General features: G+C 66.2%; 833 protein-coding genes, 9 tRNA genes, 7 pseudogenes and 3 riboswitches. Of the genes and pseudogenes, 413 read left to right on the forward strand and 436 right to left on the reverse strand.

The annotated features are described in order from the left end of the window. A pseudogene (locus ACSFBL_RS04305) lies at positions 1-202 on the forward strand (hypothetical protein); the annotation flags it as partial. Here the strand turns inward: ACSFBL_RS04305 and ACSFBL_RS04310 are convergent. The 5 genes from ACSFBL_RS04310 to metE form a co-directional block, all read right to left on the reverse strand. After that, the gene (locus ACSFBL_RS04310; RefSeq protein ID WP_435514533.1) at positions 194-757 is read right to left on the reverse strand and encodes a pseudouridine synthase; all 564 of its coding nucleotides are present in this window, start codon (positions 755-757) and stop codon (positions 194-196) included. The pseudogene ACSFBL_RS04305 and the gene ACSFBL_RS04310 overlap by 9 nt on opposite strands. 8 nt (positions 758-765) lie before the next feature. After that, the gene (locus tag ACSFBL_RS04315; RefSeq protein ID WP_435514534.1) at positions 766-1,626 is read right to left on the reverse strand and encodes an isocitrate lyase/PEP mutase family protein; all 861 of its coding nucleotides are present in this window, start codon (positions 1,624-1,626) and stop codon (positions 766-768) included. 121 nt (positions 1,627-1,747) lie between these two features. Next, positions 1,748-1,954 (reverse strand): hypothetical protein, encoded by a 207-nt coding sequence (locus ACSFBL_RS04320; protein ID WP_435515343.1) that lies wholly within the window; start codon positions 1,952-1,954, stop codon positions 1,748-1,750. Next, positions 1,857-2,084, reverse strand: coding sequence for a hypothetical protein (locus ACSFBL_RS04325; RefSeq protein ID WP_435514535.1), 228 nt, complete (start codon positions 2,082-2,084; stop codon positions 1,857-1,859). Before ACSFBL_RS04325 ends, ACSFBL_RS04320 begins: the two co-directional genes overlap by 98 nt. Then, positions 2,084-4,375 (reverse strand): 5-methyltetrahydropteroyltriglutamate--homocysteine S-methyltransferase, encoded by a 2,292-nt coding sequence (gene metE, locus ACSFBL_RS04330; protein ID WP_435515309.1) that lies wholly within the window; start codon positions 4,373-4,375, stop codon positions 2,084-2,086. Before metE ends, ACSFBL_RS04325 begins: the two co-directional genes overlap by 1 nt. Positions 4,376-4,476: 101 nt before the next feature. Between metE and ACSFBL_RS04335 the strand changes: the two genes are divergently transcribed. Beyond that, positions 4,477-5,379 (forward strand): LysR family transcriptional regulator, encoded by a 903-nt coding sequence (locus ACSFBL_RS04335; RefSeq protein ID WP_435514536.1) that lies wholly within the window; start codon positions 4,477-4,479, stop codon positions 5,377-5,379. Beyond that, positions 5,376-7,349 (forward strand): S9 family peptidase, encoded by a 1,974-nt coding sequence (locus tag ACSFBL_RS04340; RefSeq protein ID WP_435514537.1) that lies wholly within the window; start codon positions 5,376-5,378, stop codon positions 7,347-7,349. The genes ACSFBL_RS04335 and ACSFBL_RS04340 overlap by 4 nt, the downstream gene beginning before the upstream one ends. Here the strand turns inward: ACSFBL_RS04340 and ACSFBL_RS04345 are convergent. The 11 genes from ACSFBL_RS04345 to ACSFBL_RS04395 form a co-directional block, all read right to left on the reverse strand. Continuing rightward, on the reverse strand, positions 7,304-8,299 hold the full coding sequence (locus ACSFBL_RS04345; protein ID WP_435514538.1) for a vWA domain-containing protein: 996 nt from the start codon (positions 8,297-8,299) through the stop codon (positions 7,304-7,306). The two genes, ACSFBL_RS04340 and ACSFBL_RS04345, sit on opposite strands and share 46 nt — an antisense overlap. After that, positions 8,296-8,835: a tetratricopeptide repeat protein gene (locus tag ACSFBL_RS04350; protein WP_435514539.1), complete on the reverse strand. Its 540-nt coding sequence runs from the start codon at positions 8,833-8,835 to the stop codon at positions 8,296-8,298. Before ACSFBL_RS04350 ends, ACSFBL_RS04345 begins: the two co-directional genes overlap by 4 nt. Continuing rightward, positions 8,832-9,863, reverse strand: coding sequence for a vWA domain-containing protein (locus tag ACSFBL_RS04355; protein WP_435514540.1), 1,032 nt, complete (start codon positions 9,861-9,863; stop codon positions 8,832-8,834). The genes ACSFBL_RS04350 and ACSFBL_RS04355 overlap by 4 nt, the downstream gene beginning before the upstream one ends. Further along, entirely contained in the window at positions 9,860-10,795 is a 936-nt protein-coding gene (locus ACSFBL_RS04360) for a hypothetical protein (RefSeq protein WP_435514541.1), read from the reverse strand. Before ACSFBL_RS04360 ends, ACSFBL_RS04355 begins: the two co-directional genes overlap by 4 nt. 35 nt (positions 10,796-10,830) lie before the next feature. Beyond that, positions 10,831-11,685, reverse strand: a complete 855-nt coding sequence (locus ACSFBL_RS04365; protein ID WP_435514542.1) for a DUF58 domain-containing protein — start codon at positions 11,683-11,685, stop codon at positions 10,831-10,833. Beyond that, positions 11,682-12,704 (reverse strand): AAA family ATPase, encoded by a 1,023-nt coding sequence (locus ACSFBL_RS04370; RefSeq protein WP_435514543.1) that lies wholly within the window; start codon positions 12,702-12,704, stop codon positions 11,682-11,684. Before ACSFBL_RS04370 ends, ACSFBL_RS04365 begins: the two co-directional genes overlap by 4 nt. A 16-nt stretch (positions 12,705-12,720) precedes the next feature. Then, a complete protein-coding gene (locus ACSFBL_RS04375) occupies positions 12,721-13,695 on the reverse strand; it encodes a tripartite tricarboxylate transporter substrate binding protein (RefSeq protein WP_435514544.1) in 975 nt (324 codons plus the stop codon). Next, a complete protein-coding gene (locus ACSFBL_RS04380; RefSeq protein WP_435515310.1) occupies positions 13,692-14,492 on the reverse strand; it encodes an ABC transporter permease in 801 nt (266 codons plus the stop codon). Before ACSFBL_RS04380 ends, ACSFBL_RS04375 begins: the two co-directional genes overlap by 4 nt. A 65-nt stretch (positions 14,493-14,557) precedes the next feature. Continuing rightward, positions 14,558-15,736, reverse strand: coding sequence for a type 1 periplasmic-binding domain-containing protein (locus tag ACSFBL_RS04385; protein WP_435514545.1), 1,179 nt, complete (start codon positions 15,734-15,736; stop codon positions 14,558-14,560). Then, the gene (locus tag ACSFBL_RS04390; RefSeq protein WP_435514546.1) at positions 15,733-16,722 is read right to left on the reverse strand and encodes a PQQ-dependent catabolism-associated beta-propeller protein; all 990 of its coding nucleotides are present in this window, start codon (positions 16,720-16,722) and stop codon (positions 15,733-15,735) included. The genes ACSFBL_RS04385 and ACSFBL_RS04390 overlap by 4 nt, the downstream gene beginning before the upstream one ends. A gap of 29 nt (positions 16,723-16,751) precedes the next feature. After that, a complete protein-coding gene (locus tag ACSFBL_RS04395) occupies positions 16,752-17,465 on the reverse strand; it encodes an ABC transporter ATP-binding protein (protein WP_435515311.1) in 714 nt (237 codons plus the stop codon). Positions 17,466-17,916: 451 nt separating this feature from the next. Here ACSFBL_RS04395 and ACSFBL_RS04400 point away from each other — a divergent pair, with 451 nt between their 5' ends. The 8 genes from ACSFBL_RS04400 (at position 17,917) to ACSFBL_RS04435 (ending at position 24,986) form a co-directional block, all read left to right on the forward strand. After that, on the forward strand, positions 17,917-19,740 hold the full coding sequence (locus ACSFBL_RS04400) for a methanol/ethanol family PQQ-dependent dehydrogenase (RefSeq protein ID WP_435514547.1): 1,824 nt from the start codon (positions 17,917-17,919) through the stop codon (positions 19,738-19,740). Between the two features lie 91 nt (positions 19,741-19,831). After that, positions 19,832-20,227, forward strand: coding sequence for a c-type cytochrome (locus ACSFBL_RS04405; protein WP_435514548.1), 396 nt, complete (start codon positions 19,832-19,834; stop codon positions 20,225-20,227). Beyond that, positions 20,224-21,093 (forward strand): substrate-binding domain-containing protein, encoded by an 870-nt coding sequence (locus ACSFBL_RS04410; protein ID WP_435514549.1) that lies wholly within the window; start codon positions 20,224-20,226, stop codon positions 21,091-21,093. Before ACSFBL_RS04405 ends, ACSFBL_RS04410 begins: the two co-directional genes overlap by 4 nt. A 16-nt stretch (positions 21,094-21,109) precedes the next feature. After that, a complete protein-coding gene (locus ACSFBL_RS04415) occupies positions 21,110-21,787 on the forward strand; it encodes a hypothetical protein (protein ID WP_435514550.1) in 678 nt (225 codons plus the stop codon). A gap of 10 nt (positions 21,788-21,797) precedes the next feature. Beyond that, complete coding sequence (locus ACSFBL_RS04420) at positions 21,798-22,166, forward strand: hypothetical protein (RefSeq protein WP_435514551.1); 369 nt, start codon at positions 21,798-21,800, stop codon at positions 22,164-22,166. A 4-nt stretch (positions 22,167-22,170) separates the two neighbouring features. Beyond that, positions 22,171-23,160 carry a quinoprotein relay system zinc metallohydrolase 2 gene (locus ACSFBL_RS04425; protein WP_435514552.1) on the forward strand — a complete coding sequence of 330 codons (990 nt, stop codon included), beginning with the start codon at positions 22,171-22,173 and terminating at the stop codon, positions 23,158-23,160. Positions 23,161-23,169: 9 nt separating this feature from the next. After that, a complete protein-coding gene (locus ACSFBL_RS04430) occupies positions 23,170-24,018 on the forward strand; it encodes a quinoprotein dehydrogenase-associated SoxYZ-like carrier (protein WP_435514553.1) in 849 nt (282 codons plus the stop codon). Further along, on the forward strand, positions 24,015-24,986 hold the full coding sequence (locus ACSFBL_RS04435; protein WP_435514554.1) for an MBL fold metallo-hydrolase: 972 nt from the start codon (positions 24,015-24,017) through the stop codon (positions 24,984-24,986). The genes ACSFBL_RS04430 and ACSFBL_RS04435 overlap by 4 nt, the downstream gene beginning before the upstream one ends. A 15-nt stretch (positions 24,987-25,001) precedes the next feature. Here the strand turns inward: ACSFBL_RS04435 and ACSFBL_RS04440 are convergent, their stop codons facing one another. Continuing rightward, entirely contained in the window at positions 25,002-26,096 is a 1,095-nt protein-coding gene (locus tag ACSFBL_RS04440) for a GlxA family transcriptional regulator (protein ID WP_435514555.1), read from the reverse strand. A 171-nt stretch (positions 26,097-26,267) separates the two neighbouring features. Here ACSFBL_RS04440 and ACSFBL_RS04445 point away from each other — a divergent pair, with 171 nt between their 5' ends. After that, entirely contained in the window at positions 26,268-27,107 is an 840-nt protein-coding gene (locus ACSFBL_RS04445; RefSeq protein WP_435514556.1) for an alpha/beta fold hydrolase, read from the forward strand. Here ACSFBL_RS04445 and pqqE read toward each other — a convergent pair whose 3' ends face one another. From pqqE to ACSFBL_RS04475, 6 genes are all read right to left on the reverse strand, one after another. After that, positions 27,108-28,259, reverse strand: a complete 1,152-nt coding sequence (gene pqqE / locus ACSFBL_RS04450) for a pyrroloquinoline quinone biosynthesis protein PqqE (RefSeq protein ID WP_435515312.1) — start codon at positions 28,257-28,259, stop codon at positions 27,108-27,110. Further along, positions 28,259-28,534, reverse strand: coding sequence for a pyrroloquinoline quinone biosynthesis peptide chaperone PqqD (gene pqqD / locus ACSFBL_RS04455; protein ID WP_435514557.1), 276 nt, complete (start codon positions 28,532-28,534; stop codon positions 28,259-28,261). The genes pqqE and pqqD overlap by 1 nt, the downstream gene beginning before the upstream one ends. Beyond that, positions 28,531-29,247: a pyrroloquinoline-quinone synthase PqqC gene (gene pqqC / locus ACSFBL_RS04460; RefSeq protein ID WP_435514558.1), complete on the reverse strand. Its 717-nt coding sequence runs from the start codon at positions 29,245-29,247 to the stop codon at positions 28,531-28,533. The genes pqqD and pqqC overlap by 4 nt, the downstream gene beginning before the upstream one ends. Continuing rightward, positions 29,244-30,164 carry a pyrroloquinoline quinone biosynthesis protein PqqB gene (gene pqqB, locus ACSFBL_RS04465; RefSeq protein ID WP_435514559.1) on the reverse strand — a complete coding sequence of 307 codons (921 nt, stop codon included), beginning with the start codon at positions 30,162-30,164 and terminating at the stop codon, positions 29,244-29,246. Before pqqB ends, pqqC begins: the two co-directional genes overlap by 4 nt. A gap of 88 nt (positions 30,165-30,252) precedes the next feature. Beyond that, positions 30,253-30,327, reverse strand: coding sequence for a pyrroloquinoline quinone precursor peptide PqqA (gene pqqA / locus ACSFBL_RS04470; RefSeq protein WP_286567061.1), 75 nt, complete (start codon positions 30,325-30,327; stop codon positions 30,253-30,255). Positions 30,328-30,485: 158 nt separating this feature from the next. After that, positions 30,486-31,625: a PAS domain-containing sensor histidine kinase gene (locus ACSFBL_RS04475; protein WP_435514560.1), complete on the reverse strand. Its 1,140-nt coding sequence runs from the start codon at positions 31,623-31,625 to the stop codon at positions 30,486-30,488. Between the two features lie 180 nt (positions 31,626-31,805). Here ACSFBL_RS04475 and ACSFBL_RS04480 point away from each other — a divergent pair, with 180 nt between their 5' ends. The 3 genes from ACSFBL_RS04480 to ACSFBL_RS04490 are packed head-to-tail and all read left to right on the forward strand — an operon-like array spanning position 31,806 to position 34,954. Beyond that, on the forward strand, positions 31,806-32,918 hold the full coding sequence (locus tag ACSFBL_RS04480; protein ID WP_435514561.1) for a potassium channel family protein: 1,113 nt from the start codon (positions 31,806-31,808) through the stop codon (positions 32,916-32,918). 48 nt (positions 32,919-32,966) lie between these two features. Then, complete coding sequence (locus ACSFBL_RS04485; RefSeq protein WP_435514562.1) at positions 32,967-34,328, forward strand: ATP-binding protein; 1,362 nt, start codon at positions 32,967-32,969, stop codon at positions 34,326-34,328. Next, positions 34,325-34,954, forward strand: coding sequence for a response regulator (locus ACSFBL_RS04490; protein WP_435514563.1), 630 nt, complete (start codon positions 34,325-34,327; stop codon positions 34,952-34,954). Before ACSFBL_RS04485 ends, ACSFBL_RS04490 begins: the two co-directional genes overlap by 4 nt. A 9-nt stretch (positions 34,955-34,963) precedes the next feature. Here ACSFBL_RS04490 and ACSFBL_RS04495 read toward each other — a convergent pair whose 3' ends face one another. The 7 genes from ACSFBL_RS04495 to ACSFBL_RS04525 all read right to left on the reverse strand — a co-directional run bounded on the left by ACSFBL_RS04495 (position 34,964) and on the right by ACSFBL_RS04525 (position 43,205). Next, the gene (locus ACSFBL_RS04495) at positions 34,964-35,650 is read right to left on the reverse strand and encodes an HAD family hydrolase (RefSeq protein ID WP_435514564.1); all 687 of its coding nucleotides are present in this window, start codon (positions 35,648-35,650) and stop codon (positions 34,964-34,966) included. Position 35,651: 1 nt separating this feature from the next. Next, on the reverse strand, positions 35,652-37,550 hold the full coding sequence (locus tag ACSFBL_RS04500) for a chorismate-binding protein (protein WP_435514565.1): 1,899 nt from the start codon (positions 37,548-37,550) through the stop codon (positions 35,652-35,654). 16 nt (positions 37,551-37,566) lie between these two features. Beyond that, the gene (locus tag ACSFBL_RS04505) at positions 37,567-38,385 is read right to left on the reverse strand and encodes a formylmethanofuran dehydrogenase subunit C (RefSeq protein WP_435514566.1); all 819 of its coding nucleotides are present in this window, start codon (positions 38,383-38,385) and stop codon (positions 37,567-37,569) included. After that, the gene (fhcD, locus tag ACSFBL_RS04510; RefSeq protein ID WP_435514567.1) at positions 38,382-39,305 is read right to left on the reverse strand and encodes a formylmethanofuran--tetrahydromethanopterin N-formyltransferase; all 924 of its coding nucleotides are present in this window, start codon (positions 39,303-39,305) and stop codon (positions 38,382-38,384) included. The genes ACSFBL_RS04505 and fhcD overlap by 4 nt, the downstream gene beginning before the upstream one ends. Beyond that, positions 39,302-40,993, reverse strand: a complete 1,692-nt coding sequence (locus ACSFBL_RS04515) for a formylmethanofuran dehydrogenase subunit A (RefSeq protein WP_435514568.1) — start codon at positions 40,991-40,993, stop codon at positions 39,302-39,304. Before ACSFBL_RS04515 ends, fhcD begins: the two co-directional genes overlap by 4 nt. Then, a complete protein-coding gene (locus ACSFBL_RS04520) occupies positions 40,990-42,291 on the reverse strand; it encodes a molybdopterin-binding domain-containing protein (RefSeq protein WP_435514569.1) in 1,302 nt (433 codons plus the stop codon). The genes ACSFBL_RS04515 and ACSFBL_RS04520 overlap by 4 nt, the downstream gene beginning before the upstream one ends. Before the next feature lie 212 nt (positions 42,292-42,503). After that, positions 42,504-43,205 (reverse strand): HisA/HisF-related TIM barrel protein, encoded by a 702-nt coding sequence (locus ACSFBL_RS04525; protein ID WP_435514570.1) that lies wholly within the window; start codon positions 43,203-43,205, stop codon positions 42,504-42,506. 3 nt (positions 43,206-43,208) lie between these two features. Between ACSFBL_RS04525 and ACSFBL_RS04530 the strand changes: the two genes are divergently transcribed. Genes ACSFBL_RS04530 through ACSFBL_RS04540 form a run of 3 tightly spaced genes read left to right on the forward strand, consistent with a single transcriptional unit; the run spans position 43,209 to position 45,881 of the window. Next, positions 43,209-44,168 (forward strand): ATP-grasp domain-containing protein, encoded by a 960-nt coding sequence (locus ACSFBL_RS04530; RefSeq protein WP_435514571.1) that lies wholly within the window; start codon positions 43,209-43,211, stop codon positions 44,166-44,168. Further along, positions 44,161-45,294, forward strand: coding sequence for a hydantoinase/oxoprolinase family protein (locus ACSFBL_RS04535; RefSeq protein ID WP_435514572.1), 1,134 nt, complete (start codon positions 44,161-44,163; stop codon positions 45,292-45,294). Before ACSFBL_RS04530 ends, ACSFBL_RS04535 begins: the two co-directional genes overlap by 8 nt. Then, the gene (locus tag ACSFBL_RS04540) at positions 45,282-45,881 is read left to right on the forward strand and encodes an amino acid kinase family protein (protein WP_435514573.1); all 600 of its coding nucleotides are present in this window, start codon (positions 45,282-45,284) and stop codon (positions 45,879-45,881) included. Before ACSFBL_RS04535 ends, ACSFBL_RS04540 begins: the two co-directional genes overlap by 13 nt. Here ACSFBL_RS04540 and ACSFBL_RS04545 read toward each other — a convergent pair. Genes ACSFBL_RS04545 through ACSFBL_RS04565 form a run of 5 tightly spaced genes read right to left on the reverse strand, consistent with a single transcriptional unit; the run spans position 45,875 to position 51,290 of the window. Then, the gene (locus ACSFBL_RS04545; RefSeq protein ID WP_435514574.1) at positions 45,875-46,582 is read right to left on the reverse strand and encodes a (5-formylfuran-3-yl)methyl phosphate synthase; all 708 of its coding nucleotides are present in this window, start codon (positions 46,580-46,582) and stop codon (positions 45,875-45,877) included. The two genes, ACSFBL_RS04540 and ACSFBL_RS04545, sit on opposite strands and share 7 nt — an antisense overlap. Beyond that, a complete protein-coding gene (locus tag ACSFBL_RS04550) occupies positions 46,579-47,172 on the reverse strand; it encodes a DUF447 domain-containing protein (protein WP_435514575.1) in 594 nt (197 codons plus the stop codon). Before ACSFBL_RS04550 ends, ACSFBL_RS04545 begins: the two co-directional genes overlap by 4 nt. Next, positions 47,169-48,575 (reverse strand): DUF6513 domain-containing protein, encoded by a 1,407-nt coding sequence (locus ACSFBL_RS04555; protein ID WP_435514576.1) that lies wholly within the window; start codon positions 48,573-48,575, stop codon positions 47,169-47,171. The genes ACSFBL_RS04550 and ACSFBL_RS04555 overlap by 4 nt, the downstream gene beginning before the upstream one ends. Continuing rightward, positions 48,554-49,159, reverse strand: a complete 606-nt coding sequence (locus tag ACSFBL_RS04560) for a flavoprotein (protein ID WP_435515313.1) — start codon at positions 49,157-49,159, stop codon at positions 48,554-48,556. Before ACSFBL_RS04560 ends, ACSFBL_RS04555 begins: the two co-directional genes overlap by 22 nt. Before the next feature lie 16 nt (positions 49,160-49,175). Further along, positions 49,176-51,290, reverse strand: a complete 2,115-nt coding sequence (locus ACSFBL_RS04565) for a sigma-54-dependent Fis family transcriptional regulator (protein ID WP_435514577.1) — start codon at positions 51,288-51,290, stop codon at positions 49,176-49,178. Between the two features lie 212 nt (positions 51,291-51,502). On the opposite strand from ACSFBL_RS04565, the gene ACSFBL_RS04570 reads away from it, so the two are divergent. Next, a complete protein-coding gene (locus tag ACSFBL_RS04570; RefSeq protein WP_435514578.1) occupies positions 51,503-51,925 on the forward strand; it encodes a dihydroneopterin aldolase in 423 nt (140 codons plus the stop codon). 124 nt (positions 51,926-52,049) lie between these two features. Here ACSFBL_RS04570 and fae read toward each other — a convergent pair whose 3' ends face one another. From fae to ACSFBL_RS04610, 8 genes are all read right to left on the reverse strand, one after another. Next, the gene (gene fae / locus ACSFBL_RS04575) at positions 52,050-52,562 is read right to left on the reverse strand and encodes a formaldehyde-activating enzyme (RefSeq protein ID WP_435514579.1); all 513 of its coding nucleotides are present in this window, start codon (positions 52,560-52,562) and stop codon (positions 52,050-52,052) included. Between the two features lie 114 nt (positions 52,563-52,676). Continuing rightward, positions 52,677-53,567, reverse strand: coding sequence for a triphosphoribosyl-dephospho-CoA synthase (locus ACSFBL_RS04580; protein ID WP_435514580.1), 891 nt, complete (start codon positions 53,565-53,567; stop codon positions 52,677-52,679). A gap of 12 nt (positions 53,568-53,579) precedes the next feature. Further along, a complete protein-coding gene (locus tag ACSFBL_RS04585; RefSeq protein WP_435514581.1) occupies positions 53,580-54,518 on the reverse strand; it encodes an ATP-grasp domain-containing protein in 939 nt (312 codons plus the stop codon). Further along, complete coding sequence (gene mch / locus ACSFBL_RS04590; RefSeq protein ID WP_435514582.1) at positions 54,518-55,525, reverse strand: methenyltetrahydromethanopterin cyclohydrolase; 1,008 nt, start codon at positions 55,523-55,525, stop codon at positions 54,518-54,520. Before mch ends, ACSFBL_RS04585 begins: the two co-directional genes overlap by 1 nt. Further along, positions 55,522-56,643, reverse strand: a complete 1,122-nt coding sequence (locus ACSFBL_RS04595; protein ID WP_435514583.1) for an ATP-grasp domain-containing protein — start codon at positions 56,641-56,643, stop codon at positions 55,522-55,524. The genes mch and ACSFBL_RS04595 overlap by 4 nt, the downstream gene beginning before the upstream one ends. A gap of 18 nt (positions 56,644-56,661) precedes the next feature. After that, positions 56,662-57,570, reverse strand: coding sequence for an NAD(P)-dependent methylenetetrahydromethanopterin dehydrogenase (locus ACSFBL_RS04600; protein ID WP_435514584.1), 909 nt, complete (start codon positions 57,568-57,570; stop codon positions 56,662-56,664). Between the two features lie 21 nt (positions 57,571-57,591). Beyond that, positions 57,592-58,638, reverse strand: a complete 1,047-nt coding sequence (locus ACSFBL_RS04605) for a beta-ribofuranosylaminobenzene 5'-phosphate synthase family protein (RefSeq protein ID WP_435514585.1) — start codon at positions 58,636-58,638, stop codon at positions 57,592-57,594. A 164-nt stretch (positions 58,639-58,802) separates the two neighbouring features. After that, on the reverse strand, positions 58,803-59,192 hold the full coding sequence (locus ACSFBL_RS04610; protein ID WP_435514586.1) for a 4a-hydroxytetrahydrobiopterin dehydratase: 390 nt from the start codon (positions 59,190-59,192) through the stop codon (positions 58,803-58,805). A gap of 99 nt (positions 59,193-59,291) precedes the next feature. Here ACSFBL_RS04610 and ACSFBL_RS04615 point away from each other — a divergent pair, with 99 nt between their 5' ends. The 7 genes from ACSFBL_RS04615 (at position 59,292) to ACSFBL_RS04645 (ending at position 65,159) form a co-directional block, all read left to right on the forward strand. Beyond that, entirely contained in the window at positions 59,292-60,092 is an 801-nt protein-coding gene (locus tag ACSFBL_RS04615) for a pentapeptide repeat-containing protein (protein ID WP_435514587.1), read from the forward strand. 10 nt (positions 60,093-60,102) lie between these two features. Next, positions 60,103-60,495: a YkvA family protein gene (locus ACSFBL_RS04620; protein ID WP_435514588.1), complete on the forward strand. Its 393-nt coding sequence runs from the start codon at positions 60,103-60,105 to the stop codon at positions 60,493-60,495. A gap of 119 nt (positions 60,496-60,614) precedes the next feature. Continuing rightward, complete coding sequence (locus ACSFBL_RS04625; RefSeq protein ID WP_435514589.1) at positions 60,615-62,420, forward strand: outer membrane protein assembly factor BamB family protein; 1,806 nt, start codon at positions 60,615-60,617, stop codon at positions 62,418-62,420. Between the two features lie 12 nt (positions 62,421-62,432). Further along, a complete protein-coding gene (locus ACSFBL_RS04630; RefSeq protein ID WP_435515314.1) occupies positions 62,433-63,761 on the forward strand; it encodes a lytic murein transglycosylase in 1,329 nt (442 codons plus the stop codon). 124 nt (positions 63,762-63,885) lie between these two features. After that, positions 63,886-64,287 carry a COG4315 family predicted lipoprotein gene (locus tag ACSFBL_RS04635; RefSeq protein ID WP_435514590.1) on the forward strand — a complete coding sequence of 134 codons (402 nt, stop codon included), beginning with the start codon at positions 63,886-63,888 and terminating at the stop codon, positions 64,285-64,287. Positions 64,288-64,291: 4 nt separating this feature from the next. Beyond that, positions 64,292-64,939: a cupredoxin domain-containing protein gene (locus tag ACSFBL_RS04640; protein ID WP_435514591.1), complete on the forward strand. Its 648-nt coding sequence runs from the start codon at positions 64,292-64,294 to the stop codon at positions 64,937-64,939. Between the two features lie 10 nt (positions 64,940-64,949). Next, positions 64,950-65,159 (forward strand): hypothetical protein, encoded by a 210-nt coding sequence (locus tag ACSFBL_RS04645; protein WP_435514592.1) that lies wholly within the window; start codon positions 64,950-64,952, stop codon positions 65,157-65,159. Between the two features lie 18 nt (positions 65,160-65,177). On the opposite strand, the gene ACSFBL_RS04650 is transcribed toward ACSFBL_RS04645, so the two are convergent. Both ACSFBL_RS04650 and ACSFBL_RS04655 read right to left on the reverse strand, forming a co-directional pair. Next, positions 65,178-65,411: a DUF2789 domain-containing protein gene (locus tag ACSFBL_RS04650; protein ID WP_435514593.1), complete on the reverse strand. Its 234-nt coding sequence runs from the start codon at positions 65,409-65,411 to the stop codon at positions 65,178-65,180. 205 nt (positions 65,412-65,616) lie between these two features. Then, positions 65,617-66,114 carry an arsenate reductase/protein-tyrosine-phosphatase family protein gene (locus ACSFBL_RS04655; protein ID WP_435514594.1) on the reverse strand — a complete coding sequence of 166 codons (498 nt, stop codon included), beginning with the start codon at positions 66,112-66,114 and terminating at the stop codon, positions 65,617-65,619. Between the two features lie 158 nt (positions 66,115-66,272). Here ACSFBL_RS04655 and ACSFBL_RS04660 point away from each other — a divergent pair, with 158 nt between their 5' ends. The 17 genes and pseudogenes from ACSFBL_RS04660 (at position 66,273) to ACSFBL_RS04740 (ending at position 88,694) form a co-directional block, all read left to right on the forward strand. Next, positions 66,273-66,488, forward strand: a complete 216-nt coding sequence (locus tag ACSFBL_RS04660; protein WP_435514595.1) for a hypothetical protein — start codon at positions 66,273-66,275, stop codon at positions 66,486-66,488. A 76-nt stretch (positions 66,489-66,564) separates the two neighbouring features. Further along, positions 66,565-66,798 carry a hypothetical protein gene (locus ACSFBL_RS04665; protein WP_435514596.1) on the forward strand — a complete coding sequence of 78 codons (234 nt, stop codon included), beginning with the start codon at positions 66,565-66,567 and terminating at the stop codon, positions 66,796-66,798. Positions 66,799-66,829: 31 nt separating this feature from the next. Then, on the forward strand, positions 66,830-68,014 hold the full coding sequence (locus tag ACSFBL_RS04670) for an amylo-alpha-1,6-glucosidase (protein ID WP_435514597.1): 1,185 nt from the start codon (positions 66,830-66,832) through the stop codon (positions 68,012-68,014). Positions 68,015-68,136: 122 nt separating this feature from the next. Continuing rightward, positions 68,137-70,017, forward strand: a complete 1,881-nt coding sequence (gene glgB / locus ACSFBL_RS04675; RefSeq protein ID WP_435514598.1) for a 1,4-alpha-glucan branching protein GlgB — start codon at positions 68,137-68,139, stop codon at positions 70,015-70,017. Next, the gene (locus ACSFBL_RS04680; RefSeq protein ID WP_435514599.1) at positions 70,010-72,061 is read left to right on the forward strand and encodes an alpha-1,4-glucan--maltose-1-phosphate maltosyltransferase; all 2,052 of its coding nucleotides are present in this window, start codon (positions 70,010-70,012) and stop codon (positions 72,059-72,061) included. The genes glgB and ACSFBL_RS04680 overlap by 8 nt, the downstream gene beginning before the upstream one ends. A 12-nt stretch (positions 72,062-72,073) precedes the next feature. Then, positions 72,074-73,687, forward strand: a pseudogene (gene treS, locus ACSFBL_RS04685) (maltose alpha-D-glucosyltransferase); the annotation flags it as partial. 180 nt (positions 73,688-73,867) lie between these two features. Continuing rightward, complete coding sequence (locus ACSFBL_RS04690; protein WP_435515315.1) at positions 73,868-75,400, forward strand: putative maltokinase; 1,533 nt, start codon at positions 73,868-73,870, stop codon at positions 75,398-75,400. A gap of 35 nt (positions 75,401-75,435) precedes the next feature. Further along, positions 75,436-76,233: a mechanosensitive ion channel family protein gene (locus tag ACSFBL_RS04695; RefSeq protein ID WP_435514600.1), complete on the forward strand. Its 798-nt coding sequence runs from the start codon at positions 75,436-75,438 to the stop codon at positions 76,231-76,233. Then, complete coding sequence (glgX, locus tag ACSFBL_RS04700) at positions 76,230-78,362, forward strand: glycogen debranching protein GlgX (RefSeq protein WP_435514601.1); 2,133 nt, start codon at positions 76,230-76,232, stop codon at positions 78,360-78,362. Before ACSFBL_RS04695 ends, glgX begins: the two co-directional genes overlap by 4 nt. Further along, complete coding sequence (treZ, locus tag ACSFBL_RS04705) at positions 78,359-80,218, forward strand: malto-oligosyltrehalose trehalohydrolase (RefSeq protein ID WP_435514602.1); 1,860 nt, start codon at positions 78,359-78,361, stop codon at positions 80,216-80,218. Before glgX ends, treZ begins: the two co-directional genes overlap by 4 nt. Beyond that, a complete protein-coding gene (treY, locus tag ACSFBL_RS04710) occupies positions 80,211-85,139 on the forward strand; it encodes a malto-oligosyltrehalose synthase (RefSeq protein ID WP_435514603.1) in 4,929 nt (1,642 codons plus the stop codon). Before treZ ends, treY begins: the two co-directional genes overlap by 8 nt. Before the next feature lie 287 nt (positions 85,140-85,426). Beyond that, positions 85,427-85,573, forward strand: coding sequence for a hypothetical protein (locus ACSFBL_RS04715; protein WP_435514604.1), 147 nt, complete (start codon positions 85,427-85,429; stop codon positions 85,571-85,573). Continuing rightward, positions 85,566-85,847 (forward strand): BrnA antitoxin family protein, encoded by a 282-nt coding sequence (locus ACSFBL_RS04720; RefSeq protein WP_435514605.1) that lies wholly within the window; start codon positions 85,566-85,568, stop codon positions 85,845-85,847. The genes ACSFBL_RS04715 and ACSFBL_RS04720 overlap by 8 nt, the downstream gene beginning before the upstream one ends. Before the next feature lie 109 nt (positions 85,848-85,956). Continuing rightward, the gene (locus tag ACSFBL_RS04725; RefSeq protein ID WP_435514606.1) at positions 85,957-86,226 is read left to right on the forward strand and encodes a hypothetical protein; all 270 of its coding nucleotides are present in this window, start codon (positions 85,957-85,959) and stop codon (positions 86,224-86,226) included. Positions 86,227-86,306: 80 nt separating this feature from the next. Then, positions 86,307-86,756 carry a hypothetical protein gene (locus ACSFBL_RS04730; protein WP_435514607.1) on the forward strand — a complete coding sequence of 150 codons (450 nt, stop codon included), beginning with the start codon at positions 86,307-86,309 and terminating at the stop codon, positions 86,754-86,756. A 17-nt stretch (positions 86,757-86,773) separates the two neighbouring features. Continuing rightward, complete coding sequence (locus ACSFBL_RS04735) at positions 86,774-87,934, forward strand: DUF3182 family protein (protein WP_435514608.1); 1,161 nt, start codon at positions 86,774-86,776, stop codon at positions 87,932-87,934. After that, complete coding sequence (locus ACSFBL_RS04740; RefSeq protein WP_435514609.1) at positions 87,918-88,694, forward strand: alpha/beta hydrolase family protein; 777 nt, start codon at positions 87,918-87,920, stop codon at positions 88,692-88,694. The genes ACSFBL_RS04735 and ACSFBL_RS04740 overlap by 17 nt, the downstream gene beginning before the upstream one ends. A gap of 192 nt (positions 88,695-88,886) precedes the next feature. Here the strand turns inward: ACSFBL_RS04740 and ACSFBL_RS04745 are convergent, their stop codons facing one another. Together ACSFBL_RS04745 and ACSFBL_RS04750 are read right to left on the reverse strand one after the other, a co-directional pair. Next, positions 88,887-89,453, reverse strand: a complete 567-nt coding sequence (locus tag ACSFBL_RS04745; protein WP_435514610.1) for a nucleoside 2-deoxyribosyltransferase — start codon at positions 89,451-89,453, stop codon at positions 88,887-88,889. Between the two features lie 60 nt (positions 89,454-89,513). After that, a complete protein-coding gene (locus tag ACSFBL_RS04750; RefSeq protein ID WP_435514611.1) occupies positions 89,514-89,753 on the reverse strand; it encodes a hypothetical protein in 240 nt (79 codons plus the stop codon). Positions 89,754-90,002: 249 nt separating this feature from the next. Between ACSFBL_RS04750 and ACSFBL_RS04755 the strand changes: the two genes are divergently transcribed. The 3 genes from ACSFBL_RS04755 (at position 90,003) to ACSFBL_RS04765 (ending at position 92,211) form a co-directional block, all read left to right on the forward strand. Continuing rightward, positions 90,003-90,260 (forward strand): hypothetical protein, encoded by a 258-nt coding sequence (locus ACSFBL_RS04755; RefSeq protein ID WP_435514612.1) that lies wholly within the window; start codon positions 90,003-90,005, stop codon positions 90,258-90,260. A 90-nt stretch (positions 90,261-90,350) separates the two neighbouring features. Continuing rightward, on the forward strand, positions 90,351-91,433 hold the full coding sequence (locus ACSFBL_RS04760) for an HAD family hydrolase (protein WP_435514613.1): 1,083 nt from the start codon (positions 90,351-90,353) through the stop codon (positions 91,431-91,433). 109 nt (positions 91,434-91,542) lie between these two features. Next, positions 91,543-92,211, forward strand: coding sequence for an FHA domain-containing protein (locus ACSFBL_RS04765; RefSeq protein ID WP_435514614.1), 669 nt, complete (start codon positions 91,543-91,545; stop codon positions 92,209-92,211). 26 nt (positions 92,212-92,237) lie between these two features. On the opposite strand, the gene ACSFBL_RS04770 is transcribed toward ACSFBL_RS04765, so the two are convergent. Then, positions 92,238-93,071, reverse strand: coding sequence for an isocitrate lyase/PEP mutase family protein (locus ACSFBL_RS04770; RefSeq protein WP_435514615.1), 834 nt, complete (start codon positions 93,069-93,071; stop codon positions 92,238-92,240). A gap of 138 nt (positions 93,072-93,209) precedes the next feature. On the opposite strand from ACSFBL_RS04770, the gene ACSFBL_RS04775 reads away from it, so the two are divergent. Next, positions 93,210-93,749, forward strand: coding sequence for a hypothetical protein (locus ACSFBL_RS04775; RefSeq protein WP_435514616.1), 540 nt, complete (start codon positions 93,210-93,212; stop codon positions 93,747-93,749). Between the two features lie 146 nt (positions 93,750-93,895). Next, entirely contained in the window at positions 93,896-94,456 is a 561-nt protein-coding gene (locus tag ACSFBL_RS04780) for a thioredoxin family protein (RefSeq protein ID WP_435514617.1), read from the forward strand. 110 nt (positions 94,457-94,566) lie between these two features. Here the strand turns inward: ACSFBL_RS04780 and ACSFBL_RS04785 are convergent, their stop codons facing one another. Then, complete coding sequence (locus tag ACSFBL_RS04785; protein WP_435514618.1) at positions 94,567-95,307, reverse strand: response regulator; 741 nt, start codon at positions 95,305-95,307, stop codon at positions 94,567-94,569. 156 nt (positions 95,308-95,463) lie between these two features. Here ACSFBL_RS04785 and ACSFBL_RS04790 point away from each other — a divergent pair, with 156 nt between their 5' ends. From ACSFBL_RS04790 to ACSFBL_RS04825, 8 genes are all read left to right on the forward strand, one after another. Continuing rightward, positions 95,464-96,264, forward strand: a complete 801-nt coding sequence (locus ACSFBL_RS04790; protein WP_435514619.1) for a bestrophin-like domain — start codon at positions 95,464-95,466, stop codon at positions 96,262-96,264. A gap of 126 nt (positions 96,265-96,390) precedes the next feature. Continuing rightward, positions 96,391-97,752: a sensor histidine kinase gene (locus ACSFBL_RS04795; protein ID WP_435514620.1), complete on the forward strand. Its 1,362-nt coding sequence runs from the start codon at positions 96,391-96,393 to the stop codon at positions 97,750-97,752. Between the two features lie 28 nt (positions 97,753-97,780). Next, a complete protein-coding gene (locus ACSFBL_RS04800; RefSeq protein ID WP_435514621.1) occupies positions 97,781-99,532 on the forward strand; it encodes a cytochrome c biogenesis protein DipZ in 1,752 nt (583 codons plus the stop codon). A 46-nt stretch (positions 99,533-99,578) separates the two neighbouring features. Continuing rightward, complete coding sequence (locus tag ACSFBL_RS04805) at positions 99,579-100,535, forward strand: LysR family transcriptional regulator (RefSeq protein ID WP_435514622.1); 957 nt, start codon at positions 99,579-99,581, stop codon at positions 100,533-100,535. A 309-nt stretch (positions 100,536-100,844) separates the two neighbouring features. Further along, positions 100,845-101,309, forward strand: coding sequence for a helix-hairpin-helix domain-containing protein (locus ACSFBL_RS04810; protein ID WP_435514623.1), 465 nt, complete (start codon positions 100,845-100,847; stop codon positions 101,307-101,309). Continuing rightward, a complete protein-coding gene (locus tag ACSFBL_RS04815; protein WP_435514624.1) occupies positions 101,310-101,687 on the forward strand; it encodes a hypothetical protein in 378 nt (125 codons plus the stop codon). It abuts the gene before it with no gap. Between the two features lie 103 nt (positions 101,688-101,790). Then, positions 101,791-102,720, forward strand: coding sequence for a non-homologous end joining protein Ku (gene ku, locus ACSFBL_RS04820; protein WP_435514625.1), 930 nt, complete (start codon positions 101,791-101,793; stop codon positions 102,718-102,720). Continuing rightward, on the forward strand, positions 102,717-103,556 hold the full coding sequence (locus ACSFBL_RS04825; RefSeq protein WP_435514626.1) for a tetratricopeptide repeat protein: 840 nt from the start codon (positions 102,717-102,719) through the stop codon (positions 103,554-103,556). The genes ku and ACSFBL_RS04825 overlap by 4 nt, the downstream gene beginning before the upstream one ends. Before the next feature lies 1 nt (position 103,557). Here ACSFBL_RS04825 and ACSFBL_RS04830 read toward each other — a convergent pair whose 3' ends face one another. Further along, complete coding sequence (locus tag ACSFBL_RS04830) at positions 103,558-104,157, reverse strand: isochorismatase family protein (protein WP_435514627.1); 600 nt, start codon at positions 104,155-104,157, stop codon at positions 103,558-103,560. Between the two features lie 128 nt (positions 104,158-104,285). Here ACSFBL_RS04830 and ACSFBL_RS04835 point away from each other — a divergent pair, with 128 nt between their 5' ends. Both ACSFBL_RS04835 and ACSFBL_RS04840 read left to right on the forward strand, forming a co-directional pair. Next, entirely contained in the window at positions 104,286-105,962 is a 1,677-nt protein-coding gene (locus ACSFBL_RS04835; protein WP_435514628.1) for a 4-hydroxyphenylacetate 3-hydroxylase family protein, read from the forward strand. 415 nt (positions 105,963-106,377) lie between these two features. After that, positions 106,378-106,929 carry a C40 family peptidase gene (locus ACSFBL_RS04840; RefSeq protein ID WP_435515316.1) on the forward strand — a complete coding sequence of 184 codons (552 nt, stop codon included), beginning with the start codon at positions 106,378-106,380 and terminating at the stop codon, positions 106,927-106,929. A 173-nt stretch (positions 106,930-107,102) separates the two neighbouring features. Here ACSFBL_RS04840 and lpdA read toward each other — a convergent pair whose 3' ends face one another. The 4 genes from lpdA to aceE form a co-directional block, all read right to left on the reverse strand. Next, positions 107,103-108,926, reverse strand: a complete 1,824-nt coding sequence (lpdA, locus tag ACSFBL_RS04845; RefSeq protein WP_435514629.1) for a dihydrolipoyl dehydrogenase — start codon at positions 108,924-108,926, stop codon at positions 107,103-107,105. Beyond that, complete coding sequence (locus tag ACSFBL_RS04850; RefSeq protein ID WP_435514630.1) at positions 108,923-109,513, reverse strand: Ntn hydrolase family protein; 591 nt, start codon at positions 109,511-109,513, stop codon at positions 108,923-108,925. The genes lpdA and ACSFBL_RS04850 overlap by 4 nt, the downstream gene beginning before the upstream one ends. A 70-nt stretch (positions 109,514-109,583) precedes the next feature. Continuing rightward, positions 109,584-111,245 (reverse strand): dihydrolipoyllysine-residue acetyltransferase, encoded by a 1,662-nt coding sequence (gene aceF / locus ACSFBL_RS04855; RefSeq protein ID WP_435514631.1) that lies wholly within the window; start codon positions 111,243-111,245, stop codon positions 109,584-109,586. 38 nt (positions 111,246-111,283) lie between these two features. Then, the gene (gene aceE / locus ACSFBL_RS04860; RefSeq protein ID WP_435514632.1) at positions 111,284-113,998 is read right to left on the reverse strand and encodes a pyruvate dehydrogenase (acetyl-transferring), homodimeric type; all 2,715 of its coding nucleotides are present in this window, start codon (positions 113,996-113,998) and stop codon (positions 111,284-111,286) included. A 204-nt stretch (positions 113,999-114,202) separates the two neighbouring features. Between aceE and ACSFBL_RS04865 the strand changes: the two genes are divergently transcribed. The 5 genes from ACSFBL_RS04865 (at position 114,203) to ACSFBL_RS04885 (ending at position 121,165) form a co-directional block, all read left to right on the forward strand. Further along, a complete protein-coding gene (locus ACSFBL_RS04865) occupies positions 114,203-116,740 on the forward strand; it encodes a PAS domain-containing sensor histidine kinase (RefSeq protein WP_435514633.1) in 2,538 nt (845 codons plus the stop codon). After that, positions 116,737-117,366 carry a response regulator transcription factor gene (locus tag ACSFBL_RS04870; protein WP_028253580.1) on the forward strand — a complete coding sequence of 210 codons (630 nt, stop codon included), beginning with the start codon at positions 116,737-116,739 and terminating at the stop codon, positions 117,364-117,366. The genes ACSFBL_RS04865 and ACSFBL_RS04870 overlap by 4 nt, the downstream gene beginning before the upstream one ends. Positions 117,367-117,444: 78 nt before the next feature. Next, complete coding sequence (gene folD, locus ACSFBL_RS04875) at positions 117,445-118,299, forward strand: bifunctional methylenetetrahydrofolate dehydrogenase/methenyltetrahydrofolate cyclohydrolase FolD (RefSeq protein WP_435514634.1); 855 nt, start codon at positions 117,445-117,447, stop codon at positions 118,297-118,299. Between the two features lie 120 nt (positions 118,300-118,419). Further along, positions 118,420-120,474 carry a M3 family metallopeptidase gene (locus tag ACSFBL_RS04880; RefSeq protein WP_435514635.1) on the forward strand — a complete coding sequence of 685 codons (2,055 nt, stop codon included), beginning with the start codon at positions 118,420-118,422 and terminating at the stop codon, positions 120,472-120,474. 64 nt (positions 120,475-120,538) lie between these two features. Further along, a complete protein-coding gene (locus ACSFBL_RS04885; protein ID WP_435514636.1) occupies positions 120,539-121,165 on the forward strand; it encodes a glutaredoxin family protein in 627 nt (208 codons plus the stop codon). Between the two features lie 18 nt (positions 121,166-121,183). Here ACSFBL_RS04885 and rpiA read toward each other — a convergent pair whose 3' ends face one another. Further along, positions 121,184-121,885 carry a ribose-5-phosphate isomerase RpiA gene (gene rpiA, locus ACSFBL_RS04890; RefSeq protein WP_435514637.1) on the reverse strand — a complete coding sequence of 234 codons (702 nt, stop codon included), beginning with the start codon at positions 121,883-121,885 and terminating at the stop codon, positions 121,184-121,186. A 40-nt stretch (positions 121,886-121,925) separates the two neighbouring features. Here rpiA and ACSFBL_RS04895 point away from each other — a divergent pair, with 40 nt between their 5' ends. Beyond that, a complete protein-coding gene (locus tag ACSFBL_RS04895) occupies positions 121,926-122,993 on the forward strand; it encodes a quinone-dependent dihydroorotate dehydrogenase (protein WP_435514638.1) in 1,068 nt (355 codons plus the stop codon). Between the two features lie 14 nt (positions 122,994-123,007). Here ACSFBL_RS04895 and ACSFBL_RS04900 read toward each other — a convergent pair whose 3' ends face one another. From ACSFBL_RS04900 to ACSFBL_RS04915, 4 genes are all read right to left on the reverse strand, one after another. Further along, the gene (locus ACSFBL_RS04900) at positions 123,008-123,652 is read right to left on the reverse strand and encodes a phage holin family protein (RefSeq protein WP_435514639.1); all 645 of its coding nucleotides are present in this window, start codon (positions 123,650-123,652) and stop codon (positions 123,008-123,010) included. 78 nt (positions 123,653-123,730) lie between these two features. Then, positions 123,731-124,039, reverse strand: a complete 309-nt coding sequence (locus tag ACSFBL_RS04905) for a glycine zipper domain-containing protein (protein ID WP_435514640.1) — start codon at positions 124,037-124,039, stop codon at positions 123,731-123,733. A gap of 95 nt (positions 124,040-124,134) precedes the next feature. Continuing rightward, positions 124,135-125,232, reverse strand: a complete 1,098-nt coding sequence (locus tag ACSFBL_RS04910; protein ID WP_435514641.1) for an NAD(P)/FAD-dependent oxidoreductase — start codon at positions 125,230-125,232, stop codon at positions 124,135-124,137. Positions 125,233-125,265: 33 nt separating this feature from the next. Continuing rightward, a complete protein-coding gene (locus ACSFBL_RS04915) occupies positions 125,266-125,412 on the reverse strand; it encodes a stereocilin (RefSeq protein ID WP_435514642.1) in 147 nt (48 codons plus the stop codon). Positions 125,413-125,821: 409 nt separating this feature from the next. Here ACSFBL_RS04915 and ACSFBL_RS04920 point away from each other — a divergent pair, with 409 nt between their 5' ends. Beyond that, positions 125,822-126,853, forward strand: a complete 1,032-nt coding sequence (locus ACSFBL_RS04920; protein WP_435514643.1) for an AraC family transcriptional regulator — start codon at positions 125,822-125,824, stop codon at positions 126,851-126,853. A gap of 79 nt (positions 126,854-126,932) precedes the next feature. On the opposite strand, the gene ACSFBL_RS04925 is transcribed toward ACSFBL_RS04920, so the two are convergent. After that, complete coding sequence (locus ACSFBL_RS04925; protein WP_435515317.1) at positions 126,933-127,298, reverse strand: LysR family transcriptional regulator; 366 nt, start codon at positions 127,296-127,298, stop codon at positions 126,933-126,935. Positions 127,299-127,377: 79 nt separating this feature from the next. Continuing rightward, complete coding sequence (locus ACSFBL_RS04930) at positions 127,378-128,460, reverse strand: porin (protein ID WP_475539791.1); 1,083 nt, start codon at positions 128,458-128,460, stop codon at positions 127,378-127,380. On the opposite strand from ACSFBL_RS04930, the gene terL reads away from it, so the two are divergent. Genes terL through ACSFBL_RS04965 form a run of 7 tightly spaced genes read left to right on the forward strand, consistent with a single transcriptional unit; the run spans position 128,432 to position 132,652 of the window. Next, on the forward strand, positions 128,432-129,757 hold the full coding sequence (gene terL, locus ACSFBL_RS04935) for a phage terminase large subunit (RefSeq protein ID WP_435514645.1): 1,326 nt from the start codon (positions 128,432-128,434) through the stop codon (positions 129,755-129,757). The two genes, ACSFBL_RS04930 and terL, sit on opposite strands and share 29 nt — an antisense overlap. A 15-nt stretch (positions 129,758-129,772) precedes the next feature. Further along, positions 129,773-130,996, forward strand: a complete 1,224-nt coding sequence (locus tag ACSFBL_RS04940) for an SGNH/GDSL hydrolase family protein (RefSeq protein WP_435514646.1) — start codon at positions 129,773-129,775, stop codon at positions 130,994-130,996. Between the two features lie 16 nt (positions 130,997-131,012). After that, positions 131,013-131,225, forward strand: a complete 213-nt coding sequence (locus ACSFBL_RS04945) for a hypothetical protein (RefSeq protein ID WP_435514647.1) — start codon at positions 131,013-131,015, stop codon at positions 131,223-131,225. 9 nt (positions 131,226-131,234) lie between these two features. Beyond that, entirely contained in the window at positions 131,235-131,702 is a 468-nt protein-coding gene (locus ACSFBL_RS04950; RefSeq protein ID WP_435514648.1) for a lysozyme, read from the forward strand. After that, positions 131,699-132,025 carry a hypothetical protein gene (locus tag ACSFBL_RS04955; RefSeq protein WP_435515344.1) on the forward strand — a complete coding sequence of 109 codons (327 nt, stop codon included), beginning with the start codon at positions 131,699-131,701 and terminating at the stop codon, positions 132,023-132,025. The genes ACSFBL_RS04950 and ACSFBL_RS04955 overlap by 4 nt, the downstream gene beginning before the upstream one ends. Continuing rightward, entirely contained in the window at positions 131,973-132,164 is a 192-nt protein-coding gene (lysC, locus tag ACSFBL_RS04960; RefSeq protein ID WP_435515318.1) for an Rz1-like lysis system protein LysC, read from the forward strand. The genes ACSFBL_RS04955 and lysC overlap by 53 nt, the downstream gene beginning before the upstream one ends. Then, complete coding sequence (locus ACSFBL_RS04965) at positions 132,161-132,652, forward strand: GNAT family N-acetyltransferase (RefSeq protein ID WP_435514649.1); 492 nt, start codon at positions 132,161-132,163, stop codon at positions 132,650-132,652. Before lysC ends, ACSFBL_RS04965 begins: the two co-directional genes overlap by 4 nt. On the opposite strand, the gene ACSFBL_RS04970 is transcribed toward ACSFBL_RS04965, so the two are convergent. From ACSFBL_RS04970 to uvrB, 11 genes are all read right to left on the reverse strand, one after another. Continuing rightward, complete coding sequence (locus ACSFBL_RS04970) at positions 132,573-133,577, reverse strand: site-specific integrase (protein WP_435514650.1); 1,005 nt, start codon at positions 133,575-133,577, stop codon at positions 132,573-132,575. The genes ACSFBL_RS04965 and ACSFBL_RS04970 overlap by 80 nt on opposite strands. A gap of 116 nt (positions 133,578-133,693) precedes the next feature. Next, positions 133,694-133,768, reverse strand: a tRNA-Val gene (locus tag ACSFBL_RS04975). Between the two features lie 65 nt (positions 133,769-133,833). Next, positions 133,834-134,553, reverse strand: a complete 720-nt coding sequence (gene dnaQ, locus ACSFBL_RS04980; protein WP_435514651.1) for a DNA polymerase III subunit epsilon — start codon at positions 134,551-134,553, stop codon at positions 133,834-133,836. Beyond that, positions 134,553-134,891: an ISC system 2Fe-2S type ferredoxin gene (gene fdx / locus ACSFBL_RS04985; protein ID WP_286568456.1), complete on the reverse strand. Its 339-nt coding sequence runs from the start codon at positions 134,889-134,891 to the stop codon at positions 134,553-134,555. Before fdx ends, dnaQ begins: the two co-directional genes overlap by 1 nt. A 7-nt stretch (positions 134,892-134,898) precedes the next feature. Continuing rightward, positions 134,899-136,755, reverse strand: a complete 1,857-nt coding sequence (hscA, locus tag ACSFBL_RS04990) for a Fe-S protein assembly chaperone HscA (RefSeq protein WP_435514652.1) — start codon at positions 136,753-136,755, stop codon at positions 134,899-134,901. A gap of 4 nt (positions 136,756-136,759) precedes the next feature. Continuing rightward, positions 136,760-137,278, reverse strand: coding sequence for a Fe-S protein assembly co-chaperone HscB (gene hscB / locus ACSFBL_RS04995; RefSeq protein WP_435514653.1), 519 nt, complete (start codon positions 137,276-137,278; stop codon positions 136,760-136,762). Positions 137,279-137,338: 60 nt separating this feature from the next. Continuing rightward, the gene (gene iscA / locus ACSFBL_RS05000; protein ID WP_286663651.1) at positions 137,339-137,662 is read right to left on the reverse strand and encodes an iron-sulfur cluster assembly protein IscA; all 324 of its coding nucleotides are present in this window, start codon (positions 137,660-137,662) and stop codon (positions 137,339-137,341) included. A 1-nt stretch (position 137,663) separates the two neighbouring features. Next, a complete protein-coding gene (gene iscU, locus ACSFBL_RS05005; RefSeq protein WP_286597875.1) occupies positions 137,664-138,077 on the reverse strand; it encodes a Fe-S cluster assembly scaffold IscU in 414 nt (137 codons plus the stop codon). 18 nt (positions 138,078-138,095) lie between these two features. Then, entirely contained in the window at positions 138,096-139,316 is a 1,221-nt protein-coding gene (locus tag ACSFBL_RS05010; protein WP_435514654.1) for an IscS subfamily cysteine desulfurase, read from the reverse strand. A gap of 72 nt (positions 139,317-139,388) precedes the next feature. Then, entirely contained in the window at positions 139,389-139,925 is a 537-nt protein-coding gene (iscR, locus tag ACSFBL_RS05015) for a Fe-S cluster assembly transcriptional regulator IscR (protein ID WP_028253560.1), read from the reverse strand. Positions 139,926-140,141: 216 nt separating this feature from the next. Continuing rightward, positions 140,142-142,274, reverse strand: a complete 2,133-nt coding sequence (uvrB, locus tag ACSFBL_RS05020) for an excinuclease ABC subunit UvrB (RefSeq protein ID WP_435514655.1) — start codon at positions 142,272-142,274, stop codon at positions 140,142-140,144. A 106-nt stretch (positions 142,275-142,380) separates the two neighbouring features. Between uvrB and ACSFBL_RS05025 the strand changes: the two genes are divergently transcribed. The 3 genes from ACSFBL_RS05025 to ACSFBL_RS05035 all read left to right on the forward strand — a co-directional run bounded on the left by ACSFBL_RS05025 (position 142,381) and on the right by ACSFBL_RS05035 (position 145,777). Beyond that, complete coding sequence (locus tag ACSFBL_RS05025; RefSeq protein WP_435514656.1) at positions 142,381-143,577, forward strand: amino acid aminotransferase; 1,197 nt, start codon at positions 142,381-142,383, stop codon at positions 143,575-143,577. Between the two features lie 162 nt (positions 143,578-143,739). Continuing rightward, entirely contained in the window at positions 143,740-145,137 is a 1,398-nt protein-coding gene (locus tag ACSFBL_RS05030) for a polyhydroxyalkanoate depolymerase (protein WP_435514657.1), read from the forward strand. 4 nt (positions 145,138-145,141) lie between these two features. Beyond that, positions 145,142-145,777 carry an RnfABCDGE type electron transport complex subunit B gene (locus ACSFBL_RS05035; protein WP_435514658.1) on the forward strand — a complete coding sequence of 212 codons (636 nt, stop codon included), beginning with the start codon at positions 145,142-145,144 and terminating at the stop codon, positions 145,775-145,777. A gap of 9 nt (positions 145,778-145,786) precedes the next feature. On the opposite strand, the gene ACSFBL_RS05040 is transcribed toward ACSFBL_RS05035, so the two are convergent. From ACSFBL_RS05040 to scpA, 5 genes are read right to left on the reverse strand one after another with little or no spacing between them, the layout of a single operon-like run. Continuing rightward, complete coding sequence (locus ACSFBL_RS05040; protein ID WP_435514659.1) at positions 145,787-146,263, reverse strand: VOC family protein; 477 nt, start codon at positions 146,261-146,263, stop codon at positions 145,787-145,789. A gap of 14 nt (positions 146,264-146,277) precedes the next feature. Next, positions 146,278-148,326, reverse strand: a complete 2,049-nt coding sequence (locus ACSFBL_RS05045; protein WP_435514660.1) for an acetyl-CoA carboxylase biotin carboxylase subunit — start codon at positions 148,324-148,326, stop codon at positions 146,278-146,280. A gap of 17 nt (positions 148,327-148,343) precedes the next feature. Further along, positions 148,344-149,876 carry an acyl-CoA carboxylase subunit beta gene (locus ACSFBL_RS05050; RefSeq protein ID WP_435514661.1) on the reverse strand — a complete coding sequence of 511 codons (1,533 nt, stop codon included), beginning with the start codon at positions 149,874-149,876 and terminating at the stop codon, positions 148,344-148,346. A 49-nt stretch (positions 149,877-149,925) separates the two neighbouring features. After that, positions 149,926-150,984 (reverse strand): methylmalonyl Co-A mutase-associated GTPase MeaB, encoded by a 1,059-nt coding sequence (gene meaB / locus ACSFBL_RS05055; protein WP_435514662.1) that lies wholly within the window; start codon positions 150,982-150,984, stop codon positions 149,926-149,928. A gap of 2 nt (positions 150,985-150,986) precedes the next feature. Next, positions 150,987-153,146: a methylmalonyl-CoA mutase gene (gene scpA / locus ACSFBL_RS05060; RefSeq protein ID WP_435514663.1), complete on the reverse strand. Its 2,160-nt coding sequence runs from the start codon at positions 153,144-153,146 to the stop codon at positions 150,987-150,989. 132 nt (positions 153,147-153,278) lie between these two features. On the opposite strand from scpA, the gene ACSFBL_RS05065 reads away from it, so the two are divergent. Further along, entirely contained in the window at positions 153,279-153,926 is a 648-nt protein-coding gene (locus ACSFBL_RS05065) for a GntR family transcriptional regulator (RefSeq protein WP_435514664.1), read from the forward strand. Between the two features lie 122 nt (positions 153,927-154,048). Here the strand turns inward: ACSFBL_RS05065 and dusA are convergent, their stop codons facing one another. Beyond that, complete coding sequence (gene dusA, locus ACSFBL_RS05070; protein ID WP_435514665.1) at positions 154,049-155,035, reverse strand: tRNA dihydrouridine(20/20a) synthase DusA; 987 nt, start codon at positions 155,033-155,035, stop codon at positions 154,049-154,051. A gap of 73 nt (positions 155,036-155,108) precedes the next feature. Beyond that, positions 155,109-156,254 carry a DUF2235 domain-containing protein gene (locus ACSFBL_RS05075; RefSeq protein WP_435514666.1) on the reverse strand — a complete coding sequence of 382 codons (1,146 nt, stop codon included), beginning with the start codon at positions 156,252-156,254 and terminating at the stop codon, positions 155,109-155,111. Positions 156,255-156,438: 184 nt separating this feature from the next. Between ACSFBL_RS05075 and ACSFBL_RS05080 the strand changes: the two genes are divergently transcribed. The 10 genes from ACSFBL_RS05080 (at position 156,439) to xylB (ending at position 168,032) form a co-directional block, all read left to right on the forward strand. Further along, entirely contained in the window at positions 156,439-157,644 is a 1,206-nt protein-coding gene (locus ACSFBL_RS05080; protein WP_435514667.1) for an MFS transporter, read from the forward strand. Positions 157,645-157,730: 86 nt separating this feature from the next. Then, positions 157,731-158,894 carry an MFS transporter gene (locus tag ACSFBL_RS05085; protein WP_435515319.1) on the forward strand — a complete coding sequence of 388 codons (1,164 nt, stop codon included), beginning with the start codon at positions 157,731-157,733 and terminating at the stop codon, positions 158,892-158,894. Positions 158,895-159,078: 184 nt separating this feature from the next. Further along, entirely contained in the window at positions 159,079-160,386 is a 1,308-nt protein-coding gene (locus ACSFBL_RS05090) for an ABC transporter substrate-binding protein (protein ID WP_435514668.1), read from the forward strand. Between the two features lie 119 nt (positions 160,387-160,505). Continuing rightward, on the forward strand, positions 160,506-161,363 hold the full coding sequence (locus ACSFBL_RS05095; RefSeq protein WP_435514669.1) for a carbohydrate ABC transporter permease: 858 nt from the start codon (positions 160,506-160,508) through the stop codon (positions 161,361-161,363). 10 nt (positions 161,364-161,373) lie between these two features. Continuing rightward, complete coding sequence (locus ACSFBL_RS05100) at positions 161,374-162,198, forward strand: carbohydrate ABC transporter permease (protein WP_435514670.1); 825 nt, start codon at positions 161,374-161,376, stop codon at positions 162,196-162,198. Positions 162,199-162,343: 145 nt separating this feature from the next. Then, complete coding sequence (locus ACSFBL_RS05105; RefSeq protein ID WP_435514671.1) at positions 162,344-163,375, forward strand: ABC transporter ATP-binding protein; 1,032 nt, start codon at positions 162,344-162,346, stop codon at positions 163,373-163,375. 7 nt (positions 163,376-163,382) lie between these two features. Beyond that, complete coding sequence (gene dalD, locus ACSFBL_RS05110) at positions 163,383-164,801, forward strand: D-arabinitol 4-dehydrogenase (RefSeq protein WP_435514672.1); 1,419 nt, start codon at positions 163,383-163,385, stop codon at positions 164,799-164,801. Continuing rightward, on the forward strand, positions 164,798-165,586 hold the full coding sequence (locus ACSFBL_RS05115; protein WP_435514673.1) for an L-iditol 2-dehydrogenase: 789 nt from the start codon (positions 164,798-164,800) through the stop codon (positions 165,584-165,586). The genes dalD and ACSFBL_RS05115 overlap by 4 nt, the downstream gene beginning before the upstream one ends. A gap of 31 nt (positions 165,587-165,617) precedes the next feature. Continuing rightward, positions 165,618-166,556, forward strand: a complete 939-nt coding sequence (locus ACSFBL_RS05120) for an AraC family transcriptional regulator (protein WP_435514674.1) — start codon at positions 165,618-165,620, stop codon at positions 166,554-166,556. Positions 166,557-166,565: 9 nt separating this feature from the next. After that, entirely contained in the window at positions 166,566-168,032 is a 1,467-nt protein-coding gene (gene xylB, locus ACSFBL_RS05125; protein ID WP_435514675.1) for a xylulokinase, read from the forward strand. Here the strand turns inward: xylB and ACSFBL_RS05130 are convergent. After that, positions 168,029-168,595: a hypothetical protein gene (locus tag ACSFBL_RS05130; RefSeq protein ID WP_435514676.1), complete on the reverse strand. Its 567-nt coding sequence runs from the start codon at positions 168,593-168,595 to the stop codon at positions 168,029-168,031. The two genes, xylB and ACSFBL_RS05130, sit on opposite strands and share 4 nt — an antisense overlap. A 29-nt stretch (positions 168,596-168,624) precedes the next feature. After that, entirely contained in the window at positions 168,625-168,843 is a 219-nt protein-coding gene (locus ACSFBL_RS05135) for a hypothetical protein (protein ID WP_435514677.1), read from the reverse strand. Between the two features lie 247 nt (positions 168,844-169,090). On the opposite strand from ACSFBL_RS05135, the gene ACSFBL_RS05140 reads away from it, so the two are divergent. After that, positions 169,091-169,495 carry a hypothetical protein gene (locus tag ACSFBL_RS05140; RefSeq protein WP_435514678.1) on the forward strand — a complete coding sequence of 135 codons (405 nt, stop codon included), beginning with the start codon at positions 169,091-169,093 and terminating at the stop codon, positions 169,493-169,495. 2 nt (positions 169,496-169,497) lie between these two features. Here the strand turns inward: ACSFBL_RS05140 and ACSFBL_RS05145 are convergent, their stop codons facing one another. The 3 genes from ACSFBL_RS05145 to phbB all read right to left on the reverse strand — a co-directional run bounded on the left by ACSFBL_RS05145 (position 169,498) and on the right by phbB (position 173,402). Then, the gene (locus ACSFBL_RS05145) at positions 169,498-171,189 is read right to left on the reverse strand and encodes a cation:proton antiporter domain-containing protein (protein ID WP_435514679.1); all 1,692 of its coding nucleotides are present in this window, start codon (positions 171,187-171,189) and stop codon (positions 169,498-169,500) included. Between the two features lie 37 nt (positions 171,190-171,226). After that, positions 171,227-172,591: a dicarboxylate/amino acid:cation symporter gene (locus tag ACSFBL_RS05150; RefSeq protein ID WP_435514680.1), complete on the reverse strand. Its 1,365-nt coding sequence runs from the start codon at positions 172,589-172,591 to the stop codon at positions 171,227-171,229. 73 nt (positions 172,592-172,664) lie between these two features. Next, positions 172,665-173,402 carry an acetoacetyl-CoA reductase gene (phbB, locus tag ACSFBL_RS05155; RefSeq protein ID WP_435514681.1) on the reverse strand — a complete coding sequence of 246 codons (738 nt, stop codon included), beginning with the start codon at positions 173,400-173,402 and terminating at the stop codon, positions 172,665-172,667. A 132-nt stretch (positions 173,403-173,534) separates the two neighbouring features. Here phbB and ACSFBL_RS05160 point away from each other — a divergent pair, with 132 nt between their 5' ends. The 5 genes from ACSFBL_RS05160 (at position 173,535) to ACSFBL_RS05180 (ending at position 178,636) form a co-directional block, all read left to right on the forward strand. Beyond that, complete coding sequence (locus ACSFBL_RS05160) at positions 173,535-174,551, forward strand: ABC transporter ATP-binding protein (protein ID WP_435514682.1); 1,017 nt, start codon at positions 173,535-173,537, stop codon at positions 174,549-174,551. A gap of 39 nt (positions 174,552-174,590) precedes the next feature. Further along, complete coding sequence (locus ACSFBL_RS05165; protein ID WP_435514683.1) at positions 174,591-175,895, forward strand: ABC transporter substrate-binding protein; 1,305 nt, start codon at positions 174,591-174,593, stop codon at positions 175,893-175,895. 14 nt (positions 175,896-175,909) lie between these two features. Beyond that, positions 175,910-176,812 carry a carbohydrate ABC transporter permease gene (locus ACSFBL_RS05170; RefSeq protein WP_435514684.1) on the forward strand — a complete coding sequence of 301 codons (903 nt, stop codon included), beginning with the start codon at positions 175,910-175,912 and terminating at the stop codon, positions 176,810-176,812. Between the two features lie 112 nt (positions 176,813-176,924). Beyond that, entirely contained in the window at positions 176,925-177,764 is an 840-nt protein-coding gene (locus ACSFBL_RS05175) for a carbohydrate ABC transporter permease (protein ID WP_435514685.1), read from the forward strand. Continuing rightward, complete coding sequence (locus ACSFBL_RS05180; protein WP_435514686.1) at positions 177,761-178,636, forward strand: endonuclease/exonuclease/phosphatase family protein; 876 nt, start codon at positions 177,761-177,763, stop codon at positions 178,634-178,636. The genes ACSFBL_RS05175 and ACSFBL_RS05180 overlap by 4 nt, the downstream gene beginning before the upstream one ends. A 109-nt stretch (positions 178,637-178,745) precedes the next feature. Here the strand turns inward: ACSFBL_RS05180 and ACSFBL_RS05185 are convergent, their stop codons facing one another. The 3 genes from ACSFBL_RS05185 to phaC (ACSFBL_RS05195) all read right to left on the reverse strand — a co-directional run bounded on the left by ACSFBL_RS05185 (position 178,746) and on the right by phaC (ACSFBL_RS05195) (position 182,473). After that, positions 178,746-179,429 carry an RraA family protein gene (locus tag ACSFBL_RS05185; protein WP_435514687.1) on the reverse strand — a complete coding sequence of 228 codons (684 nt, stop codon included), beginning with the start codon at positions 179,427-179,429 and terminating at the stop codon, positions 178,746-178,748. Positions 179,430-179,519: 90 nt separating this feature from the next. Then, a complete protein-coding gene (locus ACSFBL_RS05190; RefSeq protein WP_435514688.1) occupies positions 179,520-180,698 on the reverse strand; it encodes an acetyl-CoA C-acetyltransferase in 1,179 nt (392 codons plus the stop codon). 44 nt (positions 180,699-180,742) lie between these two features. After that, positions 180,743-182,473, reverse strand: coding sequence for a class I poly(R)-hydroxyalkanoic acid synthase (gene phaC / locus ACSFBL_RS05195; protein ID WP_435514689.1), 1,731 nt, complete (start codon positions 182,471-182,473; stop codon positions 180,743-180,745). A 103-nt stretch (positions 182,474-182,576) separates the two neighbouring features. Here phaC (ACSFBL_RS05195) and ACSFBL_RS05200 point away from each other — a divergent pair, with 103 nt between their 5' ends. Then, on the forward strand, positions 182,577-182,873 hold the full coding sequence (locus ACSFBL_RS05200; RefSeq protein ID WP_435514690.1) for a hypothetical protein: 297 nt from the start codon (positions 182,577-182,579) through the stop codon (positions 182,871-182,873). Here ACSFBL_RS05200 and pgeF read toward each other — a convergent pair. After that, positions 182,805-183,560: a peptidoglycan editing factor PgeF gene (gene pgeF, locus ACSFBL_RS05205; protein ID WP_435514691.1), complete on the reverse strand. Its 756-nt coding sequence runs from the start codon at positions 183,558-183,560 to the stop codon at positions 182,805-182,807. The genes ACSFBL_RS05200 and pgeF overlap by 69 nt on opposite strands. Further along, a complete protein-coding gene (maiA, locus tag ACSFBL_RS05210) occupies positions 183,557-184,195 on the reverse strand; it encodes a maleylacetoacetate isomerase (protein WP_435515320.1) in 639 nt (212 codons plus the stop codon). The genes pgeF and maiA overlap by 4 nt, the downstream gene beginning before the upstream one ends. A gap of 104 nt (positions 184,196-184,299) precedes the next feature. Between maiA and ACSFBL_RS05215 the strand changes: the two genes are divergently transcribed. The 5 genes from ACSFBL_RS05215 (at position 184,300) to ACSFBL_RS05235 (ending at position 188,470) form a co-directional block, all read left to right on the forward strand. Further along, complete coding sequence (locus ACSFBL_RS05215) at positions 184,300-185,001, forward strand: fumarylacetoacetate hydrolase family protein (RefSeq protein WP_435514692.1); 702 nt, start codon at positions 184,300-184,302, stop codon at positions 184,999-185,001. A gap of 35 nt (positions 185,002-185,036) precedes the next feature. After that, positions 185,037-185,588: an NUDIX hydrolase gene (locus ACSFBL_RS05220; protein WP_435514693.1), complete on the forward strand. Its 552-nt coding sequence runs from the start codon at positions 185,037-185,039 to the stop codon at positions 185,586-185,588. Further along, on the forward strand, positions 185,585-186,070 hold the full coding sequence (locus tag ACSFBL_RS05225; RefSeq protein ID WP_435514694.1) for a CreA family protein: 486 nt from the start codon (positions 185,585-185,587) through the stop codon (positions 186,068-186,070). Before ACSFBL_RS05220 ends, ACSFBL_RS05225 begins: the two co-directional genes overlap by 4 nt. Positions 186,071-186,086: 16 nt before the next feature. Then, positions 186,087-187,868, forward strand: coding sequence for an ABC transporter ATP-binding protein (locus ACSFBL_RS05230; protein ID WP_435514695.1), 1,782 nt, complete (start codon positions 186,087-186,089; stop codon positions 187,866-187,868). A 62-nt stretch (positions 187,869-187,930) separates the two neighbouring features. After that, positions 187,931-188,470: a murein hydrolase activator EnvC family protein gene (locus ACSFBL_RS05235; RefSeq protein WP_435514696.1), complete on the forward strand. Its 540-nt coding sequence runs from the start codon at positions 187,931-187,933 to the stop codon at positions 188,468-188,470. Here ACSFBL_RS05235 and ACSFBL_RS05240 read toward each other — a convergent pair. Then, positions 188,467-188,889, reverse strand: a complete 423-nt coding sequence (locus ACSFBL_RS05240; protein WP_435514697.1) for a DUF1810 domain-containing protein — start codon at positions 188,887-188,889, stop codon at positions 188,467-188,469. The two genes, ACSFBL_RS05235 and ACSFBL_RS05240, sit on opposite strands and share 4 nt — an antisense overlap. 73 nt (positions 188,890-188,962) lie before the next feature. Between ACSFBL_RS05240 and ACSFBL_RS05245 the strand changes: the two genes are divergently transcribed. Genes ACSFBL_RS05245 through ACSFBL_RS05260 form a run of 4 tightly spaced genes read left to right on the forward strand, consistent with a single transcriptional unit; the run spans position 188,963 to position 191,212 of the window. Continuing rightward, positions 188,963-189,334, forward strand: a complete 372-nt coding sequence (locus ACSFBL_RS05245; RefSeq protein WP_435514698.1) for a hypothetical protein — start codon at positions 188,963-188,965, stop codon at positions 189,332-189,334. A 17-nt stretch (positions 189,335-189,351) separates the two neighbouring features. Continuing rightward, positions 189,352-189,927: a cytochrome b gene (locus tag ACSFBL_RS05250; RefSeq protein WP_435514699.1), complete on the forward strand. Its 576-nt coding sequence runs from the start codon at positions 189,352-189,354 to the stop codon at positions 189,925-189,927. A 1-nt stretch (position 189,928) separates the two neighbouring features. After that, positions 189,929-190,495: a YceI family protein gene (locus tag ACSFBL_RS05255; RefSeq protein WP_435514700.1), complete on the forward strand. Its 567-nt coding sequence runs from the start codon at positions 189,929-189,931 to the stop codon at positions 190,493-190,495. Further along, a complete protein-coding gene (locus tag ACSFBL_RS05260; protein WP_435514701.1) occupies positions 190,496-191,212 on the forward strand; it encodes a YceI family protein in 717 nt (238 codons plus the stop codon). Here the strand turns inward: ACSFBL_RS05260 and ACSFBL_RS05265 are convergent. Together ACSFBL_RS05265 and ACSFBL_RS05270 are read right to left on the reverse strand one after the other, a co-directional pair. Beyond that, positions 191,175-191,744 (reverse strand): hypothetical protein, encoded by a 570-nt coding sequence (locus ACSFBL_RS05265; protein ID WP_435514702.1) that lies wholly within the window; start codon positions 191,742-191,744, stop codon positions 191,175-191,177. The two genes, ACSFBL_RS05260 and ACSFBL_RS05265, sit on opposite strands and share 38 nt — an antisense overlap. 63 nt (positions 191,745-191,807) lie before the next feature. After that, the gene (locus ACSFBL_RS05270; RefSeq protein WP_435514703.1) at positions 191,808-192,233 is read right to left on the reverse strand and encodes a MarR family winged helix-turn-helix transcriptional regulator; all 426 of its coding nucleotides are present in this window, start codon (positions 192,231-192,233) and stop codon (positions 191,808-191,810) included. 130 nt (positions 192,234-192,363) lie between these two features. Here ACSFBL_RS05270 and ACSFBL_RS05275 point away from each other — a divergent pair, with 130 nt between their 5' ends. After that, the gene (locus ACSFBL_RS05275; protein ID WP_435514704.1) at positions 192,364-193,260 is read left to right on the forward strand and encodes a glycosyltransferase family protein; all 897 of its coding nucleotides are present in this window, start codon (positions 192,364-192,366) and stop codon (positions 193,258-193,260) included. Continuing rightward, positions 193,202-193,696, forward strand: a complete 495-nt coding sequence (locus tag ACSFBL_RS05280; RefSeq protein ID WP_435514705.1) for a glycosyltransferase — start codon at positions 193,202-193,204, stop codon at positions 193,694-193,696. The genes ACSFBL_RS05275 and ACSFBL_RS05280 overlap by 59 nt, the downstream gene beginning before the upstream one ends. Here ACSFBL_RS05280 and ACSFBL_RS05285 read toward each other — a convergent pair. The 3 genes from ACSFBL_RS05285 to ACSFBL_RS05295 form a co-directional block, all read right to left on the reverse strand. Then, positions 193,650-194,252 (reverse strand): hypothetical protein, encoded by a 603-nt coding sequence (locus ACSFBL_RS05285; RefSeq protein WP_435514706.1) that lies wholly within the window; start codon positions 194,250-194,252, stop codon positions 193,650-193,652. The genes ACSFBL_RS05280 and ACSFBL_RS05285 overlap by 47 nt on opposite strands. A 59-nt stretch (positions 194,253-194,311) precedes the next feature. Next, positions 194,312-194,734 carry an FHA domain-containing protein gene (locus ACSFBL_RS05290; RefSeq protein WP_435514707.1) on the reverse strand — a complete coding sequence of 141 codons (423 nt, stop codon included), beginning with the start codon at positions 194,732-194,734 and terminating at the stop codon, positions 194,312-194,314. 238 nt (positions 194,735-194,972) lie between these two features. Then, a complete protein-coding gene (locus ACSFBL_RS05295) occupies positions 194,973-195,740 on the reverse strand; it encodes a transglutaminase-like domain-containing protein (protein WP_435514708.1) in 768 nt (255 codons plus the stop codon). A 500-nt stretch (positions 195,741-196,240) separates the two neighbouring features. Between ACSFBL_RS05295 and ACSFBL_RS05300 the strand changes: the two genes are divergently transcribed. From ACSFBL_RS05300 to ACSFBL_RS05365, 14 genes are all read left to right on the forward strand, one after another. Continuing rightward, positions 196,241-197,650 (forward strand): tyrosine-type recombinase/integrase, encoded by a 1,410-nt coding sequence (locus tag ACSFBL_RS05300; RefSeq protein ID WP_435514709.1) that lies wholly within the window; start codon positions 196,241-196,243, stop codon positions 197,648-197,650. 732 nt (positions 197,651-198,382) lie between these two features. Then, positions 198,383-200,998, forward strand: a complete 2,616-nt coding sequence (locus tag ACSFBL_RS05305) for a phage/plasmid primase, P4 family (protein ID WP_435514710.1) — start codon at positions 198,383-198,385, stop codon at positions 200,996-200,998. An 845-nt stretch (positions 200,999-201,843) separates the two neighbouring features. Further along, positions 201,844-202,107 (forward strand): hypothetical protein, encoded by a 264-nt coding sequence (locus tag ACSFBL_RS05310; protein ID WP_435514711.1) that lies wholly within the window; start codon positions 201,844-201,846, stop codon positions 202,105-202,107. Then, on the forward strand, positions 202,104-202,823 hold the full coding sequence (locus tag ACSFBL_RS05315; protein ID WP_435514712.1) for an ATP-dependent Clp protease proteolytic subunit: 720 nt from the start codon (positions 202,104-202,106) through the stop codon (positions 202,821-202,823). The genes ACSFBL_RS05310 and ACSFBL_RS05315 overlap by 4 nt, the downstream gene beginning before the upstream one ends. 23 nt (positions 202,824-202,846) lie before the next feature. Next, positions 202,847-203,185, forward strand: coding sequence for a hypothetical protein (locus tag ACSFBL_RS05320; RefSeq protein ID WP_435514713.1), 339 nt, complete (start codon positions 202,847-202,849; stop codon positions 203,183-203,185). Further along, positions 203,182-203,706, forward strand: a complete 525-nt coding sequence (locus ACSFBL_RS05325) for a hypothetical protein (protein WP_435514714.1) — start codon at positions 203,182-203,184, stop codon at positions 203,704-203,706. The genes ACSFBL_RS05320 and ACSFBL_RS05325 overlap by 4 nt, the downstream gene beginning before the upstream one ends. Further along, positions 203,703-204,098: a hypothetical protein gene (locus tag ACSFBL_RS05330; RefSeq protein WP_435514715.1), complete on the forward strand. Its 396-nt coding sequence runs from the start codon at positions 203,703-203,705 to the stop codon at positions 204,096-204,098. Before ACSFBL_RS05325 ends, ACSFBL_RS05330 begins: the two co-directional genes overlap by 4 nt. Before the next feature lie 31 nt (positions 204,099-204,129). Further along, the gene (locus ACSFBL_RS05335) at positions 204,130-204,300 is read left to right on the forward strand and encodes a hypothetical protein (protein WP_435514716.1); all 171 of its coding nucleotides are present in this window, start codon (positions 204,130-204,132) and stop codon (positions 204,298-204,300) included. Positions 204,301-204,372: 72 nt separating this feature from the next. After that, on the forward strand, positions 204,373-205,539 hold the full coding sequence (locus tag ACSFBL_RS05340; protein WP_435514717.1) for a hypothetical protein: 1,167 nt from the start codon (positions 204,373-204,375) through the stop codon (positions 205,537-205,539). 1 nt (position 205,540) lies between these two features. Next, positions 205,541-206,992, forward strand: a complete 1,452-nt coding sequence (locus ACSFBL_RS05345; RefSeq protein WP_435514718.1) for a LamG-like jellyroll fold domain-containing protein — start codon at positions 205,541-205,543, stop codon at positions 206,990-206,992. Positions 206,993-207,179: 187 nt separating this feature from the next. After that, the gene (locus tag ACSFBL_RS05350; RefSeq protein ID WP_435514719.1) at positions 207,180-207,560 is read left to right on the forward strand and encodes a helix-turn-helix domain-containing protein; all 381 of its coding nucleotides are present in this window, start codon (positions 207,180-207,182) and stop codon (positions 207,558-207,560) included. A 155-nt stretch (positions 207,561-207,715) separates the two neighbouring features. Further along, a complete protein-coding gene (locus tag ACSFBL_RS05355) occupies positions 207,716-208,009 on the forward strand; it encodes a hypothetical protein (RefSeq protein ID WP_435514720.1) in 294 nt (97 codons plus the stop codon). Further along, positions 207,999-208,241, forward strand: a complete 243-nt coding sequence (locus ACSFBL_RS05360) for an excisionase (protein WP_435514721.1) — start codon at positions 207,999-208,001, stop codon at positions 208,239-208,241. The genes ACSFBL_RS05355 and ACSFBL_RS05360 overlap by 11 nt, the downstream gene beginning before the upstream one ends. Positions 208,242-208,269: 28 nt before the next feature. Continuing rightward, complete coding sequence (locus tag ACSFBL_RS05365) at positions 208,270-208,467, forward strand: excisionase (RefSeq protein WP_435514722.1); 198 nt, start codon at positions 208,270-208,272, stop codon at positions 208,465-208,467. Between the two features lie 121 nt (positions 208,468-208,588). Here ACSFBL_RS05365 and ACSFBL_RS05370 read toward each other — a convergent pair whose 3' ends face one another. Further along, positions 208,589-209,167, reverse strand: a complete 579-nt coding sequence (locus ACSFBL_RS05370; protein WP_435514723.1) for a DUF4124 domain-containing protein — start codon at positions 209,165-209,167, stop codon at positions 208,589-208,591. Between the two features lie 721 nt (positions 209,168-209,888). Here ACSFBL_RS05370 and ACSFBL_RS05375 point away from each other — a divergent pair. Then, a complete protein-coding gene (locus ACSFBL_RS05375; protein ID WP_435514724.1) occupies positions 209,889-210,101 on the forward strand; it encodes a hypothetical protein in 213 nt (70 codons plus the stop codon). Between the two features lie 18 nt (positions 210,102-210,119). Here ACSFBL_RS05375 and ACSFBL_RS05380 read toward each other — a convergent pair whose 3' ends face one another. The 12 genes from ACSFBL_RS05380 to ACSFBL_RS05435 form a co-directional block, all read right to left on the reverse strand. After that, positions 210,120-210,896: a DUF1828 domain-containing protein gene (locus ACSFBL_RS05380; RefSeq protein ID WP_435514725.1), complete on the reverse strand. Its 777-nt coding sequence runs from the start codon at positions 210,894-210,896 to the stop codon at positions 210,120-210,122. 3 nt (positions 210,897-210,899) lie between these two features. After that, on the reverse strand, positions 210,900-211,352 hold the full coding sequence (locus ACSFBL_RS05385; RefSeq protein WP_435514726.1) for a hypothetical protein: 453 nt from the start codon (positions 211,350-211,352) through the stop codon (positions 210,900-210,902). Positions 211,353-211,446: 94 nt separating this feature from the next. After that, a tRNA-Pro gene (locus ACSFBL_RS05390) sits at positions 211,447-211,523 on the reverse strand. Between the two features lie 26 nt (positions 211,524-211,549). Beyond that, positions 211,550-212,014 (reverse strand): MerR family transcriptional regulator, encoded by a 465-nt coding sequence (locus ACSFBL_RS05395; RefSeq protein ID WP_435514727.1) that lies wholly within the window; start codon positions 212,012-212,014, stop codon positions 211,550-211,552. Positions 212,015-212,078: 64 nt separating this feature from the next. Beyond that, the gene (locus ACSFBL_RS05400; RefSeq protein WP_435514728.1) at positions 212,079-212,450 is read right to left on the reverse strand and encodes an integration host factor subunit alpha; all 372 of its coding nucleotides are present in this window, start codon (positions 212,448-212,450) and stop codon (positions 212,079-212,081) included. Continuing rightward, positions 212,447-214,879 (reverse strand): phenylalanine--tRNA ligase subunit beta, encoded by a 2,433-nt coding sequence (gene pheT, locus ACSFBL_RS05405; RefSeq protein WP_435514729.1) that lies wholly within the window; start codon positions 214,877-214,879, stop codon positions 212,447-212,449. Before pheT ends, ACSFBL_RS05400 begins: the two co-directional genes overlap by 4 nt. A gap of 18 nt (positions 214,880-214,897) precedes the next feature. Continuing rightward, positions 214,898-215,974, reverse strand: a complete 1,077-nt coding sequence (pheS, locus tag ACSFBL_RS05410; RefSeq protein WP_435514730.1) for a phenylalanine--tRNA ligase subunit alpha — start codon at positions 215,972-215,974, stop codon at positions 214,898-214,900. 135 nt (positions 215,975-216,109) lie between these two features. Continuing rightward, on the reverse strand, positions 216,110-216,469 hold the full coding sequence (rplT, locus tag ACSFBL_RS05415) for a 50S ribosomal protein L20 (protein ID WP_028253492.1): 360 nt from the start codon (positions 216,467-216,469) through the stop codon (positions 216,110-216,112). Between the two features lie 24 nt (positions 216,470-216,493). Then, complete coding sequence (gene rpmI, locus ACSFBL_RS05420; protein ID WP_028253491.1) at positions 216,494-216,697, reverse strand: 50S ribosomal protein L35; 204 nt, start codon at positions 216,695-216,697, stop codon at positions 216,494-216,496. A gap of 139 nt (positions 216,698-216,836) precedes the next feature. After that, entirely contained in the window at positions 216,837-217,448 is a 612-nt protein-coding gene (gene infC, locus ACSFBL_RS05425; RefSeq protein WP_435515321.1) for a translation initiation factor IF-3, read from the reverse strand. 98 nt (positions 217,449-217,546) lie between these two features. Next, complete coding sequence (gene thrS, locus ACSFBL_RS05430; RefSeq protein WP_435514731.1) at positions 217,547-219,454, reverse strand: threonine--tRNA ligase; 1,908 nt, start codon at positions 219,452-219,454, stop codon at positions 217,547-217,549. A 217-nt stretch (positions 219,455-219,671) separates the two neighbouring features. Further along, on the reverse strand, positions 219,672-219,983 hold the full coding sequence (locus ACSFBL_RS05435) for a putative quinol monooxygenase (RefSeq protein WP_435514732.1): 312 nt from the start codon (positions 219,981-219,983) through the stop codon (positions 219,672-219,674). A 112-nt stretch (positions 219,984-220,095) separates the two neighbouring features. Here ACSFBL_RS05435 and ACSFBL_RS05440 point away from each other — a divergent pair, with 112 nt between their 5' ends. After that, entirely contained in the window at positions 220,096-221,058 is a 963-nt protein-coding gene (locus ACSFBL_RS05440; RefSeq protein WP_435514733.1) for a GlxA family transcriptional regulator, read from the forward strand. 65 nt (positions 221,059-221,123) lie between these two features. Here the strand turns inward: ACSFBL_RS05440 and aceA are convergent, their stop codons facing one another. Together aceA and ACSFBL_RS05450 are read right to left on the reverse strand one after the other, a co-directional pair. After that, entirely contained in the window at positions 221,124-222,443 is a 1,320-nt protein-coding gene (aceA, locus tag ACSFBL_RS05445) for an isocitrate lyase (RefSeq protein ID WP_435514734.1), read from the reverse strand. A gap of 244 nt (positions 222,444-222,687) precedes the next feature. Further along, positions 222,688-223,086: a gamma-glutamylcyclotransferase family protein gene (locus ACSFBL_RS05450; protein ID WP_435515322.1), complete on the reverse strand. Its 399-nt coding sequence runs from the start codon at positions 223,084-223,086 to the stop codon at positions 222,688-222,690. A gap of 33 nt (positions 223,087-223,119) precedes the next feature. On the opposite strand from ACSFBL_RS05450, the gene ACSFBL_RS05455 reads away from it, so the two are divergent. Both ACSFBL_RS05455 and ACSFBL_RS05460 read left to right on the forward strand, forming a co-directional pair. Further along, positions 223,120-224,046 carry a DMT family transporter gene (locus ACSFBL_RS05455; RefSeq protein ID WP_435514735.1) on the forward strand — a complete coding sequence of 309 codons (927 nt, stop codon included), beginning with the start codon at positions 223,120-223,122 and terminating at the stop codon, positions 224,044-224,046. 196 nt (positions 224,047-224,242) lie between these two features. Then, complete coding sequence (locus ACSFBL_RS05460; protein WP_435515323.1) at positions 224,243-224,668, forward strand: SWIB/MDM2 domain-containing protein; 426 nt, start codon at positions 224,243-224,245, stop codon at positions 224,666-224,668. A 77-nt stretch (positions 224,669-224,745) separates the two neighbouring features. Here ACSFBL_RS05460 and ACSFBL_RS05465 read toward each other — a convergent pair whose 3' ends face one another. Continuing rightward, the gene (locus ACSFBL_RS05465) at positions 224,746-226,464 is read right to left on the reverse strand and encodes a thiamine pyrophosphate-binding protein (RefSeq protein ID WP_435514736.1); all 1,719 of its coding nucleotides are present in this window, start codon (positions 226,462-226,464) and stop codon (positions 224,746-224,748) included. A gap of 94 nt (positions 226,465-226,558) precedes the next feature. Between ACSFBL_RS05465 and ACSFBL_RS05470 the strand changes: the two genes are divergently transcribed. The 12 genes and pseudogenes from ACSFBL_RS05470 to arsC all read left to right on the forward strand — a co-directional run. Next, positions 226,559-227,206 (forward strand): TetR/AcrR family transcriptional regulator, encoded by a 648-nt coding sequence (locus ACSFBL_RS05470; RefSeq protein WP_435514737.1) that lies wholly within the window; start codon positions 226,559-226,561, stop codon positions 227,204-227,206. 133 nt (positions 227,207-227,339) lie between these two features. Beyond that, the gene (locus ACSFBL_RS05475; protein WP_435514738.1) at positions 227,340-228,113 is read left to right on the forward strand and encodes an ABC transporter permease; all 774 of its coding nucleotides are present in this window, start codon (positions 227,340-227,342) and stop codon (positions 228,111-228,113) included. 34 nt (positions 228,114-228,147) lie between these two features. After that, a complete protein-coding gene (locus ACSFBL_RS05480; protein WP_435514739.1) occupies positions 228,148-229,155 on the forward strand; it encodes an ABC transporter substrate-binding protein in 1,008 nt (335 codons plus the stop codon). Between the two features lie 35 nt (positions 229,156-229,190). Continuing rightward, complete coding sequence (locus tag ACSFBL_RS05485; protein WP_435514740.1) at positions 229,191-229,973, forward strand: ABC transporter ATP-binding protein; 783 nt, start codon at positions 229,191-229,193, stop codon at positions 229,971-229,973. 18 nt (positions 229,974-229,991) lie between these two features. Beyond that, entirely contained in the window at positions 229,992-231,428 is a 1,437-nt protein-coding gene (locus ACSFBL_RS05490) for an enolase C-terminal domain-like protein (protein WP_435514741.1), read from the forward strand. Positions 231,429-231,476: 48 nt separating this feature from the next. Next, a complete protein-coding gene (locus ACSFBL_RS05495) occupies positions 231,477-232,640 on the forward strand; it encodes a Gfo/Idh/MocA family protein (RefSeq protein ID WP_435514742.1) in 1,164 nt (387 codons plus the stop codon). 8 nt (positions 232,641-232,648) lie between these two features. Next, positions 232,649-233,836 carry a dihydrodipicolinate synthase family protein gene (locus tag ACSFBL_RS05500; protein ID WP_435514743.1) on the forward strand — a complete coding sequence of 396 codons (1,188 nt, stop codon included), beginning with the start codon at positions 232,649-232,651 and terminating at the stop codon, positions 233,834-233,836. Between the two features lie 6 nt (positions 233,837-233,842). Further along, positions 233,843-234,721, forward strand: coding sequence for a sugar phosphate isomerase/epimerase family protein (locus ACSFBL_RS05505; protein ID WP_435514744.1), 879 nt, complete (start codon positions 233,843-233,845; stop codon positions 234,719-234,721). 28 nt (positions 234,722-234,749) lie between these two features. Further along, positions 234,750-235,880 (forward strand): DNA glycosylase AlkZ-like family protein, encoded by a 1,131-nt coding sequence (locus tag ACSFBL_RS05510; protein ID WP_435514745.1) that lies wholly within the window; start codon positions 234,750-234,752, stop codon positions 235,878-235,880. A gap of 55 nt (positions 235,881-235,935) precedes the next feature. Next, positions 235,936-236,093, forward strand: a riboswitch (FMN riboswitch). Positions 236,094-236,179: 86 nt separating this feature from the next. Next, complete coding sequence (locus ACSFBL_RS05515) at positions 236,180-236,692, forward strand: 6,7-dimethyl-8-ribityllumazine synthase (RefSeq protein ID WP_435514746.1); 513 nt, start codon at positions 236,180-236,182, stop codon at positions 236,690-236,692. A gap of 31 nt (positions 236,693-236,723) precedes the next feature. Next, the gene (locus tag ACSFBL_RS05520; RefSeq protein ID WP_435514747.1) at positions 236,724-237,398 is read left to right on the forward strand and encodes a glutathione S-transferase family protein; all 675 of its coding nucleotides are present in this window, start codon (positions 236,724-236,726) and stop codon (positions 237,396-237,398) included. Positions 237,399-237,418: 20 nt separating this feature from the next. Beyond that, positions 237,419-237,781, forward strand: a pseudogene (arsC, locus tag ACSFBL_RS05525) (arsenate reductase (glutaredoxin)); the annotation flags it as partial. Between the two features lie 28 nt (positions 237,782-237,809). On the opposite strand, the gene ACSFBL_RS05530 reads toward arsC, so the two are convergent. Further along, on the reverse strand, positions 237,810-239,051 hold the full coding sequence (locus tag ACSFBL_RS05530) for an MFS transporter (RefSeq protein WP_435514748.1): 1,242 nt from the start codon (positions 239,049-239,051) through the stop codon (positions 237,810-237,812). An 89-nt stretch (positions 239,052-239,140) separates the two neighbouring features. Between ACSFBL_RS05530 and ACSFBL_RS05535 the strand changes: the two genes are divergently transcribed. Together ACSFBL_RS05535 and ACSFBL_RS05540 are read left to right on the forward strand one after the other, a co-directional pair. Beyond that, complete coding sequence (locus ACSFBL_RS05535; protein WP_435514749.1) at positions 239,141-240,019, forward strand: AraC family transcriptional regulator; 879 nt, start codon at positions 239,141-239,143, stop codon at positions 240,017-240,019. A gap of 79 nt (positions 240,020-240,098) precedes the next feature. After that, positions 240,099-241,820 (forward strand): SulP family inorganic anion transporter, encoded by a 1,722-nt coding sequence (locus tag ACSFBL_RS05540; protein ID WP_435514750.1) that lies wholly within the window; start codon positions 240,099-240,101, stop codon positions 241,818-241,820. On the opposite strand, the gene arfB is transcribed toward ACSFBL_RS05540, so the two are convergent. Genes arfB through clpB form a run of 3 tightly spaced genes read right to left on the reverse strand, consistent with a single transcriptional unit; the run spans position 241,789 to position 245,209 of the window. Further along, positions 241,789-242,202, reverse strand: a complete 414-nt coding sequence (gene arfB, locus ACSFBL_RS05545; RefSeq protein ID WP_435514751.1) for an alternative ribosome rescue aminoacyl-tRNA hydrolase ArfB — start codon at positions 242,200-242,202, stop codon at positions 241,789-241,791. The two genes, ACSFBL_RS05540 and arfB, sit on opposite strands and share 32 nt — an antisense overlap. 47 nt (positions 242,203-242,249) lie before the next feature. After that, positions 242,250-242,582: a hypothetical protein gene (locus ACSFBL_RS05550; RefSeq protein ID WP_435514752.1), complete on the reverse strand. Its 333-nt coding sequence runs from the start codon at positions 242,580-242,582 to the stop codon at positions 242,250-242,252. A gap of 5 nt (positions 242,583-242,587) precedes the next feature. Continuing rightward, on the reverse strand, positions 242,588-245,209 hold the full coding sequence (gene clpB / locus ACSFBL_RS05555) for an ATP-dependent chaperone ClpB (RefSeq protein ID WP_435514753.1): 2,622 nt from the start codon (positions 245,207-245,209) through the stop codon (positions 242,588-242,590). Between the two features lie 93 nt (positions 245,210-245,302). On the opposite strand from clpB, the gene ACSFBL_RS05560 reads away from it, so the two are divergent. After that, positions 245,303-246,295, forward strand: a complete 993-nt coding sequence (locus ACSFBL_RS05560) for a Bug family tripartite tricarboxylate transporter substrate binding protein (RefSeq protein WP_435514754.1) — start codon at positions 245,303-245,305, stop codon at positions 246,293-246,295. 111 nt (positions 246,296-246,406) lie between these two features. Here ACSFBL_RS05560 and ACSFBL_RS05565 read toward each other — a convergent pair whose 3' ends face one another. Next, complete coding sequence (locus tag ACSFBL_RS05565) at positions 246,407-246,883, reverse strand: molybdenum cofactor biosynthesis protein MoaE (RefSeq protein WP_435514755.1); 477 nt, start codon at positions 246,881-246,883, stop codon at positions 246,407-246,409. A 242-nt stretch (positions 246,884-247,125) separates the two neighbouring features. Between ACSFBL_RS05565 and ACSFBL_RS05570 the strand changes: the two genes are divergently transcribed. Then, positions 247,126-248,022 (forward strand): 4-hydroxy-tetrahydrodipicolinate synthase family protein, encoded by an 897-nt coding sequence (locus ACSFBL_RS05570; protein ID WP_435515324.1) that lies wholly within the window; start codon positions 247,126-247,128, stop codon positions 248,020-248,022. On the opposite strand, the gene ACSFBL_RS05575 is transcribed toward ACSFBL_RS05570, so the two are convergent. From ACSFBL_RS05575 to ACSFBL_RS05600, 6 genes are read right to left on the reverse strand one after another with little or no spacing between them, the layout of a single operon-like run. After that, positions 248,009-248,260 carry a MoaD/ThiS family protein gene (locus ACSFBL_RS05575; protein WP_435514756.1) on the reverse strand — a complete coding sequence of 84 codons (252 nt, stop codon included), beginning with the start codon at positions 248,258-248,260 and terminating at the stop codon, positions 248,009-248,011. The genes ACSFBL_RS05570 and ACSFBL_RS05575 overlap by 14 nt on opposite strands. Positions 248,261-248,262: 2 nt before the next feature. Continuing rightward, a complete protein-coding gene (locus tag ACSFBL_RS05580; RefSeq protein WP_435514757.1) occupies positions 248,263-249,510 on the reverse strand; it encodes a molybdopterin molybdotransferase MoeA in 1,248 nt (415 codons plus the stop codon). After that, positions 249,503-250,048: a molybdopterin-guanine dinucleotide biosynthesis protein B gene (mobB, locus tag ACSFBL_RS05585; protein WP_435514758.1), complete on the reverse strand. Its 546-nt coding sequence runs from the start codon at positions 250,046-250,048 to the stop codon at positions 249,503-249,505. Before mobB ends, ACSFBL_RS05580 begins: the two co-directional genes overlap by 8 nt. A 15-nt stretch (positions 250,049-250,063) precedes the next feature. Further along, on the reverse strand, positions 250,064-251,479 hold the full coding sequence (thrC, locus tag ACSFBL_RS05590; protein ID WP_435514759.1) for a threonine synthase: 1,416 nt from the start codon (positions 251,477-251,479) through the stop codon (positions 250,064-250,066). After that, positions 251,479-252,801, reverse strand: a complete 1,323-nt coding sequence (locus ACSFBL_RS05595) for a homoserine dehydrogenase (protein ID WP_435514760.1) — start codon at positions 252,799-252,801, stop codon at positions 251,479-251,481. The genes thrC and ACSFBL_RS05595 overlap by 1 nt, the downstream gene beginning before the upstream one ends. Before the next feature lie 51 nt (positions 252,802-252,852). Further along, positions 252,853-254,076 (reverse strand): pyridoxal phosphate-dependent aminotransferase, encoded by a 1,224-nt coding sequence (locus tag ACSFBL_RS05600; protein ID WP_435514761.1) that lies wholly within the window; start codon positions 254,074-254,076, stop codon positions 252,853-252,855. A gap of 66 nt (positions 254,077-254,142) precedes the next feature. Here ACSFBL_RS05600 and ACSFBL_RS05605 point away from each other — a divergent pair, with 66 nt between their 5' ends. From ACSFBL_RS05605 to ACSFBL_RS05635, 7 genes are all read left to right on the forward strand, one after another. Further along, entirely contained in the window at positions 254,143-254,529 is a 387-nt protein-coding gene (locus ACSFBL_RS05605) for an Mth938-like domain-containing protein (RefSeq protein WP_435514762.1), read from the forward strand. Positions 254,530-254,648: 119 nt separating this feature from the next. Further along, complete coding sequence (locus ACSFBL_RS05610) at positions 254,649-255,125, forward strand: peroxiredoxin (protein ID WP_021006537.1); 477 nt, start codon at positions 254,649-254,651, stop codon at positions 255,123-255,125. A gap of 191 nt (positions 255,126-255,316) precedes the next feature. Further along, positions 255,317-257,062, forward strand: coding sequence for a PhoH family protein (locus tag ACSFBL_RS05615; protein WP_435514763.1), 1,746 nt, complete (start codon positions 255,317-255,319; stop codon positions 257,060-257,062). A 189-nt stretch (positions 257,063-257,251) separates the two neighbouring features. Next, positions 257,252-257,701, forward strand: coding sequence for an EVE domain-containing protein (locus ACSFBL_RS05620; protein ID WP_435514764.1), 450 nt, complete (start codon positions 257,252-257,254; stop codon positions 257,699-257,701). An 18-nt stretch (positions 257,702-257,719) separates the two neighbouring features. Then, entirely contained in the window at positions 257,720-258,145 is a 426-nt protein-coding gene (locus ACSFBL_RS05625) for a GyrI-like domain-containing protein (RefSeq protein WP_435514765.1), read from the forward strand. Between the two features lies 1 nt (position 258,146). Next, a complete protein-coding gene (locus ACSFBL_RS05630) occupies positions 258,147-258,632 on the forward strand; it encodes an MGMT family protein (RefSeq protein WP_435514766.1) in 486 nt (161 codons plus the stop codon). Between the two features lie 9 nt (positions 258,633-258,641). Beyond that, positions 258,642-259,349 carry a helix-turn-helix transcriptional regulator gene (locus ACSFBL_RS05635; protein WP_435514767.1) on the forward strand — a complete coding sequence of 236 codons (708 nt, stop codon included), beginning with the start codon at positions 258,642-258,644 and terminating at the stop codon, positions 259,347-259,349. A 39-nt stretch (positions 259,350-259,388) separates the two neighbouring features. Here the strand turns inward: ACSFBL_RS05635 and dnaB are convergent, their stop codons facing one another. From dnaB to ppsA, 7 genes are all read right to left on the reverse strand, one after another. Next, positions 259,389-260,792 carry a replicative DNA helicase gene (dnaB, locus tag ACSFBL_RS05640; protein WP_435514768.1) on the reverse strand — a complete coding sequence of 468 codons (1,404 nt, stop codon included), beginning with the start codon at positions 260,790-260,792 and terminating at the stop codon, positions 259,389-259,391. 172 nt (positions 260,793-260,964) lie between these two features. Next, positions 260,965-261,417 (reverse strand): 50S ribosomal protein L9, encoded by a 453-nt coding sequence (gene rplI / locus ACSFBL_RS05645; RefSeq protein ID WP_435514769.1) that lies wholly within the window; start codon positions 261,415-261,417, stop codon positions 260,965-260,967. Positions 261,418-261,430: 13 nt separating this feature from the next. After that, on the reverse strand, positions 261,431-261,712 hold the full coding sequence (gene rpsR / locus ACSFBL_RS05650; protein ID WP_007830781.1) for a 30S ribosomal protein S18: 282 nt from the start codon (positions 261,710-261,712) through the stop codon (positions 261,431-261,433). A gap of 21 nt (positions 261,713-261,733) precedes the next feature. Beyond that, positions 261,734-262,036 (reverse strand): primosomal replication protein N, encoded by a 303-nt coding sequence (gene priB / locus ACSFBL_RS05655; RefSeq protein ID WP_435514770.1) that lies wholly within the window; start codon positions 262,034-262,036, stop codon positions 261,734-261,736. Between the two features lie 4 nt (positions 262,037-262,040). Further along, positions 262,041-262,415 (reverse strand): 30S ribosomal protein S6, encoded by a 375-nt coding sequence (rpsF, locus tag ACSFBL_RS05660; RefSeq protein WP_028253450.1) that lies wholly within the window; start codon positions 262,413-262,415, stop codon positions 262,041-262,043. Between the two features lie 119 nt (positions 262,416-262,534). After that, a complete protein-coding gene (locus ACSFBL_RS05665; RefSeq protein ID WP_435514771.1) occupies positions 262,535-263,053 on the reverse strand; it encodes a hypothetical protein in 519 nt (172 codons plus the stop codon). Positions 263,054-263,258: 205 nt separating this feature from the next. Beyond that, on the reverse strand, positions 263,259-265,652 hold the full coding sequence (gene ppsA / locus ACSFBL_RS05670) for a phosphoenolpyruvate synthase (protein ID WP_435514772.1): 2,394 nt from the start codon (positions 265,650-265,652) through the stop codon (positions 263,259-263,261). Positions 265,653-265,841: 189 nt separating this feature from the next. On the opposite strand from ppsA, the gene ppsR reads away from it, so the two are divergent. Beyond that, positions 265,842-266,663, forward strand: coding sequence for a posphoenolpyruvate synthetase regulatory kinase/phosphorylase PpsR (gene ppsR / locus ACSFBL_RS05675; RefSeq protein WP_435514773.1), 822 nt, complete (start codon positions 265,842-265,844; stop codon positions 266,661-266,663). Between the two features lie 128 nt (positions 266,664-266,791). Here ppsR and ACSFBL_RS05680 read toward each other — a convergent pair whose 3' ends face one another. The 7 genes from ACSFBL_RS05680 to ahpC all read right to left on the reverse strand — a co-directional run bounded on the left by ACSFBL_RS05680 (position 266,792) and on the right by ahpC (position 275,274). Then, on the reverse strand, positions 266,792-267,568 hold the full coding sequence (locus ACSFBL_RS05680; RefSeq protein ID WP_435514774.1) for a heme ABC transporter ATP-binding protein: 777 nt from the start codon (positions 267,566-267,568) through the stop codon (positions 266,792-266,794). Continuing rightward, positions 267,565-268,584 (reverse strand): FecCD family ABC transporter permease, encoded by a 1,020-nt coding sequence (locus ACSFBL_RS05685; RefSeq protein ID WP_435514775.1) that lies wholly within the window; start codon positions 268,582-268,584, stop codon positions 267,565-267,567. The genes ACSFBL_RS05680 and ACSFBL_RS05685 overlap by 4 nt, the downstream gene beginning before the upstream one ends. Positions 268,585-268,598: 14 nt before the next feature. Continuing rightward, the gene (locus ACSFBL_RS05690; RefSeq protein ID WP_435514776.1) at positions 268,599-269,471 is read right to left on the reverse strand and encodes a heme/hemin ABC transporter substrate-binding protein; all 873 of its coding nucleotides are present in this window, start codon (positions 269,469-269,471) and stop codon (positions 268,599-268,601) included. After that, positions 269,468-270,538 carry a hemin-degrading factor gene (locus tag ACSFBL_RS05695; protein ID WP_435515325.1) on the reverse strand — a complete coding sequence of 357 codons (1,071 nt, stop codon included), beginning with the start codon at positions 270,536-270,538 and terminating at the stop codon, positions 269,468-269,470. Before ACSFBL_RS05695 ends, ACSFBL_RS05690 begins: the two co-directional genes overlap by 4 nt. 27 nt (positions 270,539-270,565) lie before the next feature. Further along, the gene (locus ACSFBL_RS05700) at positions 270,566-272,785 is read right to left on the reverse strand and encodes a TonB-dependent hemoglobin/transferrin/lactoferrin family receptor (RefSeq protein ID WP_435514777.1); all 2,220 of its coding nucleotides are present in this window, start codon (positions 272,783-272,785) and stop codon (positions 270,566-270,568) included. 255 nt (positions 272,786-273,040) lie between these two features. Continuing rightward, positions 273,041-274,618 carry an alkyl hydroperoxide reductase subunit F gene (gene ahpF, locus ACSFBL_RS05705; protein ID WP_435514778.1) on the reverse strand — a complete coding sequence of 526 codons (1,578 nt, stop codon included), beginning with the start codon at positions 274,616-274,618 and terminating at the stop codon, positions 273,041-273,043. Between the two features lie 83 nt (positions 274,619-274,701). Further along, complete coding sequence (ahpC, locus tag ACSFBL_RS05710) at positions 274,702-275,274, reverse strand: alkyl hydroperoxide reductase subunit C (protein WP_435514779.1); 573 nt, start codon at positions 275,272-275,274, stop codon at positions 274,702-274,704. 216 nt (positions 275,275-275,490) lie between these two features. Between ahpC and bfr the strand changes: the two genes are divergently transcribed. The 12 genes from bfr (at position 275,491) to hemP (ending at position 284,025) form a co-directional block, all read left to right on the forward strand. After that, a complete protein-coding gene (gene bfr / locus ACSFBL_RS05715) occupies positions 275,491-275,967 on the forward strand; it encodes a bacterioferritin (RefSeq protein WP_435514780.1) in 477 nt (158 codons plus the stop codon). Between the two features lie 201 nt (positions 275,968-276,168). Then, complete coding sequence (locus ACSFBL_RS05720; protein ID WP_435514781.1) at positions 276,169-276,813, forward strand: PepSY-associated TM helix domain-containing protein; 645 nt, start codon at positions 276,169-276,171, stop codon at positions 276,811-276,813. 18 nt (positions 276,814-276,831) lie between these two features. Beyond that, entirely contained in the window at positions 276,832-277,356 is a 525-nt protein-coding gene (locus ACSFBL_RS05725; protein ID WP_435514782.1) for a DUF2271 domain-containing protein, read from the forward strand. Positions 277,357-277,391: 35 nt separating this feature from the next. Continuing rightward, positions 277,392-278,195 (forward strand): DUF4198 domain-containing protein, encoded by an 804-nt coding sequence (locus ACSFBL_RS05730; RefSeq protein ID WP_435514783.1) that lies wholly within the window; start codon positions 277,392-277,394, stop codon positions 278,193-278,195. 20 nt (positions 278,196-278,215) lie between these two features. Next, positions 278,216-279,229, forward strand: a complete 1,014-nt coding sequence (locus ACSFBL_RS05735) for an FAD:protein FMN transferase (protein ID WP_435514784.1) — start codon at positions 278,216-278,218, stop codon at positions 279,227-279,229. Beyond that, positions 279,226-280,593 carry a sulfite reductase subunit alpha gene (locus ACSFBL_RS05740; protein WP_435514785.1) on the forward strand — a complete coding sequence of 456 codons (1,368 nt, stop codon included), beginning with the start codon at positions 279,226-279,228 and terminating at the stop codon, positions 280,591-280,593. The genes ACSFBL_RS05735 and ACSFBL_RS05740 overlap by 4 nt, the downstream gene beginning before the upstream one ends. A gap of 103 nt (positions 280,594-280,696) precedes the next feature. Beyond that, positions 280,697-281,377, forward strand: coding sequence for a Fe2+-dependent dioxygenase (locus ACSFBL_RS05745; protein ID WP_435515326.1), 681 nt, complete (start codon positions 280,697-280,699; stop codon positions 281,375-281,377). A 117-nt stretch (positions 281,378-281,494) separates the two neighbouring features. Beyond that, entirely contained in the window at positions 281,495-281,767 is a 273-nt protein-coding gene (locus tag ACSFBL_RS05750) for a (2Fe-2S)-binding protein (RefSeq protein WP_435514786.1), read from the forward strand. 78 nt (positions 281,768-281,845) lie between these two features. Further along, on the forward strand, positions 281,846-282,565 hold the full coding sequence (locus tag ACSFBL_RS05755) for an energy transducer TonB (RefSeq protein ID WP_435514787.1): 720 nt from the start codon (positions 281,846-281,848) through the stop codon (positions 282,563-282,565). Positions 282,566-282,585: 20 nt separating this feature from the next. Continuing rightward, positions 282,586-283,302, forward strand: a complete 717-nt coding sequence (locus tag ACSFBL_RS05760; protein ID WP_435514788.1) for a MotA/TolQ/ExbB proton channel family protein — start codon at positions 282,586-282,588, stop codon at positions 283,300-283,302. A 5-nt stretch (positions 283,303-283,307) separates the two neighbouring features. Next, positions 283,308-283,721, forward strand: a complete 414-nt coding sequence (locus tag ACSFBL_RS05765) for an ExbD/TolR family protein (protein WP_435514789.1) — start codon at positions 283,308-283,310, stop codon at positions 283,719-283,721. Positions 283,722-283,815: 94 nt separating this feature from the next. After that, entirely contained in the window at positions 283,816-284,025 is a 210-nt protein-coding gene (hemP, locus tag ACSFBL_RS05770) for a hemin uptake protein HemP (RefSeq protein ID WP_435514790.1), read from the forward strand. 172 nt (positions 284,026-284,197) lie between these two features. Here the strand turns inward: hemP and ACSFBL_RS05775 are convergent, their stop codons facing one another. Next, positions 284,198-284,605, reverse strand: a complete 408-nt coding sequence (locus ACSFBL_RS05775) for a GlcG/HbpS family heme-binding protein (protein ID WP_435514791.1) — start codon at positions 284,603-284,605, stop codon at positions 284,198-284,200. Between the two features lie 169 nt (positions 284,606-284,774). Here ACSFBL_RS05775 and ACSFBL_RS05780 point away from each other — a divergent pair, with 169 nt between their 5' ends. Further along, positions 284,775-285,476 carry a Bax inhibitor-1/YccA family protein gene (locus ACSFBL_RS05780; protein ID WP_435514792.1) on the forward strand — a complete coding sequence of 234 codons (702 nt, stop codon included), beginning with the start codon at positions 284,775-284,777 and terminating at the stop codon, positions 285,474-285,476. 44 nt (positions 285,477-285,520) lie between these two features. On the opposite strand, the gene rlmD is transcribed toward ACSFBL_RS05780, so the two are convergent. The 5 genes from rlmD to surE all read right to left on the reverse strand — a co-directional run bounded on the left by rlmD (position 285,521) and on the right by surE (position 290,567). Next, complete coding sequence (gene rlmD / locus ACSFBL_RS05785; RefSeq protein ID WP_435514793.1) at positions 285,521-286,957, reverse strand: 23S rRNA (uracil(1939)-C(5))-methyltransferase RlmD; 1,437 nt, start codon at positions 286,955-286,957, stop codon at positions 285,521-285,523. Between the two features lie 39 nt (positions 286,958-286,996). Further along, entirely contained in the window at positions 286,997-287,875 is an 879-nt protein-coding gene (locus tag ACSFBL_RS05790) for a sigma-70 family RNA polymerase sigma factor (protein ID WP_435515327.1), read from the reverse strand. Between the two features lie 169 nt (positions 287,876-288,044). Beyond that, on the reverse strand, positions 288,045-289,016 hold the full coding sequence (locus ACSFBL_RS05795) for a peptidoglycan DD-metalloendopeptidase family protein (RefSeq protein WP_435514794.1): 972 nt from the start codon (positions 289,014-289,016) through the stop codon (positions 288,045-288,047). An 11-nt stretch (positions 289,017-289,027) separates the two neighbouring features. After that, positions 289,028-289,801 (reverse strand): protein-L-isoaspartate(D-aspartate) O-methyltransferase, encoded by a 774-nt coding sequence (locus ACSFBL_RS05800; protein ID WP_435515328.1) that lies wholly within the window; start codon positions 289,799-289,801, stop codon positions 289,028-289,030. A gap of 1 nt (position 289,802) precedes the next feature. Then, positions 289,803-290,567 (reverse strand): 5'/3'-nucleotidase SurE, encoded by a 765-nt coding sequence (gene surE, locus ACSFBL_RS05805; protein WP_435514795.1) that lies wholly within the window; start codon positions 290,565-290,567, stop codon positions 289,803-289,805. Between the two features lie 124 nt (positions 290,568-290,691). On the opposite strand from surE, the gene ACSFBL_RS05810 reads away from it, so the two are divergent. After that, a complete protein-coding gene (locus tag ACSFBL_RS05810) occupies positions 290,692-291,678 on the forward strand; it encodes an NADPH:quinone oxidoreductase family protein (protein WP_435514796.1) in 987 nt (328 codons plus the stop codon). Between the two features lie 64 nt (positions 291,679-291,742). On the opposite strand, the gene ACSFBL_RS05815 is transcribed toward ACSFBL_RS05810, so the two are convergent. The 7 genes from ACSFBL_RS05815 to ACSFBL_RS05845 all read right to left on the reverse strand — a co-directional run bounded on the left by ACSFBL_RS05815 (position 291,743) and on the right by ACSFBL_RS05845 (position 296,863). Beyond that, on the reverse strand, positions 291,743-292,078 hold the full coding sequence (locus ACSFBL_RS05815) for an H-NS histone family protein (protein WP_435514797.1): 336 nt from the start codon (positions 292,076-292,078) through the stop codon (positions 291,743-291,745). A gap of 118 nt (positions 292,079-292,196) precedes the next feature. Continuing rightward, positions 292,197-292,272: transfer RNA gene (locus ACSFBL_RS05820), tRNA-His, on the reverse strand. Between the two features lie 28 nt (positions 292,273-292,300). Then, a complete protein-coding gene (locus ACSFBL_RS05825; protein ID WP_435514798.1) occupies positions 292,301-294,214 on the reverse strand; it encodes a SurA N-terminal domain-containing protein in 1,914 nt (637 codons plus the stop codon). 76 nt (positions 294,215-294,290) lie between these two features. Next, positions 294,291-294,366: transfer RNA gene (locus tag ACSFBL_RS05830), tRNA-Val, on the reverse strand. 17 nt (positions 294,367-294,383) lie between these two features. Beyond that, complete coding sequence (locus ACSFBL_RS05835; RefSeq protein ID WP_007830705.1) at positions 294,384-294,656, reverse strand: HU family DNA-binding protein; 273 nt, start codon at positions 294,654-294,656, stop codon at positions 294,384-294,386. Positions 294,657-294,883: 227 nt separating this feature from the next. Further along, a complete protein-coding gene (locus ACSFBL_RS05840) occupies positions 294,884-295,969 on the reverse strand; it encodes a tartrate dehydrogenase (protein WP_435514799.1) in 1,086 nt (361 codons plus the stop codon). A gap of 3 nt (positions 295,970-295,972) precedes the next feature. Next, positions 295,973-296,863: an alpha/beta fold hydrolase gene (locus ACSFBL_RS05845; RefSeq protein WP_435514800.1), complete on the reverse strand. Its 891-nt coding sequence runs from the start codon at positions 296,861-296,863 to the stop codon at positions 295,973-295,975. A gap of 75 nt (positions 296,864-296,938) precedes the next feature. On the opposite strand from ACSFBL_RS05845, the gene ACSFBL_RS05850 reads away from it, so the two are divergent. Then, positions 296,939-297,880 carry a LysR substrate-binding domain-containing protein gene (locus ACSFBL_RS05850; RefSeq protein ID WP_435514801.1) on the forward strand — a complete coding sequence of 314 codons (942 nt, stop codon included), beginning with the start codon at positions 296,939-296,941 and terminating at the stop codon, positions 297,878-297,880. Positions 297,881-297,886: 6 nt separating this feature from the next. Here ACSFBL_RS05850 and ACSFBL_RS05855 read toward each other — a convergent pair whose 3' ends face one another. The 4 genes from ACSFBL_RS05855 to ACSFBL_RS05870 form a co-directional block, all read right to left on the reverse strand. Next, a complete protein-coding gene (locus ACSFBL_RS05855; RefSeq protein WP_435514802.1) occupies positions 297,887-298,768 on the reverse strand; it encodes a DMT family transporter in 882 nt (293 codons plus the stop codon). After that, a complete protein-coding gene (gene pgsA / locus ACSFBL_RS05860; protein ID WP_435514803.1) occupies positions 298,765-299,331 on the reverse strand; it encodes a CDP-diacylglycerol--glycerol-3-phosphate 3-phosphatidyltransferase in 567 nt (188 codons plus the stop codon). Before pgsA ends, ACSFBL_RS05855 begins: the two co-directional genes overlap by 4 nt. Before the next feature lie 271 nt (positions 299,332-299,602). Beyond that, positions 299,603-301,564, reverse strand: a complete 1,962-nt coding sequence (uvrC, locus tag ACSFBL_RS05865; protein ID WP_435514804.1) for an excinuclease ABC subunit UvrC — start codon at positions 301,562-301,564, stop codon at positions 299,603-299,605. 5 nt (positions 301,565-301,569) lie between these two features. Beyond that, positions 301,570-302,058: an OsmC family protein gene (locus ACSFBL_RS05870; RefSeq protein ID WP_435514805.1), complete on the reverse strand. Its 489-nt coding sequence runs from the start codon at positions 302,056-302,058 to the stop codon at positions 301,570-301,572. Between the two features lie 48 nt (positions 302,059-302,106). Here ACSFBL_RS05870 and earP point away from each other — a divergent pair, with 48 nt between their 5' ends. From earP to ACSFBL_RS05885, 3 genes are all read left to right on the forward strand, one after another. Beyond that, positions 302,107-303,177, forward strand: coding sequence for an elongation factor P maturation arginine rhamnosyltransferase EarP (gene earP / locus ACSFBL_RS05875; protein WP_435514806.1), 1,071 nt, complete (start codon positions 302,107-302,109; stop codon positions 303,175-303,177). 137 nt (positions 303,178-303,314) lie between these two features. Further along, a complete protein-coding gene (efp, locus tag ACSFBL_RS05880; protein WP_028253416.1) occupies positions 303,315-303,869 on the forward strand; it encodes an elongation factor P in 555 nt (184 codons plus the stop codon). Positions 303,870-303,983: 114 nt separating this feature from the next. Further along, positions 303,984-304,847: an LOG family protein gene (locus tag ACSFBL_RS05885; RefSeq protein WP_435514807.1), complete on the forward strand. Its 864-nt coding sequence runs from the start codon at positions 303,984-303,986 to the stop codon at positions 304,845-304,847. 218 nt (positions 304,848-305,065) lie between these two features. Here ACSFBL_RS05885 and ACSFBL_RS05890 read toward each other — a convergent pair whose 3' ends face one another. Genes ACSFBL_RS05890 through pncB form a run of 5 tightly spaced genes read right to left on the reverse strand, consistent with a single transcriptional unit; the run spans position 305,066 to position 311,240 of the window. Beyond that, positions 305,066-306,247: an MFS transporter gene (locus ACSFBL_RS05890; protein ID WP_435514808.1), complete on the reverse strand. Its 1,182-nt coding sequence runs from the start codon at positions 306,245-306,247 to the stop codon at positions 305,066-305,068. Then, positions 306,244-307,590: a DNA recombination protein RmuC gene (locus ACSFBL_RS05895; protein WP_435514809.1), complete on the reverse strand. Its 1,347-nt coding sequence runs from the start codon at positions 307,588-307,590 to the stop codon at positions 306,244-306,246. Before ACSFBL_RS05895 ends, ACSFBL_RS05890 begins: the two co-directional genes overlap by 4 nt. Positions 307,591-307,606: 16 nt before the next feature. After that, entirely contained in the window at positions 307,607-308,593 is a 987-nt protein-coding gene (locus tag ACSFBL_RS05900; protein WP_435514810.1) for a 2-hydroxyacid dehydrogenase, read from the reverse strand. Positions 308,594-308,595: 2 nt separating this feature from the next. Then, entirely contained in the window at positions 308,596-310,026 is a 1,431-nt protein-coding gene (locus tag ACSFBL_RS05905) for a sodium:proton antiporter (protein WP_435514811.1), read from the reverse strand. After that, positions 310,023-311,240, reverse strand: a complete 1,218-nt coding sequence (pncB, locus tag ACSFBL_RS05910; RefSeq protein WP_435514812.1) for a nicotinate phosphoribosyltransferase — start codon at positions 311,238-311,240, stop codon at positions 310,023-310,025. Before pncB ends, ACSFBL_RS05905 begins: the two co-directional genes overlap by 4 nt. 184 nt (positions 311,241-311,424) lie before the next feature. Here pncB and ACSFBL_RS05915 point away from each other — a divergent pair, with 184 nt between their 5' ends. Beyond that, a complete protein-coding gene (locus ACSFBL_RS05915; RefSeq protein ID WP_435514813.1) occupies positions 311,425-311,658 on the forward strand; it encodes a CsbD family protein in 234 nt (77 codons plus the stop codon). A 46-nt stretch (positions 311,659-311,704) separates the two neighbouring features. After that, positions 311,705-312,115 (forward strand): hypothetical protein, encoded by a 411-nt coding sequence (locus ACSFBL_RS05920; RefSeq protein ID WP_435514814.1) that lies wholly within the window; start codon positions 311,705-311,707, stop codon positions 312,113-312,115. Between the two features lie 65 nt (positions 312,116-312,180). On the opposite strand, the gene ACSFBL_RS05925 is transcribed toward ACSFBL_RS05920, so the two are convergent. After that, a complete protein-coding gene (locus ACSFBL_RS05925) occupies positions 312,181-312,618 on the reverse strand; it encodes an acyl-CoA thioesterase (RefSeq protein ID WP_435514815.1) in 438 nt (145 codons plus the stop codon). Then, entirely contained in the window at positions 312,615-313,544 is a 930-nt protein-coding gene (locus tag ACSFBL_RS05930) for a histone deacetylase family protein (RefSeq protein ID WP_435514816.1), read from the reverse strand. The genes ACSFBL_RS05925 and ACSFBL_RS05930 overlap by 4 nt, the downstream gene beginning before the upstream one ends. A gap of 180 nt (positions 313,545-313,724) precedes the next feature. Between ACSFBL_RS05930 and ACSFBL_RS05935 the strand changes: the two genes are divergently transcribed. Beyond that, positions 313,725-314,282 (forward strand): phasin family protein, encoded by a 558-nt coding sequence (locus tag ACSFBL_RS05935; RefSeq protein ID WP_435514817.1) that lies wholly within the window; start codon positions 313,725-313,727, stop codon positions 314,280-314,282. Positions 314,283-314,550: 268 nt separating this feature from the next. Further along, positions 314,551-315,309, forward strand: a complete 759-nt coding sequence (locus tag ACSFBL_RS05940) for a 3-hydroxyacyl-CoA dehydrogenase (RefSeq protein ID WP_435514818.1) — start codon at positions 314,551-314,553, stop codon at positions 315,307-315,309. Here the strand turns inward: ACSFBL_RS05940 and ACSFBL_RS05945 are convergent. Continuing rightward, on the reverse strand, positions 315,257-316,219 hold the full coding sequence (locus ACSFBL_RS05945; RefSeq protein ID WP_435514819.1) for a YihY/virulence factor BrkB family protein: 963 nt from the start codon (positions 316,217-316,219) through the stop codon (positions 315,257-315,259). The two genes, ACSFBL_RS05940 and ACSFBL_RS05945, sit on opposite strands and share 53 nt — an antisense overlap. An 81-nt stretch (positions 316,220-316,300) precedes the next feature. Here ACSFBL_RS05945 and dnaG point away from each other — a divergent pair, with 81 nt between their 5' ends. The 4 genes from dnaG to ACSFBL_RS05965 all read left to right on the forward strand — a co-directional run bounded on the left by dnaG (position 316,301) and on the right by ACSFBL_RS05965 (position 323,392). Then, positions 316,301-318,259, forward strand: coding sequence for a DNA primase (gene dnaG, locus ACSFBL_RS05950; protein WP_435514820.1), 1,959 nt, complete (start codon positions 316,301-316,303; stop codon positions 318,257-318,259). A 278-nt stretch (positions 318,260-318,537) separates the two neighbouring features. Further along, positions 318,538-320,853 carry an RNA polymerase sigma factor RpoD gene (gene rpoD / locus ACSFBL_RS05955; RefSeq protein ID WP_435514821.1) on the forward strand — a complete coding sequence of 772 codons (2,316 nt, stop codon included), beginning with the start codon at positions 318,538-318,540 and terminating at the stop codon, positions 320,851-320,853. A 161-nt stretch (positions 320,854-321,014) separates the two neighbouring features. Further along, the gene (locus ACSFBL_RS05960; RefSeq protein WP_435514822.1) at positions 321,015-322,253 is read left to right on the forward strand and encodes a multidrug effflux MFS transporter; all 1,239 of its coding nucleotides are present in this window, start codon (positions 321,015-321,017) and stop codon (positions 322,251-322,253) included. Between the two features lie 5 nt (positions 322,254-322,258). Beyond that, the gene (locus ACSFBL_RS05965; RefSeq protein ID WP_435514823.1) at positions 322,259-323,392 is read left to right on the forward strand and encodes an HPP family protein; all 1,134 of its coding nucleotides are present in this window, start codon (positions 322,259-322,261) and stop codon (positions 323,390-323,392) included. Here ACSFBL_RS05965 and ACSFBL_RS05970 read toward each other — a convergent pair. Further along, positions 323,337-324,311, reverse strand: a complete 975-nt coding sequence (locus tag ACSFBL_RS05970; RefSeq protein ID WP_435514824.1) for a LysR family transcriptional regulator — start codon at positions 324,309-324,311, stop codon at positions 323,337-323,339. The two genes, ACSFBL_RS05965 and ACSFBL_RS05970, sit on opposite strands and share 56 nt — an antisense overlap. Before the next feature lie 102 nt (positions 324,312-324,413). On the opposite strand from ACSFBL_RS05970, the gene ACSFBL_RS05975 reads away from it, so the two are divergent. After that, a complete protein-coding gene (locus ACSFBL_RS05975; protein WP_435514825.1) occupies positions 324,414-325,031 on the forward strand; it encodes an NAD(P)-dependent oxidoreductase in 618 nt (205 codons plus the stop codon). Between the two features lie 123 nt (positions 325,032-325,154). On the opposite strand, the gene ACSFBL_RS05980 is transcribed toward ACSFBL_RS05975, so the two are convergent. From ACSFBL_RS05980 to ACSFBL_RS06020, 9 genes are all read right to left on the reverse strand, one after another. Further along, positions 325,155-325,547 (reverse strand): SRPBCC family protein, encoded by a 393-nt coding sequence (locus ACSFBL_RS05980; RefSeq protein WP_435514826.1) that lies wholly within the window; start codon positions 325,545-325,547, stop codon positions 325,155-325,157. Positions 325,548-325,611: 64 nt separating this feature from the next. Next, entirely contained in the window at positions 325,612-326,316 is a 705-nt protein-coding gene (locus tag ACSFBL_RS05985) for an ABC transporter ATP-binding protein (RefSeq protein ID WP_435514827.1), read from the reverse strand. Then, entirely contained in the window at positions 326,309-327,079 is a 771-nt protein-coding gene (locus ACSFBL_RS05990; RefSeq protein WP_435514828.1) for an ABC transporter ATP-binding protein, read from the reverse strand. The genes ACSFBL_RS05985 and ACSFBL_RS05990 overlap by 8 nt, the downstream gene beginning before the upstream one ends. Further along, complete coding sequence (locus ACSFBL_RS05995) at positions 327,076-328,047, reverse strand: branched-chain amino acid ABC transporter permease (RefSeq protein WP_435514829.1); 972 nt, start codon at positions 328,045-328,047, stop codon at positions 327,076-327,078. Before ACSFBL_RS05995 ends, ACSFBL_RS05990 begins: the two co-directional genes overlap by 4 nt. Next, positions 328,047-328,919 carry a branched-chain amino acid ABC transporter permease gene (locus ACSFBL_RS06000; RefSeq protein WP_435514830.1) on the reverse strand — a complete coding sequence of 291 codons (873 nt, stop codon included), beginning with the start codon at positions 328,917-328,919 and terminating at the stop codon, positions 328,047-328,049. The genes ACSFBL_RS05995 and ACSFBL_RS06000 overlap by 1 nt, the downstream gene beginning before the upstream one ends. 156 nt (positions 328,920-329,075) lie before the next feature. Beyond that, positions 329,076-330,248: an ABC transporter substrate-binding protein gene (locus ACSFBL_RS06005; RefSeq protein WP_435514831.1), complete on the reverse strand. Its 1,173-nt coding sequence runs from the start codon at positions 330,246-330,248 to the stop codon at positions 329,076-329,078. 158 nt (positions 330,249-330,406) lie between these two features. Next, positions 330,407-331,417 (reverse strand): PDR/VanB family oxidoreductase, encoded by a 1,011-nt coding sequence (locus ACSFBL_RS06010; protein ID WP_435514832.1) that lies wholly within the window; start codon positions 331,415-331,417, stop codon positions 330,407-330,409. Positions 331,418-331,429: 12 nt separating this feature from the next. Further along, the gene (locus ACSFBL_RS06015; RefSeq protein ID WP_435514833.1) at positions 331,430-332,197 is read right to left on the reverse strand and encodes a GntR family transcriptional regulator; all 768 of its coding nucleotides are present in this window, start codon (positions 332,195-332,197) and stop codon (positions 331,430-331,432) included. Beyond that, positions 332,194-333,300 carry an aromatic ring-hydroxylating dioxygenase subunit alpha gene (locus ACSFBL_RS06020; protein WP_435514834.1) on the reverse strand — a complete coding sequence of 369 codons (1,107 nt, stop codon included), beginning with the start codon at positions 333,298-333,300 and terminating at the stop codon, positions 332,194-332,196. The genes ACSFBL_RS06015 and ACSFBL_RS06020 overlap by 4 nt, the downstream gene beginning before the upstream one ends. Before the next feature lie 145 nt (positions 333,301-333,445). Here ACSFBL_RS06020 and ACSFBL_RS06025 point away from each other — a divergent pair, with 145 nt between their 5' ends. The 3 genes from ACSFBL_RS06025 to ACSFBL_RS06035 all read left to right on the forward strand — a co-directional run bounded on the left by ACSFBL_RS06025 (position 333,446) and on the right by ACSFBL_RS06035 (position 336,866). Then, on the forward strand, positions 333,446-334,564 hold the full coding sequence (locus tag ACSFBL_RS06025; protein WP_435514835.1) for a 5-methyltetrahydropteroyltriglutamate--homocysteine S-methyltransferase: 1,119 nt from the start codon (positions 333,446-333,448) through the stop codon (positions 334,562-334,564). A 248-nt stretch (positions 334,565-334,812) separates the two neighbouring features. Continuing rightward, on the forward strand, positions 334,813-335,478 hold the full coding sequence (locus ACSFBL_RS06030) for a glutathione S-transferase family protein (RefSeq protein ID WP_435514836.1): 666 nt from the start codon (positions 334,813-334,815) through the stop codon (positions 335,476-335,478). Continuing rightward, on the forward strand, positions 335,475-336,866 hold the full coding sequence (locus ACSFBL_RS06035; RefSeq protein WP_435514837.1) for a phospholipase D-like domain-containing protein: 1,392 nt from the start codon (positions 335,475-335,477) through the stop codon (positions 336,864-336,866). The genes ACSFBL_RS06030 and ACSFBL_RS06035 overlap by 4 nt, the downstream gene beginning before the upstream one ends. On the opposite strand, the gene ACSFBL_RS06040 is transcribed toward ACSFBL_RS06035, so the two are convergent. Next, a complete protein-coding gene (locus ACSFBL_RS06040) occupies positions 336,844-337,920 on the reverse strand; it encodes an ROK family protein (RefSeq protein WP_435514838.1) in 1,077 nt (358 codons plus the stop codon). The two genes, ACSFBL_RS06035 and ACSFBL_RS06040, sit on opposite strands and share 23 nt — an antisense overlap. 22 nt (positions 337,921-337,942) lie before the next feature. After that, the gene (locus ACSFBL_RS06045) at positions 337,943-338,731 is read right to left on the reverse strand and encodes an alpha/beta fold hydrolase (RefSeq protein WP_435514839.1); all 789 of its coding nucleotides are present in this window, start codon (positions 338,729-338,731) and stop codon (positions 337,943-337,945) included. A gap of 102 nt (positions 338,732-338,833) precedes the next feature. On the opposite strand from ACSFBL_RS06045, the gene ACSFBL_RS06050 reads away from it, so the two are divergent. From ACSFBL_RS06050 to ACSFBL_RS06085, 8 genes are all read left to right on the forward strand, one after another. Continuing rightward, positions 338,834-340,375 carry an ABC transporter permease/substrate-binding protein gene (locus tag ACSFBL_RS06050; protein ID WP_435514840.1) on the forward strand — a complete coding sequence of 514 codons (1,542 nt, stop codon included), beginning with the start codon at positions 338,834-338,836 and terminating at the stop codon, positions 340,373-340,375. Between the two features lie 28 nt (positions 340,376-340,403). Further along, positions 340,404-341,432, forward strand: coding sequence for a D-erythronate dehydrogenase (denD, locus tag ACSFBL_RS06055; RefSeq protein ID WP_435514841.1), 1,029 nt, complete (start codon positions 340,404-340,406; stop codon positions 341,430-341,432). A gap of 38 nt (positions 341,433-341,470) precedes the next feature. Next, positions 341,471-341,574: riboswitch (glycine riboswitch) on the forward strand. A 12-nt stretch (positions 341,575-341,586) separates the two neighbouring features. Continuing rightward, positions 341,587-341,699, forward strand: a riboswitch (glycine riboswitch). 45 nt (positions 341,700-341,744) lie between these two features. Then, positions 341,745-342,908: a glycine cleavage system aminomethyltransferase GcvT gene (gcvT, locus tag ACSFBL_RS06060; protein WP_435514842.1), complete on the forward strand. Its 1,164-nt coding sequence runs from the start codon at positions 341,745-341,747 to the stop codon at positions 342,906-342,908. A 36-nt stretch (positions 342,909-342,944) separates the two neighbouring features. Beyond that, positions 342,945-343,319 carry a glycine cleavage system protein GcvH gene (gcvH, locus tag ACSFBL_RS06065; protein ID WP_435514843.1) on the forward strand — a complete coding sequence of 125 codons (375 nt, stop codon included), beginning with the start codon at positions 342,945-342,947 and terminating at the stop codon, positions 343,317-343,319. Between the two features lie 36 nt (positions 343,320-343,355). Further along, on the forward strand, positions 343,356-346,265 hold the full coding sequence (gcvP, locus tag ACSFBL_RS06070) for an aminomethyl-transferring glycine dehydrogenase (RefSeq protein WP_435514844.1): 2,910 nt from the start codon (positions 343,356-343,358) through the stop codon (positions 346,263-346,265). 146 nt (positions 346,266-346,411) lie between these two features. Further along, entirely contained in the window at positions 346,412-346,831 is a 420-nt protein-coding gene (locus ACSFBL_RS06075; protein ID WP_435514845.1) for a YciI family protein, read from the forward strand. A gap of 26 nt (positions 346,832-346,857) precedes the next feature. Further along, entirely contained in the window at positions 346,858-347,307 is a 450-nt protein-coding gene (locus tag ACSFBL_RS06080) for a YciI family protein (RefSeq protein WP_435514846.1), read from the forward strand. Then, on the forward strand, positions 347,304-348,602 hold the full coding sequence (locus ACSFBL_RS06085) for an RNA polymerase sigma factor (RefSeq protein WP_435514847.1): 1,299 nt from the start codon (positions 347,304-347,306) through the stop codon (positions 348,600-348,602). Before ACSFBL_RS06080 ends, ACSFBL_RS06085 begins: the two co-directional genes overlap by 4 nt. Before the next feature lie 12 nt (positions 348,603-348,614). On the opposite strand, the gene ACSFBL_RS06090 is transcribed toward ACSFBL_RS06085, so the two are convergent. Further along, positions 348,615-349,502: a DUF3014 domain-containing protein gene (locus ACSFBL_RS06090; RefSeq protein WP_435514848.1), complete on the reverse strand. Its 888-nt coding sequence runs from the start codon at positions 349,500-349,502 to the stop codon at positions 348,615-348,617. Between the two features lie 98 nt (positions 349,503-349,600). Between ACSFBL_RS06090 and ACSFBL_RS06095 the strand changes: the two genes are divergently transcribed. After that, the gene (locus tag ACSFBL_RS06095; protein WP_435514849.1) at positions 349,601-350,230 is read left to right on the forward strand and encodes a flavin reductase family protein; all 630 of its coding nucleotides are present in this window, start codon (positions 349,601-349,603) and stop codon (positions 350,228-350,230) included. Positions 350,231-350,381: 151 nt separating this feature from the next. After that, positions 350,382-350,669, forward strand: a complete 288-nt coding sequence (locus tag ACSFBL_RS06100; protein WP_435514850.1) for a hypothetical protein — start codon at positions 350,382-350,384, stop codon at positions 350,667-350,669. A 4-nt stretch (positions 350,670-350,673) separates the two neighbouring features. On the opposite strand, the gene ACSFBL_RS06105 is transcribed toward ACSFBL_RS06100, so the two are convergent. After that, positions 350,674-359,589, reverse strand: a complete 8,916-nt coding sequence (locus tag ACSFBL_RS06105) for an autotransporter-associated beta strand repeat-containing protein (protein ID WP_435514851.1) — start codon at positions 359,587-359,589, stop codon at positions 350,674-350,676. Between the two features lie 281 nt (positions 359,590-359,870). Between ACSFBL_RS06105 and ACSFBL_RS06110 the strand changes: the two genes are divergently transcribed. Both ACSFBL_RS06110 and ACSFBL_RS06115 read left to right on the forward strand, forming a co-directional pair. Then, positions 359,871-361,322, forward strand: coding sequence for a flavin-containing monooxygenase (locus ACSFBL_RS06110; protein WP_435514852.1), 1,452 nt, complete (start codon positions 359,871-359,873; stop codon positions 361,320-361,322). A 127-nt stretch (positions 361,323-361,449) separates the two neighbouring features. Then, positions 361,450-361,611, forward strand: a complete 162-nt coding sequence (locus ACSFBL_RS06115; protein ID WP_435514853.1) for a hypothetical protein — start codon at positions 361,450-361,452, stop codon at positions 361,609-361,611. Between the two features lie 24 nt (positions 361,612-361,635). Here the strand turns inward: ACSFBL_RS06115 and ACSFBL_RS06120 are convergent, their stop codons facing one another. The 3 genes from ACSFBL_RS06120 to selD form a co-directional block, all read right to left on the reverse strand. After that, positions 361,636-362,445: a plasmid replication/partition related protein gene (locus ACSFBL_RS06120; protein WP_435514854.1), complete on the reverse strand. Its 810-nt coding sequence runs from the start codon at positions 362,443-362,445 to the stop codon at positions 361,636-361,638. Positions 362,446-362,566: 121 nt separating this feature from the next. Further along, positions 362,567-362,642 (reverse strand) — tRNA-Gly (locus ACSFBL_RS06125). 98 nt (positions 362,643-362,740) lie between these two features. After that, positions 362,741-363,796 carry a selenide, water dikinase SelD gene (gene selD / locus ACSFBL_RS06130; protein ID WP_435514855.1) on the reverse strand — a complete coding sequence of 352 codons (1,056 nt, stop codon included), beginning with the start codon at positions 363,794-363,796 and terminating at the stop codon, positions 362,741-362,743. A 76-nt stretch (positions 363,797-363,872) separates the two neighbouring features. Between selD and mnmH the strand changes: the two genes are divergently transcribed. Next, the gene (gene mnmH, locus ACSFBL_RS06135; protein WP_435514856.1) at positions 363,873-364,988 is read left to right on the forward strand and encodes a tRNA 2-selenouridine(34) synthase MnmH; all 1,116 of its coding nucleotides are present in this window, start codon (positions 363,873-363,875) and stop codon (positions 364,986-364,988) included. Here mnmH and ACSFBL_RS06140 read toward each other — a convergent pair. From ACSFBL_RS06140 to ACSFBL_RS06155, 4 genes are all read right to left on the reverse strand, one after another. Next, the gene (locus tag ACSFBL_RS06140; protein ID WP_435514857.1) at positions 364,933-366,258 is read right to left on the reverse strand and encodes an ABC transporter ATP-binding protein; all 1,326 of its coding nucleotides are present in this window, start codon (positions 366,256-366,258) and stop codon (positions 364,933-364,935) included. The genes mnmH and ACSFBL_RS06140 overlap by 56 nt on opposite strands. A 21-nt stretch (positions 366,259-366,279) precedes the next feature. After that, positions 366,280-367,998 carry an ABC transporter permease gene (locus ACSFBL_RS06145; protein WP_435514858.1) on the reverse strand — a complete coding sequence of 573 codons (1,719 nt, stop codon included), beginning with the start codon at positions 367,996-367,998 and terminating at the stop codon, positions 366,280-366,282. Positions 367,999-368,102: 104 nt separating this feature from the next. Continuing rightward, a complete protein-coding gene (locus tag ACSFBL_RS06150; RefSeq protein ID WP_435514859.1) occupies positions 368,103-368,699 on the reverse strand; it encodes a carboxymuconolactone decarboxylase family protein in 597 nt (198 codons plus the stop codon). A gap of 18 nt (positions 368,700-368,717) precedes the next feature. Continuing rightward, positions 368,718-369,905 (reverse strand): YbfB/YjiJ family MFS transporter, encoded by a 1,188-nt coding sequence (locus ACSFBL_RS06155; protein ID WP_435514860.1) that lies wholly within the window; start codon positions 369,903-369,905, stop codon positions 368,718-368,720. 66 nt (positions 369,906-369,971) lie between these two features. Between ACSFBL_RS06155 and ACSFBL_RS06160 the strand changes: the two genes are divergently transcribed. Next, positions 369,972-370,835 (forward strand): LysR family transcriptional regulator, encoded by an 864-nt coding sequence (locus ACSFBL_RS06160; RefSeq protein ID WP_435514861.1) that lies wholly within the window; start codon positions 369,972-369,974, stop codon positions 370,833-370,835. Positions 370,836-371,330: 495 nt separating this feature from the next. Here ACSFBL_RS06160 and ACSFBL_RS06165 read toward each other — a convergent pair whose 3' ends face one another. The 3 genes from ACSFBL_RS06165 to ACSFBL_RS06175 form a co-directional block, all read right to left on the reverse strand. Next, positions 371,331-372,710 (reverse strand): CoA transferase, encoded by a 1,380-nt coding sequence (locus ACSFBL_RS06165; RefSeq protein ID WP_435514862.1) that lies wholly within the window; start codon positions 372,708-372,710, stop codon positions 371,331-371,333. Between the two features lie 73 nt (positions 372,711-372,783). Further along, the gene (locus tag ACSFBL_RS06170; protein WP_435514863.1) at positions 372,784-373,422 is read right to left on the reverse strand and encodes a CoA transferase subunit B; all 639 of its coding nucleotides are present in this window, start codon (positions 373,420-373,422) and stop codon (positions 372,784-372,786) included. A gap of 1 nt (position 373,423) precedes the next feature. Continuing rightward, positions 373,424-374,230, reverse strand: coding sequence for a CoA transferase subunit A (locus ACSFBL_RS06175; protein ID WP_435514864.1), 807 nt, complete (start codon positions 374,228-374,230; stop codon positions 373,424-373,426). Between the two features lie 115 nt (positions 374,231-374,345). Here ACSFBL_RS06175 and ACSFBL_RS06180 point away from each other — a divergent pair, with 115 nt between their 5' ends. Both ACSFBL_RS06180 and ACSFBL_RS06185 read left to right on the forward strand, forming a co-directional pair. Next, positions 374,346-374,912, forward strand: coding sequence for a LuxR C-terminal-related transcriptional regulator (locus tag ACSFBL_RS06180; RefSeq protein WP_435515329.1), 567 nt, complete (start codon positions 374,346-374,348; stop codon positions 374,910-374,912). Positions 374,913-374,924: 12 nt separating this feature from the next. Beyond that, on the forward strand, positions 374,925-375,977 hold the full coding sequence (locus ACSFBL_RS06185) for an MBL fold metallo-hydrolase (RefSeq protein WP_435514865.1): 1,053 nt from the start codon (positions 374,925-374,927) through the stop codon (positions 375,975-375,977). Positions 375,978-375,989: 12 nt separating this feature from the next. Here the strand turns inward: ACSFBL_RS06185 and ACSFBL_RS06190 are convergent, their stop codons facing one another. The 5 genes from ACSFBL_RS06190 to ada all read right to left on the reverse strand — a co-directional run bounded on the left by ACSFBL_RS06190 (position 375,990) and on the right by ada (position 386,731). After that, the gene (locus ACSFBL_RS06190; protein ID WP_435514866.1) at positions 375,990-378,212 is read right to left on the reverse strand and encodes a response regulator; all 2,223 of its coding nucleotides are present in this window, start codon (positions 378,210-378,212) and stop codon (positions 375,990-375,992) included. Beyond that, a complete protein-coding gene (locus tag ACSFBL_RS06195) occupies positions 378,209-383,995 on the reverse strand; it encodes a hybrid sensor histidine kinase/response regulator (protein WP_435514867.1) in 5,787 nt (1,928 codons plus the stop codon). The genes ACSFBL_RS06190 and ACSFBL_RS06195 overlap by 4 nt, the downstream gene beginning before the upstream one ends. A gap of 175 nt (positions 383,996-384,170) precedes the next feature. Then, entirely contained in the window at positions 384,171-384,827 is a 657-nt protein-coding gene (alkB, locus tag ACSFBL_RS06200; protein ID WP_435514868.1) for a DNA oxidative demethylase AlkB, read from the reverse strand. 105 nt (positions 384,828-384,932) lie between these two features. Continuing rightward, complete coding sequence (locus ACSFBL_RS06205; RefSeq protein WP_435514869.1) at positions 384,933-385,643, reverse strand: 2OG-Fe(II) oxygenase; 711 nt, start codon at positions 385,641-385,643, stop codon at positions 384,933-384,935. A gap of 11 nt (positions 385,644-385,654) precedes the next feature. Further along, complete coding sequence (ada, locus tag ACSFBL_RS06210; protein ID WP_435514870.1) at positions 385,655-386,731, reverse strand: bifunctional DNA-binding transcriptional regulator/O6-methylguanine-DNA methyltransferase Ada; 1,077 nt, start codon at positions 386,729-386,731, stop codon at positions 385,655-385,657. 184 nt (positions 386,732-386,915) lie between these two features. Between ada and ACSFBL_RS06215 the strand changes: the two genes are divergently transcribed. Next, positions 386,916-388,514 carry an OpgD/OpgG family glucan biosynthesis protein gene (locus tag ACSFBL_RS06215; protein ID WP_435514871.1) on the forward strand — a complete coding sequence of 533 codons (1,599 nt, stop codon included), beginning with the start codon at positions 386,916-386,918 and terminating at the stop codon, positions 388,512-388,514. 108 nt (positions 388,515-388,622) lie between these two features. Here ACSFBL_RS06215 and ACSFBL_RS06220 read toward each other — a convergent pair whose 3' ends face one another. Continuing rightward, positions 388,623-388,997, reverse strand: coding sequence for an FKBP-type peptidyl-prolyl cis-trans isomerase (locus ACSFBL_RS06220; RefSeq protein ID WP_435515330.1), 375 nt, complete (start codon positions 388,995-388,997; stop codon positions 388,623-388,625). A 215-nt stretch (positions 388,998-389,212) separates the two neighbouring features. Here ACSFBL_RS06220 and ACSFBL_RS06225 point away from each other — a divergent pair, with 215 nt between their 5' ends. Genes ACSFBL_RS06225 through ACSFBL_RS06235 form a run of 3 tightly spaced genes read left to right on the forward strand, consistent with a single transcriptional unit; the run spans position 389,213 to position 392,043 of the window. Next, complete coding sequence (locus ACSFBL_RS06225; RefSeq protein WP_435514872.1) at positions 389,213-390,607, forward strand: ethanolamine ammonia-lyase subunit EutB; 1,395 nt, start codon at positions 389,213-389,215, stop codon at positions 390,605-390,607. Beyond that, positions 390,604-391,395 carry an ethanolamine ammonia-lyase subunit EutC gene (gene eutC / locus ACSFBL_RS06230; protein ID WP_435514873.1) on the forward strand — a complete coding sequence of 264 codons (792 nt, stop codon included), beginning with the start codon at positions 390,604-390,606 and terminating at the stop codon, positions 391,393-391,395. Before ACSFBL_RS06225 ends, eutC begins: the two co-directional genes overlap by 4 nt. A gap of 60 nt (positions 391,396-391,455) precedes the next feature. Continuing rightward, entirely contained in the window at positions 391,456-392,043 is a 588-nt protein-coding gene (locus ACSFBL_RS06235; RefSeq protein WP_435514874.1) for a peroxidase-related enzyme, read from the forward strand. 19 nt (positions 392,044-392,062) lie between these two features. On the opposite strand, the gene ACSFBL_RS06240 is transcribed toward ACSFBL_RS06235, so the two are convergent. Both ACSFBL_RS06240 and ACSFBL_RS06245 read right to left on the reverse strand, forming a co-directional pair. Continuing rightward, a complete protein-coding gene (locus tag ACSFBL_RS06240) occupies positions 392,063-393,838 on the reverse strand; it encodes a phosphoethanolamine transferase (RefSeq protein ID WP_435514875.1) in 1,776 nt (591 codons plus the stop codon). Between the two features lie 46 nt (positions 393,839-393,884). Then, complete coding sequence (locus ACSFBL_RS06245) at positions 393,885-394,607, reverse strand: phosphatase PAP2 family protein (RefSeq protein WP_435515331.1); 723 nt, start codon at positions 394,605-394,607, stop codon at positions 393,885-393,887. A gap of 80 nt (positions 394,608-394,687) precedes the next feature. Here ACSFBL_RS06245 and ACSFBL_RS06250 point away from each other — a divergent pair, with 80 nt between their 5' ends. Continuing rightward, on the forward strand, positions 394,688-395,365 hold the full coding sequence (locus tag ACSFBL_RS06250) for a response regulator (protein ID WP_435514876.1): 678 nt from the start codon (positions 394,688-394,690) through the stop codon (positions 395,363-395,365). Continuing rightward, entirely contained in the window at positions 395,362-396,732 is a 1,371-nt protein-coding gene (locus tag ACSFBL_RS06255) for a sensor histidine kinase (protein ID WP_435514877.1), read from the forward strand. Before ACSFBL_RS06250 ends, ACSFBL_RS06255 begins: the two co-directional genes overlap by 4 nt. 23 nt (positions 396,733-396,755) lie before the next feature. On the opposite strand, the gene ACSFBL_RS06260 is transcribed toward ACSFBL_RS06255, so the two are convergent. Further along, positions 396,756-398,339, reverse strand: a complete 1,584-nt coding sequence (locus tag ACSFBL_RS06260; RefSeq protein WP_435514878.1) for a methyl-accepting chemotaxis protein — start codon at positions 398,337-398,339, stop codon at positions 396,756-396,758. Between the two features lie 95 nt (positions 398,340-398,434). Further along, positions 398,435-399,217 (reverse strand): SDR family oxidoreductase, encoded by a 783-nt coding sequence (locus ACSFBL_RS06265; protein ID WP_435514879.1) that lies wholly within the window; start codon positions 399,215-399,217, stop codon positions 398,435-398,437. A 118-nt stretch (positions 399,218-399,335) separates the two neighbouring features. On the opposite strand from ACSFBL_RS06265, the gene ACSFBL_RS06270 reads away from it, so the two are divergent. Continuing rightward, positions 399,336-401,033, forward strand: a complete 1,698-nt coding sequence (locus tag ACSFBL_RS06270) for an electron transfer flavoprotein-ubiquinone oxidoreductase (protein ID WP_435514880.1) — start codon at positions 399,336-399,338, stop codon at positions 401,031-401,033. Positions 401,034-401,040: 7 nt separating this feature from the next. On the opposite strand, the gene cysE is transcribed toward ACSFBL_RS06270, so the two are convergent. Both cysE and ACSFBL_RS06280 read right to left on the reverse strand, forming a co-directional pair. After that, positions 401,041-401,814, reverse strand: a complete 774-nt coding sequence (gene cysE / locus ACSFBL_RS06275) for a serine O-acetyltransferase (protein WP_435514881.1) — start codon at positions 401,812-401,814, stop codon at positions 401,041-401,043. A gap of 36 nt (positions 401,815-401,850) precedes the next feature. Then, positions 401,851-402,612 carry an RNA methyltransferase gene (locus ACSFBL_RS06280; protein WP_435514882.1) on the reverse strand — a complete coding sequence of 254 codons (762 nt, stop codon included), beginning with the start codon at positions 402,610-402,612 and terminating at the stop codon, positions 401,851-401,853. Between the two features lie 139 nt (positions 402,613-402,751). Here ACSFBL_RS06280 and ACSFBL_RS06285 point away from each other — a divergent pair, with 139 nt between their 5' ends. The 4 genes and pseudogenes from ACSFBL_RS06285 (at position 402,752) to ACSFBL_RS06300 (ending at position 408,418) form a co-directional block, all read left to right on the forward strand. Then, positions 402,752-403,789 carry an inositol monophosphatase family protein gene (locus ACSFBL_RS06285; protein ID WP_435514883.1) on the forward strand — a complete coding sequence of 346 codons (1,038 nt, stop codon included), beginning with the start codon at positions 402,752-402,754 and terminating at the stop codon, positions 403,787-403,789. Then, complete coding sequence (locus ACSFBL_RS06290; protein ID WP_435514884.1) at positions 403,789-406,023, forward strand: FUSC family protein; 2,235 nt, start codon at positions 403,789-403,791, stop codon at positions 406,021-406,023. The genes ACSFBL_RS06285 and ACSFBL_RS06290 overlap by 1 nt, the downstream gene beginning before the upstream one ends. After that, positions 406,020-407,090, forward strand: coding sequence for a mechanosensitive ion channel family protein (locus ACSFBL_RS06295; RefSeq protein ID WP_435514885.1), 1,071 nt, complete (start codon positions 406,020-406,022; stop codon positions 407,088-407,090). Before ACSFBL_RS06290 ends, ACSFBL_RS06295 begins: the two co-directional genes overlap by 4 nt. A gap of 12 nt (positions 407,091-407,102) precedes the next feature. Further along, positions 407,103-408,418, forward strand: a pseudogene (locus ACSFBL_RS06300) (sulfatase family protein). Positions 408,419-408,480: 62 nt separating this feature from the next. Here the strand turns inward: ACSFBL_RS06300 and ACSFBL_RS06305 are convergent. The 3 genes and pseudogenes from ACSFBL_RS06305 to ACSFBL_RS06315 form a co-directional block, all read right to left on the reverse strand. Beyond that, positions 408,481-408,693, reverse strand: a complete 213-nt coding sequence (locus ACSFBL_RS06305) for a hypothetical protein (RefSeq protein WP_435514886.1) — start codon at positions 408,691-408,693, stop codon at positions 408,481-408,483. 88 nt (positions 408,694-408,781) lie between these two features. Further along, positions 408,782-409,255, reverse strand: coding sequence for an AraC family transcriptional regulator (locus ACSFBL_RS06310; RefSeq protein WP_435515332.1), 474 nt, complete (start codon positions 409,253-409,255; stop codon positions 408,782-408,784). A gap of 222 nt (positions 409,256-409,477) precedes the next feature. Beyond that, a pseudogene (locus ACSFBL_RS06315) lies at positions 409,478-409,603 on the reverse strand (helix-turn-helix transcriptional regulator); the annotation flags it as partial. Positions 409,604-409,849: 246 nt separating this feature from the next. Between ACSFBL_RS06315 and ACSFBL_RS06320 the strand changes: the two are divergent. The 6 genes from ACSFBL_RS06320 (at position 409,850) to ACSFBL_RS06345 (ending at position 416,726) form a co-directional block, all read left to right on the forward strand. Continuing rightward, a complete protein-coding gene (locus tag ACSFBL_RS06320) occupies positions 409,850-410,428 on the forward strand; it encodes a PadR family transcriptional regulator (protein ID WP_435514887.1) in 579 nt (192 codons plus the stop codon). Positions 410,429-410,432: 4 nt separating this feature from the next. Continuing rightward, positions 410,433-411,269, forward strand: a complete 837-nt coding sequence (locus ACSFBL_RS06325) for a siderophore-interacting protein (protein ID WP_435514888.1) — start codon at positions 410,433-410,435, stop codon at positions 411,267-411,269. Positions 411,270-411,386: 117 nt separating this feature from the next. Beyond that, positions 411,387-411,899: a hypothetical protein gene (locus ACSFBL_RS06330; protein WP_435514889.1), complete on the forward strand. Its 513-nt coding sequence runs from the start codon at positions 411,387-411,389 to the stop codon at positions 411,897-411,899. 272 nt (positions 411,900-412,171) lie between these two features. Continuing rightward, positions 412,172-414,835 (forward strand): DNA mismatch repair protein MutS, encoded by a 2,664-nt coding sequence (mutS, locus tag ACSFBL_RS06335; RefSeq protein WP_435515333.1) that lies wholly within the window; start codon positions 412,172-412,174, stop codon positions 414,833-414,835. Positions 414,836-414,861: 26 nt separating this feature from the next. Continuing rightward, entirely contained in the window at positions 414,862-415,701 is an 840-nt protein-coding gene (locus ACSFBL_RS06340; RefSeq protein WP_435514890.1) for a proteasome-type protease, read from the forward strand. Positions 415,702-415,919: 218 nt separating this feature from the next. Then, a complete protein-coding gene (locus ACSFBL_RS06345; protein WP_435514891.1) occupies positions 415,920-416,726 on the forward strand; it encodes an alpha/beta hydrolase in 807 nt (268 codons plus the stop codon). A 129-nt stretch (positions 416,727-416,855) separates the two neighbouring features. Here the strand turns inward: ACSFBL_RS06345 and ACSFBL_RS06350 are convergent, their stop codons facing one another. From ACSFBL_RS06350 to ACSFBL_RS06380, 7 genes are all read right to left on the reverse strand, one after another. Continuing rightward, positions 416,856-417,680 carry an undecaprenyl-diphosphate phosphatase gene (locus ACSFBL_RS06350; RefSeq protein WP_435514892.1) on the reverse strand — a complete coding sequence of 275 codons (825 nt, stop codon included), beginning with the start codon at positions 417,678-417,680 and terminating at the stop codon, positions 416,856-416,858. Between the two features lie 53 nt (positions 417,681-417,733). After that, a complete protein-coding gene (locus ACSFBL_RS06355) occupies positions 417,734-418,414 on the reverse strand; it encodes a GNAT family N-acetyltransferase (RefSeq protein WP_435514893.1) in 681 nt (226 codons plus the stop codon). A 73-nt stretch (positions 418,415-418,487) separates the two neighbouring features. Then, entirely contained in the window at positions 418,488-419,126 is a 639-nt protein-coding gene (locus ACSFBL_RS06360; protein ID WP_435514894.1) for an aspartate/glutamate racemase family protein, read from the reverse strand. An 82-nt stretch (positions 419,127-419,208) separates the two neighbouring features. Beyond that, positions 419,209-420,621, reverse strand: a complete 1,413-nt coding sequence (locus ACSFBL_RS06365; protein WP_435515334.1) for an efflux transporter outer membrane subunit — start codon at positions 420,619-420,621, stop codon at positions 419,209-419,211. 97 nt (positions 420,622-420,718) lie between these two features. Further along, complete coding sequence (locus ACSFBL_RS06370) at positions 420,719-423,976, reverse strand: efflux RND transporter permease subunit (protein ID WP_435514895.1); 3,258 nt, start codon at positions 423,974-423,976, stop codon at positions 420,719-420,721. A 232-nt stretch (positions 423,977-424,208) separates the two neighbouring features. Then, positions 424,209-427,322 carry an efflux RND transporter permease subunit gene (locus tag ACSFBL_RS06375; protein WP_435514896.1) on the reverse strand — a complete coding sequence of 1,038 codons (3,114 nt, stop codon included), beginning with the start codon at positions 427,320-427,322 and terminating at the stop codon, positions 424,209-424,211. A 12-nt stretch (positions 427,323-427,334) separates the two neighbouring features. Then, on the reverse strand, positions 427,335-428,603 hold the full coding sequence (locus ACSFBL_RS06380; RefSeq protein WP_435514897.1) for an efflux RND transporter periplasmic adaptor subunit: 1,269 nt from the start codon (positions 428,601-428,603) through the stop codon (positions 427,335-427,337). Positions 428,604-428,845: 242 nt separating this feature from the next. Here ACSFBL_RS06380 and ACSFBL_RS06385 point away from each other — a divergent pair, with 242 nt between their 5' ends. The 5 genes from ACSFBL_RS06385 to ACSFBL_RS06405 are packed head-to-tail and all read left to right on the forward strand — an operon-like array spanning position 428,846 to position 432,608. Then, a complete protein-coding gene (locus ACSFBL_RS06385) occupies positions 428,846-429,364 on the forward strand; it encodes a DUF6622 family protein (RefSeq protein ID WP_435514898.1) in 519 nt (172 codons plus the stop codon). A gap of 23 nt (positions 429,365-429,387) precedes the next feature. Continuing rightward, on the forward strand, positions 429,388-429,669 hold the full coding sequence (locus ACSFBL_RS06390) for a 2TM domain-containing protein (protein WP_435514899.1): 282 nt from the start codon (positions 429,388-429,390) through the stop codon (positions 429,667-429,669). Next, positions 429,666-430,700, forward strand: coding sequence for an alpha/beta hydrolase family protein (locus tag ACSFBL_RS06395; protein ID WP_435514900.1), 1,035 nt, complete (start codon positions 429,666-429,668; stop codon positions 430,698-430,700). Before ACSFBL_RS06390 ends, ACSFBL_RS06395 begins: the two co-directional genes overlap by 4 nt. Positions 430,701-430,713: 13 nt before the next feature. Continuing rightward, the gene (locus ACSFBL_RS06400; protein ID WP_435514901.1) at positions 430,714-431,778 is read left to right on the forward strand and encodes a sensor histidine kinase; all 1,065 of its coding nucleotides are present in this window, start codon (positions 430,714-430,716) and stop codon (positions 431,776-431,778) included. Continuing rightward, entirely contained in the window at positions 431,775-432,608 is an 834-nt protein-coding gene (locus ACSFBL_RS06405) for a LytR/AlgR family response regulator transcription factor (RefSeq protein ID WP_435514902.1), read from the forward strand. Before ACSFBL_RS06400 ends, ACSFBL_RS06405 begins: the two co-directional genes overlap by 4 nt. Before the next feature lie 79 nt (positions 432,609-432,687). Here ACSFBL_RS06405 and ACSFBL_RS06410 read toward each other — a convergent pair whose 3' ends face one another. Further along, on the reverse strand, positions 432,688-433,026 hold the full coding sequence (locus ACSFBL_RS06410) for a hypothetical protein (RefSeq protein ID WP_435514903.1): 339 nt from the start codon (positions 433,024-433,026) through the stop codon (positions 432,688-432,690). A 134-nt stretch (positions 433,027-433,160) separates the two neighbouring features. Between ACSFBL_RS06410 and ACSFBL_RS06415 the strand changes: the two genes are divergently transcribed. Next, positions 433,161-434,963, forward strand: coding sequence for a glutamine--tRNA ligase/YqeY domain fusion protein (locus tag ACSFBL_RS06415; protein ID WP_435514904.1), 1,803 nt, complete (start codon positions 433,161-433,163; stop codon positions 434,961-434,963). 24 nt (positions 434,964-434,987) lie between these two features. Here ACSFBL_RS06415 and ACSFBL_RS06420 read toward each other — a convergent pair whose 3' ends face one another. Beyond that, positions 434,988-435,923: a M14 family metallopeptidase gene (locus ACSFBL_RS06420; RefSeq protein WP_435514905.1), complete on the reverse strand. Its 936-nt coding sequence runs from the start codon at positions 435,921-435,923 to the stop codon at positions 434,988-434,990. A gap of 134 nt (positions 435,924-436,057) precedes the next feature. Between ACSFBL_RS06420 and ACSFBL_RS06425 the strand changes: the two genes are divergently transcribed. Both ACSFBL_RS06425 and ACSFBL_RS06430 read left to right on the forward strand, forming a co-directional pair. Beyond that, positions 436,058-437,725 carry an HsdM family class I SAM-dependent methyltransferase gene (locus tag ACSFBL_RS06425; protein ID WP_435514906.1) on the forward strand — a complete coding sequence of 556 codons (1,668 nt, stop codon included), beginning with the start codon at positions 436,058-436,060 and terminating at the stop codon, positions 437,723-437,725. Next, positions 437,722-438,900 (forward strand): restriction endonuclease subunit S, encoded by a 1,179-nt coding sequence (locus ACSFBL_RS06430; RefSeq protein ID WP_435514907.1) that lies wholly within the window; start codon positions 437,722-437,724, stop codon positions 438,898-438,900. The genes ACSFBL_RS06425 and ACSFBL_RS06430 overlap by 4 nt, the downstream gene beginning before the upstream one ends. Positions 438,901-438,976: 76 nt before the next feature. Here ACSFBL_RS06430 and ACSFBL_RS06435 read toward each other — a convergent pair whose 3' ends face one another. Both ACSFBL_RS06435 and ACSFBL_RS06440 read right to left on the reverse strand, forming a co-directional pair. Beyond that, complete coding sequence (locus ACSFBL_RS06435; RefSeq protein ID WP_435514908.1) at positions 438,977-439,606, reverse strand: TetR/AcrR family transcriptional regulator; 630 nt, start codon at positions 439,604-439,606, stop codon at positions 438,977-438,979. Between the two features lie 11 nt (positions 439,607-439,617). Beyond that, the gene (locus ACSFBL_RS06440; protein ID WP_435514909.1) at positions 439,618-440,040 is read right to left on the reverse strand and encodes an ester cyclase; all 423 of its coding nucleotides are present in this window, start codon (positions 440,038-440,040) and stop codon (positions 439,618-439,620) included. Between the two features lie 181 nt (positions 440,041-440,221). Here ACSFBL_RS06440 and ACSFBL_RS06445 point away from each other — a divergent pair, with 181 nt between their 5' ends. After that, positions 440,222-440,920 carry an aspartate/glutamate racemase family protein gene (locus ACSFBL_RS06445; protein WP_435514910.1) on the forward strand — a complete coding sequence of 233 codons (699 nt, stop codon included), beginning with the start codon at positions 440,222-440,224 and terminating at the stop codon, positions 440,918-440,920. Here the strand turns inward: ACSFBL_RS06445 and ACSFBL_RS06450 are convergent. The 5 genes from ACSFBL_RS06450 to ACSFBL_RS06470 all read right to left on the reverse strand — a co-directional run bounded on the left by ACSFBL_RS06450 (position 440,917) and on the right by ACSFBL_RS06470 (position 447,257). Continuing rightward, positions 440,917-441,639 carry an ABC transporter ATP-binding protein gene (locus ACSFBL_RS06450; protein WP_435514911.1) on the reverse strand — a complete coding sequence of 241 codons (723 nt, stop codon included), beginning with the start codon at positions 441,637-441,639 and terminating at the stop codon, positions 440,917-440,919. The genes ACSFBL_RS06445 and ACSFBL_RS06450 overlap by 4 nt on opposite strands. Positions 441,640-441,649: 10 nt before the next feature. Further along, a complete protein-coding gene (locus tag ACSFBL_RS06455) occupies positions 441,650-443,602 on the reverse strand; it encodes an ABC transporter permease subunit (RefSeq protein ID WP_435514912.1) in 1,953 nt (650 codons plus the stop codon). Positions 443,603-443,732: 130 nt separating this feature from the next. Continuing rightward, complete coding sequence (locus ACSFBL_RS06460) at positions 443,733-444,608, reverse strand: branched-chain amino acid ABC transporter permease (RefSeq protein WP_435514913.1); 876 nt, start codon at positions 444,606-444,608, stop codon at positions 443,733-443,735. Positions 444,609-444,835: 227 nt separating this feature from the next. Then, positions 444,836-446,062 carry an ABC transporter substrate-binding protein gene (locus ACSFBL_RS06465; RefSeq protein ID WP_435514914.1) on the reverse strand — a complete coding sequence of 409 codons (1,227 nt, stop codon included), beginning with the start codon at positions 446,060-446,062 and terminating at the stop codon, positions 444,836-444,838. 151 nt (positions 446,063-446,213) lie between these two features. Beyond that, positions 446,214-447,257 carry an aldo/keto reductase gene (locus ACSFBL_RS06470; RefSeq protein WP_435514915.1) on the reverse strand — a complete coding sequence of 348 codons (1,044 nt, stop codon included), beginning with the start codon at positions 447,255-447,257 and terminating at the stop codon, positions 446,214-446,216. 184 nt (positions 447,258-447,441) lie between these two features. Between ACSFBL_RS06470 and ACSFBL_RS06475 the strand changes: the two genes are divergently transcribed. Then, complete coding sequence (locus ACSFBL_RS06475; RefSeq protein ID WP_435514916.1) at positions 447,442-447,747, forward strand: hypothetical protein; 306 nt, start codon at positions 447,442-447,444, stop codon at positions 447,745-447,747. Next, entirely contained in the window at positions 447,728-448,651 is a 924-nt protein-coding gene (locus ACSFBL_RS06480; protein WP_435514917.1) for a sigma-70 family RNA polymerase sigma factor, read from the forward strand. Before ACSFBL_RS06475 ends, ACSFBL_RS06480 begins: the two co-directional genes overlap by 20 nt. A gap of 18 nt (positions 448,652-448,669) precedes the next feature. Here the strand turns inward: ACSFBL_RS06480 and ACSFBL_RS06485 are convergent, their stop codons facing one another. Further along, on the reverse strand, positions 448,670-449,359 hold the full coding sequence (locus ACSFBL_RS06485) for a c-type cytochrome (RefSeq protein WP_435514918.1): 690 nt from the start codon (positions 449,357-449,359) through the stop codon (positions 448,670-448,672). A gap of 18 nt (positions 449,360-449,377) precedes the next feature. Further along, complete coding sequence (locus ACSFBL_RS06490; RefSeq protein WP_435514919.1) at positions 449,378-451,114, reverse strand: pyrroloquinoline quinone-dependent dehydrogenase; 1,737 nt, start codon at positions 451,112-451,114, stop codon at positions 449,378-449,380. 230 nt (positions 451,115-451,344) lie between these two features. Here ACSFBL_RS06490 and ACSFBL_RS06495 point away from each other — a divergent pair, with 230 nt between their 5' ends. Continuing rightward, the gene (locus ACSFBL_RS06495) at positions 451,345-452,022 is read left to right on the forward strand and encodes an ankyrin repeat domain-containing protein (RefSeq protein ID WP_435514920.1); all 678 of its coding nucleotides are present in this window, start codon (positions 451,345-451,347) and stop codon (positions 452,020-452,022) included. Between the two features lie 18 nt (positions 452,023-452,040). Here the strand turns inward: ACSFBL_RS06495 and ylqF are convergent, their stop codons facing one another. Together ylqF and ACSFBL_RS06505 are read right to left on the reverse strand one after the other, a co-directional pair. Then, positions 452,041-452,994, reverse strand: a complete 954-nt coding sequence (ylqF, locus tag ACSFBL_RS06500) for a ribosome biogenesis GTPase YlqF (protein WP_435514921.1) — start codon at positions 452,992-452,994, stop codon at positions 452,041-452,043. A 62-nt stretch (positions 452,995-453,056) separates the two neighbouring features. Beyond that, positions 453,057-453,962 (reverse strand): LytTR family DNA-binding domain-containing protein, encoded by a 906-nt coding sequence (locus tag ACSFBL_RS06505; protein WP_435514922.1) that lies wholly within the window; start codon positions 453,960-453,962, stop codon positions 453,057-453,059. 159 nt (positions 453,963-454,121) lie between these two features. On the opposite strand from ACSFBL_RS06505, the gene ACSFBL_RS06510 reads away from it, so the two are divergent. The 3 genes from ACSFBL_RS06510 (at position 454,122) to ACSFBL_RS06520 (ending at position 456,530) form a co-directional block, all read left to right on the forward strand. Next, positions 454,122-455,354, forward strand: coding sequence for an acyltransferase family protein (locus ACSFBL_RS06510; protein WP_435514923.1), 1,233 nt, complete (start codon positions 454,122-454,124; stop codon positions 455,352-455,354). Positions 455,355-455,366: 12 nt separating this feature from the next. Further along, a complete protein-coding gene (locus ACSFBL_RS06515; protein ID WP_435514924.1) occupies positions 455,367-455,729 on the forward strand; it encodes an HPF/RaiA family ribosome-associated protein in 363 nt (120 codons plus the stop codon). 105 nt (positions 455,730-455,834) lie between these two features. Further along, positions 455,835-456,530 (forward strand): carboxypeptidase regulatory-like domain-containing protein, encoded by a 696-nt coding sequence (locus ACSFBL_RS06520; protein ID WP_435514925.1) that lies wholly within the window; start codon positions 455,835-455,837, stop codon positions 456,528-456,530. Positions 456,531-456,537: 7 nt separating this feature from the next. Here the strand turns inward: ACSFBL_RS06520 and ACSFBL_RS06525 are convergent, their stop codons facing one another. The 3 genes from ACSFBL_RS06525 to ACSFBL_RS06535 are packed head-to-tail and all read right to left on the reverse strand — an operon-like array spanning position 456,538 to position 458,907. Further along, positions 456,538-456,984, reverse strand: coding sequence for a desulfoferrodoxin family protein (locus tag ACSFBL_RS06525; RefSeq protein ID WP_435514926.1), 447 nt, complete (start codon positions 456,982-456,984; stop codon positions 456,538-456,540). A gap of 19 nt (positions 456,985-457,003) precedes the next feature. Continuing rightward, positions 457,004-457,378: a response regulator gene (locus ACSFBL_RS06530; RefSeq protein WP_435514927.1), complete on the reverse strand. Its 375-nt coding sequence runs from the start codon at positions 457,376-457,378 to the stop codon at positions 457,004-457,006. Continuing rightward, a complete protein-coding gene (locus tag ACSFBL_RS06535) occupies positions 457,375-458,907 on the reverse strand; it encodes a sensor histidine kinase (protein ID WP_435514928.1) in 1,533 nt (510 codons plus the stop codon). Before ACSFBL_RS06535 ends, ACSFBL_RS06530 begins: the two co-directional genes overlap by 4 nt. A 177-nt stretch (positions 458,908-459,084) precedes the next feature. Between ACSFBL_RS06535 and ACSFBL_RS06540 the strand changes: the two genes are divergently transcribed. Further along, complete coding sequence (locus ACSFBL_RS06540; RefSeq protein WP_435514929.1) at positions 459,085-460,236, forward strand: adenylate/guanylate cyclase domain-containing protein; 1,152 nt, start codon at positions 459,085-459,087, stop codon at positions 460,234-460,236. Between the two features lie 157 nt (positions 460,237-460,393). On the opposite strand, the gene ACSFBL_RS06545 is transcribed toward ACSFBL_RS06540, so the two are convergent. From ACSFBL_RS06545 to ACSFBL_RS06570, 6 genes are all read right to left on the reverse strand, one after another. Then, entirely contained in the window at positions 460,394-460,807 is a 414-nt protein-coding gene (locus tag ACSFBL_RS06545; protein ID WP_435514930.1) for a GNAT family N-acetyltransferase, read from the reverse strand. 180 nt (positions 460,808-460,987) lie between these two features. Beyond that, entirely contained in the window at positions 460,988-462,145 is a 1,158-nt protein-coding gene (locus ACSFBL_RS06550; RefSeq protein ID WP_435514931.1) for an alpha/beta fold hydrolase, read from the reverse strand. Positions 462,146-462,184: 39 nt separating this feature from the next. Next, positions 462,185-463,102 (reverse strand): SDR family oxidoreductase, encoded by a 918-nt coding sequence (locus tag ACSFBL_RS06555; RefSeq protein WP_435514932.1) that lies wholly within the window; start codon positions 463,100-463,102, stop codon positions 462,185-462,187. A gap of 190 nt (positions 463,103-463,292) precedes the next feature. Further along, a complete protein-coding gene (locus tag ACSFBL_RS06560; RefSeq protein ID WP_435514933.1) occupies positions 463,293-463,670 on the reverse strand; it encodes a response regulator in 378 nt (125 codons plus the stop codon). Between the two features lie 133 nt (positions 463,671-463,803). Next, on the reverse strand, positions 463,804-465,381 hold the full coding sequence (gene gshA, locus ACSFBL_RS06565) for a glutamate--cysteine ligase (RefSeq protein WP_435514934.1): 1,578 nt from the start codon (positions 465,379-465,381) through the stop codon (positions 463,804-463,806). Positions 465,382-465,662: 281 nt separating this feature from the next. Continuing rightward, positions 465,663-466,325, reverse strand: a complete 663-nt coding sequence (locus tag ACSFBL_RS06570) for an alpha/beta hydrolase (protein WP_435514935.1) — start codon at positions 466,323-466,325, stop codon at positions 465,663-465,665. A 111-nt stretch (positions 466,326-466,436) separates the two neighbouring features. On the opposite strand from ACSFBL_RS06570, the gene ACSFBL_RS06575 reads away from it, so the two are divergent. Then, positions 466,437-466,769 carry a hypothetical protein gene (locus ACSFBL_RS06575; protein ID WP_435514936.1) on the forward strand — a complete coding sequence of 111 codons (333 nt, stop codon included), beginning with the start codon at positions 466,437-466,439 and terminating at the stop codon, positions 466,767-466,769. Positions 466,770-466,779: 10 nt separating this feature from the next. On the opposite strand, the gene ACSFBL_RS06580 is transcribed toward ACSFBL_RS06575, so the two are convergent. Further along, positions 466,780-467,670 (reverse strand): LysR substrate-binding domain-containing protein, encoded by an 891-nt coding sequence (locus ACSFBL_RS06580; RefSeq protein WP_435514937.1) that lies wholly within the window; start codon positions 467,668-467,670, stop codon positions 466,780-466,782. 106 nt (positions 467,671-467,776) lie between these two features. Here ACSFBL_RS06580 and ACSFBL_RS06585 point away from each other — a divergent pair, with 106 nt between their 5' ends. Together ACSFBL_RS06585 and ACSFBL_RS06590 are read left to right on the forward strand one after the other, a co-directional pair. Continuing rightward, positions 467,777-469,090 (forward strand): MFS transporter, encoded by a 1,314-nt coding sequence (locus tag ACSFBL_RS06585; protein WP_435514938.1) that lies wholly within the window; start codon positions 467,777-467,779, stop codon positions 469,088-469,090. A 27-nt stretch (positions 469,091-469,117) separates the two neighbouring features. Continuing rightward, complete coding sequence (locus tag ACSFBL_RS06590) at positions 469,118-470,215, forward strand: M14 family metallopeptidase (protein WP_435514939.1); 1,098 nt, start codon at positions 469,118-469,120, stop codon at positions 470,213-470,215. Between the two features lie 9 nt (positions 470,216-470,224). On the opposite strand, the gene ACSFBL_RS06595 is transcribed toward ACSFBL_RS06590, so the two are convergent. Both ACSFBL_RS06595 and ACSFBL_RS06600 read right to left on the reverse strand, forming a co-directional pair. Then, a complete protein-coding gene (locus ACSFBL_RS06595) occupies positions 470,225-470,641 on the reverse strand; it encodes a hypothetical protein (RefSeq protein ID WP_435514940.1) in 417 nt (138 codons plus the stop codon). A 94-nt stretch (positions 470,642-470,735) separates the two neighbouring features. Beyond that, on the reverse strand, positions 470,736-473,954 hold the full coding sequence (locus tag ACSFBL_RS06600) for an autotransporter outer membrane beta-barrel domain-containing protein (protein ID WP_435514941.1): 3,219 nt from the start codon (positions 473,952-473,954) through the stop codon (positions 470,736-470,738). 296 nt (positions 473,955-474,250) lie between these two features. Here ACSFBL_RS06600 and ACSFBL_RS06605 point away from each other — a divergent pair, with 296 nt between their 5' ends. Beyond that, on the forward strand, positions 474,251-474,439 hold the full coding sequence (locus tag ACSFBL_RS06605; protein ID WP_435514942.1) for a hypothetical protein: 189 nt from the start codon (positions 474,251-474,253) through the stop codon (positions 474,437-474,439). Between the two features lie 34 nt (positions 474,440-474,473). Here ACSFBL_RS06605 and ACSFBL_RS06610 read toward each other — a convergent pair whose 3' ends face one another. Continuing rightward, on the reverse strand, positions 474,474-475,379 hold the full coding sequence (locus tag ACSFBL_RS06610; protein ID WP_435514943.1) for a DUF808 domain-containing protein: 906 nt from the start codon (positions 475,377-475,379) through the stop codon (positions 474,474-474,476). Positions 475,380-475,506: 127 nt separating this feature from the next. Next, the gene (locus ACSFBL_RS06615; RefSeq protein WP_435514944.1) at positions 475,507-476,022 is read right to left on the reverse strand and encodes a GNAT family N-acetyltransferase; all 516 of its coding nucleotides are present in this window, start codon (positions 476,020-476,022) and stop codon (positions 475,507-475,509) included. Positions 476,023-476,129: 107 nt separating this feature from the next. Here ACSFBL_RS06615 and ACSFBL_RS06620 point away from each other — a divergent pair, with 107 nt between their 5' ends. The 3 genes from ACSFBL_RS06620 to ACSFBL_RS06630 are packed head-to-tail and all read left to right on the forward strand — an operon-like array spanning position 476,130 to position 476,835. Continuing rightward, positions 476,130-476,279, forward strand: a complete 150-nt coding sequence (locus tag ACSFBL_RS06620; protein ID WP_435514945.1) for a hypothetical protein — start codon at positions 476,130-476,132, stop codon at positions 476,277-476,279. Next, on the forward strand, positions 476,276-476,554 hold the full coding sequence (locus ACSFBL_RS06625) for a VF530 family protein (RefSeq protein WP_435514946.1): 279 nt from the start codon (positions 476,276-476,278) through the stop codon (positions 476,552-476,554). The genes ACSFBL_RS06620 and ACSFBL_RS06625 overlap by 4 nt, the downstream gene beginning before the upstream one ends. After that, positions 476,551-476,835 (forward strand): 2Fe-2S iron-sulfur cluster-binding protein, encoded by a 285-nt coding sequence (locus ACSFBL_RS06630; RefSeq protein ID WP_435514947.1) that lies wholly within the window; start codon positions 476,551-476,553, stop codon positions 476,833-476,835. The genes ACSFBL_RS06625 and ACSFBL_RS06630 overlap by 4 nt, the downstream gene beginning before the upstream one ends. Here ACSFBL_RS06630 and ACSFBL_RS06635 read toward each other — a convergent pair. Then, the gene (locus ACSFBL_RS06635) at positions 476,824-478,005 is read right to left on the reverse strand and encodes an MFS transporter (RefSeq protein ID WP_435514948.1); all 1,182 of its coding nucleotides are present in this window, start codon (positions 478,003-478,005) and stop codon (positions 476,824-476,826) included. The genes ACSFBL_RS06630 and ACSFBL_RS06635 overlap by 12 nt on opposite strands. A 202-nt stretch (positions 478,006-478,207) precedes the next feature. Between ACSFBL_RS06635 and ACSFBL_RS06640 the strand changes: the two are divergent. Continuing rightward, positions 478,208-478,853, forward strand: a pseudogene (locus tag ACSFBL_RS06640) (RluA family pseudouridine synthase). A gap of 13 nt (positions 478,854-478,866) precedes the next feature. Here ACSFBL_RS06640 and ACSFBL_RS06645 read toward each other — a convergent pair. The 5 genes from ACSFBL_RS06645 to egtB all read right to left on the reverse strand — a co-directional run bounded on the left by ACSFBL_RS06645 (position 478,867) and on the right by egtB (position 482,808). Then, entirely contained in the window at positions 478,867-479,313 is a 447-nt protein-coding gene (locus ACSFBL_RS06645; protein WP_286566834.1) for a universal stress protein, read from the reverse strand. Between the two features lie 105 nt (positions 479,314-479,418). Then, the gene (locus ACSFBL_RS06650) at positions 479,419-480,159 is read right to left on the reverse strand and encodes a 2OG-Fe dioxygenase family protein (RefSeq protein ID WP_435514949.1); all 741 of its coding nucleotides are present in this window, start codon (positions 480,157-480,159) and stop codon (positions 479,419-479,421) included. Next, entirely contained in the window at positions 480,156-480,437 is a 282-nt protein-coding gene (locus tag ACSFBL_RS06655) for a DUF427 domain-containing protein (protein WP_435514950.1), read from the reverse strand. Before ACSFBL_RS06655 ends, ACSFBL_RS06650 begins: the two co-directional genes overlap by 4 nt. Before the next feature lie 149 nt (positions 480,438-480,586). After that, positions 480,587-481,561, reverse strand: coding sequence for an L-histidine N(alpha)-methyltransferase (egtD, locus tag ACSFBL_RS06660; protein WP_435514951.1), 975 nt, complete (start codon positions 481,559-481,561; stop codon positions 480,587-480,589). After that, complete coding sequence (gene egtB, locus ACSFBL_RS06665; RefSeq protein ID WP_435514952.1) at positions 481,561-482,808, reverse strand: ergothioneine biosynthesis protein EgtB; 1,248 nt, start codon at positions 482,806-482,808, stop codon at positions 481,561-481,563. The genes egtD and egtB overlap by 1 nt, the downstream gene beginning before the upstream one ends. 174 nt (positions 482,809-482,982) lie before the next feature. Here egtB and ACSFBL_RS06670 point away from each other — a divergent pair, with 174 nt between their 5' ends. Continuing rightward, entirely contained in the window at positions 482,983-484,320 is a 1,338-nt protein-coding gene (locus tag ACSFBL_RS06670) for an NAD(P)/FAD-dependent oxidoreductase (protein WP_435514953.1), read from the forward strand. Then, entirely contained in the window at positions 484,317-484,715 is a 399-nt protein-coding gene (locus ACSFBL_RS06675) for a lysozyme inhibitor LprI family protein (RefSeq protein ID WP_435514954.1), read from the forward strand. Before ACSFBL_RS06670 ends, ACSFBL_RS06675 begins: the two co-directional genes overlap by 4 nt. Before the next feature lie 4 nt (positions 484,716-484,719). On the opposite strand, the gene ACSFBL_RS06680 is transcribed toward ACSFBL_RS06675, so the two are convergent. Beyond that, positions 484,720-487,080, reverse strand: coding sequence for a cytochrome P450/oxidoreductase (locus ACSFBL_RS06680; RefSeq protein WP_435514955.1), 2,361 nt, complete (start codon positions 487,078-487,080; stop codon positions 484,720-484,722). A gap of 10 nt (positions 487,081-487,090) precedes the next feature. After that, positions 487,091-488,068: a Bug family tripartite tricarboxylate transporter substrate binding protein gene (locus ACSFBL_RS06685; RefSeq protein WP_435514956.1), complete on the reverse strand. Its 978-nt coding sequence runs from the start codon at positions 488,066-488,068 to the stop codon at positions 487,091-487,093. A gap of 102 nt (positions 488,069-488,170) precedes the next feature. Between ACSFBL_RS06685 and ACSFBL_RS06690 the strand changes: the two genes are divergently transcribed. Then, positions 488,171-489,013, forward strand: a complete 843-nt coding sequence (locus ACSFBL_RS06690) for an IclR family transcriptional regulator (RefSeq protein WP_435514957.1) — start codon at positions 488,171-488,173, stop codon at positions 489,011-489,013. Positions 489,014-489,040: 27 nt separating this feature from the next. Here the strand turns inward: ACSFBL_RS06690 and ACSFBL_RS06695 are convergent, their stop codons facing one another. Beyond that, positions 489,041-490,732 carry a long-chain fatty acid--CoA ligase gene (locus ACSFBL_RS06695; protein WP_435514958.1) on the reverse strand — a complete coding sequence of 564 codons (1,692 nt, stop codon included), beginning with the start codon at positions 490,730-490,732 and terminating at the stop codon, positions 489,041-489,043. Between the two features lie 187 nt (positions 490,733-490,919). On the opposite strand from ACSFBL_RS06695, the gene ACSFBL_RS06700 reads away from it, so the two are divergent. From ACSFBL_RS06700 to ACSFBL_RS06735, 8 genes are all read left to right on the forward strand, one after another. Beyond that, entirely contained in the window at positions 490,920-491,360 is a 441-nt protein-coding gene (locus ACSFBL_RS06700) for an OsmC family protein (protein WP_435514959.1), read from the forward strand. A 55-nt stretch (positions 491,361-491,415) separates the two neighbouring features. Then, positions 491,416-492,381: a Bug family tripartite tricarboxylate transporter substrate binding protein gene (locus ACSFBL_RS06705; protein WP_435514960.1), complete on the forward strand. Its 966-nt coding sequence runs from the start codon at positions 491,416-491,418 to the stop codon at positions 492,379-492,381. 63 nt (positions 492,382-492,444) lie between these two features. Then, positions 492,445-493,236 (forward strand): transporter substrate-binding domain-containing protein, encoded by a 792-nt coding sequence (locus ACSFBL_RS06710; RefSeq protein ID WP_435514961.1) that lies wholly within the window; start codon positions 492,445-492,447, stop codon positions 493,234-493,236. Positions 493,237-493,245: 9 nt separating this feature from the next. Then, on the forward strand, positions 493,246-493,908 hold the full coding sequence (locus tag ACSFBL_RS06715; protein ID WP_435514962.1) for an amino acid ABC transporter permease: 663 nt from the start codon (positions 493,246-493,248) through the stop codon (positions 493,906-493,908). A 7-nt stretch (positions 493,909-493,915) separates the two neighbouring features. Continuing rightward, entirely contained in the window at positions 493,916-494,566 is a 651-nt protein-coding gene (locus ACSFBL_RS06720; protein ID WP_435514963.1) for an amino acid ABC transporter permease, read from the forward strand. Then, complete coding sequence (locus tag ACSFBL_RS06725; RefSeq protein WP_435514964.1) at positions 494,553-495,341, forward strand: amino acid ABC transporter ATP-binding protein; 789 nt, start codon at positions 494,553-494,555, stop codon at positions 495,339-495,341. The genes ACSFBL_RS06720 and ACSFBL_RS06725 overlap by 14 nt, the downstream gene beginning before the upstream one ends. A gap of 49 nt (positions 495,342-495,390) precedes the next feature. Then, on the forward strand, positions 495,391-495,969 hold the full coding sequence (locus tag ACSFBL_RS06730) for a YceB family lipoprotein (RefSeq protein ID WP_435514965.1): 579 nt from the start codon (positions 495,391-495,393) through the stop codon (positions 495,967-495,969). Further along, positions 495,966-496,952, forward strand: a complete 987-nt coding sequence (locus ACSFBL_RS06735; RefSeq protein ID WP_435514966.1) for a glycerophosphodiester phosphodiesterase — start codon at positions 495,966-495,968, stop codon at positions 496,950-496,952. The genes ACSFBL_RS06730 and ACSFBL_RS06735 overlap by 4 nt, the downstream gene beginning before the upstream one ends. 15 nt (positions 496,953-496,967) lie before the next feature. Here ACSFBL_RS06735 and ACSFBL_RS06740 read toward each other — a convergent pair whose 3' ends face one another. Beyond that, positions 496,968-497,426 carry a Cd(II)/Pb(II)-responsive transcriptional regulator gene (locus ACSFBL_RS06740; protein ID WP_435514967.1) on the reverse strand — a complete coding sequence of 153 codons (459 nt, stop codon included), beginning with the start codon at positions 497,424-497,426 and terminating at the stop codon, positions 496,968-496,970. Positions 497,427-497,527: 101 nt separating this feature from the next. On the opposite strand from ACSFBL_RS06740, the gene ACSFBL_RS06745 reads away from it, so the two are divergent. Further along, complete coding sequence (locus tag ACSFBL_RS06745; RefSeq protein WP_435514968.1) at positions 497,528-498,559, forward strand: P1 family peptidase; 1,032 nt, start codon at positions 497,528-497,530, stop codon at positions 498,557-498,559. On the opposite strand, the gene ACSFBL_RS06750 is transcribed toward ACSFBL_RS06745, so the two are convergent. Beyond that, positions 498,537-498,767: a hypothetical protein gene (locus ACSFBL_RS06750; RefSeq protein ID WP_435514969.1), complete on the reverse strand. Its 231-nt coding sequence runs from the start codon at positions 498,765-498,767 to the stop codon at positions 498,537-498,539. The genes ACSFBL_RS06745 and ACSFBL_RS06750 overlap by 23 nt on opposite strands. A gap of 247 nt (positions 498,768-499,014) precedes the next feature. On the opposite strand from ACSFBL_RS06750, the gene ACSFBL_RS06755 reads away from it, so the two are divergent. Beyond that, positions 499,015-500,388, forward strand: a complete 1,374-nt coding sequence (locus tag ACSFBL_RS06755; RefSeq protein WP_435514970.1) for a TAXI family TRAP transporter solute-binding subunit — start codon at positions 499,015-499,017, stop codon at positions 500,386-500,388. Between the two features lie 10 nt (positions 500,389-500,398). Here ACSFBL_RS06755 and ACSFBL_RS06760 read toward each other — a convergent pair whose 3' ends face one another. The 4 genes from ACSFBL_RS06760 to ACSFBL_RS06775 all read right to left on the reverse strand — a co-directional run bounded on the left by ACSFBL_RS06760 (position 500,399) and on the right by ACSFBL_RS06775 (position 504,121). Next, on the reverse strand, positions 500,399-501,712 hold the full coding sequence (locus tag ACSFBL_RS06760; protein ID WP_435514971.1) for a PQQ-dependent sugar dehydrogenase: 1,314 nt from the start codon (positions 501,710-501,712) through the stop codon (positions 500,399-500,401). 90 nt (positions 501,713-501,802) lie between these two features. Then, on the reverse strand, positions 501,803-503,464 hold the full coding sequence (gene ettA / locus ACSFBL_RS06765) for an energy-dependent translational throttle protein EttA (protein ID WP_435514972.1): 1,662 nt from the start codon (positions 503,462-503,464) through the stop codon (positions 501,803-501,805). Between the two features lie 2 nt (positions 503,465-503,466). Then, complete coding sequence (locus ACSFBL_RS06770; protein WP_435514973.1) at positions 503,467-503,898, reverse strand: type II toxin-antitoxin system VapC family toxin; 432 nt, start codon at positions 503,896-503,898, stop codon at positions 503,467-503,469. Beyond that, a complete protein-coding gene (locus ACSFBL_RS06775) occupies positions 503,885-504,121 on the reverse strand; it encodes an AbrB/MazE/SpoVT family DNA-binding domain-containing protein (protein WP_435514974.1) in 237 nt (78 codons plus the stop codon). The genes ACSFBL_RS06770 and ACSFBL_RS06775 overlap by 14 nt, the downstream gene beginning before the upstream one ends. A 317-nt stretch (positions 504,122-504,438) precedes the next feature. Here ACSFBL_RS06775 and ACSFBL_RS06780 point away from each other — a divergent pair, with 317 nt between their 5' ends. Next, positions 504,439-506,262 carry a DEAD/DEAH box helicase gene (locus tag ACSFBL_RS06780; protein WP_435514975.1) on the forward strand — a complete coding sequence of 608 codons (1,824 nt, stop codon included), beginning with the start codon at positions 504,439-504,441 and terminating at the stop codon, positions 506,260-506,262. 76 nt (positions 506,263-506,338) lie between these two features. Here the strand turns inward: ACSFBL_RS06780 and ACSFBL_RS06785 are convergent, their stop codons facing one another. From ACSFBL_RS06785 to ACSFBL_RS06855, 15 genes are all read right to left on the reverse strand, one after another. Continuing rightward, positions 506,339-507,409, reverse strand: a complete 1,071-nt coding sequence (locus tag ACSFBL_RS06785) for an ABC transporter ATP-binding protein (protein ID WP_435514976.1) — start codon at positions 507,407-507,409, stop codon at positions 506,339-506,341. Between the two features lie 15 nt (positions 507,410-507,424). Then, complete coding sequence (locus tag ACSFBL_RS06790) at positions 507,425-508,276, reverse strand: carbohydrate ABC transporter permease (RefSeq protein ID WP_435514977.1); 852 nt, start codon at positions 508,274-508,276, stop codon at positions 507,425-507,427. Positions 508,277-508,358: 82 nt separating this feature from the next. Further along, positions 508,359-509,234, reverse strand: a complete 876-nt coding sequence (locus tag ACSFBL_RS06795) for a carbohydrate ABC transporter permease (protein WP_435514978.1) — start codon at positions 509,232-509,234, stop codon at positions 508,359-508,361. A gap of 163 nt (positions 509,235-509,397) precedes the next feature. Next, positions 509,398-510,774, reverse strand: a complete 1,377-nt coding sequence (locus ACSFBL_RS06800) for an ABC transporter substrate-binding protein (RefSeq protein WP_435514979.1) — start codon at positions 510,772-510,774, stop codon at positions 509,398-509,400. 79 nt (positions 510,775-510,853) lie between these two features. Continuing rightward, positions 510,854-511,600 carry a FadR/GntR family transcriptional regulator gene (locus tag ACSFBL_RS06805; RefSeq protein ID WP_435514980.1) on the reverse strand — a complete coding sequence of 249 codons (747 nt, stop codon included), beginning with the start codon at positions 511,598-511,600 and terminating at the stop codon, positions 510,854-510,856. Positions 511,601-511,615: 15 nt separating this feature from the next. Next, positions 511,616-512,575, reverse strand: coding sequence for a 2-hydroxyacid dehydrogenase (locus tag ACSFBL_RS06810; protein WP_435514981.1), 960 nt, complete (start codon positions 512,573-512,575; stop codon positions 511,616-511,618). Next, positions 512,572-513,549: a Bug family tripartite tricarboxylate transporter substrate binding protein gene (locus ACSFBL_RS06815; protein ID WP_435514982.1), complete on the reverse strand. Its 978-nt coding sequence runs from the start codon at positions 513,547-513,549 to the stop codon at positions 512,572-512,574. Before ACSFBL_RS06815 ends, ACSFBL_RS06810 begins: the two co-directional genes overlap by 4 nt. Positions 513,550-513,713: 164 nt before the next feature. Then, the gene (locus ACSFBL_RS06820) at positions 513,714-515,210 is read right to left on the reverse strand and encodes an N-acyl-D-amino-acid deacylase family protein (protein WP_435514983.1); all 1,497 of its coding nucleotides are present in this window, start codon (positions 515,208-515,210) and stop codon (positions 513,714-513,716) included. Next, positions 515,207-516,112, reverse strand: coding sequence for a MurR/RpiR family transcriptional regulator (locus tag ACSFBL_RS06825; RefSeq protein WP_435514984.1), 906 nt, complete (start codon positions 516,110-516,112; stop codon positions 515,207-515,209). The genes ACSFBL_RS06820 and ACSFBL_RS06825 overlap by 4 nt, the downstream gene beginning before the upstream one ends. 8 nt (positions 516,113-516,120) lie before the next feature. Beyond that, positions 516,121-517,392 carry an amino acid deaminase gene (locus ACSFBL_RS06830; protein WP_435514985.1) on the reverse strand — a complete coding sequence of 424 codons (1,272 nt, stop codon included), beginning with the start codon at positions 517,390-517,392 and terminating at the stop codon, positions 516,121-516,123. A 48-nt stretch (positions 517,393-517,440) separates the two neighbouring features. Further along, complete coding sequence (locus tag ACSFBL_RS06835) at positions 517,441-518,430, reverse strand: ABC transporter ATP-binding protein (RefSeq protein ID WP_435514986.1); 990 nt, start codon at positions 518,428-518,430, stop codon at positions 517,441-517,443. Further along, positions 518,427-519,470, reverse strand: coding sequence for an ABC transporter ATP-binding protein (locus ACSFBL_RS06840; RefSeq protein ID WP_435514987.1), 1,044 nt, complete (start codon positions 519,468-519,470; stop codon positions 518,427-518,429). Before ACSFBL_RS06840 ends, ACSFBL_RS06835 begins: the two co-directional genes overlap by 4 nt. Next, complete coding sequence (locus ACSFBL_RS06845) at positions 519,467-520,333, reverse strand: ABC transporter permease (protein WP_435514988.1); 867 nt, start codon at positions 520,331-520,333, stop codon at positions 519,467-519,469. Before ACSFBL_RS06845 ends, ACSFBL_RS06840 begins: the two co-directional genes overlap by 4 nt. Then, on the reverse strand, positions 520,330-521,280 hold the full coding sequence (locus ACSFBL_RS06850) for an ABC transporter permease (RefSeq protein WP_435514989.1): 951 nt from the start codon (positions 521,278-521,280) through the stop codon (positions 520,330-520,332). Before ACSFBL_RS06850 ends, ACSFBL_RS06845 begins: the two co-directional genes overlap by 4 nt. Positions 521,281-521,303: 23 nt before the next feature. Then, entirely contained in the window at positions 521,304-522,908 is a 1,605-nt protein-coding gene (locus ACSFBL_RS06855) for an ABC transporter substrate-binding protein (RefSeq protein ID WP_435514990.1), read from the reverse strand. A gap of 112 nt (positions 522,909-523,020) precedes the next feature. On the opposite strand from ACSFBL_RS06855, the gene ACSFBL_RS06860 reads away from it, so the two are divergent. The 4 genes from ACSFBL_RS06860 to ACSFBL_RS06875 are packed head-to-tail and all read left to right on the forward strand — an operon-like array spanning position 523,021 to position 525,734. Beyond that, positions 523,021-523,416 (forward strand): RidA family protein, encoded by a 396-nt coding sequence (locus ACSFBL_RS06860; RefSeq protein WP_286566876.1) that lies wholly within the window; start codon positions 523,021-523,023, stop codon positions 523,414-523,416. A 1-nt stretch (position 523,417) separates the two neighbouring features. Then, complete coding sequence (locus ACSFBL_RS06865; RefSeq protein ID WP_435514991.1) at positions 523,418-524,314, forward strand: 2-dehydro-3-deoxygalactonokinase; 897 nt, start codon at positions 523,418-523,420, stop codon at positions 524,312-524,314. Beyond that, positions 524,311-524,952 (forward strand): 2-dehydro-3-deoxy-6-phosphogalactonate aldolase, encoded by a 642-nt coding sequence (locus ACSFBL_RS06870; RefSeq protein WP_435514992.1) that lies wholly within the window; start codon positions 524,311-524,313, stop codon positions 524,950-524,952. The genes ACSFBL_RS06865 and ACSFBL_RS06870 overlap by 4 nt, the downstream gene beginning before the upstream one ends. Positions 524,953-524,984: 32 nt before the next feature. Next, positions 524,985-525,734 (forward strand): aldolase, encoded by a 750-nt coding sequence (locus ACSFBL_RS06875; protein WP_435514993.1) that lies wholly within the window; start codon positions 524,985-524,987, stop codon positions 525,732-525,734. 22 nt (positions 525,735-525,756) lie between these two features. On the opposite strand, the gene ACSFBL_RS06880 is transcribed toward ACSFBL_RS06875, so the two are convergent. The 5 genes from ACSFBL_RS06880 to ACSFBL_RS06900 all read right to left on the reverse strand — a co-directional run bounded on the left by ACSFBL_RS06880 (position 525,757) and on the right by ACSFBL_RS06900 (position 531,421). Beyond that, a complete protein-coding gene (locus ACSFBL_RS06880) occupies positions 525,757-526,746 on the reverse strand; it encodes a Bug family tripartite tricarboxylate transporter substrate binding protein (protein WP_435514994.1) in 990 nt (329 codons plus the stop codon). A 34-nt stretch (positions 526,747-526,780) separates the two neighbouring features. Further along, positions 526,781-527,770 carry a hydroxymethylglutaryl-CoA lyase gene (locus ACSFBL_RS06885; protein ID WP_435514995.1) on the reverse strand — a complete coding sequence of 330 codons (990 nt, stop codon included), beginning with the start codon at positions 527,768-527,770 and terminating at the stop codon, positions 526,781-526,783. Then, the gene (locus ACSFBL_RS06890; RefSeq protein ID WP_435514996.1) at positions 527,767-528,987 is read right to left on the reverse strand and encodes a CaiB/BaiF CoA transferase family protein; all 1,221 of its coding nucleotides are present in this window, start codon (positions 528,985-528,987) and stop codon (positions 527,767-527,769) included. Before ACSFBL_RS06890 ends, ACSFBL_RS06885 begins: the two co-directional genes overlap by 4 nt. A 28-nt stretch (positions 528,988-529,015) precedes the next feature. Beyond that, positions 529,016-530,389: an MFS transporter gene (locus ACSFBL_RS06895; RefSeq protein ID WP_435514997.1), complete on the reverse strand. Its 1,374-nt coding sequence runs from the start codon at positions 530,387-530,389 to the stop codon at positions 529,016-529,018. 129 nt (positions 530,390-530,518) lie between these two features. After that, positions 530,519-531,421, reverse strand: a complete 903-nt coding sequence (locus ACSFBL_RS06900) for a LysR family transcriptional regulator (RefSeq protein ID WP_435514998.1) — start codon at positions 531,419-531,421, stop codon at positions 530,519-530,521. A gap of 83 nt (positions 531,422-531,504) precedes the next feature. Between ACSFBL_RS06900 and ACSFBL_RS06905 the strand changes: the two genes are divergently transcribed. Beyond that, positions 531,505-531,909 carry a DoxX family protein gene (locus ACSFBL_RS06905; protein ID WP_435514999.1) on the forward strand — a complete coding sequence of 135 codons (405 nt, stop codon included), beginning with the start codon at positions 531,505-531,507 and terminating at the stop codon, positions 531,907-531,909. Positions 531,910-531,942: 33 nt separating this feature from the next. On the opposite strand, the gene ACSFBL_RS06910 is transcribed toward ACSFBL_RS06905, so the two are convergent. The 4 genes from ACSFBL_RS06910 to ACSFBL_RS06925 are packed head-to-tail and all read right to left on the reverse strand — an operon-like array spanning position 531,943 to position 535,788. After that, positions 531,943-532,647 (reverse strand): SDR family oxidoreductase, encoded by a 705-nt coding sequence (locus tag ACSFBL_RS06910; protein ID WP_435515000.1) that lies wholly within the window; start codon positions 532,645-532,647, stop codon positions 531,943-531,945. A gap of 30 nt (positions 532,648-532,677) precedes the next feature. Further along, positions 532,678-534,081, reverse strand: coding sequence for an MATE family efflux transporter (locus ACSFBL_RS06915; RefSeq protein ID WP_435515001.1), 1,404 nt, complete (start codon positions 534,079-534,081; stop codon positions 532,678-532,680). Continuing rightward, positions 534,078-535,331, reverse strand: a complete 1,254-nt coding sequence (locus ACSFBL_RS06920; RefSeq protein WP_435515002.1) for an MFS transporter — start codon at positions 535,329-535,331, stop codon at positions 534,078-534,080. The genes ACSFBL_RS06915 and ACSFBL_RS06920 overlap by 4 nt, the downstream gene beginning before the upstream one ends. Continuing rightward, a complete protein-coding gene (locus tag ACSFBL_RS06925; RefSeq protein ID WP_435515003.1) occupies positions 535,324-535,788 on the reverse strand; it encodes a MarR family winged helix-turn-helix transcriptional regulator in 465 nt (154 codons plus the stop codon). Before ACSFBL_RS06925 ends, ACSFBL_RS06920 begins: the two co-directional genes overlap by 8 nt. Before the next feature lie 52 nt (positions 535,789-535,840). Here ACSFBL_RS06925 and ACSFBL_RS06930 point away from each other — a divergent pair, with 52 nt between their 5' ends. From ACSFBL_RS06930 to gloA, 5 genes are all read left to right on the forward strand, one after another. Beyond that, positions 535,841-536,383 (forward strand): PaaI family thioesterase, encoded by a 543-nt coding sequence (locus ACSFBL_RS06930; RefSeq protein ID WP_435515004.1) that lies wholly within the window; start codon positions 535,841-535,843, stop codon positions 536,381-536,383. A gap of 133 nt (positions 536,384-536,516) precedes the next feature. Beyond that, positions 536,517-537,569: a Fe(3+) ABC transporter substrate-binding protein gene (locus ACSFBL_RS06935; protein ID WP_435515005.1), complete on the forward strand. Its 1,053-nt coding sequence runs from the start codon at positions 536,517-536,519 to the stop codon at positions 537,567-537,569. Positions 537,570-537,610: 41 nt separating this feature from the next. Then, positions 537,611-539,212 carry an ABC transporter permease gene (locus ACSFBL_RS06940; protein ID WP_435515006.1) on the forward strand — a complete coding sequence of 534 codons (1,602 nt, stop codon included), beginning with the start codon at positions 537,611-537,613 and terminating at the stop codon, positions 539,210-539,212. Next, positions 539,209-539,910 (forward strand): ABC transporter ATP-binding protein, encoded by a 702-nt coding sequence (locus ACSFBL_RS06945; protein ID WP_435515007.1) that lies wholly within the window; start codon positions 539,209-539,211, stop codon positions 539,908-539,910. Before ACSFBL_RS06940 ends, ACSFBL_RS06945 begins: the two co-directional genes overlap by 4 nt. Before the next feature lie 26 nt (positions 539,911-539,936). Then, complete coding sequence (gene gloA, locus ACSFBL_RS06950) at positions 539,937-540,347, forward strand: lactoylglutathione lyase (RefSeq protein WP_435515008.1); 411 nt, start codon at positions 539,937-539,939, stop codon at positions 540,345-540,347. A gap of 9 nt (positions 540,348-540,356) precedes the next feature. On the opposite strand, the gene ACSFBL_RS06955 is transcribed toward gloA, so the two are convergent. The 4 genes from ACSFBL_RS06955 to ACSFBL_RS06970 form a co-directional block, all read right to left on the reverse strand. Then, on the reverse strand, positions 540,357-541,082 hold the full coding sequence (locus ACSFBL_RS06955; RefSeq protein WP_435515009.1) for a haloacid dehalogenase type II: 726 nt from the start codon (positions 541,080-541,082) through the stop codon (positions 540,357-540,359). 5 nt (positions 541,083-541,087) lie between these two features. After that, on the reverse strand, positions 541,088-541,729 hold the full coding sequence (gene eda / locus ACSFBL_RS06960) for a bifunctional 4-hydroxy-2-oxoglutarate aldolase/2-dehydro-3-deoxy-phosphogluconate aldolase (protein WP_286566891.1): 642 nt from the start codon (positions 541,727-541,729) through the stop codon (positions 541,088-541,090). Continuing rightward, the gene (gene edd, locus ACSFBL_RS06965; RefSeq protein WP_435515010.1) at positions 541,720-543,558 is read right to left on the reverse strand and encodes a phosphogluconate dehydratase; all 1,839 of its coding nucleotides are present in this window, start codon (positions 543,556-543,558) and stop codon (positions 541,720-541,722) included. Before edd ends, eda begins: the two co-directional genes overlap by 10 nt. A gap of 224 nt (positions 543,559-543,782) precedes the next feature. Then, positions 543,783-544,325, reverse strand: a complete 543-nt coding sequence (locus ACSFBL_RS06970) for an OmpA family protein (RefSeq protein WP_435515011.1) — start codon at positions 544,323-544,325, stop codon at positions 543,783-543,785. Positions 544,326-544,442: 117 nt separating this feature from the next. Between ACSFBL_RS06970 and ACSFBL_RS06975 the strand changes: the two genes are divergently transcribed. Together ACSFBL_RS06975 and ACSFBL_RS06980 are read left to right on the forward strand one after the other, a co-directional pair. Then, the gene (locus ACSFBL_RS06975) at positions 544,443-545,105 is read left to right on the forward strand and encodes a gamma-glutamylcyclotransferase (protein WP_435515012.1); all 663 of its coding nucleotides are present in this window, start codon (positions 544,443-544,445) and stop codon (positions 545,103-545,105) included. 2 nt (positions 545,106-545,107) lie between these two features. Continuing rightward, complete coding sequence (locus tag ACSFBL_RS06980; RefSeq protein ID WP_435515013.1) at positions 545,108-545,644, forward strand: superoxide dismutase family protein; 537 nt, start codon at positions 545,108-545,110, stop codon at positions 545,642-545,644. Here ACSFBL_RS06980 and ACSFBL_RS06985 read toward each other — a convergent pair. Further along, positions 545,631-546,206, reverse strand: a complete 576-nt coding sequence (locus tag ACSFBL_RS06985) for a nucleotidyltransferase family protein (RefSeq protein ID WP_435515014.1) — start codon at positions 546,204-546,206, stop codon at positions 545,631-545,633. The genes ACSFBL_RS06980 and ACSFBL_RS06985 overlap by 14 nt on opposite strands. A gap of 23 nt (positions 546,207-546,229) precedes the next feature. Here ACSFBL_RS06985 and pdxH point away from each other — a divergent pair, with 23 nt between their 5' ends. Next, the gene (pdxH, locus tag ACSFBL_RS06990; protein ID WP_435515015.1) at positions 546,230-546,898 is read left to right on the forward strand and encodes a pyridoxamine 5'-phosphate oxidase; all 669 of its coding nucleotides are present in this window, start codon (positions 546,230-546,232) and stop codon (positions 546,896-546,898) included. 10 nt (positions 546,899-546,908) lie between these two features. Here pdxH and ACSFBL_RS06995 read toward each other — a convergent pair whose 3' ends face one another. Both ACSFBL_RS06995 and ACSFBL_RS07000 read right to left on the reverse strand, forming a co-directional pair. After that, a complete protein-coding gene (locus tag ACSFBL_RS06995; protein WP_435515016.1) occupies positions 546,909-547,859 on the reverse strand; it encodes an AEC family transporter in 951 nt (316 codons plus the stop codon). Positions 547,860-547,916: 57 nt separating this feature from the next. Next, complete coding sequence (locus tag ACSFBL_RS07000) at positions 547,917-548,225, reverse strand: acylphosphatase (protein ID WP_435515017.1); 309 nt, start codon at positions 548,223-548,225, stop codon at positions 547,917-547,919. A 284-nt stretch (positions 548,226-548,509) separates the two neighbouring features. Here ACSFBL_RS07000 and ACSFBL_RS07005 point away from each other — a divergent pair, with 284 nt between their 5' ends. The 6 genes from ACSFBL_RS07005 (at position 548,510) to ACSFBL_RS07030 (ending at position 556,458) form a co-directional block, all read left to right on the forward strand. Then, the gene (locus tag ACSFBL_RS07005) at positions 548,510-549,187 is read left to right on the forward strand and encodes a TetR/AcrR family transcriptional regulator (protein ID WP_435515018.1); all 678 of its coding nucleotides are present in this window, start codon (positions 548,510-548,512) and stop codon (positions 549,185-549,187) included. After that, complete coding sequence (locus ACSFBL_RS07010) at positions 549,184-550,356, forward strand: efflux RND transporter periplasmic adaptor subunit (RefSeq protein ID WP_435515019.1); 1,173 nt, start codon at positions 549,184-549,186, stop codon at positions 550,354-550,356. The genes ACSFBL_RS07005 and ACSFBL_RS07010 overlap by 4 nt, the downstream gene beginning before the upstream one ends. A 13-nt stretch (positions 550,357-550,369) precedes the next feature. Next, positions 550,370-553,588, forward strand: a complete 3,219-nt coding sequence (locus ACSFBL_RS07015) for an efflux RND transporter permease subunit (RefSeq protein WP_435515020.1) — start codon at positions 550,370-550,372, stop codon at positions 553,586-553,588. Between the two features lie 24 nt (positions 553,589-553,612). Further along, positions 553,613-554,296, forward strand: a complete 684-nt coding sequence (locus ACSFBL_RS07020; protein WP_435515021.1) for a protein-L-isoaspartate O-methyltransferase family protein — start codon at positions 553,613-553,615, stop codon at positions 554,294-554,296. 13 nt (positions 554,297-554,309) lie between these two features. Then, positions 554,310-554,648 (forward strand): rhodanese-like domain-containing protein, encoded by a 339-nt coding sequence (locus ACSFBL_RS07025; protein WP_435515022.1) that lies wholly within the window; start codon positions 554,310-554,312, stop codon positions 554,646-554,648. Positions 554,649-554,925: 277 nt separating this feature from the next. Further along, positions 554,926-556,458 (forward strand): TolC family outer membrane protein, encoded by a 1,533-nt coding sequence (locus ACSFBL_RS07030; RefSeq protein ID WP_435515023.1) that lies wholly within the window; start codon positions 554,926-554,928, stop codon positions 556,456-556,458. Here the strand turns inward: ACSFBL_RS07030 and ACSFBL_RS07035 are convergent. Further along, entirely contained in the window at positions 556,388-557,362 is a 975-nt protein-coding gene (locus tag ACSFBL_RS07035; protein WP_435515335.1) for a LysR family transcriptional regulator, read from the reverse strand. The genes ACSFBL_RS07030 and ACSFBL_RS07035 overlap by 71 nt on opposite strands. A gap of 84 nt (positions 557,363-557,446) precedes the next feature. Here ACSFBL_RS07035 and ACSFBL_RS07040 point away from each other — a divergent pair, with 84 nt between their 5' ends. Both ACSFBL_RS07040 and ACSFBL_RS07045 read left to right on the forward strand, forming a co-directional pair. Next, positions 557,447-558,430 (forward strand): Bug family tripartite tricarboxylate transporter substrate binding protein, encoded by a 984-nt coding sequence (locus tag ACSFBL_RS07040; protein WP_435515024.1) that lies wholly within the window; start codon positions 557,447-557,449, stop codon positions 558,428-558,430. Positions 558,431-558,720: 290 nt separating this feature from the next. Beyond that, on the forward strand, positions 558,721-559,767 hold the full coding sequence (locus ACSFBL_RS07045; protein ID WP_435515025.1) for an autotransporter family protein: 1,047 nt from the start codon (positions 558,721-558,723) through the stop codon (positions 559,765-559,767). Positions 559,768-559,910: 143 nt separating this feature from the next. Here ACSFBL_RS07045 and ACSFBL_RS07050 read toward each other — a convergent pair whose 3' ends face one another. After that, entirely contained in the window at positions 559,911-561,266 is a 1,356-nt protein-coding gene (locus ACSFBL_RS07050) for a 3-deoxy-D-manno-octulosonic acid transferase (protein WP_435515026.1), read from the reverse strand. A 10-nt stretch (positions 561,267-561,276) separates the two neighbouring features. Further along, a complete protein-coding gene (locus ACSFBL_RS07055) occupies positions 561,277-562,659 on the reverse strand; it encodes a phosphomannomutase/phosphoglucomutase (RefSeq protein WP_435515027.1) in 1,383 nt (460 codons plus the stop codon). 112 nt (positions 562,660-562,771) lie between these two features. On the opposite strand from ACSFBL_RS07055, the gene ACSFBL_RS07060 reads away from it, so the two are divergent. The 3 genes from ACSFBL_RS07060 to ACSFBL_RS07070 are packed head-to-tail and all read left to right on the forward strand — an operon-like array spanning position 562,772 to position 565,793. Then, positions 562,772-564,322 (forward strand): DNA-3-methyladenine glycosylase 2 family protein, encoded by a 1,551-nt coding sequence (locus tag ACSFBL_RS07060; protein ID WP_435515028.1) that lies wholly within the window; start codon positions 562,772-562,774, stop codon positions 564,320-564,322. Positions 564,323-564,327: 5 nt separating this feature from the next. Then, positions 564,328-564,825, forward strand: a complete 498-nt coding sequence (locus tag ACSFBL_RS07065) for a methylated-DNA--[protein]-cysteine S-methyltransferase (protein WP_435515029.1) — start codon at positions 564,328-564,330, stop codon at positions 564,823-564,825. 50 nt (positions 564,826-564,875) lie between these two features. Further along, a complete protein-coding gene (locus tag ACSFBL_RS07070) occupies positions 564,876-565,793 on the forward strand; it encodes a DMT family transporter (protein WP_435515336.1) in 918 nt (305 codons plus the stop codon). Positions 565,794-565,803: 10 nt separating this feature from the next. Here ACSFBL_RS07070 and ACSFBL_RS07075 read toward each other — a convergent pair whose 3' ends face one another. Then, complete coding sequence (locus tag ACSFBL_RS07075; protein ID WP_435515030.1) at positions 565,804-566,475, reverse strand: DUF1345 domain-containing protein; 672 nt, start codon at positions 566,473-566,475, stop codon at positions 565,804-565,806. A gap of 122 nt (positions 566,476-566,597) precedes the next feature. Between ACSFBL_RS07075 and ACSFBL_RS07080 the strand changes: the two genes are divergently transcribed. Further along, a complete protein-coding gene (locus ACSFBL_RS07080; RefSeq protein ID WP_435515031.1) occupies positions 566,598-567,338 on the forward strand; it encodes a c-type cytochrome in 741 nt (246 codons plus the stop codon). Between the two features lie 7 nt (positions 567,339-567,345). Next, complete coding sequence (locus ACSFBL_RS07085) at positions 567,346-568,620, forward strand: c-type cytochrome (protein ID WP_435515032.1); 1,275 nt, start codon at positions 567,346-567,348, stop codon at positions 568,618-568,620. A gap of 9 nt (positions 568,621-568,629) precedes the next feature. Here the strand turns inward: ACSFBL_RS07085 and ACSFBL_RS07090 are convergent, their stop codons facing one another. Then, on the reverse strand, positions 568,630-569,601 hold the full coding sequence (locus ACSFBL_RS07090; RefSeq protein WP_435515033.1) for a JmjC domain-containing protein: 972 nt from the start codon (positions 569,599-569,601) through the stop codon (positions 568,630-568,632). Between the two features lie 173 nt (positions 569,602-569,774). Between ACSFBL_RS07090 and ACSFBL_RS07095 the strand changes: the two genes are divergently transcribed. Together ACSFBL_RS07095 and cueR are read left to right on the forward strand one after the other, a co-directional pair. Beyond that, positions 569,775-572,012, forward strand: a complete 2,238-nt coding sequence (locus tag ACSFBL_RS07095) for a heavy metal translocating P-type ATPase (protein ID WP_435515034.1) — start codon at positions 569,775-569,777, stop codon at positions 572,010-572,012. A 17-nt stretch (positions 572,013-572,029) separates the two neighbouring features. Then, positions 572,030-572,425, forward strand: a complete 396-nt coding sequence (cueR, locus tag ACSFBL_RS07100) for a Cu(I)-responsive transcriptional regulator (protein ID WP_435515035.1) — start codon at positions 572,030-572,032, stop codon at positions 572,423-572,425. An 18-nt stretch (positions 572,426-572,443) separates the two neighbouring features. On the opposite strand, the gene ACSFBL_RS07105 is transcribed toward cueR, so the two are convergent. The 7 genes from ACSFBL_RS07105 to ACSFBL_RS07135 form a co-directional block, all read right to left on the reverse strand. Further along, positions 572,444-573,808: an MFS transporter gene (locus ACSFBL_RS07105; protein WP_435515036.1), complete on the reverse strand. Its 1,365-nt coding sequence runs from the start codon at positions 573,806-573,808 to the stop codon at positions 572,444-572,446. An 88-nt stretch (positions 573,809-573,896) separates the two neighbouring features. Then, positions 573,897-576,248: a fatty acid cis/trans isomerase gene (locus ACSFBL_RS07110; RefSeq protein ID WP_435515037.1), complete on the reverse strand. Its 2,352-nt coding sequence runs from the start codon at positions 576,246-576,248 to the stop codon at positions 573,897-573,899. A 175-nt stretch (positions 576,249-576,423) separates the two neighbouring features. Beyond that, positions 576,424-576,723, reverse strand: a complete 300-nt coding sequence (locus ACSFBL_RS07115) for a copper-binding protein (RefSeq protein WP_435515038.1) — start codon at positions 576,721-576,723, stop codon at positions 576,424-576,426. Between the two features lie 28 nt (positions 576,724-576,751). After that, entirely contained in the window at positions 576,752-578,170 is a 1,419-nt protein-coding gene (locus tag ACSFBL_RS07120; RefSeq protein ID WP_435515039.1) for a multicopper oxidase family protein, read from the reverse strand. Then, positions 578,170-579,543, reverse strand: coding sequence for a TolC family protein (locus ACSFBL_RS07125; RefSeq protein WP_435515040.1), 1,374 nt, complete (start codon positions 579,541-579,543; stop codon positions 578,170-578,172). Before ACSFBL_RS07125 ends, ACSFBL_RS07120 begins: the two co-directional genes overlap by 1 nt. A 205-nt stretch (positions 579,544-579,748) precedes the next feature. Next, a complete protein-coding gene (locus ACSFBL_RS07130; RefSeq protein ID WP_435515041.1) occupies positions 579,749-580,156 on the reverse strand; it encodes a hypothetical protein in 408 nt (135 codons plus the stop codon). 40 nt (positions 580,157-580,196) lie between these two features. Then, positions 580,197-581,180, reverse strand: coding sequence for an ABC transporter substrate-binding protein (locus tag ACSFBL_RS07135; RefSeq protein ID WP_435515042.1), 984 nt, complete (start codon positions 581,178-581,180; stop codon positions 580,197-580,199). A 151-nt stretch (positions 581,181-581,331) separates the two neighbouring features. On the opposite strand from ACSFBL_RS07135, the gene ACSFBL_RS07140 reads away from it, so the two are divergent. Genes ACSFBL_RS07140 through ACSFBL_RS07150 form a run of 3 tightly spaced genes read left to right on the forward strand, consistent with a single transcriptional unit; the run spans position 581,332 to position 585,292 of the window. Then, positions 581,332-583,797, forward strand: a complete 2,466-nt coding sequence (locus ACSFBL_RS07140; protein ID WP_435515043.1) for a sensor histidine kinase — start codon at positions 581,332-581,334, stop codon at positions 583,795-583,797. Further along, complete coding sequence (locus tag ACSFBL_RS07145) at positions 583,794-584,171, forward strand: response regulator (protein ID WP_435515044.1); 378 nt, start codon at positions 583,794-583,796, stop codon at positions 584,169-584,171. Before ACSFBL_RS07140 ends, ACSFBL_RS07145 begins: the two co-directional genes overlap by 4 nt. Continuing rightward, positions 584,168-585,292: an adenylate/guanylate cyclase domain-containing protein gene (locus tag ACSFBL_RS07150; RefSeq protein ID WP_435515045.1), complete on the forward strand. Its 1,125-nt coding sequence runs from the start codon at positions 584,168-584,170 to the stop codon at positions 585,290-585,292. The genes ACSFBL_RS07145 and ACSFBL_RS07150 overlap by 4 nt, the downstream gene beginning before the upstream one ends. A gap of 13 nt (positions 585,293-585,305) precedes the next feature. Here ACSFBL_RS07150 and ACSFBL_RS07155 read toward each other — a convergent pair whose 3' ends face one another. Continuing rightward, positions 585,306-586,457, reverse strand: a complete 1,152-nt coding sequence (locus tag ACSFBL_RS07155; protein ID WP_435515046.1) for a patatin-like phospholipase family protein — start codon at positions 586,455-586,457, stop codon at positions 585,306-585,308. Between the two features lie 152 nt (positions 586,458-586,609). Between ACSFBL_RS07155 and ACSFBL_RS07160 the strand changes: the two genes are divergently transcribed. Next, the gene (locus ACSFBL_RS07160) at positions 586,610-587,032 is read left to right on the forward strand and encodes a DUF1801 domain-containing protein (RefSeq protein WP_435515047.1); all 423 of its coding nucleotides are present in this window, start codon (positions 586,610-586,612) and stop codon (positions 587,030-587,032) included. Beyond that, complete coding sequence (gene trxC / locus ACSFBL_RS07165; protein ID WP_435515048.1) at positions 587,029-587,466, forward strand: thioredoxin TrxC; 438 nt, start codon at positions 587,029-587,031, stop codon at positions 587,464-587,466. The genes ACSFBL_RS07160 and trxC overlap by 4 nt, the downstream gene beginning before the upstream one ends. 21 nt (positions 587,467-587,487) lie before the next feature. Here the strand turns inward: trxC and ACSFBL_RS07170 are convergent, their stop codons facing one another. Next, positions 587,488-588,015, reverse strand: a complete 528-nt coding sequence (locus ACSFBL_RS07170; RefSeq protein WP_435515049.1) for a GNAT family N-acetyltransferase — start codon at positions 588,013-588,015, stop codon at positions 587,488-587,490. 199 nt (positions 588,016-588,214) lie between these two features. Between ACSFBL_RS07170 and ACSFBL_RS07175 the strand changes: the two genes are divergently transcribed. After that, positions 588,215-588,940 carry an META domain-containing protein gene (locus ACSFBL_RS07175; RefSeq protein WP_435515050.1) on the forward strand — a complete coding sequence of 242 codons (726 nt, stop codon included), beginning with the start codon at positions 588,215-588,217 and terminating at the stop codon, positions 588,938-588,940. On the opposite strand, the gene ACSFBL_RS07180 is transcribed toward ACSFBL_RS07175, so the two are convergent. Next, entirely contained in the window at positions 588,941-590,005 is a 1,065-nt protein-coding gene (locus ACSFBL_RS07180) for an AraC family transcriptional regulator (RefSeq protein ID WP_435515051.1), read from the reverse strand. Positions 590,006-590,154: 149 nt separating this feature from the next. On the opposite strand from ACSFBL_RS07180, the gene ACSFBL_RS07185 reads away from it, so the two are divergent. Genes ACSFBL_RS07185 through ACSFBL_RS07195 form a run of 3 tightly spaced genes read left to right on the forward strand, consistent with a single transcriptional unit; the run spans position 590,155 to position 595,297 of the window. After that, complete coding sequence (locus ACSFBL_RS07185; RefSeq protein WP_435515052.1) at positions 590,155-591,657, forward strand: coniferyl aldehyde dehydrogenase; 1,503 nt, start codon at positions 590,155-590,157, stop codon at positions 591,655-591,657. Further along, the gene (locus ACSFBL_RS07190) at positions 591,654-593,267 is read left to right on the forward strand and encodes a GMC family oxidoreductase (RefSeq protein ID WP_435515053.1); all 1,614 of its coding nucleotides are present in this window, start codon (positions 591,654-591,656) and stop codon (positions 593,265-593,267) included. Before ACSFBL_RS07185 ends, ACSFBL_RS07190 begins: the two co-directional genes overlap by 4 nt. 50 nt (positions 593,268-593,317) lie before the next feature. Continuing rightward, positions 593,318-595,297: an alkyl/aryl-sulfatase gene (locus ACSFBL_RS07195; RefSeq protein WP_435515054.1), complete on the forward strand. Its 1,980-nt coding sequence runs from the start codon at positions 593,318-593,320 to the stop codon at positions 595,295-595,297. A 3-nt stretch (positions 595,298-595,300) separates the two neighbouring features. Here ACSFBL_RS07195 and ACSFBL_RS07200 read toward each other — a convergent pair whose 3' ends face one another. From ACSFBL_RS07200 to folC, 12 genes are all read right to left on the reverse strand, one after another. Beyond that, the gene (locus tag ACSFBL_RS07200) at positions 595,301-596,902 is read right to left on the reverse strand and encodes a mechanosensitive ion channel family protein (protein WP_435515055.1); all 1,602 of its coding nucleotides are present in this window, start codon (positions 596,900-596,902) and stop codon (positions 595,301-595,303) included. An 82-nt stretch (positions 596,903-596,984) separates the two neighbouring features. Beyond that, positions 596,985-598,682, reverse strand: a complete 1,698-nt coding sequence (locus ACSFBL_RS07205) for a M30 family zinc metallopeptidase (RefSeq protein WP_435515056.1) — start codon at positions 598,680-598,682, stop codon at positions 596,985-596,987. A gap of 208 nt (positions 598,683-598,890) precedes the next feature. Continuing rightward, the gene (locus tag ACSFBL_RS07210; protein WP_435515057.1) at positions 598,891-599,307 is read right to left on the reverse strand and encodes a nuclear transport factor 2 family protein; all 417 of its coding nucleotides are present in this window, start codon (positions 599,305-599,307) and stop codon (positions 598,891-598,893) included. Between the two features lie 195 nt (positions 599,308-599,502). Beyond that, positions 599,503-599,579: transfer RNA gene (locus ACSFBL_RS07215), tRNA-Asp, on the reverse strand. Positions 599,580-599,650: 71 nt separating this feature from the next. After that, a tRNA-Glu gene (locus tag ACSFBL_RS07220) sits at positions 599,651-599,726 on the reverse strand. Positions 599,727-599,780: 54 nt separating this feature from the next. Beyond that, positions 599,781-599,856 (reverse strand) — tRNA-Ala (locus ACSFBL_RS07225). A 33-nt stretch (positions 599,857-599,889) separates the two neighbouring features. After that, the gene (gltX, locus tag ACSFBL_RS07230; RefSeq protein ID WP_435515058.1) at positions 599,890-601,278 is read right to left on the reverse strand and encodes a glutamate--tRNA ligase; all 1,389 of its coding nucleotides are present in this window, start codon (positions 601,276-601,278) and stop codon (positions 599,890-599,892) included. After that, positions 601,275-602,498, reverse strand: coding sequence for an O-succinylhomoserine sulfhydrylase (locus tag ACSFBL_RS07235; protein WP_435515059.1), 1,224 nt, complete (start codon positions 602,496-602,498; stop codon positions 601,275-601,277). The genes gltX and ACSFBL_RS07235 overlap by 4 nt, the downstream gene beginning before the upstream one ends. Positions 602,499-602,506: 8 nt before the next feature. Continuing rightward, complete coding sequence (purF, locus tag ACSFBL_RS07240; RefSeq protein ID WP_435515060.1) at positions 602,507-604,006, reverse strand: amidophosphoribosyltransferase; 1,500 nt, start codon at positions 604,004-604,006, stop codon at positions 602,507-602,509. A gap of 12 nt (positions 604,007-604,018) precedes the next feature. After that, the gene (locus tag ACSFBL_RS07245; protein ID WP_435515061.1) at positions 604,019-604,504 is read right to left on the reverse strand and encodes a CvpA family protein; all 486 of its coding nucleotides are present in this window, start codon (positions 604,502-604,504) and stop codon (positions 604,019-604,021) included. Positions 604,505-604,519: 15 nt separating this feature from the next. Continuing rightward, on the reverse strand, positions 604,520-605,383 hold the full coding sequence (locus ACSFBL_RS07250; RefSeq protein WP_435515062.1) for an SPOR domain-containing protein: 864 nt from the start codon (positions 605,381-605,383) through the stop codon (positions 604,520-604,522). Between the two features lie 62 nt (positions 605,384-605,445). Beyond that, positions 605,446-606,741 carry a bifunctional tetrahydrofolate synthase/dihydrofolate synthase gene (gene folC, locus ACSFBL_RS07255; protein WP_435515063.1) on the reverse strand — a complete coding sequence of 432 codons (1,296 nt, stop codon included), beginning with the start codon at positions 606,739-606,741 and terminating at the stop codon, positions 605,446-605,448. 46 nt (positions 606,742-606,787) lie between these two features. Here folC and ACSFBL_RS07260 point away from each other — a divergent pair, with 46 nt between their 5' ends. From ACSFBL_RS07260 to argG, 4 genes are all read left to right on the forward strand, one after another. Beyond that, positions 606,788-607,141 carry an ArsC family reductase gene (locus ACSFBL_RS07260; RefSeq protein WP_435515064.1) on the forward strand — a complete coding sequence of 118 codons (354 nt, stop codon included), beginning with the start codon at positions 606,788-606,790 and terminating at the stop codon, positions 607,139-607,141. A 78-nt stretch (positions 607,142-607,219) separates the two neighbouring features. Continuing rightward, positions 607,220-607,771: a hypothetical protein gene (locus tag ACSFBL_RS07265; protein ID WP_435515065.1), complete on the forward strand. Its 552-nt coding sequence runs from the start codon at positions 607,220-607,222 to the stop codon at positions 607,769-607,771. Positions 607,772-607,900: 129 nt separating this feature from the next. After that, positions 607,901-608,224: a pyrimidine/purine nucleoside phosphorylase gene (ppnP, locus tag ACSFBL_RS07270; RefSeq protein ID WP_435515066.1), complete on the forward strand. Its 324-nt coding sequence runs from the start codon at positions 607,901-607,903 to the stop codon at positions 608,222-608,224. A gap of 15 nt (positions 608,225-608,239) precedes the next feature. Beyond that, complete coding sequence (gene argG / locus ACSFBL_RS07275) at positions 608,240-609,583, forward strand: argininosuccinate synthase (RefSeq protein ID WP_435515067.1); 1,344 nt, start codon at positions 608,240-608,242, stop codon at positions 609,581-609,583. 64 nt (positions 609,584-609,647) lie between these two features. Here argG and ACSFBL_RS07280 read toward each other — a convergent pair whose 3' ends face one another. Then, a complete protein-coding gene (locus ACSFBL_RS07280; protein WP_435515068.1) occupies positions 609,648-610,469 on the reverse strand; it encodes a glycine-rich domain-containing protein in 822 nt (273 codons plus the stop codon). 4 nt (positions 610,470-610,473) lie between these two features. After that, the gene (gene murB / locus ACSFBL_RS07285) at positions 610,474-611,526 is read right to left on the reverse strand and encodes a UDP-N-acetylmuramate dehydrogenase (RefSeq protein WP_435515069.1); all 1,053 of its coding nucleotides are present in this window, start codon (positions 611,524-611,526) and stop codon (positions 610,474-610,476) included. Between the two features lie 74 nt (positions 611,527-611,600). On the opposite strand from murB, the gene ACSFBL_RS07290 reads away from it, so the two are divergent. Continuing rightward, positions 611,601-612,086, forward strand: coding sequence for a YajQ family cyclic di-GMP-binding protein (locus ACSFBL_RS07290; RefSeq protein WP_286604439.1), 486 nt, complete (start codon positions 611,601-611,603; stop codon positions 612,084-612,086). Between the two features lie 185 nt (positions 612,087-612,271). Further along, on the forward strand, positions 612,272-612,889 hold the full coding sequence (locus ACSFBL_RS07295) for a retropepsin-like aspartic protease family protein (protein WP_435515070.1): 618 nt from the start codon (positions 612,272-612,274) through the stop codon (positions 612,887-612,889). Positions 612,890-612,893: 4 nt separating this feature from the next. Here ACSFBL_RS07295 and ACSFBL_RS07300 read toward each other — a convergent pair whose 3' ends face one another. The 5 genes from ACSFBL_RS07300 to ACSFBL_RS07320 all read right to left on the reverse strand — a co-directional run bounded on the left by ACSFBL_RS07300 (position 612,894) and on the right by ACSFBL_RS07320 (position 617,548). After that, positions 612,894-613,247, reverse strand: a complete 354-nt coding sequence (locus ACSFBL_RS07300) for a RidA family protein (protein WP_435515071.1) — start codon at positions 613,245-613,247, stop codon at positions 612,894-612,896. A 9-nt stretch (positions 613,248-613,256) separates the two neighbouring features. Beyond that, positions 613,257-613,886, reverse strand: coding sequence for a glycerol-3-phosphate 1-O-acyltransferase PlsY (gene plsY, locus ACSFBL_RS07305; protein WP_435515072.1), 630 nt, complete (start codon positions 613,884-613,886; stop codon positions 613,257-613,259). A 52-nt stretch (positions 613,887-613,938) separates the two neighbouring features. Beyond that, positions 613,939-614,430 carry an aminoacyl-tRNA deacylase gene (locus tag ACSFBL_RS07310; protein ID WP_435515073.1) on the reverse strand — a complete coding sequence of 164 codons (492 nt, stop codon included), beginning with the start codon at positions 614,428-614,430 and terminating at the stop codon, positions 613,939-613,941. Between the two features lie 10 nt (positions 614,431-614,440). Continuing rightward, a complete protein-coding gene (locus ACSFBL_RS07315) occupies positions 614,441-615,502 on the reverse strand; it encodes an aldo/keto reductase (protein WP_435515074.1) in 1,062 nt (353 codons plus the stop codon). 114 nt (positions 615,503-615,616) lie between these two features. Beyond that, entirely contained in the window at positions 615,617-617,548 is a 1,932-nt protein-coding gene (locus tag ACSFBL_RS07320) for a fimbria/pilus outer membrane usher protein (RefSeq protein WP_435515075.1), read from the reverse strand. 324 nt (positions 617,549-617,872) lie between these two features. Here ACSFBL_RS07320 and ACSFBL_RS07325 point away from each other — a divergent pair, with 324 nt between their 5' ends. From ACSFBL_RS07325 to ACSFBL_RS07350, 6 genes are all read left to right on the forward strand, one after another. After that, positions 617,873-618,790 carry an alpha/beta fold hydrolase gene (locus tag ACSFBL_RS07325; protein ID WP_435515076.1) on the forward strand — a complete coding sequence of 306 codons (918 nt, stop codon included), beginning with the start codon at positions 617,873-617,875 and terminating at the stop codon, positions 618,788-618,790. 133 nt (positions 618,791-618,923) lie between these two features. Next, a protein-coding gene (prfB, locus tag ACSFBL_RS07330; RefSeq protein ID WP_435515077.1) for a peptide chain release factor 2 occupies positions 618,924-620,028 on the forward strand; the annotation gives its coding sequence in 2 pieces (ribosomal slippage) (positions 618,924-619,004 and positions 619,006-620,028; 1,104 coding nt in all). After that, the gene (locus tag ACSFBL_RS07335) at positions 620,028-620,714 is read left to right on the forward strand and encodes an HAD family hydrolase (RefSeq protein WP_435515078.1); all 687 of its coding nucleotides are present in this window, start codon (positions 620,028-620,030) and stop codon (positions 620,712-620,714) included. The genes prfB and ACSFBL_RS07335 overlap by 1 nt, the downstream gene beginning before the upstream one ends. Beyond that, entirely contained in the window at positions 620,701-623,391 is a 2,691-nt protein-coding gene (pepN, locus tag ACSFBL_RS07340; RefSeq protein ID WP_435515079.1) for an aminopeptidase N, read from the forward strand. Before ACSFBL_RS07335 ends, pepN begins: the two co-directional genes overlap by 14 nt. A gap of 121 nt (positions 623,392-623,512) precedes the next feature. Continuing rightward, positions 623,513-624,523, forward strand: coding sequence for a class 1 fructose-bisphosphatase (locus tag ACSFBL_RS07345; protein WP_435515080.1), 1,011 nt, complete (start codon positions 623,513-623,515; stop codon positions 624,521-624,523). 11 nt (positions 624,524-624,534) lie between these two features. Then, positions 624,535-624,610, forward strand: a tRNA-Thr gene (locus tag ACSFBL_RS07350). A gap of 57 nt (positions 624,611-624,667) precedes the next feature. On the opposite strand, the gene ACSFBL_RS07355 is transcribed toward ACSFBL_RS07350, so the two are convergent. Next, positions 624,668-625,030: a hypothetical protein gene (locus tag ACSFBL_RS07355; RefSeq protein WP_435515081.1), complete on the reverse strand. Its 363-nt coding sequence runs from the start codon at positions 625,028-625,030 to the stop codon at positions 624,668-624,670. 353 nt (positions 625,031-625,383) lie between these two features. Here ACSFBL_RS07355 and ACSFBL_RS07360 point away from each other — a divergent pair, with 353 nt between their 5' ends. Further along, entirely contained in the window at positions 625,384-626,172 is a 789-nt protein-coding gene (locus ACSFBL_RS07360; RefSeq protein WP_435515082.1) for a hypothetical protein, read from the forward strand. Positions 626,173-626,268: 96 nt separating this feature from the next. On the opposite strand, the gene aspA is transcribed toward ACSFBL_RS07360, so the two are convergent. Then, positions 626,269-627,690, reverse strand: a complete 1,422-nt coding sequence (gene aspA, locus ACSFBL_RS07365; protein ID WP_435515083.1) for an aspartate ammonia-lyase — start codon at positions 627,688-627,690, stop codon at positions 626,269-626,271. Positions 627,691-627,793: 103 nt separating this feature from the next. Further along, entirely contained in the window at positions 627,794-628,678 is an 885-nt protein-coding gene (locus ACSFBL_RS07370; protein WP_435515084.1) for a LysR family transcriptional regulator, read from the reverse strand. A 166-nt stretch (positions 628,679-628,844) separates the two neighbouring features. Between ACSFBL_RS07370 and ACSFBL_RS07375 the strand changes: the two genes are divergently transcribed. The 4 genes from ACSFBL_RS07375 to ACSFBL_RS07390 all read left to right on the forward strand — a co-directional run bounded on the left by ACSFBL_RS07375 (position 628,845) and on the right by ACSFBL_RS07390 (position 632,165). After that, entirely contained in the window at positions 628,845-629,825 is a 981-nt protein-coding gene (locus ACSFBL_RS07375) for a tripartite tricarboxylate transporter substrate binding protein (protein ID WP_435515085.1), read from the forward strand. Positions 629,826-629,833: 8 nt separating this feature from the next. Beyond that, complete coding sequence (locus tag ACSFBL_RS07380) at positions 629,834-631,021, forward strand: M20 aminoacylase family protein (protein WP_435515086.1); 1,188 nt, start codon at positions 629,834-629,836, stop codon at positions 631,019-631,021. Between the two features lie 90 nt (positions 631,022-631,111). Then, positions 631,112-631,690: a DJ-1/PfpI family protein gene (locus tag ACSFBL_RS07385; protein ID WP_435515087.1), complete on the forward strand. Its 579-nt coding sequence runs from the start codon at positions 631,112-631,114 to the stop codon at positions 631,688-631,690. Positions 631,691-631,772: 82 nt separating this feature from the next. Then, positions 631,773-632,165 (forward strand): ribbon-helix-helix domain-containing protein, encoded by a 393-nt coding sequence (locus ACSFBL_RS07390; protein ID WP_435515088.1) that lies wholly within the window; start codon positions 631,773-631,775, stop codon positions 632,163-632,165. Here the strand turns inward: ACSFBL_RS07390 and ACSFBL_RS07395 are convergent. The 25 genes from ACSFBL_RS07395 to fliE form a co-directional block, all read right to left on the reverse strand. Then, positions 632,153-632,884 carry a DnaJ domain-containing protein gene (locus ACSFBL_RS07395; RefSeq protein ID WP_435515089.1) on the reverse strand — a complete coding sequence of 244 codons (732 nt, stop codon included), beginning with the start codon at positions 632,882-632,884 and terminating at the stop codon, positions 632,153-632,155. The genes ACSFBL_RS07390 and ACSFBL_RS07395 overlap by 13 nt on opposite strands. A gap of 129 nt (positions 632,885-633,013) precedes the next feature. Beyond that, entirely contained in the window at positions 633,014-633,784 is a 771-nt protein-coding gene (locus ACSFBL_RS07400; RefSeq protein WP_435515090.1) for an RNA polymerase sigma factor FliA, read from the reverse strand. Next, complete coding sequence (locus ACSFBL_RS07405) at positions 633,781-634,656, reverse strand: MinD/ParA family ATP-binding protein (RefSeq protein ID WP_435515091.1); 876 nt, start codon at positions 634,654-634,656, stop codon at positions 633,781-633,783. The genes ACSFBL_RS07400 and ACSFBL_RS07405 overlap by 4 nt, the downstream gene beginning before the upstream one ends. A gap of 10 nt (positions 634,657-634,666) precedes the next feature. After that, complete coding sequence (gene flhF / locus ACSFBL_RS07410; RefSeq protein ID WP_435515092.1) at positions 634,667-637,219, reverse strand: flagellar biosynthesis GTPase FlhF; 2,553 nt, start codon at positions 637,217-637,219, stop codon at positions 634,667-634,669. Next, the gene (gene flhA, locus ACSFBL_RS07415) at positions 637,216-639,315 is read right to left on the reverse strand and encodes a flagellar biosynthesis protein FlhA (RefSeq protein ID WP_435515093.1); all 2,100 of its coding nucleotides are present in this window, start codon (positions 639,313-639,315) and stop codon (positions 637,216-637,218) included. Before flhA ends, flhF begins: the two co-directional genes overlap by 4 nt. Then, positions 639,312-640,454 carry a flagellar biosynthesis protein FlhB gene (flhB, locus tag ACSFBL_RS07420; protein WP_435515094.1) on the reverse strand — a complete coding sequence of 381 codons (1,143 nt, stop codon included), beginning with the start codon at positions 640,452-640,454 and terminating at the stop codon, positions 639,312-639,314. The genes flhA and flhB overlap by 4 nt, the downstream gene beginning before the upstream one ends. Positions 640,455-640,583: 129 nt before the next feature. Next, positions 640,584-641,225 carry a protein phosphatase CheZ gene (cheZ, locus tag ACSFBL_RS07425; protein ID WP_435515095.1) on the reverse strand — a complete coding sequence of 214 codons (642 nt, stop codon included), beginning with the start codon at positions 641,223-641,225 and terminating at the stop codon, positions 640,584-640,586. Positions 641,226-641,235: 10 nt separating this feature from the next. Beyond that, positions 641,236-641,622, reverse strand: a complete 387-nt coding sequence (gene cheY / locus ACSFBL_RS07430; RefSeq protein WP_286664515.1) for a chemotaxis response regulator CheY — start codon at positions 641,620-641,622, stop codon at positions 641,236-641,238. A 28-nt stretch (positions 641,623-641,650) separates the two neighbouring features. Continuing rightward, positions 641,651-642,736, reverse strand: coding sequence for a protein-glutamate methylesterase/protein-glutamine glutaminase (locus ACSFBL_RS07435; RefSeq protein ID WP_435515096.1), 1,086 nt, complete (start codon positions 642,734-642,736; stop codon positions 641,651-641,653). Beyond that, a complete protein-coding gene (gene cheD / locus ACSFBL_RS07440; protein ID WP_435515097.1) occupies positions 642,733-643,398 on the reverse strand; it encodes a chemoreceptor glutamine deamidase CheD in 666 nt (221 codons plus the stop codon). The genes ACSFBL_RS07435 and cheD overlap by 4 nt, the downstream gene beginning before the upstream one ends. Continuing rightward, positions 643,395-644,264 carry a CheR family methyltransferase gene (locus ACSFBL_RS07445; RefSeq protein ID WP_435515098.1) on the reverse strand — a complete coding sequence of 290 codons (870 nt, stop codon included), beginning with the start codon at positions 644,262-644,264 and terminating at the stop codon, positions 643,395-643,397. Before ACSFBL_RS07445 ends, cheD begins: the two co-directional genes overlap by 4 nt. A gap of 62 nt (positions 644,265-644,326) precedes the next feature. After that, positions 644,327-645,664 (reverse strand): EAL and HDOD domain-containing protein, encoded by a 1,338-nt coding sequence (locus ACSFBL_RS07450; RefSeq protein WP_435515099.1) that lies wholly within the window; start codon positions 645,662-645,664, stop codon positions 644,327-644,329. A 79-nt stretch (positions 645,665-645,743) separates the two neighbouring features. Beyond that, the gene (gene cheA, locus ACSFBL_RS07455) at positions 645,744-647,798 is read right to left on the reverse strand and encodes a chemotaxis protein CheA (RefSeq protein ID WP_435515100.1); all 2,055 of its coding nucleotides are present in this window, start codon (positions 647,796-647,798) and stop codon (positions 645,744-645,746) included. Between the two features lie 50 nt (positions 647,799-647,848). After that, positions 647,849-648,781 (reverse strand): flagellar motor protein MotB, encoded by a 933-nt coding sequence (gene motB, locus ACSFBL_RS07460; protein WP_435515101.1) that lies wholly within the window; start codon positions 648,779-648,781, stop codon positions 647,849-647,851. 17 nt (positions 648,782-648,798) lie between these two features. Then, on the reverse strand, positions 648,799-649,659 hold the full coding sequence (gene motA, locus ACSFBL_RS07465; protein WP_435515102.1) for a flagellar motor stator protein MotA: 861 nt from the start codon (positions 649,657-649,659) through the stop codon (positions 648,799-648,801). 48 nt (positions 649,660-649,707) lie between these two features. Then, a complete protein-coding gene (gene flhC, locus ACSFBL_RS07470) occupies positions 649,708-650,313 on the reverse strand; it encodes a flagellar transcriptional regulator FlhC (RefSeq protein WP_435515103.1) in 606 nt (201 codons plus the stop codon). After that, on the reverse strand, positions 650,310-650,666 hold the full coding sequence (gene flhD, locus ACSFBL_RS07475) for a flagellar transcriptional regulator FlhD (protein ID WP_435515104.1): 357 nt from the start codon (positions 650,664-650,666) through the stop codon (positions 650,310-650,312). Before flhD ends, flhC begins: the two co-directional genes overlap by 4 nt. A gap of 332 nt (positions 650,667-650,998) precedes the next feature. Further along, positions 650,999-651,259, reverse strand: a complete 261-nt coding sequence (locus ACSFBL_RS07480; protein ID WP_435515105.1) for an EscU/YscU/HrcU family type III secretion system export apparatus switch protein — start codon at positions 651,257-651,259, stop codon at positions 650,999-651,001. A gap of 8 nt (positions 651,260-651,267) precedes the next feature. After that, the gene (gene fliK / locus ACSFBL_RS07485) at positions 651,268-652,539 is read right to left on the reverse strand and encodes a flagellar hook-length control protein FliK (protein WP_435515106.1); all 1,272 of its coding nucleotides are present in this window, start codon (positions 652,537-652,539) and stop codon (positions 651,268-651,270) included. A 16-nt stretch (positions 652,540-652,555) separates the two neighbouring features. Further along, entirely contained in the window at positions 652,556-652,915 is a 360-nt protein-coding gene (locus ACSFBL_RS07490; RefSeq protein ID WP_435515107.1) for a flagellar protein FliT, read from the reverse strand. 10 nt (positions 652,916-652,925) lie between these two features. After that, on the reverse strand, positions 652,926-653,348 hold the full coding sequence (fliS, locus tag ACSFBL_RS07495; protein ID WP_435515108.1) for a flagellar export chaperone FliS: 423 nt from the start codon (positions 653,346-653,348) through the stop codon (positions 652,926-652,928). Positions 653,349-653,369: 21 nt separating this feature from the next. Next, positions 653,370-654,815, reverse strand: a complete 1,446-nt coding sequence (fliD, locus tag ACSFBL_RS07500; protein WP_435515109.1) for a flagellar filament capping protein FliD — start codon at positions 654,813-654,815, stop codon at positions 653,370-653,372. Positions 654,816-654,862: 47 nt separating this feature from the next. Continuing rightward, on the reverse strand, positions 654,863-655,219 hold the full coding sequence (locus ACSFBL_RS07505; protein ID WP_435515110.1) for a flagellar protein FlaG: 357 nt from the start codon (positions 655,217-655,219) through the stop codon (positions 654,863-654,865). A gap of 151 nt (positions 655,220-655,370) precedes the next feature. Further along, on the reverse strand, positions 655,371-656,702 hold the full coding sequence (locus ACSFBL_RS07510; protein ID WP_435515111.1) for a FliC/FljB family flagellin: 1,332 nt from the start codon (positions 656,700-656,702) through the stop codon (positions 655,371-655,373). A gap of 252 nt (positions 656,703-656,954) precedes the next feature. Continuing rightward, on the reverse strand, positions 656,955-657,272 hold the full coding sequence (gene fliE / locus ACSFBL_RS07515; RefSeq protein ID WP_435515112.1) for a flagellar hook-basal body complex protein FliE: 318 nt from the start codon (positions 657,270-657,272) through the stop codon (positions 656,955-656,957). Between the two features lie 287 nt (positions 657,273-657,559). Here fliE and fliF point away from each other — a divergent pair, with 287 nt between their 5' ends. From fliF to ACSFBL_RS07585, 14 genes are all read left to right on the forward strand, one after another. Continuing rightward, the gene (gene fliF, locus ACSFBL_RS07520; RefSeq protein WP_435515113.1) at positions 657,560-659,290 is read left to right on the forward strand and encodes a flagellar basal-body MS-ring/collar protein FliF; all 1,731 of its coding nucleotides are present in this window, start codon (positions 657,560-657,562) and stop codon (positions 659,288-659,290) included. Further along, positions 659,280-660,278 carry a flagellar motor switch protein FliG gene (gene fliG / locus ACSFBL_RS07525; protein ID WP_435515114.1) on the forward strand — a complete coding sequence of 333 codons (999 nt, stop codon included), beginning with the start codon at positions 659,280-659,282 and terminating at the stop codon, positions 660,276-660,278. The genes fliF and fliG overlap by 11 nt, the downstream gene beginning before the upstream one ends. Then, a complete protein-coding gene (gene fliH, locus ACSFBL_RS07530; RefSeq protein ID WP_435515115.1) occupies positions 660,265-661,050 on the forward strand; it encodes a flagellar assembly protein FliH in 786 nt (261 codons plus the stop codon). Before fliG ends, fliH begins: the two co-directional genes overlap by 14 nt. A gap of 3 nt (positions 661,051-661,053) precedes the next feature. Continuing rightward, positions 661,054-662,475: a flagellar protein export ATPase FliI gene (gene fliI / locus ACSFBL_RS07535; RefSeq protein ID WP_435515116.1), complete on the forward strand. Its 1,422-nt coding sequence runs from the start codon at positions 661,054-661,056 to the stop codon at positions 662,473-662,475. Between the two features lie 35 nt (positions 662,476-662,510). Further along, positions 662,511-662,966: a flagellar export protein FliJ gene (gene fliJ, locus ACSFBL_RS07540; RefSeq protein WP_435515117.1), complete on the forward strand. Its 456-nt coding sequence runs from the start codon at positions 662,511-662,513 to the stop codon at positions 662,964-662,966. Positions 662,967-662,983: 17 nt separating this feature from the next. Next, positions 662,984-664,324 (forward strand): flagellar hook-length control protein FliK, encoded by a 1,341-nt coding sequence (locus ACSFBL_RS07545; protein WP_435515118.1) that lies wholly within the window; start codon positions 662,984-662,986, stop codon positions 664,322-664,324. A 121-nt stretch (positions 664,325-664,445) separates the two neighbouring features. Next, positions 664,446-664,934: a flagellar basal body-associated FliL family protein gene (locus tag ACSFBL_RS07550; protein ID WP_435515119.1), complete on the forward strand. Its 489-nt coding sequence runs from the start codon at positions 664,446-664,448 to the stop codon at positions 664,932-664,934. Between the two features lie 21 nt (positions 664,935-664,955). Next, positions 664,956-665,957, forward strand: coding sequence for a flagellar motor switch protein FliM (fliM, locus tag ACSFBL_RS07555; RefSeq protein WP_435515120.1), 1,002 nt, complete (start codon positions 664,956-664,958; stop codon positions 665,955-665,957). Then, positions 665,950-666,381, forward strand: a complete 432-nt coding sequence (fliN, locus tag ACSFBL_RS07560; protein ID WP_435515121.1) for a flagellar motor switch protein FliN — start codon at positions 665,950-665,952, stop codon at positions 666,379-666,381. Before fliM ends, fliN begins: the two co-directional genes overlap by 8 nt. A 219-nt stretch (positions 666,382-666,600) precedes the next feature. Then, positions 666,601-667,041, forward strand: coding sequence for a flagellar biosynthetic protein FliO (gene fliO, locus ACSFBL_RS07565; RefSeq protein WP_435515122.1), 441 nt, complete (start codon positions 666,601-666,603; stop codon positions 667,039-667,041). A gap of 62 nt (positions 667,042-667,103) precedes the next feature. After that, positions 667,104-667,796, forward strand: a complete 693-nt coding sequence (gene fliP, locus ACSFBL_RS07570) for a flagellar type III secretion system pore protein FliP (protein ID WP_435515337.1) — start codon at positions 667,104-667,106, stop codon at positions 667,794-667,796. A gap of 118 nt (positions 667,797-667,914) precedes the next feature. After that, positions 667,915-668,184, forward strand: a complete 270-nt coding sequence (gene fliQ, locus ACSFBL_RS07575; protein ID WP_028253142.1) for a flagellar biosynthesis protein FliQ — start codon at positions 667,915-667,917, stop codon at positions 668,182-668,184. Between the two features lie 13 nt (positions 668,185-668,197). Further along, positions 668,198-668,992 (forward strand): flagellar biosynthetic protein FliR, encoded by a 795-nt coding sequence (gene fliR / locus ACSFBL_RS07580; RefSeq protein ID WP_435515123.1) that lies wholly within the window; start codon positions 668,198-668,200, stop codon positions 668,990-668,992. Between the two features lie 61 nt (positions 668,993-669,053). After that, positions 669,054-669,644 (forward strand): NADPH-dependent FMN reductase, encoded by a 591-nt coding sequence (locus ACSFBL_RS07585; protein WP_435515124.1) that lies wholly within the window; start codon positions 669,054-669,056, stop codon positions 669,642-669,644. Between the two features lie 32 nt (positions 669,645-669,676). Here ACSFBL_RS07585 and ACSFBL_RS07590 read toward each other — a convergent pair whose 3' ends face one another. Beyond that, the gene (locus tag ACSFBL_RS07590; RefSeq protein WP_435515125.1) at positions 669,677-670,327 is read right to left on the reverse strand and encodes a hypothetical protein; all 651 of its coding nucleotides are present in this window, start codon (positions 670,325-670,327) and stop codon (positions 669,677-669,679) included. Positions 670,328-670,453: 126 nt separating this feature from the next. Here ACSFBL_RS07590 and ACSFBL_RS07595 point away from each other — a divergent pair, with 126 nt between their 5' ends. Continuing rightward, on the forward strand, positions 670,454-670,885 hold the full coding sequence (locus ACSFBL_RS07595; RefSeq protein ID WP_435515126.1) for a GFA family protein: 432 nt from the start codon (positions 670,454-670,456) through the stop codon (positions 670,883-670,885). A 19-nt stretch (positions 670,886-670,904) separates the two neighbouring features. Here ACSFBL_RS07595 and ACSFBL_RS07600 read toward each other — a convergent pair whose 3' ends face one another. From ACSFBL_RS07600 to flgB, 22 genes are all read right to left on the reverse strand, one after another. Continuing rightward, the gene (locus ACSFBL_RS07600; protein ID WP_435515127.1) at positions 670,905-671,546 is read right to left on the reverse strand and encodes a LysE family translocator; all 642 of its coding nucleotides are present in this window, start codon (positions 671,544-671,546) and stop codon (positions 670,905-670,907) included. Between the two features lie 71 nt (positions 671,547-671,617). Further along, positions 671,618-672,061: a DUF4189 domain-containing protein gene (locus ACSFBL_RS07605; protein ID WP_435515128.1), complete on the reverse strand. Its 444-nt coding sequence runs from the start codon at positions 672,059-672,061 to the stop codon at positions 671,618-671,620. Continuing rightward, on the reverse strand, positions 672,028-672,222 hold the full coding sequence (locus tag ACSFBL_RS07610) for a hypothetical protein (RefSeq protein ID WP_435515129.1): 195 nt from the start codon (positions 672,220-672,222) through the stop codon (positions 672,028-672,030). The genes ACSFBL_RS07605 and ACSFBL_RS07610 overlap by 34 nt, the downstream gene beginning before the upstream one ends. A gap of 14 nt (positions 672,223-672,236) precedes the next feature. After that, positions 672,237-672,452: a hypothetical protein gene (locus ACSFBL_RS07615; RefSeq protein WP_435515130.1), complete on the reverse strand. Its 216-nt coding sequence runs from the start codon at positions 672,450-672,452 to the stop codon at positions 672,237-672,239. 60 nt (positions 672,453-672,512) lie between these two features. Beyond that, the gene (gene flgL / locus ACSFBL_RS07620) at positions 672,513-673,727 is read right to left on the reverse strand and encodes a flagellar hook-associated protein FlgL (RefSeq protein ID WP_435515131.1); all 1,215 of its coding nucleotides are present in this window, start codon (positions 673,725-673,727) and stop codon (positions 672,513-672,515) included. Positions 673,728-673,755: 28 nt separating this feature from the next. After that, a complete protein-coding gene (gene flgK, locus ACSFBL_RS07625) occupies positions 673,756-675,729 on the reverse strand; it encodes a flagellar hook-associated protein FlgK (protein ID WP_435515132.1) in 1,974 nt (657 codons plus the stop codon). Between the two features lie 129 nt (positions 675,730-675,858). Next, positions 675,859-677,583 (reverse strand): methyl-accepting chemotaxis protein, encoded by a 1,725-nt coding sequence (locus ACSFBL_RS07630; protein ID WP_435515133.1) that lies wholly within the window; start codon positions 677,581-677,583, stop codon positions 675,859-675,861. Positions 677,584-677,635: 52 nt separating this feature from the next. Beyond that, on the reverse strand, positions 677,636-679,360 hold the full coding sequence (locus tag ACSFBL_RS07635; RefSeq protein WP_435515134.1) for a methyl-accepting chemotaxis protein: 1,725 nt from the start codon (positions 679,358-679,360) through the stop codon (positions 677,636-677,638). A gap of 56 nt (positions 679,361-679,416) precedes the next feature. Then, positions 679,417-679,932 (reverse strand): chemotaxis protein CheW, encoded by a 516-nt coding sequence (locus ACSFBL_RS07640; protein WP_435515135.1) that lies wholly within the window; start codon positions 679,930-679,932, stop codon positions 679,417-679,419. Positions 679,933-679,949: 17 nt separating this feature from the next. Further along, positions 679,950-681,491 (reverse strand): methyl-accepting chemotaxis protein, encoded by a 1,542-nt coding sequence (locus tag ACSFBL_RS07645; RefSeq protein ID WP_435515136.1) that lies wholly within the window; start codon positions 681,489-681,491, stop codon positions 679,950-679,952. A gap of 109 nt (positions 681,492-681,600) precedes the next feature. Continuing rightward, positions 681,601-683,145, reverse strand: coding sequence for a methyl-accepting chemotaxis protein (locus ACSFBL_RS07650; protein ID WP_435515137.1), 1,545 nt, complete (start codon positions 683,143-683,145; stop codon positions 681,601-681,603). 40 nt (positions 683,146-683,185) lie between these two features. Continuing rightward, positions 683,186-684,895, reverse strand: a complete 1,710-nt coding sequence (locus ACSFBL_RS07655) for a methyl-accepting chemotaxis protein (RefSeq protein WP_435515138.1) — start codon at positions 684,893-684,895, stop codon at positions 683,186-683,188. A gap of 47 nt (positions 684,896-684,942) precedes the next feature. Further along, positions 684,943-685,461: a chemotaxis protein CheW gene (locus ACSFBL_RS07660; RefSeq protein ID WP_435515139.1), complete on the reverse strand. Its 519-nt coding sequence runs from the start codon at positions 685,459-685,461 to the stop codon at positions 684,943-684,945. Positions 685,462-685,523: 62 nt separating this feature from the next. Continuing rightward, positions 685,524-686,540, reverse strand: coding sequence for a flagellar assembly peptidoglycan hydrolase FlgJ (gene flgJ / locus ACSFBL_RS07665; protein ID WP_435515140.1), 1,017 nt, complete (start codon positions 686,538-686,540; stop codon positions 685,524-685,526). A 7-nt stretch (positions 686,541-686,547) separates the two neighbouring features. Next, positions 686,548-687,636 (reverse strand): flagellar basal body P-ring protein FlgI, encoded by a 1,089-nt coding sequence (locus ACSFBL_RS07670; RefSeq protein WP_435515338.1) that lies wholly within the window; start codon positions 687,634-687,636, stop codon positions 686,548-686,550. Between the two features lie 128 nt (positions 687,637-687,764). Further along, the gene (locus ACSFBL_RS07675) at positions 687,765-688,424 is read right to left on the reverse strand and encodes a flagellar basal body L-ring protein FlgH (RefSeq protein WP_435515141.1); all 660 of its coding nucleotides are present in this window, start codon (positions 688,422-688,424) and stop codon (positions 687,765-687,767) included. A gap of 116 nt (positions 688,425-688,540) precedes the next feature. Beyond that, positions 688,541-689,323, reverse strand: coding sequence for a flagellar basal-body rod protein FlgG (gene flgG, locus ACSFBL_RS07680; protein ID WP_435515142.1), 783 nt, complete (start codon positions 689,321-689,323; stop codon positions 688,541-688,543). Between the two features lie 38 nt (positions 689,324-689,361). Beyond that, positions 689,362-690,105, reverse strand: coding sequence for a flagellar basal body rod protein FlgF (locus ACSFBL_RS07685; RefSeq protein ID WP_435515143.1), 744 nt, complete (start codon positions 690,103-690,105; stop codon positions 689,362-689,364). Between the two features lie 46 nt (positions 690,106-690,151). After that, on the reverse strand, positions 690,152-691,369 hold the full coding sequence (gene flgE, locus ACSFBL_RS07690) for a flagellar hook protein FlgE (RefSeq protein WP_435515144.1): 1,218 nt from the start codon (positions 691,367-691,369) through the stop codon (positions 690,152-690,154). Positions 691,370-691,449: 80 nt separating this feature from the next. Next, positions 691,450-692,136: a flagellar hook assembly protein FlgD gene (locus tag ACSFBL_RS07695; RefSeq protein WP_435515145.1), complete on the reverse strand. Its 687-nt coding sequence runs from the start codon at positions 692,134-692,136 to the stop codon at positions 691,450-691,452. A gap of 22 nt (positions 692,137-692,158) precedes the next feature. Beyond that, positions 692,159-692,554, reverse strand: a complete 396-nt coding sequence (gene flgC, locus ACSFBL_RS07700; RefSeq protein WP_435515339.1) for a flagellar basal body rod protein FlgC — start codon at positions 692,552-692,554, stop codon at positions 692,159-692,161. Positions 692,555-692,591: 37 nt separating this feature from the next. Then, positions 692,592-692,999: a flagellar basal body rod protein FlgB gene (gene flgB, locus ACSFBL_RS07705; RefSeq protein WP_435515146.1), complete on the reverse strand. Its 408-nt coding sequence runs from the start codon at positions 692,997-692,999 to the stop codon at positions 692,592-692,594. 159 nt (positions 693,000-693,158) lie between these two features. Here flgB and flgA point away from each other — a divergent pair, with 159 nt between their 5' ends. The 3 genes from flgA (at position 693,159) to ACSFBL_RS07720 (ending at position 694,699) form a co-directional block, all read left to right on the forward strand. Continuing rightward, complete coding sequence (gene flgA / locus ACSFBL_RS07710; protein ID WP_435515147.1) at positions 693,159-693,869, forward strand: flagellar basal body P-ring formation chaperone FlgA; 711 nt, start codon at positions 693,159-693,161, stop codon at positions 693,867-693,869. Between the two features lie 84 nt (positions 693,870-693,953). Continuing rightward, positions 693,954-694,250: a flagellar biosynthesis anti-sigma factor FlgM gene (gene flgM, locus ACSFBL_RS07715; RefSeq protein ID WP_435515148.1), complete on the forward strand. Its 297-nt coding sequence runs from the start codon at positions 693,954-693,956 to the stop codon at positions 694,248-694,250. Next, entirely contained in the window at positions 694,247-694,699 is a 453-nt protein-coding gene (locus ACSFBL_RS07720) for a flagella synthesis protein FlgN (protein WP_435515149.1), read from the forward strand. The genes flgM and ACSFBL_RS07720 overlap by 4 nt, the downstream gene beginning before the upstream one ends. Positions 694,700-694,744: 45 nt before the next feature. Here ACSFBL_RS07720 and ACSFBL_RS07725 read toward each other — a convergent pair whose 3' ends face one another. The 3 genes from ACSFBL_RS07725 to ACSFBL_RS07735 all read right to left on the reverse strand — a co-directional run bounded on the left by ACSFBL_RS07725 (position 694,745) and on the right by ACSFBL_RS07735 (position 698,733). After that, positions 694,745-695,887, reverse strand: coding sequence for a zinc-binding dehydrogenase (locus ACSFBL_RS07725; protein ID WP_435515150.1), 1,143 nt, complete (start codon positions 695,885-695,887; stop codon positions 694,745-694,747). A 43-nt stretch (positions 695,888-695,930) separates the two neighbouring features. Continuing rightward, a complete protein-coding gene (gene yjjJ / locus ACSFBL_RS07730) occupies positions 695,931-697,310 on the reverse strand; it encodes a type II toxin-antitoxin system HipA family toxin YjjJ (RefSeq protein ID WP_435515151.1) in 1,380 nt (459 codons plus the stop codon). A gap of 109 nt (positions 697,311-697,419) precedes the next feature. Further along, the gene (locus ACSFBL_RS07735; protein WP_435515152.1) at positions 697,420-698,733 is read right to left on the reverse strand and encodes a hemolysin family protein; all 1,314 of its coding nucleotides are present in this window, start codon (positions 698,731-698,733) and stop codon (positions 697,420-697,422) included. Between the two features lie 23 nt (positions 698,734-698,756). On the opposite strand from ACSFBL_RS07735, the gene ACSFBL_RS07740 reads away from it, so the two are divergent. Beyond that, on the forward strand, positions 698,757-699,599 hold the full coding sequence (locus ACSFBL_RS07740) for a symmetrical bis(5'-nucleosyl)-tetraphosphatase (protein WP_435515153.1): 843 nt from the start codon (positions 698,757-698,759) through the stop codon (positions 699,597-699,599). A 115-nt stretch (positions 699,600-699,714) separates the two neighbouring features. Here ACSFBL_RS07740 and ACSFBL_RS07745 read toward each other — a convergent pair whose 3' ends face one another. From ACSFBL_RS07745 to guaD, 5 genes are all read right to left on the reverse strand, one after another. After that, positions 699,715-701,175, reverse strand: coding sequence for a DEAD/DEAH box helicase (locus tag ACSFBL_RS07745; protein WP_435515154.1), 1,461 nt, complete (start codon positions 701,173-701,175; stop codon positions 699,715-699,717). Positions 701,176-701,319: 144 nt separating this feature from the next. Further along, on the reverse strand, positions 701,320-702,195 hold the full coding sequence (gene ypfJ, locus ACSFBL_RS07750; RefSeq protein ID WP_435515155.1) for a KPN_02809 family neutral zinc metallopeptidase: 876 nt from the start codon (positions 702,193-702,195) through the stop codon (positions 701,320-701,322). Positions 702,196-702,244: 49 nt separating this feature from the next. Continuing rightward, complete coding sequence (locus ACSFBL_RS07755; protein ID WP_435515156.1) at positions 702,245-702,496, reverse strand: hypothetical protein; 252 nt, start codon at positions 702,494-702,496, stop codon at positions 702,245-702,247. A 138-nt stretch (positions 702,497-702,634) separates the two neighbouring features. Continuing rightward, positions 702,635-703,201: a dCTP deaminase gene (gene dcd / locus ACSFBL_RS07760; protein ID WP_286603707.1), complete on the reverse strand. Its 567-nt coding sequence runs from the start codon at positions 703,199-703,201 to the stop codon at positions 702,635-702,637. A gap of 57 nt (positions 703,202-703,258) precedes the next feature. Beyond that, the gene (gene guaD / locus ACSFBL_RS07765; RefSeq protein ID WP_435515340.1) at positions 703,259-704,548 is read right to left on the reverse strand and encodes a guanine deaminase; all 1,290 of its coding nucleotides are present in this window, start codon (positions 704,546-704,548) and stop codon (positions 703,259-703,261) included. A 187-nt stretch (positions 704,549-704,735) separates the two neighbouring features. Between guaD and ACSFBL_RS07770 the strand changes: the two genes are divergently transcribed. Next, complete coding sequence (locus tag ACSFBL_RS07770; protein ID WP_435515157.1) at positions 704,736-705,884, forward strand: glycosyltransferase family 4 protein; 1,149 nt, start codon at positions 704,736-704,738, stop codon at positions 705,882-705,884. Then, positions 705,881-706,543 (forward strand): acyltransferase, encoded by a 663-nt coding sequence (locus ACSFBL_RS07775; RefSeq protein WP_435515158.1) that lies wholly within the window; start codon positions 705,881-705,883, stop codon positions 706,541-706,543. Before ACSFBL_RS07770 ends, ACSFBL_RS07775 begins: the two co-directional genes overlap by 4 nt. A gap of 103 nt (positions 706,544-706,646) precedes the next feature. Here the strand turns inward: ACSFBL_RS07775 and ACSFBL_RS07780 are convergent, their stop codons facing one another. After that, entirely contained in the window at positions 706,647-707,729 is a 1,083-nt protein-coding gene (locus ACSFBL_RS07780) for a BMP family ABC transporter substrate-binding protein (RefSeq protein ID WP_435515159.1), read from the reverse strand. Between the two features lie 189 nt (positions 707,730-707,918). Between ACSFBL_RS07780 and ACSFBL_RS07785 the strand changes: the two genes are divergently transcribed. Both ACSFBL_RS07785 and ACSFBL_RS07790 read left to right on the forward strand, forming a co-directional pair. After that, positions 707,919-708,134, forward strand: a complete 216-nt coding sequence (locus ACSFBL_RS07785; protein ID WP_435515160.1) for a hypothetical protein — start codon at positions 707,919-707,921, stop codon at positions 708,132-708,134. A 25-nt stretch (positions 708,135-708,159) separates the two neighbouring features. Further along, positions 708,160-710,361, forward strand: a complete 2,202-nt coding sequence (locus ACSFBL_RS07790) for a phosphocholine-specific phospholipase C (protein WP_435515161.1) — start codon at positions 708,160-708,162, stop codon at positions 710,359-710,361. Between the two features lie 19 nt (positions 710,362-710,380). Here ACSFBL_RS07790 and ACSFBL_RS07795 read toward each other — a convergent pair whose 3' ends face one another. Together ACSFBL_RS07795 and ACSFBL_RS07800 are read right to left on the reverse strand one after the other, a co-directional pair. Further along, the gene (locus ACSFBL_RS07795) at positions 710,381-711,433 is read right to left on the reverse strand and encodes an adenosine deaminase (protein WP_435515162.1); all 1,053 of its coding nucleotides are present in this window, start codon (positions 711,431-711,433) and stop codon (positions 710,381-710,383) included. Beyond that, complete coding sequence (locus ACSFBL_RS07800; RefSeq protein ID WP_435515163.1) at positions 711,433-712,431, reverse strand: aromatic ring-hydroxylating dioxygenase subunit alpha; 999 nt, start codon at positions 712,429-712,431, stop codon at positions 711,433-711,435. The genes ACSFBL_RS07795 and ACSFBL_RS07800 overlap by 1 nt, the downstream gene beginning before the upstream one ends. Before the next feature lie 156 nt (positions 712,432-712,587). Here ACSFBL_RS07800 and ACSFBL_RS07805 point away from each other — a divergent pair, with 156 nt between their 5' ends. From ACSFBL_RS07805 to ACSFBL_RS07840, 8 genes are all read left to right on the forward strand, one after another. Then, the gene (locus ACSFBL_RS07805; RefSeq protein ID WP_435515164.1) at positions 712,588-712,860 is read left to right on the forward strand and encodes a hypothetical protein; all 273 of its coding nucleotides are present in this window, start codon (positions 712,588-712,590) and stop codon (positions 712,858-712,860) included. After that, the gene (locus ACSFBL_RS07810) at positions 712,857-715,205 is read left to right on the forward strand and encodes a M23 family metallopeptidase (RefSeq protein ID WP_435515165.1); all 2,349 of its coding nucleotides are present in this window, start codon (positions 712,857-712,859) and stop codon (positions 715,203-715,205) included. Before ACSFBL_RS07805 ends, ACSFBL_RS07810 begins: the two co-directional genes overlap by 4 nt. Next, positions 715,202-715,516, forward strand: coding sequence for a hypothetical protein (locus ACSFBL_RS07815; protein ID WP_435515166.1), 315 nt, complete (start codon positions 715,202-715,204; stop codon positions 715,514-715,516). Before ACSFBL_RS07810 ends, ACSFBL_RS07815 begins: the two co-directional genes overlap by 4 nt. 183 nt (positions 715,517-715,699) lie before the next feature. Further along, a complete protein-coding gene (locus ACSFBL_RS07820; RefSeq protein ID WP_435515167.1) occupies positions 715,700-715,942 on the forward strand; it encodes a hypothetical protein in 243 nt (80 codons plus the stop codon). 345 nt (positions 715,943-716,287) lie between these two features. After that, on the forward strand, positions 716,288-716,575 hold the full coding sequence (locus ACSFBL_RS07825; protein ID WP_435515168.1) for a hypothetical protein: 288 nt from the start codon (positions 716,288-716,290) through the stop codon (positions 716,573-716,575). Between the two features lie 510 nt (positions 716,576-717,085). After that, positions 717,086-717,712 (forward strand): hypothetical protein, encoded by a 627-nt coding sequence (locus ACSFBL_RS07830; protein WP_435515169.1) that lies wholly within the window; start codon positions 717,086-717,088, stop codon positions 717,710-717,712. A 7-nt stretch (positions 717,713-717,719) separates the two neighbouring features. Further along, positions 717,720-718,124, forward strand: coding sequence for a hypothetical protein (locus ACSFBL_RS07835; RefSeq protein ID WP_435515170.1), 405 nt, complete (start codon positions 717,720-717,722; stop codon positions 718,122-718,124). A 547-nt stretch (positions 718,125-718,671) separates the two neighbouring features. Continuing rightward, the gene (locus ACSFBL_RS07840) at positions 718,672-719,457 is read left to right on the forward strand and encodes a hypothetical protein (RefSeq protein WP_435515171.1); all 786 of its coding nucleotides are present in this window, start codon (positions 718,672-718,674) and stop codon (positions 719,455-719,457) included. Between the two features lie 811 nt (positions 719,458-720,268). On the opposite strand, the gene ACSFBL_RS07845 is transcribed toward ACSFBL_RS07840, so the two are convergent. From ACSFBL_RS07845 to ACSFBL_RS07885, 9 genes are all read right to left on the reverse strand, one after another. Then, positions 720,269-721,435: a BMP family ABC transporter substrate-binding protein gene (locus tag ACSFBL_RS07845; RefSeq protein ID WP_435515172.1), complete on the reverse strand. Its 1,167-nt coding sequence runs from the start codon at positions 721,433-721,435 to the stop codon at positions 720,269-720,271. A gap of 56 nt (positions 721,436-721,491) precedes the next feature. Next, positions 721,492-722,412 (reverse strand): ABC transporter permease, encoded by a 921-nt coding sequence (locus ACSFBL_RS07850; RefSeq protein ID WP_435515173.1) that lies wholly within the window; start codon positions 722,410-722,412, stop codon positions 721,492-721,494. After that, a complete protein-coding gene (locus ACSFBL_RS07855) occupies positions 722,412-723,563 on the reverse strand; it encodes an ABC transporter permease (RefSeq protein ID WP_435515174.1) in 1,152 nt (383 codons plus the stop codon). The genes ACSFBL_RS07850 and ACSFBL_RS07855 overlap by 1 nt, the downstream gene beginning before the upstream one ends. After that, entirely contained in the window at positions 723,556-725,097 is a 1,542-nt protein-coding gene (locus ACSFBL_RS07860; RefSeq protein WP_435515175.1) for an ABC transporter ATP-binding protein, read from the reverse strand. Before ACSFBL_RS07860 ends, ACSFBL_RS07855 begins: the two co-directional genes overlap by 8 nt. Positions 725,098-725,252: 155 nt before the next feature. Further along, the gene (locus tag ACSFBL_RS07865; RefSeq protein WP_435515341.1) at positions 725,253-726,539 is read right to left on the reverse strand and encodes an NCS2 family permease; all 1,287 of its coding nucleotides are present in this window, start codon (positions 726,537-726,539) and stop codon (positions 725,253-725,255) included. A 156-nt stretch (positions 726,540-726,695) separates the two neighbouring features. Beyond that, the gene (locus tag ACSFBL_RS07870; protein ID WP_435515176.1) at positions 726,696-727,649 is read right to left on the reverse strand and encodes a LysR family transcriptional regulator; all 954 of its coding nucleotides are present in this window, start codon (positions 727,647-727,649) and stop codon (positions 726,696-726,698) included. A 65-nt stretch (positions 727,650-727,714) separates the two neighbouring features. Next, positions 727,715-730,138 (reverse strand): xanthine dehydrogenase molybdopterin binding subunit, encoded by a 2,424-nt coding sequence (xdhB, locus tag ACSFBL_RS07875; RefSeq protein WP_435515177.1) that lies wholly within the window; start codon positions 730,136-730,138, stop codon positions 727,715-727,717. Positions 730,139-730,283: 145 nt separating this feature from the next. Then, on the reverse strand, positions 730,284-731,867 hold the full coding sequence (gene xdhA / locus ACSFBL_RS07880) for a xanthine dehydrogenase small subunit (protein ID WP_435515178.1): 1,584 nt from the start codon (positions 731,865-731,867) through the stop codon (positions 730,284-730,286). Between the two features lie 228 nt (positions 731,868-732,095). Then, positions 732,096-733,001 carry a LysR family transcriptional regulator gene (locus ACSFBL_RS07885; RefSeq protein WP_435515179.1) on the reverse strand — a complete coding sequence of 302 codons (906 nt, stop codon included), beginning with the start codon at positions 732,999-733,001 and terminating at the stop codon, positions 732,096-732,098. 84 nt (positions 733,002-733,085) lie between these two features. Here ACSFBL_RS07885 and ACSFBL_RS07890 point away from each other — a divergent pair, with 84 nt between their 5' ends. The 10 genes from ACSFBL_RS07890 (at position 733,086) to ACSFBL_RS07935 (ending at position 743,905) form a co-directional block, all read left to right on the forward strand. Beyond that, positions 733,086-734,279: a PQQ-dependent sugar dehydrogenase gene (locus ACSFBL_RS07890; protein ID WP_435515180.1), complete on the forward strand. Its 1,194-nt coding sequence runs from the start codon at positions 733,086-733,088 to the stop codon at positions 734,277-734,279. Beyond that, positions 734,276-734,914: a c-type cytochrome gene (locus ACSFBL_RS07895; protein ID WP_435515181.1), complete on the forward strand. Its 639-nt coding sequence runs from the start codon at positions 734,276-734,278 to the stop codon at positions 734,912-734,914. The genes ACSFBL_RS07890 and ACSFBL_RS07895 overlap by 4 nt, the downstream gene beginning before the upstream one ends. A 93-nt stretch (positions 734,915-735,007) precedes the next feature. Continuing rightward, positions 735,008-737,161 carry a thiamine pyrophosphate-dependent enzyme gene (locus tag ACSFBL_RS07900; protein ID WP_435515182.1) on the forward strand — a complete coding sequence of 718 codons (2,154 nt, stop codon included), beginning with the start codon at positions 735,008-735,010 and terminating at the stop codon, positions 737,159-737,161. 5 nt (positions 737,162-737,166) lie between these two features. Then, a complete protein-coding gene (locus ACSFBL_RS07905) occupies positions 737,167-738,783 on the forward strand; it encodes an indolepyruvate oxidoreductase subunit beta family protein (RefSeq protein ID WP_435515183.1) in 1,617 nt (538 codons plus the stop codon). A 131-nt stretch (positions 738,784-738,914) separates the two neighbouring features. After that, entirely contained in the window at positions 738,915-739,961 is a 1,047-nt protein-coding gene (locus ACSFBL_RS07910) for a TRAP transporter substrate-binding protein (protein WP_435515184.1), read from the forward strand. A 148-nt stretch (positions 739,962-740,109) separates the two neighbouring features. Continuing rightward, positions 740,110-740,610, forward strand: a complete 501-nt coding sequence (locus ACSFBL_RS07915; protein ID WP_435515185.1) for a TRAP transporter small permease — start codon at positions 740,110-740,112, stop codon at positions 740,608-740,610. A 78-nt stretch (positions 740,611-740,688) separates the two neighbouring features. Then, complete coding sequence (locus ACSFBL_RS07920; RefSeq protein ID WP_435515186.1) at positions 740,689-741,987, forward strand: TRAP transporter large permease; 1,299 nt, start codon at positions 740,689-740,691, stop codon at positions 741,985-741,987. A 117-nt stretch (positions 741,988-742,104) separates the two neighbouring features. Then, on the forward strand, positions 742,105-742,533 hold the full coding sequence (locus ACSFBL_RS07925) for an acyl-CoA thioesterase (RefSeq protein WP_435515187.1): 429 nt from the start codon (positions 742,105-742,107) through the stop codon (positions 742,531-742,533). A 137-nt stretch (positions 742,534-742,670) separates the two neighbouring features. Beyond that, positions 742,671-743,396: a cytochrome c oxidase assembly protein gene (locus ACSFBL_RS07930; protein WP_435515188.1), complete on the forward strand. Its 726-nt coding sequence runs from the start codon at positions 742,671-742,673 to the stop codon at positions 743,394-743,396. Then, positions 743,393-743,905 (forward strand): CopD family protein, encoded by a 513-nt coding sequence (locus ACSFBL_RS07935; protein WP_435515189.1) that lies wholly within the window; start codon positions 743,393-743,395, stop codon positions 743,903-743,905. Before ACSFBL_RS07930 ends, ACSFBL_RS07935 begins: the two co-directional genes overlap by 4 nt. On the opposite strand, the gene ACSFBL_RS07940 is transcribed toward ACSFBL_RS07935, so the two are convergent. Then, positions 743,869-744,375, reverse strand: a complete 507-nt coding sequence (locus ACSFBL_RS07940; RefSeq protein WP_435515190.1) for a DUF2231 domain-containing protein — start codon at positions 744,373-744,375, stop codon at positions 743,869-743,871. The two genes, ACSFBL_RS07935 and ACSFBL_RS07940, sit on opposite strands and share 37 nt — an antisense overlap. A gap of 84 nt (positions 744,376-744,459) precedes the next feature. Between ACSFBL_RS07940 and coxB the strand changes: the two genes are divergently transcribed. From coxB to ACSFBL_RS07960, 4 genes are all read left to right on the forward strand, one after another. Continuing rightward, positions 744,460-745,116 carry a cytochrome c oxidase subunit II gene (gene coxB / locus ACSFBL_RS07945; RefSeq protein ID WP_435515191.1) on the forward strand — a complete coding sequence of 219 codons (657 nt, stop codon included), beginning with the start codon at positions 744,460-744,462 and terminating at the stop codon, positions 745,114-745,116. Next, entirely contained in the window at positions 745,113-747,668 is a 2,556-nt protein-coding gene (gene ctaD / locus ACSFBL_RS07950) for a cytochrome c oxidase subunit I (protein ID WP_435515192.1), read from the forward strand. Before coxB ends, ctaD begins: the two co-directional genes overlap by 4 nt. Further along, entirely contained in the window at positions 747,665-748,003 is a 339-nt protein-coding gene (locus tag ACSFBL_RS07955) for a hypothetical protein (protein ID WP_435515193.1), read from the forward strand. The genes ctaD and ACSFBL_RS07955 overlap by 4 nt, the downstream gene beginning before the upstream one ends. A 112-nt stretch (positions 748,004-748,115) precedes the next feature. Beyond that, the gene (locus ACSFBL_RS07960) at positions 748,116-749,426 is read left to right on the forward strand and encodes a ferredoxin reductase family protein (protein ID WP_435515194.1); all 1,311 of its coding nucleotides are present in this window, start codon (positions 748,116-748,118) and stop codon (positions 749,424-749,426) included. A 108-nt stretch (positions 749,427-749,534) separates the two neighbouring features. On the opposite strand, the gene ACSFBL_RS07965 is transcribed toward ACSFBL_RS07960, so the two are convergent. Then, positions 749,535-750,578, reverse strand: coding sequence for a hypothetical protein (locus ACSFBL_RS07965; protein ID WP_435515195.1), 1,044 nt, complete (start codon positions 750,576-750,578; stop codon positions 749,535-749,537). Between the two features lie 211 nt (positions 750,579-750,789). On the opposite strand from ACSFBL_RS07965, the gene ACSFBL_RS07970 reads away from it, so the two are divergent. Then, positions 750,790-751,632 carry a caspase family protein gene (locus ACSFBL_RS07970; protein ID WP_435515196.1) on the forward strand — a complete coding sequence of 281 codons (843 nt, stop codon included), beginning with the start codon at positions 750,790-750,792 and terminating at the stop codon, positions 751,630-751,632. 16 nt (positions 751,633-751,648) lie between these two features. After that, positions 751,649-757,606, forward strand: coding sequence for a DUF7379 domain-containing protein (locus tag ACSFBL_RS07975; protein ID WP_435515197.1), 5,958 nt, complete (start codon positions 751,649-751,651; stop codon positions 757,604-757,606). Between the two features lie 24 nt (positions 757,607-757,630). Here the strand turns inward: ACSFBL_RS07975 and ACSFBL_RS07980 are convergent, their stop codons facing one another. Both ACSFBL_RS07980 and ACSFBL_RS07985 read right to left on the reverse strand, forming a co-directional pair. Then, positions 757,631-757,993: an SPW repeat protein gene (locus tag ACSFBL_RS07980; RefSeq protein WP_435515198.1), complete on the reverse strand. Its 363-nt coding sequence runs from the start codon at positions 757,991-757,993 to the stop codon at positions 757,631-757,633. Positions 757,994-758,059: 66 nt separating this feature from the next. Then, positions 758,060-758,581, reverse strand: coding sequence for a DUF3016 domain-containing protein (locus tag ACSFBL_RS07985; RefSeq protein ID WP_435515199.1), 522 nt, complete (start codon positions 758,579-758,581; stop codon positions 758,060-758,062). A 170-nt stretch (positions 758,582-758,751) separates the two neighbouring features. On the opposite strand from ACSFBL_RS07985, the gene ACSFBL_RS07990 reads away from it, so the two are divergent. Beyond that, entirely contained in the window at positions 758,752-759,588 is an 837-nt protein-coding gene (locus tag ACSFBL_RS07990) for a class I SAM-dependent methyltransferase (protein WP_435515200.1), read from the forward strand. Here ACSFBL_RS07990 and ACSFBL_RS07995 read toward each other — a convergent pair. From ACSFBL_RS07995 to ACSFBL_RS08010, 4 genes are all read right to left on the reverse strand, one after another. Continuing rightward, positions 759,552-760,430, reverse strand: coding sequence for a carbohydrate ABC transporter permease (locus tag ACSFBL_RS07995; RefSeq protein WP_435515201.1), 879 nt, complete (start codon positions 760,428-760,430; stop codon positions 759,552-759,554). The two genes, ACSFBL_RS07990 and ACSFBL_RS07995, sit on opposite strands and share 37 nt — an antisense overlap. Continuing rightward, complete coding sequence (locus tag ACSFBL_RS08000) at positions 760,427-761,335, reverse strand: carbohydrate ABC transporter permease (RefSeq protein WP_435515202.1); 909 nt, start codon at positions 761,333-761,335, stop codon at positions 760,427-760,429. Before ACSFBL_RS08000 ends, ACSFBL_RS07995 begins: the two co-directional genes overlap by 4 nt. Before the next feature lie 209 nt (positions 761,336-761,544). Next, complete coding sequence (locus ACSFBL_RS08005) at positions 761,545-762,873, reverse strand: ABC transporter substrate-binding protein (protein WP_435515203.1); 1,329 nt, start codon at positions 762,871-762,873, stop codon at positions 761,545-761,547. 38 nt (positions 762,874-762,911) lie between these two features. After that, positions 762,912-763,985, reverse strand: coding sequence for an ABC transporter ATP-binding protein (locus ACSFBL_RS08010; RefSeq protein WP_435515204.1), 1,074 nt, complete (start codon positions 763,983-763,985; stop codon positions 762,912-762,914). Between the two features lie 204 nt (positions 763,986-764,189). Between ACSFBL_RS08010 and ACSFBL_RS08015 the strand changes: the two genes are divergently transcribed. The 3 genes from ACSFBL_RS08015 to ACSFBL_RS08025 all read left to right on the forward strand — a co-directional run bounded on the left by ACSFBL_RS08015 (position 764,190) and on the right by ACSFBL_RS08025 (position 767,880). Beyond that, complete coding sequence (locus ACSFBL_RS08015) at positions 764,190-764,957, forward strand: FadR/GntR family transcriptional regulator (protein ID WP_435515205.1); 768 nt, start codon at positions 764,190-764,192, stop codon at positions 764,955-764,957. Between the two features lie 10 nt (positions 764,958-764,967). After that, positions 764,968-765,984, forward strand: coding sequence for a D-erythronate dehydrogenase (gene denD / locus ACSFBL_RS08020; protein WP_435515206.1), 1,017 nt, complete (start codon positions 764,968-764,970; stop codon positions 765,982-765,984). A gap of 84 nt (positions 765,985-766,068) precedes the next feature. Continuing rightward, on the forward strand, positions 766,069-767,880 hold the full coding sequence (locus ACSFBL_RS08025) for an IlvD/Edd family dehydratase (protein ID WP_435515207.1): 1,812 nt from the start codon (positions 766,069-766,071) through the stop codon (positions 767,878-767,880). 16 nt (positions 767,881-767,896) lie between these two features. On the opposite strand, the gene ACSFBL_RS08030 is transcribed toward ACSFBL_RS08025, so the two are convergent. The 10 genes from ACSFBL_RS08030 to xdhC all read right to left on the reverse strand — a co-directional run bounded on the left by ACSFBL_RS08030 (position 767,897) and on the right by xdhC (position 778,244). Then, positions 767,897-768,619, reverse strand: a complete 723-nt coding sequence (locus ACSFBL_RS08030) for a hypothetical protein (protein WP_435515208.1) — start codon at positions 768,617-768,619, stop codon at positions 767,897-767,899. A 22-nt stretch (positions 768,620-768,641) separates the two neighbouring features. Then, positions 768,642-769,658 carry a phospholipase D-like domain-containing protein gene (locus tag ACSFBL_RS08035; protein ID WP_435515209.1) on the reverse strand — a complete coding sequence of 339 codons (1,017 nt, stop codon included), beginning with the start codon at positions 769,656-769,658 and terminating at the stop codon, positions 768,642-768,644. A 7-nt stretch (positions 769,659-769,665) separates the two neighbouring features. Continuing rightward, a complete protein-coding gene (locus ACSFBL_RS08040; RefSeq protein ID WP_435515210.1) occupies positions 769,666-771,579 on the reverse strand; it encodes an ABC transporter ATP-binding protein in 1,914 nt (637 codons plus the stop codon). A gap of 130 nt (positions 771,580-771,709) precedes the next feature. Next, a complete protein-coding gene (locus ACSFBL_RS08045) occupies positions 771,710-772,237 on the reverse strand; it encodes a DUF4136 domain-containing protein (protein ID WP_435515211.1) in 528 nt (175 codons plus the stop codon). Between the two features lie 43 nt (positions 772,238-772,280). Continuing rightward, positions 772,281-773,483, reverse strand: a complete 1,203-nt coding sequence (locus ACSFBL_RS08050) for a beta-ketoacyl-[acyl-carrier-protein] synthase family protein (protein WP_435515212.1) — start codon at positions 773,481-773,483, stop codon at positions 772,281-772,283. Next, on the reverse strand, positions 773,480-773,740 hold the full coding sequence (locus tag ACSFBL_RS08055; protein ID WP_435515213.1) for an acyl carrier protein: 261 nt from the start codon (positions 773,738-773,740) through the stop codon (positions 773,480-773,482). The genes ACSFBL_RS08050 and ACSFBL_RS08055 overlap by 4 nt, the downstream gene beginning before the upstream one ends. Positions 773,741-773,794: 54 nt before the next feature. Further along, a complete protein-coding gene (locus ACSFBL_RS08060) occupies positions 773,795-774,553 on the reverse strand; it encodes a phosphatase PAP2 family protein (RefSeq protein WP_435515214.1) in 759 nt (252 codons plus the stop codon). 77 nt (positions 774,554-774,630) lie between these two features. Then, a complete protein-coding gene (locus tag ACSFBL_RS08065; RefSeq protein ID WP_435515215.1) occupies positions 774,631-775,965 on the reverse strand; it encodes a glycerate kinase type-2 family protein in 1,335 nt (444 codons plus the stop codon). A 53-nt stretch (positions 775,966-776,018) separates the two neighbouring features. Beyond that, positions 776,019-777,224 carry a urate hydroxylase PuuD gene (locus ACSFBL_RS08070; protein WP_435515216.1) on the reverse strand — a complete coding sequence of 402 codons (1,206 nt, stop codon included), beginning with the start codon at positions 777,222-777,224 and terminating at the stop codon, positions 776,019-776,021. 207 nt (positions 777,225-777,431) lie between these two features. Beyond that, positions 777,432-778,244 (reverse strand): xanthine dehydrogenase accessory protein XdhC, encoded by an 813-nt coding sequence (gene xdhC / locus ACSFBL_RS08075; RefSeq protein ID WP_435515217.1) that lies wholly within the window; start codon positions 778,242-778,244, stop codon positions 777,432-777,434. Positions 778,245-778,297: 53 nt separating this feature from the next. On the opposite strand from xdhC, the gene ACSFBL_RS08080 reads away from it, so the two are divergent. Next, positions 778,298-778,807: a hypothetical protein gene (locus ACSFBL_RS08080; protein WP_435515218.1), complete on the forward strand. Its 510-nt coding sequence runs from the start codon at positions 778,298-778,300 to the stop codon at positions 778,805-778,807. A 3-nt stretch (positions 778,808-778,810) separates the two neighbouring features. On the opposite strand, the gene uraH is transcribed toward ACSFBL_RS08080, so the two are convergent. Next, positions 778,811-779,173 carry a hydroxyisourate hydrolase gene (gene uraH, locus ACSFBL_RS08085; protein WP_435515219.1) on the reverse strand — a complete coding sequence of 121 codons (363 nt, stop codon included), beginning with the start codon at positions 779,171-779,173 and terminating at the stop codon, positions 778,811-778,813. Between the two features lie 74 nt (positions 779,174-779,247). On the opposite strand from uraH, the gene ACSFBL_RS08090 reads away from it, so the two are divergent. The 4 genes from ACSFBL_RS08090 to ACSFBL_RS08105 all read left to right on the forward strand — a co-directional run bounded on the left by ACSFBL_RS08090 (position 779,248) and on the right by ACSFBL_RS08105 (position 784,174). Beyond that, on the forward strand, positions 779,248-779,922 hold the full coding sequence (locus ACSFBL_RS08090) for a GntR family transcriptional regulator (protein WP_435515220.1): 675 nt from the start codon (positions 779,248-779,250) through the stop codon (positions 779,920-779,922). A 175-nt stretch (positions 779,923-780,097) separates the two neighbouring features. Next, the gene (gene puuE, locus ACSFBL_RS08095; RefSeq protein ID WP_435515221.1) at positions 780,098-781,027 is read left to right on the forward strand and encodes an allantoinase PuuE; all 930 of its coding nucleotides are present in this window, start codon (positions 780,098-780,100) and stop codon (positions 781,025-781,027) included. Positions 781,028-781,166: 139 nt separating this feature from the next. After that, positions 781,167-782,945 (forward strand): 2-oxo-4-hydroxy-4-carboxy-5-ureidoimidazoline decarboxylase, encoded by a 1,779-nt coding sequence (uraD, locus tag ACSFBL_RS08100; RefSeq protein WP_435515222.1) that lies wholly within the window; start codon positions 781,167-781,169, stop codon positions 782,943-782,945. Positions 782,946-782,947: 2 nt separating this feature from the next. Next, positions 782,948-784,174, forward strand: a complete 1,227-nt coding sequence (locus tag ACSFBL_RS08105) for a M20 family metallopeptidase (protein WP_435515223.1) — start codon at positions 782,948-782,950, stop codon at positions 784,172-784,174. 35 nt (positions 784,175-784,209) lie between these two features. On the opposite strand, the gene ACSFBL_RS08110 is transcribed toward ACSFBL_RS08105, so the two are convergent. The 4 genes from ACSFBL_RS08110 to ACSFBL_RS08125 all read right to left on the reverse strand — a co-directional run bounded on the left by ACSFBL_RS08110 (position 784,210) and on the right by ACSFBL_RS08125 (position 787,243). Continuing rightward, a complete protein-coding gene (locus ACSFBL_RS08110) occupies positions 784,210-784,407 on the reverse strand; it encodes a hypothetical protein (RefSeq protein ID WP_435515224.1) in 198 nt (65 codons plus the stop codon). Positions 784,408-784,464: 57 nt separating this feature from the next. Further along, the gene (locus ACSFBL_RS08115; RefSeq protein ID WP_435515225.1) at positions 784,465-784,713 is read right to left on the reverse strand and encodes a hypothetical protein; all 249 of its coding nucleotides are present in this window, start codon (positions 784,711-784,713) and stop codon (positions 784,465-784,467) included. Between the two features lie 80 nt (positions 784,714-784,793). After that, entirely contained in the window at positions 784,794-785,102 is a 309-nt protein-coding gene (locus ACSFBL_RS08120) for a hypothetical protein (RefSeq protein ID WP_435515226.1), read from the reverse strand. Positions 785,103-785,182: 80 nt separating this feature from the next. Further along, positions 785,183-787,243, reverse strand: a complete 2,061-nt coding sequence (locus ACSFBL_RS08125; RefSeq protein ID WP_435515227.1) for an AsmA family protein — start codon at positions 787,241-787,243, stop codon at positions 785,183-785,185. Between the two features lie 271 nt (positions 787,244-787,514). Here ACSFBL_RS08125 and ACSFBL_RS08130 point away from each other — a divergent pair, with 271 nt between their 5' ends. Next, positions 787,515-788,999, forward strand: coding sequence for a nucleobase:cation symporter-2 family protein (locus tag ACSFBL_RS08130; protein ID WP_435515228.1), 1,485 nt, complete (start codon positions 787,515-787,517; stop codon positions 788,997-788,999). A 141-nt stretch (positions 789,000-789,140) separates the two neighbouring features. On the opposite strand, the gene ACSFBL_RS08135 is transcribed toward ACSFBL_RS08130, so the two are convergent. Next, positions 789,141-790,076, reverse strand: a complete 936-nt coding sequence (locus tag ACSFBL_RS08135) for an aldo/keto reductase (RefSeq protein ID WP_435515229.1) — start codon at positions 790,074-790,076, stop codon at positions 789,141-789,143. Between the two features lie 61 nt (positions 790,077-790,137). After that, the gene (locus ACSFBL_RS08140) at positions 790,138-791,088 is read right to left on the reverse strand and encodes a hypothetical protein (protein ID WP_435515230.1); all 951 of its coding nucleotides are present in this window, start codon (positions 791,086-791,088) and stop codon (positions 790,138-790,140) included. Between the two features lie 72 nt (positions 791,089-791,160). Here ACSFBL_RS08140 and ACSFBL_RS08145 point away from each other — a divergent pair, with 72 nt between their 5' ends. The 13 genes from ACSFBL_RS08145 to ACSFBL_RS08205 all read left to right on the forward strand — a co-directional run bounded on the left by ACSFBL_RS08145 (position 791,161) and on the right by ACSFBL_RS08205 (position 806,026). Beyond that, positions 791,161-791,547 carry a DUF1090 domain-containing protein gene (locus ACSFBL_RS08145; RefSeq protein ID WP_435515231.1) on the forward strand — a complete coding sequence of 129 codons (387 nt, stop codon included), beginning with the start codon at positions 791,161-791,163 and terminating at the stop codon, positions 791,545-791,547. Positions 791,548-791,567: 20 nt separating this feature from the next. After that, positions 791,568-792,230: an alpha/beta hydrolase family protein gene (locus ACSFBL_RS08150; RefSeq protein ID WP_435515232.1), complete on the forward strand. Its 663-nt coding sequence runs from the start codon at positions 791,568-791,570 to the stop codon at positions 792,228-792,230. Positions 792,231-792,344: 114 nt separating this feature from the next. Beyond that, the gene (locus ACSFBL_RS08155; protein ID WP_435515233.1) at positions 792,345-796,643 is read left to right on the forward strand and encodes a GAF domain-containing protein; all 4,299 of its coding nucleotides are present in this window, start codon (positions 792,345-792,347) and stop codon (positions 796,641-796,643) included. A gap of 225 nt (positions 796,644-796,868) precedes the next feature. Continuing rightward, complete coding sequence (locus ACSFBL_RS08160; RefSeq protein ID WP_286569115.1) at positions 796,869-797,225, forward strand: STAS domain-containing protein; 357 nt, start codon at positions 796,869-796,871, stop codon at positions 797,223-797,225. Then, positions 797,225-797,662 carry an ATP-binding protein gene (locus ACSFBL_RS08165; RefSeq protein WP_435515234.1) on the forward strand — a complete coding sequence of 146 codons (438 nt, stop codon included), beginning with the start codon at positions 797,225-797,227 and terminating at the stop codon, positions 797,660-797,662. The genes ACSFBL_RS08160 and ACSFBL_RS08165 overlap by 1 nt, the downstream gene beginning before the upstream one ends. A 43-nt stretch (positions 797,663-797,705) precedes the next feature. After that, positions 797,706-798,332 (forward strand): hypothetical protein, encoded by a 627-nt coding sequence (locus ACSFBL_RS08170; RefSeq protein ID WP_435515235.1) that lies wholly within the window; start codon positions 797,706-797,708, stop codon positions 798,330-798,332. A 58-nt stretch (positions 798,333-798,390) separates the two neighbouring features. Then, positions 798,391-800,259, forward strand: a complete 1,869-nt coding sequence (locus tag ACSFBL_RS08175; RefSeq protein ID WP_435515236.1) for an OmpA family protein — start codon at positions 798,391-798,393, stop codon at positions 800,257-800,259. A gap of 1 nt (position 800,260) precedes the next feature. Continuing rightward, entirely contained in the window at positions 800,261-800,755 is a 495-nt protein-coding gene (locus ACSFBL_RS08180; RefSeq protein WP_435515237.1) for a Rab family GTPase, read from the forward strand. Positions 800,756-800,758: 3 nt separating this feature from the next. Next, positions 800,759-801,973 carry a PP2C family protein-serine/threonine phosphatase gene (locus ACSFBL_RS08185; RefSeq protein ID WP_435515238.1) on the forward strand — a complete coding sequence of 405 codons (1,215 nt, stop codon included), beginning with the start codon at positions 800,759-800,761 and terminating at the stop codon, positions 801,971-801,973. 232 nt (positions 801,974-802,205) lie between these two features. After that, positions 802,206-802,490, forward strand: a complete 285-nt coding sequence (locus tag ACSFBL_RS08190) for a hypothetical protein (RefSeq protein ID WP_435515239.1) — start codon at positions 802,206-802,208, stop codon at positions 802,488-802,490. A gap of 191 nt (positions 802,491-802,681) precedes the next feature. After that, positions 802,682-803,026: a hypothetical protein gene (locus ACSFBL_RS08195; RefSeq protein WP_435515240.1), complete on the forward strand. Its 345-nt coding sequence runs from the start codon at positions 802,682-802,684 to the stop codon at positions 803,024-803,026. Between the two features lie 178 nt (positions 803,027-803,204). Further along, entirely contained in the window at positions 803,205-803,411 is a 207-nt protein-coding gene (locus tag ACSFBL_RS08200) for a hypothetical protein (protein WP_435515241.1), read from the forward strand. Positions 803,412-803,638: 227 nt separating this feature from the next. After that, complete coding sequence (locus ACSFBL_RS08205) at positions 803,639-806,026, forward strand: catecholate siderophore receptor Fiu (RefSeq protein WP_435515242.1); 2,388 nt, start codon at positions 803,639-803,641, stop codon at positions 806,024-806,026. 63 nt (positions 806,027-806,089) lie between these two features. Here ACSFBL_RS08205 and ACSFBL_RS08210 read toward each other — a convergent pair whose 3' ends face one another. Next, the gene (locus tag ACSFBL_RS08210) at positions 806,090-806,428 is read right to left on the reverse strand and encodes a hypothetical protein (RefSeq protein ID WP_435515243.1); all 339 of its coding nucleotides are present in this window, start codon (positions 806,426-806,428) and stop codon (positions 806,090-806,092) included. Positions 806,429-806,578: 150 nt separating this feature from the next. Between ACSFBL_RS08210 and ACSFBL_RS08215 the strand changes: the two genes are divergently transcribed. The 11 genes from ACSFBL_RS08215 (at position 806,579) to ACSFBL_RS08265 (ending at position 818,075) form a co-directional block, all read left to right on the forward strand. Beyond that, positions 806,579-807,403 carry a YihY family inner membrane protein gene (locus ACSFBL_RS08215; protein WP_435515244.1) on the forward strand — a complete coding sequence of 275 codons (825 nt, stop codon included), beginning with the start codon at positions 806,579-806,581 and terminating at the stop codon, positions 807,401-807,403. A 154-nt stretch (positions 807,404-807,557) separates the two neighbouring features. Further along, entirely contained in the window at positions 807,558-808,142 is a 585-nt protein-coding gene (locus ACSFBL_RS08220; RefSeq protein WP_435515245.1) for a hypothetical protein, read from the forward strand. A gap of 58 nt (positions 808,143-808,200) precedes the next feature. Beyond that, positions 808,201-808,908, forward strand: coding sequence for a hypothetical protein (locus tag ACSFBL_RS08225; RefSeq protein WP_435515246.1), 708 nt, complete (start codon positions 808,201-808,203; stop codon positions 808,906-808,908). A 3-nt stretch (positions 808,909-808,911) separates the two neighbouring features. Then, on the forward strand, positions 808,912-810,246 hold the full coding sequence (locus tag ACSFBL_RS08230) for a hypothetical protein (RefSeq protein ID WP_435515247.1): 1,335 nt from the start codon (positions 808,912-808,914) through the stop codon (positions 810,244-810,246). 10 nt (positions 810,247-810,256) lie between these two features. After that, complete coding sequence (locus ACSFBL_RS08235; protein WP_435515248.1) at positions 810,257-812,446, forward strand: hypothetical protein; 2,190 nt, start codon at positions 810,257-810,259, stop codon at positions 812,444-812,446. 61 nt (positions 812,447-812,507) lie between these two features. Continuing rightward, on the forward strand, positions 812,508-813,572 hold the full coding sequence (locus tag ACSFBL_RS08240) for a PLP-dependent aminotransferase family protein (RefSeq protein WP_435515249.1): 1,065 nt from the start codon (positions 812,508-812,510) through the stop codon (positions 813,570-813,572). A gap of 9 nt (positions 813,573-813,581) precedes the next feature. Further along, complete coding sequence (locus tag ACSFBL_RS08245; RefSeq protein ID WP_435515250.1) at positions 813,582-814,466, forward strand: GIY-YIG nuclease family protein; 885 nt, start codon at positions 813,582-813,584, stop codon at positions 814,464-814,466. Positions 814,467-814,501: 35 nt separating this feature from the next. After that, positions 814,502-815,188 carry a hypothetical protein gene (locus tag ACSFBL_RS08250; RefSeq protein WP_435515251.1) on the forward strand — a complete coding sequence of 229 codons (687 nt, stop codon included), beginning with the start codon at positions 814,502-814,504 and terminating at the stop codon, positions 815,186-815,188. A 23-nt stretch (positions 815,189-815,211) separates the two neighbouring features. Beyond that, positions 815,212-815,952 carry a M15 family metallopeptidase gene (locus tag ACSFBL_RS08255; protein ID WP_435515252.1) on the forward strand — a complete coding sequence of 247 codons (741 nt, stop codon included), beginning with the start codon at positions 815,212-815,214 and terminating at the stop codon, positions 815,950-815,952. 33 nt (positions 815,953-815,985) lie between these two features. Then, complete coding sequence (locus ACSFBL_RS08260; protein ID WP_435515253.1) at positions 815,986-817,290, forward strand: OmpA family protein; 1,305 nt, start codon at positions 815,986-815,988, stop codon at positions 817,288-817,290. 8 nt (positions 817,291-817,298) lie between these two features. After that, a complete protein-coding gene (locus ACSFBL_RS08265; RefSeq protein ID WP_435515254.1) occupies positions 817,299-818,075 on the forward strand; it encodes an amidohydrolase family protein in 777 nt (258 codons plus the stop codon). Here the strand turns inward: ACSFBL_RS08265 and ACSFBL_RS08270 are convergent. The 3 genes from ACSFBL_RS08270 to ACSFBL_RS08280 form a co-directional block, all read right to left on the reverse strand. Beyond that, a complete protein-coding gene (locus ACSFBL_RS08270; protein ID WP_435515255.1) occupies positions 818,023-819,399 on the reverse strand; it encodes a sigma-54-dependent transcriptional regulator in 1,377 nt (458 codons plus the stop codon). The genes ACSFBL_RS08265 and ACSFBL_RS08270 overlap by 53 nt on opposite strands. Positions 819,400-819,730: 331 nt before the next feature. Further along, positions 819,731-820,624, reverse strand: a complete 894-nt coding sequence (locus tag ACSFBL_RS08275) for an SDR family NAD(P)-dependent oxidoreductase (protein ID WP_435515256.1) — start codon at positions 820,622-820,624, stop codon at positions 819,731-819,733. 34 nt (positions 820,625-820,658) lie between these two features. Next, positions 820,659-821,399 (reverse strand): SDR family oxidoreductase, encoded by a 741-nt coding sequence (locus ACSFBL_RS08280; protein ID WP_435515257.1) that lies wholly within the window; start codon positions 821,397-821,399, stop codon positions 820,659-820,661. A 123-nt stretch (positions 821,400-821,522) separates the two neighbouring features. On the opposite strand from ACSFBL_RS08280, the gene ACSFBL_RS08285 reads away from it, so the two are divergent. From ACSFBL_RS08285 to ACSFBL_RS08320, 8 genes are all read left to right on the forward strand, one after another. Next, positions 821,523-822,419, forward strand: coding sequence for a LysR family transcriptional regulator (locus ACSFBL_RS08285; protein WP_435515258.1), 897 nt, complete (start codon positions 821,523-821,525; stop codon positions 822,417-822,419). A gap of 73 nt (positions 822,420-822,492) precedes the next feature. Next, entirely contained in the window at positions 822,493-823,302 is an 810-nt protein-coding gene (locus ACSFBL_RS08290; RefSeq protein WP_435515259.1) for an IclR family transcriptional regulator, read from the forward strand. A 37-nt stretch (positions 823,303-823,339) separates the two neighbouring features. After that, positions 823,340-825,415 carry an acetate--CoA ligase family protein gene (locus ACSFBL_RS08295; protein ID WP_435515260.1) on the forward strand — a complete coding sequence of 692 codons (2,076 nt, stop codon included), beginning with the start codon at positions 823,340-823,342 and terminating at the stop codon, positions 825,413-825,415. A gap of 36 nt (positions 825,416-825,451) precedes the next feature. Next, positions 825,452-826,432, forward strand: a complete 981-nt coding sequence (locus ACSFBL_RS08300; RefSeq protein WP_435515261.1) for a tripartite tricarboxylate transporter substrate binding protein — start codon at positions 825,452-825,454, stop codon at positions 826,430-826,432. A gap of 12 nt (positions 826,433-826,444) precedes the next feature. Beyond that, positions 826,445-827,749 (forward strand): DUF1254 domain-containing protein, encoded by a 1,305-nt coding sequence (locus ACSFBL_RS08305; RefSeq protein WP_435515262.1) that lies wholly within the window; start codon positions 826,445-826,447, stop codon positions 827,747-827,749. After that, positions 827,746-829,035 carry a DUF1254 domain-containing protein gene (locus ACSFBL_RS08310; protein WP_435515263.1) on the forward strand — a complete coding sequence of 430 codons (1,290 nt, stop codon included), beginning with the start codon at positions 827,746-827,748 and terminating at the stop codon, positions 829,033-829,035. Before ACSFBL_RS08305 ends, ACSFBL_RS08310 begins: the two co-directional genes overlap by 4 nt. Positions 829,036-829,064: 29 nt before the next feature. Continuing rightward, on the forward strand, positions 829,065-830,063 hold the full coding sequence (locus ACSFBL_RS08315) for a Bug family tripartite tricarboxylate transporter substrate binding protein (protein ID WP_435515264.1): 999 nt from the start codon (positions 829,065-829,067) through the stop codon (positions 830,061-830,063). Positions 830,064-830,221: 158 nt separating this feature from the next. After that, positions 830,222-831,070 (forward strand): shikimate dehydrogenase family protein, encoded by an 849-nt coding sequence (locus ACSFBL_RS08320; RefSeq protein WP_435515265.1) that lies wholly within the window; start codon positions 830,222-830,224, stop codon positions 831,068-831,070. On the opposite strand, the gene ACSFBL_RS08325 is transcribed toward ACSFBL_RS08320, so the two are convergent. Continuing rightward, complete coding sequence (locus ACSFBL_RS08325; protein WP_435515266.1) at positions 831,067-831,864, reverse strand: IclR family transcriptional regulator domain-containing protein; 798 nt, start codon at positions 831,862-831,864, stop codon at positions 831,067-831,069. The genes ACSFBL_RS08320 and ACSFBL_RS08325 overlap by 4 nt on opposite strands. Positions 831,865-832,012: 148 nt before the next feature. On the opposite strand from ACSFBL_RS08325, the gene ACSFBL_RS08330 reads away from it, so the two are divergent. The 13 genes from ACSFBL_RS08330 (at position 832,013) to ACSFBL_RS08390 (ending at position 845,843) form a co-directional block, all read left to right on the forward strand. Continuing rightward, a complete protein-coding gene (locus ACSFBL_RS08330) occupies positions 832,013-833,911 on the forward strand; it encodes a bifunctional sugar phosphate isomerase/epimerase/4-hydroxyphenylpyruvate dioxygenase family protein (protein WP_435515267.1) in 1,899 nt (632 codons plus the stop codon). Between the two features lie 212 nt (positions 833,912-834,123). Continuing rightward, positions 834,124-835,536 carry an MFS transporter gene (locus ACSFBL_RS08335; RefSeq protein WP_435515268.1) on the forward strand — a complete coding sequence of 471 codons (1,413 nt, stop codon included), beginning with the start codon at positions 834,124-834,126 and terminating at the stop codon, positions 835,534-835,536. A gap of 17 nt (positions 835,537-835,553) precedes the next feature. Continuing rightward, complete coding sequence (pcaH, locus tag ACSFBL_RS08340; protein ID WP_435515269.1) at positions 835,554-836,297, forward strand: protocatechuate 3,4-dioxygenase subunit beta; 744 nt, start codon at positions 835,554-835,556, stop codon at positions 836,295-836,297. Then, positions 836,294-836,914, forward strand: coding sequence for a protocatechuate 3,4-dioxygenase subunit alpha (gene pcaG, locus ACSFBL_RS08345; RefSeq protein WP_435515270.1), 621 nt, complete (start codon positions 836,294-836,296; stop codon positions 836,912-836,914). Before pcaH ends, pcaG begins: the two co-directional genes overlap by 4 nt. Positions 836,915-836,937: 23 nt before the next feature. Further along, complete coding sequence (locus ACSFBL_RS08350; RefSeq protein WP_435515271.1) at positions 836,938-837,477, forward strand: carboxymuconolactone decarboxylase family protein; 540 nt, start codon at positions 836,938-836,940, stop codon at positions 837,475-837,477. 5 nt (positions 837,478-837,482) lie between these two features. Then, positions 837,483-839,132 carry an acyl-CoA synthetase gene (locus tag ACSFBL_RS08355; protein ID WP_435515272.1) on the forward strand — a complete coding sequence of 550 codons (1,650 nt, stop codon included), beginning with the start codon at positions 837,483-837,485 and terminating at the stop codon, positions 839,130-839,132. Positions 839,133-839,151: 19 nt separating this feature from the next. Next, positions 839,152-839,934 (forward strand): SDR family NAD(P)-dependent oxidoreductase, encoded by a 783-nt coding sequence (locus tag ACSFBL_RS08360; RefSeq protein ID WP_435515273.1) that lies wholly within the window; start codon positions 839,152-839,154, stop codon positions 839,932-839,934. Between the two features lie 21 nt (positions 839,935-839,955). Next, positions 839,956-840,969 (forward strand): poly(R)-hydroxyalkanoic acid synthase subunit PhaE, encoded by a 1,014-nt coding sequence (locus ACSFBL_RS08365; protein WP_435515274.1) that lies wholly within the window; start codon positions 839,956-839,958, stop codon positions 840,967-840,969. Beyond that, positions 840,966-842,084 (forward strand): class III poly(R)-hydroxyalkanoic acid synthase subunit PhaC, encoded by a 1,119-nt coding sequence (phaC, locus tag ACSFBL_RS08370; RefSeq protein WP_435515275.1) that lies wholly within the window; start codon positions 840,966-840,968, stop codon positions 842,082-842,084. Before ACSFBL_RS08365 ends, phaC (ACSFBL_RS08370) begins: the two co-directional genes overlap by 4 nt. Further along, positions 842,085-843,287 carry an acyl-CoA dehydrogenase family protein gene (locus tag ACSFBL_RS08375; RefSeq protein ID WP_435515276.1) on the forward strand — a complete coding sequence of 401 codons (1,203 nt, stop codon included), beginning with the start codon at positions 842,085-842,087 and terminating at the stop codon, positions 843,285-843,287. 38 nt (positions 843,288-843,325) lie between these two features. After that, positions 843,326-844,315, forward strand: a complete 990-nt coding sequence (locus ACSFBL_RS08380; protein ID WP_435515342.1) for a phosphotransferase family protein — start codon at positions 843,326-843,328, stop codon at positions 844,313-844,315. 117 nt (positions 844,316-844,432) lie between these two features. After that, entirely contained in the window at positions 844,433-845,395 is a 963-nt protein-coding gene (locus ACSFBL_RS08385) for a hypothetical protein (protein ID WP_435515277.1), read from the forward strand. 31 nt (positions 845,396-845,426) lie between these two features. Then, entirely contained in the window at positions 845,427-845,843 is a 417-nt protein-coding gene (locus ACSFBL_RS08390) for an MAPEG family protein (protein ID WP_435515278.1), read from the forward strand. Here the strand turns inward: ACSFBL_RS08390 and ACSFBL_RS08395 are convergent. The 8 genes from ACSFBL_RS08395 to ACSFBL_RS08430 all read right to left on the reverse strand — a co-directional run bounded on the left by ACSFBL_RS08395 (position 845,833) and on the right by ACSFBL_RS08430 (position 853,219). Then, complete coding sequence (locus tag ACSFBL_RS08395; protein ID WP_435515279.1) at positions 845,833-846,813, reverse strand: AraC family transcriptional regulator; 981 nt, start codon at positions 846,811-846,813, stop codon at positions 845,833-845,835. The two genes, ACSFBL_RS08390 and ACSFBL_RS08395, sit on opposite strands and share 11 nt — an antisense overlap. A 67-nt stretch (positions 846,814-846,880) precedes the next feature. Beyond that, a complete protein-coding gene (locus ACSFBL_RS08400; protein WP_435515280.1) occupies positions 846,881-847,573 on the reverse strand; it encodes an HAD-IA family hydrolase in 693 nt (230 codons plus the stop codon). Further along, positions 847,570-848,454 (reverse strand): phosphoribulokinase, encoded by an 885-nt coding sequence (locus tag ACSFBL_RS08405; protein ID WP_435515281.1) that lies wholly within the window; start codon positions 848,452-848,454, stop codon positions 847,570-847,572. Before ACSFBL_RS08405 ends, ACSFBL_RS08400 begins: the two co-directional genes overlap by 4 nt. Positions 848,455-848,477: 23 nt before the next feature. Then, complete coding sequence (locus tag ACSFBL_RS08410; RefSeq protein ID WP_435515282.1) at positions 848,478-849,572, reverse strand: class 1 fructose-bisphosphatase; 1,095 nt, start codon at positions 849,570-849,572, stop codon at positions 848,478-848,480. 29 nt (positions 849,573-849,601) lie between these two features. Beyond that, positions 849,602-850,330: an HAD-IA family hydrolase gene (locus ACSFBL_RS08415; RefSeq protein WP_435515283.1), complete on the reverse strand. Its 729-nt coding sequence runs from the start codon at positions 850,328-850,330 to the stop codon at positions 849,602-849,604. After that, positions 850,327-851,277, reverse strand: a complete 951-nt coding sequence (cbbX, locus tag ACSFBL_RS08420) for a CbbX protein (protein WP_435515284.1) — start codon at positions 851,275-851,277, stop codon at positions 850,327-850,329. Before cbbX ends, ACSFBL_RS08415 begins: the two co-directional genes overlap by 4 nt. Before the next feature lie 21 nt (positions 851,278-851,298). Continuing rightward, positions 851,299-851,739: a ribulose bisphosphate carboxylase small subunit gene (locus ACSFBL_RS08425; RefSeq protein WP_435515285.1), complete on the reverse strand. Its 441-nt coding sequence runs from the start codon at positions 851,737-851,739 to the stop codon at positions 851,299-851,301. 13 nt (positions 851,740-851,752) lie between these two features. Further along, complete coding sequence (locus tag ACSFBL_RS08430; protein ID WP_435515286.1) at positions 851,753-853,219, reverse strand: form I ribulose bisphosphate carboxylase large subunit; 1,467 nt, start codon at positions 853,217-853,219, stop codon at positions 851,753-851,755. Positions 853,220-853,328: 109 nt separating this feature from the next. Between ACSFBL_RS08430 and ACSFBL_RS08435 the strand changes: the two genes are divergently transcribed. From ACSFBL_RS08435 to ACSFBL_RS08445, 3 genes are all read left to right on the forward strand, one after another. Then, positions 853,329-854,255, forward strand: a complete 927-nt coding sequence (locus ACSFBL_RS08435) for a LysR family transcriptional regulator (RefSeq protein ID WP_435515287.1) — start codon at positions 853,329-853,331, stop codon at positions 854,253-854,255. 18 nt (positions 854,256-854,273) lie between these two features. Further along, the gene (locus ACSFBL_RS08440) at positions 854,274-856,004 is read left to right on the forward strand and encodes an OPT/YSL family transporter (RefSeq protein ID WP_435515288.1); all 1,731 of its coding nucleotides are present in this window, start codon (positions 854,274-854,276) and stop codon (positions 856,002-856,004) included. Positions 856,005-856,087: 83 nt separating this feature from the next. Further along, positions 856,088-857,041 (forward strand): hypothetical protein, encoded by a 954-nt coding sequence (locus tag ACSFBL_RS08445; protein WP_435515289.1) that lies wholly within the window; start codon positions 856,088-856,090, stop codon positions 857,039-857,041. A gap of 27 nt (positions 857,042-857,068) precedes the next feature. On the opposite strand, the gene ACSFBL_RS08450 is transcribed toward ACSFBL_RS08445, so the two are convergent. Both ACSFBL_RS08450 and ACSFBL_RS08455 read right to left on the reverse strand, forming a co-directional pair. Then, entirely contained in the window at positions 857,069-857,527 is a 459-nt protein-coding gene (locus ACSFBL_RS08450) for a DUF4262 domain-containing protein (protein WP_435515290.1), read from the reverse strand. A 131-nt stretch (positions 857,528-857,658) separates the two neighbouring features. Continuing rightward, positions 857,659-858,924, reverse strand: coding sequence for an MFS transporter (locus ACSFBL_RS08455; RefSeq protein WP_435515291.1), 1,266 nt, complete (start codon positions 858,922-858,924; stop codon positions 857,659-857,661). Positions 858,925-859,373: 449 nt separating this feature from the next. Between ACSFBL_RS08455 and ACSFBL_RS08460 the strand changes: the two genes are divergently transcribed. Then, on the forward strand, positions 859,374-859,907 hold the full coding sequence (locus ACSFBL_RS08460) for a septal ring lytic transglycosylase RlpA family protein (RefSeq protein WP_435515292.1): 534 nt from the start codon (positions 859,374-859,376) through the stop codon (positions 859,905-859,907). Here ACSFBL_RS08460 and ACSFBL_RS08465 read toward each other — a convergent pair whose 3' ends face one another. The 9 genes from ACSFBL_RS08465 to ACSFBL_RS08505 form a co-directional block, all read right to left on the reverse strand. Continuing rightward, a complete protein-coding gene (locus ACSFBL_RS08465) occupies positions 859,908-861,230 on the reverse strand; it encodes an amidohydrolase (protein ID WP_435515293.1) in 1,323 nt (440 codons plus the stop codon). It abuts the gene before it with no gap. Between the two features lie 91 nt (positions 861,231-861,321). Beyond that, the gene (locus tag ACSFBL_RS08470; protein ID WP_435515294.1) at positions 861,322-862,704 is read right to left on the reverse strand and encodes an MFS transporter; all 1,383 of its coding nucleotides are present in this window, start codon (positions 862,702-862,704) and stop codon (positions 861,322-861,324) included. Between the two features lie 44 nt (positions 862,705-862,748). After that, positions 862,749-863,537 (reverse strand): benzoate diol dehydrogenase BenD, encoded by a 789-nt coding sequence (gene benD / locus ACSFBL_RS08475; RefSeq protein WP_435515295.1) that lies wholly within the window; start codon positions 863,535-863,537, stop codon positions 862,749-862,751. Beyond that, positions 863,534-864,550, reverse strand: coding sequence for a benzoate 1,2-dioxygenase electron transfer component BenC (benC, locus tag ACSFBL_RS08480; RefSeq protein WP_435515296.1), 1,017 nt, complete (start codon positions 864,548-864,550; stop codon positions 863,534-863,536). Before benC ends, benD begins: the two co-directional genes overlap by 4 nt. A 29-nt stretch (positions 864,551-864,579) precedes the next feature. Beyond that, complete coding sequence (gene benB, locus ACSFBL_RS08485) at positions 864,580-865,065, reverse strand: benzoate 1,2-dioxygenase small subunit (RefSeq protein WP_435515297.1); 486 nt, start codon at positions 865,063-865,065, stop codon at positions 864,580-864,582. Further along, positions 865,065-866,468, reverse strand: coding sequence for a benzoate 1,2-dioxygenase large subunit (gene benA / locus ACSFBL_RS08490; protein WP_435515298.1), 1,404 nt, complete (start codon positions 866,466-866,468; stop codon positions 865,065-865,067). The genes benB and benA overlap by 1 nt, the downstream gene beginning before the upstream one ends. A gap of 147 nt (positions 866,469-866,615) precedes the next feature. Then, positions 866,616-867,536, reverse strand: coding sequence for a dioxygenase family protein (locus ACSFBL_RS08495; RefSeq protein WP_435515299.1), 921 nt, complete (start codon positions 867,534-867,536; stop codon positions 866,616-866,618). Between the two features lie 48 nt (positions 867,537-867,584). Continuing rightward, positions 867,585-867,875 (reverse strand): muconolactone Delta-isomerase, encoded by a 291-nt coding sequence (catC, locus tag ACSFBL_RS08500; protein ID WP_435515300.1) that lies wholly within the window; start codon positions 867,873-867,875, stop codon positions 867,585-867,587. A gap of 10 nt (positions 867,876-867,885) precedes the next feature. Beyond that, entirely contained in the window at positions 867,886-869,040 is a 1,155-nt protein-coding gene (locus tag ACSFBL_RS08505) for a muconate/chloromuconate family cycloisomerase (RefSeq protein ID WP_435515301.1), read from the reverse strand. Positions 869,041-869,161: 121 nt separating this feature from the next. Here ACSFBL_RS08505 and ACSFBL_RS08510 point away from each other — a divergent pair, with 121 nt between their 5' ends. The 6 genes from ACSFBL_RS08510 (at position 869,162) to ACSFBL_RS08535 (ending at position 875,291) form a co-directional block, all read left to right on the forward strand. Then, positions 869,162-870,079 carry a LysR family transcriptional regulator gene (locus ACSFBL_RS08510; RefSeq protein ID WP_435515302.1) on the forward strand — a complete coding sequence of 306 codons (918 nt, stop codon included), beginning with the start codon at positions 869,162-869,164 and terminating at the stop codon, positions 870,077-870,079. An 86-nt stretch (positions 870,080-870,165) separates the two neighbouring features. Further along, positions 870,166-870,462: a YtcA family lipoprotein gene (locus ACSFBL_RS08515; RefSeq protein ID WP_435515303.1), complete on the forward strand. Its 297-nt coding sequence runs from the start codon at positions 870,166-870,168 to the stop codon at positions 870,460-870,462. Positions 870,463-870,467: 5 nt separating this feature from the next. After that, on the forward strand, positions 870,468-871,517 hold the full coding sequence (gene mdtN / locus ACSFBL_RS08520) for a multidrug transporter subunit MdtN (RefSeq protein ID WP_435515304.1): 1,050 nt from the start codon (positions 870,468-870,470) through the stop codon (positions 871,515-871,517). Beyond that, a complete protein-coding gene (locus ACSFBL_RS08525) occupies positions 871,498-873,372 on the forward strand; it encodes an FUSC family protein (RefSeq protein ID WP_435515305.1) in 1,875 nt (624 codons plus the stop codon). The genes mdtN and ACSFBL_RS08525 overlap by 20 nt, the downstream gene beginning before the upstream one ends. Continuing rightward, complete coding sequence (locus ACSFBL_RS08530; protein ID WP_435515306.1) at positions 873,359-874,885, forward strand: TolC family protein; 1,527 nt, start codon at positions 873,359-873,361, stop codon at positions 874,883-874,885. Before ACSFBL_RS08525 ends, ACSFBL_RS08530 begins: the two co-directional genes overlap by 14 nt. Positions 874,886-874,901: 16 nt before the next feature. Then, positions 874,902-875,291: a tautomerase family protein gene (locus ACSFBL_RS08535; RefSeq protein ID WP_435515307.1), complete on the forward strand. Its 390-nt coding sequence runs from the start codon at positions 874,902-874,904 to the stop codon at positions 875,289-875,291. A 29-nt stretch (positions 875,292-875,320) separates the two neighbouring features. Here ACSFBL_RS08535 and ACSFBL_RS08540 read toward each other — a convergent pair whose 3' ends face one another. Both ACSFBL_RS08540 and ACSFBL_RS08545 read right to left on the reverse strand, forming a co-directional pair. After that, positions 875,321-875,761 (reverse strand): hypothetical protein, encoded by a 441-nt coding sequence (locus ACSFBL_RS08540; RefSeq protein WP_435515308.1) that lies wholly within the window; start codon positions 875,759-875,761, stop codon positions 875,321-875,323. A gap of 111 nt (positions 875,762-875,872) precedes the next feature. Further along, positions 875,873-876,337: pseudogene (locus ACSFBL_RS08545) on the reverse strand (transposase); the annotation flags it as partial. Between the last annotated feature and the right edge of the window lie 126 nt (positions 876,338-876,463).

Raw genomic sequence — 876,463 nt, forward strand, 5'->3', positions numbered from 1 at the left:
GGCGTCAAAGACCATGCGCACCGCGCGCTCCATGACCTCAGGGGAAAACTTCGGTGACTTTCTCATCTTGGCTCCATTCTCAATCGAAGGAGCCTCCTCAAAATCCGGGGCGGTTCAGTCGACGCGATGGCGGGATGTCAACCAGGCGCTCGAGAACAGTTTCGATGCGCTCTCCGCACCACGCCTGCACCGCTCACCCTGAGGGCGCATCCGCCCAGACGCCCGGCAGCAGTCCGTCCAGGGAGTAAGGCCCGATGGCCGCGCGGATCAATCGCAGCGTCGGGAAGCCCAGCGCCGCGGTCATTCGCCGCACCTGGCGGTTGCGCCCTTCGCGAATCACGAGTTCCAGCCACGCCGTGGGAATGGCCCGCCGCACGCGCACTGGCGGGTCGCGCTCCCACAACGCGGAAGGCGCCGCCATCCTGCGCGCCTGCGCAGGGAGGGTGAGCCCGTCCTTCAGCCGGACACCTTGGCGCCATCCCGCCAGCGCCCCATCGTCCGGCTCGCCTTCGACCTGGACCCAATAGGTCTTGTCCATCTTGAAGCGCGGGTCCGCAATGCGCGCCTGCAACGCGCCATCGTTCGTCAGCAGCAGCAGGCCTTCGCTGTCGGCGTCGAGGCGCCCGGCCGCATAGACGCCGGGCAGATCGATGAAATCCTTCAGGCCCCGCCAGCGGCCCTCGGCGCCGAACTGGCTGAGCACGCCATACGGCTTGTTAAAGCGAATCAGGCGCGTGGGTGAGGAAGCTTCGATCATCGATCTGATCACGTGTAGCGCTTCTCGAGCGCAGCCCACTCGGGCTTGCCGACGAGCCGCTGCCGCTCGGCGAAGGGCATGACCAGCAACGGATCCTCGTCCAGGCGCTTGTCGTCCCGCAGGACGGTCAGTGCTTTCTGCATGCCCGCTAGAGCCCCCTGCAGCGCGGCATTGGCGTATAGCACGATGCCGAATCCCAACTCGCCCAGTTCCTGAGCGCCGAAGATCGGGGTTTTTCCGCCGATCACCATGTTCATCAGTTGCGGCTTGCCCAATCGCCGAGGCAGCGCGCGGATTTCATCGGCCGTCGTGACCGCCTCGACGAACAGGATGTCGGCGCCGGCTTCGGCAAACTTCGCGGCGCGCTCGATGGCGGCCTCGAAGCCGTGCACGGCGCAGGCATCGGTGCGCGCCAGGATGAGGAAATCAGGGTCGTGCCGGGCATCCACCGCCGCCTTGATCTTGCCGACGGCTTCCTCGGTCGGAACGACTTCCTTGCCCGAGAAATGGCCGCAGCGCTTGGGCGCGACCTGGTCTTCGAGCTGGATGCAGTCGGCGCCCGCGCGCTCCAGGACGCGCACCGTGTGACGCACGTTCAGCGCGTTCCCGAAGCCGGTGTCGGCGTCGACGATCAACGGCACGTTCACGGCATCGCGGATGCGCGCCGTGTGGTCGGCAATCTCGTGCAGGCCCATGAAGCCCTGGTCCGGCATGCCGAACCACATGTTGGTGACGCCGGCACCGGTGACATAGACGGCTTCGTAGCCAAGGTCCTCGATGACCTTGGCCGACAACGCGTTGAACGCGCCGGGCACGATCACGCCGCGGCGCGCCTCGGCCAGGGCCTTGAGTTGTTTGCGGGTGGACATTCGGGACTCCTGTGAGATTCAAAAGCGGTCAGCGGGCACGCGAACGCGCAGGCAGATTGTGTGGCGGCGGACAAGTCCTGCGCAAATCCTGGAGCGATGGACGACCCGCGTCGGCTCCCGCTCAAAGCATCGCCGCGACGATCCGAAGCTCGTCGAGCTTCTCGACACTGGCCTGCACTGCTTGACTGGATGGGATGTGCACGAGCGAACACGAAGGCGTGATCCACAGTTCACCCCTGTGCTTGTCGGTGACCGGCTTCAGGCGTGCCAGCGCGGCATGGGGGTCGGCACGTGACGTGCTGCCGTTGCGCCTGCCAATGCCTCGCACGCAACTCGGCGCCCGTTCTTTCGAGCGCCTTGAGGTCGATCTCGTCACGCCGATGACTTTCGAGGGCAGTCCCGAGCTCGCCGTCGGCGCCCATGCTGGGAAAGCCGAGGACATGGGTGCGTGTGCTCATCAGGCCGATGCGCGCAGCGTCCTGGCGGCGGCCACCATGTTGGTCAACGCAGGCAGCACTTCGGCCCACTGGCGCGTCTTCAGCCCGCAGTCCGGGTTGACCCACAGCCGCGCGGCAGGAATGCGCTCGGCGGCCTTCCTCATCAGTTGCACGATGTGCGCCTGCGTCGGGATGTTCGGCGAATGGATGTCGTAGACACCGGGGCCGATCTCGTTCGGGTACTTGAAGTCGTCGAAGGCATCGAGCAGCTCCATGTCCGAGCGCGAGGTCTCGATCGTGATCACGTCGGCATCCATCTCGGCGATCGACGCGATGATGTCGTTGAACTCCGAATAGCACATGTGGGTGTGGATCTGCGTCTCGTCTTCCACGCCGTTGGCGGTGATGCGGAACGATTCGACAGCCCAGTCCAGGTACGCCTTCCACTGCGACTTGCGCAGCGGCAGCCCTTCGCGCAGGGCCGCCTCGTCGATCTGAATGACGCGCACGCCGGCCCTCTCCAGATCGAGCACTTCCTCGCGGATCGCGAGCGCGAACTGGCGGCACGACGCAGAGCGCGGCTGATCGTCACGCACGAAGGACCAGTTGAGGATGGTGACAGGGCCCGTCAGCATGCCCTTCATGGGCTTGCTGGTGAGCGACTGCGCGTACCTGATCCACTCCACGGTCATGGCCTTCGGTCGGCTGATGTCACCGAACAGGATCGGCGGCTTCACGCAACGCGAGCCATAGGACTGCACCCAGCCGAACTGACTGAAGGCGTAGCCGTCGAGCTGTTCGCCGAAGTACTCGACCATGTCGTTGCGTTCGGCTTCGCCGTGTACCAGCACGTCCAGGCCGAGGGCTTCCTGCTCGCGCACGCTGCGGGCGATCTCGCCTTGCATCGCCGCCTTGTAGCCAGCCTCGTCGAGCTGGCCGGCCTTGAACTGGCTGCGCGCGTGACGGATCTCCGCGGTCTGCGGAAAGGATCCAATGGTCGTCGTCGGAAAAGCCGGGAGCCTCAGCCGTGCGGCCTGCTTCGGCGCGCGCTCCGCATAGGGATGCTTGCGCTGGCCCCAAGCCGCATCCAGCCTGGCGATGGCAGCCTTCACGGCGGGGTTGTTCGCGCGCGGCGAATGGCGGCGCGCATCGAAGGCTGCCTTGTTGGCCGCCAGCGCGTCCTTCACGCTGTCGCGACCCTTGTTCAGGGCCGTGGCCAGCAGGTGGAGTTCGTCCAGCTTCTGCAGTGCGTATGCCAGCCACGACTTGACCTCCGCATCGAGCTTCTGTTCGCTGGCCAGGTCCACCGGCACGTGCAGCAGCGAGCATGACGGCGCGATCCACAGGCGGTCGCCCAGCCGCTTTGCCACCGGCTCCAGCCAGTCGAGCGTGGCATTCAGATCGGTCTTCCAGATGTTGCGCCCGTTGATCACGCCCAGCGACAGGACGCGATCCGCCGGCAGCACGGTCAACAGCGCTTCGACCTCGTCGCGGGCGTTGATGGCGTCCAGGTGGATGCCCTGCACCGGCAATTCGGACGCCAGCGCAAGGTTCTCCTGCAACTGGCCGAAGTACGTGGCGAGCAGCAACTTGACCTTGCCCGTATCGAGCGCGGCATAGGCAGTGCGCAGGGCCTGCTGCCATTCGGCGTTGAGTTCGGTGACGAGGATCGGCTCGTCGATCTGCACCCATTGCACGCCTTCCGCGGCCAGGCGGGCCAGCAGTGCGGCATACACGGGCAGCAGGCGCGGCAGCAGCGCGAGCTTGTCGGAATCGTCCTTGGCCTTGCCGATCGACAGATAGGTCACCGGGCCCACGATCACGGGCTTGGCCTTCACGCGCTGCGCCCTGGCTTCGGCCAGTTGCACGAGCAGGCGCGAGGCGTCGAGCTTGAACTCGGTGGTCGCGGTGAATTCCGGGACGATGTAGTGGTAGTTGGTGTCGAACCACTTGGTCATTTCGCCGGCAGCGACGCCGCCGCAGCAGCCTGCGTGTTCTTCCGCGCCATGGGCCGAGCGGCCGCTTGCGACGCGGAAGTAGTTGTACAGCGGATCGCCATGGAAGCCACGGACGCGCTCGGGCAGGTTGCCCAGCGTGAAGCTCATGTCCAGGATCTGGTCGTAGAAGGCGAAGTCGCCGACGGGCGCCAGGTCGAGACCCGCCTGCTGGTCCCAGTGGCGGCGGCGCAGCTGGGCGCCTTGCGCCTGCAAGGCGTCGCGGCTGGACTCGCCCTTCCAGTAGGTCTCCAATGCGAACTTGAGTTCGCGCCTGGCGCCGATGCGCGGGAATCCGAGGTTGTGCGTGAGGGTCATGTCGATGAACTGCTTCCTGTGAATGGCGCGGATCGTAGGCAAGGCCATCCATGAAGTAAAATGGTCTTATTTCAACGATCCATGAGCGGAATTCATTGACCATGTTGGAGCGGTCGCATCTTTCCATCGTCCGGGAAGTCGAGAAGCAGGGTTCGCTCACTGCGGCGGCCGGCGTGCTGTGCCTCACGCAATCGGCCCTGAGCCACGCGATGAAGAAGCTGGAGACGCACCTCGGCACCGACATCTGGCTGCGCGAGGGCCGCAGCCTGCGACTCACCCAGGCGGGCCAATACCTGCTCGCCGTCGCCAACCGCGTGTTGCCGCAACTGGACATGGCCGAGGAGCGCATGCGGCAATTCGCCGAGGGGGAGCGCGGCACGCTGCGCATCGGCATGGAATGCCACCCGTGCTATCAGTGGCTGCTCAAGGTGGTCGCGCCCTATCTGGCCGACTGGCCCGACGTCGATGTCGACGTGAAGCAGAAATTCCAGTTCGGCGGCATCGGTGCGCTGTTCGGCTTCGAGATCGACCTGCTGGTCACACCCGACCCGCTGTTCAAGCCGGGCCTGCGTTTCGAGCCGGTGTTCGACTATGAGCAGGTGCTGGTGGTCGGGGCCGGGCATCCGCTGGCCTCGGCCCCCTATGTCAAGCCGCGGCAGCTGACGTCGGAGGTGCTGATTACCTATCCGGTGACCGCCGAGCGGCTCGACATCTACAACCAGTTCCTGATGCCCGCGGGCGTCACGCCCAAGCGCCACAAGACGATCGAGACGACGGACATCATGCTGCAGATGGTCGCGAGCGGCAGGGGTGTGGCGGCGCTTCCCCGCTGGCTGGTGCAGGAGTATGCGGACAAGCTGGAGATCGTTCCGGTCCGGCTCGGTCGCCATGGGCTTGCGAAGCAGATCTTCCTCGGCGCCCGCGAGAACGACATGGACGTGGACTACCTCCGGTCTTTCATTGAACTTGCACGACAGTCGCCTTCGCAGGCGAAAGCACCATGACCCAGCCCTTCGAGCGAGCCGCCCCCATGTCCGACCCGACCGCCGCGCCCTTCGGCACATGGTCGTCACCCATTACCTCCGAGTTGGTGGCGAGTGCGGCGATCAACCTGGTCGATGTGCTGATGGACGGCAACGACGTGTGCTGGATCGAAGGCAGGCCCCAGGAGGCCGGACGCTACGTGCTGGTTCGTCACCGCGACGACGGGGCCAAGCTCGACGTCACGCCCTCGCCTTTTTCCGCACGCACGCGGGTGCATGAATACGGCGGTGCTGCGGCGCTCGTGGTGGATGGCATTGGCTACTTCAGCGACTTCAAGGACCAGCGGCTCTATCGCGTCGACGGCAGTGGTGGCCCCGCGCCCCTCACGCCGCCTTCCGATGCCGCACTTCGCTACGCCGACGGGCAGATCGACCGCGCCCGCCAACTGTGGATCGGCGTGCGCGAGGACCATCGGTCATCCGGCAAGGAGGCCGTCAATGCCATCGTCGCCCTGGACATCCATTCGGAAGGCGCGGGCGAGGTGCTGGTCCAGGGCAATGACTTCTACGCTTCGCCCCGGCTCAGCCCCGACGGAAGCACCCTCGCCTGGCTCGCGTGGGACCACCCGCAGATGCCGTGGGTGGGCACCGAGTTGTGGGTCGCTGCATTCAACGGCACCGCGGTCGAGAACCCGACCCGCATCGCCGGCAGCCCGGGCGAATCGGTGTTCCAGCCTGAATGGTCACCCGATGGCGTTCTTCATTTCGTCTCGGACCGGTCCGGCTGGTGGAACCTCTATCGCGCTGAAGCGGACGGAAGTGCCGTCAATGTCTGCCCGATGGCCGCGGAGTTTGGACGGCCGCAGTGGAACCTGGGAATGTCGGCCTACGCCTTCCTTGCGGCGAAGGAAGCCGTATGCGCGTACATCGAAGGCGGCCTCGGCAAGCTGGCCCTGCTCGACCTCGACAGCGGCGCGCTGACGCCGTTCGACCTGCCCTTCACGGACTTCGCATCCGTGCGCGCGCACGGCGGCAAGGTGGTCTTCAGGGCCGGCGCGCCGACGCTCGCGAGCGCCATCGTGGTCCTCGATCCACGCAGCGGCCAGGCGACGGTGATCCGAAAATCCAGCGCCCTCCCCGACGACCCCGCGATCCATCGTCACCTGTCGGCGCCGCAGCCCATCGAGTTTCCAACACAGAACGGCCAGACGGCGTTCGCTCATTTCTACCCACCGAAGAACGCCGACCATGTCGCACCGGCCGGCGAACTGCCACCCCTTCTCGTCCGATGCCATGGCGGGCCGACCTCGTCGGCCTCGACCGCGCTGGACCTGCGCACGCAGTTCTGGACGAGCCGCGGCGTCGCGGTGGTCGATGTCGACTACGGCGGAAGCACAGGCTACGGCCGCGCCTACCGCGAGCGGCTGCACCGGACGTGGGGCGTCGTCGACGTCGAGGACTGTGCCGCCGCTGTGCGCTACCTGGTCGAACAGGGATGGGTCGACGCTCGTCGCACGGTCATCACCGGCAGCAGTGCCGGGGGTTACACGGTGCTCAGCGCCCTCACCGCCAGTGATCCGGCCGTTCGCGCCATGTTCCGCGCCGGCGGGAGCCACTACGGCGTCAGCGATCCGGAAGCCCTGGCCCGGGACACGCACAAGTTCGAGTCGCGCTACCTCGACTGGCTGATCGCGCCGTACACGGACGCCGACGGCCATCGCGAGACCTACCGCGAGCGCTCCCCCTTCCGCAATGCCGACAGGCTGTCGGCGCCGGTCGCGTTCTTCCAGGGCGCCGAGGACCGGATCGTCCCGCCCAGCCAGACCGAGTTGATGGTCACGGCGCTGCGCGAGAAAGGGATCACGGCGCAGTACCTGCTCTTCGCCGCCGAGCAGCACGGCTTCCGGCAGTCTTCGAACATCCGGTGGGCACTCGACGCCGAGTTCTATTTCTTCGACACCCTGGTCTTCCGCAGCCAAGGGCCTGCGTAGCGCACCAGCAGCAGGCAGAACGCCAGCCCCGCCAGCAGGATGCGCCCGCCGACGCGGACCGGCGCGGGCCTCGCCAGCGCGGGCGACATCAACGCCTCGGCCAGCGGTTCGCGCGATTGCAGGCGAAGGAACGCCATGCCCTGCTCGCTCGCGAGCAGGCGCAGGTATCCCTCCCGCAATGAAGACAGGTGCTCGAAGCCCGGCGTAGCGCCGAGCATCGGCGCGGCCGGTCCCGCCTGCTCGTCCACCATCACCTCGCCGCGAACGCTGGCGCCGCGTCCCTGGCTGCGCAGATCGGTCTGCGCCACCTCGTCCGCACGCCAGAAGCCGAGGGGCTGGCCGTCCGGATCGGTCTTCGGGATCGGCGACGGGAGCAGGTCGCCGACGCCCACGATCAGCCCCGCGACCTCGCCCGGCTTGTCGTCGAAAGCCGGGCGGTATTGCGGGTTCAGCGGCGGCGCTTCCTGCCCGTCGGTGACGAACACCAGCGACGGCTTGTCCGGCAACTGCTTGGCGATGCCGATCGCGCTGTGCAGTCCCTTGGCGATCTCGCTGTTGCCCGACCAGGCCATGCGCGCATCGATCTGCGCCAAGGTCGAACGCAACTCGCTCAGGTTGGCGCACACCTCGATGGGTGCGATCAGCAGCAGCGCGCGGTACTCCGTGAAGATGCCCCAGCCCACCTTCGATCCGCACGGCAGTTGCAACAGCGACTGACGCAAGGCGTGCTTGGCGAAGGCGAGCCGTGACGCCGGCCGGCCATCGATGTCCGCGTCCGTGACGTTCATGCTCTGCGTCACGTCCAGCACGATCACCTGATCGAACAGCGGCCGCTCCAGCACCACGCCGGGATCAAGCAGGCTCGCAGCCAGCGCGAGGGCCGCCAACGCGAGCAGCCAACCGTCGGTGCCATGCCGCCAGGAGGCGCGCAATCGGTGCCAACGCGTCATGGCAGTCCCGGCGAATGGCCGCGCATCGTGGTGGCCGCGCGTTCGGCGTCGCGCCGGTTTTCCGGCGGCGCGGCTTCCATCTCCTCCGGATCGGGCAGCAGCCGCTGGGCGCGCTCCAGGTTGTAGCGTGCGTCCCAGTGCTGCGGCTCGACGCGCAGCACGTCGCGGTAGATTTCCTTGGCGAGCTCGATCATCGCGATCGCCTTGCCGGGCTCAGGGCCGGCTTGCACGAGCACCGCCTGGCGCATCAGAAGGTTGGCGCTGTTGTAGCGCGCCGCCCGGCCCAGCGGCGAATCGTCTTCGAGGCTGCGGTAGAGATGCAGGGCGGCTTCGTCAGCGCCACTCTCGGCCTGTGCATAGGCCTGCGCGAACTGCACCTGGCGCGGAAGATCCTTGCCCCCTTCCGGCAGCGGGCCCGACACGATCGATTCGTTCCAACGATGCTGCCGCCAGGTGTGCGCACCGTCGACCGCCGCCACGACGGCAATCAGCGCGAGCAGGCCCAGCACCGCGCGCGTGCGTCGCTGCGGGTTCATGCCCATCGCCGGACCTCCGCCAGGTTCGCCGCGAGCAGCAGCAGGATGCAGCCGAACGCGACACCCAGGACCACGCCCGACAGGTCGCGCCGAGGCACGGTGTCGAGGTAGGTGATCGGGAGGTTCTCGAGCAAGTTCACCGCCTCGATCGCCTTCTTCAGCGCCTCCGGATCACCGGCCTCGTAGGCGCGGTACGAGGTCCCGAGGGATTCGAAGAAGCGATGCAGCGCGTACTCCGGCACCGCGTCGACGTTCTCGGCCGCCTCGCCTTTTTCGAGGACGAGCCCCGGGCTGTTGACCGAGCGAAGGTAGATCCAGTAGATCGCGACGCGGTGCTTGCGCGCCAGGTAGGCGATGCGTTCGCGAGCCGCAGGGTCGAGCCGGTCGCCGCCGTCGGACACCAGCATGACGATGCGCGAGCCGGTGTAGGGCCGATCATCGAAGGACGACAGCGCCGCCTGCATCGCGAGCCCGATGTTCGTCTCGGACAGGCCCCGGCCCACGTCGCCGGCCACGATGGCCGCCTGGATCGCTTCGTTCTTCTGCGTGAACTCCAGCACCCGGATCGGCAAGGTGCTGAAGACGATCATGCCGAAACGGTCCTCCTGCCGCTTCGCGATGAAGTCGGACAGCAACTGCCGCGCAACCTTGCCCTTGGACTCGCCGTTCCTCGCGCGAGTCATGTAGTAGTCGATGGCTTCCGGCCCGGTGCCCTTCATGCCGGGCGGCGGTCGCGCCCCGAAGCCCTGGTCCATGCTGCGGCTGCGATCGAGCAACAGCACGATCTCGGCCCCCCTGCCGATGCGCTCGACGTCGTACTCCGGCGTGTAGGGGCCGGCCATGCCGATGGCGAGCGCCGCGAGCGCCAGCGCGCCGACGATGCGCAGCGCCCAGCCCAGCAGTTCGGACGCCCGGTCCCGGGGCATGAAGGTCGCCCACGCGTTGTCGAGGGCGCCGCCCGACCGTGCCACCAGCGGCAGCAAGGACAGCGGCAGAAGCCACAGCAGCCAGGGATGATCGAAGCTCATGGAGAACCCCGTTCGGCATCGCGGCAACGGCGGCAGAAAGCGATCAGCCAGCTTCGATCCGCCTGCGCCGAGGCGTCCGGACCCGTTCGGGCCTCGTTGCCGAAGAATTCGAGCCGCGATTGCCGGAAGAAGCTGGCGAAGTCATCGCGAAGATGCGCGAAGCGCGGATGCGCCCGGATGAAGCGATCGATGCCCTCCTCGAAGACCACCTCCCCCATCGTCCGGTTCAGGGCTTCATGAATCTGCCTGATCGCCTCGCGCCATTGCGGCTCCGGACTGGCCGGCGTCAGGCCGCGCATCGCGCGCCAGGCCAGCGTGAACGGGCGGTGCGCACGCACCCACCACGGCAGGCCGATGTACACATGGGCGAGGTAGGCCAGCAGCAGCAGGGAGACGACGCCGTAGGCGACGAGACGCCATTGCGCGAAGCGGATGTCGATCAGCGGCGGAGTCGCGTCGGGCTGCAGTTCACCGAGGCCGCGCCGGGGCGAGACCTCCACGGGCACCAGCGGCGACACGGTCACCGGCCAGGCGTCGACTCGAACTTCCTGCGCACGCGGCTGGCCCTGGAAGCGCAAGGCGAACGCCGGCATCTCCAGCGTGCGCGTCTGCGGCGGCGAAAGGAACACCTGGTAGACGAGCATCAGCTCGTGACGGCGTCCACCGGGTTCGGGATGGCTGTGCCGCTCGACGCCGCGCAACTCCAGGGCGTTGCCGCGCGCACCCGGTTGCGGCACGCTGGACTCGTCGAGCACCAGCCCGTCCGATGCATCGACCGTGACGGTGCGCGACACCATGTCGCCGATCTGGTAGCCGAAGGCGCGCGGCTCGCTCTGGGTGGCGTTGACCTGCCCCGGAATCACCACCGCGCAAGCCGCCGACGCGACGCAGCCGAACAGCGCGCCGCACACTGCGCGAGAGGCCGGATGCATGCGCCTGATCGTCATCGTGCATGCTCGCGAGGGCTTCACGCGTGGAAGTGCCGCGTGACTGCGTCGGCGTCGAAGCCGCCTTCGATGAACAGGGGCTTGAGCCGGTGCGTCTGAAAGATCTGCAGCAACGCATCACGGCGCTCGCGCCGGGCCACCCGCCATTTTTCGCGCAGGGCCGGCCGCCACCACAGCAGTCGCGTGTCGCCGGATTCCGGATCGGTCACCTGCGCCAGGCCGCGCCTCGCGCTCAAGCCAAACTCCCTCGAATCCCAGAGCACCACCGGCACCAGATCGTGATGCGCCATCGAGGCCATCACGGCATCGACCTCGGGCAGCGGCAGGTGGAAGTCCGAGACGAGAAACACCAGCGAACGCTGCCGGCCCAGGTAGCGATGCGCCATCGACAGTCCCTGTGCCGACCGCCCGGAAAGGCGCAGCGTGCGGAGCGTCGTGGCCAGCTCGCCCCCCATGCCACGCGTGCGCGTCGCAGGCAGCAGCACATCCTCGCGCACCGCGCTGTCGCATCCGACGAAGCCGAAGCTGTCCCCCGTGCGCCAGGCCGACCACGACAGGCTGTCGACGAAGTCCGCCAGCACATCGACCTTCCGGTGCGCGCCGACGAAAGCCATCGACGCCGACAGGTCCGCCACCATCACGACGGGAATCGCCTTGCGCTGGCTGTAGACCCGCACGATCCAGTTGCCGAACGGATCGCGCAGGCTGGCGTGCAGGTCGAGCCGCCGCGGATCGGGCGCGTCGAGCAAGGGCGCATGGCTGCGAAACTCGAAGCCGCTGTCGCCACGCACGCTCCGGTGATGGCCGGGAAAATGCCCCAGCGCCGGCGCACCGATCCGGTAGTGAAGCTCCTGCACGTTCTGCGGCGACGTCATGGCGCAGCGACGCTCGACAGGATGCCGCTCATCAGGCGGCTCGATATCTCCTGGCGGCGCATCTCGTAAACCGGCTGGTAGCACAGCCGGTGCGCGATGGTCTCGACGAACACCGCCTGCACATCCTTCGGCGTGACGTACTCGCGTCCATCGAGCCAGGCCGCGACGCGGGCGGCGCGCATCAGCAGGCTCATGCCGCGCGGGCTGGCGCCGGCGAGCATCAGGTGCGCCGTGTCGAGGTCCGACAGCCGAACGCCGTAGTCCGCGGGCGCCGCCGTCGCGCGCCACAAATCGAGCGCATAGGCCTGCAAGGCATCGGAGGCCTGCACGCGGCGCTGGATCAGTTCCGACACCTGGTTGAGTTCCTGGTAGGCGACGAGCCCGCCAGCCAGGGCGCCGACGAGCCGATCGGTGTCGTGGAACCGCGGATCGCTCATCAACTGGCGCCGCTCGGCGTCGGTCGCGGGCGCGTCGACGGTCACCTCCAGCATGAAGCGGTCGCGCGCTGCGGCGGAGATCTCGAAAGTCTCTTCGCGCTCGACCCGGTTGCGGTCGGCGAACACCAGCAGATGCGGAAAACGGAATTCGCGATTGAAGGCCGACACGCTGCGCTCGGCCATCACGCGCAGCAGCAACGAATGCACCTGGGGGCGCGCCCGGTTAATCTCGTTGAAGAAGAAGATCGCGAGGCTCTCGCCGTGCGTGATCAGCGGGCCATGCTCGACCGCGGGCCGGCCCTCGGCGCTGATGTAGGTGTAGTAGATCAGGTCGTTGGGCATCAGGTCGATGGTCCCCTCGACGCGCGCGAAATCGCCGCCCAGCACCTGCGCGAAGGCGCGCAGCAGCGTGGTCTTGCCCACGCCGACATCGCCCTGCAGCAGGACGTGGCCGCGCGCGAAGACGGCCGTGTTGATGAGGCGGATGGTCCGCGCCTGCCCGATTACCGCCTTCGCGACCTCGGCTTCGAGCGTCAGCGCCCGCTGGCGCCAGTCGCTCATCACCCCATCGTCTCGGTCCATCCGGAACCTCCGTTGTTCAGCCGCGCGGGCTCTTCATCCGCTCGGCGGCGGCACGCTCCTTGGCGTATTCCTCGCGGCAGGCGCGCGCGTAGTCCTCCGGGCCCAGGTAGGCGATCTCCTGGTCGTACCTTGCGAGGTCGTCGCCGAAGCGCGGATCGAACAGCGCCTTCTTGAAGCCGTCGTGCAGCGTGGCCAGAACTTCAGACGGCAGTCCGCGCGGACCGGCCAGGCCGTAGGGCGACATCGCCACGATGTCGAAGCCCAGTTCGCGCAGGGTCGGCACCTTCGGCCAGCGTGGCGAGCGCTGCGCACCGAAGGTCGCGAGCAGCCGCAAGCGGCCCGCATCGACCTCCGGCGCGAAGCCCGAGGAATTGACGCCGGCCATTACCTGACCCGATTCGACGGCCAGGGTCAGCTCGGAGGTGCCCTTGTAGGGCACATGGATGTAGCGCAGCCCGCGCTCGGTGAACAGCGCTTCGAGCACGAGGTGCGGTGTGGTGCCGATGCCGTTGGTGGCGATGCTCAACTCACCCGGCCGGGCGCGGGCGAAGTCGAACAACTGCTCCAGCGAACGCATCGGGCTGGCCGCACGCACCAGCACCCCGAAGGTGACGCCCGAGATCTGGATGATCGGCGTGACGTCGCGCAGGGGGTCCCACAGCACCTTCTGGATGAAGGGCGCGCGGAAGACCGGCTGCGGCATCTGCGCGATGGTGTAGCCGTTGGGTTCGGCCTGCAGCAGGACCGGCATCGCCATCGTCCCGCCGGCGCCGGGGCGGTTCGCGACGACCACGGGCTGCCCGAAGATCGGTGCCGCGAGTTCGGCCAGGAGCCGCAGCGACAGGTCGGTCGCGCCACCGGCGGCCCACGGCACCCACATCGTGATCGGCCGCGCGGGAAAGGCATCGGCTGCCAGCGCGCGCGAAAGCGGCCCCGCGGCCAGCGCGAGCGCGGCCGCGCCGCGCAGGCAGCGGCGGCGACCGGTGTTCATGGCGGTCCTCCGCCGCCCCGCTTCGTCAATCCGCCGAAACCGCGCTGCGGGTCGTAGCCCCAGCAGGCGAGCACGAAGAACACCGCCAGGCAGCCCAGCACGATCCAGGGCGCCTCGCCCGGGTCCTTGCCGTACAGCGCAAAGCGGATCCACTCGACGGCATGGGTGAAGGGATTGAATCGCGCCAGCTGGTAGACCCATTCGGCGCCCGACTCCCTCAGCTTCCACAGCGGGTATAGCGCCGTCGACATGAAGTACATCGGGAAGATGACGAAGTTCATCGTGCCGGCGAAGTTCTCGAGCTGCTTGATGTGCACCGACAGCAGCAGGCCGAGCGCACCGAGCATCAGCGCGCCGCAGACAAGCGCCAGCAAGGCATGCAGCCCGCCCAGCGAAAGAAGCGGCAGGTCGGTGCCGACCAGGATCGCGACGATCACGAAGGCCAGCGCCTGCAGGACCGACAACAGCGCCGTCGCGCAGAGCTTGCAGAACAGCAGCCACGCGCGCGGCAGGGGCGCCGTGAGCAGCAGGCGCATCAGGCCCATTTCGCGGTCGTAGACCATCGCGAGCGACGACTGCATTCCGTTGAACAGCAGCACCATGCCCACCAGGCCCGGCGCGATGTACACGTCATAGGGGATGTAGGTGTCGTAGGGCTCGACGATCGCGACGCCGAACACGTTGCGAAAGCCCGCCGCGAACACCGCGAGCCACAGCAGCGGGCGCACCAGTGCCGACACCAGCCGGCCGGTCTGCTGCGAAAACTTGAGAAGTTCGCGCATCACGATCGCCTGCATGGCCTGCAGCGCGTGCGCAACCCCGCGGCGCGGCGCAAGGTCCGCCTCGACGGTCTCGACGGGAATCAGCGCGTCGTCTTGCATCGCTTCTCCGGGGCGTCCGCGCCCAGTGTGTCCAGCACGTTGGTCGGGTGCAGCAGGCCATCGACCGGCGCCTGCGAGATCACGCCCTGGCCGTCAGTGAGGAGCACGGTCTGGCGCAGTTGCCCATCCCATAGGCGGAAGGTCAGGGTCGTGCCCTTGGAGCCATCGATCGGCGTCTTGGCGAGCGCCTGGGCCCAGGCGGCCGCGGGCCCTTTCGGGGCCGCGATGGCGGCCGCTACCAGTGCCTTGCCCGCCATCCACGCCGACCAGTCGCTGTCGGTCATGGGCCGGCCGACCGCCTTGGCGAACCGGCGCGACACCTGGGGGGCGCCGTAACGCTCGAACTCCGCCTGCCACGCCAGCGCCACCAGCCCCGCATCGCCCACCACCGGGCGGGGCAGCACGATCCGATAGGGCAGCCCGCGCGCGAATTCGCCGTCGCTGTCGACCACCCACACGGCGTCGTACGTGGTGCCGGCCGTCAGCAGCAGCGGATTGGCCAGGTCGCGCTCCCGCGGATCGCCCGAGAGCTTGAAAGGCTTGGTCGCGACTACCTGCAAGCCGTAGCGCTTGATCGAGGCTTGCGCCGTCGCGGCCCGCACCTGGTCCTGTTCGCTCGGGCCGACGAGCAGCAACAACTTGCTCCACTTGCGCGACACGAGCGTCTGCGCCAGCGCGTCGGCGCGCATGCGCTCGCTCGGGATGATGTGGAACAGGCGGGCCCGGCAGTCCTGCTCGCGCAGGCGATCGGCGGGCTCGCCGACGTTGATGACCGGCAGCTTCACCGCATCGGCCACGGCCAGCGTCCAGTCCGCGGGAAGATCCGTCACGAGCACGGCGGCGCCCGCTTTCTCGGCGGCCTGCGCGGCGCTGCGTGCGGCCTCCAGCGAGCCGGCGGTCTGCTTCGACAGCGTGACGGCCGCATCGACGGCCTGGAGCTCGAACTCGGCTTCGTCGAGCGCGACCTGCAGGCCGTCGCTCGCCGGCCCGTCCGGATGGCCCAGGTAGTGGCGCTCGACACGGGACCGATCGAGCCGAGCGTCCGGGTCCGGCGAGATCAGCGTGGCTTTCAACGGCGTGACGGCACACGCCGCCTGTCCCATCGACACCGGCGCCGCCAGCAGCAGCGACACGCCGACGGAGCAGGCAATCCACTTCATTCGACCACCACCAGTCCGTAAGGCACGCGGCCGACCGGGATGCTCTTGATCGGCTTGGCCGCGGCGACGTCGACCACGGTGACGTCATCGCTCAGGCCGTTGACGACATACAAGCGGGCTTCGGCCTTGTCGAGCGTGACGTTCCAGGCGCGTTTGCCGACCAGCACGAGATTCGTGACCTTGCGCTGCGGCACGTCGACGAAAGCGACGTGGTTGGCCCGGCCCAGCGCGACGAAGGCCCGCTTGCCGTCGCGCGATATCTGGATGCCGACCGGCGTGATGTCCTCGCTGCGCGCGCCCTTGACCTCGAACTTCAGGTTGCCGACCACGTTGCGCGTGGCCGTGTCGATGATGCTGACGCTGGCGTCGAGTTCGTTGGTGACCCACAGTTCCTTGCCGTCGGGCGTGAAGGCCATGCGACGTGGCCGCTTGCCGACCTTCACGTTCTTGGCGATGGTGCCGCTGGCGACGTCGATGACATGCACGAGGCTCGCGACTTCGGAGGTGACGTACAGCGTCTTGCCGTCCGCGCTCACCTTCACGCCTTCGGGTTCCTTGCCGACCTTGATCGACTTGAGCACCTTGCCGCTCATCGCATCGACGAAGCTGACCGCGCCCTCGTCCTCGTTGGACACGTAGATGGTCTTGCCGTCCGGCGACAGATCGAAAGCCTCGGGTTCGTCGCCGAGCGGAATGCGGCGCACCGACTTGCCGGTTGCAGGGTCGATCACATCGGCGGCGTTCGACTCGCTGCAGGCCAGCATGATCAGGCGGTCCGCCGTGAGCTGGATGTGCCGCCCCCGGTTGCAGGTCGGGATGGTGCCCTTGACGGTGAGCGTCGCGAGGTCGATCAGGGTGACGACCTTGTCCTTCTCGCTCGTCACGTAGGCAGTGCCTTGCGCCAGCGCGGCGGTGCCGAGGCACAACGCCGACAGGAGCGCAGCGGAACGGGCTGCATGTTTCAGGACCTGGGCAACTTCATTCATCTCGGTATGTCTCCTGCTCTGATCTGACGTCAACTCGTGCGCGCGATGAAACCCGCTTCCAGCGTCGATGCGCCCAGCGCCTGCGTCACCTCGGCCGGCGTGCCGTCGGCCAGGAGTTCGCCCTTGTGCAGCACCAGGACGCGGTCGGCGCCTTCTGCTTCCTCGACCCGATGCGTGGCCCACAGCACGCAGACGCCGCGCTCCTGCACGTTCGCATGGAGCGCGCGCATCAGGTCCTGGCGCGACTTCGGGTCGAGTCCCACCGTGGCTTCATCCATCAGCAGCACGGAGGGTCGATGCAGCAATGCACGCACAAGTTCCACCTTGCGTCGATTGCCGCCGGACAGTTCGCGCACCTTGCGATCGAGGTCCGCGTCGATGCCGAGTTGCGCGCAGCCGGCCTCGATGCGGGACGCCGCGAGCCGCCGCGGCAGGCCGTGCAGGTCGGCCTGGAAGAGCAAGTTCCTGCGAATGCCGAGATCGAGATCGAGGGACATCTGCTGAAACACCACGCCGATATGACGCAGCGCAGCAGTCGCCGAATTGCGCAGCGAGTGACCGGCGACTTCGACCTCGCCTTCGTCGGCCGCGAACAGGCCGGTGAGCACCTGGAACAGCGTCGACTTGCCTGCGCCATTGGGTCCCAGCAGGGCCACGAACTGACCTGACGCCAGGCTGAGTGAAAGGCCATTCAGCGCCGTCCGCGCGCCGTAGCGCTTGGTCAGGCCGGTGGTCCGAAGCATGGTCGTCGATAGAGTCGTCTGTGGCATGAATGCTTCGAGCATGCAATACACGCGCCCACCGGCGCAAGCGGGTTGCGCCCTGCGTCGGTCCATGCTCGGCGCTGCGACGTCTTCCGGTGAAACACTCTGTGTCGAAAGTGGTTGACACAATTTCGACGCAGCCGTGTCCCCTGAATACTTCAGTGCGCCTTGCCGGCCACGCGGAGCGGGACGCCTCTGCCATCGCCCTTCGGCTGCGTCGAAACGCGCGCCCGAATGCATGTCATCGCTAGGGTTTCCCCCTAACGAAAAGGCCACTTCGGACGACTCCAGACACCCGTGAAAGCACCCTCGCCAGCGGGCGCGCATCTTGCATTTAGTGTCGTCGCCGGCTTCATTGCGTCGCACGGCACGCGCCCTGTCGGAGGTTCCGTTCGGGCGGGCTCTGTTGAATCAGAACAAGGAGACTTCGATGCGAATTTCCGGGTATTTCCACGAACGCCTCTGCCGCTGTCTGGCCGTGGCGCTACTTGCGGTGCCAGCACTGGCATTCGCGAATGCCGACGTCGAGAAAAATATCGCCAACTCGAAGAACTGGGCGATGCAGGCTGGGGACATGTACAACCAGCGCTACAGCAAGCTGAAGCAGATCAACACCGGCAATGTCGGCAAGATGCAGGTCGCGTGGACCTTCTCCACCGGCGTGCTGCGCGGACATGAAGGTTCGCCGCTGGTCATCGACAACATGATGTACCTGCACTCGCCCTTCCCCAACAAGGTCTTCGCGATCGATCTCGACACGCAGAAGATCGTGTGGAAGTACGAGCCCAAGCAGGACCCGGCCGTGATCCCGCAGATGTGCTGCGACACGGTGAACCGCGGCGTCGCGTATGCCGAAGGCAAGATCTTCCTGCAGCAGGCCGACAGCAACCTCGTCGCGCTCGATGCCAAGACGGGCAAGGTCGTCTGGACCGTGAAGAACGGGGATCCGAAGCTGGGCGCCGTGAACACCAACGCGCCGCACGTCTTCAAGGACAAGGTCATCACCGGCATCAGCGGCGGCGAATGGGGCGTGCGCGGCTTCCTCGCGGCCTACGACATCAACTCCGGCAAGCAGGTCTGGAAGGCCTACAGCACGGGGCCGGATGCCGAGATGCTGATGGACCCCGACAAGACCATGACCTGGACCGACGGCAAGATGGCGCCGGTCGGCAAGGACTCTTCGCTGAAGACCTGGCAGGGCGACCAGTGGAAGCTCGGCGGCGGCACCACCTGGGGCTGGTACAGCTACGACAAGGCCCTCAACACGGTGTTCTACGGCACCGGCAATCCGTCGACCTGGAACCCCTCGCAACGCCCTGGCGACAACAAGTGGTCCATGACCATCTTCGCGCGTGACGTCGACACCGGCATGGCCAAGTGGGCCTACCAGATGACGCCATTCGACGAGTGGGACTTCGACGGCATCAACGAGATGATCCTGGCCGACATCGACGTGAAGGGCAAGCCCACCAAGGCGCTCGTGCACTTCGACCGCAATGGCTTCGGCTACACGCTGGACCGCACGACCGGCGCGCTGCTCGTGGCAGAAAAGTACGACCCGCAAGTGAACTGGGCCACCAAGGTCGACATGAAGACCGGCCGCCCGCAAGTGGTGTCCAAGTACTCCACCGCGCAGAACGGAGCGGACGTCAACAGCAAGGGCATCTGCCCGGCAGCGCTCGGCTCCAAGGACCAGCAGCCGGCCTCCTTCGATCCGGAAACCAAGCTCTTCTACGTGCCGACGAACCACGTCTGCATGGACTATGAGCCGTTCAAGGTCGAGTACACCGCCGGTCAACCCTACGTCGGCGCCACGCTCTCGATGTTCCCGGCGCCGGGAAGCCACGGCGGCATGGGCAACTACATCACCTGGAACGCAGGCACCGGCAAGATCGTGCAGAGCCATCCCGAGAAGTTCTCGGTCTGGAGCGGCGCGCTCAACACTGCTGGCGGCCTGTCGTGCTACGGCACGCTCGAGGGCTACATGAAGTGCGTGGACAAGAAGAACATCAACAAGGAACTCTTCAAGTTCAAGACGCCCTCCGGCATCATCGGCAACGTGTTCACCTACGAGCACAAGGGCAAGCAGTACATCGGCGTGTTCTCGGGCATCGGTGGCTGGGCCGGCATCGGCATGGCCGCAGGGCTCGAAAAGGACCAGGATGGCCTGGGCGCCGTGGGCGGCTACCGGGAACTGAACCAGTACACGGAACTCGGCGGCTCGCTGACCGTGTTCGCACTGCCCGGAAACTGAGAACGCGGGGCCCTTCGGGGCCCCGTCCGACGATGGCAGGCGAAAAAAGCCGCCATCTGTTCAAGCCGACGACAACAAGGATCCCCCCATCATGAGTTCCAGGAAGGCCTTGCTTATCGCTGGCGCACTGCTGTTGATTGCAGGCGCGGCGCATTCGGATGACCCGCCCCTGTACAAGGTGGTCGATGGCTACAAGGTGGACAGCGAGACGATGAAGGGCTTCCGGGCCTGGCGTGCCGCGGCGTGCGACCGATGCCACGGCGCCAACCAGGAAGGGCTGGTGGGGCCGTCGCTGGTGGTGAGCCTGAAGACGCTGTCTAAGCCGGATTTCATCAAGACGGTGACCAACGGCCGGCTCGACAAGGGCATGCAGAGCTTCGGCAACAGCCCGATCGTGATGGACAACATCAATCAGTTGTACGCGTATCTCAAGGGCCGGTCCGATGGCGCGATCACGCGCGCCAAAGTCGAAGAAATTCCCAAATGACGAATGCTGGCGCTCATCGATGTTTTCTCGCTGCCATCGGCATTGCGCTGGCGGCATTGACGGCCGCATCGGCGGCCCAGGACGCGCCTTCGAAGCGCACCGAGTTGCGCGTCTGCCAGGATCCGAACAACCTGCCCTTCTCGAACGTCAAGGGCGAGGGCATCGAGAACAAGATCGCGGAGACCTTCGGGAAGTCGATGGGCCTGCCGGTGATCTACTACTCCTTTCCGCAGCGCCTGGCCTTCATCCGGAACACCCTGAAGTTCAAGCTGCCGGGCCAGGACTACCCCTGCGACATCGTGATCGGCGTGCCCTCGGGCTATGACCAGGTGTCGGCCACCAAGCCCTACTACCGCTCGACCTACGCGCTGGTCTTCCCCAAGGGCAAGGGCATGGACCAGGTGACATCCGGCGAGGACTTCCTCAAGCTCGATCCGGCGAAGCTGTCGAAGCTGCGCATCGGCATCTACGACCGCTCGCCCGCTTCGGCATGGCTCAACAAGCACCATCTCGTGGACCAGGGCGTGCCCTACCCGGTGATGAACGCCGACCCGGACCAGTATCCCGGCGAGATCATCGAGAAGGACCTCGCGGCCGGCAAGATCGACGTCGCCATCGTCTGGGGCCCGATCGCCGGCTACTACGCCCAGCGCGTCAAGACACCCGCGCTGGCGGTGGTGCCGCTCAAATCCGAGCCGGGCGTGCAGTTCGACTACGAGATCGCCATGGGCGTGCGCTACGGTGAGCGCGAGTGGAAGCAGCAGGTCGAAGGGCTGATCGAATCCAATCGACCGCAGATCCAGGCCATCCTGAAGGAGTACGGCGTACCGATCGTCGACGCGTCGTACGCGGCCCCGAAGCAATAGCGCGCCGCGGCTCCCGATGAACGCAATCCCCGTGCTGAGACTGGCGCTCGCGTTGATCCTGGGCGTGCCGCTGCTGGCCGCCGCGGCTACCGACTTTTCGGTCGCCGAGCAGGCGATCTTCATGGACGACCATCTCGGCAAGCTGAAGCCGCCGCTGACCTTGCACTACGTCTTCCACAAGACCGGGACGCTCGAAGAGGCCTTCGACGACAAGGTCGACCTCGTGCTGACGGCGCAGCCCGACGGCAGCTGCTGCGCCGCCCGCGCGGAATTCTTCAGCGGCGCCCGTGCGGTGCGCCAGCCCGAGATCGAAAGCGCCAAGGGCAACCCGGCCATCCTGTATTTCCTCGAACGCGACATCCGCGAGATGCAGCGCCTGACCAAGGGGCAGCCCAACTACTTTCGCAAGCGCATCCGCATGGCGGTGTACCAGGGGGCCGCGGTGCGAGACGTCACCCTGCCCTACCGCGGTCAGCCGGTGGCGGTGCGCGAGATCACTGTCTCGCCCTACCTCGACGACCCGAACCGTGCGCGCTTCGAGAAACTCGCCAGCAAGAGCTACGTTTTCCTGATGTCGAATGCCGTGCCGGGTGGCCTCTACGGCATCCGCACGCGGGTCGATGGCGAGTCGGCCGGCGCCGCGCCATTGATGGTCGAGGAGATGCTGCTCGAAGGCGCGGGTCGCCAACCCTGACGGAACAGCCATGCAACGATCGATCACGACCCCCGCCCTGCTGGGCTTATGCGCCCTGCTGATGGCCGCCACGCCGGTCCACGTGAACGATTTCCCGACGGTGGACCGCGTGCTCTACGTGCAGGAATGCATGCGCGCGCACCCCGGTCCGTCGTTCGAGATGACCAACAAGTGCTCGTGCGCGCTCGACGCGCTCGCCACCAGCGTGAAGTACAAGGACTACGTGACCATGAGCACGATCACCAAGGCCCTGTCCATCGGCGGCGAACGCGGCGGCGCGATCCGCGACGTGCCGTCGTACGAGCCCGAGATCAAGCGCTTTCGCGAACTCCAGTCCAAGGCCGAGAAAGGATGCTTCATCAGCCCCGGGCCGAAGTAGCCGCATGATGCCGACCCTGCCGCCACGCGGAACGCTCGCGGGACTGCTCGCCGCGGTGGTGCTGGGATCCGCGCCCGCTGCGGCACCGGCACCGGACGCCTTGACAGCGCTCGCGGTTACCGAGGTGAAGCCTGGCGTGTTCGTCCACACCGGCAGGCTCGAGGACTGGGGGCCCGGCAATGGCGGTGATGTGGCCAACCTCGGCTTCATCGTCGGCCGTCGTTGCGTCGCGGTCATCGACACCGGCGGGACGCCCGCGGTCGGCCGGGCGCTGCGCGCCGCCATCGAACGAGCCACGCCGCTGCCGGTGTGCTGGGTCATCAACACGCATGCCCATCCCGACCACGTGCTCGGCAACGCGGCATTCGTCGGCGCCGGCTCGCCCGCACCGGGCTTCGTGGCCCATGCGCGATTCCCACGCGCCCTGACGGCGCGCGAGACCTACTACCTCAACGCGCTGGAACGCGACTTCGGAATCCGGCTGACCCATGCATCGGTCATCTATCCGGACACCGTGGTCGAGACCTCGCTCGACCTGGACCTCGGCGAACGCGTTCTGAGCTTGCGGGCCTGGCCCACCGCGCACACCGACAACGACCTCACGGTCTACGACCAACGCACACGCACCCTGTTCGCTTCCGACCTGCTCTTCGTGCAGCACCTGCCGGTGCTCGACGGCAGCCTGCGTGGCTGGCTGGCGGTCATGCCCGAACTCGGGCGGATTCCGGCCGACACCGTGGTGCCGGGCCACGGCCCCGTCAGCAGCGACGGGCCTGCCGTCATGGGCGCGCAGGCAAGCTACCTGGAGGCCCTGGCGCGCGACGTCCGCTCGGCCCTGCGCGACCATCGGACCATCCAGCAGGCCGTCGACAGCATCAGCGTCCCGGCCGGATCGCACTGGCTGCTGGTCGAACGCTTCCATCGGCGGAACGTCACCGCTGCATACGCCGAGCTGGAGTGGGAAGATGTGGCTCCGCCCAGCCCTCGAAAGTGAGTCGAGGCCATGAAAAAACCTGTCGTCCACAGTCTCCCGGTGCGCATCGCGTCGATCTGCGCGCTGCTCCTTTTCGGCGTGCTCGGCAGCGCCTGGGGCGAGATCAAGACCGCTGACAACCCGGACGCCAGCCCCGTGTGGCAGAAGGTGCGCGCAAGCCTTTTCAAGTCGCGGCCGATCGCCGCCGCCAGCGACGACATGATCTCGCTCGTCGTGCCCGCGCGGGCCGAAGACGCAGCGATCGTGCCGATCGCCATCCACACCCGCATGACGCAGACGCCCACGCGCTACATCGACAAGGTCTACCTGATCATCGACAACAACCCTTCGCCCATCTCGGCGGTCTTCCAGTTCACGCCGCAAAGCGGGCGGGCTGATATCGAGACGCGCGTGCGCATCGACGAATACACCCACGTGCGCGCGATCGCCGAAACCAACGACGGCCGGCTGCACATGGCCACCGGCTTCGTCAAGGCCTCGGGTGGCTGCTCGGCGCCGCCGGGCAAGGATGCGCAGGCGGCGCTCGCGACCCTCGGCCGGATGAAACTGAGCGTCGAAGGCCATGGGGAAGACAACCAGCCGCAGCTCGTGCAGCTCATGATCAGCCACCCCAACAACTCCGGGCTGGCGCTCGACCAGGTCTCCCGGCTGTACACGCCCTCGCACTTCGTGCGTCAGGTGAACATCACCTACGCGGGTGTGCCGGTGATGTCGGCCGAAGTCGATTTCTCGATCAGCGAGAACCCGAATTTCCGCTTCTATTTCCTGCCGCGCGGCGAAGGCGAGCTCAAGGCGGAGGTGGTCGACTCGCACGACCTGCGATTCGAGAGCACGCTGAACTACCGGCGTCCGCAATGACCGTGCGGCGCGGGGGCTTACGGCTGCGCGCATGGTTCGCCGCCGCAGCCGCTGCGATGCTGCTTGCGGCCTGCGCGGCGTCGGGCCCGGCACAGGCGCCAGCCGTCGGAAAGCCGGTCGAGGTCGCTGCCGGCGTCTACATGATCCAGGGCGCGCGCGGCGGCGTCGACAACCACACCCTGGGCCGTGTCGGCAACGCCGGCTTCATCGTCGGCGATGCCGGCGTGCTGGCCATCGACACCGGCACCTCCTACCGCCACGGCGAGCGTCTGCTGGCGACTATCCGCAGCGTGACGGACAAGCCGGTGCGGCTGGTCCTGATCACCCATGCGCAAAAGGATTTCCTCTTCGGCGCCACCGCCTACCGCGACCAGGGCATCCCGATCCTCATGCATCGCCAGGCCGCGGCGCTGATGGCGTCGCGCTGCGAGCGCTGCCTGAAGATGCTGAAGGAAACGCTCGGCGAAGACGAGATGCGCGGCACCGTGATGTTCACGCCGGACCGGCAATTCGACGCGACGCAGACGCTCGACGTGATCGGCCGGCCGCTGCGATTGATCTACTACGGCCGCTCCAGCGGGCCGGGCGACGTCGCGGTGTTCGATGCGGCCTCGGGCGTGCTGTTCGCGGGCGGGCTGCTCGACAACGGGCGCATCCCGGACCTGCAGGACGGCGATCTCGAAGGCTGGCTGCGCGCGCTGGAGGCCCTGCGATTGCTCGCGATCAAGGTGATCGTGCCCGGGCATGGCCCCGCGGCATCACCCGAGGCGATCGACGCGCAGGTCCGCTACCTTGTCCAACTGAAGGCGCGCGTGCAGGAACTGCTGCGCGTCGGCATCGCCCTGAGCGCGGTGCCCGACGCGGCGGCGCTGCCGGAGTTCGCGCAGTGGGACCAGTACGAGACCCTTCACCGGCGCAACGCATCGACCCTGTTCGTTCGCCTGCAGCGCGCGCAACTGGAGGAATGAGGAGCGCGGGAGGCGTCATCCGCCTTCGGCAGCGTGCGACGCAGAAAACGACCTCGCCGGGCTTTGCGGCATGGACGACACCCGCAAATCGTCGGCAGGCGTCTCCCGAGGCACGGCCTGCGTCACTCCGAAGCGTCGACGGTAGTCGGATGGCGTCAGCCCCATGATCTTCTGGAAGACGCGACGAAATCCGCCCACATCTTCATAGCCGACAGCCGAGGCGATCTCGTTGATGCTCCTCCGGGAGAATTCCAGCATCTCCCGCGCCCGGCTGATTCGAAGACTCTGCTGGTACTCGCTGGGCCGCATTCCCGTAGCGTTGAGAAAGCGGCGGAGAAAGGTCCTCGGCTCGAGGCAGGCGCAGTCGGCCAGTTCCGCGACGCTGACGGCACGTTCGCGCTGGGTGGCAAGCAAGAGCTGCGCTTTCAGCACCGCGTCGTCGCCATGCGTGGTTCGAGGTTCGAAATCGCTGTAGAAGCGCTGCTCGCGTCCGGGCGGGTCCACCAGCATGTACCGCGCCGTCGCCATCATCACCGCCGGGCCCAGGAACCGCTCCACGAGCCGCAGGCCGAGGTCGGCCCACGCGAGTACGCCGCCAGCGGTCACCACGTCGCCGTAGTCGATCACCATGCGGTCGCTTTCGATGAACACGTCAGGGAACTGGCGCGCGAACTGATCCGTGAGCGCCCAATGGGTCGTTGCGTGTCGACCCGCGAGAAGACCTGTTCTGGCCAGGACGAAGACACCGCCGCAGACGGCTGCCAGCACGGTGCCCTGGGCGTGCTTCTGCCGGAGCCAGCGCACGAGCGGCGCGTCCGCCTTGGTTTCGAGCGTGGCGCGCTCGTTGCCCGGGATGACCAGCACGGAAGGCGCGTGAGGTGCGCCGGGCGCACTGTCGTAGGTACAGCGGACCTCGTCGCTGGCGTCGTCCGACAGCCAATGCGAGATGCGTACCGGTGGGAGATCACCCTCGGCCCGCCCCTTGGCCGCGACGTCGTTGGCGTACTTGAAAAGATCGCCCAGGCCGTAGATCCCGGCGGACGAACTGCCGGCGTCGCACGCCAGGCCGACCTCCAGCCGCGGGAGGGAAGGAATTGCCGTTTCAGCCATGCTTTTTGTCCGATCCGTCCGTTGCCCGGCCCGCAGAGTGCCCATACGCTTTGAAGGCCTTTTGGATCTTACAGGGGTGCCGGACAGAGCGCCCGGGGGCGGTGCGGTCCATCGGCAATCGCGGGGTGCATACCCCGGCCAGTTCCTTCACACGCTACTGAAAGGTACGACATGAGTCAGCAACCGGGAAGTTCCTACGTCACCACGGCGGACGGCACCGAGATCTTCTACAAGGACTGGGGAACGGGCCAGCCGCTGTTCTTCCATCACGGCTGGCCGTTGAGCGCCGACGACTGGGATGCCCAGATGATGTTCTTCCTGGGCCACGGCTACCGGGTGATCGCCCACGATCGCCGGGGCCACGGCCGCTCCACGCAGACGGCCAACGGGCACGACATGGACACCTATGCCGCCGACGCCGCCGCGGTCGTCCAGGCCCTCGATCTGAAGAATGCGGTGCACATCGGCCATTCCACGGGTGGCGGCGAAGTCACGCGCTATGTCGCGAAGTTCGGCCAGGGACGCGTCGCAAAGGCGGTGCTGATCAGCGCCATCCCGCCGCTCTTCATGAAGACGGAAAAGAACCCCGAGGGCGTTCCGAAGGAAGTCGTCGACGGCATCCGCGACGGCACCGCCAATCACCGCTCGCAGTTCTACAAGGACATCACCATGCCCTTCTACGGCTTCAACCGCCCCGGCGCGGTGGTATCCGAGGGCATTCGAGAGAACTGGTGGCGGCAGGGCATGATGGGCAGCATCAAAGCGCAGTACGAATGCATCCGGGTCCTCTCGGAGACTGAGTTCTACGACGACCTCAAGGCGATCGACGTCCCGGTCCTCGTGATGCACGGAGAGGATGACCAGATCTGCCCCTTTGCGACGACGGGCGCGCAGTCGGTCAAGCTCCTGAAGCACGGAACGCTCAAGTCCTACCCCGGGCTTCCGCACGGCATGCCGACCACGCACGCGGACCTGATCAACGCCGACCTGCTGGCGTTCATCAAGGCCTGATCACTCGACCAGGGTCGACGTCACACGGCCGAGCCGCCGCGAGTTGGCGGGCTCGCGGAACACGAGCGGGTGTTCCACGGCCTGTGCCGCTGTCAAGGCGCCGGCGCGCTCGACGGCTTCCTTCACCAGATGGTGGTGCGGGCTCTTGACGCAGGCCGGGTCGGCGACGGCCGGGTCGTTGGCCAGCATGTAGGCCTGGCAGCGGCACCCGCCCAGGTCCTGCTCGCGGAATTCGCAGCTCGAGCACGGCTCCTTCATCCAGCCGGTGCCGCGGTAGCGGTTGAAGCCTTCCGAGTCGAACCAGATCTCGCGCAGGCTGTGGTCGCGAACGTTCGGGAAGCGCAGGCCCGGCAACATCTTCGCGGTGTGGCAGGGCAATGCCGTGCCGTCGGGCGTGACGTTGAGGAAGGTGCTGCCCCAGCCGTTGACGCATCGCTTCGGCGTGCCTTCGTGATAGTCGGGCGCGACGAAGAAGATGCGCATGCGATCGCCCATCCGCTCCCGCCAGGCGTCCGTCGTGCGCTCGGCCTGCTTCAACTGCTCGTGCGTCGGCAGCAGCTGGTCGCGATTGAGAAAGGCCCACGAGTAGTACTGCGTGTTCGCAAGCTCCAGGTACTCGGCACCTAGCTCGGCCGCCATGCCGATGATGCGGTCGATGTGATCGATGTTCATGCGGTGGATGACCACATTCATCACCATCGGCCAGCCCTGGTCCTTGATGATCTTCGCGACCCGGCTCTTGAGGTCGAAGGTCTTGGTGTGCGACAGGAAGTCGTTCATCTCCTTCGTCGAATCCTGGAAGGAGAGCTGGACATGATCGAGTCCGGCCGCCTTCAATGCCGCGGCGCGCGCCGCCGTCAGGCCGACGCCGGAGGTCAGCAGGTTGGTGTAGTAGCCCAGGCGACGCGCTTCGGCCGTGATGGTTTCGAGATCGTCGCGCACGAGCGGCTCGCCGCCCGACAGGCCGAGCTGCACAGCCCCGAGCTCGCGCCCCTCCCGCAGCACACGCAGCCAGTCGTCGGTCGTGAGTTCCTCTTCCTGCCGCGCGAAGTCGATCGGGTTGTAGCAGAAGACGCAATGCAGCGGGCAGCGGTAGGTGAGCTCCGCCAGCAGCCAGAGCGGGGGCCCGGGGGTCACGGGCGGTGCGTGCATCAGTCCCATGCCAGCCACCGTTGCTTGCCGGCCAGTTCGACGAACGCCAGCACGTCGCCACTCAGCCCCTCGGTCGAGAAGGCCTGCTCCAGTTCGCTGACGATGGCAGCCACGCTGCGCTCGCCGTCGCAGCGCTTCATGATCTCCCCGCCGCTCTGGTTGAGCTTCACCATGCCCTCCGGGTAGAGCAGCACATGGCTGTTCTGCGCCGGCTCCCATTGCAGGCGAAAACCAGTGCCGACGCGGGGCCGGGTGTCGATGCTCGGCGGCGTCACGAGGTCACCCCGTATTTCAGCGCCATCGCATCGTTCATGGCCCACAGGATGTCTAGCTTGAGCTGCAGCACCTCCAGCGCCCGCTCCTGCTGGGGCCGGGTGGTGAAGTACGCCAGCGTGACCGCCAGTCCCTGCTCGACGTCGCGCCGGGCCCGGCTCACGCGCTCGCGGAAGTACGCCATGCCCTCGGGGTCGATCCAGGGATAGTGCTCGGGCCAGTTCGCCAGCCGCTGCTTGTGGATCTCGGGGGCGAAGAGTTCGGTCAACGACGAGCAGACCGCCTCCTGCCACGGCGCGCGCCGCGCGAAGTTCACGTAGGCGTCGACCGCGAAGCGCATCGCCGGCGCCACGTGGCGCAGGTCCAGCACTTCCTCGCGCGTGAGCCCCACCGCCGTGGCGAGTCGCAGCCAGGCCTCGATGCCGCCTTCGTCCTTCACGCCGTTCAGCTCGAACCCGTCGTGATCGAGGATGCGCTGCACCCAACCCTGCCGCACCTCACGGTCGGGGCAGTTCGACAACACCGCCGCGTCCTTGATCGGGATCGCGATCTGGTAGTAGAAGCGGTTGGCCACCCAGCCGCGCACCTGCTCCTGGGTCGCGCGGCCACTGTTGAGCATGAGGTTGAACGGATGGTGGATGTGGTACGCGCGACCGCGCTCCCGCAGCTTCGCCTCGAATTCTTCCCGCGTCCAGGCCTCGGTGGTTGGCGTCATACGTCGATCTGCATGTCGTCCTCGCAGACTTCGATGCCGGCGCGCGTCAGCGTCGCGCGCTCTTCGGAGTCTTCGTCGAGGATCGGGTTGGTGTTGTTGACATGGATGAGCATGCGTCGCGTGGCCGGCGGCAGCCTGGCCATCCATTCCAGCATGCCGCCCGGGCCCGACTGCGGCAGGTGGCCGATGTCGCGGGCCGTCTTGGCGCCCAGGCCGAGGCGGGGCATTTCGTCATCGGTCCAGAAGGTGCCGTCGACCAGCACGCAGTCGGCGCCGGCCATGGCGTCGAACACAGCGGGCGTGATCTGGCCGAGGCCCGGCGCGTAGAACACCTGCTTGCCGCTGCGGGCATCGGAAATCAGCATGCCGATGTTGTCGCCCTCGACCGGACTGTCGCGGTGCGGGGAATAAGGCGCGGCCTTGCTCGACAGCGGCAAGGCGCGAAAGCGCAGGTCCGCAACGCCCGTCACGGCGAAGGAACTGCCGTCCAGCGCGATGCGATGCCGGTCCACGCCGCAGTAGTGGGCCAGGACGCGCAGCACGGGATTACCCTGGCTCAGGTCCTCTTCGACCGGGTCGGTGCACCACAGCGGCAAGGCGCCCTTGCGCTCGCGCAGCATGAAGAGACCGGTCGCATGGTCGATCTGGCCATCCATCAGCACCACGCCGGCGATGGCGGTGTCGCGCAGCGAACGCGCAGGCTGAAGCGCCGGCTTGCTGCGGATCTGTTCGAGGATGTCGGGGGATGCGTTGAACAGCACGCCGTCCACGCGGCCGTCAGGCTGGACGAAGATCGACGACTGCGTGCGCGCCTTTGCCTTCAGCGTGCCCGCGCGAAGGCCGGCACAGTTGCGGCAATTGCAGTTCCACTGCGGAAATCCTCCGCCGGCAGCCGAACCCAGGACGGTGATGCGCATCGGCGGGGATGGACGACGCCCAGCCAGGTGCGGTCAAGCCGACACGCCGAAAGCAGGCCTTCGACGTGTCGGACCGACCTCCACCCGGTCAGCGGGCAGCCACGTACATCGTGATTTCGAAGCCGAGGCGCACGTCAGTCGCGGTCGGGGTTTCCCATTTCATAAAGGTCTCCTTTGAAATGTCACGGACACCATGTGGTGCCGCGGGATCTTTCGATCCAGTGATGCATGGTCACCCCTCTCGCAGTTCCGGCACAGACCACGGATCATGATTCGGGGCTCATGATTTTCATGAATCGACGCGGCGGCAGCCGCAGCGGCTCAGGGCCCCGATGCGCCCACGGCCGTGGGCGCGAGCAGCGGCAGCCGCACGGCGAACTCGCTGCCCAGATCCTTGCCGCCGGAGCGGACTTCCAGGAATCCGTTGTGCGCATCGACGAGGTCCTTGACCAGCGAGAGGCCGACCCCGAACCCGCCTTCGGCCTGGTGCGGGTCTTCCTGGGTGAACAGGTCGAAGATGACCGGGAGAAGCGTCGGTGAAATGCCGGTGCCGTTGTCGCTGACCTTGATCACGGCGTGATCGATCTCGACCGTACAGTGCAACCAGATGCGTCCACCCCGGGGCGTGTACTTGATGGCGTTGTGCAGCAGGTTGAAGACGATCTGGTGCACCCGGGCCTTGTCGGCCTGCAGCACGACGGGCGCCGGCGGTACCAGCACTTCCACCGTCTGCAGCTTCAGCGTCGCCTTCGGAACGACCGTCGCCGCGATCTCCTGCAGGTCGGCACAAAGGTCGAACGAGGTCTTGACGAGCTGCAGCTTGCCCGCGCCGAAGCGCGCGACCTCGGCCAGGTCTTCCATCATCCGTTCCATCTGAATGACCTGTCGCTTCACGACCTTCAAAGGCATGTCCAGTTCGGGCGTCGTCAGCCCCCGCCGCTCCACCAGCTCGGTGACGCTGCGGATGGGCCCGAGCGCATTCCGGATCTCATGCGTGAGGCGCCCGAAAAAGACGTCCCGGCCGCGCAGCGCATCGTGCGCATGGTCGAGCCGGTTCATCGTCGTTTCCATCTGGGCGCGCAGGTTCGTGCGGTCGCACATCATCTTGGCGAAGCCGACGTGCTCGTCCCCCTCGTGAAGGGAGACCAGGCTGCCCGCCACCCAGATGCGCAAGCCGTCCTTGCGCAGATGCCAGCGGTCGTCCTCCGACTGGCCGATCGCGAGCGCCACGGCCCGCTCCATGTCGGCCAGGCCCAGCTTCAGATCCTCCGGCGCGAAGATCAGGTCGAAAGGCTTGCCGATGACCTCCTGCTCGGTGTAGCCGAACATGGCCTCGGACGCGCCACGCCACCCCGTGATGGCGCCATCGACGTCCATCAGCACGAACGCCAGATCGGGCGCCTGCTGCCAGAGCAGCTCGAGCGCCCGCTCGGGCGTGATGCCCGGATGCGAGTTCTTCATGATGGGTCGAACCTGCGCGCTTGAGCGGGCCTGCGTGAAGGACAGATGCCTGCGTCGGCGTCGGCGCGCGGCGCCGCTTGCGGGTCAGTTCGCACCCGGTTCGTACCCGGTCCAGCCGGAAGGCGGGGGGTGACCGGGGTCCGGTCAAGCATGATCGGCTTTTCATTCCCGGACAGCGCGATGCCCTTGATTGCCCTTCTGCTCGGCGCCATCCTGGTTCTGGCGACCTTGATCGACGCCTTCGAAGTCGTGCTGCTGCCGCGCCCGGTGCGCCGCCGGATACGGCTGAACCGCTATTTCTTCAAGTGCACCTGGGACATCTGGGCCTGGGGTGCCAGGCTGTGGCCCGATGGGCGTCGGCGCGAGGACTTCATCGGGGTCTACGGGCCGCTGTCGATGGTCATGCTCTTCGCCCTGTGGGCCGCGAGCCTGATCGTCGGTTTCGGGCTGATGCAGTGGGCGCTGCTGCGGATGGCGTCCGGCGCGGACTCCAGCGCGCTGGTCGACCAGTTCATCATCAGCGGCGACGCCTTCTTCACCCTCGGCTATGGCGACAGCGTGCCGCAACACACGCTGGCGCGGCTGTTGGTGATCCTCGAAGCCGGCACGGGCTTCGGCTTCATCGCGCTGACCATCGGCTACCTGCCGGTGCTCTACCAGCACTTCACGCGCCGCGACCTCCAGCTGATCGAGTTCTCCGCGCGCGCCGGCTCGCCGCCGACGGCCGCCGCCCTGCTCGGCTGGCATGCCCACGACAGCCCGGAGGCGCTCGAACGATGGCTGAGGGACTGGGAGATCTGGGCGAGCGACCTGATCGAGAGCCACGCCGTGTATCCGATGCTGGCCTACTACCGATCCCAGCACGAGGGCCACTCCTGGCTGGGCTCCCTGGCGGTGGTGCTGGATGTGTGCACGCTGCTCGTCGCCGGCGCCGACGACGCGCGGCGGCACCAGGCCACGGCCACGTTCTCGGCGCTGCGGCGCATCCTCGACGAGGCCAGCGAATCGCTCCGCGTGCCGCCGGTGCGCCAGGTGTCGGACCGCCGGATGAACGCCGAGGCGCTGCGGCATCTCACCCCCACGATCCGCCGCATCCTGCCCAACTGGCGCGACGACGAGGCCGCCCTGGGCGCCATCCGGCGGCTGCGTAAGACCTACGAGCCCAGGCTCGAAGGCCTGGCGGCCTACCTGCTGCTGCCCGTGCCGGACTGGATCGAGCCGGCCACGGCGACGGTCGAGCGCTTCGGCTTCGATGCGGTCGTCCGGCAACTCACCGAGGGTCATCCGGACTGAAATCAGCTAGTCTGGCGGCTTGCACCCACGTCGGGCACGACTCCGCTCATGAGCCTTCGGCTGAAGATCAACCTCATCGTCCTTGCGCTGACCTTCCTCTTCGCAGCGACGGTGCTCGCGCTGGAAATGCGCAGCATGCGCGAGTCGGTGCACGAGGAAACCGTGGCGGCCAACCGCGTCGCCGCGTTGCTGCTGCAGGGCACCGCCTTGCGCTACGCCGCGCAGGGGACGCCGGCGATGCTGGCCTTCCTCCAGAGCATCGGACGGATCCGCTCCAACGATCTCACGCTGTTCGATGCACAGGGCAACGAGCTGTACCGTTCGCCGCCGCCCACCTACAAGGCCGGCCGCGACGCGCCCGACTGGTTCGGCAACCTGATCGCGCCGCCGCCTTCCGTGCAGTCCATCGAGTTCCCCGATGGCAAGCTGGTGGTACGTGCGAACGCCACGCGCGCCGAGGTCGATGCGTGGGATTACGTCGTGACGCTCGCCGCGGGCGCGCTCGGATTCCTGGTCGTGGTCAACGGCATGGTGTTCTGGCTGGTCGGGCGGGCGGTGCGGCCCTTCGGCCAGATCGTCCAGGCGCTGAACCAGTTGCAGGCCGGTCGCTTCGACGCCGCGTTGCCGCCGCTGGCCGGCACCGAAGCCGCGGCCATCGGCGCGGCCTTCAACCGGATGGTCCGCGAGCTGCAGGGACACATCGAGACCGAGCGCCGCGCCGTGCGGGCCGAACTGCAGCTCTCCGACAGCCGCGACCTCACGCAGTGGATCGACAAGCACATCGAAGCCGAGCGCCGCATGATCGCGCGCGAGCTGCACGACGAACTCGGCCAGTCGGTGACGGCGATGCGCAGCATGGCGCTGTCGATCGCCACGCGGGTGCATGCGGTCGACCCGCAGGCCGAGCAGGCGGCGCGCCTGATCGCCGAAGAGTCCTCGCGTCTCTACGACGCCATGCACGGCATCATCCCGCGCCTGACGCCGCTGGTGCTGGACAACTTCGGGCTGGCCGAGGCACTGGACGACCTGGTCGAGCGCACGCGGCGCGTTCACGCCGACGTGCAACTGGACCTCCAGGTCGAGCTGGCTGACGCGATGCCCTGCGCCGACGTGTCGCTCGCCCTGTACCGGGCGGCGCAGGAGGGCATCACCAACGCGCTGCGCCACGGCAAGGCCCGCCACCTCCGGCTGACGCTTCAACACCACGACCCCGATGTGACGCTGGAACTCGTCGACGACGGCAGCGGCATGCCGACCGAGGACCTGCAGCGCGGCAGCCACTACGGGCTGCGCTGGCTGGCCGAGCGCGTCGAAGGACTCGGCGGTGCGCTGCAGATCGATAGCGCCGTACCGCATGGCGTTCGACTGCAAGTGCGCCTGCCCCTGTCGACCCACAAGGAGGCCGCATGATTCGCGTGCTCCTGGTCGACGACCATGCGTTGGTGCGCGTCGGCTTCCGCATGCTGCTGGCCGACGCGCAAGTTGAAGTGGTGGCAGAGGCGGAAAGCGGCGAGCAGGCCTGCATCGACTACCCGCGCGTCCATCCGGACGTGGTGGTGATGGACCTCTCGATGCCCGGCATGGGCGGGCTGGAGGCGATCCGGCGCCTGCTGGCGCAAGACCCGAAGGCGCGCATCCTGGCGCTGTCGGCCCATGAGGACACGGCCCATCCACGGCGTGTGCTGCGCGCCGGCGCCCTCGGCTACCTGACCAAGCGCAGCGCGCCCGATGCGCTGATCGCCGCGGTTACCGCCGTCGCCAAAGGCGAGCGCTATGTCGATGCCCGGACGGCGCAAGCCCTTGCACTGACGCAACTCGAAGGCGATACCAGCCCGGCGGATGCGCTGAGCGAGCGGGAGTTCTCGGTTTTCATCCAGTTGGCCCGGGGCCAGAGCGTGGCGCAGATTGCCGAGACGCTCAACCTGTCGCCGAGCACGGTGGGCACGCACCTTTACCACGTCAAGCAGAAGCTGGGGGCTAGCAATCAGTCGGAGCTAACTCTGGTCGCGCTGCGCTGGGGTCTGATTCAGGCTTAGAGGGTCGGGTCACAAGTCCATGACCGGCCAACCGGCATGCATGGCGTGTGCGCGCAATCGTGCATCCGGGCAAACCGCTACCGGGTGCGAAACGGCACTGAGCAATGGCAGGTCGCCGATGGCGTCGGAGTAGAACCACGACTCGCCGAATTCGCCGAGACTGCGCCTCGATCCCTTTGGACGCGCGGCCAACCATTCGTTGACGCGCGTCACCTTGTGATGCCGATAGCAGGGCTCGCCATCGATCTCTCCGGTGAACGGGGCGCCCTCCACGCCGCCTACCGTGGCGGGGCGCGTGGCCACGAGTTGGTCAATGCCGAACAACCGGGCGATCGGGCCCGAGATCAGTTCCGTCGTCGCGGTGACGATGGCGCACAGGTCGCCGTTGTCCCGATGACGCTTCACCAGCGCCAGGGCGGATGCCGGCATGCGCGGTGCCATCTCTGCCTCGAATTCTTGTTGCCATTGCGCCAGGGTCGCGCGCGGAACCTGGAGCAGTGGCTGCATGTTCGCGCGGTGCATCGCATGGATGTCCAGCGTGCCGGCGATGTATTCGTGGCAGTAGGCCAGGTAGCGGACTTCGGCCTCGGCCGGCAGGATGCCCCGGCGGATGAGGAACTGCGTCCACGCCATGCCGCTGTCGAAGGGGATCAGCGTGAGATCCAGATCGAACAGGGCCAGCTTGCCGGAGGCCATGTCACGCGCCGGCTGAAGCGGCCGCGGTCTGCAGCATCCGCGCCGGCAGCGCGCCTCGCAATGCGTTGCAGACGACGATGGCCTCGGCGCGCTGGAGATCGTCCCGCCGCAGGCTGCGCTCGATGGCGCCCCACGCCGGGTCTTCGAGCAGACAGGCGCGCATCACGCCCGGCAATGCGCCATCCGCCAGCGGCGGTGTGGCCCACCGGCCATCGAGCTTCAGGAACACCGACGTGCGGCCACCCTCGACCAGGCGGCCGTCGTTCGTGAAGAACAGGCTGTCGAAGGCACCGGCACGCTCGGCCGCGCGAACGCCTTCGTCGTAGCGCTGCCGCAGCGTGGTCTTGTGCGCGGCCAGCGGGTTGAAGTCGGGAAGGCGCTCGTCGGCCACCACCAGCGTGACCGCCTCGTGATCGAGGGGCGCAAGGGGCGCGTGCTGCAGTTGCAGGCTTCCGTCGTGGGACAGGGCCAGCCGTACGCGCCAGCGTCCCTCGGGTGCCAGGGTGCGGACGAGCTTCGACACGGTGTCCATGGCTTCTACCCGGTCGAACCGGAAACCCAGCGTGCGGGCGCTGTGCGCCATCCGCGCGAGATGACGATCGAGGTGGCGAATCACGGTGCTGCCGCCCTGCTCCGTCGCCGCGAGCATCGTCTCGAACAGCGCGAAGCCCGGGTCCAGGCCGGTCAGGAAACGCGCCTTGAGATGGCTCTCCGCAAACTCGTCGTCCGCCCGGCTGTCGGCCACGATGCCGGCGCCGATGCCGAGTCGGGCGGGCCGCAGGCCGCGCACTTCGTGGCCCAGGGTCAGCGTGCGGATCGCCACCGAGAGACAGAAATCGCCGACGCGCGCATCGCCCTGCGGTGCATCCATCCACCCGATGGCGCCGCAATAGAGGCCACGGGGCGTCGTCTCCAACCCGGCGATCAACTGCATCGTGTGGTGCTTGGGCGCGCCGGTGATCGAGCCGCACGGGAACGCAGCGCGCAGCACGTCCGGGAAGCCGACCTCCGGCTTCAGGCGGGCCTGCACGGTGGAGGTCATCTGGAACAGCGTGTTGTAGGGCTCGATCGAGAACAGCTTCGACACCGCCACGCTGCCGATCTGCGCGAGCCGGCCCAGGTCGTTGCGCAGAAGGTCGACGATCATCACGTTCTCGGCCCGGTTCTTGACGTCGATCGACAGCATGCGCGCGGTCTCGCTGTCGCCTTCCGCGCCCTGCACGCGGCAGGCCGTGCCCTTCATGGGGCGGGCGGTGAGCATCCCGTTGTCATGGCGCAGGAAGAGTTCGGGCGAGCACGACAGCACGTGCGTCACCGCGTCGGCCGATCCGCAGCGCGCGGGCAAGGCGATGAAGGCGCCGTAGGACACGGGCTGGCGGTCCCGCAGCCGCCGGTACAGCGCCGCCGGCGACCCGTAGGCCTGCCCTTGCAGGCGGAAGGTGTAGTTCACCTGGTAGGTCTCGCCCGCCGCGATGGCCTCGTGGATTCGCGCGATCGCTTGCGTGAAGGCCGGCTCGTCCACCGAAGGCGCCAGGTCCATCACGCTGGAGGCGGGCACAGGCCCCGGTGCGAGACCTTCGAGCCAGTCGCCCACCTCGGCGGCCGAGAGTCGCGACAGGTCACGGAACATCAGCACGCGCAGCGCGGACGCGTCGTCCTCGCCGAGTCGCTCGTGACCCGCCTTCAGCAACTTGGCGCCCCATTCGTAGTCGATGAGCAGCACCGCGTGCAGCCCTGCGCGAAGGTCGGCATCCACCGGCGCCCACATGGCCGCGAGTCCGGCAGGATCGGTGCAATGGTGTTCGCGCACGAAGCCGCGATAGAGCCGGCTCGTCGGTTGCGCCGGGCTGGCCTGCCGGTCGTCGAGCAACGCGAAACAGTCTGTGGTCGAGGTTTTCACAGTGCGATTCTGGCCGCTATCGGACAACGATGATCTCGCCCCGGCCATCCACTGCCAAGTCCCCCAGGTGCCGTTCGATGCGCCTTGCGGCCAGCTCCGCGAAGGGGCCGCCGTGGCGTGCGAGATCGCGCGCCAGCAATTGCCAGAAGACGTCCGCCGCAGCGATCGCCGGAACGAAGGTTGCGGGAAAATCCGAGTCCGCCGGCCCGTTGGCAAACACCACGCTGCCCCGCCGCATGCCCCATCCCACATGCGCCCCCGCGCAACCGCCGATGGCAATGGTGCCTGCCACCAGGCGCGACGCCAGGAAGTCGCCGGCGTTGCCATGGACGATTGCGCTGCCACGCCGCATGCGGTCCCCGAAGCGGGCGCCGGCATGGCCCTTGACCACGAAGGTGCCGCCGCGCATGCCGTCCATGCTGCCCGGCAAGGTGCTGGCGGCGAAATCGTCCACATCGCCTTGCACGGTGAAGGTGCCGCCTGCCATTTCGCATGCGGCCAGCAGCCCGGCGCCGCCTTCGACGACAAGATCGCCCGCGCTCATGCAGCCGCCGGCATAGTGGCCTACGTTGCCATCGACGCGGATGCGGCCGCCGGCCAACTGCCAGCCCACGCGATCGAAGCGCGACAGGTCGCCATCAAGCACGAGCGAATCGTCGGTTTCGTGCGGCTCGACCCGGAAGAATTCGGCCAGGGGACGCGTCGTGTTTCCGTAGCCCACCTGCACGCGCTCGACTTCGGCCGCCGACAGGCCAGAGAGCGCCATCGGCGTCACGCCGCGCAGGTCGACCCGAAGCGCGGGCGATACCTTGAGCGTCAATCGCCAGGCGCTCATGGACTTTCCTCCCCCAGCAGCTTGTGCAGGTGGAAATGAAACGGCCCGAGCTTGCCGCCGTAGTTGCCAGCCGAAATCCGCAGCAGCCCCCTTGCCGCACCGAAGGCGATGCCTGCCTGCATGCCCGCGCGCATAGCCGCGCCGACATCGGCTTCGGTCAGGCCGTCGATCACGATCTCCATCACGCAGCGCGTCTGCGGCGTCAGTTCGCTGTGGGCCACCAGGCCAAGAAGGCTCGGGCAGAACGCATCGTTGGTCGACGCGTTCAGCGCCGCGTACTTGCTGCCCACCTTCGAGCCCGAGCGCACCACCCCGCCGGGGAAAGGCATGATCACGTTCGGCAACGCCTTCATGGCAAGCACGGCTGCCTCCGCGACGGCCAGCGCGCTGTCGGTGTCTGTGCACAGGAGCAGCAGGTTGCCGCCGCCCACGCCTTTCACCACCGCCGTGCTTTCCTGCGCAACGAACTCCCCGTCCATCACCGGCACGCGCCAGTAGCGGATGCCGTCGATCACCTTCGAGATCTGCCAGCCATCGCCGAAGAAGCGCAGGTTCTGCCCCAGCGCGATCGCTTCCCCTTCGGCGATGCCGGCATAGACCGCCGTCGTCGGGCAGGTCAGCACGCATTGGCCGACACGCCGCTCGACCTGCTTGGCCAGTTCCTTGCCCGACATGGAGAAGATCAGCACGCTGAGGCCCGGGCGCCCGTCGGGGGTTTCCTCGGGTGCGAGCTCGCGTTCGATTGCGGCTTCGCATCCGCAGGCAATCACCGAGGTCGCCAAGCCGGTCGCCGACACCGCCGCGTGCCGCGCCCAGGCGGCGTTGTGCGCGGTGATGACGATGCGCGTGACCTTCATCGGAAAGGCCTCGGCGAAGGTGTCGTCGATCTGCACGCCGTTGCGGACCAGGGCCTCGCTCATGACGCGCCCTTGAAGCACGCCGCCGGCAGCAGTCGCCCGCCATTGCAGCAACGGCACAGCTCGTCGTGGCCGATCGCGATGTGGTCGAAGTTCACCGAGCCGTGCGACGCGAGATGCCGGCGCAAGGTCTTCTCGATGCCGCCGTCGTAGTCGGGCTCGACGAAGTGCGTGCCGCCGACCGGGACCGCGGTGATGCGCCCTCCCCGCGCCACCAGTTCGCCATCCTTGAAGACGCATTCGGGCGTAGAGAACATGGCTTCGCGGTCGGCCTGCTCGCGGTACACCGCGATGTCCGCCGCCGCACCCACGCCCAGGTGGCCGCGGTCGCGCAGGCCGAGCAGCCGTGCGGGTGCGGCGCGCGTCATGATGGCGATCTCCCGCAGGGTCAACTCGCGCGCGATGGAGCGCAACGCGCAGTTCGCCGCCACGTCCGGGTGCAGCTTCGCGAGTTGTTCCTCGCGGAAGCTGCGATCCATCAACAGGCGGATCAAATGGGGGTAGCTGGTGAACGGACCACCGTTGGGATGGTCGGTGGTCAGCACCACGCGCCACGGGTCGGTGACCAGCAGGAAGATCTCCAGGCCGATGACCCACTGCAGGGCGTTCACGTAGCTCTGCTCGCGATACTTGAAAGGAACGACGCCGCAACCGGCCTCGCATTCGATGTCGCTGCCGACCCACTTGCGCGGGCTTGCGAGCCCGGACTGCGCATGCTGGCGCATCGAGTCGGCCGAGGCCGTGACGGTCTGGCCGAACATGATCTGCCCCACGTCGATGCTGACGTTCGGATGGGCATTGACGGCCTCCGCGAGTTGCAGCGCCGCGGAAGAGAATTTCTTCGGCCCCTCGGTGCCGTAGGCGTGGAACTGCACATGCGTCAGGTGCGCAGGCAATCCCTCCAGCGCCTCGATGGTCTGCAGCGTCGATTCGATGTTGCCGGCCACGCCCAGGTTGCTGCCGTGGATGTGCAGCGGGTGCGGCACGCCGAGTTCGCGCAGGGCCCGCGCCAGCGTGTGCACCACCTGACGCGGCGTGACCTGCCAGTGGACATGGCGCTCGTCGACGTCCAGCTTGCGCTGGTTGAACTTGAATGCCGAGATGCCCGCAGGGTTGACCACCTTGACGCCCATCGCCTTGGTGGCGTGCATCGTCCAGGCCATGTAGTCGCGGATCGTCTCGAAGTTGCTTCCGGCCTCGCCGCCCCTGGCAAGCAGTTCGAGAAACAGCTCGTCGTTGCCGAGCATCACGTAGGCGCCGTGGTCGAGGATCGGCGTGTCGCCCATCTCCATGTGCGCCTGGCGCGCATTGCTCGCAATCATGGCCGGCTCGAAAGCCGCGGTGTAGCCCATCTCCACGTAGCGGTAGCCCGTCGCCAGCGTGCCGGGTGCGCAGCCGCCGCAGGAAGCCAGTTCGAGCGGATTGCCGGGGAGCGCGATCGGGTTGCCGTTGGCGCGATGGTCCTCGGGCATCAGCAGGCGCGCGAGATTGATCTTGCCGCCGCCGATGTGCGTATGCATGTCGATCCCGCCCGCCATGACGACGCAGCCGCTGGCGTCGATCTCGGTATCGACCGGGTCTCGCGCATCGAGCGATACGACGCGGCCGTCCTGCACGAACAGGTCGCGCACCGTGTCGGCAGGCTGGGTTGGATCGACGATGCGACCGCCGCGCAGGCGCAGGGTGCTCATGGGCGTTCCTTCGCACGCGAGTCCGACACGTGCCGCGTGATGATGCCGAGCACATCGGCCAACATTGGCAAGGTGTCGCGGTAGACCGGCACCAGCGGCAGCACCACGCCGCCATCGGCCCGGAACAGATGGCCGGCCGAACCGATGCCCGGCGTCGACACCGGAATGAAGACGCTGCCGGCACGCCCCGCCGAAGAAGCCAGGTCTGGATGCCCCAGCACCACGAGCGGCACTTGCGTCGCGGGCGGCGCGCACGTGGCGTCGAAGGTCGAGATCCACAGCAGGCCATCGACGGCCGCATCGGCCAGCAGCCGGTTGGCATCGAAGCAGAGCGGCTCGTGCTCCAGCCCGCCCGGACCGGCGCGCGAGCGAAGGGGCAGGCCCGAAAGCCAGGTGAACACCTGGTTGGCCGTGCCGGCTCCGTTGCCGCCGCCGAGCCACATCGCGGCCGCGCGCGTGGTGGCGTTCAGCGTCGCGACGATCTGATGGATGCGCTCGATGATCAGCGCGCCCTGCGCGGGCAAACGGCTCGTCTGGCCGACGATCACGGCATAGCGTGCGGCGCGCAAGCGCTCGGCCAGCGCAGCAAGCGCCGGAGGAACGTCGCGCACGGAGCGCCCGGCCGACACCGCCGAGAGCAATGCGAGCGTCGAGAAGAGGTCGCCGTGCAGGGGAACCATTCCGGTCGTGACGCCGCTGTGCTGGCCCAGGGTCGTCAGGTTCGCCGCATCGGCCGCCCCATCCCCCAGCAGCACGACATGCCGTTGCGGCACCAGGTCCACATCCCCCGGTCCGCAGCGCGCAAAGAACTCCGCAGCGTCGCCATCAGGCAGCGCCCCGATGCAGACGATGAGGTCGGCACGGGTGCGCACCTCGGCCAACGTGGTCGTGAAGCCGCCGCGATCCTGCAACGATCGCACGCCCTGCATCAGCACATCCCCACCGGCCGGATCGCAGATCGCACCTGTCTCGCAGGCCAGCCGATAGACGGCCCGGGCGCCCGCGACGTCGGTGCCCAGCCCACCGAACAGCGGCTGCAGGCTTGCGGCCAGGATGCGGGAAGCAGCCGCGACCGCGTCGGCCAGTGCTGCGGGCTGACCGTCCACCAAGGGTGTCGCGGAAGAAGGCGCGCCCGTGAACCTCGCGAGTCCGACGCGCGCGCTGGCGCACTCGCCCCCGGCCAGTTCCAGCGCTCCGGATGCGCCGGCCTGGACACTCAGGTTGTCGCAAAGCAACAGGCAGAAAGGACAGGTCCAGCGCACCGCACCGCTTTCCGTCGCCAGCAGGGATTCGGTCATCGTGCTGCTTCACGCAAGCGATGTGCCACTGCGCGCCACGACCACGCCCTCCGCCGTGCAATCGCGCGGCCATCAGAAGTGCAACACTGTGTGGCGCGCCGTGTTTCAGTTCTGGCCCGGGCGCACGCTTGAAGACGCGCAATGCGAAGCTATCGCGTTGGCACGAAACGTGATGCTGCAACGCCCATGATGCGAACCAACTTCGGCCTGGGTCAGCCGCGCACGCGGGGCAGCCCGCCGTCATGCAGCGCACTGGCCACCAGCCAGGCGCCAGCCCCCGCGTCGCTTGCCGCCTGCAGGTCATCGGGGTTGCGGATGCCGCCAGCACCGACCACGAAAGTCGTGGGCGATTTGCGACGCACGTCGGCCAGCGTCTCCAGGTCAGGGCCCGCGCCGGCGCCGACGCGTTCGAGCGTCATCACGATCACGCGCCGCGGCCACAGTTCAGGTGCGTTCCAGCACCCTGCCACGTCGAGGTGCTTGCCGTCGCGGCGGTCGAGCGACAGCACGCCTTGCACGTCCCCGTCGAAACAGCGCTCCAGCGCTTCGCGCGAGGCGAGCGATTCGCTGCCGAAGACCGGGACGACCTGTCCGCCGGCGTCGCCGAGGTCCCGCCTCAACGATTCCGCCGCGCCGGCATCGGCAAACCCGGCATCGAGCCAAAGTTCGAGCCCCGGCATGGCTTGCAGCAGCGTGCGCAACACCGCGGCCTGGCCCTGGCGCCCCAGCAGGGCATCGAGGTCGGCCACGTACAACTGGCGCGATGCGCAGTGCTCGCACAGGATCTTCGCCACCGTCACCGGATCGCTGCTGTTGCACAGCGGCGATTCGATGGGACGGTAGGACTGGCGGTCGCCGCGCACGGCACGCACCACCTGGCCCTGCATGAGGTCGATGACGGGAATGAGGTTCATGTCGTGAAGCGGATCTTTGTCTACGAGTACCTGAGCGGGGGCGGTGAGTCGGCCCCCGGCGAACTGCTGGTAATGGGCCAGTCGATGCGCAATGCCATCATGGCCGACTTGCTTCGCCTTGGAAACCTCGACGTCTCGGTCGCGACCTGCATCCTGGCCAACCGCGTGCCGGAACCGGCCCGGCCGGTCGCGCCGCGCAACGGCGAGCCGGCATTCGAATTCGTCCGGCGCCAGGCCCACGCGCATGACCTCACGTGGCTCGTCGCGCCGGAGACCGACGGCGTGCTGGCGCAACTGCAGCAATGCGTCGATCCCGAACGCTGGCTGGGCTGCGATGCCCCGGCGATCGAACTCGCGACGCGCAAGCGCTTGACGTTGGCGACCCTGGCCGAAGCCGGCATTGCCACGCCGCTGGCTCTCGCGCACGAGCCCGAGACCCGACGCTGGGTGGTCAAGCCGGACGACGGCGCCGGGGCCATGGATACGCGTCTGCATGGCGATCAGGCATCGGCGCTGCAGGACGGGTCGACGCGCTCGGCCGCCGGCCGCGTGATGACGATCGAGCCGTGGGTCGAAGGCGCGGCGCTCAGCCTGTCGCTGCTGTGCCGCCCGGAGGGATGCGAGCTGCTGAGCATCAACCGCCAGCACCTCGACATCGATGCGCAGGGCCTCCTGTCCTTTCGCGGCGTCGACGTGAACGTGATGCCCCTTGCCGATCCGCGTGCCGAGACGCTGCGCGCCTTCGCCGCGCGCGTTCACCGGGCCGTTCCGGGACTGCGGGGCTTCGTCGGCATCGACTTCGTGTGGCACGAACGGCGCGGCCCCGTGCTGATCGAGATCAACCCGCGGGTGACCTGCGCCTACGTCGGCCTCTCGCGCTCGCTGGGGCGCAACGTGGCAGGCGAAGTGATCGCGGCCTGCGAAAGCGAGCGGGCTTCCACGGGGGTGCATGCGCATGCCTGACCGCACCGTGATCGGCTGGGACATCGGCGGGGCGCACGCCAAGGCCTGCCTCCTTCGAGACGGCGAAGTCCTCGACGTGGCGCAATGGTCCTGCCCGCTGTGGCTGGGCATGGACCGGCTCGATGCCGTGCTGCATGCGGCACGAGAGCGCTGGGATGGGCTGCCGGCCGCGCAGCACGCGGTGACCATGACGGGCGAGATGGTCGACCTCTTTGCGGACCGGGAAGACGGCGTGCGCCGGATTGCAGCGGAGCTGACGCGCTCCCTGCCCGCGCCACACTCGGCACGCCTCGGCGCTGGCCCGGGTTCCGTCCACTTCTTCGCCGGCGACGCCGGCTGGTGCGGCGACGCCGACGTGCCGGACCTGTGGGACGCCATCGCTTCGGCCAACTGGCTCGCCACGGCACGCCACGCCGCGTTGCGCATCGGCACCGGCCTGCTGGTGGACATCGGCAGCACGACGACCGACCTGATCGCTTTCAAGGACGGGCACGTCCTGACCGGCAACCGCACCGACGCGCGACGCCTGGCCAGTGGCGAGCTGGTCTACCACGGCGTGGTGCGCACCCCGCTTTGCGCCGTGGCGCAGCGCATCGACTGGCGTGGAACGCCGCTCAACGTCATGAACGAATTCTTCGCGACCAGCGCCGACGTCTACCGCCTGACCGGCGAGCTGGACCCCGCCCACGATCTGCATGCAAGCGCCGACAACGCGGCCAAGGACCCGGACGCCACCCGGCAACGCCTGGCCCGAATGATCGGGCTCGACCGGCGCGACGGCTCGGCGGACGATTGGCTGGCCTTCGCGCGGGCCTGGCGCGCACGGCAGGTCGGCGTGCTGGGCAGCGAGATGCGCCGCGTGATGGAAGCGCACGACCTTCCGCGTGACACGGTGATCGTCAGTGCCGGCTGCGGCGACTTCCTGGTCCCGGATGTGGTGGCGAGCGCCAATGCGGACGGGCCCGGGCGCAAGCTCCGCCACCTCCGGTACGGCCGCGACGTCGCACGGGTCGCGGAGAACACGGGCGAAGACCGCGCCGCCGTACAGGCGTGGGCCCAGGTGTGCGCCCCCTGCGTCGCCGTCGCCACTCTGTTCGACATGGGCCCGTCCGTATGTGGATCGTGAAGATCGGCGGAAGTCTCAACGCGAGTCCTACGCTGCCGGCGTGGCTCGACCTGCTGGCCGAATGCGGCGGGGGCCGCGTGATCGTCGTCTGCGGTGGCGGCGCATTCGGCGATGAAGTGAGGCGCGCCCAGGCGCAGTGGCGCTTCAACGACCTCAACGCGCACAACATGGCGATCCTCGCGATGGCGCAGACGGCCTACCTGATGCACGGCCTGAACCCGGCCTTGCAGCTCACGCGAACCCGGTCGGACATCCACCGTGTGCTCCACAAGGGACAGACCGCCCTGTGGCTGCCGCTGGAACTGCAACGCAACCGATCGACCTCCCAGACCAACTGGGAGTTCACCTCCGACAGCATCGCACTCGATCTCGCGCATCGCCTGAATGCGGAACGGCTGGTGCTGGTCAAGTCCTGCGAGATCGATCCGAGATTGAGCCTGGCCCAACTGGGGGAGGTCGGTGTGGTCGACCGGGCCTTCGGGGCGCTGTCGGACGGCGCGGCCTTTCCGATCGACATCGTTCATTGCGAGGAAGTGGCGCGTGTTCGCTCGTTGCTCCTGGGTCACCTCCGGTTCGACGATCAATGATCCGGCGCGCCGCCTTCGGCGCCTTCCTGGCCGCGCATCAGCGTGACCAGGGCGCGAAGGCGTTCGGCGTCGAGCGCCGCGCTCCGGTCGCCCGCGCACACCGCCGTCCGGAAGCCGGCGAAGTCGGGCGCGAGGGCGCGCAACCGTTGCGCATGCTCGGCGCGAAGCGCGCCCGCCAGCCCGACCATCGTTCCGGTCGCGCGCACGGTGGCGATGAAGCGCTGCAGATCGTCCATCGGCACCGCATCGAACAGGCTGCCCGCCAGTTTGTCGAAGGTGTCGGCCATCACGCCGGGGAACCCCAGCGCGCACGCATACCTCGCATCGGCCGGTTCCAGGCCCTTGTCCGCGATGAAGACCGGCACGACGGGCCAGCCACTGACGGCCAGCGTGTCGAGCACCTCGCGCGCCTGCGGCGACCGCTCGACGCCGACCTTCACGTAGTCGACCCCGCACGCACCGACCGCATCCACGCGCTCGGCGATGTGGTCCAGGTCGTCCATCGACACGTCGCCAATGGTGGCGCTGATGGGCAAGCGGCTGCCGGCCCAGCGCAGCGCACCCACAATTTCGCGAATGGTGACGACCGGCAGGCCGCCCAATGCACCCAGGCCCGGCTCCTTGAGATCGATGAAGTCGACGCCCGCTTCGGCAGCCAGCAAGGCCTCGTCGACACTTCGAACGCTGACGAGCAGTTTCATGACGGTGCTTCCCGGGTGACATCGAGGGCCTTGGCCCTGTGGCGATTCACTGCGTCGACCAGCCAGCCCCAGGCTTCATGCTCCTCGGCACCGGCCGTCTTGTCGATGGCGATCTGGAGGTAGGCCATCTCGCTGTCCACCTTCTGCGGCGGCAGCATGTGCAGCCGGCTCACCAGCACGGCCCCTTCGATCACGGCCGCCTGCGCGCGGTTGAAGCCGGCGAAATTCGAATGGGCGACCTCGTGGACCCGCATCATGTGCAGCACCGGACGCTGCGCATCGTCGACCTGCTCGGCGAGCCTCAGTTCCACATGGCTCAAGGCGCCGCTCAGGCGCACGCCCGCGATCTTCTCGGCAGGCAGCGTCGGCCAGTCGCGCCGACCCGTCACGCAACCGGCGAAGACGCGGGTGTCGGTCACGATGTTCAGCACGGCGCAACCGGTCGCGCCGATGTTGTCGTAGGTGGTCGAAGGCTTGAACGGCATCAGCACGATCCGGTCGTCGCGGTAGCGCACGCCCATCGGCGCGACATGCGGCTTGCCATCGGCTGAGACCGTTGTCACGACGGTTTCGAAGATCACGTCGTTCATTTGAAGGGCTCGCCGGTTGTCTTTCGCACGGCCTTCGTCGTTCCCGGCGCGCACCATGCATCGGGGTCTTCGTCACGGCGGTCGACCGCGCAACCCCAGTCCAGCGGCTGATCCTGCACATAACGCTTGCCGAGCTTGTGCGCGATCTCGGCATGCGCCAGTTCCACCCCCATGTAGAAGGCATGCGCCGCATCGTCCTCGAGGCCAAGTTGCGGCCACAGCTCGAACGCGCCCAGCCCCTTGCGCAACCCGTCACGGTTGTAGACATGCAGGCCGCTCGTGGACACCTGCACGCGGAAGTTGGGGTCGCGCACCTGCGAGGCGGTGGCCGCGATCTCCTCGGGCGTGTCGAGGAACGGGCGCTTGGCATGCACCGTCATCAATGCATCGCTGAGGCCCTTGGGCAGCGTGCCGTGGTGGCGCGCGGCGTACATGATGCGCCGCGCCCAATCGGCTTCCTTCACCGCGCGGCGGGCGTGGTTGCTGACCTGCGTGGTCAATACTGCGGCCACGTCGAGCTCGGCGCAGATGCCGAACAGCAATGCGTTGATGCCGCTGGTGTCGGCCTCCGTCAGTTCGGTCAGGTTGCCCACGCCCATCATGATCGGCACCTCGGGAAAGCGCTCGCGCAGGCGGTGGTAGCGGACGATCGACCGGGTCATTCCGAACGGGATCGGGTCGAGGATCGAATCGGCGAGGAACGCCCTGCCCCGCCGCTGCATGATCTCGACGGCCTCGTGCAGCGAGGCTTCGTCGCTAGCGACGCGCGGGATCAGGATCGGTGTGGACGCGACTTCGTCGGCCACCCACAAGGTGTCGAGCGTCAGGCTCAGCAGGTAGTCGGCGCCGGCGCGGCCGCCGCGCAGCAGTTCGGCGGTGTCCACGGAATCGACGCTCACCCGGAAGCCTTCGGCCTTCAGGGCCTGGACGGCGTCTTCGAGATGATCGAACGCGGTCTCCGGCAGGCAGCCCAGGTCGATGACGTTGGCGCCGTCGGCACGCAGCTGCCCGGCCCGCGCGATGATGGCGGGCACGCTCAGGCGCGGCGCGTCGACGATCTCCGCGAAGATCGCGACCTCGTATTCGTCCAGGCTGACCGCCTTGGCGGCACGGTCGAAAAAGCGCGGCAGGTCCTTCACCTCCTCGGGTCCGCGCTGCACCGGAATGCCGAAGTGCGCGGACAACGCCTCCATGTCGCCGCGACAGCGCCCCGGCACGACGATGCGGTCGAAGCCAGCCGCCGCGGGGACCCGGCGGCGGATCATGTCGGCCGTCATCAGCCCGGCCACCTGCAAGCCCAGGTCTCGCACTTCCCACGTGAACGGGGCCGCCTCGATGCCGGCCAGCACCCGCTCCAGACTCGGCTGCGCGAGGTGCCCGGTCAGGAAGAGGATGTGTTCCATGCGCGAGAGATTTCCTTCAGTCGGAGGTCCAGTGCCGCTTCGAGCTCCGCCGACGAGGTGACGACCCGGCAGAAATCGATCGCGCGCAGGCGTTCCACGTTGTCGAGCTCGATGCGCCTCGGCCGCAGCGTGACCCAGTCGTGCGGCGATCGGGTCACGACCACCGGCTCGGTATCGCATGCAAACACGATGCCCGGTATGCCCCGCTTGCCGGCCTGCGCGAACATGTTGGTCGGCAGCGAGTCGCTGATGCCGTAAGCGCACTTGGCGACGGTGTTGCTGGTGGCCGGGGCGACGACGACGGTGTGATAGATGTCCTCGTAGAGCATGCCCACCGGCACGCCGCTGGCCGTCTTGTCGCGAAAGATGCGAAAGCGCGCCTTCAGCTCGTCGAGGTGCAGCCGGTAGATCTCCAGCACCTCCTCGCCGGCAGCCGAGAGGAACAGGTCGACATTCGGCAGTCGCGCGGCCAGCGCGAGGGCTTCGTCGAGAAAGTGACCGGACCCGGTCACGCACCAGGCGAAACGCGAACGCGGCTTGTCGCCCTCGGCCCGCGCGTCGTCAGGCGCAGCGTCGGCGGCGATGCTGCGCGATGCAGCTTCAGGATTCGGGCTCTGGATGGGAGACCTCAATCTGGAGCTTGTGGATCTTCCGGTAGAGCGTGTTCCGGCTGACGTCGAGCGCCTTAGCCACGTTGCTCACGTTCCAGCGGTACTGCTCGAGCATCTGCAGGAGCAATTGCCGCTCGTTGGTCTGGATCAGGTTGAGCTTGGTGCTGCCGGGCGCGTTGTCGGCGTGCCCTTCGCGCGCCGAGCCCGGCGCGGCCCCAGATGCCGGGGGATGCACGGGCGTGTCGGTGCGCTCGGCATTCATCCCGAGCATCAGTTCGCCGTCACGCGCCGGTTGGAGGTTGACCGCCATCGCGGGCAGATGGATGCGGGTGATCGGCCTGCCGTCGGCCAGCGCGGCCGCGGTCCGCAGCACGTGCCTCAACTGGCGGATGTTGCCGGGCCAGGCATGCGCCATGAGCAGGCGCTCCGCCTCGGGACTCAGCGATGCGTCCGAACCGCCTTCGGCCGCGAGCAGCGCGTGGATCAGTTCGAGCCTGTCGCTGCGTTCGCGCAACGCCGGCAACTGCACTTCGACGCCTGCGAGCCGGTAGTACAGGTCTTCGCGGAACCGGCCCTCACGCACCATGGCCGGCAGGTAGCGATGGCTGGCGCTGATGAGCTGGAAGTCGACCGCATGGCTTTCCTCGGTGCCCAGCGGCGTGACGCGCCGCTCGTCGAGCACGCGCAGGAGGCGCGACTGAAGCTCCAGCGGCATGTCGGCGATCTCGTCGAGGAACAGCGTGCCGCCGTCCGCCTGCAGCACCTTGCCGCGGCGGCCGGCACGCTGCGCGCCGGTGAATGCGCCGGCGCAATAGCCGAAGAGTTCGGATTCGATCAGGGCCTCGGGCAGGCTCGCGCAGTTGATCGCGACGAAGGGGCCCGACCCGCGCGGGCTGCCATCGTGCAGCGCATGCGCGAAGACTTCCTTGCCCGAGCCGGTTTCGCCGCAGACCAGGATCGGCGTGCCTCGCGCGATCACCCGCCGGCCGATTTCGAGTTGTTCGGCCAGCCGCGGATCCTCGAAGGTGCACGCGGGCGTCGCGCTGCGCAGTGCGGGCGTCGGACGAACCTTTGGACGGCTGATCGTCGCAAGCGACGAATCGCCCGTCGAGGAAGATGACGACGATGTCAACGCGGGGGACGGCGTGATTACCGCATCGGCGACGGAGGCGGGACGCCGCGCCACCGCGAAGAAGCGCAGCGCCGCGTCGGTCCCGTAGGTCACCACCGGGTGGAAGGACGACGAGGCGCTGCGCTGCAGCATGTCGGCGAGCGAAGTCTGGAACAGGTCCTCGATGCGTCGCGAGCGGATCTGGTCCATCGACTGCAGGCCGAGCTGGAACATGGCGCTGCGGTTGGCGGCAAGAATGCGGCCGTCGTCGTCCACCGCGAGCTTGCCTTCATGCAGCGTGTAGACGAACTCCGGCCGGCTGTGGAAATGCAACGGATGCGCATTGCGGAACTCGCGATCGATCAGGCGGTTCTCGATCATCCTTGCCGTCATCGACAACAGCACCAGCAGATGCTGCTGCATCAGGCTGGACCGGCTCGTCACATCGAGCGCGGCGACGATGTTGCCCGTGGGGTCGAACACGGGGACGGCCGAACAGGTGAGTTGCGTGAACTGCGTGAAGAAGTGATCGTCGCGGGACACGGTCACCGGGCCGGCTGCGGCCAGGCAGGTTCCCATTCCGTTGGTGCCTGCCTCTGTCTCGCTCCAGACGCCACCGGCACGCAGGCCCAGCGGCCCGACTTCGGCAGCGAACTCGGGCGACGCCACCATGTGCAGGATCACCCCATCGGTGTCGGTCAACAGCACGGCGATCTCGCTGTCGGCCAATTGCTGAAAGAGCGTGGTCATCTCGTAGCGCGCGCATTCGATCACGGCCGCATGCCTTGCGCGCCGCTCCTCGAGCGGTGTGCGCCCGATCACGTTCGGGTCGCGGGGCTTGTCCGGTCGCAGGTGGTACTGGTCGAGACAGCGGATCCATGAGCGCATCACCACATCGGTGGTCTGGTCCTGGAATCCGCCACGCACGATGTCCAGCACACGGTCCGCATGAGGATCCGCCGGCTTCGCGCCTTTTCGAAGGGTCAACGCCATCGATGTCTCCATGTGCGACTGGCCCGCCGGATGCGCGGTACCTGGAACGCACTGTATGTATGGCCCGCATTTTGCAGCTTGCATCCGCAGCGCGCAAAGATACTTTTTGCGACATCGCAGGCCCACACCAAGGAGCCGACTTGACCCCCGAGCAACACGCCGTGAGTTCCAGGCCCCTTGATTGGCCCCTTCCACAAGCGGATCTGTCCACCATGGACGTGATCTTCATCGAAGGCTTCACGGGCCAGACGGTCATCGGCATCCATGAGACGGAGTTGCATCGACCGCAGCCGCTGGTCATCGACGTGCACGCAGGCCTCGCCCGCTCGCGCGCTTGCGATACCGATCGCATCGTGGACACCATCGACTACGCGGCGGTCTGCGACCGCCTACGCCGCCTGCTGGTCGAGCACAAGCTTCAACTGCTCGAAGCCTTCGCCGAAACCATCGCCGACATCGTGATCGGCGAGTTCGGCGCAACGTGGGTTCGCGTCAAAGTGGTCAAGCCGAAGAAGTTCGTCGACGTCGCAGCGGTCGGCGTGCAGATCGAGCGCAGACGCCCCCCCGCGGAAGAGCACATCTCCCGCGGAGGGGCCGTATTGCGCCTGATCGGCTCAGGCATGGTCCCCGGCTAGAGAAGCAACGCCCGGAACCCCGGCCCCTTCCAGAAACACCGCGGAACCGGCTTCGCCGGGCCGCAGGTGTTGCCCCCTGAAAGGGGGTGGAGAGCGACACGAAGTGCGCGAGCCTGGGGGTGAGTCAGGAATGCGCAGCGAAGGGGTGGGCGGCGCTGCCTTTTTTGGAGACTACTTCGGCAGCGGTTGGCGAACCCGCGACGGCGCGCTGGATCGCTTCCTTGGTGGCCTGGTAGTTGTAGTCCTGGATCTTCGCGTCGTTCTCCGCGAGCCAGTGGATGAAGACGCCGACACACACGAACAGGTTGTCGGCTTCGGCGGCCGGGATCGTGCCGTCTTCGACGCAGTCGGCCACGGCCATGGCCACGGCGCGCTGGGCGGGGCCGAACATCTGCACGGCCTGCTTCGCGCCCTTGATCGTGACCTTGTTAAAGAGCACGGTCGACGGCTTGGTCAGCAGGTTGGGTGCAACGACGGCCAGCAGACAGGTGAAGCCGTCCTTCTGGTTGGTCAGGGCATTCGCGAACGCTGTTTCGGCAGGGCTGCCGCGCGGCCCGATGATCAGGTCGATGTGAGCAACTTCGTTACCCTCACCGACGAGCGACTCGCCGACCATCATGCGATCAATTTTTGCCATGGTTGTTAGTCTCCTGGATTGCGTTCTGGGCCAAAGGGACGCCGGCCTGCCGGCCGGCGCAATCCATCAGATATCACGTTCCGTGCCACCCGTGCCGCGCTAACTCGCGACCGGTCAGGACGGGCTCGTCAGGCCGGCGATCAGCAGGGCGGCCACGGTCAGATCCGCCGTGGTTCCGGGGTTGATCCCGCTGGCCTTGAGCGAGGCGTCCCAGGCTGCGAATTCCGGATCGACATCGAGTGCGCCTTCGCGGCGCGCGCGCACCCGCCATCCTTGCGCCGCAGTCATGACAATGTGTGCCACGGCCTCGCCATGAATCCGAACAATGTGTGAATCTGCAACGCTGCCCAGCAGCGCCAGGTAAAGCCGCTGGACCGCAGCGACGGTGGCGGCATCCGGCGCGGCGTCCGCCGACCTCCCCATCAGCGAAAACCCGATGCCGAGCGTCGGCAGGCCGAGGTCGAACAATGTGCCGTAGCCGTCGCGGTACTGGCGCGCGATGCTGTCGCGGTGTGCCGCGAGTGCCATGGCCTCGCGCAGGTCGACCGTGGGCGCGCGCCTGACGTCCTCGTCAGGTGCCGTTCCCAGGCCGCCCGGACTGGCACGGGCGATGGCCCGGAAGGCCGCCTGTGCATCGCGCAGATCGAGCGCGCCCAGCACGCCTTCGATGGCCTCGCGCAAGGCGGCCGGCGTCGTCGCCTCGGGCTGCAATTCGACGGCCCGCGCGATCGGCGCGCACAGCAGCAGGATGCCCAGGTTGGTGTTGCAACCCGCGGCGGCCCAGGTCGCATCGACCGCCGCCTCGATGCGCTCGCCCACCGATGCGCCGGGCGCGAACAGCGGCCCGGCCGCGGCCTTCGCGCTGGCGATGAAGTTGTCGGCCGTCATGCGATGCCCGGCCGACACCCGGCTGACGTTGCCCGGCTTGCGGACGGCCACGTCGAGCTCGCAGGCGCGCAGGAAGCACGCCTTCGCCCGATCTGTCGCGAGCTGGGGCATTTCCATGACATCCACGGTTCACGCCCTGCGAGAGACTGTCGAGGGCACGCCAGCCCGGGCGCTCGCAAGCTTGCGATCGAGCAGGTCGTCGACGATGCAGCGCGCGATGTCGAAGCCGGTCACGCGCTGGAGGCCCTGCCAGGCGGCTACGCCGTTGACTTCGATGACCTGGATGCCGCGCCGCGAAGGCATCAGGTCCACACCGGCGTAGTCCATGCCCAGCGCGAGCGCCGCGCCTTCGGCCAGTTCGGCCAGTTCGGGCGCCAGCTCCGCGGGTTCGCATCGCGCGCCCTGCGCGACGTTGTGGATCCAGTGACTGCTGACCCGACGCATGGCCGTGACGGCCCTCCCCCCGACCACCAGAACGCGCCAATCGAAGCCGGGCGTCGTCATCGCGGGAATGAAGCGCTGCAGGTACGCGAGCGAGCCGTAGGCAACATCGATGGCGGGCAGCGGGTGATGAACGCCGCCCACCTGCCCCACCAGCTGTAAGCCCTTGCCCTGCGAACCGAACAGCGGCTTCAGCACGAGCGCGTGGCCGGCAGCGCCCTCGCGGATCGCGATACGTTGCGCCTGCGCGAGCGATTCGGTCGCCCAGGTCGGCGGCGAGGCGATGCGCGCCGCATGCAGCAGCAGGCTCGTCATCGACTTGTCGACGCTGCGTTCGATCGCACGGGCATCGTTGTAGACCGGCACGCCGAGTTCGCGAAGCGCATGCAGCACGCCGAGGCGCTTCGTGACCTGTTCAAAGCTTCCGCTCGCGATGCCGCGCACCAGCACCGCGTCGGGCAGGTCGCGGCCGAAGCCGGGGATGACCAGGCCATGCCAGGCGGCCGTGGTGTCGATCCTGCAGTCCGCCAGATCGATGCAGCGGCCGACGCAGCCCCGCGCGCGGAGTGCCGCCTGGAGCCGGCGCGTGTGCCAGCCCGTCTTATCCGTCATGATGGCGACGTGCATCACGCTTCCTTGCGCCACAGGCCGAGCAGCAGCGCCATGTCCAGTCCGCCGGCGTGCCAGGTGTGGCCGCTGTCGACGTTGCTCACCCACACCTCGGCCGGTGCGAACAAGGCGCCGTCGATCTTGTAGAAGTCGTACCCGGCGGCCTTGAAGATGTCGGCGAACGAGCGGCCATGGTCGCTCGAATTGCGCGAGGGCAATTGCTTCGCCAGCGCGCGCGCCGCCGCGTCGTCGCCGCGCACGGTGAGGTGGACGCGGCCTCCGTAGAGGATCGCATCGTTGGTTCGCCCCATCGCTTCCACGCCATCAGGGCTGGGCGCGGGCAACGGCGCCGTGCCCGCGGCGCCCACGATGTTGCCGAGCGCGAAGCCCAGCTGGTGCGCCTTGTGCAGCGCCACCTCCAGCACGCGCGTCACGACCTGGGTGGTGCCGGTGAGGCTGGTCGTCGGCGTGAGGATCAGCGTCAGCCTTTCCGCGCTCAAATGGCAATCGCGCAAGAGCTTGTCGATGATCACCTGGGGCGGCGGCCGATCGACCTCCATGACGAGCACGCCCGCGTCCGCATGGTCGCGGTAGCCGAGTTCATCGAAGAGCGTTTCCTTGCCCGCGAGCGCGCGCGCCGGGCCCGAGCCGAGCGAGAAGAACTTCTTGCCCCCGGTTTCTTCCTTGCTGGCCGCGAGGCTCCAGCCGGCGTACTGGCTTCCCAGCAGGGCCAGCACCGGCTGCGCGCTGTGCACCTCGATCCAGGTGGGCCAGCCCTCCAGTCCGTCGGGGCGCAGGGTGACCTGGCCGAGCCCACCCATGCAGATCTCGCCCACCAGCAGGCCCGCGGCGACGCTGCCGACTGCGGCGATGCCCGCATCGACGATGCAGGGAGCGCCCTCGTCGCGGCGCACTTGCACGCCGAGCGCGTCGGCGTTGGCGAGCAGCCGCTCGACGAGCGGCCTGGCCAGTGCATTCACGCTGAGCGTGCATGCGGCCAGGGGCTTGGCGGCGGCGTCGGTCATGCACTGGCCTCCAGCGAACGATGCACGGCCTCTCGGCCCCGCTGCAGCAAGGCGCGCACGTGCTCGGCATCCGTTCCGCTGGCGCTCACGCTGCACAAGGGATCGCCGGCCTGGAAGGCGGTCGCACCGGCTGGCAAGTCGTGGCAGTCGGCGCGTGAGGCAAGGCGCTGCGTGGCGGGCTCATCCAGCCAGAGCCGACGCGGCGCGAAGACGACCTCGGTGCCTCGAACGATGTCGCTCGCACCCTGCAGGCGCGATGGCGGCAACTCACCCTGCGCACAGGCACGCACATGCGCGGCCACCGTGCCGGGACCGTAGAGCGCCATGGTGGCCGGCGGCCGCGGATTGACTTCGAGAACGTCGACGGCATCGCCATCGCGCATGAAGTCCAGGCTGCCAAGACCGCGCAGGGAAAAGCCAGCCGCCAGTGCGCGCAATGCGCCGGTGACGCGTTCCTCCACGCCGGCGGGCAAGGTCACCGGCCCTACCGAACCGCAGAACACGAAGGGCCGCCCTGCCAGGGGTCGCACGATGAGTTGATTGAAGCCCAGCACCGCGGCATCGCTCCCGTTGGCGATGAATGTCGCCGACATGGGCCTGCCCGGAACCTCGCGCTGGAAGTAGCGATGGGCGCTCGCGGTGTCGGACGCTGCGGCCCGACGGATGTGCCAGCCGCCGCAACCGTGCGCGTCCTTCACCAGCCAGCCGTCCGCATCGTCGGGTGCGGTCATCCGCACGGCCGGATGGGCAATGGATCGCGCGTCGAGGAAGCCGAAGAAGGTTTGCGGATCACGCACGCGCCGCATGGCATCCGCCTGCGTTCCGATCAGCGGCAGCAATGCCGCGCCGCGTTCCAGCAGATCGGGCCGGCCTTCGAAGCCGGCGCCCGCGATCCAGCCGGTCACACGCTGTCGCCGTGCGAGTGCCTCCAGCACGGTGAGCAGCCGGTCGCCATCGATGCTCAAGCTGGCAGGATCACCGATCGAATGCCACTCGACGCAGGCGCGACGTGTGTCTGCGTCGCCGAACAAGTCGAGCGCGGCGACCTCTAAGCCGTCGGCAACGGCGGATTCGGCCAGCATCCGCGCGGAGATCGAAACCACGGCCAGTGCTGTCATGGCGGGTGACCGGTTCAATCAAGTCGCCTTTTCCGCAATGAAGGCGCGCGCGGTGGCAAACGCTTCCTTGAAACTCAGCACCACGGGCGCCTCGGCGTCATGCATCTGCACCAGGAGCCGTTGCTGGGTCTGGTACTTGACGTTGCCGATCGCCAATGCACCGACGCCTACCGCCGCAGTCCCCGGCAAGGGCTTGGCGTTGTCCATCGCGCCGACGCCGGCGATGCCTTCCGGCGGCACCGCGTTCACATCGGCCGCGACCTTGAGCTTCGTGGCGGAGGCCAGCATCTCGGCCGAGACGACCTGGACGCCGGCCGGCGCGCAGGCGAGCAGCACATCGGCGTCGGCGATCGATGCGAGCACCGCAGCCGGGTCACCGCCGCCCACGCCATGCAGTTCGACGCCGAAGCGCTTGCCGGTCTCGCCCGCCGTCGCCTCGGCCGCCGCGGTACCGCCCCGGCTGGAGAGAGACACCTGCGCGCCCGCCTGTGCCGCGATCACGCCCGCGATGCGGCCCACTGGCCCGGTGCCGCCGAGGACGACGACGCGCCGGCCATCCAGGCCCTGTGCATGCTGGCTGGCCAGCGCGGCCTCGACGCAGGCCACCATCGCGGCCGCGGTCGTATAGGCGCCGCTGGGGTCCGCCATCAGCGACACGACGAAGGGCTTGAACATCGACGCCTTCGCGCGATCGAGCATGTCGGCGGCCTGCAGTGCGTCCCGCCCGCCGATGAAGATGCCGGTGCGCAGCAGGCCCTTCGGACTGCGCGAGAAGATGGTGTCCTGCGTGAGCCCGGCGACGCCGTGGGCATCGACCTCGCAATAGGGCACGACGATCTGGTAGCCGGCGTCGGCGGCCATGTTGATGTCGAACGGGCTCATCTGCCGGCCCGGTGTGAACATGTGGAGGATGTAGGGGCGTTCCATGGAGACCACTCTGCGTTGAACTCAGGGCATGGGCACTTCGAGGCGCCGATCCAGCAGCGTGGCCCCGGTGTTCCGGCCGGAGACGATGCGCAGCGTCAGCGACGGCGCGATGAGGTTGGCGGCCAGCATGGCATCGATCGCGGCCTCTGCCCGCGCCTGCGAAGGGAGGACCGCGAATCCGGTCGGTCCCCAGGAGCTCTGGCCGATGGCGGCGATGTGCTCGGCACGGTGCTGCGACAGCCACCCGAGCAGGCGCCCCACCGCTTCACTGGTGAAGGGACGCCCACCCTGCGCAGGCGCGAAGTGCTCGCCGAGCACCTGCTGGATGCGCGTGATGCCGGCCGCGAAGGGCGCGAAATCGCCGGTGGCGGCGCCCGGCAGCACACGCATGAGCACCTGGTGGCAGATGTCGGCTGCGAGCGTACGGGACAAGGGCGGCAAGGCGGCGATGCGCTGCTTTTCCTCATCGCCCGACAAGCCCTTCTGCGCGCTGTCCTGCACGATCAGGACACGCCAGGCCTCTGGCAGCGGGATGCGCGACAACACCGGCGCAGGCGCGCCGTTCGGGCCCGGACCGCCGTCGACGATCAGCCCGCCGTGATCGAACCCTGCCACGCCGATGCCCGACCGCAGCCCGCGGCCCAGCCATTGCGCTAGCGTGACCGTGGGAACGCCGAGCCCATGCCACAAGGCGAACGCCCGGCCGACCGCCAATGCCAGTTGCGTCCCCGAACCGAATCCGGCATGCGCGGGCAGGACCTGCAGGAGCCGCAGATGCAGCGGCTCGGCGTGACCGCTGTGATCCCGCAGCAGCCGCAGGCAGGCGGCCGCTCTCTCGATTTCTGCCTGCTCCGCGGGTCCCCGCGCAGTGATCTGGTCGACGGGCGATGCGGTGATCTCCACCTCCGTCTCGAAGCCGTTGATCATCAGGCCGATGCTGCCGAAGCGGCGGCCCAGCGATGCGGCCGGGTCGAGAAAGCCAAGGTGCAGACGCCCGGGCGCGCACAGCGCGACGGTCGTCGGGCGATCGACGAAGCCGGGTTCGGGAATGTTTCGAGGTCGATCCATCGCGCTGTCGGCGTATTGAAGGTCAGGGGTCGTTCAGGACTTGCAAAGCAAGCTCTGTTCCGCTGCGCTTTCACCCACGGGCTCGTGCCCTGCCTTCGCGATGGGCCCCCGTCCTGTACCGACTTGGGGACACAGTGTCACCACGCGAGCCCTCGCGCGGCGGGTCAGTCGTACTTCAGATACTTGAAGCGCGGATCGTCCGGCGTGCCTTCGAGCGACGAGCCTTCGACGGTGGCGGGCTGCCACATCACGACGTCCTCGATCTTCCTGGCGAGCTCGAAGTCCTTCTCGGTGATGCCCTTGGCCGCGTGGTTCATCAGCTTGACGGTGACGAAGGCGTAGGACACCGTGAGGTCCGGGTGATGCCACGCCGCCTCCGCGAGGTGACCGACGGTGTTGACGACCATCAGCGTGCCTTTCCAGCCGCTGGTCTTGAACTTGCGACGAATCCAGCCGTCCTCGAAGTACCATTTCGGCAGCTCCTCGGCGAGCCGCGCGACGGTCTCTTCGGGCGTGAACACCTCGGAAGCAGACTGTTTGCGCCATTGGGTCATGTCGTCTCTTTCAAAGTGGCGATCATCGAATGCTATGCGCCATGGGCTGCCGCGTACATCGACCCCATGGATAGCCGTGATGGCGAGAGAGGAGTCCCCATGAGCCGCATTCCGAGCTTCGCGTACACCGCCGCGTCCACACTGACCGCGCTGCTGGTTCTGTTCGCCGCCATGCACGCCGCGAGCGCGGAGCTTTCGGTGGATCAGGTCAGGGCGGCGCTGAAGAACGCATCGCCGGCCGCGGTGGCGGACCTCTCGGGCAAGGACCTCTCTGACCTCGACCTGAGCAGGCTCGACTTCCGCAATGCCAACCTCAAGGGCACCAGCTTCTTCGGCAGCAAGCTCGTGCTGGCCGACTTTCGCGGCGCCACGCTGGAAGGCGCAAACCTCAACGGCGCCTGGCTGATGGGCACGGACTTCAGCGGCGCCAACCTGACGCGCGCAAGCCTGCTGTCGGTCGTCATCCTGGGAGGCGAAGTCCGAAAGATGCCCATCTTCAAGGGCGCCAACATGACCGGCGTCAAGATGATCGCGGATCTGCCGGGGGCCGACCTCTCCGGCGCCAACTTCAGCAACGCCGTCGTCGGCGTCAATATCAAGAACCAGGGGATGGGGCAGATGCGGACCGATCTCGCCAGCGCCAACCTCGCGGGCGCGACACTGGCGGGGGCCGACTTCAACCGGTCGTTGATGGCGTTCTGCAATCTCAAGGGCGGCAATCTGCGCGGCGCGAATTTCTTTCGCGTCAAGCTGGGAGGCGCCGATCTCACGGGTGCTGACGTGACCGGCGCCGATTTCACCGAGGCCGACCTCGACGGGACGATCTTCCGCGACGTGAAGGGTTTCGCCGAGGCCAAGGGGCTCGACCGCGCGACGAACTTCGACAAGATCGTTCGGTGACCGCAGGCGCATGCCCATCGGCGACCGCTTGAGAGCATGGGCCAGGCGCATCAAGCGCGATGGCCTGACGCTCTGGTTCGCGGGCCGGCATTCGCGGACGCCGTGGTACGCCAAGGCCCTGGGCCTGTTCGTCGTCGCCTATGCGCTGAGCCCCATCGACCTGATCCCCGACTTCATCCCGGTGCTGGGCTACGTCGATGATGTCCTGCTGCTGCCCGGCCTGATCTGGCTCGCCATCCGGCTCCTGCCCCCGGATGTCTTGGCGGAATGCCGCCTGCAGGCGGACGAGTGGATGCGAACGCAGGGCTCGAAGCCACGCAGCCGGGCCGGCGCAGTGTTCGTCGTGGCGCTGTGGCTGGCGATCGGCGTGGCGGCGTGGTTCTGGCTCGCGCCGCGCTTGTAGGCCGGCCCGTCCACGTACGTGGACTTAGGTGGCCGCCGGGATGGCGGGTCCGGGGCTTTCCTTCAAGAATCGGCGCCACGGGGCCATGGATACCCCGCCTACACGATCGGGCCAGAAGCATGAAAAAGTTCTTCAAGATCATCGGCGTGCTGGTGGTGATAGGCGCGGTCATCGGGGGCGCGCTCTACGTCATGTTCCCGATCCAGATGACCACGTATGGCGGCCTGGGAATCAACGTTCTCAGGTCGATGGGTGCGCCTGCGGGCACGTTGACGCTCGAATCGAACCCCGCGTACAAGGCGCCCGTGGCCGCGGCTCCGCCACCGCCCGCCGACGCGGCATGGCCGAACGCCGCGGCGGGCGACTGGCCAAGCTACAACCGGACGCCGACGTCGCAACGCTACTCGCCCCTCAACGAGATCAATACGAACAACGTCGGGGACCTCAAGGTCCTGTGCACCTACGACCTCGGCATCTACACCGCCTTCGAATCCGGCCTGATCATGGTGAACAACGCCCTGATCGGCACCAGCGAGTTCGACATCTTCTCCATCAATCCGTCCACGTGCGCCGAGAACTGGCGCACGCACCTGGACTACCCCGGCGCGCTGCTGCCAGCCAACCGCGGCGCCGCCTACCTGGACGGCATGTTGTTTCGCGGCACCCAGGACGGCCGGGTGCTGGCCTTCGATTTCAAGACCGGCAAGCAGGTGTGGGAGACATCCATCGCCGACCCGAAACGTGGCGAGTCGGTGCCGTCGGCGCCGATCGCCTTTGACGGCCTCGTCTACGTCGGCAATGCCGGCGGCGACTACAAGGGCGGCAAGGGCAAGGTCTACGCGCTCGACGGAAAGACGGGCAAGGTCGTCTGGCAGTTCTTCCTCGTTCCCAAGAGCCAGGACGACGTCGCCCGAGGCCCCCTGGGCAAGTCGCCGCTCGACAATTCGACCTGGAACAACGCGCCCGGCATACCCATCAGCGGCGGCGGGACCTGGACCTCGTACACGCTGGACATCAAGAACGGCCTGCTGTACGTGCCGGGCGGTAATCCGGCGCCGGACTTCGCATCGGGCGCGCGCGAAGGGTCCAATCTCTATACCGACTCGGTCGTGGTGCTCGACGCGAAGACGGGCGACTACAAGAACAGCTTCAAGGTCGTGAAGAAGGACTGGCATGACTGGGATGTCTCCAGCCCGCCGATCCTGCACCAGACGCTGGGCGGCAAGCAACTCATGACGGTCGCACCGAAGGATGGGCACCTCTATGGCTACGACCTCGCCACGAACAGCCAGCTCTACCGCATGCCGGTCACCACGGTCGAGAACGTGGATGGCGCCTTCGCGACGGGCCAGAACGTTCGCTTCTGTCCCGGTCCGGTCGGCGGCACCGAATGGAACACGCCCGGCTTCGATCCGACCACGAACCTCATCATCACGGGCACGGTCGACTGGTGCGACACCGTGAAGATCAAGACGGACGAGAAGATGCGGGCGGTGGCCATCGGCCAGCCCTGGACTGGGATCGCCTACCTCAACCCGATCAACATGTTCGGCAGGGAGGACCCTACCGACGGTCATTGGGCCGGATGGATCTATGCCAGCGACGCCGACACCGGCGTCTGGAAATGGCGCGTCAAGTCCAACTATCCGGTTGTCGCCGGCATCACGCCGACGGCCGGCGGCCTCGTGTTCTTCGCCGACCTCGGCGGCAATTTCTATGCGCTGGACGCCGCCACCGGCCAGAAGCTCTGGGGCGGTCCGCTCGGGACCGGCGCCGGCATCGCGGGCGGCGTGATCACGTACACCGCGGATGGCGCGCAGAAAGTGGCGGTCGCCGATGGCTTTACCATGGTCGCCTGGCCGACGAAGCCGGCGCGCGCAAGGGTCGTCATTCTGGGCCTCGGCAATGCGGCGGCTAAAAAATGACACGTGATCACCATCTCCTCTTCCTCTAGCGCATCCCGGCCCTTCAGACCCGCATTCGCCGTCGTGGCGCTCTCGCTTGCCTGCCTTTCGGGCTGCGCTTCCCCGCCGCCCGCGACATCGACGCCGCCGCCTGCTCCAGCGGCGGCCACCCGGCCTGCACCGACGCCCCCTCCCCCACCCTCGACGCCGACACCCCAAGGCACGGATCCAGCCCAGTTCCAGGCGCAGTTCGCGCAATGGGTCGCGGCTTTCCGCGCCTCCGCGCGTGCGGAAGGCATCAGCGATGCGACGCTTCACGGGGCGTTCGACAACGTCCAGTACCTGCCACGCGTCATCGAACTGGATCGGGCACAGCCCGAGTTCACGCGCAGCGTCTGGGACTACCTCGACAGCACCGTGTCGCCCCAACGCGTCGCACTCGGCCAGGACAAGCTGCTGCAGGTGCGGGCCGAAGCCGATGCTGCTGCAAGGCGCTACGGCGTTCCGCCGAGCGTCGTGGTCGCGATCTGGGGCATGGAAAGCAACTATGGCGGCAACTACGGCAGCACGCCCACCATCGACGCATTGGCGACGCTCGGCTTCGAAGGGCGGCGGGAAGACTGGGCGCGCCGCGAACTGCTCGCCGCACTGAGGATCATCGACAAGGGCGACATCGACCGCGAGCACATGGTCGGGTCGTGGGCCGGCGCCATGGGCCAGACCCAGTTCCTGCCCTCGAACTTCCTGGCCTACGCCGTGGACGCCGACGGCGACGGACGGCGTGACATCTGGGGCAGCATGGCCGATGTGACGGCGTCGACCGCGAACTTCCTGTCGCGCTCGGGGTGGCAGGCCGACAAGCCCTGGGGCGTCGAGGTCCGCCTGCCGGCCGGCTTCGACTACGGGCGCGCCGATACGTCGGTGCGCCAGCCGTCCGCGCAATGGGCCGCCGACGGCGTGCGCACCATGGACGGCCGACCGCTGCCCGAGTTTGCCGACGGCACGATCCTGCTGCCTGCCGGCTATCGCGGGCCGGCTTTCCTGGTCGGGCCGAACTTCCGGGCCATCCTCCGCTACAACAATTCGACCAGCTACGCGCTCGCGGTCGGCCTCCTCTCGCAGCGCCTGACCGGCGGCCCTGACGTTCAGACGCCCTGGCCGCGCGATCTGGCCGTTCTCTCGCGGAGCCAGCTGCTCGAACTGCAATCGACGCTGAACCAGCGTGGCTTCGCCACCGGCGTGCCCGACGGCGTGATGGGCCCCGCCACCCGCGACGGAATCCGCCGCTACCAGCGCAGCGCCGGCCTGCCCGCGGACGGCTATCCCTCCGCGGAGCTGCTCCAGCGCCTTCAAAAACCCTGAGTCCGGCGATCGCGCGAAAACGAAAGCATTGCGGCCGTGACAAATTGCACTAGGGCGAAACTGTATCGAATTGTGTAATGCGGGTCGCACTGCCCCCTATTTCACGATTCCAAAGGAGCCCTTCGTGCGTATTTCCGCTGCCAGTCTCGCCCTCACCCTGACCCTGCTCGCCGGTTGCGCCACGCAGCCACCGACCGCCGCGAAGGACGTTTCGACCGTGAAGCTCGCGAACGGCATCCTGGTCAACGAAAAGGGGCTCACGCTCTACACCTTCGACAAGGACGCACCGAACAGCGGCCGCTCGGTCTGCAACGGCGACTGCGCCGTCAAGTGGCCGCCGGTCATGGCCGCCGAAGGCGCCAGGCCGGGGGGTGGCCTGTCGGTGATCACCCGCGACGACGGCCGCAAGCAATGGGCCTTCAAGGGCCAGCCGCTCTACACCTGGCCCGAGGACCAGGAGCCCGGCGACGTCTACGGCGACAACTACAACAAGGTCTGGCACGTCATCAAGACGAGCCAGCTCTGAGCGCATGCGCAAATCACTCGTCGCGCTGGCCGGCGCGCTTTTCTGCACGTTCTGTGCGGCCACGCCGCTGCAGGTCAGCGTCCTCGACAAGGACGGACAGCCCGTGGTCGATGCGGTCGTCGTCGTGGCGACCGCTTCGAAGGCCGCGCCGTCCCACCCGCTGCCCAGGGAAGTGACCATCAGCCAGGAAAAGATGCGCTTCGTTCCGGCCGTGACCCTCGTCCCCGTCGGCGCCAAGGCGCGCTTCGTCAACAACGATCCGTGGGAGCACCATGTGCGCGCTTCCGCCGCGGGCGTCGCGCAATTCGACGCCGGCCCGGGGGGCGGCTTCGAGCTGATGATCGCCGGCAAGCCCGAAGGCAAGCCGGGGAAGACCGCCGACGCCGTCTTCGACAAGGCCGGTGCCGTGTTGCTCGGCTGCCACCTGCACAACTCGATGCGCGGGCACGTCTACGTGAGCGATTCGCCCTGGGCGGCGCTGACCGGCACGGACGGCCTCGCCACGCTCGACGTTCCTGACGGCGCCGCATCGATCAAGGTGTGGCATGCCGACCAGCTCATCGACATCGCGCCAGTGCAGGTCATGCTCGGCGACGGCCCCGCCAAGGCCACGCTGCAGCTCAACGTGGTGCCGCGGCGCAAGCGGATCTGAGGCTGAGACGATGACCGAGCCTGGCGCCCTGCCCGACGAGGAACTGCTGGAGCGTGCGCACCAGTTGCGCCTGCTCGCGCTGCGCGGCCACCGGCAGGCGCGCGGGGCGGCCCATCAGCACGAGACCGAGGTGCGGCGCCGGTTCGGCCATCCGACGACGCTGCAAGCCACGCTCGAACCGGAACCCGTTCGTCGCCGGCCGTTCTGGCGCTTCTGGTAGCGCCTGCCGGCGCGTCGATCAGGCGCGCAGCAGCACGTTGAGTTGGTCGACGGTCTCCGCCCATTCGGCGTCCTCGCCGATTTCCTCGCGCAGGAACTGCGCCTGCCCGGGCGTCCAGAACGGCGCTTCGGCCAGGCGGATCTCGCCGGCCAGAGGTCGGTGCTGCGCGACGAAGGCATCGATGTCGGGCTGGGTGCTTGGCAGACCCAGTTGCCGGAACAGGTTGGGAAGGCTGTGTTCGGTGAGGTCCATGGGTCGATTCTCCACCCAAAGAAGCCCCCGGCGTTGTCCCCGCGCCCCGTGGACAGACTTGTGGACAACAGCATGCACAACGCAGGGAATTGGCTCCAGACTTGGCCTGCAACGCGATGCCTCGTAAACAGGCAGTCGGCTGTCCGTCGCGTTTTCGGTCGCAATCCCTACCACAACTCCGGTACGGATCCGGGATCGAAGCCGCCTATTGCATGTGCGCCAGGTCGCGGACATCGGAGCGCACCGCAGCCGGGTCCGCGCCTTGCAGCGGCAGGCTGATCAGCAGTTCCAGCCGCCGGCGCAAGGCGTACAGCATCTGAAGCGCCGCCTGATCGATCTGCCCGGGGCTGTCGAGCGCCGCGACGTCCGGAAAGGCCCAGAGCGCGGAGTCGGGCTGGCCCGGCCAGGAAGGCTGGGCCGGCAAGGTCGACTCGTCGAGCGTGATGATGAAGTTCGCGTGCGGCGAACTGGAGCGCGTCAGATCGTCCCAGCCGCGGGGTTGCAGCGGCGGCACGGGAATGCCCGCGCTGGCGAGGGCGGCGATCGCCGCGGGATGAATCTCCTCGCTGACGTGGGCCGGATGACCGCGGGAATAGGCGATGAAGCGACCCGCGCCGAGGTGCGCAAGGCAGGCCTGGGCAAGAACGCTGCGCAACGAGTTGCGTCGCGATACGAAAATCACCACGATGCGCTTTGCGACCATTGAAAACTGTTTGAAACGAACGACAGGACGTAGCGTAGAGGCGCGGAGGCCATTTCCGCAAGGTGCGCTACCCCCGAAATGACAAGGAGACGCCACGCAAAGACGGCTTTGCCGTCTTCGTCCATGGCTTCGCGGCCATTTCTCAAGGAAGCAATTCGATGAGCAAGGAACTGGACAGGTTGAGGCATCTCGTTGCGAAGATGCAGGTGCGCTATGGCGAATCGGATCCCGACGTGCAGCAATTGGTCGAGGATGTGAACGCGCTCGAGGTGCACGAGGCGAGGGAACGCCGGACATTCCAGGCGCAGGAAGCAACCCGGCGATGGGACCGCGGCGCGAGCCGGGTCCATGGCACGGGCCCCCGGGCGTCCTGAATTCTTCACCCGCACAGCGCCCCGGCTCATGCGCTGCGCGCATGCCGGTGACCGTGCCGTGCCCCAAGGAAACCCCATGCGGCGGAAAAAGACGCCTACCGAACGAATCCAGGTGACGGATCAGGTCGGGAAACTGCACGTCGTCGTGAAGTACTCCGAGTACCTCGAACCGGATCCGGGCGACAGCGCCCCGCCGGCCCCCGGCGAAGTCGCCTCCGAATACCGGCTTGCCACGGGGCGGATCGTCGACAAGACCGGCGACGACACCTTCGAGACCAGCGACGGCACGCTCCGGCTCAAGACCCTGTAGCCGATCTGTCGATCTTGCGACACTTGGCGCCATGACCCACCTCGACGCCAACCAGCTCGCACTCATCGACACCTGCGCCAGGGCCTCGCTCGAACTGCTGGAACGCAACCTCACCCCGCACGGCATCCTGGCGGCGAGCCGGACCGAAGCGGCCGTGGCGCGGCGCTACACGCGGATCTTCGGGCGCGACGCCGCGATCTGCGTGATGGCGATGTGCGGCAGCGGCGTGCCCGCGCTGGAAGAAGGCGCCGTGGCCAGCCTCGAAGCACTTGCCGCGCAACAGGCGGCCAATGGACAGATCCCCAAGTACGTCGACCCGGAAGGCCATGATGCCGACTTCTGGTATCTCGGCTGCATCGACGCCACCCTCTGGTGGCTGATCGCGGTGGACCACGTCCGTCGCCACGGCGGGGTCGGGGCCTCGCGCTGGAGCGATGGCGTCGCCCGTGCGATCCAGTGGCTGCTTGCGCAGGAGCACCAGACCTTCAGGCTGCTGCAGCAGAACGAGGCCAGCGACTGGGCGGACATCATGCCGCGCTCGGGCTATGTGCTCTACACCAATGCGCTGTGGTACGAGGTCAAGCGCCGCTTCGCGCTCGATGAGGCCGAGGCGACGCTGCACCACTTCAACCACCTGTTCAACCCGTTCCAGCGCGACCTGCCCGAATACCACCGGGCCCGCTTGCTGCGGCACTATGCGCGCCGCGGCCGGCGCGACCCCGGGCTGTACCTCAGCTTCGTCAATCTCTCGGTCGTCGGCGACGAGGGCGATGTGTTCGGCAACGTGCTGGCCATACAGAGCGGGCTGGCCGATTCCGCGATGGCGCGCCGCATCGTCAAGACCATCGTCGCGGCGAACGCCTCGGAGCCGTATCCGGTGCGGGTCACCCTGCATCCGCTGACTCGCCAGGACGCACTGTGGCGTCCGTACATGGCGCGCCACCAGCAGAACATCGTCCACCAGTACCACAACGGCGGCATCTGGCCCTTCGTCGGCGGCTTCTGGGTGATGGCGCTCGCCAAACTGGGTTTGCATGCGCGGGCCTGGAATGACCTGGCGCGCCTCGCGCAAGCGAACGAACTGGGCGATTGGCGCTTCACGGAATGGTTTCACGGGCGCACACTCGCGCCCATGGGAATGCCGGGACAGAGCTGGAACGCAGCGACTTTCCTGCTGGCCCGGCGCGCCTTGTCGGGCGAAGGAGCGGCATGGTGATGCAAGCAGCCCGCAAGTCATAGGGCGCGTGAGTTCCTGTCCGACACGGGGTCGCGCGCTTCGCACCTGCGATGGGTGGTATCGCCGGGCTAGAAAGAGGATTCCCTCCAAGGACAGCCGCCGTGAGTTTCTCATTCGACGACACCGATGCCTATCTCTTTCGCGAGGGAACGCATTCACGCCTTTACGACAGTCTCGGTGGCAGGCTAGCGCCTGACAAAGAGGGCGCTTCATTTGCCGTGTGGGCCCCCAACGCACGCTCGGTCTCGGTGATCGGCGAGTGGAACGGATGGGACGGTCACGCCGACCCGCTGACGCCGCGCGCCGATGCCACCGGCGTCTGGGAAGGCCGCAGCCCGCACGCGCGGCACGGCAACGCCTACAAGTTCCGGATCGTCTCGCAGAGCGGGCAGGTGCTCGAAAAGGCCGATCCGCTGGCCTTCTATTGCGAAACCCCGCCGGCCACCGCATCGCGCCTCTGGGCGCTCGACTACACCTGGGGCGACGACGCATGGATGCAGACCCGCGCGTCACGCAACAGCCTCGATGCGCCGGTCTCCGTCTACGAAGTGCATCCGGGCTCATGGCGCCGGGAGAACGGGCAGCCGCTGGACTATCGCGCGCTCGCCCATGCCCTGGCGGACTACGCGGTGTCGGTCGGCTTCACCCATGTCGAACTCATGCCGATCACCGAGCATCCGTTCTACGGCTCGTGGGGCTACCAGACCACGGGCTACTACGCGCCGACCGCGCGCTACGGCACGCCGCAGGATTTCATGTACTTCGTCGATCACCTGCACCAGCGGGGCGTCGGCGTGCTGCTCGACTGGGTGCCCTCGCATTTCCCGAACGACGCCCACGGGCTCGCGTCCTTCGACGGCACGCAGCTCTACGAGCATGCCGATCCGCGCCAGGGCTTTCATCCCGAATGGAACTCGGCGATCTTCAACTACGGCCGCGACGAGGTCCGCAGCTTCCTGATCTCCTCGGGCCTCTTCTGGCTCGACCAGTATCACGTCGACGGCCTGCGCGTGGATGCGGTGGCCTCGATGCTCTATCTCGACTATGCGCGCCGCGGCGGCGAATGGATCCCCAATCGCCATGGCGGCCGCGAAAACCTCGAGGCCGTCGGCTTTCTCCAGGAACTCAACCGGGCGGTCTATCGCGAGCATCCGGACACATTCACGGTGGCCGAGGAATCGACCGCCTGGCCGCAGGTCTCGCGTCCCACGGACATGGGCGGCCTCGGCTTCGGCATGAAATGGAACATGGGCTGGATGCACGACAGCCTGGCCTACATGCACGAGGACCCGGTCAACCGGCGCTACCACCACCACAAGCTGACCTTTTCGCTGGTCTACGCCTTCACCGAGAACTTCCTGCTGCCGCTCTCGCATGACGAGGTGGTCTACGGCAAGGGCTCGCTGATCAACAAGATGCCGGGCGACCCCTGGCAACAGTTCGCCAACCTGCGCTCGCTGCTCACCTACATGTGGGCGCATCCGGGCAAGAAGCTGCTCTTCATGGGTGGCGAGTTCGCGCAGCGCAGCGAATGGACACACGAAGGCCAGCTCGACTGGGCCGCGCTCGAATCGCACGACCACCGGGGCGTGCAACACCTCGTGGGCGAGCTCAATCGCCTCTATCGCGCCGAGCCGGCCCTGCACGAGCTCGACTTCTCCGCCGACGGCTTCCGGTGGCTCGAACCCAACGACCATGAGCAGAGCGTGCTCGCCTTCCTGCGCCGATCGCGCGCCGGCGACACCGTGCTCGTCGTCAGCAACATGACGCCAGTACCTCGCCAGAACTATTGCGTCGGCGTCCCGCACGGCGGAACATGGCACGAATTGCTCAACAGCGATGCCTCCGCATTCGGCGGCTCGGGGTGGGGCAACCTCGGCGCGGTGGAGGCCGCGCCGATGCGGTCGCACGGGCAGGCTCTCTCCGTCTGCCTGACGCTGCCGCCGCTGTCCACACTGTTCCTGAAAGCCGGGGATGCTTAGCCGACTCTTCGCCAGAAACGAAGCCGTCCCGACCGAGGCCACGCCGGCCCCGGACGGCAGGAGCCGCGCCGTCGTGGATGCGGTGCTGCCCGTGGTTGACGGCGGCCGGTTCGCCGTCAAGCGCGTGGCCGGCGAACCGGTGTGCATCACGGCGCATGTCTTCACCGACGGCCACGACGTGCCGCGCGTCATGCTGCACTGGTGGAAGGACGGCAGCGAACGCCGCCACGAGCAGCCGATGAAGCTGCGCTACAACGACGAATGGCTTGCCGAGTTCACGCCGCCCGTGCCGGGACGCTATGTCTACACGGTGTCCGCCTGGGTCGACGGCTTCGAGTCCTGGCGTCATGAGCTGATCCGGCGGGTCGATGCGGACGACATCCGCCTCGCCGCCCGCACCGGGGCACTGGAGATCAAGGCGGCGGCCGAACGGGCCGCCGGCGCGGATCGCGATGCGCTGGTCGAATGGGCGCGCTCCCTCGAGGAAGGCGCGGCCGATACCGCCATGCAGGCGACCGACCTCAAGGCCCTCGCGCTCGACGAAGGTTTCGCCGAGACGGCGGCCCGCTATCCGGACCGGCGACTCGAATCGCGCTTCGCCGCGGAACTTCCCCTCGTGGCGGATCGGGAGCGCGCGCGCTTCAGCACCTGGTACGAACTGTTCCCGCGCTCGGCCTCCGACACGCCCGGCGCGCACGGCACCTTCCGCGATGTCGAGAAGCGCCTGCCGCTGATCGCCGCGATGGGTTTCGACGTGCTGTACTTTCCGCCCATCCACCCGATCGGCCGCCTGCAGCGCAAGGGCCGCAACAACGCGCTCGTCACCGAGCCCGGCGACGTCGGCAGCCCCTGGGCCATCGGCGCGGCCGAGGGCGGACACAAGGACATCCTGCCGGAACTCGGCACGCCCGAGGACTTCCGGCACCTGATCGCCCAGGCCGCGACGCTGGGCATCGACATCGCCATGGACATCGCCTTCCAGTGCGCGCCTGACCACCCCTACGTGAAGGCGCATCCGCAGTGGTTCCGCTGGCGACCCGACAACAGCGTCCAGTACGCGGAGAACCCGCCGAAGAAGTACCAGGACATCTACCCCTTCAATTTCGAAAGCGAGGACTGGCAGGGGCTCTGGGCCGAACTCAAGTCCGTGTTCGACCACTGGATCGGCGAAGGGATCACCGTCTTCCGCGTCGACAACCCGCACACCAAGTCCTTTCCGTTCTGGGAGTGGGTCATCACAGAGATCAAGCGGTCGCATCCGCAGGTCATCTTCCTGGCGGAAGCCTTCACGCGGCCGAAGGTCATGCACCGACTGGCCAAGCTCGGCTACACGCAGTCGTACACCTACTTCACCTGGCGCAACACCAAGGAAGAGCTCACCGCGTACTTCACCGAACTGACGCAAGGCCCGGGCAAGGAGTACTTCCGCCCGAACGTGTGGCCCAACACACCCGACATCCTGCATGGTGCGTTGCAGACGGGCGAAGAGCCCGTGTTCAAGTCGCGCCTGGTCCTCGCCGCCACGCTCGCGGCGAGCTACGGAATGTACGGGCCTGCCTACGATCTCCTCGAATACAAGCCGCGCGGCCCGTCGAGCGAGGAGTACCTCGATTCCGAGAAGTACCAGCTCCGACATTGGGACTGGAGCGCCGAACAGGGCCTGCGCCCCTTCATCGCGCGCATCAATCAGATCCGCCGCGCCAACGAGGCGCTGCAGTCCGACCACACGCTCAAGTTCCTGGACATCGACAACGACCAGCTCATCGCCTACATGAAGACCTCGCCGGACGGCGACCGCGCCGTGGTGACCGTGGTCAATCTCGATCCCCACCACACGCAGATCGGCTGGCTGCATCTCGATCCCTTCGAGATCGGCCTGCCGGCGGATCGTCCCTTCCAGATGCACGACCTGCTGAGTGACCAGCGCTTCATGTGGCGCGGCACCCACCACTACATCGAGCTCGATCCGAACCGCCTGCCCGCCCACGTCATGGCCGTGCGCCGGCGCGTTCGTGACGAGCGTGACTTCGACTACTACGCATAGGGTCCGTGATTCATGAACGCTCCCCTGCCCGCACTCGCCCTCGAAACCACCGAGATCGACACTTCACAGGACCCCACGTGGTACCGCGATGCGGTCATCTACCAGGTCAACGTCAAGGCCTTCCTGGATTCGAACGACGACGGCATGGGGGACTTCAAGGGCCTGGCCAGCAAGCTGGACTACGTGAAGGACCTGGGCGTCAACACCATCTGGCTGATGCCCTTCTATCCGTCGCCATTGCGCGATGACGGCTACGACATCGCCGAGTACGAGGGCGTCCACAAGCAGTACGGCACGCTGGACGACTTCCGCGAGATGCTCAAGGAAGCGCACCGCCGCGAATTGCGCGTGATCACCGAGCTGGTCATCAACCACACCTCGAGCGAACACCCGTGGTTCCAGGCCGCACGCGCGGCGCCACCGGGCTCGCCCGAGCGCAACTTCTACGTGTGGAGCGACACCGACACGCTCTACTCGGGCACGCGCATCATCTTCACGGACACGGAGAAGTCCAACTGGACCTGGGATCCGGTCGCGAAGGCCTACTACTGGCACCGCTTCTTCAGCCACCAGCCCGACCTCAACTTCGACAATCCGGAAGTGCTGGAGGCGGTGTTCCGCACCATGCGCTTCTGGCTCGACATGGGCGTCGACGGCTTCCGGCTCGATGCCATCCCCTACCTGATCGAGCGGGACGGCACCACCAACGAGAACCTGCCCGAGACGCACGACGTCATCAAGAAGCTGCGGGCAGCGATCGACGCGAACTACAAGAACCGCTTCCTGCTCGCGGAAGCGAACATGTGGCCCGAAGACGTGCGCGGCTATTTCGGCGAGGGCGACGAATGCCACATGGCCTACCACTTCCCGCTGATGCCGCGCATGTACATGGCCATCGCGCAGGAAGACCGCGACCCGATCGTCGAGATCATGCAGCAGACGCCCGACATCCCCGACAACTGCCAGTGGGCGATCTTCCTGCGAAACCACGACGAGCTGACGTTGGAGATGGTGACCAACCGCGAGCGCGACTACATGTACACGACCTACGCGGCGGACATGCAGGCGCGCATCAACCTCGGCATCCGCCGCCGCCTCGCGCCGCTGATGGACAACGACAAGGACCGCATCAAGCTGATGAACAGCATGCTGCTGTCGATGCCCGGCTCGCCGATCATCTACTACGGTGACGAGATCGGCATGGGCGACAACGTCTTTGTCGGCGACCGCAACGGCGTGCGCACGCCGATGCAATGGAGCCCCGACCGCAACGCGGGCTTCTCGCGCGCCGATCCGCAGCGCCTGTACCTGCAGCCGATCATGGACGCGATGTACGGCTACGAGGCCGTCAACGTCGAGGCCCAGTTGCGCGACAAGAGTTCGCTGCTGCACTGGACGCGGCGCATGCTCGCCGTGCGCAAGACCAGCCGGGCCTTCGGACGCGGGCGACGCACTTTCCTCAAGCCGGGCAATCGCAAGATCCTCGCCTACCTGAGCGAGCATGACGGCGATGTGATCCTGTCGGTGTTCAACCTCTCGCGCGCGGCGCAGCCGGTCGAACTCGACCTGTCGGCGTTCAAGGGCCGGGTGCCGGTCGAGATGCTGGGGCGGACCTCCTTCCCGCCCATCGGCGAGCTGCCCTACCTGCTCACCCTGCCCTCGCATGGCTTCTATTGGTTCAGGCTCGCCGACGAGGCGCCAATGCCGAGCTGGCACCAGGAAGGCGTCGCCCTGCTGGACCGGCCGGTGCTGGTGCTCTTCGACGGCTGGACCAGCATGTTCAGGGACCGCGTCGTCCCATGGCGCATGGGCTTCGCCGACCGGCTGAGCAAGCAATTCGAGACCGACACCCTCCCGCCGCACATCGAGGCCCAGCGCTGGTACGCGACCAAGGGTTCGCGCATCGACCGCGCGCAACTCGGCGACAACGCGATCTGGCAGATCGACGGCTACAGCTGGATGCTGCCGCTGCTGTCGCTCAAGGGCCCGCCCGAGCCGGCGACCTACTTCATGCCGCTCGCGCTGGCGTGGGAGGACACCGACGAGGACCGCATGAAGGCGCTGCAGCCGGCGGCCATCGCCAAGGTCCGCCAGCAGGCGCACGTGGGCGTGATGGCCGATGCCTTCTTCGACGTGCCCTTCTGCCGCGCCTTCGTGCGCGCGATCGTTCGCGACACGAAACTGCCCACGGCCCGCGGCCAACTCCACTTCCGGCCCACGGCGCTCGGTCGCGAATTCCCGATCGAGGTGATCGACGATCTTCCGGTGGGCGCGCCGAGCCCGGTCAGCAGCAACACGGTCGTCACGCTCGGCGAGACGCTGTTCCTCAAGGGCTACCGGAACGTGCGCCCCGGCGTCAATCCGGAACTCGAGATGGGCCGCTTCCTCACCGAGGATGCCGGCTTCGTCCACGGCGTGCCGATCGCCGGCGCGCTCGAATACACCGGCACCGACGGCACGGTCATGACGCTTGCGCTCCTGCAGGCCTACGTGCCGAACCAGGGCGACGGCTGGGAATACACCCTCGGCTACCTCGAACGCGTGCTTGCCGAGATTCGCGATACCAACGGCCACCTGCCGCCCGACCCGCACGGCGCCTTCCTCGCGCTGATCCGCATCCTCGGCGCGCGCACCGCCGAACTCCACAACGCTCTCGGACTGCGCACGGGCAACGCGGCCTTCGACCCCGAGCCGATGACGGATGCCGACTTGCGCCACGTCCGCGAGACCGTGCGCGCCGAAGCCGTGGCAACCCTGCGGCAACTCGGCGAAGCCGACCTTTCCGCATTGCCCACCAGCGCGCGCGAGGACGCCGTCCGCCTCCACGGCATGGCCGAGGCCATCAACCGCTTCGTGGACAGCATGGCGCTTGAAGCCAAGGCCGCATGGCGCACGCGCTTCCATGGCGACTATCACCTCGGCCAGGTGCTGCTGACCCGCAACGACTTCGTGATCATCGATTTCGAAGGCGAGCCGGCCCGTCCGATCGAGGAGCGCCGCACCAAGCAGTCGCCGTTGCGCGATGTCGCCGGCATGCTGCGCTCGTTCAACTACGCGCGCTGGAGCGCCCTGCGCCGCGCCGCACAGAACGCCGACGAACTGATTCGCCTCGACACCGCCGCGAAGGGGTGGGAGCACGCGACGCGCGAAGCCTTCCTGGCAGGCTACAGCCAGGCGCTGGCGTCGGCGGCAGGCCCCATGGACATGCAATTGCTGGAACTCTTCGAACTGGAGAAGGCGTTCTACGAATTGCGCTACGAATTGAACAACCGCATCGACTGGGCGCCGGTCCCGCTGACCGGGATCCTCGCCCTGCTCGACCGCACCGCGGTTCGATGACGGCAACGCACAAGGCCATCCCGGAGGAATCACCCATGGAAAGCTTCTCTATCCATCTCGAGCCCTTGCGCGCCTTCCTGTTCCAGGTCGGCGCGCTGCTGCCGCGGCTGTTGTTCGCGGCGCTGGTCGTCTTCGCGGGCTGGCTGCTCGCCAAGGCGGTGCGCTTCACGGTGATCCGCGGCCTGCGCGCCATCAACTTCCATGTGCTCACCGAACGCTCCGGCATCGACAACTTCCTGCGGCAAGGCGGCATGGTGTCGGATTCGACGGTCGTCTTCGGCGCGCTGGCCTACTGGCTGGTGATCCTCATCTCGCTCGTCATCGCATTCAACGGCCTCGGCCTGAGCTACGTGACGGACCTGCTCGGGCGGGTGATGTGGTTCGTGCCGAACGTGTTCGTTGCGTTGATGGTGCTGGTCTTCGGCGCCTACTTCGCGAAGTTCGTCGGCGATGCCGTGAGCACCTACGGTCGCAACACCGGCGTGCAGGACTCGATGCTGCTTGGCAAGGTCGCGCAGTACGCCATCCTGCTCTTCGTGGTGCTCATCGCGCTCGACCAGATCAAGGTCGGCGGCGACATCGTGCGGCAGAGCTTCCTGATCATTCTCGCGGGCATCGTCTTCGCGCTGGCGCTGGCCTTCGGGCTCGCGGGCAAGGACTGGGCCGCGCGGCGGATCGAGGAATGGTGGCCGGGCGACCGGACGCCATCGCGCCCGGGGTTGCGCGATACGGCCGCGCCCAGCCCGGGCCTTCGTGACCAGCCACCGCCCGTCACGCGCCCGAACGTGGCCGCATGGCCGCCGCGCACCGACCGAGATCGGCCGCATCCGTGAGCAAACACAGCCCTGTCCGCCTGGACGCCGTATGGCCCGGCAAGCCCTACCCCCTCGGCGCCACCTGGGACGGTCAGGGCGTGAACTTCGCGATCTTCTCCAAGCATGCCGAAAAGGCCGAGCTGTGCCTGTTCGACGACAAGGGCCGGCACGAGCGGCAACGCATCACGCTGCGCGAGCGCACCAATGACGTGTGGCACTGCTACCTGCCCGAGGCACGCCCGGGCATGGCCTACGGCTACCGTGTCCACGGACGCTACAAGCCCGAGGAAGGCCATCGCTTCAATCCGCACAAGCTGCTGCTCGACCCCTACGCCAGGGACCTGATCGGCGAGCTGCGCTGGAGCGATGCGCTCTACGGCTATTCGGTCGGCAGCAAACGGCAGGACCTCTCCTTCGACCGCCGCGACAGCGCGGCCTTCATGCCCAAGGGCCGGGTGCTCGAGACCGCCTTCACCTGGGGCGATGACCGCCGGCCCGAGGTGCCCTGGCAGGACATGGTGATCTACGAGATGCACGTGCGCGGCTTCACGATGCGGCATCCCGGCATCCCGGAGCACCTGCGCGGCACCTACGCCGCGCTCGGCTGCGCGCCGGTCATCGACTACCTGCAGCGCATGGGCGTGACCACGCTCGAACTGCTGCCCGTGCACGCCTTCCTGAACGACCGCCACCTCGCCGACAAGGGCCTGCAGAACTACTGGGGCTACAACACGCTGGGCTACTTCGCGCCCGAGGTGCGCTACAGCGCCTCGGGCAAGGTGAAGGAGTTCAAGACGATGGTCAAGACCCTGCACTCCGCCGGCATCGAGGTGATCCTCGACGTGGTCTACAACCACACCTGCGAAGGCAACCATCTGGGCCCGACGCTCTCCATGCGCGGCGTGGACAACGCCTCCTACTACATCGCGAACGCCGCGCAGCCGCGCTACTACGACGACTTCACCGGCTGCGGCAACACCGTCAACCTCGAGCAGCCGCGCGCACTCCAGCTCGTGATGGACTCGCTGCGCTACTGGGCCGAGGAGATGCACGTCGACGGCTTCCGCTTCGACCTGGCCTCCGCGCTCGCACGCGAAGCGGGCAAGGTCGAGAACCTCGGCGGCTTCTTCGACGCGATCCGCCAGGACCCGACGCTCAACCGCGTCAAGCTGATCGCGGAACCCTGGGACCTCGGCCACGGCGGCTACCAGGTCGGCAACTTCCCGCCCGGCTGGGCGGAGTGGAACGACCGCTACCGCGACGGCATCCGGGGCTGGTGGAAGGGCGACGCGGGCGTGGCGGGCGACGTCGCGCACCGGCTCTCGGGCTCGCAGGATCTCTACGGATGGTCCGGCAAGGGGCCGCACGCCAGCATCAACTTCGTGACCGCGCACGACGGCTTCACGCTGCACGACCTGGTCTCCTACAACGACAAGCACAACGATGCGAACGGCGAAGACAACCGCGACGGCAACGACAACAACCGCTCGTGGAACTGCGGCGTCGAAGGGCCGACGGACGATCCGGAGATCATCACCCTGCGCGAACGCCAGAAGCGCAACTTCCTCGCGACACTGCTGCTGTCGCAGGGCGTGCCGATGCTGCTGGCCGGCGACGAACGCGGCCACACACAGCGCGGCAACAACAACGTCTACTGCCAGGACAACGAGCTGACGTGGCTCGACTGGACCTCGTCGCCCGAAGCCGATTCGCTGCAGGAGTTCGTCGCCCTGCTGATCCGCACGCGCCGACTCCATCCCTCGTTCCGGCGCCGCAGCTTCTTCCGCGGCCAGCCGGCGGGCGAAGGCGAGACCAAGGACGTGCTGTGGCTGCGGCCCGATGGCAACGAGATGACACCCCCCGACTGGGGCGAGCACGTCCGCTGCCTCGGCATGATGTTCTCGGGCACCGGGATCATCGACGTCGGCCCGCAGGGCGAAGCCCAGCAGGACGACGATTTCCTCCTGCTGCTCAACGCCTATCACGAGCCGCTTCCCTTCACCCTGCCGTCGCGCCCCGACGACCGCTGGACCCGACAGATCGACACGGCACGCGAAAGCGCGCCGTCGCTCCCCCTCACAGAGACCACCTATCAGCTGCAGTGCCGCTCGCTGGCGCTGCTGCGACGCAGTCTCGTCAAGCCATGAAACACATCCATTCGATGCCCTTCGGCGCGGAGGCGCTCGAAGGCGGGGGGGTCCGCTTCCGGATCTGGGCGCCTGACATGGCCGAGGTCACCCTCGAATGCCAGCAGGGCGCATCGTGGCAGACGGTCGTCATGCAGCACAGCGACGACGGCTGGCACGAGCAAGTGGTCCGCGAGGCCACCGCCGGGACGCGCTACCGCTTCCTGATGCACGATGGGCTCCGGGTTCCGGACCCGGCATCGCGCTGCAACCCCGACGATGTCCACGGTCCGAGCGAAGTGATCGATCCGCGCGCCTACGAATGGACGGACGACCACTGGAGCGGTCGCCCTTGGAAAGAGGCCGTCATCTACGAAATGCATGTCGGCGCCTTCACACCCGAGGGCACCTTCACCGCGGCGGCGCGCAAGCTCCCCGAACTCGCGGCACTCGGCATCACGGTGATCGAGATGATGCCGCTGGCGGACTTCCCCGGCCGCCGCAACTGGGGGTACGACGGCGTGCTCCCCTATGCGCCGGATGCCAGCTACGGCACGCCGGCGGCGCTCAAGGCCTTCGTCGACGCCGCGCACGGCCTGGGCCTGATGGTGCTGATCGACGTCGTCTACAACCACTTCGGCCCCGAAGGCAACTACCTGCACGCCTACTGCCCGCAGTTCTTCAACCCCGATCACCAGACACCCTGGGGCGCGGCCATCAACTTTGATGGAGCGCATGCGCGCACCGTGCGCGATTTCTTCGTGCACAACGCGCTGTACTGGGTCGAGGAATACCGCTTCGACGGCCTGCGCATGGATGCCATCCACGCTATCCGCGACGCGTCCGTTCCACCGATCGTCGAGGAGGTCTGCGCGGCACTGCGTCACGGACCGGGCCGGCTTCGCGAGGTGCATGTCGTCCTGGAGAACGACCTCAACGAAGCCCGCCGGCTGGAGCGGGACGAGGAAGGCACCGCGCTCGCCGGCACCGCGCAATGGAACGACGACCTGCACCATGCGGCGCACGTGCTGTTGACGGGCGAGTCCGACGGCTACTACGCCGACTACGCGCAACGGCCGCTTGAACAGTTCGGGCTTGCGCTGGCGCAGGGCTTCATCTACACCGGCCAGCCGTCGGCCTTTCGCGGCGGCGAGCCGCGGGGAGAACCTTGCGATCACCTGCCGCTCGCCGCCTTCGTCTCCTTCCTGCAGACCCACGACCAGGTCGGCAATCGCGCGCTCGGCGATCGCATCGATGCGCTGTCGGATGCGTCGCGCCTGATGGCGGCACGCGCCTGCGTACTGCTTTCACCGCACGCGCCGATGCTCTTCATGGGCGAGGAATACGGCGCCACCACGCCCTTCCAGTACTTCTGCGACTTCGGTCCGGAGTTGGCCGCGGCCGTCACTGCGGGACGCCGCGAAGAGTTCGGCGGGTTCGCGGCGTTTGCCGGCGACAAGTCCGCGATCCAGATCCCCGATCCGAACAGCGAAGCGACATTCGCGGCGTCGAAGCTCGATGCCTCCGAACAGGCCCTGCCTGCGCATGCGGAAGTCCTGCGGCAGGTTCGCGCACTGCTCCAGGTCCGGCATGCCGAGCTCGTGCCCCGCTTCGGGAACAACACCCGCATCCACCAATGGTCGTGCGAAGGCGATGCGCTGCGCATGGTCTGGCAATTCGACGAGGCACGCGACGGCGCAGCGCCGGCCTTGCTGCATGTCGTTGCCAACTTCGGCAGTGCCGACGCAGAGGTGGCATGGCCACCGGGTCGGGTGATCCACATGATGAGCGTCCGCCAGGACACTGCCGGCGAGGCCGCGCTCGTGCTGCCACCAGGCGGCGTGTGCGCCGCCATCGAGGAGCCATCGGATGCATGAGATGGGCCACGGCGATGGCGACGCTCTTCGGCAGCTGTGCGCGCGGTACGGCATTGCCACGGAGTTCGTCGACGCATTCGGCGAGCGGCACGTCGTCACGCCCGACGCGCTCGCGGCGCTGCTCCTCGACGCGGGCTTCGTCGCGCAAGGTGCGGATTTCGCAGCGGCCGAAGCGGATGCCGATCGCGAGCCATGGCTGCGCGCACTTCCACCGGTGCACGTGGTCGCTGCGGGTTCCGAGTCGTTCACGATCGACGTGCGCCTGCCGGCACATGTCGCGCATTTCAAGTGGCGCATGGTGGACGAGAGCGGCGCCTTCCACGAGAGCATCGTCGAGACGGCACGACTCCACGTCGCGCAACGCGTGCAGATCGACGGCGAAGACCTCGTGCGGTACAGCCTGCCGATCGCACTGGCGCTGCCCGAGGGCTACCACCGCCTGAGCATCGTCACCTTGCCGGGCGAGACCCTGGTCGTCTGCGCGCCGGACCGATGCCACGCACCGTCCGCCCTGGAAGGCGGTGCGCGCGTCTGGGGATTCACGCTTCAGCTCCACGGCCTTCGCTCGGGCCGCAACTGGGGCATCGGCGATTTCACCGACCTGTCCGAGTTCGTGGCGCGTGCCGCGCGCCAGGGCGCGGATGTCGTCGGACTCAATCCGCTGCACGCGCTCTTTCCGCACAACCCGGCGCATGCGAGTCCGTACAGCCCTTCGTCGCGTGCGCAGCTCAACGTGCTCTACATCGACGTCGAGGCGTTGAAGGACTTTGCGGATTGCGCAGCTGCCCGTGAGCGCGTGCGATCTACGGAGTTCCAGTCGCGACTGGATGCGCTGCGGACCAAGACGCTCGTCGACCACGCCGGCGTGGCAGCCGCCAAGCATGAAGTGCTCGGGCTGATGTATCGCCGGTTCCGCGAGCGAAACGATGCCGACCCCGAGGTTCGCGCCTTCGCACGGTTTCGCGAACGTGGCGGCGACGCGTTGACGCAGCATGCACTCTTCGAAGCGCTGCAGTCGCATTTCCATGCCGCGGATTCCAACGTCTGGGGCTGGCCGGTGTGGCCGGAGGAATACCGCGATCCGGCCTCGCAGGCCACGAAGCAGTTCGCGGTGGCGCACGCCGAGCGCATCGGCTACTTCGAATACCTGCAATGGCAGGCTGCGCGTCAGCTCGAAGCGGCCGGCGCGCGTTGCACCGCGCTCGGCATGGGCCTCGGCCTCTACCTGGACCTGGCCGTGTCGGTCGACCGGGCCGGCTCCGACGCCTGGCGCCATCGCAGCAGCTTCGCGCTCGACGCGCGCGTCGGCGCCCCGCCGGACGCCTTCAACGTCGAGGGCCAGGACTGGGGCCTGCCACCGCTTCGCCCGGACCGGTTGCGCGAATCGCACTACCGCGTCTTCATCGAGTCGCTGCGCGCCAACATGCGCGGCGCGGGCGCGATCCGCATCGACCACGTGATGATGCTGATGCGCCTGTTCTGGATTCCGGCCAAGGGCACGCCGCGCAACGGCGCCTACGTGCACTACCCCGTCGACGAGCTGTTCGCGATCCTCGCGCTCGAAAGCCGGCGCCACCGATGCCTGGTGATCGGAGAGGACCTCGGCACCGTGCCCGACACCATGCGCGAGACGCTGCGCCGCTATGGCGTGCTGTCTTACCGGCTCCTGTACTTCGAGCGGCATCACGATGGAAGCTTTCGTGCGCCGCACGAGTACCCGCGCGATGCCGTGGCGGCGGTCAGCACCCACGACCTGCCGACGCTCGCCGGATGGTGGACCGGCCGCGATCTGCAGGTACGCCATGAACTCGGACTCATCCCGGACGCCGGGAGCTTCGAGCACCAGCGTCGCGATCGCGAGGAAGAACGGCGCCGGCTGGTCGGGGCGATGCAGGGAAGCGACGCCGTGCCGATCGATCCGGCAAAGCCATCGCTCGAAGCATCCGACGTGGCAGCGATTCATGGCTTCCTGGCCGGCGCGCCTTCGAAAGTGATGATGGTGCAGCTGGAGGACGCGCTCGGCGAGATCGAGCAACCCAACCTGCCCGGCACGACCTTTCAGCACCCCAACTGGCGGCGCAAGTACAGGCAGCCGGTCGAGACGCTGTGGAATGACGAGACGGTGCGGGAGGTAGGAGCCGCCCTGGCGCGCGCCCGGCCCCACGAGGGCGAACGCGCGGAAGTGCGCAGGCGCCAGCTGTCGCGCGTGCCTCGGGCCACCTACCGGTTGCAGTTCCACAGGGGATTCGGCTTCGACGATGCCGCGCGCATCGTTCCTTATCTCGCCATGCTGGGCATCAGCCACGTCTATTGCTCGCCGATTCACCGCGCCCGCCCGGGCAGCATGCACGGCTACGACGTCGTGTCGCACGACGAAGTGAATCCGGAGCTGGGCGGAATGCCGGCCTTCGAGCGTTTCACGCTGACGCTGCAGCGCCACGGCATGAGCCAGCTCATCGACCTGGTGCCCAACCACATGGGCGTGCTCGGCACGGACAACCGGTGGTGGATGGACGTCCTGGCGAACGGCATGGCCTCGCGCCACGCCACCTACTTCGACATCCACTGGCAGTCCCCGACGCCGGGCCTGTCCGGCAAGGTGCTGCTCCCGGTGCTCGGCGACCACTACGGCGCCGTGCTCGACCGGGGCGAACTGCAACTGCGCTGGGACGCCGGTGCCGGCGAATTCACCGTCTGCTACTTCGACCATCGCTTTCCGCTGGCGCCCGGGACTTGCGCCGATCTCCTGGGCCGCGCGGCGGGCTCCGGAGACGAAGCCATTGCCCAAGTCGTCGAAGCGCTGAACGCACCTGCTCGCCGATCCGATCTGCACGCGCTGCTGGAGGCACAGTCTTATCGACTCGCCTACTGGCGCGCAGCGGCGGACGAGATCAACTATCGCCGCTTCTTCGACGTCAATGAACTCGCCGCGCTGCGCACCGAACGCCAGGAGGTATTCGAAGCCACGCACGCACTGGCCCTGGACCTGGCCGCGCGCGGATGGGTCGATGGCCTGCGCATCGACCACCCCGACGGCCTGCACGACCCGGCGCAGTACTTCGACCGCCTCCAGGACGGCTTCTGCGCGCGTGTCGGCGCCCACGGGCGTTCGGTCGATGCACAGGGCCGGCCCGAGCGCCCGCTGTATGTGGTCGCGGAAAAGATCGCGGCGCCGCATGAGGACGTGCCGGTTTCATGGGCCGTCCACGGCACCACCGGCTATCGCTTCGCCAATGTGGCCAATGCCGTGCTCGTCGAGAATCGCTCGGCCGATCGTCTCGGCAGGATCTGGCGCAACTTCACCGGCATGGCCGAGAGCTTCGACGAAATCGTCTACCGCGCGAAGCGCGAAGTCGCGCGCGGCACGCTCGCCTCGGACCTCGAAGTGCTCGCTTCCGCCTTGCTCGGCATTGCAAAGAGCCATCGCGCGACGCGCGACCACACGCTCAACACGCTGCGCGAGGTGATCGCGACCGTGGCGGCCTGCTTCACGGTCTATCGAACGTACAACGCCGAGGAAGCGACACCGCAGGATGTTCGCTACATCGACGAGGCCGTCGCTGCGGCGCGCGATCGGCTGAACCTGCCCGACCCCACCATCTTCGAGTTCGTGCGCGAGGCGCTGCTCGGCCTTCCGCCGGACGGCGCGACGCCCGAGACGAAGCGGGATACCGTTGCCTTTGCACGGCGCTTCCAGCAGTTCAGCGCGCCGGTGGCGGCCAAGGGCATGGAGGACACGGCGTTCTACCGCTACTTCCCGTTGAGTTCGCTCAACGAAGTGGGCGGCGAACCCGATCTCATCGGCATGACGCGTGCCGAGTTCCACGAGGCATCGGGCGACCGGCAACGCCGCTGGCCGCACACGATGCTGGCAACCTCCACGCACGACAACAAGCGCTCCGAGGACGTCCGGATGCGCATCGACGTGCTGTCGGAATGTCCTGCGCACTGGCGGCTGGCACTGCGGCGCTGGCGCCAGTTGAACGCGCCGCTGCGAGGCGTGGTCTCGCCGTCGCATGAATACCTGCTCTACCAGACGGTGCTCGGAACGCTGGGCGCCTCGGACGACGGTGCGGAAGCGCACGAGACCTATGTGACGCGCATCGTCAACTACATGCTGAAGGCTGCGCGCGAAGGCAAGGTCGGGACGAGCTGGATCCTTCCGAACCCGTCCTATGAAGAAGCGCTGGAGAACTTCGTGCGCGGCGTTCTTGCATCGTCGTCCGGGAACAGGGCCCTCACGGAATTGCGCCAGGGCGCGGCTTTCCTGGATCACTACGGGGCGCTCAACGGCATCAGCCTGACCTTGCTCAAGTACGGCTCGCCAGGCGTGCCGGACATCTACCAGGGCTGCGAACTCATCGATCGCAGCCTGGTTGACCCCGACAACCGCCGCGCGGTCGACTACGACCTGCGATTGCGGCGACTGCAGGAACTGCAGGCCTTCGCCAACCGGCCGGACCTGGCGACGACCGTGTCGGGACTTGCGGAAAAGGCCGCGGACGGGCGGGCCAAGCTGTGGGTCATCTGCCGGTTGCTGGCGCTGCGGGAGCAGGAGCCCGAACTGTTCCGCGAAGGCAGCTACGAGCCCCTGGAGGTGCGCGGCGCACGCGAACGCCATCTGGTCGCCTTCATGCGGCGCCACCAGGGTCGCGCCATCGTCGTACTCGTGGTGCGCCTGTTCGCCACGCTCGACATGGGAGCCTCGACCAGCTCGCCCTCTGCCGGCAATCAGTCTCCGTCGCCACTTTCGATCCCGTGGGACGACACCGAGGTGCTGCTGCCGCGGGGAGAACGCGAATGGCATTTCGAGGACTGCCTCACCGGGGTTTCATGCAGCGCCGCCGGCGGCCGTCTGGTCGTTGCGCCTCTTCTGCGCGCGTTTCCGGGCGCCGCTCTCGTCGCTCGCGACGTGGAGTAGTTGGCCGCGTCGTCAACCGTTTCGTCTGGCAAGCCGAGGACCGCGGCCGGCCACTCGCGGTGCAGTTTTTTCGTAGTAACAAAAAATTCTCAGGTCTTGATTTATTTGTTACTACAATCAATTGGTTTTCACGGTCATTGGAACCCCGACGTTCCAGCGCCTCGCCGCCGAAATCTGGTCCGAGGAAGAGTGGCTCGATTTCGTGCATGGATTGCTGCGAACGCAGGATCCGGAGACGTCATCAAAGGCACGGGCGGCCTGCGGAGGTCCGTTGGACACGTCCCGGCATGGGCAAGCGCGGCGGTGCGCGCGTGATCTATTTCAGCCGCAATGACCGAGGCGATCTGGTATTGCTGCTGGTGTATACGAAGGCCAAGCTCGACAACATTGCACCGGCCTTCCTGGTGAAGCTGACGGAGGCGATCAATGCGTAAGTCCAAAGACCCTGACGTGTTGCAGTTCGAGAAAGACCTGCTCAAGTCCATCGACGAAATGAAGCGCGGCGAACATGCCGCAGTGCATACGCCAGCACAGATCGCTGCGCGCAAGCGTGGCCGACCCGCCGGCAGCGTGAAGGCGGACGTCAAGGTGTCCACCACCATCCGCTTCGACGCGGACGTGCTGGCGGCGCTCAAGGCCTCCGGCCCGGGCTGGCAGACGCGCGCGAACGACGCCTTGCGAGCGGACATCCAGGCGGGCCGACTGTAACGACCGGCGCTGTAAGACTTTACCTACACGCACTGTCAAATTCCGCTGCCGGAAAAGCGCCGCCGCAAGCGTATCGCCACTGCTGCGACACACGACGGAGACAAGTGAAATGGCAGAGGCGATCTATTGTTTCGACACGGCGACGGTGAGGTTTGCGTTTCAGACGGATGACGGCGCGCGCGTAGTCGCCGCAATTGGCGAAGACCCGTTGCGCGACCTGTTCGGCGCGACCGGCGACGGTGAATCGCTGGTGGAGGCCTATGTCCGGAACGCCGACCTGATCGACGAACGTGCCCGGGAGCGTCACCGCAGCGGAGGCGGGCGGCCGGTGGTGCTCGAAACGCACGACTTCGAGCTGTCGGCGCACGAGTCGGGCTGAATTGCTTGCGGCAGCCGGGAAGGCTTCTCGCCTTCTCGTGATCGATCGTCCTACGCAGGGAGGACGACGGAGGCGTTGTGATGCTTGCCATCATGGGTGCGGCACTGCGACGGGTTCTCGATCTTCTGCAGACTGTGGCGTACGCGCGCGTCCAGTGCGAATGCATGCGACTGTCCGGTTCGCGATTCCCGCAAGCCGGCCCCCGACGATTCGACTACCAGCAGCGCATCGACCGAAGCGTCCGTGAACTGCATGCGCTGCAAGGCGGCATGAGCCCCGAGGAACGGTCGGCCGTTCGCCTGGGTCGCGCCCTCTTCCTCCAACTCCTCCTTGCAAGCGCGCCGCAGCGTCTCGACGCATGGTGCGACTCCGAAACGCTGGACACCATGCCCCCGTCGCATCTTCTCGAATGGGTGGCATACGACGACGAGCGCACGGAACTCGCCGAGGTCGAGAGCACCATGACACCGGAGGAGGCCGTGCTGTATGCCCGCGCGCGCATCCATCTGGCTTCGCAGGAATCCATATGAAAGCCGAGGGTGCCGACATGAAAAGCCTCCTGAGCGAAGTCACTGGATTCATGCCGCCGGAAGCCGCGCCGGCGACCGGAACGGCCGGCCACGTCATGGACTGGGTGATCGATCCGGCCAACTACTGCAGCGAGCACGAACGCATCACGCGGCGCGCGCTGGCCGAGCGCATTGCCGGGCTGAAAGGGCTGCACTATTTCGGCCCGGTGAGCCGTCGTCCGCCTCCCGTAGGCCCGCTGTATTTCGTGCCGAGCGACACGGTCGAATGCCATCGTGCCCATGCGATCGGCATTCGGAGTGACGACGACTTCTTCGGCGGGGCGGTGCCCTTCGGCTACGTGGCGACCAAGGCCATCAGCCATCGCCTGCACGAGGCAGGCGCCGACGGCCCGCGGGATTGGGTGGAGTCCTTTGCCCCGCGGATCGCCCGCTGCGTACTGCCCGGCTTTTCGGCCTTCAGCGAGGAAGACGCGCGTCGCGCGGGCCGATCGCTGCTTCGCGCCGGAGACGTGCGGGTCAAGCCCGTGCGAGCGACCGGCGGCAACGGGCAGACGGTCGTGCAGGATGAAGCCTCACTCGATCGAACGCTCGCCGGCGTGCCCGATGTGGCCACCCACGGCGTGGTCCTCGAGCGGAACCTGCGTTCACCTCGCACGCTCAGCATCGGGCAGGTGAAGGTGGGTGCGCTGACGATGAGCTATTACGGCCTCCAGCGGCTGACCCGCAACCATCACGGGCACTGGGTCTACGGAGGCTCCGACCTGACTGCCGTGCGCGGCGGGTTCGACGCGCTCGACAAGCTGCTGCTGAAGCCGTCGCTGCGTCTGGCCATCGACCAGGCCGCGGTCTATCACGCCGCGGTGGTCGACAGCTTCCCGGGCTTCATGGCTTCGCGCATCAACTACGACGTGGCCCAGGGCCAGGACGATTCGGGGATTTGGCATTCGGGCGTCCTGGAGCAGTCCTGGCGGGTCGGCGGCGCGACAGGGGCGGAAGTCGCCGCGCTCGAAGTCTTTAAGAGCCAGCCGGAACGCGCGCTGGTGCGCGCCTCGTGCTTCGAGGTCTTCGGCGAGACCGAGTTGCCGCCGGGCGCTTGCGTCAACTACAGCGGCCACGACCCCGAAGTGGGTCGGTTGACCAAGTACAGCTTCGTCGAAGCGCATGCCGACGCGGCATAAGCAGGTCGACATCGCCGTCGACGGGCAGCACATCGACGGGACGCTGGTCGCGGCATCGCATGCCGTGCCCGGCGTGTTGCTCGTGCACGGCTGGGACGGTAGCCAGGAGCAGTACAAGGCGCGCGCGCACGAGATCGCCGCCCTGGGTTGTGTCTGCCTCACTTTCGACTTGCGCGGGCATGCCCGCCACGCGGCCCAGAAGCAATCGGTGAGCCGGGAGGAAAACCTGCGCGACGTGCTCGCGGCGTATGACGTGCTGGTGCACCACCCGACGGTGGACCCGGAGTCGATCGCGATCGTCGGCAGCAGCTATGGCGGCTACCTGGCCGCCATTGCCACCACGCTGCGGCCCGTTCGCTGGCTGGCGCTCCGCGTGCCGGCCCTGTATCGCGATACGCAGTGGAATGTGCCCAAGGGCGAACTCAGCCGCAGCGATCTCGCGGAATACCGCCGGTCGATCGTCGCGCCACCTGACAACCGCGCGCTGGCCGCGTGCGCACAGTTTCGCGGCGATGCGCTGATCGTCGAATCGGAGCATGACAAGACGGTGCCGCACCCGGTGATTGAGAGCTACGTCGGCGCGTTCAAGCACGTCAGGTCGGTAACCTACCGCTGCATCGCGGGCGCGGACCATGCCTTGTCGGATGAACGAAGCCGGCAGGCCTACGGCATGCTCCTGGTCTCGTGGATGACGGAGATGACGCTCGGCGCGCGCGCCGCTACCGGACTGCTGCGCCCCGCACCGAACAGCCCGGCCTGATGGCCCGCGTCGGTGAAACCTTTTGTGCCACCTGAAACCTGGGGAACGCAGTCGAACGGGTCGCGGATCGAGACGCGGGCGGCACAAGCCCGTAGAGTGTCCTTGTTGGGTTTCCTGTGCGCCTCTCACGTAGGCAGTCGCAGCCTCTCGCAGGCAAATGCAGCACGATAAGGAAACCCAGGGCCCAGCGACTCAACCCCGCTGGGCCTCTTTGTTCATGTCGGCGGCGAGCCATTCGAGTGCATCGCGCGCCGTCGGTGCAATCCGGATCGAGCGGGCGAGCATGAGATTGAGCGGCTGGCCGAGGCCCTCGACCATCGCACCGGTCTCGACCTCCCTCACCTCGCCCACCGCATCCGCGCTGCAGGCGATCGCAGCGGAGACGCGATCGGCGTAGCTGCCTTCCGGCACGCCATAGCCGACCACCGGCTTTCCGAGCGCGACCGCGAATCCCACCTCGAACACCGTGCCCGAATCAGGCTCCTGCCCGCGAAAGCTCACCAGGTTGGCGATGACGCCATCGGCCTGCCGGATCATCTCGACATTGCCTTCGTAGATGGCTTGCGCCAGGTCGTGGGGGTCGGCGTGTGTCGCGAGGGATAAGTTCGTGTCCGTTGGCGCGAGCCCCTGCATGCCGAGCTGGGCGCAGTGCGCCTTGAGGGTCTGGAAGATTTCCTCCTGACCGCGGAAGAAGACATCGGGGCCTGCCAGATAGACGCGAGGCCGACGGTTGGGGGGTTTGGGGGGCGTCGAACTCATCGCAGGGATCGTACCGCCGCGAGCGACGTGGGCGCGCCCTCGATCGCGCCAAGCCTCAGCTCAGGGCGCCGGGCTCGCGCCATGCCGCGCGATGTGCTTCACGTACTTGTGCCAGGCTTCCTGGGCCGCCCTGGCGCTGGCCTTCGCCGCATCGACGGCCTGGTCGGGTGACGCCGCGCCGTCGTCCCTGAGAAACACCCGGAACGCTTCGTCGGCCGCACGCTGCGCTCGCCTCGCCAGTGCGTCGGCTCTTGTCGCTGCGGCCCGGAGCTGGGCGGCATCCTCGGTGATGGGTTCCATGAGTCCTCCGCGTACTAATAAGGTACTAGTTTTCGAGAGGTCAGTTTAGGGAGTTCAATCCCGTTGCGAAGGTGCCGGAAGCGATATGCGGGAAGCAATACGGCACGCTGACCCTGCGTCGGCGCGGGCCTACAACCTCAGCGCTATTGGCCCGCCGCGCAGCGACTCGACAGAATCCGGCGGATGGAACCGCTCCATTTTTCCGGCCGGCCCGGGCCGGATCCCACCGGGCTATTCGGACGACCACGAATGCGCGTCCCCGCGAATGAAAGGCGAGGTCCGGCACCGCAACCCGGCAAGGCGCCCGATGCGCCACCGCCGCCGTTGAGCCTGGAAGAAATCCGGATGGTGGCCAGCAGATGGCGCCGCGGCTGCGATGCGGACGAGCGCAAGCTCCGGGTCGCAGACGCGCTGGACGCATTGGCGGACCACCGCATGGGCGCGCTCGGCCCCAGACCGCCGAAGAAGACAGTGACCCAACGGATCTCCGAGCTGATGGGGCTCTAGCCTCCGACGCAAGCCCGGTCCCAACGCCACGAAACGCATGGCGGCCGGTCCCCCACAATGCGATGGTCTCCACCGCACAGGGAATCACGCATGACTTCTCCCGAACCAACGCGTCGACGTCAATGGCTCCAGGCGCTCGCGGCTGCGACCGTGCTGCCCGTCCTGCCGGGCATGGCGCTCGCGCAATCCCAGAGCGTGACGGGCAAGTTGCAGCCCGTGCCCGTGCCCGAGACGCCGCCGCTGGCGTCGTGGAACGACGGGCCGGCCAGGCAGGCGATCCTCGACTTCGTGCGCGTCACGACGGACGCCTCGAACGCGAACTTCGTCCCGCCGCCGGCGCGCATCGCGACCTTCGACCAGGACGGCACGCTGTGGGTCGAGCACCCGATGTACAGCCAGGTGATCTACTGCCTGGACCGGGTTCCGGATGTCGTCAGGGCCAAGCCCGCACTGGCCCGTGTCGAGCCTTTCAAGACGGTGCTCACCGGCAACATGGAAGCGATTGCGAAGCTTCCCCTGCCGCAGCTCGAGAAGATCCTGGCCGCGACATTGACGGGGATGAGCGTCGAAGAGTTCAACGCCGAAGCGACGAAGTGGATCGCGAGTGCGAAGGACAAGCGATGGAACCGGCCCTACACCGATCTGACCTACCTCCCGATGAAGGAAGTGATGCAGTACCTCCGCGCCAACGGCTACAAGACCTACATCGTGACCGGCGGCGGGCAGGACTTCGTGCGAACCTATTCAGAGGCCACCTACGGCGTTCCGCCCGAACAGGTCGTCGGCTCGGCCGGCGGCACGAGCTACGGCTACGCCAAGGACGGCAAACCCTTCCTGACCAAGCAACCCAAGCTGCTGCTGAACGATGACAACGCCGGCAAGCCGGAGGGCATCCACCTGATGATCGGCCGCCGGCCCTTCGCGTCCTTCGGCAACTCGACGGGCGACCGGCAGATGCTGGAGTACACCAAAGCGGGTGACGGCGCACGGCTCTCGATGCTGCTCCTGCACGACGATGCCACCCGCGAGTACGCCTACGGCCCGGCCCAGGGCCTGCCCGCCACCAAGGTCGGTGCGTTCCCGCAGGCGCTCTACGACGACGCGAAGAAGAATGGCTGGACCGTCATCAGCATGAAGGACGACTGGAAGCGGATCTTTTCGTTCGACACCTGAAGGGCAGCAGCTCCCTTGTATCAGTCGATTTCATTCCTCTCGTCGCGTGACTTCGGCATGGTTTTTGCAAACAAAGGCACTACCATCGATACGCAAGGGGGAATCGAGCATGCCGACGTTGATCGTGACGAAGAATGCAAGGGTCCGGCGCATGGTGCGACTGCTCGAAGGCGAGTTCAAGATCGGGCGCGGCCCGAGCAACCATCTGGTGCTGCCGGCAGGCACCGTCAGCAAGGCCCATGCGGTCCTCACCGCGCAAGGGCATTTCGTCACCCTTCACGACCTCCACAGCACCAACGGCACGCTCGTCAATGGCGATGACGTGTCGGTGCGTGCGCTGCTCGACAACGACATCATCCAGATCTGCGACTTCGAGATGCTCTTCCTCGACAGGGACCTGCTGTCGGCCGACATCATTCCGGATCCTCCGCCGGAGCCCGTCGTCGAGACCACCGAGACCGTCGAGACCGAGGCCGCGCCACTCGAGCCGCCCGTCGGGTTCGATGCCAGCGGCCACCGGATCGGCGGATCGCGTGGCGCGCGCTGGGTTGGAAATGGCGTGGCCTTCACACTTCCCGCGCAAGGCCGGGAACTCGACGCGCTGATCACCGATGACGCGCTGGCGTCCCATTTCGGTGCCTACGTGCACGCGGCGGATGGTGCAAGCCGTGCGGTCAGTGCGTACGAAGAAAATTACGTGGCGATCAACGTGGCCGCATGGTCACGCTACGACGTCACGCACCGCGAGCCGATCGTCGTCAGGACTTCGGACTTCTGAGTTGCACGACCCGGTGGAGCGGGTGTTCAGCCAGCGCCATCCGCGCGACGAAACAACGCGTTCAACTCGTCGCCCCGCGCCGCTTCGGCAAACGCGAAGCGACCGCTCTCGGCGATCTCGCGCGCGGCCCGCATGAAGCCGCCCCAGGCGGACCGTGCGAGCGCGCCGCCGACGCTGATGCGCCGCACCCCCATCGCCGCCACTTCCTGGAGTGTGAGTTCGCTCGCCGAGCCGATCAGCAGATTGACCGGCTTGGGTGCCACGGCGGCCACCACGGCGGTGATCTGCTCGCGGGTGCGGATGCCCGGCGCATACAGGCAGTCCGCGCCAGCTTCGGCGTAGGCCTGGAGCCTGGCGATGGTGTCCGCAAGGTCGGTGCGTCCGTACAGGAAGTTCTCGGCGCGCCCGACCAGCAGCGTGTCGCCGCCGGCCTCGTCGATGGCCGACCGGGCCGCGCGGAGCCTTTCGACGGCTTCGTCGACGTCGCGCACGGGATCGTCGAGGTTGCCCGTGGCGTCCTCGATCGAGAGCCCCGCGACGCCCGTCTCGATCGCCATCCGGACGCTGGCGGCGACGCCTTCGGGATCTGACGCGTAGCCGCTTTCGAAATCGGCATTGACGGGGAGGTCGGTGGCTTCGACCAGGGTGCGCAGGTGCGCCAGCACGGTGTCACGGGACACGCCGCCGTCGGGGAGCCCCAGCGACCAGGCATAGCCTGAGCTGGTGGATGCGAGCGCCTTGAAGCCCAGGCGCTGCAGCATCAGTGCGCTGCCGACGTCCCACGGATTGGGCAGTACGAAGCAGCCTTGCGTGTGAAGCGCACGGAAGGCCGAGCGCTTCTCTTGAACGGTGAGCGTCATCGAAGTCTCCTGACTGGGGTGGTTTCGCGTAGCACCATGATGTCAGATGCCTGCCGCACCTTTCGACTGACTCAAGTTTTCCGCGCCGGTGCCGATATTCGATCCAAAGCCGGAATCCAGACTGGAGATTGAAGAAACATGGCACTTGACCAAGGCTTGGCCGTTGTCCTGGGCGCAGCCGTGGGCGCCCTCGCCGGCATCATCGGATTCGCGATCGCCGGCTGGCGTCAATCGAAGCTCGCCGCGGAGAAGAGGTCGCGGGCGCGTGAAGACCAGGCGCGTTCGGATACCCGGAATGCGGTGGCGGCGCTCGCGAAGACGCTGGCATCGACGGCGCATTCGATGATGTGGGCTTCGTTCAAGGTGCTCACCGCCGGCAAGGCGAGCCACGAGACGCTCGCGTCGTTCGAGGTCGAGTTCCACGCCGAAGTGGCCGACCTAGTGGGCGCGCAGATGCATCTCGCCGCGCTCGACTTTGCCCTGTACGAGAAGGTCACGCCCTATGTCGGCCAGGCCATTGCCATGGGCGCCAGCACCTACGCCGCATTGAAGGCGGCGATGGAAAAGGCGCTCGATGCGGAGGATCAATTGCGAGCCTGCAACCAGGACGCGCTGAACCTGATCCGGGACGTGCCGAAGAAGGTGGCTGGCCTTCTGGGCGCTCAGGTGGGCGCGTAGGCAGCCCGACCTCCAGGCACGCCCGGCGGGCTGTGCAACGTAGTGTGTCCAGCGCCTTTGCGCGATACACGACCGTACGTCTTGTGCGCCAACGGGGGCCGCAGCGACGGAAGATTCGGGCATCCGACAACCCGAAGGAACTCACCATGACGATCCGATCCAGCGCACTGCTCCTGGGCGTGGGCCTTGCGGCCTCGTTCGCAGCCCTCACCTTCGCCGCGCCGCCGGACGGCGGCAACACGCCCGTGGCCGAGCAGCGCACGGCACCGGAGTTCCAGGGCATCGACACCTGGCTTAATTCCCAGCCGCTCAAGCTGGAGGACCTGCGCGGAAAGGTCGTGCTCGTCGACTTCTGGACCTACACCTGCATCAACTGCCTGAACCATCTTCCGTACGTCAAGGACTGGAATGCGAAGTACAAGGACAAGGGCCTCGTCGTCGTCGGCGTGCACACGCCGGAGTTCGCGTACGAGAAGTCGACGAAGAACGTGCAGGAAGCCATCCAGCGGCTGCAGATCCAGCACGCCGTCGCGCAGGACAACCGATACGCGACCTGGAAGGCGTTCAACAACCAGTACTGGCCCGCGGTGTACCTGATCGACAAGCAAGGGCGCATCGTGTACTCGCACTTCGGCGAAGGCAGCTACGGCGAAACCGAGAAGAAGATCCAGTCACTGCTCGCGCAACCCGCCGCCGCAGGCACCTGAAGCGGCCATGAAGAACCTGTGGTTCGCACTGCTGTTCTTCGCCGGCGGCTTCGCGCACGAGGTTCGCAATCCGGTGAGCTGCCAGTGCATCAGCTCGCGCCGGAACGAATTCAGTCCCGAGTCTCCACGGCCGACGCGAAGACGTAGCCTTCGCTCCGGACGGTCTTGATGTACCGCGGCTCGCGCGCATCGTCGCGCAGCCGCTGGCGCAGCCTGCTCACCAGCAGGTCGATCGAGCGCTCGAAGAGTTCCGCCTCGCGCCCCTGGCTCAGGCTCAGCAGCTGGTCGCGGCTCAGCACCTTCTGCGGATGGTCGAGAAAGATGCGCAGGAGGCGGTACTCCGCGCCGCTCAGCGCGACCATCGTGCCGCTCGCGTCGATCAGGTGCCGCTCGGTCGTGTCGACGCGCCAGTCGCCGAAGGCCAGCATGCGGGTGGTCTCGGTCGAATGCATGTTCGGCGGCAGCATGCGCGTGCGGCGCATCACGGCGCGAATCCGGGCCAGCAGTTCGCGGGCGGAAAAGGGCTTGGCCAGGTAGTCGTCGGCGCCCATCTCCAGGCCGAGGATGCGGTCGGCCTCCTCGCTGCGCGCGGTGAGCATGAGGATGGGGATCGCCTTGTACTTGCTCGTGCGCAGGTCGCGACACAGGGTGAGCCCGTCCTCGCCCGGCAGCATGAGGTCGAGGATGATCAGGTCGAAGGGCCCCGACTCTTCCAACGCCGCCCGCATGTGGCGCCCGGTCGGCACGGCGACGGCGCGCAGGCCGTTCTTCACCAGGTAGGTGGTCAGCAGCTCGCGGATCTCGCGGTCGTCGTCGACGATGAGGATATGGTCCGAGGGTCTTGTCGTCATGGCGGTGAGTCTGGAAGGCACTGCCCCTCAATGTAGTCCGCCTGCCGGGACAGTCTCGCGCTTTTGTATGCCCAGGTATCCGGGCCGGCGCACGCGACACTTTGTTTCGCGGTGGACGATCCGGAAGCAGAATGGCGACTCCTCGAAGGAGACCCCATGCTGGCCGCACCGGACGAAGCCATCCTGTTCATCGTCGTCGTCGTCACCTTCTTCTCGGTGCTCGAGATCGCGTTCCGGCTGGGTCGCCGGCACACCCGTCGCAGCGACGACATGTCCCGATCGCACATCAGCGCGCTTCAGGCGGCCCTGCTGGGGCTTCTGGCGCTGCTGCTCGGTTTCAATTTCGCGATGGCGGCCTCGCGTTTCGACACGCGCAAGACACTCATCCAGGAAGAAGTCAATGCGATCCGCACGAGCTATCTCCGGGCGCAGTTGCTGCCGCAGGCGCAACGGGAACGGGTCTCCGAACTGTTGAAGCACTATGTCGTGGCGCGCATCGACTTCATGCGGGCCGGCGTCGATCCGGCGCAGCTCGAGAAGACCAGCGCCACAACGGCGGAGATCGAGGCGCAACTCTGGGCATTGGCCGGCGCATCGTCGACCGAGGGTCAGGCCTCGCCCGCGAGGGTGCTGGTCATCCAGGCGCTCAACGACATGTTCAACGCGAACGAAAAGCGCCACGCCGCGCTGGACAACCATGTGCCGCAAACCGTGATCAGCCTCCTGGTAGCCGTCGCACTGGGTGCGCTGGGCTTCATCGCCTACGGCTACGGGCTGACGGGCCAGCGACGCCATGTGTCGACCGCCCTCTTCGCACTGCTGATCGCGATGGTGTTCACGATCATCATTGACATGGACCAGCCGCGCAGCGGCCTCATCCGCGTGAGCGAGGAAAGCATGGTCCGGCTCAGCGAAAACCTGGATCGCAAGACCGGGACGGAGAGCATTGAACGCTGAGCGTCGACGCTCCACGGTCCGGCGACCGCTCTTGGCTTGTATTGGTGTGTACGCGAGGGTCCCGCGCGGACACACTGGCATACACGCATTGCGCCGGACGGCGCTTCGGGGCCTATAACCTCGGGCATGCCCAATCCAGCAGACCCCGCAGCGAAGCCCGGCCCGGCCACCGGCTGGCGGCGGCTGGTCCCCCGCAGCCTGTTCTCGCGCGTCACGCTGATCATCGTCGTGGGACTGGTGATCGCGCAGGTGCTCACCTTCGCGTCGATCCGCTACGAGCGTGGCGTCGCGCTTCGGGAACTGATGATGAGCGGCATCGAGCGCGACATCGCGAGCTCGATCGCCATCCTGAACCGCCTGCCGGCCGACGAGCGCCAGAGCTGGCTGGAACGGCTGGAGCGCCGCAACTACCGGTTCATGCTCGGCGGCACCGTGACGGGACCGGCGCCCGACTCACCCGCGACACAGGAGTTCGCGGAAGCCATCGTCAGCGCGCTGAATCCCTTCGAAGTGGTCAAGGTCGCCCAGGTCGCCGAGCCGCAGGGGGCCCTGCAGATCCAGGTGCGGCTGGCGGACGGCACTTCGGTGGTGGTCGATGCGCGACGGCTCGGCATTCCCGTGTCCGACTGGGTCATGTGGGCGCTCGCGGCGCAGCTGGTCGTGCTCGCCGGCTGCGCATGGTTCGCGGTCCGGCTCGTCACGCGGCCCCTGGCCCGGCTCGCGGCGGCAGCGGACGAACTGGGACCCGACCTGAGCATGCAGGCACTCGACGAAGAGGGCCCGACAGAGGTGGCCCACGCAGCGCGCGCGTTCAACGCCATGCAACGACGCATCGCCGGCTACATGGCCGAGCGCGTGGAGATCCTCGCGGCGATATCGCACGACCTCCAGACGCCCATCACCCGGATGCGCCTGCGCACCGACCTGATGGACAACGAGAAGGACCAGGTCAAGTTCCGGCAGGACCTCGACGCGATGAACACGCTGGTCAAAGAGGGGGTCACCTACGCCCGCACGCTCCACGGCGCGACGGAGCCACCCTGCCGCATCGATGCCGACGCGCTGCTCGAAAGCATGGTTGCGGACTACGAGGACGCAGGCCTGCCGGTGGTGCTGGAGGGCCGGATCGAGGCGCCGATCGTGACGCGCCCGAACGCGTTGCGCCGGATCCTCGTGAACCTGATCGACAACGCGCTGAAGTTCGGCAGCGATGTGCGGGTCCGGGTGCGGGTCGATGCGGACCGATGGGTCGTTGCCGTCGTCGACAACGGGCCGGGCATTCCGCCGGATCAACTCGATGCCGTGCTCAAGCCTTTCTATCGCGTGGAAGGCTCTCGCAACCGCAGCACCGGCGGCACCGGACTGGGACTTGCCATCGCCCAACAGCTCGCAGTAGCAATGGGCGCCGAACTGAAGCTGCGCAACCGCGAAGAAGGCGGGCTTGAAGCCCTGCTCACCATGACCACCGCCCAGGCTGCCGGGGCCTGACCGCCTGACACCTCACCCCCTCGACATCATGCTCATCCTGATCATTGCCTACGTGGGCGGCGTGCTCACCATCCTGAGCCCCTGCATCCTTCCGGTGCTGCCTTTCGTGTTCGCACGTGCCGACCGGCCCTTCAGGTCGCACGGACTGCCGATGCTTCTGGGCATGGCGCTGGCCTTCGCGGCGATTGCCAGCCTGGCGGCGGTCGGTGGGGGCTGGGTGGTCGCGCTCAACGAGTACGGGCGCTACGCGGCCATGGCGATGCTGGCGTTGTTTGGCGTCACGCTGCTGTTCCCGGGCATCGCCGACCGCATGACCCGACCGGTCGTCGCGCTCGGCGTCCGGCTGTCCGAGAAGGAATCGGGCGCGGAGGCATCCGCCTCCATCGTGTCGCCGCTGCTGCTGGGCCTGGGCACGGGCCTGCTCTGGGCGCCTTGCGCGGGCCCGATCCTCGGCTTGATCCTGACTGGCGCGGCGCTGAACGGCGCGAGCGTCGGCACGTCGTTGCTGCTGCTTGCCTATGCCGCCGGCGCCTGCACGTCGCTGGCGGCCGCACTGCTGCTGGGCGGACGCGTGTTCGCCGCCATGAAGCGGACGCTCCACACAGGCGAATGGGTCCGACGCGTCGCCGGAGCGGCCGTGCTCGTCGGCGTCGGCGCCATCGCGCTGGGCCTCGACACCGGCCTGCTCAGCCGTCTCTCGATCGGGACCACGTCGACGATCGAGCAGGCGCTGGTGGATCGCCTCGGCCTCCAGAAGCCGCCAACGGCCGGCAACACCGACGCCGCACCCGAAGCCACGGCCCCGATGCCGCCGCAGACGGAAGGCGTTCTTCCCTCCCTGGCGGGCGCGACCGAGTGGATTCAATCCCCACCGCTCACCCCGGAAGGCTTGCACGGCAAGGTGGTGCTCGTCGACTTCTGGACCTACTCGTGCATCAACTGCCTGCGCACCCTGCCCTACGTCCGGGCCTGGGCCGAGAAGTACAAGGATGCAGGGCTGGTCGTCATCGGCGTGCATTCGCCGGAATTCGCGTTCGAGAAGCGCTCGTCCAACGTCCACCAGGCCGTGAAGGATCTCGACATCGCCTATCCCATCGCGGTCGACAGCGACTTCGCGATCTGGCGCGCTTTCGACAACCAGTACTGGCCTGCGATCTACTTCGTCGATGCGCAAGGCCGGGTTCGTCACCACCAGTTCGGCGAGGGCGAGTACGCGCAGTCGGAGCGGGTCATCCAGCAACTGCTGGCGGAGGCGGGGCAGGCGAACATACCGACCACGCTGGTCGACCCCGTGGGCCAAGGCACGCAGGCGGCGCCGGGCGCATCGCCCGCCTTGTCGGAAGAGAGCTACCTCGGCCACGGGCGTGCGCAGAATTTCGCCTCACCCGGAGGCATCGCCAAGGATCGCGCCAAGACGTACGAACGGCCTGGTTCGCTGAAGCTCGACCAATGGGCGCTGGCCGGCGACTGGACCGTGGAACGGGAACGCGCGGTGCTGGATCGAGCCAACGGCCGCATCGTCTATCGCTTCCAGGCACGCGACCTTCACCTGGTCCTCGGTCCGGCAGACGATGGCAAGCCGGTGCGCTTCAGGGTCACCGTGGATGGCAAGCCACCGCTGTCGGACCACGGCGCCGACATCGACGAGCAGGGAAACGGTACCATCGGCGCACAGCGGCTCTACCAGCTGGTCCGCCAGAAAATGAACACAAGAGAACGACTTTTCGAGATCGAATTCCTCGACCCCGGCGCGCAGGCCTACGTTTTCACGTTCGGCTAGGCATGCGCGTCAAGTCTCCGGAATTGGCGTTCGACGCCGCCTGAATATGCAGCAAGAGAGAAACGACAACGGGGAACTGAATTTCTATCTGCTCAAGTGCCTGGTGGCGCTGGTGGATCAATCACATATCTCGCGCGCCGCCGACGCCATCTCGATCAGCCAACCCGCAATGAGCCGCGCGCTCGCCCAGTTGCGCACGGTCACGGGCGATCCGATTCTCGTGAAGGGCGGCGCCGGGCTCATCCCTACCGCCAAGGCGCTCCAGTTGAGCGAGTTCGCCGGGCGCATCCTGGGCGAGATGGACGCGCTGCTGGGCAATGCCGTGGCCTTCGATCCGAACGTCACGAACTACCTCTTCCGGATGGTCGCCACCGACTACCTGGAATGCCTCTTCGTCGATCACCTGCTCCAGCATCTCGGCACCGCATTTCCGGGCATCTCGCTGTCGGTGCGTCACCCGGTCCATCCCTCGCTGTTCAACAAGGTGCTGGAGGCCGGGGATGTCGACTTCTGCGTCGGCATGCTGCCGCCCAGCCTGCGCGAACTCCGGCATCGGCTGCTCTTTCGCGACCGCATAGTCTGCGTGGCGCGCGCCGGCCACTGGGCCGTCGGCAAGAAGCTGACCCCGACGGAATTCGCGGGGCTCGAACATGTGATCGTCATGCCCAACACGGTCAACTGCTTCGGCGAGGCCGTCGACCAGGTGCTGGCTGCGCAAGGCCTGCAGCGCCAGCGCCGGTACGTCACGCCGAACTACCTCACGGCGCCGCACGTGCTGGAAAAATCGGACATGGTCGCCCTGCTGCCGTTGTCGCTGGCATCGCGTTTTCGCGAGCGCTTCGGGCTGGCCGAGGTGTCGCTGCCGGTCGTGGTGCCCGCCTTCGACGTCTACATCTCCTGGCATGACCGCACCCACCGGCATGCCGCGCATGTCTGGTTCCGCGACCAGGTGATGAAGAGCCTCGAGCAAAACGCCTCCAACGGACATTCGTTGCGCGCATAGCCGCCATTCGGGCGCGGCATGGACTTCGCAGGCCGGCCTGCCAATACTTGAAGCGTCGCCGAACACTCGGCATGCAAGAGTAACCAGCCATGCAGATTCTGGAGTTCAAGGTCAAGGTATCGCGGCAATTCGCGCCGCGGTTCCACTGGGACAGCACCTTCCCCATCGGCATCGCCCGGCTGCGATGAGTGTCGCGGAGTCCCGCGCCGCTGCCCCCGGAGGCGCATCGCCTCGTTGCTTTTCCCTTTCTATCCGTCTTGCGGACGTGGCCAGCCACGCCCGATAGCGAACTTTTGGTGGAGACCCTGAATGACTAGCATGATCAATTCCGTCGACGATCTCGCCCAGTTGCCCGACGACGAACTCCTCCCTTGCCTGGGAGCCCTTCGGAGCGCCATTCACGAAGCGAAGCGGCAGTACGCCGCGGCCTTGCGGGAGCGCCAGCTTCCCCAGGATTCGCCCTTCAATTTCCAGTCGTTCACCTGGCGGCCCCGCGGCGCCCACCGCTTCAACCTGCCGATCCACCTGACGCCCGAAACGCCGATCGACGAGATCTCCGTCCGTGCGAGCGCCCGCGAAGCGCTGAAGGAACTCAGCATCTTCTGCATCGAGGATCTTTCCGCCATCAGCGAGCAGGAGCTGCTGAGGGAAGAGGCCATCGGGCCGAAAACACTGGGCCGCCTGCGGGAAGTCCTTACCCGCGTGGGGCTCGACTTCCAGCCCGATCCCGATACGTCGTCGTCGACCGCCCCGAAGGACTCTGAAAGGCACTAAGTGAAGGACGAGAGAATCAGCAAGGACTGGAAAACGTTGTATGCCTACCCGTCCCGGCTCCTGAAGCTGCGACCTGGCGACACCGGCGTCTTCGTGTGTCCACCGGCCTGGAGAGGACGGCTTGCCACCGTCTGCGGGATCTGGGTCAAGGCGAACACCGACTGGGCGTCGGAATTTCCCTTCGGCACACCCTGGAAGAACGTGTTCTGGACGGAGTCGCATGCCGACGGCCTGAAGGTGGTACGGGCGCCCCTGCCCAACCGCCCCCGCGCCCGTAGTGCGCCCACGGAATTCACCTTCAAGCCCCTCGTGCCCTCATCATTGCCCGAGACGGGCGCGCCGAGACTGGACCAGATGGTCTCGCTCTGGCGAGCCTGAGCAAGCGACGCGCGGCCACGGACGGCACTCCGCCCTCTGGTCGGCTGCTCAAGAAAATGGCATCCTAGCGCCGGGAGGTGCCCCATGCCTCCTTGGAGGTTTCATGGCTGCACGTTCGATCGCCTCGTTGTCGCTCAGCTTCGGGCTGGTTTCCATTCCCGTCAAGCTGTACTCCGCGACTGAAAGTTCCGGATCGGTCCGGTTCAATCTGCTCGCCAAGGACGGCTCGCGCGTGAAGCAGCAGTACGTCTCCGAAAGGGATCCGACGGTCGTCGTGCCGCGGTCCGAAATGCTCAAGGGCTATGAATTCGAGAAGGACCGGTACGTCCTCTTCACCCCCGACGAACTGAAGGCGGTCGAGGAGAGTTCGACCCACACGATCGACATCGTCGCCTTCATTCCCGAAAAGGCGGTCGACCCCATCTATTACGACAAGGCCTACTTCATCGCCCCGGACAAGCGCGGCGCCAAGCCCTATACCCTTCTGCGCGAGGCCATGCGCAAGAGCGGCCGGTGCGCCCTCGCGAAGTGGGCCTGGAAGGGCAAGCAGTACGTCGTGCAGGTCCGGGCTGCCGAGGACGGGCTGGTCTTGCAGCAATTGCTCTACGCCGACGAGGTCCGATCGCTCAAGGACCTGGACATCGAGGAGATCACCCCATCGGCTGCGGAAGTGCAACTCGCACTCCAGCTCATCGACCAGATTTCGCAGGACAGCTACGACCCGACCCAGTATGTCGACGAGGAGAAGAAGCGGATTCTTGCGGCCATCGATGCCAAGATCGAAGGCAAGCAGGTCGTTGCCGTGGAAGAGCGCGAAGCGACCGAGAGCAGCGGCCAGATCATCGACCTGACCGAAATGCTGCGCGCCAGCCTGAATCGCGCGGGTACCGGCAACGCGAAGCGCCCGGCGGCGCCGCGTGCACCGGCCACTGAAGTCGTGACGCCGCTTGCCTCGAAGGAGCGCAAGGGCGTCAAGCGCGCGGCCGCGAAGACGACGACCGCCGCCCCGGCGGCCGCGCGATTGAGGAAGTGACCGACGTCCAGGTCGAGGCGCCCCATACCCTGCGCAGCCTCCAGGAGATGCTCGGCCTCTCCCGGAGTGCAATTTCGGGGTTGATCGCGAATGGATTCGTCCATCCGGCGCGCGGGAAGCGCAACGAATACCGGTTTTCGTTTCGCGACGTGGTCCTCCTGCGGACCGCCCACGACCTGCAGGCCGCCGACATCCCGACGCGGAAGATCCTCCGTGCGCTCCAGCGGCTGAAGGCCACATTGCCTTCCGAACTGCCGCTGACCGGCCTGCGGATCACCGCGGTGGGCAGCACGATCGCCGTGCGCGAGCGCAACAGCCAATGGGAGGCCGAGTCCGGCCAGTTGCTCATGGATTTCGAGGTCGCGCCCGCGCGCGGGTCCGTTTCATTCGTGGAACATCTGCCAAGCGACGATGCGACGGCAGCGTCATCGTCGGCCGACGCGTGGTTCGCGCAAGGTGAAGAACTCGAAGCGCGGGACATGCAGGCCGCCGAAGCCGCCTACCGGGAGGCGCTAGCCTTGGCGCCGGACTTTGCCGATGCCTACCTGAACCTCGGGGCGATCCTGTGCGAATCCGGGCGGCATGCGGAGGCCGCAGCGCTGTACGACCTTGCCTTGAAACACGAACCGGACGTCGCGCTGCTGCACTTCAATCGCGCGGTGGCCTTGGAGGATCTGGGACGCCTCCCGGAGGCACTCCAGGGCTACGAAAGATGCCTGCAGCTCGATCCCGCGGTTGCCGACGCGCATTTCAATGCGGCTCGCCTGCACGATCACCTGGGCCACCCGCGAGAGGCGATCCGCCACTACAGCGCCTACCGGCGCCTGCAGAAATAGGCTATCGGATCAGCGCCTGCAGATCCTTGAAGCGCGGATGCTCCGCGGTGCGCAGCCACTCGAAGCCGACCATCTCGGTGGTCACCAGTTCCGCGCCAGCGCCCGCCAGCCGGTCGAAAGCGGCGTCGCGATTGCGCTCGGTGCGCGAACTGCACGCGTCCGTCACCACCCAGACCTCGAATTCATCCTCCAGCAGGTCGAGTGCGGTCTGCATAAGGCACACGTGCGCCTCGCAGCCGGCGATCACGATGGTGTTTCGCTCTTCAGCCGCAGCCGGCTTCTGCAGATGCTTGGGCAGGCTGCGCGCGTTGCCCTGGGGCGCCTTGGCCGGGACACGCAGCCATTCGCCGAGGCCCTCTTCCGCACCGCTGAAATGCATCTTGGCCAGCGTGCGCTGGCACAGGGCACGGATGTCGGGCAGGTTTTCGCCCAGCCTCGACGGGTTCTGCTCGGTGCCCCAGACCGGCACCTCCACCAACTGGGCGAGCTTGCCGAGGCGCACCGCATTCTTCGCCACGGCATCCGCCTCGAAGATGGCCGGCATCAGGCGCGCCTGAAAGTCGACCAGAACCAGTTGGGATTGCGATGCGTCGAGCAGCATGGGAGGAATGTCTTTCGCGAATAACAGGGAGGGGGATAGACCGTACACCAGTCGGCCGGTTGCCGGAACAATAATCGATCGGGCGCTCCAGGGCGGAGCGACGAACAACTCCAACGACGGACGAGACGATGAACGCTTCCCTCCCTCCAGCCACGTTGATGTCCGGTGCCGACTACCGCGAATCACTTCGTCGCTACCGCCCCACGGTCTTCGTCGATGGGCAACGCGTCGACAGCGTCGCCGACGACCGCGCCTTCCAGCCCGGCATCAACGCCATCGCGCTGACCTACGACTACGCGCTGAAGTCGCAGTACGAGCCGCTCATGACGGCGGTGCAGCACACCAGCGGCAAGCGCGTGAACCGGCTGTCGCACATCAACACGAGCTCGGGCGACCTGCTCAACAAGCTGGAGGCGGTCCGGCTGGTCTGCCAGGAAACCGGCTGCGCCCAGCGCTACCTCACGCACGACGCGCTCAATGCCATCGCGCAGGTGTCGGCGCGCATCGACGACGCCCGTGGCACGAAGGAACACACGGCCCGCTTCACCGAATACCTGCACCGCATCCAGGACCAGGACCTGACGCTCGGCGTGGCCATGACCGACGCCAAGGGCGACCGCAGCAAACGTCCGCACGAGCAGGCGAACGTCGACAGCTACCTGCACATCGTCGAGCGCAATGCGATCCGCGATGGCGTGCGCGGCATCGTGATCTCGGGCACCAAGGCCATCGTGACCGGTGCGCCCTATGTGCACGAACTGCTCGTCATGCCATGCCGCAACATGGGCCAGGAGGACGCCGACTTCGCGGTCTGCTGTGCGGTGCCGCTGGATGCCCCCGGGCTCACCATCGTCGCGCGCCCCGCGGGTCGGCCCGGCGAAAAGCTCGAGCACGGCGAGGCGCTCTTCAGCCGCAAGTACGGACAAAGCACCGGCGTCTGCCTGTTCGATCGGGTGTTCGTCCCCTGGGAGAGCGTGTTCTACGCCGGCGAATGGGAACACAGCGGCCATCTCACCTACAGCTACGCAACGCATCACCGCCACAGTTGCATCGGCGCTCGCGCAGGCTTCGGCGACCTGCTGATCGGCGCCGGCGCGCTGATGTGCGAGGCGAACGGCTTCGATCCCGGAAGCGAGACGCACCTGCGTGAACAGATGGTGGAACTCATCACCATCACCGAGGGCTTCTTTGCCTGCGGCGTCGCGGCCAGCGTGTACGGCAAGGCCGATGCGCATTGCGACGTCTTCATGCCTGATCCGGTGTTCAGCAACATCGGGAAGCTGCTGCTGGCCACCAGGATCTACGACATGCACCGCATCGCGCACTACGTGAGCGGCGGCCTGATCGTCACGCTGCCCGGCCCCGACGAAGACCACAACCCGGAGACGGCCGCGCGCCTGTCCGAGGTGCTGCGCGCGAATCCGGACATCCCGTACGCGCAGCGCATCGAGACCGCCCGCTTCATCGAAGACCTGACCGCTGGCTACCAGGGCGGGTGGTACAGCGTGATCAGCCTGCACGGCGGCGGCTCGCCGGCCGCGATGAAGCAGGAGATCTACCGCAACTATCCGGTCGGGTCGAAGGTGGAACTGGTCGAACGCATCCTGGAGCGCGGCGTGGCAAGCGACGGGTCGCCCGCGGCTGCGCCGCATGATCCGAAGCGGGCCATCACCCGGAATCGCCAGCCGGGCAAATGCTGCGACAGCGGTTGCACGGCACCGGGTCAGCCCGTGATGGTGGATCTGCCCTCCTTGCCGTCGGCGGCGGCCGGGCGCAGCGACGTCAGTCCGGCAAGAGACGGATGAGCTTGCCGTTGGATTCGTCCGTCAGCACGTAGAGCAAGCCGTTCGGCCGCTACTTCAGGTCGCGGGTGCGCGCGCGGGCGTCTTCGTGCAGCTTGTGTTTTGCCACGACCTTGCCGTCCCAGCCCGGATCTCCAGCACATCCGTCAGACAGGTGAATACCCTTGGACGCGCAGTTACAAATCGGGCAGGCACAAGGGTCTTTCGACGTCTCGGAATTTGCAATCGTTTGGTCATTCAACCGAAATTCAAAGACTTTTGCATTACACGGGCGAAATAACTTATCGCGAATAACCGAACTCTTTACATTTTCTGATGTGAGAAACTGAAAAAATCGATCCTTGACAAGTAGTTACGTGCAAAATCCAGAACTCACTTCAAATTGACACTCGGCAGTGTCGTCCATATCCTACGCGCCATGCGATTTTTAATGCTCACCGCCGCCCTCCTGCTTGCGTGCGCCGCCCATGCCGCGCCGCAACCCGAACGGGCCGACGACCACGCCGAACTGCTGGCCGTCGACAAGAGCCTGATGGGCCAACTGCACCAAGTCCGGCAGACCATGGTGGACCGCACCTCTGACCTCGTCGTCACGGCGATCGGCTTCCTGGGCGTCCCCTACCGTCGTGGTGGCAACACCGCCGAAACTGGCTTCGACTGCAGCGGCTTCGTCCGTGCCATGTACAACCAGACCGTCGGCCACCTGCTGCCCCGCCGAGCCGAAGAACAAGCCGCCGCTACCCAGAAGATCGACCGCACCGACCTGAAGCCCGGCGACCTCGTGTTCTTCAACACCATGCGCCGCGCGTTCAGCCATGTTGGCATCTATGTCGGCGAAGGTAAATTCATTCATTCTCCCAAGCCCGGCGCCCAGGTCCGCGTGGAAGACATGAGCAACAGCTACTGGCAGCGCCGCTTCACAGGCGCCCGCCGCGTCATCGAAGACGAACTCAAGACCTCCGGCGACTGACCCGCCAGACCCTCAACAGAAAATCCCGCCGCCGGCGGGATTTTTTACGCCCGAGCCCCCCGAGTGACCTCCCCGGGGATACCAGAGATACCGCGGATCCGGCTACGCCGGTCCGCCGGTATCGCCCCCAGCAGGGGGGTAGGCGGCCACACGAAGTGGGTAAGCCTGGGGGGTTACTTCCTCACCGGTGGCAGGTCGGTGCAGCTACCGTGGGCTGCTTCTGCCGCGAGGCCGATGCTTTCGCCCAGCGTCGGGTGCGGGTGGATCGTCTTGCCGATATCGATGGCATCCGCCCCCATCTCGATAGCCAGCGCGATCTCGCCGATCATGTCGCCCGCGTGCGTCCCGACGATGCCGCCGCCAACGATGCGATGCGTTTCCTCGTCGAACAGCAGTTTGGTGAAGCCCTCGTCGCGACCGTTGGCGATGGCGCGACCCGAGGCCGTCCACGGGAACAACCCCTTGTGGATCTTCACGCCCTCCGCCTTGGCCTGGTCTTCGGTGAGGCCGACCCACGCCACTTCGGGATCGGTGTAGGCCACGCTCGGAATCACGCGGGCATTGAAGGCCGCGCTCGCAAGTTCCTTGTCGCCCTTCTGCTCGCCGGCGATCACCTCGGCGGCAACGTGCGCCTCGTGCACCGCCTTGTGCTCCAGCATCGGCTGGCCGACGATGTCGCCGACCGCGAAGATGTGCGGCACGTTGGTGCGCATCTGGATGTCGACCGGGATGAAGCCGCGGTCGCTCACGTTCACACCCGCCTTTTCGGCGCCGATCTTTTTGCCGTTGGGGCTGCGGCCGACGGCCTGGAGCACGAGGTCGTACACCTGCGGCTCCTTCGGCGCCTGCTCGCCTTCGAAGGTGACGCGGATGCCTTCCTTGGTCGCTTCGGCGCCGACGGTCTTCGTCTTCAGCATGATGTTGTCGAAGCGCGGCGCGTTCAGCTTCTGCCAGACCTTGACCAGGTCGCGGTCGGCGCCCTGCATCAGGCCGTCGAGCATCTCGACCACGTCGAGCCGCGCGCCCAGCGTGGAATACACCGAGCCCATTTCGAGCCCGATGATCCCGCCGCCGAGGATCAGCATGCGCTTGGGGTCGACGCCGAGTTCGAGCGCGCCGGTGGAGTCGACCACGCGCGGATCCTTGGGCATGAACGGCAGATGCACCGCCTGCGAGCCGGCCGCGATCACGCAATGGCGGAACTTGACGGTCTGCGCCTTGCCGGTCACGTCTTTGCCGTCGCCGGTGGTTTCCTGCACCTTGACGTGGTACGGATCGACGAATTCGCCGACACCGCGCACCGTCGTGACCTTGCGCATCTTGGCCATGGCGGCCAGGCCGCCGGTCAGCTTGCCGACCACCTTGTTCTTGCGGCCGAGCAGCTTGGCACGATCGACAGTAGGGGCGCCGTAGCTCACGCCGAGATCGGCGAAATGCTTGACCTCGTCGATCACCGCCGCGACGTGCAGCAGCGCCTTCGAGGGGATGCACCCGACATTGAGGCAGACACCGCCCAGCGTGGCATAGCGCTCGACCAGCACGACCTTGAGGCCGAGGTCGGCCGCGCGGAATGCGGCGGAATAGCCGCCTGGGCCGGCGCCGAGCACCAGCAGGTCGCATTCGACGTCGACCGAACCGGTGTAGGTCGAGGCCGGGCCAGCCGCTGGCGCGGGTGCGGCCTGCGCCGAGGCCTGCTTGGGCGCCGGTGCTGCCGATGGCGGTGCCGCTGGCGCCGGTGCGGGCGCAGCGGCGGCACCTTCGGCCGCGTCAAGCGTCAATACCACCGAGCCTTCGCTCACCTTGTCGCCGACCTTCACAGCCACCGCCTTGACCACGCCCGCGTGCGAGGACGGAATCTCCATCGACGCCTTGTCCGATTCGACCGTGATCAGCGACTGCTCCGCCTTCACCGTGTCGCCGGCCTTGACCAGTACCTCGATCACCGCGACTTCGTCGAAATCGCCGATGTCCGGCACCTTGACTTGTACTTCGCTCATTTGGACACCTTCAGTTTGAGTGTGAGAACGTCGACCGGGCCGGCCGAGTTTCGATCGAATTCGCAGGCCGCGGCAACGCCGACTTCGGCCACGTCACGCGCCGATCGCGCCTTGTCGTACACCGCATGCATGGCCCCGAGCGCAAAGCTGCGGCCGGAGCCGATGCTCCAGAACTGCTTGAACTCGAAGACTTCGCGGTAGCTGTAGATGCCATAGATGCCGCTCGCGTTGGCGAGCAGCATCGTGAACTGGCTCGACTCGTAGGGCTCATGCTCGTCCTCCTTGGTCTGGAGGAAGAACGAGTCCTTGAGCACCGGATGCAGCAGCGTGAAGGTGCGGAAGATCTCGTCCTTGCTGCCGAAGCGCAGCGCCTCGGCCGGCTGGGCCGCGAGCGCATGCTGGAGCACCAGGAAGTGCGCCGCCGCACCGGCCATCGCAAAGATGCTCTGGCCGGCCGCGTCGTTGACCATGAATAGCTTCTGGTTCTTCTCGGCCTTGTACGACAGTCGCGTATCGCCGAACGTCACGAGCGCATCGGCCGCCATCACCACCTGGCCGCCTTTGCGGACGGCCACGACCGTGGTCATAGGGGCCCACGCCGGGCCGTCCCAAGGGAAACGCCCCCCACCGGGGGGAGCGCCACGGGCGCTTGGGGGGTCATAGCAGTACCCGGCGGAAGTCGGCGAGGACCTGACCCAGGTAAGCATTGAACCGGGCCGCGGCTGCACCGTCGATCACACGATGGTCGTATGACAGGGACAGCGGCAGCATCAGCCGCGGCTGGAACGCCTTGCCGTCCCACACGGGCTTCATCGCACCCTTGGAGAGACCCAGGATCGCCACCTCGGGCGCGTTGATGATCGGCGTGAAGTGCGTGCCGCCGATGCCGCCGAGCGAGCTGATCGAGATGCAACCGCCCTGCATGTCGGCCGAGCCGAGCTTGCCGTCGCGCGCCTTCTTGGCGAGTTCGCCCATTTCCTGGCTGATCTGCAGCACGCCCTTCTTGTCGGCGTCCTTGAGCACCGGCACCACCAGTCCGTTGGGCGTGTCCGCCGCGAAGCCGATGTTGTAGTACTGCTTGTAGACGAGCTGGTCGCCGTCCATGCTGGTGTTGAAGTCGGGGAACTTCTTCAGCGCCGAGACCATCGCCTTGATCACGAAAGCAAGCATGGTTACTTTCACGCCCGACTTCTCGTTCTCCTTGTTGGTCGACACGCGGAAGGCCTCGAGCTCGGTGATGTCGGCTTCGTCGTTGTTCGTGACGTGCGGGATCATCACCCAGTTGCGGTGCAGGTTCGCGCCGCTGATCTTCTTGATGCGCGACAGGTCCTTGCGCTCGACCGTGCCGAACTTGGTGAAGTCGACCTTGGGCCACGGCAGCAGCCCCAGCGCTTCGCCGCCGCCTCCGCCTGCGGGGGCCTTGGCGCCCGAGGCCTTGGTGCTGGCCGCGCCGCTCATCACGGCCTTGGTGAAGTCCTGGACGTCCTGCTGGGTGATGCGGCCCTTGGGGCCGCTGCCCTTCACTTCTTCGAGCGGCACGCCGAGATCGCGGGCGAACTTGCGCACCGAAGGCGATGCATGCGGCAGCTTGCCGGACGGCGCGACCGTCGGGTCGTGCGCGGGCACGGCGGCGGCCGGTGCGGCCGACGGTGCCGGCGCCGAGGCACTGGCGGTTGCAGGCGCGGCAGCAGCGGCCTGGGCCGGTGCCGGCGCGGCAGCAGGTGCCGCAGCGCCACCACCGGAACCTTCGACGATGGCGATCAGGTCACCGATGTTGACCGTGTCGCCGACCTTGACCTTGAGCTCCTTGAGCACGCCCGCCGCGGACGACGGGATCTCCATCGATGCCTTGTCCGACTCGACCGTGATCAGCGACTGCTCCTGCTTGATGCTGTCGCCGGGCTTCACCAGCACCTCGATCACGGCGACGTCCTTGAAGTCGCCGATGTCGGGCACCTTGACCTCGATCGGACCCGCAGCCGCAGCCGGCGCGGCGGCAGCAGCAGGCGCAGCCGCCGGAGCCGGCGCGGAAGCTGCCGGGGGCGCGGCCGCCGCCGGTGCCGCGGCAGGCGCAGCAGCGCCCTCGCCTTCGAGCACCAGCACGACCGAACCTTCCTTGACCTTGCTGCCCACCTCGACCTTGAGTTCCTTCACGACGCCGGCCTGGCTCGACGGAATCTCCATCGAGGCCTTGTCCGACTCCACCGTGATGAGCGACTGCTCGGCCTTCACCGTGTCGCCCACCTTGACCAGCACTTCGATCACCGCGACTTCGTCGAAGTCGCCGATGTCCGGCACCTTGATTTCCACTGTTGCCATATCGTGTCTCCCGCCCTTGAGGCGCAGTTGATTGTTCTTTATGCGTAGAGCGGGTTGATCTTGTCAGCGTTGATGCCGTACTTCTTGATCGCGTCTGCCACCTTTTGCGCCGGAACAACGCCGTCTTCGGACAGCGCCTTGAGCGCCGCGACGACGATGTAGTGGCGGTTGATCTCGAAATGCTCCCGCAGCTTGCTGCGGAAGTCGCTGCGGCCGAAGCCGTCGGTCCCGAGGACCTTGTAGGTACGGCCCTTCGGGATGTAGGGGCGGATCTGCTCGGCGTACGCCTTCATGTAGTCGGTCGATGCGACAACCGGGCCGGCGGTCGGCGAGAGCTGCTTCGACACGAAGCACTCGCGCGGCGTCTCCGTCGGATGCAGCAGGTTCCAGCGGTCGGCTTCCTGGCCGTCGCGCGTCAGCTCGTTGAAGCTCGGGCAGCTCCAGACGGAGGCACTTACGCCCCAGTCCTTTTCGAGCAGTTCCTGTGCGGCGAAGCTCTCGCGCAGGATCGTCCCGCTGCCCAGCAGCTGCACCGTGGGCGACTTGGCCTTGAGCGCCGGGCCCTGCTTGCACAGGTACATGCCCTTGATGATCTGTTCCTCGGTGCCGGGCTGGAGGCCGGGCATCGGGTAGTTCTCGTTGAGCAGCGTCAGGTAGTAATAGACGTTGTCCTGCTTCTCGACCATGCGCTTCAGGCCGTGGTGCAGGATTACGCCGACCTCGTGCGCGAAGGTCGGGTCGTAGCTCACGCAGTTCGGGATGGTGTTCGCCAGGATGTGGCTGTGGCCGTCCTCGTGCTGCAGGCCTTCGCCGTTCAGCGTGGTGCGACCCGACGTGCCGCCCAGCAGGAAGCCGCGCGCCTGCATGTCGCCCGCAGCCCATGCCAGATCGCCGATGCGCTGGAAGCCAAACATCGAGTAGTACACGTAGAACGGCACCATGATGCGGTTGTTCGTGCTGTACGACGTGGCCGCCGCGATCCAGCTCGACATCCCGCCGGCTTCGTTGATGCCTTCCTGAAGGATCTGGCCGGACTTGTCTTCCTTGTAGTACATGACCTGGTCCTTGTCGACCGGCGTGTACTGCTGCCCCGCAGGGTTGTAGATGCCGACCTGGCGGAACAGGCCTTCCATGCCGAAGGTGCGCGCCTCGTCGACCAGGATGGGCACTACGCGCGGGCCGAGCGCCTGGTCGCGCAGCAATTGCGTCAGGAAACGCACGTAGGCCTGCGTAGTCGAGATCTCGCGACCTTCGGCGGTCGGCTCCAGCACGGCCTTGAAGGTTTCGAGCGAAGGTACCGTAAAGCTCTCGTCCGCCTTCACGCGGCGGTGCGGCAGGTAGCCGCCGAGGGCCTTGCGGCGCTCGTGCAGGTACTTCATCTCGGGCGTGTCGTCGGCCGGCTTGTAGAACGGCAGGTCGGCGAGCTGGCTGTCCGGGATGGGGATGTTGAAGCGGTCGCGGAAGGCCTTGATGTCCTCCTCGCCGAGCTTCTTGGTCTGGTGGACCGTGTTCTTGCCCTCGCCGATCTTGCCCATGCCGAAGCCCTTGACGGTCTTGATCAGCAGCACCGTGGGCTGGCCCTTGTGATTCACGGCCGAATGGAACGCTGCGTAGACCTTCTGCGAATCATGGCCGCCGCGGCGCAGGTTCCAGATCTCGTCGTCGCTCATCTTGGCGACCATCTCCAGCGTGCGCGGATCGCGGCCGAAGAAATGCTTGCGCACATACGCGCCGTCGTTGGCCTTGAACGACTGGTAGTCGCCGTCGTTCGTCTCCATCATGATCTTGCGCAGCGCGCCGTCCTTGTCGCGCGCCAGAAGCGGGTCCCAGCTGCTGCCCCAGATCAGCTTGATGACATTCCAGCCCGAGCCGCGGAACTCGCCCTCGAGCTCCTGGATGATCTTGCCGTTGCCGCGCACCGGGCCGTCCAGGCGCTGCAGATTGCAGTTGATGACGAAGACCAGGTTGTCGAGCTTCTCGCGGGCCGCGAGGCTGATGGCACCCAGCGACTCGACCTCGTCCATCTCGCCGTCGCCGCAGAAGACCCAGACCTTGCGGTTCTCGGTGTTCGCGATGCCGCGCGCATGCAGGTACTTGAGGAAGCGGGCCTGGTAGATCGCCATCAGCGGGCCGAGGCCCATCGAGACGGTCGGGAACTGCCAGAACTCGGGCATCAGCTTTGGATGCGGGTAGCTCGAGAGGCCCTTGCCGTCGACCTCCTGTCGGAAGTTGAGCAGTTGCTCTTCGGTCAGGCGGCCTTCGAGGTAGGCGCGGGCGTAGATACCGGGAGAGACGTGGCCCTGGATATAGAGGCAGTCGCCGCCGTGGTTTTCGCTCTCGGCATGCCAGAAGTGGTTGAAGCCGGCGCCGAACATGCTGGCCAGCGACGCAAAGGAACCGATGTGGCCGCCGAGGTCGCCGCCTTCGGGCGGGTGATGGCGATTGGCCTTCACGACCATCGCCATGGCGTTCCAGCGCATGTAGGAGCGGAGGCGCTCCTCGATCTCGAGATTGCCGGGGGAGCGCTCCTCCTGGTCCGTCTCGATGGTGTTCACGTAGGCCGTGTTGGCCGAGAAGGGTTTGTCGATGCTGCTCTGGCGGGCGTGCTCGAGCAATTGTTCGAGCAGGAAATGCGCTCGCTCCGGCCCCTCGCTTTCAATGACCGCCGACAGGGCGTCCATCCATTCACGCGTCTCCTGCGCGTCCGGGTCATTCGCGGCGGAGCCGAACTGGCTCTCTGGATTTGCCGACATGCTTGTCTCCTTGTGAGGGGTTTGTGGCCGTAATTTAGTGCCGTAACCGGCAGCGCGCGGAGTTTCTCACAGAAATAGTGAGATTTCAAATGGTGCTTGATGTTTTCTTATTATGAAATTCAGGCGAAGAAAGCCGGAAAATTGATCCGTTTCAATGTCTCGCACGTCCAAGCTGACAGGAGAGCGTTCACCTAAACTTGTCCGATGCCCTTTTCCTCACCGATCGCCGTCGCGCGCAGCGCAACGTCGCCGCTTTCCTGGTGGCGACGCTGGTGGCGCCGTCAGACGCCTGTGCTACAGGACGCGGTCGCGATGCTCGCTCCGCTGGCGGCAGTGCTCCTGTTCCTCGCCGCCATCGTGTCGGCCTTCTGGTACCTGCGCGCGGAAGAAATGGAACGCGTCCAGGAATCGGTGAAGCGCGATGTCGAGTACGCCCAGCAGCGCGTGCGCCTTCGGCTCCTGGAGCGACAGGAGCAACTTATGCGCCTCGCGCGCGATGCCTCCAATCGAGAGATCGACGCCACCGAATTCACCAGCCGCGCCGAGTCGCTGGTGAGCCAGTTCCCGGAGTTGCAGGCCATCAGCTGGATCGACGACCGCCGCCGCTTCAAGGCCGGCTATGCGGCACCCAGTGTCCACCCGGCGCAACAACACGAGATCGGCGACGTGCTGCGGCCGGGCGATACCGAAAGCAACTACGCCCTCGCACGCGAACTGCGCCAGCCGGTGTTCTCGCTGCCGCTGGCCGGTGGCGATCCGCCACCGATGCTGCAGCTCCACATCCCTCTCTTCGACCAGGGCCTGTTCGCCGGGATGCTGCTCGGCGAGTTCTCCGTCGACGGTCTGCTGCGCTACGGCATGCCCGCGGAAGTCTCGGCGCGTTACGCCGTCTCGCTGCTGGACGCCAAGGGCGGCCTGATCGCCGGCAACACGGTCGCGAGCCCACGCGGTGCCGGCACGCGGCTCCTGCCGTGGACCGTCAGGACCAACGAATACGAGGTGCCGGTCTCCCCGGTCGGCAATGCGCTGGTCCTGCGGGCGCAGGCCTATCGCACCTCGCAGGGCGTGGTCGGCAACGGCCTGTTCTGGCTGGTCGGCGCGCTGAGCGTGCTGACGAGCTGGATGCTGATCGGCACTTGGCGCCACACACGGCGCCGACTACAGGCCCAGCAGGCGCTGGTGGCCGAAACCAACTTCCGCCGCGCGATGGAAAACTCGATGCTCACCGGCATGCGCGTGCTCGATCTGGAAGGCCGCATCACCTACGTCAACGCCGCCTTCTGCGCGATGACCGGCTGGAGCGAGAACGAACTCGTCGGCCAGACGCCGCCGTTCCCCTACTGGCTCGAGTCCGACCGCGAGGTCATGAACGAGCGGCTCGAGGAAGAGCTTCACGGCCGGGCATTGCCGGGCGGCTTCCAGGTGCGCGTCAAGCGCAAGAACGGCAGCGTGTTCAACGCGCGCCTGTATGTGTCGCCGCTGATCGACGCGCGCGGCCACCAGACCGGCTGGATGACGTCGATGACCGACATCACGGAGCCGACGCGCATCCGCGAACAGCTCTCGGCTTCCTACGAGCGCTTCACCACCGTACTTGAAGCGCTGGATGCCTCGGTCTCGGTCGCGCCGCTGGGCAGCGAGGAGTTGCTGTTCGCCAACAAGCTCTACCGGCTCTGGTTCGGCTCCAATACCGTGGGCCACCTGGGCATGGTCGCGCAGGCAGGCGTGCCGGCCTCGCATGCGCACGATGAAGGCCTCGACGACGTCGACCCCTTTGCCGGGCTGCCGGTCGACCAACTCACCGCCGCGCAGCCGGCCAATAACGAGATCTTCGTCCCCGAACTCGGCAAGTGGCTCGAAGTGCGCTCGCGCTACCTGACCTGGGTCGACGGCCGCCTCGCGCAACTGGTCATCGCGACCGACATCACGCCGCGTCGTGACGCCGAGGACCTGTCGGCCGCGCAGGCCGATCGGGCGCAAGCCGCCAGCCGACTGATCACCATGGGCGAGATGGCCTCCAGCGTCGCGCATGAACTCAACCAGCCGCTGACCGCCATCACCAATTACTGCAACGGCATGATGTCGCGCATCAAGGGCCAGCAGATCGATTCCGAGGCCTTGCTTGCGGCGCTCGACAAGACGTCGAAGCAGGCGCAGCGCGCGGGCCAGATCATTCAGCGCATTCGCTCCTTCGTGAAGCGCAGCGAGCCGAACCGGACGCCGGCCGAAGTCTCGACCATGGTGAGCGAGGCGGTCGAACTGGCCGGCATCGAATTGCGCCGGCGCAACGTGCGGCTCAACCACTACGTCGCGGCGCGCCTGCCGATCCTGCGCGTCGACCCGATCCTGATCGAGCAGGTGATGGTCAATCTGCTGAAGAACGCGGCCGAGTCGATCGATCTGGCAAACCGTCCGCTGGCGCGCCGCAGCGTTGAGCTGCGCGTGCTGCCGAAGATCATCGACGGGCACAACGCGGTCGAGTTCTCGGTGCAGGACACCGGCATGGGCCTCGCACCCGAAGTGATGGACCGCCTGTACGAAGCCTTCTTCTCTACCAAGCCCGAAGGCATGGGCATCGGGCTCAATCTGTGCCGCACGATCGTCGAGTCGCACCGCGGCCGGATGCAGGCGGAGAACATCTACAATGGTCCGGATGTCGTCGGATGCCGTTTTTCCTTCTGGTTACCGGTGTTGGACGCTATCGATTCCGTAGCAAGCAACGAGGCGAAAGTACCTGCATGAGTTTGATTCCGAAGAAGGGCACGGTCTATGTCGTCGATGACGACGAAGCGGTTCGCGATTCGCTCCAATGGCTGCTCGAAGGCAAGGACTATCGGGTCCGCTGCTTCGACTCCGCCGAATCGTTCCTCTCCCGCTATGACCCCCGCGAAGTCGCCTGCCTGATCGTCGACATCCGCATGGGCGGCATGTCGGGCATCGAGTTGCAGGACCGCCTGATCGAGCGCCGATCCCCCCTGCCGATCGTCGTCATCACCGGCCACGGCGACGTGCCGATGGCCGTCGACAGCATGAAGAAGGGTGCGATGGATTTCATCCAGAAGCCCTTCAACGACGAAGCTCTCGTGGCACTGGTCGAGCGCATGCTCGAACACGCGCGCGGCGCCTTCGCGCAGCACCAGCAGTCCGCCAGCCGCGACGCCCTGCTGTCGAAGCTCACGGGTCGCGAGGCACAGGTGCTCGAACGGATCGTCGCCGGCCGACTCAACAAGCAGATTGCCGACGACCTCGGCATCAGCATCAAGACGGTGGAGGCGCACCGCGCCAACATCATGGAAAAGCTCAACGCCAACACCGTGGCCGACCTGCTCAAGATCGCCCTCGGCCAGGCCGCCCCCGCCAAGGCCTAGCGGCCGTCCGAGCGAGAAGCACCCACAGCCTTCCACGCCTGCGCAAGCGGGCGTTTCTACTTGGAAATCCCGAAAACGATGACCGCCCAACTGATCGACGGCAACGCGCTGTCCCGAAAAATCCGCGCCGAAGTGGCGGGCCGCATTGAAGCGCTCAAGGCCCGGGGCATCCAGCCGACGCTCGCGATCGTGCTGGTCGGCGACGATCCGGCGAGCCAGGTCTACGTCAAGCACAAGGTCAACGACAGCAGCGAGACGGGGCTGACCGCGAACCTCGAGCGCTATCCCGCATCCATGACCGAGGCCGACCTGCTCGCGCGCATCCGCGCCCTGAACGAGGACCCCAAGGTGCACGGCATCCTGGTGCAACTGCCCCTGCCGCCGCACATGGACAGCCACCGGGTCATCGAGGCCATCTCGCCCGCCAAGGACGTCGACGGCTTCCACGTCGCCAGCGCCGGCGCGCTGATGGTCGGCCAGCCGGGCTTCTGGCCCTGCACGCCGCACGGCTGCATGAAGATGCTCGAATCGATCGGCTACGACCTCCGCGGCAAGCGTGCGGTGGTCATCGGCCGCAGCAACATCGTCGGCAAGCCCATGGCGATGATGCTGCTGGGCAAGAACGCGACCGTGACCATCTGCCACAGCGCGACGAAGGATCTGGCCGCTCTCACCCGGCAGGCCGACGTGGTTGTCGCGGCCGTCGGCAAGCGCAACATCCTGACGGCCGATATGGTGAAGCCCGGCGCGGTGGTCATCGACGTCGGCATGAACCGCAAGGAAGACGGCAAGCTCGCTGGCGACGTCGATTTCGACGGCGTGAAGGAAGTCGCCAGCTGGATCACCCCCGTGCCGGGCGGCGTCGGCCCGATGACCCGCGCGATGCTGCTCGTCAACACCCTTGAAGCGGCCGAACACGGAACAACATGTTGATCACCCCGTTGCTTGCTCACTTCGTGTAGCCGCCTCCCCCTCAAGGGGCACCACCGGCGGCCCGGCAGAGCCGGTTCCGCGGTGGTCCTCGAAGGGGCCTCGCTTCGCTTGCCTGGAAACATGTATATGACCAATCCGCTTCTCGACTTCACCGATCTCCCGTTGTTCGATCAGATCAAGCCAGAGCATGTAGCGCCTGCGGTGGACACGCTCCTCGCCGATGCCGAGACTGCGCTGCAGACGGTGACGGCGCCGGAGTTCCCGGCGGACTGGATCGCAATCTCCAAGGTGCTCGACGTGGCTTCCGAGCGATTCAGCCGCGCCTGGGGGGCCGTGGGGCACCTCAATGCAGTGGCCGACACGCCCGAGCTGCGGGCGGCCTATAACGAGGCGATGCCACGGGTCACCGCCTTCTGGACAAGGCTCGGCTCCGACGAGCGGCTCTATGAGAAGTACAAGGCGATCAACCCGGCCACGCTCAATGTCGAGCAGCGGCAGGCGCACCGCAATGCGATTCGGAACTTCGTGCTCGGCGGTGCCGAACTGCAGGGCGACGCGAAGGCGCGCTTCGCGGAAATCCAGGAACGGCAGGCCGAGTTGAGCCAGAAGTTCAGCGAGAACGCACTGGACGCGACGGATGCCTTTGCCTGGTACGCGCAGCTCGGGGAACTCGACGGGCTGCCCGAGGACGTCATCAGCGCCGCCCGCGCTGCGGCCGAAGCGGAAGGCAAGGACGGCTACAAGCTCACGCTGAAGATGCCCTCCTACTTGCCGGTCATGCAGTTCGCCAAGAGCAGCGCGCTGCGCGAAAGGCTCTACCGCGCCTATGTCACGCGCGCCAGCGAGTTCGGCGACCCGGCCTTCGACAACACCGACCTGATCCGCGAGATCCTCGCACTGCGTCAGGAAGAGGCGCAGTTGCTCGGCTATCCGAACTTCGGCGAACTCTCGATCGTGCCCAAGATGGCCGAATCGGCTGGGCAAGTCGTGAAGTTCCTTCGCGATCTGGCCACCAAGGCCAAGCCTTTCGGCGAACGCGACCTCGCGGACCTGCGCGCATTTGCGCAAACGCAGCTCGGCCTGCTCGATCCGCAGCCCTGGGACTGGAGCTACATCGGCGAAAAGCTCAAGGAAGCGCGCTACGCGTTCAGCGAGCAGGAAGTCAAGCAGTACTTCACCGCGCCGAAGGTGATGGCGGGCCTGTTCAAGATCGTGGAGACCTTGTTCGAAGTCTCGATCCGGCGCGATAGCGCGCCGGTGTGGCATCCGAGCGTCGAGTTCTATCGCATCGAGCGCGGCGGCCAGAAGGTCGGCCAGTTCTACCTCGACCCGTCGGCCCGCGCCGCCAAGCGCGGAGGCGCGTGGATGGACGACGTGCGCGCCCGCTGGCTGCGCCCCGACAACGGCACCTTGCAGACCCCGGTCGCGCAACTGGTGTGCAACTTCGCCGAGGGCGTCGACGGCAAGCCGCCGCTGCTCACGCACGACGACGTGACCACCCTCTTCCACGAGTTCGGCCACGGCCTGCACCACATGCTCACGCAGATCAACGAACGCGACGTTTCGGGTATCAGCGGCGTCGAATGGGATGCGGTCGAACTGCCGAGCCAGTTCATGGAGAACTTCTGCTGGGAGTGGGACGTCCTCGCCCACATGACTTCGCACGTCGACACGGGCGAGCCTCTGCCGCGCGAACTCTTCGACAAGATGACGGCGGCCAAGAACTTCCAGAGCGGCCTGCAGACGCTCCGCCAGATCGAGTTCTCGCTGTTCGACATGCTGCTGCACACCGAATACGACGCCACCACGGCCAAGCCGGGCGACGTGATGGCGCTGCTCGCCAAGGTGCGCGAAGAGGTCGCGGTGATGCCCTCGCCGGCCTTCAGCCGCACGCCCAACACCTTCAGCCACATCTTCTCCGGCGGCTATGCGGCGGGCTACTACAGCTACAAGTGGGCCGAGGTGCTGAGCGCCGACGCCTACGCGGCCTTCGAGGAAACGGCGGGCGCCAATGGCGAGCCGAGCATCGAGACCGGCCGCAAGTACCGCGAAGCCATCCTCGAGGCCGGCGGCAGCCGCAGCGCAATGGAATCCTTCAAGGCCTTCCGAGGCCGCGAACCGCAACTCGATGCGCTGTTGCGACACCAGGGCATGGCGGAGACCCAGGCAGCCTGAGAATCAGGCGGCGTTGGCCGCGGAGCCTGAGATACTCGGTTACATCCGAAAACGGGAGTCATCGATGAAGCTCAACGCCGCCCTCTCGGGCCTTGCCCTGCTGACGGTCGCCTGCGCCACGCTGGCGCAGCCGGTCTACCGCAATGTCGACAAGAACGGCAAGGTCACCTTTTCCGATCAGGCGCCGGCCGCCAACGCACAGCCGGCCGCGCCGTCCGCCGGCAGTTCCATCGCTGCCAATTCAGGCCTGCCTTATGAGCTGCGGCAAGTGACGCAGCGCTACCCCGTCACCCTCTACACCGGGGACGAATGCGGGCCCTGTGGCGCGGGCCGCTCCCTGCTCATCACGCGGGGCGTGCCGTTCGAGGAGCGCACCGTCAAGACCAACGAGGACATCGGCGCGCTGCAGCGCCTGAGCGGGCAGAACAACCTGCCCCTGCTCGCGATCGGCTCGCAGCAGCTCAAGGGCTTCTCGGACTCAGAATGGTCGCAGTACCTGGATGCGGCGGGCTATCCCAGGAGCGCGCAGCTGCCCAGCGGCTATCGCAATCCGCCGGCACAACCGCTGGTCGCCTTGCAGTCGGCCCCGCAGCAGGCGCCAGCCGCTGCGCCCATACCCGCGCAGGCACCTCCGCCGCCCGCCGCGGCCACCGGACCGACGCCGAGCAACCCTGCCGGCATCAAGTTCTGACGCCGGCCACGCCCGCGCTCAGTTGAAGCGCATGGTCCGCACACCCGTCGATGTGCCCAGGAGGCACACGCCGGCGCGCTGATGGGCAAAGACGCCCACCGTCACGACGCCCGGCCATTGGTTCACCTCGCTCTCGAAGCCGAGCGGATCGGGGATCCGCAGTCCGGTCACGTCGACGATGTGCTGGCCGTTGTCGGTCACGAGCGGCAAGCCGTCCTTCTCCCGCACCTGCGCCACGCCGCCCAGCCGCGTGAACTGCCGGATCACGCGCCGCGCCGCCATCGGGATCACCTCCACGGGCAGCGGGAAGGCGCCGAGCGTGTTCACGAGCTTGGAAGCGTCGGCGATGCAGACGAAGCGCCTGGACTGCGCGGCCACGATCTTCTCGCGCGTGAGCGCCGCCCCACCGCCCTTGATCATGTAGCCGCGGCCGTCGATCTCGTCCGCGCCGTCGATGTAGACCGCCAGTTCCTCGACTTCATTGCTGTCGAATACGGGGATGCCCAATGCGCGAAGGCGCTCGGTCGATGCCACCGAACTGGACACGGCGCCACGAATGTTGTCCTTGATGGTCGCCAGGGCATCGATGAACTTGTTCACCGTCGAGCCGGTGCCGACCCCGACGATCTCGCCCTTCACCACGTAATCCAGTGCGGCACGGCCGACCAGCGCCTTGAGTTCGTCCTGGGTCAGGGCGGGAGCGGGGGCGGGTGATGTCATCGGGGAGAATCCTTGGCTGATTGAAGTCGAGAATTATCCGATGCCCCTGCTGTTGCCCTCTTCGCTGTACGGGCTTGCCCGACCCTTCCTCTTTGGATTCGACCCCGAGCACGCCCACGAACTGACGCTCGATGCCCTCGCGCGCACGCAGAACACGCCGCTGGCCTGCGCCTACGCCGCGCCGCGCGTGGACGACCGGGTGACGATCGCCGGCCTCCAGTTTCCGAACCGCGTGGGACTCGCGGCAGGCTTGGACAAGAATGCCCGCTGCATCGATGCCTTTGCCGCGATGGGCTTCGGCTTCGTGGAGGTAGGGACCGTCACGCCCAAGCCGCAACCAGGCAATCCGAAGCCGCGCATGTTCCGCCTGCCGCAGCGCGACGCCCTGATCAACCGGCTCGGCTTCAACAACGACGGGCTCGAAGCCTTCATCGCCAACGTGCAGCGCGCGCGCTTCCGGCGCAACGGATCCAAGGCGCCGATGCTCCTCGGCCTCAACATCGGCAAGAACGCGGCCACGCCGATCGAACGGGCAGTGGACGACTACCTCATCGCCCTGGATGGCGTGTATCCGCACGCGGATTACGCGACCATCAATATCTCCAGCCCCAACACGGCGAACCTGCGTTCACTCCAGAGCGACGAGGCGCTGGACGCCCTGCTCGGCGCGATCGCGGACAAGCGCGAGGCGCTGGCAGTGAGGCAAGCCAGGCGGGTTCCGCTTTTCGTGAAGATCGCGCCGGACCTCGACGAAGCCCAGGTCAAGGTGATCGCGGCCACCCTTCGGCGGCATGGGATGGATGGCGTCATCGCCACCAACACCACGCTGGCGCGCGACGCGGTCGCGGGGCTGCCGCACGCCGACGAAGCTGGCGGCCTGTCGGGCGCACCTGTCAGGGAGGCGAGCAATCGCGTCATCGGACAGTTGCGCGCCGAGTTAGGGCCACGCTTTCCGATCATCGGGGTCGGCGGCGTCCTGAGCGCGGCTGATGCGCGAGGCAAGATCGAAGCAGGCGCCGACCTCGTGCAGATCTACACCGGCCTGATCTATCGGGGGCCCGCACTGGTGCGGGAAGCGGCCCAGGCGCTGCGCAAGCGCCGCACCTGAGCACGCGGCGGTGATCAGCGCATCCGCCAGATCACCGGAACGATAACGGACGCCCAGCGCACGAGGCGGCGGGGTCCCACCACAGCCACGAGGGCCGCGGCCGCTGCACCGGTCGCGATGGGATGCTCGCGGGCCAGGCGCATCGCCTTGGCGCTCGCGGGTTCGTCCGGCGGAGGAGGTGCATCTCCCACGCCTGCGGCGGCGTCCTGCATCGTCGACACCCGCTGACGCTGCCGCTCGATGCGCGCGAGCAGTTCCTCGCGGGTGACAGGTCGTGCGGGTCGCTCAGTCTCTTCGCGAGGGGTGCGACCCAGGCTCTCCTGGAACCACGCCAGGTCACGCTCGAAAGCCTCGCGCGCCGGATCGAAAGCGTCGGAAGACTTGCGCACCGTGGACAGCAGCGCGACCACCGCCACCAGCCATAAAGCGATCCAGGCCGCGGCCACCAGCCAAGCTGCCGTGATCCGATACGGTGTATCCCAGAAATGAACGACGATCGCCACGGACAACAACGCGATCGCAATCGTCGTGAGTCCGATGACCGCGATCACCAACGCCAGGATCGCCTGCAGGCGCTTCTTTTCGTCCTCCCATGCGAAGCGCAGGAGTTGAACCCGGTCATCGGCTGCCAGGGCAGCCTCACCGGCCAGGATGCGCAATTGGCGCAGAGAGCGCTTGATCCCGAAAAGCTTCGACAGCCTCATCGGCTGCCCCCGCAGGTGCCGCTGGGGCGACGCTCAGCGGCGGCCAAGCAGGAGGCCCACCAACACGCCCACCGCCAGCGCAGCGCCGGCGATCTGCCATGGCTCGTCGTGAGCGTAGGCGTTGGCCGTATTGGCTGCTTCCCGGGCCTTCTTGGCGGCGATCCGGCTTTTTTCGGCGGCGAGTTCGCGAGCGATCGCCAGCTTGCTGTCGATGCGCTGACGCAGCGCCTTGATGTGCGGCACCGAATCGAGATCCTTGCTGGCAAGCACGCCACGGACGTCGCTGGCGATGTCTTCAGCCACGGCGTTGGCCGCAGCTTCGAGATTGGTGGATGCAGTCATTGAATGGGGTCCTCCTCAGAACTCAGACGCGCCGGCACCGCGCCGGCGGTCCACGCCAAACGACGTGTCGGTCGATGGTACATGCCTGCGCGCTTCTACGACAGCAGTTCAGCCACGCGCCGGCCGATCGCCAGGCTGCTGGTGAGCCCAGGTGACTCGATACCGAACAGATTGACCAGCCCCGGCACGTCATGCGTCGCCGGCCCTTCGATCCTGAAATCGGCTGACGGCTCGTCCGGCCCGGAAATCTTGGGACGGATGCCCGCATAGCCTGGAATCAGCGCGCCATCAGGCAAGGCAGGCCAGTACTTGCGCACTTCCGCATAGAAGCCGTCGCCACGCGCCGGATCCACGACCAGATCGTCGGGGGATGCCACCCACTGGACATCCGGGCCGAACTTGGCCTGCCCGCCCAGGTCAAGCGTCAGGTGCACGCCGAGGCCAGCAGCCTCCGGCACCGGGTAGATCAGGCGACTGAACGGCGCGCGGCCAGCCAGGGTGAAGTAGCTTCCCTTGGCGTAGTACGTCGACGGCACTGCCTCAGCGGGCAGTCCCTGGAAGCGACGAGCCAGCGCGGGGGCCGCCAGGCCGGCGGCGTTGACCACGGCGCTGCACCGCAGCGCAGTCCCGTCCTGGGCCCGAAGGACTATCCCGCCATCCATGCACTCGGCGCGTTCAACACCCGACTTGAGTGCCACCATTCCTCCGGCGTTTTCGAGGTCGCCCTGCAGGCTCAGCATCAGCGCATGGCTGTCGACGATGCCGGTGCTCGGCGAATGCAGGGCTGCGTGGCATTCGAGCTGCGGCTCCATCGCGCAGGCCTGTTCCCGCGTGAGCAGCACCAGGTCGTCGACGCCGTTGGCGCGTGCCTTGGCCATGATCGCGTCGAGTTGCGCCACTTGGGCCTCGGACGTCGCCACGATGAGCTTTCCGCAGCGTCGATGGGGAAAGCCTCGTTGTGCGGCGTAGTCGTAGAGCATCTGCTTGCCCTCCACGCACAGCCGGGCCTTCAGCGAACCCTGGGGGTAGTAGATGCCGGCGTGGATCACCTCGCTGTTGCGGGAACTCGTGCCGGTGCCGATGGCGCCTTCGGCTTCCAGCACGATGACCTCACGGCCCTGAAGCGCCAGTGCGCGGGCGACAGCAAGGCCGACAACGCCGGCGCCGATGACGGCGCAATCGAATTCATCCATCCCGTGAGCTTAGCGGGGCGGAGGACGATCCACTCACTCCGGTTGCACCGTGAACGGGCTCTCGGGGTCGGTCGGGTTGCCCGGCGGCGTGGCCGGGCCCTTGTCGGGCTCCACAGGCAGCTCGGGCAGGTCTGGAGGATCTGCTGTGATCGGCGTCGGGCGATCGGGACTGGTGGCCATGGCGTTCTCCTTTCTGCGCCGTTCTACGGTTCCCGCACAAAAGGGAACCACGGCGAATCGAGCCATTTTGCGTCGGCGTGAACCGATGCGAACCTCGGCTCGCTCACAGAAGGGTCTTGCTGCGCAGAAGACATTCCCACCCCATCGAAAGCAGATTCACTTCGCTTTTTGGAAGCCCGTTGTTCTCATGATGAAGGCGTCGAATACAGCCGCTCTCCGCGCCTCACTTTCAGTCGCATTTTCCGAGATTTCACGTCGATTTGAAGACCGCCGTTTCAGGGGGAAACTGTAGAGTCGAACGGTCGAAAAACGACTCGACACAGTCGCCCCATTTCACTCGATCCAGCGACCCGATCGCTGGACGCAAGACAGTCGCCCGAGCCGCCCGGCATCGCGCAATCACTGAGTTATGAACATCAAGGACGAGACCTCCATCCCGTTCGCCCACCCGGTCTACATAAGAAGCATCCTCGACTGCCTCAACGGCCGAGGTGTACGGCCATCGACCGTGCTCGCCAATGCAGGCCTGGCCTGGCAGGATCTCCATGAAGGCCAGCAGATGGTGGACTTCGCCGTCTTCCGTCGATTCGTCGCGCATGCCATCCAGTGCAGCGGCGAGCCCGCGCTCGGCCTGATGGCCGGCTCCATGCTCCAGCCGTACCACAGCCCGGTCGGCATCGCCGCGGTGACCAGCGACAGCCTGGGCCAAGGCCTGCAGGTCATGCGCCGTCACGCGAAGTTGATCTTCGGGAGCGTGGAGTTCCAGGTGGAGAACGGACCCCGGTGGAGCGCACTCAAGGTCAAGCCGCTGCTGCCCCTTGGCGAGACCCATGTCTTCGTGATGCAGTCCATCATTGGCGCGCAGGTGCGCCTGCTGGAGGCCATCCTCGGGCGGCCCGTCGACGAACTGACAGTGGGACTGCCCTACCCTCGGCCATCCAAGAGCGATGTGCCGTGCCTGCGCTACGTCCGGAGCGTGGCCTTCGATCAGGAATGCCTGACCTTCGAATTGCCTGCGGACCTGCTGCATGCACCGTCGGCCTCGGCCGACGCGAAGGCCTTCGCCGATGCCTCCCAGTCCTGTCAGCGCCTGGAGTCGGAGATGGGACGAGGCGCGTTCGTGCAACGCGTTCGGCGTGCGCTCTTTGAGCGCCTGACGAGCAACCCGGACACGCATGACCTCGCATCGGACCTGGGCATTTCCCCGCGGACGCTGGTGCGGAGGCTCGCGGCGGCCGATGTCACCTACTCCGACATCAAGGACGAGTTGCGCAAGACGCACGCCGCCTGGTACCTGCAACACACCGAGCTGTCGATGGAGTCGATTGCATCGCAACTGGGTTACGCCGATCCAACCAGCTTCAGCCGCAAGTTCAAGGGCTGGTATCGCGTCGCGCCGAGCAAGATGCGCCAGGATCTGCGCAGCGGCGACTTTCACTGACCGGCAAGGAGCGATGAGGTGTCGTCGGCAGACCCTCATCGCGTCAAGCGTCCGCGCCGAGGCGGACCGGACTGAGACGCTAGTCGCGGACCGAGGCCTCCTCGGCCACCCCGCCCACGTACCCGATCGTCTCATTGATGTGCAAGAGAATTTCGGAGCAATGCTCTTTCAGTGCGTTCCCGCGCCGCGTGAGCCGAACCTTGCGCGTCGTGCGCTGGAGCAATGGCGCTTCGAGCATCGTCTCGAGCCGCGCGACACTTCGGCTCACGCTCGACTTGTGAATCTTCAATGCATCAGCTGCCTGCGAAAAGCTGGCAAATGAAGCGACGTACGAGAAGACGCGAAGATCATTGAGATCCAGCATCTTCTGTGTGGTGTGTGTTGACAGAACACTGTTCGACATTTTTTCTCTCCCTGTCCAACCTTTGACCCCGCCTGAACGCATCAAAGCGAAAAAGGCCGCCCGACGTTCGCGGGCAGCCTTCAGGACTTGGCTGGTGAAGTTGGACTTACCAGTTGCCCTGTCAAAACGAGTGACGCAGACCGATGTCGTAGCCCGTGGAGGTCTTCGGCGTCATCGCTGCGCCGTCGATCAGGAAGTACTGCGGGCCACCCAGGCTCAGCGCGGCACCGTTCTTGTTGGTCACGCGCGCAATGGTCGTGTACACCGCCGTACGCTTCGACAGGTTGTGAACGTAGCCGATCGCGAACTTGCCGGCCTTCGGCTTGTCGGCACCCGGCGCGACGATATTCTGGTAGTCCACTGCCGAGTAGGCGGCGCGGATCACGCCCGGACCGACCGGCACCGTTGCGCCCAGAAGCCAGCCCCTGAAGCCCGGATCCCGCTGGTTGACAAACACCGGCACGCTCCAGTCGGTCTTCAACTTGTTGTCCGAGTACTCGCCGAACAGCTTCACCGGACCAAAGTCATAGGAAGCGCCGAGATTCACCGTTTCGAGATTGGTGGTCGAGCCAGCGTAGAAGTCACTCGCCACGGTGTCCTGACCGTAGGAAAGCGCAACGTCGAGCGGACCTTTGGCGTAGCCGACGCGACCACCGATGTAGCGGCCGGTACGCGAATTATTGAAAGCATATCCCTCGGGGATGCCCGGCTGAACCAACTCGCCTGGTTCCAGGCTGGCCTTCTCGTTGAAGACGTACATCAGCTGACCGTAGACGCCGCCCAGGTTCGGCGGCAGGAAGTAGCCGATCGAGTTGCTGGCGCGGGTGTAGTTGCGGTCGCCCGTATCCTTGCTGGCCGTATTGATCAGGCTGGCGCCCACGCCGTTGGTGCCGAACGGATCGAAGACCGTGTCGTTCCAGTAGGTCGGCGTGTAGTCGCGTCCGCCACGAAATTCCCCGAACGGGCCGGACAGGCTGATCGTCGAACGACGGTCGAACCTCAAGCCGCCACCGCCAACGCCCGAGCCGTTGTTGCTGTTGATGCCGGCTTCGAGCCAGAAGCTGGCGGCCATGCCGCCGCCCAGGTCTTCGGTGCCACGGAAACCCAGACGGCTGGAGTTGTAGCCAGAGCTGGTCACGGCGGTTTCCGTTGCATGCGTCGGTATCACCGGCAACTTGCAAGGGAAGCGGGCTGACCTGCTGATTGCGGACGACGTTGAGTCGGCGAAGAACTCGCTGACGCAGCACCAGCGCGATGCACTGCTCCAGTTGACCAAGGACTTCGCGTCCATCTGCTCGACCGGCCGCATCATCTACCTCGGCACGCCGCAGTCCATCAACTCGATCTACAACACGCTGCCCGGTCGCGGGTACTGCGTGCGCATCTGGCCGGGACGTTATCCCACCGCTGCGCAGGTCGGCAACTACGGCGGCATGCTGGCACCGCTCATCGCACGCCGCATGGCGAACGACGAGTCGCTGATGCTCGGCGGCGGCGCACTGGGCGACCAAGGCAAGCCGACCGACACGCAACTGCCGGCAGGCACCGACGAGTTCCTGACCAAGAAGGAACGCGACCAAGGCCCCGCCTACTTCCAGCTTCAGCACATGCTGAACACGAAGCTGGCCGACGCCGAACGCTTCCCGCTGCGCTGGGCCAAGGTGCAGGTCATGCGCGTCATCAACGACGCGTACCCGCTCACGTTCACGCCCGGTCTGCTCGATCACGAAGTGGTCAAGTACGAACTGCTCGGCACGACCTACGCGCTCGGCTCACCGTCCGCGATGTCTGCCGACCGCAGCAAGCTGCAAGGCATCGTCATGTACGTTGACCCTGCGGGCGGCGGCAAGAACGGGGACGAGACTGGCTACGCCGTCGTGGGCTTCCTCAACGGGAACCTCTACGTCCTCGACGTGGGCGGCATTCCTGGCGGGTTCGACCATGCGGGCTTCGTGAAGCTCTCGCACATCGCACGCGACTGGAAGGTCAACCGCATCCTCGTCGAGAAGAACTTCGGCAACGGGGCCTACCTGCACACATGGCTACCGACGCTCCGCGCTGAGTACCCGCACGTCGTCGGCGGCGGGTGCGCCATCGAGGAGACGTGGGAGTCCGGGCAGAAGGAGCTTCGCATCATCGACGTGCTGGAGCCGATCATCGCTCGTGGGTCGCTCGTCTTCAACGACGAGATTGCCCGCAACGAGCATGCATCGCTCGCTCGGCACGCCTCCGAGAAGCAGACCACCTACTCGATCTTCCACCAGCTTGCGCACATCACGCGGGACAAGGCATCGCTCGTTCACGACGACCGCCTTGACGCCCTCGCGGGTGCGTGCCGCTACTGGACCCTCCAGCTTGGCATCGAGCAGGAGAAGGCCATTGCGCGTCAGCGCGAGGCCGAGTTCAAGGCTTGGCAGAAGAACCCCCTCGGCATCAACAGATTCTCCAGCACAGCGCCATCGAAGCGCGGCGGGAGCCTATTCAACAAATACCGCCGCTAAGGCAGTGGAGACAACATGAGATTCGAGAGCCTCCCCTCGATACCGCTGGACACGGTGAACCTGTCCCTCCTGCGCGAGACGGTGCTTGCCGCCGTCACGCAGTGCGAACTCTCGGCCCGCAGCCCCAGCGCGGGGCCGCGCACGACCCAACTCGGCGGGTTCTTCCAGAGCATCGCAACCCGGCTCGCCACGCTCGCGTCCGCGCAGGGCAACGGCAGCGTCGGCCCCGGCCGGCCACTGAGCCGCTTCTTGTTTGGTGGCATCTCCGGGAAGAAGGTGGTCTTCTGGGGCGACAGCACGACCGAGATTGCGCTCCTCCTGTGGGAGGGCATCAATCAGGCCGTCCTCCCCGGAGGCGACTGGGCTGGCGTCGTGCCGGTCAACCGTGGCTTCAACGGTCAGACGATGCAGGGCGCACTGAACGGCATCCAGACCATCTACGACGACAACCCGCAACTGGTCGTCCTGTGCTTCGGCATCAACGATGTACGCATCGGCGGCGTGGACGCCATCGAGTTGGCGAGCCGCCTGCGCGAGGCCGTCACGCGCCTCCAAGCCAACCTGCCGAACTGCGACATCGTTCTGTGGACGCCCAACAGCCTGCTGACGACCGACGAGGACGGCTACGGCTGGATGGTGCCGCTGTCGGCCGCGCAGGAATACACGGACGTGATGTGGAACGCGTACGAGTCCCTGAAGGGCGAGTTCAAGAACGTCCTGCACCTCGACAAGCAAGCGATCTTCGGCCGCACCGCGCTGCCGTCGCATCCGCTCATGTACGACACGCTGCATCCGAACAACGACGGCAACGTCGCCTCGTTCTTGCAGTTGGTGCCGTACCTCACGCCTGACCCCATCGGCATCGACCAGACGGCGAGCGCCGCCGCTTGGGCCGCGAACCCGGACAAGCCGTGGACGCTGTACCCGAGGGCGCTGGAGGACACCCGCTACTGCGAGCTTGTCCGCCGCATCACCTTCTCCGTCTACATGGAGTTGGACCCCAACGTGCTCGTCTACTTCGGCCGTCACTTCGGCGACGAGGCCCCACTGCTTCCCAGCGTGGTCCAAGACGGCGACTTCATCTGGACACCCGAGAAGGGCGTCTACACGGTCGATCCCCAGGTCGGCCGAGCCGCAGTGGGCGAGAACGGCGTGCAGATGTACAGCATCCCCAAGGCCGACTTCCCGGTCATCCCAGAACTCGGCCACGGCCGCATCTACCGCCGACTCCCGGCGTAACCAACAAGGAACCCCAATGCGATTCGAAGACCTCCCCAACCTGCCCCTCGACACCGTGGGCATCGAGAAGCTGCGCGAAGCAGTGCGCTCCGTCGTGACCCAGTGCGAACTGGCCCCGCGTGGTGCCGCAGGCGCAGCCTCGGCCAGCCGCACGGCCCAAGTCGGCCTGTTCTTCCAGTCGATGGCGACCAAGCTGTCGCTGCTGGCGACCGCACAGAACGCCGAGTAAGGAACCGCCATGACACCCATCAAGCGATGGGTGGTCGTGACGGCTCTCGCAATCATCCTGCCAGTGACGGCCCGCTTCGAGGGCCTGCGCTTTCACGCCTACGCCGACCCGGCGCACGGCTGGAAGGTGCCCACGATCTGCTACGGCCACACCAAGGGCGTGAAGCGGGGCGACGTTGCCACGCAGGCGCAGTGCGATGCATGGCTGCGCGAGGACATGGAAGCCGCAATGGCTGACGTGGGCCGCGTGGTCGCAGTCGAACTGTCCCCGAACGAGCTTGCCGCCTATGGCGACTTCGTGTTCAACGCGGGCCTGACCAACTTCCGCACCTCCACGATGCTCCGCAAGCTCAACGCTGGCGACCGCCGTGGGGCCTGCGCGGAGCTTTCACGCTGGGTCTACGCCGCTGACATCCGCCTCCCCGGCCTCGTCAATCGGCGCGCTGTCGTCCGTGACATCTGCGAGAGAAACCTATGACCACCCTCAACCGAATCTTCCTCGTCCTCGTCCTGGCGCTCATGGCGCTGGGCGGGGTCCAGTACCACCTCCTCAAGCAGTCCAACGCCGCGCTCGAAGTCGAGCAGGAGACGACCCGCTTGCTGCGCAGGTCTATCGCAGCCAACGAGGCCGGCCAGAAGGCCCGCACGAAGGCCGCTGCTGCCGCCACCAAGGCCGCAGCCAAACGAACCAAGGAACTCAACCATGCTACTGAAGCGAACCGCGCTTGGGCTGATGCTCCTGTGCCTGATGCTGTGTGGGACAGCCTGTACGGCCCCGCAGCGCCTCCTGCCGCCCCTTGAGTGGCTGGAGGACTGTCCCCTACCTGAACGTCCAGCCGAGCGCACCAACGCCGCGCTGGCCGGCGCTGTGGCCGAGCACCGGACGGTGATCGAACTCTGCAACGCCGACAAGGCCGCACTCCGGGAGTGGGCCAAGTGAAGTACACCATCCGCCGCGTGTGCGGGGTCGAGTACACCGACACCCTCCACGCCCTGCACGTCCTGACCTTCCCGGCCGATGCGCATGAGCCCTACGACTGCGGATGGTGGTGGCTGGCCTACGACGAGAACAATGAGCCGGTGGCCTTCGCCGGCATGCGGGCCTCACTCAGCGAGGACGACGGGGCCTACCTGTCGCGCTGCGGCGTCCTGCCCGGACACCGGGGCCGGGGCCTCCAGCGCCGACTGCTGCGCGCCCGCCTGAGCTACGCCCGGAGGTTGGAAGCCAAGGTGGTCATCACGACGACCTACTGCAACCCCCGGAGCGGGAACAACCTTATCAAGGCCGGCTTCTCGCTGTACGACCCCACCGCCCCTTGGGGCAGCGAGGGCACGAACTACTGGCGACTCAGCCTAGTTTCGCCGCGAGCTTCGACGCATCCAGATGGGTGTAGCGCTTCAGCATCCGCAGGTCTTTGTGCCCAGTGACTGCCGCCGCCTCCATGACGTTCAGCCCCTTCTCGAAGAACCGGCTCGCGGCCTCGTGCCGCAGGTCGTGGAACCGGAAGTTCTCCAGCTTGGCCCGATCCGCGGTGCGGATGAAGGCCCGCTTGAGCGCCTCCTGCGTCACGTCCGGGAACACGTAGCCCGACCCATCGGACTCGCGCAGCCGGCGCTCCAGCACCTCCATCGCCTTGGTGCTGAGGGGCACGCCCCGGCCTTCGCCGTTCTTCGTGTCCAGCAGCCGCGCCGTGCGCCGCTTGAGGTCGATGTTCTCCCAGAGCATCCCGACAATCTCGGACTGCCGCATGCCAGTCTCAAGGGCCAGGACGATGGCGTCCGTCAGGTAGCCGCCCCGCGTCTCCTTCGCCGCCTCAAAGAGCGCCGCCTCCTCGTCGTGGGACAGTCGCCTGTCCCTTGAGGGGCCGTTCTTGGGCCGCGACACGTCCGACACCGGGTTCGGCCCGCCCGAGATGCCCCACTCCTTCCGAGCGTGCTCGATGACGTGGTGCAGCATGTTCAGCTTCCGGTTGACCGTTGCCGGGGCCGACCGGGTGAGGCAGTCGTCACGCCACTTGCGCACCGCCTCGGGCGTCAGGGTGGACACCGTGTACTTCATCAGCGGGCTGTTCTGGAGCGTGCGGAAGTGGAACTTCTCCTGCTCCGCGCCCTTCTTGTGGGGCGTCACCTCGCGCAGGTAGCGCTCGACCAGATCGTTGATGGTGGTGGTGTTGCCGGTCAGTGTTGGGGCCGTCTGCCCCTTGTAGATTCCAAGCTCGGTCTGCTGAATCCACGCCCTCGCCATACCCTCATCCGGGAAGGTCTTCGACATGATTGGGTACCCAGCCTTCCGGACCTTCGCTTGGAAGGACTTGGCACCCTTGCTGTCAACTCTTTTGGTGATGGTTCCCATGGTTACTCCTCGTTGTGTTGTGTCCCAAGTGTCCCACAACTGTCCCACGAAGTCAACGCACGAGTTTACCCTTAGAGCCCGTGGCGCTCTAAGTTGTTGATTTTATTGAGTATTTTTGGTGGGCGGTGGAGGTTTCGAACCTCCGACCCCAGCAGTGTGAATGCTGTGCTCTACCCCTGAGCTAACCGCCCGTAGCGCACATGCAGGTGATATGCGCCGTTGGAATTCTTCGCGCCGTGTGGTGCGAAGCCCGCAATTATGCCACAGCTTTTTCGTCGATCTGACGGAAAAGCGTGCGTCCGTTGCTGGACTTGTCGAGTTGCATCAGGACCTCCTCATGGGCGGCAAGCTCGTGCTCGGTCGCGATGAGAATCGGCAGCTCGAAGGTGCTCAGGTCCACCGCGATGACGATGCCCTGCGTCGGCTCGTTCGTGGCGATGTCGATCAGGAGCGCGTCCTGTCCGCGCGTGAGATTGATGTAGACATCGGCCAGCAGCTGCGCGTCGAGCTTCGCGCCGTGAAAGGTGCGGTTCGAACGATCGACGCCGAAGCGGTCGCACAGCGCATCGAGCGAATTCCGCTTGCCGGGGTAGACCATCTTCGCCATGGCGAGGGTGTCGGTCACGTCGCCGACAAAACTGCGCAGTGGCGCCAGGCCGGCAAGCTCCAGTTCCTTGTTGAGGAAGCCGACGTCGAAGGCCGCGTTGTGAATGATCAGCTCGGCGTCACGCAAGTAGTCGACGACGTCATTCGCCAGCACGGAGAACTTCGGCTTGTCGCGCAGGAAGTCGGTCGTGAGGCCGTGCACCTTGAGCGCGTCCTCATGGCTCTCGCGCTCGGGGTTGAAGTAGATGTGCAGGTCGTTGCCGGTGAGCTTGCGATTGAACAGCTCCACGCATCCGAGTTCGATGATGCGGTCGCCGTTCTCGGCCGAGAGGCCTGTGGTTTCGGTGTCGAGAACGATTTGCCGGGTCATCAGTGGTTTTCTTTGGCGTGGTTGATCGAGTACTTCGGGATCTCGACCGTCAGGTCGGTCTGCGCGAGTATCGCCTGACAACTCAGCCTTGATTGCGGTTCGAGGCCCCACGCCCGGTCCAGCAGGTCTTCCTCGCCCTCTTCCGCTTCGTTGAGCGAGCTGAGGCCCTGGCGCACGATGACGTGGCAGGTGGTGCAGGCGCAGCTCATTTCGCAGGCATGCTCGATGTTGATGTGGTTCTCGAGCATGGCCTCGCAGATCGAGGTGCCCGCGGGCGCGCTGATTTCCGCGCCTTGAGGGCAGTACTCGGGATGGGGAAGGATCTTGATCGTGGGCATGGAGGTTCTACAGGGATTCGATCTGGCGGCCGGAGAGCGCGCGTGCAATGCCGGCGTTCATGCGCTGGGCGGCGAAGGCCTCCGTGCCGTCGGCCAGCGCCTTGGTTGCCGCCTCGACCACGGCGGCATCGCTGGCGGACTTCGCGCTGCGCAGCGCATTCATCAATGCCTCGATGGCAGTGCGCTCCTCAGGCGTCAGGAGCGAACCATCCGCGTCAAGCGCACTCTGGGTTGCGAGCAACATTCGATCGGCATCCACTCGCGCCTCGACCAGCGCGCGCGCGTGCATGTCCTGCTGCGCGGTCGAGAAGCTCTCCTGCAGCATGGTAGCGATCTGGTCGTCGGAAAGCCCGTAGGAGGGCTTGACCGTGACGCTGGCCTCCACGCCGCTGCCCTGCTCCTTGGCACTCACGCTGAGCAAGCCGTCGGCGTCGACCGTGAAGGTCACGCGGATGCGGGCGGCCCCCGCGGCCATCGGCGGAATGCCCCGCAGTTCGAAGCGGGCAAGGCTGCGGCAATCGGCGACGAGATCGCGCTCGCCCTGCACCACGTGCAGGGCCAGGGCGGTCTGGCCGTCCTTGTACGTCGTGAAGTCCTGCGCCATCGCCGTGGGGATGGTCTGGTTGCGCGGCACGATGCGCTCGACGAGGCCACCCATGGTCTCGAGGCCGAGCGAGAGCGGAATCACGTCGAGCAGCAGCAGATCATCGGCCCCGCCGTTGCCGGCCAACTGGTTCGCCTGGATCGCGGCGCCGAGCGCGACGACTTCATCGGGGTTGAGATTGACCAGCGGGTCGCGGCCGAAGAAGTCGCCGACCGCACGGCGAATCTGTGGCATCCGGGTGGCACCACCGACCAGCACGATGCCCTGCAGCTCTGCGGACTGCAGGCGGGCATCTCTCAGCGCCTTGCGCACGGCTGCGATCGTTCGCGCTGTCAGGCTGGCGGTGACGGCGTCGAACTGCTCGCGCTGCACGTCGATACGGATGTCCGCCTCGGCCAGTCTTGCAGTGAAGGTGGTTGATTCGGTTGTAGACAGCTCCTCCTTGGCGGCACGTGCCTCCACGAGAAGGGAGGCCCTGTCCGCATCGTCCTGCGCCTTGTGGCCGGTTTGCGACAGCACGAGGTTGGCCAGTGCGTGGTCGTAGTCGTCCCCGCCCAAGGCCGAGTCGCCCCCGGTCGAGATGACCTCGAACACGCCCTGGGTCAGTCGCAGGATCGAAATGTCGAAGGTGCCGCCGCCGAGGTCGTAGACGGCATAGACGCCTTCGCTGCCGTTGTCCAGACCGTAGGCGATGGCAGCGGCCGTGGGCTCGCTGATCAGCCGCAATACATTCAGGCCGGCGAGTTGCGCGGCATCCTTCGTCGCTTGCCGTTGGCCTTCGTCGAAGTAGGCGGGCACCGTGATCACGGCGCCGTAGAGTTCGTCGTCGAAGGTATCTTCGGCGCGGTAGCGCAAGGTGGCGAGGATTTCGGCACTGACTTCGATCGGCGATTTCTCGCCGGCCACGGTCTGCACCTTGACCATGCCGTCATCGCCCGTCAGGTGATAGGCCATGGCGTCGCGGTTGGCGACATCCTGGATGCCGCGACCCATCAGGCGCTTGACCGAGGTGATGACGTTGGCCGGATCGGTGGCGCGGGCTGCCAGCGCTTCGAATCCGATCTGGCGCCGCTCCTTGTCGAGGTAGCGCACCGCCGAGGGCATCACCACGCGCCCTTCTGTATCGGGGAGGCATTCGGCAATGCCGTTGCGCACGGCCGCCACGAGGGAGTGGGTCGTACCGAGGTCAATGCCCACGGCGATTCGTCGCTGGTGCGGGTCTGGCGCCTGGCCGGGTTCTGAAATCTGAAGCAATGCCATGGCGCTATTGTCCCCACTGATCGGACTTGGCTTCGATGTCCTCTGCAAAGCGCTCTATGAACATGAGGGCTCTGACCTGGCGCGCCGCTGCGGGGTAGTCGCCCTTTTCATCGATGAGCCAATCCAGTGACGAAAGCGCACGGGCGCGACCCGCCTCGACTTCGCGCCGCAGCTTGTCGAGCGCAGCGGCGTCCTGGGCTTCATCGAGTTCCTCTCGCCACGCCATCTGTTGCATCAGGAAGTCCGACGGCATGGCCGTGTTGTGCTCGGCGTTGATCGGCGAGCCGTTCAGTTCGCACAGGTAGGTGGCGCGCTTGATCGGGTTCTTGAGTCGCTGATACGCCTCGTTGACCCGCACCGACCATTGCATGGCCACCCGCTGTGCGGCGGCACCTTGAGCGGCGAACCGATCGGGATGGGCTTCGCGTTGCAGTTCCTTCCAGCGCGCATCCAGCCTGGCGCGGTCCTGCGCGAAGGTCGCGGGGACAGCGAATAGCTCGAAATCGGTGTCGTTCAGTTTCATGGCGTTAAAAAGCCGCCAGCACATGACATGTTGGCGGCTCGGGCGCGAGGCCGATCGGGATCAGATGCGAAAGCTTTCGCCGCAGCCGCAACGGTCGCGTTCGTTGGGGTTGTTGAACTTGAAGCCTTCATTGAGGCCTTCGCGAACGAAATCCAACTGCGTGCCATCGATATAGGCCAGGCTCTTTGGATCGACCAGCACCTTGACGCCATGGTCCTCGAAAACCACGTCCTCTGGCGTGAACTCATCCACGTACTCGAGCTTGTAGGCCAGGCCCGAGCAGCCGGTGGTCTTGACGCCCAACCGCACACCCACACCCTTGCCTCGCTTTCCGAGGTAGCGTGTGACGTGGCGCGCGGCCGATTCGGTCAGGGTCACAGCCATGTCAGTGAACGGCTTCCGTCGTCGCGGCAGCGACGCCGTGCTTGGCCTTGTAGTCGCTGACGGCCGCCTTGATCGCGTCTTCCGCGAGGATGGAGCAATGGATCTTCACGGGCGGCAGCGCCAGCTCTTCGGCGATCTGCGCATTCTTCAGTGCAGCCGCCTCGTCGAGCGTCTTGCCCTTGACCCATTCGGTCACGAGGGAGGAAGAGGCGATGGCCGAGCCGCAGCCGTAGGTCTTGAACCGTGCGTCCTCGATCACACCGGTTTCCGGGTTGACCTTGATCTGCAGTTTCATGACGTCGCCGCAGGCCGGAGCACCGACCATGCCGGTGCCCACCGAGTCGTCGCCCTTTTCGAAGGAGCCGACGTTGCGCGGATTTTCGTAGTGGTCAATGACCTTGGATGAGTAAGCCATGGGGTACCTCTTTGAGCTTTAGTGAGCCGACCACTGGATCGTGCTGATATCGATGCCGTCCTTGAACATCTCCCACAGCGGGCTCAGTTCACGGAGCTTGGCGACGTTGTACTTGATGGTGGAAACCGCGTAGTCGATTTCTTCCTCGGTCGTGAAGCGACCGATCGTCATGCGAAGGCTGCTGTGGGCGAGTTCGTCGCTGCGGCCCAGTGCGCGCAACACATAGCTGGGCTCCAGGCTGGCCGAGGTGCAGGCGGAGCCGCTGGAAACAGCCAGGCCCTTGATGCCCATGATCAGCGACTCGCCCTCGACATAGTTGAAGCTCATGTTGAGGTTGTGCGGCACACGATGCTCGAGGTCGCCGTTGATGAAGACCTGCTCCACGTCCTTCAACCCATCGAGAAGGCGCTGCTGCAACGCGCGGGCCTTGGCGATATCTTCCTTCATTTCGAGCTTGGCGAGCCGGAACGCCTCGCCCATGCCCACGATCTGGTGGGTCGGCAAGGTGCCCGAGCGCATGCCGCGTTCGTGACCGCCGCCGTGCATCTGGGCTTCGAGCCGCACGCGCGGCTTGCGGCGCACATACAACGCGCCGATGCCCTTGGGGCCGTAAGTCTTGTGCGAGGCCAGGCTCATCAGGTCGATCGGGAGGGTCTTGACGTCGATCTCGACCTTGCCGGTGGCCTGCGCAGCGTCGACGTGGAATATCACGCCCTTTTCGCGGCAGATATTGCCCAGGGCGACCACGTCCTGGATCACGCCGATCTCGTTGTTCACGAACATGACGCTTGCGAGGATCGTGTCCGGACGAATGGCGGCCTTGAAGGCTTCCAGATCAAGCAGGCCGTTTTCCTGGACGTCCAGGTAGGTGACTTCGAAGCCCTGGCGCTCGAGTTCACGCATGGTGTCGAGCACGGCCTTGTGTTCCGTCTTCACGGTGATGAGGTGCTTGCCCTTGCCTTTGTAGAAATGGGCAGCACCCTTCAGGGCGAGGTTGTTGGACTCGGTGGCACCCGACGTCCAGACGATCTCGCGCGGATCGGCGCCAATCAGGTCGGCCACTTCGGCCCGGGCCTTTTCGACAGCTTCCTCGGCTTCCCATCCCCAGGCATGACTGCGCGACGCCGGATTCCCGAAATGCTCTCGCAGCCAGGGAATCATCGCGTCGACGACGCGCGGATCGACAGGCGTGGTCGCGCCATAGTCGAGATAGATCGGGAAATGAGGAGTGACGTCCATGGCTGGCTCAGGCTGGCGTGGGGTTTATCTTTTTGGGAGGCGGGTCAATGGGCGCCCGAAGGCGCCCCCAGATCACGACTTGGCGAACGCGTTGCCCAGTGCGAACACCGAGTTCGGCGCGTTGACGCGGATCGGCTTGACCACCGGCTGACTCGAGATGGCGCGCTTGACGGCCGGCTTGTTCTCGATCTGCACGCCCTTGGCGATCTGGTCATCGACCAGCTTCTGAAGGGTGACGGAATCGAGGAACTCCACCATGCGCTGGTTCAGCGAAGCCCAGAGCTCATGGGTCATGCAACGACCCGCTTCACCGAGGCAGTTTTCCTTGCCGCCGCACTGCGTGGCGTCGATCGGCTCATCGACGGAAACAATGATGTCCGCGACGGTGATATCCGCAGCCTTGCGGCCGAGCGAATAGCCGCCCCCGGGGCCGCGGGTCGACTCGACCAGTTCGTGGCGACGCAGCTTGCCGAACAATTGCTCGAGGTAAGACAACGAAATCTGCTGCCGCTGGCTGATTGCGGCCAGCGTGACCGGACCGGTGTTCTGGCGCAACGCCAGGTCGATCATGGCTGTAACCGCAAAGCGGCCTTTGGTAGTGAGACGCATCGCAAGCTCCTTGTGTGCTTACCGTTGAAATGACACCGTGGCACGGGGCCCTGGTGACGTCGTCTCCGCCCTGCCCGACCCTGCATTTGCTGGTGAACCAGTCATTGGGAGTCGGCCCTTCATCGCGAAGTTTCTTTGTTGTTGAGTATTTCGCTCAAGTATAGCAGAAGGCCCTTCAGACTGCTCGGGTAAACCCGATTGCGTCCTGAGGGGCGCTCAGGCGGTCCTCTCGCCCGCCGGCGGAAGGATGACGTTGTCATGCCCCGGTCCGCCAAAAGCCTGCTCTCGCAGAACCGCCAGTTGATCCCGCACCCGTGCCGCCTTCTCGAACTCCAGGTTGCGCGCGTGCTCGAGCATTGTTTTCTCGAGACGCTTGATCTCACGGGCGATGTCCTTCTCGGACATGTCCTCCACCTTGGCCCGCTCGAGGTCGCGCTTGGCGGCTTCCTTGCCCGACTTTTCGCTGTACACGCCGTCGATCAGGTCCCGCACCTGCTTCACGATGCTGCGCGGCGTGATGCCGTGCGCCTCGTTGTGGGCGACTTGCCTGGCGCGGCGGCGTTCGGTTTCGTCGATGGCCTTCTTCATCGAGTCGGTCATGCGATCCGCGTAGAGGATCGCCTTGCCGTTGAGATTGCGCGCCGCCCGGCCGATCGTCTGGATCAGCGAGCGTTCGGCGCGCAGGAAGCCTTCCTTGTCGGCATCGAGGATGGCCACCAGAGACACCTCGGGAATGTCGAGCCCCTCCCGCAGCAAGTTGATGCCCACCAGCACGTCGAAGGTGCCAAGCCGCAGATCGCGCAGGATCTCGACGCGTTCGACCGTGTCGACGTCGCTGTGCAGGTATCGGACCCTGACTCCGTTGTCGCCCAGGTAGTCGGTCAGCTGCTCGGCCATACGCTTGGTCAGCGTGGTGATCAGCACGCGCTCGTTCTTCTCCACCCGCAGGCGGATCTCCTGCAACACATCGTCCACCTGGTGCGTGGCGGGGCGAACTTCCACCTCCGGGTCGATCAGCCCCGTGGGCCGGACCAGTTGCTCCACCACGTTTCCGGCGTTGTCCTTCTCGTATTGCGCCGGCGTGGCGGAAACGAAGATGCACTGCCGCATGCGGGTTTCGAATTCCTCGAACTTCAGCGGCCGGTTGTCCAGGGCCGAAGGCAGGCGGAAGCCGTATTCGACCAGCGTGGTCTTCCGCGCCCGGTCGCCGTTGTACATGCCGCCGAGCTGCCCGATCATCTGATGGCTTTCGTCCAGGAACATCAGCGCATCCTTCGGCAGGTAGTCGGTCAGTGTGGCCGGCGGCTCGCCCGGCGCTGCGCCGGACAAGTGCCGGGAGTAGTTCTCGATGCCCTTGCAATGGCCGATTTCGGCCAGCATTTCAAGGTCGAAGCGCGTGCGCTGCTCGATGCGCTGCGCCTCCACCAGCTTCCCTTCGCTGACGAAGAACTTGAGCCGCTCATCCAGTTCGAGCTTGATGGTCTCGACGGCGCTCAACACCTTGTCGCGCGGCGTGACGTAGTGGCTCGACGGATATACCGTGAAGCGCGGGATCTTCTGCCGGATGCGCCCCGTGAGCGGGTCGAACAGCTGCAGCGTCTCGATCTCGTCGTCGAACAGCTCGATGCGAATCGCCAGTTCGCTGTGCTCTGCCGGAAACACGTCGATCGTGTCGCCCCGCACGCGGAAGGTGCCGCGCGCGAAGTCCTGTTCGTTGCGCGTGTACTGCATGCGGATCAGCCGCCCGATCACGTCGCGCTGCCCGATCTTGTCGCCCACCCGCATGATGAAACGCATCTGCGTGTAGTCCTCGGGGGTGCCGATGCCATAAATCGCGCTCACGGTCGCCACGATCACCGTGTCGCGCCGCTCCAGGACGCTCTTGGTGGCCGACAGGCGCATCTGCTCGATGTGCTCGTTGATCGAGCTGTCCTTCTCGATGAACAGGTCGCGCTGCGGGACGTAGGCCTCGGGCTGGTAGTAGTCGTAGTAGCTGACGAAGTACTCGACCGCATTCTTCGGGAAGAACTCGCGGAATTCGCTGTAGAGCTGCGCCGCCAGCGTCTTATTGGGGGCGAACACGATCGCGGGCCGCCCCAGGCGCGCGATCACGTTGGCCATGGTGAAGGTCTTGCCCGAACCGGTCACGCCGAGCAGCGTCTGGAACACCTCGCCGTCCTGCACGCCTTCGACCAGCCCGGCGATCGCGACCGGCTGGTCGCCAGCGGGCGGATACGGCTGGAAGAGCTCGAACGGCGAGCCCGGGAAGGTGATGAATTCGCCCTGCTTGGCGGGGCCCACCGGATCGGCGTGTTGCGGCTCTGGAATGACTTCGGAGGTTTCTGGCATGGCGTGACAGGGAGGTGATGGCGCGGCCGGTAAAATTCAAGCGAACCGGGCAGCGTAACGCAGGTCCGGCGTTCACGCGAACCGATCACCCCCAAAGGACTTTTCCATGTCAATGTTCACCGCCGTCGAGATGGCGCCACGCGACCCGATCCTGGGACTCAACGAGCAATACGCCGCGGACAGCAACCCGAATAAGGTCAACCTCGGCGTGGGCGTGTACTACGACGACAACGGCAAGTTGCCGCTGCTGTCGTGCGTGCAAGCCGCGGAAGAAGACATGATGAAAGCGCCCAGCGCCCGCGGCTACCTGCCCATCGACGGCATTGCCGCCTACGACAACGCTGTCAAGGGCTTGGTCTTCGGCGTGGACAGCGAACCGGTCAACTCCGGTCGCGTCGCCACCATCCAGGCCATCGGCGGCACCGGCGGCCTCAAGGTCGGCGCCGACTTCCTCAAGAAGCTCAACCCGACCGCCAAGGTGCTGATCAGCGATCCGAGCTGGGAAAACCACCGCGCCCTGTTCACCAACGCCGGCTTCCAGGTCGAAAGCTACCCGTACTACGACGCGGCCAAGCGAGGCATCGATTTCGAGGGCATGCTGGGCGCGCTCAAGGCCGCTCCGGCCGGCACCATCGTCGTGCTGCACGCCTGCTGCCACAACCCGACCGGCTACGACATCACTGCCGCCCAGTGGGACCAGGTCATCGCCGCCGTCAAGGCGGGGAACCTGACCCCCTTCCTCGACATGGCCTACCAGGGCTTCGGCCACGGCATCGCCGAGGACGGCGCGGTGATCGGCAAGTTCGTGAAGGCCAGCCTCACCTTCTTCGTGTCGACGTCCTTCTCCAAGAGCTTCAGCCTGTATGGCGAACGGGTGGGCGCCCTGTCCGTACTGTGCGAGAGCAAGGAAGAGGCCGCGCGCGTCCTGTCGCAGCTCAAGATCGCGATCCGCACCAACTACAGCAACCCGCCGATCCACGGCGGCGCGGTGGTCGCGGCCGTGCTGAACGACCCGGCGCGTCGCGCGGTCTGGGAAAAGGAACTCGCCGAAATGCGCGTGCGCATCAAGGCGATGCGCCAGAGGCTGGTGGACGGCCTCAAGGCTGCGGGCGTGAAGCAGGACATGAGCTTCATCACCACGCAGATCGGCATGTTCAGCTATTCGGGTCTGACCAAGGACCAGATGGTGCGCCTGCGGGATGAATTCGGTGTCTACGGCACCGACACGGGGCGCATGTGCGTCGCGGCGCTCAACAGCAAGAACATCGACTACGTCTGCCAGAGCATCGCCAAGGTGCTCTGAACCCGGGCGGCGGCGCGGATGGCCCGCGTCGCTGCCTTTTTTTGTGCCGCTTCGTGGAGAACTCACGGATGTCGCGGCGGTGTCAGGGCAGTGGGGCGCTCCCTCTATTTACTGCGGGAAGCTACTGATATATTGCACTGCAATAACTATCTGGCCCCTCCGATGCTCTACCAACTCTACGAAGCGCAACGTTCCCTGATGGAGCCGTTTGCGGACTTCGCACAGGCCGCCTCCAAACTCTATGGCCAGGGCGCCGTCTTCGGACAGACGCCGATCGCGCAGCGCATGGCCGCCGGCTACGACCTGCTCTACCGACTGGGCAAGGACTACGAAAAGCCTGAATTCGGCATCAAGACGGTCAAGGTCGACGGCCACGACGTCGTCATCCACGAAAGCGTCGAGATCGAGAAGCCCTTCTGCCAGTTGCGCCGCTTCAAGCGCTTCACCGACGAGCCCCACATTCTCCAGACGCTGAAAAGCCAGCCGGTGGTGCTGATCGTCGCGCCGTTGTCCGGCCACTACGCAACGCTGCTGCGCGACACCGTGCGCACCATGCTGCAGGGCCACAAGGTCTACATCACCGACTGGGTCAACGCCCGCCTCGTGCCGCTGTCTGACGGTGAATTCCACCTCGACGACTACGTGAACTACGTCGAGGACTTCATTCGCTACCTGCAGTCCGAATACGGCAACTGCCACGTGATCAGCGTCTGCCAGCCCACCGTGCCGGTGCTGGCGGCGGTTTCGCTCATGGCGAGCCGCGGCGAGAAGACGCCGCTGTCGATGACCATGATGGGCGGCCCCATCGATGCGCGCAGGTCGCCGACCGCCGTCAACAACCTCGCGATGAACAAGAGCTTCGAGTGGTTCGAGAACAACGTGATCTACCGTGTGCCGGACGGTTTCCCCGGTGCCGGTCGCCGTGTCTACCCGGGCTTCCTGCAACACACCGGCTTCGTCGCCATGAACCCGGACCGCCACGCGAGCAGCCACTACGACTACTTCAAGAACCTGATCAAGGGCGACGATGCAAGCGCCGAGGCGCACCGCACCTTCTACGACGAGTACAACGCCGTGCTCGACATGGACGCGGACTACTACCTCGACACGATTCGCACCGTCTTCCAGGACTTCGACCTCGTGAACGGCACCTGGGAGGTCAAGAATCCCGAAGGCGTGCGCGAGCCCGTGCGCCCGCAGGACATTCACACCATCGGGCTGCTGACGGTCGAAGGCGAACTCGACGACATCTCCGGCTCCGGCCAGACCCGCGCGGCACACGAACTCTGCACCGGCGTGTCCCCTGACGAACAGCGGCACTACGAAGTGAAGGGCGCAGGCCACTACGGGATCTTCAGCGGGCGCCGCTGGCGCGAGAGCGTCTATCCCGAGGTCCAGGCGTTCATTGCAGCGCACGACAAGCCCCAGAAGCGCGCCAGCCAGACCGTGCTGGCGTCGGAAGACACGGTGAAGGCCCCGCCGAAGAATCGCCCGGCGACGGCCGCGGCACGCAAGACTGCCCCACGCCAAGCGCGTTCCGCCTCGCGCAAGTCCTCTTGAGATCGTGACCACGCTGGCCGCACGCCTCCTGGAGGCGCTGCCGCAAACGCAGTGCACTCGCTGCGGTTATCCAGACTGCGCGGGCTACGCGCGAGCCATCGCAGCAGGTGAAGCGGGCATCCACCAATGCCCCCCCGGCGGTGCCGAAGGGGTGGCGCGCCTCTCGAACCTCACCGGCATCCCCGTGCAGCCGATCGACCCCCAATACGGCGTCGAAGGCCCACGGGCCATGGCGGTCATCGACGAGTCCTGGTGCATCGGCTGCACGCTGTGCCTCGATGCGTGCCCGACAGATGCGATTCTGGGCATCCACAAGCGCATGCACACCGTGATCGAGCCGCATTGCACCGGTTGCGAGCTTTGCATTCCCGTTTGCCCGGTCGATTGCATCTCGCTCGAAGTCGCCACACCGGGGCGCAGCGGATGGCAGGCCTGGTCACAGGAACAGGCCGACCACGCGAGAAGTCGCTACGAAGCGCGCAACCGTCGGCGCGAAAAGCCGGAGCCCGTTGCCGTCAAGGCATCCGAGAGCTCGCCCGACGCAACGGCACCGGCGGATCGCAAGCGCGCGATCGTCGAGGCGGCCCTGGCGCGCGCTCGTGCTGCGAGCGCATCCAAGGCGGGCGGCAAGACCCCCTGACCCTCGACTTCAGCCCGCGGCCAGGGCCGAGAAGGCCTTGACCACCTCCGGCGGCGCCTGCACCAGCTCGACCAGCACGCCCTCTCCCGCGATCGGAAACTCCTCGTTGGCCTTGGGATGCAGGAAGCAGATGTCGAAGCCGGCGGCGCCCTTGCGGATCCCGCCAGGCGCAAATCGCACACCCTGCCCCGTCAGCCATTCGACCGCTTTGGGCAAGTCATCGATCCAGAGGCCGACATGGTTCAGCGGCGTCGTGTGCACCGCAGGCTTCTTGTCCGGATCCAGCGGCTGCATGAGATCGACCTCGACCTTGAAGGGCCCGCTGCCGATTGCGCAGATGTCCTCGTCGACGTTCTCGCGTTCGCTCTTGAACGTGCCCGTGACTTCGAGTCCCAGCATCTCCACCCACAGCTTCTGCAGCCGGGCCTTGTCGGGACCACCGATCGCGATCTGCTGGATCCCCAGCACTTTGAAGGGACGATTCATGTCGAGCGCTCCCATCATGCGAACTCCATGATCACCTGGTCCACGGAGAGCGATTCGCCCTTCGCGGCGTCGATGCTGGCGACAACCCCGTCCTGTGTCGCGAACAGTACGTTCTCCATCTTCATCGCCTCGATCACCGCGAGCTTTTCGCCGGCCTGGACCTTCTGGCCCGGCTGCACCGCCACCTCGACCAGCAGGCCCGGCATCGGCGACATCAGGAACTTGCTCAGGTCCGGCGGTGCCTTGAACGGCATCAGCTTCAGCAGCCGGGCGCCGAGGGGCGACAGCACCATGGCCTCGATCTGCGTGCCGTTGTGCGACACGCGCAGCGAAAGCGGATTCTTGCCCGCACCGCGTTCGACCTGCGCAACGAACGCGCGGCCGTTGACGTTGCCTTCCACGCGAATGCTTCCGAGCGCCGCCTTGCTGTCGATCTTGTAGCTGCGGTCGCCCACCGCCACGGCGCTGGAGCCCGTCTGCCCATGAAAGTCCGTGACCGAGACGGCCTTGTGCACGTGCTCGCCCTTTTCATCCAGCACGACCACCACGAACTGCTCGCCGACCTTCACGCCGTGGCCTTCGAGCTGCCCGCTGATGCCCGATGCCCGCGCCCGGTACCGGCGATGCATGAAGGCCGCCAGTGCCACGAGGAAATCCGGATCGTCGTGGGGGACGTCCTCCGCATGGAAGCCCTTGCCGTAGTGCTCGGCGATGAACCCCGTGTTGAACTCGCCGCTCACGAATTTCGGATGCGCGAGCAATGCCGCCTGGAACGGAATATTGCTGTTGATGCCGCGAATCACGAATCCGTTAAGCGCCTCGCGCATCAGCGCGATGGCATGCGCACGATCGCGGCCATGGACGATCAGCTTGGCGATCATCGAGTCGTAAAACATAGGGATCTCGCCGCCGTCGTACACGCCGGTGTCCACCCGAACGCCGTACAGATGCTGGGTGTCGGCCGAGAACATACTCTCCTTCGGCGGCTGGAAGCGCACCAGGCGGCCGGTCGATGGCAGGAAATTGCGGAACGGATCCTCGGCGTTGATGCGGCACTCTATGGCCCATCCTTCGCGCTTCACGTCTTCCTGCGCCAGCGGCAACTTCTCGCCCGCGGCAACGCGGATCATCAGTTCGACCAGGTCGAGCCCGGTGATCGCCTCCGTCACCGGATGCTCCACCTGCAGCCGCGTGTTCATCTCGAGGAAGTAGAAGCTCTGGTCCTTGCCGACCACGAACTCCACCGTGCCCGCGCTCTGGTACTTCACGGCCTTGGCCAGCGCCACGGCCTGCTCGCCCATGGCCTTGCGCGTCGCCTCGCTGATGAAGGGCGACGGCGCCTCTTCGATGACCTTCTGGTGCCGGCGCTGGATCGAGCACTCTCGCTCGTTCAGGTAGATCACGTTGCCGTGCGCGTCGCCGAGCACCTGGATCTCGATGTGGCGTGGCTCTTCGACGAACTTCTCGATGAACACCCGGTCGTCGCCGAAGCTGTTGCGCGCCTCGTTGCGGCAGGAGGTGAAGCCTTCAAAGGCGTCCTTGTCGTTGTAGGCCACGCGCAAGCCCTTGCCGCCCCCGCCGGCCGACGCCTTGATCATCACGGGGTAGCCGACGTCCCTGGCGATCTCGACCGCCCGCTCGGCGGTCTCGATGGCGTCGTTCCAGCCGGGAATGGTGTTGACCTTGGCCTCGTTCGCCAGCTTCTTCGAGGCGATCTTGTCGCCCATCGCGGCGATCGAATAGTGCTTGGGGCCGATGAAGACGATGCCCTCTTCCTCGACCTTGCGTGCGAAAGCCTCGTTCTCGGAAAGGAAGCCATAGCCCGGATGCACCGCTTCGGCGCCGGTCTTCTTGCAGGCCGCGATGATGCGGTCCGCCTGCAGGTAGCTTTCGCGGCTGGCCGAAGCGCCGATATGCACGGCCTCGTCGGCGAGTTCGACATGGCGCGCGTCCTTGTCCGCGTCCGAATAGACGGCGACCGTGAGGATGCCCATCTTCTTTGCGGTCTTAATGACGCGGCAGGCGATTTCGCCGCGATTGGCAATGAGGATTTTCTTGAACATGTTCTTCTCTCGCGGGCTCACAGGGGGATGTTGCCGTGCTTGCGCCACGGGTTTTCGAGTTTTTTCTCGCGAAGCATGACGAGCGATCGGCAGATGCGCTTGCGCGTCTCGCTCGGCAGGATCACGTCGTCGATGTAGCCGCGCGTGCTCGCCACATAGGGATTTGCAAAACGCGCCTTGTACTCGGCCTCGCGCGCGGCAAGCTTCTCGGGATCGTTCTTGTCCTCGCGGAAGATGATCTCGACGGCGCCCTTGGCCCCCATCACCGCGATCTCGGCACGGGGCCACGCGAGGTTGACGTCGCCGCGCAGATGCTTCGAGGCCATCACGTCGTACGCACCGCCATAGGCCTTGCGCGTGATGACGGTGATCTTCGGCACCGTGCACTCGGCATAGGCATAGAGCAGCTTGGCGCCGTGCTTGATGATGCCGCCGTACTCCTGGCTCGTGCCGGGCATGAAGCCAGGCACGTCCACGAAAGTCACGACCGGGATGTTGAACGCATCGCAAAAGCGCACGAAGCGCGCCGCCTTGATCGACGACTTGATGTCCAGGCAGCCGGCAAGCACGAGCGGCTGGTTGGCGACGATGCCGACACTCTGCCCTTCCATGCGCGCAAAGCCGATCACGATGTTCTTCGCATAGTCGGGCTGCAGCTCGAAGAAATCGCCGTCGTCGACCACCTTCGTGATCAGCTCCTTCATGTCGTACGGCTTGTTCGGGTTGTCCGGCACCAGCGTGTCGAGCGAGAGGTCGGCACGATCAGCCGGGTCGCCGCTGGGTCGGACGGGAGGCTTCTCCCGGTTGTTCAGCGGCAGGTAGTTGTACAGCCGGCGCAGCATCATCAGCGCCTCGACGTCGTTCTCGAAGGCCATGTCCGCCACGCCGCTCTTGGTGGTGTGCGTCGATGCGCCGCCGAGTTCTTCCGCAGTCACGTCCTCGTGCGTCACCGTCTTCACCACTTCGGGCCCGGTGACGAACATGTACGAGCTGTCGCGCACCATGAAGATGAAGTCGGTCATCGCCGGCGAGTAAACCGCGCCACCGGCGCACGGCCCCATGATCATGCTGATCTGCGGGACGACCCCGGAAGCCATCACGTTGCGCTGGAACACGTCCGCATAGCCGCCCAGTGACGCCACGCCTTCCTGGATGCGCGCGCCGCCCGAATCGTTGAGGCCGATGACCGGTGCGCCGACCTTCATCGCCTGGTCCATCACCTTGCAGATCTTCTCGGCATGCGCTTCGCTGAGCGCGCCGCCGAAGACGGTGAAGTCCTGGCTGAAGATGAAGACCAGGCGGCCGTTGATCATCCCGTAGCCGGTGACGACGCCATCGCCCGGGATCTTGGTGTCGGCCATGCCGAAATCGCTCGAGCGGTGCTCGACGAACATGTCCCACTCTTCAAAGGTGTTGTCGTCGAGCAGCAGCGCGATGCGCTCGCGCGCCGTCAGCTTGCCCTTGGCATGCTGGGCGTCGATGCGCTTCTGGCCACCGCCGAGCCGCGCTTGTTCGCGGCGCTGTTCGAGTTGTTCGAGGATTTCTTTCATGAGGTTCCGTCGGAGAAGTTGATCTTGTTGGGTGGTGGCAGCCGGCAGCCTACGCTCGTCCGGCCTGCGCGGCGAGCAGATTGCGCGCGGCGGTCGATGCGGGCAGCGTGCCGGCCGCGACCTGGGCGATGGCCTGAGGCAGCAGCTCGCGCACCTGCGGGTGATGTCGGAATGCCTGCTTGAGGCCGGCGTCGATGCGCTCCCACATCCAGGCCAGCGCCTGCTTCTCGCGGCGCGTGGCCAGCTTGCCGTTGGCGGTCTGGAGTGCCTTGAACTGCAGCACCGCATCCCAGAACGCGTCGATGCCGGTGCCGGCCAGTGCGCTCAGCTGGATCACCTTCGGCAGCCAGAAGCGCACTTCCGATTCGGGCGAGCCCGGCGGGGCGTGGGCCGCGTGCATCACCTGCGCGTGCGCCGGATTGCCATGGTGGCCGAACAGGCGCAGGGCGGAGGTGATCTGCGCCTGCGCGCGCGTCGCGGCGTCCTTGTCGATGTCGGCCTTGTTGATGACGACGAGATCGGCCAGTTCCATCACGCCCTTTTTTATGGCCTGCAGGTCGTCGCCGGCATTCGGCAATTGCAGCAGGACGAACATGTCGGTCATGCCCGAAACCGCCGTTTCGCTCTGGCCGACGCCGACCGTCTCGACAATGACGATGTCGTAGCCCGCGGCCTCGCACACCAGCATCGCTTCCCGCGTCTTCTCGGCAACGCCGCCGAGGGTGCCCGAGGACGGGCTCGGCCGGATGTACGCACGCTCGTGCACGGAGAGGTGCTCCATGCGGGTCTTGTCGCCGAGGATCGATCCGCCCGAAACCGTGGACGACGGGTCCACGGTCAACACGGCGACCCGGTGGCCGCGCGCGATCAGGAACAGTCCCAACGCCTCGATGAAAGTCGATTTGCCGACGCCCGGCACCCCCGAAATCCCGAGCCGGAAAGAGTTTCCAGTGCGCGGCAGGAGCGCAGTGAGCATTTCGTCGGCCAGCGCGCGGTGGTCGTCGCGGGTCGATTCGAGCAGCGTGATCGCCTTGGCGATCGCGCGGCGCTGTGCAGGCCCCTCCGAGGTCACCAGCGCCTCGGCGGTGACCGGTGTTCGAACCGGCATGTTCACGCCGCAACAGCCGCGCGAATCTGTTCCAGCACGTCCTTGGCGCTGGCCGGGATCGGGGTGCCCGGGCCATAGATGCCCTTGACGCCGGCCTCGTACAGGAAGTCGTAGTCCTGGCGCGGAATCACGCCGCCCACGAACACGATGATGTCGTCGGCGCCCTGCTTCTTCAGCTCTTCGATGATCGCCGGCACCAGCGTCTTGTGGCCCGCGGCCAGCGTGCTGACGCCGACCGCGTGCACGTCGTTCTCGATCGCCTGGCGGGCGCACTCCTCGGGCGTCTGGAACAGCGGGCCCATGTCGACGTCGAAGCCGAGGTCGGCGAATGCCGTGGCGACGACTTTCGCTCCACGGTCATGGCCGTCCTGCCCGAGCTTGGAGATCATCACGCGCGGACGCCGGCCCTGCTCCTCGGCGAAGGCGGCGATCTCGTGCTGGAGCGCTTCCCAGCCTTCGGCCGAGTCGTAGGCGGCGGCATAGACGCCGGTCACCTTCTGCGTATCGGCGCGATGCCGGCCATAGACCTTTTCCAGTGCGTCGCTGATCTCGCCGACCGTCGCGCGCAGGCGCACGGCCTGGATGCTCAGGTCGAGCAGATTGCCCTCGCCGCTTTCCGCAGCCGCGGTGAGCGCATCGAGTGCGGCCTGCACGCCGGCGCTGTCGCGCTTCTCGCGGATGGCCTTGAGCTTGGCGATCTGGCCATCACGCACCTTTACGTTGTCGATCTGCAGGATGTCGTGCGTGTCCTCTTCCTTGAGCTTGTACTTGTTGACGCCCACGATCACGTCCCGGCCGGAGTCGATGCGCGCCTGCTTGTCGGCGGCGGCGGCTTCGATCTTGAGCTTGGCCCAGCCGCTGTCGACCGCCTTGGTCATGCCGCCCATCGCCTCGACTTCCTCGATGATGGTCCAGGCCGCATCGGCCATATCCTGCGTGAGCTTCTCCATCATGTAGCTGCCCGCCCAGGGATCGACGACATTCGTGATGTGCGTCTCTTCCTGGATGATGAGCTGCGTGTTGCGCGCAATGCGGGCGCTGAACTCGGTCGGCAGCGCGATGGCTTCGTCCAGCGCGTTGGTGTGCAGGCTCTGCGTGCCGCCGAACACGGCCGCCATCGCCTCGATGGTGGTGCGAACCACGTTGTTGTAGGGGTCCTGCTCGGTCAGCGACCAGCCGGAGGTCTGGCAGTGCGTGCGCAGCATCAGGCTCTTCGGGTTCTTCGGGTTGAACTCCTTCATGATCCGGCACCACAGCAGGCGCGCGGCACGCATCTTGGCCACTTCGAGGTAGAAGTTCATGCCGATGGCCCAGAAGAAGCTCAGGCGGCCGGCGAAGATGTCCACGTCGAGCCCCTTGGCGAGGGCCGTCTTCACGTACTCCTTGCCGTCGGCCAGCGTGAAGGCGAGTTCGAGCGCCTGGTTGGCCCCGGCCTCCTGCATGTGATAGCCGCTGATCGAGATCGAGTTGAACTTCGGCATCTTCTGTGCCGTGTACTCGATGATGTCGCCGATGATCCGCATGCTCGGCGCGGGCGGAAAGATGTAGGTGTTGCGGACCATGAACTCCTTGAGGATGTCGTTCTGGATCGTTCCGCTCAGCTGGTCCTGCGCGACGCCCTGCTCTTCGGCGGCGACCACGTAGCCTGCAAGCACCGGCAGCACCGCGCCGTTCATCGTCATCGAGACACTCACCTTGTCCAGCGGGATCTGGTCGAACAGGATCTTCATGTCCTCGACCGAATCGATCGCCACGCCGGCCTTGCCGACGTCACCCGTCACGCGCGGATGATCGCTGTCGTAGCCGCGATGCGTGGCGAGGTCGAAGGCCACGCTGACGCCCTGGCCGCCCGCCGCGAGGGCCTTGCGATAGAAGGCATTCGATTCCTCTGCGGTCGAGAAGCCGGCGTATTGGCGGATGGTCCACGGACGCACCGCATACATGGTGGCCTGCGGACCGCGCAGGTAGGGTTCGAAGCCGGGCAGCGTGTCGGTGTACTTCAAGCCCTGGAGATCGGCCGCCGTGTAGAGGGGCTTCACCGTGATGCCGTCCGGCGTGACCCAGTTCAGCGCTTTGAGGTCCCCGCCCGGGGCCGATTTGGCCGCAGCCTTGGTCCAGGCTTCGAGAGTGGCGGTGGAGAAGTTGATGTCGGATTTGCTCATGAGCGCCGCTTTGCAGGTCGTGCGAGAGGTGTGAGTCGGAGTGTCCGCCGGGTTGCGGCACAGTTCAATTTAAAGCGAGTCTAACATCCGTAATTATTAATTCAAACGACGAACTTGCGGTACATTCCAGCCATGTCCGCTGTCACCCTCACCCCCCGCGCCCTCTACGAAGAGGTGGCGGAACTGCTTCGCCAACGCATCTTCAGCCGCGAGCTCGAGGCCGGCAGCTGGATCGACGAGTTGAAGCTGGCCGAGGAATACGGCATCAGTCGCACGCCTTTGCGCGAGGCGCTGAAGGTGCTGGCGGCCGAAGGCCTGGTCACCATGAAGGTTCGGCGCGGCGCCTACGTGACCGAGGTGTCGGAGAAAGACCTGGCCGACGTCTATCACCTGCTGAGCCTGCTGGAGAGCGACGCCGCCGGGGTGGTCGCCGAACATGCGTCCGACGCCGAGTTGGCCGAGCTCGACGCCCTGCATGCGGATCTCGAAGCCGCCGCCACGCCGGGCCACGTCGACCGCGCGTACTTCTTCGCCATCAACGAGCGATTTCACATGCGGCTGCTCGCCATTGCCAACAACCGCTGGCGCGACCAGATGGTGGCCGACCTGCGCAAGGTGATGAAGCTGAACCGCCACAACTCGCTGCTGAAGTCGGGGCGGATCGGGGAATCGCTCAGGGAGCACCGGGCCATCATGGCGGCGATCAAGTCACGCAATCCTGCCGATGCGATGGCGCGCATGCAGCAGCACTTCAGCAACGGGCTCGAGGCAGCGAATTAGGCTCGCCCCCAGGCTCGCGCACTTCGTGTCGCTCTCCACCCCCCGCCGGGGGCGATACCGGCGGACCGGCTGAGCCGGATCCGCGGTATCCCTGGACTGGGACACAGACTTGCGCGGCTGGGTTAAGCCGGCTGTTCTGCCGGCTCGCGGGCTATTGCCATGACTTCGTGCGGGGTGCGGGTCTTGAGCCGGTGGTCGCTCCAGACCTGGCGCCAGCGGCGTGCGCCGGCGAGACCATTGCGCAGGCCGAGCATGTGCCGGGCGATGTTCGACCAGGGCGTGCCGTGGTCTGCGGCCTCGCGTGCCATGTAGTCGCACATCTGCAGCTCGATCTCTTCCCGCGTGAGCGCGGTGGGCGGATCGCCGAAGAAGGTGGCATCCCATTCGGCCAGCCACCAGGGGTTGTGGTAGGCCTCGCGACCGATCATCACGCCGTCGAGCAGGCGCAGGTGCGCGTGCATCTGCGCGTTGTCGTTGAAGCCGCCGTTGATCGAGAAGCGCAGCGTCGGAAAGTCGTGCTTGAGCCGGTGCACGAGCTCGTAGCGCAGCGGCGGCACTTCACGGTTCTGCTTGGGCGACAGGCCCTTGAGCCATGCGTTGCGGGCATGGACGATGAAGGTGTCGCAGCCGGCCTCGCTGACCTTGCCGACGAAATCGCGCACGAACTCGTAGCTCTCGATCTTGTCGATGCCGATGCGATGCTTGACCGTGACCGGCACTTCCACCACGTCGACCATGGCCTTCACGCAATCGGCCACGAGCTGCGGCTCGTTCATGAGACAGGCGCCGAACGCGCCGCGTTGCACGCGCTCGCTGGGGCAGCCGCAATTGATGTTGATCTCGTCGTAGCCCCATGCCTCGCCCAGCTTCGCGCAATGCGCGAGGTCGGCGGGTTCGCTGCCGCCGAGCTGGAGCGCGACGGGATGTTCCTCGCCGTTGAAGCGCAGGTGGCGCGGCACATCGCCATGAATGAGCGCACCGGTCGTCACCATCTCGGTGTAGAGCAGCGCGCGGCGCGTGAGAAGGCGGTGGAAGAAGCGGCAGTGTCGGTCCGTCCAGTCCATCATGGGCGCAATGGACAGCTTGCCGGCGTAGGTGGTTGAGTTCATAGATGCGCCGTGGACGATAGCAAAAACGCTACCGTGCCGTGGATGGACCCGCGAAAGCCCGCGGGCGCCGGCGCTAAGGGCTCATGACCTTGGAGTCGAGTTGTCGCCCGGTCAGGAACGGGCCCAGGTTGGCCGGCTGATAGGCCTCGAAGCTGCTGAGATAGAGCTGGACGCTCGGGTGGAACAGCACGTCCTTGGGGTATTGCCGCGGCGCATGCGGCCGCAAGTCGAAAGGCGGATCCTCGTACGGGGTGTGGATGGGTCCGAAGCTGGACGGCGCCGAGGGTTGGTATTGCGGCGAGATCGCCACCCCGCAGTCGCGCAGGCGCTCGATCATCCAGTCCAGCGAGAAGCTGCAGAGGTCCAGCGTCGGATAGCCGCCGCCGACGTCGGCATGGGCGCCGCAGAACCATCGCTGGCTGACGCCGTCCCTGGCATCCCACAGCGTCGGTTCGAAATCGCTTCGCTGCTCGTCGATCGCGAGCGCGTGGAAGCCCAGGCGGACCTTCGGCGACAGCGCCAAGTCGGCGAACTCGAAGATGTCGACCTTCGATGCGTCGGCCAGGTCGTAGACCGGCACGCCAAGAGCGCCGACGGTGTCCCAGACCCCGATGGCCTCGATACCGACGTCCTTCACCAATTTGTCGAGTGCGATGGACTGCGCTTTGAACTCCTCGAGATAGCCCAGCAAGGTGCTCTGCTTCCCCAACGCCCGGCGGTGCGCCGCCCACACGAAGACGCCGAGCCTGTAGGCCAGGTCGGCATCGTAGCTGCCGTCGCTGCCTCGCATGGCATCCTGCGGCAGGAGGCCCATTCGGGTGACCATGCCGCCGAGCGCCCTCGCGGTGTACGCCCCCCGGCTGAAGCCGGTCAGGTAGATGCGATCACCCGGCTCGTAGTTTCTCGACAGGAAGGTATAGCCCCGGACGATGCGTTCGATGAAGCCTTCCCCGAAGACGCCGCCCAGCAGCTTGCGGATGCCGTTCTGCGAGTCGCCGACGCCGTGCAGGTATTTCGCGATCTGCGTGACCTTGCCGTCCGACCCCGTGTTCACCTTTTCCTGCTCGTCCTGCCTTCGCAGCGAGTCGGCGGTGACCGCGCCCGCCAGGGCGGCAAAGAGCCTCAGCACGTTGGTGGCGTCGGCCTGGAGCTCCTGGGCATCGCCGTGGCCCAGGCCGTTCCATGTGCCGTCGGCACAAAATACGATGTTCTTTGGCATGTCGCATCCCTTCTCCGAAGGCGTCGATGCGGCGCAGTGTGTGCTCTTCGCGGCGGAGAATCCATGCGACTTTCGCTGTATGCCAGAACGTGCATTCCAGGTGCCCGGCAGGTTTGCGAGGGACATGCTAAGGTGCCGCCGCTCCGCCGGGCTTGCGCGCCGGAACCCACTGCGAGACCCTTCCGTGCCCCCCTCCCCACACTCCGAGCCCGCCGGGCTTTCCACCGGTCTGACCATCCTGTTCGCCATCGCGTGCGGGCTCTGCGTGGCCAATATCTATTTCGCGCAGCCGCTGATCGGGCCGATCGCGGTCACGCTGCAACTGCATGCCGGCCTGGCCGGGCTGATCATGACGCTCACCCAGCTCGGCTATGGCGCCGGCCTGCTGATGCTGGTGCCGCTGGCCGATGTGGTGGAAAACCGGCGGCTGATCACCTGCCTGATGGTGGGCGCGGTCGTCGGCCTGGTCGGCATCGCAATCTCGAATTCGGCCGCGACCTTCCTGGCAGCATCGTTTCTCGTCGGGACCTGCGCCGTGGCGGCCCAGGTGCTCGTACCGCTGGCTTCGCACCTCGTTCCCGAAGCAACGCGCGGCAAGGTCGTGGGGAACATCATGGCGGGCTTGCTGGCCGGCATCATGCTGGCGCGGCCCTTCTCGAGCCTGATCGCGGCAGCCTTCGGATGGCGTGCCGTTTTCGCCGTCTCCGCGGTGTTGATGGCGACCCTGGCCATCGTGTTGTGGCGCGCACTGCCGCAGCGCCGGCCACACGCCTCGACCGGCTACGCGCGCACCATGGCTTCGCTGCCCGGCATCGTGTGGCGCACGCCGCTGCTGCGCCGGCGGGCGTTCTACCAGGGGATGATGTTCGCCGGCTTCCAGGCCTTCTGGACCGCCGTTCCCCTCGCACTGGCGCATGAATTCGGCTTGGGACAGGGCGGGATCGCACTGTTCGCCCTGGCCGGTGCCGCTGGCGCGCTGGCAGCACCGTGGGCCGGGCGACTGGCGGATCGCGGGCTCACGCGGCCGGCAACGGGCATGGCGATCGTCGTCGCGCTGCTGTCCTTCGGGCTCGGGGCTGTGGCGGTGCACTTCCGGTCCCTTGCCGGCCTGGTCGTCTCCGGCATCCTGCTCGACGCCGCCGTCCAGCTGTGCAACGTCCTCAGCCTGAGGAGCCTCTACATCCTGGCGCCGGAGCTCCGCGGCCGGCTCAACGGGCTGTTCCTCACCTTCATCTTCATGTGCGCGGCGGTCGCTTCGGGGCTGGCCGCGGCGATCTATGCCTTCCACGGCTGGGGCGGCCTGTGCCTGCTGGGCGGGGCCTTTGCGGTGGTCGCACTGTTGTTTTACGCCACTGAGTTCCGACGGAATGCCCTTCTGGCAACCGGTTGAGAGGGGTCGTCCGGGATAATAGGGGTTAACCCTAATCTCCCGCCATGACCCATCAGACCGACACGCCACCCGCCGCTTCGTCGCGCATGCCCATCGCCCTGTTGGCAATGGCAGCCGCCGCATTCGCGATCGGAACCAGCGAATTCGTCGTGATGGGCCTGCTGCCCGACATGGCGCTCGACCTCGGCGTCACCCTGTCTCAGGCAGGCCTGCTGGTCACCGGGTACGCCATGGGCGTGGTGATCGGCGCGCCGGTGTTCGCGGTCGCGACGGCACGGCTCCCACGCAGGGCGACGCTGATCGCGTTGGCGTCGCTCTTCGTCCTCGGCAATTTGTTGTGCGCACTGGCGCCCAACTACGGATTGCTGATGGCGGCCCGGGTGATCACGGCCCTCGCGCACGGCACCTTCTTCGGCATCGGCTCGGTCGTCGCTGCGGGACTGGTGGCGCCGAACAAGCGCTCGCAGGCGATCGCCCTGATGTTCACCGGCCTCACGCTGGCCAACGTGCTGGGCGTGCCGCTCGGCCGCATCATCGGCGAGCACTTCGGCTGGCGCATGACCTTCGCATCGATCGTGGTGATCGCGCTGGCGGCGGTCGCATCGCTCGTGTTGCTGCTGCCCCGGCACATCGAGATGCAGAAAGGCAACATCCTTCGCGAGTTCACCGTGCTGGCCGATCGCCGCGTGCTGCTCGCACTCGCAACCAGCGCGCTGACGTCGGCGAGCCTGTTCTGCGTCTTCACCTACATCGCACCGCTGCTGACGGAAGTGAGCGGCTTCTCGAACGCGGCCATCGCGCCCATCCTTCTTCTGCTGGGCGTCGGCCTCACCATCGGCAGCACGGTCGGCGGACGGCTCGGGGACCGTCGTCTCGTGCCCTCGATGCTGCTGGTGCTCGGACTCAACGCGCTGGTGCTGGGGCTCATGCATTTCGTCCTGCCGGTCAAGGCCGCGACCGTGGTGTTGATGGCGACGTGGACCACCCTCTCCTTCGCCCTCGTACCGCTCCTGCAGACGCTCATCGTGCAGCATGCGGACGCCGCCCCCAACCTGGCCTCGACGCTGAACCAGGGCGCGTTCAACCTCGGCAACGCCACCGGCGCCTGGATCGGAAGCGGCATGCTCGCCGCGGGCGCGCCGCTGGCGGACCTTCCATGGGCCGGCGCGGGCATCACGCTGGGTGCCCTGGCGCTCGCCGCGTGGAGCAGCCGACTCGGCGAACGCAGGCCTTCGCTTCAGGCGGCCTGACGCGCAAAGCGGCCCCCGAACGGGCCGCCGACTCACATCCCTGCTTTCCGAAACTAGGGAAGTCACCGATCAACTGGTGCAACCAAGTATCGAACGGGTCAATCCCAGTACCAAACCCGCAACGCAGAGTCTCCAGAATCCGGCAACGACGACCGCCTGTCGTCGACCAACAAGGAGACAACTCATGAAGCGCTTTCTGAAGGCAGGCCTGGTGCTCGCCATCGCGGCCACGGGTCTCGCGCATGCCGCGACCGAACTGGTCATCGCCACCGTGAACAACGGCCACATGATCGAGATGGAGAAGCTCACCAAGTTCTTCGAGCAGGCGAATCCGGACATCAAGCTCAAGTGGGTCACGCTGGAGGAAGGCACGCTGCGGCAGCGCGTCACCACGGACATCGCGACCAAGGGCGGCCAGTTCGACGTGATGACGATCGGCATGTACGAGACGCCGATCTGGGCCAAGAAAGGCTGGTTGCTGCCGATCGCGACCGACGCGAACTTCGACGTCGACGACCTTCTGCCCGCGATGCGCAACGGCCTCTCGGCCGACGGCAAGCTCTATGCATCGCCGTTCTATGGCGAGAGCTCGATGCTCATGTACCGCAAGGACCTGGCCGACAAGGTGGGCTTCAAGATGCCCGACCAGCCGACCTGGGCACAGGTGAAGGAACTCGCCGGCAAGGTGCACGACCCGAAGGCGGGCGTCTACGGCATCTGCCTGCGCGGCAAGCCGGGCTGGGGCGACAACATGGCGCTGCTCACCACCATGGTCAACACCAACGGCGGCCAGTGGTTCGACATGAGCTGGAAGCCGCAGATCGACACCAAGCCCTGGCATGACGCGATCAGTTTCTACGTCGACCTCATGAAGGCCTACGGCCCGCCCGGCGCCTCGGCCAACAGCTTCAACGAGAACCTCGCGCTCTTCAACGAAGGCAAGTGCGGGATGTGGGTGGACGCGACCATTGCGGCTTCTTTCGTGAGCGATCCGAAGCAGTCGAAGGTGGCCGACAAGGTGGCCTTCGCACAGGCCCCCGTGGCCGTGACGCCGAAGGGCGCGAACTGGCTGTGGGCCTGGGCACTGGCGATTCCGGCCAGCTCGCAGAAGGTCGATGCGGCGCAGACCTTCGTCAAGTGGGCGACCTCGAAGGACTACGTCAAGCTGGTTGCGAAGGAAGAAGGCTGGGGCTCGGTGCCAACCGGTACGCGCAAGTCCACCTACGCTTCGCCGGAGTTCCTGAAGGCGGCACGCTTCGCCGAATCCGAGAAGAAGGCCATCGACAGCGCGAACGCGAACGACAGCACGCTGCCCAAGTCGCCTTACGTGGGCGTGCAGTACGCGGCCATTCCGGAGTTCCAGGCGATCGGCGTGGCGGTCGGTCAGCAGATGAGTGCGGCGCTCTCGGGCAAGGTCACCGTGGACCAAGCCTTGAAGACCTCACAGACAGCGGCCGAGCGCGAAATGAAGAAGGGCGGGTATTACAAGTAGCCCCCAGGCTGCGCGCACTTCGTGTCGCTTCGCCCGCCCCCCACGGGGGGCGCTGCCAGCGGACCGGCGGAGCCGGTTCCGCGGCAGCTCACGACAACGCATGCATTGGGGATCTCTCTATGAACCGCTTGTTGCCTCGGGCGCTGATGGCCCCGGCCGTGATCACGCTCGTCCTCTGGATGATCGTGCCGCTGGTGATGACGATCTACTTCTCGTTCGTCAACTACAACCTCATGCAGCCCGGCGAACGGACGTTCAACGGTCTGGAGAACTTCCACTACTTCGTCACCGACCCGGACTTCTGGCCCGCGGTGTGGAACACGCTGGTGCTGATCGGCAGCGTGATCATCATCACGGTGGTGCTGGGCGTCCTGCTGGCACTGCTGGTCAACGAGCCCTTCCCCGGCCGCGGCATCGTGCGCGTGCTCCTCATCTCGCCCTTCTTCGTCATGCCGACGGTGAACGCGCTGCTGTGGAAGCACATGATGATGAACCCGATCTACGGGATCCTCGCGGACCTCTGGCGAAGCTTCGGCGCGGAGCCGGTCGACTGGCTGACGGACGTGCCGCTGTTCTCCGTGATCATCATGGTCGCCTGGCAGTGGCTGCCCTTTGCCTGCCTGATCTTCATCACGTCCCTGCAGTCGCTCGACCGCGAGCAGATGGAAGCCGCGCGCATGGACGGTGCCAGCGCCTTCCAGCGCTTCGGCTATCTCACCCTGCCCCACCTCGGCCGGCCGATGGCGGTCGTGATCATGATCGAGATGATCTTCCTGCTCTCGGTGTTCGCGGAGATCGCCGTCACGACCAATGGCGGCCCGGGGAACGAGAGCACCAACCTCACCTACCTGATCTTCAAGCAGTCGCTGATGAACTTCGACGTCGGCGTGGCTTCGGCGGGCGCGCTCTTCGCGGTGGTGCTGGCCAACATCGTGGCGGCCTTCCTGATCCGCATCATCGGCAAGAACCTCGACTGAGGACACCGGCATGCAAACCGAAAACATTCTCGCCCTCGCACTGCGCACCGCCGGTGCGTGGGCCGCGTCGCTGCTGCTCTTCTTCCCGCTGGGCTGGCTGGTGCTGACGTCGTTCAAGACGGAGTTGCAGGCGATCCACGTGCCGCCGCTCTTCATCTTCGAGCCGACGCTGGAAAACTTTACCGAGGTGCAGCGCCGCAGCGACTACCTGCTCTTCGCGAAGAACTCGCTGATCACGAGCGTGGGCTCGACCATCATCGGCCTGCTGATCGCGGCGCCGGCGGCGTATTCGATGGCCTTCTTCCGCACGAAGCGCACGCGCGACATCCTGATGTGGATGCTCTCCACGAAGATGATGCCGGCCGTCGGCGCGCTGGTGCCGATCTACGTGATCGCGCAGACCGCCGGCCTGCTCGACACGCGCACTGCCCTGACCGTGGTCTTCACGCTGTCGAACCTGCCGATCATGGTGTGGATGCTCTACACAAGCTACAAGGACATTCCGCCCGAGATCCTCGAAGCCGCGCGCATGGACGGCGCGAGTCTCTGGACCGAGTTCCGCCACGTGGTGTTGCCGCTGTCCATCGGCGGATTGGCATCCACCGGACTGCTGTGCCTGGTCCTGAGCTGGAACGAAGCCTTCTGGGCCTTGAACCTCAGCTCCGCCAAGGCAGGCACGCTGGCGACGCTGATCGCTTCTTACTCCAGTCCCGAGGGGCTCTTCTGGGCCAAGCTTTCTGCCGCTTCGTTGATGGCCATCGCGCCGATCGTGGTGTTTGGTTGGTTCAGCCAGAAGCAGCTCGTGCAGGGCCTGACTTTTGGCGCCGTGAAATGAGCTCGCCCCCAGGCTCCGCGCACTGCGTGTCGCTTCGCCAACCCCCTGCCGGGGGCACCGCCGGCGGACCGGCGGAGCCGGTTCCGTGGCGGCCGCTGGAATGGATCGCGCCGGCAGCCGAACAAGATTTTCAAGGAGTCATCTGATGGCCTACCTCCAACTCGACAACATCAAGAAGAGCTTCGGCGAAACGCACGTGATCAAGGGCGTGAACCTCGAGATCGACAAGGGCGAATTCATCGTATTCGTCGGCCCGTCGGGCTGCGGCAAGTCGACGCTGCTGCGCCTGATCGCCGGGCTCGAGCCGATCACCAGCGGCAAGCTCTCGCTCGACGGCAAGGACATCACGCACACGCCTTCGGGCAAACGCGACCTCGCGATGGTGTTCCAGAGCTATGCGCTCTACCCGCACATGAGCGTGTACGACAACATGTCCTTCGCGCTCAAGCTGGCGAAGGTCTCGAAGGACGTGATCAAGACCAAGGTCGACCATGCCGCCAAGACGCTCAACCTCACGCAGTACCTGAACCGCACGCCGAAGGAACTGTCCGGCGGACAGCGGCAGCGCGTGGCAATCGGACGGGCGATCGTGCGGGCGCCGAAGGTGTTTCTCTTCGACGAGCCGCTCTCGAACCTCGATGCGGCTCTGCGCGGCAACACGCGCGTGGAGATCCACAAGCTGCATCGCGCGCTCGGCGCGACCAGCATCTACGTGACGCACGACCAGGTGGAGGCCATGACCCTGGCCGACCGCGTCGTCGTGCTGCGCGACGGTCTGATCGAGCAGGTCGGTACACCGATGGACCTGTACGACCGCCCGGCCAACCAGTTCGTTGCGCAGTTCATCGGCATGCCGTCGATGAACATGGTCGAGGCGAAGGCGATACCGAGCTTCTCAGCGCTCACTGGCGGCCGGTTGCCGAGCGATGGATTCCTCGGCGTACGCCCCGAGGGGTTGCGCGTGCACCATGGCCAGGCGCCAGGTGCGCCGGCACGGGTCGAGCTGATCGAGGCCTTGGGCGCCGACACGCTGATCCACGTCGACGTCGGCGGCGTCCCGCTGATCGCGCGCCAGAACGACCGCACCGACCTCCAGGCCGGCGATGCCGTGAGCGTGGAGCTTGATCCGTCCGTTCTCCACTTCTTCAACCGCGAAGGCCGCACCGTCGCGGCCTGACACTGCCATGAACGATGCCACTTCTACCGAATTCGTGGTGCTGCACCTCGGACTCGGCTCCTTCCATCGCGCGCACCAGGCGGTGTACCTGCAAGCGCTGATCGACACCGGCGACACGCACTGGTCGCTCGTCGGCGCGAACCTGCGCCCCGACATGGCCGACGTCGAGAGCGCCTTGCGCGCACAAGGCGGACGCTACACGCTGGAGACGGTATCGCCTGCCGGCGACTATCGCTACCAGCGCATCGAATCGATCCGCGAGGTGCTGGCCTTCGACGCGAACCTGGTCGAGGTCATCGCGCGGGGCTCGGATCCGCGCACGCGGGTCATCTCGTTCACGGTGACCGAGGCCGGCTACTACCTCGATTCGCAGGACCGCCTCGACTTCGTCGTCGCCGATCTCGCGAACGACCTCGACCGGGCCCGCAAGGGTCAGGCCGGCACGACGATCTACGGTGCGATCTGCGCGATCCTGCGCGCCCGCCGCGCTGCCGATGCCGGTCCCGTGACACTGCTGAACTGCGACAACCTGCGCCACAACGGCGAGCGCTTCCGCAAGGGGCTGCTGGAATTCATCGAGCGCACCGGCGACACCGGCCTGCTGGAATGGGTCCGTACGCAGACCCGAAGCCCCAACGCCATGGTCGACCGCATCACGCCACGGCCGCCGCCCGAACTGCGCGAGCGCGTGTTCAAGGCGACAGGCTGGGACGACGCGGCGCCCGTGACGGGCGAGAGCTTCATCCAGTGGGTGATCGAGGATGACTTCGCGAACGGTCGACCCGACTGGGGGCGCGTCGGCGTGCAACTGGTCGATTCGGTGTCGCCCTACGAGGAAGCGAAGATCCGCATCCTCAACGCGAGCCACAGTTGCATCGCCTGGGCCGGAACCCTGCTCGGCCTGCAGTACATCCACGAAGGCACGCACGTACCGTCGATCCGGCGCATGGCTTTCGACTACGTGACGGATGACGTCATTCCGTGCCTGAACTCGCCAGGGCGGCCAAGCCCGGTCGACCTGCCGGCCTATCGCGACGTCGTGCTCGACCGCTTCGGCAATCCCGCGATCCGCGACACCAATCAGCGCGTGGCGATGGACGGGTTCTCGAAGATTCCCGGCTTCATCGCGCCCACCATCCACGAGCGGCTTTCGCGCGGGGAAGGCATCGACAGCGTGGCGATGCTGCCCGCCCTCTTCCTTGCCTTCCTGCAACGCTGGCATGCGAAGTCGCTTCCCTACACCTACCAGGACCAAGGCATGGACGAAAGCGACGCACACGCGATCTGCGAAGCCGCCGACCCCGTCGCCGCGATGTGCGCCGATCGCACGCTGTGGGGCGACGCGGCCGGCGACCCGCGCCTCGTCGAGGCGATGCGCAAGGCGAGCGAGCGGGTCCGGACCTTCGTCGAGCGGGGTGGCCAATGACCGGCCGGCTCGCGGAGCGCCACGTCCTGATCACCGGGGCCGGAGGCGGCATCGGGCTCGCCATCGCCGAAGCCTGCCTCGCCGAAGGCGCCTGCTGCACATTGGCCGACCTGGCGGCCGACCCTTCCGAGGGCGTGCAGGCGCTTCGGCGCAAGCACCCGAACACCCTGGCCTACGTTGCGACGGACGTCACCAGCATGCCGTCCATCGGCGGCATGCTCTTCGCTGCGCAGGCGGCGCACGGGCCGGTCCACACGCTGGTCAACAACGCCGCCCTGTTCGACATGGCGCCCTTGCTGGAAAGCAGCGAGGCCTCGTACGACCGCCTCTTCGCCGTCAACGTGAAGGGCATGTTCTTCGTGATGCAGCGGGTGCTGCAACACATGGTCGATGCCGGCGTGGAAGGCGGCGCCGTCATCAACATGGCATCGCAGGCCGGCCGGCGCGGCGAGGCGCTCGTGTCGCACTACTGCGCGACGAAGGCGGCCGTCATCAGCTACACGCAGAGTGCCGCGCTCGCGATGGCGCCTCACGGCATCCGTGTGAATGCCATTTCGCCCGGTGTGGTCGACACACCGATGTGGGACCAGGTCGATTCGCTTTTCGCCAGGTACGAGCAGCTCGCGCCGGGCGAGAAGAAACGCCGGGTCGGCCTCGAAGTCCCCCTCGGCCGCATGGGCAAGCCGGGCGACATCGCCGGCGCGGTCGTGTTCCTCGCCAGCGACGATGCGCGATACATCACGGCGCAAACGCTCAACGTCGATGGTGGTAACGTCATGAGCTGAAGGTGCATGAGAAGGACGAAGGGACGACTTCATGACATCGGTACGCCAACGGCACCTGCCCCGCCATCGCGAGCCCGAGCTCGAGCGCGACATCACGCGCTCGCCGTCGCTGGGTTACGAAGCGCCCGAGGAAACAGGCCTCGTCCGTTGCCTGGCGCATGGTTTCCCGAGCCCGCTGGTGCGCTGGCACTTCCACGAGGAATACGAGCTCCACCTCATCACCGAGACATCCGGCAAGGCCTTCGTCGGCGACTGGATCGGCCCCTTCCAGCCCGGGCACCTTGTGCTGTGCGGACCACGTCTGCCGCACAACTGGATCTCGCTCGATGCACCCGAAGGCGGCGCGGCCGGCCGCGACCGGGTGATCCAGTTCCGGCACGAACCCATCGAGAGCGCGGCCGCCGGCATTCCCGAACTGCGCGAGGCGCTGCAACTGCTCGAACGCTCGCGCCACGGCATCGAGTTCTTCGGCCTTGCGGAACGCGCGCTGGCGCACTGGGACGCGGTGAAGGCGGCGCACGGCCTTCAGCGCCTCGCCCGCTTCCTCGAATACCTCGCCGACCTCGCCCAGTGCACCGACTATCGCCTGCTCTCCAACGTGCAGATGCAGGGCGTCGAGGGCGACGCCGAGGTCGACCAGATCAACGTCATCGTCAACCGCATCACCGCCAATCTCTCCGAGCCGATCGTGATGGCCGACATCGCCACCGAACTGGGCATGAGCGAAAGTCGCTTCAGCCGCTTCTTCAAGCGCTCGACCGGCAACAGCTTCACTGATTTCGTGAACCGGGTGCGGATCAACAGTGCCTGCCACTTGCTGATGCAGACCGACCATTACGTGACGGACATCTGCTACCAGGTCGGCTTCAACAACGTCGCCAATTTCAACCGGCGCTTTCTCGAGATCAAGGGCATGACGCCGACCGAGTTCCGGCGCCAGAGTGACAGCCGCTTCGGCAGCCTCGTCTGAAGGACAGTCATGTACCTCGGCCTCGATCTGGGCACCTCGGAGCTGAAGGCACTGCTGCTCGACAAGGACCACCGCATCGTCGCACTGGCCCGGGCGGCGTTGAGCGTGAGCCGGCCTGCGCCGCTCTGGTCGGAACAGGCGCCCGCCCAATGGTGGGAGGCGCTCGAATCCGTGATGGCAGCGCTGCACCGGAGCAATGCGCAGGCGATGTCCTCGGTTCGCGCCATCGGGCTGTCGGGCCAGATGCACGGGGCGGTCGCGATCGATGTGGCCGGCGAGGTGGTGCGGCCCGCGATTCTCTGGAACGACGGGCGAAGCGCCGCGGAATGCGCGACGCTCAAGGCGCGCGTGCCTCGCCTGACCGCGATTGCCGGCAACCTCGCGATGCCGGGGTTCACCGCGCCGAAGCTGCTCTGGATGAAGACCCACGAGCCGGAAAACTTCGCACGCACGGCCTGCGTGCTGCTGCCGAAGGACTGGCTGCGCTACAGGATGAGCGGCACGCTGGCGAGCGACATGTCGGACGCATCGGGCACTCTTTGGCTCGACGTCGGCGCCCGGGACTGGTCGGACGAACTGCTCGCCGCCTGCGGCCTCTCCCGCAAGAACATGCCTGACCTGGTCGAAGGCAGCGCCGTCGCCGGGAGGCTCAAGCCCGACCTCGCCGCGCGATGGGGCCTTTCTGCGGACATACCCATCGCAGGCGGTGGCGGCGACAACGCGGCCAGTGCCGTCGGCATGGGGCTGGTGAAGGCGGGTGAAGGCTTCGTCTCGCTGGGCACGTCGGGCGTCATCTTCGTGTGCGGCGATCGCTTCGAGCCGAACCCCGATCGCGCGGTGCACGCCTTCTGCCATGCCTTGCCGGGCCGCTGGCACCAGATGTCGGTCATGCTGTCGGCATCGAGCGCGGTCAGTTGGGCCGCGCGCAGTTTCGGTCTCGGCAACGAGGCGTCACTGCTGGCCGCGGCGGCCACGTTGAATGCCGATGCGCGCAGTCAGGCGCCCTTGTTTCTTCCCTATCTTTCAGGCGAACGCTCGCCGCACAACGACGCGAATGCGCAAGGCGTGCTGTTCGGCCTGACGCATGCGCACGGACCGGCGGAGGTCGCCTACGCCGTGGTGGAAGGTGTGAGCTTCGGCCTCCGTGACGGACTCGATACGCTCGTCAAGCCCAGCGGCGATCTCGTGCTGGTCGGCGGGGGCGCGCGCAGTTCGTGGTGGGCGCACCTGCTGGCGGACATTCTCCAGACGTCGCTCGCCGTGTGCGAAGGCGGCGAGGCAGGCGGCGCCCTCGGCGCGGCGCGGCTGGCCTGGCTGGCGGACGGAGGAACGGAAGCAATGGTTTGTCGTCGCCCGGATGTCCGGCAACGCTTCGAGCCGAACGGGGAACAGTCGGCCACCAACATGGCGCGGCATGCGCGCTTCAGGCAGGTGTATGCAGCGTTACGCCCGACTTTCGCCGAGTTCGGCGCCTAGCTGATCTGCCCGAACGAGGTGCGCAGCCCCGCGTAGTCCGTCGGGCCGCTGCTCTCCGGCGGATTGCCGGTGGCCGAAAGCCAGGCGGAGATGCTGGGCAGCCGGCGATCGAAATAGATGTGCAGGCGCGGCCAGTCGCCGTCTTCTCCGTGCCCCTCGGACATCTCCAGCGCCTCGACGGCGATGGTGCGAAGACTGCTCACCATCGCCAGCGAGCGGCCGTCGAGCAATTGCAGCGTCACCTCGCGGCCCTGCGCCAGCACCTCCTGCAGGATGCGCCTGTGCACGGTGAAGTCGTCCCAGCTGCGCTTGCCGCAGGCGTCGTTCAGCTCGCGGAAGACCCAGTGCATGTTGTTCGCGAACATGGCCGCGACTTGCCCGGCCTGCCGCAGGCTCTGCTTCGACGTGGCGAGCTGCAGCCGGATCGCCCACAGGATGGCCGCCAGCACGCCCAGCGTCTGGACCCATGCGGCCCACTCCGCCGACGTGGCGGGCCGAAAGAACCAGCCTGCGACAACCAACGCAACGGTGCCCGCGGCAGTGGCCGCTCCAAGTTTCCGCATGGTTTCCCCAGAATCGGGGTCCGCGTCATTCACTCGCGCGGACCGTCCTTGCCAAACATTTTCCGGATCGCCGCAATCCCTGCGACCAGGGCATTGGCGTAGGTGCTGTGAGGGTCGCTTGCCGCTTCGATGGGCAAATAGGGGAGCACGTCCTCCAACTCGTAATCGGTGGCCTCCATCAAAACCCAATAGAACTCGCCCTCTTCGAGTTCCTGGACGGTGAGCGCGATATTTCGCAATTGCGACATGAAGTTGCCAGGAAGGCCATGAATAGTGATAGGACAAAACGATCCTATTCACCCCCGTCGATAACGCCTAGCCACAATTTCACGATTCGTCACAAATGTGACCAGTCGTAATTAAATACGCAAGTCGTACAAACACGCAAGCTGCACGTTGGTGCAATTCGGGAACATGTCATCTAGGTTTCCCTACAGCGCCAAGCCCATGCCGGGCCTAAGCTACGGTTTCGTCGACCCACCATCAGGAGGAGACATGAAGCACTTCACCCTGGCCAAGAACATGACCGCCGCCGTCGGCGGCGCGTTCTACCCCACAGGACATTCCGTGGTGATGTTTCCGGACGCGCAGGACGCCAGCCGTATCGGACACCAGCTGATCGACCACGGATTCAGCGGCGACGAGGTCTACCTGATCCCGCCCCACATCGTCCTCGAGCAGATCACGCCCACGATCCACGAATCGGACAGCCCCCTGCCCTCGGCCGGCACGGACGCGGCAACCGTCCGCGCCTACACTCAGCTCGCCCGCGAGGGCCACACGGCCCTGATGGTGCGTACCAAGGACGAGTCCATGGCCGAACGGCTCATGGAGCACGTCCGCAAGGTGCGCTATTCGATCGCGCAGCGGTATCGCACGCTGGTGATCGAAGACCTCTGAGTTCAGGCGCCGGCCGCGCGCAGCAGCACCGCGCGGGCCATGGCCTGGGCCAGCTCGTGTTCGCCGAGGAACACCGTCGCCGCGGCCTCCTGCGTGAGCAGACGGGCCTCGTCCTCGTTGTGGCTGCGGATCACGGTTTCGATGGCCGGGTTGAGCGTTCGTGCCGCCTCGATCATCTGCCGCACATTCATGGCGTCGGGCGTGGCCACCACGAGCACGCGCGCGCGGGCGATGTGAGCCTGGATCAACACGGCCGGATCCGCGGCGTCGCCCCAGACCGCGGCCATGCCTTCGGCACGCAGCTTCTCGACGAGCTCGCGATTCTGGTCCGCCACCACGAAAGGAATGTCATGCGCCGTGAGCGCCGATGCGATGCGCCGCCCGACGCGGCCATAGCCGACCAGCACCACCTGCCTTGAAAGGTATCGGGCCTCCGTGCTCATCGGCAGTTCGGCCAGCGGATCGTCCCGTGCTTCGAGCCCCCGCGCGAACGACGAATGTGCGTGCAGCCATTTCTGCAGCGGCTCGATCAGGCTGAACCACAACGGATTGGTGGCGATGGAGATCAGCGCACCGGCCAGCAACAGGTTCTGGCCTTCGGGTGGCAGCAGACCGAGTCCCGCGCCCAATGCGGCCAGGATGAACGAGAACTCGCCGATCTGCGCCAGGCTCGCGCTCACCGTGAGCGCCGTGCCGAGCGGATAGCGAAACAGCAGCACCAGCGCGCAAGCCGCCACGGACTTGCCGACGACGATCACCAGCACCACGGCCAGCACCTGCAGCGGGCGCTCGATGAGCACCGCCGGATCGAACAGCATGCCGACCGAGACGAAGAACAGCACCGCGAAGGCGTCGCGCAGCGGCAGCGATTCCTGCGCCGCCCGGTGGCTGAACTCCGACTCGCGCATCACCATGCCCGCGAAGAAGGCCCCGAGCGCGAATGACACCCCGAACAACGCCGCGGATGCGAACGCGATGCTCACCGCGGCCGCCACCACGCACAGCGTGAACAGTTCGCGCGAGCCGGTCCGCGTGACCTGCCAGAGGATCCAAGGAAACACCCGCCGTCCCACCACCAGCATCAGCGCGACGAACCCGCCGACCTGCAGCAGCGTGAGCCCCAGGGTCTGCCAGAGGGGAGCGCCATCGACGGCGCTGTCGGTGCCGCCCAGCGCCGCCCCCAATGGCGGCAGCAGCACCAGCACGAGGACCATCGCAAGGTCCTCCACCACCAGCCAGCCAACGGCGATGCGGCCGGTGAACGACTCCAGGATGCCCAGGCTCTCGAGCGCGCGCAGCAGCACCACCGTGCTCGCCACCGACAACGCCAGGCCGAACACCAGGGCGCCACCCGGGCTCCAGCCCCACCAGGTGGCGAGCGCAGCACCGAGGAGCGTCGCCACGACCATCTGCACCAGCGCGCCGGGCAGTGCGATCTTTCGCACCGCGAGGAGGTCGTCGAGCGAGAAGTGCAGCCCGACCCCGAACATCAGCAGCATGACGCCGATCTCGGCGAGCTGTGCCGCGATGCCTGCATCCGCGACGAAACCGGGTGTGAACGGGCCGATGATCACGCCCGCCAGGAGGTAGCCGACGAGCGCCGGCAAGCGCAGGCGCGCCGCCAAAAAGCCGAACACCAGCGCGAGCCCGAGGCCAGCCGCGATGGTGTTGATCAGTGAAACGCTGTGGGGCATCGACTTGCATTCTGCAAGAACGACACCCGGCGACGGGTCAGGAAGCCATTTTTTCCGTACGGGCGTTGATCACTTCCTCGGGCGCCTGCGCCTCGACCCAGGTCTCGTTGTTCAGCCCGGCCTGCAGTCTCTCCATGTCGAGTTCGTCGGTCCACTTGGCAACGACGATGGTCGCGACGCCGTTGCCGATGAGGTTGGTCAGCGCCCTCGCCTCGGACATGAAGCGGTCGATCCCGAGGATCAGCGCCAGCCCCGCCACGGGCACGTGGCCGACCGCAGACAGCGTCGCCGCCAGCACGATGAAGCCGCTGCCGGTGACACCGGCCGCGCCCTTCGACGTCAGCAGCAGCACCGCCAGCAGCGTGATCTCCTGCATGAGCGTCATCGGCGTGTTCGTCGCCTGCGCGATGAAGACCGCCGCCATCGTGAGGTAGATCGAGGTGCCATCGAGGTTGAACGAATAGCCCGTCGGGATCACGAGGCCGACGGTCGTCTTGTTCGCGCCGAGGTTCTCCATCTTCTCCATCATCCGCGGAAGCACCGACTCGGACGAGGACGTGCCCAGCACGATCAGCAGTTCTTCCTTGATGTACTTGATGAACTTCCAGATGCTGAACCCATGAAAGCGCGCAATGCCTCCCAGCACCACGAAGATGAAGATCAGGCAGGTCAGGTAGAAGGTGCCCATCAGCTTGCCGAGCTGGAAGAGCGAACCGATGCCGTACTTCCCGATCGTGAAGGACATCGCGCCGAAGGCACCGATGGGCGCCAGCTTCATGATGTAGCCGATGATCACGAAGAGCACGTGCGAGCCCTTCTCGATCACGTCGAACACCAGCGTGCCGCGGCCGCCGAAGCGGTGCAGCGCGAAGCCGAAGAGCACAGCGATCAGCAGCACCTGGAGAATCTCGCCCTGGGCGAAGGCATCGACCACGGTGTTGGGAATGATGTGCATCAGGAACCCGACCGTGCCTTCCATCTTGCCCGGGCCGGTGTAGGCCGCGAGCGCCCGCGTGTCGAGCGATGCCGGGTCGACATTCATGCCCACGCCGGGCTTGAACACATTGACCAGCACCAGGCCCACCACGAGCGCGACGCTGCTCACGATCTCGAAGTACAGCAGCGCCAGGCCGCCGGTCTTGCCGACCTTCTTCATGTCCTCCATGCCGGCGATGCCGACGACCACCGTGCAGAAGATGATCGGCGCGATCATCATCTTGATCAGCTTGATGAAGGCGTCGCCGAGCGGCTTCATCATCTCGCCGAACGCGGGGAAGAAGTGGCCGAGCAGCACGCCGATGATCACCGCGGTGATCACCTGTGCATAGAGCGATTTGTAGATCGGCGGCTTGCGTGCCGGCACGGCGGGTGCGCCTGCTGTAGCTGTTGCGGCTGGGGTCATCGAATGTCTCCTTGTCAGCAAAAAAAAGACCCGCAGCAGCGGGTCTTTTCGGAAGTGATCGGCTGCGGGTGCCTCAGTGCATGTGCAGCCCGCCGTTGACCGAGAAGTCGGCCCCCGTGGAGTAGCCGCCTTCATCGGTAGCGAGCCACGCGATGATGGACGCGATCTCGCTCGGTTCGCCCAGGCGCTTGACGGGGATCGTGCCGACGATCTTGTCGAGCACCTCCTGCCGGATCGCCTTGACCATGTCGGTGCCGATGTAGCCGGGGCTCACGGTGTTCACAGTCACGCCCTTGGCGGCGAGTTCCTGCGCCAGCGCCATGGTGAAGCCGTGCATGCCGGCCTTCGCCGCGGAGTAGTTGGTCTGCCCTGCCTGCCCCTTCGCGCCGTTGACCGAGCTGATGTTGATGATGCGGCCCCAGCCCTTTTCCACCATGTCGCCCACCACCTGCTTGGTGACGTTGAACATGCTGTTGAGGTTGGTCTCGATCACCGAGCTCCAGTCTTCAGGCGTCATCTTGAGGAACATCCGGTCCCGCGTGATGCCCGCGTTGTTCACGAGAACGTCGATGCTGCCGTGCTCCGCCTTGGCCTTGGTGAAGGCCTCGACGGTGGACTGCCAGTCACCCACGTTGCCGACCGAGGCATGGAAGTCAAAGCCTTCGGCCTTCTGTTCCGCCAGCCATTTGGCGTGATCCCGCGTGGGGCCGCAGCCGGCGATGACGGTGAACCCGTCCCTGTGAAGGCGCTGGCAGATGGCTGTTCCGATGCCCCCCATGCCCCCGGTGACATATGCGACTTTCTTGCTCATGAGTGTTCCTTGGTGTGTGCAAGCCCTGACGGGCGAAGTTCACTGTAGCGAAGTTTCTCACCAACACCCGATCAGGAAAACACTGAGCCTTCTTTGCAACCGGGTGTCACAGACGCTCCATATACTGATTCGATGTCCTCCATCGTGTTGATCGATATCGCCAAATCCTGGGGCGAGAGCACCGCATTGCATGCCGTCAACCTGGAGATCCAGCCGGGCTCATTCTGCGTCCTCCTCGGCCCTTCGGGTTGCGGCAAGTCGACGACGTTGCGGATCGTTGCAGGTCTGGAGAGCGCCACGGGCGGCCAGGTGCTGATCGATGGCCAGGACGTCACCACGTTGCCGCCGGCCCGCCGCGGCATTGCGATGGTGTTCCAGAACTATGCGCTCTTTCCGCACCTGAGCGTGGCCGACAACATCACTTTCGGACTCTCGGTGCGCAAGACGCCCGCCGCGGAGACCGCGCAGCGCCTGCGCGACGCCGCTGCGCTGCTGGGTCTCGGCGCGCTGCTCGACCGCAAGCCCTCGCAACTCTCCGGCGGCCAGCAGCAGCGCGTGGCGCTGGGACGTGCACTGGTCGCCCAGGCCAAGGTCTGTCTCATGGATGAACCGCTGTCCAACCTGGACGCCCAACTCAGGCAGGACATGCGCCGCGAACTGCGCGACCTGCAGCGCCAGCTCGGCCTCACCGTGGTCTACGTCACCCACGACCAGACCGAGGCGATGAGCATGGCCGACCAGGTCGTTTTGCTGAACCAGGGACGGGTCGAGCAGGCGGGGATGCCGCGCGATCTCTATGCCCGGCCCGCCACCACCTTCGCGGGCCGCTTCATCGGGACCCCGCCGATGAACCTCGTGACGCTGGACGACGGCCGCATCGCCGGCAGCGACGTCGCCATCGGCCTGCCCGCCGCCACGCTCGGCGTACGGCCCGAAGCCATCGTGCTCGATCCGCAAGGCATTCCGGCCACGGTGCAGAGCGTGGAATACCTCGGCGCCGACCTCGTGCTGCGCTGCGTCATAGGGACCGAGACGCTGCTCGTGCGCACGGCCGGCCAGCACCACGCCGAACCCGGCGACCGTGTCGGCCTGCGCTGGGCCAGCCAGGATGCGCACGGCTTCGATTCCGGTGGCCGACGCATCGATTGATTCACAACTTTCCAGCCACTCCCAAGGACAAGAACGACCATGCAACGCAAGACTTTCATCCGGACGCTCGCCGTCCAAGTGATGGCCGCCGCCGGCCTCTTTGCCGGCAGCGCGGGCCTGCTGCACGCACAGACGCCGGTGGAACTGCAGTTCTACTACCCGGTGGCCGTCGGCGGCCCGATCGCGAAGACCATCGACGGATTCGCCGCCGGCTTCATGAAAGAGAACCCGGGCGTCAAGGTCACCCCGATCTACGCAGGCACCTACCAGGAAACCATCGTCAAGGCGCTGACCGCGCACAAGTCCGGCACGCCGCCGGTCACGTCGGTGCTGCTCTCGACGGACATGTTCACGCTGATCGACGAAGAAGCCATCGTCCCCTTCGACGACTTCGTCAAGACGGCGGATGACAAGGCCTGGCTCGGCAGCTTCTACAAGGCCTTCATGATGAACAGCCAGACCGGCGGCAAGACCTGGGGCATTCCGTTCCAGCGCTCGACCGTCGTCATGTACTGGAACAAGGAGCTCTTCAAGGAAGCGGGCCTGGACCCGAACAAGCCGCCGACGACCTGGGCCGAGCTCAAGGACACGGCCACCAAGCTCACGAAGAAGGACGCCAGCGGCAAGGTGTCGCAATGGGGCGTGCAGATTCCTTCCAGCGGCTTCCCCTACTGGCTGTTCCAGACGCTGACCACGCCGAATGACGCCATCCTCGCGAACGAAGCCGGCACCGCGGTCAGGTTCGACGATCCGAAGGTGATCGAGGCGCTGCAGTACTGGGTCGACCTCGGCAAGGCCGGCATCCACCCGCCCGGCGTGGTCGAGTGGGGCACCACGCCCAAGGACTTCTTCGAGAAGAAGGCCGCGATCATCTACACCACCACCGGCAACCTGACCAACATCAAGACCAACGCGAAGTTCGATTTCGGTGTCGGCATGATCCCGGGCAACAAGCGCAAGGGCTCGCCGACCGGCGGCGGCAACTTCTACATCTTCAAGAAGTCGACGCCGGCGCAGCAGGAAGCGGCCTTCAAGTTCGTCAAGTGGATCACCCAGCCCGAGCGCGCCGCGCAGTGGAGCATGGACACCGGCTACGTCGCCGTCTCGCCCGCCGCCTACGAGACCGACACGCTGCGCAAGTACGGCCGCGACTTCCCCGCGGCTCTCGTCGCGCGTGACCAGTTGCCCGTGTCGGTGGCCGAGTTCTCGACGCACGACAACCAGCGCGTGACCAAGGCGCTGAACGACGGCCTCCAGGCCGCACTGACCGGCACCAAGACACCGGCGCAAGCCATGCAGGACGCCCAGCGCGAGGCCGACCGCATCCTTCGCGCGGTCAAGTAGGTATCACCGCAAGGATGGCCGGCCCCAGCATCGCCACCGGAAGCACCGCATCGCGCAACGCGCTGCACGCGTGGTTGATGCTGTTGCCGGCGCTGGTGCTGCTGGTCGCGTTCACGCACTGGCCCGTCGTCTCGACGCTGATCGACAGCTTCTTCTCCGCGCCCAAGGGCAGGCGCCCGGGCGTGTGGGTCGGGCTCGAAAACTACGCGGTGATGACCAGCGACCCGGTGTTCTGGAAGGCGGTGCGCAACAACCTGTGGTTCGCGGGTGCGACCATCCCGCTGTCGATCGGGCTGGCGCTCGTGATGGCGCTGTGGGTCAACGAGCGCATCGCCGGCCGCGCCTTTTTGCGCATGGCCTACTTCACGCCGACGGTGCTGCCGATGATCGCGGTGGCCAACATCTGGCTCTTCTTCTACACCCCGCAGTACGGGCTGCTGGAGCAGATCACCGGGGCGCTCGGCCTTCCCTCGCACAACTGGCTGGGCAGCCCTTCCACCGCGCTGGGCGCCGTCACGCTGGTCGCGGTCTGGAAGGAAGCCGGCTTCTTCATGATCTTCTACCTGGCCGCGCTGCAGACGCTCAACCCGAGCCTGCGCGAGGCGGCCGCCATCGAGGGGGCATCGCGCTGGTACTTCTTCCGCCGCGTGCAGTGGCCGCTGCTGATGCCGACCACGCTGTTCGTGCTCGTCAACGCCTTCATCAATGCGTTCCGCATGGTCGACCATCTCTTCGTACTTACCCGCGGCGGACCGGACAACGCGTCGATCCTGCTGCTCTATCACCTGTACGAGGTCGGGTTCAGTTTCTGGGACACGGCCTATGCGTCGGCGATCACGGTGGTGCTGGTGGTGGTGCTTGCCGGCATTGCGCTTTTCCAATTCTTTGTCCTGGACAAGAAGGTGCACTACAGATGAGCTCGCCCCCAGGCTTCCCGCACTTCGTGTCGGTACGCCACCCCCCTACCGGGGGCGGGCCGGCCGCTTCGGGCGGCCGTGCGCGGCGGCCCCCGCGTGAAGGGATGGCGCCATGACTACGGCGGCGCCGGCGCAGCGGCTGGCCTTCAACGAGCCGACCTGGTTGGACACGGTGGCTGCGTGGCTGCTGGCGCTGCTGTGGATCCTGCCGCTGGCCTACGCTGTATGGACGGCGTTTCATCCTGCCGAGTATTCGACGCGCTTCGCGCTCGCAGCGCCGCTCACGCTGGACAACTTCCGCCGCGCCTGGGAGGCCGCGCCCTTCGCGCGCTATTTCCTCAACACCACGCTGCTTGTCGGCATGGTCCTTGTCGTGCAGCTCGTGCTGGGCACCCTGGCGGCCTACGCCTTCGCACGCTACGAATTCAAGGGCCGCGGCATCGCCTTCGCCCTCGTGCTGGTGCAGCTGATGATCATGCCGGACATCCTGCTGGTCGAGAACTACAAGACCATGGCCCGGCTCGGCCTTGTCGACACGCTGGTGGCGATCGGCCTGCCCTACTTCGCCTCCGCCTTCGCGATCTTCCTGCTGCGGCAGACCTTCATGGGTATTCCGAAGGAGCTCGACGAGGCCGCGCGCGTCGAGGGCGCGACCGCCATGCAGACGCTCTGGCGCGTGTACGTGCCGCTGGCGAAGCCTGTCTACACCGCTTTCGCGCTGGTGTCCGTCAGCTTTCACTGGAACAATTTCCTCTGGCCGCTCATCATCACCAACAGCGTCAACGCGCGACCGTTGACGGTGGGGCTGCAGGTCTTCTCGTCGGTCGACCAGGGCGTCGACTGGTCGGTGATCACCGCGGCCACGCTGATGACATCGGCGCCGCTGCTGATCGCGTTCCTGCTTTTTCAGCGTCAGTTCGTGCAGAGCTTCATGAGGGCCGGCATCAAATGAAACTCGTGACCTGGAACACCCAGTGGTGCTGCGGCCTCGACGGGGTCGTGAGCGCCGAACGCATCGTCGACGGCGCCCGCGCCATGGGCGACTTCGACGTCCTGTGCCTGCAGGAAATCGCGTCCGGCTTCGACGCTATGGAGGGCCGCCCCGGCGACCAGCCCGCCGAACTGCAGGCGCTCCTGCCGGGCTTCCAGCTCTTCTTCGGCGCGGCGGTAGACGAATTCGACGCCGAAGGCCGCCGCCAGCGCTTCGGCAACCTGATCGCCACGCGGCTGCCGGTATCCCGCGTCCAGCATCACCTGCTCCCCTGGCCCGCCGACCCGAGCGTGAGCAGCATGCCCCGCATGTGCACCGTCGTCACCCTGACCAGCCCTGAACTCGGCTCGATGCGCGTGATGACCACCCACCTGGAGTACTACTCGTCGACCCAGCGCCTGGCCCAGGCCCGCGCCGTCCGCGCCCTCCACGTCGAAGCCTGCGAGCAGGCCGCCACGCCCCCCGTCGCCGAACTCCGCGGATCGCCCTTCCAGCCCAAGCTCCACACCCCCCAGGCCATCCTCTGCGGCGACTTCAACATGGCAACTTCCGACCCCGCCTACGACGAAATCCAGCAGTCCTTCACCGACCCCGCACTCCCCGTCGGCGGCACCCCCGACAAGCGCCTGCAGGACGCCTGGCCCCTCGCCCACCCCGACCGCCCCCACGACCCCACCTTCCGCCTCTTCGACCGCAGATACGGCCCCGACCCCCTCGCCTGCGATTTCGTCTTCGTCAGCAACGCTCTAGCCCCCCGAGTGCGCCGAGTAGAAGTCGACCTGAACACCCAAGCCTCCGACCACCAGCCAGTACTGGTCGAACTCAGCGACTGATAGCGCACCGAAACGCCAGGAACACCGAGGAACCGGCTCCGCCGGGCCGCAGGTGTTGCCCCCGGTAGGGGGTAGGCGTCTACACGAAGTGAGTAAGCCTGGGGGCGAGCTACATGACCCCGAAGGTAGCCAACGCCTCGCAGGCGCTCATGCCGCTGCGGATCGCATCGGCCACCTTGTTCTCCGTGCGCACCTTGTCGAGCGCCTTCGCCACCGCTTCGGCCTCGACGGCCCGCGGGATGACCAGCACGCCCTCGCGATCCCCGAACAGCAGGTCGCCCGGCGCAATGCGAACCCCATCGATCTCGATGGTGCAGCGGTAGTCGATGACCTGCCCGCGCACACCCTGGTCCTGGGCGTAAGTGCCACGGCAGAAGACGTTGAACTGCAGCCGCTCGATCTCGTCGGCGTCACGCACGTAGCCGTCCAGAATCGCCCCGGCCGCCTTCAGGTGCCGCGCCCGGGTCGACATCAACCCGCCCCAGAGCGCGTAGCGCAGCGACGCACCGGTGGCGATGTAGATCTCGCCCTCCTTCAGGTCGTCCAGCGCCTCCAGCATCAGCCCGAAAGGCTTGCCCGACAGCGGGCCGGCCGATCGGTTGCCATCGTTGATCACGTCGGCTTCGAGCACCGGCATCGCGCGGCCGACGATGCGCATCGTCTTCTCCAGCGGTGCGATGCCCGCGGGGAGGAACTGATGCTGGTAGCCCATCGTGTCGAGCACGTCGCCCACGGCGGCGACGAAGAGTTCGTCGCGGATGACTTGGAATAGCTCAGCGTCGTTATTGTTCAAAGCATCTCCTCCGGATACCGGAAACGCCGCGGACCGGGTTGCCCCCTGGAAGGGGGTGCCCGAGTCACACGAAGTGGGCGAGGCTGGGGGTCAGCGTTCGATGGTCAATGCCACGCCCATGCCGCCGCCGATGCACAGCGAGGCGATGCCCTTCTTGGCATTCTGGCGTTGCATCTCGTGCAGCAGCGTCACCAGGATGCGGCAGCCAGACGCGCCGATCGGATGGCCGATCGCGATCGCGCCGCCATTCACGTTGACCTTGTTCACGTCCCAGCCCATCTCGCGGTTCACAGCACAGGCCTGTGCGGCGAAGGCTTCGTTGATCTCGAGCACGTCCAGATCCTGCGGCTTCCAGCCAGCGCGTTGCAGCGCCTTCTGCGAAGCAGGCACCGGACCCATGCCCATGAACGCCGGATCGAGACCGGTGCTGGCATAGCTCGCAATGCGGCCCAGCGGCTTGAGGCCCAGTGCTGCTGCCTTCTTCGCGGTCATCACCATCACGGCGGCAGCGCCGTCGTTCAGGCCCGATGCGTTGCCGGCCGTCACGCCGCCGGCCTTGTCGAAGGCGGGACGCAGGCCGGCCAGCCCTTCGGCATTCGTCTTCCGGTTGATGAACTCGTCCTTGTCGAAGACGATCGGGTCGCCCTTCTTCTGCGGGATATTGACCGCGACGATCTCGTCCTTGAACTTGCCGGCGTCCTGCGCCGCGGCGGCCTTGGTCTGGCTGCCCAGCGCCAGTTCGTCCTGCGCGGAACGGCTGATGTCGTACTTCTTCGCGACGTTCTCGGCGGTGATGCCCATGTGGTACTGGTTGTAGACGTCCCACAGGCCGTCGACGATCATCGAGTCGACCAGCTTCCAGTCACCCATGCGCTGGCCGTTGCGCGAGTTCGGCAGCACGTGCGGCGCCAGGCTCATGCTTTCCTGGCCACCGGCCACCACGATCTCGCTGTCGCCGGTCGCGACGGCCTGCGCCGCCAGCATCACGGCCTTCAGGCCCGAACCGCAGACCGCGTTGATGGTGAGCGCCGGGGTTGCGTTGATGATGCCGCTCTTCAGCAGCGCCTGACGCGCCGGGTTCTGCCCGCTGCCCGCCGTCAGCACCTGGCCCATGATGACTTCGCCGATCTGGTCGTTGCCGACCTTGGCGCGTTCGAGCACTTCCTTGATCACGATGGCGCCCAACTCGGTGGCCGGGATGCCGGCCAGTGATCCGCCGAACTTGCCCACGGCGGTGCGTGCGGCTGAAACGATGACGATGTCTTCCATGGTGTGCTCTCCGATGCGTGGATTGAATTGACAGGGAAAAGGGCTCAGGCTTTCGCCTTGACGTAGCGTCCCGGCGCGGGCTCGGTCGCCTTGTAGGCGCTGCCTTTGCCGTAGGTCTTGGGTGCAGCGATCTGCTTGCCTGCGTGGGTCTTGAGCCAGTTGGACCAGTCGGTCCACCAGCTGCCGGGGTGCTCGATCGCGCCTTCGAGCCAATCTTCCTGCGTGGCCGGCAGCTTGCCGTCGGCGCGGATCCAGTGGCTGCGCTTCTTCTTGACCGGCGGGTTGATCACGCCGGCGATGTGGCCCGAAGCGCCCATCACGAAACGTTTCTTTCCGCTCAGGACCTGCGTCGATGCGTACGCACCGCCGATCGGCACGATGTGATCCTCGCGCGAGCCGTAGATGTAGACCGGTGCGTCGAAGCTGCCGAGGTCCACCTTTTCGCCGGCGACGGTGAGGGCGCCGGGCTGGGCCAGCTTGTTCTCGTGGTAGGTGTTGCGCAGGTACCAGCAGTACATCGGGCCCGGCAGGTTCGTCGCGTCGCTGTTCCAGTACAGCAGATCGAAGGGTGGCGGTGTCTCGCCCTTGAGGTAGTTGCCGACCACGTAGTTCCACACGAGGTCGTTGGGGCGCAGGAAGCTGAAGGTCGATGCGAGTTCGCCGCCTTTCAGCAGGCCGCCCTTGGCCATCTGCATCTCGCGGAACTGCACGAAGGATTCATCGATGAAGATGTCGAGTACACCGGTGTCGGTGAAATTGAGCAAGGTCGTCAGCAAGGTCACCGAGGAGGCGGGCTGCTCGCCGCGTGCCGCGAGCACGGCCAGCGCGGTACTCAGGATCGTGCCGCCGACGCAGAAGCCGAGCGTGTCGATCTTGCCGCCGTTCTTGTCCTGGCCGGTGATCTCCTGCGTGACGTGGATCGCCTTGATGGCGGCGTCCTCGATGTACTGGTCCCACGTGTAGTGCTCCATCGACGCATCGGGGTTGCGCCAGCTCACCACGAAGACGCGGTGCCCCTGCTCCACCGCGTAGCGGATGAGCGAGTTCTCGGGTTGCAGGTCGAGGATGTAGAACTTGTTGATGCACGGCGGCACGAGCAGCAGCGGCCGCTCGTAGACCTTGGCGGTGAGCGGCTTGTATTCGAGCAGCTGGAAGAGATCGTTCTCGAAGACGACGGCGCCCTCGGTGCTACCGACATTGCGGCCGACCTCGAAAGCGCTCTCGTCCGTCATGCTCAGGTGGCCTTGCTGCACGTCGTGCAGCAGGTTCTGGATGCCCTTGGCGATGCTCTCGCCCTGCGTTTCCAGCGCCTTCTTCTGCGCCTCGGCGTTGAAGGCCAGGTAGTTGCTGGGCGACGAGGCGGCCATCCATTGTTCGACCGCAAAGCGAAGGCGCGAGCGGGTCTTCTCGTCGGCTTCGACGGCCTCCGCCATGCCCAGCAGCGTGCGCGCATTGAGCAGATAGACGGCGGCCGCAAAAGAAGCAACGGGATTGCTGCTCCACGCTTCGGCGGCGAAGCGCTTGTCGCCGATGGACCGGTTGGCCACGTCCTGGCGCCAGAGTTCGGTGGCTTCGCTGACGTACTGCTGCTGCAGTTCCTGCAGCTTCTCGGTGGACAGCGAGAAGCGCGGCATGTCCCATGACGCGGCCTGGCCATTGCCATTGCCGCCCATGCCCAGCGACTGGAATGATTCGAGCGCCTTGCTCCATCCCTGGGTCAGCGCCTGCTGGAAGGGCGCAAAGGTCTCCGCCGCACTGGCGTGTGCTTGTTTCATGATGTCTCCGGCTCCCTCACCTCTTTGAAACGGGTTTTGAGTATGCTGCATTCAGAGGCACCCCACCAGCGCGGTGCCCGATACCTTCCTGAAAACATCGTCTATGCACCTCGTCGTCATTGCCTGGCTCTATGTTGCCCTGATGATGGCGGTCGCAGAGGCCACCAACACCAACGGCACCGTGCTCGGCGCGGTCTTCACCTTTCTACTGTACGGCTTGCTGCCGGTGGCACTGGTGGTTTACCTGATGGCGACGCCGGCCCGGCGCCGCGCCATCAAAGCGCGTGAGGCTGCGGAGCGCGAGGCTGCCATCGAGGCGGCCAGGGCGAAATCAGTCGCGCCAGATGCAGGCGGCGAAGCGCCCGCTGACGCGGTCGCGCCGGTGCGAGAAAAAGCGTAACGGGTTGTGCACGGTGCACCAGGCTTCGCTGCTGTCGTTGCCGTGGAGCTGCGTCACCCCGGCGGCGCGCAGCCGCTGACGGGCGAGGCCCGGCAGATCCGCCAGCCATTTGCCAGGTGAGCCTGCCGGCTTGAAGCATGTGCCCGCCCCTGGCGTGGAGGCTTCGAAGGCCGCCCGGACCTCGTCGCCCACCTCGAACGCATCCGGCCCGATGCAGGGGCCGAGCCAGGCCATGAGTCCTTGCCTGCCGCCCTCGGTCTCGAAGGCATCGAGCGTCCGTTCCAGCACGCCCCCGGCGAGCCCGCGCCAACCTGCATGCGCGGCGGCGATGCGGCGCCCCGTTTCATCGGTGACCAGCACGGGGAGGCAATCGGCCACCATGATCGTGCAGGCGATGCCGCTTTCGACGGTCGTGCAGGCGTCCGCCGTGATGCCATCGGCGCTGGACACGCCCAACGCCGCCAAGTCCGTGCCATGCACCTGCTGCAGGAACACTGGCCTCGCCTTGATCGCATCGCGCAGGATGGCCCGGTTGGCGCGCACGTGCTCGGCTTCGTCACCGACGTGGTCGCCCAGGTTCAGGCCCTGGTAGTTGCCGACCGAGACGCCCCCGGCCCGCGTGGAACACAGGGCATGCACGCCGGGCGGCGCCGGCCAGTCGGGGACGATCCAGTCGGCGGCGTTCACGCTTCGGCGTCAGGGCAACGCGAAGGCTGCGCGCGCTGGAAGGCGTCGAGCTGCATGCACGCCTCGAACGCCGCCATGGTGCGCGGCAAGCCGCTGAAGTCGCAGTCGAAGCGCTGGCCGTTGAAGACCTGCGGCACCAGGCAGCAGTCGGCCATGGTTGGCGTATTGCCGTAGCAATAGGGGCCGGCGGGAAGCAGCGCGAGCTGGCGCTCGAAAGCCTCCATTCCCACGCGCACCCAGTGGCGGTACCACGTGTTCTTGGCCTCGTCGCCGAGCTTAAGGTCGTGGACGAGATACTTGAGAACGCGCAGGTTGTTCAGCGGATGGATCTCGCAAGCGACGGTCTCCGAAAGCGCTCGCACGCGCGCACGGCCGACTGGATCGCGCGGCAGCAGCGCCGGCTCCGGGTTGGTCTCGTCGAGGTATTCGATGATGGCCATCGACTGCGTGAAGCGCTCGCCATCGTCTTCGAGCAGGGGCACCAGCATGTCGGGCGAAATGGCGGCGAAGGGCCCCGTCCGGTGCTCTCCGCGCGCGATGTGCACGGGGATGTACTCGTAGTCGAGCCCCTTGAGATTGAGCGCGATGCGCACGCGGAAGGAGGCCGAGGATCGGAAATAGTTGTGCAGCTTCATCATCCGGCAAGCATAGCCTTGCCACGCCACCGGGGCCATTCCCCCGGGCGGCTGGCCCTGCCCTCTGGCACACTGCCGTTTTCGCAGAAAAGGACGGTTTTCCCATGGCTTCCGAGTACGTTTTCACCCCCCACCCTGTCGTGTCGATTCCCGTGGTCGGCCAGCCCGCGCGCTTTCCGGTGCATCGCATCTACTGCGTGGGCCGGAACTACGAGGAGCATGCCAAGGAAATGGGCTTCACCGGCCGCGAGCCGCCCTTCTTCTTCATGAAGCCGGCCGATGCGGTCGTGGTCGTCGACGCCGGCACGACCGGCACCATGGCCTACCCGACCCTCACCAAGAACCTGCACCACGAGATCGAGCTGGTGGCGGCCATCGGCACGGGCGGCAAGAACATCCAGGCGGCCGATGCGCACAAGCACATCTTCGGCTACGCGGTCGGCCTGGACATGACGCGCCGCGACCTGCAGAACGACATGAAGAAGCAGGGCCGGCCCTGGGACATCGGCAAGAGCTTCGAGCAGAGCGCGCCGATCGGCCCGATCGTCCCGGTGGCGCAGGCCGGCGATGTCGAGAAGGCAGAGATCTCCGTGCAGGTCGGCGGCACCGACCGCCAACGCAGCAACGTGAGCAAGCTGATCTGGAACATCGCCGAGACCATCGAGCACCTGTCGGCCGCGTGGGAGCTGCAACCCGGCGACCTGATCTTCACGGGCACGCCCGAGGGCGTGGCCGCCGTCGTCGCCGGCGACACGCTGGTGGGCGAGGTCACCGGCCTGCCGACGCTGACCGTCAAGGTCGTCTGAACATGGGCCTCGACGCTCGTCGGCGGGCGGACTGAATGTTCCTGCGCGTCCCCATCAAGCACTGCAAGAACTGCGGCACCGCGGTCGTCTATCGCCTTCCGGACGACGGCGACACCAAGGAACGCGCGGTCTGCCCTGCCTGCAACACGATCCACTACGAGAATCCGCTGAACGTGGTCGGCACTGTCCCCGTGCTGGGCGATCGCGTGCTGCTGTGCAAGCGCAACATCGAACCACGCTGGGGGAAGTGGACCTTGCCGGCGGGTTTCATGGAGCTCAACGAGACGACCGAACAAGGCGCGGCGCGCGAGACGACGGAGGAAGCCGGCGCCGAGTTCGAGATGGAAGGCCTGTTCGCGGTCATGAGCGTGGTGCGCGTGGGCCAGGTCCACCTGTTCTACCGCGCCAGGCTGCTGAGCGACAGCTTCGATCCGGGCCACGAGACCATCGAGGCCCGGCTTTTCACGGAGGAAGAGATTCCGTGGGAAGAGATTGCGTTCCGGACGGTCAAGGAAGCGCTCCAGCGCTTTTTCGAAGATCGGCGCCGCGGCAGCTTCGACCACGTCCACACGGTGAACATCGAATGAAGCGAAGCCAGCCGTTCGCGGCCTTTGCGCTGCTCCTTGGCTTCGCGGCGACCGCGGCGCATGCGCGCGCGGAGCCGGTGGGCGAAGTCGATACGGCCTTCAAGCTGATCGGCCCGGACCACAAGATCGTGGTCGAAGCCTATGACGACCCCAAGGTGAATGGCGTGACCTGCTACGTCTCCCGCGCCAAGACAGGCGGCGTCTCCGGCGCGCTCGGCTTGGCCGAGGACAAGTCCGAGGCGTCCATCGCCTGCCGGCAGGTGGGGCCGGTCAGCGTCACGCAACCCCTGCCCAAGCGCGAGGAGGTGTACAGCGAACGCCTGTCCATCCTCTTCAAGCGGCTGCGCGTGGTGCGCATGGTCGACGCGAAGCGCAACACGCTGGTCTACCTGACCTACTCCGACCTCCTCGTCGACGGGTCGCCGAAGAACAGCGTGACCGCGGTTCCGATCGATCGCACCGCGCCGATCCCGCTGAAGTAGCGCAGGAGCCCCCCGCATGAGCAGCAGCGCACCCGGCAATGCTGTCCGCGAGCTCTATGTGGCGCTCTGGCACTTCGCCGAGGGCGCGCGCCCGCAGATGCTCAGCGCGACCGCGTTGCTCACCGGTTCGCAATTGCTCCGGCTCACCATGCCGTGGCTTGCGGCGCAGGCCATCAACGCACTGCAGACCGGGGACATCGAGGCGTCCGGCAAATGGATCGCTGCGCTCGCGGGCATCTATCTGTTCTCGTGGGTGATCCACGGGCCCGGGCGGATCCTCGAGCGCAACGTGGGGCTGCGCGTGCGCGAGAGGCTCGCCGACACGCTCTACGCCCGCATCGCCGCCGCGCCACTGGTCTGGCATGACGGACATCACTCGGGGGAACTGCAGCACCGCGTGCACCAGGCGAGTCGGGCGTTGTCGGACTTCGCGCAGAACCAGTTCATCTACCTGACGAACATCGTGAACTTCATCGGGCCGCTGGTAGCGCTGACGCTGCTGTCGCGCGTCAGCGGTGCGACGGCGATCACCGGCTACGTGGTGATCGCCATCATCATCGTGCGCTTCGACCGCGCACTGATGCGGCTCGCGCGCACCGAGAACGATGCCGACCGGCGCTACGTCGCCGCCCTGCTCGACTTCCTCGGCAATGCATCGACGGTCATCGGCCTGCGCCTGTCGACCGCATCGCGAGGACTGCTGGGGCGGCGCATGGAAGCCATCTCCGCACCGCTGAAGCGCACCGTCGTGCTGAACGAAGGCAAGTGGTTCGCCGTCGACCTGATGGGACTGGCGCTGACCTGGGGTCTGGTGGTGGTGTACGTGTGGCAGTCGCGCACGCCGGGGCAGGCGGTGATGCTGGGCTCGGTCTTCATGATCTACCAGTACGCGCAGCAGGCCGCGAGCGTGGTGTCGTCGATGGCGGCCAACTTTCAGTTCTTCGCGCGGATGCACACCGACTACAGCAGCGCGGCGCCAATCTGGGCTGCGCCAGCGCGTCTGGACGATCTTGCGCAGGAACGCATCGACCCGGACGTGTCCTGGAACACCGCGCAAGTCGATGGACTGGTGTGGAACTACAACCCACGCGGCACGCAGGCACCCGGCGAGACCGCCCGCAGCGGCTTGCACGAGGTGTCGCTCACGCTGCGCCGCGGCGAGCGGATCGCATTGGTCGGCCCGAGCGGCGGAGGCAAGAGCACCCTGCTGCGCGTGCTGGCCGGCCTTTACGCGCCGCACGGCGGCACGCTGGCGATCGATGGCCAGGCGCAGCCGTGGTCGCGTCTGCGCACCATCGCCACCTTGATTCCGCAGGAGACGGAAGTCTTCGAAGCCAGCGTGCGCGAGAACCTGGGATTCGGCCAGCCTTTCGATGACGAGGAACTACTGGCGGCCATGCACGTGAGCACCTTCGACGAAGTGCTGAAGGCCACGCATGGCGAACTTGACACGCCCCTGTCGGAGCGCGGCTTCAACCTGTCGGGCGGCCAGCGGCAGCGCCTGTGCCTGGCGCGCGGGGTGCTGGCCGCGCGGGGCAGTTCGCTGCTGCTGCTCGACGAGCCCACCAGCGCGCTCGATGCGGCCACCGAGGGCCGCGTGCTCGAACGCATCGGTGCCGCGTTTCCCGAGGCCTGCGTGGTCGCGTCGATTCATCGCCTCAGCCTGCTCGATCGCTTCGACACGGTGGTGCTGATGGAAGCCGGCAAGGTGGTGGATGCCGGCCCGCGCGCCGCCGTGCTGGCGCGCCAGCCCATGCTGCGAAAGATGATGACGCCGGTGGCACCCACTCCGTGCTAAAAAAGGGCAACCCGGCCCCGAGACCGGGAACCCTTTTTGTCATATCCGTTTCAAAAAGCGCCATGCAAGACCAGAAACACCTCCTTCGCGCCGGCTTCACCGTGCTGGCCGCGGCCGTCCTGACGGCATGCACCGCGCCTCCGCAACGCACGACGACGCAGCCGTTCTACCCCTTGCCCCCGGTGGCCCAGCCCGCTCCGCCGGCCGTGACGCCGCCTCCGCCGAAACCGCAGGCCACGTTCATTCGTCCGGCGAACGGGCGCACGCTCTCGGGCTTCGACGGCACCCGCAACAAGGGCGTGGACATCGCCGGCAACATGGGCGACCCGATCATCGCGTCGGCCGATGGCCGGGTGGTGTATGTCGGCGGTGAATTGCGCGGCTACGGCAACATGGTCATCGTCAAGCACAACGACACCTACCTGACCGCCTATGCGCACGCACAGACGATTCTGGTGAAAGAAAAGGACGTCGTGCGACAAGGCCAGAAGATCGCGGAAATGGGTAACAGCGATGCCGACCGCGTCAAGCTGCATTTCGAGATCCGCAAGCAGGGCGTGCCGGTCGATCCGGAGCCCTATCTCAGCGGGCAGCTGAACTAGCCGAGCAGCGCCAGGGTCCCCGGGTCGGACCGGCCTGCAAAGTACTTCCGCAGGCACTTCTCGAAGACCTCCACGGAGGGATCGGCCTTGGCGAACAACGTCATGGACGACCAGAACTTCTGGTCGTCCGGCGCGCCGAAGATCTCGCGCACCGAGCGCCCCTCCACCTTCGACACCAGTTCGCTGCACTCGCGCAGCCTCGACCCGAGCAGCGGATGCGCGAGGTAGGCCTGCGCCTCATCGAACGATGCAATGCCATAGCGCCACGCCATCGCGCTCTCGCCGAGGCCACGCATCTGCGGGAAGACGAACCACATCCAATGGGTGCGCTTTCTGCCCGCGCGCAACTCGGCGAGGACGCTGTCGACCACGCCATCCTGGGCGTCCACGAAACGCTGCAGATCGAAGGAATCGCTCATCGGATGAAGTTCCTGTAGGCGGCTTCTGTCCCCGCATTGCGACTATGACGTGCACCTATCGGATCGCGAAAGCGTGAAATCCATGAGCCCAAGAAAAAAGGAGCACACCATGATCTGCGAGGCGATCCATTGTCCCGATACGGCGACGGTCCGGTTCGCGATCTATCCCGACGGTTTCGATGGACCTCGCATCATGGCCCGCATTGCCGACGACGCACTGGACGAGGTCTTCGGAGCGGGCAACGATGAAACGGGGCTGCTCGATGCGTGCGAAGCGAATTTCCAAGCGATCGAATCGAAGGCACTGGAGCGCTACCGGGCTTCGCCTTACCTCCCAGTGACGTTGGCGGCCGCGGATTTCGAGCCGATCATCTACCTGGACGAAATCTCCTGCGGCCCTCAAGGCCGAGCCCCGCAGGAAGGTATTGCCCAGGGCGGCGTCTAGCTGCGACACTGGGCGCGATGCGCTCAGATCCTTCATCCGCTGTTTCTCGGGAAGCAAGGGCCGCGCACTGGAGTGCTTCGATCCGGTTGTTCCACTGGGTCATCGCGGCGCTCATCTTCACGCAGTTCATCCTCGGCTGGCTGGCCGCAAGCTGGCGGCTTTCGCCGACAAAGATCAACCTCTTCGTCTGGCACAAGTCGATCGGCATACTGATCCTGGTGCTGGTCGTCTTGCGGCTGCTGAATCGCCTGACCAAGCCCACGCCGGCGCTTCCTTCTGATATGCCCGCATGGGAACGCACCGCGGCGCGGGCGAGCCACATCCTGCTCTATGTCCTGATGATCGCAATGCCCCTGACTGGCTGGATCATCAACTCCGCGGCAGGCGTACCGTTCCGGGTCTTCTGGCAGGTGCCTCTGCCGGCGTTGCTTGCGCCTGACAAGGAAACTGCGGATCTCGCCGCGCTCGTGCACTTCAGCCTCGGGATCGTTTTCGTCGCGCTGCTCGTCCTGCACATCGGCGCGGCGCTGCGACATCACTTCGTCAAACACAACGATGTGCTGATCCGCATGCTGCATGCGAGGCCTCATTGAAATGAAAAGACTGCTCTGCACTTGCGCCCTGCTCGCGTGCGCCGCGCTGCAATTGGCGCACGCCGCCGACTGGAAGATGGACGCGGCGGCGAGCCGCCTGGAGTTCGTCGCGACTTTCGAGAAAGCGGCGGCGCCGGGCGTGTTCAAGGAGTTCGACACGCGGCTGAGTTTCGACCCCGACAAGCCCACGGGCGGTCGACTCGACGTCACCATCAGCGTCGCGAGCGCGGACATGGCGAGCGCGGACATCAACAAGGCCATCGCCGGCGTCGAGTGGTTCGACTTTGCCCGTCATCAGCAGGCGGAGTTCCATTCGACCGACATCCGCCCGGCCAATGCGCAGAGTGGCAGCTACGTCGCGCGCGGCACGCTCACGCTGAAAGGGGTGCAACAACCGGTGGAAGTCCCGTTCAAGTGGGCCGCCACCGCGGATGGTGCAAACATGCAAGGCGAGTTCGTCGTAAGGCGAACGCCGTTCGGCATCGGCACGGGCGAGTGGACCGCGACGGACGTGATCGGGCCGGAGGTCACGGTGAAGTTTCGCGTGAAGTTGCTCAAGGCCTCGTGAATGCTGCGCCTCGGCTATGTCATTGCATGCGCGACCTTGATCGCGGGATGCGCTTCGCCGATGCGCGCGACGGCGCCCGTCGCACCGTCGACGACGCAAGCCGCGCCGGAAGGCTTCGTTGGCAAGCCCTACGAGCAGGCGGCGGCGCAAGGCCGGCCGGTCTACCGCGTGGCACCCGAGGGGTCGATCGTCGCCATCCTTGTGCGGCGCGGCGGGTCTCTCGCGCATCTGGGCCACGATCATGTCGTCGCGAGCCGCAGCGTGCAGGGCTACATTGCCGCTGACGAAGGCAGTGCCGATCTGTATGTTCCCCTGGTCGACCTGTCGGTCGACGAGCCGGCGCTGCGCACCGAGGCGGGGCTGGACACGCAGCCCAGCGAGTCGGACATCGTCGGTACGCGCTCGAACATGCTCGACAAGGTGCTGGACACACAGCGCTATCCCTACGCGCTCATTCACATCAACGGCCCGGCAGCGCCTCAGGGCGGGATCCGGCTCGATGTCGCACTCACGCTGCACGGCGTCACCCGGTCCTTCGACGTGCCGGCGCAGATGGAGACGAAGCCTGGCGAAATGAAGGTGGCTGGAACGCTGGAGTTCGATCAGTCGGACTTCGGCATGGCGCCCTTCTCGATTCTTGGCGGCGCGATCCAGGTGCAGGATCGGCTGAGCCTGCGTTTCAGGATTCTTGCGCGACCTCTTGACGCCCGATCATGAGCGCCCGGAGGTCGTTGTAGCGCGACACGAAATTGACGAGCACGCTGGCCGTCCAGGCAAAGGTGAAGATGCCCGACATCGCGATGATCGGAGGCACCATGCGCCAGGCGCGAGGCAGTGAAAACGGCTCCCCCAGGGCGGTGTAGCAGTTCGCGGAAAAGTACGCGGCCGTCGACCAGTTGGCGACGATGTCGCCGAAGATCAGGGCGGCCGACCAGACCACCACTTCCGCAAGATGCAGCGCCAGCAGCATCATCACCATCACGGTGAACAGCAGATCTGCCTGCCATATCGAAGCGCGCGACTTCAGCGCGGTGGTGCGCTTGAGATAGGAACTGGTGATGACGCGGATCCAGAAGGCATGGAACATGATCACCGTGACGAGCACCGCACCGCCGAACATGATGTCGGGCAGCGGCAGCGCCTGGGTCAACGCGTTTTCGACCATGCTGGGCCTGAGGCTGGAGAACTCCGAAGCGGCCGTCGAGACGACGGCCGGCAGCGACTCGGAATCAATCTTCTGGTCAGCCATGATGAGCATCCTCGGTTCGGACAGGATCGGAATTGTCCGCGCCATGGTAGCGGTGGATCGAGGCTATGGCTCGCCGCGCGATGCCATCAAGGCCTGATGAAGCTTGTCCAGGCCGCGGACGAGAACACGGACTTCCGCCAGTGACAGGGCGGCGGTCCATTGCGCCACCTCGACGTGATCGTCCTCGTTCCGGTTCTTCCAGAACTGGTGATGCTTCTTCGTGAGGCGCAGGCGACGGACGCGACCGTCCTGCTCGTCGGCAACGATCTCGAGAAAGCCCTTGCGCTCCAGGACACTCGCAATCTGCTTGAGGTTCTGGTGGCTCATGGCCAGCCTCGCGGCCAGTTGCTTCAGCGTCGGCGCCTCGGCCTGGCCTTGCAGGACCTGCAGCAGCATCGCCTGCTGGGTCGTGAGGCCGCTGTCCGAAAGCTGTCGGTCCATGCGCGTGCGCAACTCCATGCCATTGGCAACGAGGAGCCGGAAGAGCATGACGCGCTCGGCCTTTGCAGCACCCCTTTTCGCCTCCAGGCCAAGGCTGAGAATTTGACGTCGCGAATCCATAAGTAATATATTACCTTTATGCGGTCGACCTGGCGATCGCCAACGCCACGGAGGCCCCATGATCGCCCTGTTCCCCAACTGCGGCTTTCTCTCCGAAACCTCGCGAATGCTCGCCATAGCCCGTGCGCTGCAGGCGCGTGGCGAGCCGGTGGTGGTCGCCACGCACGGCGGTCCCTACACGCGCGTCCTCGACGAGGCAGGCATGCCCTACACGCTTCTGTCACCGACCATGGACACGCGGCGCTGCGAGGAGTTTCTGGCCGGCATCATCGCCCTCGGCAGGCCCGGGTCCCGGCTTCAGACGGCGGACGAAGTTCGCGATGGCGTGCGCAGCGAGGTCGAATTCCTGCGTGCGCATTCGGCGGAGATGGTCGTGATCGGATTCACGTTGACCGCCTACCTGTCCTCGCGCATCGTCGGTATTCCCGTGGCCGCATCGCACGGCGGCTCCTACGTTCCGCCGGTGTTCGAACGTGGCCTCGCGCCGGCGCCTTCGCAATCGCCGATCCCGCCGCTCGATTGGCTGCCCGCATCGATGCAGAGGTTCATGGCGAACGCCGGCCCGCCTCGCCTGCGAGCGCCTGTCGCCTTCCTCAACGAGATCGCGACGGAACTCGGCGTCGAGCCGGTCCCCAGCCTGGCCGCACTGATGCTCGGCGACCTGACCTTGGTCACCGACGTGCCCGGGGTGCTGGGCATTCCCGACGCCGACATGACGGCCTGGCGACCGAATGGCAGCGGAGCGTATCGGCCATCGACGCGGTTGCGCTACGTCGGGCCCCATCTACGCCCGGCTCGACATGCCCGTTCCCGATCGCGTGGACGACTTTCTCGATCACGCGCAGCCAGTGGCCTATGTCGCGTTGTCATCGAGCGCGCCGGCGTTCATTCGGCGCGTGGTCGCCGGCGTTCGGGAAGCCGGCCTGCCGGTGCTCGTCGGCGCGACGATCCATGAACTGGGCGATCTGGAGGGTCCGGACGTCTTGGTCGAAGGCATCCTGCCGAGCCACCTCGTCATGCCGCGCGCGACCGTGGCACTGATCATGGGTGGACAGGGCAGCGTGCAGACGGCGATGGTCAGCGGCACGCCCTTCGTTGGATTTCCGCTGCAGCCGGAACAGGAACTCAACGTGGCCCTGGCGATACGTCAAGGCATGGCCATCGCCATCGGCCCACGGCACATGGATGAGGCCAAGGTTGCGCGAGCAGTGCGCGAGATCGTCACGCAACCCGCCTACGCCGCAGGCGCCGTCCGGGCGCGGCAGCATTACGTCGACGTGGATGGCCCCGGCTGCGCGGCGGACGCCCTGATCGAGCACCTGCGCATGCCTGCCGCTGCCGGCGTCACTTCGTGGGTGCAGGCTGAACGCGGAGCGCGACACTTTCAGTGATGTTGGCCACGACCTGGTCGCCGGTCTTGACCTCGTGCAGCACCTTCGGGTCGCGCACCTTCACGTCATAGAGCATGCCGCTGGGGCCCTGGAGCGTGGCAACGCCCCGCTTGGCATCGACGCTTTCGACATTCGCGACGATGGTCGTGCGCTTCGTGACGACCCCGCCCGGCTTCGCGCCGCGTGCCGCGACGGCGGCCGAGTCGGTCTCGACCTTTTCGCGAATGCCGTCGCCGCCCTTCACCAGGGCGAGCGCCACGCCGATTCGGTAGCTGAGGCGAACGCGATCGCCGACCTTCACCTGGTCGAGCTTCTTGACCGCCGGGTCGACCCTCATCTCGCCGATGTTCCCCTTGGGGCCCTTGATCGAGACGATGCGGTGGGTGAGATCGATCGCTGTAACCTCACCGACGACGGATACGACCGTCGAGCCGCCTCTCGCGTCTTCGAGTTCCACCTTCTGCCTGGCGGGCGTCTGGGCGCCGGCCATCCCGCCGGTCGCTCCAAGCAGCAGGGCTGTGCAGGTCGTTGCCAGGAAGTACTTGCCAGTGATCATTGCGGGGCTCCAAAGGTGCGGCCCAGTTTCGCCCGGTGCCCCAGGGCGTGTCAATCGACCTACAGCGGCCCGCGCTGACTCCGTGGCACGCCCGGCGCCGTGGGCGCGTCCGCCTGCACCCTCTCCTGATCGAGATTCACCAGAAGCCCGTGCATGGTCATCATGCGCATCGCTTCGACCTGGGTGAACTCCTGGTCGGTCGCGATGAACCGCATCTCGTAGGTTCCCAGTCGGATGGCGTCTCCGTGCACGAGCACCTGGCTCTCGATGCGCACGTCATTGACGAATGTCCCGTTGCGGCTGCCGAGGTCGGTGATCGTGACGAAGGCCTGCTCGACATCGATCACCGCGTGGTCGCGGCTGGCCTGACCGGAGTCGACGATGACATCGTTGGTCGCGCCGCGTCCGACCTTGTTGTCATGGGGCTGAAGGAGGACCTGTCGCGTCTCGCCGGCGGAGGTCATCATCAGAAGCATCGGCATGGTGACTCCTTATCCGATACGGCTGCGACTGCCGGCGGCGGGTTGAATGGGGTTCTTCATGCCGATGATAGGCATCGCCATGAGCGGGAGTGATCTTGAGGGACTTGGGAATACCTACGCGCGACCCGGCTCGCCGGAGAGCACGCATGCGCTACTGTTATCGGCCGACGATAGCGCAATTGAAGGGGTGACCCGTCAAAAGAGAAACTCCCGAGGAAAGCGATCTCGCTGATGCGGCTCAAGACTCCGCAGTCATGGCGACCTCATCGGTCCAGACCTTGAAGCTTTCGAGGATGTTGGGGCCGAAGGTCGAGGACAGCGCGACATCGCAGGCATCCCGGCCTCGCGCTATCAGTACGCGGCCGACGCGCGGCGTGTTGTTGCGAGCGTCGAAGGTGTACCAGCGGTCCCCGAGATAGGCTTCGAACCAGGCCGCGAAATCCATGGCCCCGTAAGGCGGCGCAGTCCCGATGTCTCCGAGATAGCCAGTGCAATAGCGTGCAGGAATGTTCATGCACCGACACAGCGCTATTGCGAGGTGCGCGTAGTCACGGCAAACACCCTGGCCTTCGTGGTAGGCCTCCAGGGCGGTGCGCGTATTTCGGGCGTACTGGTAGCCGAAATGAATATGGGAATGCACGAAGTCGCAGATCGCCTGCACACGCGCCCAGCCGGTCGGGCCCGGGCTGAAACGTTGCCAAGCAATGTCCGAGAGCCGGTCGGTCTCGCAGTAGCGGCTTCCGAGCAGATAGATCAGCGTCGATTCCGGCAGGCGCTCCACCGGCACTTGCGCCGCATTGAAATCGATGACGTCGACCTCCCCGGTGTCGTTGACGAGCGCCGATGAGGTGACGACGAACTTGCCTCGCGGCGCGACCAGGCGGCTGCACCAGTTGCCGAACATGTCGCGGTAGGCGGTGATCTGGACTGTCGGATGCGTCAACAGGTGGTCGGGCCGGATCAGATCGGACGCGCGCGAATGGTGGATGCTCAACGTCAGGATCATGGGCGTCGGCTGAGGACACTGATACGTCATTTCGAAACCGACCTTGATTTGCATGCCCGTCCTCGCAGTTGATTCGTGGATCGAAGCAGCCTAGGGCAAACCCGAACGCCTGTATGTGCGCCACCGAACATTGCGTTTCGGCAGCCGCATCGCGTATAGCCACGATCCAAGGGGGGTCAGGCGTGCGACGTAGGCGGAGGAATCCCGAACAACGCCCACAAAGAAAAAAGCCCTTGAGCGGTAATTCTCAAGGGCTTCTTGGAGCTTGCCGGACAAGTCCGGACACTGAATTGGTCGGTGTGAAAGGATTCGAACCTTCGACCCCTTGCACCCCATGCACTTAAAACTTGCTTTTCGTTGCCGCGGCCTGCTCCGATGTGACACAAAGAATCGACACTTAACTCGTTGATATACAACGTTTTTCTCGCGTATTCTTCATATCAACTGCCTGAAGGCCATAAAATGCCGACTCACGATATTTAGGGCAAGTTAGGGCACAAATGGCGAAACTGACAGTCAAAGCGATCGAGGCCGCACGGCCCAAAGTTGCACCGTACAAACTCACTGTCGACACCGGCCTGTATATCCGCGTGTCGACTAGCGGCGAGAAGCGGTGGATCGTCAAGTACATGATCGACGGCAAGCAGCGTGAAGCACGGCTGCCGAAGCCATACGGAGCCAACGGCCCCGGCCTCATGTCGCTTGCGGATGCGGTGACCGAGAACCAGCGCATTCAGTCGTTAGCGCGCGCCGGTACCGACTTCCAAGAGCAGGCTGCCGACGATGCCGAGCGCGCACGCGCTGAGGCCGAACAGCGGCGCGTTGCTGCGGAGAAAGAGCGAGCCTCGCTGCTCCCGTTCACCGCCATGTTTGAAGAGTGGTTGCGCGACGGTGTTCGGCGCAAGGACGGCAACGACGAACTGCGGCGCGCCTTCAACAAGGACGTGCACCCCGCGATCGGCAGCAAGCCGGTTAAGCACATCACCGAGCACGACCTGCGCGCCTTGCTGCGCGCTATCGTCGAGCGCAAGCGCAACCGCATGGCCGTGCGTGTGTACCGCGACCTGGTGCAGTTGTTCGGATGGGCCGAGAAACGCCAGCCGTGGCGCGCCCTGCTGATCGAGCAGAACCCCGCGGCCCTTCTCGAAATCGAGAAGATCGTCTCGCCGACTTACAGTTTGGACGACACGCGCAAGCGACGCCTATCGCCGGCCGAACTGCGCGAACTGCGCGACATCCTGGACAGCATGTCGACCGACCGCGCCGCGCGCGAGAACAAGCGCGTGGGCGCGCACGGCCTGACCGCCGCGAGTCGCGCCGCTCTTTGGCTTTGCTTGTCGACCATGTGCCGCATCGGCGAACTGCTGCAAGCCCGATGGGAGCATGTCGATCTGCAGGCCGGTGTGTGGCGCATCCCGGTCGAGAACACGAAGCAGACTAACTCCACGCAAGAGGACCACATCGTCTACCTGAGCCCGTTCGCAATCCGTCAATTCAAATCCTTGCAGGAGATTCGAAATCAGGATTCGAAGTGGTGCTTCCCGGCTCGCAATTCGACCGTAGGCGATCGGCACGTAGACGTGAAGAGCGTCTCGAAACAAGTGGGCGACCGTCAGACCAAATTCAAGGAGCGCACGAAGCCGCTTAAGAACCGAACCAACGACGACTCACTCGTGCTGTCGAAGGGCACCACTGGCGAGTGGACCCCTCACGACTTGCGGCGCACCGGCGCCACCATGATGCAGAAAGCAGGCGTCAACCCCGACGTCGTCGACAGGTGCCTGAACCACGTTCTACCGGGCGGTAGCAAGGCGCGCCCCTCCTATCTGCAGCACGACTATGCGCCGGAGAAGCGCGCCGCGTGGGACGTCCTGGGCCGCGAGATCGAGACGGCCCTAGCGGGCTCCTGATGTGCCCCAAAACTGCGTAGTCGTTGAGCGATGGCGCACACTAAGTTGTTGATTTCATTGACTTTTTTACGATATACTCTGTGTCAACTGATCGCGCGCCCTGCCCCTTTGTGGCGTTCGTGACCCCGCAGTCTCGCGGGCTCCTAACCAGAGATACCGAGGTGCCCGACTGACGGCCCCGGAAGGCGCCAACACGGCGGCGATGCTGAGGTAAGCCTGACACGCAAGCAGGTCGAGATGGAGCGCACCGCAAGGTGCAAATCGGTCGGAGTCGTAAATCCGGCACGGCGATCAATCGGGCAGGTTGGTCGATTGGAAAACCGTGCCTGGAAATTCAACTCATGTCCCGACCTGCAAAAGAAAAGCCGGCAGTCCCCGTCGCGCTTCAGAATTTCGACTCCCTCCCAAACTCCGCTCACGTCCGCGTCGACGTGGTGTCCGGCCTGCTCGCGCAAAGCGTGTGCACCACGTGGCGGCGCGTACGGCTGGACCCCGCGTTCCCGCGGCCGCGCAAGTTGGGGCCGCAGCACACCGCGTGGAACGTCGGGGACGTACGTGCCTACCTGGCCGGGGGCGTACCAGCATGGCGCCACAAATGAAAACGCCGACCCTGGCAGGGGCCGGCGCTCTAGAAAATCAGGCCACCGTCGAAAGTAACCTTGCACGCGATTTTAGCGACTGCTCAAAAAACAGGCAAGTGGAAAATTGCGCATTCGCGCAGAGGGGTGCGGCATGAGTGCGCGCGATCTTCCGCAAGCGTGCGGGCATTTCGCGACGGTGGCGCCCGCCTTGATCAACAATGGATACAGCGTGCTGCCCATCGCTCCGGGGCTCAAATACCCTGGTGACGATGTCAAATGGAAAGACCGCGTTTTCGGCACCACCGCCGACCTTGCACAGTTCATTAACTACGGAGTGGGCGTACTCTGCGGGGTGGGTGACGCGCCGGTCTGCGCAGTCGACATCGACATTACGCACCCGACCATTGGCCCTGCGCTGATCGCCTGGTGTCAGGACAACCTCGGTGCCGCACCCGAGCGCATTGGCGCCGCGCCGCGCAGCCTGCTGGTTTACCGCGCAGCCGAGGCCGGATGGTCGAAGGTCTACAGCGTGGCATTCCGAGACGCCACCAATCCAAAAGACCAAAGGGTCGAAGTGCTCGGTGCAGGCCAACAGTTCGTCGGCTATCACGTGCACCCAGATACGAAGCGTGAATATCGATGGGTCGACATGTTCGGCGGCTTGGAGTGGGCGGCTGCTGCCAGTCTCCCCCTGGTCACCAGTGGACAGATTGCGGCACTATTGGACGAAGCGGCCCGCCTGGTAAACGAGGCGTCGGATGTCCAAATGCGCGCAGCCGGCCACGTCCGCGGACCTAGTGCAGGATCGGTTGACGACCTGCTCGCGCTGGTACCACGGGTGGGTATGCCATTCGACGAATTGGCTAGGGACCACCTGCCGCACTTCGAGAACGACGACATCGACTATGACGGATGGGTCAACTACGGCATGGCCTTGCACCATGAGTATGAAGGCACCGATCGCGAGGCGGACGCGCTGCAGGCGTGGCGCGATATGGGCGCCCAGTCGACAAAGCACGACCCTAGCAAGTATGGCTACAAGTGGCGGTCATTCGGCAAATACCGCGGCCCACCTGTCACGTTGCGATGGCTGCTGGCCAAGTGCCACGAGGCGCAACGAAAGAAAATCGCAGATGAGGCCCGTGCCAATGTCGAGCAGATTCGGACTCTGATCAACGAGGCCGCCGACAGTACGGCGCTCAGTGGCGAAGTGCTCCGCAAGGTCCGGCCATTGATGCCGGACGCCCCGCTGCTCCGCGCAGAGATCATCGGCGTACTCCAACAGCGGCACAAGGCCCTAACCGGCACGCTGCTACCTGTCAGGGCGGCGAACGATCTGCTGCTTCCGCCGCGTGACCCCCGCGCGGTGGGAACGTCGCATCCATACACCGAATTCGGCAACACCGAGCGCATGCTCGATCGCTTCGGTGAACAGCTTATGTACGTGCCCGAGTTGGACGCATGGTACATGTGGACCGGCGTCTACTGGCGCAAGGCTGTGCAGGTGGAGATCGAGCACCTTGCCGCCGAGACGGTGAAGGACATGGGCGGCGAGATCGACCAAGTGCGCAAAGACGACCTGGAATCCTTCTACGCCTGGTGTTCCGTCAGTCAGCAGGCCAAGATGGTGAAGAATATGGTCGCCCTCGCGCGTGCCAACCCGCGCACCTTTGTGCCTGCCGCAGAGCTCGACAAGCACAGCCACCTCCTCGGTGTTCGCAACGGCGCGATTGACCTGCGCACGGGCCTCCTTGTGCAGCCCGACCGCGAGCACCGCATCACGTTGGTGGCCGGCTGTGACGGGGACATGAGCGCGCAGGCACCCCTGTTCGAGCAGACGGTGCTGGACGCGTTCAAGGGCGACGACGAACTCGCGCAGTATCTCTATCGGACGCTCGGCTATGCGCTCATGGGTAAGCCTGACCAGGACAAAATGATCATCCCCTTCGGCAATGGCTCCAACGGCAAGTCCACGGTCTTCGGCGTGGTGCGCCAGGCGTTCGGGGGGTACGCCCGAGTGGCCGACGCCAGCACGTTCATCAGCGACGGGAAGACCGGCAACGCCGGCGGCGCGCGGGAAGACTTGGTCCGGCTGCGCGGCGCGCGCTTCCTGTATGTGAGCGAGCCTGAAGAAAACGGCGAACTGCGCGAAGCCGCAGTAAAGGCAATGACGGGCGGCGATGCGATCACGGCGCGCGGGGTGTACGCGACGACCAGTGTTGAGATCATGCCGACGTGGACGGTGTTCATGCCGACAAACCACAAGCCCATCATCAAAGGCAGCGACAACGGCATTTGGCGCCGGCTGGTGTTGATGCCCTTTGATCGCAACTTCGAAAACGACCCGACGGTGACGAATGACCCACAGCGCGCGGAAAAACTGCTGGCGGAATTGCCCGGCATTCTTGCGCTGTGCGTCCGTGCTGCGTTGGCATACCAAAGGGAGGGTCTGACGCCCCCGAAGGCAGTGCAGGCGGCACGGGAATCGTACCGGTCGCAAATGGACCTCCTGGCCGAGTGGCTTGAGGACTGCTGTGACGTCGCCGAGGGGTATTCGGAAGAGTCGAATCGGCTCTGGTTGTCTTGGGAACAGTTCGCCAAGAGCCGCGGGATTCTTAACTATGTGAAGTCATCTGTCGCACTCGGACGTCGTCTAGAGGGTCGCTTCCCAACGTTTAGGACTCCAACGGGGGCGCGCGGACGCAGGGGAGTACGGCTTAAGTCAGAAATCAGCGGAAAGACTGATGATTCGGCCCCTTTTTTTTGACGGGTTGACGGGTTAAGGGCCTTTTTCATAGACCTCCTTCATACACGTATAGAGGTTTTGTAAAAGAGACCCTAACCCGTCAACCCGTCAAACCGTCAAACCCCCGCTGGCAGCTAAGGCGCACGCGATGTCCGACAGATGCCTCGTCATCGCCCCAACGTCTGGCCACGTTTCTAACTTCAGCACCACAACGCACCTGGCAGCACATGACCTCACCCCGAGCGCCGACACCGCACGAGTTCGCAGTACTTCGTGTGCTCCGCGCAGATGCTGAACGCCTGCCGCACACGGCAGCGAGGATCGCCGCGACGTATCTATCTACGATTCACCTGCCCGACTCCTGGATGCCGGTGTTGGCACGAGCGCTTGATGCGCGAGCGGGTGACGTGACGTGTCCGCCCCTGGACGAGTTGCAAGCCGAGTACGGCAAGCTTGGTGCATGGCTCCCGGCGGCGTATCACGGTGATGCCACGGACGCGCGTTACTGGCTCGTGGGTCTGGATGAGCGTGCAGCCGAGTACCGACCTCAACCATCACCTACATCCTGATCGACGCGCCACGGGGCCGCTAGTGCCCTCGCCGCCTCACCCCGCGCTCCCGCCCAGGTACGGATGCGAAGGGCGAGAGGCTCCTGGAGGGTCGCAAGCTACGTGCGGGGACTGAGAGGCCCGGTGCTCGCGAGATTTCATCCGGGTAAAACTTGATTCATCGCGTTTGCGCAATCCGCTGCAGATTCGCCCGCGGTGAACGCTGCGGAGATCGTGGGAGCGGCGGCGAAATTGTGCCGCAGGCTGTGTCGAGCCTAAACATCGAACATGAGGCCTTGTCATTGATTGAAAGGCTACATGAGCACCCAAAACGCTACACCGCCGAAGCTGATTTACCACCTGATGCCCGTGGCAAAGGCGGCAGAAGAAGCCGGCCTCAGCACCAAGCTCTTTCTCGTCGCAGCCGCGGCCGGCCAGCTTGGCAACGTCGAGATTCTCCAGATCGGCACGTCGCAATACGTGCGCGGCTCCAGCCTGTTCGACTTCCTCGAAGACCGCCGGGCCAAGGGCACAGCGTCCGGCGCCGACGTCGACCTCTTCGCAGCCGAGCCGCGCACGTGAAGAGGCTCTATGCCCTCGCCGGCAACACCCTACAGATTTACGGCGAGATCAACCAATTCCGGGCCGACGCCTTCCGCGCCGACCTGCTCGCGCACGACGGCACGTCGATATGTGTGGAAATCGACTCGCTCGGTGGTTCGGTACTTGCCGGAATCGACATGCATCGCGAACTGACCGCCTCCAGGAAGTCGGTGACAACGAAGGTGGTCGGAGTTGCCTGCGGCGCTGCGGCCGTTGTCGCGATGGCCGGCGCACGCCGCAGCATGCCGAGCAATACGTTTCTTGCGCTTGCCCCGGTGGCTGACGAAGTGCTCGAAGAGGTCGTCTCCGTGTTCAAAGCACGCACCAGCATGGGCGAGGTCGCACTTCGGAAGCTGCTCGCAAAGGAGACCTGGTTGGGCGCTCGCGATGCACTCGCCAATGGTTTCGCCACCGAAGTCGTCGACCACACGAAGCGCCAAGCCGCCTTCGCCGCGCACGCTCGTGTCCCAGCACACGTCCGTGCCGCCCTTTCGGCAGGCCGACCGGCAGCGCGGCCCCTAAACGTTGCGGCCGAGATTCACGCACTGTGCGACCTCGCCAAACGGCCACAGGACGCCGCGGGCTTTATAGGGGCCGGCACCTCACTCGAACAGGTCCGCGCCGCCCTGCTCCCTCGCCTGCCCCAACCCAACACACAAGCGTCAACCGTCGACATCTGGTCGGCGCGCAAGTAACAACCAACCTGGAGAAAAGACAAATGGCAGCAACTATCGACACCGACCGTCTGTTCGTCTTACTCGACCGCGGCGAAGCTGCAGTCGGCGCCGACCATCAAGCTCGGGCCGCCCACACTGACGCACTGCTCGACCTGCGCGATGCGCGCGCCGAACTGCAAGAGGCCGAGATTCTGGCGCGCGCGCGCCGTGCGCTTCACACCCCACTGGAAACCCTGCGCGCAAACGTCAGCGCCCTTGAGCAGCGAGCAGCGCGTCGAGCCGCCGCACTTCCGCCACTCGCCCGACGCGCCAACCTCTGGGTCAACTACACCTCCGACCTCCGTGCCCTAGCGAAAAAACACGGAGTGACTACAGCATGACCAACATCACAAAGAAGATCGAAAGCGTTCGCGCACAGATCGCCGATCTCGGGGAACAACTGATTGACCCTGCGAACTCGTCGCCATCGCGAGAGGAACTGCGCGCGGATTTCTGCGCACGCATCGACCTTTGGCACGACGAAGCGTCAGACCTCATGTTGGATCGCATCAAGCGCCAAGCGGCCGGCGAGGACGTCGATCTGCTCGTCCCCGAGTTCAATCAATACGAAGACCCGCGCGCGGCTGTGGACACGCTTGCGAAGGAAACGCGCGCATGGCTCACCCTTGCCATCGGCAGGGAGGGGTTGTACGCCAGTTTCCTGCCGCTGCTCGACGAGATGCCCGAAGGGCTGGACGCCGAAAAGCGAGCGAAGCGGTTGTCTGATATCCGCGACCAGATCACGGCACTTGAGGTCAAGGAAGAGCAGTACCTGCGCACTGCCGAGCGCGAGGGCATCGAATGGGAACCCCGACCGGGTCAGCGCGCGGCAGCAGCCATCTTGATGGAGGACGGGAAATGAGCAGCTTGGACTTCGAACACGACGAACTCGACGTGTGTGCGTCGACCCTCGCGCCAGCGCCGCGGCCCGTCAGGATCACGACGCCCGAAGATCTCGCGCTCGTCGCAGCGCGCCTACCCGACCTCGGACGCTTCGGGTTCCACCGCGACGCGCCGCTGCCCACTGATCGAGACTTCATCGGGCAAGTCAACTGCGCTCGCGAATTCATCGTGAGCACGCCGAATCCACACGTGACTCTCGCAGGACGTGGTGCGTATTTCCTCAAGCACCGAGCCGAGCGCCGCGGGCGCACCTACGTCAGCGTCGGCGCGCTGATCGCCGCCGCGGTGCTCGAAGGGTTGGAGCCTGTGCGCGGGGCGGTCGGGCCGAACTGCAAGTTCAAAGGGGCTTGACGTGCATACGCAAACAAGAAACGAGCAGCGAGTGCGCGCCGCCATCAAGGCAAGCGGACTACGACTCGAACCTGTCGGCACCGCCGGCGCGGTCCGCGTGGTCGGACCTGGCGTCCACATCGTCGCCGCGTCGCTGCGGCATCTCAACCCGCTGGACCTGACGCCATATCGGCCCATCGAAGACGAACACCCGCCGCACTGAGCGAACCACTCCAGGAAAGAAAGAAACATGACATCTCCCGTAGACACCAGCGTTAAGTATTTCGACAGCACGATGCCCAACGCGCCCGTGCTCAGCGGCACGGCCGGCTCCTTGGTCGCGCTTCTGGACGCCTGCTTGAAGGACGGCTTCAACACCATCACGCCGACTTCCATCGTGGTCGCCGGCGGCATCGCAACGGTCACATGGCCATCGGGCACCTTCGCGGCCTTGAAGGACGCTGTGGTGCTCATCGCAGGCGTCACCGACAAGGTCGCCCTGAATGGCGAACAGAAGGTGCTGACCAAGAACGCGCTGTCGCTCACCTTCGCGACAGCCGAGTCCAACGGCACGGCGACCCTCTCATCGCCAACGATGAAGATGGCGCCGATGGGGTGGCTCAAGCCTTTCACGGGCACCAACCTGGCGGCGTACCTGTCGAATGACCCGGCCTCGACCAAGATGCTGCTTCGCGTCGACGACACCGGCACGACTTCTGCGCGCGTGGTCGGATACGAGTCGATGAGCGACGTCAACACCGGTGTGGGGGCGTTCCCGACTGCCGCACAAACTCCCGGCGGGGGCTACTGGGCCAAGAGCCAAGTTGCCAACAGCACCGCTGTCCAGTGGTCCCTGGTCGGGGACGGCCGCACCTTCTACATCAACATTCAATCCGGCTCGGGAGTGAGCCCGCTCAATCAGATCACCGCCGGCCGCATGTTCGGCGATGTCGCCCCGCTCAAACCGGGGGGCGACGCGTATGCGTGCACGTTGAATTATTCCTCGTCGGCGAGTGTCTCGACGCAGTACGACGGTGCGACAGGGGGCACCGGTGTAGCTCAGTTTGCCCTGCCTAGGGAGTACAGCGGACTGGGCTCTGCGGTGCTCGCATCGGCATATGTCTACGGAAATCTGTCGACGCAGAATTCCGGCATCACCAGCACACTGGGCGTATTTCCTAGCCCGGTGGACGGCTCGTTGCTGCTGGCAACTAAGTATCTGACAGCACCGGCCACCGGAACGACCGTCCCTCGTGCCAACCTGCCCGGCATCTACAGCGGCCTCCAGAGTGGACTGTGGAATAGTTTCAAGCTCGGAGACCGAACCCCCGGAGCGGGCGCCCTCGCTGGTCGCAACCTTGCGGCAGCGACCTCTAATGACGCATCTACGGCGCTCAACAGCGCATCCACATCAAGCAACACCGGTATCGTCTTCTTCGACGTCACGGGACCGTGGCGCTGATATGGCTGCGCATCGCTACTGGCGTGCGGTCGGCCTTGAAGCCTACGGGCTCGCCGGCCTCGACATCACCGAGTTTCAACTGCTCGCGGGGACAACTCGCGTCGACGCATCGGCATCGCTGACATCCAGCGTTGCACCGACTACCGGAGCGCTTGCGAACCTCAAGGACAACGACACGAGCACAGGCGCAGCGTGGAGTGCATCGGCGCTGAAGAGCCTAGTGCTAAATTGGGACTTCGGCGGCTCGCCGCAGGATGTCACCGACATCTGCATCGGCGCGAACGCAGACGCAACGAAGTTCCTGCTGTTGTGCCGGCTGCAGTATTCCGACGACGCGACCACTTGGACGCCGTCGACACCCTTCGTCGGCATCACCTGGCCAGGGTCGAAGACAAGGACCAGTTCGGCCGCGCCGCTGGAGCAGATTGTTCTCCACTTCAACGGCACCAACGGCTCGACGACCTTCACCGAAGTTGGCGGCAAGACGGTTACGCGCGCGGGCAGCACGCTGCCGACAATCAGCACGACGCAGTCCAAGTTCGGCGCGGCCTCAGGTGCATTCGTGGCCGGCAACGTGAGCGTTCCACATGCGGCCATCCCCGGCGACTTCACGGCGCAGATTCAGTTCTATTGGGACGGCACCGCAACGACCACGTCGCGGGCCTTGTTCACCATTGGCGCGAACGGCATCAACCTGGAGTTGTACCTGAAGCCGACGACGCACGCCCTGTCCTTGTTTACGACGCCAAACGGCACCATCACGCTGGCGGGGCCGGCGCAGTCGCCAACCGCGAACTCTTGGAACACGGCAACGCTGGAACGCTCAAACGGCCAGTTGTCGATCTACCTCAACACGGTGTTCGCGGGGGGCATCAGCTACCCGAATCCGCTACCTGCGGGGACGCTCACGATCGGGCAGTTCAACACCGGCAACGATTCATTCACGGGCTACCTCGACGAGTTCTTTTTGTTCAACGGCGAGGCGTTGGGCAACGGCGAAGGCGTTTCGATTCCCGCCACCGAATACGCGATCAGCACGGGCCAGCGCATCGTTCGGAACACTGTTCGTGGCAGGACAGCGCCGGCGTTGTCCATGGCGCTTCCGTCGGCGGCCAGCGTTCCAACAACGTTCGGCGCCGGGGCACCCGTCGTGCGCCCTCTGCGCGGTCGCACCGACTACATCAGCGGCGTACTCGGTCAAGGCGTTGGCCGCATCAGCGGCACGACCCGAAAGGTAGGCATCCCAAACAACGTGCCTGTGCGCGTTCGCGTTCGCCTGGTCCGAGAACGGGACTTCCTTCCCATGCGTGAAACGTGGAGCGATCCCATCACCGGCGCCTATTCGTTCGACTACGTCGACGAACTGCAGACTTACACCGTCGTTGCCTTCGACCACACGCACGACGAACGCGCCGTCGTCGGCGACAACCTCACGCCCACCATCATCAACTAGGAGCACCCAATGGCAGTACTGGACATCGTCTTTGACACCCCCGCGGAACCCGCTGCCGCGAACCCCACCGACCTCGTGCACCGCGAGCCGGCATTGGGGCAAGACTACTCGGAGGCGACCGACGACACGGCGACCGACGCCGCAGCAGGTAGACTGACCTCATCCGGATCGAGAGAGGCGGCTATAGATGGCGTCAGCACCACTTCGCACGGACATCGGACCAACAGTTGATCTGGTGGGCGCGGCGGACTTGATGAAGGTCCACCCTAAGACTGTGCAAGACCTCATCAGCGCCGGCGCGCTACCCGCCGGGCGCATCGGCCGCTCATACGTGTTGCTGACCAAAGACGTGATGGCGCACATCGAGCGCGTCATCATTGAGCAGACCGCCGCACGCATGCGGGTGCCCGGCCTGCGCACCAAACTGCCTAGCGCGCGCGCCGCTCGTTGCGCTGAAGCTCTTGGCTCCGCACAGCAAATGAGGTTTCCTGCGAAACCACCGGAGGTTTCGGCACAAACCCATGCGCCTGCAGACGTTGCGCAAATGCGAAGCGCATTTCGCACATGAGACGGCGGGTTATGCGCGACCACTGACGACATCATTGGCAAACTGCAGCACCCGCCTTGAAGGACACCAATGAACGAAGTCTCTGACCACGCATCTATTCGTGCCGCAGCCCTGGCCGCAGCGCTGTCGTTCGATCCTGAACTCGGGAGCGTGCAATGATCGGCGATCAAACAACCGGCACGCTGGACGGCATCGTGATCAGCGCCGCCTCGCACGAAAACCTGCGGGTCACTGTCAACGGCAAGCCGGCCCGGCTCGCGATCGTTTTGGACGACGGGACGATCGTAGCGGCAGGCACCCCGGTGGCGCGCGAGGTCAAGGCCGTGGTGGTCAACAGTTACCGCAACATGCTTAAGGGCCAGGGGCACCTTCGCCCCCTCGGCAACCCCATCGAGCCGATCTTGATCGACCGCGAAGGGCTCCAGGACTGGATTCTTCGTGGCAACTAGCTTTTTGCAGCGGGAGATAGATGCGGCGGTCGCGCCGCCCGTCTACTTGGCGCCCGACCGTTACGTGATGGTCCGCGTCTACGCCGCCATCACCGGCCGTAGCGAGAACTCCATTCGAATGAAGATCAGGGACGGCAAGTGGTTAAGTGGCAGAGAGTTCATCAAGGACCCCGACGGCACCGTGCTGATCGACCGCGAGGGGGTCCAGAAGTGGATTCTTCGGGGCAACTAGGGGGATGAACGCCGCTTCACCGCCGCCCGTGCCCGTCTACATCGCGCCCGACCGCTTCGTGATGATTCGCGTCTATGCCGCCATCACAGGTCGCACGGAAAAATCCATCCGGCGCAAGATCGAAGAGGGCAAATGGGTTTTGATGCGTGAGTACATCAAGGACCCTGACGGCACGATCTTGATCGATCGCGAAGGGGTCCAGAGGTGGATGCTTCGCAGGAGCTAGCGAGAGGCTGCAGCGCTATCGTTTGCGCGCGCGCGTTCCATCTCAGCGCCTTAGTTTTCCAACCTCTTCCATCTCCGGCCTTACACAGTTCTGATCGAGCAATGCTGTTCGACATTGCGGCTCATCGCACAACCTCGCGCCCACGTTCAGCAGCCACACGCCGCAGGTCGTCCAAGTCGGACTGCAGTATCCGCGACTCGCTCTCGCACTGAGCGGCTAGAGACTGCATCTCTTGCGAGATCGCACCTTCCCACGTCGCGCCGGCCAGATTGTTAGCGGCGCGCGACTTCTGAGCTCGAACGGCGTCGATGCGCGCCGCGCACTGCTGACGCTGAGCCGTTATCTGGTTTCTCTTGTCGTCGACGGCCTGGTCTGCTTCGCGTTTCAAGCGTTCGCTTTCCAACTTGGCAAGGTGCTTCTTCATGTTGCCCGCCATTGCCGAGCCGCCGTCGGTGGCCGGTGCGTCCGGTGTTTGCTTTACCGGAGTGATATCCACAGCGCGCGCTGGTGCGGCGCCTGAAGCCGGCCGCACTTCCACCTGCTCCCCCTTCGCCGCGCCGCCACAGGGGGTGGCCTGGAACTCGGTCCCGCCCGCCGCGTTCTTGCACCGGTAGACCTGTGCTGATGCAGGGAGCGCGGCTGAGACGAGAGCCAATGCGAAACCGATGCCGAGCAGTCGTCGAGCCGTAAAACCGTTCATTGCAGTTGCCGTTGGTGTTGTTTTGACCGTGCGAGCCTAGCCGCAGAGTGTGGCTGCCTCCTGGAACAAATTCACGGTTCTTGGAACCGGGCGCGCGACGTCGAGATCTGGAAGGATTCAACAGTCGGCGGGACGACCGAAGCCACCCGCCTTCCCTTAGGTCAGGCTGTGGCCTGCCTAGCGCCGAGTACGAACGTGCCGTTTTGACAAAGTTTCGCAAACGCTGAGCATCGATTTAGCATTTGCGCAAGCAGAAGAATCGGCATTAAGTCACACATACGGAGGAATTAACCTACGTCCGACCCCTTGCAATGCTCATTCTAGTTACATTGAGTGCTCCAAGACACTCATTTAAACGAATTGACAATGCACTGCCCCGACGAATCCAAGCGCCTTCGCCTCAGTCACAACCTCGGGCAAGGGACCCTCACCAAGCTCGCAGGTCTTGCTGTGTTGATCTCAACGTCTTTCGCGAGCCAGCCGGACGCGTCCGAATGCGACCTGAAGTCTGTCCTCGAACTACAGCGCCAATGCATCGACCGCGAGGCCGCTGCGTACGGCTACACCTCGGGCGATGTGGACAATGCAATTGAGAACCTCCGGCGTGCAACGCTCACAGCATCCGTTCTCAACGCGCTGGACGCGCTGGACTTGTCGGATGAGGCGTCCCGGGCCGAGACGCAGCGTCTCATGTCACACTTTCGCTCTGGAGGTTCACACCATGGCCGATAACGATGCAGCGCGCGCGAAGCTGGTCGCCGAGATCGAAGCCGTTCGCGCGGACGGTGACGTAGAACGGGCGGACCTTATGTCGTCGCTGCTTGAAACTATCGACGGGCTTAATCGAGTCGAGGGGGAGATTGAACAAGGCGTGCGAGAGGGTTGGATTTCTGCCGATTCCGACCTTGCCACCTACGGGCGCTCGCCGATTTGAGCAGGCGACCCCGGCCGCTCAGGTGCGAAACAAAAACTGCGCGCCGGCCGGACCGACTTGCGCCGCCACCTCAAGTCTGCTCATAGGCCAGACCCTACCGACAGCATCGAGGACCCGCCCTTCGCTCTTCGCGCCGTCGGGGTCGACTCTGTCATCCAAAACGATTAGCGGATCGAATCCGATGTTTGACGCCTTGCTCTTGATGTCCAAGAGCTTCCGAATAGCGGCGCTCACTGTCACTTTTTGCGGCGTGATCGCGATGACGGCCTTGCCCTTGAAGTCGAAATCAAGTTGATAGACCTGCCCGGAGACGCCGACGAACTCGGGGTGCACGGAGGGCAGCCAATCAGGCGAAATTGCTCTCAGGCACATTTCGACCTCGTCAATTAGGAGCGTCATATCCGTCGACACACCTTCCTGGTCCCGCTCCCAGGTAGTGAGCGCCACCAGCGTCGATACGTAGTTCGCGAAGGCCGCAGGTGCGCCCCTCTCGTTAGCCCAGACTTCTAGTTCACCCGCTTCGTTCAGCTTGACGCCATTGGGCGCACCGAGGTTCTGAATGAATTTGACGTTCCTGTAGTCATCGATCCGGACGCCCCGGCCGGCAAAGTGGAGCAGCACGCCACCATCATCAAAGAACCGGACCTGCCCCGCCGCCTTTTCCACGTACACGGGAGCGTCGTCCCCGTCGGCAAATTTGAATGATGTATCGAGCATGGCTACGCTGCCGTCGTCCGAAAGGGGATAGCAGGTGACGCCGATGATGGCGGCGAGATCGCTACAAACCGCGTTCATGATTCATTTGAGGATTAGGACTTCCGGATGTTCCGGAGGCGGAGCAAACTCGATTCTCGTCTGCTCAGTGAAATAGGCAAGGAGTTGCTCGAACGTCCAGACTGACCATGACCGGTCGCCCATGATTCGTTTGTCGCCCCAATGCTCGTGCGGCTTCATGTGCTCGGTCTTGACCAACTTGGGCCATTGCTTCGCATCCAATTGATACACCCGCTCAAGGCCGTGCGGCTCTTGCTTGTAGACGCTGAAGAGGTAGTGCGCGATATCTGTCTTGCGACCGCGATGAAAGCGCAACACCACCTGCATCCGCACCCCGACGCCGTCAGCGTCGACCAAGCCGACGCTGACCTCGTGCGTGCCCGGCTGCAATCGCCACACGCTCCAGTCGTCACAATCGTGGGCGTAGAGAGCGTTGGCAAGCAGCGCTCGGGCCTCGGCCTCGGGGACCTTGTTCATTTCCTCGCTCTTTTTCTAGGGCACCGGTAGGGCATCACACATCAGAAATGACGAAGGGGTTAGCAACTACTACGCTGCTAACCCCCGTCAATACTGGTCGGTGTGAAAGGATTCGAACCTTCGACCCCTTGCACCCCATGCAAGTGCGCTACCAGGCTGCGCCACACACCGAAGCTCCCGATTATAGCCGTGCGAAATCAGTGACTCGGGGTGAGCAGCTCACGAATTTCGTTCAGCTCGCGCCGGAGGTGAAGCAGCTGCGATAGATCGACGGTCCGCGCTGCCTGCGGCAGCGGTGGGTCCATCTCGTCCTGCACGGCGGCATCGAACTCTTCCTGGTCGATCTCGATGGCCTCCATGCCTTCGAGGGGCACCTCGCCGGCCTTGCGACGGTCGCGCTCGGACTGCACCAGCTCCTGGAGCTTGTTGCGCGCCCCGCTGATGGTGAAACCCTGGTCGTAGAGCAGGTCGCGGATGCGGCGGATCATGAGCACCTCGTGATGCTGGTAGTAGCGCCGGTTGCCGCGTCGCTTCATGGGTCGCAGCTGCGTGAACTCCTGCTCCCAGTAGCGCAACACGTGCGGCTTGACGCCGCACAACTCCCCCACTTCACCGATCGTGAAGTAGCGTTTGACGGGGATCGGCGGGAGGGTTTTCTCCATTGAAATCAATACAGTGCAAGCGAAACCTCAGAGGTTACTCCACCCTCGCTCGCAGTACCAAGCACTATTCGGAGCCGACGCTCCATTCGACCTCTTGCGGCGTGTCCGAGGTGATGCTTCCGTGGATTTGTTCCTTGAGCTTGGCACTTGCGTGGAAAGTCGCGACACGGCGCTCGCCGATGGGAATGGCCTCGCCGGTCCGTGGATTGCGTCCCGGCCGGGGCGCCTTGACGCGGATCTGGAAGTTGCCGAAGCCGGAGATCTTCACGTCCGCGCCTTCGATCAGGCTGTTCGCGATCAGGTCGAAGAAGGCCTCGACCATGTCCTTGGACTCGCGCTTGTTCAAGCCGATCTGCTCGAACAGCAGGTCGGCCAGGTGCGCCTTGGTCAGCGCCGGCGTTTCGAGTGCTTCGAGCGTGAATTCCATGGCGTTCATACCCTCAGGCGCGCACCGAGCCGCGCACCAAGTTGTTCGACGATGGCACGAACGGCGGCCTCGACCTGTTCGTCGGTCAGCGTCACGGAATCGCTATTGAAGCTGAGCCGCACAGCCATGCTCTTCTCGCCTTGGTCGAGGCCGGTGGCAACCGAGCCATCGCGCGCGACCGTCGGGCGGTAGATGTCGAACAGCGTGACGTCACGCAGCAGCGCCGGATCGGACGCAGCGTCGATCGCCTGCATGAGCGCGTCATGCGTCACTGCTTCGGCGACCACCACCGCAATGTCGCGTTCGACCGCCTGGAGTTTGGGGACGGGCTGGGCCACCGGCACCGGTCGGGCGGTGACGGCGTCGAGGTCGAGTTCGAACAGCACGGGCGCATGGGCGAAGTCCCATTTCTGGCGCCACCGTGGGTGCAGTTCTCCCACGACGCCGATGGGGGTCCCGTCGAGAAGCACGCGCGCCGAGCGCCCGGGATGCAGCGCCGGATGCTCCACAGGCTCGAAAGTCGCAACACGCGGCGCCAGCAGGGCCTCGACGTCACCCTTGATGTCGAAGAAATCGGTGCGCTGCGGCTTGCCGTCCCAGCGAGCGTCGTCCGCGTCGCCCCAGGCCAGCCCGGCGGCGCGCATGGGCTGGCGGATGCCCTTGACCGTGCTGTCAGTCGTGACGACCGTCTCATCACGAACGAAGACGCGGCCCAACTCGAACACGCGGACGCGCGGCGCCTTGCGATCCAGGTTGAACTTGAGCACCTGCAGCAGGGAGCCGATCAGCGACGACCGCATCACGCTCATCTGGCTTGCGATCGGGTTCAACAGCTTGATCGGATGGGCATTGCCGGACAGATCCTCTTCCCAGTGGGCCTCGACGAAGCTGAAATTGATCGTCTCCTGATAGCCCAATGCCGCGAGGCGGCTTCGCACCGCCGAACCGCTGCGTTGGGCCTCGGGCCGCACGCGCGCAGTGATGGGAGCCAGCGGCGGCGTGGTCGGCAGATTGTTGTAGCCGATGAGTCGGGCCACCTCTTCGATCAGGTCTTCCTCGATAAGCAAGTCGAATCGGTGCGGCGGCGGCGTGACGACCAGGGTGCCCTCGCCTTCCGCGACCGGCAGCGCAAGGCGCCGAAGCGCATCGGCGCACTGGGCCTGCGTGAGCGGCATGCCGATCACACGCCCCGCGCGGGCAACCCGCAGCGTGACGGGCTTGGCTTCGGGCAGGCGCAATGTCTCATCGTCGATCGCGCCAGCCTCTCCACCGCAGATGTCCAGGATCAACTGGGTGATCCGCTCGATGATTGCCACGGTCCGGCTGGGGTCTACGCCGCGCTCGAAACGATGCCCGGCGTCGGTCGAGAAGTTGAACCGGCGCGAGCGCCCTTGGATGCTCTCCGGCCACCAGAAGGCGGCTTCGACGTAGATGTTGCGCGTGTCGTCGGAGACCGCTGTGGCGTCGCCGCCCATGATGCCGGCGAGCGACTCGACTTCGCGGTCGTCTGCGATGACGCCGACCTTCTCGTCGACCGTGACGGTATTGCCGTTGAGCAGTTTCAGTTGCTCACCCGGCTTGCCCCAGCGTACGGTCAGGCTGCCATGGATCTTGTCGAGATCGAAAATGTGCGTCGGCTGCCCGTATTCGAACATCACGTAGTTCGAGATGTCGACGAGCGGCGATACGCTGCGCTGGCCGCAACGGGCAAGCCTGTCGACCATCCAGGCGGGTGTCGCGACCTTGGTGTCGACGCCGCGCACGACGCGGCCAGAAAAACGGCCGCACAGTTCGGGCGCCTCGACCTTGACGGGCAACTTGTCCGAGAGCGCTGCCGCCACCGGCTTGATGATGGGCGTCTTCAAAGGAGCGCCGGTCAGTGCGGCCAGTTCGCGCGCGATGCCATAAACGCTCAGTCCATGCGCAAGGTTCGGCGTCAGCTTGAGGGTTAGCAAGGCGTCATCGAGCTTGAGCACCTCGCGCACATCGGCACCGATCGGCAAATCGGCGGCGAGTTCGAGCAGGCCGCCGTGATCCTCGCTGAGCTTGAGTTCGCGCGCGGAGCACAACATGCCCTGGCTTTCGACACCGCGCAGTTTGCCGAGCTTGATGAGGAACGGATTGCCGTCTTCACCTGCCGGCAACTCGGCCCCGACCAGCGCGACCGGAACCTTGATGCCGACACGCGCATTGGGCGCACCGCAAACGATGTTCAGCAAGGCGCCCTGCCCTGCATCGACCTGGCACACGCGGAGCCGATCGGCATTCGGGTGCTGGACGGCTTCCTTGATCTCGCCAACCACGACCTTGGAAAAAGGCGGCGCCGCCGGACGGCGCTCTTCGACTTCGAAGCCGCCCATCGTGAGTGTTTCGGCCAGTTCGGCGCTGCTGATCTGCGGATCGCAGAATTCGCGCAACCAGGACTCGGGAAATTGCATCTCGTCGTTCTCGTTCTATTACTGGAATTGGCTCAGGAAGCGCAGGTCGCCATCGAAGAACAGCCGCAGGTCGTTCACGCCATAGCGCAGCATCGTGAGCCGGTCGGGGCCCATGCCGAATGCAAAGCCGATGTAGCGCTCGGGATCGAGGCCCATATTGCGCACGACGTTCGGGTGCACCTGTCCCGAACCCGCGACTTCGAGCCAGCGGCCGGCCAGAGGGCCACTCTGGAACTGGATGTCGATTTCCGCGCTGGGCTCGGTGAACGGGAAGAAGCTGGGGCGGAAGCGAAGCACCAGGTCATCACTCTCGAAGAAGGTCCGGCAGAAATCGGTGAAGACAACCTTGAGGTCCTTGAAGCTGACGTTCTCGCCGAGCCACAGGCCTTCGCACTGATGGAACATCGGCGAGTGCGTTGCATCGCTGTCGACACGGTAGGTGCGGCCCGGCGCGATCACGCGGATCTCCGGCGCCTTGAGCGTGCCGTTCAGGTCCGCCGCGGCGGCTTCGAATTGCGCGGCGTGCTTCTTGATCTGCTGATGCGCATAGCGCACCTGCATCGGGCTGGTGTGCGGGCGCAGGTTGTACGGAATGCCATCCTCTCCGTCGATGTCGACGTAAAAGGTGTCCTGCATCGAGCGGGCGGGGTGGTTGGGCGGATTGTTGAGCGAAGTGAAGCTGTGCCAATCCGTCTCGATCTCGGGACCGTCGGCCACGTCGAAGCCCATGCTGGAGAAGATTGCCTCGATGCGCTCCATCGTTCGGCTCACCGGGTGCAGGCCTCCTGGTACGCGCCGGCGGCCGGGCAAGGTCACGTCGAGCGCTTCCGCGCGAAGTTGCACTGCAAGTTCTTCGTCGGCCAGTTGCTGTCGGCGTTCGGTAAGAGCCGCTTCGATGGCCTGCTTGGCAACGTTGATGGCCGCGCCACGGGACTTTTTCTCGTCCACGCTCAGGGCCGCCATGCCTTTCATCAGTTCGGTAATGCGGCCAGCCTTGCCGAGAAACTGCGCTTTGGCATTCTCAAGATCGGCCGGCGCCGATGCTGCGGCAAAGGCTGAGCGTGCGGTTTCGACCAGGGAGTCCAACTCGTTCATGGGGAAATCTTCGAAGTGAAAGAGGAATTAGGACTGTCGCAAAGATGAAAAAAGGGCTGGAGCCCTTTCAAGCGCCAGCCCTTGTGCCGTGGGCGCAGGCAGCCATCCTTGGAGACGGCAACCTGCTGTGCAGAATCAAGCAGCCAGCTTGGCCTTGACCTGCTCCACGATGCCGGCAAAAGCGGCCTTGTCGTGCACGGCGATATCGGCGAGAACCTTGCGGTCGATCTCGATACCGGCCTTGCGGATGCCGTTGGCGAACTGGCTGTAGGTCAGGCCCAGTTCACGCGAGGCAGCGTTGATACGTGCAATCCACAGTTGGCGGAACACGCGCTTCTTGGTGCGGCGGTCACGGTAGGCGTATTGGCCTGCCTTCATCACCGCCTGCTTAGCGATGCGGAAGACATTGCCGCGACGACCGCGGAAACCCTTGGCGAGTGCGAGAACCTTCTTGTGGCGGGCGCGAGCCGTTACACCACGTTTGACGCGAGGCATGTGTGTACTCCTTGTTCGTCTGGATTAAATGCCGCTACCGGGCAACATGGCGGCCATCGAAACCATGTTGGTCTCGTGAACTGCCGTTGCACCACGCAGGTGACGCTTGTTCTTAGTGGTCTTCTTGGTCAGGATGTGACGCTTGAAGGCTTGACCGCGCTTGACGGTGCCACCGGGACGAACGCGGAAACGCTTTTTCGCGCTGCTCTTGGTCTTCATTTTGGGCATGTGAATGCTCCTTTAGTTTGTGCTCGTGAGGCGCCGCGGATTCTCCACGGACTTGTTGGCCCCGAGACACTTCTTCATCTCGCCCTAGCCCACACCTTGTAGTGCTGGCAGAGGCGAAATCTCTTCAATCTCTTGCTGCTTAGGCAGCTGCCGGCGCCGGCGCTGCCTCGGCAGGCTGCTTTGGCGCCCCGCCCGCCTTCTTGCGGCCTGGAGCGATCATCATGATCATCTGGCGGCCTTCGAGCTTCGGAAACTGCTCGACAACGATGAGGTCGCCAAGCTCGTCACGAATACGCTGCAGCAATGCGAGACCCAGTTCCTGGTGCGTGATTTCGCGACCGCGAAAGCGGAGCGTGATCTTGCACTTGTCACCCTCATCCAGGAAGCGCCGGATGTTGCGCATCTTGATGTTGTAGTCACCGTCGTCGGTGCCCGGGCGGAACTTGATTTCCTTGACTTCGATGACCTTCTGCTTGGACTTCGCTTCGGCCGCCTTCTTCTGCTCGTGGTACTTGAACTTGCCGTACTCGATCAGTCGGCAGACCGGCGGATTGGCCGCCGCGACAACTTCCACCAGATCCACGTCTTGTTCACCAGCCAGGCGCAATGCCTCGGCAAGACTCACGACACCCAACGGCTCGTTATCGGGCCCGATCAGGCGGACTTCCGGGGCCATGATTTCCCGGTTCAGGCGGTGTTGGCGTTCCTCGCGGTGGCGGCGGTCGCGAAATGCAGTAGCGATGGTCAGAATCCTTCAAACAATTTGCTACACAATGGTAGCTAACACCGTCGAATCCACGCCCACAAGCAGCCTGACCAAAAAAATCAGCCTTTGAACTTGTTCAAAATTCAAAGCTTGTGTTGGATGTCGTGGGCGATCTTTTGGGAGAACGCTTCCACCGACATGGCACCGAGGTCAAGATTGCCTCGGGCGCGCACTGCGACGGCTCCGGCTTCTCTCTCCTTGTCACCTACAACGAGGATGTACGGAAGCTTTTGCAACGAATGCTTCCGTATTTTATACGTAATCTTCTCATTGTGCAGGTCGAGCAAAACTCTAAGCCCTTGATCCATCAGCGTTTTGGCAACATGGGTCGCGTACTCTGCCTGCCCTTCGCTGATGTTGAGCACGGCCACCTGTACTGGTGCAAGCCAAGCCGGCAACGCGCCTGCGTGATGCTCGATCAGCATGCCGATGAAGCGCTCCAGACTGCCAACGATCGCCCGATGGAGCATGACCGGGTAGGCCCGGCCGCTCGTCTCCGTCACGTACTCCCCGCCCAGGCGTTCGGCCGTGTTGAAGTCGACCTGCATCGTCCCGCATTGCCATTGGCGCCCGATGGCGTCCTTCAGCGTGTACTCGATCTTCGGCCCGTAGAACGCACCCTCGCCGGGCGAAATGACGAAGTCCACGCCTGACCGGCGCAGCGCCTCCATCACCGCGAACTCCGCCTTGTCCCAGAGTGCGTCGGAGCCGACCCGGTTGTCAGGGCGCGTCGCCACCTTGTAGAGGATGTCCGTGAAGCCGAAATCCGCGTAGACCTTCTGCAACTGCGCCGTGTAAGCGACACACTCCTCTAGGATCTGGTCCTCGGTGCAGAACACGTGGCCGTCATCCTGCGTGAAACCGCGCACGCGCATGATCCCGTGCAGCGCACCGCTCGGCTCGTTCCGATGGCACTGGCCGAACTCACCGTAGCGCAAGGGCAGGTCGCGGTAGCTTCGCAGGTCCGATTTGAAGATGAGCACGTGGCCAGGGCAGTTCATCGGCTTGAGCGCGTATTCACGCTTCTCCGACTCCGTCGTGAACATGTTTTCGCGGTAGTTCTGCCAGTGCCCCGTCTTCTCCCAGAGGCTCTTGTCAAGAATCTGCGGGCCCTTGACCTCCTGGTAGCCCGTGTCGCGGTAGACGCGGCGCATGTACTGCTCGACCTGCTGCCAGATCGCCCAGCCCTTGGGATGCCAGAAAACGACGCCCGGCGCGGCCTCGTCGATGTGGAACAGGTCGAGTTCCTTGCCTAGCCGCCGGTGATCGCGCTTCTCGGCCTCCTCGATACGACGGATGTAGTCCTCGAGCTGTTTCTTGTCGGCCCATGCCGTGCCGTAGATCCGCTGCAGTTGCTCGTTCTTCGCATCACCGCGCCAGTACGCCCCGGCAAGCTTCGTGAGCTTGAAGACCTTGAGGAAGCGCGTGTTCGGCACGTGCGGGCCGCGGCACATGTCGACGTACTCCTGGTGGTAGTACAGGCCCATCGCCTTCTCGTCGGGCATGTCCTCCACGAGGCGCAGCTTGTAGTCCTCTCCGCGCGACTTGAACACCTCGATGACTTCGTCCCGCGGCGTCATCTTCTTGACCACGTCGTAGTCCTGCGCGATCAGTTCGCGCATGCGTGCCTCGATGGCCTCCATGTCCTCGGGCGTGAAGGGGCGCTCATACGAGATGTCGTAATAGAAACCTTCATCGATCACCGGCCCGATCACCATCTTGGCCGTCGGATAGAGCTGCTTGACGGCATGACCCACCAGGTGAGCCGTGGAGTGCCGGATGATCTCCAGGCCTTCGTCGTCCTTCGGCGTGATGATCTGGAGCTTCGCGTCATGGTCGATGACATCGCTCGCATCGACCAGCCGGCCATCGACCTTGCCGGCGACCGTCATCTTCGCCAGGCCGGGGCCGATGGACTTGGCAACATCGGCCACCGAAACCGGGCCGGGAAACTCGCGACGCGAGTTGTCGGGAAGCGTGATCTGGATCATGAAAAAACCTCGACGAGAAAACAAAAAAGCGCGGTTTGAGACCGCGCTTTGCTTTGGTTCGGGTGCTGGAGATCTCCAGCATGCGCAGCCTACCGGCCTTTTCCTTCACGGAAAAGGCCGCTGAATCCTTGCGGCGTAGTTCGCGGTGTCATAACCAAAGTGCCTTTCTCGCCCTTGTTGCTGCTGAGTCGGAGCTCGCGATTCTATCCGCTACGGCTCAGGATGCAGCGGCCGCGTTCTTGAGCCCGAGCACGTCGATGGACTCGATGGTCGGGGGCTTGGCAAACAGGTCCGGCGCCTTGGCCATGAGAGCCTGCGCGATCGGACCCGTGAGGTGCGCTTGCCGCCCTGCTTCGTCTTCGAATGCGTCGAAGATGCCGAAGGTGCTGGGCGAAAGACGCAAGGCGAACCAGATCGGGGTGGTCTTCTCGTCGCGCGCCATCGCGAGGCCGGCTTCGAGGAAATGCTGGACCTCGGCTTCCTTCCCCGCCTTGGCTTCGAGGCGGGCAAACAGTGCGAACTTGATCATGAAAGTCTCCGGTTGAACACGGTGCGCGGAATTGCGCTGCCGGAGGCGACTCTATGCCCGGCCAGCCGAATGCCCTATTGGCATTTTTGACATCTTTGCTATCGTTATTGCCATGAAGGTCAGCATCCTTGCCCTCGATGGCGCGTTCGACACGGGTCTTGCCACGGTGCAGGACGTGTTCAGCACGGCGAACGAGTTGGCAGGCGCGATCGGCCTCGACGTCGCTCGATTCGATGTCGCCGTGATCGGCATGCGGAGAACGGTGCGTACCGCCCAGGGTCTTCGAATCCCAGTCACCTCGCTGGAAGCCGGGGGCACCCCGGACTGGGTCGTCGTCCCCGCCATCGGCGCCAAGATGCCCGATTCGCTGCAATCCGCTCTTCACAGGAGGGACGTCGCAGATGCAGGCGAGTTCCTGCGAGATCAAGCCGGCCGCGGATGCAGGATCGCTGCCGCTTGCATCGGCACTTTCGTGCTTGCCGAATCCGGCCTGCTGGACGGGCAGAAGGCGACGACGACCTGGTGGCTTGCCTCCCTGTTCAGACAGCGCTATCCGGCCGTGCGCCTGGACGAATCGCGCATGCTGGTGACTTCCGGCCCCTTCGTCACGGCCGGCGCGGCGCTGAGTCACATCGACATGGCGCTCCTCCTCGTGCGTCAGGCAAGCCCGGAACTCGCCGCCCTCGTCGCCAGATACCTGATCGTCGACGCGCGGCCGTCGCAATCGGCGTACGTGATCACGGACCATTTGAGCCACTCGGACCCTACGGTCGAGCGCTTCGAACGCTGGGCGCGCGGCCGTCTTGCCGACGGGTTCTCGCTCGACGATGCTGCCGCCGCAGCGGGAACGAGCAAGCGAACCCTCGCCCGACGCATGCACCAGGTGCTGGGCAAGAGCCCTCTGTCTTACTTCCAGGACCTACGGGTCGAGCGAGCGGTTCACATGCTCAAGACCAGCGACAAGAGCCTCGAGCAGATCGCCGAACTCGTCGGGTACGCCGACGGCGTCACGCTTCGCTCACTGCTGCGCCAGCGCATCGGCCGGAGCGTGCGGGAACTGCGGGCAAGCAGCTAACGAAACAAAAAAGCGCCCTTGCGGGCGCTTTTCGATCCTTCTTGCCGGCGAGCCGGCAGGGGACATCAGTGGAACTGCTCTTCTTCGGTCGATCCGGTGAGCGCGGTCACGCTCGACTTGCCGCCCTGGATCACCGTGGTCACTTCGTCGAAGTAGCCGGTGCCGACTTCCTGCTGGTGCGACACGAAGGTGTAGCCGCGATCGCGCGCTGCGAATTCGGGCTCCTGCACCTTCTCGACATAGGCCGACATACCGCGGGCCACGTAGTCCTGGGCCAGGTCGAACATGTTGAACCACATCGAGTGGATGCCGGCCAGGGTGATGAACTGGTACTTGTAGCCCATCGCGCCCAGTTCGCGCTGGAACTTGGCGATGGTCGCGTCGTCGAGGTTCTTCTTCCAGTTGAACGACGGCGAGCAGTTGTAGGCCAGCATCTTGCCCGGGTGCACCTTGTGCACGGCCTCGGCGAACTTACGGGCGAACTCCAGGTCAGGCGTGCCGGTTTCGCACCACACGAGGTCGGCGTAGTGGGCGTAGGCGATGGCGCGCGAGATGGCTTGGTCGATGCCCTTCTTGGTCTTGTAGAAGCCTTCGGCCGTGCGTTCGCCGGTGAGGAAGGGCTTGTCGTTCTCGTCGTAGTCGCTGGTCAGCAGGTCGGCTGCTTCGGCGTCCGTGCGGGCGATGACGAGCGTCGGCGTGCCGCAGACGTCGGCGGCCATGCGCGCAGCGATCAGCTTCTGCACGGCTTCGGTGGTCGGGACGAGCACCTTGCCGCCCATGTGGCCACACTTCTTGACCGAGGCGAGCTGGTCTTCGAAGTGCACGCCGCCCGCGCCGGCGCGGATCATGGCCTTCATCAGTTCGAAGCCGTTGAGCACGCCGCCGAAGCCGGCTTCAGCGTCCGCCACGATCGGCGCGAAGTAGTCGACGTAGCCCTTGTCGCCCGGGTTCGTGCCCTTGGACCACTGGATCTCGTCCGCACGGCGGAAGGTGTTGTTGATGCGCTCGACGACCGTCGGCACCGAATCCACCGGGTACAGCGATTGATCGGGGTACATCGACGCGTAGCTGTTGTTGTCGGCGGCGACTTGCCAGCCCGACAGGTAGATGGCCTTGACGCCGGCCTTGACCTGCTGCATCGCCTGGCCGCCGGTCAGCGCACCGAGGCAGTTGACGTAGGGCTCGTTGTTCACGAGGTCCCAGAGCTTTTCAGCGCCGCGGCGTGCGAGCGTGTACTCGATCGGGAAGGAACCGCGCAGGCGCACGACGTCGGCAGCGCTGTAGCCGCGCTTGATGCCCTTCCAGCGGGGGTTGGTCGCCCATTCCTTTTCGAGGGCGGCAATCTGCTGTTCGCGGCTCAGTTGTTCTGTGATGGTTTGGGGCATGGTCACTCCAAGGGTTGATTGAGAGGTGGCGCTGTCGCGGCCGTGGGGCCAACTGTACGCCAGTGCGCGACTCTTATGTCTTATAGAAGACATATTTTTGATCGAGCAAAATCAATGACTTACGACTCTTTTTCTCAATGCGGAATAATTTTTCTTGTATTGAGAAAAAATATTGCGGCGCAACACTGCGATATTTCGCGATGCGCAACGACCTTTTCGTGCGTGAAAACCTGCGGCCAAATCGTCAGCGCGGACCGAACCAATCGCCGCTCGAGATCACGGTCCTCCCCCGAATCCGCTCCGGATGAATCTCGTACACCAGGCAGGGCAAGCGTTCGCCACCTGCAACTTCGACGAGCAGTTCGCGCTTGATGTACTCCCCCGAGTCGTCCGGCCTGACCTCTTCCAGCGCATCCAGTTGCACTTCGAGTTCGGGCGCGATGCGGTAGATCTCACCGACCACCTTGCCCGATCCGCCCAGCACCGCGCCGGGGTAGGCACCCAGGTCGTACAAGGTCCCGGCGATGCGAGCATTGGCAACATGCTCCGGCTTCGGATGGAAGCGGGCGATGTCGTTGCGGCCGCCGCAGCGCAGCGTGCCGTAGACGAACACATGGCGAGCCGGGGTGGCGGAATGGGGCATCATCGAATCAGTCCTCTCAACGCTCCCAGTCTATTGAACACCGCACTCCCCGCGCCGGGCCGCCTGGTGGCCTACGGTTGCCTCGCCTTGAGCATGTCGCTGGTCGGCAGCTACGTCGCCCTCTCCAAACCGCTGGTCGCGACCTTTCCCGTGTTGCTGCTCGCATGGCTGCGCTTCGGCATTGCCGCGCTGGCAATGCCCCATTGGCTTCGACGGCCGCCCGGCGAGCCCGTCATGACGGCGCACACGCGAGGGCTGGTTTTCCTCGAGTCCTTCCTCGGCAATTTCATGTTCTCGATCTGCATGCTCTTCGGCGTGAGCCTGACGAGCGCGGTGTCGGCCGGCGTGATCATGGCCTCGATCCCCGCCGTCGTCGCCATTGGCAGCTGGATGTTCCTGCGCGAACGCATCACCGCGCGGGTGGGACTGGCGATCGCCTGCGCGGCACTGGGCATCGGCCTGCTCGCCCTCGCGCCGGGGCAGGCCACCGCGCATTCGAGCAACGCGGCGGCGCCTTCGATGCCGTGGCTTGGCAACCTTCTCGTCTTCTGCGCGGTGGTGTGCGAGGCCTCGTATGCGGTCATCGGCAAGTCGCTCACCGGGCGACTCGGCCCCAAGCGAATCTCCTCGCTCATCAACCTGTGGGGCTTCGTACTGTCCACGCCCTTCGGCATCTGGTTTGCCTTGCGCTTCGATTTCGGTGCCGTGTCCTTCGGCGTCTGGAGCCTGCTGATCGTCTATGCACTCGCAGCGAGCATCTGGACCGTATGGCTCTGGATGACGGGCCTGAAGGGCGTTCCAGCCTCGCAGGCAGGCGTCTTCACCGTGATGCTGCCGGTGAGCGCCGCGGTCGTCGGCGTGCTGGTTCTCGGCGAGAGCTTGTCGATGCCGCAGGTGCTGGCATTCGCGCTCGCGCTGCTCGGCGTGGTGCTCGCGACATGGCCCTCACGCAGAGCCTGACAGCCGACGCTTGTGCTTCGTGCGCACTCCCTAGGGGGAAACACCCCCTCTTTCCCCCTCTGAAAAAACAACAGCCTCCAATGAAAAAACCGCTTTTTCCCTTGGAAACGCTTTTTTTCTCCTTTAGCATCCGCAATGCCGATGGAGACACTGTTTTTCATTGGTGAAAGTGTCCAACCAAAAAAGGAAATCAACCATGGCAACTGCAAAGAAGGCTCCGGCCAAGAAAGCTCCTGCGAAAAAGGCCGCTCCGGCCAAGAAGGCAGCGGCACCGGCAAAGAAGGCTGCTCCTGCAAAGAAGGCGGCACCCGCCAAGAAGGCGGCTCCGGCGAAGAAGGCTGCTCCTGCGAAGAAGGCTGCTCCCGCAAAGAAGCGCACTCCCAACGCTGCGTTCATGAAGGCACTGACCCCCAGCCCGGCACTCGCCGCCGTGGTCGGCTCGACGCCTCTGCCGCGCACCGCTGTCGTGAGCAAGCTGTGGGACTACATCAAGAAGAACAACCTTCAGGACAAGGCCAACAAGCGCAACATCAACGCCGACGCCAAGCTGAAGGAAATCTTCGGCAAGGCGCAAGTGTCGATGTTCGAACTGGCCGCGCTCATCGGCAAGCACGTCAAGTGAGCACGCGGGCGCCTCGCGCGCTCGCATCAAGAAAGCCGGCTTCTGCCGGCTTTTTTTTGGCCCATGGGGGATGACCCCTACCCCCGCGCCTGCGCAGCCTTGGTGATGGCGCTGAGCGTGCCACGCGTGGTGATCACCTCGGGATCCAGCGGAATCTCGATCAGCGTGCCCGTGTCGGCCGCCAGCGCGCGCAGCAGCGCTTCCTCGAACTGCGCAGTCTCGGTCACCTGCTCCGCCGCGTAGCCGTAGGCCCGGGCCAGGGCGCAGAAATCCGGGTTGCGCAACCCGGTGCCGCTGACCTTGTTCGGATACTCCCGCTCCTGATGCATGCGGATGGTGCCGAACATGCCGTTGTTGAGCAGCACGATGATGCTCTTCCCACCGTGCTGCGATGCCGTCGCGAGTTCCTGCCCGTTCATCAGGAAATCGCCATCGCCGGCAATGGTGAAGGCAACGCGTCCCGTCGCGATATTGGCCGCGATCCCCGCCGGCACGCCGTAGCCCATGGCGCCGCTGGTCGGCGCGAGTTGCGTCTTCGATCCCTTCGCGAGCCCGTGATAGCGGAAGTAGCGATGCACCCAGCTCGCGAAGTTGCCCGCGCCGTTGGTGATGGCCGCATCGTGCGGCAGGTGCTTCTGCAGCAGCGCGACCACTTCCACCATGTCGACAGCGCCACGCGGCGTCTCCGCTGGGAGACCGGCCAGCGCCTGGGGTTCCAGGTTCGCGAGGTAGTCCGCATGCGCTGCCGCCGTCCATGCCTCCCACGGCAGTTCCGTCGGCGCGCTCAACACCTCGAGGCTGCGCGCGGCCGAACTCATCCCGGCGTTGATGGCGAGGTCCGCCTGGTAGACCCGGTTGAGCTCTTCCGCGCTCGCGTGGATGTGCACGAGCGTCTGCTTCGACCTCGGCGCTTCGAGCAGCGTGTAGCCGCTGGTGGTCATCTCGCCGAGACGCGGGCCGATCGCGAGGATCAGGTCGCTCTGCTTCACGCGCTCGGCCAGCTTCGGATTGATCGCGATGCCCACGTCGCCCGCATAGAGCGGATGGTGGTTGTCGAAAGTGTCCTGATAGCGGAACGCGTTGGTGACCGGCAGCTTCCAGTTCTCCGCGAAGCGCTGCAACGCCTGCGCGGCCTGCGGCGTCCATCCGCCGCCCCCCGCGATCACCAACGGGCGCTGCGACTTCAGCAACAGCTCCCGCAAGGTGCGCAGCGCGCCGGGATCGCTCCAGGGTTCGACCGCCTCCACGCGGCGCAGTGGACGTGCCGAGGTCGTGGCGCGCAGCATGTCTTCAGGTAACACGACGACCACCGGACCGGGCCGCCCATTCATCGCCGTGGCGAAGGCGCGCGCGATGTACTCTGGAATCCGGTCCGCATCGTCGATGCGCTCCACGCGCTTGGCGAAGCCCTTGGTGCTCGGCCCGAAGAAGCTGCCGTAGTCGACTTCCTGGAAGGCCTCGCGATCACGGAAGTCGCTGCCGACGTCGCCGACGAACAGCACCATCGGCGTCGAATCCTGGAAGGCGTTGTGCACGCCGATCGAAGCGTTCGTGGCGCCCGGCCCGCGCGTCACGAAGCAGATGCCGGGTCGACCCGTGAGCTTGCCGTGCGCTTCCGCCATGAACGCCGCCCCGCCCTCTTGGCGATTGACGACGAAGCGGATGCGCTCGCCATAGGCGTGAAAACCGTCGAGCACCGCCAGGAAGCTTTCTCCCGGGACACCGAAAGCCAGTTCGACACCTTGTTCGACCAGGCACTCGACGATCAGGTGGCCTGCGGGTTGTGATGAGCTCATGTGCGTTGCGCCTCTCTGCTGCAATAGGGTGGGCGAATTATCGGCGTGCCCCGTACCAGCTTGCCTTAATTCCCCAATTGGTTAAATTCGCGCCATGACCGACCAACCCACGTCGCCCGCCGAACCACGTTCGCGCGACGCCGACCGCTCGCAACTCGCGATCCTCGCGTCGGCGCGCGACGAATTCGCGCAGCGCGGCCTCGCAGGCGCGAGGATGGACAGCATCGCCGAGCGCGCAGGGCTCAACAAGCGACTGATCTACTACTACTTCGGCAGCAAGGACGATCTCTTCCTCGCGGTGCTGGAGGGCACCTACGCCGACATCCGCCAAGCCGAGCAACGGCTGCATCTCGATGAAGTCGAGCCGGTCGAAGCCATCCGGCGGCTGATCTCCTTCACCTGGCACTACTACCTCGAGCACCCGGAGTTCATCACCCTGCTCAATAGCGAGAACCTGCATCGCGCCGCGCATCTCAAGCGCTCCGAGCGCATCCAGGAGATGAACTCGCCACTGGTGCAACTTCTCGACGACGTGCTCGAGCGCGGCAAGCGCGACAACCTCTTTCGCGCCGGCGTCGATCCCGTGCAGCTCTACATCTCCATCGCGTCGCTCTGCTACTTCTACCTGTCGAACAACGACACCCTGTCCGCCGTCTTCGGCCGCAACCTGCGCGCGCCCAAAGCCATGGCGCAGCGCCTCTCGCACATGACAGAACTTGTTCTCGGCTACGTGCTGCGCTGATGCGGGTATCTCCTAGGAGCCCGCCCGTTGACGGGCACGAAGGACTTCCTAGAATCGTTAATTCACTTATCGGTGAATTGAAAGCGGCTCGGCCGCCCAGCGACCGATCTCCCGTTTAACCCATCTTCTGCCGATGCTTCGCAACGTCCTGCTTTCGCCTGCACTGCGGCCCTTCCTGCTCATCCTGATGCTGCTGGTGCTGTGGGACATCGCGATCCGGCTCTTCAGGATCCCGGCCTATCTCATTCCCCCGCCGCTTCAGGTGGTGCATCAGCTGATCGCGGAGTGGCCGCGGCTCCTTTCCGAAAGCTGGAAGACCACCCTGGCCACGCTCGGCGGCTTCGGCCTGACGATCGTGATCGGCATCCCGATCGCGATGGTGATCGCCTACTCCCGCGTGGTGGAGTCCTTCGTGTACCCCCTGCTCGTGTTCTCGCAGAGCATTCCGAAAGTCGCGATCGCGCCGCTCTTCGTGGTGTGGTTCGGCTTCGGCATCTTCCCGAAAGTCATCTCGGCTTTCCTCCTCGGCTTCTTCCCCGTGGTGGTCTCCACCGTGATGGGCTTCAAGTCGGTCGAGCCCGACATGCTCGACCTCGCACGCTCGATGGGCGCCAGCCGTCTGCAGACCTTCTTCAAGATCAGCCTGCCGCAGGCCATGCCCGCGATCTTCAGCGGACTCAAGGTGTCGGTCACCCTGGCCGTCGTCGGTGCCGTGGTCGGCGAATTCGTCGGCTCCAACTCGGGCATCGGCTACGTACTGCAGGTGGCCAACGGCAACTTCGACCTGCCTCTGATGTTCGCCGCGCTGGTCGTGCTGTCGAGCATCGGCGTGATCCTCTTCGTGGCTGTCGACCTGGTCGAGCGGCTGATGATTCCGTGGCATGCCTCGCAGCGCCACGCCCAGTGAGTTCCGTGCAACAACATCCAACCAGGAGACAACCATGAAGAAACTGCTTCCTTCGCTGCTGGCAGGCGCCGCCACGGCACTGGCGCTCGCCATGACCCCCGCGCATGCGCAGAACAAGCCGCAGGACAAGGTCACGCTGATGCTCAACTGGTATCTCTACAGCGAGCACGCGCCCTTCTTCCTGGGCAAGGAACGCGGCTTCTACGCCGAGGAAGGCATCGACCTCGACATCCAGGAGGGCCGCGGCTCCGCCGTCACCGCGCAGGCCGTCGCCGCGAAGTCGGCGACCTTCGGCTACATCGACGTCACGACCATGATCAAGGCCGCCGCGAAAGGCGCCCCGCTGAAGTCGACCGGCGTGCTCTTCCAGGTCAGCCCGATGTCCGTGATGGGCTTCTCCGAGAAGAACATCAAGACGCCGAAGGACATCATCGGCAAGACGGTGGCCGTCACGCCGGGCGACTCGATGTCGCAGATGTGGCCGCTGTTCCTGAAGGCCAACAACATCCAGGCCGACCAGGTGAAGATCGTCTCGGGCGATGCCCAGACCAAGCTCAACGCGGTCACCAACGGCCAGGCCGACCTGCTGCTCGGCTACGTGATGGACCAGGCGATCAAGCTGCAGGACGCCACCGGCAAGCCCGTCACGCCGATCCGCTTCGCCGACTCGGGCGTCAACCAGATCAGTTCCGGGATCATCACCAACAAGAACCTGCTCACCGAGAACCCCGACCTCGTGAAGCGCTTCATGCGCGCCTCCACGCGCGCGGCCGAAGCCGCGGAAAAGGACCCGGCAGCGGCGGTCGACGCGATGCTCAAGGCCAACCCGAAGGCCGGCGTGCGCGACACGCTCATCGTCGGCATGAAGCAGAGCGTGGCGCTCTATCACACCAAGGACACCGCGAACCAGCGCCCGTACCGCGTCGCGATGAAGGACGTCAACGACTCGCTCGACCTGCTCGTGCAGTACGGCGGCATGGATGCGTCGACCCGCGGGAAGCCCGAAGACTACGTGACCCTCGACTTCCTCCCCACCAACTGAGACTGCCGCCTCGCGCCCCACTTTCCACGCTCTCCATGGCCCATGACACATTGATCGAAGCGCGCGGCGTCTCGAAGATCTACCAGAGCAAGGATGGCCCGGTCGAATCGCTGAAGCCGCTGGACTTCTCGATTCGCGAAGGCGAGTTCGTCTCCGTGGTCGGACCGTCCGGCTGCGGCAAGAGCACCTTGCTGAAGATGGTGGCGGGGCTGCTGCCCATCAGCGGCGGCACGCTCAGCCTCGCCGGCCAGCCGATCAAGGGTCCGCAGAAGGACGTCGGCATCGTGTTCCAGAGCGCTGTGCTGCTGGCGTGGCGCAGCGTCGAGGACAACATCCTGCTGCAGGCCGAGATCCGTCATCTGCCGAAGGCCGCCGCGCGCGAACGCGCTCGCGAGCTGATGAAGATGGCGGGGCTCGCAGGATTCGAGAACAAGTATCCGTGGCAGCTCTCCGGCGGCATGCAGCAGCGCGCCTCGATCTGCCGTGCTTTGCTGCACGACCCCTCGGTGCTCCTGATGGACGAACCCTTCGGCGCCCTCGATGCGATGACGCGCGAGAAGATGAACCTCGAACTGCAGCGCATCTGGTCCGCCTCGAAGAAGACCGTGCTGCTCATCACGCACAGCATCCCGGAGGCGATCTTCCTCTCCGACCGCGTGATTGTCATGAGCGAACGCCCGGGAACGATTGCCGCCGTCTACGACATCGACCTGCCGCGGCCCCGCCCCCTCGACGTCATGGGCACCGAGCAGTTCGCTTCCTATGCCCGCACCCTGCGCGCGCATTTCTTCGCGCAGGGCCACCTCGACGCGCACTGAGGCCTCCCCGTGTCCGCAGTGCCCACTTCTTCCGCGCCGCCTGTGCGAGTGCTCGCCGTCGAGTTCGGCGTGCGGCCGATGACACTGCGCCTGCCCTTCAAGTTCGGCGCCGTCACGCTCACACGCTGCCCGCAGGTGTTCGTGCGTGCCACGGTGGATTGCGGCACGCACGGCGCCGCCGAGGGCTGGGCGGCCGAACTGATGGTGCCGCGCTGGTTCGACAAGCGCGACGGCCTCAGCCAGGAGGACAACGTGCGCCATCTTCAGCAGGCGCTGGAGACCGCGGCCGAGGCCTACAAGTCCGGCGCACCGCTGCCGCCATTCGGGTTGTTCGAGCGGCACTACGCAGCGTTGATGGCGCATGGCGCATCCCTTGGCATGACGGCACTCTCCACCGCCTTCGGCCAGGCCGTGCTCGACCGCGCGGTCCTGGATGCCCTGTGCCGGGCGCTGCAGATCCCCGTCTACGAGGCGTTCCAGCGCAACCTGGTCGGCATGGCGGACACGTCGCTGGTCGATGACCTGCACGGGTGGGATTGGAGCAACTGGCTCGCCGGGCTTCAACCGGCATCGCACCTGCATGCGCGCCACACGGTCGGGATGCTCGACGCGCTGGAGGGCGACAACGAGGACGCCGCAGGACTACCGACCAGCCTCCCGGCCGTCGTACGCAGCTACGGACACCGCTACTTCAAGATCAAGCTCGGAGGCCAGCCCGAAGCCGATCTTGCGCGGCTCGATGCAGTTCTCGCGACGCTGGACGCCGTGGCGCCGGGCCATCAATTCACCCTCGACGGCAACGAGCAGTACGCAGACATGCGGGCCCTGAAATCCCTGTGCGACGGCTTGCGCGCGCTGCCGAGGCTCGCGGCACGGCCCGAGGCCCTCCTTTACCTGGAGCAACCGCTTCCGCGCGATGCAAGCATGGATATGTCGCTGACCGCACTGGACGCACCGGCACCGCTGCTGCTCGACGAAGCCGACGGAACGCTCGACGCCTTCGCCATCGGGCGCCGGCATGGCTGGCGCGGGGTTTCGAGCAAGGCGTGCAAGGGCCTCTACAAGGCGGTCATCAACCGAGCGCGCTGCGACCAATGGAGTCTCGCCGCCGACGCGGGCAGCAACGGCTTCTTCATGTCCGCCGAAGATCTGACCTGCCAGGCCGGCCTCGCCGTGCAACAGGACCTCGCACTTGCATCGCTGCTGGGGCTGGCCCATTGCGAGCGCAATGGTCATCACTATGTCGACGGCTTCGGCGATGCGCCCGCCGAAGAGCAGTCCGCTTTCGCCGCCGCGCACGGCGACCTGTACGAAACCGGCGCCGGTCGCCCGCGCCTTTCCATTCGCGACGGCCGACTGGCGATCGCTTCGCTCGCCAGCCCCGGGTTCGCCCACCTCGCCGACCCCGATTTCGAAAGCCTGCAACCGCTCTCGCAAGCGCCTGCCCTGGTGTAGACGCCCCTTTCCTCCCAACACCGACACACACACACAGCGGAGAACCCCATGGCACAACAACGACTCGGAATCATCATGCACGGCGTCACCGGACGCATGGGCATGAACCAGCACCTGATCCGCTCCATCGTCGCGATTCGCGCGCAAGGCGGCGTGACGCTCTCCAACGGCGACAAGGTCATGCCCGACCCCATCCTGATCGGCCGCAATGCCGACAAGATCGAGGCGCTCGCAAAGGCCCACGGCATCGCGCGCTGGGGCACCGACCTCGACCGCGCGCTCGAGAACAAGGACGACACGATCTTCTTCGACGCCGGCACCACGCAGATGCGCCCCACCTTGCTGGCCAAGGCCATCCGCGCCGGGAAGCACGTCTATTGCGAGAAGCCGATCGCAACCAACCTCAACGAAGCCGTCGAGATCGCGCGCCTCGCCGATGGTTCGGGCCTCAAGCACGGCGCGGTGCAGGACAAGCTCTTCCTCCCGGGCCTGCGCAAGCTCGACATGCTTCGCCGCGCCGGCTTCTTCGGCCGCATGCTTTCGGTGCGGCTGGAGTTTGGTTATTGGGTGTTCGAAGGCGACCTGCAGCCCATCCAGCGCCCCTCGTGGAACTACCGCAAGGAGGACGGCGGCGGCATGATCCTCGACATGATGTGCCATTGGCGTTATGTGCTGGACAACCTCTTCGGCGAAGTGCAGTCGGTGTCCTGCCTCGGCACCACGCATATTCCCAAGCGCTGGGACGAGGAAGGCAAACCCTACGAAGCCACCGCGGACGACGCGGCCTACGCCACCTGCGAGCTCAAGGGCCACAACGGCGAGCCGGTGATCGCACAGATCAACATGAGCTGGGTCACCCGCGTGCGCCGCGATGACCTGGTGACCTTTCACGTCGACGGTACGGATGGCTCCGCTGTGGCGGGCCTCTCGTCGTGCCGGGCGCAATCGCGAGTCGCCACGCCGCGACCCGTGTGGAACCCGGACGAGAAGCAGACGATGAACTTCTTCGACCAGTGGCAGGAGATTCCGGACTCGCAGGTCTATGACAACGGCTTCAAGATCCAGTGGGAGCACTTCATCCGCCACGTGGCCGAGAACGCGTCATACAAATGGACGCTGCCCGAAGGCGCCAAGGGCGTGCAACTGGTGGAGACCGCCCTCGAAAGCTGGAAGGACCGTCGCTGGGTCGACGTGCCCGAACTGAAGATCTGAGGGTTGCCATGGCCATCGCACTCACCCTTCCCACTGCGAGCGGCGCCCTTGCGCCCTATACGCTGCGCGGCACCTCGCCGGTCAAGCCGCCGGCAGGCGTCCGATTCGATCGCATCGCCTACTCGGCCGCGCACGTCGTCGCCGATCCGCTGGTATCCATCGATCCATGGCTCCAATGTGCGGTCGACTGGGATGCCACCATCGGCTATCGCCGCCACCTCTGGTCGCTCGGCCTCGGCGTTGCCGAAGCCATGGACACCGCCCAGCGCGGCATGGGCCTGGACTGGCCGACCTCGCTCGAACTCATCCGACGCTCGCTCGATGCGGCGAAGGACGTGCCCGGTGCGCTGGTCGCCTCCGGTTGCGGCACCGATCACCTGAACCTCGACGACATCCGAAGTGTGGACGATGTGATCCGCGGCTACGAGGAACAGATGGCCGCGATCGAGGCCCTCGGCGGCAAGCTGATCGTGATGGCCAGCCGCGCGCTCGCCCGCGTCGCCAAGAGCCCCGCCGACTACGAGCGCGTATACGACCGCATCCTGTCGCAGGCGAAACAGCCGGTGGTGCTGCACTGGCTCGGCGACATGTTCGACCCCGCCCTGGCCGGCTACTGGGGCTCGGCCGATGTCGACCGCGCGATGGACACCGCCCTCGGCATCATCGCGGCGCATCCCGACAAGGTCGACGGCATCAAGATCTCCCTGCTCGACAAGGACAAGGAAATCGCGATGCGTCGCCGTCTGCCGCCGGGCGTTCGCATGTACACGGGCGACGACTTCAACTATGCAGAGCTGATCGCCGGTGACGGCCACGGCGCGGAGCCGACGCACGGCAAGAGCGACGCGCTGCTGGGCATCTTCGACGCCATCGCGCCGGCCGCGAGCGCGGCGCTGGGCGAACTCGCGCAGGGCAAGGTCGAGAAGTTCCACGCCATCCTCGGCCCAACCGTGCCGCTGTCGCGCCACATCTTCGCGGCGCCGACGCGCTTCTACAAGACAGGCGTCGTCTTCATGGCCTGGCTCAACGGCCACCAGAGCCACTTCACGATGGTTGGCGGCCAGCAGAGTACGCGTTCGCTGCAGCACCTGGCCGAGCTGTTCCGGCTGGCCGACGCGGCCAACCTGCTGGAGCAGCCCGATCTGGCGGTCAAGCGGATGAAGACGCTGCTGGCGCTCCATGGCGTTGAAAGCTGATCAGTCATGCGTGATTTCTCGCAAAACCACGACTGGCTGTCGATCAACACGGCGACGGTCCGCAAGCAGATCGGAGCCGAAGTGCCGCTCGACCGCATCATCGACCAGTGCGCCGCGCGCGGCATCCGCGCCATCAGCCCCTGGCGCGACCAGGTGGCCGGCGTGGGGCTCGATAGGGTCGCGAAGCAGCTCAAGGCGCACGGCATCGGGTTGTCGGGTTACTGCCGCGGGGGCTTCTTTCCCGCAGCCGACGCGGCCGGGCTGAATGCAGCGCTCGACGACAACCGCCGGGCCATCGACGAAGCGAAGACGCTCGACGCACCCTGCCTCGTTCTGGTCGTCGGCGCCTTGCCGGGTGCGCTGGAAGGCAAGGCGCTCTACAAGGACATCGGACGCGCACGCGGCGAGGTGCGTGATGGCATCGCCGCGTCGCTCGACTACGCGCGCAAGGTCGGGATGCCGCTCGCCATCGAGCCCCTGCACCCGATGCAGGCGGCCGACCGCGCCTGCGTCAACACACTGGAGCAGGCGCTCGACCTCTGCGACGAACTCGATCCGGCGCGCTCCGGCATGCTCGGCGTCGCGGTCGACATCTATCACGTGTGGTGGGACCCGAAGCTGCAGCACCAGATCGCCCGCGCCGGCAAGAAACGCCTGCTCGCCTACCACGTGTGCGACTGGCTCACGCCCACCCGCGACCTGCTCTCCGATCGCGGGATGATGGGCGACGGCGTGGTCGAGTTGAAGAAGATCCGCGGCTGGGTCGAGGCGGCCGGTTTCCAGGGCTTCAGCGAAGTCGAGATCTTCTCGGTGCTCGATTGGTGGAAGCGCACCGGCGAGGAAACGCTGGACACCTGCATCCAGCGCCACAAGGAAGCTGTGTGACGCGCGCGGTTGTGCTGCAATTCGCCGCATGGCCGCACCGACCCTCGATGACCTGCGCCGCTACGCGGTAGCGCGCACGCTCTTCAACGCCACCTCCCTGCCGCAGGCCATCCGGCGGCTCGGCTTCGTGCAGGCCGACCCGATCCGTGCACCCGCGCGCGCGCAGGACCTGACCTTGCGCCACCGCGTCAAGGACTACCACGCCGGCGATCTGGAGCGCCGCTACGCGCGACTTCCGATCGAGGAAGACTGCCTCGTCAACTACGGCTTCCTGCCGCGCGAGCATCTCGCGCTCATGCACCCGCGCGAGGCGGCCCGTGCCTGGGACGCCGAGACGCGCCGCAAGGCCGCGGACGTGCTGGCTTTCGTGCGCGAGCGCGGACCGGTCCATCCGCGGCTGGTGGAACAGCATTTCGCGCACGGCCGGGTGACGAACTACTGGGGCGGCTCGAGCAATGCAACGACGCATCTGCTGGACGGCATGCATTACCGCGGCATGCTGCGAGTGAAGCGGCGCGAAGGGGGCACGCGGATCTACGAGGCGGTGACGCATCCTCCCGCCGACGACAGCCCCGCCGCCCGTGCGCGACGCGCCGCGGCCCTGATCGATCTGGTGCTGCGCAAGTACGCACCTCTGCCGTCCTCCAGCCTGACCTACCTCGTGCGCCTGCTGGGCTACGGCGCGCCGCACCTTTCCGCGCAGACGCAGGCGGCCCTGCGCCTGGCGCGCGACGAATTCGCCAGTTGCCACATCGACGGCACCACCTGGTACTGGCCGGCCGACGAGAACCCGGCTTCGCGCCGCCATGCGCCGGACGAGTCGCTCCGTCTCCTCGCGCCCTTCGACCCCGTCGTGTGGGACCGCCGGCGCTTCGAACTGCTCTGGGGCTGGACGTACAAGTTCGAGGCCTACACACCGGCGCCCCGACGGCAGTTCGGCTACTACGCCTTGCCGGTGCTGCTGCACGATCGTGTGATCGGATGGGCCAACCTATCGTTCCTCCAGGGGCAGCTGCAGCCCACCTTCGGCTATGCCGGCAAGAAGCCGACCGGCCCCGCGTTCCGGGCGGCGGTCGATGACGAGTTGCATCGGATGACGGCGTTTCTCGCCGGGCGCCCCGATCCCCGCCCGCAAGCCGAGGGCTTGCCGCTTTCGTGACAGCGCGTTTTCGCCGTCTTGCCTAGAATCTGCCTCGTTCCGGCTTAGGCCGGAACAGCGTTCTCAGGGCGGGGTGCAATTCCCCACCGGCGGTGATGGCGGCGAAAGCAGCACGAGCCCGCGAGCGCCTGCGGCACGCCATGTGTTGCAGGGTCAGCAGACCTGGTGAGATCCCGGGGCCGACGGTCACAGTCCGGATGAAAGAGAGCGCGATCCCGTTGCCGGGCCCGTGCGTTTGCGCGCGTGCCGGGTTTCGGGTTCGTGCGCCCTGATTCAGGAAAACCTTTAAAAGGCACACCATGAGTCAGATCAACGACCTTCCCCTCTCCGCCATCCCGGCATCGGATGCGCCGCGCGGCCAGCGCATCGCCTTCGTCCAGGCGCAATGGCATTCGGACATCGTCCACCAGGCGCGCGACGCCTTCCTCGCCGAAATGAAGCGCCAGGGCGTGCCGCTCGACACCATCGACGTGTTCGACGTGCCGGGCGCGTTCGAAATCCCGCTGCATGCCAAGCGGCTCGCGACCTCGGGCCGCTACGCCGCCATCGTCGGCTGCGCGCTGGTGGTCGACGGCGGCATCTACCGGCACGAATTCGTCGCGGGCACGGTGGTGAATTCGCTGATGACGGTGCAGTTGGAGACCAACGTGCCGATCCTGTCGGCCGTGCTCACGCCGCATCATTTCCACGAGCACATCGAGCATCGCAAGTACTTCCACGCCCACTTCGCGGTCAAGGGCACCGAAGCGGCCGAAGCCTGCGTCAAGACCCTCGACGGCCTGCGCCGCGTCGATGCGCTGATCGCCGCTTGAGTTCCGCACGAAGCGGTGTAGGCTTTTGGCGATGGATGCCATACCGACGCCCTACACCCTCTACGGTGCGCCCGGTTCAGGCGCCACCCCGGTGCATGCCGCGCTCACCCTGATCGGTGCGCCGGTCGAGGTCGTCGACGTGGCGCCCTGGAAAGGCGAAGCCGAGCGCGAACGGTTGCGCCACGTCAATCCGATGCGCCAGGCGCCGGTACTGGTGCTGCCCTCCGGGGAGGTCATGACGGAGAGCGCGGCGATCCTGATCTGGCTCGGCGACCGGTATCCGGAAGCGGGCCTCGCGCCCCGCGTCGGCGACCCGGTGCGCGCGCAATACCTGCGGTGGATGACCTACATCCCCGCCGCGATCTATTCGATGTTCTGGGTGCGCGACGAGCCTTCCCGGCTTGCCGCCGATGCGAAGGGCGAAGCGATCATCCGTGAACGCACCGCGGACCGCATCGCCGAGTGCTGGCGCCTCATGGACGCCCAGGTGCCGAGCGGCACGCCCTACTTGCTGGGCGATCGCATGAGCATGCTCGACATCTACGTGACGGTGGTGTCACGGTGGACGCCGCGTCGCAGCCGCTTCTATCGCGAAGCGCCGCGCATGGCCGAGGTGGTTCGTCGGGTCGACACGGATCCTCGCCTCGCCGACTTCTGGGCGGCGCGCTTTCCTTTCACGCCGGATTGGGAAGGTCCGGCGGACTGAACAACGCAGAAAATAGCGCGATGCCATCCACGTCTTCCAACATCACCATCTTTCACAACCCCGCGTGCGGCACTTCGCGCAACACGCTGGCGTTGATCCGCGACAACGGCTTCGAGCCCGACATCGTCCAGTACCTCAAGACGCCGCCGACCAAGGCGCGGTTGCGCGAGCTCGTGAAGTCCATGGGCGTCCCGGTGCGAGACATGCTGCGGCAGAAGGGAACGCCCTTCGACGAACTCGGCCTCGGCAACCCGAAGTGGACCGACGACCAGCTCCTGGATTTCATCGTCGAGCATCCGATTCTCCTGAACCGGCCCATCGTCGCCACGCCGATCGGAACCCGCCTGTGCCGGCCTGCCGAGCAGGTGCTCGACATCCTGCCAAACAAGTAGCGCGAGCCGCAGGCGCGCGTCAGGCCGAAGCCGGGACCAGCGCCTCGCGCCGGACGCGCCGCACGTTGAACGCGCTGGCGATCAGCACCCCCTGCACCACCGCCAGCCCGACAATCACGCTCGCGTACTGGCCATGGTCCATCAGCCGGCCGAAGATCAGCGGCGCCACGGCCTGCCCGATATCCAGGCCCGCATAGACCACGCCATAGACACGGCCCGTGGCGTTCGCCGGCGTCGAGCGCTTGACCAGCAGGTCGCGCGAAGGCCCGGCAATGCCGGCCGCGAAACCCATCGCACCGAACATCACCGGCACCAGGAAGGGCGCGAAGTCCGCCAGGGCGAGCACAAGCGCGATGACCGCCGCCACGCCGAAGCCGGCACCGACGATGCGCTCGCAGCGCGAGGGGTCGGACGCCAGGAACCCACCCACCACCATGCCCGCCGCGCTGGCGACCATGTAGATGGTCAGGCAGATGGCGATCAGCGTGAGCGGCACGGCGTGCAGGCGCCCCGCAGCGGCGGGCGCGAAGGTTTGCACCACGCTCAACGCCATCGCGTAGAAGAAGAAGAAACCGAAGCACATCCAGACCGCCGGGATCTTCAGGAAAGCGAACTCGCTGCCTCCGGCGCCATCGGTGCCGGTCGCCTTCTGCACTGCCTTCACGTCCAGCGCGAACACGCTGCGATTGACCCACAGGATGAGAAGCACGACCACCGCCACGGTGCCCGCCGACGCCAGCGCGACGCGCCACGAGAAAGCCATGGCCAGCGGCACTACGAAGGCGGGCGCCAGCGCCCAGCCCAGGCTGCCGGTGATGCCGTGCACGCTGTAGGCATGGCCAAGCCGCGTCGGCGCCACCTTGCGATTGAAGAGCGTGTAGTCGACCGGATGGAAGACCCCGTTGCCCACGCCCGCCACCACGGCGCAGCCGAGCAGCATCCAGTAGCTTTGCGCCATTGCATACCCGAAGGCCGCGAGACCGAGCATGCCGAGGCCCACGAACAGCACCGGCCGCGGGCCGAGCTTGTCGACGATGAAGCCCGAGGCCGCCTGCACCATGCAGGAGACGACGAAGAAGACAGTGAGCACGGCGCCCAGTTCGGTATAGCTCACGTTGAACGCGTCCTTGAGCCAGGGGAACAACGGCGGCAGGACGAGCTGGCTGAAGTGGCTGACGGCGTGGGCCAGGCCGACGAGGCCGATCAGCTTGGCGTCGGAGCCCAGGGTGGTCGTGGCTGCGGGCGCGTGAGTGGAAGACATGGATTGCAACAAGAAACTGGGACGGGCGTCGATCCTAAGGCGGCACGGCGCGGCAGAATGGCGATACAGAGACAACATTTGTCGAAACCATGCCGTCCACAGCCGTCCCGTCCCTGGAACCCGCCGACACGGCCATCAGACGCCCGACTCCGCCCTACCCCGCCCCAACCACCAGCGTCGGGCCGCTGACGCCGCATCTCTACGAGCCGACCGCCCTGCGGCCGCTCCGGGCCAAGGAGCACTTCCTCAAGGCCGACACATTCGTCGAGCTACACCGTCATCCGTGGCCGCAGCTCACCTTCTCGACCCGCGGCGTGATCCGCCTGAGCACCGAGGACGGCAGCTACATCGTGCCGCCGTCCCGCGCCCTGTGGGTGCCGGCGGACATGTCGCACAGCATCACCCTGATCGAGGACGCCGAGCTGCGGACGGTCTATCTGCACAGCTGGCTCGGGCCGACCTGGGAGAAGTGCGAAGTGCTGGAAATCAGCCCGTTGATGCGGGCGCTGATGCTGGCGCTCGACACCACGCCGGACGGCCTGCCGCCGGCCGATCCGCACGCGGCGCAGCGCGAACGCTGGATCGCGCCGCTGCTCGTCGACGAACTCGAGCGCGCGACGCAGATCCGCATCGACGTGCCACTGCCTTCGGACAAGCGGCTGCGCCAGCTGTGCGAGGCACTGCTGCGCAACCCCGCCAACCGTGCCACGCTGGCGGAGCGCGCCGACGCGATCGGCGCCAGCGAGCGCACGGTGGCGCGCCTGTTCCGCGATCAGCTCGGCATGAGCTGGCAGCAGTGGCGACAGCAAGCCGTGCTCGCGCATGCACTGCCCCTGCTCGCGCGTGGGATGGCGGTGAGCCAGGTGGCATCGGCGAGCGGCTATGCGACCGACAGCGCCTTCTGCGCGATGTTCAAGGCGGCGACGGGGCAATCGCCGACGGCGTTCCAGCACAAGCGGAAGCCGTAGCCGACCCAGAGTCGCAACGGCGCGTGCTGCTTTCGTATCATCGCCGGGTGCATCTCCCACCCATTCGCGTGCCGAGGCCATGGCCTTGAACCGTCACCAGCTCGCGCGCTGGTTCCCCTTCCTTTCCTGGCCGCGCCCCGACCGGGCCCTGCTCGTCAATGAAGCGATGGCCGGCGTCACGGTCGCCCTGATGGTCATTCCGCAGGGCGTGGCGTACGCGGCGCTGGCCGGCATGCCGCTGGTGACCGGCGTGTACGCCGCGCTGCTGCCGGCGCTGGTCGCGCTGCTCTTCAGTTCATCGGCCCGGCTGTCGGTGGGGCCCACGGCATTGACGAGCCTGCTCGTCGGCGCCTCCCTCGCGCCGCTCGCCATTCCGGGGAGCACCGAATGGGTCGCCTTCGCCGTCTGGCTCACCCTGCTGTCGGGACTGATGCAGGTAGTGCTCGGCGCGGCGAGATTCGGCTGGCTCTTGCGCATGGTCAATTCGCCGGTGCTAATGGGCTTCACGCAGGGCGCGGCCGTGCTGATCACGCTGTCGCAATTGCCGGCGTTGCTTGGGTTCACCGGGCGTTCGTTCCTGCAGGTGCTCCACGGTCCGCATCCGGACTACGTCGCCATCGCTTTCGGGCTCGGCGGCATGGCGATGCTGTGGCTCGGCAAGCGATGGGTGCCACGCTTCCCGACCACCATGGCGCTGGTCGCCGTCGCAGGCGCGATCAGCGCTGCGACCGGCTACGCGCTGAAGGGTGGCGCCGTGATCGGCACGCTGCCGTCGGGCCTGCCCTCGTTCTACTGGCCAGGCGGGCTGTCGATGAACCAGCTGGGCACGCTGCTGCTGCCCGCCTTCCTGATCACGCTCGTGAGCTTTCTGGAGACGGCATCGAGCGCCAAGGTGGACAACGCGCGCGCCGGCAAGCTGTGGAACGAAAACCAGGACCTGATCGGCCAGGGCCTGGGCAAGATCGCCTCGGGGTTGACGGGTTCGTTCCCGACCAGCTCGTCGTTCTCGCGCTCGGCCATCACGCTGTATGCGGGCGCCAAGACGCAATGGGCCACGCTCTTCAGCGTCGCCGTGGTGGCGGCCGCCTTGCTGTGGGCGATGCCGCTGCTCTATCACGTGCCGCAGGCCGTGCTGGCATCGATCGTGGCGACCGCCACCATCGGCCTGCTGCGGCCGTCGACCTTCGTGGCGCTGTGGCGCATCTCGCGGATCGAGGCGGCCATCGCGATCGGCACCTTCGTGCTGACCATCGCGACGGCGCCGTCGATCTACTGGGGCGTGCTGGGCGGTCTTCTCGCCGCGCTGGCGCACTACATGTATCGCCATCTGCACCCGCGCATCATCGAGGTCGGCCTGCATCCCGACGGAAGCCTGCGCGACCGTCATCTGTGGCATCTGCCGCCGCTCGCGCCGAACCTCTATGCGCTGCGCATGGATGCCGAGCTCGACTTCGCTTCCGCGAGCACGCTGGAGCGTGCCATCACCGTTGCGCTGGCGCAGCAACCGAGCCTGACCGACGTGTGCCTCTTCGCGCAGCCGATCAACCGGGTCGACATCACGGGCGCTGAAGTCTTCGGCAGCATTCGCCGCCTGCTCGAATCGCACGGCGTACGGTTTCACATGTCGGGACTCAAGCTGCCTGCGCAGCAGGTGCTGGAACGCGCCGGGCTGCTGGCGCCGGGGCCGATGCTGTTCAGCTACCGGACCGACGGCGAAGCGCTGGTGGCACTTGCGACTGCCTGCCGGACGCCGCGTGCGGAGGAGGACCTCACTCCTTCACCCGTCCACGCAAGCTCTTGATTTCGGCTCGCTGGCTCTTGCCTTCGAGCCGGCGCTGCCGGGCGCCATAGCTCGGTTTGGTGGCACGACGCGCGCGCGGTGGCGTGGCGATGCTGTCGACCAGTTCCTGCAGGCGCGCCAGCGCGTCGGCGCGATTCATGTCCTGGCTGCGGTGCTTCTGGGCCTTCAATACCAGCACGCCTTCCTGCGTGATGCGGCTGTCGCGCAAGGCGAGCAGCCGCTCCTTGAAGTCATCGGGCAATGAGCTGGCCGGGATGTCGTAGCGCAGGTGCACCGCGCTCGAAACCTTGTTGACGTTCTGTCCGCCCGCGCCTTGCGCGCGGATGGCGCTGAACTCGACCTCCAGCGGATCGATCAGGACGGGTGGGCGCGGAGAAGGCATCCGCTATTCTGGCTTGCGCGGAGGCCCCTCGTCGGGCCGCCCGGCACTCAGTCTTCGCGCGATACCGGCCGCGCCTGCACGTCGGTCACCTGGCCCGGATCGCGAAGACGCACCGGGCTGTCGGCCTCCTGCCCACGCGCCCGCGCAGCGACCACGTCGGCGGCCGTCGGCTCCGCAGGCCGGCCCGCCGCGCGAAAGCGGTCGAAGCCGCCGCGCGGATCGAAGCGCATCACCCACGGCTGGATAGGCTGCCCGGTGAGGCGCGCCCATCCGTAGCGCAATCCCCAGACCATCGCCAGCAGGATCACGGCAACGGCCAGGCTGGCCGCGAAGATCAGGCCGAGAAAGAACAGGACGAGGCGCAGGAAGAAGTTCAGCATCGAACTTAGGCCACGGCCTCGGCGCTTTGTTCCCCGGCCTTGCGGAACGTGAACTGCCCGGGCGTTTGGATCGGGTCGGTGGTCACGACGATCGTGTCCTTCGGCCCGAAGCTTCCGTCCAGCAGCAGCTTCGACAACGGATTCTCGATGCGCTGCTGGATCGCCCGCTTGAGCGGCCTCGCGCCGAACACCGGGTCGAATCCGACCTTGGCGATCTCCGCCAGCGCCCCCGGCGACACGTCGAGGCCCAGGTCCATCTTCGCGAGACGCTCCTGTAGCACCTTGAGCTGGATGGCGGCAATGGCCTCGATGTTCTTCGCGTCGAGCGCGTGGAACACGACGGTCTCGTCGATGCGGTTCAGGAATTCGGGCCTGAAGTAGTTCTTCAACTCGTCCCAGACGGCTTCCTTGATCTCCTCGCTCGGCCGGCCCACCATCGACTGGATGATCGGCGAGCCGATGTTGCTGGTCATCACGATCACCGTGTTCTTGAAGTTCACGGTGCGGCCCTGGCCGTCGGTCAGGCGACCATCGTCGAGCACTTGCAACAACACGTTGAAGACATCGGGGTGCGCCTTCTCGACCTCGTCGAGCAGCAGCACGCTGTAGGGCTTGCGGCGAACGGCCTCGGTCAGGTAGCCGCCTTCCTCATAGCCCACGTAGCCCGGCGGCGCGCCGATCAGGCGCGCGACCGAATGCTTCTCCATGAACTCGCTCATGTCGACGCGGATCAGGTGATCCTCGCTGTCGAACAGGAAGCCCGCGAGCGCCTTGCACAGCTCGGTCTTGCCCACGCCCGTGGGGCCGAGGAACAGGAAGGAACCGGTGGGGCGGTTCGGGTCCGACAGGCCCGAGCGCGAGCGGCGGATCGCATTGGCGACCGCACCGATGGCTTCGTCCTGGCCGACCACGCGCTCGTGCAGCTTCCCCTCCATCATGAGCAGCTTGTCGCGCTCGCCCTGCATCAGCTTCGAGACCGGGATGCCGGTGGCGCGCGCCACGACCTCGGCGATCTCTTCGGCGCCGACCTGCGTGCGCAGCAAGGTGGGCGCGCTGGACTTGCCCTTGTTGGCTTCCGTGTCCTGCGCTTCCTTCAGGCGCTTCTCCAGCCCGGGCAGCTTGCCGTACTGGAGTTCGGCGACCTTGTTGAAGTCACCCTTGCTGGTGAACTCGGCGATCTGGAACTTGATCTTGTCGATCTCCTCTCGGATCTGCGCGCTACCCTGGGCCTGTGCCTTCTCCGCCTGCCAGATTTCGTCGAGGTCGGCGATCTCCTTCTGCAGTCGGGTGATCTCGTCCTCGATCAGGCCGAGGCGCTTCTGCGAAGCCTCGTCCTTTTCGCGGCGCACGGCTTCGCGCTCGATCTGCAATTGGATCAGCCGACGGTCCAGGCGGTCCATGACCTCGGGCTTGGAGTCCATCTCGATCTTGATCTTGGCCGCGGCCTCGTCGATCAGGTCGATGGCCTTGTCGGGCAGGAAGCGATCGGTGATGTAGCGGTCGGACAGCTCGGCCGCGGCGACGATCGCCGGGTCGGTGATGTCGACGCCGTGGTGGACTTCGTACTTCTCCTGCAGGCCGCGCAGGATGGCGATGGTCGCCTCCACGCTCGGTTCGCCCACGAGGATTTTCTGGAAGCGGCGCTCGAGGGCGGCGTCCTTCTCGATGTACTTGCGGTATTCGTCGAGCGTGGTGGCGCCGACGCAGTGCAGCTCGCCGCGCGCGAGCGCCGGCTTGAGCATGTTGCCCGCGTCCATCGCGCCTTCGGCCTTGCCGGCGCCGACCATGGTGTGCAGTTCGTCGATGAAGACGATGGTCTGGCCCTCGTCCTTCGCGAGTTCGCTGAGCACGGTCTTCAGGCGTTCCTCGAACTCGCCGCGGTACTTGGCACCCGCGAGCAGCGCGGCCATGTCGAGCGACAGCACGCGCTTGCCTTTGAGCGACTCGGGCACTTCACCCGCGACGATGCGCTGCGCGAGTCCTTCGACGATGGCCGTCTTGCCCACGCCGGGTTCGCCGATGAGCACGGGGTTGTTCTTGGTGCGGCGTTGCAGCACCTGGATGGCACGGCGGATTTCCTCGTCGCGGCCGATGACCGGGTCGAGCTTGCCCAGGCGCGCACGCTCGGTGAGGTCGAGGCAGTATTTCTTGAGCGCTTCGCGCTGGCCTTCGGCATCGGCGCTGTTCACGCCCTGGCCGCCTCGCACGGCTTCGATCGCGGCTTCGAGCGACTTGCGCGTCACGCCGTTGCTGCGCGCGAGATTGCCAATCTCGGCCTTGCTATCGGCCAGGGCGAGCAGGAAGAGTTCGCTCGCAATGAACTGGTCATTGCGCTTGATCGATTCCTTCTCGGTCGCCTGCAACAGCTTGCCGAGTTCGGGACCGACCTGGACCTGGTCGTGGCCCTGTACCTGCGGCAGCTTCTTCATCGCCGCCTCGGCAGCGGTCAGCAGGCCGGGCACGTTGGCACCGGCACGCTCCAGCAGCGCGCGCGGCCCGTCGTCCTGGCGCAGCATGGCGACCAGAAGATGGGCGGGCTCGATGTACTGGTTGTCGTTGCCCAAGGCGAGCGACTGGGCGTCGGCGAGGGCTTCCTGGAATTTGGTGGTGAGTTTGTCTTGGCGCATGGCTTGATTCCTGCATTCAAAATAGGGCTGTTCCGGAGCGATATCAAGACCGTTCGGACTTTTTTCCATCAAGCAATCATTTGGAGTCGATAGATGCTCAAGTCAACATGGGGTGGCGCCTCGCGCCTGATGCGCGGTGTTTTCGCCGCCGGCCTGCTGGCCGTCGGGGGATTGGCGCTGGCACAGCCCGCCGGTACGCCGATCCGGCTGCTGGTCGGTTTCCCGGCCGGCGGTGGCACCGACGTCATTGCCCGCACGCTGGCCGAGAAGCTCAAGGACCAGCTGGGCACCCCTGTCGTCGTCGAGAACCGTGCGGGCGCGGGCGGCCAGATCGCCGCGCAGGCACTGAAGGCTTCGCCGGCCGACGGCCACACGCTCTTCCTGTCGCATGACCATTCGATCTCGATCCTTCCGCTGGTGGTGAAGAGCCCCGGCTTCGACCCAGCGCGCGATTTCGTGCCAGTTGCGGGCTTCGCGACCTTCGCCAACGCGCTGGCTGTTTCGGGCGGCACGCCGGCCAAGTCGATCAACGAGTACGTGGCGTGGGTCCGGAACCAGCGCGGCGGCAAGGACACCATCGGCGTGCCGGCGCCCGCTTCGATCCCGGAATTCCTGGTCAAGCTGATCGGCACCAAGTACAAGCTCGACCTCCAGGCCGCGCCCTACCGCGGCAGCGCGCCGATGATGGCCGACATGCTGGGCAACCAGATCAGCGCGGGCATCGGTTCCGTTCCCGACTTCATCGAGAACCAGAAGGCGGGCAAGATCCGCGTCGTCGCGGTCATCGGCGGCAAGCGCCAGGCCGTGCTGCCGCAGGTGCCGACCTTCGCCGAACTCGGTCTGTCGGGGTTGGAGGACCTACCCTACTACGGCATCTTCGCGCCCGTGGGCACGCCGCAGCCGGTGATCGATCGCTTCGGGGAAGCACTGTCGAAGGTGCTGGCGATGCCCGATGTGCGCGAGCGCCTGGTCGCCATGGGCCTGACGGTCGACTTCATGCCGCAGGGGCAATTCGCGGGTCGGGTGCGCAGCTACACGCAGACCTGGGAGCAGATCATCAAGGCTAGCGGCTTCACTCCGCAATAGTTGCTCGCCCCCAGCCTCGCTCACTTCGTGTGCTCGGACACCCCCTACCGGGGGCGCTGCGGGTGGACCGGCGGAGCCGGTTCCACCGCAGCTCACGCATCTGGGCGCGCCTCAGGCGTTGGTGGTGGTGATGCCCCAGCGGGCCAAGGCTGCGTCGTCGTCTACGCGGGCGTCGACCCAGCGGGCCCCGTCGGGGGTCTGTTCCTTTTTCCAGAACGGCGCCTGGGTCTTGAGGTAGTCCATCAGGAATTCGCAGGCCTGGAAGCTCTGGCCGCGGTGGGCCGAGATGACGGCGACCATCATGATCTGGTCCAGCGGTTGGAGCAGCCCGACGCGGTGGATCACGCGGGCGCCGAGCATTTCGAAGCGGCGGTGGGCCTCGTCGATCATGGCCTCGATCGCCTGCTCGGTCATGCCGGGGTAGTGCTCCAGTTCCATGGAGGCGACCGTGCTTCCGTCGTTGTGGTCGCGGACGATGCCGATGAAGCTGCAGACCGCACCCACACGCGCGTCGCCGGCACGCAACGCGGCGACCTCCTTCTGCAAGTCGAAATCTTCCGTCTGAATCGAAACGCGTGCACCGGTCATTCGGGGATTGTGGCACTGCGATAGACTGCGGCGATGCCTCCCAGCGTGCTGCACCACCCCGCTTCCTCTCGCGAAGAGCCTGGCTGCGCGCGCCTGCAAGGCAAAGCCAAAAAACCCAAGCTCGTCTGACCGGAGCTTCGGTTCCGTCGTCGGATGAGCGACGGAACTGCAAGGCTCAGGTCGAAGCTGGTTGTGCGCGCGCATCCGACGGTGGTTGTTCCACCGGTCGATTCCTGAAGGAAATTCGCGTGCAAGACTCTCTTTCTCCGTCCCCCGACTTCTCGGGCCTCTGGATTCCGCTCGTCACACCGTTTCGCGATGGCGCGGTAGACCGTTCCGCGCTTGCGGGGCTGGCTGAGCGACTCGCGCCCACCGGCATCGCGGGTTTCGTGGTGTGCGGTTCGACAGGCGAGGCGGCCTCGCTCGACAGCGACGAGCAACTGGCAGCGCTCGACACCGTTGCCTGGGCCGCGCCAGCGATGCCGCGCATCATGGGCATCTCGGGCTATCACCTCGGCAAGACCCTGGCGTGGACGCGGCGGCTGGGCGATCGAAAGCTGGCCGGGCTGCTCGTGCCTGCGCCGCACTACATCCGGCCTTCGCAGGCAGGCCTGACCGATTGGTTCAGTGCCATTGCGGACGTCAGTGCGGTGCCGGTGGTGGTCTACGACATTCCCTATCGCACCGGCAGTTCCATCGCCCGCGAGACGCTCCTCGCACTCGCCGGCCACCCGCGCATTCGCGCCATCAAGGATTGCGGCGGCGACATGGCCAAGACCCGGGCACTGATCGCGGATGGTCGGCTGCAGGTGCTGGCCGGCGAAGACGCCCAAATGTTCGGCACCGTCGCGGAAGGCGGTGCTGGCGCCATCGCTGCCAGCGCGCATCTCCAGACGGAACGCTTCGTCAGCGTCCTGCGGCTCCTCCGCGAGGGAAGGCTGGAAGATGCCCGTGCACAGTGGCGGCCCCTGCTACCGCTGATTGAAACGCTCTTTGGCGACGCCAATCCCGGCCCATTGAAGGCCGTGCTGGCCAACGAGGGCTGGATGCAGGACGAGTTGCGAGCGCCGATGACGCGCGCGCGGGACGCGCTTCGCGAGCGCCTGCTGCGAATCCAGGCCGAGCTCAGCCGCCCGTGACGGGCGGGAAGAAGGCGACCTCGCTGCCCTCTTGTAGCAAGGCGCCCTCGCCGCTCATCACCCTGTCGAGCGCCATGCGCACGGCCCTGCCGCGGGCCAGCGCGCTGGCGTGCGGCTCGCCGCGCGCGATCAGTTCGTCGCGCAACGCACCGAGGTCGGGTGCGGCGGTTTCGACCGCTTCGCTGCCCTTACCGAGCGCCTCGCGCACCGAGGCGAAATAGCGGACGTTTATCTTCATGCTCAGCCCAAAAGCGAGGCCATCGGAATGAACTGGACCGTATCGCCGGCCTTGAACGGCTGCCCAGCGGGGGTGTCGATCACGCCGTCGCCCCAGACCATGGACGTGAGCACGCCAGAACTTTGATTGGGGAACACATCGAGCCCGCCGGCGGCATTGCGCCGCGCGCGCAGGAACTCCCGTCGGCGATCCGGGCGAGGCCAGTCGAAATCGGCGCGCATCGGAATCGCCCGAGGCGCCAGCTGCGTGACCCCCTGCAGCGCGAGCAGGAACGGACGCACGAGCAGCAGGAAGGTCATGAAGCTCGACACCGGATTCCCCGGCAGGCCGGTGAGATGAGCGTCGCCGATGCGGCCGTACGCAAAGGGCTTTCCCGGCTTCATCGACAGCGACCAGAGGTCGAGCTGGCCCAGGTGCTGCACCGCGGCCTTGATGTGGTCTTCCTCGCCGACCGAGACGCCGCCGGTGGTGATGATCAGATCGTTGCTCAGCGAGGCGGCGCGCAGCGCCTCGATCGTCGCGTCGCGCCGGTCCGGCACGATGCCGAGGTCGTTGACCTCGCAGCCGAAGCGATGCAGCAGCGCGCGCATGAAGAAGCGGTTCGAAGCGAAGATGGAGCCCGGCTTCATTTCGCCGGGTGACACTTCACCGGGCATCACGAGTTCGTCGCCGGTCGACAGCAGCGCGACGCGGGGCCGCTTCGAGACTTGCAGCTGGGCCAGGCCGACGCTTGCGGCGAGCCCGAGCCCCGCGGGCGTGAGGCGTTCGCCCTTCGACAGCACGACATCGCCGGTGGCCACGTCTTCGCCGGCGCGGCGGATCCACTGGCCCGCGGTGGGCGGCATCTCGATGCGGACGCTGCCGAGGCCGCCTTCTTCGGGCAGCGCCGCCGCGTCTTCCTGCATCACGACCGCGTCGGCGCCCTCGGGGATCTGCGCGCCCGTGAAGATGCGAGCGGCCGTGCCCGCGACCAGCGGCGTGCCGACGGTCCCCGCCGGAATACGCTGTGCGACCTTCAGCACGGCGCCCGGCGCCGCACAGTCGGCGATCCGCACCGCGTAGCCGTCCATCGAACTGTTGTCGCGCGGCGGCACGGTGAGGCCCGACACCACGTCCTGGGCCAACACGCGCCCGTCCGCTTCGAAAGTCGACACGCTCTCGGCTCCGACGTCTCGCGTGACAAAGGCCAGCAGGCGCGACAGTGCCTCATCGAGGGCCATCAAGGGCGGACGCGGGGAAGTGCTAGCCATGGTGCTTCACCTTGTAGTCGAAACGATCGGCATTCATCAGCAGCCAGTCGACGATGCCATCGACGTCGTCGAGGTCAAAGACGGGCAGGTCGGTGGTCACGGGAAGTTTGCCCGGATCGTCGGTCGCGACGGCGACGATGAATGCATCGTCGGCATAGCGCGCAGGCCGGGGCGATTCGCCTTCGGCGGACGCACGCCAGACCTCGATCTTGCGCATGTCGATGTGCTTGAAGCCTTCGACCAGCACCCAGTCGACACGCGCATCGAGTTCGGCAACGAGCTGGTGCACGTCGAGTTGCGTAGGCTGCTCGAATTCGCGCATCAGCGCGAGTCGCTTGTCCGACGCGGCCACCACCTCGAAAGCGCCCGCCTCGCGGTGCCGGTAGGTGTCCTTGCCGGGGTGGTCGACATCGAACTTGTGGTGCGCATGCTTGACGACCGACACACGCATCCCATGCCGCTTGAGGGCGGGGATCAGACGCTCGACCAGCGTCGTCTTGCCCGCGCCCGAGAAACCGGCCAAGCCGATGACTTTCATGCGTCGCCTGTCGCGTCAGTCGCAGTGCTGTGCGATGTAGGCCTTGACCGCCTCGGCATCGGCCGGCAGCTTGACGACGCGCTTCGGGAGCGCCTCGATGCCCTCGAAGCGTGCCGGACGCTCCGGCTCGTGGCCCAGCGCTTCGACGATCGTCTCGGCGAACTTGATGGGCAGCGCGGTCTCCAGGACGATCATGGGCTCGCCGGCCACCAGGTGCTCGCGCGCGGCCTTGAGCCCGTCGGCCGTGTGCGTGTCGATCAGCGTTGCGAAGCGCTTGTCGGTGTCGCGAATGGTGGCAAGGCGGTCGGCATGCGTGCTGCGGCTGCTCGCGAAACCGAAGCGGCTCGCGGCCTGTGCAAAGACGGGGTCCACACTCAGGTCGAAGCGGCCGGCGCGGCCGAGTTCAGTCTCGAACAGTCCACGCGCCTTGGCGGCATCGCGGCCGACCAGGTCGAACACGAAGCGCTCGAAATTGCTGGCTTTCGAGATGTCCATCGACGGGCTCGATGTCTCGTGCGTGTCGGCGGCGGAACGCACGCGGTATATGCCGGTGCGGAAGAACTCGTCGAGCACGTCGTTCTCGTTGGTCGCGACCACCAGCTTGCGAACCGGCAGGCCCATCATGCGTGCCACGTGTCCAGCGCAGACATTGCCGAAATTGCCGGACGGAACGGTGAAGCTGACTTGCTTGTCGTTGCTGGCCGTCGCCTGGAAGTAGCCCGCGAAGTAATAGACGACCTGTGCGAGAAGGCGCGCCCAGTTGATCGAGTTGACCGTGCCGATCTTGTACTTGCGCTTGAAGCCCAGGTCGTTGGACACGGCCTTGACGATGTCCTGGCAATCGTCGAACACGCCTGTGATGGCGATGTTGTGGATGTTCGCGTCCTGCAGGCTGAACATCTGCGCCTGCTGGAAGGGGCTCATGCGGCCGTCGGGCGAGGTCATGAAGACCCGCACGCCCTTCTTTCCACGCATCGCGTACTCGGCCGCACTGCCGGTGTCGCCGCTGGTCGCGCCGAGGATGTTGAGTTCTTCGCCGCGGCGGGCCAGTTCGTACTCGAACAGGTTGCCGAGCAACTGCATCGCCATGTCCTTGAACGCCAGCGTGGGGCCGTTGGACAGGGCTTCGAGATAGACGCCGTCTTCCAGTTCGCGCAGCGGAACGATCTCCGGCGTGCCGAACACGTCGGCGGTGTAGGTCTTCGCGCAGATGGCCTTCAGGTCGGCCGGCGGAATGTCGTCGATGTAGAGCGACAGGATCTCGAAGGCGAGTTCGGCGTACGGCAGCGCGCGCCATTTCGACAGCGTGACCGCGTCGAACTTCGGATACTGCTCGGGCAGGTAAAGGCCGCCGTCCGGCGCGAGGCCTTCCAGCAGGATCTCGCAAAAGCGTCGGCGGTCCGGATGGCCGCGCGTGGAGAGGTAGCGCATCAGGACAGCTCTTCCTTGCGGATGCGCACGATCGGCGCCAGCACCGTGGGGAGTGCCTGCAGTTGGGCGAGCGCGTCGTCCAGCGTGCCTTCGCGCGTGTCGTGCGTGAGGATGATCAGGTCGGTCTGCGTCGAGCCCTCGCCGCCCACTTCGTCGGCTTCGCGCTGCAGTACCGCATCGATGCTGATGCCGGCGCTCGCGAGCAGGCCCGTCACCTTCGCGAGCACGCCGGCTTCGTCCGCCACGCGCAGGCGCAGGTAGTAGCTGGTCACCACCTCGGCCATCGGCAGGACCTTCAGGTCGCTCATCGCGTCGGGATGGAAGGCCAGGTGCGGAACGCGGTGCGCCGCGTCGGCCGTGTGCAGGCGGGCGATGTCGACCAGGTCGGCGATCACCGCGCTGGCCGTTGGCTCACTGCCGGCGCCCTTGCCGTAGTAGAGCGTGGTGCCGACGGCATCGCCGTTGACCACGACGGCATTCATCGCGCCTTCGACGTTCGCGAGCAGGCGCTTGGAAGGCACCAGCGCGGGATGCACGCGCAGCTCGATGCCTTGGGGCTTGCGCTTGGTCACGCCCAGCAGCTTGATGCGGTAGCCCAGTTGCTCGGCGTACTTGATGTCCTGCGCCGCGAGCTTGGTAATGCCCTCGATGTGCGCCTTGTCGAACTGCACCGGGATGCCGAAGGCGATCGCGCTCATCAGCGTGACCTTGTGCGCGGCGTCGACGCCTTCGATGTCGAAGGTCGGATCGGCCTCGGCGTAGCCCAGGCGCTGCGCTTCCTTCAGCACGGTGCCGAAGTCCAGGCCCTTGTCCCGCATCTCCGACAGGATGAAGTTGGTGGTGCCGTTGATGATGCCGGCGATCCACTGGATGCTGTTGGCCGTGAGTCCTTCCCGCAGCGCCTTGATGATCGGAATGCCGCCCGCGACCGCCGCCTCAAAGGCCACCATCACGCCCTTCGCATGCGCGGCCGCGAAGATCTCCGTGCCATGCACGGCGAGCAGCGCCTTGTTGGCGGTGACGACGTGCTTGCCGGCCGCAATCGCCTCGAGCACCAATTGCTTCGCGATGCTGTAGCCGCCGATGAGCTCGACCACGATGTCGATGTCGGGATTGGCGATCACGGCGCGCGCGTCGTTGACCACCTGTACGCCCTCGCCGACGACTTCCTTCGCGCGCGCCGTGTCGAGGTCGGCGACCATCGTGATTTCGATGCCGCGACCTGCGCGCCGCTTGATTTCTTCCTGGTTGCGCTGCAGCACCTTGAAGGTGCCGCTACCGACCGTGCCGATGCCGAGCAGGCCAACTTGGATGGGTTTCATTCGATTCTCGATTCTTCTCTGGGGCAATGGGAGCGGGATGCCGCGCGGGTCTCAGCCGACACGGTTTCGGTAGCGTTCGAGGAAGCTCGCGATGCGGGCGACGGCCTCGCGCAGGTCTTCCTCGTGGGGAAGGAACACGATGCGGAAGTGGTCCGGCGTCGACCAGTTGAAGCCGGTGCCCTGGACCAGCATCACCTTGGTTTCCTTCAACAATTCAAGGAAGAACTGCCGGTCGTCATCGATCGGATAGACCTTGGGATCGAGCTTCGGAAACATGTACAGCGCCGCACTCGGCTTGACGCAGCTCACGCCAGGGATCGCGGTGATGAGTTCGTACGCCAGGTCGCGCTGCCTGCGCAGACGGCCGCCCGGGCCCACGAGGTCGTTGATGCTCTGGTAGCCGCCCAGCGCCGTCTGGATGGCCCACTGCCCCGGGACATTCGCGCAAAGGCGCATGTTCGAGAGCATGTTCAGGCCCTCGATGTAGTCGCGCGCCATCTTCTTGTCCCCGGAGACCACGAGCCAGCCCGCGCGGTAGCCGCACGAGCGGTAACTCTTCGACAGGGAATTGAAGGTGAGCGTGAGCACGTCCTTCGAAAGGCTGGCGATGGCGGTGTGCTTCACGCCGTCGTACAGAACCTTGTCGTAGACCTCGTCGGCGAAGATCACCAGCCCGTGCTCGCGCGCGATTGCGACGATGCCCTTGAGCAGATCGTCGGAATAAAGCGCACCCGTCGGGTTGTTGGGGTTGATGACGACGATGCCCTTGGTGCGGGGCGTGATCTTGGCGCGGATGTCGTCGAGGTTCGGCATCCAGCCGTTGTCTTCGTCGCAGACGTAGTGCACCGGCTTGCCGCCCGAAAGGCTCGCCACCGCCGTCCAGAGGGGATAGTCGGGTGCCGGCAGCAGCAGTTCGTCGCCGTCGTTGAGCAAGGCGTTGGTCGCCATCGCGATCAGTTCGCTGGCGCCGTTGCCGAGGTAGATGTCGTCGAGCGTGACGCCCGCGATGCCCTGCTTCTGCGTTTCGTGCATCACGGCCTTGCGCGCCGCGAAGATGCCTTTGCTGTCCGAATAGCCCGCCGATGCCGGCAGGTTGCGGATCATGTCCTGCTGGACCTCCTCCGGTGCATCGAAGCCGAACAGCGCGAGGTTGCCGATGTTGAGCTTGATGATCTTCTGGCCCTCTTCCTCCATCTGCTTCGCGGCGTCCATGATCGGGCCGCGGATGTCGTAGAGCACGTTGGCCAGCTTGGCCGATTTCTTGAGCGGTTTCAAAGTCCCTCCAAGGGGGTCTGCGCAGGGGAAAACCTATAATTTGACCACAGTTCCCACCCCCTCCAGATGAAGCTCCAGCCCGACAAATCCGACGTCCAGACACTCACGGCACACGGCCCCGGCTGGGTCGCCATCAACAATGAACGGGTCGAGTCCAGCGTGGTCGTCGGCTCTCGCGGCGAGCGATTCGACTGGAACTGCAGTCGCTTCGACGAGATCGGCGCAGAGCACTTCGCGCAGCTCACGTCCCTGGGCGCCGAATTGATCATCTTCGGCAGCGGGACACGGATTCGCTTTCCTCAAGCCGCCTGGCTGCAGCCTCTCATGGCAAAGCGCACAGGCGTGGAGACCATGGACACGCCCGCGGCCTGCCGCACCTACAACATCCTGGCGAGCGAAGGCCGTCACGTGGTCGCGGCGCTGCTCGTCGAGAGGCAGGACGCTGGGCAGTGAGGGTCATTTCGGGGTAAAATCGCGGGTTGCAAACCGGCGTCCCGCCCTCAGTTAGCAACGACCAATCCTTCATGACCCGATCGGATCGGGCATGGAATCAAACGGAGAAAACAAGTTTCATGGCGATCGTTGTCAACAAACCCATTCCCGAATTCGACGCCAATGCCACCGGCGGCCTGAAGGTCTCGAACACCTCGCATCTCGGCCACGTGCTAGTCATGTACTTCTACCCCAAGGACAACACGCCAGGCTGCACCACCGAAGCGATGCAATTCCGCGATCGCTACAAGGACTTCGAGAAGGCTGGCGCCACCGTTTTCGGCGTGTCCCGCGACAACATGAAGTCGCATGACGAATTCAAGGCGAAGCTCGAGCTTCCCTTCGAATTGATCGCCGACACCGAGGAAAAGATGTGCCACATGTTCGGCGTCGTCAAGAACAAGATCATGTACGGCAAGAAGGTCAAGGGCATCGAGCGCAGCACCTTCCTGATTGGCGCTGACGGCGTACTGAAGGCCGAATGGCGCGGCCTCAAGGTCCCCGGCCATGTCGACGACGTGCTCAAGGCAGTGAAAGCGCTCAAGAAAGCCGCTTGAACTGTGAAGTGTGTGAGGTTTTGCGCAATCGCGTTGGTGCGGCGCAACGAACGCCGGATGCGTCACACACGATGTGCATAATGGCCCAATGCCGTTGAGCTCCACGACCGCATCCACCGAACAAAGCCGCCCTGGTCTTCAGGCGGCTTTTTCGCTTTCTGGCCTCTTCTTTTTTGCGAGCGAACTGCCCCATGCCCTTGCCTCCCGCCCCCACGAAACGCGCCGCATTGCTTTCGCCGGACGCGCACGACGCGCCCGCCCGTTCTTCGCACGGAAGAAACGGCCGACGCTCGTCTGATCGCAGAACCGAAGACGCCGGGTCGAACGGGCCCCGTCCGCTTGAATTGTTCGACCGCCATGCCTCGGAAGCCGGCGGCGCTGTCGAAGCCCCGGCAGTCCCCAGGGCGAAGTCGCCGGCGCCCGCAATGCCGGAAGCACCGCAGCCCAACCATCGCGAGTCGCGGGTGAGCGCGCCGGTCGCAGCACCTCAGAGCCAGCCGCGCACCAAACGCAGCAAATCCAACGGCCCGGCCAAGCTGTTCGTGCTGGACACGAACGTGCTGCTGCACGATCCCATGTGCCTGTTCCGCTTCGAGGAACACGACATCTTCCTGCCGATGATCGTGCTGGAAGAACTCGATGGCCACAAGAAAGGCACGACGGAAGTCGCCCGCAACGGTCGCCAGACCAGCCGCACGCTCGACGCGCTCGCCGCGGCGCAGGGTGCGGACATTGCCAAGGGCCTGAAGCTAGACACCACGGGCCACCGCGAAGCCGGTGGCAAGCTGTTCTTCCAGACCGCGCCACTCGACTACACGCTGCCCACCAGCCTCCCGCAAGGCAAGGCCGACAACCAGATCCTGGGCGTGGTGCAGGCCCTGCGCGACCTGTACGCCACGGATGCGCCAGGGCGCCCGAAGCAGGAGGTGGTGCTGGTGTCGAAAGACATCAACATGCGCGTCAAGGCGCGTGCGCTGGGCCTCGCTGCCGATGACTACCAGAACGACAAGACGCTCGAGGACGGCGACCTCCTCTATTCCGGCTCGCTCGCCCTGCCGGCGGATTTTTGGACGCGCCAGAGCAAGACGGTCGAGAGCTGGCAGAGCGGCAGCAGCACCTTCTACCGGATCAGCGGCCCGATCGTTCCCAACCTGTACATCAACCAGTTCGTCTACTTCGAGGCGCCAGGCGAGCCGAGCATGTACGCGCGTGTGACCGAAATTCGCGACAAGACGGCCGTCCTCAAGACATTGAAGGACTACGGTTCGATCAAGAACGCCGTCTGGGGCGTGAACACGCGCAATCGCGAACAGAACTTCGCGATGAACCTGCTCATGGACCCGGACGTCGACTTCGTCACGCTGACCGGCACGGCAGGCACCGGCAAGACCTTGATGGCGCTGGCGTCCGGCCTGACGCAGGTGCTCGACGACCGCCGCTACACGGAGATCATCATGACGCGTGCCACGGTCAGTGTCGGCGAGGACATCGGTTTCCTGCCCGGCACCGAGGAGGAAAAGATGGGCCCCTGGATGGGCGCGCTCGACGACAACCTCGAATTCCTGGCCAAGGGCGACAGCGGCGGCGCAGGCGAATGGGGGCGTGCGGCAACCAATGAACTGATCCGCAGCAAGATCAAGATCAAGAGCATGAATTTCATGCGCGGACGCACCTTCCTGAACAAGTACGTGATCATCGACGAGGCACAGAACCTGACGCCCAAGCAGATGAAGACGCTGGTCACGCGCGCGGGCCCGGGCACAAAGATCATCTGCATGGGCAACCTGGCGCAGATCGATACGCCCTATCTCACCGAGGGATCGTCCGGCCTGACCTTCGCGGTGGACAAGTTCAAGGGTTGGCCGCACAGCGGTCACATCACACTGGCCCGCGGCGAGCGCTCGCGACTGGCGGACTTCGCCAGCGATGTGTTGTAGCCATGCCCCCAGGCTTGCTCACTTCGTGTAGCCGCCCACCCCCTTGCAGGGGGCGCCGCGAGCGGCCCGGCCTAGCCGGTTCCGCGACAGCTCCCGAAGGGGTGTGAGTGCACGCCAACAATTGATTCCAAGTTGCCGCGCAGGCTGCTGACAGGAGGTTGTCAGTAGCCCTCGCGCAGCATGGCGGGCATGAACCGCAGAAATTGGATCGCCGTCGCCAGCGCCGAACACGCCCGCCGTGGACGTGACAACCCGGAGGGCGGCTTCATGCAGGTCGGCCACGGCAAGCTCGCCCCCCTTAAGCGAATCGCTGCAGGCGACCGCATTGCGTACTACGCACCCGCCGCTACGCTGGGCGGCATCGACAAGCTGCAAAGCTTCGTGTCGATCGGCGTCGTGCACGGTGACGAACCCTATGAGGCGGACATGGGCAACGGCTTCGTCCCGTGGCGGCGCGACGTGCATTACGCGCTCGCGACCGAGACGCCCATCCTTCCCCTGATCGAGCAGTTCGACTTCGTCGAAGACCCGAAGCGCTGGGGCTACAAGTTCCGCTTCGGGTTGTTCGAGGTCAATGAGCATGACATTCGCCTGATCGCCGACGCGATGAAGGCTGCTTCCCGGGCGCTCGCCCTCTGATTTCACATGGAGCGGAACATGGAACCACAACTTCAGCGTCTTGATTCCTTCAACGTGGCGGGGGTCACCGCGCGAACGACCAATCGCGACGAGAGCGATCCACAGGCCGCCCAGATCGGCACTCTGTGGACTCGGTTCTTCGACGAGCGCATCTACGAAAAGACGCCGCATCGCGTCAACGACATGCGGCTCTTCGGCGTCTATTCGGCCTATGAAGCCGACGCGCACGGCGCATTCGACATCACGACCGGCGTTGCGGTTTCGGATGGACCGTCGGCGGTTCGGATCGAAGGCGAAATGCCGCAGATGGTGTTGTCCGTGTGGAACGCGATCTGGCAATATTTCGACGAGCACCCTGAAATCAAGCGCCGCTACCGGAGCGATTTCGAGGCCTACAGCGGCCCGGAACAGGTCGCCATCCACATAGGCGTTGAATTGGACTGACATGCCTCCGCCCACTGCGAGGAACGGCAAGAGCTGGCGGGAAAGGCTCGCCGGCTTTCCGAACCTGCCGCAGGTCAAGCCGATTCCGGAGCGCATGCAACGGCGCCAGGGACCGGGGACGATCGTGACGCCCTCCCCCCGCGAGGTGGACGATGCGATGAAGCGGGTGCCCGAAGGACGTCTTGTCACCGTTTTCGGCATCGGGCAGCAGTTGGCCAGCGAGCACGGAGCCACCATCGGCTGCACGGTGACGACCGCCATCTTCGCGAGCATTGCCGCGCAGGCGGCGGACGAAGAACGTCGGGCCGGGCTTCAGGACATCACGCCTTATTGGCGCACCTTGAAGGCCAACGGCGAACTCAATCTGAAGTACCCGGGCGGGCTCGATGAACTCATGCGGCGTCTTGAATCCGAGGGCCACACGGTGGTACAGCGCGGAAGGCGATTTTTTGTCAAGGATTTCGAGAAAAAGCTCGTTGGGCGCTAATCTCGCGCCATGCGCCGCGCAGATCGCCTGTTCCAGATCGTCCAATTCATTCGGGGAAGGCGGCTCACGACCGCGACCTTTCTGGCCGAGCGTCTGGAGGTGTCGGAGCGAACCGTGTACCGCGACGTGGCGGACCTGCAGCGCCAAGGCGTGCCGATCGAGGGCGAAGCTGGCGTCGGCTACCGCATCGGCGCGGGCTTCGACGTGCCGCCTCTGATGTTCACTCGGGACGAAGCGGCTGCTCTGGTTGCGTCCGCGCGGCTTGCGCAAAGCTGGGTCGACCCAGCGATGGCTCGGGACATCGAATCCGCGCTTTGCAAGATCCTGTCGGTATTGACGCCGGCAGCGCGAATTTCCGCCGAGAGCCTGGCGCTCTACGCGCCGGCCTATGTGCTCGACGAAGGAACGCGCACCCGTCTTCAAATCTTGCGGGAGGCAGTGCAATCGCGCCAGAAATTGCGCATGGACTACCGCGACGTCGTGGGTGCTGCCAGCCAGCGGATCGTGCGGCCGCTTGGCTGCTTCTATTGGGGCAAGGTCTGGACTTTTTCCGCCTGGTGCGAATTGCGCCAGGACTTCCGCGGCTTCAGGATCGACCGCATCGATCAGGTCGAAGTCCTGCCGGATCGCTTTCTCGACGAACCCGGCAAGACGCTGGCGGATCTGCTGCGGCGCCTGCAGGCGGATTCGCGGAGATACGACGCGCAGAAGTCGTAGCGGTCGGCGTACCAGCTACCAGCGATCCGATGACGCGGATCAGAAATCGGCGCCGCCCCCGGCAAGATTCTCGAACTTGGTGAGCGGCTTGAGGAAAGCCAGCTTGACCGTGCCCGTCGGTCCATTGCGATGCTTGCTGATGATCACTTCTGCAACGCCCGGCTCCTTGCTGTTCTTGTCGTAGTAGTCATCGCGATAGATGAACATGATGATGTCGGCATCCTGTTCGATGGCGCCGGATTCGCGCAGGTCGCTCATCATGGGGCGCTTGTCCGTGCGGCTTTCGACGCCACGGCTGAGCTGCGACAGCGCGATCACGGGGCACTTGAGCTCCTTGGCAAGCATTTTCAAACCGCGCGAGATTTCGCCCACCGCCGTGGCGCGGTTCTCGTCGTTCATGCTGCTCGACACGCTCATCAGTTGGAGATAGTCGACGACGATCAGTCCGAGCTTTCCGTACTGGCGCGCCAGGCGACGCGCATTCGCGCGAAGTTCGCTGGTCGTGAGGCCCGGTGTTTCGTCGATGTGCAAGGACACGTTGCGCAGCTTCTCGATGGCTTCGGTGAGACGAGGCCACTCTTCGTCGGTGAGCTTGCCGGTGCGCAAATGCCCCTGGTCGATCCGGCCGATCGAGCCGACGATACGCACCGCAAGCTGCGACGCGCCCATTTCCATCGAGAAGACGGCAACCGGCAAGCCCTCGTTGAGCGCGACGTGCTCGGCAATATTGATCGCCAGGGAAGTCTTTCCCATGGACGGACGCGCGGCCAGCACGATCATGTCGCCCGGTTGCAGGCCCGAAGTCATCTTGTCGAATTCGTAGAACCCGGTGCGCACTCCCGTGATGTCGTTGGGGTTCTCCGCCATCTCGGTCACGCGGTCCAGCAGTTCGACCACCAGGGAGTCCATGCCCTGGAAGCCCTGCTTCATGCGGGTGCCCTCTTCGCCGATGTTGAAGATCTTCTGCTCGGCCTCGTCCAGGATCTTGTCGACCGCCTTGCCCTGCGTATTGAAGGCATTGGTCGCGATCTCGTCGCTTGCGCTGACCAGCTTGCGAAGGATCGAGCGCTCACGAACGATTTCGGCGTAGCGGCGAATGTTGCTGGCGCTCGGCACGTATTGAGCCAGCGAGTTCAGGTACGCGAGCCCCCCGATCTCCTCGGATTTGCCGAGATTCTGAAGCTGCTCGTAGACCGTGATCACGTCGGCGGGTTTGCTGGCATTGATCAGCGTGCCGATGGCTGCGTAGATCAGCTTGTGCTCATGGCGATAGAAGTCGCTATCCACCACGACGTCGCCCATGCGGTCCCAGGCGCCGTTGTCGAGCAGCAGGCCGCCGAGCACGCTCGATTCGGCTTCGATCGAATGCGGTGGGATGCGCAGTTGCGCGATCTGGCGGTCGGCCGACGGGTCGTTATCGGCGTAGGAAAAAACGGCGGACATGAAACTCCTTGCAGCCTTGCATGCTAAGCCGCGCGACGCGACGCGTCACGTGGACAAGGCTGTGAATAATCGGTGATCTTCCGGTGCACCACGCGGGACAACATGGCCGGCCGAAAAAACAAAAGCCGCCCGAAGGCGGCTTTTGGGGACGCGCACGAAGCGCGCTCGACGATCAGGCGCTTTCGCCGTACACCGTCACGGTGATGTCGACCACCACATCGGTGTGCAAGGCAACGCTCACGGTGCTGTCGCCGACGGTCTTGATCGGACCGTTGGGCATGCGCACCTGCGACTTCGCAACCTTGTAGCCTTGCTTGTTTAGTTCCTCGGCGATGTCGTGATTGGTCACCGAGCCGAACAGACGGCCGTCGACGCCAGCCTTTTGCGTCAGTTTGACGGTCGTGCCGCCGAGCTTTTCACCCTGGGCTTGCGATTCAGCCAGCTTGGCGGCCGCAGCCTTTTCGAGTTCGACGCGCTTGGCTTCGAATTCGGCCTTGTTGGCTTCGGTGGCGCGGCGTGCGCGACCCGACGGGATCAGGAAATTGCGTGCGTAGCCGTCTTTGACCTTGACGATCTCGCCGAGCACGCCGAGGTTGACGACCTTGTCCAGAAGAATGACTTGCATGGTGTCTTGCTCCTTAGACGCGGTGTTGGTCGCTGTACGGCACCATCGCGAGGAAGCGTGCACGCTTGATCGCGGTGTTGAGTTGGCGCTGGTAAATCGCGCGCGTGCCGGTCAGGCGTGCAGGGATGATCTTGCCGTTTTCGCTGATGAAATCGCGCAGGGTGTCGATGTCCTTGTAGTCGATTTCCTCGACGCCAGCGACAGTGAAACGGCAGAAGCGCTTGCGCTTGAACAGCAGCGACTGGGTGTTGCGCTTCGGGCGCTTGTCTTTGTTGAATTTCTTGAACGTGGCCATGGTTGGACCTCTTGTCGAAAATTAATCTTGCTGAAAATCCTGGATGTGCAGAACCGGATGCTTTCCGTTGCCCGGTGTGGCCAGGAATCCCTGAAATCGCCAGAGACTTCCCAATGCCTGCCTTGCGAGTCGCTCGGCGACTGCGCCGAACGCGACGGCCTTGAGGGCCGCCTTGATCTGCCTGACCTGCCCTGCATCGGAGACTGTCGACTCGTGTTCAAGTCTCAGGTCGATGGCGGGCAATCCGGCAGGTGTGAAACGCAAGGATCCGAGTTCGGCGACGCAGGCAGTCAGCACGAGCTGATTGACTGCGACAGCACTCACACCATCAGTTGTTGTTGGCAGCGTATTCGGCCTGCTGGGCCTTGCGGGCCTCTTCGCGTTCGACCGTCTTCATCATCGACGAAGGACCGGTGTCGGCCTTCTTCTTGACCACGGTGAGGTGGCGCAGAACGGCGTCATTGAACTTGAACGCATGCTCGAGCTCGGCCATCACAGCTTGTTCAGCTTCGATGTTCACGCACAGGTAATGCGCCTTGTTGAGCTTGTTGATCTGGTAAGCCAGCTGACGGCGGCCCCAGTCTTCAACGCGGTGCACCTTGCCGCCGCCGGCCGTGATGAGGCCTTTGTAACGCTCCAGCATGGCCGGAACTTGCTCGCTCTGATCCGGATGGATCAGCAAAATGATTTCGTAGTGACGCATGGCACTCCTTGTGGATCTTCCGAGGAAGGGATTAAGCCACCCGCAGCGTCGGTCGCGGTGTGGCAAGGCAAAGCCGCAAATTATAGCAGTTGACATGCGCCTGCCGGCGCCTGCACAAGCTATCCGAGCAGCGCGCGCTCCAGTGGGACCACTTTCTCCGGGCCGACCGCGGCCCGAATCTTGGGAAGAAGCTCGAACAACTCCTCGAAATTCGAGGTTCCTTCGACCGACAGGTTGAGCCTGAATCCCCGAAGCCCAAGGCTGCCGGTCAGCTGCGTCGCAATCGGGTATGCATCCTTGTAGCGTTGCTGGCTCGAACGCTCGGACGTGGCCGACTGAGCCACGGGCTGGGCAGAGGCTGGGGCCACCGTCGGGGCGCGCGGCGACGGCTCAAGGACGGCCTGCATCGCCAACGCCGCCCCATTGGCCAAACCTTTCGATTCGCCCGGCTGCCCGAGCAGTCCGAGTTCGACCATCTGATCGATGTCCTCGCGGGCGATGCCCATCCCGGCCTCGAGCACGTCGGTCACCGAACGTTTGCCGTCGAAAAGTATGAACGCGGAGCGTTGGCGCGGCGTCAGCCGAAGAGATCGGTCCTTGAGCACCTGGTGCCCGGCTTCTGTCTTGACAAGAATCATGCGTTCCTCGGCGCGGAAGTCCTGAGGGCCTTGGAGGTCGCCGTGCGACTCAAGTGCGCGCTCTCGGAGGTGCGCCTCCCTGTATCAGCGAGTTTGACACCAAAGATTCATTTGGTTGCAAATACACCAACCTGACATGGGGATTACGGCACACTCCGTGATCAAAGTCGTTGCGCGGCGGTGACACACCCGCCGCGTCATTGCCTCAGCGCTTCGCGAGTTGCTGCCAGGTGTCGATCACGCTGTCCGGATTGAGCGAGATCGACTCGATGCCCTGCTCGGCAAGCCAGAGCGCAAAGTCCGGATGGTCGCTGGGCCCTTGCCCGCAGATCCCGACGTACTTGCCCTGCGTCTTGCACGCCTTGATCACGCGTGCCAGAAGCGCCTTGACGGCCGGATCGCGCTCGTCGAAGTCCGCGGCAAGCAGTTCCAGGCCGGAGTCCCGGTCCAGGCCCAGCGTGAGCTGGGTCAGGTCATTCGACCCGATCGAAAAGCCGTCGAAGTACTGCAGGAACTCCTCCGGAAGGATGGCGTTGCTCGGCACCTCGCACATCATGATGAGCTTCAGTTCGTTCTCGCCGCGCTTCAGGCCATGTTCGCCGAGCAGGGTCGTCACCCGGTGCGCCTGGCCGAGGGTGCGGACAAAGGGAACCATGATCTGCACATTGGTGAGGCCCATTTCGTTGCGCACGCGCTTGAGCGCTTCGCACTCCATGGCGAAGGCCTCGCCGAAATCCTCGCTCAAGTAGCGGGCTGCGCCCCGGAAACCGAGCATCGGGTTTTCTTCCTCGGGCTCGTAGCGGCTGCCGCCGATCAGCTTGCGGTACTCGTTCGACTTGAAGTCGGACAGGCGCACGATCACCGGTTTGGGCCAGAACGCGGCACCGATGGTCGCAATGCCTTCGGCCACCTTGTCGACGTAGAAAGCCCGCGGTGATGCGTGACCGCGGGCAACCGACTCCACCGCCTTCTTGAGATCCGCGTCGACATTGGGATAGTCGAGAATCGCCTTGGGGTGGACGCCGATGTTGTTGTTGATGATGAACTCCAGCCGCGCGAGACCGACACCGTGGTTCGGCAGTTGTGCGAAATCGAATGCAAGTTGCGGATTGCCCACGTTCATCATGATCTTGAGGTCGATCTCCGGCATCTCGCCGCGCTGGACTTCAGTCACTTCGGTCTCGAGCAGGCCGTCGTAGATGAAGCCCGTGTCGCCTTCCGCGCAGCTGACCGTCACCAGGGTGCCGTCCTTCAGCAGGTCCGTGGCATCTCCGCAGCCGACGACGGCCGGAATGCCGAGTTCGCGCGCGATGATCGCGGCGTGGCAGGTGCGTCCGCCGCGATTTGTCACGATGGCAGCCGCGCGCTTCATCACGGGCTCCCAGTTCGGGTCGGTCATGTCCGTAACGAGCACATCGCCGGCCTGCACCTTGTCCATCTCGCTGATGTTGTGCACGAGGCGCACGGGCCCGGTCCCGATCTTCTGCCCGATCGCCCGGCCTTCGGCCAGTACGGCGCCCCTTCCGAGCAGCTTGTAGCGCTGTTCGGCCTTGCCTTGTTGCTGGCTTTTCACCGTTTCAGGCCGCGCCTGCAGGATGTAGAGCTGCCCGTCGGTGCCGTCCTTGCCCCATTCGATGTCCATGGGGCGGCCGTAGTGCTCCTCGATCACGAGCGCGTACCTCGCAAGCTGTTCGACATCGGCGTCACTCAGCGAGTAGCGGTTGCGCTGCTCGGTCGGAACGTCGGTCGTCTTGACGAGCTTGCCCGTGGCGGCCTTCTCCTGGGCCGTTGCAAACTCCATCTGGATCAGCTTGGAACCGAGGTTGCGGCGAATGACCGACCGGTTGCCAGCACGCAGCATGGGCTTGTGCACGTAGAACTCGTCGGGATTCACGGCGCCCTGCACCACCGTTTCGCCCAGGCCGTAGCTCGATGTGATGAAGACGACGTCCTCGAAACCGGACTCGGTGTCGATGGTGAACATGACGCCAGCCGCGCCCAGGTCGCTGCGCACCATGCGCTGGACGCCCGCCGAAAGGGCCACGACATCGTGCGCGAAGCCCTTGTGGACCCGGTAGCTGATGGCGCGATCGTTGTAGAGCGAGGCGAAGACTTCCTTCATCTTGTGCAGCACGTCGTCGATGCCGACCACGTTCAGGAAGGTTTCCTGCTGGCCCGCGAACGACGCATCGGGCAGGTCTTCGGCGGTCGCCGAGGAACGAACCGCGAAGCTCGCCTGCGGGTTCCCGGCGGACAGCGTGGCAAAGGCATCATGGATCGCCTTTTGCAGGTCCTCCGGAAAGGGCTGCGCTTCGACCATCGCGCGGATCTCGGCGCCGGCGGCGGCCAGGGCCCGAACGTCCTCGGTATCGAGCTTGGCCAGCTTGGCGCTGATCTTGTCGGCCAATCCGTCGTGTGCGAGGAACTGCCGGAACGCGTGGGCCGTGGTCGCGAAGCCGGTAGGCACTCGCACGCCCTGGGGGAGTTGGGAAATCATCTCGCCGAGGCTGGCGTTCTTGCCGCCGACCGACTCGACGTCGGTCATCCTCAGGTTTTCAAACGGTACGACCAGGGCGGTCGCTGCGAAGAGTGCAGACATGGGAAAGCTCCAGAAGTTGAAACTGACGCTTCATGCAGGCGACGCAACGCGATCGTTCTTCTTGGTCTGGGCGCTGGCGGGAGATGCATGGAAAAAATTCGGACGGAAATGGCGGGTCGCATTCCCGATAATGGGCCGGATTGTAGGCGCGCCCCGGTTGGACGCGCCGCAGGACAAGGCCGCCAGATCATGCATACGCGCACTGTTTTCTTCGTATCCGACGGAACCGGCATCACCGCCGAAACCTTCGGCAACGCCGTCCTCGCCCAGTTCGAAATGAAGCCGCGCCACGTACGGCTGCCCTTCACCGACACGGTCGACAAGGCCCATCAGGCGGTGCGACGGATCAACCACACGGCGGAAATCGAGGGACTGCGACCCATCGTCTTCACGACCCTGGCCAACATGGAAGTCCTGGAAGTGATCGAGACCGGCTGCAAAGGGATGTTGCTTGACATGTTCGGCACTTTCGTCCGGCCGTTGGAAATCGAACTGGCCATGAAGTCCAACCATCGCATCGGCCGCTTCAGCGACGTGAGCAAGAGCAAGGAGTACAACGCCCGGATCCAGGCCATCGACTTCAGCCTGGCGCACGACGACGGCCAGAGCAACCGCGACCTCGACGGCGCGGACGTGATCCTTATCGGCGTGAGCCGCAGCGGGAAGACGCCGACCTCGCTCTACCTGGCCATGCAACACGGATTGAAGGCAGCGAACTATCCGCTGATTCCCGAGGATTTCGACCGTCGCCAGCTTCCACCGGCGCTGATGCCGCATCGGAAAAAGATCTTCGGCCTGACGATCCAGCCGGAACGCCTGAGCGAAATCCGCAACGAGCGCCGGCCGAATTCGCGCTACGCGAGCATCGAGAATTGCCGGCACGAGGTGAGTGAAGCGGAGGCGATGATGCGCCGAGCCGGCATCCGCTGGCTCTCGACAACGACCAAGTCTATCGAGGAGATCGCGACGACGATCCTGCAGGAGTTGCGTCCCGAACGCCTGACGTATTGAGCTCGCCCCCCGGGCTGCGCGCACTTCGTGTCGCTTCGCCTACCCCCTGCCGGGGGCAACACCGGCGGACCGGCGGAGCCGGATCCGCGGTGTTTCACGAGCAGGCCTGGCTGCGCCGGCCCTTGCTTTTATGCGAAGAGGTACTGGGTTGTGCCGTCGGCTGCTTTGACTTGCTGGCAGGGCATGGACCAGATGTGCTCGATCAGGGGGGGTTGCAGCACTTTCTCCACGGCGCCCTGGTGGAGGGTGCCGGCGCCCAGGACCACCACGTCATCGGCGTATCGACGCGCCAGGTTGAGATCGTGGAGGACCGCGACTACCCCGACGCCCTGCCCGGCCCAGCTGCGCAGCAAGCGCATGGCAGCGTGCTGGTGGGCCAGGTCGAGTGCGGCGGTTGGCTCGTCGAGCAAAAGCCAGCGGGGGCTGCCGTCGGGGCGCGGTTCCCACAATTGGGCCAGCGCGCGCGCCATTTGCACGCGCGACTTTTCGCCACCCGACAGGGTGTTGAGCACGCGCTTCGCGAGCGCCGTCACATCGGTCGACGCCATGGCGGCTTCGATGATTGCGTCTTCGTTGCAGCTTGGCATCCGCCGATGAGGGAACCTGCCGAGCGCGACGATCTCCTCGGCGCTGAAATCGAAGGCGACTGCACTTTCCTGGGGCATCAGGGCGCGGCGCAGGGCCAGCGCCTCGGTGCGGTGCGCTGACAACGGCAGGCCCTCGAGCAGCACACGGCCGCGGTCCGGCCGGCGCTGACCACCCAGCACGGACAACAGCGTGGATTTGCCGGCGCCGTTAGGACCCAGGATGGCGGTCAACCGGCCCGGGTGCAGCGTGATGTGGGCGTCCGAGAACAAGGTCCTGCCGCCGAGACGCACCTCGGCATCGGTGCATACGAGCGTCACAGGCGCCTCCGGAAATGTCGCAGCATCAGGAGGAACATCGGAACGCCGATGAAGGCCGTCAGCACGCCCAACGGCAGTTCCGTCGGCGCCATGACGGTGCGCGCCACCGTGTCTGCGGCCAGCACCAGCACGGCACCGAGCAGCGCGGAGCCCGGCAGAACCACGCGGTGGTCAGGGCCGGCGACCAGTCGCACCCAGTGCGGCGCGATCAGGCCGACGAAGCCGATGATCCCGGTGGTCGCCGTGACGGCGCCCACCGCGCAAGCGGTCACGAGGATGGCGCGCCGCTTGACCCGCTCGACGTCGACTCCCAGGAGCACGGCTTGCGCTTCGCCGAGTGCGATCGCATTCAGCGCCGCGGCCAGGGTCAGCCCCACGCACAGCGCCACGCAGACGACTGCGCCGACCAGCAGCACCGCGCTCCAGCGCGCGCCGCCCAGGCTGCCCAGGAGCCAGAACTGCAGGCTGCGCAACTGCTCGTCGGTGGCCATCACGCTCAGGAAGCCCAGTCCCGCCCCCGCCAGCGCATTGATCGCGATGCCGGCGAGCAACATCAACGCCATGCGCGTGCTGCCTTCGCTGCGAGACAGGCCATAGATCAGCAGCGTCACCAGGAAGCCGCCGCCGAAAGCCATGCTGACCAGCGTCCAACTGCCCAGTGTGCGCGGCAGTGCTGGCATGAGCCAGGCGCCCAGCACGATCGTCACACCCGCTGCCAATGCGGCGCCACTGCTGATGCCGATTAAGCCCGGGTCGGCCAGCGGATTGCGAAACAGCCCCTGCATGAGCGCCCCGGCCATGCCGAGCCCGGCGCCAGCGGCTACGCCAAGCACGAGCCGCGGCAGACGAATGTTGACAAACACCAGGTACTCGGGCGATGGATCCACCCCGCCTTGCCAGATGGCACCGAATACGCCCATCAACTGCGGTGCGCTGATCGCGTACGCGCCGGAGGCCGCGCCGACCACCAGGCTCAATAGCAATAGCGCGAGGCCACCCCCCAGGGTGCTGCGCATCGACAGCCGTCCGGTCATGCGGCGCGCAGACGCTTGTGCAACTCGCCGACGGCGATGGGCAAGCGCGGGCCGAATCCCAGCAACAGCAAGGCATCCTGGGTCACCAATGCCCGTCGCTTGAACGCGGGTGTCAAGGCGAGTTCCTGCCGCTGCCAGAACCTTTCCGCGCCGCCGTGCGCCTCGATGCTCTGGGTCGTCGTCAGAATCACGTCCGGCGCCGCGCTGGCCATGGCCTCGCCGGTCATTGGCCGGTAACCCTGAAAGCCCGACAGGCAATTGACGCCGCCTGCGAAGGCGATCACCGCATTCGCCGCCGTCTTCTCGCCGGACACCTGCGGACTCGCGCTGTGCGACAGCACGAACAGGGCGCGCGGCTTGCGCGCCGTGTCGGTCGCCACCCGCTTCTGCACTTCGGCCCATTCGGCATCCAGCCGCGCCATGAGGTCACGCGCCTGCGACTCGCGGGCCGCGGCACGGCCCACGGCCGCCACCTTGCGCGGTACCTCGCCCCAGGTGTGATCGGCCTCGACCAGTTCCAGCCTGATGCCCGCCGTGCTCAGTTGATCGAGCACGACCGGCGGCCCGGCCTCGGTCGTCGCGATCACTGCATCCGGCTTCAGCGACAGCAGCCCCTCGGCGGAGAGCTGGCGCATGTAGCCGACCTTGGGAGTCTGGCGGGCCGCTTCCGGATAGAGGCTGGTAGTGTCGGTACCGACGAGTTGGGATTCGGCACCGAGCACATAGCAGATCTCGGTGATGGCGCCGCCGATGGTCACCAGGCGCGGCGCGCGCGTGGCCTGTGCCAAGGCGGGCCAGGCGCCGACTGCTGCCGCGGCGCAGCCCAGAAGGCGCATCGCCTCGCGTCGATCTCGCAGCGTGGTCATCATGCTGCCGCCTCGAGGCTCGACAAGGTATCAACCAGGGCGCGCCAATCCTCACGCTCCGGCTGCCCCGGCTTGCGTGCACCGAAGAACATCGCCATCAGTCCGCCTTCGCGGTCGAACGCCTCGACGGAGGTCACGATGCCGTCGCTGGTGGGCTTCTCCACGATCCACACGCTGTCGATCAGGTCTTCGCGCAGATGCAGGTTGAATCCCGGGTCCAGCACGTTGAGCCATTGCATGCCGCGCATCTCCATTGGCTCGATACGCACCACGGGACCCGTGTGGATCTGGATGCAACCCGGGCTTCCGACGAAGACCATGATCGGCGTCCCCGAGAACGATGCTTCGTTGAGAAGCTCGCGCACGGCGAGCCGGCTTGCACGCTTCGTGAAGCCCCCTTCGGCCAGGCGGAAGCTCTGCTGGCGCTCGACCTCGAACTTGTTCAGCAGTCCGAAGAATTGGTGCGTGTCGGTCATGCCGCCCCAGGCTTCCGTCAGGGCGGCGCGGTCGATGTCGCCATCGGGCCGCGGCGCCGCCTTGGGTTCGGCGGGCGCGAAAACCACGCTCAAGTCTGCGTTGGCATGGGCTTGTGCGACCGACTCGAAGGCAGCGCGGTCGGTCGCGTCGCGGGCAAAGATCTTGTGCACCGCCGTGCCACTGGCATCGAAGAACTGGAGGCTCAGCGACGGGGGCTGGCCGCTATTGGCAGCCGCCTCGCTGATGAAGAAGCCGGCATGCCAACGACTGAAGAAGAGTCGCAAGTCGATCTCCTCACCCAAGGCGAGCCCCATCTGTTCGCCGCCGGAGAGATTCCGGTAGACACCGGTCTTCTCGTGCACCGTCGAAGTATTGCGGGTCAGCGCCAGCACGGGTCCGCACAGTTCGAGGGCCTGGAGCAAATCCAGCCACGGGCCTTGCAGCGGCGTCGCGCGCAGCGCGCGTTCATGTGTACCCGAATGGGCCGCGATGGCCTCGCCTTCGCTGATGCCGAGGGCCTCGGCGGCATCCTTGTGGCGCTTGCCTTCGGCACGGAGGGCGGCGAATCGTTCGCGTATCAGGTCATGGGTCATCATGAGTTCAGGCTTTCGTAAGGTGGGTCAGAAATCGACCACGAGCGAAACGTTGAAGTGACGGCCGGGCTGCGTGTAGGCATCGACGATCGGCGAGTTGGCGGCGAGCCCGCGCACGTCGCTCCACATCCAGTACTTCTTGTCGGTCACGTTGATCAACGCAACGTTCAATCGGAGGTCGCGGCGGATGCGCCACTGCGCGTTCAGGTCGATGGTGGTGGCCGACGGCGTGAGGAACTGCACGCCGGTCGCGATCTCGGCCGGATCGACGTCATTGCGCTTCTTGGCTGCATGGTGCACGGCATCGAGACGCACGCTCCATGTCGGCGCCTGGTACTTGAGCGCGACCATGAACTTCTCGGGATCGATGGAGTTCAGCGGACGGTTGGCCGTGCGGTCCTCGCCGTTGGTGCGGCCGTACGCAAAGGGCACCGAGAAGCCTGTGCCTTGCTGGGTCCAGTCGAGTTCGCCCTGGAACTCGAAGCCGTCGATGCGCGCGCGTCCGATGTTGACCGACTGGAATGTCGCAGGATTGGCGCGCGAGCCGAAGACGCCGCTGACTTGGCGATCGTTCTCGATCAGGTCGTCGTAGGTGCCGGTGAACACGGCGGCCTCGAAGTTCAGGATGCCGACTCTGCCGCGTGTGCCGAGCTCGAAGTTCTGGCTTGTCTCCGGCTTGAGGTCCGGGTTCGGGATGGTTCTGTAGCCCGACAACACGTTCTCGAAGAAGTTGTTGACCTGGAACGCGTTCGGCGCCTTGAAGCCGGCGGCGTAGTTGCCGTAGAGGGTCCATTGCGGGGTCGCGCGGAACAACACGCCCAGCTTGGGCGACACCGCCGAATCGGACAGAGACACCACGCGAGGCGTGAAACCCGTCTGATCCGCATCGATGTCGAAGTGGTCGAAGCGCACACCAGGCGTGATGCTCCATCGATCGTGGATGAACTCGTCCTGGACGTAGAAGGCCGCGGTCTTCTCGGTAGTGTCGGGAAATCGCTTGAGAGGATAGACCTCGCCCGCAGGCGGCACCAAGCCGGTCTGGAGGTTCTCGACCCGCGTGTTCGCGTAGTCGATGCCGTAGGTGATGCGCTGCGACCAGTCGCCGGACATGCGCAGCGTCTTGTCGGCCTGCAGACCGGCTTGCCAGGTGTTCTCGCTGTAGGTGACGTCGCGCGTCCGGTCGGCAGCGGTGTAGCGGTTCTCCCATGCCTGCTCGCGCGAATCCGCCCTCTGGTAGCTGACGTAGCCAAGCAGGTTGTCTGCCAGCGCCGAGTTCACGCGCAGACGGCCATCCCAGGTCAGACGGTCGCGCTGTTGATCGGTGAGCGCACCGAGGGCGATCACCGCGGTCGACGTGAAAGGCGGCGGCGAAACACCGGACAGCAGGTCGTAGCCGGCCGACTTCCCGACGTGCTCGAAGGTGAGGTTGTGCACCAATTCGGCATTCGGCTTCACGATCAGCTTGGCGAGCAGCGACTGGGTATTGCCGAGTTCGGGATTGGGCGCCGTGCGATTGGAATTGAGGGCGTAGTTCGTGCCCATGTTCTCCACCTCGTGCGTGCGGCTGCCGTTGGCCGCGATCAGCCAGCTCACCGTGTCGCTGGCCTTGCCCGCGAGCGTCACGCCGCCCTGCCAGCCGTTGTCGTCACCGCTGTAGCCGACGTTCGCACTGCCGCCGAAGGTCTTGCCGTCCGTGAGGAAGGTCTCGGGCTGGCGGGTGATGAAGTTGACAAGGCCGCCCAGTCCGTCAGAACCGTACAGCGCGGACGCCGGCCCCTTGATGATCTCGATGCGCTCGATCAGGCCTAGGTCGAAGTAGTTGCGCCCAAAGGCGTTGGCGCTGAAGACGTAGCTGCGCGGAATGCGGATGCCATCGGTCATCAAAAGCACCCGGTTGCCGTCCAGGCCGCGGATGTCGAAGCCGGCGTCGCCATCCCGCCCCGTGTTGCCCGTCGCGAGACCGAATCTTGCGGGCGCGCGGCGCACGGAGACGTTTGGAATGTCGCGAGCGATGTCGCGGATGTTGTTGATCTGCTCGAACTCGATCTGTTCCCGGTTGATCACCTCGACGGTGGCGGGAATGTCGTCCCTGCTCTGTTCGGAGCGAGTGCCGCTCACCACGATTTCGCCAAGGGATCCGATGCGGACTGGGCCGGCCTCCTGGGCCGACGCAAGGGTGCTGAAGCCGGAGGCGATCAGCCAGGGAAGAAGTCGAAGTCGATGCGAAAAAGCGGTTGAGCGTGACACGTAGAGGTCCAGGAACAGCGATTTGGGAAGCTGCTTGCTGGACCGTGCGCCGCGCTGGCGCACCTCGATCTTGCTGGCGGGTGAAGGGCAAAGTGCCCGGACCGAACTATATGAGAATAGTTCTTATTGGTAACCGAATGTCTTTCTTTTTCCAGGGTCGATACGGATCAATCTGCGCGCGGAATATTCCGCGAGTGATGCCGGAGAAGTGCCCCCGTGCCCGCCGACGAGAGGCGGCCACGACGAGCAAGCTCTTCAGGCCGCGACCGCTTCTTCGGCAGGCGCGGAAGTGCGGATCAGGTGGTCGAAAGCGCTCAGCGCCGCCTTCGCACCATCGCCGGCCGCAATGATGATCTGCTTGAACGGCACGGTCGTCGCATCGCCTGCAGCGAAAACGCCCGGCACCGAGGTCTGGCCCTTGGCATCGACCACGATCTCGCCATGCCTCGACAGTTCGACCGAACCCTTGAGCCAATCGGTATTGGGCACCAGGCCGATCTGGATGAAGACGCCTTCGAGCGGCACCGTGTGGCTCTCGCCGCTCGCGCGGTCCTTGTAGACCAGCCCATTGACCTTCTGGCTGTCGCCCGTGATCTCGGTGGTCTGCGCGTTGGTGATGACCTTGACGTTCGCCAGGCTGTGCAGCTTGCGCTGAAGAACTGCATCGGCACGCAGTTGCATGTCGAATTCGATGAGCGTCACGTGGCCCACGATCCCCGCCAGATCGATGGCCGCTTCCACACCGGAATTGCCGCCGCCGATCACCGCCACGCGCTTGCCCTTGAACAACGGTCCGTCGCAGTGCGGGCAGTAGGCCACGCCCTTGTTCTTGTACTCGTGCTCACCAGGCACGTTGATGTTGCGCCAGCGCGCGCCGGTGGAGATAACGACGGAGCGACTCTTCAACGAGGCACCGCTCTCCAGCTTGATCACGATGTAGTCATCGCCCGGAACCAAGGCCGCAGCGCGCTGCAAGTTCATGATGTCGACGTCGTAGTCGCGCACATGCTCCTCGAGCGCGAGCGCGAACTTGGGGCCTTCGGTTTCACGGATCGAGATGAAGTTCTCGATGCCCATCGTGTCGAGCACCTGCCCGCCGAAGCGCTCCGACGCAACGCCGGTGCGAATGCCCTTGCGCGCCGCATACACGGCAGCTGCGGCACCGGCTGGCCCGCCACCGACGATCAGCACGTCGAACGGATCCTTGGCGGCAATCTTCTTCGCTTCGCGCTCGACGCCGCTGGTGTCGATCTTGGCGAGGATTTCTTCGAGGCTCATGCGCCCCTGGCCGAATTCGGTGCCGTTGAGGAACACGGTCGGCACCGCCATGATCTGGCGCTCCTTGACTTCGTCCTGGAACAAGGAGCCATCGATCATCGTGGTCTTGATGCGCGGGTTCTGGACCGCCATCAGGTTCAGCGCCTGGACCACGTCGGGGCAGTTGTGGCAGGTCAGCGAGATGTAGATCTCGAATTCGAAGTCCCCGTCAAGTGCGCGAATCTGCTGGAGCACGGCATCGTCGACCTTCGGCGGATAGCCACCGACCTGCATTAACGCCAGCACGAGCGAGGTGAATTCATGACCCATCGGCAAGCCCGCGAAGCGCGGACCATGGTTCTCGCTCGGGCGATTGATGGAGAACGAAGGCTTGCGTTGGTTGTCGTCGCGGCTTTCGGTGACCTTCACCAGCAGCGACGAGTCGGCAACGTCCCTGAGCAGCGATTGCAGATCGCTCGACGCCTTGCTGTCGTCGAGCGACGCGACGATCTCGACCGGCTGCGTGATGCGGTCGAGATAGCTTTTCAGTTGCGATTTGGTGCCGGCGTCGAGCATGGTGAAAACTCTTTTCTTCAATGCGATGGGAACAAAAAAGCCCGGGTGCGAAGGCGCCCGGGCCGTGGCGCGAACGAGGCGGCTTAGATCTTGCCGACGAGGTCGAATGAAGGCTTCAGCGTTTCAGCGCCTTCTGTCCACTTGGCGGGGCAGACTTCACCCGGGTGAGCAGCCACGTACTGGGCAGCCTTCACGCGCCGCAGCAGTTCGGCGGCGTCACGCCCAATGCCGTTGTCGTGCACTTCGATGGTCTTGATCTTGCCTTCAGGGTCGATCACGAACGTTCCGCGGTAGGCGAGACCGGCGTCTTCACCTTCTTCGATCAGAACCTGGAAAGCACGGGCCAGTTGCTGGCACGGGTCACCGACCAGCGGGTACTTCACCTTGCCGATGGTGTCGGAGGTGTCGTGCCAGGCCTTGTGGGTGAAGTGGGTGTCGGTCGACACGCCATACACCTCGACGCCCAGCTTCTGGAACTCGGCGTAATGATCCGCCAGATCACCCAGTTCGGTCGGGCACACGAAGGTGAAGTCGGCCGGGTAGAAGACGACAACGGACCACTTGCCCTTGAAGTTCTCATTGCTCACCGGCACAAACTTGCCGTTGTGGTACGCGGTGGCCTTGAACGGGATGATTTCGGTATTGATCAGGGACATTAGGGTTCCTTGGGAGGGCTGATGAAAAAAGCGAGTCATTAGTATAACTACCAATCTGCCATCACCCATAGCCATGCGCTATGAAATGCATTGGACACCCCTATGAATACGAACACCTATCAACCTCACACGCATGCAGAGCGCAGAAGCATGGGTTTACTTGCAAGCTCGCCATCGCGGCTCTCACAATCGACCTTTTAAGAAGAAGGAAAAACCATGAAGGGCGACCCACAAGTCATCGACCACCTGCAGGCGCAGCTCAAGAACGAGCTCACTGCCATCAACCAGTACTTCCTTCACTACAGGATGCTCAAACACTGGGGCTTGGACAAGCTGGCCAAAAAGGAATACAAGGAGTCGATCGGCGAGATGAAGCATGCCGACAAGCTGATGGACCGCATCTTCATGCTCGACGGCCTGCCCAATCTCCAGGATCTCGCCAAGCTCAACGTCGGCGAAGACGTGCCGGAAATCTTGGACTGCGACCTCAAGTCGGAAACCGGCGCCCAGACCACCATCAAGGCCGGCATCGCGCATTGCGAATCGGTGCGCGACTATGTTTCGCGCGACCTGCTCCAGGAGATCCTCGACGACACCGAAGAGCACATCGACTTCCTCGAGACCCAGATCGACCTTGTCGGCAAGGTCGGCTTGCAGAACTACCTGCAGTCGCAGATGGGCGAGATCGAGTAAGCGCCTAAAGCGTTGCAACCGAGCGGGGTTTTGGCCCCGCTTTTTTTTTGCCTTTACGAAACTTCACTGCTATCGATTTTCAGAGCACCAGGTGAAGCTGCGATGGGACGCCGAGCGCTTCGACCACCAACCCGCCCTTCGGGCAGACGGTCTCGCAAATAACATTCATTCTCATTTGTAAGGCTAGAATCGCCGGCTGAAATGAACGCCGCATCTGCCGACAATCGCCGCCGCGCCTACTGGCTCAAGACTCTGCATGAATGGCATTGGGTGAGTTCGGCGCTCTGCCTGATCGGTCTGCTGCTGTTCGGTATCACTGGCTTCACGCTCAACCATGCGGCCAGCATCGAAGCAAAGCCCAAGGTGACGAGCCGGACCGCAACAGTCGATGAGACGCTGCGCGAGGCATTGGTCAAGCAGGTGCCTTCGGCCAAGGCCCGCAAGGGCAAGGCTGAATTGCCAGCCGAACTGCAGAGCTGGGTCGAGCGGCACTGGTCCATCGACACCGCGGGTCGCGAGGCCGAGTGGTCGGACGACGAAATCTACCTGTCCCTCCCCCGCCCCGGCGGCGACGCCTGGCTGCGGCTCAACCTCCTTGACGGCGAGGCCGAATACGAACGCACCGATCGCGGCTGGCTCTCCTACTTCAACGACCTGCACAAGGGCCGCAACAGCGGCACCGCCTGGAGCTGGTTCATCGATATCTTCGCTGCCGCGACGCTGGTGTTCTCCGTCACGGGGCTCTTCATTCTCAAGATGCATGCCGGCAACCGGCCCTTCACGTGGCCGATGGTCGGGATGGGTCTGGTCATTCCGATGCTGCTCGCGCTGCTGTTCATCCACTGATCCAGGAAAGAGGTATTCGTGCAAGTTCGCTACTCCCTCGCGCTCGCCGCGCTGTTCGGCGCACCAGCCTTTGCGGCGGGGCTCACCGTCAACGTCGAAGTGCCGCGGCTCAACGTGGCCGAGTACCACCGTCCGTACGTGGCAGCATGGATCGAGCGGCCCGATCAGTCGGTGGCCGGCACGCTCGCGGTCTGGTACGACGTCAAGAACAAGGGCGGAAATGCCGAGGGCGAAGGCACCAAGTGGCTCAAGGACATTCGGCAGTGGTGGCGACGAACCGGCCGTGAACTCGATATGCCCGTCGACGGCGTGAGCAGCGCCACGCGGCCGGCCGGCAAACACCAAATCGCCCTTTCCGAAGATTCCGTCGCGCTAAGCAAGCTGGCACCGGGCGCCTACAAGCTGTACGTCGAGGCGGCGCGGGAGGTCGGCGGGCGCGAAATCGTGAGCATCCCGTTCCAATGGCCGCCGGCGAAGGCCGAGCAGTCACGTGTCGCCGGCAACAGTGAGCTCGGCGAAATCACGCTTGAACTCAAGCCCTGAGTCCGTCTTTCCTTCTCCTCATCGGACATACCATCATGAAGCTCCCACTTCGCGCCATTGCCCTGGGTCTGGCTCTTGCCGCCGGCGCTGCTACCGTCCAGGCGCACAACGCCTGGCTCATGCCTTCGAGCACCGTGCTGTCGAAGGCCGACTGGGTCACGATCGATGCCGCGGTGTCGAACGACCTGTTTTTCTTCAATCACAACCCGTTGAATCTCGACAGCCTGGCGGTCACCGCACCCGATGGAAGCACGGTCAAGCCCGAGAACATGTTCAAGGGGAAGTTGCGCAGCGGATTCGACCTGAACCTCACGCAGCCCGGCACCTACCGTGTGGCACTCATCAACGATGGCGTCTTCGCTCGCTGGAAGGACAAGGCGACCGGACAGGCCAAGCGCGCACGCGGCACGGCCGAGACCATCGCGGGCCAGATCCCGGCGGATGCGCAGGAGGTCGAGATCACGCAATCCGCGGGCCGCAACGAGACCTTCATCACCGTCGGCAAGCCGAGCGCGCTGCGCCCCATTGGCAAGGGCCTCGAACTGATCTCTGCCAATCCGACCGACCTGGTCAAGGGCGAGAAGTCGAGCTTCACCTTGCATCTCGACGGCCAGCCGGCCAAGGATCTCGAGGTCACGGTCACGCTCGGCAACACGCGCTACCGCGACAAGCTCGACGAAGTCAAGATCAAGACCGACGCCAAGGGCCAGTTCAGCGTGACCTGGCCGGAAGCCGGCATGTACTGGCTGGACGTCAATACGACCGACCAGAAGACGTCGGTACCGAAGGCCAAGGAACGGCGTCTGAGCTACGCCACCACGTTGGAAGTGATGCCCTGAGTCCGGACCACGATCGGACCGTGCAACGGCCATCGTTCGCGACCTGGCGCGCAGGCGGCTACGCCAATACGCCACGGCCGCGCCGCGCCGACCCGCCTGAGCTGCAGTCCCTGGCGGGCCGCAGCATGGGCACGACCTGGTCGCTGCGATTCGTCAACCCGCGCATGGTCGCGCTCGACGCGGTGCGCGCCAGCGTTCAGAACGCGCTCGATCGCGTGTGCGCGCAGATGAGCACTTGGGAGCCCGATTCGGCCATCAGCCGCTTCAACCGCTCGGCCGCAGGCACCCGGCACGTGCTCGAGCCTGAGTTCAACGAAGTGCTTGCTTGCGCCCTCGGATGGGCTGAAGCCAGCGGCGGGGCCATCGACCCGACGATCGGCATGTTGGTCGCGCTCTGGGGTTTCGGCGCCCACGCAGATGCTTCGCAAGGGCCGCCGAGCCCGGGTGCACTGGCTCGAGCCCGCGACTTGGTCGGTTGGCAGCGTTTGGTACTCGACGCAACCACGCGCAGCCTGGTGCAACACGGTGGCGTCTCGCTCGACCTGTCAGGCATCGCCAAGGGATTTGCGGTCGACCACGCGGCGGACGCGTTGCGAAGCCTTGGCCTCTCTGATTTCCTGGTCGAGGTCGGCGGCGAGCTTCTGGCCGTCGGCAAAAGACCGGGGGGCGACCCATGGCAAGTGATCGTCGAAGCGCTTCAAGGGGTCACCCATCCAGTAAAGCTTGTCGATTTGGCCATCGCAACCTCCGGCGATCGCTGGCATGTGCGCGAACATCAGGGCATGCGCTGGTCGCACACGCTGGATCCGCGCACCGGCGCTCCATGCCGTCATGAAGTGGCATCCGTCACGGTCGTGCACCGGTCGTGCATGCAGGCCGACGCGCTCGCCACTGTGCTGACGGTGCTCGGTCCGCAGGACGGCGAGGCGTTTGCCCGGCGTCACGACATCGCCGCCCTTTTCGTCTCTCGCGACCCCGACAGGCCAGCCCTGTTCACCAGCCCTGCCTGGGCCCAGGCGGTCCTCGCCGAATGACTGAGCCTTCCATGCGGGCGCTGGCCGCGAGCCTGACGGTGTTCGCCTACGTCGCGATATGCGCGGCAATTTACTGGCAGCAACGTCGGCTGCGCGAAGCCAACGCTCGCCAGGCTGCGGCCCTGGCTGGCAGCAAGCCCGGTGACGCCACGCTGGTGCTGTTCGCCAGCCAGACTGGACAGGCCGAGGCTCTCGCATGGCAAACCGGTCGCTGGCTGCACGATGGCGGCACGGCCGCCCGTGTGCTGTCGCTCAACGATGTCGACGCGGACCTGCTCCGCAGTGCGCCAAACGCCCTGTTCATCGCCAGCACCTATGGAGAAGGCGACGCGCCCGATGGCGCAAGCGTGTTTGCGGAGCGCGTGATGAGTGCCAGGGCCGAGTTGTCTTCCCTGCGCTACGCAGTGCTTGCGTTGGGCGATCGGCAGTACGCGAATTTCTGCCGTTTCGGGCGCCAGCTCGACGAATGGCTCCATTCGGCCGGTGCGACGCGCGTTTTCGAACGCATCGAGGTCGACAACACGGACCCGTCCCAACTGGCCGCGTGGCAGGCGCAATGTGGCGGCAGCCCGGACGCCACGGAAGCCGAGGCCGGCGGCGCGATCGCCACTCCCTGGCGGCTCGCGTCGCGGCGCCTGCTGAACGACGGCAGCGCGGGTGCGCCCGTCTATCTGCTCGCTTTCTCACCTTCGAGCGGCGGACCGGCGCCAGAGTGGGAGTCCGGCGACATCGCCAGAATGACCCTGGAGAGCGATCCGGGGCGGCCGCGCGACTACTCGATCGCATCCATTCCGGTAGATGGCGAATTGCAACTGCTCGTGCGGCAGGAGCGGCATCCGGACGGCAGCCTCGGTGCAGCATCCGGTCTGCTGACTTCGACGCTGAGCCTGGGCGACACGATTCCGTTGAGCCTCCGACCGCATCGCAATTTCCGACTCGGCGAGAACGCTCGCGGACCCTTGCTCCTCATTGGCAACGGGACCGGCCTCGCTGGCCTCCGCGGGCACCTGCGCGCCCGTGCGGCATTGGGCCGGCACGACAACTGGCTCGTCTTCGGAGAGCGCAATGCCCGCCATGACTTCCTCTGCCGCGACGAAATTGACAATTGGCAGCGGACGGGCGTCCTGCAACGGGTCGACATGGTGTTTTCGCGCGATCAGGCTGAGCGACTGTATGTGCAGCACCGGCTGGTGCAGCTACACGAGGAGGTCCGGAGCTGGGTCACGCGTGGCGCGGCTATCTACGTCTGCGGAAGCCTGCTGGGCATGGCGAGCGGTGTCGACGCCGCGCTACGCCAGATACTGGGCGACAGCTGCATGAGTCACCTCGTGGCCAGCGGAAGGTACCGCCGCGACGTCTACTGAGCAGGCTGTCCAGGCAGCACGACTGCCTGAATTCGTCGCATCCCTGCGGTGCGACACTTGAGCCCCAACCACGCTGGGGCCTTTTCCCTGAGGAAACCGCAAGCTGATGCTTCACGTCCCCGATGTCCTGAACGCAGAACAAGTGCGTGAGATACGCGCCCGTCTGGACGCCGCCGACTGGGTGGACGGCCGCGAGACCGTGGGTGACCAGGGTGCCACGGTGAAGCGAAACCGGCAGTTGCCGGAACACTCCGCGGTCGGCCGTGAACTGGGCGGGGTGATCCTCGGGGCCCTGGCTCGCAATCCACTCTTTTTCTCGGCCGCGCTCCCCTTGCGCTTCGTCCCGCCGCTGTTCAATCGCTACGAAGGCGGGGAGCAGTACGGCCTGCACGTCGACGGCTCCGTGCGCTCGCTGCCGGGTGGCGGCGAGCAGTTGCGCACCGACTTGTCCTGCACGCTCTTCCTTTGCGATCCGGACGATTACGAAGGCGGCGAACTCGAAGTGGTCGACACATACGGCGCGCACGAGGTCAAGTTGCCCGCGGGCGACCTGATCCTCTACCCCTCCAGCAGCTTGCATCGCGTTCATCCGGTGACGGCAGGAGCCCGCGTCTGCTCATTCTTCTGGCTGCAGAGCATGGTGCGAAACGACCAGCAGCGCACCATGCTTTTCGAACTGGATCAGGTGATCCAGAAGCTGCGCGGCCGCCTCGGCGAGTGCGAGGAAACCATCGCACTCACAGGTCAGTACCACAACCTGCTGCGCATGTGGTCCGAGATCTGAGAAGCCGGCCGCGAACCTACCTGATCTGGATGGTCGATAGTTATTGCAAATGCGAAGAATTCGTATTTATAATCGAGTCTTCACAAAATCAGCCAGCCAAGAGCCGCTCTCAACGCCATGATCGTTTGCGTATGTCGCCGAGTCTCTGACCGAGAAATCGCACGCCACGTGCGCGCCGGCATGACGTTCGATGAAGTGCAATTCGAACTCGGCGTGGCCACCCAGTGCGGCCAATGCGAAGGCTGCGCGCGCGATGTTGTCGCGCAGTGCAGCATGTCGCATCCGGTCGCAGCGCTCCATCGCGAAACGGGGGCAGTGGCGATCCAGCTTGCCAATTCCATCAAGGAAAGCAACGCATGGAACTCTTCGCAGCCCTCGGCGGCAGCCTGATATTCGTCGCCAGTTCGGTCTGGTGGATTTTTCGCAAATAGTCGTTGATAGCGGTTTTGCTGCATCCGGGCACCTTCGATGGCGCCCGCACTCGAATGGTTGATCGTGTCTAGCCGCTTTTCCCCGCCCCCTCCGACGGCCCTCGGCCTCTCGCGCAATGCCGTTATCGCCGGTAGCGTAGTGCTCTTCCACGTTGCGGCGCTCTGGGCGCTTCAAAGCGGACTCTTGCGCCGCGCGGCGGAGGTGGTCATCCCGGTCGAGATCCTGAGCGAGTTCATCGAGCCGCCCAAGCCGGTCGAGCCACCCCCTCCGCCCCCGCCTCCGCCTGAACCGAAGCGCCAAATCACCAAGACGCCGCCGCCGCCGCGTCCCCAGGCGATCCGAGAACCCAAGCCGACGCCCGCGCCCAATGCGCCGACGGGAAGCATCGAGCCGCCGGCGCCTCCAGCCCCGATCGCGCCGCCAGCACCTCCAGAGCCGCCAGCGCCACCACCCGCGCCGCCGGCACCACCGTCCATACAACTGCCGTCCAGCAACGCCGACTATCTCCAGAACCCCAAACCGGTCTACCCCGCCATGAGCAAGCGTCTCGGCGAGCAAGGCAAGACGGTCCTGCGTGTCCTGATCGGCGTGGACGGCCTTCCCAAGCGCGCGAACATTCTGACGTCCAGCGGCTATGAAAGACTGGACGAGGCCGCAAAAACAGCCGTCATGAATTGGCGCTTCGTACCTGGAAAGCGCAACGGGGTCGTTGAGCAAATGGAGTTCAACGTACCGATCAACTGGGTTCTCAATTAGTTTTTCTGGAGTAGCTTCGTATGGATTCCCAATTTGGCCTGATGAACGTATGGCATCAGGGCGACTTCGTCACCAAGGCCGTTGCGCTGCTCTTGATCGGCATGTCGCTCGCGTCATGGATCGTGATCCTGATCAAGGCACTCGACGTCATCAAGTACAAGCGCCAGGCGTCGCACTCGCAAGACTTCTGGCACAGCGAGGACTTCGCCACTGCGCTCAACAAGCTCGGCAAGAACGACAGCAACCCGTTCCGCGCACTGGCCCTCGAAGGTCGCGAGGCGGCCGCCCACCATCGCAACACCAAGGCCCATCTGCACGACGCGCTCGATGTGAGCGACTGGATCACGCGCGCCCTGCGCAACGGAATCGACGAGTTCACGGCTCGCCTGCAGACCGGTCTCGCCATCTTGGCATCGGTGGGATCGACCGCCCCGTTCATCGGGCTCTTCGGGACGGTTTGGGGCATCTATCACGCGCTGATGAGCATCGGAACTGCAGGCCAGGCGACGATCGACAAGGTTGCCGGCCCCATTGGCGAAGCGCTGATCATGACGGCCCTGGGCCTCGCGGTCGCCATTCCCGCGGTCCTGGGCTACAACGCGCTCGTGCGTGGCAACAAGTTCGTGCTGACCAAGCTGAACAGCTTTGCGCATGATCTGCACGCCTACTTCGTGACGGGTGCACGTGTTCAAAGCGGCGGCGTCGAAGCCACCGTCGTCCCCCTCAAGAAGGGCTGAGCACCATGGCCTTCGGTACGCAGGACGAACCCGATGAGGTGATGAACGAGATCAATATGACGCCGCTTGTCGACGTCATGCTGGTGCTTCTCATCATCTTCATCATCACGGTGCCCGTGATGAAGCACGCGGTCAACATTGATCTCCCACGCGCCAGCAGCGAGCCGGAACAGACCAAGCCGCAGAACATCCTGTTCACGGTGACGGCCGACGGCAGCTACTACTGGAACGACCAAAAGATCGAAGATGCCGAGCTGAAGTCGAGGCTTGCCGTTGAGGCCGCCAAGGATCCGCAACCCGAACTTCATATTCGCGGCGACAAGGCGGTGCGCTATGAACGCGTGGCGCAGGCCATGTCGGCCGCACGGGAGGCTGGTGTTCGCAAGATTGGCTTTATCACCGAGCCAGACGCCAAGTAAAGCTGGGGCGCAAGTCAAAGATTTCGATCGCGACGATTGACTTTTTATTGAGAATCATTATCATTTGATCATCGCTTCGATAAAGGGATTTCAAATGCAAGCCACCAGCGCCTTCACCGTCTTGAGCCATCCTTCGCTCGACCATTCGGGCGGTGGCCGCGTCTCCAGCGAGGCGGCCCGTCCTGCGCCCTTGCTTGAAAGCGCCGAGCTTCTCAAGGGCAGCAAGACTGTCGGCATCCTGCACAACGGTTCGCTCTATCGACTTCAAGCCACCAAACTCGGCAAGCTGATCCTGACCAAATAGGATCCAGCCCGCCCCTCGCGCAAGTTTCATCGTGGGGCGACTCGAGGAGATCATCTCCGAAGGGTCGTTTTTTGCTAGCCAACGGTTCGCCGACTAGCCAAGCTCTTTTTCCACCTTGACAGCCAAAAAAACGCCGACTCGAAGTCGGCGTCTTGCTTGGTGCGGATCGTATTCAGAGCCCGATCGCTGCGATTCCTGCCTTCGCGATCTGCGCGTCCTCGTTCGACTTGACGCCACTGACACCGACGGCGCCGATGACGTGACCGTCCTTGACGATCGGCACGCCGCCCTCGAGCAACCCCTCCACGCCGGGCGCCGTCAGGAATGAGGTACGACCGCCATTGATCATGTCTTCATAAGTCTTGCTTTCGCGTCGCCCCATCGCGGCCGTATGGGCCTTGGCAGGTGCAATGTGGGACGAAAGTGCCGCCGCGCCATCCAGGCGTTGCAGCCACAGCAGATTGCCCGCGTCGTCGGCAACGGCGATGGTGACCGCCCAGTTGTTCTTGAGGGCCTCGGCTTCGGCCGCGGCAGCAATGGCCTTCACATCGGCGAGTTCGAGGAATGACTTGGTCTTCATGGCTACAGAGGAAAAGTTTCGTTAACCCTCGAGCATAGCGTTTGGTGCCGCCAGAACCCGCATGGCCGGTAGGATTATCGGAACACGGGTCTTTCTGATCGCCACCACTTGCAGCGACCTAGAATGCGCCCCAACTGCAGCGTTGCAGCAAACACCTGGAGCTTCAGCAATGAACGACCGCGTCAATACCCTCGACACATCCGTCGGCTACGGCCAGACGCTACCGCAGGCCGAGCGTCAGCGCGTCCTGCGCAACACCTATTGGCTGCTCGCACTGAGCCTGCTGCCGACGGTCCTGGGAGCCTGGCTGGGCGTCGCGACCGGGATCAACCGCTCCCTCACCGGCGGCCTCGGCCTCATCGTGTTCATGGGCGGTGCATTCGGCTTCATGTTCGCGATCGAGAAGACCAAGAACTCGGCGGCCGGCGTGCCGGTTCTGCTCGGCTTCACCTTCTTCATGGGCCTGATGCTGTCGCGGCTCATCGCGATGGTGCTCGGCTTCAAGAACGGCTCGGAGCTCATCATGACCGCGTTCGGCGGCACCGCCGGCGTGTTTTTCGTGATGGCTTCGCTGGCAACCGTGATCAAGCGCGACCTGTCCGGCATGGGCAAGTGGCTCTTCGTCGGGGCAATGGTCCTGATGATCGGCGCAATCATCAACGTCTTCGTGGGCTCCAGCGCGGGGATGATGGCGATTTCGGTTGCCGCGATCGGCATCTTCTCCGCCTTCATGCTGTACGACCTGAAGCAGATCATGGACGGCGGCGAAACCAACTACATCAGCGCAACCTTGGCGCTTTACCTCGACCTGTTCAACGTCTTCCAGAGCCTCCTGGCCCTGCTCGGCATCTTTGGCGGCGAGCGCGACTGAAGGCATTTCAGTCCCGTTACGAGGGGCCCCACGGGGCCCCTTTTTCATGCCAGGTCGAATACGGCGATCGACTCCACGTGCGCCGTGTGAGGAAACATGTTGACCACGCCCGCAAAGGTGCATCGATACCCGGCCTGATGCACCAGGAGACCCGCATCGCGCGCGAGCGTCGAAGGGTTGCAACTGACATAGACAATGCGCTTCGGCGGCGCCCAGCCACCACGGTGCAGCTCGACCTGCTGGTGCAGGTCCGCGAGTGCCTTGGCCAGCGCAAACGCGCCTTCGCGTGGCGGGTCGACGAGCCACTTTTCGGCGGCGCCGTCGGCCACAAGCATTGCCGGGGTCATTTCAAACAGATTGCGCGCAACGAAACTCGTCGTGGCGAGGGCGCGCCGCCCGGGAACCGCGGGACGATTGCGTTCGAAATTGTCCGTGGCGCGGGCGACCAGGGTGTCACTCCCCTCGATCCCCAGAACTTCGCGGGCCCGACTTGCCAGGGGCAGCGTGAAGTTGCCCAGACCGCAGAACCAGTCGATCACCCGCTCATGCGGTTGCACATCGAGCAGCCGCAAGGCGCGACCGACCAGGACGCGATTGATGTGCGGATTGACCTGCGTGAAATCAGTCGGCTTGAAGGGCATCGTGACGCCGAACTCGGGCAGTGCGTACGCAAGCGCCTCGCCCCCCTCCTCCAGCAACTTGACCGTCTCGGGGCCCTTCGACTGCAACCACCACTGCACGCCCTCGTTTCGTGATGCAAACGCCTTGAGCCGAGTCACGTCGGCATCGGAAAGCGGCTCCAGATGCCGCAAAACCAGCGCAATCACGCCCAGCCGCCCTGTACCGTCCGGCGAGTCGCCGCAAGCCAGTTCGATCTGCGGACAAGTTTCACGAGCATCCATCGAGCCGATCAGCTCGCGCAGGGGCAGCAGCATCTCGCTGACCTGAGCGGGCAACACAGGACAGATCTTCATGTCCGCCAGATAGCGGCTCTTCCGCTCATGGAATCCGATGAGCACCGTCCCCTTCTTCACCACATGGCGCACCGACAGGCGTGCACGATAGCGGTAGTGCCAGGCCGGCCCTTCGAGCGGCCGCAACACGTTCTCGGGTCGCACCTTGCCGAGATGCCACAGGTTGTCCTCGAGCGATCGCTGCTTCACCGCGACCTGCGCAGCCGCATCGAGGTGTTGCATCTTGCAGCCCCCACAGGCGCCAGCATGCAAGCCGAAGTGAGGGCAGCCCGGGCGCACGCGCTGGGAAGACTCGCGCGCGATCGTGGTCACCGTCCCCTGCTCCCAATTGTTCTTCTTGCGGTGCACGTTGAACTGCACCTCCTCAAAGGGCAATGCCCCTTCGATGAACACCACCATGCCGTCGGCCTTGTGTGCGACGCCTTGCGCGTCGAGGTCGAGCGACTCGACATGCAGCCATTCACCGTCGGGACGCTGCGCTTCCTTCTTCTCTGTCGTTTCCGTCATGCCCGGATTGTCTCAGGCCGCAAGCATGCGTCCTTTGAACTAGAGGAGCGCGTCACGCTGCACGCCGGCGCGTGCAAGCTGGCGGCGCATCTTGGCCAGCGCCTCGTTCTGGATCTGCCGCACGCGCTCTCGCGTCAGCCCCAGGCGCACGCTCAACACTTCCAGCGTCTCCGGATCGCGGTCGTGCAAGCCGTAGCGCCCTTCGAGCACTTCGCGCTCTCGCTCCGTCAGCACCAGGATCCATTGGTCGAGCAACTTCTCGACTTCGTGGGTCTGCGTGACGCCGGTAGGGTCGCCGCCTTCGTCGTCCGAAGCCACTGTGTCGGCCAACGTGTGGCTGTCGTCACCACGATCGCCGCTCGCGTCGAGCGAGCGTGGCGCTTCGGCGAGCGCGAGCAGGTCCGCCACTTCCTGCACCTCGCGGCCGAGCATCGCCGCGACGTCCTCGACACGCACGCCGTCGGGCCGCCGGGCAATGAATTCGGGATCGCCCTCCAGCGCCCGACGAGCACGCATGACCTGCTGCAATTCGCGCACGACATGTACGGGCAGGCGAATGGCACGCGCCTGCATCATGGCCGCGCGCTCGATCGATTGCCGGATCCACCAGGTCGCATAGGTCGAAAAACGGAATCCTCGCTCGGGCTCGAACTTGTTGATGGCGTGCATGAGGCCGAGATTGCCCTCCTCGATCAGGTCCGCCATGGGCACGCCGCGCCCGAGGTACGACTTCGCGATGTTCACGACGAGCCGCAGGTTGTGCTCGATCATGGATTGCCTTGCCGCGAAATCGCCATTGCGCGCCGCACAGGCCGTTCGATACTCTTCTTCAGGCGTGAACAGTTGGGTGCGTCGGATCTCGCGCAGGTAGATCGTCAGCGAATCACCGCCGTCGCCACCGCCCAGATCGGCCGGCATCGCCTCACGAAAATTCTCCACGGGCTCTTCGCCGGCCACACGGTCCACCGGAACCCGCACCGGAATCGCGGACGCAGAGGTTCGCGTTGCATCGAAGCCTGACGTGCCACCGTTGCCCGCCACTCGTCGCACGACCGGAGTGCGATGAAGGCGAGAGGTGCTCATGACGCTAGCGCGCTGGAAGGTACCGCGCCGGATCGACGGGCTTGCCCTGGCGGCGAATTTCGAAGTGCAGCTTGACGCGGTCCGCGTCGCTGTTGCCCATCTCGGCAATCTTCTGGCCCTTCTGCACGGACTGGTCCTCCTTGACGAGCAGCGTACGATTGTGCGCGTAGGCCGTCAGGTAGGTGTTGTTGTGCTTCAGGATGATGAGATTGCCATAGCCGCGCAGACCCGCGCCTGCATAGACGACGCGACCATCGGCCGCCGCGAGCACCGAATCGCCCGCCTTGCCGCTGATATCGAGACCCTTGTTCTTCGCTTCGTCGAAGCCCGCGATCAACGACCCCTGCGCAGGCCAGATCCAGCCCACGTCCTCGTCGCCGGAAGCCGTTGCCGCCGGCGGCGTGGGAGATGCGGTGACTGGTGCTGGCGGCTTGGTTGCCGCGCTTGCAGCTGCCGAGGGCGTTGACGCGGAAGCTGCGGCCGCTGCAGCCGCCGCCGAAGCCGCTGTGGCAGGCGCGACGATGGGTTGCGTCACAGGGCGGCTGACGACGCCGGATGATTCCGCGGTCGACGGTGATGTCGAAGCCGAGGCTGAGCCGCCCACGGGAGGGATCACGCGCAGGACCTGCCCCACTTCGATGAGGTCAGGATTGTCGAGATTGTTCCAGCGTGCGATGTTCTGCCAGGTCTGGCCCGTTTCGGTGCCGATGCGACGAATGGTGTCGCCCGGACGCACCGCGTAGTACCCGGGCTTGCCGTAGTTCTCGATGCCCTGCAGCGGCTTGCCATTCGCATCGGTGGTGATCGGCGGAACGCCCGGCACAGCAGCCCCGTTCGCGCTCACAGCCGGCGGACGAGACGTCGCGCCACGATCCTCGACAGGCGCCTGACTGGTTGGTGAACCACAACCCGCAACCACGAGCGAAAGCCCCAGCGTCATGCCGGCAAGCCAGCCCCGATTGCCAATTCCCTGCATGTGTTCTTCCTTCAAGCAATTCCCGATTTTAGGGGGACAAAGTGGACCGCCTCAAGAATGCGACGCTCGATGCCGCGTGCGGTTTTGTCAATGACGACGAGGGCTTGTCCGCCCGTTGCAGATTGCGTTGGCGCGACGATTCGTCCACCCACTGCCAGTTGAGCGATCCACGCCTCGGGCACCGCTTCGCCGCCCGCCGCAGCGATGATGCCGGCATAAGGCGCACCCTTTGCATAGCCGACCATCCCGTCGCCGAGCAACAGGTGAACCGTCGCCAGTCTGAACGGACGAAGGTTCGCGCGCGCGCGTTCATGCAGCCCGCGCAAACGCTCGATGCTGTACACCTCGGCTGCAACATGGCTGAGTACCGCTGCCTGGTAGCCGCAACCGGTACCGATCTCCATCACGCGCCCCAGGCGATCGCTTGGCTTTCCCGTCAGCGCAGGCGCACCGAGCAGCAACTCGATCATGCGAGCCACCACGTTGGGCTTGGAAATGGTCTGCCCCAAGCCGATCGGCAAGCTGGTGTCCTCGTACGCCTGATTGACCAGCGCACTGTCGACGAACAGGTGACGCTCCACGGTACCCATCGCGCGCAGCACGCGCGCATCGGCGATGCCTTGCGCAGCCAATCGCTGGACCATTCGCGCACGCACGGCATCCGAAGCCATAGAAGGTGTGCTGTGCACGGTCGGTTTCGTGGGCACCGCGGGAAGACGTCCGCGGGTCGCCGCGGAAGCCGTGGGCGTCAGCCGAACGGGGAAACCTGGCCGTTGACTTGCCATCTCAGGCGTGCTCACCGAGGCGAGCCACCGTGTCGCGCCACTGACCCAGATTGGCGTGGTCCGTCAGGTCGATCTGCAACGGGGTCAGTGCGATGTGGCCCGCCGCGGTCGCATGGAAGTCGGTCCCTTCGCCACTGTCCTTGGCACTGCCTGCACCGGCGATCCAGTACATGGTCTCGCCGCGCGGGCTGTCTTGCGTGATGACTTTCTCCGCGGCATGGCGGCGGCCAAGCCTGCACACCTGCACCGACTTCAATTCCTCGAAGGGACGATTGGGCACGTTGACGTTGAGGAGGAATGCGTTGCCACCCAGCATCTGCTCGCGCTCGATCTGTTCGACCAGGCGCCGCGCCGCACGGGCCGCCGCATCGACATGGGCCCAGCCCTTCTCGATCTGCGAGAAGGCGATGGCCGGTATGCCGAACAGGTAGGCCTCCATCGCCGCGCCGACGGTGCCTGAATAGATGGTGTCGTCGCCCATGTTGGCGCCGTTGTTGATGCCGGACACGACCAGGTCGGGTCGATAGTCCAGCAAGCCCTTCAACGCGATGTGCACGCAATCGGCCGGCGTGCCGGTGACGTAGCGGAATCCGTTGTGCGCGGTATGCACGTACAGCGGCGCAGCCAGCGTCAGCGCGTTCGACTTGGCACTGTTGTTGTGCTCGGGCGCGACCACCTCGACTTCGGCGATTTCCTTCAGTGCGTCGTGCAATGCGACGATACCCGGAGCCTGGAAACCGTCGTCGTTCGAAATAAGTATTTTCATGGCGTCTGTCAGTGCGCGCGATTGTAGGCGGCGGGTGCGTCACGGCTGGGACAACGAGGCCATCGCACCGCGCCTATCATGACCCGCATTCTTTGCCCCAGACTCATTTATAGGAGACACGAGCATGCACGCATGGCTCTGCGAGAACCCCATCGGCGTCGACGCGCTCACGTGGAAGGAACTGCCAACGCCCGCACCCGGGCCTGGACAGGTGTTGATAGAGATCAAGGCGGCGAGCCTGAACTTCCCCGACCTCCTGATCGTGCAGAACAAATACCAGATGAAGCCGCCGCTGCCTTTCGTTCCGGGTTCGGAATACGCAGGCGTGATCAGCGCCGTCGGTGAAGGCGTCACCCACCTCAAGGTCGGGCAGAACGTCGCTTGCCTGTCGGGAACCGGCGGCTTCGGCACGCACACGTTGGCACCTGCTGCGCTTTGCATGCCATTGCCAGAGGGCTTCGGCTATGTCGATGCGGCCGCCTTCATCATGATTTACGCGACCTCGTGGCACGCGTTGATGGACCGCGCTCAATTGAAAGCCGGCGAAACAGTGCTGGTGCTCGGCGCAGCGGGTGGCGTCGGCACCGCGGCGATCCAGATTGCAAAAGCCGCTGGCGCCAAAGTCATTGCAGCTGCGTCGACCGACGAAAAATGCGAGCTTTGCAAATCGATCGGCGCGGACGTCACGATCAACTACACGACGCACGCCCTCCCCACTGGCTTTCGCGATGCAATCAAAGCGGCAACCAATGGCAAAGGGCCGGACGTCATTTATGACCCGGTGGGCGGTGAATTCGCAGAACCGGCCTTCCGGTCGATCGGCTGGCGAGGCCGGTATCTGGTGGTTGGCTTCGCCGCAGGCCCGATTCCTTCGCTGCCATTGAATTTAATGCTGCTCAAAGGCGCCTCGTTGGTCGGCGTGTTCTGGGGCGATTTCGCGAAGCGTGAACCCAAGGCCAACGCGCAGATGATGGCCGAATTGGCGCAGTGGTATGGACAGGGCAAGATCAAGCCCGTCATCGACCGCACCATGCCGATGGCCGAACTCAAGGCCGCCTACGCCCATATGGGTTCGCGCGGCGTCAAGGGCAAGTTGGTGATGGTCAACTGACACCGCTCCGTGGCCCACAAAAAAGCCCGCATGCGCGGGCTTTTTACGTTCGAGGAGCGGTGACCTACTTGATCTCGAAGTCGGACAGCGATTTGCCCGCAGCGAGCGCCTCGGTGATCCAACGCGGCTTGCGACCGCGGCCGCCCGACCAGGTTTCGCCAGTAGGACTGTGATACTTTGCGGCGCCCTTGACTGCCACGACCCCTGCAACGCGCTTGCTTGCCCGTGCGGTGAGTTTGAGATCAGCGGCCGTCAAGCCATATTCGGCGATCTTCTTGCGCAGTTCTTCGATCACTCCTGCGCGCTCCTGATTTCTCAGCTCCTCGGCTTGCTTGCGCAATTGCGCAATCTGCTCGTCGTGCTTCTTGATCTGGGAATTGATGTCGGCAAGGGAGGCCATTGGTGCTATTCCTCGAATTAGAAAGCGAAAATTCTAATTCAGAACACAATTGTCGCAACGGTCGCAACTCCAAAAAAAAAGCGCCGACCACGGGTCGGCGCTTTTTCTCAAAGAGATCTGGGGTGGCTGATGGGACTCGAACCCACGACGACCAGAATCACAATCTGGGACTCTACCAGCTGAGCTACAGCCACCACAGCCAACAATTGTAGCGCGAAAAAACTAGCGTTCGGCGCCCGGCATCGCATCTGCGGGCCTCGGGACCAAAATTTCAGCCTTGAAGCGATTCTTCAGGAGGTCATAGTACGCAGCGTTCTCGGCGGCGCCCACTGCCTGGGCAAACTGTTCGTTTTCCTGCTTGGCCACCTCAGTCGCGGGCGGCGTGCGGGGTACCGACTTGATGACGCGCACGACGGCAAAACCCTGCGCGCCAAGATCCGACCCGATCAGCACCGGCAGCTTGCTGGTATCGGCACGCAGTGCACCTTCTACAATGGCGGGCGGCTGCGATTGCGTCTCCAGCCGCGACACCGTGACGGGCGCCCCGAAAGCAGCCCCCGCCGGGTTTGCTTGCCAGGCCGCCAGCTTGGCTTCGCCCTCTGCCTTTGCGAGGGCTGCAGCACGTTCGGCGACGAGCAGCGTGCGAACCTTGTCCTTGACCTCTTCGAAGGGCAGCGCACGCGCCGGGTTGTACTGCGTCACCCGTCCCGACGCGAGTTGGTTGGGGCCAATTTCGATCGCCTCGGTGTTGTGCTTGCGCTCGAGCGTGTCGGGAGCGAACAGCGCATTCAGGAAATTGCGGCTTCCCAGGGCCCCGGTAGCACCGGGGGCCGGCGCGCGTCCGACGTTGCTTGCCGTCTGAATCGTGAGCTTGAGCTTCTCTGCTGCCGGCTTCAGGCTGTCGGGCTGCTGGTAGACGATGTCGGTGAAAGTCTCGGCGGCCTTCGCGAACTCCTGGGTGGCCTGCTGGGCGCGCACTTCGTTCTCGATCGTGGCTCGCACCTTGTCGAACGGCGGCACCACGGCCGGCTTCACGTCGGTGAGCTGAATGATGTGGTAGCCGAACTCGGTCTCGACCACGCTGCTGATCTCGCCCTTCTTCAGCGCGAACATGGCATCCTCGAAAGGCTTGACCATCGCGCCGCGCGTCACGAAGTCGAGATCGCCGCCCTTTTCGGCAGAGCCGGGATCCTGCGAGTTCTTGCGCGCCACATCGGCAAAGGTGTTGGGCGCCTTCCGGACTTCGGCCAGCAACTGCTCGGCCTTGGCACGCGCCTTCTCGCGATCGGCGGCGGGTGCGCTCGCCGGTGCGGCAATCAGGATATGGCTCGCGCGTCGCTCTTCCTTGGAGCCGAAACGCGCGCTGTTCTGGTCGTAGTAGCTCCGCAGATCGGCGTCGTTGACCGAAATGTTCTTCTTGGCGGCTTCGAGGTCGAGGACCAGATATTCGACGCTGGCTTGCTCAGCCACCTGAAACTGCGCGGCGTGGTCCTTGTAGAAGGCCTGAAGGTCGGCATCGCTGACGTTGACCTTCGAGGCAAAGTCGGCGGGCTTGAACAACGCGACCTGGATTTCGCGACGATCGTAGAAAGCGTTGAGCGTTGCAGCGGTTTGCGCCGCGGTGGCGAAGGTCGTGGCCGAAACGCCCAGAGACACCTGTTGCGTCGCCAGGTCCGCACGGACGGATGCTTCGTACTGCTCGGGCGTGCGGCCTGTCGCGCGCATGAAGGTCTCCCGATCGAACTTGCCATCCGCGGTGCGGAACGACGCCAGGCCCGGATCCGCGGCAAACAACCGGGCAAGGCGCTCCTCTGACACCGTCATGTTCGATTTCGAAGCCGCGGCTGCGAGCACACGCTCACGCACCATGCGTTCCAGCGTGGCGTAGCGGGCGGCATCGGAGTCGAGCAACGCCGGCTCGATGTTCGGCGCCTGCCGACGGATCCGGTCAACCTCGTTGCGGTGCTGGGCATCCCATTCGGGGCGGGTGATGTCGGTGCCCGCGACGCGCGCGACCTTTTCGCCTTGGCCATTTCCCTGATAGCGATCGACGCCGAAGAGCACGAACGAGGGAATGATCAGCAAGAACAAGAACACCATGATGATCTTGTTGTACTTGCGGAAGGAGTCAAACATGCTTGGGCACTCTCTGTGACGGATGGCGGGACGCAACAAAAAAGGCGAACACTCTGTTCGCCTTTGCTGCTTCGGGTGGTGGGTGCTGAGGGGTTCGAACCCCCGACCTACGCCTTGTAAGGGCGCCGCTCTACCAGCTGAGCTAAGCACCCCACCGGAAAACAGTGTCTCAGTTCAGCGCGTCTTTCAGCGCCTTGCCGGGACGGAACTTCGGGATCTTGGCGGCCTTGATTTTAATCGCGTCGCCGGTACGTGGATTCCGGCCGGTCCTGGCGGCCCGCTTGCCTACTGCAAATGTTCCGAAGCCGACGAGCGAAACGGAGCCGCCTTTCTTGAGCGTTGTACGAATGGCGCCGATGGTGGATTCGAGTGCGCGCGTGGCAGCGGCTTTGGAGATGTCGGCGTTTTTTGCGATGTGCTCAATCAGTTCGGTTTTGTTCACAAGGGCCCCTTGCAGGAAAATTGTTGATCAGGGTCGTCAGAAGCGATGCCAGCCCCGTGACGATGCCACGGGGGCGAAGTTCGGAAAAAATGGGTGGCAGTTCTGACGCGCCGGCAGCGCACTGCCGACAAGGATTACAACCACTGGTCTACGGGGTGTCAATACGACACTCCCCCCTAGAAACCAGGGGAGGAGCGCGATTTTAGTGGCGTTTCGACAAGTCGCTTTCAAAGCGACTCGGCGATGGCCTTGCCCAGGTCGGCCGTGCTTCCGGTTCCACCGATGTCGGGCGTGCGCGGTGCACCGCTACCGGGCGCCAGCACCTTCTCGATCGTCGCCAGGATCGCGTCGTGCGCGGCCTTGTGGCCGAGGAACTCCAGCATCATCGCACCGCACCAGATCTGCCCGATCGGATTGGCGATGCCCTTGCCGGCGATGTCCGGCGCGGATCCGTGCACCGGCTCGAACAGCGATGGCGTGGTCCTCTCCGGGTTGAGGTTGGCGCTGGGTGCGATGCCGATCGTCCCGGTGCACGCGGGTCCGAGGTCCGACAGGATGTCGCCGAACAGGTTGCTCGCCACCACCACATCGAAGAAGTCCGGACGCTGCACGAAGTGCGCGGTCAGGATGTCGATGTGGAACTTGTCGAGCTGAACCCCCGGATAGTCCTTCGCCATCGCGGCCACGCGCTCGTCCCAGTACGGCATGGTGATCGAGATGCCGTTGGACTTCGTCGCGCTCGTGAGATGCTTCTTCGGGCGCGACTTCGCCAACTCGAATGCGAACTTGAGGACCCGGTCCACGCCGATGCGCGACATCACGGTTTCCTGCACCACGATCTCACGCGGCGTGCCTTCGTACATGCGGCCGCCGATGCTCGAGTACTCGCCTTCCGTGTTCTCGCGCACGATGTACATGTCGATCTCGCCCGGTTCTCGCGGCGTGCCGTCGCGACGGACCACCGGGGCCACGATGCCTGGCATCAGGCGCGCCGGCCGCAGGTTGATGTACTGGTCGAACTCGCGCCGAAAGAGCAGCAGCGAGCCCCAGAGCGAGACGTGGTCCGCGATCTTCTCGGGCCAGCCGACCGCGCCGAAGAAGATGGCGTCGTGGCCACCGATCTGGTCCTTCCAGTTGTCGGGCAGCATCTTGCCGTGCTTCTCGTAGTAGTCCCAGCTCGAGAAATCGAAGTGGTCGAACTTCATGTCGATCCCGAACTTGCGCGCCGCGGCATCGAGCACGCGCAGGCCTTCGGGCATGGTTTCCTTGCCGATGCCGTCGCCGGCGATGACTGCGATTCGTTGGGTGCTCATGTCTCAATCCTTGTGGGTCGCGTTGAAAAAGGAAAGCGCCTGCGCCAAGAGTTCGCGCGGGGCTTCTTCGGGAATGTAGTGGCCGCCGTGCAGGGTTCCGCCCGACACATCGTCGGCACGCTGGCGCCAGAGATCCAGCACGTCGAAGCAACGGCCGACCACGCCATGCTCGCCCCACAGCACACGCAGCGGTTGCGTCAGCTTGCGGCCGGCGGCGATGTCGGCGCGATCGTGTTCGAGGTCGACGGTGGCGGAGGCGCGATAGTCCTCGCAGATCGCGTGCGCGGTGCCGTCGATCGATGCGCAGCGTTCGTATTCGGCAAGCGCCTCGGGTGCAAAGGGCACCAGCCCTGCGTGACGCCCTCCCATCACGCTGCGCACGTAGCGCACGGGGTCCGATTCGATCAGCGCCTCCGGCAAGGGCGGCGGCTGGATCAGGAAGAACCAGTGCCAGTAGGCGCGTGCGAAGGCTTCCGTCGTGTTCTCGTACATCGCCAGCGTGGGCGCGACGTCGAGCAGCATCAGGCGCTCCACCGAACCCGGATGATCGGCCGCCAGCCGGTGGGCGACGCGTGCGCCCCTGTCATGCGCCAGGACGCCGAAGCGCTCGAAGCCGTGGTGCGCCATGACGGTAAGCGCGTCAAGCGCCATCTCGCGCTTGCTGTAGCGGGCGTGCTCGAGATCGGCCACCGGCCGCCCGGAATCGCCGTAGCCGCGCAGATCGAGCATGACCACCGAAAAATGCTCCGCGAGCACAGGTGCCACGCGATGCCAGATCACATGCGTCTGAGGATGCCCGTGCAGGAGAAGCAAGGGCGCACCGCTGCCGCCGACGCGCCCGTGCAGGCGGACACCGTCGCGCGACAGATCGAAGGTGGTGAACGAGGTGAACATGCGATGAATTGTGCGTTGCGCGGCGCCAGCCATCAAGCAACAATTAGCCAATTGATACTTTCCGAAATGGCAGGAATGGAGCGGAGCGATCTGGAACTCGTCATGGCCATCCGCGCCCGCGGCAGTCTTGCGGGCGCCGCACTCGCCTTGAACGTGGTGCCCTCGGTGGTGACCAAGCGGCTCGGCGCGCTGGAGGCGCGGCTGGGCCAGCGATTGTTCGACCGCACCACGCGCAGGCTCAGCGCCACGGCTGAAGGCGAAGCTGTCTGTGCGCATGCGAAAGGGCTGCTCGACGGCTTCGCGGCGCTCGAGAACGAACTCGGCGAACGCCAGAGCGAACTGAGCGGCACGATCCGTCTCGTCGCCACCTTCGGTTTCGGTAGGCACTGGCTCGGACCGGCGCTCGCGGTCTTCAACGACCTGCATCCCGCACTGCATATCCAGCTCACGTTGGCTGAAAAACTGCCCGACCTGGGCGCCGAAGGCCACGATGGCGCGGTATGGCTCTGGGCGCCGCAGCATCGGCGCGCGGGCGACTGGGTCGCCCGGCGCATCGCACGCAACCAGCGCGTGCTGGCGGCTGCCCCCGACTACCTCGAGCGCCGTGGCGTCCCCGCCGACGCCGCCGCGCTGGCGTTACACGACTGTCTCGTCGTGCGCGAGAACAGCGAAGGCAGCGAGCGCGAGTTCTCGCTCTGGACCCTGCGCCACGCCAAGGACGGCGCCACAAGCCGAGTGCAGGTGCGCGGACCGCTGTCGAGCAACTCGGGCGAAATGGTGCGCGACTGGTGCCTGGCCGGCCGAGGGATCATGCTGCGAAGCCTCTGGGACATCGCACCGCACTTGGCGTCGGGCGAACTGGTCCGCGTGCTGCCGCATCTCGCGATGCCCGACGCCGACATTCAATGGGTCGCGCCCTGGCGAACCAAGACGCCTCGCCGCGTGCGCATGCTGATCGACTTCCTGGTCGAGCGCTTTCGGGGCGAACCGTGGAAGGTCGACCGCGCGCCGCGCTGACCGCCTTCAGCGCTCGCCGCGAACCACGAGGCTCACACCGATGGCTGTCGTGGCGATGCCCGCCAGTGTCACCAGGGTGATCGGCTCCGCGAACAGCAGCCAGGCCATCACGGCCGTGCAAGGCGGCACCAGATAGAGCAGGCTCGTGACCGCCGTCGCGGTGCCTCTCTGGATGAGGATGTAGAGCAGCGAACTGCCGCCCAGGGACAGCGCCAGGACGGACCACGCCATCGCGCCGCCCGAGGCCAGGTTCCACTGGATGCTGTCGGTCTCCAGCGCGGCGAATGGCAAGGTCACGAGCAATGCTGCGGCCGTCTGGATCGCATTCGCGCTGCGCACATCGCAAGGCGCGAGAAAGCGCTTCTGGTAGAGCGTGCCGGCGGTGATCGATAGAAGTGCCATCAGCGCCAGCCCCATCGTCAGCGCACTGACTTCCCCGCCCTGCCCAAGCTTGCGGGACACCACGAGCACCAGCCCCGCGAACCCGAGGAAAAGGCCGGCCCACTGGCGACGCGTGATGTTGCCGCCGTTCATCGACATCCAGACCGCCGTCAACACCGGCTGGATCCCGACGAGCAGCGCAATGAGCCCCGAGCCCATGCCGGCACGGACCGCCGCCCAGACGCCGCCGAGATAGCCCGCCTGCATCAACACACCGGTCACCGCGAGATGGCCCCACTGCACGCGATCGCGTGGCCACGCGACACGCGCCAGCCGAACCCAGGCGAGGAAGCAGATCACCGAAAGGGCATAGCGCACCGACAGGAACTTGAGCGGCGGCGCATAGGGCATCCCGTACCGCGCGACGATGAAGCCTGTGCTCCAGATCAGCACGAAGACCGCAGGCAACGCGCGCAGCCAGCCCGCGGAACGGGCAGTGCCCGTCATTTCGCCCGGGCCCGGATCTCGGGTATGGCCTTCTGAAGGTAGTAGACCATCGACCAGACGGTGAGCACAGCGGATATCCAGATCAGCCACTGGCCCCAGGCGCCGGTGTCGATCTTGCCGAACAGCATGCCGTTGAAAAGCAGGAACGGTATCGCCACCATCTGCACCACGGTCTTGACCTTGCCGATCATGTGGACCGCGACGCTCTTGCCTGCGCCGATCTGCGCCATCCATTCGCGAAGCGCCGAGATCGCGATCTCGCGGCCGATGATGATGAGCGCCACGAACACGTCGGCGCGGTTCAGGTGGACCAGCACAAGCAGCGAAGCGCACACCAGGAACTTGTCGGCGACGGGATCGAGGAAGGCACCGAAGGCCGAAGTCTGGTTGAGCCGGCGCGCCAGGAACCCGTCGAGCCAGTCGGTCGCCGCGAAGACGATGAACATCACCGTCGCGATGAGATTGCGCGACGGCTCCGACAGCGGCAGGTAGAACACACCCACGATCAGCGGAATCGCGACGATGCGCGCCCAGGTCATGATCGTTGGCAAGGTCCAGAACATTCGAATGAGTATATGGCCCTCCCCCAGGCTTGCTCGCTTCGCGTAGCCGCCTACCCCCTCACGGGGGCGGTGCCTGCGGACCGGCGGAGCCGGATCCGCGGCACCCTGCGAATCGCTTGCGCGTTGCGCTTCGCACTTCTTGCGACGGAGAGCGACCGGCAAAGAACCGGGGAGTGCCAGGAATACCGCGGAACCGGCGTTGCCGGGCCGCCGGTATTGCCCCCTGCAAGGGGGTGGAGAGTGACACAAAGTGCACGAGCCTGGGGGTGTGCTAGTGCAGTGCCCTATATATTTCTTCGGCAAGCTCGAACGCGATGCCGTCGACCGATGCGATGTCTTCGACGCTCGCGGCCGCGACGCCGCGGATTCCGCCGAAGCGTTGGAGCAGGCGGGCGCGACGCTTGGGGCCGATGCCGGGGATGTCTTCGAGTTGGCTGCCGCCCACGCGGATCTTGGCGCGCTTGGCGCGCATGCCGGTGACGGCGAAGCGGTGGGCCTCGTCGCGAATCTGCGCGACGAGCATCAATGCGGCCGAATCGCGGCCCAGATAGACCTTTTCGCGGCCGTCGGCAAAGACGAGTTCCTCCAGGCCGACCTTGCGGCCTTCGCCCTTTTCCACGCCGACTATCAGCGATAGCGGCAAGCCCAGTTCGCTGAACACTTCGCGTGCCATCGACACCTGGCCCTTGCCGCCGTCGACGAGGACCAGGTCCGGCATGCGCGCGGTGCGCTTGCCGGGCGCGGCGTCCGAACCGGCGCCCCCGGCATCGCCGGCCGGCGGCGCCTCGGTTTCGGCGGCCATCGCCTCGGCGAGCTTGCCGTAGCGGCGGTGCAGCACCTGTCGCATCGCGGCGTAGTCGTCGCCCGGCGTGATGCCTTCGATGTTGTAGCGGCGGTATTCGCGGTTCTGCATGGCGTGGTGCTCGAACACGACGCACGACGCCTGGGTCGCTTCGCCGGCCGTGTGGGAGATGTCGAAGCATTCCACGCGGAAGTTGTCGAGGTCGTCCGGCGCCAGTTCGAGCGCATCGACCAGCGCGCGGGTGCGCGCCTGCTGCGAGCCCTCTTCCGCGAGCAGGCGCGCCAGCTGGAGCCCGGCGTTCGTGCAGGCCATCTCCAGCCAGTGCCGGCGTTGCTCGCGCGGCTGGAACACCGCCGTCACGCGCGTGCCCGCCTGCTGGGAGATGGCCTCGATCAGCTCGCGACTCACGAGTTCGCTCAGCACCAGTGTGGCTGGCACCGGCACATCGATGTAGTGCTGCGCGACGAAGGCCTCGAGCACCTGGACTTCGACCGGGTCGGCGAGCGGCGGCGCGTCATCGCCCTCGGCATCGCCTTCGCCATGCAGCATCTGCGTCGCGTCTTCTACGTGCACGGGGAAGTAGGCGCGGTCGCCGAGGTGGCGCCCGCCGCGCACCATGGCCAGGTTCACGCAGGCCTTGCCGCCTTGCACCTTGACGGCGAGGATGTCCACGTCCTTGTCGGATGCAATCTCGACGGACTGCTGGTGCAGCACACGCGACAGGGCCGACATCTGGTTGCGCAGTTCCGCCGCCTGTTCGAACTCCAGCTTCTCGGCGTGGGACATCATCCGCGCCTCGAGCTGGGTGAGCACGGCCTGCGTGTCGCCCATCAGGAACGCCTCCGCATTGGCCACGTCCTGCGCATAGGCCTCCGGCTCGATGTAACCGACGCAAGGGCCGCTGCAGCGCTTGATCTGGTAGAGCAGGCACGGCCGCGTGCGGTTGCTGTAGACCGTGTCTTCGCAGGTGCGCAGCTTGAAGACCTTCTGCAGCAGCTGGATCGACTCCTTCACCGCCCAGGCACTTGGGTACGGACCGAAATAACGGTGCTTGCGGTCCACCGAGCCCCGGTAATACGCCAGCCGCGGGAAGGTGTGCGATGCGATCTTCAGGTACGGGTAGCTCTTGTCGTCGCGAAACAGGATGTTGTAGCGCGGCTTGAGCGTCTTGATCAGGTTGTTCTCGAGCAGCAGCGCCTCGGCTTCGGAGCGCACGACCGTGGTCTCCATCCGCGCGATCTTCGAGATCATGTGGCCGATGCGCGTGCCACCGTGGTTCTTCTGGAAATAGTTCGCCACGCGCCTCTTGAGATTGCGCGCCTTGCCCACGTAAAGCACCGCGCCCGCCGCGTCGAAATAGCGATAGACGCCGGGCAATTGCGGCAGGGCCGCCACTTCGCTGAGCAACTGATCGGAATGCGTTTCTGCCATTGTTCTTACTGTGAGGTCCCCGTCCCGTTCGCCAGCACCGGTTCGCACCGGACCTCCGTGTGGACCGAATTGGCGATGAAGCACTGCTCGTGCGCCGAGTGATGCATGGCCTCGATCTGTTCCTGCGTGGGCAGGCGCTCGCCGGAAAAATGCACCTCCGGCCGCAAGGTGACAACCGTGATCGCAACCTTGCCCGCAGCGTTGCGCGCCATCTGCCCGGCCGCGCTGTCGGCATACCGTTCCACGCAAAAGCCGCGCGAACCGGCGATCGACAGGAACCACAGCATGTGGCAACTGGACAGGGACGCGACGAAGAGCTCTTCCGGATCGACGGCGCTGGCGTCCGACATCGGCAGCGGCACGACGTGCGGCGAGGACGAGCCCGTCCACTCCGCGCCGCCGTCGAAGCGGATCGCATGGCGGCGGCTGTAGCGATTGCCAACGAAGTCCTGACCGTCGCGTTGCCAGAGGATGTCGGCGAAGTGTTGTGACATGGAAGCTGTCTCCGGAGTCTCCGTGAGGGGGCTGTAGAGTATCCCGCGATGCGCTGGGACATTTTCTGCAAGGTGATAGACAACCATGGCGACGCTGGCGTCTGCTGGCGCCTGGCGGCCGCGCTCGCCGGGCAGGGCGAAGCCGTGCGCCTGTGGATCGACGATCCTTCTGCGCTGGCGTGGATGGCGCCCGATGGCTGCGACGGCGTCACCGTCATCCCCTGGACGAAGACGGCAGGCGAAAGCCATGCCGGCAGCGCACCCGCGCCGGACATCCTGATCGAGGCCTTCGGCTGCGATCCGGCGCCCGAGGTCATCGAACGCTTTGCCGAGCAGGCCCCGCGAAGCGGCTCGATCCACCGCTGGATCAATCTCGAATACCTTTCGGCCGAACCCTATGTCGAGCGCCTGCATGGCCTGCCCTCCCCGGTCTTCAGGGCGCCGGGCGCCGGGCTGACCAAGCACTTCTTCTATCCCGGCTTCACGCCTGCGACGGGCGGCCTGCTGCGCGAGCCTGAACTGATGACGCAACGCGAGCGTTTCGACCGGAGCGCCTGGCTGGCACAGAGAGGCATCCCCTGGCAGGGCGAACGCCTCGTTGCCCTGTTCTGCTACGAGCCGCCGGCGCTCGATGCCCTTCTGGGCCAGTTCGAACATGCCGAACATCCCACCCGCCTGCTGGTGACCGCGGGGCGCGCCACCGCAGCCGTGCCCGCCGGGCCGGCACGGCGCGGCGCCCTGTCGATTTCGTGGCTGCCCTACATGTCCCAGCCCGACTTCGATCACCTGCTCTGGGCCTGCGACCTGAACTTCGTACGCGGGGAAGATTCGCTGGTCCGCGCGATCTGGGCGGGCGCACCGTTCGTCTGGCAGATCTACGCTCAGGACGACGACGCCCACCACACCAAGCTCGACGCCTTGATGGACTGGATGGACGCACCGCAGTCACTGCGCAGCTTCCACCACCTCTGGAACGGCGTGGCGAAAGGCTCATTGCCGGACCTGGCCGCGGCGACACTCGAAACCTGGGGTTCGGCCACGGTCGCAGCGCGCGCTCGCCTGCTTGATCAGGACGACCTTTTGACGCGCCTGCGGCGTTTCATCGCCCAAAAAAGCTAAAATTGCGGGCTTTGCGGATTTCCGGCAGAGGGCACGCCCCGACGCCGCACCATCCGCTGAACCCGCCGCGGTGAATGCGCCGGAGGGCCAAAGGGCCCGACGACGCACCGAGCGGCCAACATCCAGAGACCCTGTTTATGAAAATCGCTCAAGAAATCCGCGCTGGCAACGTGATCATGCACGGCAAGGACCCCATGGTCGTCCTCAAGACCGAATACAGCCGCGGCGGCCGCAATTCCGCCACCGTGCGCATGAAGCTCAAGAGCCTGATCGCCAACTTCAACACGGAAGTGGTCTTCAAGGCCGACGACAAGATCGACCAGATCGTGCTCGACAAGAAGGAGTGCACCTACTCCTACTTCGCCGATCCCATGTACGTCTGCATGGACACCGAATACAACCAGTACGAAGTCGAAGCCGAGAACATGGGCGATTCGCTCAACTACCTCGAAGACGGCATGCCGGTCGAAGTGGTGTTCTACGACGGCAAGGCCATCTCGGTCGAACTGCCGACCAGCGTCGAGCGCGAAATCACCTGGACCGAGCCGGCCGTCAAGGGCGACACCTCGGGCAAGGTCATGAAGCCCGCCAAGATCTCTACCGGCTTCGAAATCGGCGTTCCGCTCTTTGTCGCGCAAGGTGACCGCATCGAAATCGACACCCGGACGGGCGAATACCGCAAGCGCGTCTAAGCGACCGCTTCTCCTGAAAAAGGCTCCCTCGGGAGCCTTTTTTGCGTCCGTTCCAAATCACCGGGCCCGAAAACTGCAAAGCGCACAATTCAGCTTCGCTTTTCTCGCAAGACCATGCCCAACACACACGACCTTCACGACAAACGCCTCGCCGACGCCTGGGCCACCCTGCAGGCCCATGCGGACAAGGGTCTCCCTCTGCACAACGACCCCTCGCGACTGGCCTTCGCCGATCCCGAGTTCCTGCTGCGCCGGGAGACCCGCGGACTGCGGATGCAGCTCGAGCTCATGAAACCGGACCTCGAAATGCGCGCCCACGGCATCGAGAACACGGTGGTTGTGTTCGGCAGCGCGCGATTCCGCAGCGAAGAGGAATCGGGCGCCCTGATCGCTCAGGCCGAGGCCTCGGGCGACACGATCGCGGCAGATCGCTGGCGCAAGCTGGCGCGCAGTTCCCATTACTACGAGAAGGCGCGCGCCTTCGGCAAGCTCGTCGCGCAGTACAGCAACGACAAGGAGCCACAGGACAAACTTTTCGTCTGCACGGGCGGCGGCCCCGGCATCATGCAGGCGGCCAATCGCGGTGCGTATGAAGGCGGCGGCCTGTCGGTCGGCCTGGCGATCGCCCTGCCGATGGAAGAGGAAGCCAATCCCTACGTCACGCCGGCGTTGAGCTTCAAGTTCCACTACTTCGCGATCCGCAAGATGCATTTCATGATGCGGGCGAAAGCGCTGGTGGCCTTCCCGGGCGGTTTCGGCACGCTGGATGAGCTGTTCGAGGTCATCACGCTGGTGCAGACCCGCAAGGCCAAGCCGGTGCCGATTGTGCTGTTCGGTTCGGATTACTGGAAGCAGCTCATCAACTTCGAGTTCCTGGCAGAGGAAGGCGTCATTTCCCCGAACGATGTGAAGCTGATCGAGTACGTCGACGCGCCTCAGGACGCGTGGGACTACATCAAGACCTTCTATAAGCTTTAGCTCGCCCCCAGGCCTGCCCACTTCGTGTGGCCGCCTACCCCCTGCCGGGGGCAACACCGGCGGCCCGGCTGAGCCGGTTCCGCGGTGTCACTGAGCTCGCCCCCAGGCTGCGCGCACTTCGTGTCGCTTCGCCGACCCCCTGCCGGGGGCAACACCTGCGGACCAGCGGAGCCGGATCCGCGGTGTTTCATCAACTGGGCTGGTTTTGCGGCTTTGGGTTACTCGTGCGGGTCGGTGCGGGGGGCTTGGAGACCCCAGACGGAGCGTGTGCCTAGCGCCACGACGCCGCCGACGATCCAGAACACGCCGGCCACGCCGATCAGCGCGCCGGCTGCGCCGAAGAGCATGGGCATGGCGACGCTGGAGGCGTTGAGGGTCATGACGCGCAGGCCGAGGGCCTCGCCGTGCCTGGCGTGCGGCGTGATCTGGTGCAGCATGCTCATCACCATGGGCTGCACGGCGCCGAGCGCGACGCCCAGCAAGACCGAGCAGACGCCCATGCCGAGCGCCGAACTCATCAGCGGATAGGCCGCGAACACGAGCGCGGTGATCACGTTCGACGCGGTGATCACGACGCGCTCGCTGAAGCGCGAGGCCACCAGCGGCAGGACGACGCGGATTCCGGCGGCTGCCACCGCGAAGGCGCCCAGGATCGTGCCGATCATCGAGGCGCTCAACCCACGCTCGTGGCCGAGGATCGGCAGGACGAAGGTGTGCACGTCCCAGGACGCGGACTGGAGCCAGTTCACGAACAGCAATCGCCTGAACATCGGCTCGTTGAGCAAGTCCCAGGCGCGTGGCTTGGGTGCGCCGGGGGGCAGGCGTACGGGAGGCAGTTCGGAGGTCCCGCGCGCCAGCGTCCAGCACGCGACCGGAAGCAACGCCAACAGGGCGAAGGCGACGCGATAGCCGAGCAGGTCGCCCGGCGTGGGGCCGGCATGGTCGATCAGCAGGCCGGTGACGAAAGGCCCGACGAAGTTGGCGGCGGCCGGCGCTATCGCCAGCCAGCTGAAAACCTGCTTGAGCTGGGTCGGGTTGCTCGCAGCACGGCCGACGTGGCGTTGCAAGGCAATCACCGCGATGCCGGTAGCACCGCCAGTCAGCAAGGCGGCGATGCAAAGCACCGGAAACACCGGCAGCACGGCAGCCATCGCGGCCCCGGAAGAAGCCGACACCACGGCAATCGTCAATGGCCGCCTCAGGCCGTGCCGGTCCGCGAACCGCCCGGCCGGGAGCGCCAGGAACACCTGCGTCAAGGCGAACAGCGCCAACAGCACGCCGACCGCGGCGGCGCTATAGCCTTCACGGAGGGCCAGCAGCGGCGCCGCGAGCCGGGTGCCTGTCATCGCCGCATGCAGGCAGACCTGCGCGAGGATCAGGCGAAGAAGGCCGGCATTCACGTCGGGCTGTCGTCCTCGCCGTCGGTGGCCGGGAGCAGCGCCTGCGATTGCGCCTCGGGCAGCGCCTCCACCTTGCGCAGCGCGAGCCGCATCTGCTTGGCACGCGTGTCCGCCTTGTCGAGGGTGTCGGAGGCCTTGGCGACCTGCTCCTTGATCCGCGAGACCCATTCGCCGTAACGCTCGAACTCGGTCTTGACCGCACCGAGCACCTTCCACACCTCGGAGGCCTGGTGCTCCAGAGCCAGCGTGCGAAAGCCCATGTGCAGGCTGTTGAGCATCGCCAGCAGGGTGGTCGGCCCGGCGAGCGTCACGCGGTGCTGGCGCTGGATCGCATCCATCAGGCCCGGCCGGCGCAGGACTTCGGCATACAGGCTTTCGACCGGCAGGAAGAGGATCGCGAAGTCCGTGGTGTGCGGCGCGGCAAGGTAGTTCTCGGAAATGGACCGGGCCTCGGTGCGGATGCGGGTTTCCAGCGCCTTGGCTGCGGCCTCGGCAGCCCCGGGGTCGGCCCGTTCATGCGCATCGAGCAGGCGCTCGTAGTCGTCCCGCGGAAACTTCGCGTCGATCGGCAGCCAGACCGGCGCACCGTCCCCGCCGCGCCCCGGGAAGCGGATCGCGAAGTCCACCCGCTGGCCACTGCGGGGCTTGGTCTCGACCTGCTTCGCATACTGGTCGGTCGTCAGCACCTGTTCGAGGAGCGCTTCGAGCTGCACTTCGCCGAACACGCCGCGGGTCTTCACATTGGTCAGAACGCGTTGGAGGCTACCGACCCCGACGGCCAGCGTCTGCATTTCGCCCAGCCCCTTGTGAACCTGTTCGAGCCGGTCCGCCACCTGCTTGAAGCTCTCGCCCAGCCGGGCTTCGAGGGTGCTCTGGAGCTTCTCGTCGACCGTCTGGCGCATCTCGTCGAGCTTGGCGCTGTTGTTCTGCTGGAGTTGCGCAAGCTGCGTTTCCATCGTCGCGCGGACTTCGGCAAGCCGGCGCGCATTGGATTCGCTCAGCCCCTGGAGCTGGGTGTTGAGGGTGTCGGCCAGCGTCTTCTGCAACAGCGTGAGTTGCTGCGCGAAGGCGTCGATCTGCGCGTTCTGGGTACGCGTCGATTCAGCGCCCTGTTGGGTCAACGCCTGCTGGAAGGTGGCAAAGGCCTGCGCGGTTTCCTGCCGCGCGCCGCGCGAGGATTCGCCGATCTCGTGGCGCAGTTCGCGCTCGATGCGCTCGTTGGCCGCGCCCAGCGTCGCGACAAGCATCGAATGGTCGGGCGCAGGCTGCCTGCGAAGCAGCAACCACAGAAGGAGGATGAAATTCAGGGCGGCGAGAGCCAGCAGGATCCAGGTTTCGGTCACGGGGGATGTTGTCTTCCTACTTGGCCGCAAGCACTGCGGTATTGAGCGGCGTGACGGGCTTGCCGTTCACGAGATAGCCGATGAGGTTGTCCACCGCCAGGTCGGCCATGGCGCGCCGCGTCGGGACGGTCGCGCTCGCGATGTGCGGCGTGAGCACGACGTTGGGCACGGTCAGCAGGTCCGGATGCACCTTCGGCTCGCCTTCGAAGACGTCGAGGCCGGCCGCCGCGATGCGCTTGTCGCGCAGCGCCGCTGCCAGCGCCGCATCGTCGACGATGCCGCCGCGCGCGATGTTGACCAGCGTGGCGGTAGGCTTCATGAGCGCCAGTTCGGCCGCGCCGATGGTGTGATGCGAAGCGGCCGTGTAGGGCACTACGAGCACCACGTGATCCGCCGACTTCAGCAGCTCTTCCTTGCTCGCATAGCTGGCCTTGCAATCCGCCTCGAGCGCCGGATCGAGCCGCGAGCGGTTGTGATAGATCACCTTCATGCCGAAGCCGTGCGCGCCGCGCCTGGCGATGCCCTGCCCGATCCGGCCCATGCCGATGATGCCGAGCGTGGCGCCGTGGATGTCGGCGCCGGAGAACATGTCGTAGCTCCATTTCTCCCACTTGCCGGCACGCAGGAAATGTTCGCTTTCGGCAATTCGGCGGGCCGTTGCCATCAGCAGTGCGAAGCCGAAGTCGGCCGTGGTCTCGGTGAGCACATCCGGCGCATTGGTGCCGAGCACGCCGTGCGCCGTCATCGCGTCGATGTCGAAATTGTTGTAGCCGACGGCCATGTTGGCGCAGATCTTCAGGTCGGGGCAGGCAGCGAGCACCTCGGCGTCGATGCGCTCGCTGCCGGTGGTGAAGGCGCCCTGCTTTCCCTGCAGCTTTTCGATCAGCCGGGCCTTGCTCCAGGTCTCGTCGTTCGGGTTGGCCTCGACCTCGAAGTGTTCCTCGAGCCGGGCAATGGTCTCGGGAAAGATCGAACGTGCCACGAGGATTTTCGGTTTGCTCATGATCAGCGGAAGAAGATGAAAGTGGCAATGACGAACAGCGGCACCAGGATGACGCCCGACCACAGCATGAAGCCGAAGAAGCTCGGCATCCGCACGCCGCGGCTTTCAGCGATGGCCTTGACCATCAGGTTGGGCGCGTTGCCGATGTAGGTGTTCGCGCCCATGAACACGGCGCCGGCCGAGATCGCCGCCAGCGTCGTCGCGTAGGTGGTCATCAGCGCCTGCGGATCGCCGCCGGCGGTGTTGAAGAACACCAGGTACGTCGGTGCGTTGTCGAGGAAGGAACTCAGGATCCCGGTGGCCCAGAAATACATCGCGGGATCAGGCTGGCCATCAGGGCGCGTCACCGCCGAGACGATCGCGCCGAAGGGCCCGTTCACGCCCGCCTTGAGCATGGCGATCACCGGGACGATGGTCAGGAAGATGCCGGCGAACAGCTTGGCGACTTCGAGCATCGGCTCCCAGCCGAACTGGTTGGCCGCATGTACCTTGGGCGAGGTGATCCTGAGCGAGATGAGCGTGATCACGATCAACGCCACATCGCGCACGATGCCCGGAAGGCCGACAGGGGTGCCGAAGACGTCGAAGCTGACCGGCGATTTCCAGATGCCGCTCAGCAGCACGAAGAACAGGATGCCGGCCAGCAGCCAGAAATTGACCGCCCCGTCGAAGCCGATCGAGTCCGTGTCGGGCGTCGGATCGAAGCGCTGCACGCCCTCGTTGCGATAGTAGAAGGAATCGAGCGCGTAGAAGATGGCCAACAGCGCGCCGACGAGGAACAGGGTGTCAGGGAAGATGTTCTTCGCGGTCCAGAAGAACTCGACCCCCTTCAGGAAGCCGAGAAAGAGCGGCGGGTCGCCCAGCGGCGTCAGAGACCCGCCGATGTTCGACACGATGAAGATGAAGAACACGACCACATGCACCTTGTGCTTGCGGTTGTCGTTCGCCCGGATCAGCGGACGGATCAGGAGCATCGACGCGCCCGTCGTCCCCATGAGGCTGGCGAGCACCGCACCGATTGCCAGGATCGCCGTGTTGAGCTTGGGCGACCCGCGCAGGTTGCCGCGAATGTGGATGCCGCCCGCGACCGCAAAGAGCGCGCCGAGCAGGACGATGAACGGGATGTACTCGGCCAGCAGCGCATGCACCAGTTGGGCACCTGCCATCGAAGCGCCGTAGACGGCAGCGAACGGCAGGAGAAAGCCCAGCGCCCAGGCCGCAGTCACCTTGCCGTAATGGTGATGCCAGAACGACGGCGCCAGCAGCGGCATCAACGCGATCGACAGCAGCAGCCCCGCAAAAGGCACGCCCCACAGCGGCGACAGGCTGCTCCCGTCGACATCGGCTGCCGAGGCGATGCCTGGCGCCAACAGGGGCAAGGCCACGGCCGCCAGCAAGCGCAAGGCCTTGTTCGTAAGCAGTCGCGCCTTCATGCGGAAGGCTGTGCGATCTCGAAGACCTGCCGCAGGTAGGCCAGGTACCGTTCGTCCTCGCACATGTTCTTCGAGGGCGTGTCTGACAGCTTGGCCACCGGCTGGTCGTTGCAGCGGATCATCTTGATCACGATCTGCAAGGGCTCGTAGCCGAGGTCGTTGGTGAGGTTGGTGCCGATGCCGAAAGCCAGCTGGCAACGGCCGCGGAACTGCTGGTAGAGCTCGATGGTCTTGGGCACCGTCAGTCCGTCGCTGAAGATCAGCGTCTTGGTGCGCGGGTCGACGCGGTTGGCGATGTAGTGCGCCAGCATGCGCTCGCCCCACTGGAAGGGGTCGCCGCTGTCGTGGCGCGCGCCATCGAACAGCTTGCAGAAATACAGGTCGAAGTCCCGCAGGAAGGCCGTCATGCCGTAGACGTCCGACAGCGCAATTCCCAGGTCGCCGCGGTATTCCCGCGCCCACGACTCGAAGCCGAAGATCTGGCTGTCGCGCAGCCTCGGCCCGAGCGCCTGGCAGGCCTGCAGGTACTCGTGCGCCATGGTGCCCAGCGGAATCAGGCCGAGCTTCATGGCGTACAGGACGTTGCTCGTGCCCGCCAGTTGCGGCAGCTTCGCCAGCGCGTTCGGATGATGAGGCGCCGTCACGGCGCCGAGCCGTGATGACAGCGTGCGCAGCACCTCTTCGTGCCAGTCCTTGGAGAAACGCCGGCGAGTGCCGTAGTCGGCGATCTTGAGATCCGCCAGGCCCTCGTCCTGCAGTTGCACGATCTTGGTGTCGAGCCTCTTGCGGCCCTCGGCGAAGTCGGGCCGGGGGTGGGTATTGCGAAAGTACACCTCGTTCACGATCGCCAGCACCGGGATCTCGAACAGGATGGTGTGGAGCCACGGCCCCTCGATGCGGATCTCGAGTTCGCCGGAAGCCTTCGGGATGATGTTGATGTACTTCTCGTTCAGCCGGAACAGGCCGAGGAAGTCGACGAAGTCGCTCTTGATGAAGCGCATCGTCCGCAGGTAGCTCAGTTCGGGATCCTTGAACTGCAGCGAGCAGAGATGGCGCACTTCCTCGCGGATCTGGCCGGCGAACTGCGCCAGGTCGATACCGGGATTGCGGCACTTGAAGCGGTACTCCACGCGCGCGCCCGGGAAGTGATGCAGGACCACCTGCATCATCGTGAACTTGTAGAGGTCGGTATCGAGCAGGCTGTGGATGATCATGGTGCGGAACGCTGTCTCCGGGTTCGATGTGCGGTCGATTATCACGGGCTGCGTCGGCATGTGCCTACGACCCGTTCCCCGAGCGTCCTACCGTTGTATCAATGTCTTGACGCGACAGTGTCTTCACGCCGGCCAGCACTCGTTTCAGGTCGGCGACGAAACCTGATTTTGAAGGAGATACGGCATGAACAAAGACACCCTCGAAGGGAACTGGAAACAGCTCAAGGGCAAGGTCAAGGAGCAATGGGGCAAGCTGACCGACGATGACTTCGACGTCATCGCCGGCAAGCGTGACCAGCTCCTGGGTCGCATCCAGGAACGCCACGGCATCAGCCGCGACGAAGCCGAGAAGCAAGTGACCGACTGGGAAAGCCGCGACGGGCGCACCCCAGCTGCCATCTGGATGGAACGCGTCTGATCCCGGCCGCTCCGCAATCGATTTCACAACTTAAGAGGTAACTGCCATGAAAAAACATCTGCTCATGATCGCCATTGCATCGACCTGTCTCGTGGCCGGTCAGGCCGCCAGCGCGATGACTTCCGACGAATACAAGGTCGCGAAGGAAAAGATCGAAGCCGACTACAAGGTCGACAAGGCGAAGTGCGACACGCTGAAGGACAACGCGAAGGACGTTTGCAACAAGGAAGCTACCGGCAAGGAAAACGTTGCCAAGGCCGAGCTGGAACAGCAATACAAGCCCAGCGAGAGCCACGCTCGCAACGTCAAGGAAGAACAGGTGAAGGCCACCTATTCAGTCGCCAAGGAAAAGTGCGACGACCTGAAGGGCGATGCCAAGAACGCGTGCGAGAAGCAAGCCAAGGCTGACGAGGCCAAGGGGATGGCCGACGTCAAGGCAATGAAGACGAAGATGTAATCGGCTCGCGCTGATTCACCATTGAAAACGGCGTCCCAGGACGCCGTTTTCGCATTTGCGCTTGCTCAGCCCTTGAGTTCTTCCACCACCGCCCGCAACGCCGGCGGGAGCTTGACGGGCCGTTGTGTCGCCCGGTCGACGTACACGTGGACAAAGTGGCCTTGCGCGGCAGCCGTTGCAGCGCCGTGCGCAAACAGGCCGATCTCGTAGCGCACGCTGGAGCTTCCGGCGTGCGCCACCCGTATCCCCGCTTCCACCGTCTCCGGAAAGGCAAGCGGCGCAAAGTAGTTGCATTGCGTCTCCACGACGAAACCGACCGTGGTGCCCTCATGGATGTCCAGCGCTCCGCGCTCGATCAGGAGCGCATTGACGGCGGTGTCGAACCAGCTGTAGTAGACGACGTTGTTGACGTGCCCGTACATGTCGTTGTCCGCCCAGCGCGTCGGGATGCTTCGAAAGACGCGATAGTTGCTGCGGAGTTCAGGGCTGTGTCGGACGCTCATGGCGCGGCATTTTGCCAGCGCCGCCAGTAGTCGTTGGCCACCTTGAAGGTGCCCAGCTGCACCTGCACCGTCTCCGCGATGTCGCTGGCGTAGCCGCCGGCCATCGAAAAGGCCAGCGGGATGCGTCGCTGCCAGGCGAAGTCGAAGACGCGTCGGTCGCGCGCCTCCAGGCCGTCGAAGCTCAACTTGAGTCGCCCCAGGCGATCGTGCTCGAAGGGATCCGCGCCGGCAACGTAGATGATCAGCCCCGGCGTGAAGCGTCGGTCCAGTTCGTCGAGCGCTTGTTCCAGGGCTGCGAGGTACTCGTCGTCGCGGCATCCATCGGGCAACTCGACGTCGAGGTCGCTCGCTTCCTTGCGGAACGGGAAGTTCTTCTGGCCGTGCAGGGACAAGGTGAACACGCTGGGATCGCCACGAAAGATGCTCGCGGTGCCATTGCCCTGGTGCACATCCAGGTCGACCACGGCCACACGGAGGGGGGTTCGCCCTCGCCGGCCGTGCTCGGCCTGCATGAGCCTCGCCGCCACTGCCGAATCGTTGAAGACGCAGAAGCCGCCGCCCTTTGCAGCGCTCGCATGGTGCGTCCCGCCGGCCATGTTGGCCGAGACCCCTTCGGCCAATGCGGTCCGGCAGGCCGCGATGGTCGCCCCGGTGGACCGGCGGGAGCGCTCGACCATGGCTTCGCTCCAAGGGAAGCCGATCTCGCGCATTGCCTCGGCGCTGACGCTCCCGTCGCTAATGGACGCGATCCATTGCGGGGCGTGTGCAAGCGCCAGTTCGCCATCGGTGGCGCGCGGCGCCTCGAACATCTCGACCTGGGGCAAGTGCCGCTCAAGCTGCGCTCGCAACAGTGCATACCGGCTCATCGGAAATCGATGGCCCGGAGGAAGCGGCAGGACGAACTGGCCTGAATAAAACGCACGCATCGGAACCATTGGACCCGATTTAGAAAACGGGTTCTAAATTGCTGCAATGCAACAGAAAAGTCTTGTCCGGAAAGCGAAGCTGCCTATACTCGACACCCATGCTGCACTGCAACAAGAGTTCAGGTCAGCTTACAGAGAATTCGCCTTAATTCCTTATTCACTTGTTAACTGGAGCACTTCATGGCCCTCACCGCTGACCAAATCATCTCCGCTCAAAAAGCCAACCTGGAAACCCTGTTCGGTCTGACCACCAAGGCTTTCGAAGGCGTCGAGAAGATCGTCGAACTCAACGTGACCGCCTCCAAGGCCGCACTGACCGAAGCCGCCGGCACGACGCAAGCCCTGCTGAGCGTCAAGGACGCGCAAGAACTGCTTGCCCTGCAAGCCAGCCTGTACCAGCCCCTGGCTGAAAAGACCGCTGCCTACAGCCGTCACCTGTACGACATCGCCCAAGGCACCGGCGCCGAATTCACCAAGGCTTTCGAAGTCAAGGCCGCTGAAGCCCAGCAAGCCTTCGTCGGTCTGGTCGACAGCGCCGCCAAGAACGCACCCGCCGGTTCCGAAACCGCCGTCGCCGTGATGAAGAGCGCCGTGGCTGCTGCCAACAACGCTTTCGAATCGGTGCAAAAGGCTGTCAAGCAAGCTTCCGACGTCGCCGAAGCCAACTTCCAGGCTGTGCAAACCACGGCTGTGAACGCTGCCAAGAGCACCGCTCAAACCGCTACGCGCAAGCGCTGAATTTCCAAGCCCGCACGACAGCGGGCGTGATTGTCTCCTTGGGTCCTTCGGGATCCAATTCAGGGCCCCCGTCTTCGGACGGGGGCTTTTTTTTGCTCGCCCCCAGGCTGCGCGCACTTCGTGTCGCTTCGCCTACCCCCGGACCGGGGGCAACACCGGTGGACCGGCGGAGCCGGATCCACGGTGTTTCACGAAGGGGCCTGGCTTCGCCGGCCACTGGGTGGAAGGCGGGAATAATCTGGGGTTCTTATCGTTCAGGAGACTTTTCATGCAGATCGACGGCAAGGTTTTCATCGTTACCGGTGGCGCTTCAGGGCTTGGCGAGGGTACGGCGCGGATGCTGGCGGCGAATGGCGGCAAGGTCGTCATCGCGGACATGCAGGCTGACAAGGGCGAGGCGGTTGCCAAGGAGATTGGTGGGGTTTTCGTCAAGTGCGACGTCAGCCAGGAAGCGGACGGGCAGGCTGCCGTGGCTGCTGCTCAAAAATTGGGCAAGCTGATGGGGCTGGTCAACTGCGCGGGCATTGCGCCGGCCGAGAAGACGGTGGGCAAGACGGGTCCGCATGCGCTGGCGGTGTTCAGCAAGACGGTCACGGTCAACCTGATCGGCAGCTTCAACATGATCCGCCTCGCGGCGGACGCGATGAGCAAGAACGAGCCCGAATCGACCGGCGAGCGCGGCGTGCTGATCTCGACCGCCTCGGTGGCGGCGTACGACGGACAGATCGGCCAGGCGGCCTACAGCGCCTCGAAGGGTGGCGTCGTCGGCATGACGCTGCCGATCGCGCGCGACCTGGCACGCAACGGCATCCGCAACATGACGATCGCGCCGGGCATCTTCGGCACGCCGATGCTGTTCGGCATGCCGCAGGAGGTGCAGGACGCGCTGGCCGCCAGCGTGCCCTTCCCTTCCCGCCTCGGCACGCCGGAGGACTACGCCAAGCTCGCCAGGCACATCATCGAGAACGACATGCTCAACGGCGAGGTGATCCGACTCGACGGCGCGATCCGGCTGGCGCCCCGCTGACGCTTCCGAGGGCGCCCTCGGTGTCGTCGAGCGGGGTGACGGTGCCGGTGCGTTCGAGGCGCTCGTACTGGGCAATCACCTGCGCCCCGAAAAGCACCAGCGTGGCCGCGATCTCGAGGCTGAGCAGCACCACGATGGCGGTCGTGAGCGAGCCATAGACCACGTTCACCTGCGACAGCGTCGCAAAGTAGAGCACCAGCACCCGGCGCGTGACTTCCCAGAGCAGCGCCGCGGTCACCCCGCCCAGCAGCGCATGCCGGAGCCGCAGCCGGCCCACCGGCATGACCAGGTAGAGCGAGGTCAGCATGAAGATTTCGCCGGCCAGCCCGAGCAGGTAGAGCAGGACGCCCGAGACGCCTGACAGCGACCAGCTCCGGCCGAGCAGTTCGATGCTCTCTTCGCCAATCACCTGCAGCGCGCCCGAAACCAGGGTGACCAACATCAGCCCGATGCACAGGCACAGGATGTAGATGTAGGGCATCACCACCGAGATGAGGAAATGGCGGGAGTGGTCCGCCTTGCGGTGATGGAAGATCACCGCCATCGCGCTTTCGAGCACGGTGAAGGCAAGCGAACTGAAAAAGATCATCGTGACCAGCAGGACCGGCCCCAGCACGCCGGCATGGGTCAGGAAGTTCGACAGCTCGGCGATGATCGCCCGCGACTGGCCAGGCAGCAGCCACTCCAGATAGCGTCCCACCGCGCTCAGCAGCGCCGCCTGCTCGACGAAATGCGAAAGCCCGATCACGCTCACGATCAGCAGCGGCACGATCGACAGCAGCGCGTAATACGCGACGGCGCCCGCGAGCAGCAGACCCTGGTTGGCCCTGAAGCCCTTCAGCGCCTCCCAGATGAATCGCAACGGATGGCGCAGCAAGGGCGCTGCATGGGTGATGGTTCGGCGGATCATGCGTCGATTTTCGGGAGGCCAGTATGCCGCCGGCCGGCGACGTGTTCGAGGCTTGCGTATCATTTGCCGCTCTCCGCCTACATGACCATCCCCGCTTCATTCATCCAGGAACTGATCGCACGTGCCGACGTGGTGGAAATCGTCGGCCGTTATGTTCAGCTCAAGAAGGCGGGCGCCAACTTCATGGGCCTCTGCCCGTTTCATGGGGAGAAGTCGCCCTCCTTCTCGGTCAGCCCGACCAAGCAGTTCTATCACTGCTTCGGCTGCGGTGTACACGGCAACGCGATCGGTTTCCTGATGGAACATGCCGGGATGGGCTTCGTGGAAGCCGTGCATGACCTGGCCGGCCAGTACGGCATGCAGGTGCCGGAGGACGACGCCTCGCCCGAGGAGCGCGCCCGCGCGGCGGGCCAGCGCCAGAAGCAGGCGACGCTGTCCGAAGTGCTTGAAAAGGCGGGCGAGGCCTACAAGAAGCACTTGCGCCAGTCGCCCGGCGCGATCGGCTACCTGAAGGGACGCGGGGTCTCGGGCGAAATCGCCAGGCAGTTCGGCATCGGGTACGCGCCGGCGGGGTGGCGCACGCTGGCGAGCGTGTTTCCGGACTACGACGATCCCCTGCTGGCGGAAAGCGGCCTGGTCATCGTCGGCGAACCCGACGACAACGGGGACGGCAAGCGCTACGACCGCTTCCGTGACCGCGTGATGTTCCCGATCCGCAACGTCAAGGGCGAGTGCATCGGCTTTGGCGGACGTGTTCTGGGCGACGAAAAGCCCAAATACCTGAATTCGCCCGAGACTCCGGTCTTCAGCAAGGGCCGCGAACTCTACGGGCTCTACGAGGCGCGCGCCGCCTTCCGCGAACACGGCTATGCCCTCGTGACGGAGGGCTATATGGACGTGGTGGCGCTCGCGCAACTGGGTTTTCCGAACGCAGTCGCGACCCTGGGCACGGCGTGCACGCCGGAGCACGTGCAGAAGCTGTTCCGCTTCACCGAATCCGTCGTGTTCAGCTTCGACGGCGATGCGGCCGGCCGGCGGGCCGCGCGCAAGGCGCTCGACGGTGCGCTGTCCTACGCGACCGATGTGCGGAGCATCAAGTTCCTCTTCCTGCCGTCGGAGCACGATCCGGACAGCTTCATCCGCGAATTCGGGTCCGATGCGTTCGCACGCTTCGTGAACGAGGCGACGCCGCTCAGCCGCTTCATGATCGAGGCGGCCCGCGAAGGCTGCGATCTCGGCACGGCGGAAGGCCGCGCCCACATGGCCAGCAATGCCCGGCCGCTTTGGAGCGCCCTTCCCGAAGGCGCGTTGAAGCGCCAATTGCTGGGCGAGATTGCCGCCTTGGTGCAGTTGAGCAGTCAGGAACTGGGTGAACTGTGGGCGCCGGCAGCGCCGCGTGCACCGGCGCCTTCCGCACCGCCGCGGTCCGACGGTGAATGGAGCGACTGGAATGACCGGAGCGAGCGGGTCGAATGGATCGACGAATTCCCCCGCACTTCGCCTTCGCCGAAAAAGTGGCGTTCCAAGTTCTCCCGCACGCCCCCACCTCCCCGCCCGCCGCCCGGTGGCCGGAAGCTGCCGACCAGCCGTCCAGACGTGGCGGCGCGGCTGATCCTGTCGAACATGTCGGAATGGGAAGGCCTCTCGCAGGAGCTGCACGCGCTGCTGTGCGACCTGCCGGGCGAACACGGCCAGCTCTTCGCCTGGCTCGACAGCGAGTCGCATGAGCGTGGGATGCAGCCATGGACGGCACTGCGCGAAGGCCTGCGGGACATGCCCTTCGAGGCGCTCGCCCTGCGCGTCATGACGGGCCCCGACGGTGGCCCCATCGGCGACGCGGAAGGCGAACAGGCGGCCGACTCGGCCCGGGAACTGCGCAGCGTGCTCGACTACATGCTGGACGACCTGCTCAAGACCCAGCAGAGCGAAGCGATCGCCGCCGTCGGCTCCGACCCCCGTGCCCTGGAGCGCTACAAGGCGCTGGAGGCACGTCGGCTGGAGTTGCGAAATCGCCTCAACCCCGGCTCAAACAGTGCTTGAAAAATACGCAGCGCGCTATAATGTAAGGCTTCGCTAGACGCGAAACAGGCAAGAGCGACAGCAGCACCTCCGGGCCGACCCCATGCGCAATGCACTTCCCAACGGGAAACGGGTCAATACACCGCAAGGACTGCACACCAAATGTTCGCCCGACATCTTGCCTTTTGACGGCTCTGCGAGGACCTGTGTCCTCCTGGCCTCATTGTTTGTGCTCCTGCCTGCGCCGGGTTTGTGGCGCGTGTGATTCCGCTTGGTCCATCTTGTTGTATTGAGGTCTTATGCCCAGTTCAAAGAAGCCTGCCGTGTCCGCTGCCAAGAAGCCCGCTGCAGATCAGAAGCCGATCAGGGCCGCCGCCCTGCCGGCAACCAAGACAGGTGCCGCCGCGTCCAAGGCGTCTGCCGCAACGAAAGTGAAAACCGTGCCCACGAAATCGACCATCGCCGAAGAAACCCTGAAACCAGCCGCCAAGAAGGTGGGCCGTCCCCCCAAGGCCGCCGGCGCGCCCGCCGCAGCCGGCGGCGCCAAGCGAGGCCGCAAGCCCAAGGCCGCCAGCGAGGCGCCTTCGAGCGACGTCGACCTGTCCGACATCGAAGACGAGCTGGTCGGCGACGAGCCCTCCGCCTCGACGACCGAGGAAAAGGTCAAGCCGCTGCGCATGAAGATCAGCAAGGCGAAGGAACGCGCCTTGATGAAGGAATTCGGACTGGACGAGACCGTCCTGTCGGAGGAAGACCTGGCCAAGCGCCGCTCGCGCCTCAAGACCCTGATCACGCTGGGCAAGACCCGCGGCTACCTCACGCACGGCGAAATCTCCGACCACCTGCCCGACAAGCTGGTCGACGCCGAGACCATGGAAGTCGTGGTCACCATGCTCAACGACATGGGCGTGGCCGTCTACGAGCAGACGCCCGACGCTGAAACGCTGCTGCTGAACAACACCGCCCCGACCGCCACCACGGTCGAGGAAGCCGAGGAAGAAGCCGAAGCCGCCCTCTCCACGGTCGACAGCGAATTCGGCCGCACCACCGACCCCGTGCGCATGTACATGCGCGAAATGGGCACGGTCGAGCTGCTGACGCGCGAAGGCGAAATCGAGATCGCCAAGCGCATCGAAGGCGGCCTGATGGCCATGATGGAAGCCATCTCGGCTTCGCCCGCGACCATCGCCGAGATCCTGCGCCTCGGCCAGGAAATCCGTGACGGCAAGGTCGTCATCTCCACCATCGTCGACGGCTTCTCGAACCCGAACGAGGCCGACGACTACGTGGCCGAGGAAGACTTCGACGAATTCGACGAGGAAGACGACGACGACGGCAAGGGCGGCTCCAAGGCGCTGACCAAGAAGCTCGAGGAACTCAAGCGCGACGCGCTGGAGCGCTTCGACCGCATCGCCGTGATGTTCGAGAAGGTCCACAAGATCTACGACAAGGAAGGCTACGGCACGCCGGGGTACCAGAAGGCGCAGCACTCGCTCTCCGAGGAGCTGATGACCATCCGCTTCACCGCCCGCACGATCGAGAAGCTGTGCGACCTGGTGCGCACGCAGGTCGACGACGTCCGCAAGAAGGAGCGCGAACTGCGCCGCATCATCGTGGACAAGTGCGGCTTCCCGCAGGAAGAGTTCATCCGCGACTTCAGCGGCTACGACAAGAACGGCAACCGCGTCGCCTCGAACCTGCTCAACCTCAAGTGGGTCGAGAAGCAGGCCGCCGCCGGCAAGCCCTGGAGCGCCGTGCTCGCACGCAACATCCCGCCGGTGCAGGAACTGCAACAGCGCCTCGCCGACATCCAGTCGCGCGTGGTGGTGCCGCTCGCCGAGCTCAAGGACATCAACAAGCGCATGAACGAAGGCGAATCGTCTTCGCGTGACGCCAAGAAGGAAATGATCGAGGCCAACCTGCGCCTCGTGATCTCCATCGCCAAGAAGTACACCAACCGCGGCCTGCAATTCCTCGACCTGATCCAGGAAGGCAACATCGGCCTGATGAAGGCGGTCGACAAGTTCGAATACCGTCGCGGCTACAAATTCTCGACCTATGCGACGTGGTGGATCCGCCAGGCGATCACCCGCTCGATCGCCGACCAGGCGCGGACCATCCGCATCCCGGTGCACATGATCGAGACCATCAACAAGATGAACCGCATCAGCCGCCAGCATCTGCAGGAGTTCGGCTTCGAGCCCGACGCCGGCATCCTGGCCGCGAAGATGGAGATCCCGGAAGACAAGATCCGCAAGATCATGAAGATCGCGAAGGAGCCGATCTCGATGGAAACCCCCATCGGCGACGACGACGATTCGCACCTGGGCGACTTCATCGAGGACAGCAGCAACACGGCCCCGATCGAGGCCGCGATGCAGGCCGGCCTGCGCGACGTGGTCAAGGACATCCTCGACAGCCTCACGCCGCGCGAAGCCAAGGTGCTGCGCATGCGCTTCGGCATCGAGATGTCGACCGACCACACGCTGGAAGAAGTCGGCAAGCAGTTCGACGTGACCCGCGAGCGCATCCGCCAGATCGAGGCGAAGGCGCTGCGCAAGCTGAAGCACCCGAGCCGCAGCGACAAGCTGCGCAGCTTCATCGATACTCTGTAGGGCACACCCCCAGCCTCGCCCACTTCGTGTGGCTCGTGCACCCCCTTGCAGGGGGCAACACCTGCGGACCGGCGGAGCCGGTTCCGTGGTGTTCTCGCAAGGAAGACATGCCAAGAGGGCGCCGCGAGGCGCTCTTTTCATTGGAGACAGGAGACGCTTGCATGAACCCCGACGCCCACAAACTCTGGCTGGCCCCGCGCTGGGCGCTGGCCGTGCTGCTGGCGGTGCTGGGCATGCTCGGGCCGTTCTCGATCGACACCTACATTCCCGCGTTCTCGGGCATTGCACGTTCGATCGGCGCCACGCCGGTCGAGATGCAGCAGACGCTCTCGGCCTACCTGTTCGGCTTTGCGTTCATGAACCTGTTCCACGGCGCGCTGTCGGACAGCTTCGGCCGCAGGCCGGTCGTGCTGTGGGGCCTGGCGGTGTTCACGATCGCCTCGCTGGGCTGTGCGCTTTCCCAGACCATCGGCCAGCTCGTGCTGTTCCGGGCGCTGCAAGGGCTGTCGACCGGTGCCGGCATCGTCGTCTCGCGCGCGGTGATCCGCGACATGTTCCCGCCGGCGGAGGCCCAGAAGGTGATGAGCCAGGTCACGATCTACTTCGGCATCGCACCGGCCATCGCGCCGATCGTGGGCGGCTTCCTTTTCGTGCATCTCGGATGGCACAGCATCTTCTGGTTTCTTGTCGCGGTCGGCGTGGTGCTGTTCGTTGCCAACTACAAGCTGTTGCCCGAGACGCTGCACCTCGAGCACCGCCAGCCCTTCGAGGTGCGGCACCTGATGCGCGGCTATTGGGACCTGTGCTCGGACCCGCGCTTCCTCCTCCTTGCGCTGGCCAGCGGCGTTCCGTTCAACGGCATGTTCCTCTACGTGCTGGCTGCGCCCGCCTTTCTCGGCGAACACCTCGCGCTGGCGCCCACGCAGTTCTTCTGGTTCTTCCTGCTGACCATCGGCGGCATCATGGCCGGCGCATGGGCGAGCGGTCGCATGGCCGGCAAGGTCGCGCCGAAGCGGCAGATCCGCGACGGCTTCGTGATCATGCTGGCGACGTCGCTCGTCAACGTCCTGGCCAACGCCCTCTTCACGCCACACGCGGCATGGGCGCTCTGGCCGCTGGCGGTGTTCGCCTTCGGCTGGGCGTTGATGGTGCCGGTGGTGACCTTGCTCGTGCTCGACCTTCACCCCGATCGTCGCGGCATGGCTTCGTCGCTACAGGCGGTGATCGGTTCCACCGCCAACGGCATCGTCGCGGGCGTGATCGCGCCGCTGGTGATGCATTCGACCTTCGCGTTGGCTGCGACGTCGATCCTCATGCTCGGCATCGGTCTGGTCGCCTGGGTCTGGCTGCACGGGCGCTGGCCCGAGATCGGACGCCTCGTCGCCGGTGAACCGGCCTGACGGCGATGCGACTGGAAACGCTCACGACTTTCGCGCGCGCCTGGATTCCGGGGCCGACGGTCGTCGACGGAAAAGAACGCCTGCGCGCCGTCGGCGGCGCGGCGCTGGGCCTGTTGTTCACGGCCCTGATCTGCCAGGTGGTGGCCGGGCCGTCGGCCAGCGGCAACTGGCTGATCGCCCCATTGGGCGCCAGTGCGGTGCTGGTGTTCGCGCTGCCGGCGAGCCCTCTCGCGCAGCCCTGGCCGGTGATCGGCGGCAATACGCTTGCGGCGCTGGTCGGCGTGGCCTGCGCCCGATGGCTGCCTGATGCGTGGTGGCTCGGGGCGGTCGCGACCGCACTGGCGATCGGGCTCATGTTCAGCTTGCGCTGCCTGCATCCGCCGGGCGGCGCGGTCGCCCTGCTCGCGGTGCTGACGCACACGCCGGACTTCCCCTTTACGATCTCTCCGGTGCTGACCGATTCCCTGCTGCTGGTGCTGGCGGGCGTGCTCTACAACACGCTGACCGGTCGACGCTACCCCCACGTTCAGATCGTCCCGCGACCGCCCGCCGGCGACACGCGCTTCAGCTCGGCCGATATCGATGCGGTGCTCGCCCGCTACAACCAGGTGCTGGACATCAGCCGCGACGACCTGGAGTCCCTGATCCAGCAGACCGAGATGGAATCGTGGCATCGCCGGCTGGGCACGGTGCGCTGCGCCGACATCATGTCTCGCGAGCCGGTGACGGTCGAATTCGGCACACCGCTGCAGGAGGCATGGGCGCTGATGCACGAGCGGCGCATCAAGGCGCTTCCGGTGGTCGACCGCACCCGGCGGGTGGTCGGCATCGTCACGCAAGCCGACTTCTTCCGGCACATCGACCTGCAGCACCACGAAGGCATCGGCGGCCGGCTGCGCGACTTCATCCGGGCGACGCGCACGGTGATGTCGAGCAAGCCCGAGGTGGTCGGGCAGATCATGACGCGGCAGGTGCGGGTGTCGAGCGAGGACCGGCCCATGGTCGAACTGGTGCCTTTGTTCTCCGAAGGCGGCCATCACCACATCCCGATCATCGACGGCGAGCGGCGGCTCACCGGGATGATCACCCAGTCCGATTTCGTGCGGGCGCTGTACCGCGCTGTCGGGCCGCAGGCCTAGACCGCTTTCCTTCGGCGACGCCCGGCGGCCAGTACCGGCCGTCGGCAAAGCGCTCCGCCAGAAAGTCGAGCAGCACACGCAGGGACGCCGGCATCTGACGCCGCGAGCCATACAGCCCGTAGACACCCAGCCCCTGCGCCACGGCGCCCGGCAGCAACGCAACGAGCTTCCCCTGCGCGATCGGCCCGGCCGCCGAATACACCGGCTGCATCGCGATGCCGGCACCTTCGATGGCCGCAGCGAGCAACACCTGCGACTCGTTCGCGCTGAGATTGCCGCTGACCGGCACGGCGATGTTTTCTCCCTGCTGCTCGAACTGCCACAGGCTCTTGCCGAAGTACGAATAGGTCAGGCAGTTGTGCGTGGCCAGGTCGTGGATGCTGCGGGGCGTGCCGTGCGCGGCCAGGTAGGCCGGCGATGCGCAGATGACGGACGCGCAATGGCCCAGCGGGCGCGCGATCAGGTTCGGGTCGAGGTCGTTCGTGATGCGGATCGCCAGGTCGATCCGCGCCTCGACGAGGTTCACCGGCCGCCCGTCGATGTGCAGGTCGATCGAAGCCAGCGGATAACGGCGCAGGTACTCCGCGACCGCCGACGCCAGTACATCCTGCGCGAGCGACTGCGCGCAGGCCACGCGCAGCAGGCCCCTCGGCACGTCGGCTTCGGCAGCGGGCGCTATCGCCATGTCGGCGGCGACTTCGAGCATGCGCCGGCAGCGCGCGAGCGTCTCCTCGCCTGCCTCCGTCAGGCTCAGGCGCCGCGTCGTGCGGTGCAGGAGCCGCGCACCGGCCCATTGCTCCATCTGCGCGAGGTAGCGCGTGACCATGGCGCGCGACATGTCGAGGGCTTCGGCGGCGCTGGTCATGCTCGCGCGCTCGGCGATGCAGACGAACACTTCGGCGGCGATAAGGCGGTCCATATTCGATCGATCCAGGCAACAAACATTTGCATGCTAAGTGCTTTTTCGATCGGATCAAGCAACATAGGATCGTGGCCGAACCAACCAATCCCAGGACGCCACATGAGCAAGATCGCCATCCTCGGTATCACCGGCCGCGCCGGCTCGCGCATCGCGAACGAACTGCTGCAACGGGGCCATGCGGTCACCGGCATCGCACGCAAGGTCGAAGTCGCCGAAGCGCGACCGGGCCTGACGCTGAAGACGGCGGACGCGACCTCCGTCGATGCGCTGGTCCCGCTGCTGCGCGGCCATGACGCGGTGATCAGTGCCACCCATTTCGCGGGCGGTCCCGACGCCGCGACCCTCGCCGCGGCGGCCACGCAGGCTGGCGTGCCTCGCCTGCTGGTCGTCGGCGGTGCCGGAAGCCTCGAAGTCGCGCCCGGCAAAGCGCTGCTCGACACGCCCGGGTTCCCCGACGCCTACAAGGCGGAAGCGCAGGCCGGCGGCGCAATGCTCAAGGCACTGCGCGCCGAAAAGGCGATCGACTGGACCTTTCTCTCGCCCTCCGCGCTGCTCGCACCCGGCGAGCGGACCGGCAAGTTCCGGCTCGGCGGCGACAGCCTGCTGAGCGACGCGAACGGCAAAAGCTGGATTTCGATGGAGGACTACGCGATCGCGATGGCTGACGAAGTCGAGGCACCGCGGCATTCGCGAGAGCGCTTCACCGCAGGGTATTGAAAACACCCCCAGGCTCGCCCGCTTCGTGTGGCCGCCCACCCCATCAAGGGGGCAATGCCGGCGGACCGGTGGAGCCGGTTCCGCGGCATTTCTGGGATGAAAGGCCCTGCTGGCAAGCGGCCGCTATTGCTCCAGGTGTTTTTTCATGGCTTGCATGCCTGCCTGGATCATGGCGCTGATGGGCTGCTCCATGTTGTCAGGCAGCAGGTCGGCGATCCAGACGAGTCGGCTGTGCGTCGCGTCTTCGGCGAACACCTGCAACGACGCGTTGTGATGCGTCAGGCGCTCGCCAGTGGCGGACCAGACCACGCGCCGCGCGGTGTCGTCGAGATCCACGATGACTTCGCGCGCTACCAGGCCATTGGCGAAGGTCACGATTCGGGCGTCGCCATCGAGCTTGCAGTCGGTCATGAAGCCCGGCACGAGCCGATGGTGGATTTCGCCGACATCGCGAACGGCGTCCCAGATCTTCTCGGCGCTCGCCGCCACCTGTATTTCCTGTCGAATGGATGCCATGGCTGTCGCTCCAGCGAGGAAAGAAAGCGGGCAGTTTAAGGCGCGCGCATGCCGCCGCACCGGCCTATCGCTTGACCCCCAGCAGCCGCTCCAGAACTTCGGGCTGTGCGCTCAGGGTCGCGGCATGGTCGGCATGCACCACGGTGCCGTGGTCCAGCACGACGGCCTCGTCAGAGATCGCGAGGATCGCCTGCGGATGCTGCTCGACGACGATGGCGGCCAGGCCCTCGTCGCGGGTGATGCGGCGGATCGCACGCAGGAGTTCTTCCACGATGATCGGCGCAAGGCCTTCGAGCGGCTCGTCGAGCAGCAGCAAGGTGGGATTGACCACCAGCGCGCGCCCGACGGCCAGCATCTGCTGCTCGCCGCCCGACAGCTGCGTGCCCAGGTTGCCCTTGCGCTCTGCGAGGCGCGGGAACATCTCGTAGACGCGCTGCGGATTCCACTTGCCCGGGCGCTCGACCGCCGTCAGGTTCTCGTGCACGGTCAGCGACTTGAAGATGTTCCGCTCCTGCGGTACCCAGCCGATGCCGGCCGACGCGCGCTGGTGCGGCGACAGCTTGTGCAACGCCACGCCACCCAGCGTGATGGTGCCGCCATGCTGGCGCGTCGCGCCGGCCAGCGTGTTGATCAGCGTGGTCTTACCGGTGCCGTTGCGGCCCAGCAGGGCGAGGGTCTGGCCCTGCCCCAGCGAGAGCGCGATGTCGTGCAGCACGACCGCTTCGCCGTAGCCGGCACTCAGGTTCTCGATGCGCAACAGTTCAGACATGCGCGGCTCCATGGCCCAGGTAGACCTCTTTAACCTTCGGGTCGTTGGCGATCGTGTCGGGGTCGCCTTCGGTCAGCAGCGTGCCGTTGACCAGGACGGTCATCCGATCGGCGAAGCTGAACACCAGGTCCATGTCGTGCTCGATCAGCAGCACGGACACATCCGCCGGCAGTGCGGCAACCGTTTCCAGCAGTTCCTCGCGCTCGCCCGCCGGTACACCGGCCACGGGCTCGTCGAGCAGCAGCACGCGCGGCTCGCAGGCCAGCGCGATGGCGATTTCCAGCAGGCGGCGCTTGCCATAGGCAAGGTGTTTCGTCTGCTGCTGCGCGACGTCCGCGAGCCGGAACTGCTCCAGCAGCGTCCCTGCCCGCTCGGCCACCCGCTTCGACGCACCGAGCGGCTTCCACCACTGGCCGCCCAGGCGCGTGTGCTGCGAGACGACCAGCGCCAGCGTCTCCAGCGGCGTCATCGAATCGAAGAGCTGGTTGATCTGGAAGGTGCGAACCATGCCGCGCGACACCCGGCGGTGCGGCGCGAGACGCGTGATGTCCTCGCCTTCGAGCACGATGCGGCCTTCGGTCGGCGTGAGCACGCCCGTCAGCAGGTTGATGAGCGTGGTCTTGCCGGCCCCGTTAGGGCCGATCAGCGCATGGCGCGCGCCGCGCCGGAGGTTCAGGGAGACGTTGTTGGTGGCCGTGATGCCGCCGAAGCGCATCACCAGGCCCGTCGCCGATAGGACGGTGTCGTTCACGGCGGCGCTCATGGCTTGGCACTCCCGCGCGCGCCGAACCAGGTCCAGGGCCTGAGAAGCCGGTCGCGACCGACGAGCACCAGCAGCACCAGGATCAGGCCGATCCAGAACATCCAGTACTGCGGCGTGACGGTGGAGAGCGTGTCCTGCAGCAGCTTGAACACGATCGCGCCCGCGATGCCGCCATAGAGCCAGCCCACGCCGCCGATAACCAGCATCAGCAGCACGTCGGCCGAGCGGTCGAAGGCCAGCACGTCGAGCGAGGCGAAGCCCGTGGTCTGCGCGAGCAAGGCGCCCGCGGCGCCCGCGATCGCGGCGGCGACGGTGTAGATCACGGCCAGCCGCGACACGACCGGAATGCCGATCGCCATCGCGCGCAGGCGGTTGTCGCGGATCGCCTTCAGCGTCGCGCCGAAGGGCGAATGCACCAGCCGCCGCATCAGCAGAAAGAGCAGCAGCATCACCGAGAGCGAATACCAGGCCGCCGTGCGGCCATACAGGTCGAAGTCGAAGAGGCCGAGCACCGGCCCCATCACAACGCCCTGCAGCCCGTCCGCGCCGCCGGTCAGCCAGTCGAGCTTGTTCGCGAGTTCGAGCAGCAGCAGCGCCGTGCCGAGCGTGACCATCAGCCGCGTCAGGTCCGTCCCGCGCAGGATGGTGACGCTCGCAATGGCGCCCAGCGCGGCGCACAGGACGATGGCGACCACGAGCCCCACCGTCGGGTCCGGCATCACGAGCTTCGCGAACAAGGCGGCGGTGTAGGCGCCGAAGCCGAAGAAGGCCGCGTGCCCGAGCGAAACGATGCCCGTGTAGCCGAGGATCAGATCCAGCGACATCGCGAACAACGCGACGATCGCGATCTCGTTGATCATCAGCGCATGCGAGGGCAGGAGCAGAGGCAGCACGAAGGCAATGGCCCAGATCGCGAATTCCCACGGCCGCCAGCGCGCCTTGCGCAGCAATCCAGCTTGGAAGTCCATCAGCGGCCTCCCTTGCGCGTGAACAGGCCCTGCGGCCGCCACATCAGGATCATGATCATCAGCAGGTAGACCGTGAAGGCGCCCATCTTCGGAATGAAGTACTTGCCCGCCACGTCCGCGATGCCCAGCAGCAGCGCGGCCAGCAGCGGCCCGGTGATCGACGAGGTGCCGCCGACGGACACCACGATGAGGAAATAGATCATGTACTTGAGCGGAAAGGTCGGATCGAGTCCCAGGATCTCGGCGCCCAATGCACCCCCGAGGCCGGCGAGCCCCGACCCCACGGCAAAGGTCATCAGGAACACCACGTTCACGTTGATGCCCAGCCCCGCCGCCACGCGCGGATCGTCGACCGCGGCGCGCAGCCGGCTGCCGAAGCGCGTCTTCGAGAGGATCAGTTGCAGCACCACCGTCAACAGCGCGCACAGCACGATGATGAAGATCCGGTAGTGCCCCATGCCCAGCATGAACGCGCCGTCACCGATCTCGGTGCGGCCGCGCAGCCAGTCGGGCAGATGGATGTTCTGCTGCGACGAACCAACGAAGTAGTCGATCCCCGCCACCGCCATGAACGCCAGCCCGATCGAGAACAGCACCTGGTCCAGGTGCGGCTTCCCGTACATCGGCCGATAAAGAGTGCGCTCCAGCAGTGCGCCCACCAGTGCCACCACGATGAAGGCCAGCGGCAGGCAGGCGAGGAACGGCACCCCCAGCTTCTGCATCGCGAACACCGTGAGGTACCCGCCCGCCATCGCAAAGGCGCCGTGCGCGAGGTTGATGAAGTTCATCAACCCCAGCGTCACCGCCAGCCCCACCGCCAGCACAAAAAGCAGCATGCCGTAAGCAATGCCATCAAACAGAATCGTCAACATAAAAAGTTGGGCTCGCCCCCAGGTTGCCCGCACTTCGTGTCGGGCGCCCACCCCCTACCGGGGGCAACACCTGCGGCCCGGCTGAGCCGGTTCCGCGGTGTTCCCCGACGGGCGCCGGGCAGGTTCATGCGTGCAGAGGGATTCGCTTCCTATTTGTCAGGGTTTCGCCTTGCCGGGATCCTTGACGGCCTTGATCACGTCGAACTCGACGTTGTAGAGCTGGCCGTCCTTCTTCTCGACCTTGCGCAGGTACACGTCCTGCGTGATGTCGCGCGTTTGCGCGTCGATCAGCACTTCGCCGCGCGGGCTTTCGAAGACCTGGCCCTTCATGGCCGCGAGCAGTGCATCGCCGCCGCCCTGGCCCTTGGTGGTCTTGAGCGCCTCGTAGATGATGCGCATGCCGTCATAGCCGCCGACGGCCATGAAGTTGGGGCGCATGCCCTTGTTGGCCTTCTGGAAGGCGTCGACGAACTTCTTGTTCATCGCCGACGGGTGCGCCGCCGAGTAGTGGTGCGTCGTGACCACGCCGAGCGCGCCGTCGCCCATGTCGTTGAGCTGATCGTCATCGGTCACGTCGCCGGTGGCGATCATCTTGATGCCGGCCTTGTCCATGCCGCGCTCGAGGAACTGCTTCATCACCGCCGCGCCGGCGCCGGACGGCACGAAGACGAACAGCGCGTCGGGCTTGGCATCACGCACCTTTTGCAGGAAAGGCGCGAAGTCCGGATTGCGCAGGGGCACGCGCAGCGACTCGATCACCTTGCCGCCGTTGAGCTCGAAGCGCTCCTTGAAGTATTTCTCGGCATCGTTGCCGGGGCCGTAGTCGCTGACCAGCGTCACCACCGACTTGATGCCGTTCTTGGGTGCCCAGTCACCCATCGCGACGGAGACCTGCGGCAGCGTGAAGCTGGAGCGGACGACGTACGGCGAGGCTTGCGTGATGCTCGACGTGGCGGCGGCCATCACGACCAGCGGCGTCTTCGACTGGGTCGCGATGGGCGCGGCGGCCAGCGCGGCCGGTGTGACGCCAAAACCGGCGAGCACGTTGACCTTGTCGTTCACCACCAGCTCCTGGGCCAGGCGCTTCGTGACGTCAGGCAGCGCGGTGTCGTCCTTGACGATCAGCTCGATCTTCTTGCCCGCCACGGTGTCGCCGTTCTGTGCCATGTAGAGGCGCGCCGCGGCTTCGATCTGGCGGCCGGTGGACGCCTGCTGTCCGGTCATCGGCAGGATCAGGCCGATCTTGAACGTATCGGCGGCATGGGCCAGGGGAATGGCCAGCGCGATGGCGGTCAAGCTGGCGGCCTGGACGAGGTGGCGACGTAGCATAAAGCTCTCCTTCATGGATGGATGCTGGAACGGGGGATATTGTGACCAGATGCAAACGCACCGGAAGGACGGCAAACACCTAGCTTGCCGACGATGAAGATGTTTTCTGCGCGATCAGCAATTGGGCCGCGCGATCATCGCGCAAACGCTGCGGCGACTCATGGACTTTCGGGTCGCCAGGCGGAATCGAGCGTGATCGTGCCGACCGCGCGCGACACGCAGGCGCAGATGCGCTGGCCCGATTGCTTCTCGTGTTCGCTGAGGAAGACATCGCGATGGTCGATTTCCCCATCGACCGCGAGGACATCCATGGCGCACAGGCCGCACTCGCCGCGACGGCAGTCCCACAGGGTCTGGACGCCCGCGGCTTCGAGCGCTTCGAGCAGCGTGCTGCCGGCCGGGACCGTGATCGCCATGTCGTGGCGCGGGATGCGGACCTCGAAAGCCTGCGCCGCGAGCCGGCCGCTGCTGCCAAAGGTCTCGAAGCGAAGGTCCGCCGGCGCGCGGCCGGCAGCGGCCCAGGCGCGCTTGACCGTTTCGAGCATCGGGACCGGTCCGCAGGTGTAGAGCTGGCCGCCGGGCGGAAGCGCCGCGATCTCGGATGCGAAATCGATCGCCGCGCTGCCGGCATGCGCCTGCACGCTGGTCGTTTCGCAGGCGCCGAATGCCTCTTGCAGTGCCGGCAGATAGGCCAGTTCCTGCTCGCTCCGCGCGCCGTAGAGCATGCGCACTTTCACGCCGCCACGTTGCGCCAGCGTTGCCAGCCGCTGCGCCATGTAGACCAGCGGGGTGATGCCGATGCCGCCCGCCACCAGCAGGTAGCCGGGTGCGGTGAGGTCGAGGCCGAAATGGCTCTGCGGCTCGCTCACCAGCAGGCGATCGCCCGTCGCAAGCCGCCACATCGCGAGCGATCCGCCACGGCCGTCGTCCAGACGCTTCACCGCAATGCGCCACGCCCGACCGTCGGGTGCTCCGACCACCGAATAGGAGCGCGTTTGCATGCGCCCCGAACCCGGTTCGCCGACCAGCACCTGCACCTGCAGATGCGCGCCGGGCTCGTGCCCGGCGACGATGCCGGATTCGGGCGTGATCTCGAACTCGCGCACCGTCGGGGTGAGGTCGCGGCAGGCGGTGATGCGCGCCGGCATCCAGTGGATATCGCTTTTCATCTTGAAGCTTTTTCAGGCCCGGCGGCGGATGAGCTGCACGCCCGGCAAGGGATGGTTCTGCGCGCCATGCAGCGCTTCGCGGAGGTTGCGCTGGGCAATGCGGCTGTGCTCGCGCATCAGCGCCTCGGCGCGCGAGCCTTCGCGGTTCTCGATCGCGTCGAGCACCTGCCCGTGCTGGTCCTGCGCGATCAGCAGCATGTCGCGCGCGGCGGGCGAATTGGCCTGGACGACGACGAAACCCGAGGGCGACGCGAACGGCAGATTGATCACGCGCTCCAGCTGCTGCGCGATCAGCGGGCTGCCCGACATCTCGGTCAACAGCCGATGGAACTCCTCGTTGTAGGCGACGTAGCGCGAGAACGCCGCATCGTCGAGCGCAGCGTCGCGCAGCAGCTCGTCGATGCGTTTCAGGCAGGCGCGCGCCTCGCGCAACACCACAGGCGGCGCGCCCCGCTCGGCCGCCAGGCGGGCGGACAGCCCTTCCAGCGTGCCGCGCAGTTCGATCGCGTCGGCGACATCGCGCTCGGAGAAAGTGCGAACGGCATAGCCGCCGTTCGGCAAGGCCTCCAGCAGGCCTTCCTGTTCGAGTCGCATGAGCGCGCTGCGCACTGGCGTCCGGGAGACACCCAGCAGCTCGGAAATCGCGACCTCAGCAATGCGCGCGCCGCCCGGCAGTTCGCCGGCGAGCACCATCTCGCGCAATCGCAGTTGGGCCTTGACCGCCTGCGACCCACCGGCTTCGGCGGGTTCGCCCACAGCGGACGCCGTGGCTGTGCTCACGCGCGCTCCGCCACGGCGGGCTGGATCGGAATGGTCGTCGCACGCGGCTTCTCGCGCGCGACCATCTGGTCGATGAGCCGCCGCGCCCACATCGCGCCGGCATCGATGTTCAGGTTGTAGAAGCTGTAGTCCGGCCGCTCGTCGATGGCGCGCTGCTGCGCTTCGAGCACCACTTCGTCCTCGCGGAAGATGCCTGCCACGCCCTCGCGCAACTCGTGCGTCAGGCGCTGCTCGCCGATGCAGTAGTTCCGCGCAAAGGCCCAGAAGTAGAGGCAGGTCTTGTCGGTTTCGGGCGTGATGGTGTTGAGCACGTAGCCGTTGACGCCCTTGCTGCGGTCGCCCGGCTGGCCATCGCGCGGCACCGCGCCGGTGCCCGCCTCGGCCACGCCAACATCGATGTTGACCGTGCAGGGCCCTTCGAAGCGAATGATCTGCCAGCGATCGACCTTGCCCCGGTAGCCGTGCGCATGGTGGATCTGCCCAGCCCAGAACGGCGGCGCATCGATGTTTTCCATCCAGCGCGTGACGGTCGCCGACCGATCGCCGTGGGTCGCCACGAAAGGCGCCTCGGCCACTTCGCGGTTGCCGATCGACGAGCCGTGCACGAAGGTCTCGTGCGTCAGGTCCATCAGGTTGTCGACGACCAGCCGGTAGTCGCATGCGACGCGGATCATCTTGCCGTCACCGGCCCATTCGGGGTCGTCGTTCCAGTGCATGTCGGGCACCAGTGACGGATCGGCCTTGGCCGGATCGCCCGGCCACACCCAGACGAGGCGGTGTTTCTCGACCACCGGATAAGCGCGCACGCAGGCCGACGGATTCAAGGTCTCCTGACTGGGCATGAAGGTGCAGCGCCCCTGGCTGTTGTAGACCAGCCCGTGGTAGCCGCAGACGAGCTCGTCGCCTTCGAGCCGACCGAGCGACAAGGGCATCAGCCGGTGCCAGCACGCATCCTCCAGCGCGGCGACCTGCCCATCGGTGCGCCGGTACATCACGAGTTTCTGGTTGCAGATGGTGCGTGCCAGCAGGGCGTGCTTGACTTCGACGTCGTACGCGGCGGCGTACCAGGCGTTCAGCGGAAATGGGCTCGTAGGGGCATTCATGGATACTGACTGTATACATTAGAGGCGTGAAATCCAGTCTTTTGGACCAATTTCAGGGTAAACACCAGTCTTTCTGTATCCACAACAGGGGTGCCCTGAGCGGATACGATCGACCGTTCTATTCCAGATTCGACGGAGCCAACCCATGTCCCAGCACGCCGCCCTGCCTGCCCGCTACGACCACGTCGGCAGCTTCCTGCGCCCCAAATACCTGCTCGAAGCGCGCGAACAGAAAGCCAAGGGCGAGATCACGCCCGAGCAACTTCGCAAGGTCGAAGACAAGGCCATCACCGAGATCGTCAAGTTCCAGGAAGACGTCGGCCTCAAGAGCATCACCGACGGCGAATTCCGCCGCACGTACTTCCACATCGACTTCCTCGAGCAGCTCGGCGGCGTGAAGACCGACATCCCGGTCACCATCCGCAAGCCCGACGGCACCGAGGAACTCGCACCGCCCGTGATGCGCGTCATCGACAAGGTGCGCCATGCCAAGAACATCCAACTCGCCGACTTCCAGTACCTCAAGAGCCAGGTGTCGGCGGGCAACACGCCCAAGGTCACCATCCCCTCGCCCACGATGCTGCACTTCCGCGGTGGCCGCGCCGGCATCAGCAAGGAGGCCTACCCCGAACTCGACCCGACCTTCTACGACGACGTCGCGAAGGCCTACGGCGACGAACTTCGCTCGCTGGCCGAAGCCGGCTGCACCTACGTGCAGATGGACGACACCAACCTCGCCTACCTCTGCGACGAGCGGATGCGCGAAGCCGCCCGCCAGCGCGGCGACGACCCCAACGAGCTGCCGCACCGCTACGCCGCCTTCATCAACAAGGTGGTCGCACAGAAACCGGCCGGCATGACCCTCGCGATGCACCTATGCCGCGGCAACTTCAAGAGCACCCACGCGGCGGCCGGCAACTACGAGCCCGTGGCCGAGGCGCTGCTGAAGGAGATGGACCTCGACGCCTACTTCCTCGAATACGACGACGCCCGCTCCGGCGACTTCCGCCCGCTGCGCTTCCTGCCCAAGGGCAAGACCGTGGTGCTGGGCCTGGTGACCACCAAGTTCGGCGAGATGGAAGACAAGGACGAACTCAAGAGCCGCATCGAGGCCGCCGCCAAGTACGTGTCGCTCGACCAGCTTGCGCTGTCGCCGCAGTGCGGCTTCTCGAGCACGGTGCACGGCAACAACATCGCCGTGGAAGCCCAGCGCGCCAAGCTGCGTTTGGTCATCGAAACCGCGCAGGAGGTCTGGGGGAGCTGAGCTCGCCCCCAGGCTTCGCGCACTTCGTGTCGCTTCGCCTACCCCCTGCCGGGGGCAACACCAGCGGCCCGGCGAAGCCGGTTCCGCGGTGGTTCTGAGCTCGCCCCCAGGCTTGCTCACTTCGTGTAGCCGCCTACCCCCTGCCGGGGGCAACACCAGCGGCCCGGCGAAGCCGGTTCCGCGGTGTTCCGCGACCGGGCTGGATGAGTTGGTTTGATTTGGCGCGCCGGTGAAGTAGGCTTCGGGGCATGAAGCTCTTCACCGGTCCGCTCAGCATGTTCGGCGCCAAAGCGCAGATCGCGTTGCTTGAAAAGGGGCTGGCGTTCGAATGCGTCATGGTGCCCTTCGACCGGGATGACAACTATGAGCCGAAGCACCCAGAGGTGCTGCGGGTCAACCCGAAGCGGCAGGTGCCTGTGCTGATCGACGGCGACGTAGAGCTCTTCGACTCGACGCAGATCTTCGAGTACCTCGAAGACCGTTCTCCCCTCCCCCCGCTCTGGCCTGCCGACGTCGCGGCCCGGGCGCGGGCCCGGCAGCTGGAGCTCAAGTCGGACGAGGTCTATTTCCCTCTTGTGGTGAAGCTCTTCGGGCTTCAGCACGACATGCAAAGCGCCGCGGCCGTGGCGGCCTGCGGTGCCTGCGCCCGCTTCCATGAAGAACTGGATCGGCTGCTGGCCCAGCGCGACTATCTCGCGGGCGACTATTCCTACGCCGACATCGCGTTCTACATGGCGCACGTGTTCGCCGACCGCAAAGGCGCGGGGATGACCGAGGCCACGCCGCGGCTGGTGAAGTGGCGCGATCGCGTAGGCGCACGGGGTGCAGTGCGCCAAGTGGTCGGCGCGATGATGGGCTTCCTTGCCTCGGAGGGCCGCCCCGTACCCGCCTTCCTGCAGCATCTCCGCACGTGAACCGGCTCGACGACCTGCTCGACGAGCTATTGGACTGGCTCCCTTCGCCGTCGCAGCACCTGCTGGTCGTCACCTTCGCGCTGCTGGTGTACGTGCTGACGACGCGCGCACGGCGCGAGCAGCGGGCGCCCACCACGGCGATCGCGTGGGTCATGGGGCTGGTGCTCGTGCCGTACATCATCTTCCCGATGTACCTGATGTTCGGCCAGCGCAAGCTGCGGCCGACCGGCTCGCCTCGGCCGCCGAGGTCCGCACCGGCGGGCCACTGGGCCGCCGACCTGATCGAGAGCTTCGGCCTCGCCGCGCCGGGTCGCTGCACCCCGCGTTTTCACGCCGACGGCGGCGCCGCGCGCGACGCTTTGTTCGAAGTGATCGAGGGCGCAAGCCAGCGCCTCGACGTATGCACCTTCATCATCGGGGACGACGCATTGGGTCACGAGGTGATCAATCGGCTGTCGCGCCGGGCGCGCGAGGGCATCAAGGTGCGCGTGCTGCTCGACGGCTTCGGCGCGCTGTCGCTGCCGCGCTCGCACTTCGACGCACTGCGCGAAGCAGGCGCCGAGGTCGCGGTGTTCCGCCCCATCTTCAGTCTGCGCCGCACCGGACCGCGCAACCTGCGCAACCATCGCAAGCTGACCATCGCGGACGACAGCCGGATGTGGTCGGGCGGTCGCAATCTCGCGGGCGAATATTTCACCGGCAACGACGATCATCCGATCCCTTGGCGCGACCTTTCCTTCGACCTGCAGGGCAGCGTGGCGGCGGCGGCGGCGCGGCAGTTCGACCATGACTGGGCCTCGGTGCGCAAACGCAAGCCGCGCGCGATCTCGGCGGACGACGACCCTTCAGCGGAGGGCTTCGCGCAGTTCCTCCCCAGCGGCCCCGACCAGACCGAAGACACGGCGCATGCGCTGCTGATCGACGCCTGCTTTCGCGCCGAGCATCGGGTGCTGGCGATCACCCCCTACTTCGTGCCCGGCGACGGTTTGCGGGACGCCTTGCGGCTGGCGGCTCGGCGCGGGGTGCAGGTCACCATCGCGATGCCCGCGCAATCGAACCACCGGCTCGCCGACTTCGTGCGCGCCCGCGCGATGCGCGACCTCGCGCGCGCCGGCGTCATCTTCCGCATGCTGCCCTTCATGGCCCATGCGAAGGCGGTCGTGGTCGACGACAACCTGGCGCTTTGCGGCTCGATCAACCTCGACATGCGCAGCCTGTTGCTGAACCACGAGGCAGCGGTGGTGTTCTATGGCAACGACGAGGTCGAATGGCTGGCCCAGTGGATCGAGACCACCTCCTCCGCCGGCGAGTCCTACCGTGCGCGCAGGCCGGGCCTGATGCGCGACGTGGCCGAAGGGCTGCTGCTCACGATCGCTTTCCAGCTCTAGCCTTGTTCGTGTAGCTCGCATTGCCCAGCCCCGTGCCGATGGTCAGCACGGCCCAGCGCTTCACGTCCTGCATGAAGGGCAGCTCGCTCAGGCCCTGGACCACGGCGTCGTTGTGCATCAGCACTTCGGTGGTCTCGCCATGGATGGTCGGGATCCGCTTGCACAGTTCGCTGGGCAGATGGAAGGTGTCGCCTTCCCAATCGCCTGGGAGGTTCTGCGTGCCGCGCGAGATCGAACCGTCCTTGCGGATCAGCCCCGGGCATCCGATGCCGATGAAGGGCGCGAGCCGGATGCCCTTCTTCTTGCAATAGCGCACCTGGGATTCGATCATTTCCGCGAGATGGTCGATCAGTTCCTTTCGGCTGGGCCCGTCATCCTTGTGGCGCCACTTCTCGCGACGCATCACCTTGGCCTTCGACAGGTCCTTTGCACGGTTACGCCGCGTCTTGACGATGCCGCAGCGCACATTCGTGCCGCCGATGTCGAGCGCGAGGATCGCGTCGTACTTCTTCAGCATGGCCCGCGGCGTGAGGTGAACCCAGCCCAGCAGGCCGCCGTCGTCAGTCTCGTGACAGATGCGCGCAAGTTGCACCGAAACTTTCATGTCCTGGAGGATCGCCGCTGCCTGCAGGATCGCGCGCTCGCCGACGTCGCTCTCCGGAAAGCCGCCGCCGATCACGATCCGCTCGACGCCCTTCCACGAAGGCTGGCGCATGAAGCGATCGATCACCCAGGCCAGTTCTCCAGCGAATTCCTCGATCGCGGCGTGCACCACGTCGGCCGCCTCGGAGGCCCTGGCTTCGCCCAGCGCCGCGTCCAGCGCGCGCTTGCTGAGGTCCTTGGAATGACGGCCGCCCAGCGGATCCTTGCCCTTGCGGCGGCGACGCTGGCGCCAGCGTTCGAGCAGTTTCCGGAATGCGGTCTGGCTGGCCTGGTCGCCGATGAAGCCGTCCTTGTCGCGAACCTGAAGGCTGTAGCCCTCGACGACGACGGAGGGCAGTTCGCGTGCGCCATGCACGTCGGGAAGCGGAAGCAGGTCACGTTCGGATGGCATCGAATCTTTCATCGCGGTGGAATCAGTCGGCGGTGGTGTCCAGTATCAGGCGTGCAGTTTCCTCCGGCGCGTCCCAGTGCGGAAAGTGGCCGCAGCGCTCGAACCAGTGCAGGCGCGCATCCGGAAAAAGCTGCTGCGCCCGCGCCGCCTGCCGGGGCAGGCAGATGCGGTCCAGCCGTCCCCAGCCGATCACCATCGGCTTGGCGATGCTGCCGATTGCAAGCCCTTCCAGCGGCGCGGCACGCACCAGGTCGCGAAGTATCACGCTGAAGGATTCCGCCGACGCGTAGCTGCGCATCTCCTCCAGCACGAGCGCCGGCGACAGCCGGGTCGGCTGGGCCGAGAACTGCGCCAGCAGCAGCTTGCGCGACCATTCGTGCTCGGCGATCGCGGGCATGGCGAACCTGAGACCCCGTACCAGTCGCCGCGAGAAGCAGATCGAAGTTTGATAGATGTAGCGCTCCCACCCGGCCCAGAACCCGCCCGGCCCCAGCGAAACGACGGAGCCCAGGACACCACCCCGCTCCGCGAGTTCAAGCACCAGCCGGGCGCCCAGCGAACTGCCGACCGCATCGGTGCCGATCAGGTCATGTTCCTTGAGGAACTGGGCGACCGCGTTGCCGAGCGTGCGCACCGACACCTCCCCCGCGAGCGGAGGGCTCTTGCCGAAGCCCGGCAAGTCGATCGCCACCACGGCGCGTTCGGCAGCCAGCGGATTCAGGACGGTCTGCCACGAGCGCCAGCTGCTGCCCAGTCCATGCACGAGCAACAGGGGCTTCCCTTCACCGCGTCGGACGTAGTTGATGAGCACGCGTTCACTTTGCGTTCATCCATGCCCTCGCAGCGACAGCAGGCCGCACGACCCGGTGTAGGAGAACGAGCCAGCCCCACAGCGCGCCGATACACTGGGCCGATGCTTTCGTCGCGCCGCCCATGGCTCGCCGCCCTGATCTGCCTGGGTCTGCTCTGCGCTGCCACGTTCGCGCGCGCGCAGGCGGAAAGCCTGCGCATCGGTTCCAAGCGCTTCACCGAGTCGTACATCCTGGCCGAGGTGCTCGCGCAGACCGCAGCGCCGCAAACGCCGACACCGCCCATCGTCCGGCAAGGGCTGGGCAACACCGCGATCGTCTATGAAGCCCTGCTCTCGGGTGGCATCGACCTTTACGCCGAATACACCGGCACCATCGCCCTGGAAATTCTCAAGAGCCCCCAGTCGATGACGCGCGAAGCCATGAACGCGGCCCTCTTGCCGCTCGGCCTCGGCGTTGCGATTCCGCTCGGCTTCAACGACGGGTATGCGCTGGCCATGCGGGCCGCCGATGCCGACCGCCTCGGCGTGCGCACGCTGAGCGATCTGGCGAATCACCCCGAGCTGAAGCTCGGCCTGTCCAACGAGTTCATCGGCCGCGCGGACGGCTGGCAGGGCCTGGCCACGCGCTATGGATTCAAGCAGACGCCGACCGGCCTGGACCACGGGCTCGCCTACGACGCGATCGCCGCGAAGCAGATCGACGTGATCGACATCTACACCACCGACGCCAAGATCGACCATCTCGGCCTGCGCGTGCTCCAGGACGACCTCGGCTACTTCCCGCGCTACGACGCTGTCGTGCTCTACCGTCTGGACGTCACGACGCGCGCGCCCAAGGCCTGGGCGGCGCTCCAGAAGCTTGAAGGGCGCATCGACGAGCGCGCGATGATCGCGATGAACGCACGTGCCGAACTGCAGGGCGTGGCCTTCGACGTCATCGCCCGCGACTTCCTGGCGCAACAGGGCCAGGGCGTTGCGAAGGCGGCCCCGGCCGGTGCCCAGGACGCCGGCTCGCGCGGCTTCATGGCCAAGCTGCTCGGCCCCGACCTCGGCCGGCTGACGCGGCAACACCTGATGCTCGTCGCGGTGTCCGTCGGGCTCGCGATCCTCATCGCGGTGCCGCTGGGCGTCCTGGTCTTTCCTCATTTGCGGACGCGCGCGACAGTGCTCGGGCTGACGGGCCTGCTGCAGACGGTTCCTTCGCTCGCGATGCTCGCCGTGCTGATCTCGCTGATGGGCGCGATCGGCACGCTGCCGGCGCTGGTCGCGCTTACGCTCTACGCGCTGCTGCCGATCATGCGCAACACCGTCACCGGGCTGGCCGAGGTTCCCGCCGGATTGCGGCAGGCAGGCACTGCCCTCGGCATGACCGGGGTGCAGAACCTGCAGGTCGTGATGCTGCCGCTGGCGCTCCCCACGCTCCTTGCGGGCGTGCGCACCGCGACGACGATCGCGATCGGCACGGCGACCATCGCGGCCTTCATCGGCGCCGGCGGCTTCGGCGAGCGCATCGTGACCGGGCTTGCGCTCAACGACCGCGAATTGCTGCTCGCAGGCGCCGTACCGGCCGCGGTGCTGGCGCTGCTGAGCGAGGCCTTGTTCGAGACCATCGACTACGTGATGCGCCGGCGCATGCAAGACTGAAACCGCCCACCTGGAGGATCCTTCGTCCATGAACATCGTCATCACCGGCGGTGCCGGCTTCGTCGGCGCACGACTCGCCCGCACCCTGCTCGCTCGCGGGCATCTCACCTTGGCCGGTGCCACGCCTGCGTCGATCGAGGGCATCACGCTCGTCGACCGCGTGGCACCACCTGAAGATCTGGCGCAGGATCCGCGCGTGACCGCGGTCGTCGGCGATCTGAACGAGTTGCTCACCAGCGCGCCCGAACGCGCTGTGCCGCGCGACACCACGCTGCTCTTCCACCTGGCCGCGGCGGTCAGCGGCGAATGCGAGGCCGACTTCGATCTCGGCATGCGCAGCAACTTCGCCGCCACCAATGCACTGCTCGACGCCTGCCGCAAGCTGGGCACCGTGCCGACGCTGGTCTTCTCGAGCTCGCTCGCCGTGTACGGCAATTCGCCCGAGCAGCCCTTGCCCGAGGTCATCACGGACAGCACCCTGCCCACGCCGCAGACCAGCTACGGCATCCAGAAGTTCATCGCCGAACAGCTGGTGGCCGACTACACGCGCAAGGGCTTCATCAACGGCCGGAGCGTGCGGCTGATGACGGTCAGCGTGCGACCGGGCATGCCCAACGGTGCGGCCTCTGGCTTCTTCAGCGGAATGATCCGCGAGCCGCTCGCCGGCGTTCGCGCGGCCTGTCCTGTGGCGGACGAAACGCCGGTGGCGATCGCGTCGCCGACGCGCACCATCGAAGGGCTTGTTCGCGCAGCCGAAGCGAGCGACGCGCAATGGGGACCGCGCACTGCGCTCAATCTCCCATCGCTGTCAACCACCGTCGGCGAGATGGCCGCGGCACTCGGCCGCGTCGCGGGAACCACAGCGACGAACCTGCTCGACCGCACGCCCGACCCTGCGATCCGCCGCATCGTGAAGAGCTGGCCCGGACGCTTCGAGACCGTGCGCGCGCGTGCGCTCGGGCTCGACGCCGACGCGAGCTTCGATGACGTGATCCTCGAATACGTCCGCGAGAATCCGGGCGCGATCAAGGTGTCCGTGCAGGCGCCGTCAGGCTGAACGAATTCGGCGGCCGGCGTGCCGCCAATCCCTTACACTCATTCCCGTCAGGAGAGAGCCCCGCGACAGCGGTGCCGCCGAAGGCGCAGGTCCCCCCATCACAAGGGCCCGAACGCTCAGGCAAAAGGACTGACGAGGCGCCCCTCCACACGGGCGTTTCCTTGCTGGAGAGAGGCGGCCCGTCATCGAGTCGGAGGGCCGTCCACCGAAGGAGCAAACCCCGATCGTGGGGCGAATCTCTCAGGTAAAGCGGACAGCAGGGGTGGCCCATGGCTTCGGTCATGGATCTGGACTGCCCCTTTGGAGAGTGCCTTGGCCTCCGCATCGACCGACGATCTTCTGAAGACACCGCTTCACGCCCTGCACGTGGAACTTGGCGCCCGCATGGTTCCCTTCGCGGGCTATTCGATGCCGGTGCAATACCCCGCAGGCCTGATGGCCGAGCACCGCAACACGCGCGAGGCCGCCGGCCTGTTCGACATTTCGCACATGGGCCAGTTGCGCCTGGTCGGCCCCGATGCGGCGGCAGCCTTCGAGACCCTGATGCCGGTCGACGTGATCGGCCTCGCGCCGGGCAAGCAACGCTACGGCCTGTTGCTCAACGACGAGGGCGGCATCCTCGACGACCTGATGTTCTTCAACGAAGGGCACGATTCGCTGTTCGTGATCGTGAACGGCGCCTGCAAGGTGGCCGACCTCGCGCACATCACGGCGAAGATCGGCCAGCGCTGCCAGGTCCTGCCGATGCCCGACCAAGCGCTGCTGGCGCTCCAGGGGCCGCAGGCCGCGGCGGCGCTCGCCCGGCTGTCGCCCGGCGTCGAGCGCTTCGTCTTCATGACCGGCGGCGCCGTGCAGATCGGCGGCCTTCCGGCCTTCGTCACGCGCAGCGGCTACACGGGCGAGGACGGCTTCGAAATTTCCGTCGCGGCCAAGGATGCGGAAGCCCTGGCCCGCCTGCTGCTCGCCCAGCCGGAGGTCAAGCCCGTCGGGCTGGGCGCGCGCAATTCGCTGCGCCTCGAAGCCGGGCTCTGCCTCTACGGCAACGACATCGACGAAACCACCACGCCGGTCGAGGCATCGCTCGGCTGGGCGATGCAGAAAGTGCGGCGAACGGGCGGCGCACGCGAAGGCGGCTTTCCCGGCGCGGCGCGGATCCTCGCGCAACTCACGGCCGCCAGCGGCACGGCGGGCCACCTCGATCACGAGACGCTGAAGCGCAAACGCGTCGGCCTCGTGGCGCTGGATCGCGTTCCGGTGCGCGATGGCACGCTCCTTGAATCATTCGAAGGCGTCGCCATCGGCCATGTGACCAGCGGTCTGCTCGGACCGACGGTCGACCGGCCAGTCGCCATCGCCTATGTCGCGCTGGCCTATGCGGAGCCGGGCACGCGCATCCAGGCCGTCGTGCGGGGGAAGCCCGTGCTCATGGAAGTAAGCACCATGCCTTTCGTTCCTGCCCGCTACTACCGAGGCTGACCCCACCAATACCCAACTACCCAAGGAGCTTCATTCATGACCATCAAGTACACCAAGGACCACGAGTGGGTCAAACAGGACGATGCAACGCTCGTCACCGTCGGCATCACGGTGCATGCGCAGGACGCGCTGGGCGACGTGGTCTTCGTCGACCTGCCGGAAGTCGGCAAGACCTTCAGCCAGGGCGAGGTCGCGGGCGTGGTCGAGTCGGTGAAAGCTGCGGCCGATGTGTTCATGCCGGTTTCGGGCGAGATCACCGAGGTCAACGAGGCGCTGCGCGCCGACCCGTCGCTCGCCAACAGTGCGCCAATGGATGCCGGCTGGTTCTTCAAGGTCCGCGTCAGCGACGCGACCCAGCTCGAAGCGCTGCTGGACGAAACCGCCTACGCCAAGTTCGCCGAAGACAACTGATCCTCCACTGCCTCTCCTGACCCAACGACCATCTCCATGTCGACGCCCGTCCTGCCCACCCTCCCCTCGCTCGGCGAACTCGAGAACGCCGAGGAATTCATCGCGCGCCACATCGGCATCGAAGCCGCGGACGAGACGCGCATGCTGGCTGCCGTCGGCTCGACGACGCGCGCCGAACTGATCGACGGCATCGTGCCGCCGGCCATTCGCCGCAGCCGGCCGATGCGCCTGCCGGCACCGTTGACGGAGGCCGACGCGCTGGCCGAACTCAAGGCGATAGCGTCGAAGAACAAGGTGGCGCGCAGCTTCATCGGACAGGGCTACTACGGGACGCACACGCCCGGCGTGATCCTGCGCAACGTGCTGGAGAACCCCGCCTGGTACACGGCCTACACGCCCTACCAGGCCGAGATCTCGCAGGGCCGGATGGAGGCGCTGGTCAATTTCCAGACGATGGTCTGCGACCTCACGGGCGTGGCCATTGCCAACGCGTCGATGCTCGACGAGGCGACGGCCGCCGCCGAGGCGATGACGCTGGCCAAGCGCAGCGTGAAGAGCAAGAGCAACGTCTTCCTGGTGTCGGGCGATTGCCATCCGCAGACGATCGAAGTGATCAAGACGCGTGCCGCGCCGCTGGGCATCGAGGTCAAGGTCAGCACCGTGTCCGAGACCCTGCCGCACCTGATGGCGAGCAGTGAATTCTTCGGCGTGCTGGCGCAATACCCCGCCACCACTGGGCACGTGCACGACCTGCGCCCGCTCGCGGGCCACGCGCACCAGTTCGGCGCCGCCTTCTGCGTGGCGGCCGACCTGCTCGCGCTCACGCTGCTGGTGCCGCCCGGCGAATGGGATGCGGACATCGTCTGCGGCACCACACAGCGCTTCGGCATGCCGATGTGCAATGGCGGGCCGCATGCGGCCTACCTCGCGTGCCGCGACGAATACAAGCGTTCGCTGCCCGGCCGCATCGTCGGCGTCAGCGTCGACACGCACGGCGCGCCCGCCTACCGCCTCGCACTGCAGACGCGCGAGCAGCACATCCGCCGCGAGAAGGCCACCTCCAACATCTGCACCGCGCAAGTGCTGCCGGCCGTGGTCGCCAGCATGTACGCGGTCTATCACGGGCCGCAAGGGCTGCGGCGCATTGCGCAGCGCGTCGCCGCGCTCACCGCGGTGCTGGCGCAGGGCCTGGAGCAGATGGGACGGGAGCTCGTCAACGTGACCGCCTTCGACACCGTCACCGTCAAGACCGGCGAGGACACCGCCAAGATCCTCGAACGCGCCGAGGCGGCCAGCTTCAACCTGCGCCACCGCCTGCAGAACCACCTGGGCATCTCGCTCGACGAGACCACGACGCGCGCCGACATCGAGACCCTGTGGGCCCTCTTCGTGCCGACCGGCAAGCCGATGCCGCGCTTCGAGGACCTCAGCGGCCGCATCACGCCGCGCATCCCCGAGGACCTGCGCCGCACCAGCGACTTCCTCGCGCACCCGGTGTTCAACACCCACAAGAGCGAGACGGCGATGCTGCGCTACGTCCGCAGCCTGAGCGACAAGGACCTCGCGCTGGACCGCAGCATGATCCCGCTCGGCAGCTGCACGATGAAGCTCAACGCGACGAGCGAGATGATCCCGATCACCTGGCCCGAATTCGCGAACATCCACCCCTTCGCGCCGGCCGAGCAACTGCAAGGCTACGCGCAGCTCGACAAGCAGTTGCGCGCGTGGCTTTGCGAGGCCACGGGCTATGCCGGCATCAGCCTGCAGCCCAACGCGGGCTCGCAGGGCGAATACGCGGGCCTGCTGGCGATCAAGGCCTTCCACGAAGCGAAGGGCGAAGGCCATCGCAACGTGTGCCTGATCCCCTCTTCGGCGCACGGCACCAACCCTGCCAGCGCCCAGATGGTCGGCATGCAGGTGGTCGTGACCGCCTGCGACGCCGAAGGAAACGTCGACATCGACGACCTCAAGCGCGCCTGCGGCACGCACGGCGACAAGCTCGCGGCGGTGATGATCACCTACCCCAGCACGCACGGCGTGTTCGAGACCCGCGTGAAGGAACTCTGCGAGATCGTGCACGCGCACGGCGGCCGCGTGTACGTGGACGGTGCCAACATGAACGCGCTGGTCGGCGTGGCCGCGCCAGGCGAGTTCGGCGGCGACGTGAGCCACCTCAACCTGCACAAGACCTTCTGCATCCCGCACGGCGGTGGCGGGCCCGGTGTCGGGCCGGTGTGCGTGGTCGAGGACCTCGTGCCCTACCTGCCCGGGCATGCGACCGGCGGCATCGCCTCGCACGGCGTGGGCGCCGTGTCTGCGGCACCGCTGGGCAACGCGGCCGTGCTGCCGATCAGCTGGATGTACTGCCGGATGATGGGCGCCGTCGGCCTCAAGGCCGCGACCGAGATCGCCATCCTCAGCGCCAACTACATCAGCTCGCGCCTGAAGGACCACTACCCCACGCTGTACGCCAGCCCGAACGGCCACGTCGCGCACGAGTGCATCCTGGACCTGCGCCCGCTCAAGGACGCCAGCGGCGTGACCGCCGAGGACGTCGCCAAGCGGCTGATCGACTACGGCTTCCACGCGCCGACCCTGAGCTTCCCGGTGCCCGGCACGCTGATGGTCGAGCCGACCGAGAGCGAGCCGCTGGCCGAGCTCGACCGCTTCATCGACGCGATGATCGCCATCCGCGGCGAGATCCGCCGCGTCGAGGAAGGCGTCTGGCCCAAGGACGACAACCCGTTGAAGAACGCGCCGCACACGGCGGTGAGCCTGCTCGGCACCGAATGGACCCGCCCGTATTCGCGCGAGCTCGGCGGCTTCCCGCTGGCAACGCTCAAGCAGGCCAAGTACTGGCCGCCGATCGGGCGGGTCGACAACGTCTACGGTGACCGCAACCTGTTCTGCAGCTGCGTGCCGGTGGGCGACTACGCCAAGGCCTGAATCGCCGCGTCAACATTTTTTTACAACGACGGTCGAAAAGCTGTCGATCTCGCAGTCGCCGCTTCGACGTTGAAGTAGAGCCCCGGAAAAGCCCCGGTCACACCGACCGGATGCCGGGCTCCCGATTCAAACCAAGGAGCAAGGACATGCGATTCATGGTGATAGTCAAGGCCAGCAAGGACTCCGAAGCCGGCATCCTTCCCACCGAGGCCCAGCTGACCGCGATGGGCAAGTACAACGAAGAGCTGGTCAAGGCCGGCGTCATGCTGGCCGGCGAAGGCCTCCAGGCCAGTGCCAAGGGCGCCAGGGTGCGCTTCTCGGGCAAGCAGCGGACCGTGATCGACGGCCCCTTCAGCGAGACCAAGGAGCTGATCGCCGGCTTCTGGCTCTGGCAGGTCCGCTCGAAGGACGAGGCCATCGAATGGCTCAAGCGCGCCCCCTTCGAGGGCGACGAAGTCGAACTGCGCCAGGTCTTCGAGATGGAAGACTTCGGCACGGAACTCACCCCCGAACTGCGCGAGCAGGAAAAGCGCCTTGCGGCCGAAATGGCCGCCAGGAAGCCCTGACCGCCCGTCCGCAGGGAGATCCGACCATGAAATTCATGATCATCCGCAAGGCCGACAAGGACACCGAGGCCGGCATGATGCCCACCGAGCAGCTCGTGACCGACATGATGAAATACAACGAGGAAATGATCAGGGCGGGCGTGATGTTCGACGGCATGGGCCTGCAGCCGAGCGTGAAGGGTGCGCGCATCAAGTTCAACGGCGGCAAGCCGACGATCACCGACGGGCCTTTCGCGGAGGCGAAGGAGCTGATCGCAGGCTTCACGCTCATCCAGGTGAAGTCGCGGGATGAAGCCCTCGAATGGGCCAAGCGATGGCCGCCCATCGACGGCAATGGCAACGTCGAGCTGGAACTGCGGCAGGTGTACGAGGCCGAGGACTTCGGCGCCGAGTTCACGCCCGAGCTCCGCAAGCAAGAGGAGCTGCTGCGCGAACGCGCCGCCGCGCGCGACGACCCGGGGCGGCCGCACCCGTGACGACGGCCGACGCGCACCGCACAGTCAACGCCGTCTGGCGCATCGAATCCGCCAGGATCATCGGTGCGCTCGCACGGATGGTGCGCGACGTCGGCATCGCCGAGGAACTGGCGCAAGACGCGCTGGTCGCCGCGCTCGAACAGTGGCCGCGCGAAGGCATCCCCGACAACCCCGGCGCCTGGCTCACCGCCACGGCGAAGCGGCGGGCGATCGACCTGCTTCGCAAGCGGACGCTGCACGCCGGCAAGGAAGACGAAATCAGCCGGGAACTGGATGCCCGGCACGCCATGGCCGCAGCCGATTTCGCCGAAGCGGTCGATGCCGCGATCGACGACGACGTGGGCGACGACATCCTGCGCCTGGTGTTCACCGCCTGCCACCCCGTCCTCTCGCCCGAAGCCCGCGTCGCACTGACCTTGCGCCTGCTCGGCGGTCTCACCACCGACGAGATCGCCCGCTCCTTCCTCGTGCCCGAAGCGACCATCGCCCAGCGCATCGTCCGGGCCAAGCGAACGCTGGCCGCCGCGCGCGTCCCCTTCGAGGCGCCACGCGCCAGCGAGTTGGCTGCGCGGCTCGCGTCGGCGCTCGAAGTCATCTACCTGGTCTTCAACGAGGGCTACGCCGCCACCGCCGGCGACGACTGGATGCGTCCAGCGCTGTGCGAGGAAGCGCTGCGGCTCGGCCGCATCCTGGCCGAACGCATGCCCGAAGCGTCGGAGGTCCACGGCCTGGTCGCGCTGATGGAAATCCAGGCATCGCGCTCGGCGGCGCGCGTCGATGCCAATGGCGACCCGATCCTGCTGCTCGACCAGAACCGCGGGCGCTGGAACCAGATCCTGATCCGGCGCGGCCTGGCTGCGCTGGCGCGTGCCGAAAAGCTCGGCGGCGCGCTGGGCCCCTACGCACTGCAGGCCGCGATCGCGGCGTGTCATGCGCGGGCCCGCGTCGCGGCCGAGACCGACTGGACGCGCATCGCCGCCCTCTACGAAGCGCTCGCGCAACTCGCGCCTTCGCCGATCGTGGAACTGAACCGCGCGGTCGCGCTGTCCATGGCCTTCGGGCCCGCCGTGGGCCTGGAACTCGTCGACACGCTGCGTTCAGAGCCGCAACTGCAGGGCTACCACCTCCTGCCCAGCGTGCGCGGCGACCTGCTCGCCAAGCTGGGACGCAGCGGCGAGGCCTACGTCGAATTCAAGCGTGCCGCGGAACTCACGCGCAACGGGCGTGAACGCAAGCTGCTGCTGATGCGCGCGCTCGCCTGCTCGGGCGGCGCGGCCGCGTCGGCGGCCGACTGAGCCGACGCCGAACTATTTCTTCGCGATCGCCCCGGTCGCGATCTGGCGACGGAATTCGGCCAGCTTGGCCTTCATCCGGCGTTCGTTGACCGGACCCATGCGGATCAGGATCTTCTGCCCCGCCGACAGCGATTCGAGCTCCGGATCCACGAACTCGTAACGCACCCACGGGCGCTCGGACTGCATCTCGCCCTTCACTTCCGTCAGCTTCACCTGCACCGGTCCCGTCGGTACCGGCGTCTGCAGCAGGTGGTCGATCACGGCGACGAGACGGTCATTGAAATAGCGCCCCGGATAGCCGAGTTCCTCATAGGCCTGTTGGAACAGCGGATAGAGCTTGGCGTAGAGCGCTGCCGCGCGGCCAGGATCGACCGACTCGGCGAAAAGCACGAAGGGCGTGTACCGGTTGCCATTGTCGGGACTGATCGTCTTCGCCTCGCCATTGCCCTGCACGGTGAAGCGATTCGGCGTCGGATTCGTCGGCCACACGCGCGTAGTCGCCTGTGCGCGCGGCAGGTTGTCGACCGTCGCCACCACGCGCCGCACGAAGCCGTCGGTCTGCAGGAAGGATCCGACCCCCTTCTTGCCCAGCAACTCGTTGAGCGCAGCGTTCACGCGGGCATCGGCGTCGTTGAGCGGAGGCAATGTCGCGTCGGGCTCGGCCAGCGCATCCAGCGGATTCTGCGGACCCGTGACCACGGGCTGCGGCGGCGGCGCGTCGGCCGGCGCGCCTTGAGGCTGCGGCATGGTCGCGACGGGCGGTTCCGACGCCGTTTCCTTCTGCAATGACCAGCGCCACCACGCGAACGCGGCCGCGAGAATCACCACGACGACGATCACCAGCATCCACACCGACGATTCGCGTGCTGGCCTGAATTCTGCTGCGTCCCGTTCGGGCATGGTGGAATCGTCCTTTCATTGGCGGTCGGATGTGCGCGGTCCATTTGAATCCACGACAGCACCCCGACCGTAACGCCCTGTGACCGCTTGGAACCCTTATGAACATCGACTTCGCGACCCTCACCGAGTACCAGCGTTACAAGCTCATGGCAAGCCTGATCGTGCCACGTCCGATCGCGCTCGTCACCACGCTCGGCCCCGACGGCATCGTCAACGCCGCGCCCTTCAGCATGTTCAACATGCTGGGCGAGGAACCGCCGATCGTGATGATCAGCGTCAACCGCCTGCAGGACGGCGTTCTCAAGGACACTGCCGCCAACATCGTGCGCACCCGCGAATTCGTCGTGCACCTCGCCGACGAGGACATCGCCGAACAGATGCACCGCTGCGGCGACCGCCACCCGCCGCATGTGAGCGAACTCGACGTCGTCGGCTTTACCGCCCTGCCCAGCAGCGCCGTGAAGCCGCCCCGCATCGCCGAGGCGCCCGTCGCCTTCGAATGCACGCTGTGGGAAACGCTGGAAACCGAAAGCCGGCAGATCTTCATCGGCCAGGTCCGCTGGATGCATGCACGCGACGAACTGATCGACACCGAAACGTGGCGCGTCCGATTGCAGCACTACTTCCCGGTGGGGCGTTTCGGCGCGAGCTTCTATGTGAAAACGCGCGAACGCTATTCCCTGGCCGCGCAAGGCGAGACCCGCAGCACGTCGATCGACGAGATGTAGTGCAAGAGGACCACCGCGCAATCTACTCCTTTGCCAACAAAGTGGTCATCGGCTGTGCGGTCTACCCCTAAGGTAGGCGCCGCCTTACACGCACGAACTGTCAATTGAAGTTAAAACGACGCTTGTTACGGCTTCAGCGACGGAGGATCTGATGTTCAGTTTTTTCCAACCCAACCGAAACGGCCACTTGCGACGTGTCATGACGCTGCTTGAAGAGGCCCACCTGGCCCGCATCGAGCACCAGGCGGCGGCGGAGCATCACGGCGCCCTGGCCCGCATGTACGCCGAGCGCGCCAAGCGGCTGGAGCGGGAGGTCTATGGATCGACGCACGTTCCGCTGGGAGAAGGAGGGTCGGCACCTCACAAGACTTCCGACGAGAAGCCCGTCGTCTACGCGCTGGACGCAGGCCGCCGTCTTGAAGGACAAGCCAAAGGCTGAACCGTCAGAATTTCCAGTTCAGTGTGGCGCGGACGCCGTTGTCTCGCATGCCGCTGCCGGCCTGTCCCGCATAGGACATGCTGAACACGGCGTTCCTGGCGATCGGCGCCTCCACTCCGAGTTCGAGCACGGCCGTGTTCCGCGCGATGGGTACCCCGGCGACACTGAAGGCGCTGGAGCCGTCGAAGCTGAGCAAACTCGTCGGCACCGTGCCCCCATACGCATGGCGCCAACCCAGCATGCCTCGCGCCGTCCAGTCGGTGCCCCCCACCTCGAAAGTCGATGCGGCGCGCAAACCGAGCGTGGAAAAGGTGGCGCTGGTGGCGTCGCTGCGGCCGTTCACGGCGCCGACGGTTCCCTGCTCCAGAAATCCGTCCGTTGACTGCCTGACGTAGGCCAGATTCGCGAACGGTTCGTACTGGATAGTCCCCGCGTCGATGCGTTGGCCGAGTTCGCCGAAGACCTGGGTGGTTCCCGCGTTGTATTTACCGCCAAGTCGATCGGTATAGCCGGGGAAGGAAACAGCGCGGCTGGTATCGATGGCGTGCCACGTGTAGGCGGCTCCCAGTCGCAGGCCCAGATCGCCCCATTGCGTGCCGCCATAAACGCCGATGTCATAGTCGTCGCTGCTGCCCGACGCGTTGCGATCGTGCGCGTTGAAGCTCGAACGGCTGTACCCGGCCATCATGCCGACGCGCCACGTGTCGGCCACACGCAGATCGGCGCCCCCGAGGAGACCGCCGATCGAGCGATCCAGTTTCGCGGCATTGCCGTCCGCATCGGTGCTGCCCCACGATCCAAAGGACCGCGCCCAGGCCACGGGGCGGTCCGGATTGCATTCCATGGCTGCGAGCGTCGACTCTTTGCCGATGGCCTTTGCACTGATCCGGGGATCGGCGCCGCCGACGGCGCAGAGGGCTTGTCGAACGCGATCGGTCGATGCATCGCGCACGAAATGGCTTGCCTCGATCATCTGCGTCTTGGCGGAGGCGTGGATCTCACCCGACAACTGGTTGAAGGCGTCGCGCGCCTGGACGTCGGTCTCCAACAGGCCGACCGCGTCCTTCAGTCGGTTTCCATCGGGCAAGTCATTCAGGCTCCGGGCAGTCGCGATCTCGTTGTGAGTCTGCGCGGCGCTGACGAAATTCCTGACCTGCTCGGGCATCAGGTAGACGTTGTTGGCATCGTAGGAATCGACGAGTCTGAAGAATGTGCCGGAAGTGTCTCCGCCGAGCGTGTACCTGCCGGTCACGCCGTTCCCGGCGGTCAGCACCGTGTAACGCGAGTTCAGGGAATAGGCGCCTGGCGTGACCTTGGTCACGTTGAGGACGGCGCCGCTCTCCAGCGTCGCCGAGCCGCTGACCTGGATCCGGTCCGACGCGGTGCTGTTCGGGACCACCTGCGCCTGGTAGATGGATCCCGCAGCCTGGGTGTAGTTGCCATTGATGGACAAGGTCCCGACGGAGTTGCCGGGCGCGATCGTGCCGCCTGCACGGATCGCAGTGGCCCCGACCATGCCGTTGCCACCCAGCGTCGCGCCGTCGAGCACCTGGACCGCGGAGTTGGCCAACGAGCCGTTGACGGCCAGCAGCCCCGCCGCCACGGTCGTGGCGCCTGACAGTGCGTTCGTACCCGTGACGTCGAGAGCGCCCGCTCCCGACTTGGTGAAGCTCCCCGTGCCGTTGAGGGCATTGGCGAAACTGGCGTTGCCAGGCTGGTCGATGATCAGCGCTGCGTTGTCGAGGATCGCACCTGTGCCGAAACTGGTCGCCGAACCGGCCAGCGTGCCTGCCGAGATCGTCGTCCCGCCCGCATAGTTGTTCGCGGCGCTCAGCGTGGTCGTGCCGCCACCGGCCTGGATGACTGCACCGGTGCCGCTGATCACCCCGGGGAAGGTGAAGTCATTCGACCGATTGAAGGCCAGAGCGCCGTTGTTCAGCACGTCTCCGACGATCGAACCAGTAGGGCCGCCGTTGCCCAGTTGCAATGTTCCATGGGAGATGGTCGTTCCACCGGTGTAGGTGTTCGTCCCACTCAGCACGGTCGTGCCGGCGCCCACCTGACGGACAGCACCCGTGCCGCTGATTCCGCCATTCAGTTCGAAGCTGTCGGAGCGGTTGAAAGCCAGGGTTCCGTTGTTGGTCACGTCGCCAACGATCGACCCGGAAGTGCCTGCATTGCCCAACTGCAATGTCCCCGCGGAGATCGTCGTGCCGCCGGTATAGCCGTTCGCCCCGGTCAGGACCAGCGTGCCGAGATCGGTCTTGTCCAGGCCGCCGGAGCCGTTCAACGCGGCGCCGATGGTCGCGACATAGCCCGCGCCTGCCTCCGTCCCGTCGCCCACGCGGAAGACGTGGCTGCCGGGAACCAGCGTGACGGGGGCGCCCTCGATCGCATAGCCGTTGGTGGCGAACTGCATGCCCGACGACGTGACGGCGCCAGCACTGTTGTCGACCGTCACCGTGCCTGGCGTGCCGGCAAAGATCGCGAACGACCCATCCGTGTAGGACGAATTGACCGCGCCAGAGATGTCCGCCCAGTTGTCGTTGCCGGCGGAGGCTTGCCAGATGCCTGATCCGCCCTTGACGCCCCCGTCGAACTTCGGGCCAGCGCCGTCCCAGACATTGATCGTCAAGCCGGCCGTATTGACGAGGTTGACCTGTCCGGCAAGGGCCGTCTGCACGTAGAGCGAGGTGCCGCCTGGCACGGCGCCAAGCGCGAGACCGTTGTCGGTCAACGTGCCGCCGTAGCTGATGATCCGATAGAGCCCCGGATCGAAACGAACGCCGGTCGGTGCCGTGACGTTCACCGTGCCGTCGAGCAGCAAGTTTCCGCTGACCACGGTCAGGTCATTGAAGGCGCCGCCGACGACACCCGCCTGCCCGAAATCGTAGTGAAGGATCGAGGGGCTGGCGAGCGACAGGTTGCCGCCGATGGTCAGCGTGCCGATCGACTGGCCCGGCGCCAGGATGCCGTCGGCGATCGACACGCTGCCTCCGAAGGTGCCACGCCCAGCGATCGTGCCGCCGGTGGCGACGGACAGGGTGCTGGCGCTGCTGCCGAGGGTGCCGTCCACTCGCAGCGTGCCGCCGGTGACGCTCGTGGCGCCCGAGAAGGTGCCGCTGTTGCCGGTCAGGAGGCTCGTGCCTGCGCCGATGTGGCGGACGGCTCCCGCGCCGCTGATGTCGCCGGCGAAGGTCACGGCATCCGATCGATTGAAGATCAGCGTTCCGTTGTCCACCACATTGCCGACGATCGAACCGGTGGTGCCGCCGCTGCCCAGTTCCAGCGCGCCCGACCAGATCACCGTGCCTCCCGCATAGGTGTTGTTGGCGGTCAGCGTGGTCGTGCCGCCGCCGACCTGCTGGACAGACCCTGTACCACTGATTACGCCGGCGAAGGTCACGGCGTCCGAGCGGCCGAAGGCCAGCGCGCCGTTGTCGACCACATTTCCAACGATCGAACCCGTGGTTCCCCCAGCGCCCAATTGCAGGACGCCGCTGGAAATCGTCGTGCCGCCCGTGTACGTGTTCGCCGCGGTCAGCGTGGTTGCCCCTCCACCGACCTGGGTGACGGCACCCGCACCGCTGATGGCTCCGGCGAAGGTGACAGCATCCGAGCGGTCGAAGACCAGGGTGCCGTTGTCGAGCACGTTGCCGACGATCGAGCCCGTGGTGCCGCCGCTGCCCAGTTGCAACGTGCCTCCCGAAATCGTCGTGCCGCCGGTGTAGGTGTTGTCCGCAGTCAGGGTGGTGGTTCCCGTGCCGAGTTGCACGACCGCACCGCTGCCGCTGATCACGCCACCGAAGCCCACTGCGTCGGAACGATTGAAGCCCAGTGCGCCGTCGTCGACCACGTTGCCACGAATCGATCCGGCCGTACCGCCATTGCCCAGCAGCAGCGCGCCGGCGGAAATCGTCGTGCCACCCGTGTACGTGTTGTCGGCCGTCAGCGTCGTGGTGCCGGCACCGGCTTGATGGACCGCGCCACTGCCGCTGATCACGCCAGCCAAAGCCACGGAATCCGAGCGGTCGACGACGAGGGTGCCGTTGTCGAGCACGTTGCCGGTGATCGAGCCGGTGGTGCCGCCGCTGCCCAACTGCAACGTGCCCGCGGAGATCGTCGTGCCGCCGCCGTAGGTGCTGTCGGCCGTCAGCACCGTCGTGCCGCCCATCTGATGGACCGCGCCGCTGCCGCTGATCGCTCCCGCGAAGTTGGTGACGCCCGGGTTGTTGAAGGCCAGCGTGCCGTTGTCGACCACATCCCCGACGATCGACCCCGTCGCCACGCCATCGCCGAGTTGCAGCGTGCCGGCGGAAATCGTCGTACCGCCGCTGTAGGTGTTGGCCGCCGTGAGCACCAGCGTGCCCAGGTCCGTCTTGTCGACACCGCCCGTGCCGCCCAGCACGGAGCCGATCGTCGCGACATACCCCGCCCCTGCCCCGGTGCCGTCACCGACGCGCAGGATGTTGCTGCCCGCGGCCAGCGTGATGGGGTCGCCCTGCACCACATAGCCCCCGGTGGCGAACTGCATGCCCGACGCGTGGACCGCGCCGAGGCTGTTGTCCACGGTCACGGTGCCCGGCGTGCCGGCGAATATGGCGAAGGTGCCATCCGCATAGGGCGCGTTGATTGCGCCGGTGGCCTCGGTCCAGTTCAGATTGCCGGCACTGGAAGCCTGCCAGGTACCGCTGCCACCATCGATCCGGCCGTTGAAGCCGCCGCTCGCGCCGTCCCAGTAGTTGAGCGTCAAGCCGGCCGTGTTCACCAGGTTGACCTGTCCGGCGAGGGCGGTGTTGACGAAGGTACTGCTGCCCGGAGGCGTGGTGCCGAGCACGAGGCCGTTGTCGGTGAGCGTGCCGCCGTAGCTGATGACGCGATACAGCCCGGGGCCGAAGGTGCCGCCACTGGAGGTCGTGACGTTGAGCGTGCCGTCCAGGGTGAGGTTGCCGCCGACCACGGTCAGGTCGTTGAGCGCGCCGCCGGGTGCCCCGGCTTGTCCGAATTCGTAGTTCAGGGTCGAGGCGCCGGCAAGCGCCAGGTCCCCGCCGATCGTCAGCGTGCCCGGCGATGAGCCGGGCGCCAGGATGCCGTCGGCGATCGACACGTTGCCGCCGATGGTGCCGTTGCCGCCGAGCCTGCCGCCGGCGGCCACGGACAGTGCGCTGGCCGCGGAGCCCAGGGTTCCGTTCACCTGCAGCGTCCCGTTCGTGACGCTGGTGGTGCCGGTGAAGGTGCTGCTGTTGCCGGTGAAGACCGTGGTGCCGGTGCCAGCCTGGTGGACGGCTCCGCTCCCGCTGATCGCACCGGCGAAGGCGACGGCATCGGAGCGGTTGAAGGTCAGGGTGCCGTTGTCGACCACGTTGCCCGTGATGGCGCCAGTGGTGCCACCGCTGCCCAGTTGCAAGGTGCCGGCGGTGATCGTCGTGCCGCCTGTGTAGGTGTTGTCGGCCATCAGCGTCGTGGTGCCGGCGCCGACCTGGTGAACCGCGCCGCTTCCGCTGATCGCGCCCGCGAAGGCGGTGGCATCGGAGCGGTTGAAGGCCAGGATGCCGTCGTCCGCCACATTCCCGACGATCGAGCCGGTAGTTCCGCCCCCGCCCAGTTGCAGGGTTCCGGCGGTGATGGTCGTGCCACCTGTGTAGATGTTGTCGGCTGTCAGCGTGGTGGTGCCGGCGCCGATCTGATGGACCGCACCGCTGCCGCTGATCGTGCCCGCGAAGGCGACGGCATCCGAGCGGTTGAAGGCCAGTGCGCCGTTGTCGACCACGCTGCCAGTGATCGAGCCACTGGTGCCGCCGCTGCCGAGTTGCAGCGTGCCTGCGGATATCGTCGTGACACCGGTGTAGGTGTTGTCGGCCGTCAGCAACAGCGTGCCGGCGCCGTTCTTTGTCAGCGTCGTACCGTCCCAGCCGGTGCCGGAAGGTGCCTGGTCGACGAGCGCCAAGTCGACGTTGAACGTGTCAACCGGATTCGCCAAGGTAAAGACGCCGTTGCCCAATGTCGTGCCCGCCAGCCAAGTCAGTCCGAAGCCCACGTCGTAGTTGGCGCCGTTCGGCTGCCCCCGGAGGCTCAGGTAGTCAACAGGGTTCGCCACCGGGCTCGACGCGAAGCTGGTGAAATCGCCGGTGATCCCCGAGCCGGTGGTTCGGATCACGGTGTAGAAGGTCGTCGGCAAGGCACTGGCCAAAGCGGGCGCATTGCCGGAAAAGCCGGTCACATTCAACGCGCCGCTCAGCGACGCCGAAGCGGCCGTGATCGACGTTGCCGCGCCGATGTCGACGTTCAACGCAGACCCCGCGGCCTGGGTCAGTGCACCCGTCAAAGTCAGCTGGGAATTGCCGCCCACACTGGTCGTCGCGCCGGCACCCGTCGACAGGCTCGAGGCGGCGAACACGCCGTTCTGTTCGAAGTCAAGTGTGCCGCCAGTCACGCTCACTGCACCCGCGGTCGAATTGGGCGCCGTCAGTGTCGCGACGCCTGCCCCGGCGTTCTGCAGGGCGCCCGCGCCCGTCAACGCGTTCGCGAAAGTGCTGTCGGTCGCGAAATCGAGTTGGAGCGCGCCGTTGTTTGCCACCGCGCCGGATCCCAGCGCGCTGCCGTTGGTCGCGGTCAGCGTACCGCCTCCGGCCAGGATGGCTGTACCTCCCGTGTAGGTATTCGCCGGATTCGAAAGCGTCAGGTTTCCTGTCCCCGACTTGATGACGCTTCCGGACCCGGTGATGGTGCCGGCATAGGTCGAGGCCGCGGTGCTGACATCGGTCAGGACCGCGGAACCCAGGAGAATCGACCCGCTGCCTGAAAGATTCCCGACCGTCTGACCAAGGTTGTTCCGGGCGAGATCGAGTGTGCCGTCCACGGTTACGCTGGTATTCGTGGCATAGGCGTTGGCGACGGTACCGACCAGCGTCGCGCCAGCTGCTACGCTGGTGTTGCCCGTATTCGCATTCGTCGCATTCGAAAGCTCCAGTACCCCTCCACCCTGAACCGTCAATCCGCCCGTGCCCGTGAGGCGCCCCGTCAGGTTCAAGTCGCCCGCGCCGGTGTCCGCGATCACCGACCCGGTCAGATTGATGTTGCCCGATGCAGCCAGGATCCCGTTGCCCGTGAATCGGGCGCCGGACTGGAAATTGATCGTCGGCGCGTCGAGGGTGAAGGTGCCGCCCGTCACATTGACGGTTCCGCCATTTGCCACCGTGAGGGTCAGCGCGCGCAAGCTGGAATTGGCGCCGCCCTGCACCGTTCCTGCCGTGCCGCTCCCCGTGTTCACCAGGAATGCACCTCCAGCGGTGTTTCCGTAGTTCACGCCATCAGCGAGGGTGAACAGCCCCCCCTGCACAGTTGTATTCGCCTGGATGGTCGAATCGAACTGGGTTGTCGCGCCGTTGTCCCCGTGGAAAACAACCTCCCCGTCCCCTGTCTTCGTCACCGTGACGGTAGACCCGGCAATCGAACTGATCGGATCGAAGAAGCGGATCTGCTGCCCGGCATTGGCATTCAGATTGAGATTGCCCGACGATCCGACATAAATGGCATTGGGCGTCCCGGTGCCGGCAACAGGCAGTCCACCGGAAACGGAGACGCCCTGACGGTTACCCTGGAACAGGATATTGTCCGTCGCCGCATCGAGCGATATCGTGCCGGCCTGCAGATAAATGGCACCACCACTGGTTGACGCGGAGTTGTTGAGAAATTGCGAACCAGAAGTCAAACTGACCGAGGCGGCGGATGAGTCATAGAAAATTGCTCCGCCATAGCCGCCTCCGCCCGCCCCGCCTCCCGTCTTGATCGCGTAGTTGTTCGTGAAAATGGCCGGCGCCGTGAAGGTGAACCGATAATCGTATGAGGCACCGCTTCCGAATGCGTTGAGGGCCCCGCCTCGCGCATTACCGTTAAGCGCGGAGGAGGTGACGTAATTCCCATCAAATGTGACGGAGTTGTTGAATTGCACGATAGAGGCGCCCGTTCCCGGGCTCAAGTCGCCGACGTTGATGGCGCCGCCGCGCGTATTGGCCGTGGTGCTATTGACATAATTTCCGGAAAACGTCGTCGGACCATTGAAGGTCAGTGTTGAAGCGCCGCCCCAGAGGTCGATTGCTCCTCCATAATATAGATTGGCATGATTGTTCAAGAAACTCACTGGGCCATTGAAATTCAACACGCCCGCCGCTTGATACATTGAAATGGCGCCGCCGTAATTATCGGTCGCGTTCGAATCGAACGTAACTTTTCCATTGAAATTCAGCGTACCAGCGTACATTCCAATCACACCGCCGGCATCACCCAAGCCAGTATTATTTGAAAACGTAATGCCGTTCGTGCCACCCGCAGTGATATTCACCGTCGGTCCGTTTATCACGCGCATGACACTCCCTTCACCGCCACTGCCACCCGTGAAGCCGGAAAATCTGACATCATTCAGGTTCAAATTGGATGTGACGCCAGCAACGTCGTGATAGAAGACAGGCCATGTGTCGGCGGCTGTCCCAAGAAAGGTCGCGTTCGAAATCGTGGCTGTCGTTGGTGTTACATTCGTGACCGGAGCGAGAATAGGACCGGCAATGGCCCCGATCGTGATCGTATTTCCTGCACCATCGAGCGTCAGTTGTGCATGCGGCGCCGACTGCGAAACAACCGTGTTCCAGGTTGAATTGCCCGCAAGGATGAAATTGTTGTTGGCGGCGCTCAGGTTCGTATTCAAATAAGCGCCGATATTTGTTCCCGCAGGAATGGAAACTTGAGCCGACGCCGACGCGTGGATCGCCAATCCGATGGCCAATGCTCGCAAGGCAAATCGAAACCCCGAGCTCACGCTGCAAATACCGCCAGCCGTTCCTTTACCTGCGGTTTTCGTGCGTTCGGATACGACTACGACCTGTCCAGTGCGCGCGTTCCAGATAGCACGGAATACTCTGTTCATTTAGCGTTCCCATGATGTTTAGCCCCGCCCCTGGGCTCTGCGATCACCGCCGCGCCGTACGACGGAACGTTTTCAATGTGACATTGCCTTATCAGGGTGTCTATTGATCCGAATCTGCACGTATCCCAAGCAATGAACTTGACAAATTGACTGACGCGCCTGGCATGTCTGTTCGCTGCGCATCGCCATTGCAGGGGAGGAACGTCGCATCGAAAACCGGCCAGAATCGGGAATTGCGCCCGGCGCAGCGCTCGATGCGGGCGCAAGGAGATCGTGGACAAATGGCTGATGAATCCGTCGACGTGCTGATCGTGGGAGCCGGTCTTTCCGGCATCGGTGCGGCTTCCCACCTGCGACGCCTGTGCCCCGGCCGCAGCGTCGCGATCCTCGAGGCGCGCCATGCGCTGGGCGGCACCTGGGACCTCTTCCGCTATCCCGGCATCCGCTCCGACTCGGACATGTACACGCTGGGCTACTCGTTCCGGCCCTGGACGGGAACCCAGTCCATTGCCGACGGACCCTCCATCCTCCAGTACCTCCAGGACACCGCACGCGAACAGGGCATCGAAAGACTCATCCGTTTCGGCCACCGGGTGAAACGCGCAAGCTGGTCCTCCGACGAAGCGCAGTGGACCGTCGACGTCGAACGCGACGCCGGCGACATCGCTTCCATCCGTTGCGCCTTCCTGCTGGTGTGCAGCGGCTACTACGACTACGCCGAGGGCTACACGCCGGACTTTCCCGGCCGCGAGCGATTTACGGGGCGCGTCGTCCATCCGCAGCAGTGGACCAGCGACATCGACCACGTGGGCAAGCGCGTTGTCGTGATCGGCAGCGGCGCGACTGCCGTCACGCTGGTGCCCGAACTGGCCAAACAGGCCGATCACGTGACGATGCTGCAGCGCTCGCCCAGCTACGTACTCTCGGTGCCGTCGGTGGATCGCATGGCGGCCTGGCTCCTGCGCCACATGGGGCCCTCCACCGCCCACGGCCTCACACGCTGGCGAAACGTGATGTTGGCGATCGGCCTCTACGCGCTCTGCCGCGGCAAGCCCAGGTTCGCGAGGGACGCCATGCTCAAGCTGGTCCGCCGGCAGGTCGGCCCCGACTTCGACGTCGACACGCATTTCACGCCGACCTACAACCCGTGGGAACAACGCCTGTGCTTCGTGCCCGACGGCGACCTCTTCAAGGCCATTCGCGAAAAGCGCGTCAGCGTAGTGACCGACCGCATCGAATCCTTCACCGAGACGGGCCTGAAGCTCGCCAGCGGCGCAGAACTGGCTGCGGACCTCGTGGTCACGGCCACCGGCCTGAAGTTGAAGCTCATCGGCGGTGTCGAACTCAGCGTGGACGGACGACGTCTCCAGTCCCCCGAACTCGTCAACTACAAAGGCGTCATGTTCAGCGGCGTTCCGAACTTCGCGTCGATCTTCGGCTACACCAATGCGTCATGGACGCTCAAGGCCGACCTCGCGAGCCTCTTCGTGTGCCGCCTCCTCAACCACATGGAACGCACCGGCGTCCGCCAATGCGTGCCGCACGCGGAGGAAGCGTCGATGCCCCTCCAGCCTTGGGTCGATTTCTCATCGGGCTACTTCCAGCGCGCCATGGACCAGTTGCCCAAACAGGGCGTGAAGAAGCCCTGGAAGCTGAACCAGAACTACCTCGCCGACCTGATGACCTTGCGGTACGGCGCGGTGGACGACGGGGTGTTGCGCTTCACGCCATAGACGGCGAACCCGCCGGAAAAAGGAAGAATTTCACAGCTGGCGCAGATAGCAACACAGGCTGTTCGGCAGATTCCAGATCGCGGCCGGACGCGTCAGAGTCGAGCTGTCAAAGGTCCGGGAGATCACCATGGATTCTGAGATTTTCACCATGATCGCGCTGGCGCTGCTGGTGGCAGGCGGCTGGCTGATCGACGTCATCCATCAACGCGGCACATCGCGATTCCAGCGTCACATGACCGACCAGCTCAGGAAGTCGGCCGACACGATCCGCGGCGCACCGCTGCCCTGAGCGGCGGCCTGCCACTCCGCTGCGCTACTGCAATTCGAGTTCGGCCAACTGCCGGCGCAGGGCCTCGTTCTCGGCCGTGAGTTCGGCCACGCGTTGCCGCAGGGCCTGCAATTCATCGTCCCGCCCGAGCTCTTCGGGCGCCGGCGATGAAGCAGTCTCCTCGCGCGGCTTGCGCTTCGATTCGCGCACACGCTTCGCGGCCTGCTTCAGCTCATCCTTGCCCGCGTTGGCGGCAGCGACCTGTTCTTCGGCGGGCAAGGTCGCGACTGCTGCCGCCGCATTGATGGAGATCGTTCCGGACTTCACTGCCGCGACCAGTTCGGGCGCGGCCTGCTTCTGGATCTTCTCGATCATCACCACCTGGCTGCTGCTCAGGCGTGCGGCCTTGGCGATGGCCTCGCGGCTGTTGAGCGGCGCTTCGGCGGGCGCGTCGTCGACGGCGCGTTCCGGCGTCGAATCCGTCGATATCTCGACGCTCGTCGCATCATGCGCGGCGGCGGCACGCGTGCGACGTTCCGCGACGATCTCGCGCTTGCGCAACGCGAGCACGCCGCGCTGGAAATCCGAGATGCTGCGGCGACCCAGGTGCTGGTCGATCATCCAGAGATGCACGTCCTCCATGGAGCGGAAGCGCGGGTTCTGCACCGTCTGGAACGGCAGCCCGTGCTTCTGGCAGATGCGATAGCGGTTGTGTCCGTCGACGAGCACGTCGCCCCACAGCACGAGCGCATCGCGACAACCTTCGGCCAGGATGCTGCGTTCGAGTGCCTCTTCTTCTTCCGCGGTCAGAGGGTCGATGTAGGCTTTGAGTTCTTCGTTGACGACGATGTCCATGGGGCGTGCGATGGGAGGTTTGTCGTCCTGGAGATCTGCGCGAGGAACCCGCGCGACGCACCGGCAAAAGGGCTGCCGGTACGGATGCCCTGTGACGGCGATGGATCCGCAAGGGCGAAACTGGAGCGGGAAAAGAGTCTCGAACTCTCGACCTCAACCTTGGCAAGGTTGCGCTCTACCAACTGAGCTATTCCCGCATTTTTCGAGCTTCGAATTATAGGGGCAGGCAAAGGCCTCTTTGGCCGGGCCCGAAAGTTTTTCGACGTCGCGCACGAAGAGGACTCGGGCCCGACGATCAGACTTCGAATTCAAGCCGCGGCGACGACGCAGCATCGAGCGAACGAAGCGCACCGATGCAAGACGCCTGCGCAAAACCGGCAGCGCTGAAAGCCGACAGCACGGAACCCACCGCATCGGCGCGGCAACTGACGAGCAGTCCGCCGCTGGTCTGCGGATCGGCGACCAGTGCGCGTTGCCATGCCTCGGCTTGCGATGGCCAGTCCACCTGCGATCCGTAGCCGTTCCAGTTGCGCCCGGAGGCACCGGTCACGATGCCCTCCTTCGCGAAGGTGACGGCGACGCCGATGGTCGGCAATGCATCCAGTTGGACGCGCGCATGCAGCCCGGCGCCCCGGCACATTTCGAGCAGATGGCCCGCGAGCCCGAAGCCCGTGACGTCCGTCATCGCATGCACGCCGTCGAGCGCGGCGAGTTCGATGCCCACGCGATTGAGTTGCGTCGTATGGCGCAGCATCTGCGCATACCCCGCATCGTCGAGCAGCCCCTTCTTGAGTGCCGCGGAGAGAATGCCCACGCCGAGCGGCTTGCCGAGCACCAGCGCGTCGCCTGCCTTCGCGTCCGAATTGCGACGTACGCGATCGGGATGGACCAGCCCCAGTCCGACGAGGCCATAAATCGGCTCGAGCACATCGATGCTGTGGCCGCCCGCGATCGGGATGCCGGCTTCGCGGCAGATGCTCGCACCGCCCTCGAGCACGCGGCCGATCACCTCGGGTGGCAGCTTGTCGATCGGCATGCCCACAAGTGCCAGCGCCATGATCGGCGTGCCGCCCATCGCGTAGATGTCCGACAGCGCATTGGTCGCGGCGATGCGGCCGAAGTCATGCGGATCGTCGACGATGGGGGTGAAGAAATCCGTGGTCGCGACCAGGGCCTGCGTCGCGTTGAGGCGATACACCGCCGCGTCATCGCTGGTCTCGATGCCGACCATCAATTCGGGCGGAACGATGCCCTGCGGGGCCCGTGCCAGAATCTCCGACAGAAGGCCCGGGGCGATCTTGCAGCCGCAACCACCGCCGTGTGAAAACCGTGTGAGAGCAATCGGTTCCATGATGAAGAACTCAAAGCAGTCAGAGTGGACCGGCATTGTGCCAGTCGTGCCTGCCTTGGACTGCGGCTGAACGCTCATGCAACGCCCCCCTGTCCGCGCAACCGACCTGCACGCCTTCGACACCCTGATCGACGCGCGCTCGCCCGCTGAGTACGCCCTGGACCACATCCCCGGCGCCATCAACTGCCCCGTGCTCGACGACGAGGAGCGGCGCATCGTCGGCACGCTCTACAAGCAGCAAGGCGCGTTCGAAGCGCGGCGTGTCGGCGGCGCCATGGTGGCGGCCAATCTCGCAAGGCACCTGCGCGAGGTGTTCGCGGACCGGCCATCCCGCTGGAAGCCACTCGTGTATTGCTGGCGCGGCGGCCTGCGAAGCGGATCGATGGTGACCTGGCTGCGGCTGGTCGGTTGGGATGCACAGCAACTCGCCGGCGGCTACAAGAGTTTTCGCCACCACGTGATCGAACAACTGGAGGCGCTCTGCCCCCGCTTGCCGTTGCGCATCCTCTGCGGCGCCACCGGCAGCGCGAAGACGCGCGTGCTGCAAGCACTGGCGCGGCGCGGCGCGCAGGTGATCGACCTCGAGGACTGCGCCAAGCACAAGGGCTCGCTCCTCGGCGCCCTGCCGGGTATCCCGCAGCCTTCGCAGAAGCATTTCGAGACCCGCATTGCGCAGGTGCTCGAAGGCATCGATCTCCAGCGGCCGCTGTACGTGGAAGGCGAAAGCGCCCGCATCGGCCGCATCGCGCTGCCCATGTCGCTGGTGTCGCGCATGCGCGCAAGCCCCTGCATCGAGATCGCGGCAACGCCCGGAGCGCGGCTGGCGTACCTGCTGCGCGACTACGCGTACCTCGGCGACGACGGCGAGGCGCTCGCCACGCAATTGGGCCTGCTCAAGGAACTGCAGGGCAAGGAGACGGTGCAGCGCTGGCAGGCGTGGGCGCGTGCGGGAGAACTGGCGCCGCTGTTCGCGGAACTGATGGCCCAGCACTACGACCCGCACTACGCGCGCTCGCAGGCGCGTCACTTCATGGCGTGGCCCGATCGATCCCGCATCGACACCGGCGACCTGTCCGAACAGGGCATCGAGGCCCTCGCCGACGCCGTGCTGGCGCTGGACGACGGCAGCGGAGTGCTCACTCCCGGCTCCGCGCCTCCTGGCTCTCGTCCTCGCCCGCCGGCAGGTGGATGAGGCCCGTGCGCAGGTCGTACTCGAACACTTCGCCATAGCGGCCCCACTCGATGGCGGTGCGCAACACACGCTCGGCCGTCGGTTCGTCCAGGCTCTCCTTGAGCAGTTCGAGGAAAGGCTCCTGGCGCAGTTCGCCCGCGGGTGCCTGTTCCAGGCTGTGGCGGATGTGCGCGGCGAGCGGCACATGGGCCAGCAACTGCTGTCCGAGCAATTGCTGGCGCAGGGTGTGCACGCCCGCGACATAGCGCCGACCCAGTTCGGTGAGATGCAGGTCGGCGTCCGCGAGCTGGGCAAGGCCCAGCAGCGAGAGCGCCTGCGCCAGCGGCAGCAATTCGTGGTCGGTCAGCTCGGCTTCTTCGGCAAGCTGCGGCAGGTCGGCACGGCCCTGGCGGCCATCCTCGACCAGCATCTCCAGCAGGGCTTCCATGCGGCCGATGTCAGCGTCCGGCAGCCGGTCACCGAGATGCATGCGCACCGGCTCCTCGGGCGCACGGCCCGCCGCGGGGGCTCCGGCGGTCATCAGCGCATAGGCCTCGTCGATCAGCGCCCGCACCTCCAGGCTTTCGGCATCGCGCGGACGCGGCAGGCGGATGGGCAGTTCGGCCCGCACGCGGCCCGGGTCGGCAGCGAAGATCAGCACGCGGTCGGCCATCAGCACCGCTTCCTCGATGTTGTGCGAGACGATGAGCATCGCCTTCGTCGGCATCGCACCGCCGCCCCACAGATGGAGGATGTCGTCGCGCAGCCGCTCGCCGGTGAGCACATCGAGCGCCGAGAAGGCTTCGTCCATCAGCAGCACTTCCGGCTCGACGACCAATGCACGCGCGATGCCCACGCGCTGGCGCATGCCGCCAGACAGCTCGCGCGGCAATGCGCCTTCGAAGCCCGCGAGGCCGATGAGGTCGATGGCATCGCTCGCACGTCGCGCCCGCTCGGCAGGCGCAACGCCGCGCGCTTCCAGGCCCAGCTCGACGTTCTGCTGCACCGTCAGCCAGGGGAAGAGCGCGAAGGACTGGAACACCATCGCGATCCCACGCGCCGGGCCGTACAGCGGCTGGCCGCGGTAACCCACGGTGCCGGCATCGGCGCCGATCAGGCCCGCAAGGATGCGCAGCAGCGTGGACTTGCCCGACCCCGACTGTCCGAGCAACGCCACGATCTCGCCTTCGGCCAGGCGAAAGTCCACGCCTTCGAGCACCGAACGCGCAGTGCCGTCCGCGGAGCGAAAGGACTTGCCCACGCCCTTGAGTTCAACGATGGCCTCGCCCATGGTCACTCCAAGCTGTTTCAGTCATCTGCCTTCGGACAGCGCATAGAGTTTGCGCCAGACGAAGTGGTTCATGCCCATCACGAACACGCACATCACGCCGATGCCCAGCGCGATGCGCGGGAAGTCGCCGATGGCTGTCATGTGGGCGATGTAGCTGCCCAGGCCGGCGGCTTGCAGCGTCGTGTCGCCCCAGGTCACGTATTCGGCCACGATGCTGGCATTCCACGAGCCGCCGCTGGCGGTGATCGCACCGGTCACGAAACTCGGGAACACGGCCGGCAGCAGGTAGCGGCGCCAGCGCAGCCATCCGGTGAGCCCGAGGTTGTCCGCCGCATAGCGCAACTCGGTCGGCACGCCGGACGCGCCCGCAATGATGTTGAAGAGCAGGTACCACTGCGTACCCAGCACCATCAGCGGCGCCAGCCAGATGTTCGGGTTGAGCTGCCAGCGCACGATGAACAGCACCGCAACCGGAAACATCAGGTTCGCCGGGAAGGCGGCCATGAACTGCGCCACGCCCTGCAGCCGCCCCGCCCAGCGTGGATTCATGCCGATCCACACGCCGATCGGCACCCACACGAGCGCGGCGAGCGCGATCAGCACCACCACGCGCAGCATCGTGTAGAAGCCGAGCACGAACACGTGGCCCACCTCCCCCCAGCCCACCTCGGTGTGGATGAAGCGCAGCAGCCAGACCGCGGCCAGCAGCACGACCGCGGCCAAGGTGGCGTCCCAGACGCGCTCCACGGCCGGATTGGGCGGGCGCGGCCGCGCCTTGATGGAGGTGCCGTCGTGATCGCGCCGGAAGAGCACCAGCGAGCGTTCGAGCACCCGCGCCAAGCCTTTCATGAAGCCCTTGAGCCGGTCGGTGCGGCGCAGCCAGGTGAGCAGCCAGGAGCGCGGGGCGTCTTCGCCGCTGCCCTCTTCGAAGCGGAACTTGTCGGCCCAGGCGATCAGCGGCCTGAAGAACAGCTGGTCGTAGAGCGTGATGCCGATCAGCATCCCGCCGATCGCCCATCCGATCGCACCGAGGTCGCGCGCCTCGATCGCAAGCGCGATGTACGAACCGACGCCCGGGAGCTTGATGTTCTGGTTCGACACCGAGATCGCCTCGGAGGCAACCACGAAGAACCAGCCGCCGGACATCGACATCATCATGTTCCACAGCAGCCCGGGCATCGCGAAGGGCAGTTCCAGGCGCCAGAAGCGATGCCAGGGCGAGAGCTGGAACACCGACGACGCTTCGCGCAACTCCGGGGGCACGGTGCGCAGCGACTGGTACAGGCTGAACGCCATGTTCCACGCCTGCGAGGTGAAGATGGCGAAGATCGCCGCGCATTCGACCCCCAGCAGATTGCCCGGGAACAAGGCGATGAACCCGGTCACGGTGATCGACAGGAAGCCCAGGATCGGGATCGACTGCAGGATGTCGAGGGTCGGCAGCAGCACCTTCTCGGCGGCGCGGTAGCGGGTTGCCAGGACCGCGAAGACACAGCTGAAGATCAGCGATGCACCCAGCGCGAGAAACATCCGCAGCGTGGTGCGCAGCAGGTAGTACGGCAGCATCCACGGGTCGAGGCTGATCGGCAGCTGCTCGCCCAGTTCGTAGGGCCGCGCCATCTGCGCGCCGCCGTAGGCCAGCGCGAACAGGGTCGCCAGGACGAGCGGCAGCAGGGCCCAATCCCAGCGGTTGCCGCCGGAAGCGACGGCCAGGCGCGGAAAGAAGGGTTTGTCGAGCATAGGCGGGGGCGATGGGTCGTTTCACGGACCCGGTCCGCGGCGGGCGCCATTGTGCCTCCGCCGGCGGACACGGGCCTGACCCGTTGCGCCGCGCCGTCGGCCCGCTACAACGGAAAGGCTTCGAGCCCGCGCTGCCCCTCGGCGCCCTGCACCGGCGTGTGCGCCACGTTCATGACCCAGCAGACCATGGCGAAGTAGCCCACCAGGGCGCTGAGATCGACCACGGGGCCGGCGCCGAAGCGTTCGACGGCGGCAGCATAGGTCGGCTCGCTCACGCCGTGGTGCAGGAGGAGTTCGGTCGCGAAGTCGAGCGCGAGTTGTTCGTCGTCGGCCAGCGGCGCGGCGCGGCGCCCGAGCCGAAGCGCTTCGATCGCCTCGGCACTGACGCCGGCCTTGACGGCCGCTGCCGCATGCAGCACCCATTCGAACTGGTTGCCGACATGCCGCGCGACGGCACAGGTCACGAGTTCGCGCACGCGCGCGTCGAGCTTGCTGTCGAAGCGCAGGTATTCGCCCAGGACGCCGATGCGTTCCATCAGCACCGGGCTTTGCAGCAACGGGATGAACGGGCCGAACACCGCCTTGCGCGGCCCGTCGATGAGCGCCTGCGCGGCGGCGCGCTGCGCGTCCGACATCGCATCGGCGGCGGGCATCGGCAGCCGTTCGGCCCAGGGGAGCGTGTGGCCTTGCTGGAACATCATGGAACTCCTCGTGGTGAATCAGCTTCGGGACGGCGCACGGACCAGCCACACGGCACTGCCCAGCAGCGCCACGGCACCGACGACCAGCGCGATGAAAAGTCCGCCGAAGCCTTGCGAACTGCCGCTCAATGCCGAAGACAGCACGGGCCCGGCCATCTGCCCGATGGCGAACGCGGCAGTCATGCGACCGAGCGAGCGCGTGGGGTCGCCGACGGCCGTTGTCTTGGCTTCCTGCATGCCGGCCATGGTCGCGACCATGAAGGTCCCGCCCACCAGCAGCGCCGCCGCGAGCACGGTGATGGCCGAAAGGTGCAGCACGGGCAACAGGCAGCCAATGGCCATCAATCCATGGCTTCCTGCCAGCACGTGCCGTCGGGAGATGTGGCCGAGCAATGCACCGGCAACGAGGGTCGACACCGCGGCCGCCGTGCCGAACACGGGCCATGCGGCGCCGAACACGGAAGGGTCGTCGACGACGGCACGGGCCAGCACGGGGAGGAAGGTCGCGGGAAGGATGTAGCCGAAGCCGAGGACGCCGTAGCAGATCACCAAGCTCCATGGCGTACCGGCAGATGAAGCCTGGCGGGTGGTCGGGGCCTTGGCAGGTGCCGCGCCCACGGCAGCCGCCTCGCCCGGCATCAGCACCGCGACGACGATCAGCCCGACGAGGGCGAGCGCGCCGAGTTGAAGCCACAGACTGTCCGGCGCAACGCCGGCTGTGCCCGCGCGCCAGCAGTAGAGCCCTGCGATGGCGATGCCGACGCCGACGCCCGCGTAGAGAATGCCCGCGCCGGCCGGCCGCTCGAAGCGCGCGAGCCAGCCCAGGCACCAGACGCTGGTGCTGACCAGTGCCCATGCGCTCGCCACACCGGCTACGAAGCGAAGGACGCCCCAGATTGCGACGGATCCGGTCCAGCCCATCGCGGCTGTAGACACGACGATCGCGAGGAGCGACACGAGGCCGATGCGTTGTGGCGTGAGCGGAAGGCGAGCGGTCGTGAGCGCGCCGAGCAGGTAGCCCGCATAGTTTGCTGCCGCCAGCCATCCACCCGCAGCCACGTCGGCGCTGCCTGCGCGGATCATCAGCGGCAGCATCGGCGTGAAGGCGAAGCGCCCGATGCCCATTGCGATGGCCAGGGCGACCAGTCCAGCGGCGCAGACGGCGAGGAAGGAGGGTCGTGCCACGGGGATGGAGGGGTTCGACATGGGAGCTTATTAGACGCAAAATGCTGGTGCGCCACAAATGAATTATTCAGAACAATCATTCTCCTTATGAGAACCATCGACCTGGATTCCCTCGAGATTTTTCGCACTGTCGTTTCCGAGGGCGGCGTGATTCGTGCGGCGGACAAGCTGAATCGCGTGCAGTCGAATGTGACGACGCGCATTCAGCAACTGGAGGAGCGGCTGGGGCACAAGCTGTTCCATCGGCAGGGGCGCACGTTGGCGCTGGCGCCGGCGGGGCACAAGCTGCTGCCTTATGCCGATCGGTTGCTGCGGCTGGCCGATGAGGCGGAGAGCGAGTTGCGCAGTGATCTGCCGTTGGGCACGTTCAAGCTCGGGTCGTTGGAGAGCACGGCGGGCAGTCGGCTGGCGCCGATCCTGTCGCGATTTCACAGGCTGTATCCGGGCGTGGTGGTGGAGTTGGTGACGGGCACGACGGGTGCACTGTTGAAGCGGGTGAAGGCGTTCGAGGTGGAGGCTGCGTTCGTGTCGGAGCCGTTCACGCCGTCGGGGCTGGAGACGTTGGCGGTGTTCGAGGAAGAGCTGGTGCTGATCACGGCGCGCAGCGTGGCTTCAATCACCAAGGCTGGCGATCTTGCCAATGCGACGCTCATTGCGTTTGCCCAAGGGTGTTCCTATCGCCGGCTGCTCGAACAGTGGCTTGGCAAGGGTGGGGTTGCGCCTTCGCGGTCGCTGGAGTTTTCTTCTTACCAGGCGATGATTGCCTGCGTGGCCGCGGGAACTGGGTTTGCGATCGTGCCGGTGTCGGTGCTCAAGGCATTGCGGGCTACTGCGGATGTTCGGCAGCATCAGTTGCCGGAGCGCATACGGGCCAATCGTACGCACCTTGTTTGGCAAGGGACTCCTTCTGTGGCGTTGGCTCGGATGATTGAGATGTTGGGGAAGGGATAGTTTTTTTGCTCTCTGCTGAGGGCGCCCGGTAGGCGGTGCGGGCCGGGCGACCCCGCTACGCCGGCCCTTCGGGCTGCCCTGCAGTGCTCGCTTCAGGCGGGGTCCGCGCAAACTCGCTTCGCTCAAACACGCGCGGCCCTTTTTCCGCCTGAAGCTGCGCGCTTCGGCGGCGTAGAGGGGTCGCCCGACCCGCACCACCTACCGGGCTCTGTGAGTGGATAACGGTTGTGGGCGTCTCGAACGTCGCCAGCCTGCGCGCAATCACAACGGTTGCGGCGGACAGTTCAACCGCAACGTCTAGCGTCGTCGGGCGGTGTGCCCTGTGCCGGCCGTTGAGGCACCGCCGAGCAGCGCAGCGGTGCGCGGAAAAAGGGCCGCGCGTGTTTGAGCGAAGCGAGTTTGCGCGGACCCCGCGTACCGCGAGCAGCGCAGGGAAGCCGCGAAGCGGCCGGTGACGTCGGCCGGCACAGGGCACACCGCCGGACGACGCCACCCCTACGGCCAAACCGGCAAATGACTCCCAGGTACCACAGAAGGCCGCCCCCACCCAGCAGGCGTACGAGACAGAAGCGCGCTATGCCGCATCCCACAAAGCACCCCAAACCCCGAGTCAGAAGTCTCCAGATAAGGCGCCCTGTCCGCCCGATCGATCAAAAGCCCATCAGCCACCCGCCCCAGCCCACGAAGCCACCGCCCCGTCTGCGCCAGGGAAACCTGCACATGCCAACTGCCGCCTTCGCGTTGCTGTCGCCACAGCGCGGCCGACGCGCCCATAGCGATGAGGTAGCCCGTGGCTTCGTCGAGGATCTGCATGGGCAGCGGCCTGGGTTTTCCGTCGCCTGCCGCTTCGCCTTCCGCGTGGTTGAAGCCCATCGCCGTCTGCACCAGCGAATCAAAGCCGCGGCGCTGTGCCCAGGGGCCGAGCGTGCCGTAGGCCGTCAGTGAGACGTAGACGATTCCCGGCCGGATCTCTGACGCCCGATTCGCACCGAAGCCCAGTGCCGCGATCCCGCCGGGACGGTAGCCCTGGACGAAGACATGCGCCCCCTGCAACAGCGTCGTCAGCGCGTCGCGACCCGCTTCCGTTTGCAGATCGACATGCGCCGACAGCTTGCCGCGACTGGTGTCCGCGATCGCCTCGATGTTGGGCAGATTCGGCGAATTGATCAGCATCACGTCGGCACCGTAGGCCGCGAGGGCTCGACCGCCCACCGGGCCGGCAAGGATGCGCGTCAGGTCCAGCACGCGCACGCCCGACAGCGGTTTCTCTTCCTCCGACAGCGGAGGCAGGTCGAGCGGCGGCGCATCGCCGATGCGCTCGATGGTGAACAAGGGCTGCTGCACCAACGCCTCGCCCTGCGGCGTGACGTCCCATTCATCGAAGCTCCGCATCGCCGTCGCGACCAGCCCCTTGGCTGCCGCCGCTGATTCGAACTCGATGGCCTTCCACAACTGCATCGCGGCCTCGGCGTCCGTCCGCTGCGCAGTCTGCGGATCCAGGCCAAGCAGACGCAGCGCGCCGTCCCGGTGATGCGCGAAGTTGGCATGAATGCGGACCCAGCCGTCGGCCGCGCGATAGAGCCCGGAGAAAGGGTCCCACAGGTCCGGAACCCTTCCGTCCACGCTGAACCAGCCCGTGCACTCCAGTGCCGCATGCAGCATCTCGACGCCCACCTCCTGGCGCGGCACACCGCGCACATGGCCCAGTTCACAGGCCGCCAGCGCAGCCGCGGCAATGGTGCTCTGCGCCGCGGTCCCCACGGCGAAGGACGACGGCAGCACGGGATCCGTGCCACTCAGGTTCGCGAACGCCAGCGCCTCAGGCGGCAGGCCCGCCAGCCGCCAGATCCGCCCCAGTTCCTCGGTCGCATTCATGGCCTGTTCTCCAAACAAAAAAAGCAGGGCGCGTTCACACGGCCCTGCCCTTTGCGCTATGCGGCGCGATACCTCACCGGATCAGCTTCGCACCGGTCTTGGCCTGCAGCGACTCGAAGCTCACGCCCGGTGCCAGTTCGACGACTTTCAAACCCTGCGGCTCCACGTCCAGCACGGCGAGGTCGGTGATGATGCGGTCGACCACGCCTACGCCTGTCAGCGGCAGCGTGCACTTCTCGAGGATCTTGAGGTCCTCGGTGCCGTCCTTCTTCTTCGCGACGTGCTCCATCAGGATGATCACGCGCTTGACGCCCGCCACCAGGTCCATCGCGCCGCCCATGCCCTTGACCATCTTGCCGGGGATCATCCAGTTGGCGAGGTCGCCCTTCTCGCTCACCTGCATGGCGCCGAGGATCGAGAGATTGATCTTGCCGCCGCGGATCATTGCGAAGCTGTCGTGGCTGCCGAAGATGGCGCTGCCGGGCAAGGTCGTCACGGTCTGCTTGCCGGCATTGATCAGGTCGGCGTCGACCTGGTCCTCGGTCGGGAAGGGGCCGATGCCGAGCATGCCGTTCTCGCTCTGCAGCCAGACTTCCTTGTCGCCGACGAAGTTGGCCACCAGCGTCGGGATGCCGATGCCGAGGTTGACGTAGAAGCCGTCTTCCAGTTCTTGCGCCGCGCGTGCGGCCATCTGGTCTTGGGTCCAGGGCATCTCAGGCTCCTTTGGTGTTCTTGATCGGCGCGGGCACTTCGCTGCCCGCAGCGGCTTGTGCAATGGCAGCCTGCGCCTCGACCTTGGCGGCCACTGCGTCGACCGGCGCCGAGGCGCTGACGGTGCGCTTCTCGATGCGCTTCTCGGGATTGCTGTTGAGCACGATGCGGTGCACGTAGATGCCCGGCAGGTGGATGTCGTCGGGGGCGAGTTCGCCGACCTCGACGATCTTTTCGACCTCGACGATGCAGACCTTGCCGGCCATGGCCGCCGCGGGATTGAAGTTGCGCGCCGTCAGGCGGAAGCGCAGGTTGCCGGACTTGTCGGCCACGTCGGCCTTGACCAGTGCGACGTCGGGCACCAGCGAGCGTTCCATGACGTAGGTTTCACCGTCGAACTCGCGCAGTTCCTTGCCTTCGGCGACCTGCGTGCCGACGCCGGTCTTGGTGAAGAAGGCCGGGATGCCAGCCCCGCCGGCGCGCAGCTTCTCGGCCAGGGTGCCCTGGGGCGTGAATTCCAGTTCCAGTTCGCCCGCGAGGTACTGGCGCTCGAACTCCTTGTTCTCGCCCACGTAGCTTGCGACCATCTTCTTGATCTGGCGCGTCTCGAGCAGCTTGCCGAGCCCGAAGCCGTCGACGCCGGCGTTGTTGGAGATGCAGGTCAGGTTCTTCACGCCCGAATCGTGCAGCGCGTCGATCAGCGCCTCGGGGATGCCGCACAGGCCGAAGCCGCCGACGGCGAGCGTCTGGCCGTCGGCCACGACACCCTTGAGCGCCGCGTCGGCGGAGGGGTAGATCTTGTTCGCCATGATTCCTCGCTGGTGATGGTTGAGGTGGTTGAGATGGTTGAGTCGAATCAGAGCCTGAGACGATACTACGTATGCGCATACGTAGTATTTCGTAATGGAGACACCCGACACCGATCTGAAGGCCATCGACTACCGGCTCGCCTTCGAGCAGTCGCCGGTGGGCATGGTGCTGTCGCGCCATCGCATCATCGTGGATTGCAACGCGCGCCTGTGCGAAATGTTCGGCGCCACGCGCGATTCGCTGGTCGGCCAGTCGTTCCAGGTGCTCTACCCGAGCGTCGCCGAATTCGAGCGCATCGGCAAGCGCATGGAGCCGATCCTGAACGCGAGCGGCCGCTATGCGGACAACCGCATGATGAAACGCCTCGGCGGCCTGCACGGCGCATTCGCGGGCGAGACCTTCTGGTGCCATGTGAGCGGACAGGCGCTCAACCGAGCCGCGCCGCACGAGGCGGGCATCTGGACCTTCGAGGACCTCGGCTCACGCCGCTCCGTCAAGGCCGAGCTCACGCCGCGCGAGCGGGAGGTGGCGGCGCAGGTCATGCAGGGGCGCACGTCCAAGGAGATCGGCAAGGCGCTCGCCATCAGCCATCGCACGGTCGAGATTCACCGTGCGAGGCTGATGCGCAAATATGCGGCGGCCACAACCGCGGAGCTGGTCCAAAAGCTGATCGCCGGATAGATTGCGCGGACGATGAACCCCTACCACGACCCGAAGAAGCCTCACCACCGCGCACGCGGCTTCCAGAACAACTACACCGAGTACGAGCCGAAGAGCCTGTCGGACCTCCTTCACTGGCGCAGGGATGCCATGCGCAACCACCTGCCGCCGCCACCGCTGGGGCCGACGCCGAGGGTGACGCCCGACCTGGCCTGGCTGAACGCCAATGCGCGCGCGGGTGCACGGATGGTGCCGGCCACGACGTACGTCGGGCATGCCACGGTCATGGCCCAGATGGGCGGCATCACCCTGCTGACGGACCCGATGTTCTCGCAGCGGGCCTCGCCCGTTCAGCTGGTGGGGCCCCGGCGCCATTCGCCTCCGGGCATCGCCTTGGCGGATCTGCCGCACGTGGACCTGGTGCTGGTGTCCCACAACCACTACGACCATCTCGACGCGGCCTCAGTGCTGGCGCTCGACCGGCAGGCCGGCGGCCCGCCCCTGTTCGTCGTGCCGCTCGGCCTCAAGCCGTGGCTCGCGGCCAAGGGCATCCGCAACGCGGTGGAACTGGACTGGTGGGAGAGCCACCGCCTGCCGTCGCCGCATGGGGAGATCGAAGTGACCCTGGTGCCGGCGCAGCACTGGTCCTCGCGCGGACCCGGCGACGCGATGGCGACGCTTTGGGGCGGGTTCGCGGTGCTCGCGCCCGATTGCCACCTCCTCTTCACCGGCGACACCGGCTACTCGCGCGACTTCACCGACATTCGCCGGCACTTCGAGGAGCGGCAGGCGCCCGCGAAAGGCGGCGGATTCGACATCGCGCTGATTCCGATTGGCGCCTATGCACCGCGCTGGTTCATGCGCCTTCAGCACGTCGATGTCGAGGAGGCGCTGAAGATCCACCGCGACGTGGGCGCCAAGCGCTCGCTCGGCATCCACTGGGGCGTCTTCACGCTGACCGACGAGGCCCTGGACGAACCGCCGAGAAAGCTCGCCGAACTGCGCGGCGCCCAGGGCATGCCGGAAGACGAGTTCTTCGTGACGGCCATCGGCGAGACGCGGAAGATCGCGCCCCGCAACGGCTGATTCCCCGATCGCCTACTTGGCGGCCGGCACACCGAAGCCGCCGCTCTCCCGGGCCTTGCACCAGGCCCTGATGCAGCTCAACAGCTCGACGGCGTCCGCCGGCTTCACGAAGTGGTGGTTGAACCCGGCGTCGAATGCGGCCTGCCTGTCTTCCTTCTGGCCGTAGCCGGTCAGGGCGATCAGCAGCGAATGCTCGGTCTCCCGCATGGCGCGCAGCCGCCGGGCCACCTGGTAGCCGTCGAGCACCGGCAATCCGATGTCCAGCAGCACGACGGTCGGCGCATGCGCTGCCGCGAGGACCAGTGCCTCCTCGCCGTTCGACGCCGTCACCACGGTGTGTCCGTCGATCTCCAGCATCGCGGCCATCGCGTGCGCGGCGTCGCGGTTGTCGTCCACCACCAGCACGCATTGCGGATGGTCCGCCGCGATGGCGTGCTCCGGCTGCACCGCCTTGTGGTCCTGGCGCACCAGCGTGATGCACGGCAATCGCACCTTGAACTCCGAGCCCTTGTCCCTGCCGAAGCTGATCGCCTCGATGCGACCGCCGTGCATCTCGGTCAGGCGGCGCGCCAGCGTGAGGCCGACGCCCAGGCCACCCTGCGCGCGATCGAGGCCGCGCTTTCCCTGCGCGAACAGGTCGAAGATGCGCGGAAGAAGTTCCTCGTCGATGCCGATGCCCTGGTCGCGCACCGTCACGACGACCTCCAGGTCCTCGATCTCGGCGGCCAGGGAGATGTGCGTGCCTTCGGGGCTGTATTTCGAGGCGTTGTGCAGCAGGTTCGCGACGACCTGGGTGAGCCTCGCCGCGTCGCCATGCAGCCAGGCCGGCCGCTCGGGGATGGACACGCTCAGCACCTGGTGACGGCTCTTGATGGCCGGCTGGATGGTCTCCACGCTCTGCGCGATCACCTTGTTGAGGTCCATGGATTCGCGCTTCAGCGTGATCTTGCCCTGGCTGATGCGGGTGACGTCGAGCAGTTCCTCGATCAGTCGGGTCATCTGCTGCAGTTGGCGGCTGGCAACGTCCAGTGCCCACGACACCTTCGGGCTCGGCGCGGCGACTCGCCGGATCACCTCGACCGCGGTGTGAATGGGCGCCAGCGGATTGCGCAGCTCATGGGACATCATGGCGAGGAACTCGTCCTTGCGCTGGTCGGCCTGCTGCAGCTCCTCCTGCGCGGCCTTGCGCTCGGCGATCTCGCGCTGCAGCACGCGGTAGAGCCGCGCGTTCTCGAATGCCGCGGCCGCACGCACGGCGATTTCCTCCAGCAGGCCCTGGTCGGGTCCGCCCTGCTCCGTCGCGTCGTCGCCGGAAAGCAGCAGCATCGCGCCGAGCACGCGGCCACCGAAGATCAACGGCAGCGCCCCGGCCCATCGCAGCGGCGGCAGCGACACCGCGCTGCCCGCGAGGCCGAGCGAACCGGCATCCAGCGCGTTCAGCGCCGCCGGCGCCACGGCGGTGAAGCAGCGATCCTCGATCGCCCCCGCGAGGGTCGCGGCCAGGCGTTCGTCGAGATTCGTCCCGCTGGTGGAAACGATCGGCCGACCACCGGCGCGGGCCCGGGCGGCAACCACCGTCTTGCATGGCAGGAAGTCCGGGTCCGAGGGCATCACGACGGAGGCCGCGGCAACCGCCGGCACCAGCAGCTCCGCCAGCTCGCACGCGGCCACCTGAACCTCCAGCGACACGCTCAGCGCGCGGCTGGCATGGGCGAGGAAGGCGGAGCGCCTGTCCCGCTGCTCGGCCACCCGGCGCGCGGCCTCGGCCGCCATCATCGCGGCGCGTGCATCCGACTGCTGCTGCACCTCGCGCTGCATCAGGTAGAGCGACACGAAGACGCTGACCTTGCTGCGCAGGACCTCCGGCACCAGCGGCGACAGCATGTAGTCGACGGCGCCGAGCGAATAACCGCGCGCGGTCTGCATCTCGTCGGCGTAGGAGGTGATGAAGATGATCGGCGTGTGGGCGCTGCGGCGGTGCTGGCGGATCAGCGCCGCGGTCTCGAAGCCATCCATGCCGGGCATGTTGACGTCGAGCATGATGACCGCGAACTCCCGCTGGAGCAGCTCCCTCAGCGCCTCGGCGCCCGATCGCACCAGCACGAGGTTCTGGCCGAGGTCCTCGAGCACGGTCTGGAACACGAGCAGCTTCTCGGGCAGGTCATCCACGATCAGGATGTTCGCGCGCTCGGCCGTCCCGGCAGCGGCCGGGTTCGCGGCGCCGGGCAGGTTCACTTGCACAGCCAGCCTCGCAGGACCACGAGCAGGTACGCCGTGTCCACCGGCTTGGACAGGTAGTCCCATGCGCCGGCCTCGATGCACTTTTCGCGATCGCCCTTCATCGCCTTCGCGGTGACCGCCACCAGGGGCAACTGCTTGCCGCGCGGCAGCCGCCGGAGCTCGCGCATGGTTTCCATGCCGTCCATCTCCGGCATCATGATGTCCATGAGCACGATGTCGATCTCGGCATCCTCCTGGACCCGGCGGATCGCGTCGCGGCCGTTCTCGGCCGAGACGATGACCATGCCCTGCTGGTCCAGCACCGTGGCCAGCGCGAAGATGTTCCGGATGTCGTCGTCGACGATCAGCACCTTCTTGCCGGCCAGGCTGCCGGCGACATCGTTGACGGCCTCCACGGCGCGGCGCTCGGCTTCCGACATGCTGGCCGTCGAACGGTGCAGGAAGAAGGTGCCGGCTTCGACGAGTTCGTCGAGCGTGCGCACGTTGCGCCAGGCGCCCTCGCCCTGCCCTTGCCGCCAATCCAGCCCGGCGATCCCGCCCGCGCGCGAGCTCCCCGCATCTTCCGTGTCGTAGACGATCACCGGCAGTTGCTGCACTTCCGAGCGCTGCTCCAGCGGCTCGACCAGGTCGAGCCGGCTGAGCCCCGCCACGCGGCCATCGGTGATCAGGCAGTCGACGTCGCCAGAGGCCAGTTCACGCCGCACATCGTCGGCGTCGTCCGCCCAGACGACATCCACGCCGCCGCCGTCGAAAGCCTCCCTGCAAGCTTCGCGCACCGGCGAATCCCCGGACACGGCGACGAGGAGCCGGCGCACGTCGGCGTGCACGTAGCGGCGCAGGCGCGCCATCGCTGCCTCGACCTCGTCGATCGACTGGAGCGGCTTGGAGAGGAAGCCCAGCGCGCCCGAACTCAGCGCGCGCGCCCGCGAATCGTCCGTGGAGACCACGCAGACCGGGATGTGCCGCGTCGCCAGGTCGGACTTGAGGCGCTCCAGGATGCGCCAGCCGTCCATGTCCGGCAGATGGATGTCGAGCGTGATCAATCGCGGCCGATGGTCGCGCGCCAGCGCCAGCGCGGCCGCACCGCTCGGGCTTACCAGCGCCTTGAAGCCGCTGCCGCGCGCGGCCTGCATGAGGACCTTGGCGAAAGCCAGGTCGTTCTCGACGATCAACGCGACCTGGTCGCCCGGAAGCGTCGTGTCCCTGTCGTCGCCCGCGACGTTCAGCGCCGACAACACCTCGTCGGCGTCGCGCGCATCGGCCGGCGCGTCGGCCCCGCTGTCCGCCGGGCGCGCATCGATGAGCCGGTCGCGCACGGGCCTGCTGGCGGCGTCCGCTTCGATGATGTCCGCGCGAACGGGTCGGGCGTTGCGCGAAGGACTGTAGCTCTGCGGCAGGAAGAGCGTGAATGTGCTGCCCATGGCCGGGGTGCTGCTCAGCCGGATCTCGCCGCCGAGCAGGCGCGCCAGCTCGCGGCTGATCGCCAGGCCGAGCCCGGTGCCACCGTATTTGCGGGAGGTCGAGCCGTCGGCCTGCTGGAAGGCCTCGAACACGATCTGCTGCTTGTCGGCCGAGATGCCGATGCCCGTGTCCGACACCGCGAAGGCCAGCACGTGGCTGGCGCGGCCGAGCTCTTCGGCGTCGTTCGACCAGCCCGATTCGACCCGCGCGATGGACAGCGAGACCGAGCCCCGGTGCGTGAACTTGAAGGCGTTCGACAGCAGGTTCTTGATGATTTGCTGCAGGCGCTTGACGTCGGTCACGATCGTCCCCGACAGCGGCTCGGCCACGTTGATCTCGAAGTCCACGTGCTTGGCTTCCGCGACGTGGCGGAAGCTACGCTCCACCGAGCGCCGCAGTTCTTCGAGGCGCACCTCGCTGACCTCGACCGCGACGGTCCCCGATTCGATCTTGGACAGGTCGAGGATGTCGTTGATCAGCATCAGCAGGTCGTTGCCCGAGAGGTGGATCGTCTTCGCGAACTCGACCTGGCGCGGCGTCAGGTTGCCGTCGCCGTTCTTGCAGAGCTGGTCCGAGAGGATGAGCAGGCTGTTGAGCGGCGTGCGCAGCTCGTGCGACATGTTGGCGAGGAATTCCGACTTGTACTTGGACGTCAGCGCCAGTTGTTCGGCCTTCTCTTCGAGCGCCTGCCGGGCCTGCTCGACCTCCTGGTTCTTGCGCTCGACTTCCTGGTTCTGGTGAACCAGGAGGCGCGCCTTTTCCTGCAATGCCTCGTTGGTCTGCTGCAGCTCCTGCTGCCGGCTCTGGAGTTCTTCCGCCAGGGACTGCGATTGCGTCAGCAGGTCCTCGGTCCGCATGTTGGCGGAGATGGTGTTGATGACAATGCCGATCGACTCGGTGAGCTGGTCGAGGAAGGCCTGGTGCGCCGGATTGAAGCGTTCGAGCGAGGCCAGTTCGAGCACGCCGCGCACTTCGCCTTCAAACACGACCGGCAGCACGATCACGTCCATCGCCGCGCCTTCGCTGAGGCCGGTCGCGACCTTGAAGGCGGTGCTCGGAACGTTGGTGAGGAGGATCTTCGACTTCTCGATCGCGCACTGGCCGACCAGGCCCTGCCCGATGTCGATCTCCTTGCCGTGCGAGCTCTGACCGCCCGATGCGTAGCTGGCGAACAGCTTGAGCTTGGCCGTGCCGCCCGCATTCGTCAGCACGTAGAACTCGGCCTGCTGCGCGCCGACCACCGGCGCGAGTTCCGAAAGGATCAGCTGACCGACGGTCAGCAGGTCCTTCTGGCCCTGGAGCATTCGACTGAACTTGGCCAGGTTGGTCTTCAGCCAGTCCTGCTCGGTGTTCTTCTGGGTCGTGTCCTTCAGGTTGCGGATCATCTCGTTGATGGTGTCCTTCAGGGCCGCGACCTCGCCCTGCGCCTTCACGGTGATCGAACGCGTCAGGTCGCCCTGCGTCACGGCCGTCGCGACCTCGGCGATCGCGCGCACCTGTGTCGTGAGGTTGGCCGCGAGCTGGTTGACGTTCTCGGTCAGTCCCTTCCACGTGCCCGATGCGCCGGGCACCTTCGCCTGGCCGCCGAGCTTGCCCTCGACACCGACCTCGCGCGCCACCGTGGTGACCTGGTCGGCGAAGGTGGCGAGCGTGTCGGTCATGCTGTTGATGGTCTCGGCCAGCGCGGCGATCTCGCCCTTGGCTTCGACGGTCAGCTTCTGCTGAAGGTCGCCGTCGGCCACGGCGGTTACCACCTTGGCGATGCCGCGCACCTGGCCCGTCAGGTTGCCCGCCATGAAATTGACGTTGTCGGTCAAGTCCTTCCAGGTGCCGGACACGTCGCGAACCTGCGCCTGTCCGCCCAGCCGGCCCTCGGTGCCCACCTCGCGCGCCACGCGCGTCACCTCGGCCGCGAAGGACGAGAGCTGGTCCACCATGGTGTTGATGGTGGCCTTGAGCTCCAGGATCTCGCCTTTCACGTCGACCGTGATCTTCTTCGAGAGGTCGCCGGCAGCGACGGCCTTCGTCACGTCGGCGATGTTGCGCACCTGCGAGGTCAGGTTGGAGGCCATCAGGTTGACGGAGTCGGTCAAGTCCTTCCACGTCCCGGCGACGCCCTGCACGTCGGCCTGGCCGCCCAGGATGCCTTCGGTGCCCACCTCCAGCGCCACGCGCGTCACCTCGGCGGCGAAGGAGCGCAACTGGTCCACCATCGTGTTGACCGTGTTCTTGAGTTCGGAGATCTCGCCTTTCACGTCCACCGTGATCTTCTTCGACAGGTCGCCCGCCGCCACCGCGGTGGTCACCTCCGCGATGTTGCGCACCTGGCTCGTGAGATTGCCGGCCATGAAGTTCACCGACTCCGTCAGGTCCTTCCACGTTCCGGCCACGCCCTGCACGTCGGCCTGGCCGCCCAGGATGCCCTCGGTGCCCACCTCGCGTGCGACCCGCGTCACTTCGGCGGCGAACGACCGCAACTGGTCGACCATGGTATTCACGGTGTTCTTCAGTTCGAGGATCTCGCCCTTCACGTCGACCGTGATCTTCTTGGAGAGGTCGCCCGCCGCGACGGCCTTCGTCACGTCCGCGATGTTGCGCACCTGCGACGTGAGGTTGGATGCCATCGAGTTGACCGATTCGGTGAGGTCCTTCCACGTGCCGGCCACGCCCTGCACGTCGGCCTGGCCGCCCAGCTTGCCCTCGGTGCCCACCTCGCGAGCCACGCGCGTCACTTCCGCGGCAAAGGACGAGAGCTGGTCCACCATCGTGTTGATGGTGTTGGTAAGTTCCAGGATCTCGCCCTTGGTGTCGACGGAGATCTTCTTGGACAGGTCGCCCGCAGCCACGGCCTTGGTCACGTCCGCGATGTTGCGCACCTGGCTCGTGAGGTTGCCGGCCATGAAGTTGACCGACTCGGTGAGGTCCTTCCAGGTGCCGGCCACGCCCTGCACGTCGGCCTGGCCGCCCAGCTTGCCTTCGGTGCCCACTTCGCGCGCCACGCGCGTGACTTCGGCGGCGAAGGAGCGAAGCTGGTCCACCATCGTGTTGATGGTGGCCTTGAGCTCCAGGATCTCGCCCTTCACGTCGACGGTGATCTTCTTCGACAGGTCGCCCGCGGCCACGGCCTTGGTCACGTCGGCGATGTTGCGCACCTGGCTGGTGAGGTTGCCGGCCATCGAGTTGACCGAGTCCGTCAGGTCCTTCCAGGTGCCGGCCACGCCCTGCACATCGGCCTGCCCGCCCAGCTTGCCTTCGGTGCCCACCTCGCGGGCCACCCGCGTCACCTCCGCGGCGAAGGAGCGAAGCTGGTCCACGAGCGTGTTCACCGTGTTCTTCAGCTCCAGGATTTCGCCCTTGCCGTCGACCGTGATCTTCTTGGAGAGGTCGCCCGCGGCCACGGCCTTGGTCACGTCCGCGATGTTGCGCACCTGGCTGGTGAGGTTGCCGGCCATGGAGTTGACGGAATCGGTCAAATCCTTCCAGGTGCCGGACACGCCTTCGACCCGCGCCTGCCCGCCTAGCGAGCCTTCCGTGCCCACCTCGCGCGCCACGCGCGTGACCTCCGAGGCGAAGGAGCGAAGCTGGTCCACCATCGTGTTGATGGTGTTCTTCAGCGTGAGGAACTCGCCCTTCACGTCGACGTCGATCTTCTTCGAAAGGTCGCCCTTGGCCACCGCCGTGGTGACGTCGGCGATGTTGCGCACCTGGTCGGTCAGGTTGCCGGCCATCGAGTTCACCGAGTCGGTCAGGTCCTTCCAGGTGCCGGCCACGCCCTTCACCTTGGCCTGGCCGCCCAGCTTGCCTTCGGTGCCCACCTCGCGAGCGACGCGTGTCACCTCGGCGGAAAAGTTGCCGAGCTGCTCGACCATCTTGTTGATGGTCTTCGCCGTGCGCAAGAACTCGCCTTCGAGCTCGCGGCCCTCGACCTCCAGCGCCATGCTCTTCGACAAGTCGCCCTGCGCGACGGCGCCGATGACCCGCGCGACCTCGCTGGTCGGGTGTACGAGGTCGTCGATGAGCGAATTGACGCAGGCGATCGATTCGCCCCAGAAGCCGCGCGCTTCCTGCATGACCGCGCGCTGCTTGAGCTTGCCTTCCTTGCCGACGACTTGCCGGAGGCGCATCAGTTCGGAGGCCAGCATCGCGTTCTGGTCGACAAGGCCGTTGAAGGCATCCGCGACCTTTCCGGAGAGGCCGTCCCAGTACACGGGCAGCCGGGCTTTCGGATCGCCCTTGCGCAGCCGGGTCAGCGCGTCGAGCAGCACCACCATGTGCTGCGTGGAATCGGAAATGGCGACGGGGTCGATTGCATTCATGAAGGCCTCGAGAAAATGTGCGGGGTCGGAGCGCAAGGCTTTTTCGGTTGCGCGCACCCTCAACAGCAGCCCGAGCCCCTGCGGCGAAAGATCGTAGTCCGGCGTAGGAAAAACAACCCGGCAGGAGGTGTCGGCGCCCGACACATTGCAACGTAGGCGCCGGACTACAGGACGGTCAGCCTGCCTTGCGAAAGGTGAGATTGACTCGGCAATCGCCCATGAACGGATGTGTGCCTTCCTTCAACGGGAGCACCCCGTGGTGATGGAGGCGCGCCGGCCCGCCCCAGACCACGACATCCCCATGCCCGAGCGGCACGCGCCGCGCCTTGTCGGTCCGCTTCGACCCGCCGAAGAGAAAGACCGCAGGGATCCCGAGCGAAACGGAAACGATGGGCTGGCCGAAGTCACGCTCGTCGCGATCCTGGTGCAGCGAGAGCCGCGTGCCCGCTTCATAGCGGTTGACGAGGCAGGCGTCCGGTTCGAAACCGCGGAAGCCCGCCTCCGCCGCCGCTTTGGCGGCAAGCCGCGAAAACACGGCCGGCATACGCGGCCACGGTCGCCCCGTTTCCGGGTCGATCGGGTCATAGCGGTAGCCCGAGCGATCAGTGACCCAGCCCATTTCACCGCAATTGGTCATCGCCACCGACATGCGAAAGCCACCCGGCGTGACCATGTGCCGAAGCGGCGAAACGTCGATCAGCTGTCGCACCCCATCCAGTAGCGCACCCTCATACGGCCGAGCAAACTGACGCAGCACCATCGCGCCCGGTTCGAGCGCTTCCACCCAAGCCGCGCCCGGTTCGGAAATCAAGTCGAAAAGATCCAGCGTCATGAAATGTGAGGGAGCCGCCACGGAACCGGCTCCGCCGGGCCGCAGGCGGCGCCCCCTGCAAGGGGGTGGGCGGCCACACGAAGTGGGCAAGCCTGGGGGTTCATCCTATCCAGCGTCGTGAAAAATGATGCCTGCGGTGTGCCGATGCCCCGACAAGACCCGGCTCACACCGTGACGCAGGTTGACCCGGTAGGCACCGCGCGTCCCCTGCACCGGCCGATGGTGCACCGCGATCACCGCCGCATCCCCTTGGCGCAGTGGCAGCACCATCGGCCGCGACTGCATGCGAGGCCGCTGCTCGGTCATCACGAACTCGCCGCCGGTGAAGTCGCGCCCGGGCTCGGACAGCAGGATCACGAGCTGAAGCGGAAAGACATGCTCGCCATACAGATCCTGGTGCAGGCAGTTGTAGTCGTCAGCCTGGTACTGCAACAGCAGGGGCGTCGGCTTCGTCTGCCCGGCCGCATGGCAGCGCGCGATGAAGTCGGCATGCCCTGCCGGATAGCGCACGTCGATGCCCATCACTTCGTTCCAGCGATTCGCGATCGGCGCGAGGTGCGGATAGACCGCTTCGCGCAGGCCAGCGACGAGCGCGGGCAGCGGGTAGGCGAAGTACTTGTACTCGCCACGCCCGAAGCCGTGCCGCTCCATCACCACGCGGCTGCGGAAGGGCTTGTCCGACGCATACAGCGAAGCCAGCGATTCGCACTCGGCCCGCGTGAGCAGGCCGGGGATCACGGCGCCGCCCTGCGCGTCGAGATCGTCGCCCGCCTGCGCCCAGTCGACCCCGCCGACGCGCGCTGCGGGCGCGCTCATGTCCCTTGCGTTCATGCCCGCTTCGCCTCCCGCTGTAGCAGCGCGCTCTTGCGCTCCACGCCCCACCGATAGCCCGACAGGCCGCCGTCGCTGCGCACCACGCGATGGCAGGGAATCGCCACCGCCAGCGTGTTGGCGCCACAGGCCTGTGCGACCGCGCGCACCGACTTCGGCGCGCCGATGCGCTGCGCGATGTCGCTGTAGCTCGCGGTGGTGCCCACCGGGATCTCGCGCAGCGCCTGCCACACGCGTTGCTGGAAGGCGGTGCCGCGCACGTCGAGCGGGAGGTCCAGTCCCAACCCCGGCGCCTCGACGAAGCCCACCACCTTCGCGACCAGTTGCTCGAAGCCGGCATCGCCGCCCACCAGCCGGGCGCGCGGAAACTGGTCCTGCAGGTCACGCACCAGCGCATCCGGATCGTCGCCCAACGCGATTGCGCAAACCCCGCGCCCGCTTTGCGCCACGAGGATCGCGCCCAGCGCGCATTCGCCGATCGCGAAGCGGATCTCGGTGTCGGCGCCGCCGGCGCGCCACGCCGTCGGCGTCATGCCCAGCATCTCGTTCGACTGCGCGTAGAAGCGGCCGTTCGAGTTGTAGCCGGCGTCGTAGATGGCGTCCGTCACCGTGTCGCTGCGGGACAGTTCCTGCCGCACCCGGCTGGCGCGATGCGCCGCTGCGTAAGCCCTCGGGGTGACGCCGGTGATGTCCTTGAAGAGGCGGTGGAGGTGCGAGCTGCTCATCCCCGCGCGTTCGGCGAGTTGGTCCAGCGTCGGCACCTGCTCGGCGCGCTCGATGAAGCGGCAGAGGTCCGCCACCATGGCTGCGTGGTGTTCGGCGCGGGCGGGCTGGTCCGGCTTGCAGCGCATGCAGGGCCGGAAGCCGGCACGCTCGGCCTCTTCTGCCGTCGCGTGGAATTCCACGTTTTCGGGTCGTGCAGCCCGTGCGCCGCAGGACGGACGGCAGTACACGCCCGTGGTCCTGACCGAGTAGAAGAAACGGCCATCCGCCGCCGGATCGCGTGCGGCCACGGCGGCCCAGCGCGGGTCGCTCACGGTGGCCAGGGCGCGCGTTTCTGTGTGAGTGCTCATGTTCATATGCATCCTTCAGTCGGGTGATCGATCGATGCATTCACTTTAGGGATGGGTGGCCCGGGGCGCACTCCGTGTCTTGCTTTCGAATTCGATCGTAGGACAGCGCCGGCAGGCCCGCATCTTTTTATTCCGGCCTTGGCCTACGGGTCCCGGCGGCCGGCTTCGTTAACATTTGCGCCACATGATCGATCGCCGCTCCCTCCTCACCGCCAGCGGCGCCTCATTGGCGCTCGCTGCCCTCGGACTTCCCGCCGACGCTTTCGCAGCCGGTGGACTCACGCTCAGCCAGCCACGGCCTTTCTCCTTCGACCGCCTCGTCGCGGAGGCGAAGTCGCTGGGTGCCAAACCCTACGTCGCCGACACCTCGCTGCCGGCCAGCGTGCTGGAACGCATCGACTACGACGCGCACGGCAAGATCAAGTTCAACACCGACAACGCGCTGTTCAAGGACGGCCCGGGGCAATTTCCGGTGACCTTCTTTCACCTCGGCCGTTATTTCCAGGTGCCGGTGCACATGTTCGTGCTCGAAAGCGCGGGGGACGACGGCTTCGCGCGCGAGATCGTCTACGACGCCTCGTACTTCACGATGCCCGACGACAGCCCCGCGAAGCAACTGAAGGACGGCGCCGGTTTCGCCGGTTTCCGCCTGCAGGAGAGCCGCCTTGGCGACCAGAAGAAGCTCCCCTGGCAGACGAACGACTGGGCCGCCTTTCTCGGCGCTTCGTACTTCCGCGCCATCGGCGAGCTCTTCCAGTACGGCCTGTCCGCGCGCGGCATCGCGCTCGATGCGGCGATGCCCGATCGCGCGGAGGAATTTCCGACCTTCACGCGATTCTTCTTCGAGCCGCCGGCCTCCAACACCGCCAACACGATGACGATCTACGCCCTGCTCGAAGGGCCGAGCATCACCGGCGCCTACAAGTTCGTCCTGCAGCGCGACAAGTCCGTCCTGATGGACATCGACGCGCGCCTCTTTCTTCGCCGCGATGTCGGCCGCTTCGGGCTGACGCCGCTGACCTCGATGTACTGGTACTCCGAATCGGTGAAGCCGACCGGCATCGACTGGCGGCCCGAGGTGCACGACTCCGACGGCCTGGCGATGTGGAACGGCGCCGGCGAGCGCATCTGGCGCCCCTTGAACAATCCCACGCAGACCCGGGCCTCGGCCTTCAACGACACGAACCCGCGCGGCTTCGGTCTGCTTCAGCGCGACCGCGCCTTCGATCACTACCAGGATGGTGTCTACTACGAGAAGCGGCCCAGCCTGTGGGTCGAGCCGCTGGGCAACTGGGGCGAGGGCACGGTGCAACTCATCGAGATCCCGACCGACGACGAGATCCACGACAACATCCTCGCCTGCTGGGTGCCCAAGGCACCGGCCACCGCCGGATCGAGCTACAGCCTGAAGTACAGGCTCCACTGGACCGCCGAGGAGCCCTTTCCGTCGCCGCTGGCGCGCACCATCGCCACGCGCATCGGGCGCGGCGGCCAGCCCGGACAGCCGCGTCCGCAGGGCGTGCGCAAGTTCATGGTCGAGTTCATCGGCAAGCCGCTCGAGTCGCTGCCCTTCGGCGTCAAGCCCGAACTGGTACTGACGGCTTCACGCGGGAAGTTCTCGTACATCTTTGCCGAGGCAGTGCCGAACGGGGTGCCCGGGCATTGGCGTGCGCAGTTCGACTTCACGGCCGAAGGCAATGATCCGGTCGATATGCGGCTCTACTTGAAGAACGGCGACCAGACCCTATCCGAGACTTGGCTCTACCAGTACCAACCGTTCTAGTGTTGCTCGCCCCCAGGCTGCGCGCACTTTGTGTCGCTTCGCCTACCCCCTGCCGGGGGCGGCGCTGGCAGCCCGGCGGAGCCGGTTCTGCGGCGGCCCACGCTTTGGTCAGCGGCCTTTTACAGATATCAATTCGATCTCGAAGTTGAGGGTGGCGTTGGGGGGAATCACGCCGCCGGCGCCGCGCGTGCCATAGGCGATGGCGGGCGGGCAGGTCAGCTTGGCCTTGCCGCCCGGCTTCATCATCTGCACGCCCTCGGTCCAGCATGGAATCACGCCATTGAGCGGGAACTCGGTGGGCTCGCCGCGCTTGTAGGAACTATCGAACTCCTTGCCATCCGGGAAGGTGCCGCGGTAGTGCACCTTGACGACGTCCGTCGCCGCGGGCGATGGGCCCTTGCCCTCCGTGATCGACTGGAAGACCAGGCCGCTGGGCTTGGTGACGGGCGCGGACTGGGCGAAGGCGGTCGGCAGGACAAACATCGAGACGAGGGCGGCGCAAAGAACTGATCGCACGGTGGATACCTTGGTTGAATGGATGAACGGCGCATTATTGCCGGCCGACTGCACGGCTGGCACCGCCCTTGCAAGCCGTTGCGAATTGCCCCCGGCGCCCGTGTTGCACGGGTAAAGTGCTCGCTGGCGCCGCGGCTCGCCGCGAGATGCCTCCCCTCACCGTCTGAAGACTGCTTGCCACGATGCGCTATCGCACCACGATCGAATCGCAGGTCTTTGAGTTCGACGACCTGAAGCAGGTCATGGCCTTCGCGAGCCCGGCGCGTTCGGGCGACTACCTTGCGGGGATCGGTGCGGCCACTGCGCAGCAGCGGCTCGCCGCGCGCCACGTGCTCGCGGAGACGCCGCTGAAGCAGTTCCTCACCGAGGCGCTGATTCCCTACGAGGACGACAACATCACGCGGCTCATCATCGATGACCATGACGCGGAGGCCTTCGCGCCGGTGTCGCACCTGACCGTCGGCGACTTCCGCAACTGGCTGTTGTCCGAAGAGGCGGACACCGCCGTCCTCACCGCACTTGCGTCGGGGCTCACGCCGGAGATGGTCGCGGCGACTTCGAAGCTGATGCGCAACCAGGACCTGATCGCGGTCGCACGCAAATGCAGCGTGGTCACGCGCTTTCGCGACACGATCGGCCTGCCCGGCCACCTGGCAGTGCGGCTGCAGCCCAATCATCCGACCGACGACCTGCGCGGCGTGGCGGCTTCGACGCTCGACGGCCTGCTGATGGGCGCTGGGGATGCGGTGATCGGCATCAACCCGGTCTCCGACAGCCTTTCCGTGCTCGGCGCCCTGCTTCACATGCTCGACGAGGTGATCCAGCGCTTCGAGATTCCGACGCAGAGCTGCCTGCTGACCCACGTCACGAACACCCTGAAGCTGGCCGAATCCGGTGCGCCGATCGACCTCGTGTTCCAGTCGATCGGCGGCACCGAGAAGACCAATCGCTCCTTCGGCGTGACGCCCGAACTGCTCGACGAGGCCTATGCGGCGGTGCTCTCGCTGAAGCGCGGGACGATCGGCGAGAACCTCATGTACTTCGAGACGGGCCAGGGCAGCGCGCTCTCGGCGAACGCGAACTTCGGGGTGGACCAGCAGACCTGCGAGGCACGCGCCTATGCGCTCGCGCGGCGCTACAAGCCCTTGCTCATCAACACGGTGGTCGGCTTCATCGGGCCCGAATACCTCTACGACGGCAAGCAGATCATCCGCGCGGGACTGGAAGACCACTTCTGCGGAAAGCTCCTGGGATTGCCCCTGGGGTGCGACGTTTGCTACACCAACCATGCCGAAGCCGACCAGGACGACATGGACACGCTGCTGGTGCTGCTGGGCACGGCCGGCATCAACTTCATCATGGGCGTGCCGGGTGCGGACGACGTGATGCTCAACTACCAGAGCACATCGTTCCACGATGCGCTCTTCCTGCGCGAGACGATGGGTCTGAAGCGCGCGCCCGAGTTCGAGGCATGGCTTCAGCGCATGCAGATCACCGATGGCGCGGGCCGCCTGCAAGCGCCCTCCTCCAACCGCCTGCTCGCCGGCATGAACGAGTTGAAGGCGCTCACGGCATGAAGAACGACCCCGTCACGCACAGCCCCTGGGCCGAATGGCGCGGCGCGACACCGGCCCGGCTGGCGCTCGGCCGTGCCGGCGCGGGCATGCCGACCGACGAAGTGCTGCGCTTCGGCTGGGCCCATGCGATGGCGCGCGATGCGATCCATGCCGCGCTCGACGTGGCGGCGCTCGAAGCATCGCTGCGTGAGGAACGATGGGAGGTCGCGCAGGTGCGCAGTCGCGCGCCGGACCGCACGGCCTATCTGCGCCGGCCGGACCTGGGAAGGCAGCTCGATGCCGACGATGCGTCGCGGCTGATGACATCGGTGACGCGGCAGCCCCGGGATGTCTGCATCGTGATCGGCGACGGGCTTTCCTCGCTGGCGGTGAGCCGCCATGCCGCCCCCTTGCTCGCGGAATTGCGGCGGCATCTTCCGGCTGAGCTTTCGGTGGCGCCGATCGTGATCGCGTCGCAGGCACGGGTCGCGCTCGCGGACGAGGTCGGGGAGGCACTGGGTGCGCGGCTGTCGATCATGCTGATCGGCGAGAGGCCCGGGCTGAGTTCGCCCGACAGCCTGGGGATCTACGTCACGCACGCGCCGCGGCGGGGCCGGCACGATGCCGAGCGGAACTGCATCTCGAACGTGCGGCCCGAAGGTCTCGACTATCCGACCGCGGCCCTCAAGCTCGCGTGGCTGGTGCGCGAGGCCTTGCGCCGGGGTCTCACCGGCATCGACCTGAAGGACGAAAGCGATCTCGCCGTGCTCTCATCGGACGGCGTCGAGGCGCCCCGGCTGGCCACCTGACCGCCGCGCGCCCGGCGCTTCTATGATGGGCTTTCGTGCCCGTACACGCAGGAGACATCCATGACAGAGCGCTACCCCCTGGCCGAACTCAAAGACCTGCCCGACGACATTCGCGCCGCAGTGCTCGAAGTCCAGGAAAAGGCCGGCTTCGTGCCCAACGTGTTCCTGGCGCTCGCCCGTCGGCCCGCCGAGTGGCGCGCCTTCTTCGCGTACCACGACGCGTTGATGCTGAAGGAAGAAGGTTCGCTCACCAAGGGCGACCGCGAGATGATCGTCACGGCCACCAGCGCGTCCAACCAGTGTCTCTACTGCGTGGTGGCGCATGGCGCCTTGCTGCGCATCTACGAGAAGAAGCCGCTGGTGGCCGACCAGGTGGCCGTCAACTGGCGCAAGGCCGACATCACGCCGCGCCAGCGCGCGATGCTCGAATTCGCGATGAAGGTCTGCGAGCGTTCGCACGAGATCGATGAGAACGATTTCCCCCCGCTGCATGCGCACGGCTTCAGCGACGAGGACATCTGGGACATCGCCGCCATCACCGCGTTCTTCGGGCTCTCGAACCGCATGGCGAGCTTCAGCGGCATGCAGCCGAACACGGAGTTCTATCTGATGGGCCGGCTGCCGCGCGAGAAGAAACCGGCGGCGTAGCCTGCCGCTGCTGCCGGCTTCAGTTGATCGCGACGTTCGCGCCGCGGCACGATGCCAACGCGTCGAGGGAAGCCTTGTAGGTGGGCGTGGTCACGTCCATCACGCCCAGGACGGTGTGATAGAGGTTGTCGTGGCTGAGGGAGGCATCGAGACCCGCCTCCATGCACGCCGTCGACAGTCGGCGACGCGCCTTCATGCCGTCGCTGAACCACGTCACCAGCGGAACGTGCTTCTGCACTTCCGGCGCGAAGCCGTAGGGCACGCCGTGCAGGAACAGGCCGTATTCACCCAGCGACTCGCCATGGTCGCTCAGGTAGAGCAGCGCGGGGTCGAAACGCGCGCTCTGGCTCTTCAGCCAGTCGATCATCTTGCCGAGGAAGCGGTCCGTGTAGGCGATCGAGTTGTCGTAACCATTGACCAGTTCGGCGTGGCTGCACTCGGACAGCGCATTGGTCGTGCACTCGGGGAGGTAGCGCTTCACGTCCGGGGAAGAACGCTTGAAGTACGACGGACCGTGGCTTCCCATCTGGTGCATCACCAGCACCACGCCCTTGTTGCGGCGCTCGGCGGGCAGTGCGGCCAGGCGCTCGTCCAGGCCGCGGAGCATCACGTCGTCGAGGCATTCGTCGCCGTCACAGAGCGCGCTCTGCACGCCCGGATCGAGGTTCTGGAATGCCGATGCATGCGGAATGCGATCGCAGACGCCCTTGCATCCGCCGGCCTGGTTGTCGAGCCAGAACACGGCGAGTCCCGAAGCGCTGAGTACGTCCATGAGGTTCTCATAGTCGTTCTTGCGCGCCTCGAATTCCTGCTTGCCCAGGGGAGAGAACATGCAGGGCACGGAGGCTAGCGTGTTGGTGCCGCACGAGCGAACGTCGCGATAGCTCAGCACCTTGCGTGCGGCGAGTTCGGGCGTGGTGTCGCGTGCGTAGCCGTTGAGTCCGAAGTGATCGGCACGCGCCGTCTCGCCGACGACCAGCACGAACAGCGGCGGCTTCGCCTGGCCTGCGTAGCTGGCGCCCAGTTTGGCGCCACCGGCGACAGGAACGAGCTTGCGGCTGTGCTTGAACATCGGCCTGGCCGCGATCGCCACGGACGAATAGATGGTCGCCATCGGATTCATCATGTAGCGCAGGTGAACGTTGTTGCGCATCAGTGGTGCAAGCTGGCGGTTCATCACGAGCCCGCCGCCCGCCGCCACGGCGGCCGCAGCAAGCAGCAACACGCCATTGCGCCATGCCTGCGCAACCAAGGGCTGCGGCTGGATGCGCACGCGCCACAGCGCCCAAGCCGGCAGGGCGCTGACCAGGAAGACATTGATCGCCATGCGCCAGCTCAGCAGGTCACGCACTTCGTTGGGGTCGGTCTGCACCGCGTTGGCCAGCATGCTGGGGTCCATTACCACGCGATAGCTCAGCATGTAATGCTGCACCACGGCGGCCAGAACGACGACGATGAACCAGAGCGGCTTCATCCAGCGTGTCCAGGCCGTGAACGACAGGATCGCCACCGTGCCGCACATCGTGAGCATGGCCATGAGGGCGATCGTCGGCAGGTACACGCTGGGTGCGCCGCCGATGCGGGCGAGTTCGTTCCACAGCGGCCAGTTGGCGGCTACTGCGAGATAGAGAGTCAGCCAGACGACGATCGTGCGAGGCGAACGCGGGCGGGTAAACCAGCCGTCGATGGACTGCCAGAGCCCGACGACAGGTTCCGTCGCAGGAATGTGGATTGGAGCGCCGGAGGCGGAGGGATCCTGGGGAAGGGGCGTGCCATGCACGCGGGAGCCGGACATGTCGCGAGCCTAGGGCGCAGGACTGAAGAGTCGCTGAATGGATTGGTCAGGTTTCATTCAGCTTGCGGGTGGGCGCCTGCGCCGCCCGCCGTCCGCTGCGAAGCTTCGAAGCCTGCTGCACCAGCGCATCGATGACCAAGGCGGACACCCAGCAGAGCCAGGCTGTCCACAGCGTGTGGCTCATGTAGTGGGCGCCGCGAAGCTGCTGCGCGAGCCCGAGCACGAGTCCTGCGACCAGCGCGCATGCGAGCCAGGCGCGCGCAATGCCGGGCGAGCGCCGACGAAACACGAAGTAGCCGCCGAGGTAGGCGAACGCGGCGGATGCGTGGCCCGCGGGAAAACAGTGCCCGCCGCCCCCGTCGCTCACGCCCCAGGCCCAATGGGAGACATAGGGCGCCACGCCGCCGAAGGCCTGAAGGTCCCACGGGCAGCTGGTCGAGCTCTTGAACTTGATGAGGGAGACGACCAGCACGGAAGCCACCGTCGTCACGGCTAGCTGTGCGCGTTCGACCGCACTCAACCGTCGAAGGATCGAGACCGGCCAGCGAATCGAAATGAAAAGTCCGATGACAAGGACCCAGCTCAAGGATCTCGTGCCTTCGTGCACGACCTTGACCAGGAACCAGTTGTCGCGCCAGGGGAACCCTGTCGGCGTACCCACCCAGGCGGCGAGCGCAAGGTCGAGGCCGGCCGCATCCCAGAGGAGCAGCAAGGCCAGCGAAATCAGGGTGGGAACGAGGAGGTGGGAGCGAGAGACCGCGGAACGCATCATGAGCGACCAGCATAGCGCCAACGGCTGAACCCAGGCTGAAGCGGCACTAGACTCCTGTTTTTCGAAAGGACGGCGCCGTGCGCATATTGCTGGTCGAAGATGACGCCGCGCTGGCGAGCGCCGTGTGCAGCTACCTGGAGGCGAAGGCCTTCGTCGTCGACGTGGCGCCCGGTCTGGCAGAAGCGCGGGCCGCGCTCTCCGCCGTGCAATACGCTGCGGTGCTGCTAGACCTTCACCTCGGCGACGGCGATGGCCTCTCCTTGCTGCCCACTGTTCGCGCGTTGCGCGAGCGACCCATCGTGATCGTATTGACCGCCCGGGACCAGGTGACGGACCGCATCCGGGGGCTCGATGCCGGTGCCGACGACTATCTCATCAAGCCCTACGACCCTGCCGAACTGCTGGCCCGGCTGCGAGCCGTCGAGCGCCGGCGCAGCGCCAGCAGTTCGCCCGTGCTGCAACTCGGCACGCTCGAAATCGACCTCGGGCGCGACATGGTGCGCAAGGACGGAATGCCCGTCACGCTCACGCAGAAGGAATGGGCGCTGCTGCGCGTGATGGCCACGCGGCCGGATCGCATCCACACGCGCGAAAACCTCGCGGACGCGCTCTACGGTTTCGGCGACGAGGCGGACAGCAACACGCTCGAGGTCTTCATCAGCCGCCTGCGACGCAAGCTCGGCCGCAACCATATCCAGACCTTGCGCGGGCTGGGGTATCGACTGTCGTTCGCTGCGGACGACGACGACGAATGAACCTCAAGCTCTTGCGGCAGGCCAGCCTCGAACCGCTGGGGAGACGCGATTCCCTGGCCGGCCAGCTCACGCGGACGCTGATCGTCTGGGTGGGGGGCGTGTGGCTGCTGTGCGTGCTCGGCGTGGTCTGGTATGTGGACCGGGAGATCAACAACAACTTCGACAACGAGTTGGTAGAGGTCTCGCACCGCATGTTCGACATGGCCGTGCAGGAACTCGACAAGCTGCGGCACGAGAACCCCGCTGCGCCCTCTCCGCTGATCGCCCCGCCGCAGCTCTTCTCGACCGATGCGGTGATGTACCAGGTGGTCGACACGCACGAGCGCGTGCTGCTGCGGTCGGCAGAGGCGCCCGTCGACGCCTTCGATGTCCCGCTCGCGCCCGGCTTCGCCAACAGCGAGCGCTGGAGGATCTACACCGTGCGGCATCCCTCGCTCAACCTGTTCTTCCAGGTCGCCGATCCGCTGGACGAGCGCCGCAGCGCGCTCAACCGCACGCTGCTGGGCCTGATCATCCCGCTGGGCGCCGTGCTGCCCTTGCTGGCGCTCGTGCTGCGCAACGTGGCACGCACGGAGCTGCGCGTGCTGCAGCAGCTGGCCGGCGAGATCGAACAGCGCAGCGGGACCGACCTGCGTCCGATCCGGCTCCCAGGCCTGCCCAAGGAACTGCGCTCGGTCGGCGACCACGTCAACCAGTTGCTCGAGAGACTCTCTCAATCGCTCGACGTCGAGCGGGCGCTGGCCGCGAATGCGGCGCACGAACTGCGCACGCCGCTCGCGGCCGCGCGGCTGCGTCTGCAGACGGCGCTGGAACACGATCTCAAGCGCGACGAGGTGCTGGCCGCACTCGAAGCGCTCCAGATGCTCGGGCATCGCACCGAAAAGCTGCTGCAGCTGTCCCGGGCCGAATCGGGCGCCTCCCTGACACGCGCGCGGATCGATCTGGTCCAGCTGGCGGGCACGGTCGCCCAGGAGTTCTGGCAGGACCCGCGCGTGAACGAACGCCTGACGCTGAAGGTGCCGGACCACGAGACGGCGATCGCGCTCGGCGATGTGGACGCCCTCGCGATCGCCTTGCGCAATCTGGTCGAGAACGCGCTGCGCTATGGCCGCGGCCGCGTGGTGATCGAGGTGATGGAACCCTGCACGCTGGCGGTGCGCGACTTCGGCCCCGGCGTCAGCGCGGACGAGTTGCGCACGCTGCAGCAGCGGCATGTGCGGCACGGATCGGATCGAGCCGGCTATGGGCTGGGGCTGTCCATCGTCGGCACGATCGTCGAGAAGCTGGGTGCGCGGCTCGATCTCGCATCGCCTCCCAACGGCGCCGCGAGCGGCTTCGAGGCGCGAATCGTGCTGCGACCGGCGTAGCCACGTAAATCAGCAAGCACCTGCTAGCCGGCGACAACTTCCGCATCCAGCCTGAAGACACTCACCACGCGCGACAGGTCGCCGGCCTCCTCCTGCAGCGACTGCGAAGCGGCAGCGGCCTCCTCCACCAGTGCGGCGTTCTGCTGCGTGACCTGGTCCATCTGCGTGACCGCCTGGTTGATCTGCTCGATGCCGGAGGTCTGCTCGTGGCTTGCCGCGGAGATTTCGCCCATGATGTCCGTCACGCGCCGGACGCTGGCGACGATCTGTTCCATCGTCTTGCCGGCCTCCGCCACCAGCGCGCTGCCCGCGCCGACCTTGCCGACCGAGTTGTCGATCAGGCCCTTGATCTCCTTCGCCGCCGCCGCAGAGCGCTGCGCGAGGTTGCGCACCTCCGCCGCGACCACCGCGAAGCCGCGGCCCTGCTCGCCGGCGCGAGCCGCCTCGACCGCCGCGTTCAGCGCGAGGATGTTGGTCTGGAAGGCGATGCCGTCGATGACGCCGATGATGTCGACGATCTTGCGCGAGGACGCGTTGATGGAATCCATGGTTTCCACGACCCGGCCCACGACCTCGCCGCCCTTGATCGCCACCTCGGACGCCGACACCGCCAGCTGATTGGCCTGCCGCGCGTTCTCTGCGTTCTGCTTCACGGTGCTGGTGAGCTGCTCCATCGACGCGGCCGTCTCCTCCAGCGAGCTTGCCTGCTCCTCGGTGCGCGAGGACAGGTCCTGGTTGCCGGTCGCGATCTCGCTCGACGCGGTGGCGATCCTGTCGGTGCCCGTGCGCACGTCGTCGACCACCTTGGCCAGGCTGCAGCGCATGTGTTCGATGGCATGCATGAGGCTCGATTCGTCGCCGGCCTTCAGCGCGACGCTGGCCGCCAGGTCGCCATTCGCGATGCGGTGCGCCACCTCGGTGGCGGCAGCGGGTTCGCCACCGAGCTGCCTGAGCAGTCCGCGCGAGATGCGCCAGCCGAGCAATGACAACAGGCCCGCCAGCGCCAGCGCCCAGGCCGAGAATTCGGCGAGGCGCTGGAGGATCGCGGTGTTCACGGTGTCGACGTAGACGCCGGAGCCGACGATCCAGCCCCAGGGCATGAAGCCCTTCACGTACGACACCTTGGGGACCGGCTTCTCGCTGCCCGGCTTGGGCCAACCGTAGGCCACGAAGCCCGCTTCGCTGGCCTTCACGGTCTTGACGAACTCGACAAAGAGCGCCTTGCCCGAACTGTCCTTGTTGCCCGACAGGTCCTGGTTGTCGAGCTTGGGGCTGATCGGATGCATCACCATCCGCGGCTCCATGTCGTTGATCCAGAAATACTCGCTGCCGCTGTAGCGCAGGCCGCGCAAGGCCTGCATCGCCTGCGCCTTGGCCTGGTCCTCGGTGAGCGCGCCCGACTGCGCGAGGCCGTGGTAGTAGGTCAAGAGGCCGTGCGCCGTCTCGACCGCCTGCCGCACGCCGGCCTGGCGCTCTTCCATGATGAGCTTCCGCTCGGAATGAAGGAACAGCGCCGTGAGCGCGAGAACGCCGATGATGGCGCCGCCGACGAGGACACCGAGCCGTCTCGCGATGCGCAAGGTGCCGAGATTGAATAGCTGGAACATGCTGATCCGAGTCGTGGAGTGATTCACTCCCCTATCGGCAGCGCGTCGCCGGTCCTGAAGGGCCCGGCGGGCCTTTTACATTTCAGCCCGGTGCTTCAGAGTGCGAAGCCATCGTCCGCCGCGATCACCGCACCGTTGACGAAATGGCTCTGCCCGCTTGCGAGCAGCACGATCAGCCCGTCGAGGTCCTCGGGCTTGCCGACCCGCTTGCGCGGCAGCATGCCCACCAGTTTCTGGCCGCCGGCAGTCACCCAGTGCTCCTCGTTGAGTTCGGTCGCAATGTAGCCCGGGCACAGCGCGTTCACGTTGATGCCGAAGCGCCCCCACTCCAGGGCCATCGCCTTGGTCATCTGCACCACCGCCGCCTTGCTCATGCAATAGACGCCGATCTGCGGCAGCACCTTGAGCGCTGCGATCGAGGCGATATTGATGATGCGCCCGCCGATGTAAGTGCCCGGCGCCGCACCCTTGGCGCGCGCCAGCATGCGCTTGCCGACCGCCTGCGCGACGAAGAAGCTGCCCTTGACGTTGGTGTCGAAGATGAAGTCGTAGTCGTCGCCGGACACTTCCTGCAGGCGCTGCGTGGTGCTCACGCCCGAGTTGTTGACCAGGATGTCAATGGGGCCGACCTCGGTCTCGGCACGCGCGACGGCGGCATTGATGCTGTCGATGTCGGTGACGTCGAGCTCGACGACGTGGGCGTCGCCGCCCTCCCCCTCGATGCGTGCGCGCAGTTCCTTCAGCTTGTCGGTGCTGCGGCTGGCCAGCACCACCGCGGCGCCGGCACGGGCCAGAGTCTTGGCGAACTGGGCGCCGAGACCGCTCGATGCGCCGGTGACGAAAGCCACCCGGCCGGAAAGATCGATGCTGTAAGCCATGGAGAAGGTCCTGTTGGAGTCGCCAAAGCGACGGCCCGGAAGCCATGCAACCGACGCATAAAATGGCCCGGCCCACCGCGGTGCCTCGCACCCTCAAATCATTATCGACGAGACCCACATGACGCACGACGAAATACTCGCCCAGTTCGGACCCCGCGAAGCCATGGAATACGACGTGGTCGTGGTCGGCGCCGGACCGGCCGGCCTCTCGACCGCAATCCGGCTGAAGCAGCTGGCCGCAACGCACGGCAAGGAGATCTCGGTCGTCGTGCTCGAAAAGGGCTCCGAGCCCGGCGCGCACATCCTCTCGGGCGCGATCATGGACCCGCGCGCCCTGTACGAGTTGCTGCCCGACTGGGAAGAGCTGGGCGCACCGCTCAACCAGCCCGTCACGCAGGACACCTTCCTGATGATGACCGAGACGGGCGCCACGCGCGTGCCGAACTTCATGTTGCCGCCCAACTTCCACAACGAAGGCAACTACATCGTGAGCCTGGGCAACGTGGTCCGCTGGCTGGCCACGCAGGCCGAAGGCCTCGGCGTCGAGATCTTCCCCGGGTTCCCGGCGGCCGAAGTGCTCTACACCGAGGACGGCAAGGTGCGCGGCGTCGCCACGGGCAACCTCGGCATCGGCAAGGACGGCGAGCCCACCGAGAACTTCCAGCTCGGCATGGAACTGCACGGCAAGTACACGGTGTTCGCCGAGGGCGCGCGCGGCCACCTCGGCCGCCAACTCATCGCCAAGTACAAGCTCGACGACGGCAAGGACCCGCAAAGCTACGGCATCGGCATCAAGGAACTGTGGGAGATCGACCCCGCTCGCCATGAGCCGGGCCTGGCGGTGCACACCGCGGGCTGGCCGCTGCCGTCGGACACGTACGGCGGCTCGTTCCTGTACCACGCGGAAAACAATCAGGTCATCGTCGGCTACGTGGTCGGCCTCGACTACCAGAACCCCTATCTGAGCCCGTTCGAGGAGTTCCAGCGCTTCAAGACGCACCCCAACATCCGCTGGTATTTCGAAGGCCAGGACAAGGGCCTGAAGGCGCCCAAGCGGCTGAGTTACGGGGCGCGCGCGATCACCGCGGGCGGCCTGCTCTCGCTGCCGAAGACCGTGTTCCCGGGCGGCGTGCTGGTGGGCTGCGAAGCCGGCTACCTCAATGCAAGCCGTATCAAGGGCAGCCATGCCGCCATCAAGACCGGCATGCTCGCCGCCGAGGCCGCCTTCGACGCCGTGACACAGGGTCGCCAGCAGGACGAACTCACCGCCTATCCGGCCGCTTTCGAGCGCAGCTGGCTGCACACCGAGCTCAAGAAGGCGCGCAACTTCAAACAGTGGTTCAAGAAGGGGCTGACGGTCGGCACGGTCATGACCGGGATCGAGCAGTTCGTCCTGCGCGGCCACGTGCCGTGGACGATCCACCGCAACCAGCCCGACAACGAGCGGCTCAAGCGCGCGTCGGCATCGAAGAAGATCGCCTACCCGAAGCCCGATGGCAAGCTGACCTTCGACCGGCTGTCCTCGGTGTTCATCAGCAACACCAACCACGAAGAGAACCAGCCGGCGCACCTGACGCTCAAGAACGCGGCCGTGCCGACGGAGATCAACCTGCCCGAGTACGCCGGCCCCGAGGGTCGCTACTGCCCGGCTGGCGTCTACGAGTTCGTGCCGGACACCACGACGGGCAAGGAGCGCCTGCAGATCAACGCGCAGAACTGCGTGCACTGCAAGACCTGCGACATCAAGGACCCCACGCAGAACATCGTGTGGGTCACGCCCGAAGGCGGCGGCGGACCCAACTACGTGGGGATGTGACCGGGGATCACTTCCCGATCAACTGGGTCAGCCGGTCGGCCTCGAAGGACTCGTCCTTTGCGGCGTCGCACGGCACGCAATCCTTCTTGCCGGGTTGCGTCGACAAGGTCTCGATCGCCTGCCAGAGCAGCGCGATCTGGTGCTCCTGGCCTGCGGCGCTGTCGATCAGGCCTTTCATCGCCTGGCTGAGCGGGTCGTCCTCCAGCGTGACGCCATAGGCCGAGAACTTGGCCGTCGGCTGGGTCACGTCGGCGCTTTCGCCGGCCTTGGAGGGGATGATGCGCGCCGGTATCCCCACGGCCGTCGCCCCGGCAGGAACCGGCTTGATCACCACCGCGTTGCTGCCGATCTTCGCGCCGTCGCCGACCACGAAGCCGCCCAGCACCTTGGCCCCGGCACTGACCACCACGTTGCGACCCAGCGTCGGATGGCGCTTGGCGCCCTTGTAGAGCGACGTGCCGCCCAGCGTCACGCCCTGATAGATCGTGCAGCCGTCGCCGATCTCCGCCGTTTCGCCGACCACGACGCCCATCGCATGGTCGAAGAACACGCGCTCGCCGACCACCGCGCCGGGATGGATCTCGATGCCGGTCAGCCAGCGCGAGCCCTGCGAGATGAAACGGCCGAACCACTTGAGGTCGTGGGTCCAGCACCAGTGCGCCAGACGGTGCAGCACGACGGCATGCAGGCCGGGGTACAGGGTCAACACTTCCCAGCGCGTCCGCGCCGCCGGATCGCGGTCGAGGATGCACTGGATGTCGGAACGCAGCCGCGAAAACATGCTTGCTTGTAGTTATATGGATAGGGGGCGCGCAGTCTATAACCCCGGGTCTTCGCTTACATGGGATGGGGTTTTCGGGCCGCCCCGCGCCGCATCGGTCATGGCCTTGGCAATGCCGCGCAGGATGTGGATCTCCTCCTGCGTCGGCTGGGCCCGATTGAACAACTGCTGCAATCGCGGCATCAGCTTCTTGGGCGCTTCGGGGTCCAGGAAGCCGATGTCCACGAGCGATCGCTCCCAGTGGTCGAGCATGCCGGCCACGGCCTTGGCGTCGGCGGCCCGCACCGGCGCCGTGGCGTCGCGAACCTCGTAGGCGCCGAGCGCCAGCCGCCATTCGTAGGCGATCACCTGGATGGCGGCCCCGAGATTGAGCGACCCGAACTTCGGGTCGGTGGGGATTCTGAGCGCCACGTTGCAGCGGTAGACGTCCTCGTTGCGCATGCCGAAGCGTTCCGATCCGAACAGGAAGGCGACGTGCTGCGCCTCGCCCTGGGCAAGCGGCTCCAGGTGCTCGCGCGGCGTGCGCGTCGGCGGGCCGAAGTCGCGCGGCACCATGGCGGTGGCGCACAGGTGGGTGACGCCGTCCAGCGCCTCGTCCAGGGTCTCGACGATGCGGGCATTCGCCAGCACGTCCAGCGCCCCGCTCGCGCGCTGGATGGTTTCCTCGCGCCGCAGGACGTTGGCCCAGCGTGGCGCGACCAGCACCAGGTCGTCGAAACCCATGGTCTTCATGGCGCGGGCCGCGGCGCCGACATTGCCGGCATGGCTGGTCTGGATCAGGATGAATCGGGTACGCATGGAAGCTCGGAAAATGAAGCCAGGAGAACCGGCGGCGCGGAGCCGGTAAAATCCCCCGATTCTCGCTGCCCGCATCGCCGGGCCGCTTTTCAGGGGGCCGCATTCACACACCGCCCTTCATCGTTCTTCACACAATTCAATGTCGTCCCCCAACCTGCACCCCATGCTCAACGTGGCCGTCAAGGCCGCACGCGCCGCCGGCGCCATCATCAATCGCGCCGCCCTCGACGTCGAGGCCGTGCGCATCTCGCAGAAGCAGGTCAACGACTTCGTGACCGAAGTCGATCACGCGAGCGAGCACGCGATCATCGAGACGCTGCTCACCGCCTACCCGGGGCACGGCATCCTGGCCGAGGAATCCGGCAGCCAGCACGGCGCCAAGGACTCGGACTATGTGTGGATCATCGATCCGCTCGACGGCACCACCAACTTCATCCACGGCTTTCCGGTCTACTGCGTATCGATCGCGCTCTCGGTGCGCGGCAAGATCGAGCAGGCCGTCATCTACGACCCGAGCCGCAACGACCTCTTCACGGCGACCAAGGGCCGCGGCGCCTACATGAACGACCGCCGGCTTCGCGTCAGCAAGCGCACGCGCCTGCACGAATGCCTGATCTCGACGGGCTTCCCCTTCCGCACGGGCGACAACTTCAAGCAGTACCTGGCCATCATGGCCGACCTGATGCCCCGCGCGGCGGGCCTGCGCCGCCCCGGCGCGGCAGCCCTCGACCTCGCTTACGTGGCGGCCGGCTTCACCGACGCCTTCTTCGAAACCGGCCTCAACGTCTGGGACATCGCGGCCGGCTCGCTGATCGTGACCGAGGCGGGCGGGCTGATCGGCAATTTCACCGGCGAACCCGATTTCCTCGAACAGCGCGAGTGCCTCGCCGGCGCCCCCCGCATCTATGGCCAACTGGTGCCGCTGCTGGCCAAGTACTCGAAATTCGCCAGCCTGGACGACAAGCTGCGCGCCAGCGACCGCGTGCGCGCGGTCGATCCCTCGGCCTCGGCGGGCGACACCTACGCGCGCAGCACCGTCGACCTGGCGACCGCATCGCCCGACGCGGACGAAACCGCCGATGCCGCCGCGGAAATGGCGCCCGCACCGCGCAAGCTCACCCGCATCCGCCGCGAGGCACCCGCCGCGCCCGCCGAGGGCGACGCTCCGGCCAAGTGATGCAGGCGCACCGCGCGGCCGCCGAGCGAAGCCGCGCCGCGATGCGCGTGGCGCTGAGCCACTACATCGCGAACGGGGTCTCGGTCGCCTTGGGCCTCTTGCTGATCTCGGGCGGCGTGCACCTGTTGCTGGGCACGCTCGCGGCATCGGCGGCGTCCGTGGGCGTCATCGTGACCGCGCCGCCCGATCTCACCGCCCCGCGCCGCGGCAAGTTCTTCCAGATGCTGCCTGCCCCGCTGATCGGGCTGCCGCTGTTCTTCTGCGTCCAGTTGCTGCATGCCGCGCCCTTGCGGCTCGGCCTGCTGCTGGTGCCCGCGACTTTCTTCGCCTTCCTGGCAATGGCCTGGGGCAAGCGGGGCATCCCGATCGCGATTGCGGTCATGTTCTCGATGATCTTCTCGATGGCGACACCCACGCCGGCCGACATGCACGAGGCCGTGGAGCGGACGCTGTACTTCGGGCTGGGCGCCGGGCTGTACGTGATCTACGCGACGCTCGCGAATCTCCTCCTCAACGCCCGCTACCGCGTGCAGACGATGGCCGACCTGCTGCTGTCGCTGGCCGCGCTCATGCGGACCGAGGCCTGCCAGTTCACGCCGAAGGACGAATCAGACGACGTGCGCGAGGTGCCTGCCTCCATGCTCGGCCGGCTGCTACGCGAACAGGCGGCGCTTGCCGACCAGTTGCAGGCCGCGCGCGACATCGTGCTCGAATCGCCTCGAACGCCGCGTCGCCAGCGGCTCGCCGGGATGCTGGTGACGGTGCTCGAACTCCGCGACCTGCTGCTCGCGAGCGAGCTCGATCTCGACGCGCTCAAGGCGCATCCCGGGCATGCGGCTGCGCTCGTCGAGATGCGGCGCATCCTCGAAGAACTGGCCGATGACACGGCGGCGCTGGCCGACGCGTTGCTGCTTGGCCGCCAGGCGCCGGTCATCGTCGACCGTCGACACGAACTCTCGGCGATCCGTCTCGACGAGGATGCCGCGCCCAAAGGCGGCTATACCGGCCCCACGCCGGCCGTGCTCGCACGCGGGCTGGCGAGCCGCATCGGTCACATCAACGACGAGGTGCTGCGGCTGTCGGGCTTGGCGCGTGGGGACATCGAGCCGGACCTGGCCGTGGTTCGGGCCAGCTGGCAGATGTTCGTCAGCCCCACTGAATGGTCGTGGCGCCCCTTTCTCGCACTCTGGCGCTGGGATGCGCCGCCCCTGCGCCACGCGATCCGCGCCGCGCTCGCCATCGCGGCCGGCTACGGCATTGCGCTGGCGATGCCCTGGGGTTCGCACGACTACTGGATCCTGCTGACCATCGTCGTGGTGCTGCGAGGCAGCCTCTCGCAGACGCTGGAGCGACGCAACAGTCGCGTCGCGGGCACCTTGCTGGGCTGCGTGTTCGCGGTGGGATTGCTTTCCGCGCATCCGACGCCACTGGCCCTGCTGATCGCAATGACACTGGCGCAGGCGATCGCGCATGGCTTCGCCGTCCGGCGATACCTCATCACGTCCGTCGCGGCCACGGTGCTTGGGCTTGTCCAGGCACACATCCTGAACACCGGCATGAGCACCACCTTCGCGCTGTTCGAGCGCGTGGCGGACACGCTCATCGGCGCCGCGGTGGCGTGGGCCTTCTGCTACGTGCTGCCCTCGTGGGAGCGCGGGCAGATCCCCGCGCTGGTCGCACGCGTGCTCACCGCGCAAGCGCGTCACGCCCGCCTGGCACTCGGCCTCGGCCAGTTGCGTTCGGTCGACGCCAGTCCCGAACTCGAATGGCGGCTCGCGCGCCGGGAGGCCTTCGACAGCCTCTCGGCCCTGGTGCAGGCCACGCAGCGCTCGCTGTCGGAGCCGCGCGCCGTGCGCCCGCCGCTCGAACCGCTGGAACACCTGCAGGCGCACAGCTACCAGTTGCTGGCGCAGTTGAGCGCCGTCAAGTCGATGCTGGTGCTGCGCCGCGACCGCCTGACGCCGGGCGAAGTCGAAGGGCCGCTGGCGCGCACCTCGCAGCGAATCGAGGCCATGATCGGCACCGCGCCGAACAGCGGCCCCGCCATGCCCGAAAGCGCACCGGCGACCACCATCGCCGGCCCGATCCCGCTGCCGGACCCCTTCGACAACGACATCACGCCGTGGCTGCTGCGCCGGCTGGACCTTGCAACGGGCATCGCGGCGCAACTGCGCGACGACGCGTCACGCATCCTGCAGTCCCTTGCCGAGGAGTCGCAAGAGGTCGCCGCATGATGACGGAACTCCTCGCCCACCCCTGGTTCGGCCCCCTCGTCGCAGCGCTCATCGCGGTGCCCCTGGCGCTGCTGATCCACCGCGTCGGCGGGATCGTGCTCGAGCGCCTGACGCGCTCCGTGCCGGTGCTGTACACCATGCTGCTCGGCATCAAGCTCGCCGCCCGGATCGTGCTGCCGCTCGTTGCCCTCCAACTCATATGGCAAGCGGCGCCCGACGACCTTCGCTTCATCGGCAACGTCCGGCACCTGAACGGGCTCTTCCTCATCGCGGCCGCCACCTGGCTCGCCATCAGCGCGGTCAGCGGATTCGCCGAGGGCATGGTCAAGCAGCATCCTTCAGACATAAGGGACAACCTGGAGGCCCGCCGCATCCTGACGCAGGCACGCGTGCTCGCCCGCACCGCCAACTCGGTGCTGCTGGTCGCGGGCGGCGCGCTGATGCTCATGACCTTTCCGGGCGCGCGCCAGGTCGGGGCCAGCCTGCTCGCGTCGGCGGGCGTGATCGGTATCGTCGCCGGTCTCGCGGCGAAGCCGGTCTTCAGCAACCTCATTGCGGGGCTTCAGATTGCCCTGGCGCAGCCGATCCGGCTCGACGACGTGCTGGTGGTCGAAGGCGAATGGGGCCGTGTCGAGGAAATCAACGGCACTTTCGTCGTGCTGCGGATCTGGGATGACCGGCGGCTCATCTTGCCGCTGACCTATTTCATCGAACACCCGTTCCAGAACTGGACGCGTCACGACTCACAACTGCTCGGCTCGGTGTTCGTGTATGCCGACTACGGCATGCCGCTGGCGCCGTTGCGGGCGGAGGTGGAGCGCCTCGTCAAGGCGGCGCCCGAATGGGATGGCCGCTTCTTCAACCTGCGCGTGACCGACGCGACCGAGCGGACCATGCAGATCCGGGTGCTCTGCACCGCCGCTTCGTCCGCGCTTGCGTTCGACCTGCGGTGCACGGTGCGCGAAGGGCTGATCGATTTCATGCAGCGTGAGTATCCGCAGTTCCTGCCGAAGGTGCGGATCGAGAGTGAACCGGAGCTGCAGGCCCCCAAAATGCACGCAGACTGAGTCGGATCGTCCATGCAGAAACCCAACATCATCTTCATCGTGGCCGACGACCTCGGCTATGCCGACCTCGGCTGCTACGGCGGCCGGGATGCCGCCTTCGGGCCCGTGTCGCCGGTGCTCGACCGGCTGGCGGCCAGGGGCATCAAGTTCACGCAGGGCTATGCGAACTCGCCGGTGTGCTCGCCCACGCGCTTCGCGATGATCACCGGGCGCTACCAATATCGCCTGCGCGGCGCGGCCGAAGAACCGATCAACAGCAAGAGCCGCGGCAGCGCATCGCTCGGCCTGCCGCCGGAGCATCCCACCCTGCCCTCGCTGCTGCGCGGCGCCGGCTACCGCACGGCACTCGTCGGCAAGTGGCACCTGGGATATCCGCCGGCCTTCGGTCCGCTGCGTTCGGGTACGAGGAATTCTTCGGGCCGATGTCGGGCGGGGTCGACTACTTCACCCACTGCGATTCCACCGGCCGGCATGACCTCTGGTCTGGCGAGGAAGACTGCCAGCAGGAGGGTTACCTGACCGACCTGCTCTCGCGACGCGCGGTGGACTACGTGGAGCGCATGGCGAATCAGGAGGCACCGTTCTTCCTGAGCCTGCACTACACCGCGCCGCACTGGCCGTGGGAAACGCGCGATGACGCGGCCAAGGCGCCGGCCGTGAAGGACAACCTGTTCGACCTCGCAGGCGGGAACATCCACACCTACCGCCGCATGATCCACCACATGGACGAAGGCATCGGCTGGATCATGGCGGCGCTGGAGAAGCACGGCATGGCGGACAACACGCTCGTCGTCTTCACCAGCGACAACGGCGGCGAACGCTTTTCGGACAACTGGCCGCTCGTCGGCGGCAAGATGGACCTGACGGAGGGCGGCATCCGCGTGCCATGGATCGCGCACTGGCCGAAGGTCATCGGCGCGGGCGGCGAAAGCGCGCAGCAGTGCATGACGATGGACTGGTCGGCGACCATGCTTGATGCAGCGGGCGTGGCGGCGGACCCGAACTACCCGATTGACGGTGTTTCGCTCCTGCCGGTACTGCGAGACGCGGCGCATGCATTCCCGCGGCCCCTGCACTGGCGCATGAACCATCGCGGCCAGCGCGCGCTGCGCGACGGCGACTGGAAATACCTGCGGGTCGACGGCAATGAATACCTGTTCAACATCCCGGCCGACGAGCGCGAACGGGCCAACCAGGCGCACAAGGAGCCGGAGCGACTGGCCGCGATGCGCGACGCATGGTTGGCCTGGAACGCCACCATGCCGCCGATCCCCGAAGACGCGACCGTGAGTCTCGGTTATTCCGTCAAGGACATGCCGAGCCGGTAGGGCCGCCCAGTCAGCCAAAAAAAAGCCCCTCGAAGGAGGGGCTTTTCGTTGGCGAGCATGGATCAGCTGGCCTGAATGCCGCCGACCGGCCGCTGAGCCGATGCACGAAGGAATTGAACAGCGCGAGCCAAGGCGCGGAAACCGTTGCCCAACATCGTCAGCAACGAGTCCGAGGGTTCGTCGCGGCCGATGTGGCCGGGGTCGTTGGTGAGTTCACGCTCGAAGGAGTCGGTGAACGCGGGGTTGCGGGCGAAATACCAGTCCGAATAAGTCATAGGGCCTATTTTAAGGGTTAACCCTAGTTTTTCAATGACCCGGGAGCAAAGACCCCGCGAAAGGCAACTCGGTCACAGCCCGCAATGGCTACAACGCCCTCACCGGCATGCACAGTTCGCATGCGAAGGCACCGGTCTTCTCGTCGACGACGAAATCCTTGCCGTAGACCTCGACAGGCGGCGCGTCGTCCGCCTGATAGCCGCTGTCTGGCAGCCAGTCGCACAGCCTGACCCATGCCGCGTGGATGTCTGAGGCGGTGCCCGCGAAGGCGACACAGGCAAAGCGCCCTCCGCGCAGCGTCTGCACGCCGATTTCGCCTTCGGGCCGGAAATCGGCGTCGACTTCGACGCACGCGTCGTAGCGACACTTTTCGGGCGGCGTCACGTCCGCGTTGTCATGGCTGATGCCGTACATCACCCGTCGCGGTTGCATCCAGCCCTTCTCCGCGCACCAGGCTGCAAAGCGCTGCCAGGTGCGCGTGATTTCGGGACTGCCGTACGGCCCCACCTGCCGCATGTAGGCCACGCGGGCGGGAGCGATGGTCTTGAGTTCGACTTTCATTTGTCCGTTGCCTGAATCCAGAGTTTGAGGAACACGGCCCGGGGGCCAGGAATGCTCATCGTGCAGGAAGGCCTCGGCGACCGCTTGATGCCGGTTGCGGTCCGCTTGATGAATCTTGCCGAGTTGCACGCGGCGGGCTTCGGCCCACGTCCGGAACGCGCCGCGACGCCAGGCGGTGGGCGTGACCCCGAAATGCCCGCTGAAGGAGCGCGTGAACACCGCCGCCGAGCCGAAACCGACATCGAGCGCGATGGAGAGCACCGGCTCCGGCGGCACCAGCAGCAAGCGCGCGGCCGCCACCTCCAGCCGACGCCGCCGAACCCGATCGGCCAGCGTTTCGCCCGTCATGGACTGGAAGACACGATGGAAATGCCAGGACGAAAAGTTCGCGACCTCCGCCAGTCGCGCGAGATCCAGCGGCTCGGCAAGGTGACTGTCGATGTGGTCGATCACGCGATTGATGCGCGCGATGTAGGCGTGGCGCGGGCTGTTCACGCACGGCTCCCTGCCCGGCGGCACTTGCCACTTTGCTTGACTTCGACACTATTTAGATATATCTTTATCAAATCAGATAACAACTTCAAAGGACATCTCATGCGGGATTTCAAGCACTTTCTACACGGCAAACTGCATGGTGAACATGGCGACGGGATGAGCGGCGGTGGCGAACACCGCGGCAGGCCGCACGGCGGGCGCGGAGGCGGTGGACGGGTGTTCGGCCATGGCGGCCTGCGGTTCGTGCTGCTGCAACTGATCGCCCAGAAGCCGAGCCACGGCTACGAACTCATCAAGGCCATCGAGGAACGCCTCGGCGGCCGCTACAGCCCCAGCCCGGGGATCGTCTACCCGACTCTCACCCTCCTCGAAGAACTCAACTACGTCAGCGTCGACACCGCCGACGGCGGCGGACGCAAGCGCTACACGGTCACGGACGGCGGAAGGGACTTCCTCGCCGCCAACCGCGAAACCACCGATGAAATGATGGCCCGCATGGACGGCGGCGTCGACGGTGCCGGCCCGCGCGCCGGCCGGCCGCCGCAGGTGATCCGGGCCATCGAAAACCTCAAGCTCGCGATGCGCATGCGCCTTGCGCGCGAACCCCTCACCGAACAACAGGCCCACGATTTCGCCGCGGTGCTCGACAGCGCCGCCCAACAACTGGAACGCATCTAGATCCATGACCGAAACTTCGACCCCTTTCACACCCACCCCTGACCGCCTGCCGCGCCGCGTGCGCCACGAACTACGCTTTCGCAGGCTGCAGGTTCAACAGGTGCGTCGCGTCACGCCCCACCTGATCCGCGTCACGCTTTCCGGTGACGAACTCGCGGGCTTCACGAGCCCGGGCTTCGATGACCACGCCAAGATCTTCTTCCCCGACCCGACGACCGGCGTCCTCATCGTGCCGAGCGTCGGTCCCGACGGCCCCGCCTGGCCCGGCGGCCAGAAGCCGGCCATGCGCGACTACACGCCGCGGCGCTTCGACGCCGAATCCGGCACGCTCGAGATCGACTTCGCGGTGCACGACGCCGGCCCGGCCACCCGATGGGCCGAGGCGGCCAAGCCGGGCGACATGCTCGGCGTCGGCGGACCGCGCGGGTCCTTCATCATCCCCACCGCGTTCGACTGGCACCTGCTGATCGGCGACGACACCGCGCTCCCCGCGATTTCGCGGCGACTGGCCGAGTTGCCGGCTGGCGCGCGCGTCGTCGTGCTTGCCGAGATCGACGACGCGGCCGACCAGATCGCGCTCGAAACAGCCGCCGACCTCGACATGCGTTGGGTGCACCGCGGCGGTGCGGAGCCGGGCGCCGGCACGCCCCTGCTCGACGCCTTGCGCCAGTTGAAATTGCCTGAGGGTGACTTCCACGCCTGGGTGGCCTGCGAATCGACCGCCGCCAAGGCGCTCCGGGCGCACCTCGTCGGGGAGCGCGGCGCCAACCCGAAATGGGTCAAAGCGGCAGGCTACTGGCGCCTCGGCGCGTCCGCCACGCACGATACCCACGACGACTGAGCAATCCTCCCTTTCCCCCAAAGGCGCTATAACGGGCGCCAGTTTGACTATCCGGAAGTGAGAGTCAAAAATGAGCTTTTGAGTACTTAGGCACTAGGCATCCAAGGGGGCCGAGAGATGAGCATCGGGTTGGCACAGTGGCAGTTTGTCGTGGCCTTGTTGACGGGTGTCCTGTTGCTGTTCGCCGTGACCTGGGCGTGGCGCCGGGCGGCGATGCGTCGCGAGGCGGAGCGGCGCATCGAAGCCGCCAGGGTGCGATCGGGCCACGTGCCGCTGGAGATTCCGACGGTCCGCGGCAACCTCACGGCTTCGGGCGACTCTGCACCCGACACACTTCCCGAGTGGTTCATCCAGGGCAAGGGCGAGCATGCGGTGGTCGACGAGACCCCGCGCATCCGGGTGCGCTATGTCGATGCGCACGACAAGAAGATCGAGTGCACGATGCAGGTCGACCACCTCGATCTGCAGAAGAAGATCATCGTCGGACATGGCGAGTTGCCCGGCGACGTGCGGCGTGTGCCGCTGCACCGCATCGCTTCAGCGCGCATCGCGGAATCGGGTCAGCGCTTCAATGTCGATACCTGGGTCGATGCGGTGCGCGTCGCGCGCAGGCGCCGCGGGCAGGTCTGAGCGGCCATTCCAGATTCCATCCCGATCCCTTTCCGCTGTCCGTCCAGGAGCGAGTGCCTCACCCATAATGTGCCGGTTGGGGAGGAAGTGCTTCGCAGCGCGCGTCTGCGTGTGCCGGCATCCAGCGGGCCGGAACGTCCAGAACATCCGCATCTGCGCCCCTTCCAGGATCAAGAGGACCAGGACCCGTGCTTGCTGCGCAAGCGCAGGCAAGTTTTGTAGGTATCGATAAGTTGAACTCTGTTGCCGTCGAGCGAGAAAACCCCAAGGGAATGAACGGGGCTGGCGCGAGAAGCGTCCTGGATCAGGCACCTGCGAAGCCCGATCTTTCCGGGCACACGCCGATGATGGCCCAATATTTAGGCCTCAAGGCCAACCATCCGGACACCCTGCTCTTCTACCGGATGGGCGATTTCTACGAACTCTTCTACGGCGATGCCGAGAAGGCAGCGCGCCTGCTCGACATCACCCTCACCCAGCGCGGCCAGTCGGCCGGCCAGCCGGTCGTGATGTGCGGCGTTCCCTTCCATGCCGTCGACACCTATCTCGCACGCCTGATCAAGCTCGGCGAATCGGTCGCGATCTGCGAGCAGGTCGGCGAAGTCGGCGCGAGCAAGGGGCCGGTGGAGCGCAAGGTGGTGCGCGTGGTCACGCCCGGCACGCTCACCGATGCAGAGTTGCTCAACGACAAGAGCGAATCGCTGCTGCTCGCTGTGCATGCCGGCGGCCGCAATTTCTGCGGACTCGCGTGGCTCAGCGTGACCGGCGCCGAGCTGCGGCTGGCGGAATGCCCTGCCGACGCGCTCGAAGCCTGGATCGCCCGCATTGCGCCGAGCGAAGTACTCTACAGCGCCGAGGTCACGCCCGCCTTCGAGCAGCGCCTGAAAGCCACGCGCAGCGCGACGCCCTTCACACTGTCGTTGCGTCCGGCCTGGCAGTTCGACGGCGGACTCGGCGAGCGCAAGCTCTGCGAACAGATGGGCAGCAACAACCTCGCCGCCTGGAACGCCGAGTCGCTCGGCAACGCGCATGCGGCTGCTGCTGCGCTGCTGGGTTATGCAGAACATACGCAGGGCCGCGCGTTGTCGCACGTGCAGGGGCTGTCCGTCGAACGCGACGGCGATCTGATCGAACTGCCTCCCACCACACGCCGCAACCTCGAACTCGTGCAGACGCTGCGCGGCGAGGAATCGCCCACCCTCTTCTCCCTGCTCGACACCTGCATGACGGGCATGGGCAGCCGGCTGGTCAAGCGCTGGCTGCTGGCGCCGCGGCGCGACCGCGCCGATGCACAAGCGAGGCTCGAAGCCATCAACGCACTGCAGGCCACGGCGCCAGGCGGCACCTCCGCACCCTGGCGCACCTTGCGGGAACAGCTGAAGAACACCAGCGACGTCGAACGCATCGCTGCGCGCATCGCGCTTCGACAAGTGCGCCCGCGCGAACTCGTCGCCCTTCGCATGGCGCTCGCCAAGGCGGAGCAACTGGCACCCGGGCTGCCCGCGTCGGCATCGCTGCTGTCGCAGATCACCGCCCAGCTCGCCCCGCCCGCCGGCTGTGTCGAACTGCTGCTGGCCGCGATCGGCCCAGAACCGGCGGCACTGGTGCGCGATGGCGGCGTGATCGCGACCGGCCACGACGCCGAACTGGACGAGCTGCGCGCCATCAGCGAGAACTGCGACGACTTCCTTCTGAAGCTCGAAGCGAGCGAACGCGAGCGCACCGGCATCACCAACCTGCGCGTGCAATTCAACCGCGTGCATGGCTTCTACATCGAGGTGACGCAAAGCGCGCTCACCAAGGTGCCCGACAACTACCGCCGTCGCCAGACGCTGAAGAATGCCGAGCGCTTCATCACGCCCGAGCTCAAGGCCTTCGAGGACAAGGCGCTGTCGGCGCAGGACCGCGCCCTGGCGCGCGAGAAGTGGCTGTACGAGCAACTGCTCGACAGCCTCCAGCCTTTCGTCGCCTCGCTCACGCGGCTTGCCGGCGCACTGGCGACGCTCGACGCCCTGACCGCACTGGCCGAGCGCTCGCACACCCTGCACTGGCGCGCGCCGAGCTTCGTCGCGCATCCGTGCATCGAGATCGACAAGGGCCGGCATCCGGTGGTCGAGGCGCGGCTCGCCGAAAAGTCATCGGGTGCGTTCATTGCCAACGACACCCGCCTCGGTCCGCAGCAGCGCATGCAGGTGATCACCGGCCCCAACATGGGCGGCAAGTCGACCTACATGCGGCAGGTTGCGATCATCGTGCTGCTGGCCTCGATCGGCTCGCACGTGCCGGCGGATGCCTGCCGGCTCGGACCCATCGACGCCATCCACACGCGCATCGGCGCGGCGGACGACCTGGCCAATGCGCAATCGACCTTCATGCTGGAGATGACCGAGGCCGCGCAGATCCTGCACGGCGCGACCGCCCATTCGCTGGTGCTGATGGACGAGATCGGCCGCGGCACCAGCACCTTCGACGGCCTCGCTCTGGCCGCCGGCATCGCGGCGCAGCTGCACGACCGCACACGTGCCTTCACGCTTTTCGCGACGCACTACTTCGAGCTCACCGAATTCCCGGCCACCCACCACGGCGCGGTCAACATGCACGTGAGCGCGACGGAGGCGGGCCGCGACATCGTGTTCCTGCACGAGATGCAGCCCGGCCCGGCAAGCAAGAGCTACGGCATCCAGGTCGCGCGGCTCGCCGGCATGCCGGCCGCCGTCGTCAACCATGCGCGCCAGGCTTTGGAGGCGCTGGAGGCCCAGCAGACGCAGACACGCGCCCAGGTCGACCTCTTCGCACCGCCGCCCGAGGCCGAGGCGCCGACGGCCAGCGCCGTAGAATCCGCGCTCATCGCGATCGACCCCGACGCGATGAGCCCACGCGAGGCGCTCGAAGCGCTCTACGCATTGAAAAAACTCCAGATGCGCGAACAGGGCTGATGGTCCGATTCGTGCGAGAAGACGTCATGACTTACTGCGTAGGCATCAAACTCAACGCCGGACTGGTGTTTCTCAGCGATTCACGCACCAATGCGGGCGTGGACCACATCAGCACCTTCCGCAAGATGATCGTCTACGAGCAGCCGGGTGACCGCGTCATGGTGCTGCTGTCGGCAGGCAACCTGAGCATTTCGCAGTCGGTGCGCGAAATCCTCCAGATCGAGGAACTGCGCGAAGCGCGGGAAGACGGCGAGGACGGCCCGCCCATCACCATCTGGAACGCGAAAAGCATGTTCGACGCCGCCCGCGTGCTGGGCTCGGCCGTGCGCCACGTGTACGACCGCGACGCCGAGGCGCTCAAGCACGCCGGGCTCGATTTCAACGTCTCCTTCGTCTTCGGCGGACAGGTCAAGGGCGAAGGCATGCGCCTCTTCCTTGTCTACGCCGCCGGCAATTTCATTGAGGCGACCAGCGAGACGCCCTACTTCCAGGTCGGCGAATCCAAGTACGGCAAGCCCGTGCTCGACCGCGTGCTCACGCCCGAAACGCCGCTGGACGAAGCCGCGAAGTGCGCACTGGTTTCGATGGATTCGACGATGAAGTCGAATCTCTCGGTCGGCCTGCCGCTCGACCTGGTGGTCTACGAAGCCAACCGCCTGGAGACCGACAAGGTCGTCTGCATCGACGCCGACAACCCCTACTACCGGATGATGCATAACAGCTGGGGCCAGAAGCTGCGCGAGGTGTTCGACAGCATCGAAGACCCGGTCTGGGACGACGGCTACACCGAGCATCCGCTGAAGATGCCTGCCACGCGGCACAGCGCGCTGCGCAAGATTTCCACGCCAGACGAAAAACTAATCTGACGGCTCGTCCCCAGCCTCGCTCACTTCGTGTGGCTCGGGCACCCCCTACCGGGGATCTTCGCTCACCCCCAGGCTCGCGCACTTCGTGTCGCTCTCCACCCCCTCCGGGGGCAACCGCGGCGGCTCGGCGGAGCCGGTTCCGCAGGGTTTCGCGAACGGGCACCGCTTCGGTGGCTGATTTGTTCTCTGTGTCGGGCGACTGAAAACGCCTCCATCCAATGCTTCCTCCTGTCATCTTCTCCCACGGCAACAGCTTTCCCGCCAGCACCTATCGCGTCATGCTCGACAGCCTGCGCAATCGCGGCTTCGACGTCGATGCCGTCGAGAAATTCGGCCACGATCCGAAGTACCCGGTCACCGACAACTGGCCGCACCTGGTGCAGCAACTTGCGGATTTCGCGAACGATCGCGCCAAGGCGGCAGGCGGGCCGGTGTTCCTCGTCGGCCACTCGCTCGGCGGGTTCCTGAGCCTGATGTGCGCCGCCCGTCACCCGACGCTGGCCAAGGGCGTGGTGCTCATCGACTCACCCCTCATCGGCGGCTGGCGCGCGGGCACCATCAACCTCATGAAGCGCACGCCGCTGATGAAGAACGTCTCGCCCGGCACGATCAGCCGCAAGCGCAAGAACCTATGGGAACACCGCGAAGCCGTCTTCGAGCACTTCCGCAGCAAGAAGGCCTTCGCGAAATGGGACGAGCGCGTGCTGCGCGACTACATCGAGCACGGCACCTTCGACATCGACGACGCCCGCGCCCTGAGCTTCGACCGCGACGTGGAGACGGCCATCTACGACACCCTTCCCCACAACCTGAGCGCCCTGCTGCGCGCCCACCCCCTCAAGTGCCCCGCCGCCTTCATCGGCGGCCGCCAGTCCGTCGAGATGCGCCGCGTCGGCATGACGATGACCCAGCAGGTCACCAAGGGCCGCATCATGATGCTGGACGGCACCCACCTCTTCCCGATGGAAAAACCCATCGCCACAGCCGCCGCCGTAGAGGCGTCGCTACGCAACCTGTTCGCCTGACCCCGACTGGCGGCGAGCCCGAAGCCGAGTTCAGGAATACCGTGGATCCGGCTCCGCCGGTCCACCGGTATTGCCCCCGGCAGGGGGTGGGCGGCCACACGAAGTGGGCAAGCCTGGGGGCGAGCAAAGCTAGTCCGCCCAGACGACAGCGCCGCTCCAAGCCGTTGCGAGCACCACGATGCCGAACGCGATCCGATACCACGCAAACGGCACGAAGTCGTGCGTGCTGATGTAGCGCAGCAGCCAGCGCACGCAGAACCACGCGCTCACGAACGAGAACACCAGTCCGACCACGAAGAGCGGAATGTCCGCCGTCGACAACAGCGCCCGCTCCTTGTAGAGGCTGTAGATTCCCGCCCCGATCAGCGTCGGGATCGCGAGAAAGAACGAAAAGTCGGTTGCCGCCTTGCGCGAAAGTCCCAGCAGCATGCCGCCGATGATGGTCGCGCCGCTGCGGCTGGTGCCCGGGATCATCGCGAGGCACTGCACCAGCCCGACCTTGAGCGCATCCCAGGGCGTCATGTCGTCGACATGCTCGACCCGCACCGAGCCCGGCGGCCGCTTTTCGGCCCAGAGGATGATGAAGCCGCCGATGATGAAGGTGCTCGCCACCACCAGCGGCGTGAACAGGTGCGCCTTGATCATCTTGCCGAACAGCAGTCCCAGCACGACGGCCGGCAGGAAGCCGATCAGCACATTGAGTGCGAAGCGCCGTGCCCTCGGCTGGCGCGGCAGCGCCACGATGGTGGAATGGATCTTCTCCCAGTAGACCAGGATGACCGCGAAGATGGCGCCGGTCTGGATCGCGATGTCGAACACCTTGGCCTTGTCGTCATCGAAGCCGAGCAGCGAGCCTGCGAGGATGAGATGGCCTGTCGACGAGATCGGAAGAAATTCAGTCAGACCCTCGACGATGCCCATGATGGCGGCCTTGACCAGCAAAACGATATCCACGCGCGCTCCTTGAAAGAGCGTCGATTATCGCGATGACGGCAGTCAGGAACCGTTCAGCCAATGGGCGAGATCACGCGCACCACCGTCTCGCAGTGGTCACGGAAGCCCATTCGGACATACAACCGGTGGGCGCTCTCGTTGTCGCGCATGACGTGGAGGAACGGCGTTTCACCGCGCTGCAGTTGCCTGCGGATCAGTTTCTCGACCAGTCGCCGCGCAAGCCCCTTCCCCTGGAAGTCCGGATGCGTGCAGACGCCGCTGATCTCGCGCAGCGTACCGGCGTTCATGCGCTCGCCGGCCATGGCAACGAGGCGGCCCCCCTCGAAGCAGCCGAAGTACTCGCCGAGTTCAGGCGTCCTCGGACCGAACGGGCCGGGCTTGGTCAGCGCCGCCAGTTCGACGGCCTGCGCGGCATGCTCCGGCCGCAGCGGGACGGCATTGAAAGCCTCGTCGGCTTCGGGCGTGGCGCCATCCCACACCATCCTGAACATCGTCGAATCCAGCTCGACCTGCCAGGCTTCGGGCGCGGCGCCCGACCAGTCCATGGCGTAGAAGCGATCGCCGACGTTGCAACAGCGCCCCAGCGCGTCGAAATCCGGATCGCTGACGTCTGCGAATCCGACGATCGGAGAGAAGCCCGGCGCATAGCGGCGCGCGAGGCCATCGCCGATGGCATATTTCGCATGCGGGCCGGCGAGCGTGTGCCAGGCGATGTTGTCGAGGAGATCCTTCATTGGAGCGCGGGTGCCGTGGACGGACGCCGATGCTACTGCCGGCGCGCCGTTTCGCGCCCACTGGTTCGTGAGGTCAGATGCGCTCGCGCAGGGCTCGAACCGCGCTGTCGACCGTCGTCAGCACCGGTAGCCCTGTCGCAGCCTCGCAGGCTTTCCGCGCTCGCGCCATGCTGAACTGCGCCAGCGCGATGCGCGTACAGCCGCGCTCGCGCAACCGCCGAGCCTGCGCGACGATCAGTTCATCGTGCCGCTGCGCGTCGCCGGCGTTCAATGCTTCGAGCGCCCCTTCGGCCAGGGCGAGTTCAAGTTCGACGCCCGCCGGAAACTCCGGCGGCATCGATTCCAGCGTCGGCCCGAAGCTCGCGAGAAGCCCGAGCTTGCCGGTCCCGGCCGCAGCCTCCGCCACCATCGCCTCGTTGGGCTTGAGCACCGGGATGCCCGCATGCCTGCGCGCCACCGCCTCGATGCACGACCCGAAGGCCGAGCAGGTGAAGAGAATGCCCCGCGCGCCCGTGTCCACCGCGTACTGCGCGAGGCGCTGGAAGCGCTCGTGCATCGCCTCGTCGAGCCCGCGTCCGCTGCGTGCGAGGTCGGCACTCAGGCTGTCGTCGATGAGGTTCATGCGCGTCGCTGCGGGCCAGTCGCGTTCGAGCGCCTCGTTGATGGGAGCGACCGAATGGGTCAGGGCGTGGATCAGGGCGATGCGGGTCATGTGGAGGCTCGAAGCGGCAGAACCACCGGTTGTACCGCTTTTCCGTTTCGTCGCCAGCCGCCCCGCCCTCGCGGCGGCTGACTCAGGAGCCGGCGCTTGCCACCGGCCGCTGCGCCGCCGGCGCCATCCATTCGGCCTCCCAGCCGCCGCCGAGTGACTGGATCAGCGCGACCGCCGCGCTCTGGCGGTTGACCTGCAGTTGCAGGAGATTACGCCGCGCATTGAGCGCCGAGACCTGTGCCACCACGACACTGGTGTAGTCGATCGTCCCCGCCCGGTAGCGATTGAGGAACTGCTGCTCCGTGCGGTCCGCGGCGGAAGACGCCTCGCGACGGAGGCCTTCCTGCTGGGCGAGGCTCGCGCCCGCGGTGAGTTGATCCTCGACGCTCTGGAACGCGGTCAGCACGGTCTGGCGGTAGCGCGCCACGGAAGCCTCATGGCCTGCCTTGGCCGCGTCCACGCTGGCGCCGATCGCGCCGGCATCGAACACGACCTGCGCGGCGGACAGCCCCAGCGCCCAGAGCGTGTTCGACGCATTGAGAAGGTCGCTCACGCGACTGGTGGAACTGCTGATGCCGCCGTTGAGCGTGAAGCTGGGGTAGTAGGCCGCGCGTGCAATGCCGATCTGCGCATTGGCCGCAGCCACCTCGCGCTCCGCGGCGGCGATGTCGGGCCGGCGCTGCAGCAAGGTCGTGGGCACGCCGGCCGGGATGCCGGGCACGATCGGATTCCACTCCGCCGCCGCCAGCGTGAAGTCGGCAGGCGCCGCACCGACGAGCACGGCAATCGCATGCTCCAGCGTATCGCGGGTCCGCTGGGTCTCCAGCACATCGGCCTGCGTGTTGACGTACAGGGTCTCCGCTTGCAGCACATCGCTCTGCGCCGCGATGCTCGCGGCGTAGCGGTTGCGGGTGATCTTCAGGCTGCGCTCGTAGCCTTCGAGCGTTTCCTTCAGGATGCGCAACTCCGCATCCGCCTCGCGCAGTGAGAAGTAGCTGGTGGCGAGCGTGCCGACGGTCGACAGCCGCGCCAGCGCGAGATCGGCCTCGCTGGCCTGTGCGCCGGCCTGCGCACTGTCGACGGCCTTGCGCAGCCGGCCCCACACGTCCGGCGTCCAGTCTGCGTTGAGCGAAGCAGCCACGGCGTTGGTGGACGACGTGTCGCTGCCACCTGTCCGGCGCGCGCTCCCGCCGGCCGAGACGGCGGGGAACAGCGCCGCGCGCTGTCCCCGCACGAGCGCCTGCGCCTGTGCGTAGTTGGCGACCGCGGCGGCGATGTTCTGGTTGGACACCTGCACGCGCGCCGCAAGGTCGTCCAGGACCGGATCGCCGAAGAGCTTCCACCAATCGCCGCGCTCCAAGGCGTCGGCAGGCGCCGCGGGGAGCCAGCCTTCGGCGGCCGGCGTGGATTTCCATGCAGGCGGTGGCGCCGTCTCGGGTCGCACGTATTCGGGGCCGATGGCGCAGCCACCCAGCGCCGCCGCCAAGGCGAGCATCAGGGCCGCGCGCTCGAAGGGGCCGGCGCGGCGGGAAGCGCCAAGGGAAAGGGTTCGGGTCGATGCAATCATGTTGTCGGGTGCTCTGTCGCGGCCTTCATGCGGAGGCGTCGGCCGCGCGGCTCAGGAATTTCTCATTGGCGGGGCGCCGGCGCAGCTTGTCGAGCAGCACGTAGACGACCGGCGTGGTCAGCAGCGTCAGCAGCTGGCTCGCGATCAGGCCGCCGATGATCGCGACGCCCAGCGGCTGCCGCAGTTCCGCGCCCAGGCCGAATCCGATCGCGAGCGGCAACGCGCCGAGCGCGGCCGCCAGCGTGGTCATCAGGATCGGCCGGAAGCGCAGCAGGCAGGCCTCGCGCACGGCCTCCACGGCAGTGAGCCCGCGTGCGCGCTCGGCCTCCAGCGCGAAGTCGATGATCAGGATGGCATTCTTCTTCACGATGCCGATCAGCAGGAACACCCCGATCAACGCAATGATGGAGAACTCCATGCGGAACAGCAGCAGCGCCAGCACCGCGCCGACCCCGGCCGAAGGCAGCGTGGTCAGCACCGTGATCGGGTGGATGAGGCTCTCGTACAACACGCCGAGCACGATGTAGATCACCACCAACGCCGCGACGATCAGGAACCACTGCTGCCCCTGCGACTGCTGGGCCGCGAGCGCCGTGCCCTGGAAGCTGCCGCGCACGTTGACCGGCATCGCGATGTCGGCTTCGGCCTGCGCGACGACGCGCTTGGCGTCCGACAGGCTCACGCCATCGGCCAGGCTGAACGAGACCGTGCTGGCAAGCTCGGTGTCCTGGTGGTCGATGGAGGTCGGCACCGCGCGTTCGCTGAACTTCGCGAAGCCTGACAGCGGCACCATCAGCGTGGTGTCCGTCGCGATCTGCTGCCCTGTCGAGGCCGTGCGCAAGGCCGGGTTGGCGGAGATGGTGGTCGACGTGCCCGTCGTGGCGTCCTTGTTGTCTTCGAGCGAGGTCGTGATCGCATCGCCCGTCGCGGTGGTGGCCGTGGTCAGCGTCGAAGGCACGTACAGGTCCCGCAGCGCATTCGGCGAGCGCTGGAAGCGGGGCGACCACTCCATGATCACCGAGTACTGGTTGAGCTCGTCGTAGATGGTCGCCACCGAGCGCTGGCCGTACGCGTTGTAGAGCGCGTTGTCCACCGCGCTCGACGTCACGCCGAGACGCGCCGCGGCATTGCGATCGACATCGACGAAAGTCTCGACACCGTTGTCGGCATCGTCGCTGTCGACGTCGGTCAGCGTGGTCTCCTGGCGCAGGCGATCCGCCAGCTTGGTCGACCAGGCGCGCAGATCGGCGAGGTTGTCGCTCTTGAGCGTGTACTGATAGGTCGAGTTGCTGGAGCGACCGCCCATGCGCAGGTCCTGCACCGGACTGAGGAACACGCGCAGCCCCGTGAGCTGGTTGAGCTGCGGGCGCAGCCGGTCGATGACGGCCTGCGTCTTCACGTCGCGCTCGGACACCGGCTTGAGGTTGACGAACATGAAGCCGCCGCCCGCACGCCCACCGCCGGAGAAGCCCACCACCGTATCGACGGCCGGGTCCTTGCGGATGATGTCCACCGCCTGCCGCAGCTTGTCGGCGACGGCCGCCGACGAGATGCTCTGGTCGGCCCGCAGGCCGGCATTGAGCTGCCCGTTGTCCTGCTGCGGGAAGTAGCCTTTCGGAATGGCGTTGAAGAGATAGACATTGAGCCCGATCACCGCCAGCAGCACGACCACCACCACGCCCTTGCTCGCGAGCGCCCAATCCAGGCTGTGGGCATAGGCGCGCAGCGTGCCGTTCCAGGCCCGCTCCGACTGGCGGATGAACCAGCCGCGCACCCGCCCCGGCTTCTTCCCGCCCTCTTCCGCCTCGCTGCGCAGGAGCATGGCGCACAGCATCGGCGTCGTCGTGAGCGAGATCACCAGCGAAATCAGCACCGACGCCGAGAGCGTCACCGCGAATTCGCGGAACAGCCGCCCCACCTGCCCGCCCATGAACAGCAGCGGAATGAACACCGCCACCAGCGAGAGGCTGATCGACAGCACCGTGAACCCGACCTCGCGCGCGCCGCGCAAGGCGGCCTCGACACGGTTCATGCCCGCCTCGACGTGGCGCGTGGTGTTCTCCAGCACGACGATCGCGTCGTCCACCACGAAGCCCGTGGCAACCGTGAGTGCCATCAGACTCAGGTTGTTGAGGCTGTAGCCCAGCAGGTGCATCACCCCGAAGGTACCGAGCAGCGAGACCACCGTCGCCACCGCCGGCACGATGGTGGCGCGCGCCTTGCGCAGGAACAGGCCCACCACCAGCACGACGAGCGCCACCGAGATCATCAGCGTGACCTCGATCTCATGCAGCGAGGCGCGGATGGAATTGGTCCGGTCGGAAGCCACCTGGATCTCGATGTCCTGCGGCAATTGCTCCCGCAGCTCCGGCAGCAGCTTGCGAACGCCATCGACGGTCTCGATGATGTTGGCGCCCGGCGATTGCGTGACCAGCACGATGACCGAAGGCTCGCCGTTGAACAGCCCCAGCGTGCGCGTGTTCTCGACACCGTCGACCACGCGCGCCACGTCACCCAGGCGCACCGCGGCGTCGTTGCGCCACGCTATCACCAGGTCGCGGTAGTCGGCAGCGCGCCGGCCCGGTGCGGGCGTGTAGATCTGCAGCTTGCGATCCGCGCTTTCGATCGCGCCCTTCGGCCGGTTGGCGTTGTTGGCCTGGATGGCCGCACGCACGTCCTCCGTGCTGATGCCCAGCTTGTTCAGCGCGAAGGGCTCCAGTTCGACCCGCACCGCCGGCAATGAACCGCCACCGATCTCCACTTCGCCCACACCCTCGACCTGCGACAGTCGCTGGCTGACGATGTTCGACACCGCTTCGTAGATCTGACCCGGCGTGCGAGTCTTGGAAGTCAATGCCAGGATGATCACCGGCGCCGCCGTGGGATTGCGTTTCCGGTAGGTCGGATTGCTGCGCAGCGTGGCCGGCAGATCGACGCGCGCGGCATTGATGGCAGCCTGCACTTCGCGCGCGGCGCTGTCGATGTTGCGGCTCAGGTCGAACTGAAGCGTGACACGCGCCGACCCGTTGGAACTCGTCGACGTGAGTTCGTTGACACCGGGAATGATCCCCAGCCGTCGCTCCAGAGGCGTCGCGACGCTCGACGCCATCGTGCTCGGACTCGCGCCCGCCAGACTGGCCTGCACGGAGATGGTCGGGAAGTCGACCTGCGGCAGCGGCGAAACCGGCAGCACGAAGAACGCAACGATCCCCGCAAGCGCAATGCCGATGGTCAACAGCACCGTGGCAATAGGCCTCTCGACAAAGGGCTTGGAGAGATTCACAGCGCCCCCTTCACCCACAGAGCCCGGCAGGCGGTGCGGCCTGGGCGACCCCTCTGCGCCGCCGAAGCGCGCAGCCTCAGGCGGAAAAAGGGTCGCGCGTGTTTGAGCGAAGCGAGTTTGCGCGGCCCCCGCCTGAGGCGAGCACTGCAGGGCAGCCCGAAGGGCCGGCGCAGCGGGGTCGCCCAGGCCGCACCGCCTGCCGGGCGCCCGTCACCAGGGTAAGGAAAGCAAGTCACGCAACCGCCTTCCGCCCAAACCTCTGCCCCATCCGATCAAATGCCAGATAGATCACAGGCGTAGTGAACAGCGTCAACACCTGGCTCACAACAAGCCCACCAAAGATCGCGAGACCCAGCGGACGCCGAAGCTCCGCCCCTTCCCCCCATCCGAACATCAGGGGCAACGCAGCAAACAAGGCCGCCAGCGTCGTCATCAGGATCGGCCGGAACCGCAACAGCGCAGCCTGGTGAATCGCCTCCAGCGGCGCCTTCCCCTGCTGCCGCTCGGCATCGATCGCGAAGTCGATCATCATGATCGCGTTCTTCTTCACGATGCCGATCAGCAGGATGATCCCGATGATGCCGATCACCCCCAGGTCATTGCCCGTCACCATCAGCGCCAGCAACGCGCCGACACCCGCCGAAGGCAGCGTCGACAGAATCGTCAACGGATGGATGTAGCTCTCGTACAGCACCCCGAGCACGATGTACACGCACACCACGGCCGCCAGGATCAGCCAGAGCTGATTCGTCAACGACTTCTCGTAAGCCCCCGCCGCGCCGAGGAAGGTCATGCTCACGCTCGCCGGCATCGCGATGTCCTTCGCCGCCGCCCGGATCGCCGCGACCGACTTGCCCAATGCCACGTCCGGCGCCGTATCGAAGCCCACCGTCGCCGCCGGGTACTGCGCTACGCGCGTGACCTGCAAGGGCGCGTATTGCTCCCGGACCGTGGCCAGCGAAGACAACGGCGTCGCCGTCCCCGCGCCCGTGCGCAACTGGAGATTGCCCAACCCCTCCGGCGACGCCAGCGACTCGCGCTGCGCCTCCAGGATCACCCGGTACTGGTTGGTTTCCGTGAAGATCGTCGAAACGATCCGCTGACCGAACGCGCTGTAGAGCGCATCGTCCACCGAACTCGCCGTCACCGACAGGCGCGACGCCGTGTTGCGGTCGATGTCCACATAAGCCGCCAACCCCTGCGCACCCGCATCCGTCGTCGCATTGCGCACTTGCGGCACGCTGCGCAGGCGCTCCACCAGCTTGCGGGCCCACGTGTTCACCGTGGTCGTGTCGACGCCTTCCAGCGACACACGGAACTCCGTCGGCCCCGTCTCGGCATCGATGGTCAGATCCTGCGTCGGCTGCAGGTACAGCGTCACGCCCGCCACGTCGTTGCGCACCCGATCGCGCAACCGCTGCATCACCACGCTCTGCGCATCGTGACTCTTGCGGAGATTGATGAGCATGCTGCCCGTATTCAACGCCGTGTTGTTGGCCGCATCCACGCCCACCACCGAACTCAGGCTCTGCACGTCCGGATCGGCAAGGATCGCGTTGGCCGCCGACTGCTGCAGTTCGGCCATGCGCACATACGACACCTCCTGCGCCGCCTCGATCCGTGCCTTGAGCTGACCCGTGTCCTGCGTCGGAAACAGGCCCTTGGGAATGAAGACATACATCAGCACCGTCAACACCAGCGTCAGCAGCGCCACGAGCAGCGTCAGCGACTGGTGGCGGAACACCCATTGCAGCCAGATGTCGTAGCGCGCGATCACGCGGTCGAAGAAGCGCTGCACGCTCGCACCGAAGCGCCCGCCCTCCTCGGCCTCCGGCTTGAGCCAGCGCGCCGACATCATCGGCACCAGCGTCAGCGAGACCACCGCGGAGATCAGGATCGTGATCGCCAGCGTCACCGCGAACTCGCGGAACAGCCGCCCCACCACGTCGCCCATGAAGAGCAGCGGAATCAGCACCGCGATCAGCGACACCGTCAGCGAGATGATGGTGAAGCCGATCTGCGTCGCCCCCTTCAGGGCGGCCTGGAACGGCGGCTCGCCCTTCTCCAGGTAGCGGGCGATGTTCTCGATCATCACGATCGCGTCGTCCACCACGAAGCCGGTCGCGATCGTCAGCGCCATCAGGCTCAGGTTGTTGAGGCTGTAGCCCAGCAGGTACATGAGTCCGAAGGTGCCGATCAGCGAGATCGGCACCGCGATGCTGGCGATGATGGTCGCGCGCACGCTGTGCAGGAAGAAGAAGATCACCAGCACCACCAGCACCACCGCCAGCGCCAGTTCGAGCTGCACGTGGCTCACCGATGCGCGGATGCCGGTCGTGCGATCGCTCAGTACCTCGACCTTCAGCGAGCCCGGCAGCGAGGCCTCCAGCTCGGGCAACTGCTTCTTGATGGCATCGACCGTGCCGATCACGTTCGCGCCCGGCTGGCGCTGCACGTTCAGGATGATCGCGGGGTACAGCTTGCCGTCCTGCTCGTCGGCCTTCGCGTTCGAATTCACGGCAGCCCACGCGCCGAGCTGCGTGTTCTCCGCGCCGTCGATGACGCGCGCCACGTCGGTCATGCGCACCGGCGCGCCGTTCTTCCACGCGACGATGAGGTTCTTGTAGTCGGCCGCCGTCACGAGCTGGTCGTTGGCGTTGATGGTGTACGCGCGCTTCGGCCCGTCGAAGCTGCCCTTCGCGCTATTGGCGTTGGCCGCGGCGATCGCAGTGCGCAACGTGTCGAGGCCGATCCCGACCGACGCGAGCGCGTTGGTGTTGGCCTGGATGCGCACCGCCGGCCGCTGGCCGCCCGAAAGCGAGACCAGGCCCACGCCACCGACCTGGCTGATCTTTTGCGCGAGCCGTGTGTTCACGAGGTTCTGCACCTCGGTCAGCGGCATGGTTTCGGAACTGACCGCCAGCGTGAGGATCGGCGCATCCGCCGGATTCACCTTGGCATAGACGGGCGGCGCCGGCAGGTCCGCCGGCAGCAGCGAGCCGCCGGCATTGATGGCCGCCTGCACCTGCTGCTCGGCCACGTCGAGCGTCTGGTCGAGCGCGAATTGCAGCGTGACGATCGACACGCCCGTGGCGCTGGTCGAACTCATGCGGTCGAGCCCGGCCATCTGGCCGAACTGGCGCTCCAGCGGCGCGGTCACGGTGCGGCTCATCACCTCGGGGCTGGCGCCGGGGTACAGCGTCTGAACCTGGATGGTCGGGTAGTCGACCTGCGGCAGCGCCGCCAGCGGCAGGAACCGGAATCCGACCATGCCCGCGAGCACGATCGCGAGCATGAGCAGGGCCGTGGCGACGGGCCGCTCGATGAATGGCTTCGACGGGCTCATGCGCTCACCCCCTCACTGCGGGGGACGCTGGCGCCTGCTGCCTTCGGGGCGCGGTGTGCGCGGGCCGTTCGCCGGGCGCTGTGCGGCGGGGTTGTCGCCCTGGAGCAGCACGCGGGCGCCGTCCTTCAGGCGGTCGCCGCCTTCGGTCACCACGTCCTCGCCGGGCTTAAGCCCGTCGACGATCGCAATCACGTCGACGGTTGATTCGCCGCGCTTCACCGTGCGCATCGAAACCGTTCGGTCTTCGTTGACGACATACACGAAATTGCCGTTGGGGCCGGTGCGCACCGCCGTCACGGGCACGACGATGGCCTCGATCGTGCGCAAGGTCATCTGCACGTTGACGAACTGGTTGGGGAACAGCGGCGTGCCGTTGTTCGCGAAGCGCGCTTTGGCTCGCACGGTGCCGGTGCTGGTGTCGATCACGTTGTCGAGCGTGGAGAAGACGCCGGTGTCCAGCGTCGCACTGCGCACACGGTCGAGCGCCTTGACGACCAGCGGCTCGCCCTTGGCGAGCTGGGCCTGGATGTCGGGCACGCGGTCCTGGGGCACGGAGAACTGCACGTCGATGGGGTTCATCTGCGTGATCACGGCAATGCCGGTCGTCGCATTGGCGGTGACCGTGTTGCCGGGGTCGACGGTGCGCAGGCCGATGCGGCCCGTCACCGGCGCGGTCACGCGCGTGTAGTCGAGGTTCAGCTTGGCCGCGGCTTCGGCGGCCCGATCGGTGATCACCGTGCCTTCGAGCTGCTTGACCAGGGCCGCCTGCGTGTCGACGTCCTGCCGGGCGATCGAGTCCTGGGTCAGCAAGGTCCGGTAGCGCGACAGCGTGACCCGTGCCGCCTCGAGCGAGGCTTCGTCGCGCACGCGGGTGCCTTGGGCCTGCATCAATGCCTGCTCGTAGGGGCGCGGGTCGATGCGTGCCAGGAGCTGGCCCTTGGTCACCGACTGGCCTTCGGTGTAGAGCACCTCCGTCAGCACGCCCCCGACCTGGGGGCGCAGCGTGATGGTGGCGAGCGGCGTCACCGTGCCCAGCGCGTCGATGACGATCGGCAGATCGGCCTGGCGCGCCGTGGCATGGCCCACGGTGGAACTCGCGCCGCCGAAATTGCCCCGGCCCCCGGCCGGTTCTCCCGAGCGCTTGATCAGGTACCAGGCGCCCCACGCCAGCCCGATCACCACCAGCAGCGCCAGCAGGCTGCCCAGCCAGCGGCGCCGGCGCGAGGGAGCCCGGGGGGCGGGGTGGGCGGACGGGGTGGGCTCGGGAATGGGAGACGACATCGGAGAGTTACGCGTAGGAGTTGGACGTGCCGGCAGCAGGTCCGTAGTGGAGCGCCGAATCGTAGCGCCCAGCCCCTTCCAACCGTAAAGCCTCGGTAAAGCCAACATTGCTGTCTGCGTCTGGCGACGACGGAATGCAACTGGCGCCGCCCAAAGGCAGTTCGTCGCACGACCGTGGCGGGCATCGGGCGCGATCGGCACAGTTCGCCCATCGATTCACTCGAACCCGCACGGAGAACTTCATGCTGATGCTGACCCAGATCCTCGCCCATACCCCCAAGTGGGTCTTCGCTCTCTTCGCGACCTTGCTCTGGCTGGGCGCAAAGCAACTGCTGACACGCAGCGTGAGCCTGACCCGGGTGACGCTGATGTCCGTCGGCATGACCGGCCTGTCGGTCTATGGCGTTGCCTCCGCGTTCGGCGACTCGCCGATGGCCCTGCTGGCCTGGGCTGCCGCGGGCTCCTCCGTACTCGGCCTCGTGCTGCAGCGTGCCTTGCCGGCCACCACGCGCTATGACGCGGCATCGCGCCGGTTCCACGTCGCAGGAAGCGCCATCCCGATGCTGCTGATGATGGGCATCTTCTTCACAAAGTACGTCTTCGGCGCGATGCTCGCCATGCACCCGGAAATCGCGCATCAGACAACGTTCGCTGTCGGCGTGAGCGCGCTCTATGGCGCCTTCAGCGGGATCTTCATGGGCCGCGCGGTCCGCCTGTGGCGCCTTGCGATCCAGGCCGATCGCGCCGCGCTGGCCGTCTGAAACCACACCGAAGGAGCATCGCCATGACCACTCACGACATCGACCGTCTCGCCCGCCGCCGCGCCGCGGTCAAGATCGGCTGGTTCATCCATGCCGCCGCTTACCTGGCAGTCAACCTGATGCTGATCGCGCTGTCGCTGTCCAGCGGGCATCGCTGGGCGATCTATCCGGCCCTTGGCTGGGGGCTCGGACTGACGCTCCACGGCCTCGCCGTGTGGCTGTTCGCTCCGGGCGGCAACCTGCTGGAGCGGATGGTGGCGCACGAACGTGCCAAGCTCGCCGGCGCCAAGGGGGACCCGTGGTGAGCGCCTCGGCCTGGTGCCGCCTGGTAGTGGCCGTAGGCTGCCTACTGGCTTCGGCCGCCCAGTCCGCCACCGGACTCGCCGTGCTGGCGGCACCGCCGGATTCCGGGCCTGTGACGGTCTTCTATCCGACGGCGGCACCCGCCGCGCCGATACGGCGCGGTCCTTACAGCTTCAACCTTGCGGTCGACGCCGCACCGGCTGACGGCAACCGCCGCCTGATCTTCATCTCGCATGGCTCGGGCGGATCGCCGTGGGAGCATGTCGACCTGGCGCAGGTCCTGGTGTCGGCCGGCTTCACCGTCGCCGTGCCGGAGCACGCTGGCGACAATTGGCACGATCACAGCGCGGTGGGCCCCGCCTCCTGGCGGCACCGACCGCACGAGGTGAGCCAGGCCATCGACGCGATGGCGGCCGATCCGCGTTTTGCGCCGCTGCTCGACCTGAAGCGGGTCGGCGTCTACGGCATGTCGGCCGGCGGTCTCACCGCCCTGACGCTGGCCGGTGCGCAATGGTCCCCAGCGCTGCTGGCCCGTCATTGCGAGGCCCATCTCGCGGAGGACTTCCCGACCTGCGTCGGGCTCAGCACGGAACTCACGGGCGGTCCGCTCGACGCGCTGCGCATGGGCGTGGCCCGCCGGTTGATTCACTTCAAGTTCGACAACGACACCGCGCTCGAAGCGTGGACCGATCCGCGCATTGCCGCCGCGGTGGCCGCTGTGCCGATGGCGGCGACGATCGACATGGCCACCCTGTCAGCGCCCCGCATTCCGCTCGGCCTGGTGCGCGCAGGGCAGGACGCCTGGCTCAAGCCGCGCTGGCACATCGACGCCGTGCGCGCCACTTGCACCGGCTGCGTGCTGATTGCCGACATGACCGAAGCCGGCCATGGCTCGATCCTTTCGCCCATGCCACCCGGCCTGCCGCCGCGCGCGGCCCGGCTGCTCAACGACCCACCCGGCTTCGACCGGCGCACACTCGACGGCGTGTATGCCGCCATGCGCGATTTCTTCGTCCAGAATCTGTTGCCATGACCGGAGAGCTTTCGTGATCGCCACCTTCAGGCGCAACATGACGCGCGAGAACGGCGTGGACTTGCTGCGCCATGCGCTGACGACGGCGCTTTTCTCCTCGTTCATTGCAGTCGCGCTCGCCATCTCCGGGCGCGGCGCCTTGGTGCCACAGTTCGTCTACTCGCTGTCGATCGGGCTGATCAGTTGGCTCGTCGTCGACATCGGGCGACTGATGATGAGTCCCGATCCCAAGAAGATGTGGCCGAACGGTGCCAAGGGCGTGGTGCTGGTGCTGGTCGGGATCACGGCCGGATTCCTGGGCGGCAACGCGATCGGCGATGCGTGGACCGGCGCGCCCCTGCTCGAGTTCTGGACCTTCGCGCCGCACAAGTTCGCGTCGACACTGGTCATCACCGCCGTGGCCGGCATCGCGATCTGCTATTTCTATTACAGCCGCGGCAAGAGCAAGTACCTCGAAGGCGCCATTGCCCTCGCCCAGCGCGACGCCGCGGATGCGCGCCTCAAGCTGCTCGAAACCCAGCTCGAGCCGCACATGCTCTTCAACACGCTAGCCAACCTGCGCGTGTTGATCACGACCGACCCGCCGCGAGCCGTCGCCATGCTCGACCGCCTCAACAGCTACCTGCGCGTGACGCTAGGCGGATCGCGTGCCCTGGCCCATCCGCTCGCGGCCGAATTCGACCGGCTCGGCGACTACCTCGAACTGATGTCGGTGCGCATGGGGGACCGCCTGCGCTACACGCTGGACCTGCCCGACGAGCTCCGCGACGTGCTGGTGCCGCCGCTGATGTTGCAGCCGCTGGTGGAAAACAGCATTCGCCATGGCCTGGAGCCGCAGGTGGACGGCGGCGAAATTGTGGTGCGCGCCCGGCGCGTAGGCGCGCAGCTCGCGATCGACGTGAGCGACACCGGCGTCGGCATCGGCAACGCACCGGCGCCCTCGGAAGCCGGCGGCTTCGGCGTGGCCCAGGTGCGGGAGCGGCTCGCCACCGTCTACGGCGCGAAGAGCACCATGACCATGACCCCGCTCGCCACCGGCGGCACCTGCGCCACCATCACCTTTCCCTTGCCGACATGAAGCCGACCGCCCTCATCGCCGAAGACGAACCGTTGCTGGCCCAGGCCCTGCGTGCCGAGCTCGCAGCCGCCTGGCCCGAATTGCAGATCGTCGCGAGCGTGGGCGATGGCCACAGCGCCGTGCGCGAGGCGCTCGACCAATTGCCGCAGGTGCTGTTCCTCGACATCCGCATGCCGGGGCTCGACGGACTGGGCGTCGCCGCCGAACTGGCCGACGCCTGGCCGGCCGACGAAGCGCCGATGCCGCAACTGGTCTTCGTGACGGCCTACGACGAATACGCCGCCCGCGCCTTCGATGCGCAGGCCATCGACTACGTGCTGAAGCCGGTACAGCCCGATCGCCTTCGGCGTACCGTGAGCCGCTTGCGGCAGGTGCTGGAAACGCGCGCCTCGCCGTCGTTGCCTGCCGACGATGCCCTTGCGAGCACGCTTGCGCAGTGGCGCAAGGTCCTGGCGGCGGCGGGCGAAGGCGCTCCGTCGGCCGGCGCGAACGGGCCGCTCAAGCTCATCGCCGCCAGCGAGGCCGGGTCATCGGGCAACAGCGTGCGGATGGTGCCGATCGACGAGGTGCAGTACTTCGAAGCGGCCGACAAGTACGTTCGCGTTCTGACCGCCACGAGCGAATACCTGATTCGGACACCGTTGAAGCAACTGTTGCCGCAACTCGACGGCAACGTCTTCTGGCAGGTCCACCGCGCGGTGGTCGTTAGGAGCGACGCGATCGAGGCCGTACACCGCGACGAAGCCGGCAAGCAACACCTGACCTTGCGCGGCCGCGCGGAGAAAATCCCGGTCAGCCGGCTTTACGCGCACCTCTTCCGCGCGATGTAAGAACAAAGTCGACGCCCATAAAAAAACCGGCCCTCGGAGGGGCCGGTTTCGTCGTGTGACAGCAGTTATTCAGATCAACTCAGCGCCAGTTTCCGCGATAGGCGTTCGAATGGTAGTAGCCCGGGGCCGGGCGATAGTAACCACGCGAGGGGCCGTAGTACGCACGCGGCGGGCCGTAATAAACCGGTGCCGGACGGTAGTACACAGGCGGCGGCGCATAGTACACAGGCGCCGGCGGGTAGTAGACAGGTGCCGGTGCATAGACGGGCGCTCCCACGCCGACCGCGATGCCAGGGACATTGACCCCGACCGACCAGGCCACATTGCCAGCGCTGGCCGCAGCAGAGGCAAAAAGTGCGCCCGCTGCGACCGCTCCGGCGGCAGCCCATTTGAAAAGAGTGGAACGTGTGAGGCTCATATTGGATTCTCCTGAAGGGCGGGTGTTGGCCGCCTTGTCTGTATTGAACGCGGCAAGTGTCAACCCGGTGTACGCCGCTTGGTGAAGAAAGTTGCCAAACGTAACGCCTCCGGAGCGCCACCTAGAATGAGCGGATGACTTCCCCTGCAGACAACGACACCGCCAAGCCAAGCAATTTCCTGCGCCACGTCATCGAAAGCGACCTCGAACAGGGCATCTATTCCAGCCGCAGATGGGGCGGCACACCGGGCGACGCCGCTCATCACGCCCAGGGCATGCAGGATCCCGCCAAAGTGCGCATGCGCTTTCCGCCCGAGCCCAACGGCTACCTGCACATCGGCCACGCCAAGAGCATCTGGCTCAACTTCGAGCTGGCCAAGGAATACGGTGGCGTGTGCCACCTGCGATTTGACGACACCAACCCCGAGAAGGAAGAACAGGAATACGTCGATGCCATTCGCGATGCCGTGAAGTGGCTCGGATACAACGCCGTGCTCGCCGACAACCCCGCCAGCCCCGGCGAGCCCAACGAGCACGAGTACTTCGCGAGCAACTATTTCGACTTCATGTACCGCGCGGCCGAGTACCTGATCAGCGCCGGACTCGCCTACGTCGACGAGCAAAGCGCCGAGGAAATCCGGGCCACCCGCGGCGACTTCAACACCCCCGGCACCGACAGCCCCTTCCGCAACCGCGTCCCCGAGGAGAACCTTCTTCGATTCCGCGCCATGCGCGACGGCCGGCTGGAAGACGGCGCCGCCGTCCTGCGCGCCAGGATCGACATGGCGAGCCCCAACATCAACATGCGCGACCCCGCGCTGTATCGCATTCGCCGTGCGACGCATCACAACACCGGCGACAAGTGGTGCATCTACCCGATGTACACCTTCGCGCATCCGATCGAGGACGCGCTGGAGCAGATCACCCACAGCTTCTGCACGCTCGAATTCGAGGACCAGCGCCCCTTCTACGACTGGCTGCTTGACCGACTCGCCGAAGGTGGCCTGATCGCCTCGCCGCATCCGCGCCAGTACGAATTCGCGCGCCTCAACGTCACCCACGTGATCACCAGCAAGCGCAAGCTGCGCCAGCTGGTCGAGGAAGGCCACGTCGATGGTTGGGACGACCCTCGCATGCCCACCCTGGCCGGCCTGCGCCGCCGCGGCTACACGCCCGACGCCCTCAAGCTGTTCTGCGAACGCTCGGGCGTGACCAAGTCGGGCGGCTGGATCGACTACGCGAGCCTCGAAGCAGCCCTCCGCGACACGCTGGACCCGATCGCACCGCGCGCCATGGCCGTGCTCGATCCGGTGAAGCTCGTGATCACGAACTGGGGCGAACTCATGGGCGGTGATGAGGTATTGGACGATTGCTCGGCGCCGATCCATCCGCATCACCCCGAGATGGGCCGCCGCAACTTCAAGCTTGGCCGCGAGGTGTGGATCGAGCGCTCCGACTACGAGGAAGTGCAGCCCAAGGGCTTCTTCCGGCTGTTTCCGGGCAACAAGGTGCGCCTCAAGTACGGACACGTCATCGAGTGCACCGGCGGCACCAAGGACGCGGATGGCAAGCTCGTCGAAGTGCAGGCGAAGCTCGTGCCCGACACCAAGAGCGGCACGCCCGGCGCGGACGCCATCAAAGTCAAGGGCAACATCTCCTGGGTGGCGACAGCCGATGCGCTGCAGGCGGAGGTGCGGCTCTACGAACGACTTTTCGCGGCGCCGCAGCCTGGCAGCGGTGAATTGCTCGACGAACTCAATCGCGACAGCCTGCTCACCACCACCGCCTACGTCGAGCCTTCACTGGCCGCGGCCACGGAAGGCGCGCCCTTCCAGTTCGAGCGCCATGGCTACTTCGTGCTGGACGCTCGCAAGGGCGACGCAGGTCAAAGGGTGTTCAACCGGGCAGCGGGGATGAGGGACAGCTGGGGGAAGTAATCCCCCATTGACCCATCGAGGCGCTCAGATCGGTTTCGTCAGATAAACCGCCTCCCGCCCCACGATCGCCCGCTGCGCCGGCATGAAGATCGTGCACTCGTCGCACGGCGCGCGGATTTCGTCCGGCCCGTTGGTCGCGATCAGTTCGCCCTTCGCGAAGGTCTCGAAGCCGACCAGCGGACGCACGAAACGGAAATCCTCGGACTGGATCATGTGGGTCTGCAGCAGCTCGAACCGGCGCTGCGCTTCGGGCGCGGGCGTCGCCGGGTCCTTGTCGACCAGTCCGAAATTCGCGAGGAATCGCATCGTGACCTCCGTCGCGAGATCGGCGGCCGACTGCTTGAAGTGCTGGCCGCACTCGACCACCATCGCAGCGCCTGGCGCATCGGGGCCGGCGTGCAGGCCATGCTGGATGAGCGGCGTACCGGAGCCGAGCCCGCTCGGCATCACCAGATGCACGGGAGGGAGGCCGATCGCCAGCGCCACCTTCGCATTGCGATCGAACGCGGGGTAGACCCAGAAAGGCACCACGTCCTGGCTGGTCGAGTGGATGTCGAGGATGTGGTCCGCCGCGGCCACCACGGGCCGCAGTTCGCGCGCGCGGCGCAGTTCGGGGCTGTCTTCCGGTCCGTCCAGCCATTCGTCGGACCACACGCGGTTGAGGTTGTGCACGATCTGGCGGTTGTCGAACGGCTTCTCGGCGTTGAACGCGTTGTAGGCCTCGACGTGCGCGAAGCTCACGGTCAGCGTGCCGATCTTCGGGCGTACGCCGGTGTCCAGCAGATGGGTCGCGGCGACCATGCCGCAGATCTCGTTGCCGTGGGTCAATGCGTTGACCAGCACGTGTGGGCCGGGCTGTCCCGACTCGAAGCGATGCACATAGTCGATGCCGGTGTTGCCCTTGCGGTAGGCGGAAATGTCGCGCGGGAGGACTTCCAAGTCGGGCGGAGTCTGGGTCATGGGGCGGTTTTTCTGTGGGATGGTCGGCGTGGCCGGGTTCCCGAAGTTTGCTACAGCTGGCGAACGGGCGTCGGCCGTCGATTTGCCTCTTAGACTCGTGGGCTCACCATGCGAATCGCCCAAGCCACGTCCCCATGCCACTGACCGCTGAAATGCGACGGTCGATCGACCAGATTCGCGACTACCTGTTCGGCGGCGGCTATCCCGACCCCGTCAGCAACGCGGAGCAGTTGTCCTTCCTGTTCTTCTTCTACCTGCTCGAGACCATCGACGACGAGAACCAGGCGCGCGCCGAGGCCCTGTCGACGCCGTATGCGAGCGTCTTCAACGGCGAGTGGACGCTCAGGCATCCGTCGCCCGCCCCGGCCCCTTCCGCCCATGACGGCAATCTGCCATCAGCCGCCCGCCAAACGGGCGCACCGACCATCCCGCGCAGCCGCTTCCGCTGGTCGGCGTGGGCCCGAGAACTCTCCGACGATGCCCTGCTGAGCTTCGTGCGCGACGAGGTGTTCGCCTTCTTCGCCGAGATCGGCGCCGCGGGCGCGCACGACTTCATGCGCGGCGCGCGCCTCGGCATCAGCGAGCCGACCGTCCTGGCGCAGGTCGTCCATCTGGTGGACGGCCTCGGGCTGGGCGGCGCGGACTCCGACACCAAGGGCGACCTGTTCGAGCATGTGCTGCGGCAGATCAAGCAGGCCGGCGAGTTGGGCCAGTTCCGCACGCCGCGCCACATCGTCCGCCGCATCGTCGAGATGGTCGACCCGACCCTCGGCGAAACCATCTACGACCCGGCCGCCGGCACCGCGGGTTTTCTGGTGGCCGCCTACAACCATATCCGCCTCGCCCATTCGTCGCCCGAGGCCATCGTGGAGGTCGAAGTCGACGGCAAGGTCCAGCGGCGCGGCCTGGGCGACCAGCTGACGCCGGACGACCTCGCCATCCTCCGGAACAAGACCTTCTTCGGCAACGACGTCGACCCGAAGATGGTGCGGCTCGCGACGATGAACCTCACCCTGCGCGGCCTCGCCAACGTTCGCATCCTGCAGCGCAACGTGCTGACGGCCGTGCTCGACGACGCGCGGAAAGCCGAGCTGGGCCTGCCGTTCGACGGTTTCGACGTGGTGCTCGCCAATCCACCTTTCTCGGGCCGCGTCGACAAGGAACGCATCGCCGACGAGGTGCGGGTCGGCACCACCAGCAGCACCGAACTGCTCTTCCTCAAGTACATGCTCGACAGCCTGCGCGCCGAAGGCCGGGCCGCGGTCGTGGTGCCCGAGGGCGTCCTGTTCGGTTCCTCGGCCGCGCACAAGGCGCTGCGCCAGCAGCTCGTGGAGAGCAACCAGGTCGATGCGGTGCTGAGCCTGCCGGGCGGCGTGTTCCAGCCCTATTCGGGCGTGAAGACCTCGGTATTGTTCTTTCGCAAGTGCGGTCAGACCGAGCACGTGCTCTTCCTGCACGTCGAGGAGGACGGCTACGCGCGCGATGCCAACCACGACACGCCCATCGCCGAGGACGACCTTCCCCGGCTCGCCAAGGCCTATGCGCAGCGCGATGAATCGCTCGCGCAATGGCAGGCACGCGAACCCGAGGTCGAGTGGAACGAGAAATGGTGGTTCGCCGACAAGCCCACGCTGCGCGCCAACGAGTACCGGCTGTCGGCCAGCCGCTACCGGCCCTTGAGCGAGGCGCAGGCCGAGCATCGAAATCCGCTCGAGCTGGTCGAAGAGGTGATCGCACTCCAACTGGAATGCACGGAGGAGCTGGAAACGCTCCGAACGCTGCTTGTGGAGGCGAATGGATGACTGCGCCATGGGTGGCGCTCAGGGAGGTGGTCGAAGCGAAAACGGGCACGATGAACCCGTCCGCATGGCCGAATGACCCCTTCACCTACGTCGACGTCGCCGCCGTCGACAACAAGAAAAAGGCCATCGTCGGCGCCCGCACGATGATGGGCGCCGAGGCCCCGAGCCGCGCGCGCAAGATCGTGCGCGCCGGTGACGTGCTGGTCTCGACCGTGCGGCCGAATCTCAATGCAGTCGCGCTCGTGCCCGAGTCGCTCGACGGCGAAGTCGCGAGCACTGCCTTCTGCGTGTTGCGGGCGACGCCACGCGTGCTGCCCGAGTACCTGTACTTCTTCGTCAGGTCAAACCGCTTCATCCGCAGCGTATGCAAGCTCGCGACGGGTGCGCTGTATCCGGCCGTGTCCGATGCGCGCATCCTCGACCAGAAGCTGCCGTTGCCTGATCTGCAAGCGCAGCGGCGCATCGTCGACGTCCTGCTGTGCGCGCAACGCGTGATCCGCCTGCGGCACGACATTCGCGAGAAGACGGCACAGATGGTGCCGGCCCTGTTCTTCGACATGTTCGGCGACGCCGCAACCCATCCGAAGGGCTGGCCGGTCGTGCCGCTCGGCAGCCTGCTGAAGCTCAATCCGCAGAACGGCCTGTACAAGCACAAGTCGGCCTACGGAGCGGGCACGCCCATTGTGCGAATCGACAGCTTTCGCGATGGAGAACTCAGCGATCCCGCACACATCAAGCGGCTGCAAGTGAACGGGGACGAGATCCGGCGCTACGGCCTAGCCGAGGGCGACATCGTCGTCAATCGCGTCAACAGTCCCGAGCATCTGGGCAAGAGCGTGCTGATCCCGGCGCTGGCGGAGCCCACGGTCTTCGAGTCGAACATGATGCGGCTCGTCCTCGACCGCGAACGCGTGCTCCCGCGGTACGTCTTCGCGGCGCTGCAGACCCACCGGACGCGACAGCATTTCCAGCTCCATGCCAAGCGGGCGATCAACCAGGCGAGCCTCAACCAGCAGGACCTGAAGTCGCTGCCGGTCATGCTGCCCCCGATGGAGAAGCAGATCGGTTTCGCACGCTATGCGGAAGCCACAGCGGCGGCGCAGGCGACCGAGGCGCTGATGCTGAAAGGCGCCGAGGCGACGCTGGAATCCCTGCTCGCGCGTACCTATCGCTGAGCCGCAAATCGGCGTTTGCGGCTCATTTTTTGAGCCGTTTCACTGAAATACGGCTCAAGGCTTCGCGCAAACCCCTTCAGCCCGGCTTCTTCGCCGCCTCCACCAACGCGCGAATGGCCCAGCGCCTGACCTTCAGGGCCTCCGCATCGTCCAGCTGCAGCACGTCCTTGAAGACCACCATCGCCTCGGTGCCGATGACCAGGGCGAGCGCGTGGCCCAGGTTCCTGAATGCTGCCGGCTTGAACTGGTTGCGCGTCGGCTCCAGCGCGGCCTCGATGAGCGGCGTCCGCCGGTTCTGGCGGGCGGGCAGCTCTCCGCCCTGCTCGCCACGCACGACTTTCTCCATCGAATGCGCAAGCATCATCCGCAGCTGCGCCTCGTTGGCCGCCATCATGTCGCTCAGCGCACCGTCGACACGCTCCAAACGCGACACGGGGTCCAGCGTCTGCAAGCCTTGCAGGACGTCCGCGGGCTCGGGGACGACCATGTCCAGCGAAGCCTCGCGATGCAGCGCGTCCACGTTCGGAAAGTAGCGGTAGGCCGTTGCGCGCGACACGGCCGCTTCCTCGGCGATCTCTTCCAGGCTGGGCTTGCGGCCCTGCTTCATCAGGCGCGACGCGGCCTGCAGCAGGTCCTTGCGCGTGCGCCTGCGCTGGTTGGGGCGTCCGTTGCTGTCGGAGGAAATCTGCCCGGTCCGCATGTGCATCGTGTCCGGCCTCAGTCCTGCGGCAGCTGCTGGATGATGGACGCGAGGTCGAGCCATACGTTCTCGCGCTGGATGTCGCCGCTGTCGGCGAACTCGACCACGTGCAGCAATCGGAATTCGAGCGGCCGCCCCCTGCCCTCGAGGCCGAAGGGCCGGCCCGGCGCCTTGCCGCGCCACATCGATTCGTCCACCAGGAAGCCGTCGCCGTAGAGCCGGCGCAGGCATTCGACCTTGCTGTCCGACAGGTCGCTGAACAGGCTTTCGTAGAACGGCCGCGCGCCGGCATGCCCGCGCGTTGGCCCGGTCGGCGAACCGACGATGTCGTGCTCGACATCGGGCGAGAGCGTCGCCAGGACGCCTTCGACGTCGTCCTTGGCCTCGAAGTCGAAGTGCTCGTCGATCTTCCGGTCCATTTGGGCGCGGGTCAGTGCCATGGTCAGGTCCTCCAGAGGTAGCTTGGTGGGGATGCTGTGAACTCTAATGAGACGAAAATCTCATTGCAAGAATTAAATCTCGATTCGGTACAAAGTTCTCATTGCGAGAATCTATGTCCCTGCGGCTTCGGCCTACCATGGCCATCTCGGACGCCTGGCGTCGTCAATGCGCGGAGCACAAGTGAAAGTCATCGGCCTCATCGGCGGCATGAGTTGGGAATCGACCGTGCCCTACTACCGGGAAATCAACGAGACGATCAAGTCGCGCTTGGGTGGCCTCCACTCGGCGAAGCTGATCCTCTACAGCGTCGACTTTCACGACATCGAGCGCCTGCAGCATGCCGGCGACTGGGAAGCGGCAGGCGCGCTGCTGGCCGATGCGGCACGGTCGCTCCAGGCGGCGGGGGCGGATTTCCTGGTCCTCTGCACGAACACGATGCACAAGGTGGCCGCGCACATCGAGGCGGCGGTCGGCATTCCCCTCTTCCACATCGCCGACCCCACGGCCGAGGAAATCAAGGATGGCGGGCATTCGACCGTCGGCCTGCTCGGCACGCGCTTCACGATGGAGCAGGCCTTCTATCGGGATCGACTGAGCGAGCGCCACGGCCTCCAGGTGCTGGTGCCGAACGCGCAGGATCGCGAAGTCGTGCACCGGGTCATCTACGAGGAGCTGTGCCTGGGCCAGGTCGTCGAGGCATCGCGCACGGCCTACCGCCGCGTGATCGCTGACCTGGCGAGCCAGGGCGCGCAGGCGATCATCCTCGGCTGCACCGAGATTTCGCTGCTGGTCGACCAGACGGACTCGGCGGTGCCGCTGTTCGACACCACGCGCATCCACGCACGCAGGGCCGCGGAACGGGCGCTGTCGTCGCCCTAGTGGCCGCCGCCCAGGTACGCCGCCTTCACGCCCGGATCGTTGCGCAGTTTGTCTGCCGGACCGTGCAGCGAGATGCGACCGTTCTCCAGCACATAGCCGTAGTCGGCCACGCCCAGCGCCGCGGCCGCGAACTGCTCGACCAGCAGCATCGTCACGCCTTCCTGCTTGAGCCGCTCGATGATGCGGAACACCTCCGCCACCAGGATGGGCGCAAGCCCCATCGACGGCTCGTCGAGCAGCACGACCTCGGGGTTCAGCATCACGGCGCGCGCCATGGCCAGCATCTGCTGCTCGCCACCCGACAGCGTGCCGGCCAGCTGCGTGCGGCGCTCCTTGAGGCGCGGGAAGAGTTCCATCGCACGCTCCAGGTCGCCCGCCACGTCGCCGCGCGGGCGGCTGCCCGTCAAGCGCGGAAACGCACCCAGCGTGAGGTTGTCGGTGACGCTCATGGTCGCGAACACGCGCCGCCCTTCGGGCGAATGCGCAAGCCCCAGCTTGGCGATGTGGTACGACTCCAGGCCGTCGATGCGCTTGCCGTTGAGCGTGATCTCGCCGGAGGTCGCGCGGATCATTCCGGACACGGCGCGCATCGTCGTCGTCTTGCCGGCCCCGTTGGAACCGATGAGCGTCACGACCTTGCCCTTGGGCACCTCGATCGAGATGCCGTGCAGCACCTGCACCTTGCCGTAGCCGGCCGAAAGATTGTGGATGGTCAGCATCGGGCGCTCCTCATGCAGCCTGCGCGGCCTGTGCCGCGTCTTCCTGGCCGCCGAGATAGGCTTCGATGACCTTCTCGTCCGACTGCACCTGGGCCGGTTCGCCCTCGGCGATCTTCTGGCCGAAATCGAGCACCGAGACGGTGTCGCACATGCTCATCACCACGTCCATGTGGTGCTCGATCAGGATCACTGTCACGCCGTGTTCGCGGATCTTGCGGATGATGGCGATCAGCTCCTTGATGTCCGGTGCGGTGAGCCCCGCGGCCGGCTCGTCGAGCAGCAGCAGCTGCGGGTCGAGCGCAAGGGCGCGGGCGATTTCCAGCAGGCGCTGCTTCCCATAGGGCAGGTTGCGCGCCTCCTCGGTCGCGAACTCTTCGAGTCCGACGAACTTCAGCAGGCCCAGCGCACGGCTGGCCGCCGCGGCGCTCTCGCGCCTGTAGCGCGGCGTGTGCACGGCCACGTCGAACAGGTTGCTCCTGAAGGTGTGATGCAGGCCGACCTGCACGTTCTGCTGCGCCGTCATCTCGCCGAAGAGCTGCACGTTCTGGAACGTGCGCGCAATGCCCGACAGCGCGATGTCCGCCGACGTGCGGCCGACCAGCGAGCGCCCGCCGAACTCGATGGCGCCGGCGGTCGGCGCGTAGATGCCGGTCAACACGTTCATCATCGTGCTCTTGCCCGAGCCATTCGGCCCGATCAGGCCGTGGATGGCGCCGCGCCGCACCGTCAGGTCGACGTTGTTCAACGCCTTGAGTCCACCGAACTGCATGAGCACCCCCGAGGCCCGGAGCACTTCCGCCCCGCCGCTGCCGGATGCCGCGACCGTCACGGCGTCGGACGGCGCCACGCCCTCCACCGCCACATCGACCTGCGCCTTCGGCCGGCGCAGGTTGAGCGCATTCCGCACGAAGCCGACGATGCCGTCCTGAAGGTAGTACACGACGAACAGCATGATCACGCCGAAGATCGAGAGCCGCCAGTCGGTCATCGTCTCGAGCCAGAACGACAGCCCCGCGAGCGCGATGCTGCCGACCACCGGGATCGCCATCTGCTTGGGCGTGACCCGCTGCCGCTGCACGCCTACGACGGCCACGATCATCACCAGCACGGCCAGCCCCACCGACACGTAGCGGAACAGCACCACGTCGTCGAGCAGCTTGGGCAGCAGCACGATGATGGCCGCGCCGATCATCGAACCGATGCGGCTCTTGCGACCGCCCATGATCACCGCCAGCAGGAAGAGCACCGTCAACTCGAAGTTGTAGGTGTTCGGCGAGATGTACTGCTCCGAGTACGCATACAGGCTGCCCGCCAGCCCCGCGAAGCCGGCACTGATCACGAAGGCGTAGACCTTGTAGCGGTACACCGACACGCCCATGCAGTCCGACGCCACCGGGCTGCCGCGCAGCGCCTCGAAGGCGCGCCCGAGGTGCGAGCGCAGGATGCGGTGGACCACGATGAGCGAGAGCACCAGCATCACCGCCACGAGCCAGAAGAACTCGCGCTCGTCGAGCTTGTGGCCGAACAGCGGCGGCTTCGTGAGCTTGATGCCCATCGGCCCTTCGGTGATGAAGCTCATCTCGTTGATGAGGATCTGGATGATCGTGCCGAAGGCCAGCGTGACCATCGCCAGGTAGGGCCCCGTCACCCGGAGCGCAGGCAACGCGAGGATCGCGCCGAACAGCGCCGTGACGCCGACCGCCGCGACCAGCGACACCATGAGCAGCGCCCCCATCTTGTAGACCAGCACACCGGCTGTGTAGGCCCCAAGGCCGAACAGCCCCGCATGACCGAGCGAGACCTGCCCCGTGTAGCCCACCACGATGTCCAGCCCGAACAGCAGGATCGCGTAGATCATGATGGTCTCGAGCAGGTGGATGTAGTACGGGTTGTCGATGCCGATCGGGAAAAGCATCAGCGCTGCGAAACCCACCAGGGCCAAAAGGAAGCGACCAGTTTTCATCTTTGAGTTTGAGAACGCAGCGCAATGTTTCTGCCGATACCAGAAACACCGCGGAACCGGCTTTGCAGGGCCGCAGGTGTTGCCCCCTGCAAGGGGGTGGAGAGCGACACGAAGTGCGCGAGCCTGGGGGTCATACTTTCTTGATGGCGGTCTTGCCGAAGAGACCGGCGGGCCGAACCGCCAGCACGATCAGCAGCAGCACGAGGCCGGGCACGTCCTTGTAGCCCGTGCTGAGATAGAAACCGGTGGTCGTCTCCGCGATGCCGAGGATGATGCCGCCGAGGATGATGCCCATGCCGCTGGTCAAGCCACCGATGATCGCGACCGCGAAGGCCTTCAGCCCCAGCACGGCGCCCATGGTCGCGCCCGTCAAGGTCAGCGGCGCGATCAGCACGCCCGCAAACGCGGCCGTCAGCGACGACAGCGCATACGAGAAGGTGATGACCAGCCCCGTGTTGATGCCCATCAGCTTCGCCGCGTCACGGTCGTTGAAGGTCGCCACCACCGCCTTGCCGTAGATCGAGCGGCGGTTGAAGACTTCCACCGCCAGCATCATGAGCACGGCGCCGACCACCACCAGGATCTCCATCGGCAGCACATTGGCGTTGAGGAACTTGATCGGCGCCTCCGGCAGCGGCGACGGGAACTTCAGGTCGTCGCGGCCCCAGACGTTCTCCGCCACGTTCTTGAAGATGATGCCGAGCGCGATGGTCGACATGATCCAGCCGAACTCCGACTTGATCTTGATCGCAGGCCGCACGCCGATGCGCTCCACCACGGCGCCCTGCACCGCGCCGAACAGGCACACGATCGGGATCATCAGCCAGTAGTTCACGCCCAGCGTGACCAGCGTGAGCCCCACGAGCGCACCGAGCATCAGCGCATCGCCCTGCCCGAAGTTCAAGGTGTCCGAAGTGGCAAAGGTGAGCTGATAGCCGAAGGCGATGACGGCGTAGATCATGCCCAGTGCGATGCCGCTGAAGATGAGTTGAGTAAGTATCTGCATCTGATTACTCCCCCCCAGTCTGCGCGCACTGCGTGTCGCTTCGCCTACCCCCTACCGGGGGCAACAACAGCGGCCCGGCGAAGCCGGTTCCGCGGTGTTTCCCGCATCCGTGTCTCATCGGCGAGGCACAGCCAGGAATCCCGCGGAGCCGGCTTCGCCGGACCGCTGGGATTGCCCCCTGCAAGGGGGTGGGCGACCACACGAAGTGGGCGAGCCTGGGGGTCTGCTTACTTTTTCGGGATCAAGGCGTCGTTGGCGGCCATGTTCTTCATGCGCACCTGCGAAGCGTTCTTCATGTCGTCGGCATTCGCGTAGACCACGCGCCCACCCTTCACTTCGCCGAACACCGGGATGTTCGCGGTGATCGCGTCATGGTCGTCCTTGGAGAAGGGCTTGTTGTACGTCGTCACCACGCCTTCGACCGGCGTCTTCAGGTCTTCCAGCGCAGCCTTGATCTTCGGCCCGTCGGTGCTGCTGGCCTGGGTGATCGCGGCGGCCAGCAGGTAGACCGAGTCATAGCCCTGCGCGGCCGACACCGGCGAATCGATGCGGTCGTTCTTGGGCTTGAAGGTCTTCACGTAGTTGGCGATGAAGGCCTTGCGCTTCGGCGTGGTCGGCTCCTGGATGAAGGTCTGCGGCATGCGCGCACCCTCGCCGCCGGGGCCGGCGTTGTCGATGAAGTTGGCCATGGACAGGGTCCAGCTGCCGACGATCGGCACCTTCCAGCCCAGCTTGGTCATGCCGTTGGCGATCTGCGCCAGTTCGGGGCCGATGCCGTAGGTCAGCACCGCCTCGGCGCCGGCTTCCTTGGCCTTCAGCAGTTGGGCCGTCATGTCGACGTCCTTGATGTTGAACTTCTCGACCGCGACCGGCTTGATGCCCTTGGCGGCCAGCGCCTTCTCCAGGTCTTCGCGGCCGAGCTGCCCGTAATTGGTCGAGTCGGCCAGGATCGCGACCTTCTTGTAGCCGCGGCGGGTCACAGCCTCCTCGACGATCATCGGTGCCTGGATGCTGTCGTGCGCCGCGTTGCGGAAGACGTAGTTGTCAGGGTCCTTGTCGAACTGGTGCGTGACGATGGAGCCGGTCGCCACGTTGTTCATCACCGGGATCTTCGCGTCCTGGAAGAAGCGCTGCGAAGCCAGCGCCACGCCGGTGTTGATGTAGCCGACCACGGCCACGACCTTTTCCTTGTTGATGAACTCCTGGGCGATCTGCACGCCGCGCTCGTTCTTGGCCTCGTCGTCACGCTCGACCAGCTGGATCTGCCGGCCCATCACACCTCCGGACTTGTTGATTTCCTCGGTGGCCAGGCGCACGCCATCGCGCATGCTCACGCCCATCGACGACGAGCCGCCGGTGAAGGGACCGTCGACGCCGATCTTGATCGGATCGGCCGCAAAGGCGCCGGCGGAAAACGCGATGGCGCCCACCACCGCGAGAAGCTTGAAATTCATTGCCATGTCGAAAGTCTCCAAGTGTCTGAATGTTTCGAGACCTTAGGCCACAAGGCGAAATTCCGAAGAGAGTGACAACCCTAAAAGTACGCAAACTGGTTGCTTTGGGCCTATCGCGGCAACCAATGCGCACGAAAACCGATGGACGGTATCAGCGGCCCGAGTCGGCGAGCTGCTTCCGGCGATATTCCCCCTGGCGGACGAACATCCACCCGGGGTACTCGGCAGGCAAGCGGCTCACCGCGTCGATCTGTTCCAGTTCGGCCGCGCTCAGCACGACCTCGGTGGCGGCCATGTTGTCGGCAAGCTGCTCGGGCCGCTTCGCCCCGACGATGACGCTCGTCACCTGCGGCTGGTGCAGCAGCCATGCCAGCGCGATCCGCGCCACCGAGACGCCGTGCGCCTGCGCGATGGGGCGCATCGCGTCGATGCAGTCGTACGCCCGGTCCTTGTCGACCGGCGGAAAGTCGAAGGTCGTGCGGCGGCTGCCCTGCTCGCCTTGCTGGTCGCGCCCGTACTTGCCGCTGAGCAGGCCACCCGCCAGCGGGCTCCACACCATGAGCCCCACGCCTTCGCTGCGCAGCATCGGGATCAGTTCGCGCTCGAGGTCGCGGCCGGCAACCGTGTAGTAGGCCTGCAGCGATTCGAAGCGCGACAGCCCCCAGCGTTCGGCGATGCCCAGCGCCTTGGCGATCTGCCATGCCGCCCAGTTCGACACGCCCACGTAGCGCACATGGCCGTGCCGCACGAGCTGGTCGAGGGCACGCACCGTTTCCTCGATGGGCGTCGCGGGATCGAAGCCGTGGATCTGGTAGAGGTCGATGTGGTCGAGCTGCAGCCGCTTCAGGCTGGCCTTGACGCCGTCCATGATGTGACCGCGCGATGCGCCCCGCGCGTTGGGACCCGTGCCGGTTTCGCCGAGCACCTTGGTCGCGACGATCACGTTGTCGCGAGGCACCTTCAGGTTCTTCAGCGCCTGCCCCGTGATCTGCTCCGAAAGGCCGCCCGAGTACACGTCGGCCGTGTCGATGAAATTGATGCCGCCGTCGAGGGCAGCGCCGACGAGGCGATCGGCGTCGGCCTGCTGCACGTCGCCGATGTGCGACCAGATGCCTTCGCTGCCGCCGAAGGTCATGGTGCCCAGGCAGAGTTCGGACACGAACAGGCCGGTGCGGCCGAGTGGATGGTGACGCATGAAGAGCACTCCTTGAGCGGAAGGTGGGAACGGGGCGCAAACCGGATTCGTTCGGCCCGGGCAAGCCCGCGAGCATAGGCGCGGGCCAACTTTCTTGCAGAGGCGCCCGGACCGCATCCTTTCGGGCCGCCCGAACGTCTTTGTCACACAATCACTTCCGGCGCCGCCGGGGAAAGGTCCGATCATGAAACACATGGTGCGATACAAGCTCAAGCCCGATCGCGTGGCGGAGAACGAGAGCCTCAGCCGGACGGTCTACGAAGCCCTGCATCGACTCCGGCCGACGGGGCTGCGCTACGCCACCTTCCGGCTCGCCGACGGCGTGAGCTTCGTGCACATCTCCTCGCACGAGGAACCCGATGGCAGCAATGCGCTGACCGCCCTGCCCGAGTTCAAGGCCTTCGCGGCCGGCATCCGCGACCGCTGCGAGGAGCCGCCGGTCGCCGTCGACATGACGGAGATCGGCTCGTATGGCTTCTTCGGCCAGTGAAATCATCGCCACCCTCGAGGAAGGACGGCGCCAGTTCCTGGCTTTGGTCGCCGACATCCGGCCAGACCTGCACCGCTACTGCACGCGCATGACCGGCTCGGTCGCCGACGGCGAGGACGTCGTGCAGGACACCCTCGCCCGGGCCTACTACCAGTTGCCAGAACTGAAGGAACTGCCGCCGCTGCGTCCCTGGCTGTTTCGCATCGCGCACAACCGCGCGATCGACCATTGGCGGCATGACGTCCGCATGCGAACCGAACCGACCGAGGCGGCACTGGACCTCGCCGACGACGCGGCGCGCGAGCCCGACAGCGCGCTCGCGCGCAGCCAGGCGCTGCGCGCCGCGCTGTCGTGCTTCCTGCAACTCGCGCCGGCGCAGCGCGGCTGCGTGATCCTCAAGGACGTGCTCGACCATTCGCTGGAAGAAATCGCCACCGAATTGGACCTGAGCGTGCCGGCGGTCAAGGCGGCGCTGCATCGCGGGCGAACGCTGCTGGCGCAGTTGTCGGACGCGCCCGCCGAACCATCTGTTTCCCCCAAAGCGCGCGCCCCGATCTCGCCGGCATTGCTTCGCTACGCCAGCCTGTTCAACGCCCGCGACTGGGACGGCGTTCGCGCCATGTTGGCCGATGAAGTCCGGCTCGACCTCGTCTCGCGGCGCAAGGCGGCAGGCCGGCGCGAAGTGGGCATCTATTTCACGAACTACGACCGGCAGGCCGACTGGCACCTCGTGCCGGCGTGGCTCGATGGCCGCGAGGTCCTGGCAGTGCTCCGCGCGCCGGGGGCCTCACGGCCGGATTACTTCATCGAGTTCCAATGGCGAGACGGCCGGGTGAGCAACATCCGCGATTTCCGCCATGTGAGCTACATCGCGCAGGAGGCGCCCATCGAACTGGCACCGTGAGATCGCCGGGTGGCCGTTTCAGAGCCCCGTGAGGAAGTGCGCGACGTTCTCGATGTCCTGCGCGCTCAGCGTGTTCGCCACGCTGGTCATCGTCCCGGCGTCGTTGGTCCGCTTGTGCGCCTTGAAGTCCGAGAGCTGCTTGACGATGTAGTCGTAGTTCTGCCCCGACACGCGCGGCACCTCGTTCTGCCCGGCAAAGCCGCCGAGGTGGCACATCGTGCAGAGCGTCTCCTCCGACTTCAACTTCCCCAGCTTCGCCTTGTCCGCGTTGGCTGCGAAACGCTGCCGCGGCGGCTTCTGCGCAGCAAAGTAATCCGCCAGCTCGCGCATCTCCTCCCGCGTCATCCCCGCGACCATCGGCGTCATGAGCTCGTTCGCGCGCCGCCCCTCCTGAAAGTCCCGCAACTGCAGATACAGATAACGCGAAGTCTGCCCCGCAATGATCGGATAGACCGCCTGAATAGGCTGCCCATCCGCCCCATGGCAAGCAGCACAAGCCGCCGCCTTGGCAGGCACCGCCGCCGGCTGCGCCGGAGCCTGCTGCGCCCCCACCCCGCCACAACAAACCAACGCTGCGCCCGCAGCGACGAGCGCAGCAAGGCGCGTTCGTGAAACAACGCGGAACCGGCTCCGCCGGGCCGCTGTTGTTGCCCCCTCAAGGGGGGAGGCGGCTACACGCAGTGAGCAAGCAACGGGGGTGGGTGTCACTACAAGCAACGGGGGTGATCACTGTATTCCGAAGACGATCACCGAATTGCCCCGCTTGAAGTCAAGCTGCGTGTTCCCGCCCGCCGCCACGGCGACGTACTGCTTGCCGCCGACGGTGTAGGACACCGGCGGTGCATTCACGCCCGCACCGGCCTGGTATTCCCAGAGCTTCTTGCCGTTCCTGGCATCGAACGCGCGGAACAGCCCGTTGCCCTCGCCGTTGAAGACCAGGTTGCCGCCCGTGGCCAGCACGCCGCCGATCAGGGGCTGCGCCGTATCGAACTTCCATGCGACCTTGCCGCTGTCGATGTTGACCGCCACCAGACGCCCCGACTGCTGCTCGGAGGGGATCACCTTGAAGGCGCCGCCCAGCCAGAGCTTGCCGCCCGGATACTTGGCCTCTTCGACGTGGTACGTCATCGGCTGGTGCAGGTTGGCCGCGTAGGCCAGGTGCAGCTTCGGATTGACCGCCATCGGGCTCCATTCGACGCCACCGTTGGCGCCGGGCAGCATGCGCGCACCGTCCTTGGTGGGCAGCACCCACATGTTCTCCTGCGGGATCATGGCCTCGCTGAAACGGATCAGCTCGCCGGTGGCCCGATCGTGCACGTAGATGTGCCCGGTCTTGCCGCCGTGGATGGCCACCTTGCGCATCTTCCCGTCCTTGCCCTTGGCCTCCGTGAGGATCACGGGAGAGACGGCGTCGAGATCCCAGACGTCGTGCGGCACGTACTGGTAGTGCCACTTGTACTTGCCGGTGTTCAGGTCGACCGCGACGATCGAGTCGGTGTAGAGGTTGTCGCCGGGGCGCTCCGCACCGTAGAGGTCGGGACTCGGATTGCCGACCACGAAGAACGCGGTGCCGGTTTCCCTGTCGACGGCGGGCGCCATCCACACGCCGCCGCCCAGCGACTTGTAGAAGTCGCCGCCCTTGGCCAGCTGGGCCTTCTCGGCTTCGATGTCGCGGTGGAGGTTGCGCTGGGTCGCGTCGTTGACGGCCCACACGCCTTCATGCCCCTTCTCGGGCACCGTGTCGAAGGTCCAGAGCAGCTTGCCGTCGTTGGCGTCGAAGGCCTTCACGAAGCCGCGGATGCCGTACTCGCCGCCGTTGGTGCCGATGAGGATCTTGCCGTCCACGGCCACCGGCGCCATGGTCTCTGAGTAGCCCAGTTCGGGGTCGCCGATCTGCGTCGACCACAGCACCTTGCCGGTCTTCGCATCGAAGGCCAGCAGCTTGGCGTCCAGCGTGCCCATGTACAGCCGGTCGCCCATGATGGCGACGCCGCGATTGTTCGGGCCGCAGCAGAAGGTGGTGACCGGACCCATCTTGTGCTTGTAGTGCCAGAACTCCTTGCCGGTGGCGGCGTCGAGCGCGTACACGTGGTTGTAGGAGGTGGTGATGTACATCACGCCGTCGACGACGATCGGCGCGGTCTCCATCGATTCGAGCACTTCGGTCTGGAAGGTGAAGGCGGGCCGGAGCTTGCCGACATTGCTCGTGTTGATCTGCGCTGCCGGATAGAAGCGGGTCTGCGCGTAACTCATGTTGGAGTGCAGGAAGTTGGAGGCTTCCTTGTCGGCGGCGTCGAGCTGACGCTGCGACACCGAGATCGTCTTCGGCACCGGCGAGCCCGTGGCAGCCGCCTGCCCGCTCACCTCGGCCTGCCCGAAGGCAGTTGCCGAAAACAGCCCGAGGGCGGGTACCGCAACGAGCGCGCAGCGCCAGTCGCGAAGGGTCTTGAACTTCGTGTGCATCGCGGGTCTCCTCAGGCGTCGTATGCCTTCTTATTGCCACCGCGGCGAGGCCGGGAGCCGGCTTCGCGAGGCAGATGCAGCGCGTGGTGGAAGCGCGCTCCCAACAGCACTCCGACCGTCCGCAGACGGCTGCGCTGTCATGCCTCGCTTGCAAGCGTAGCCACTATCAGGTCCACTGAACAGAAAATTCTTTCGGTGCACCGCAGCATTTTTAGTTGGAGTCCATAACGATGATGAGACCGGCCTCGATACGCATCTGCATGCTGATGTCATGGTGTTGCGCACTCCTGATGTCGACGGTTCCCATGCATGCCGCAGCGCAGCCCCAGACCGATCCCAGCCCCAATGCCCAGTTGCTGGTCGCCGCGCGGGAGGGCCAACTCGAGCGCGCGAAGGATCTCATCGCCAAAGGCGCTGCGGTGAATTCGCGCAACCGGGTCGGCAAGACGCCGCTCTTCATCGCCTGCGAAAAGGGAAATGCGTCGATGGGGATTGCCTTGATCGAGTCGAAGGCCGACGTCAACCTGGCGTCGGTCGAGCAGGTCACACCCTTGATGGCGGCAAGCTACAGCGGCAATGCCGAACTCGTGAAGCGCCTGCTCGCCGCCGGCGCGCGCGTCGATGCGGTCGACCGCATGAACAGGTCGGCGCCGGTGTACGCGGCGGGCCAGGGCAATGCCGCGGCGCTGGACGCGCTGCTGGCGGCCGGCCTCGACGTCAACGCCACCTACGACCACAAGCTCACGCTGCTGATGTGGGCCGCGGGGCAAGGCCACGCCGACGCTGTTCGCCTGCTGCTCACGCGCGGGGCCAGGCCCGACATGCGTGACGATCGCGGCCTCACCGCCATCGAGATTGCGCGCGGCGCCGGACAGGCGGACCTCGTCCAGTCGGCGGGGCTTCGCTGAGCGAGGCTTTCCGGCCGGCTACGGTGCCTCGGCCGGCGGATCGTCCGCACGCCGGCCAGTGCCCTTCTTCCGGGCGCGCGCTTCCTTCTTCGCCTTGCGCTCTGCATCCACCCGCTGGCCGGCAGCCAGCCAGTCCGCGAACTCCGCCGGCGTCTCCAGCGTGATCCGGCCCATGTTGCCGCTGCGGAATTCGTGCATCACGATCTCGGCCGCCTTCTGCAGGTTGACGCGCCCCTTGCCCAGCAGCGCGCCGCGCTTTCTGCCGATGGCTTCCAGCACCTCTTCGTCGGTCAGGCCCGCGATCGGGTCGATCTTGAAGCGCGCCTCGACCAGCCCCGCGTAGTGCCGCTTCAGGTAGTCGAGCAATTCGAGGGCCACCTCTTCCTCGTCAAAGGCATTGCGGCCGATGGCGCCGCTGGCGGCGAGGTTGTAGCCGCTCTTGGCGACGATGATGCGCGGCCAGAGCATGCCGGGCGTGTCCCACAGGTAGAAGTCGTCGGCCAGGGTGATGCGCTGTTCGAGCTTGGTGATGCCGGCTTCGTCGCCGGTCTTCGCCTTTCGGCTGCCGGTCAGCGTGTTGATGAGGGTGGACTTGCCCACGTTGGGAATGCCGCAGATCAGCACGCGCATCGGCTTGGCCATGCCGCCGCGCAGCGGGGCGAGTTCGTGGCAGGCGTCGATGAGTTGCCGTGCGGGCGTGGTCTGGCTCGCGTCGAGCCCGATGGCGCGGGTGGCCGGCTGCGCGTCGTAGTGCGCCAGCCAGAGCACGGTGCGTTCGGGGTCGGCCAGGTCCTGCTTGTTGAGCACCTTCAGGCCCGGCTTGTGGCCGGTGAGGTCGGCCAGCATCGGATTGGCGCTGGAGCCGGGCAGGCGCGCGTCGAGCAGTTCGATCACGACGTCGATGTCCTTGATGCGCTCGGCGATGGCCTTCTGGGTCAGGTGCATGTGACCGGGGAACCACTGGATGGCCATCGGGAAGTCTTTCTCTTTCTGCTGGGAACGGACCTCGGATTGTCGCCGCGCCGGCCTGCGCATCAGGCGCGCAGCGCGGGCCGGTAGCGGCGACTGCACGGAATGTGCGTGCCGTCGCGCATGTGCAGGCGCGCGTCACCGCCGTCGAGCGGCTCGATCTCTGCGATGCGGTCCAGGTTGGCGGCGTAGCTGCGGTGCACGCGCACGTAACGCGCGGGATCGAGTTGCGCGAGGAAGTCCGTCAGCGTGGCGCGCAGCAGGTAGTCGTGGCCGTTCACGCGCAGGCCCACATAGTTGCCCTGCGCTTGCAGCCAGTCGATCTCGTTGGCGCCGATCAGGAATTCGCGGCGCAGCTTGCGCACCAGAAACCGGTCGGGCCTTGGCGGCGACTCGGTCGCTTCCAGCGCCTCCGGCGGCTCCCCGGACGGCGGACTTGCCGGACCCTCGGCGACTTCCGGCGGATCGAGCACGCGCGCCTCACCCTGCCAGCGCAGCATGAAAAGCCGGTAGCTCATGATCGCCAGCAGGAAGAGCGCGTAGGTGCGCGCGTCCTTGAGGTATTCGTAGGGCCACTTCGACAGCCAGTCGCCGAAGTCATAGCGGCTGCCGGCCCAGGCATAGACGATGTGCCGCAGGCCGACCATCAGCGCCACGTGGGCCAGGCTGAAGACCACGCTGCCGAGCACGTGCCACGCCCAGTTCCGCCGCCAGGTGGACCGGTTCAGGGGGAACCGGCGTTCGAAGGCGATCACGACCGGCACCAGCGCGAGGAGCGCCAGGTGGCTCGAAATCTCCCAGGTCACCGGCTGCCAGGTCGCGACGTCGCGCCCGGCCTGGCGCACGTCGATCACCGCAACCACCGTGGCAAACGTCGCCTGCACTGCCAGGATCAGCACCCACAAGCCCGCCTCCACCCACCGCCGGAAGGGCCGGTAGCGCTCGAACAGGTTCCGCCGGGGCTCGCTCATGCGCGGATTCTCACGAAATCCCGCGGGACGGACGATTTTTCGTCCCTCGGAGGCGCCGCTCGTCACAAAGCGCTCGCGGATCGTCACCTCGCCACCCGCCGCGGCCGCTCGGCGCCGGACCATGGCCCCCGGCGTCCGCATCGACGCAAGGAGCACGGCATGACGACGAATCGGCGACACGACATCGACGCGCTGCGGGCGCTGGCTTTCCTGCTGCTCATCCTCTATCACGTGGGGATGTACTACGTGGCCGGATGGCCGTGGCACATCAAGAGCCCGCACGCCGCCGAATGGCTGCGATGGCCGATGGTGGTGGTCAATGTCTGGCGCATGGACCTGGTGTTCCTGGTCTCGGGCGTGGCCTTCGGCTTCCTGAGCAGGGGGATGTCACCGCTCGCCCTGATCCGGCAGCGAGCGCTGCGGCTGCTGCTGCCGCTGGTCTTCGGGATGGCCGTGGTCGTGCCCTACCAGGCCTACGTTCAGAGCGTCGGCAATGGGTTGGTGGCGCCGGGCTTTGGGTCCTTCATGTTGCGCTACCTCGTCGGCGGGCCGTGGCCGAAAGGCGCCTTCGACGGGTCGGACTTTCCCATGACATGGAATCACCTCTGGTACCTGCCTTACCTCTTTGCCTACACCGCGGTTCTCGCACTGATGGCACCGCTGATGCGATCCGCGCCCATCCTGCGCCTTCGGCGCGCGTTCACCGCGCTTCGGGGCTGGCGGCTGATGGTGCTTCCTGCCCTGCCGCTCCTGCTGTCCACCCTCTTGCTGTCGCCGCACTTTCCGGCGACCCACGACCTCATCCACGACTGGTACCTGCACGCGCTGTATTTCACCGTCTTCGTCTACGGTTACTGGATGGGTGTGGACGAAGGCATCTGGCGCGAACTGGAGCGCCTGCGCCGCGGGTCGCTGGCGCTGGCCGTGGCCTTCATCACCGCGTTCATCGCGCTGAGACTTTCCGGCGCCGACGCGGAAGCCGCCGCCTGGGCCTTGCGGGTGCTGCGAGCGGCGTACCTCTGGACGGCGATCGCGGCCATCCTCGGCTTCGCCCACCGCCACCTGAATCGCCCATGGCCGTGGCTCGGATGGGCCAGCGAATCGGTCTACCCCTGGTACATGCTGCACCAGACGCTGATCATTGCCGGCGCGGTCGCATTGGCCTCCCTGCGGCTCGGCCCGGTGCTGGAGCCCGCCTTGCTGGTCGCACTCACGGTGCTCGGGTGCTGGGCGCTGACCGATGGCCTGATCCGCCGATTCCGCTGGCTGCGCCCTCTGTTCGGGCTCAAGCCAGCCGGTGTGGTCATTCCAACCTCGGCCACGTTGCCCAAATGCTTACGCATGGCCGACCGCAATGGGCGCAAAGTAGGGGCTTGCTCATCAGGCAAATGAAAGGGCCACAGCATGCAGATACAAGTGAACACGAGCAACGGACTCGAGAACAAGGACGCACTGGAGCGCTGGGCAGATGGAGAAATACGGCAATGCCTGAGCCGCTTCACCGACGACGTGACGCGGGTGGAAGTCCATCTCAGCGACGAGAAGCACACCGCCAGCGGTGGCGGCGACAAGCGTTGTGTCATGGAGGCCCGCCTCGCGCACCATCAGCCGCTGGCCGTGACGCAGCATGCACCCAACATGGACGAGGCCTTCCGCGGCGCATCCGACAAGCTCAAGCGGGCGCTCGACAGCACGCTGGGGCGCATCCATGACCAGAAACGCGACCGGACGTCGATCCGGAAGGATGGCGACGCCGTCGTCGAATAGCGCTTCCGACTTGGTCCACTGTTCGGTGTATTGACTGGCTCGGCGGGGGTGGACTAACCTTTTTTTAACGACGCCCCCACGCGGTCGCACATGAAGGGGTCTCCATTGAATGGAACTCGGCTCAAACGCATCCTCGCGCTGCTGCTCCTGGCCGGCGGCCTGACTGCCCCGGCCCTGGCGGGCAGCGTGCGAGGCAAGGTGGTCTATGCCGGCCCTGCGCCGGCGCAAGCCAAGGTGCCGATCACGATCGACCAGTACCTCTGCGGCAATGAAAAGGCCGCCGACGACCTCCAGGTCTCCGCAGGCAAGGAGGTCCGCAATGCCGTCGTGTGGATCGACAACCCTCCTCCCGGCGCGGCGTCGCCACCCACGACCGAGAAGGTCGAGATGGACCAGAAGGGCTGCTCGTTCGTGCCGCGGATCGTCATGGTGCCCGCTGGCGGTACGGTGGACTTCCTCAACAGCGACCGCCTGCTGCACAACATCCACGCGACGCCCAAGCGCAACGTGTCCTTCAACCGCACGCAGCCGATGGGCCGGACCATCCCCGTCACCTTCGCGGAGCCGGAGATCGTCCGCATCAATTGCGACCTGCATGCGTGGATGACGGCGTGGGTGGTCGTGACGGCGCACCGCTTCTATGCCGTCACCGGCGCGGATGGCCGCTTTGCCTTCGACAACCTGCCGCCGGGCCAGTACCGGTTGCAGATCTGGCAGGAACGGCTTGGCACGATGCAGGCCACTGTCGCAGTCGGCGATCAGCAACCCGCGCAGGTCACCGTCGAGATGAAGGCGCGTTGACCGCCCCTCAGGGAACCACGGTGATCTTCTTGCTGGCCTCCCACGCGGACGAATGCGTGGGCTCGGCCACGGCGCGCAGCGAGCCACCTTCGTCGAGCGCCACCGTGAAGGTCACCGTCGGCGACGAGTACACGGGATGCAGGTATGCGCGGGCGATCTCCACCGTGTCCTTGTAGAGCGCGACGTAGCGCACGAAGTGCTCCTGCAGCGACGGGTGCAGCGACCCTGCGCCCACGCTCACCGTCACGGTGAACCACTCGCCGCGCTTGACGCTGTCGGGCGCAACGATCTTCGGCGTGTGCTTCGGGTCAAAGGCCTTGTGGACTTCCCTGAACTCGGGCGTGAACTGCTGCGCCTGGTCGTCCTGGGCCTGCGCCGGAGCGACGCCAAGGCCGGCGACCAAGCCGGGCAGGCAGACCGCCAGGCGGGCGGCGCGTCGAACGGACATCGTCATGCGACCTCCTCGCGTGGGGTCAGAGACCGGGAAGGAACTGCTTGACCATCGCCAGCAACTCGCTGGGGCTGTAGGGCTTGGCCAGATAGCTGGAGGCGCCCGCCTGCATCGCCTTCTCGCGGTCGCCGCTCAGCGCATAGGAGGTGATGACGATGATCGGAATGTGCCGCGTGGCCTCCTCCGTCGTCAGCAGCTTCGTGGCGTCGAGGCCGGACATCTTCGGCAACTGCACGTCCATCAGGATGAGATTCGGGAGGTGCTCCCTCGCCAGCGCGACGCCGGTCTCGCCATCCGCCGCCTCGAGCAGCTTGCAGGCCGAACGGCTGAGCAGCTGCCGCACGATCTTGCGGTTGTACTCGTTGTCCTCGACATAAAGAATCGTGTGCTCGCTCATTCGCCCGCCTCACCCGCGCGCAACGGCACGGAAAACTTGAAAGTGGAACCCTTGCCCAGTTCGCTCTCGACCCAGATGCGGCCGCCGAGCCTTTCCACGAACTTCTTCGAGATGCTGAGCCCGAGTCCGGTTCCGCCGAACTCGCGCGTGATGGTGGTGTCGACCTGGCGGAACTCGGTGAAGATGTTGTCGAGTTCCTGCTGCGCGATGCCGATGCCGGTATCGGACACGCTGTAGACGAGCTCATCGCCACGCAGTTCGACCGCGATGTCGACCCGTCCCTGCCGCGTGAACTTCAAGGCATTGCCCGCGAGATTGGTCAGGCACTGCGTGAGCCGGCCGCTGTCGCCGTAGGCTACCGGCAGGTCGTCGGGCACATGCGCGGTGAATTCGAGCCCCTTCTCGGCGGCGATGGAGCGCAGCGAAGTCCGGACCGTATGCACCACGTCGCCGACGGAATACTCGCCGAGCGCAAGCTCCATCCGGCCGGCTTCGATCTTGGAGAGGTCGAGCACATCGTTGATCAACCGCAGCAGGTTGCGGCCGTTGACCTGGATGTCCGTGAGCGGCTCCTTCAGCTCTTCGGGCACCGTGCCGTAGATCCCGTCGATCATCATCTCGCTGAAGCCGAGGATCGCGTTCATCGGCGTGCGCAGTTCGTGGCTCATGTTGGCCAGGAACTCGGACTTGGCCTTGCTCGCGCGCGAGAGCTGCTCATTGAGGTCCACGAGCGTCGCGGCCGCTTGGCGCTGTGAATCGTCGAGGCGATGCAGTTGCAGGCTCATGTGGTTCATCCGGTCGGCGAGCGCTCCGAATTCGTCACGGTTGGGAACCGAGATTTTGCGCCCGAAGTTTCCCGCTGCGACATCGCCGAGGAAAAGATGCGCCTGCCGCACAGGCAGGATGAAGGACCACGAGATCACGAAGCCGCACAGCCATGCCAGCAGCACGGCGCTCACCGCGAAGATGGCGGTCAGGATCAGCGACCGCCGGTTGGCGGCGCCCACGCTGTCGCGCAGCCGGCCCATGCGGTCCTGCTCGACGCCGACGAGCTGGCCCATGCGCTGGGCAATCTGCTCGTCGAGGCTTTCCTCGCGCTTGAGCAGATCGGAGGTGATGTTCTCGAGCTTGCCGTCGCGGATGGCGTTCGCGATGTCGGCGACCACGCCCATCGCGTCGTCCTGCGACTCGCGGATCTGCCCGATCAGCCCTTTCTGCCCGGCCGCGGCGGACGTGTCCAGCTTGGCCAGCGTTTCGTTGAAGCGGTTGTTCTCGCGCAGGATGCGCTCGATGGCAGCCTCGTCCTTCGACAGCAGTGCGAGTGCGGTGAAGTGCATCTGCCGGTCCAGCGCATGCTGGCTCTGCTGGGCCCAGCTCACCCGCTCGTGGGCTTCGTCGAGCAGACGGCTCTGCGCCGTGGTGTTCACGAGGATCAGCAGGCTGGCGACCGCCATCGCGATGAACAGCAACGTGATGATGAGAAAGGCGAATAGCAGCTTGGTGTGGACCGAAGCGCGAACGCGGGCCACCCCGTGCACGAGTCCGGCGAAAGGCGACCGCTTCAACACCCGCGTTACAAGCTGTTCGAGTTTGATGGCCAGGCTCCCGTCAGGCCAGGAAGAGGGCTCCCGCACCGCTCGCCACTGGCGTCGCAGCTTGTGGAACACCCGCGAAGCCGCTACATTTTTTGTCCCGGCAGTACGACGATGAGAACCCCACCACGCATCCTCATCGTCGACGACAACGCGACCAACGTCAAGATTCTCCAGGCCCGGCTGGCGAGCGAGGGCTACGAGGTGGTGTCCGCAGCCGATGGCGAGGAAGGCCTGGCCGCCGCGCGGCAACTCGATCCGGACCTGATCCTGCTCGACGTCATGATGCCGAAGCTCGGTGGCATCGAAGTGTGCCGGCGCCTGCGCGCCGATCCCGGTTTCCCGTTCACGCCGATCATCATGGTCACTGCGATGGCCGACCTGAAGGACATCGTCGCGGGCCTCGAGGCGGGCGCCGACGAGTACCTGACGAAGCCCGTCGACCATGCCGCGCTCGCCGCGCGCGTGCGTTCGATGCTGCGCATCAAGGACCTGCACGACCGGGTCGAGACCCTGGTCGGCGAGATGAAAGAGTGGAACGCATCGCTGGAGCGCCGCGTCGCCACGCAGGTTTCCGAACTCGAACGCGTCGGGCGGTTGCGGCGCTTCTTCTCTCCGCAACTGGCGGAGCTGATCGTGAGCGGCGGCGCGGAAGACCCGCTACAGAGCCATCGGCGCGAGATCACCGTGGTCTTCCTCGACCTGCGCGGCTTCACCGCCTTCGCCGAGCGCTCCGAACCCGAGGAAGTGATGGGCGTGCTGCGCCAGTACCACGCGGCGACCGGCGAACTGATCATGGCGCACGAGGGAACGCTGGAGCACTTCAGCGGGGACGGGATGATGATCTTCTTCAACGATCCCATTCCGATTCCCGACGCCGCCGAACGCGCCGTGCGGATGTCGCTGGCAATCCGCGAGCGCATCGGGTCGATCGCCGAGGCCTGGCTGCGCCGGGGCTATTCGCTGGGCCTGGGCATCGGCATCGCGCAGGGTTTCGCGACCATCGGCGCCATCGGGTTCGACGGACGCTGGGACTACGGCGCGATCGGCACCGTCACCAACCTCGCGGCCCGGCTGTGCGGCGAGGCGGCGGGCAACCAGATCCTGATCTCACGGCCGGTGTATGCGCAACTCGAAGCGCTGCTGGATGTGGAGCCGCCACAGGCGCTCAGCCTGAAGGGGTTTCAGCGTCCAGTCGATTGCTTCAGCGTTCGGGCCTTGAGGACGGATGGCGCACTGAGCACGCCGCTTCCGCTATCTCGCTAAATTTAGCGACTTGAAGGTCTTTCAGAGAGGCTGGAAGCCTCCGTTTTCAGCCGAAGTCGGATGCCTGGCCAACATTCAAGTCGAGCGAACACGCTCGAATTTCTGAAAATTTGGAATTGCGCAGTTCGACCAGCCTCACCCGATCGCTCCACCAAGGTCAAGCGGAAGCATCCGGCTTGTAGGCACAAACCGCAAGTTTTGGCCTTATAACCATGCCGTTCTTTTCGAAGAATGGAATACCTTCGAGAAGCTCTTTGGCATAAATAACCGTATGTCCATATCTTGACGTGAATTCTTGCAGCAGTCGCGCGCCAACCCCCTTGCGTTGACATTGTGGATCGACAAGTATTTCCGTCACCCATGAGACGTAAACTTCATCGCTGAATCCTCGAATAGCGCCAACAATCAATCCGTCGTTCACGGCGACGGCGCGGAAAGCGGATTGATTCCACGCTCGAGCGGTGAGCTCGCATTGATAGTCGTGTCCCCAACCATTTTGTTCGTACAGAAAATTGGTTTTTGCAGCCAGGTCCGTTGTGATTACGGGGAGGACTTCAATGTCGTATTTCATTGTATTACTCGGTGTTTGAAGTCTCATCTTAATGCGAACAATCACGACTTCTCATCGTGAAGTCACGGCCCTATCAATAGATACTTCCCTAAAAAAATAGGATTATTCTCGACGACTGGAACACACGCTCCGCTGCGTGTTCGCTGGGTTAAGCGGCGGGACGCGGAGGTCGGCAATCCGTCAGCGCTGCACGAACTGAAGCAGGAGCCGACCCACTTCCTCCGGCTGCTCCTGCTGCACCCAATGCCCCGCGCCGCCCACGATGTGCACGCCCGTCATGTGCGTGCAGGCCCTGCCCTGCATGGCCTCGAAGTCGCCTGGCTTCTGGTAGATGCCCCAGTCGCTCCGGCCGGCGATGAAGCAGGAGGGCACGTCGATCGTGCGGCCCGACCACGTCTGCAGTTCCGCCGTGTACTGCCCGCCCGTCGCGCAGCGGTACCACTGCAGGCCGCCCTGGAAGCCGGTGCGGGCGTATTCGGCGGCATACACCGCAAGTTCGTCTTCCGGCAGCCAGCGGCAGGCAGCGATCTGTTCGGGCGTCGGCATTTCCGGGGCGACCGTCTCGGCCATCGTCTTGCCGGCCTCCATCACGTAATACGCGGGCAGCTTCCCCAGTTCGTCGGCCGTGAGCGCTTCCAGGCGATAGGGCTTGTTGGCCGGCCAGTCCGCGCTCTTGCAGTGGTAGTAGGCGCGCAGGAAGGCGTGCAGGCCCTGCGGCGCGTGGCGCATGTGGTCGTCGGCCTCCCGGGTGGAGTAGTACCACTGGTAGTGCTTGCGCGGCGGCGACAGCGTGGCCAGTCCCTCCAGAAGCGTAGCGATGGCTGCAAGGCCGGATGGCGCGGGCGTCGCTGCAGCCGTGTCGAAGGGTATGGCGGGGACACCGCCGAATGGCGCGCTCATCAGCGCGACCGAGCGGAATACGTCGGGCCGCACCAGCGCGCACCACGCAGCCACCGGCGAGCCGAAGTCGTGGCCGACGACCGCCGTCACGGTGCGATGGCCGAGTGCAGCGACGAGCCCGAGCGCATCGCGCACGAGGTTCAGCATCCGGAACTGGTCGAGATCCGCGTCGAAGCCCTGCCGCCAGCCGGTCGTGCGGCCGTAGCCGCGCTGGTCGGGCGCCACCACGTGAAAGCCGGCCGCCGCGAGCGGCAGCATCACCTTGCGCCAGCTGTAGGCCAGCTCCGGAAAACCGTGCAGCAGCAGGACGCAAGGCCGGTCCGGCGACTCGAAGCCGGCTTCCAGCACGTGCATCGACAGGCCGTTGCTGTTGTCGACGAAGCGCGAGCGGATGCCCGCGGGCAGAGGCAAGGGATCGAGCGCTGGACCACTGTGCATGGCGTTTCCTCCTGGCAAGCCGGCCAGAGACGCAGTGTGTCAGTGCTTGCGCGTGTTGGCCATGGCCTTGCCGACTTCGTTCGACCCCTGCGCGGCCCCGCTCTGGGGAACGATCTCGCCCTGGCGATCGGTCACCTCGACCAGCCGCGCGGCGAGTTGCTCAGGCGCGTCGGCGTCGAGACCGATCCACGCACCTTGCGTGAGCGTGATGTGCGCCGCCTCGAAGGTGCCGGCGCCTGCGCAGAGGATGGCACGGGTCGGTGCATCCTGGCCGGCCAGTACCAGCATCGCCGGCACCACCGCCTCGGGCTTGAGGGCGTTGAGCACTTCCTCCGGCATCAGGTCCTCGGTCATGCGGGTGGCCGCGGTCGGTGCGAGGCAGTTGACGCGGATGTCGTTCTTCGCGCCTTCGATGCTCAGCGTCTGCATGAGGCCCACCAGCGCGAGCTTGGCAGCGCCGTAGTTGCTCTGGCCGAAATTGCCGTAGAGGCCGGACGACGAGGTCGTCATCACGATGCGCCCGTACTTCTGCTCGTTCATGATCGGCCAGACGGCCTTGGTGCAATGCACGGCGCCCATCAGGTGCACGTCCATCACGAGGCGGAAATCGGCGATGTCCATCTTGGCGAAGCTCTTGTCGCGGAGGATGCCGGCGTTGTTGACCAGGATGTCGACGCGGCCCCAGGCGTCCACCGCCTGCAGCACCATGGCCTGCACGGCCTCGAAGTCGGTGACGGATGCGCCGTTGGCGATCGCCTCCCCGCCCGCCGCCTTGATCTCGTCGACCACCGCCTGCGCCGCGCTCACCGAACCGCCAGAGCCATCCCGGGCCCCACCCAGATCGTTGACCAGTACCTTGGCGCCGCGCGCCGCCAGGGCCAGCGCATGTTGACGGCCGAGGCCGTTGCCCGCGCCAGTGACGATGGCCACGCGGCCCTTGAAATCGAGAGTGCTCATGCCGGAAATGCTTTCTTGGGAGTCTTTGACGCGACGCGTTTTACCCCAAACCCGCTCCAGCCATCGTCGCAGCCGCGACCCCGCAAAGAGCCCATCCCAGAAGCGCCGCGGAGCCGGCTCCGCCGGTCCGTCGGCGCTGCCCCCTGCAAGGGGGTAGGCGAAGCGACACGAAGTGCGCGAAGCCTGGGGGTTAGTTTTTCCGGCTCAAGCGCTCGCAATAGTCCAGCAGCTGATCAATCTCTGCGGACTTGTCGAAGAACGCATCCGCGCCCATGGCCTTGGACCGCGCACGCATGTCCGGCGTCGCATAGTTGCTCAGCACGACGACCTTCTGGTGCGCCGCCCTCTTCCGGCATGCATCGACCACCCCGAGCCCGTTGCCCTGGTCGAGGAACAGGTCGACGATGGCCATATCCCAACTGTCACGATGTTTCCGCAGCCAGGACACGGCTTCGGCCTCTCCGCTCGCATGGGCCACCACGGTGGCGTCGGCGATGTCCTCGAGGAAGCCGACGAGGTTGTCCCGGATCACGGGGTTGTCTTCAACCAGGTAGGTTTTGAAAGTCATTTTGGGGGACGGGCAAATCAGAGTTGACACACACTTTTCGTCTCTGATCCCATCATCCCCATCGAACATGACACCGCGGTGAGCGATAGCGGGCAATGCGGGTAGGCATGCACCTACCGGGTGCGCGCGTGCTTCAAAGTGCGGCGCGCTGGCTCACGGGTGATTCCGGCGTTTCGGTCCAGTGATTCTTGAAGCCGAGCCGGCTCGGCGACACGTACTGCTCGCGGTAGATCTCGAAGGGCATGGTGTCGCTGGCCTCGATGCGCTCCTGCGCCTCGATCGAGGTGTGCGTCATGCGCTCGAATTCCGCCTGCTGCGCGGCCGGGAACGGCAGCGCCAGCAGCGTCTCCCGGGTCTGCTCGGACTGGGCGCGCAGGAACCCGACGAAGGAGTTGTTGTGCACCTTCATCGCCTCCAGCGCGCGAGCCGACGGCAGGATGGCCGGGTCGCCGAGGGCCACGCTGGCGGCCCGCACGGCTTCCGCGTGCTTCGATCCGCCATGGGCCGCGTCGAGCGCTTCGGCGATGGGGGCGAATTCCGCCAGCAGCTCGGCGCCCCAGTCTGCGAGCGAAACCTGCCGGTCGCCGCGCTGCAATTGCAGCCCGGGCTCGCGTCCGCGCGCGGCGGTGAGGTGCTGGTTGTGCGCCAGGCTGGCGATCTCATCGCGCGTGTCGGGGGGGCTGTCTGTCAGCAGGCAGTGCAACAGGAAGACGTCGAGAAAGCGCATGGTCTGCGCGCTGATGCCGACGGGCTCGAAGGGGTCGAGGTCCATCAGCCGCACCTCGACGTACTCGACGCCGCGCTCCCGCAGCGCATGCAGCGGGCGCTCGCCCGGGTAGATCACGCGCTTGGGGCGAATCGTGCCGTAGAACTCATTCTCGATCTGCAGCAGGCTGGTGGCGAGTTGGTTGTAGTCGCCGCCGAGACTGCGGATGCCGATGGCCTCGTAGGCCGGCCAGGGCCGCGTGAGGGCGTCCTGCAGCGATGCGCCGTAGCCGTCGAGGCTGTTGTAGCTCACCGCGAGCGAAGCCTGCGCCTCGCTCTGGTAGCCGAGCCGGCCCATGCGCAGCGAGGTCCCGTGGGGCATGTGCATGCTGCCCTCGCCCAGCGGCTGCAACTCGTGCGGACGGCCGTCGACGAAGGTCGAGCACAAGGCCGGCGAGGCGCCGAAGAGATAGAGCAGGAGGAAGGCGTGGCGGCGGAAGTTGCGGATCAGCGCGAAGTATTGTTCGCTCGACACTTCGGGCAGCGACCAGTTGTAGTGGATGCCCGAGATGGTCTGCATGCGCCGGCCGTAGCGGTGGCTCAGGCCCATGCGGTAGACGCTCTTGGCCCGCCCGACGTTGGACGAGCCGTAGCGGCCGATGGGGATGGTTTCGTCGGTCGGCAGGCCGCAGGGCATGCTGGACACCCAGAGGCGCTCGTCGCCCGCTTCGTGCAGCACGCGGTAGGTGAACTGGTGCACCCGCACCAGTTCTTCCAGCGCTGCTTCCACGCTGGGGTGGGCGCCGGTGATGAGTTCGAGTTGCGATTCGCTGAAATCGGTCGTGATGTGCGGATGCGTGAGCGCAGAGCCCAGGGCCACGGGATGCGGCGTCAGCGCCAGCTTTCCATCGGGCTGTGCCCGCAGGCTCTCTTTCTCGATCCCGCGCCGGACTCCCCTCAGCCGCGCAGGCGAGAGCGCGTCGAGGCGCTCCTTCAATTGGGTCATGTTGATATGGCCTGTCGTTCTTCGTGGGGCTGGAAGGTAGCACGACCTAAATAATGTTGCTCGCCCCCAGGCTTGCTCACTTCGTGTAGCCGCCACCCCCCTGCCGGGGGCAACACCGGCGGCCCGGCGGAGCCGGTTCCGCGGTGTTTCTGAGCTCGCCCCCAGGCTTGCCCACTTCGTGTGGCCGCCCACCCCCTACCGGGGGCAACACCGGCGGCCCGGCGGAGCCGGTTCCGCGGTGTTTCACCACGGGGGCGGGCTTCGCCGGCCCTCGGGTGAACTTACGCGAGGACGCGGAGGAGGAAGCGGTTGAGGTCGGCGATTTCTTCCATGCTGACGGAGTGTTCCATGGGGTATTCGTGCCATTCGACGTCGTAGCCGAGGGCCTTGAGGGCATCGCGGCTGGCGGCGGCGCGGGCGATGGGGATGACGCCGTCGCGGAGGCCGTGGGCCTGGAAGATGGGGGTGGACTGGTTGGCGAGGCTGCGCTCGGCGGCGGTGGTGTCGGCCAGAGGAAGGTAGCCGGAGAGGCCGACGATGCCGGCGAGGCGCTCGGCGTGGCGCAGGCCGGTCATAAAGGCCATGGCGCAGCCCTGGGAGAAGCCGGCGATGACGATCCTCTTAGCGGGGATGCCGCGGGCCTTTTCGTGGGCGATCAGCGCTTCGATGGTGGTCCGGGATTGGCGGAGGCCGGCTTCGTCTTCGCGCTTGGCGAGATCGGTGCCGAGGATGTCGTACCAGGCCGGCATTTGATAGCCGCCGTTGATGGTGACGGGCATCACCGGCGCATTGGGGAACACGAAGCGGACCGGGCCGACGGCCGAGAGGTCGAGCTCGTTGGCGATGGGAACGAAGTCGTTGCCATCGGCGCCCAAGCCGTGCATGACGAGGACGGTCGCCGTGGGGTTCGGGGCGGTTTCGATTTCGATGGGAGGAAGTGACATGGCTCCGAAGTTACCCCAGAACGGCCCGGATTCGCGCCAGGACGGCAGGTTGGCTGACTTGGACAGGGCCTTGACGGCGCCTACGATGGCCGTTCAACCGAAGGAAATCCATTGATCTCGTCCCATGATGCCGACAGCGGCCCCGCCGGCGAACTGCTCGTCAAGCCCAAATTCGGCGGTGTCGCCATGGTGTGCGGCGAATGCCAGAAACGCAGCAACGGGCCGACGAAGCTGAAATCCAAGGATGTCCGCAAGCTGCTGAAGAAGGAGTTGCACAACCTGCCAGTGCGCCTTCGCATCGTCCAGTGCAGCTGCCTCGGGCTCTGTCCCAAGAAGGCGCTTGCCGTGTCGGCTGTCGCCGGGGGCCGGGTGCTGGCGGCCGAACTCCGTACCGAGGACGACGCGCGAGCGGCCGCGGCGGCATTCGCGCGCGCGCTTCGCTGAGCGGCCCCCTTCACGCCAGGGCGGCGCTCTGGACGCATTCGACCAGGTGGCGCGCGGCGGGCGTGAGCTGGTGGCCCTTGCGCCGGAGCACGCACACCTGCAAGGCCGGAAGTGTTTCCTTCACGTCGACGCGCACGATGCCGTGGTGCCTGAAGGCGAGTCCGACCAGCGGCTCGACGAAGAGGCCGACGAGGTCCATGTGGCCGACCAGGCCCAGCGCCACCGTGACGGACTCGCCCAGGATCATCCGCGCCGGTGGCGTCAGTCCCATCGGCGAAAAGAGCGGCGTCACGGATTCGCGGCCCAGCTCGCCAGCGCCGGGAAGCACCCATTCGGCCGCGTGCAGTTCGCGCAGGGAGCGGCTGTGCCGCAGCGGATGATCCCGGCGCACGCCCACTGCAAGATGCACGGGGAACAGGTCGATGCTCTCGAACTCCGCGGGCAGCGTGTCCGGCACGACGTGCGCGACGGCGAAGTCGAGATGGCCGTCGCGCAAGCGCGCGAGCATCCACGGCAGCACGGCTTCGCTGAACTGCACGTCGACCGCAGGCAGGCGCGCGTGGAACGCCCGGAAGGCCGGCGGCAGGAAGGTCAGCGCCACCGACGTGCTGACCGCCACCGCCACCTTGCCGGTCGCGCCATCCCGGATCTGCGCGATTTCGTCGCGTGCGCGGCGCATGTCGGACAGCAGCAGGCGCGCACGCGGCGCGAAGGCCTCGCCATAGGGCGTGAGCCGAACGCCCTTCACGCTGCGTTCGACCAGAGGGGCACCCACTTCGCGCTCCAGTTCGCGCACGATCTTCGTCACCGCGGGCTGCGAGATGCCCAGTGCGCGCGACGCGCCGCGGATGCTCATCTGCTCGACGACGGCAACGAAGGCAAGGAGCTGATTCGGCTTCATGAAAACCAAAAGTTATCGTGAGAGCTTAATTATTGTCTTTTCACAATCAAGACCTTTCCCTAGCATCCCTGCGCGACAACCAAACGACATCACCCCGACCCTTCCGATGAACAACCCCACCAGCCGCACGCCCATCAGCAGGCGCCAGACGATCGTTGCGACCACCATCGGCAACGCACTCGAATTCTTCGACTTCACCGTGTACGGATTCCTCGCGCTGGTGATCGGGAAGCTCTTCTTCCCGACCTTCAATTCCTACGGCCAGTTGCTGCTGACGGTGGCGAGCTTCGGCGTCGGATTCGTCATGCGTCCGCTCGGCGGGATCGTGATCGGCGCCTATGCCGACCGCGCCGGCCGCAAAAAGGCGATGACGCTCACGATCTTCCTGATGGCCCTGGGCTGCGCCATGATCGCGCTGGCCCCCACCTACGCGCAGATCGGCGTCGCGGCGCCCCTGCTGATCGTGCTGGCGCGGCTCATCCAGGGTTTTTCGGCCGGTGGCGAGGTGGGTGCATCCACCACGCTGCTAGTCGAACATGCGACGCCGGCCAATCGCGGCTACATGGCGAGCTGGCAATTCGCGAGCCAGGGGCTGGGCATCCTGCTCGGCGCCGTCGTCGTGGGGGTGCTGTCGACGGTGCTCACGCCGCAATCCATGGAAAGCTGGGGTTGGCGCGTGCCCTTCTTCCTCGGCATGCTGATCGCGCCGGTGGGCATGTACATCCGCCGCCACCTCGAGGAATCGCTGGAGATCAAGCCTGAACCGGCCAATGCGGCACCGCGCCGCAGCAGCCTGTCGGAGGTCTGCGGCGAACACGGCAAGACGGTGCTTGCCGCCATCCTGAGCGTCGTCGGCGGCACCGCAGCCGCCTACGTGGTCACCTTCTACATGCCGACCTACGCGATCCGCGAGCTGGGCATGCCGCCGCCGGTGGCGCTCTTCGGCGCCGCGCTCACGGGGCTGCTGTCCTTCGGGCTCGCACCCTTCGTGGGCCGCTGGTCCGACCGCATCGGCCGCAAGCCGCTGATCCTCTGGAGCCGCATCGCGCTGGTGCTGCTGATCTATCCGGGATTTCTCTGGCTCAACGTCTCGCCGACGCCTGCCGTGCTGTTCCTCGTGGTGGGCGTGCTGAGCATCACGCTGGTGGTGCAGACGGTGCCCGGCATCACGATGCTGCCCGAGATGTTCCCGAAGCATGTGCGCGCGAGCGGCATGTCGCTGGTCTACAGCGTCGGCGTGGCGCTGTTCGGCGGCTTCTCGCCCTTCATCAGCACCTGGCTGCTGAACGCGACCGGCAACAAGCTGGCGCCCGCGTGGTACCTGCTCGTGATGACGACAATCTCGCTGCTGGGCCTGCTCTGGCTCAAGGACTTCACGGGCAAGGACATCGACGCCGCCGGCGCGCACCAGCCGGCCTGAGCGCCAACCTCTTTTCAAGGACAGGACATGTACAGCACTGCAGCCACCCGCTACTTCTCGGGCACCTATGCCGAGGCCCGCCGCAAGTTTCTCGAGGCCGCCGCACAGCGCGGCGCGGCGATCGAATCGTTCGTGCTCGAAGCGCACCGGGGCGCATCGGGCGAAACGCTGGCCACCGACGTGGCACTGATCGGCAAGGCCGATGCCGCCAGGCTGATGATCGTGAGTTCCGGCACGCACGGCCCCGAGGGCTTCTGCGGCTCGGGTTGCCAGGTCGCGACGCTGAACGACGCCGACCTGATGTCGCGTCTCGACAAGGCGGGTGTCGCGATGCTGCTGGTGCATGCCATCAACCCGCACGGGTTTTCGCACCTGCACCGCACGAACGAAGACAACATCGACCTGAACCGCAACCACATCGACTTCGATGCGCCGCTGCCGGTCAACGCCGCCTACGCGGACGTCGAGCCTTTCGTGCTGCCGACCAACTGGCCGCCCACCGCTGCCGACGAGGCGGCGATGGCGGCGTACATCCAGAAGAACGGGATGCTGGCCTTCCGCACCGCCGTCACTTCAGGGCAGTACACATCGCCCGACGGCGTGTTCTATGGCGGCACGGCGCCGTCGTGGAGCAACCGGACCCTACGCGGCATCCTGCGCAAGTACGGCGCGGCGGCCACGCACATCGGGTGGATCGACATCCACACGGGCCTCGGCCCCTACGGCCATGGCGAGAAGATCTACCCGGGCCGCAACGCGCCGGCCGATCTCGCGCAGGCGCGCGCCTGGTGGGGTGCGGACGTGTTCGCGCCCTTCGACGGCCAGTCGGCTTCGGCGGACGTGTCGGGCCCGGCGGTCTCGGCCATCTACGACGAATGCCCGCAAGCCAGCGCGGCGCTCATGGGCCTGGAGTTCGGCACCCTGCCCGACCAGGAAGTCATGACACGCCTGCGCGCGGACACCTGGCTGCGGCGGCATCCCGAAGCGCCGGCGGAACTGCAGCGCTCGATCCGCCAGGGCCTGCGCGACGCGTTCTACTGCGACAACGACGAGTGGAAGGGCATGGTCCTGGGGCAGACTCGCGTGGTCCTGCTGCAGACCCTGCAAGGACTCAAGGCGGCCTGAGCCCGGTCGTCAGAGACGCGCCGCCAGCTCGCGGCACTTCTGCAGGTTGGCGTCGAAGCGCGACGCCATGCCGGGTTCGCAGGTGGGGCTGGTGGTCATGATGCGGCACATGCCCACCACGAGGAAGTCCGACACGGCCTCGGTGCACATCGGGAAACGCGCCAAAGCCGGGTTGTCCTGCGTCTTGAAGCCCCAGCTTTCGGAGAAGCCGAGCATGCGGCCCATGGCGTCCTCGAAATAGTCCCTGTCGCGCGCGGCGATCGCCGCCTCCATCGCGGGCAATTCGCCGCCGAGAAAGCTCATCGCCGCAGCGGGAAAGCGGTTCGCGTCCTGCTGGGCAGTCACGCCGGAAACAGTGACCGCGAGCAGCAGCGGGACGACGACGCGCGCGGAAAGCGCGAGGACTCGGGAGCGAATGAATTCCATGGTTTCGGTAGGGCGGTGGCTTCGAAGGCCGCCCCCTTTGGGAGGCGACCGCTGAAGACCGTATTTGAACCGAAAGCCGGGGCCCGTCGGCCGACTACCAGCTCACGCGCAGGCCGAGCGACCCTTGGACCGACGACTTCACTTTCACGTCGCCACCGGCACTGAAGAGATGCCCGACTTCGCCGTAGAGCGTGGTCGTCGTCGACAGCGCCAGCGTCATGCCGGCGGCCAGTTCGGTCGAGGTGTAGCCCGTCGGGCTGGCGATGCGGGTGCTGGCCGCCGGGCTGACGAATGTCGCGACGTCGGTACCCGAACCGGCGTGATAGACGTTGAACCGGCCGTAGGGCTGCAGGCGCCCCGCGCGGGTGGCGATGTCGCCCTTGACACGCACGCCGAGGCGGCCGATCCAGCCGCCGTCTGCATCCTGCTGCACGCGCGCGCCGCTGATGAGCACGTCGTCAAAGCTGCCGTGCTGGTAGGCGAGCTGCGCCTGCGGCTCGATGGTCCAGCCCTCGGCCAGCGCGAAAGGCTTGCCGGTTTCGATCGAGGCGGTTGCGCTGCTCGCCTTGCCCGAGGCGCTGGGGTTGCCGTCGGGGCGCACGCTGTAGCGATGGCTGCCGCCCTGGAGCACCGCGTCGGCGTACAGGCCGCTCGCATCCATCCAGGTCGCGTAGCCGCCGAGGTAGCGCGACTGCAGGTCGTTGTAGCCGACCCGGCCGAGCACGCCGCGCGCATTGCCGCTGACGTCGGCGCTGCCGTCGAGATAGCCGACGTAGAGGCCGGCACGCCAGTTGCCGCTGGCCAGCAGGTCGGTGCCGGCCTGAAGCCCGCTCACGTGGCCGGTGCTCTGTGCAGCGGCGATGCCGTTCTGCTGGATGTCGAGATCGCTGTAGACGGCGCGGGCCCATGCCTGGCGGCCGCCGTTGGCACTGCCGGCCTCCCCTGCGGCGGCGGCGGGCGAGCTTTCGTCGCCGACGCGCCGATGCAGGTTTCCGAGCATCGCAAGGTCGGCCTGCCGCTGTTGCGCGGGCAGCGCGGCAAAGAGCGGCACCTCGGCGCGGTAGGTCGGCACGGTCACCGTCGGCACCGTCGCCGCGGCCACGGGTGCGTTGCTACCGGCCTGGGTCGTTGTGGTCGAAGCGGTGGTGTCCGTTCCTGCCTTGACGGACAGATCAGGCGTCGGCGCCGGGAGGGTGGTTTCGGAGCGCAGGTACCAGTTCTCGCCGGCACCCTGGGCATCGGCCGCGTACAGGCGGTATTCGAAGGCGCCCGCGTCGACATGCCCGTTGGCCAGCGCGAAGGCCGTGCGCGTGGTCTGGGCCGTCGTGGTGGCGCCGTTGCGTGCGCTCACCACTTCGATGCCGTTGCCGGTCGTCTGCGCGCCGAGGCCGCCCAGGTTGGTGATGCGCACGGTGGTGTTGCCGCTTGCGCTAGCGCCGGGGCCGTTGAGCACCAGGCGGTCGCTGAGGCTGGCGCTGCCGCCGAGCACCGTGCCCAGGTTCAGCACGCCGTTGTTGCCGATGTAGGCGCCATTCACGGTCAGCGTGCTGCCTGCCGCCGTGCTCAGCAGATTGACGGTGCCCGCATTGCGGAGCGAGGCCACGGTCTGATTGAAGCCCGCGGTGTCCAGCGTGGCGCCTGCGGCGACGGTGTGCGCCGACGAGGCGCTGAAGCTGTTGGCCGCGCCCGCCCTCAGCATGCCTGCCGCAATGGTGGTCGCGCCGCTGTAGTTGTTGGCGCCCGAGAGCACGGTGGTCCCGCTGCCGACCTGCTGCAGTTCGCCGCTGCCGCTGATGACGCCGGCAAGGTTCAGCGTGTTCGAGCGATTCACCACCAGCGTCGTGTTGTTCAGGATGTTGCCCACCACGCCGCCCGTGGTGCCGCCATTGCCGAGTTGCAGCGTGCCCGCGGCAATCGTCGTTCCGCCAGCGTACGTGTTGTCGGCGGTGAACACGGTCTTGCCGGTGCCGAGCTGCGTCACGCTGCCGGTACCGCTGATGGGCTTGTCGAAGGTGACGTCGTCCTGACGGTGAATGACGAGCGCAGCGTTGTCGACGATGGGGCCGTTCACCTTGCCGGCGGTCCCGCCGTTGCCGAGTTCCAGGATGCCGGCCGCGATCGTTGTGGTGCCGGTGATCGCCTGGTCGGTCGTGAGGGTCAGCTTGCCGGCGCCGGTCTTCTCGATGCCGCCCGTTCCGGTGAGCATCCCCGCATAGGTGGCGTCGACCGGCTGCGCGAATCGAACCAGGCCGTTGTCCGTGATCGTCTGCGGCATGAAGCCTGCAGTTGCCTGCAAGGTACCCGGCGCGTCGACCGTCATCGTGCCGGTGTAGGCGCTCGTGTCCGTGCCCAGGATCAGCGTACCGCCCGCCACTTGCGTGCTCGTGATGCCCACGCCCGCCAGGGAATTGCCGAAAGTCCAGGTGCCGGTGTCGTTCTTCACCAGCGTCTGGAAGTTCGAGATGGTCTGGTTGAAGGTCCCTGTGCCGGTGCCGTTCAGCGTCAGCAGGTTGCTGCCGCCGCCGCCGTTGATCGTGCCGGAGATCGACGAGCCGTCGTAGACCCTCAGCACATCGTCGCCGTTGGCGAAGTTCAGCGATCCGAGCAACTGGCCCTTGTTGGTGAAATTGAGCGCCATGGTGCCGGAGACGCCCATGATGTTGCCCGCACCGCCCTTGTATTCGATGATGCCCGTCGCACCGTTCACGATGGTGTTCGAGCCGGTCGACGACTCGAACCAGAAGGCCGCGCCGCCGGCCTGCGAGCGGATCTCGCCATTGTTGATGACCATGTTCCCGGTGCCGATCGGGTTGATGGCCTCCGCGTTGCCCGCGACGCCGTTGGAGAGCACCTTGGCACCCTGCTCGATCGTCAGCGTGTTGCCGGTGCGAAATTCGATCGTGTTGGCGCCCGTGCCGTAATAGCCGTTCGTGTTGCCGGGCGCGTTGTTTTCCGCCCTGGCGTTGGCCTGGATCAGGATGTTCGAGTTGTCGCCCATGCTGATGGCGGGGAGACCGCCCGCACTGATGACCGCCCCCGGCTGCACGATCACCGACGTGTGGTCCGGCGTGCCCGTGCCGGTGCCGACCGGTGCCGTCGCCGTGCCATTCGTGTCGCAGGTGAAGACGTTGCCGCTGCTCGAACAGGCGGCGGAGGCGCCCCCGGCAAGACCGAGGAGCGCAATGGCGACGGCGGCCTGCACCGCAGTCGAGCGGACCCGCGTGCTTGATTTGCCTGCGCTCGCGGCGAGTTCGGACGCGACGGTCCAAGTATGTTGGGAGGAGTTCCAGACGATGCTGAAAACGCGATTCATGAGGCTGCTTCCGTTTTTTGATCCACGCCATGCGTGAAATGAATACTTACGAATGTAATTCTTCGGTACTCGTATTCGATGGAAGAAGTTCACAAATGTGGTGCAAACCCCTAAAACCGTGCGAATTTGCGACGTTTTGCATAGCACCAGAAGCCCCGCCGCGCGGCAATTGCCCATCTATGTCACAGGAAATTGACAATCGCGCGCACAGGAATGGGGCCGTTTCAGCGACCCGGGTGCCGCCAGCCGCCCCGTAAACTCGTCGGATGCCCTCCAGACCCTCCAGAACGCCGCGCATGCTCGAACGCGGCGTCATGTGCATCCTCATCGGCGCCGCGGTGCTGATCGCGCCGAACTTCCTCCAGTCGCCCACATGGCGCGACATGGTCGGAGGGGCCTACATCGTCGGTTGGTTCGCGCTGGTGCTCGGCATCGCGCTGGTCGTGGTCGACCTGGTCCAGCGAGTCAAGGCCAAGGGGCGCTGAGGCAGGCTGCCGCGCGTCGCTATGGACGACGCGATCAGCGCCTGGCGCGCATCTTCTTCACGGTCTCGACAACGGCCAGCACGACGGCCCCGGCGATGATCCCGACGACGGCATTCGCTCCCATCGATGCCAATCCGCCCAACAGCCCGCCCACGTCCGGGGCCCAGGCCTCGATCGCATGGCCGAAGGCCGGCAGGCCGTGCACCAGGATGCCCCCGCCCACGAGGAACATGGCCGCCGTGCCGGCGACGGAAAGCCCCTTCATGAGCCACGGCGCCGCCGCGAGGATGCCGCGACCCAGGGCGCGTGCGCCTGCGCTTTCGCGCTCGACCAGGTAGAGCCCGGCGTCGTCGAGCCGCACGATGCCCGCCACGAGTCCGTAGACGCCGACCGTCATCACCACCGCGATGCCGACCAGCACGGACAACTGCGTCAGGAAGGGCTGGCCCTGCACCGTCCCCAGCGTGATCGCGATGATTTCGGCCGACAGGATGAAGTCGGTGCGCACGGCGCCCTTGATCTTCGCCTTCTCGGACGCGACCACGTCGACGGCCTCGCTCGCCACCGCCTGCTCGTGCGCCGTGGTGCTGGCCGCGTGCTCCTCCTTGTGGAGAAACCTGTGCGCCAGCTTCTCGAAGCCTTCGAAGCACAGGAACGCGCCGCCGATCATCAGCAGCGGCGTCACCAGCCAGGGCAGCCAGGTGCCGACGGCCAGCGCAGCGGGCACCAGGATCGCTTTGTTGACGAACGAGCCCTTGCACACAGCCCAGACGACCGGCAGTTCGCGGTTGGCCTTGACGCCCGACACCTGCTGCGCGTTCAGCGCCAGGTCGTCGCCAAGAACCCCGGCGGTCTTCTTCGCCGCGACCTTGGTGAGAACCGAGACATCGTCGAGCACCGCGGCGATGTCATCGAGCAGCAGCAGGAGACTGGTAGCCAAGTCGAAGCACCTTCAGGTTGAGCGGACAGACGTGAGACATCGCGGAACCGGCTTCGCCGGTCCGCCGGTGTTGCCCCCGGCCGGGAGTTGGCGAAGCGACACGAAGTGCGCGAAGCCTGGGGGCGAGCTACACAGCCCTCTTCAGGCGGATTTCTTCGATCTTTACCTCTCCGATCGCTGTGGTCTTGGCGGTCTTCATCTCGCGCTTGAAGCCGGCGAGTTCATGGAATCGCATCGCGCGGTCGTTGCGCAAGGGCACCCAGATGGTGACGACCGTGCAGCCCTCTTCCTCGAGGCCATCGCGCGCAGCGTCCCACAGGGCGACGCCGATGCCCTTGCCCCAATGCTCGGGCTTGACGTAGATGGCCCAGATCTCCCCGGTGGTCGAGGGCGTCTTGGGATCGCGCGAACGGTCGAAGCCGACGAAACCGACCACTTCGCCGTCGATTTCCGCCACATGCACCTGCGGCTCGCTGAATTCGATGGCTTCGCGCCACTTGGCTTCGCGCGTGGTGGGCGCCAGGGCGCGCAACTGGTCTTCGGGCAGGATGCCTTCATAGGCGGCGCGGGCGGCGGCGGCGTGGACTTCGGCGATGGCTTTGGCATCGCCCTGGATGGCGGGGCGGACTTCGTAATCGGACATGAAAGCGGGAGCGAACGGTAAAGGGCCGTATTGTCGCCGCGCCGCCGGCAAGCGGGACACCGAGGCTAAACTGATCATTGCATTCGCATACACATCCGGAGATTTCCATGGCCAAGGGTCAACAGCGCAGCAACAAGGAAACCAAGAAACCGAAGAAGGACACGTCGCCGCCCAAGCCGCCAGGCGCAGGCATCGAGCCGGTCCGCACGGTGACGACGGCAGTCATCCCGCGCGGCAAGCTCAAGAACAAGCAGTGAACACGCCCGCACAGCCCGCACCAGCACAGAAGCAGCCGCGCAATCCCCTGCACGGCCTCACGCTGGAAGCCATCGTGACCGCCCTCGAGGCGCATTACGGCTGGCCAGGGCTGGGCGAGCGGATTCCGCTGCGTTGCTTCACCAGCGACCCGAGCGTCGCATCGAGCCTAAAGTTCCTTCGCAAGACGCCGTGGGCGCGCGAGAAGGTCGAGAGCCTCTACCTCTTCATGCTGCGGGACCAGCGCCGACAGCAATCCGATTCGCAGCGCCCGTGACCAGGGCGCTCGTCGAACCGGGCGGATTCACCTTCGACACCGAAGCCGACCGCACCCTCCTTCAGGCTGCCGACGATGCAGGCATCGAGCTGCCGAGCTCGTGCCGCAACGGCACCTGCCGCACCTGTCTCTGCAAGCTGGTCGCCGGCGAAATCCGCTATCGCATCGAGTGGCCCGGCGTGAGCGCCGACGAGAAGGCGGAGGGCTGGATCCTGCCCTGCGTCGCCGAGCCGGTCGGCGACGTGACGCTCGACGTGCCCTACGCCTTCTCAGTTTTCTAGCTTGACGAGCCGGTCCCGCTGCGCGAGCGACGGGAACAGCCGGAACCAGGCCGCCGCCACCAGGATCGTGCCCAGGCCACCGGCAATCACCGAACCCACCGGCCCGAGCAGCGCCGCCGTGGCGCCCGATTCGAACTCGCCAAGCTGGTTGCTGGCGCCGATGAAGATCGAATTGACCGCGCTCACGCGGCCGCGCATGGCGTCGGGCGTCTCGAGCTGCACCAGCGTCTGCCGGATCACCACGTTGACCATGTCCGCGCCGCCCGAGACCGCGAGCGCGATCAGCGACACGATGAAGCTGCGCGAGATGCCGAAGACGATCATGCACACACCGAACATCGCGACCGCGACGAGCAGCGCGCGCCCCACGTGGCGCTCGATCGGCCGTCGCGTGAGCATGACCGACATGAAGAGCGCCCCGATCGCCGGCGCACCGCGCAGCAGCCCCAGGCCCCACGGCCCGGTATGCAGGATGTCCTTGGCGTAGATCGGCAGCAACGCGACCGCGCCACCCAGCAGCACGGCGAAAAGGTCGAGCGATACGGCACCGAGCACGGGCTTCCGCTTCCAGATGAAGTCGACGCCGGCCAGCACCGTCCTGAGCGTTACCGGCTCACGCGGCGACGGCGTGAAGACGTACTGCAGGCGCATCACCAGCGCGGCAGCCGCCACGAAGAAGGCCAGCGCAGCGCCATAGACCACCCCCATGCCCGCCACGAATAGCAAGCCGCCCAGCGCCGGGCCGCCGATGATCGCGCCCTGCATGCCGGCCGAACTGAAAGCCATCGCGCGCGGCAGCAGCATCGGCGGCACCAGCAAGGGCGTGAGCGCCTGCTGCGCCGGCATCTGGAAGGCGCGGACGGCGCCGAGCACGAGCGAGAGGCCGAGCAGCAACCCGCGCGAATCGTGCGCGACGTGCACCGCGAGCAGCAGAACGAGCGCCACCGCGCCCTGCACGGCGAAGCAGGCTGCCACGATGCGTCCGCGGTGATGCCGGTCGACGACATGGCCGGCGAGCAGCGCCAGCAACAAGGCCGGCACGAATTGGTAGAGGCCGACCAGCCCCAGGTCCCAGGCGCTGTGGGTCAGGTCGTACATGTGCCAGCCGATGGCGACCAGCAGCATCTGGCTCGCGGCAGTGCCGAACAGCCGCGCCACCCACAACTGCATGAAGGGCCGCTCGCGCGTGAGATCGGAAAACCTGGAAGAACTTGGGGGAGCGGCAGCAGCAGACATTGCCAACGAGGATAGCCGAGCAAGCTGACTACACTCGCCCCCAGGCTTCGCCTTCCCCCGGCCGGGGGCAATGCCTGCGGCCCGGCGAAGCCGGTTCCACGGCATTTCTGGTATTGGTATTGAGCATGGCGAACGGATGAGCGAACTGGTCCTGATCCACGAAGACTCGCACCTGCTGGTGCTCGACAAGCCCGCCGGGCTGCTGTGCGTGCCGGGCCGCGGGGAGGACAAGCAGGACTGCCTCAGCGCGCGTGCCGCGCGGCGGTGGCCGGATGCGCTGGTGGTGCATCGGCTCGACATGGCGACCAGCGGACTGGTGCTGATGGCGCGCAATCCGGCGATGCAGCGCGCGCTGGGCGATGCCTTCGCCGGCCGTCTGGTGAGCAAGCGCTACGAAGCCATCGTCGATGGAGTGCTGCCGGTGACCGATCACTGGTCATTGATCGACGCACCGCTCATCGCGGATTGGCCTCGCAGGCCCTTGCAGAAGATCGACCCCGCCGGCAAGCCCAGCCAGACACGTTGGCGCGTGAAGCGTCAGTTGCCCGAGCGTCTGGCCAGCCACCTGTGGCTGGAGCCGCTGACGGGCCGCAGCCATCAGTTGCGCGTGCACCTGCTGTCGATCGGCCACCCGATCCTCGGCGACACGCTCTACGGCAGCGAGAGCGTCCAGCGCCGCGCGCCGCGCGCCGCGATTGCTGCTGCACGCGACCGTGCTCGAGATCGAGCACCCTGCCGATGGGAAGCTTCGACGCTTCGAGAGTCCGCCGCCTTTCGCCTGAATTTTGTCCCGGCTCAGCTGAGGTCGCCCTTGACCACGAGCACCGGCACTTTCGCGTCCTGCAGCACGCGCTGCGTCACGCTGCCAAGCAGGAGCTTCTCGATGCCCGTGCGTCCGTGCGAACCCATCACGATCAGGTCGGCGCCGATGGCGATGGCCGTGTCGACGATGCCTTCGTGCACCACGTGACCGTCGATCACGCGCTGATCACTGTGCAGGCCTTCCGCCGCCAGCGCCGCGACGCCCCGCGCCAGTGCGGCATTGGCGCTGCTCGTGGCAGCCGCCAGGTATTCGTTCTGGCCAAGCGCATAGTCGGCGCCCACGCCGATGAAGGGATAGTTGTCCACCACGTGAATGAGCGTGATGCGACTGCCGAAAGCCAGGGCCAACCCGCTGGCCTTGCTGACCGCCAGCATCGACGTTTCGGACCCGTCGATCGGGACCAGGATGTGATTGAACATGGGCAGACCTCTTTCATGCACAGGATTCGCGGGCGAATCGGGCCTCGAATTTACATCCAAGCCAAGGGCGGCGGCTGTAGGACGTCTACCGCCGCCGTGGGGACCTCAATCGCCCTGGAAACCGCCCGCGCGGCAGGTCACGACCAGTGTGTCGCGCCAGCCCGGCTCGCCTTCGATCAGCGGCTGGATCGGCGTGGATTCATGGATCACGCGCGCATCGTCGAGCAGCAGCAAGGTCCACGGCTCGGTCATCGTGAAGCGCTCTCCACGTCGTCCACTGGCTTCGAACACGCGCGTCTCGCCGCCCTTGATGTTGTGGCGTCCGACCAGCGCGACGGCCACGAGATCGACACCGTCACGGTGCGCGCCCTCCGGCGTCGGGCGGCCGATGCCGTCGGTGGTGTCGATGCGGAACTGGTGCGCCTCGACGTACCACCGTTGCGTGCCGCGCAGTCCGCTCGTCACTTCGCCCAGGCCGCTCATGAGCCGCTGCCAGACCGGCTGCGCGACCGTCGCCGGCTCCATGGGCGCGAACCATCGCTGCATGCCGCCGTGCAGCGCGTTGTATTCCACCGGCTGCCAGTGCGCGCGGTGCGGCACCTGCTCGACGACGGCATCGTCCACCGTGAAGCAGGCATGGCGCCGCGTGCGATAGCGGCCACCGTCCTTCAGGTATTCGTCGGCCGGAAGATGGGCCCAATCGACGTGCAGCGCATCGAGTTCGGCCAGCGGTGCGCCGAGCCAGTCGGCCACGCCCTGCGGGCTCAGAACGGCATAGCCATCCTGGCGCAATGTGGAAACGAGACGATCGGGGGGCGTGAAAGGCGGGCTGAACGCCGCGCTCACTCCGCCACCTTCACGCCCTTCCAGAAGGCCACACGGTCCTTGACCATCTCCGCTTCCGGCTTCGGGTCGGCGTAGTACCACGCCGCGTCGGTGTTGAGTTCGCCATCGACCAGCAGCGAGAAATAGCTCGCGGTACCCTTCCAGGCGCAGGTGGTCTTGTGGTTGCTGAAGGTCACATGGTCGCGGTTGAGCGAATCCATCGGGAAGTAGTGATTGCCTTCGACGAGCACGGTGTCGTCGCTTTCGGCGATGGTGGCGCCGTTCCAGGTTGCTTTCATTTCATGACTCCATGGCAACACGCCATGGAACCAACCGTAGCACATTCTCTTCAAGCGAACACCGCGGAACCGGCTTTGCCGGGCCGCCGGTGTTGCCCCCGGCAGGGGGTAGGCGAAGCGACACGAAGTGCGCGCAGCCTGGGGGCGAGCTAAGCCCTTAACCAGTGCACGCTGAAGAGTCGCTCCGGGTCCGTCCAGACTGCTGCGGGCCGAAAGCCCGCCTTGGTCGCAAGCGCGCGCAATCCTTCGACGGTGAACTTGTGAGAGTTCTCGGTGTGGATCGTCTCGCCTTCCTCGAAGTCGAAACGCTGGCCGTCGAGCGTCACGGCCTGCGCGCGGCGACTCACCAGGTGCATCTCGATGCGGCGCATCGGCGAGTTGTAGAAGGCCGCATGCGTGAACCCGTCGAGATCGAAGTCGGTGTCGAGCTCCGCATTGGCGCGTCGCAGCAGATTCAGATTGAAGGCCGCCGTCACGCCCTGCGCATCGTTGTACGCCGCATGCAGCACGGCGGGATCCTTGACGAGGTCGACGCCCACCAGCAGGCCCCCGCCGCGCAGCAGCCGATGTGCAAGCTGCAGGAAGGCCAGCGCCTCGTCGGGACTGAAGTTGCCCAGCGTGGAGCCCGGAAAGAACCCCACGCGCTGGCCCGCGCCCTTGTCTCTCGCCGGCAGCACGAGCGGCATCGTGTAGTCGGCCACCACCGGCTGCACGACGAGCCGCGGATAGTCCGCCCGCAGCCGCGCCGCCGCCGCCTCGAGGTGCTCGCCCGAGATGTCGATCGGCACGTAGCGTTTCGGCGATTCGAGCGCATCGAGCAGCAGCCGCACCTTGGTGAGCGAGCCGGCGCCGAATTCGACGATCTCCGCGTTCGGCCCGATCTGCGCCGCGATCTCGTCCGCGCATTCGGTGAGGATGCGGACCTCGGTGCGCGTCGGGTAGTACTCGGGCAGTTCGCAGATGCGATCGAACAGCGTCGAGCCCGCGACGTCGTAGAAGAACTTCGGCGAGATGCTTCGCGCGCCCAGGCTCAGGCCCGCGAACAGTTCGCGCGCGAAGTCGGAAAGCGGCGCCGCCCGTTGTGCAGCCCGGAATGCGTGGAGATTGAATGCAGGATTGCCCATCAGACGTCCTTCGCGAGCCGCAGACCCGAGAACTGCCAGCGCGCTGCCGGCGGAAAGAAATTGCGATAGCTCGGCCGTGTGTGCCCTTCGGGCGTCGCGACGCTGCCGCCGCGCAGCACGAGCTGGCCGACCATGAACTTGCCGTTGTATTCCGCAGCAATGCCCGCGAGCGGACGGAAGCCGGGGTAGGGGTCATAGGAGGAGCGGGTCCACTGCCAGACGTGGCCGCTCATCTGCGTCATGCCCGGCGCATCGTGTGCAGCCTCCCATTCGAATTCCGTCGGCAGGCGCGCATCGGCCCATTCGGCGTACGCGGCGGCCTCGTAGAAGCTCAACTGCGACACAGGTGCGCTCGCTTCGAGCGGTCGCACGCCATGCAGGCCGAAAACCTGCCAGCCGGCCGTCGCGCCCTGGTGGGCAAGACGCAGGTCGTCCGGTGCGAGCCAGTAGGCCGGGCAACGCCAGCCCTGCGCCTGCACGGCCGCCCAGCCGTCCGACAGCCACAGCTCGGGTCGTTGGTATCCGCCGTCGGCAATGAACTGCGCGTAGTCGCCGCAATTCACCAGCCGGTCCGCGATGGCGAACGGCTGCAGCAAGGTCGCATGGCGCGGCGTCTCGTTGTCGAACGCGAAGCCCCCGCCGCCGTGGCCGACCTCCACCACGCCACCTGCGTGTGATACCCAGCGCATCGCCGGCGCCACCGATGCGAGCCGCAGCGTCGGCGCCGTCGGCGCGCGGTACGCGGGCAGCAAGGGGTTGCAGGACAACGCGTGCAGAATGTCGGTAAGGATCAGTTCCTGATGCTGCTGCTCGTGGTTCAGGCCCAGTGTCACGATGCCTTCGATCGCAACCCAATCGGCCTCGCGTGCGGCGACCAGAAGGGTATCGACCGCCTCGTCCACATGGCGGCGGTACTCGAGGACTTCGTCAAGCGACGGCCGCGTCAGCAGCCCGCGCTGCGGCCGTGGATGGCGCGGACCCAGCGCCTCGTAGTAGGAGTTGAAGAGATAGTGAAAACGCGGGTCGAAGACGCGATAGCCATCCGCATGCAACTGCAGCAGCACCGTCTCGAAGAACCACGTGGTGTGCGCGAGATGCCACTTCGTGGGACTGGCGTCGGGCATGGACTGGATGCACTGGTCCTCGGCAGACAACGGAGCCGCCAACGCCAGGCTGTGCGCGCGCACTGCTCTGAAACGTTCGCGCAAGTCGTCCGCCGCAGGCAAGGCCGGCCGGATGAGGTTCATGGGATCTCCAGTTGGAACGAACGATTTTTTAGCCCATGCACACAAGCAGACGGCGTAGGACAAGGGCGCGCACCGGGTACGCCGGATGCGGGGGCCGCCTCGCCTGCGCAGCGAAACGCGACACTTTGGCACAAGTCGGCGGCGCGTGCCATGGCCCTGCGTATCATGCGGCGAATGACCCAAACAGGCCGCCCCCACATCGTCATCGTCGGCTGCGGCTTCGGCGGACTCGAGGCGGCGCGCAAGCTCCAGCGGGCGGAAGTCGACATCACCGTGGTCGACAAGACCAACCATCACCTCTTCCAGCCTCTCCTCTATCAGGTCGCCACCGCCGGCCTGGCGGCCCCGTCGATCGCGGCGCCGGTGCGGCTGCTGTTCCGGCGGCAACCGAATGTCACGACGCTGCTGGGCGAGGTCACGCAGATCGACCCGGCCGGGCGCGAAGTGCATCTGGCCGACGGCACCCGCCTCACCTGGGACCACCTGATCCTCGCTGCCGGCGCGACGCACAGCTATTTCGGCCACGACGAGTGGGCGCGGATGGCGCCCGGCCTGAAGACGCTGGCCGATGCCTTCGAGATCCGCCGGCGCGTGCTCATGAGTTTCGAGGCGGCGGAAGTCGAAGCCGACCCGGCGCGGCGGCGTGCCCTGCTGACCTTCGCGGTGATCGGCGCCGGCCCCACAGGGGTCGAGATGGCAGGCACGCTGGCCGAGATCGCGCGCCACACGCTCGAAGGCGAATTCCGCCACATCGACCCGGGCAGCGCCGAGGTGCTGCTGATCGAAGGCGGCCCGCGCGTGCTGCAGGCCATGCCCGAGTCGCTCAGCCAGCGCGCCCAGGACCAGTTGCAGAAACTCGGCGTGCAGGTGCGCCTCAACGCCCGGGTCACATCCATCGACGCCACCGGCCTGCATGTCGAATCGCCCTTCAGCGATGGCGGCGCCGGCATGGGCAGCCATCGCATCGAGTGCAATTGCGTGATCTGGGCGGCGGGGGTGGCCGCATCCCCGCTGGGGCGCCTGCTGGCTTCGTCGATCGGTGTCGAGATCGACCGCGCCGGTCGCGTCAAGGTCTTGCCCGACCTCAGCCTGCCGGGTCATCCTGACATCAGCGTCGTGGGCGACCTCGCGGCGGCCCTGAGCCACCGGCCCGGCAAGGAGCCCAAGCCGGTGCCCGGCGTGTCGCCCGGTGCCAAGCAGATGGGGCGCGCGGCCGCGACCAACATCCTTCGCCGCATCGCCGGCCAGCCGACCGAGCCTTTCCGCTACCGCGACTACGGTAACCTGGCCACCATCGGCCGCAACTCGGCCGTGGTCGACCTGGGCACACCCTTCGGCCCGCTGCGCTTCTCGGGACGCACGGCGTGGCTCTTCTGGCTGTTCGCGCACGCCTACTTCCTGATCGGTTTCCGCAACCGCATCGTGGTGCTGATGGATTGGGCGAGCGCGTACTGGAGTTTTCAGCGACACGCGCGCGTGGTCGCGGATGTCAGGGGACGAGGCGAATCATGAAGAAGCCGCAGTTCTGCATCGCCGCCCTCGTCGTGCTTGCGTCGAACGCGGCCTTTGCACAGGCGGACGCGTGCAAGGCGCCGAAGACCACCGTCGAGATCAATGACTGCGCCCAGCAGACGCTGGCGCGCAAGGACAAGGAACTCAACGCCGCCTACCAGGCGCTGGTGAAGTCGCTCGCCGGCACCGACAAGTCCGACGCCACCGACTACGAAGGCACGAAGAAGCTGCTCCTGCAGGCGCAGCGCGCGTGGGTCCAGTTCCGGGACAACGACTGCAACGCCAAGTACACCTTCTACGCCGGCGGCACCATCCGCGACATCACAGCGTTGACCTGCAAGATCGAGCACACCGAGCAGCGCACGAAGGAACTCAAGGACTGGATCAAGGGCTGAGGCGTCACAGTTCGAGAACCAGCCGGCCACTGCCTGCGCACGCGCGCGAGCAGCACGTCATCATCTTCGCGTCGGCCTCACGTTCGGCGCGCGTGAGCACGACGTCGCGATGGTCGACCTTGCCGGCCAGCACGCGGACTTCGCAGGAGCCGCAAAGGCCCTCCTCGCAATCGCTCTGCACATCGATGTTGGCTGCGCGCAGGGCGCTCAGCACGGTCTGGTCGGCCGGCACGTGCACGACGATGCCGGAGTCCTTCAGTTCGACATCGAAGGCATGTTCGCGCGAAGGGTCCAGGGTTCGCAGGGTCGACTCGAAATGCTCGACGTGCAGCGAATCGTCGGGCCAGGCGGCGCAATGCGCCTCCAGCGCCGACAGCATGCGCATCGGCCCGCAGGCGTAGATCTGCGTGCCGGGTTCGGGTGTGGCGAGAAGGGCTGCGATGTCATTGCGCCGGCCTTCGTCACCCGCGTAGACGACCAACCGCTCGCCGTGCGTTGCGGCCAGTTCATCGAGCATCGCCATGCTCGCGCGCGAGCGCCCGCTGTAGTGCAGCGCGTAGTCGATGCCCAACGCCTTCGCGCGCTGCGCCATCGCACTCACCGGCGTGATGCCGATGCCCCCGGCAATGAAGATCACCTTCTTCACCGACTCGTCGAGATGGAAGTGATTGCGCGGCCCGCGGATCTTGAGTTTGTCGCCGGCCTTCACCTTCGCATGCACCCAGGCCGAGCCGCCGCGGCCATCGGCCTCATGCAGGACCGCGATCTCCAGCGCGTTCGCATCGTCGGGGTCGCCGCACAGCGAATACTGCCGCGACAGTTCCGGATGACCGCATTCGATGTCGATGTGCGAGCCCGGCGTCCAGCGCGGCATCGGCCGTCCGTCCGGCGCGACGAGGCGCAGCTTGACGATGCCGTCCGCCACCCGCGTGACGCTCTCGACCACCACGGGCCGGGTGATCGCGCCCTTCGACGGCTCCCCGATGCGCACCGGCACCGGAACTTGCGGATGACGCAGCGCGGGCTGCACGCGTTCGGGGTTGTTCGCCGGATCCCATTCGACCCAGAGATGCTCGGGGCCACGGAACGAGGTGTTCGGCACATACGAGAACTCCTGCGCCGCGATGCGCATGTGCGGCAGCCGTCGTGTGAACTCCTCCAGGAACATTTGCATCTCCATGCGCGCCAGGTTCTTGCCCATGCACTGGTGCGAGCCGTAGCCGAAGGTGAGATGGTCGCTCGCGTTGTCGCGCCGGATGTCGAACAGGTCCGCGTCCGCGAAGTGGGCCTGGTCGTGGTTGGCCGACGAAGTGACGATCAGCAGCTTCGAGCCGGCCGGCAGGTCGACGCCGCCCACCTGCGCATCGGCCGTGACGATGCGGCGCCATGCCGCCACGGACCCGTTGTGCCGCAGGCATTCCTCGACCGCGTTGGGGATCAGGCTCGGGTCTTCGCAGATGTCGCGCCACACGTCGGGATGCTGCAGCAGCAGCTTCATCGCGTTGGCGGTGGCGTTGGCCGTGGTCTCGTGGGCCGCGACGATGCCGGCCATCATCATCGAGTGGAGGTAGGAATCGGTGACGACGTCGGGCAGCTCGCGCTGCTTGCGAAGCCCATATTGCATCCAGCCGCCCCCCTCCGGGTTCTGGCGCATCTTGTCGAGCACCTTGCCCGCGAACTGCCAGAAGTTGCCGACCGCATGCGCCACCGCCACCTGCTCTTCCGGCTTCGGTCGGCCCCAGGTGTTGACCGTGTGCGCGATCGAATATTTGCGCAGCGTGTCCATGTCCTCCTCGGGCACGCCGAGGAAATGCAGCGCCACGGTGAGCGGAACCTCCCACAGCATCTGGTCGACGAGGTCCGCGCGGCCGTCGTCGATGAAGCGATCGACGTACTCGCGCGCCAGCTGCCGCACCATCGGCTCGTGGTGCTTCAGTTCCTCGGGTGTGAACGGGTCCATCAGCGCGCGGCGCCGTGGCATGTGCGCGGGCTCGTCTTCGTTGACCAGCGTGCGGTTCAGTGCAAAGCCGTAGGACGCGAGCACCGCGTTTGCCTCGTCGCCGGTCGGCGTGATCTTCTCCAGCGCGATGGACGGGCTGAAGGTGATGTTGTCCCGGAAGATGGCCTTGATGTCGTCGTAGCGCGTGACTACCCAGTAACCGAGCTTCGGACTCCAGAAGATCGGCTCCTTCTCGCGCGCCCACCGGACGTACTCGGGCGGGTCCTGCTGGTAGCCGTCCTCGAAGGGATCGAAGTCGGCGGCGTGCTGGCTGACCGGGCAGCCGGTCGGGGTTCGCTCGCCGGACAGCGCACCGTGCGCCACGGGGCAACCGGTCGTTCGACGCGGGACTTCGACACCGTTCATGGCCCGCTCCTCAGTCCAGCGAGATGTTCAGGTCGCGGATGAGCTTCTGCCACTTGGTGGTCTCGCCCTTCAGCAACTCCGCGAACTGCGCCGGCGTGTTGCCGACCGGCTCCACACCGAAGTCGACCAGCCGCTTGCTGACCGCAGGATCGTGAATGGCCGCAACGACCTGCTTGTTGATCGCGGCGATCGTCGCCGGGGGCGTGCCCGCGGGCACCACCATGCCGACGAGTGCCGCGGCCTCGACGTTCTTGTAGCCGAGTTCGGCAAAGGTCGGCACGTCCGGCAGTTGAGGCAGCCGGGTCGCGTTGGCCACCGCCAGCGCCTTGACCTTGCCGCCCTTGATGAAGGCGGCGCCCGCGGCCAGGTCGACCATCATGGCCGGGATCTGGCCCCCGGCCACATCGGCCAGGGCTGGGGCGGCACCGCGGTACGGCGCGTGGACCATCTGGATGCCGGCTTCCGACTTCAGCAGTTCCATCGCGAGGTGGTGCGGGCTGCCAGCGCCGGCCGAGCCGTAGTTCAAGCCGCCGGCCTTGGCCTTCGCCTGGGCGATGAAATCCTTGGCGTCCTTCACCTCGATGCCGGGACCGACGACCAGGATCATCGGAAAGCGCCCCATCAGCGTGACGGGCGCGAGGTCCTTGGTGGGGCTGTAGCTCAGCGACTTGTAGAGCACCGGATTGAAAACCAGCGTGCCGTTGTCGGCCGACAGCACCGTGTAGCCGTCCGCCGCGGCCCGCGCGACTTCGGCGGCACCGAGCGCCGTGTTGCCGCCGGGCTTGTTGTCGACCAGGACCGGCTGCCCCACCTGCGTCGACCAGGTCTGACCGATGGTGCGCGCGAGGAAGTCGGAGCCGCCACCGGCTGCGTAGGGAACGACCCATCGGATCGGCTTGGCGGGGTATGTCGACGGTGCTTGCTGGGCAAGTGCGGGCAGATGCAGGACGGGCAACGCCAGCAGCGTCGCGACAAGAAGCTTCTTCATCGGGTCGATCCTTACGAGTGGTTTTGCGTAATTGTTATACGCTATGCGTAATCGAAATACCGGGTTTCTACCACCCCACCCCGCTGAGTAGGATCAAGCGCCATGAGAAAAACCCGGAAGCCCGACGCCGTCATCGACACCGCCGCCCCGCGTGTGCTGGAGCGCCGGCAGCGCGTGCAGTCCGCCGAAACCGGCATGGCCGTGCTGAAGGCCTTGTCGGGCATGGGCGGGAGCGCCGGCCTATCCGCGCTGGCTGCGCAAGTGGGTGAAAGCCCGGCCAAGGTGCATCGCTACCTGGCGAGCCTGATCCAAGAGGGCCTGGTCGACCAGGACACGAGTTCCCAGCGCTACTTCCTCGGTCCGGAACTGATCCAGATCGGGCTGACGGCCATGCGGCAGGCCGAGCCGATCCGCCTTGCCGAACCGGCGCTGGTCCGGTTGCGGGAGAGTCTGGAGATCACCTGCTTCGTCGCCGTCATGGGCAACAAGGGGCCGACCATCATGCGGTTCGAGGAGCCGGGCTTGCCCGTGACGGTCAACGTGCGCGCCGGCTCGGTGATGTCGCTGGTCTGGTCGGCGACCGGGCGCGTCTTCCTCGGGCTGCTTGATGAGGCGCGGGTGCGGACCCTGGCGGAAGAGGAACTGGCGGCCGCGACACCCGACATGCTCGCGTTGCTCCCGATGCCGAATCCGATCGACAAGCTGCAAGCAGAAATTCGCGCGGAGGGATGCGCTGTCGTCAAGGACGTCTATCTGCGCGGCATCAGCGCCGTGGCGGCGCCGGTGTTCGACTTCACGGGCCGCGTGTGTGCGGTGATCACCGCGCTCGGCGCCAGCGGTGGCTTTGATCCTTCGGCGGATGGCCCGATCGCGGCAGCCGTTCGGCGCGAAGCGCTGGCGACCAGCACAAAGCTCGGCTATGCGGGCCCGCGACCGGAAGGCTGACGACGCGAGGCGCTCGCGCCGTTCGGGTCAATCCTTGCTCTCCGCCTCCTGCAGCAATCGCCACATCACCTTCCCACTCCCACTCTTCGGCAGCGCATCGACGAACTGCACCGCGCGCGGGATCTTGTAGACCGCCATGTTCTCGCGGCACCAGTCGATGATCTGCTGCTCGGTCGTGTCCTTGTGCGTCGCGCGGAGCACGACCACGGCCTTGACCGATTCGCCGCGATAGGCGTCCTTCATCGCGATCACGCAGGCTTCCTGGATCGCGGGGTGGCGGAACATCAGAAGCTCGACCTCGGCCGGCCAGACCTTGAAGCCGCTCGCATTGATCATGCGCTTCAGGCGGTCGGTCATGAAGAAGTAGCCGTCCTCGTCCATGCGGCCCATGTCGCCCGAGCGGAAGAAGCGCTTGCCCTCGAACTCGACGAAGGCGGCCGCCGTGGCGTCGGGACGCTTCCAGTAGCCCTGGAAGACTTCGGGGCCGTGGATGATGATCTCGCCCGATTCGCCGATGGGCATTTCCTGCAGCGTGTCCGGGTCGACCACGCGCGCGTCGGTGCTCATGTAGGGGATGCCCAGACACTGCTGCTTGGGGTTCTCGAACGGGTTCGCGTGCGAGGGCGCGGCCGTTTCGGTGAGGCCGTAGCCCTCCTGGTACTTCAGCCCGAACTGCTCCAGCAGCCGCTGCGCGACGGCCTGCGGCATCGCCGCGCCGCCACCGCCGATGTAGACGAGGCTGCTAAGGTCGTAGTTCGCGAAGTTCGGGCTGGCCATCAGGTCGATGACCATGGTCGGGATGTTGGTCCAGCTCGTGACCTTGCGGCGCGAGATCAGGCGGCCGGCGACATCGCGGTCCCAGCGCGGCATGATGACCAGCGTGCCGGCCATGTTGATGGTGGTGTGCATCATGCTCACCACGCCGGTGATGTGGAACATCGGCACCACCGCCAGCACCACCGCCTCCGATGACCCGAGGCCCCAGAGCTGGCCCGCGAAGGCGTTGTGCATCAGGCTCGAATGATTGTGGATGCAGCCCTTGGGCAGGCCGGTGGTACCGCTGGTGTAGGGCAGCAGGGCCATGTCGTTGGCGCCGACCACGTGCTCGGGCGCGGCATGGCCGGCGTTCAATGCGTCAGTCCATGTCATGACCGCGCCGCCTTCGAGTGCGGGCAGCGGATGGCGCGTCAGCAGCCATTCACGCCAGGCCGCGGCAGGCGCCTCGTCGCCGGTCACTGCGGCATCGAAGGTGTCGGTGAACTGCGTGACGATCATGTGCGCGAGGCGGGCGTCCGGATCGAGCGCGTTGCTGGCCTTGGCGAGTTCGGCGGCCAGGTCACCGGTGGTGATCGCGACCTTCGCGTCCGGGTCGGTGATGTAGTGCTTCAGCTCTTCCGCGCGGTTCATCGGGTTGACCGGCACGACCACCGCATTGGCGCGCAGGATCGCGAAATGCGCGATCACGAGCTGCGGACAGTTCTGCATGTCTAGCAGCACGCGGTCGCCGCGCTTCACGCCCAGCGCATGCAGTGTGCCGGCGAGGCGCTCCGCCTGCGCGGCGAATTCGCGGTAGGTGATTTCGCTGCCGAAGAAGACGAGCGCAGCCTTGTCGGGAAAGCGGGCCGCGGCGGTGGCGAGGTTGTGCCACAGGGAGGTGGCGGGAACGGTGATCGAACGGGGCAGGCGCTGCGGCCAGAATTTGTAGTGCGGGCGATCCATACAGTCTCCAAACAGCGTGAGAGCCTACGACGCCCGGCGACGCATCTGCATCGGGGAAGCCCCGAAGACGTCACATGCGTGACTCGCCGCCCGCGCATGCTCGCCTTGCACCAAAGGCCGACAGACGCCGGCCGCGATATGCCGTACAACGCGAGATTCGGTTCAATCCACCCACCAAGGAGATCTCATGGCTGCAGACAAGCACGCAAGCGTTCACTGGGAAGGCGCCGGCAAGACCGGCAAGGGACAGATCAGCACGGAGACCGGTGCGCTAAAGGACTATCCGTACGGCTTCGCGAGCCGCTTCGAGGACGACAAGCGCGGCACCAACCCTGAAGAGATCCTAGGCGCGGCGCATGCCGGCTGCCTGACGATGGCCTTCGCCTTCGCGCTCGAAGGTGCCGGCCTGACCGCGACCTCGATCGACACCAAGGCCGCCGTGCGTCTTGCCAAGGACGGCCCGGGCTTCAAGATCGACCGCATCCAGCTCGAACTCGAAGCCAGCGTCCCCGGCCTCGACGAGGCGAAGTTCCAGGAGCTTGCTGCGGGCGCGAAGGCGGGTTGCCCGCTGTCGAAGGCGCTTGCGAGCGTGCCGGAGATTACGTTGAAGGCGACGCTCAAGAGCTGAAAACCGCGTCGAAGGGGCGCTGTTTATGATCCCTCGCTCAACGAGGAGACAAGACATGAACATCGCCCGCAAAGGCATCGTCGCGGCCCTGTGGATGGCGGCTTCGGCCGTCGCCATGGCCGCGTTTCCCGACAAGCCGATCAAGATCGTCATCGGCTTTCCGGCCGGCGGGCCGCTCGACCAGCATGCGCGTCTGCTCACCGACAAGCTGCAGGCCGTGCTCGGCCAGCCGGTCATCGTCGACTACAAGCCTGGCGCAGGCGGCTCGGTCGGCGCCGAAGCGGTCGCGAAAAGCGCGCCGGACGGCTACACGCTCATGCTCGCCAACACCGGTGTCGCGGTGATCAACGTCGCGCTTTACAACAAGCTGCCCTACAACACGCTGAAGGACTTCACGCCGATCGCACGCACGGCCATGCAGCCGCTCGCGCTGCTGGTGACGCCGAAGCTGCCGGTCACCGACCTCAGGCAGTTCATCGACTACGTCCGCGCCCGGCCGGGACAGATCAACTACGGCTCGGCGGGCAATGGCGGCATCAGTCATCTCGTGCCGGAGATGTTCAAGAGCGCGACCGGCATCTTCATGGTCCACATTCCCTATCGCGGCAGTGCGCCGGCCTTCACCGACCTGATGGGCGGACAGGTGCAGTTCATGGCCGAGTCGATCCCGCAGGCGGCCAACTACCACAAGCAAGGCAAGGTGCGGGCGGTGGCGGTGACGAGCGCCGCGCGCAATGCGGCCCTGCCCGATGTACCGACGGTGATCGAGGCCGGCGTCAAGGGATTCGAGGTGGTCGGCTTCTACGGCTTCCTCGCGCCGGCCGGTACGCCGAAGGACGTGGTGGCAAAGCTGAGCGACACCTTCAAGCAGGTTCTGAGTAGCCCTGAGGTGCGCGACCGGATGGTGAGCCAGGGGGCGGACCCGGCCTTCCTCGGTGCCGAGGATTTCTCGAAGTTCCTCGTCGCCGAGACCCCGCGCTGGGAAAAGGCGGTGAAGGCTTCCGGCGCCAGGATGGACTGATCCGGCACAGCTCTTGCGTACGGTCGGCGGATGCATTCCACCGACCTTCCCAGGAGCCAAGCCATGAAGATTTCCAAGCGTCAGTTTGCGTCGATCATCGCCGCAGCCGCGCTGTTCAGCGTCGGTGCCGCGCACGCCCAGAACGCGCTCGACAACATCCTCAAGGCCAAGACGATCAAGATCGCCGTGCCGACCGACTACCCGCCCTACGGCTCGGTCGACAAGAACATGACGCCGCAGGGCCTCGACGTCGAGATGGCCCAGCTCATCGCGAGCAAGCTGGGCGTCAAGGTCGAGCTGGTGCCGGTGACCAGCGCCAACCGCATCCCCTACCTGCAGACGCGCAAGGCGGACCTCGTGATCTCCACCCTCGGCAAGAACGCCGAGCGCGAGAAGGTGATCGACTTTTCGTCGGCCTACGCGCCCTTCTTCCAGGCGGTCTACGCCGCCAAGGCCCTCAACATCAAGAGCTTTGCCGACATGGGCGGCAAGAGCGTGGCGGTGACGCGCGGCGCGATGGAAGACCAGGAACTCGCCAAGGTCGCGCCTTCCAACGTCGACTACAAGCGCTTCGAGGACAACAACGCGACCATCGCGGCCTTCGTCGCGGGCCAGACGCAGACCATCGCCACCAGCGCGGCCGTCGCCGGCGACATGATGCAGAAGAACCCGCAGCTCGGCGCCGAATACAAGCTGCTGCTGAAGGACAGCCCCTGCTTCATCGGCATCGCCAAGGGCGAGGATGCGCTGAAGACCAAGGTCAACGACATCATTGCCGGCGCCAAGAAGGATGGCACGCTCGACACGATGGCGAAGAAGTGGCTGGGCCGCCCGGCGGGCGACCTCCCGGTCTGACCGGTTCCCATGGGCATCGAATTCGACTTCGGCGCCGTCCTCGGCCAATGGCCCCTTCTGCTGAAGGGCGTGCTCTGGACGCTGGGCCTCACGGCCATCGCGACCGCCATCGGCATGGTGGTGGGCGTGGCCTGCGCCTGGGCCCGTGCGAGCGGGCCGACGTGGCTGCGATGGGTGGTGGGCAGCTACGTGGAGCTGATACGCAACACGCCCTTCATCGTGCAGCTCTTCTTCATCTTCTTCGGGCTGCCCGCGGCGGGCTTCAAGCTGTCGCCGGAGGTGGCTTCGGTGATCGCGATGGTGATGAACCTCGGCGCCTACGCGACGGAGATCATCCGCGCCGGCATCGAGGCCACGCCGCGCGGGCAGATCGAGGCCGCGGTGAGCCTGGCGCTCAACAAGGTGCAGGTGTTCATGCGCGTGATCCTTCCACCCGCGATGAAGAAGGTGTGGCCCGCCATGGTGAGCCAGATCATCATCGTGATGCTCGGCTCGGCCGTGTGCAGCCAGATATCGACCGAGGAACTGAGCTACGCTGCGAACCTGATCCAGAGCCGCAACTTCCGCGCGTTCGAGGCCTTCATCATCGCGACGGTGATCTACCTTGCGCTGTCGGTGGGTGCACGCCGCCTGCTCAACTGGGCGGGGCCCAGGTACTTCTTCGGACGCTGAGGCGCGCATGACCGACTTCTCCCTCTGGGACATCCTGCGCAACCTGCTGCTGGCGTTGCGATGGACCGTCGTGCTCTCGCTGATCGCCTTCGTCGGCGGCGGCGTGGTGGGTGGCCTGCTGCTTTTCCTGCGTCTGTCGGGCGGCCGCGTCGCGGACCGGCTGATCGGCCTCTACGTGCAGGTCTTCCAGGGCACGCCCTTGCTGATGCAACTCTTCCTGGCCTACTTCGGCATCGCGCTCTTCGGCGTCGACGTCTCGGCATGGACCGCCGCCTCGGTGGCACTCACTCTCTACACCAGCGCCTTCCTCACCGAGATCTGGCGCGGTTGCGTGGCCTCGATACCCAAGGGCCAATGGGAAGCTTCCGGGAGCCTGGCGCTCAGCTTCGGCGAGCAGATGCGGCACGTGATCCTGCCGCAGGCGCTTCGCATCGCCGTCGCGCCGACGGTGGGCTTCCTGGTGCAGGTCATCAAGGGGACGGCGCTGGCCTCGGTCATCGGCTTCGTCGAACTCACCAAGGCGGGCAGCATGATCTCGAACGCGACCTTCAAGCCCTTCGTCGTGTTCAGCTGCGTCGCCCTGCTCTATTTCGTGCTGTGCTTCCCCGTGAGCCTGTACGCCAAGAACCTCGAGAGGAAGATCCATGGCGCTCGCTGAAGCCACCGTCTCCGTTCCACCCGTCGCGAAATCGTCGGCCGCGCCGATCGTGCGCATCACCGCGTTGCGCAAGTCCTACGGCAGCAACGAAGTGCTCAAGGGTATCGACCTCGAAGTGAAGCGCGGCGAGGTGATCGCGATCATCGGCAAGAGCGGCTCGGGCAAGAGCACGCTGCTACGCTGCATCAACGGGCTCGAAGTCTTCCAGGAAGGCTCCCTCACCGTCGACGGCAAGCCGCTGCTGCACGAGAGCGCGATGGCAATGCGCGAACTGCGCCAGCACGTGGGCATGATCTTCCAGAGCTTCAACCTGTTTCCGCATCTCACGGTCGGGCGCAACGTGATGCTGGCGCCCACGCTGGTGAAGAAGCGCAGCAGCATCGAGGCCGCATCGCAGGCGCGCAAACTGCTCACGCGCGTGGGGCTGGCCGAGAAGTTCGATGCCATGCCCGACCAGCTCTCCGGCGGCCAGCAACAGCGCGTGGCGATCGCCCGCGCGCTCGCGATGGAACCCGCGGTGTTGCTGTGCGATGAGATCACCTCCGCGCTCGACCCCGAACTGGTGGGCGAAGTGCTTCGCGTTGTCGAGTCACTCGCCGACGAAGGCATGACGCTGCTGATGGTCACGCACGAGATGAGCTTCGCGCGCAAGGTGAGCGACCGCGTGATCTTCATGCACCAGGGGCGCGTGCACGAGATGGGGCCGCCGGCCGAGCTTTTCGGCAATCCGCAGACGGCGGAACTGAAACAGTTCCTTTCGTCCCTGCACGACTGAGTCGCCCGCGCGCAGGGGAACCCTCCGGCTGTGGCAAGCTCGGAGCGGTATGCAAAGCCGCTCCAACCTTCGTTCCCGTCGATCGCTACTGCGTGCGCTGCTGGGCGCCGGCGCGCTTGCGGCGCCCTTCGCAGCGCTGGCAGGCTTCAACTTCTTCACCAGCGAGTACACCGCCAGCCGCGAAGAACTGCAGGCGCAGCTCGCCAAGCGCTTCCCGGTGCAGAAGCGCTATGCGGACATCTTCTCCATCGGACTGCGCGATCCGCAGTTGGGACTGGACGCGCGGAGCAACCGTGCGGCGATCACCGCCACGGTGTCGATCTCGAGTCCCCTGCTGCAGCCCCAGACGGTGGAAGGCATCGTCTCGGTCAGCAGCGCGCTCAAGTACGACGCGCCGGCGCGGGCGCTGCGGCTCGATCGTCCGCAGGCGGAACGGCTCGAACTGCAGGGCGTCACGGGGCGCGATGCGGAGCGACTGCAGCAGATCGGGGCGGTCGTGGCGCAAGAGCTCCTGCGAGACCAGGCCCTGCGGACGTTCACGGCGGAAGAACTGACGGTCGGCCGCAAGACCTACGAGATCGGCGCAATCACGGTCCAGGACAACGGCATCACGGTAGAACTCAAATGAGCGCGGCTCACCTCCGGACTTGCCTGCTTGTCGCGGTGCTCGCGGGCTGCACCACTTCCCCCAGCCGCGACGCCAAGCCGACGATCGACCTCCAGGCGCATCGCGGGGGGCGGGCGCTGGCGCCGGAGAACACGTTGAACGCGTTCTCGAAGGCCATCGGGCTTGGGGTCACGACGCTGGAGCTCGACATCGGGCTGACGGCTGACGACGTGGTGGTCATCTCGCATGACATGGTGCTGAATCCCGATCACACGCGTGACGCGCGCGGTGCCTTTCTTGCGGCGAAGGGGCCGGCGATACGCGCGCTGCCTCTCTCGCAGCTGCAGGGCTACGACGTCGGCCGCATCGATCCTGCGACCAACTACGGGAAGGCTTTTCCGAAGCAGTTGCTCAAGGATGGCGAGCGCATTCCGACGCTGGCTGCGTTGTTCGTGCAGACGCGGGTACTGGGCGCGGACCAGGTGCGGTTCAACATCGAGACCAAGCTGGAGCCTTCGCGGCCCGATGAAACCGCCTCGCCCGAACAGATGGTGCGCGCGCTGCTGGCCGAGATCGACAAGGCCGGCATGGCGCAGCGGGTGACCATCCAGAGCTTCGACTGGCGGTCTTTCTCGCTGGTCGGCCAATCGGCGCCGCAGATGCCGCGCGCCTACCTCACGAGCGCCCGCACTTTGAAGGACAGCAGTTGGACCCTGGGCCTTCGCGTCGAGGATTTCGGCTCGGCGCCCCGGCTCGTGAAGGCGGCGGTGGGCGACAGCAAGGGGCCGGTGATCTGGTCGCCCGCCTTCAACGATCTCACGCCTGCACTGGTCAAGGAAGCACAGGCGCTGGGCTTCCGCGTGCTGCCGTGGACGGTGAACGATCGCGCCGACATGGCACGCCTGATGGACTGGGGCGTGGACGGCCTCATCACGGACGATCCGGCGATCCTGCGCGACGTGATGTCCGAGCGCGGCGTCCCGCTGCCCGCGCGCGGCCGCTGAGCCGGCGCGGCGCCCTCAGACGTGGCGTGCCGCCCGCGTGGGGCGTGAACCTGCGATGGGCTGCCGGTCGGCCCGCGCATGCAGGGTTTCGATGATGTGGCACTGCGCGTCGGTGCCGTCGCAGCAGTCGCGCAGTGCGATCAGGTCCTTTTCGAGCGAGCGCAGTTCGCGCAGCCGCTCGCGCACGTGGCCCAGGTGCGAATCGAGCGCCACGCAGGCCGCGTCGCAGTCGGCCTTGCTGCGGAGGTCGAGCGCCATCAGGGTCCGCACTTCGTCGAGGGACATGTCCATCGCCCGGCACAGGCGGATGAAGCGCAGACGGTGCACGTCGGCGTCGCTGTAGATGCGGTAGCTGTTGTCGCTGCGCGCCTGCGGCGCGATGAGGCCTTCCTTCTCGTAGTAGCGGATGTTGGCGGCGCTCACGCCGCTGCGGGCGGCGGCGTCGCCGATGCGGTAGCCCTGTTCGATGGCCATGGATGGATCTTCAAGTGACTTCAAGGTCGGGCAATGGTGACACCGCGGCGCCGCATGCGCAACGAAGGTCCGCGATGCCCTGACCCCGCCATAATCATTCGATGCCCGATCAGCCCCTTTTCGCCCATGCGCCGGCAGGCGCCATCACCGACGTCGCCGGCATCGAAGTCGGCCACTACAGCGACGCCCGCCGGCCCACCGGCTGCACAGTGATCCTCGCGCGCGAGGGCGCGGTCGCGGGCGTGGATGTGCGCGGCGCCGCCCCCGGAACACGCGAGACCGACCTGCTCGCGCCGGGCAACTTCGTCCAGCAGGTGCACGCCGTGATGCTCTCGGGCGGCAGTGCCTGGGGCCTGGCCGCGGCCGATGGCGCGATGCGCTGGCTGGAGGAACGCGGCATCGGCCTCGATGCCCGGTACGGCACGATCCCCATCGTTCCGGCCGCCGTGCTGTTCGACCTGCCCGTCGGCGACGCCCGCATCCGACCGGACGCCGCCGCAGGCTACGCGGCCTGCGAAGCCGCCTCGAACGCCGCGCCGGCCGAGGGCAACGTCGGGGCCGGCAGCGGCGCCTTGGTGGGCAAGCTCTTCGGCGTGCACCGGGCGATGAAGGGCGGCATCGGCACCGCGTCGGTCACCGTCAACGGTGTGACCGTCGGCGCGCTGATCGCCTGCAATGCGCTGGGCGACGTCATCGACCCCGACACCGCACAGGTCGTTGCCGGTGCCCGCACCGAAGACGGTCGTGCGTTGCTCGACACCCGTCGCGCCCTGCTTCGCGGCCAGCTGCCCAAACCGTTATTGGCGGGAACCAATACGACGCTGGGCGTGGTCGCCACCGACGCCGTGCTCACCAAGGTCCAGGCCAACCGCCTGGCGAGCGTCGCGCACGACGGACTCGCGCGCGCCATCAACCCGGTTCACACGATGAGCGACGGCGACACCCTCTTCGCGCTGGCGACGGGTCGCGTGCCGCTCGAAGGCGACGCGCCGGGCATGACGGTCCTGAGCACGATGGCGGCCGAAGTCGTGGCCATTGCCACCTTGCGTGCGGTTCGCGCGGCGCGGTCGGTCCGCATCGGCGAGAGCTACTTCCCCTGCGCCGCGGACCTCAGCCCCGTCCGTCAGGCATAGCCCGTTGGTCCCAGCGGGCAGCCACCATCGCGGCGAGGGCGACCACCGCAAGCAGCAGCAAGGTGCCGAAGCCTGCATACAGCAGCAGGTCCAGCGGCGAGATGATCGAGAACAGGTGACGGCCTGCGATGAGCAGCAGCGTCGCGAGGGACAGCAGCGCCAGGAAGATCTTTCCGAGAAACGCCAGTCGGGTCTTGAAGTTCGTCATGATCGGCAAGAGGGGCGAAGGTCAGGCGAGGAAATGGCCGAGGCCGCGTTTGCGCTATTGGGCGCGCGGCGAGGGTGATCTTCAATAACCGGGCGGGTGTATTGACGACCGCGCAAAGCCTTGCTAGGGCAGCGGCCCCAGTGCGTCTCGCAAGCGCTTTGTAACGAGGGGCGCCGCAAAGGCACTGAAAATGCCGCTGCCTCGAGCAAGCTCGAACAAGACCAAAGCGCCCGTTCCATTTCACCGCATGCCTCAAGCCATACGCCTTTTCCTTCTTTCCATCCGTGACCTGATTGCTTCCGCCGGACCGGTGATCTTCCTCGTCATCGGCCTGCTGGTCGCCGCCTACTGGTATCTCGAGCCGCAGCCGCCCAAGCAGGTGACGCTGGCCACCGGCCCGGCCGGAAGCGCCAACGCCGAATTCGGGAAGCGCTACGCCGCGGCGCTCAAGACCAGCGGCATCGAGGTCGTGCTGAAGCCGACCGACGGCTCCAACGACAACCTGCAGCTGCTGCGCAGCGGGGGCGCGGACGTGGCCTTCGTTCGCGGCGGCAGCGCCGATCCCGTGAAGGACGAGGAAGCCGGTCTCACCTCGCTCGGCAGCCTGTTCTTCGAGCCGCTCTGGTTCTTCTATCGCACCGAGGCGGCACGCCAGGTCGACCGCAAGACCGCGACCCTGACTTCGCTCACGCAACTCAAGGACCTGCGCATCAACGTCGACAAGCCCGGCAGCGGCGTGCCCGACATCATGGAGCGCATGTTTCGCGCGAATCACATGGATCCTGCGACGCTGAACCTGTCGAACCTCGAGCAGACGCCCGCGACCGAGGCGCTGCAGGCCGGCCTGCTCGACGTGATCGTGCTGGCCTCGGCACCACAGTCGCCCCTCGTTCAGCGTCTGCTGCGCGCCCCGGACATTCAACTGATGGACTTCGCGCAGAGCGATGCGTATTCCCGGCGCTTCGCCTTCCTCCAGCCCGTGACACTGCCACGCGGCGTGGTCGACCTGGCGGCCGACCTGCCGTCGCATGATGTATCGCTGCTGGCCGCGACGACCTCGCTGCTGGCGCGGGAGCAGACCCACCCGGCCCTGCGGCAACTGTTCGCGCAGAGCGCGCAGACGCTGCACGGCGGCGCGGGCTGGTTCAACCGCGCACGTGACTTTCCAAACACCCGCACGAGCGAACTGCCGGTGAGCCCCGAGGGCGATCGCGCGATCAACGGCACCCCGCCCTTCTGGCAGCGCTACCTGCCCTTCTGGGCGAGCAACCTCGTGGAGCGCATGTGGCTGGTGCTGGGTGGCTTGGTGGTGTTGATGCTGCCGCTGAGCCGCGTGGTGCCGCCGCTCTACCAGTTCCGCGTGCGCCGTCGGGTCTTCCGCTGGTATGCGCGACTGCGCGACGTCGAGGCCCGGCTCGAATCCGGCAAGGGCTCGCGCGATGCGCTCATCAAGGAGTTGGACGATCTGGACCGGGTCGTCAACAAGGTCGCGGTGCCGCTTTCGTATGCGGACGAACTCTATGCACTGCGCAACAACATCTACGCCGTGCGCAAGCGCGTGATGGCGAATTCGCCGGGTGGCGGCGAGGGCGCGCCGGCCGTATCTCCAGGGTCAGCCTGATCCTTGCGGCTTACTGGACTTCTATGCGCAGCAGCTTGCCGTTGCTGCTGTCCGTCAGAAGGTACAGCCAACCGTCCGGACCCTGGCGAACATCGCGGATGCGATCGCCGCGATCGGCCAGAAGCCGCTCGGCCGCTGTCACCGAGTTGCCATCGAGGGTGAGCCGCCACAGCGCCGTGCCGGCGAGCGCACCGATGAAGAGATTGCCCTTCCAGGCCGGGAGCGCATCGCCGGTATAGAAGGCCATGCCGCTCGGCGCGATCGATGACTTGGCCGTCCCCGGCACCCAGGCCGAGCCGTCGATCTTCTGCCAGTAGATCAGCGGCTGCTCCATGCCCGCCTTGGCAGTGCCTTCGCCAACCTGGGTGAGCGTGCCGTATTCCTGTCCGTAGCTGATGATCGGCCAGCCATAGTTCCGGCCGGGCAGGGTCAGGTTGACCTCGTCGCCGCCCTGCGGGCCGTGCTCGCTGGTCCAGAGGTCCCCCGTCGTCGGATGCAGCGCGGCGCCCTGCGGATTGCGGTGGCCGTAGCTCCAGATGTGCGGCTGCACGCCGGGCGTGGACGCGAAGGGATTGCCGGGCGCTGGCGCGCCGTCGGTCGTGATGCGCACGACCTTGCCGTTGCCGCGCGTGAGGTCCTGCGCAAAGCCGCGTTGCGTGTCGAGCAGCCGCTCGCCCATCGTGACGAAGAGATAGCCGTTGCGGTCGAACACCAGGCGGGACCCGAAATGCGCGGTGCTGTCGACCTTCGGCGACTGGCGGTAGATGACGACCACGTTGCCGAGGCTGCGGCTGGCCGTATCGAGTTCGGCCCGCGCGACGGCGGTGCCGTTCAGGTTCGGATTCGCGCCGTCGCGCTCGGCAAAGCTGAAGTAGATGCGCCGGTTGCTGGCGAACGAGGGATCGACCGCCACGTCGAGCAGGCCGCCCTGCCCGACCGCGGCCACGGACGGAACGCCGCTGATCTGGTCAGCGCCACCGTTGACGGGCGTGCCGTCGGCATTGCGCAATCGCAACTGCCCGCCGCGCTGTGTGATGAGCATGCGCTTGTCGGGCAGGAAAGCGAGACCCCACGGGGTGTCGAGGCCGGTGGCGACCTCGGTGACCTTGAAACTCATCGGCGCCGCGGGGGGCGCGCCGGGCGTGGCAGGCGGCGGTGTGGATGGGGTGTTGGCCGGCTGTGCCGACGGGACGGCGGGCGAAGGGATGATCGCCGTGGCGCCCACGCTGAAGGCAGCCACCGATACGTTGGCACCGCCGCCGCCACCTCCACAGCCTGCGAGAAGCGCCAGCACCATCGCAAGGTATCGCGTTGCCACATTCATGCCCGCCCCTTCTGGCGCTTGCCGCGCCGAACTGGAATGAGCCGGAGTTTGCGCCGTGGCGGCGCCCCGCGGCGCCCGGATTAGCCCTTGCTACTTCAGCGCCTTGAAGCGCATCCGGTGTGGCTTTGCGCCTTCCTCGCCCAGGCGCTTCTTCTTGTCGGCTTCGTACTCCTGGTAGTTGCCGTTGAAGAAGGTCCATTGGCTGTCGCCTTCGGCCGCGAGGATGTGCGTCGCAATGCGGTCGAGGAACCAGCGATCATGGCTGATGACCAGCACGGAGCCCGCGAATTCGAGCAGTGCGTCCTCGAGCGCGCGCAGCGTCTCGACGTCCAGGTCATTCGACGGTTCGTCCAGCATCAGGACGTTGCCGCCCGCGATCAGGGTCTTGGCCAAGTGCAGGCGACCTCGTTCACCGCCGGACAGCGTGCCGACCTTCTTCTGCTGGTCCGCGCCGTTGAAGTTGAAGCGGCCGGCGTAGGCGCGGCTCGCCATCTGGAACTTGCCGACGTTGATGATGTCGAGGCCGTTGGAAATGTCTTCCCACACGGTCTTCTCGTTGCCGAGGGCGTCACGGTTCTGGTCGACGAAGGCCATCTTGACCGTCTGGCCGATCACCACCTCGCCGGTATCCGGCGCTTCCTTGCCCGCGATGAGCTTGAACAGGGTCGACTTGCCGGCGCCGTTCGGGCCGATGATGCCAACGATGGCGCCCGCGGGGATCTCGAAGCTCAGGTTGTCGATCAGGACGCGGTCACCGAAGGACTTGGTGACGTTCTTGAATTCGATGACCTGGTTGCCCAGGCGCTCCGCCACGGGAATGAAGATTTCCTGCGTTTCGTTGCGCTTCTGGTATTCGAAGTCGCTCAGCTCCTCGAAACGGGCCAGACGCGATTTGCTCTTGGCCTGGCGCGCCTTGGGGTTCTGGCGCGACCATTCGAGTTCCTTCTTCAGGGCCTTGGCGTGGGCTTCCTCGCTCTTCTGTTCCTGGGCGAGGCGCTCGCCCTTCTGCTCCAGCCAGGTGCTGTAGTTGCCCTTCCATGGGATGCCGCGGCCGCGGTCCAGTTCGAGAATCCACTCGGCGGCGTTGTCGAGGAAGTAGCGATCGTGGGTGATGGCCACCACGGTGCCCGGGAAGCGCTGCAGGAACACTTCGAGCCATTCGACGGATTCGGCGTCCAGGTGGTTGGTCGGTTCGTCGAGCAGCAGCATGTCGGGCTTGCTCAGCAGCAGGCGGCACAACGCGACACGGCGCTTTTCACCGCCCGAGAGCACGCCGATGTTGGCGTCCCACGGCGGCAGGCGCAGCGCGTCGGCGGCGATCTCGAGTTGGTGTTCGGAGTCGGTGCCGGCGGTGGCGATGATGGCTTCGAGCTCGGCCTGCTCGGCCGCGAGCGCATCGAAGTCGGCGTCTTCGGCGCCGTAGGCCACGTATACCTCTTCGAGGCGCGCCTTGGCGGCATACACCGCGCCCATCGCCTCCTCGACCGATTCGCGCACCGTGTGCGCCGCGTTCAGCTTGGGCTCCTGCTCCAGGTAGCCGATCGTGAGACCAGGCATCGGCAGCGCCTCGCCTTCGATCTCCTTGTCGATGCCGGCCATGATCTTCAGCAGCGACGACTTGCCGGAACCGTTCAGGCCCAGCACACCGATCTTGGCGCCCGGGAAGAATGAGAGCGAAATGTCCTTCAAGATCTGCCGCTTGGGCGGCACGGTCTTGCTGACCTTGTTCATGGTGTAGACGTACTGGGCCATGGTTATCTTTGCTTCGGTGAAATGAGTTTGAGCTTGGGAAAATAGGTCTTGTAGCGTGTGCTGTCGCGCGACACGAGGGTGCAGCCCATCAGTTGGGCATGCGCGCCGATGTAGAAATCGGGCAGCAACGATGGGCCGGTGCCGCCTGCCTTCCGGTACTTGTGGAACGCCATCGCCGCACCGCGTGCGGCTGCGTAAGGCAGTTCGAGCCGCTCGTACAGCCGCGGCGGCATGGCTGCATCGGCATCCCGGTCCGAATTGAAGTACGCCGACACCTCGGCATAGATCAGCGGGTTGATCGCCAGTTTGCCACGGTTCAGGCAATCGCCGATGGCGGCTGCCGACCAGTCCATCCACTTCGGGTCCTGGTGGATGACGTCGATCAGGACATTGCTGTCGATCAGGAAGAGCTCGGCGCCCTCAGCGCTCGCCACGCGTCATCTCCAGCCATTCGTCCGCGGACAGGTCGAACTTCGAGGTTCCGCTGCCGCGCAGCAGCGCGATGGCCTCTTCGGCGGGCGAGGTCGTGCGCTTGACGGGGCGGACCACGATCTGCTTGTTGCGGTATTCGAATTCGACCTCGTCGTAGGGCTTGAGCCCCGCGAGTTCGCGAATGTTCTGGGGGATGGTCACCTGACCTTTGGACGTGAGACGCATGCTTATCTTCTGGAATCTCTCTGGTAATACCAAGGAGGTAAGAGTTTAACGTATCGACCTTGCTGGCGCCCAGGCGCGTCCGTCGAGGGGCCCGACTGGGGGTGCGGGCCGACTCATGAGACAATATGCACTGTTGCCGGGTCCAGTTGCCCGCAACGCCGGCTCTCTGCCGGGGACGAAGAAGGCCTTTCCATCTCAAACGGGCGGGCCTTCAGGCTCCCACTTCTGACCTTCATCCGCCCTTACTGGCTCGACGTCCGACTTGACGCCCGAGCGGGTGGATACCACTGCGCCGTGTAGGGCGCTTGTTGAACTCAATGAACTTTGATGAACTGAAGCTGGCCCCGGCCATCTTGAAGGCCGTGCATGAGCAGGGCTACGAAACCCCCACGCCGATCCAGGCGCAGGCGATTCCCGCCGTCCTCGACGGCCATGACCTTCTGGGCGGCGCCCAGACCGGCACCGGCAAGACCGCTGCCTTCACCCTCCCGATGCTGCACAAGCTCACGATGAGCCGCAGCGCCACCAACAAGTTCGGCGGCACCGGCGTTCGCGCCCTTGTGCTGACCCCGACGCGTGAACTCGCGGCCCAGGTCGAGGAATCGGTCCGCACCTACGGCAAGTACCTGCAACTGAGCTCGACCGTGATCTTCGGCGGCGTCGGCATGAACCCGCAGATCAGCAAGCTCAAGAGCGGCGTCGACATCCTCGTGGCCACCCCCGGCCGCCTGCTCGACCTGCAGCAGCAAGGCATGCTCGATCTCTCGACCGTGCAGATGCTCGTGCTCGACGAAGCCGACCGCATGCTCGACATGGGCTTCATCCACGACGTGAAGAAGATCCTCGCGCTGGTGCCCAGGGAGAAGCAGAGCCTGCTCTTCTCGGCCACCTTCAGCGACGAGATCCGCGACCTCGCGGCCACGCTGCTCAAGAACCCGCAGAGCATCCAGGTCACGCCGCGCAACACCACCGTCCAGCGCATCACGCAAGTGATCCATCCCGTGGGCCGCGGCAAGAAGAAGGCGCTGCTCGCGCACATCATCAACGAGCACAACTGGAGCCAGGTGCTGGTGTTCACCCGCACGAAGTTCGGCGCCAACAGCGTGGCCGAGTTCCTGACCAAGAACGGCATCCAGGCGATGGCCCTGCACGGCAACAAGAGCCAGAGCGCACGCACGCAGGCGCTGGCCGGCTTCAAGAGCGGCGATATTCGCGCGCTGGTCGCGACCGACATCGCCGCTCGCGGCATCGACATCGACGAACTGCCGCACGTCGTCAATTACGAGATCCCGAACGTCAGCGAAGACTACGTGCACCGCATCGGCCGCACGGGCCGCGCCGGTGCCAGCGGCGAGGCCGTGAGCCTGGTCTGCCTGGACGAGGAAGGCTTCATGCAGGAGATCGAACGCTTCACAAAGCAGCAGATCCCGGTCAAGACCATCGACGGCTTCGGCCCCGAGGAAGGCGAACGCGCCGAGCCCATCGCCATGGGCCGCCAGACCATCTGGGGCGGCGCAGGCCGTCCGCCGAGCCGCGAAGTGATGCAGGCCGCTGCCAAGGCGGCCCGCCAGGAAATGATGCAGCGCATCCGCGAGAACAAGGCCGGCCAGGGCGAACGCGCTGGCGGCGGCGGTAATGGCGGTGGCGGTGGCCAGCGTCGCGGCGGCGGCAACGGCCAGGGTCAGGGCGCGCCGGCCGGCCGCAGCGCCAATGGCGGCGGGCAGGGTCAGGGCCAACGAGGCCAGGGCGGCCGCGGCCAGGGTCCGGCACGTGGGGCGCAAAGTCCGGCGCGCGCGCCGCACCATGCACCGGTGCATCACCATCATCACGATCATCTGCCGCATGAAGAGCGGCAGCCGCGTCATCACGGCAACAGCCATAGCCCGACACAAGCCGACGCGGTGGCGCACCTGCGCGCCGAGGCGCTGGCAGCCGGCGGCGGTGCGGCGGGCCAGCCCGATCCGTTGCGCACCAGCGTCGACAGCCTTGGCGGCGGTCGCGGTCGTCGCGGCGGCGGCGGTGGTGGCTACGGCGGCAACCGTTCCGGCGGCGGCGGCCGTTCGGGTGGCGGTCGCTCAGGCGGCGGCTACGGTGGTGGCGGTGGCGGCTACGGCGGCGGTGGCCGCTCGTTCGGTCGCTGAGAACCCGACCATCCTGCAGACAAAGGGCGCTTCGGCGCCCTTTTTCGTTGACCCTTCGATTTGAGAGAAGTCCCGCTCAGGCCAGGCGTTTCCCGCTCTGCCGATCGAACAGATGCACGCTCTCGTTGGCAATCACGAGCCCGACCATCTGATCAGGCTGCGCATCCACCCGCCCGTGCACCGCGAGCGTGATCTTCGCTTCTCCGACCTCGACCAGCAGTTCCGTCTCCGCGCCCGTCGGCTCGACCACGATGACCTTGGCCGGCACGCCATTGGCGGCATCCGACAGCGTGATGTCGCCCGGCCGAACGCCGTAGTGCACCGCCTTGCCTTCCTCCGCCGCCGTACCTGCCGGCACCGGCCACATCGCGCCATGCGCCTCGACCGTGCAGCGCCCGTTGCTGCGCCTCACGGTCCCTTCGATCACGTTCATCGCCGGTGAGCCGATGAACTGCGCGACGAAGAGGTTGTCGGGTCGATCGTAGAGTTCGAGCGGCGTGCCGATCTGCTCCACCGCGCCGTCGTGCATGACCACGATCCGGTCAGCCATGGTCATGGCCTCGATCTGGTCGTGCGTGACGTACACCGTGGTTGTCTTCAGCCGCTGGTGCAGCGCCTTGATCTCGGCGCGCATCGCGACGCGCAGCTTCGCATCGAGATTCGACAAGGGCTCGTCGAAGAGAAACACCTTGGGGTCGCGCACGATGGCACGACCCATCGCGACGCGCTGCCGCTGGCCACCCGACAACTCGCGCGGATAACGCGCGAGCAGCTTGTCGAGATTGAGGATCTTCGCCGCATCCGCCACGCGCTTCTCTGTGACGCCCTTGTCGGCGTTGCGCAGCCGCAGGCTGAAGCCCATGTTCTCGCCCACCGTCATGTGCGGATAGAGCGCGTAGCTCTGGAACACCATCGCGATGTCGCGGTCCTTCGATTCGAGCTCGTTGACGACGCGGCCGTCGATCATGATCTCGCCGCCGGTGATGTCCTCCAGGCCCGCGAGCATGCGCAGCAGCGTCGACTTGCCGCAGCCCGACGGCCCGACCAGCACGACGAACTCGCCGTCCTCGATCTCGAAGCCGAGCCGCTCGATGATTTGCGTCTTGCCGTAGGACTTCTGGACGTTCTGAAAAGTGACTGAAGCCATGTTGTTCTCTTTCCCTTAGCTCTTGACCGCTCCGGCCGTGATACCGCCCACCATGTAGCGCTTGAAGGTGTAGTAGATCGCCGCGGGGGGCAGCGCATAGATGAGCCCGGTCGCCATGAGCAATTCCCACGGCGAATCGTCGGCCGCGAGGAAGTTGCCCAGCGCCACCGCCAGCGTCACGCTGCGATCGTTCGACAGCAGCAGGAAGGCATAGAGGTATTCGTTCCACGCCAGCAGCAACGCATAGGTGCCGACCGCGACCAGCGACGGCACCATCAGCGGCAGGTACACCAGCCTGAACAGTTGCAAGGGCGATGCGCCATCCATCCGCGCCGCCTCATCCAGTTCGTAGGGCAGCTTGTCCGAAGCCTGCTTGAGCACCCAGATGCAGTAGGGCGAAGCGATGGTCACCATCGCCAGGATCAGCGACCACTGGCTGTTGAGCAGGCCGTAGTTGCCCATGGTCTTGTACATCGGCACCGCCAGGAAGGCCGCGGGGATGAAGTACGTGAAGAGCGCCATGTTCATCACCGTGCGCCCGCCTTTCAACCGCAGGCGGCTGATCGCGAAGGCCGCGGTGGTTGCGACGAACAAGGTGATCGCGCCGACCGAGACGGCGATCAGCACCGAGTTGCCAAGCTGCACCCAGAAGTGGTCGAGGTAGAAGTGCCTCTGATGGAAGACCGTACTAAAGTTGTCCAGCGTAGGCGACTTCGGCCACAGGCGCCCGCTCGTCGCCTCACCGCGCGGCGAGATCGCAAACAGCACCATGTGATAGACGGGAATGATCGTCCACAGGAACACGGGGATGCCGATCAGCAGGAGCTTGGCCTCGGTGCCGACGGACTTGAGAGTCCAGCGTTTCATATCGCCCTCCGACGAGCCGCCTCTAGGAGGGCGAGCGCCCCCCCGGGGGGCAGCGAACACACGCAGTGAGGAGCGTGGGGGTTCATTTCGAGAGCCTCTTCATCATGAAGTACACGAGCGGCAGGATGAGCGGAAGCGCTACTACGATGGATGCCATCGACAGGTCGACCTGATCGAGCCGCAGGTACCGGATACCCAGCGTGGCAAGCACATGCGTCAAGTCAGCCGGACCACCGCCGGTCAGCAGGTAGACGCTGTTGAAATCACCCAGCGTCCAGATCATCGAAAGAATCAGCGACGTCACGTACAGCGTGCGCAGCGCCGGCCAACTGATGAACTTGAACTTCTGCCAGGAACTCGCCCCGTCCACCGATGCGGCCTCGTACTGCTCCGTCGGAATGGAAAGCCGCCCCGCCACCAGGATCAGCGTCCAGAACGGCAACGACTTCCAGATGTGCATCAGCATCGCGAAGCTCAGCGCCAGCGTCGGGTCGTTGAGCCAGTTCGGGCCATCGCGCCCGGTCAGGTGAAAGATGGTGCTGTTGATCACGCCCCACTCGGGGTTGAGCATGAAACGCACCGAGAGAATGGTCGGGATCGAAGGCACCGCCCACGGCAGGATGAAGATCCCCGCGAGGATCTTGATCCACCAGCGCGACTGCACGAAGAAGCCCGAGAGCACCAGCGCCACCAGCATCTTCACGTTGATGGCAACCACCAGGAAGATGATCGTGTTGATGACCGACCGGAAGAAGATCGGGTCGGCCACCAGGTGCTCGTAACTCTGCGGATGGCGTGCCAGCCAGAGGCCGTAGCACACCGGGTAGAGCACGAAGATCACGAACACCAGCAGGTAGGGGACGACCATCAGTCGTCCCCAGAACTGCCAGCGTCCGAGCTTGATGGCAGGTGTCGCGGCAGGGCCGGCCGGGGTCACGGCGCTTGCAGTGGAACTCATGGCTGGCTCTCCCGACTCACAGTTTCAGTTGCCCCCCAGACCGACCCGCCCGGAACGACTGACCAGGAACCCCGCGGAACCGGCTTAGCCGGGCCGCCGGGGTTGCCCCCTGCAAGGGGGTGCCCGAGCCACACGCAGTGGGCGAGGCTGGGGGTAGTGGTCATCACCTGGCTACCGTCTTGATGCGCTCGATCATCTCGTCGACCGCCTTGTCCACCGGCACCTTGTCGCTCACGATGCGGTTCATCGCCTTGGCCCACACGTTCTCGTTGTTGAGGATGGTGAACTTGTAGTTCTTCGTGAATTCGAAGGTCACGGTGCCGGCGGCGTACTGGTTGTAGACCGACTTGCGATGCGCATCGGCCTGCCAGAACGGACTCGCCTGCCCTGCCTTCGTCACTGGGAACCAGCGGCCCAGCGAGCCTTCGACGTACGGCGTGAGGTTCTCCTCCTGCATCAGGAAGGTCACGAACTCCTTGGCGCGCTGCTTGTTCTTGCCGTCCTTGAACACCACGCCGGTCTTCACCGCCGTGCGATACACCATCTTGCTGCCGTCCGGCTTGGTCGGGAAGCCGGCGGTGCGGATGCGCTCGAAGTAGTTCTTCTTGGCCTCTTCGCGCTGCTCCGGCGTGAGCGTCGCGTTGTTCGAATCATCGAGCCACTTCGCGGGCAGCGAGATGGTCGCGTTGTGCGTCATCACGGTCGTCTTGTTGTGGAAGGCGACGTTGTTGTCCGGATCCTTCCAGCTCGTCGACGACGGCGGCGTGCAGCCCTTCTGGTAGGGCGCCACGTAGTCGGTCATTGCGCCGATCAGGCCTGCGCGCACCGCCGGGTCGTCGACCAGCAGCTTGCCGCTGTCGCTGACCATCTTGACGTTGTACGCATCCGCGAAGGTCAGGAACGAATAGAACGAGTCGCTCGAATCCACGCCCATCGGCATGCCCGTGCCGAAGGTGCGCTTGCCGCTCTTCTGGCGGCTGGCGGGCTGCACCTTCTCGCACCAGAACGACCAGTAGTCCTTCCAGGTGGTCGGGATGTCCGACTCCTTGAAGCCCGCCTCCGCCAGCATGTCGATCCAGTAGTTGATGTGCATCGTCTGCTGCTTGATCGGGAAGGCGTAGTAGGCCTTCGACTTGGTCTGGTCGTTGTAGAGGAAGGTGGTCTCGACCGTGTTGGGCGCGAAGCGCGATGCCATCGGCCCGATCACGCTGCTGATGTCCTCCAGCTTGCCGTCGTAGGCCCACTTGCCGGTGACCTGGAAGTCGTAGACGTCCGCGTAGGCCACGTCGGGCGGGCTGCCCGAATCGAGCGCGGAGACGGTCTTCGGAATCATGTCCTGCACCGGATACTGCGACAGCTCGACCTTCACGCCCTTGTGCTTTTCCTCGAACTTCTTGATGGCCGCGAACAACGCATCGTCTTCCGCCTTGTAAAAGCCCTTGACCCACCAGACGGTGAGCTTCTCCTGGGCCGAGGCCTGGCCGGCGACGGCGAGGCCGAGGGCCATCAACGTCGGTATCACGAGTGCTTTGAGTTTCATGCTTCTGTCTCCTTGTTCTTGCGATGGGGTTGCCCGGTCAACGAGCGGAGGGTTGGGGAACTGGAATCCGTGGCGCGCTTCAGGCGGTGGCCTTAAGACGCGGGGGCGGACGGCTGAGGCGCGGCAGGCGCCGGCGCGAGCCGATCACCTCCTCGATGTCCTCGCGCGCGCCGTCGATCAGCTTGATGATGGACCGTTCGGCACGCGCCGGGTTGTGCGCGATCACGGCATCGAGCACGGCCCGATGCATCGGCAGCGACTGCGCCGGTCCGTCCTTCTTGATGGTCGAAATCTCGAAGCTGGTTCGCAGCAGGGCATGCAGCGCCTTGCTCATCTGCGCGAGCATGCGGTTGTTCGCCGCGCGCAGCAGACCGTGATGGAAGCGCAGGTCGAAGGTCACGTAGTCACCGCCGAATTCAACGGCATGCTTCATGCCGGCGTATGCGGCTTCGATTTCGGCGATGTCTTCCGCAGTCGCCCGCTCGGCGGCGAGGCGCACGGCCGCCGGCTCGACCGCTCGCCGAAGGTCCTGCAGGTCGCGCAGGAACTCGGGCGTGAGGCCGGCGCGCGCCTGCCAGGTGATGACATCGGGGTCGAACCAGTTCCAGCGGTCCTCGGGCAGCACGCGGGTGCCGACCTTGGGACCGGTGACGATCAGCCCCTTCGCGACCAGCGACTTCACGGCCTCGCGCACCACGGTTCGGCTGACGCCGAACTCCTCGCACAGCAAGGGCTCCGCCGGCATTGGCGCGCCGATGGCGTAGCGACGCGACACGATCGCCTCGCCCAGCAGGTCAAGCGTTCGGCCGTGGGTGTTCTTGGTCACAGGAAGGCGACGCCTTCAGGCGTCCACTGGGGTGAGCAATGGCTTGCCGGCAAAGTGCGCGCGCAGGTTGTCGAAGGTCAGTTGCCCCATCGCCTCGCGCGTCTGCTTCGTGCCGCTGCCGATGTGCGGGGTCAGCACCACGTTGGGCATGGCGCGCAGCTCCTCGGGCACGTTGGGTTCGTTCACGAAAACGTCCAGTCCCGCGCCGGCGATAACGCCGTCGCGCAATGCATCGATCAGCGCCGGTTGGTCGACGACCGTGCCGCGCGCGACATTGATGAGGTAGCCGTCCGGCCCCAGGGCCTTGAGCACGCGCGCATCGATCATGCCGCGCGTGGCTGCGCCGCCGGGCGTGATCACGACCAGGAAGTCGACCGCCGCTGCGAGCGATGCGGCGTCGGGGTAGTAGGTGTAGTTCAGGTTCGGGCGCGGGGAACGTGCCGTGTAGGCGATGTCCATCCTGAAAGCCGCTGCGCGATGCGCGATCGCCTGCCCGATCCGTCCGATGCCCACGATGCCGAGCCGGCCGCCCGTGACCTTGCGGCTCAGCGCGATCGGCCCGTTGGGCCATTCATTGGCACGCACGAAGCGGTCGGCCTGCGGAATGCGGCGGGCCACTGCCAGCATCAATCCGATGGCGAGATCGGCCACGTCGTCATTGAGCACTTCTGGCGTGTTGGTGACGGGCACGCCGCGCTCGTGCGCGGCCCCGACGTCGACGCCGTCGTAGCCCACGCCGAACACCGAGATCACTTCGAGCGCCGGCAACTGCGCGATCAGTTCGCGCGGCACCTTGGCCTCGCCGTTTGCGACCACGCCGCGGATGCGCGGTGCCACGGAAGCAAAGCCCGCGGGGTCGCTCACGTGGATCCGATCGTGGATGGTGTACTCGCGGCGCAATGCCTCCATGAGGAAGGGCATCAACGGCGCGACGACCAGCAGCTCGGGCCGCCCGGCGCCTTGGGCGTCGCTCATACCTTGATGCCCAGCTTTTGCACGAGCTGCTTGAAATACTCGTGGTCGCGTTGCATCGCCTGCCCGAAGGCCTCGGCGTCGAGGTACGCGAAGCCCAGGTTGATCTTTTCGAGCTGCTCGCGGAGCATGGGCTCGTCGGCCGCCTTGCGCGTGGTGTTGCGCAGCGTCGTGACGATGTCGGTCGGCGTGGCCTTGTGCACGGCGAGGCCGCGCCAGGTGCCAATTGACAGGTCGATCTTGCGTTCCTTCAGGGTCGGCACCTTGTCGAAGGCCTTCAGGCGCTGGTCGGCCATGACGGCGAGCATCTTCAGCTTGCCGCCCTGCACGTGCGTCGCCACTTCGCCCGGACTCACGGCCACCGCGTCGATGTGGCCACCGAGCAGTGCGACCACGCCGGGCGCCGCGCCCTGGTAGGGCACGTGGTTGAACTTGACGCCGGCCTTGTCTTCGAGTCCCGCAGCCGCGAGATGCCAGATCGAGCCGTTGCCGGAATTGCCGACCTTCATGTCGCCCGGCTTCGCCTTGGCGTCGGCGAGGAATTCCTCGATGGTGTTCCACGGTGCCTCGGTGCGCACCGTGATCGCGGCCGGGTCGGCGTTGAGGCGTGCGACGGGCTGGAAGTCCGCGTAGGTGAACTTGGAGAGGCCGAGGTGCGGAAGGATCACGAGCTCCGCGATCACCACGCTCACCTTGTAGCCGTCGGGCTTGCCGTTGAGCACGTCGTTCATGCCGACCACGCCGCTCGCGCCGGGCTTGTCGTTCACGACGAAGGGCTGCGGGAAGTGGTTCTTCGCGGCTTCCGCGTAGGCGCGGGCCAATGCGTCGGTGCCGCCACCGGCCGATGCAGGCACCACGAGTTCCACGGGCTTGGTCGGGTAGGCGTCGGCTTTCACCGCGAAAGCCACGGGCAGCATGGCCGCGGCGCCCAGGCCTTGCAGCATGCGGCGGCGACTGGCGTTCAAGGAATGGGGCATGGGATGTCTCCTGCTAAACCGGCTTCGAGGTCGAATCTGCACTCGACAACGCCGGTCTGCAGCGCTGCCGATTCAAATCATATGATGATTGAATTCCGTGCCCGGCAGGACAAACCCTGATGGTCAGGGGCAGGCAAAGCAGGGGCGCTTTCGCGCCTTGCGGCTCAGCCTGGCTTTGCAGGCGCCTTCGCGCGGACCACGAAGCGCCCCGCGCGTGCGCCGGTGGCTCGCCCCTCGGCGGTGTAGCTCAGCACACCGTTGACCCACACGCGCTCGATGCCTTCGCTGAACTGCCGCGGCTGCTCGAAGGTCGCACCGTCCTTCACGTGCAGCGGATCGAACAGCACGACGTCAGCCATGTAGCCCGCCTTGATCAGCCCGCGCTCGCCGATGCGAAAGCGCGCCGCGGACATGCCCGTCATCTTGTGGATCGCCTGCTCCAGCCGCAGCAGGCCCTTCTCGCGCCAGTAGCTCGCGAGCACACGCGGAAATGCGCCCCACAGCCGCGGATGCGGCCGCTCGTCGTGCGGCAGGCCGTCGGAGCCGATCATCGACAGCGGATGCGTGATCACGCGCTGCACGTCATCCTCGCGCATCTGGAAGTAGCAGGCATTGCCCGGCTTCAGGCGCACGGCGGCGTCCTTCTGCGACACGCCCCACTCCGCCGCGATGTCCGCCAGGTAGCGACCGCCGACCTCGGGATGCGGCTCGCTGCCGGTGATGAGGATGTCGATGATGCCGTCGACCAGGTCCTCGCGCAGCACGGTGGAACCGGCGGTGTAGGGGTAGACGTCCATGCCGATCTCCTGGCCGCGCGCCAGTTCCTCGATGAGCGGCAAGGTCTCGCGGGTGCGCCCCCAGTTGTCGGGGCCGGCGCACTTGTGGTGCGAGATCACCAGCGGCAGGCCGGACCGCCGTGCGGTCAGCGCAGCTTCCTGCAATGCCGGAAGAATGCCGGCGAGCTCGTCGCGGATGTGCGTCGCATACACGCCGCCGTTGCGAGCCGCCACGCTGGCCACGGCGACCAGTTCGTCGACATCGGCCGCATAGGCTTCTTCGTAGAACACGCCGGACGACAACCCCAGCGCGCCGGCGTCCATCGCTTCCTGCATGTCGGCGGCCATCGCCGCGCGTTCCGCCTCGCTGGCAGCGCGATCCAGTGAAGGTACGTGCCGCATGCGCAGCGCGGTATGGCCGAGCAGCGCCGCGACGTTGACGCCGGGCCGGGCCGCATTCACGGCATCGGCGTACGCGCGCATCGTCGCGTGTCGGAACTGGCCGCGGCCCAGCAGCGAGAGCGGCGCCAGCGGCGCATCGGTCACCACGGGCGCGAGCGAGATGCCGCAGTTGCCGACGATCACCGTGGTCACGCCCTGCGACAGCTTGGGCAGCATGTCGGCCTTCTCGATGGCGGCGGCATCGTCGTGCGTGTGCACGTCGATGAAACCGGGCGCAATGACCAAGCCTGTGCAATCGACCTGTTGCAGCGGTCCTTGCTCGCGAAGGTTCTCCAGCAATTCGGCCGAAGTCTCACCGGGCGCAGCGACGGACGCGATGCGCTCGCCGACCAGCAGGACGTCGCCGAGCCAGCCCGGGCTGTCGGTGCCGTCGACGATCTTGCCGCCCTGGAGCAGCGTGGGCCGGGTGTCTTGCATCGTCATGCGCTTTCGTCGTCTGTTGTTTCCGTGGCGCCTGAATATTCCGCGCTGTCGAAGCCGTGCTTGTGCAGCAACTGCTTGAACTGCTGCAGCCCGCGTGTCGCGACGGGCCCGAGTTTCTGTGCAAGGCGCACCATCAGGATCTCGATCACCACCAGGTGCGCGAGGTAGGCCTCGGTGCCGACCCGCATGACCGCATCCTGCGGCACCGAGACGCCGATGACCAGGTCCGCGATCTCGGCCAATTGCGTGTCGGGCTGCGTCAGCGCCACCACCGTCGCGCCCTGCGACCGCGCGAAGCGCGCCGCCTCCAGTGTGTAGGGCATGCGCCCCACGTGCGAGATGACGAAGGCCACGCCGTCTGGGCCCAGCGTGCTGGCGGAAACCAGCTGCTGGTGCGCATCGAAGATCGCGTTCGACGTGCAGCCCAGCCTGAACAGGCGGCTCTGCAGTTCGCTCGCCATGAAGGTGGATGCCGCACCCACCGAATAGCAATCGATGCGCCTCGCGGCGGCCAGCCGTGTCGCGACTTCGTCGAGCACGTCGACGTCGATGCGGCGGCCCAGTTCGGTCAGCGAAGACACGGCCGCATGGATGATCTTGCTGGTCACGTCGCCCGCGCTGTCTTCCGCCAGCACGCTGCGGTGTAGGTACGAACCGGTGACGGCCAGGTCCTGCGCCAGCGCCAGCATGAATTCGCGCACGGATTCGAAGCCGAAGCTGCGGCAGGTCCGCACGATGGTCGGCATCGAGACGCCGGCCTGCTGCGCGAGTTGCTCCACGGTGGCGGCCACGGCGGCGCGCGGGTCTTCAAGCACGCACTGCACGACGCTGCGTTGCGCGGCGGGCAGTTCGGCCATGCGCTCGCGCAGGCGCTGCAGGAGATGGGCTGCGGAATCGTTCATCGCGGGCATCAGAAGCGCGTGCTGATGGCGCCGGTCACGGCCCCGTCGTCCTCGACCAGCGCGAGCCAGCGCCACTTGTCGAAAGTCGTGCAGGGGTGCGAGATGCCCAGCGCCACGCGGTCGCCCACACGCGGCACGGGACCGGCGGGATCGAAGCGGAGGTAGGCATGCTGGTCGTTCAACGCGCTGATCGTCCAACCGGCAGGCGCATCGACCGAGGTGCGTTGCCCGCGCGCCGCATGGCGCATCGGAATCGGCATTTCGAGGTCGTAGGAAATATCGCGCCGACCGCAGGTCAGCAGCGCCAGACCCGGCTCCGGCACGGACTGCACCATGGCCCAGACTTCGAGCGCCGCGCGCAAGGATTCATCGAGCCCTTCGCGCAGTTCGACCTGCTTCAGGAAGCGCGCGTAGTTGCCGTTGTCGTGCGTGATGTAGCAGCCCGAACGCAGCACGCCTTGCACGGGCCGTGACAGGCCCTGTGCACGCAGCAGCGGCACAACCAGGTCGAACACCGCCGATCCGCCGGCCGTGAGCATCACGGTGTCGTCGCAGAAGAGATTCTCGGCATCGCAGCGGCGCGCGATTTCCAGCACGCGATTCACCAGCCCGGTGACTTCGCGTGCGTCGTGTTCGCTGTCGCAGCGTGCCAGGCCGCCTTCGTAGCACTCGATGCCGCCGAGTTGCACTGCGTCGGAGCGCGCGATGGCCGAGGCCAATGCGAGCGCATCTTCCAGCGTGCGAACACCCGTACGCTGGCCCGGTATGCCGACTTCGATCAGCACATCGAAACAGCGCCTGCACTGCCGCCGCTGCGCCCAATCCTCGATCAGCGCCAGTTGCGCCAGCGAATCGACCAGGAACCACACGCGCAGGTCGTTGTGGCCGGCCAGCAGCATGTCCAAGCCGTCGAGGTCGGCGTCGGCCATCACCTGGTTGGCGATGATGGCGCGGCGTGCGCCCGCCTCCACACCCACGGCAAGCTGGTAGATCGTCGCGAAGGTCAGGCCCCACGCCCCGCCGGCCAGTTGCTGCGCGAAGAGTTCCGGCGACATCGTGGTCTTGCCGTGCGGGGCCAGCAACACGCCCTTGCGGCGCGCGTAGTCCTGCATCCAGGCGATGTTGTGCGCGAGCGCCGAGCGGCGGATCACGGCCAGCGGATACGACAGGTCGTCGGCCAGCACGTTCCACCCCTTCTTGCCGATGTCCGCGGCGCGGCATGGCGCGGCCTCCAGCGGGTAGCTCTTGCTGCGGTGATCGAGGATGAGCGCTTCCGTCATGTGTGTCCCTTGTTGAATTTCTTGATGATGGGTCAGGTCGGGCAAAGATCAAAGATCGTTGCGCCAGCAGGCGTGCCAGTGCCCGGGCTGCACTTCGCGCAGTTGCATGTCGGCACTGGCACAGCGTTCTTCCGCCAGCGGGCACCGGGTCCGGAAGACGCAGCCCGAAGGCGGGTTCGCCGGGCTCGGCAGGTCGCCCTGCAGCAGCGGCACCACGCGCCGCTGGGCAGGATCGGGAATCGGCGCCGCGGCCAGCAGCGCGCGCGTGTAAGGATGCTGCGGTTGCGTGTAGAGCGAATGGGTCGGTGCGATCTCCATCACCCGGCCGAGGTACAGCACCACGACGCGATCGCACAGGTACTCCACCACGTCGAGATCGTGCGAGATGAAGAGCAGCGTGAGCCCGAGCTGCTCCTTGAGTTCGCCCAGCAGATTGACCACCTGCGCCTGGATCGAGACGTCCAGCGCGGACAAGGGTTCGTCGGCCACGATGAACTGCGGCTCCACGGCCAGCGCGCGCGCAATGCCGATGCGCTGGCGCTGCCCGCCCGAGAACTCGTGCGGAAAGCGGTCGGCATGCTCGGGCCGCAGGCCCACCTGCTGCAGCAACTGCTCGATGCGCGGCTTGCGCGCGGCACCCTTGGCGAGGCCGTGCGTGTCGAGCGCCTCCGCGAGCACGTCGCGAATTCGCATGCGCGGATTGAGGCTGGCATAGGGGTCCTGAAAGATGATCTGGACCTTGGAGCGCAGCGGCCTGAATTGCGACTGCGACAGCCCCGCCAGATCCTGTGGCGCCGCGACCGAACCCTGCGGCTGGTAGAGCATCTGCCCGTCGGTCGGGTCGACCAGCCGGGTGAGCAGGCGCCCGATGGTGCTCTTGCCCGAGCCCGATTCGCCGACGAGACCGAGCGTCTCGCCCTTGCGGATGGTGAAGCTCACGTCGTCGACCGCGCGCACGGGATGGCTGCCCTTGCCGAAGTACTTGCGCAGGTTGCGGATCTCGAGCAGGTTGTCGCTCGCCAGTGTTTCGGTCGTCATGCCGCCTGCTCCTCGATGAAACCGATGCAGCGCACCATGCGCTGGCCGCCTGCCGATTCGAGCCGGGGCATGCGCGTGTCGCAGGCCTCGCGACGGTACGCGCAGCGCGGCGCGAAGGCGCAACCCGGCGGCGGTGCGAACGGGCTCGACACCTGCCCCGGGATCGCCACCAGTTGCGGCCGCCTGCCACCCGAAGCCGCAGGCACGCCACGCCGCCGCGCGACGCCGGGCAGGCAGGCCAGCAAGCCGCGCGTGTAAGGATGGTCCGGCCGCGCGAAGAGATCGTGCACCGGCGCCGATTCGACGATGCGCCCCGCATACATCACGGCGACGGCATCCGCGTACTGCGCCACCACGCCGAGGTTGTGCGTGACGAACAGCATGCTCATGCCCGTCTCCTTCTGCAGGCGGCCCATCAGCGCGAGGATCTGCGCCTGGATGGTGACGTCGAGCGCCGTGGTGGGCTCGTCGGCGATCAGCAGCGTCGGGTTGCATGCCATCGCCAGCGCGATCATCACGCGCTGGCGCATGCCGCCGGAGAGCTGGTGCGGATACTCGCGCACCCGCTGTGCGGCAGCCGGAATTTCCACCAGCTCCAGCATGCGCTGCGCATGCGCGAAGGCCGCCTTGCGATCGAGCTTGAGGTGCAGACGCACCGACTCGGCGATCTGCTCGCCGATGGTCAGCACCGGGTTGAGACTGGTCATGGGCTCCTGGAAGATCATGCCCAGTTCGTTGCCGCGCAGCGCGCGCTTCTCCGACTCGGGCATTTCGAGCAGGTTGACGCGCCGGCCGTCGCGTCGCACGAACCACGCCTCGCCCTGCACTTGCGCGTGCGAGGTCTTGGCATGCAGGCCCATCAGGGTGAGGCTGGTGACGGACTTGCCGGACCCCGACTCGCCCACGAGCGCCAGCGTTTCACCGGGCCGGATGGCAAAGGACACATCGGCCACGCTCTGGATGCGGCCGGCCTCGGTCGCGAAGGACGTGGACAGCCCCTGCACTTCGAGGCGAGGCATCGTCAGGGTATGAGTGCTCATGCGGCCTTCCTCAGCTTGGGGTCGAGCAGGTCGCGCACGCCGTCGCCGAGCATCTGCAGGGAGAGCGCGGTCAGCACGATGGCGAGGCCCGGGCAGAAGATCGTCCAGAAGGCCTTGTCGGCATATTCGAGGCTGCCCGCGATCATGGTGCCCCAGGTCGGAATGTCGGGTGGCACGCCGACGCCGAGAAAGGAAAGCCCCGCCTCGGCCAGGATCGCATACGCGAAGATGAAAGTGACCTGCACCAGGATCGGCGACATCAGGTTCGGCAGGATGTGCTTGCGCAGGATGCGCGGCGTGCGCACGCCCAGCGCGCGCGCCGCGTCGACGAACAGCAGTTCGCGCAGCACCAGCGTGGTGGCGCGCACCACGCGGGCCACGCGCGGCGTGTAGACGATGACCAGCGCCAGCATCACGTTCCACAGCGACACGCCCAGGATCGAGACCAGCGCGATGCCGAGCAGGATGTCGGGGAAGGACATCATCGCGTCGACGACGCGCATGATCGGCGTATCGAGCCGGCGGAAGAAGCCGGCGAGCATGCCCATCAACGTTCCGAAGAGCACGGCGCCCGCCGCGGTGACGAAGCCGATCAGCAGCGAGTAGCGCGCGCCGTGGACGATGCGCAGCATCACGTCGCGGCCCAGTTCATCGGTACCGGCCCAATGTTCGAGGGACGGCGAATGCAGGCGGTTGCTGATCTCGATGGCGCCCGGGTCGGCATCGGAGACCCACGGATAGATCACCGCGACGCCCACCACCAGCAGCAGCACCAGCGCAGCGGCGAGCACCACCTTGCGCGAGAACAGGCGGCGCGCGATCGGCATCGCGCCTGCGAAGAAGGAAGAGACGGCGGCTTTCATTTCGACTCCAGCCGGATGCGCGGATCGACGAGCGTGTAGATGAAGTCGACACCGAGATTGATGAACACGTAGATCGCGGCGATCACCAGGAGCGTGCCCTGGATCACCGGATAGTCGCGGCGCAGCACCGCGCGCACGACCAGGTTGCCGACACCGGGCAGGTTGAAGACGGTCTCCGTCACCACCGTGCCGCCGATCATCAGCGCGAGCGTGAGGCCCAGCACGGTGACGATCGGCACCAGCGCATTGCGCAGCACGTGCTTGACCATGATCACGCGCTCCGGCAGGCCCTTGGCGCGCGCAGTGCGCACGTAGTCCTCGCCGAGAATGTCGAGCATCGAAGCACGCGTGAAGCGGATGATCAGCGCCGAGTTAAGCAGGCCGAGCACCAGCGCAGGCAACAGCAGATGGTGCAGTCGCTCGTGCAACGGGGCGCTGGGGTCACCGTAGCCCGAGGTGGGAAACCAGCCGAGCTTGACGGCGAAGAACTGGATCAGGATCAACCCCAGCCAGAAGCTCGGGATGCTGGCGCCCAGCATCGCCACGCCGCTCACGGCCTGGTCAGCCGCGCTGCCGCGCCAGATGGCGGCGGCCATGCCGGCCGGGATGCCGATCAGCGCCGCGATGCCGACCGCGAACAGCGCAAGGAACATCGTCGGCTCGGCGCGCTCCATCAGCGCCTGCGCCACCGGGCGCTGGAGAAACAGCGACTGCCCCAGGTTGCCCTGCAGCAGTTCGCCCACCCACAGCACGAACTGCGTCGGCAGGGGCTTGTCGAGGCCGTACTGAGTGCGGGCCTTGGCGATGTCCTCGGTGGTCGCCTGGTCGCCGAGCAACAGCGCGACCGGGTCGCCCGAGGCGAGGCGCGTGAGCGCGAAGACCAGCACCGCGACGATGGCGAGCACCACCACCGCCCCGGCCAGGCGGGTGAGCAAGAAACGCAGCATGGGGAGAGTTCGCTGAAGCTGGATTACTTGGCGAGGCCGGTGTTCCAGAAAAACGGCCAGATCGCGGGCGTGTAGCCCTCCAGCTTGGCCGAGCGCGCGGACAGGCTGTTGAACTTGCCGACTTCGATGAAGGGCACTTCGTCATACACGGTCTGCTGCACCTGGCCCCACAGTGCGCCGCGCTTGGCGTTGTCGGTTTCCTGGTTGAAGGCGGTCAGCGTGGCCTTCTTCGCCGGCGTTTCCCACCAGCCCGGGGCGCCATCGCCCAGTTGCGGCGGCGAGAGCATCGGCTCCGGGAAGAGACCCGAATGCGTGAAGTACACGTCCCACAGCTTGGCATCGTTGCGGCGCTGCACCAGCGTGGCCCAGTCGACGACCTGCAGGTCGGTCTTGAAGCCGGCCTTCTTGAGCTGCTCGGACATCACGAGCGCCATGTTGTAGTGGAACTCGTACTGACGGCTCGCCATGATGCGGATCGGCTGGCCGTTGTAGCCGGCCTTGGCGGCGAGGTCCTTGGCCGACTGCGGGTTGCGCGTGTTGTAGGCGTTGCTGCCGGCCGCCGAGAAGTACGGCGTGCCCTTCGGGAAGAAGTTGGGCTCGACCACGAAGAAGCGGTTGTCGCCGAAGCCGGCCGCCATCAGTTCGCCCTGCCCGACCGCGGTCTGCACCGCGCGGCGCAGCGGCTGCGAGGCCAGCACGCCTTCCTTGGTGTTGAACACGATGTAGGGGAAGCCGAAGTTCTTCGTCACGATCGGCACCACGGCCGGCGCGCCCTTCTCGATGCGGCCCACCGCCTCGACCGGGAGCAGGTCCGCGTACTGGAACTGGCCCGACAGCGAACCCTCGACGCGCGTGTTGGCATTGGGCACCGGCACGAAGCGCAGTTCGTCGAGCAGCGCCTCGCGTCGGCCGGCGTAGCCGCTGGGTGCTTCCTTGCGCGCGGTGTAGGCGTCATGGCGCACCAGCACGGTGAACTGGTCGGGGCGGCGCTCCTTGAACTTGTAGGGGCCGGTGCCGATGAAATCCTTGAACTGCGGCGCGATGCTTTCCTTGGCCATGATCGCGGCCATGCCGCTGGGCAATGCCAGTTGAGCCAGCAGCGGCGCATAGGGGCTCTTGAGCTTGAGCTCGACGCTGAGCGGCCCCTTGGCCGTGAGCGACTCGACTTCCTTGCCGACCGACTTCCCGCGCGGCGAGAGTTCCATCCAGCGCTGCAGCGAGGCGACGACGTCATCGGCATTCAGGTCGCGGCCGTTGTGCAGCTTGACGCCCTTGCGGATCGCGACGGTGTAGGTCAGGCCGTCCTTGGAGACCACCGGCATGCCCTCCGCCAGCATCGGTGCCACGTTCCAGTTGGCATCGAAGGTGTAGAGCGGTTCGTAGACGTGCTGCATGATCGTGCCGACGAGGTCCGCGGTGCTGATCATCGGGTCCAGGCCCTGCGGCTCGCCGACCATTGCCAGGTTGGCGGCGCCGCCCTTGGCGGGTTCGGCGGATGCGGCGGCAGGCAGCAGGCCGAATGCGACGGTCGCGGCCAGCGCGCCGGCGACGGTTCGCCATCGCGATGCGCGCACCGGGTTCAGTTGAGAAAAACCAGATGTCGGTACAGTGATGGCGGTTGTTTGCATCGCGGCTCCATGAGTAATAACATTACATCGGCGATCGTATTTCTAGCGGTTTGCCACGTCAAACAGGGGTTTACCCTGACATTTTCTGTAATTTCATTACACAAACATCATCATGTCCAAAGTTGAAATGCTCGGCCAGTCGCCGATCGCCTCCGATCGCCAGGCCCGTCCTCTCTCGCCCGCCACCCGCGCGGGCGACTTCGTCTTCGTCTCCGGACAGGTCCCGACCGATGACCAGGGCCAGGTGATCGTCGGCGGCATCGAAGCGCAGACGCGCCAGGTGTTCAAGCGCATCGAGCAGGCGCTCGCACTGGCCGACTGCACGCTCGCAGACATCGCGAAGGTGAGCGTGTGGCTCAACGACGCCCGCGACTTCGGCAGCTTCAACCGCGTCTACATGGAATGCCTGGGCGACCATCGGCCCGCGCGGTCGACCGTCGAATCGCGCCTGATGATCGACGCGAAAGTCGAGATCGACGTGACGGCCTACAAACCCCGAGCGAGCTGACATGAGCCACGCCCGCCTGGTTGCCGTCGATTGGGGCACGAGTTCGCTGCGCGGTGCGCTGCTGGACCCCGATGGGCGGGTGGTGGACGAACAGAGCCATTCGCGCGGCATCCTCACCGTGAAGCATGGCGGCTTCACCGAGGTGTTCGAAACGCTCTTCGCCGAATGGATGCGCCCGCAGGGCACGCGCTGCCTGATCTCGGGCATGGCCGGCAGCAATCAGGGCTGGGTGGAAGCGCCCTACTGCGGCTGCCCCGCGGGCCTGGTCGAAGTGCGCGACAAGATCATGGAGATCGAGCCCGGCCGCATCTCGATCGTGCCCGGCCTGAGCGACACCCACGACGGCGTGCCCGACGTGATGCGCGGCGAAGAAGTACAGATCTTCGGCGCGATGGCGCTCACCGGCATCCACGACGGCCTCTTCGTGCTGCCCGGCACGCACAACAAGTGGGCCCGCGTGAAGAAGGGCATGGTGACGAGCTTCCGGACCTTCATGACCGGCGAGTTCTATGCCGTGCTGAGCCAGCATTCGATCCTTTCGCGCACGATCGACACCTCGGCGCCGCTGGACGAAGCCGCCTTCCTGCAGGGCGTCACGCAGGCGGACAACGGCCAGGGCCTCCTGCATAACGCCTTCGGCGCGCGAACGCTGTCGCTGTTCGACCGCATGCCGGCGCGCGAGCTGTCGAGCTATCTTTCCGGCATCCTCATCGGCGAGGAACTGCGCACGCAATCGGTCCACGCCGCCGGCGAGGTCGTGCTGATCGGCACGCCCGCGCTCACCCAGCGTTACCTGCTGGCCCTCCAGGCATCGGGCACGAAGGCCCGAACACTCGGTGCCGAAGCCACCTGGGCCGGCCTGCACGCCCTCCATTCACTGAGCCACAGAAAACAATGACCACGCCCTTCGACAAATTCTCCGGCGCGATGCGCCAGCTGCCGCTCGTCGCGATCCTGCGCGGGCTGACGCCGGCCGAGGCGCCCGCGGTGGGCGACGCGATCGTCGAGGCCGGATTCCGGCTGCTCGAAGTGCCGCTCAATTCGCCGCAGCCGCTCGACAGCATCGCCTTGATGCGCCAGCGCTTCCCGGATGCGCTGGTCGGCGCGGGCACGGTGCTGAGCGCGCAACAGGTGCGCGAAGTGCATGCGGCCGGCGGCGAGTTGATCGTCGCCCCGAACTTCAACGCCGAAGTCATTGCCGAGGCGGCACGGCTCGGACTTGTCAGCCTGCCGGGCGTGATGACACCGACCGAAGCCTTCGGTGCACTGGCCGCCGGCGCCACGGGTCTCAAGCTGTTCCCGGCCGAACTGGCCTCGCCGGCGGTCGTGAAGGCGCTGCTGGCGGTGCTGCCCAAGGGCACGCCGTTGATGCCGGTCGGCGGCATCACGCCGGACAACATGAGCGAGTGGCGTGCAGCGGGCTCGGCGGGCTTCGGCATCGGCTCGGCGCTCTACAAGCCCGGCAAGTCGGCCGAGGCGGTGCGCGAAGATGCATTGCGTTTCGTCGCTGCCTTTGCCGGCACGCTTCGCGCCTGAGCGCGATCGGGTCCAACCTTTATCGCAACACCATGTCCGCAGACTCCGACTACGCCAGCCCCGCCGTCCGCACCTTGCGACAGGATCTCGCGCTCGCCCTGCGCGCTGCCGCGCACCACGGCCTGTCCGAAGGCGTGTGCAACCATTTCAGCGTCGCGCTGCCGGGAAAGCAGGACCGTTACCTGATCAACCCGCGCGGCCTGCACTGGAGCGAGATCGGGCCCGACGACATCGTGCTGATCGATGTGCACGGCGAGGTGCTGGCGGGCCGGCATCGGGTCGAGCCCACCGCCCTCTTCATCCACGGCGCGGTGCACCGCATCACGGGCCATGCCGTGGTCCTGCATTGCCACATGCCTTACGCGACGGCGCTCACGCTGACATCCGATCGCGCGCTCGATCCGACCTTGAGCCAGAACGCGATGCGCTTCATGAACCGCATCGCCATCGACGCCAGCTACAACGGCCTCGCGCTCGACGACCGCGAAGGCGAACGCATCGCCAACGCCATGGCGGGCAAGGACGTGGCCTTCCTGGCGAACCATGGCGTGATCGTGGCGGGCGCGCGCATCGCGCATGCGTACGACGATCTGTACTACCTGGAGCGCGCATGCCTCCACCAGGTGATCGCGCAATCGACCGGCCGGCCGCTGGTGCCGGTCGATGCGGCGCTTGCTGCGCACGTGGCTGCGCAGATCCAGGGCGAGCGGGAGCAGTCCGACCTTTTCTTCGAGGCGCTCCGTCGCCTCTTGCCGGCGCCTCGACCCTCGCAAGCGGCCTGAGTGCCGGCGACCTCCGATCCGGTCAGTCCGCCTGGATCTTCGACGCCTTGACGACCTCGCCCCAACGCGCCAGTTCCGCCTTGCTGAAATCGCCCAGCTTCCTGGGATCCATGTAGTCGGCCGTCGCGCCCTGCTCGGCCGCCTTCTGCTGGAAGGCCTGCGTCGCAGTGATCTTGGCGATCTCTCCAGTCAGTCGGTCGACCACGGCCTGCGGCGTCTTGGCCGGCGCGAACACCGCGAACCACGAGGTGGCGTCGAGCTTCGGCATGCCCGCCTCGGCCGCTGTCGGCACGTTGGGCAGCGAAGGCAACCGCGACTTGCCGGTGACCGCCAGCGCACGCAGCTTGCCGGCCTGGATGTGCTGCATGAAGGGCGGCGGCGTGCCGAAGGTCATGTCGACCTGTCCGCCCAGCAGGTCCTGCAGCGCGGGGCCTGTTCCTTTGTACGGCACGTGCGTGAGCTGGATGCCCGCCTGCTGCTCGAGCATTGCGCCGGTCACATGCTGGAGCGAGCCGTTGCCCGATGACGCGTAGGTCAGCTTGCCGGGATTGGCCTTGGCGTAGGCGATCAGTTCGGCCAGGTTCTTCGCGGGCACGCCCTCGCGCACCACGATGACCTGGGGCGCGCTCAGCACGTTGGCGACGGGACGAAAGTCCTCCGCGGACCATTGCGGTTTCTGCGCGCTCACGTGCGGCGTGATCACGTGGTAGCCCGAGTACTGCATCAGCAGCGTGTAGCCACTCGGGTCGGCACGCTTGACTGCAATGGCGGCGATTGCGCCGTTGCCACCGCCCTTGTTGTCGACGATCACCGACTGGCCGAGCGTCTTGCCCAGCGGCTCGGCGAGCATGCGCGCCGAGATGTCGGTCGTGCCGCCGGGTGCGGTGGGCACCACCAGCGTGATCGGGCGGCTTGGATACGGCCCTTCTTCGGCGACGGCCAGTCCCGTGGCGGCAACGCCGAAGGACGCGACGAGCACGGCCAGCGTGCGGCGTGCGGAAGGGGTCTTCATGAATGTCATGTGTGTCTCGCTTTCGTTGGAAATCTCAAATGGCCCGTGCAATGGCACGTTCGCGGATGGCTGCGAAATCGGCAGGCACCGGATGCAGGTCAAGCCGGCGCCCTGCCTTGACGATCTGGCTCGGAATGTCATGCCCGATCAGCGCCGGCAGCCGCTTCGAAGCCTCGATGAGCAGCGGAAGATCGACGCCGGTGCGATAGCCCATGAGTTCGAGCGCATGGACGATTTCCTCGCTGCACACGTTGCCGGTGGCGCCCGGTGCGTAGGGACACCCGCCGATCCCGCCGAGCGACGCGTCGAAGCGATCGGCCCCCGCGTCGATGGCCGCGATCACATTGGCGAGGCCCATGCCGCGCGTGTTGTGGAAGTGAAGCGTGAGTTCCGTGCATGGCCAGCGCTCGCGGAAAGCGGCCGTGAGTGCCGCGACCTGCCCGGGATAAGCCATCCCGGTCGTGTCGCACAGTGTGACGCCGCGTGCGCCCATGTCCTCGATGAAGCGATGGCACCAGTCGAGCACAGTGGACACCGGCACATCGCCTTCCATCGGGCAACCGAAAGCGCACGAGAGCGACACGTTGACCGGCACCTTCGCCTGTCGTGCCAGCGCATTGACTTCGGACAGCGCGGCGAAGGACTGCGCGCGCGTCATCCGCAGGTTCGCGAGGTTGTGGCTCTCGCTGGCGGACATGACGAGATTGAGTTCGTCGGCGTTCGCGTCGATGGCCCGCTCGGCGCCGCGCACGTTGGGCACCAGTGCGCTGTAGACCACGCCGGGACTGCGCTCGATCTCGCGCAGCACGATCTCCGCATCGCGCAGGGCCGGGATCGCTTTGGGCGACACGAAGGCCGTCACCTCGATCTTCGCCATGCCGGCTTGCGACAGCGCATTCACCAATGCGATCTTGTCTTCCGTGGGCACGAAGGCCTCTTCGACCTGCAGGCCATCGCGGGTGCCGACCTCCTGCATGTGGATGCGACGGCCGGCGCCGTTCCAGAGTGCGTCATTGAAGTTCATGCGACCACCTTCCTGCTGCGCAGCGCAGCGATGTCCTGGGTTGAGAATCCGATTTCCCCGAGCACCGCGTCGGTGTCGTCGCCGAGGTGAGGCGCCGACGTGCGCACCGTGCCCGGCGTGCCGAGCAACTTGGGTACGACGCCGGGCACATCGACCACGTAACCGTCGCGAGTGGTCTGCTGGAGGATCATGTCGCGAGCCCGGTAGTGCGGGTCTTCGTCGATGTCCTTCGCGGTGTAGACCTTGCCGGCGGGTACGCGCGCCTCGCCGAGCAGCGCGAGCACTTCGGCGACGGTGCGCGTCTGCGTCCATGCCTCGATCGCTTCGTCGAGCTGCGCGACACGCGCCACGCGGCCGGCGTTGTTCGCGAGCTCCGCATCGGCACCGAGATCGTCGCGGCCGATGACCTGCATGAGCCGCTTGAAGATGCTGTCGCCGTTGCCCGCGACGAGCACATAGCCGTCGCTGCAACGGTAGGCGTTCGACGGCGCGATGCCCGGCAGCGCACTGCCGGCCGCCTCGCGCACCGCACCGAAGGCGCTGTACTCGGGCAGCAGGCTCTCCATGACGTTGAACACCGCCTCGTGCAGCGCCACGTCGATCACCTGCCCCTGGCCGCCGTTGACCTTGCGGTGATAGAGCGCCGTGAGGATGCCGATGGTGCCGTGGAGCGCGGCCAGCGTGTCGCCGATCGAGATGCCGCAGCGCACCGGCACGCGACCCGGCTCGCCGGTCAACTGGCGCAGGCCACCCATCGCCTCGCCGATGGCGCCGAAGCCGGGGAGGTCGCGGTAGGGGCCGGTCTGGCCGTAGCCCGAGATGCGCAGCATCACGAGCCCGGGGTTCAGCTTCGACAGCACGTCGTAGCCCATGCCCCAGCCTTCGAGGGTGCCGGGGCGGAAGTTCTCGATCAGCACGTCGGCTTCGGCGATCAGCTTGCGCGCGATGTCCTGGCCTTCGGGGCTGCGAAGGTCGAGCGCGATCGAGCGCTTGTTGCGCGACTGGACCTGCCACCAGACGGAAGTGCCTTCCTTGATCAGGCGCCAGTTGCGCAAGGGATCACCGCTGCCGGGGGCTTCGATCTTGATGACGTCGGCACCGAATTCGCCCAGCGTCTTGCCTGCGAAGGGGCCGGCAATGAGCTGGCCCATCTCGATGACGCGCACGCCCTTGAGTGCGGCCGGTGTCAGCGGCGTGGAGGTGGAAGTTTCATTCATGGGGTTGCTCCTTGATTCGAGGTGACGCTCAGCGAGAGGCCTGGGTGGCAGCGACCAGGCGCTGAGGCGACGGTGCCCGCTCTTCCTTACGCCGCAGCGTGGCGGGCAGACCGTACAGCAGGATCGCGGCACAGACGAGGCTCAGGCAGCCGATGACGTACAAGGCCGGCGTGGTGCTGCCGGTGACGTCCTTGATGCGCCCGACCATCACCGGGCTGACGATGCCGCCGAGTTGCCCCAGCGTGTTGATCAGCGCGATGCCCCCGGCCGCGCCAGCGCCGGTCACGAGCTTGGGCGGCAAGGCCCAGAAGGCGGGGATGGACGCGATGACGCCTGCTCCCATCACGCCCAGCGCCATCACCAGAAGCACGGTGCTCTTGTCGAACAGGCCGGCGGCGAAGAAGCCGATCGCCGACAGCGCGACGAGGGAGGCGACGAACTTGCGTCGCTCACCCGTCGCATCCGACAGCTTGCCGACGACCAGCATCGCGATCGCACCGCACAGGTACGGCACCGCCGTGAGGAAGCCGATGACGGTGGGATTCGTGCTGCCCGAAACACGGATCAGGTGGGGCGCCCAGAAGTTGAGACCGTACGACGCGACCTGGATCAGGAAATAGACCAGCCCCAGCGTCAGGAAGCCGGGCGTCTTCAACGCGTCGAGCAGCGAGTGGCTGCCGATGCTTTTGTTCTGGTCGGCGATGCGACTGGACAGGAGCGCCTGTTCGGCCGACGTGAGCCAGCCGGCATCCTGGATGCGGTCCTTGAGCACATTGAACACCAGGATGCCGAGCACGATGCAAGGCAGCCCACCGACCAGGAACAGCCAGTGCCAGCCCGCCATCCCGAGCGCGCCATCGAGATGCGACAGCACGAGCCCCGCGACGGGTGCGCCGGCCAAGCCCGCGAACGCGGATGCGAGGAACAGGGTCGACGTGATGCGCCCCCGGTAGGCGGCGGGAAACCAGAGCGTCAGGTAGAACAGCACGCCCGGCGCGAAGCCGGCTTCCATCGCGCCGATGATGAAGCGCAGGACGTAGAACTGCCACTCGCTCTGAACGAACACCATCAACGCCGTCGCGATGCCCCACGACACCATGATGCGGGCGATCCAGCGCCGCGCGCCGACCTTGTAGAGCATCAGGTTGCTCGGCACCTCGAACAGCACATAGCCGACGACGAACAGGCCGGCACCGAAGCCGTAGGCGGTGTCGCTCAGGCCCAGGTCGCTTTGCAGCGCGAACTTGGCGAAGCTGATGTTGATGCGGTCGAAGAAGGCGAAGAGATAGCACACCATGATCAACGGCATGATTCGCCATGCGACCTTGCGCACGATGCCTGCTTCATCGAGGGGTGCGCCGGCACCGTCGGCGCGGATGGAAGGGTGAGTGATCGAGGTCATGCGTGTCTCCTGGGGTGCATGAATTCTCGAAGCGCGGCCCCGCGAGGGGAACGACAAAGCTGCGCCCCCAGCTTTCGTCGATCGCGAAAGCAAGGCGGGGTTTCCCCCTAGATGGCGTGCGGGCACCGCTCAGCGGCGGGACGCATCGCAGAGATGGTCGATCAGCAGGCGCACATGCCTCGGCACTGCGCTGGCGTCACGCAGGCCGATCAGCAGATTGCGCCGGGCCCAGTCGTCCTGGAGAGCGATCTGCCGCAGGTTCATCGAACGCAGGTGCGGCTTGATCGCGTCTCGCGGCAACACCGCGACGCCCAACCCCGCCGCCACCATCTGGCACATCGCGTCGAAGCTGCGAACCTGCAGCCGCATCTTCAGGCTGCGCCCCAGCGTCTTGGTTTCGGCCTGCAGGCGCTTGGCCAGCGAGGTCCCCTTGGGCAGGCTGACGAAGTCGTAGTCGATGGCTTCCTCGAAGTGCACCGTGCGGCGGCGCGCCAACGGATGGCCCTGCGGCACCACGAGCACCAGCCGGTCCTCGCGGTAGTTCATCTGGTGAAGGCCGAAGGCGGGGGTGCGGTCGGCAAAGATGCCGAAGTCGGCGCGGCCGTCGAGGACCGCCAGCACCACTTCGCCGCTGTCCTCTTCCTCGAGCTCGATGCGGATGCCCGCATTCGCGCGGACGAAGGACGAGATGTCCGCGGGCAGGAACTGCGTGACCGCCGAGGTGTTGGCCCAGAGGCGCACGACGCCCACCAACCCGGTCGCGTAGTCCGACAGGTCCGCGGCCAGTTGATCGACGTCGCTGAGGATGCGTTGCGCGTGCACCTGCAGGGCCTGTCCGGCCACCGTCAGGGTGATGCCGCGCGAATGGCGTTCCATCAGCGCCGCGCCCACGGCGGCTTCGAGATCGGTGATGCGCTTGCTGGCAGCGCCGATGGCCAGGTTCGCCAGTTCGGCGCCCTTGCTGATGCTGCCGCTGCGTGCCACGAGGCTGAAGAGCGAGAGCGAGAACAGGTCGAGGCGGTGGAGATTCACGGGTTGGCGGTGCGCGAAACCATCGCGGCATTCTGCACCGGGCGGCGCCACAATCGGGGCTTCGCCACCCTTGGGGGTTCGTCATGTTCCGTTCCGACGACGCCGGCAAGCTCCTGCTTCGCCTAGGCCTTGCCTTCATCCTCCTCTTTCACGGAATCAGCAAGCTGTACTCGGGCGTGGGCTTCATCTCGGGCCTGCTGGCATCGCACGGTATGCCAACTGCGCTTGCCTATCTGGTCTATGTAGGCGAGATCGTGGCACCGCTGCTGCTGATCCTCGGCATCTACACGCGGCCGGCCGCCTGGATCATCGTCATCAACATGATCGTGGCGATCACGCTCGCCGGCTCGAATGAACTGCTGGTCATGAACAAGAACGGCGGATGGGCCCTGGAGTTGGAGGGCCTGTACCTCGTCGCCGCGCTGGCCGTCGCCTTGCTCGGTGCCGGCCGCTTCAGCATGGGCGGGAAGGACAACAACTTCAACTGAGCGGAAGTTGCGGTCCCGGCCCGCCGGCGTGAATCAGCGTGCCGCCGCGTAGGGCGGCGCTTCCGCCGAAAGCCCCTGTTTCACCTGCTGCGTCAAAGGATCTGCCAGCACTTCGAACTGGCCCGCTTCGAGCGCTGCGAACGTCTGCGCGACCACATCGTCGGGCGATGCCTTCGGGCCGGGGATCTTGCTCGTCATGTCGGTATCCATGAACGCGACATGCAGGCTGAGGACTTGCGTGCCCTGCTCCCGCAATGCGTTGCGCAGACCATTGCTCAAGGACCACGCCGCCGACTTCGACGCGCTGTAGGTGGCCGAGGTCGGCAGGCTGAGCCAGCTCAGGATGGACAGCACGTTCACGATCGCGCCGCCGCCGTTCGCTTTCAGCACCGGCGCAAAGGCCCGGCTCAAGGCCCAGGGGCCGAAGAAGTTGGTTTCGAACTCGGCCCTCGCTGATTCGAACGCATCGGGCGTGTCGAGCAGGCTCACACCGCGCGAGATGCCGGCGTTGTTGATCAGCAGCGTCACATCGCCGCATTCGCGGGCGGCGGCCTCCGCCTGTTCGGGTCGAGTGACGTCGAGCGCGATGGGGTGAACACCGGCGAGCGTCACGCTCTTGGGATCACGCGCCGCGGCGTAGACCTTCTTCGCGCCGCCAGCGAGTGCGGCCTTGGCAAAGGCAAGGCCCAATCCGCGGTTGGCGCCAGTGATGAAGACGACGGAATCCTTGACTTTCATGATGACCTTTCGAGAGTTTCGACGACTGAATCAGGAGGGTTGCAGCCGGCGCAGCAGGCCGGCGGTGGTGCGCGGCCAACCCACGCGTCCGAACCATGCACCTCCGGCGATGGCCGATGCGTTGACGATGCCATACACCACCAGCGCCACACCTTGCAGGAAGAACACATTCACCAGCGCGCCGCCCCAGCGCAATGCGAGCCAGCCGCCCAGCCCGGCAACGACCAGGCGGGCGATGTTGCCCAGCACGGGCCAGAGCAGCCGGCCGGCGCCCTGGGACGCGAAATAGAGCACCAGCCCGACTCCGAAGAAGCCGTAGAACGGCCCGACCGCGCGCAGGTACTGCGAACCCGCTTCGAGCATGGCGGGATCGCTGCCGAACAGCATCAGCCACGGACGCGGGAACAGCGCGGCCGCGAGCCCGATCGACCCGGAGAGCGCGAATGCGATGGCCGCACCGGCCCATGTGGCACGCAGGGCGCGCTCGCGCTGGCCTGCACCGATGCATGTACCGACCATCGCGACCAGAGGCGCGCCGAGGCCGAACACCAGCGGCACGAGCAGGTATTCAAGACGCGAAGCCGTGCCGTAGCCCGCAATCGCACCCGGACCGAAATGGCCCGACAGCGCTGTCGCGATGCCGATCGACAGGTTGGTCGCGACCGTCGACACGGAGCCGACGAGGCCGATGCGCAGGATGTCGCTGAAAAGCGGCCAGCGAAAGCGCGCGTTGGCCCAGGACGGTTTCAGCAGGCTGAGATCCGAACGGAGGTAAGCCCACAGCGCGATGGAGCCGCCCAGGTAGTAGATCAACAACGCGACCGCACCACCCGCGATGCCGAGGCCCGGAATCGGTCCCCAGCCGAAGATCAGCAGCGGTGAGAGCGGGATGAGCACGACGACGCCCGCCACGGTCACGTTGGCCGGCACGGCCATGTTGCCGGTGCCACGGATCACCGCCGCGAGCGAATTGAAGATCCACACCAGCACCGCGCCCGCGAAGGCGACGTGCGAATAGGTCAACGCCGCGTGGAGGGACTCGCCGGTTCCACCCATGAGCGTGTAGAGCCAGCGCCCCCCCAGGAGCAGCGCGAGCATGAAGAGCAGGCCGAACCCGATCGCGATCGCGATGGCATGCAGCACCAGCGAATCCGCGTCTTCACGGCGGCGCGCGCCCAGCGCACGCGCGATCGCCGACGCGATGCCGCCGCCCATCGCGCCCGCCGAAGTCATCTGCATCAGCATGACGATCGGGAACACCAATGCCATGCCCGCCAGCGCATCGGTGCCGAGCTTGCCGACGAAGTAGGTTTCGATCAGCCCGACCGAGGCCTGCGCGACCATCACCAGCACGTTGGGCGCGGCGAGGCGCAGCAGGGTCGGCACGATCGGCGCCTCCAGCAGGCGCCGGGTGCGCGGGTCGATAGCGCTCACGCCGCAGCCTTGGCCATCAGGGTCGGCCGCGATTCGCGGATCGGCAGGTTGATCAGCGCCGCACCGGCAGCCAGCGCGATGTCGATGTACCAGACGATGTCGTAGCTGCCGGTCGCCTGGAACACATAGCCGCCGAGGAAGGCGCCGAGGAAACCGCCGACCTGGTGCGCGAGCATCACGATGCCGAACAGCATCGCCATGTTGGCAGGACCGAACATCTTGGCGACCAGGCCCGCGGTCGGTGGCACGGTCGAAAGGAAAGTCACGCCCATGACGGCCGCGAAAACCAGCATGACGGCGGGCGTCTTGGGCGCCAGCAGGAAGACGAGCACCGCGATTCCGCGCGTCGCATACAGCAGCGCGAGCAGCGACTTCATCCGCCAGCGACCGACGGCCCAGCCCATGAGCAGACTGCCGACGATATTGAAGAGGCCGATCGTGCCGAGCGCCCAGCCGCCGATCTCCGGCGGCAGCCCGCAGGCCGCGACCACACCCGGCAGGTGCGTCGCGAGGAAGGCGACGTGGAAGCCGCACACCAGGAAGCCGAGGCTGAGGTAGCGGTAGCTCGGCGTGCCGAGGGCCTGGCTGATGGCCTGGCGCGCCGTGAGCGGCTTGACGCCGCTGGCCGCTGCGGATTGCGCGGCGAGTTGATTCGAATTGCCCTTAAGCACGAACACTGCAGGCAGCGCCAGAAGGATCAGCACCGCGAGCCACTGCATCGCGCTGGCCCAGCCGACCGCGGCCATCAGCCCGATGGCGATCGGTGCCATGGCGAACTGTCCGAAGGAGCCGCCCGCATTGACGACGCCGGTGGCCAGCCCGCGCTTGTTCGCGGGCACCAGGCGCGTGGTCGCGGCCATCAGCACCGACGGACCGGCCATGCCCGCTCCGCCCGCGGCGAGCACGCCGATGGCGAAGATGAGGCCGGCGGTCGAAGTCATCAACGGCGTGATGAAGGTGCCGAGCGCCACGAGCAGCACGCCGAGGAAGATCACGCGACCGGTGCCGATGCGATCGGCCACCGCGCCCGCGAAGGGCTGCGTCAGCCCCCACCACAACTGCCCGAACGCGAATGCGAGGCTGATGCTGCCGATGCCGAGGCCGGTGGATGTGTTCAGCGACGACAGGAAGAGACCCATCGTCTGCCGCACACCCATGGTCAGCGAGAAGGTGCCGGCCGCAGCCAGCAGCACCAGCCAGACGGCGTAGCGCGCGAGGGGCTTCGTGCCCGCGGTGGTCTTGTCATTCATCGCACTCTTCCTCGCCGGTTTCGCCGCTGTCCTGCAGCAGCGCGATGCTTTCGTCGATCAGCGCGTGCAGCGCCATCACCCGCTCGACACCTAGCTTTTCATTGAACTTTTCCTGCGCGATCCGCCAGTGACGCTGCGCCTCGGTGCGCTTCTTGCGGCCCTCGTCCGTGAGCGCGATCAGTCGGCTGCGCGCATCGGGTCCCTCGCTTTGCGTGAGCCATCCGGCGGCCACCATGGGCTTGATGTTGCGCGTCATCGTCGACGCCTCGATCCCCATGGCTTGCGCGAGGTCGACCGGCCGCACCGGACCCAGGTGGAGCACGTTCGACAGCAACGAGTACTGCGTCGTCTTGAGCCCGCTTTTGGCGACCTCGGCGTCGTAGTGACGGGCAACCTGCCGCAGCAGGCGCCGCAGCCGGAAATTGGTACAGCCTTGCGGCTTCGCGATAGCATCCATGCCGATGATTGTAGCTACAATCATTGCATATGCAACTGTTGAGGAAAGACTGATGACATCGACCGACCGACTGGCAGCCTGGATCGCCGAAGAGGACGCCATCAACGCGCGCCTCGACGCGGGCCCCGGCCCCGGCGTCGCCCGCCCCGAGCAGATCGCCGGCAAAACCGGGCTCGAGATGATGGAGATGATGCTGCGCGCCGAGATTCCCTATGCGGCCATCGCCAAGACGCTGAGCTTCCAGATCGTCGAAGTCGGGCTCGGCAAGGCGGTCTTCCAGGGCACGCCCCGCGCGGAGCACCTGAATCCGATGGGCGGCATCCACGGGGGCTGGTTCGCCACCCTGCTCGACTCCGCGCTGGGCTGCGCGATCCACACGATGATGCCGGTGGGCCGCGCCTACACGACGGCGGAGCTGAGCGTGAACCTGGTCAAGGGGCTCACGCTGAAGGTGCCGCGGGTGCGCGCCGAAGGCAAGGTGATCCACTGCGGCCGGCAGCTCGCCACGGCGGAGGCACGGCTGGTCGGCGCCGATGGCACGCTGTACGCCCACGCGACCACCACCTGCCTGGTGTTCGAGATGCCCAACCGCTGAGCTTCCAGGGGGCAATCATTTGCCCCGATCCAGTAGGTGCATAGCCCACGGCCGGTTTCCCGGAAGTGAAAATGATTCTCATCGGCGCACACACAGCGCCGATGTTTCCTTTCATTGCTCCCGGGAGATTCACATGGCCCATCGCCTTCGCGCGCCCGTCGGCGCGATCAGCGCACTGAGTTGCGTCGCCGCCCTGCTTGCCACCGCTACGCCCGCCCAGGCGGCCGAAGAACTCACCCTCTACACCACCCGCGAGCCGGGCCTGATCCAGCCGTTGATCTCGGCCTTCAGTGCGCAGAGCGGCGTCAAGGTCAATACCGTGTTCGTCAAGGACGGCCTCCTGGAGCGCGTGAAAGCCGAAGGCGCCCGCTCGCCGGCCGACGTCCTGATGACGGTCGACATCGGCAACCTGATGGACCTGGTGGACGGTGGGGTCACACAGCCGGTGAAATCGGCCGCGCTCGATTCGGCCATCCCGGCCAACCTGCGCGGCGCCGACGGCCACTGGTACGCGCTCTCCATGCGCGCCCGTGTGCTGTACGCCGACAAGAGCCTGCCCATCACCTCGTTCCGCTACGAAGACCTTGCGGACCCGAAGTACAAGGGCAAGGTCTGCATCCGTGCGGGCCAGCATCCCTACAACACGGCGCTGGTCTCGGCCATGATCGCGCACGACGGCGAAGCCAAGACCGAGCAATGGCTGCGCGGCGTCAAGGCCAACCTGGCGCGCAAGGCCACGGGCGGCGATCGCGACGTGGCGCGCGACATCCTCGGCGGCATCTGCGACGTCGGCCTCGCGAACTCCTACTACGTGGGCCAGATGAAGGGCGCGAAGGAAGGCACCGACGCGCGCAAGTGGGGCGATGCGATCAAGGTGATCCGGCCGACCTTCGCCAACGCGAAGAGCGGCGGCACGCACGTCAACATCAGCGGTGCGGCCATCGCGAAGAACGCGCCGCAGAAGGCCAACGCGGTCAAGCTGGTGGAGTTCCTCGCTTCGGAGCCGGCGCAGGCGCTGTACGCCGAGATCAACTACGAATACCCGGTGCGCAAGGGCGTCGCATTGGATTCGATCACCGCATCCAGCATCGGTGACCTGAAGGTCGACCCGCTGCCCGTCGCGGAGATCGCCAGGTACCGCAAGCAGGCCAGCGCGCTGGTGGACAAGGTCGCCTTCGACCAGTGACGCATCTGCGGTCTGTCGGCGGGGCCTGGCGGATCGCGTCGATGGCGATCGCCCTGGGCGTCCTCGCGCCGGTCGCGAGCCTCGCATGGCTGGCGGTCGGCTCGGGCGTGTCGCACTGGTCTCATCTCGCCCAGCATGTGCTTCCGCAAGCCGCGCTCAACACGGCGCTGCTGCTGGCCGGCGTCGGCCTGCTGGTGCTCGTGATCGGGGCGGGGTGCGCCTGGCTGGTGACGGCGTGCGATTTTCCGGGCCGCGGCGTTCTGCACTGGGCGCTGCTGCTGCCGCTGGCCATGCCGACGTACATCGTCGCCTTCGCCTATCTCGACCTCCTGCACCCGATCGGCCCCGTGCAGGGCTCGATCCGCTGGGCGCTGGGCTTCGACAGCCCGCGCCAGTTCCGGCTGCCCGACCTGCGCTCGATGCCCGGGGCGATCTTCGTGCTGGGCTTCGTTCTCTATCCGTACGTCTACATGACGGCACGCGCCATGTTCATGACCCAGCCTGCCCACCTGATGGAAGCGGCGCGCACGCTCGGTGCGAGCCGCACGGGCGCCTTTTTCCGCGTCGCGCTTCCGCTGGCCCGCCCTGCGCTGGCCGTGGGCCTCAGCCTCGCGCTGCTGGAGACGCTCAACGACATCGGCGCCTCCGAGTTCCTCGGAATCCAGACGCTCACCGTGGCGGTCTACACGACCTGGATCACCCGTTCCGACCTCGCGGGCGCCGCGCAGATCGCCTGCGTCATGCTGTTCGTCGTGGTGGCGCTCGTGCTGCTCGAACGCAATGGCCGGCGACACCAGCGCTTCGGCTCCGCACAGCGCATGCGCGCGATCCGGCCTCGCCGCCTGCACGGTGCGGCGGCCTGGATGGCCACCGCCGCTGCAGCACTGCCCGTCCTGCTTGGCTTCGTCGCGCCCGCGCTCTACCTGGTTTGCGAAACGGCCAAGCGACTGCGCATGGGCGGCGGTATTTCCGCGAGCCTGATCGCCAGCCTCGGCAACACGATCGGGCTGGCGGCGGGCGTGACCGTGGTCACGGTCGCCGCGGGGCTCGTCGTGGCATGGGCGGTGCGCAACCAGGGCTCGATGGGCAACGGCGCCCGCTGGCAGGCGCGCGCGGCCGTGCTCGGCTACGCGGTGCCGGGCACCGTGCTCGCGATCGGCCTGCTGACGCCGGCACTTGCCTTCGACGGCGCGTTCGGCTCGCTGATCGGCCACCCTGGCCTGCCGCTGATGGGGGCCGGCATCGTGCTCGTCGTCGGCTGTTCGATCCGTTTCCTGGCGATGCCGGTCGGCGGCATCGAGGCGGGGCTAGCGCGCATTCCGCCCGCGCTCGAACAGGCTTCGCGGCTGCTGGGCGAGACCGCGGCCGGTACCCTGCGCCGCGTGCACCTGCCGCTGCTTCGGCCCGCCATTGCCGCGGGCGCGCTGCTGGTCTTCGTCGACGCGATGAAGGAACTGCCCGCCACCCTGCTGCTGAGACCGGCGAACTTCGACACGCTCGCAACCCTGCTGTACGGGGAAGCCGCCCGCGGCACTTATGAAGAAGGCGCGATCGCCGCGTTGGCGATCGTCCTCGTGGGCCTGCTGCCGGTGATTCTGCTGGCGCGCAACGGTCTCGGCGCGCAGGCGGAGGCCGGCCGATGAGCGCCGCGCTTCGACTCGACGACGTACGCGTTGCCTACGAGGGTGCGCGAGGATTGCAGACGGTCGTCGACGGCTTCTCGCTTTCGCTCGACGCGGGGGCCGTCGGCTGCCTGCTCGGCCCTTCCGGCTGCGGCAAGACGACGGTGCTGCGCGCCATCGCCGGCTTCGAGCCGGTTCGCGCGGGCACGATCCGGCTTGGCGACAAACTGCTCTCCTCCGCAACGACCCACGTACAACCCGAGCGACGTCGCGTCGGCATGATGTTCCAGGAGTACGCGTTGTTCCCGCATCTCACCGCCGCCCGGAACGTGGCCTTCGGCCTCCGGCATTGGGCGCGCGAAGCGCAAAGTCGACGCGTGGCCGAGATGCTCGCACTGGTCGGCCTGGACGATGCCGGCCAACGCCATCCGCACGAACTCTCCGGCGGCCAGCAGCAACGTATCGCCCTCGCCCGCGCCCTCGCACCCGAACCGGCACTGCTGTTGCTCGACGAACCCTTTTCCAATCTCGACGCCACCACCCGCGAACGGCTGACGGCCGAAGTTCGCGACATCCTCAAGTCCGCAGGTCAAACCGCCGTGCTCGTCACGCACAACGAAGCAGAGGCACATGCCATGGCCGATCAGGTCGGCGTGATGCACGAAGGCCGCCTCGCACACTGGGCGGCGAGCGTGCGCCCGACGCGCGACAATCAGTGAACGACAACTCTTCGCGGCCCCACGAGATGCGACTCCTTCACACCATGCTGCGCGTTGGCAATCTCCAGCGCTCGATCGACTTCTACACCCAGGTGCTCGGCATGCAACTGCTGCGCACCTCCGAGAACCCCGAGTACAAATACAGCCTGGCCTTTGTCGGCTACGAAGGCAATCCGGCGCAGGCCGAGATCGAGCTGACCTACAACTGGGGCACCGAAAGCTACGAGATGGGCACGGCCTACGGCCACATCGCGCTGGGCGTGCCCGATGCGTATGCGGCCTGCGACAAGATCAAGGCGGCCGGCGGCAATGTCACGCGCGAGGCGGGGCCGGTCAAGGGCGGCACGACCGTGATTGCCTTCGTCACGGATCCCGATGGCTACAAGATCGAATTGATTCAACGCGCCGAAGGCGCGTCCGGCGGCGGCCTGCGCTGAGGCGCGCGCTCAGCAGCCCAGCAGATCCGCCAGCGCCCCGATGTCACGCGCATGCAGCGTGTTGTCGGGATGCGGCGAGACATCCTTCGGACGCGCAGGCCCGAACTCATTCGGACGCTCGATGTAGCCGGTGCGCAGGCCGCAGCCCCGAGCGGCGGCAAGGTCGTCGTGATGCGCCGCCGCGAGCATCACCTGGTTCGGCGTCACGTCGAACACCGCAGCGACGCCCAGGTAGGTGCGCGGGTCGGGCTTGTACGCCTTGAACACCTCCGCCGAGAGCACGCAATCCCACGGCAGGCCGGCGCCCTTCGCCATCTCGGTCAGCAGGCCGATGTTGCCGTTCGACAGCGTGCAGATGATGTACTTGCGCTTCAGTCGCGCCAATCCCGAGACGGAATCCGGCCACGCCGGCAGACGGTGCCACGCCTTGTTGAGCTGGCGCTTGCGCGCCGAATCCAGCTCGCTCACGCCGAAGTCGCGCAGCACGCCCTCGAGGGTTCCCATGTGCAGTTCGTCGAGCAGCGTGAAGCCGCCCTCGCCCGCCGCCAGGCGCTCCATCACGCCCTTCATCGCAGGCTGGTAGCCCGCGCGCCATGCCAGCGCGAAGGCGCCGCCGTCGATGCCCGGCAAGACGCGCTCGGCCTCGGCGGCGATGCCGGAGTACCAGTCGACGACCGTGCCGAAGACGTCGAAGGCGATGACCTTCAGGTCACTGCCGTCCGCCATCTCGCTCATCTCGCTCATCTTGCGAGCTGGCTCGCCTCGCGTGCGAGCGCTTCGATGCGGGCCCAGTCGCCGGCGGCGATGGCGTCAGTCGGCACGATCCACGAGCCGCCCACGCAGGCGACGTTGGACAGCGCCAGGAACTCATGCGCATTGCCCGCGTGGATGCCCCCGGTCGGACAGAACTTCACGTCGCCGAAGGGGCCTTGCCAGGCCTTGAGCATCGCGAGGCCGCCCGCCTGAACCGCCGGGAAGAACTTGAGCTCGGTCAGCCCGTCTTCCTGCGCCATCATGATCTCGCTGCCTGTCGCCACGCCGGGCAACAGCGGCAAGCCGAGGTCGTGGCAGGCCTTGCCGACGGCGCGCGTGTAGCCGGGGCTGACACCGAACTTTGCGCCGGCGAGCGCCGAGGCCTGTGCATCGGCCGCGCTGCGGATCGTGCCGGCGCCGGCCACGGCCTCCGGCACTTCCTTGGCGATGGCCTCAATGCATTCGAGTGCTTCGCGCGTGCGCAGCGTGACCTCGAGCATGCGGATGCCGCCCGCGACCAGCGCGCGGGCGAGGGGTACGGCGTCCTTGACGTCGTGCAGCACGATGACCGGAATCACCGGGGCGTCGCGCATCACGTCGAGCGCGGAGATCGAATCTTTTACAGCCATGTGCAGGCTCCTTCTTCGGCAGTCAATGCGTTGCGGCGCATGCCGGCAAACAGGTCGCGGCCCAGGCCCTGACTGTTGGCGGTGCGCAGTTCGTCGGGCAGGGTCGCGGTCTCGCGCGCGGCCCATTCGTCTTCGGGCAGCAGCACGGTGAGCGTGCCGGCGATTGCGTCGAGGCGGATCAGGTCGCCGTCGCGCACCTTGGCCAGCGGCCCGCCGGCCGCGGCTTCGGGCGAGACGTGGATGGCAGCGGGGACCTTGCCCGAAGCGCCGCTCATGCGGCCGTCGGTGACCAGTGCCACGCGGAAGCCCTTGCCCTGCAGCACCGACAGCGGCGGCGTGAGCTTGTGCAGTTCGGGCATGCCGTTGGCCTGCGGTCCTTGCCAGCGCACCACGCAAACCACGTCGCGTTCGAGTTCGCCGGCGGTGAATGCCTGCTGCAGTGCAGCCTGCGACTCGAACACGCGGGCGGGCGCCTCGACCACATGCCGGTCGTCCGGCACCGACGACACCTTGATCACGCTGCGGCCGAGGTTGCCGCTCAGCAGTTTCAATCCGCCGGTGGCACTGAACGGCGTCGATACCGGACGGGCAACCGCATCGTTCTTCGAGGGCGCGGCGGCATGCCACTGGAGCACGTGTTCGTCCGACGGCGCGCCCGTCAGGGTCGGGATGTTCGCGAACTCGCGGATGCCGCCGGCTCGCACACTGAGCACGTCTTCATGCATCAGTCCGGCATCGAGCAACTCGCCGATCACGAAGCCCGGCCCGCCCGATGCCTGGAATTCGTTGACGTCGGCGCTGCCGTTCGGATACACGCGCGTCAGCAGCGGCACCACTTCCGACAACTCGGAAAAATCATTCCAGTCGATGAGGATGCCCGCGGCGCGTGCCACCGCAACCCAATGAATCAGGTGGTTCGTCGAGCCACCGGTCGCGAGCAGCGCCGCCATGGCATTGACGATGACGCGCTCATCGACCATCTCGCCGATCGGCGGCACGGCATACGCCGCATCCGCGGCGCGCCCCAGCACGGTGCGAACCGCCTCGCGCGTGAGCGCCTCGCGCATCGAATCGCCGGGCTGGATGAAGGCCGTGCCCGGCACATGCAGGCCCATGGCTTCGAGCAACATCTGGTTGCTGTTCGCCGTGCCGTAGAAGGTACAGGTGCCCTGCCCGTGGTAGGCCTGCATTTCAGCATCGAGCAGGCCCTGCCGACCGACCAGCCCCTGCGCGGCTTGCTCGCGCACCTTGGACTTGGCGCTGTTGGAAAGGCCCGAGGGCATGGGCCCGGCCGGCACGAAGACCGTCGGCAGATGCCCGAAGTGCAGCGCACCGATGAGCAGGCCCGGCACGATCTTGTCGCACACGCCGAGCAGCAAGGCCGCGTCGAACATGTCGTGCGTGAGCGAGACCGCCGTGCTCATCGCGATGACGTCGCGGCTGAACAGGCTGAGCTCCATGCCGGGCGTGCCCTGCGTGACGCCGTCGCACATGGCCGGCACGCCGCCGGCTACTTGCGCGGTCGCGCCGAGTCGTCGCGCTTCGTGCTTGACGATGTCGGGGTAGCCCTGGTACGGCGCATGGGCCGAGAGCATGTCGTTGTAGGCGGTGACGATGCCGATGTTCGGCGCTCGCTCGCTCACCACCCTGAACTTGTCGTTGGCCGGAATGCCCGCCACGGCGTGCGCCACGTTCGCGCAGCCCATGCGGTCGGAGCCGCGGTCGCGGTTGCGGGTCTCGGTCAGGCGTTGGAGGTAGGCGCTGCGGAGCGTACGGCTGCGCTCGCGGATGCGCTCGGTGACATCGCGGACTGTGGGGTGTGTAGTCATGGGGTGGATCGCTCTGCCGGAAAGCCGCCATGTGTCGGCGGCTCGGAAGTGCATGGTATCAAGTCGAAATGAAAAAGCCCGAGGGCTTTTCGTGTTTCCCTCGGGCTTGCATCCCTCTCCTTCCGGAAATACCGCGGAACCGGCTTCGCCGGGCGGCCGGTATTGCCCCCGGCAGGGGGTGGGCGGAGCGACACGAAGTGCGCGCAGCCTGGGGGCGAGCTTGATCAGTCCACCAACTTGACTTCGACGCGGCGGGCTTCGGCGTTGTTGCCTGAACCGGCGCTGACTTCCGGCTTCTTCATTTCGACCTTGTTGGCCGGAACGCCGAGGCCGGTCAACACATCGCGCACCATCTCGGCGCGCTTCTTGGCGAGTTGTTCGTTGATGGCGGGGTCGCCGGTCGTGTCGTGGAAGCCCGAGACGACCGCCTTGTGGCCGCTCTCGACGCCCTTGATCACGGCGGCCAGCGCCTCGGCGGCACCTGGCGCCAGGTCGGCGCTGGCGGTCGCGAAGTAGAAATTGACGATACCGCCCACGACGCGGATGCTCGCGCCATCGGGGACAACGACCGTCACGGTTTCCGTCACGACAGCGATGGTGGTCCTCGGGGCCGCGGCCGCAACCACGGGCTGTGCCGGCGCGCCGGCCACATGGCTCTTGTGATACAGCACGATCCCGATCACGAAGAAGATCACCAGGGCGATCAGACCCATGACGAAAGCGAGAATGAAGTTCTGCTGGCTCTCGTCGTCGACTGTGGCGGACATGGGAGGATCTCCGTAGTTGAGGGGTCGGTAAATAATGGTGCGGTGAACCATGACCGCCAAATTGTAGGCGTCGCCCCTCCGGCTGCGGGCGACCCCGGGCCGCCCGGCCTGGACCCCATGCCGAAACCCCTGCGCGACCCCAAGCCCATGCTCGACCGCGTGATCGCCGAATGGGGCGGACACGAGGACCTCTGGCTCTTCGGCTACGGCTCGCTGATCTGGCGGCCCGATTTCGGCTTCGTCGAAAGGCATCCCGCGCGGGTTCACGGCTGGCACCGCGCGCTCAAGATGTGGAGCCGGGTCAATCGCGGCACGATCGAGAACCCCGGGCTGGTGTTCGGCCTGCTGTCGGGCGGCAGTTGCCGCGGCATGGTCTTCCGCGTGCCCGCGGCGGACGGCCTCGAAACGCTCGGCCGCCTGTGGTTGCGCGAGATGCCCACCGGCGTCTACGACCCCAGGTGGCTTGAATGCGTCACGCCGCATTCCACCGTGCGCGCGCTGGCCTTTACGCTGTCGCGACGAAGCCCCAATTTCACCGGCGGACTGAGCGACGAGCGCTACCGCCAGATTTTCGAGAGCGCCGTCGGCCGCTACGGCAGTTCGCTGGACTACGCGCAGCAGACCTTGCTGGAACTCAAGCGCCACGCCATCCATGACGCGGCGCTCGCGCGGCTCTGCAAGCTTGCGGAGTCCCGAATGTCGGCACAGGCCGACAGCGGGGCGCCGCATGCTCCGGTATACCCTCCCTCATCCGAATCCGAACCAACATCCAAGGAGTAACCATGTCCCGTCGCTTCATCGCCCCCGCGGCAGCCCTCTTCGCGGCCAGTGTCCTCGCCGCCTGCGGCACCATGGGGTCCGGGGCGAGCGTCACGGCCAACCTGGCGCCCACGGGTGCGATCTCGCCGAATCTGACCATGGGCAAGGTGAACTTCAAGGCGCTTGAACATGGCGTGCGCGTGGAGGGTGAAGTTCGCGGCCTGCCGCCGGGCACCGAGCACGGCTTCCACATCCACGAAAAGGGCGATTGCGGCGACAACGGCAATGCCTCCGGCGGTCATTTCAATCCTTCCGGCGGCACGCACGGGAAGTTCGCCGCGCCCGGCAGCCATGCGGGCGAACTGCCCAGCCTGGTGGCCGATTCGAGCGGCGTGGCGCGCTTCAGCGTCGACGTCCACACGATCTCGCTGACCGAAGGCGCCGCCAACAACGTGGTCGGCCGCGCGCTGGTGGTGCACCGCGACCGCGACGACTTCACGACGCAACCCGCCGGCAATTCCGGCCCGCGCATCGCCTGCGCCGTGATCACGCGCGGCTGAGGCGCTCCCGCATCAAGGTCTCGGCAAGAGCGAGTTCCTCGGGCGTGTCGATGTCGGTCACGATGCCGATGTCGTCGACCTCCACTTCGACTACCTGTTTCGCGTCTCTCAGCGCCCGCAGGATCGGCGCCGCGCCCAGATTGCCGGACAGCGCGGCGAGCTGTGGCCCGCAGCGCGCGGCGAAACCGACCGGGTGCCCTCTCCCGCCGCGGTAGTGCGGCTGGGCCGCGAGTGCCGGATCGACCAGCGCACGCGCCACGGCCTGCAAGGTGGCCGGCTGCACCAGAGGCAGATCGGCCGGAAGAATAAGCCAGCCCCCGGCATCGGCCGTGGCGCGCACGGCGGCGGCGATGGAATCGCCCATGCCCGGATGCCCCACGTCCTCCAGATGCCAAGGCAGGCCGCTGGCGCGCACGGCGGCCAGCGTGTGCGCCAGCACCGTCGCGCCGGCGAGATCGGCCTGCAGCTTGTGCCCGATGCCGCCCGCGGCCCGGAAGCGCTCCCCCCTGCCCGAGGCGAGCACGATGACGATGGGAGACAAGGACCCGGACGCACTGTTCATGGCCCGCAGTATCTCCGCTTCGCATGCGCAACAATGGCGACATGATGAGTTCCCCCAACGAAGCGCTGGCCGCGCTGCGCAAGAGCTACGAGCGCGCCGAGCTCGACGAGACCAGCAGCGCCGGCGACCCGCTGCAGCAGTTCGAGCGCTGGCTGGCCGAAGCCATCGACGCGAAGCTGCCCGAGCCCAATGCGATGACCCTGGCCACCGTCGGCGGCGACCTGCGGCCCTCCACCCGCATCGTGCTGATCAAGGGCTACGACGCGCGCGGCATCGTCTGGTACACCAACTACAACAGCCGCAAGGGCCGGGACCTCGCGGGCAATCCGTGGGCCGCGCTCCAGTTCCACTGGGTCGAGCTGGAGCGCGTCGTGCGCATCGAGGGCCGCGTCGAAAAGGTCGGCGATGCCGAAAGCGACGCCTACTTCGCGAGCCGCCCGCTCGATTCGCGCATCGGCGCCTGGGCCAGTCCGCAGAGCGAGGTGATCAGCGGACGCGACGTGCTGGTGAAGAACGCCGCCATCCAGGCGGCCAGGCACTTGCTCTCGCCACCGCGCCCGCCGCACTGGGGCGGCTTGCGGCTGGTGCCCGATCAGTGGGAGTTCTGGCAGGGGCGCAAGAGCCGCCTGCACGACCGCCTTCGCTATCGCCAGGAAGACGGCGAATGGGTCCGCGAGCGCCTTGCGCCCTGAGGCCGCGCATCTACAGGAATCGATTGGCGAGCGCCATCACCGCCGAGAGCGTGACCAGCGCCAGCCCGGTGGACACCACCACGCTCGCCGTCACCAGTTCTTCCGCCGTGCGGTAGCGCTGCGAGAACAAGAACACATTCGCGCCGATCGGCAGCGCCGCCGCCACGACCATCACGATCAGCGGCAACCCGCGCAGTCCCAGCGCGAGGCCGATGCCCATGGTCAGCAGCGGATGCACGACGTTCTTGACCACGGCCTGAACCAGCGCGCCGCGCCAGTGCGCGCCGACCGGCGTCAGCGCGAGCGTGATGCCGACCATGACCAGCGCGACCGGACTGAAGGCGCCGCCGAGCAAGGCGATCGGCGTGTCGATGGCCTGGGGCATGCGGAGGCCGGTCTGCGCGAACAGCAGGCCCGCGATGATCGGCAACGGCACCGGATGGATGATCGCGTTGTAGAGCGCCCGGCCCACGGTGTGCATCATCGAGCGGCGCTCCTCACCGCTCGTCGATGCATGCTCGTGGGCCACCGCGAGTTCGAGCACCACGGTCGCGCTCGTCAGCAGCACCAGCGAATGCAGCGAGATCAGCGTGAGCAGCACGATCGTCCCGTCGGGGCCGTAAGCGAGGCCGATGAGCGCGATGCCGATCATCACGGTGTTGCTGTAGGTGTTGGCGAGCGCAAGCACGGCGGCTGTCCGGTTGAAGCCGCGCCACAGCATCGTGGCCGCGAAGATCAGCCCCGCAGCGATGAAGTACGCGGCAACCGGCCGCAGGCTCAGTTGCTCCACATGCACCGTGCTCATCGACCGGAACAGGAGCGCGGGCGCGAGCAGCAGGAAGATCAGGTTCGACAGGTCCCGCACCGCCTTGCCGCCGACCCATCCGCGCCGCCCTGCCAGGTAGCCCGCGGCGATGAGCAGGACGACGGGCAGGAGCGAGGAAAGTACGGATGAATTCACCGCGGCGAGGATACATGGCGCGCACCTTCGCGCCGCCGCACGCTTCGAGGGGCGAGCCTAGACGGTGGGCAGTCGCTCGAACTGGTCGAGCCGATCGACGGGTGACCGCAGCGAGTTGACTTCGAGGCTGTCGACGACTGCCGACGGCACGCCGTTGCGCAGCCAGCCGCACATCTCGGCAAGCTGCTCCGGCGTCCCCTGCACCATGATTTCCACCGAACCGTCGGAACGGTTGCGGACCCAGCCCGTGATGCCCAGCGCGCGCGCGTGATGCACGCAGGTCTCCCGGAAGCCGACGCCCTGCACGATGCCGCGCACGCGGGCCAATCGGCTTTCCACCGAACTGTCATGGTCTTCAGGGCGCATGGGCCGACTCCGCGAGTTCCACATTCCTTCCGCTTCCGGCATCGAGTTGCAGTGCCAACGGCCCGATGGTTGCGCCCTTGCATTCGCCCGGAAAACGGTAGTTTCCCTCTGGAGCCTTTCGACCTACGCGAGGGCACGCCACGCGAGACGCAAGAGTCGCGCCTGCGCACAGAGACGCGACCCGTCCACCCTCCGGTTGCCGAGGTGAACCCGGCATGGGCACGGCTTGACGCAATCAAGGCGCCTCACTACATTACTAACCCGCCAGTCATTAACTCTCCCCCATGCCCGCCCCCCGATTCCTCAGCGACAAGCTTTGCGCCGTGCGTACCAAGCGCGAGCGTCGCAAGGACGCCCGTCCCGGCGAGCTGCTCGAAGCGGCCCTGGACCTCTTCGTCGACAAGGGTTTCGCCGCCACCCGATCGGAAGAAGTCGCCGCCCGCGCCGGCGTATCGAAGGGCACCCTGTTCCTCTATTTTCCGAGCAAGGAAGAGCTGTTCAAGGCCGTGGTCATCGAGAACCTCGCCGGACGCTTCACCGAGTGGAACAAGGAATTCGACGAATACGAAGGCACCACGGCCGACATGCTGCGCTACTGCATGCGCGTCTGGTGGGAGCGCGTCGGTTCGACCAAGGCCTCGGGCCTGACCAAGCTCATGATGAGCGAGGGACGGAACTTCCCCGAACTGGCCGAGTTCTATCGGCGCGAAGTGGTGCGGCCCGGCCATGACCTGCTGCGACGCATCCTGCGACGCGGCGTCGACAGCGGCGAATTCGCCCCGGTCGACGTCGACCACGCCATCTACACCGTCATCGCGCCGATGATCTTCCTCATGCTCACCAAGCATGCGGCTGCCATCTGCGTCGATGGCGAAACCCAGATAGACCCCGAGAAATACCTGGCGATCCAGGCCGAGACCGTGCTGCACGGGCTTTGCGTGTCGCCGAGAGCGCCTGCATGAAAAGAAGTCTGAAGTGGGTCATTGCGGCCCTGGTCCTCATCCTCGTCGTCGGCGGTGTCCTGCGTGCCGTCGGTGCGCGCAAGGCGCACCAGGCCGCCATCGCCGCGGGCGACACCGCCAAGGAAACCGTCGTCGAGCTTTCGGCCGCCGACGTGGTCAAGGTCAAGCGCCGCGAAGTGGCGGAAGTGCTGTCGGTGTCGGGCACCCTGAAGGCGGTCGACTCGGCCCAGGTCAAAGCCCGCGTAGCCGGCGAACTGATCGGCCTCACGGTGCGCGAAGGCGACAACGTCACCGCCGGACAAGTCATCGCACGCATCGATCCGATCGAATACCAGTCGCGCGTGCGCCAAGCGCAGGAGCAGGCCGATTCGGCCCGCGCGCAGGCCGAGGTGGCGCAGCGCACCTTCGACAACAACAAGGCGCTGGTCGACCAGGGCTTCATCTCCCGGACCGCGCTGGAGACGTCACAGTCGAACCTCAATTCCGCGTTGTCCACCCATCGCGCGGCGCTCGCTGCCGTGGAAATGGCGCGCAAGTCGCTCGACGACACGGTCCTCAAGAGCCCCATCACAGGCCAGGTCTCCCAGCGGCTCGCGCAATCGGGCGAGCGCGTGGGCATCGACACGAAGGTGATCGAAGTGGTCGACCTGAGCCGCATCGAGGTCGAGGCCACGGTCGCGGCGGCCGATTCGGTGGCGGTGCGCGTGGGTCAGCGCGCGACGCTGCAGATCGAGGGCAGCAGCGTGGTCGATCCCAAGAGCGGCGAACGCAGCGTCGGCGCCAGCGTCGTGCGCGTCAACCCGAGCGCGCAGGCGGGCAGCCGCAGCGTGCTGGTCTACCTGCGGCTGGATCGAAGTACCGGCTTCCGCCAGGGCCTGTTCGCACAGGGCACGATCGATGTGGGCCGCACCGAGACGCTTGCGTTGCCGCTGTCCGCGGTGCGCACCGACAAGCCCGCGCCCTACGTCCAGCTCGTGATCGACGGACGCATCGTGCACCGCCAGGTCGAGACCGGCCTGCGGGGCCTCGCGAACGGCCAGACGATGATCGCGGTGAGCGGCATCGACGATGGATCGATCGCCGTGGCCGGCAGCGTCGGCCCGCTGCGCGACGGCACGGCCGTGCGCCTGGCGCCGATTGCGGCGACCACCCCCCGCACCGCGCCCTGAGCGACGCAGCGCCATGTGGTTTACCCGCGTCAGTCTCAAGAATCCCGTCTTCGCGACGATGCTCATGCTCGCACTGGTGGTGCTGGGCATGTTCTCGTACCAGCGTCTGCAAGTCGACCAGTTTCCGAACATCGATTTCCCGGTGGTCGTGGTCATCACCGAATACCCCGGCGCCTCGCCAGAAATCGTCGAGAGCGAGGTCACCAAGAAGATCGAGGAAGGCGTCAACTCGATCGCCGGCATCAACGCCCTTACCTCGCGCAGCTACGAGGGCCAGTCGGTCGTCATCATCGAATTCCAGCTCTACGTGGATGGCCGCAAGGCCGCCGACGACGTGCGCGAGAAAGTCGCAGCGGTACGGCCGCTGTTCCGCGACGAGGTGAAGGAGCCGCGCGTGCTGCGCTTCGACCCGGCCTCGCGCGCCGTGTGGTCGGTCGCCGTGCTGCCCGAGGGCGACAAGGACGAGCAGCCGAGCGCGGTCGAACTGACCAACTGGGCCGACCAGGTATTGAAGAAGCGCCTGGAGAACGTGCGCGGCGTCGGCTCCGTCACGCTGGTCGGCGGCACCAAGCGCGAGATCAACATCTACCTGAATCCGCAGGCCATGGAGGCCTTCGGCGTGAGCGCGAGCCAGGTGGTCGATGCAGTGCGCAGCGAGAACCAGGCACTGCCGGTCGGCTCGGTGCGCTCGCTCGAACAGGACCGCGTGGTGCAGATCGACGCACGCATGGAGCGCCCCGAGGACTTTGGCCGCATCATCGTCACGCGCAAGGGCGGCGCACCGATCCGCGTCGACCAGATCGCGACCGTGAGCGACGGCGCGCAGGAGCTCGACAGCCTCGCGCTCTACAACGGCCAGCGCACGCTGCTGCTGTCGGTTCAGAAGGCGCAGGACGAGAACACCATCCAGGTGGTCGACGGACTGCAGAAGGCCATCGCCGAGATCAAGCCGCAATTGCCGCCGGGCGTGCGGCTCGAACCCATCGCCGATGCCTCGCGGCCGATCCGCGTCGCGGTCGAGAACGTGCGGCGCACGCTGATCGAGGGCGCCGTGCTCACGGTGCTGATCGTGTTCCTCTTCCTGAACTCGTGGCGCTCCACCGTCATCACCGGCCTGACCCTGCCGATCGCGCTGATCGGCACCTTCTGGTTCATGGCGATGTTCGGCTTCACGATCAACATGATCACGCTGATGGCGCTGTCGCTGTGCGTGGGCCTGCTGATCGACGACGCGATCGTGGTGCGCGAGAACATCGTGCGCCATGTGCAGATGGGCAAGGGCCCCTTCCAGGCCTCGCTCGACGGTACGCAGGAGATCGGGCTCGCGGTGCTGGCGACCACGCTGTCGATCGTCGCGGTGTTCCTGCCGATCGGCTTCATGGAAGGCATCATCGGCAAGTTCTTCCACGAGTTCGGCATCACGATCGTCGCGGCGGTGATGATCTCGATGTTCGTGAGCTTCACGCTCGATCCGATGCTCTCCAGCGTCTGGCACGACCCTGCGATCGACAAGCATGGCAAGCGCGACGCGCCCGTCACCTTCTACGACAAGACCATCGGCCGCGTGACCGGCTGGTTCGACCGCGCGACGGAGCGACTGGCCGAGGGCTACCAGTCCATCCTGCGCTGGGCGCTGGTGCACAAGCTGGCGACGCTGGGCGCGGCGCTGGGCATCTTCATCGCGAGCATCTTCATGGTGCCGCTGCTCGGCACGGAGTTCGTGCCCAAGGCCGACTACTCCGAGACGGCCATCAACTTCTACACGCCGGTCGGCTCCTCGCTCGAAGTGACCGAAGCCAAGGCGCGCCAGGTCGAGGCCGTGCTGCGCGACATGCCGGAGGTGCGCTACACGCTCACCACCATCAACACCGGCGATGCGCAGGGCAAGATGTACGCGAGCATCTACGTGCGGCTGGTCGACCGCAAGGCGCGCAACCGCAGCGTCGACCAGATGTCGACGGTGCTGCGCGAGCGCCTGCGCTCGGTGCCCGGCATCACGGTCACGCACGTGGGCCTGCGCGACTCCGTGGGCGGCAACAAGCCCATCGAGTTCTCGCTGCAAGGCCCCGACCTGAAGGAACTCGAACGGCTGACCGCGAAGGTGATGGAGGCGATCCGCCCGATCCCGGGGCTGGTCGATCTCGATTCGAGCCAGAAGCCGAACAAGCCGACGGTCAGCGTCGTCATCCGGCGCGATGCCGCTTCGGACCTCGGCCTCGGCGTGACGCCCATCGCCACTGCCCTGCGCACGCTGGTCGCCGGCACCACCGTGGGCAACTGGCGCGCACCCGACGACCAGACCTACGACGTCAACGTGCGGCTTGCGCCCGAGGTGCGCAATTCGCCGCAGGACCTGGCCCGCCTGCCCTTCGTCAGCACGGCCGTGGGCGCGAACGCCGACGGATCGAGCCGCATCGTGCGCCTGTCGCAGGTGGCCGAGGTGCGCGAATCGACCGGCCCCAACCAGATCAATCGCCGCGCGCTCGCACGCGAAGTCAGCATCAATGCCAACGTCGACGGCCGCTCGGCGGGCGAAGTCTCGGCCGAGATCCGCACGGCACTGGCCGGCATCGCGTTCCCGCCGGGCTATGGCTGGCAGTTCAGCGGCTCGACCAAGAACATGCAGGAATCCTTCGGCTATGCCGTGTCCGCGCTGGCGCTCGCGATCATCTTCATCTACATGATCCTGGCGAGCCAGTTCAAGAGCTTCCTGCAGCCGCTGGCGCTGATGACGGCGCTGCCGCTCACGCTGATCGGCGTCGTGCTGGCGCTGCTGCTGTTCGGCTCGACGCTGTCGATGTTCTCGATCATCGGCGTGGTGATGCTGATGGGCCTGGTCACGAAGAACGCGATCCTGCTGGTGGACTTCGCCATCCGCGCGCGCGAGCCCGGCGTGGCGGACGACGGCAGCACGGTGCCCGGCCTTCCGCGCGCCGAAGCGCTGCTGCTCGCCGCACGGGTGCGGCTGCGGCCCATCCTGATGACGACGCTGGCGATGATCTTCGGCATGGTGCCGCTGGCCTTCGCGATCACCGAAGGTTCGGAGCAGCGCGCGCCCATGGGCCAGGCCGTGATCGGAGGCGTGATCACCTCGTCGCTGCTGACGCTGGTGGTCGTGCCGGTCGTCTATTGCTACATGGACGACCTCGCGAACTGGGCCCGCCGGCGCTGGAACCGCAAGCCTGCGGCGGAGCCCGCGAAGCCCATGCCTAAAATTGAGGGTTTGTCCTGAGTCCCCGCCACTAGGAAGAATCACATGAATCCCACACCGACCCTGGAGCGCCTGCGCTTCAACATGATCGAACAGCAGATCCGCCCCTGGGATGTGCTCGACCTCGACATCCTGGACCTGCTCAACAACATCCGGCGCGAGGACTACGTGCCGCAAGCGCACCGCGCGCTGGCCTTCTTCGACATGGAAATCCCGCTGGAAGGCGCCACGGCCAAGGAGGCCGGCCAATGCATGCTGTCGCCCAAGGTCGAAGCGCGCGTGCTCCAGGACCTGCACATCCAAAAGCACGAATCGGTGCTCGAGATCGGCACCGGCTCCGGCTTCATGGCCGCCCTGCTCGCCCACCGCGCGGCCCAGGTGCTGACGCTGGAGATCGACCCCGGGCTTGCCGCCGCCGCCGCCGAGAAACTGCGTCGCAATGGCGTGATGAACGTGGAAGTGCGCCATGCCGACGGCGCCCAGCCGCTGCCCAGCGGCCCGACCTTCGACGTGATCGTGCTGAGCGGCTCGGTCGCACGCATTCCCCAGGGATTGCTCGGTTCGCTCAAGCAAGGCGGCCGACTGGCGGCTGTCGTCGGCGACGAACCGATGATGCGCGCCCACTTCGTCACCCGCACCAGCGAAGGCAAGTGGGAAACCATCCAGCCGTGGGACACGGTGGCACCGCGCTTGCTCAACTTCCCGGCGCCTTCGCGCTTCAACTTCTGATCCGCACGATTTCATGATCGACCAAATTCGTCCGGCCGAGCTTGCCGACTGGTTCGCCCGCAATCCGAGCGCCACGCCGGTGGTCCTGGACGTCCGCGAGCCCTGGGAGTTGCACACCGCCAGCGTGGTGCCCCAGGGCTTCACCCTGGCGACGATCCCGATGAACGAGATCCCGGCCCGCGTCGCCGAACTCGATGCCGGGCAGCGCATCGCCTGCCTGTGCCATCACGGCGCGCGCAGCCAGCGCGTCGCCGCCTTCCTGGCCCAGAGCGGGTTTGCGGAGGTGGCGAACATTGCCGGTGGCATCGATGCGTGGTCGGCGCAACACGATCCCTCCATCCCAAGGTACTGATGCTCGGTACCGATGCTCGCCCCCAGGCTTGCCCACTTCGTGTCGCTTCGCCCACCCCCTACCGGGGGCAACACCAGCGGCCCGGCGAAGCCGGATCCGCGGTGTTCCTGGACTCGCCCCCAGGCTTTGCGCACTTCGTGTCGCTTCGCCCACCCCCGACCGGGGGCAACACCAGCGGCCCGGCGAAGCCGGATCCGCGGTGTTCCTGGCTTCTGTCGCGTGACGGCGGCGATGCATTGCAACCTGCTACTGCTATTGATTTCTTCAAGGACGTTTCATGCCCGTTCCCAGGCCTCTTCCTCTTTCGGCAGCGCTCGCGACGGTGTTCGCAGCGGCGATGGCACTGCCGGCTCATGGCCAGAGCCTGATCGAACTTTATGACTCGGCGCGGGGCTACGACGCGACCTACCAGGCGGCGCGTGCGCAATACGACGCGAGCCTGGCGCGGGCGGCGCAGGCCAAGGCGGGCATCCTGCCGGCGGTGGGGCTGTCGGCCAATGCGTCGGCCACGCATCAGGAACTGTCGACCGACAACCTCTCGGTGACTCGCGGCTTCCCGAACCAGTCCGCAGGCATCAATGCGACGCAGCCGCTGTACCGGCCCGCGAACTGGGCGGTCTACGAGCAGAGCAAGCGCCAGGTCGACATCGCCGAGGCCACGCTGACCATTGCCGAGCAGGATCTGGTCGTGCGCGTGAGCCAGGCCTACTTCGACGTGCTCTCCGCGCAGGACAGCCTTGCGCTCGTGCGCGCGCAGAAGATCGCGGTGGCCGAACAGCTCGCATCGGCCAAGCGGAACTTCGAGGTCGGCACGTCGACCATCACCGATACGCGCGAGGCGCAGGCCCGCTACGACCTCGTGATCGCCCAGGAGATCACGGCCGAGAACGACCTGCAGGTGCGCAAGATCGCGCTCGACCAACTGGTCGGCCGCCCGGGCGCGAACCCGACGCCTCTCGCCGCGCCCGTGGTGCTGCCGACGGTGCCGGCGGACATGAACACCTGGGTGCAGCAGGCCGAGGACGTGCACCCCGCCATCACGCAGGCGAAGCTCGGCCTCGAAGTGGCCAAGCTCGAAGTGGACAAGGCCCAGGCCGGCCACAAGCCCACGCTCGACGCGCAGCTTGGCTACAACGCCACGAACAACCCCAACGGCACGAGCACCAGCACCAGCACCGGCCGTGTGAACGTGCGGGCCGCGAGCATCGGCGTGGTGTTCAACCTGCCCCTGTTCGCAGGTTTCGCTACCGAAAACCGCATCAAGGAAACGCTGGCCCTCGAGGAGCAGCAGCGCCAGATCCTCGAATCGACCCGTCGCAGCGTGTCCCAGGCCACGCGCACGGCCTACCTCGGACTGATCTCGGGCGCGGGGCAGGTCAAGGCACTCGAAGCCGCCGAATCGTCCAGCCAGAGCGCACTCGATGCCAACCGGCTGGGCTACCAGGTCGGCGTGCGCATCAACATCGACGTGCTCAACTCGCAGAGCCAGCTCTTCCAGACCAAGCGCGACCTCGCGGTGGCGCGCTACAACGTGCTGGTGGGCAACCTGAAGCTGCGCCAGGCCAACGGCACCCTGACGCCGGGCGATCTCACCACCGTCAACGACACGCTGGCCACCAATGGCCGCGCGACCGTCGGCAGCGAGGCTTCGCCGTACCAGCCGTCCGCCGCCACGGTGAGCCCCATCCCGGTGCCCGCGAATCCGGTCTTCGTGGTTCCGCAGGTGACGACGCCACCCTTCAACCCGCAACCGCCGACGATGCCGGTGCCGCCCCCGCCGCCGGTGATCGTCGTGCCGCCTTCGCGCTAGCCGACGCATCCATCATCTCGTGCACCAGGCCTGAAAAGGCCAGGGCAGCCGGCGACAGCGTGCGGTTGGCCAGCATCACGATGCTGTAGTGCGTCTGCATGCGGGTCAGCCGCCTGATCGGCAGGCGCAGCAGCGATTCGGTGCCATGGTCCAGACCCGCGGTGTCGGTCGCGAGGATGACCGCGCGTGCCGTGAGTGCCAGGTGCCTCAGGGTTCCCAGGTCGTCGCAGACGATGTTGAAGACAGGGCGGTCCGTGCGCTTGACCTGCTTTTCGAAATGCGCGGCTACGCCCAGCGGGAGGTTGGGGCTGGCCACCGGGTAGTCCATCGCCTGCTCCAGCGTCACCTCCTCCAATTGCAGCAGCGGGTGATCCGCGCACACGAAGAATGACACCGACACGTTGGGCAGGCGCTTGAACTGCAGGCCCGGCTGCTTCTTGAGGTCGCGCGTATCGGCCACGAAGAGATCGAGTTGCCGTCGATGCAGCCGCTCGCTCAGCGTATTGGGGTCCGCTACCTCGATGCGCACGGCAAGCTGCGGATAGCGCTGCGTCATCAGCGACAGGGCCGGCCGGCCCAGCATGCCCGCGGCGAAAGGGCCGAGTCCCACCTGGAGACTGCCGGTGGAAAGGCCCTGGAGCAGCAGCACGTCCCGTTGCACCTGTTCGGCATCGGCGATCAGTTCGCGCGCCCGGGCCAGCACCAGCTCACCCGCGGCGGTGAAGCGCACCTGACCGTAGGCCCGGTCGACGAGACGGGCCTTGAGGTCTTCCTCCAGGTTCTCGATGCTGCGGGACAGCGCTGGTTGCGACAGATGCACCGCCTCGGCGGCCCGCCCGAAGCTGCCTTGCTCCGACAGCGCGATCAGATGGCGAAGCTGGCGAAGTTGAATTTTGCACTCCAGTTAAAAATCAACCTTCTATTTTGCATTGGCTATCAGTTTGGCTATTGCCCAGAATCGGGGATTCGACCAAGAAGGAGACAGCCGATGAAGACGGCGATGAAGTGGCAGGTGGCCGGCGTCCTGCTGGCAGGGCTTGCGTTGCAAGGAGCTGCCCGGGCCGACGACTTCCCGCGCAAGGCCGTCACCGTGGTCGTGCCCTATGCGGCAGGCGGCGGCACCGACGTGGTCGCGCGCTCGCTGGCCGAGCAGATGACGCGGCAGCTCGGCCAGCCGGTGATCATCGACAACAAGCCCGGGGCCGGCGGCATCCTTGGCACCAATGCGGTCGCCAAGGCCGCGCCGGACGGCTACACGGTGCTGGTCGGCCTCACCCAGTCACTGCTGACCAACCAGTTCCTCTACGACAGGTTGCCCTATGACCCGCGCAAGGAACTGGCCCTGGTCACGCAGATCGCGACCGCGCCGCTGATGCTGCTCGTGCCCGCCGCATCGAACATCCAGAACGTGGCCGACCTGCGGCGCGCCATGCGCGCGTCGGCCACCGGCGGCAACTGCGGCTCGTGGGGCGCGGGCTCCTATCCGCACCTGGCATGCGCCCACATGGCGCAATCGTGGAAGGCCGACATCACCCACGTCGCCTACAAGGGCGAGGCGCCGATGCTGCAGGACCTCGTGGGCGGGCAATTGAGCTTCACCTTCGGCAGCGTCGTCTCCGCGAAGGCCTACCTCGATGGCGGCAAGCTGCGCGCCATCGCCATCACCGGGGAGCAGCGCATGCCGATCCTGCCCAACGTGCCGACTTTCGCCGAAGCCGGCTTCAAGGATCCGGAATACAGGATCTCCGGCTGGCTCGCACTGGCGGTTCCGCGAGGCACGCCGAAGCCGGTGGTCGCGCGTCTGCAACAGGCGGCGCAGCAGGCCATCACCTCGACGGAGCTCGCCAAGCGCTTCGAATTGCTGGGCATGGTGCCGATGGCCACCACGGCCGAACAATTTCGCCTGAACTACGACGCCGACTGGCCCGTCTGGGAAAGACTGGTGAAAGTTTCCGGGGCGAGGCTGGACTGACTCCCGCTCGCGCACGAATCGCTCTCGATGCTGGACGAATTCGAACCCACGTTCAATATCGACGAACCGTGAACTCGTTGACGGAACGCCACATTCCGCCTGCCGGTAAGTGACGACTCCGATGGACCCGCGCACAATGGTTCGAGCCGTCCGGCACCCCAGATTGCCGGGCTTGTCCGAAGGAGGGTTCGGCCATGCGATGTGCATCTCCGCGAGTGCCTGGCACAGGCACTTCAGCCCGGCGGTCCGCCGGCGGGCTGGGAGCGCACGTTGCCCGGGCCAGCACACGAGTGGCCGCCGCTGCCGCACTCTGCATGGGCAGTTGCGGCGCCTTCGCGCAGTGCAGCCCCACCCCCGCTGGCGCCACGGGCCTCTGCAATCCCCAAGCCAGCGTCGCCGCCCTCGCGCGGCCGCAAACCGGCGCCTACATGGGCATTCAGCGCATGACGAGCTTCGCCTTCGTGCAAAGCCTGCAAGATCGTTGGGGCGACCCGCTGCAGGTCAGCCCTGGCAATGCCTGGCTCCGCGCCGGCGGCCAGGGGCCGAGTTCGACCAGCGCCGATGGCCGCTTCAACACCGACAGCAGAGGCTGGGTGCTTCAAGGCGGCGGGGACGTGGCGAAATGGTCGCTGTTCGGCGGCGCGGACCGTCTGCACCTCGGCGCGATGGCCGGCTACACCAGCGGGAGCACGGACTCCACCGCGCTCGGCAATCCGATCCAGGCGCGCGGCGAATTCTCCGGCGGTGGGGTTGGCGCATACGGCACCTGGTACCAGAACGACCGGACCCAGCTCGGCTGGTACACGGACGTGTGGGGCCAGTACGCCCGGTTCAACAACACGGTCGATACCGGCCTCCTCTTCGATCGCACGGGCTACGACTCGCACATCAGCATGTTCTCGGCCGAGGCCGGCTATGCCATGCCGCTCGGAGAGTCCGGCAAGTGGGTGCTCGAACCGCAGGGCCAGATCATCTACCTGCACAACCATTCGCATATCGCGCTGGAACCGAATGGCCTCGCGGTCAAGGGCGCCCATCGCAGCGCGTACACGTCGAGGCTGGGGCTGCGGCTGCGCAGCACCTCCAGTCCCGATTGGGGCTGGGGTGTCCGCCCCTATGCGGCGTTCAACTGGTGGTACGACAACACGGGCGAGGAGCTCACGGTCAACCAGTTCTCGGTGCGCGACCTGTACCCGAGCAGCCGGTATGAGCTGAAGGCTGGCGTCAATGTCGATCTCAAGCAAGGCTGGGCTGGCTGGGGCGACGTGGGATGGCAGTGGGGCAATCAGTCGTACCAAGCGTGGACGGTTCGCGGAGGCATGAAATACGCGTGGTAGCTGTTGCTCGCCCCCAGGCTCGCGCACTTCGTGTCGCTCTCCACCCCCTACCGGGGGCAACACCGGCAGCCCGGCGAAGCCGGTTCTGCGGTGTTTCTGGACTCGCGCCTAGGCGCGCTCACTTCGTGTCGCCGGCGGCCCCGCTATTCCAGGTGGGGTTCGGGGCGGTCTTCGGAGATCGGGGTGGCTTGTTCGGCTATGGCGAGCAGGGCGGCGGCGGTGCGTTGGGCGGCGCCGCGGTTGGCGGATGCGAAAGCGAGGGCGGCTTCGGACATGGCTTCGCGGCGTTCCTGTTTTTCGACGAGCTTCAGGGCGGCGGTGACGGCGTGCTCCATGTCGGCGACGCGCAGGGAGGCACCGGCGGACAAGGAGAGTTCGGCGGCTTCGGCGAAGTTGAAGGTGGAGGGGCCCATGATGACCGGGCAGCCACACGCTGCGGCCTCAATGAGGTTCTGGCCGCCGAGGGGCTCGAAGCTGCCGCCGAGGAGCGCCACGTCGGCCAGGCCGTAGTAGAGGGCCATCTCGCCGAGCGAATCGCCGAGCCAGATCTCGGCTTCCTTGGGGGCACCGGCGGCGCTGCGACGGGCGATCGCGAAGCCGTTGGATTCGACCAGGGCCGCCACTTCGTCGAAGCGCTGGGGATGGCGGGGCACGATCATCCATTGCACGTCGTGCACGCGCTTTGCGATGGACTGGATCGCATCCTGCTCGGGCGGGACGGGTGCGAGGGCGCCGAAGCGCTTGAGGACGTCGAGCAGTTGCTGCTCCTCGCCGTCGCGCGAGCTGGCGAAGACGACGATGGGGCGCGGCAGTTGGCCACGCAGTCGGGTCGCCGTCGCCAGTTGGCGGGCGTCGGGGGTGGCATCGAACTTGAGGTTGCCGAACACGCCGGCCACCTTGGCGCCGAGCGAGACCAGCCGGTGCGAATCGGCCTCGGTCTGGGCCCACACGGCCGCAAGGGATGAATAGGCGGGGCGCGCGAGCCACGCGAGGCGCTCCGCGCCGGCGAGCGACTTCTCGTTCAGGCGCGCATTGGCAAGCACCAGCGGAATTCCGCGTTCGGCGCAGGCGGCGGTCATCTCGGGCCAGACCTCGGTTTCCATCAGCACGCCGATGCGCGGACGGAAGCGGTCGAGAAAGCGCGCCACCGGCTCGGGCGCATCCCAGGGCTGCCACACCTGGAGGTCTCCGGATTCGAGCAGTTTGGCGCCCTCCTCGCGGCCCGTCGCCGTGCCGTTGGTCAGCAGGATCGGAATGCCCGGAAACTGCCGGCGCAACTCCTCGATGAGGATGCCGGCCGCGCGCGCCTCGCCGAGCGACACCGCATGGATCCAGCACCAGCCGGTGCCGTTGGCCGCTTCGTCGTAGTGGCCGAAGCGTTCCTCCACGGCAAGCGCATAGCCGGGCTCCGCCTCGGCGCGCCGCCGGAGCTTGCGGCGGACCAACGGTTGGGCCAGGGTGGTGAAAGCGCCATAGAGGCGCAGCAGCAACGAACGCACGCTCGATGGATCAGTGGGCGGCTTCGGCCAGGGTGGCGTCCGGCTTGGCGCTCTTGAGCAGCGCGAGCATCTCGCCCTCGATGCGATGGAGCGCGGCCTCGGTCTGGCCCTCGAAGCGCAGCACCAGCACCGGCGTGGTGTTCGACGCGCGGATCAGGCCGAAACCGTCGGGCCAGTCGACCCGCACGCCGTCGATGGTCGACACCTGGGCCGGCGCGGCGAACTTCGCGGTCTTGACGAGCTGGTCGACGACCGTGTGCGGCTCGCCCTCCGCGCATTTGACGTTGAGTTCGGGCGTCGAGAAACTGGTCGGCAGCGCGTTGAGCACGTCGCTGGCATTCGGGCTCTTGCTCAGGATCTCCAGCAGGCGGCAACCGGCATAGGTGCCGTCGTCGAAGCCGAACCAGCGTTCCTTGAAGAAGATGTGACCGCTCATCTCGCCGCCCAGCGGCGAATCGATCTCCTTCATCTTCGCCTTGATCAGCGAATGGCCGGTCTTGAAGATCAGCGGCTTGCCGCCGGCGGCCTCGATGGCCGGGCCCAGGCGCTGCGAGCACTTCACGTCGTAGACGATGGTGCCGCCCGGTGCGCGCGACAGCACATCCTGTGCGAACAGCATCATCTGGCGGTCCGGGTAGATGTTGTTGCCGTTCTTCGTCACGATGCCCAGGCGGTCGCCGTCTCCGTCGAAGGCCAGGCCCAGTTCGGCATCGCCCGACTGCAACGCCGCGATGAGATCCTTGAGGTTCTCCGGCTTGCTCGGATCGGGATGGTGGTTGGGAAAGTTGCCGTCGACCTCGCTGAAGAGTTCGGTGACTTCGCAGCCGATGGCGCGCAGGATCGCCGGGGCCGAGGCGCCCGCGATGCCGTTGCCGGAATCGACCACGATCTTGAGGGGACGCGCCAGCTTGATGTCGCCCACGATGCGCTGCGTGTAGGCCTCGGTCACGTCGACCTTGCGCACGCTGCCGCCGGGAGCGAGCTTCGCGCTGTCGGCTTCCATCACCTTGCGCAGGCCCTGGATCTCGTCGCCGTAGATGGCGCGGCCGGCCAGCACCATCTTGAACCCGTTGTAGTCCTTCGGATTGTGGCTGCCGGTGACCTGGATGCCGCTGCTGGCCAGCGTGTGGGCCGCAAAGTAGAGCATGGGCGTGGTCACTGCACCGACGTCGATCACCTCGATGCCGGTGGCCACCAGGCCATTGATCAGCGCTTCCACCAGTGCGGGGCCCGAGAGCCGCCCATCGCGCCCCACCGCCACCGACTTCTCCCCGGCCGCACGCGCCGCGCTGCCGAAGGCCCTGCCGAGTGCCTCGGCGACTTCCGCGTCGAGCGTGGTGGGAACCACGCCGCGGATGTCGTAGGCCTTGAAGATCGATGCGCTGAGTTGCATGAAGGCTTCCCCTGAGAAGTTCAAGAAATGAAGACCATTGTAGGCATGGCCTCCCGCGGCCAGATGTCCGGAAATGGCCAATCCTGCGCGTACGCCGCCGTATCATCCTTCCATGTCCCCCGCCCCAGCCTCCACCGCCGGACTCGAGAGCGACGCCTGCTACCTGGCCATGAAGGCGCACGATGCGCGCTTCGACGGCTCGTTCTTCACCGGCGTGACCTCCACCGGCGTCTATTGCCGTCCGGTCTGCCGCGTCAAGCTGCCGCGGCGCGAGAACTGCTGCTTCTTCCGCCATGCGGCGCAGGCCGAGGCGGCGGGATTCCGCCCCTGCCTGCGCTGCCGGCCCGAACTGGCGCCGCGAGCCGCGAGCTGGTCGACCGAAGACGCATCGCGCATCCTGGCCTTGCAAGCTGCGCGCCTGATCGACGAACCCGATGCCTGGTCCGAGGACGGACCCGGCGCGGCCCGCATCGCCGCGCGGCTCGGCGTCAGCGACCGGCACCTGCGCCGCATCTTCGAGACGCAATTCGGCGTATCGCCCCTCCAGTACCTGCAGACCCGCCGCCTGCTGGCCGCGAAACAGCTCATCGCCGATACGCGCCTGCCGATGACGCAGGTGGCGATGGCGAGCGGCTTCGCGAGCGTCCGGCGCTTCAATGCCGCCTTCCTGACGCACTATGGCCTCAACCCCAGTGCGCTGCGCCGTGCTGGTGCATCGGCAGGCGATCGCGAGGATGCGGCGGTGAACGTGCGCCTGGGCTACCGCCCGCCCTATGACGGCGATGCCATGCTTGACTTCTTCGCCCGACGTGCCTTGCGCGGCGTCGAGGTGCTGGGCGACGCAGGCGGGACACGACAGTTCGCGCGCACGCTGCGCGTGACGCAGGGCGGACGCACGCTCGAAGGATGGCTGCAGCTTCGCTTCGATAAGCAGCGCGAGCAGGTCCTGCTGCGGGTCGGCGAATCGCTCGCCGCGGTGCTGCCCACCGTGATCAGCCGCGTGCGCGCGATGCTCGATCTCGATGCGGACCCGATGGCCATCAACAGCGCCCTGCATGCGAGCTTCCCCTTCGGCGACGGATTGCGCGTGCCGGGCACGGTCGACGGCTTCGAGCTTGCGGTGCGCGCCGTGCTCGGCCAGCAGATCACCGTGGCCGCCGCGCGCACGCTGGGGACGCGGCTGGTGCAGGCCTTCGGCGAGCCGATCGTCACGCCGATCGAAGGACTCGACCGCCTGTTCCCCACGCCCGCCGCCATTGCCGGCGCCAGCGGCGACGCGCTCGGCCAACTTGGCATCGTGCGCCAGCGGCAGGCCGCCCTGCTCGCCGTGGCACGCGAAGTCCTGGACGGCCGCCTCGCGCTGCATGCCGGGGCGGACGTGCCTGCCACCCTCGCCGCCCTGCAGGCCTTGCCGGGCATCGGCGACTGGACGGCGCAGTACATCGCGATGCGCGCGCTGCGCTGGCCCGATGCCTTCCCGGCAGGCGACGTCGCGCTGCAGAAGGCGCTCGGCGTGACGACGGCGCGCGCCGCGGCGGAGGCCTCGCTCGCATGGCGGCCGTGGCGCGGCTACGCGGTGCTGCGCGCCTGGCACAGCCCCACGCCTTCTCCCGCGGCCGATGCGTCGGCCGTCTCATCCCCATCTTCCAGCGTCGCAGGTTGAACGCCATGAAATTCAGGAACGCCATCATCTTCACCACCCACATCGACAGCACGCTCGGCGGCATCACCCTGGCCGCGACGGACAAGGGCCTCGCCGGCGTCTGGTTCGACCAGCAACGCCACTGGCCCGACATGACGGGCTGGCAGGTCCGTGACGACCATCCGGTGCTGCGCGAGGCCGCTGCGCAACTGGGCGACTACTTCGCCGGTCGCCGGGATCGCTTCGACCTGCCGCTGGACCTCTCGCATGGCACGGCCTTCCAGCAATCGGTGTGGCAGGCACTGCTCGCCATCCCGGCGGGCAAGACGATCAGCTACGGCGCGCTCAGCGCCGGTGTCGGCAACCCGGCCGCCGTGCGCGCCGTCGGCGCGGCCGTGGGCCGCAATCCGATCAGCGTGATCGTGCCGTGCCACCGCGTGCTGGGTTCCGGTGGCTCGCTCACCGGCTATGCGGGCGGACTCGAACGCAAGGCCGCGCTCCTCGAACTGGAAGGCGCACTGTGAGCGAAGGCGAATGCACCGCTGAAATCGCCGCCGCCAAGCCCTCCGCCGCGATACCGAAGGCCAAGGCCGCACCCGCGGCCAGCCGCCGGTGGCTGGTGGATCTCGTGCTGCTGGGCATGCTGTGGGGCGCGTCCTTCCTGTTCATGCGCATCGGCGCCGCGGAGTTCGGCGCGCTGCCGACCGCGGCGGTGCGCGTCTGCATCGCGATGGTGTTCCTGTTTCCCCTGCTTTTCATGCGGGGGCAGTGGTCCAGTTTCAGGCAGCACTGGAAGCCGGCGCTCGGCATCGGGGTGCTCAACTCGGGCCTGCCCTTCGCGTTCTTCGCGTTCGGCTTGCTGACCATCAACAGCGGCCTCGCCGCGGTCATCAATGCGACCGTGCCGATGTTCGGCGCGCTGGTGGCATGGGGCTGGTTCGGCGACCGTCCGGACCGCTCGCGCATGCTGGGGCTGGTGATCGGCTTCGCGGGCGTCGCGATGCTGGCCGGCCGCAGCGCCGGCGTCCACTCGGGCGCGGACGAGAGCGCGGTGCGCTGGGCCATCGCGTCCTGCCTCGCCGCATGCATCTGCTATGCGTTCTCGGCGAGCCTCACACGCAAGCACCTGGTCGGCGTTCCGGCCCTCGCGACCGCGACGGGCAGCCAGATCGGCGCCACGCTGGCGCTCGCACTGCCCGCCATCTGGCTCTGGCCCGCGCAGATGCCGAGCCTGCGGGCATGGCTGGCGCTTATCGCCGTCGGCACCGCCTGCACCGGGCTGGCCTACATCCTCTTCTTCCGGCTGATCGAGGCCGCAGGACCGGCACGGGCGCTGACGGTGACCTTCCTGGTGCCGGTGTTCGCGCTGTTCTACGGGGCCGTGTTCCTCGGCGAGCAGATCACGCAGTGGATGCTGATCTGCGCGGTGGTGATCGTGTGCGGCGTTGCGCTGTCGACGGGGCTCGTCAAGCTGGGCCGCCGCACTGCCTGAGCGCCATGGCCTAGGCGTTCTGGATCAACGTGGCCACCACGTTGATCGAGAGCGCCAGCACCAGCATGTTGAAGGTGAACGAGACCACGCCGTGCACGAGCGTGATGCGCCGCATGTCGCGCGAGGTGACCTGGACGTCCGACACCTGCGAGGTCATGCCGACCACGAAGGAGTAGTAGAGGAAGTCGAAGTAGTCCGGATCCAGCTTGCCTGGGAAGTCCAGGCCCGGGGTCTCCTCCTCCGGATCGAGCTCCGCCTGGTAGTAGCGATGCGCATAGTGAAAGGCGTAGATCGTGTGGATCATCAGCCAGGAGCTTGCGAGCGCGATCAGGCCGAGCGTGATGAGGCCGATGCGCTCCACGCCTTGCAGGTGCGGCACCTGCCGGAGCAGCGTCAGGATCACCCCCACGCTCACGCTGGCGGCGACCAGCATGATGGCAAGAAGCCAGACCTTGGGCGGGTCCATCGACTGCGCACGCGAACGCGTGCGGTCGGCGTCCGAGGTCTCGGCCAGCCAGAAGGCGGGCAGCAGGTAGACCGCCGCGCAGGTGCACCATCCCGCGAGCACGCACGCCCCCGCGGCGAGCGGCGTGAGTCTCAGGGCAAGGCTGACGAGCAGGCCGACGGCGGCGGCACACAGGAGCCGCTGCCCCCCGGACATCATGACGATTTGCTGGCGCATGCGGCCACTGTAGCCTCTCTGCCTCTTGCAACGCATCCAACTGATCCGGTCGATTGGCGCGACACTGAGACTGTTCTTTTGCCGGGCAATGGGCGACAGTCACGAAAACCGATGATCCACGCATGAAGATCCCACGCCGTCTGCCGGCCTTGCCGCGATGCGTCGCAGGCGCGGTCGCGCTCGTCGCCGCAAGCCTGTGGCCGGCCCACGCCGCAGCGCCCGCGCCCGGGCACGTCCCCGACACCATCGAGCAGCGCGCGGCGGCCTGCATCGCCTGCCACGGCCGGGAAGGCTCGAGCACCGAGGCGGCCTACTTCCCCCGGCTGTCGGGCAAACCGGCGGCCTATCTCTTCAACCAGTTGCAGAGCTATCGGGACGGCCGCCGTTTCAACTCCGACATGACGCACATGGTCCAGCACCTGTCGGACGCCTACCTGCGCGAGATCGCGAACTACTTCGCCGGCATCGACCTGCCCTATCCGCCCGTGCCGACCACCACCGACGCGACGCCGCAGATGCTCGCGCACGGCAGGGCGCTGGTCTTCGAGGGCGATGCGGCGCGCGGCATTCCCGCCTGCGCGCAATGCCATGGCCAGGCGCTGACCGGCGTTCTGCCGGGCATTCCCGGGCTGGTCGGCCTGCCGCGCCTCTACCTGTCGTCGCAACTCGGTGCCTGGGTCACCAACGACCGCCACGCGCTCGAGCCCGACTGCATGGCGGAGGTGGGCCGCAAGCTCACGACGGCCGACATCAACGCCGTGACGAGCTGGCTGGTCATGCAACCCGTGCCGCCGAGCCCGAAGCCCGCGGCCAACCCGCCAAGCCCTGTGCCCATGGCGTGCAGCGCGCTGAATTTCCGTTGACCCCGCCATGCGCCGCCTCCTCTACCTGCTGACTTTTCTCGCCACGCTTGCCGTGCTGGCGGGACTGGCCATCGTCGCGCTCAACCTGCGCGGCGAAGACAAGCTGCCCAACCCTCCCGTCGCCTTCAACCCGACGCCGGACCAGATCGAACGCGGCCGCTACCTCGCGCTCGCCGGCAACTGCGCCGGCTGCCACACGGCGCGTGGCGGCGCGCCCTACGCGGGCGGCCTCGGCATCGAGACGCCATTCGGCACGATCTTCGCCAGCAACCTCACGCCGGACCCCAATGCCGGGATCGGCGGCTGGACCTCCGCGCACTTCTGGCGCGCATTGCACAACGGGCGGTCGAAGGACGGACGGCTGCTCTACCCGGCCTTCCCATATCCGAACTTCACCCGCGTGACGCGCGAGGATTCGGACGCGATCTTCGCGTACCTGCAGAGCATTCCGCCCTCCCCTACGCCGAACCACCCGCACGACCTTCGCTTTCCCTACGACACGCAACCGGCGCTCGCCGTGTGGCGGGCGCTTTCCTTCACGCCCGGTACCTTCGTGCCCGATCCGGCGCAGCCGGCCGAGTGGAACCGCGGCGCCTACCTCGTCGATGGCCTCGGGCATTGCATCGCCTGCCACGGCACGCGCAACGCGCTCGGCGCCACGCAGGAGAAGCTCGGCCTGTCGGGCGGCCTCATCGCGGTCGAGAACTGGTATGCGCCCTCGCTCACTTCGAAGCGCGAGGCGGGCGTTGCCGACTGGGACCCGAAGGACGTGGCCGAACTCCTCAAGAACGGCCGCTCGTCGCGGGGCTCGGTGATGGGCCCGATGGCGGACGTGGTGTTCGGCAGCACGCAGCATCTGGACGACGCCGACCTGCGCGCGATGGGCGTGTACCTGAAGACCTTGCCGAACACCGCGTCCGCAGCGCCGGCTTCGACTTCACCGACATCCCGCCGCGATCCGCGCGTGATGGAGCGCGGCGAGCGGATCTTCGACCAGCGCTGCGCCTATTGCCACGGCGACCAGGGGCAAGGCGCCGAAGGGGCCTACCCGCCGCTCGCGGGCAACCGCGCGGTGCTGATGGACTCCGCCGTCAACCTGATCCAGATCGTGCGGCATGGCGGCTTCCTGCCTTCGACGGGCGGCAATCCGCGCCCTTACGGCATGCCACCTTTCCGCTACGTGCTCGACGACACCGATGTCGCGGCCGTGCTGACCTACGTGCGCGGCTCGTGGGGCAACGATGCGCCGCCGGTCATGCCGCGCGACATGCTGCGCCGCTGAGCGCAGCCCTCAGAACGAACCCGGCGGCGCCTTGGCGGCGCGCTGAACGCGCCGGATGGGCGCCAGCATGCGCGCCAGCGTCGAACGTGCGGCACCGACGAATTCGCCGATGGGCGCCTTGAAGGTATCCGCCGAAAGCGACTCGCCCGGAGCCACGGGCGACAGGCCGCACCTGCGCAACACGCGGTTGAGCTGATGCACACGCGCGACCCTGCGCGTGACCGAGGTATAGAAGTTCACGCCGATCGAGATCGCGACCCCATCCCCGGGCGAGGTCCAGTCGCGATCGGAGCGCGTCATGTGCGGCGACGTACTCGGAAAATACACGCCATCGCCCGGGCGCGTCTCGAACTCATGGCTGCGTGCCTTGAATTCTTCCTTCAGGCGGACCCTGCGAAGCGAGTGCGCGACGATGAAGTCCTCCACCGCATCGGCGGGCACGACGACCCGGTCGGTGTGGTCCCAGACGTTCATGACCTTGCGCCCGCGCAACTGGAGCCAGAAGTTGTTCTCGCGGTCTATGTGGAACGGAGTGACCGACGGCGGCGCCGAAATGAAGATGAAGCCGGTCACCATGAAGATGTCGGGCTGCTCGCGCTCGATGGTTTCGCGCACGTTGTCCAGGATGTTGTTGAGTAGCGCCTGGTAGCGCGGGATGGCTTCCACGTTGTAGAGCGCGATCCACGAACCGGGCTCCTCGATGCGCCGGAAGACTTCCTCGATGCTGCGCCCGTCCGGGTGCTGGCTGTCGTGCGCGAAGCCCGAGGCCTGCGTGAGGCCAGGCCGGACGAAGCGGCACTGCTTCATCGGCGCGAGTTCCTTCGCCAGCGCTTCGAGCTCCGGCAACTGGAACAGGGGATGCTCGTGGTAGTTGTGATGGAGCCTTCCCACCTTGTGCGTCGTGAAACCCGCCGGGTCATCGACCCAGAGGCGGCAATCCGACGTCAAGGCTGCCATCTTCTCGATGTCGCTAGCGCCCATGGTTTCTCCAGCAAATCTGGAAAAAGCATACCGGATGTAACACCAAATTACCAGTTTCCATCGCCATAGAGCGAAAGACAGAGTGCAAGTCGGCGCCTTGACCCTCCCATGATGTGAAGGTTGATACTCCTTTCATACGCCGCATCTGCGGCTTGAAAGACAGGAGATCCCGAATGAACAGCAGCCTGGCGTTGTCGCCCGGTGCGAGCGGCCTGAAGGAATGGTCGCTTCCGATCGAAGGCATGACCTGCGCGTCGTGCGTGGCACGGGTGGAACGGTCGCTGAACGGCGTTCCGGGCGTGACGGAGGCGAGCGTCAACCTCGCGACCGAAGCAGCCAGCGTGCACACCGACGGGTCGGTGTCGCTTGGCACCTTGCGCGCCGCAGTCGAGAAGGCCGGCTATGCCGTCGGCGAAGCAGCACCGGCGGCCGAAACCGCAGGAACGTCCGGCGTGCCGGTCGCAAAGCCGCGCAAGCGCAACGACGCCTGGCCGGTCATCGCCGCCGCCATCCTCTCCGCTCCCCTGGCGTTGCCGATGCTCGGACTGCTCTTCGGCGAGGAATGGATGCTCGACGGCTGGCTGCAACTTGCGCTGGCCACGCCGGTGCAGTTCTGGCTGGGTGCGCGCTTCTACCGCGCCGGCTGGAAGGCTCTGAAGGCTGGCGCCGGCAACATGGACCTGCTCGTCGCCCTCGGCACGACGGCAGCTTACGGACTGAGTGTCTACCTGCTCTTCGCGCACGCCGGCCACGGCGGCACGGCGCACCTGTACTTCGAAGCCTCGGCGGTGGTCATCACGCTGGTGCTGCTGGGCAAGTGGCTCGAGACGCGGGCCAAGCGACAGACCACCGAAGCCATCCGCGCATTGAACGCACTCCGGCCCGATCGCGCCCGGGTGCGCCGCGATGGCGTCGACCAGGACCTTCCGCTGGCGCAGGTCAGGATCGGCGACCTCGTCGTCGTCCGGCCCGGCGAACGGGTGCCGGTGGATGCGCTGGTCACTGAAGGCGCGAGCGAGTTGGACGAATCGCTGATCACCGGCGAAAGCCTGCCCGTCGCCAAGCAGGTGGGCGACGCCGTCACCGGCGGCTCCGTCAACGGCCAGGGCCTGCTCGTGGTCCGCACCAGCGCCGTGGGCGCCGAATCGACGCTCGCGCGCATCGTGCGGCTCGTGGAATCCGCACAGGCCAAGAAGGCACCCATCCAGCGCCTGGTGGACCGGGTCAGCCATGTGTTCGTGCCGGTGGTCATCGGCATCGCCTTGCTGACCCTCCTGGGCTGGGGCCTCGCCACGGGCAACTGGGAAACGGCCATCCTCAACGCCGTCGCCGTCCTCGTGATTGCCTGCCCCTGCGCGCTGGGCCTTGCGACGCCGACGGCGATCATGGCCGGCACGGGTGTGGCTGCGCGCCACGGCGTGCTGATCAAGGACGCGGAAGCGCTCGAAGTCGCGCACAGCATCGGCGTTGTCGCATTCGACAAGACGGGCACCTTGACCGAAGGCCGCCCGGAACTCGTCGCGTTCGAAGCCGTGGACGGCGATACCGGCGCGCTGCTCCGCGCCGGCGCCGCGATCCAGGCGGGCAGCGAGCACCCCCTGGCGCGCGCCGTGCTCACCGCGGCGAAGAATGCGGCTGTCGATATCCCACGCGCGAGCGCGGTGCGCGCCGTGGCGGGGCGCGGCATGTCGGCGATCGTCGAAGGCCGCGAACTGCGCCTGGGCAGCACACGCTACATGCGCGAACTCTCGGTGCCGCTCGGCAGGCTCGATGCGCGCGCGACGCTGCTGCAGTCGGAAGGCCGAACGGTTTCATGGCTGGCGGATGTCACCGCGCGCCCCACGCTGATCGGCCTGCTGGCCTTCGGCGACACGCCCAAGGCGAGCGCGGCAGAAGCCATCCGCCGTTTACATGCACAAGGGATTCGCACCGCGCTGATCTCCGGCGACAACCGTGGCAGCGCCGAAGCGGTCGCGCGCGCGCTGAGGATCGACACCGTTCGCGCGGAGGTGCTGCCGGAAGACAAGGCGACGATCATCACGCAACTGAAGGCGGACGGCGTGCGCGTCGCGATGGTCGGCGACGGCATCAACGACGCGCCGGCCCTGGCCGCGGCCGATGTCGGCATCGCGATGTCCACCGGCACCGATGTCGCCATGCACGCAGCCGGCATCACGCTCATGCGCGGCGACCCGGCCCTCGTGAGCGACGCCATCGACATTTCGCGCCGCACCTACGCCAAGATCCGGCAGAACCTGTTCTGGGCCTTTGCCTACAACGTGGTCGGGATCCCGCTCGCGGCCTTCGGCATGCTGAGCCCGGTGATCGCGGGCGCGGCGATGGCCTTCAGCAGTGTGAGCGTGGTGAGCAATGCGCTGCTGCTGCGGCGCTGGAAGGGCCAGGCGCAATGAGCGAAGGAAAGGCAGAAATGGAACCCTTCAACATCGGCGAGGCCGCGGCAAGGTCCGGCGTTTCGGCCAAGATGGTGCGGCACTACGAATCCCTCGGCCTGATGCCTGACATCGGCCGCACCGATGCGGGCTACCGCCAGTACACCGAGAACAACGTGCACACGCTGCGCTTCATCCGTCGCGCGCGCGACCTGGGCTTCAGCATGGCCGAGATCGCGGAGCTTCTGAAGCTCTGGCAGAACAAGCGACGTGCGAGCGCGGACGTCAAGCGCATCGCCCTTGCCCATGCCGAGGACCTGCATCGACGCATCGAGGAGATGACCGCGATGAAGCGCACGCTGGAGCAGCTCGCACACTGTTGCCACGGCGATCACCGTCCCGACTGCCCCATCCTCGACGAGCTCGAAAGATAGGGCCGGCCTTCGCGCGGCTCAGTGCCCCAGCACTTCACCACGGGGCACTGCGGCGGCCACATGCGGCGTCACGGCCTGCTTGACCAGCAGGGCAATCGCGGACACCAGGCCGGCCGCCGCGATCACGGTGAAGACCTGGGCAAAGCTGAACTGACGCCGCGTGAGTTCCGCCACGAGCAGCGAGCCGGCGATGCCGCCGAAGCGACCCATGCCCAGCATCCAGGAGACGCCCGTCGCGCGGCCCGAGGTCGGATAGAAGGCCGCGGCGAGCGCCGGCAGCGATGACTGCGCGGTGTTCATCAACACCCCGGCGACGAACACCACGACCACCAGCGCGGCGACACTGCCGCTCGACTGCCCGATGGCCCAGATCGCAACCGCGGTCAGCGCAAAGCCGACGGCGATGATGCGGTTCGGGTTGAAGCGGTCCATCAGGAACCCGAACAGCACCGCACCGACGCCGCCCAGAGGGAAGAGCGCGGCGATCAGGCCGGCGGTCTGCGTATCGAGGCCGGCCTCCTTGAACAGGATCGGCATCCAGTTGATGAGCGCATAGAAGATCACCAGGCCCATGAAATAGGCCAGCCACAGCATCAACGTGCCGACCACGTACGAGCCCGACAGCACGAGCCCGAGCCCGGTCTTGCCGCTGCTCGCCGGCGCGGCCTTCTCTGTCATGGTGAAAGCGGCGGCGCTGGATGCGGTAGCGGAGATCTTCATGAGTACGGCACGAATCTTCTCCGCCGCCTGACGCTTGGCCACCATGTAGCGCACCGATTCCGGCAGCCAGAGCAGCAGCGCCACGAGGAGCACGAGCGGCACCACGCCACCGAGCACCAGCACGCTGCGCCAGCCGAAATGGGGAATCATCCAGGAGGCGAGGAATCCGCCGAAAGCGGCACCCAGCGGGAAGCCGCAGAACATGAGGTTCGTCATCGTGGCGCGGCGGCTGTCGGGACAGTACTCGCTCATCAGCGTGACGGCGTTCGGCATCGCGGCGCCGAGTCCGACGCCGGTGACGAAGCGCAGCACCGCGAGTTCGTCCAGGCTGGTCGCGAAGCCGGACCACAGGCAGGCCACGCCGAACACCATGACCGAAAGAATGAGCAGTCGCCGCCGGCCGAGCCGATCGGACAAGGGCCCCGCGGCGAGCGCACCGAAGGCGAGACCGAACAGCGCGGCGCTGAGCACCGGGCCGAGCGCCGGTTTGCCGACCTGCCATTCGTTGAGCAGCGACGGCGCGATGAAGCCGATCGCGGCGGTATCGAAGCCGTCCAGCAGGACGATGATGAAGCACAAGGTGAAGATCAGCCACTGGAAGCGGGAGAACCGCTTCTCGTTGAGGAAGGTCTGCACATCCAGGGCAGGGGTTGGCGACGACATTTTCTTATCTCCCGTGGGTTGTCATGCAGCACAGGGGCTGCGGGTGCGGCGCAATGGTCTCCAGCGCCGATCGTGGCTCGCTTCGCGCCTATCGGTCTTCGAAGCGGTTGTAGTCGAGGATGCCGGCCTCCAGCGATTGGTCCTTCTGGTAGCGATCGATCACCGCATCGCTGAAGGCCCAGAAGTCCGGGTTGGTGCGCCGGACGGCCCAGCGCCTGGCGAAGGCGGCGTAGTCCGCTTCGGAGCGGAGTTGGCCGATGGCGGCGGTCATCGCCGGCAGTTCGGCGGCTTTCGCGCTGTAGAAGGCGTTCGGGTACGCACCGATCACGCCGGGGACGACGGTCAGGGTGTCTTCGTCGGGGCGCAGTTCGCGGCGCTCGCCAAGCAGGTGCGACACGCTCGCATGCGCGGTGTTGCGGATCAGGCTGAAGGTGCGCAGGTCGCCCTCTGGCGTTTCGACCACCAGCAGCGAGCTTTCGGGCAGCCATTGCAGCGCGGCGCCGTGCACGCCCTCAAGTTCGTGCAGCGGCGACCTCAGTGCCGGCGCGACGTGCGGGTCGATGTCGAAACGCGTGTTCATCACCGGCGCGAGCCGGGTCTTCATCAACGCGAGCAGTTCGCGCTTTGGATCGGCTGTCTTGTACGGGATGTCGCTTTCCACATCCAGCGTCGTCGCCGGGCCGCCATAGACCTGCTCTCGCGTGGCGAGGTCGTCGCCGCGGTACCACGCATCGCGCGTCGCCCTGCGTTGCGCCTTGGGCAGCAGCGCGATGAAGTTGAACTCGCCTTCCATGCGCAGGAAGTCCATGTAGAGCCGCGAATTGAGCTGGTGGCCGACATTGCCGTAGACGTCGTAGTCGGCGACGAGCAGGTAATGGATGCGCTCCAGCAACGGATAGCCGATGACCCACGCGGTCTTCGGCGACTCGCCCACCATGCCCTTGACGACGCTTGCGCTGTCGAAGTGCCGGAACACGGTGAGCGCCGCGTTGTCGTTGCGGCCGTCGCCGTCCCAGATCATTTTCAGGTCGAGCGTGGCCGGCCCTCGCAGCGATTGGGCAAGAAATCCGGACTTGGCCTTCAGGTACTCGTTCTCGAGGTCCGCGTAGTGCAGCCACGGGATCAGGACTTCGGTGTTGCTGCTGCCGGTCGGCAGGCGCAGGAGGTTGGCGTCGCGCGCCAGCAGGTTTGCCTGCGCGGCGTCGAAGGTTTCGGATGGCGCCTGGAAGATGACCCAGAAATGGTCGTCGATGACGTCGAGCGCCATCTGGCCGCGACAGACAGGCCCCTTGATGAAGCCCATGATCGTGAACTCGGCCTCGTCGAGCATGAAGCGGTAGCGCGCGCCGACCGGCAAGGCGGCGAAAGTGGAGAAGGGGTTGGCGGCCGTGTCGGAGCCGTAGCCCGGCAGGCGGTCCACCGTATATGGCGCATCGATGAACAGCGCCTGCCAGCGCGCCATGCGCTGCGCGCCCAGCGCGTAAGGCATGTGCGTCTTCGCCACGATGGTCTCGCGCTCGGGCACGAGCCGGTAGTACACGCGATCCACGCCGGGATCGTCGACCGGACGCCGGCTCGCGATCAGTCGAACCGGCTGGCCGGGCGGCGTGGCCGATCGCACCAGCTTGAAGTACTGGCGCTGCGGGTCGTCGTCGAAGTAGAGATGCGCGAGGAAGAGGTGCTCGTAGGCGTAGCGGGTGAAGAGTCTTTGCTTCAGCGAATCGCCGTTGAAGAAGCGCTCCCACTGCGCCACGCGCTGCATCGCCAGCGGCGTCGGCGTGGGCGGGCCTTCGTAGGGCGCGCCCTGCTCGAGCCATCGGGTCAGGGTGTTGTGTTCGGCGGCGCTCAGGCCGGGAAATCCGAACGGCATCCCGCCCTGGGGCATCACGCGCTCGTACTGATCGATCTCGACGCCGGCCGGGCATATCGCCGAACGGCTGATCGAGAAATCGAGTCCGCTGCCCACGACGCCTTCGGTCGGAAGCGGATGCCGCTGCTTGAGCGCCAGCAACCGATGCATCAACCCCGCGGTGCTGTTCGCCTCCGGCGTGGGCGCGTGCTCGTTGAGAACCGGGAAGAAACCGCGCTCCCGCCATTCCGACGACTTGTCGGCATCGACGAACAGGCGCGACGGCGTCGCGGCCAGCAGTCGGCTCGCGTCGTACACGAGCGTCTTGCTCGCACCGCGCGCCAGTCCTTCCCAGGCCGTCGTCTTGAGCTGGCAGGGCCCGTCGTAGCAGGCGTGGCAGGCCACGCAGCGGCGGTCGAGGATGGGCTGGATCGTCTGCGCATAGGACTGCCCCGCCGGCGGTGCCGCGGGGTGGTCGAAACGCCGGGGGTCGGCCGGGCCGAACAGGTCGTCGAACCGCTGGGTGGCGATCGTGGTGCAGGCGGCGATCAACACGACAACGACAGTGATCAGGAACGCGACACGGCGCATGCGGACGGCCTCGATGGCGGGTGTGGATCGCCCACTGTACCCGGAGCGCCAGGACAAACTGGCGTCCCGAGCACTGTAGAAAACGAAGAAGGACGCGTCTACGCGAAAGGTCCCCGACTTCGCTCGAATGCTCGGCAGCGAACGGGAAAGCTTCCGGTGATGGCCTTCCGAGCGCTCAGCGCACCGTCTCGATCCGCGTCACCACCAGCCTTCCTTCCACCATCTCGGCCCTGAACCGGACCTTGTCGCCCGTCTGCACCGCATCGAGCATGCGGTTGTCGCCGACCTTGAAGATCATCGTCATGCCTGGCATGTCGAGATTGGTCAACGGGCCATGCTTGAGCGTGACCGTGGCGCTTTCCTTGTCGACCTTGCGCACCTCGCCCTCGCTGAGGTCGCCGGCGGCGGGTTGGGCGTGCGCGAGGCCGGACATGACGACCAGGCTGGCAAGAAGTGTCTTTCGAAAACCGAACATCCGTATTTCCTTTGCTTTGTGCAGATGATCAATGATTTGCATGCCCGCGCGGCTTGCGGACCTGCACTTCGACGTCGGCGGCCGGCGTCTCGTGCGGGGGCATGGCCGACGGCCCCGCGCCGCGCGCTCGCGGGGCCTTGGCCGCGGGTTCCGCGAGTTCGTGCGCGACGGTGCCCGGCGGATGCCTGAACCAGCCGGGGTTCGAATAATCGCCCGCCTTCTGCCCCTTGCGCACCTTGACGACACTGAACATGCCGCCCATCTCGACCGATCCGAAGTGCCCCTCGCCGCCCATCATCGGCACCGTGTTGTCGGGCAACGGCATCGCCATGTCGCTCATGTCGCCCATGCCGCGGTCGCCCATCACCATGTAGTCGGGGATGAGCTTCGTGATCTTGCCGACCACGTCGCGCTGGTCCACGCCGATCATCGTCGGCACGTCGTGCCCCATCGCGTTCATCGTGTGGTGGCTCTTGTGGCAATGGAAGGCCCAGTCGCCCTCCTCGTCCGCGACGAACTCGATCTGCCGCATCTGGCCGACGCCCACGTCGGTCGTGACCTCGGGCCAGCGCGCGCCTATCGGCTTCGGTCCGCCATCGGTGCCCGTGACGACGAACTCGTGGCCGTGCAGGTGCATCGGGTGGTTCGTCATCGTGAGGTTGCCGAAGCGGATGCGGACCTTGTCGTTGTGACGCACGTTGAGCGAATCGATGCCCGGGAAGATGCGGCTGTTCCACGACCAGAGATTGAAGTTGAGCATGGTCATGATCTTCGGCGTCGCGCTGCCGGGCTCGATGTCGTAGGCATTCAGCAGGAACACGAAGTCCCGATCGACCTCCTCGATGAGCGGATGTGGCGCCTTCGGATGCGTGACCCAGAAGCCCATCATCCCCATCGCCATCTGCGTCATCTCGTCCGCATGCGGGTGGTACATGAAAGTGCCCGGGCGGCGCGCGACGAACTCGTAGACGAAGGTCTTGCCCGGCGCGATCGCAGGCTGCGTGAGGCCCGAGACGCCGTCCATGCCGTTGGGCAGGCGCTGCCCGTGCCAGTGGATGCTGGTGCGCTCCGGCAGCCTGTTGGTCACGAAGATGCGCACGCGGTCGCCTTCGACGACCTCGATGGTCGGCCCCGGCGACTGGCCGTTGTAGCCCCACAGGTGCGCCTTGAAGCCGGGCGCCATCTCGCGCACCACCGGTTCGGCGACGAGGTGGAATTCCTTGACGCCCCGGTTCATGCGCCAGGGCAGCGTCCAGCCGTTGAGCGTGACGACAGGGTTGTACGGCCGGCCGGTCGAAGGCGACAGCGGCGGCATGGTGTCCGGCCGGCCCTGCAGCACGGGCTCCGGCAAGGCGGCCATCGCCGCCTTGTGGACCGAGGCGGCCGCGATCGCGCCGGTGATGGCGCCGGCGGCACCCAGGAAATTGCGTCTGTGCGTCGTATTCATCAATGGGAACCCGAAGAGATGGGCTTGCCGATGAGCGACGCGGCGAGCGCGGCATCGGCGAGCCAGAACTGTTGCCGAGCGTCGATGGCGGCCATCACGCTCATGATCTGCTCGCGCGTGTCGGCGAGAAGTTCGAAGACGCCGATCAGCATGCCGTTGTAGCGAAGCATGTTTTCCTCGGCGATGGTCTTGCGCAGCGGCACGATCTCGTCGCGGTAGTGCCGCGCGATGTCGTAGGCGGTGCGGTAGGCGGCATAGTCCTCGCGCAATTGCGAGGCCGCGCCGCGCGCCGTCGCGTCGTAGCGATGGGCCGCGGCGAGCGCCCGCGCATTCAATGCATCGCGCTGCGCGCCGCCCCAGTCGAAGAGCGGCAAGCGGATGTCGAGTTCGTAGCCGTCGCGGTTCGCCCTCGCGCCGTTGACGAAGAAGGTGTCGTGGCGGGCGCCGGCTTCGACATCGACGAAGGTCGAGAGCAGGTTCAGTCCCTGCGACTTTCCCGCCACGTCGAGTTGCGCCCGCGCGAGTTGGACATCGAGTCGCTGTGCGCTTGCCGCTCCAGCCACCTCGCTCGCATCGCGCGGCGCCTTGGGCAGATCGGGCAGGCGCACTGGCAACTGGAGCCTTGCCGCCTGCGCAACGTCCAGCCCGAGCAGGCGAACCAGGGCCTCGCGCGCGGCGCCGGTCGTCCGCTGCGCCGATGCCAGTTGCGTCGTCGCGTCGGCGTGAAACACCTGTTGGCGCGCACGCTGGAGCTTGCTGAAATTGCCCACCTGCTGCATGCGGCGGGCCAGTTCAGCGCTGGCCTGCGCGGCCCCGTCGACCTGCACAGCGTACTGGAGCGATTCCTGCGTCGCCACCGCGCGCACCCAGGCCTGACGCACCTGCGTGACCTGGTCGACGATGGTCGCAGCGAGTTGCACCCGTACCTGGTCGGCCTGGCTCTTCGACAAGGCCATGCGCTGCGGCAGCAGGATCAGGTCCACCAGGCCCACGGACAGCAGGCGCCCCAGTTCCAGTTCATCGACGAGCCGAAGGCGCTCGAACTTGAAGACCGGGTTGGGAAGCCGGCCGCTCTGGTCGGCCGCGGCGATGTCGGCCCAGCCCTGCGCCAGCAGCGCCTGCACGGCCGGACTGTTGGCGAGTGCGACCTGCACCGCGTCGTTCTCCGAGAGCGGCCGTGACAGCAACTCGTCGGTAAGCGCCATGCGCGCCTTGCGCTGTTCATCGGTGCGGCTGAGTTCCAGTTTGCCGTCGGTGAACTGCGATGTGCGGGCGTTGGTGTCGACGAGCACTTCGTCGAAGCCGACCGAAGCGCAACCGGCAAGCAGGAGCGCCACGCAGGCAAGCGCGGCCAGGGATGCGGCGCGGCTCACGGCTGCGCCTCACGTGCCGGCATGGCGAATTTGGAATGGAGAAGGGCCGGCCAGCGGGCCGGCGATGAAGGAGACATGGCGTCCTCGCGATGATCATGAACGGAGCGCGTCGGCGAACCCCGCAATGGGTTCGACAACGAACGACAGGCATGGAAGGCGCGTCGACCCGCACCGGCTGCGCAGGGCGGCCGGCGGCGTGACGCGATCAGGCGCGAGGTGGTTTGTCGGGAACGCCGGTCGCGCGCTTCGCCATCGCGCTCGCCGGCTCGGCCAGGTCGGCCTGCGGCAATGCGTGGAGCAGCGCGACCTGAATGCTGTCCGTCAGGGCGACGGCATGGCATGCAACACAGGTCGAGCACTTGGCGACGCCATCGCCGTGCGGATGGGCGGTGTTCGTGCCCGTGTCGGGCTCGGCTTGCGGCGCGGCGTCGTGATGGTGCGCGGTGTGGTCACTCATGCCGGCATGCGCCGAATGCGCTCCGGGGTGGTCCGCCATCGCGACCGCGGCTCCCGGCTGCTGCGCACCACAGAGGGCCATCGACGCGGCCGCATACCCCTGGAAGGGTACGGCCAGCATCATCAGCCACATCAGGAACATGCGCACGCGGGACATCGGCGGGATTCTACGGGTTGGGCCCTGCGACCCGGCCCGCTCACTGGATGACCCTGTCCGCCCGGTTCATCACCGACCGCGGCACCGTGAAGCCGAGCCGCTTGGCCGTGTTCTGGTTGATCAGCAGTTCGAACTTCGTCGGCTGCTCGATGGGCAGGTCGGCCGGCTTGGCGCCCTTGAGGATGCGATCGACGTAGCGGGCGCCGTCCTTGCCCTCGTTGACGTAGCCGGGCCCGTAGGCCATCAGACAGCCGTTCTCGGCGTAGTCGCCCCGGGCGCAGATCGTCGGCAATCCGTTCTCGATGGCCAGTTCCGCGATCAGCTTCTGGTTGGAGTTGGCCACCGGATTCAGCGTGACCCACACCGCCGTGGCGCGCGCCTTGACGGCATCCTTGAACGCCTGCGGATACTTGTCGGCGCTGGTGGCCTCCATCGAGTAGAGCTGGATGCCCAGTTTCTCGGCCGGCACCTGGCTGGCTTCCCACTGCGGGATGGAGCCGGGCGCATTGGGATCCCACAGGACCGCCACCCGGACCGCCTTCGGATCCGTTTCCTTCAGGAGCTCCAGCCGTTTCCCGGTGAGGATGGCCGCCACGTTGGTCACGCCGGTGCTGTTCCCGCCGGGCCGTGCCAGGCTCTCGGCCAGTCCGGTGGCGATGGGATCGGTGACCCCCATGAAGACGATGGGCACCGTCAAGGTCGTCTTCTTGGCGGCCTGCGCGGCATTCGACGTCACCGTGACGATGATGTCGACGTCCATCTTGACCAGTTCGTCGGCCAGCATGGGCAGGCGCTGGAGGTCCTGGCTTTCGTGGCGGTAGTCGATCCGGATGTTCTGCCCTTCGACATAGCCCAGATCCCGTAGCCCCTTCCGGAAGGCCTCCAGACGCGGCGCGTCGGCGCTGGCCGAGACGGCCGCCAGGTAGCCGAGGTGCGGCATCTTCTTCGGCTGCTGCTGGGCATGCGCGAGGGAGCCGGCCGCGAGCGCCGCGCTCAGGAGAAGCCCCAGGATCTTGCTGCGCATCGATGTCCTCCGTGTTGCCGGCAGCCCCAAGGCGCAATTTTGCGCCGCCTGCGGCCCGGCGTCCGCGTGCATCCGCTGTATCAGGTCGGCCAATAGGCCTAAGGCGGGTTCTCTTCCCATCGGGCGGATGGCGTTGTCCAATTGGCAGCACATGACCCCCCCGGATTCGTCCCCCGCCTCGCTCCCGGGCGATCTCGCGCCGCCGGCCCGTGCCCGGCGCTTCGCGATGTTGTCGCAGGCGGCGCGGGATGTTCATCGCGGGCGCCTGTTCCGCAAGTACCTGCTGCTGATCCTCTCGCTGGTGACGATGGTGCTGCTCGCGTCCAGCGCGATCGGCCTCTACTTCTCCTACCAGGAGAACAAGGCGGCTTTGACCAGCTTCCAGCACGAGAAGGCGGTCGGCGCGGCCTTGCGCATCGAGCAGTACGTCCAGCAGGTTTCCCAGCAACTGGCCTATGCATCCCTGGCCCAGCTTGACGCGTCAGACCTCGAATCCCGGCGCACCGAGTTCTGGCGACTGCTGCGCCAGGCGCCCGAGGTGACCGACATCGCGCAACTCGACCGCGCGGGCCGCGAACAGATCGCCGTCTCGCGACTGGGCATGGACGTGATGGGCTCCGGCAAGGACCGGTCGGCCGAGGCGCCTTTCCGTGAGGCGATGCCCGACGCGCCGTGGTACGGCCCGGTCTACTTCAACCGGGACACCGAGCCCTACATGGTCGTGGCGATCCGCACTGGCGGCGCGAAGGGGCCAGTCACGGTCGCCGAGCTGAATCTCAAATTCATCTGGGACGTGGTGTCGCGCATCCAGATCGGGCAGAAGGGCAAGGCCTACGTGGTCGACAGCAACGGCCTGCTGGTGGCCGACCCGGACATCGGACTGGTCCTGCGCAAGACGAGCGTGGCGTCACTGCCCCATGTGCAGGCGGCAGCGGCGGACGGTGCCATCGAAGAGCAGGCGATGGTGTCGCGGGACATCGGCGGCGCCACCGTGCTGACCTCGATGGCGCCGATCAAGTCGCTGGGCTGGAAGGTGTTCGCCGAACAGCCGATCGCCGAGGTCTACGCCAAGCTCAACGCCTCGCTCCTGCGCGCCGCGGTGCTGCTGCTGGCGGGCCTGCTGATCTCCGCACTGGCGGCCTCGGTGCTCGCGCGCAGCATGGTCCAGCCGATCCGCACCCTGGCGCGCGGGGCGCGGCGCATCGGCGAGGGCAATCTCAACCAGCAGATCGTCGTCAACACCGACGACGAGCTCGAAGGCCTGGCCGACCAGTTCAACCGCATGTCCGGACAGCTTCGCGAGTTGTACGGCGGACTGGAGCGCAAGGTGGAGCAGCGCACCGCCGAGCTGACCGCGGCGCTCGAATTCCAGACGGCGACGGCCGAAATCCTCCGCGTGCTCAGCCGTTCGCCGACGGACCTGCGGCCGGTGCTGCAGGCGGTGGCGGAGCGTTCGGTGCGTCTGTGCCGCGCGCACGGAAGCCGCGTCTGGCTTCCGGAAGGCGACCACCTGCGCGCCATGACGGGCTACCAGGTCGAGGTCGGCACCCAGTTGGGCCACGACGAGGAGCTGCCGCTGAGCAATGCGTCGGTGGTCGGCCGCGCCTTTGTCGAACGCCGCACCGTGCACGTCGAGGACATCGCGAAGCTGCTGGATTCGAACTATCCCGACTCGCGTGCGGCGCAGTCGCGGCTCGGCTTTCGCACGGTGCTGGCGGTGCCCCTGGTGCGCGAAGGCGCCTCGGTCGGGATCATCACCGTGCTCCGCAAGGAGGTGCAGCCCTTCTCGAATGCCGAAGTCCGCCTCGTCGAGACCTTTGCCGACCAGGCGGTGATCGCGATCCAGAACGCCCGGCTGTTCCAGGAGATCGAGGACAAGAGCCGGCAGCTCGAGATCGCGAACCAGCACAAGTCGGAATTCCTGGCGAACATGTCGCACGAACTGCGCACACCCCTGAACGCCATCATCGGCTTCTCCGAGGTGCTGACCGAGCGCATGTTCGGCGAGGTCAACGACAAGCAGATGGAATACCTGCAGGACATCCACTCTTCCGGCCAGCATCTGCTGACGCTGATCAACGACGTGCTCGACCTCTCGAAGATCGAGGCCGGCCGGATGGAACTGGACCTGAGCTGCTTCGACCTCGGCCTGCTGCTGGACAACGCCCTCACCCTGGTGCGCGAGCGCGCGCAGCGCAATGGTCTGTCGATGTCGCTGGAAGTCGGCGAAGGCCTGAACGAATGGGTGGCGGACGCCCGCAAGGTGAAGCAGGTGGTGGTGAACCTGCTGTCCAACGCCGTGAAGTTCACGCCGTCGGGCGGCAGCGTGCGGCTCGCTGCCCGTCGCATCGGGCAGGACGGCCAGCCCGTCGCCCAAGTGAGCGTCGCGGACACCGGCGTGGGCATCGCGCCCGAGGACCAGGCGCTGGTCTTCGACGAATTCCGCCAGGCCGGCGGCGACTACCTGCGCAAGGCCGAAGGCACCGGGCTGGGCCTGTCGCTGGCCAAGCGCTTCGTCGAACTGCATGGTGGAACCCTGGGCGTCGACAGCCGCCTCGGCGAAGGCGCGACCTTCACCTTTACGCTGCCGCTGCTGACTCTGGAGGCCATTGGATGAGCACTATCCTGATCGTCGAGGACAACGAGAAGAACATGAAGCTGGCGCGAGACATCCTCCAGCACAAGGGCCACGTCACGCTGGAGGCGAAGACCGGCGAACAGGGCGTGCGGCTCGCGATCCTGCACCAGCCGGACCTGATCCTGATGGACATCCTGCTGCCCGGCATGGACGGCATCGCCGCCCTGAACCAGATCCGCGAGCAGTCGGCCCTCGACGCCACGCCTGTCATCGCGATCTCGGCTTCGGTCATGCCGGACGCCCAGCACAACATCGTCAGTTCGGGCTTCGATGCCTTCCTGACCAAGCCTGTTTCGCTCAAGCCCTTTCTGGAGGTGGTGGATCGCCTGCTGAGCGAAGGGCGGGCGAAATGAGCGCGCACATCCTGGTCGTCGACGATGTGGCGCAAAACCTCCGACTGCTGTCGGACCTGCTCAGCGCGCGCGGCTACCGCACGAGCACGGCCGCCACCGGCGAAGACGCGCTGGCCAGCATCGCGGCCGACCCGCCCGACCTGGTGCTGCTCGACGTGATGATGCCGGGCATGAACGGCTACGACGTCTGCCGCGCGATCCGCGCCGATCCGGCCTGCGCGGTGCTGCCGGTGGTGCTGGTGACCGCGCTCGATCCGGAACAGGAGCGCGTGAAGGGCCTGAACGCCGGCGCGGACGATTTCCTGAGCAAGCCCATCAACCAGGCCGAGCTGATGGCGCGCGTGCGGTCGCTGCTGCGGGTGAAGACGCTGTACGACGAAGTCCAGCGGCAGCGCGCGGAACTGCAGGCGTGGAACGCCACGCTGGAGCAGCGCGTGCAGGAGGCCGTGCAGCAACTCGAACGCGTGGGCCAGCTCAAGCGCTTCTTCTCACCGCAACTGGCCGAGGCGATCCTGGCCGGCGGCACCGACGACCCGCTGCGAAGCCACCGACGCGAGATCACCGTGGTCTTCCTCGACCTGCGCGGCTTCACCGCGTTCACCGAGACCGCGGAGCCCGAGGAGGTGATGGCGGTGCTCGCCCAGTACCACGCCGCGATGGGCCGCCTGGTGCTCGCCCACGAGGGCACGCTGGAGCGCTTCTCGGGCGACGGCATGATGATCTTCTTCAACGATCCGCAGCCCATCCCCGATGCGCCGGCGCGCGCGCTGCGCATGGCCGTGCAGATGCAGGCGGAGATGGCGGCGCTGAGCGGACAGTGGCGCCGACGCGGCTACGACCTCCACATGGGCGTCGGCATCGCGCAGGGCTTTGCGACGCTCGGCGGCATCGGCTTCGACGCGCGCATCGACTACGGCGCCATCGGCACGGTCACCAACCTCGCCGCGCGACTGTGCGGCGAGGCGGCGGGCGGGGAGATCCTGATCTCGCAGCGCGTCCTCGGCGCCTTGCAGGACGGTACGCCGAACGCCGAGTGGTCGATCCAGGAGGCGGGCGAACTGGAGCTGAAGGGCTTTCAGCGCAAGGTGCCGGCGTGGCGCGTGGTGGTGGCGGCGGGCTGAGAAGTCAGGCAGGTCAGGTGAAGGATTCGAAATGCCCGATGCGGACCTGCTGGTCGGCATACGCAGCCCCGACGCGCTGGATCTGCGGGATGTGCTCGATCGAGTCGAGCTTGCGGACATCGTCCGGATCGATGTCGCCGAGGCCGAGGCCCTGCAGCCCCGGCACGGACAGCTCGGGGTTGTAGCGCATGTACGTGAAGAGCTTGGGCGCCGTCGAGTTGGACGTCCCGTCCTTCGACATGCCGACCATGCTTTCGAATTCCCGGTCGATCGGTGCGCCGTGGAGGCATTCGCCAACGGTTCGGCAGGCCATGTCCCAGCCGGCCGACGCCGCATTCATCAGCGCCGACGGAATGGAGGTGGCGTTGTAGAGCAGGTTGAGGTCGCCCGACGAGAGTTGCGCGTCGGCCAGGGTCGAGCCTCCGGTGCCGACGGACACGATCAGGAGTTGTTCCTTCCCCGTCTTCCAGTTGAGCGCATAGGGCCGTGCAGTCACCATCTGGAAAGCGAGGAAGGCGGGGTTGTTGTACGCCGTCACGCCGCCATCCACGAAGATGAAGCTGTACGCGCCCGGGGTGCCTTCGCCCAGCCTGACGACCTCCGGCGGGAAATAGGTCGGTGCCGCCGTGCTGGCGCGCACCAGTTGCCAGAGCGGCAGGTTCAGGTTGCAGTCCTTGCACGCCGTGTCGTTGTACTTCGCGAATGGGTTGTTCGTCACCGGCCAGGGCGAGTCGGTGGTCGCATTGCGCATCACCATCATCAGCACGCTTCGCAAGTCCGGGCTTCCGAGCGTCGCATCCTCGCCGAGTTCCTGGCGCAGCTTGACCGCGAGGGGCTCGTCGTTGTACTTGTAGTGCAGGCGTTTCAGCAGCGAAGCCTTGTCGAACATCTGCGTTCCGCTGGCGAGATAGAACTCGCGCACCTTGCGCATCGACATGCCCTTCGCGATGCATGCGGCAATGACGGCTCCCGTGCTCGTGCCGCATACGAAGTCGAAGTAATCGGCGAGCACGAAATCGCCGTCCTTGCCGAGCTTCGTTCGCAGCGCCGACTCGATCGCAAGGAGGATCTCGACGCTCATCAGCCCGCGAATGCCGCCGCCGTCGCAGGCGAGGACCTTCTTGGGGCTGTCCGACAGGATTCTGGCTTTGAGGGCGTCGCTCATGGATGATGTCTCCTTCACCGCCGCCCCGGACCTTGGCCAATGCCCAGCGGCGCCTCATCGTCTCACGCCCCTGCGCGTTCCGCCATCCCCATGCGAAGGGAGGCCGGGGTGCCTTCCAGACGAAGGATGCCGGGAACCCTTAGGATGGAATCATGAAAAAGTCGGACGCACCCGAAGGCCGGTCGGCATCGGAACTCATCTCGGAAAAGATTGCCGGACTCGGCGACTGGCGCGGAGAGACCCTTGCCCGCATGCGCAAGCTGGTCAAGGCCGCGGATCAGGAGGTCATCGAGGAATGGAAGTGGATGGGAACGCCGGTCTGGTCGCACGACGGCATCATCTGCACCGGAGAGACCTACAAGGACAAGGTGAAGCTCACCTTCGCCAAGGGCGCGTCGCTGAAGGATCCGTCCCGGCTTTTCAATTCGAGTCTCGACGGCAACACGCGCCGCGCGATCGACATCCTCGAAGGGGAGGAAGTCGATGCGTCCGCCTTCAAGGCGCTCGTCCATGAGGCGATCGCCCTCAACGGGTCCAAGTCCAAGTCAAAGCCCTCGCAAAAGGCAAAGCCATGAGCGATACCCTGCACATCGTGTGCCCGCACTGCCACACCACCAACCGCGTGCGTCGCGACCAGCTCGGCAGCGCCCCGGACTGCGGGAACTGCCATCAAGCGCTGTTCACCGGCCATTCGACCGCACTGGACGAGGCCGCCTTCGACCGCCACGTGGCGCGAAACGAGCTCCCCGTGCTGGTCGACTTCTGGGCGCCCTGGTGCGGTCCGTGCCGCCAGATGGCGCCGGGCTACGAGCAGGCGGCGGCTCAGCTCGAACCCAACGTGCGACTCGCCAAGGTCGACACCGAAGCGGTCCCGGCGCTCGGGGCGCGCTTCAACATCCGCAGCATTCCGACGCTCGCGCTGTTCAAGGGCGGGCGCGAAGTCGCTCGCCAGGCCGGCGCGATGGGCACGGCCGACATCGTCCGCTGGGTACAGGCCAACGCGAGGTAGCCCGCCAGCCCGCGAGGGCTGTCAGCGCCCCGGCAGCGCATCCGGATCGGCGCGCGAGTCGATCTTGAGTTGAAGGAAGGCCAGGTCGAGCCAGCCGCCGAACTTGGTGCCGACTTCAGTGAGGAGGCCGACCTGCTCGAATCCGAGCTTCCTGTGCATCTCGATCGAGCCGACGTTCTTCGCGTCGATGCCCGCGACCAGCACATGCTTGCCAATGCGCCGTGCGCGCTCGATCAGCGCCACCATCAAGGTCTTGCCGATGCCCGCGCCGCGGCAATCCTTGCGCACGTACACCGAGTGTTCCACCGTGTGGCGGTAGCCGTCGAAGGCGCGCCAGTCGCCGAACGACGCATAGCCGGCGACGGCACCGCCGTCGTCGATGGCCACGAGCACGGGATAGCCTGCCCTGTGCCGATCGGCGAGCCACGCCGTGCGGTTCGCCGCGTCGACGACTTTTTCGTTCCAGATCGCGGTGGTGTGAAGCACCGCGTCGTTGTAGATGGCGACGATTCCTTCGACGTCGCCCGCTTCCGCATCGCGTACCTGCATGATGTTTCTCCGGGAGCCGGCGGCTCCAAGGACCGAATTCTGACTCAGCCCGGCATGCAGGCCATCACGCGGCAGGGCGCTCGCTCGCAACCGGGGCAATTGACACCCAGGCAGCCGCACCTATGATGCTGGATGCCCTCGAGACACGTCGGGCGTCGCGCGCCAGTCGCGCTCCATGAGGCATGAACGAAGGACACGAATGCGCAGACGCGCCTCGACCGTGAAATGGGCCGGCGCGCTGCTCGCCGGTCTCGCCATGAGCCTGCACGCGGAGCCGGTGCAATGGCGCGGCGAGTTCGTCTACTTCGCCGATTCCGCGATCTTCACCGATTGCGCCAGCGGCAAGCCACGGCCCGTGGCCATCCACGACGACTATCTCGCACTCGAGCGCGCCTACATGCACTGGCGAAGCGCACCGGGCGCTCCCCTACTCGTGAACTTCATCGGCCGGCTCGAGATCATGGAGCCGATGGAAGGCCCTGCGCGCGAACACATGGTCGTCGACAGGCTCTCATCGGTGGAGCCCGGGAACACCTGCGAAATGGTTTCGACCGGCAAGCCGAAGCCGAGGGCTTCCCTGAGGGACACCTACTGGAACCTGGTGGACATCGGCGGCACGCCGGTGAAGACAACGCCAACCCAGCAGCGCGAAGTCCGGATCACCCTGGCGAGCGACGGTTCTCGACTCATGGGATTCAGTGGATGCAACCAGCTGGCCGGCAGCTACGAGGCGGACGACCGGAGCCTGCGCTTCCACCCGGCCGGCACGATGATGGCCTGCGAGCCCGAGCTGATGGCACTCGAGCGCAACGTGCAGTACGCACTCGGCGTCACCACGGCCTACCGCATCGAAGGCGAGCGCCTGATCCTCGTCGGCGCGGACGGCAGGACACTGGCGACCTTCGACGCCGTCTACCTGCGCTAGTCAGCGCGCGCGATCGCGGAAGTAGCCCGGCGTCTGGCCGGTCCATTTCTTGAAGGCCTTGCGGAAGTTCGACACGTCGGAGAACCCGCTGCGCTCGGCAATCTCGTCGACCGACAGGTCCGTGCGTTCGAGGAACTCGATGGCCAGCCGCTCCCGGATGCCATCGATGAGCGCCTGGTAGGTGGTGCCGGCCTCGACCAGGCGACGGTGCAGCGTGCGCGTCGACAGGTTCAGTTGCTCGGCCATCTGCTCGGCCCGCGGCAGGTCGTCCATCCGGTTGAGGCATGCCTCTCGGATGGTCTTGACCAGCGCGTGCTCCTGCCCGATGTCTTCCAGCATGCGGCTGCAGAAGCTCGCGCACACCTCGGCGGTGATGGGATTGGCGTTGGGCAGCGGCAGGCTCAGCCAGGCGGCATCGAACTCCCATTGCATGACGCCGGCGTCGAACTCCACGGGGCAGAGCAGCACCTCTTCGTAGCGTTGGGCGTAGGGCGGCGCCGGATAGGGCAACAGCATCCTGCGGCTGCGGTAAGGGCGCTCGGTCACGCGGCTGATCAACGCGTGGATGGAGCTGAACCAGAACTCCGTCGCCAGGGGCAGCAATGGCCCGAGTGCAAGGACGTCGTGCCCTTCGAAGAAGGCCACGTCCCCGTCGACACGGAAGCTTTTCTCCAGCACTGGTCCCGCCAGGCGTACGTGCTTGATGCCGAAGGCGATCGCATCGGCCATGGTGGCACTGGACAGCACGCCATAGCCGAAGACGCCGAAATCCGAGATGCGCTGCCGCTGCCCGGCGATGAGGCCGATCGCCGGCTCCGGGCTGAGCCGCATCACATTGCCGAACAGCGCGATCTTCTGCAGGTGGGAGATGCGCGCCTCGGGATCGGAGATGGCACCCGGGGCGATGCCCGTTCCCTCGAAAAGCGCTTCGGCGCCGACGCCCAGATCCGCCATCGAGTCCACCAGGGCGGCGAGCCCCAGCATGCTGTGCGCCGGCGCGCCGAGGTCATTGCCGTAGCGGGCCACGATGCGTGGCGGCTTGCTGGCCAGGGCTGCTTTGGGCACGGTGGTGAGGCGAGGTCGACGCGGAGGGTGTGGCCGATTTTCACCTTAATGTGTCGAAACCGAACCTAGGCTTTCTCCCGGGTAGGCCCTAAATTCGAAGGCTGCCGTGCGGCGCCTTCCCGAGCGACCGCAGAAAAAAGGAGACACCTTTGAACGACACCACGGACATGCGGCATGTGGCCGCCGCCGCAGCCAGCGATCGCGTGCTGCGGCTCTTCGCCGCACAACAGGCGGCCTTCGGCGATCAGCCCTACCCCAGCGTCGACGAGCGACGCACGCGACTCCGGGCCCTGAAGCGCCAGGTCCAGCGCTACCAGGACGCACTGGCCGAGGCGATGAGCAGCGACTTCGGCTACCGCTCCGAGGCCGAGTCGAAGATGCTCGACATGCTCGGCTCGATGCTCGAGGTCAACCACGCCATCTCGCACGTGCGGCGCTGGATGAAACGCAGCCGGCGCTCGACGGAACTCCTGTTTCTCAGCAACCGCGTCGAGGTGCGCTACCAGCCCAAGGGCGTGGTGGGCGTGATCGTTCCCTGGAATTTCCCGATCTACCTCGCGGTGGGTCCGCTGATCGCGGCGCTGACCGCCGGCAACCGCGTGATGATCAAGATGCCGGAGGTCACGCCGGCAACGAACAAGGTGCTCAAGGCGCTGCTGGCGGAGGTCTTCCCCGAGGACCTGGTGGCGGTGGTGGGCGAGGAACTCGCGGACCCCAACGTCTTCACCTCGCTGCCTTTCAATCACATCGTGTTCACCGGCTCGCCGGCCGTGGGCCGCATCGTGATGCGCACCGCGGCGGACAACCTGACGCCGGTCACGCTGGAACTCGGCGGCAAGTCGCCGGCGCTGGTCACGCGCAACTACCCCGTCGACGACGCGGCCACGCGCATCACACATGGCAAGTCGACCAACTGCGGACAGATCTGCGTGTCGCCCGACTACGCGCTGGTGCCGCGCGAGCGCGTCGACGACTTCATCGCCGGCGTGCGGCGCACCTTTGGCCGCTTCTACGACGGGCGGACCGACGGCAACGAGAACTACACGTCGGTGGTGAACGACCGGCAATACCAGCGCGTGCAGGCGCTGCTGGACGATGCGCGCGCCAAGGGCGCGCGCGTCGAAGCCTGTGCCCCGGCGCCTGCCGGCGACGGTCGGCAGATGCCACTGCACATCGTGACCAACCTCACGCCCGACATGCGCGTGATGCACGAAGAACTCTTCGGGCCCATCCTGCCCATCGTGCCCTACGACACCATGGACGAGGCCGTTGCCTTCATCAACGAACGCCCTCGCCCGCTGGCCCTCTACTGCTTCAGCCATGACCACGCGGAGCGCGACCGCTTGCTGCAGCGCACGCATTCGGGCGGCGTAGCCGTCAACGACTGGGGCTGGCATGTGGTGAACCACGACGCGCCCTTCGGCGGCATCGGCAATTCGGGCATGGGCACCTACCACGGCGAGGAAGGCTTCCGCGAGCTCTCGCATGCGAAGACCGTGTTCCAGCGCCAGCGCTTCTTCCCGATCGACCTGTTCTATCCGCCCTACGGATCGTTCATCCAGCGATTGACCCTGAAGTTCTTCCTCGGCCATGCGGACCCCAAGCTGGCAGGAAAGCACGCGACCCCGACATCCGGCAAAGAGACAGCATGAGCATTGAAGAATTCGATTACGTCGTCGTCGGTGGCGGCTCGGCCGGCTGCGTCGTCGCATCGCGACTGAGCGAGGATCCCGGGGTGACGGTCTGCCTGCTGGAAGCCGGCACCACCGACCGCAGCATCTTCATCCACGCGCCCGCGGGTGTCGTGGCCATGCTGCCGATTCCGTACAAGAACTGGGCTTTCAAGACCGTGCCGCAGAAGGGCCTGAACGGCCGCCGGGGCTACCAGCCGCGCGGCAAGGTGCTGGGCGGATCGAGTTCGACCAACGCGATGCTCTATGTGCGTGGCAATCGCTGGGACTACGACCACTGGTCTTCGCTCGGCAACCAGGGCTGGTCGTACGAGGATGTGCTGCCCTTCTTCAAGCGCGCCGAGCACAACGAGACCCATGGGGCTTGCAGCTATCACGGCACCGGCGGGCCGCTCAACGTCGCGGAGCTACGCAGCCCCAGCGCACTGAACAAGGCCTTCCTGAAGGCGGCCGCGATGCGGGGCGTCCCCAACGCGGCGGACTACAACGGCGCCGAACAGTTCGGCTCCTTCATGTACCAGGTGACGCAGAAGAACGGCGAGCGTTGTAGCGCGGCCAAGGGCTACATCACGCCCAACCTGGCGCGCCCGAACCTGAGCGTGAAGACCGACGCGTTGAGCTCGCGCATCGATTTCGAAGGCCGGCGTGCACGCGGCGTCACCTACACGGCGGACGGGGCCGAGAAGCAGGTTCGCGCGCGTCGCGAAGTGATCGTGTCCTCCGGCGCATTCGGCTCGCCCCAGCTCCTGATGTTGTCCGGCATCGGCCCCGGCGAGACCCTGCAGCAGATGGGCATCCCGGTGATCGGCGACCTGCAGGGCGTCGGCGAGAACCTCCAGGACCACATCGACCACGTGCAGAGCTATCGCACACGCAGCGACTCGCCGACGGTCGGGCTGTCACTGCGTGGCGCAATGACGGTCGCGCGGGCGATTCCGGAGTGGAAGAAGCAACGGACCGGCCTCATCACCACCAACTACGCGGAATCGGGTGCCTTCTTGCGCTCGTCGCCGGACGTGGCGGTGCCCGACCTGCAAATGGTCTTCGTGGTCGCGCTGGTCGACGACCACAGCCGCAAGATGCATCTGGGCCACGGCTACTCGTGCCACATCGAGGTGCTTCGCCCGCACAGCCGCGGGCACGTGCAGCTGGCCAGCCGCGACCCGCGCGCCGCGCCGCTCATCGATCCGAAGTTCCTGGACGACGAGCGCGACCTCGATCTGCTGGTGAAGGGCGTGCAGCTCCAGATGGACATCCTGCAAGCGAACCCCTTCGATTCCTATCGCGGGAAGATGCTCTATCCGGTCGACCGCAACGACACGGCCGCCATTGCAGAGGACATCCGCAACCGCGCCGACACCCAGTACCACCCCGTGGGCACCTGCAAGATGGGTGTGGCGAGCGACCCGATGGCCGTGGTCGACGATCGGCTTCGCGTGCACGGCGTCGACGGCCTGCGCGTGGTCGACGCGTCCATCATGCCGACGCTGTGCGGCGGCAACACCAACGCGCCGACCATCATGATCGGCGAAAAGGGTGCCGACATGATTCGCGCCGACGCGCGGGCCTGATCGCGCCGCGGTCGCCCCATCCCCCTTAGAAACCACAGAGACGACTTCCAATGAAGAGCAGCACCCGCGGCCTCCTCGCCGCCCTCATCGCATCCGCCCTCGCATCCGGCGCCTTCGCGCAAGCGGCCGATGGCCCTGCCTCCCTGCCGAAGCCGGCGACCCCGGCCACCGAGCGCGCCAACCAGGCGGTCGCTCGCAGCATGGCCTTCAACGACAAGCGGGACTTCGAGGACGCGACACGTGGCCTGATCGCGACCATGCCCGATGCCCTGGTCAAGACGGCCGACGGCAAGCTCGTCTGGGACGCCAACCGCTACGACTTCATCAAGGGCGACGCGCCTTCCACCGTCAACCCCAGCCTGTGGCGCCAGGAGAAGCTCAACAACGCACGCGGCCTCTTCAAGGTCACCGACGGCATCTACCAGATCCGCGGCTACGACATCGCCAACATCACGCTGGTGGAAGGCAAGACGGGCTGGATCGTCATCGACACGATGCTCACGGCGGAGATCGCCCGCGCCACGATGGCCTTCGCGATGGAGAAACTCGGCAGCAACAAGCCGGTGGTCGCGGTGATCTACACCCATAGCCACGCCGACCACTACGGCGGCGTGCGCGGCGTGATCAACGAGGCCGACGTGCAGGCCGGCAAGGTCAAGGTCATCGCGCCGCAGGGCTTCATAGACAACGCCGTGGCCGAGAACGTGCTGGCCGGCAACGCCATGAGCCGCCGGGCCACCTTCCAGTTCGGCGCCGGCCTCGATGCCAACGAACGCCAGGGCGTGGGCAGCGGCCTCGGCAAGGCGCTCAGCAGCGGCACCATCGGACTGATCCCGCCGACCGACCTCATCACGAAGACCGGCCAGGAAATGACGGTGGACGGCGTGCGCATCGTGTTCCAGATGGCGCAGGACTCCGAGGCGCCGTCGGAGATGATGTTCTATTTCCCGGACAAGAAGGCGCTCTGCCTCTCCGAAGTGCTGACCAAGCACATGCACAACGTCTATACGATCCGCGGCGCGAAGACGCGCGACGCCCTGTCGTGGAGCAAGTACGCGAACCAGACCATCGACCTCTACCCCGACGTCGAGGTCGCCTTCGCGAGCCACCACTGGCCGACCTGGGGCGGCGACAACATCCGCCAGTACATGGCGAACCAGCGCGACACCTACCGGTTCATCCACGACCAGGCGATGAACCTCGCCAACAAGGGCCGGACGATGGACGAGATCGGCAATGCCGACTTCTTCCCGAAGGGGCTTGCGACGGATGCGAGTTCGCGCGGCTACTACGGCACGCTCAGCCACAACCTGCGCGCGGTCTACAACTTCTATCTGGGCTACTACGACGCCAATCCCGCCAGCCTGAACAAGCTGCCACGGACCGAGACAGCGAAGCGCTACGTGGCCGCGATGGGCGGCGAGGCGGCCGTGCTGGCGACGGCGCGCAAGGCCTTCGAGGCCGGTGACTACCGCTGGGTGGCCGAACTCGTGAACCACGTCGTCTTCGCCAACCCGGACAACGCCGCCGCGCGCCTGCTGCAGGCCGACACGCTCGAGCAGCTCGGCTACCAGGCGGAAGCCGGCACCTGGCGCAATGCCTACCTGGTGGCCGCGAAGGAACTGCGCGACGGCAACCTCAAGCCGTCGACCTCGACCCAGGGGCCGGACGTGGTGCGCGGCATGGACCAGGAACTGCTGTTCGACTACATCGCGCTACGCCTGAACCACGAGAAGACGGACGGCATGAAGGCGAACATCAGCATGGAGTTCACCGACCTGAAGGAAACCTGGGCGCTCGAACTCTCGAACTCGGTGCTCAACAACACGAAGGGCCGCGTGCTGAAGAACCCGGACGTCAAGCTCACGCTGACACGCCCGGCCTTCCTGGCGATGCTGCTCCAGGGCAAGAAGCTGCCGGACCTGGTCCAGGCCGGCATGGTCAAGGTCGATGGCGATCCGAAGGTGCTTGCCGCCGTGTTCGCGAACGTCGAGACCTTCGAACCGTTCTTCAACGTCGTGACGCCCTGAGCCTCACTGCGCCGGTGGCGTGTGCCACCGGTCCTTCGGCACGAGGACCGGATCCGCCGGTTGCAGCACGAAGTTGGGCGACATGATCTGCACGCCGTATTCGTTGAAGACGTCCTGGATGTTGGCATGCAGCGCCGAGAGCACGTCGAACTTGAATGCGCCGATGCGCATGAAGACGTTGAGCTCGTACGCCACGTAGAAGTCCTGCAGCTGAATCTGCCGCACCGTCGGCGGGGGCGTTTCGAGCAAGTCCGGCGTGCGCTTCGCGGCCATCTCGAGCATGGCGTGGACCTGCCGCCATGGCGAGTCGTAGCCGATCGTCACGGAGGTCGACAGCGAGACGCCCGGCGCCTTGCGCGTGAAGCTCTGGTTGACGATGCGCGTGGCGATCACCACCGAATTCGGCAGTGTGATCTCCTGGTCCAGGCGGGTCCGGAGCTTGGTCGAAAGCGCGCCCAGGTCGACGACGTAGCCCTCCGACTCACCGATCTGCACCCAGTCGCCGGTGCGAAGTGCGCGTGAATAGATCAGCACGAAGCCCGCCATGACTTGCGACACCAGGCCGGAGGAGCCCAACGTCACCAGGACGCCGAAGAAGACGCTGATGCCCTTGAACGCATCCGTGTGCGATCCCGGAATGTACGGATAGGCCACCACCAGCGCGAAGACCCAGACGAGCGCCTCCGTCAGCCGCCGCGTCGCGCCGATGGTGTCGGCCTGGAGCGCGGGCGTCGTGACGCCACGGGCCCTCGCCGCTTCGAACATCGCGTGCAGGCCCCGCACGCTCAGGCGGGCGACCAGGAAGATCACGCCCACGGTCGCGAGGTCGGGCAGCGCATGCAGCACCGCCGCCATCACCCGGCCAACGAGCCGGACCATCGAATCGCCCAGCGTCTCGCCCCAGGGCTGCGTGTAGGGAAACCGCGTGAGCGCGAATGCCAGCCAGACGTAGAACACCAGGAGCACCAGCGCGATCTTGATCCAGTGGACCACGTTGGCCATGACGGACACGAGGATTCGCCGCCAGTCGAGCAAGGGACGGCTCGACGCGCGCTCGCGCAGTGCCAGGGTGCGGGCCGCCACGATGCCGGCGAAGCGCTGCAGCGTCCAGACGACGGCCACGAGGATCACTGTCGCGAGCGCCGTCCAGGCCACGGAAATGCCGAACTGGCGCGCACTCCCCTGGTCCCGGCGCACCAGAAGGGCCTCGTGCAGCCGCCGGGCCGAATTCGCCGCGACTTGTTCGAGCGGGGGGTCGCCAGGTTCCAGGTCGCCGGGAAACAGCGAGAAGAGGGTCTCGCCCTCGAGCATCACCGCGTAGCCCTGGGTCCCTTCGTGGACGAAGCTCGTGATGTCCACGGGCGACCCGAGGCGGGACGCCGGCACGTCGCCGATGCGCTCGCCTGCACGGGCGGCCCGTTGCTGCGGCGTCAGGCCGAACGCCGGCGCGCGAAACACGAAGACCTGGCGATTCGAGACGCTCAGGGGGGCACCCGGTACTTCGTCTTCGGCATGCGCGGCGCCGCCGATCAGCATCAGCACGACCGCGACGGTCCACAGGAGAAGGAACCGCCCCCAGGCTTCGGCAAGTCGAGGAACGCCCACGTGTTGCTTTCGTGAAACGCCCGATGATGCACATCCGCCAAGGCCGCGCAAGTGCACTTTGGTGAGTGCGGATCGCGCGGGGCTAGTTGATGACGACCGAGAGTGTGGTTCCGGGCGGCACGCGAACGGTCTCGCTGTAGGTGCCCGCCACGTTGGACCGGACCGCCGGGAAGCTCGCAAGCTTCTCCAGCTTGGAGGGCACGGCTTGAGGCAGCGCCCGCTTGCTGCGGCCGAGGCTCAGCGGGTCGATCGCCGGCAGGGTGAAGCCGCCTTCGCCGCGGGCCGGCATGCTGTATTCGGCGATGCCAGCGTTCAGCGGGATGACGCCTGCGGACGCCGCCGTGAAGCGGCGCAGTTCCTGCCCGATGCCGGAGTCCGGCCGCTGCGACTTGATGGCGCTGTCGAGGATGTCCGCCGAATCCTGGATGCCGGTGCTGGTCAACAGCGCCTTGTAGAAAGCCAGGCCCAGTTGACGGTTCAGGAAGCCGCCGAACGAGCCGGTCAATGCGTAGCTCTCGCAGGGCTTCCATGCGGTCAGGGTGCAGGAGTAGCTGTCCGCGTCGCGCAGGTAGGTGGGATAGCGCGAGTCGCGAATCGCGTTGTGGCTGGGGTCGATCGACAGGCTCGCCCAGTCTTCCATCATCATCGCGGACATTTCCTCCAGCCAGGCCTCGAAGCTGTACGCCGCGCCCAGCTTCACGCCGCGGCGATAGAAGTTCTGCATGTGCATGCCCTCGTGCACCATCGCCGTGGCCATCTGCTTAACGCCTGCCTCGCCGTCGAGGTAGAGCGTCTCCGAGTCCATGTAGAGGCCGAGCGACTCGTTGCTGTACGCCAGGTCGTCGCTGCCCTTGCTGAAGTTGTTCAGTGCCCAAAAGTAGCCCACGAGGCCGTAGGGCTTGCTGTCGCCGTCGAAGTTCACGAAGAAGATGTCGACGGGTTGGCCGCTGCCCGACAGCAGGCCGCTCACGTTGTGCGGGCCCCAGAGCGGACCGCCGGTACGGACCAGCATGTCGTAGACGCCGCCGGCGCCGGCGAACTTGTCCGCCATGCGGCCGGCAAGGTCGGTTGTGACGCGCGACGCGCCGAGCTCGCCGGATTCCACCCATAGGTTCACCGTCACGCCGTCGCTGGTGGTCCGCTGGGTCACGAGCTTGACGGTGCGCTTCGAATAATCGTAGAGGTAGATGTCGCGCTGGTCGCTGGGCAGGTACGAGGCCTGCGGCACGGTCGACTTGGCGACGAGGGAGGACTTCGAGGAAGACGCCAGGAGCTTGGCGAAGCCCGTGCGATTGAACTCGCTGATGGCGTCCTGGATCGTGCCGACATCGTCGCTCGCGGAGACCTTCGACTTGTTTGCGACGATGCTCTGCTCGCTCGTCGAGCGCAGCACGAGTCCGGGCAGCGGCACCTCCGAATCACTTTCGTTCGTCAGCACGAGCGTGACCGTCTGGCCCTTGAGACCCGAGATGGACAACGGAATGTCGACCGGGACCTGCGAAGCGTTGGCGCCCTGCCAGATGCCGGTGCCGGTGCCCGCGTAGGTGTGGTCGTCGAGTGCACCGCAGGACGTGCACGACGCCTTGACGGCGTTGTCGCCCGCACCCTTCACATCGGGCGGGGCGGATGCGGTCGGCGCGATGGGTATCGCACCACCGCCACCACCACCCCCGCCTCCGCACGCCGAAAGCGACAGCGCCACCGCCACCGCCACCGCCACCGCCACCGCCAGTGCGGCCGACCTTACCCATACCGAATCGAATCGCGAATTGCCGCGCATCTCTAGCTCCTGATTCCACGTGTTCAGCGACACGTGAATTCGGAGGCCGGTCGCGCGTCGCGCAGGCCCGAAGAACGCCGGATGAATCGGCGATAGGAAATTCGGGTCGCATGCGGATATCGGCCGATGCAGGCAAAAACTTCAGTCGGAGAGACTGAATGCGGATCGTGAGGTCGAACGGGTTCCGTGCACAGGACCCGGCGCTTGCCTACGTGGCCGCGGCGAGCACGGCAGCGGTGTCGTAGTACTCGGAGAAGTCGGCCACCTTGCCGCCCCGGAAGCGGAACACGTCCACCTTGGGAGTCCGGGCCACCTTCTGCGTGGTGCGGTGTCGCCACGCGCAGCTTCCCAGCATGACGACGCGGTCACCCTGGGCGATGAACTCGTCCGCCGTGTAGCTGACCAGTTCCCATTGCTCCCCGAGCTGCTGGAAGTAGCGTTGCACGTCCTGCTTCGAACAACACTCCCGGGTGGATTCCGAGCCCGCTGCGCCAGCACCGAGCGAACGCCAGCGAATGTCGTCGGTCATCATGTTCATCCAGTGCTGCGCACTGTCTGCCTTCGAGTCGTTCCAGAGCCGATAGCCCTCGCGCAGGGCCTCGACGTTTCTTTCTTCGGTGGTCATGAGATCCTCCTGGTCGAGGGGCCCTCACGGAGGACCGCTTTGCGGTCCGGCTGGATGGCGGCCCTGACCATCAGCGGTCTCATGATGCCGGCGTCGCTGCGGGCAGGCAATCCGTCGGCTCATCCCACTTGGGGAGTGGAGTGCAAATGGAAAAAGCCGTTGCAGGTCTGGTGACTTGCAACGGCTTTTCGCGTTTGGCGGAGTGGACGGGACTCGAACCCGCGACCCCCGGCGTGACAGGCCGGTATTCTAACCAACTGAACTACCACTCCTGGTAGACAACGTTCGCTCCAAATGGAGCCAAGTGCTGCGACTTGTGCCCGCTTCACCAAGCGGTGAAAACTGGCGACCCTACGGGGATTCGAACCCCGGTAGCCACCGTGAAAGGGTGGTGTCCTAGGCCTCTAGACGATAGGGTCAAAACCTTCGGAACCGCGCTGCGATCAGCGCTTGTTTCTTCTTCTCGACGCCTTTGGTGGAGGTAAGCGGGATCGAACCGCTGACCTCTTGCATGCCATGCAAGCGCTCTCCCAGCTGAGCTATACCCCCGTGGGTGTCGAGCCTCAAATTATAGCCTGACTTTCAGGCCTCCTTCAATCTCTTCAAAATAGTTTCGCGACAAAAAAGCGAGAGCACTGCATCGAGCGATGGCGTCTGTGATGTTCCCATCACGAGCACGCGCACCGGCATCGCGAGTGCCGGCATTTTAAGGCCATGCGCGGCGAGAACTTCCTTGATGGCGGATGCGATCGCAGCCTTGTCCCATGCGACGGTTGCGAGCTTGTCGGCTAGCGTCGCGATCGCCGGGCGCACTGCATCGGTGATGTGCTGCGTGCGATCGGCTTCGATTGCTGACACGTCCGCATAGAAGGCTGCAGCCCAGTTCGCGAGCGCCACGGTGGTGTCGCAGCGATCCTTGAAGAGACCGCAGATGGCAGGCAACCGCTCATCGGCAACGATGCCCTTCTTCTGCAACTGCGCAGCGACCAGCGGCGCGAGTGCATCGTCGGCCATCGCCTTCAGGTGTTGCGCGTTGACCCAGCGAAGCTTGGCTTCATCGAACTGTGCGGCACTGCGACCGAGGTGATCCAGGTTGAACCACTCGATGAACTGCGCGCGCGAGAAGATCTCGTCGTCGCCATGGCTCCATCCGAGTCGCGCGAGGTAGTTGACCATCGCGTCGGGCAGGAAGCCTTCGTCGCGGAACTGAGTGACTGGCTTCGCGCCGCTGCGCTTGCTCATCTTCTCGCCCTGCTCGTTCAGCACGGTGGGCAGGTGCGCATACACCGGCGGCTCCTTGCCGAGCGCACGGAAGATGTTGATCTGGCGCGGCGTGTTGTTGACGTGGTCGTCGCCTCGAATGACGTGCGTGATGGCCATGTCGATGTCGTCGACCACGACGCAGAAGTTGTAGGTGGGCGTACCGTCGGGCCGCGCGATCACGAGATCGTCGAGTTCGTCGTTGCCGATCTCGATCCGGCCCTTGACTTTGTCGTCCCATGCGACCACGCCGCCCTGCGGATTGCGGAAGCGCAGGACGGGCTGCACGCCTTCAGGCACCGGCGGCAAGGTCTTGCCGGGCTCCGGACGCCAGGTGCCGTCGTAGCGCGGCTTCTCCTTGGCGGCCATCTGCTTTTCGCGCAATGCATCGAGCTCGGCCACGCTCATGTAGCAGGGATAGACCTGGCCTGCGGCCTGCAATTCGGCGAGCACCGCCTTGTAGCGGTCCATTCGCTGCATCTGGTAGTACGGACCCTCGTCATGGTCGAGGCCCAGCCACTGCATGCCTTCGAGGATCACGTCGACTGCTGCTTGCGTCGAACGCTCGACGTCGGTGTCTTCGATGCGCAGGATGAAGTCGCCGCCGGTCGAGCGCGCGAATGCCCACGGGTAGAGCGCCGAGCGGATGTTGCCGAGGTGGATGAAGCCGGTCGGCGAGGGAGCGAAACGAGTGCGGGTCTTTTGTGTCATGCGGGCGTGCTCAGGCCGGCGAGACCTCGCAGGAGGTCGGCCTTGATGTCTTCGATGTGGTCGAGGCCGACCGCGACGCGGATCAGGCCCTGGCCGATGCCGGCCGCCTGGCGCTGCACTTCGGTGAGGCGCCCATGCGAGGTGGTGGCCGGATGCGTGATGGTGGTCTTGGTGTCGCCGAGATTGGCGGTGATGCTGAGGACGCGAGTGCTGTCGATCACCTGGAAGGCATTGGCACGGGCCATTTCCGGCCTGTCGCCGATCACGTCGAAGGACACGACGGCGCCACCCAGCCCCGACTGCTGGCGCATCGCCAGTTCGTGCTGCGGATGCGAGGCAAGCCCCGGGTAGTAGACACGCGCGACGCCCGGCTGCGTTTCGAGCCACTCGGCCAGCGCCAACGCCCCGGCGCAATGCGCCTGCATCCGAATGCCCAGTGTCTCGAGTCCCTTGAGCACAACCCATGCGTTGAATGGCGACAACGCCATGCCGGCGGTGCGCACCACGGGGCCGAAGACCTCGTTGATCAGCTTGGACGATCCACAGATCGCACCTGCGAGCACGCGGCCCTGCCCTTCGAGGTATTTGGTGCCCGAATGGATGACGAGGTCGGCGCCCCACTCGGTCGGCCGCTGCAGCGCCGGCGAGCAGAAGCAGTTGTCGACCACCAGCAGCGCGCCCGCGTCGTGCGCGAGATCGGCCAGTGCGCGGATGTCGCAGACATCGGTCAACGGATTGGTCGGCGTTTCTGCAAAGAGCAGCTTCGTGGTCGGACGGATCGCAGCCTTCCACTCCGCCACATCGGTCTGCGAGACGAAGGTGGTCTCGACGCCGAACTTGCCGAACTCGCGGCCGATGAGATTGAGCGTCGAGCCGAACACCGAGCGCGAGCAAACCACGTGGTCGCCTGCCTTCAGCAACCCCATGCACATCATGAGGATCGCGCCCATGCCGCTCGAAGCGCCGATGGCGGCCTCCGTGCCTTCGAGCGCAGCGAGGCGCCGTTCGAAGCTCGCCACCGTCGGGTTCGACGTGCGCGTGTAGGTGAAGCCTTCCTCGGTGCCTGCAAACCGGCGCGCGGAAGTCTCCGCGTCGGGCTGCACGAAGCTGCTCGTCAGGAACAGCGCCTCGGAGTTCTCGCCGTACTGGCTGCGGTCGAGCGCGGTACGCACCGCGAGCGTATCGCGGTGCAAGCCGGGCGGGAGGGATCGTTCGGTCACGTTGTCTTTCAGCTCAGATTGGGCAATGCGAGGCGCGACGAGTCTTCCTCGGTTTCCTCGATGCGCGGGCGGTTGCCGTTCATGCGCGTGATGGCGTCGGTGTCGATGTCGCCCGTGACGTAGACGCCGTCGAAGCAGGATGCATCGAATCCGTCGAGCTTCGAATTCAGCGATCCGATGGCACGCTTCATCGCATCGACGTCCTGGTAGATCAGGGCATCGCAGCCGATCAACTGGCGGATCTCCTCGACCGTGCGGTCGTGCGCCACGAGTTCGTCCTTGGTCGGCATGTCGATGCCGTAGACGTTGGGGTAGCGCACCGGCGGCGCGGCGCTGGCGAGGTATACCTTGCGCGCGCCCGCATCACGGGCCATCTGGACGATCTCGCGGCTCGTCGTGCCCCGGACGATCGAGTCGTCGACCAGCAGCACGTTGCGCCCCTTGAACTCGCTGCCGATCACATTGAGCTTCTGACGAACCGACTTCTTGCGGACGCCCTGCCCCGGCATGATGAAGGTGCGCCCGACGTAGCGGTTCTTCACGAAGCCCTCACGATACGGAACGCCCAGCAGATGCGCCAGTTGCGTCGCGCTCGGCCGGCTCGATTCGGGAATCGGGATGATGACGTCGATCTCGCTCGGCGGCACTGTCGACACCACGCGCTTGGCGAGCGTCTCGCCCAGGTTCAGGCGCGCCTGGTAGACCGAGATGCCGTCGAGCACGGAATCGGGTCGCGCCAGGTAGACGAATTCGAAGATGCAGGGGTTGAGCGTGGGCGAATCGGCGCACTGCTCGGCATGCACCTGGCCTTGCAGGTCGACAAACACGGCTTCGCCCGCGGCGATGTTGCGCTCGAACACGTGGCCGGAGCCCTCGAGCGCGACCGATTCGCTGGCCACCATGACGGTGCCGTCTGCGCCGCGGCCCATCGCAAGCGGGCGAATGCCGTACGGGTCGCGGAAAGCCAGCAGACCGTGCCCGGCGATCAGCGCCACGACCGCGTAGGAGCCGCGCAGGCGTCGGTGCACATTGCGCACCGCCTCGAACAGGGTCGTGGAATTGAGCGCACCGCCGCGTGTGGCGCGATCGATTTCGTGCGCGAGCACGTTGAGCAGCACTTCGGAGTCGCTCTCGGTGTTGGTGTGACGGTGATCGGTCGAGAACAGCTCGGCCCGCAGCGCGTGCGCGTTGGTGAGATTGCCGTTGTGCACCAGCACGATGCCGAAAGGCGCATTCACGTAGAAGGGCTGCGCTTCTTCCTCGCTGTAGGCGTTGCCCGCGGTCGGATAGCGAACCTGGCCCAGCCCCACGTCACCGGGCAAGGCGCGCATGTTGCGCGTGCGGAACACGTCGCGCACCATGCCCTTGGCCTTGTGCATGAAGAACTTGCGTTCCAGCAGCGTGACGATGCCCGCCGCGTCCTGGCCGCGATGCTGCAGCAGCAACAGGGCGTCGTAGAGCAGTTGATTGACGGGAGCGTTGCTGACAACGCCGACGATTCCACACATGAAGCGATCCTCTCAGGGCAGGTAGCTTGCCAACTTTTCAGGCAATGCGGGTTTCAGGCCCTGCAATGCCGCATCGAGAACAATGGCGCTTCGCGATTCGTGCCACCAGGCACTGTCGCTCAACGCCAGCAAATGAACAACAACCGCCGTGGCGAGAAGCGCGACCGCGCCACGCACCACGCCGAAGGCACCGCCGAGAACGCGGTCCACCGGCCGCAATCCGATCGCCGCGATCAGCTTGCGCGTGAGCGACGCCACCATCCCCACGGCGAAGGCCACGGCCACGAACACGAGCACGAAACCCGCCGCATAGCGCCACGTCGCCGCCGGATCGCCGAAGGGCAAGCACCGGCCCACGTCGTCCGCCAGCCATTGCGCGCAAAGGAAGGCCACCACCCAGCCCGCCAGCAACATCACCTCGAACACCAGCCCCCGAAACAGCCCCAGCAGCATCGAAACCACCAGCAGCGCGACAGCGATCCAGTCGAGCAGGGCCACGTCGGTCAGCGTTGGCTACAAGCTGAGGACGGCTGCCGGCAATGACAAGCCCTTGACCTTGCTCGCAGCGCGGTCGGCCTCGGCGCGCGAGGCGAACGGACCAACACGCACACGCGTGCGCTCGCCATCGGCCGTCTTCGCGACGTGCATGTAGGTCTTGAGTCCGGCCTTTTCGAGTTTCTGGCGCACTTCCTTGGCCTTGTCGGCATCGGCGAACGCGCCGACCTGGACCACGAAGCGGCCGCTCTCGTCGGCCGTAGCGGTCGGCTTGGCGGCGGCAGCCGCAGCGGCCTTGCCTTCGAGCAATGCGCGGGCACGGTCACCGTCGTCGGCGGACTTGGGCGCGGCAGGCTTGGGTTCCGGCTTCGGCTCGGGCTTGGTTTCCGCCCTGGCTTCGGGCTTCGGCTTCGGTTCGGGCTTGGGATCAGGCTTGACCTCGGCCTTGGCCGACGACTTCACCTCGGGCGCCGGCTCCGATTTGGCTTCCGCGGCCGGAGAGGACGGCGGCACTTTTCCGGCCGGGATCTCTGTGCCATCGGCTGCCTCGGTGATGATGCCGCCGCCGCCGGATGCGGGCGCCGAGTTGGCGCCGGCGCTGCTTGAGGTCGTCGGGGCAGGCGTCGCCGGCAGCGTCAGGGGCTTGGTCTTGTTGCGGTCCGGGATTTCGATCGGGATGTCGACGGAAATGGGACGAGGCTGGGTATCGAACAGCAGGGGGAAGCCGATCACACCGACCAGCACAAGCACCGCGGCGCCGACCAGCCGGTGGCGCGCGCGACGGCGCATCGCTTCGATGCTCTCCGCCGGTGCCGCGGCGACCGTGCTGTTTCGCCCTTCGTTGCCCTGAGGACCGCGTGCGCGGAACTTGAAGAACGCCATGAAATTCGTTTTCCTGATGGAGTGCAGCGTGAGGTGGAGAGGCGCCGGAAATCAGGGCTTTATCAGGAGCCGGGAGACAAGTGCCTGGCTCGCAGACGGGGTGTTCCGTGCTCGAGCACACCACCCACGGTGAAGAACGATCCGAAGACGACGATTCTATCAGTGGGGTCGGCGCCATCGATCGCTGCCTGCAGCGCCTCCATGGGTGCGCCGTGCACGCTGCCCGAGGCGTCCTTGCGTGTGTTCTGCGCCTGCCATCGGGCGAGCAGGTCGGAGGCCTTCGCCGCGCGCTCGGTCGGCAGATCGGTGAAGTACCAGCGGTCGATCATCGGTCCGATACGGGCGAACATGGGCGCCACGTCCTTGTCGGCCATGACGCCGAAAACGGCGTGGGTGGTCGGATAGAAACCCATCGCATCGAGGTTCTCCGCAAGCGCGGCGACCGCATGCGGGTTGTGCGCCACGTCGAGAACCAGCGCCGGTTCACCGGGGATGATCTGGAAGCGCCCGGGCAGTTCGACCATGGCGAGACCGTTGCGCACCGCCTGCGCGGTGATCGGCAGGCGCTGCCGGAGCGATTCGAGCGCCGCCAGCACGCCGGCCGCATTCACCAGCTGATTGGCGCCCCGCAAGGCCGGATAGGCCAGTCCGCTGTAGCGGCGGCCACGGCCGCTCCAACCCCACTGCTGCTTGTCGCCCGACACATTGAAGTCGCGCCCGACCAGCCAGAGATCGGCGCCGATCGCGTTGGCATGGTCGATCACGCTTTGCGGAGGCACCGGGTCGCTGACGATCGCCGGCCGGCCCGCCCGCATGACCCCGGCCTTCTCGAAGCCGATGCTCTCGCGATCGGGACCGAGGTAATCCATATGATCCAGGTCGATGCTGGTGATGACCGCACAGTCGGCATCGACGATGTTGACCGCGTCCAGCCGTCCACCCAGGCCGACCTCGAGGATGGCGACATCCGGCTTGTTCGCGGCGATGCAGAGCAGGATGGCGAGCGTGGTGAACTCGAAATAGGTCAGTGCGACGTCGCCCCGCCCCTGTTCAACCGTCTCGAAATGCTTGGCCAGTTCATCGCCGTCGACCGCCTCGCCGGACAGGCGCAGGCGCTCTTCGAAGCGCACCAGGTGCGGCGAGGTGAACACGGCCGCGCGATAGCCGGCGTGCGTGAGGATCGACTCGAGCATGGCGCAGGTCGAACCCTTGCCATTGGTGCCCGCGACCGTGACCACCGGGCAGTCGAAGGAAAGGTTCAGCCGCTGGGCAACCGCGCGGACCCGGTCGAGGCCGAGTTCGATGTTCTTGGGGTGCAGGCGCTCGGCATGCGAGAGCCAGTCTGCGAGGGTTTTCATGGAGGCCGGAATTGTCGCCGACCTGCGCCGCGGGCATCATCGCCGAATGACTACTCTCTATGGCATCCCGAACTGCGACACCGTCAAACGCGCCCGCGCCTGGCTCGACGAGCACGGCGTCACCTACCGATTCCACGACTTCAAGAAGGAAGGCGTGCCCGAAGCCGAGTTGGACAAATGGCTGCAGGCCCCAGGCTGGGAAGCGCTGGTGAACCGCCGTGGCACCACGTGGCGCCGCCTGGACGACGAGACCCGCGCTGCGGTTGTCGACGCCGCATCGGCCCGGTCGGTGCTGCTCGCCAATCCAAGCCTGATCAAGCGGCCGGTGGTCAACTGGGGCGCCGAAGCCGGCGTTACAACGGGGTTCGACGCCGCCCTCTGGAAAGGCCACGTTGTGTAAACGGTTGAACCTCGACCGAACAGGCGCCTCCAACAGAGGTTGTGCGGGGCTCTGGTGTCCCCTTCCAAAGGAGTTGATATGAATACAAGGATCGTTCGCAGAATCGCAGCTGTTTCGGTGCTGGCCGCATTGGCAGGAGGCGCCACGCTGGCCCAGGCCGAGCAGGTGCTGGCCCGGGTGATTTCGTCCCAGCCGGTGGCCGATTCCAGCGGCGGCACGAGCTACAACGTGACCTACGAATACGCCGGTCGCCAGTACACCACCCGCACCGCCACGCCACCCGGCGCCAGCATCTCGATCGATGTCGGTTCCTACGGCGTTGCAACCACCTCGCCCGTGGCGCCGCAATCGCAATTCGCACAGAACGCGCCGGGGCCCGTCGGCAGCGGCCAGCCGGACTGGAGCAACGTGGTCCCCGAGCAAGGCCTGGTGGTGTCGGGCGGCGGAGCGCCCGCGCCGGTGTATGCCCAACCCGCACCTGTCTATGTGCAGCCGGCGCCCGTGTATTACCCGGCCCCAGCCTATTACCCGGCACCGGCCTACGCCTATCCGCAGCCCTATGTCTACCCGCCGATCGGCATCTCGCTGGGCTTCGGCTATTCGCGCGGTTGGGGCGGCCGCTGGCGCTGATCGCCAATCGGGCCGGGGGGCCGGCCGGCAAAGCCTAAAATCACGGGCTTTTCCAACCATTGCACGGGCGCGTCTTGCAACGGCGCGCTGCTGATTGTCGACGGCAGCCAGCGCCAGGCCCTCTATCCCATGAGCACAACCGAATTCCTCCAGAACGCCGCGGTATCGACCAAGGCGAATGTGTATTTCGACGGCAGATGCGTGAGCCACAGCCTCACGCTCGCTGACGGCACCGAGAAGTCGGTCGGCGTGATCCTGCCGTCCGCCCTCACCTTCAATACCGGCGCACCGGAAATTATGGAAGGCACGTCCGGCAGCTGCGAATACAAGCTCTCCGGCAGCGACGAATGGGTAGCTTCGGGCGTGGGCGAGAAGTTCAGCGTGCCCGGGAATTCCACTTTCCAGATCCGCGTGAGCGGCGAGCCCTACAGCTACATCTGCCACTTCGGCTGAACCGGGATTTCGAGCATGTCCACCATCCTCCAGAACGTACCCGCCGGCCAGAAGGTCGGCATCGCCTTTTCAGGCGGCCTCGACACCAGCGCCGCCTTGCACTGGATGCGCAACAAGGGCGCGATCCCCTACGCCTACACCGCCAACCTCGGCCAGCCCGACGAGCCCGACTACGACGAAATCCCGCGCAAGGCCATGCTCTACGGCGCCGAGAAGGCGCGCCTGATCGACTGCCGCACGCAACTCGCCGCCGAAGGCATTGCCGCCCTCCAGGCCGGCGCCTTCCACGTCACGACCGCCGGCGTGACCTACTTCAACACCACCCCGCTGGGGCGCGCAGTGACCGGCACCATGCTGGTCTCGGCGATGAAGGAAGACGACGTCCACATCTGGGGCGACGGCAGCACCTACAAGGGCAACGACATCGAGCGCTTCTACCGCTACGGCCTGCTCACCAATCCGGCGCTGAAGATCTACAAGCCCTGGCTCGACCAGACCTTCATCGACGAACTGGGCGGCCGCGCCGAGATGTCGGAATTCATGCAGAAGGCCGGCTTCGCCTACAAGATGTCGGCCGAGAAGGCCTATTCCACCGACTCCAACATGCTCGGCGCGACGCACGAGGCCAAGGACCTCGAGCACCTGGACAGCGGCATGAAGATCGTGCAGCCGATCATGGGCGTCGCCTTCTGGAAGGACGAGGTAGAAGTCAAGCGCGAAGAAGTCACCGTCCGCTTCGTCGAAGGCCGACCGGTCGCGATCAACGGCGTCGAATACACGAGCCTGGTGGACCTGATCCTCGAAGCCAACCGCATCGGCGGCCGTCACGGCCTGGGCATGAGCGACCAGATCGAGAACCGCATCATCGAGGCCAAGAGCCGCGGCATCTACGAGGCACCCGGCCTCGCGCTGCTGTTCATCGCCTACGAGCGCCTCGTGACCGGGATCCACAACGAAGACACGATCGAGCAATACCGAGACAACGGCCGCCGCCTCGGCCGCCTGCTCTACCAGGGCCGCTGGTTCGACCCGCAGGCCATCATGCTGCGCGAGACGGCCCAGCGCTGGGTGGCACGCGCGATTACTGGCGAAGTCACGGTCGAACTGCGCCGCGGCAACGACTATTCGCTGCTGAACACCGTCTCGGCCAACCTCACGTACAAGCCCGAGCGGCTCACAATGGAAAAGGGCGAATCGAGCTTCTCGCCGGCCGATCGCATCGGCCAGCTCACCATGCGCAACCTCGACATCATCGACACGCGCGACAAGCTCGCAATCTATACGCAGGCAGGGCTGCTGGTGTCGGGCCAAGGCGCATCGTTGCCCAAGCTGTCGAACGACGACGACAGCGGTCAGTAAGCCTTTGCGATCCCGCCAGAAAAGCAGGCCCCGGCCTGCATTTTTGTTGCCCGCATCGCGAAGGTCAGTCTCCCCCTCCGCCTCCGCAGCCACCGCCGCAGCCCCCTCCGTCGCCGGCGGAATCACTGCCGCCGCCATCCCCGCTCGATTCGCTGCCGCCGAATCCGCCCGCGTCGCCCGTGCTGCCTCCGTCCGAAGAAGATTCGCCGAAACTCGTGCCGCAATAGGCATCGGAGGCGCCCTGACGGTCGATCGCGCGGCAGTCGGGCACATAGTGAAAGCCGTTTTCGATCCCGAATTTGGCGTCGAGCGCAAACAGCAGCGGCAGCCGCAACGGCTTCCTGGGATCGATGCTTTCTTCCTTGCAGGCCCAGAACCAGCTGCGGCGCAGGCCGTCGTTGCGGCGCGCATCGCGGCCCAGCACCTCCGCCGGGCTGTGGTGAAGCATGCCGCCGAAGGCTGCCTCGCACCAGCGCTGATAGGCCTGCGTATGCAGGATGAACTCGTGCCATGCCGTATCGACGACCCTGCAAGGCATCGCCACGAACTTGCGCCCGCTGCGCAGGTGCGCCATGAAGAACTGGCGCAGCCCACGCAGCACCAGGTCGGTATCGCGCTGGCTCAGTTGCGGATGGGCCTCGCGCAGCTTGCCCGCCAGGAAGCTGGGCAGCCGGGCCTCGCGCACGAACTGTCGGCGCAGGCTGGCTTCGAGCCAGTTCAGGGTGGCTGCGAATGCAAACCCGCCCATCAGGAGCAAGCCCGCACCCCACCAGCGGCGCGTCAGGAAGACGGCCGCGGCGATCGCCGCGACGACCACGATCCGCCTTGTCCAGACCAGGGCGGCAATGCGGCGTCGGAAGTTCAGGTGCAGGAAATCGAGATCCATCCGCTCAGACGACGACCGGTTCGGGTTCGAGCCGGATGCCGAAGCGCTCGTAGACGCTGGTCTGGATCGCCTTGGCAAGCGTCATCACCTCCCCGCCCGTCACCGGATTGGTCTTGCCGCCGCGATTGACCAGCACGAGCGCCTGACGCTCATAGACGCCGGCGTTACCCACCGACTTGCCCTTCCAGCCACAGGCATCGATCAGCCACCCGGCGGCCAGCTTGATGCTGCCGTCCGCCATCGGGTAGTGAACGATCTTCGGGTCGCGGGCGATGATGTCGGCGCATTGCTCCGGCGTGACTGTCGGATTCTTGAAGAAGCTGCCGGCGTTGCCGAGCACCCGCCAGTCGGGCAGTTTGGCCCGGCGGATCGCGCAGACCCAGTCGAAGATCTCCATTGCGCTCGGCTGGAAGTTGCCGGTTTCGGCCATCTTGCGTTCCAGGTCGAGGTAGCCGAGCACCGGCTTCCATGGCTTCGGCAGGCGAAAGCGCACGCGCGTGATCAGTGCACGCCCCGCCAGCCCGAAATCGTTGTCGCCACTGGCCACGTGCTTGAACACCGAATCGCGGTAGCCGAAAGCGCATTGCCCGGCATCCAGCGAGAAAGTGCGATTCGTCTCCAGGTCGATCGCGTCGAGGGAGTCGAAGCGATCCTGCAGTTCGACACCGTAGGCGCCGATGTTCTGCACCGGCGAGCCGCCGACCGTTCCGGGAATCAGCGCCAGGTTTTCGAGGCCGGGATAGCCCTGCTCGAGCGCCCACAGCACCGTGTCGTGCCACACCTCGCCAGCGCCGGCCTCCACGATCCAAGCGCGCGGCGTCTCTTCGACGAGCCGCAGCCCCTTGATCTCGACCTTCAGGACGAGCGGCTTGACGTCTCCCGTGAGCACGATGTTGCTGCCGCCGCCCAGCACGAATTTCGGCGAATCCCGCCATCTCGCGTCGTCCAACAGCGCACCGACATCGGCCTCGCCGGCAATGCGCGCCAGGTGCTGCGCGCGCGCGACGATGCCGAAGCTGTTGTGCGGCTGCAGCGGTACGTTGTGCTCGACGATCATGGGAGAATTGTCGCATTCGCGAGCCGCGCGGCACTGCGCGCGGCCTAATCAATCCAGTTGCTGCCGGAGCCTTCATGCCGTCTTTCGACACCGTTTGTGAACCCAACCTGCCCGAGGTCAAGAACGCAGTGGAGAACACCGCCAAGGAAATCGCCACGCGCTTCGACTTCAAGGGCACCGCAGCCGCCGTCGAGCTCAAGGACAAAGAAATCACGCTGATCGGCGACGCTGAATTCCAGCTCGTGCAGGTCGAGGACATCCTCCGCGCCAAGCTCACCAAGCGCAGCGTCGACGTGCGCTTCCTCGACAAGGGCGACGTCCAGAAAATCGGGGGCGACAAGGTCAAGCAGGTCATCAAGGTCAAGAACGGCATCGAATCGGAGACGGCCAAGAAGATCCAGCGCCTGATCAAGGACAGCAAGCTCAAGGTGCAGGCAGCGATCCAGGGCGATGCGGTGCGGGTGACGGGGGCCAAAAGGGACGATCTCCAGGCGGCGATGGCACTGATCAAGAAGGACGTGCCGGATATGCCTTTGTCGTTCAACAACTTCAGGGATTGATGGCACACCCCCAGGCTTGCCCGCTTCGTGTGGCCGCCCACCCCCTTGCAGGGGGGGACATGGCACACCCCCAGGCTTGCCCACTTCGTGTGGCCGCCTCCCCCCTTGCAGGGGGCAATCCCCGCGGCCCGGCCAAGCCGGTTCCGTGGGATTCCTGGCGGTCCGTTCGTGTGCTTGGGGCTGCGTTGGTTGCGGGAGCCTGTACGTTCGCTCAGGCGCAGTCAGTTACGTTGACGGGCACCATCGGCAGCCGCGCGATCCTGATCGTGAATGGCGGTGCGCCGAAGACGGTGGCGGTCGGGGAGACCTTTCAGGGCGTCAAGCTTGTGTCGCTGCAGGGGGAACAGGCGACCGTGGAAGCGGGCGGGAAGCGGGTCGGGTTGCGGATGGACACGCCCGTGAGCATCGGCGGTACTGGCGGGCCGGGCGGGGGCGGGAACCGGATCGTGCTGCCGGTATCGAGCGGGGGGCATTTCATGGCCCAGGGCGCGATCAACGGGCGGTCGGTCAGCTTCATGCTCGACACCGGCGCCACGACCGTGGCAATGTCGGCAGCCGATGCGGAGCGGATCGGGCTCGACTTTTCCAAAGGTCAGCCGGTGCGGATGAATACCGCGAACGGCGTCGCGCAAGGCTATCGCCTGAACCTGAATTCCGTGCGGGTAGGCGACGTGGAGGTCTATGACGTCGAAGCCATCGTCACGCAGCAGGCGATGCCCTACATCCTGCTAGGCAACAGCTTCATCAACCGGTTCTCGATGCGGCGCGACGCGGACCAGATGATCCTGGAAAAGCGCTTCTGACGGCTCAGGCGGCCGCGGCCGTCACCACGATCTCGATCTTGTAGGCAGGGTTGGCCATCGCCGCCTGCACCGTGGCGCGCGGCGGCGTGTTGCCGGCCGGAATCCACGCATCCCACACCTCGTTCATCGCCACGATCTCGCTGATGTTGGCCAGGAAGATCTGCGTCATCAGGATGCGCGACTTGTCACTGCCCACCTCTGCCAGCAGGCGATCGACCATCGCGAGGACCTGCGCGGTCTGGCCGCGGATGTCCTGGGTCGTGTCGTCGGGCACCTGCCCGGCCAGGTAGATCGTGCCGTTGTGCACCGCTGTTTCGCTAAGGCGCGGACCGACGTGGAAGCGTTGGATGGATGCCATGGTTCGTTCCTATTTTTTCGAGCCGAGCCTCGACTCGGTGCCGGCCGCAAGCCGGCGGATGTTTTCGCGGTGCCGCCAGATCAGCAGGAGGCTGATCGACACCAGTGACAGCAGCACCGTCAGGTCGAGCGGCCAGGCGATCTGGCCTCCGATGAGATAGTAGGCTGGCGCAAAAAAGGCGGCCACGATGGAGGCTAGTGACGAATAGCGGAAGAAGGCGGCAATGATGAGCCAGGTGCCGCCGGTCGCGAGGCCCAGCAGCCAGTCGATGCCGACCAGCGCGCCTGCGGCCGTCGCGACGCCCTTGCCGCCCTGGAAGCCGAAGAACACCGGGTAGAGGTGCCCCAGGAACGCGGCCAGGCCCGCCACCGCCGCGGTGCCCTGCCCCATGCCGAAGCCTTGCCCGTAATGCTGGATCAGGAACACCGGCAGCCAGCCCTTGAGGGCATCGAGCAAGAGCGTGGCGAGCGCCGCCCCCTTGTTGCCCGAGCGAAGCACATTGGTGGCGCCGGGATTCTTGCTGCCGTAGCTGCGCGGGTCGGCCATGCCGAGCGCTTTGCTGACGATCACCGCGAAGGACAGCGAACCCAGCAGGTAGGACAGGACGATCGCGATCAGCGAAGGAAGATAAGAACTCACAGGGTCTCCGGGCCGGCAAACCCGGCGGCTCGCCTCCCATCGAGGCAGCCGACTATTCTGCCAGCGCGCACTGCACCGGCTTGGCACCGAGCAGCCTGACGCATACTTGCGGGTCGATGCCGACGAGGTAGCCGCGCCGGCCGCCGTTGATCGCGATCTTCGGCAGTTCGAGGATGGTCGACTCGATGTACACCGGCATGGCCTTTCGCGTCCCGAAGGGCGAAGTCCCGCCGACGAGATAGCCGCTGTGCCGGTTCGCGACGTCGGGCTTGCAAGGCTCGACCGACTTTGCGCCGATCTGCCTCGCCAGATTCTTGGTCGAGACCGTGCGGTTGCCGTGCATCAGGACGATCAGCGGCCTGGCGTCCTGGTCCTGCATCACGAGCGTCTTGACCACCGTGAAAGGGTCCAGGCCGAGCACCTCGGCGCTGTGCTGCGCACCGCCGTGCTCGATGTACTCGTAGGGATGCTCGGTGAACGCGACGTCGTTCGCCCGCAGCAACTGGGTTGCGGGTGTTTCCGAGACGTGCGTCTTCTTGCTCACGACGGGACGGTCAGGCGGCCGGGTCGCGCATTTCCCAACGGATCTTGTCGATTTCCGCCAGGATTTCGGGCGACAGCTTCGTGCCCCATGCGTCCAGGTCCTCCTCGAGTTGTGCCACGGAGGTCACGCCGATGATGGTGCTCGCCACCTGCCACTTGGTGTAGCAGAAGGCCAGCGCCAGCCGGGCCGGCGTGAGGCCATGTTCCTTTGCCAGGGCGTTGTAGCGACGCGCGGCCGCGAGCGCATCGGGACGGCCCCACCGCTGCTTGCGCACCGATTCGTAGCTGGAAATGCGTGCGCCCTTCGGCGCATCGGGTCCTTCCACCCCGCTCTGGTCGTACTTGCCGGTCAGCAGGCCGAATGCCAGCGGGGAGTAGGCCAGCAGCGAGACGCCCAGGCGGTGCATCGTTTCGTCCAGCCCGTTCTCGAGCGCCCGGCTGACCAGGCAATAGACGTTCTGGACCGTCGCCACTCGCGGCAGGCCATGCTGCTCGGCGAGCCGCACGAATTCATGCACGCCGTACGGCGTTTCGTTCGACAGCCCGATCGCGCGCACCTTGCCGGCCTTGACCAGCTTGCCCAGCGTCTCGAGCTGCTCATGGATCGAGGTGGTCGACCTTTCCTTGGTCGGGTCGTAGTACATCGCGCCGAAGGCCGGCGTGTTTCGCTCCGGCCAGTGGATCTGGTAGAGGTCGATCACATCGGTCTTCAGCCGCTTCAGGCTGGCCTCGCACGAGGCAGCAATGTCTTCAGGCGTCATGCCGCCGCCCTCGCGCACCCATGGCATGCCGCGCGACGGGCCGGCCACCTTGGTCGCCAGCACGATCTTCTGGCGCAGGCTTGGGTTCTTCGCGAACCAGTTGCCGATGATGGTCTCGGTCGCGCCGAAGGTTTCCTTGCGGGCCGGCACTGCGTACATCTCGGCCGTGTCGATGAAATCGACGCCCCGTTCGAGTGCGCGATCCAGGATGGCATGGGCGGTGGGTTCATTGACCTGCTCACCGAAGGTCATGGTGCCGAGACAGATCGGCGTGACGTGGAGGTCGCTCTGACCGAGTTGGATTTTTTGCATGGGCGAAATGCTACCTGCTACGGCGTGCCATTTCGAATGCTGTGCCGGATCCCCTTGGATCGATGATTCCCGAGGGCGCACTCGCGTCCCGAGCGTCCGCGCGGCGGGAGCCGATCAGCCGGCCTTTTCCGATTCGACGTTGAGAACCACCACGGCGCCCGATGTCGGGGCGACGGGCTTTTTCGTGGTCTTCGAGCGCGCGTCCGGAGTCAGACCGCCAGGCTGGATGTCGATCTGATTTGTCGCGTACGGCGTTAGATCCGAGACGATCGCGCGGCCCCGCGGGCCGACTCGGGAGCGGTTGCCATTGGCAGCGCGCGCGGCAGTTGCATCCTTGGCTTCGACGATCGCAATCGTGTCACCCGCTTCCCGCGTGAACGCAGCGCCTCCGGGGTAGGCCACGACCGTGCCCGATACACCCGCTCCAACTTGCGAATGCGCGTTGCTCTTGCTGGCGTTTGCCGTGACCGTAGCCATCGAACCGGAGTAGGCAACATTCGCTGCGACGTCGGTCGTACGTTCCGAGCCGCTGCTGCGACCCGCACTCAGGTCGTAGGCGAAAGCACTGTCCCTGCTCGCGGCCCGCGTCAGCGATTGCTGGATGCTCGTATTCCCGCTTCGGTCGCGCTGCGCGGTGGTCGTCGACTTCGCCGCGGTGCTTCCCTTGCCCAGCGGAATGCTGAGGTTCACCATCACGCGGCTATCCCACTTGCCTGCCAGCGGGTTGTATTCCCTCACCGCAGAAACGCCATAGTCCAGCCGCTTGTAGGTGTTGCTGTAGCCCATCTGGAACTGCGTCTCGACGCCGTTTCGACTCCAGTAGGTCTGGGCAGAGCCGGATGCGTAGAACGAGCCATAGCCCTCGGGAAAGCTCTGGTCCAAGGTCAGTTGCAACTTGCCTTGCGAAATGGGACGCGTAGCAGACTTCGAGCGTCGGCGTTCCAGGTCGCGCATCGCGACGGCGTCCAACAGGGAGAAGTAGCCGCGGCTCGAATAGCGATAAGCCGCAATCGTCAGCTTTGTATTCGTCGGTTGGAGCAGTTTGCTATAGCTCAACCGAACGCTTTTTCCATTGCGGTCGGGCAGATCCTGGAACTGCGTCCTGGCAAAAGTGACATCCGCGCCGAACCCGCCCAATGCGGAATTCAGGGCGACGCCGGCCACGCCGGCTGAATAGCCTTGCATCGCCGTCAGGCCGCCGTAGCCCGTCACCAGGTTGTTGAAGCCGTGCTGCAGGGTGCCTTGCGCCATCATCGGCGTGCTCTCCACGTCGGCATCGCGAAACTGCCCCAGGGTGAAGGCGTGGCGGGTCGAGCCCGGACGCAGCGAATTCACGGCGGCTGCATAAGGCACTCTCGAAACGCGTACACGACCGTCGGCCTCGTTGACGACGACTTCCAGGTCGCCGCCATGGTCTGTCGGATGGAGATCGTTGATCTCGAACGCGCCAGCCGCCACGGTGGTCTCGCGAAGGAGCTTGCCGTTCTGGCGGATCTGCACGCGGGCATTGCTGCTTGCGATGCCGCGCACAACGGGAGCGTAGCCGCGGCGCGACTTGGGGAACATTCGGTCGTCGCTGAACAGTTGCGCGCCGCGGACGCCCACGCTGTCGAAGATCGTCCCGTCGGTATTGGCGTCGCCCAGCACCAACTGGCTCTTCATCGAATTGATGCCGCGTTGCACGTTGGTCAGAACGCTCTGATAGGAATATCCGGATGAGTCGCTGCCGCTCAAGCTGCCGCTGTGACGGAACCGCCAGGCGCCGAGATTGACGCCGCCATTCAGCCCCACATAGCCGTGCATCGACGATTGCTCGCCGCTCTTCGCCCTGTAGGCGTTGGCATCGTATTGCAGCCGCGCGGCGGTCACACCATCGTCCCAGTTCTTCGCGTCGATATGGCCATCTGCAGTGCGACCCACGTCCTTCTTTTGCACGAGCCCGCTGGCGGCCAGTGCGCTGAAACTTGCAAACAACGACAACGACAACGCCAGCGTCCCGGCCACCTGTGGCCGACAGCGGGAAGTTGGATCGTTGAATGGACGCATCGAAGTGTGGATTTGAGGGTTGGCAATTCCCCCCGACGCCGGTGTGCGGCAAGTCGCGAGGAATTAGGGAGAAGGAAGCCGAGGCTCGGCGAGGAAATGCAGCGAGACGATCAAGACTCATCGACCGCCACAAATGGATTGAATCAATCAAGGCCCCGCAAGCCCATACGAAAATTCCCACGACAACGCCTACGAGGGCATCGTTGGGGGAAATGTCACGAAGGAAATCGTTGGACAGGCCTCACGGACGTCTGCTGATCGGCCGGGCCCCATGTCGTCAACCGGACTGCGTGGTCGCCGGCATGTTCGTATCATTCGTCCCCGATGTACCAAGCCCTCCGCGCCTCCCGCAGCGAATTCGTCCCCGTCCGCAACCTGACCTACCACGTGCGCGCCTGGGGAGAGCCGACACAAGCCCGCCCGCCGCTGGTGCTCCTCCACGGCTGGATGGACGTCGCTGCCTCCTGGCAGTTCGTGGTCGATGCGCTGGCCGACGCACGCTGGGTGCTGGCGCCCGACTGGCGAGGCTTCGGCCTCACGGACGGCGGCCATGTCGACAACTACTGGATGCCCGACTATCTGGCCGACCTCGACTGGTTGCTCGACCACTATGCGGGCGACGCCCCCGTCGACCTCGTCGGCCACAGCATGGGCGGCAATGTCGCGATGCAATATTCGGGCGTCCGGCCGCAGCGGATTCGCCGGCTGGTCAACCTCGAGGGCTTCGGCATGCCCGCCTTCGAGCCCGACCAGGCGCCGGGGCGCTATGCGAAGTGGATCGACGAGCAGAAGAGTCTGCATCGCGGCGAGAAGGCACTCGCGAGCTATTCGGCGGTCGACGGTGTCGCGCGTCGTCTCATGAAGACCAACCCGCGCCTCTCACGGGACAAGGCCGACTGGCTCGCCGCCCACTGGTCCGCACCGCGGCCCCATCCGGATGGCGGCGACCGGTGGGAGATCCTGGGCGATCCGGCCCACAAGATCATCAACGCCCACATCTTCCGCTGCGACGAGATGCTCGCGCTGTACGCCGCCATCACGGCGCCCGTGCTCGCGGTGGAAGCCTCGGACGACAGCCTCAGCCAATGGTGGAAGGGCCGCTACACCCTCGCCGAATACCACGAACGCCTGAAGAACGTGCCCGATGTGCGCATCGCCTGCGTCGAGGACGCCGGCCACATGCTGCACCACGACCAGCCCGACCGCGTGGCGGCTCTGATCGAGGGTTTCCTGGACGGATAGGTGCCCCGAGCCCTCCCGAGCCCATTCCAGAGGCCCCCGGCGCGGTCCGGCGGCGGCCCGATCGCCCTTCCGGCCTCAGGTCGGTCGACCATGAGAAAATGCACGGTTTTCCCCGAAACCGTCAGGACACCCCATGGATGCAGAGCAAATCAACCAAATCGGCGCAACCCTCGCGGACCTGAGCGCCCGGACGGTCGATTTACGGAGGTATCTTTGACTACGATGCCAAAGCCGAACGTCTGAGGACGGTCAACGCATCGCTCGAAGATCCCAACGTCTGGAACGACCCGAAGAAGGCCCAGGAACTGGGCCGCGAAAAGAAGTCGCTGGATGACGTCGTCGTCACGCTCGACCGGCTGACCAGCGGGCTCTCGGACAACACCGAGCTGTTCGAGATGTCGAAGGAAGAAGGCGACATGGACGGCCTCCAGTCCATCGCCGACGACGCCGCCAAGCTCGAAGCCGACATCAAGCAGCTCGAATTCCGCCGGATGTTCAACAACCCGGCCGATCCGCTGAATGCCTTCGTCGACATCCAGGCCGGCGCCGGCGGCACCGAGGCCTGCGACTGGGCCAGCATGCTGCTGCGCCAGTACCTGAAGTACGCCGAGCGCAAGGGCTTCAAGACGCAGATCGAGGACGAGACGCCGGGCGACACCGCCGGTATCAAGGGCGCGACCATCAAGGTCGAAGGCGACTACGCCTTCGGCCTGCTGCGTACCGAGACCGGCGTGCACCGCCTCGTGCGCAAGTCGCCCTTCGACTCCTCGGGCGGCCGCCACACCAGCTTCGCCAGCATCTTCGTCTACCCGGAAATCGACGATTCGATCGAGATCGAGATCAACCCGGCCGACGTGCGCACCGACACCTTCCGCGCCAGCGGCGCCGGCGGCCAGCACATCAACAAGACCGACTCGGCCGTGCGGCTCACGCACATCCCGACCGGCATCGTGGTGCAGTGCCAGGACGGCCGCAGCCAGCACAGCAACCGCGACGTTGCCTGGAAGCGCCTGCGCTCGCGCCTCTATGACCACGAGATGCGCAAGCGCCAGGAAGAGCAGCAGAAGCTGGAGGACAGCAAGACGGACGTGGGCTGGGGCCACCAGATCCGCAGCTACGTGCTGGACAACAGCCGCATCAAGGACCTGCGCACCAACGTCGAGATCTCGGCCACGCAGAAGGTCCTTGACGGCGACCTCGACGCCTTCATCGAAGCCTCGTTGAAACAAGGAGTTTGATGAACGGCCCGACGCATAAGGTGGAAGCTCTGATCTTCGACATGGACGGCACCATGGTCGACTCAATGCCCTGGCATGCCAAGGCATGGGTCGAGTACGGGCGCCGCCGCGGCCTCGACATCGACGTGCCGCATTTCATGCGCCGCACCACCGGCCGCACGGCCTTCGAATGCGCCTGCGAGCTGATGGGCCGCGAGGTCACCGACACCGAGAGCGCCGACATCACGCACCAGAAGGAATCGATCTACCGCGAACTCTTCGGTGCCCAGTTCCGCGAGGTGCCCGGCTTCAGCGCCTTCAACCGGGCCGCGGTGGCGCGCGGTCTCAAGATCGCGGTGGGCACGGCGGGCGACAAGCACAACATCGCCTTCACGATGTCGAACCTGCGCATGACGCCCGCGCCGCTTGCCATCGTCGGCGGCGACGAAGGCCTTCCCGGCAAGCCGCAACCCGCGATCTTTCTCGAAGCCGCGCGCCGTATCGGTGTGCCGCCTGCGCGTTGCGTCGTCTTCGAGGACGCGCCCTTCGGCATCGAGGCCGCGCGCCGTGGCGGCATGCTCGCCGTGGCCGTCTGCACCACCCACAGCGCCTCCGAACTCGCGGGGCCGCACGTGATTGCGGCCGTGCGTGACTACAACGAACTAGCCAACTCAAACTTTCTGGAGACACTCGATGCTGTTGCGTGATGCCCAAGGCCAGCCCATCGCGATCCGTCGCGAGGACTACAGCGCGCCTGCCTACTGGATCGACACGGTCGACCTCACCTTCGACCTCGACCCCGCCAAGACCCGCGTGCTCAACCGCATGCGCCTTCGCCGCAATCCCGACGTGGCGCCCGAGCCCCTTCGCCTCGACGGCGACGAGTTGAACCTGGCCCGCGTGCTGGTCGACGGACAGGGCGCGTCCTTCCGCATGGATGTCGACCAGCTCGTGATCGACAACCTGCCCGACGCCTTCGAACTCGAGATCTTCACCACCTGCTGCCCGGTGAAGAACACCAAGCTCATGGGCCTGTTCGTGAGCGAGGACACCTTCTTCACCCAGTGCGAGGCCGAGGGCTTCCGCCGCATCACCTACTTCCTCGACCGTCCGGACGTGATGGCGAGCTACACGGTCACATTGCGTGCCGCCAAGGCCGCGTACCCGGTGCTGCTCTCCAACGGCAACCTGGTCGAACAGGGCGAGTTGCCCGAAGGGCGCCACTTCGCGAAGTGGGTCGACCCCTTCCGCAAGCCGAGCTATCTCTTCGCATTGGTGGCCGGCAAGCTGGTCGCGCGCGAACAGCGCATCAAGGCGCGTAACGGCAAGGAGCATCTGCTGCAGGTCTACGTGCGCGCCGGCGACCTCGACAAGACCGAGCATGCGATGAACTCGCTGATCAACTCGGTGATGTGGGACGAAGCCCGCTTCGGCCTGCCGCTGGACCTCGACCGCTTCATGATCGTCGCGACCAGCGACTTCAACATGGGCGCGATGGAGAACAAGGGCCTGAACATCTTCAACACGAAGTACGTTCTCGCCAACCAGGCCACCGCCACCGACGCCGACTACAGCAACATCGAGAGCGTGGTCGGCCACGAGTACTTCCATAACTGGAGCGGCGACCGCGTGACCTGTCGCGACTGGTTCCAGCTCTCGCTCAAGGAAGGCCTGACGGTCTTTCGCGACCAGGAGTTCAGCCAGGACCTCTGCGCCGACGCCTCGGCGCGCGCCGTCAAGCGCATCGAGGACGTGCGCGTGCTGCGCACTGCGCAGTTCCCCGAAGATGCCGGCCCCATGGCCCACCCGGTGCGGCCCGACAGCTACATCGAGATCAGCAACTTCTACACCGTCACCATCTACGAGAAGGGTGCCGAGGTTGTTCGCATGATGCAGACGCTGGTCGGCCGCAAGGGCTTCGAGCGCGGCATCACCCTCTACTTCGAGCGCCACGACGGCCAGGCCGTGACCTGCGACGACTTTGCGCAGGCCATTGCCGATGCGAATCCCGAGTCCGACCTCGCGCGCCTGCTGCCGCAGTTCAAGCGCTGGTACGGCCAGGCCGGCACGCCGCGCCTCGCAGCGCACGGCGTCTACGACTCGACTGCGCGCACCTACACCCTGAGCTTCGTGCAGAGCTGCCCGCCCACGCCGGGCCAGCCGGTGAAGGATCCCTTCGTCATCCCCGTGAACATCGGCCTGCTGGGCGCCGACGGGCGCGAACTGCCGTTGCAGCTCGAAGGCGAATCGAACGCCATGCACGGCACGCGCACCCTCGTGCTGACGCGCGCCGGCGAGCAGGTCACTTTCGTCGGCCTCGACGCCGAACCGGTGCCTTCGATCCTCCGCGGTTTCAGCGCGCCGGTGATCCTGGACTACGAATACAGCGACGCCCAGTTGCTCACGCTGCTGGCGAACGACCCCGATCCGTTCAACCGCTGGGAAGCCGGCCAGCGCCTCGCCCTGCGTGCCGCGACCCGCGCGATCGCCACGCCGGCGAGCCCGAACGAACAGCCCCTGAACGATGCCTTCATCGACGCCATGCGTGGCGTGCTGGGCCACCCGACGCTCGACGCCGCCTTCAAGGAACTCGTGCTCACGCTGCCGTCCGAGACGTACATCGCCGAGCAGCTCGAGGTCGTCGACCCGCAGCGCGTGCACGCCGTGCGCGAAGCGATGCGCGCGCAACTCGCCACCGCGCTCTTCGCCGAATGGGAGCTGGCCTACGAACAGAACCGCGACACCGGCGCGTACTCGCCGGACCCCGTCTCCTCGGGCCGTCGCGCGCTGGCCGGCATGGCGCTGACCCACCTGTGCCTTGCCGCGCGGGCCTCGGGCGACACGGTGTGGCCGGGCAAGACGCTGCAGCGGTTCAAGGACGCGGGCAACATGACCGACCGCTTCAACGCCCTCAGCGCGCTGGTCGCCTCCGGCCACGCACTGGCGGCGCAGGCGCTCGCACGCTTCCACGAGATCTTCAAGAACGAAGCGCTCGTCATCGACAAGTGGTTCTCGCTGCAGGCCGGTGCCCCGGACCGCGGCGGCGACATCCTGCCGCTGGTGAAGCAGCTCATGAAGCACCCGGATTTTTCGATCAAGAATCCGAACCGTGCGCGCAGCGTGATCTTCAGCTACTGCAGCGCCAATCCGGGCGCACTGCACCGACCGGATGCGGCGGGCTATGTGTTCTGGAGTGACCGCGTGATCGAACTCGACGCGATCAATCCCCAGGTCGCCGCCCGCCTCGCGCGTGCGCTCGATCGCTGGAGCAAGCTGGCCGAACCGTATCGCAGCGCTGCGCGCGAAGCCATCGCCCGCGTCGCTGCGCGGCCGGATCTGAGCAAGGACACGCACGAAGTCGTAACCCGAGCGCTCACTGAATAACCCCCACTCTTCGCGCACTGCGTGTCGCTTCGCCAACCCCCTTTCAGGGGGCGATACCAGCGGCCCGGCAAAGCCGGTTCCGCGGTATCTCCTGAAGTGACCCTCAACCAAATAGGAAAAGATGGCTCAACACAAGATTTCACTGACCCGCTACCTCGTCGAACAGCAACGCCAGGACGGTCTCATCCCTGGGCAGTTGCGGTTGCTCCTCGAGGTGGTCGCGCGTGCCTGCAAGAGCATCAGCCAGGCCGTCAACAAGGGCGCGCTCGGTGGCGTGCTCGGCACAGCCGAGAGCGAGAACGTGCAAGGCGAGATCCAGAAGAAGCTGGACATCATCGCCAACGAAGTGCTCATCGAAGCCAACGAATGGGGCGGCCACCTCGCCGCGATGGCCAGCGAGGAGATGGACAGCATCTACGTCGTGCCCAACCGCTATCCGCAAGGCGAATACCTGCTGCTCTTCGATCCGCTTGACGGCTCCAGCAACATCGATGTGAACGTGAGCATCGGGACGATCTTCAGCGTGCTCAAGAAGCCTGACGACACACCGGGCGTGCAGGAAGCCGACTTCCTGCAGGCCGGCACCAGGCAGGTGGCCGCCGGCTATTGCATCTACGGGCCGCAGACGACGCTGGTGCTGACCGTCGGCAGCGGCGTCGCGATGTTCACGCTCGATCGCGAACAGGGTTCCTTCATGCTGACGCAGGAAGACATCCAGATTCCGGCCGACACCAAGGAATTCGCGGTCAACATGAGCAACATGCGCCACTGGGATGCCCCGGTGAAGCGCTACATCGACGAATGCCTTGCCGGCAAGGAAGGCCCGCGCGGCAAGGACTTCAACATGCGCTGGATCGCCAGCATGGTGGCCGACGTGCACCGCATCCTGATGCGCGGCGGCGTCTTCATGTACCCATGGGACAAGCGCGAGCCCGAGAAGGCCGGCAAGCTGCGCCTCATGTATGAGGCCAATCCCATGAGCTGGCTGGTCGAACAGGCCGGCGGCGCGTCAACCAACGGCCGGCAACGCATCCTCGACCTGGAGCCATCGAAACTCCACGAACGCGTGGCTGTTGTGTTGGGGTCAAAAAATGAAGTCGAGCGGCTGACAGGCTATCACGACCCGCTATAATCGTAGGCTTAGCCGGTGTAGCTCAGTCGGTAGAGCAGCTCATTCGTAATGAGAAGGTCGGGTGTTCGATTCATCTCTCCGGCACCAAACGCAGAAAGCCAAGGCCCGCTATCGAAAAGATAGCGGGCCTTTCTGTTTCTGCCGTCAGCCCGCCCAGGCCCGGCGCACCAGATAGATCAGCGCGCCGACTGCAGCGAGCACGGTGAGCGCGCTTATAGTCAAATCGGGCTCCTTCGCTTCCTGATCCGCGCTCGCATGAGCATCTCGGCGCGCTGGCTTTGCAGGGGTCTCGGGAAACGGGGTGTATGCAGCCCTTCCAAGGTTTCCATCCTCCTGGACTTGCGTTGCCGCCGCGGAGTCGTTGGAGCGCTCGCTCGCCGACACCGCCGTGCTGCGGGCACTCGCTGCGGCCGCTTCCTGCTGCGGGCGAATGGTGGCACATCCGGCCGATGGAACGGTTACGGCAAGTACCACCAATACGATCGAGATCTGAGCTTCACGCCACATGCTGCCTCTCTTTCGATTCGACTATTTGTCGGTGACTTTGACATTACGTCAAACACTGCGTTGGCGCCAGCGCCCGTGTCACTCAATAGTTACGAAATTGCATTCTCTTTTGGTGCCATTTCAGCGCAGTGTCACTCTTGAGTGACGGAATAAATATTCTTTCGTGCCACTTTCTCTTTCTAAGAAGACACTACTCCCGGCCGTAGAGTTAATTGTCGAATTGACATCGATCACTCATCGGCCTAGCCTCGCCGCCTCTTGACTTGCAACGCCGGTCCACCAAAAGCGAACTTCTCTTGCTGAATTGCGGTTTCGCCGTCGCCTCGTTCAACTGAACCTCACAGGAGTACACCATGAAGAACGTGCTGAGAGATGTATGTCAGGCGCTTGTCGTCGCATCGGCGTTGATTGTGCCTGCCGTCGGCATGGCCGACGGCAGGGGTGATGGCAGGGGTGATGGCAGGGGTGATGGCAGGGGTGATGGCAGGGGTGATGGCAGGGGTGATGACAGGGGAGACGGCAGGCGTGATGACGACCCGCCATTTCAACAGCTGAGTGCGCAGTGGTGGCAATGGGCGCTTTCCATTCCAACAACTGACAACCCACTCATGGACTTGACAGGCGACAAGTGCATGGTTGGGCAGCGCGGGCCAATTTGGTTTCTCGCTGGGTTGCTGGCTCCCGGCACGATCACTCGGAATTGCAAGATTCCGCAGGGCACGACTCTCTTTTTCCCCGTCGCAAACCTTGTTCAAGTGAATACACCAGGCGATTGCGGACAAACAGATCCATTGTCTGTCGCCGACATAAGAGCAGGCCTCGCACCAATTGTCGACAAGATCAATGTCAGGACGGTAACGGTAGATGGAATTGCGGTTCGGGGCATTGCCAGAGTCCGTTCCGTGCCGTTCGCTGTTGCGTTGCCAGTGGATAACCTCTTTGTGGCTCCTTGCGCGAATCAAAAGCCAGCGGGCCAGCGATCGGGCGTCTTTTCGCCGGCCGCAGACGACGGCTACTATGTCAAGATCGAGGGACTGAAAGCCGGCGCACACGTTTTGCAATTCACCGCGAAAAGCCCCGACGGTTTCTTCGACAACAACGTCACGTACCACCTAATCGTCGTCCCGGTCTCATTGCGATAGCGAAAGTCTCGCCGGGTGCTGGTCGCCAAGCCGAGTTCTGCGCGTCTCGCCGGCAGTGAACTGTGAGTTGCACTGCCCCTCGTGGCGCTGAGATACTCAACTCTTGCCCTGGGCCTTTTCGTAGATACGCGGCTGCGTCAACACCTCATGCCGCAGCGCCTGCTCAAGCTCCGCCTCCGTCATCAACTTCCGCCGCAGCACGACCTCCCGCACGTTGGTCCCGTTGGCGTAGGCCTCGGCCGCGACCTCGGTCGCTTCCTTGTAGCCGATGATCGGATTGAGCGCGGTCACGAGCGCGATGGAGCGCTCGATGCTTTCCTTCAGCCGAGCAGGGTTCGCCGTGATGCCGCGCACGCATCTTTCGCCCAGCGTGTTGCAGGCATTCGTCAGGTGCTTGAAGCTGCGGAACAGCGCGGTCGCAATGATCGGCTCGAAGGCATTGAGCTGCAGTTGCCCGGCCTCCGCGGCAAACGTCACCGTGAGGTCATTGCCGAAGACTTCGAACGCGACCTGGTTGACGACTTCCGGGATCACCGGATTGACCTTCCCCGGCATGATCGACGAGCCCGCCTGCATGGGCGGCAGATTGATCTCCCCCAGCCCCGAGCGCGGCCCGCTCGACAGCAGCCGCAAGTCGTTGCAGGTCTTCGACAGCTTCACGGCGATGCGCTTGAGCACGCCCGAGAGCTGCACGAAGGCTCCGCAGTCCTGCGTTGCCTCGATCAGGTTCGGCGCCGTGCTGAGCTCGATGCCGGTGATCCGCACCAGCGACTTCAGCGCCTTCCCCGCATATTCGGGATGCGCGGTAATGCCGGTCCCGATCGCCGTGGCGCCCAGGTTGATCTCGCGGATCAGCAGGGAGGCTTCGCGCAGGCGCGCCAGGTCTTCTTCCAACATGACCGCATAGGTCGAGAACTCCTGCCCGAGTGTCATCGGCACCGCGTCCTGCAACTGGGTGCGGCCGATCTTCAGCAGTGGCGCGAACTCGATCGCCTTCTCGGCGAAATCGCCGCGCAGCCGGTCCATGGCGACCAGCAGGCGATCGATAGCGAAGCAGGTCGCGATGCGCAGCGAGGTCGGATAGACGTCGTTGGTGCTCTGCGCCATGTTGACGTCTTCGTTCGGATGCAGGTACTGGTACTCGCCCCGCTGGTGGCCGAGGATCTCCAGCGCCCGGTTGCAGATCACCTCGTTCGCATTCATGTTGGTCGACGTGCCCGCGCCGCCCTGGATCATGTCGACGACGAACTGGTCGCGCAGCGCGCCCTTGCGGATCTCCTCGCAGGCCGCGACGATGGCGTTGAGCTTCGCCTCCGGCAGCAGGCCGAGTTCGGCATTCGCCTCGGCGGCCGCCTGCTTCACCGACGCCAACGCCACGATCAGTTCGGGATAGGCCGAGATGGTCGTGCCCGAGATCTGGAAGTTCTCCTGCGCGCGCAGCGTGTGCACGCCGTAATACACCTCGGCGGGCACTTCCCGGTCGCCGAGCAGATCGTGTTCGATGCGGAATTGGCTCATGTCGATCCTTCGTTGGTGCCCTGCGTCGAGCGTTGTCTCCGAAGCGAGTTATCCATGAATGCCGCCCGGCGGTCAAATGCGCGTGCAGCGGCCCACGCCGGCATCAGTCGTGCATCAGCTCCTGAATGAGCTCGCGCACGATCGACAGGCCCGGCGCCTCGGTGCGCCGGCGCAGCGTCACCAGTCCGAAGCGCGCGACTCTTTCGATCGGCGGCGTCATCCGCAGCTCGACCAGGTCGGGCGCCGCCGCGCGAATGGCCAGCAGGACGGCATCGCTTTGCCTGGCCACGTCGACCAGGCTCGCGACCTCCTCGCATTGAAGGGTGACGCAATGCTCCGGATGCGCGTCGGGGCCGTAGGTCTCGATCAGGCTGCGGGCCACCTCGTCGCTGAGCGGCGTGGAGGCGATGGGATAGCGTCTCACGGCGTCGAAGGCGACGCCCTTGCGAATGCGCGTCAACGGATGGCCGCGGCGGCACATGAAGACGCCCCTCATTTCGCGAAGGTCGGTGACCTGCAAGTCGACCGCGGGCACCAGCGAACGGGCGTCGAGCACCAGCGCATCGAGCGTGCGCGCACGCAAGGCCTGCGTCAGCAGGTCGGTGCCGCCACGCGCGACCACCACGCGTACCTTCGGATGCCTCGTCGCCATGCGCATCAGAAGCGGCGTCATCAGCATCGCGCCGGGGCCCGAACCCATGCCGATGCGAAGAACGCCGCCCTCCCCCTCGCGCATCTGCCGGCCGCTGTCGCGCAGCTCGCCGGCCTCGAACAACAATTGGCGCGCACGCTCGACCACCTCGTGGCCAAAGGATGTGAGTTCGCTGCGCCGCCCGACGCGGTCGAACAGTGGCATGCGCAGCTCGTCCTCGAGCGCGCGGATGCTTCGGCTGAGGGCCGGTTGCGTGATGTACAGCGTCTGCGCGGACTTGCTGAACGAGCCGCTCTCCGCCAGTGAGATCAGGTGCCTGAGTTGAACCAGCGTCATGACAGTCCCGGAAATTCCATGAGTTCAAGTAATGCTAAACCCAACAACAATGCATTGGATGTTCTCCTGAAGCCCTCCTACGATGCGCCTGCACCCCACGTCACCGGGGCGCCGTCGCCGAGCCAGTCATTGAAGAGGCGCACATGCAAGCGCCTAGAGGAGCCCCATGAAGCCGTTCATCCAGCGTTCGATTGCCGCAGGCCTGTTGCTGCTGGCCGCAGGCACCGCCCTCGCCCAGGGCTACCCGAACAAGCCTGTCAGCCTGATGGTTCCCTACCCCGCCGGCGGACCGTCCGACGCGGCGGCGCGCATCTTCACCACGCCGCTCGGCAAGGAACTGGGCCAGCAAGTGATCGTGGAGAACCTCGGCGGCGTGGCCGGCGCACTTGCGGCGCAGAAGGTGCTCGCCGCGCCCGCCGACGGCTACTACGTCTTCCAGGGTTCGCCCAACGAGGTGATCCTGGCGCCGCTGGCCAACGCCGCCGTCAAGCTCAAGGCGGAGGACTTCCGTCTCGTCCACCCGGTGACCGATGCGGTCATGGTCTTCGTCGCGCGCAAGGACCTGCCCGCGAACAACGTCGACGAACTCATCGCGCTGGCCCGCAAGTCGAAGGACAAGCCGCTGACCTATGGCAGCGTCGGCGTCGGCTCGCTCTACCACCTGATCCTGGAGGACGTGCAGCACCGCACCGGCACCCAGTTGATTCACGCGCCGTACAAGGGCAACGCACCGCTGCTGACGGACATCGGCGGCGGGCAGGTGGACTTTGCCGTGCTCGTGTACAGCGCGGGGATGGGCGCCATGGCGGACCAGGGCCGGCTCAAGGTGATCGGCCAGCTCGGCGCGCAGCGCTCGGAACTGCTCAAGAACGTGCCGACTGTCAGCGAAGGCAAGGAGCTGAAAGACTTCTCCTTCAAGATCTGGAGCGGGTTCATGGTGCCGAAGAACACACCGGAGGATGTAGTGCAGCGACTCCACAAGGCCATCGGCGCCACCCTGCAAGATCCGAACGTACGCTCGCAACTGGCCGCCCAGACGCAACTGGCATCCTCGCCGATGACGCTGGCCGAATCGGCGAAGTTCTACGACGCGGAGATCGCGCGCTACCGCGCCATTGCCAAGACCATCAACCTGCAACCGCAGTAAGGACCGCCATGACCACCTCGACCCTGCTCGACGCGCTGCACGAACAGGCGGATGAATTCATCGGCCTGCGCCGCGACATCCACCACCACCCCGAACTGGCCTTCGACGAACACCGCACTTCGGAGCTGGTGGCCACGAAGCTCAGGGAATGGGGCTACGAAGTCGAGCGCGGTCTCGGCGGCACCGGCGTCGTGGGGCGCCTGCGGCGCGGCGACGGCAAGCGTCAACTCGGCCTGCGTGCCGACATGGACGCGCTGCCGATCGACGAAGCCACCGGCCTGGCCTATGCCAGCAGCCACCAGGGCGTGATGCATGCCTGCGGCCACGACGGCCACACGGCCATGCTGCTCGCGGCGGCGCACCACCTCGCGCACCGGGGCCGTTTCGCCGGCACACTCAACCTCATCTTCCAGCCGGCGGAGGAAGGCGGCGGCGGCGCGCTGCGGATGATGCAGGACGGCCTGTTCGACAAGTACCCCTGCGATGCGATCTTCGCGATGCACAACATGCCCGGCATCCCGCAGGGCCGGCTGCTGTTGCGCGAAGGCGCGGCCATGGCCTCGTCCGACTACGCCACCGTCACGCTCACCGGCATCGGCGGCCACGGCGCGCTGCCGCACCGCACCGCGGATCCGGTCGTGGCGGCGGCAAGCATCGTGATGGCGCTGCAGACCATCGTGTCGCGCAACATCGATCCGCTCCAGATGGCGGTGGTCACGGTGGGCGCCCTGCACGCTGGCAAGGCCAACAACGTGATCCCTCAGGGCGCGACGCTGGAGATCAGCGTGCGCGCGCTCGACCGCGAGGTCCGCACGCGGCTGGAGCAACGGCTGAAGGCGCTGATCACCGCGCAGGCCGAGAGCTTCGGCGTCACGGCGGCGATCGACTGGCGTCCTGGCTATGCGGTGCTGGTCAACACACCCGAGGAGACGGCCTTCGCGCGCGAAGTGGCGCTCGAACTGGTGGGCGCGGATCGCGTTACGCTGCAGGGCCCGCCCCTGTCCGGCAGTGAGGACTTCGCCTTCATGCTCGAAAAGGTGCCAGGCAGCTACCTGCTGATCGGCAACGGCGCCGGCGAGGGAGACGGCCACGGCGCGTGCATGGTCCACAACCCCGGCTACGACTTCAACGACGCCAACGTCGCGGTCGGTTCGGCCTATTGGGTGCTGCTGGCCGAGCGCTTCCTGAACGGCTGACGCGTGTTGCGGGTGGTAGCCACGTCACAACCGACTGCTACCACCGATGGCCTCTCCTTCCGAACAATGGACGTTTTGAAGGAGACATCGATGACACGCAAGATCCTCATGCTCTGCGGCGACTACGCGGAGGACTACGAAACCATGGTGCCGTTCCAGGCGCTGCTGGCCGTGGGCCACACGGTCCACGCCGTGGCGCCGGACAAGAAGGCCGGCGACTGGGTCCACACCGCCATCCACGATTTCGAGGGCGCGCAGACCTACAGCGAGAAGCCGGGCCATCGCTTCACGCTCAATGCCAACTTTGCCGACGTGCGCCCCGAGGCCTATGACGCGCTGGTGATCCCCGGCGGACGCGCGCCCGAGTATCTGCGGATGAACACGCGGGTGGTCGAGATCGCGCGCCACTTCCTTGCCGCCGACAAGCCGGTCGCGGCGGTCTGCCATGGCGCGCAACTCCTGGCGGCGACGGGGCTGCTCAAGGGCCGCAAGGTTTCCGCTTATCCGGCCTGCCAGGTCGAGGTCGAACTGGCCGGCGCCGAATACATGGGCATCCCCGTCGACCAGGCCGTGACCGACCGCAACCTCGTCACCGCACCGGCCTGGCCGGCGCATCCGGCCTGGATCGGGCAATTCCTCAAGGTGCTCGGCACGCGCATCGAGACCTGATTCCGAGCGGCCAGGGCGGGTAGCGCTACAGTCGCGATTCGCGATTCGCGACCCGCGCCCAGCCCTTTCCCGGGAGAAGACCATGTGCGAAGTTTTCATCAGCGCCGACCCCCAGAGCTACGACAGCCGGACACGTTCGGTCCGGCTGCACGGCGTCGTCACCAGCATCCGGCTCGAGAATCTCTTCTGGCAGGTGCTGGAGGAGATCGCCGCGCGTGACGACATGGGCGTGGTGCAACTGATCGAGAAGCTCTACGACGAACTGGTCGCGGCGCGTGGCGAGGTCGGCAATTTCGCGTCCTTCCTGCGCGTGAGTGCGCTCCGCTACGAGGCGATGGTGGCGCAGGGCCGGATACCGGGGGACACCTCGGTGGCGATCCGGTCGCTCGATGCCAAGGCCGTCCTGCACGACATGCCGCGAGGCTGGGCGCGCGCGGTGCGCAGCAAGGGCATCGCCGCCGCTCAGCAGTCGTAGCGACGGTAGTTGATGTAGCAGAGTTCGCGAATCCTCTGCTTGTCGATCGCGACCCTTCGCTGACCTTCGCTGATCCGGCGGCGCTCGTCCGCGGCGCGCTCGGCTTCCTTGCGCTGTTCCTCGCGTTGCTCCGCGGCAAATCTTTGCGCGTCGAGGGTGCGCTTCATGGCATCGGCACTTTGCGCACGGGACAGGGCCATCTCGCTCTCGCGCCGGAAAGCGCGCTCCTTGGCCTGCGCGGCCTCGTCCGCCCGGGCGCGCTCGCCGGCCGCCACTTCGGCGGCCCGCCGGCTCTCGGATTCCGCGATCGCCTGCTGCCGCGCCGTTTCGAGCGCCTTGGCCGCCAGTTCCTCCTGGGCCACCTGCCGGCGATGCTGGACGAAGTAACCGCCCGCAAACAGCGCGGCCACGAGCAGGCCAATGATCACCAGGGCCCTCGGTGTGCCGGACTCCTGCTCGACGACCGGTTGAAAGTCCGAGTGCCGTCGAATGGATGGGGCCGAGACTTGCCTTGCGAGCTTCCGGTCGTGGGCGGCACGCGATTCCGGATCGCTCAGTACCTTGTGCGCGTCAATGACTTCGTTCAACTGCTCCGCGACCCGGGCGTCCTCCGCCATCCGCTCCCGCGTATACGTCGAACGTGCGCGCTGGTAGGCCGCTTCAACATCCTCCGGCGTGGCGTTGCCGGGGATCCCCAAGACCACATACGCTGAAATCATCGCGTCCTTCCGTATCGGCACGGCCGGGCGCCCATCGCCTGGCAGTTGCGCTTCCAACAATGTCAATCATTGTTACACGAAAGAACTACAAAATTTACAAATCTGACTTCGGAAGTCAGCGTCCGATTGCTAGAGCAGATCCTTCAAGGCGGCCCGCAAGCGGCTGATGGCCTGGCTGTGCAACTGGCACACGCGGCTCTGGCTCACTTCGAGGATCGCGCCGATCTCGCGCAGGTTCAGTTCCTCCTCGTAGTAGAGGTTCAGCAGCAGCTGATCGCGCTCCGGCAGCCCCGAGATGGCGTCCACCAGCTGATGCCGGAATCCGCTTTCCAGCAGCTGCTCCAGCGGATCGTCGCTTCCGCGCTGGCCCTTGCGGGCTTCCTGCGCATGCATGTCGATGAAGGGGTTGTCCGATTCGCCTTTCGCGAAGTCCTCGACATACAGGAGCTGGCAGCCCTGGATCTCCTGCAGCAGCGACTGGTAGGCCTCCAGGTCGATCTTGAGTTCCTTGGCGATCTCCCCTTCGCTCGGCGGACGGCCGAGGCGATGTTCGAGCGCCTGGATCGCTTTCTCGACCCCGCGCGCCGACTGCCGCAGGCCGCGCGAGCCCCAGTCGCTGGCCCGCAGTTCGTCGAGCATCGCGCCGCGGATGCGCTGGCTGACGAAGGTCTCGAACTGCGCGCCCTTGTTGTCCTGGTAGCGGCTCGATGCGTCCAGCAGGCCGATCATCCCGGCCTGGATCAGGTCGTCGAGTTCCACGCTGGCCGGCAGCTTGGCGATCATCTGGAGCGCGATGCGGCGCACCATCGGCTGGTGCTGCTCCAGCAGATGGGACTTTTCAATGGTTCCCTGGGCGGTGTACACGTTCAGTCCTTTCCGTTGTTCGGTTCTGCGGGTCATGCGTCCGCCACGCTCGTCACCGGTGTGGATCGCATGAAGGCCATGGCCGCGCTGCGCGCCTGCTCCGGGGTCTCCACGCTTCCCGCGCGACGCGGCGCGGCAGCGCGCCAGGGCCAGCGCCCCATGTCGGCGGCGATGCGCCTGAAATCGATGGCCGCGAGGCTCGCAGGGAATGCCTCGACCACGGTCGCGCCCAATCGCCGCGCGTCTGCCATGTGCGGGTCGGCGCGCACCCAGCCCGCCGGCTCCAGCGACACCGCGAGGTAGCGGCTGCCGGTGTTGGCGAGGTTGGTCGTGATCCTCTGCGCTTCATCGGCGCCCGAGACGCCATTGACGAGGAAGCGCAGTTGCTTCAGGCCATGCGCGTAGTGCAGGCGCTTGATGCCCGCGTAGGCGGAAGTGATCGACGCGGCATTCGGCTTGAGAACGAGCACCAGTTCGTCCGCGAGTTGGGCCAGCGGCGACAGGCAGCCTTCGCCGTCGAGCAACGCATCGACCAGGATCACGCCGCCGTGGCACCACGGCCGCGGATCGGCACCTGCCACGCGCGCTTCGGGCGGCGCCGGCAGGACGCCGACGCCGCATGCCGCCACCGCGGCTGCGCCTTCGCAGCTCAGCCGCCTGTCGACCACGTCGGCCAGGCTGCCCAGCGGATCGAGGCCCCAGACACCGCAGACCGACTTGGCCGCGCGCCCATGCTCATCCAGCAGCAACACATCCTTCCCCTGGAGGACCAGGGCGGCACCCAGGTTCATCGCCGTCGTGGTGCCGCCGTCGCCACCACCGATGCCTGCGACGGCCACGATGCGCGTCGGCGTGTGCGACAGCAGACGACGCAATCCGTCGGCCTGATCTGCAACCAGCTTGCTCATGGGGTGCTCCTCAATCCTGCTGCTCCAGGGCCCTGGCTTGCTGGGTGGGCGCGGTCGATTCCGTACCGAGCGCCTCCAGCAGCAGGAAGAGCTTGCTCACGCCGACATACAGCGCGTTGCCGGTCAGGGGCCGGCTGGAGCGCACGGGCCGCCCGGTCAGCTGGTTCAGCAGCATGCGCGTGCGATCGGCCCACTCGCCGTTCGCGTTCAGGAGACGCCACACGGTGGTGGTCACCTGGCCGGCGATCAGCAGGCGCTTCATCATGTTCGGGTCGCCCAGTTCGCCCATGCCGCCCACGAGCTGCACACCCTGGCGGATCAGCCGGAAGCAGGGGTCCGCGTCGGCGGCCCAGGCCTGCCATTGCGCCAGTTGGCAGGCCGTGACCTGCATGTCGACGTTGGACAGCAGATAGCCTTGGGCAATGATCTTCTGGCTCCGCTCATCCATCACGCGCGTTGCCACGCAGCGCAGCACGGGCAGCGCGGCGTTGTCGGCGCCGGCCCGCAGGATGACTTCCGCCTGCGCCTCGCATTGCAGCGCCGGCTTGCCGCGGAACATCACGCGCCGTGGCTCGCCGAACGCGTAATCCCTGCGCGCGAGTGCGCTCGACGCGCCGGTCTGCGGATCGATGACGCCGGTCGAACCCGGCGCGCGCGCCAGCCATTTCTGGCCTTGCGCCTGCCACTCGGTCATCAATTCGATCGCGGGCAGGCGCGGCAGCACATGAACCACCGCCTTGCCGAAGTCCTGCTGGCGCAGCCAATGCACCTGCCGCATGCCGGGCTTGCGCCGCGCATCGGCGCCACCGCGTGTCGCCGCCGTGGAAAGGAACTGGTTCGGCGCCGACAGCGGCGCGCCGCTGCGGTCCGACAGCAGCAGGCTGCTCTGGCATTCGTACGCGTCGCCGCCTTCGTTCGAGCGCAGGCCGACCTGGCCGGACAGCGCGAGCACGTGGTGGTCGCAACCGGCGGCAATCTCGCTGCGCGCATGCACCGTCAGGTCCTGCAGGACGGCCTTGTGGCCGATGTCCTCGTCGCCGGCGTTGCGCCAGAGACGGCGCGCGCTCTCGAAGCCGATCTGCGCGCCGGCGAGCGCGCCGGCGGCGGTCGCCAGTTCCTGCGCGTCGTGCGCCATGGCGCGGATCAGGTTCTGGTACTGCAGGCGAAGCCGGTCGGCCTCGGCCCGCGCCTGGACGACCTGTGCCGATGGTGCCGAGCCTGCGGGCTCGTCCTGCATGTCGACCTCGGCCGGCACGAACAGCGGGTTGTGGCGGCGCGGCTGGAAGACGCTGTCCACCAGTTGCGCGCGATCGGCCTGCATCAGGTTCTCCGGCACCTTCTGGCCGCTGGAGATGTAGTGCACCGGCAGGCGATGGCGAATCACGGTGTCGATGAGCGCGCCCGGATGCGTGGCCTCGTCGACCTTGGTGAAGATGCAGCCTGCGAGTTCGCTGCCGCCTCCGCCGTGGCGATAGGCATGCACCACTTCGTTGAGCGTGTCACCGTGGCTGGTCGCGTTCAGCAGCAGCAGGCGCTTGACCGGGCGATGACTGCTGCACAGCATCGCGATCTGGTCGGAGACGGCGCGGTCGCGCTGGCTCATGCCCACCGTGTCGATGAGCACCATGTGCTTGTCGCGCAGGTCCTGCAGCACCAGGTGCAGGTCGGCCGCGTCCTTCACCGCATAGACCGGCACGTTGAGGATCTGGCCGTAGATGCGCAGCTGCTCGTAGGCGCCGATGCGGTAGCTGTCCGTGGTCACCAGCGCGAGCTTGTCGGCGCCGAAGCGCATCACGCAGCGGGCGGCGAGCTTGGCGGTCGTGGTGGTCTTGCCGACGCCGGTCGGGCCCATCAACGCGTAGACGCCGCCCTGCGCGAGGAGCGCGTCCTCGTCCTCATGCACCGGCACCGCGCGGATCAGTTCCGAACGTGCGAAGGCCATGCCCTGCGCATAGGTCTGGCCGGTAGGCAGCTTCTCCAGCATGGCCTTCGACAGCCGTGCGCTGAAGCCGGCGCCGAGCAGGGTGCGCAGCAGCCGACCGCGCACGGGGTCCTGGCGCTGCTTGTCGTTCCAGACGACGCTCGCCAGCTGCTCCTCGATCATGCCGCGCATCGAATGCAGTTCATTCAGGACGACATCGCTGCCTGCGGCCGGTTCCAGCGCGGCTGGCACCGCGACGGCCTTTGCCGTTGCGGTGGGCGCCGCCGGAGCGACGACCGTGACGGGCGCAACCGCGACTGTGGGCATGGCCGGTGCAACGGGCGTCACCACGGCCGGTGCAACCGGCGCCGACACAGCGGCAGGCACGACCGGCGCAGCCGGCATCGCCGGTGCCACGGGCGCCGCCTGTGCGACGGGCGCCATCGGCGCCGCGCTCTGCGTCACCTGGGTCACGTCGCCCTCGGCCATCGCCACGATCTCCACGCCATCGGCGTGAACGCGGTTGGTCAGCACGATGGCCTCGGCGCCCAGGGCCTCGCGAACGAGGCGAAGGGCTTCGCGGCTGGTGGCCGCGACGAATCTGCGGGCCGTGGTCCGCACGTCTGTCGTAGAAATGCTCAAACTCTTCCTCCAATGGTGGCGGTGATCTTGATGTTGCGAGAGTCAGGGATCTCCGCGTGGGAGAGCACCTTCAATTGCGGGAGGCTGCGTCGCAGGAAGCGCGACAGCAGCACGCGCAGCGCGTGCTGGACGACCAGCACCGGCGCGAGCCCCATCTGCTCCTGCCGCGCGATCGCGGCCTGTGTCTGGCGCAGCAGGCTGTCGGCGAGGCCCGGCTCGATGCCGCTGCTGTTGGTCATGGCCTGCTGCAGCACGCTGTCGAGCGAGCCGTCGAGTCCGATGACCTGGAGTTCGGTGTCGCCCGGGAAGAACTGCTGCGTGATCGCGCGGCCCAGGGCGAGGCGCGTCAACGAGGTGAGTTCCGTCGCGTCCTTGACGGTCGGCGCGTGCTCGGCCATCACGTCGAGGATGGTGCGCATGTCGCGGATCGACACTTCCTCGTCGAGCAGGTTCTGCAGCACCTTGTGCAGCGTGCTCAGCGACACGATCTTCGGCACCAGGTCCTCGGTCAGCTTCGGCGCCTTCTTGGCGATCTGGTCGAGCAGCTGCTGGACCTCCTGGCGGCCCAGCAGTTCGGCGGCGTGGGTCTGGATCAGGTGGTTCAGGTGCGTGGCCATCACCGTGCAGGCATCGACCACCGTGTAGCCGTAGATCTGCGCCTGCTGGCGCAGGCTGCCGTCGATCCACACGGCCGGCAGGCCGAAGGCCGGATCCTGCGTCGGGGTGCCGGGCAAGGTGCCTGAGACCTGCCCCGGGTTGATCGCCATCCACTGGTTGGGGAAAGCCTCGCCGCGACCGATCTCGACACCCTTCAGGCTGATGACGTAGGTGTTCGGCTTGATCTCCAGGTTGTCGCGGATGTGGACCACCGGCACCAGGAAGCCGATGTCCTGCGCGATCTTCTTGCGGATGCTCTTGATGCGGCCCAGCAGTTCGCCCTGCTGCGACTGGTCCACCAGCGGGATCAGGCGGTAGCCGACTTCCATGCCGAGCGGGTCGACCAGCGCGATGTCGTCCCAGGTGGCTTCGGCCGTGTCCGCAACGGGCACCGCGGCGGCTTGCGCGGCGGCGGCCTGGGCGGCTGCGGCCGCCTGCTGCGGCTTGCGACGGAGCAGGCCCCGGCCCAGCCATGCGAGGCCGCCCGCGATCAGCAGGAAGGCCAGGTTCGGCATGCCCGGGATCATGCCCATCAGGCCGATGATGCCGGCCGTCAGGAACAGCACCTGCGGGTTCGAGAAGAGCTGGCCCGTAAGCTGCCGGCCAACGTCCTCGTCGGTGGTGACACGCGAGACGATCACACCGGCCGCCGTCGAGATCACCAGCGCCGGGATCTGCGCGACCAGGCCGTCGCCGATCGCCAGCAGCGTGTATGTCTTGCCCGCCGTGGAGAAGTCCAGGCCATGCTGCACCACGCCGACCACGAGGCCGCCGATGATGTTGATCACCATGATCAGCAGGCCGGCCACCGCATCGCCGCGGACGAACTTGCTGGCACCGTCCATGGAGCCGTAGAAGTCCGCTTCCTGCGCGACTTCGGTACGGCGCTTGCGCGCGACGTCCTCGCCGATCAGGCCGGCGTTCAGGTCGGCGTCGATCGCCATCTGCTTGCCGGGCATCGCGTCGAGCATGAAGCGCGCGCCTACCTCGGCGATGCGCCCCGCGCCCTTGGTGATCACCATGAAGTTGATCAGCACGAGGATGATGAACACCATCACGCCCACCGCGAAGTTGCCGCCGACGAGGAAGTGCCCGAAGGCCTCGATCACCTTGCCTGCAGCGTCCGGACCGGTGTGGCCGTGCATCAGCACGACGCGGGTGGAGGCCACGTTGAGCGACAGGCGCAGCAAGGTCGAGAACAGCAGCACCGCGGGGAAGGCGGCGAAGTCGAGCGCCTTCATGGTGTACATGCTCACCAGCAGCACCATCACCGACATCGCGATATTGAAGGTGAACAGCAGGTCCAGCAGGAAGGGCGGCAGCGGCAGCACCATCATGCTCAGGATCATGATGATGAGGATCGGCCCCGCCAGTCCCTTGAACTGGGTGCCGGAGAACAGCTGCGTCGGCGAACGCATCAGGCTTGCGAGGGAATTCATGCGGTCTTCACGGTGTAGGCGAGCGCTTCGGGAATCGGCAGGTCCTTGGGCGTGCGCGGCTCATCGCCGCCTTCGTCCTTCCAGCGCTTGAGCTGGTAGACCCACGCGAGCACTTCCGCCACGGCGGTGTAGAGGCCCGACGGGATCTCGTCGCCGAGCCGGGTGTGCTTGTAGAGCGCACGCGTGAGCGGCGGCGCTTCGAGGATGGCGACCTTGTTGGCCTCGGCGATTTCGCGGATGCGCTGCGCCACCAGGTCGGTGCCCTTGGCGACCACGCGCGGCGCGCGCATGTCGCTGTCGACGTACTTCAGCGCCACCGCGAAGTGGGTCGGGTTGGTCACGACGATGTCGGCCTTGGGGACCTCGGCCATCATCCGGCGCTTGGCCATCGCCTGCTGCTGGCGGCGGATCTGCGCCTTGATGTGCGGGTCGCCTTCGCTTTCCTTGTGCTCCTGGCGAAGATCCTCGCGCGACATGCGCAGCTTGCGGTAGTAGGTCCACAGTTGCCAGGGCACGTCGACCAGCGCCACCAGCAGCAGCGCCGCCGCGATCGACGCGCAATCGCGTCCGACGAGCATGATGGTCTGCGGCAGCGCGGCGCTGACGGGCAGCGACATGAGCTGCAGCACGTTCTCGAGGTTGTTCGAGATGACCCAGTACGCCACGCCGCCGATCAGCAAGGACTTGGCCAGCGCCTTGACCAGCTCGGCCAGCGACTGCGTGGAGAACATGCGCACGATGCCCGCGAAGGGATCGAGCTTGCCGAAGTTCGGCGCCACGGCCTTGCCCGAGAACAGCCAGCCGCCCAGCATCAGCGGCGCGACCACGGCGGCGACCACCATCATCGCGAACAGCGGCGCCATCGCCATCAGGACGTGCAGCGCCATCAGCCCGGTCTGGGCCATCATCTGCGAGGGATCGAAGACCGCGGCGCGTTCGAAGTGCAGGCCACGGCGCATGGCGGCACTCATCGTGCTGCCGAGGGACTGGGCCGTGAACCACAGGCCGCCGATGGCGGTGCCCAGCATCACAAGCGTGGTCAGCTCGCGGGAGCGGGCCACATTGCCTTCCTCACGCGCCTTTTCGAGGCGTCGCTCAGAGGCGGGTTCCGTTTTTTCGAGATCGCTTTCCTCAGCCATTCATGCTCCAGGAGCATCGGCGAAGGACGCCTGCTCATGACTGATTATTGGATTCGGAGGGCCGGAACAATCGATCGATCAAGACCGGTATCGCCCCCCTTCTCACCCAATCAAAGCATGTGGCCGGATCTAGAACCCGAGGCTGGCGAGCAGGTCGTCGACCTGCGATTGATCGGTCACGGCTTCCGGGTTGCCCGGGGTGACCTGCGGACCGTTCATCAGGTTGTTGCTGCTGATTTCCTGGCGCTTCTCGGCCGGCGAGTTGTCGATGAGCACCTGCAGCAATTGCGTCTCGACCTCGTTGACCACTTCCATCATCTTCTTGATGACCTGGCCGGTCAGGTCCTGGAAGTCCTGCGCCATGAGGATCTCCATCAACTGCGAGTTGATGGCGCCGGCCTTCTCCGGCACGTCCTTCAGGTAGCCGCGCGTGTCCATCACCAGCTCGCGCGCGTGGTCCAGCTCGATCGGATTGCTGAACCATTCGTCCCAGCGCTTGCTCAGGCCCTTGGCATCGGTGGCGAGCCCTTCCTGGAGCGGCTGTGCCACGTCGATGGCGTTGAGCGCGCGATGCGCCGCCCGTTCGGTGGTCTCGGCCACGTAGTTCAGGCGGTCGCGCGCACCCGGAATGGCCTGGGCAGCCTTCTCGACCTGCTTGTCGAGGCCCAGCTCGCGCATGCCTTCGCGCAATTGGCGCGTCAGTTGCCCGATGCGGCCCAGCAACTGCTCGGCGGTGTTCCCGGTTTCGGCGTCGGCGGGATGTTGGTTCATGGCATCCCCCTTACTTGTTCAGCTTCTCGAAGATCTTGGTGATCTTTTCCTCGAGCGTTGCTGCGGTGAAGGGCTTGACCACGTAGCCGTTGGCGCCGGCCTGCGCGGCCGCCACGATGTTTTCCTTCTTGGCCTCTGCCGTCACCATCAGCACCGGCAGCTTCGACAGCTCCGGGTCGGCGCGGATGGTCTGCAGCATCGTAAGGCCGTCCATGTTGGGCATGTTCCAGTCGGACACGACGAAACCGAAGTTGCCGCCTCGGAGCTTCTCGATGCCCGCGGCGCCGTCCTCGGCCTCGTCGACGTTGAGGAACTCGAGTTCCTTCAGAAGGTTGCGCACGATGCGGCGCATGGTCGGGAAGTCGTCCACAACCAAAATCTTGATGCTCTTGTCGATCACGATATCTCTCACTCCAACAGTTCGTTTAAACCCGATTCGTACGCGCACCGAAGGTGCGCAGATGCGCCAGCACGCGCCGGCTCATCTCTCCCAGCGGCGCCACCTCGTCGGCAGCGCCGATCGCAATGGCCTCCTTCGGCATGCCGAAGACCACGCAGCTTGCTTCGTCCTGCGCCAGCGTGAAGGCGCCGGCCTTCTTCATTCGCAGCAGGCCTTCGGCCCCGTCCTTGCCCATGCCGGTGAGGATCATTCCGATGGCGTTCTTGCCGGCATGCCGCGCGGCCGAATCGAAGAGCACGTCGATCGACGGGCGATGGCGATTGACCGGCGCCTCCTGGTCCAGCTGCGCGACATAGTTGGCGCCGCTGCGGGCGAGCGACAGGTGGTAGGCACCGGGCGCGATGTAGGCATAGCCAGGTAGCACGCGCTCGCCTTGCTCCGCTTCCTTGACCGTGATGCGGCAGAGGCCGTCGAGGCGCTGGGCGAAGGATTTCGTGAACCCGGCGGGCATGTGCTGGGCGATGAGCACGGCCGGGCAGTCCGGCGGCAAGGGCTGCAGCACTTCGCGGATCGCTTCGGTGCCGCCGGTGGAGGCGCCGATGATGATCAGCTTCTCGGTACTCAGCAGCGGGCTGCGCAGCAGCGCTTCGGGCGGCGCATCCGCCGGGGCCCTGGCGGCCGCGACGCTGCGCGACGGCAACAGCCGGGCGCTGAACGCCGTGCGGATCTTGCCCGCGATGAGCTCGGTGTAGTTGAGTAGTCCGTCCCGCACGCCGAGGCGCGGCTTGGTCACGAAGTCGATGGCGCCTAGCTCCAGGGCGCGCAGCGCGATCTCGGAGCCACGCTCGGTCAGCGACGACACCATCACCACCGGCATCGGCCGCAGGCGCATGAGCTTCTCGAGGAATTCGAGCCCGTCCATGCGCGGCATCTCGACGTCGAGCGTGAGCACGTCCGGATTCGTGACCTTGATGAGGTCGCGCGCCACCAGCGGGTCCGCCGCGGTGCCGACGACCGTCATGTCGGGCTGGCTGTTGATGATTTCGGTCATCACGCTGCGGATCAGCGCCGAATCGTCGACGCACAGCACCTTGATCTTGTTCGCGCTCACCAGCTTCCTTTGGTTCGGGCCGCGGGCGTGGCCTCGCCGACAGCGCCTGGCGCCCCGAGGGCGCCGGGGGTGGAGCGCCGGGGGGTCGAGAGCTTGCGCAGCAGCTCGCCCTCCTCGCGCTGGATCAGTTGCACATCGGTCTGGCCGCGCAGCTTGCGCACCACCGCCTTGCCGCTGGCCGGCATGAAGCACACGCGGCGCGCATGCTGGCCCCGCAGGTCCTGCGCCGCGACGCTGATGCGCTCGGCCCGCAGGTAGCGCAGCACGAAGTCGGCGTTGCGGTCGCCGATGTTGAGCGTGGTCATGTTGGCCAGCACCGCAGCACCGCCGAAGACCTTGGCCTGCAGCCGCTCGCGGCGGGCGCCGGAGCGGATCATTTCCTTGACGAGCACATCCATCGCATACGCGCCGTAGCGCATCGATTCGGTCTGGTCGCGCGTCGTGGCTTCGCCATCCTCGGGCAGCATGAAGTGATTCATGCCCGCGATGCCGTTGTCGATGTCGACGATGCAGGCCGACACGCACGAGCCGAGCACCGTCGTCAGCACGGTGTCGGTGGTCGTGACGTAGTACTCCGACGGCAGCAGCTTGACGGCCATGCTGCCCACATCGCGATCGAAGTAGTGGTGGCTGGCGACCGATCCCGGCACTGCCGCGTTCATGTGGAACCCTTGCCCGGACTGCTGCGCGCGAGCTCGTAGACCGTGTGGCCCAGCGGCTTGAAGGTCTGGTTCACGAGCGAGGCATTCTCGGAATGTCCGGCGAACAGCAATCCGTTGGGCTTCAGCAGGGGCGCGAAACGGTCCAGCACCTTCTTCTGCGTCGGCTTGTCGAAATAGATCATCACGTTGCGGCAGAAGATCGCGTCGACCGGCTCCTTCACCGACCAGGAGGGATCCAGCAGGTTCAGCCGCGAGAACTTCACCATGGCCGCGACCTCGGGCCGGATGCGCACCTTGCCGGCGTTCGAACCCGTGCCCTTGTTGAAAAAGCGACGCAGGCGGTCGGGCGAGAGGCGGCCGACCTGCTCCGAGGTGAACACGCCGGCCGACGCCTTCGCGAGCACGGCCGTGTCGATGTCCGTCGCGATGATCTTCGCGGCGCTCGCGCGCTCACCGAGCGCCTCGATCAAAGTCATCGCGATCGAATAGGGCTCCTCGCCCGTCGAGGCCGCCGCGCACCAGACGGTGACCGGCTGCGTCGCCTTGCGCACATGCTCGGCCAGCACCGGGAAGTGATGCGCCTCGCGGAAGAACGAGGTCAGGTTGGTCGTCAGCGAATTGATGAAGGACTGCCATTCGTCGCCGTCCTGCCGCGACTCCAGCAGTTCGAGGTAGGTCGAGAACTCGGGCAGGCGCAATTCGCGCAGGCGGCGCGACAGCCGGCTGTAGACCATCTGCCGCTTCTGCTCGCCCAAGGCGATGCCGGCACGGCGATGGATGAGCGTCCGGATCTTCGAGAAGTCGTTGTCGGTAAAGAGGAATTCGGAGTTCACGGCCAGGGTCGGTGCTTGGCTTTCAATGTACATAGGGAGCCTCTTTTCCAATGGTTCGATCAACGGGACAAAAGCCGTGCAAATCGGCGCCCGCTTCAGTCGGCCGCCTCGACCGCGCTGACTTCCTGCGACCAGACCATCGCGGAAAGGTGTGCCGCGTTCACCTGATCGGCGCTGACGAACAGCGCCTCGGCCAGGCGCGCCGGCTCGCCATTGCCGGTCTCGCAGGCTTCGACCAGCGAGAGAAACGGTGCGTAGACGCCCTTCCGCTCCAGGATCGCCTGCTGCACCGATTCGGCGAGCTGCACCTTGGCGAGCACCTCCTGCATCGAAATGCCCAGCAGCTGGTCGATGAGCGAGAACATGCCCACCACGAAGAGGTTGTCGGACTCGCTGGAGGGCAGCATGCCGTGCCCCATCAACTCGACGAAGCGGCCGCGCATGATGGCCTTCTTCATCATGAAGGGCGAGCTGGCCTTGTTGCTCGTGGCCAGCAGCAGCGACAGCCAGCGGAACAGCGGCGAGTAACCCAGCATGGCCACCGCATGGCGCAGCGAGGTGATCTCGACGCCCGCGCCGATGGCCGGGGAGTTGATGTGGCGCAGCAGCCGGTAGGTCAGCGCGGCATCGCGCTTGAGCGCCGACTCGATGGTCCGCACGTCCTCGTTGCGCTGAAGCATGTGCATGAGCCGCACGATCAGCATCGACTCGGGCTGCAGGATGTCCGTGCCCTCCACGGGCGGCGGCGAATGGTTGCCTTCGACGAAGACGTCGACATAGCGCGCGGCGCAGGCTTCGAAGTTGTCCCAGCTCTCCTTGCGGCTTGCGATCAGCTGCACGGGCGGCTGCTCCGGCCGCCTGTTCTCGCGAACGCTGGCGATCAGGTCCCTGTCGCCGCTGCCCACGTCGAAGTGCGTGATGACCTCGAGCAAGGCCGGGTCGAGCGGCATCGCCTGCGCCCTGCACAGCATGAAGCCGAAGCCCTGTTCGCGAAGGAACAGCAGCATCGAGCGCGTGTCCGCATCCATGAGGTCGTCGATGCCCATGCACAGCACCACGTTCTCCGCCGGCAGCGCCTGGAGTTCGTTCTGGAACAGGGCATCGACCGTGACGTCGAGGAACAGCACGAGCCGCCCGAGCCGCCACCGGGGCGCGTTGAGATGCTTGGAAATGTTAGACAGCAGCGCCTTGAATTGCGCCGAAGCGTCCTGCGCATCCTGGCCGCCCGCAGCGCGCCAGGCCATCCTGTAGCCCTTGACGCGCTTCTGCGCATCGAGTTGAAGGGCGTAGCTCACATAGCCGTTGGCGCCCTGGGGCTCCAGCAGCTCGTCCGTCGGCTCGCGCGTCTCGTCCTGCAACTCGACGCGCGCGCCGCGCTCGGCCACCGCCGTTTCGCCGGCCGATCCCTGGCGCTTGAAAAAGTCAAACCGCATTTCAAATCTCTCCGTCTGAAGCTGATTTCGATCGCCCCGTCACTGCAGGATGTACGGGGCATTGCTTGGTGGGAGGGGTTCAGGCTGCGATGGCCGCCGACCGCGACGCGCCGGCCAGTGCCGCGCTGCTCGCCGCCTGCGCACGCTGGATGCGCGGCATCGCGCCGACGTCGATGATGAAAGCCACGCTGCCGTCGCCGAGGATCGTTGCCGCCGAGATGCCGGGGACCTTTCGGTAGTTGGTCTCCAGATTCTTCACGACGACCTGGTGCTGGCCGAGCAGTTCGTCGACCAGCAGCGCGAAGCGCGCATCGTCGGCCTGCACGATCACCAGGATGCCCTGTGTCGGGTTGACCTGTGCGCCCGACACGTCGAACACGCGGTGCAGCTCGATGAGTGGCAGGTACTCGCCGCGCACCTTGATGACATGGCCGTCGCTGGTGATGGAGTGCAGGTGCTCCGGAAGCGGCTGCAGCGACTCGATGACGTAGCTCAGCGGCAGGATGTAGGCCTCGTTGCCGACCTTGACGGACATGCCGTTCAGGATCGCCAGCGTCAGCGGCAGCACGATGCGCGTGGTGGTGCCATGGCCGCCGCGCGACTGGATCTCCACGTGCCCGCCCATCTCCTGGATGTTGCGCTTGACGACGTCCATGCCGACGCCGCGGCCGGAGATGTCGGTGACCTGTTCCGCGGTCGAGAAGCCCGGCGCGAAGATGAGTTGCCACACCTCGTCGTCGGGCATCGACTCGCTCACGTTGAGGCCCTGCTGCATCGCCTTGGCGAGGATCTTCTCGCGGTTGAGGCCGGCGCCGTCGTCGCTCACCTCGATCACGATGTTGCCGCCGTGATGCTGCGCGGACAACAGCAGCTGGCCTGTCGCTTCCTTGCCCTTCGCGAGGCGGATGTCCGGCGTCTCAATGCCGTGGTCGAGGCTGTTGCGCACCAGGTGGGTGAGCGGATCGATGATGCGTTCGATGAGGCCCTTGTCGAGCTCGGTTTCCTTGCCGAAGGTGTCCAGCCGGACCTGCTTGCCGAGCTTGGCGCTGACGTCGCGGATCACACGCGGGAAGCGGCTGAACACATAGTCCATCGGCATCATGCGGATCGACATGACCGACTCCTGCAGGTCGCGGGCGTTGCGCTCCAGGTGGCCGAGGCCGCTCAGGAAGCGCTCGTAGACCACCGGGTCGAGCATGGTGGCCGCCTGCGTCAGCATGGATTGCGTGATGACGAGTTCGCCCACCAGGTTGATGAGCTGGTCGACCTTCTCGACGTCGACGCGGATCGAACTGGATTCCTTCGCGCCGGGGGCCGCCGCAGCGGCCGCAGGGGATGCGGCGGGCGACTGCGACTTGCCGGGCGCCTCCACGGGGACGGCCGCCACGGAAGCCGGCGCTGGCGCGGCCGCTGCCGGTGCTGCAACGGGTTCTGCGGGTGCCGGCTCGGCCGACTCGCGCGTGATCTCGATCTGCGACTCGTCGATGACGAAGCAGCACACCGCGATGATGTCGTTCGGATCGCAGGTCGTCTCCAGCATGATCGTCAGCAGGTCGTTGCTGCGCGTGCGCGAGAGGATCTTGCCGAGGTTGTCGAGCTCGCCCGCGAGCAGGTCGCATTCGCTGTCCGACAGCCGCGAGAAGCGGATTCGCAATGCACCCTGCGCGTTGCCTGCCGCAGCCACGGGCGCAGGCGCCGCCGCCACCGGAGCGGGTGCGGGCGCCGGTGTCGGAGCCGCTGCGCCGTCGCCGTTCTCGAGCGCGAGTTTCTGAAGCACGGCACAGATGTGCGCGACCATCTCAGGCTCGGGTTCTTTGCCCGCCTGGTAGGCAGTGAGTTGTTCTTGCAAGGCGTCCTTCGTTTCCAAAAAGGCATCGATCATCGGAGCGCTCAGGCTCAACTGGCCATGGCGCGCCCGGTCCAAAAGGGTCTCCAGCAGGTGGGTGGTTTCCGTCAATGCGGTGAAGCCGAACGTCGCCGCACCACCCTTGATCGAATGGGCCGCGCGAAAGATGGCGTTGAGCTGTTCGCTGTCCGGCGACGCCACGTCGAGTTCGAGGAGCAGCTGCTCCATCTGCGCCAGAAGCTCGATCGCTTCGACAAAGAATGCTTGGGAAAACTGGCTGAGGTCCATCTTTTTCTGTTCCGAAGCCGGCCTGTGACAGCCGGCGTTGGGTCTCACGGTTACTGCGTCGGCGTCGATTGCTTGAATGACGTCAACTTCACGTTGCCGCCGCTGGGGATTCCGGACAGCGACGTGCCGGCCCGCGTGGTGGGCAGGGCAGCCGTGCCGCTGTTCTCGCGCTCGATGCGCTCCTGTGTCTGGCGATTGAGCAGGATGATGCTGATGCGACGGTTGATCGGGTTGCGCGGTTCGGCGTTGTCCAGGTGCATGCTGTCGGCCAGGCCGACGACGCGCAGCACCTTGGTCTCCGTCATGCCGCCCACGATGAGTTCGCGCCGCGATGCATTCGCGCGGTCCGCGGAGAGTTCCCAGTTGCCGTACGCCTTGTCGCCGTTGGTGTAGACGATGGCGTCGGTGTGGCCCGACAGCGTGATCTTGTTTGGCAGGTCGTTGAGCGTCGGGCCGAGCTCGCGCAGGATCGCGCGCATGTGCGGCACGACCTTCGCGCTGGCGAGGTCGAACATCGGGCGCTTGTCACTGTCGACGATCTGAAGGCGCAGGCCCTCGGTCGTGATGTCGATCATGATCTGCGAGCGGAACTGCTTGAAGACCGGGCTGTTCTCGATGAGCGCGTCCAGGCGCTTCTTCATGTCGGCGAGGCGAACGGCGTCCTCCATCTCCTCGCGCTCGGCGTCGGTCAGCTTCTCCTCGCCTTCGGCCTGGACCGGGTCGGGACCGCCGCCGGGAATCACGCTCGAACTCAGGCTGCTCTTGTCGCCGCCGTGCAGGGCGACCTTGAGCGGCATGCGGAAGTGCTCGGCAATGCCTTCGCGCTGCTTCGGCGTCGAGATGGACAGCAGCCACATCACGAGGAAGAACGCCATCATGGCCGTCATGAAGTCGGCATAGGCGATCTTCCAGCCGCCGCCATGGTGTCCGCCGCCTTCGCCGGCGACACGCTTGACGATGACGCGATGCTTCTCTGCGCTCATTGCTTTTTTCCGGGCGCTCAGCGGGCCTTGACTTCCCGAACGTGGTCATCCAGTTCGGTGAAGGACGGACGCTCGGTCGAGAAGAGCACCTTGCGGCCGAACTCCACCGCGAGTTGCGGCGCGTAGCCATTGAGGCTGGCGAGCAGCGTGACCTTGGCGCACTGGTAGACCTTCATGCCCTCTTCCACCTTCTGGTCGATGACGGTCGACAGCGGGGTCACGAAGCCATAAGCCAGCAGCACGCCCAGGAAGGTACCGACCATGGCGTGCGCGATCAGGGCGCCCATTTCCGAGGGCGGCAGGTTGGCCGAGCCGAGCGCGTGCACCACGCCCATCACCGCCGCCACGATGCCCAGCGCGGGCAGCGCATCGGCGACGCGCGCGAGGCTGTGCGAAGGCACTTCCGCCTCGTGCCGGATCGTCTCGATCTCGTGGTCCATCAGCGCCTCGATCTCGAAGGCGTCGGTGTTGCCGCTGATGACCAGGCGCAGGTAGTCGCAGAGAAACTCCATCACGCCGGCGTCGGCCATGATGGTCGGGTAGCGGCCGAAGATCTCGCTGTCCTCCGGCTTCTCGACGTCGGACTCCAGCTTCATCATCCCCTCCTTGCGCGCCTTGGCCAGGAGTTCGTAGAGGAGCGCCAGCAGGTCCATGTAGAGCTGGCGGTTGTGCTTGGACGAGCGCAGCAGGAGCGGCAGTTCCTTGATCGTCGCCTTGATGGTCTTGCCGTTGTTCCCCGCGATGAACGCGCCCAGCGCGGAGCCCCCGATCATCAGCAACTCGACCGGCTGGAACAGGACGCCGAAATGACCGCCCATGAGGCCATAGCCCCCGAACACGGCACCCACAACCACGAGATATCCAACCAGCACGAGCACGCGCGTCCCCTTTGCCCTCAGGCGTCAACAAGAAAAGAAATGAAAGCCTCAGGGGCCTCCGCCTGCGCCGACCGCCGGTTCCGCCGCGAGGACGGGACCTTCGGATGCCACTGCGTTCACGTCGGCGCCGATGCGCTTGGGGCTGCGGGCCTTGCCGGCGCGCGACGGCGGACGGCAAAGGACGCAGACATAACCGTGTTTGTTGTCGTGGGCGTGCGCGACGAAATGGCCGCCGCAGCGCGTGCATGCGCTGAGTTGCAGCATGTCGCTATCGAAAAATCGCACCATCGTGTAGGCGCGCGTGAAATCCAGCACGATTTCGCCGCCATGTGATTCAATTTGTTCTACATACAGGCGGTAGCTCTTGATCAGCGCCTGGAGCTCGCTTTCGTTGGCTTCGTGCAGCATGAAGCGGTACAGGTTGTAGAACATCGACGAATGGATGTTCGCCAGCCACGTCATGTACCAGTCGGTCGAAAAAGGCAAAAGGCCCTTGGGCGGCGAAACACCCTTCAATTCCTTGTAAAGCCGAATCAAGCGCTCGCGGCTCAGCCCGACTTCCGCTTCGAGGAATTGCAGGCGCGAACCGAGTTCGATCAACTCGACGGCCAATTGGACCTGACGGACCTCGCCGAGAACGCTTTTCTTGTTCATGCCAGTGCGCCCGCTTCACGTGCCTGGATCTGGCGTGCGGCCATCAGGATGGACATGTGCGCCTGCTGCAGCGTCGTGTCCTTTCCTTCGCCGAACACCGCGAACATCGGATGGTCGTCCAGCCGGAAGCTGCACAGCAGGAAATTCGATGCCGCCAGCTTCACGATTTGCGTCAGCGACATATTGGCCAGCAAATCGGCCAATTCGCGGCCAACGCCCAGACGGTACATGGCTGCCGCACGATCCTGTTTGGCGAGCTTTTGCGCCAAAAGCATATAGGCAAGATTAATGTCGCCAATCTCTTTCGAGATTTCGCCATTCGTCGTATTGCCGTCAATATCATCGAGTTCCACACTGCACTCCGTTCAATTCCATGCCTGTAGTCTAAACACAATTTTTAACATCTTTAACAATTGCACAGAGGGCCTTCCGGAAAGTGAGACTTATCTGACACGCGAGTCAGAATCGCCCCACAGGTGCGGCATTTTTCCGAGTGAAAGTAAGTAGATTTCATACAGGACAAAATAGCCGCTCGCGTACCGTTCAGATGCTCAAAAAGTATTCAAATTCAAGGCTGAAACACAAAGTAGTCATTTAATAAAACTGCAACAAACAATGAGTATTCATTGAAGTTGAAACACAAAGTATCAATTCAAAAACAGGGCCGTGAAATAGTTCATGGCGGTCACGCGGCCCCGGTTTCCAGCCCGTGGATCCAGGCCATCAGCTCGGCCACCGCCAGGTACAGCTGCGGCGGGATCTGACGGTCGAGATCGACCTGCATCAGCAACTTGATCAGGTCCGGCGACTGGTGCACGTAGAGCCCGTTCTCCCTCGCCTCCCGCATGATCGATTCGGCGACCACGCCGTAGCCCTTGGCCACCACGACCGGCGCCTTGGTCTTGTCCGCGTAGGACAGCGCGACCGCGCTTTGACGATCATCCATCTCGCTGTTCATGGCCGGCCAATCGCTGTGACTTGCAGTTCCTGCAGCCGAAAGCCGGCGGCTTCCAGTCGCTGCGCCAAAACGCCGCCGTCCGCGCGCATGCGCGTCAGGGTGGTCGCGTCGCTGGCTTCAAGGCGCGCCTGCACGTCCGAGCCGGCGAGGGTCAGGCGAAGATCGACCGCGCCGAGCCGGGGCAGGCTGAGCGACACGGTGGTCGACCAGCGCCGCGGGCTCTCTTCTTCCGAAGGGCGGGCTTCACGCTCCTCGATCTCTTCGTGGATCGCCCAGTCCATCGGCACGCCGGGCCAGGCCTGGCCGCTCCAGCGGAAGACGGCCGTCGCCAGCAGGTCGAGCTGCTGGTGCACGAGCGTCATCGCCTGCGGATGAATCACTTCGGTCGGTTGCTCGGGTGTCACTCCCGCCGTGACGGCGGCTGCGGCAGCGTGGCGAACGGCCGTCACTTCTTCGACCCGGTGGGCCAGAAGGTGCGCGGCTGTCGATGGCGCTTCGCCCCGGCGGTATGCGGCTTGCACGCGTGCGGCATCGGGCGCTGGATCCGATTCGGCGGGATGCGCAACGCTCGCCGCCGGCATGGGAACGCCGGCGTCCGGGGCGGATTGCGTGCCGCGCACAGGAAATGGCGGGGTCGTCGCAGTCGGCACGTCGGCCGGCTGGCCTTCGGCCGCAAGGACCGCCGCGCCTTGCGCGACCATCGCAGGCGATGCGTCCTTCGAGGCGACTTGTGCCGGCGCGTCGACGGAAGCGACCAAAGCCGCACTCGACTGAGCCGCTGCGGGCGATGCCCACCGCGCCTGCGGCTCCTGCGCCATCTGTGCCAGGCTGCGCGTGCCACTGGCGAACTCGACCAGGTGCGACTCGTAGAAGAGCCCACTGTCGGACACGGTCTGCGCCAATGCGCCCGCCAGGACCACCGTCGATGCGGTCTGGGCTGAAGGCCACGCGGGCGCAGTGCCCCGCACCGGCCCCGCATCGCCATGAAGATTGGCCAGAACCGCGCTGATGACACGCGCCGCGACCGACAGGTCGGCTTCCGAAGGCTGGCGCGCTCCAGCGGGCACCGGGGCATCCGACGGCCCGACGGGAATCAGCCGGTCGAGCGCCGCGTTGGACGGCAGGCGAACGTCGTTGACGACCTTCTGCACCTGCGAGACCGGGCCGGGCGCATTGATCTCGGTCTCGCCCTTGATAGCGAGCACGTCCAGCCGCGGCGAAATCTTCGCCGTCAGCAGGGAATCGATCAATCCGGACAGTCCAGTCATGGCGATTCCGCGTGCTTCAGTGCTGCGGCCCGTAGGCGCGGCCGAGGCTGCGCTGCTGGCTCAGCAGCGTCATGCGTGCGATCAGTTGCTCGATCTGCGGCTTCACCAGTCCGCACACCTCTTCCTGGTCGGCGCGGATGTCCTCGATGAGGCGTCGCGTTTCCTCGAACTGCGCCGGGTCCAGCGTCTCCAGCGGCTGAAGCACCTTCAGCCGGTCGACGATCTCCGCGCACTGGGCTTCCAGCTCCGGGAGCCGACCCCATTCCTTCGCACGGGCCAGCTCCGCCATGAACGCGACGCGCGAGGCGAGTTGACCGTAGCAGTGAACGACTTCGCTCGTGACCGCCATGTTGTCCCTTTTGGTTTTCGTGTTCATCGCGTGCGAATCACTCGCGCGCGGCGCCGGCGTCGATCTCGCGCCAGGCTGAAGCGATGTTGTCGAGAAGGCCATCGGCTTCGTCGAGCGCCTGCACGTCGTTGCGCAGGTTGGCGACCAGAAGCCTCTGGATGATGTAGTCGTAGAGCGCCGACAGGTTGTCCACCAGTGCTTCGCCCGCCGGGCCCGCCGCGTTCGCGTCGAGACTGGCCTTCAGGCCGCTGTCGACGATGCTGATCGTCTTGGAGATCGCGTTGCCCTTGGCCACGATCTCGCCGGCCGCCATGTGATGGCGCGCCATGCCGATCGCCGTCCTGGCGCCGTCGAACAACATGCAGATGAGCTGGTGCGGCGAGGCGCTCATCGCGGTCGTTTCCACGCCCACGCGCGCATACGCGCCGGCGCCGGTCCTGAAGGTGTGAGGTGTGTACATCGCCTGCTCCGCTCGTGGGGATTACTTGCTGCTGCTCATCGCATCGAACTGCTGCGTGAGGTACTTCATCGTGTTGTTCATGTTGCTCACCAGCAGGTCGAGCTGCGTGAACTGCGCGCGGTAGCGGTCCACCGTTGCCGTCACGTGGTCCTGCATCTTGTTGTACTGGTCGCTCAGCTGATCCAGCGTCTTGTTCACGCCGTCGGTCGCGACCTTCAATGCGCCGCCGGTGGACGTGAGGTCGTCGACCAGCTTGCTGATCTGCTTGCCGTAGCCGCCGGTGCTGCCAGGCGCGCTCGAGAACAGCTTCGCGACGCCGTCGAGGTCGGTGGTCGTCGCCGTGTGGAGCTTGGTCGCGTCGACCGCCAGCGTGCCGTCCTTCTGGAACGAGACGCCGATCTCCGTCAGCACTTTCTTGGCGTTCACATCCGTGCCCTGCGGCGCGGTGAGCGCCTGGCGCACGCGGGTCATCAGGTTGCGCAGCGTCGAGTCGCCGCTCAGGGCTGCACCGGTCTTCGCATCCGCGTCGTACGCGGTGAGCGTGGAGGCCGTGCTCTGGAGGGCGTTGTAGGCCTTGACGAAATCGTTGACCGCCGTCTCGACCGAACTCGTGTCGGCCGACGCCACCATGCTGGTCGTGCCCGTCTTGAGCAGGCTCAGCGTGGTGCCCTGGATGGATTCCTTAACGGTGTTGGACGGGCTGGTGACGGCGATCCCGTTCACCGTGAGCTTGGCGTTCTGGCCGGCCTGGGTCTGCTGCAGGTTCTGGGTGCCGGCGGGGTCGTTGCCCAGCAGGTTCTGAAGGGCCGCGTCGCCGGTGACGCCGATGCGCATGCTCGACGCCTCGCCCGTGCTCGACGACACCAGCACGAGACGGTTGGGCGTGCCGCTGCCGTCGTTCACGATGGTCGCCTTCACGCCGGCCTTGGCGCCGTTGATCGCGTCGCGGATGCCCTCGAGCGTGTTGTTGCTCGAGTCGATGTTGATCTGCACTGGCGCGTGGGCGGCGTCCGCGGTGAAGCCGGCGCCCGTGTACTTGCCGGTGACCGGGTCGAGCGTGCCGCCCGTGATGGTGCCGAGGTCGATCGTGAGCGTGCCGTTGCCGATCGCCGTCTTCGCGCTGGCCTGGCCGGCGGCGACCATCGACTGCGACTGCGCCAGCTGCGTCACGTTGATGGCGTAGGTGCCGGCTGCGGCGGTGGTATCGGTGGATGCGGACAGCACGTCCGTCGATGCGACGGTGGTCTTCACGTTCTGGAAGAACGCGGGAGACGACAGCTTGTTGGCGGCGGTCTGCAGCGTGGTGAGCGCGCTGCTGATCTGGCCATAGGCGGTCAGCTTGCTCGTGAAGCTGGTGGCGCGCGTCTGGATGTCCTTCAGCGGCAGGCTTTCCGCCGTCTGGAGCTGCGTGAGCAGTGTGCTGAGGTCGAGGTTGGAGCCGACGCCCAAGCTGCTGATCGATGCCATCTTGATTCTTTCTTCTTCGGTTCAGTTGTTCAATGGAGACGATGCCCTCAGGCGTCGTGGCTCATCAGGAGTCCCGGCACCTTGCCCTGGAGCACCTTCGCGATGCGAACGACCTCTTCGGTCGGGATCTGGCGGATGACCTCGCCGCTTTCCCGGTCGACCACCTTGACGATCACCTTGTCCAGGTCCTTGTCCACCTCGAAGTGAAGCCCGACCGAGCGGCTTTCCAGCGACGCGTTCACTTCCTTCACCGCGGTCTCGAGTTGCGTCGGCGTCGCCTCTTCCACGGCGGCCGGGGAAGCCTTGGCCTCGCCGGTTGCGGGGGCGCCTGTGCCTGCCGGGCGTCCGGCGAGCATCTGCATCCACCACTGGCGGTCGGCCGCGGGGGCGACGGGGATCGTCATGTTCCAACTCCTGCTTTGTTCGCTGTCCTATGAGGCCTGCCGCCGAAGCGCAAGCCGCAGAGGACAGCGCGGGCGCGTTCGCCCGCACTCGCCAGGCCCACCCCCGCAGGGGATGGGCCTGGCTTCCACTTCCGTTGGTCCTTTCCGTCGATTAACGCAGGAGGGACAGCACGCCTTGCGTGGTCTGGTTGGCCTGGGCCAGCACCGAGGTACCGGCTTGTTGCAGGATCTGCGCGCGGGTCATGTTCGACACTTCCGTTGCGTAGTCGGCGTCTTCGATGCGCGAGCGCGAGGAAGACAGGTTGGTCACCGTGGTGCCGAGGTTCGAGATCACCGAGTCGAAGCGGTTTTGCACCGCGCCGAGCTGGCCGCGCAGGTCGTCGATCTGCTTGAGGGCAGCGTCGATCTTGGCGAGCGGGTTGATCGTTGCAGCGCCAGTGAACTCGGCGGTGGTCGTGCCGCCAGCGGTGTCGCTCAGCTCGAGGACCGTGCCGGTTGCATCGATCGTGCCCGTGCCGTCGCCCGCGTCGACGATCGTGGAGGGGTCCGCAGCGTAGTTCTTGCCCTGGATCGTCACGTAGCCGGTGGTAGCACCCGTCGCATCGGCACCGACCTTGACCAGCTGGCCGGTCACGGTGGTGGCGGTCGTCACGCCGGCGTCCGTGTCGGTGAAGTCGACGCTGGCGGTGTTGAGCGTGACCTTGCCGCTGCCGCTGGTGCGGTCCACGGTGGCAGCGTAGTAGTCGTTGCCAGCCTTGACCACGAACACGCCGGTGCCGGCACCAGCCGTGTCCTGCACTTCGTGCAGCGACAGGTCGGCAGCGGTGTAGTTCGTGCCGTTGGCGGTGTTGAGCGCCGTGACGCTGGCCGGGTCGAAGTTGACGGCTGCGGAGCCGGTCGTGGCGGTGTTGTCGACCACGGTCGTGATCGCTTCGCCGACCTTCAGTTCGTTCTTCGACACGGTGAGGCTGTTCAGCTTCAGGCTGGCCGAGTCGATCTTCTTCAGGTCGATGTCGATCGTTTCGCCGTCGTTCGCGCCGACTTGCACCGACAGCTTCTGGTTCGAGCCCAGGACCTTCACGCCGTTGAAGTCCGTCTGCGACGACGTACGGTCGATTTCCGACAGGCGCTGCGAGATTTCAGCCTGGATCGAGGCCTTGTCGGCGTCCGAGTTGCTGCCGTTGGCTGCTTGCACTGCGAGTTCGCGGATGCGTTGCAGGTTGTTGTTGACTTCGGTCAACGCGCCTTCCGTCGTTTGCGCCAGCGAGATGCCGTCGTTGGCATTGCGCTGTGCAACCGTCAGGCCCTTGATGTTGGCCGTGAAGCGGTTGGCGATGGCCTGACCCGCGGCGTCGTCCTTTGCGCTGTTGATGCGCAGGCCGGAAGACAGCCGTTGAATCGCGGTGTTCAGCGACGACTGCGACTTGTTCAGGTTGTTCTGCGTGAGCAGAGAGAGACTGTTGGTATTGATGACTGACGCCATGATCGACTCCTGTTTGCAAAGGTTGTGGTAACCGGCTTTAGGCCGTAACGCTGGACCCGCTCCTACTTGAGACTCAAGCCATCGTTGGACTAGTTATCGGCAACCCTTTTCAAACATTTAGGGTGGAGGGCAAAAAACCCTGACCCCTCCAAGAACACCGCGGAACCGGCTTCGCCGGGCCGCAGGTGTTGCCCCCGGTCGGGGGCGGGCGAAGCGACACGAAGTGCGCGAAGCCCGGGGGCGAGCCCAAGCTCACGCGGGGAGGTTCATGACTTCCTGATAGGCGGACACGAGGCGGTTGCGGACTTGCAACCCGGTCTGGAAGGCCACGTTGGCCTTCTGCAGGTCGACCATCACGTCATTGAGCGCGATCCCGGGCTTGCCGAGTTCGAAGTCTTCCGCCTGGGCGTAGGACTTGGTCTGCGCGGTGCTGATGTTGTCCAGCGAGCGCTTGAGCTCGGCGGCGAATCCGCCGCTTTCGGAGGGCGCGGCCTGCGTGGGAGCGAAACCGGTCTGGAGCGCGGTGACCCGCATCTGCTGCAGGACGGACTCGATGGCGGCAATCGACATGAGGGACTCTCTTCTCTTGTGAACTTAAGGGTTGCTACAGAAGCACGCAGGTGCTCCGTCGTCCTTTCAGCGTACCAAGGGAAGACCCCGATTCAAGCCGCCAACAGACGGCAAAACCCCCCGTTGTTCGACCCATCGAATTCGTAACCGCTGCTGACAATCAACCGCGAAACGACAAGCCCGCTGACGACTTCAACGGCCTCCGGCATGACTCCTGAACAAGAAATCTCCTCCTTCACCATGACCACGCACTGCTCCGGCACCCCGGCCATGACGAGGGCTCGCGCATGAGTTCTGCGGCGCCCGCGAGCGTCGCGCCTACGGCGCCTTCGCTCCCTCCCCTTCTCGAACGGCTGCGCGCGCAGCCGAAGCTGCCCGCGATCATCGGCGCGGCAGCGCTGGTGGCCGCCGTCGCGGCCTTCACGCTGTACAACCGCGGCCCCGACTACAAGGTGCTCTACACCAACGTGTCGGACCGCGACGGCGGCGCGATCATCGCCTCGCTCCAGCAGATGAACGTGCCGTACAAGTTCGCCGATGGCGGCGGCGCGATCCTGATTGCCGCAGACAAGGTGCCTGAAGTGCGCCTCAAGCTGGCGGCACAGGGCCTGCCCAAGTCCGGCGGCGTCGGCTTCGAACTGATGGACAACCAGAAGTTCGGCACCAGCCAGTTCGCCGAGCAGGTCAACTACCAGCGCGCGCTCGAAGGCGAGATCGCGCGTTCGATCGAGTCCATCGGCACGGTCGAATCGGCACGGGTCCACCTGGCCCTGCCGAAGCCTTCGCTGTTCGTGCGCGAGCAGAAGAAGCCTTCCGCCTCGGTGGTGCTGACGCTGGCACGCGGCCGCAGCATCGACGAAGGCCAGGTCAGCGCGATCGTCCACATGATTTCCAGCAGCGTGCCGGAACTCGACCCCAAGGGCGTCACGGTGGTCGACCAGCGCGGCAACCTGCTCTCGGCCGCCAACAGCGGCGCGCGCGGGCTCGACGTGAGCCAGCTCAAGTATGTGCAGGAGATCGAGCAGGGCTACATCCGCCGCATCGAGACCATCCTGCAGCCGATCCTCGGCGCGAACAACGTGCGGGCCCAGGTCGCGGCAGACATCGACTTCTCGGTGGTCGAGCACACCGACGAGAAGTACGGCCCCAACCAGGATCCGCGCCACACGGCCATCCGCAGCCAGCAGTCGAGCGAATCGAACCAGCATGGCGGCCTGCCCCCGGGCGGCGTGCCGGGCGCGCTGACCAACCAGCCGCCAGTCAACCCGACCGCGCCGATCGCGACGCCCAAGCCTCCCGCGCCAGGCGCGCCGGGCGCAGCGGGCGCGACCAACGCGACCGCGGCAAGCACGACCCTCAGCTCCTCGGCCCCGACCGGCCCCGGCAGCTCACGCAAGGACGTGACGACCAACTACGAACTCGACCGGTCGATCCGCCACGTGCAACAGGGTGCGGGCGCGGTCAAGCGCCTGTCCGTGGCGGTCGTCGTGAACTACAAGGATGCCGCCGACGGCACGGGCAAGACCACCACCCGCGCGCTGACGCCGGTCGAGATCGACCAGATCCGGAACCTGGCCAAGGAAGCCATGGGCTTCAGCCAGGACCGCGGCGACTCGCTCAACGTCGTCAACAGCGCCTTCGCCGACGAGCGCGAAGCGCCTGCAGCCGAGGTGCCGTTCTGGCGCGACCACGAGAACATCGAGCTCGGCAAGACGGTCGGCCAGTACCTGCTGCTCGCCTTCCTCGCGCTCTTCGCCTGGTTCGCGGTGCTGCGGCCCCTGCTGCGCAAGCACCTGGCGCCGCCGGCCCCACCCGCGTCCGCGGCCCCGCCGCAGGAGGCCGCCACCGGAGAGCCCGCGCTCGACGAAGAACCCCGGATTTCGCCGGAAGAAGCCCTGCGCCAGCGCGAGGCACTCCGCCACAAGGCCGACATGGACTACGCCCACCACATCGCAGACCAGGATCCCAAGCTGGTCGCCATGTTGATTCAGCACTGGATGAACGCCAATGATCAGTGAAATCGGAACCCGCAAGAGCGCCATCCTGCTGATGGCACTGGGTGAGGACCGTGCGGCCGCCGCGCTGCACCTTCTCCCCACCGCCGAAGTGCAGACGCTCGGCCTCGCCATGGCCAAGCTCTCCTCGGTCTCGAAGGACGAACTCGCGGCGGTGCTCACCGAGTTCCGCCAGGAGACCGAGCAGCTCTCCGCGCTGCACCTCGGCTCCAGCACCTACATCCGTGCGGTGCTGAAGAAGGCGCTCGGCGACGACCGCGCCAGCAGCCTGCTCGAAGACATCCTGCAGGCGGACGAGCCGCACAGCGGCATCGATCGCCTCAACCAGCTCGAGGCCGGCGAGGTGGCCGAACTCATCCGCGACGAGCATCCGCAGATCCTCGCGACGGTGCTCATCCACCTGGACCGCATGAAGGCGTCGGAAGTGCTCGAGAAGCTGCCGACCCGCCTGCGTCACGACGTGATCATGCGGATCGCCACCTTCGGCGGCGTGCAGCCCTCGGCGCTCAACGAACTGACCGACGTGCTCACCGAAATGCTCTCGGGCCAGGGCCTGAAGCGCAGCCGCCTGGGCGGCGTGAGGACGGCGGCGGAAATCGTCAACCTCATGAGCAGCACGCAGGAAGAAGAGGCCATCGCCCATGTGCGGGAGGCCGACGAGGCCCTCGCGCAGCGCATCGTCGACGAGATGTTCGTGTTCGAGAACCTGCTGGGACTGGAAGACCGGAGCATCCAGCGCCTGCTCAAGGACATCGAGTCCGATTCGCTCATCATCGCCCTCAAGGGCTCGCCGCAGGAGTTGCGCGACAAGTTCCTCAACAACATGTCTCAACGCGCCGCCGAAACGCTGCGCGAGGACATGGAGCTGCGCGGCCCGGTGCGCGTGTCGCAGGTCGAGACCGAGCAGAAGGCCATCCTGCAAGTTGCACGCCGCCTGGCCGAGTCCGGCGAGATCGTGATTGCCGCGCCGGGTACCGATGACTTTGTCTAAGCACCCCTTCGCCTCCGGCGCGCGCTCCCGCCTGGCTTCGGCCTACACGCCGCCCGCCGCGGTCGCGGCAACGGCAGAGCTGGCGCGACCGAAGCTGTCGGCGTGGCAGCGCTGGGAAATGGACACGCTGAACGAGCCTTCGGCCTTGGCACAGCGCCACCCGGTCGCGCCTGTCGAGGTGGCGCCGTCGCCCGCCCTGATCCATGCCGCCGAGCTGGTGCAGCTTCGGCGCGAAGCACGCATCGCCGGCGAAGCCGAGGGCCGCAGCGAAGGCCGCGCCAAGGGCCATGCCGAAGGCCTGGCCGAGGGCCGCACCGAAGGCCTCGCCGCCGGCCTGGCCGCCGCGAGCGCGCATGCCGAGCAGCTCAAGGCGCTGTGCGCGAGCCTGCCTGCCGCCCTGCGCCGCGCCGAAAGCGAACTGGCCGACGCCATCCTCACGCTGGCGCTCGACGTCGCGCGGCAGGTGGTCCATCGCACCCTGCGCGCGGAGCCCGAGTGGGTGCTGCCGATGGTGCAGGACCTGCTGCACACCGAGCCTGCGCTGCAGGGCGAGCCCCGCCTGCTGCTGCATCCGGACGATGTCGCGCTGGTGAAGAGCAGCCTCGGCAACGAGTTGCAGACGGCGGGCTGGCAAGTGCGCGCCGACGAAACGATTGCCCGCGGTGGCTGCCGCGTGCAGTCCGCGACCGGCGAGATGGACGCGAGCCTGGAGACACGCTGGAAGAGCGTGACCGCCGCACTGCATCGCGACGCCGACGCGCAGGGAGTCTGAGCCATGGCCATCGACACGCAGGCCGCCGCGCCCAATCCCCACGTGCAGACGTGGCTTGCCACGCTCGCGCAAGCACGCAGCGATGTGAGCCGCGCCACGATGACCATGCAGTCGGGCAAGCTGACCCGCGCCGTCGGCCTCGTGCTCGAAGCCGTCGGCCTGCAGATGCCGGTCGGCAGCGACTGCCTGATCGAACTGCCACCCGGCCACCCGCAACGCCATGCCGAAGCCGAAGTGGTCGGCTTCGCCGGCGACCGCCTGTTCCTGATGCCGCAGAGCGAAGTGGCCGGCCTGCTGCCCGGTGCGCGCGTCATCCCGCGTCCGGGCACGACCGGTTCGGGACTGACGGGCGACGGCCACACCAAGCGCCTGCCGGTCGGCGAAGGCATGCTCGGCCGCGTCGTCGATGCGGCAGGTCGGCCGCTCGACGGGCTCGGCCCGCTCGACATCGCGCGCAAGGTGCCGCTGTCCACGCCGCCGATGAACCCGCTGACGCGCGCACCGATCGATTCGGTGCTCGACGTCGGCGTCCGCGCCATCAACGCGATGCTCACGGTCGGCCGCGGCCAGCGCATGGGCCTCTTCGCAGGCTCCGGCGTGGGCAAGAGCGTGCTGCTGGGGATGATGGCGCGCTACACCAGCGCCGAAGTGATCGTGGTCGGCCTGATCGGCGAGCGCGGCCGCGAAGTGAAGGATTTCATCGAGAACACGCTGGGCGAGGAAGGCCTCGCGCGCTCGGTCGTCGTCGCCGCACCGGCCGACAACTCGCCGCTGCTGCGCCTGCAGGGCGCCGCCTATGCGACCTGCCTCGCCGAATACTTCCGCGACCAGGGCAAGGACGTTCTGCTCATCATGGATTCGCTCACCCGTTACGCGATGGCCCAGCGCGAGATCGCGCTGGCCGTGGGCGAACCGCCGGCCACCAAGGGCTATCCGCCATCGGTATTCGCGAAGCTGCCCGCGCTGGTGGAGCGTGCCGGCAACGGCGCGCGCGATGCCGAGGGACGCGGCGGCTCGATCACGGCCTTCTACACCGTGCTCTCCGAAGGCGACGACCAGCAGGACCCGATCGCCGACTCGGCGCGCGCCATCCTGGACGGTCACGTGGTGCTGTCGCGCACGCTGGCGGAGGCGGGGCACTACCCGGCCATCGACATCGAGGCCTCCATCAGCCGCGCGATGACCGCGCTGATCACGCCGACGCAGTTCGACACCGTGCGCAAGTTCAAGCAGATGCTGTCGCGCTACCAGCGCAACCGCGACCTGATCAGCGTCGGTGCCTACGCGCCCGGCCACGACTTGCAGCTCGACCAAGCGATCGCGATGTACCCGCGCATCGAGGCCTTCCTGCAGCAGGCGATGGAAGAGCGCACCAGCTACGCCGAGTCGATCGCGCGAATCGGCAAGCTCTTCGACGGCCACTGAACCCAGCCAACCGCGTCACCGCAGCAAGGAACACCATGCCCCAGAGACTCCCCCTCGACACGCTGACCGACCTCGCGCGCACGCAGACCGACGATGCCGCGCGCCGCCTCGGCGCGCTGCAGAACGCCCAGCTCAGTTCGAGCCAGAAACTGGACCTGCTGCTGCAGTACCGACAGGACTACTACGACCAGCTGCACGCGCTGATGAACACCGGCCTGCCCACCGCCAAGTGGCGCAACTACCAGGCCTTCCTCGGCACGCTCGATGGCGCCATCGAGCAGCAGCGCGCAATCGTCGCCCAGGCCGCCACGCGGGTGGACCACGGCCGCGCCGACTGGCAGCACCACAAGCGCCGCCTCAATTCCTTCGACACGCTCGCCGAGCGGGTGCGTCGCCAGGAGATGCTGGCGCAGGCCAAGCGCGAGCAGCGCGACAGCGATGAACGATCGGCCCGGAAGTTCTTCGACCGCGCCGCCAACCCGACCCTTTGACGCCTCTGGATTCGCCCATGCCTACCCTTATCTCGCCTTCCCTCAATGTTCCGAGTTCGCAGGTCTCGTCCTCCGGCCCGCGCGGCCGCGGCGCCGAACAGGCCGAGGGCCGCAGCTTCGGCGCGGCGCTCGACCGCTCGCGCGCCAACGCCGCGGGCGCCCAGGAGGTGGCCGAGACCGACCTGCCGATCTCCGCGTCGGGACGCAAGCTGTCCCGTCCCGGCGAGAAGAAGAGCGAACTCACCGCCGCCGACGTGATGGCGCTGTTGGCCCCGCTGCCCGCGCACCTGGCTCCGAAGGCCATCGATGGCAAGGGCGGCGCAGCGGACGCGGCGAAAGGTGCAAAGGCGGTCGGCAACGCCGTGGATGGCATCACGCCCGACGGCAAGGCGGCGGCGCTGGCAGCGGACGACGCAGCGACCGCCGCGGCGACTTCAACCGATGCCGACACGGCGCAGGCAGCGGAGGGGGTGGCAGCGGCACAGGACGATGCCAAGGATGCGAAGACGGCTGCCAAGCCCACGACGGCCGGCGACCAGCAGTTCAAGGATGCGTTGGCGTCAGCCGCCCCGGCCAAGGGCATCGACACCACAGCGACAGATGCGACCACGCAGCCTGCTGTCGGCATGCCCATGCCCGCACCTGCAAGCGCAAGCGCTTCGAAGCCGGGAGCACCCGCCGACAAGGCCGCGATTTCCGAGATCGCGGACAAGGCCCAACCCGCCCTGCAACTCCCGGCGGCCGACAGCCTTAAGGTGGCTGCGACGGCTGAGCCCGGAGGCACCAGCCCGCTCGACGCCGCCTCCGACACCAGCCCGCAGCCCCTGCCGCAGTTCCAGTCCGTCGCAGCGCAGGCGACCGACCGCGCCAACGCGCCATCGACCTCCACGCCCGTCCTGTCGGTCGCTCCGCCCGTGGGCAGCGACGAGTGGGGCCCGGCGATCGGCCAGCAGATGATCCGCATGAACGCCAGCGGCCACCAGGTCGCCGAGCTCAACCTGAACCCGGTCGGCCTCGGCCCGCTGAAGGTCACGCTGACGATGGGCGACAACCAGGCGCAGGCCATGTTCGTGTCGGCCCATGAAAGCGTCCGCAAGGCGGTGGAGGCCGCATTGCCGCAACTGCGCACGACCCTTGCCGAACAAGGCATCAGCCTCGGCCAGACCTCGGTCGGCGCCGAGACGCGCCAGCCTTTTGGCCAGGACGCCGCCTTCGCGCAGCAGAACCCCTCGCGTTCGCCGAACCAGCCTGAATACCCGGGTTCGGCCCGGGCCGAGGCTGCCGCAGCGCCTTCGACCGGCGCCCTGTCGGCGCGACCGCTGCCCCGCTCCGGCGCGGGCCTCGACACCTTCGCCTGACCTTCACCCGAGACGCGCCCCTGGGCAATGAACGGATCTGAAGCGCTTTTCCACGCTTGATCAGCCGTTCGCCTGCCGGGGAGTTCGCAAAGAATAGACCGAACAGAAACCGATCCAAACCATGGCTTCCTCACCTCCCGTCGCACCCGCCGCCGCCGCGCCCCCCCGCTCATCGAAGCTGCTGATCGGCCTCCTGATCGGCGTCGGCCTGATGGCCGCCCTCGGCGCGGCCTACTTCTTCGTCATCGCCCCCCGGGCCTCGACCACGGAGGCGGCCAAGCCGGTGGTCCCGGAGAAGCCGATCTTCGTGACGCTGGAGCCGCTGACCGTCAATCTCCAGGGCGAGGGCCGCAGCAAGTTCCTGCACATCGGCATGTCGCTGAAGGTGCGCGACGAGCCCGCCAAGGCGCAGATCATCGAATTCATGCCCGAGCTGCGCAGCCGCGCCCTGCTGATGCTGTCGAACCGCCTGCCCGAATCGCTGGTGACCACCGACGACAAGAGCAAGCTGGCCGAGGAGATCCGCGCCGAGCTGAACCGCCCCCTGACCGACAACCTGCCTGCGCAGGGCATCGCCAGCGTTTCCTTCAACACCTTCGTGGTGCAGTGACCGCGTCCAGGCAGACAACCCATGGGCTATGAACAGGTCCTCTCGCAGGACGAGGTCGATGCGCTGCTGCAGGGCGTCACCGGCGGCAGTGTCGACCAGACCAGCAAGCCTGCGCCGCCGGCCGACGGCCTCCCGGCCTACGACCTCGGTGCGCCCGACCGCGTGGTGCGCAGCCGCATGCACACGCTGGAGGTCATCAACGACCGCTTCGCGCGCGGCCTGCGCGGCGCGCTGCTGAACTTCATGCGCCGCAGCCCCGACATCACGGTCGGGTCGGTGCAGATCCAGCAGTACGGCGAGTTCGTGCGGCACCTGCCGGTGCCCGCGAACATCAACATGCTGCACATGAAGCCGCTGCGCGGCACCGCGCTCTTCGTGTTCGACCCGAAGCTGGTGTTCCTCGTGGTGGACAACCTCTTCGGCAGCGACGGGCGCTACCACGTGCGCGTCGAGGGCCGCGACTTCACCCGCACCGAGCAACGCATCATCAAGCGGCTGCTGGACATCTCGCTCCAGTGCTATGGCGATGCCTGGCAGCCGGTGTATCCGCTGGACTTCGACTACGTGCGCGCCGAGATGCACGGCAAGCTGGCCAACATCGTCGCGCCCAACGAGGTGGTGATCAACACCACCCTTCAGATCGAATTCGGCCCCATCGGCGGCTTCCTGCACGTGTGCATTCCCTACTCGATGATCGAGCCGATCCGCGACCTGCTGTCGAACCCGATCCAGGACGAGGTCGAGATCGACAAGCGCTGGGTCAAGCAGATGTCCCGGCAGATGCAGTCGGCGGACGTCGAACTCGTCGCGGACTTCGTCCGGATGTCCTCGACCATCGGCGACATCCTCAAGCTCCAGGTCGGCGACGTGCTGCCCATCGAACTGCCGTCCACCGTCACCGCGCGGGTCGACGGCGTGCCGGTGATGGAGTGCGGCTACGGCACATCGAACGAACGCTACGCCCTGCGCGTGCAACACATGATCACTCACCAAGACAGCGACTCGAAGAACGACCATGACTGACAACACCTCTTCCGCGAGCGACGCGGACGACTGGGCCAGCGCCCTGGCCGAGCAGACCGCAGCCTCCCCCGCCGCGGCACCCGAGCCCGCACCCGCGCCGGCAACGGCGCAGGTCTTCCAGCAGATCCAGGAAACGGCATCGAGCGCCGTCAATGTTTCGGCCGTCGACATCGCGCGGGTGATGGACGTGCCGGTGCAACTCACCGCCGAGATCGGCCGCACGCGCATCACTATCAAGAACCTGCTCCAGCTCTCGCAAGGGTCGGTGGTGGAGCTCGACGGGCTCGCCGGCCAGCCGCTCGACGTGCTGATCAACGGCTACCTGATCGCCCAGGGCGAGGTGGTGGTGGTGAATGACAAGTACGGGATTCGGCTGACGGACATCATCACGCCCTCGGAGCGGATGCAAAAACTAGCCCGATAAATGGCTTACCCCCAGCCTCGCCCACTTCGTGTGGCTCTGACACCCCCTTTCAGGGGGCAATTCCGGCAGCCCGGCAAAGCCGGTTCTGCGGAATTCCTGGGCTCACCCCCAGGCTTGCCCACTTCGTGTGGCCGCCTACCCCCTTGCAGGGGGCAATTCCGGCAGCCCGGCAAAGCCGGTTCTGCGGAATTTCTGGGTTATTGCGCCCGGGTTCTGGCGATGGGGGTGGCGCTTGCGGCGCTGCCGGCGCATGCGGTGCTGCCTACGGTGCCGTCGCACAGCGCCGAAGTTGCACCGGCGGTCGGCGCGGGCGGGCTGTTGCAGGCGGGGGTCGGGATGGTGGTGGTGGTCGGGCTCATCCTCCTGTGCGCATGGGTGGCGCGCCGCTTCGGTCTGCAGCGGCTCGGTGGCGGACATGTCGTGAAGGTGGTGTCGAGTTCCAGCATCGGCCAGCGCGAGCGCGTCGTGGTGGTCGAAGTGGGCGCCACATGGCTTGTACTGGGCGTCACGCCCAGCCAGATCAACACCTTGCATACGCTGCCGGCCCAGGCTGTGAGCAGCGCACCGGCCGCGCCGGAAGTGGCGGCGCTCAAGCCCATGGATCTGTTCGCGCAGAAGCTGCGTGAATCACTCACCGGCAAGCCACGCCGGGCTCCATGATGCGCAGCGTTGTTCGTCGAAGCCTTCGGGGCGGCGTGGTGCTGCTCGCGGCGGCGCTGCCGATGGCGGCCTGGACGCAGGGGCTGCCGGGGCTGATCAGCACGCCGGGGCCGGGGGGCAGCCAGACGTGGTCACTGAGCGTGCAGACGCTGGTGCTGCTGACCTCGATGTCCTTCCTGCCGGCGCTGCTGCTGTGCATGACGAGTTTCACGCGGATCCTGATCGTGCTGGGACTGCTGCGCACGGCCATCGGCACGCAGTCGTCGCCGCCCAACCAGATCCTCGTGGGGCTGTCGCTCTTCCTGACTTTCTTCGTGATGTCGCCGGTGTTCGACAAGGTCTACGACGACGCCTACAAGCCCTTCTCCGAGAACAAGATCAGCACGGACAAGGCGCTGGAGCGCGGGATCGAGCCCTTCAAGACCTTCATGCTGCGCCAGACGCGCGAGAACGATCTCGCGCTGTTCGCCAAGCTCGCCAAGGTGCCCGACATGCAGGGGCCGGAAGACGTGCCGCTGCGGATTCTGCTGCCCTCCTTTGTGATCAGCGAACTCAAGACGGCGTTCCAGATCGGCTTCACCATCTTCATTCCGTTCCTGATCATCGACCTCGTGGTGGCGAGCGTGCTGATGTCGATGGGGATGATGATGGTGCCGCCCGCCGGCATCGCCCTGCCCTTCAAGCTGATGCTGTTCGTGCTGGCCGATGGATGGCAACTTCTCATCGGCGCCCTGGCGCAGAGCTTCTACACATGACGATGATTCACCCCCAGGCTTCGCGCACTTCGTGTCACTGCGCCAACCCCCTTCCAGGGGGCAACACCTGCGGCTCGGCGGAGCCGGCTCCGCGGTGTTTCGCGAAAGGGCAATGCGCATGACCCCCGAAACCATCATGTCGATGGGCAACCAGGCGATCCAGGTGTCGCTGGTGCTTGCCGCGCCGCTGCTGCTGGTGGCGCTCGTGGTCGGCCTGATCATCAGCATCTTCCAGGCGGCGACGCAGATCAACGAGGCGACGCTGTCGTTCATCCCGAAGCTGCTGGCGGTGTTCGCGACGCTCGTCATCGCGGGCCCCTGGATGCTCGGGCAGATGCTCGACTACATCCGCGCTCTGTTCATGAGCATTCCCCAACTCGTGGGCTGATGCCTGCCCGCTGATGCCTCCGGTCTTCTCCGTCACCTCGGCGCAGCTCACTGCGTGGATGGTGATGTTCCTGTGGCCCTTCGTACGCATGCTGGCGCTGGTGAGCACCGCGCCGGTGTTCAGCGAATCGTGGGTGCCGCGGCGGATCAAGGTGGCGATCGCGGCGATGCTGGCGCTGGTCATCGCGCCGACGCTGGGGCCGATGCCGTCGGTGCCGGTGGTCTCGGCGGGCGGCGTGTGGATCATCGTGCAGCAGATGCTCATCGGCGTCGGCATGGGCTTCGCGATGCGGATGGTGTTCACGGCCGTGCTGGCGGCGGGCGAATACATCGGGCTGCAGATGGGCCTTTCGTTCGCGTCCTTCTTCGATCCGATGAACGGCGGCGCCACCATGGTGGTCGCGCGGCTGCTGAACATGCTGGCCATGCTGATCTTCGTGGCCGTCGACGGTCACCTGATGCTCATCGCGACGCTGGCCGAAAGCTTCCAGACGCTCCCCATCGCCGACGCGCCGCTCTCCGGGCAGGGATGGATGTTCCTCGTGGCGGGCGCGGCGCAGATCTTCTCCAGCGGGCTGATGCTCTCGCTGCCGCTCGTGACGGCGCTGCTCACGCTCAATCTCGCGATGGGCATCCTCAACCGCGCGTCGCCGCAGTTCAGCATCTTCGCGGTGGGCTTTCCGCTGACGCTGATGGCGGGCATCTGGATGATGCAGCTGCTGATGCCGCACCTTGGCACGTTCCTCGAACCGCGCTTCGCGGCGGGATTCGAGTCGATGATCCAGTTCACGCAGGCATTGAGGCGCTAGACAACGCTGGCGTCCGCGGACGATTGCAGCGATCATCGGCGCCCGAAAGGCACGAACGACGATGGCTGACAAGGTTCTGGTGTTCTACGGCTCCTACCGTTCCGACCGCATGGGCGTGCGCCTCGCGGACTATGTGGTCGCCGGCCTCAACGCGCGGGGCGCGGCGGCGGAGCTGGTGGACGCCAAGGACGTCGACCTGCCCATGCTCGACCGCATGTACAAGGAGTACCCCCAGGGCACCGCGCCGCCCGCGATGGAAGCCCTCGCCGGAAAGATTCGGGGCGCGGACGCCTTCGTCTTCGTGACCGGCGAATACAACTGGGGCCCGCAACCCGGCCTGAAGAACCTGACGGACCACTTCCTCGAGGAATGGTTCTGGCGCCCGGCCGCCGTTGCCAGCTACTCGGCGGGGCGCTTCTCCGGCGTTCGCTCGGGCACGATCTGGCATTCGATCCTGTCCGAGATGGGCATGGTGGTCGTGTCGAGCACGCTCGCAGTCGGTCCGATTTCCCAGACGCTGGACGCCGGCGGCAAACCCACCGGCCCTGCGGGCGACGCACTGGACCGCGCCTTCGGGCGTTTCGCCGACGACCTGGCGTGGTGGACCGAGGCGGCGCGCGAGCAGCGTGCGCGCAAGGCGCCGCCGTACTGAATCCCTCCCATGGCCATGCGCACGATCGCGTTTCAGTTGCCCGACGCGACCTGCTCGGTGCAATTGCCGAACTCGCAGCGCAGCGCCATCGATTGCCCGTTGGCGCACGCCACACGGTAGCGCTCGAAGCCCGGCCCCTTGTCCTCCAGCACCGCCCGGGGGGTCTCGCTGCAGTTGCTGGCCTTCGCGAACTTCTCCGCGACGTAGGTGTCGAGGCCCGTCTTGCGCGGCAGGGACAGCGGATCGGGCTTGGGCGGCGCGACGTAGGTAACCGTCACGTTGGCGTCGAGATTCTTGTAGCCCCTGCGGACCATGCAGTTGACCAGCGCGGTCTGCTGCATCCTGGGTTCCGCCGGTACGCCGTTCGGGCTGTCGTTCACTGCGGCGGCGATGCTGCCGATCGCCGCCGCGGCGACGATCCCCATCGGAAGGACGATCGCCACGCCCACGGCGACGGCATCGACGAACTCGCTGTTGCCGGACGGGCGCATCACCCGCATCTTTCCGGCCGCCTCCCGGCACGCGTCGAGGTCCAGCGCATAGGTGGTCGGCGAAACGCCTTCCATGTCGACCAGCGGAGCGTAGCCGGCACCCGAACCCTTGCCGGGTTCCGTCGATGGTGGTGGGGTGGCACATCCGCAAAGAAGCGCGGCCACGCAGGCAGCGCTCACGAATCTGCTCATCGTTCGCTCCTCGTCGATCGCAACTGGGCCGCGATTTGATCACACGTTTTGTTACCCGTGTACGATTTCGTCCCGCCGACGCGGCGGGCGATGCCAAAGCGCAACGGCGCAGATCAGGAGGTCAGCATGGTCGTCAGAGGTGCTTGCCACTGCGGCAACATTTCCTTCGCGCTCACTTGGGAGCCGGAGCCTTCGGAGATCCCGGCACGGGCGTGCGACTGCTCCTTCTGCAGCAAGCACGGTGGCGTCTGGACATCCAACCCGGCGGGCGCGCTGCGGGTGCGGGTCGAAGATCCTTCCCTGCTGTCGAAGTATTCCTTCGGCACGGGCACCGCGCAGTTTCACATTTGCGCCCGCTGCGGCGTGCCGGCGCTGGTCACGAGCACGGTCGACGAGCACCTCTATGCCGTCGTCAATGTGAATACTTTCGAAAACGTTCCGCAGTCGCTGCTTCGCGCGGTGCCGGTCTCCTTCGACGGGGAGAGCATCGAATCGAGACTGTCCCGACGGAAGCGCAACTGGATTGCCGACGTGCAGTTCGTCGGCGCAGTCGACTGAAGCAATCGACTGAAGCGCCTCAGCGCGCCGGCCGCGACCCCATCGCCGTGAGCAGGCCCAGGCCGATGAACGACGTCCCCGCCAGCCGATTGCCCCAGACGGCATGACGCGTGGCGCCGGCCAGGCGCGGGGCGACGAGACTGGCCGTCAGCACGTACATCAGGTCCGTGCAGCAGGCGATGGCGATGAAGACACCGCCGAGCGCCATTGTCTGAACCAGCGGACTGGCATGCGCGTCCATGAACTGCGGCAGGAACGAAGCGAAGAACAGGGTCGTCTTGGGATTGAGCATCGCCACCACGAAGCCGTCGCGGAAGACGCGACGCAGCGGCTGCACCGGCGCCTGCGCGGTCGTCGCCTGCGCGACGGCGGGCGTGGTGCGCCACATGCGGATGCCGAGATAGATCAGATAGGCGGCGCCCGCCCACTTCACGACGGTGAAGGCAGCCGACGAGATGGCGAACAGGGCCGCGAGCCCGAGTGCCGCGCCCACGGCATTGGCGAAGTTGCCCAGCGCCACGCCCACCACGGAAGCGAGGCCGCAGGCGCGACCCTGCGACAAGGTGCGGGCCACGATGTAGACGACGGCGGGGCCGGGCGTCAGCGCAAGCAGCAGGCTGGCGCCGATGAATGCGAGAAGCAAAGGGGTAGAGGGCAACATGAAAGCTCCAATCCTCGGGGGATGGCAAGTATCGCGCAGGCCAGCCGCGCCAGCCACCAGCGACGGACCACTCACCCCGGCGAGCAGACGCTGACGACGACCTTGCAGGGCTCGGTGGGCAGATGGCCGTCGCACTGCGTGACGGCGGCCTGTCCCGCGGCGTTCGCGGTCGGGGCGATGCCCGCCCCCCATTCCCCGTAGTTGCCGGTCGCCAATGCACCGCAGGAGCGGTCGAAATACGCGCGCACCTCGCAAGGCCCGGCGCGGCCGGCCGCCCGATCGCACTGGGCGCGCGCCGCACGCTCCGCCGCGCTGCGGGATGCGTGATTGAACGAATAGCCGAACCATCCGGCCCTGGACGCGATTGCCCCCCAGCTCGGGGAGGACGGCCCAGCCGCATCCGGCGGCGCGGCGGCGGCCATCGCCACGCATCCCCAAAGCAGCGCCACACCGAACGCCGCGCGAGCAACGAATGCACCCATCACGCCGAAGCCCATCTGACCGTGAGCACGCATGCAGGCTCAACGCCGAAAGCACGATGAAAGATGCCGGGGCCCCAGATGACGAAGTCGCCATGCCGGCGCAGGGTATGCGCCAGCGTGTCCGCGGCATCGAAGTCGGCGGTGGCCGAGAACTCGATCCTGAATTCGCTGGACGGGCTCACCAGGATCGACATGGTTCGTCCCGTGCTCAGCGGCTTGGCTCGCCGTCCGGATTTCCCGCGGGATGGGAGAACCACTTGACGCACAGTCCCTCGGCGGCCTCATGGGCCGGCACGTGGCGAAGCCCGCCAGGCGATCCGCGAGTCCAGTCGCTGAACCCGACGAACCAGCCGGTCCCGTGGGTGTCCAGGTCGCCGGCGTTGCCGAACTCCACGTTCGACGACAGAAGTTGATTCGAATGCATGCCCTATTCTGAAGCCAGCCCGCGCGGGGTCGCGGATGGCCGGGCCATGCACCCGGCGCCCTACAGGTAGTTGAACAAGGCGATCGAGTTCAGCTTCGCGAAGGTGAGCTGGGTCGCCTGCAGCGAAGACTGGCGCTGGTAGAACTCCGAGATCGCGGCGGTCGGATCCAGGTCCTGGATGGCCGACAGGTAGCTCTTGTCCAGCAGGTCGCGCGAGGCGCCGCTGCTGTCGAGCGCGTCGAGTTCGTTCATGCGCGAACCCACCGACGACAGCACCGTGAGCACGTTGTCGTGCGCGTTGGTCACCTTCACGTTGGCCGTGCTGAGCGAATTCAGGAGCTTGGCCTGGGCTTGGGCGCCGCCGCCGGTCAGCGGCGTGCGCAACACGCTGACCAATTGGCTGATCGACGCGAAGATATCGGTGCCGGCGTTCTTGGCGGTCTTGACATCGAAGGTGTCGTTCGCCGCCGGCGTGCCGGTGACGCTGATCTGGAGACCGCCAAAGGAAATCGGCTGACCGGCGGTGTAGGCCCCGGTCGCCGCCTGCACCGGCGGCGTGTCATTGGTCATGACCGAATAGTTGCCGGCGCCATCGAAGGTGATCTGGAAGTCCTTGCCGTAGTTCGGGTCCGTCGCATCGACGATGCCGACCGAACCGAAGACGCCGGAACCCGCGTTGGCAGCGCCACCTGAAGTCACGTAGCCCGCCCCGCCCTGCACCGACTGGAACACCGTACGGCCGTCGTCGGAGGTCGAGATCTGGCGTGCGACGTCCACCTGCATGAGGCGCTGCCCCTGGTCGCCGAGGTACTGGATGCCGCCGCCGGCCTGCGTCGCGAAGGGTGCGCTGGCGCTCTTGTAGCCGGCGAACAGGAACTGGCCGTTGCCGTCGTCGGCGTTGGCGAGGCCCACGAGCTGGTCGAGATTGCTCTGGATGGTGGTCGCGAGCGAGGCGCGGTCGGCATCGGACAAGGTGCCGTTGCCGGCCTGCACGGTCAGCGTCTTGATGTTCTGCAGGATCGAGGTCACGCCGTTGAGCGACGTTTCCTCCCGCGTCAGCGACAGCATCGCGCGCTCGCGGCTGGTGGCGTACTGGGACGACTCGGCGAGCGTCTCGCTGACGCCGAGCGCCCGCGCCGCGCCCACCGGATCGTCGCCGGCGGTGAGGAACTTCGATCCTGCGGCCAGCTGCTGCTGCACCCGGAACAGGTTTTGCTGCTGCAGGCCCATCGCGTTGATGTTCTGCTCGTAGAACGAACTGGTGCTGATGCGCATCATGGCTCCTTGAATCTGGCGTTGGGGGTCAGCTGCTGATGCCGAGGATCGCGTCGAAGATGGTCGAGGCGGTCTGGATCACCTTGGCATTGGCCTGGTACATCTGCTGGAACATGAGCAGGTTGGCGGTTTCCTCGTCCTGGTTGACGCCGGAGATCGACTGCTGGCTGGCCTTGATCTGGCTGGTGACGCTGTCCTGCGTCTTGCTCGCGACCTTGATCTCCATGGCGCGGTTGCCGACCTCACTCACCAGCTGTGAGTACGCGCCGTTGAAGGTGGTGGTGCCCCCGGCCAGCGTCGCCTTGCGCTGCAGCGCACCGAGCAGCAGCGCATTGCTGCCGTCGGACACGCCGCCATTGTTCTTGCCGATGGTGAAGGTGTCGCCCGTTGCCGGCGCACCTGTGAGGCTGACGCTGATGCCGTCGAAGCTGATCTTCGCGCCGGCCGTGTAGGGCACCGGGGCACCGGCCGCATAGTTGCTGACGGTGCCGTCGGCCAGCGTCACGCTGACGGCGGAGGTCGCGGGGAAGCCCGACAGCATGTTGGTCGCGCCGTCGTAGCTCAGGGTGACGTTCGCCGCCAGTGGCGAAGCCAGGTAACCCGAATCGATGGTCGCCGTGCCGAGCGCGCCGCTGCCCTGATTGCCCTTCGTGTTGCCGGTGATCACCGGGGACGCCGCAGCCACCTTGGCCGGATCGAGGACCTTCACTTGCATGTCGCGCGCGCCGGTGCGCGTGGGCTGGATCAGGAAGCTGTCGCCGGCGTTGGGGGTGCCAGCCGGCACCTTGGCCACCTGGGAGACGGTCACGCCGTCGAAGGTGATGGGAAAGTCGGTGTCGACGTACGAGCCGACCACCTGCTTGTCCGAGAGCCGCGTCACGACGTAGTTCGGCCCTGCCGTTACGTCGACCGAATAGTCGCTGGTCGTGAGCTTGCCGGCATCGGAGATCGCGCCCGTGAGCGCGAGGCTGCCGGTGTTCTTGGCGTTCGTGAAGATGCCGGGCGTGGCCGTGCTGAAGAAGTCCTGTCCGAGCGCACCGTTCAGGTCCACACCCAGGTTGTGCTGGTCGTTGAACGCGCTCGCCAGCCCGATCGAGAGGCGGCCGATCGCGTTCTGCGCCGGGATGAGCGATTGCGCCCGGAACGTCATCAGCCCGCCGAGCGAGCCGCCGCTGAAGACGTTGTCCTTCACCTCCGCCACGTTGCCCGCGAGGCCCACGAGCGCGACTGCCGTGCGCGTCGGGTCCGCGGCGGAAGGCACCGCCTTCATGCTCGCGGCCTGGTCGCCCACGACGAGCGACTGGCCGCTGCCGATGAAGACGTTGTACTTGCCGTTGTCCTGCTGCAGCACCTTGACGTCGACGATCCCGCCCAGTTCGCTCACGAGCTGGTCGCGCTGGTCGAGCAGGTCGTTGGGCGGCTGGCCGCCGGCCACGGCGGTCATCATGCTGATCTGCTGGTTGAGGCCCGCGATCTTGCTGGCGTAGGTGTTGATCTGGTCGACGTTGCCCGAGATCTGCTCGTTGACCGACGAGTTCAGGTCGGACAGGTACTGGTCCGTCGAGCGGAACTTGCTCGACAGCGACTGCGCCGAGCTGATGAGCTGCTGGCGTGCCGCGGAGTCGGCCGGCGTGTTGGCGACGCCCTGCACGGCGGTGAAAAAGCTCTGCATCAGCGGGCTCAAGCCGGCGGTCTTGTCGGCCAGGAGCGAATCGATGCGGTTGATTTCGGTGCTGTAGGAGGCCAGCGCCGACGAGGCCGACTGGGCGGAGGCGAGTTGCGCGGTGAGGTAGCGGTCGTAGCTGCGCGTGACCGTGGTGACGCTGGCGCCGCTGCCGATGTAGCCGGCACCCGAGCTGACCGCCGCGTTGGCCGAGACCTGTGCCACCTGGCGGCTGTAGCCCGTGGTGTACACGTTGGCCGTGTTGTGGGCGGTGGTCACGAGCGCGGTTCGCGCCACGCTCAGACCGCTCAGGCCGGTGAAGAACAAGTTTCCTGACATGTGCCTTTACCTGTATGGGAGGGGTGTTGGGTGCGGCATCGTGTGGATGCCTGCTTGTGTTCTATATCGGCAAACGGTGGCGAAAGTTGAGGTGCCCACCGTGGCCGTCCGGCTTCGAGCGACTTCCGACTAGTCGTTCGTGGCGCCCTGGGCCATCGCGAGCCGTGGTGCGGGGCGCGTCTTCTTCCCGCGCTGGGCCGTCGGGTTTGCACTTCGCGGCTTCTGCGCCTCGCTGCGGATGCCGGCCGACGGGATGATCGGCGCCAGCGCCGGTTCGTCGCCGCCCAGCCTGAAGATGCTGACGGCATCCACGAGACTGCCGGCCTGCTCCTGCAACGATGCGGCGGCGGCAGCAGCTTCTTCGACCAGTGCCGCGTTCTGCTGCGTCACCTGGTCCATCTGCGTGATCGCCTGGTTGATCTGCTCGATCCCCGAGGTCTGCTCCTGGCTTGCCGCGGTGATCTCGCCCATGATGTCCGTCACGCGCTTCACGCTGCCCACGATCTCGTCCATCGTCTTGCCCGCTTCGCCCACCAGCGCGCTGCCCACGTCGACCTTGCCCACCGAGTCGTCGATGAGGCCCTTGATCTCCTTGGCCGCTGCAGCCGAGCGCTGCGCGAGGTTGCGCACTTCTGCGGCCACCACCGCGAAGCCCCTGCCCTGCTCGCCGGCACGGGCTGCTTCGACTGCGGCGTTCAGCGCGAGGATGTTGGTCTGGAAGGCGATGCCGTCGATGACGCCGATGATGTCGACGATCTTCTTCGACGAGGCATTGATGGAGGCCATGGTGTCCACCACCTGGCTCACGACGCTGCCGCCCTTGACCGCCACTTCCGAGGCCGAGGCCGCGAGCTGATTCGCCTGGCGTGCGTTGTCCGCGTTCTGCTTGACGGTGCTGGTGAGCTCTTCCATCGAGGCAGCGGTCTGTTCGAGGGAACTCGCCTGTTCCTCGGTGCGCGACGACAGGTCCTGGTTGCCCGCCGCGATCTGGCTCGACGCGGTGGCGATCGTGTCGCTCGACGACTTGATCCGGGCGACCACCGAAGTCAGCTGGTCCTGCATCTGCCGGATCGAATCCAGCAGACTGCCGGCACGCGCCGAACCGGCTTCGACATTCATCGTCAGGTCACCGGTCGCAATGCGGCCGACGACATCCGCCGCGTAAGCCGGCTCGCCACCCAGTTGACGTGCCAGAAGCCGCGCGACCACGATCCCGAGCCCGACGCTGACGACGATGCCGACCAGCGCCATCACCAGCATCATCAGCCGCGAGGTCTGGTAGGTCTCGGTCGCATGCTCCGCGCTGGCCTTGGCCAGTTCGTCGCTGTGCGCCACCATGTTCTTCAGCACTTCCTCGACCGCACGGGAGTCCTTCAGCAGGCGCGTGCTGTCCTCGACCACCTGGCCGTCGAATTGCGAGCTGTCCAGCGATTGCTTCGACACGAGCGTCACGAAGTCGGCCATGCGCTTGTTCAGGGGCGGCAGGAGAGCCTCGTATTGCTCGAAGAGCTTCTTGCCCGCTTCGCTTTCCTCGAACAGGGGCTTCACTTCCGCGGTGCGCGCCTGGAGCCTCTCCATGGAATTCTTGAGTTCGGTCGAACCCGCATTGCGCTCGCCGCGGGTGGAAGCCGACAGCAATGACATCTGCGCCCGGCTCGCATAGAGCAGATGGATGTTGGCTTCCTGGACGGCCTGGAGGGCGCGAAGCTCATGCGTGTAGAGCCTCTCCGTCGAGGCACTGATGCGCCCCATGTGAAAGATGCCCAGCGCGCTGACCACTGCGCCTACCGCCGCGACGACGAGAAAACTGAGGACCAGTCTTGCGGTCACTCGTAGCTTTTGGAACCACTGCATTTTTCTTCTTTCTTTTGACGGCCGTCGGGAGGGAGGCCGGGGTTGGAGGAATCTAGAACTCGGTCCAGTCGCCCCCGGCTGCGCTGGTGGCGGCCAGCTGGGGTTCGGTTCGGGTGGTCTTCACCGGAGCGCCCGCCGCCGCCTTGGCACGGACTTTCGGTGCCTGCTTGGCAGGTGCAGCGGCGACCGGTGTGCTGCGCGAGATCGTCGGCGTTGGTGCCCGATCGCCCCGGTCCAGCTTGAACACGCTCACGACCTGCGAGAGGCTGCCCGCCTGCTCCTGCAGCGATGCGGCGGCAGCAGCGGCCTCTTCGACCAGCGCGGCGTTCTGCTGCGTCACCTGATCCATCTGCGTGATCGCCTGGTTGATCTGCTCGATGCCCGAGGTCTGCTCCTGGCTCGCCGCGGTGATCTCGCCCATGATGTCCGTCACCCGCTTCACGCTGTCGACGATCTCTTCCATCGTCTTGCCGGCTTCGGCCACCTGCTTGCTGCCTTCCTCGACCTTCTCGACCGAGTCGCCGATCAGCGTCTTGATTTCCTTCGCTGCCGCGGCGGAGCGTTGCGCGAGGTTGCGGACTTCGGAGGCGACGACTGCAAAGCCGCGACCTTGTTCACCGGCACGAGCCGCTTCGACTGCGGCATTCAACGCCAGGATGTTGGTCTGGAAGGCGATGCCGTCGATCACACCGATGATGTCGACGATCTTGCGCGACGACGCATTGATCGAGCCCATGGTGTCGACCACCTGCGAGACCACGCTGCCGCCCTTGACCGCGACTTCGGAAGCCGAGACGGCGAGTTGATTCGCCTGGCGCGCGTTGTCCGCGTTCTGCTTGACGGTGCTGGTGAGTTCTTCCATCGATGCGGCCGTCTGCTCCAGCGAACTGGCCTGCTCCTCGGTACGCGAGGACAGGTCCTGGTTGCCCGTGGCGATCTGGCTCGACGCCGTCGCGATCGTGTCCGTGCCCGTGCGGACTTCGCCGACCACCTTCGCCAGGCTGTCGTTCATGTTCTTCAGTGCCTGCAGGAGCTGACCCGTCTCGTCGCGGCTCTCCACCTCTATGCGGCTGCTCAGGTCGCCGTTGGCCACCGTCTCCGCAACCTTCACCGCTTCATGGAGCGGCCTGACGATGCTGCGCGAAATCAGGAAGGCCGCCGCGCCGCCAAGGAGCACCGTCATGATCGTGAGGAAGGCGCGCAGGTTGAAGCCGCGCGTATTCGCCGCATCGATGGCGCGGCTCATGTCGTCGATCGCCTTGCGCTCCATCGACAGCAGGTCGAGCACGCGGGATTCGTAGGCCCTGGCCGCAGGCTGGAAGACCTCCTTGAAGGCGCGCTCGGCTTCCGCCGCATTGCCGCTCGCCTTGGCCTTGCCGACCACGTCCTTGCCGGCCTGGTACTTGACCCGCAGGTCGACGATGGACTTGAACATCGCCTTCTCTTCGTCGGTCACCAGCAAGGCCTCGACCTTCGCCATGGTCTCGGTGCCCTTCTTGACACTGTCGGAGATGACGTCGGCGAAGGTGACGGGCAGCGTCTCGTCGGTGGTCTTCGCGATCATCGACGTGCGGGCGATGGCCGAGTAGGTCAGCACATACCAGTCCGAGATGAGCCGCTCTTTCGCGAGCGGGCTCTCCATCATGTGCCGCGTGGCTTCGGCGTTGTTCCGTGCGCTGTTCAGCGCGAAGGCGGTCGAGATGATCGTCAGGCCCAGGACGATACCGAAGCCGATGGCCAGGCGCGTACCGATGCGAACGTTGGAGAGAAAAGTCATGGTGGGACGTGGAAGTAGGAGGTATCGCGTGAGGCGCCGAACGGGGCCTCGGAGGTTCAGGCCGTGGCCGCGGCTTCGACGAGGCCCATTTCCTCGCTGGACATCAACCGGTCGATGTCCACGAGGATCAGCATCCGCTCGTCCAGCGTGCCCAGCCCGATCAGGTAGTCCGTGTCCAGCACCGATCCCATCTCCGGCGCCGGCTTGATCTGCTCGGCCGCCAGCGTGATCACGTCCGACACGCTGTCCACCACCATCCCCACCACCCGGCCGCCGATGTTCAGCACGATCACCACCGTGAACTGGTCGTAGGTCGGATTGCCCAGCGCGAACTTGATGCGCATGTCGATGATCGGAACGATGATCCCGCGCAGGTTCACCACCCCTTTGATGTAGTCCGGCGCGTTCGCGATCCGCGTCACCGCGTCGTAGCCGCGAAGCTCCTGCACCTTCTGGATGTCGATGCCGTATTCCTCGTGGCCGAGGGTGAAGGAGAGGAACTCCAGCGGCTTGTCCGCGCGCGCCGTGCCCGCGACGCCTTCGGCGGCGTGCTTCGATTGAACTGTGCTCATGCTGCTATCTCCGTGAATCAAGACTTGAAAATGCGCACCGCGTCGACGAGGCTGCCCGCCTGCTCCTGCAGCGATGCGGCGGCAGCAGCGGCCTCTTCGACCAGTGCGGCGTTCTGCTGCGTCACCTGGTCCATCTGCGTGATCGCCTGGTTGATCTGCTCGATGCCCGAGGTCTGCTCCTGGCTCGCCGCGGTGATCTCGCCCATGATGTCCGTCACCCGCTTCACGCTGTCGACGATCTCTTCCATCGTCTTGCCCGCTTCGGCCACCTGCTTGCTGCCTTCCTCGACCTTCTCGACCGAGTCGCCGATCAGCGTCTTGATTTCCTTCGCTGCCGCAGCGGAGCGTTGCGCGAGGTTGCGGACTTCGGAGGCGACGACCGCGAACCCGCGACCTTGTTCACCGGCACGAGCCGCTTCGACTGCCGCGTTCAGCGCGAGGATGTTGGTCTGGAACGCGATGCCGTCGATGACGCCGATGATGTCGACGATCTTGCGGGACGACGCGTTGATCGAGCCCATGGTGTCGACCACTTGCGAGACCACGCTGCCGCCCTTGACCGCGACTTCGGAAGCCGAGACGGCGAGTTGATTCGCCTGGCGCGCGTTGTCCGCGTTCTGCTTGACGGTGCTGGTGAGTTCTTCCATCGATGCGGCCGTCTGCTCCAGCGAACTCGCCTGCTCTTCGGTGCGCGACGACAGGTCCTGGTTGCCCGTCGCGATCTGGCTCGACGCCGTCGCGATCGTGTCCGTGCCCGTGCGGACTTCGCCGACCACCTTCGCCAGGCTGTCGTTCATGTTCTTCAGTGCCTGCAGGAGCTGACCCGTCTCGTCGCGGCTCTCCACCTCGATATGGCTGCCGAGGTCGCCGCTGGCCACGGTTTCCGCAACCTTGACGGCCCGGGCCAGCGGACGAGCGATGCCGACGGCGAGGCGCCAGGCGGCCAGGGCGCCGACCAGGAGCGCCACGGCGGACAGCACGATCAGCGACAGCCTGCCAGCGTCATGGTCCTTGGCGATGCCCTTGGCGGTGAGGTCGATCTGCGCGCGCTCGTACTCCCCGAGGTTATCGACGGCCTTCGCGTAGTTGCCCAGTGCGGCGAGAAACTGGCTGTCGGCCAGCTTGCCGGCCGCCTCCGCGTCGCCCGCCGCCTTGAGTTTGTTGAGCGTCGCCAGAATCTCGAGCACGACCCGACGTGCCTCGGCGACGTCACCGTAGAGCTTTTTCTCTTCCGGGGACGTCAGCAGCTCCTCGAGCTTCTTCTGCAGCGGGTTGATCAAGGCCTGGCCGGCGCCGAGTTCCTTCTTGAAAAAGGCCTCGGTCTCGCTGTCGGTCGACTTGATCATGGCAAAGGTGCGCACGGTGTTCGCACCCATCAGCTTGGCCCATTCGCCGACCATCCGCTCCTTGACCAGCGGGCCCGAGACCATCTGGTCCGTGGCATCGCCGACGTTGCTCAACCGGCTCATCCCGGTCGCCGAAATAAGGCCCATGAGCACCAGCATGGCGGCGAAGCCGATGCCCAGGCGCGTGCCGATCTTCAGATCCTTGAAACTCATCACACTCTTTCTTGAATTGGGGTGAAGGCCGGAGCGCAGTGCTGGCTACGGTCGCTTCTCTATATCGGCAGCGGCCGGAAGAAATTGAGGCCCCGCACCCCTGCGATTTCTAGAGGCGGAACACGCTCACTACCTGGGACAGGCCGCCGGCCTGCTCCTGCAGCGATTGCGCTGCTGCCGAGGCCTCTTCGACCAGCGCCGCGTTCTGCTGCGTCACCTGGTCCATCTGCGTGATCGCCTGGTTGATCTGCTCGATGCCCGAGGTCTGCTCCTGGCTTGCCGCGGTGATCTCGCCCATGATGTCCGTCACCCGCTTCACGCTGTCGACGATCTCTTCCATCGTCTTGCCCGCTTCGGCCACCTGCTTGCTGCCCTCCTCGACCTTCTCGACCGAGTCGCCGATCAGCGTCTTGATTTCCTTCGCTGCCGCAGCGGAGCGTTGCGCGAGGTTGCGGACTTCGGAGGCGACGACCGCGAAGCCGCGGCCTTGTTCGCCGGCACGAGCCGCTTCGACAGCGGCATTCAGCGCAAGGATGTTGGTCTGGAAGGCAATGCCGTCGATCACACCGATGATGTCGACGATCTTGCGCGACGACGCATTGATCGAGCCCATGGTGTCCACCACCTGCGAGACCACGCTGCCGCCCTTGACCGCGACTTCGGAAGCCGACACTGCGAGTTGATTCGCCTGGCGCGCGTTGTCCGCGTTCTGCTTGACGGTGCTGGTGAGTTCTTCCATCGAGGCAGCCGTCTGCTCCAGCGAGCTCGCCTGCTCTTCGGTGCGCGACGACAGGTCCTGGTTGCCCGTGGCGATCTGGCTCGACGCCGTCGCGATGGTGTCGGTGCCCGTGCGCACCTCGCCCACGATCTTCACCAGGCTGTCGTTCATCTCCTTGAGCGCATGCATCAACTGCCCGGTCTCGTCCTTCGAGTGAACCTCGATGCGCGAGGAAATGTCGCCCGCGGCCACGGTCTCTGCGACCTTGACCGCTTCGGCGATCGGACGGGTGATCGAGCGGGTCGTGAGCCAGGCGATGGCCGCGCCCATGAGGAGCGCGAAAGCACCGAGCCCGATCATGAGGGCGCGCGCGCGGCCGTACTCGGCACTCGCTGCGTCATTGGCTCTTTCGGAAAGCCGCGTCTCATGCCGCACCATCTCGTCCAGCGCCGCCAGGCAGGCCTGCACGGCCGGCGTGAACTTCTTCATCAGCAGTTCGGTCGCTTCCTCGTTCTTGTTCGCCAGGCCGAGTTCGAGCAGCTGGGCGTTGAGGGGCGCTGCCACGGCCAGGGTTTCCTCAATCTTCGCGAGGAGCGCCTTGCCCTCGGGCGACACGACCAGCTTGACCAGCAAGGTCCTGGCCTCGGTGTATCTCTCGCGCGCTGCCGCGATCTTCTTCATCTCCTCGCGCATCGCTGCCTCGTCGCTCAGCAGGACCACATTGGTGGCGAGGTTCGCCATGTCCCGAATGGAATCCAGCATCGTGTTGACAGTGGCGACCTTGACGTTGTTGCTCGTCACGATGCTGTTGAGGCGGGCCTCGATACTGGACATGGAACTCAGTCCCAGGCCCATCACGAGAGCCAGAAACAGAAGCACTGCGGCAAAACCGAGACCCAGCCGGGTACCGATCCTGAAGTTGGAGATGGAAGTCATGTTGGTTTGCGTCGATGTCGGCTTGAATGCGGTGCGGAGCTCAGAACTCGGTCCAGTCGCCACTGCCGGCGCTGGCGGCCACCGGCTTCGGTGCTGTCACGTCCTTTGGGCGGACCGTCGTGTCGGGCGCCTTGGGCCGTGCCTTCGGCGAGGCTGTGGCGACGGGTGCGGGTCGTGCGGGCACGTGCACCGGGGCTGCCTCGCCGTCGTCGTCATCGAGCTTGAAAGTACTGACGATCTGCGACAGGCCGCCGGCCTGCTCCTGCAGCGATGCGGCAGCTGCTGCGGCCTCCTCGACCAGCGCCGCGTTCTGCTGCGTCACCTGGTCCATCTGCGTGATCGCCTGGTTGATTTGCTCGATGCCCGAGGTCTGCTCCTGGCTTGCCGCCGTGATCTCGCCCATGATGTCCGTCACGCGCTTCACGCTGCCCACGATCTCGTCCATCGTCTTGCCCGCTTCGCCCACCAGCGCGCTGCCCACGTCGACCTTGCCCACCGAGTCGTCGATGAGGCCCTTGATCTCCTTGGCCGCTGCAGCCGAGCGCTGTGCGAGGTTGCGCACTTCTGCGGCCACCACCGCGAAGCCCCTGCCCTGCTCGCCGGCACGGGCTGCTTCGACTGCGGCGTTCAGCGCGAGGATGTTGGTCTGGAAGGCGATGCCGTCGATGACGCCGATGATGTCGACGATCTTCTTCGACGAGGCATTGATGGAGGCCATGGTGTCCACCACCTGGCTTACCACGCTTCCGCCCTTGACCGCCACTTCGGAAGCGGACGCTGCGAGCTGATTCGCTTGGCGCGCGTTGTCCGCGTTCTGCTTGACGGTGCTGGTGAGCTCTTCCATCGAGGCAGCCGTCTGCTCCAGCGAGCTGGCCTGCTCTTCGGTACGTGACGACAGGTCCTGGTTGCCGGCCGCGATTTCCTTCGAGGCCACCACGATCGAATCGGTCGCGGTCCTGATCCTGCCCACGAGGTCCGTGAGTGTGTCTTCCATCTCACCCATGCCGCGCAACAGTCGACCGAAGTCGCCGCCGCGCCGGGTCTCGAACTCCTGGCTGAGATCGCCCGAAGCGACCGTCTCGGCGATGAGCAAGGCCTCGTCGATCGGCTGCACGATGCTGCACGTCAGCGTCCATGCCAGCACCGAGCCGATCGCCAATGCCAGGACGGCCAGGATGATCAGGTTGGAACGGCCCGCGCGGTAGCGCTCGTCGATGGAGGTGGCCGTTTTGTCGATCTGCGCCTGCTGATGGCTCAGCATGGCGCGGATGCTCGCGTCGTAGCTTTCCAGCGTGGCAAGCAGCTTCTCCCCGCTGAGCCGCCTGGCCTCGTCCAGGTTGCCATCGGACTTGAGCTTGAGGATCGTGTTGCGCAGCTCGACGTACTCGGCGCGCTTCTTCTTGATGTCGGCGCTCAGCGCCAGTTCCTCGGGCGAGATCAGCAGGTCTTCGAGCTTCTTCTGCGTCTCGGAGACGACCGTGCTGGTCTTGCTCATGTTCTTCTGCAGGAACTCCTGCACTTCGGGGTCATTGCTCTTGAGCAATGCGAAGGTGCGCACGCTGTTGGTACTGGTGGCGAGCAGCCAGCTCGCGGCCAGGCGCTCCTTCTCGAGCGAACCGCGCGCCATCTCCTGGGTGGCCTCGCCGACGCCCTGCAGGCGCATCACGCCGATACCGGCAATGACGGCCACGAGAGCCAGCACCAGCGCAAAGCCGCCGCCGAGCCGGGTTCCGATCTTCCAGTCCTTCATTCGCTTCCTCCTAAAACCGTTTGTCTCTGTCAGTTGTCGATGGCGGCTCAGGCGGCCATCTTCTCGATCAGGCCCATGTCCTCGCTGGACATCAGCCGGTCGATATCCACCAGGATCAGCATCCGTTCGTCCAGCGTGCCCAGTCCGATCAGGTAGTCCGTGTCCAGCACCGAGCCCATCTCCGGCGCAGGCTTGATCTGCTCGGCCGCCAGCGTGATCACGTCCGACACGCTGTCCACCACCATCCCCACCACCCGGCCGCCGATGTTCAGCACGATCACCACCGTGAACTGGTCGTAGGTCGGATTGCCCAGCGCGAACTTGATGCGCATGTCGATGATCGGGACGATGATCCCGCGCAGGTTCACCACGCCCTTGATGTAGTCCGGTGCGTTCGCGATGCGCGTCACCGCGTCGTAGCCGCGAAGCTCCTGCACCTTCTGGATGTCGATGCCGTATTCCTCTTCGCCCAGCGTGAAGGTGACCACCTCCAGCCGGTTCGCGTTCGGGAGGGCCGCGGAGGCGGCGCCGCCCGCGTGTCGTTGAAGGCTCGTGATCTCTGCCATGGGAATCCTTTGGGTCGGCTGTCGGTGTGGTTCGAAAAGGTTGGCGCTCGGCACGTCGTCCGTCAGACGAACTTCTGCATGATGCGAACGAGCTTCTGCCCGTATTGCGGGTCGGTCGCGTAGCCGGCGCGCTGCAGGCCGTGCGCAGCCGCGGTCGGGTCGTCCGTGGCCAGCACGTTCGCGTAGCGCGGGTTGCGGGTCATGAAGCGCGCGTAGTCGGTGAAGGCCTCGTCGTAGGAGGCATAGGCGCGGAACTTCGCGCGCACGCGCTGCGGCTCGCCGTCCACGTATTCGGTGGTGGTGGTTTCCACCACCGGCCCCTGCCAGCTGCGGTCGGCCTTGATGCCGAACAGGTTGAAGCTCTGCGTGCCATCGTCCGCGCGGATCTCGCGCTTGCCCCAGCCGGACTCCAGCGCGGCCTGCGCCAGGATCAGCGGTGCGGGAACGCCGCTTGCACTGCTCGCGGCCTGCGCCGATGCGCCCATGCGGTTGACGAACTGGTCGACATGGCTCTGCAGGTTCGCGGCGGCGGTCGATCCGTTGCCCGCGCGGTCGTTGTTGACTTGATAAAGGCTCAGGTCGGCACGCGTGGCGGGTGAGGCCTGCGAAGGTTGCGCGGGCTGCGAAGGTGAGGAGCCCAGCGGAATGCCCGACTGCGGATGCAGCGGCAGGCCACCACGTGGCAGCAACGACATCGCGCCCGGTTCGGCGCCGTCATCGGAAACGCCCGCGGCAACGCTGCGCTGGAGTTGCGCCAGCATCGCCTCGGCCAGTCCCACGCCGCGCCCCGACAGGCTCTGGGTGAGCTGCTGGTCGAGCATCGACGTGTAGATCTTCTCGTTCTGGGTGTCGAGCAATCCACTCTGCGGCGAGGCCTCGCGCATGCTCTTGAGCACCATGCCCATGAACATGGCCTCGAACTGCCGCGAGACCTGCTTCAGGCCTTCCTGGGGCGAGGTGCGGACGGTGCGTCGCAGCGCGTCGACACCCTGCACGTCGAGCGCGAAGCGCTGGTCCAGGGCACCGGTGCGGCTCGCCGCGTCGGAGCCTGTCCATTGATTGGCTGCTGAGATCGCCATGGCCGACTCAGATGATCTCGAGCTCGGCGCGCAGGGCACCGGCCGTCTTCATGGCTTGCAGAATGGACACCAGGTCCTGCGGGTTGGCGCCGAGTGCGTTCAGGCCCTTGATCACGTCGGCGAGCGAAGCGCTTCCGCGCACCATCTGCAGCGCGCCGCCGGCCTGGTTGACCGAGACCTGCGAGGTCTCCGCGACGACCGTCCTGCCGCCGGCGAACGGGCCCGGCTGGCTGATGACCGGCTCGGAGTTGATCACGACCGTCAGGTTGCCGTGCGCGACGGCGCATTCGGTCACCCGCACGGTCTGGTTCATCACGACGGAGCCGGTGCGGGCATTGATCACCACACGGGCCCCAGCCACCGTCGGCGTGACTTCGAGGCTTTCGAGCCGCGCGAGGAAATTGACGCGCTCCTGCGGCGTCTCGGGCGCCCGCACGCGGATCACGCGGCCGTCCACCGCATCGGCGGAGCCGGGACCGAATTGGCGGTTGATCGCATCGACTGCGCGCTGCGCCGTGCCGAAGTCGGAGCGCGTGAGCTCCAGCGCGAACATGCCGTCGCCCCCGACCGAGGTGTCGACCCCGCGCTCGACGATGGCGCCGGCCGGAATGCGGCCCGAGCTGAGCTGGTTGATCTGGACCTTGGTGCCGTTGGCCGACGCACCCGCACCGCCGACCACCATGTTGCCCTGCGCGATGGCGTACACCGAGCCGTCGACGCCCTTGAGCGGCGTCATCAGCAGCGTGCCGCCGCGCAGGCTCTTCGCATTGCCCATGGACGACACGGTCACGTCGATGCTCTGCCCCGGCCGCGCGAACGAAGGCAGCGTGGCCGTGACCATCACCGCCGCCACGTTCTTGAGCTGCATGTTCACGCCCTGCGGGATCGTGATGCCGAGCTGCTGCAGCATGTTGTTCAGGCTCTGCGTCGTGAACGGCGTCTGCATCGTCTGGTCGCCAGTGCCGTCGAGCCCCACCATCAGCCCGTAGCCGATCAGCGGGTTGTCACGCATCCCCTGAATGCTCGCGAGCTCCTTGAGCCGCTCCGCATGCGCCGGCGAGAGCGCCGCGACGGAGCAGACAACCGCCAAGAGCAGCCCCTTCCAGAAATGCCGCGGAACCGGCTCTGCCGGGCCGAAGGCATTGCCCCCTGCAAGGGGGTTGGCGTAGCGACACGAAGTGCGCGAAGACTGGGGGTGTGTCATATCACTCGGGGTGTGTCGTATCAGAATGGGCTGACGTTCAGGAAGAATCGCTGCATCCAGCCCATGTTCTGGGCCTCGTCGATGTAGCCCTTGGCCGTGTATTCGATGCGTGCATCGGCCACCTGGGTCGACAGCACGGTGTTGTTGCCGGTGACGGTGCGCGGATTCACCACGCCCGAGAAGCGGATGAACTCTGTGCCTTGGTTGATGCCCATCTGCTTCTCGCCGCTGACCAGCAGGTTGCCGTTGCCCAGCACGTCGGTCACCGTGACCGTGATCACGCTATTGAAGTTGTTGGCCGCGTTGGCGCCGCCCTTCGCGTTGAGCGTGCTGGTGCCGGACAGCTTGGCGCTTTGGCCGTCGAGCAGCCCGGTCAGGAACTTCGGGATCGTGGCAAAAGTGGCTCCCATCGCGCCGTCGCGACTGGCGTTGGCACCGGAGTTCTTGCTGGCATTCAGCTTCTCGCTGATGACGATGGTCAGGATGTCGCCAATGTTGCGCGGCCTGCGGTCCTCGAACAACGCGACATCGCGCCCCGCCGCCTGGAAGATTGCGCCCGTCGGCGCACGCGTCTGCACCGGCAGCGTCGAGTCCGACCGCGCCGTCATCGGCTGGTGCACCAGCGGGTCGCGCGGAAACTGCGCGCACCCGGACGAAAGCACGACAACGACCGACAACACCACGCCCCCCAGTCCGGAAACACCGCGGAACCGGCTCTGCCGGGCCGCAGGTGTTGCCCCCTGCAAGGGGGTAGGCGAAGCGACACGAAGTGCGCGAAGACTGGGGGTGTGCATGATCACAATTGCGTGAGGCGTTGCAGCATCTGGTCCGAGGTCTGGATCGACTTGCTGTTGATCTCGTACGCACGCTGCGTCGCGATCATGTTGACCAGCTCTTCCACCACGTTGACGTTCGATGCCTCGGTGTAGCCCTGGCTCAGGATGCCGGCGCCGTCGACACCGGGGTTCACCAGGTTCGGTGCGCCCGACGAATCCGTCTCGTTGTAGAGGTTCTCGCCCAGGCTCTGCAGGCCGGCCGGATTCAGGAAAGTCGCGAGCTGCAACTGGCCGACCTGCACGGTCGCGGTGCTGCCCGCCTGCGTGACCGAGACGATGCCGTCGCGGCCCACTGTCATGCTGGTCGCGTTCTGCGGAATCGTGATCGCCGGCTGAATCGTGAAGCCGCTCGCGGTCACGAGCTGGCCGTCGCGGTCGGTCTGGAACGAACCGTCGCGGGTGTACGAGGTCGTGCCGTCCGGCATCAGCACCTGGAAGAAGCCGGCGCCATTGATGGCGACGTCCTTCGGGTTGTCGGTCTTGGTCATGTTGCCCTGCGAGTGCATGCGCTCGGTGGCCACCACGCGCACGCCGGTGCCGACCTGAAGGCCCGACGGCAGGCGCGTCTGGTCCGAGGTCTGGCCGCCGACCTGGCGCAGGTTCTGGTACATCAGGTCCTCGAAGACGGCACGGCTCTTCTTGAAGCCGGTGGTGCCGACGTTGGCGAGGTTGTTGGACACCACGTCGAGTTGCGTCTGCTGGGCTTCGAGGCCCGTCTTGGCGACGTAGAGGGAACGAATCATTGAATTACTCCTGCGGAGGGTTGCGGACTGGACTCGGCTCAGCCGTAGGCCAGCAGCTTGTTGGCCGACTGGGCGTTCGTGTCGGCAGTCGTGATGGCCTTCATCTGCATCTCGAAGCTGCGGCCGTTGGCGATCATGGCGACCATGGCTTCGACGGGATTGACGTTGCTGCCTTCGATCACGCCGGCGGCGACGGTCACGGCCGGATCGGCCTCTGGGGGTGCAAGGCCTTCGCGCATGCGGAAGAGGCCGTCGTCGCCGCGCACGAGATTGGCGGCGTCGGGGTTGACGAGCTTGAGCTTCCCGACCGTGGACACGCCGGTCGCAGGGTCGCCCTGCCCGCGCGCCGCGATGGTGCCGTCGGAGGCGATCGTGACCGTGGACCCGGGCGGGATCACGAGCGGGCCCGCGTCGCCGACGACGGGCCGCGCGCCCATGGTCATCACCTGTCCGTCCGCACCGACCTGGAGGTTGCCGACGCGCGTGTAGGCTTCACCGCCGCCAGGAACCTGCACCACCAGCCAGCCGTCACCGTGCACCGCGACGTCGAGTTCGCGGCCGGTTTCCGTCAGCGGCCCGGCCTTGAAATCGGCACCGGGCGTGGTGGCGGCCACGAAGGCGCGCGTCGGCGACGCGTCGCCCACCACGGGCACCGCGCGGAAGCTGTTGATCTGCGCGCGGAAACCCGGCGTCGAGACGTTCGCCATGTTGTTGGCGACCGAGGCCTGCTGCTCCATGGCCTGCTTGGCGCCGCTCATGGCGACATACAACATTCGATCCACTGGTTGCTCCTGGAAATTGAGGACGACGTGCGTTCAGTCGCGACGGTCAGCGGATGTTCATCAGCGTCTGCATGACCTGGTCCTGCGTCTTCACCGTCTGCGCATTCGCCTGGTAGTTGCGCTGCGCGACGATGAGGTTGACGAGTTCGGAGGTCAGGTCGACGTTCGACGACTCCAGCGCGCCCTGCTCGAGCGAGCCGAGCTTGGTGCCCTCGCCCGGCGTGCCGGTGAGTGCCTGGCCGGAGGCCAGCGTCTCGGCATACATGTTCTCGCCCTTGGGCTCCAAGCCGTTGGGGTTGGCGAAGGACGACAGCACGATCTGGCCCAGGAGCTGGGTCTGTTCGTTCGAGAACTTGCCGGTGATGGTGCCGTCGGCGTTGATCGAATAGGAGGTCAGCTCGCCGGAGGTGTAGCCGTCCTGGTCGAGCTTGGACATGCCGTTGGCCTTGCCGAACTGCGTCGTGCCAGAGAGGTCGACGGTCATGTTGCCCGCGGCCGCGCCGGTGGTGTACGTCTGCGTCGGCAGGGTCAGCAGGCCGCCCGTGGGGGCCGTCAGGTTGCCGTTGGTGTCGAAGGTCGCCGTCGTGAGCTTGGCGCCGGCATTCATCACGGTGCCGTCCATGGTGCCGTAGACGTCCCACGTGTTGGCGGTGGGCGACTTCACGAAGTACACGGCGAGGTCGTGCGGGTTGCCCAGCGAGTCGTAGACCGGGCCGATGGCGTTCGAGTAGTTGAAGGTGTCGGAGTCGGTCGCGTTGAAGGGCGTCTTGGTCGGCGCCGCGTTGCGCGAGTCGAGGTTGAACTCGGACTTGACGCTGGTGGTGGCCTTCGGCGTCATGGGCGTGGTCGGGATCTGGATCGCCGTCGGCGTGCCGCCGCTGATGCCGCCGCTGGCGTTGACACCGTAGCCCGTGAGGCGCAGCCCCGAGGCGTTGATGATGTAGCCGTCCTTGTCCTTGGTGAACTGGCCATTGCGCGAGTACATGACTTCGCCGCTGGCGCTGGTCATGCGGTAGAAGCCGTCGCCGTTGAGGATGGCGACGTCGAGCGGACGGCTGCTGGTCTGCGTCACGCCCTGCGTGAAGTTCTGCACCACGCCCGACACCGACGCGCCGAGGCCGACGCGCGAACCGGCGTACACGTCCTGGAAGGTCGCCGCGGCGGACTTGAAGCCGACGGTGCCGGAGTTGGCGATGTTGTTGCCGATGACGTCGAGGTTCGCGGCGGCCACGCCGAGCCCGCTGATGCCTTGGGAAAAACTCATGATGGGATCCTTGTCTTCAATGCGATGAAAGAACGGCCCGCAACGCCTGCGCCGGGGCCGGAGGAGAACTCGTCGGGAGGTCAGATGTACATGCGGACATCGGAGAGGCCGATGCTCTTGCCGTTCGCCAGTTCGAGCGTGACGCCGGTCGCGCCCTGCTTGACCGCGGCCACTTGCGCGAAGGTGAGCGAAGTCGCTTCCACCGCGGCGCTGCCGTTGGCGGCGGCGACCTTGAACTGGTAGGCACCCGCCGGCACCACGTTGCCGGCGTCGTCCTTGCCGTCCCAGGTCACCGCGTTGATGCCTTCGGTCATCGCGCCGCCATCGATGGTGCGCACGGTCTTGCCGGTGGCGTCGACGATCTTGATCTCGACGTTGGCGGCCGAGCCCGGCAACTGCACCGCGAAGGCCTGCACGGCGGGATCCTTGCCGTCTTCCGGCTTGGTCGTGTTGAGCGTTTCGCCGGGCGACAGCACGTTGTAGCCAATGAGCGATGCCGCCTGCAGCACCTGGTTCGAGCCGGTCTGGCTCACCAGGCCCGAGAGCGTGGCGTTCAGTTTCTCGATGCCGCTCACCGTGCTCATCTGCGCGAGCTGCGAGGTGAGTTCCGCGTTCTCCATCGGATTGAGCGGGTCCTGGTTGTTGAGCTGCGTCACCAGCAGCTTGAGAAAGCGCTGTTCGCTGTCGGAGTTGGAGACGCTGGCGGAGCTCGCCGCTGCGCTGGCAGCGTTCGATCCGGTGATGGAGGAGGTATCTGCGATGGCCATGAAGGGCTTTCGTGTGGGAGGTTTACTGGCCGACGGTCAGCGTCTTGAGCATCAGCGTCTTGGCGGTGTTGAGCACCTCGACGTTGGCCTGGTAGCTGCGCGAGGCGGAAATCATGTTGGTCATCTCTTCGACCACGTTGACGTTGGGCATCGCGACATAGCCGTCGGCATTGGCGTGCGGGCTCTTGGGGTCGAAGACCATCCGGCCGGGCGACTGGTCTTCCGTCACGCTGGAGACCTTGACGCCGCCGATGTCCTGCTGGCCCGAGGCCGCGACTTCGAAGACGACCTGCTTGGCGCGGTAGGGCTGGCCATCCGGACCGGCGACGCTCTCGGCGTTCGCGAGGTTGCTGGCGGTCACGTTCATGCGCTGCGATTGCGCGCTCATGGCGGAACCCGCCACGCTGAAGATGTTCATGGAGGAACTGGGGAAGGGCATGCGCGTCTCCTGGCGATTACTGCTGGACCGCCGACAGCAGCGTCTTGATCTTGGCGCCGAGGACCGTGAGGTTCGACTCGTAGCGCAAGGCGTTGTCGGCGAAGTTGATGCGTTCGGCATCCATCTCGACCGTGTTCCCGTCAATGCTGGATTGGCTCGGCACGCGATAGAGCAGGTCCTGGTCGGGCATCGACTTCGATTCGCCCACGAGGTGGCGCGACGAGGTCGTGGCCATCGCGAAGGACTGCGACTGCCGTCCCTGCTCCACGGCCTGGGTCAGCCGGCTGCTGAAATCGAAGTCGCGGGCCTTGTAGTTGGGCGTGTCGGCGTGGGCGATGTTGGCCGCCAGCACTTCCTGGCGCTGGGCCCGGAGATTGAGTGCTTCGCGGTTGAAGCGAAGCGCTGCATCCAGCTTGTCGATCATGGTGTTCCATCATTGGTGGCATCGCTTCCGCACGGGGCATGGCGACTGATGGAAAGCGAGTCTATGCACGCGTCGCTTTTGCAATGGGTCGAACAAAGGGGGTTTTCTCCAGCACTTCGCACCTTCGTTTGGACGCATGCCTTCCTAGAATCGACCGCGATGGAACACCGCAAACACTGGAGGCGCCTCGCGCGCATGGTCCTGCCGACGCTGATGGCGGGCATCGGCGCGACTGCAGCCGCCGCCGGCGCGCCGCTGCCGGATGCGGCGCGTTCCGCGATCGACAGGTTCCTGCAGGCCCAGACCGCGGGCCTGCCGGGCAAGGTGACTTTCAGCGTCACGACTTCCGGATCGGGCGCCCTTCCCCCCTGCGATGACTTCGAGGCCTTCATGCCGACCGGCGCCACGCCCTGGGGCCGCGTGTCCATCGGCCTGCGGTGCCGGGGCGAGAAGCCATGGACGCGATTCGTGCCGGCGCACGTCGCCGTGGAAGGCCGCTATTACGTGGCCGCGCGCGCGATCGAGGCGGGGCAGTCCCTGGGCGCCGCGGACGTCACCGAGCGCACGGGCGACCTCAGCGGGCTGCCGCGCTCCGTCGTGACCGATGCGTCGGCGCTCAACGGCGTGGTGACCGCCAACCGGATCGCCGCCGGTGCGCCGATTCGCAAGGAACTGATACGCGGCGTGGTCGTGATCCAGCAAGGCCAGTTGGTGCAACTCGTCGCGCAGGGACAAGGTTTCGTCGTGAGTACCGAAGGCAAGGCCATGACGCGGGCCGAGGTCGGCGCCGCGGTGCAGGCGAAGACCCGCGACGGCCGGCTGTTGACCGGCATCGCCGGCGAAGACGGGCAGATCCGGCTGGCCCAGTAGCCGGAATCCGCAATTTGTGAGATATAGAGCCTAAAGATCCTGCTTGCCCCGCCGATATACGGGTCAGCCCTTTGAGGAACCATCTTGAAAATCGATCAACCCGCCCCCTCGGCCACGCCCCTCCCCCGCACCCCCAAGGCGGGCACCGCCGCCCCTGCTTCCGGCACCGAAGCCGCGGAACGCGCGAAGGAGGCGGCCACAGTGTCCGGCCAAGTCCATGCCCTGCCCGCCGCGCCCGGCGGCGGCGATTTCGATGCGGCCCGCGTCGCGGCGATCCGCGAGGACATCCGCGCCGGCCGCTACCAGGTCAACCCCGAACGCATTGCCAGCGGCCTGCTGGACAGCGTGCGCAACCTGCTCGACGCTAAGAAGAATCCATGAACACCATGCTGCTCTACCTCCACGCGGAGAAGTCCTGCGTCGAGGAATTCCTCGCTGTCCTGGAAGCCGAAGAGCAGGCCATGTCGAACGGCCGTTTCGGCGAACTCGCGTCGATCTCCGAACAGAAGGTCGAGCTGCTGGATCGCATCGCCGAACTCGACCGCCAGCGGGAAACCGCGCAGGCCGCCCTCGGCTTCGAACCCGGCCCGGCCGGTGCGGATGCCGCAGCCGCTGCCGCCGGCGAAGCGACGCGCCAGGCCTGGACCTCGCTGCTCGAACTGGCCGAACGCGCCCGCGCGCACAACCTGCGCAACGGGTCGATCGTCTATACGCACCTCGATTTCACGCAGAAAGCGCTGCACTTCCTGCAATCCAGCGTCCAGCTCTTCTACGGCCGGGACGGGATCCGCAAGACCACCAGCAACGGCACCCGCCTCGCCATGGGCTGATCGCCCCGGCGGGCGCCGGACGCGCCCGTTGGCCCGTCCTGGAACCTACTTCGCCTGCCTGTTCGGATTGAGCAGGTACTTCTCGCCCGTGGCGGCCTTCGCGTACACCGCGATCGCGTCCAGCCCCAGCGCCTCGACGAGCGACACCTCCCGCGTGTAGTGGCTCGCAAAGGTGGTCTTGAGCTCCGCCGCGACGCGTGCCTGGAGCTTTTGCATCCCCTCGGCGCCGATCTTTTGCAGGAAGGGGAACAGCAGCCATCCCCCCATGCCCCACGCCATGCCGAAACCGCGCGTGAATTCCGTGGGGCTGCGATCGAGACCGCCGTAGATATAGACCTGCTTGTGGACCGCCGAGCCATAGCGGCTGTACTCGGTGGCGGTCCGGTTGATGGCCGCTTCCATGCCGTTGAGGATCTGCCCGGCCAGCTTGCCGCCGCCGATCGCGTCGAAGGCCAGCGTGGCGCCGGTGGCGTCCAGCGCATCGGTCAGCTCCTGCATGAAGGTCGGCGATGTGGCGTTGCACACGTATTTGGCGCCGAGCCCGCGCAGGATGTCTTCCTGCTCCTTCTTGCGAACGATGTTGACGAGGCCGATGCCGTCCTTCATGCAGATGCGGTTGAGCATCTGGCCGAGGTTCGACGCGGCCGCCGTGTGCACCAGCGCCTTGTGGCCCTCGCGCCGCATCGTCTCGACCATGCCGAGCGCCGTGAGCGGATTGACAAAGGCGGACGCGCCTTCGGCCGGGGTCGTGCCTTCGGGCAGCGGCATGCACTGGCCGGCGTCGATGCACCGGTACTGCGTGTACATTGCGCCGCCGATCATCGCGACGGTCTTGCCGACGAGCGCCTGTGCCGCAGGCGATGTCCCCGCCGCCACCACGACGCCGGCGCCCTCGTTGCCGACCTGCATCGACTGGTCCAGGCGCGCGGCCATGCTCTTCATTCCCAGTTCCGGGACGCTCGCGGTCACGACGGGTCGGGCGGGCGTGCCGGAGACCTTGGCGGTCCGGACGTCCGCTGCGCCGAACAGCAGGCCGAGGTCCGAGGGGTTCATCGGCGCGGCTTCGACACGAACGACGACTTGGTTCGCGGCGGGTTGGGGAATCGGCTCTTCCTGCAGCGACAGTTCGAGTTCGCCGCTGCTTCTGATGAGGGTGCGGATCTGGAGGGTGGTGGCGGGCAGGGTCATGAGGGTCTCCGGGGCTGGGGGCGGCCAGTATAGGAGTGGGTGATCAGACCTGCCCGGCGCGCTCCTGGAGCAGCAGCGCATTCGCCGCGGCGGATGCCCTGAAGGCTTCGCTGATGCGCTTGTCGCCGGAGACGCGACGCCAGAACAGCGTGGCGGCTTCGCATGCCACGGCCCAGACCTCGCGCTGCGACGGCAAGGGCAACAGCGGCTCGAAGGTGCGTGGCGGAACCTCGCCACCCGGCAACGGCGCGTAGAGCATCGGCACCATGTCGTAGATCGGCGCCAGTGCCAACTCGCGCTGCGGCCTGAAACTGAGGTTGCCCAGGTGCATGTCGGTGTTGGCGATCAACCTGCCGAACCACCAGAGGCGCTGGATGCGGGCCTCGTCGTCCGCCGGCAGCAGCCCGGCACGGACGAGCCGGGCCGCGATCCGGGTCCAGTCCATCGAGCTGTCGCCGATCAATGCGGCATTGGCGGTTTCGAGACTGCAGAGACGGCTCCTGCCAAAGAGGCCGTGACGGTCGAAACGCTCCACCTCCAGGAAGGTCCGGCCAGCGTGCGTGACGATGCGGCTTCTGGCGCTCTCGATGCCTGGCAAGGTCGCCGCACATTCCAGGGCCAGATGCTCGGCCACCAGCAGGTCGGCCCAGCGCCGGACCGCTGGCGATCCGTCCGCGCCCGAGAACTTGACGATCACATGGGGCGTCGCCTGCGCGTCCAGGGTCCGGAGCGCCGCGAACTTGGGGAACTCGCCGCCGGCACTGGATCCCGGCACGCCTGCGGCAATCGCCTGTTCAGCCAGTTCCGCATACGCGGGCCCGACCTTCGATCCGGGCAGCGGCTCGGGCGATGTCACCTTGGCTTGCAGCCAGCGCTCGTAGGCAGGGTCGCCGAGGATCAGGCTGCCGCTCACATCCCAGCCGCTGCGGCTGAGCACGAACAGGATGTCGTCGTCCGACCACTCGCCCGGATCGGCGGGCACGGCGAGCTGCCGGTGCTCCGCCCGCGCGAACTGCCGGCCCATGTAGCCTTGAGGCCGCATGTCGTAGAGCGGGTAAGGCAATCCGTCCCACCAGCCATCTCGCGACGCGTCGTCGACCGGCCAGCCGGCCTCGGCGATGGGCATCAGGGTGCCTTGCGGCGACACCGGCGTGAGGTGGCTGGCGAGTTCGGCTCGACCTTGAGCGTCGACTTCATACAGCGGCAGGTCCGCCGCGCTGCCTCGCAGTGGGCGGCGCAGTGCGTAGCGAGCGCGGCGGGCCTTGCCGCTGCTGACGAGATCGTCATCGAGCTCCGCCAGCAGGCGATGCACGGTCGCCACGCTGACGCCGACCGCTTCGGCAAGCTCGGCGGCACTGGACCTGGGCTGGCGGTTGAGCACCGCCCCCAGTTGGTCGCGCGCGGCTTGATTGCGGGTTCGCATCTCTTTTATGAGAAGATTAATGAGAAGATACTTCCCATTCTCTCACAGGGAGATGAAGTAAAAACGCTATCTATTTTGAGAAGATTCAGGGACAGGTAGGCCGGAACACTCAGGGCGCCAGATCAGCCGCCCCGGCATCCGGAAACGCCAGCACCCGGTCGATCCGCTTGCCATCCAGTTCGACAACCTCGAAGCACCAGCCCGCGCAGTCGATGCGCTCCCCGGCCTCGGGCAACTGGCCGGACACGAACATCAGCAAGCCCGCCACGGTGTTGTAGCGGCCGCGATCCTCGTCCGGAAGCTCGCGGATGCCGAGCCGGGCCCGCAGTTCGGAAACGGGCATCAGCCCATCCAGTTCCCACACGCCGTCGGGCCGTTCGCGCGCCCAGGCCTCGGCATGCGTGGCGACCTGGAGTTCGCCGGTGATCGCCTCAAGCAGGTCGCGCGGCGTCATCAGCCCCTGCACCACGCCGTATTCGTCGACCACGAACACCAGCCGGCCGGCGCGGGAGCGGAACTGTTCGAGCAGTTCCATGCCGGTGAGCGTCTCGGGGACGAACACGGCGGGCTGCGCGGCCTGCTCGGCGGTGCCCTCATGGTCGGGCCCCAGCCTGAGCAGTTGCGCGACGCTCACCACGCCGACCACGTCGTCGAGCGAGTTGCGGCACACGGGGTACCAGGAATGGACGAGGTTGAGCGCACCCGCCTCCGACACCTTCTTCAGGCTCTGGGCAATGCTGTCGGAGGCTTCGAGCCACTCGATGTCGGCGCGCGGCACCATCAGCGAGGTGAGTCGACGGTCGTCGAGGTGGAACACGTTGCGCACCATCTGGTGCTCGTGCATCTCGATCACGCCCGCATCGACACCCTCCTCCAGGCTGGCGGAGATTTCCTCCTCGGTCACCACGCGCGCCGCGTTCGAATCGATTCGCAGCAGCTTGAGGACCATGGCCGTCGCACCCGCGAGCAGCAACACGAAGGGCTTGGCCGCGGTGGCAAGGCCGCGCATGGGCCGTGCGACATAGCGCGCGACCGGTTCAGGGTAGAGCTGGCCGATCCGCTTGGGCACCAGCTCGCCGAAGATGATCGTGAAGAAGGTGATGCAGGTCACCACCACCGCGGTGGAAGCGACACTGGCCGTGCCCGCGCCCATGCCCACGGATTGCATCCAGACCGACAAAGGCTCCGCGAACGCCGCCTCGCCCACGATGCCGCTCAGCATCCCGATGGACGTGATCCCGATCTGGACGCTCGAGAGGAACTGCGTCGGATCCTCCATCAGCTTGAGCGCCGCCGCGGCGCCCGCATCCCCCGTTTCGGCCAGCGCGGCGAGGCGCGCGCGACGGCTGGTGGAGAGGGCCATTTCGGACATTGCGAACAACGCGTTGAGCGTCGTCAGCAAAGCCAGGAGGAGAACATCCATGAACGCGGGAGAGAATGGGGATCATGGCACTTTACTTGATCGGTGACGTGCAGGGCTGCGACGCGCCCCTGCAGCGCCTTCTCGACGACATCGCCTTCTCGCCCAGTCGCGACACGCTGGTCGTGCTCGGCGATCTGGTCAATCGCGGCCCCGCGTCGGCGGACGTCCTGCGCCGCATGCAAGGCCTGGGCGCCTCGGCACGCAGCCTGCTCGGCAACCACGATCTGCATTTGCTCGGCATCGCGCACGGCGCGCGCAAGGCAGGGCGCAAGGACTCGCTCGTCGGCATCCTCGAAGCGCCCGACCGCGAGGCGATGCTCGACTGGCTGCGCCACCAGCACATGGCCCTTCACCAGACGATGGGCGGGGGTGACCTCCTGATGGTGCACGCGGGCGTGCTGCCGCAATGGAGCATTGGCGACACGCTGTCGTTCGCGTCGGAAGTCGAATCGGTGTTGCGCGGCCCGTCGCTGTCCGCTTTCCTGCAGACGATGTACGGCAACGAACCCGCCCAATGGAACGATGCGCTGACCGGCAGCGCGCGCTTGCGCGTCATCGTGAACGCGTTGACGCGGCTGCGCTTCTGCACGAAGGACGGCGTGATGGAATTCGAAACCAAGGACGGCTCCGGCGCCGCACCGAAAGGCCACATGCCGTGGTTCGACGTACCCGGCCGCAAGACAAGATCTGCCGCGGTCGCCTTCGGCCACTGGTCAACGCTCGGCTGGGTCTCACGCCCCGACCTGATCTCGACCGACACAGGTTGCGTATGGGGCGGCTGCCTGAGCGCCGTCAGGATGGGCGCGACGCCGCAGGAGCGGGAGTTAATCCAGGTCAAATGCCCGCAGGCACAAAAACCAGGCTAATCGCACCGCCCCAACGAAGCCCTTCCAGAAATACCGCGGAACCGGCTCCGCCGGGCCGCCGGTGTTGCCCCCTGAAAGGGGGTGGAGAGCGACACGAAGTGCGCGAGCCTGGGGGTCAGCTAGATTTAAACAGCGCAGGCACCTTGCGCTTCGTCTTGATGTTGCTCGAAATGCCACGTGCTGGCGCCGCCTTGGCCGCGGCCTCCCAGGCGGGCGCCGCCTCGCGTTCCGGCGCTTCGTAAGGCTGCTCGAAGAAGGGATCGCGTGGCGCCGCGGGCGCGCGATGCGGACGGCCACCGCCCCGCACCGGACGTGCCTCGCTGCGCTCGCGGGGACGGTCCAGCGTGTCGAGCACATCGCGTGCATCGCCCGCCTCGCCCTCTTCGCGCCAATGGCGGCGACCATCGTTGATGCGGCCACGAGGGCGGTCTTCCTCGAACTCGATCGCTTCGAGCTCGATCTTGTTCTTGATCAGCTTCTCGATGTCGGCCACCAGGCGCACATCGTTGCCGCCGCTGGCAAAGCTCACCGCGAGTCCCGAAGCGCCGGCACGGCCGGTGCGGCCGATCCGGTGGACGTAGTCCTCGGCGTTGAACGGGATGTCGAAGTTGAAGACGGCCGGCACGTCCTTGATGTCGAGCCCGCGCGCAGCGACATCGGTCGCGACCAGCAGGTCGACTTCACCGGCCTTGAAGGCGGCGAGCGCCTTGAGCCGCTCGTCCTGGCTCTTGTCGCCGTGCAGCGCGGTGGTCTTGAGACCTTCGCGTTCGAGCGAACGCGCAAGACGCGCGCAACCCAGCTTGCTGTTGACGAAAACGAAGGCCTGCGTGATGCCGCGCTGGCGAATGATCTGCTTGAGCGCACGGCGCTTGTCGTCGTCGCTCACGCTGTAGAAGCGCTGCTCGACCGTGGAAGCCGTTTCGTTCGGCCGGGCCACTTCGATCGTGACCGGGTTCTGCAGGTAGCTGCCGGCCAGTCGCTTGATTTCAGGGGAGAAGGTCGCCGAGAACAGCAGCGTGGTCCGCTGCTTGGGCAGGTAGGAAAGGATGCGCTGCAGGTCGGGCAAGAAGCCGATGTCGAGCATGCGGTCGGCCTCGTCGAGCACCACGTACTCGACCTGGTTGAGCACCGCGTTCTTGGCCTCGATGTGGTCGAGCAGGCGCCCGGGCGTCGCGACCAGGACCTCGACGCCCTTCTTGAGCTCGAGCGTCTGCGGCTTCATGTCGATGCCGCCGAAGACCACCGTGCTGCGCAGGCTGGTGTACTTCGCGTAGAGCTTCACCTGCTGGGCGACCTGGTCGGCCAGTTCCCGCGTCGGCAGCAGGACCAGGGCGCGCACCGGATGGCGTGCGGGCGAGGTCGAACTGTTCTCGTGCTTGAGCATGCGCTGCAGCAGCGGCAGGGAGAAAGCGGCCGTCTTGCCGGTGCCGGTTTGCGCCGCACCCATCACGTCCTGGCCCGCCAGGACCACGGGAATGGCCTGTTCCTGGATGGGCGTCATGGTCTCGTAGCCCATTTCGGCTACGGCACGCGCCAGCGGTTCGGCCAGGGAAAGATTGGAGAAGGAGCTTGTCATTAACCGGCTATTGTCGCATTTTGGGCTCGCCCCCAGGCTTTGCGCACTACGTGTCGCGTCGCCCCCCCCTACCGGGGGCAACACCGGCGGCCCGGCAAAGCCGGTTCCGCGGTGTTTCCGATCTCCACTTGTTGACCCTGCTCGCTATAGGCTCTTGGAGGCGAAGGTGTCGCAGTCCTGGAGATTTCCGGACTTGTAGCCGGTGCCGAACCAGCGTTGGCGTTGGGCGCTGGAGCCGTGAGTGAAGCTGTCGGGGACGACGGCGCGGCCGGCGGAGCGTTGGAGGGCGTCGTCGCCGATCTTCTGGGCGGCGTTCATGGCGGCTTCGATGTCGCCGGGGTCGAGCCACTGCTTGGATTCCTGCGAATGGTGGGCCCAGACGCCTGCGAGGCAGTCGGCCTGCAATTCGACGCGGACGCTCAGGGCATTGTTCTGGGTCTGGCTGAGACGGCCGCGGGCCTGGTCGACCTTGTCGGTGATGCCGAGTTCGTCCTGCACGTGGTGGCCTATCTCGTGCGCGATGACGTAGGCCTGCGCGAAGACGCCGGGCGCACCGAGCTGGTTCCTGAGGGTGTCGTAGAAGGCGAGGTCGATGTAGACCTTCTTGTCGCCGGGGCAGTAGAACGGGCCCATGGCGGACTGGCCGGTGCCGCAGGCTGTGGGCGTCGCGCCCCGGAAGAGCACCAGCTTCGGCGGCGTGTAGGTCTCGCCGTGCTGGCGGAAGATGTCGCTCCAGACGACCTCGGTGTTCTTCAGGACCGTCGAGACGAAGGCCGCATCCTTGTCATTGGGCGGTGGTTTGTGCGCAGGTGCCTGCTGGACTTGCGGGGCCGGCTCGCCGCCGCTCAGCAGGCCCAGGACGGTCAGCGGATTGATGCCGAAGATCCAGCCGGCGATCAGCGCCACGGCCACGGTGCCGATGCCGACGCTGCGCCCGCCGATCGGAAAGCCGCCGCCTCCACCGCCACCATCCCGGCGATCCTCGACGTTGTCTGATTGATCGTTGCCTTCCCATCTCATGACGCTCTCCTTGCCGCCTTCCGGGCGGCGCTCGCAGGATGGTACGCGCTCAGCGGGAAACCACGTATCCAACGTTCATCACGCCGTCGCTGGCTCGGGGCCGGGGCGCCGCGGCGCTCTTTTCGGCGGCCGTCGCAGCGAGCGTTGCCCGCTCCTGCGCATAGTGGGCCTGGGCTTTCTGCACCTGAGACTGCGTCACGATGACCATGGCCACGACCTGCACCAGCACGACGCCGACAAGCGTCGCTAGCAGCAGCAGCCGGTAGGGGTGCATCTCGCGCAAGCTCTGAAAAATCGACATGTTCTCGCTCCTGTAACCACGCTCCCTGCGTGGGATGGAACGAGATCCTGCCGATCGCCAGCACGTCGAAACCGACGCCATGGCCGCCAGACGCTGTAGGACCGCGCCGGAGGCCAGCCGCAGGTTTTGGGAAGACGCTCAGGCCTTGGGGAGCGTCACGCCGCGCTGTCCCTGGTACTTGCCGCCGCGGTCCTTGTAGCTCGTCTCGCAGACTTCATCGCTTTCGAAGAACAGGACCTGGGCGCAGCCCTCACCGGCGTAGATCTTGGCGGGCAGCGGCGTCGTGTTGCTGAATTCCAGCGTGACGTAGCCTTCCCACTCGGGCTCGAAGGGCGTGACGTTGACGATGATCCCGCAGCGGGCATAGGTGCTCTTGCCCAGGCAGATGGTCAGCACGTTGCGCGGGATGCGGAAATACTCGACCGTGCGGGCCAGCGCGAAGCTGTTGGGCGGGATGATGCAGCTGTCGCCATGGAAGTCGACGAAGCTCTTCTCGTCGAAGTTCTTCGGGTCGACCACCGTGCTGTGGATGTTGGTGAAGACCTTGAACTCGGGCGCGCAGCGGATGTCGTAGCCGTAGCTCGAGGTGCCGTAGCTGATGATGCGGTGGCCGTCCTGCTCACGGATCTGCCCGGGCTCGAAGGGCTCGATCATCCCGCTCTTCTCGGCCATGCGCCGGATCCACTTGTCGCTCTTGATGCTCATGTCAGGTCCTTCCTCGGGGCCGCTATTCTAGGCAGCCGCCGCCCTGCCCTCGGCCGCTTAACCGACCAGGGCCTGCGAAATGACCGTGCGCTCGATCAGCCGGTCGTCACCCAGCACGATCATCGCGAACAGCAGTTCCTCGAGGTTGTTCGCCAGCGCGGTCTTGCGGGCGAGCAGCGGCGTCGCCTTCGGGTCGATGACCACGAAGTCCGCCTCGCAACCCGGTTGCAGGTTGCCGATGACCCCTTCGAGCCCCAGCGCCCGGGCCGCACCGCCCGTGTGATGCCACCAGAGCTGCGACGGCGGGATGCTGACGCCGGGCTTAGTCTGCCCTTCCCGCCCCGCGTAGTACGCGGCCAGCATGGTCGCGAAGGGGCTGAAGCTCGTGCCGCCGCCGACGTCGCTGGCCAGTCCGTAGCGGTAGCCGATGCGGTCCGCGCCCTCGAAGTCGAAGAAGCCGCTGCCCAGGAACAGGTTGCTGGTCGGGCTGACGGCGGTGGCGGTCTTCGTCTCGCGCATCAACCGGCGGTCGTCGTCGTCGAAGTGGATGCAGTGCGCGTAGACCGCGCGTTCGCGCATCAGGCCAAAGCCCGCATAGACGTCGAGGTACGAGCGCGCCTGCGGAAACAGCTCGCGCGCCCACTTCACTTCGTCCTTGTTCTCGGCGACGTGCGAGTGAATCCACGTGTCGGGGTACTTCGCCGCCAGTTCGCCCGCGCCTTGCAGTTGCGCGTCGGTGCTCGTCGGCGCAAAGCGCGGGGTGATGGCATAGCCCAGGCGGTCGACGTTGTGCCACTGGCGGATCAGCGATTCGGTATCGATCAGGCTTTGTTCAGTTTGATCGCGTACACCGTCGGGCGAATGACGATCCTGCAACACCTTGCCCGTGATCATGCGCAGCTGCCGGCGGCGCGCCGCCTCGAAGAAGGCCTGCACGGATTGCGGATGCGAGGTCGCGAAGGTGAGCGAGGTCGTGACGCCGTTGCGCAGCAGTTCGTCGAAGAACACCTCGGCCACTTCCGCCGAATGCGCGGGATCGGCGAACTGGCTCTCGGCCGGAAATGTGTAGTTCTCGAGCCAGGGCAACAGGCCGTCCGCCGGCGCGCCGATGATGTCGGTCTGCGGGAAGTGGATGTGCATGTCGACGAAGCCCGGCGCCAGGATCCGACCCGGACAGTGCGTCACCGCCACATCCGTATGGCGGGCCGCGACGCTGGCGAAATCGCCGGCATCCTGGACGCGCTGCCGCCCGGTCGCATCGGGGCCGACGACCAGCAGGCCGTCTTCATCGAAGACCGGCTGGCCGGCGGTGTCGAAACGCAAGAGGGAGGCGCGGTACGCTTTCATGGGCACGGAGGGTAAGGCAGCCATGCCGGTATGCAATGTGCTTGCTCGTATGGACGCTATATGGCGACAGCGCTGCCGGCGCAGCAGATCGTACTTCCGGGCGGCCCCGGCGGTCGAAGATAATCCGGCGAATTACTACAGGAAAAGCAATGACTACACGTGACGCCGCGAAGAGCGCCGAGTGCAGATGAAAGTGCTTCTGATAGCGAACTATGAGCCCGACGGCCAAACCAGCATGCTCGCCTTCAAGCGCGTCCTGGAGCGCGAGCTTCCCGCGACGGGCTGCGAGTTGCGGGTGATCTCCCCGCCGAAGCGCGTGCTTCGGGTGCCCACTTCTTCCCGCTGGTGGAAATGGCTGGGCTACGTCGACAAGTTCATCCTGTTCATCCCCTCGCTCGCCGCCCAGGTGCGCTGGGCGGACGTCGTCCATGTCGCCGACCACTCGAATGGCATGTACATCCCCCGGGTGACGGGCAAGCCCAATGTCATCACCTGCCACGACGTGATCGCGGTGCAGGCCGCCAAGGGCCTGGTGGACGGCTGGAACGTCGGATGGACCGGCAGGCTGTTCCAGCGGCTGATCGTCAAGGGCATGGCCCGGGCCGACCTCATCGCCTGCGTGTCGGACATGACGAAGCGTGAAGTGCTGACCATGGGTTTCGCGGACGAGCACAAGGTCACGACCGTGCTCAACGGCCTGAACGACCAGTTCGCGCCCGTGGCGCCGGAGGAGGCGCAGCGCCTGCTGGAACGACTCGGGGTTTCGGTGAAGGACAAGTACCTGCTCCACGTGGGCTGGGATCTCGACCGCAAGAATCGCCGGGGCGTGGTCGAAGCCTTCATCGCACTGCAGGAACGCGCGGCGGCGGCCGGCACGGCGCCGGTGGTGGACCGGCTGTTGTTCGTGGGACCTGACGTCGCGCCCGAGTCGATGAAGCTGGCCCAGGAGCGCGGCTTCGCCGACAGGATCGGGACGGTGCACAAGATCTCGCACGATGAACTGCGCGCGATCTACTCCAGCGCGACGGCATTGCTCTTCCCGTCGCTCCAGGAAGGCTTCGGCTGGCCGATCATCGAGGCGCAGGCCTGCGGCTGCCCGGTGTTCACCTCCGACCTCCCGCCCATGAACGAAATCGGCGGCGCGGCGGCTGTGTACGTCGACCCCTGCGACCCGGATGCCATGGCCGCCGCGATCGAAGAGGCCGCGCCCCGGCTGGCCGAGATGCGCCGTCTAGGGATAGAGAACGCATCGCACTACACCTCGACGCAGATGGCGGTGAACTACAAGGCCGTCTACGATCGAGCGATCCGGGAGCGCCAGGCGGCCCCTTCATGAAGAAGCTTCTGGCGCTGGGCGTCGTGTTCCTCCCCTGGTCGCTGAAGCGATGGGTACTGCGGCGCTTCTGGGGCTACCAGATCGCGGACGGGGCGCGCATCGGCCTGTCCTACATCTTCCCGGGTGAGTTGGTCATGGGCGAAGACGCGTACATCGGCCACTTCAATGTCGCGATCCATCTCGGCAAGCTGGATTGCGGCGCCCACTCGGTGATCGACCGCTCCAACTGGATCACGGGCCATCCGCCCAAGGGCGCGCATTTCACGCACCGCACGCAGCGCGAGCCGGTGCTTATCGTCGGCGAACATGCGGCCATCACCAAGTCGCACATCATCGACTGCACGGACAGGATCGAGATCGGCGCGTTCACCACCATCGCGGGCTATCACTCCCAACTGATCACGCACGGAATCAACGTGGTCGAGGGGCGCCAGGACTGCAAGCCGATCCGCATCGGGGCCTACTGCCTCGTCGGGACGCGCGTCACGGTGCTCGGCGGCGCCGCGCTGCCGGACCGTTCGTTGCTGGGCGCGGGCTCGGTACTGAACAAGGCGCACACCGAGGAATGCGCGGTATACGCCGGCCAGCCAGCAGTAAAGGTCAAGTCTGTAGCCCCCGAAGCTGCGTATTTCCAACGCAAACGCGGCTTCGTCCATTGAAGCCACGGCTGCCACGGAACCGGCTTCGCCGGGCCGTAGGCAGCGCCCCCTGCAAGGGGGTGGAGAGCGACACGAAGTGCGCGAGCCTGGGGGTGAGCACCAGCTAGTGCGCCTTTCCTTGCACGCCTTCGACTAGCCAGTTCATGTTGAGGATCTGCTCGTCACTAAGGCTCTGGCCCTTCGCAATGACGACGCGGCCTTCGTTGTCGCGCACATCCGCGATGGCCTGAAAGGGCTTCACCTTGCCGGCCGCGATGTCCTGCTGCCGCGCCTGCACCTCGGCCTGCACGGCCTTCGGCACCTTCGGGCCGAAATCGCCGACGCGGATCATGCCTTCCTTGACGCCGCCCCAGACGTTGCCGCTCTTCCAGGTGCCGTCAAGCACCGCGCGGGCGCGCTCGGTGTAGTAGCCGCCCCATTGGTGGGTGACGGCGACGATCTGCGCGTCGGGCGCGACCTTTCGCATGTCCGAGTGGTAGGCCACCGCCATCTTGCCGCGCTCCTGCGCCGCGGCCATCACCGCGGTCGAGCCGGTGTGGAAGGCGATCACGTCGACGTCCTGGTTGAACAGCGCCATCGCCGCATCGCGTTCCTTCGGTGGATCGAACCAGACGTCGAGCCACACCACCTTGACCTGCGCCTTCGGATTGACCGAGCGCATGCCCAGCGTGAACGCATTGATGCCCTGCAGCACCTCGGGGATCGGGAAGCCCGCGACATAGCCGGCGACGTTCGTCTTGGTCATGCGTCCGGCTGCGACGCCGGCGAGGTAGCGCCCTTCGTAGTAGCGCGCATTCGCGGTCGCGACATTGGGTGCGGTCTTGTAGCCGGTGATCGATTCGAACTTCACGTCCGGGAAGTCCCGTGCGACCTTCATGGTGGGTTCCATGTAGCCGAAGCTCGGCGTGAAGATGAGCTTGTTGCCCTGCTGCGCGAGGTCGCGGATCACGCGCTCCGCGTCGGCGCCTTCGGAGACGTTTTCGACATAGGTGGTCTTTACCTTGCCGGCGAGCGCGGCCTCGACGGCCTTGCGGCCCTCTTCGTGCTGGCGCACCCAGCCGGCATCGGTGATGGGCGCGACATACACGAAGCCGATCTTCAGTGGATCGGCCTTCGGCGCGGTCTGGGAAAAAGCTGGAAGGAAAAAACAGGCGGCCGCGAGCGCGGCTGCGAGGTTTTTATACATGGTAGTCCTCTACATGGCCCCGGAATGAAAACCGGCGCTGCGGGGCAGCAGCGCCGGGCGGGCATTTTACCCGGGCGCCGGAGAGGCCCTCGCATGTCACTTCTCGTTGCGCAATCGCCGGCGTCGCTTCACGGCGATGTCACGTTGGCTGCCTAGCCTCAGCCCTCCGACAACTGGAGGAGTCTCCCCATGCATGAAGTGGTTCCGACCGTGCGCGCGACTTGCGCATTGACCCTGGCCCTGGCGCTCGCCGCCTGTGGTGGCGGCAGCGGCAGCGCGACGCCGACGAGCCTCGCGGCGCCCACGTCGCCCGCGGCTGCCGCGAGCAGCCAGAAGCCCGATGCCGCGACGTCGACCGCGGCGGCCGAGGCCAACGACAAGCCCTCCGTTCACTACGCCCCCTGAACGATTCAGCACGAGGACCAGAACCATGAACTCCCGCCGCAAATTCATCCAGGGCACCGCCACCACCGGCATCGCCGCCGCCACGCTCGCCGCATTCCCGCCGAGCATCCGCCGCGCTCTCGCCATTCCCGCACACAACGAAACGGGCACCATCCACGACGTCAAGCACGTCGTGATCCTGATGCAGGAGAACCGCTCCTTCGACCACTACTTCGGCACGCTGCGCGGCGTGCGCGGCTTCGGCGACCGCTTCACCATTCCGCTGCCGCAGGGCCGCAACGTCTGGCAGCAGCTCGACGCCAACGGACAGCCAGTGCTCCCCTTCTACCTGGACAGCAGCAAGGGCAACGCGCAACGCTTCAGCGGCACGCCGCACAGCTGGAACGACGGCCAGAACGCATGGGACGGCGGCCGCATCAACCAGTGGGCACGCTACAAGACCGTCGCATCCATGGGCTACTTCAAGGAAGCCGAACTGCCCTTCCAGTACGCGCTGGCCAACGCCTTCACGCTGTGCGACGGCTATCACTGCTCGATGCATACCGGCACCAACTCGAACCGCATGTTCCTGTGGACCGGCACCAACGGCCCGACCGCCGCCGGCGTGGCATCGTTGAACAACGAATGGGATTCGATCGATTCCTCCGCGCTCGGCTACGAATGGAAGACCTATCCGGAGCGCCTGCAGGAAGCCAGGGTGAGCTGGATCGTCTACCAGAACATGCCCGACAACTTCGGCGACAACCCGCTGGCGGGCTTCAAGCAGTACCGCAAGGCGAACGAACTTTCCGGCAAGCCGGTGAGCAACGACGCCCTCTCGCCCGCCTACGACCCGGCCAGCGACGACGTCGGCAACCCGCTCTACAAGGGCATCGCCAACACCATGCCCGGCGACTTCAACAATCCGCAGACCTACTTCGAGCGCTTCCGCCAGGACGTCAAGAGCGGCAAACTGCCCCAGGTGTCGTGGATCATCGCGCCGGCGACCTACTCGGAGCACCCCGGACCGTCCAGCCCCGTGCAGGGCGCCTGGTACATCCAGGAAACGCTCGATGCCCTCACCGCCGTGCCGGATGTGTGGAGCAAGACCGTGCTGCTGGTCAACTTCGACGAGAACGACGGTTACTTCGATCACTATCCCTCGCCCTCCGCGCCGTCCCTCAACGCGGACGGAACTCCTGCCGGCAAGACGACCTTGCCCGAGCGCGACGTCGCTTTCGAACGCTTCACGCACCCGAACCCGCCCGGCACCACCGGGCAGCCGCAGCCCGACGGCCGCGTGTACGGCCCCGGCGTGCGCGTGCCGATGTACGTGATCTCGCCGTGGAGCCGCGGCGGCTGGGTCAACTCGGAAGCCTTCGACCACACCTCCGTCATCCGCTTCCTGGAGAAGCGCTTCGGCGTGAAGGAGCCGAACATCGGCCGCTTCCGCCGCGCGGTCTGCGGCGACCTGACGAGCGCCTTCAACTTCGCCCGGCCGAACGACGAGGTCCTGCCCACGCTGGCCGGACGCAAGACGCGGGACCAGGCCGACCTGCTGCGCGCCGACCAGGAGAAGCTCGCACCGATCACGCCACCGGCCAATCCGCTGCTGCCGCAGCAGGCGACAGGCACGCGCCCGTCGCGCGCGTTGCCGTACGAACTGCACGTCAGCGCCAATACCGATGCGCGTCGCGGCACGGTCAAGCTCGTGTTCGCCAACACCGGCGACGCGGGCGCCGTGTTCCACGTCTACGACAAGCTCCACCTCGATCGCCTGCCGCGCCGCTACATGGTGGAACGCAACGAGAAGCTCGACGACACCTGGTCCGTGATGACCGACAACGCGGGCCTGTACGACCTCTGGGTGCTCGGCCCCAACGGCTTCCACCGCCATTTCAAGGGCGACCTGAACCGGCTGCGCGCGGGCGGTGCGCCCGATCCGGAATTGCGCGTGGGCTATGACGCGCGGCGCGGCGACCTGTATCTCAAGCTGCGCAACGACGGTGAGCGTGCATGCCGGTTCACGATCCAGGCCAAGGCCTATCGCAACGACGGCCCGTGGGACGTCCGGGTCAGGGGCGGCGGCGACGAAGAGAAGCACTGGGACCTCGACGCCAGCGGCCAGTGGTACGACTTCGCCGTCACCTGCGACTCCGACCCCACCTTCTACCGGCGCTTCGCCGGACGCGTGGAAACCGGCAGGCACTCGGTGAGCGATCCCGCCTTCGGCAAGCTGGACACCTGAGCCCCCGTCGGCACGGCGTTCAGACGAAGGCGTCGAACGCCGCGTCGAGCCGGTCGAGGTAGGCACGCTTCGCCGCCGCGTCGACGAAGCTGCCTTCGAAACTGTTCGCCGCGAGCTGCCACGCGTGCTGCGCCGTCAGGCCGGTGGCGGCGAAGGTCTCGATGAAGTTCTGATTCATGTAGCCGCCGAAGTAGGCCGGATCGTCCGAGTTGACCGTCGCCACCAGGCCCGCATCCAGCAGCTCGCGCAGGTTGTGTTGCCCGAGGTCCGGGAACACGCAGAGCTTGAGGTTGGACAGCGGGCACACGGTCAGCGGAATGCGGTCCTGCGCGAGGCGCTTCATCAGCGCGGCGTCCTTGGTGCTCTGCACGCCATGGTCGATGCGCTCGACCTTGAGCACGTCGAGCGCGCTCCACACAAAGGCCGGCGGGCCCTCCTCGCCCGCATGCGCAACCAGGTGAAAGCCGAGTTCGCGGCAGCGCGCGAACACGCGCGCGAACTTCTCGGGCGGATGGCCGAGCTCGCTCGAATCGAGTCCAACGCCGATGAAGCGGTCACGGAACGGCAGCGCCTGTTCGAGCGTGGCGAAGGCATCCTCCTCGCTCAGGTGGCGCAGGAAGCACAGGATCAGCGCCGCATCGACACCGAGCTTTTCCTTGGCGTCGACGCAGGCGCGGTGCAGGCCGTCGATCACGGTCTGCATCGCCACGCCGCGCTCGGTGTGCGTCTGCGGATCGAAGAACATCTCGGTGCGGATGACGTTGTCCGCCGCCGCGCGCTCCAGGTAGGCCCAGGCCATGTCGTAGAAGTCCTGCTCCTTCAGCAGCACACTGGCCCCGGCGTAGTAGATGTCCAGGAAGCTCTGCAGGTTGGTGAAGGCGTAGGCGCGGCGCAGGTCCTCGACGCTCGCATAGGGAATCGAAACGCCGTTGCGCTGCGCGAGCGCGAAGATCAGCTCGGGCTCCAGGGAGCCCTCGATGTGCATGTGCAGCTCGGCCTTGGGCATGGCGCGCAGCAGGTCGGGCAAGCGGTCGGCGGCGATGGATGGGACGGTGCGCGAGAAAGTGTTCATCAGAGGACTCCGAAGGTGATGCCGCGCGTCTTCAGATGGCGGCGATAGAGGGACGAAGCCTTGTCGGCCAAGGTGTGAAGCTCGGCGCGCAGGTCGAGTGGCAGACGCTTCGGGCTTTGCGATTCGAGCACCGGTTTGTCCTGTAGAAAGATCGTGTCCTGGAATGCGCGCACCGAGGCCTCGTCACGCGAGAAGTCCGAGGTCGCGAAGCGGAACCATACGCGGCAGCGCTCGTGCTCAACCGGACAGATGTAGAGCGCAATGGATTCACGGTAGTCGTCGATGCCGACGCTCGCGGCATCGGGCACTTTGATCAACACCGCGGTGTACGGACCAGTGACTTCGTAGGTGTATTCGACCTGCGCCGGAGTGGTGGAGTTGACCGTCGATCGCGGCTGCCACGCCTTGCAACCGGTGGCGAGAAGGCCGTTGGGCGTGGCTTCGACGCGGTAGTCATCAATGATTGCCATGTCGCGTGCGCCGAGCCAGTCTTCATGCACGAAGCCGAAGTGGGCCATGTCGAGGAAGTTCTCGATGAGGCGCGGCGCGCTGGTGTCGACGTCGTAAGGGCCGCAGTCGATCTTGCGCATGCTTGCATCAACTTCGGCGGCGAACACGGGCACCGGTGATTCCGCCTCGGCCGGCGCATCGATGCGCACCCATACAAGCCCGCCTGCATCACACGCCCCATAGGTTGTGGCGTGGTTCGATGCCGGCGGCACAAACGACGGCAGCGCCGGCACATGCACACATCGGCCACCGGCTTCGAATCGCCAGCCGTGATAGGGGCATTCGAGTTGCAGCGCGCCTGCGCATTGCACTACGCGCCCGAGCGACAGCTTCGCGCCGCGGTGTGGGCAACGATCCGCCCACGCGTGCACTTCGCCCGTGCCATCGCGCCACAGCACGAGGTCCTCGCCGAGCAGCCGCACGGCCACTGGCGCATTCGCGATGTCTTCGACGAGGGCGACCGGATGCCAGAGTTGTTTTTCGATCATCGTGAGCTTCGTTGCGCGTCAAGTGAAGGTCTGTCAAAGCGCGCTTATCGGATCCGATGGTATATGCTCCGCCCCGGATTTAAGAGGCAACAAGCCTTCCGAATCCTCGCCACTGTCACGGCGATCGATCAAGAGACTTTCAGGGAGAGAACAAGAATGTCCCACACGCTGAGCGTCAGCGGTGCGGCCGCGCCCGTCTTTCCGGGCAAGCCCGCATTAGAGCCCGTGCGCCTGTCAGGCCGAGAAGGCGTGAACCGCCTCCTCGAATATGAGCCGTTGCTCAAAACCCCGCTTGCCCTGAACCTCGGCGACCCGTTTCGCCGTCAGATCAGTGCGATTCGGTTTGATGCCTCCAAGCGGTTCATCCATGGCGTTGGCGGCGCGGGCGGCCCGATCTCAACCAGTGGCTGCACGAGTCGCCAGCCATGATCATCAGCCCGCCTTTCCTGCCTGAACAGACCGACAAGCCCGATGCCGAATGGGTCGACAAGGCCATGGCGCAGCCTGCTCAAAAAGCCGCCGAATCCAAGGCTCTCGAAGGCTCCTTCCCGCTGAGTGCCGCCCTCATGTGGCACGACGGCATCCACATCCAGGCACCCGGTGCCCCCGAGGGTGGCTATCTGCCCGTGCGCGCGATCGCCGATGGCAAGGTCATCTACGCCAAGGCCGGCCCCAAGCGCAACGACAAGCCCGACGACCCGCAGAACTACAGCCCTCATGGCGTGCAGTGGACCGACAACGGCATCGTCATCATCGAGCACGAAACCGAGATCGGCGCCAGCAACGACGCCGCGGCCAAGCCCACGAAGATCAAGTACTACAGCCTGTACATGCATCTGAGCGGCATCGCCAGGAACGCTCAGACCAAGGCGGCGTGGAAGGCCGGCGACCGCATCTACCGCAAGGACGAACTGGGCAGCCCCGGTCAGGTCTACAGCCACACCGGGCAGATCCACTTCGAGATCTGCTGCGACGAAGCCAACGCCGAGGCGATCATCGGACGCAAGCCGCGCTGGAGCGAGGTCGACCCAGAGGTTGCGCCTACCGCCGATGGCCGCACCGACAGCGTCTTCGGCGACATCCTCGTCTATCTGCCGAAGACGACGCCCATCAGCGCTGCCGAGCCTGTCAGCCACTTGCGTGCCGCCGGCGGTGCCGCACTCGGAACGGCGCAATGGGTCGCCATTCGCTATGACAAGGGTACGGCCTACCTGAGCAGCTACGACACCCTGGGAGCCCCCATCGGCATCGAAAGCTCGGACCCGGACTTCGAATACAAGCTGTACACCGAAGCCAACAAGCGCCACAAGAGTCTGGACAAGGCAACCCAAGCCAGCAGCAGCCCCAGCGGCTGGTACGAACTGCTGCGCTTCGGGCGCAACCTGGGACCTGATGCGCTGCCCGCCAACGCGGCGCACTGGCGCAAGATTCGCACCCCCGCCGGCGACGTGTGGGCCGACCTGAACGCGGAAGGCAGCCACAAGTTCAGCGATGCGGACTTCCTCGGTGTCAGGGGCTGGAACTGCTTCGACGACGACAGCAGTCCCAACGACCAGCGCTGCGATTCGGTGAACCTCAAAAGATGGGTGCGCGATCCAGACCCGGCCAATGCCGACCGCATGTCGCGCGAGGCGCTCGGCGGCCGGCTGGGAGAGGACAGCGTTCGCAAGAAGCTCCGCCGCGCGATCTGCAACTTCCCCAGCGAGTGGGAACAAGGCACTGTGGAAGCGCGCCATGAGTGGCTGCGTGATCCGGGCAACAAGTACGGCCTGGATGACGACCAGAACTGGCAGTGCTTCGCGGACCACTGCAAGTCAACGACCTTTGCGGACTTGCCGCCCGACTACGTGGCTGCGAAGTGGCGGTTTCATCCGGCCGAGTTCATTACGGTTTTGCGCCGGTGCGGATGGCTGAGCGAAGACGAGCTTCTGCAACTGCTGCCTAAACACGCGATGCGTAGCTCCCGGGGCACGACTTTATGGGAGGCGGTGCCCGATGCCAACGCCAACTTCAGGACCAATTCAGTGGCCCGTGACCACCGCCTACCTCTAAACCGAGCAATGCGAAAGTGGGGCATGACATCTCCCTTTCGAGCCGCCACATTCTTCGGCAGTTCAATACAAGAGACCATGTGGCTAGGTAGCCTCGCGGAATTCGGAGGAACCAAGCTTTGGTACGCACCGTGGCATGGTCGAGGCTTTCTCCAGTTGACTAATCCAGAGAATTACGTGGACTATTGGAGTTATCGCGGTCGCGTTATAGCGAAAAGCTTGCGTGCCGCGATAGTGAGTGCTTATCAGCGCATTGCTTCAACGCCTCCTGCATCACGCAGTAACTCCGGTCTGCAGGATATCAACTTTCCGGCATTGATTTCGGAAATTACAACCTGGCGTGCCGCAGTCCAAGGCGACCGACTCGCGGATCCCAAGGAAGCCCTTTTTGCACCATCGGACAGTGCCGGGTTCTACTGGGTGAAAAACCTCAAGTCAGAAGAAGCAGACCAACCGCACCTCCTCGAAAGAGTCGCAATTAAAACTAATGCAGGCAAAAAAATTTACTATCGTAGTCAGACTTTTTGGCGCGCCTCGGCCAGAGTAAATTTACCCGGCGCGGTCGCCCGGACCAATTACATCGGCATCAACGGCTTCGATGCCCGCTGCGTGGCTTATGGTTACGCATTGGCTGTGTTGAGTGAAAAAAATTTTCCAGATGACACTGGCCGAGAGACACTTTGGTTTCCAGAAGCACACTTCTTTAGACGACGAATTTCATGAGAAAGAATCTTCTTTCTAGATTGACTTACCAAGCACTATTAGTACTCGGCTCAATCGCATTTTCCAGCGCGGCCTGCGCCTATGAGCGCTGGGTCAATCGATCGACAATCATTGAGCCAAACAACTGCGCGATCAGAGCCCGAATTCCCGTCAATGCCGTCCTAGGAAATGGGTTTCGCATTGAAAATCCACACCGGCTAAGAACAAAAAACTACATCGAGCCGCTGGCATTCAATTTTGAGTGTCGGCCTAGCGATGATGAAGTCGTAAATTCTGGATGGGCGAAATATGAAGCAAAGGAAGGTTGGTGACTGTTTCAGATTTCACGGGAGAAGAAGAATTCAGACAAAAGAAGCTTTACTTTTGCTTGACTCATTTAGAGAAAGCAGTGTGCGGATACGGATCAGTTGGCCTTCTTAACGACGGGAAAAAAGGAGACTTGACACCCTACGTTTCAAAGATCATTCGGAGCATCGAATTCATTGATTAATAAAATGGAAATCGTCGCTGCTCTCTGCTCCCACTTCAGCATCGCCAGCTTCCACAACGTTATCTTCTTCCCGTCGACCTCGCGCCACCTAGCTCAGATAACTCTAAATCATATTCTCAAAAACGCTTTTAGAGCAATCTTCTTCCCGCTGTTGGCAACGGCAATTCCCGCGTACGCCGCCAATTTTCTTTGCTTCAAGTCAAACGACATCCAGTTACAAATAAATATCAACGATGATTTTCAGTAGGCAAGGTCAGATACAGGGGAAATTGGACGGCGTCTATAAAAATAAAGAAAGAAAAGATCGTCACTTCGGGAAATGCCAAAACGCCAGCAGTCATCCGAAGTGAATGGACCGAATGGGCGGGCGACAAAATAAGCGGTAGATACCTCCTCACCACGCAAGGGGCCATAGTCGGAGATTTATTTTACATTAAGAATTCAGGACGCAAGTTTCATTTTTATGATGACCCAGAGGCCTATGCGGAAAAAAAATGCTCTTGGAGGTAGGATACCCGGAGCGCGTCCATTGACGCCACTGCGCGCAGCGCATTACGCACCTCGAGTCGCAAGTCAATCGAATTCGCTCCCAATGAAAAAGGGGGCTACTCCTAAGAGCACCCCCTCTTTGTTGCCGGCGGCCGGTCTTGTCAGGGGCTGGAACTGCTTCGACGACGACAGCCACCAGCGCTGCGATTCGGTGAACCTGAAAAGCTGGATACGCGATCCAGACCCGGCGAATGCCGACGAGTCGTGGATGACGGGCGAAGAAATCTGGAAGTATCTGCCCCTAAATGCCCGACTTATATCGAACTTCCCTCACGGCAACACCTCTGCCACAAAAATTATTCAGATTAATCATGCGAAGCAAATTCGTTAGTTTGACAGCTGGAATGACTGTCGCCCTAGTTGCGAACGCCTCAGGGTCAGCAAATGTCTCGCCGTTTGACTCTCCATCGCTTGGGATGTGCTTCGACAACGCAAACGCGTTCATCCGTTATGCCCTCGGAGAGTCGTCCTTGGGCGACCCAAATATTGTTAGCACTCAAAAAAACGGGTGGACCTGGGTAATAGATCAAACGCCGTCCAAGAACTACACCTGGTATTTGTTGGAAAAGATTGATAAAAAAAGCTGCGCGCGTGTATTTGTGCCCGCGGCAAGCGATGTCACATTCAAAGATGGGTCGTTATTAAACATAGAAGCGATCGTTGCCCCGAGCGCCGGATTTCCCATCAAACTCATCCACCTGAGAGCGCAATCCCGAACGACGCCATTTAAACCATTTCGATGCTACCTTCTCAAAAATGGCCCTTGTGCTTCCGACACGCGTCGCAGACAAATACATTGTGATCAAATATTCGATTGACAGTCAGTTGCCAGCCGATTGGAATGCCGGTCTTCCAAGTTCGCAAGAAGCTGCGCCGCGCGACCTGCAACTTTCCCAGCGAGTGGGAACAAGGCACCGTGGAAGCGCGCCACGAGTGGTTGCGTGATCCGGGCAACAGGTACGGCCTGGATGACGACCAGAACTGGCAATGCTTCGCGGACCACCCCAAGTCAACGACCTTTGCGGACTTGCCGCCCGACTACAACTACACGTCTTGTGACTCAGGCGGAATATATTGGGTTTCGAAATCCTTTTCAGCAGGCGTCAGCATCAATCGAATTTGTGATCAACCGCATTTACCAAAAAACGTTGGGCCAGCAAATCGACTCGTGAACGGCGGTGGAAACGGAGCGTCAACCGTATACGCATTTTATTCTAAAGCACTTAGCCGACGAAGCGAAAAAGACAGACACGACACTTTTGATCTCCATCCCCCGAAAAAACAATGTCCAAGCAAACCCTCAAGACGCGAGGTGACGCATGAAATCAACTTTGAACTTTTTGATTTTCATTTTTCTCATGCCCGGTCGTTTTGCTCGACGGACCACAATTCCCGAATGCGACAGGAACCTACGATTATTTGCCTGAAAATTTCTCTGCTCGGAGGGCTTGATGCACAAAATTGCTAGAATTTTTTTGAGCACCATTACCGTACTAACTTTTTCCGCATACTTAACAGTAAAAGCTGACATCGCCAAATTTCGATCCAAAACAGAATATCATCTAAATTTGGAGAACTGCCCAATCTCATTCGAGAGCAGGTCAGGCGGATACGCAACCACTCAAACACTAAATAAATCCTCGGGATATTACAGTCACGAAACGTTTGAGAAAAAGTTCGACCTTGGAATTTCGTTTCAATGCAAGCTCACATCCGCCAAGAAGCATTGTGCCAAAGATACTTTTGCATTTCCGCTGGGGTTGACGAGTAACGATGCAGAGAATCAAAAAGAACTGCAAGTAGTTTTCTACAACTCCATTCAAAAAAATCTATGGCCGAGCCATAGCGAGCACATCGACCGCAACGAAATTTCCTCGTGAACGTATTATGAGTTTCTGCCTCGGCGATGACAGACGTACTCTTGTTGGCAATGCCGTATTGGGAAATCAACATCGATCGTTTGCCTTACAGGTACTAAATATATTAGGAACGATCAAGTTTGATGAACAGACAACTCGCTAACGCACTCTGAAGAGACTATGTGGCTAGGTAGCCTCACGGAATTCGGAGGAACCAAGCTTTGGTATGCACCATGGCAGCGCCGAGCCTTTCTCCAGTTGACGAATCCGGAGAATTACATGGACCGTTCGTGTTATCGCGATTGCGTTACACCGAAAAACTTGCGTGCCGCGATAGCGAGTGCTTATCAGCGCATTGCTTCAACGCCTCCTGCATCGCGCGGTAACTCCGGTCCGCAGGTTATCAATTTTCCGGCTCTGATGGCGATGCTCTCACGCCCGCCCAATCATCTGAGGAATTAGGAAGCGAAAAGCAGATTTCTCGCGCAGTCACATTTGCCATCAACGGCGGGTATATCGATGAGGAGCGGCGCCTCACATATACCAGAAATGCGAAAAGGATCCTCCTTTGAATCTTAAGCCACTAATTACTTTTTGCTGCTTATATGCATTACTTGCCGCACATGCCGCAGAACTTCAAGCCGTGTCTATTAGCGAGGACGGAAATTTTGTCAGTCTGAAAACGAGCGACTCACAAACCTATCATTGCAAATTGAAAGGCGCCGTGTCAGGCAGTTCGGATTCAATGAGCAAAGTCGCTAGACTAAGCTTCGATCACTCAGCCGTAGTGATCGATAACTCGCATTATTTAGCCGTGGCGGAAATAAAAAAATGCGGTGCTCGACCATTGACGCTACTGCGCGCAGCGCCTAGCGCGGGACTTCTTGCGGACATAAATTTATCGGCTGGTATTTACGTGTCGCTAGATGTTGTCGCATTGAGCCCGCTGTCGTTTTTGGCCACTGTCTCGAAGATCTACAAAGATGAAAACTTGGTCAACCTACCTGGCGTCTATAAGATTAATGAGGATCTGTATCGCCTTCAGAAGTATGCATTTTCTTTTAACGAATCTGATCCTCCGGTAATCTCCCGAGACGGCAGATATGTTTCAGTAGGAGGTGCCCCCGATTGCTCAATCGACGCGTTCCCTGGCGTATGGAAAATCGACGAAGGTGCACGCGTGATTTTTAAGCGAGGGGGAACGGAAGAAATCAAGAAAAAATGCAATGCGCTCTTTCAGACTGGAGAAAATGTGCAACCTCGGAGATCGCCGGATGAAAAACATTCTTGCAAAGAGGTGCCGTTGAAGATTGTTCAGACACTTACTAATGGAACATGCATCGCGCCTCTTTAAAGCAGTTTCGAAATTTCTTTTTACGTTCAGATCTTTCCTTTTTTCTATTTTTGCCATTTTTATCGGATCGATTGCAATAGGAAAGGAACCTGAAGCTCCTGCTCCCTACGTCTTGGATGCTCCTGACGAAGGCGGATGCCGAAAAATGCGCCTTCCCGGCAAGAATGTGGAGGCAGAACTATGCATTGAGAACTCATCTTTGGAAGACGCAGCAGTTCAATCTGGATGTTTTACCAAAATGGGGGGAATTTTCTACTTAGCGGTCCCGGAATTCCGATTTTAGCAAACCGAAATGAAATCAATCGAACCAAATATCTCTACGGGGAAACCTTCTGCGCAATCGAAGACTTCGCGGCACTCATTTCGCCGGAGGAAGATGTTTCTTTGGAATTGCATCTAAAGACGAAATTGCCCTTACCTTTCGCTCTAAACCAGTAGAAATTGAAATTCAAAATCAATTGAAGCAAAAAATACTATCAGAAATGTTTTTTACCGCAGCGAGATTCAATTTGAAGAACAATTAGACTGCCATTTTTCATAAATCTCTTCCATCTGGCCGTAGGCAGCGCACTCTCCAAAGGTGTGAAGCTTGCTGTGCCGACACTGCTGCCTCTGCATGCGATTGCCGACTACGACGTTCTTCACCGTCAGGACGGCGGCGCCGAAACCGGCGCAAGCGACACCACGCACACGGCTGATCGACCCTCTGTTCGCGCCCACCGGCGATGGTCTCTACGGAAGCCCCAATGAAAAAGGGCTGCTCCTGAGAGCAGCCCCTTTGTTTGCCGGCAGGCCGGCCTTGACCGCTTGCCTACTTCTTGTCGCCCGGAACCTTGCCTTCCACGCCCTTGACGTAGAAGTTCACGCCGCTCAGGAACTTGTCGTCTGCCACGGCACCGGCTGCCACCAGTTCCTTGCCGTCCTGGTCGACGATCGGGCCCTTCCAGATCGAGAAGCTGCCGTCCTTCAGGCCCTTCTTGACTTCGTCGACCTTGGCCTTGGCCTCGGCGGGCACGTCTTCGGCGATCGACACCAGGTCGATCGCGCCTTCCTTCACGCCCCACCAGCTCTGCCCGGTCGTCCACTTGCCGTCCAGCGCGTCCTGCGTGGCCTTGATGTAGTACGGCGCCCAGTTGATGGTCGCCGAGGCGAGGTGGGCCTTCGGGCCGTAGGCGGTCATGTCCGAGTCCCAGCCGAAGGCGCGCTTGCCCTTTTCCTGCGCCGTCTTAAGCACGGCCGGCGAGTCGGTGTTCTGGAACAGCACGTCGGCGCCGCCATTGATCAGCGCGGTGGCGGCTTCGGTTTCCTTGGGCGGGCTGAACCATTCGTTGACCCACACCACCTTGGTCGTGACCTTCGGGTTGACCGACTGCGCGCCCAGCGTGAAGCTGTTGATGTTGCGCAGCACTTCGGGAATCGGCACCGAGCCGACCACGCCCAGCGTGTTGCTCTTGGTCATCGCGCCGGCAATGATGCCGGCCATGTAGGCGCCTTCGTAGGTGCGGCTGTCGTAGGTGCGCATGTTCTCGGCGGTCTTGTAGCCGGTGGCATGCTCGAACTTCACGTCCTTGTTGTCCGCCGCGACCTTGAGCATCGGCTCCATGTAGCCGAAGGTGGTGCCGAAGATCAGCTTGTTGCCCTGGCCAACCATGTCGCGGAACACGCGCTCGGCGTCGGCGCCTTCGGGCACGCTTTCGACGAAGGTGGTCTTGATCTTGTCGCCGAATTCCTTCTCGATGGCCTTGCGGCCGTTGTCGTGCGCGAAGGTCCAGCCGCCGTCGCCCACCGGGCCGACGTAGGCGAAGGCGATGTTCAGCGGCGCTGCCGGCGCAGGTGCCGCGGCAGCCGGCGCCGGGGCCGGCGCGGCGGGTGCGGGTGCCGGCGCTTCGTCCTTCTTGCCGCAGCCGATGAGGGCGGCCGAAGCCACCGCCGTCAGGGCGGCCAGCTTGAGCAGGGAACGCTTGTTCAGATCATTCATTGTTTGAAATCCTCAAAGGACAGGTTGGCGAAGAAACAAAACGAAACCAAACGCGATTATGAGCCGGGGTAGAACGGTTTTCCGATGGAAGCCGGCATGTTCACGCGGATGAAGGCCGGGTTGCGCGAGATCAGCGCCAGCACGATGATCGGCGCGATGTATTGCAGCATGCTCAGGAACTGGCTGGGCACGTTGACCCCGGTGCTCTGCAGGTGAAAGCCCAGCATCGAGACACCGCCGAACAGGTACGCGCCGAGCAGCACGCGAATCGGACGCCAGGTCGCGAAAGTGGTGAGCGCCAGCGCGATCCAGCCACGGCCGGCCACCATGCCTTCCACCCACAGCGGCGTGTAGACGGTCGACAGGTACGCCCCCGCCAGCCCGCACAGCGCCCCGCCCGTGACCACCGCCATGAAGCGGATGCGCCGCACCGGATAGCCCAGCGCGTGCGATGACTCCGGCGATTCGCCCACCGAGCGCAGCACCAGCCCGGCGCGCGTGCGGTAGAGGAACCAGATCAGCCCGAACGTGAGCAGCACCGCGAAATACACCATCGGGTGATGCCTGAACAGCGCCGGCCCCACGAGCGGGATGTCGCCGAGCACCGGCAGCGCGTACGACACGCTCTCCGGCAGCTTGGCCTGCACGAAGTTGATGCCCACGAAGGCCGAGAAGCCGACGCCGAAGAGGCTCAGCGCCAGCCCGGTCGCGTACTGGTTGGTGTTGAGCCAGATCACCAGCACGCCGAAGAAGGCCGACAGCAAAGCGCCGGCCGCCATGCCGGCCACGAAGCCGAGCCAGTGGTTGCGCGTGGTCACGACCGTCGCGAAACCGGCGATGGCCGCGCACAGCATGATGCCTTCGGCCCCGAGGTTCACGATGCCGGACTTCTCGTTGATCAGCAGGCCCAGCGCCGCGATGGCGAGCACCGTGCCGGCGCTGAGCGTCGATCCTAAGAGGAGTGCATAGGATTCCATCAAGCAGCTCCTTCTGTGGGACGGGCGACGGGTGCGGTAAGAGGCGTGCTGACTTGCAGCGAAGAGGTGCCCGGTGTGGCCGCGACGACTTTGGGCGCCGACTTGCGCCGGATGCGGTACGCAATCAGCGTGTCGCACGCCAGCAGCGTGAACAGCAGCAGCCCCTGGAACACGCCCGTCAGCGATTTCGGCAACCCGAGCCGTGACTGCGCCAACTCGCCGCCGATGTAGAACATGCTCATCAGGATCGCCGAGAAGACCATCCCTACCGGATGCAGCCGCCCGACGAAGGCCACGATGATCGCGGCAAAGCCGTAACCGGCCGGCACGTAGGGATTGAGCTGGCCGATCGGGCCCGCCACTTCAAGCGCACCGGCCAGACCCGCCGCGCCGCCCGAAGTCAGCAGCGCGATCCACACCGCGCGCCGCGCCGAGAAGCCGGCGTAGCGTGCCGCCGCCGGCGCAAGTCCGCCGACCTGCTGCGCGAAACCCGCACGCGTGCGGAAGAGAAATACCCACAGCGCCGCCGAACCGACCAGCGCGATCAGCAGCCCGATGCTTACGCGCGACCCCTTGAGCAGACGCGGAATCTGCGTCACCGCCTCGAAGGTCTTGGTCTGCGGAAAGTTGTAGCCGTGCGGGTCCTTCCATGGGCCGTAGACCATGTAGCCCAGCAGCAGCGTCGCGACGTACACCAGCATCAGGCTGACCAGGATCTCATTGGCATTGAACTTGTCGCGCAGGAACGCGACGATGCCGGCCCACACCATGCCGCCCAGGATGCCGGCGACCAGGATGGCCGCCACGATCCAGCCGCCGGTGGTCTTGTCGGCCAGCAAGGCGACACCGCCGGCCGCGATGGCGCCGAACACGAACTGGCCTTCGGCGCCGATGTTCCACACGTTGGCGCGGAAGCACACCGCCAGGCCGAGCGCGATGATCAGCAGCGGCGTCGCCTTGACCATCAGTTCGCCCAGTGCATAGCCGCTCTTGATCGGCTCCCAGAAGAAGACCGCGAGTCCCTTGACCGGGTCTTTCCCCAGCAGCGCGAAGAGCACCATGCCGATCACGACCGTGACCAGCAGCGCCAGGATCGGCGAGCCGTAGCTCCAGAAGCGCGACAGCTGCGGGCGGGGTTCGAGCTTAAGCATGGGCCACCTCCGGAGACGCCGTGGCGGCGTGATGCGACTTGTCCCACAGGCCGCTCATCCACTCGCCGATCTGCGGCACGGTGGCCGCGGCGCGATCGATCGAAGGCGAGAGCCTGCCCTTGGCGATCACGTAGAGACGGTCGCTGATCTCGAAGAGTTCGTCGAGCTCCTCGCTCACCACGAGCACGGCGCAACCCGCATCGCGCAGCGCGAGGATCTCGCCACGGATGAGCGCCGCAGCACCCACGTCCACGCCCCAGGTCGGCTGCGAGACGATGAAGATCTTCGGGTTCGCGTCGATCTCGCGGCCGACGATGAACTTCTGCAGGTTGCCGCCCGACAGCGAGCGCGCCGCCGCGTTGGGCCCACCCGCCTTGACGTTGAAGCGCTGGATGATGTCGCTCGCATGCTGCTGCAGCGCGCGGGTGCGGATCCAGCCGCCCTTGCCGACTGCGTTGCTGCGCGTGAGCAGCAGGTTGTGCGCCAGGCCGAGCGTCGGCACCGCGCCGCGGCCCAACCGCTCTTCCGGAACGAAATGCAGCCCCAGCGCCCGCCGCCTGCGCGGCCTGAAATGCGCGGCCGGCTGGCCGAACACCTGGATCATCGGCGCCTCGGCGCGGATGTCCTCGCCCGAGAGCGCGTAAAGCAATTCCTTCTGGCCGTTGCCCGACACGCCCGCGATGCCCACCACCTCGCCCGCGCGCACGTCGAGCGAGATGCCGTCGAGGTCGACGCCGAACTGGTCCTCGCGCGCCAGCGACAGGCCCTTGACCTGCAGCGCCACGGCACCCGCGTGAATCGGCCGGTGCGTCAGCGGCGGCGGCTCGGCGCCGATCATCAGGCGCGACAGCGACTCGTTCGATTCGTTCTGCGGATTGCACACCCCCGTCACCTTGCCGCCGCGCAGCACCGTGCACGCCGTGCACAGCTCGCGGATCTCGTGCAGCTTGTGGCTGATGTAGAGGATGCTACATCCCTCGGAGGCCAGCTTCTTGAGCACGACGAAGAGCTTCTGCACCGCCTGCGGCGTCAGCACCGAGGTCGGCTCGTCGAGGATCAGCAGCTTCGGGTCGGTCAGCAGCGCGCGGATGATCTCGACGCGCTGCATCTCGCCGACCGACAGCGTATGGACCGGCCGCGAGGGGTCGATGTCCAGCCCGTACTCGCCGGCCTTGGCCTGAACCCGGCGCGCCACTTCGGCCAAGGCCAGGCTCTTGTCGAGGCCGAGCCAGACGTTCTCGGCCACGGTCAGCGTATCGAAGAGGCTGAAGTGCTGGAACACCATGCTGATGCCCAGCGCCCGCGCCTCCTGCGGATTGCGAACATTGACCGCCTGGCCGTTGAACATCACGCTGCCCTCGTCCGGCTTGACCGAGCCGTAGATGATCTTCATCAGCGTGGACTTGCCGGCCCCGTTCTCGCCGAGGACGGCGTGGGTCTCACCGGGTTCGACCGTCAGCGAGACATCGCTGTTGGCGACGACCGCTGGATAACGCTTGGTGATGTGCGCGAGTTGTAACCTGTGGATTGTCATGGCTGTGCCTGCCGTTTCATGCGCGTATTACAACCCCGAATCAGGGCCGCTCACATCCAGAAACACCGCGGAACCGGCTTTGCCGGGCCGCCGGTGTTGCCCCCGGCGAGGGGGTAGGCGCAGCGACACGAAGTGCGCGAAGCCTGGGGGTGTACTCATGATCCTCCGCCGATGTAGATGAACTTGAAGAGGAACACGCCGCCGATCAGCCACACCATCCAGTGCACCTGCTTGGCCTGGCCGGTGAACAGCTTCAGCACCGCATAGGTGATGAAGCCGAACGCCAGGCCGTTGGCGATGGAATACGTGAAAGGCATCGTCAGCGCCGTCACGGCAGCCGGGATGACCTCGGTCGTTTCGTCCCAATCGAGTTCGGTCAATTCCCTAAGCATCAAACAGGCCACGAAGAACAGGGCGGGTGCGGTGGCATAGGCCGGCACCGCGCCGGCCAGGGGGGAAATGACCAGCGCCGCGAGGAACAGCACCGCCACCGTCAGCGCCGTGAGGCCCGTGCGTCCGCCGGCCTGCACGCCCGCCGCGCTCTCCACATAGGCGGTCGTGCTGGAGGTGCCCAGCAGCGAACCCGCGAAGATCGCACCGCTGTCGGCCAGCAGCGCCTTGTTGAGCCGGTCCATCTTGCCCGGCACCAGCAGGCCGGCGCGACGGGCCACGCCCATCAGCGTGCCGGTGGCATCGAACAGTTCGACCAGGAAGAAGACCAGGATCACGTTCAGGATGCCGCCCGACAGCGCGGCCTTGATGTCGAGCTGCAGGAAGGTCGGCGCGATCGACGGCGGTGCCGCGAAAATGCCGTGGAAGGTGTTGCCGCCGAAGAAGAAGGACAGCACCGTGACCCCGACGATGCCGATCAGGATCGCGCCAGGCACCTTGAGCCGGTCGAGCACCACGATCAGGAAGAAGCCCAGCGTCGCCAGCACGACCTGCGGCGTGTGCAGGTCGCCCAGCGTGACGTAGGTGGCCTTCGACGGCGCGACGATGCCCGCGCTCTTGAGCGCGATGATCGCGAGGAAGAGCCCGATGCCGACCGTGATCGCGATGCGGATCGAATGCGGTATGCCGCGGATGATCAGCTCCCGCAGCTTGAACACCGTGACCAGCAGGAACAGGCAACCCGAGACGAACACCGCCCCGAGCGCCGCCTGCCAGGTGAAGCCCATCTGCAGCACGACCACGTAGGCGAAGTAGGCGTTGAGTCCCATGCCCGGCGCCAGCGCGATCGGGTAGTTCGCGTAGAGGGCCATGATGCCCGTGCCCAGCGCGGCGATCAGGCAGGTGGCGACGAAGACCGCGTCCTTCGGCATGCCCGCGTCGCCGAGGATCGACGGGTTGACGAAGATGATGTAGGCCATCGTCAGGAAGGTGGTGAGGCCCGCCACCAGTTCGGTGCGGATGGTGGTGTTGTGCTCCCTGAGCTTGAACATCCGTTCTGCCCAGCCCGTCGAGGCCGTGGCTTGCGCTGGCGCGCCGTGCTCCTTGATGTCGAGCACTTGTTCTGTCCGGTTCATCGTCTTGTCTCCGAGTCTTTATGGATCGATGGCGTTGTCTGTCTTGGCTCGCGACGCCGGCGCGAGATCAATCTATTCGGGGCCGCCCTGCGCCGCCTGGGGCCGCAGCGAAGCCGCCACTGCCTTCGCCCGCTCGCGCAGCCAGCGCGCCGAGCTCGACGAATGGGTGCGTTCATGCCAGAGCTGGTAGTACATGAGGCGCGGCAGCGGCACCGGGCATTCGAGGATCGCGACCGGCAGCCGGTCGAGGAAGCGCTCGCAATACTGGCGGCCGGTGGTCAGCACCAGCAGGCTCGACGCCACCATGTCGGGGATGAGGCCGAAGTGCGCGCAGCGCGCCGTGATGTTCCGCTGGCGGCCCATCTCGTCGAGCATCTGGTCGATGATCCCGCGCGCGCCCGGATGGGTCGGCGTCGGCGCGATGTGCTCGGCCGCCAGCCAGCTCTCCAGGTCCCAGCCGCGGCGCACGGCCGGATGGTCCTTGTTGACCAGCGAGACGATCTCGTCGCCGAAGAGTCGCGCCATGTGCAGGTCTTCCGGCGGCTTCAGCCAGTTGCCGATGACCACGTCGACCTGCCCGAGCGAGAGATGCGCGTGGTAGTCGGAATCGGAAGTCAGCGGATGGATCTCGATGTGGCACAGCGGCGCCTGGCTCTTGATCTGCGCGACCAACTGCGGCAGGAAGATCGGGTCCATGTAGTCGCTCGCGGCGATGCGGAAGGTGGTCGCCGCCGTCTGCGGATCGAAGCCGCGCGCATCGCTGAACAGCACCTCGGCCGAGCGCAGGATGGCCGCCGCGGGTTCGATCATCCGCAGGCCCGCATCGGTCGGCACCATGCCGGAGCCGGAGCGCACCAGCAACGGGTCGCCCGACAGCTCGCGCAGCCGCTTGAGGGCTGCGGAAACGGCGGGCTGGTACATCCCCAATCGGATGGCGGCACGCGAGACGCTTCGGTCGGTCAACACGGTGTGAAGAACCCTGATGAGATGAAGATCGATCTTGTCTAGAAGCGCTTGGTCTCTCATAGCTGCCCACCGTGGTCTGAAATGTGCGGGCAGTTATACAGCGCTGCATTCACATGGAGGTGCCCTCAGGCGGCGTTCTGCACCGCGGTGATCGCGCGGAGAATCGACTCGCTCGTGGCCGGTGCGCGCAGCGGCGGATCGGACTTGTGGTCACCCACGGCCGACACCGCATCGCGGATCGCGAAGAACACCGAGAAGGGCAGCAACAGCGGTGGCTCGCCGACGGCCTTGCTGCGATGGATCGAGTCTTCGAAGTTCTGGCCCTCGAACAGCCGCACGTTGAACACCGGCGGGCAATCGTTGGCCGTCGGGATCTTGTAGGTGCTGGGCGCGTGCGTGGTCAGCAGCCCGGTCTTGGGATGCCACACGAGCTCTTCGGTCGTGAGCCAGCCCATGCCCTGGATGAAGGCGCCTTCGACCTGGCCGATGTCGACCGCCGGGTTCAGCGACTTGCCGGCGTCGTGCAGGATGTCCGCGCGCAGCAGCTTCCATTCGCCGGTGAGCGTGTCGACGATCACCTCGCTGACCGCCGCGCCGTACGCGTAGTAGAAGAACGGGCGGCCGAACATCTTGTCCTTGTCCCAGCTCAGGCCGGGGGTGGCGTAGAAGCCGTCGGACCACAGCTGCACGCGATCGAGATAGGCCTCACCCACGATGCTGCTGAAGGAGAGCGTGCGGCCGTTGACCTCGACCTTGTCGTTGGCAAAGCGCACCGCCGAGGCTTCGCCGCCATGGCGCGCCGCGGCGCAGGCCGCGAGGCGTTCGCGGATCTGGCGCGCCGCGTCTTGCGCGGCCTTGCCGTTCAGGTCGGCGCCGGTCGACGCGGCGGTGGCAGAGGTGTTGGCGACTTTCTGCGTGTCGGTCGCCGTGACCCTCACGCTCTCGAAGCTCACGCCCAGTTCGTGCGCGACCACCTGCGCCACCTTGGTGTTGAGGCCTTGGCCCATCTCGGTGCCGCCGTGGTTCACGAGGATCGAGCCGTCGGTGTAGACGTGGACCAGCGCGCCGGCCTGGTTGAAATGCTTGACGTTGAAGGAGATGCCGAACTTCAGCGGCGCCAGCGCGATGCCGCGCTTGAGCACCGGGCTTTTCGCGTTGAACGCGGCGATGTCTTCGCGGCGCGCGCGGTAGTCGCTGCTCGCTTCGAGGTCGGCCACCAGCTCGTGAATGATGTTGTCGCTCACGAGCTGGCCGTAGGGCGTGACGTTGTTCTCGCCCTTGCCGTAGAAGTTGACGCGCCGCACGTCCAGCGGATCGCGCCCGAGTTCGCGCGCCACGCTGTCGAGGATGTTCTCGATCGCGATCGCGCCCTGCGGGCCGCCGAAGCCGCGGAAGGCCGTATTGCTCTGCGTGTTGGTCTTGCCCGAGAAGCCGTGCATCGACACATCCGGCAGCCAGTAGGCGTTGTCGAAGTGGCACAGCGCCCGCGTCATCACCGGGCCTGACAGATCGGCCGAGTGGCCGGCGCGCGAGACCATCGTGATCTCGGCGCCGAGGATGCGCCCTTCGTCGTCGTAGCCGACTTCGTATTCGTACCAGAAGCAATGGCGCCGGCCGGTGATCATGAAGTCGTCGTCGCGATCCAGCCGCAGCTTGACGGGGCGCTTGAGCTTGTTGGCCGCCACCGATGCCACGCAGGCGAAGAGCGCGGACTGCGATTCCTTGCCGCCGAAGCCGCCGCCCATGCGACGGCATTCGACGTGCACCTCGTTCGCGTGCAGGTGCAGGGCGTGCGCCACCAGGTGCTGCATCTCGCTCGGATGCTGCGTCGAGCAGTACACGTGCATCGTGCCGCCCTCTTTCGGGATGGCGTAGCTGATCTGGCCTTCCAGGTAGAACTGCTCCTGGCCGCCGACGTCGAGCTCGGCCTTGAGCCGGTGCGGCGCCTTCGCGATCGCGGCCTGGGCGCCGCCCTCGTTCGTGGCGCGCACGAGGTGCATCGGCGGCACCACGTACTGTTCCTTTGCATGCGCCTCCTGCGGCGTGAGCACGGGCGGCGCGGCCTCGATGTCGAGGGCGCCCTTGGCGCGGGCGGCGGCGCGGCGCGCGGCATCGCGCGTTTCGGCAACGACCGCGAAGACCGGCTGGCCCAGGTAGCGGATCTCGCCGCTGCACAGGATCGGGTCGTCGTGAATGATCGATCCGCAATCGTTGCTGCCCGGAATGTCGGCCGCCGTGAGCACCGCCACCACGCCAGGCATGGCGCGAATGGCGTCGAGCTTCATGTCCTTCAGCACGCCATTGGCCACGGGCGACAGGCCCAGTGCGCAGTGCAGCGTGCCGGCGAGTTCGGGAATGTCGTCGATGTAGGTCGCTTCGCCGGCCACATGCAACTGCGCCGACTCGTGCGGCCGGCTGATGCCGACACGCGCGCCATCACCGTGCGCCTTGGCCTCGGCACGCTCGTCGATGCGCGCCGCGGCGTTGGTCAGGTAGTCGGCAAAGGCCTCGGCCGACTTGAACAGGCTGGGGTCTAGTGGCTTGTTCATGTCTATTGCTCCATTGCTGCATGAGGGTCAAGAAGGCCCGACCGCGAAATACCGCGGAACCGGCTTTGCCGGGCCGCAGGTGTTGCCCCCTGCAAGGGGGTGGGCGGCCACACGAAGTGGGCGAGCCTGGGGGTGTGCTCCATGTTCAGGCTCCTTCGACAGTCGTCTCGTGGGGCATCACGCTCCAGACGCTGGTAGCTTCCACCGGCAGCGGGTCGGTCGTGCGCGTCTCCAGCCACAGGCGCTGCAGCAGGTTCTGCGCCACCTGCAGGCGGTAGTCCGCGCTCGCACGCATGTCGGTCAGCGGCTTGAAGTCCTGTGCCAGCGCGAGCTTGGCGGCGTTCACGCTGGCCTGCGACCAGGGTTTGCCGACCAGCGCGGCCTCGGCCTGCGCGGCACGCTTCACCGTCGCGGCCATGCCGCCGAAGGCAAGGCGGATCTCCTTGACCACCTCGCCGTCCAGCGAAACCGCGAAGCCGGCGCACAGCGCCGAGATGTCGCAGTCGAAGCGCTTGCTGATCTTGTAGGAGCGGATCTGGCGCTTCAGCGCAGCCAGCGGGATCGACAGTCCCTGCACGAACTCGCCGGGCTCGAGGCGGTTCTTCATGTAGTCGACGTAGAAATCGGGAAGCGGCATGCGGCGAATCTTGTCGCCACGGCGCAATTCGATCTCGGCGTCCAGCGCCATCAGCACGGGCGGCGAGTCGCCGATCGGCGAGCCGTTGGCGACGTTGCCGCCCATGGTGCCGGCATTGCGGATCGGCGGCGACGCGAAACGCAGCCACACGTCCGTGAGGCTCGGCACGCGCCGGGTCAGCGCGCTGAAGGCGTTCTCGAGCGAGGCGCCGGCGCCGATGTAGAGCCCGTCGCCGCGCTCCTCGATCGTCTTCATCTCGGTCACGTCGCCCACGAAGATGATGTCGCCGAGGTCGCGGAACTGCTTGTTGACCCAGAGGCCGACGTCGGTCGAACCGGCCAGCAACTGCGCCGTCGGCTTGGCTTCGCGCAGCGCGGCGAGTTCGGCCAGCGTGGTCGGCGCATGGAAGTGGTCCAGCCGCTGCCCCAGGGGAGCGGCGTAGTCAAAGGTCTGGTCGTGCCGCAGGCTGGCCAGCGCATCCACCACGGGCTGCGTTTCGAGGCGGACGTCGGGCAGGTCGAACATGCGCTGGCCGGCGTCGAGGATCGGCCGGTAGCCGGTGCAGCGGCAGAGGTTGCCCGAGAGATCGTCGGCCAGCTGCTGGCGCGTGGGCCGGGTGCCGCCTGCCTGGTGGTGTTCGTAGGTGGACCACAGCGACATCACGAAGCCCGGCGTGCAGAAGCCGCATTGCGAGCCGTGACAGTCGACCATCGCCTGCTGCACCGGATGCAGCCGCTGCACCGGGTGCTTGTCGTGCTGCCGCGCGTCATGGCCGTGGCCGCACTGGGCCTTGAGATCCTCGACGGTGAACAGCGCCTTTCCGTGCAGCGTCGGCAGGAACTGGATGCAGGCATTGACCGTCGAGAGCCGCAGCCCGCCGACCGCACCCTTCTCGCCTTTGTCGGCCAGTTCGCCGATCACCACGGTGCATGCACCGCAATCGCCCTCGTTGCATCCCTCCTTGGTGCCGGTGCAGCGGGCGTCCTCGCGCAGCCAGTCGAGCACCGAACGGGTCGGATGCACGCCGCTGACGTCGACGATCCGGCCGCGGTGGAAGAAGCGGATGGGTTGGGTGCTCGGGGTCATGCTCATGCTCGTGGGGCAAATGCGTTATGGCGATCAAAAATCGGGCCAACTGGAAGTTAGTCCTTTAAGGGGGTGCGTGCATACGGGTGTGCCCATATCGGCTATGTGGTGGCCGGTATGCGACGCTGGGGAAAACCCTTGCGTCGCGGACAGCCTTGCAGGCCCGGCGCGCCATGAAAAAAGCCGCCTGACGGCGGCTTGTGCATGCTGGCGCAGTTCAGTCAGCCTCGGCCATTACGCGAACAGGTCCCTGATCACCTGCCTGAGCCACCGGTTCGCCGGATCCGCCTCGAAGCGTTTGCTCCAGTGCAGCGAGACGGTGAAATCCCGCAGCGGAAAGGCCGGCTCGACGATGGCGTAGCCGCCCTCTTCCGCGAACCCGCGCGCGATGTTGCGGGGCATCACCACGGCGAGGTCGGTCGCGCGCACGATGGCGGGCAGGACCATGAAGTGCTCGGTCGTCAACCGCACGCGGTCTTCGAGGTTCATCAACTGGAGGATGCGCAGCGTCTCCGCATGGGTGCGGACGGCGACGTACTCCAGCTTTTGGAGGGCTTCCAGCAGGGCCGGGCCCGCTCGACGCGAGCGGGCAAAGGGATGGCCCTTGCGCAGCAGCACGATGTAGCGGTCCTTGAGCAGCATGACGCGCTGCGTGTCCCCCACCTTGGGCAGGAAGCCGAAGGCGAAGTCGATCCGGCCGCCGTCGAGCGCCGGCGCAATCTCTGTAGGCTGCAGCGGCGACGTCTCCAGCCGCACGCCGGGCGCCAGTTCGCCCAGGCGCGCCATCAGGCCCGGAAGGAAGCGGCCTTCGCCGATGTCGCTCATGTGGATGCGGAAAGTCTTGCGCGACGCGGCAGGATCGAAGCGATCGGGCTCGCTGAGGGCCACTTCGAGGGTGCTCAATGCCGACTGCACCGCCACCGCCAGGCGCTCGGCACGCGGCGTCGGCGCCACGCCGCCCGGCGCGCGGGTGAAAAGCGCGTCCTGCAGCAGCAGGCGGAGCCGCCCCAGCCCGTGGCTGGCGGCCGGCTGCGTGAGCCCGAGCGCGTCGGCCGCCCGGCTCACGTTGCGGGCGCGGTACACGGCGTCGAACAGCCGGAGCAGGTTCAGGTCGATGGCATCAATATGCATGGTATTCATGTCGCTTAGCTTGATTATCTTATTGAAAGCGCGTCGCCGCACCCGCAAACTGCGAGCCGACCTACAACGAGAAGGAGACACGACATGGCAAAGATCCGTCCGTATGCGGCAATCGCCGCCCTGCTCTGTGCGGCGACGGCCGCCTGGGCCCAGCAACCACCGGCCGATGAGCCCGGTTGGGCGAAGGGCCGCCCCAAGACCGAAGCTGCCAACCGACTGGCACCGGTGCCGGCGTTTCCGATTCCGACCGCGGCCGATCAGTTGCCGACGAGCAAGCTCAAGGTCCCGCCCGGCTTCAAGGTCGAGACCTGGGCATCGGGCGTGCTCGACGCGCGCGAACTGCGGCAGGGGGCCAAGGGCAATGTGTTCGTGAGCACGTTGTTCGTGGGCAACAAGGTCTACGCGATTCCCGAGAAGGGCAAGCACGAGCCCAAGACCATCATCGACAAGACCGAGTTCGCCACCGGCATCGAGTACTACAAGGGCTCGCTCTACCTCGCCACCAACACGAAGATCTTGCGGTTCGACAACGTCGAGGACAAGCTGGACAACTTGGGCGCCCCGGTGGTTCTGAACGACAAGCTGCCCGGCGGCCAGGACCACAGCTGGCGCTACCTGCGCGTGCACAACGACAAGCTCTACTACGCGGTCGGCGCACCCTGCAACCTCTGCGACCCTGACGAAAGGCACGCGCGGATCTTCCGCATGAACCTCGACGGCAGCAACATCGAGACGATCGCGCAAGGCGTGCGCAACACGGTCGGCTTCGACTTCGATCCGAAGACCGGCGATCTCTGGTTCACCGACAACGGCCGCGACTGGTTCAGCGAGGACCTGCCCAACGATGAACTCAACCACGTCACGAAGGTCGGCCAGCATTTCGGCTACCCGTATTGCCACCAGGGCAACATCCTCGACGCCGAATTCGGCTGGGGCAAGAGCTGCGACGACTACGTCAAGCCCGCCGCGCTGCTCGGCCCGCATGCAGCCGGACTGGGCCTGACCTTCTACAACGGCAAGATGTTCCCGGCCAAGTACCAGGGCGCGATGTTCATTGCCCGGCACGGCCCATGGAACCGCACGAAGAAGTACGCCGACGTCGCAGTCGCCTGGCCTGACGGCAAGGGCGGCGCCCGGGTCGAGCCTTTCATGACCGGCTTCGTCGAGAACAACACCTACCTCGGCCGACCCGTCGACTTCCTCGTGCTCAAGGACGGCTCGATGCTGGTGAGCGACGACCACGCCGGCGCGATCTATCGCATCAGCTACGGCAAATGAGAGGACGCGCAGGACTGACGATCCCCGCAGCCGCTGCGCTCCTCTGGCTTGCGGCGCTGCCGGCCGGCGCCCAGGGTCAGCCCACGACCGAAAGCTACCAGCAGCGCTACGCATCGCTGTGCGCGGCCTGCCATGGAGCGAACGGACGCAGCGACATGCCCGGGACGCCGGCGCTTGCGGGCCAGCATTCTTTCTATGCCATCACGCAGCTCTTCCTGTTCCGTGAAGGCCGGCGCGGCAACGAAGCCATGACCGCGATCGCGAAGACGATGACCGACAAGGATCTGCGCGGCTTTTCCGACTACATCGGCACCTTGCCGCCGGTACCGGCCCCAACGCCGGCCACGCCGCCCGACGCGGCGCGCATGGCCCGCGGCCAGGCACTGGCGCAGGAACACCGCTGCGTGATGTGCCACGGCGCCGACCTGAGCGGCGGTCAGCAGGTGGCGCGTATCGGACAGCAACGCGAGGACTACCTGCAGATGACGCTGCGCGAGTTCAAGTCGGGCAAACGCCCGGGCTACACGCAGGCGATGGGCGAAGCGGTGAGCCGCATCCCCGTGGAGGACCTGGACACCCTCGCCTACTACGTGGCGCGCTTCCCCGACGCGCCCGCCAAGCCGCCCGCCAAATAGGCGCGGTTCGCAAGTGGTGGCGGCGCCCAGGAGCGACGCCGGTTCCGCGCACCCGGACCCAACGACAACAACAGGCCCACGGAGTCAAGAAGCTTGGAAGTCTCATTCAGCAAGGAAATCGAAGCACTGCGCCTTGGTGCGGGCGACACCTTTCATGGCGAAGGCATCCTCGCCATCACCAAGGGGCTGCTGCAATCGGGTGTGGCCTATGTCGGCGGCTACCAGGGCGCGCCGGTGTCGCACCTGCTCGACGTGATGGTGCAGGCCAAGCCCTACATGGACGAGTTGGGTGTGCACGTGGAGGCCTGCTCCAACGAGGCCTCGGCGGCGGCGATGCTCGGCGCGTCGATCCACTACCCCCTGCGCGGCGCAGTGACGTGGAAGTCGATCGTCGGCACCAACGTCGCGGCCGATGCGCTGTCCAACCTCTCGTCGCCGGGCGTCAAGGGCGGCGTGCTGATCGTGGTCGGCGAGGACTACGGCGAAGGCGCCTCCGTCATCCAGGAACGCACGCATGCCTACGCGCTCAAGTCCAGCATGTGCCTGCTCGATCCCCGGCCCGACCTGGGCGTGATGGTGAACATGGTGGAGCACGGCTTTCGGCTGTCCGAGTACTCGAACATGCCTTGCATGATGGAGTTGCGCATCCGCACCTGCCACGTGCGCGGCAGCTTCGAATGCAAGGCCAACCTGCCGCCGGCGGTTTCCACCCGCGCGCTGATGGCGGAGCCCGCCGGCTTCGACTACATGCGGCTCGCGCACCCGCCCGTGACCTTCCGCCACGAGAAACTCAAGGGCGAGGAGCGGCTGCCGGCCGCGCGCCGCTACATCGCCGAGCACCGTCTCAACGAGTTGATCCCAGGCACGCATGCCGACCTCGGCATCGTGGTGCAGGGCGGCCTCTACAACGCGCTCGTCCGCAGCCTCCAGCAGTTGGGTCTGGCGGATGCCTTCGGCGCGACCGACATCCCCTTGCTGGTGCTGAACGTCGCCTATCCGCTGGTGCCCGAGGAAGTCGCGGATTTCTGCGCGGGCAAGCGCGCCGTGCTGGTGGTCGAGGAAGGGCAGCCCGAGTACATCGAGCAGGAGATCGCCACCCTGCTGCGCCGCCGCGACATCCAGACGGCCCTGCACGGCTGCGACATGCTGCCGGCCGCAGGCGAATACGGCGTCGAGGTGCTGGCGACGGGCGTGAGCCAGTTCGCCGGACGCTACCTGCCCCAGCACATGCAGGATTCGGCGAGGGGATGGCTCACGGGCAACCGCGACCGCCGCGCCGCCGTGGCGACGAAGCTGGAGGCGCCGTTGCCGAATCGCCCGCCGAGCTTCTGCATCGGCTGCCCCGAGCGCCCGGTTTTCGCGGCACTCAAGCTCGCGCAGCAGGACAGCGGACCGGTGCACATCGCGGCCGACATCGGCTGTCACGCCTTCGGCACCTTCGAGCCCTTCTCGATGGGTCATTCGATCCTCGGCTACGGCATGAGCCTCGCCAGCCGCGCTGGCGTGTCGCCGATGATGCAGCGCAGGGCGCTGTCGATCATGGGCGACGGCGGCTTCTGGCACAACGGCCTGCTGACGGGCGTGCAGAGCGCGCTCTTCAACGGCGACGACGCGGTGCTGCTGATCTTCAAGAACGGCTACACCTCCGCCACCGGCACGCAGGACATCATCTCCACGCCCGACGACGAGGTGAAGGCCCACGCAGTCGACAAGCAGCAGAGCCTGGTCGACAAGAACCAGACCATCGAATCGACGCTGAAGGGCCTCGGCGTGCAATGGCGGCGCACCGTCCACACTTACGACGTCGACCGGATGCGCAAGACGCTCAACGACGCTTTCACGAGCGACTTCAATGGCCTGAAGGTCATCATCGCCGAGGGCGAATGCCAGCTCGAGCGCCAGCGCCGCATCAAGCCCTGGATTGCCAGCCTGCTGAAGAAAGGCGAACGCGTGGTGCGCGTGAAGTACGGCGTCGACGAGGACGTGTGCAACGGCGACCATGCCTGCATCCGCCTGTCGGGCTGCCCGACGCTCACGATCAAGGACAACCCGGACCCACTGAAGGTCGATCCGGTGGCGGTCGTGATCGACGGCTGCGTCGGCTGCGGACTCTGCGGCGCCAATGCGCATGCGGCGACGCTGTGCCCCAGTTTCTATCGCGCCGAGGTCGTGCAAAACCCCAAGTGGCATGAGCGCCTGATCCACAGCCTGCGCGGTGCCGTGGTGCGTGCGCTCCAACCCGCATGACGACGATGAACCGCACCCAACCCATCACCCTGCTGATCTGCGCCCTCGGCGGCGAAGGCGGCGGCGTGCTGACCGAGTGGCTGGTCGACGTCGCGCGCCACGCCGGCTACGCCGCGCAGAGCACCTCCATCCCGGGCGTCGCGCAGCGCACGGGTGCCACCACCTACTACGTCGAGGTGTTTCCGGTTCCATTGGCCGAACTTGGTGGACGAAAGCCCGTGTTCAGCCTGAGCCCCGTGCCGGGCGCGCTGGACGCCATCGTCTCCTCCGAGTTGCTGGAGACCACGCGGCAGATCGGCAACGGCATGAGTTCGCCCGAGCGGACTCTCGTCATCACGTCGTCCGGCCGCACGCTCACCACGGCCGAACGCATGCAGCCCGGGGATGGCCGTGCCGACGCGCAGCGGCTGCTCGACGTGGTCAAGGCCTTCAGCCGGGAGCATCACGTGTTCGACATGGGCGGCGCGGCACGAGAAGCCGGCACGGTCGTCAGTGCCGTGATGCTCGGCGCCGTTGCGGGCAGCGGGCTGTTTCCGTTTCCGCGCGAGGCGTACGAACGCGTGGTACGCGGCGGGGACACCAGCGCGCCCGACAAGGTCGGCAAGGCGGCGCAAGCGAGCCTGCGGGGCTTCGCCAAGGCCTTCGACACGGTCGACACGCCCCGGCGGCAAGCCGCACTGGTCACGGGCCTGCTGACGACCGATGCAAACGACACGCCGCCTCGGCAAGCCTTGCCGCCAGCGGTCGCCTGCCTGTTTCCGCCACCGGTGCATGACATGCTCGCGCTCGGCCATGCGCGCGTGCTCGATTACCAGGATGCGGACTACGCCATGCTGTACGTGGAGCGTCTGCAGCAGGTGCTCGCCGCGGAACGCACCGTCGACCCTGCCGGCGCCGAAGCATTCGCGATCACCCGCGAGATGGCCCGCTGGCTCGCCTTGTGGATGGCCTTCGACGACATCGTGCGCGTGGCCGAACTCAAGAGCCGGGCCAGTCGGGCGCGGCGCGTGCGCGACGAGGTGAAAGCCGGAGACGACGACATCGTCAAGGTGTACGACCACTTCAAGCCGGGCGCCCCCGAGTTCGCCGCCCTGCTGCCGGCCCCGCTCGCCCATCGCGTGACCGCCTGGGACCGCCGTCGCAAGACGCCATGGGCGTTGCCGCTCAAGGTGGGCAGTCATTCGGTGCTGGGCATGGCATCGCTGCGCCTGCTGGCCTCGCTGCGGTGGTTGCGCAAGCGCGGGGATCGCTTTGCCGAGGAACAGGCGCTGATCGGACGATGGCTCGATGCCGTGGTCGGCGGGACGCGCACCGACTGGCGGCTGGGCCACGAGATCGCGCTGTGCGGCCGCCTGATCAAGGGCTATGGCAGCACCAACGAGCGTGGCAAGCACAACCTGCTGCACGTGATCGACCACCTCGCCATCGCGCCCTTGCCCGACGCCTCACCCTCGGCGCGTGCGTCGGCGATCGCCGCCGCGCGCGAAGCCGCGCTGGCGGACGAGGCCGGTACCGCGCTCGATGCCGCGCTGGTGCGCCACGGTGCGCCGCCGCGTCCCGTGAAGGCGCAGCCGATCCGCTGGATGAAGCGCCCGCCCCAGTCCACGACACCGGCACGCTGACTCAAGGTAAACGCCGATTTACGGCGCCGACGACTCTTATGAAAAATAATCGATTGCGCACCGCACAAAGACGACAACAGGCGCGCCTCGCCGAATCACCGATTCCACCCAACCCGCAAGGAGACAAACCCATGCCGACCACCCGCTTCCTGACTTCGGCCGCCACCCGCGCCGTGCTGGCCCTTTCGGCCATGCTCGCGCTGGCCGCCGCGCCAGTGCAGGCCCAGGACAAGCCCGTCAATCTCAAGATGTCGAGCTGGGTGCCGGCGCAGCATCCGCTGAATCCTTCGCTGCAGGCATGGGCGGACGACATCAAGAAGGCATCGAACGGCACGATCACCGCGACGCTGTTCCCGTCGGAGCAACTCGGCAAGGCCTTCGACCACTACGACATGGCGCGTGACGGCATCGCCGACTTCGCCTACATCAACCCCGGTTACCAACCCGGCCGCTTCCCGATCATGGCGGGTGCTTCACTGCCCTTCCTGTTCGCCAACGGCAAGGGCGGATCGGCCGCCATCGACGAGTGGTATCGCCAGTACGCCGCCAAGGAAATGAAGGACGTGAAGTTCTGCTTCGCCTTCGTGCACGACCCCGGCACCTTCCACGCGCGCAAGAAGATCACCCTGCCGACCGACATCAAGGGCATGAAGATCCGCCCGGCCACCAGCACCATCGGCCAGATGGTCACCTCGCTCGGCGGCACCAACGTGCAGGCGTCCGCACCCGAATCGCGCGACATGCTGGAACGCGGCGTGGCCGATGCCATCACCTTCCCGTGGGGCTCGATCGGCCTGTTCGGCATCGACAAGGTGGTGAGCTACCACATGGACGTGCCGCTCTACGTCACGCCCTTCGTCTGGGCCATGAACCAGAGCAAGTACGACAGCATGTCGCCCGCGCAGAAGAAGGTGATCGACGACCACTGCACCAGCGAGTGGGCCGAAAAGGTCGCCACGCCGTGGGCCGACTTCGAGTTCGCCGGCCGCGCGAAGATCGCCTCGCAACCGGGCCATGAGATCTACAAGCTGACGCCGGAACAGCTCGATGCCTGGCGCAAGGCCACCGCGCCAGGTGAAGCGCAATGGGCGGAAGGCGTGAAGAAGGTCGGACAGGATCCGAAGGCGGTGATGGATTCGCTGAAGGCCAGCCTGGCGAAAAACAAGTCCAGTTTGTGATGTTGCTCGCCCCCAGGCTGCGCGCACTTCGTGTCGCTTCGCCTACCCCCTACCGGGGGCGGGCCGGCCGCTTCGGGCGGCCGGGCGCGGCGGCCCTCGCGATTGATCGTCGTGTGGAGATGCAATGACGAAGCGTTCGGAAAACGTTATGGACAAGATGATCAACACGATCGAATGGCTGGCGGCCATGTTCGTGGGGATCGTGGCGTTGAACATCTTCATCGCCGTCGTTCTTCGCAAGTTCTTCGACACCTCGATCCCGGACTCCTACGACTTCGGTCGCATGCTGCTCGGCATCCTGATCTTCTGGGGCATCGCGGCGACGAGCTACCGCGGCGGCCACATCACGGTCGACCTCGTGTGGACCGCCGCCGGACCGCGCATGAAGCGGTGGATCGACGTGTTCGCCACGCTGGTGCTGCTCTTCGTCGTCGCGGTGCAGACGGCCACGCTGTTCGACAAGGTGCGCGCCACCTACGTCGACAACGTGCTGACCTACGACATGAACATTCCCACCTGGCCCTTCTATGCGGTGGCCTGGCTCGGCGACGTCTCGGCGGTCGTGCTGATCGCGATCCGCACCTATCGATTGATCTTCCATCCCGAACTGCTCCATGACGAGAAGCCTGAAATGAAAGCAGACGAATGAGCATCGCTGGACCGCTCCGAGATGGGAACGCCCCCTGGGGGGCAGTGAGGACACGTCAGTGCCGAACGCGGGGGCCCCATGAGCACTGATGCGATCGCAGTTCTTGGCTTCGTCGTCCTGTTTGCGTTGATGCTCCTGCGCGTCCCGGTCGGGATGGCGATGGGGCTGGTGGGTGTCACGGGCTACGCATGGATCGTCGGCCCCGGCCCCGCGCTGAAGCTGGTCGGGCAGACCTCCATGCGTACGGTGACCGACTACACCTTCGGCGTGATCCCGATGTTCATGCTGATGGGTGCGCTGGTCTCCGTCTCCGGCGTGAGCCGCGAACTGTTCAAGGCCGCCAATTCGATGATCGGCCATCTGCGCGGCGGCCTCGGCGTGGCCACGGTGCTGGCTTGCGGCGGCTTCGCGGCCATCTGCGGCTCCTCGGTTGCGACCGCGGCGACCTTCTCGGCAGTCGCGTATCCGGAGATGCGACGCTTCAACTACCCGCAGTCCTTCTCCACCGGCGTGATCGCGGCGGGCGGCACACTGGGCGCGATCCTGCCGCCGTCGACGGTGCTCGCGGTCTACGCCATCCTCACGCAACAGGACATCGGCAAGCTCTTCATGGCCGGCATCATCCCCGGGATCCTGGCCATGACGATGTACGTGCTGACCATCGTCATCATCGTCAAGCTGCGACCCGACTGGCTGCCCGGCGGCGAAATCAAGCCCTGGAAGGAGCGCGTGGCCGATCTCAAGAACGTGTGGGCGCCGCTGGTGCTCTTCGTCTTCGTGATCGGCGGTCTCTACGGCGGCTTCTTCACGCCGACCGAGGCGGGCGGCGTGGGCGCGAGCGGTGCCTTCATCCTGGGCCTGCTGCGGCGCAAGCTCGACGGCCCGAAGATCCGCGAAGCGCTGCTCTCGGCCACGCGGACGGCGGCGGCGGTGTTCACCGTGCTGATCGGCGCGCTGCTGTTCGGCTACTTCCTCACCATCACGCAAAGCCCGCAGAAGCTGACCGAGTTCCTCACGAGCCTGGGCATCGGCCGCTATGGCGTGCTCGCGCTCATCATGCTGATGTACCTCGTGCTCGGCTGCCTGATGGACGCGATGGCGATGATCATCCTGACCGTGCCGATCATCTTTCCGGTGATCGTGCATCTCGGATTCGATCCGATCTGGTTCGGCGTGATCATCGTGATGACGGTGGAACTGGGCCTGATTCATCCGCCGGTGGGGATGAACGTGTTCGTGATCAAGAGCGTGGTGAAGGACGTCAGCTTCACGACGATCTTCAAGGGCGTGCTGCCGTTCATCCTGACCGACATCGTGCGCCTCGTGATCCTGATCGCGTTCCCGATCATTGCGCTCTGGCTTCCCTCAAAAATGTAGACATCCCCCAGGCTTCGCGCACTTCGTGTCGCTTCGCCTACCCCCTTTGCAAGGGGGCAATACCGGCGGACCGGCGGAGCCGGATCCGCGGTATTCCTCTAGAGAACGTTGGCCCACATGAGTCCTGAGATCATTTACACCGTGCGCGTGGAGTTCGGCGACTGCGACCCTGCGGGCATCGTCTGGTTTCCCAATTTCTTTCGCTGGATAGACGCGGCTTCGCGGCACTTCTTTGCGGAGCGTGGCGTGCCTCGCTGGGAGGAGACGACCAAGACACTGGGTGTGATCGGCACGCCGTTGGTCGACACGCACACGCGCTTCGTCAAGAGCGCGAGCTACGGCGACACGCTCGGCATCGCCGTGACCATCCCCGAATGGCGCGAGAAGAGCTTCGTGCAGCGCTATCGCGTCACGCGCGGCGAGGATTTGATCCTCGAATGCGAGGAGGTGCGGATCTTCGCGGCCAGGCGCGAGGGGGGTGGGATCAAGGCGGTGCCGATTCCGGCGGAGATCAGGCGCTTGTGTGAAGAAGAAGACGCCGGCTGACGCTTGAGGCTCGACATCATCCGCTTGTCAAGCCGAACGCACAACGCTTGAGTCCGCGCAATTGCGCGACTATCCTGTCCCCGGAGACACCGGCCGCTTGCCGCAGCGCGGCCGCACAACGGGAAGAGGATGGAGCCATGATGGATTTCATGATCGCCTACTGCGGCCCCGCCGCGGTCCCGGACGACCTGTGGTCGCGCTGGAACACGGACCCGTTGCTGCTCGCAGCCCTCGCCGTGCTGGCTTTCGCGGTCTCCAGTCGTCGTTCGTCGGATGTGCGTGCCGGATGGGCGGCGATCGCACTGATGCTGGTGGTCTTCGTGTCGCCGCTGTGCGCGCTGTCTTCTGCGCTGTTCTCCGCTCGGGTGCTGCACCACATCATCCTCGTGGCTGCCGTGGCACCCCTCCTTGCAAAAGCCTTTCCGCCGCACGGGCCCAGCCGCGTGCCACTGCCCGCGCTGGTCACGGCGCATGCCGTCATCCTCTGGCTCTGGCATGCACCGGGCGCCTATGCCTGGGGACTCGCCAGCGTGCCCGCCTACTGGCTGATGCAGGTCTCGCTGCTCGGGAGCGCCTGGCTGATGTGGCGCGCCATCCTCGCACCTGCGGTCCACGCCGGTCCCAAGCTGGTGGCGCTGGCGGCGACGATCGGACAGATGGGGCTTCTGGGCGCCGTGATCGTCTTCGCGTCCGCACCGCTCTACTCGGTGCACATCGCGACCACGGCCGCCTGGGGGCTGACGCCGCTCACCGACCAGCAGTTGGCCGGGTTGCTGATGTGGGTGCCGGCGATGCTGCCGTATCTCGGCGCAGGGCTATGGATCGCGTGGTCCAGCCTTCGCCCGCGGGAGCCCGCGCTGTGACGACCGCGCTCAAGTTCGCCCACCTTGCGGCGATCGCCATCTGGTCGGGCGGGCTGCTGGCCCTGCCCTTCCTGTTCTGGCAGCGCAAGACCGTCGTCGCCGGGCCGGAGCTCGACCGCCTGCATCGTGTCACGCGTCTGGTCTATGTGGAACTCACGTCACCCGCGGCCTTCATCGCCATCGGCACCGGCACGGCGCTGATCTTCCTGCAGGCGACCTTCGTGGAGTGGTTCTCCATCAAGATGGTGCTGGTCGGCCTGATGGCGATGCTGCACGTCGTGGGCGGCCTCGTGCTGCTGCAGCTCTTCTCACCCACGGGTCGATTCGGATGGCTGTCCTACGTGACGCTGATGACCGCCTATGCGGTGGTGATCGCCGGCATCCTCTGGGTGGTGCTGGCCAAGCCGCACATCGATTCGAACGCAGTCGCCGCGCATCTCTTCGAGCCGGGTGCGCTCGGAAAGTGGATGCATCAGTCCTTCGGCGTGACCAAGATGCCGACGCCATGATCGAACACGAGCTTGCCACCGTGCCAGCCGGCGAAACCCACCATCACCGAGGAGAGGGCCGAGAGGGCCAGGCCGTGCGGCAGCACGGACACCGGGTCGATCAGCCGCAAGCCCCAGTTGGCGCCGGCGATCGCGACCAGCGTCATCGCGGCTACGGCATGCGACCAGCTCGCCTCCAGCAACCGGATGCCACGCACGAGGAGCAGTTCTCCGGTGCCGACGATGCTGGCCGCCACGCCGGTCCAGAAGGCGGCGCCTGCCGACCAGAGCCCAGCACGCAGCCAGAACACATCGCCCGTCCACCAGTAGAGGACATCGACACCGAGCGTCGCGACGACGAAGGCGACGGGGAAGTGCACCATCATCACGTGGATCGGATGCCCCACCAGGGCGACGGCAGAGCCCATGTCGAGCCGGTTCAGTTCCAGAAGAACCTCGCTGGGAGGTGGGGTCCGCTCGCCTTTCGCCATGCTGCTCCTCCTTCGCGCCGGGGTCGGCCGATGTGCGGCCATCGTAGCGTCTTGCTCCGGACGCTCCAAGCGTCATCGACAGCGGTGCTCGCAAGCTGCAAGGGGCCACTGTCGACGCTCGACCCTTCAGGCCCGGCAGCGCATTCGATCGCCACGATGTGGTGGGTGATGCTGATCGGCGCGGGCGTTCTCTTCCTGATGCTCATGACCTTCTTCATCCTGGTGGTGCGCCGCCCGGGCTGGGGTTCGAGCGTCTCGCCGGCGCGATGGATCGTGATGGGCGGACTGGTCCTGCCGGCCGTGGTGCTGCTGCCATTGCTCGCCTACGGGCTGGTCGTCGGCGAGCGATTGATTCCGCTGCCCGGCAGCACGCCGCCGCAGCGCATCGAGGCCGTGGCGCAGCAGTGGGCATGGACCTTCCGCTACCCCGAACGCGGCGGCGTCGAGACGCGCAACGTCCTGCTTCTGCCCGCGGGCACACCGGTCGACATGGTGGTGACGAGCAAGGACGTGATCCATGCCTTCTGGGCGCCCCGCTTCGCCGGCAAGATCGACGCGGTGCCCGGCAAGGTCAACCGGCTGCGCATCCAGGCCGACGCGCCGGGTCGCTACGAAGGCACCTGCGACGAGTTCTGCGGCATCGGCCATGCGCGCATGCGCTTCGTCATCATCGTCCACCGACCCGAGGACTTCTCCGCCGCGCTGACGCAGGCGACCCACGCACCGGAGGCGAAGCAATGAGTGGAACCGTCGTCGACCCACAGGCGCAAGGCAGCGGCGGCAGCAAGGGCAGCGCGTTGCGCCTGCACCGCCAGCTGAGCCGGATCTGGGCCACGGGGCCGGGCTGGCAGCGCTTCGCCGCGGTCAATCATTCGGTCATCGGCGTGCGGATGATGGTCACGTCGTTCACCTTCTTCGCGATCGCGGGCGTGCTCGGCATGCTGACGCGGGTGCAGCTGGCCACGCCGCATTCCGGCTTCCTCGACCCGGAGACCTACAACCAGGTCTTCACCATGCACGGCTCGATGATGCTGTTTCTCTTCGCCATCCCGATGGTGGAGAGCTTCGCCGTCTACCTGACGCCGAAGATCCTTGGCACGCGCGACTTCGCCTTTCCGCGGCTGACGGCCTATGGCTACTGGTGCTACCTGTTCGGCGGCACGATCCTGACGGTGTCGCTGATCGTTGGCGTGGCGCCCAACAGCGGGTGGTTCATGTACACGCCGCTGAGTTCGAACGTCTTCACGCCGGGCCTCAACTCCGACGTGTGGCTGCTCGGCATCACTTTCGTCGAGATCTCCGCGCTGTCGCTCGCGATGGAGATCACCGTGTCGATCCTCAAGATGCGCGCGCCCGGCATGTCGCTCGACCGCATGCCGATCTTCGCGTGGTACATCCTGGTGACGGCCATGATGATGATCGTGGCCTTCCCGCCGCTGATCCTGGGCTCGATCCTGCTGGAGATCGAGCGCGCCTTCGGCCTGCCCTTCTTCGATCCGACGCGCGGAGGCGATTCGCTGCTGTGGCAGCACCTGTTCTGGCTGTTCGGCCATCCGGACGTCTACATCATCTTCCTGCCGATGGCCGCCGTGCTGTCGACCGTCATCCCGGTCTTCGCCAACCGCGAACTGGTCGGCTACCGCGCGATCGTGGTCGCGATCATCGCGCTCGCCTTCCTGAGCTTCGGCATCTGGGTGCACCACATGTTCACGGTGGGCATCCCGCACCTGGCGCTCGCTTTCTTCTCGGCCGGCTCGGCGATCGTCGCGGTGCCTACCGCCGTGCAGATCTTCGCGTGGCTCGCGACGCTGTCGCACGGCAAGCCCCGCTGGGACGTGCCGATGCTCTACATCTTCGGCTTCTTCTTCGTCTTCGCGATGGGCGGGCTGACGGGCGTGATGCTCGCGATGGTGCCTTTCGACTGGCAGGCGCACGACACCTATTTCGTGGTCGCGCACATGCATTACGTCGTGGCCGGCGCGCTGGCGTTCCCGATGATGGCCGGGCTCTACTACTGGCTGCCGCTGCTGACCGGGCGTGCCGCGGTGCACCGGCTGGCCGTGCCTGCCTTCTGGCTGATCTTCATCGGCTTCAACATGACCTTCTTCATGATGCACCTGACCGGCCTGATGGGCATGCCGCGGCGCATCTACACCTACAACGGCGACGAAGGCTGGAACGCGCTCAACCTGCTCTCCTCGGTCGGCAGCTTCGTGATGACCATCGGCTTCGGGCTTCTGGTGATCGACCTCTTCGTGCAGCTGCGCTACGGACGCCGCGTGCGGCGCGACCCCTGGCGCGCCCAGACCTTCGAATGGGCGATGCGGATTCCGCCGGCACCCTATTGCTTCGCCTCGATCCCGCACGTCGGGCCGCAGACCGACGGCGTCGCGCCCGGCGATCTCGCGCTGAAACTGGCCCGCGGCGAAGGCTACCTGGCGTTCACCCGCAACGGCTGGCAGGAGACGATCGGCGTGCACGCGACGAGCGGCAAGCCGGACCAGTTGATCGTGCTGCCCAACCCGACCTACCTGCCGCTGGTGACGGCCATCGTGACGGGCGGGGCGGTCCTGGGCCTGCTGTTCAAGCTCTACCTGCTCTCGCTCGTGCTGGCGCTGATCACCTTCGGGCTCTTCGTGTTCGCGGGGCAGCGTGCGGGCCTTCCGCGCGACTATGGCCCGCTGCCCGTCGGTATGGGGGTGGAGGTGCCGCCGCACACCGAGGTGGCCAGTTCGCCCGCATGGCTGTCGCTGATCTGCACGCTGGTGGCCAACGGGACGCTGTTCACCTCGCTGGTGTTCGGCACCTTCTATCTCTGGCTGGCGGGTGCCAACTGGCAGACGATGGCGCCGCCCGAGCCGAACCGGCTGATGGCCTTCGGCGCGATCGCCTGTCTCGTCGTCGCTGCGGTGACGTCGCGCGGCGCGCTGAAAGCCGTCATTGCCGGTCGCGGCGCCGTCGGCTGGATCGGCCTGACGGGACTCCTGCTGCTGGTGGTCATCGCCGCCGTCCTGGGCCTGATCACAGGTGTCACGCCGCGGCCGAGCGAGCATGCCCTCGGTGCGACCGCCGCCGCACTGCTCGGCTACGTGGGACTGCATGCCTTCATCGGCCTGATCTTCCTGATCAGCAACGTCCTGCGTATCGGTGGCGGCTTCGTGTCGCAGCGTCGGCACACCGACCTGCGGCTGACGCGGCTCTGGATCGACTACACGCTGGTGACCGGCCTCATCGCTGTGGGCCTGGTGCTCGCGTTGCCCGCACTCGTCACCGTTCTGGGAGCGCGGCCATGAGCGCTGTATTGATTCCGTCGCGGCGCCTCTGGTGGCTCACAGGCGGCTTCATCGTCTGGTGCGTCGCGCTCGTGGTGCTGTACGCGATGCACGCCATCGGCTGCGCCTTCGGCTGGTCTGGCGGCGCATTGCGCTGGAGCCTCGTCATTACCTTCCTCGCGCACCTGATCGTTATCGGATGGATGTGGGGCAAGTTCGCGAAGGGCTCCCCCGATCCGGCATCGGGAAAGACCGGCAGCTTCCTGCACGACGCCATCGTCTGGACCACCATCGCCGCCTTCGCGAGCGGCGTGCTCGCCCTCGGCCCTCCCCTGCTGCTCACCACATGCATCTGAAGGCGCGCGCACCAACCAGGGATACCGCAGAACCGGCTTCGCCGGGCTGCCGGTATCCCCCACTCGCAGGGGGTGGGCGGCTACACAAAGTGAGCCAACCTGGGGGTGGGCCATGACTTTCAAGGTGGTTTGGTCGGCGGTTTATCTGCTCTTCATCCTTGCGCCGCTGCTCGCCTTGCTCACCGGCGCATTGCCGCCGAGCCGTGATTTCTGGACCGAGTTCTCGGTTGCGCTCGGCTACTCGGGCCTGGCGATGATGGGTCTGCAGTTCGGCCTCACGGCGCGCTTCCGGTACGTCACCGATCCCTGGGGCGAGGACGTCATCTACCACTTCCATCGCCGCATCTCGCTGATTGCCGTCAGTCTGGTGCTGGTGCATCCGATCATCCTGATCGCGGCCGGCTCGGAGAAGCTCGCGCCGCCCGAGTCGCTCCGCGACGTGCCACTGGGCGCGGTGTTCGCGGTGATCTCCATCGGCTCGCTCGTCACGCTGGTGATCATGGCGCTGTGGCGCACGAAACTAAGGATCAGCTACGAGTTCTGGCACATCGCCCACATCGTGCTCGCGGTGGTCGCCGTCGGCGGTGGGCTGCTGCACATGGTCGGATGGGGCTTCTACCTGGCCGATCCGTGGAAGCGCGCGCTGTGGGTCGGCATGACGATCTTCTGGATCGCGCTGCTGCTCTACGTGCGCCTGATCAAGCCGCTCTTCATGCTGCGCAGGCCGTACCGCGTGGCCGAGGTGCGAAAGGAACGCGGCGACACCACCACGCTGGTGATGCGGCCCGAAGGCCACCCGGGCTTTCGCTTCAGCCCCGGCCAGTTCGGCTGGCTGACGCTGTGGGGCAGCCCTTTCAAGATCACCGGCCATCCGTTCTCGTTCTCGTCGAGCGCCGAGGTCAACGACGGCAGCGTCGCGATGACCATCCGCAACCTGGGCGATTTCACGAGCGCGATCAGCCAGGTGCCGGTCGGACAGCGCATCTACCTCGACGGGCCGTATGGCGCCTTCACGATTGGCAATCCCGCGGACATGCACGTGCTGATCGCAGGCGGCATCGGCATCACGCCGATGGTGAGCATGATCAGCACGCTCGCCGACCGCGGCGACAAGCGGCCGCTGATCCTGCTCTACGGCAGCAAGGACTGGGATTCCATCACCTTCCGCGAGGAACTGGAGGCGCTGCAGAAACGCATCGATCTCACGGTGGTGCATGTGCTCTCGCAGCCGCCGGAAGGGTGGACGGGCGAGCGCGGCTACATCAATGCGGAAGTGTTCCGGCGTCACCTGCCGCCGGGCTATGCCGACCACGAGTATTTCATCTGCGGCCCGAACGTGATGATGGATGCGATCGAGGCGGCGCTCGGCGAGATGAAGGTGCCGCTTTCCAAATACCACTCGGAGCGCTACAGCTTCGTCTAGGAGGTCCCGATGCGTCGATTGTTCGCCGACCGGCTCGCCCTCGCCACGGGCGTCGTCGTCGTCGTGGTATCGCTCGCGTTTGCGCTCTGGCGTTCGGCCGGGGCGTGATCAGCGCGTACCGGCGCCGCGTGTGGAGTAGTTGACCAGCGGTCCCGGGCCGATCGCGATTGGCGGGCCCGGGTCGTTGCGCGGCGCGACGACAGCCGGGGCGGGAAGCGCGCCACTCTCGTAGCGAGGCCCCGGTCCGGGAGCGATCGGCGGACCCGGGTCCGGGTAGGCCGGCCGCGAAGCCGACACATCGCGACTGGCCGGAGGCGCTGTCACGGCCGGCCGGCGCGAATAGTCATACAGCGGACCTGGACCGGCGGCGACCGGCGGCCCCGGATCGGGCTCGACGCTTCGACGCTCGGACGAAGGCACTACCGGCACCACGGGCACCACGGGCGGCTCGTCATCCGCCGCTCGATCTCGCGAACCCCTGGCGGCGTACGTGCTCGCCCGCGCAGACCGGGTCGGCGCCCGGCTCTCGGCCTTGGGGTACGACGGAACGGCAGCCGGCCGCTCCGTGGTCGCCCGCGATGTCTCCGCGGAGACCGCACCGCGCTCGGGAAGCAATGCATGGAGGGGCGAACTCGCCCCGGCCTCCGAGGCCGCAGAGGCCGCCGGGGCGGCCGGAACTGCTGCAGGCGTTGTCGCCGCAACCGGCTCGGAATTGACCGCGGATGGAGGGGACGCCGATGCCTCGGAGGGCGCCGGCGAGCTGGGCGCCGGGCCCCCAGAAGGTGCGAACAGGCCCATGATCTCCGCCTTCAGCGGCGGCGCGCCCGGTTTGCTCGTGACGTAGAGACACCACAAGGTGAAGCCGACGATCATCGCCAGCGCCACGTAGGCGGCCTTCAGCCAGAAGGCTGCGGTCTCGGCAGGCAGCACCGGAACGGCCGCGCTGCTGCGCGATGACGCTTCAAGAGCGGGCCGATGCGACATGACCGGGTCGAGCGCACCCGGCCCCGAGGGCTCGAAGCCCGGCAAGGGACGCGCGCATCCCGTGCAGAACTTGGCCTTCGCGCGGTTGGTGCTACCGCAGGCGCTGCAAACGACCGACTCCGACATGACCGTCAACTCCGTGAACGACAGGAAAAAAACATGTTGCATGACTGCCGCGCGCTGTATGTCAGCAACTTCCTACGCCGTGCGTCCGAAAGCCGACGCAGCAAGTTCAGGGCCAACTCGCCCGATCACCCGTCGATCACCGCGGCGCCCTGGGCTCGGGCCAAGCCATGCGCAATACAACGTTTGGACGACGATGCCCGCCGCATGCAGGTGTCCAATGGCGCAGGGAGTCTTCATGACGACGGGAGACAGCATGACCAAGCTTGCGCTGTGCATCGGCATCAACAACTACCCTGGCACCGACATGGACCTGGCGGGTTGCGTGAACGATGCGAACGATTGGGCCACGGCGTTGACGGCGCGCGGATTCAGCGTGCGCAAGCTGCTCGACGCGCAGGCGACCAAGGCGGGCATGGTCGAGGCCTTCCAGCGCATCGTCGGACAGGCCACGAGCGGTGACGTGGTCGTCATCACCTACTCGGGCCACGGCACCTACCAGTACGACACCGACGGCGAAGAGGCCGACGGCCTCGACGAGGCGCTGTGCCCCTACGACATCCGCACGATCGATGCGGCCCTGATCGACGACGAGATCCACGCGATCTTCATGAAACGCAGGCCCGGCGTGCACCTGGTGCTGATCTCGGACAGTTGCCACTCGGGCACGGTGAACCGGGCGCCGCCGAACAGCGCCGACAGGGAGGCGGGACGCATGCCGCGCTTCATGCCGATGCGAAGCTGGATGTCGGCGGCGCGGCTGGCCAGGGGCGGCCCCAAGGGCGCGGCGGCACCGGGCAACGCGAACCACGGCGCAGCGTCGGCCTTCGCCGATGCGAAGAAGGACGATGCCGGCGACGTGCTGCTGGCCGGCTGCGAGGAAGGCGAAGACCACTTCAGCTACGACGCGAACTTCGCGAACCGCCCGAACGGCGCCTTCACCTTCTACGCCCTGAAGGCCCTGCGCGCGCTCCCGGCAGGCGCCAGCTATGTGACGTGGCACAAGGCACTGGCGGACGACCTTCCGTCCACGCGCTACCCGCAGAAGCCGCAATTGCAGGGCAGCAAACAGGCCACCGGCCGGGCCATCTTCTCCTGAGAGCGCCGGAGACAGCATGGCGGAGCCGATCGTCCTGAGGATCACCGGACGCAAGAGCGACAAGCCCGAGGTTCCATCACTGCTGCGTTCCACGACACGGGGAGGCGTCGGCGATACCGCGCAGGACGCGTTTCTTCCGAGCGGCCTGCTGCAGGCGAAGGCCAGCATCGACCTGAGCGCGAGCGCACGCGGCGCACCCGATGGCGGCAGCAATGATCTGGAGGCCGATGCCGACGAAGTGCTCGTGATCGAACTGGCCGACGGCGGGACGCTCATCACCAGCCCCGCCCGGCTGAAGGCCGCCTTGCAGCGCAACCGGCCCGACCTGGTCGACGCCGAAGGGCACGTGCTTTTCGACCGCCTGAACGCCGAGGGTGCCACCCTGCAGCGCGGCGTCTTCACGAGCACGGCCGGCAGTCTGGTCAACCACGTGATCTCCCTGGCCGTGGGGCAGGACGCGCTGATCGACGCCGCCCAGGGCAAGCTCGCCGAACTGCTGTCAAAGGGCAAGCCCAAGGCCGTCGACGCAGCGGAGATCGGCGTGAGCTGGCTCGGCACCAAGGCATTGATGTGGGCCATCGAGGAGCGCCTGGGCCGTCCCGCGGGCCATCTCTATCGCTGGAACGACGCGGGCGGCCAGCTCGAAGGCGGCGCGGCGGACGACACCGCGCGCATGATCGACGCCGACGGCAAGGCACGACCCGCGCTGGTCTTCATCCACGGCACCGGATCGAGCACGCTGGGCAGCTTCGGCGACCTGCAGCGCAGCGACCGCAGTCTCTGGGCGCGGCTCGAGAGCAGGTTCCCGGGCGGCATCTACGGCTTCGAGCACCGCACGCTGTCGGAGAGCCCGATCGAGAACGCGCTGCAACTCGCGACCGCCCTGCCGCGAGGGGCGCACATCAGCCTGGTCACGCATTCGCGCGGCGGCCTGGTCGGCGACCTGATGTGCCTGCAGGACATCGACCAGCACATCGACAGCTACAGCTTCGCCTTCCCCGGTGTCGGCGACGCGCAAGGCCGCGAGGCGCAGGTCCGCAAGGAACTCGATCGCGCCCATGCCGAGCACCGCGACCAGCTGCGCGCACTGTTCACCATGCTGCGCGACAAGGCGCCGGTCATCGAGCGCTACGTGCGCGTGGCCAGTCCCTCGCAGGGCACGAAGCTCGCAAGCGGCAACTTCGACGTGTTCCTGTCGGGCGTGCTGACGCTGATCGGCCGCGTGCCCTACTTCTTCGGCAATCCGCTGTACTCGGCCTTCAAGCGCGTCGTGATCGAGATCGCGAAGAACCGCACCAACCCGCACCTGGTGCCCGGCATCGAGGCGATGCTCCCCGACTCGCCGATGGCGGCGCTGCTGCGCGACGCGGCGGTGCAACCGGGCGTCCGCATGGCGCTGGTCGCCGGCGACATCCAGGGCGGCAACCTGCTGATGCGCATGGGCGTGCTGCTCACCGATTTCCTGTTGTTCGAGAACACCGACAACGACCTCGTCGTCGATACCGCGTCCATGCTGGCCGGCGTGGCGGCGAAGACCCAGGCGCGCGTGATGTTCGACCGTGCCTCGGACGTGTCGCACTTCAACTACTTCGGCAACGTCAAGACACGCAGCGCGATGCGCGACTGGCTGGTGATGGACAAGCCGGACGACGTCGATGCCTTCCGCGTGCTGCCCGCGCAGTTCACCAGCCTCGATGCGGCGGGCATCGGCGCATCGCGGGACGCGGTGGCGGTGGACCGGCCGGTCGTGGTCGTGCTGCCGGGCGTCATGGGCACCTACCTCGATGCGGACGGCAAGCGCGTCTGGCTCGATCCGCTCTCGCTGGCGGCCGGGGGCCTGGCGAGCATCGCCTTCGGCGCCGACAAGGTGACGGCCGGCGATCTCTTCGGCAAGACCTACGGCGCCATCTGCGAGTACCTCGCGGCCAGCCACCGCGTGGTGCCCTTTCCCTACGACTGGCGTCAGCCGCTGGACGTGCTGGGCGAACGGCTCGGCACCTTCCTTGAACAGCTCACGAAGCAGACCGCGCAGCCTGTTCGTCTGTTGGCGCACAGCATGGGCGGGCTGGTGGTGCGCGCCTGCATCCATCGCCGGCGCGACGTGATGGACACATTGATGGCGCGGGACGGCGCGCGCCTGGTGATGGCGGGGACGCCCCACCAGGGCTCGCATTCGATGGTCGAGAACATGCTCGGCAAGGGCAATGCGCTGCGCGCGCTGGTCCGGCTGGACTTCCGCCACGACCTGCAGGACGTCCTCGACATCGTTGCCGGCTTCCGCGGCGCGCTGCAGCTGCTGCCGCGGCCCGGCTTCGTCGACACCTTCGAAGGACAGCCCGACGGCGGCGAGCCGCAACGCTACTGGGATGCGGAGACCTGGAAGACGCTCAAGGCCCGGAACACCGACCTCTGGTTCGGCGACCAGCGATGCGCCCAGCCCGACGCCGAGACGCTGGCTTCCGCCGGCTGGCTGTGGACGGAAGACGCCAAGGTCGACGCCCTCGGCGCACCGGCATTGCCCGCCGCCTACCAGTCGAAATCGATCTACGTCTTCGGCGTCGCCGCCAACACACCCTGCGGCGTGCGCGTCGAGGACCGCGGCGGCAGCCCGCGCCTGCGCATGGTGTCGACCACGCGCGGCGATGGCACCGTGACCTGGGATTCGGGCCGCATCGGGGGTATCGGCAGCTTCTACTACCTGCCGGCCGTGCATGGCGATCTGCTTGCGACCGCCAGCGGCTTCGCCGCCTTGGCCGAACTGCTCGTCACCGGCGCCACGGGCGCGCTCGATCGCAGCCCGCCAGCAACCCGCGCGACGGGCACCGAGCGGCCTGTCAGCTACGACCCGGGCCCGCCGAACGCCATCGACGATGCGACTCTCGCGGCGGCGGTCACCGGCGGCACGCCCGGCAGCCACGTCACGCCGCGCGCAAAGCTCCGGCTCGACGTGAACCTGAAGGCGATGGATTTGCGATTCCTCGCCTGCCCGATCCTGGTCGGGCACTACGAGAACGATTCGATGGCCGGCACGGAGGCCCTGATCGACACCGAGTTGATGGACGGCCAGCTCGCGCAGCGCAAGGCGCTCGACCTCTACGCCGGACCGCTCGGCACCGCCGCCGTGGTGCTGCGCGCACCGAGCGCGCTGGACCGGCGGCGCGGCGTGCTGACGGGCGCGGTGGTCACCGGCCTCGGCCCCTACGAGGGCAACCTGAGCCAGGCCGCCCTGATGCTCGCGGTGCGCGCCGGCGTCCTGCGCTACCTGCTGCAGGTCGTCGACGTGATGGGCCGCGAGGACCGCGAGGTGCCGCTCGCGACGCTGCTGCTGGGCTACAACTCTTCGGCCAATCTCACCATCGCGGCGTCGGTGGAGGCGGTGGTGCGCGGCGTGATCGATGCCAACGAGAAGTTCAAGCGCACGACCGGGCTGTCGGTGCGCGTGTCGCGGCTCGACATCGTGGAGCTCTATCTCGACACCGCCATCACCGCCGTCTACGAACTGCGCCAACTCGCGCCGCGACTGCAGGCGACGGCCGCGGCCAAGGACATCCTGCTGGCCTGCAACGGCGAGCTGGTGCAGGGCATCGGCTTGCGCCAGCGCCTCTTCGACACTCGCGGCGCCAGCTACTGGCCGCGCCTGATCGTCACCGATGCGGACGACCAGCCGGACAAGCCCAGGCCTCCGGGCACGACCCGGCTCGCCGACCGGCTGCGCTTCCTCTACGTCGGCCAGCGCGCGCGTTCGGAGACGGTGGTGCAGCAGCGCCAGCCCAGCCTGATCGAGACGCTGGTGCGCCAGCAGATCAGCCAGACCACCTGGAACCCGGACTTCGGGCGCATGCTGTTCCAGTTGATCGTGCCGCCCAATTTCAAGGACGCGGCGCGGCAGTTGCAGCGCATCGTGCTGGTCGTGGACGGCGCCACGGCGAACCTGCCGTGGGAGCTGATGCTCACCGATCCGCTGTTCACGCCCGAAGCGCAGGGCGACGATCCGCTGCTGCCCCTGGCGCTCTGCACGCCGGTCGTGCGGCAGTTGGCGTCGTCGGCGTTCCGGCGCGATGTGCGCCAGAGCATCGCGCACAACGCCTACGTCATCGGCAATCCTTCGGTGCAGGGCTTTGCGGCCGCCTTCCCCGATCCGGCCAATCCGCAAGGCAGGGATCCGGACCCGCTCGCGGGAGCGGAAGTGGAAGCGACGGCCATCGCCGGCCTGTTCGCCAACATGGGGTACGACGTCAGCCGGGCGATCGGCGCGGACAACCTTGCCACCGACGTGCTGGCCAAGCTCTATCGCAAGGCCTATCGCATCCTCCACGTCTCCGCGCATGGTGTGTTCAACCAGCCCCACGTGGACGGGCTGCGCCGCAGCGGCGTCGTGCTCTCGGGCGGACTGCTCATCACCGCCGCCGAGATCGAGGCGATGGAATCGGTGCCGGAACTGGTCTTCCTCAACTGCTGCCACCTGGGCCAGATCGACCCGGGTGGCGACGGCGGCCCGACGGTGCGCGATGGCAACAAGCTGGCCGGCAGCGTGGCGCGCGAGCTGATCGACATCGGCGTGCGATGCGTGGTGGTGGCGGGCTGGGCGGTCGACGACAAGTTGGCCCAGCAGTTCGGGGAGGTCTTCTACCAGTCCTCGTTGCAGGACCGCAGGCCCTTTGGAAGCGCCGTCTTCGATGCGCGCCAGGCGCTGTGGGCGGCGAGGCCCGACAACGTAACCTGGGGCGCCTTCCAGGCCTACGGCGATCCGCTCTGGCTGGCCGAGCCCGAGGCCGACGGCGCGGCGGCACGCGCGTCCGGCGGCGTGCCCTTCGTCTCGCTCGACGAGATGCTCGACGACCTGGCCCGCGCCAGGGTCGAAGCCTCGCGCCAGCCGGACCGCCAGCTCGAAAGCGAGCGGCAGGCGCGCATCGAGGCCATCGAGGAGGCGCGGGACAAGCGTTGTCCGCCCGCCTGGTTGCGGCTCCCGGCGTTGCAATCGGCACTGGGCGCAACCTGGCGCGACCTCGGCTGCCTCGACCGGGCGCACGACGCGCTCCTGACCGCGATCCAGGCGGTCGACCTGCAGGGACGCGTTCCGATCCGCGACATCGAGCAACTGGCTGCGGTGGAGGTCGAACTGGGTGCGGCGCAGGCCGCGCAGGACATCAACCGCATCCGCGCCCACCAGCAGGCCGGCAAGGGGCGCCCGCCCAAGCCAGTGCCCACGGGCCTGCCGCTGATCGAGCAAGGGATCGAGCGCCTGACATCGCTGGACAGGCTAGTGTCGAACGGCGGCATCCGCCATGGCGGCGCGGCGGCATCGGTCAACGCCGATCGATTCGCGCTGCTCGGCACCGCCCACAAGCGCAAGGCCGTGGTATTCGCCCTGCACCTGCTTCGGCTCGACGGCAGCGCGACGCAGAAAGCCGGCTGGCGAGACGCCATGTTGGACGCGGCCCGCGCCGGCCTGCAGGCGTACACGCAGGCGGAAGGCGTTGCCGGTGACGACGAGGGCTTCTGGCCGTACAACGCCCTGCATGGCCTGGCGCTGCGCGTGGTGCTCGATGGATGGGATGCCCCCGATGAAATGTCGGCAGGCGTGGCGCTCGCCCGCCAATGCGGTCTGGCCGTGTCACGGACCTACGCCCTCGAAAGCGATCCGTGGGACGTCGTGCTGAGCCCCGAGGCCGTGCTGGTGGAGCACCTGCGTGACGGCAGCATGGCGGCCACGGGCGACGAAGGCGAGCGCGCGCTGAACGACGTGCTGCAGGCTTATCGCAGCGCTCTCGAAACCCTGGGCCCGAAGGTCCGACACGTCGACCGCACCGTCACGCACATGGAGATGCTGTCGATCCTGTTCGACGCGCGCTTTCTCACCGGCGGCGGAGAAGGCTACCGGCGCATGGCCGACGGCCTCGTCGCGCTCGTCAATCAGTTGCGGCCGGGGCGCGACGCGCGCACCGACCGGCCGAAGGCGGCGCCCCCGGGCTGAACCGCGAGGCCGCCCTTCGCACGTTCAATGCGCCGGCCGATGCCAGGTGGCGCTGTAGTCCTTGTCGGTGTAGAGCGTCCAGAGCGCCAGCGCGGCGATCACGATGCCGCTGCACACGGCAGCGAGCATCGCGACCTGCAGCGCGCTGAAGCCGAGGACCCACGGCGAGACCACCAGCCAGACGCCGAGTGCGCATTCGGTCCATTCTTCCCACGCCCTCGGCACGATGATCGCGCCCAGCGCGGCCGCGATGAGCGCAACGCCCACCACCACGGCGTTGGCCATGGCCACCGTGGAGCCCTGGAAGCCCAGGGCCCATGGCGAAAGAACGACCCACACGCCGAGCAAGGCGTTGACCACATCCTGCCAATGTTTCAGCTGCTTCATGACACACCTCCTGCCGCCGGCAGACCGCGGAGCGCGCCCGACGGCAAGAGGTTGGATCGCGCCAGCTCAGCCGTGTTCCGCGGTCCGCACGATTCGCTGGTCGAACCAGTCGTCCAGCATGGCCTTCTCGTAGCGAAGGCGATCCTCGGGCGAATAGGGGTTGACGGTCATGAGGTAGTTCAGGGCCAGGACCTGCTCCTCCGCGCTCGCCACGGGCTGGCCGTCGCGCGTCAGCGTGTAGCGCAGCTTGAAGCGCGGCCATGTGATGTCGCGCAGGATGCGGACATTGTCGTAGCCGCGAAAGCGCCACGGTTCGAACCAGCCGGCGAGGTCGATGTCCAGCACCTCGATGCGCAGCGAATCGCCGGCCGCGAGGCCGCGGTCCGCAAGGCGCATGAAGTGGCGCTCGACGTCCCGCAGCACGACGTCGCGCTCCGCTGCATCACCGTAGGGGTGCGCGTAGACGGCGTCCGTGTACTTCTCCGGGTGAACGAAGACGACGGACAGGTCGGCCGCGGACACCGAGGCGGATGTACCGAGGGCAAGGATCGCAGCGGCCGCAAATGTGAAGGCGAAGGGGCTGGACATGGTGTCCTCCTTCAGGAAGTGCAAGCTCTTTCGAGAGTTCGACACCCGACGGGTTCCGCGCGGACAAATTGAACGGTGCCGTCCACACTTTGGAGGATGACGCCCTTTGCCCCGGGCTTCCCAATAGTCCGGACATCGTCGCTGCACAGACTTCCTGAAGAGACAAAGCCTTGGATCCCACCGACGTAGCCCGACATTGGGAGGCCAACGCCGACGCCTGGACACGCCAGGCCCGCAACGGCTTCGACATCTTCCGCGATGCCTTGAACACGCCCGCCTTCCTGGCGCAGCTGCCGTCCGTCGAGGGCCTGCAGGGCCTCGACGTCGGCTGCGGCGAGGGCTCGAACACGCGGCAGCTCGCGCGACGCGGCGCGAAGGTGGTCGGCGTGGACATCGCCCCGACCTTCGTCCGCCATGCGCGAGAAACCGAATCGACGGAGCCCCTGGGCATCGACTTCCGGGTCGGCGACGGGATGGCACTGCCCTTCGACGACACCTCGTTCGACTTCGTGACGGCCTTCATGTCGCTGATGGACATGCCCGATCCGCAGCGCGCCCTGCAGGAGGCGCACCGTGTCCTGCGGCCTGGCGGGTTCCTGCAGTTCTCCATTCTTCATCCCTGCTTCGTCCCGCCGCATCGCAAGGTGCTCCGCGGGCGTGGCGGCAAGGCGCGCGCCATCGAGATCGGCAACTACTTCGAATCGACGACGGGGCGCGTGGACACCTGGTGGTTCTCCATGCTGTCGAGGAAGCAGCGCGAGAAGGTCACGCCCTTCCAGACGCCCATCTTCCACCGCACCCTCAGCCAGTGGCTCGACATCGTCATCGGTGCGGGCTTCGTCATCGAGAAGGTCGGCGAGCCGACTGCCGGTGCGGCACCGCGCCGCCGCGAGGCCGTGCTCGACGACACCGAGGTGGCGCCGCTGTCGCTGATCGTGCTGGCGACCCGGCGTCGCTGCAGCCCGCCGCCCTATTCCTTGACGGAGCCCGTCAGGCCCGAGACGTAGTACTCGACGAAGAACGAGTAGATGAAGGCCACCGGCAGCGAGCCCAGCAGCGCACCCGCCATCAGCGGGCCCCACTGGTAGACGTCACCCTGAACCAGCTCGGTCACCACGCCCACGGGAAGCGTCTTGATCTCCGACGACGAGACGAAGGTGAGCGCATAGATGAACTCGTTCCACGACAGGGTGAAGGCGAAGATGCCGGCGGAAATCAGCCCTGGCACCGCCAGCGGCAGCACGATCTTGACGAGGATCTGCCAGCGGCTTGCGCCGTCAATCAGCGCGCATTCCTCCAGCTCGGCCGGGATCGAGCGGAAGTAGCCCATCAGCAGCCAGGTGCAGAACGGGATCAGGAAGGTCGGATAGGTCAGGATCAGGGCCAGCCGTGTGTCGAAGAGGCCGAGGTTGAAGACCACGTTCGCCAGCGGAATGAACAGGATCGACGGTGGCACCAGGTAGGCCAGGAAGATCGCCAGTCCGGTCTGCCGCGAACCCTTGAAGCGCAGGCGCTCGATGGCGTAGGCGGCGAACACCGACGCCGCCAGCGAGAAGAAGGTGGAGACCACCGAGACCAGCACCGTGTTCCAGAGCCACTCCGGATAGGAGGTCTCGAACAGCAGCTTGTGGAAATGGCCGATGGTGGGCGCGATGACCCAGAACGGATTGCCTTCGCGCGACAGCAGCTCCGCGTCGGGCTTCACCGACGTGATCGCCATCCAGTAGAACGGAAACAGCAGCACGAAGAGGAACACCAGCAGCGGCAAGTAGACCGTGACGAGCTTGCGCGGCACGGACTCCAGGTAGCTCATGCCGACGACGTCGATCTGCCCCGGCTTGTTGCTCATTTATCGGATCCCCCTTGTTGCCAGGCGCGTCGCTGCAAGCCGAAGAAGCTGAACATGATGCAGGCCAGCAGGAAGGGGACCATGGCAATCGCGATCGCCGCGCCTTCACCCAGCGCGCCGCCCGAGATCGCGCGCTGGAACGAAAGCGTCGCCATCAGGTGCGTCGCATTCAGCGGCCCGCCGCGCGTGATGACGTAGATGAGCTGGAAGTCGGTGAAGGTGAACAGCACCGAGAAGGTCATCACGACCGCGATGATCGGCGTGAGCAGTGGCATCGTCACGTGGCGGAACTGCTGCCAGGGCGTCGCACCGTCGATGGCCGATGCCTCGTAGTAGGAAGGCGAGATAGTCTGAAGCCCCGCCAGCAGCGTGATCGCGACGAAGGGCACGCCGCGCCACACGTTGGCCGCGATCACCGCAAAGCGCGCATTCCACGGGTTGCCGAGAAAGTCGATGTAGTGATCGATCAGCCCCATCTTGACCAGCGCCCAGCTGATGATCGAGAACTGCGAGTCGTAGATCCACCAGAAGGCGATTGCCGACAGCGCCGTGGGCACGATGTAGGGCAGCAGGATCACCGCGCGGAAAAAGGTCTTGAAGCGGATGTTCTTGTTGAGCAGCACCGCGAGCCACAGCCCGAGGAAGAACTTGAACACGCTCGCCACCGCCGTATAGAACAGCGTGTTGAAGAGTGCCAGCCGCGTGACCGCGTCCTGCCACAGGAACTGGTAGTTCTCCAGCCCGATCCATACGCCCGGCCGCCCGACCTTCGCGTCGGTGAACCCGAGCCAGGTCCCGAGCCCGAGCGGATAGGTAAGAAACAAGAGCAGCAGCACCGCCGCCGGCAACATGAACATGAAGCCGAGGGCGTTGCGGCTGTTCTGGAGCCGAGCGATAAACGTCATCCGAAGCTACGCCTTCCGCCCGAAACACCGCGGAACCGGCTTCGCCGGGCCGCCGGTGTTGCCCCCTGGAAGGGGGTGGAGAGCGACACGAAGTGCGCGAGCCTGGGGGTAAGCCCAGGAATACCGCGGAACCGGCTTCGCCGGGCCGCAGGTATTGCCCCCTGAAAGGGGGTGGAGAGCGACACGAAGTGCGCGAGCCCGGGGGGTCTTCATACCTTGTAGTAACGCTCGGCGCGTTTCTGCGCCCGCTCCGCGGCCTCCTTCGGCGACTTCGATCCGCTCGCAGCTTCAGCCACCATGTTCGCGACGATGAAGTCCGCAGCCGCGCCGGCCGAGGCGTAGCCCAGCTTGCCCTCGTAGCCGGCGGGACGCAGGTTCTTGACCGAGTCGCGGTACGGCGTGTTCTTCGGGTCGGAAGTCCAGATCGGATTCGCCTCGTAGGCACGCAGCGGCTGCGCGACATAGCCGCCGCCGCCCGTCAGCCAGTCGTCGAACTGCGGCCGCTCCATCATGAAGCGCAGGAACTCCTTCGAGGCCTGCGGGTACTTCGTGTACTTCATGATCATCTGGTTGAAGAACAGGTGCGACTCCGTCGGCACGCCCACCGGACCGACCGGGAACACGGCGTGATTGATGTCGGCCGCCATTTCCTTGAGCTTCGGATCGGGCGAGTTCTTCGCGGCGTAGTAGATCGAGATGCCGTTGTTGGTGACGCTGAGCTGCCCGTCGAGGAAGGCCTTGTTGTTGTTCGGGTCCAGCCACGACAGCGTGCCGGGAATGAAGTTGGCGTAGAGCTCCTTGGCGTACTCCAGCGCCTTCAGCGTCTCGGGACTGTCGATCACCACCTTGTTGCTCTTGTCGACCAGCTTGCCGCCGAAGGACCAGATCAGCCAGTTGGTCCACACGCTGTCGCCCGTCGCGTTGCCGAGCGCCATGCCGCCGGGCACACCCTTTTCCTTGAGTGCCTTGTAGAGCTTGAGGAAGTCGTCGGTGTTCGTCGGGAACTTGTCGAAGCCCGCGGCCTTGACCATGCTTTCGCGATAGACGATCAGCGAGCCGGAGGCGCCCAGCGGCAGGCCGATCCACTTCTTGCCGTCGGGCCGCATGAACATCTCGCCGGCCGGATACCAGCCGCCGTACTTCTTGCCGAGGTATTCCGCCAGGTCGGTGACATCGAGCAGCTTGTCCGGATACAGGTTGGCGTCGTCGTTGGTCGACAGGATGATGTCGGGCCCTGCGCCGGTGTTGGCCGCGACAGCCGCCTTTGGCCGCACGTCCTCCCAGCCCTCGTTGTCGACGCGCACCTCGATGCCTGTGGCCTCGCTGAATTTCTTGACGTTCGCCATGTAGGCGTCGATGTCGCCCTGCACGAAGCGGCTCCAGCGCAGCACCCGCAGCTTGGCGCCCTTCTCCGGCTTGAAGGTCAGCGTCTGCGCATTCGCCAGCGGCGAGAAGATCGCGGTGCCGACGCCGAGCGAAGCAGCGGCGGCAAGCCCGGCCGAACTTTTCAGAATCTTGCGGCGATTGAAGTCACTCATTCCTGTCTCCTGTTTGTTGAACGGCCAGCCAAAGAAACTCAAGCCACCAGCCTCTGGCCGGTGCCTGCGTCGAAAAGATGCGCGCGCTGAAGATCCGGTTGCAGCCGGATCAGCGTGCCGGGTGCGAAGTCGTAGCGCTCACGGAACACGGCGGAAATCTCGGTGCCCTCGTGGCGGCAGGCGACGAAGGTGTCCATGCCGGTCGGCTCCATCACGACGACCTTCGACGGAATGCCGCCGTTGTCCGAGAGGCTCAGGTGCTCGGGCCGGGTGCCGTAGACGACGGGCTGGCCGTCGACGCCGCCCGCCAGCACGGGTGCATCGAGCTGCGTGCCGTCTGCCAGTTCGACCCGGGCCGCGCCGGCACCGCGCCGCAGGGTGCCGGGGAGGAAGTTCATCGCCGGGGAACCGATGAAGCCGGCCACGAACTGGTTGGCCGGATGGTCGTAGAGGTCGAGCGGGCTGCCCGTCTGCTCGATGCGGCCGTCGCGCATCACGACGATCTTGTCGCCCATGGTCATGGCCTCGATCTGGTCGTGCGTGACGTAGATCGAGGTCGTCTTCAGGCGCTGGTGCAGTTCCTTGATCTCGCTGCGCATCGCCACGCGCAGCTTGGCATCGAGGTTGGACAGGGGTTCGTCGAAGAGGAAGACCTGCGGATCGCGCACGATCGCCCGACCCATCGCCACCCGCTGCCGCTGGCCGCCCGAGAGCTGGCGCGGATAGCGCTCCAGCAGCGGCGTCAGCGCAAGGATCTCGGCGGCGCGGCCGACCTTGGATTCGATCGTCGGCTTGTCGGTCTTGGCGAGCGCCAGCGCGAAGGCCATGTTGTCGCGCACCGTCATGTGCGGGTACAGGGCGTAGTTCTGGAACACCATCGCGATGTCCCGCTCCTTCGGCGGCAGGTCGTTCACGCGCCTGTCGCCGATGAGGATCTCGCCGCCGTTGATTTCCTCCAGCCCGGCGATCATGCGCAACAGCGTCGACTTGCCGCATCCCGACGGCCCCACCAGCACGGTGAAGGAACCGTCCCTGATGTCGATGTCCACCCCGTGGAGGATGGGTACATCACCGAAGTTCTTCTTGACTGCCCGTATCGTCACACTGGCCATGCGCTGGAGTCCTGAAAGTTCGCGAGTCGAAGCAACGACACGGAACGGCCCACGTCGCACCCGCGGAGTATTGGCATTGCAACAAACCCGCGCATCAGGGCAAACCGGTACGCATTAACCCCTGTAAATTTGTATGATGACCTGATAACCGAGCTCACTTCCCCCACCGCCGCCAGGACATCGGCCCCCTCCCAGCCCCTGCAGTTGATCGTCGATCGGCTGTCGGATCGGTTGGCGGCGCTGCTGGGCGCGCAGATCGAGTCCGGCGCCCTCGGCCCCGGCGACCGGCTGCCGACCGAGCAGCAACTCGCAGCGACGCACGGCGTGTCGCGTACGGTGGTCCGCGAGGCGGTGCACCAGCTTCGGTCCCGGGGCCTGGTCCAGTCGCGACAGGGCTCGGGCGTCTACGTTGCGCCGCAGCCGACCAACCTGCCGCTGGCCTTCGATCCGACGGTGCTGACTTCGGTGCAGGCGGTCGTCCATGTGGTGGAGGTGCGGCGCGTGCTCGAAGGCGAGATTGCCGCGCTGGCGGCGGAACGGGCGACCCGCGCGCAGATCGCCGCCCTGCGTCGGGCGCTCAAGGCCATCGACGAGGCCGTGGCCGAGGGCCGCGACGGCGTGGCCGAGGACCTGGCCTTCCACCGCGTGATCGGCGAATCGACCGGCAACCCGCAGTTCCGACTGCTGCTCGGCTTCCTCGAGCAGTACCTGCGCGAAGGCATGCGCATCACGCGCGGCAACGAAGCCCGGCGCGCGGACTTCATGACCGCGGTGCAGAGCGAGCACCACGCCATCTTCGAAGCCATCGCCGCGCACGACCCCGTCGCGGCGCGGCTCCATGCAAATGAACACCTGATCCGCGGAGAACAGCGGCTGGTCGAAGGCGGCGTCATCGACGGCCGGCGTCGACAGGCGGCGGCCAAGGCCGTGCGCGCCGCGAGTCTTTCCACCCCACGACCTCGCAAGCAATGAAGGAGACTGCATGAAACTCATGATCACCGGAGGCGGCGGCTTCGTCGGCGCCCGCCTCGCACGCACGCTGCTGAAGCGCGGCACGCTGGCCGGCGAACGCATCGACCGCCTCGTCCTGACCGACATCGCGCCGCCACCGGGCGACCTGCTCGCCGATGCGCGCGTCGAGGCCCGGACCGGGCCGCTGCTGGCGCAGACCGATGCCCTGCGCGAAGAAGCCTTCGACGGCGTCTTCCACCTGGCTTCGGCCGTGTCCGGCGAATGCGAACTCGATTTCGACCTGGGCCTGCGCTCCAACCTGGACAGCACGCGCGCCCTGCTCGACGCCATCCGGGCCCACGTCAATGCGGGCGGAAAGGTCCCGCGCGTGGTCTTCTCCAGTTCGGTGGCAGTGTTCGGGCCCGATCCGGCCGTGCCGCTGCCGAAGATCGTCGCCGACGACACGCTTCCGGCGCCACAGACCTCCTACGGCACGCAGAAACTGATCTGCGAGCACCTCATCGCCGACTACACGCGCAAGGGATACGTCGATGGCCGCGCCGCGCGCCTGATGACCGTGACCGTGCGACCCGGCCGGCCGAACGGCGCCGCGTCGTCCTTCTTCAGCGGCATCATCCGCGAGCCGCTGGCGGGCGTGGAATCGATCTGCCCCGTGTCGCCCGATGTGTCGCACCCGGTGTCGTCGCCGTCGCGCACAGTGGACGGCCTGATCGCCGTCTACGAGGCCAGCCGCGATGCCTTCTGCGGCCGCACTGCACTGAATCTTCCCGCACTCAACGTCCGCGTGAGCGACATGCTCGACGCACTGGAACAGGTGGCAGGCCCGGCCGTTCGCGCCCGCGTGCGCTTCGAGCGCGACGAGCGCATCGCCGGCATCGTGGCCAACTGGCCGAGCGGCGCATCGGCCGCACGCGCCGCGCGCCTCGGCCTGCATCCGCATGACAACTTCGCCGACATCGTGCGGCAATACATGGACGACTGCGCGGCCCTGCCGAACGCCAACGAGACCCTGAAGGGAATGAACTAGTTGCCCACTCCCTGCAGGGGGCAACCCCGGCGGCCCGGCAAAGCCGGTCCGCGGGGTTTCCGGAATTTCAGAGAAGGAACTGACATGACTAGCAAGAAGAAGAAACAAGCCAAGGGCAAGCTGTCGCTGCGCTCGCAGGCCTGGTTCGACAACCCCGCGAATGCCGACATGACGGCGCTCTACCTGGAGCGCACGATGAACTTCGGGCTCGGCTTCGACGAACTGCAGTCGGGCCGGCCGATCATCGGCATCGCGCAAACCGGCTCGGACATCGCACCCTGCAATCGCCATCACCTGGTGCTGGCGGAGCGCGTGCGCGAGGGCATCCGCGACGCGGGCGGGATCGCCTTCGAGTTTCCGATTCATCCGATCCAGGAAACCTGCAAGCGTCCCACCGCCGCGCTCGACCGCAACCTTCAGTACCTGTCGCTGGTCGAGGTGCTCTATGGCTATCCGATCGACGGCGTGGTGCTGACGACCGGCTGCGACAAGACCACGCCGGCGCAGCTGATGGCGGCCGCGACGGTCGACATCCCGGCCATCGCGCTCAACTCGGGGCCGATGCTCAACGGCTGGTACGAAGGCGAGCGCACGGGCTCGGGCACCATCGTCTGGCGGGCACGCGAGATGATGGCGGCAGGGAAGATCGGCTACCAGGAGTTCCTGAAGCTGGTCGCCTCGTCCGCGCCTTCGACCGGCCACTGCAACACCATGGGCACGGCATCGACCATGAACTCGCTCGCCGAGGCACTGGGCATGACGCTGCCGGGCAGCGCCGCCATTCCGGCCCCCTACCGCGACCGCCAGGAGATGGCCTACCTGACGGGCAAGCGCATCGTCGAGATGGTGCGCGAAAACCTGAAGCCCTCGGACATCCTCACCCGCGCCGCCTTCGAGAACGCGATCGTCGTGAACTCCGCCCTCGGCGGATCGACCAACGCGCCGGTGCACTTGAACGCCATCGCGCGCCACATCGGCGTCGAGTTGACGACGGACGACTGGGAAAAGCACGGCTATAAGATCCCGCTGATCGTCAACCTGCAACCCGCGGGCGAATACCTCGGCGAGGACTACTACCGCGCGGGCGGCGTGCCCGCGGTGGTCGCCGAACTGATCGCCCAGGGCAAGATCAAGCCGGCCCTCACGGCCAACGGCAAGACGCTCACCGAGAACTGCGAAGGCAAGTTCACCAGCGACCGGAAGGTGATCTTCCCGTACGCGAAGCCGATGAAGAAGAACGCCGGCTTCCTCAACCTCAAAGGCAACCTCTTCGATTCCGCGATCATGAAGACCAGCGTGATCACGCCGGAATTCCATTCGCGCTACCTCGAGGACCCGAACGATCCGATGGCCTTCGAAGGCACCGCCATCGTGTTCGACGGGCCCGAGGACTACCACCGCCGCATCGACGATCCGAAGATGAAGATCGACCCGAAGAGCGTGCTCTTCATGCGCGGCGTGGGGCCGGTCGGCTACCCGGGGGCCGCCGAGGTGGTCAACATGCGCGCGCCTTCGTACCTGATCAAGAAGGGCGTCACCGCGTTGCCCTGCATCGGCGACGGCCGGCAGTCGGGCACCTCGGGCTCGCCGTCGATCCTCAATGCCTCGCCCGAAGCCGCAACCGGCGGTGGGCTGGCGCTGGTGCAGACGGGCGACCGCGTGCGCATCGACCTGAAGAAGCGCACGGCCAACATGCTGGTCTCCGACGAGGAGCTGGCGAAGCGCCGCGCCAAGCTGGAGGCGGCGGGCGGGTATCCGTATCCGGCGAGCCAGACGCCGTGGCAGGAAATCCAGCGCGGCATCGTCGATGAGCTGTCGGAAGGGATGGTGCTGAAGCCGGCGGTGAAGTACCAGAAGATCCACGCGACCTTCGGGATTCCGCGGGACAACCACTAGCCCGGCAGCGACACGGTCAGCACCGGCTCCCGAGTTCGGTCTTGCTCTCACGCAGCGGCTTGACGCCCTGCCCGAGCAAGGGCCGCACGATCCGGTCGGTGAAACGGTCCAGGTCCTTCGGCCTGTTCTTGCCGTTCCACGAGACCTCCAGCGCCAGCGTTCCGTCCGGCAGGGTCCAGCGCTCGATCTTGACGCCCTTGGCTTCCTGGCGCAGCACCTTGCTGCTGCAGCCGGTCGGCTGCGCTTCGAGGTTGGGCGGCTTGACGGTGCCGACGAGACCGTCGGCCGTGCAGCTCAGCGAGTAGTTCTTCCTCGGCACGCCTTCGGCCGACCAGCCGACATCGACCTCGCTCTTGCGCTCCGTGGCCGCCGGGAAACCGCAGCGCAAGCTCTCGGTCACCGCATCGCCCTGCATGGGTGCCTCGCTGCGGAGCTTGTACATCGACTCGGTCTCGCCGTCGCTGCTGCGCTCGCGCACGATGACGCTGGCGCCCGGCGGCAGGCCGGACGGTTGCGCGACCGTGAAATAGCGGACTTCGAACTGCTTCTGCTTGCCCGGCGGAAGCTTCAGCACTGCGGCGACCTCCTCCACGCTGCGAGGGCCGCCGTCGGTCGGCTCCCAGCGCAGCGCGTACTCGGCCTCGTTGGCCGCGAGTGCCAACGGCACCAGGCATCCCCACGCGAGCAGGGCGAGCAGTGCGCGCCGCCAGGAAGCTCCGGATGCCGGTGCGATGGCCACGGATGCCTTCCGACGCCGCGCGTCAGCCCTTGGACTTGTGCTTCTTCTCGTGGGGCGCGCTGCCGTCGAGCACCAGCTTGGACGGATCGAGCTCGCGCTTCGCGAGATCCTTCAGCAGACCTTCGTCGCTGAGGTCGATCCGATGGGACAGCTTCCAGTCGGCATGCGCCGTCTCCGCCAGCCGCTGCACGGTGCCGGGATGGTCCGTCTCGATGGCCAGCTCGCGCCGGCCGTCGAAGCTTCCCGGCGCCAGGTTGATCGAGCCGACGATGGCGCGCTCGCCGTCGGCCAGCATCATCTTCGCGTGCAGCTTGAGGTGCTTCATCGTGTGCACCTTCGCGCCGACATCCTGCAGGATGCGCAGGCCGCCGACCCCTTCGATCAGCTTTTCCGCCTTCAGCGAATGCGGCGGCTTGGTGAGGATGTGGATCTTGACCCCCCGCGTCGCCGCGCGCACCAGGCGCTCGATGATCACGGTGTCCTGGTAGCGCTCGTTCTGCACCCAGAGCGAATGCTTGGCCTGGTCGATGAAGGCTGCGACCCGCATGCGTCCGTTGTCCGGGCACCAGATCAGCCGCGATTCCGGATGGGGCTGGAAATCCTGGTGTTCCCAGTCGGCATCGAAGCAGGCCACCATTTCCTTCGTCTCGAGGTCGTGGGTGGTGATGACCGCGTAGTCGCGCGTCTCGGTCAGGTCCCGAGGCTCCCAGTTGAGCGATTCGACGAAGCCGACCTGGTGATCGACCACCATCGATTTCTGGTGCGTGAGATCAAACTTCGGGTTGCTGTCGCGCACTTCGATGCCGGCATCGGTCAGCGCCTTGCGCGCCTCCTCGTTCTCGCTCTCGCCGCTGCGGCGCGCCGGATTCAGCATCACCCGCACCTTGACGCCGCGCTGCTTGGCGGCGATGACCGCCGCGAGCAGGGTCTCGTCGGTGAACAGGAACATCCGGATCTGCAGGGCCTGCTTCGCCGCATTGATGGCGTCGATGATGGGCTTGGCAGTGTCGTCGGGCAATACGATCAATTGGTGCGACATGGGGGCCTCAGGCAGATGCGGCCGCGGGGGCGGCGGCCGGGTTTTCGTACTGTATCCGGTGCAGCTCGGCGTAGACGCCGCCGAGCGCGACCAGTTCGTCGTTGGTGCCCTCCTCCACCACGACGCCATCCTTCAGCACGATGATCTTGTCGGCGTTCCGAAGGGTGCTGAGGCGGTGGGCGATCATGATCACCGTGCGGCCCTTCATCAGCCCCTCCAGCCCCTCGATGACGAGGCGCTCGGATTCGGTGTCGAGCGCGGCGGTCGGCTCGTCGAGGATCATGATCGGGCTGTTGCGGATCACCGCACGGGCGATCCCGATGCGCTGGCGCTGGCCGCCCGAGAGCGTGTCGCCGCGCTCCCCGACCATCGATTCGTAGCCATGCGGCATCCGGCTGATGAACTCGTCGGCGTTGGCGAGCTTGGCGGCGGCGACGATTTCTTCCTGGGTGGCGCCGGGCTTGCCGTAGGCGATGTTCTCGGCGATGCTGCCGCGAAACAGCACCGTCTCCTGCAGCACGAAGCCGATCTGCGAGCGCAGGCCCGAAAGCTTGTGGCTGGCGATGTCGACGCCGTCGATGAGGATCCGACCGGCCGCCGGATCGTAGAAGCGCGGCATCAGGCTCACGACCGTCGATTTGCCGCTGCCCGTCGGCCCGACGATGCCTACCACCTGGCCCGGCTTGATGTTGAACGAGACATCGCGCAGCACCAGGGATTCGTCGCCGTAGCCGAAGGCCACGTGCTCGAAGGTGATCTCGCCGCGCGTGCGGCCCGGGTCCGTGGCGTCCGGGCGTTCATGGATGATGTTGTCCGCACTGAGGATCTTCTGGATGCGCTCCAGCGCCACCGTGGTCTGCGCGATCGTGCTGGCCATGCTGGCGAGGTCCTTCACCGGCTTGAAGAACTTGCTGAGGTAGGCCAGGTACACCGTCAGCGCACCGGCGGTCATGGCGCCGGCAATGATCAATGCAGTGCCTTTCCACAGCACGATGCCAGTGCACAGCGCCACCACCACCGCGACCACCGGCGACAGCAGCGACTTGATGCGGCGCGCACGCAATGCGGCCTCGGTGGAGGCGAGGCTCGCCGCCTGCATGTGCGTCACCTCCAGGTCCTGACGGCCGAAGGCCTTCACGGCGCGGACCTGCCCCAGCCCTTCCTGGACGACGGCGACGATTTCGCTCTGCCGCAGGCGCACCTCGCGCGTGACGTCTTTCACCGCCTTCTTGAACCGGAAGACGAACAGCAGCAGGAAAGGCATCACCGCGATCGCGATCAGGGTGAAGTCCCAGTCGAGCCAGACCATCAGCCCGAGCATGAAGATGATCGTGACGATGTCGACCAGGATGCCGAGGGTCGACGAGGAGGCGAAGTTCTGCACCGTCGCGACGTCGCTGGTGATGGTCGACATCAGGGCGCCGGTCTTGGCGGTGTCGTAGTAGCCGAGCGAGAGCCGGTGCAGGTGCTCGTAGATCTTCAGCCGCAGGTCGTTCGCCACGTACTGCCCGATGCTGGTGGTGTAGTAGTTGTCGATGTAGGTGGCGATCCCGGCGATGACCGCGATCAGCAGGGTGGCGATCCCCGCGAAGAGCGCCACGCCCAGCGTATGCCGGCCAATGCCGAACTGGTGCGCCCATTCGAGCCACGCCGGCAGGTGATGGTTGCCGAGCGCGTCATCGAGCACCAGCTTGAGCGGCCAGGGCGACGCCAGGCTCATGAGGATCTCGACCACCATCGCAACGAGCACGATGACCAGCCAGCCGCGATAGGGCTTCAGCAGGCCGAGCACCATGCGCCGCATTTCCTGCTTTTGCGCCTCGTCCTTGCGCTTGCCGGAGTTCGCTGTTGCTTTCGTCCGTCCCGGCGCGGCCCCCGCTTCCGCGGAAGTGGGAGGGATGGGGGGAATAGGTTGAGACATGCGATGCACCACCCGATGACCCGGGCATGGGTCTTCGGACGAATGGTAGGCGCGGAACGCGCGCGGGAAAAGCACCCGCGCACGTAACTAGCACGTACGTGGTCCCACCTATCCGGCCGGGAAGATCAGGTCATTTCGCCGGCGCGCCGGTCGGCGGGAAGCCCGCGAACATCTTGTCGAGCGACGCCTGCAGCAAGGCGATCATGCGGTTGGGGTCGCTGTCCAGCGTTCCGCTCGCCGAGCCGCGCCAGATCGCCTGCTTGCGCGCGCCGTCGTACATGTCGACCACCAGCGTGCCGACCTCATAGGTGTCGACCTGCGCGCCCGTCGTCAGCGGACCGAAGCCGCCCCAGCCGACGTAGCCGACGCTGGAGGCGTTGGCGCTCTGCCGCTCCGAGGTGGTCACGCGGGCGGCAACGTGCACTTCACCGCCAGGGACGAGCTTCCAGCCCTTGGCCTGCAGGCGCGAATCGACGCCATCGACGATGCGCTGCTGGACCAGCGGAGAGTTCACGCCCTCCGGTTTGGCTATCCAGCTGTAGGTCCGGAAGCGGGAGAAGTCGGTGCCGGGATCGGCATCGATGCGGACGTTCGACGGCGTGCTGGCACAAGCCGAAAGGAGCATGGCAAATCCCAAGGCAGCGAAGCGTCCCGTCATGTCGGCTCCAATCCTGAATGAAGGTGCGAGGGCAGTTTAGCCCTCAGGCGCGGCGGAACAGAAGCACCGCGTTCGTGCCGCCGAAGGCGAAGGAATTGCTGATCGCCGCCTCGAGCTCGGGCGCGGCGGCGCCGGTTTCCGCAACGAGGTTCAGGCGGCAGGCCGGATCGACCTCGCCCCGGTGACCATTGGGAGGCAACCGGCCCCGATGCAGGGCCAGGATGGTGATGACCGCTTCGAGCGCCCCTGCCGCGCCGAGCAAGTGGCCGTGCACCGACTTCGTGGAACTGACGCTGAGCAGGTCGAGCGCATCGCCCCAGACTTCCGCCAGTGCATCGCGCTCGACCACGTCGCCGATGCGCGTGGCGGTGCCGTGGGCATTGCAGTAGCCGACGTCGCGGGGTTGCAGGCCGCCCTGGCGCAGGGCCTGGCGCATGGCACGCGCCTGGCCGGAGGCGTCGGGCTTGGTCAGGTGCGTCGCGTCGCAGCTGTGGCCCCAGCCGTCGAGCATGGCGTAGATGCGCGCGCCACGTTGGCGGGCGCGATCCTCCGATTCGAGGACAAGGAATGCGGCGCCTTCGCCCAGCGCGAAGCCACTGCGATCGCTCGCGAAGGGCCGGACCGCGGTCGCTTCCTTGCCGGGCGCGAAGCCGGCGAGCGTCTGCATGGCCTGCCAGGCGAGCACGACACCCGGCACGATGAGCGCTTCGCTGCCGCCCGCCATCGCGACGTCGACTTCACCGCGCTGGATCGCCTTGGCGGCTTCGGCGATCGCGACCGCGGACGAGGCGCACGCGACCGAGTAGGTGATCACGGGGCCCTGGACGCGTTGGCGCATCGCCACATGCGAGGCCGGTGCGTTGGGCATGAAGGCGGGGATCGTCAGCGGCGGGACCCGTCCGTTGCCGCGATAGGCCGTCTCGAGCGCGGTCGCACCGCCCATGCCGCAGCCGCCGTAGACGCCGATGCGTTCGGGGTCGACGTCGCCATCGATGCCTGAATCCCGCATCGCCAAGTCGGCGGCGGCCACCGCGAGCTGGCTGACGCGGTCGACGCCGGCGAGCTGCAGCTTGGTGAACCAGCGGGTTTCGTCGAAGGCCACCGTCGCCGCAGCGGCCGGCTTGGGCAGTTCGGGGAAGATCGGCCGGAGCGCGGACTCGCCGCGCAGGACGGCCTCGAAGAGCGAAGCGGGTTCCTCGCCGTGCGGCGCCATCACACCCAGCCCGGTGACGGCGACCCGGCTCACGTCGTCTGCGCCGCCCTGACCCTGTCGACCACGGCCGCGAGCTGGGCCAGCGTGTCGATGTTCGGGTCGTCGTCGGGCATCGTGATGCCGAACCGGTCCTCGATCGCGAAGACGAATTCGACGATCGCCAGTGAATCGAAGCCTTTTTCGCGCATGGAAGCGTGGGGGTCGAGCGCGGACGCCTCGATGCCGTACTTCTCGTGGATCAGGTCCTGCAATTCCTTCAGCGAACTCATGGTGCGGCTATCGGTCGTCATTCTGGCCGCCGACCAAACCCTGTCGACGGCGATGTTGGTATGTCTCCCCGCAGATCAACCCCTCCTGGCTCGGCCGTCGAATCGGCCCGCGGGCAGCGACGTTCCATGATAGCCGCTCCGCCTGCGCGACTGCGCCCTGCCGGGCCGCCAGCGCAGTGAAGGAATCGCAAAGGCGATGCCCAGCGCCGCGCCGCCCAGGGCGTCCAGCACGACGTGCTGCTTGACCGCAAGGGTCGACCAGACGATGGCCGCGAACCACAGGCCGTTGCCGAGTCGCAGCCAGACTGGCGCGCCAGCCCCACGCAGGATGTGCTCGACCCATATCGCGGTGAAGATGGCGATCGCGACGTGCATTGACGGACATGCGTTGCCGGCCGCGTCCACGCCCTGCAGGATGGCGAAGCCCGGAAAGTCGGTCGGCTCCGTCGGCATGGCCGGAATCTGCGTCGGCCACAGGTAGAAGAAGCCGAGTCCCGTCAGGCACAGTGCGCCCACCCACAGGCCATAGACGACCAGTTCCTTGAAGGTCAGTTGCAGGCCGGGCGCGACGCCCACGTACAGCCAGAGCGAGAAGTAGGCGATCAACGCCTCGGGCTGGAACGGGATCAGGTGGTCGAGCGCAGTCAGCGGCATCACCGTGATCGGATACACCGGCTGGCGCAGCAGGTGGAAGTAACCGATGAAGAAGATCCAGGTGAAGATCGTGGTCCCGACCACCTTCAGCAGCAGGTGACGGCGAATCCGCAAGCCGATCTCGGCATTCCAGTTCTGCGACGGGAGCGACCCCCCGCGCAGTTCGATCGGTTGATTCATGTATTCGGCATTTTCGGCGTTAACGGTCGTGTCAGGCACCGAGCATGCCTGCGGACCGTCCGAACCGCAAACCCGAACTACAGAATCAACAACGCGCGGAAGTCATTGACGTTGGTGTGCGTCGGCCCGGTGACCAGCAGGTCGCCGATGGCGTCGAAGTAGCCGTAGGCATCGTTGCGGTCCAGGTGGTCGGCCAGCTTGCGGCCGGCGGCTTCGGCGCGGCGCAGCGTGTCGGGCGTGACGAAGGCGCCGGCGTTGTCCTCGACGCCGTCGATGCCGTCGGTGTCGGCCGCGAGGGCCCAGATGTTCTCCCGGGCCGCCAACCCACCGGCCAGCCCGAGGCAGAACTCGCCTGCCCGTCCGCCGCGCCCCTTGGCCTGGCCCGGCTGACGGGGCCGGATGGTGACCGTGGTCTCGCCGCCCGACAGGATCACGCACGGCTTGCCGAAAGGCTCCCCGCGCAAGGACACCGCACGCGCCAGCGCCGCGTGGACCTTGCCGACCTCCCGCGACTCGCCCTCCATCTCGTCGCTGAGGACGTGGGCCTCAAGGCCGGCAGCGCGCACTGCCGCCGCGGCGGCTTCGAGCGATTGCTGCGGCGTGGCGATCAGGTGCGTGACATGGCCCATGAACACGGGGTCGGACGGCTTGGGCGTTTCGAGCGCGCCGCTTTCGAGCTGCGAGCGCACGGCCAGCGGCACCTCGATGCGATAGCGATCGAGGATGCCGAGCGCGTCCGCGCAGGTGGTCGCGTCAGGCACGGTGGGACCGCTCGCGATCACCGCGGGATCATCGCCCGGCACGTCGCTGATGGTCAGCGTCACCACCTGCGCCGGCGCGCATGCCGCCGCGAGGCGCCCGCCCTTGATGCGCGAGAGGTGCTTGCGCACGCAGTTCATCTCGCCGATGTGCGCGCCCGATTCCAGAAGTTGCGTGTTGATGCGTTGCTTGTCCGCCAGCGTCAGTCCGTCGGCCGGCAGCGTGAGCAAGGCCGAGCCGCCACCCGAGATCAGGCACAGCACGAGGTCATCGGCGGTGAGGCCCTTCGTAAGCGCGAGGATGCGCTCGGCGGCGTTCATTCCCGCCGCGTCGGGGACGGGATGGGCGGCCTCGACGACTTCGATGCGCTGCGGCAGGCCTTCGGGGCGCGGCGGAATGTGCCCGTAGCGGGTGACCACGACGCCCGAGAGGCTGGCATCGGCCGGCCACAGCGCTTCCAGCGCCTGCGCCATCGATCCGCCGGCCTTGCCCGCGCCAAGCACGAGCGTCCGTCCCTTGGGCACCTTCGGCAGGCAGGGGCCCATGCTCTTCAGCGGCAAGGCGCGCTCGACGGCGACGCGGTAGATGTGTTCGAGGAATTCGCGCGGCGCGGTGCGCGGGTCGGGGCTCTGTCGCGGGTTCGATGAAGTCATGGTTTGCTTGTCTCCAGCCATTGTCCGAATATCGCCCCGCGCGACCCGCGAGGCTACTTGGTGCTCGCTCCGCTGTCGAACCACTTGCCGATCAGCGCACGCTCGGCGTCGGTGATGCCCGTCGCGTTGTTCATGGGCATGATCTTCGTGACCACGACCTGCTGGTACACGGCCTGCGCATGGGCGGCGACCTGGTCGGGGGTGTCGAGCCGCACGTTCTTCATCTGCACCTGCGCGCCGTGGCACATGTAGCAGCGCTGCTCGAGCACCTTCTGCACCTCGCCGAACGATACCTTCTGCGCCGCCGCGCCCGGCGCCGGCGCCTCGACCGGCTCGGGCTTCATCCAGATGATGGTCAGCCCCAGCACGGCGATGCCGAAGAGCGCGTAGGGAATGGGATTGCCCGCGTTGCCGGGCTTGAAGCGATGGCGCACTACGAAGAACTGCCGGATCGCCGCGCCGCCGAGCATGATGAGCAGCAGCACGATCCAGTTGTACTTGTGCGTGTACGTGAAGCTGTAGTGGTTGCTCAGCATCGCGAAGAGCACCGGCAGCGTGAAATAGGTGTTGTGCACGCTGCGCTGCTTGCCGCGCTGGCCGTGGATCGGATCGACCGGCCTGCCCTCGCGCAACGCCGCCACGTTCTTGCGCTGGCCGGGGATGATCCAGAAGAAGACGTTGCCGCTCATGGTCGTCGCCATCATGGCGCCCACCAGCAGGAAGGCCGCGCGTCCGGCGAACCAGTGGCAGGCCAGCCATGCGGCGAAGGCGATGAACAGTGCGACCAGGACGCCCACGATCGTGTCGCCGTTCTTGCGCTGTCCGAACAGCTGGCAGATGGCGTCGTAGACCATCCAGAACACGACGAAGAAAGCCAGCGCCACGCCGATCGCGGCGCCGGGCTGCCAGTCCATCTTGGACTTGTCGATCAGGTAGGTGCTCGCGTTCCACAGGTACGACATCGTGAAGAGCGCGAAACCCGTGAGCCAGGTGGAGTAGCTCTCCCAGTACGACCAGTGCAGGTGGTCCGGCAGCTTCTTGGGCGCCAGCGCGTACTTCTGCATGTTGTAGAAGCCGCCGCCATGGACCGCCCATTGCTCGCCGCCGACGCCCTTGTCGAGCGATTCCTGGTCCTCGGGCTTCTCGAGGCTGTTGTCCAGCATCACGAAGTAGAAGGAGGCGCCGATCCATGCGATGGCGGTGATGACGTGGACCCAGCGCAGCAGCAGATTGGCCCAGTCGAGGTAATAGCTTTCCATTGACTCTCAACCTTGTCGGCGCGTGGGGGCACCGAGGTGTTCCGGCCTGCTCACCACTGCGGGCGCTGTAAGCAGAGAAAGTGCCGCGAACGCAGGCCCTCGAATGGACCTCGCTCCGCTGCGGCTTGTGGACTGAAGTGTATACACTTTCAACGCGAAGTTCTGGGGTTTTGCTTCAGAAGGCGTGCTGGAAAACCCTGATGGCCTTCACGCGTCCGGAAGCGATTGCAACAACTGTGCCGCAACCGCGACGGCGATGACTTCCGGCTCCTTGCCGGTGATGCCGGGAACGCCGATCGGGCAGGTCACGCGGTCCATCTCGGCGGCCGTGAAGCCGCGCGCCTCCAGGCGGTGACGGAAGGTCGCCCATTTGGTCTTGCTGCCGATCAGACCGATGTAGGGAAGATCGTCGCGCTCGCGCAGGCGCTTGAGGCAGGCGATCACGATGTCCAGGTCCTCGGCGTGGCTGAAGCTCATGATCAGCACCCGCGAGCCTGGCGCGAGTTGCGCCACCGCCTGCTGCACGGGCTCGGAGTATTCGGTCTCGATCTGCGCGGGCAACGCATCGGGGAACACGCCGTCGCGGCTGTCGATCCAGCGCACGGTGAACGGCAGCGACGACAGCAGGCGCGCGAGGGCCGCGCCGACGTGGCCGCCGCCGAACAGGGCCACCGGCTCCAGATGCGCGAGCAGTTCGGTCTGCAGCCCCTTTGCATCGGATTCGGAGATTCGGCGGTAGGAAAGAAACATGACGCCGCCGCAACATTGCCCGAGGCTGGGGCCGAGCGGGTAGCGTCGAATGCCTTCGATGGCGGGGCCGCCTGCAAGCCACACGCGGGCCTCGTCGGTCGCCTGGTATTCGAGCTGGCCACCACCGATCGTCGCCGTGAGGCCGTCGGCCCAGACGGCCATCCACGTGCCGGCTTCGCGCGGTGCCGAGCCCTGGGTCGACTCGACGCGGACGAGCACGCCGTTCTCGCGCTTCAAGCGCGCCAGCAGTTCGTCAACGGCGCCGGTCATGGGCGAAACCTCCGGTTGCGCGAGCGAAACGTGGGCACGGTATAACCGCGCCGATGAATTTTCAGTCCACGACGCGCCGCCTGGCATTGGCGGCCGCCCTCCTCTCGAGCCTGTGGCTCGCCGGTTGCGGCACCAGCCCGACCGCCGGCACCGGATCCGTACCGGGTCAGCTCAGCAACGCCGCGCCCGATCCGGGCGACGGCAGCCGCCCGAAGCCCCGGGCCTCGAATGCGGCGACCCCGCGCGACTATCGGCGCGACGCCGCGCGCCATGTCTACGACATCAACAGGCAGCGCGTCTACATCGGCAAGCTGCCGCCGCTGCTCTACGCGGTCGGCACGCTGCAGGTCAACCTCGACACGAATGGAAAGGTGCTCTCGATGCATTGGATGCGCGCACCGACGCACGCGCCCGAGGTGATCGCCGAGATCGAACGCACCGTGCTGAGCGCCGCGCCCTTCCCCGTTGCCACGCAGTTGGGCAAGGTCACGTGGACCGACACCTGGCTGTGGGACGAGGAAGGTCATTTCCAGCTCGATACGCTCAGCGAAGGTCAGCTCTGAGGCTCAGGAGCCGCGGTAGGTGGAGTAGCTCCACGGGCTCACCAGCAATGGCACGTGGTAGTGCTGGTCGGTGTGCGCCACGCCGAAGTCGAGCGCCACGCGGTTCAGGAAGTTCGGCTCCGGCAGCTTCACGCCGCGCGCCTTGAAGTAGCCGGCCACGTCGAAGACCAGGCGGTAGGTCCCGGCCTTCAGCGTGGTGTTGTCGTAGAGGGGCCCGTCGCTGCGGCCATCGGCATTCAGCGCGAAGCGCCGCACCAGCGTGGCACGCGCGTCTTCGCCGGTGCCGTCGGTGGTGAACAGCGCGACCTCCATGCCGGCGGCAGGGGTACCGTGCATGGTGTCCAGTACGTGGGTGCTCAGGCCCATGGATTTGCTCCTTCAGTGCATTGGGGAAATTCCGGTCGACAAAAGTGTATACAGTTCTTGGCTTTGGGTCTATCATGAAAAACATGGACTCGACCACCACCCGCGCGATCGTCGACGCACTCACCAAGGCCATTGTGGAACACCGGTTGCAACCGGGGAGCAAGCTGGCCGAACAGAAGCTGGCGGATCATTTCGGCGTGTCGCGCACGCTGGTCCGACAGGCGCTGTTCCAGCTCTCACAGAACAAGCTGATCCGTCTGGAGCCAGCGCGCGGGGCCTTTGTCGCGGCGCCGGCCGTCGACGAAGCGAAGCAGGTGTTCGCGGTGCGCCGCATGCTCGAGGCCGAGATGACGCGCGCCTTCGTACGCAGCGTGACGCCCGCCAAGATCAAGGCCCTCAAGGAGCACGTGGCGCTGGAGAAAGCCGCTGTCTCCGGCGAAGACATTTCCGGTCGCACCGAACTGCTCGGCGACTTCCATGTGCGCATGGCCGAACTCATGGGCAACGCCGTGCTGGCGCAGATCCTCGGCGAGCTGATTTCCCGCTGCGCGCTCATCACGCTGATGTACCAGAGCGCAACGGCCGCCGAGCACTCCAACGACGAGCACGCCGACATCGTGAAGGCGCTGGCCGCCAAGGACGAGGAGCGCGCCGTGCGCCTCATGACCGAGCACCTCGAGCACGTCGAGGCCAACCTCACCTTCGACCGCAAGGTCCCGACCCACGACATCTCTCTGGCATTGGCATGAACAACACCGTTTCACCAAGGCGCCTAGCTGCCGGCGCACAAGTTGGTTCTCCGCGACTGCACCAAGCGCGCCCCTTCGCAGGCTGCGGCGGAACCGGCTTCGCCGGGCCGCAACGCAGCGCCCGCGGCCAGGGGTGGGCGCCCGACACGCAGTGCGGGCAACCTGGGGGCGAGCAGTGACCTACGACACCACCCTGCCCTACCCGCGCGACCTCGTCGGCTACGGCCGCAATCCGCCCCATGCGCAATGGCCCGGCCGAGCACGCATCGCCGTGCAGTTCGTGCTGAACTACGAGGAAGGCGGCGAGAACTGCGTGCTGCACGGCGACGCCGGCTCCGAGCAGTTTCTTTCCGAGATGTTCAACCCGGCGAGCTTCCCCGACCGGCACACCAGCATGGAGGGGATCTACGAATACGGCTCACGCGCCGGCGTCTGGCGCATCCTGCGCGAGTTCGAGAAGCGCAGCCTGCCGCTGACGGTGTTCGGCGTCGGCATGGCGCTGGAGCGCTATCCCGAACTGGCCGTCGCCTTCAAGGAACTGGGCCACGAGATCGCCTGCCACGGCTGGCGCTGGATCCACTACCAGGGCGTCGACGAGGCCACCGAGCGCGAGCACATGCGCCTCGGCATGGAAGCCATCAAGACGCTCACCGGCGAACGTGCGCTCGGCTGGTACACCGGCCGCGACAGCCCGCGCACGCGCCGGCTCGTGGCCGACTACGGCGGCTTCGAGTACGACAGCGACTACTACGGCGACGACCTGCCCTTCTGGATGAAGGTGCGCAAGACGGACGGCGAAGTCGTGTCGCAACTGATCGTGCCCTACACGCTCGACTGCAACGACATGCGCTTCGCGCTGCCGCAAGGCTATTCGCATGCGGACCCCTTCTTCCAATACATGAAGGACACCTTCGATGCGCTCTACGCCGAAGGCGACGAAGCGCCGAAGATGATGAGCATCGGCATGCACTGCCGCCTGCTGGGGCGGCCGGGGCGCATCACGGCATTGCAGCGTTTTCTCGATCACATCGCCGCGCACGACCGCGTCTGGGTCTGCCGCCGGCTCGACATCGCAAGACATTGGAAAGCGACGCACCCTGGATGACAAGTTCACCCCCAGCCTCGCCCACTTCGTGTGGCTCGGACACTTCCTCTCCGGGGGCAATCCCTGCGGACCGGCGGAGCCGGATCCGCGGGATTCCTGGGCTGGCCTGGCGGGCAACGCAACATTGGAGACAACTGATATGACCCTGACCATCGACCAACTCAATGCCGCCTCGGCCGACGAAGCCGTCGCGCTGCTCGACGGGGTGTACGAACACTCGCCGTGGATCGCGAAGCGTGCGCTGGCGGAGCGCCCGTTCCGTTCGTTGCCCCATCTGAAGCACGCCCTGGTCAAGGTGGTGACCGGCGCATCGACGGACGAGCAGCTGGGCCTGATCCGCGCCCACCCCGAGCTCGCGGGCAAGGCGATGGTGAGCAAGAACCTCACGGCCGAGTCGACCAACGAGCAGAACAAGGCGGGCCTCACCGACTGCACGCCCGAGGAGTTCGCGAAGATCCAGCAGCTCAACGCCGACTACAACGCCAAGTTCGGCTTCCCGTTCATCCTGGCCGTCCGCGGACCGCGCGGCACGGGCCTGGCCAAGCGCGAGATCATCGAGACCTTCGAGCGCCGGCTGCACCATCATCCCGCCTTCGAACTCGGCGAGGCGCTGCGCAACATTCACCGCATCGCGGAGATTCGCCTGGACGACAAGTTCAGTGCCGAGCCGACGCTCGGCAACCACGTCTGGGACTGGCAGGAAAAGCTGGCGGTCCACACCGACCCGGGCTATGCGGAAAAGGGCCAGCTCACCGTCACCTACCTCACCGACGCGCATCGCGCCTGCGCGCAGCAGATTGCGCAGGACATGCGCGAAGCCGGCTTCGATTCGGTGGGCATCGACGCAGTCGGCAACGTGGTCGGTCGCTACGAAGGCGCGGCGCCCGGTGCGAAGACGCTGCTGACCGGCTCGCACTACGACACCGTGCGCAACGGGGGCAAGTACGACGGGCGCCTGGGCATCTTCGTGCCGATGGCCTGCGTGCGTGAACTCAAGGCCCGGAACCGCCGCCTGCCCTACGCCTTCGAGGTCGTGGGCTTTGCCGAGGAGGAAGGCCAGCGCTACAAGGCGACCTTCCTCGGCTCGGGAGCGCTGATCGGGCACTTCGATCCCCAGTGGCTCGACCAGAAGGACGCCGACGGCATCACCATGCGCGAGGCGCGGCAGCACGCGGGCCTGAAGGACGAGGACATTCCCAAGGTGCAACGCGATCCATCGAAGTACCTCGGCTTCGTCGAAGTGCACATCGAACAGGGCCCGGTACTGACCGAGCTGGACCTTCCCCTTGGCATCGTCACGTCGATCAACGGCAGCGTGCGCTATGTGGGCGAAGTGATCGGCATGGCGAGCCACGCCGGCACCACGCCGATGGATCGCCGCCGCGATGCCGCCGCCGCCGTCGCCGAGCTCATTCTTTTCGCCGAGAAACGCGCAGCGAAGGACGGCGATTCGGTCGCGACCGTCGGCATGCTCGAAGTGCCGAACGGCTCCATCAACGTGGTGCCGGGCCGCTGCAAGTTCAGCCTGGACCTTCGCGCGCCCAACAACGCGCAGCGCGATGCAATGGCCACCGACGTGGTCGGTGCGCTCAAGGAAATCTGCGAGCGGCGCGGTGTCCGCTACACGCTGGAAGAGACGATGCGCGCGGCGGCCGCCCCGAGCGCGCCCGATTGGCAGCAGCGCTGGGAGAAGGCCGTCGACACCCTCGGCGTGCCGCTCTTCCGCATGCCCAGCGGCGCGGGCCACGATGCGATGAAGCTGCACGAAGTCATGCCGCAGGCGATGCTCTTCGTACGCGGCATCAATTCGGGCATCAGCCACAACCCGCTCGAATCGAGCACCAACGACGACATGCAGCTGGCGGTGCAAGCCTTCCAGCTGCTCCTCGACAACCTCGCCACCGAGCAAGCCCACTGATCATGAACAACTACGCCCAACTCGACGCCTGGATCGACGCTCACTTCGACGAGGAAGTGCGCTTCCTGCAGGAAATGGTCCGCGTACCGACCGACACGCCGCCCGGCAACAACGCGCCGCACGCCGAGCGCACGGCCGAACTGCTCCAGACCTTCGGATTCGAAGCCGAGAAGCATCCCGTGCCAGCGCAGGAGGTGAAGGACTACGGTCTCGAATCCATCACCAACCTGATCGTGCGGCGCAAGTACGGCAGCGGCGGCCGGACAGTGGCGCTCAATGCGCACGGCGACGTGGTGCCCCCCGGCGAAGGATGGGCGCACGACCCGTACGGCGGCGAGATCGACAACGGCAGCCTCTACGGCCGCGCCGCCGCGGTGAGCAAGAGCGACTTCGCGAGCTTCACCTTTGCACTGCGCGCGCTCGAAGCCGTGGTGAAGCCGACCCAGGGCAGCGTCGAACTGCACTTCACCTATGACGAGGAATTCGGCGGGATCCTCGGGCCGGGCTGGCTGCTCAAGCAGGGCCTCACGAAGCCCGACCTGATGATCGCTGCAGGCTTCAGCTACGAAGTGGTGACCGCGCACAACGGCTGCCTGCAGATGGAAGTCACCGTGCACGGCAAGATGGCGCACGCGGCCATTCCGACCACGGGCATCGATGCGCTGCAGGGCGCCGTGCACATCCTCAATGCGCTGTATGCGCAGAACGCGCTCTACCAGCAGGTCACGTCCAGGGTCGAGGGCATCACCCATCCCTACCTCAACGTGGGCCGGATCGAGGGCGGCACCAACACCAACGTCGTCCCGGGCAAGGTGATCTTCAAGCTGGACCGCCGCATGATTCCGGAAGAAAACCCGGTCGAGGTCGAAGCCAATATCCGCAAGGTGATCGCGGACGCTGCCGCGCAGATGCCCGGCATCACGGTCGAGATCAAGCGCATGCTGCTCGCCAACTCGATGAAGCCGCTGGCCGGCAACAAGCCGCTCGTCGATGCGATCCAGAAGCATGGCCAGGAGATCTTTGGCGAGCCGATCAAGGCCATGGGAACGCCGCTCTACACCGACGTGCGCCTCTACGGCGAGGCTGGGATTCCCGGCGTGATCTATGGCGCGGGACCGCGCACGGTGCTGGAATCGCACGCCAAGCGCAATGACGAGCGCGTGGTGCTCGAAGACCTGCGGCGGGCGACCAAGGTCATTGCCCGGACCTTGAGCGATCTGATCGCCTGAGGATTCGGCCGGCCGCTGGCGGCCGGCCGCGATGCCTATGCCGTGCGCTGGCCGTTCGGCATCAGGTAGCCGTTGCGATAGACGCCGATGACGAGGCCGCGGACCACGTCGTTCGGCCGGGCCGTCACGTACTTGCCCGGACCCGCCTGATAGACAACGATAGTGCAGGACGCGCTCTTGCTGAGCGTACGGGCCACACCGGTCGCCTGGTTGGCTGTCTGATAGGTGTTCATGCTTGTCCCCCTGGGGCAGACTGGATGGGCGTCCGGATGAATTCGGGTACGGGTGCTTCAGGAACGGGCGACCGACAGCAGACCGTCGATCGCGTGAACGACGCCTTCCTGCGCGTCCTTGGTCGGCGTCCCTTCGGTGAGCAGCTTGCGGATGAGGCTCAGCGTGTTGAGCAGCTCCGCCTCCATGTCCGTGAGCAGCGGAATCACCTCGAACTCCGGGTATTTGCCGCGCGCCCCCATGGGCCGTCCGGGTCCTGACAAGTCGACGTCGTAGCCTTCGCGGATTGCCTCAATCTGGGTCTTCATATGCGTCGAAGAATTTTCTGGGAATCGTCCTTGCCGGATTCTGGCCGATTGCCGCCGGACCCGGGTGGGAAACGGGCAGCTCAATTGAGGCCCATCAGTTCGGACAGCCGCCTGCCCATCGCCTGAATCCGCTTCTGTTTGTCGTGGGAACGATGGCTCGCCACCAGTTCGAGCGCCTGGGCCACTGACTCGGCACCCGTGTCGCCGCCCGAAGTGCGGTGGCGCCACTCGTTCGCCAGTTCGGACAATTGGGCGCTGTTCAGACGCGGCGGGGGAGCGTTGCTGTCCCGCGACGCCGGTGCCTCATCGACGACTTGGAGCGTGGACCGGAGAAGGCCCACCAGGCCCGACGGCGTCCACTGCGGCTTGGAAAGGTTCTGGGGTTCCATGTAATACATTGTGCCTAGCTGCGAGCGGAGTAACAAGATATTTCATTCACTTTCTTCTTACTTTTGCTTTTTCGCGACCCTCAGGGCGTCGACTGCCTGAGGGCCGAGAAAGGCCGGGGCAGTTTCAGTCCGTGGCTCGGGGTCGGCGCCTGCGGCTTCGCGCCACGCTGGGACGCGCTGGCCGCCACGCCACAGCCCGCCGGCTCGCCCACGCCGCCCAGCAGGGCGGGCGCCAGCAACGACAGGCCGCCCGTCGCCGCCGCGACGCCATAGTTGGCGGCCTGCCGCACGGTGCCCTTCGGGTCGATGCTCAGCTCGGGCCTTTCAAGCGGGCCCTTCACCAGCATGAGCTGGACCAAGGTGGCCGGATTGAGGTCCAGCCCCTTTTTCACTCTCGGCCGGAACGCCAGTTCGACCGTCTGTTTCGCGAGATTCAGATCTCCGCTGGCCGTGACGGAGAGTTGAGAGGTCTCCATCGCGATCGAGCGGTCGATCATTGCCACGCCATTGCGCAGGGGCAGGCGGGCCACGGCACACTGCACGACCAATTCCTGGCGGGGGCCCTGCTTCGGTACCAGCATGTCGAGCACTCGGGCGACGATGTCCTGATCGAGCGCGGCCGCCCGCCCCGCGAGTGAAACGTCGCGCATCACCAGTTGCACATCACCTGTCGATGACGCGGCGAGGCTTCGCGGCGTACGCCCCGTCATCGCGAGCTTCAGGTCCAGGTTCGCGTGACCGCTCTTGAAGTGCCTGCCCCCTCCCCATTGCGCATCGAGCGATTCGACGGACAGTGACCTGGCCGTCATCTGCACTTCAGTGTGCGGCGGCGCGCTCCGGGGGTTCGAAACGACCATCCGGCCGCGCACCTCGCCGCCCGCGACCGAGAACGCAAGGGGCTCGACTGTCAGGCGGCCTTCTTCGGACATCCAGCGCAGGCTGAGGCCGGACAGGGGCGGCATGCCGGGTACGTTCAGGCGCTCGGCCTTCAGGGCGATCTGAATGGGGAGCGCCGGCAATGCATCGAAGGGCAGTGCGGCATCTCCGAAGAACTGGGCCCGCTGCGCCGAGGCCGGCGGCTTCGGCGCGCCCGTTCCAAGTTGCCACTTGGCGAGATCGAGGGCGGTCGCGGAGAGATCTGCATCGAGGCGCGATGTCGGCGCGGTACGCAAGCTGACTCGGCCCGTCAGCACCTCGCCGTTCAGCGATGCCTGCATCGACTCGACACGCCATTCGCCCGGCGAGCGCAGCAGCGTCCCACTCGCCTCGATGGGCATCGGCAGCCGCGCCATCGCCGGAGAGAGGTGCGCCAGCGCTTCCGCGGTGTCGAGATGCGCCGATACCTTCGCTTCCAGCAGCCCCGCACGTGCAGCCGTGCCGATGTTGCCGGAAGCCGCGATGCTGGCGCCGTCGGTGGTCAGGCGGATGTCGAACGGCCATTGGCCGGTGCCGGCCTGGAGGTCGCCCAGGTGGCCGATCTCGCCCCCGGCTTCCCATTGCCTGGGCCCGAATCGAAATGTCACGCTCAGGTGCTCGAGGTCGTCGCTTTGCGGTTCGATGTCGAGGGCGTCGACGGTGACCGTGCCCAGCACCCCTCTTCGTCCGTCGCGGTAGGTGATGCGGGCGTTCTTGATGGACAGCTCCTCGACTGCGATCCGCTGCGCACCCTTCCCGCCCGCTTGCGGGTGCGGCGCGAGATGCCAGTTGAAGCGGTTGTCGCCATCGGATTCGAGGAGGACGTCCGCATCTTCCATGTCGATGCTGAGAACGCGGATCCGACCGTCGAGCAGTTCGCGCAGCGAAACCTCGAAGGCGGCGTTGCGGAGGCGGATCATGTCCGGCTGGGAGCCCCAGTCGGCGTTGCCAAGAATGACATCACCGGCCCGCACAGAGATGGTCGGCAGCAGGTGGATCGACAGGCCGCCTTCGATCCGGAAAGCGCGCCCAGTGGTGGCGGTGACCTGTTCGGAAAGCAACGCAGCGAGGCGTTCTGGCGGGTAGGCCCTCCGCAACGCGACCAGGGCCGCCGCGAGCAGCAACAGGATGACGGCCAGGCCGATGACCGCGACGCGCCACCACCGGCGGCGCGTGCCAACCCCTGGGCTTGCAACTTCGCCGGCCTGTTCCACGCTTGCCATCATCGCGGCATTGTCGTCCGGGGCGCGGGGAGTCGAGACGAAGCTGTCAGCCCACAAGGTCGCCTCGCACACACGACCTGATCCTCACCGGCGAAGCGCGCAAAAGCCCTTCGGGGGCTTTTGTCGTTTTGGGCGTCTGATTCCGGGTTTTCCGCGATATGGCGGCTCGACTGATGTGTATACAGTTTGGCGTACACAACGGTAGACGGTTGCTGCACTGCACCATCCGCTCCATCATCCATCTCTTCTTCATGCCGACCCAGGAGATCACGCAATGACGGCTGCCTCGCCTCCCATCCATCCGGTCGACCAGCGCCTGCCCGCAGGCAAGCTCACCGCCCTTGGCCTGCAGCATGTGCTCGTGATGTACGCCGGTGCGGTCGCCGTGCCGCTCATCGTCGGCCGCGCGCTCAAGCTGAGTCCGCAGGAGGTCGCCCTCCTGATCTCGGCCGACCTGTTCTGCTGCGGCGTGGCCACGCTCATCCAGGCGCTCGGCGCCACGCAATGGTTCGGCATCAAGCTGCCGGTGATGATGGGCGTGACCTTCGCCTCCGTCGCGCCGATGGTCGCGATCGCCAACGCCAATCCGGGACAGGCCGGCGCGCAACTGCTATTCGGCGCGATCATCGGGGCCGGCGTCATCTCGATACTGATCGCGCCGATGGTGTCGCGCATGCTGCGCTTCTTCCCGCCGGTGGTCACCGGAACCATCATCGCGGTGATCGGCATCAGCCTGATGCGCGTGGGCATCAACTGGATCTTCGGCAATCCGGTCGGCCCTACCGCGCCGGCGCTGGTCGATCCGGTCTACGCCAAGTGGCTGGCCGACGTGACTTCGCCCGGGTCGTCCGTCCCGCCGCTGCCCAGGGGGCTTTCGATCGTCCCATCGGTGCCGAATCCCAAGTACGCGGACCTCGGCGGGCTCGGCATCGCCGCACTGGTGCTGGTGTCGATCCTGATGATCGTCAAGTACGCCAAGGGCTTCGTCGCGAACATCTCGGTGTTGCTGGGCATCGTGATCGGCGCCGTCGTCGCGACGCTGTTCGGCTTCATGACCTTCGAGAAGGTCGGCAAGGCCGCCTGGTTCGACGTGGTGCTGCCCTTCCACTTCGGCATGCCGCAGTTCGACCCGATCCTGATCCTCACGATGTCGCTGATCATGATCGTGGTGATGATCGAGTCGACCGGCATGTTCCTCGCGCTCGGCGAGATGACTGATCGCAAGATCACGCAGCAGGACCTGGCCCGCGGCCTGCGCACCGACGGCCTCGGCACGCTGATCGGCGGCGTGTTCAACACCTTCCCCTACACCAGCTTCTCGCAGAACGTGGGGCTGGTGGCCGTCACGGGCATCAAGAGCCGCTTCGTGTGCGTGGCCGGGGGCGTCATCCTGATCGTGCTCGGCCTGCTGCCGAAGATGGCGGCGCTGGTCGAATCGTTGCCGACCGTGGTGCTTGGAGGCGCGGGCCTCGTCATGTTCGGCATGGTCGCGGCAACCGGCATCCGGATCCTCTCCGGCGTGGACTTCAAGGGCAACCGCCACAACGCGATGATCGTGGCGGTGTCGATCGGCATCGGCATGATTCCGCTGATCGCACCCAACTTCAAGCAATGGATGCCGCACTCGATCCACTCGCTGGTGGAATCGGGGATCCTGCTGGCGTCGATCAGCGCGGTGCTGCTGAACCTGTTCCTCAACGGGGCGAAGCACGACGAGACGGCGATCATCGCTGCGGCCAAGCAAGCCGAAGCGCATTAAGTGTTGCTCGCCCCCAGGCTTGCTCACTTCGTGTAGCCGCCTACCCCCTGCCGGGGGCAACACCTGCGGCCCGGCGGAGCCGGTTCCGCGGTGTTCCTGGGCTCGCCCCCAGGCTTGCTCACTTCGTGTGCCGCCTACCCCCTACCGGGGGCAACACCCGCGGCCCGGCTGAGCCGGTTCCGCGGTGTTTCGCGTAGGGGCCTGACTTTGCCGGCCGGTTAGATCATTGCCAAGGGCCTTTTTGCGACTCGGGGGCGGGTGAAGGCGGTCGATTTCTGCGAGGTCGCTTGCGCTTGGCTTCAGGTCGGCGGCTGCGAGGTTTTCGTGCAGATGTGTCTCGCGGACGGCTTTGGGTATTGCGATTACGCCCGGCTGGGACAGCACCCGCGCGAGTGCGACTTGCGCTGCGGTGACGCCCAGGCGCTGCGCGATCTTCGACAGGGCCGCATCGCTGGCCAGTGCGCCCTGGTCGATGGGGCTGTAGGCCATCAGCGGGATTCCTCTTTCGCGGAGCCAGGGGAGCAGGCTGAATTCCGGGCCGCGTTCGGCGACGGAGTAGTAGACCTGGTTGGCTGCGCAGTCGGCGATGTCGCCGCAGGCGCCGACAAGCTCTTCCATGTCGTCGGTGTCGAAGTTGCTGACGCCCCAGTGCCGGATGCGGCCCTGCGCGACCAAGGCGCGGAGGGCTTCGCCGGTTTCGGCCAAGGGGTGTTCGCCGCGCCAATGCAACAGGTAGAGGTCGACGTGGTCGAGGCCGAGGCGTGCGAGGCTTCGCGCGCATGCCGCGGGTGTGCCCTTGCGGCTTGCGTTGTGGGGGTAGACCTTGCTGACGATGAAGAGGTCTTCGCGGCGGACGTCACCGGCGCGCAGGGCATCGGCCACGGCTTCGCCGACCACTTCTTCGGCGCCGCCTTCGCCGTACATCTCGGCGGTGTCGATGAGGCGGTAGCCCATTTCGATGGCGGCGCGAACCGCGGCGACTTCGGCCTTGCGACGCCCGGCGACTTCGCCGATGCGCCAGGTCCCGAGGCCGAGCGCGGGGATCGACGAGCCGCCTGGAAGATCGAGATAGCGCATCTTCGCCTCCTTGTGAGCGCAGGCCGCAACGCCTGCAGGAGGCCGATGCTAACGGTGCCGATCAGCGATAGCCGGTCTCGTTCGGGTTGTGGATGATCCAGATCAGGTTGCCGCCGGACACGTTGCCCAGGCTGCCGCCGGCGAAGATGAGGCGGCCCTGGCCTTTGTAGGTCATTTCCAGGCGATGGCGGTCGCCGCCGAAGTAGAACGGAATCCAGGCCTTGCCCGTCATGTACGCGCCGCTGTCGGTGGGCTCGCCCGCGAGATCGATCACCTGTTTCCAGGACATGCCGATCTGCAACTGCGTGAACTTCGAGTTCCTGGCCGGATTGCCGGTGATTTCGCCTTCGTAGTTGTTGATGCCCTTGACGGTGCGGCCGCTGCCGGATTCGATCAGGGTCGAGTCGATCACGTTGCCCTGGGCATCCATGCCCGGCTTCACGCCACCTTTGGCAGTGGCGGGGGCGGCTGCCGGAGCCGCTGCAGGCGCTGCTGCTGCCGCCGGTGCCGGTGCCGGTGCGGGCGCCGCAGCAGCGACGACCGGTGCGCTGGTTTCGACGACCGCAGCCACGCAGCGGTCGAGTTCGATGACGGATCGATTCGTCTTCGGCGTGAACGTGTAGCTCGTGATCCTGGCCGTGGACTCTCCGCCCTTGAAGCCGGGCCCCACCGACTTGCAGCGGAAGTACGTGTCGTCATCCGCCTGGACTTCATAGAGTCCCGCGGGAAGACCGGCGGTCTTGGACTTGCTCAGGTTCAACGCGACGGTCTTGCCGACGAGCGCCTTCCTGGCCTTGGTGGCGCCATCGCTCACCGTCTGGGTGATTTCCGCGTAGGTCATTCCGGCGGCGCTCTTGCGGGTGCTGGCGTCGGGGGTCGGCGCGACGGGCGCAGCCGCAACAGGAGCAGGCGCTGCCGGTGCTGCTTCAGGCGCGCGTTGCGCGGCGCATCCGGCCAGCAGGACGGTGATGGCGGCCGCGGCGATGGCTGTCGAAGAAATCCTCAAAGTCACGTGTGAAACTCCTTGTTACAGAGCTTCCATTATTCATGATGGAGGCTTCGCCACCCGCACACCCGACCCCTCATGAAGCTCCCAACAATCCTGCTGACCGTCGCGCTCGTCTCCGCAAGCCATGGCGCTTTTGCGCAGCCCGGGCCTGGAGGAACCTGTCGCGCCAAGCACGAGGCCATCAGTCGCGATATCGACGAAGCCAAGGCGCAGGGGCAGACGCAGCGCTTGCGCGGACTGCAACGTGCGCTGAAGGAAGTCGACACCAACTGCAGCGATGCGAAGCTTCAGGCAGAGCACCAGAAACGCGTCGACCGCCAGGAAAAGAAGGTCGCCTTGCGAGAGCGCGAACTCAAGGAAGCGCAACAGCAGGGCAACCCCGAGAAGATCGCGCGCCGCCAAGGCAAACTCGCGCAGGAGCAGGCGGAGCTCCAGCGCCTCAAGGAAGCCCGCCTCAACTGAGCGCCCCAACCGGAGCCGACATGCAGAAGGTCTCGATTCCAATCAACGACGCGCTGAGCGTCTCGGGCATCGTGCAGGCGCCGAGCGATCCGGTGGCCTGCTACGTATTCGCGCACGGAGCCGGCGCGGGCATGGAACATTCGTTCATGGCCGCCGTGGCGGATGGCCTCGCCGAACGCCGCATCGCAACGCTGCGCTATCAGTTCCCCTACATGGAACTCGGCAAGAAGCGCACGGATACGCCGCCGGTGGCACACGCCGCTGTGCGCGCGGCCGTGGCGCACGCGGCGCAGACCTTCGGGTCGCTGCGGCTCGTGGCCGGCGGCAAGTCCTTCGGCGCACGCATGACCTCGCAGGCACAGGCGATCGAGCCGCTGCCCGGGGTCGAAGGACTCGTGTTTATCGGATTTCCATTGCACCCGGCCGACGCGCCGGCGGTCTCCCGCGCGGAACATCTGTCCAAAGTCCTGATACCGATGCTCTTCGTCCAGGGCACGCAGGACAAGCTGGCGGAGCCGGGGCACCTGCGCCCGTTCATCGACGCGCTGGGCGCGCGAGCCACGTTGATGACCATCGAGCACGCGGACCATTCATTCCACGTGCTCAAGCGCACGGGTCGCAACGACGACGAGGTGCTGAAGGAAATACTCGACGGCGTCGCCCAATGGGTGGCCGCGCTCTGACTCCTTCATCGCTGCCGCCCGCCGCGTGCAGGGATTGCCGCTTCGCCGCTAGACTCCACGCCGCGGTGCGCCGATCGCGCATCAACCCGCTGATCGCAGAAGGCAGATGCCCCCATGGCTGAGTCCCGGTCTCGACCCCTGTCGAAGCACCCGCCGCGCGCGGGCAGCAAGCTGCACGACCCTTTCGAGCGGCTGGTCGACATCGGCCTGCGGCTGAACGAGCTGCACAGCGCCGACGACGTCTTCCACATGCTGGTCGACGAAGCCGCACGGCTGACAGGCGCGCAGCGGGTGCTGCTCGTTCTCGACACCCCGACCGGCCTGGAGAGCGCAGGCTCGGTTCTTCCGCCGGGTGAAGACGCCGCTGCGCTCTTGCGCGCCATCACGCCGTGGCTCGTCGATTCCCGTCGCACCCGCAAGCCGACCCTGCGGCACGGGCCCGAGGGCGCCGCAACGGCCGACCAGCGCTCATGCCTGATCGCGCCGCTGGTCGCGCAGAAAGCGCTGTCCGGCTACCTCTACGCCGACGTCGAAGGCTCGGTCGATCGTTTCGACCGCGTGCACCGCGACCTGCTGGCGACGCTGGCGCGCCAGGCGGCGGGCGCCCTCGCCCACCTGCGCGTTCATGAAAGCCTCCAGCACGAGTTGGCCGAGTCCCGCGTGGAGCGCACGCAGCGCGCCAACGAGCTAAAGCTCATCAACGGCATCCAGCAAGGCATGGCCGCCAAGATCGGGTTCCAGGCCATCGTCGATCTCGTGGGCGACCGGTTGCGCGAACTGTTCGATTCGGGTGACTTGAACATCGTGTGGTGGGACGACAAGACGAACCTGGTCCAGGTGCTCTACCGCTACGAGCACAACCGCCCCCTGCCGCTGCCGCCTCCGCGACCGTTGACGCCCGAGCACCCGCTGAATCACATCCTGCACAGTCGCAAAAGCGGCGTGTCGAACACGCGCGAGGAGCAGACCCGGATCGGCCTGCATCCCGCGCCGGGCACCGACTGGGCGCACTCGATCGTCGCCGTGCCGATCATCGGCAAGGACCGCGTGCTCGGCATCATCGCGTTGCAGAACCACGAGCGCGAATACGCCTTCGGCGCACACGAGGTCCGACTGCTCGAGACGGTCGCCGCCAGCATGGGCCTGGCGCTGGAGAACGCGCGCCTGTTCGACGAGACCCGGCGCCACGGCCGGGAGATGCAGGAAGCGCTGGCGCACCAGACCGCCGCTGCGGAGGTGCTGAAGGTCATCGGCAGCTCGATGGCCGACCCCGGGCCGGTTTTCGACAAGATCGTCGAATGCTGCGAGCACCTGTTCGATGCCAGCTCGTTCGCCCTGATGATGGTCGACGACCAGGGGCAGCTCACCCTCGCACGGTGGACGCTGACTGCAGCCGGTCGCGCCGCGATCAGCGAGGAACGCATGGCCGAGTTGAGGGCGATCATGCAGTCGAACTATCCGATGCCGATGGCCGGCACGCAGGCGGAACTGTCATTCCTCACGGGCGACCTCGTCGAATTCGAGGACGTGCTCAACGATCCCGCAGCGCCCGAGACGATGCGCCGCAACGCGGAACGCGCGGGGACGAGCTTCGCGAATCTCTCGGCGCCGCTCATCTGGGAAGGCCGCGGCATCGGCATCCTGAGCATGCAGCGCACCGAGGTCGGTCCGTTCCGGCCCAGCGAGCGTGCGCTGCTCAAGACCTTCGCGGACCAGGCCGTCATCGCGATCCAGAACGCGCAGCTCTTCAACGAGACGCAGGCCGCGCTGCACAAGGTCGAGGTACGCACCGCGGAGCTGACCGAATCGCTCGAATACCAGACCGCCGTCAGCGACGTGCTGCGTGTCATCAGCGAGTCGCCGACCGATGTCACGCCGGTGTTCGAGGCCATCCTGGATTGCACGATGTGGCTGTTCGAAGGTCCCGCATCCGCGATCTTCAGCTTCGACGGCAGACTGGTTCATCTGGCGGCGACCCGCAACTGGACGCCGGAGGCGCTGGAAGCCGCGCGCGCGGTGTGGCCCGCGCCGCCCGATGCGCGCCAGCTCAACGGCCGTGTCATCCTGGAGCGGAGGCCGCTGAGCATCGTGGATGCTTGGTCGGATCCCGACTACGACCGCCGGCTCGCGAACAGCGGCAACAGGCGCCGCATGATCTGCGCGCCGATGCTCAAGGACGGCGTGCCGATCGGCGCCATCACCACCGCCTGGCCGGAGCCCGGCGAGACGCCGCAGCGGCAGATCGACCTGCTCCAGCTCTTCGCCGACCAGGCCGTGCTCGCGACCGAGAACGTGCGGCTCATCCACGAAACCCGCGACGCGCTCGAACGGCAGACCGCCACGGCGGACGTGCTGCAGGTCATCAGCGAATCGATGGAAGACGCGCAGCCCGTGTTCGACAAGATCCTGGAGAGCTGCCAGCGCCTGTTCTCCGGCACGCAACTCGGCATCTCGCTGATCGGCGACGACGGGCTGGTGCACCTGGGCGCCCACCGCGGGTCCGCCCGCGAAATACTGGAGCGCTTCTATCCGCGGCCCATCGATCATTCGCCCTTCGGTGATTCCATGGCGGGTCCCGAAGTGCTTCACCTTCCGGACGCGCTCGCGGAGCCGCAACTGCCGCCGTTCATGCGCGAGGTGGCCGACTACATGGGCAACTTCGCGATCCTGATCGCTCCGCTGACATGGGAGGGCCAGTACATCGGATCGATCCACGTCGCGCGGCAACCGCCCGAAGCCTTCGTCGACAAGGAGATCAAGCTCCTCGAGACCTTCGCCGACCAGGCCGTGATCGCCATCCAGAACGCGCGCCTGTTCAACGAAACCAAGGAGGCACGCGCCGCCGCCGAAGCGACGAACGAAGCCAAGAGCGCCTTCCTGGCGACGATGAGCCACGAGATCCGAACGCCGATGAATGCGGTGATCGGCATGAGCGGCCTGTTGCTCGACACGCCGCTCGACAGCGAGCAGCAGGACTACGTCTCGACGATCCGCGACTCGGGCGATGCACTCCTGACCATCATCAACGACATCCTCGACTACTCGAAGATCGAGGCCGGCCGCATGGACGTCGAGCAGCATCCGTTCGACCTGCGCGACTGCGTCGAGTCGGCGCTCGACCTGGTGAGCGCGCGCGCGGCCGAGAAGAAGCTCGACATCGCCTACGTGTTCGAAGGCGATGTGCCGGTTGGCGTGAACGGCGACCTCACGCGACTGCGGCAGATCCTGCTGAACCTGCTGAGCAACGCGGTGAAGTTCACCGAGTCGGGCGAGGTGGTGCTCACTGTCAGCGCCGCCGGGCAGCCCGGCGACAGGGTCGAACTGACCTTCGCGGTGAGCGATACCGGCATCGGACTGTCGGAGGAAGGCAAGAGCCGGCTGTTCCAGTCCTTTTCGCAGGCGGACTCCAGCACCACGCGCAAGTACGGCGGCACCGGCCTGGGCCTGGCGATCAGCAAGCGGCTGGCCGAGTTGATGGGCGGCACCATGTGGGTCGAGAGCGATGGCCCGGGCCACGGCTCGACCTTCTACGTCACCATCGATGCACAGGCAGCGGAGGCGCCGCCGAGCAAGCGCCCGGCCGTCAGCGGCGTGCACCTCGACCTGCAGGGCAAGCGGGTGCTGATCGTCGACGACAACGCCACCAACCGTCGCGTGCTCGACCTTCAAACCGGCAAATGGGGTATGGCGCCGCGCGATACAGAGTCGCCGGCCGAGGCGCTGCAATGGCTTGCAAAGGGCGAGCGCTTCGATGTCGCGATCCTCGACATGCACATGCCCGAGATGGACGGCGTCGACCTGGCACGGCGCATTCGCGCCAACAACACGACATTGCCGCTCGTGCTCTTCAGCTCGCTGGGCCGGCGCGAAGTCGGCGACGCGGAAGCATTGTTCAATGCCTTCCTGTCGAAGCCGATCCACCAGTCCCAGCTGTTCGACACACTGGTGAACGTGCTCGCCGACGTGCCCGCCGCGAAGGCTGCGCCCAGCGCCGCCGTCAAGCCGCAGATCGATCCGACGATGGCGACGCGCCATCCGTTGCGCATCCTGCTCGCCGAAGACAACGCGGTGAACCAGAAGCTTGCGATGCGCCTGCTGCAGCAGATGGGCTACCGCGCCGACCTCGCGTCCAACGGCATCGAGGCCGTGGAGTCGGTGCAGCGCCAGACCTACGACGTGGTGCTGATGGATGTGCAGATGCCCGAACTCGACGGGCTCGATGCGACGCGCCAGATCTGCACGCTGCTCGACGCGACGCAGCGTCCGCGCATCGTCGCCATGACGGCCAATGCGATGCAGGGCGACCAGGAGATGTGCTTCGCGGCCGGCATGGACGACTACCTCACCAAGCCGATCCGCGTCGAACGCCTCGTTGAGGCCTTGCACAACGTGCCAGCACGCAACGATCGGTAACGAGACGCTTCAGGAGCCCTTCGCACGCGCATCAACCCGTCGGCACTCTGTCGACGCGATCACGATTTGGGCGTAAGCTAGAAAAAGGTTCTACCTGTTGCTCTTTATCTGTTGCTCGAAGGACGCTCTTGTTTTCTTTTAGAAACAAGAACACCTTGCAAACGAGACAATTCTCGCAACGGAGGACCCCCATTCAGACTCATCGACATCGACTGCGGAGAGTGTATGGACCTGAGGAGCGAACAGCTGGCTGACGGCGTGGAAAAGATCAGCCTGGTCGGACGCATGGACAGCATCGGCGGTCACGACATCGACATGCGCTTTGCGGCGCTCGTGGCGACCCGGAAGCTTCTTGCCGTCGTCGATATGTCCGAGGTGTCCTTCCTCGCATCCATCGGTATCCGCACACTCGTGATCAATGCAAGGGCGCAGTCCTCGCGCGGTGGCGTCATGGCGCTCGCCAACCCTCAGCCCCTCGTTGCGGAGGTGCTCAAGATGGCAGGGATCGACACGATCATCCCCGTCTACCCCGACGTCGATACCGCCTGCAGTGCGCTGATGGCGGCAGCCGAAAGCCGCTGATGACTCCGATCGACGGGGAGCCGCAGGCATCCCTGATCGTTGACAGCGAGTTGCGCGAGTTGCCTCGCGTGAGTGCCTGGGTGCACGAGTGGGCGGAGCAGCAGCACCTGCCTGAGAGGGTCGCGCAGAACCTCGACCTCTGTTCCGCAGAGGTGGTCACGAACATCATGACCTACGCCTGCAACGAACACGCGCAGCGCATCTTCCTGCACCTCGGTTGGCAGGGCGAGGACGTGGCCCTGGACGTCGAGGACGAGGGCAGCCGGTTCGACCCCCGCCAGGTGCCCGCGCCGGTACCGGCGACCAGCGTCCACGATGCACGCATCGGGGGCTGGGGCATTCCCATTCTTCGGCACTTCTCCGATGGCCTTCGCTACCGCCACGAAGACGGCCGCAACTGCCTGACGCTTCTCTTCCGGGCGTCGGCACCGCATTGATCCAGCTTCGACCGCCCATCATCCACAACCGAGGAGTCAATCTATGGCAACCGCAGCGAAAACCCCCCAAGGCATCGATACGCAGAGCGCATTGGCGGCACAGGCGGCCCTGGCCGCTGCACAGCCCAACGGCGCGGGCGAGAGTTCCGGCGTCGACAAGATGCGCGAGTTGCTGTTCGGCAACCAGATGCAGGACTACGACAAGCGCTTCTCGATTCTCGAGGATCGCTTCCAGCAAAGGCTGCGCGACATCGAGTCGGAGTCGACGCGGAACCTGGCGAGCCTTGAATCCACGATGAAGAAGCAGCTCGAATCGGTCGCCGGCCAGTTCCGCGAGGAAAAGGACCTGCGTTCCGATGCCGACAAGGAGCTGGAGCGCAGCCTGCGGGATCACACCCAGGCGCTGGAGAAGCGCCTGGCGCAACTGTCCGACCAGCTCGCGCGGCACGAGCGCGATTTCACGGACCGCCTGAGCCACGAGATCCAGGGCCTGCGCGAAGAGATGCGCAAGCGCCAGGACGACAGCCGCGCCACCACAGAGCGCATGTTCGCCGAGCTCAGCAACGTGAAGACCGATCGCAACCTGCTCGCGGGCCTGTTCGTCGAGATCGCCAAATGCCTGAACCAGGACGTCGCGCCCAAGGGCGGCAACGGCATCGAGCGCGGGTGAACCGCGCGGCCGGCGCGCCGGATCACCCCGTTCGACCGGACGCCCGGGCGGAGGCGAGGTGAACGCGCGCCTGTCGCTGACCGCGACGAGTGCGCCCGGCAGCGCTTCCAGCGAGGATACGAACACGCGGCTGGCCGGCCTGTTGCTGGAACTGGCGCGTTGCGTCGATCCGAGCGTGGCAGCGGCGGTGCCGAGCCGGCTCGACGCCGATCCGCGGCTGGACGCCCTGCGCGGCGTGCTGCTCGAACCCGAGCAGGTGGCACTGGCGCGGCTGCAGCAGAAGATCGACGACCCCGACGAATTCGCCGACGCGGTGGGTACGGTGCTGCCTGCCGCGTTCAGGTTGGCCGCGGCCGCGAAAGACGACCGCCTTGGCCAGGCCATCGCACCCACGGTCGAGCGTGCCACCCAGGCCTCCATCCAGAAGAACCCGGGCACGATGGTCGACATCCTCTATCCCGTGATGGGGCCGGCGATCCGCAAGGCGATTGCCGAGACGCTGGAGGGCTCGCTGCAATCGATCAACCAGGCGATCAAGCACAGCCTGTCGTGGCGCGGCCTCAAGTGGCGCATCGAGGCCTGGCGCAGCGGGAGTACCTTCGCCGAGGTGGTGCTGCGGCACACCGCGGTGTTCAGCGTGGAGCACCTCTTCCTGGTCCATCGCAAGACAGGCCTGTTGCTCGCGCATGTGGCGCGGGACGTCGCGACCACGCGCGACCCGCAGCTGGTCTCCGCGATGCTCTCCGCGATCCAGGATTTCGTGCGCGATTCGTTCGATGAGTCGGGCAGCGGCGCCGCGAGCGGCCGCAGCATCGACAGCCTGCGCCTCGGCGACCTGCTGCTGTGGTGCGAGGAAGGTCCGTCCGCGTTCCTGGCCGCCGTCATCCACGGCAATCCGCCTGCGATGGTGCGCACGCGGATGGGCGAAACGCTGGGCGCCATCCACGAGCACTGGCGTGCGGAGCTCGACGAATTCAGTGGCGACACCGCGCCCTTCGAGGAAGCCGCCGCCGAGCGCATGCGGCCCTGCCTGCTCTCGCAGACCGCCGAGACACACCGAAAGATTTCGCCGCTGCTGTGGTTCATCCCGTTGGCGCTGCTGGTCGCCTTGGGCTACTGGGTCGGGCAACGGATCGTCGAGCGCCAACGCGTCAGTGCCTACGTCGCGGCGCTGCAGGAGCAACCCGGCATCGTGGTGACAGGCTTCGAACGCCGCGACGGAAGATGGCTGGTGTCAGGCCTGCGCGACCCGCTGGCCATGCCGCCGGAAACGCTGCTGGCGCAATCGCGCCTCGACCCAGCCATGGTCGTCGGCCGCTGGGAGCCCTACCAGGCGCTGCATCCGGCCATCATGCTCAAGCGCTTGCAGGCCACATTGAATCCGCCAGCCACGGTGAACCTGTCGCAGGATGCGAGCGGTGTGCGCGTCACCGGCAGCGCGACGCCCTACTGGATGGAAAAGGCGCGGGCCTTCCTGCTGACCCTGCCTGCCGGCGCACCGACGGTCGACCTCAGTGCCCTCAAGGATGTGCAGGACCCCAACTATGTGCGGCTGCACGATGCCATCCAGGCACGTCTCATCCATTTCGAGAACAACGTTGCGCGGCCCGCCGCCAGCCAGGAAAGCGAGCTCGACGCCATCGCCGCCGAAGTGCGCGAGCTGATCCAGGTGTCGCGCACCTTCGGCTTCCCCGTGAAGGTCACCATCGTCGGCCATGCCGATGCCACCGGTAAGGAAAACTCCAATCTCGCCCTCAGCCTCGGCCGTGCGGAAGTCGTGCGCTCCATGCTGCGCGCACGCGGCGTGGACCCGACATTCCTCGCCGTGCGTGGCGCCGGTCCGCTGGAGCCATTGAGGCCCGGTGCCAGCGAGGACGAACTGTCGATGAACCGGCGCGTGTCCTTCGTCGTGAGCTCCGGCGAATAGCATGCTGCAAAAGAAGATCTGCCTGCTCGGTGCATTCGGCGTGGGAAAGACCAGCCTCGTACGCCGCTTCGTCGACACCATCTTCTCGGACGCCTACCTCACCACGGTGGGCGTGAAGATCGACAAGAAGGTGGTCACCGCCGATTCGGAGGAGATGGCACTCATCCTCTGGGACATCGCCGGCGAGGACGAAGTGGCGGCCGTGCGCGTGAGCTACCTGCGTGGCGCTGCCGGCTATCTGCTCGTCGTGGACAGCACGCGGCCTGAAACCCTCGACACCGCGGAGTCGATCCAGAGGCGCATCAGTGCGGAGATCGGTGGCGCTCCCTTCTTCGTGCTGCTCAACAAGACGGACCTCGTGGAAGACTGGGCGATCCCGCAGGAGCGGATCGAGGCACTGGAGGCCGCGGGCTGGTCCTTTCGCCGAACGAGCGCCAAGACGGGCCTGGCGGTCGAGGAGACCTTCCAGGAACTGGCGACGCGCCTGGCGAGATAGGCCATGCTCGATCTTCCGCCGCGCATCTCCGACTCGCTGCTGATGTTGCTGCATGCGCAGCGTGTTCTCGCGCATCTGGTCATCGACGATTCGCAGAACCTGGTGCAGGCCGGCGGCCACCTGGATCACTATGGTCTGGCCACCCTCCAGTCCGGCGGGCCCGCGAGCGATCAGATTCCCTTCCTCGAAGGGCTGCTGCCGCTTGTGGAGACGCCTTTCCTCATCCGTTCGATGGAGATGCCCAGCGGCCGCGTCGCGGACGTCCATTTCTTCGCGGACGACGGCACGGTCTGGGTTCTTCTTCTCGACGTGACGGCGGAATACGAAGAGGCGCGCCTGGTGCAGCAGAAGGCCTACGACATGACCTTGCTCAGCCAGCGCGAAGCCCGGCTCATCGCGCAGCTCGAATCGGCCAATCAGGAACTGACGCGCGCCCACGATGAACTCGCCGCCTCCCGCGAAGCCTTGCTGATCACCCACGACCGGTTGCAGCAGGAACTGCGCGATGCCGAACGCTACGTCCGCGCCATGCTGCCGGCGCCGGTGTCGGGACTGCTGGCGATCGACTGGCGTTTCGTTCCTTCGACGGAATTGGGCGGCGATTCCTTCGGCTACCACTGGATCGACGACGAGCACTTCGCGCTCTACCTGATCGACGTCTGCGGCCACGGGGTGGGCTCCGCCCTTCTCTCGGCGGCGGTCGCCGACACGCTGCGCTCGGGGGCCCTGTCGCGCACCGACTTCCACAAGCCGGCGGAGGTGCTCGCCGCGCTCAACCTCGCCTATCAGATGGAAAGCCACGGCGAGTTGTTCTGCACCGTCTGGTATGGCGTCTATCACCGCGGCACACGCTGCCTGCGCTATGCCTCCGCGGGCCACCCGCCGGCCGTGCTGGTCAGCGGCCCTTGCGATGCGGTGGGGGACGTCCGCCCGCTGCCTGCGTCGGGGCCGTGTGTCGGCATCTCGCCGGCCGCGAGCTACAAGGACCAGGAATGCGTCCTGCCATCGCCTGCGAGGCTCTTCGTCTTCAGCGACGGAACCTACGAGATCAACAGGCCGGATGGCTCCATGCTGGCGTTCTCGGCGTTCACCGACATGCTCGCGCGCCCGGTGCGCGACGGGGAGTCGGAGCTCGACAACCTGCTGGAATTCGCGCGGGAGGCCCATGGCCCCGGCGTGCTCGAGGACGATTTCACGATCATCAAGATGGCGCTTTAGCAGCGATCAGGAGCGCGCGCCGGGGCGCGTGCGCGAAGCCAAAGATCGGCACCGCGTTGCTGGATCCGCATTGTGCGTGCGGCTTCACGAGACTTTCCTCACGCCAAGGCCCGCCATCTTGCGGGACGAGGAAGCCGTCTTCGAGGGTCTTCAGCGATGCTTAAGACACCGCGCCGAGACTGATTTTTCAGGCACCGAACAGTCTCGAGCCAGACCGAAAGGATCAACCACCATGAAATCCGCCGCCCCCCAGCCTCTCACCCCGTCGCAGATTGCACTCGTGCTCGAGTTGCTCGAGCTGCATCAACTGGCGCCGAAAGAGACGGCCGCGAAGTTCAACCGATTGAGCCAGGTCGGCACCTTCTCCGAGGCCCAGCAGGACGCGATCGAGATGCTGTTCGCACTCGACGAAGACGAGATCCCCGATGCGCTGTTCGATTTTGCGGATGACGAAGCGCGACACGTGGTTCGCGACGGCCTTCCGCACGAGGCGCGCCTCAGTTTCGTGGCTGCCTGAGGACCGCCCCCAGCGCATTCGCTGCACACGATTCGCTCCGGGGTTGCTTGCACGCGACACATTCCCGGAATTCATGAGCAGCTTGGGCCACTCTGTGCGAACACCGTATTGCATTGCCGGCCAGGGTTGCCTAATCTGTGATCAATGGACCAAATAGCTCTTTAATCACACCCACTTAGAGCGTACTTTTCATGTGGACCGCGATGCTCATCCTGCTCGCTCTGGCACTGCGCGAGATCTACCTCGAGCGCTGGTTGAACAGGTCCGTATGCATCAAGACCCGAAGGCAAGGCTGGCTTGATGTGGAGATCCGGCGCCGGGTCGCCATGGAAAGACTGCCGCGGCATGTGTCGGAATACCCCGTCCCGCGCGAGGAACGGATCCTCGTCAACCGCCTGGTCGGCATGGTGCTGTGGCATCGCGAGGTCAGCGTTGCCTTGCCCAACAGTGCGTGCGAGCACCTCTCCGATGTCACTCCCCAGGAGTTCGATCGCGAGTTTCCCGCCTGGCTGAGACTGGTCAACGGCGCGAACTGAAATTCATCTCCCGCCCTATACCTGAACGGGCGAACCCCTGCCCGCGCTGCCGGCGCCCGAATCCGGTTTAATGCACCTCCCGGTCCCGCCACATCGTCGGCGACCTGCAGGAAGCGAACGGATGCAGACGAGTTTTCAAAGAACGGACTTCGACTACGACGGATGGAACGTCCGGATCATGCTGGCGTGGGACAGCTTCGCGCGCAGCTATTCGGCGCGCGCGGAACTGTTTCTCGACGGCGCCTTCCGGTGCCGCATCGCACGACGCGAGGCGCTTTTGGAAGAAAGCCAGATCGTCGCCTCGCTGCGGGACCGCGCCAAGGCATTCATCGACGACTGGCGCCAGCGCGCCCACGACGCGGACAGCGAATTCGCCGAGCTTTGAGCTCAGGTCAGCCTTGAAGTCCAGGCCGTCACTGATGCAAAAAACCAACAGACCTCCCCAGGTTCGACGCTTTACGCAAACCTAAGGTAAAAAAAGTTAAAGCAGCCGTATTGAGAGTAATTATCATTTGAGACCCTTGAGGCCGCCGCGCCTCCGGTCTCATAGCCACTCCGAATCAGGATCAGCCAAGAGAGACACCCTCTTCTGTCCTGCCTTTTGGAGCTTTCATGGCGTATATCAAGAGCCGCAAGCACGCTGTCGCGCGCGCGGTCCCACCCCTCAGTACGGCTGCAGCGGCGACTCTGTTCGCGTTGACTCTGCCCGTCGCGGCGCAAACCACCTCGAACACGCTGAAGGAAATTCGCGTCGAGGAGAGCATGGGTGACTTCAAGGTCGACAACTCGGCCAACCCCAAATTCACCGCCCCGCTGGTCGACACGCCGCAGACCATCCAGATCATTCCGGAAACACTGATGCGCGAGCAGGGTGCCACCACCCTCAGCGAGGCGCTGCGCAACACGCCCGGCGCCGGCGCCTTCTTCCTCGGCGAGAACGGCAGCACGAGCACCGGCGATTCGATCTTCCTGCGCGGCTTCGACGCCTCGGGCAGCATCTTCGTGGACGGCATCCGCGACCTCGGCACGATCTCGCGCGACGTCTTCAACATCAACCAGATCGAAGTCGTCAAGGGCCCGTCGGGCACCGACATCGGCCGCAGTTCGCCGACCGGCTACATCAACCTGATCACCAAGAAGCCGACGCTGGAGAACGCCTTCTCCGGCTCGCTCACCTACGGCAGCGCCGATTTCGCTCGCGGCACGATCGACTGGAACCGCGTGATCAACAGCGAGGACGGCTCCGGCACCGCCTTCCGCCTGAACGCCGTCGCCGAAGACGGCGGCGTCGCCGGGCGCGACTGGGTCAAGAACAAGCGCTCGGCGATCGCTCCGTCGCTCGCCTGGGGCCTCAACACGCCGACCCGCGTCTTCCTCGACTACCTCTACGTCAAGCAGAACAACGTCCCGGACGGCGGCGTGCCGACCATCGGCCTGCCCGGCTACACGACGCCCGACGCCCTGCTGATCAACTCGCCGATCCTGCGCCGCACCTTCCTCAACGACGCGCAGCGCGTGGATTCGTCGAACTTCTACGGCACCAGCTCCGACTTCGACGACGTCACCGCCAACATGTTCACAGCGCGCGTCGAGCACGACATCACGCCCGACACGACGATTCGCAACATCACGCGCTACGGCAAGACGTCGCAGGACTACATGCTGACCTCGTTCATGCTGGGCGGCCTCACCGCAACCCGCGTCGGCACGACGAACACCTACCGCGGCACGATCCCCGCGGCCAACGCCGGCTTCATCGCCACGCCGAACCCCGCCCAGCCGACGACCTGGACCGTCACGCGCAACCTGCCGACCAACAAGGACGTGGACAACACCATCTTCGTCAACCAGACCAGCCTCGCCACCAAGTTCAACACCGGCAGCTTCAGCCACACGGCGAACTTCGGGCTCGAACTCCTGCGCGAGAAGCAGGAGTCCGGCAACTTCTATGCGCCCGGCTTCGCTTCGGTGAACACCACCTTCGCGCCCGCGGGCTCCTGGCCGGTCGCCAACCTCTACAACCCGAACCCGGACGTCGTCGGCTACAACCGCCTTTCCAACGGCACCGGCTCCTTCGGCCAGACCGACACCGTCAGCCTCTACGCCTTCGACACGATGAAGATCAACGAGCAATGGCAGCTCACGGGCGGCCTGCGTTTCGACCACTACAACACCGACTACTCCGCCACGGCACTGGTGCTCCCGGCACGCACGATCACGCCGACCGACCTGAACACCTCCGGCGACCTCTGGACCGGCAAGATCGGGCTGGTCTACAAGCCGGCCGAGAACGGCAGCATCTACGCCGCCTACGGAACCTCCGCGCAGCCCCCGGGCGGCGCCAACTTCCAGCTTGCCGCCGGCGGCACGGGCAACAGTGCGAACCGCATCGATTTCGAACCGCAGGAATCCAAGACCTACGAGATCGGTACCAAGTGGGACGTGCTGCACAACCGGCTGTCGCTCACCGGCGCGCTGTACAAGACCGAAGTCACGAACGAAATCGTCCAGGATCCCACCACCCTGCTGTACTACCAGACCGGCAAGAAGCGCGTGCAAGGCATCGAGCTGGGCGTGGTCGGCGCGATCACGGACCAGTGGGGCATCAGTGCCGGCTTCACGACCATGGACACCAAGGTCACCAACGGCCCGGCCGTGACGGCCAGCGGGAACGACGTCCTGGCCTACACCCCGAAGAACGCGTTCACGCTGTGGACAAGCTATCAGCTGCCCTTCGGCCTGACGATCGGTGGCGGCGCCCGCTACAACGGCAAGCTCGAGCGCGGAACCGACGGTGCGGTCGGCACGCCGGCCTACACCGACGCCTATTGGGTGTTCGATGCCATGGTGTCCTACCGCATCAACAAGAACGTCGAACTCCAGTTGAACCTCTACAACCTCACCAATGAGGACTACGTGGCGGCCATCAACAAGAGCGGCTACCGCTACACGCCGGGCATTCCGCGCTCGGCGCGCCTCACGGCCAACGTGGCCTTCTGATCGAACCTCCCGATCACATGGAAAGGGCGGCCCTCGGGTCGCCCTTTTCCATTGGCTCCGCGCTCAGACCCGGATGCCCAAGTCGAGGCTCCGCCGGTTGGCCCACAGATTGACCAGCGCGTCCAGTTCCGTCGCGTAGATGCCGGTCTGCGGCGTACCGCGGGTGCCGTCGCTCCGGGGCTTGTTGCGCATGGATGCGTGCCAGAAGCCATCCGACTGCTGCCTGTACTGACCGAGGAACTCATAGCCCAGCGGCCATGCCAGCGAGAACGCACATCGGCGAAGCAGCAGGCCATCGCTTCGGGATCCTTCCACGCCCTTGGTGGATACGAGCATGTGCACGCCATCGTCCTGAAGGACGTTTTCGCTCGGAAGTTGCGTCGGTGAATGTTGTTTGTCCATGACTGCCTGTGTATCGGCGGCCCATGCGGCAAGTTGTAGTCGGCGTGTCATAAAAAAGTGCAAGCGCGGGTGTTCCCATCACAATCGCCTTCCCGCGGCGGCAACCCCTCCCGGCGCAAAGCCAGTCGACTTCTCCCCTTTCCGCGATCCATGCTCACCCTGACCCGCCTGACCCTCCAGCGCGCCAAGAAAGAACGCCTGCCCCAGGTCGCCGGCAGCCTGACCTTCACGACCCTGCTTTCGATCGTGCCGCTGCTGGCCGCGAGTTACGCGCTGTTCACCCACTTCCCGATCTTCAAGCGCTTCAAGGACGCGCTCCAGGAGTTCCTGCTGAGCCGGCTGCTTCCAGCGGACATCGCCCGCACGGTCCTGAAGTACCTGAACCAGTTCGCATCGAACGCCAGCGGGCTGACCTGGGTCGGCTCGCTCTTCCTGCTCGGCGCGGCGATCGCCATGCTGCTGACGGTGGAGAACGCCCTCAACCAGATGTGGGAACTCAAGCGGAACCGCCCCTTCTTCAAGCGGGTCGGCCTGTACCTCGTGATGCTGGTGGTCGGCCCGCCTGTCCTCGGCCTGAGCCTGTGGGCCACGTCGTATCTGCTCGGCACCTCCGTGGGCCTGATCGGCGCGTTGCCGCCTTCGCTCGCCTTCGTGCTCGACCTCGGCCCGCTCCTGCTCGGCGTGACGGCACTGACGAGCATGTTCTACCTCGTCCCGAACACCAAGGTCAGGCTGCGCGATGCCATCGCCGGCGGCCTGATCGCCAGCATCGCCTTCGAACTCGGCAAGCGCGGCTTCACGGCCTACCTCGTCAAGGTGCCCACGTACAAGGCGCTGTACGGGACCTTCGCCGCCCTCCCGATGTTCCTGCTGTGGGTGTACTTCTCGTGGCTGGTCACGCTCGTCGCGGCCATGATGACCGCCAACCTGGCTGCCACGCGACGGCGAACAGGAAGCAGGCCCGCCCGGGCCTAGCAGGGCGCGAAGCGGACTTCGCCCCGCGCGGGGCCTGAGCAGCCGAAGACGAAGCGCTCTTCGCCCGAACCGCCTCCAGAGCCCCTGAAAGCAGCACTTTCCGGCTGGCATGGCCTATGCGGAAGCAAGACCAGTTCTGCCAGAAAGGCCGACCATGAACCGGATGCTGCTGGGCTACAACCCCGACTTCGATCTCTTCGAGGACACCCGCGCCGCGGGACCCGCCACGGCGCAGGCGGGCCGCAAGGCCGTGGTGTTCGACACCGAGTCCGCTGGCCTCGCCGCCGAACTGCTCAACGCCGCGAGCGGGCAGCACCTGGCCGCGACGCTCGGGCGCATGGTGCGGGCGCATGCGACGCCGAACAGGTCCGGCCCAGCAGCCGCCGAACTGGTCGCGCTGCTGCGCACCGCGGCGCGGCAGGCACTGCCGCACGTGGCCGGCGCAACGGCCCGGCACACCGGGACGGCCTACAAGCGCATGGGCCGCTTCTTCGGCATCGAGCTCGAAGGCCTGACGCCTGAAGACAAGGAATACGAGCTGGTCCGCCGCTTCGCACAACTCACCCGCGAAGCCGCGCGCCATCTCGCCAGGGCACCGGGGGGGCTTCCGCCGGCGGCCGCCGCGCGCTGGGCCGCCGGCCGCGCCGCGCGCCGCCTCGCGCCAGGCTGGACGCGGGTCCTGGGTGCGTCCGGCGCGCCACCTTCCGCACCCGCAGGCCGATGGGGCCTGAACCCCTGATCCGCAGGATCACCGCCGAGGCGTGCGCGCCTCTTCCGCTTCACCCTAGGAGACCGCTATGCATGACATCGATCGCACCCAGCTGGAATACAACCCCGAGTCCAGCTACGAATCCGGCGCCTACGAGTTCGGCCAGCAGGAATGGTCGGGCGAGAGTTACGGCGAAAGCTACGGCGAGAGTTTCGAGAGCTACGGCGAGACCGTGCTCAACGAAGCGGAAGAAGCCGAACTCGCGACCGAGCTGCTCGAAGTCACCAACGAGGCCGAGCTCGACCGTTTCCTCGGCAACCTCCTGAGCCGTGCGGCGAGTGCGGTCGGGTCGGTGGTGCGTTCGCCGATCGGGCAGGCGGTGGGCGGCGTGCTCAAGGGCGTGGCGAAGAAGGCGCTGCCGCTGGCCGGCGCCGCGGTCGGCACCTACCTCGGCGGACCACTGGGCGCCAAGATCGGCAGCGGCCTGGCATCGGCGGCCGGCAACGCGCTGGGCCTCGAAGCGGAATCGCTCGAACAGGAAGACCGCGAGTTCGAAGGCGCCAAGCAGTTCGTCCGGCTCGCTGCCGATACGGTGAAGCAGGCGGCGTCGGCGCCGCCCGGTGCGGACCCGCGCGCCGTGGCGCAGAGCGCCGCCATCTCGGCCGCCCAGAAGCTCGCACCCGGCCTGCTCAATGCCGCGCGCGGCGCCGTCGGCGGACCTTCCTCCGGCATGGGCGGTGCCCGCAGCGGCCGCTGGATGCGCCGCGGCAACAAGATCGTTCTCTACGGGGTGTGAGCGATGACCATCAGCCCCTTCGCCGCATGGATGCTCGCCCAGGAGGCGCGCGCCCTGCTCACGCGCCTGGCCCGGGTCAAGCCCTTCGCCCTGATCGAACCGATGCTGCCCGCCGCCGCGCTGCAGCCCGGTGCGCAGGCCGCGACGGAGCGCTACCTGGTGGCCGGCCGCCGCGAGATGCGCGCGATGGTGCTGGGCTTCCTCTCGTGGCTGCAGGGTGCGCCGGCGGAGCGGGCGAGCGCGGCGGAGGCGCAGCGTCGCTTCACGATCCTGCGGCTCAAGTTCAACGCCGTGCTGACGCAGTTCGACCTGTTCAACGACGTCATCTCGCAGCGCAGCGAGCACGACACCGGCGTCTGGCTCTGCGGCCTCGACATCGTCGCCGCCGACGCGCTGGCGCTGCCGGGCTACTACGAGGTGCCGCCCCTCATGTGCTACCTCGACCGCGGCGTCGGCGCCGCCATCCGGCGCGCGCGCACCCGGCTGCCGGGCGGCGGCGAAAGCCCCGTGGCGGTGATCCGCGTGCCGCGCGAGCGCATGGTGGGCAGCGGCATCGCCTCGTCGCTGATCCACGAAGTCGGCCACCAGGCCTCCGCATTGCTCGACCTCGCCAACTCGCTGCGTCCGCTGCTCCAAGGCATGCAGCGCAACGGCGGCAACGCATGGCGATTGTTCGAGCGCTGGATCGGCGAGATCCTGAGCGACTTCTGGTCCTGCGCCCGTCTCGGCATCACGGCCACGGTGGGCCTGATGGGTGTCGTGAGCCTGCCGCGCGCCTTCATGTTCCGGCTCAACCTGGACGATCCCCACCCGGTGCCGTGGATCCGGGTGCGGCTCTCCTGCGCGATGGGTCACGCGATGTACCCGCATCCCCAGTGGGCCCGGCTGGCCGCGCTCTGGGAGTCGTACTACCCGCTCCAGGGCCTGGACGCCGGCACCCGCGGGCTGTTCGACGAGCTGCTCGCCGCGATGCCGGGCTTCGTCGGCCTCCTGGTGGACCACCGTCCGCGCAGCCTGCGGGGTCGCTCGCTGAGGGAAGTGCTGGGCGTGGCCGATCACCAGCCGGCGCAGCTCGCGGCGACCTTCCAGACCTGGCGCGCCGCGCCCGCGGCCCTCTACCGCGCGCCGCCCACGCTGGTGTTCGCGGTGCTGGGCCAGGCCCGCGCCAACGGGCAGCTCACGCCCGAAGAAGAAAGCCACCTGTTCGCGAAGCTGCTGACGCACTGGGCGTTGCGCGGCGCGCTGCGGGATGCCACGACCTGTGCCGGCGCCACAGCGGACGCCGCACGGATGTTTGCCGTGCGGTCACGGCACGAACTCGGCCTGACGGTTGTTTAAGGAGAATCACATGGCTACCCAATCCACTGCCGCCGGCGAACTGCGGCCCGGAAGTGTCCGCTTCCATGTCCAAGACGAGGGCCGGCCGGTGTCCGGCGCCACCTGCAGCCTCTACCGGCTGCTGTTCGAGCCCGAGCCCGGCGGCATCCCCGGCACACCCGGAACCACGACGACGACAACGACCACCACGGGCCGGCGCCGCGGCGCCGCTGCGCCGCCGTCCTCCGCATGGTCCGAGCAATACGTCGCCACCGAGACCACCGGCGCCGACGGCCGCGGCGTCTTCCACAGGCAGCCGCCGGGCCGCTATGAACTGCGCTGCCACAACCAGTTCGTGGTCGAGCCGGTCTTCCTCGACGTGCAGCCGGGCTGCGAGCACGAGGCCTGCATCGAACTCGGCCTGAACGTCGGCGCCACGACGACACTGCTGCGCGACGACTGCCCGCCGAACAGCCTGGGGATGGGCCTCGGTCGGGTAGGCGACGTGATCGAGTTCCGCATCAACTACACCAACTCGGACACGCGGCTCCTGCAGGTGCAGCATCCGCCGCGCGCGCGCGTCGACCCGGCCAACCCGCTGATATCGCACTGGACCATTCCAGCCGCGGGCCTGCAGCAACTGCGCTATGCGGTCTTCGCACCGCTGATCGTCGAACAGGGCCTCGGCGGCCCGGTCCCCGGCGGCGATGCGCGCATTGGCGCCTTCACCACCATCGATGCGGGCGAGCGTCCGGCGCAGGCCGTCACCGGCGACCTCGGCGTGGCGCTCCTGCGCACCGGCACGACGTCGACGGCCGACCTGTCGTTCTGGCAAGGCATCCTGAACAGCACCGAGCAGATGTCGTTCAACAGCTACCTGCGCTTCATGAACATGCTGTTCTGCGGCGATGACGACCTCAGCGACCTGCCCGACTTCGAGCGCGAGCGCTTCGGGCAAAAGCGCGCGCTGCGCGAGCACCTGCGCTTCCGCCGCTTGCTGCCCTTCACCGACTCGGACGCCTACCGCGCGGTGAAGGCCGCGACGGAAGCCTTCGTGATGGTGAACTGCGGCGTGCTGGCACCGCGCCGGCCCTTCGACGAGGCGCGCGACCAGGCCTACCTCAAGCGCCGCGACCTGCCGCTGCCCATCGGGCCGATCGAGGACGTTTTCACCGAGGACTATCTCGTGCAGATCCTGGGCGGGGACCCGGGCGACAAGACACTGCCCTACCTCGCGGTGATCCGCTCGAAGCTCCCCGACATCGCGATCAAGCTGAACCCGCTCGACGTCGATCCGGAGCGCCTCGGGCAATGCACTGGCATCCTGCAGGACAAGCTGGCCAACCCGTGCATGCTCGAACTGATCTGGTCCTACTGGCACGAGGAAGGGATGCTGGTGCAGACCATGAACAGCATCACGCGCCGCTTCCAGAACGTGCGTTCGAGCGAGCGCGACCCGCTGGCCAATCTCGAGATCGATCCGCTGCGACCGCTCAACAACGTGCTGTGGGGCTACGTGCAGGACGAGCAGCACCGCCTGAGCATCGTGCGACGCAACTACGAGTACGACCATCACTACGGCCTGCGGCTCGAAGGCAAGGCGGTGCGGCGCATGCAGGCGGCCGACAGCCGCTCGCGCTTCCTCGAGGCCTTCCACAACCTGCTGCGCTACTGCACCAGCTTCTTCAAGCAGGACGACGACACGACCGTCAAGGCCGATGCCTTCCCGGTGCTCAATGCGCTCAAGGAAGTGCACCTGATCCTGTCGCAGGGCGCGCACAACCAGTTCGGCGACCTGCCGTCGACCGCCCGCATCGAGATGCTGATGCAGCAATGGCTGCTGGCGCGGCCCGAGTTCCGCGAGTTCCTGCCGACCCGCATCATGACCGCCTACCCCGAGCCCTGGATGGACCGCGTCGATGCGATGAAGAAGGTGCAGGGCTGGACCGACACCAGCGTGCTGCACTTCCGCAACCTCGCGATCTTCGGCGAGCAGATCCTGCTGTCGATCCGCTGGGGCCACTGGAGCGACGTGCAGGACCCGCTGCAGGCCTTCAACTGGGCGCGCTTCTTCCGGCCGCAGATCCAGGGCTACAGCCATGCCTATCGGTCCGTCACCGGCGTCGAGTTGGCGCTGGAGTCGCCGGATGCGAAGGTCGATGCGACCCTGCCTTCGGTGCTGCTGCAGCGGCGGCTGGCCATTCAGCAACGTGCGGCTTGAGACATCCGCCGGAGCCATGTCATGGCCGACTTCACGAGCGCGCTGTACCTCGGGCTGCGGCATGCGAGCGCCTCCCTGCCGCCCTGGTCCACTGACACGGGGGCAGCCGGCGGCGCTCGCGGAACCCGAGGGCGCCGAAGATGCGGCCGCGACGCTGGCCCGGCTGCAGGGGCTGCCCGCGGCGACGCTGCTGCCTTCGACGCTGCATCTGTTCTGGGACCTGCTGCGGCAACTGGCGCGCGAGACGCGGTCGGCGCTGCTCCTCGACGCCGGCGCCTATCCGATCCTGCACTGGAGTGCCGAGGGCGCAGCCGCGGCCGGCGCGGTGGTGCATCGCTTCGCCCATCACGATTGCGCGGCGCTCGCGCAACAGGTCCGCCACGCCGTGCGCGACGGCTTGCGGCCTGTAGTGGTCTGCGACGGCTTCTGCCCGGGCTGCAACCGGCCGGCACCGCTCGCGGCCTATGCGCGCATCGCCAACGAGAGCGGCGGCACGCTGGTCCTCGACGACACGCAGGCGCTCGGCATTCTGGGCCGGGGGGCCTCGGACGCCTGCCCGTTCGGCCATGGGGGCGGCGGATCGCTCGGCTGGCAGGACGTCCATGGCGCGCACATCGCCGTCGGCGCCTCGCTTGCCAAGGGCTTCGGCGCGCCGCTCGCGGTCCTGTCGGGCAGCGAGACGCTGGTCGACCGCTTCCTGCATGGCAGCGAGACGCGCCTGCATTGCAGCCCGCCATCGAGCGCCGTCGTGGCCGCCGCGCGGCAGGCCCTCGTGCTCGGCGCGCGCTTCGGCGAAGGCTGGCGAGCCCGGCTCCTCCACCTGGTGCTGCGGCTGCGCGAGACGCTGGCGCAATCCGGGCTGGTGCCGGTCGGTCGGCTGCCGTTCCCGGTGCAGTCCTTCGTGTCGCGCCAGGGCCCCGAGTGGGTCACGCAGCTATGGCGCCGGCTGCGCGCCGGTGGCGTGCGCGCCCTGCTGACCCGCGGCTGCCAGGGGCTGGCGCCGCGGCTGACTTTCATCGTCACCGCCCGGCACTGCCAGGCACAGATCGATCGCGTGGCGCAGTTGCTGGCCCGTGCCGGCCATGCCGCGGCGCCCATCGCCTCGCTGAATCACGCCATCCACTGAGGAACCGTCATGGACCATCCCGCCATCTTTGCCGAGCAGCCTTTCACCGGGATGCTCGCGGCCGGACCTTCGCAGGAAGCGTTCGAGATCGACGAAGCCTTCGCCGGCGAAATAGGCCGTGGCCGGATGCCGCCGCGCGGTCTATCGCAGAGGGCCGCAGCACGCCGGCCGCCGAGGCCCGTGCAACGCGCGGCGCAGCGCCGCCCGCCGGCGCGCCCACCGCGCCCTCGCCCCCGGCTGCCACGCCCGCCCCTGCCCTGGCCGCCGGTCGGTGGCGGCTATGCACTGCCTTTCGTCGCGGAGCCCTTCGGCGTACCGCCTGGGTCCGACACTTGGCGCTGCGTGCAGGAGTGCCTGCAACGCGGCCCATCCGCTGCTGCATCGGCACCGCCCGAGGCCACGCCTGAGGATGGGCCCGACACCGGAGCGGGCGCGCCGCCCGACGCATCGGCAAGCGCGCCGTCCGACACACCTGCGGATGCGCCCGCCCAGGAATTCGAGTTCCAGCCGCTCAGCCGCGGCACCGATTCATGGCGCGGCGAGGCAGAGGCCGAACTGGCGCCCGGAACGATGAGCCTGTCGACGGCGATCGCCGATCCGCGTTCCGTCGGCGCCGGCATCTACACGATCTACAAGAACGGCGAGCGGCTCTATGTCGGCCGCGCCAACTCGCTGCGGCGCAGGCTGCAGCAGCACCTGTGGTGCCTCACGCACCTGAAGCTCGGCCCCGGCCGCTTCAGCGTCAAGCTGACGCCGATGCGCGGCGCCACGCCGGCGCAACTGGGCCGGGTCGAGGCCGCGGTCATCGACCGTTTCGGACGCCGATCGCAAGGCGGCCAGCTGGCCAACGTCAAGTCCCGCGAGTTCGAGCAGGCCTTCGAAGCCTCTGCCTGAGCCCTTCGCGAAGCAATGCATCCAAGGAGATCACCATGCACACCCCTTCCTGCCCCTGCCACACCTGCCAGTCGCGCCGCCTTGCCGCCCGCGCGACGATCAGCGAATCCGAGGAGGTCGAACTCGCGATGGAACTGCTCGGCGTCTCGAACGAAGCCGAGTGGGAGCAGTTCCTCGGCAAGCTCTTCAAGGGCATCGGCCGCGGCCTCAAGAAAGTCGGCTCGGTGCTCAAGCCGCTTGGCGGCGCCCTCAAGGGACTGGCGAAGGCGGCGCTGCCGATGGTCGGCGGGGCGCTCGGTTCCTTCATCCCGATCCCCGGCGTCGGCACCGCGATCGGCACTGCGCTCGGCAGTGCCGTCAGCAAGGCGCTCGAGATGGAGTTCGGCGAGATGGAGGCCGAGGAAGCCGAGTTCGAGATCGCCCGGCGCTTCGTGCGGGTCGCCGCCAGCGCGGCGCACCAGGCCGGCGACGCGGCACCTGGTACGCCGCCCCTCGCGGCGGTGCGCGAGGCGCTGCTCGCCGCCGCGCGCGCGCACGTGCCGGGCTTCGCGGCCAACGAGGCCGAGCTCATGGGCGAAGCCGAGGCGGAAGCCGCGTACGAGGGCGAAAACCAAGGCGAGTACCAGGGCGAGTTCGAGTTCCAGGGAGAAGCCGCGAGCGGCCGCCCGATGTCCGGACGCTGGCATCGCCGCGGCGGCCACATCGTCGTGCTCGGCATCTGAGATGCCCCCCACCGGAGACTGCCATGTACCGCCGCTTCCCGTCCCTCAACGGCCCGTCGGCCGAGTTCGAGGAGGAATTCAGCTTCATCGGCTTTCCGAAGCCGGTGATGGATGCGCTGCGCGCCAGGGACGAGAAGCTGGCGATCCAGCGCGCCGCGAGCGCCGGCTTCCGCGACGAGAACACCTTGACCGACCTGGTGTTCTTCTCGCGCCATCCGGAACGCAACGGGGCGCCGCTGCGCAGCAGCGAGCCGGGCTTCAGTGCGCTGGCCGCCGAATGGGTGTCGATCCGAGACCGCCTGGTGCGCGCAACGCCGAGGCCCTCGGCGCCGAGCACGCCAAGCGCGCCAGCGACGCCATCCGCGGGTGCGCCCGACATCGTCAGCGTGCGGGGCATCCAGGTCGCGCGCCAGATCGCGCCACAGATCGAGGCCCTGCTGGCCGCTGCCCAGGCCGACGGCGTGCCGCTCACCGGCGGCGGCTGGCGTCCACCAGACAAGCAGATCGCCCTGCGCAGGCAGAACTGCGGCCCCACCGACTACGACATCTATCAGAAGTCGTCGAGCGAATGCTCGCCACCGACCGCGAAGCCCGGCACCTCGATGCACGAGCGAGGCCTGGCGATCGACTTCAAGTACGGCGGGCAGATGGACGCGCAGTTCAAGGACACGCCCGGCTTCGGCTGGCTGCAGCGCAACGCGGCGCGATTCGGCTTGAAGAACTTTTCCAAGGAACCGTGGCACTGGTCCACGAACGGCACCTGAGGCACCCGGGCACAGGGTGCGAGGAGACACACCATGAACGACGAAGCCATGTTCGAGATGCTCGCGCCCGCCGGCGAGGCAGCCTTCGAAAGTGCGAACGAATTCGAATCGGGACAGGTGAAGAAGAAGCCGGCGCCAACGGTGGTGCTGCCGACACTGACGATCCGCGACCGGCCCTTCGTGGTGCTCGACCGCTTCGCCTTCGACGGCCCTGCCGTGCCCGCCGCGCACAACGCCGTCATCGACCGCATCGCGCGGCTGATCATCGCGAGCCGGGTCTCGAGCGATCCGATCCGCACCGTGCGGCTGGTCGGTCACACCGACCCGACAGGCAAGGCGACCTACAACCGCGACCTCGCCGAACGCCGCGCGAACGCCGTCGAGACCCGGCTTCGCGCTGCCCTCGCGAACCCGGCGCTCGGCCCCGTGCCCGCGGGTGCGCTGAGCATCGTGCCCCAGACGCTCGGCGAGGCGCGGCCCGTCGTGTCGAATGCGACGGCCGACGGCCGCGCCATGAACCGTCGCGTGGAAGTCTTCCTCGGCACCGGCTGCAATGCCTTCTTCGCGCAATACGACCTGCGCTTCCTGCCGGGCGACCCGATCTTCGGCGTCCCCGCCTATCCGAACCTCAACGCGGCACAGAAGGCCCAGCGCAACGCCGACGTCGGCGCGATGGTGCCCGAGCTGCTGGCGCGCCGTGACCTGCGCGCGAGCGAGGCCCTGGCCGGGCGCGTGCCGCCGGCCAAGGCGTTGCCCGCGGGCGCGCTGCGCAACAGCGCCCTGCGGCTCTCGGCTGCCCAACTTGCGCTCTTCCGGGAGTACTTCGAGGACGGCCGCGGCGGCATCGAGTTCGGCGCCTTCCAGACCTGCTTCGAGCGATTCGCCAACGGCCAGCTGCGCAGCCCGATCGCGGCCGACCGCACCGCCGGTGTCGGCGAGCCGAACGGTGACTTCTTCTTCCTGTTCGCGGAGTTCGCGTTTCTGTGCATCGACTCGGGCATTGAGGCGGCGCTGTGGACCCGGGCCCTGCGCACGTTCGTCAAGGCGCAGGAGATCTTCATGCATGTGTACCGGCCGCAGCCGAAGTCGCCGCCGGCGGTCGGTGCGCCCTTGCCCGCCTGCGGTCGCGATGCGCAGGGGAAGCCACTGGCGCGGCGCCAGCTCGACAGCTTCAACAACGGCAACTTCAAGGCGACCGGCGCATCGCCGACGGTCGGTGTCGGCCAATCCTCACCAGCCCGCCGCCAGGCGCTCGCTACCAAGTACGCGACGAAGGATCTGGCGGCGCTGCGGCGCGAGGCACAGGTCAACCTGCAGCGCGCCCAGTGCATGCCCTGAACGCCGCCATGTTGCGCATCGATTGCCACTGCCATGCCGGCCAGGGCGATGGCCTGACCGGCCCCTGGGACACCGACGCGCCGCTCGACGCCTACCTGCGGCGCGCGGCCCGCGCCGGCATCGCGCGCAGCGTGCTCCTGCCGGCCTTTCATTCGGACTACGCGCAGGCCAACCTGGCACTCTCGCGCATCGTCGCCGCCCGGCCCGACCGCTTCATCGGCTTCGCGATGGTGCACGCCGAGCGCGATCGCGGCCGCGTGCTGCCGATGCTGACCACCGCCGTGCAGCGCTACGGCTTCGCGGGCATCAAGGTGCACCGGCACGACGCCGCCATCAGCCGCGAGATCTGCGATGCCGCGCGACGCCTGCGGCTGCCGGTGCTCTACGACCTCGTCGGCGAGACCTGGGTGGTCGAACTGTTGGCCGGGCAGTACCCGGACGTGGTCTTCATCATTCCGCACCTGGGCAGCTTCGCGGACGACTGGCGAGCCCAGCTCGCGCTCATCGACCACCTGGAGCGCCATCCGAACGTCTATGCCGACACCTCCGGCATCCGGCGCTTCGACCTGCTGCTGCAGGCCGTGCGGCGCGCCGGTGCGCACAAGATCCTGTTCGGCTCGGACGGCCCCTGGCTGCACCCGGGCCTGGAGCTGGAGAAGATCCGCCTGCTGCACCTGTCGCCGGAGGACGAGGCGCAAGTGCTGGGCGGCAACATCTCGCGCCTGCTGGGCCTCAATGCAAGGGACGCTGTTGCGCCCGCCGCAGTTGCAGCGCCCGGTCGGTGACGCCGAGCCGCAGCGCGGCCCGGTGCAGGTTGCCCTGCTCGCGCTCGATGGCGAGACGGATCGCGCAGTCGGTCGCTGCCTGGCCGATTTCCTTCAGGCCGAGGCCGAGCTCGATCGCATCGCGCGCCGCGCGCTCGAAGGCGCCCTCCAGCGCATCGCGCGACGGCTCGGTGCCCGCCGGCCGTTCGTCCTCGGGCACGTCGCCGATCGTGACCGGCCCGCCACCGGCATGCCGATGGCAGAGCCACGACACCACCCGCCGCAGCTCGCGCACGTTGCCCGGGTAGTCGCGCGTCCTGAGGTACTGGCAGACCGGCTCATCGAAACCGTCGCCGCCCTCGGTGCCCTCGAAGCCGGCCTGGAAGTGCGATGCCAGTGCGAGCACGTCCTCCTTGCGCTCCGCCAGCCGCGGCGTGCGGCAGATCGATCCGGCGATGCGGTAGTAGAGATCGGCACGGAAGCTGCCGTCGGCCACGCCGGCATCGAGGTCGCGATGGGTCGCCGACACCAGCCGAAAGTCGGTGTGCTGCCAAGTGTTGCTACCGACGCGCTTGTACTTCCCTTCCTGCACGACGCGCAGCAACTGGGCCTGCAGCGTCGGCGGCAGCTCGCCGATCTCGTCGAGGAACAGCGTGCCACGATGGGCCAGTGCGAACGCGCCCTCGCGTGGATTCATCGCACCGGTGAAGGCACCGCGTTCGTGGCCGAAGAATTCGCTGCCGGAAAGCTCCGGCGTGATGGTGGTGCAGTCGACGATCACCATCGCCCCTTTGTCGGCACGGCGGTCGAGGTCATGGATCAGGCGCGCAATGAGTTCCTTGCCGGTGCCGCTCTCGCCGGTGATGAGCACCGGGCCCTGAGAGAACGTCGCCACCTCCACCACCTGCCGCACCAGCGCGCGCCAGGCCGGGCTTTCGCCGACCAGCACATCGCGCACGCGCGGACTGTCGACCAGCGCCCGCACCGTGCGCAGACGGGAGAGCCGGGCGCACACCTGCGTTGCGTCCGAAGGCAGGGGGGTCCACCGCATCACATCGGCCGCGCCGGCACGCAGCAGGGACCACGCCTCGGCCGCCGACAGCCTGCACGGCGCGACCACCAGCACCAGCACTACCGCACGGCGGCTGGCGAAGCGCAACGCGTCGAGCATCCGTTCGTCGACGGCCCCCAGCACCATCAACCCGTAGTCCTCCGCCTCGGCCGGCATCGGCATCGTGTGCAGGCCAGACCGGTGGAGGACGCCCAGCACCGCCTCGCGCACAGCCGCCGGCAGCGGATCGAAAAAATGGATCCACGCACTCGGCGACGCGTCGGCTCGATGCATGTCTCCTCCATTCGAGCGGGGAGACAGTGTGAGCATTCGCTGCGCTCGGCGGAATACGACAGAAGCCTGTGATGCGTTGCAGACGCAAAACGCAAGAAGCGTGAACGCTTGTTACGCAAGTGAAAAGGACGGCGCCGGTGCTTGAGTCCAAAGTCTTCAATTCCACCTACGGCGAGTGGCAAGCCGTCGAACTTCGGGCCGCTTTCCTAGTCCTCCGCGGCGCCGGAATCAAGCCCCATGGCGCGTAGCACTTCCCGATCCCAAGCTGCGCAACGCGCTCTGGCATTCGGCCTATTGACGCTTTTTTCCTGGGGCGCGGGACGAGCGTGCGTCAGCGCCGGACCCTGGCTTCGAGCAAGTCACCCATGCCGATGCGCTTCGCGAAGTCGATGCGCACGCGCTCCGACACCTCGAACACCTCGGTCGCGCCGTCTCCCACGAAATCGATCAGCGAGCGCATCGGCCGCGTGCCCGCTGGCAGGCCCACGATGCGGACGATCTCGTCGGCCACGGCCTGCGGGTCGGCGTTGTCGGGCGTCAGTGCCGAGAGCCGCTCGCCGATCTGGTCCATCACGCCGTCGTAGCGGCTGTAGGCAGCGGCAGTGGCCGCATCGGCGGGCTTGCCGGCGCTCGGGAAGTGGTCGGTGCCCCGGGTGAAGGCGCCGGGCACGACGATCGAGGTCTCGATGCCGAAGCGCGCGATCTCGTAGGCCAGCGTCACGGCCAGCGAATCCAGCGCCGCCTTGGCCGCGCCGTAGGGCCCCATGAAGGGCGGGAAGCCGCCCTTGGTGGTCGTGCTGCTGATCCACAGCATCAGCCCCGACTCCTGCTTGCGGAGGTAGGGCAGCACCGCCCGGTTCACGCGCTGCGCGCCGAGCACGTTGGTGTCGAACACCTTCGTGATCTCGTCGGGCGTGAACGCCTCGGTCGGCCCGACCACGAGGTGTCCCGCGTTCTGCATGACCACGTCGAGGTGGCCCTGCTCGCGCACGATGGTCGCCGCGGCCGCATCAGCGGACGCCTGCGAGAGCACGTCGAGTTCGAGCGGATGAAGCTGCAGCCCCTTGGCCGCGGCCAGTGCGCGCAGTTCGGCCGCGCGCCGGTTGTTGCGCCCGGCGATGTCGCGCATCGATGCATAGACGATGTGGCCCGCTTCGGCGAGCGATTGGGCGGTGAGCTTGCCGATGCCGGTGCCTGCGCCCGTGACGAGGATGACGGATTGCATGATGGATCTCCTGAAATGATTCGGATGAATGGACTCAGGCCACGCCGCCGTTGGCGCGCAGGATCTGGCCGTTGACCCAGCCCGCATCCGGGCCGGCGAGGAAGGACACGACCGATGCGATGTCCTCGGGCTGGCCGAGGCGCTGCAGCGGCGGCATCTTCGCGAAGGTCTGGATCTGCTCCTCGGTCTTGCCGTCGAGGAAGAGCGAGGTGGCGATCGGGCCGGGCGCCACGGCGTTCACCGTGATGTTGCGGCCGCGCAGTTCCTTGGCGAACACATGCGTGAAGGCCTCGACCGCCGCCTTCGTGGCGTTGTAGATCGCGTAGCCGGGCATGTTCAGCGCGAGCGTGGTGCTCGAGAAATTGACGATGCGCCCGCCTTCGTTGAGACGGGTCGCTGCCTCGCGCAGCGTGTTGAAGGTGCCGCGCACGTTGATGTCGAAGGTCTGGTCGTAGAGCGCATCACTGTGCTCGGCCAGCAGCACGGTTTTCAGCACGCCGGCGTTGTTGACCAGCACATCGACCTTGCCCAGTTGCGCCTCGATGGTGTCGAACATGCGGCGAACCTCTTCGGCATTGGCCACGTCGGCCTGGACCGCGATGGCCTTTGCACCCGCGGCCGTGAGTTCAGCGACGAGCGCATCGGCCTGGGCGGCACCCGAGGCGTAGTTGACGGCGACGGCAAAGCCGTCCTTCGCGAGCCGCTGCGCGACGGCGGCGCCGATGCCGCGCGATGCGCCGGTGACGAGGGCGACGCGGGTGTTGGGGGTGGTCATGGAGCGATTCCTTTCGGTGGTGGGTCGGTGAGACGAATGGTCGTTTATTCCACTCAAAAGATAATCACCTCCTGATCGTCAATACAATTTCATTTACTTAAACAATAGAAGGCAGTCGCCCCCATGGACCGCTTCCAGGAAATGCAGGCCTTCGTGCGGATCGCCGAGCGCCAAAGCTTCACCCAGGCTTCGGAAGACCTCCAGATTCCTCGCGCCACCGTCACCACGCTGATCAAGCGCATGGAAGAACGCATCGGCACGCGACTGCTGGAACGGACCACCCGCACCGTCCGCCTCACGCAGGACGGCGAGGCCTACTACCGCCGCTGTGTGCGGCTGCTGGCGGACGTGGAAGAAGCCGAGGGCTCGTTCAGGGACACGGCCCCCAAGGGCCAACTGCGCATGAACCTGCAAGGCACGCTGGCGCGGCATTTCGTGGTGCCGGCGCTGCCCGCCTTTCTTGCCCGCTACCCGGAACTGGCGCTGCACATCGGCGAGGACGACCGGCTCGTCGACCTCGTGCGCGAGGGCGTGGACTGCGTTCTGCGCGCCGGCACGTTGCAGGACTCCTCGATGGTCGGGCGGCGCGTGGCACTGTTGCCGCAGGTCACGGTCGCGAGCCCGACGTACCTCGCACGGCATGGCGAGCCCGACAGCGTGGAAGGGCTCGGTGCGCATCAGGCCGTCAACTACATCTCCAGCGCCACGGGAAAGGCGGTGCCGCTGGAGTTCTCCGTGGATGGACACGTCACGGCCGTGCAGCTCGGCGGCGTGGTTTCGGTGACGGGCGCCGACCTCTACACGGGCTCGGCCGTCGCGGGGCTCGGGCTGGTGCAGGTGCCGCGCTACCGCGTGGCCGCTGAGCTTGCGGACGGACGCCTGAAGGTGGTGCTCCCGGGCTTCGCGCCGCCGCCGATGTTGGTGTCGGTGCTGTACTCGCAGAACCGCCAGTTGTCGTCGCGCGTGCGCGTGTTCACGCAATGGCTGCGGGACATCTTCGAGGCCGCGGCGGACGCGTAGAAGGATCGAACGCAGTTTCAAATATTGAAACTGCGTTTTGAGAAGGCCGCGATCCAGGCCTAGAGTGCGGCGCATGATCCGTCAGCTCCGGCACCAGTCCGACGTCACCGCATTGCGCGACGACGACCCCAATTTCGCGGGGACGCTGGCCAAGGGCCTGATGATCCTGCAGACCTTCCTGCGCGATCCCCGCCCCCACGCCAACAGCGAGTTGGCGACGTTGCTGGGCCTGCCGCGGCCGACCGTGTCTCGCCTGTGCCGCACGCTCGTCGAGATGGGCTACCTGGACCGCGACGAGCGCATCGACCGCTACTTCATCGGCCCCGCCGCGGTCGCGCTGGGCTATCCCTACATCGTCTCGATTCCCCTGCGTGCGCAGGCGCGGCCGCTGATGCAGGCCTTCGCCGACCAGGTGCGCGGTGCCGCCTCGATCGGCGTCGCGATGGGCCTCGACGTGGTCTATGTCGAAACCTGTGCCTACAAGCGCGGCACGCTCGCGCGGCCGGACGTGGGCGCGCTGCGCAGCGTCGCCAGCAGCGCGATGGGGCGTGCGTGGCTCCATTCGCTGGACGAGAAGGAACGCAGCGCGGTGCTGCGCCAGCTCAAGGCGGAGCGCCCCGAGGAAATGGCGCGATGCGCGGCCGGCATCAAGGAATCGCTGCAGATGCAGTCGCGTCACGGCTTCGCGATCAACCGTGGCGACGCCGGCATGGGCGTGCTGGGCGTGGCGGTGGCATCGCGCCTGCGGCAGGGCACGCGCGCGCTGCTCTTCAATTGCGCGGTGCCGGGCGGACAGGCCGATGCGAAGACGCTGGAGTCGGTGGTCGGCCCCCGATTGGTGGAACTGGTGCACCTCTGCGAACGCAACGCCGGCGTCGGCTGAATCCCTTCTTTCGTTCATCTCAACTCTCGGATCTCCCATGCAACTCGATGCGCTCTTTTCCCCGCGCAGCGTCGCCGTCATCGGCGCCTCGCAGAACCCGCAGAAGGTCGGCGGCATGCCGGTGCAACTGCTGAAGCGGCTCGGCTTCGACGGGCCGATCTATCCGGTCAACCCCGGCGCCGCAGATGTGCAGGGCCTGACAGCCTACGCCTCGATCGCAGCGGTGCAGGAACCGGTCGACCTGGCCGTCGTCGCACTGCCCGCCGCCAGTGTGGAGGGCGCGATCGAACAGCTGATCGCGCAGCGTGTGCGTGCGGCCGTGGTGCTCAGCTCCGGCTTTGCCGAGATGGGCGAGGAAGGCGCCAGGGTGCAGGCGCGCATGGCCGAGCGCGCGCGTGCGTCCGGGCTGGCGCTGCTCGGGCCCAACTGCCTGGGCGTGATGAACATCCGCCGCAAGCTCTTCGCCACCTTTTCGCCGGCGCCGCTGGCCGGGGTGGCGCAGGCGGGCCACGTCGCCATCGTCAGCCAGAGCGGTGCCTTCGGCGCCTACGCCTTCTCGCTGGCGCGCAAGGGCGGCCTGGGCCTGAGCCACTGGGTGACCACCGGCAACGAGGCGACCGTGTCGGTGGCCGACGTGATCGACTGGCTGGCCGATGACGCCGACACGCGCGTGATCCTCGCCTACATCGAGGGCGCGCGCGACGGCGCCGCACTGCAGCGCGCGCTGGCCAAGGCGCGCGCGGCAGGCAAGCCGGTGATCGCGACCAAGGTCGGTCGCACCGAAGCGGGTGCGCGCGCGGCGATGTCGCACACCGCCAGCCTCTCGGGCGAGGACGCGGTGTACCAGGCGGTGTTCAACGCCACCGGCGCGATCCGCGCCCGCACCGTCGACGAGATGTTCCGGCTGGGCCAGGCCTTTGCCATCGGCAGCGCACCGGCCGGGCGGCGGCTCGGCATCGTCACCATCTCCGGTGGCGTCGGCACCTTGATGGCCGACAGCGCCTCCGACCTCGGGCTCGAACTGCCCGCGCTGCCGGAAAGCGTCGCTGCGCCGCTGCGCGAACGCATCCCCTTCTGCGCCACGCAGAACCCCATCGACGTCACCGGGCAGGTCACGGCCGACCTGCCGGTGCTGGGTCTCGCGGCGCGGGGTGCGGCCACCTGTGGCGCCTACGACGCGCTGGTGCTGTTCGTGGCCGCCGCCCTCGCCTCGCCGGTGCTGGCGCCAACCATCGTAGACATGGTGCGCGAGACCGTGGCCGCCGCGCCCGGCGTGCCCGTGGCCCTGTGCGGCATCGCCGACGAGGCCACGCGCCAGGCCCTGCTCGATGGCGGCTGCCTGGTGTTCGAGGAACCGACGCACGCGGTCGAGGTGCTGGCGGCCAAGGCGACGTGGGCGGCGCATCGCATCGAAGCACCGCTGCCGCAGCCGTCACCGCTCGTCGTCGCGCCGGCGGTGCTGAACGAGGCGGAGGCGCTGGACTTCCTCGCCGGCCTGGGCGTACCGGCCGCGCCGCACCGACTGGTCCATTCGCCGGACGATGCCATCGCGGCCTGGCGTGCGCTCGGCGGCCAGGCGGTGATGAAGATCGTCTCCGCGGACCTGTTGCACAAGAGCGATGTGGGCGGCGTGCGTGTCGGCCTGCGCAACGAGCAGGAGATTCGCGAGGCCTACGACGGCATCGTCACCGATGTCGCGCGGCTGGCGCCACAGGCGCGGCAGCAGGGCGTGCTCGTCGCGCAAAAGCTTTCGCCGCTGGCGGAGCTGATGCTCGGTGCGCGCCACGACCCGGTGGTCGGCACCGTCATCGTGATGGGCCTGGGCGGCGTGGAAGTGGAACTGCATCCGCGCACCGCCGTGCTCACCGCCCCGACGACCGCCGCGCGGGTGCGCACGCAACTGGAGGCGCTGGGCGTGCTGAAACTGATCGGCGGCTGGCGCGGCCGGCCGAAGGGCGATGCCGATGCGCTGGTCGACGTCGTGCTGCGCTTTGCCACAGTGGCCGCTGCGCTCGGCCCGCGCCTCGGCACGCTCGAAATCAACCCGCTGATGGTCACCGCCGAAGGCATCGCCGCCGCCGACGCGGTGGTGAGCTTCGTCGAAGCCGCCTGAACCCATTCGAATCGACACAAGACAAGGAGACAAGAGATGCGCACATTCCCCCGCCGACGCGCGCTGCTTCTGCAGGCCGGCGCCGCACTGTTGGCGGCTTCGCAATGGCCGCTCGCCAGCGCCGCATTGGGCGACAAGCCGATCCGCCTGATCGTGCCCTTCCCGGCCGGCGGCGGCACGGACGTGATGGGACGCCTGCTGGCGCAATCGCTCTCGCAGGAGCTGGGCGCCACGGTGATCGTCGACAACGTGCCCGGCGCGACCGGCACCCTCGGCAGCGCACAGGTGGCGCGCGCGACACCGGACGGCCACACGCTGGTGCTCGGCATCAGCGCCACGCACGCCATCGCGCCGGCCCTGTTCAAGGATTTGAAGTACCGCCCCGACGACTTCACCGCCATCGCCCGCGTGGCGCACGGCGGCAATGTGCTGGTGGCGAATCCGAACTACGCGGCGAACAGTGCGCCGGAGATGGTGGCCCTTGCCAAGCGGAGCCGCGAGCCGCTGATGTACGGCTCGTGGGGCAACGGTTCGGGCGGCCACCTGGCGATGGAAAGCCTGCGGCTCGCCACCGGCATCGAAACGGTCCACGTGCCCTACAAGGGCGTCGCGCCGCTGCTGCAGGACGTGGTGGGCGGGCAGATCCAGCTGGCGATGGCCGACGTGGCCGGCGCGCTGCCGCTGCTGCGCGCCGGGCGAATCAAGGCACTGGCGGTGACCGGCACCCGACGTTCGTTGGCGCTGCCCGAAGTGCCGACGCTGGTCGAGGGCCGCACCCCCTTCGACACCGAAAGCTGGTTCGCCCTGTTCGCGCCCGCACGCCTGCCGCCCGACACCACGCAGCAATTGGCGCAGGCCGCGAGCCGTGCGCTCCGGCGCCCCGAGGTGATCGAAAAGGTGAAGAGCCTGGGCATGGAGGCCGACCCGATCTCGCGCGAGGGCTTCGACAAGCAATGGCACGAAGACATCGCCACCTGGGCGCGCGTGGTGCAGGCGAGTGGCGTGAAACCCGACTAGGAGACAAGACCGATGAACGACGCATTCCTCCACAACGATTTCAACTCGCCCCAGGCCGCCTGGATCGCGCACTGCGCGGTGCCGGCGGTGGTGGCCGGCTACCCCCTGCTCGAATCCGTGCGTACCTGCCATGTGCAGACCACGCCCGGCGCGGCGGCCTACGGACGCGCACCCTTCAATCGCTTCGGCCACAGCGCCGAGCGCTGGACCGACCGCGACCGCGACATCGTGACACCCGCCAACGACCTGCTCTACAGCAACGCGTGGATCGACCTGCGTCGCGGACCGGTGGTGATCACGGTGCCGGCGCAGACCGGCCGCTACTTCGTGCTGGAACTGCTCGATGCGTACACCAACAACTTCCACAACATCGGCACACGCAACGTGCCGCAGCAAGGCGGCCGCTTCGCACTCGTGGGACCGGAGGGCACGCAGGCCGTGCCGGAAGGCACCACGCCGATCCATTGCCCGACTTCGCTGGTCTGGGTGCTCGGGCGCGTGCTGGTGGACGGCGACGCGGATATCGCTGCCGCGCGGGGCTTCCAGGCGGGCTTCACCATCGACGGGACGGAGACGGCAGAAGCACCCGCCAGCGTGGCGCGGTGGCAAGCCGGCGGTGACGATCCCGCGCTCGAATTCTTCGGCAACCTGGCGCGCGCGCTTCATGACTTCCCGCCGCCGGCTTCGCAGCGAGGCGCGTTCGATCTGCTGCGCGGCGCCCACGTGAAGCTCGATGCCGGCGGCGCACTCGGCGACCTGCGCCCCGCAACGCTGGAGGGCCTGCGCATCGCCTACGCGTCGGCGATGAAGATCATCGACGGCGCCTCGCGCCCGCCGTCGAAGGCACCCTGGCGCTATTCGACGCGGCTGGGCCGCTACGGTGACGACTTGCTGCTCCGCGCAGCCACCGCCTGGAAGGGCCTGGGCGCGCTGGCCGGCGACGAGGCCATCTACGCAACCACGGACTACGACGACCAGGCCGAAGTGCTCGATGGCGATCTCCTCTACCGACTGCATTTCGAGGACGGCGGCCGCATCCCCGCCGGCGCGTTCTGGTCGATCTCGCTCTACGGCGCGGACCGCTACTTCGCGGCCAACCCGATCGGCCGCCACGCGCTGGGCAATCGCAGCGCGCTCGAGCGGAACCCGGACGGCAGCCTGACCCTCTACGTGTCGCGCCAGCGCCCGCCAGGGCCCGAGGAGAACTGGTTGCCCGCACCGAGTGGGGCCTTCTACCTGATCCTGCGCGTCTACCACCCGCAGCCCGCATTCCTGAGCGGCGAGTACCGCATGCCGAAGCTGGAGCGCGTGGCATGAAGCGCGAGAACCCGCCGGTGACCCACGAGGCCGTGCTGCGCACCCTGCCCCTGTACGAGATGGCGCGCATGCGTGCGGCCACCGCGCCGCGTCGGCACCCGCAGCATGGCTTCGCCGGACCGGATGCCGGATCGACGCTGCGCTGGCTCAACACCTTCACCCATTCGAAGCGGCTGCTGACGCCGCGCGACCGCGAGGTGGTCACGCCCAACAACGACACGCTCTACACCAACGCCTGGCTCGACCTCTCCGAGGGGCCGATGGTGATCGAGGTGCCCGACATGGGCGAGCGCTACTGGACCCTGGGCTTCCTCAACATGTGGACCAACCCTTTTGCGTACGCCGGGCGCCGCACGACCGGCAACCGTGCGCAGCGCTTATTCGTCCACGGTCCGCGATGGACCGGCACGCTGCCGGTAGACATGGTCGAGATTGCAGCGCCAGGCGATGACGTGTGGATCATCGGCCGCATCCTGGTCGACGACGATGCGGCCGACCTGGCGCGCGTCGCGCAGTTGCAGCAGCAGTTCTCGATCCTGCGGGCGCATGACCTGCAACCCGCCGCACGCGTGGCCGACACCGCGATGGACGGACGCAAGACCGACACGCCGCAAGCGCAGGCGTATCACGCCATCGTCGATGCGACCTGGGCACGCAACCCGTCGCCGCCGGCCGACCACGCTGCCCAGTCGCTCTGGCAGCAGGCCCTGGGCGAAGGCGAGCCGCGCCTGCAGCAGGCATTGACCGAAGTCTGCCAGGCGCTGCGCGAGGACGCGCAGCCTTCCGACATCGGTGGCGGGTGGAGCGTGCCGATGGCCATACGCACCGACTGGGGTACGCAGTTCGCGCTGCGCGCCCGCGTGGCGCGCAACCTGATCGGCGCATTGGGCATCGAGGAGGCGATGTACCCCGTGGCCGAAGTCGACGACCAGGGCCGCCCGCTCGACGGCACGCATCGCTACACGCTTCACTTCCCGCCGGGCGCGGGCCCGCAGGTCGACGCCTTCTGGTCGCTCACGATGTACCGCAAGGCCGATTGCCTGCTGGTCGACAACCCGATCGACCGCTACTCGATCGGCGACCGCACGCGGGGCCTGCGATGGGATGCGGACGGCGGCCTGCGCATCGCGATCCAGCATGCCGCGCCGTCCGAGCCGCACGATCGGGCCAACTGGCTGCCCGCGCCGCCGGAGCCCTTCTATCTCACGCTGCGCCTCTACCAGCCACGCCAGGCGCACCTGGAATTCCGCTTTGCCTATCCGCCGCTGGTGCGGCTTGCCGACTGAACATGTACGAACAAACGGAGACAAGACCCATGAACGACACGACACGCCGCAGCTTCCTCGTCCGGGCCGGCGCGCTGGCCTCGGCCCTCGCGGCCGGCGTCGACGTCGCGCACGCGCAGGCGGGACGCGCCTGGCCGGACAAGCCGGTGCGCGTCATCTCGCCCTACGGGGCCGGCGGATCCAACGACATCTCGGCGCGCATCCTGGCCGAGGAACTGGGCAAGCGACTGGGGCACCCCTTCCTGGTCGAGAACAAGCCCGGCGCCGGCACGCGCGTGGGCAACGAGTTCGTGGCGCGCGCCGCGCCCGACGGCTACACCCTGCTGTACGTGGCAGCGCCCTACGCCATGGTCGAGAGCCTCTACGGCAAGCTGAGCTACGACCCGCGCAAGGACCTGCGCGCGGTGAGCCTGACGGCGGTGGCGCCGGTTTTCCTAATCGTCAACGCCGACTCGCCCTTCAAGACACCTGCAGACCTCGTGGCCTACGGCAAGGCCAACAAGGAGCGCGGCCTCACCTTCGCGTCGCCGGGCAGCGGCTCCGGCCCGCACCTGGCGGCCGAGCTGTTCTTCAAGGAGGCTGGCGTCAAGGGGCTGAACGTGCACTTTCGCGGCGACGCGACCGCCTACACCGAGTTGCTGGCCGGCCGCGTCGATGCCACGCTCACCGCCATCACCTCGGCCCTGCCGTTCATCCAGAACGGCAAGCTGCGCGTGCTGGGCGTGGCCTCGGAACAGCGCTCGCCGGTCTACCCTTCCGCGCCGACCTTGCGCGAACAGGGCTTCCCCAACGTGATCGGCTACGGCTGGTTTGGCTTCATGGCACCGGCGGCGACGCCGCAGCCCATCGTGGACCGACTGTCCAGCGAAGTGAATGCGATCCTGGCCGAGCCGGCAGTGAGCCAGAAGATGGTCGGGCTCGGCCTGCAGCCGATGGGCACCACGCCCGCGGAGTTCGCCGCCTTCATCGACAAGGAGATGGCACGCTGGGATGCGGTGATCAAACAGGTCGGGATCAAGGGCGAGTAGTGCCTGCGCAGTGACCGAGGGCGTGGTGGTTTACCCTCGATCCGAGCGCATGGCGCGCACTTCGACCGGTCATCGTGCAACGCGGCGCCGAAGCTGTTGTCTCGCTCGCGCCTGATGCCTAACCTGTCGCCGACCACATCACACCTCGGGGCCGGCCCATGAACATCTCAGGCAGTACGCGCGTCTTCCTCATCCTGGGCGACCCCGTGGCGCAAGTGAAGGCGCCGCAGGCCTTCAACCATCTCTTCCGCGAGCACGGCGTTGACGCGGTGCTGGTCCCTGCCCATGTGGCGCCAGCAGACTTCGCGGCCTTTGCGACGCAGGCGCTGAAGGCGCGCAACATCGACGGCCTGTGGCTCACGATTCCCCACAAGAGCAACATGATCCCGTTGCTGGACCGTTGCGATGCACTGGGGCGCGCCGCTGGCGCGGTCAACGCGGCGCGGCGCAACGCGGACGGGTCGATCGAAGGCGCGCTGTTCGATGGCCTGGGCTTCACCAAGGCGCTCGACCACTGGGCGGTACCGATCGAGGGGCAGCGCATCCTGGTAGTGGGCGTGGGTGGCGCCGGGGTCGCGATCGCCGCATCGCTGGCGGCGCGTCGGGCCGGCAGCGTCGTCCTCAACGCCAGGAATCCCGGCCCGGCGATCGAGATCGCGGCTCGCCTGAGCGAAAGCTTCGATTGCGAAGTCACGTCGGTCGCGAAGCCCGACCCCGCCGGCTATGACCTGGTCATCAATGCCACGCCGCTCGGGCTGAACCTCGACGATCCGCTGCCCTTCGATGTCGCGCGGCTGGATACCGATGCCTGCGTGGTCGACATCCTCATGAAGAACCAGCCCACGCCCCTGCTGCGCGCCTGCGAGGCCCGGGGCGTCCGCGCCTATCCGGGCTTCGAAATGCTGATCCAGCAAGTGCCTGAATACCTGTCGTTCTTCGGCATGGAAGGCGTGGCGCGAGAGATCGGGGCGGACCTCTCCGGCGTGCGCGCCCTGTTCAGCGCCTAGAGCAGCGGCCGCAGCGACTGCGCCGTTTCGCTCAAGGCCGGCACCAGTCGCGCGATGACCTGCTCGCGTGTCCACGAGCGCATCTGCAGCGTCATGCTGATCGCGGCGACGGCGACGCCGCGTCGGTCGCGCACGGCCATCGCCACGCCGAGCAAGGCGGGATCGAGGTGTTCCTCGATGATCCAGTACCCCAGCTCCCTCGCCGCACGCACGTGCTCCAGGAAGACAGCCGGGTCGGTGACCGTCTTCGACGTGAAGGCCGTGAACACATGCTCGGCGACCCAGCGCTGCAGCCTGCCGTCTTCGAGCGTGGCGAGCAGCGCGACCCCCGGCGTCACCACGTGCGCCGCGACGCGCAAGCCGGGGTAGAAGCCGACCGACACCAGCCGGGGGCTGTTGCTGCGCGAGATGTAGACCACGTCGTGGCCCTCCAGCACGCTGACATTGACCGTCTCGCTGGTGCGGGCCGAGAGGTGCTCGATCGCGGGCTGGACCAGGCGCGGCACGCGCGCCGCATCCAGGTAGCTTTCTCCGAGCCGGAGCACGCGCGCCGTCAGCCAGAACAGCTTGCCGTCGGTGTGGGCATAGCCATGATGGCAGAGCGTGAGCAGATGGCGGCGCGACGCGGTGCGCGACAGTCCTGTGCGAGCAGCCACTTCGGAAGCGCTCATGCGGGGATGCGAGGCATCGAAAGCCTCGATGACCGTGAGGCCGCGAGCCAGGCCTTCGATGTGATCTTCCGGTTCGATCGGGAATCCATCGGTCGAAGGGGGCGAATGGACAGGTGCGGACATCCGTAGAAACCATCTAAACGAGCGTTGATCGGACGGGTGCAGCCGCCAAGCGGTCAGTGCGCAAGGCGCAGCCATTGTGCAGCAAAGGCGCGCTCGTTACGCTCGCCCTGCGCTTGTCATCCAACAGACCTCTCACGGGGAAAACGATATGCACCGCTCCATCGCCACGGTCTCGCTGAGCGGCACGCTGCGCCAGAAACTCGAAGCCATCTCGGCGGCGGGCTTCGACGGCATCGAGCTGTTCGAGCCCGATTTCATCCAGTTCGCCGGCAGCGCCGGCGAGCTTCGGACGATGCTGTCGGACCTGGGTCTCAGTCTCGACCTGTACCAGCCGTTCCGGGATTTCGAAGGGATGCCGCAGGCGCAGTACGAGCGAAGCCTGGACCGGGCCGAGCGCAAGTTCGACCTGATGCAGTCTCTCGGCGCACCCCTGGTGCTGGTGTGCTCGAACACCTCGCCTGCCTCGCTCCCCGAGGTCGACCGGGCCGTCGATCAACTGCGCGAGTTGGCCGAACGAGCCGCCCGGCGCAACCTGCGCATCGGCTACGAGGCCCTCGCCTGGGGCCGCCACGTCAACCGTTTCGCGCAGGCCTGGGAGCGTGTGCGACGGGCCGATCATCCGAACCTCGGCCTGATTCTCGACAGCTTCCACACTCTGTCGCTGAACGACGATCCTGCCGGCATCGCGGACATCCCCGGCGACAAGATCGCCTTCCTGCAGATGGCCGATGCGCCCCGGCTGGCGATGGACGTGCTGCAGTGGGCACGGCACTTCCGCAACTTCCCCGGCCAGGGTCAGTTCGACATGGTGGGCTTCCTGGAGGTCGTGCTGCGCGCGGGCTACACCGGTCCGCTGTCGCTGGAGATCTTCAACGACGTCTTCCGCGAGACGCCGAATCGCCGCACCGCGACCGATGCGCTTCGCTCGCTTCTGCTTCTGGAGAGCGAGGTCCGGACGCGTCTTCGGTCTGCGCCCGGTCGGAGCGACCCGGCGGTGCGCGCCGGGCTCTTCGATCCGCCCGCGATGCCGCGGCTCACGGGCTTCCGCTTCCTGGAGTTCGCGGTCGACGAGGCTGCGGCGGCCGCGCTCGGGACCGTGCTCGAACAGATGGGATTCCGTCTCGCCGGCCGGCATCGCAGCAAGCAGGCCGTCCTGTATGCGCAAGGCGACATCCGGCTGGTCGTCAATTCGCAGGCCGATTCGTTGGCGCGCCAGCGTTTCGACCAGCAGGGCCCGACGGTCTACGCACTGGGCCTCGGAACGACCGATCCGGAAGTGGCGGCCAGCCGCGCCGCTGCCCTGCTCTCGGCACGCTTCGACAGCCCGATCGGGGAACAGGAGATGCGCCTGCCGGCCATCGTCGCACCCGGCGGCACGGTGATCCATTTCGTGCCCGATCCTGCGAGCGTGGGCTTCGACCAAATCGACTTCATACCCGAACCCGATGGCGCCAATGTCGCGCCGCTACTGCAATGCGTGGACCATCTGGCGCTGGGACTCGCCCAGGACCAGCTCGACAGCTGGGTGCTGTTCTGTCGCGCCGTGCTGGGACTCTCGCCGGGGGAAAGCCTCGAACTCGCCGACCCCTTCGGCCTGATCCGGACGAGCGGCCTGGCCAATGCGGAGCGCACGCTGCGCTTCGTGCTCAACGTCTCGCTGAGCCAGCGCACCCGCACGGCACGCACCGTGGCATCCAGCGGCAGGGGCGGCGGTGTCCACCACATCGCGTTCGGCGCGACGGACATCTTTGCCGCCGTCGAACAGATGCGTGAACGCGGCGCGTCCTTCGTCCCGATCTCGCCCAACTACTACGACGACCTCGCCACCCGCTTCGACATCGCGCCGCCGATCGTCGAACGCATGCGAACGCTCGGCATCCTCTTCGATCGCAGCGCGGACGGCGACTACTTCCACATCTACACGGAAAGCTTCGGCGACCGCTTTTTCTTCGAGATCGTGCAGCGTGCCGGCGCCTACGACGCCTACGGTGCGCTCAACGCGCCCGCGCGCATGGCGTCGCAAGCGCAGCAGGCCGGATCGAAGTGATCGCAGTCCGCGGGCTCCTCATGAGGGATGACCCTTGTTTGAAGCGATCACCGGACAGGTTGTCCGGAGGACGAGCAGACGAGGCCGCCGCTGCTTGCGGAGCGCCTTCATGAGGTCTAAGGTTTTCTTCCACACGCTTTGTCATGCAGGCTGCCGTATGCCGGTCGGCAGCCCGAGGTTCCTGATCGGCAAGTCGAAACTGGAGACATCGAATGGCAAATCAACCAGACCATGAGCCGCATGGCACGCATCAGACCAAGAAGGCCACCGCGAGTGGCTGGATAGGCTCGGCGCTCGAGTACTACGACTTCTTCATCTACGCGACGGCGGCGTCGCTGATCTTTCCGCAGATCTTCTTCCCCAACACCGACCCCAAGGTCGCCATCATCGCGTCGCTCGCGACCTACGGCGTGGGCTATGTCGCCCGGCCCATTGGTGCGTTCTTTCTCGGCCACTGGGGCGACACGCACGGCCGCAAGATGGTGCTGATCGTCTGCATGTTCCTGATGGGCTTCTCCACCGTGGCCGTCGGCCTGCTGCCGACCTATGCGCAGATCGGCGCGTGGGCGCCCCTGCTGCTGGTGGTGCTGCGGCTGATCCAGGGCTTCGCGGTGGCCGGCGAGATCTCCGGTGCGAGTTCGATGATCCTGGAGCACGCGCCCTTCGGGCGTCGCGGCTTCTTCGCGAGCTTCACGCTCCAGGGGGTGCAGGCCGGGCAGATCATGGCCGCGGCGGTGTTCCTGCCCCTGGCGCACTACATGCCGGCGGAAGCCTTCAACTCCTGGGGCTGGCGCATTCCCTTCCTGCTGAGCTTCATCGTGATCGTGGCCGGCTACATCATCCGGCGCGAGGTCCACGAGACGCCGGCCTTCGCCGAGGAATCCGCGCAAGGCGGCGTGCCCAAGGCGCCCGTGATCCAGGCGATCACCGACAGCTGGCGCGACATGGTGCGCGTGATGCTGTGCTCGCTCATGAACGTGATCCCGGTGGTCGCCACCATCTTCGGCGCCGCCTATGCGGTGCAACCGGGCTACGGCATCCGCTTCGAGAAGGATGTCTACCTCTGGATCCCGGTGATGGGCAACATCGTCGCGGTGCTGGTGATCCCCTTCGTGGGCAACCTGGCGGACAAGATCGGCCGCCGCCCGCCGATCATCATCGGTGCGCTGGCCTCGGGGGTGCTGTCCTTCGGCTACCTCTACGCGATCAGCATCCACAACGTGCCGATGGCGATCGTCATGTCGCTGCTGATGTGGGGCGTGGTCTACCAGGGCTACAACGCCGTGTATCCGAGCTTCTATCCGGAAATGTTCCCGACGCGCACGCGCGTCTCGGGCATGGCCATCTCGCAGAACCTGGGCACGGCGGTGACGGCACTGCTGCCGGTGCTGTTCGTCGCAGTCGCGCCTCCAGGCGCCACCAACATCCCGATGACCATCGGCTGCATCACGCTCGCCATCTGCATCGTGGCCGCCATCTCGGCATGGACCGCGCGCGAGACCTACCGCGTGCACCTCAATGACCTCGGCGACAAGAACGCCGTGCCGGTTCCAAAGGCGGAGTACGACCGCATCCGCGAACAGGCCATGGCCGACAAGCCGAAAATGACCGGCGCAACGGCCTGACAGTGCAGGAGAGCGCGATGTCGAGAGCACCCGTCGCAGGCGACGAATTCATGATGCGCGACACCACGTCGCACCCGGCGGCCTATGCGCCGGCCTACAAGACCAGCGTGCTGCGCAGCCCGCGCAACGCGTTGATCTCGCTGCAGCAGTCGCTGTCGGAAGTGACCGCGCCGGTGTTCCGCAGCGAGGAACTGGGCCCGCGGGACAACGACCTGATCATGAACGCCGCGAAGGACGGCATGCCGGTCGGCGAGCGCATCGTCGTTCACGGCTTCGTGCGCGACCAGTACGAACGCCCGGTGGCGAACGCGCTGGTGGAAGTCTGGCAGGCCAATGCCAGCGGCCGCTACCGGCACAAGAAGGACCAGTACATCGGCGCCCTCGATCCGAACTTCGGCGGCTGCGGCCGCATGCTGACCGACGCCAACGGGTACTACGCCTATCGCACGATCCGGCCGGGCCCCTACCCCTGGCGCAACCGCGTGAACGACTGGCGCCCGGCGCACATCCATTACGCGATCTCGGGCGACGGCTGGGTGCAGCGGCTGATCACGCAGATGTACTTCGAAGGCGATCCGCTCATTGCCACCTGCCCCATCCTGCGCATCGTTCCGAGCGAGGAGCAGATCCGCGGACTGATCGCGATGCAGGACACGAGCGCCTTCGTGCCGCTGGACAGCCGGGCCTACCGCTTCGACATCGTGCTGCGCGGGCGGCGGGCCACGCTCTTCGAGAACCTGGTTCAGGGAGAAGCGCAATGACGGACCTTCTTCGCGAGACGGCCTCCCAGACGGCGGGCCCCTATGTGCACATCGGGCTGGCACCGAACCAGGCCGGCTTCGACATCTTCGAGAACAACTTCGGCAACGTGCTGGTCACGCCGCAGACCCGGGGCGAGCGCATCCGCATCGAAGGAACGGTGTTCGACGGCTCGGGCACCGCGGTTCGCGACGTGCTGATCGAATGCTGGCAGGCCAACGCCGAAGGCAAGTACAACCATTCGGGCGACCGGCAGCCGGGCAAGTCGGTCGACCCGGCGTTTCGCGGCTGGGGCCGTGCGTGCAGCGATTTCGACACCGGCCTCTACAGCTTCGAGACCATCAAGCCCGGGGTCGTGTCAGGCCGGAAGGGCCGCCCGATGGCGCCGCACATCAACCTGTGGATCGTCGCGCGCGGCATCAACCTCGGGCTGAACACGCGCCTGTACTTCAGCGACGAGGCCGACGCCAATGCGAAAGACCCGGTACTCAACCTGATCGAGTGGGAAGTGCGCCGCAAGACCCTGATCGCACAGCGCGAGACGCGCGACGGCAAGGTGATCTACCGTTTCGACATCCGCCTGCAGGGCGATGGCGAGACGGTGTTCTTCGACATCTGAAACACCCCGAGGAGAGCACCACCATGCCCAACATCGAGTACTGCAATACCGACCACCCCGAAGTGGCGGAACTGGTCGGGACGATCCGCGCGCGCCGCTCCAGCGGCAAGCTGCTCAACCTCGACCGGATGCTGCTGCACAGCCCGCCTTTCGCCCGCGGCTGGAACGCGATGTTCGCGGCCATCCGCAACCAGTTGCAAGTGCCCCGCCACATCAACGAGCTGGCCATCTGCGCCGTCGCACGGCTCAACAACGCCGACTACGAGTGGATCCAGCATGCGCCGGAGTTCCTCGCGGCTGGCGGCAAGCAGGCCCAGCTCGATGCGCTGGATGACGTCACCGCCGCCTGCTACGACACCGAGTGCTTCGACGAGCACGAGCGCGCCGCCCTGCGCCTGACGCTCGACATGACGCGCCAGGTCGCCGTGCGCTGCGAGATCATCGAACGCGCGCGGCTCCTGTTCGGCGAGCGGCAGCTGGTCGAGCTGATGGGCACGATCGCGGGCTACAACATGGTGTCGCGCTTCCTGGTCGTACTCGGCATCGACGCCGCCGGGGAGTGAACGACGTGGCCGCCGATACGAAAGTCCGCGACGAAGAAGGCCTGCAGCGTCGCCAGGCCAACCATGTACCGCTCTCGCCGCTGAGCTTTCTGGAGCGGGCGGCGAAGGTCTATCCGGACAAGGTGGCGGTGGTTCACGACGATCGGCGCATCACCTACGCCGAGCTGTGCCGGCGCTGCAAGCGGCTGGCGTCGGCCCTGAGCCGGGCCGGTGTGGGCATCGGCGACACGGTCGCGATCATGGCGCCGAACGTGCCGGCGATGCTCGAAGCGCACTATGGGGTGCCGATGATCGGGGCGGTCCTGAACACCGTCAACACGCGCCTCGACGGACCGGCCATCGGCTTCGGACTGAAGCATGGGCGCGCCAAGCTGCTGATCGCCGACCGCGACCATGCCGAGGTCGTGCGCGCGGCGCTCAAGGAACTGGATGGCCCGCTGCTCGTGGTCGACATCGTCGACCCGACGGGCAAGAACGGCCATCCGGATTCGATGGCGGTCGGCAAGGTCGACTACGAAGCCTTCATCGCGGAAGGCGACGCCGAATTCGCGTGGGAGTTGCCGACCGACGAGTGGCAGTCGATCGCGCTCAACTACACCTCGGGCACGACCGGCGACCCCAAGGGCGTCGTCTACCACCATCGCGGCGCCTACCTGAACGCCATGGGCAACGCGCTCGCATTCGGCCTGACGCCGGACACCGCCTACCTGTGGACGCTGCAGATGTTCCACTGCAGCGGCTGGACCTATACGTGGGCCGTGACGCTGGTCGGCGGCACGCATGTCTGCCTTCGGCAGGTCGAGCCGGCGCGCATCTACGAGTTGATCGGAAGCGAGCGCGTGACCCACTTCTGCGCCGCGCCGATCGTGCTGAACATGATGATCCATTCGCCCGCGAAGCCTTCCGGCCGCTATGGCCACGTGGTCGAGGTCGCGACCGGCGGGGCCGCGCCGCCGAGCGCGGTGATCGAACAGATGGAGCAGCTGGGATTCAAGGTCACGCACCTCTACGGACTGACCGAGACCTACGGGCCCGCCACGCTGTGCGCCTGGCAGCACGACTGGGACGGCCTCGACCTTGGCGGACGCTCGGCCAAGATGGCGCGCCAGGGCGTGGCCATGCCGACGCAGCAGGAAGTGACGGTGCTCGATGCCGATACCGGCGAGCGCGTGCCGCCCGACGGCACGACGGTCGGCGAGATCGGGATTCGCGGCAACACCGTGATGAAGGGCTACCTGCGCAATCCGAACGGCACCGAGGAGGCCTTCAAGGGCGGCTGGTTCCGCTCGGGCGACTTGGCGGTGATGCATCCCGACGGCTACATCGAGATCAAGGACCGGCTCAAGGACGTGATCATCTCCGGCGGCGAGAACATCTCCTCGCTCGAAGTCGAGGAGGTGCTCTACCGCCATCCGAAGGTGATGGAAGCCGCGGTGGTCGCCCGGCCCGACGAGAAATGGGGCGAGACGCCCTGCGCCTTCGTCGCGCTCAAGCCCGACGCCGATGCCGCAACGGCCGAGGAGATCATCAAGTGGTGCCGCGCCAACCTCGCGACCTTCAAGTGCCCGAAGCACGTGGTGTTCGGCGAACTGCCGAAGACCTCGACCGGCAAGATCCAGAAGTTCCTGCTGCGCGAGCAGGCCAAGTCCCTCTGAGCCGGCCGGAGCAAACACCATGGCGGAACGTATCGAAAGCATGTTCAGGGTCGACGGCCGGCGCGCGCTGGTCACCGGTGCGTCCAGTGGCCTCGGGCGTCGCTTCGCCCACACCCTGGCGCTGGCAGGGGCCGAACTCATCGTGGTCGCGCGACGCGCCGACAAGCTCGGCGGACTGGTCGAGGAGATCGGCAGTCTCGGCGGCAAGTGCCTCGCCGTCAGTCTCGACGTAACCAGCGCGGCGAGCGTGAAGGCCTGCTTCGACGAGATCGAGCGTTCGGCCGGCGGGCCCGCCGATATCGTCGTCAACAACGCCGGCGTGACCGTCACCAAGCCGCTGCTGCAGCACACCGAGGAAGACTGGGACTCGGTCATCGGGACCAACCTGAAGGGCGGATGGATGGTCGCGCAGGAGGCGGCACGCCGGATGGTGGCCGCGAAGAAGGGCGGCAGCATCGTCAACATCGCCTCGATCCTCGGGGAGCGCGTGGCCGGCGGCGTGGCGCCCTATGCGGTGTCGAAGGCCGGGCTGGTGCAAGCGACCAAGGCGATGGCGCTCGAACTCGCGCGCTACGACATCCGGGTCAACGCGATTCTTCCGGGCTATGTCGTGACCGACCTGAACCGCGACTTCCTCGAAAGCGAGCCGGGCGAGAAGCTGCGCTCGCGCATCCCGACGCGCCGTTTCGGCCAGCTCGAGAACCTCGACGGCCCGCTGCTGCTGCTGGCGAGCGACGCCGGGCGGCACATGACCGGCTCGGTGCTGGCGGTCGACGGCGGGCACCTCGTGAGCTCGCTGTGAGCCGCAACCAAGGAACCCCCCATGGCCAGTGACAAGAACGAATTCGATGCGGCACAGGCTTCCGAGCCGCTCTATGCCTGGTGGCTCAATCTCATCCCCTCCCTCTTCGGCGCCGGCTCGTCGATGCCCTCGCCGCCCACCGACGATGCGGACCCGCTGCCGTTTCCGCTGCCTCAGGTTTCGCAGGCGCTGACGATGATGCAGCAGTTGCTGGGACCGATGTACCAGGGCTATTTCCAGTCGCTGCTCACGCACCCGAAGCCCGAAGAGGCCTTCGTCGCCTTCCAGGACTTGCTGCAGGGGCAATTGCAGAAGCTCGCCGAAGGGCTGGCCGGTACCGGTCAGGCGTTGTCGGCGGGCAGCGCGTCCGCCACCGGCTGGAACCTGCTAGGCCAGCCCATGGCGATGTTCGGACAGGCGATGCAGCCGATGTCGGTCAACCTCGAACGGGCCTATGGCGGCCTGGCCGACGCCTTCGGCCTCGCCCCCTCGCGCGAACTGCAGGGCGCCGCGCGCGGCATGGCGTCGGCGGCGCTGGCCAAGAAGCAGGCGCAGTCGGAATACCTGAGCCTGATCGTCGCGGCGCTGGCCAAGGGCAGCGAGGGATTGATGGCGCGCCTGGCGGAGATGGGCAAGACAGGAGAAAGCGTCGACTCCCTGCTGGGCCTGGTGCGACTCTGGAGCCGCTCGGCCGACGAGGCCATGCACGCGGCCATGCAGTCGCCGAAGGCACTGGAGTCGGCAGCAAAGCTGGTGCGTGCCTCGGCGCAATCGCGCCAGCAGCAGCAGCGCATCGTCGCCATCGCGAGCGAGGCGCTCAATGTGCCGACGCGTGCCGAGGTCGATGACGCGTACCGCGAGATCCATGAACTCAAGCGCGAGATGCGTCGCTTGCGCAAAGCCATCGGCGTTTCGGCGGCGGACGTGCTGCCGGAAGCGGCCTCGTCACCCCGGATCGCGCCTGCGTCACCACGCGCCGTGAAGCGCGCACCCGCCGCAAAGCGCAAGACCAGCCCGAAAGCCACCGCATCATGAACGACGCCACCGCAGCCCTGCCGATCCGCATCACGCCCGAGTCGCTCCTGCGCGAAATGCAGCAGGTGGGCGAAAAGCTCACGCGCGGCAGCCAGCGCCTCTCGGCCTACACCGAAGAGCAACTGGCCATCGCCACCACGCCCAAGGACGAAGTCTGGCGCCAGGACATGGTGCGCCTCTACCGCTATAGGCCGACCGTGGAGAAGCCGGCGCGCGTGCCGGTGCTGCTGGCCTACGCGCTGGTCGGGCGCTACCAGATGATCGACCTGGAGCCCGATCGCTCTTTCGTGCGCAAGCTGCTGGCCGAAGGGATGGACGTGTATGTCATCGACTGGGGTCTCCCGACGCGCGCCCAGCGCTGGCTCACGATCGACGACTACGTGTCGGGCTATCTCGACGACTGCGTCGACCTGATCCGCGAGCGCCATGGCGTCGACAAGATCAACCTGCTCGGCGTCTGCCAGGGCGGCGTGTTCGCCACCTGCTATGCGGCGCTGTTCCCGCAGAAGATCCGGAACCTGGTGCTCACGGTGACGCCGCTCGACTTCCACGGCGACAAGGACCATCCGGAAGCGGGCGCCGGCTACATGAATCTGTGGGCCCGCTCGATGACGCCCGAGGACATCGACCTGATGGTCGACACCATGGGCACCGCACCGGGCGCGATGGTGGGCTTCTCGTTCCTGATGATGAATCCCGTGGGCAACGTCACCAAGTACACCACCGAGCTGGTGGACATGCTCGACGACGAAGCGAAGATGCTCGGCTTCCTGCACATGGAGCGCTGGATCGCCGACCGGCCCGGGCATCCCGGCGAAGTCATGCGCCAATGGTTCAAGGATCTCTACCAGGCCAACAAGCTGGTGAAGAGCGAGTTGGTGCTCGGCAACCGCCGGGTCGATCTCGACCAGATCCGGATGCCGGTGCTGAACGTGTATGCGACGGGGGACGTGATCATCCCGGTGTCCTGCTCGCAGGGCATGGAGGACCGGTTCGGCACCGACGACTACAGCGAGCTGTCGGTGCCCGGCGGACACATCGGGACCTTCGTCGGCGGCAAGGCGCAGAAGGTGCTCGCGCCTTCCATCGCCAAGTGGTTCAGGGAGCGCAACTAGATGGATCCTTCCAGCAGCAGCCTTGCGCCGAGCGAGAGAAGCCAGCGCATCGCCGAGCGCGTCGAGGCCTTCGTACGCAATGTCGTGATCCCGTACGAGCGCGACCCGCGCCGCACCTGCCATGGTCCGGACGAGGACCTCGTGCGGGAACTGCGGGCGAAGGCGCGCGCGGCCGGTGTGCTCACGCCGCACATCCTGGCCGACGGCGGCCATCTGTCCCAGTTGGAGACCGCGCTGGTGCTCAAGCGCAGCGGGCTCTCGCCGCTGGGTCCGGTCGCGGTGAACACGGCTGCGCCCGACGAAGGCAACATGTACCTGCTCGGCAAGATCGGCACGCCGGCGCAGAAGGAGCGCTTCCTCGCGCCGCTGGTGCGCGGCGAGGCGCGTTCGGCCTTCTTCATGACCGAGCCTGCGGAGGAAGGCGGTGCGGGTTCCGATCCCTCGATGCTGCAGACCGTTGCCAGGCGCCAGGGCGGCAAATGGCGCATCGATGGTCGCAAGGCCTTCATCACCGGTGCCGAGGGCGCCTCGGTAGGCATCGTCATGGCGCGCACCGGCAGTACCGACACCGTCCGCGCCACGATGTTCCTCGTCGACCTGCCGCATCCCTCGATTCGCATCGAGCGGGTGCTGGACACGATCGACAGCTCGATGCCGGGCGGCCACGCGATCGTGAACATCGAGGGCCTGGAGGTCGATGACGACCAGGTGCTGGGCGAAGTGGACGAAGGCTTCCGCTACGCGCAGATTCGGTTGTCGCCCGCGCGCCTGTCGCACTGCATGCGCTGGCACGGCGCGGCCACCCGCGCACAGGAGATCGCCACCGCCTACGCCACGCGGCGCAAGGCCTTCGGCAAGCTGCTGATCGACCACGAAGGCGTGGGCTTCATGCTGGCCGACAACCTCATCGACCTGAAGCAGGCGGAACTCATGATCGACTGGTGCGCCTCGGTGCTGGATACAGGTTCGCTAGGCACGAGCGAAAGCTCGATGGCCAAGGTCGCGGTCGCCGATGCGCTGTTCAGGGTGGCCGACCGCTGCGTCCAGGTCATGGGCGGCAGCGGCGTGACGCAGGACACGATCGTCGAGCAGGTGTTCCGGGAGGTGCGCGCCTTCCGCATCTACGACGGACCCACCGAGGTCCACAAGTGGTCCCTCGCCAAGAAGATCAAGCGCGATGCCCTGGGCGGGGGCAAGGCGTGAGCGGCGGCGACTGGGACGAGGAGCGCCTCGGCGACTGGATGAAGGCCCATGTGCCCGGCTTTGCCGGACCGATCCAGGCCGAGCGTTTCGCCGGCGGGCAGTCCAACCCCACCTACCAGCTCAAGACGCCCGGGCGCTCGTACGTCCTGCGCCGCAAGCCGTCGGGCGTGCTGCTGAAAGGCGCGCATGCGGTCGAGCGCGAGGCGCGCGTCATCGGCGCGCTGCACCAGGTCGGGTTTCCGGTGCCGGAACTCCATGGCCTCTGCGTGGACGACGCGGTCATCGGCAGCTGGTTCTACGTGATGGAGATGGTGCAGGGCCGGATCTTCTGGGACTCCGCCTTCTCGGTGCTACCTGCCGCCGAGCGCGCGCCCTACTTCGACGCGATGAACGCGACGCTGGCGCGCCTGCACCAGGTCGACTTCCGTGCGATCGGGCTGGAAGACTACGGCCGCATCGGCGGCTACGTGGAACGCCAGGTGCGCCGCTGGTCGAAGCAGTACGAGGAGGACGAGGCCGCGGGCCGGAACGTCCACATGGACCGACTTGTCGAATGGCTTGCGCAGAACGTGCCCGACGACGACGAGACGTCGATCGTGCATGGCGACTACCGCGTCGACAACCTCATCTACCACCCGACCGAGCCGAGGATCGTCGCGGTGCTGGACTGGGAGCTGTCCACGCTGGGCCATCCGCTGGCCGACTTCGCCTACCACGCGATGATGTTCCGCATGCCGCCCGAGATCATCGGGGGCATCCTGGGCGTGGACCTCGCCGCCGCCGGTCTGCCGGACGAGGCGGCCTACGTCGCGGCCTATTGCCGGCGCACCGGCCGGGCGGGCCTGCCCACGCTCGACTTCTACGTGGCGTTCAACATGTTCCGCTTCGCGGCGATCCTGCACGGCATTCGCGGGCGCGTCATTCGCGGGACGGCGGCCAGCGCGGAGGCGACGGCGCTTTCGTCGCACTTCGAGCGCGTGGCCGAACTTGCGTGGGAGCAGGCCACGAAGGCCGCGCCGGTGGCCTGACCGGGCAGGTCGGCACGCCCGGATGACCGGGCAAGTTTTGCGGACGCGCGGCCCGACTCGATTCGCCTCGCGCTTCGATCATGACCACTCCTTCAACGCACATTGAAAGAGGCCATCATGCAAAGCGCTCACTCCGCGACCTCCTACTCGAAGGTCATCGCGAACTCGAAACGCATCCGCTGGGACATCGACGAGGACGTCATCCGTCGCCGGCGATTCGATCTGGAGAAGACCTTCCTTCCGGCCGGCCTGTCACTGGTGGACGAGCTGGACTTCCTGACGTCCGATGACCGGCGCCTTCTCAGCCAGGTGCAGGGTCGAAGCTACGCGAGCATCTTCGGACTGGTGGAGCGATTCATCGGCGCCAAGGTGCTCGAGGTCAGCCGCCAGCACGCGCTCGGCGACCAGGTCGCCCTGGAGGCACTGGTCCGCATGGCCGACGAGGAACTGAAGCACCAGGAGCTGTTCCGGCGCATGGAATCGATGATGGACGCGGACATGCCGTCGGGATACATGGTCATGGCCGATCCCAATGCCGTCGCGACCGCCGTGCTGAGCAAGAGCAACTGGTCGGTACTTGCGCTGACGCTGGACATCGAGCTCTTCACGCTGGCCCACTACCGCGCCAGCATCGGGCCGCGGGACGACCTGTGCGCGCTGTGGAAGGACGTCTTCCTGGCCCACTGGAAGGAGGAATCGCAGCACGCGGTGCTCGACGAGCTGGAGTTCCTTCGCGAGGATGCACGCCTGAGCGCCGCCGAGCGCGACGCGGCCGTCGGTGACCTGATCGACCTCGTCGTGGCGGTCGACGGCATCCTCCAGGCCCAGGCAAAGGCGGACGCGACCTACTTCGCGTCGATCGCGGGCGGGCGCTTCGACGATGCGCAGCGTTCCGACATCGGCGCGGGGATCCTGAAGGCGTATCGCTGGCAGTACATCGTGTCGGGTGTGATGGAGCCGCGCTTCCAGAAGATTCTCTTCGGCGTGCTCGACGCCAGGCAAACGGCACGGGTGACGGATGCGCTCCAGCCGCTGATGTATGCCGTGCCGGCACCATCGTTCATGGTGCCTCGCCACTAGGTCAAGCCGGTGCCCATGACAGGAGAACGAGATGCTTCCGGAACTGATGCTGATGGGCTTCGCCGCCTGGACCCTGGTTCTCCTGCTCACCACCGTGGGCGCTTACCGGCTGAGCCGTGTCTTCAGTGGTCGGGCGGGAATGGGCGAATTCCCGGCCGACCATGTCGAAGGACAGGACTGGTACAAGCGCGCCATGCGGGCACACGCCAACTGCGTCGAGAACCTGCCGGTCTTCGCGGTGCTGGTGTTCGCATTGCGCGTGTTCGGCATCGCCGACCCCTTGGTGGACGCGCTGTGCGTCGTCATCCTGGCGGCGCGGATCCCGCAGTCGCTGGTCCATGTCTGCCTTGCGCAGACTGATCGCGTCGTGTCGGTGCGCTTCACGTTGTTCTTCGTGCAGTTCCTCGGCTTCTTCGGACTGATCGCTCTCATCGTCGTCAGTCTTTGAATTCGGGCGGACTGCGAAGACTGTGCTCGCGACGCCAGGATGTCGGGGGCATGCCGAACTCGCGCCTGAAGGCACGGCTGAAGGCAGCGTCGGTTTCGTAGCCGACTTCCAGCGCGATATGCATCATGCTCAACGCGCTGCGCCGCAGCAGGTTGGATGCGAGTGCCATGCGCCACTTGCCGAGATACTGGATGGGCGGCTGCCCGACGTAGTGGGCGAATTTCTCGGCGAGAACCGAACGCGATGTGCCGGCCTCGCGCGCAAGGCTTTCCAGCGTCCACGGATTCGCCGGCTTCTCGTGCATGAGGGCGAGACATCTGCCGACGGCGCGATCGCGCAAGCCTGCGAGCCAGCCGGTCTGGCCATCGGGCATCTGGGAGATGTAGCGGCGCAATGTCTCGACGACCAGCACCTCGGACAACTTGGCCAGCACGCCTTCGCCGCCGGGTTGCGTGGCAGCCGCCTCCGCCACCGCGTAGACGAAGGAACGCTCTATCCAATCGGTCTTTTCGTCCCTCCGGAGGCTGACCGTCAACACCCGGGGCAGCGCCGCCAGGACCGGCCGGCACAGGATGGGATCGCATGACAGATAGCCGCAGATGAACCGGGTCGGCTCGCCGCCGCCACCCAGTTGGAGTTCTTCGGGCCGCTCGCGCATCAGCGTGCGCGCATCGAGCAGCGGCCCGGGCACGTCCGCCCCGGACGAGGACATCGTGTGGGCATCGCCGTGCGGGAACAGGATGATGTCACCGGCTTGCAGGCACAGCGGTGGCATGCCGGCGAGCTTCACGGTGCACGAGCCATCGATGAAGAAATGATAGAAAAGCAGGCGCTCCGATCCGGCGTTGAACTGCCCGGCAGCAGCCTCTGCTTCGGGGGTCTCGATACACCATGGTGCGGTGAATCTCGCGTTGAAGAACACCGCGCTGTTCAGTTGCAGGACCTTCAGGACCTCCGACAAGGCATCCATATGCGACTCCGCCTCCGCAGGATCGTCGCATTTGATCACTTTTCAGCGCATCGGCCTTCCTCCAGCACTACCGGCTGGCGAGTACGAAGTCCGCGACCTGCATCAACCCGGGAAAGACGCGCTGTGGTTGCGCGTCGATGATCGGCACGCCCGCGTTGTAGCCGTAGGGCACTGCCCACGCGGCCACGCCCGCGTTGCGCGCCGCGTCCATGTCGGTGCGCGAGTCGCCCACATGAGCAGCGCGCCGCGCGTCGCCGTTGAATCTGTCGACCACGTGGCGCAGCACGCTGGCATGGGGCTTCTTGTGCGGCAGTGAGTCGCCGCCGACAACGAGGCCGAACAGGCTTTCGAGCCGTGTGGCCTCGAGCACGCGGCGCGCGTGGCGCAGTTCCTTGTTGCTCACGCAGGCGAGGCGGACACCGGCTTCGCCAAGCCGTGTCAGCGTCTCGTGCGCGCCGGCGTAGGGTGTGCACAGGCTGCCGATCGTGGCGTTCAGTTCGTGTTCGAAGCTTTCGAGCACGTCATCGACACGCACCGTTTCCGACAGCGCCGGTTGCTCGACGAAGAGCCGTGCGACCAGCTTGAGCATCAGTTGCCGGGCGCCGTCGCCGATGAGGTGCGTGATCTCCGCTGTCGGGCGGCGCGTGATGCCGTAGGCACCGAGCGTGAGGTTCACCGCCTCTGCGATCTCGGCGGCGGTATCGACCAGCGTGCCGTCGAGGTCGAAGCTGACGATGTCGTAGCCCATGTCGCGGTTCACAGCGCGCTCAGTGCCGCCTTGCGGCGCTCAATCATTCGCCAGATGAAGGGCGTGAAGATCAGCTGCATCGCCAGCTCCATCTTTCCACCCGGCACCACGATCGTGTTGGCGCGCGACATCCACGAGTTGTTGATCATGTTGAGCAGGTACTGGAAGTCGATGCCCTTCGGATTCGCGAAGCGGATGACGACCATGCTCTCGTCGGCCGATGGGATGTCGCGGGCGATGAAGGGATTCGAGGTGTCCACCACGGGCACGCGCTGGAAGTTCACGTGCGTGTGCCTGAACTGCGGGCAGATGTAGTTCACGTAGTCGGGCATGCGGCGCAGGATCGTGTCGGTCACGGCTTCGGTGCTGTAGCCGCGTTGTGTCTTGTCGCGATAGAGCTTCTGGATCCACTCCAGGTTGATCACCGGCACTACGCCGATCAGCAGGTCGGGATGCCGGGCAACGTTGACCTCCGGCGTCACGACGGCCCCATGAAGGCCTTCGTAGAACAGCAGGTCAGTGCCCTGGGGCAAGTCTTCCCAGGCCGTGAAGGTGCCCGGCTCCTGTTCGTAGGGCGCGGCCTCCTCGGCATCGTGCAGGTACTTGCGATGGCGGCCGACGCCGGTGTTCGCATAGTCGCGAAAGAGCGCTTCCAGCTCCGGGAACAGGTTGTTCTCCGCGCCGAAGTGGCTGAAGTTCATGTTGCCATCGCGCTCGGCCTCTGCCTGCCGCAGCTTCATTTCCTTTCGGTCGAAGCGATGGAAGCTATCGCCCTCGATGACGGCCGCCTTGACGCGCTCGCGCCGGAAGATGTTCTGGAACGTCCGCGTGACCGACGTGGTCCCGGCGCCGGAGGAACCGGTGACCGAGATGATGGGATGGCGTTCGGACATGGCATGACCTCAAAGGGGGAATCTCATTCGCGGAAGAGGCTCTGCCGGGCGAACAGCGGGCTGCCCGGTTCGCCGCCCGCAGGCTCGGTGTGATAGCGCTCGATGCGCTCGACCTCAATCCGCGAGCCGAACACCAGGCCGATGCGCTGGTGCAGCGAGGTCGGCTGCACGCCCAGCACGGGCTGGCGGCCAGTGCTCGCGCGGCCGCCCGCCTGCTCCACGATGAATCCGATGGGGTTGGCCTCGTACAGCAGGCGAAGGCGCCCCAGCCTGGCCGGATCCTTCGAATCGCGCGGGTACAGGAAGACGCCGCCGCGCATCAGGATCCGATGCACCTCGGCCACCATCGAGGCGATCCAGCGCATGTTGAAATCCTTGCAGCGAGCGCCGGTCCTGCCGGCCAGGCATTCGTCGACGTAGCGCTTCACCGGCGCCTCCCAGAAGCGGCTGTTGGATGCGTTGATCGCGAACTCCTGCGTATCGACCGGTATCCGGATGTGCGGATGGGTCAGCATGAATTCGCCGAGGTTCGGGTCGAGCGTGAAGCCGACCACGCCGTTGCCGACAGACAGCACCAGCATCGTCGTCGGCCCGTAGAGCGCATAGCCCGCGGCCACCTGCACCGCACCCGGCTGAAGGAAGTCGGCCTCGGTCACATCGCGACCGCTGTCGACCACCTCCTGCGGCGCGCGCAGCACGCTGAACACGCTGCCGACCGAGACGTTGACCTCGATGTTGCTCGACCCATCGAGCGGATCGAACACCAGCAGGTACTTGCCGCGCGGATGCTGCGGCGGGATCTGGTAGGGCTGTTCCATTTCCTCGGACGCCATGCCGGCGCAGTGGCCGCCCCATTCGTTCATGCGAGTGAAGATCTCGTTGCTGACGACGTCGAGCGGCTTCTGGGTTTCGCCCTGCACGTTGAGCTTGCCGCCGATGTCGCCGCCCTGCCCGTCCGCTGCGCTGCCGAGTTCGCCGAAAGCCACTGCGCGTGCGATCGCCTTGGCCGCGAGCGCAACGTCCAGGATCAGTGCGTTGAAGTCCCCGCTGGCGCCGGGGAAGCGTCGACGCTGTTCGATCAGGTACTGCGTGAGGGTCGATCGATGGGACAAGGGCATGGCTGACTTTCCGAGGCGTGGATCCGGGTTCAGTGCCGCGCGCTGGCGTGCCAGTCGCTCAGCTCGGCCACCGTCGTGCCTTGCAGACCGGGAAGGACGCGCAACGCGCCCGCGAAGTCCTGATGCGCGGTGAAGGCGTTGGGGGTCACGAGGGTCGGCAGGCCGGCGCCGATGGCCGACCGAAGCCCGTTGGCCGAGTCCTCGAAGGCCATGCACTGCGCGGCGGGCAGTTGCAGTCGGTGCAGCGTCTGCAGGTAGACCTGGGGATGCGGCTTCTTGCGGGGCGCGGTGGAGGCATCCTCGATGACCTGGAAGGTGCTGGCCCAGTCGGGCCCCAACGCCGATCGCAGCACGACCGCGATGTTGACCGGCGAGGTGGTGGTCGCGATGGCGAGGCGCAGTCCTGCATCGGACGCCGCCCCGATCAGGTTCAGCACACCGGGCCGCAGCTGCACGGCGCCTTCGTGCACCTTGCGCAGGTAGGACGCGGTCTTCAGGTCGTGGATGCGCTGCACCGTGTCGGCCAGGGCACCGGCGTCGATGACCTTGACGTCGCCGCGCACCTGCTCCCAGTAATGCAGGATGCGCTCCTTGCCGCCGGACACTTCCAGCAGGCGCGTGTAGAGCGGCTCGTCCCAATGCCAGTCGAATCCGGCCTCCGCGAAGGCTTCGTTGAATGCGGCGCGGTGGGCGCTTTCGGTGTCGGCCAGCGTGCCGTCGAAGTCGAAGACGAGGGCGCGCAACGGTTCGGGCTTCACTGCGCATCCTTTCCGGCGTTGGTGAACACGCGGCTGGCGAGGATGTCGCCGGCGGCGATGGTGCTGAGTTCGTCCGCCCCGAGCACGCGCTCGCGGTCGGCGTACAGCCGGCTGGCCTGGCGCAGCCGCGCCCGGTCGAGCGCGTTGCGCACGCTGCGCGCGTTGGCGAAATGCGGCTGGGCGATGCGCAGGCGCAGGTAGTCGTCGAAGGCCTGGCGCGCCTCGCCGCCGAAGCGGTACTGCGTGGCCGACATCATGCGGTCGGCAATCTGCAGCAGCTCGGGCGTGGCGTAGTCCGGGAAGTCGAGGTGGTGCGCGATGCGCGAGCTCATGCCGGGGTTGGACTGGAAGAAGGTGTCCATGCGGTTCTTGTAGCCGGCGAGGATCACCACCAGGTCGTCGCGCTGGTTCTCCATCACCTGCAGCAGGATCTCGATCGCCTCCTGGCCGTAGTCGCGCTCGTTCTCGGGGCGGTAGAGGTAGTACGCCTCGTCGATGAAGAGCACGCCGCCCATCGCCTTCTTCAGCACCTCGCGGGTCTTGGGCGCGGTGTGGCCGATGTACTGGCCCACCAGGTCGTCCCGCGTCACGCTGACCACGTGGCCCTTGCGCACATAGCCCAGCCGGTGAAGGATCTGCGCCATCCGTAGCGCCACGGTCGTCTTGCCGGTGCCGGGATTGCCGGTGAAGCACATGTGCAGCGAAGGCGCCTGCGCGGCCAGCCCGTGCTGGGCGCGGAGCTTGTCGATGACCAGCAGCGCGGCGATGTCGCGGATGCGGCTCTTCACCGGCACCAGCCCGACCAGGTCGTGGTCGAGTTCGTCGATGACCGTCTCGACCTGACTTTGCGCCAGCACCTCGGCCACCGTGCGCGCAACAGCCTGTGGCGGCTCATCCGGCGCGACGACGGCCGGAGCGCCGGGGATCGAGTACAGAGGTGCGGTCATGATTTGCCCGCGCGCTGTCGCTCATGCGCCGAAGCGCTCGCCTTCGGGCTTGTCGGTCGCGTAGCTGCGCACCGTGTAGCGCATCGTGCGGCCATGAGACTCCTGCCGCACGATGCTGAAGCCGGCCTCGGCGGCGGGCCGGTTGACGATGAAGCTCATCGTGATGGTCTCGACGCCGCGCGTGGAGTCGAACGCCATCAGCCGGATGTAGTGATGCGGGAAGGTCTTGCGGCATGCCTTCAGTTCGAGCATCACGCCCGCAGCGTCCTGCAGATCGAACATCGGCATGCCGTACATCTCCCAGTACGTGTTGCGCGGATGCGGGTCGTCGGTGTATTCGACGCTCCAGGCATAGCCCTTCCCGAGGCCGTAGTCGATCTGCAGCGCGATCTCGGCGTCGGTGAGGTCGGGCAGGAAGCTGAACTGGCCCTGGGTGATGCGGCCGGTCGGGTTGGTCATCATGGTGCGGATCCCTTCAGGCCACGGAGGCGGTGGTGGCGAAATCGCTGGTGTCGGTGGATGCGTAGTTGAAGGACACGTCCTTCCAGATGTCGAGCGCCTGCTTCAGCGGCGTGCAGTGCCTCGCAGCGGCCTGCAGGATTTCGGGCCCCTCGTTGCGGATGTCCCGGCCTTCGTTGCGCGCCTTGACGATCACTTCGAGTGCCACGCGGTTGGCGACCGCACCGGCCTGGATGCCCGCCGGATGGCCGATCGTTCCGCCGCCGAACTGCAGGATCACGTCGTCGCCGAAGAGGTCGATCAGCTGGTGCATCTGGCCGGCATGGATGCCGCCCGAGGCGACCGGCATCACCTTGCGCAGGTCCGCCCAGTCCTGGTCGTAGAACAGGCCGCGCGGCAGGTCCTTTTTCGTGAAGCTGTCCCGGCAGACGTTGTAGTAGCCCTGCACCGTCATCGGGTCGCCTTCGAGCTTGCCGACCGCCGTGCCGGTGTGCATGTGGTCGACGCCGGCCAGGCGCAGCCACTTGGCGATCACGCGGAAGCTCACGCCGTGGTTCTTCTGCCGCGTGTAGGTGCCATGACCGGCACGGTGCAGGTGCACGACCATGTCGTTGCGGCGCGCCCAGTTGCCCATGCTCTGAATGGCCGACCATCCGATCACCAGGTCGATCATGACCACCACCGAGCCCAGCTCCTTGGCGAACTCCGCCCGCTCGTAGATGTCTTCCATGGTCGCGCCGGTGACGTTCAGGTAGCTGCCCTTGACCTCGCCGGTCGCCGCGCTGGCCTTGTTGACGCCGTCCATCACGTACAGGAAGCGGTCACGCCAGTGCATGAAGGGCTGCGAATTGATGTTCTCGTCGTCCTTCATGAAGTCGAGCCCGCCCTTGAGCCCTTCGTAGATCACGCGACCGTAGTTGCGGGACGACAGGCCCAGCTTGGGCTTGGTGGTGGCGCCGAGCAGCGGACGGCCGAACTTGTCGAGCCGCTCGCGCTCGACCACCAGGCCGGTCGGCGGGCCTTTGAAAGTCTTCACGTAGGCCACCGGGACGCGGATGTCCTCCAGCCGTGCCGCCTTAAGGGGCTTGAACGAGAAAACGTTGCCGATCAGGCTCGCCGTCATGTTGGCGATCGAGCCTTCCTCGAACAGGATGAGGTCGTAGGCGATCCAGGCGAAGTACTGGCCGGGTTGGCCTGGCACCGGATCCACCTTGTAGGCCTTGGCGCGGTAGCTATCGCAGGCGGTCAGGCGGTCGGTCCAGACCACGGTCCAGGTGGCGGTGCTCGATTCGCCGGCCACCGCGGCGGCGGCTTCGACGGGGTCGACGCCCTCCTGCGGCGTGATGCGGAACAGGCAGAGGACGTCGGTGTCCTTGGGTTGGTAGTCCGGGTTCCAGTACCCCATCTGCCGGTACTTCAGGACGCCGGCGCTGTAGCGCTTCTTCGCGTCGGTGATGACGCCTTGTTCGACGGGTGCGTTCACGGTGGCCTCCGGGAGCAGTGGGTGGTGGGTGGGTTGGCCCACTGTAGAAGTCGAACGAAGTAAGGTAAATTCAGTTTTCCTTTGGTTTTGGATAAGCCTTTCCTTAATCATGAACATCACCTTCCGCCAGCTGCGCGTGTTCGCCGAGGTGGTGCGCCACGGCAGCGTGCTGCGCGCCGCGGAGGCGCTGCACCTCACGCCGCCGGCGGTATCGATGCAGATCAAGGAAGTGGAGTCCCAGGTCGGCCTGCCCTTGTTCGACCGTGCGGGGCGGCGGTTGTCGCTGTCCACCGCCGGCGAATACTTCGCGGTCTATGCACAGCGCCTGCTCGGCACGCTGAAGGACGCCGAGGACGCGATGGCGCGCTTCAAGGGCGTCGAATCCGGCAAGTTGACGATCGGGATGGTCAGCGCGGCGAAGTACTTCCTGCCGCAACTGCTGGCGCAATTCCATGCCGAGCACCCTGCGGTCGAGGTGCGGCTCAAACTGGGAAATCGCGAGCAACTGGTGGCGCTGATGCAGGCGAACGAGGTCGAACTTTCCGTGATGGGCCGCGCACCGAAGGAATGGCCCAATCGAGCCGAACCCTTCGCCCTGCACCCGCACGTGCTCGTGACTGCGCCGAGCCACCCCTTCGCGAGAGCGGAGAACGTGCCCGCTGCCGCACTGGCGCGCGAAGGATTCCTCGTGCGCGAACCGGGCTCGGGCACGCGCGCTGCGCTCGAGGAGTTCCTCGCCGTGCATCGCCTCCAGCCGATGTTGATCATGGAGATGCCGAGCGACGAGGCGATCAAGCAGTCCGTCATGGCCGGCCTCGGCGTGAGCCTGGTTTCGCTCCACACCATCGGCCTCGAATGGCGCAACGGGCTGATCGCCGCGCCGTCCGTGGAAGGCTTGCCGTTGATGCGGCGCTGGCACCTCGTGAACGCGGCGGCCAAAATCCTGTCGCCGGCGGCCGAGGCCTTCCGCTACTTCATGCTCGAACGCGGCGAAGCGCACCTGGCCGCGATGTTCAGCGAGACGGCGCTGGCCTGAACGGCATCATCCCGTTCCATGGATCCACACCAAGGCCCCCGCTGGCGCTGGCTGCCCATCGAGGGTAGCTGGCGCTACCACCTGCTCCTGGCGGCCATGGGCATGCTGGTCCTGGGGCCGTTGGCCGGCGTGACCGCGGCCTACATGAACTTCTCCCTCGGCTTCTTCGTGGGCGGCCAGGTGCTCGCGGGGCTGCTGGGCTCCGCCGTCACCGCGGGCTATGGCGCGGCGGGGCGCCACGGGGCCAACTACATCCAGACCGCCGCCGCCTCGGTGGCCAGCATGAGCGGGATGGGCGTGCTGCTCCAGGCCATGGCCTGGATGGGCCTGCCGCAGCCGCCAGCCTGGCAGATGGTCATGTACCTCGCCTGCGTCGGCATGTTCGGCGTCGGTGTGGGCATGCTCTACACGCCCGTGCTGGTGGACCGCATGCGACTGGCCTTTCCTTCCGGGCTGGCGGTCGCCAACATCCTGCGGGCCCTGACCGATCCGCTGCTCCTGCGACGCTCCGTCCGGCAACTCGGCAGCGGCATCGCCCTTGGATTGGCGTCGGGCCTGGCCTCGGCCCGCCTGCCGCTGCTGGGCGCCATCGGACTCTCCGCGTCCACCTTCGGCGCGGGACTCGTCATCGGCGCGCGAATCGGGATTCCGGCGGTGATGGGCGGGCTGTTCGGCGTGGCGCTGCAGCCGTACTTCGTCTCGATCGGCTGGCTGCAGGCCGGCGACCCGCCGCGCAAGATCATGTTCCTCATCGCGCTCGGAACGATCATGGGCGCGGCGCTGGTGGACATGGCGCTGATCTTCGCGCGCGCCCTGACGAGCGCGCGGCAAGAGGCTGCGAGCAGTGCGCCGCCGGCAGGTGTCGATGACTGGCGGCGCATCCACGGCGCGCGCCTCGTGGCGTGGGTGCTGTTCTGGGGCGTCGCCACGGTGGCCTGCGGCCATGGGCTGCTGGGGCAGCCGCTCTTCTACCTGGCGGTCGCGGTCGCACTGGTGTTTCTCTTCGCGCTGGTCAACGGCATCTCGGTGGGCGTGAGCGACTCCAATCCGATCTCCTCCGCCTTCGTCGTGACGGTCGTGATCCTCGCGGCCCTGGGCCTGCGCGACCCCGGCGTTGGCCTGATGGCCGGCGCGGTGCTGCTGGTGGCGACCAGCGTGGCCTGCGACATGCAGCAGGACCGCTCCACCGGCTGGCGGCTCGGCACCCCGCGCGTGATGCAGTTCCGCTATCAGGTGCTGGGCATCGTCGTAGGCGCCATGCTGGCGGTGGTCTTCGCGCGGCTGTTCATGGCGGCCTATCCGGTGCTGCTGCAGGACCAGACCGTGTTGAAGGCCGACCAGCAGCCGGCCGAATGGGGTTCGGCGATGACGTACAAGTTCGTGGGCGTGCTGCGCAGCCTGACCGACGCCCTGCCGTTCCAGCGCACGGCCATCGGCGTGGGGATCGCGGCGGGCCTGATCGTCGAGGTGCTGCGCAAGTGGCTGCGTCCGCGCAGCTTCGTGCTCGACGCGATCGTGTTGCCGTCGCCGTATGCGCTCTCTTTCGGCGGCTTCGTCAACCTGCCGACGTCGCTGTGGCTCGGCGCCGGCGGCGTTGCGGGGAGCCTCTGGTCGGCGCGGGCGCCCGCGCTGCGCGATGTGCCGGAGGACATGAGCAGCGCATCGCTGTTCGGAGGTGGCCTGATCGCCGGCGACGCGTTGGCGGCGGTCGGGATCGGCGTCGCGAGCCTGCTGGCGGTGTTGGCTTAGGTCATCGGCGCAGGTCTCTCGCGTGACTTCCGGGAAAGATCCCGCGTCCTAGAATCGCCGACCTTCAGCCAGGGGCACCCACGATGACCGAACCCTTCACGACCATACCTGCCTTGTGTGGCCCGCTGCGCCAGCCTCGGCAGATGCTCGCGGACCAGCGCTACGACGGCCACAAATCGATCCACGACGACGCGATGGCCGAGGGGCTGGGACTGCGTGCAGGGCCCATCGAAGGACCCACGCATTTCAGCCAGTTCGATCCCCTGCTCTACCGGGTGTTCAGCAAGGCCTGGTTCGAGACCGGCTGCATCAGCGCGCACTACCAGAACATGGTGGTCGAGGGCGAGGAGGTGCGGGCCTTCGTGCAGCCGGATCCGTCGCAGCCGCGCTTCGTGCGTATCCACGCGGAGAAGCGCGACGGCACGCCAGTGCTGACCGGCACGGCCTCCGTCGGCGACATCGAGGGTCTTGCGCACGAGTTGCCGCAGCGCATCGCCAAGCTGCGCCCGCCGACGGGCCTGGTGATCAACCGCGACCTCCAGGTCGGGCAGCGCGGCGCGGTGGTCGAGAAGATCCGCATGGGCTTCGACACCCACATGGGCGACCACTATCCGTTCACGCTGGCCGACAAGCTGAAAGTCATCACCGAACCGAGCCCGTGGTACACGCGGGAATCGGGCGCCGGCTCGCCCTGGGGACGTCCGATCATCCCGACCGAGATGATCAGCGTGCTGCTGGGTTCCACCTCCGCGCAGTCGGGCCTGAGCGGGCGCAAGCCGGCGGTCGGGCTGTTCGCGGGCCAGCAGATCCGGCTCATCCAGGGGCCGCTCTTCGTCGACCAGGACTACGAGCTGGAGCGCGAGATCATCGCGCTCAGCGAAAGCGCGCGCACCGAATCGGTCTGGGTCCGAACGCGCGTCTTCGATGCGGCTTCGCGTGTGCTGGTGGCCGAGATGATCCTCAATGGCGCGGTGATGAAAGCGTCCTATCCGGCCTATGAGAGCGAAGCGCGGGCACTGGCCCAACACCAGGCCTGAGCGCGATCGCCCGGGCCTGGGTCCGGCTCAGGATCCGGTCTCGCCGACATCGAAGAGAAACGACTGCGAGCGAAGCCGTCGCTTGTCGAAGCCGGGCTCCCACGGGAAGCGCTCCTTGGCGTCGGGCCAGACGATCTGCACGTAGTGGAAACGTCCGCGCGCGAGTTGCGGCGGGACCAGCAGCTCGACGCGCGCGGAATCCGCCACACGGGGCATCAAGGGGACCTGCGCCGCGCCGAGGATCATGACGCCTTCGTGCGCCGGCTCGCCCGCCTTCACGCGCTGCGCAATGGTGTTCAGCACGCTCCGGGCCCGCTCGGGCGCGATGCCGAACATGATCAGGTCCGGGTGCGCGCAGCTCTTCTGCAGTCCGACCGTGTAGACGTAGGTCGCGGCTGCATTCCTCGTGCCCACACCCGCCATGGCCCAGCCTTCCTGCGCGATGCGGCGCCTGAGAGTCGCGACTGCTTCGGGTTGGATGAACATCTGCCCCACCATCTCGCCGTGATGCCGATCAGCGCGAACGGATTCGCGCATCGCCGGTATGCATCATCGCGCGCAACGCGCCCGGCGGCACGTCGGACAACATCGCCCGCATCTCCAGGCGAAGAAAACGATCAGGCCTGCAGGACCTGTCGGCGCCGCCGCGTCGTACGAAACAGCAGCGTCGCGGCAATCGCAAGATTGAGCAGGTTCCAGGCGATGCCGTTGACGAAGGCCGCGTGGTAGCTGCCCGTCAGGTCGAAGACCTTGCCGGACATCCAGCCGCCGAGCGCCATGCCGAACAGCGTGCACATCAACACCGTGCCGACGCGCGCGCCGGCTTCGGCCGGCGGGAAATGCTCGCGCACGATGATGGCGTAGGAAGGCACGATGCCGCCCTGGAACAAGCCGAACAGCGCCGACACCACGTACAGCGAAACGAGCCCATCGAACGGAAGGAACAGCAGCAGCGCCAGGCCCTGCAGCGCCGAGCCGAGAAGCAGCGTGCGCAGCCCGCCGATGCGGTCGCAGATGGCACCGGAGACCAGCCGGCTCACGATGCCGAAGCTCAGCATCAGCGACAGCATCTGCGCACCTTGCGCGGCCCCGTAGCCGAGGTCGCCGCAATAGGCCACGATGTGCACCTGCGGCATGGCCATCGCGACACAGCAGGCCGTCCCCGCCACGCACAGCAGGCCCTGGGCCACGCCCAGGCTCAGACCGAAGGGGCGCAGCCCGGCCATCGGCAATGCGGCCGCCTTGCCGGCAGCGATCGCCGGCGCCGCGACCAGCGCCGGCGGCCGGGGACGCATGAAAAGCGCGAGCAGCGCCATGGTCACGCCGCAGAACACGCCCATGCCGCAGTAGGTCTGCCGCCAGCCGACCGTTTCGACGAAATGCTGGACGATGGGCGGCCACACCGCGCCGGCCACGTAGTTGCCGCTGGCGCACAGCGCGACCGCGATGCCGCGCCGCCGCACGAACCACAGCGAGGTGTCGGCCACCAGCGGGGCGAAGGCGGCGGCGCTTCCGAACAGGCCGACGAGCACGGCCTGCGCCGCCGTGAAGGCGACGATGCCGCTCGCGAGGCTGCAGGCGATGTAGCCCAGGCCGAGGCTGAGCGCGCCTAGCAGCAGGGGCCACATCACGCCGAAGCGATCGGCCAGCCGGCCCATCAGCACGCCGCCGGCGCCGAAGCCGATCATCAGCAGGGTGTAGGGGAGCGAGGCATCCGCGCGGGCGATGCCAAAGTCGGCCTGCACCGCCGGCAGAACCACCGACACCACGTACATGCCGCTGCTGCCCACCGTCATGATCAGGATCGTCACGACCAGACGCAGCGCTGCGTAGCGCGAGTCGGGCTGGTGGAGCGACGGCGCGGGCAGCGTGCTGGAAGTCATGCCGCCGAGCATAGCGACCCAGCCGGACTCAGCCTCCAGCTACGCCGAAGCGGGTCGCGCTGATGGCCTGGGCAAGAAAAAGGCCGCGAGCATTGCTGCACGCGGCCAAATCCATCCGGGGGGATGGAGGAGACAACTGGGAGAACAGGCGGGCGCTTCAGCGCCGCGAAAGTCCCGATGCGGTGCTATCGACGAGTTCTTCCATGACATTCATGTACATGGCCCCATTGGCGACAACGAGGACGAGAAGGGCGAGAGAGGTCAAGGCAGTCATCGAAAGCTCCTGTTCAATATCCACGATTATAGGGTAAACCCTAATATCTTGCACGGCGCCTTCGCGCATCAGCGACCGGCCGCATCTGCCAGGCGAATCGGCGGGCGTCCGACACGTGCCACCGACCGGACCGGACAAGCTGCAATTCATCCAGAAGTTCGCAAGGGGACGCCACATGAACAAGAAGCTGGGATTGGGCTCATGCCGCATTTACGCACTGACGGCCATCGCATGCGTGCTATGCGGCTGTGCAACGGGCCCCTCGTCGCGGGCCCCCGTTCCCGACGTGAGCCCCTCGCGAGAGATACCGACGACCCCTCCGGCCGAGTCGACCCAGGCTCCTTCACCCAAACCCGCGTCGACGGCGAAGACGGGCGTCGACCGCAGCGGCGCCAAGCAGGTCGGAAAGGCGTCCTTCTACGCCGACAAGTTCGCGGGCCGAAAGATGGCCGACGGCACCCGCATAGACCCGCACGACGACAACGCCGCCAGCAAGACGCTGCCCCTGGGGACCACCGCCAAGGTGACCAACGTGGAAACAGGCCGCAGTGCGGTGGTCACTATCCAGGACCGTGGTCCCTACGTGAAGGGCCGCATCGTCGACCTCTCGCCCGCCACGGCGAGGGAGATCGGCATCTCGCAACAGGACGGCGTGGCCCAGGTCGAAGTCACGCCCCTCGCGATTCCGCAGTCCGACGTGAAGAAGTGACTATTTCGGCGCCATCGTCGTCAGCACCGCCACGCTCATCGCCTCGACGCTCGTCTTGATCGACGGCTCTGGCACCGGCGCGAAGAACGGCGAGTGATTGAAGGCCAGCGGCTTGCCGCCGGGCTTCATCGACGCGGCCACTTCGTCCGGTGCGAGCACGCCGACGAAGAAGAACATCGACGGCACGCCGGCATTGACGAACTCGGAGAAGTCTTCGCTCGCCGTGATGGGTGGCACCGCGACCACCTTCGGATCGCCGAACGCCGCCTTGAGGGCGGTGACCGTGCGGCCGACCACCGCCTCGTCGTTGACCACGGCCGCACCGCCCGACACCAGTTCGACCACCGGCTCCGGCGCGCCGCCCATCATGGCCGACGCATTGGCGGTGCGACGGATGCCGGCCAGCAGCTTCTCGCGCACCTCGGGCTTGTACGAGCGGATGGTGCCGCGCAGCACCACCGAATCGGGAATGATGTTCCCCACCGTGCCGCCCTGGATCGCGCCGATGGTGACGACACCGAACTCCGCCGGGTCCTTCTCGCGGCTCACCACGGTCTGCACGTCGGTGATGAAGCGCGCCGCGATCGCGATCGGGTCGATCGTCTTGTCCGGTGCCGAGCCGTGGCCGCCCCGGCCCTTGAAAGTGATCTCCAGCGAATCGGAATTCGAGCTGATCGCACCGACCTTGTAGCCGACGAAGCCGTAGGGCGACGGCGACGTGTGGAGCGCAAACGCGTAGTCGGGCTTGGGGAAGCGCTTGAAGAGACCGTCCGCGATCATCGCCTTCGCGCCCGACACGGTTTCCTCGGCCGGCTGCGCCACGAACATCAGGGTGCCCTTCCACTGGTCCTTCATCGCGAGCAAGGTGCGCGCGGTGCCGACCCAGCTGGCCATGTGGATGTCATGCCCGCAACTGTGCGCGACGAAAGTCTCGCGGCCACTGGACTGGGTCTTGGCCTTGCTCGCGTAGGGCAAGCCGGTCTTCTCTTCCATGGGCAATGCATCGAGTTCGGTACGCACCAGCACCGTCGGGCCGGCCCCGTTCTTGTAGATCGCGACGACGCCCGTGCCGCCGACCTTCTCGGTCACCTCGAAGCCGAGCTTGCGCATCTCCTCGGCCATCCTTGCCGCCGTGCGCACTTCCTGGAAGGCGATCTCGGGATTGGCATGGAGGTCCTTGTAGAGCGTCTCCAGCGATGGGTACATGCCGCCGACGATGGGCGATATCTGCGCATGCAGCGGCGACTGGGTTTGGGCGCCGGCCGAGGCGGCGAAAAGAACGGCAGCGACCATCGCGCTGCGGCGAAACAGGACAGACCCCATTTGTGAATCTCCAGTGGAAAGCTTGACGATAGAGCCCCAGGGCTCTCGTTCATTGTCGGGGTGTTTTTCGGGACTTTGGCATGCCGCGCCGCTACTTGGCGGGCACAGCGACCGCCGAACCAGCCGTCGGCGTCGCGGGAGTCGCATCCGAGGTGACCGCATGCTGGGCGCCCGCCGAGCGACGGTGGTCGATCAGGGCCACCGCAACGGCGGCAATCACCGCGGGAATGGCGATCGCCATGAAGTTCTGCTGCAGCGGAAGCGCAAGGCCGACCAGGCTGCCGATCACGATCGGCGCGAGGATGGCACCGCTGCGCCCCACGCCCGAGGCCCATCCGATGCCCGTCGCACGCACCGCCATCGGATAGAACTGCCCCACGTAGGCGTAGGTCACGATCTGCGTCCCGATCGTCGCCGCGCCCGCCAGGCCGACCAGCAGGAAGAGCAACTCCGTCGGCACCCGATAGCCCAGCAGCGTGATCGACACCGCGGCCAGCGCATACATGCCCACCAGCACGTACTTGATGTGGAAGCGGTCGGCCAGCCAGCCTCCGCCCACCGCGCCGATCATGGCGCCGAAGTTCAGCACGAGCACGAAGGTCAGCGCGGACCCGAGGCTGTAGCCGGCGCTCGCCATCAGCCGCGTCAGCCACGAGCTGAGCGCGTACACCATGAACAGGCACATGAAGAAGGCGATCCAGAACATCACGGTGCTGAAGCCGCGGCCCTCCTGGAACAGGCGGCCGATCGGCGCGCTCACGGCCTTGTCTTCGCGCGGCAAGGCGAAGTTGTCGCCGGCGCCGGGCCGGTAGGCGGGGTCGAGCCGTGAAGCGAGGCGCTGCAATTCATCGATCCGGTTCGCCTTGATGAGAAAGGGCATCGACTCGGGCATGGATTTCAGGATCGCCGGGATCAGCAGTACCGGCAATCCAGCCGCGAGAAAGACCGACGACCAACCGTAGGCCTCGAGCAGCCCCTTGCCGAGCAACGCGGCCAGCATGCCGCCGACGGCGTAGCCGCTGAACATCAGCGTGACCATCGTGCTGCGGATCCTGCGCGGCGCGTACTCCGTCATCTGCGCGACCACGTTCGGCATCACGCCGCCGATGCCGAGTCCGGCCAGGAAGCGCATCACGCTGAAGCTGACGGGCTCATGCATCAGGCCCGCTGCCGCGGTGAACACGCTGAACATCGCGATGCAGATGACGATGGCGCGCCGCCGCCCGATCCTGTCCGCGATGGTGCCCAGGAAGATGGCGCCGAACATCATGCCGAAGAGCGCGGAGCTGACCATGAAGCCGGCATTGGTCGGGCTCACGCCCATCTCCTTCATGATCGAAGGCAACGCGATGCCTGCCACCGCAAGGTCATAGCCGTCGAAGATGATGATGAGGGCGCACCAGAAGAGCACCAGCCCGTGGAAACGGTTGAAGCGGGCCTCGTCGGCCAGCTTGTGGAGATCGATGTTGCGCATGGTCTTGTCTCGATGTGTAGTGGGTGATGAAGGCTGTCGCGGCGTCAGCCGAGATCGCCACCGGCGACCGGCATGACCGTTCCGGTGATGTACGACGCGTCGTCGGATGCCAGGAACAGGATGGGCGCAACCTGCTCGTCGATCGTCCCGTAGCGGTGCATCAGGCTCGAATCCACCGTCTGGTCGACGACACCCTGGTACCACGCGGTGTCGCGCGCACTGGGCTCGCTTTGCGACCGATTGCGCGGCACGCGACGCGGCGGCGCCTCGGTGCCACCCGGGGCGGTGGCATTGATGCGGATGCCGTTGCGCGTGTGCTCCATCGCCAGCGACGCGGTCATCGCGTTCACGCCGCCCTTGGCTGCCGAGTACGGCACGCGGTGGACGCCGCGCGTGGCCACCGATGAAACGTTGACGATGACGCCGCGCTTCTGCTCGACCATGAAGGGAAGGACCGCGCGGCAGGACCACAGCGTCGGGAACAGCGAGCGCCGGATCTCGGCCTCGATCTGCGCCTCTTCGTAGTGCTCGTAGGGCTTGGCCCAGATCGTGCCGCCGACGTTGTTGACGAGCACGTCGACGCGCCCGAACCGTGCCAGGCATTCGGCCACCATGGCCTCTGCGCCCGCGTACGTTTCGAGATCCGCCTGGAAGCCCGCCGCGACGCCGCCGCCCTCGCGAATCTCCGAGACGACCTCCTCGACGATCCCGGCGCGGTCGACGGCCAGCACCGTGCCGCCTTCGGCCGCCACCTGCAGCGCGACGCCCCGGCCGATGCCCTGGGCCGCACCCGTCACGATGACGATCTTGCCCTTGAAGCGTTCGCGGCTCATGCTGCCACCCCTTCGTTGGCGGACGAGAACTTCTCGAAATGGAAGCTCTTCGGCGTCACGCCGACACCGGACATCCACTTGCGCACGCCCTCCACCATCGGCGGCGGCCCGCACACGTACACGTCGACCTCGCCGTCGTGCAGGTCGTCCCCCGACAGGTGATTCGTCACATAGCCTTGCCTGGGATGCCCGCTCTCCCCGTCGACCACGCAGGTGAAAAACTCGAAATTCGGCAGCCCGGCCTTCAACTCGGCCAGGCTCTCGAGTTCCACCAGGTCGTCGTTGGTGTTCACGCCGTAGGCCAGCCGGATCGGGTGATCGGTCGGGTTCTCCTTCAGCCACAGCAGCATCGACAGGAAGGGCGCGAGACCGGTGCCACCCGCCAGCATCAGGATCGGGCGCACGGGCGGTCGCAGGTAGAAGCTGCCGTAAGGCCCCGTGAACATCATGAAGTCCTCGGGCTGTGCCTTCTGGCGCATGTAGGTGCTCATCAGGCCTTCGGGCACGTCGCGGATCAGGAAGGCCAGTTCGGACTTGTTCGGTGCGGAGCTGAACGAGTACGAACGCGTCTCCTTGCTGCCCGGCACCATGAGGTTCACGTACTGCCCCGGCAGGAAAGCCAGCGGCCGCTCGGCCTGCAGCGCGAACGAGACAGTGGTTGCCGAGTCGCGCTCGATCTTCATGAGCTTGCCGCCGTGCGTACCGACTTCCGTCTTGCACGCGGCCGACGAAGCCGGCACGCGCACCACGCAATCGGAGGTGGGCTTCATCTGGCAGGTGAGCACGAAGCCGTTGGCCGCCTCGTCGTCGGCCAGCGCATCCTCGATGTAGTCGCCCATCGTGTAGCTGCCGCTCTCGCAGTGGCACTTGCAGGTTCCGCAGGCGCCGTCGCGGCAGTCCAGCGGAATGTTGATCTTGGCGCGGTAGGCCGCGTCGGCGATCAGTTCGTTGGGCTCGCAGGGGATGATGCGCGAGACCCCGTCCTCGAATTGCAGGGCGATGTTGAATGACATGGCTTGTCTCCTTGTCCCGATGGGAAGGCTCAGATGTGATAGATGTCGAGCAGGTGGTGGATGTAGTCGTTCTTCAGGACGACGTACTTGCGCTTGATGAGCGGCTTCTCACCGCTGGTGTCGAGCGTGTACTGCGAACTGCCGAAGTACACGTCGACGATGTCGTAGCGGAAGCTGTGCGTGGTCCAGTTGAACGACACCACGCATTGCTTCTCGTCCTGCGACAGCACTTCGAGGTTGTTGATCGCATGGCCCGTGCGCGTGTCAGGCATGGTGGCGCTGGAGCGCTCGGTCTGGATGCGGAACACGCGATCCTCCAGGCCCTGCTTGTCGGGGTAGTAGATCAACGAGACTTCGTTCTGCGGATCGGTCGTGAGCCTGTCGTCGTCGTCCCATGACGGCATGAAGAATTCGGCATCGTCGGCGTAGCAGGCGAGCCAGTCGGCCCAGCGGTGTTCGTCGAGCGCGCGGGCTTCCGAATAGACGAAGGCCTGGAGTTCCTGGTAGGACAACATCACTGGCCTCCCGTCGCGTGTTCTGCGTGTCCCGCGTGTTCCGCGTGCTCGGCGACGACGGCTTTCTTCATCGTGTCGAGCCAGTACTCGTGCTGGCCGATGTAGAGACCTTCGTCCTCCGTCTTCACGCAGCTCAGGTCCGGCTTCAGGTCGATCAGGTCGGCCGTCGCGTCCGGCCCTTTGATCCAGTGCGTGGCGCCGCGGCTCATGTCGTTCCACTTCACCGCCCGCGCGCCGTAGCCGTGCTGGCAGGAGCGGAACTCCTCCAGGTCGTCGGGCGTGGCCATGCCGGTCGCGTTGAAGAAGTCCTCGTACTGGCGCAGCCGGCGCGTGCGTGCTTCCGGCGCCTCGCCCTTCGGTGCGATGCAGTAGATCGTCACTTCCGTCTTGTTGACCGAGACCGGCCGAACGATGCGGATCTGCGAACTGAACTGGTCCATCAGGTAGACGTTGGGGTACAGGCACAGGTTGCGGGACTTGCCCAGCATCCAGTCGGTCCGCGCCTCGCCGAACTTGCCGATCCACTCGTCCCGCTTCGAATAAAGCGGCCGGTCCTCGGGATTGGCCCAGTTGGTCCACAGCAGCAGGTGGCCGTGCTTGAAGGTGTAGGAGCCGCCGCCCTGCTGCGCCCACTTGCCGGCGTTCATGGCCTTCACGGTATCGACCTTGCCGTCGACGCTGCGGCGGCTGGTGGTGGCCGCATAGTTCCAGTGCACCGACGACACGTGGTAGCCGTCGGCACCGTTCTCCGCACCGAGCTTCCAGTTGCCGTCGAAGGTGTAGGTCGACGCACCGCGCAGCACTTCCAGGCCCTCGGGCGACTGGTCGACGATCATGTCGATGATCTTGGCGGCCTCGCCCAGGTGCTCCTTGAGCGGAACGACGTCGGGGTTGACGCTGCCGAACAGGAAGCCGCGGTAGTTCTCGAACGCGCCGAGCTTCGCCAGGTCGTGGCTGCCTTCGCAGTTGAAGCTCGACGGGTAGCCGGCCTCGGCGCCGTTGTCCTTCACCTTCAGCAGCTTGCCCGCGTTGTTGAAGGTCCAGCCGTGGAACGGGCAGGTGAAGCTGGACTTGTTGCCCTTCTTGTGGCGGCACAGGATGGCGCCGCGGTGCGTGCAGGTGTTGGCCAGCGCATTCAGCTTGCCGTCCTTGCTGCGCGTGATGACCACCGGCTGGCGGCCGACATACACCGTCAGGTAGTCGTTGACGTTGGCGATCTGGCTCTCGTGTGCGAGGTAGACCCAGTTGCCTTCGAAGATGTGCTTCATCTCCAGGTCGAACAGCTGCTCGTCGGTGAAGACCGAGCGGTCCAGGCGGTACTTGTGCGCGACCGGATCGTCTTCGAGCAGGGCATCGAGCTTCGAGAGGTCGGGCGTCGACGGGACGGGATAGATGGGGATCATGCGGTGTCTCCTCGTGGGTAGGCGAATGGCGATTCACGGAAAGGGGGTCGTCGCAAAGCCGAAGCACGCTGCTTCACCCATCGACGATCTGCAGGGAGTTGGGACGCCCGGCCGGCCTTCTGCCGGCTCAGGCGCATCGGCGTCGGATCAGCCGACGGCGCGGGCCACGCGGGCCTGGGGCGAGGCCTCGCTCTCGTCGACCGCCGGCTGCATGACGAAGTCGAAGGGCACGCGGGTGAATGGCTCCTTCACGCCGAGCGATTCGTAGCCCTTGGCGGGCGTGTTCTTCTCGAGCTGGAGGATCAGCCCGTCACGCGTCGCGAAGGCGAAATCGTCGTCGATGAAGCTGTCGCCCGGCACATTGACTTGCGTCGTCAGCGTGCGCAGGCCTGGTGCCACCACCAGGAAATGGATGTGCGCCGGGCGGTTGCCGTGGCGTCCGATCGCGGTGAACAACTCCGAAGTCGGGCTGTTGGGAGGAATCGCATAGCCGGGCGGCAGGAAGCTGCGGAAGCGATAGCGGCCTTCGGCATCGGTCTCGATGCGGCGGCGCAGGGCGTACTCGGCCTGGTCCGGGTCGAAGTGGGAATAGCGGCCCAGTTCGTTGGCGTGCCACACATCGACGATCGCACCTGCCACGGGCTTGCCGTGGATGTCGAGGACGCGGCCTTCCATCACCATGGTCTCGCCGCGCTTCGCATCGCCCTCTTCGTCGACGCGGGTTTCGTATCTCGAAAGTGGCGCACCGGCGATGTAGAGCGGTCCCTCGATGGCGCGCGGCGTGCCGGCATTGCGGCCTGCGCGTTCATCGGCTTCATCGAGGCGGATGTCCAGCAGGCGGTCGAAGCCGAGGCCGGCGGTGATCAGGCCGGCCTGCCCGCTCGATGCCAGGCGCGACAGCCAGTCGACGCCGGCCCAGAACTCATCGGGCTGGATGTCCAGGTCGTCGATCGCCCGGAAGAGATCGCCGACGATGCGCGCGGTGATCTTCTGGACGCGGGGGTTGCCGTCGGGGCGGTTCGAGAGGGTGACTCGTTCCAGCAGCTGGGTCTTGCTCATTTCGTTCATGGCTTTGTCTCCGTAGGGTCGTGGGGGTTGGGTTGAAGGGGATGAAATTCAGCGGTCGTCGTGATGGATGGACGAGGCATGGCGGCAAAGCGGCCGCACCTCGATGTCCATGTAGGGGAACAGGGGCAGCGTCATCAGCGTGTCGTGCAAGGCCGCGTTGTCGGCGACGTCGAAGATGCTGACGTTGGCGTAGCGCCCGGCAATGCGCCACAGGTGGCGCCAGACGCCATCGCGCTGCAGGCCCTGCGCGATCTCCTTCTCGCGCGCCTTGAGCTGGTCGGCTTGCGCCGGTGGCATGTCGTTCGGGAGGCGGACGGTCATTTCGACGTGGAACAGCATGGCGTGGTCCTCAGGCGGTGACGGCAACGGATCGCGACGCGCGGTCGCGGCGATAGAAGGCGAGCTTGTCGGCATCGACCTGCACGCCGAGGCCGGGCACCTGGGGCAGTTGCAGTTCGAAGTTGCGGTAGGCCGGCCGCTCGACGACGATGTCGTCCTTGAGCAGCAGCGGGCCGAACAGTTCGGTGCCCCATGCCAGCTTCGGGCATGCGGCGAAGACATGGGCCGCGGCGATGCTGCCGATGCTTCCTTCCAGCAGCGTGCCACCGTAGATGCCGACACCGGCCGCATCCGCGATGGCCGCCGCACGCAAGGTGGGCCAGAGGCCACCGGCCTGCGAGATCTTCAGTGCATAGACGTCGGCTGCGGCATCCGCGGCGAGCTCGAAGGCATCGATGGCGTCGTGCACCGCCTCGTCGGCCATGATGGCCACATCGAAGCGGTCGGCGAGCCGCTTCAATGCCCGGCGATTGCGGCGTGACACGGGTTGCTCGATGAGGCTCACGCCGATGGATTCAAGGGCTGCAATGCCGCGCGTTGCGGTGGCCTCGTCCCAGGCCTGGTTCACGTCGACCGTGAGCATCACGTCATCACCGAGGCCGCGGCGGATGGCCTGCACGTGGGCGATGTCTTCGGCCAGCGGGTGACTGCCGATCTTGAGCTTGAAGACCTTGTGGCGCCGTGCCTCGATCAGTGCGAGCGCCTCGTCGACGTCGCGGGTCGCATCGCCGCTCGCGAGGGTCCAGAGGACGGGAAGTGCGTCGCGCATGGCACCGCCCAGCAGTGCGTGGACGGGAAGGCCGAGGCGTTGGCCCTGGGCGTCGAGCAGTGCGACTTCAACCGCCGACTTGGCGAAGGAGTTGCCTTGCACCGAAGCGGCGATGCGCTGCATCGCAAGGTTGACACCGGTCGCATCCGACCCGATGAGCAATGGCGCGAGGTAGTTGTCGATCGCGCTCTTGATGCTCTCCGGGCTCTGGTCGCCGTAGGCGAGGCCGCCGATGGTGGTGGCTTCGCCGATGCCGGTGAGGCCATCGCTGCAGGCCAGGCGCACGATCACGAGCGTCTGGCGCATCATGGTCGTCATCGCCAGCTTGTGTGCACGGATGGTCGGCAGGTCGACCAGGACGGCTTCGATGGATTGAATGGTGGGGCTCGTGTTCATGGGTTGAATGTTCTTCTTCATGCGCCCTGCGGTCCAATATCGATTGGGTCCGGCAAAATACCTTCAAGGTATGGAGACATCGGGTTTCCACTGAGCGCCCGGTTCACCGACAGGAGACGCCATGCACCTCGAATTGCGCCATCTGCGCTACTTCTGCGCGGTCGCCCGCGAACTGAGCTTCAGCCGCGCGGCCGAGCAGTTGCACATCGCGCAGCCGCCTTTGAGCCGGCAGATCCGCAGCCTCGAAGAAGAGCTTGGCGCGGAACTGCTGGACCGCGGATCGCGTCCCTTGCGCCTCACGCCGGCCGGGCGCTTCTTCCAGATCCAGGCGCAGCAGATGCTCGACCGCATGTCGGAAATCCAGGCCGCCACGACGCGCATCGCCGGCGGAAGGCGCACCTGGTACGCGATCGGGTTCGCGCCTTCCACGCTGTACGGCAAGCTGCCCGACGTGATCCGCCAGTTCCGGCAGGAACAGCCGGCCGTGGAGCTCAACCTCTACGAGATGACGACGGTGCAGCAGGTCGAGGGCCTCAAGGCGGGCCGCATCGACATGGGTTTCGGTCGCCTCAACTTCGATGACGAGGATGTCGTCGGGGAGCTGGTCCGCGAGGAGCCGGTGATGGTCGCCTTGCCGGTGAACCATCGCCTCGTCAAGCACAAGAGCATCACCCTGGCCAAGCTGGTGACGGAACCGCTCCTGCTGTACCCCGCGAAGCCGCGGCCGAGCTATGCCGACCAGGTGCTGGAGATGTTCCAGTCGCGCGGACTGAAGCCGGTGATCGCACTGGAGTCGAACGAGGTGCAGACCGCCATCGGGCTCGTGGTCGCGGGCCTGGGCTATGCGCTGGTGCCGCAGTCGGTGCAGAACCTGCACCGCGAAGGTGTGCTCTACCTGCCCCTGAGTGACGAGGGCGTGACCACGCCGGTGATCATGAACCGCCGCCGGAACGATGAATCCGAACTGACGACCTACCTGGCCGAGCTGGTCCGGTCATTGCCCACTTCAGTGCGCAGCATGGCCCGGCGCGGGGAATAGATGTCGCGGCTTCATGCAGTGACGATTTGCCATTGCGAATGGCTGCGCGCGTGACGTAGCATGATGTCTACGAGGAGCGAGCATCCATGCCATCGAGGATCCGGAAGATCAAGCATGCCCATACGGTCACGACGGTCCTGGTGCCGCTGATCTCGTTCACGCTGACCGGGTGCGCCCAACGGGGCGCCCCGTCGTTCGCGCTGTTCGGCGCCTACTTTCCCGCCTGGATGCTCTGCGCGTTCATCGGCATCCTCGCCTCGATCGGCGCGCGTGCGGTGTTCGTCGCCACCGGGCTGTCCAACGCCCTTCCGTTCCAGCTCTTCGTCTGCGTGTCGATCGGTGTCTGCGTGGCGCTGCTCGTCTGGTCGTTCAGGTTCGCGTAGCCCGCATGAAGGCCGCAGGCATCCACCGCGCTCCCCGCTGGGGAAAACTCGTTTCGCTGGCGATCATCGCCATCGCCATCGCTTTCGCGATCTACGCCCTGCGCCGTCATTCCGGACTGCCATCGAGCGACGACGCGACCATCGATGCCGACGTGGTCCACGTGGCCTCGGCCGTCGGTGGGCGGATCATCGACATCCCCGTGGCCGAGAACGTCGCGGTGGCCAAGGGCGATCTTCTCTTCCAGATCGATCCGACGCCCTACAAGCTCACGGTCGCGCAGGCGCAGGCGGACCTGGATCTCGCGAAGGCCACGCTCGATACGCAGCGACGCGCGCTGTCGACCCAGCGCTCGACGGCGGTCGTCGCCAGCGACCAGACGCGGCGCGCCGCTACCAATCTCGAACATGCCAATCGCACCGTCGAACGGCTCAAGCCGCTCGCCGCGAAGGGCTACGTGCCGGTGCAGCAACTCGACCAGGCCCAGACGGCGCAACGGGACGCGGCAACTTCGCTTCGGCAGGCGCAGGAGCAGCAAGCCGCAGCCGCGCGGGCGGTGGGCACCGAAGAAGGCGCCGAAGCCACGGTGCGCGCGCGCGAGGCGGCCCTCGCCATCGCCCGGCGAGCGCTTGAAGACACGACCGTGCGTGCGCCCCACAGCGGGCGCGTCGTGGGCCTGACCGTCTCGAGCGGCGAGATGGTTCTGCCGTCCCAGACGCTGTTCACGCTGATCAACACCGATGAATGGTTCGCCGTGGCGAATTTCCGCGAGACCGATCTTCACGCCATCGCCGAGGGCGACTGCGCCACGGTGTTCTCGATGATCGATCGCACGCAACCCCTCAAGGGCGTCGTGCAGGGCATCGGCTCGGGCGTGTTGGACACGGGCCGCGTCAATCTTCCACGCTCGCTTCCCTACGTCGAGCGGTCCCTCAACTGGGTGAAGGTCGCGCAGCGCTTTCCCGTCCGCGTCCGGCTGGAGGAGCCGCCCCAGGGGCTCATGCGACTGGGCGCCACGGCCGTCGTCGAGGTTCAGCATGGCCACGCGTGCAAGTGACCGGCGGCGGACGACGTTCAGGGGCCTGCTTGGGCTTCTTGCGCCGACGCCTGGGAGGCTGGAGTTCGCGCTCAGGCTCGCGCTGATGTGCACGCTGGCGACGCTCGTCGTCGAGGTCTACCAGACACCCGAGGCCGCCCTCACCGCCTACGTCTGCTTCTTCGTCATCAAGCCCGACCGCACGACGAGCGTGATCATGAGCATCGCGATGCTGTTCCTGATCACGGTCGTCATCGGCGTGGTGTTGCTCGTCGCGATGGTGGTCATCGACAACCCGTTGCTCCGCGTGACCGCGATGGCGGTCTTCTCGTTCTGCCTGCTCTTCATCGCTTCGGGAAGCAAGCTGCGACCGGTCGGCGGCATCCTCGCGTTGATCGTGGCGTATGCGCTCGACCTGCTGAGCAATGCGCAGATCGGCGAACTGGCGACGCGCGCCCTCCTCTACGCGTGGCTCTTTGTCGGCATACCTGTCGCCGTTTCGGTGACGGTCAATCTGCTCATCGGTCCGGCGCCGCGGCGTTTGGCCGAGCGTGCGCTGGCGGAGCGCCTTGCCGTGGCCGCCGCCGTGCTCCAGGCGCCCAGCCGCCGCGCGCGGCGAGCCCTTGGCGAGATGCTGGCGGAGGGGACGGGCGAGATCCAGACCTGGCTCAAGCTGGCCGCGGTCGAGAAGACAGCCCTGGCGGAAGACATCGCCGCACTCCGGCAGGCCACCGCCTCGGTCACGCAGGTGCTGCTGCTCGTCGACCTGCTGGAGCGCGACCGCGCCGGACAGTGGCCACCCCTCCTGCGGAATCGTGTAGCGGAGACGCTCGACGGGATGGCGTCGATCCTGCGCGCGGGTGGCTATCCGGTCGACATCGCGCTGGACGTCGATGACATCGACGAGCCCTTGCAAGCCCAGGGCGCCGCAATCCTGGCGGAGATGAGGAACGCGCTCGTCCGCTTCGCGGTGCCGCCCCCGCCCGAGACGGACGCGCAGCAGCCAAAGCCGGCGCCGGAGAAACGCCCGGGCGGCTTCTTCCTGCCCGATGCCTTCACGAATCCGGAGCACGTGCAGTACGCGCTCAAGACCACTGCGGCGGCCATGTTCTGCTATGTCGTCTACACGCTGCTCGACTGGCCCGGAATTCATACGAGCCTGATCACCTGCTACATCGTGTCGCTCGGCACGGCGGCAGAGACCGTCGAGAAGCTGACGCTGCGGATCGCGGGCTGTTTGGTCGGCGCCGTCGCCGGGCTCGCGGCCATCGTCTTTCTCATGCCCAACGTGACCTCTATCGCTGGTCTGCTGGCCATCGTCTTCATCGCGGCGCTCGCGTCGGCCTGGGTGGCCGGCGGATCGCCGCGCATCGCCTACGCAGGGTTCCAGATCGCCTTCGCCTTCTTCCTTTGCGTGATCCAGGGCGCCGGCCCCGGCTTCGACATGACGGTCGCCCGCGACCGCATCGTCGGCATCCTGTTCGGCAACCTGGTGATCTACGTGATGTTCACGACGATCTGGCCGGTCAGCGTGGCGCGACGCATCGATCCTGCCATTGCCGCCGTGCTCGGGCGACTGCGCGCGATGACGACGGCTGCCGGCCAGCCGAGCCGCTATGCGCTGGCCGGTGAAGCCCGCGCAGCGCTGGGCAGCCTCGAGCAGGACATGGGCCTTGCCCGTTATGAGCCTGGGAGCATCCGCCCGGCCGGGGACTGGCTGCACGCCCGGATCCGCACCACACACGAGATCGCCGCCATCCAGCGATCGCTGCTCCTGGACACCGGTCTCGACCCGGCGCGCGAAAGCAGCATCGCAAGTCGGCTCGACAGGCTGGCGGAAGCGCATGGAGGGACGCTCGACCATGCGCCGGCTTGAAGCCTTCGCGTCGGCGCTGTGCATCGTCGGGCTGGCCGGCTGCGCGACGTCGACGCTCGAACTGGCGCCGCCGCGACCCGATCGGCCGTGGAGCCCGGCAACCAATGCCGAGGGCGAACTGATCGCCGGCCCGCAGGCGCCAGCGGACCTTCCCGGCGGCTTCGTGCTGCCCGCGAACACCGCCCTCGCGTCCTTCCCTCCGACACCGGGGATCGACGAGAACAAGGTCTACTCGCTGCCCGAACTGATCGACCTTGCGGAGTCGAGCAATCCGGTGACGCGCATCGCCTGGAACGACGCGCGGCGCGTCGCGCTCGCGACCGGCATCGCGCAGAGCACCTACCTGCCGAACATCAGCGCGAGTGTCGTCGGCGCCTACCAGTCGAGCAGCAGCAACAACTCGGTGCTCGGCATCAACGGCAGCGGCAATGAATCGGCCAGCGGCGTCATCTCCGCGGTGTCGCTCGTCTGGCTGCTGTTCGATTTCGGCGAGCGAGCGGCCATCGTGGAGGCGGCGAAGCAGGCGTCCCTGATCTCGAACATCGCCTTCACCGCGGCCCATCAGCAGGTGATCTACGACGTCAGCCTGGCCTTCTATGCGAACGCCGCGGCCCGCACGCGGCTCGCCACCGCGACGCAGTCCCTGAAGAACGCCCAGGCCGTGCAGGCAGCAGCCGAGGATCGCTACAAGCACGGGATCGGGACCGTCATCGAGGTGGCCCAGGCACGCCAGGCGACGGCACAGGCCAATCTCGCCCTCGTGCAGGCGACCGGTGGCAACCAGGACGCCCATCTCAGGCTGCTGACGGCCATGGGCATCTCGCCACTGACGAAGATCAAGGTCGCCGACCTCTCCGACCGCAAGCTCTCGCCGAAGATGGCCGCATCGGTCGACAGCATCATCGCGGACTCGCTCTCGCGACGTCCCGACATGCAGAGCGCCTACGCCGCGCAGAAAGCCAGCCTCGCGAAGGTGCGCGTGGCAGAGGCGGCATTCATGCCGAAGTTCTTCGTCTCGGCCACCGGCGCCTACAACTCGGGCCGGCTGGACGTGACGGCGCTGCCGTCGGTGGGTCAACAGGCGCCCACCGTCAACATCAACGGCCAGCGCCTCGGTGCCACGGTCTTCGCGGGCGTGACCGTTCCGCTCTACGACGGCGGAACGCGCGATGCGATGCTGGCCCAGGCCCGCGCGGAAGCCGACAGCGCCGAGGCCAGGCTCACCCGCATTCGACAGGATGCGGTGCGCCAGATCGTGCTGGCCGACAACGCGTTGCGCACCAGCCTCTCCGCCCACGACGCCTCGGAAGCCCTGGTGTCGGCCGCGCAGACGACTTTCGATGCAGCCCTCGCCGCCTATCGCAACGGGGTCGGCTCCATCACCGACGTCACGCTGGCGGAAACCCAACTCCTGCAGGCCAGGAACGCATTCGCCGATGCCTACAGCACGGCGCTGTCGGCGGCTGCCACACTGGCGCTTTCAGCGGGCGCCTTGGGCGGGCCGCAACCCTAGATTGAAAGGAATCCCCATGCCTCTCGTTCGAATCGACCTGGCCGCCGGAAAGCCGACGCCCTACCGTCGGGCCATCGGTGAAGTGGTGTACGACGCGATGCTTTCGACCATCAACGTACCGACGAATGATCGCTTCCAGATCATCACCGAGCACCCGAGCGACGACTTCATCGTCGACCCGACCTACCTCGGCATCGAGCGATCGGCCGACTGCATCATCATCCAGATCACGCTCAGCGAAGGCCGCACGGTCGAGCAGAAGCAGGCCTTCTACAAGGCGATCGCAAAGGGCCTGAACGAAAGGCTTCAGGTGCGGATGGAGGACGTCTTCATCAACCTGGTCGAAGTCCGGAAGGAGAACTGGTCGTTCGGCCATGGGGATGCCCAGTACGTGACATCCAATTGAGCCAGAGGTGACCGGCGCGCTGCGAGCGGCTACGGCGGCAGGGTGATCGGCGTCTGCAACCCGCTTCGCACGATCTTTACGCTGGAGCTGATCAGCCCGTCCGAGACGTCCCCCGGCTTGTGGATCCAGTACTGGATGACGCCGCCTGCTTCCTGCCTCAACGTGTAGCAGCGCTCCGGCGTGCCTTCCGAAGTAATGTCGATGCACAACACGCCTGCCGCGACCCGCCACCGGTCGTTCGGGTATTCGTCGGGGTTCCGTCGGGTCTGCGTGTCCATGAACACGTACCGGCCATCGGCTCCGAAGTACTCGTAAGTCACGAGATAAGGCATCGCGTCGCCGACGCGCCTGCGGTACTCGATCACGTGCGTCTGCCCTGCCACCAGCTTTTCCAGGGCGTCGGCGGCGACCGGCTGCGCAGGGGGCGCCTGGCGAGAGGCGGCCTGGCTCGCGGCCAGCCATTCCCGCATCTGCGCAGCGTGCTGTCGCCCGGCGTTTTCGCTATCCGAATGGAGTGCGTCGGTCGCGTCCCATTCCGTGGTGTAGGTCCACAGCCCGGAGAAGGCTGAGATGCACGGTACTCAGCGAGCCACAGCGGACAGCCGAGTGGGCGCAGTGTCGCTCAGGGTCTGCAAGCCTTCAAGCTGCATGTATCGCCGGTTGAGCGACCATTCGTCGTTCTGCTCGAGCATCATGGCGCCAACCAGGCGCGTGATCGAGGCGTCATTGGGGAAGATGCCCACGACGTTCGTACGTCGCTTGATCTCGGCGTTCAGCCGCTCCAAGGGGTTCGTGCTGTAGATCTGCGTCCAGTGCGCCCGCGGGAAGGTCATGAAGGCCAGCACGTCGTTCTCCGCGTCGTCCATGAGAGTGCCGAGCTTGGGGAACTTGTCTCGGAGCTGGTCAGCAACCGATCGCCATTGCGCCCGCGCTGCTTCGGCCGAGTCCTGTACGAACACCGTGCCGATGGCGGCGGAGACCATGCGCCGCTGCGTCTTGCCGGCATGCGCCAGGGCATTGCGCATGAAGTGAACTTTCTGCCGACGTCGGCAGAAAGTTCATTACGCCGACCTCCGGGTTATGCCGACATGGCGTCGCCCGCCGAGCCCGTGGGCGGAGAACCCGCACTTGAGGTCGGCATAACCGCCTGCTGCTGAGGGAAGCTTCCTGCT

Source organism: Variovorax glacialis (assembly GCF_051216375.1).
GTDB lineage: Bacteria > Pseudomonadota > Gammaproteobacteria > Burkholderiales > Burkholderiaceae_C > Variovorax.

What these genes read in the sequence shown, in the direction of transcription:
- fliO (WP_435515122.1), top strand. Translation starts at nt 666,601, where the DNA reads ATGGGGGTGGCGCTTGCGGCGCTGCCGGCGCATGCGGTGCTGCCTACG.
- ACSFBL_RS07905 (WP_435515183.1), top strand. Translation starts at nt 737,167, where the DNA reads ATGAACCGCACCCAACCCATCACCCTGCTGATCTGCGCCCTCGGCGGC.
- ACSFBL_RS07190 (WP_435515053.1), top strand. Translation starts at nt 591,654, where the DNA reads ATGAGCATTGAAGAATTCGATTACGTCGTCGTCGGTGGCGGCTCGGCC.
- ACSFBL_RS04345 (WP_435514538.1), bottom strand. Translation starts at nt 8,299, where the DNA reads ATGACGCGTTGGCACCGATTGCGCGCCTCCTGGCGGCATGGCACCGAC.
- aceA (WP_435514734.1), bottom strand. Translation starts at nt 222,443, where the DNA reads ATGCCCCAAACCATCACAGAACAACTGAGCCGCGAACAGCAGATTGCC.
- ACSFBL_RS08170 (WP_435515235.1), top strand. Translation starts at nt 797,706, where the DNA reads ATGGCAACCGCAGCGAAAACCCCCCAAGGCATCGATACGCAGAGCGCA.
- selD (WP_435514855.1), bottom strand. Translation starts at nt 363,796, where the DNA reads ATGGAACCGATTGCTCTCACACGGTTTTCACACGGCGGTGGTTGCGGC.
- ACSFBL_RS06810 (WP_435514981.1), bottom strand. Translation starts at nt 512,575, where the DNA reads ATGAGCGACGCCCAAGGCGCCGGGCGGCCCGAGCTGCTGGTCGTCGCG.
- ACSFBL_RS06695 (WP_435514958.1), bottom strand. Translation starts at nt 490,732, where the DNA reads ATGGATCGCCCGCACTACAAATTCTGGCCGCAGCGCCTGCCCCGTTCG.
- ACSFBL_RS06285 (WP_435514883.1), top strand. Translation starts at nt 402,752, where the DNA reads ATGTCGTCCCCCAACCTGCACCCCATGCTCAACGTGGCCGTCAAGGCC.
- ACSFBL_RS08190 (WP_435515239.1), top strand. Translation starts at nt 802,206, where the DNA reads ATGAAATCCGCCGCCCCCCAGCCTCTCACCCCGTCGCAGATTGCACTC.
- ACSFBL_RS07195 (WP_435515054.1), top strand. Translation starts at nt 593,318, where the DNA reads ATGAAGAGCAGCACCCGCGGCCTCCTCGCCGCCCTCATCGCATCCGCC.
- ACSFBL_RS06745 (WP_435514968.1), top strand. Translation starts at nt 497,528, where the DNA reads ATGCCCGATCAGCCCCTTTTCGCCCATGCGCCGGCAGGCGCCATCACC.
- ACSFBL_RS06775 (WP_435514974.1), bottom strand. Translation starts at nt 504,121, where the DNA reads ATGCGTCTCACGTCCAAAGGTCAGGTGACCATCCCCCAGAACATTCGC.
- ACSFBL_RS05225 (WP_435514694.1), top strand. Translation starts at nt 185,585, where the DNA reads ATGAAGCGAAGCCAGCCGTTCGCGGCCTTTGCGCTGCTCCTTGGCTTC.
- ACSFBL_RS05750 (WP_435514786.1), top strand. Translation starts at nt 281,495, where the DNA reads ATGATCGTTTGCGTATGTCGCCGAGTCTCTGACCGAGAAATCGCACGC.
- ACSFBL_RS06430 (WP_435514907.1), top strand. Translation starts at nt 437,722, where the DNA reads ATGACTGCGCCATGGGTGGCGCTCAGGGAGGTGGTCGAAGCGAAAACG.
- ACSFBL_RS05145 (WP_435514679.1), bottom strand. Translation starts at nt 171,189, where the DNA reads ATGCCCCACAGCGTTTCACTGATCAACACCATCGCGGCTGGCCTCGGG.
- ku (WP_435514625.1), top strand. Translation starts at nt 101,791, where the DNA reads ATGGCTGCACGTTCGATCGCCTCGTTGTCGCTCAGCTTCGGGCTGGTT.
- ACSFBL_RS06100 (WP_435514850.1), top strand. Translation starts at nt 350,382, where the DNA reads ATGTTCAGTTTTTTCCAACCCAACCGAAACGGCCACTTGCGACGTGTC.
- ACSFBL_RS07915 (WP_435515185.1), top strand. Translation starts at nt 740,110, where the DNA reads ATGGACAAGATGATCAACACGATCGAATGGCTGGCGGCCATGTTCGTG.
- ACSFBL_RS07850 (WP_435515173.1), bottom strand. Translation starts at nt 722,412, where the DNA reads ATGGAATCCTATGCACTCCTCTTAGGATCGACGCTCAGCGCCGGCACG.
- ACSFBL_RS07910 (WP_435515184.1), top strand. Translation starts at nt 738,915, where the DNA reads ATGCCGACCACCCGCTTCCTGACTTCGGCCGCCACCCGCGCCGTGCTG.
- ACSFBL_RS05945 (WP_435514819.1), bottom strand. Translation starts at nt 316,219, where the DNA reads ATGATCCGCCGAACCATCACCCATGCAGCGCCCTTGCTGCGCCATCCG.
- ACSFBL_RS06550 (WP_435514931.1), bottom strand. Translation starts at nt 462,145, where the DNA reads ATGCACAGTGGTCCAGCGCTCGATCCCTTGCCTCTGCCCGCGGGCATC.
- mch (WP_435514582.1), bottom strand. Translation starts at nt 55,525, where the DNA reads ATGACCGACGCCGCCGCCAAGCCCCTGGCCGCATGCACGCTCAGCGTG.
- fliE (WP_435515112.1), bottom strand. Translation starts at nt 657,272, where the DNA reads ATGTCGATTGCCGCCATCGAGTCCGTCCTGCAGCAGATGCGGGTCACC.
- ACSFBL_RS06150 (WP_435514859.1), bottom strand. Translation starts at nt 368,699, where the DNA reads ATGATGTTCCAGCAAGGCCACACGCTCCCCTGGGCCGAACGGCTGCCG.
- ACSFBL_RS07550 (WP_435515119.1), top strand. Translation starts at nt 664,446, where the DNA reads ATGGCTTCCTCACCTCCCGTCGCACCCGCCGCCGCCGCGCCCCCCCGC.
- ACSFBL_RS05115 (WP_435514673.1), top strand. Translation starts at nt 164,798, where the DNA reads ATGACCGGCCGGCTCGCGGAGCGCCACGTCCTGATCACCGGGGCCGGA.
- aceF (WP_435514631.1), bottom strand. Translation starts at nt 111,245, where the DNA reads ATGGCAACAGTGGAAATCAAGGTGCCGGACATCGGCGACTTCGACGAA.
- ACSFBL_RS06690 (WP_435514957.1), top strand. Translation starts at nt 488,171, where the DNA reads ATGAGAAAAACCCGGAAGCCCGACGCCGTCATCGACACCGCCGCCCCG.
- ACSFBL_RS05290 (WP_435514707.1), bottom strand. Translation starts at nt 194,734, where the DNA reads ATGCCGATGCTTCTGATGATGACCTCCGCCGGCGAGACGCGACAGGTC.
- ACSFBL_RS04620 (WP_435514588.1), top strand. Translation starts at nt 60,103, where the DNA reads ATGCCCATCGGCGACCGCTTGAGAGCATGGGCCAGGCGCATCAAGCGC.
- mutS (WP_435515333.1), top strand. Translation starts at nt 412,172, where the DNA reads ATGAACGGGGCTGGCGCGAGAAGCGTCCTGGATCAGGCACCTGCGAAG.
- ACSFBL_RS08460 (WP_435515292.1), top strand. Translation starts at nt 859,374, where the DNA reads ATGAACAAGAAGCTGGGATTGGGCTCATGCCGCATTTACGCACTGACG.
- flgL (WP_435515131.1), bottom strand. Translation starts at nt 673,727, where the DNA reads ATGCGCATCAGCACCAGTTCGTTCTACGAGCAGAACATCAACGCGATG.
- ACSFBL_RS08220 (WP_435515245.1), top strand. Translation starts at nt 807,558, where the DNA reads ATGAACCGGATGCTGCTGGGCTACAACCCCGACTTCGATCTCTTCGAG.
- ACSFBL_RS07960 (WP_435515194.1), top strand. Translation starts at nt 748,116, where the DNA reads ATGACTTTCAAGGTGGTTTGGTCGGCGGTTTATCTGCTCTTCATCCTT.
- fliJ (WP_435515117.1), top strand. Translation starts at nt 662,511, where the DNA reads ATGCCCCAGAGACTCCCCCTCGACACGCTGACCGACCTCGCGCGCACG.
- ACSFBL_RS07790 (WP_435515161.1), top strand. Translation starts at nt 708,160, where the DNA reads ATGAACTCCCGCCGCAAATTCATCCAGGGCACCGCCACCACCGGCATC.
- ACSFBL_RS05720 (WP_435514781.1), top strand. Translation starts at nt 276,169, where the DNA reads ATGAACGCCGCATCTGCCGACAATCGCCGCCGCGCCTACTGGCTCAAG.
- ACSFBL_RS06905 (WP_435514999.1), top strand. Translation starts at nt 531,505, where the DNA reads ATGTTCCGTTCCGACGACGCCGGCAAGCTCCTGCTTCGCCTAGGCCTT.
- ACSFBL_RS06820 (WP_435514983.1), bottom strand. Translation starts at nt 515,210, where the DNA reads ATGACGATGCAAGACACCCGGCCCACGCTGCTCCAGGGCGGCAAGATC.
- ppsR (WP_435514773.1), top strand. Translation starts at nt 265,842, where the DNA reads ATGCATACGCGCACTGTTTTCTTCGTATCCGACGGAACCGGCATCACC.
- ACSFBL_RS04840 (WP_435515316.1), top strand. Translation starts at nt 106,378, where the DNA reads ATGCGATTTTTAATGCTCACCGCCGCCCTCCTGCTTGCGTGCGCCGCC.
- ACSFBL_RS08380 (WP_435515342.1), top strand. Translation starts at nt 843,326, where the DNA reads ATGAAGGCCCATGTGCCCGGCTTTGCCGGACCGATCCAGGCCGAGCGT.
- ACSFBL_RS07630 (WP_435515133.1), bottom strand. Translation starts at nt 677,583, where the DNA reads ATGCAGTGGTTCCAAAAGCTACGAGTGACCGCAAGACTGGTCCTCAGT.
- ACSFBL_RS07655 (WP_435515138.1), bottom strand. Translation starts at nt 684,895, where the DNA reads ATGAAGGACTGGAAGATCGGAACCCGGCTCGGCGGCGGCTTTGCGCTG.
- ACSFBL_RS08295 (WP_435515260.1), top strand. Translation starts at nt 823,340, where the DNA reads ATGCAACTCGATGCGCTCTTTTCCCCGCGCAGCGTCGCCGTCATCGGC.
- ACSFBL_RS07650 (WP_435515137.1), bottom strand. Translation starts at nt 683,145, where the DNA reads ATGACTTCCATCTCCAACTTCAGGATCGGTACCCGGCTGGGTCTCGGT.
- ACSFBL_RS04445 (WP_435514556.1), top strand. Translation starts at nt 26,268, where the DNA reads ATGAGTCAGCAACCGGGAAGTTCCTACGTCACCACGGCGGACGGCACC.
- ACSFBL_RS05295 (WP_435514708.1), bottom strand. Translation starts at nt 195,740, where the DNA reads ATGATCCTGACGTTGAGCATCCACCATTCGCGCGCGTCCGATCTGATC.
- ACSFBL_RS06525 (WP_435514926.1), bottom strand. Translation starts at nt 456,984, where the DNA reads ATGACGATGTCCGTTCGACGCGCCGCCCGCCTGGCGGTCTGCCTGCCC.
- ACSFBL_RS08210 (WP_435515243.1), bottom strand. Translation starts at nt 806,428, where the DNA reads ATGGACAAACAACATTCACCGACGCAACTTCCGAGCGAAAACGTCCTT.
- ACSFBL_RS08290 (WP_435515259.1), top strand. Translation starts at nt 822,493, where the DNA reads ATGATCCGTCAGCTCCGGCACCAGTCCGACGTCACCGCATTGCGCGAC.
- ada (WP_435514870.1), bottom strand. Translation starts at nt 386,731, where the DNA reads ATGAGCACTCACACAGAAACGCGCGCCCTGGCCACCGTGAGCGACCCG.
- ACSFBL_RS08265 (WP_435515254.1), top strand. Translation starts at nt 817,299, where the DNA reads ATGTTGCGCATCGATTGCCACTGCCATGCCGGCCAGGGCGATGGCCTG.
- fliI (WP_435515116.1), top strand. Translation starts at nt 661,054, where the DNA reads ATGGCCATCGACACGCAGGCCGCCGCGCCCAATCCCCACGTGCAGACG.
- ACSFBL_RS04435 (WP_435514554.1), top strand. Translation starts at nt 24,015, where the DNA reads ATGACCGTGCGGCGCGGGGGCTTACGGCTGCGCGCATGGTTCGCCGCC.
- flhC (WP_435515103.1), bottom strand. Translation starts at nt 650,313, where the DNA reads ATGAACAAGAAAAGCGTTCTCGGCGAGGTCCGTCAGGTCCAATTGGCC.
- ACSFBL_RS07920 (WP_435515186.1), top strand. Translation starts at nt 740,689, where the DNA reads ATGAGCACTGATGCGATCGCAGTTCTTGGCTTCGTCGTCCTGTTTGCG.
- ACSFBL_RS08260 (WP_435515253.1), top strand. Translation starts at nt 815,986, where the DNA reads ATGAACGACGAAGCCATGTTCGAGATGCTCGCGCCCGCCGGCGAGGCA.
- clpB (WP_435514753.1), bottom strand. Translation starts at nt 245,209, where the DNA reads ATGCGCCAAGACAAACTCACCACCAAATTCCAGGAAGCCCTCGCCGAC.
- ACSFBL_RS05800 (WP_435515328.1), bottom strand. Translation starts at nt 289,801, where the DNA reads ATGGCAAGTCAACGGCCAGGTTTCCCCGTTCGGCTGACGCCCACGGCT.
- ACSFBL_RS05990 (WP_435514828.1), bottom strand. Translation starts at nt 327,079, where the DNA reads ATGAGCGCCGCCGTGAACGACACCGTCCTATCGGCGACGGGCCTGGTG.
- uraD (WP_435515222.1), top strand. Translation starts at nt 781,167, where the DNA reads ATGACCCTGACCATCGACCAACTCAATGCCGCCTCGGCCGACGAAGCC.
- fliR (WP_435515123.1), top strand. Translation starts at nt 668,198, where the DNA reads ATGCCTCCGGTCTTCTCCGTCACCTCGGCGCAGCTCACTGCGTGGATG.
- ACSFBL_RS08280 (WP_435515257.1), bottom strand. Translation starts at nt 821,399, where the DNA reads ATGACCACCCCCAACACCCGCGTCGCCCTCGTCACCGGCGCATCGCGC.
- ACSFBL_RS06390 (WP_435514899.1), top strand. Translation starts at nt 429,388, where the DNA reads ATGACCACTCACGACATCGACCGTCTCGCCCGCCGCCGCGCCGCGGTC.
- ACSFBL_RS06955 (WP_435515009.1), bottom strand. Translation starts at nt 541,082, where the DNA reads ATGAGCGAGATGGCGGACGGCAGTGACCTGAAGGTCATCGCCTTCGAC.
- maiA (WP_435515320.1), bottom strand. Translation starts at nt 184,195, where the DNA reads ATGAAGCTGCACAACTATTTCCGATCCTCGGCCTCCTTCCGCGTGCGC.
- benC (WP_435515296.1), bottom strand. Translation starts at nt 864,550, where the DNA reads ATGTCATTCAACATCGCCCTGCAATTCGAGGACGGGGTCTCGCGCATC.
- benB (WP_435515297.1), bottom strand. Translation starts at nt 865,065, where the DNA reads ATGTTGTCCTACCAGGAACTCCAGGCCTTCGTCTATTCGGAAGCCCGC.
- ACSFBL_RS05615 (WP_435514763.1), top strand. Translation starts at nt 255,317, where the DNA reads ATGCCCTTGCCTCCCGCCCCCACGAAACGCGCCGCATTGCTTTCGCCG.
- efp (WP_028253416.1), top strand. Translation starts at nt 303,315, where the DNA reads ATGAAAATCGCTCAAGAAATCCGCGCTGGCAACGTGATCATGCACGGC.
- ACSFBL_RS08120 (WP_435515226.1), bottom strand. Translation starts at nt 785,102, where the DNA reads ATGGAACCCCAGAACCTTTCCAAGCCGCAGTGGACGCCGTCGGGCCTG.
- ACSFBL_RS06010 (WP_435514832.1), bottom strand. Translation starts at nt 331,417, where the DNA reads ATGAAAAGCGATATCCACTGGATGCCGGCGCGCATCACCGCCTGCCGC.
- ACSFBL_RS05580 (WP_435514757.1), bottom strand. Translation starts at nt 249,510, where the DNA reads ATGGCTAGCACTTCCCCGCGTCCGCCCTTGATGGCCCTCGATGAGGCA.
- ACSFBL_RS04585 (WP_435514581.1), bottom strand. Translation starts at nt 54,518, where the DNA reads ATGCACGTCGCCATCATGACGGATAAGACGGGCTGGCACACGCGCCGG.
- ACSFBL_RS06470 (WP_435514915.1), bottom strand. Translation starts at nt 447,257, where the DNA reads ATGCGTCACCATCCACTCGGCCGCACCGGCCTGTTCGTGTCCGAACTC.
- ACSFBL_RS05355 (WP_435514720.1), top strand. Translation starts at nt 207,716, where the DNA reads ATGATCGGCGATCAAACAACCGGCACGCTGGACGGCATCGTGATCAGC.
- ACSFBL_RS05170 (WP_435514684.1), top strand. Translation starts at nt 175,910, where the DNA reads ATGGCCGGCCCCAGCATCGCCACCGGAAGCACCGCATCGCGCAACGCG.
- purF (WP_435515060.1), bottom strand. Translation starts at nt 604,006, where the DNA reads ATGTGTGGAATCGTCGGCGTTGTCAGCAACGCTCCCGTCAATCAACTG.
- ACSFBL_RS06925 (WP_435515003.1), bottom strand. Translation starts at nt 535,788, where the DNA reads ATGGATGCTATCGCGAAGCCGCAAGGCTGTACCAATTTCCGGCTGCGG.
- ACSFBL_RS07175 (WP_435515050.1), top strand. Translation starts at nt 588,215, where the DNA reads ATGCGCAGACGCGCCTCGACCGTGAAATGGGCCGGCGCGCTGCTCGCC.
- ACSFBL_RS07170 (WP_435515049.1), bottom strand. Translation starts at nt 588,015, where the DNA reads ATGCAGGTACGCGATGCGGAAGCGGGCGACGTCGAAGGAATCGTCGCC.
- ACSFBL_RS05965 (WP_435514823.1), top strand. Translation starts at nt 322,259, where the DNA reads ATGCGACTGGAAACGCTCACGACTTTCGCGCGCGCCTGGATTCCGGGG.
- ACSFBL_RS04515 (WP_435514568.1), bottom strand. Translation starts at nt 40,993, where the DNA reads ATGAGCACCCTGCGCCTGCGCGGCGGTCGCATCGTCGATCCAACCCAG.
- ACSFBL_RS06220 (WP_435515330.1), bottom strand. Translation starts at nt 388,997, where the DNA reads ATGTTTGTCCTGCCGACCGCCTTCGCCCAGTCCGCGCCCGTCACCAAG.
- cueR (WP_435515035.1), top strand. Translation starts at nt 572,030, where the DNA reads ATGGAACCCTTCAACATCGGCGAGGCCGCGGCAAGGTCCGGCGTTTCG.
- cheZ (WP_435515095.1), bottom strand. Translation starts at nt 641,225, where the DNA reads ATGAACCAACATCCCGCCGACGCCGAAACCGGGAACACCGCCGAGCAG.
- ACSFBL_RS08315 (WP_435515264.1), top strand. Translation starts at nt 829,065, where the DNA reads ATGAACGACACGACACGCCGCAGCTTCCTCGTCCGGGCCGGCGCGCTG.
- ACSFBL_RS04390 (WP_435514546.1), bottom strand. Translation starts at nt 16,722, where the DNA reads ATGAATGAAGTTGCCCAGGTCCTGAAACATGCAGCCCGTTCCGCTGCG.
- ACSFBL_RS07300 (WP_435515071.1), bottom strand. Translation starts at nt 613,247, where the DNA reads ATGGCATCCATCCAACGCTTCCACGTCGGTCCGCGCCTTAGCGAAACA.
- ACSFBL_RS07075 (WP_435515030.1), bottom strand. Translation starts at nt 566,475, where the DNA reads ATGCGCCAGCAAATCGTCATGATGTCCGGGGGGCAGCGGCTCCTGTGT.
- fliH (WP_435515115.1), top strand. Translation starts at nt 660,265, where the DNA reads ATGACTTTGTCTAAGCACCCCTTCGCCTCCGGCGCGCGCTCCCGCCTG.
- ACSFBL_RS05345 (WP_435514718.1), top strand. Translation starts at nt 205,541, where the DNA reads ATGGCTGCGCATCGCTACTGGCGTGCGGTCGGCCTTGAAGCCTACGGG.
- ACSFBL_RS04835 (WP_435514628.1), top strand. Translation starts at nt 104,286, where the DNA reads ATGAACGCTTCCCTCCCTCCAGCCACGTTGATGTCCGGTGCCGACTAC.
- ACSFBL_RS05435 (WP_435514732.1), bottom strand. Translation starts at nt 219,983, where the DNA reads ATGATCAAGTTCGCACTGTTTGCCCGCCTCGAAGCCAAGGCGGGGAAG.
- ACSFBL_RS04325 (WP_435514535.1), bottom strand. Translation starts at nt 2,084, where the DNA reads ATGAGCACACGCACCCATGTCCTCGGCTTTCCCAGCATGGGCGCCGAC.
- ACSFBL_RS08335 (WP_435515268.1), top strand. Translation starts at nt 834,124, where the DNA reads ATGGCAAATCAACCAGACCATGAGCCGCATGGCACGCATCAGACCAAG.
- ypfJ (WP_435515155.1), bottom strand. Translation starts at nt 702,195, where the DNA reads ATGAGATGGGAAGGCAACGATCAATCAGACAACGTCGAGGATCGCCGG.
- ACSFBL_RS04740 (WP_435514609.1), top strand. Translation starts at nt 87,918, where the DNA reads ATGCCGACGCGGCATAAGCAGGTCGACATCGCCGTCGACGGGCAGCAC.
- ACSFBL_RS06890 (WP_435514996.1), bottom strand. Translation starts at nt 528,987, where the DNA reads ATGAATGAAACTTCCACCTCCACGCCGCTGACACCGGCCGCACTCAAG.
- ACSFBL_RS06815 (WP_435514982.1), bottom strand. Translation starts at nt 513,549, where the DNA reads ATGCCCCATTCCTTGAACGCCAGTCGCCGCCGCATGCTGCAAGGCCTG.
- argG (WP_435515067.1), top strand. Translation starts at nt 608,240, where the DNA reads ATGTCCACCATCCTCCAGAACGTACCCGCCGGCCAGAAGGTCGGCATC.
- ACSFBL_RS04915 (WP_435514642.1), bottom strand. Translation starts at nt 125,412, where the DNA reads ATGGCCACCAGTCCCGATCGCCCGACGCCGATCACAGCAGATCCTCCA.
- ACSFBL_RS07370 (WP_435515084.1), bottom strand. Translation starts at nt 628,678, where the DNA reads ATGACGCTGGTTCAACTCAGGCACCTGATCTCACTGGCGGAGAGCGGC.
- ACSFBL_RS05565 (WP_435514755.1), bottom strand. Translation starts at nt 246,883, where the DNA reads ATGACCGGTGCACGCGTTTCGATTCAGACGGAAGATTTCGACTTGCAG.
- ACSFBL_RS08135 (WP_435515229.1), bottom strand. Translation starts at nt 790,076, where the DNA reads ATGCGCTATCTCGATCTTCCAGGCGGCTCGTCGATCCCCGCGCTCGGC.
- ACSFBL_RS07280 (WP_435515068.1), bottom strand. Translation starts at nt 610,469, where the DNA reads ATGGATCTCGATTTCCTGCACCTGAACTTCCGACGCCGCATTGCCGCC.
- ACSFBL_RS08040 (WP_435515210.1), bottom strand. Translation starts at nt 771,579, where the DNA reads ATGTCTCAACCTATTCCCCCCATCCCTCCCACTTCCGCGGAAGCGGGG.
- ACSFBL_RS08055 (WP_435515213.1), bottom strand. Translation starts at nt 773,740, where the DNA reads ATGACGACCGATAGCCGCACCATGAGTTCGCTGAAGGAATTGCAGGAC.
- ACSFBL_RS04370 (WP_435514543.1), bottom strand. Translation starts at nt 12,704, where the DNA reads ATGGACCGAGACGATGGGGTGATGAGCGACTGGCGCCAGCGGGCGCTG.
- ACSFBL_RS04660 (WP_435514595.1), top strand. Translation starts at nt 66,273, where the DNA reads ATGAGCAAGGAACTGGACAGGTTGAGGCATCTCGTTGCGAAGATGCAG.
- ACSFBL_RS05575 (WP_435514756.1), bottom strand. Translation starts at nt 248,260, where the DNA reads ATGAAGATAAACGTCCGCTATTTCGCCTCGGTGCGCGAGGCGCTCGGT.
- ACSFBL_RS08300 (WP_435515261.1), top strand. Translation starts at nt 825,452, where the DNA reads ATGCGCACATTCCCCCGCCGACGCGCGCTGCTTCTGCAGGCCGGCGCC.
- ACSFBL_RS07955 (WP_435515193.1), top strand. Translation starts at nt 747,665, where the DNA reads ATGAGCGCTGTATTGATTCCGTCGCGGCGCCTCTGGTGGCTCACAGGC.
- ACSFBL_RS04550 (WP_435514575.1), bottom strand. Translation starts at nt 47,172, where the DNA reads ATGAACGACGTGATCTTCGAAACCGTCGTGACAACGGTCTCAGCCGAT.
- ACSFBL_RS06490 (WP_435514919.1), bottom strand. Translation starts at nt 451,114, where the DNA reads ATGCACACGAAGTTCAAGACCCTTCGCGACTGGCGCTGCGCGCTCGTT.
- denD (WP_435514841.1), top strand. Translation starts at nt 340,404, where the DNA reads ATGAACATCGTCATCACCGGCGGTGCCGGCTTCGTCGGCGCACGACTC.
- ACSFBL_RS07780 (WP_435515159.1), bottom strand. Translation starts at nt 707,729, where the DNA reads ATGTATAAAAACCTCGCAGCCGCGCTCGCGGCCGCCTGTTTTTTCCTT.
- ACSFBL_RS06480 (WP_435514917.1), top strand. Translation starts at nt 447,728, where the DNA reads ATGGCTTCTTCGGCCAGTGAAATCATCGCCACCCTCGAGGAAGGACGG.
- ACSFBL_RS07360 (WP_435515082.1), top strand. Translation starts at nt 625,384, where the DNA reads ATGAAGAACGTGCTGAGAGATGTATGTCAGGCGCTTGTCGTCGCATCG.
- pheT (WP_435514729.1), bottom strand. Translation starts at nt 214,879, where the DNA reads ATGCAATTTCCCGAGTCCTGGTTGCGCGAATTCTGCGATCCGCAGATC.
- ACSFBL_RS04580 (WP_435514580.1), bottom strand. Translation starts at nt 53,567, where the DNA reads ATGGAAATGCCCCAGCTCGCGACAGATCGGGCGAAGGCGTGCTTCCTG.
- ACSFBL_RS08185 (WP_435515238.1), top strand. Translation starts at nt 800,759, where the DNA reads ATGCTCGATCTTCCGCCGCGCATCTCCGACTCGCTGCTGATGTTGCTG.
- ACSFBL_RS06600 (WP_435514941.1), bottom strand. Translation starts at nt 473,954, where the DNA reads ATGAATCGCGTTTTCAGCATCGTCTGGAACTCCTCCCAACATACTTGG.
- ACSFBL_RS06090 (WP_435514848.1), bottom strand. Translation starts at nt 349,502, where the DNA reads ATGCCCGAACGGGACGCAGCAGAATTCAGGCCAGCACGCGAATCGTCG.
- ACSFBL_RS06310 (WP_435515332.1), bottom strand. Translation starts at nt 409,255, where the DNA reads ATGAAAGTCGAACTCAAGACCATCGCTCCCGCCCGCGTGGCCTACATG.
- ACSFBL_RS08535 (WP_435515307.1), top strand. Translation starts at nt 874,902, where the DNA reads ATGCCTCTCGTTCGAATCGACCTGGCCGCCGGAAAGCCGACGCCCTAC.
- ACSFBL_RS07115 (WP_435515038.1), bottom strand. Translation starts at nt 576,723, where the DNA reads ATGTTCGGTTTTCGAAAGACACTTCTTGCCAGCCTGGTCGTCATGTCC.
- ACSFBL_RS07720 (WP_435515149.1), top strand. Translation starts at nt 694,247, where the DNA reads ATGAACACCATGCTGCTCTACCTCCACGCGGAGAAGTCCTGCGTCGAG.
- cysE (WP_435514881.1), bottom strand. Translation starts at nt 401,814, where the DNA reads ATGTTTTCGCGGCTGCGTTCCGACATCCAGTGCATCCTCGACCGCGAT.
- ACSFBL_RS04645 (WP_435514592.1), top strand. Translation starts at nt 64,950, where the DNA reads ATGACCGAGCCTGGCGCCCTGCCCGACGAGGAACTGCTGGAGCGTGCG.
- ctaD (WP_435515192.1), top strand. Translation starts at nt 745,113, where the DNA reads ATGAGTGGAACCGTCGTCGACCCACAGGCGCAAGGCAGCGGCGGCAGC.
- ahpF (WP_435514778.1), bottom strand. Translation starts at nt 274,618, where the DNA reads ATGCTCGACGCCGGCACCAAATCGCAACTGAAAAGCTATCTCGACCGC.
- ACSFBL_RS06930 (WP_435515004.1), top strand. Translation starts at nt 535,841, where the DNA reads ATGACATCGACCGACCGACTGGCAGCCTGGATCGCCGAAGAGGACGCC.
- ACSFBL_RS06245 (WP_435515331.1), bottom strand. Translation starts at nt 394,607, where the DNA reads ATGCGTTCCGCGGTCTCTCGCTCCCACCTCCTCGTTCCCACCCTGATT.
- ACSFBL_RS05855 (WP_435514802.1), bottom strand. Translation starts at nt 298,768, where the DNA reads ATGACGGGCACTGCCCGTTCCGCGGGCTGGCTGCGCGCGTTGCCTGCG.
- ACSFBL_RS04790 (WP_435514619.1), top strand. Translation starts at nt 95,464, where the DNA reads ATGCTGGCCGCACCGGACGAAGCCATCCTGTTCATCGTCGTCGTCGTC.
- dnaQ (WP_435514651.1), bottom strand. Translation starts at nt 134,553, where the DNA reads ATGACCCGGCAAATCGTTCTCGACACCGAAACCACAGGCCTCTCGGCC.
- ACSFBL_RS07830 (WP_435515169.1), top strand. Translation starts at nt 717,086, where the DNA reads ATGCCGGTCTTCCAAGTTCGCAAGAAGCTGCGCCGCGCGACCTGCAAC.
- ACSFBL_RS08115 (WP_435515225.1), bottom strand. Translation starts at nt 784,713, where the DNA reads ATGAAGACCCAGATTGAGGCAATCCGCGAAGGCTACGACGTCGACTTG.
- ACSFBL_RS07600 (WP_435515127.1), bottom strand. Translation starts at nt 671,546, where the DNA reads ATGTTGCCCTCTACCCCTTTGCTTCTCGCATTCATCGGCGCCAGCCTG.
- ACSFBL_RS06175 (WP_435514864.1), bottom strand. Translation starts at nt 374,230, where the DNA reads ATGGCGAACAAGATCTACCCCTCCGCCGACGCGGCGCTCAAGGGTGTC.
- ACSFBL_RS06255 (WP_435514877.1), top strand. Translation starts at nt 395,362, where the DNA reads ATGAACCTCAAGCTCTTGCGGCAGGCCAGCCTCGAACCGCTGGGGAGA.
- ACSFBL_RS05795 (WP_435514794.1), bottom strand. Translation starts at nt 289,016, where the DNA reads ATGCAGGGAATTGGCAATCGGGGCTGGCTTGCCGGCATGACGCTGGGG.
- ACSFBL_RS04725 (WP_435514606.1), top strand. Translation starts at nt 85,957, where the DNA reads ATGGCAGAGGCGATCTATTGTTTCGACACGGCGACGGTGAGGTTTGCG.
- ACSFBL_RS06365 (WP_435515334.1), bottom strand. Translation starts at nt 420,621, where the DNA reads ATGCTCGCCTTGGCGGCGGCGCTGGGTGGCTGCGCCATCGGCCCCGAA.
- thrC (WP_435514759.1), bottom strand. Translation starts at nt 251,479, where the DNA reads ATGCGCTACCTCTCCACGCGCGGCCATCCGGACCGCCGACGCTTTTGC.
- ACSFBL_RS07260 (WP_435515064.1), top strand. Translation starts at nt 606,788, where the DNA reads ATGACTACTCTCTATGGCATCCCGAACTGCGACACCGTCAAACGCGCC.
- ACSFBL_RS06020 (WP_435514834.1), bottom strand. Translation starts at nt 333,300, where the DNA reads ATGAATGCCCCTACGAGCCCATTTCCGCTGAACGCCTGGTACGCCGCC.
- ACSFBL_RS05730 (WP_435514783.1), top strand. Translation starts at nt 277,392, where the DNA reads ATGAAGCTCCCACTTCGCGCCATTGCCCTGGGTCTGGCTCTTGCCGCC.
- ACSFBL_RS04430 (WP_435514553.1), top strand. Translation starts at nt 23,170, where the DNA reads ATGAAAAAACCTGTCGTCCACAGTCTCCCGGTGCGCATCGCGTCGATC.
- ACSFBL_RS04955 (WP_435515344.1), top strand. Translation starts at nt 131,699, where the DNA reads ATGACCACCCTCAACCGAATCTTCCTCGTCCTCGTCCTGGCGCTCATG.
- ACSFBL_RS04440 (WP_435514555.1), bottom strand. Translation starts at nt 26,096, where the DNA reads ATGGCTGAAACGGCAATTCCTTCCCTCCCGCGGCTGGAGGTCGGCCTG.
- ACSFBL_RS05475 (WP_435514738.1), top strand. Translation starts at nt 227,340, where the DNA reads ATGCTTCGCAACGTCCTGCTTTCGCCTGCACTGCGGCCCTTCCTGCTC.
- ettA (WP_435514972.1), bottom strand. Translation starts at nt 503,464, where the DNA reads ATGGCCCAGTACGTCTACACCATGAACAAGGTCAGCAAGACCGTGCCG.
- ACSFBL_RS05480 (WP_435514739.1), top strand. Translation starts at nt 228,148, where the DNA reads ATGAAGAAACTGCTTCCTTCGCTGCTGGCAGGCGCCGCCACGGCACTG.
- ACSFBL_RS05230 (WP_435514695.1), top strand. Translation starts at nt 186,087, where the DNA reads ATGAGCAGCAGCGCACCCGGCAATGCTGTCCGCGAGCTCTATGTGGCG.
- ACSFBL_RS06835 (WP_435514986.1), bottom strand. Translation starts at nt 518,430, where the DNA reads ATGACGACCGAAACACTGGCGAGCGACAACCTGCTCGAGATCCGCAAC.
- ACSFBL_RS07810 (WP_435515165.1), top strand. Translation starts at nt 712,857, where the DNA reads ATGATCATCAGCCCGCCTTTCCTGCCTGAACAGACCGACAAGCCCGAT.
- ACSFBL_RS05045 (WP_435514660.1), bottom strand. Translation starts at nt 148,326, where the DNA reads ATGTTCAAGAAAATCCTCATTGCCAATCGCGGCGAAATCGCCTGCCGC.
- flgC (WP_435515339.1), bottom strand. Translation starts at nt 692,554, where the DNA reads ATGAACATCTTCAGCGTGGCGGGTTCCGCCATGAGCGCGCAATCGCAG.
- ACSFBL_RS05960 (WP_435514822.1), top strand. Translation starts at nt 321,015, where the DNA reads ATGAACCCCGACGCCCACAAACTCTGGCTGGCCCCGCGCTGGGCGCTG.
- ACSFBL_RS07205 (WP_435515056.1), bottom strand. Translation starts at nt 598,682, where the DNA reads ATGCGCGGCAATTCGCGATTCGATTCGGTATGGGTAAGGTCGGCCGCA.
- ACSFBL_RS07025 (WP_435515022.1), top strand. Translation starts at nt 554,310, where the DNA reads ATGATCGACCAAATTCGTCCGGCCGAGCTTGCCGACTGGTTCGCCCGC.
- ACSFBL_RS06560 (WP_435514933.1), bottom strand. Translation starts at nt 463,670, where the DNA reads ATGACTTTCAAAACCTACCTGGTTGAAGACAACCCCGTGATCCGGGAC.
- ACSFBL_RS05105 (WP_435514671.1), top strand. Translation starts at nt 162,344, where the DNA reads ATGGCCTACCTCCAACTCGACAACATCAAGAAGAGCTTCGGCGAAACG.
- ACSFBL_RS05305 (WP_435514710.1), top strand. Translation starts at nt 198,383, where the DNA reads ATGAGTGCGCGCGATCTTCCGCAAGCGTGCGGGCATTTCGCGACGGTG.
- ACSFBL_RS08165 (WP_435515234.1), top strand. Translation starts at nt 797,225, where the DNA reads ATGACTCCGATCGACGGGGAGCCGCAGGCATCCCTGATCGTTGACAGC.
- ACSFBL_RS05550 (WP_435514752.1), bottom strand. Translation starts at nt 242,582, where the DNA reads ATGCTGAACTTCTTCCTGCGCCTCGTCCTGTTCTTTCTCGGCCTGATC.
- ACSFBL_RS07980 (WP_435515198.1), bottom strand. Translation starts at nt 757,993, where the DNA reads ATGAAGCAGCTGAAACATTGGCAGGATGTGGTCAACGCCTTGCTCGGC.
- ACSFBL_RS06740 (WP_435514967.1), bottom strand. Translation starts at nt 497,426, where the DNA reads ATGGCCATCGAACAGGGCTACCGCATCGGCGACGCCGCCGCCCGCAGC.
- ACSFBL_RS07805 (WP_435515164.1), top strand. Translation starts at nt 712,588, where the DNA reads ATGTCCCACACGCTGAGCGTCAGCGGTGCGGCCGCGCCCGTCTTTCCG.
- ACSFBL_RS04785 (WP_435514618.1), bottom strand. Translation starts at nt 95,307, where the DNA reads ATGACGACAAGACCCTCGGACCATATCCTCATCGTCGACGACGACCGC.
- ACSFBL_RS05240 (WP_435514697.1), bottom strand. Translation starts at nt 188,889, where the DNA reads ATGAGCGATTCCTTCGATCTGCAGCGTTTCGTGGACGCCCAGGATGGC.
- ACSFBL_RS07005 (WP_435515018.1), top strand. Translation starts at nt 548,510, where the DNA reads ATGCCCGCCCCCCGATTCCTCAGCGACAAGCTTTGCGCCGTGCGTACC.
- denD (WP_435515206.1), top strand. Translation starts at nt 764,968, where the DNA reads ATGAAACTCATGATCACCGGAGGCGGCGGCTTCGTCGGCGCCCGCCTC.
- ACSFBL_RS06875 (WP_435514993.1), top strand. Translation starts at nt 524,985, where the DNA reads ATGTCCGCAGACTCCGACTACGCCAGCCCCGCCGTCCGCACCTTGCGA.
- ACSFBL_RS08495 (WP_435515299.1), bottom strand. Translation starts at nt 867,536, where the DNA reads ATGAACGAAATGAGCAAGACCCAGCTGCTGGAACGAGTCACCCTCTCG.
- ACSFBL_RS05255 (WP_435514700.1), top strand. Translation starts at nt 189,929, where the DNA reads ATGAAAAGACTGCTCTGCACTTGCGCCCTGCTCGCGTGCGCCGCGCTG.
- ACSFBL_RS06895 (WP_435514997.1), bottom strand. Translation starts at nt 530,389, where the DNA reads ATGACCTCGATCACTCACCCTTCCATCCGCGCCGACGGTGCCGGCGCA.
- ACSFBL_RS07735 (WP_435515152.1), bottom strand. Translation starts at nt 698,733, where the DNA reads ATGGATGTTCTCCTCCTGGCTTTGCTGACGACGCTCAACGCGTTGTTC.
- ACSFBL_RS04760 (WP_435514613.1), top strand. Translation starts at nt 90,351, where the DNA reads ATGACTTCTCCCGAACCAACGCGTCGACGTCAATGGCTCCAGGCGCTC.
- ACSFBL_RS06110 (WP_435514852.1), top strand. Translation starts at nt 359,871, where the DNA reads ATGGCTGATGAATCCGTCGACGTGCTGATCGTGGGAGCCGGTCTTTCC.
- ACSFBL_RS05870 (WP_435514805.1), bottom strand. Translation starts at nt 302,058, where the DNA reads ATGTCACAACACTTCGCCGACATCCTCTGGCAACGCGACGGTCAGGAC.
- ACSFBL_RS05815 (WP_435514797.1), bottom strand. Translation starts at nt 292,078, where the DNA reads ATGGCCTCCCTTGCCGACATCAATTCCCAGATCAAGAAGCACGACGAG.
- ACSFBL_RS07135 (WP_435515042.1), bottom strand. Translation starts at nt 581,180, where the DNA reads ATGCGCAGCAAGATCCTGGGGCTTCTCCTGAGCGCGGCGCTCGCGGCC.
- ACSFBL_RS06935 (WP_435515005.1), top strand. Translation starts at nt 536,517, where the DNA reads ATGGCCCATCGCCTTCGCGCGCCCGTCGGCGCGATCAGCGCACTGAGT.
- ACSFBL_RS08205 (WP_435515242.1), top strand. Translation starts at nt 803,639, where the DNA reads ATGGCGTATATCAAGAGCCGCAAGCACGCTGTCGCGCGCGCGGTCCCA.
- flgB (WP_435515146.1), bottom strand. Translation starts at nt 692,999, where the DNA reads ATGATCGACAAGCTGGATGCAGCGCTTCGCTTCAACCGCGAAGCACTC.
- ACSFBL_RS07160 (WP_435515047.1), top strand. Translation starts at nt 586,610, where the DNA reads ATGAAAAAGTCGGACGCACCCGAAGGCCGGTCGGCATCGGAACTCATC.
- ACSFBL_RS05915 (WP_435514813.1), top strand. Translation starts at nt 311,425, where the DNA reads ATGAACAAAGACACCCTCGAAGGGAACTGGAAACAGCTCAAGGGCAAG.
- ACSFBL_RS05595 (WP_435514760.1), bottom strand. Translation starts at nt 252,801, where the DNA reads ATGAAACCCATCCAAGTTGGCCTGCTCGGCATCGGCACGGTCGGTAGC.
- ACSFBL_RS05385 (WP_435514726.1), bottom strand. Translation starts at nt 211,352, where the DNA reads ATGAACAAGGTCCCCGAGGCCGAGGCCCGAGCGCTGCTTGCCAACGCT.
- ACSFBL_RS04335 (WP_435514536.1), top strand. Translation starts at nt 4,477, where the DNA reads ATGTTGGAGCGGTCGCATCTTTCCATCGTCCGGGAAGTCGAGAAGCAG.
- ACSFBL_RS07975 (WP_435515197.1), top strand. Translation starts at nt 751,649, where the DNA reads ATGGCGGAGCCGATCGTCCTGAGGATCACCGGACGCAAGAGCGACAAG.
- ACSFBL_RS05980 (WP_435514826.1), bottom strand. Translation starts at nt 325,547, where the DNA reads ATGGCATCCATTCGACAGGAAATACAGGTGGCGGCGAGCGCCGAGAAG.
- ACSFBL_RS04480 (WP_435514561.1), top strand. Translation starts at nt 31,806, where the DNA reads ATGCCCTTGATTGCCCTTCTGCTCGGCGCCATCCTGGTTCTGGCGACC.
- ACSFBL_RS04925 (WP_435515317.1), bottom strand. Translation starts at nt 127,298, where the DNA reads ATGCGTTCAGGCGGGGTCAAAGGTTGGACAGGGAGAGAAAAAATGTCG.
- ACSFBL_RS04950 (WP_435514648.1), top strand. Translation starts at nt 131,235, where the DNA reads ATGACACCCATCAAGCGATGGGTGGTCGTGACGGCTCTCGCAATCATC.
- ACSFBL_RS06305 (WP_435514886.1), bottom strand. Translation starts at nt 408,693, where the DNA reads ATGACTTATTCGGACTGGTATTTCGCCCGCAACCCCGCGTTCACCGAC.
- ACSFBL_RS08150 (WP_435515232.1), top strand. Translation starts at nt 791,568, where the DNA reads ATGCAGAAGGTCTCGATTCCAATCAACGACGCGCTGAGCGTCTCGGGC.
- benA (WP_435515298.1), bottom strand. Translation starts at nt 866,468, where the DNA reads ATGATCCCCATCTATCCCGTCCCGTCGACGCCCGACCTCTCGAAGCTC.
- ACSFBL_RS04830 (WP_435514627.1), bottom strand. Translation starts at nt 104,157, where the DNA reads ATGCTGCTCGACGCATCGCAATCCCAACTGGTTCTGGTCGACTTTCAG.
- ACSFBL_RS06825 (WP_435514984.1), bottom strand. Translation starts at nt 516,112, where the DNA reads ATGAACGATTCCGCAGCCCATCTCCTGCAGCGCCTGCGCGAGCGCATG.
- ACSFBL_RS05505 (WP_435514744.1), top strand. Translation starts at nt 233,843, where the DNA reads ATGCGTGATTTCTCGCAAAACCACGACTGGCTGTCGATCAACACGGCG.
- guaD (WP_435515340.1), bottom strand. Translation starts at nt 704,548, where the DNA reads ATGAAAGCGTACCGCGCCTCCCTCTTGCGTTTCGACACCGCCGGCCAG.
- ACSFBL_RS04410 (WP_435514549.1), top strand. Translation starts at nt 20,224, where the DNA reads ATGACGAATGCTGGCGCTCATCGATGTTTTCTCGCTGCCATCGGCATT.
- ACSFBL_RS05825 (WP_435514798.1), bottom strand. Translation starts at nt 294,214, where the DNA reads ATGTTTGACTCCTTCCGCAAGTACAACAAGATCATCATGGTGTTCTTG.
- ACSFBL_RS07395 (WP_435515089.1), bottom strand. Translation starts at nt 632,884, where the DNA reads ATGATTTCAGCGTATGTGGTCTTGGGGATCCCCGGCAACGCCACGCCG.
- ACSFBL_RS08525 (WP_435515305.1), top strand. Translation starts at nt 871,498, where the DNA reads ATGGCCACGCGTGCAAGTGACCGGCGGCGGACGACGTTCAGGGGCCTG.
- rpoD (WP_435514821.1), top strand. Translation starts at nt 318,538, where the DNA reads ATGCCCAGTTCAAAGAAGCCTGCCGTGTCCGCTGCCAAGAAGCCCGCT.
- fliP (WP_435515337.1), top strand. Translation starts at nt 667,104, where the DNA reads ATGGCGGCCTGGACGCAGGGGCTGCCGGGGCTGATCAGCACGCCGGGG.
- ACSFBL_RS04525 (WP_435514570.1), bottom strand. Translation starts at nt 43,205, where the DNA reads ATGAACCTCATTCCCGTCATCGACCTCATGCAGGGCCAGGTGGTGCGT.
- pepN (WP_435515079.1), top strand. Translation starts at nt 620,701, where the DNA reads ATGCTGTTGCGTGATGCCCAAGGCCAGCCCATCGCGATCCGTCGCGAG.
- ACSFBL_RS04570 (WP_435514578.1), top strand. Translation starts at nt 51,503, where the DNA reads ATGGACGTGATCTTCATCGAAGGCTTCACGGGCCAGACGGTCATCGGC.
- ACSFBL_RS06155 (WP_435514860.1), bottom strand. Translation starts at nt 369,905, where the DNA reads ATGTCGAACCCCTCCATCCCCGTGGCACGACCCTCCTTCCTCGCCGTC.
- ACSFBL_RS05215 (WP_435514692.1), top strand. Translation starts at nt 184,300, where the DNA reads ATGGCTTCCGAGTACGTTTTCACCCCCCACCCTGTCGTGTCGATTCCC.
- ACSFBL_RS07400 (WP_435515090.1), bottom strand. Translation starts at nt 633,784, where the DNA reads ATGACCCGCAGAACCGAACAACGGAAAGGACTGAACGTGTACACCGCC.
- ACSFBL_RS08200 (WP_435515241.1), top strand. Translation starts at nt 803,205, where the DNA reads ATGCTGGCGTGGGACAGCTTCGCGCGCAGCTATTCGGCGCGCGCGGAA.
- phaC (WP_435514689.1), bottom strand. Translation starts at nt 182,473, where the DNA reads ATGAAACAAGCACACGCCAGTGCGGCGGAGACCTTTGCGCCCTTCCAG.
- rpsR (WP_007830781.1), bottom strand. Translation starts at nt 261,712, where the DNA reads ATGGCCACGTTCAAGAAATTCAACAAAGACAAGCGCCCGAAGCGCAAC.
- ACSFBL_RS06530 (WP_435514927.1), bottom strand. Translation starts at nt 457,378, where the DNA reads ATGAGCGAGCACACGATTCTTTATGTCGAGGACAACGAGTACAACCGC.
- ACSFBL_RS04690 (WP_435515315.1), top strand. Translation starts at nt 73,868, where the DNA reads ATGGGCTTCGCCGACCGGCTGAGCAAGCAATTCGAGACCGACACCCTC.
- ACSFBL_RS06540 (WP_435514929.1), top strand. Translation starts at nt 459,085, where the DNA reads ATGAGAACCCCACCACGCATCCTCATCGTCGACGACAACGCGACCAAC.
- ACSFBL_RS07490 (WP_435515107.1), bottom strand. Translation starts at nt 652,915, where the DNA reads ATGAACACGAAAACCAAAAGGGACAACATGGCGGTCACGAGCGAAGTC.
- ACSFBL_RS05500 (WP_435514743.1), top strand. Translation starts at nt 232,649, where the DNA reads ATGGCCATCGCACTCACCCTTCCCACTGCGAGCGGCGCCCTTGCGCCC.
- ACSFBL_RS05010 (WP_435514654.1), bottom strand. Translation starts at nt 139,316, where the DNA reads ATGGACGTCACTCCTCATTTCCCGATCTATCTCGACTATGGCGCGACC.
- dalD (WP_435514672.1), top strand. Translation starts at nt 163,383, where the DNA reads ATGAACGATGCCACTTCTACCGAATTCGTGGTGCTGCACCTCGGACTC.
- ACSFBL_RS06715 (WP_435514962.1), top strand. Translation starts at nt 493,246, where the DNA reads ATGGGCATCGAATTCGACTTCGGCGCCGTCCTCGGCCAATGGCCCCTT.
- ACSFBL_RS07155 (WP_435515046.1), bottom strand. Translation starts at nt 586,457, where the DNA reads ATGAGCGACGCCCTCAAAGCCAGAATCCTGTCGGACAGCCCCAAGAAG.
- ACSFBL_RS05370 (WP_435514723.1), bottom strand. Translation starts at nt 209,167, where the DNA reads ATGAACGGTTTTACGGCTCGACGACTGCTCGGCATCGGTTTCGCATTG.
- ACSFBL_RS06590 (WP_435514939.1), top strand. Translation starts at nt 469,118, where the DNA reads ATGTACAGCACTGCAGCCACCCGCTACTTCTCGGGCACCTATGCCGAG.
- ACSFBL_RS06425 (WP_435514906.1), top strand. Translation starts at nt 436,058, where the DNA reads ATGCCACTGACCGCTGAAATGCGACGGTCGATCGACCAGATTCGCGAC.
- ACSFBL_RS06515 (WP_435514924.1), top strand. Translation starts at nt 455,367, where the DNA reads ATGCAGATACAAGTGAACACGAGCAACGGACTCGAGAACAAGGACGCA.
- ACSFBL_RS07695 (WP_435515145.1), bottom strand. Translation starts at nt 692,136, where the DNA reads ATGGCCATCGCAGATACCTCCTCCATCACCGGATCGAACGCTGCCAGC.
- ACSFBL_RS05695 (WP_435515325.1), bottom strand. Translation starts at nt 270,538, where the DNA reads ATGACCCATGACCTGATACGCGAACGATTCGCCGCCCTCCGTGCCGAA.
- ACSFBL_RS07775 (WP_435515158.1), top strand. Translation starts at nt 705,881, where the DNA reads ATGAAGAAGCTTCTGGCGCTGGGCGTCGTGTTCCTCCCCTGGTCGCTG.
- ACSFBL_RS06460 (WP_435514913.1), bottom strand. Translation starts at nt 444,608, where the DNA reads ATGCAGATACTTACTCAACTCATCTTCAGCGGCATCGCACTGGGCATG.
- fhcD (WP_435514567.1), bottom strand. Translation starts at nt 39,305, where the DNA reads ATGAGCGAGGCCCTGGTCCGCAACGGCGTGCAGATCGACGACACCTTC.
- ACSFBL_RS06265 (WP_435514879.1), bottom strand. Translation starts at nt 399,217, where the DNA reads ATGGCTTACAGCATCGATCTTTCCGGCCGGGTGGCTTTCGTCACCGGC.
- ACSFBL_RS06005 (WP_435514831.1), bottom strand. Translation starts at nt 330,248, where the DNA reads ATGCTACGTCGCCACCTCGTCCAGGCCGCCAGCTTGACCGCCATCGCG.
- ACSFBL_RS06465 (WP_435514914.1), bottom strand. Translation starts at nt 446,062, where the DNA reads ATGAATTTCAAGCTTCTCGCGGTGGTGGGCGCCATCGCGTTTTCCGCC.
- ACSFBL_RS08215 (WP_435515244.1), top strand. Translation starts at nt 806,579, where the DNA reads ATGCTCACCCTGACCCGCCTGACCCTCCAGCGCGCCAAGAAAGAACGC.
- ACSFBL_RS06240 (WP_435514875.1), bottom strand. Translation starts at nt 393,838, where the DNA reads ATGTCCGGCTCCCGCGTGCATGGCACGCCCCTTCCCCAGGATCCCTCC.
- eutC (WP_435514873.1), top strand. Translation starts at nt 390,604, where the DNA reads ATGAAGAACGACCCCGTCACGCACAGCCCCTGGGCCGAATGGCGCGGC.
- ACSFBL_RS05935 (WP_435514817.1), top strand. Translation starts at nt 313,725, where the DNA reads ATGGCCCTCACCGCTGACCAAATCATCTCCGCTCAAAAAGCCAACCTG.
- ACSFBL_RS08450 (WP_435515290.1), bottom strand. Translation starts at nt 857,527, where the DNA reads ATGTTCATCCAACCCGAAGCAGTCGCGACTCTCAGGCGCCGCATCGCG.
- ACSFBL_RS04655 (WP_435514594.1), bottom strand. Translation starts at nt 66,114, where the DNA reads ATGGTCGCAAAGCGCATCGTGGTGATTTTCGTATCGCGACGCAACTCG.
- ACSFBL_RS05975 (WP_435514825.1), top strand. Translation starts at nt 324,414, where the DNA reads ATGAGCAAGATCGCCATCCTCGGTATCACCGGCCGCGCCGGCTCGCGC.
- ACSFBL_RS05065 (WP_435514664.1), top strand. Translation starts at nt 153,279, where the DNA reads ATGTCCGCTGTCACCCTCACCCCCCGCGCCCTCTACGAAGAGGTGGCG.
- ACSFBL_RS08250 (WP_435515251.1), top strand. Translation starts at nt 814,502, where the DNA reads ATGCACACCCCTTCCTGCCCCTGCCACACCTGCCAGTCGCGCCGCCTT.
- fliG (WP_435515114.1), top strand. Translation starts at nt 659,280, where the DNA reads ATGATCAGTGAAATCGGAACCCGCAAGAGCGCCATCCTGCTGATGGCA.
- ACSFBL_RS07815 (WP_435515166.1), top strand. Translation starts at nt 715,202, where the DNA reads ATGAGAAAGAATCTTCTTTCTAGATTGACTTACCAAGCACTATTAGTA.
- egtB (WP_435514952.1), bottom strand. Translation starts at nt 482,808, where the DNA reads ATGAACCTCATCCGGCCGGCCTTGCCTGCGGCGGACGACTTGCGCGAA.
- fliK (WP_435515106.1), bottom strand. Translation starts at nt 652,539, where the DNA reads ATGACTGGACTGTCCGGATTGATCGATTCCCTGCTGACGGCGAAGATT.
- ACSFBL_RS06235 (WP_435514874.1), top strand. Translation starts at nt 391,456, where the DNA reads ATGACAGAGCGCTACCCCCTGGCCGAACTCAAAGACCTGCCCGACGAC.
- ACSFBL_RS04735 (WP_435514608.1), top strand. Translation starts at nt 86,774, where the DNA reads ATGAAAAGCCTCCTGAGCGAAGTCACTGGATTCATGCCGCCGGAAGCC.
- benD (WP_435515295.1), bottom strand. Translation starts at nt 863,537, where the DNA reads ATGAGCCGCGAACGCTTCAAGGGCAAGATCGTCATCGTGACGGGTGCG.
- ACSFBL_RS08395 (WP_435515279.1), bottom strand. Translation starts at nt 846,813, where the DNA reads ATGGATGCCTTGTCGGAGGTCCTGAAGGTCCTGCAACTGAACAGCGCG.
- uraH (WP_435515219.1), bottom strand. Translation starts at nt 779,173, where the DNA reads ATGGGCCTGAGCACCCACGTACTGGACACCATGCACGGTACCCCTGCC.
- ACSFBL_RS05130 (WP_435514676.1), bottom strand. Translation starts at nt 168,595, where the DNA reads ATGCGGAAACTTGGAGCGGCCACTGCCGCGGGCACCGTTGCGTTGGTT.
- ACSFBL_RS04940 (WP_435514646.1), top strand. Translation starts at nt 129,773, where the DNA reads ATGAGATTCGAGAGCCTCCCCTCGATACCGCTGGACACGGTGAACCTG.
- ACSFBL_RS07885 (WP_435515179.1), bottom strand. Translation starts at nt 733,001, where the DNA reads ATGAATACCATGCATATTGATGCCATCGACCTGAACCTGCTCCGGCTG.
- ACSFBL_RS04870 (WP_028253580.1), top strand. Translation starts at nt 116,737, where the DNA reads ATGAGTTTGATTCCGAAGAAGGGCACGGTCTATGTCGTCGATGACGAC.
- ACSFBL_RS05310 (WP_435514711.1), top strand. Translation starts at nt 201,844, where the DNA reads ATGAGCACCCAAAACGCTACACCGCCGAAGCTGATTTACCACCTGATG.
- ACSFBL_RS07355 (WP_435515081.1), bottom strand. Translation starts at nt 625,030, where the DNA reads ATGTGGCGTGAAGCTCAGATCTCGATCGTATTGGTGGTACTTGCCGTA.
- ACSFBL_RS06160 (WP_435514861.1), top strand. Translation starts at nt 369,972, where the DNA reads ATGAGAACCATCGACCTGGATTCCCTCGAGATTTTTCGCACTGTCGTT.
- rpsF (WP_028253450.1), bottom strand. Translation starts at nt 262,415, where the DNA reads ATGCGTCACTACGAAATCATTTTGCTGATCCATCCGGATCAGAGCGAG.
- alkB (WP_435514868.1), bottom strand. Translation starts at nt 384,827, where the DNA reads ATGACGCTGGATCTTTTCGACTTGATTTCCGAACCGGGCGCGGCTTGG.
- ACSFBL_RS05400 (WP_435514728.1), bottom strand. Translation starts at nt 212,450, where the DNA reads ATGAACGCCATGGAATTCACGCTCGAAGCACTCGAAACGCCGGCGCTG.
- ACSFBL_RS06970 (WP_435515011.1), bottom strand. Translation starts at nt 544,325, where the DNA reads ATGTCCGCCACAGTCGACGACGAGAGCCAGCAGAACTTCATTCTCGCT.
- ACSFBL_RS05510 (WP_435514745.1), top strand. Translation starts at nt 234,750, where the DNA reads ATGGCCGCACCGACCCTCGATGACCTGCGCCGCTACGCGGTAGCGCGC.
- meaB (WP_435514662.1), bottom strand. Translation starts at nt 150,984, where the DNA reads ATGCCGGTTCGAACACCGGTCACCGCCGAGGCGCTGGTGACCTCGGAG.
- ACSFBL_RS08350 (WP_435515271.1), top strand. Translation starts at nt 836,938, where the DNA reads ATGCCCAACATCGAGTACTGCAATACCGACCACCCCGAAGTGGCGGAA.
- ACSFBL_RS05780 (WP_435514792.1), top strand. Translation starts at nt 284,775, where the DNA reads ATGAACGACCGCGTCAATACCCTCGACACATCCGTCGGCTACGGCCAG.
- ACSFBL_RS06455 (WP_435514912.1), bottom strand. Translation starts at nt 443,602, where the DNA reads ATGAAAACTGGTCGCTTCCTTTTGGCCCTGGTGGGTTTCGCAGCGCTG.
- ACSFBL_RS07585 (WP_435515124.1), top strand. Translation starts at nt 669,054, where the DNA reads ATGGCTGACAAGGTTCTGGTGTTCTACGGCTCCTACCGTTCCGACCGC.
- ACSFBL_RS06165 (WP_435514862.1), bottom strand. Translation starts at nt 372,710, where the DNA reads ATGAATGCGACCGAGGAACTGGGGCGGATCTGGCGGCTGGCGGGCCTG.
- ACSFBL_RS07660 (WP_435515139.1), bottom strand. Translation starts at nt 685,461, where the DNA reads ATGGCAGAGATCACGAGCCTTCAACGACACGCGGGCGGCGCCGCCTCC.
- ACSFBL_RS04310 (WP_435514533.1), bottom strand. Translation starts at nt 757, where the DNA reads ATGATCGAAGCTTCCTCACCCACGCGCCTGATTCGCTTTAACAAGCCG.
- ACSFBL_RS06475 (WP_435514916.1), top strand. Translation starts at nt 447,442, where the DNA reads ATGAAACACATGGTGCGATACAAGCTCAAGCCCGATCGCGTGGCGGAG.
- catC (WP_435515300.1), bottom strand. Translation starts at nt 867,875, where the DNA reads ATGCTGTTCCACGTCGAAATGACCGTCCGCCTCCCGAACGACATGCCA.
- ACSFBL_RS05530 (WP_435514748.1), bottom strand. Translation starts at nt 239,051, where the DNA reads ATGTCTTCCACTCACGCGCCCGCAGCCACGACCACCCTGGGCTCCGAC.
- flgK (WP_435515132.1), bottom strand. Translation starts at nt 675,729, where the DNA reads ATGTCAGGAAACTTGTTCTTCACCGGCCTGAGCGGTCTGAGCGTGGCG.
- ACSFBL_RS05380 (WP_435514725.1), bottom strand. Translation starts at nt 210,896, where the DNA reads ATGAACGCGGTTTGTAGCGATCTCGCCGCCATCATCGGCGTCACCTGC.
- ACSFBL_RS06375 (WP_435514896.1), bottom strand. Translation starts at nt 427,322, where the DNA reads ATGAGCCCGTCGAAGCCATTCATCGAGCGGCCCGTCGCCACGGCCCTG.
- fliQ (WP_028253142.1), top strand. Translation starts at nt 667,915, where the DNA reads ATGACCCCCGAAACCATCATGTCGATGGGCAACCAGGCGATCCAGGTG.
- ACSFBL_RS06725 (WP_435514964.1), top strand. Translation starts at nt 494,553, where the DNA reads ATGGCGCTCGCTGAAGCCACCGTCTCCGTTCCACCCGTCGCGAAATCG.
- ACSFBL_RS04775 (WP_435514616.1), top strand. Translation starts at nt 93,210, where the DNA reads ATGGCACTTGACCAAGGCTTGGCCGTTGTCCTGGGCGCAGCCGTGGGC.
- ACSFBL_RS04800 (WP_435514621.1), top strand. Translation starts at nt 97,781, where the DNA reads ATGCTCATCCTGATCATTGCCTACGTGGGCGGCGTGCTCACCATCCTG.
- ACSFBL_RS05540 (WP_435514750.1), top strand. Translation starts at nt 240,099, where the DNA reads ATGGCCTTGAACCGTCACCAGCTCGCGCGCTGGTTCCCCTTCCTTTCC.
- ACSFBL_RS08310 (WP_435515263.1), top strand. Translation starts at nt 827,746, where the DNA reads ATGAAGCGCGAGAACCCGCCGGTGACCCACGAGGCCGTGCTGCGCACC.
- ACSFBL_RS05520 (WP_435514747.1), top strand. Translation starts at nt 236,724, where the DNA reads ATGGATGCCATACCGACGCCCTACACCCTCTACGGTGCGCCCGGTTCA.
- ACSFBL_RS07450 (WP_435515099.1), bottom strand. Translation starts at nt 645,664, where the DNA reads ATGCGGTTTGACTTTTTCAAGCGCCAGGGATCGGCCGGCGAAACGGCG.
- ACSFBL_RS05350 (WP_435514719.1), top strand. Translation starts at nt 207,180, where the DNA reads ATGGCGTCAGCACCACTTCGCACGGACATCGGACCAACAGTTGATCTG.
- ACSFBL_RS08065 (WP_435515215.1), bottom strand. Translation starts at nt 775,965, where the DNA reads ATGACTTCATCGAACCCGCGACAGAGCCCCGACCCGCGCACCGCGCCG.
- ACSFBL_RS04680 (WP_435514599.1), top strand. Translation starts at nt 70,010, where the DNA reads ATGCTTAGCCGACTCTTCGCCAGAAACGAAGCCGTCCCGACCGAGGCC.
- ACSFBL_RS05095 (WP_435514669.1), top strand. Translation starts at nt 160,506, where the DNA reads ATGAACCGCTTGTTGCCTCGGGCGCTGATGGCCCCGGCCGTGATCACG.
- xdhB (WP_435515177.1), bottom strand. Translation starts at nt 730,138, where the DNA reads ATGAACAAGCCACTAGACCCCAGCCTGTTCAAGTCGGCCGAGGCCTTT.
- ACSFBL_RS05940 (WP_435514818.1), top strand. Translation starts at nt 314,551, where the DNA reads ATGCAGATCGACGGCAAGGTTTTCATCGTTACCGGTGGCGCTTCAGGG.
- mnmH (WP_435514856.1), top strand. Translation starts at nt 363,873, where the DNA reads ATGCAACGCCCCCCTGTCCGCGCAACCGACCTGCACGCCTTCGACACC.
- ACSFBL_RS06760 (WP_435514971.1), bottom strand. Translation starts at nt 501,712, where the DNA reads ATGAATGTGGCAACGCGATACCTTGCGATGGTGCTGGCGCTTCTCGCA.
- ACSFBL_RS08305 (WP_435515262.1), top strand. Translation starts at nt 826,445, where the DNA reads ATGAACGACGCATTCCTCCACAACGATTTCAACTCGCCCCAGGCCGCC.
- fliF (WP_435515113.1), top strand. Translation starts at nt 657,560, where the DNA reads ATGAGTTCTGCGGCGCCCGCGAGCGTCGCGCCTACGGCGCCTTCGCTC.
- ACSFBL_RS05040 (WP_435514659.1), bottom strand. Translation starts at nt 146,263, where the DNA reads ATGAATCGTCCCTTCAAAGTGCTGGGGATCCAGCAGATCGCGATCGGT.
- flgA (WP_435515147.1), top strand. Translation starts at nt 693,159, where the DNA reads ATGGAACACCGCAAACACTGGAGGCGCCTCGCGCGCATGGTCCTGCCG.
- ACSFBL_RS07325 (WP_435515076.1), top strand. Translation starts at nt 617,873, where the DNA reads ATGTACCAAGCCCTCCGCGCCTCCCGCAGCGAATTCGTCCCCGTCCGC.
- arfB (WP_435514751.1), bottom strand. Translation starts at nt 242,202, where the DNA reads ATGCCTTCTCCGCGCCCACCCGTCCTGATCGATCCGCTGGAGGTCGAG.
- fae (WP_435514579.1), bottom strand. Translation starts at nt 52,562, where the DNA reads ATGGCAAAAATTGATCGCATGATGGTCGGCGAGTCGCTCGTCGGTGAG.
- ACSFBL_RS08435 (WP_435515287.1), top strand. Translation starts at nt 853,329, where the DNA reads ATGAACATCACCTTCCGCCAGCTGCGCGTGTTCGCCGAGGTGGTGCGC.
- ACSFBL_RS07590 (WP_435515125.1), bottom strand. Translation starts at nt 670,327, where the DNA reads ATGAGCAGATTCGTGAGCGCTGCCTGCGTGGCCGCGCTTCTTTGCGGA.
- ACSFBL_RS04715 (WP_435514604.1), top strand. Translation starts at nt 85,427, where the DNA reads ATGGGCAAGCGCGGCGGTGCGCGCGTGATCTATTTCAGCCGCAATGAC.
- ACSFBL_RS05090 (WP_435514668.1), top strand. Translation starts at nt 159,079, where the DNA reads ATGAAGCGCTTTCTGAAGGCAGGCCTGGTGCTCGCCATCGCGGCCACG.
- ACSFBL_RS04885 (WP_435514636.1), top strand. Translation starts at nt 120,539, where the DNA reads ATGAAGCTCAACGCCGCCCTCTCGGGCCTTGCCCTGCTGACGGTCGCC.
- ACSFBL_RS07090 (WP_435515033.1), bottom strand. Translation starts at nt 569,601, where the DNA reads ATGGGCGCTAGCGACATCGAGAAGATGGCAGCCTTGACGTCGGATTGC.
- rpiA (WP_435514637.1), bottom strand. Translation starts at nt 121,885, where the DNA reads ATGACATCACCCGCCCCCGCTCCCGCCCTGACCCAGGACGAACTCAAG.
- ACSFBL_RS06840 (WP_435514987.1), bottom strand. Translation starts at nt 519,470, where the DNA reads ATGAGCACTCATACCCTGACGATGCCTCGCCTCGAAGTGCAGGGGCTG.
- ACSFBL_RS06645 (WP_286566834.1), bottom strand. Translation starts at nt 479,313, where the DNA reads ATGTTCAATCACATCCTGGTCCCGATCGACGGGTCCGAAACGTCGATG.
- ACSFBL_RS06295 (WP_435514885.1), top strand. Translation starts at nt 406,020, where the DNA reads ATGATGACGGAACTCCTCGCCCACCCCTGGTTCGGCCCCCTCGTCGCA.
- ACSFBL_RS07725 (WP_435515150.1), bottom strand. Translation starts at nt 695,887, where the DNA reads ATGACCCTGCCCGCCACCACCCTCCAGATCCGCACCCTCATCAGAAGC.
- ACSFBL_RS04385 (WP_435514545.1), bottom strand. Translation starts at nt 15,736, where the DNA reads ATGAAGTGGATTGCCTGCTCCGTCGGCGTGTCGCTGCTGCTGGCGGCG.
- ACSFBL_RS07745 (WP_435515154.1), bottom strand. Translation starts at nt 701,175, where the DNA reads ATGACAAGCTCCTTCTCCAATCTTTCCCTGGCCGAACCGCTGGCGCGT.
- ACSFBL_RS06555 (WP_435514932.1), bottom strand. Translation starts at nt 463,102, where the DNA reads ATGAGCACTCTCGATTTCAAGGGCCGCGTGGCCATCGTCACTGGCGCG.
- ACSFBL_RS05635 (WP_435514767.1), top strand. Translation starts at nt 258,642, where the DNA reads ATGCGCCGCGCAGATCGCCTGTTCCAGATCGTCCAATTCATTCGGGGA.
- ACSFBL_RS04640 (WP_435514591.1), top strand. Translation starts at nt 64,292, where the DNA reads ATGCGCAAATCACTCGTCGCGCTGGCCGGCGCGCTTTTCTGCACGTTC.
- ACSFBL_RS06595 (WP_435514940.1), bottom strand. Translation starts at nt 470,641, where the DNA reads ATGGAATTCATTCGCTCCCGAGTCCTCGCGCTTTCCGCGCGCGTCGTC.
- ACSFBL_RS07870 (WP_435515176.1), bottom strand. Translation starts at nt 727,649, where the DNA reads ATGAGAGACCAAGCGCTTCTAGACAAGATCGATCTTCATCTCATCAGG.
- ACSFBL_RS07755 (WP_435515156.1), bottom strand. Translation starts at nt 702,496, where the DNA reads ATGTCGATTTTTCAGAGCTTGCGCGAGATGCACCCCTACCGGCTGCTG.
- ACSFBL_RS07015 (WP_435515020.1), top strand. Translation starts at nt 550,370, where the DNA reads ATGTGGTTTACCCGCGTCAGTCTCAAGAATCCCGTCTTCGCGACGATG.
- ACSFBL_RS08455 (WP_435515291.1), bottom strand. Translation starts at nt 858,924, where the DNA reads ATGACTTCCAGCACGCTGCCCGCGCCGTCGCTCCACCAGCCCGACTCG.
- ACSFBL_RS06980 (WP_435515013.1), top strand. Translation starts at nt 545,108, where the DNA reads ATGTCCCGTCGCTTCATCGCCCCCGCGGCAGCCCTCTTCGCGGCCAGT.
- ACSFBL_RS08360 (WP_435515273.1), top strand. Translation starts at nt 839,152, where the DNA reads ATGGCGGAACGTATCGAAAGCATGTTCAGGGTCGACGGCCGGCGCGCG.
- ACSFBL_RS05920 (WP_435514814.1), top strand. Translation starts at nt 311,705, where the DNA reads ATGAAAAAACATCTGCTCATGATCGCCATTGCATCGACCTGTCTCGTG.
- ACSFBL_RS07785 (WP_435515160.1), top strand. Translation starts at nt 707,919, where the DNA reads ATGCATGAAGTGGTTCCGACCGTGCGCGCGACTTGCGCATTGACCCTG.
- ACSFBL_RS05625 (WP_435514765.1), top strand. Translation starts at nt 257,720, where the DNA reads ATGGAACCACAACTTCAGCGTCTTGATTCCTTCAACGTGGCGGGGGTC.
- ACSFBL_RS05485 (WP_435514740.1), top strand. Translation starts at nt 229,191, where the DNA reads ATGGCCCATGACACATTGATCGAAGCGCGCGGCGTCTCGAAGATCTAC.
- bfr (WP_435514780.1), top strand. Translation starts at nt 275,491, where the DNA reads ATGAAGGGCGACCCACAAGTCATCGACCACCTGCAGGCGCAGCTCAAG.
- ACSFBL_RS05320 (WP_435514713.1), top strand. Translation starts at nt 202,847, where the DNA reads ATGGCAGCAACTATCGACACCGACCGTCTGTTCGTCTTACTCGACCGC.
- thrS (WP_435514731.1), bottom strand. Translation starts at nt 219,454, where the DNA reads ATGATCCAGATCACGCTTCCCGACAACTCGCGTCGCGAGTTTCCCGGC.
- pcaH (WP_435515269.1), top strand. Translation starts at nt 835,554, where the DNA reads ATGTCGAGAGCACCCGTCGCAGGCGACGAATTCATGATGCGCGACACC.
- ACSFBL_RS05165 (WP_435514683.1), top strand. Translation starts at nt 174,591, where the DNA reads ATGCAACGCAAGACTTTCATCCGGACGCTCGCCGTCCAAGTGATGGCC.
- folD (WP_435514634.1), top strand. Translation starts at nt 117,445, where the DNA reads ATGACCGCCCAACTGATCGACGGCAACGCGCTGTCCCGAAAAATCCGC.
- fliM (WP_435515120.1), top strand. Translation starts at nt 664,956, where the DNA reads ATGGGCTATGAACAGGTCCTCTCGCAGGACGAGGTCGATGCGCTGCTG.
- ACSFBL_RS07545 (WP_435515118.1), top strand. Translation starts at nt 662,984, where the DNA reads ATGCCTACCCTTATCTCGCCTTCCCTCAATGTTCCGAGTTCGCAGGTC.
- ACSFBL_RS07845 (WP_435515172.1), bottom strand. Translation starts at nt 721,435, where the DNA reads ATGAATGATCTGAACAAGCGTTCCCTGCTCAAGCTGGCCGCCCTGACG.
- gltX (WP_435515058.1), bottom strand. Translation starts at nt 601,278, where the DNA reads ATGACACAAAAGACCCGCACTCGTTTCGCTCCCTCGCCGACCGGCTTC.
- ACSFBL_RS06880 (WP_435514994.1), bottom strand. Translation starts at nt 526,746, where the DNA reads ATGAAGACCCCTTCCGCACGCCGCACGCTGGCCGTGCTCGTCGCGTCC.
- ACSFBL_RS07080 (WP_435515031.1), top strand. Translation starts at nt 566,598, where the DNA reads ATGAAGATCCCACGCCGTCTGCCGGCCTTGCCGCGATGCGTCGCAGGC.
- ACSFBL_RS06910 (WP_435515000.1), bottom strand. Translation starts at nt 532,647, where the DNA reads ATGAAAGTCAAGGATTCCGTCGTCTTCATCACTGGCGCCAACCGCGGA.
- ACSFBL_RS05270 (WP_435514703.1), bottom strand. Translation starts at nt 192,233, where the DNA reads ATGCTCTTCCGGCTCCTCGTTGCCAATGGCATGGAGTTGCGCACGCGC.
- ACSFBL_RS05330 (WP_435514715.1), top strand. Translation starts at nt 203,703, where the DNA reads ATGAGCAGCTTGGACTTCGAACACGACGAACTCGACGTGTGTGCGTCG.
- ACSFBL_RS05440 (WP_435514733.1), top strand. Translation starts at nt 220,096, where the DNA reads ATGAAGGTCAGCATCCTTGCCCTCGATGGCGCGTTCGACACGGGTCTT.
- ACSFBL_RS08405 (WP_435515281.1), bottom strand. Translation starts at nt 848,454, where the DNA reads ATGTCCGAACGCCATCCCATCATCTCGGTCACCGGTTCCTCCGGCGCC.
- ACSFBL_RS06785 (WP_435514976.1), bottom strand. Translation starts at nt 507,409, where the DNA reads ATGGCTTCAGTCACTTTTCAGAACGTCCAGAAGTCCTACGGCAAGACG.
- ACSFBL_RS07060 (WP_435515028.1), top strand. Translation starts at nt 562,772, where the DNA reads ATGTCCCCCGCCCCAGCCTCCACCGCCGGACTCGAGAGCGACGCCTGC.
- earP (WP_435514806.1), top strand. Translation starts at nt 302,107, where the DNA reads ATGCGCTGGGACATTTTCTGCAAGGTGATAGACAACCATGGCGACGCT.
- ACSFBL_RS04920 (WP_435514643.1), top strand. Translation starts at nt 125,822, where the DNA reads ATGAACATCAAGGACGAGACCTCCATCCCGTTCGCCCACCCGGTCTAC.
- hscB (WP_435514653.1), bottom strand. Translation starts at nt 137,278, where the DNA reads ATGAAACTGAACGACACCGATTTCGAGCTATTCGCTGTCCCCGCGACC.
- ACSFBL_RS06510 (WP_435514923.1), top strand. Translation starts at nt 454,122, where the DNA reads ATGACGACGAATCGGCGACACGACATCGACGCGCTGCGGGCGCTGGCT.
- ACSFBL_RS05985 (WP_435514827.1), bottom strand. Translation starts at nt 326,316, where the DNA reads ATGTCTGAACTGTTGCGCATCGAGAACCTGAGTGCCGGCTACGGCGAA.
- ACSFBL_RS04355 (WP_435514540.1), bottom strand. Translation starts at nt 9,863, where the DNA reads ATGAGCTTCGATCATCCCTGGCTGCTGTGGCTTCTGCCGCTGTCCTTG.
- ACSFBL_RS05995 (WP_435514829.1), bottom strand. Translation starts at nt 328,047, where the DNA reads ATGGACTTCCAAGCTGGATTGCTGCGCAAGGCGCGCTGGCGGCCGTGG.
- ACSFBL_RS05340 (WP_435514717.1), top strand. Translation starts at nt 204,373, where the DNA reads ATGCCCAACGCGCCCGTGCTCAGCGGCACGGCCGGCTCCTTGGTCGCG.
- xdhC (WP_435515217.1), bottom strand. Translation starts at nt 778,244, where the DNA reads ATGACCGGCGCCGTTGACGAACTGCTGGCGCGCTTGAAGCGCGAGAAC.
- ACSFBL_RS05970 (WP_435514824.1), bottom strand. Translation starts at nt 324,311, where the DNA reads ATGGACCGCCTTATCGCCGCCGAAGTGTTCGTCTGCATCGCCGAGCGC.
- ACSFBL_RS05120 (WP_435514674.1), top strand. Translation starts at nt 165,618, where the DNA reads ATGACATCGGTACGCCAACGGCACCTGCCCCGCCATCGCGAGCCCGAG.
- ACSFBL_RS07140 (WP_435515043.1), top strand. Translation starts at nt 581,332, where the DNA reads ATGACCCCCCCGGATTCGTCCCCCGCCTCGCTCCCGGGCGATCTCGCG.
- trxC (WP_435515048.1), top strand. Translation starts at nt 587,029, where the DNA reads ATGAGCGATACCCTGCACATCGTGTGCCCGCACTGCCACACCACCAAC.
- ACSFBL_RS06735 (WP_435514966.1), top strand. Translation starts at nt 495,966, where the DNA reads ATGAGCGCGGCTCACCTCCGGACTTGCCTGCTTGTCGCGGTGCTCGCG.
- gloA (WP_435515008.1), top strand. Translation starts at nt 539,937, where the DNA reads ATGCGACTCCTTCACACCATGCTGCGCGTTGGCAATCTCCAGCGCTCG.
- ACSFBL_RS04605 (WP_435514585.1), bottom strand. Translation starts at nt 58,638, where the DNA reads ATGGATCGACCTCGAAACATTCCCGAACCCGGCTTCGTCGATCGCCCG.
- ACSFBL_RS05190 (WP_435514688.1), bottom strand. Translation starts at nt 180,698, where the DNA reads ATGGAAGACATCGTCATCGTTTCAGCCGCACGCACCGCCGTGGGCAAG.
- ACSFBL_RS05300 (WP_435514709.1), top strand. Translation starts at nt 196,241, where the DNA reads ATGGCGAAACTGACAGTCAAAGCGATCGAGGCCGCACGGCCCAAAGTT.
- ACSFBL_RS08130 (WP_435515228.1), top strand. Translation starts at nt 787,515, where the DNA reads ATGACGGCTGCCTCGCCTCCCATCCATCCGGTCGACCAGCGCCTGCCC.
- ACSFBL_RS05135 (WP_435514677.1), bottom strand. Translation starts at nt 168,843, where the DNA reads ATGTCGCAATTGCGAAATATCGCGCTCACCGTCCAGGAACTCGAAGAG.
- ACSFBL_RS07085 (WP_435515032.1), top strand. Translation starts at nt 567,346, where the DNA reads ATGCGCCGCCTCCTCTACCTGCTGACTTTTCTCGCCACGCTTGCCGTG.
- lysC (WP_435515318.1), top strand. Translation starts at nt 131,973, where the DNA reads ATGCTGTGTGGGACAGCCTGTACGGCCCCGCAGCGCCTCCTGCCGCCC.
- ACSFBL_RS07390 (WP_435515088.1), top strand. Translation starts at nt 631,773, where the DNA reads ATGTGCGAAGTTTTCATCAGCGCCGACCCCCAGAGCTACGACAGCCGG.
- ACSFBL_RS05925 (WP_435514815.1), bottom strand. Translation starts at nt 312,618, where the DNA reads ATGAGCGTCCGACACAGCCCTGAACTCCGCAGCAACTATCGCGTCTTT.
- murB (WP_435515069.1), bottom strand. Translation starts at nt 611,526, where the DNA reads ATGATCGTCGAGCACAACGTACCGCTGCAGCCGCACAACAGCTTCGGC.
- uvrC (WP_435514804.1), bottom strand. Translation starts at nt 301,564, where the DNA reads ATGGCAGAAACGCATTCCGATCAGTTGCTCAGCGAAGTGGCGGCCCTG.
- ACSFBL_RS04910 (WP_435514641.1), bottom strand. Translation starts at nt 125,232, where the DNA reads ATGGATGAATTCGATTGCGCCGTCATCGGCGCCGGCGTTGTCGGCCTT.
- ACSFBL_RS04805 (WP_435514622.1), top strand. Translation starts at nt 99,579, where the DNA reads ATGCAGCAAGAGAGAAACGACAACGGGGAACTGAATTTCTATCTGCTC.
- ACSFBL_RS06405 (WP_435514902.1), top strand. Translation starts at nt 431,775, where the DNA reads ATGAAGCCGACCGCCCTCATCGCCGAAGACGAACCGTTGCTGGCCCAG.
- ACSFBL_RS08385 (WP_435515277.1), top strand. Translation starts at nt 844,433, where the DNA reads ATGCAAAGCGCTCACTCCGCGACCTCCTACTCGAAGGTCATCGCGAAC.
- ACSFBL_RS05285 (WP_435514706.1), bottom strand. Translation starts at nt 194,252, where the DNA reads ATGATCACTGGCAAGTACTTCCTGGCAACGACCTGCACAGCCCTGCTG.
- ACSFBL_RS05605 (WP_435514762.1), top strand. Translation starts at nt 254,143, where the DNA reads ATGAAGCTCCAGCCCGACAAATCCGACGTCCAGACACTCACGGCACAC.
- ACSFBL_RS05075 (WP_435514666.1), bottom strand. Translation starts at nt 156,254, where the DNA reads ATGCCAAAGAACATCGTATTTTGTGCCGACGGCACATGGAACGGCCTG.
- ACSFBL_RS04545 (WP_435514574.1), bottom strand. Translation starts at nt 46,582, where the DNA reads ATGAAACTGCTCGTCAGCGTTCGAAGTGTCGACGAGGCCTTGCTGGCT.
- ACSFBL_RS07095 (WP_435515034.1), top strand. Translation starts at nt 569,775, where the DNA reads ATGAACAGCAGCCTGGCGTTGTCGCCCGGTGCGAGCGGCCTGAAGGAA.
- ACSFBL_RS06655 (WP_435514950.1), bottom strand. Translation starts at nt 480,437, where the DNA reads ATGAAAGCAACCTGGAACGGCGCCACCATCGCCGAAAGCGACGACACC.
- ahpC (WP_435514779.1), bottom strand. Translation starts at nt 275,274, where the DNA reads ATGTCCCTGATCAATACCGAAATCATCCCGTTCAAGGCCACCGCGTAC.
- ACSFBL_RS08330 (WP_435515267.1), top strand. Translation starts at nt 832,013, where the DNA reads ATGCACCGCTCCATCGCCACGGTCTCGCTGAGCGGCACGCTGCGCCAG.
- ACSFBL_RS06440 (WP_435514909.1), bottom strand. Translation starts at nt 440,040, where the DNA reads ATGGCACTGACCCGCGCCCAAATGGACCGGAAGATCGACGAGCACTTC.
- motB (WP_435515101.1), bottom strand. Translation starts at nt 648,781, where the DNA reads ATGAGCGCAGAGAAGCATCGCGTCATCGTCAAGCGTGTCGCCGGCGAA.
- ACSFBL_RS04490 (WP_435514563.1), top strand. Translation starts at nt 34,325, where the DNA reads ATGATTCGCGTGCTCCTGGTCGACGACCATGCGTTGGTGCGCGTCGGC.
- lpdA (WP_435514629.1), bottom strand. Translation starts at nt 108,926, where the DNA reads ATGAGCGAAGTACAAGTCAAGGTGCCGGACATCGGCGATTTCGACGAA.
- ACSFBL_RS08240 (WP_435515249.1), top strand. Translation starts at nt 812,508, where the DNA reads ATGCGAGCGCCTCCCTGCCGCCCTGGTCCACTGACACGGGGGCAGCCG.
- ACSFBL_RS04340 (WP_435514537.1), top strand. Translation starts at nt 5,376, where the DNA reads ATGACCCAGCCCTTCGAGCGAGCCGCCCCCATGTCCGACCCGACCGCC.
- ACSFBL_RS06800 (WP_435514979.1), bottom strand. Translation starts at nt 510,774, where the DNA reads ATGAAACTCAAAGCACTCGTGATACCGACGTTGATGGCCCTCGGCCTC.
- ACSFBL_RS06120 (WP_435514854.1), bottom strand. Translation starts at nt 362,445, where the DNA reads ATGGACATCGTCGTCAACGAAGAACTCAAAGCCTACATCGACCCTCTG.
- ACSFBL_RS04315 (WP_435514534.1), bottom strand. Translation starts at nt 1,626, where the DNA reads ATGTCCACCCGCAAACAACTCAAGGCCCTGGCCGAGGCGCGCCGCGGC.
- ACSFBL_RS06790 (WP_435514977.1), bottom strand. Translation starts at nt 508,276, where the DNA reads ATGAAACGCTGGACTCTCAAGTCCGTCGGCACCGAGGCCAAGCTCCTG.
- xdhA (WP_435515178.1), bottom strand. Translation starts at nt 731,867, where the DNA reads ATGAGCATGACCCCGAGCACCCAACCCATCCGCTTCTTCCACCGCGGC.
- ACSFBL_RS04395 (WP_435515311.1), bottom strand. Translation starts at nt 17,465, where the DNA reads ATGCTTCGGACCACCGGCCTGACCAAGCGCTACGGCGCGCGGACGGCG.
- ACSFBL_RS08235 (WP_435515248.1), top strand. Translation starts at nt 810,257, where the DNA reads ATGGCTACCCAATCCACTGCCGCCGGCGAACTGCGGCCCGGAAGTGTC.
- ACSFBL_RS07860 (WP_435515175.1), bottom strand. Translation starts at nt 725,097, where the DNA reads ATGACAATCCACAGGTTACAACTCGCGCACATCACCAAGCGTTATCCA.
- ACSFBL_RS07445 (WP_435515098.1), bottom strand. Translation starts at nt 644,264, where the DNA reads ATGTACATTGAAAGCCAAGCACCGACCCTGGCCGTGAACTCCGAATTC.
- ACSFBL_RS04770 (WP_435514615.1), bottom strand. Translation starts at nt 93,071, where the DNA reads ATGACGCTCACCGTTCAAGAGAAGCGCTCGGCCTTCCGTGCGCTTCAC.
- ACSFBL_RS08060 (WP_435515214.1), bottom strand. Translation starts at nt 774,553, where the DNA reads ATGAATCAACCGATCGAACTGCGCGGGGGGTCGCTCCCGTCGCAGAAC.
- ACSFBL_RS05375 (WP_435514724.1), top strand. Translation starts at nt 209,889, where the DNA reads ATGGCCGATAACGATGCAGCGCGCGCGAAGCTGGTCGCCGAGATCGAA.
- ACSFBL_RS04695 (WP_435514600.1), top strand. Translation starts at nt 75,436, where the DNA reads ATGGAAAGCTTCTCTATCCATCTCGAGCCCTTGCGCGCCTTCCTGTTC.
- ACSFBL_RS07610 (WP_435515129.1), bottom strand. Translation starts at nt 672,222, where the DNA reads ATGTCGATCCTGGTGAGCCCGTCCAGCGAATTCAGGATCGAGTTCTCG.
- ACSFBL_RS06075 (WP_435514845.1), top strand. Translation starts at nt 346,412, where the DNA reads ATGCGATTCATGGTGATAGTCAAGGCCAGCAAGGACTCCGAAGCCGGC.
- aceE (WP_435514632.1), bottom strand. Translation starts at nt 113,998, where the DNA reads ATGTCGGCAAATCCAGAGAGCCAGTTCGGCTCCGCCGCGAATGACCCG.
- ACSFBL_RS04615 (WP_435514587.1), top strand. Translation starts at nt 59,292, where the DNA reads ATGAGCCGCATTCCGAGCTTCGCGTACACCGCCGCGTCCACACTGACC.
- treY (WP_435514603.1), top strand. Translation starts at nt 80,211, where the DNA reads ATGCATGAGATGGGCCACGGCGATGGCGACGCTCTTCGGCAGCTGTGC.
- pncB (WP_435514812.1), bottom strand. Translation starts at nt 311,240, where the DNA reads ATGATCATCCACAGCCTGCTCGATACCGACCTCTACAAGTTCACGATG.
- ACSFBL_RS04750 (WP_435514611.1), bottom strand. Translation starts at nt 89,753, where the DNA reads ATGGAACCCATCACCGAGGATGCCGCCCAGCTCCGGGCCGCAGCGACA.
- ACSFBL_RS06685 (WP_435514956.1), bottom strand. Translation starts at nt 488,068, where the DNA reads ATGAAGAAGCTTCTTGTCGCGACGCTGCTGGCGTTGCCCGTCCTGCAT.
- ACSFBL_RS06680 (WP_435514955.1), bottom strand. Translation starts at nt 487,080, where the DNA reads ATGAACGGTGTCGAAGTCCCGCGTCGAACGACCGGTTGCCCCGTGGCG.
- ACSFBL_RS06585 (WP_435514938.1), top strand. Translation starts at nt 467,777, where the DNA reads ATGAACAACCCCACCAGCCGCACGCCCATCAGCAGGCGCCAGACGATC.
- ACSFBL_RS06945 (WP_435515007.1), top strand. Translation starts at nt 539,209, where the DNA reads ATGAGCGCCGCGCTTCGACTCGACGACGTACGCGTTGCCTACGAGGGT.
- ACSFBL_RS06330 (WP_435514889.1), top strand. Translation starts at nt 411,387, where the DNA reads ATGAGCATCGGGTTGGCACAGTGGCAGTTTGTCGTGGCCTTGTTGACG.
- ACSFBL_RS05620 (WP_435514764.1), top strand. Translation starts at nt 257,252, where the DNA reads ATGAACCGCAGAAATTGGATCGCCGTCGCCAGCGCCGAACACGCCCGC.
- ACSFBL_RS04360 (WP_435514541.1), bottom strand. Translation starts at nt 10,795, where the DNA reads ATGCATCCGGCCTCTCGCGCAGTGTGCGGCGCGCTGTTCGGCTGCGTC.
- ACSFBL_RS07895 (WP_435515181.1), top strand. Translation starts at nt 734,276, where the DNA reads ATGAGAGGACGCGCAGGACTGACGATCCCCGCAGCCGCTGCGCTCCTC.
- ACSFBL_RS06095 (WP_435514849.1), top strand. Translation starts at nt 349,601, where the DNA reads ATGAACATCGACTTCGCGACCCTCACCGAGTACCAGCGTTACAAGCTC.
- ACSFBL_RS08465 (WP_435515293.1), bottom strand. Translation starts at nt 861,230, where the DNA reads ATGGGGTCTGTCCTGTTTCGCCGCAGCGCGATGGTCGCTGCCGTTCTT.
- ACSFBL_RS07865 (WP_435515341.1), bottom strand. Translation starts at nt 726,539, where the DNA reads ATGTTCAAGCTCAGGGAGCACAACACCACCATCCGCACCGAACTGGTG.
- ACSFBL_RS06195 (WP_435514867.1), bottom strand. Translation starts at nt 383,995, where the DNA reads ATGAATGCAATCGACCCCGTCGCCATTTCCGATTCCACGCAGCACATG.
- ACSFBL_RS08365 (WP_435515274.1), top strand. Translation starts at nt 839,956, where the DNA reads ATGGCCAGTGACAAGAACGAATTCGATGCGGCACAGGCTTCCGAGCCG.
- cheA (WP_435515100.1), bottom strand. Translation starts at nt 647,798, where the DNA reads ATGGACCTCAGCCAGTTTTCCCAAGCATTCTTTGTCGAAGCGATCGAG.
- ACSFBL_RS05220 (WP_435514693.1), top strand. Translation starts at nt 185,037, where the DNA reads ATGTTCCTGCGCGTCCCCATCAAGCACTGCAAGAACTGCGGCACCGCG.
- ACSFBL_RS05235 (WP_435514696.1), top strand. Translation starts at nt 187,931, where the DNA reads ATGCAAGACCAGAAACACCTCCTTCGCGCCGGCTTCACCGTGCTGGCC.
- ACSFBL_RS05030 (WP_435514657.1), top strand. Translation starts at nt 143,740, where the DNA reads ATGCTCTACCAACTCTACGAAGCGCAACGTTCCCTGATGGAGCCGTTT.
- pqqC (WP_435514558.1), bottom strand. Translation starts at nt 29,247, where the DNA reads ATGACGCCAACCACCGAGGCCTGGACGCGGGAAGAATTCGAGGCGAAG.
- ACSFBL_RS05465 (WP_435514736.1), bottom strand. Translation starts at nt 226,464, where the DNA reads ATGAGCTCATCACAACCCGCAGGCCACCTGATCGTCGAGTGCCTGGTC.
- gshA (WP_435514934.1), bottom strand. Translation starts at nt 465,381, where the DNA reads ATGACCCAATTGAAGGAGCGCCTCGACGCGCTCTCGCCTGCGCGGCTG.
- cbbX (WP_435515284.1), bottom strand. Translation starts at nt 851,277, where the DNA reads ATGACCGCACCTCTGTACTCGATCCCCGGCGCTCCGGCCGTCGTCGCG.
- ACSFBL_RS05810 (WP_435514796.1), top strand. Translation starts at nt 290,692, where the DNA reads ATGCACGCATGGCTCTGCGAGAACCCCATCGGCGTCGACGCGCTCACG.
- phbB (WP_435514681.1), bottom strand. Translation starts at nt 173,402, where the DNA reads ATGAGCAAGAAAGTCGCATATGTCACCGGGGGCATGGGGGGCATCGGA.
- ACSFBL_RS07385 (WP_435515087.1), top strand. Translation starts at nt 631,112, where the DNA reads ATGACACGCAAGATCCTCATGCTCTGCGGCGACTACGCGGAGGACTAC.
- egtD (WP_435514951.1), bottom strand. Translation starts at nt 481,561, where the DNA reads ATGGGCAATCCTGCATTCAATCTCCACGCATTCCGGGCTGCACAACGG.
- iscR (WP_028253560.1), bottom strand. Translation starts at nt 139,925, where the DNA reads ATGCGTCTCACTACCAAAGGCCGCTTTGCGGTTACAGCCATGATCGAC.
- ACSFBL_RS06985 (WP_435515014.1), bottom strand. Translation starts at nt 546,206, where the DNA reads ATGAACAGTGCGTCCGGGTCCTTGTCTCCCATCGTCATCGTGCTCGCC.
- ACSFBL_RS04810 (WP_435514623.1), top strand. Translation starts at nt 100,845, where the DNA reads ATGACTAGCATGATCAATTCCGTCGACGATCTCGCCCAGTTGCCCGAC.
- ACSFBL_RS04895 (WP_435514638.1), top strand. Translation starts at nt 121,926, where the DNA reads ATGCCCCTGCTGTTGCCCTCTTCGCTGTACGGGCTTGCCCGACCCTTC.
- fliS (WP_435515108.1), bottom strand. Translation starts at nt 653,348, where the DNA reads ATGTACACACCTCACACCTTCAGGACCGGCGCCGGCGCGTATGCGCGC.
- rlmD (WP_435514793.1), bottom strand. Translation starts at nt 286,957, where the DNA reads ATGACGGAAACGACAGAGAAGAAGGAAGCGCAGCGTCCCGACGGTGAA.
- ACSFBL_RS05535 (WP_435514749.1), top strand. Translation starts at nt 239,141, where the DNA reads ATGCCGTCCACAGCCGTCCCGTCCCTGGAACCCGCCGACACGGCCATC.
- ACSFBL_RS06435 (WP_435514908.1), bottom strand. Translation starts at nt 439,606, where the DNA reads ATGCACATGCGGACCGGGCAGATTTCCTCCGACAGCAACGGACGCCCC.
- ACSFBL_RS04375 (WP_435514544.1), bottom strand. Translation starts at nt 13,695, where the DNA reads ATGAACACCGGTCGCCGCCGCTGCCTGCGCGGCGCGGCCGCGCTCGCG.
- ACSFBL_RS04350 (WP_435514539.1), bottom strand. Translation starts at nt 8,835, where the DNA reads ATGAACCCGCAGCGACGCACGCGCGCGGTGCTGGGCCTGCTCGCGCTG.
- ACSFBL_RS04475 (WP_435514560.1), bottom strand. Translation starts at nt 31,625, where the DNA reads ATGAAGAACTCGCATCCGGGCATCACGCCCGAGCGGGCGCTCGAGCTG.
- ACSFBL_RS06720 (WP_435514963.1), top strand. Translation starts at nt 493,916, where the DNA reads ATGACCGACTTCTCCCTCTGGGACATCCTGCGCAACCTGCTGCTGGCG.
- ACSFBL_RS08045 (WP_435515211.1), bottom strand. Translation starts at nt 772,237, where the DNA reads ATGACGGGACGCTTCGCTGCCTTGGGATTTGCCATGCTCCTTTCGGCT.
- gcvH (WP_435514843.1), top strand. Translation starts at nt 342,945, where the DNA reads ATGACCATCAAGTACACCAAGGACCACGAGTGGGTCAAACAGGACGAT.
- ACSFBL_RS06105 (WP_435514851.1), bottom strand. Translation starts at nt 359,589, where the DNA reads ATGAACAGAGTATTCCGTGCTATCTGGAACGCGCGCACTGGACAGGTC.
- ACSFBL_RS06040 (WP_435514838.1), bottom strand. Translation starts at nt 337,920, where the DNA reads ATGCCATCCGAACGTGACCTGCTTCCGCTTCCCGACGTGCATGGCGCA.
- ACSFBL_RS08285 (WP_435515258.1), top strand. Translation starts at nt 821,523, where the DNA reads ATGGACCGCTTCCAGGAAATGCAGGCCTTCGTGCGGATCGCCGAGCGC.
- ACSFBL_RS05630 (WP_435514766.1), top strand. Translation starts at nt 258,147, where the DNA reads ATGCCTCCGCCCACTGCGAGGAACGGCAAGAGCTGGCGGGAAAGGCTC.
- ACSFBL_RS06115 (WP_435514853.1), top strand. Translation starts at nt 361,450, where the DNA reads ATGGATTCTGAGATTTTCACCATGATCGCGCTGGCGCTGCTGGTGGCA.
- ACSFBL_RS04650 (WP_435514593.1), bottom strand. Translation starts at nt 65,411, where the DNA reads ATGGACCTCACCGAACACAGCCTTCCCAACCTGTTCCGGCAACTGGGT.
- ACSFBL_RS08440 (WP_435515288.1), top strand. Translation starts at nt 854,274, where the DNA reads ATGGATCCACACCAAGGCCCCCGCTGGCGCTGGCTGCCCATCGAGGGT.
- ACSFBL_RS07925 (WP_435515187.1), top strand. Translation starts at nt 742,105, where the DNA reads ATGAGTCCTGAGATCATTTACACCGTGCGCGTGGAGTTCGGCGACTGC.
- ACSFBL_RS06845 (WP_435514988.1), bottom strand. Translation starts at nt 520,333, where the DNA reads ATGAAAGCCGCCGTCTCTTCCTTCTTCGCAGGCGCGATGCCGATCGCG.
- ACSFBL_RS05250 (WP_435514699.1), top strand. Translation starts at nt 189,352, where the DNA reads ATGCGCTCAGATCCTTCATCCGCTGTTTCTCGGGAAGCAAGGGCCGCG.
- ACSFBL_RS07985 (WP_435515199.1), bottom strand. Translation starts at nt 758,581, where the DNA reads ATGTCCAGCCCCTTCGCCTTCACATTTGCGGCCGCTGCGATCCTTGCC.
- ACSFBL_RS08505 (WP_435515301.1), bottom strand. Translation starts at nt 869,040, where the DNA reads ATGAACACGAGCCCCACCATTCAATCCATCGAAGCCGTCCTGGTCGAC.
- ACSFBL_RS06755 (WP_435514970.1), top strand. Translation starts at nt 499,015, where the DNA reads ATGCCTCAAGCCATACGCCTTTTCCTTCTTTCCATCCGTGACCTGATT.
- ACSFBL_RS05885 (WP_435514807.1), top strand. Translation starts at nt 303,984, where the DNA reads ATGCCCAACACACACGACCTTCACGACAAACGCCTCGCCGACGCCTGG.
- ACSFBL_RS04540 (WP_435514573.1), top strand. Translation starts at nt 45,282, where the DNA reads ATGTGGATCGTGAAGATCGGCGGAAGTCTCAACGCGAGTCCTACGCTG.
- ACSFBL_RS04365 (WP_435514542.1), bottom strand. Translation starts at nt 11,685, where the DNA reads ATGACGTCGCCGCAGAACGTGCAGGAGCTTCACTACCGGATCGGTGCG.
- ACSFBL_RS06345 (WP_435514891.1), top strand. Translation starts at nt 415,920, where the DNA reads ATGCTTCCTCCTGTCATCTTCTCCCACGGCAACAGCTTTCCCGCCAGC.
- ACSFBL_RS04755 (WP_435514612.1), top strand. Translation starts at nt 90,003, where the DNA reads ATGCGCGTCCCCGCGAATGAAAGGCGAGGTCCGGCACCGCAACCCGGC.
- ACSFBL_RS06280 (WP_435514882.1), bottom strand. Translation starts at nt 402,612, where the DNA reads ATGCGTACCCGATTCATCCTGATCCAGACCAGCCATGCCGGCAATGTC.
- ACSFBL_RS07335 (WP_435515078.1), top strand. Translation starts at nt 620,028, where the DNA reads ATGAACGGCCCGACGCATAAGGTGGAAGCTCTGATCTTCGACATGGAC.
- ACSFBL_RS06385 (WP_435514898.1), top strand. Translation starts at nt 428,846, where the DNA reads ATGCTGATGCTGACCCAGATCCTCGCCCATACCCCCAAGTGGGTCTTC.
- ACSFBL_RS08245 (WP_435515250.1), top strand. Translation starts at nt 813,582, where the DNA reads ATGGACCATCCCGCCATCTTTGCCGAGCAGCCTTTCACCGGGATGCTC.
- edd (WP_435515010.1), bottom strand. Translation starts at nt 543,558, where the DNA reads ATGACTACACACCCCACAGTCCGCGATGTCACCGAGCGCATCCGCGAG.
- ACSFBL_RS04880 (WP_435514635.1), top strand. Translation starts at nt 118,420, where the DNA reads ATGTATATGACCAATCCGCTTCTCGACTTCACCGATCTCCCGTTGTTC.
- ACSFBL_RS04670 (WP_435514597.1), top strand. Translation starts at nt 66,830, where the DNA reads ATGACCCACCTCGACGCCAACCAGCTCGCACTCATCGACACCTGCGCC.
- ACSFBL_RS04780 (WP_435514617.1), top strand. Translation starts at nt 93,896, where the DNA reads ATGACGATCCGATCCAGCGCACTGCTCCTGGGCGTGGGCCTTGCGGCC.
- ACSFBL_RS08180 (WP_435515237.1), top strand. Translation starts at nt 800,261, where the DNA reads ATGCTGCAAAAGAAGATCTGCCTGCTCGGTGCATTCGGCGTGGGAAAG.
- ACSFBL_RS06140 (WP_435514857.1), bottom strand. Translation starts at nt 366,258, where the DNA reads ATGGGCGAGGCCATCGTTGAACTCAAGGGCGTGGGCAAGTCCTTTCGC.
- ACSFBL_RS07315 (WP_435515074.1), bottom strand. Translation starts at nt 615,502, where the DNA reads ATGCAAAAAATCCAACTCGGTCAGAGCGACCTCCACGTCACGCCGATC.
- mobB (WP_435514758.1), bottom strand. Translation starts at nt 250,048, where the DNA reads ATGAAAGTCATCGGCTTGGCCGGTTTCTCGGGCGCGGGCAAGACGACG.
- ACSFBL_RS06025 (WP_435514835.1), top strand. Translation starts at nt 333,446, where the DNA reads ATGTCCCAGCACGCCGCCCTGCCTGCCCGCTACGACCACGTCGGCAGC.
- ACSFBL_RS05100 (WP_435514670.1), top strand. Translation starts at nt 161,374, where the DNA reads ATGCAAACCGAAAACATTCTCGCCCTCGCACTGCGCACCGCCGGTGCG.
- ACSFBL_RS05260 (WP_435514701.1), top strand. Translation starts at nt 190,496, where the DNA reads ATGCTGCGCCTCGGCTATGTCATTGCATGCGCGACCTTGATCGCGGGA.
- ACSFBL_RS06615 (WP_435514944.1), bottom strand. Translation starts at nt 476,022, where the DNA reads ATGTCCGATTACGAAGTCCGCCCCGCCATCCAGGGCGATGCCAAAGCC.
- ACSFBL_RS06920 (WP_435515002.1), bottom strand. Translation starts at nt 535,331, where the DNA reads ATGAATGACAAGACCACCGCGGGCACGAAGCCCCTCGCGCGCTACGCC.
- folC (WP_435515063.1), bottom strand. Translation starts at nt 606,741, where the DNA reads ATGAAAACCCTCGCAGACTGGCTCTCGCATGCCGAGCGCCTGCACCCC.
- ACSFBL_RS04795 (WP_435514620.1), top strand. Translation starts at nt 96,391, where the DNA reads ATGCCCAATCCAGCAGACCCCGCAGCGAAGCCCGGCCCGGCCACCGGC.
- ACSFBL_RS08160 (WP_286569115.1), top strand. Translation starts at nt 796,869, where the DNA reads ATGGACCTGAGGAGCGAACAGCTGGCTGACGGCGTGGAAAAGATCAGC.
- ACSFBL_RS06505 (WP_435514922.1), bottom strand. Translation starts at nt 453,962, where the DNA reads ATGAGCGAGCCCCGGCGGAACCTGTTCGAGCGCTACCGGCCCTTCCGG.
- ACSFBL_RS07265 (WP_435515065.1), top strand. Translation starts at nt 607,220, where the DNA reads ATGAATACAAGGATCGTTCGCAGAATCGCAGCTGTTTCGGTGCTGGCC.
- ACSFBL_RS07965 (WP_435515195.1), bottom strand. Translation starts at nt 750,578, where the DNA reads ATGCAACATGTTTTTTTCCTGTCGTTCACGGAGTTGACGGTCATGTCG.
- ACSFBL_RS04420 (WP_435514551.1), top strand. Translation starts at nt 21,798, where the DNA reads ATGCAACGATCGATCACGACCCCCGCCCTGCTGGGCTTATGCGCCCTG.
- pdxH (WP_435515015.1), top strand. Translation starts at nt 546,230, where the DNA reads ATGCGCAACAATGGCGACATGATGAGTTCCCCCAACGAAGCGCTGGCC.
- ACSFBL_RS05175 (WP_435514685.1), top strand. Translation starts at nt 176,925, where the DNA reads ATGACTACGGCGGCGCCGGCGCAGCGGCTGGCCTTCAACGAGCCGACC.
- ACSFBL_RS07010 (WP_435515019.1), top strand. Translation starts at nt 549,184, where the DNA reads ATGAAAAGAAGTCTGAAGTGGGTCATTGCGGCCCTGGTCCTCATCCTC.
- ACSFBL_RS08320 (WP_435515265.1), top strand. Translation starts at nt 830,222, where the DNA reads ATGAACATCTCAGGCAGTACGCGCGTCTTCCTCATCCTGGGCGACCCC.
- ACSFBL_RS06940 (WP_435515006.1), top strand. Translation starts at nt 537,611, where the DNA reads ATGGCGATCGCCCTGGGCGTCCTCGCGCCGGTCGCGAGCCTCGCATGG.
- ACSFBL_RS06865 (WP_435514991.1), top strand. Translation starts at nt 523,418, where the DNA reads ATGAGCCACGCCCGCCTGGTTGCCGTCGATTGGGGCACGAGTTCGCTG.
- aspA (WP_435515083.1), bottom strand. Translation starts at nt 627,690, where the DNA reads ATGAGCCAATTCCGCATCGAACACGATCTGCTCGGCGACCGGGAAGTG.
- ACSFBL_RS06730 (WP_435514965.1), top strand. Translation starts at nt 495,391, where the DNA reads ATGCAAAGCCGCTCCAACCTTCGTTCCCGTCGATCGCTACTGCGTGCG.
- ACSFBL_RS06545 (WP_435514930.1), bottom strand. Translation starts at nt 460,807, where the DNA reads ATGAAATACGACATTGAAGTCCTCCCCGTAATCACAACGGACCTGGCT.
- ACSFBL_RS07825 (WP_435515168.1), top strand. Translation starts at nt 716,288, where the DNA reads ATGAAAAAGGGGGCTACTCCTAAGAGCACCCCCTCTTTGTTGCCGGCG.
- ACSFBL_RS07740 (WP_435515153.1), top strand. Translation starts at nt 698,757, where the DNA reads ATGGCACTTTACTTGATCGGTGACGTGCAGGGCTGCGACGCGCCCCTG.
- ACSFBL_RS06710 (WP_435514961.1), top strand. Translation starts at nt 492,445, where the DNA reads ATGAAGATTTCCAAGCGTCAGTTTGCGTCGATCATCGCCGCAGCCGCG.
- ACSFBL_RS06605 (WP_435514942.1), top strand. Translation starts at nt 474,251, where the DNA reads ATGCTCGAACGCGGCGTCATGTGCATCCTCATCGGCGCCGCGGTGCTG.
- ACSFBL_RS07375 (WP_435515085.1), top strand. Translation starts at nt 628,845, where the DNA reads ATGAAGCCGTTCATCCAGCGTTCGATTGCCGCAGGCCTGTTGCTGCTG.
- ACSFBL_RS04970 (WP_435514650.1), bottom strand. Translation starts at nt 133,577, where the DNA reads ATGGGAACCATCACCAAAAGAGTTGACAGCAAGGGTGCCAAGTCCTTC.
- ACSFBL_RS04765 (WP_435514614.1), top strand. Translation starts at nt 91,543, where the DNA reads ATGCCGACGTTGATCGTGACGAAGAATGCAAGGGTCCGGCGCATGGTG.
- ACSFBL_RS06705 (WP_435514960.1), top strand. Translation starts at nt 491,416, where the DNA reads ATGAACATCGCCCGCAAAGGCATCGTCGCGGCCCTGTGGATGGCGGCT.
- ACSFBL_RS07345 (WP_435515080.1), top strand. Translation starts at nt 623,513, where the DNA reads ATGGCTCAACACAAGATTTCACTGACCCGCTACCTCGTCGAACAGCAA.
- rplI (WP_435514769.1), bottom strand. Translation starts at nt 261,417, where the DNA reads ATGCAAGTCATTCTTCTGGACAAGGTCGTCAACCTCGGCGTGCTCGGC.
- eda (WP_286566891.1), bottom strand. Translation starts at nt 541,729, where the DNA reads ATGGCTGTAAAAGATTCGATCTCCGCGCTCGACGTGATGCGCGACGCC.
- ACSFBL_RS06885 (WP_435514995.1), bottom strand. Translation starts at nt 527,770, where the DNA reads ATGAACTTCAATGACGCACTCTGGAACGGCGCCGGCCGTCGCATCCAC.
- ACSFBL_RS08005 (WP_435515203.1), bottom strand. Translation starts at nt 762,873, where the DNA reads ATGAGTGACTTCAATCGCCGCAAGATTCTGAAAAGTTCGGCCGGGCTT.
- metE (WP_435515309.1), bottom strand. Translation starts at nt 4,375, where the DNA reads ATGACCCTCACGCACAACCTCGGATTCCCGCGCATCGGCGCCAGGCGC.
- ACSFBL_RS08195 (WP_435515240.1), top strand. Translation starts at nt 802,682, where the DNA reads ATGTGGACCGCGATGCTCATCCTGCTCGCTCTGGCACTGCGCGAGATC.
- ppnP (WP_435515066.1), top strand. Translation starts at nt 607,901, where the DNA reads ATGAGCACAACCGAATTCCTCCAGAACGCCGCGGTATCGACCAAGGCG.
- ACSFBL_RS08425 (WP_435515285.1), bottom strand. Translation starts at nt 851,739, where the DNA reads ATGATGACCAACCCGACCGGCCGCATCACCCAGGGCCAGTTCAGCTTC.
- ACSFBL_RS08230 (WP_435515247.1), top strand. Translation starts at nt 808,912, where the DNA reads ATGACCATCAGCCCCTTCGCCGCATGGATGCTCGCCCAGGAGGCGCGC.
- ACSFBL_RS04730 (WP_435514607.1), top strand. Translation starts at nt 86,307, where the DNA reads ATGCTTGCCATCATGGGTGCGGCACTGCGACGGGTTCTCGATCTTCTG.
- ACSFBL_RS08110 (WP_435515224.1), bottom strand. Translation starts at nt 784,407, where the DNA reads ATGAACACCTATCAGACAGCCAACCAGGCGACCGGTGTGGCCCGTACG.
- ACSFBL_RS07480 (WP_435515105.1), bottom strand. Translation starts at nt 651,259, where the DNA reads ATGGATGATCGTCAAAGCGCGGTCGCGCTGTCCTACGCGGACAAGACC.
- ACSFBL_RS07105 (WP_435515036.1), bottom strand. Translation starts at nt 573,808, where the DNA reads ATGTCGTCGCCAACCCCTGCCCTGGATGTGCAGACCTTCCTCAACGAG.
- ACSFBL_RS08155 (WP_435515233.1), top strand. Translation starts at nt 792,345, where the DNA reads ATGGCTGAGTCCCGGTCTCGACCCCTGTCGAAGCACCCGCCGCGCGCG.
- ACSFBL_RS06325 (WP_435514888.1), top strand. Translation starts at nt 410,433, where the DNA reads ATGACCGAAACTTCGACCCCTTTCACACCCACCCCTGACCGCCTGCCG.
- ACSFBL_RS07210 (WP_435515057.1), bottom strand. Translation starts at nt 599,307, where the DNA reads ATGACCACCGAAGAAAGAAACGTCGAGGCCCTGCGCGAGGGCTATCGG.
- ACSFBL_RS06570 (WP_435514935.1), bottom strand. Translation starts at nt 466,325, where the DNA reads ATGTCACTTCCTCCCATCGAAATCGAAACCGCCCCGAACCCCACGGCG.
- ACSFBL_RS08090 (WP_435515220.1), top strand. Translation starts at nt 779,248, where the DNA reads ATGAAAAACATGGACTCGACCACCACCCGCGCGATCGTCGACGCACTC.
- ACSFBL_RS07645 (WP_435515136.1), bottom strand. Translation starts at nt 681,491, where the DNA reads ATGAGTTTCAAGGATCTGAAGATCGGCACGCGCCTGGGCATCGGCTTC.
- ACSFBL_RS05610 (WP_021006537.1), top strand. Translation starts at nt 254,649, where the DNA reads ATGGCGATCGTTGTCAACAAACCCATTCCCGAATTCGACGCCAATGCC.
- ACSFBL_RS08275 (WP_435515256.1), bottom strand. Translation starts at nt 820,624, where the DNA reads ATGCAATCCGTCATCCTCGTCACGGGCGCAGGCACCGGCATCGGCAAG.
- ACSFBL_RS05515 (WP_435514746.1), top strand. Translation starts at nt 236,180, where the DNA reads ATGAGTCAGATCAACGACCTTCCCCTCTCCGCCATCCCGGCATCGGAT.
- ACSFBL_RS05765 (WP_435514789.1), top strand. Translation starts at nt 283,308, where the DNA reads ATGGCCTTCGGTACGCAGGACGAACCCGATGAGGTGATGAACGAGATC.
- ACSFBL_RS06450 (WP_435514911.1), bottom strand. Translation starts at nt 441,639, where the DNA reads ATGCTGACCATCCACAATCTTTCGGCCGGCTACGGCAAGGTGCAGGTG.
- ACSFBL_RS07055 (WP_435515027.1), bottom strand. Translation starts at nt 562,659, where the DNA reads ATGCAACTCAGCGCATCGATCTTCAAGGCCTACGACATCCGCGGCGTG.
- pheS (WP_435514730.1), bottom strand. Translation starts at nt 215,974, where the DNA reads ATGAACGAGTTGGACTCCCTGGTCGAAACCGCACGCTCAGCCTTTGCC.
- ACSFBL_RS07040 (WP_435515024.1), top strand. Translation starts at nt 557,447, where the DNA reads ATGAAGACGGCGATGAAGTGGCAGGTGGCCGGCGTCCTGCTGGCAGGG.
- ACSFBL_RS07635 (WP_435515134.1), bottom strand. Translation starts at nt 679,360, where the DNA reads ATGACTTTTCTCTCCAACGTTCGCATCGGTACGCGCCTGGCCATCGGC.
- xylB (WP_435514675.1), top strand. Translation starts at nt 166,566, where the DNA reads ATGTACCTCGGCCTCGATCTGGGCACCTCGGAGCTGAAGGCACTGCTG.
- ACSFBL_RS05150 (WP_435514680.1), bottom strand. Translation starts at nt 172,591, where the DNA reads ATGACCCCAGCCGCAACAGCTACAGCAGGCGCACCCGCCGTGCCGGCA.
- ACSFBL_RS08390 (WP_435515278.1), top strand. Translation starts at nt 845,427, where the DNA reads ATGCTTCCGGAACTGATGCTGATGGGCTTCGCCGCCTGGACCCTGGTT.
- flgJ (WP_435515140.1), bottom strand. Translation starts at nt 686,540, where the DNA reads ATGGCGATCTCAGCAGCCAATCAATGGACAGGCTCCGACGCGGCGAGC.
- ACSFBL_RS05160 (WP_435514682.1), top strand. Translation starts at nt 173,535, where the DNA reads ATGTCCTCCATCGTGTTGATCGATATCGCCAAATCCTGGGGCGAGAGC.
- ACSFBL_RS08105 (WP_435515223.1), top strand. Translation starts at nt 782,948, where the DNA reads ATGAACAACTACGCCCAACTCGACGCCTGGATCGACGCTCACTTCGAC.
- ACSFBL_RS05265 (WP_435514702.1), bottom strand. Translation starts at nt 191,744, where the DNA reads ATGGCTGACCAGAAGATTGATTCCGAGTCGCTGCCGGCCGTCGTCTCG.
- ACSFBL_RS06080 (WP_435514846.1), top strand. Translation starts at nt 346,858, where the DNA reads ATGAAATTCATGATCATCCGCAAGGCCGACAAGGACACCGAGGCCGGC.
- ACSFBL_RS07145 (WP_435515044.1), top strand. Translation starts at nt 583,794, where the DNA reads ATGAGCACTATCCTGATCGTCGAGGACAACGAGAAGAACATGAAGCTG.
- ACSFBL_RS08375 (WP_435515276.1), top strand. Translation starts at nt 842,085, where the DNA reads ATGGATCCTTCCAGCAGCAGCCTTGCGCCGAGCGAGAGAAGCCAGCGC.
- ACSFBL_RS04565 (WP_435514577.1), bottom strand. Translation starts at nt 51,290, where the DNA reads ATGGCGTTGACCCTTCGAAAAGGCGCGAAGCCGGCGGATCCTCATGCG.
- ACSFBL_RS08540 (WP_435515308.1), bottom strand. Translation starts at nt 875,761, where the DNA reads ATGCGGGAATGGCTGGCCGCGAGCCAGGCCGCCTCTCGCCAGGCGCCC.
- ACSFBL_RS07595 (WP_435515126.1), top strand. Translation starts at nt 670,454, where the DNA reads ATGGTCGTCAGAGGTGCTTGCCACTGCGGCAACATTTCCTTCGCGCTC.
- ACSFBL_RS04850 (WP_435514630.1), bottom strand. Translation starts at nt 109,513, where the DNA reads ATGACCACGGTCGTGGCCGTCCGCAAAGGCGGCCAGGTGGTGATGGCG.
- iscU (WP_286597875.1), bottom strand. Translation starts at nt 138,077, where the DNA reads ATGGCTTACTCATCCAAGGTCATTGACCACTACGAAAATCCGCGCAAC.
- ACSFBL_RS08025 (WP_435515207.1), top strand. Translation starts at nt 766,069, where the DNA reads ATGACTAGCAAGAAGAAGAAACAAGCCAAGGGCAAGCTGTCGCTGCGC.
- ACSFBL_RS07000 (WP_435515017.1), bottom strand. Translation starts at nt 548,225, where the DNA reads ATGCGCCCTGAAGACCATGACAGTTCGGTGGAAAGCCGATTGGCCCGC.
- fdx (WP_286568456.1), bottom strand. Translation starts at nt 134,891, where the DNA reads ATGCCCACGATCAAGATCCTTCCCCATCCCGAGTACTGCCCTCAAGGC.
- mdtN (WP_435515304.1), top strand. Translation starts at nt 870,468, where the DNA reads ATGAAGGCCGCAGGCATCCACCGCGCTCCCCGCTGGGGAAAACTCGTT.
- ACSFBL_RS04720 (WP_435514605.1), top strand. Translation starts at nt 85,566, where the DNA reads ATGCGTAAGTCCAAAGACCCTGACGTGTTGCAGTTCGAGAAAGACCTG.
- ACSFBL_RS04665 (WP_435514596.1), top strand. Translation starts at nt 66,565, where the DNA reads ATGCGGCGGAAAAAGACGCCTACCGAACGAATCCAGGTGACGGATCAG.
- ACSFBL_RS04610 (WP_435514586.1), bottom strand. Translation starts at nt 59,192, where the DNA reads ATGACCCAATGGCGCAAACAGTCTGCTTCCGAGGTGTTCACGCCCGAA.
- ACSFBL_RS05840 (WP_435514799.1), bottom strand. Translation starts at nt 295,969, where the DNA reads ATGAGCACCCAACGAATCGCAGTCATCGCCGGCGACGGCATCGGCAAG.
- ACSFBL_RS04380 (WP_435515310.1), bottom strand. Translation starts at nt 14,492, where the DNA reads ATGCAGGCGATCGTGATGCGCGAACTTCTCAAGTTTTCGCAGCAGACC.
- ACSFBL_RS08125 (WP_435515227.1), bottom strand. Translation starts at nt 787,243, where the DNA reads ATGATGGCAAGCGTGGAACAGGCCGGCGAAGTTGCAAGCCCAGGGGTT.
- ACSFBL_RS06850 (WP_435514989.1), bottom strand. Translation starts at nt 521,280, where the DNA reads ATGCTGCGTTTCTTGCTCACCCGCCTGGCCGGGGCGGTGGTGGTGCTC.
- ACSFBL_RS05790 (WP_435515327.1), bottom strand. Translation starts at nt 287,875, where the DNA reads ATGCCGGCCGATCTGGGCGGTGGCGACGGCGGTGATTCGCTGACGATC.
- flhA (WP_435515093.1), bottom strand. Translation starts at nt 639,315, where the DNA reads ATGAATTCCCTCGCAAGCCTGATGCGTTCGCCGACGCAGCTGTTCTCC.
- ACSFBL_RS05755 (WP_435514787.1), top strand. Translation starts at nt 281,846, where the DNA reads ATGGCGCCCGCACTCGAATGGTTGATCGTGTCTAGCCGCTTTTCCCCG.
- ACSFBL_RS07940 (WP_435515190.1), bottom strand. Translation starts at nt 744,375, where the DNA reads ATGGCGAAAGGCGAGCGGACCCCACCTCCCAGCGAGGTTCTTCTGGAA.
- phaC (WP_435515275.1), top strand. Translation starts at nt 840,966, where the DNA reads ATGAACGACGCCACCGCAGCCCTGCCGATCCGCATCACGCCCGAGTCG.
- scpA (WP_435514663.1), bottom strand. Translation starts at nt 153,146, where the DNA reads ATGAGCAAATCCGACATCAACTTCTCCACCGCCACTCTCGAAGCCTGG.
- pqqB (WP_435514559.1), bottom strand. Translation starts at nt 30,164, where the DNA reads ATGCGCATCACCGTCCTGGGTTCGGCTGCCGGCGGAGGATTTCCGCAG.
- cheD (WP_435515097.1), bottom strand. Translation starts at nt 643,398, where the DNA reads ATGAACGCGGCAGTGCCGGGATCGGTCGCCAGCCACCACTACTTCGAT.
- ACSFBL_RS04905 (WP_435514640.1), bottom strand. Translation starts at nt 124,039, where the DNA reads ATGACTGCATCCACCAATCTCGAAGCTGCGGCCAACGCCGTGGCTGAA.
- ACSFBL_RS06030 (WP_435514836.1), top strand. Translation starts at nt 334,813, where the DNA reads ATGAAGCTCTTCACCGGTCCGCTCAGCATGTTCGGCGCCAAAGCGCAG.
- ACSFBL_RS06750 (WP_435514969.1), bottom strand. Translation starts at nt 498,767, where the DNA reads ATGACGAACTTCAAGACCCGACTGGCGTTTCTCGGAAAGATCTTCCTG.
- gcvP (WP_435514844.1), top strand. Translation starts at nt 343,356, where the DNA reads ATGTCGACGCCCGTCCTGCCCACCCTCCCCTCGCTCGGCGAACTCGAG.
- dcd (WP_286603707.1), bottom strand. Translation starts at nt 703,201, where the DNA reads ATGAGCATCAAGAGCGACAAGTGGATCCGGCGCATGGCCGAGAAGAGC.
- dnaG (WP_435514820.1), top strand. Translation starts at nt 316,301, where the DNA reads ATGACCATCCCCGCTTCATTCATCCAGGAACTGATCGCACGTGCCGAC.
- ACSFBL_RS06410 (WP_435514903.1), bottom strand. Translation starts at nt 433,026, where the DNA reads ATGAGCCTCACACGTTCCACTCTTTTCAAATGGGCTGCCGCCGGAGCG.
- ACSFBL_RS07020 (WP_435515021.1), top strand. Translation starts at nt 553,613, where the DNA reads ATGAATCCCACACCGACCCTGGAGCGCCTGCGCTTCAACATGATCGAA.
- ACSFBL_RS06380 (WP_435514897.1), bottom strand. Translation starts at nt 428,603, where the DNA reads ATGTCGTCTCCCATTCCCGAGCCCACCCCGTCCGCCCACCCCGCCCCC.
- ACSFBL_RS06700 (WP_435514959.1), top strand. Translation starts at nt 490,920, where the DNA reads ATGGCTGCAGACAAGCACGCAAGCGTTCACTGGGAAGGCGCCGGCAAG.
- ACSFBL_RS05050 (WP_435514661.1), bottom strand. Translation starts at nt 149,876, where the DNA reads ATGAAAGAAATCCTCGAACAACTCGAACAGCGCCGCGAACAAGCGCGG.
- ACSFBL_RS07605 (WP_435515128.1), bottom strand. Translation starts at nt 672,061, where the DNA reads ATGCGTGCTCACGGTCAGATGGGCTTCGGCGTGATGGGTGCATTCGTT.
- ACSFBL_RS07250 (WP_435515062.1), bottom strand. Translation starts at nt 605,383, where the DNA reads ATGGCGTTCTTCAAGTTCCGCGCACGCGGTCCTCAGGGCAACGAAGGG.
- ACSFBL_RS05450 (WP_435515322.1), bottom strand. Translation starts at nt 223,086, where the DNA reads ATGCCCCATTCCGCCACCCCGGCTCGCCATGTGTTCGTCTACGGCACG.
- treZ (WP_435514602.1), top strand. Translation starts at nt 78,359, where the DNA reads ATGAAACACATCCATTCGATGCCCTTCGGCGCGGAGGCGCTCGAAGGC.
- ACSFBL_RS08000 (WP_435515202.1), bottom strand. Translation starts at nt 761,335, where the DNA reads ATGACGTTTATCGCTCGGCTCCAGAACAGCCGCAACGCCCTCGGCTTC.
- ACSFBL_RS04600 (WP_435514584.1), bottom strand. Translation starts at nt 57,570, where the DNA reads ATGGAACGCCCCTACATCCTCCACATGTTCACACCGGGCCGGCAGATG.
- ACSFBL_RS08035 (WP_435515209.1), bottom strand. Translation starts at nt 769,658, where the DNA reads ATGTCGCACCAATTGATCGTATTGCCCGACGACACTGCCAAGCCCATC.
- ACSFBL_RS07510 (WP_435515111.1), bottom strand. Translation starts at nt 656,702, where the DNA reads ATGGCGTCAGTCATCAATACCAACAGTCTCTCTCTGCTCACGCAGAAC.
- ACSFBL_RS08530 (WP_435515306.1), top strand. Translation starts at nt 873,359, where the DNA reads ATGCGCCGGCTTGAAGCCTTCGCGTCGGCGCTGTGCATCGTCGGGCTG.
- ACSFBL_RS05200 (WP_435514690.1), top strand. Translation starts at nt 182,577, where the DNA reads ATGCACCTCGTCGTCATTGCCTGGCTCTATGTTGCCCTGATGATGGCG.
- rpmI (WP_028253491.1), bottom strand. Translation starts at nt 216,697, where the DNA reads ATGCCCAAAATGAAGACCAAGAGCAGCGCGAAAAAGCGTTTCCGCGTT.
- ACSFBL_RS07795 (WP_435515162.1), bottom strand. Translation starts at nt 711,433, where the DNA reads ATGAACACTTTCTCGCGCACCGTCCCATCCATCGCCGCCGACCGCTTG.
- ACSFBL_RS06360 (WP_435514894.1), bottom strand. Translation starts at nt 419,126, where the DNA reads ATGACCCGCATCGCCCTGATCCACGCCCTGACCCATTCGGTCGCTCCC.
- ACSFBL_RS06495 (WP_435514920.1), top strand. Translation starts at nt 451,345, where the DNA reads ATGATGAGACCGGCCTCGATACGCATCTGCATGCTGATGTCATGGTGT.
- ACSFBL_RS06185 (WP_435514865.1), top strand. Translation starts at nt 374,925, where the DNA reads ATGAACCCCTACCACGACCCGAAGAAGCCTCACCACCGCGCACGCGGC.
- uvrB (WP_435514655.1), bottom strand. Translation starts at nt 142,274, where the DNA reads ATGCCAGAAACCTCCGAAGTCATTCCAGAGCCGCAACACGCCGATCCG.
- pqqE (WP_435515312.1), bottom strand. Translation starts at nt 28,259, where the DNA reads ATGCACGCACCGCCCGTGACCCCCGGGCCCCCGCTCTGGCTGCTGGCG.
- ACSFBL_RS04535 (WP_435514572.1), top strand. Translation starts at nt 44,161, where the DNA reads ATGCCTGACCGCACCGTGATCGGCTGGGACATCGGCGGGGCGCACGCC.
- ACSFBL_RS06580 (WP_435514937.1), bottom strand. Translation starts at nt 467,670, where the DNA reads ATGAAGCCGAATCAGCTCCTTGCCTTCGTTGCCGTCGTCGAGCAGATG.
- ACSFBL_RS06225 (WP_435514872.1), top strand. Translation starts at nt 389,213, where the DNA reads ATGCGCTATCGCACCACGATCGAATCGCAGGTCTTTGAGTTCGACGAC.
- ACSFBL_RS04555 (WP_435514576.1), bottom strand. Translation starts at nt 48,575, where the DNA reads ATGGAACACATCCTCTTCCTGACCGGGCACCTCGCGCAGCCGAGTCTG.
- ACSFBL_RS06860 (WP_286566876.1), top strand. Translation starts at nt 523,021, where the DNA reads ATGTCCAAAGTTGAAATGCTCGGCCAGTCGCCGATCGCCTCCGATCGC.
- ACSFBL_RS07930 (WP_435515188.1), top strand. Translation starts at nt 742,671, where the DNA reads ATGATGGATTTCATGATCGCCTACTGCGGCCCCGCCGCGGTCCCGGAC.
- ACSFBL_RS08445 (WP_435515289.1), top strand. Translation starts at nt 856,088, where the DNA reads ATGACCGAACCCTTCACGACCATACCTGCCTTGTGTGGCCCGCTGCGC.
- ACSFBL_RS08010 (WP_435515204.1), bottom strand. Translation starts at nt 763,985, where the DNA reads ATGGCCAGTGTGACGATACGGGCAGTCAAGAAGAACTTCGGTGATGTA.
- ACSFBL_RS08515 (WP_435515303.1), top strand. Translation starts at nt 870,166, where the DNA reads ATGCCATCGAGGATCCGGAAGATCAAGCATGCCCATACGGTCACGACG.
- ACSFBL_RS05690 (WP_435514776.1), bottom strand. Translation starts at nt 269,471, where the DNA reads ATGATGACCACGCTGCGAGATCGACGCGAGGCGATGCGCCTTCTGGGC.
- ACSFBL_RS05850 (WP_435514801.1), top strand. Translation starts at nt 296,939, where the DNA reads ATGGAGCGGAGCGATCTGGAACTCGTCATGGCCATCCGCGCCCGCGGC.
- ACSFBL_RS07770 (WP_435515157.1), top strand. Translation starts at nt 704,736, where the DNA reads ATGAAAGTGCTTCTGATAGCGAACTATGAGCCCGACGGCCAAACCAGC.
- ACSFBL_RS06145 (WP_435514858.1), bottom strand. Translation starts at nt 367,998, where the DNA reads ATGCTCGACAAACCCTTCTTTCCGCGCCTGGCCGTCGCTTCCGGCGGC.
- ACSFBL_RS07890 (WP_435515180.1), top strand. Translation starts at nt 733,086, where the DNA reads ATGGCAAAGATCCGTCCGTATGCGGCAATCGCCGCCCTGCTCTGTGCG.
- flhB (WP_435515094.1), bottom strand. Translation starts at nt 640,454, where the DNA reads ATGGCTGAGGAAAGCGATCTCGAAAAAACGGAACCCGCCTCTGAGCGA.
- ACSFBL_RS06795 (WP_435514978.1), bottom strand. Translation starts at nt 509,234, where the DNA reads ATGAGTTCCACTGCAAGCGCCGTGACCCCGGCCGGCCCTGCCGCGACA.
- hscA (WP_435514652.1), bottom strand. Translation starts at nt 136,755, where the DNA reads ATGGCATTGCTTCAGATTTCAGAACCCGGCCAGGCGCCAGACCCGCAC.
- ACSFBL_RS05395 (WP_435514727.1), bottom strand. Translation starts at nt 212,014, where the DNA reads ATGGAGAAAACCCTCCCGCCGATCCCCGTCAAACGCTACTTCACGATC.
- ACSFBL_RS06975 (WP_435515012.1), top strand. Translation starts at nt 544,443, where the DNA reads ATGCCGAAACCCCTGCGCGACCCCAAGCCCATGCTCGACCGCGTGATC.
- ACSFBL_RS06870 (WP_435514992.1), top strand. Translation starts at nt 524,311, where the DNA reads ATGACCACGCCCTTCGACAAATTCTCCGGCGCGATGCGCCAGCTGCCG.
- ACSFBL_RS04945 (WP_435514647.1), top strand. Translation starts at nt 131,013, where the DNA reads ATGCGATTCGAAGACCTCCCCAACCTGCCCCTCGACACCGTGGGCATC.
- fliN (WP_435515121.1), top strand. Translation starts at nt 665,950, where the DNA reads ATGACTGACAACACCTCTTCCGCGAGCGACGCGGACGACTGGGCCAGC.
- ACSFBL_RS06290 (WP_435514884.1), top strand. Translation starts at nt 403,789, where the DNA reads ATGCAGGCGCACCGCGCGGCCGCCGAGCGAAGCCGCGCCGCGATGCGC.
- ACSFBL_RS06270 (WP_435514880.1), top strand. Translation starts at nt 399,336, where the DNA reads ATGACGCACGACGAAATACTCGCCCAGTTCGGACCCCGCGAAGCCATG.
- ACSFBL_RS07290 (WP_286604439.1), top strand. Translation starts at nt 611,601, where the DNA reads ATGCCGTCTTTCGACACCGTTTGTGAACCCAACCTGCCCGAGGTCAAG.
- ACSFBL_RS06675 (WP_435514954.1), top strand. Translation starts at nt 484,317, where the DNA reads ATGAAGAAGCCGCAGTTCTGCATCGCCGCCCTCGTCGTGCTTGCGTCG.
- ACSFBL_RS08325 (WP_435515266.1), bottom strand. Translation starts at nt 831,864, where the DNA reads ATGTCCGCACCTGTCCATTCGCCCCCTTCGACCGATGGATTCCCGATC.
- ACSFBL_RS06355 (WP_435514893.1), bottom strand. Translation starts at nt 418,414, where the DNA reads ATGAAGGATCTCCTCGACAACATCGCCTGGCACACGCTCGCCGGCCCG.
- ACSFBL_RS05560 (WP_435514754.1), top strand. Translation starts at nt 245,303, where the DNA reads ATGCTCAAGTCAACATGGGGTGGCGCCTCGCGCCTGATGCGCGGTGTT.
- ACSFBL_RS08270 (WP_435515255.1), bottom strand. Translation starts at nt 819,399, where the DNA reads ATGCATCGAGCCGACGCGTCGCCGAGTGCGTGGATCCATTTTTTCGAT.
- ACSFBL_RS04595 (WP_435514583.1), bottom strand. Translation starts at nt 56,643, where the DNA reads ATGACAGCACTGGCCGTGGTTTCGATCTCCGCGCGGATGCTGGCCGAA.
- ACSFBL_RS05930 (WP_435514816.1), bottom strand. Translation starts at nt 313,544, where the DNA reads ATGCGTGCGTTTTATTCAGGCCAGTTCGTCCTGCCGCTTCCTCCGGGC.
- ACSFBL_RS04485 (WP_435514562.1), top strand. Translation starts at nt 32,967, where the DNA reads ATGAGCCTTCGGCTGAAGATCAACCTCATCGTCCTTGCGCTGACCTTC.
- ACSFBL_RS05845 (WP_435514800.1), bottom strand. Translation starts at nt 296,863, where the DNA reads ATGTTCACCTCGTTCACCACCTTCGATCTGTCGCGCGACGGTGTCCGC.
- ACSFBL_RS06050 (WP_435514840.1), top strand. Translation starts at nt 338,834, where the DNA reads ATGCTTTCGTCGCGCCGCCCATGGCTCGCCGCCCTGATCTGCCTGGGT.
- pgsA (WP_435514803.1), bottom strand. Translation starts at nt 299,331, where the DNA reads ATGTTCTGGACCTTGCCAACGATCATGACCTGGGCGCGCATCGTCGCG.
- ACSFBL_RS06780 (WP_435514975.1), top strand. Translation starts at nt 504,439, where the DNA reads ATGAACTTTGATGAACTGAAGCTGGCCCCGGCCATCTTGAAGGCCGTG.
- ACSFBL_RS05325 (WP_435514714.1), top strand. Translation starts at nt 203,182, where the DNA reads ATGACCAACATCACAAAGAAGATCGAAAGCGTTCGCGCACAGATCGCC.
- ACSFBL_RS07380 (WP_435515086.1), top strand. Translation starts at nt 629,834, where the DNA reads ATGACCACCTCGACCCTGCTCGACGCGCTGCACGAACAGGCGGATGAA.
- ACSFBL_RS06260 (WP_435514878.1), bottom strand. Translation starts at nt 398,339, where the DNA reads ATGTTCCAGCTATTCAATCTCGGCACCTTGCGCATCGCGAGACGGCTC.
- ACSFBL_RS07150 (WP_435515045.1), top strand. Translation starts at nt 584,168, where the DNA reads ATGAGCGCGCACATCCTGGTCGTCGACGATGTGGCGCAAAACCTCCGA.
- ACSFBL_RS07130 (WP_435515041.1), bottom strand. Translation starts at nt 580,156, where the DNA reads ATGTCCCGCGTGCGCATGTTCCTGATGTGGCTGATGATGCTGGCCGTA.
- ACSFBL_RS06340 (WP_435514890.1), top strand. Translation starts at nt 414,862, where the DNA reads ATGACTTACTGCGTAGGCATCAAACTCAACGCCGGACTGGTGTTTCTC.
- ACSFBL_RS05180 (WP_435514686.1), top strand. Translation starts at nt 177,761, where the DNA reads ATGAAACTCGTGACCTGGAACACCCAGTGGTGCTGCGGCCTCGACGGG.
- ACSFBL_RS04505 (WP_435514566.1), bottom strand. Translation starts at nt 38,385, where the DNA reads ATGAGCGCCTGGCGATTGACGCTCAAGGTATCGCCCGCGCTTCGGGTC.
- ACSFBL_RS06830 (WP_435514985.1), bottom strand. Translation starts at nt 517,392, where the DNA reads ATGACGGAAGCGCTCATCCTCGATCACCGCAGCAAGAGCTACCCGCTG.
- ACSFBL_RS08510 (WP_435515302.1), top strand. Translation starts at nt 869,162, where the DNA reads ATGCACCTCGAATTGCGCCATCTGCGCTACTTCTGCGCGGTCGCCCGC.
- ACSFBL_RS04495 (WP_435514564.1), bottom strand. Translation starts at nt 35,650, where the DNA reads ATGGCCTCCGGCAAGCTGGCCCTGTTCGATCTGGATCTCACGCTGATC.
- ACSFBL_RS05665 (WP_435514771.1), bottom strand. Translation starts at nt 263,053, where the DNA reads ATGATTCTTGTCAAGACAGAAGCCGGGCACCAGGTGCTCAAGGACCGA.
- ACSFBL_RS07505 (WP_435515110.1), bottom strand. Translation starts at nt 655,219, where the DNA reads ATGACGATCCCCGTCGCCCCCGCGGCCGACCGCCAGTGGTGGATGCAG.
- ACSFBL_RS08410 (WP_435515282.1), bottom strand. Translation starts at nt 849,572, where the DNA reads ATGCCCTTGTCCCATCGATCGACCCTCACGCAGTACCTGATCGAACAG.
- ACSFBL_RS04625 (WP_435514589.1), top strand. Translation starts at nt 60,615, where the DNA reads ATGAAAAAGTTCTTCAAGATCATCGGCGTGCTGGTGGTGATAGGCGCG.
- flgG (WP_435515142.1), bottom strand. Translation starts at nt 689,323, where the DNA reads ATGATTCGTTCCCTCTACGTCGCCAAGACGGGCCTCGAAGCCCAGCAG.
- ACSFBL_RS05470 (WP_435514737.1), top strand. Translation starts at nt 226,559, where the DNA reads ATGACCGACCAACCCACGTCGCCCGCCGAACCACGTTCGCGCGACGCC.
- ACSFBL_RS07640 (WP_435515135.1), bottom strand. Translation starts at nt 679,932, where the DNA reads ATGAGCACAGTTCAATCGAAGCACGCCGCCGAAGGCGTCGCGGGCACG.
- ACSFBL_RS05905 (WP_435514811.1), bottom strand. Translation starts at nt 310,026, where the DNA reads ATGAAGGCGCGACTGCTTACGAACAAGGCCTTGCGCTTGCTGGCGGCC.
- pcaG (WP_435515270.1), top strand. Translation starts at nt 836,294, where the DNA reads ATGACGGACCTTCTTCGCGAGACGGCCTCCCAGACGGCGGGCCCCTAT.
- ACSFBL_RS08145 (WP_435515231.1), top strand. Translation starts at nt 791,161, where the DNA reads ATGAAGCTCCCAACAATCCTGCTGACCGTCGCGCTCGTCTCCGCAAGC.
- fliD (WP_435515109.1), bottom strand. Translation starts at nt 654,815, where the DNA reads ATGGCATCGATCAGCAGCTTGGGCGTCGGCTCCAACCTCGACCTCAGC.
- ACSFBL_RS05740 (WP_435514785.1), top strand. Translation starts at nt 279,226, where the DNA reads ATGACTGAGCCTTCCATGCGGGCGCTGGCCGCGAGCCTGACGGTGTTC.
- ACSFBL_RS05460 (WP_435515323.1), top strand. Translation starts at nt 224,243, where the DNA reads ATGGCAACTGCAAAGAAGGCTCCGGCCAAGAAAGCTCCTGCGAAAAAG.
- ACSFBL_RS06170 (WP_435514863.1), bottom strand. Translation starts at nt 373,422, where the DNA reads ATGCCCTGGACCCAAGACCAGATGGCCGCACGCGCGGCGCAAGAACTG.
- dusA (WP_435514665.1), bottom strand. Translation starts at nt 155,035, where the DNA reads ATGAACTCAACCACCTACGCCGGCAAGCTGTCCATTGCGCCCATGATG.
- ACSFBL_RS08255 (WP_435515252.1), top strand. Translation starts at nt 815,212, where the DNA reads ATGTACCGCCGCTTCCCGTCCCTCAACGGCCCGTCGGCCGAGTTCGAG.
- ACSFBL_RS05025 (WP_435514656.1), top strand. Translation starts at nt 142,381, where the DNA reads ATGTCAATGTTCACCGCCGTCGAGATGGCGCCACGCGACCCGATCCTG.
- ACSFBL_RS06320 (WP_435514887.1), top strand. Translation starts at nt 409,850, where the DNA reads ATGCGGGATTTCAAGCACTTTCTACACGGCAAACTGCATGGTGAACAT.
- ACSFBL_RS07120 (WP_435515039.1), bottom strand. Translation starts at nt 578,170, where the DNA reads ATGAATACGACGCACAGACGCAATTTCCTGGGTGCCGCCGGCGCCATC.
- ACSFBL_RS05495 (WP_435514742.1), top strand. Translation starts at nt 231,477, where the DNA reads ATGGCACAACAACGACTCGGAATCATCATGCACGGCGTCACCGGACGC.
- ACSFBL_RS06670 (WP_435514953.1), top strand. Translation starts at nt 482,983, where the DNA reads ATGACCCAAACAGGCCGCCCCCACATCGTCATCGTCGGCTGCGGCTTC.
- ACSFBL_RS07065 (WP_435515029.1), top strand. Translation starts at nt 564,328, where the DNA reads ATGAAATTCAGGAACGCCATCATCTTCACCACCCACATCGACAGCACG.
- ACSFBL_RS04520 (WP_435514569.1), bottom strand. Translation starts at nt 42,291, where the DNA reads ATGACCGAATCCCTGCTGGCGACGGAAAGCGGTGCGGTGCGCTGGACC.
- ACSFBL_RS06620 (WP_435514945.1), top strand. Translation starts at nt 476,130, where the DNA reads ATGGCCAAGGGTCAACAGCGCAGCAACAAGGAAACCAAGAAACCGAAG.
- ACSFBL_RS08225 (WP_435515246.1), top strand. Translation starts at nt 808,201, where the DNA reads ATGCATGACATCGATCGCACCCAGCTGGAATACAACCCCGAGTCCAGC.
- ACSFBL_RS05760 (WP_435514788.1), top strand. Translation starts at nt 282,586, where the DNA reads ATGGATTCCCAATTTGGCCTGATGAACGTATGGCATCAGGGCGACTTC.
- ACSFBL_RS05140 (WP_435514678.1), top strand. Translation starts at nt 169,091, where the DNA reads ATGAAGCACTTCACCCTGGCCAAGAACATGACCGCCGCCGTCGGCGGC.
- rplT (WP_028253492.1), bottom strand. Translation starts at nt 216,469, where the DNA reads ATGCCTCGCGTCAAACGTGGTGTAACGGCTCGCGCCCGCCACAAGAAG.
- surE (WP_435514795.1), bottom strand. Translation starts at nt 290,567, where the DNA reads ATGAAAATACTTATTTCGAACGACGACGGTTTCCAGGCTCCGGGTATC.
- ACSFBL_RS07615 (WP_435515130.1), bottom strand. Translation starts at nt 672,452, where the DNA reads ATGCATTCGAATCAACTTCTGTCGTCGAACGTGGAGTTCGGCAACGCC.
- ACSFBL_RS06415 (WP_435514904.1), top strand. Translation starts at nt 433,161, where the DNA reads ATGACTTCCCCTGCAGACAACGACACCGCCAAGCCAAGCAATTTCCTG.
- ACSFBL_RS05900 (WP_435514810.1), bottom strand. Translation starts at nt 308,593, where the DNA reads ATGAGCAAACCGAAAATCCTCGTGGCACGTTCGATCTTTCCCGAGACC.
- ACSFBL_RS04415 (WP_435514550.1), top strand. Translation starts at nt 21,110, where the DNA reads ATGAACGCAATCCCCGTGCTGAGACTGGCGCTCGCGTTGATCCTGGGC.
- ACSFBL_RS07855 (WP_435515174.1), bottom strand. Translation starts at nt 723,563, where the DNA reads ATGCTTAAGCTCGAACCCCGCCCGCAGCTGTCGCGCTTCTGGAGCTAC.
- ACSFBL_RS04400 (WP_435514547.1), top strand. Translation starts at nt 17,917, where the DNA reads ATGCGAATTTCCGGGTATTTCCACGAACGCCTCTGCCGCTGTCTGGCC.
- ACSFBL_RS08080 (WP_435515218.1), top strand. Translation starts at nt 778,298, where the DNA reads ATGAATTTTCAGTCCACGACGCGCCGCCTGGCATTGGCGGCCGCCCTC.
- ACSFBL_RS05775 (WP_435514791.1), bottom strand. Translation starts at nt 284,605, where the DNA reads ATGAAGACCAAGTCATTCCTCGAACTCGCCGATGTGAAGGCCATTGCT.
- ACSFBL_RS05275 (WP_435514704.1), top strand. Translation starts at nt 192,364, where the DNA reads ATGATCGCCCTGTTCCCCAACTGCGGCTTTCTCTCCGAAACCTCGCGA.
- ACSFBL_RS07405 (WP_435515091.1), bottom strand. Translation starts at nt 634,656, where the DNA reads ATGAGCAAGCTGGTTGCAGATCAGGCCGACGGATTGCGTCGTCTGCTG.
- ACSFBL_RS05085 (WP_435515319.1), top strand. Translation starts at nt 157,731, where the DNA reads ATGCCCATCGCCCTGTTGGCAATGGCAGCCGCCGCATTCGCGATCGGA.
- ACSFBL_RS07970 (WP_435515196.1), top strand. Translation starts at nt 750,790, where the DNA reads ATGACCAAGCTTGCGCTGTGCATCGGCATCAACAACTACCCTGGCACC.
- ACSFBL_RS07030 (WP_435515023.1), top strand. Translation starts at nt 554,926, where the DNA reads ATGCCCGTTCCCAGGCCTCTTCCTCTTTCGGCAGCGCTCGCGACGGTG.
- iscA (WP_286663651.1), bottom strand. Translation starts at nt 137,662, where the DNA reads ATGGCTGTGACCCTGACCGAATCGGCCGCGCGCCACGTCACACGCTAC.
- hemP (WP_435514790.1), top strand. Translation starts at nt 283,816, where the DNA reads ATGCAAGCCACCAGCGCCTTCACCGTCTTGAGCCATCCTTCGCTCGAC.
- ACSFBL_RS06205 (WP_435514869.1), bottom strand. Translation starts at nt 385,643, where the DNA reads ATGAGCGCGCCCGCAGCGCGCGTCGGCGGGGTCGACTGGGCGCAGGCG.
- flgE (WP_435515144.1), bottom strand. Translation starts at nt 691,369, where the DNA reads ATGAGTTTTTCCCAAGGCATCAGCGGGCTCGGCGTGGCCGCCGCGAAC.
- ACSFBL_RS04405 (WP_435514548.1), top strand. Translation starts at nt 19,832, where the DNA reads ATGAGTTCCAGGAAGGCCTTGCTTATCGCTGGCGCACTGCTGTTGATT.
- ACSFBL_RS05685 (WP_435514775.1), bottom strand. Translation starts at nt 268,584, where the DNA reads ATGCGCAGCACCCTGGGGGGTGGCCTCGCGCTATTGCTATTGAGCCTG.
- ACSFBL_RS06215 (WP_435514871.1), top strand. Translation starts at nt 386,916, where the DNA reads ATGATCGATCGCCGCTCCCTCCTCACCGCCAGCGGCGCCTCATTGGCG.
- ACSFBL_RS07320 (WP_435515075.1), bottom strand. Translation starts at nt 617,548, where the DNA reads ATGCGTCCATTCAACGATCCAACTTCCCGCTGTCGGCCACAGGTGGCC.
- ACSFBL_RS04865 (WP_435514633.1), top strand. Translation starts at nt 114,203, where the DNA reads ATGCCCTTTTCCTCACCGATCGCCGTCGCGCGCAGCGCAACGTCGCCG.
- ACSFBL_RS04425 (WP_435514552.1), top strand. Translation starts at nt 22,171, where the DNA reads ATGATGCCGACCCTGCCGCCACGCGGAACGCTCGCGGGACTGCTCGCC.
- dnaB (WP_435514768.1), bottom strand. Translation starts at nt 260,792, where the DNA reads ATGTCCGCCGTTTTTTCCTACGCCGATAACGACCCGTCGGCCGACCGC.
- ppsA (WP_435514772.1), bottom strand. Translation starts at nt 265,652, where the DNA reads ATGTCTGCACTCTTCGCAGCGACCGCCCTGGTCGTACCGTTTGAAAAC.
- yjjJ (WP_435515151.1), bottom strand. Translation starts at nt 697,310, where the DNA reads ATGCGAACCCGCAATCAAGCCGCGCGCGACCAACTGGGGGCGGTGCTC.
- ACSFBL_RS06635 (WP_435514948.1), bottom strand. Translation starts at nt 478,005, where the DNA reads ATGCAGTTGTGGGTGGCGCGGCTGTTCGGCACTGCCGCGAGCCAGATG.
- ACSFBL_RS06420 (WP_435514905.1), bottom strand. Translation starts at nt 435,923, where the DNA reads ATGACCCAGACTCCGCCCGACTTGGAAGTCCTCCCGCGCGACATTTCC.
- ACSFBL_RS08470 (WP_435515294.1), bottom strand. Translation starts at nt 862,704, where the DNA reads ATGCGCAACATCGATCTCCACAAGCTGGCCGACGAGGCCCGCTTCAAC.
- ACSFBL_RS06000 (WP_435514830.1), bottom strand. Translation starts at nt 328,919, where the DNA reads ATGTTGACGATTCTGTTTGATGGCATTGCTTACGGCATGCTGCTTTTT.
- ACSFBL_RS07820 (WP_435515167.1), top strand. Translation starts at nt 715,700, where the DNA reads ATGGAAATCGTCGCTGCTCTCTGCTCCCACTTCAGCATCGCCAGCTTC.
- ACSFBL_RS08070 (WP_435515216.1), bottom strand. Translation starts at nt 777,224, where the DNA reads ATGGAAAGCTATTACCTCGACTGGGCCAATCTGCTGCTGCGCTGGGTC.
- ACSFBL_RS07110 (WP_435515037.1), bottom strand. Translation starts at nt 576,248, where the DNA reads ATGCGCCGTGTCGCGTTCCTGATCACTGTCGTTGTCGTGTTGATCGCC.
- ACSFBL_RS06855 (WP_435514990.1), bottom strand. Translation starts at nt 522,908, where the DNA reads ATGCAAACAACCGCCATCACTGTACCGACATCTGGTTTTTCTCAACTG.
- ACSFBL_RS07800 (WP_435515163.1), bottom strand. Translation starts at nt 712,431, where the DNA reads ATGATCGAAAAACAACTCTGGCATCCGGTCGCCCTCGTCGAAGACATC.
- ACSFBL_RS04745 (WP_435514610.1), bottom strand. Translation starts at nt 89,453, where the DNA reads ATGAGTTCGACGCCCCCCAAACCCCCCAACCGTCGGCCTCGCGTCTAT.
- ylqF (WP_435514921.1), bottom strand. Translation starts at nt 452,994, where the DNA reads ATGGCCATCCAGTGGTTCCCCGGTCACATGCACCTGACCCAGAAGGCC.
- ACSFBL_RS07995 (WP_435515201.1), bottom strand. Translation starts at nt 760,430, where the DNA reads ATGAGCAACAAGCCGGGGCAGATCGACGTCGTCGGCATGAGCTACCTG.